We start from the raw sequence: 918,008 nt of genomic DNA on the forward strand, positions 1-918,008 counted from the left end.
AGGTTCTCGATCCGCACTCCCCACTGCCCCGGGCGATAGGTCCCAGGCTCGATGGAGCTGATCATGCCGGGCTGCATGGCCGTCTGCGGTGTGGTCGCGGCCTGGTAGGCGATCACCTGCGGGCCTTCGTGCACATTCATGAAGTAGCCGACACCATGACCGGTGCCATGGCCGTACTCGACCTGATCGGCCCAGATCGGGGCCCGGGCTATAGCATCGAGCAGCGGCGAGAGTATTCCGCGTGGGAAGCGGGCCCGCGACAGGGCAATCATGCCCTTGAGCACCCGGGAGCAATCGGCCTTCTGCTCATGGCTCGGCTCGCCGATCGGCACCATACGGGTGATGTCGGTGGTCCCGCCCAGGTACTGGCCGCCCGAGTCGATCAACAGTAGGCCATTGCCTTCGATCACGGCGTGGGACTCTTCGGTGGCGCGATAATGCGGCATCGCGCCGTTGGCGTTGTAGGCCGCGATGGTGGAAAAACTCAGCGATACAAAGCCAGGGCGGCGGGCACGGGCCGCGCTCAACTGGTCGTCGATGGTCAGCTCAGTGATCGGTTGCTTGCCGAGGGTCGCTTCGAACCAGGCAAAGAATTCGCACAGCGCCGCGCCATCCTCCTCCATGGCCTTGCGGATATGAAAAAGATCCCCCTCACCCTTGCGCGACTTGCTCAGGGTGGTCGGGTTGACACTCTCGATCAGCCGCACCTGCTCGTGCAGGTTGTCCAGCAAGCCACGGGTGACCCGCGCCGGGTCCACCAGCAGGCTCGCCGCAGCCGGAATCGCCGTCAGTGCGTCATTGACCTTGGCGTAGTCGCGGACTTCGATGCCATCGGCCGCCAGCACCCGACGCAGGTGGTCATCGACCTTGTCTCGGCCAACAAACAGGAACGCCTTGTCCTGGCTGACCAGCGCGAAGGAAACAAACACGGGGTTGTAGGAGACATCGCTGCCGCGCAGGTTAAACAGCCAGGCGATGTCGTCGAGGGTGGCGATGAAATGCCAGTCGGCGCCCTTTTCCCGCAGCGTGCTGCGCAATTCGTCGAGCTTCTGCGCACGGTTGACCGTGGCATGGGGTGGCAGGTGCTGGTACACCGGATTGCCCGGCAACGAGGGACGGTCAGCCCATACCTGATCCAGCAGGTCGTGATCGGTGCGCAACGTCGCGCCACGCGCCTGCAAGCGCTCGCCCAGTTGGCGCGCCGAGGCCAGGGCCATGACCGCGCCGTCCACCGCGACGGTGCCGTTCACTTCCGCCCCCAGCCATTCCAGCGCCCCGGGCTGGCCCGGGCGCAGCTTCATCAGCTCGATGCCGCTGCCGGCCAGCTCCTTGTTCGCCTGCTCCCAGTAACGGCTGTCGGCCCACAACCCGGCAAAGTCCGCCGTCACCACCAGCGTCCCCACCGAACCGAGGAACCCGGACAGCCACTGCCGCCCCTGCCAGTACCCCGGCAGGTACTCGGACAGGTGCGGGTCAGCCGAAGGCACCAGCAGGGCATCCACACCCTCCCGTGCCATGACCTCGCGCACACGGGCAAGGCGCGCCGGGACGGATTCGTGAAGGGGGGACTGACTGTTCATGCGCACTCCTGCGGATAGGTGACGACGGGTCCAGGACGCTGATAATGGAACAGCCTGCAAGCGCCCGCAATCACCACGACCGTAACCAGGCATGCATTGCCCCAACTGTCCTGCCGACCGTCGATCCATCCTCCTGAACTAAACCGACCGCGGACCTTCACAACCCTTGAGTACCCGTGCGTACGCGAGGTCGGCCATGCCCCACTCACGCGAACCGAAAAATGCTGTCGTGCTGCTCGACACCCGCGAGCACACGCCGGAGCACGAACAGACGACCCTTCTCAGAATCGCCGAGCACCTGGCACGCCTGCTGGGCATCGAGCGGATCGAACCAGCTCCGCCGCCCTGCGCGGATGCGCGCTGCTACTATGTGCCGACCGCAACCTTGGTCGATCCGACGCGCCAGGCGCTGTTGGGCATTCAGGGCGAGCAGGACCTGTTTGGCGGCATGGTCAGCCATCCGCACATGGCCACCAAGGCCATCTCCCACCCGCTGCCGGCCGACGCTAGTTTCCCGCTCGGCTGGACCGACGCCTTCGCCCTGCATGCCAGCGACGCCCTGCTGCGTGGCTATACCGTGTTCTGCAAGGCCGATGCCCGCCGCGCCGCCGAACTGCTGCTGCGCGAAGGGCCGGTGCGCATCAAGCCGGTACAGGCCTGCGCCGGCCGGGGCCAGCAGGTGATCATCGATGGCCAGGCTCTGGAGCCGCTGCTGGCGGCGATGGATGAACAGCAACTGGGTCTGTGGGGGTTGGTGCTGGAGGAAGACCTCGACGCGGTCGAGACCTTCAGCGTCGGCCAGGTGCGAGTGGCCGGGCTGACCCTGAGCTATCACGGCATCCAGCACCTCACCCGCGATCATGCGGGCGCCGAGGTGTATGGCGGCTCCGACCTGGTGATCGTGCGCGGCGACTACCAGCAGTTGCTGCAGTTGCCGCTCGAGGGCCACCTGCGCCTGGCCATCAACCAGGCCATGACCTACGAAGAGGCCGCCGAGCGCTACATGCCGGGCTTCATCGCCTCACGTCGCAACTACGACATCGCCCGCGGTCAGGACCACCATGGCCACCTGCGCAGCGGTGTGCTAGAGCAATCCTGGCGCCTAGGCGGCGCCAGCCCCGCCGAAGTCCTCGCGCTGGAGGCTTTCGCCGCCGATCCGCGCCTGGACCAACTATGCGCGTCGACCCACGAGGTCTTCGGTGAAGCACAGTTGCCCGCCGACGCCACCCTGTTCTATCAGGGCCACGACAGTGAACTTGGACAACTCAGTAAATATGCACGGATACGCGACCATGACCATCGAGAGTGAAACCGTGGAACTGCACGTCGAGGGCGACAACATCGTCGGCACACTGGTCAGCCCAGGCAGCCGCATGCCGGGAATCCTCTTCGTCCATGGCTGGGGCGGCAGCCAGCAGCGCGACCTGGCCCGTGCCCGGCAGATCACCGGGCTCGGCTGCGTGTGCATGACCTTCGACCTGCGCGGCCATGAAAAGACCGAGAGCCAGCGCCTGACCGTCACCCGCGAGCAGAACCTGGCCGACCTGCTGGCCGCCTACGACCGGCTGACCAGCCACCCGTCGGTCGATCCCGGCGCCATCGCCGTGATCGGCAGCAGCTATGGCGGCTACCTGGCCACCCTGCTCACCCGTCACCGGCCAGTCAAATGGCTGGCGCTGAGGGTGCCGGCCCTCTACTGGGACGATGAATGGGATGCGCCCAAGCAGGCCCTCGATCGCCAGCGGCTCAACGCCTACCGCCTGCGTGACCTGGGCCCGGCCGACAACCGCGCCCTGGCCGCCTGCGCCGAGTTCGCCGGCGACGTGCTGCTGGTGGAGTCCGAACAGGACGACTACGTGCCGCACAGCACACTGATGAGCTACCGCTCGGCCTTCGTCGGCGCCCACTCGATGACCCACCGCCTGGTCGACGGCGCCGACCATGCGTTGTCCAGCGAAGAGAGCCAGAAAGCCTACAGCGCCATACTCACGGCCTGGATAGGCGAGATGGTCATCGGCGCGCGCCTGGACCGCTACCCGCACTACGCACCCTGGTACGCCTGAGTACTGCCCAGCTGGCAATGCAGGCCGCCGTCGGCGCCACGCACCAGGCTGCGCAGCGTCTGGAACGCGGCGAAGTTCACGCCACGGGCCTGGTGCTCGCCCAGCAGATCGAGGAATGGCTCCTCGATAAAGCAGCCTGCGGCAGCGGCCCAGGCCTGGCGTGATTGCCAGCGCAGATGCTGGAGCACCCGGCGACCGTCGTCGCTGACCTGGATGCTGACGCTCAGCAATCCGTCGCAGCGTTGCGCCAGGTGCTCGCTGCGCACCACCAGGGCCTCGGCCAGGGCGGCCTGGCGCAAAGGTGGCACGTCGTACTCGATCATCTGGGTGAACCACAGGGAATGGGTGTTAGCCGCCATGACGCATCTCCTCGTTTCGGGCTCTTGCAGCAGATGGTCGTGGAGGGTAAAACCTCCAGCTAACTCAAGGTCAAGGATTTTTTGCCGATGAAGCCCCCTTCCGCCCAGGAGCGCCTGCTCAGCGTCGGCCAGCTCGCCGCGCGCAGCGGTGTGGCCGTGACCGCCCTGCACTTCTACGAGACCAAGGGCCTGATCCACAGCACCCGCAACGCCGGCAACCAGCGCCGCTATCCACGGGCCATGCTGCGCCGGGTCGCGGTGATCAAAATGGCCCAGCGCCTGGGCATCGCCCTGGCCGACATCGCCGGCGCCCTGGAGGCCCTGCCGTGCGATCACACCCCTACCGCCGCCGACTGGCAGCGCCTGTCGGCGCGCTGGCGCGACGACCTGAGCCGGCGCATCGACGAGCTGGTGATGCTGCGCGATCAGCTCGACGGCTGCATAGGCTGTGGCTGCATGTCGTTAAAGGAATGCCCGCTGCGCAACCACCACGACCGCCTCGCCGATGAAGGCCCGGGGCCGCACCCGACCACCAGCGAAGCTCAGCCGCTGATGACCGCGAAGCGCCGCCGGTAGTCGCTGGGGGTCATCCCGGTCAGGCGCTGGAACACCTTGCGAAAGGCGCTGGGGTCCTGGTAGCCGACGCCCCAGGCAATCTGGTCGACGCTGCGCCGGGTGAACTCCAGCAAGCGGCAGGCCCGGCCGACCCGCACCTGCTGCGCGTACTCGGTGGGGCGCAGACCGGTGGCGGCGCGAAAGCGACGCAGGAAGGTGCGCGGCTCGAGGCCCGCGCAACCGGCCATGTCGGCCAGGCCGGCATCGCGGGCCTCCTCTGCCTGCAACCAGTGCTGCACCTTCAGCACAGCCTCGTCGCCATGATCCAGGCGCGGCTGGAACAACGCGCCGGGCAACGGCGCCGGCGCGGGCTCGACCGCAAGATAGCGGGCCGTTTCGCGGGCCAGGCTGTGGCCGAGAAAGCGCTCGATCAGGTGCAGGCCGAGATCGGTCCAGGCCATCAGCCCGGCAGAGGTAACGATATCGCCGTCGTCGAGCAGTGGCTGGCTGCCTTGCACCCGCACCTTGGGGAAGCGTTCGCTGAGGGCCTGGGCATAGTTCCAGTGGGTGCAGGCCACCCGGCCATCCAGCAGACCGCTGCCGGCAACAAGAAACACACCGATGCATACCGAGGCCAGCACGGTACCCTGGCCGTGCACCTGGCAAAGCGCGGCCCGATGGGCCAGCAGCACCTCGGCCGAAGGGGTCGCCGCCAGGCTCGGAGGAATCATCAGGGCCCGTAGCGCATGGCCGTTCGCCGGCTGGCTATCATGCACCACCTGCAACTGCGCTGACGCGTCGAGCTGCCAATGGGTGACCCGCAGCACCGGCAGATCGTGGGCGCCCAGCTGCGCGGCGACCCGGTTGGCGACCGCGAACAGGTCGGTCAGGCCGTGCACCGCCGCGCTCTGCGCGCCGGGATAGATCAGCACGCCGATTTCCAGGCTGTCAGTTTTTGCCGTCATTGTGTCGCTCGCGCCTATCCTCGATCAGGTCGCCCAAGCCTATAACTATCGGCAGTTCATCACTACTGCCGCAGGAGGCACCATGAGCAAGCGCGCCCTGATCATCATCGATATCCAGAACGACTACTTCCCCGGTGGCAAATGGCCCCTGAACGGCGCCGACACGGCCGCCGACAACGCCGCCCGGTTGCTGGCCGCCGCCCGTGAGCGTGAGGACCTGGTGGTGCATGTGCGCCATGAGTTCGAGAGCGCCGACGCGCCTTTCTTCGCGCCGGATTCGGCCGGCGCGCAGATCCACCCCAAGGTCGTGCCGGCAGCCGGCGAGGCGGTGGTGCTCAAGCACAAGGTCAACAGCTTCCGCGACACCCACCTGCAGGCGCTGCTCGACCAGCACGGCATCAAGACACTGACCATCGCCGGCAACATGAGCCACATGTGCATCGATGCCGCGACCCGCGCCGCCGCCGACTTAGGCTATGAGGTCAGCGTAGCCCACGATGCCTGCGCGACATTGGCACTTGAGTTTGACGGCAAGTCGGTGGCGGCGGCCGATGTACATGCCTCGGCGATGGCTGCGCTGGCGTTCGCCTATGCCAGAGTGGCCAGTACCGACGAGCTGCTGGCCGGTTGAGGGTTCAGATCACCACGTTGCGCACGAAACGCACCGGCTCCTGGCCATCGTTGCGGTAGGCGTAGCGGCAGTCGCTGGGGAAGACGAAGAACTCGCCCTTACCCAGTTGCCGCTCCCCCTCTTCGATAATCAGGGTCAGGCGACCTTCGGCCACATAGATCTGCTCGCTCCAGCCGGCGGCGTCGGCTTCGCTGGCGTAGCACTCGCCGGGCGCCAGGGTCCACTCCCACAACTCGACTTCCCGTCGCGCCGGGCTGCTGCCGAGCAGCACGGCGCGGCTGGCGGGATGCACACCAGCCCAGGCCAGCTCTTCGATGCGACTGGGGTCACGCCGGTCCGGTGCCTGGATCAGGGTGCTGAATGCCACACCGAGCGCTTCGGCGATGAGGTCCAGAGTGGTGAGGCTGACATTCTTCTCGCCCGCCTCGATGGCCACCAGCATCCGCCGGCTGACCCCGGAGCGCTCGGCCAGGGCGGCCTGGCTCAGGCCGGCGTCGCCACGCAGGCGACGAACGTTCTGGCTGACATGCTGCAGCACCGATGCCCGGTGCTCGGAATCTTTGTGCACTATATTGCTCACTGGTAGGGATTGCGCAGTATACTGCCCACTTTGTGGCGAATTGTGCGCCGCCCCTTCCGAGTGTGCAAGACCATGACCCAGGCCCCCGTCCGCAAACCCACTGTCACCTTGCGCCTGAGCAAGGCCGAACTGGTGCTGGTGTTCATCACCGTGCTCTGGGGCGGTACCTTCCTGATCGTGCACAACGTCATGACCGTCAGCGGGCCGATGTTCTTCGTTGGTTTGCGCTTTGCCGCCGCCGCCCTGTTCGTCGGCCTGGTATCGGCCCGCTCGCTGTCGGGGCTGACCTTCACCGAGCTCAAGGCCGGCGTGCTCATCGGCGTGTCGATCATGCTCGGCTACGGCTTGCAGACCATGGGCCTGCAGACCATCAGCAGCAGCCAGTCGGCGTTCATTACCGCGCTCTACGTGCCCTTCGTGCCGCTGCTGCAATGGCTGGTGCTGGGCCGCCGCCCAGGCCTGATGCCAAGCCTGGGCATCGGCCTGGCCTTCGTCGGCCTGATGCTACTGGCCGGCCCCGAGGGCGGCGCGCTGCACTTCAGCGAAGGCGAACTGGTGACGCTGGTCAGCGCCGTGGCGATCGCCGGCGAGATCATCCTGATCAGCCGTTACGCCGGCAAAGTTGATGTACGCCGGGTCACCGTGGTGCAACTGGCTACCGCTTCGGCGCTGTCGTTCCTGATGATCGTGCCGACCCAGGAACAGCTCCCAGGCTTTTCCTGGCTGCTGTTGGCCAGCGCGGTGGGCCTGGGGGCCATGAGCGCGGTGATCCAGGTGGCGATGAACTGGGCGCAGAAATCGGTCTCGCCCACCCGCGCCACGCTGATCTACGCCGGCGAGCCGGTGTGGGCCGGCATCGTCGGGCGCATCGCCGGTGAGCGCCTGCCGGGCGTGGCGCTGATCGGCGGGCTGCTGATCGTGCTGGCGGTGGTGGTGAGCGAGCTGAAGATCCGTCGCCAGGACGAGGCCGACACCTTGCAGAATGATGAGGCCCGCGAGCGCGAGGCGGGGTTGTAGCACCCTGCACGGCCCACGTTGGGCTGCGCTGTCGCGCAGAGAACTCTGATTACGCGGCCAGCGTGCGCCCACAGGGAATGCGCATGGTTTGCATGCAGCCCCACGAGCACACGATCAGCCGCTATGCTCTGAAAGAAACTGTTATAAAAAAACAGCTTGTCACAGCACATTTGTAGGATCCTGCAATCGCTTGCGTGTTGGTGATCAACCGCCCGGCACGTATGATCCTTGGCAAACTTCTCAGAACAGAACGCTATGTCATTGATTGTGCTACTGCTTCTGCCCTTCCTGGGCAGTTGCCTGGCGGCACTCCTGCCGCACAACGCACGCAACGCCGAGTCCATTCTTGCCGGGCTCGTGGCTCTGGTCGGCACCGTCCAGGTGGCGTTGCTGTACCCCCAGATCGCCGATGGCGGGGTGATCCGCGAGGAATTCCTCTGGCTGCCGAGCCTGGGCCTGAACCTGGTCCTGCGCATGGACGGCTTCGCCTGGCTGTTCAGCCTGCTGGTGCTGGGCATCGGCACCCTGGTGTCGCTGTACGCCCGCTACTACATGTCACCCCAGGATCCGGTGCCGCGCTTCTTCGCCTTTTTCCTGGCCTTCATGGGCGCCATGCTCGGCCTGGTGATCTCCGGCAACCTGATCCAGCTGGTGTTCTTCTGGGAGCTGACCAGCCTGTTCTCCTTCCTGCTGATCGGCTACTGGCACCACCGCGCCGACGCCCGGCGCGGCGCCTACATGGCGTTGATGGTCACGGGGGCCGGCGGCTTGTGCCTGTTGGTCGGGGCCTTGCTGCTCGGCCATGTGGTCGGCAGCTATGACCTGGACAAGGTCCTGGCTGCCAGTGACACCATCCGCCAGCATGCGCTGTACCCAGTGCTGCTGCCCCTCATCCTGATCGGCGCCCTGAGCAAGAGCGCGCAATTCCCCTTCCAGTTCTGGCTGCCCCATGCCATGGCGGCGCCCACCCCCGTCTCGGCTTACCTGCACTCGGCGACCATGGTCAAGGCCGGGGTGTTCCTGCTGGCACGGCTGTGGCCGGCGCTGTCGGGCAGCGAGGAATGGTTCTGGATCGTCGGCGGCGCCGGCGCCGCCACCCTGCTGCTCGGCGCCTTCGCCGCGATGTTCCAGAACGATCTCAAGGGCCTGCTGGCCTATTCGACCATCAGCCACCTGGGCCTGATCACCCTGCTGCTGGGCCTGAACAGCCCGCTGGCGGCGGTCGCCGCGGTGTTCCACATCCTCAACCACGCCACCTTCAAGGCCTCGCTGTTCATGGCCGCGGGGATCATCGACCACGAAAGCGGCACCCGTGACATCCGCCGCCTGAGCGGTCTGTTCCGCCTGGTGCCGTTCACCGCGACCCTGGCCATGGTCGCCAGCGCCTCGATGGCCGGCGTGCCTTTGATGAACGGCTTCCTGTCCAAGGAGATGTTCTTCGCCGAGACTGTGTTCATCACCTCCAGCGCCTGGGTCGAAGCGGCCCTGCCGGTGATCGCCACGCTGGCCGGGACCTTCAGCGTGGCCTACGCGCTGCGCTTCACCGTCGACGTGTTCTTCGGCCCGCCCGCCCACGACCTGCCGCACACGCCCCACGAGCCGCCACGCTGGATGCGCGCGCCAGTCGAGCTGCTGGTGCTCACCTGTCTGGTGGTCGGCATCTTCCCGGCACAATCGGTCGGCCCGCTACTGGCCGCCGCCGCCACACCAGTAGTGGGCGGCGTCCTGCCGGAATACAGCCTGGCCATCTGGCACGGCTGGAACGCGCCGCTGATGATGAGCCTGATCGCCATGACCGGCGGCATCGTCCTCTACCTACTGCTGCGCAAGCAGCTGCAACGCGGACGCTTCCCCTACCCGCCGCTGATCGAGCGTTTCAACGGCAAGCGCCTGTTCGAGCACTGCCTGGTGCGCCTGATGCTCCTGGCCCGGCGCGTCGAGCGCCTGCTAACCACCCGACGCCTGCAGACCCAGCTGTTCATGCTGGTGCTGGCGGCATTCGTCGCCGGCCTGGTACCGCTGCTGTACAGCGGCCTGAGCTGGGGCGACCGACCGAAGATCCCGGGCTCCGGAGTCTTCGTCGCACTCTGGCTGATTGCCATTGCCTGCGCCATCGGCGCCGCCTACCAGGCCAAGTACCACCGCCTGGCGGCCTTGATCATGGTCGGCGTCTGCGGCCTGATGACCTGCATCACCTTCGTCTGGTTCTCCGCGCCTGACCTGGCACTGACCCAACTGGCGGTCGAAGTGGTCACCACCGTGCTGATCCTGCTTGGCCTGCGCTGGCTGCCACGGCGTATCGAGGGCGTGTCGCCGCTGCCCGGCAGCCAGGACCGCGCGCGCCTGCGGCGCCTGCGCGACCTGGTGCTGGCGGTGCTGGTTGGCGGCGGAATGGCGCTGCTATCCTACGCCATGCTGACCCGTCCGACGCCCAACGACATCTCATCGTTCTACCTCAGCCGCGCCCTGCCCCAAGGCGGCGGCAGCAACGTGGTCAACGTGATGCTGGTGGACTTCCGCGGCTTCGACACCCTCGGCGAGGTCACCGTGCTGGTGGCCGTGGCGCTGACCGTGTTCGCCCTGCTGCGCCGCTTCCGCCCACCGAAGGAGAGCATGCAGTTGCCGGCCCAGCAGCGTCAGCTGGCGCCGGACGTGGTCACCGACCTGGTCAACCCGCGCCAGGCCACCGACACCGCGCTCGGTTTCATGATGGTGCCCGCCGCCCTGGTGCGCCTGCTACTGCCGATTGCCCTGCTGGTGTCGATGTACCTGTTCATGCGCGGGCACAACCAGCCAGGTGGCGGTTTCGTCGCCGGCCTGGTGATGTCGGTGGCGTTCATCCTGCAGTACATGGTCGCCGGCACCCAGTGGGTGGAGGCGCAGATGAGCCTGCGTCCGCTGCGCTGGATGGGCACCGGCCTGCTCTGCGCCACCCTCACCGGCGCCGGGGCGATGCTGCTGGGCTACCCGTTCCTGACCACCCACACCGCGCATCTGCACCTGCCGCTGCTGGGTGACGTGCATGTGGCCAGCGCACTGTTCTTCGACATCGGCGTGTACACCGTGGTGGTCGGCTCGACCCTGCTCATCCTCACCGCCCTGGCCCACCAGTCGGTGCGTGCCTACCGCCCCGCCAAGTCCAGCCAAGCAGGAGCCGCCTGATGGAAGAAGTCATTGCAGTCGCCATCGGCGTCCTGGCCGCCTCCGGGGTCTGGCTGGTCCTGCGCCCACGAACCTACCAGGTAATCATGGGCCTGTGCCTGCTGTCCTACGGGGTCAACCTGTTCATCTTCAGCATGGGCAGCCTGTTCATCGGCAAGGAGCCGATCATCAAGGACGGCGTGCCCCACGACCTGCTGCACTACACCGACCCGCTGCCCCAGGCGCTGGTGCTCACCGCGATCGTCATCAGCTTCGCCATGACCGCGCTGTTCCTGGTGGTGCTGCTGGCCTCCCGCGGTCTGACCGGGACCGACCACGTCGATGGCCGGGAGCGTGAAGAATGAGCGGGATGAACCAACTGATCATCGCGCCGATCCTGCTGCCGCTGATCACCGCATCGTTGATGCTGCTGATCGGCGAAAAACACCGCTGGCTCAAGGCGCGCCTGAACCTGCTGTCCACCGCCCTCGGCCTGGGCATCGCCGTCACCTTGCTGATGTGGGTGCGCACCCAGGGCCAGGCCGAGTCCATCGGCGTCTACCTGCCGGGCAACTGGCCGGCGCCGTTCGGCATCGCCCTGGTGGTCGATCACCTGTCGGCGCTGCTGCTGACCCTGACCGGCATCGTCGGTTTGAGCGCCCTGCTGTTCGCCCGAGCACGCTGGGACGGTGCCGGGGCCAGCTTCCACGCACTGTTCCAGATCCAGCTGATGGGCCTGTACGGTGCCTTCCTCACCGCCGACCTGTTCAACCTGTTCGTGTTCTTCGAAGTGCTGCTGGCAGCTTCCTATGGCCTGCTGCTGCATGGCTCGGGGCGGGCGCGGGTCAAGGCCGGGCTGCACTACATCGCCATCAACCTGTTCGCTTCGTCGCTGTTCCTGGTCGGCGCGGCCATGCTCTATGGCGTGACCGGCACCCTGAATATGGCCGACCTGGCGTTGAAAGTGCCGCTGGTGCCGGAAGCCGACCGCGGCCTGCTGCATGCCGGCGCGGCGATCCTGGCCATCGCCTTCCTGGCCAAGGCCGGGATGTGGCCGTTGAACTTCTGGCTGGTGCCGGCCTATTCGTCGGCCAGCGCGCCGGTGGCCGCGCTGTTCGCGATCATGACCAAGGTCGGCCTGTACGCCATCTTGCGCATGTGGACACTACTGTTCTCCGGCCAGGCGGGCGCCTCGGCGTTCTTCGGTGGTGACTGGCTGGTGTACGGCGGCCTGGCGACCCTGGCTGTGGCGGCCATGTCGATCCTCGCCGCCCAGCGCCTGGAGCGCCTGGCGGCCCTGAGCATCCTGATGTCCGCTGGCACGCTGCTGGCGGCCATCGGCTTCGGCCAGTCGGTCCTGACCGGCGCCGCGTTGTTCTACCTGGCAAGCTCCACCCTGGCCCTGTGCGCACTGTTCCTGCTGGCCGAGCTGGTGGAGCGCTCGCGCTCGGCCAACGAAGCGCCGCTGGACGATGAAGAGGACGCAATGCCCTCGCCACTGGAGTCGCTGCATCCACCCAAGGGCATCAACCTGGACGACGAGCAGCAGGTGGTGATCGGCCAGATCATTCCCTGGACCATGGCCTTCCTGGGCCTGAGCTTCATCGCCTGCGCCCTGCTGATCATCGGCATGCCGCCGCTGTCGGGCTTCATCGGCAAACTCAACCTGATCAGCGCGCTGTTCAACCCGCAAGGCCTGGGCGTCGCCCCGGCGCAGCCACTGGGCACCGCGAGCTGGACCTTGGTCACCCTGCTGGTGCTGTCCGGCATGGCCTCGCTGATCGCCTTCGGCCGCGTCGGCATCCAGCGTTTCTGGAAGCCCGAGGAACGCCCCTCCCCGGTACTGCGCCGCTATGAGTGCGTACCCATCGTGATCCTCCTGAGCCTGTGTATCTTCCTCAGCCTCAAGGCCGAGCCGCTGCTGCGCTACACCCAGGACACCGCCGCCAGCCTGCGCACGCCGGAGGCCTACATCAAGGCGGTGATGGCGACGCGGCCAGTACCCGGCCCGACCACCGCCAGCCTGGAGGCACAGCCATGAACCGACTGTTCCCCGCGCCGCTGCTGTCCGTCGCGCTGTTCATGCTGTGGCTGCTGCTCAACCTCTCGGTCAGCTCGGGCAACCTGCTGCTGGGGGCCGTGCTGGGCATCCTCGCACCGATCCTTATGGCTCCGCTGCGCCCGCAACACGCCCACGTGCGTCGGCCCTGGGTGATCGCCAAGCTCATCTGCCGGGTCGGCCTTGACGTGATCCATTCCAACCTTCAGGTCGCCCGTGGCGTGCTGCGTGCCAGCGGCACGCCACCGCGCTCGGCATTCGTGCACATCCCGCTGGACCTGCGCGACGCCCATGGCCTGGCGGCGCTGTCGATGATCACCACCGTGGTCCCAGGCACCATCTGGTCGGAGCTGGCCCTGGACCGCAGCGTACTGCTGCTGCACGTGTTCGACCTGGGCGATGAACCGGCGTTCATCGAGCATTTCAAACACACCTATGAGCGCCCGCTGATGGAGATCTTCGAATGAGCGCCCTGCTCGCCAACGCAGTCCTCGCCAGCCTGTTCATCTTCGCTCTGGCCATGGGCCTGACGCTGATCCGGCTATTCCGCGGCCCGTCCGCCCAGGACCGGGTGCTGGCCCTGGACTACCTGTACATCCTCGGCATGCTGATGATGCTGGTGCTGGGGATCCGCTATGCCAGTGATACCTACTTCGAAGGCGCTTTGATGATTGCTCTGTTCGGCTTCGTCGGCTCCTTCGCCCTGGCCAAGTTCCTCCTGCGTGGCGAGGTGATCGAATGAACGAAACCATGGTATTGCCGTTCTGGCTGGAACTGATCACGGCAGCCCTAATGCTCATCGGCAGCCTGTTCGCCCTGATCGGCGCCATCGGCCTGGTGCGCCTGAAAGAGTACTTCCAGCGCATGCACCCACCTGCGCTAGCCTCCACCATCGGCGCCTGGTGCGTGGCGCTGGCCTCGATCCTGTACTTCTCGGCGCTCAAGCAGAGCCCGGTGCTGCACGCCTGGCTGATCCCGATCCTGCTGTCGATCACCGTACCGGTGACCACTCTACTGCTGGCCAGGGCCGCGTTGTTTCGTAAGCGTACCTCGGGCGAGGACGTGCCAGAAGAAGTCAGCAGCGGGCGCGATCGCGGTAATTGAGGCTGCTTCAAGGCGCGCACGCCGCTTGTGGGTGCGCCCTTGCGCCGCGAAAAGGCCGCAAGGTAGCCTTCAGGGAAACGTGTAGAACAATCGTCAGGCCTGGCTCAGGCGTTGCAACTCGCGTCGCACCATGGCGACGAAAGGCGGCGGGCTCATCTGGTAGAGCTCGCTGGCCAGCCAGGCCAGCCAGGCCCCTTGTAGTTCATTGCGGCGCCCAAGCAGGCGTTCGGCCTGCTCGACCGCACGGGCCTGATGCTGACGATGGAAGTCGGCCCGCGAAGCGAGCGTGTCCTCGTCGCTCACTCGCTGGCCTTGAAGGTGGTCAGCTCGCCCTTGCGCCATTTGGCGACCTTGCCGGTCACCGCCTTGAGCAGTTTGCCCAGGCCTTCCTGGACCTGCTGCTGGGCCGCGAACACCAGCATCACGCCCTGCCCTTCACGGAACACGATGGCCTCGCCTTCCGGTACGGAAACAAAGGCATAGTCGCCCTGCCCGTACACATTGAACTTGATCTCGCGAAAACGCAGTTCGAGTTTGCCGCCTTCGCGGCTGGGCAGCACGGCGGCGCGGAAGTGGTCACCCACTTTCAGCTCCAGGCGCTGTTTGTCATCAACCACCAGGGCGTCGTCGGTATCGATCTCGGCCATGTACAGGCCTTCCGGGTTTTGCTCGGTGACATACACGAAGCGCCCCTGGAACAACTTGACCAGCTTGGCGCGCAAATCGCCCAGGGCAAACAACGCATGGGTATCCAGAGTACTGACTGCCAATGAAAAGCTCCTCACATCAATTACAGCAGGCCGCACCGCGCACGCCGCTGGGCGTGGGGTGGCAGCCACTCAAAGTCGAAGTCCGATGGACCATGGATTCGGTAAGCGAAGATCCACGCACACGAACGATACGCCAAGCAGGGAACACTTCCCCGCTGGAACATCCGGCGTGTTTCGGCAAACTATCCGCAAAATAGGAAACGTAATACCTGACAGCTAAAGGTCAGGAAAGATGCGACTACTGAGGGCGACACTTCAGCTCAGGTGTGCCCCAACCCTTCATCGCGAATTACAGGTACACGAATATGCACGAAAACACCGAATTCCGTCGAGAGGCACGTAGCATTTCTTGTCGCACGGCCGTGCCCGGCATATCCCGATATAGCGTCGTGGCCGCCGGTATCGGTTTCTTCCACATCACTGAAACTCACTCGGGCAAAGTCCACGGATTCCGCCAACGCTACCAGGACGCCTGGGAGCTCGCACGCCACCTGGCGGGCTGAGGCTTCACGCCGCGTGGCTCTTGTCCAGTTGCTGTTGCCACGCAGCCTGGCATTCCAGGGCCTCGCCACGGCTGGCGAAGGCCGTGCCACGGCGTTCGCCGTCAACCAACACCACCCAGCACGCCCTTTTGCCCAGGGCCTGCAAGGACCGTGGCACACCACTGCCGATCATCACGGCTACATCGACTCGGCTAGTCATCATTCCCTCCGGAATTTAATTAGCAACCTAACGATGTGTGCATGATACGGCCTGATCATGACGCAAATAAAGCGCAACGCGGTACAGCAGTGTTGCATTGTGGGCAACAAACCGCCTCAGTCGAGCCCGGGTTCCGGCCTGTATCCCAGACGCAGGCCGCCCCAGTGGCGCCCAGCGACGAAGATCGGCACCGACAGGTCGTGCATCAGTTCACCGGTGTCCCGCGTGTAGGTCTGCAGCAGCACCCGCTGCTGGTGGCTGCCACAGCGGGCGCCCGTACGGTCGTCGAACATGCGCTTGCTGCGGTTGTGCGCCGTGTCGTGGGCGATATCGCCAGTCATTGGCTGGTTGAAGGCATTGTTGTGGGTCGGCACATAGCCCTGCTGGGTGCAGGCGATGGCATACACCAGCCCGTCGTGCTGCAGCAACGGCTCCTGGAGCTGTGGCAGCACGGTATCGGTGTAGTGGTCGAAGCGCGTGGTGAAACGCGGTGGCTGCATACCGGCAACCGGCCGGTACTGGCGGTCGAACAGATCGTCCAGGCCGATACGCCCCTGGGCGATGTCCGCCTCAAAACGCTCGCCAATCTGCCGCGCGCCCGCCTGCGCCAGTTCGAACACCCGCTGATGGTAGGCGTCCAGGCCGACCTCGGCCAGCCGTTCGCTGAGGCTTTCCACCTGGCCCTCCATCTGCACCGCCGCCTTGGCCAGGCGCCGGGTCTGCTGGTCGCTGACCTCCAGGTCGCCGCGCACCTGGGCCACGGCCTGGAACAGGGTATCGAGCTGGGCCTGGTTGACCTGGGTCCCTCCGGCGATCTCGCTCACCTGGCCCTCGACACTGGCCGCCAGGCTGGCAATCTGCGCCAGTTGCCCCCCAGCCTGCTCGACCTGACCGACACCCTTGCCCAGGTCCTCGGCCAGCGTCCGGATCTGCGCCACCACCTGGGCGGTGCGCGCCTGAATGTCCGTGACCATCTGGCCGACCTCTTCGGTGGCGCTGGAGGTACGGCCGGCCAGGCCGCGCACCTCGTCGGCCACCACCGCGAAACCACGGCCATGCTCGCCGGCCCGCGCCGCTTCGATGGCGGCGTTGAGCGCCAGCAGGTTGGTCTGGCTGGCAATGCCCTGGATCACCAGGGTGACCCGGGCGATATCCTCGCTGCGCTGATGCAGGGCCTCGATCAGCTCGCGGCTGGCCGAGGCGCGCGCACTCAGCTCGCGCATGCACTGGATGGACTCGGCCAGTACCTCGCTGCCGGCCACGCTGCTGCCGTGGGCGGAACGAGCGGCTTGCAGCGCCTGCTGGCTGAGCTGGGCAGTCTGCTCCTCGGTGGTGATCATGATCTCGGCGCTGCCAACGATCTCCTGGGCAGCCCCCAGCTGTGATTGCACCCGAGCCGCCAGTTGCTGCACCGAATGCGCCACCGCGGCGGCCGACAGAGCATTGTGGCTGGTGCCACGGGCCAGTTCCTGGAGCAGCGAGCCGTCCTGGGGCGGCGTCGATGCCGGCTGCACGGCGGCCACCTTGCGCCCACGCGGCAGCCACAGCGCCAGAAGCGACAGCGGCAAGGCCAGGTACAAGGGCAGCCCGACGAACGCCATGGCCACCAGCACCGCGCACAGCGCGACGCCCTGCAGCAGGGCAACGGCGGCGCCTGCACGGGCTGGGTCGGCCTTTGGTAATTCGCTGGCCGGCAGAGATCCTTCTCGCATCATCGTCGTGGTCCATCCGCATGTCGTTATTGTGACGTCATTAAACGCCACTATAACGCCATTATCCACGCCCACTTGGATGCAAGCCGGCTCCCCGTTGATACAGGGCAAGAAAACACGAAGGCCCCAGGGATCGCTCCGTGGGGCCTCGCGCAGGGTGCTGGATCAGATCTGCCGCTGGTGGCGGTCGAGCTGCTCGTGACGCTCCTGGGCTTCGATGCAGTACTTGGTGGTTGGGCTGATCAGCAGGCGTTTCAGGCCAATCGGCTCGCCGCTGTCATCACACCAGCCGAAGCTTTCGTCGGCGATGCGGTCCAGGGCCATCTCCAACTGCGGCAGCAGGCGCTGGTCACGGTCGATGGCGTTGACCAGCCAGGTACGCTCTTCCTCGACCGATGCCACATCAGCAGGATCCGAGGGGCTGTCCAGGCTTTCGATGGACGTGCGGCTGAGTTCGATGCGCTCGTGCGTTTCGACTTTCATCGCTTGCAGCAGCTTGGTGAAGAACGCGAGCTGTTCGGCATTCATGTAGTCATCGGCCGACATGGCCAGCAACTGTTCCTTGGTCATCGATTTCTCTATGAAAAAATGTGCATTTGGGCGATTCGGGTGCTGCCTGCGATGCTTCGCCGGCAGCGGAATTCTTCAAGCGCCAACCGGCACTCTTTTACAGGGGGCGGCAGTCTAAGGCGCCAAGCGACGGTGGGCAACAGAAATGACGGCGATTTGGCCGAATCGGCAAGGAATCCGCCAACTGGCTACTTACATTTCTGACGTTGCGCGCCTCATAAAGCATGGGCCGACGATATGTCGGCCCCACCATTTGGCCGGCCAAACCCTGGCAAGCGCTCTTCTTGATGCCTGACGTTTTGCCTTGCCGGCCCATGGCCAGCCACGGAGAACTCGGCACGAGCCCCCAGAAGCAATCCGGGCGATACCCAAGTACCACCTGAGCGTGGTGTATCTACCGTCTCATCAGGCTTCAGAACACCGGAGTCTCACACAATGAACCTGCAGCAACAACTTCTCGAATTCAGCGATCTGGATTGCGCCGTCGCCAAGCGATTCCAAGGCCGCCCCATGCTGGGTGATATCGCCAGCAGCATGCTAAGTGAACAATGGCAACAACGTCGGATTGGCTTGTCCCACGACCCCTTGACGCTGCACTTGATCAGCCGCCGCCCTGGCGGTTCGGGTGCCTGGATTCGCCCGCTGGCGTTCGCGCTGATCGAACGATTCTGTGGGCGCGCCACCCTCAACTTGACGCAGGGCGAAGACTTCATCAGCAGCCATGCCGTGGACAACCCAACGTGGGCCGTGGACATCGACTTGCATGCCGTCGAGCTGCTGATCAACGAATGCGGCCCCCTGTTGCTTGAGCGCTACCGTGAAGAGCTGGTGGAGTTTTGGGGTAATTTCGATAGCGGCGGACAAACACCGTGGCAATGGTATGCCGACCACCTGCAGAAACAGTTTGAGAAGACTGTTGCTTGCAATATCCAAGACAACAGACTGAGCGCTCTGGAGGCCGCCAACGTAAACCAGCTACTCTCAAAAACGGCGCGTCCCGCGCCTACTATGGTGGGGACTTCGGTCGCACTCTTGAGCACCGACTTCTCCTCCATCAGCAAGATCGATGTTGACCTGGGCAGCGCCCTGCTCATCGAGCGCACCAGCACAACGGGCTCAAGTACCCTGCTGTATACGCTGGTCGGCAAATTGCTGGTGTTCCCTTCTCGCCCGACCATGCTGGCGATATTCAACAGACTCTGGCCTGCCAATGACACGACGGCCCCACACAAGGTGCACATTGTGCCGCTGGCAGAGGCCCCCTTCGAGGCCCAGGCACTGGAACTGCTCCAACAGCAGCTGCGCGTCGCCGACGTGGTTTCCCGTAAGTACCATGGGGAGGCGTACGCACTGCCATTGAGCCAGGATCTCGATCGATTGACATCCCTGGTCGACCTGTGCGATCGCAAGGAGCGCGCTCAACGCCTGACCCTGAGCCAACATCTACCGGCATGGTTAAGGGACGCCAAGGTGGATGACCAGGTGCACTACGCGCAGATGCTGGTCGATGTGGCCCAGGCCTACCATGATGCCGATGGCGAGTTCTGGCTCGATGGTGTCGACACCGCACAGGCCTTTGCGAACCGCCAGCTGGCCCAGCGCTTTGCCACCGACCATCCTGGTAGCGCACTGCTGCCCGAAGATGTACGGATCATCAACCATCAGGTGACCGCGGCGGCGGCGGCTGGACAAGATGCCCTGTTTGCCTCGGGCGACACGCAAATAGTGGAGTTCAGCTTTGCCGAACTGGCAATCGGTAATCTCGGCCTGCTCAAACCCGGCCGTGTGGAACTGGCGTCGAAGACCACGGCCCCCTTGCCCGAATGGATGAATGAAAACTATCTGCGCACCCTCGTCACCGAGCTGGACATCGCCAGCGCATACCCGCGAATGTTGCGCGGCAAACTGCTGGACGACGTCGAACAGCAGCGGACCCGCCAGAAGCTGCTGGGCGATCAGCTACGCAAACAGTTGCCGGCCCTGGCAATGGAGCAGCATCTGCGCGGGATGGGTATCAGCGAAGTCTGCGTCAAAGGTGTGGCACAGATTTTCAACGCGACCGTCAGTGATGGCGAGAATCATTGGGTGATGCGTCCACTGGGGCTGCTCAAGCAGGTCGACGCCTCTGCTGATCATCCTCTCAATGCCTGGATCATCGAGTTGGCGACACCGGATGCAAGCCCATGTCTGCTCTATCGCCCGCTGCACCAGCAGCCGTTGCTGCAATACGATGACCGCCTGGCGCTGTTTGTCGCCCTGAGTACCCCTGGCGCACTGCAGGATGACATCCTGCAACGCCTGCCGGAAGCAGACCGCAAGGTCTACGCGCACGGCGGTTTCCTCGAACCTCACGTGTTCTACCCCCTGGACGACACCTTCGCGGTGCCCTTCGGCACGCCCCCACCGGCCACCCTGAGCCTCGAAGCCGCCGTCGACGATATTGGCAACGCTATTTACCTGGCGAGCGTCCAGGAGTCTATTCAGCGGTTCCAGGCACACGCCAGCACTAGCGCCGAAACGCGCTGGAACAGCTGGAAGGAACTGGGCTGGCTGTTGTTCAATACGCTGCTCCCCCTGGCTGGCAGCACACTGGGCAAGGTCGGTTGGCTCGTGCAGATGGAAGTCGCCTTGGTTCAGGCCGTCGAGTCAGTCAGTAATCGTGACCCCGAGGGCCATCGCATCGCCATGGTCAACTTGCTGCTCAACGTTGCGTTGCTACTGCTGTCCCACACCTCCTGGCAATTGAAACTGGAAGAAGGCCAGGAAGGTCCCTTGGCCCGAGAGGTACCCGACACCACATCGGCGATCCTGATTAAACCCGCACACATTGTCACCGCACCATCCGCCGATGCCGCGGACTTCAACTGGGCAAGCCCCGCCCCCACTCTGGATGCTCAGCGGCGCTCGGAACTGGAGGCCTTGCACGCCGATGTCAGCGTGCAGTCCCTTGGCGCGCCGATTCCATCCGGGCATCTGGCAGGCCTGTACCTGGCGCAGGATGAATGCTGGGTGCACCTGCAAGGCAAGGTGTACAAAGTCGTGCTCGACGAGTCGGGTGGAGAGCCACGCATCGTCAGCAATACCGCCGAACCGCAACTGGGGCCTTGGCTGATGCGTGACGAGGCAGGCCGCTGGCAGCTCGACGTGCGCCTGCGCCTGCGTGGCGGCACGCGCTCAGGATCGCGCATAGAGCGCCTGCGTGAGGCGAACCGCCAGGCGCTGGTCGATCTCGACCAGCAGCTCGACAGCGACCTGGCACAAGGCCTGGCGCAGCTGAAACTCATGCGGGCCGATGCGGCAAAGTTCGCTGACAGCACCTCCGACGCAGTTCTGCGGGGTCACCTCAAGTCCTGCCAGGACGCATCCTTGTTCTGGGAAGCCCATCTGGAGCGCCTGAACACCCGCAACGCCCTGTCACCACGCAACGGCTTCAAGGTGGAGCGCGCCAACGCCCTGACCCAGCGCGCACTTAGCGAACAGATGGTCAACCTGACCCTCAAACGCCTGTGCACGCCTCGCCGCAAGCAGCTTGCCCAATTCCTCAGCAGTTACAAAGGCAGCATGACCCCCTCTGACCTGGCCATCTACAGCCGACGTCTCGCCGAGCTGTCCCCGTTGATCGACCAGATGGTGGTCAATGCAGACGCCATGAGCGAGATCCACATGGCGCTCAAGAAACTGACCAACCGCGGCCAGGACAGCATCCAGAAGATGTTTGAAACGCTCAAGCAGACCTGGACCAGCCCAGACGCCCCGTTCACCTGCCGCTACCTGCGCCTGGAAAACCACTTCAACCAGCTTTTCACTCGCCACCCGATCGACAACAGCAACCCGACCGGCAGTGCCTTCTGGCTAAGCCTGGCCAATGACAATGTGGGACGCGCGATCAGCCAGCACAGGCAGCTGGCGGCGCTGGACCAACCGAACGCCGAACTGGCCACGCGTCTGCTCAAGGGCATCGACGAATGGCTGAACGATGCCAAACGACAGCTGGCCAACTTCAAGGAACGCTCCCAGGACGACGACGCCCCCACGTTACTCGAACAAATCGAGAAAGACGTGGCCTACATAAAGGAAAAAGTCCGTGTCGAGCTGGCCGAATACCCAGACTACCCCCCCTCCATCACCGTTGCGCAACTGCGCAAGCACGTTCCCGGCTTGATCGAAACTGAAGACCACGGGCTGATGCTGGGCGTCCCTCGCGAAGGCGATGACACCATTGTCGATGTCGCCGGCGCCGATCCGGACAGTCCTCCCGTCGCCTACCGCAGGGAGAACGAAGCCAGTATCGAGATCGCTCCCACCAATGTACCGACACGCCCCTCCAAGACAGGACTGAAAAGCCTGCTCAAGGACAGTGGCAAACTGATGACCCGCGCACGCACTGAGCTAGAGCTACTTCAACGCGCCCAATCATCCAGCTATCAGCCCGTCGAGATATATGACTTGCTGATGTCGCAGAAGAAGCGGCTGATGGAGCAGTCGAATGCCATCGAACAGCACTTGACCGATGACAACCAGACCGACGAGGCCGCCGCAGACCAGGACGCGGCACGTATCACCAAGGCGCTGAACGACTTGAGCCTGACACTGGAGAGCCAGGCAGACGAACTACGAACCCAGGCGGCATTGCGGCAGCCCCCCAGGATGGGGGAAGTGCAGTATCTGATCGACAACGACAAAGTCACTGCTCACAGGCTTGGTGTGCGTAAGTTGCTGGCCAAAGTAAAGGGGCGTGCAGCCGATTATCTTGACGAGTATGTGATCCGCTACCAGCAGCAGCCGCTGTGGTACGCCCACTTCCATTACGCGGCGCTCGACACCGACAAGTCCCAGTTCCTCGCTGGCCACCTGAAAACCGCCGCGCAACGCCAACAGGCAGGGAGTACCACGATCGACCCGACTACCGGCAAACCGATAGCGATCCACCGTGGGTCCATCTCCAGCGCTGCAGCGGCCAAGTACTTCTTCTCGCTATGAGTCGGCAAGGCCGCTGCAGCTCAAGGGCCCGCGCTCAACGGTCGTTGAACTGCGCTTCGCGCTTCGCGATAAAGGCGGCCATGCCTTCCTTCTGATCCTCAGTGGCGAAGGCGGCGTGGAACACCCGGCGCTCGAAGCGCACGCCCTCACTCAGGGTGACTTCGAACGCCCGGTTGACGCTCTCCTTGACCATCATGCTCACCGGGATCGATTTACCGGCGATGGTCGCGGCCACCTTCAACGCCTCTTCAACCAGCTCGGCTTGCGGCACGATGCGTGCCACCAGGCCGGCGCGCTCGGCTTCCTCGGCGCCCATCAGGCGACCGGTCAGGCACAGTTCCATAGCCTTGGCCTTGCCTACGGCGCGGGTCAGGCGCTGGGTACCGCCCATGCCCGGCAGCACACCCAGGTTGATTTCCGGCTGGCCGAACTTGGCATTGTCGGCGGCGAGGATGAAGTCGCACATCATCGCCAGCTCGCAGCCGCCACCCAGGGCGAAGCCCGACACCGCGGCGATGATCGGCTTGCGCCGGTTGGCGATGCGGTCGGCGTCGCTGAACAGGTCGTCGACGTAGATCTGCGGGTACTTCAGTTCAGCCATTTCCTTGATGTCGGCACCCGCGGCGAAGGCCTTGGCGGAGCCGGTCAGCACCACACAGCCGATGTTCGGGTCACGCTCGAGCTGGTCCAGGGCCTGGTTGATCTCGCCGACGATCTGCGCGTTCAGGGCGTTGAGCGCCTGCGGGCGGTTGAGGGTGATCAGGCCGACCTTGCCGTGGATGTCCAACAGGATGGTTTCGAATGCCATGCAGACTGCTCCTTCAAAGATTGCGCGCAATGACCATGCGCTGAATGTCGCTGGTGCCTTCGTAGATCTGGCAGACCCGCACATCGCGGTAGATGCGCTCCAGCGGGAAGTCGCTCAGATAGCCATAACCACCGAGCGTCTGCAAGGCATCCGAACAGACCTTTTCGGCCATTTCCGAGGCGAAAAGCTTGGCCATCGAGGCCTCGACCAGTGCCGGGCGCCCGGCATCGCGCAGGGCTGCGGCGTGCAGCACCATCTGCCGGGCCACGGCGATCTTCGTTGCCATGTCGGCCAGGCGGAAGGCCACGGCCTGGTGCTCGATCAGCGGCTTGCCGAAGCTCTGGCGTTCGTTGGCGTAGTCGCGGGCCACCTCAAAGGCGGCGCGGGCCATGCCCACTGCTTGCGAGGCGATGCCAATGCGCCCGCCTTCGAGGTTGGCCAGGGCGATCTTGTAGCCCTGCCCTTCTTCGCCCAAGCGGTTGGCCACCGGCACCCGCACATTGTCGAAGACGATCTGGCAGGTGTCGGAGGCGTGCTGGCCGAGCTTGTCCTCGACCCGCGCCACCTGGTAGCCGGGGGCGTCAGTGGGCACGATGAAGGCGCTGATGCCACGCTTGCCGGCATCAGGGTCGGTGACGGCGAAGACGATCACCACCCCGGCATTCTGCCCGGAGGTGATGAACTGCTTGCTGCCATTGAGCACGTAGTGGTCACCGTCCAGGCGCGCGCGCGCCTTCAGGCTGCTGGCGTCGGAGCCGGCCTGGGGTTCGGTCAGGGCGAACGCGCCAAGCATCGCCCCCGTGGCCAGCGGCGTGAGGAACTGCTGCTTCTGTGCCTCGCTGCCGAACTTGAGGATCGGCACGCAGCCCACCGAGTTGTGCACGCTCATGATGGTCGAACAGGCACCGTCGCCGGCGGCGATTTCTTCCAGGGCCATGGCATAGGCCACATAACCCGTGTCGCTACCACCGTACTGCTCCGGCACCAGCATGCCGAACAGGCCCAGCTCGGCCATCTCCTCGATGGCTTCCTTGGGGAAACGGTGTTCCTTGTCCCACTGCTCAGCGAAGGGTTTCAGGCGTTCCTGGGCGAACCCGCGCACAGCGTCGGCGATCTGTTGTTGCTCGTCAGTTACCAACATGGTTCACCTCAGTACAGGCACTCGACGGCCATGGCCGTGGCCTCGCCACCGCCGATGCAGATGGCCGCCACGCCACGACGCAGGTTGTTCTGACGCAGGGCCGACAGCAGGGTCACCAGGATGCGCGCGCCCGAAGCACCGATCGGATGGCCCAGGGCGCAGGCGCCGCCATGGATGTTGACCTTGTCATGGGGCAGGTCGAGGTGCTTCATGGCCGCCAGGGTGACCACGGCGAACGCCTCGTTGATCTCGAACAGGTCCACTTCAGCCAGGTTCCAGCCGGTGCGCTTCATCAGTTTGTCGATGGCACCGATGGGGGCGGTGGGGAACAGCGCCGGGGTGTCGGCGAAAGCCGCATGGCCATGGATCACCGCCAGAGGTTTCAGGCCCCGTTTCTCGGCTTCGGAGCGGCGCATCAGCACCAGCGCCGCGGCGCCGTCGGAGATCGAGCTGGAGTTGGCAGCGGTCACGGTGCCGCCTTCGCGGAAGGCCGGCTTGAGCTGCGGGATCTTGTCCAGGCGCGCCTTGGGCGGCTGTTCGTCATCCTTGATAACGCGCTTTTCCTTATCCTCGGTGACTTCCACCGGGACGATCTCGGCAGCGAAGCGGCCGTTCTTGATGGCGTCCTGCGCGCGGGTCAGCGAGGCGATGGCGAAGTTGTCCTGGGCTTCGCGGCTGAAGTCACCCTTCTGCGCGCAGTCCTCGGCGAAGGTGCCCATCAGGCGCCCCTTGTCGTAGGCGTCTTCCAGGCCATCCATGAACATGTGGTCGATGATCTTGCCGTGGCCCATGCGGTAGCCACCTCGGGCCTTGTCCAGCAAGTAGGGGGCGTTGGTCATGCTCTCCATGCCACCGGCGACGATCACGTCGGCGCTGCCGGCCAGCAATTGGTCATGGGCCAGGATCGCCGCCTGCATGCCCGAGCCGCACATCTTGTTCAGCGTGGTACAGGTGGTGTGCTTGTCCAGCCCGGCGCCCAAGGCCGCCTGGCGCGCCGGTGCCTGGCCCTGCCCGGCCGGCAGCACGCAGCCGAACAGCACTTCCCCGACGCTGGCGGCATCGATGCCGGCGCGCTCGACGGCGGCGCGGATCGCCGCGCTGCCCAGTTGTGGCGCGGTCAGGCTCTTGAGGTCGCCCTGCAGGCCGCCCATGGGCGTGCGCACGGCGCTGACGATGACAATAGGATCGTGGTTCAGGCTCATGTTCGGTTCTCCTTACTTGGCAGCCATGCGCAGCGCGCCGTCGAGGCGGATCACTTCGCCGTTGAGCATGCTGTTCTCGATGATATGGCGGGCCAACGCCGCGTATTCCTGCGGGCGGCCCAGGCGTGGCGGGAATGGCACGCCAGCGGACAGCGAGGCACGTACTTCCTCGGTCATGCCGGCCATCATGGGGGTTTCGAAAATGCCGGGGGCGATGGTCATCACCCGAATGCCGAAGCGCGCCAGTTCACGGGCGGCCGGCAGGGTGAGGCTGGCGATGGCCCCCTTGGAAGCGGCATAGGCCGCCTGGCCGATCTGGCCATCGTAGGCAGCGATGGAGGCGGTATTGATGATCACGCCACGCTCGCCGCCCTCGTCCGCCTGGCCTTCGGCCATGGCCGCGGCAGCCAGGCGCAGCAGGTTGAAGCTGCCGATCAGGTTGACGTTGATGACCTTGGCGAAGCTGCCCAGGGCATGCGGGCCGTTCTTGCCCAGGACTTTCTCGGCACCGACGATGCCTGCGCAGTTGACCAGCCCGTGCAGGCTGCCGAAGGCGCTGACAGCGGCATCGACCGCCGCCTTGGCGGCCTGTTCGTCGCTGATGTCGGCCACCGCGAAGCGGGCGTTGGCGCCCAGCTCGGTGGCCTTGGCCTCGACGGCGGCGGCATTGAGGTCGACCAGCATGACCTTGGCGCCGGCCTCGATGAGCATCTGCGCGGTGGCGGCGCCCAGGCCCGAGGCCGCGCCGCTGACGATGAAGTGCTTGTGGGGGATTTGCATATCGGTCTTCCTTCAGGCGCCCGCAGCGGTCGGCTGCATGGCTTGTTGTCGGGCGATTTCCTGGTTGCGCAGGATGAAGCGTTGCAGCTTGCCGCTCGGGGTCTTGGGCAGCTCGCCGACGAATTCGATTTCACGGGGGTAGGCGTGGGCGTAAAGACGCTGGCGAACGTGCTGACGTAGCGCATCCTCCAGCTCGGGGCTGCCCTCATGGCCCCGGCCCAGTACCACGAAAGCCTTGATCAGTTCGGTACGTTCCGGGTCGGGCTTGCCGATTACCGCGGCCTCGACCACCGCCGGGTGCTCGACCAGCGCGCTTTCCACGTCGAACGGGCCGACCCGGTAGCCGGAAGTGGTGATCACATCGTCGCTGCGGCCGACGAAACTGATGCTGCCATCCTGGTTGAGCTCGACGGTGTCGCCGGAGAGGTAGTACTTGCCGACGAAGGCCTTGGTCGGCAGCCCGTGGTAACCGGCGAACCAGCACAGCGGCGACTGCTCGCGGTCCACCGCGAGGATGCCGGGCTGCCCGGCGGGCAGTTCGCTGCCCTGTTCGTCCACCACCACGATGCGGTGGCCGGGGATGGCAAAACCGGCCGACCCCAGGTGCACCGGGTGCAACAGCGCATGGTGGTTGCACAGCACCATGCCCAGTTCGGTCTGGCCGTAGTGATCGTGGATGGTCACGCCCAACTCGTCGGCGAACCAGCGGATCACCTCCGGATTGAGCGGTTCGCCGGCACTGCTGACTACACGCAGCCGTCCTTTGATTGGCGCCGAAAACGCCTCGCCCGCCGCGATCAACAGGCGATAGGCCGTCGGTGAACCCGCCAGGTTGGTGATGCCCAACTTGTCGATGACCCGCGCGCAACTCTCGACACTGAACGGGCCGTCGTAGAAGGTGGTGGCGTGCCCCAGTGACAGCGGCCCGGTGACCGCGTAGTAGAGGCCATAGGCCCAGCCCGGGTCGGCCAGGTTCCAGAAGTTGTCCTCCGGGCGCAGGTCGATGGCGTCACGCATGTAGCCCTGGAATGCGACGATGGCGCGCAGCGGCACCTCCAGCGGCTTGGCCGGGCCGGTGGTGCCCGAAGTGAACATCAGCAGGAAGGGATCGTTGCCGGTACGCATCACTGGCGCGCAATAGCTGGCGGCGGCTTCAAGACAACGCTGGAAATCCAGTTCACCTTCGGCGGCGCCCACCGTGATGATGGTTGGGCAATCTTCAACCTCTTCAAGCTTGGGTCGGTTGTTGCGATCAGTGACCACTATCTTGGCTTGGGACCGCTCAAGGCGGTGCTCGATGGCTTTGGGCCCAAACGCGGTAAACAAGGGTTGGTAGACCGCGCCCAAGCGCCAGGTGGCGAGGATCGTCACCAGCAACTCTGGCGTGCGCGGCATAAGCCCGGCGACCCGGTCGCCGGCCTCTACCCCTTGGCCCTTGAGCACATTGGCGAAGCGAGCTGCCATGACCTGCAACTGGTCGAAGGTATAGCGCCCACCGTTGCCGTCACGGTCTTCCCAGATCAGGGCAGGCTGGTCGCTACCGGTGTGCCGGTCGCAGCACTCGACACAGGCATTGAGCGCCTCGAGATTGCCACGCAGCGCCGCAGCGGCGACCTGGGCATGGTCAAACGCACGAGCGGCCTCGGCGTAATCGCGCATCGTCGGACTCCTGGTTTCTTGTTGTTGGAGTTAACCTAGTCCGACGATGTTCGCGCCGCTCACCTCAACCGGCAATGGCCAAAGCTGTCAATCAGGCTGAGCGGATTGGCCGGCCGGATAGGGCGTGACCTCAGCCGCTCGCTCCAATGCCTCACGGGTGAGCCCCGTTGCCAAAGCATGCTCGGCAGCCGCACGTGCCACCATCAAGGTACCCCAGCGCTGTTTGTACTCCTCGCTGGTGAGACCGGCGGCCGGTCCTTCGCTGGAGGGACCGGCGAATGCTTCATCGAGCTTCGCACCCTGATCGTCGAAGGACTGGGCGAGTGCCATGAATGCAGCGCCGTGCCGCATTTCGAGGAAGGACCGCCAGAAATCACGCTGGCCGATACTGGATGCCAGGGCATCGATATTCTCGGCGGCACGTACTGCGGCCAACGCTGCCTTGGCGCGCGCCTCGGTGATATCTGCCAGGCCTGCGAAACGCAGGTGACGCGGCTGGGAGGGCAGATCCAGGTCTGCGGCAAGCGCCGACCGATAACCCACGATCACTTCCAGTTCATCGATCTCAGGGTCGTCCGGGCCTCGTTGCGCTTCCCTATCCCGGACGTCTTGCGCCGCGTATTCATCCACACGGTCCATGCGAAACAGTTGCCGCCCGAGGTTGAGCAGTTCATTTTCACCCTCGCCTCGCGCCCCTTGGGCGCGAGCCTTGAAGGTCAGCACATGAAGTTGCAGTCGGCTGAATCGCTCGGCATGGCTGTCATGGCAGCCACGCACCTCGTCCGCATGGAGGAAGACTTCCTCACGCAACGCTGGCTCCTGGTCGATGGCCTCGAGCAGGGACCAAAGCTGCCCGCGCAGATACTCCGGGGCTCTGGTGAAATCCGGGGTCTGGGTGAGATTGCCGAACAAACGGAACAGACCATCGCTGCCAGGCAGCGCCTCGATGCGTTGCCAAAGTGCTGAATGGGCAGCACGACCATTCTCGTCGTCGATCGCCTGCCATCGCGACAACGCCACTGCGCCCGAGACTTCACCCTGTTCCAATTCCCTGATTAACCGCGCCTGATGCGCATCGACCCTGTACAGTTGCCCTACGGCTTGCGGCGTCAACGGATTGCTGACGAGTATCAACCTGCGTCGGAAAGACCACGGCATGCGATGCACCGCCTCAGGGATACTGGTGATCTGGTTACGACTCAAGTCCGCCAGGGACAACAAGCCACAGCTCTGTATTCCGGCGGGGACCTCCAGCAAACCACAACTGTTGGCCCTGAGCTCCGTCAACTGGGGCAAGTGATCGAACTGCAGGGCGAGCTGTTGTATCGGGTTGAAGCTCAGGTCAAGGGTTCTCAGGTTTGAAAGATGAGCCAGAATGTGTTGGTCCGCCTCGCTCATGCGAATGTGGTTCGACATCAACAGCAACGAGCTCAGGTCGCCCAAACCGGTGACGCCTGGCGGCAACGCATCAATACGGTTGTTATTGAGGTTGAGCACGCGCAATGACTCGAAGCAGCGCAAGAAGTTACCCCGCACTTCGGTCAGGTCCATATTGACCATGACCAGTTCGGTCACATGGCTGAAGTCGACCTCGGCAGGCAGATCCGGCAAGCGGCCAACACGCCAGCCGCTGACATCCAACCGCAAGCCGTTTACCTGCCCTTGCCCATCGATACCTGGCTCGCCTTCATAACGCCACAGGGAGCGTAACCTATGGGCGAACTGAGCACGGATACCGCGCGTGAGCCGCTGCGGTTCGTCTTGAACCCAATCTTCCAGAGCTTCGTCAAGCTGCTGGTAGTTTTCCTCCTGCTCCAGCAGCGCCATGAATGGGTTCTCATTTTCGCGGATCAAACGCTGAACGATTCGCTCGACCCCCTCATCGCCGATACTGGGATACAGCGCCCGCACCCGCCCCCCCAGCGTACGGCTCGAGAGTCGCGACGCTCGCCCACCCAGTGGATAACCGACCCGCCCATCGGGCAAGCGCTTGCCGGGATTGAACCACCGGTGCTCGACCCTCCAACCGAGGCGGGCTAGCACGTGGCTGCGCTGTGCCGGCAACAAAGCCTGAAGAGCTCCCCGCAATTGCTGTGCCGGGTCGCTGTCGACGAACTTGAGTGCCGTGCGGTCGGCTTCGCCGAGCAATGCGGCGAGCGCCTGGAAAATCCCACCGGGCTCGGCGACGTCTTCTTCGCGTTCGCGCCCCTGGCTGTCATAGAGGCGGAACTGCCCATCGCGCGCGAACATCACCACTCGCTGATGACTCGGTCCTTGCGGGTCCATGATCGCAAGCAGACGGCCGCTGTCCGAGCCCTCGCGCAGCTCCACGTTGACTCTGGAGGGCCAACCGGGCAAGCGCCTCAAAAGGGCCAGGACCAATTCACCGGTTTCGTTCGAGTAGGCAGTGGGCAGGTACAGCCCCTCCACTGCGCGATTCGCTCTCGCCAATTCAAACAGGGCGCGGGCTTTTTTCCCAATCGAGAGCGGTAACCGCGATTCCGCCAGCGCCTGGGCTCGGACTTCCGGCGCGACGTCCCTCAATGCCTCCCTGGCGTAAACCTGTGGCAGAAAGGGAAAGTCCCTTTGCAGCAAGGCCAACAAGCCATCATCAGGCAACACTTCGCGGGATAAATGATCCAGCAGTGGCCCCTGCAACTCAGATCGCCGCTCGACCAAATGCGCGACGATGGCAGGCTCGTCCAGCGCCTGCATCTGCGCCCTCCCCCTGCACCACTCGAGCACTTCGGTATCGCCAAGGCGCGCGCCCGGCAGGCGCAGACGCTCAAAGAGTGCCGAAATTCGCGCATCAGCATCGAAGCGGCGCAAGGTGTCGCGCAAATTGACCGGTGCCGGCCGGTTCTCCACCAGGATACTGCGCAGTTCCTCCTGGTCCACGCCCGCCACCTTCAAGATCTGCTCAGCCTGTGGCGCATCGAAAGGAGGCTCATGGGGCCACAGCCGGTTGAGCATTTCGACGCTATCGTCCCATTCCATGGGACGCTCCAGGCGTATGCGCCAGAAACGCTCGCCATTATGCTGAACCAGAGGCTCGTAGTTACCGTCCCCCCGAGGATGGCGCAGCCTCCAGGCCAGGTTCGGCGCCGGGCGATGAACCTCGTAGTAGTGCTCACCCACTCGTATCCAGCGTCTCTGCCCGACTGCATACAACCCGTCATCCTGCAGCAGCGGCTGGTCCGGCGTCGATGCGTAAACCTCCAGGTCTGGGTTCCATAACCGTGCACCACGCCCCTCGACAGTCACCGGCTGCAACGCATCGACAAAGGCGCTGCCTTGGAAGCGGCGTGCAACCAGGCTGAACCCAATGACCGTAGCGCTGGTGACAGCCACCGTCTCGGCCACGTGCAACATGTGCTCCATAGCCTCGTGCTGGTGCCCTTGCGACCAGTCGACAGCCCCCTCGCATGCTTCCCCGAGCGTATCCAAAGTGACCTTCGCCAGCAGCACAACGCCAACGCCCGGCACCGCCAGGCCGACCAACCCAAGCGCCTGCCAGCCGATTGCCTTCCAACGATTGAACCGTTGCTCGGCAGCCTGGTGATCGACATCCGTGTTGGCCACCAGCAGCAGCTTGCCCTCATCCTTGAACCGCTCTACCTGCATACTCGCCAGAGCCGCGAACACATCGCCATCCGCCACCCTCCCCTGCACATCCAGATCCGGAGCGTCGTCGCGCAGGCGCGTATCGAGCGTCTCGACGAATTGCGCACGCTCACCCAGGCCGATCAATTCACGAAAATGTCGGCGCACATCGCCCTTGGCCAACGCTGCGATGAGGTAGGCATTCATGGCCGCCAGCGAATCGAATCGCTGCAACGCCATGTCCTGAAGACTGGGCAGGTAGAGAACAATGCCTTGACTGTTCCCCGATTCATCGCGCAACTGGATCTTCAGACCATTCGCCACCGTGCACCCTAGAATGCGCAATGCACCCGCATAGGCCTGCAATGCGCTCTTGGAAGCCCCCTGCCCACGGCTCGGCAGCTCACTCAATGCCACGTGCTCGGCCGGGCTGATCGTACCTTTTAGCAAGCCGAGCTGGCAGGCAAGGGCAAAGCCGGTGCGGTGATGCGTGGCAAGCGCCGTCTGCGCCTGAGGGGTGAACATCCGGTTCAGGTACTCGTGGTACCGCGCCCCTAGGTCCAGAGCGCGAACACGTGCGAGCAGGTTATCCAGGTCTATCGACAACAGCTGTGCCTCACCCGTGACGGTAATGCCGGTGCCTGCATAGAAGGAGGCATCGGACGAGAAACCCTGCATCAGGCGCAGCAATGCAGGTAGACGCACCTCGTTGATTTCGTCGGAGGGCAAGCCGATGAGTGGCGGCACGGAGAATCTGCGTCGGATTTCCAGCCAATCCAGTTCCGCCAACGGCGGACAATCCGAAACAAGTTCGTTCATCAGTGGCTGAAAGTGCTGCTCGGCATACCGTTGTGGCGACACGAGCTGCTCGGTGAGCATCGCCAGTGCCTGGCGGCTGAGCGCATGCGCCCTGAAGCACTCGGCCAGCGCCCTGACCCTGGCGGGTGTGGCACGCAACCAGGCCGGCAGCCTGGAAGCGATGAAGGTATCGGTCATGACCTCGGGGGTGAGGGTTGGTGATGGTGTACCAGATGAAAATTGCACGGCGTATCGACCTTGATCGTGTAGGGAGGCCCATCCTGCCGATCCTTCGGTACGCCCCTCAGTTGGAAGCGAGCACCCGCTAGATGGGCGTCGCACCCTGGAGGATCAAGTGGCGGTAGTGCCCTGGGTTGCAGCCAAACCACTTGCGAAATGCCTTGTAGAAAGAACTGCTGTCAGCGAATCCCAGGCGTTCGGCGATCTGCGCAAGGCTCAGGTCCGCCTCGCAGAGCCAAGCGATCGAAAGCTCCCGCCGCACGCCGTCCTTGATGCCCTGGTAGGTTTGGCCTTCCTCCGACAGACGACGGCGCAAGGTCGACACCGAAATGTGCAACGTGCTCGCAATCCTTTCAGCGTCCGGCCAGGCCCCCGGTTGCAGTTGCAGCAATCGGTGGCGCAACTGCCGGGCGAGACTGGCAGGGTCGCGGTACTTGACCAGGATGTTGCCAGGCGCCTCGGCCAGAAAACGCTGCAACTCTTCGTCGTTGCGGCGCACCGGCAGCTCGAGGCATTCGGCGGCGATGATCATGCGCGTGCGCGGCCTGTCGAACTGCAGGTTCTCGGAGAACATCACCCGATAGTCATCGCAGAACGGAGGTTCGGCGCAGCGCAATTCAATGGCCAGGATCGGGATGCGGCGCCCAGCGAGCCAGCACGCCACGCCGTGCACAATCATCCAGAAAGTGAAGTAGGTGAATGCCCGACGCGGTGCATCACGCGGCTCATTGATGACGATTTCAGCCAGGCTCTGCTGACGCACCAGGCTGGGCTGCAAATCTTCAAGCATCAATCCAAGGAACGCGAGCGCGGTCTCGATACCGGCAGCCAAGGTTGGCTGTGCCATGCTCGCCCGGCACAGGAACGCCAGGCTGCCGCTGCGCAGGCCACGCGGATCCATGGCGAAGAACTCGTCATTGCAGCGCCGCGCCAGTAGCCGCCAGAGTCGGGCATAGGCTTCGGCGCTGACACGCGCCTCGGGCAGATCGAGCTGGCCGACATCGATGCCGGCACGCGTCAGCAGCGCCGTATCCGGCCCCGCCGGGCAAGTCTGCAATAGCGCTTCACGCACCAGCTGCATGGAAATGGTGTCTTTTTCGCTCATCGATGATCCTGTCGATTCAGTGCAGGCCATCTTAGGCCGCACCATTACAAACGGCCATCACAGGCCCGCCGCCAGCCCCAGAAACGCTGCGATCAGGCGCAGCTCCCGACGCCGCTCCAGGCAACCAATCATGTGCTGGTTGACCAGGCCCGCACCACTCAACGGCCGCGCCACCACCCGTGGGTCGTGAGCCACCTCGGTGGACGACACCACACCGATGCCCAGCTCGGCCGCCACGGCCTCTGTCACCGCCTCGCGGCTGTCCAGCTCCAGCAGCACGCGGGGCTGCACCCCGGCCTGAACGCAGGCTTTGTCGAAGGTGCGCCGGGTGGTCGAGCTGGGCTCGCGCAGCACCATGATCTGCTTGTCCAGCGCGGCCAGCGCCAAGTCGTCGGTGGCCGCGGCCCAAGCGTGCCCTGCCGGCAGCAAAGCACACAGACGCGACTCGCACAGGCTCTGCAGGTACAGCCCCTTGCGCGGTTCGATTTCGGTCAGCACCGCCACATCGGCGTGTTCGGAGAGCAACGCGGCCAGGGTTTCCTGGGCATTGCCCAGGCGCAAGTTGACGGTGATGCCGGGGTAGCGCTCGCGCAACTGCGCCAGCATCGGCATGACCCGATGCGGGCCATCGGCGGCGACCTCCAAGCGCCCGGTGAGCAACTGCCGGTTAGCCTCGAGCATGGCCTGGGCTTCCTCGGCCAAGCCGAACATGGCCCGGGTGATGGCCGCCAGGCGCGTGCCCTCTTCGGTCAGCTCGACCCGCCGCGCTGTGCGGCGCAGCAACGTGATCTGGTAGTGCTCTTCCAACGCCTTGACGTGCCCGGTGACCGCCGGCTGGCTGATGAACAGCCGCTCGGCAGCACGGGTGAAGCTGCCCTCACGGGCGACGGCATCGAAGGCGCGGAGCTGGAACAAGTTCATGTCTATCGGCCTTACTTATCGTTGGCATATCTACAAACAATTTGATTGATGAAACGGCGAATTGCAACCTAGCCCCACTAGTTTCCAGCCCACCGCAAGTGAGGAACCACGGAATGAGCAACGCCCCGATCCTGCTGACCCCCGGCCCATTGACCACCTCCATCCGCACCCGCCAGGCCATGCTCGTGGACTGGGGCTCCTGGGACCGCGACTTCAACCAGCTGACCGCCAGCGTGTGCGAGCAGCTGCTGGCCATCCTCGACGCCAGCACCAGCCACCACTGCGTGCCCTTGCAAGGCAGCGGTACTTTCGCCGTCGAGGCGGCCATCGGCACCCTGGTGCCACGCGACGGCAAGGTGCTGGTGCTGATCAACGGCGCCTACGGCCAGCGCCTGGCCAAGATCTGCAACGTGCTCGGCCGCGACTTCAGCACCTTCGAAACCGCCGAGGACCAGCCGACCACCGCCGATGACGTCGACCGCCTGCTGGCCGCCGACCCAGCCGTGACCCACGTGGCGCTGATCCACTGCGAGACCAGTACCGGCATCCTCAACCCGCTGCCCGAGATCGCCCAGGTGGTCCAGCGCCACGGCAAACGCCTGATCATCGACGCCATGAGCTCGTTCGGCGCACTGCCGATCGATGCCCGTGAAATCCCCTTCGAAGCGCTGATCGCCGCCTCCGGCAAGTGCCTGGAAGGCGTACCGGGCATGGGCTTCGTGTTCGCCGAGAAATCCGCCCTGGCCGCCGCCGAAGGCAACGCCCACTCCCTGGCCATGGACCTGCACGATCAGCACACCTACATGGCCAAGACCGGCCAATGGCGCTTTACCCCGCCGACCCATGTGGTCGCCGCCCTGCATGAAGCATTGCTGCAATACAACGAAGAAGGCGGCCTGCCCGCCCGTCACCAGCGCTACAAAGACAACTGCCAGACCCTGCTCGCCGGCATGGCGAGCATCGGCCTGCGAAGCTTCCTGCCCGCCGAGATCCAGGCGCCGATCATCGTCACCTTCCACGCGCCGACCGACCCGCGCTATCAGTTCAAGGACTTCTACGAGCGGGTCAAAGCCAAAGGCTTCATTCTCTACCCCGGCAAGCTGACCCAGGTCGAGACCTTCCGCGTCGGCTGCATCGGCGTGGTCGGCGCGGCCGGCATGCAGGCCGCCGTGGATGCCGTGGCCGAGGTCCTGCGGGAAATGGAAGTGCTGGACATCTGACCCTTTGCCCACCGAATTCAAGGAAAACGCGCACATGAACTACAGCAACCCCACCCAGCTGCAAGCCGCCATCCTCGACTGGGCCGGCACCGTGGTCGATTTCGGCTCCTTCGCCCCCACGCAGATCTTCGTCGAAGCCTTCGCCGAGTTCGACGTGCAAGTGTCCATCGAAGAGGCCCGTGGCCCGATGGGCATGGGCAAGTGGGACCATATCCGCACCCTGTGCAACGTGCCGGAGATCGCCGAGCGCTATCGCAAGGTGTTCGGTCGTACCCCGACCGACGACGACGTCACCGCCATCTACGAACGCTTCATGCCGCTGCAGATCGAGAAGATCGCCGTGCACTCGGCGCTGATTCCTGGCGCCCTGGACACCCTGACCGGGCTGCGCCAGGACGGTTTGAAGATCGGCTCCTGCTCGGGCTACCCGAAGGTGGTGATGGACAAGGTGGTCGAACTGGCGGCGCAGAACGGTTATGTGGCCGACCACGTGGTGGCCACCGACGAAACCCCGAACGGCCGGCCCTGGCCGGCCCAGGCCCTGGCCAACGTGATCGCCCTGGGCATCGACGATGTGGCGGCGTGCGTGAAAGTGGACGACACCGTGCCGGGCATTCTCGAGGGGCGCCGCGCCGGGATGTGGACCGTGGCCCTGGTGTGCTCGGGCAACGCCCTGGGGCTGACCTGGGAAGGTTACCGGGCGCTGAGCGCGGAAAAACTGGAGAGTGAGCGCACGCGCATCCACACAATGTTTGCAGGGTCCCGACCGCACTACCTGATCGACACCATCAACGAACTGCCCGAGGTGATCGCCGATATCAACCGGCGCCTGGCCAAGGGCGAAATGCCGCAAGCTGTTTGATCGCGGTAAATAGGCGGTTCGCCGGCAAGTCGGCTCTTACGGGTATGGTGTAGGAGCCAGCTTGCCGGCGAACCGCCTCTATCAGACTGCGCGATTCAGTTTTACCCACGACGCGAACTTGTCGATGAATGCCTGCAAGAACGGCCGGGTCTTGTCATTGAGCTTGCCGTTGTCGTCGAACAGCGTCGCCGCCCCACCGATATACGCTTCGGGCATCTGCATGCAGGGCATGTCGAGGAACACCAGCGACTGGCGCAGCGCATGATTGGCGCCAAAGCCACCAATGGCCCCCGGCGAAACACTGGCCACCGCCGCCGGCTTGCCACTCCAGGCGCTCTGCCCATAGGGCCGCGACCCCACGTCGATGGCGTTCTTCAGCCCTCCCGGTACCGAACGGTTGTATTCCGGCGTCACGAACAACACCGCATCGCTGCGGCGGATCTCGTCGCGAAAATGCTTCCACGCTTCCGGCGCCTCGGGTTCGACATCCTCGTTGTACAACGGCAGGTCGCCGATTTCGACGATCCGCAGGGCAAGGCTGGACGGCGCCAGCTCGGACAACGCGCGGGCCACCTTGCGGTTGTAGGAATCCTTGCGCAAGCTGCCGACGACGACGGCGACCGAATAGACATGGCTCATGGCGAAGTGCTTCCTCTGCTGGAAAAGGGACGTAACTAGTTATAGATGACCGTTCCTCGGGCCCCGGATTTTTTTCCATCCGGCTGAAAACTTCCCACGCCTTTTGCTGGTCTATGGGTACAGACATTTCCTACACGTTTCCGAGGTTTCCACCCAAAATGGCAGCAGTAATGGTCGGCCAGTTCCACGCCCGCGACGCCGAAGGCCGAATCTACCCCGTTCACGAGTTCCAGGAGTCCACCCTCCAGGCCGACGGCAGCACCCTGGGCGCGCCCGTCACCACCTACCGCCTGGCCATCGGCGACCGCGTCAACCACTTGGGTGAGGACCGCTTCGAACTGGCCCAGACCGGCGTCGAGATCATCCGCATTCCCTGACACAGTCGACCGTGTACAGCGGCCCGTCATGCTGCAGGCCGTGCACATCGGCGACGAAGCCCGGGAAGCCCTGGTCGAAGGCCCGGGCGAACGCCAGGTAATCGAGGATCGAGCGGGTCGCCTCGGTGAAGCGCTCGCCCGGCATGATCAGCGGGATCCCCGGCGGGTAGGGCACCAGCATTACCGCCGATACCCGACCGAGCAGTTGCTCGATCGGCACCGCTTCCACCTCCCCCTTCACCATCCGGTCATAAGCCTGGGCCGGGCTCATGGCCACCTCAGGTAAGCGCGTGAACAACCGCTTGAGTTGCTTGGCCGTGGCATTGGCGCGGTAGCAGGCGTGCAACTGGTCGCACAAGTCGCGCAGGCCCAGCCCCCGATAGCGCAGTGGCTGCACCGCCACCACGCTGGCCAGGCACTGGTCGAGCGGCGTGTTGCCATCGTAATGGCGCTTGAACTCCAGCAATTCGGTTAGCAACGTGCTCCATTTGCCCTTGGTGATGCCCATCGAGAACAGCACCAGGAAGCTGTACAGGCCGGTCTTCTCCACCACCAGGCCCCGCTCCCACAGGAACTTGCTGACCACCGCGGCCGGAATGCCCTGCTCGCCCAGCGTGCCCCCGGCATCGAGCCCCGGCATCACCAGGGTTACCTTGAGCGGGTCGAGCAGCACGTAATCGTCGGCCACCTCGCCAAAGCCATGCCAGTCCGCCCCCAGCTGCAAAACCCAATCCGCCGCCACCAGGCGCTCGACGCCCTCGGTGGCCGGCGGCTGCCAGATGCTGAACCACCAGTCCTGCGCCGCGATGTGCTGGCGCAGGTTGGCCAGGGCGCGGCGAAAGCTCAAGGCCTCGTCGAACATCTCTTGCAACAACGAACGCCCTGCCGGCCCTTCCATCATGCTCGAGGCCACGTCCAGCGAGGCGAGGATGCTGTACTGCGGCGAGGTGGAGATATGCATCATGAACGCTTCGTTGAAGCGGTCGCGGTCCAACTGGCGGGCCGCGCCATCCTGCACATGGATCATCGACGCCTGGCTGAACGCGGCGAGCAGTTTGTGAGTGGAATGGGTACTGAACAGCAACGGATCGTGCGCTGCCCGCGGCGTGCCCATGGCATAGCGGCCCTCGAAGAAGTCGTGGAAGGCGGCATAGGCGAACCAGGCTTCGTCGAAGTGCAGCACCTCGACGCTGGCGCCCAGGGTCTGCTTGATCAGCCCGGCGTGGTAGCACAAGCCGTCGTAGGTAGAGTTGGTGACCACGGCCAGTTTGATCCTCGGCGCGCGCCCCTGGGCCAGCGGGTGAGCCTGGATCTTCGCCTCGATCGACGCCGGGCTGAACTCACTGAGCGGGATTGGCCCGATGATGCCCAGCTCGTTGCGCTCCGGGCACAGGTAGATCGGGATCGCCCCGGTCATGATGATCGCGTGCACCACCGACTTGTGGCAGTTGCGGTCCACCAATACCAGGTCGTCGCGCCCGACCATCGCGTGCCAGACAATCTTGTTGGCGGTGGAGGTGCCGTTGATGACGAAGAACGTGTGGTCGGCGCCGAAATTGCGCGCGGCGCGGACTTCGGCTTCGGCCAAAGGGCCAGTGTGGTCGAGCAACGAGCCCAGTTCCGGCACCGAGACCGACAGGTCGGAACGCAGGGTGTTCTCGCCGAAAAACTGATGGAACGCCTGCCCCACCGGGCTCTTGCGGTAGGCCACGCCACCGCCGTGGCCTGGCGTGTGCCAGGAGTAGTTGGATTGCGCGGTGTGTTGCACCAACGCCTTGAAGAACGGCGGCAGCAGCCCGTCGAGGTAGTTGTGTGCAGCCCGTGCCACCTGGCGGGCGAGAAAGGGCACGGTGTCTTCGAACAAGTAGAGGATGCCGCGCAGTTGATTGAGTTCGCCCATGGCCTCAGCTGGGGCGTTTTCCAGGGTAACCTGCTCGCCCAGGGCGAAGATCGGCAGGTTGGGCGCGCGCAGGCGGGCCAGGCGGATCAGCTCGGCCATGTTCTGCAACAGGTGGGAGTTGTCGCCGGCGCCTTCGGCGGCGATCAGCATGCAGGCCAGGCCATGGTGGGTGGCGGCGACCAAGCGGGCTTCGGCCTGGTCGGCGGCGGCGAGGATGGTGAAGCCGTCCTGGGCCAGTTCATCAGCGATGCCGCGCACCCGCTCGCCGGCGACGCTGTCAGCCTTGATCGCACGATGGACGATCAGTATGGGGAACTTGAGGTCCTTGTACATCGGGCGGCTACCTCTGCGGGGGCTTTTCCCTCAGGGTAGTTGATCAAGCCCTTTCGCCGGCAAGCCGGCTCCTAGGAGATCTCTGTAGGAGCCGGCTTGCCGGCGAAAGGGCCGGTACTGCCGGAAAATCAGCTGGCGGGCGTCTCCATCAACACCTGCCACATCGCCGGCCCACCCGCCGATTTGGCGATGGCCGCCAACCGCTCGGCGTGTGCTTCCAGTTCTTCTTCATTGGCCAGGATCACCCGCCCGGCCGCACGCCCCGTAATCCGACGGATCTCACTGCCCGTACCACCCTGCCCGTCCTCACTCTGCGCGCCATCGCCCGCCAGCGACAGGCTGGTCTGCCCCCCGGTCATCGCCAGGTAGACGTCGGCCAGCAGTTCCGAGTCGAGCAATGCGCCGTGCAGTTCACGGCCGGAGTTGTCGATACCGTAGCGTTTGCACAACGCGTCAAGGCTGTTGCGCTGCCCTGGGTGGCGCGAGCGCGCCATCATCAGGGTGTCGAGGATGCTGCAGTGCTGCGAGATATCGGCGCGGTCGTGCTGGCCCAGCAGGGCGAACTCATTGTTGATGAAGCCGACGTCGAACGCCGCGTTGTGGATGACCAGGGTGGCGCCCTCGATGAACTCGAAGAACTCCTGGGCCACGTCACCGAAGCGCGGCTTGCCGACCAGGAAGGCGTCGGTGATGCCGTGGACGCCGATGGCACCCTCGTCACTCTCGCGGTCCGGTTGCAGGTAGACGTGGAAGTGCCGCCCGGTCAGGCGCCGGCCCATGACCTCGACGCAACCGATCTCGATGATGCGATGGCCATCGCCCACCGGCATACCGGTGGTTTCGGTATCGAGAATGACCAGCCGTTGATCTTGCTGCTGCTCCACGGGGTGACTCCAACTTGCGCTGCTTGAATTCGGGGCGGGAGTATAACGAAATCGGGGCCGCTTTGCGGCCCATCGCGGCTGAAGCCGCTCCTACCCAGGTTTGCACGATCCCTGTAGGAGCGGCTTCAGCCGCGATGGGCTGCACAGCAGCCCCTTGCGATCAACGCTGCGCCCGAACCTCGTCGACACCCCGGTTGGCTAACTGGTCGGCCCGCTCGTTGCCCGGATGGCCGATATGCCCACGCACCCACTTCCAGGTCACCTTGTGCCGGTTGACCTGTTCATCGAGGGCCATCCACAAGTCGGCGTTCTTCACCGGTTCCTTCGCGGCGGTCTTCCAGCCACGCTTCTTCCAGTTGACCATCCACTCGTTGATGCCCTTCATCACGTACTGGGAGTCGGTGGTCAACACCACCTCGCACTCGCGCTTGAGTGCCTTCAGGCCTTCGATCGCGGCCATCAGCTCCATGCGGTTGTTGGTGGTCTCGCGCTCGCCGCCCCACAGCTCCTTCTCGACGCCCTTGAAAACCATCAGCACACCCCAGCCACCCGGGCCAGGGTTGCCCTTGCAGGCACCATCGGTGTAGATCTCGACGCTATCGCTCATGTACCACTCATGTTCAGTGCTTGTCAGTATCGGGGTTGCTCACCGTGCGGTTGACCTTGGCCAGCGGCAGCGGCAGCAACTTGCCCATGGGCTCGCGGCGCTCCAGGCGCAGGGGCCGCAGGCCGACCACCATCTTGCGCGCCACCAGCAGGTAGACGCCGCCGCCGGCACTCTGCCAGCTCCCGGCTACCCGCTCCCAACCCGCCAGGCGCTGCTGCCAGGCGGGCGAGGCAAGCGGCGGACGATAACACCCGAAACGGCGTTTCTCCAGCGCGAAGCCCAGCAGGTTGAGCCAGTCGCCAACCCGCGACGGCGAGATGCAACGGGCCTTGCGCAAGGCGCCATGGCTGAAGAGGTGGCGAATGCCCCAGCCACTCCAGGGGTTGATCCCGACGATCAGCAGGTGGCCGCCAGGACGCACGGCGCTGGCGGCCTCGCGCAGCAGCCCGTGGGGTGAAAGGCTGAAGTCCAGGCCATGTTGCAACACCACCACGTCGGCGGCGTGCTCCGAGAGCGGCCAGGCCTGCTCCTCGCAGACGATCTCCACCCCCGGCAGCGGCGCCCCCAGGCGTACGTTGCGCTGCACCTGCGGTGCGCTGGGCGGAGGTTCGGCACAGGGGCCGTAGTGCACGAGGTAACCGCCGAAAAAACGCCGCAGCTCTTCTTCGAGCAACGTTTCCTCTTCCTTGAGCATCAACTGCCCAAGAGGGCCCTCGAACCAGTCGCGGGCCAGGCTGATCAGTTCGACCCAGTCAGGGTCGGCCTGGGCGAAGGCTTGGTCGGTCATTGCGTTCTCCCTCGAAGGTTCTCCGGCCGCGCCATCGCGGCTAAGATGCCCTCAATGTCCAGGCTTGGCGAATCCGCACCATGATACAGATCGACGCCCTACCCGCTTTCTCCGACAACTACATCTGGTTGTTACAGGATACTGCCAATCGCCGCTGCGCGGTGGTCGACCCTGGCGACGCCGCCCCGGTGCTCGCTTGGCTGGGCAAGCATCCCGACTGGGTGCTGGAAGCGATTCTCGTCACCCACCATCACCACGACCACGTCGGTGGCGTCGAGGCGCTGAAGCACGCCACCGGCGCCAAGGTGTTCGGCCCGGCCAACGAGCACATCCCAGCCCGCGACATCGCCCTCGTGGACGGCGCCCAGGCACACGTGCTGGGCCTGGCGTTCGAAGTTCTGGCCATGCCCGGCCACACCCTCGGGCACATCGCCTATTACACTGCGCAATCGCCCACGCCGCTACTGTTCAGCGGCGACACCCTGTTCGCCGCCGGCTGCGGGCGCCTGTTCGAAGGCACCCCGGAGCAGATGCACCAGTCGCTGCAGCGCCTGGCCGCCCTGCCCGAGCAGACCCAGGTGTACTGCGCCCACGAGTACACCCTGAGCAACCTGCGCTTTGCCAAGGCCGTCGAGCCGCACAGCGAGCCTGTGCAACAACGCTTCGAAGCCGTCACCCGACTGCGTGCCGACAACCGCATCAGCCTGCCTTCGACCATCGGCATCGAGCGCCAGACGAATCCATTTCTTCGCACAGCTGAAATATCCGTTAAACAAAAAGCAGACGAATGGAAGGGGCATTCCAACCCCACCCAAGCCTCTGTTTTTGCTGCCTTGAGGTCTTGGAAAGACGTCTTTTGATAACCTCAAGATATATCGCGACATAAGCGCAAAGGTTGACCAGGCCGGGGCCGGTTTTTAGAATCGCCGAACTTTTTTGCCCGGATACCCGTCCCAGCCGATGTCTTCCCGTAGCCGCAGAACCTCTCATTCGGTCGCTTTGACGCGACTGGCCCAGATCAGTGCACTGGCGCTGGCCGCCACCCTGGTCGGCTGCCAGAGCACCCGTCAGCTCGACGAAGCAGACAGCGTTCGCGCGCACAACTACCAGGCGCGGATCAAGCACAAGCCCGCGCCGCTGGCAGTCAAGCCGAAGGAACAGGCCCCACCCCAGGACGTCTGGGAGCGCATGCGCCAGGGCTTCGCCCTGCAGGACGGCATCGACGTGAACCCGCGCATCGAACAGCAGCGCCTGTGGTTCGCCAGCAACCCGTCGTTCCTCGAGAACGCCGGCGAGCGCGGCAGCCTCTACCTGCACTACATCGTCGAGCGCCTCGAAGAGCGCGACATGCCGCTGGAGCTCGCGCTGCTGCCGGCCATCGAGAGCGCCTACAACCCAATGGCGTATTCGCGGGCGCATGCCGCCGGCATGTGGCAGTTCATCCCGTCCACCGGGCGCCACTTCAACCTGCGCCAGACGAATTTCTACGACGGCCGCCGCGACATTACCGCGTCAACCAACGCCGCGCTGGACTATCTCAACCGTCTGCACGACATGTTCAACGGCGACTGGCTGCTGGCCCTGGCCGCCTACAACGCCGGCGAAGGCACCGTCAGCCGCGCCATCGAGCGCAACGAACGGCTCGGCCTGCCCACCGACTACTGGAACCTGCCGCTGCCGCAGGAAACCCGCGACTACGTGCCCAAGCTGTTGGCCCTGTCGCAGGTGGTCAGCACACCGGATGCCTACGGCGTCAACCTCAACCCAATCGCCAACGAGCCCTACTTCGAAGCCGTCGCCATCAACGACCGCCTCGACCTGTCGCGCGTGGCGGCCTTCGCCGACATCGACGAAGACGAGCTGATCCAGCTCAACCCCGCCTTCAAGAAGCGCATGACCGTGGACGGCCCGCAGCAACTGCTGGTGCCCACCGCCAAGGCGCAACTGCTGACCGACCGCATGTCCAACCTCAAGCCCGAGGAGCTGGTCAGCCTGCAACCGAACAAGGCCGTGTTCCAGGCCGCGCTGGCTGAGAACAAGGCGCCGGCTTCGCGCAGCTACCGGGTCAAGCGTGGCGACAACCTGGGCAGCATCGCCAAGGCCAACCGCGTGGCGGTCAAGGATATCCAGCGTTGGAACCGCCTGTCCGGCAAGGGCGTGAAGGTCGGCCAGGTACTGGCCCTGCGCGGCGGCAATGCCCCCAGCCCATCGGCCAACCGCAGCGCCGATTCGAAGCAGCGCGCCACCCAGTACAAGGTGCGCCAGGGCGATTCGTACTACCTCGTCGCCAAACGTTTCAATGTCGAGATGAAGCACCTCAAGCGCTGGAACCCACGCAGCGGGCATGCCCTCAAGCCAGGCCAGACCCTGACCGTCTACCTGTCGCATTGATGTGAATCCTGGGGCTGCTGCGCAGCCCCAATATCACGGCATCCATCCTACCTGTTCGTACTCTTTTTCCATTCCAGACAAGCTGTTACTGTACCCCGACCAAGCCCAACGCCCTCTGGATCGGATGCCGACTTGATACGTCCCCTCCTGCTGTCCCTCAGCCTGGCCTTGAGCTTCCCCGCCGTCGCGATGGTGAGCGAAAGCCACGGATACGCGCAGTTCGGCACGCTCAAGTACCCGGCCACCTTCACCCACTTCGACTGGGTCAACCCGCAAGCCCCGAAAGGCGGCACCTTGCGGGCCATGGCGTTCGGCACCTTCGACACGCTCAACCCTTACACCTTCAAGGGTTCGAGCCCGGTCACCACGCCCAACTTCCTGCAGTACGGCATCAGCGAACTGAACGAGACGCTGATGGTCGGCACCGGCATGTACGACCCTTCGGGCGACGAACCCACCTCCAGCTACGGCCTGATCGCCCGCTCCGTCGAGTACAGCGAGGACCGCAGCTGGGTGGTGTTCAACCTGCGCCCCGAGGCACGCTTCCATGACGGCACGCCAATCACCTCGGCCGACGTCGCCTTCAGTTACCGAACCCTGCTCAAGGACGGCCACCCGATCTACCGCACCAACCTGCAGGAAGTGGCCCGCGTCGATATCCTCAACCCCCTGCGCATCCGCTTCGTGTTCAAGCGCGCCGGCAACCCGCTGCTGATCCTGCGCCTGGGCGAGATGCCGGTGCTGCCCAAGCACTACTGGGCAAAGCGCGACTTCAAGGCCACCACCTTCGAACCGCCGCTGGGCAGCGGCCCCTACCGCATCACCGAGGTGCAACCGGGCCGACGCCTGGTGTTCGAGCGGGTAAAGGACTACTGGGGCAAGGACCTGGCCGTGAACCGCGGCAAGTACAACTTCAACCGTGTCGAATACGAGTTCTACCGCGACGCCACCGTGGCCTTCGAAGCCTTCAAGGCCGGTGAATTCGACATCTATATCGAGCACCAGGCGAAGAATTGGGCCAACGGCTACACCTTCCCCGCCGTGCGCCGGGGCGAGGTGATTAAAGCGCAGATCCCGCACCAGATCCCCACGCAAACCCAAGGCCTGTTCATGAACAGCCGCCGCGCCACCTTCAGCGACCCACGGGTGCGCCAGGCGCTGGGCCTGATGCTCGACTTCGAGTGGACCAACCGCGCCCTGTTCAACAGCGCCTACCGGCGCGCCACCAGCTACTACCCCAACAGCGAGTTCACCGCCAGCGGCCTGCCCACCGGCAAAGAGTGGCTACTGCTCAAGCCGTTCCGTGACCAACTGCCCGAAAAGCTGTTCACCCAGCCCTACCAGGTCAGCCATACCGACGGCAGCGGCATCAGCCGCCCGGCCCTGCGCCAGGCCCTCGCCCTGTTCGCCCAGGCCGGCTGGAAACTCAACGGCCAGCGCCTGGTGGACAGCAAGGGCCAGCAGTTGCGTATGGAGCTGTTGCTGGTGAACCCGAACCTCGAACGCATCCTGCAACCTTATGTCGAAAATCTGGCCAGTATCGGTATCGATGCACGCTTGCGTACCGTCGACCGCGCCCAGTACAAACAACGGCTCGACCAGTTCGACTTCGACATGATCCTGATGACCCTGAACCAGACCCTGAGCCCTGGCCTCGAGCAATGGTTGTATTTCCACTCCAGCCAGGCCGCCACCAAGGGCAGCAAGAACTATGCTGGCGTGAAGGACCCGGTGGTCGACCACCTGCTCGACACCCTGCTCGCCGCCCGCAGCCGCGATGACCAGATTGCCGCCGCGCGCGCCCTGGACCGCGTGCTCTCATGGCAGTACTACATGATCCCCAACTGGTACCTCGACAATCACCGCCTGGCCTACCGCAACCGGTTCGCCTTCGTCACCACGCCGCCCTACACCCTCGGGCTGAACAGCTGGTGGATCAAGAAGACTTCGGAGAAAGCCAAATGACGCCCACCCTGCGCCGCCTGGCCGGCGGCCTGCTGCTGGCCTGCCTCACGCTCCCGGCCCTGGCCGCCCCGCAACACGCCCTGACCCTGTACGGCGAGGCGCCGAAATACCCGGCCAACTTCCAGCACTTCGACTTCGTCAACCCCGACGCACCGAAAGGCGGCACCTTCCGCCAGTCCAGCTTCGGCGGCTTCGACAGCCTCAACCCGTTCATCAACAAGGGCGTGCCCGCCGACAACGTCGGCAGCATCTACGACACCCTGATGCGCCAGAGCCTGGACGAGCCCTTCACCGAATACGGCCTGGTGGCCGGCAAGATCGAAAAAGCCCCCGACAACAGCTGGGTGCGCTTCTACCTGCGCCCCGAAGCGCGCTTCCACGACGGCCACCCGATGCGCGCCGAAGACGTGGTGTTCACCTTCAACGCCCTGATCAAGGACGGCGCGCCGCTGTACCGCCAGTACTACGCCGACGTCGCCGAAGTGGTCGCCGAAGACCCGCTCAAGGTGCTGTTCAAGTTCAAGCACAGCAACAACCGCGAGCTGCCGCTGATCCTCGGCCAGCTGCCGGTACTGCCCAAACACTGGTATGAAAGCCGCGATTTCAACCGCGGCAACCTGGAAATCCCCCTGGGCAGCGGCCCGTACAAGGTCGCCGAGGTGAAGGCCGGCCGCTCGATCCGCTACGAGCGGGTCAAGGACTACTGGGCCAAGGACCTGCCGATCAACCGCGGCTTCTACAACTTCGACGTGATGACCTTCGACGCCTACCGCGACAACACCGTCGCCCTCGAAGCCCTCAAGGCCGGCCAGTTCGACTACGCCCTGGAAGTCAGCGCGAAGAACTGGGCCACCGCCTACGACGTGCCCGCCGTGCGCGATGGCCGGCTGATCAAGGAAGAGATCCCCAACGGCAACCCGGTGGGCATGCAAGGCTTCATCTTCAACCTGCGCAAACCCATGTTCCAGGACGCCCGCGTGCGCCACGCCATTAGCCTGCTGATGGACTTCGAGTGGACCAACAAGCAGCTGTTCAACGGTGCCTACACCCGCACCGGCAGCTACTTCGAGAACTCCGAGATGGCCGCCAGCGGCCTGCCCACGCCCGCCGAGCTGAAGATCCTCGAACCGCTGCGCGGCAAGGTGCCGGACGCGGTGTTCAACAGCGCCTTCCACAACCCCGTCACCGACGCCAGCGGCATGATCCGCGAGCAGCAGCGCCAGGCCTACAAGCTGCTGCAGGAAGCCGGCTGGAAGATCGTCGACGACAAGATGGTGGATAAGGATGGCAAGCCACTGACCATCGAGTTCCTGCTGGCCCAGACCCAGTTCGAGCGCGTGCTGCTGCCGTTCAAGCGCAACCTCGCCGACCTTGGCATCAACCTCGAGATCCGCCGCGTGGACGTGTCGCAGTACATCACCCGCCTGCGCTCGCGCGACTACGACATGATCGTCGGTGGCTTCGCGCAATCCAACTCGCCCGGCAACGAGCAGCGCGAATACTGGAACAGCGCCGCCGCTGACAACCCCGGCAGCCGCAACTTCATCGGCCTGCGCGATCCTGCCATCGACCAGTTGGTGGAGCAGTTGATCAACGCCGACTCCCGGCAGAGCCTGATCGACCATTGCCGCGCCCTGGACCGTGTGCTGCTGTGGGGTTACTACGTGATCCCCAACTGGCACATCAAGACCTCCCGCGTAGCCTACTGGAACCACATCGGCCACCCGGACAAGTCGCCCAAGTACGACATCGGCATCGACACCTGGTGGATCAAGCCCGACGTCACGCCCTCAGTGACCCAAGCCCCCGCACCGCAAGAGGCCAACTGACATGCTGGCCTATATCCTGCGGCGCCTGCTGCTGATCATCCCCACGCTGTTCGGCATCCTCATCATCAACTTCATCATCGTCCAGGCCGCCCCCGGCGGCCCGGTCGAGCAGATGATCGCCAAGCTCGAAGGCTTCGAAGGGGCCACCAGCCGCATCGCCGGCGGCGGCGCCGAAGTGTCGGTGGCCGGTTCCAACTACCGTGGTGCGCAAGGGCTGGACCCGGCGCTGATCGCCGAGATCGAGCGCATGTACGGCTTCGACAAATCCGCGCCCGAGCGGCTGTGGATCATGGTCAAGAACTACGCCCAGCTGGATTTTGGCAACAGCTTCTTCCGCGACGCCAAGGTCATCGACCTGATCGCCGAGAAGATGCCCGTGTCCATCTCGCTGGGGCTATGGAGCACGCTGATCATGTACCTGGTGTCGATCCCGCTGGGGATCGCCAAGGCGGTGCGCCACGGCAGCCACTTCGACGTGTGGACCAGCTCGGCGATCATCGTCGGCTACGCCATCCCCGCGTTCCTGTTCGCCATCCTGCTGATCGTGCTGTTCGCCGGCGGCAGCTACTTCGACTGGTTCCCGCTGCGCGGGCTGACCTCCAACAACTTCGACGAGCTCAGTACCACCGGCAAGGTGCTTGACTACTTCTGGCACCTGGTACTGCCCATCACCGCGCTGGTGATTGGCAACTTCGCCACCATGACCCTGCTGACCAAGAACAGCTTCCTCGACGAGATCAACAAGCAGTACGTGGTCACCGCCAAGGCCAAAGGCCTGAGCCGCACCCGCGTGCTCTACGGCCATGTGTTCCGCAACGCCATGCTGCTGGTGATCGCCGGCTTCCCCTCGGCGTTCATCGGCATCTTCTTCACCGGGTCGCTACTGATCGAGGTGATCTTCAGCCTCGACGGCCTGGGCCTGATGAGTTTCGAAGCGGCGATCAACCGCGACTACCCGGTGGTGTTCGGCACCTTGTTCATCTTCACCCTGCTCGGTTTGGTGGTGAAGCTGATCGGCGACCTCACCTACACCCTGGTCGATCCACGCATCGACTTCGCCAGCCGGGAGCACTGACATGGCCCTCTCCCCCCTCAATCGCCGGCGCTTCGAGCGCTTCAAGGCCAACCGCCGCGGCTGGTGGTCGCTGTGGATCTTCCTGGTGCTGTTCGTGCTCAGCCTGGGCGCCGAGTTCATCGCCAACGACAAGCCCATCGCCGTGCGCTACGACGGCGAGTGGTACTTCCCCGCCTTCAAGCGCTACCCGGAGACCACCTTCGGCGGCGAGTTCCCGCTGGAGGCCAACTACAAGAGCCCCTACATCCGCGAGCTGCTTGAGAAGAAAGACGCCTTCGTGCTGTGGGCGCCGATCCCCTACAGCTACCAGAGCATCAACTACGACCTGAAAGTGCCCGCCCCCGCGCCGCCCTCCACCGACAACCTGCTGGGCACCGACGACCAGGGCCGCGACGTGCTGGCCCGGGTGATCTACGGTTTCCGCATCTCGGTGCTGTTCGCCCTGACGCTGACCATCGCCAGCTCCATCGTCGGCGTGATCGCCGGCGCCCTGCAGGGTTTCTACGGCGGCTGGGTCGACCTGGCCGGCCAGCGCTTTTTGGAGATCTGGTCCGGCCTGCCGGTGCTGTACCTGCTGATCATCCTTGCCAGTTTCGTGCAGCCCAACTTCTGGTGGTTGCTGGGCATCATGCTGCTGTTCTCGTGGATGAGCCTGGTGGACGTGGTGCGCGCCGAGTTCCTGCGCGGGCGCAACCTGGAATACGTGCGCGCCGCCCGCGCCCTGGGCATGCGCAACGGCCCGATCATGTACCGGCATATCCTGCCCAACGCGATGATCTCGACCATGACCTTCATGCCGTTCATCCTCACTGGCGCCATCGGCACCCTCACCGCCCTGGACTTCCTCGGCTTCGGCCTGCCCGCCGGCTCCCCCTCGCTGGGCGAACTGGTGGCCCAGGGCAAGTCCAACCTGCAAGCCCCGTGGCTGGGCATCAGCGCCTTCGCCGTGCTGGCGGTGATGCTGAGCCTGCTGGTATTCATCGGCGAATCCGCCCGCGACGCCTTCGACCCGAGGAAATGACATGAGCCAAGACACCCTGATCGAAGTCCGCGACCTGGCGGTGGAGTTCGTCACTGGCGAGCAGGTCAACCGCGTGGTCGACGGCATCAGCTTCGACATCCGCAAGGGCGAGACCCTGGCCCTGGTCGGCGAAAGCGGCTCGGGCAAGTCGGTGACCGCCCACTCGATCCTGCGCCTGCTGCCCTACCCGCTGGCGCGGCATCCTTCTGGCACCATCCATTACCAAGGCAAGGACTTGCTGCACCTGGGCGAAAAGCCCATGCAGCGTATTCGCGGCAACCGCATCGCGATGATCTTCCAGGAGCCGATGACCTCGCTGAACCCGCTGCACAGCATCGAGAAGCAGATCAACGAGATCCTCTTGCTGCACAAGGGCCTCACCGGCAAGGCCGCCACGGCGCGCACCCTGGAGCTGCTGGAGCTGGTCGGCATTCCCGAGCCGCAGAAGCGCCTGAAAGCCCTGCCCCATGAGCTGTCCGGTGGCCAGCGTCAGCGGGTGATGATCGCCATGGCCCTGGCCAACGAACCCGAACTGCTGATCGCCGACGAGCCCACCACGGCGCTCGACGTGACCGTGCAGTTGAAGATCCTCGACCTGCTCAAGTCGTTGCAGGCGCGCCTTGGCATGGCCCTGCTGCTGATCAGCCACGACCTCAACCTGGTGCGCCGCATCGCCCACCGCGTGTGCGTGATGCAGTGCGGCAAGATCGTCGAGCAGGCCGATTGCGCCACGCTGTTCAGCAAGCCGCAGCATCCGTATACGCAGATGCTGATCAACGCCGAGCCCAGCGGGGCACCGGCTGCGAACGCCGAAGGGGCGCCGTTGCTGAAGGTGAAGGACCTGAAGGTGTGGTTCCCGATCAAGAAGGGGCTGCTGCGCCGCACCGTGGACCATGTGAAGGCCGTGGACGGGGTGAACTTCAGCCTGCCCCAGGGGCAGACGCTGGGCATCGTTGGCGAGAGTGGCTCGGGCAAGTCCACCTTGGGGCTGGCCATCTTGCGGTTGATCTCCAGCAAGGGCGGGATTCGCTTCCATGGGCAGGATCTTGAAGGGCTGAACCAGAAGGAAGTACGGCCGCTGCGGCGGGAGATGCAGGTGGTGTTCCAGGACCCCTTTGGCAGCCTGAGCCCGCGCATGTGCGTGGCGGATATCGTTGGCGAGGGGTTACGGATTCACAAGATCGGCACGCCGGCTGAGCAGGAAGCGGCGATTGTTGCGGCGTTGGAGGAAGTGGGGCTGGACCCTCGGACGCGGCATCGGTATCCCCATGAGTTTTCCGGCGGGCAGCGGCAGCGGATTGCGATTGCTCGGGCGTTGGTGTTGAAGCCGGCGTTGATTCTGCTGGATGAGCCGACCTCGGCGCTGGATCGGACGGTGCAGCGGCAGGTGGTTGAGCTTTTGCGGAATTTGCAGGTTAAGTACAACCTGACTTATCTGTTTATCAGCCATGACCTGGCGGTGGTCAAGGCGTTGAGTCATCAGTTGATGGTGATCAAGCATGGGCAGGTGGTTGAGCAGGGGGATGCGGGGGCTATATTTCATGAGCCGAAGCATGGGTATACGAGGCAGTTGTTGGAGGCGGCCTTCATTGATAACCATTAATCGAAAAATACAAGGAAAATCAACAAACCAGATAACAGCCATTTTCCGAAATCAGAGAATACAAATTCATACCAAAATAACAATCACCTCAGTGGCGCCATTAAGCACTCTGCCATACGCGCCCCAAAAGCCCCAGAAAACCTAGAAACCATAAACAAACAAAATAACCACAAAAAAACTATTAGCCCAAGGATTTACTTTGAAAATATCGCTGCAAAGCCGGACAACTAAAGCAGTGAGACTTAATTGTACCAACCAACCCCCATTTCCTTATAAGCATTCTTGAATGCCTACAATTCACATAACTATACGCAGCCAAGACGATTCGCTCTCCGGGATGAAGTGAGTCTCGAAGTATATTCATATACGAGGACTTCAAACCCTTTGAAACCTTGGCGCGATCAACAAACCTCATAACACGCAACGCTCTATTTGAAAACCCTATCAACATATCAGTAGAGATTTTTTCCTTCAAAAATTCTCGACTTAACCTAACTTGACCCCTTACACTCTCAGACTTCAATTTCTCAAAAACAGAATAAACCCATTTAGACTTTTGCTTCTCAACGGTTAAGTTGTTTTTTTCCACTCTGAGATGAATCTCACAATACGACTCCAGCTTGTCAAGCAAAAGAAAAAATGTAGTTTCAAACTTCTCTTTTTCCATAAGCTCTTGCTGAGACTTTAAAAGTTTCGTTGTCTTCCTGGCCTCTCCGGACTGTATAATAGTCGTCCTCAAAAGAACTATCAAACCAATAAAACTTAAAGCCGGATTTGTCAAGCCACCAACAAAATCGCCGATCTGCCCCATATTCGACGCCAACTCGAAATCCTCATCAACAAATCCAAAAAAAATTAGCACTACCAACCCAACTACACACACCGCACCCCATCCAATTAAAAAAGGACTGAACGGATAAACTTCTTTCTCCTGACATGACTCTTGCGCCTGACTCTTTAACAAAACAGCATAATGAATTGCCAAACCAACCGAAAAAATGCTTATGACAATTGCACCAATAATCAAAAAAAACATAATAGCCCTTTAATGCATTACTCATCGCGAGCCAATACACTTGTATAAGCCCACCCTTTGCGCGACACCGCAACATTTTGTAGCACTCAAATTACAATGATGTCACATTGACATCAAAAAGAAAACTGCTGACGTGAAACTCAAACCTTGATGATGCCAAGCAACCTTGAACCGCTCAAGCTATCGACCAAAGTCAGATTAAACCCCTTTCGTGTAGTCCATTTCCCAAACATACTCCCACAAGCCTTTTCCCGTTGCGACCACTCAAACATCGTCCTACTCTCGGCAAGTCGCTGAATCCAGCGACCGGCTTTGACAGGCCGCGACGGTACTAGGATATGCAGCACCTTCAATGGCAGCTGTACGTGCGGGCACGCTTGCGTGCGCCGGAACTTCCTATGTCCGCCGGTCTGTCAACCCACGTACAGCTGCCACCCTTCTGTTTGACAGCGGGCAGGTGGTGGCTCCTTTAGGGATATAGGAGCTCAACATGTTAAAGATCGTCCCCGATCCACCCCACAACCACCACTCCCTCGAAGACACCATCATCCAGGCCACGGAGTACGCTCTCTGCGCGCAGACCGTGGCACATCAGGCTGTTCTGCTGCATCCAAAGTCGCCCGTGTCGATTCTGGTCATGGCCGCCATGCATGAAATGGAGGCGCTGCGGGTGCTGCTCGAATCGGCGTTGATTCAGGTGCAGATGCCGCAGGTGGAGCCTCCGACGTTGCATTAAGCCGGTATGTCGTGAGTTGCCTGGGCGGGCCCTGTTCGCCGGCAAGGCCGGCTCCTACCTGGGGCGCGATTCGCCTGTAGGAGCCGGCGTTGCCGGCGAATGGGCCAGGCCAGGCATCGAGACTTTCAGGGAGATCGAGCAATGAGCACAGACGACACCACACCCCACACCACCGTGGGCAAGACCAAGTTCTACCAGGGTGCAAAGCATACCGACCCGCTGTTCTGCATCGAATCCGGCATCCCGTGCCAGCATGCACGGGAACAGGCTTCGGAGTTGATGGGCTGCGTGTGCGACCTGACCATCACCGGGATCATGGAGGACAAGCCTCAACTGATCTGGGCGTCGTATTACCTGAGCGCGCTGGCCAAGGCGCTGATGGATGATGCGGAGTTGGGGATGAAGCACTGATTTCACTGGTGCATGCGGGCCCTGTGGGAGCGGCCTTGCCGAGGCGTCGGCAAGGCCGCTCCCACAAGGGTGTTGTTCGACGATGACATTGGCATCGGCAAGCATTTCCTGTATCACGACCGCTTCACACCACGCCAGGGAAGCCCCATGCACCACCGCCTCACCGCCATCTGCCACAAAGCCTGTTTTTCCCGCAGCACCTGTGCCTGGTTGGCCATCGATGATGTGCCCATCGAGGTCTGGCTGGCCAAGCATCTGGACCAACCTGATCTCGAACGCAGCGGCCTGTCCTTGATGTGGTTGCTGGACGAGGAAGAAGACGCCCTCGCCAACCGGCGCATCCTCCCCGCCGCGGATGGCACCTCCACCCTGGTACCGCTGCTGGTGTGCAGCGACGACATGAACTTCGACTGCTTCGCGCTGATGACCGAACAGGTGATCGACGACGATACCGTGCACTGGCGGCGGTTCGGGCACAGCGCCACCGGCGGGCTGGAAGTGGGTGCTTCCATGCACTGGTATCCAGACAGCAAAGCGGTGAGCTTCAACCTCAGCGACTTCAACCATGCACTGAGTGAGCACCGTCGGCTGATCAAGGCGTGTGTCGGTCAATAACCATCGCTACCCTGTTGCAACAACCAATGCTCAATGCCTGCGCCTATAACCAAGGAAGCTGTATGGACACCTCCCTGCTGGATGACTGGCGCGCCCTGGTCGACGGCCGTAGCGATATCGACAAATCCCAGTTCATCGCGTTGTTCAAGGCGCATGGCCAGCCACACGAGGTGGCCACCATCCTCGAAGGTTTCGAGCACGCCCCCGAACTGGCCAGGCGCACGCTCGAAGTGCTGGCCGCCGGCACGCTTCCCTACCTTTATCTGCTCCCTTCGCAACGTGGCACCCCCGAACAACTGGCAGCCGCCGCCCGGCGTTGGCTGGATGTACAAGCCGACTTTTTCGAGCGCACGGGTGATGCAGAGCTGATGGCCCTGACTCGCAATGCGCGGGTGATCTGCACACCCATGGCAGACCTCAAGGCCATCGACAACTTCGATATACCGGGCACCTGGGCCAGCGAAGCATTGGGCGATGCGGTTCGCCAAGCCGCCAACTGCCATACCGCCGCCGACTATGCATTGTTCGAGGCCTGGTATGGCATCGCGGCAGACTATGGGCTGGCCTGGTACATCGCCGCGCCGCTGATTGCACTGGACATCGACTTTTCCGCCTACTTCGAACTATGGCGGCTGGGTGGCACCTACCTGCACCTGGGGGCGGAATGCTGGGTCGCCCAGCGCTTTGAAGCGTCGGCCGAGGGTAACGTCAATGAGCCTTGATCTGTTCCTGGAAGCTGATGCGGCACTTGACGCATCAACGCTGGCAAACGCACTGAAAGAAGCCGGGGCGATTGAACTCACACACTCAATCGACAACCTGGAAGCCTGTTTCGCGTCATGGCTTAGCCTCACCGCCGACTTCGACATCACCGACCACGCTCTTTATGCCGAAGACACCAAAGGGCTCGACTTCCAGGTCGCCACGCGTTGCAGCATCAGGATCAAAGGGCCTGGGCCGCAAGCGCATTCACCCATGGCGGACCTGGACAAGATTGCCAATGCCATTGCGCGGGCAGGCTCACGCTTCCTGATCAGCTTTCAATTCGAGCGAACCCTGTATTGGCAGGATGCAGAAGGCTTGCATGGGGATGTATAGCCGGCCCCATGCATCAACTGCATTTCAATACCTCACAGATCCAAGCCAATAGTCATTGGCCCGTACTAACGCCATCCAATCCCCGCCCCTGACAGCTGCAGCACACGCAACCACTGATCAGCGGCTGATCGGGATCACCTTCAAGAAAAGTCACCCTGACCTCCATCCCCGTCCGGGGCGGCGTGGTTTGGCAATGCCAATCGGAGACCAGCTTCAGCCAGCAACTGCGCGTGTCGCCAACGCGCTCTTCGCGGTCCCAGGGGAACTCGACCTTGACCCTGGCCAGGCGCCGATCACTGCGCGCCGCCTCATCCTCCACGGCAACGACCACCGCAGTCTGGTTACCGGACACCTGGGGCTTCCTGTGAGCCAACGGCGGACGGTAGCTCGCGTGCCACGCATACCCCGTGAAGCGATTACGGTAGCCCTGATAAAATTCGCCCTCGTTGCCAGTGGCGAGGTGTTCACCGGACAACTGTGGCTGGCGGCCTTCATGGATAACCTGGGTCAGCAACCAGGGGGCGTTCCACGCGTTGTGCGGATGGCCAGTGATTTCCAGCACATGGCCACTGGCCAAGCGCGGCTGGTCACTGTGCCCTTCCGTTCGGCGACAGGCCGCGTGGTGGCGCTCCATCAGGTGCTTGATCACCGGCTCGTCGGCGACGCTGTCGGGCGCTTGCCTGTAGGCCGTCGGAATGCCATTTCTGGTAAAGGCGCACTGGTGATCGCCCAGCACCAGCACGTGCCCCCGCGCACTGTGTTGAAAGTGGAAGTGGATACCCTCCTCTTCGCACAGGCGCTGGACAAAATGCAGGTCCGTTTCGTCGTACTGGGTGCAGATGTCGCGTGCGCGGTAATTCGCCCGTAGCTCAAGCCGGTAGGCATCGCCCAGGATCCCGTGCTCTTCCAATATCAAGGCAACGATTTCTGGCACCGATAACCGTTGATAGATCCGTTGGTTGATGCGGTGGCGCAAGTAGGACAGTTGCGGCACCAGGGCCAACTTGTAGCGCGAGTCTTCACCACATTGGGCAATGTGGTAGACCCGCCCATGAACCCCATTGCCCTGGCTGTCGAAGGCCAGGAACGCCTCGCGGTCGATCAGGCTGTCGAGGTCCAGGTCAGCCCGTTCGCCGACCAGTTCCACATTGAAGAAGTACGGCCTGCTGATGGCCTCTTCTCCGCTGAACGCGAGTACGTGGAGTCCATGTTCTACACCGTCGATGGTCAAGCTGAAGTGGGTCTGCCGAGTTGGGCTGAACATCCGCTGTTCCCTCTCTACATAAGCCAAGGATTAGGCGCACGAAACCACTGCCTCCCTGAATACGGAGGCAGGCATCGGGCTGCAGGCGAAACTTCAGGTCAGGTCAAACGCCACTTTTCACTTTGGTCCAGACCCGTGTGCGGATTCGCTCGAGTTTCAACGGCAGTGGCTCGAGTGGAATCAGCGTGGCGACCGTCTTTTTGTCGGGATAGATCCAGGGATTGTCCCGCAGTGCCTGATCGACGAACTGGGTGGCGTCCTTGTTGCCGTTGGGGTACAGCGTGTGGTTCGACGTTTTGGCAATCACTTCCGGGCGCATCATGTAATTGATGAACGCCAGGCCCTCCTTGGGGTGGGGCGCATCTTTGAGCAGCACCAGGTTTTCCGACCACACCAGCGCACCTTCACGGGGCAGGCTGTAGGTGATCCGGCGCCCGGTGTTGTTCTTCTCGTTGATCGCCTGCGCGGCCAGGGCGCCATTGGCCCAGCCCACCACCGCGCAGATATTGCCGTCGGCCATGTCGGTGTCGATGCGCGACGAGTCGAAATACAGCACGTACGGGCGGATTTTCATCAGCAGGTCTTGTGCCTTCTGGTAATCCGCGGGGTTGCTGCTGTTGCTGGGCAGGCCCAGGTAGTTCAGGGCAATCGAGATGATCTCGCTGGGCGAGTCGAGCATCGCCACGCCGCACGCCTTCAGCTTGCTGATGTTCTCTTCCTTGAAGATCAGGTCCCAGCTGTTCACCGGCGCCTGATCACCCAATGCCGCCTTGACCTTGTCGATGTCGTAGCCAATGCCGGTGGTACCCCACAGGTAGGGCACCGCGTAGCGGTTGCCGGGGTCATTGACCGCCAGCTGGGCGAGGATGTCCGGGTCGATATGCGCAAGGTTCCCCAACTGCGCACGGTCCAGCGGCTGAAGCACGCCGGCTGCGATCAGGGTGGGCAACACGTTGGAGGTCGCCACCACCACGTCATACCCGGTGCGCCCGGCCATGACCTTGCTCTGCATGATGTCGGCGCTGTCGAACGCGTCCATGTGCACGCGGGTGCCGGTTTCCTGCTCGAAGGCCTTCGGGGTCTCCGGCGCCAGCAGCCCGAACCAGTTGTACAGGTGCACCCCGGGCTCGGCGGCCGCCACCGAGGTGCTGATCGCCGCGCAGAGCAGCGAGGCCGAAAAAAGGGTTCGCAAACGTGACGTTCTCATGCAACATCCTTGTCCAGACGATTGTTGTCTCATGGCCATCCCAAGCCTTGACACCGACTATACCGGCCATACCCGGAGAGTAAATACCTCGAAATACTTACCTCTGGCCTACGCATCCTTAACCCAAAAGGGGTAGAAAATGCCGTTCGACCTCCATGGACTGGCGTGGCACCGAACAATCGGCAAGCTGATCATGCAACTGAACCGGCCGGAGTTCTGGAGTTCGCTGGTTCGGGTGTTGAATGAATACGTGCAGATCGACAACTGGGTGGTGTTGATTTTCGGCAGCCAGCACGTGGAAGTGGTGAGCCTGCCTGAAGTGGCCGATGCCGAAGAAGTGGATGCGTTCATTCACCGCTATGTGACGGAGCTGTATCTGCTGGACCCGTTCTACATCGCCAACCGAGAGCACCCGCAGAGCGGTTTCTTCCATTTGCTGGATATCGCGCCGGAGTACTTCTTAGAGACCGAGTACTACCACCAGTACTTTGCCCAGTACATCTCGGTGGATGAGGCACAGTACAACGTGCAGCTCGACGCCGACAGGACGCTGTGCATTTCCATCGGTAGCAAGGTGCGCTTCACCCAAGAGCAAATCACCATTCTCGACATCATCAAGCCCTGGGTGACAGCCTTGATGCACCAGCGCATGAGCTTTGAAAGCGATGCCGAGAAAAACCTTGCCGAGCCAGCGCCACGGCAAGAAACGCTGGCCCAGCTGGGTGCGCAGTTGACGACGCGGGAAAGCGATGTGCTCAGGCTGCTGTTGAGCGGGTTCTCCAACAAGGAGATAGCCGGCAAGCTTGCGCTCTCGGCGGAAACGATCAAAGTTCACCGCCGCAACATTTACGCCAAGCTGAATATCAAGTCACAGTCTGAGTTGTTTACTCGGTTCTTCATGCCCCGCGCCTACCCGAAAGCCCCTTGACCACGATGTACAGCAGCGGCCCGAGTGACACGAAGCAGGCCACATTGTGTATGGCACCGGCGTCGCCGGTGTTCGCGGGTAAACCCGCTCCTACAGCTACCCCATAGATGCCAAGCCGCACAGGTAGGAGCCGGCTTGCCGGCGAACGGGCCAGTGCGGTCAACACAACACGGTGGCTTCGTTACGGATCGAGCATCTGACTACCCCTGATAGCGACATGGTAAGTCACGGGTCATCCGAGCCTGCCGCAACTGTCGACTAGCGAACCATGCGCTCCTAGAATGCCACCTCCCAAATCGCGACAGGAGGTTGCCCGATGACTTTTGATGTGCACCACTACGCCAAGGCCTACTACAGCAACATCCAGCCGGCGCCAGGTAATCTCTATCCAAGGCTCAAAGCCTGGGAATTTCTCTATGAGTACATCTGGGACGATTCCCGCACCCACTGGTCCGATCTGACATCGAAAACACAGCTGGAGACGACCGCGCTGCACATCGGTTTCTACCTGGCGAACTGGGGCATGTTCCGGGGCTCCTCGGGGCTGCTGCAGAACAGCAACCTGGACCTGATGAAGGCCTTGGCCAAGCTGCTCTTCGAAGGTCAGGGTGCCGAGTTGCTGGAGCTCTCGCTGGAAGACTTCGGACCTGACAACCCACATCGAGCCCAACATCAGAAACTGCTGGATTCCGTGCTGGGCTCCATGGAGTCCCTGGCGACCAACGTCTCCTGGACGAACACCCTCAAGACCAAGATCCTGATGGGCGTCTGGGGTGAGTGTCCGGCACTCGATCGCTTCTATATCGCGGCATGCCGCGATCTGTTCCCTCGCCGTTCCTCCATCACCAATGCCAGTGGCAAAGGCCTTGCCGCGTTGGCGGAACTGGTCGAGGAACTCGCCGTTCCTCCCCTGCCCCTGCACACCGGACGCCTTGAGCGTCAATACCCTACCGCGCGGATCATGGACATGGCGATGTTTCAATACGGGCTCGAACTGGAACAGGGTTTCGACGATTAAGCTGCCGTGGCGGTTCAGGGGCGATAGCGGTCTGCCGTGCGAGCCCCACAGGGTCGTCGCACGGCCGCTCCATCAGGTAAGGCCGCGTCAGAAATCGATAGTGCCGGAGAATTTCACCAACCGCGGATCGCCCTGGGTCATGTAGCCGCCGTTGGCCGAGGCCCAGTAGTTCTTGTCGGTGATGTTCTCTACGTTCACCCGCAAGGTCAGGTCCTTCTCGGCCAGCTTCAGCTTGTAACGGGCGCCGGCGTCGAAGCGGTTCCAGGTCGGCAGGCTGAGGTTGTTGGCGGCATCGACGAACTGGCCACCGGTGCGCAGCATGCGGGCATTGAGCGCCAGGCCCGGCACACCTGGCACATCCCAATCCACACTGGCATTGAGCTGGAAGGTCGGCACACCGATGGCGTGGTTGCCGTCGTTGGTGCCGTTGAGGGTCTTCTTCTGCTCCGAGGTCATGCGCGTGCCGCCAGCCATCAGGCGCAGGCCGTCGATGGGCTCGCCGAACACGCTCAGCTCGATGCCCTTGTTGACCTGCTCGCCATCGCGGATGAAGCGGTTGCCGAGGGTGTAGCCGTCCGACGGCTTCTCGATGCGGAACACGGCGAGGTTGGCGCCGTAGGTCTGCTTGTCGAGCTTGATACCAGCCTCGAGCTGCTTGGTGCGCCCTGGCGGGAACATCTCGCCGGCGTTTACCACGTTAGTCGGCGCAGTCGGGCCCTGGGCCAGGCCTTCGATACGGTTGGCGTACAGCGAGACGCTGTCGGTGGCTTTGAACACGATGCCGTAGACCGGCGTGGTGATTCCCTCGTCGTAGGCAGGACCGTTGCGGCTGCCGTCCTTGGAAGGGTTGCTGGGGCTGTTAGGGGTGGTGCCGTCGTAGAAGTAGTTCTCCACGCGCAGTTGCTGGCGGCGTATGCCGTAGGTCAGCAACAGGCGGTCATCGAACAGGCCCAGCGTGTCGGACAAGGCGATGCTGCGGTTGCGGGTTTTCCCGGTCACGCCGGGGTCGCCCATGTCGCCGCCGGTCATGCTGACATCGGTGGGCCGGGGCAACTTGCCGGTGTTGTAGATGTTGGTGTTGCCGGTGGTCGAGCGATAGAAGGTGTAGGCGTTTTCCGCCTGGGTCCACATCGTGTTGGCGCCCAGGGCGATCTGGTGGCTGACCGGGCCGGTCTGCAAACGGCCATTGAGGCCGGCGCTGAAGCTGGTGTTGTCTTCGCCGTGGACGATGTCCGAGCCACCGAGGGTGGCCGTGCCGCTGTTGCCCACCAGCACCGGCGTGCCGTAGGTGCCGTGCTCGCGGGTGTGGCGGGCGCCACCGGCGAGGTAGGCGGTCCAGCTTTCGTTCAGGTCCCATTCGCCACGGACCATGCCGAAGGTGTCTTCCGACTCGCTATAGGTCCAGTCCTGGCCGTAGTTGTGGCTGGCGTCCGGCGCGGTGGGCACCTTGGTGGCGGTGCCGGGGCGCACGGAGTTGCGCAGGTGGTTGATGCGCTGCTTCTGGTAGCCGAAGTCGGTGGAAAGACGGAAGTCGTCGCCACGGTAGTCCAGGCCGGCGACGAACAGCTTGGTGCGCTGGTCCTCGTCGTCGACGGCGGTTTCGCCTTCGCGCTGGCTGAGGTTCAGGCGCGCGCCGAAGCGGTTGTCCTCGCCGAAGCGCTGGCCGATGTCCAGGTGCTCGCCGATGCGCCCGTCGCTGCTGATGTCCTGGGTGTAGCGGCGGGTCGGGGTGTCGCCGGCGCGCTTGGGCTGCAGGTTGACGTTGCCGCCCAGGCCAGTGCCGGTCGGGCTCGCGCCGTTGAGGAAGGCATTGGGGCCCTTGAACACTTCCACACGTTCCACCCCGTCGGTGGACATGATCTGGCGCGGCAGGATCCCGTACAGGCCATTGAAGGCAATGTCGTCGCCCGCCAGTGGCAGGCCACGGATCACGAAGACCTTGGACTGGTTGCCGAAGCCATACGACTCGCGCACCGACGGGTCGTTGGCCAGCACATCGCCGATGTCCTCGGCCTGCTGGTCCTCGATCAGCTTCGAGGTGTAGCTGGTCAGGGTGAACGGCACGTCCATGTTGTCCTGGTTGCCCAGCACGCCCATCTGCCCGCCACGGGCGACCTGGCCACCGGCGAAGGCCTCGGGCAATGCGTTCGGGGCGGGTTTGACGGCGTCGGCGTTGACGTCGGTGGCCTCGAGCTGGATCGGCTCGGCGGCCTGCGCCATCAAGGTGACGGAACAGCAGAGCGCCAGCAGGGCTGGGCGGGACGGGAAGCGCGGCGCCATCGTGGGGATCCTGACAGGGGAATTAAATGAGGGTGTGAATGGTAATGCTTCGCATGCGCAAACATCAACCTATCCAATTGCGTTATGCCATCTTCGGGATCAACGGTGGATCGAGCCGACCCAATTCCATCGAGTGGATCCGCAGAGAGAGCACAGGGCGCTTGCCTCCCCGAGGTATGATCGGCGCCTCGACGAACAGGAGGTTGCGATGAGCCAAGGCGACGGAATGCGGGTGATCGTGGTGGGTGCCGGTATTGTCGGCGCGTCAATCGCCTATCACCTGGCCCGCAAAGGGGCACGGGTGACGGTGGTGGAAGCTGGCGAGATCGCCTCGGGCGTGACCGGCCGCTCGTTCGCCTGGGTCAACACCTGCGCTGCCGGGCCCGAAGCCATCGCGCCGCTGCGCAAGGCCGCGATCGACGACTACCGCCGCCTCGAGCGCGAGCTGCCTGGCCTGGCCGTGCGCTGGACGGGTTCGCTGTGCTACGCGCAGCTTTCCCTTGCTGAGCCGGACGCCGCGTCCACGGTGGTGGTTTCCCGGCAACGGATCCGCGACCTGGAGCCCAACCTTCGGCATCCGCCCGAGCAAGCCATGCATGCGCCGCAGGAAGGCGCGCTGGACGCCGTGGCCGTAGCCCATGCACTGATCGCAGGCGCCAAGGCCCATGGCGCCACGGTACTGACGCAGACCCAGGTGCTTGGTATGAGGTTCGACCGCGACACCCTGTCGGGCGTGAACACCTCCCAAGGCCCCCTGGCAGCCGATCGGGTGGTGCTGGCTGCCGGCAACGGCTGCACGGCGCTGGCAGGTGCGCTGGGGGTACCACTTGCCATCGGGCCTTCTCCCGCGATCTTCATCCGCTACCGCGCCCGGCCCGGGCTGGTGCGCGGTATCATTTCGAACGCGGCCATGGAAGTCAGGCAAGGGACAGAGGGTTGGCTGTTGGCGGCCGAGGATTATCTGGGCGATGGCCCGGAGCAGCAGCCAGAGGTGGTGGCACGGCGCACGGCAGAGGCCATTTGCGGCGAACTCGAAGGCTTGAGCGGCCTTGAACTTGAAACGGCATGCGTTGGCTGGCGACCGATGCCTGAAAATGGTATCCCGCTGATTGGCTATCTGCCGGGGGTGTCGGGGGTCTACCTATGCGTGATGCACCCGGGCGTGACGCTGGCGGCGGTGGTGGGCAGGTTGGTCAGCGAAGAGATTGTCGATGGCAAGACACATACTCACCTGTTGCCTTGCCGTCCGGTGTAACGCATGCGCGCCTTGGGGATCGAGCGCAGAGACCCCTCCTCGACCTTCATTCTGTCTTGGGAGAGATCTGCCAACATTCCGCTATGGTCTCCAAAGCGGCCTCCGCATCCTCGTCGTCATACGCTTCCCAGATAAAACTCATCACGCTGGCGACGGCGTTTTTCTGTGGCAGGCTCAATGAGCTCAACTCATAGTGCGAATCATATTTCACATAACCCTGCATGCTCCATGACAACATTTGAGTCAAGATATCGCCCTCATAGTAACTCTCCGTCGCCATCAACAGGTAAGCCGGCAAATAATATTTTATGCCTGCAGGCGCCATAAAACTGAGACAAGCGGATTCATCCCCAACATAGTTTTCACAAAAATCTTTCAGGCTAAGCCCCCACCAGCACTTTCCTGCAAAGTAATCACGGATCTGTAATGGCTCCGGATACCGAGATTTTACAATCTGATCAGCTTCTGGCGGCTCTGCCTTACCAAAGGCAGCCTCCACCTCTCTTCGGATACTGAGCAGCCGTCTGCCAATCGTTTCTCCTTGCATAACACTACACTCCCATACTGGCAATTTCGAACAGCACCGACGCCACCTTCGTATTCAACCGCCCACCGCAGTCGGAGCAAAACATAAACCTACCGATCTCCCCCTCCAACTCTGCCTGCACCTTTTTCAAGGCTCCGAATCAGAATGTAAAACCCTACAAACTCAACGAACTGAACAGACCAATACTCAAAACCATCACGATGCGCAGAAACCGCAAAGAGAAAAACATGATAGACAGTTATCAAAAAAGCGATAGACGCAGTTTTCCACACCGTGGCGGACGTGCTCATGAAAATCACCGCCCACCACGAGCAGAGCGGAATCAAGCCGGTAACCAATATCACATGCCTGAAAATCTCAAGCCCCGTCAGGCCATCTCCATGCGATGCCAAGAAGCAGAAAAAGGAATACACCGCAACTGCCGGAATCGCTAACAAAAGCTTCACAATCCAGAGAAAATACATTCGCCACATAACTAACCTAAAATCCAAGCCGGACATAGCATCTACAGTGCGCAACCTTTAGCCTTACCCCAATGGTAGAGCACTATGGCCACCACCCAAAAACAAATATTAACCCCCATCACCAACAAAAAAATCAAAGAGAACCTCCTATCCTCAAATCGGAAAATATGCCCATAGACTTCCAACACCCCAAGAAACGAGTTGAAATCTATACCCTTCCGTCTCGCATACGAGGCAGAATAAAAAACCAACAACGCCCCGCTAATCATGAAAAAATAAAACGAAAACTCCCTAAAGTAATATATATAATCACACACAGCGATTACCCCCCAAGAATCATTTGTGAAGTCAACAATTAAGTTTCCCCCAACACTGCTCTATGATTTCCAGAACCTCCTCAGCCTCCTCATCTTCGTATACTTGCCAGATGAACCTCATCGCCGCTGCCACAGCCTTTTTCTGCTCGTCATTCAAAGCGCTCAGTCCATAAATATCATCCTCACGGACATATGTACGCATCCTTGAAGACAACTCCAGCGTCAGCACGTCACCCTCGTAGTAATCCTCAACAGCTAGCAAAAGATATGCTGGAAGATAATACTTCATACCAAGGGGCGTCATGAAGGTCAGACAGGCAGATGGATCCCCAACATAATCATCATAAAAACCCTTCAATGTGAGAAGCCACCAATCTTTCCCTGAAAAATATTCTCTGACCTGCATTGGCTCCGGATATGCAGAATCCACTATATGGCTAACATTGGGTGCTGACTCTTTCCTAAAGGCGGCCTCAACCATCACCCTAACCGCTTTCCTCCTTGAATCCAACGAATCATTCTCTCGCACCGCCATAAACCTTCAGGTCCTTATATTTATAACGCAACCAATACCCTTGGCATAAGAAATTAAAAAACTCATGCCTACAGCTAGGGTTGCACCACCCAGAATAGCCAGCAAAATTACAACTGAAAGCCTCTTACTTTCAAACCGAAAGACCCTTCGATACAATTCAAACAGACCAGGAAACGTATTCATATTTACCCCATTCTTCTTACAGTATGAATTAGCATACAAGGCAGACAAGCCGATCCAGAAAAACGAAAACCAAAACATCAAATACGCCAACTTACTAAGATTGTCACACATATACAGGCTCGCTACTCAACCGGAACAAAAATATTCGGATTTAATGGCAACTCCAATTCTGGGGCTGTCTCCTATGCCCCCTAGCGCCTTCCGTACGTTCCTCCCACACCTTTCCCCACGCCGTGTGCTGCCGGGCCCACACAACCTCCCCTTGTTGGTTCGTCAACTCCAACGGCGCCCCAAGATGATCACAGTGGTCCCCCTTTTTCCTCTCGGTACGCTCCTGCCAAGCCAGCCGGGTTTCGAAGCTGCCGTCGTCGACCCATTCGCGGATCGCCTGGGGGCCGCTGCCATACCATTCGAGGTGCTGACCGCTGCCGGTGCGGTGGGTGTAACTGGTTATCAAGTGATACCGGTACTGCCATGCCGTGCGTCTGCTTTCATTAGTTGCCATCTGCACGAAACACAAAACCGGCAATTAAAGATCAACGTTACGTTAACAGCGCCATTTACTCTCCCCCAAGCCTAAACAGCCTCAGCAACCACAACAACAAAGCAATTTCCACGATTTGAAAAAGAAAATAAATCAAAAATTCCGCATGCGCTGCAATGCCGACCAAAAAATAATGATAAACCGTAATAAATACAGCGAACAAAAGCAGACGGAACACCGAACCTCGACGCGCCATAAATATAACTGACAACCATGCAGCCAGCGGTATCAATCCAGCCACCAAAAAACCGTAAAACACCACATCCACAAATCCTTTATCCCCCCCATGTATCAACACAAGGCAAAAAAACAAATAGACCAAACAAATGGGCACAGAGACAAAAACTCTTAATGCAAAAATAGTTTTCGACACCACAACCCCCATTAATTTAGTGCACAACCAACTGACTTATCAGCATCTGCCTTAGGCAACCATTGCCTGGGATCAAGAAAAAACTTCCCATCAGAGTCAAAGGGAACCGGATTAGGCCAGATTCTCTGGAACCACACATTCCCTCCATAAAATGTCGAGCTAACACCCGCCGCTTCGAATGAAGAATCATGATAAGCATCGATCATGTTACCGGTAACTCCACTCACACCGTGGATAGCAACCATCTCACTATCTCTGGCGATCAAACCCTGGCGAATCTTATTTAAAATCGACGCCTCCGACTCCGTTGTACTACCTTTAGCCCATGACGCCAAAATACCTGTCGTAATGGCCCCGTTCACAATTTTATTATTTCCACGACAAATCTCACCAGCGACCCCGTAATATCTACTCAACTCGCCGGTTGTTTGGCATGCACGCGCATCGTAATAGACGCACACACTTGTATCACCCTTACCATTAAAGTCCCACTTTTCCAGCCCCATAGGATCAACAAAAGAATTTGGATTCCCACTTACGTAAGCGTAGGAATTTTCTCCTCCTCGAAACCCTATTGGATCAGCAGAAATATAGCGAGCACACGCTGGGTCGTAATACCTAAAACGGTTAAAGCTCAGAGCTGTCTCATGGTCCTCGTACTGACCCTGCAGGCGAATTGAATTACTAACACCCTGGCTCCCAGTCTCACCCAATTGCCCTTTTCCAACATTCCCCCAACTCTTATATTGCGCCGCCCACACCACGTGCCCATCCTCATCCGTCAGCTCCATCGGCGTGCCCAGATGGTCGCACTGGTACCAGAAGATGCTATCAAACGCTTGAGGTTTCACGTCTGTTTGCCATAAGGGATCTTGCTCAAAGTCATACTCACGCCCACTCCAGTCGGGTCGCTTGTGCAGGCGAACCGGGCCATTGCGCACCGCCTGGGCCACAGGCACAAAACTGCCTGGCAGATACAGGTAATGCACGGTGCTGCCGGTATCACCGTCGTCGCGCGGCGGGGAACTCTCCCAGGCAAGCGCGTTGCCATCCCAGCCGAACAGCGTAAAACCGCATTTCAACTCGCGCTGTCGTTTGGCCCGTTGCATCTGGTTCCAGCCAGTGCCTGCATCAGGTTTGTCCCAGTGATGAGCAACGGAGTGCTTGTGCAACCGTCTCCCGAGTGCGTCATAGCTGTATTCGACCTTGAGCCGATCATCGTTGTAATGCGCCAGGCGATCGAACAGGTCCCAGGCCAGGTGTGCGTGTTTGCCCTCACGCAGCCGATGGATCAAGTTACCTCGGTCGTCATACTTGAAATGGGTGCCGTCGAACTGACGTAAACGGTTGTCCATCAACTTCCCATTTCTGGCATTTTCTTCCAGGGGGCGGTTGAGCTGCTGGGCTTCATCAACAAGGTTGCCCGCAGGGTCGAAGGAGAAAGTTTCAACCCCCAAGCGACTGTTCGCCTGGAGCAATCGGCCAAGTGGGTCGTATTGATAAGTCAATTGCCCACGACGCGTATCGTGAATGCCTGCCAGTTGGCCGACCGTGTCGTACTCATACTCTCGTTTGAGCAAGGTGGTTTCGCCATCGGCACCGCCAATCACTTGTTCCAGCGGCCTCCCACGCATACTCCACTGCTGCTTGTGCATGAGCTTGTTGCCTTGATGGCGAACAATCTCCCGGTGTAAATCGTCACGCTCGAAGGCAAGCATTTCGTGATGGTCCAGCATCATGCCCAACAGATGTCCGCTGCCGTAAGTCAACCAGCTGACCTTGTGGCCATCGGGGCGAAGGGTGGCCACACGCCGGTTCAACACATCGTATTCATGCTGCCAGACGGCGACCATGGGCGTGCCAATGGCCAGGTAGTGCTGATGCTCACGGACCATGTTGCCGGCTTCGTCATGGAACCATTGCAACAGGCTGGCGGCATTGCGGGCCTGTAGCAGTTGGCCATTGCCGTTGTAGGCATAATGTTCCGATTCCACCTGTTCACCCAGGCTGGCAGTACGTTCGATCAGACGGCCCATGCGATCAAAACGCATGGTTATGCGGCGCTGGCCAACTTGGGTATGAGCGAGGCGTCCGGTCAGTGGGTCATAGTGATACTGCTTCACCAGGCCATCGAAACCGGTTTCCGCCAACAAGCGTCCAACCACATCGTAGCTGAATGTCGCCCTGCTTTCGTTCTGGTTGTCCAAGCCGACCAATCGCCCTAGCTTGTCCCAGTGACAGCGCAATGTGTGCTCTGTTGCATCGACACGCTCGCTCGGCAACCCCACACGGGTATAGCGCCACGTCGTACACCGATCCAACGCATCGACATGGGCCAGCAACCGCCCTTCGGCATCGCGCTCGAAGCGTTCTTCGGACTGGTCCGGGTGGGTGACCTTGGCCAGCTGCCCGGCCTTGTAGGCGTACTGGATCTGCTCGCCCAGAGCGTTGGTGGCCTGCACCAGCCTGCCGAACTCATCGTAGGCCCACTGGCTGCTCTTGCCGGAACAGTCGGTGTATTCGAGCAACTGCCCGGCGGCGTTGTACGCCAGCTTTTTCTCGTTGCCGTTGGCGTCCTTGATTGCCTTGAGCTGCCCGGTTGAGGTGTAGGCGAATTCAGTCTTGTTGCCCAGCGGGTCGACTGTCTCGACCAGGTTGCCGGCGGCGTCGTAGTCGCGCAGCCACAGGCCGCCCTCGGCGTCGAGAAGCTTGATCAACTGGTCCTGGTCGTCGTAGGCGTAGTGCACCACGCTGTGGTCGGCGCGGATGTGCTGCAAGCGGTTGCTGCGCTCATCGTAGACGTAGCGGTCCTGGCTGCCGTCGGCGTGCAAGTGGCGGATGACGTTCTTGCGGGTGTCGCGGAACAGCCACTCCGAGCGCCCGTCGGCATGCTGGATGCGGTAGGTGTAGCCCTCGGCATCGTAGTAGTGGCGGGTCTGGCCGCCATGGGCGTCGGTCACGGTGGTCAGGCGGATGTGCGTGTCCCAGGCCAGGCGGGTTTCGAAGCTGCCGTCGTCGGCCCATTCGCGGATCGCCTGGGGGCCGCTGCCATACCATTCGAGGTGCTGGCCGCGGCCGGTGCGGTGGGTGTAACTGGTTATCAAATGATACCGGTACTGCCAAGCCGCGCGTCTGCTTTCATTAGTTGCCATCTGCACAAAACACAAAACCGTTAATTAAATATCAACTTTACGCCAAAGCGCTATTTACCTTCTCCTCCAAGCCTAAACAGATTCAGCAACCACAACAACAAAGCAATCTCCACGAGCTGAAAAAGCAAATAAATCAAAAATTCCGCACGAGCCGCAATGCCGACCAAACAACAATGATAAGCCGTAATAAATACAGCAAACAAAAGCAGGCGAAACACCGAACCCCGACGCGCCATAAATATAATTAACAACCATGCAACCAACGCTATCAGCCCAGCCACCAAAAAGCCGTAGAACACCACAACCACAAACCCCTTATCACCCCCATACATCAACACAAAACAAAAAACAAATAAATCAAGCAAATGAGCACAGAGACAAAAAACCTTACTACAATAACAGCTTTCAACACCACCCCATTAATTTAGCGCGCAACCAACTAACCCAACAGCATTTACCTTAGGGAAATAATGCCTGGACAAAAACTGGACAGACCTGAATAACACCCATTTAACATACTTCGGATGCCCATATCCTTTTAATCTCTGCCCTTGCTAATCGACGTGGTTTGGTCAGCAAGGGGTAGGCCTGAGGTCCTCGTTTTTTTGGTCCGAGGCTCGACACGACCGGGCTGGTTGCCCGCATGCTTTAGAGCAATCAGCATCAACCAATCTGCCAGCTGATCTTCCCCACCACCGTAGCGGCGTTGTCGTAGCGCTCAACTACCTTCGGATCTATTGCTACTAAAAACCCTCCCCCCATTAACAATCCTAATCAAGACATAGAACCCCGCAAACTCAGCCAGCTGTACCCCCCAATAATAAAAACCATCGCGATGCGCGGAAACCGCAAACAGAAAAACATGATACATCGTTATCAATACAGCAAAAACCACCGATTTAAAAATCGTAGCCGAAGCACTCTTGAAAATCACCAGCAGCCACGAGCAGAGCGGCACGAGCCCGGTAACAAGAACCACATGCCTTATTACTTCAAGCAGCGTGAGCTCTCCTCCACGCGTCGCCAAATAACAGAAAAACAGATAAACCAAAACAGGCGGAACCGCCAGAAAAATCCTTAACACCCTCAACACAAGAAACCACTTCATCAGATCCCCTAGACAAAAATTAGCCCTTAAAAAATGGGACAGATTTATGTTTTCACCCTAACTTCGGCCCACCCCACCTCACCTGATCGACACCGTTTCCTGTGATTCGAGGACCGTCCATAGCCGACTAGTGCTCCTAAGTTTCCAAGCTGGGTAGCCAATCGAATTAGACTGCGCTATTCAGCCGACATCGCTTGAGTTCCGCGGCCCCTTCGGCCCCGCGCATGCAGCATTTATAACAAAGAATAAATCCGCACCTTTTTCGTCACCCTAATTCTTGGCCGCCCGCCTTTATATAGTCACTTCCCCAATGCATAGCAACAACCCTCATCGCCTCCAACGCTTCCTCGTCACCGTACTCCTTCCAAAGAAAAACCAAAACCTCAACAATTGCTTTCTTTTTTTCCACACCATAAAGACTCATACGATATAAATCATCTCTCATTATCGACCTCTTCAACCCATAAGCAAGGTCTTCCGTAACAATACCTCCATCATAATAATGCTCAACCGCCATCAGCAGGTAGGCTGGCAGATAGTATTCAACACCAGCTGGAGCCATGAATGTCAGGCAAGCAGACGAATCACCTATATAATCATCAAACAGCCCCTGCAAAGTAATATCCCACCATCTCTTTCCAGCAAAGTAATCCCTAATCTGCAAAGGTTCCAAATGCAATGAAGATATGATTTCACTAGCATCAGGTGGATTCTCTTTCTTGAAGGCTGTCTCAACCAATTTTCGGATGCTGGCCTGCCTAGCCTTCAACGTATCTTGGACTCGCATAATGCTACTCCCTCCCATGCCCTGATAGCTTGCTCTCTATGTGTCGCATCACCACCGGCGAAACAACGATTATTGACAGCCTCTCGGGCTATCGCACACTGCAAATTGACCTCTCGCAACTCTGACGCCAGAACAGGATCAGTAACCGACTTGCAAGTCCGCTTGCCTCCTTTACACCAAGCGTTTACCTCATCTTGCAGTTTTCTATGCTCTCCAGGCTGACAGTTTCCAGGCGGTGGCATATCAACACTCAATGGGCTGATTTTGCGTCCAATCAAGTCACGGTTTGCATCCTCTGACTTGGCGGCGTCTCCTGAAGTGCTAAGAACTGCCCCTACCGCAACAGCACCTGCAAGCGTCCCTATCAATGCTCCTGCACCACACCCGACTGGCCCGGCCCAAGAACCTGCCGCACATCCGACAACCGGATTCAATCCCAAGGGGTCGACATAACGCAACGGGTTCCCGGAAGCGTAACTATAAGTATTCAGTCCACCCCTCAAACCCGAAGGGTCCCTTGAAACATAGCGCCCAGTTTCCGGATCACGATACCGGAAGCGATTGTAGTGCAGCCCGTTCTCCGCATCATGGTACTGACCTTGAAAACGAATCGGGTTCGCAAAGCCCTGTAGCATGGCGCTCTCTGAGCGCTTTTCACGTACTTCCCCCCAAGCCCGGTACTGCCCCACCCAGGCAACATTGCCCTGTTCATCGGTCATTTCCATCGGCGTACCTAGGTGGTCGCATTGGTACCAGGCAATGGCATCGAACAGCTGTGGTTTGACCTCGGTGTGCCACAGCGGATCTTGGTCGAAATCGTATTCGCGCAAGCTCCAGTCTGGCTGCTTGTGCAGGCGGATCGGGCTTTTGCGCAGGGCTTGGGCAACCGGTACAAAGCTCCCGGGTTCGTAAAGGTAATGTACGGTGCGACCAGTGTCGCCCTCATCCCGTGGTGGTGAGCTTTCCCAGGCCAGGGTGTCGCCATCCCAGCCGAACAAGGTGAAGCCGCAGCCGAGATCACGCTGGCGCTTGGCGCGTTGCAGCTGGTTCCAGCCAGTACCGGCTTCGGGGCGGTCCCAGAAGTGCGCCACCGAATGCTTATGCAGGCGACGGCCCAACGCGTCGTAGCTGTAATCAACCTTGAGCTGGTCGTCGTTGTAGCTCGTCAGCCGATCGAACAGGTCCCAGGTGAAAGTAGCGTGTGTGCCGTTGTGCAGGCGATGAATCAGGTTGCCACGCTCGTCGTACTTGTAATGAGTCCCGACATACTCGCGCAGCAGGTTGTCCATCAGCTTATTGCAACGTGGATCGGCTTCCAGCGGACGATTCAATTCTCGGCTCTTGTTATCAATTAGATTGCTCGCCGGATCGAAAGCAAAGGTTTCCACGCCAAAACGGCTGGACGCCTGTAGCAAATGCCCGACCGGATCGTATTGATAATCCTGTTGACCTCGACGGGAATCGTGCAGGCCCGTCAACTGATCAGCAGCGTCAAATCGGTAATGGCGCTTAAGCAGCAAGGATTGACCGTCATGGCTGCCCAGCAGTTGCTCCTGCAGACGTCCGGCGAGATCCCAGGCCTGGGTCTGCATCAACTGGTTGCCTTGATGTCGCACAATTTCGCGGTGCAAGTCATCGCGCTCGTAGGTCAGCATCTCGTGCTGGTCAAGCGTCATGCCAAGCAAATGGCCGCTGCCGTAGGTCAGCCAGCTGACCTTGTGGCCGTCCGGGCGGATGGTAGCGGTACGCTGGTTGAGTGCGTCGTACTCGTGCTGCCACACCGCAACCATCGGTGTACCGGTGGCCAAATAGTGCTGGTGCTCACGGGTAAGGTTGCCCGCTCCGTCATGAAACCATTGCAACTTGCTCGACGCATTGGTCGCCTGGATCAGTATTCCGTTGCCGTCATAGTTAAAGCTTTCCGTCTGTCGGTGTTCTTGCAGATGAGCTGTGCGCTCAGCCAAACGACCCATAGGGTCGAAACGAAGCTCTATGCGACGTTGGCCGACTTGCGTCGACGCCAGACGTCCAGTGTTGGAATCGTATTGGTACCTGGTCACCAAACCGTCGAAGCTGGTCTCTTCCAATAGACGACCTACGGGGTCGTATAAAAACAACACCTTGCCCTCGTTCTCGTTTTCGAGCCTTGTCAGGCGGCCAAGCTTATCCCAGCGATAGCGCACGGAATGTTCGAGCGCATCGACACGCTCAGCCAATAGCCCGGCACGGGTATAGCGCCACGTCGTACACCGATCCAACGCATCGACATGGGCCAGCAACCGCCCTTCGGCATCGCGCTCGAAGCGCTCTTCGGACTGGTCCGGGTGGGTGACCTTGGCCAGCTGCCCGGCCTTGTAGGCGTACTGGATCTGCTCGCCCAGAGCGTTGGTGGCCTGCACCAGCCTGCCGAACTCATCGTAGGCCCACTGGCTGCTCTTGCCGGAACAGTCGGTGTATTCGAGCAACTGCCCGGCGGCGTTGTACGCCAGCTTTTTCTCGTGGCCGTTGGCGTCCCTGATCGCCTTGAGCTGCCCGGTTGAGGTGTAGGCAAACTCGGTCTTGTTGCCCAGCGGGTCGACTGTCTCGACCAGGTTGCCGGCGGCGTCGTAGTCGCGCAGCCACAGGCCGCCCTCGGCGTCGAGAAGCTTGATCAACTGGTCCTGGTCGTCGTAGGCGTAGTGCACCATGCTGTGGTCGGCGCGGATGTGCTGCAAGCGGTTGCTGCGCTCATCGTAGACGTAGCGGTCCTGGCTGCCGTCGGCGTGCAGGTGGCGGATGACGTTCTTGCGGGTGTCGCGGAACAGCCACTCCGAGCGCCCGTCGGCATGCTGGATGCGGTAGGTGTAGCCCTCGGCGTCGTAGTAGTGGCGGGTCTGCCCGCCGTGGGCGTCGGTCACGGTGGTCAGGCGGATGTGCGTGTCCCAGGCCAGGCGGGTTTCGAAGCTGCCGTCGTCGGCCCATTCGCGGATCGCCCGGGCATGGGGGCCGCTGCCATCCCATTCGAGGTGCTGGCCGCGGCCGGTGCGGTCGGTGTAGCGGGTGATCAGGTGGTGCTGGTACTGGTACTGCCAGGCGGCGCCGTGTTCATCCTGGGCGGCGATCAGGTCGCCGTGGTCGTCGTAGTGATAGGCGCACAGCTGGCGCAACGGCTTGCCGTCAACCACCTGCCACAGGCCCTGGATAAGGCCGTGGTCATCGAGCAACGTGCCCAGTTGCAGGTGCACCTTGGTCGGGTCGTCGTCCTGGTAGGTGTTGATGTCCGACAGCACCGGGCGGCCTTCATGGAGGTGCTCATACTGCAGCGTGGCGCCGACGCCGTTGCGCATGCGGATGTGCACCAGGTAGAAGCGCTCGCCGACGCGCTCGTAGGTCTCGCGGCGCTCCTGCCCGCGCGAGAGGATGAGCTGGCTGTCGCTGGTGCGGGTCAGGCCGCGGTACTCCACCGGGTCGTAGTGGGTCTTGCCGACTTTGGGCAGCGGGTAGGCGTGGCTGCGGCCGTCGATGTCGTGCAGCAGCAGGCCGCCGTCCTGCACATCGATGCAGGTGGTGAAGGCGGTGATCCAGCGGGCGCCGAGGCTGCCGCCGTCGAGGGCGGCCAGGCGCGAATGGTAGGTGCGGGTCCAGTTGACCGGGAACGGGCCAGGCAGGCTGAAGTCGGTGTGCTGCAAGGTTTCGCTGCCCAGGGCGAAGTCGATGCTGTTGCAGGTGCCGGTCGGGGCGCCGTTCTTGCATTGGTTGGCGGCCTGCAGCGCGGGCGCCTGCTCCTTCTGCGTCTCGACCTTGCCTTCGGCCACTTGGTGGCGGGCCTTGCTGGTGCTGCCGGCCTTGACGTTGGCCACCACCACCTGGGGGTTGCGCTGGCGCCATTGCTCGACGCTGCTGGCCAGAGTCAAACGCAGGGCTTCGATGGACCCGGGGCTGCCAGCGTCGCCGAGTTTGAGGATGGCACCACGCACCAGTGGCGCCAATGTGCGCAGCTGCGCGATATGGGCGAGCAGTTGGGCCTTGGCCGCCGCACTGAGGGCGTGGCTGAGGTTGGCGCTGGTCATGCCCTTGCCGGCGCACTTGTAGGCGTTGAAGGCGCCGGCCAGGTAGTTGTCGATGGTGGCCTGGGGGTCGTGGACCAGCAGGTTGCCCGCAGCGGCTGCCGGGGTGGCGGGCGCTGGGCTGGTACTCACCGCCAACGCGGTAAGGCCAGTGGCGATGTCGAGGATAAGCTGCTCGCCCAAGGTGGCGGCGTCGCTCAGCGCCGCCTTGAGATGGCCGGCGGTCTGGCTGACGAAATCGTCGAGGCTGCCGACGATGTCGGCGTTCAGGTGGCCGGCCATCAGCTCGATCAGCGCATCGCCAAGCACCTGTTTGCCCTCCTGGCGCACGATGAACAGCATCGGCCGCAGGGCCATGCGCGCCGCCGCGCCGCTGGCCGGCGCACGGACCAAGCCGATCAGGTTGATGGCGAAGGTGGCGCAGGCGACCGGGTCGGGCACCTTGTTGCCGGCCAGGATCACGATGTCCCCCAGGGCATCGACCAGGGCGATGCTGTTGCCTGCCACGGCCACGTTGCCAGCGACGCCCTTGAGGCGTTCGAGGGTGACGAAGCTGGCGCTGGTCTGGCGCAGCCAGGTGTCGAAGATCACGGCGCCACGGCCGACGTCCTCGACCTTGATCTCGGCCAGCGGGGTGATGGCCACCTGCGGGGCGCGGAGGTTGTCGTTTGCTGCGGAGGTCTGTGCGGTCATGAAATCAGCTCGCGTGGCATCAGGTCAGTCACGGGGTTCAGGCTGGGGGGCTTGAAGGCAGTGAGTTTGGGCAGGGCACCCGGCATGGCGGCACCGGCCTTGCTGGTGACGCCCAAGGCCCTGGAGGCAGCCGTGGCCAGTTGCGGCAGGCCGGCGATGCCGCCTTTCAGCGCGCCTTGTACCTGCTGCACGCCCTGCAGCGCGTTCTGCCCGGTCTTGAGCAGGCTCATGCCAGTCTTGGCTGCGTCCATGCCGCTGCTGGCCAGTTGCTTGGCCTTAGCCATCGCCGCCCCGCCGCCCTCGGGGGTGAGCACGTCAGGCATCGCCTCGAACATCGAGGGCGTACCCTCTTCGGTCGCTGCCAGCTTCGGCCAGGGCAGGCCCTTGGCGAAGCTGCCGAGGCTCCAGGTGTCGGCCGTGTCGAGGCCGAATTTCGCCAAGGCTGGCCCTGGCGCGACGCCGGACACGGCATTGAAGCCCTGCCCGTCCAGTGAGCCCTTGAGCACTGTGCCCAGGGCGTCGGTAACCTCGTAGTCGCCGGCCTTGATGCCCTTGGTGTTGGCGTACAGGTTGAACAGCTCCAACGCGCCTTTGCCGGGCTTGGGCGGCTCGGGGAAGGTGCCGGCCATGCTGGCGGCGCCGATGTGGGCGAACTGCGCGGCGTGGGCGGTGTAGTTGGCGCTGGTGACGTGGGTGATGCCGCTGGCGTTGTAAGTCGTCGCGCTGCCGCCGCCCTGCACCACCAGTTCGGTCTTGGCCTTGAGGATGATGCGGTCGGCGTTGGCAGTGATGTCGAGCTTGGCCAGCAGGTTGATGCTGTCCTTCAGCGCGCGGATGTCGATGTCGCCGGAGGCCGACACCAGCTTCCAGCCCAGGCTCTGCACGAACAGGCGCATGCCTTGGCTGGCGCTGGCCAGCAGGCGTTTGCCGATCGACAGGCTGGTGTGGCCGGTGCTGCTCAGCGCCAGGTGGCTGCCGCTGGTGATGTGGTTGGGGCCGGGGGTGGTCAGGGCGATGCCGGCCGGGCTCGACACGACCAGGTGCGGCTGGGTGAATTCGGCGAACTCGTTTTTCGTGAGGTCGCCTGGGCCACTGCCGAGGATGCCTTGGTGCTGCTTGTGCAGGTCCTTGGCCACGGCGTCCTGGTCGCCCGGTTCCTGGGCCTGCATCTGCTTGGCCAGTTCGGCCAGGCTGTCCTGCTGCTCGCTGGCGGTGGCCAGGCGTTCGGCGGTTTCGGGCAGGTCCTTGTGATGCTTGGCTTCGTTCGGGCGCGGTTCGGTGGTGATCAGCAGGCCACCGGCGGCGCGCACGGCGCCGTGGCGGTCGGTGCGCAGCTCGAAGCCTTCACCGCGTGGCGCACCACCCGATGGACGTGGATGGGTGAGATAACCGAGGTTCAGCGCACTGGCGCCGTGGTCGCTGCGCAGGGCAATGCTGATCTCGCTGGTGGTGTCGTCGATGCGCAGTTCGTTGCCGCGGCTGCCCTTGTATTCCTTGCTCTTGATCGTGGCCAGGGTCTTCAGGTCAGGCAGCTTGTAGTGCGGCATGTTCACGCCGTGGTACAGGCAGCCGGTCACCAGCGGCTGGTCGGGGTCGCCTTCGAGGAAGCTGACCAGCACCTCCATGCCGACGCGGGGCAGTTGCAGGCCGGCGATGCCCTGCCCGGCCCAGCTCGACGCCACGCGCATCCACACGCTGGACTTGTCGTCCGAGCGGCCCTCGCGGTCCCAGAAGAACTGCACCTTGATGCGGCCGTATTCGTCGCAGTAGATCTCTTCGCCGGCCGGGCCGCTGACCACGGCACGCTGCTCACCCAGCACCTTGGGTTTCGGGTGGTTCAGCGGCGGGCGGTACGGCTGCTCCCACGGGGTGACCACGAAGAAGTTGCGGTAGCCCTGCTGGAAGCCGTCGAAGCGCGGGTCGATGTCGCTGGTGATGGCTTCTTCCAGCACCTGCGGCTGACGGCCCTGGTGCTGGATTTCGGTGAGCAGCCAGAGGTCGTTCCACGAGGCGTTGGGGTGGCTGGCCAGGGTCAGGAAGTGCCCGCTGGCCAGCAACGGCTGGTCGCTGTCGCCGCTCGCCTGGCGGTAGTCGCTGCGGTGGCGTTCCAGGGCGCGGTTGGCCAGGTGCTTGCCACGCGGGCGGTCGAGGAAGCGACCGGGGTAGTCGTAGTCTTCCAGGGCCGGCTCGTCATGGCTGTCGGCCTCGCCTTCGAGCTGGATCAGCGGCTTCTTGAAGTCGTAGTCGCGGCGGGTGACGCTGCTGGTACGGGTTTCCAGGCGCAGGGCGAAGCGCTTGATCATGGGGGTGTCGGCGACCAGCCCGGAGTCGTGCTGGAACTGCACCGAGGCCAGTTTCGGGAACACCGTCTGGTCGTCGCCGAACACCAGCTGGTGGCCGTCGGCGCTGTGGCGGAAGTGGTAGTGGATGCCTTCTTCTTCGCACAGGCGCTGGATGAACTGCAGGTTGGACTCGTCGTACTGCACGCAGTACTCGCGCTGCGGGTACGTCGCGCCCAGTTGGAATTGGTAGGCGTTGGCGAGGATGCCGTGTTCCTCGAGCACCTGGGCGATGATCTCCTGCACGGTCTTGTGCTGGAACATGCGCTGGTTGATGCGGTGGGCCAGGTAGGCCAGTTGCGGGCGTAGCGTGACCTGGTAGCGGGTCAGGCGCTTGCCGGCCTCGCCTTGCGCGGCGCGGTAGATCAGGCCGTGCAGGCCGCGGCCGTCGTCGCCCAGCTGGAGGAACGCGGGCTTGTGCAGCAGGCTTTCCAGGTCCCGCGAGGGGTGCTCGCTGACCAGTTCCAGGTCGATGGCGTAAGGTTGGCTGATGGCCTCCTTGCCGTCGAAGGCAAGCACCTGGAAGTCGTGCTCCAGGCCGTCGATGTGCAGGCTGAAATGGGTCTGGTTCGCGGCGGCAAACATCCCTGTCCCTCAATGGTGCGGAAATTGGATAGCAAAAACGATTGCAGGGGCGGCGGCGGGGGGCTTTGGCGGTCTGGAGATTGAGCGCCGCGCGGGCGGCGCTCGGTCTCATGGGCGATGCAACGCTAGCGTCGATCGCCCAGAGCCCCCAGGCCTTAGCCTGCGACCGGCGCGCGCCAGTCGTCGGAACCGGAAGTACCGGACACTTCGTGGGTCCAGGTGATCTTGCGGTAGGTGAAGTGCACGTCTTCCAGGTGGGTGAAGTGGGCGTTGCCCGGGTCCTGGCAGTTGTGCATGTAGTCCTTGATGTCGACGATGATCGCGTCTTCCAGGACGGTGGTGTAGTAGTGCTCTTGGGTGCCCTGGGCCGAGGTGCGGTACCACTTGATCTCGACCTTGGTCATGCGCTCGCCCGAGGTCAGGGCGGCCAGCAGCAGCGGCGAGGCCTTGTCGAAGACCTTGGTGATTTTCACCGGCTTGTGCACGCGCTGGCCGGTCGGTTGGCCGGACTGCGGGTCACGCGGGATGATCACTTCGTGTTCGAAGCCCTGGACCATCACCTGGTCTTCGTGGCCTTCCTGGTAGGTGTTGCCCACCGAGTCGGCGGTGAACGCGCCAGCAGTGATCAGACCTTGTTTTTCGCCGGTGACGGCCATGTAGGCGGGAGTTGCCATGTGTTGCTCTCCTTGCTTGAAAAAATCGCCCGATGGCAAATATTTGCCAAACGAAGATGTCCTTGAACACAAACAAAAATTCAGCCAACTAAAGCGACATTCAAATGAGCGATCAGCACGAAATAAATCACTCAAAAGTTTCGCATTAGATCAAAAAGTCAAAAACCATGACTTTCAGCGCAGAAATGATAGGGAATGGGTACCCAACGGGGAAGTCAGGCGACTTCTTTTAATCATGAAGGAAACTTCCGGCACAACCGCTATTCAATAAACACAATTGGTACATTTGCTTAAACACAAGTGGCTGCATGTTCTCGATATCCCCGACAATTTCCACTGCATGAACCCTAAGTTTGTGCTCATCCTGGAAGCCGCCGTGCAACCCCACCTGACGCAGTTACCGTAACAACCGCTCAGAACACCACCGAGCGGCGATGCTCGGCCGTCGCCACCACCCTCCCACGCTTGAGCACCGCCAACCGCGCCGGCAGGTCGAGGATCACATCGCTGACGCGCTGGGTATCTACCAGCACCAGGTCCGCGTCGTTGCCCACCGCCAGGCCATGCTCCTGCAGCCCCAGGGCCTTGGCCGGGTTGCTGGTGAGCATCGACAACACCGTGGCCTGGTCATCCGCCCCGCCCAGGTGGCAGGCGGGGATGGCCAGTTGCGCGATGTTCAGCAGGTCACCCGTGCCATAGGGGGTGAATGCGTTGCGGATGTTGTTGGTGGCCAGGCACACGTTCACCCCGCCATCGCGCAAGGCTCGCACCGGTGTGAGGGTGCGGCGCACATTGTGGCTGTCGCCACGGGCGCCCAGGTGCAGGTCGGTGGCCGGCAGGCACATCACGCTGATACCGGCCTCGCGCAGCAGCGCGACGATACGCGCCTGCCGCTCGGGCTCTACGGCGGCCAGGCTGGTGAGGTGGCCGACGCACACCCGCCCCTGGTAACCCTCGGCAAGGGTCCGGCGCGCCACGTATTCGATGGTCATCTGCTCGGCGTCATCGGCGAAGTCCTGGTGCAGGTCGATCGCCTTGTCGTAGCGCCGGGCCAGGTCGAAGACGAAATCGATGTGCTCGAGGGGGGATACGTCATTGTAGGGAATGCCGCCGACCACATCGGCGCCCCTCTCCATGGCCTCGACCATCATCTCTTTCATGCCGGGCAGTTTCAGGATGCCTTCCTGGGGAAAGGCGACCACCTGAATGTCGATGACATCGCGCAATGCTTCCCGCAGTTCCAGCACCACATCCAGGCCGGTGAAACCCTGGGCGGGGTCGAACTCGGCGTGGGCGCGTACATGGGTGGTGCCGGCCTGCACCAGCGCGCGCAACACCTGGAGCGAGCGCTCGCGGATGTCTTCGCGGGTAAGCGTGGGCTTGAGCGCGGCGGTGACGGCGATCGCTTCGCGCAAAGTGCCGGAGCGGTTGGCCTTGCGCTGCATGACATTGGCTTTTTCCAGGTGCAGGTGGCCCTCGACGAAGCCTGGAATGAGGACATTGCCGTTGCCTTGGATCTCCTGGCTTGCCTTTCTAGTGATCGCCGGGGCGATTTCAGTGATCTTGCCGTTGTGCACGGCCACATCCATCAAGGGTTTTATATCGTCGATGCGGACGTTTCTGATGATCAGGTCCATGCCGTCGCTCCTACAGGGGGCCAATAGCGTGTGTGGTAATGGCCCGGCCGCCTTGTGGTGGCCGGGCCAATTCCCTACGGGCGAATCAGAACGGCTTGGTCGGCAGATACTTGCCATCCAGGGTGATCACCGCGCGGGAGCCCCCTTCCGGATCGTCGACCTTCTTCACGTCCAGCTTGAAGTTGATGGCGCTGATGATGCCGTCGCCGAACTTCTCGTGGACCAGTGCCTTGAGCGTGGTGCCGTACACCTGCAGCATCTCGTAGAAGCGGTAGATGGTCGGGTCGGTCGGCACGCCGCCGGGGATGCTGCCGCGCAGCGGCACGGTCTGCAGCAGGGCGATGCCGTCGGCGTCCAGGCCGAGCTTGTCGCCCACCACCTGGGCGGCGCTGGCCGGCAGCGGGTGCTGGCCCAGCAGCGCGGCAGTGACAAAGGCTTCGGACAGCCCGGTGCCGTCGGTGATCTGGGCGAACGACAGGTCCTTGCGGGCCTTGGCCAGGAGGATGACTTCGCTCAGGGCAAGGCGGGCGTTCTGGCTGATTTGCGACTGGATCATGGTGGGTCTCCTTGGGTTTGAAAGGGGTCAGGCAACGTGCCTGGAAGGGTGGGAAACGGCGTTGACGGCGGGGTTCTGCGCCAGGGGGACGAACTGGCCGGTGCGCCCGTCGAAGGCGTCGATGCGGCCGCTCTCGATGTCGTAGATCCAGCCATGCAGGCGCACGCGGCCCTCTTCCAGGGCCAGGCGCACCGAGGGGTGGGTCTGGATATTGGCCAGCTGGGCGATCACGTTCTCGCGCACCATGGCCTCGACCTTGGCCTGCGGGCTGTGATGCTGGCGGGCCTCGTTGACCACCCGGGCGGAGTCGGCGTAGCGCAGCCAGCCAGCCACGGCGGGCATGTGGTCCAGGCACTTGCAGGTGGCGATGGCGGTCATGGCGCCGCAATCGGAGTGGCCGCAGATGACGATGTCGGCCACTTGCAGGGCAGCGACGGCATACTCGACCGAGGCCGATACGCCGCCAGGCTCAGGGCCGTAGGACGGCACGATATTGCCGGCGTTGCGGATGACGAACAGGTCGCCCGGCTCGCGCTGGGTGACCAGCTCGGGCACCAGGCGGCTGTCGGAGCAGGAGATGAACAGCGCCCGGGGGCTTTGCTGGGTGGCCAGGTCCTTGAACAGCTTGACCCGCTCGGGGAAGGCGTCGCGCTGGAACTTCAGAAAACCGTCGATGATGTCTTGCATGGCTGCTTGCCTCAATGTCGCGGTGTGTTGAGGCAAAGGTTACGCAGCGCCTTACATAAGGTAAAAGTCTCATTTATGATGATGCACATCAGATTATCTTATGGAATTAGCCATGCTTGCCCGGCACATCCAGTACTTTCTCGCAGTGGCGCAACACCACAGCTTCACTCGGGCCGCAGCGGCGCTGCATGTTTCCCAGCCGGCGCTGTCACAGCAGGTCAGGCAACTGGAGGAGAGCCTCGGCGCGCAGTTGTTCGACCGTTCAGGGCGCACCACGCGCCTGACCGATGTCGGGGAGGTCTACCTGCGTTACGCCAGGCGGGCGGAACAGGAACTGCTGGAGGCCCGGCGCGCCATCCATGACGTGGGCGACCTGAGCCGCGGATCGCTGCGGGTGGCGGTGACACCGACCTTTACCACCTACTTGGTAGGCCCGTTGATCGAGGCCTTCCATGCGCGTTATCCGAACATCACCCTGAACCTGCGCGAGATCGCCCAAGAGCACATGGAGGCACTGCTGCTGGCGGACGAGCTGGATGTCGGTATCGCCTTCGACGAGCTCCACACCCAGGACATCGACACCTACCCGTTGCTGGTCGAAACCCTGGCGCTGGTGGTTGGCAGCCGGCACCCGTTGGCCAAGTCGAGCGCCATCGGCGCACAGGCCCTGAATGACGAATCGATGATCCTGCTCAGCGCCGAATTCGCCACCCGCGAGCAGATCGAACGCTACTGCCGGCAACACGGTATACGCCCACAGGTGCGCATGGAGGCCAACGCCATCGGTGCGGTGATCGAGGTGGTGCGCCGCACGACACTGTCGACCCTGCTGCCCGCCACCCTCGCCCAGGCCCATGACGACCTGGTCGCCATCGCCCTCGACCCGCTGCGCCTGCAACGCACGGCCGTGCTCATGCAGCGCAAGGGGGTCTACCAGAGCGCAGCGGCGCAGGCATTCATAACCTTGGCCAAGGCGGTGGCGGCGCAGTTGCCGCGCAACTGATGCTCAGCTCAGCTGCGCTATCAGCACCGCGTTGGTGTAGATCAGGCTGCCATCGCTGGCCCGATGGCCGACCAGATGGAACTGGCCGCGCTCGTCGTCGCTCAGGTAGACGCGCAGGCGGCAGTCGGACAACGGGCCGTATCCCTCGGGCAGCATCAGGTTCAGCGTCTGCATGTCGACATCCACCATGGCTTCGGTCTCGTGGGTCTGCTGCAGACGTTCCTCGGCCTGTTCCAGCGCGGTGTGGGTCGCGCCCTGGATGTCGAAATGGATGTCACCCACGGGGGTCGATCTGCGATCACCGTCACCTTTGCACCAACCTTCGATCGTCAGGGTACTCATGGCCAATCCTCGTTTGGACACTGTCGAAGGGTTGACTCCAGCCCGCCGTGGATCGTTCAAACACCCTTCGCCAATGCGTCTTGCATTGCCCTGGCCTGCACCCGCAGCGCCTCGCACAACGGCTCCAGCACCGCCGACGCCGGCCGCAGCTCGGGCCGGATCAGCATCACCTGGTAGGGCACCGACAGGCTCAGGCGGCGGATCGCCAGCCCGCCCTGCCCCGCCTCCAGCCCACTCAGCGGGTTGATGATCGCCACCCCCAGGCCCTGCCGGACCATGGCGCACACCGAGGCGGCGCTGGTGGTCTCGATGATCGTGCGGCGGTTCACCGCCGCCTCGCGAAAATGCCGGTCGAGCTGTTGCCGGTAGATATCCAGGCTGGCCAGGTTGATGAAGTCGACTTCGTGGAAATCGTGCAACTGGAGGACCGGCTTGGCCAGCAAGGGGTGGCGCTCGGGCAACACGCAGACCATGTCGGCGCTGAACAGCAGCTCGCCGACCGCGCCGCGCGGCACCTGCGCGGACTCGGTCAATCCGAGGTCGTGCTGCTGGGCCACCAGGGACTCCTCCAGCAGCGGTGACTCCTGGGCAGTGATGCTCAGGCTGACGCCGGGGTGTTGCTGGTGGAAGTGCTGGCAGGCCCTGGGCAGCAGGGTTTGCGAGAACAACGGCAGGCAGGTGATGGCCAGCCGGCCTTGCTCGAAGTTGCGGATGGCCTGGGCGAAGCGGTCGATGCGCTCCAGGCCTACGAAGGCGCGCTCGACTTCCTCGATCAGCAGCAAGGCCTGGGCGCTGGGCACCAGGCGCCCGCCCTCGCGCTCGAACAAGTTCAGGCCCGTGACCTGCTCCATGCGCGCCAGCTCGCGGCTCACCGTGGGCTGCGAGGTGAACAGCAGGCGCGCGGCGCCGGTAACACTGCCGGCGGCCATGATGGCGCGGAACACTTCGATGTGGCGGATGGAAAGTTTCATGGCATGCCCGGACGTCTGGGAGGTGTTCGTGGGAGCGGTTTGCCCCTGCAGCCATATCAAATATGAATGGACGCCGCAAACATATCTATTTTTCTGAATCAATTAATTGCCCCACCATCGGTGTACCCAAAACAAGGAACGCCACCATGACCACCACCCTCCTGGCCGATGCCGTCCGCCAGCACGGCTCGCCGCTGTGGGCCTACGACGCCCAGACCATCCATCAGCGCATCGACCAGCTCAAGCAGCACTTCGACACCGTGCGCTTCGCGCAGAAGGCCAACCCCAACCTGCACGTGCTGCGCCTGATCCGCGAACGCGGCCTGGTGCTCGACGCGGTCTCCCTGGGGGAAATGGAACGCGCCTTCGCCGCTGGCGCATCGGTGGGCGGCGAGCCGGCTGGCGTGGTGCTGACTTGCGACGTGCTGGACCAGCCGACCCTGGCGCGGGTGGTGGAGACCGGTATCGAGGTCAACGCCGGCTCCATCGACATGCTCCGCCAGCTCGGCGAGCGCTCCCCCGGCCACCGGGTGTGGCTGCGCATCAACCCCGGCTTCGGTCATGGCCACAGCCGCAAGACCAACACCGGCGGCGAGAACAGCAAGCACGGCATCTGGCATGAGCAATTGCCCGAGGCGCTGGCCTGCGTGAAGCAGCACGGCCTGCACCTGGTGGGCGTGCACATGCACATCGGCTCGGGGGTGGACTACGCACATCTGGAACAGGTGGCCGGAGCCATGGTCGGGCTGATCGGCCGCCTGGGCATGGATATCGAGGCCTTCTCCATCGGTGGCGGCCTGTCCACCCCCTACCGCGACGGCGACCAACCGGTGGACCTGCAGCGCTACGCCCACACCTGGGCGGTGGCCCGCTCGGAAATCGAGGCGATGCTCGGCCACTCCGTGCGCATGGAGATCGAGCCGGGGCGCTTCCTGGTGGCCGAGTCCGGCTACCTGGTGGCTGAGGTGCGCGCGGTCAAGCAGATGGGCGAGCGCCACTACATCCTGGTCGACGCCGGTTTCAACGACCTGATGCGCCCAGCCATGTACGGCGCCTACCACCGCATGAGCCTGTTCGATGCCGTGGGCCGACCAGTGAGCCGCCCGCTGCAACCGACCGTGGTGGCGGGGCCGCTGTGCGAGTCGGGAGATGTGTTCACCCAGAACGACGAAGAGCTGACCCCCCAGGACCTGCCCCAGGCCAAGGTCGGTGACCTGCTGGTGATTCACGATGCGGGGGCGTATGGCGCGTCCATGTCGTCGAACTACAACAGCCGGCCGTTGTTGCCGGAGTTCCTGCTCGATCAGGGTGAATTGCGCATGATTCGCCGCAGGCAGACGGTAGAGGAATTGTTGCAGCTCGAGCGGATGGACTAGCCGGCAAGTGCAAGCGATTGTTTGCGGCGGGTCGCCGGCAGGCGATGCGCCGCCGAACCAATGTCAAAATGGTGGCTCGAAAACAGATGTGAGATACTCGGCCCGAACTATCGCGTTTTGATGCAGAAGGCCACACAGGATACGCCACAAGGCGCAAGGAGCGCGTTTCCAACCCCACGGCGACGCCACCTCACCAATTCGCATGCCTTCAGCATCCGGATGCGCCCCATGCCCACACGGCCACGCCCCAAGCTCACCCTGCGCACGCTGCTGCTGGCATTCGCGCTGATCTGTGCCATCGCCACCCTGGCCAATACGTTCTGGGTGATGTTCACCACCCAGAAAGCCGAGCTGGTGGAAAACGCTCTCCAGACCAACGAAGCCTATGCTGCCCGGATCGCCACCAGTGTGGAGGAGGTGTTGAGCTCCGAGCTCGATCGCCTGGGTTTTGCATCCACAGTCATCGGCCATGTCTTCACAGACCGCTCTGCCCTGCACGATGAGGCGCACCGCCTGCTGAGCCAGGACCACAGCTTCAACTCGGTACTGATAGCCAACGCCGAAGGAAAGATCATTGCTTCGGCCCCCAGCAGCCTGCAACTGGACGGCCAGGTGCTGCAACGTCGCTCGCCGCTGACGAGGCGAGAACCGATGATCAGCGACGCATTCAAGTCCCTTGCCGGCAATCTGGTCGTATTCGTTTCCCATCCCATTTTCAGCCGCAATGGTGAATACCTTGGGCTTGTGGGCGGGAGCATCCGCCTGGAACAGAAAAACACGTTGCAGGCGCTCATGGACCTGAACATCCGCGAAGATGGCGCGCATGTCTATTTGGTCGATAGCCATCGGCAAGTGCTGTACCACCCTGACCCGGAGCGCATCGGCACGATCCTGGCAACCGACCCTATCGTCGATGCCGCGCTCCAGCACGATCACGGCTCAATGCGGGCGATGGATGGCAATGGCAACGAGATGCTCGCCGGGTTCGCCAGTATCCCCAGCAGCCGTTGGAGCGTGATTTCACAGCGGCCGTTGTCGAACATTGAGGCGACGCTGGAGGCGACGACGATCAAAGTTGCCAAAGGCATCGTCCCACTCGGTGTGTTCGGCCTGCTGTTGATCTGGTGGCTGGGCGTGAAAATTTCCGTCCCGCTCTCCCGCCTGGCGGAGAGCGCCAAGCGTCTGGATGCACCTGAAAGCTACGAGCGCATCCTCGCGGTACCTGCGGATTATTTTGAAAGCTGGCAGATCCGCCGCGCTCTGCTACTGGGGGCCAACCTTCTGCAAGAAAAGATCGGGCGGCTCAACCAGCAGGCACACAGCGACCCATTGACCGGACTGGCGAATCGCCGGGCGATGGAAGAAACCTTGGCATTGTGGCAGCAAACACTGAAAACCTTCGCTGCGATCGCAGTGGACATCGACCATTTCAAACGGGTCAACGACACCTACGGCCATGCCGCCGGCGATGAAACCCTGCGCACCGTGGCCCAATTGATGAGGCAGGCCTCGCGCCCGGACGACGTGGTCTGCCGGGTGGGCGGCGAGGAATTCCTGCTGCTGCTGCCCAACGGTTCGATAGCTACTGGCGCGGAGGTTGCCGAGCGGCTTCGAACCATGATCGAAGCCGCGGAACTCGATACCGTCGGGCATATCACGATATCGCTGGGGGTTGCCATGTGGAGAGCGGGCGAATCGATGTCGGCCACGCTGGAAAGATCGGACCAGTTGCTCTATCAAGCCAAGGCGCAAGGGCGCAATCGGGTCGTAACGGAAAAAGCGCTATCGGCAGTCGCCCAATCATGATCCCATCACCCAGCCTGTTCACGGGTCGGTCGGCGCCACCAGCCGGTACCCCACACCCGCCTCGGTGACGATGAACCGCGGCGCCGTCGGATCGTCCCCCAACTTTTGACGCAGGTGCCCTACCACGATGCGCAGGTAGTGGGTGTCATCGACATGGGTCGGGCCCCAGATATCCTTGAGCAGTTGTTGCTGGGTGATCACCCGCCCGGGGTGCCCGGCCAACTGCGCCAGCAGCGCGTACTCCTTGCGCGTCAGTGCTACCTCGACGCCCTCAAGCGTCACCTTGCGAAAGGCGAAATCCACCACCAGCGGCCCGAAGCTTGCGGCAGACGTCGCGCTGCCGACCTGTGGGGCCTGACGCAGCAAGGCCCGCACCCGGGCCAGGAACTCCTGGATGCCGAACGGCTTGGTCACGTAGTCGTTGGCCCCGCCATCCAGCGCATCGACCTTCTGCACCTCGCTGGCGCGCACCGACAGCACCATCACCGGCACCGTGCTCCACTCGCGCAGCTCGCGCAGCACCTGCTGGCCGTCCATGTCCGGCAACCCCAGGTCGAGCACCACCAGGTCGGGCTTGTTCAGGGCGGCTTGGGTCAGGCCCTCGGTGCCGGTGGAGGCCTCGATCACCTTGTAGCCCTGGGACGCCAGGCTGATGCGCAGGAACTTGCGGATCTGCGGCTCGTCGTCGATGACCAGCAGGGTGGCGGCTTGGCTCATGGGGCTTCACTTTCGGTGGCGGGTTGGGACGGCAGCGGCAAGCATAGAGTGATACAGGTGCCGTGGCCATCGATGCCGTCGTCGACCCGGATGCGCCCACCATGGGCGCCGATCATGCCTTGGCAGATCGCCAGGCCCAGGCCGGTGCCCTGCCCGCCCCGGTCGCCGCGGGCGGCGGTGTAGAACATGTCGAAGATTTTCTCGCGCTCGTCGTGGGGGATGCCGGGGCCTTCGTCGGCGACGGCGAAGCACAGTTGTTCGTCGCGCACCGAAACCTGCAACTCCAGCCGGCCGTTGGCCGGGGAAAAGCGGGCGGCGTTTTCCAGCACGTTGATCAGCGCCTGCTCGATCAACGCCGCGTGCACGAACAGCAGCGGCAGCTCGGGCGGTACTTCGGTATGCACGCGCAAGGGCGCCAGTACCACGCGCAGGCGGTTGAGGGCACTGCCGACGATATCGGCCGGGGATACCCAGTCGCGGGCCAGCTTGAGCGTGCCGTGGCCCAGGCGGGTCATGTCCAGCAGATTCTGGATGTAGCGGTCCAGGCGCTCGGCCTCGTTGCGGGTGCCTTCGAGCAGCTCGCGGCGATCATCCGGCGGGATCGCGTCGCCCAGGGCCAGCAGGCTGTCGATGCTGCCGCGCATGGAGGTCAATGGGGTACGCAAGTCATGGGACACGGAGGCGAGCAAGGCGCTGCGCAGTTGCTCGGTTTCACCGTGCAGGCGGGCGGCTTCCAACTGCTCGCCCAACTGGGCGCGGGCCAGGGCCTGGGCCAATGGTTGCGCCAAGGCCATCAACAGGCGGCGCCGTTGGGCGCTCAACGGTTCGCCATTGCGTGGGCGTATGCCAAGCAGCGCCAGGGGCTGCTCTTCCACGGCCAGCGGCCACCACCACCAGCGACCGTGGGGCAAGGTGTCACTGCCAAAGCCGGCGGCCTGGCCGTGTTGCCAGGCCCATTCGGCAGCGGCGCGTTCATTGTCGGTGAAGGCATGGTTGCCGCCACTGGCCACTTGCAGCAGGCCGTCGCTGCTGCGCTCCATCAGGCACACCTGCACGTCCTGCCAACCATCCATATGCTGGCCGGCGGCGCTGAACACGGCCTGGCGGTCGGTGGCTACCGTGAGGCGACGCGACAGGTCGAGCAACTGGTTGGTCTGCGCCTGGGTTTCACGCAGCGCCTGCAACTGGCGGCGCTGGCGGGCGGCGAGGTTGCCAGTGAGCGCGGCCATCAACAGGAAGAACACCAGGGTCAGCACGTCCTCTTCACGCTGGATGGCGAAGGAGAAGTTCGGTGGGATGAACAGGAAGTCGTAGGTGAGGAACGACAGCGCCGCGCAGGCCAGCGCCGGGCCCAGGCTACTGCGCACCGCCACCAGCAGCACGGCGGCGAGGAATACCAGGGAGATGTTGGGCAGCGCCAACACGCTCGACACGGCCCAGGCAAGCCCGGTGGCCAGCACCGTGGCGACCAGCGCCAGCAGGTAGTGGCGCCACACCCACACGCGCTGGACTGCCGCACGGGCCGGTTGCGGCTGGGTGTCGCGGTCGAGCACGTTGATCTCCAGGCCGTGGCTCTCGCGCAGCAGGCGTGCGGCCACGCCGGCACCGAAAAGTCGACGACGCAGCAGGTCGCGGGACTGGCCCACCAGCACCAGGCTGGCACGGCGCTCGGCGGCATGCTGGATCAGCGTGCGCGCCACTTCGCCCGCACGCAGCAGCACCACTTCACCCCCTAGACGCTCAGCCAGTTGCTGGGCGGCTTGCAGGCGATGGCGGGCGGTTTCGTCGCGCAAGCGGCCGTTGTCGACGTGGACCACGCTCCACGGCAGGTGGCGGCGCTGGGCGACACGGCTGGCATGGCGCACCAGGCGCTCGGCCTGCTCGTCGCCATCGATGCCCACCAGCAGTCGGCCGCGCAGAGCCGGGGCCTCCTGGCCGCGCTGGCGGTAGCCGCTGGCCAGGTCCGCGTCCACCTGGGCGGCGGCGGTCTGCATGGCCAGCTCGCGCAGGGCGTTGAGGTTGGTCTGGGAGAAATAGGCCTCGATGGCCGCCCGCGCCTGCTCGGGCACATAGACCTTGCCCTCGCGCAGGCGCTCGAGCAGCTCGCGCGGCGGCAGGTCGATCAGCACCAGCTCGAACGCCTCTTGCAGTACCCAGTCCGGCAGTGTCTCGCGCACCTGCACGCCGGTGATATCGCGCACCTTATCGTTAAGGCTTTCCAGGTGCTGGACGTTGACCGTGGTGTACACGTCGATGCCGGCGGCGAGCAGATCCTGCACGTCTTGCCAGCGTTTGGCGTGGCGGCTACCTGGGGCGTTGGTGTGGGCCAGTTCGTCGACCAGCACCAGCGGCGGCGTGGCCTTGAGCAGGCCGTCGAGATCCATTTCCTCGAGCATCACGCCACGGTATTCGCTGCGCAGCAGGGGTTGCTGGGTCAGGCCGCCGAGCAAAGCCTCGGTCTCGGCCCGGCCGTGGGTCTCGACCACCCCGGCCACCACGCGCACGCCCTGGCGTTGCTGGGCGTGGGCGGCCTGCAGCATGGAGAAAGTCTTGCCGACCCCGGGCGCGGCGCCGAGAAATACCTTGAGCCTGCCCCGGCCTTCCCGGGGCAGGCCCGCCAACAGCGCGTCGGCGCGGGCGGAGTCACTCATGTTTCATCCTTTGGTTGTTCAAGGATCAGCTGTTCGCCGACAAGCCGGCTCCTACAGACACATGCCAGGACGGCACAAATCCCGTAGGAGCCGGCTTGCCGGCGAACAAATCCCACCGTTAGCGCGCGGCTAGCGGCGCCAACCGCTCAAGCGCCTGGTTCAATGCCAGCACATTCACCACCGGTGGCCCGATCAGTGGACGCAGGGTGGCGTCATTCACCAGCACTTGCAAGCGCTCCTGCGCTACCTGCCGCGCCGCCGCCACGCGCGGCAGCTGGTAGGCGATGGCCTCGGGCGGCAGGTGCGGGTCCAGGCCACTGCCGGAGGTAGTCAGCAGGGCCTGGGGCACCGGCCCCAGCTGCGCCTGGTATTGCGCGGCGGCATCGCCCGTGACCCGCTCGGCCAGCGCCGGGTTGCTCGGCGACAGGTTGCTCGCACCACTGGCCACGGTGGCATAGGCGCCTGCCGAAGGCCGCGCCTGGAACCAGGCGTCGCCCTTGAATTCCTGGGCGATCAGCGCCGAACCGCGCACCTCGCCCCGGTCATCGCGCACCAGGCTGCCATTGGCCTGCTCAGGGAAGGCGACCTGGGCAATGCCGGTCACCGCCAGGGGGTACAGCGCGCCGGTGACCACGGTCATCAGCAAGATCAGGCTCAGGGCCGGGCGTACATAAGCAGTCATGTCAGTCTCTCCTCAGACCAGGTGCAGCGCATTGAGCAGCAGGTCGATCAGCTTGATCCCGGCGAACGGTACGACGATACCGCCCAGGCCGTAGATCAGCAGGTTGCGCCGCAGCAGGTGGGCGGCGCTGGCGGCCTGCACCCGGACCCCGCGCAGGGCCAGGGGGATCAGCACGATGATGATCAGCGCGTTGAACACGATGGCCGAGAGGATCGCGCTCTGCGGGCTGGCCAGGTGCATCAGGTTGAGCACGCCCAACTGTGGGTAGATGGCGGCGAACAGCGCCGGCAGGATGGCGAAGTACTTGGCCACGTCGTTGGCAATGGAGAAGGTGGTCAGCGCGCCACGGGTGACCAGCAGCTCCTTGCCCACCTGTACCACGTCCAGCAGCTTGGTCGGGTCGCTGTCCAGGTCGACCATGTTGGCGGCCTCGCGGGCGGCCTGGGTGCCATCGTTCATGGCCATGCCCACGTCGGCCTGGGCCAGGGCCGGGGCGTCGTTGGCACCGTCACCGCACATGGCCACCAGGCGGCCGTCGTTCTGCTCCTGGCGGATGCGCGCCAGCTTCTTCTCCGGGGTGGCTTCGGCGAGCACGTCGTCCACACCCGCCTCGGCAGCAATGGCGGCGGCGGTCAGCGGGTTGTCGCCGGTGACCATCACGGTGCGGATACCGAGCTTGCGCAGTTCGGCGAAACGCTCGCGGATACCGGGTTTGACCACGTCCTTGAGGTGGATCACGCCAAGCAGACGCTGGTCGACACACACCAGCAACGGCGTGCCGCCGCTCTGGGCGATGCGTTCCACTTCACGGGCCAGGGCGGCGGGCAACTCCAGGCGTTGCAGGCCGCAGAAGGCCAGCACCGCATCGACGGCGCCCTTGCGGTAGCGACGCTGCTGGAAGTCGATGCCCGACAGGCGGGTCTCGGCGCTGAAGGCGATGGCTTCGTACTGGGTGCTCGAGGGCTCGTCGAAGTCGTGCAGTTGGCGCAGGTACTCGACGATCGACTTGCCTTCGGCGGTGTCGTCAGCCAGGGAGGCGAGCAAGGCGCCCTCCCCCAGCTCCTTGGCGGTCACGCCCGAGGCTGCGTGCAGGGCGCTGCAACGGCGGTTGCCGAAAGTGATGGTGCCGGTCTTGTCGAGCATCAGGGTGTGCACGTCGCCGGCCGCCTCCACTGCACGGCCGGAACGGGCAATCACGTTGAGGCGCACCAGGCGGTCCATGCCGGCGATACCGATGGCCGACAGCAGGCCGCCGATGGTGGTGGGGATCAAAGTCACCAGCAGCGCGGCGAGGAAGATCAGCGGCAGTTCGCCGCCAGCGAAGCGGGCGAACGGCTGCAAGGTCACCACCACGATCAGGAAGATCAGGGTGAGGCCGATCAGCAGGATGTCCAGGGCGATCTCGTTGGGGGTCTTCTGCCGCTTGGCGCCTTCGACCAGGGCGATCATGCGGTCCAGGGTGGACTCGCCCGGGTTGCTGGTGATGCGGATCAGCAGCCAGTCGGAGACCAGGCGGGTGTTACCGGTGACGGCCGAACGGTCGCCGCCGGATTCGCGGATCACCGGGGCGGACTCGCCGGTGATGGCCGCCTCGTTGACGGCAGCGATGCCTTCGAGCACCTCGCCGTCACCGGGGATCAGCTCACCGGCCACCACGCGCACCACATCATCCTTGCGCAATTGAGTGGCGACGACAGTCTCGAAACTGCCGTCGTGCTTGCGACGCTTGGCGGTCAGGCCCTGGCTGCCGGCCTTGAGGCTGTCGGCGCGGGCCTTGCCGCGGCCTTCGGCCAGGGCTTCGGCGAAGTTGGCGAACAGCACGGTGAACCACAGCCAGACGGCGATCTGTACCGCAACGCCGGTGCTCACGCCGCTGCCAGGGGCGAAGCACAGCACGGTGGTCAGCACGGCGGTGAGGGCCACCACCAGCATCACCGGCGAGCGCTTGAGCTGGCGCGGGTCGAGCTTGACGAAAGCCTGCACCAGCGCCGGGCGCCACAGGGCGGCGAAGCGGGTCTGGTCCTTGGCGCTATGGCGCGCCTTCACTTCGGGAATGGGCATGTTCATTGTGTATTCCTCAGAAACCCAGGCTCAGGTGTTCGGCGATCGGCCCAAGGGCCAGGGTCGGCAGGAAGGTCAGGCCACCGACCAGCAGGATGGTCACCAGCAGCAGCGTGGTGAACAGCGGGCCGTGGGTGGGGAAGCTGTTCAGGCCCTGTGGCGCGCTCTTCTTCGCCGCCAGGCTGCCAGCCAGGGCCAGCACCGGCAGGATGTAGCCGAAGCGACCGATGAGCATGGCCAGGCCGATCATCACGTTGTGGAACGTGGTGTTGGCGCCGAAGCCAGCGAAGGCCGAGCCGTTGTTGGCGGTGCCGGAGGTATAGGCGTACAGCAACTGGCTGAAGCCATGGGCGCCAGGGTTGGTCACCGCGCCGGCCGGCCCAGGCAGGCTGGCGGCGATGGCCCCCAGGATCAGCACACCCACCGGCATCACCAGCAGGGTGGCCACCAGCAACTGCACTTCGCGGGCCTGGAGCTTCTTGCCCAGGTATTCCGGGGTGCGGCCAATCATCAGGCCGGCCAGGAACACGGCGATCAGCACGAACAGCAGCATGCCGTAGAGGCCGGCGCCGACGCCGCCGAAGATCACCTCACCAAGCATCATGTTGACCATCGCCACCATGCCGGTCAGCGGATTGAGGCTGTCGTGCATGGCATTGACCGAACCGTTGGAGGCGGAAGTGGTGGTCACCGTCCACAGCACGGAACCTGTGGTGCCGAAGCGGCTCTCCTTGCCTTCCAATGGCGCGCTCTGTTGAACCTGGGCGCTTTCCAGGGCCGGGTTGGGCTGGTATTCCGACCACAGCGCGGTGCTGCCGCCGATCAGGAACAGCGCCAACATGCAGGCGATGATCGCGCGGCTCTGGCGCAAGTCCTTCACGTAATGACCGAAGGTGAACACCAAGGCCACCGGGATCAGGATGATCGAGGCCACCTCGAACAGGTTGCTCCAGGCCGTGGGGTTCTCGAACGGGTGCGCCGAGTTGACGCCGAAGAAGCCGCCGCCGTTGGTGCCCAGTTGCTTGATGGCGATCTGGCTGGCGGCCGGGCCCAGCGGGATGGTCTGGTCGGTGCCTTGCAGGGTCACGGCGTGGACATAGTCGGCGAAGGTCTGTGGCACACCCTGCCATACCAGCAGCAGCGCCAGTACCAGGCACAGCGGCAGCAGGCCGTAGAGGGTGGCGCGAGTCAGGTCGACCCAGAAGTTGCCCAGGGTGCCGGCCGAACGACGGGCAATACCCCGGCTCAGGGCGACCAGCACGGCAAGGCCGGTGGCGGCGCTGACGAAGTTCTGCACGGTCAGGCCGATCATCTGGGTCAGGTAGCTGACCGAAGCCTCACCACTGTAGGACTGCCAGTTGGTGTTGGTCATGAAACTGACCGCGGTGTTGAACGCCTGCGACCACTCCTGGCCCGGCAGGTGCTGCGGGTTGAGCGGCAGCGAGCCTTGCAGCAGCAGCACGGCGAACAGCAGCAGGAAGCCGGCCAGGTTGAAGGCCAGCAGGGCCAGGGTGTACTGCTTCCAGCTCTGCTCCTGGTCGGCGTTCACGCCAGACAGGCGATAGCAGCCCCGCTCCACCGGGCCGAGGATCGGCGACAGCCAGGTACGCTGGCCTTCCATCACCTTGTAGTAGAAGCGCCCGAGCCAGGGCGCCGGCAGCAGCACGATGGCGAAGAACGCCAGCAGCAGCAGGTAATCGTAACTGTGCATGGTCGCCCCTTAGCCGCGATCGGCGCGCAGCAGCGCCACCAGCAGGTAAACCGCCAACGCCACCGCCAGAAGCAGTGACAGCCCGTCGAGCATGTACATGAGTGAATCTCCCCTGATTGCGGCGTGAGGGCCGCTTTGGGGAAATTGTCCGAGGGAGGGGCGTAAAGGGGCGAGATGGGGGGTGGGGCCGGGGCATAAAGAAAGCGTAAAGATCGGGTGATTCAGCGCCTGTACCGGCCTGTTCCCCGGCAAGTCGGCGCCTACGGGGCGATCGCTGTAGGCGCCGGCTTGTCGGTGAACCGGGCTTCAACGCTGCGGCGTTTGCTGCGCCGAATTCCGGCTCCAGTCCAGCAGCAGGCTGTATCCCACCGCCAGCAAGGTCGGCCCGATGAACAGCCCGATGAAGCCGAACGCGATCAGGCCACCGAACACCCCCAGCAGCACGATCACCAGCGGCAGGTTACCGCCCCGGCTGATCAGGTACGGCTTGAGCACGTTGTCCACGCCACTGATGACAAAAGTGCCCCAGATGCCCAGGAACACTGCCATGCCATAGTCGCCCTTCGACACCAACCAGGCGGTGGCGGGTATCCAGGCCAGCGGTGGGCCCATGGGGATCAGGCTGAGCATGAAGGTCACCAGGCCCAGCACGACAGCCCCCGGTACGCCAGCGATCAGGAAGCCGATCAGCGCCAGCAGCGCTTGCGCGGCGGCGGTGCCGATCACGCCGTTGACCACCCGCTGCACGGTGCCGGCGACCAGGTCGACGTAGTACTCGGCGCGCTCACCCACCAGCCGGTACAGCAGCCGGTGCACGAAGGCCGCCAGGCGCGGGCCGTCACGGTAGAAGAAGAACACGAACACCAGGCTGAGCGTGAGCTCCAGTACCCCACTGCCGATCTGCGCGCTGCGCGCCAACAACCAGTTGCCCACCTGGCCGAGATACGGCTTGGCGGAGGTTAGCAAGGCCGCGCCTTGCTGGTCGAGCGACTCCCACCAGCTGACCAGGCGCCCGCCGACGAAGGGGATGCTGGCGACCCACGCCGGCGCGTCGGGCAGGCCGTCGACCTGCACATCACGCACGAAGGCGGTGGCATCGCGGATGTGGTCGGCCAGGTTGAAGCCCAGCCACACCAGCGGCAACGCGACCAGCAGGATCCACACCGTGGTCAGCAGGCTCGCCGCCAGCGTTTCGCGCCCGCCGAGCAGGCGAGTGAGCAGGCGCATCAGTGGCCAACTGGCGAAGGCGAGAATCGCGCCCCACAGCAACGCCGAGATGAACGGGGCCATCACCCACAGCGCCGCGCCAAGCAGCGCGAGCAGCAGGATCTGGATCAACAGGCGGTCATTGTTGGCCATGGGCGCTCACTCAGCGGATCAGTTCCAGGTGCAAACCTTCGGTCGGTGCATCGCCCACTTCCAGCCGGGCGCTGCGCACGCCGGCCTGGACCAGTTGCTCGCGCCAGGCCTCGGCGCCGCTACCACTGAGGCTGGCACGCAACGTGCTGTCGAGGTTGAGGCTGCGGGCCAGCAACGCGGCCCAGGTGGGCTGGGGCTTGGCCAGGTCAGGGTAGTCGAGTTTGCCGGTGTCGCGCAGTTCGCGCAGTACCGTGGCCGGGGTGGGCAGCAGTTCACCCAGCGGCTTTGCGGCAACGAACTCCTCGACATGCAGGTAGGCGCGGCGGTTGCCGCGGGTCACGCTGTACAGCGCCACCAGGGTGTCGGCTTGTTCGGCGGAGCGGCGCAACAGGATGAACGCCTGCTGTTCGTCACCGCCATTGAGACGGGCATTGGCGAACACATCATTGGCCCACAGGCTGGCTTCGCCGCAATCGCGGCCCTGGCACCAGAACAGTGGGTAGCCGCCATCGTGCTGAAGCGCTTCGCGGGCACTGGTGAAGGCTTCCCGAGCGCTTCGCTCGACCGGCAGTTCATAGGTGACCGAACTGACCTGACCGCGGCTTTCGACCTTGTCATCGACCCGCAGGCGGCCACTGATCTTGCGCAGCGGGCCCATCGGGTAGACCCGCTCCTGCTCTACGGCCGGGCGCTGGTCGACCACTTTGGCATCGGCGGGGACTGGCAGGTCACCCGCAAACAGCAGCGGGCTGACGGCGGCGAGGCAGGCGGCGAGAGTGCCGCGTATGAAAACAGGTGCGCTCATCGGCCGGCCCCACAGAGGCCGGGGCAAAGCGCGTGAATGTCTGGCAAGTACATGGTTGTCTCCCTTTCAACCCGCCAAGCCTCGACACTTGCCCGGTGCAAGTCAAGGAATGCCAAAGAAGCGATTGAAACAGTCTGCTACAAGAGTCGCGCCTTGGGCGTCGTTCAGGTGCAGGTGATGCCCGCCTGGCAGGGTCGCTTGCTCGAAGGGTAGCTGCTCCAGCAAGTCCGTGTGGCGCGCCAGCATGCCATCGGCCGCGACCACCAGGCAGGCCGGGCAGGCGACGCGCTGGACGAAGGCCATGGCCTGGGCCTGGTTCAGGCGTGTTGGCGACGGCAGTGTCAGGCGAGTGTCACTGCGCCAGCTGTAGCCGCCGGGCACCGGCATCAGGCCACGCTGGGCCAGCAGTTCGGCGGCTTCGCGGCTGACCGCGACCATGCCTTTCATGCGCGCCTCGACGCCCTCCTCCAAGGTCGCGTACACCGTCTTGCGCTTACCCTCCAGGCGTAATTGCGCCTGCAACGCCATCCCCAGGCGCTCGGCGGCGTCCTGCTCGGCAATCGTGGGCGGGATGACACCGTCGATGAGCGCCAGATGGCTGATGCGCTCGGGCAAGGCCCCGGCCAGTTGCACCGAGATGATCGCGCCCAGCGAGTGGCCGAGCAGGCCGAACCGCTGCCAGCCCAGCTGCTCGGCGACCCGCAGCACGTCGTGGGCGTAGTCGGCCAGGGCATAGCCGGCGCCGATTGGGCGATGCTCCGAGTAACCATGCCCGGCCAGGTCCAGGGCAACGATGCGCAGCCCCTTCAGTTGCGGCGCCAGGCGGGCGAAGCTGTTGGCGTTGTCCAGCCAGCCATGCAGGGCGATCACCGGCAGGCCATCAGCCGGCCCGAACAGGTGCGCGGCCAGCTCGATATGACCGAGCGCCAGGCGCACTTCCTCGACGTGGGCACTCATGGCTGCTGGCTCCAGCGGTCGAACAGGCCCTTGATCAGGCTTGCGGTGTCGCCAGGGCGCTCCAACGGGAACATGTGCCCACCCGGCAGGCTGTGGTACTCGCCCTTCGCCATGCCGCGCACCGCCAGCCCATGGTGCTTGCGGATCACCCGGCTCTGGGCACCGCGCACCATGGCCAACGGCACCTGCAACTGGCGGGGTGGCGCCGGGCTGACGTGGGGGATACTGCGGTAGATGCTGATCTCGGTGGCGGGGTCGAAACGCAGGCGCAGGCCGCCCTCGGTGCTCACCAGGCCGTGCTCGAGATACGCCTCGAGGCAGTCAGGGTCGAAATGGCGGAACAGGGTCTTGCCCGAGAAGTACTGGCGGGCGCTGTCGCGATCGGGAAATGCCTCGCGCCGGCCCAAGGTGCGCCCGGCCGGGGTGATGCGGTCGATGAAGCCCATGCGCTTGGCCGCCTGGATGAGCCATTCGTCGACACGGGTCAGCACCGGCGAGTCGAGCATCACCACCCCCCGGTAGTACTCAGGACGACGCAGCGCCGCATGCAAGTGCAGCACGCCCCCCAGCGAATGCCCAACCCCCCAGACCGGGGCTGGTTGTTGCTCCAGATGGTGCAGGAGTTCATCGACCAGGCTCTGCCAGTTCTCGTTCACCGGGAAACGCGGATCATGGGCATGCTGCGCCAGGTGCCGAACTTCGTAGTCCGGTGCCAGCGCAGCGAACAGCTTGCCGTAGGTGGCCGACGGGAAGCCGTTGGCGTGGGCGAAGAAGATCTGTTGCGACATGGCCGCCTGCTCTGCACGGGGAAGGTTGGGCCATTGTCGGCAAGGCGCCGGTTGGCGGCAACGTCCGGAAAGGTCATCGCCAAGGGCGATCAGGTCATTCAGAACTCGCCGAAGCTCTGCAGCGAGCGGCGCAGGCACGCTTGCACGTAGGCCAGCTGGTGCTCCAGGGCTTCACGCGCGAGGCGCTTGTCCTGGTACCTCAGGCCCAGCCTGCGCAGGGCCAGGCAGCTGCTCTGCAGCAGGTGCGCCATGCGAGTGCTGGCATCCTGCAGGCGCCGCAGGTCCTCCTCGCCTTCGAACATCGAATCCTGGCCGACGCCCCGCGTCTTTCGCACCTTGCCCATCAACTGGTAGAGCTTGGCATCGGCCGCCTCACGCAAAAGGCTGTACTCGGCAAAATCCAGCACGCTGTCCCGCTGCACCTTTTCCAGTGTGGGTTGTAGATCAACCGAACACACCAGCTCCAACCTTCGGTTTTTCATCCCACGCTCCCAGGCCCTGCCACACGTTCACATCCTGGCGAGGACGCTAGCAAGGGCTGGGAACGCGAGACAACTGGCAAAAATGCCAGTTGCCGCCATCACGTCGGGTGGTGAAGGGTACGCAGGGTCATCAGCCCAGCCAGCGCCCAGTCGCCTTCCAGCTCGGCCAGGCTGGCGGTGCTCAGGGGGGCCGGCTGCTGGCCGTGGCCGTGCTCGAGCAAGCCAACCAGGGTGCCCACCAGTGGCTGGTGGCTGACCAACAGCACATGCTCAAGCCCCAACCGTTCGATTTCACCGATCACCACCTGTGCATCGCTGTCCGGCGTGAGCCAGGGCACGGTGCGTACTGGCTCGGCGAAGCCAAGGGCCCCATGCACCAGGGCCGCGGTCTGTTGCGCCCGCACGTAGGGGCTGGCGACGATCGCCTGCAATGGCTGGCCCAGCAGCCGGGCGGCGCTGCGCAGCACCTGCTCACGCCCATGGGCGGTCAGGCGTCGCTCGGCGTCGGTATTGGCCCGAGGCTCCGCCTCGCCATGGCGCAGCACCCACAGTTTCACAGCTTGGGCTCCTCGTCACGCACCGGGTGCGCCGCCGGGGCCACCGCATGGGGCGCCTCGCCTTCAGGCGCACGCGGCGTCGGCCAGTCGGCGAACGGCCAGGGCTTGCTGTCGGTGTGGAAACTGCCGAAACGACCGATCTGCGCCAGGTACTGGCTGAGGCTGTCACCGAAGTTCATCAGGCTGGCGCTGGGGGCGCCGTAGATCAGCCGGTAGACCAACTGGACCAGCACCAGGCCGCCCAGCAGCAGCTCGGCCAGTTGCCAGACCACCAGGAATACCAACATCCACAGCACCCGCAGGATGATCGATTCGCGCTGGCCGCGCTCCGGGGTATCGTTCATAGGTCGCTCCTTCAATTGAAACCACTGGTGGAAATGAAATCGACATCGGTCTTGGGCTCGGCGCGCATCAGGTGCTCGATCACCTGGTTGAGCGTGCGCCCCTCGAACAGGATGGCATGCAAGCCTGCTACCAGCGGCATGTACACCTGCACTTCCTGGGCCTTGGCCTTGAGCACTTTCAGCGTGTTGACCCCTTCGGCGACCTCGCCCAGGCGGTTGACCGCCTCCTCCAGGCTCAGCCCCTGGCCCAGGGCGTGGCCGACCTGATAGTTGCGGCTCTTGGGCGAGGAACAGGTAACGATCAGGTCACCCACACCCGCCAGGCCCAGGAAGGTCATTGGGTTGGCCCCCTGGCTCACGGCGAAGCGGGTCATCTCGGCCAAGGCGCGGGTGATCAGCATGCTCTTGGTGTTTTCGCCCATCCCCAAGGCCACGGCCATGCCGGCGATGATGGCGTAGACGTTCTTCAGCGCACCGCCCAGCTCGACGCCGAAACGGTCGCTGCTGGCGTAGACGCGGAACGTGCGGCCATGCAGCACCTCCTGCACGCGCTTGCAGAGCGCTTCGTCCTCACTGGCCACCACGGTGGCAGTCAACGCGTGCTCGGCGATCTCGCGGGCCAGGTTGGGGCCCGACAGCACGCCGATGTGCGCCCCGGGTGCGATCTCCTCGAGGATCTGGCTCATCAGCTTGAAGGTATGCGCCTCGATGCCCTTGGTGAGGCTGACCAGGCCCTTGCCACGCAACAGTTCGGCGTGGGGCGCCAGCACGCTGCGCAAGGCACTCGAAGGCAAGGCCACGAAGATCAGCGCGCAGCCCTGTAGCGTGGTGAGCAGGTCGTTGACCGGCTGCACGCCGTCGTGCAGGCGGATGCCCTTGAGATAGCGCGGGTTCTCGCGATTGACGCGCATCGCTTCGGCCTGGGCCGGATCACGCATCCACTGGCGAACCGGATGGCCATTCTCCGCCAGCAGGTTCGCCACGGCGGTGCCGAAGCTGCCGCCTCCAAGAACCGCAACAGGTTGCTGTTCAGTCATATCCAATCCGTTTACCAATAAAAATAAGTGGCGACCTGCGCATTATACGGGGCACATGCGACAGAACCAGTATCGCGTCGCAGGGCGTGGGGGCGGGCCTGCCCGGCGATGCGGCAATTCGCCAGCCGCCGATCACTGGCAAAAGCCACGCGGTCGGTTAACATGCCTGACTCATCCCTGAAACAAGGCCGTTTCGTGTTCCCTGGCTCGCCTCCTTATCCGCGCCTGTTGCTGCTGACCGCCCTGCTCGGCGGCCCGACCATGGCCGACGATCTGTTCATCGACAACCAGGACCTGCCCCAGGTTCTGACCGCCACGCGCCTCAAGCAATCCCCGGCGGCAGTGCCGGGCAGCATGACCGTGCTCGACAGCGAGCTGATCCGCGCCAGCGGTGCCCGTGACATCCCCGAGTTGCTGCGCCTGGTACCCGGCATGATGATCGGCTACGGTGCCGGCAACCAGCCGACGGTCAACTACCACGGCAGCAACGTCAGCGACGCCCGGCGCATGCAGGTGCTGATCGATGGCCGCTCGGTGTACCGCGCGGGCCTCGCTACGGTGGACTGGAGCGACATCCCCGTGGCCATGGAGGATATCGAGCGCATCGAAGTGTTCCGCGGTCCCAACACTGTCAGTTACGGCGCCAACGCACTGATGGCGGTGGTCAACATCCTCACCCGCAACCCCGCCGACAGCCATGGCACCCGCGTGAAGATGACCCGAGGCCAGGATGGGATCAACGACTACTACGCCAGCCAGGGCTTTGGCTGGGACAGTGGCGACTTGCGCTTGTCGCTGTCGGGCCAGCAGGACGACGGCTTCGACGAGGACCAGTTCGGCCGCGACTACCGCGACAGCCGCCGGGCCAACCGCATCAACATCAATGCTGTGCACAGCCTGGCACCCAACCAGACGCTGGATTGGCAACTGGCGGCAAAGGAAGGCAGCAACCAACGGCCGTATACCTACCAACCGGTGTTCGGCAACTATCGGGCCGGCGACAATGCCGACGTCAACGCCAAGGACTATGCCGGTTCGGTACGCTGGAACATTGACTTTGACCCAGAGCACAGCCTGTACATTCAAGGCTCGGCCCAGCACTTCGACCGCCAACAGGTCTGGCGGGCCTGCGATGCCGCCATCGCCTTCAGCCCGGAACTGACCCAGATGTGGCGACTTGACCCGAACTTCACGGAAAAGGTCGCGCGCAACCTGCACACCGGTAACCTGCCCACCACCAGCGACCCGACGCTTGCCACGCTGATGAGCCAGGTGCGCAACCAGTGGTCCAACGGCGGTCGCAACACCATCTGCGGCGACGTCGACCAGAGCACCCGCGAGACCCGCTACGACCTGGAGATCCAGGACACCCTGAGCCTGACCGACAGCCTGCGCCTGGTCAGCGGCCTTAACTACCGCTACGACCGCGCCGACTCGCAAACCTACTTCAACGGCAGCCTCGACGACCAGACCTGGCGCCTGTTCGGCCAGCTCGAGTGGCGCGCCAACGAACACTGGATCCTCCAGGGTGGCGCGATGTACGAGCACTCCCAGCTGTCGGGCAACTCGCTTACCCCACGGGTCGCGGTGAACTACCTGATCACCCCGCGCCACGGCTTGCGCGCTGTCTACTCCGAGGCGATCCGTTCACCGGACATGTTCGAGAACAACGTCAACTGGAGCTACACGGTCAAGAGCCTCACGCCCAACCTCTACGGCCTGCAGAACGGCGAATACTTCGTCAAGACCCGCGGCCCCGGCAACCTCGACCAGGAGCGCATGCGCTCGCGCGAACTGGGCTACAACGGCTACTTCACCGACCTCGACCTGAGCATGGACGTGAAGTTGTTCTACGACGAGATCACCGGGATGATCAGCGAGCCGTTGAAGAACAATCAGTTCATCGCCAGCAACGCCAACAAGGCGCGCTTCACCGGCAGCGAGGCACAGTTCGACTGGCGCGCCACCCAGCGCGACCGCCTGCGCGTCACCTATGCCTACGTCGACGCCTGGGCCAGCAACCCCAACGACCGGCGCCTGAGCGCACGCAACAGCGGCTCGGCCGGCTGGCTGCGCGAGTGGGGCCAGGGTTGGTCCAGCGCACTGTTCTATTACGGGGACGATGCGCTCAACCAGTACCGCTACGAACGTGTCGACCTGCGCCTGGCCAAGCGCTTCAAGGTCCAGGGCAGCAACCTGGAACTGGCGGCCCTGTGGCAACAGCGCTTGGATGACGAGCCGGTGACGCTGGAGCAGAACCGCTATGACAGCCGCCACCGCCTGAGCGTCAGCGCGGAGCTGGACTTCTGATGATCGGCCTGCTGCGCTTGCTGCTGCTCTGCCTGCTGCCACTGGGATCGCTGTCCGCCAGCGAGATCCTGCTGGTGGGCGCGGAAGATCAGCCAGGCATCCGCAGCTTCGCAGCCGCCCTGGAAAAACGCCGGCCGCAGGACCAGGTACGCTTCCAGACCGTGGCGCAATTGCCTCGCCCTGGCCAGTTGAAGAGCGACACCCGGTTGATCCTGCTTGACGGTCCGGCACTGGACTGGCGACTGGGTGAAAGCGCCGGGCCGCCAGCGCTGGCCCTGCGGGTCAGCCGGGTTCAGGCCGAACAACGCCTGGGGGCCTCACGTCCGGCATTCCTCAGCCTGCTGTGGAGCGATCCGCCGCTTTCGCGGCAACTGCGCCTGGCCCGCTACCTGTTGCCGCAGGCACGGCGGATCGGCGTGCTGTACGGTGAGCACAGCCGATTCCTGCTCGAAGAGTTGCGCCAGGCCGCTGCGGCGCAAGGGTTGGAGATCGTCGCGCAGGACTGGCCCGACCTGCGCGACAGCCGTCCGCTGCAACACCTGCTGGGCAACAGCGATATCCTGCTCGGGCTCGACGACCCTGAACTGTACAACTCGAAGTCCGCGAAGAACGTGCTGCTTAGCAGCTACGCACGGCAGATGGCGCTGATCGGCCCGAACGTCGGTTTCGTTCGCGCCGGCGCCCTGGCCAGCACCTTCAGCGACCAGGATGACTGGTTGAGCGTGCTCGGCCACCTGCTCGACCAGCCGCCGGCCCGCTGGCCGCGCAGCCTCTACCCCACCCACTTCGGCGTCAGCGGCAACCAGCAGGTCGCCCGCGCCCTTGGCCTGGAAGCGATCGACCCGGACGCCGCCGCCCTGGCCGTGGCCGAAGGAGAAACCACGCCATGAGCAAACGCCTGAGCTGGGACATTCATACCCGCACCCAGATCATCAGCCTGGGCCCTGCCCTGCTGCTCACCTTGCTGCTGATCAGCTTCTTTACCTTCGTGCGTATCCAGGACTTGCGCCAGGAGCTCAACCACACCGGGCAACTGATCGCCAACCAGCTGGCCCCTGCCTCTGAATACGGGGTGATCTCGGGCAACAACGAAGTGCTCGACAGCCTGATGCGTGCCACCCTGAGCATCCCCCATGTGCGCTTCCTCGAAGTGCAGGACAGCCGCAATCACATCCTGGTGTACGTGGAGCAGCCGGACGAAAGCCTCAATCGCGCGCAACGGGTAGAAGTGTTCCAGGCCCCCATCCGCCTGCAGCAGATCCGCCTGGACAACGATTTCCTGCTCGGCAAGGCACCGCCACCGACCATCGGCGACGATTACCTGGGGCGGGTGATCGTTGGCATGTCCGACGACGCCTTCAGCCAGCGCCAGCAGGAAATCGTGATCAAGGCTGCCATCCTGGCGCTGTTCGCGCTGTTGTTCACCTTCCTGCTCGCACGGCGCCTGGCCATGAGCCTGTCGAAGCCGATCAGTGACATGGGGCACGCGGTGCGGGCGATCCAGCAAGGTGACTTCAATGCGCCGCTGCCGGTGGTCGACGACAGCGAACTGGGCCATCTGGCTCGGCACATCAACAACCTGGCCAGCGCCCTGGACCAGGCCGCCCACGAACAGCAACAAGCCATGGGCCAGTTGATCCAGGCCCGCGAGGAAGCCGAACAAGCCAACCGCGCCAAGTCGGACTTCCTGGCCATGATGAGCCATGAGCTGCGCACGCCCATGAACGGCGTGCTGGGCATGCTGCAACTGCTCGAGACCACCGAACTGACCAGCGAGCAGACCGAGTACACCGCAGTGGCCAGCGAGTCCACCGGGCATCTGCTCAAGGTGATCAACGACATCCTCGATTTCTCGCGGATCGAGCGCACCACGCTGGAGCTCGAACACATCGACTTCAACCTGGGCGAGCTGATCAGCAGCAGCGTCCAGTCGTTCCAGCACACCGCCCAGCAACGCGGTCTGGACCTTCATCTGCAACTGCCACCGGGCGGCGACCACCTGCAGGTGGTGGGCGACCCGACGCGGATCCGCCAGATCCTGTTGAACCTGGTGGGCAATGCCCTGAAATTCACCGAGCGTGGCGAAGTGGCAGTGGAGGCACGCTGGCAGGTACTCGACCGCCAACTGCTGTGGTTTACCTGCACCGTACGCGACACTGGCATCGGCATCGACAGCAACCGCCTGGAAATGATGTTCGTGGCCTTCCAGCAGGCCGACAGCTCGATCTCGAGACGCTATGGCGGCACCGGCCTGGGCCTGTCGATCGCCCGCACCTTGGCCGAGCGCATGGGCGGCCAGTTGCGCGGCGAAAGTCGCGAAGGGCTTGGCTCGACGTTCACCCTGGAAATGCCATTGGCGCTGGCCGCCGTACCGGCCAGCCTGGTGCCCGGCACGGCGCTGGATGCGCCTGGCGGCAGTGAGGGGGGGCGGATCCTGCTGGTGGAGGACAATCCGGTCAACCAGAGCGTCATTGAAGCCATGTTGCGCAGCCTGGGCTACGAGGTCAGCCTGGCCATCGATGGCGCCCAGGCGGTCGAGCAGGTAGGCCAGCAACGCTTTGTCGCAGTCCTGATGGATTGCCGCCTGCCGCACGTGGATGGCTACGAGGCGACCCGGCGCATCCGCCTGCTGCCACGAAACGCCGACCTGCCGATCATCGCCCTGACCGCCAGCGCCCAGCAGGGCGACCGTGAGCGTTGCCTGGCGGCGGGCATGAACGATTACCTGAGCAAGCCGTTCAAACGTACCGACCTGCAGCGCGTCCTGCGCCGCTGGTTGCCCGGTCAGACAACCGCGACTGGCGATAAATGCTAAAGTGCGGCAGTCTTAGGGACTGGACAGGACCGCCGCTGGGCCTGAAAATAACATTTCAGTGCACACCTGTACTCTTTTTGCCAGGTGCGCTGTGACTTTCACCACAACGCAATAGTCTACCTGTAGGCTGCCGCCCCAGATGCAAAGCGCTTCGGGCCGGCCGGGAAGATTCATCCCCTGCCACAGGGGGTTATTGAGGAGCTCGCATGACCAAACAAAACGCCTTTACCCGGGAAGACCTGCTGCGCTGCAGTCGCGGTGAGCTGTTCGGCCCCGGTAATGCGCAACTGCCCGCCCCGAACATGCTGATGGTCGATCGCATCACCCATATCAGCGAGGAAGGCGGCAAGTTCGGCAAAGGTGAATTGGTCGCCGAGCTGGATATCAATCCGGACCTGTGGTTCTTCGCCTGCCACTTCGAAGGCGACCCGGTGATGCCAGGCTGCCTGGGCCTCGATGCCATGTGGCAACTGGTCGGTTTCTTCCTCGGTTGGCAGGGCCTGCCGGGCCGTGGCCGTGCGCTGGGTTCGGGCGAAGTGAAATTCTTCGGCCAGGTACTACCCACCGCCAAGAAAGTCACCTACAACATTCACATCAAGCGCGTCCTGAAGGGCAAGCTGAACATGGCCATCGCCGATGGCTCGGTCAGCGTCGACGGGCGCGAGATCTACACCGCCGAAGGCCTGCGGGTCGGCGTGTTCACCTCCACTGACAATTTCTAAGGGTTATTCGCATGCGCCGCGTCGTGATCACTGGTCTGGGCATCGTATCGTGCCTGGGCAATGACAAAGCTACCGTCACCGAAAACCTGCGCAACAGCCGTCCGGGTATCCGTTACAACCCGGAATACAAGGAAATGGGGCTGCGTAGCCAGGTTTCCGGTTCCATCGACCTGAATCTGGAAGAGCTGATCGACCGCAAGGTCTATCGCTTTGTCGGCCACGCCGCCGCCTACGCGTATCTCGCCATGCAGGACGCGATCAAGGACTCCGGCCTGACCGAAGAGCAGATCTCCAACCCGCGCACCGGCCTGGTCGCCGGTTCCGGTGGCGCCTCCACGCTGAACCAGATGGAAGCCCTGGACACCCTGCGCGAGAAAGGCGTCAAACGTGTCGGCCCGTACCGTGTCACCCGCACCATGGGCAGCACCGTGTCGGCGTGCCTGGCCACTCCGTTCAAGATCAAGGGCATCAACTACTCGATCTCGTCGGCCTGCGCCACCTCCGCACACTGCATCGGCACCGCCCTGGAGCAGATCCAGTGGGGCAAGCAGGACATCGTCTTCGCCGGCGGTGGTGAAGAAGAGCACTGGAGCCAGTCGTTCCTGTTCGACGCCATGGGCGCCCTGTCGACCAAGCGCAACGAAACCCCTGAGCTGGCCTCGCGCGCCTACGACGCCGACCGTGACGGCTTCGTCATCGCTGGCGGTGGCGGTATGGTGGTGGTCGAGGAGTTGGAACACGCCCTGGCCCGTGGCGCCAAGATCTACGCCGAAATCGTCGGCTACGGCGCGACCTCCGACGGCTACGACATGGTCGCCCCGAGCGGCGAAGGCGCGATCCGCTGCATGCAGCAGGCGCTGTCCACCGTCGACACCCCGATCGACTACCTCAACACCCACGGCACCTCCACTCCCGTCGGCGACGTCGCCGAAATGAAGGGCGTGCGTGAAGTGTTCGGCGACAAGGCACCGAAGATCAGCTCGACCAAGAGCCTCTCGGGCCACTCGCTGGGCGCCGCGGGCGTGCACGAGGCGATCTACTGCCTGCTGATGATGGAGAACAACTTCATCGCCGGCTCCGCCAACATCGACGAGCTGGACCCGGAAGTTGCCGACCTGCCGATCGTGCGCAAGACCGAAGACGCCAAGCTCACCACCGTGATGAGCAACAGCTTCGGCTTCGGCGGCACCAACGCCACCCTGGTGCTCAAGCGCTGGGAAGGCAAGTGATCGCTTGATCCGCTGAACGAAAACGCCCCGGCCTTGGCCGGGGCGTTTTCGTTTCTGCGCCCCCCTCTTTGCAGGAGCAGGCGAACCAGACGACACGATGCATGGCACCGACTACGTCGGTGCTCCCAGGCAAAGTCGGCTCCTACAGGGAGCGTGCGGCCTTCAAACCGAGAACCGCTGCACCAGGGTATTGAGGTCAACCGCCAGCCGTGACAGTGCCTGGCTGGCCGCCGAGGTCTGCTCGGCCCCCGCTGACGACTGGTGCGCCAGGTCTCGGATGGTGGTCAGGTTGCGGTCTACCTCCCGCGCTACCTGGGCCTGCTGCTCCGACGCACTGGCGATCACCAGGTTGCGCTCGTTGATCTGGCCGATAGCCCCGGCGATTGCCTCCAGTGCCGCACCCGCCGCATGGGCGCCATCGAGCGTCGAGCGGGCCTGGGCATCGCTGTGCTGCATCCCCTGCACCGCGCGCTCGGCCCCCCCGCGAATGGCGACAATCATCTGTTCTATTTCGTGAGTGGACGTCTGCGTGCGGTGAGCCAGCGCTCGCACTTCGTCGGCGACCACGGCGAACCCGCGCCCGGCCTCACCGGCCCGGGCCGCCTCAATGGCTGCGTTGAGCGCCAACAGGTTGGTCTGCTCGGCGATCGAGCCGATCACATCCAGCACCTTGCTGATGTCGTGCACCTGCTGGGCCAGCCGACCAACCTCCTCGGCATTGTCCGCCACACCACTGGCCAGCGCTTCGATGGCGGTCACCGTGGCCTGGACCTGCTGACGCCCCTCCCGGGCGATGCGATCGGACGCCTGAGATGCCTCGGACGTCGCCACGGCATTGCTGGCTACCTCCTCCACCGCGGCGGTCATCTGGTTGACGGCAGTCGCTGCCTGCTCGATCTCCTGGCTCTGCTGCTGCAAGCCACGCGTGGCGTCTTCGGTCACCGCGCTGAGCTCTTCGGACGCCGAGGCCAGCTGGCTGGCTGAGTCGGATATCTGCCCAATGGTACCGCGCAAGCTCTGCTGCATACTCTTGAGCGCCGCCAGCAGGCGTGCGGGCTCGTCATCCCCCTGCACGACGATCTGCGGCGTCAGGTCACCCGTGGCCACCGTCTCAGCCACCTGCAGGGATTGTCCCAGCGGGCGCACGATACTGCGGGTCAAGGCCAGCGCCAGCACCACCGTGAGGGTCAGGGCGATCACCAGCAGCACCCCTACCCAGACCTTCGCACCGTTGTACACCGCTTCGGCAAGGTCGGTGGCGGTATTGGCATGGTGGTTGTTCAGCTCGATCAGTTCGTTGAGCGCCGCGGTCATCTGGTCGGCGATCTGGTTGATCTCGCCATTGACCAGTGTGGCCGCCGCGTCGATGCGGCCTTCGGTGGCCAACTGCACCACCTGGCCCTGCAAGGCCATGTATTGGCGCTCCAGCCCCTGGTAGCGGTCGAACAGCGCACGCTCTTCAGGCAGCACGATCAACGCATCGTAGCTCTGCTGGGCCTGCACCAGGCCGGTCTTGATCTCGTCGATGCGGGCACGGTTCTGCTGTTGCGCGACCGGGTCGGTGTTGACCAGCAGCCTCAGGGTGAGGGCGCGGATGCGCAGCATGTCCTGGGTCATCCGGCCCACCGAGATCACGCTGGGCAGCCAGTTGTCATCCACCTGCTCGGACTGCTGGCGCATGCTGGTCATTTGCTGCAGCGCGAAACCACCCAGCGCCACCACCAACAAGGCCATCAGACCAAAGCCCAGGCCCGCGCGGGGGGCTATGTTCAAGCGTCTAAGGCTCATTCCAGGCTCCTTCCCGAAGTGTGTAGATCCATCGCCTATTGAAGGTATCGGGCCGCCGTGAAATTGCGTAAGACAAAAACGCGATATCAAAGCGCCACTTACGCCACACTCTCGCTATTTTGCGGATTTTGGCAGCACACTCAGGAAATTTTCCCTCGCCACTCGCTGCGCGACCGGTGCCGGCAATGCGTCGAGAAAAGGTTCGAAGTCCTGCATTTGCTCGGCCAGGCTGGCGAATCTCCCAACCACATCCGAACCCAGCATGAAACGCTCGGGGAAACGTTCGACCAGCGCCACCCAGGCCTGGCTGGGCTTGCCCTGCTCATCCAGCAGGTAAGGTCGCAGCACGCTCCAGGACAAGTCCACGTACAGGTTGGGGTAGTCCTCCAGCAACCGGGTGAGCACTGGCAGCAGGAAATCCATCCGCGTCTGGTGGCGATGGATCTCAGCGCTGGTGCCGGCATGGGCCCAGATGAAGCGAGTGTGCGGATGATTGCGCAGGGGCTCCTCGATCTCGGCCAGGTACAACGGGTTGCGCTCGCGCTTGGAGGTGATGTTCGCATGCAGCAGCACCGGCAGGTCGCGCTCGGCGGCCAGGTGGTAAATCCGGGTCATGGCTTCGTTGTTGGCCCGCGGCGTATCGCCGCTGGTTAGCGCCGTGAGATCGTCGTGTCGGGTGAAAACTTCGCCGATACCCTGCCAAAGGCCTGGGTAGAGTTCGAGCACCCGCTCGATATGGCTGACGGCATTCTTGTCCACCGGATTGAAGCCGCTGAGGAACGGATGAAAGCGTCGGCGCTGCTCGGGCGGCAGCTTCTCCAGGGCCGCGGCGACATATACGTCGGTGGCGCTGTACCAGTAGGCGTCGGCATCGTCGCCCGCGTAGTAGCGCGGGCGCTTGGGCTCGTCCTCATGCCATTTCTTGGCCACGGGAATCCCCGAGATCATCGATTGATCCACGCCCGCCGCGTCCATTGCCGCCAGCAGCGCCGGCATGCCTTCGGTCTCCTGGAAGAAATCCACATAATGCAGGTGCGCGTCGCTGTAGCGATAGTCACGCCCCAGAGCCGCCTGGCACAGGCAGCCAGCCAGCAACAGGCAAGCAAACATCCGCACGATCATCGCAGGCTCCATCCTCTAGCCGGGAAAGAGTAGACCTGATACCGGCGGCAGCGGTTCAGCCATGGCCCGCGAACCGTTATGCTGGGTGCCAGTCCCGCCCACCCGGAGCACATCCCATGAGCAGCCCCCTGGTCATCCACCCTCGCGCCGAATCGGTCGAGGGCCAGCCGATCCTGCGCCCGCTGCCCTCGGCCCAATGCCGTAGCGTTGGCCCGTTCGTGTTCTTCGACCACATGCTCGAGACCGAATACGCGCCGGGCAGCGGCATGGATATCCGCCAGCATCCACATATTGGCCTGTCGACCCTCACCTACCTGTTCGAGGGCGAGATCCAGCACAAGGACAGCCTGGGGTCGGACCAACGTGTTCTGCCGGGCGAGGTCAGCTGGATGACTGCGGGCGCCGGCGTGGCCCACGTCGAGCGCACGCCCGCCGACGTGTTGCGCAAGGGCTCGCGACTGCACGGGCTGCAGGTCTGGCTAGCCTCGCCGCGTAACGCAGAGCAGGGGCCGGCCAGCTACAGCCACCACCCTGAGGCCAGCCTGCCGATCAGCGACAACCTGGACGTGCGCATCCGCATGATCGCCGGTAAGGGTTTCTGCCTGGAATCACCGGTGCCAGTGCTCTCCCCTACCCTTTATGCCTACGTGCACATGCAGGCGACCACCACGCTGGCCATACCCAACGAGCACCCCCAGCGCGCACTGTACTTACTGGAGGGCGAGTTAAAACTCGATGATACAGAGGTCGAGCCATGCAGCCTGATCGTGCTGCCAGAAGGTGAAGAGGTGGTCTTGTATGCCGAGGAGGAGTGCCAACTGGTGTTGATCGGCGGCGCGCCGCTGGATGGGCCACGACGGATGAACTGGAATTTCGTGGCCAGCGATCCGACATTGATCGAGCAAGCGCGGGCGCGCTGGGCGGCCGGGGACTGGCCGACAGTGCCAGGGGAGCACGAGCGGATCGAATTGCCGCGCTAGGGCGACGCTTCGCCGGCAAGTCGGCCCTACTGGTGTCGTAGGAGCCGACTCACCGGCGAAGACGCTAGCCTTGGAACACTTCCCTGAGCAGATTGTGCATCGAGCGGAACGCCCGCTCAGACGTACGCCGGTCGTACTGCATCTTGCCCGGCACATTGGCGTTCGGGTCCGTGAACGAATGCACCGCCCCGCCATAGCTGAGCAACTGCCAGTCGACATTGGCGGCATTCATCTCGTCCTCGAAAGCCGGCAACTGCTCTTTCGGTACCAGCGGGTCGGACGCACCATGCAGCACCAGAACAGAGCCCTTGATGCGCTTGGCGTCTTCTGGGTTCGGGGTGTCCAGCGTGCCATGGAACGACACTGCTGCCTTGAGATCAGCACCAGTACGTGCCAACTCAAGAGCGCAGCAGCCGCCGAAACAGAAACCGAAGGTTGCCACCTTGCCCGGTGCCAACAGCGCCTTCGACTGGCCCACCAGTTGGGCCAGCGCTTCCTTCATGCGCTTGCGCAGTTCGCCGCGATCGTTCTTCAGCGGCATCATCGCCGCACCTGCTTCGTCGGCATTGGAAGGGCGCACCGACTGCCCGTAGAGGTCGGCGATCAGTACCACATAGCCTTGCTCGGCCACTTCCTTGGCGATACGTTCGGCGCCCTCGCCGATACCCATCCAGTTCGGCGCCATCACCAGGCCTGGCTGTGGCAGCGCGCCCGGGGTATGGACCAGGCGGCTTTCATAGGCCTTGCCGGACAGGTGATAAACCAGCGACTCGACGATGACCTTGCTCATTCAACACTCCTTGGCTTGCACGGTTGTGCGAATTCTAGACCGTATTGCCCTTTTCACGTGGCAAGCCCGCCTTTGCAGGCTAGCTGTGCGCAGAAAAGAAAAAGCCCGCCGAAGCGGGCTTTGTTTGCATCAACTCAAGCAGACAGCTCGACCAACAGCTTGTTCAGCCGACGAACATAGGCCGCCGGGTCCTTCAGGCTGTCACCGGCCGCCAGCGCCGCCTGATCGAACAGGATGTGCGACAGCTCGACAAAGCGGTCTTCGCTCTGCTCGCCATCGAGCTTCTCGATCAGCGGGTGGGTCGGGTTGAACTCGAAGATCGGCTTCGAATCCGGCACCTTCTGCCCGCTGGCCTCGAGGATCTGCCGCATCTGCAGGCCCAGGTCCTGCTCGCCGATGGCCAGGATCGCCGGGGAGTCGGTCAGACGGTGCGACACACGAACTTCAGCAACGCTGTCGCCCAGCGCGCCCTTCAGGCGCTCGACCAGGCCCTCTTTATCCTTGGCGACTTCTTCCTGGGCTTTCTTGTCTTCCTCGGAATCCAGCTTGCCCAGATCCAGGTCGCCGCGAGCGACGTCAACAAAGGCCTTGCCATCGAACTCATTGAGGTAGCTCATCAGCCACTCGTCGATGCGGTCGGTCAGCAGCAACACTTCGATGCCTTTCTTGCGGAAGACCTCCAGATGCGGGCTGTTCTTGACCTGGGCGTGGGACTCTCCGGTCAGGAAGTAGATCTTGTCCTGGCCTTCCTTGGCACGTGCCAGGTAGTCGGCCAGGGCGACGCTCTGCTCGCCACTGTCGTCCTGAGTGGAGGCGAAGCGCAGCAGGCCGGCGATCTTCTCCTTGTTGGCGAAGTCCTCGGCCGGGCCTTCTTTCATCACTTGGCCGAAGTTCTTCCAGAAGCCCTTGTACTCCTCGGGCTTGTCCTTCGCCAGCTTCTCCAGCATGTCCAGCACGCGCTTGGTCAGCGCATTCTTCATCGAGTCGATGATCGGGTCTTTTTGCAGGATCTCGCGGGAGACGTTCAGCGACAGGTCGTTGGAATCGACCACACCCTTGATGAAGCGCAGGTACAGCGGCAGGAACGATTCGGCCTGGTCCATGATGAACACGCGCTGCACGTACAACTTCAGGCCGCGTGGCGCTTCGCGCTGGTACAGGTCGAACGGCGCACGAGCCGGAACATAGAGAAGCGAACTGTACTCGAGCTTGCCTTCGACCTTGTTGTGGCTCCAGGACAGCGGGTTCTCGAAGTCATGGCCGATGTGCTTGTAGAACTCCTGGTACTCCTCGTCCTTCACTTCGGTGCGCGGACGGGTCCACAGGGCGCTGGCGCGATTGACGGTTTCCCACTCCTGCGCCGGCTGCTCCTCGCCTTCGGCGGCCGCTGGCTGCTCCTTCGGCAGCTCGATCGGCAGGGCGATGTGGTCGGAGTACTTCTTGACGATGTTGCGCAGGCGCCAGCCATCGGCGAACTCGTCCTCGCCCTTCTTCAGGTGCAGGACGATGCGGGTACCGCGCTCTGGCTTGTCGATGGTGGCGACTTCGAACTCGCCCTCGCCTTTCGACGACCAGTGCACGCCTTGCGCAGCTGGCAGACCGGCGCGACGACTGAACACGTCGACCTTGTCGGCGACGATGAACGCGGAGTAGAAGCCCACACCGAACTGACCGATCAGGTGCGAATCCTTCTTCTGGTCACCGGTGAGGTTCTTCATGAAGTCGGCGGTGCCGGACTTGGCGATGGTGCCCAGGTGCGCGATGACGTCTTCGCGGCTCATGCCGATGCCGTTGTCCTCGAGGGTGACGGTATTGGCGGCCTTGTCGAAGCTCACGCGGATCTTCAGTTCCGCGTCGCCTTCGAGCAGATCGGGCTTGGCCAGGGCCTCGAAACGCAGCTTGTCGGCGGCGTCGGAGGCGTTGGAGATCAGCTCGCGCAGGAAGATCTCCTTGTTCGAATACAGGGAATGGATCATGAGGTGCAGCAGTTGCTTCACCTCGGTCTGGAAGCCCAGGGTTTCTTTTTGAGTCTCCACACTCATGGTCTTCAAACTCCAATCTGTTGGTTGGTGACGCCTGGCGGACAAAAAAGGCCTGCTTTCAATGGCGGATGACCAGCAGATGGGGGCATGGCCGACTATTTCAAGGGCTTTTCGGGTTCTATCTTGAAATGTGCTCGCGCCGTGGCGATGGGCGCCTCGCGATCCCCCTGCCAGGCAGTGATCGCGACATTGGTCACGCGCCGGCCCTGGCGCCACAGCTGGCACTGGGCATAGGTGTCGCGAAAGTGCCCGGCCCGCAGGTAGTCGATGGAGAAATCGATGATCTTGGGAATGCTCGCGCTTTCGCTGTAGATCAACAGGTACAGCGCCGCGGACAGCTCCATGAAACCGGCGATCACGCCGCCATGAATGGCCGGCAGCAACGGGTTGCCGATATTGTCCTGGTTGGCCGGCAGGCGGAACAACAGGTCGTCGCCCTGGCGCTCGCACTCGATGCCGATCAAGCCGGCATAGGGAATCAGCGCCAGCAAGGGCTGGTAGTCGCCGCGCGCATGGGCGGCATTCAATTGTTGACGGACGTCTGCGGGAATCATTCGCGCGGCTCCTTGAGGCTGTTGCCGAAGCGAATACCACCCTTTACCTCGCCCCCCAGGCGCATGAAGGTACCGACCACCTGGCAGATCGGCTGATCAGGATCGTCCTGATAGGCACTGCCCCGGGTGAAGATCACATCGCGGGTGACCCGGTAGCACTGGGCATGGCCATAGATGTCCTTGCCCGCTTCGGCCGGGTGCATGTAGTCGATGCGCAGATCCAGGGTCGGGCACACCTCGAAGCGCGGCAACGCGCACAAGGTGGCCATGCCGCAGGTGGTGTCCATCAGGGTGGTCAAGGCCCCCCCATGCACGGCCCCCGTCTGCGGGTTGCCGACAATGGCCGGCGACCAGGGCAGTACCAGGGTCATACCCTGCGCGTCGGCATGGTGCACGCGCATCCGCAGTAACTGGCAATGTTTCAAGGCTGAGAGAAAACGCTCGGCCATTGCCGTCAATGGAGTCTCGTTCATTGTCCACCGCTGCATAAATTCGGTAAAAAGTCTATATAGGACGGGCAGTTATATATCTGTAACCTTTGTGGAACTTATCCACCCGGGGTGAACTCGAAGGAACAAGTAAAGTTATTCCACCCAGGAGATACACCCCATGCGTAAACCTTTTGCTTTTGCTCTGATGCTGGCCGCTGCCATGGGCCTGGCCGCTTGCGACAAGGCGAGCGAAGACAAAGCCCAGGACGCACAGCAACACGCCGAGCAAGCCCAGGAAAAAATGGGCGAAGCTCAGGATAAGATGAACGAAGCTGCCAAGGAAAACGCCGAAGCCGCCAAAGATCAGGCCGAAGCGCAGCAGAAAGCCGCCGAGGAAGCCGCTCCGGCCACCCCAGCCGCCCCTGCCGAGCCAGCCAAGCAGTAATCGGCCCCATAAAAAAACCCGACTCGCGTCGGGTTTTTTTATACCTGTTACTTTTGATTGAAACGTTTCAGTTGACCGCCCCCGAAGTGTCCCTGGGCAACTCGGTGGGTACATTTTCCGTTGGCGTGAACACCATGACTTCCAGCACATGGGAATGGAATTCGCGGCGATAAAGGATAAACACCACGGCCACGCTCATGACCATGAACAACCAGGGGCTGATGAACCAGCACAACATGACCATACCGAAGTAATAGGAACGCAGCCCGAGGTTGAACTGGTTGGCCGCCAGCGACAGTACCCGCGCCGCTCGCGAGGCGAATGCCCTGCGCTCCTGCTCGCTGACCTGACGTTCGCCGATCATCGGCGCCGACCCCACCAGCACCGCGGCGAAGTTGTATTGGCGCATGCACCAGCTGAAAGTGAAGAAGGCATAGACAAAGACCATCGCCAGGCATAGCAGCTTGATCTCCGACATGCCCTGGGAGGCCTGCTGCACCAACGGCAGGTCGGCCAGCAACGACAAGGCGCGGTCGGATGCACCGAGCACGGTGAGAATGCCGGCCAGGATGATCAGCGTGCTGGAGGCGAAGAACGAGGCATTGCGCTCGAGGTTGCCGATCACGCTGGCATCGGCGATGCGGTTGTCGCGCAGCAGCATGCGGCGCATCCAATCCTCGCGGTACAGGTGCAGCACGCTGGCCAGGCAGGCCGTGTCACGGCCCTTCCAGATGGCGTAGCGGGTGTAGCCACCCCAGCAGATGACAAACCATAGCGCGGCCAGCAGGTTGCCCAGGTTGTTTTGGAGGAAGGTCATGCAAGCATCCCATAAAAGAGAAACAGACCGGCTTTCGACGCCTGGGCTCGGTAAAAGACACGCGACCGAGTAAAAATCGCGGGGCAAAGGCAGCAAAAAACCCCGCTCCTTCACGGAAGCGGGGTTTCGATATCCACCGTTGGTGGGCGCCCTTTGGCTTGTGGCCGGCGCCGACCCTTCGGGCTTCAATCCATCAAGCCAGCGCCTCGCGCGGCTTGCCCAGCATACGATCGCAGACCACGGCAGCGGCCAGAGTGAGCACCGAAGGCACCAACCAAGCCATGCCTTCATTGCTGAACGGCAGGTGAGCCACGGCATCAGGCAATACGTGGGCAAAGCTGCTGCCCTTGATTGCATCGACCACACCGAACACCAGCGACACCAGCATGACCGGCGCCAGGATGCGGGTTGGCGAGTTCCACAGGTCCTTCACGAAGCTCAGGCCCACGACCACGATGCATGGCGGGTAGATCGCCGTCAGCACGGGAATCGAGAACATGATCAACTTGGTCAGGCCCAGGTTGGAGATCACCAGCGAGAAGCCAGCCAGGATCACCACCAGGGTACGGTACGACAGTGGCAGGATCTGGCTGAAGTACTCGGCGCAGGCGCAAGTCAGGCCAACGGCGGTTACCAGGCAGGCCAGAGCGATCAGCACGGCCAGGAAGCCGCTGCCCAACGACCCGAAGGTGTGCTGCACATAGGCATGCAGAACCATCGCGCCATTGGTGGCGTCGGCGGCGATGTCATGACTGCCCGCCCCCAGGCGGAACAGGCTGACATAAACCAGCACCAGGCCCACGCCTGCAATCAAGCCCGCGATGATGGCATAGCGGGTAATCAGCTTTGGCGACTCGACCCCACGCGAGCGGATGGCGTTGACGATGACGATACCGAAGACCAGGGCCCCCAGCGTGTCCATGGTCAGGTAACCATCGGAGAAACCTTTGGAGAACGCAGCGGCAGCGTAGGCAGGCTGAGCCTCGCCAATCGTGCCGGCCGGTAGTGCGAACGCCGCGATACCCAGCACAGCCAGGGCGATGATCTTCAATGGCGCGAGGAAACGGCCCACGGTGTCGAGCAACTTGCCCGGATACATGGACACGGCCAGTACCACGGCGAAGTACACCACGCTGTAGATGAGCAGCGCCACTGGGCTCTCACCGGTCAGCGGCGCCACGCCCACTTCGAACGAGACGGTCGCGGTGCGCGGGGTGGCGAACAGCGGGCCGACCGAGAGGTAGCACACGGCCGCCAGCAGGCCACCGAAGAACTTGCCGATCGGGCTGCTCAGGGCGTCCATGCCGCCACCGACCTTGGCCAGGGCGACCACGGTGATGACCGGCAGGCCCACGGCGGTGACCAGGAAGCCAAGCGCGGCCATCCACACGTGCGGACCAGACTGCAGGCCGACGATGGGCGGGAAGATGATGTTGCCGGCGCCTACGAAAAGCGCAAACGTCATAAAGCCAAGCGCCAGGATATCCTGGCCTTTTAACACTTTCATTTAAGGAAATACCACACTGCTGAAATCGGGAGTCGGAAGGGATTTCCCACAGGATTAAGGGAAATGCTGCCCGGCTTGGTGAGCCAGACCCGTTTAGCGTGTCGTTCCCTTTTGGGGTACGGGCACAGAGTGAACGCGTAGCCTACCTGTTTTGCCCGACAAACGCACTGGCACAGTGCTGCTTGTCCGATGTGCGTATGTGTTTGTCGTCTGGTTGAACGTGCTGGACGACTATTTATTGCTCATTTGGGCAGATGTCTGGTTGAAAATCCTGATAGCGGTGATCGAATTTTCCGAAACCGCCGCAACCTCTTTAGTCGCGATCACCCACAAAGCGGGCGCCCTATACCGCAGCGCCGGCTTCGCGGCTAAAGCCGCCCCTACAACAACGACAAAGGCCACCCGAAGGTGGCCTTTGTGCGCGTGGGGGGTACTACGTGTTGCTTACTTCTTGACTTCCCAACCAGTCAGCTCGGCCAGGGCCTTGCCGATGTCAGCCAGGGAACGCACGGTTTTCACACCAGCGTCCTGCAGAGCAGCGAACTTCTCGTCCGCAGTGCCCTTGCCACCGGAGATGATGGCGCCAGCGTGGCCCATGCGCTTGCCCGCAGGTGCGGTAACACCGGCGATGTAAGACACGACAGGCTTGGTCACGTTGGCCTTGATGTAGGCCGCGGCTTCTTCTTCAGCGGAACCACCGATCTCACCGATCATGACGATCGCTTCGGTCTTCGGGTCTTCCTGGAACAGCTTCAGGATGTCGATGAAGTTGGAGCCCGGGATCGGGTCACCGCCGATGCCGACGCAGGTCGACTGGCCGAAGCCGGCGTCGGTGGTCTGCTTGACAGCTTCGTAGGTCAGGGTGCCGGAACGCGAAACGATACCGACTTTGCCTGGCAGGTGGATGTGACCCGGCATGATGCCGATCTTGCACTCGCCCGGCGTGATCACGCCTGGGCAGTTCGGGCCGATGAGCGTTACGCCCAGCTCGTCGCACTTGACCTTGGCATCCAGCATGTCGAGGGTAGGGATACCCTCGGTGATGCAGACGATCAGCTTGATGCCACCGAAGGCGGCTTCCAGGATCGAGTCCTTGCAGAAAGGAGCCGGTACGTAGATCACCGACGCGTCAGCGCCAGTGGCTTCGACGGCTTCTTTCACGGTGTTGAACACCGGCAGACCCAGGTGGGTGGTGCCACCCTTGCCTGGGGTGACGCCGCCGACCATCTTGGTGCCGTAGGCGATGGCTTGTTCGGAGTGGAAAGTACCCTGCGAGCCGGTGAAGCCCTGGCAGATGACTTTGGTGTCTTTATTGATCAGGACGCTCATTACTTGCCCTCCGCAGCTTTGACAACTTGTTGAGCAGCGTCGGTCAGGCTGGTTGCCGCAATGATGTTCAAACCGCTTTCTGCCAGTACTTTAGCGCCCAGTTCGGCGTTGTTGCCTTCGAGGCGAACGACGACCGGAACCTTGACGCCGACTTCTTTCACCGCACCGATGATGCCTTCGGCGATCATGTCGCAGCGAACGATGCCGCCGAAGATGTTGACCAGAACGGCCGCGACATTGCTGTCGGACAGAATGATCTTGAATGCTTCGGTAACGCGCTCTTTGGTAGCGCCGCCGCCCACGTCGAGGAAGTTGGCTGGCTTGCCGCCGTGCAGGTTGACGATGTCCATGGTACCCATGGCCAGGCCGGCACCGTTGACCATGCAGCCGATGTTGCCTTCCAGCGCCACGTAGTTCAGTTCGAACTTGGCAGCGTGGGCTTCACGAGCGTCGTCCTGCGACGGGTCGTGGAAGGTCTTCAGCTTCGGTTGACGGTACATGGCGTTGGCGTCGATGTTGATCTTGGCATCGAGGCAGTGCAGGTCGCCGTCGGCCTTGATCACCAGCGGGTTCACTTCCAGCAGGGCCAGATCGTGATCCTTGAACAGCTTGGCCAGGCCTACGAAGATCTTGGCGAACTGTTGCACTTGCTTGCCTTCCAGGCCCAGCTGGAACGCCAGTTCACGACCCTGGAACGGCTGAGCGCCGACCAGCGGATCGATGGTGGCCTTGAGGATCTTCTCAGGCGTTTCGTGAGCGACTTTCTCGATGTCCACGCCACCTTCGGTGGAAGCCATGAACACGATACGGCGGCTCGAACGATCGACTACAGCGCCCAGGTACAGCTCTTTGGCGATGTCAGTGCAGGATTCGACCAGAATCTTGGAGACGGGTTGACCGTTGGCATCGGTCTGGTAGGTGACCAGATTCTTGCCCAACCACTGTGCAGCGAACGCCTTGGCGTCTTCCTTGCTGCGAACCAGCTTTACGCCGCCCGCTTTACCGCGACCACCGGCGTGGACCTGGGCTTTGACGACCCACTCCGAACCGCCGATCTTGTCGCAGGCTTCTGCCGCTTGCTCAGGGGTATCGACTGCGAAACCCTTGGAAACTGGCAGGCCGTATTCAGCGAACAGCTGCTTACCCTGATACTCGTGAAGATTCATGCTTTTTACCGTCTTCGTTAGGTACTGCGCTTCGGCGCTGCGCCATTACTGGCGCCGCACCACCTGTGACCGTTGACCCCGGGTTTTCCCATGTGATCCGGTCCGGCGGACGTTCCGCGGTGAGTCTTGCACGCAAGACCCACGACGGGCAGACCGCCGTGGTTTCTTATAATTAACGCTTCTTACGGTTGGCGACGTGAATGGCACCGCCATTCACCGCCAGCGCTGCTTCATGCAGCGCTTCGGACAGGGTCGGATGGCTGAAGACCATCATGCCCAGGTCCTCGGCACTGGTGCCGAATTCCATTGCGATCGCGCCCTGCTGCACCAGCTCGGCGGCCGATGGGCCGATCACGTGCACGCCCAGTACGCGGTCGGTCTTCGCGTCGGCAATGACCTTGACGAAACCACCGGTGTCGTTGGCCGCCATCGCACGGCCGCTGGCCGCGAACGGGAAGGTGCCCACGTTAACCTCAACGCCTTCGGCTTTCAACGCCTGTTCGGTCTTGCCGACCCACGCGATTTCCGGGTGGGTGTAGATGACCGAAGGGATCAGGTCGTAGTTCATCTGGGCTTTGTGGCCCTTGATGCGCTCGACGACCATGATGCCCTCTTCCGAGGCCTTGTGCGCCAGCATCATGCCGCGCACCACGTCACCGATGGCGTAGACGCCCGGTACGCTGGTGGCGCAGTGATCGTCGACGAAGATGTAGCCGCGCTCGTCGATGGTCACGCCACTGTCGGCGGCCAGCAAGTCGGTGGTCACCGGACGGCGGCCGACCGCGACGATCAGCTTGTCGAAGGTGATCTTCTGCTCGCCTTCGGCGTTGGTGTAGGTGACTTCGACTTCATTGCCGTTGACTTTCGAGCCGGTGACGCGAGCGCCCAGCTTGATGTCCAGACCCTGCTTGGTCAGGGTTTTCTGGGCTTCTTTCGACACAGCGGTGTCGGCGGCCATCAGGAAGGTGTCCAGGGCTTCCAGGACGGTGACTTCGGCACCCAGGCGAGCCCAGACCGAACCCAGCTCCAGGCCGATCACGCCAGCGCCGATGACGCCCAGGCGTTTTGGTACCGATTGGAATTCCAGGGCGCCGGTGGAGTCGACGATGACGTTCTGGTCGACCGGAGCCGGTGGGATGTCGATCGGACGCGAGCCGGAGGCCAGGATCACGTTCTCGGCTTCGATGATTTCGGTGGTGCCGTCAGCCTTGGTGACTTCGACCTTCTTGCCAGCCAGCAGCTTGCCGTGGCCCTGGATCGAAGTGACGCCGTTGGCCTTGAACAGGGTGGCGACGCCACCAGTCAGGTTCTTGACGATACCAGCCTTGCGGCCAACCATCGCGGCAACGTCCATCTTCACTTCGCCAGTGGAGATACCGTGCACGTTGAAGCTCTCTTTGGCTTCCTTGTACTTCCAGGAGCTGTCCAGCAGAGCCTTGGAAGGAATGCAACCCACGTTCAGGCAGGTACCGCCCAGGGCCAGCTTGCCCTCGGCGTCGGTGTATTTCTCGATGCAGGCGGTGCTGAAGCCGAGCTGTGCGGCCTTGATCGCGGCCACGTAGCCGCCAGGACCTGCACCAATCACTACCACGTCGAATTTCTGGGTCATAAACGATTCCTTTTTAGCTTCAAGCTACGAGCGGCAAGCCGCCAGGCGCACGCGCTTCGGGAGAAGCGCGGCGCCTGCGGCTTGCGCTGCGATTTAGATGTCCAGCAGCAGGCGAGACGGATCTTCCAGCAGGTTCTTGATGGTCACCAGGAAGGTTACCGCTTCCTTGCCGTCGATCAAGCGGTGGTCGTAGGACAGCGCCAGGTACATCATCGGGCGAATCACCACTTGGCCGTTGATGGCCATCGGGCGCTGGATGATGTTGTGCATGCCCAGGATCGCGGCCTGCGGCGGGTTGACGATCGGGGTCGACATCATCGAGCCGAAGGTACCACCGTTGGTGATGGTGAAGGTACCGCCAGTCATCTCTTCGATGGCCAGTTTGCCGTCACGCGCTTTCTTGCCGAAGGTGGCGATGCCGTTCTCGATTTCAGCGAGCGACATCGACTCGGCGTTGCGCAGTACCGGTACCACCAGGCCACGGTCGCTGGAGACAGCGACGCCGACGTCAGCGAAACCGTGGTAGACGATGTCGTTGCCGTCGATCGAGGCATTGACCGCCGGGAAGCGTTTCAGCGCTTCGGTGGCTGCCTTGACGAAGAACGACATGAAGCCCAGGCGCACGCCGTTGTGGGTCTTCTCGAACAGGTCCTTGTACTTCGAACGCAGGGCCATGACTTCGGTCATGTCGACTTCGTTGAAGGTGGTCAGCATGGCCATGTTCGACTGTGCTTCGACCAGGCGCTCGGCGATCTTGGCGCGCAGGCGGGTCATCGGTACGCGCTTCTCGGTGCGGTCGCCAGCGGCAACGACAACCGGGGCGGCAGCGGCAGCGGCAGGCTTGGCGGCCGGAGCAGGTGCCGACTTCTTGTTGGCGACTGCAGCGACGACGTCTTCCTTGGTGATGCGACCGCCTTTGCCGGTGCCGGCAACGGTAGCCAGGTCGATGCCGTTCTCTTCAGCCAGCTTGCGCGCGGCTGGGGCGGCGACCGGGTCATCTTCGCCAGCGTCGGCGGCAGCGGCAGCCGGAGCAGCAGCGGCCGGAGCGGCAGCCGGAGCAGCGGCGGCAGCGCCACCTTCAACGATCGAGCCCAGGACTTCGTCGGACAGGACGGTGTCGCCCTCGCCCTTGACGATGGCGCCCAGCACGCCGTCGGCGGTGGCCAGGACTTCCAGGACGACCTTGTCGGTCTCGATGTCGACGATCAGCTCGTCACGCTTGACGGCGTCGCCCGGCTGCTTGTGCCAGGTGGCAACGGTGCCATCGGCAACCGATTCCGGGAAGGTTGGGGCTTTGATCTCGATAGCCATTATCTGTGTTTCCTTAAATTCGGTTTCAGGTGCGCGAAAGCGTTAGACAGTGAACGCGTCTTGCAGCAGTTTTTCCTGCTGCTCGGCGTGCTTCGATGCGTAACCACAAGCTGGCGCGGCGGAAGCGTCGCGGCCGGCGTATTCCAGGACCAGCGCCTTGTTGTGGCGGCCCAGGATACGGCGCATGTGGTGCTGGCTGCTGTACCAGGCACCCTGGTTCATCGGCTCTTCCTGACACCAGACCGCATGCTTGAGGTTGGTGTACGGCGCGAGGATTTCGACCAGGTCGTCCTCAGGGAACGGATACAGCTGCTCGATACGCACGATGGCGATGTCTTCGCGGCCTTCGGCACGGCGTTTTTCCAGCAGGTCGTAGTAGACCTTGCCGCTGGCCAGCACCAGGCGTTCGACCTTGGCCGGATCGAGGGTGTCGATTTCCGGGATCACGGTCTGGAACGAGCCTTCGGCCAGGTCTTCCAAGGTCGAGATGGCCAGCTTGTGGCGCAGCAGCGACTTGGGGGTCAGTACGATCAGCGGCTTGCGCAGCGGGCGAATGACCTGACGACGCAGCAGGTGGTAGATCTGTGCCGGGGTGGTCGGTACGCAAACCTGGATGTTGTGCTCGGCGCACAGCTGCAGGTAGCGCTCCAGACGCGCGGACGAGTGCTCAGGGCCCTGGCCTTCGTAGCCGTGCGGCAGCAGCATGGTCAGACCGCACAGGCGGCCCCACTTGTGCTCGCCACTGGTGATGAACTGGTCGATCACCACTTGCGCACCGTTGGCGAAGTCGCCGAACTGGGCTTCCCAGATCACCAGCGCGTTCGGCGTGGTGGTCGAGTAACCGTATTCGAAGGCCAGCACGGCTTCTTCCGAGAGGAAGGAGTCATACAGCTCGAACTTCGGCTGGCCCGGGAACAGGTTCTGCAGCGGGATGTAGGTGCTGGCGTCCTTCTGGTTGTGCAGCACCGCGTGACGGTGCGAGAAGGTGCCGCGGCCGATGTCCTGGCCGGTCATGCGGATCGGGTGACCTTCGAACTGCAGAGTGGCGTAGGCCATGGTCTCCGCGTAACCCCAGTTGATCGGCAAGCCACCGGCCTGCATCTTCTGGCGATCTTCGTAGATCTTCGCCACCTGGCGCTGGACGACGAAGCCTTCCGGCAGTTCCAGCAGCTTGGCCGACAGGTCCTGAAGCGTCTTGAGGTCGAAGCGGGTGTCGTGGCGCGCGGTCCAGGCATGGCCCAGGTATGGACGCCAGTCGACGAACAGCTCGCGGTTGGGCTCCTTGACCAGGCTCTTCACTACGTGCAGGCCGTTGTCCAGGGCGTTGCGGTACTCGTCGATCTTGGCCTGGGCGCGCTCGGCATCGATGCGTCCAGCCTGGATCAGCGCGTCGGCATACAGCTCACGGGTGGTGCGCTGCTTGCTGATCTGCTGGTACATCAGCGGCTGGGTGCCGTTGGGTTCGTCGGCCTCGTTGTGGCCGCGACGACGGTAGCAGACCAGGTCGATGACCACGTCACGCTTGAACTGCATGCGGTAGTCGACGGCCAGTTGGGTGACGAACAGCACCGCTTCCGGATCGTCGCCGTTCACGTGCAGGATCGGCGCCTGGATCATCTTGGCAACGTCGGTGGCGTACTCAGTGGAGCGCGAGTCCAGCGGGTTGCTGATGGTGAAACCGACCTGGTTGTTGATCACGATGTGCACGGTACCGCCGGTCTTGAAACCGCGGGTCTGCGACATCTGGAAGGTTTCCATGACCACGCCCTGGCCGGCGAATGCAGCATCACCGTGGATCGAGATCGGCAGGACCTTGTCACCCACGGTGTCGTTGCGGCGATCCTGACGGGCGCGAACCGAGCCTTCCACCACTGGCGAGACGATTTCCAGGTGGGAAGGGTTGAACGCCATGGCCAGGTGAACTTCGCCACCGGGGGTCATCACGTTGGAGGAGAAGCCCTGGTGATACTTCACGTCACCGGAGCCCAGCTCGTTCATCTTCTTGCCTTCGAACTCGTCGAACAGCTCGCGCGGGTTCTTGCCGAAGGTGTTGACGAGCACGTTCAGGCGGCCGCGGTGGGCCATGCCGATCACGACTTCCTTGGTGCCGTAGCTGCCGGAGCGCTGGATCATTTCGTCCAGCATCGGGATCAGGCTTTCACCACCCTCCAGGCCGAAACGCTTGGTGCCTGGGTACTTGGTGCCCAGGTACTTCTCCAGGCCCTCACCGGCGGTGACGCGCTCGAGCAGGTGGGTCTGCACGTCGGCGGAGAACTCCGGACGACCACGCACGCTTTCCAGACGCTGCTGGAACCAGCTGCGCTGCTCGGAATCGACGATGTGGGTGAACTCGGCGCCTATGGTGCGACAATATGTCTTCTGCAGCGCTTCGAAGATTTCGCGTAGGCTCGCTTCCTCTTTGCCGATGAACAGGTCGCCGGCACGGAATGTTGTATCAAGGTCGGCATTGGTCAAGCCGTAGTGATTGATCGACAGGTCTACGGGCGCAGGGCGCTGCCACAACCCCAACGGGTCGAGCTTGGCAGCCTGATGGCCGCGCATACGATAGGCCTGGATCAGTCGCAGCACTTCAACCTGCTTCTTCTCGTGTTCACTGCTCACGCTCCCGGCGGAAACCGGTTGGGCGCGGCGCTGGTTCTTTGCCAGCAGTACGAAATGGTCGCGGATCGTCGAGTGCGATACATCGGTAGCGGTGCTGCCGTCGGCGGGCAACTTCTGGAAGTAAGTGCGCCACTCTTCTGGCACAGCGTTAGGGTCGTGCAGGTAGAGCTCATAAAGCTCTTCCACATATGCAGCGTTACCACCTGAAAGGTGGGCGCTATCCCACATGCGCTGCATCACGCTTTCTTGCATGCTTGGTCACCCTCGGTTAGGGGACTGATCGGCGAGAGCCACAGCAAACCTGGAAAAGTCCGAACACAGCGACTGAACCACGCCACCTGGATCCTGCTGATTTTCCGGGTACCAGCCCGGAAGCCCCTGCTGGTCTCATATCTTCATAGGTAATGAGCGCGGGCTTTTTGGGCCCTTGCTCGGGTTTACCGCAGTGCGGGCTCGGCGCCCGCACCTCGGTTTACTGCCGGTACAACGTTTGAATCAGGTGCCGCTTTGCAGCAGCATGTTACGTACGTGGCCGATTGCCTTGGTCGGGTTCAGACCCTTCGGGCAGACGTTCACGCAGTTCATGATCCCGCGGCAGCGGAATACGCTGAACGGGTCATCCAGGGACGCCAGGCGCTCCTGGGTCTTGGTGTCACGGCTGTCGGCCAGGAAACGATAGGCCTGCAGCAGGGCGGCGGGGCCCAGGAACTTGTCCGGGTTCCACCAGAACGATGGGCAGGAGGTCGAGCAGCAGGCGCACAGGATGCACTCGTACAGACCGTCCAGCTTGTCGCGATCTTCCGGCGACTGCAGACGCTCGATGGCCGGGGCCGGAGTGTCGTTCTGCAGGAACGGCTTCACCTTCTCGTACTGCTTGTAGAAGATGCTCATATCGACGACCAGGTCACGGATAACCGGCAGACCTGGCAGCGGGCGCAGGATCAACTTGTTACCTTTTACGACGGCAGACAGCGGCGTGATGCACGCCAGGCCGTTCTTGCCGTTGATGTTCATGCCGTCGGAACCGCACACGCCTTCACGGCAGGAGCGACGGTACGAGAAGCCCTCGTCCTGCTCCTTGATCAGCGCCAGCACGTCCAGGACCATCAGATCCTTGCCGCCCGTGTCGACCTGGAAGGTCTGCATCTTGGGGGCCGAATCGGTGTCCGGGTTGTAACGATAAACTTCGACTTGCAACATAGCGGCCACCCTCAGTAAGTCCGGACTTTTGGTTCGAAGGCAGGAACTGTCTTCGGCGCAAAGTTGACGCCACGCTTGGCGACGCGCTTCTCACCCGGGTAGTACAGGGTGTGGCACAGCCAGTTCTCGTCGTCACGGTCTTCGAAGTCTTCACGGGCGTGTGCGCCGCGGGACTCTTTACGGGCTTCAGCGGCAATCGCGGTCGCTTCGGCGACTTCCAGCAGGTTCTGCAGCTCCAGCGCTTCGATACGCGCGGTGTTGAAGGCCTGGGATTTGTCGTTGATCTTGACGTTGGCGATGCGATCACGCAGGCCGGCCAGCTGCTCGATGCCCTTCTGCATGTATTCGCCGGTACGGAATACACCGAAGTAGTTCTGCATGCAGCTCTGCAGCTCGCGCTTGAGACTGGCGACGTCTTCGCCGGTGGTGCGCTCGTTGAGCTTGTTCAGGCGGTTCAGGGCCACTTCGACGTCGGTGTCGCTGGCGTCACGGTACTCGACACCATCGCTCAGCGCCTTCTCCAGGTGCAGGCCAGCGGCACGACCGAAGACCACCAGGTCGAGCAGCGAGTTGCCGCCCAGGCGGTTGGCACCGTGGACCGATACGCACGCCACTTCACCTACGGCGAACAGACCAGGGATGATGTGGTCGTTGCCTTCGGCATCCATGGTGATGGCCTGGCCATGAATGTTGGTGGCAACGCCGCCCATCATGTAGTGGCAGGTCGGGATGACCGGCACCGGCGCGACCACCGGGTCGACGTGGGCGAAGGTCTTCGACAGCTCGCAGATACCTGGCAGGCGGCTGTGCAGCACTTCCTCGCCCAGGTGGTCCAGCTTCAGCAGTACGTGGTCCTTGTTCGGGCCCACGCCGTTGCCGGCGATGATCTCTTTGACCATGGAACGCGCAACTACGTCGCGGCCAGCCAGGTCTTTCGCGTTCGGAGCATAACGCTCCATGAAGCGCTCGCCGTGGGCGTTGATCAGGTAGCCACCCTCACCGCGGCAGCCTTCGGTAACCAGCACACCGGCGCCGGCGATACCGGTCGGGTGGAACTGCCACATCTCGATGTCCTGCACCGGCACGCCGGCACGCAGGGCCATGCCGACACCGTCGCCGGTGTTGATCAGGGCGTTGGTGGTGGAGGCGTAGATACGACCGGCACCGCCAGTGGCCAGCACGGTGGCCTTGGACTTGATGTACATGGTTTCGCCGGTTTCGATGCAGATCGCGATCACACCGACGAAGGCGCCGTCCTGGTTCTTCACCAGGTCAACGGCGTAGTACTCGTTGAGGAAGGTGGTACCCGCTTTCAGGTTGCCCTGGTAGAGGGTGTGCAGCAGCGCGTGACCGGTACGGTCGGAAGCTGCGCAGGTACGGGCGGCCTGGCCACCTTTACCGAAGTCCTTGGACTGGCCACCGAACGGACGCTGGTAGATACGACCGGTTTCGGTACGCGAGAACGGCAGCCCCATGTGGTCCAGCTCGAAAACTGCGGCCGGGCCTTCCTGACACATGTACTCGATCGCGTCCTGGTCACCGATGTAGTCGGAGCCCTTGACGGTGTCGTACATGTGCCAGCGCCAGTCATCGTTCGGGTCGGCCGAAGCGATGGCGCAGGTGATACCGCCCTGGGCGGAAACGGTGTGCGAACGGGTCGGGAACACCTTGGTGACTACCGCGGTCTTGTGGCCGCCTTGAGCCAGCTGCAGCGCTGCGCGCATGCCTGCCCCGCCGCCACCGATGATGATGGCGTCGAAGGAAATCGTTGGAATGTTAGCCATGAATCAGATACCCCAGAGAATCTGCACACCCCAGACGAAGTAAGCGAACATCGCTACGCCGCATACCGCCTGGAACAGGAAACGAATCGCAGTCGCCGACTTGCCGAACGACATCGGCGTCAGGTAGTCGGTGGCAATGGTCCACATGCCGACCCAGGCGTGGGCGCCCAGGGCAACGAGGGCCAGCAGACTGAAGATACGCATCGCGTTGTTGGAGAACAGACCGTGCCACTGGGCGTAGTCGATGCCCGGGTGCGCGGCGAGGTAGCCGATCAGGAAGATGAAATAAGCCGCGAGAACGACCGCAGAGACGCGCTGCGCCATCCAGTCGTAGAGGCCCGAACGCGAGAGGTTCGTGACGTTAGTTACCATACCCAAACTCCTGCCAGAACGATCAGCACCACGGAGATGACGATCACGATTTTCGAGCCCAGCTTGCCGCCTTCCAGCGTCTCACCGATGCCCATGTCCATGATCAGGTGGCGCACACCTGCCACGAGGTGATACAGCAGGCCGGACAGCAGGCCCCAGGTCACCAGTTTGGCCAGCGGACTGGTCAGACACGCCTTCACCTCGGCAAAGCCTTCCTCGCTACCCAGCGACTTGCCCAATGCGTACAGCATGATGGCAAGGCCGAGGAACAGGATGACGCCGGAGATACGGTGAAGAATGGACGTGTACGCGGTGATCGGGAGTTTGATGGTCCTTAGGTCTAGGTTTACAGGTCGTTGGCTTTTCACGGCTTTTTTCACACTGAAGAGCCCCTAGCTAACAGGGCAAAGTTGTTGGTAAGTGTACTGGTCAGGTACCCACCACCCAGGAGAGCGACGACACCCAGCAGGACGGGCTTGAAAGCCCCTGGGAGTCGGCTGCCGAGTATAGACAGTTAGGCTGCTTATGACAACGTGAGGGGCTCGCCCAAATAGCGCATTGCCTTTAATGAACAAAAGGCGTAAATGGGCGGGAATTTCGCGAAAAACCAGGCTCCAGAGGGCGTTTCAACCAGCCTTTAGGCAAATTGACATTCGAATTTATCCCTCTATAGTGGTGCGGGCCCTGCGTGGGGGGTCTGTCTGATGATTTCAAGCATTAATAGGAGGCCACATGGCTGACAAAAAAGCGCAGTTGGTCATCGAGGGCAATGCCCCCGTCGAGCTGCCCATTTTAACCGGCACCGTTGGTCCCGATGTTATCGACGTCCGCGGGTTGGGGGCATCCGGCCACTTCACCTTCGACCCCGGTTTCATGGCGACCGCCTCGTGCGAGTCGAAGATCACCTACATCGACGGTGACAAGGGCATCCTGCTGCATCGCGGCTACCCCATCGAGCAACTGGCTGAACAATCGGACTACCTCGAAACCTGCTACCTGCTGCTGAACGGCGAGCTTCCCAACGCCGAACAGAAAGCCCAGTTCGTCAGCACCGTGAAGAACCACACCATGGTTCACGAGCAGCTGAAATCGTTCTTCAACGGCTTCCGCCGCGACGCCCACCCGATGGCGGTGATGTGCGGCGTGGTAGGCGCCCTGTCGGCGTTCTATCACGACTCGCTGGACATCAATAACGCGCAGCACCGCGAAATCTCCGCCGTGCGCCTGGTCGCGAAAATGCCGACCCTGGCGGCGATGGTCTACAAGTACTCCATGGGCCAGCCCATGATGTACCCGCGCAACGACCTGTCGTACGCGGAAAACTTCCTGCACATGATGTTCAACACCCCGTGCGAGATCAAACCGATCAGCCCGGTACTGGCCAAGGCGATGGATCGGATCTTCATCCTCCACGCCGACCACGAGCAGAACGCCTCCACCTCCACCGTGCGCCTGGCAGGCTCGTCGGGTGCCAACCCGTTCGCCTGTATCGCCGCCGGCATCGCCGCGCTGTGGGGCCCGGCCCACGGCGGTGCGAACGAAGCTGTACTGACCATGCTCGATGAAATTGGCGATGTCTCGAACATCGACAAGTACATCGCCAAGGCCAAGGACAAGAACGACCCGTTCAAGCTCATGGGCTTCGGCCACCGCGTCTACAAGAACCGCGACCCGCGCGCCACCGTGATGAAGCAGACCTGCGACGAAGTGCTGGGCGAGCTGGGCATCAAGAACGACCCGCAGCTCGAACTGGCCATGCGCCTGGAAGAGATCGCCCTCACCGATCCGTACTTCATCGAGCGCTCGCTCTATCCAAACGTCGACTTCTACTCGGGCATCATCCTGAAAGCCATCGGCATCCCGACCAGCATGTTCACCGTGATCTTCGCCCTGGCACGTACCGTAGGCTGGATCTCGCACTGGAAAGAGATGCTCTCCGGCCCGTACAAGATTGGCCGTCCGCGCCAGCTGTACACCGGTTACGAGCAGCGCGACATCGTCGAGCTGAAGGACCGCAAGTAAGCGTCAGTCGCTGAAACGCAAAAGCCCCGGCAGAGATGCCGGGGCTTTTTCATTGCACCCTGTAGGAGCCGGCCTTGCTGGCGAACCAAGCGACGCGGTGAATGGCACCCGCCATGCCGGTGTTCGCCGGCAAGGCCGGCCCCTAGAGGCTTGGCACGAGCCGCTGGACCGTCACGGCTTCTCGGCTTTCTCGCGCAGCCCCTTGAGGGTATTGAACGGCGCATCCACCACGAACTTGTTGGCCACCATCGCCGGCACGCTCCCCCCGGCTCGGTATGCACCTGGTAGATCACCTCCGTGCTGTCACCCTTGGGCACCAGCTTCCAGAAGCCCTGCACCTGAGCCACCCGCACGAAACCATCGGCCTCGGGCAGGTACTTTGGCTGTTCCTCAAGCTTGCGCGTCAGGCTGCCGTCAGCCTCCTGAACGGTGGTCACGCGCAGGATCGAGTCACGCGGCGTCACCGGCCATGGCGTGTTGAACTGGGTGTAGGTCCAGCTCTGGTCACCTTCCTGCTTGAGCAGCTTCTGCGACTTGCACTCGTGAATCCAGGCACAAGCCCCCGCCACATCTTCCTGCAACGCCCTGACCTTGGCCAACGGCGCCTTGATCACGGTCACGCCGCGATAGGCCTTGTACTTGGAGCCCTGCACTTCGCTCAGCGAAACCTTGATGCCCTCCTCGTCCTTGGCCACCTGCCAGTCTTCGGCCCAGGCCGTCGGAGCTAGCAGGACACCCATGCCACACAGCAGTGCGATACGCTTGATCGATCTCATCATCTTGTTCCTTGTTGTCGAAGATCCAACCTGTCACGCCGCCGTCATCTGCTCCAGCCACCCGATGATGCGGATGGCGTCGTCACGATCATTGCCACAGATATCCACTTCCGCCTTGAAGCCACCACACACCTTGGGCCGCTCGAGCCTGCCGAACAGCTCGCACAGGTTCTCGACATTCAAGTGCAGGCAGCGCTCCCCCGCCGGCTTGCCTTCTGGCATACCGGGGATCGGCGAACTGATGGACGGGGCGATGCAGCAGGCACCACAGCCCTCGCGACATTTCATGACAACAGGACTCCCAGGAGCAGAACGGGACGAACGTCCCTGGATACTAACCGCTCAAACATACGTTTGAAATTGCCGAACGGATGAATTCACCCGTGACCCGGCAGTCAGTTGCGAAATTCGAAATCGATTGCGGCACCTTCCACGTCATGGCGCGCATCGTTGCGAAGCTGCAATTGCATTTCGTTGCTGATCAACCGGCCGTTGAGTTGGAACGGGCTGTCGTCGGACTCGGGCCTGGCCGGGAACATGGACGGCAGCAATGCCTTGCGCGGCGGCGGTACATCGCCGACATCCGGCTTGAGGTGCCGAACCATGTCGGCCGGCAGGCTCAGGTCCAGCTTGGGTGCAGCAAGAGGTTTGGCGACTGCCCTGCTGACTGGCTTCGCCTTCGCTTTTGGCTTGGGCTTGGGCTTCGCGGCAGGCTTTGCCGGCTTGGCGACCTTGCCCGTTGCAGCCTGCGCCTTGGCCGCAGGCTCCGCAGCCTGGGCCGCCCCTACTGACAACCAGGACACTGCACAGCACAGGATGAGGGCAAACGGTCGAAGCGCTTTCATAGATATCGGGAACAGGCTGTAAAAGCGCGTATGCTCCCCGTTCCACGCGCGCCTGACAAGCCTACAAAAGTGAGACCGTCGATTCCCTGCACAATTGACTGGCCAGCAGCCCCAGCGCAACCACCGCGCGCTCGGCCTCTTTGTTCCACGGGAAGCCGCAGTTAAGACGAATACAGTGGTTGAACTGCTCGGTGTTGCTGAAGATCAGGCCCGGCGCAATGCTGATACCTTGCTCCAGCGCTCGAACATGCAGCTCTTGCGTATTGACCCGTCCAGGCAGACTCACCCAGAGAATGAAACCACCTGTTGGTCGAGTCATTTGCGTACCTTCCGGGAAGTGCTGCTGCACAGCCAACTGGTAAGCGCTGAGGTTCTTGCGGTACTCCTGACGAATAAAACGCAGGTGGCGATCATAGCCGCCGTTCTCCAGATACGCCGCCACGCCCATCTGGGTCACGCTGCAGGCCGAATGCGTAGTGAAGGTCTGCAAGCGCTGAATTTCATCCTGGTATCGCCCAGCAATCATCCAGCCAACCCGCACACCCGGTGAAAGGGTCTTGGAAAAACTCGAACAGTAGATCACACGGTCCAGGCGATCGAACGCCTTGAGCGCCTTGGTGCGCCCCTGCTCGAACATCAACTCACCGTAGATGTCATCCTCGACGATCTGGATATCGAAGTCCGAGGCCAGGCGCAGCAGTTGCTTCTGACGTTCCTCAGGAATGGTGCCACCCAGCGGGTTGCTGAGGCGTGCGGTCAGGACCAATGCCTTGATCGACCATTGGTTGGCCGCCAGTTGCAAAGCTTCGAGGCTGATACCCGTGGAAGGGTCACTAGGGATCTCGATTACCTTCAATCCGAGCAGATCAGCAAGCTGCAACAGCCCATAGTAGGTCGGTGATTCTGCGGCGATCAGATCACCTGGTCGGGTCAGTACTCGCAACGACATCTGCAAGGCATCGACACAACCGTGAGTCACCACGACTTCACGCGGATCGACCAACACACCAGCGTCGCGCATGCGGATGGCAATTTGCCGTCGCAGTGGCTCGAAACCTGGGCTGAACATGTAGCTGAAAGCACGCGGGCTATGGAACCGGGTGACTTTGGCCAGTTGCTGGTGCAAGGCGCGCACCGGCAGGTAGTCCACATGGGGAACCGCGGCACCGAAGGGGAACACGCCATCGCGACGCGCCTCGACCAGAACCTGCTGGATGATGCTGGCCCGCGTGACCAACCCAGGGCGCTCGACCCGAGCGATGTCCGGAGTCTGGGCGGTCAAAGCCGGGGTCTGGTGCACGTAGTAGCCCGACTGCGGCCGCGCCCGGATAAGGCCCTGGTCCTCGAGGTTGGCATAGGCCTGCAGCACGGTGGCATGGCTTACATTGAGCTGTGCGCTCATCTTGCGCACCGAGGGTACACGCTCGCCGGGCTGATAGACACCACGACGGATATCATCGGCCAGTTGCTGGGCAATGCGCTGGTACAGCAGCAGGTTGGTCATGGCGTGTTCTCGAAGCGCGGACGGGATCGTTGTTCTTGTGCGACTCACTGCGGAGCCAGAATACCGTAACAGTTGAGAAGTGTACTGGGACAGACCGGAGAATAGTCAACAATACAGTTGCGTGACAGTGAAAAAGCGAGCGACTGCGTCGAAGCACCGACGAACGCGCAAAATAGCTTTGGCTTTGGCTTTGGCTTTGGCTTTGACGATCAAGAGGTTAGCCACCCCGTCAGCTAGCGACAGCTGCGCCCGTCCAGGCGCCGCCCGTAACTTCGCGACTTCAGGAGGCTGAGCGCAGGCGTCTGGAGGGCCAGGTGCGCAGCACCCTTCGGCGTTAGCCGAAGGCGCGAGATGTAGACTTGCGCAGCAAGTCGTAGGCCGCGCAGGCCCGGAAGGCGCCGGAGCGAAGGGACCCGGAGCGTAGCGGAGGGCCGGATGAATGGAGCGCAGCGTTTTTTGGTTACTTTTTGTCGCGTTTGACAAAAAGTGACCCGCCGTAAGGGCGGAAAGGTGACGTCGAGTCGCTATCGTAATTGGATATGCCTATATCTATAGAGACCCACTTAACTTTGACTTTGACTTTGACTTTGACCTTGACTTTGACTTTGACTTTGACTTTCAGAGTATTGGCATTGAAATTCGTGAACACATCCATTCACGATGGAGGCGCCAACTCACCTTTTCGCCTTTACGGCGACCTTCTTTTGCACGCGGGCAAAAGAAGGCAAAAACCGCTGGCTCCATTCATACGGCCCCTACGCTTCGCTCCGGGGTTCCCTCACTCCGGCCTTGCTCCCGCGTGGACGCACTGAAGGGCCATCCATGGCCCATCAGTGCTCGACGGGCATCCATGCCCGTCGCCCCGCTACGCAAGTCCTACGTTCGGCCTCCTGAAGTCGCATTTGGCGGCGCCTGAACTATCGCGCACTTAAAAGCAAGATCAAGATCAAGACCAAGATCAAGATCAAGATCAAGATCAAGATCAAGATCAAGATCAAGATCAAGATCAAGATCAAGATCAAAGAATCTGAGATTAATTGTCAGACTGGTAGTTATCTATTGATCATTCCGGCCCATTCGCGGGCTTGCCCACGAATGAAAAGCCTGGATTCAACGCGCCGGAGCGAGCTTGCCCTTGTCATCGGAGAAAACGATTTCGACCCGACGGTTCTGCGCCCTGCCCCGCTCCGAGGCATTAGCCTCCACCGGGTACTGGTCGCCATACCCCTCAACCTGGATACGCTTCTCGTCGACCCCCAGGTCGACCAGCATGTCGGCAACCGACTGAGCACGATCACGGGACAGCTTGAGATTGTCTTCCGGGTTACCAGTGCTGTCGGTATAACCCTCGATACGCACCACGCGGCGCGGATTGAGCTGAAGGAACTGCACCAGCTTGAGCACGGTACGACTGGCAGAGTTCTTCAGATCCGCCTCCCCCGTGTCGAACAGCACATCACCGAGGGTCATCACCAAGCCACGGTCAGTCTGCTCGGACGCCAATGCAACAATCTGCGCCTCGACCCATTTACCCTGCTGCTGAACACTGGCGAGCTTGGCTTCACGCAAGCCCAACTGCAGGCGCTGACGCTCGAGGTCGAGCTTGGCCAGGCGCTCCTGGTTCAACGCCAGCTTGGCATGCTCACCGGCAATCTCGCTGTAGCGCTGGCTCAGATAGGCATAGTGACGCACATCGCTGCCCGTACCGATATAACCGGCCAGGCGCTCCGCACGCCCTAGCGACTCACCTGCGCGAATGACGTCGCGCGGCGCGCTGCGCAGCACATTGGAATCGTCCTTGACCTTCTGGAACGCCGCACTGGCGTCATCCAGCGCCGACTCGCTGCGCTGGCTGGCGCAGCCCTGCAGTCCGACCAGCGCCAGCAAGGCCAGCGCAGCCATGGGTTTCAGACGGTTCATGGCTGCACCTCCAGCTGCTTACGCAAACGCTTGATCCGCGACTGCATCACCTGCAACTGCTCCTCGCTCTTCTGGGTCAGCACACGAGCCTCGGCCAGACGCGCGTCCAGCTCTGCCTGCTCGGCGCGCATGCGCGCATCCCGGTAACTCTCGGTGGTCATGTTGACCTTGGCCCGCGCCAGCTTGTCTTCGGCCAGTTTGTATTCGGGCACCTGGTCAGTGGCACCGACGGCCTTGGCCTGTTCCAATGCTTGCTCGGAAAGGCGCAGCTGCTCATTGGGCGCCGGGTCGTTGGCGCAGCCAGCCAGGCTGAACACGACCAGGGCAAGAATAAGAGGTTGGATTCTCACGCAATCTTCCTACTGTTTAGGGGCGTCCAGCGGCGCCTGCATCTGTGCCTTCCAGCGCTCGACATTGCGCTGCAGCACGGCCTCGGTCGCCCCGGAGATCGGCAATTCTGTCAGTTTTTTCGCCAGTTGTCCGCGCAACCAGCTATCGTTGCAGGCCGAGTTGTGCGACACCGCCAGATACAACCCTGGGCGGTCCACTGGCAGGCCACGGGCGACCAAGTCTTCACCCACGCCCAGGCTCTGGGCCATGGCCATGCCCGAGTACCGGCCCGCCAACACATAGTCGACCTGACCGAGCACCAGTTTCTGGAATGCCTGGGTGAGATTCTGCGCTGGCTCCAACTTCAACTGGGCCTTGGCGAACGCCTCGAAAGCCGGGGTCAACCTGGCCTTTTCCGACAAGCTGCCCCGATAATGTGCCAGATCCGCTGGCCCTTCGAACGTCAGCGTCGCGTCATGCCGCGTCCATACCAGGTATTCATTGAGCTGCAACGCCGGGTGGATATAATCCAACACAGTCAGCTGGGCGACCTGCATGGGCGTGTCGAGCAGCAGGTCCATGCGCCCACTGCGCACCTCCTCCAGCGCCTGGTCACGCCGACCGGCATGCAGCACCTCCACCTTCACCCCCAGCTCGCTCGCCGCCTGGCGCAGCAGGTCGACGTTGGCGCCGATCAGGTGTTTCGGATCGCTCGGGTCCTGCCAGGAATACGGCGGTGCATCCGGGCTGCCCGTGGCCACCAGCCGCTCGCATTTGCCCACCGCCCACACCGAGGTCGATAGCAGCGCCAGCGCACAGGCCAGCATCCCCTTGCTCGAGCGCAACGCCATGAAACACTCCTTGCATCCATAAAAAAGCCCGGCCCTCAAGATGAGGGCCGGGCTTCTTTATAAGTGAAGCCGCCGGATCAGACCAGCTTTTCCAGCTCCGGAACCGCTTCGAACAGGTCGGCGACCAGGCCGTAGTCGGCTACCTGGAAGATCGGCGCCTCCTCGTCCTTGTTGATCGCAACGATCACTTTCGAGTCTTTCATGCCGGCCAGGTGCTGGATCGCGCCGGAGATACCGACGGCAATGTACAACTGTGGCGCGACAATCTTGCCGGTCTGGCCGACCTGCATGTCGTTCGGCACGAAGCCGGCATCGACCGCGGCGCGCGAGGCGCCGACGGCGGCGCCGAGCTTGTCTGCCAGGGCGTACAGGTGCTTGAAGTTGTCACCGTTGCCCATGCCGCGGCCACCGGAAACGACGATCTTGGCGGCGGTCAGCTCAGGGCGGTCGGACTTGGCCAGCTCTTCGTTGACGAAGGCCGACTTGCCAGCATCGTGAGCGGCAGCGACCGCTTCGACTGCGGCCGAACCACCTTCGGCAGCCACGGCGTCGAAGCCGGTGGTACGCACGGTGATGACCTTGACTGCGGCGCTCGATTGCACGGTGGCAATGGCGTTGCCGGCGTAGATCGGGCGCTTGAAGGTGTCGGCGGATTCGACCGAGATGATCTCGGAGATCTGGTCGACGTCCAGCAGCGCGGCGACGCGCGGCAGGATGTTCTTACCGTTGGTGGTGGCCGGGGCCAGCACGTGGCTGTAACCCTTGGCCAGCTCGGCCACCAGCGGCGCGACGTTTTCCGGCAGGGCGTGAGCGTAGGCCGCGTTGTCCGCAACCAGCACTTTGGCCACACCGGCGATCTTGGCGGCGGATTCGGCGACGCCACCGACGTTCTGGCCTGCGACCAGCACGTGCACATCACCACCAATCTTGGCGGCGGCAGCGACAGTGTTCAGGGTGGCCGGGGCTACGGCACCGTTCTCGTGTTCAGCGACAACCAGGATAGTCATTTAGATTACCTTCGCTTCGTTCTTCAGCTTCTCGACCAGTTCGGCCACCGACTTGACCTTGATACCCGCGCTGCGGGCGGCAGGCGCTTCGACCTTGAGGGTCTTGCTGGTGGAGGCGAGGGAAACGCCCAGCGCGTCTGGCGTGACGGTCTCCAGCGGCTTCTTCTTGGCCTTCATGATGTTCGGCAGCGACGCATAGCGTGGCTCGTTCAGGCGCAGGTCGGTGGTGACAATGGCTGGCAGGTTCAGCGCAACGGTCTGCAGGCCGCCATCGATTTCACGGGTGACGTTGACCTTGTCGCCGGCGACTTCGACCTTGGAGGCGAAGGTGCCTTGGGCGTAGCCGGTCAGCGCAGCCAGCATCTGGCCTGTCTGGTTGTTGTCACTGTCGATGGCTTGCTTGCCGAGGATAACCAGCTGTGGCTGCTCTTTATCGACAACGGCTTTCAGCGCCTTGGCCACGGCCAGGGAGCTCAGTTCGTCAGCGGCTTCGACCAGAATGGCGCGGTCGGCACCCAGGGCCAGGGCGGTACGCAGTTGTTCCTGCGCAGCGGTCGGGCCGATGCTGACGACGACGATTTCGCTCGCCACGCCCTTCTCTTTCAGGCGGACGGCTTCTTCCACGGCGATTTCGCAGAAGGGGTTCATGGACATCTTGACGTTTGCAAGGTCAACGCCGGAGTTGTCCGCCTTGACGCGAACCTTGACGTTGTAGTCGACCACTCGTTTGACAGCTACAAGAACCTTCATGGATTCCTCGTTACTCTCCGGTGAAAAGAAGATCGCCTGGGGGCTGCCCGGCGAATGCGCGTGGGTACAAGGGCACCTCTAAAAACGTTCCGGGGCGGGAAAATTTCAAGTGACCGATCAGTCCTGTCGCGACCTCGGGTTCGAAAACCCTCGGGTCATTTTCTGTCGTGGCGTGTAGACTCCACTACAAAGCCTGATTCGGCCCGCAAACCCTGCTCCACGCCTGGTCTTTAGGGGTGCACCTGCGCCCGACGGTCAGCCTACGGCGAGCGTAAAAGCGCTCGTATCTTGACCGTAACACCCAATCCGGTCAATACGGCAAATTGGCCACCCTCCAGCCGCGTACCTTTGATTTTACTGGGCTCCGGCAAATTCAAACAAACGTTTGTATTGGACCCGCCAAGTGGTGTAGATATAATGCGCGGCCAAGACAAGACGGTGTAGTCCGTCATCCACGAAGCTACAGCAGCCGCATGCCGTGCATGACCGACAAACACCCATAAGACAAGCAAAAGCGATGAGCCTTGAGTAGGAGAGAACCAGTGGAACGCGAATACATGGAATTCGACGTGGTCATCGTCGGCGCAGGCCCGGCGGGCCTGTCCGCCGCCTGCCGCCTGAAGCAGAAGGCCGCCGAAGCCGGTAGCGAGATCAGCGTCTGCGTGGTCGAGAAAGGCTCCGAAGTCGGCGCCCACATCCTCTCCGGCGCGGTGTTCGAACCCCGCGCCCTGAACGAACTGTTCCCTGACTGGAAAGAACTTGGCGCGCCGCTGAACACCGAAGTGAAGCGCGATGACATCTATGTGCTCAAGGATGCCGCCAGCTCGACCAAGGTCCCCGACCTGTTCGTTCCGAAGACCATGCACAACCAGGGCAACTACATTATCTCCCTGGGCAACCTGTGCCGCTGGCTGGCCCAGCAGGCCGAGAACCTCGGTGTGGAGATCTACCCGGGCTTCGCCGCGCAAGAAGCGCTGTTCGATGAAAACGGCGTGGTCCGCGGCATCGTCACCGGCGACTTGGGCGTCGACCGTGAAGGCCACCCGAAAGATGGCCTGTACACCCCGGGCATGGAACTGCGTGCCAAGTACACCCTGTTCGCCGAAGGCTGCCGTGGCCATATCGGCAAGCAGCTGATCAAGCGCTTCGACCTGGACAACGAATCCGATGTCCAGCACTACGGCATCGGCCTCAAGGAAATCTGGGAGATCGACCCAGCCAAGCATGAACAAGGCCTGGTGGTGCACACCGCCGGGTGGCCGCTGGACGTGATGAGCAAGGACAACACTGGCGGCTCCTTCCTTTATCACCTGGAAAACAACCAGGTGGTGGTCGGCCTGATCGTCGACCTCTCCTACGCCAACCCATACCTCTCGCCGTTCGACGAGTTCCAGCGCCTCAAGCATCACCCGGTGATGGCCCAGTACCTCGAAGGCGGCAAGCGCATCAGCTACGGCGCCCGCGCCATCTGCAAGGGCGGCCTGAACTCGCTGCCCAAGATGGTGTTCAATGGCGGCGCGCTGATTGGTTGCGACCTGGGCACCCTGAACTTCTCCAAGATCAAGGGCAGCCACACCGCGATGAAGTCGGGCATGCTCGCCGCCGAAGCGGTGGCCGATGCACTGATCGCCGGCAGCGAGGGTGGCGACCAGCTCAATGGCTATGTCAGCGCCTTCAAGGCCAGTTGGCTGCATGAAGAGCTGTTCGCCAGCCGCAACTTCGGTCCGGCACTGCACAAGTTCGGCCCGCTGCTCGGCGGTGCGTTCAACTACGTCGACCAGAACTGGTTCGGCGGCAAGCTGCCGTTCACCCTGCACGACACCAAGCCGGACTACGCCTGCCTGAAGCTGGCGGCGGACTCGAAAAAGATCGACTACCCGAAACCAGATGGCAAGCTCAGCTTCGACAAGCTCAGCTCGGTATTCCTCTCCAGCACCAACCATGAAGAGGAACAACCCTGCCACCTGAAGCTGACCGACCCGAATATCCCGATCGCCAGCAACCTGCCGCTGTATGACGAACCAGCCCAGCGCTACTGCCCGGCCGGCGTGTACGAAGTGGTCACCCAGGAAGACGGCAACAAGCGCTTCCAGATCAACGCGCAGAACTGCGTGCACTGCAAGACCTGCGATATCAAGGACCCGGCCCAGAACATCACCTGGGTCACCCCTGAAGGCGCGGGCGGGCCGAACTACCCGAACATGTAAGCGCTGCCCTTGCGGCAAGAAAAAGCCCCCTGGCCGTGAGGCCCGGGGGCTTTTTCGTGAGTGGCAGTATCGGGCGGTTCTTGTTTTCTCGCACCACTCAGGACGCAGCCATCACTGACTCATTTGTCACCACACAGGATCGGCATCGGCTCCACACCGAACACCAACAACTTCCTACGCCCGAAATACAATGCTGTCACCAGCCCAACCACGCCCATGACCAGACAAAAGCCGACACACACCCACGGGCTCCACGGCATCAGCGCAATCAGTGCCAGCGGCGTGGTGCTCGCCCACAGCGCATAGGCGACGTTGTAGGTGAAGGAAATGCCCGACACCCGGATTTCAGCCGGGAACAATCCGACCATCACCGACGGCACCACCCCCACCACGCCACAGGACAACCCGGCCAGGGCATAGGCCAGCCAAGTCACGCCCCATTGCCCCACCAGGCTGGCATAGAGCGCACCAACGCCCAGCGGTAGCAACAGGCTGTAGATCATCAGCGCGCGCCAGGCGCCAATGCGGTCGACCAGTAAACCGGCCAGCACGCAACCGACATTAAGGAAGACGATACCCACGCTGCTGAGCGCGAAGGTGTGCCCGGCGCTCATGGCGAAGCGCTGCTGCATCACCGTGGGCGTGATCACCACCAGCACCACTACCGCCGAGGTCAGCACGCAGGTCAGCAGCGCCGCCGGAATCAACGACCGGCGATGCTCACCCAGCACGCGGCGTAGCGGGAACGCCACCGGACGCGCCTGACGCTCACGCAGCGCCAGGAACACCGGTGTCTCGCTGAGCCAGCGGCGCAGCCAGACCCCGATCACCCCGAACACGCCCCCCAGCAGGAACGGGTAACGCCAGGCGTAATCGAGAATTTCCTGGGGCGTGTAGAGCTGCGCCAGCAACGTCGCCGTCAGCGCCCCTAGCAGGTAACCGAAGGTCAACCCGGCTTGCAGGAAGCCCAGTGCATAGCCGCGCCGCCCAGCCGGAGCATGCTCGGCGACGAAGGTCCAGGCGCTGGGCACCTCGCCACCCACGGCGGCGCCCTGGAGGATACGCAGCGCCAGCAGGATCAGCGGCGCGGCATAACCGATGTCGGCGTAGGTCGGCATTACGCCGATCAGCAGGCAGGGCAGCGCCATCATCAGGATGCTCAGGCTGAACACCCGCTTGCGCCCCAGATGGTCGGCGAAGTGGGCCATCAGGATCCCGCCCAGCGGCCGCGCCAGGTAGCCCGTGACAAAGATCCCGAAGCTCTGCAGCAGGCGCAGCCACTCCGGCATCTCAGGTGGGAAGAACAGCTGGCTGAGGGTCAGGGCGAAGAACACGAAGATGATGAAATCGTAGATTTCCAGGGCGCCGCCCAGCGCCGCCAGGCCCAAGGTCCGGTGGTCGCTGCGGCTGAACCGGGGCGCGCGGGCGGTATCGATGGCAGTCATGGCAGGTTCCGCAACTTGGCAAAAGGCCAGAGGATAGCAAATGCCGAGGGCATGGAACCGCGGGATGGCTCAGGACGGACGGCCAAACACTGTCTGGGCGAAGTTCATCCGGCGCTTGGGGTAACCGTTGCCGCCGGCCAGGCTCGGCGGCAACGGTATTTCACCCACCCGTAGCGGCATGTCGATGATCGCCATGAAGGTTTCCATGGCCTGATTGTCGGGTACACCGGGCAGGCTGACGCTCACGGCCTGGCGCTCGCCCACCGGGACGGCAGGAATCTTCAGTTTCAGGGAGTGGTAGAGCAAGGCATGCTGGATCTGCGCACTGACCCGGCAGAAACGCGCCAGGTCGACACCCGCGTGGCTGGCCAGCTCGATGTTGCCGACCAGCAGATTGAACGGCTGCAGGGCACTGTGCACCAGGCGCTGCAAGTCGTCGAAGCTCTCCACCGGGGCGATGCGGTAGTAGCCCAGGCCGTTGAGCAGTTTTTCCAGCTGCAGCCGCTGGTCGGGGTGCTCATCCGCGATGAGGATGCGCAAGGTCTTGTTCGGCATCGTCCGGGCCCAGGCAGCAAGGTGATGAATGAGGCTCCATGACCGAACTGCGCCCGTGAAGGCAAACGTCAGGCGCAGCGCCTGAGCGGGGTCTTTATTGATAGTTGCCTTGAAACATCCAGAAATCAAGTTGCCACTACAGGAAATTTTCACCCGTGCCTCACGGGGTGTTCAGGATTCCCAGAGGCGCATGCGCACGCGGCAGTGCTTCATGGCATTGACGATGTGCTTTTCCACCAGGCTGCGAGAGATACCCAGGCGCTCGGCGATCTGCTGGTGGGACAGGCCGTCGATCTTGCGCAGCAGGAAGCTGTCACGGCATTGCACGCTCAACTCATTCAGGGCGCGCTGCATCAAGGCCAGGCGCTGGTCGAGTTGCATGCCCTGTACAGGGGCCGGGCTGTGCCAGCGCTCGTCGCTGTCGAGTATTTCCAGCGGCTCGGCCTGGCGGATCTGCTGACGGCGATGGCGATCGACCACCAGGTTCAGGGCCGTGCGGTAGAGGAACGCGCGCGGATGTTCGATCTGCTCGCCTTCGCCACGCTCCAGCACCCGCAGGTAAGCGTCATGGGCGACATCCTCCGCGGCCTGGCGATTGCCCAGGCGTGCGGAAAGGAAACTCACCAATTCGCGATAGTAATGTTCCACGACGGCACCTGGCGTTTCCCTGCACACGCACTGACCTGCAGGGCGCGGGTCTGGATGATATCAGCGTGCGATCTTACAAATTATAATGATTCTCAGCAACACGGAGTTCAGCCACCACCGCCGTTAAATCGCCCTGCCCGGCATTCGTTTAACTGGCACCCCCGGGAACGCGCCCCTGCCGTTCTCGGCCACTCCCTCCGGCTGGAAGTCCGCATGACTCGCACATCCAACACTCGCCGCCTGGCCTGCGCCACACTGGGCCTGCTTGGCCTGGGCTGCCTGCTGGCCTGGAAGGCCATGCCCTTCGGCGGCGCCCCCGTCAGCACCGTGCCGGTGACCCGCGCCGACATCGAAAGCAGCGTCACTGCATTGGGCACCCTGCAACCCAGGCGCTATGTCGATGTCGGCGCCCAGGCGTCCGGACAGATCCGCAAGTTGCATGTCGAAGCCGGCGATGAAGTGCGCCAAGGCCAGTTGCTGGTCGAGATCGACCCCTCCACGCAGCAGGCCAAGCTGGACGCCGGACGCTTCTCTATCGAAAACCTCAAGGCCCAGCTCGCCGAGCAACGCGCCCAGTTCGTCCTCGCCCAGCAGCAGTACCAGCGCCAGCACGACCTGGCCGCCGCCGGCGCCACCCGCCAGGAAGACCTGCAGGCCGCCCAGGCGCAGCTGAAAGTGACCCAGGCGCGCATCGACATGTACCTGGCCCAGATCCGCCAGGCCCAGGCCAGCCTGCGCAGCGACGAGGCGGAGTTGGGCTATACCCGCATCTACGCCCCCATGGACGGCACCGTGGTGGCGGTGGACGCCCGTGAGGGGCAAACCCTCAACGCCCAGCAGCAGACGCCCTTGATCCTGCGCATCGCCAAACTGTCGCCGATGACAGTCTGGGCCCAGGTTTCCGAAGCGGACATCGGCAAGGTCAAACCCGGTATGACCGCCTACTTCACGACACTGGCCGGCGGCAAGCGGCGCTGGAGCAGCACCGTCAGGCAGATCCTGCCGATCCCGCCCAAGCCACTGGAGCAGTCCGGCCAGGGCAGCGGCAGCCCGGCCAGCGCCACGGCCGGCACCAGCGCCAGCAAGGTGGTGCAATACACCGTGCTGCTGGATGTCGAGAACCCCGACGGCGCCCTGATGGCCGAAATGACCACCCAGGTGTTCTTCGTTGCCGGCCAGGCCAGCCAGGTGCTCAGCGCCCCGCTGGCGGCACTCGACGAAACGCCCGGCAGCGCACTGCGCCTGGCCCAGGTGCTGAACGCCGACGGCAAGGTCGAGGCGCGCCAGGTGCGCACCGGGCTGAGCGACCGGTTGCGCGTGCAGATCCTCGACGGCCTGCGCGAAGGCGAGCGCCTGGTCATCGGCGCGCCTGCCGCCAGCGGAGGCTGAGATGAGCGCCCCCCTGATCGAGCTGTGCGATATCCGCAAAGTTTATGGCGGTATCGATTCGCCCAAGGTGGAAGTGCTGCGCGGCATCAGCCTGAGCATCCACCCCGGCGAATTCGTCGCCATCGTCGGCGCCTCGGGCTCCGGCAAGTCCACGCTGATGAACATCCTCGGCTGCCTCGACCGCCCGACGTCCGGCAGCTACCGCTTCGCCGGCCGCGATGTGGCGGAGCTGGACAGCGATGAACTGGCCTGGCTGCGCCGCGAAGCGTTCGGCTTCGTGTTTCAGGGCTACCACCTGATCCCTTCGGGCTCGGCCCAGGAGAACGTCGAGATGCCGGCCATCTACGCCGGCACGCCACCCGCCGAGCGCCACGCTCGTGCCCTCGCCCTGCTCGAGCGCCTGGGCCTGGCCAGCCGCATCGGCAACCGCCCGCACCAGCTTTCCGGCGGCCAGCAACAGCGCGTGTCGATTGCCCGGGCCTTGATGAACGGCGGCCATATCATTCTCGCCGACGAGCCCACCGGCGCCCTGGACAGCCACAGTGGCGCCGAGGTCATGACCCTGCTCGACGAGCTGGCCAGCCAGGGCCACGTGATCATCCTCATTACCCACGACCGTGAAGTGGCGGCGCGCGCGCAACGCATCATCGAGATCCGCGACGGCCAGATGGTCAGCGATTCGTCCGCCGCGCAACCCGCGCCAACGCAACCCGAGCAGTTGCAGGCCAACGACCTGCGCCAGCGCCTGGACCGCGGCGCCCTCCTCAAGGGCGCCTGGAAAGGCGAGATGATCGAAGCCCTGCAGGCCGCCTGGCGGGTCATGTGGATCAACCGCTTCCGCACCGCCCTGACCCTGCTCGGCATCATCATCGGCGTGGCCTCGGTGGTGGTCATGCTGGCGGTGGGTGAAGGCAGCAAGCGCCAGGTGATGGCGCAGATGGCGGCGTTCGGTTCCAACATTCTCTACCTCAACGGCAAGCGTGCCACCCCGCAGGAGCCTGGCGGCATCGTCACCCTCGACGATGTCGCGGCCATCGGCGAACTGCCGCAAGTACTGCATGTCATGCCGGTGATCGGTGGCCAGTTGATGGTACGCCAGGGCAACAGCAGCCAACGATTCTATGTCGGCGGTAACAACACCTGGTTCCCTGCCATCTTCAACTGGCCGGTGGTCGAAGGCACGTTCTTCAGCGAAGCCGACGAAGCCAGCGGCGCGGCAGTGGCGGTGATCGGCCAGAAGGTGCGCAGCAAGATGTTCGGCGAAGGCAGCAACCCGCTGGGGCAGTACCTGCTGATCGGCAACGTGCCGTTCCAGGTGGTCGGCATCCTTGCGGCCAAGGGCGCCAGTTCCGGCAGCGAAGACAGCGACGAGCGCATCGTCGTGCCCTACTCCGCGGCATCCATTCGCCTGTTTGGCAGCCAAGACCCGGAATACGTGGCCATCGCCGCCATCGACTCGCGCCGGGTGAACGAGACCGAAGCCGCCATCGACCGCCTGCTGCGCCAGCGCCACCAGGGCAAGCACGACTTCGAGCTGACCAACGACGCCGCGCTGATCCAGGCCGAGGCCCGCACCCAGAACAGTTTGTCGCTGATGCTCGGGGCGATCGCCGCGATCTCGCTGCTGGTCGGCGGCATCGGGGTGATGAACATCATGCTCATGACCGTGCGTGAACGCACCCGCGAGATCGGCATCCGCATGGCCACCGGCGCCCGCCAGCGCGACATCCTGCGCCAGTTCCTCACCGAAGCGGTGATGCTGTCGATGGTCGGCGGCGTCACCGGTATCGGTATCGCCCTGCTCGTCGGCGGCGGCTTGCTGCTGGCCGACATCGCCGTGGCCTTCGCCCTGCCCGCCATCCTCGGCGCCTTCGCCTGCGCGGTGATCACCGGCGTGGTGTTCGGCTTCATGCCGGCGCGCAAGGCCGCCCGCCTCGACCCGGTCAAAGCCCTTACCAGCGAATAGCCCATGACAATCCCCAGCCGTATCAGCCTGTTGAGCCTCAGCCTTTGCCTCGCCGCCTGCAGCAGCCCGCCGCCACCGATGGCGGGCATCGACGCTCCGCCTACCTGGCAAGGCATGACCGACCCGACGCAGCCCTTGCCGGACCGGCAATGGTGGCAGGCATTCGCCAGTACCGAGCTGGATCGCCTGGTCGAGCGTGCCCGTCAGAACAGCCACGACCTTGCCGCCGCAGCGGCGCGGGTGCGCCAGGCCCAGGCCAGCGCGGTGATCGCCGGGGCGCCACTGTTGCCCGAAGTGCAGTCAGGCCTGGATGGCTCCCGCCAGCGCTTGTTACGTGGCGAAGGCAACGACCAGCTCGACGCCAGCAGCCGCGAGCGCACCAGCACCTCGTTCGGTGCTCGGTTAAGCGCCAGTTACGAGATCGATTTCTGGGGCGGCCTGCGCGCCACCCGCGACAGCGCCCTGCGCAGCCTGGACGCCAGCCGTTTCGATCGCCAGACCGTGGAGCTGACCCTGACCGGCGCCGTGGCCGACAGCTACTTGCTGGGCCTGGCCCTGGAGGAGCAGCTGCGCATCGCCCGCCTTAACTTGGAAAACGCCCGGGATGTGCTCGGGCTGGTCGAGGCCCGTGAGCGCTCGGGCTCGGCCACACGCCTGGAGCTGGCCCAGCAACGCAGCCTGGTGGCAGCCCAGGAACGCCAGGTACCGCTGCTCGAGCAACGCCGGCAGGACAACCGGGTGACCTTGGCCACACTGCTGGGTGATCCGCTGCAAGCCCTGCCCACCAGTACCGAAACCATCGACGCGCTGCATTGGCCCGGTATCGGCAGTGGCGTGCCCAGCGAACTGCTCGGGCGGCGCCCGGACATCGCCGCCGCCGAGGCGCGCCTGGCGGCGGCCAGCGCCAACGTCCAAGTGGCCAGGGCCGCCATGCTGCCGCGCCTGGTGCTAGGGGCGACCCTGGGCAGCGGTGCGCGCACCTTCGCCAACCTCGGCGACAGCCCTTACTACACCCTCACCGCCGGCCTCACCGCGCCCATCTTCAACAATGGCCGGTTGAGCGCAGCCCGTGACCTGGCCCGCGCCGAACAAGAAGAGCTGCTTGAAAAATACCGAGCCAGCATCCTGGCGGGCTTCGCCGATGTGGAAAAAGCCCTGAATGCCATCGCTGGCGTGGAACGCCAGCGCCAGTGGCAAGATCAGGAAGTGGAGCAGGCACGCCTGGCCTTCGACCTGGCCCAACGACGCTATGCAGCGGGGGCCGAGACGCTGCTGACGGTCCTGGAGACCCAGCGCACGCTCTACCTGGCACAGGATCAGCAGGCACAACTGCGCCTGGCGCGGTTACAGGGGAGCGTGGCGTTGTACAAGGCGCTGGGGGGAGGATGGCAGGCGCCGAAGGCGTGAGAACCCGCGGTGCCCTTCTGTGAGGGCATCGCCTTACTACAGAGCCGGCCTCCCGATGTTCGCCGGCAAGTCGGCTCCTACGGGGATACATTCAGCGCGATGCCGGCGAACGGGCCCTCAGGAAAGGATGTTCTTCATCGAAAGGTGCCGCGCATACCACGGCCGTTGCGGCACCTTGCGCAGGAACCCGTCGATCTTGTCGTCCTCGCCAAAGGTGATACGCAAAGCCAGCTTCATGGTCTCGACATCCATCTCCACCGACTTGCCCGGGCGCGTGCCCGGCTGGGTGCTGCAACCATGGGTATCAGGCCCCAGCCAGGGGTCGTCGACCTCCACCCAGCGCCCCGGCGCGAACCAGGGCACGCCGTTGACTTCCTGGCGCCGCACCTGGCCCGGATGGAAGCGCTCGTGAGCGCGGAACCAGTCGTCGATGCGGTCGTCAATCCAGCCATGGAACCCCCAGAACACCGGGTTGACGTGTGAGGAGAACGGGTCGCCGAGGAAATCGTTTTCACGTTCGAACCAGCGCGCGGCGAAGTCCGCCTGATCGCGGGCGAACGGCACGGGCGCGGCATTGTTCGGGTCGCGCGGCACCGACGCCCAGCACATGTGCAACCAATCGTGCAGGGTCATTTCCAGCTCCGAGCCGAAAGCCCCCAGCGACAGCTTCGACAGGTACACCGGGTCCTGGTACTGCGACTCCCAGACCTGGAAGTTGCCACAGAAGGTCTCGCTGGCCTTGATTGCCGATACCCACTGGCCATAGGCATCGTCGCCCGGTGCCTGCCAGGCCGGAGGCACACAATAGCCGTCGTGGTTGTCGTGGTAACGAGCAAAGCCCAGGCGATCGAACTCGACATTGGGTTGCGGCAGCGGAAAACGCGGCCAGGAAGGCAAATCCTGCAAGGTACGTGCATACATCAGCATGTGCCGGTGCATGTACAGGAAGTCGATGCCGGAACCATTGCGATGCTTGCGCGGGCCACGGGCGTCACGCTCGCGATCCCTCGGGCCGGGCTGCCAGCCCAGGCCGCGTAAGGCATTTTGCTTCTGCTCCGACAAGCGATGCCATTTGTCCCGGGTCGCGTGCCACAGCTGGTGGAACAACCGGTGCTCGGCACCGATCACCCAGGCCTGCATCCGTGGGTTGTAGACGATGCGCTCGCGGGCCTCGGGGAACAGGCGCTTGACCGCGACGAAGCGGTTGTCCAGCTGGGGCATGGTCAACGGACGGTCCAGGCGCTGCAAGCGCCCACTCAAGGTGCCCGTGCCGGCATTGGCGAAACGCCCCCACACCTCGTCCAGGCTGGCCACGCATTCGTAGACCGAGCGGCCGCGCGCGTCGACCAGGCGCCAGCGCACTTCACGCGAACTGGCGCCGACCAGGTCGCCCAGCACGCGGTAGGCGGGCTCCCCGTCACAGCGCAGACGCTCACCGGTATCGACGTAACCGCGCAAGCCACGGCCCTTGGTGGCCACATCGAAAAACACTTCCAGGCCCTTAGCGGGCAAACCCTCTATGCCGGCGTCGGCGCCTTCGAGGCGCAGGTCCCAAACCCCACGCAACCGATCCGCCAGCACCTGGCCGGAATAGTCGGCCAGTTCGACGCTCGCCTCACCGGGTGTGACGATGTCGTCCTCCGGGTCATGGGTCAGCTTTTTGTGCGCGTAGTAGGCAGCCGTGCCCGTGGCGCCCGCCACGGCCAGGCCCGCGATGAATCCTCGTCGAGAAATTGTCATTGCGCCTCAGTCCATTCCCGCCAAGCGGCGGTTGCTATCCAAGCTAGGACGTAGGCTGGGGCGGAAAATTTAGCGCTAACCGGGCACGCCTAATTCAAGCCCTCGCACACTCGTCTGATCAGTACCCCCCCTACCGACAGAGGTACGACCATGACCTCCCTGCTCTCCCGGTTGATGCGCCCCACCAAGGCGACCCCCTACCGGATCTTCGATGTCCAGCTGAAAGCCATCGAGCCCCTGAGCCCGTCCCTGTGCCGCTTCGTCTTCACCGGCCCGGAGGTGGCGCACATGAACACCCTGGCCCCGGACCAGCGCATCAAGCTGTTCTTCCCAACACCCGCCGGGCAACCGCCACGCCTGCCCAAGGATGGCCAGTGGCAACAGGCGCGTCGTGACCTTGCGCCTCAGGACACACCACCCATGCGCACCTACACCATCCGCGCCCTACGCCGTGAAGCCTGCGAGGTGGACGTGGACTTCGTGCTGCATGGCGTGAACGGGCCGGCGTCGGCCTGGGCGACCCAGGCCAAGGTCGGCGACCGCCTGCAGATGGTCGCGCCGAACCTGGCCTATACCGATGATCCGGGTGGTTACGAATGGAAGCCTCCACGCAGCGCCCGGCGCATCCTGCTGATTGGCGACGAAACCGCACTGCCGGCCATCGCCGGCATCCTCGAGCACCTGGCGCAGGACGCCGCCGACCTGCCTGTGGAAACGTTCATCGAGGTGCCGCTGGAAGAGGACTGCGTAGCCCTTCGCCATAGCCCGGCCACCCGCTTGCACTGGCTGCCCCGCGATCTGCTGCGCTGCGGCCACGGCCAGGCGATGCGCCATGCCGTGCGCGAACTGGCCAGCCTGCCCAGCGTCCGCGCCAGTGGTTCGGTGGAGTTGGAGGAAGTGGACATAGACCAGCGTATTCTCTGGGAGCTGGCGAGTGGCGAGGGTGGCGATTTCTATGCCTGGATCGCCGGTGAATCGGCAACCGTGATGGATATCCGCCGCTTCTTGATCAAGGAGCGCGGCCTGCCACGTGAAAGCCTGACACTGATGGGCTACTGGCGCGACGGCCGCACATTCGATTGATGCGCCGCTTCCCGTAGGAGCCAGCCTTGCTGGCGAACGGCTGTGTTCCCGTTCGCCAGCAAGGCTGGCTCCTACAGATTGCGTGCAGTCAGCCGACCGCGGCGGCCACGGCCTCGGCGAACCGCCCGGCGACGTCGTCGATCTGCTCAGCACTGATGATCAGCGGCGGCAGGAAACGCACCACCGCGCCATGTCGGCCGCCCAGTTCGAGAATCAAGCCACGGCGCAGGCATTCGCGCTGTACCTTCGGCGCCAGGGTCCGGCACGCCGGCGGATGCCCCAGCGCATCGGCCTCACCCGCCGGGTCGACCAGTTCGACACCGAGCATCAACCCACGCCCACGGATATCCCCCAACTGCGGATAGTCCCGCTGCAAGCGCTGAAGATGCCCACGCAGTCGCTGCCCCATGGCTTCGGCATGCTCGCAGAGGCGATGCTCGACCAGGTAGTTCATCACCGCCGACCCCGCCGCCATGGCCATCTGGTTGCCCCGGAAAGTACCCGCATGGGCACCCGGCGACCATGTGTCCAACCAGTCACGGTAGACCATCACCGCCAGCGGCAGGCTGCCACCGATGGCCTTGGACAACGTGACCACGTCCGGCACGATCCCGGCGTGCTCGAAAGCGAACATTTTCCCGGTACGGGCGAAACCACTCTGAATCTCGTCGACAACCAGTGCCACGCCGGCCTGCTCGGTGATCCGCCGCAAGCCGCGCAGCCATTCGATATCGGCCGGGATCACCCCACCCTCGCCCTGCACCACCTCGACGATCACCGCCGCCGGCAAGGCCACGCCGGCCTCGGGGTCGTTCAGCAGGTTCTCCAGGTAGTGCAGGTTGGCGCGAACGCCCGCCTCGCCGCCCAGGCCGAACGGGCAACGGTAGTCGTAGGGGTACGGCAGGAATTGCACGCCATTGCTCAGCAACGCCCCCAACGGCTTCTTCGGCCCCAGGCTGCCCATCAGGCTCAGGGCGCCCTGGGTCATGCCGTGGTAGCCGCCCTGGAACGCCAGCACCGTGCTGCGCCCGGTGGCGGTGCGCACCAGCTTGAGCGCCGCTTCCACGGCGTCGGTGCCGGTGGGGCCGCAAAACTGGATCTTCGCCTCGTGGCGCAGGGGCTCGGGCAGCAGGCCGAACAGGTCTTGCACGAACTGGTCCTTGACCGGCGTGGTCAGGTCGAGGGTGTGCAGCGGCAGCTCATCGGCCAGCACCCGCTGGATCGCCTCGACCACCACCGGATGGTTGTGCCCCAGGGCCAAGGTCCCGGCGCCTGCCAGGCAGTCGATGAACTGACGGCCCTCGACATCCTCCACGTGAATGCCCCGGGCGCGCTTGAGCGCCAGCGGAATGCGTCGTGGATAGCTACGGGCATTGGATTCCTGTTGCTGCTGGCGCAGCAGCAGCGGTGAGTCCGCGAATTCGTACAGGGCCTGCGGCGCGGAGGCCGGCAGCGCCTGGGCAAGGCTGGAAACGGTCGACATCGGAAAAGTCCTCGCAAGCAAGCGAAAGTGCCCGCCACGCGCCCTGTAACCGGATGTGTGTCGGGTGGTCATCGCTTGGAAAACGCTTCAGCGAGGAAAGGATTTAGCGGCTAATGCGGGATTTGTGATGCCTTTGACCACGGGGGTGCCTGCTACCTGTAGGAGCCGGCTTGCCGGCGAATGGGCCAGGGCAGGCAACACCGTTCAGCCGCCCGCACGCGCCGGCACCTGCAACCTCACCCGCAAGCCATCGGCCTGGCTGTCGAAGCGCAGGCTGCCCGCGCAACGCTGGACAATCGCCTGGACAATCGCCAACCCCAGCCCGCACCCACCGCTCTGGCCATTGCGCCAGAAGCGCTCGGTCAGGTGCTGCAGGTCCTCCTGCGCGATACCCGGTCCATGGTCACGCACCAGGAAGTCCACCTGCCCGTCCAGCGCCTGCACCTCCAATTCCACCGCCGCATCGCCACCATGGCGCAAGGCGTTGTCCAGCAAGTTACGCAAGGCAGCCACCGCCAGCGGCGCTGGCATCCCGAGGTAGACCTTGGCGGCATCCTCCGGCAGACGCAGCAGAATGCGCCGGTTGTCACCACCACCTGCATCCTGGATCGCCTGCAGCGCCACCTGCTCGGCGCTGCACCGCACGCCATCGTCGAACGACAGGCTGCCCTCGACCCGCGCCAGCATCAGCAACTGCTCCAGCGTGCGGTGCATGCGATCAGCCCCCTGCTCGGCATGCTCCAGGGCCTGCTCGCGTACCGCGCCATCGGTCATCCGCGCCACTTGCAGGTGGGTCTTGATCGCGGTCAGCGGGCTGCGCAGCTCGTGGGCGGCATCGTCGGTGAGCCGGCGCTCGCGCTCGATGGTCTGGGCGATGCGCAGGAACAGCTGGTTCTGGGTGTCGAGCAACGGTTGCAGCTCGCCGGGCAGGCCGGCCACCTGCAACGGCTCGACACTATCCGCGCGCCGCCTGCGCAAGGCGTCACGCATGCGGTTGAGCGGTTCCAGGCCCTTGCCCAGGCCAATCCACAGCAGCCCCAGGCTGCCCAGTAGCGCCATCAGCACCGGCGCCGATGCCGCCAACAGGATCGACTGGTTCAGCGCTTCGCGCTCCAAGTGGCGATCGGCGGTGGTGATGCGCACATCGCCATGGTTGTAGGTGAAGGTTCGCCATGAGGCACCGTCGATGGTCTGGTCGCGGAAACCGCTGCGCTGGTCGTCCATCGTGCCGTCGTGCTTGTGGTTACTGGCCAGGATCTCACCGCGCAGCGAGCTCACCTGGCAGGCCATGCCGTCCGGCACGCTGAATTGGTCGGCGGAAAAATGCGCATCCTGCCCCTTGGCCGTCAACGGCTGCGGCAACTGGTCGATCAGCCCGGCCACCATGCGCGCCGACGCCACCAGGCGTTGGTCGAGGGAAAACATCATCTGCTGGCGCAGGTCGCGCAGCATCCACGCTGCCGCCAGCACCCAGATGACGATGAAGGCGCTGCCGAGGATCAACGACAGGCGTACGCGCAAGCTCACGACGACACCTCCTGCGGCGCCTGCGCCGGCCCCAGGCGGTAGCCCAGGCCACGCACGGTCTCGACGATGCCGTTACCGAGCTTGCGGCGTAGATGGTGGATATGCACGTTGAGGGCGTTACTCTCGACCTCGTCGCTGAAGCCATACACGCAGTCTTTCAATTGCTCGCTGGAGAGCACCCGCCCCGGGTTCTGCAGCAATGCCTGGAGCAGCGCCTGCTCGCGTCGCGACAAGTCCACCGGCGCGCCAGCCAAAGTTGCCACGCAGCTGCTGGGGTCATAGCACAGCGGCCCGTGCTCGATCACATTGACCGCCCGCCCCGCCACCCGGCGCAGCAAGGTGTGCAGCCGCGCCGCCAGTTCACGCAGGTCGAACGGCTTGAGCAGGTAATCATCGGCCCCCGCCTGCAACCCATCGACCCGATCGGTGACCGCGTCGCGCGCGGTCAGCACCAGCACCGGCAGCGTCTCGCCCTGCTGGCGCAGACGGCGCAGCAGTTTCAGGCCATCTTCGTCGGGCAGCCCCAGGTCGAGGATCATCACGTCGAACTGCGCGGCCTGGAGCATCTGCCGCGCCTGCGACGCGCTCGCCACCCGGTCCACGGTCAGGCCCTGGGCCGAGAGCCCGGCGCAGATGCCGCTGGCGATCAGGTCGTCGTCCTCGCAGAGCAGAACGTGCATGGGGAAATCTCCTGGGGTGGGGGAAGCTGGCATTGCACAGGGTAGTGATTAAGGGGGGATTATGACCCCTGGCGCGGGATTCGTCGCGGGGTGCTCCGGATTGGGCATTGGCGGACTGCAGCCTTGCAGCGCTGTTGGGATCGAGCGCCGCTGCGCGGATGAATCCGCCCCTACACAGGGCATGATTGCCCGCCTTGTTGGCACGACGCTATATTTCGACTGGCGCCTTGCACCAAAGCTGGCAACCATGGCCTGTAGGAGCGGATTCATCCGCGATGCGCCGCACAGCGGCGCCAATCTCAACCGCGCTACAACCCCTTCGTCGAGCCCCTCGCAAGCGCCGGGTTAGAGGCTGGAAATGATCAAATGAACGATACCTATCAGGGCAGTTGCCTGTGCACGGCGGTACGCTATGAATTGCAGACCGCGCCAAAGGCGGTGAGCCATTGCCATTGCAGCCAGTGCCGCAAGGGGCATGGCGCGCTGTTCGCCACTTATGGCAGCGTGCCTCGCGGTGCACTGCGGATACTGGAAGGGGCTAGCCATCTCAGCGAATACCGCTCGTCCGAATCGGTGCTGCGCACGTTCTGCGCACGGTGCGGGTCGTCCTTGTTCTGGTACCACTCGCAGGGCGGATTCGCCGACTGGATCTCCATCGCGCTGGCTACACTCGACACGCCCTTTACGCCAGAAAAGCAGAAACACATCCATCGCGAATCAAAGGTTCACTGGTACCCACACACCTGAGCGCAAATCACCGGACAAGGATGAACGACATGCTATCGGGGACGGTGGCCTTGGTTGAAGATCGCCCGCTAGGCACATACCTGGCCTTGCCAAATTCCCTTCGCTGCCAGCGTTTCGCACAAATAGGCCAGCGCTCGCTGGAAGACCGGATGACAGTCCGCATAGGGCAACTGATCGAGTGGTGCCCAGAAAAACTCGAAAACGTGGCCATGGTCGTCCAGGGTCTGATGAGACCATTGCTCGGGCAGTGCCGCTTGCGCCTGGCACAGTTGGAACGACCAGATCTGATCGAGGTGTCCGGACGCCCAGCAACCCAGGTCATCCTTGATCATTGCAACATCGATGCCCGACTCCTCCGCCAACTCGCGCAAAGCGGCCTCATTCGGTGTCTCGCCCTGTTCGATGGTGCCCTTTACCAGTTGCACCCCGGACAAAGGATGGAGAAACAGAAGCATTCGGGGCTGTGAAGTGGATGAGAGCACTACGGCACAAGCCTTGTCTGGCAGCATGGCGACGCCCTTTTCAGCAATGATGGCGGGCCATCATACGCCCCAGCGCCCAGCCAACCGGTGTCCATGCTTGGATGGGGCCTCGGGACAGCATTAGGTCTCCCTGTCATTCGTTACCTTGGATGGGCCCTGTTCGCCAGCAAAGCCGGCTCCTGCGCATTGCGGCCGCGATGAGACTTCTGGCAAGCGGCTTGGAGGGATGCCACGAGCGAGCCACTGCCAAGCACTCGATATCACTGTAGAATCTCGCCCTTTTGGCAGACCGCCAGACGATATGCCGGTACTCCGGAAGGTACTCATGAGCAAAACCCAGCACTCCCCCGCTTCAAGTGGCTTCAGGACCGACATCAATGGCTTGAGAGCCTGGGCCGTCGTCGCCGTGATGTTCTACCACTTTGGTGTGTCAGGCTTTGAAGGTGGTTTCGTCGGTGTCGATATCTTCTTCGTGATATCCGGATTCCTGATGACCTCGATCATCGTGACCGGCCTGGAAAGCCGTGACGGGTTCTCGCTGTTAAAGTTCTACCTCGCTCGGGCAAAGCGAATACTCCCGGCGCTGATAGTGCTCTGCGCCTCGCTGCTCGTGTTCGGCTGGTTCTTCCTGGTGCCGGGCGACTACAAAACCTTGGCATACCACACGATTTCGGCACTGACCTTCAGCTCCAATTCGAGATTCTGGCAGGAGGCCGGGTATTTCGATGTGGCATCGTATGACAAATGGTTGTTGCACACGTGGTCACTTTCGGTCGAGTGGCAGTTCTACCTGATATTGCCGCTGCTCCTGCTGGCGGTATGGAAAATACGCCCCGGGCGCCTCGGCATACTGGTTGTCCTCTCGACAGTACTGGCAGGCTCACTGGCTGCATCCCTTATTTTTTCACCCCTCTACCCTTCAGCATCTTTCTACCTGCTGCCCATGCGGGCTTGGGAAATGCTATTCGGCAGCCTGATGTTCCTGATCGGAGCACAATTCCCTATTGGCCTGCGGACTGCAAAGTATCTTGAGCGTGCCGGGATTGTGCTCATTGTCTACTCGATTACCTTGATCGACCCCAGCGTAACCTGGCCAGGCTGGCATGCGCTCATTCCGGTGCTGGGAACATCGTTCATCATTGCTGCCGCCAACCAAGGCTCGCTGTTCACTCGGAACAAAGCCTGCCAGTGGCTTGGTGATCGCTCGTACTCTCTCTACCTCTGGCACTGGCCTATCGTTGCGGCCCTGGTATTCCTTGAGCTGCGCCAAGATGTCGTGGCCACCGTGACAGGCTTGAGCATCACCCTGCTGCTGGGTCACCTGTCATACGTTGCAGCAGAACAGCCATCCAGAACGCTTTTCACCAACCTGAGCACAGCCAAGGCCTACCTGGCCATTTTCGCGCTCTTGCTGCTAACCGCGATCCCAAGCCAGCTAATCAAGCATGAAGAAGGCGTGCCGAGCAGGGCGCTTGCACAGCGGGTCGAAAGCATCATGCGGGAAAGCGCCGTCAGGAACCCAAGGCTCACCGAGTGTTTTGTCAACGCCACCAAAAACAAGGTGACCAACGCCCAATGCACCTATGGCGGAAACGAACTGGGCGCCATTGTTATCGGCGACAGCCATGCCGCTTCAATTGTCCGCGCGGTGGAACGCTCACTTCCGTCCAAGAACCTGAACGTACTGGATTGGGAGCTGCACAGTTGTGCAACTATCCTGGGACTCAAGCTCTCCACCGACCCGAACAATACGTGCAGTGAATTCCTGGCCCTGGCGCTGGATAAGCAGAAGACGCTACCTGCGAACGTCCCCCTCATCATTGTCAATCGGCAGTCTGTCTATCTGTTCGGTCCGAATGAACCTGACAGGCAGGCTGAGGTCGCCGTCCCGCTTTTCTACATCGACAAACCGTACCCATCGGTGTCCCCTGAGTTCCTGACCCACATGCGAGAAGGCATGATCAATACCGCCTGTGAGTTTGCCAAGACGCGACCGGTTTATTGGGTGCGTCCAATCCCGGAGCTGAAGATCGACGTACCGAAAACCATGGTCCGGCGAACGATCATCCCGGGTGGAGAAAAGCGCGTATCCATCAGCCTCGATGAATACATGCAGCGCAACGCGTTTGTGTGGGAGGCACAGGATGCAGCCAGCAAGCAATGCGGTATCAAAATCCTGGATCCGCTGCCCTACTTGTGCAGCGACGGAAGGTGTTTTGGCGACCACGAAGGCATGCCGATCTACGTCGATGACGATCATTTGAACGAACATGGCGGCGACGTCTTGATCCCGATGTTCTCTGAAGCGCTCAAGCCCCACGCTGAGCAGCAGATGGCCACACACCCTTGATGAAACCACCGTGGGTAAGCGCCTTATGGTTCTTGCCCTCACCAAGCCAAGACCGGAGCCGCCCCTTGCAGGCCTCCTGTCATCTCGCCCCGGCCGAAGCGATCTGCGCTCGATCAAGGTTTTGGCATTCCTGATGAACTGTCCAACCATGCCGGTTGCCCCATGGCGGTCGAGTTGTCCCTGTGCTTGCGTTGTGTGGCCTTGCCGACTTCCAGTGGGCGATCATCCCAACACGCTTGCTGTGCAGCAAATGCCACTGGAAAGCAAGGTAACACGGGCAAAACACGCTGCTTATAAAGATCCGTATCAATGAACGCCGACAAAACCGAAGCGCCTGCAAACACTAGTGTCCCGCACGGTTAATTCGTTTATCTACTTAAATGGTTTCGCCCAATGATTCCGGGGCTTTTAGATTAACGAACTACCCGAGCGGAACACTAGGTGATCTGTCCAAGTTTTTGGGGGCAGTCCAAGGGGCGCGAGTTGCCTGTAGGAGCCGGCTTGCCGGCGAATGGGCCAGGCCAGGCACTGAGCCTTTCAGGGAGATTGAGCCATGAGCACAGACGACACCACGCCCCACACCACCGTGGGCAAGACCAGGTTCTACCAGGGTGCAAAGCATACCGACCCGCTGTTCTGCATCGAACCCGGCATCCCTTGCCAGCACGCACGGGAACAGGCTTCGGAGTTGATGGGCTGCGTGTGCGACCTGACCATCACCGGGATCATGGAGGACAAACTCAGCTGATCTGGGCATCGTATTACCTCAGCGCGCTGGCCAAGGCACTGATGGATGATGCGGAGTTGGGGATGAAGCATTAAGGGGTTGTTCTTTCGAGGTGTTTGACGAAAGCGTTGCAGCGCCCATCAGATCGAGCGCCGCCCGCGCGGCGCTCGATCGTAAACGCGGAACAAGACTATTGCCTTGCACCTGGCTGCCAACACACGATCAGCCGGCACCCTAATCGCCAATCGGACCGGACGAATCCCGTCATGCTTGGTAAACTGGCGGCCATCAACCTTTCCATCGCCTGCCAGCGGAACCCGCCGCCTGGCTTCGCTGAGCTCGTACCCCAGACTTATGCAATCTCAAGCCGCTTCCTCCCTGCGTCCCGAGCCATCCCGCCGCTTCTCCGTTGCACCGATGATGGATTGGACAGACCGTCACTGTCGCTTCTTCCTGCGCCTGCTCTCCAAACACGCTCTGCTCTACACCGAGATGGTCACCACCGGCGCCGTGCTGCACAACGACGCCCAGCGTTTCCTGCGCCACGACGACGCCGAGCACCCGCTGGCCCTGCAACTGGGCGGCAGCGTACCGGCGGACCTGGCGGCCTGCGCGCGCCTGGCGCAGGACGCCGGCTACGACGAGGTCAACCTCAACGTCGGTTGCCCCAGCGACCGGGTGCAGAACAACATGATCGGCGCCTGCCTGATGGGCCACCCGGCGCTGGTGGCCGATTGCGTCAAGGCGATGCAGGACACCGTCAGCATTCCGGTAACGGTCAAGCACCGCATCGGCATCAACGGCCGCGACAGCTATAGCGAGTTGCGCGACTTCGTCGGCCAGGTGCGCGACGCGGGCTGCCGCAGCTTCACCGTGCATGCACGCATCGCCATTCTCGAAGGGCTGTCACCCAAGGAGAACCGCGAGATCCCACCGCTGCGCTATGACGTGGCGGCGCAGCTCAAGGCAGACTTCCCGGACCTGGAGCTGGTGCTCAACGGCGGGATCAAGACCCTCGAGGAGTGCCGCACGCACCTGGAGACATTCGACGGTGTGATGCTGGGGCGCGAGGCGTATCACAACCCGTATCTGCTGGCCGAGGTGGACCAGCAACTGTTTGCTAGCGACGCACCCGTGATCAGTCGCGCCGAGGCGATGGCCAAGCTGCGCCCTTACATCGTCGCGCACATGGAAAGCGGCGGCGCGATGCACCACATCACCCGGCATATTCTTGGCCTGGGCCAGGGCTTCCCAGGGGCGCGGCGCTTCCGCCAGTTGCTGTCGGCGGACATCCACAAGACCGACACGCCGTTGGCGGTACTGGACCAGGCTGCGGAGTTGCTGCAGGGGCGCTGAGCGTCCCTGATGTGCACCGCCTCCTGTAAGAGCGACTGTCGTGTGCTGGCTGCGCTGGCCCATTCGCCGGCAAGCCGGCTCCTACAAGTGCAATCCTGATCTTGAGTCAGGCGCGGCCCCTGTGGGATGACCTCGCCGGGAACCTCTACCGTACATTCGACTCGAACCCTCACCTTCCACGCAGCCCCACACGCATCAGGCCCGTTGCCGGGCCGCCGGGGCTCGGGTAATGTCGAGTCATTGCACAGGACAGAGCACGCCCATGACCTCCAAGCTGGAACAACTCAAGCAGTTCACCACCGTGGTCGCCGACACCGGCGACCTGGACGCCATCACCCGCCTCAAACCGGTCGACGCCACCACCAACCCGTCGCTGCTGCTCAAGGCCGCCGCCATCCCGGGCTACGCCGACCTGCTCAAGCAGGTCAAGGCCGATAGCAAAGGCAAAGTCGATCTGGCCTGCGACAAGTTCGCGGTGGCGGTGGGCGCGGGCATTCTCAAGGCCATCCCAGGCCGGATCTCCACCGAGGTGGATGCGCGCCTGTCGTTCGATGAGCCGGCGCTGCTGAAGAAGGCCCGCCAGCTGATCGAGCTATACGAAGCCGCCGGGGTCAAGCGCGATCGCGTGCTGATCAAACTGGCCTCTACCTGGGAAGGCATCCGCGCCGCCGAGAAGCTGGAAAAGGAAGGCATCCAGACCAACCTCACCCTGCTGTTCTCCTTCGCCCAGGCCCAGGCCTGCGCCGATGCCGGGGTGTTCCTGATCTCGCCGTTCGTGGGGCGCATCTACGACTGGTTCAAGAAAAGCACCGGCAAGGACTACGTCGGCGCCGAAGACCCGGGCGTGCAGTCGGTCACGCGTATCTACGACTACTACAAGACCAACGGCTACAACACCGTGGTCATGGGCGCGAGCTTCCGCAACATCGGCCAGATCGAGCAACTGGCCGGCTGCGACCGCCTGACCATCAGCCCAGAGTTGCTGGTGCAACTGTCCGATGACCAGGGCGAGCTGCCGCGCATCCTCAAGCCGGGCAATGCCGGCGAGGCGAAGCAGCAACTGAACGAAAGCCAGTTCCGCTGGGCGATGAACGAGGATGCCATGGCCACCGAGAAACTGGCCGAAGGTATTCGCCAGTTCGCTCGGGACCAGGAGAAGCTCGAAGCGTTGATGGACGACAAAGCCTGATACATATTCGGGTTGATCGACGGGCGGTTAATGCAGAGCATTTCCCGCCCGTTTTCGTTGGGTCGGCCGATGACGCTATCGCGGGGCAGGCCCGCTCCCACGATGCTCCACATTCCCCCGCGATAGCGTCACTCGCCACATCCGATAGAGCCGAGCCTTAGATGCCCCCCAGCGCCACCCTCCCCCTCATCCTCGCCGGCCCTGTACTCCGCCGCCTGGAACCCCAGCGCCTGGCCATCTGGCTGGTCGGCTCGCAACCGCTACGCCCCGAGTTCATTCTCGAACATGCAGGCATCACCGCGCAGACAGGTATTGAAGTGATCCCAGTCGGCGCGCACGCCTTCATCCACCTGCTGGACATCCACTTCGACAACCTACTGCCCAGCAACGCGGCCCTCGAATACGACCTGCGTCTGGACGACGGCCAATGCGTCGCTGACTGGGCGCCGCACCTGCTCTACCCCGGCGCCAGCCGCCCCAGCTTCGTGTTGCGCGACCGCCTCGACCAACTGCTCCACGGCTCCTGCCGCAAACCCCACCACCCGTCCACCGACGGCCTGCTCTGCGCAGACCGCCTGCTTTTGGCGGGACCGCAACCCGAAGAGCGCCCTGCGCTGCTGCTGATGACCGGCGACCAGGTTTACGCCGATGACGTTGCCGGCCCCATGCTGCGCGCCATCCACGAGTTGATCGAGTGCCTAGGCCTGTTCGACGAGACGTTGGAGGGCGCCGTGGTAGACAGTGGCGCCGCGCTCTACCGCCACCCGGCCTGCTACTACCACCGCGCCGACCTGCTACCGGCCCAGGAAAGCAACGAAAGCCTGCGTGAACGCTTCTTCGGGGGCAAGCGCAAGCCCATTTTTTCCTCCAGCAACGCCGACAACCACTTGGTGACCTTTGCCGAAGTCATGGCCATGTACCTCCTGGTCTGGTCGCCCATACCGTGGGCGCTGGTGCGCATGCAGATACCGCCCGGTTTGACCGACAAGCATCAGGCCCGCTATCGCCATGAATTGCCGTTGATCGAAGCCTTCCGCTCAGGGCTCGGCCAGGTGGCCCGGGCGATGGCCCATCTGCCCTGCCTGATGATCTTCGACGACCACGACATCACCGACGACTGGAACCTGTCTGCTCAGTGGGAGCAGACTGCCTACGGCCACCCGTTCTCCCGGCGCATCATTGGCAATGCGCTGGCGGGCTACCTGCTGTGCCAAGGTTGGGGGAACGACCCGGACGCCTGCGCGGCGCTGGTCGGGCGTTGCCGGCAGTTGGGCGAGGCGCGGGACGAACTGATCGGCGAGCTGCTACGCTTCCAGGGCTGGCAATACACCATGCACACGGAGCCACCACTGCTGGTGCTGGATACCCGCACCCGCCGCTGGCGCAGCGAAAACAGCCTGCAGAAGCCCTCCGGCCTGCTCGACTGGGAAGCCCTGTGCGAACTGCAACAGGCGCTGCTGGACCACCCTTCGGCGATCATCGTGTCACCGGCGCCGATCTTCGGGGTCAAGCTGATCGAAACTGTGCAACGAGTGTTCAGCGCGCTGGGCTATCCGCTGCTGGTGGATGCCGAGAACTGGATGGCTCACCGGGGCGCGGCGCAGGTGATCCTGAATATTTTCCGTCATTCACGCACACCGGGGCACTACGTGATCCTTTCCGGGGATGTGCATTATTCGTTCGTCTACGAAGTGCTGATCCGCCATCGTCAGCGCAGCCCGCACCTGTGGCAGGTGACCAGCAGCGGGATCAAGAATGAGTTTCCGAAGCGCCTGCTGGATGTGCTGGACCGGCTCAACCGCTGGTTGTACTCACCGCGCTCACCACTCAACTGGTTCACCCAGCGTCGGCAGATGGAGGTGGTGCCACGCACGCCCAGCCATAGCAAGGCGGGCGAACGGCTGTGGAACAGCGCGGGGCTGGGGTGGGTGTTCTTCGATGGCGAGGGGCGCCCGAAGCGGGTGTATCAGCTGAACGCCGATGGACGTGAGGCAACTGAGTTCGCTCGACGAACGGGCGCAGGCGGCTAGAGCTTGTATTGGATTTCCGGGCCAATCGCGGGTAAACCCGCTCCTACAGGGCTTTCAGCAACCTGCAGAGCGGCAAAACACCCGCAAATAGCAAAGATCAGGAACGCTCTAGCGCGCTCACCAGGTCATGGAAGGCTTCGCGGTTGGAGTCGTTCAGCCCCATCAGGATCTTGTGCGCCTCCAGCACCTTGGAGCGCACCACGCTCTCGTCTTGATCTTGCGATGGCAGATCGGTCAGGCACTCCGGGCAGGGTACCGGGCGATCGACGATGTTGAACACCTGGTCGAAACCCATGGACTGCAGCAGCCGGGAAATGTCCGGATTGGTGGTGACGACTGTCGGCAGCAGGCCGACTTTCTGCCGGGACAGGATCGACAGCTTGGCCAGCAGACCCAGCGTGGTGCTGTCGATGCTTTCGGTCTCTGTCAGGTCGATGACGATGGCCGAGAAGTTCAGCGCGGTGAAAATCTTCTCGATCGTCGCATCCAGCGCCGAACACAGGGTCAGGCGCACTTCACCGACAAATTTCAGAACGAAGGTCCCGCTCTGTTCGGCGAACTGGATTCTACCGGTACTCATTCAATGTTCCTGCTCAACACCAATAGGGCGATATCATCCGGCATCTCCCCAAGCGTAGCCAATTCGAAACGCTGGCGCAGCCCTTCCAGGCTGCCCCCTGCTTCCTTGACGATCTCCGGCAAGGACGCTTCCTTATCTTTGAGTGTGCCCCCCGGCAAAAGGTCCAGAATGCCATCGGACATCAGGGTGAGGCTGAACTGCGGTGGCAGCTCCAGTACCTGGTCCTGGTAGCTGGCCTCGTCGAACAGCCCCACTGGCAAGCCACGGCCTTCCAGATAGCGCGCCTGGCCGCTGGTGTACAACACCGGCAGCGGCAAGTGGCCACCCACGCTGTAGGTGAGTAGGCCAGTGTCCTCGTCGATGACACCACCGACCATGGTCACATGCTTGCCCAGCTTGCAGTTGATCAGCCCGCGGTTGATGTGGCTGAGCACCTGCGAAGGTTTGAACTCGCGCATCTTGCCGCTGCGCTTGATTTCGAACAGCAGGCGCGTGGTCATGAACTTGAGCAGAACGGTAACGAACGCCGAGGATGCACCATGGCCGGATACGTCCGCCAGGTAGAAGGCGATGCGCCGCTCATCCACACGGAAATAGTCGGCAAAATCACCCGACAGGTACAACGACGGGATGATCTGGTGCTCGAACGCGTACTCACCGGCCTTCCAAGGGCTTTCCGGTAGCATGTTCATCTGCACCTGGCGCCCTGCGTTCTGGTCTTCCTGCAGCAGGTGCAAGCTGGCTTCGAGTTCTCGGTTGGCCGCCTCGAGCTTGTCGCGATAGCGCTGGTTCTCAAGCACCAGGCGCGAACGGTCGAGGGCCCGACGTACCGAATGCTCCAGTACAGCCAAGTCTTCCAGGGGCTTGATCAGGTAGTCGGCGGCGCCAAGGCGCAAGGCTTCCACCGCGTCGCTCATGACACCAGCACCGGACACCACGATCACCGGCAACTGCGGCGCGCGCTCGCTGACCCGGCGGATCAGTTCGAGGCCGCCCATCTGCGGCATGCGCAGATCGCAGATCACGAGGTCGGGCTGGTGTGCTTCGAAGACCTGGAGCCCCTGCTGGCCGTTGGCGGCCTGGAGGACGCTGAAACCGCTGTCTTCCAGATAGGCGGCGAGGCTGGCACGGACCACGTCGTCGTCATCGATGATCAGCAGCGTTGCACTGGTTTTCTGCATGTGGGCGAACGGCGCCAGATTTGGGTTGGCGTAGCAGCTGTGGGCGGGCCGACAGACGGCTACTGGAATGCTCTTTAGCCACTCTCTATTTGAGTTGTAGGACAAGAAGACTTGCCCGGCAAATAGCAGAGGTGCCCTGTAAGGCGCTGACGGTACTCCCATCCGCCTGGCGTTTCAAGCATGGGAAGGTAGACTTCCCTGCACTTTACAGGGCAAATCCCCTGGCGTTATAAGAAAGCCGACCAGTGCGACCCGATGAAAGGATGCAGTCATGTCCCAGCCTCCCGTGAACTACAGCGAAAAACGCGATTTCATCCGCATGCGCATCGACACCGAAATCAGCCTGCTGCATGCCGGCCAGGTGATCGCCGCCGTTTGTCTCGACCTCTCCAGCAGCGGCATGCAGGTGCAAGCCGCGCAGCGTTTCCAGGTGGGCGATCGTCTCGAGGTGCGCATCGATTCCGACCACCCTGCACTTAAGGGCCTGCACGCCAGTACCGAAGTGGTGTGGATCGCCGACCAGCCTGGCGGCGAGCAGAAACTCGGCCTACGTATCCTGGCAATGCATTGAACCCGACTGTGTCACAGGCTGAAAAAAGGCGACCCGAAGGTCGCCTTTTTCACATCCAGCCGAATCAGAAGTCGTCTTCGACAGCGCCGTCCTTGACCTTGAACTCGCGGTTCTGCAGGTAGGCGTTGCGCAGGAAGATGTACTTGTCACCCTGAATCAGCTTTTCAGCCTGCAGCAGGCTGGCGCGGGTGTCGATCACGTCCAGGGCGAAGATCGAGTTGCGCGTCGGCACGTGGTCGATGTAACGGTAGGGTTCGGTGTAGGTGTCCGGGTACTTGGCCAAGCCGTCACGCACTGTGCTCGGGCCAAGCAGCGGGATGACCACGTACGGGCCGCTGGGCACGCCCCAGTAACCGAGGGTCTGGCCGAAGTCCTCGTCGTTGCGTTGCAGGCCCATTTTGGTGCCGACGTCGAAGAAGCCACCGAGCCCGAAAGTGGTGTTGACGATCAGGCGCGCGGTGTCCACACCGGCAGCGTGTGGCTTGAGCTGCAGCACATCGTTGGCCAGGTTGGTGACATCCCCCAGGTTGCGGAAGATATTGTGGATGCCGTCTTCGAGGAACTGGGGCGTCACAGCCTGGTAGCCCTTGGCAAGTGGCTTGAGGGCATAGGTGTCCAGTGTATCGTTGAACTTGAAGATCGGCCGGTTGACCGCCTCCCAAGGGTCTTCCTCTGTGGCCGCCTGAGTAGCCGCTACAGGCGCCAGCAACAGGCTGGCGCAGACACAGGCCTGGGTGATTCGCTCGATCACTCCGGCACCGATCCTACGCATAGATGTTTCTCCATCGAATTTCACGGCGGCAACGGCCTTTGGCGCGCTGCTGAACAAGACGCCAGTATAATGGCTTGCTGGCTTAGCGATAGTCTTACATATCTCTGTCAAGATTTTGTGAACATGTGTCACCGTCATCGGGTGGTAATAAAGGCGGGATAGGCTGCGGGCTATTTCAGGGAAGTTGCCATGCGAGACGCCCCCGCCTTCACCGCCGTGTTATTCGGACTGCGCGGCTGCCTGGTCCAGACTTCCAGTGGCAACCACCTGCTCACCCCAGGCGCCCTGGACGCCCTCGAACGCCTGCGCCAGCAGCAAGTACCTTGTATCTGGCTCGATCAACTCGAAGCCGTTCAAGTACGCCTACTCACCCAGCAACTCCCCGACTGGTTGCCCGGTCATACCGCCAAGGGTTGCGAGTGGCCGGCGCCCAACGCCTGCTGGCAAGCACTGATGGCCCTCGAAAGCCAGCGACTGGAAGGTAGCGTCTTGGTCAGCGGCGACCCCCTGCTGCTGCAATCGGCGCTCAACGCCGGGCTGTGGACGGTTGGCCTGGCGGCCTGCGGCCCTTCGTGCGACCTGGCCTCCAGCCAATGGCAAGGCATGACCCGGCAAGAGCAGGAACTGGCCCGAGGCAAAGCCACCCTCGCATTGTTCGGCATGGGCGTGCATTCGGTCATCGACCACCTTGAGGCGCTGGACACCTGCCTGGCCGACATCGCCCAGCGTCGGCTCAAGGGCGAGAAACCCTGACCCCCCTTTGATACGGGTCATGCAAAGCGCCGGTAGGTGGATTACGCTAGAAGACAGGCCCGAACCTTTGCCGCTTCGCTGAGGTCCATGCCTTGCCAAGTCATTGATGGAGTATGAACAATGCCTGCCCGCGAACTGCAAGAACGCCTGAATAGCCTGCGCGAGCAACTGGACCGCAATGTGCCGCTTTCGGAAGAGGAACTGGCCAGCCTGCATGAGGAAGCCAGACAGATCGAGGCTCAGCTGAAGCTTGAGGAGGCCACCCCGGACAACAACGTCGTCGATGGCGTAAACCTCGCCATCGAACGCTTCGAGGCCGAACACCCCGACCTCACAGCCACCCTGCGCAGCATTGTCAACTCGCTGCACAGCATGGGTATCTGAACCCTCTGAACATGATCGGGGCCGCGTTGCGGCCCTGACCGTATTACTGACGAACCAAGCGCAGGTTCTCGGGGCTGATCGCCCGGGTGCTGCGATACGGATTGATATCCAGCCCTCCGCGGCGCACGTAGCGCGCATACACCGTCAGATACTCGGGCCGCAGCAGGTGCTTCAGGTCCAGGTAGATACGCTCTACGCACTGCTCGTGGAAGTCGGCGTGCTGGCGGAAGCTGATCAGGTAGGTCAGCAGGCTGGCATGGTCCAGCGCACGCCCCTTGTACTCGACCACTACACTGCCCCAATCCGGCTGGCCGGTGACCGGACAGTTGGATTTGAGCAGGTGGCTGTGGACGGTCTCCTCCACCACGCGCTCCGCCGAACAACGCAACAGCCCGGGTTGCGGCTGCTCGTAATTGCTGATGCTCACGTCCAGCGCATCGATGCACAGGCCCGGCAGTGTGGTGACGCCCAGGGATTCGACGTCGGCCAGGGTGCTGACCTTGACCGCCACCGGCTTGCCTGCCGCGGCGGAAAGATCCTTAACCAGGCAGGCCTGCAATTGCGCTACCGACTCGAACACCGTCTGGTTCAGCGAGTTGAGGTACAGCTTGAACGACTTGGACTCGATGATGTTCGGCGAGTCGCACGGGATGGCGAATTCACCGATGGCCACCACCGGCTTGCCCGATGGCAGCAGCCAGGACAGCTCGAAGCAGTTCCAGAAATCCACGCCCTGCCAGGGCAAGGCGTCACCGCTGACGCCCAGTTCGGCCCATTTGGCCAGGCGTGGAATCGGGAACAGTAGCGAGGGCGTGTAGGTGGCGATGTATTCGCTGGACTTGCCCAGCGGAGAATGTTCGGCGGCGGGATGCATGGAAACTGACCTGAAGGTTCGAAATTGCCCTTAGTCTACCGGTTTTGCACCCCGCCTTGGGGCGCTTGTTACTCGATGGTCAGCGGCCCGACCATACCGGCCTGGTAGTGCCCCGGCACGTTGCAGGCAAACTCGATGGGCGCGGCCTTGCGGAAGGTCCAGGTCAGCTCGGCGCGCTGGCCGGGCTGGACCAGCACGGTATTGCCTGCCCCGTGGCCGTGCCCCCCCATGTTCATCTGGCTGTGATCCATCTGCCCATGATCCATGCCCTCATGGCTCATGCCGGCGGTGAACAGCTTGCCCTGCATCGCCACCATCTCCTTCTGGTGCTCGACATGCATGGCCTTGTCACCCAGGTTGAACTCGTGGGGTAACTTGCCTTCGTTGATCAGCACGAAGCGCACGGTTTCGCCGGCCTTGACCTTGAGGCTCTTGGGCTCGAAGGCGATATCCTTGAGCACCACCTCGACGGTACGGCTGGCCTTGGCCGCTGGGGCAGGTTCACCGAAGGCAAAGGTCTTCGACTCGTCGGCGAAGGTGGGCAGGCTGAGCAGCGCGAGCGCGGCGGCGACAATCAGGTGTTTCATGAGTGGCTCCGAATAGTGCGGGGAGAATGAGGCCATTCTCGAAAAGGCTGGCTGGCAGCTGGCTGACGGGAAGATTACAACTTTGTCAGCTTGGGCGAGGCTGCTGATCGTCACGTATGATTTCAGGCACCGCCCTTGTGAAAGCGGGTTCACCCGCGAATGCTGCCGTGAATGCCTCAACGTTTTCGTGGATGAATCCGCTCCTGCAAAGCCCGCGTGAACCTTCAGAACTGTGAAAGCCCATGAAACTACTGATCGTCGAAGACCAGGCCAAAACCGGCCAATACCTGCGCCAAGGCCTCAGCGAGGCCGGTTTCGCCACGGAGCTGGCCACCGACGGCGACACGGGCCAGCACCTGGCGCTGACCGGTGACCACGACCTGCTGATCCTCGACGTTATGCTGCCAGGGCGTAACGGCTGGCAGATCCTCCAGGCGGTGCGCCAGGCCGGCCAGGATACGCCCGTGTTGTTGCTCACCGCCCGCGACGCCGTCGAGGACCGTGTACACGGCTTGGAGCTGGGTGCCGACGATTATCTGGTCAAGCCTTTCGCCTTCTCCGAACTGCTGGCGCGGGTGCGCAGCCTGTTGCGCCGGGGCGCCAACGCCAGCCAGGACACCAGCCTGGCGCTCGCCGACCTGCGCCTGGACCTGATCCGCCGCCGCGCCGAACGCAGCGGCCAACGCATCGACCTGACCGCCAAGGAGTTCGCCCTGCTCGAACTGCTGCTGCGCCGCCAGGGCGAAGTGCTGCCCAAGTCACTCATCGCTTCGCAGGTGTGGGACATGAATTTCGACAGCGACACCAACGTGATCGAAGTGGCCATCCGCCGCCTGCGCCTGAAGATCGACGACAGCCATCCGACCAAGCTGATCCATACCGTGCGCGGCATGGGCTACGTGCTCGAGGAGCGCCAGGACTGATGCGCCGCCTGTCCCTCGGTGGCCGCCTGGCCCTGCTGTTCGCCGCCTGCACCGCCACCGTTTCGCTGAGCGCCGGGCTGCTGTTCAACCGCGCCAGCGAACGCCACTTCGTCGAGCTCGACCAGCAGCTGCTGAGCGGCCGCCTGTCACTGATGCGTAGCCTGCTCGACGGCGTCAACAACCCGGAACAGCTGAGCGCGCGCCTGCCCCAACTACTCAACGAACTGAGCCACCAATCCGACCTGGCCCTGCGGGTACGCGGCGCCAATGGCAGGGCATGGTTCGACAGCCGCATCGACCTGCCGGACGACCCGCGTCAATCCGGCCTGGCCACCCTGCACGCCGGTGGTATCGACTACCGTAGCCTGAGCGTGGCGATCAGCGAGGACCTGCCTGCCTCGCCTCGGCTTACCCTGTTCCTCGACATCACTCACCACCAGCATTTCCTCCAGGGCATGCAGCGCCTGATCTGGCTTACCGTTGGCTTGTCAGCCCTGGCCACTGCACTACTGGGCGCCTGGGCCGCACGCCGGGGCCTGAAGCCATTGCGGCAGATGGGCAAGGTCGCCGCCAGCGTCAATGCCCGGTCGCTGACCACCCGCCTGCCGGTGGCGCAGATGCCCGAAGAGCTGGCGGAGCTGGCAGGCACGGTCAATGCCATGCTTGAGCGCCTGGACGACGCCTTTCAGCGCCTGTCGGCATTCTCAGCCGATATAGCCCATGAATTGCGCACACCGCTGTCCAACTTGCTGACCCACACCCAGGTCACCCTGACTCATCCTCGCAGCCTCGAGGAATACCGCGAGGCCTTGCATGGCAACCTGGAAGAACTGCAGTGGATGGCCCAGCTGGTCAACGACATGCTCTACCTGGCCAAGGCCGACCACGGCCTGTTGATGCCCAATCGCCAGCCGCTGGACCTGGCGGTGGAAATCGATGCACTGCTGGAGTACTACGCACCGCTGGCCGAGGAAGCCGAGGTGCGGCTGCTGCGCGAGGGCGAAGCGCACACCCATGGGGATCGGCACATGTTGCGCCGAGCCCTGTCCAATCTGCTGGACAATGCGCTGCGCTTCACGCCGGCCAGCGGCGAGATCCGCGTGGTGCTTGAAGGTGGAGTACGTATTGCTGTGGCCAACACCGGAGCGGCCATCGCCCCGCAATTGTTGGAGCGACTGTTCGACCGGTTCTATCGAGCAGATCCGGCTCGCCAGGAAGGCAGTAGCGAACACGCGGGACTAGGGCTGGCGATCACCCGCTCGATCGTGCAGGCGCATGGAGGAAGCATCAGGGCGGAGTGTGCGAACGGCTGGACGCGGTTCGTGATCGAGTTGCCTGAACGGCAGTGAAGACGGGGCCGTTTTGTGGCCCATCGCCGGCAAAGTCGGCCCCTACAGGAACGACTTTGCCAGCAGATACCGCATTACTCGTAGCGCAGAGCCATTGCCGGTTCTATCTGCGAGGCCCGATAGGCTGGGTAGATGGTCGCCAGGAAGCTCATCACCAAACCCGCCACGCAGATGATCGCCACGTCGCCCCACTGCAACTCGGACGGCAGGCTGCTGATGAAGTAGATGTCGGATGTGAAGATGTGCTGGCCACTGACCCGCTCGATCCAGCCGACGATGGCGCTGACGTTGAACGCCGCGACCACCCCCAATACGCCACCGATCAGCGTGCCGACGATACCGATCAGGCTGCCCTGGACCATGAACGTGCCCATGATCTGCGCCGGCGTGGCACCAATGGTGCGCAGGATGGCGATGTCCGCGCCCTTGTCGTTCACCACCATCACCAGGGTGGCGATGATGTTGAACGCCGCCACCGCGATGATCATCATCAACAGCAGGCCGATCATGGTCTTTTCCATCTTCATCGCGCTGAACAGGCTGCCCTGGGTGTGCGACCAATCATCGGCGCGGTAACCCTCACCCAGGCCAGCGGCGATAGCTTTCGACACTTGGGGCGCGGCATACAGATCTTGCAGCTTCAGACGCACGCCTTGAACCTGGCCCGGTGCCCAACGCTGCATCTCACCGGCATCGGCAACATGGATGTAGGCCTGGGAGCCATCCAGCTCGGCACCGACCTTGAAGATGCCGACCACCGTCAAACGTTGCATGCGTGGGGTGATACCGCCTGGTTCCTTGCTGATCTCGGGGACGATCAGGGTCAGCTTGTCGCCGGTGTTCAGGCGGAAACGCCGGGCCGTCAGCTCACCGACGACCACGCCGTACTCGCCAGGCACCAGGTCCTGCAAGCTACCTTGGACGATATGCTGGGTGACGATCGAGACCTTGCCCTCTTCCGCCGGGTCGATACCCGCCACCTGAATCGGCTGCATGGCACCCTTGTACGACAGCATGCCTTCCAGTTCGGTAAGCGGCGCGGCGGCCAGCACCGCTGGGTTGCCCTCGGCGGTGCTGGCCACCTTGCGCCAGTCGTCCAGCGGCTGCACGCCGAGGATGCTGGCGTGGGGCACCAGGCCCAGCACGCGTGAGCTCATCTCGCGCTGGAAGCCGTTCATTACCGACAGCACCACGATCATCGCCAGCACGCCGAGCGACAGGCCGATCATCGAGGTCATCGAGATGAACGAGATGAAATGGTTGCGGCGCTTGGCACGGGTGTAACGAGCACCGATGAACAAGGGCAAGGGTCTGAACATGAACGGCAACACCTAAGAAGAAAGTGAACCGGGGCGCGCTTCATGGCGCCCCGCGCAAGCGACTCAGATCGCCACCAGGTGCCCGTCTTCCAGGCGCAGCACACGGTCCATCTGACGCGCCAGGTTGAGGTCGTGGGTGACCACCAGGAACGCGGTCTGCGAGTGGCTGGACAGCTCCTGCATCAGTTCCTGGATGCCCTGGGCGGTGTGGTGGTCGAGGTTGCCGGTTGGCTCGTCGAGCATCACCAGGCCCGGCCGGTTGACCAGGGCGCGGGCGATCGCCACGCGCTGGCGCTCACCACCGGACAGCTCGGCCGGCTTGTGATTCAGCCGATGGCCCAGGCCAACCCGCTTGAGCAGCGCCTCGGCGCGCTCGCGGGCCTCCGGGATGGGGGTCTTGCCGATCAGCAGGGGCATGCAGGCGTTCTCCAGGGCGGTGAACTCCGGCAGCAGGTGGTGGAACTGGTAGACGAAGCCCAGCGCGCGGTTACGCAGCAGCCCACGCGCCCGCTCGCCCAGCGCCGACAACTCTTCGCCGGCCAGCCAGACGCTGCCTTGGGTTGGCGTGTCCAGGCCCCCCAGCAGGTTGAGCAAGGTACTCTTGCCCGAACCGGAGCTGCCGACGATGGCCACCCGCTCGCCCGGCTGCAGCTCCAGGTTCAACCCGGACAGCACCTGCACCGACTCTGGGCCCTCTTCGTAGCTCTTGCCCAGGTTGCGGCAACTCAACACGGCTTTATCACTCATGCGCGACTCACTCATAACGTAGCGCCTCTGCAGGCTGGGTGCGCGAAGCGCGCCAGGCCGGGTACAGGGTGGCGAAGAAACTCAGGACCAGCGCCGCACCGCAGACCATCCACACGTCCTGGGCTTGGAGCTGCGACGGCAGGTAATCGATGAAATACACATCGGCGTTGAGGAACTTGTGCCCGATCAGCGTCTCGATGCCGGCGATCGCTGCGCTCACGTTGAGCGCGCCGAAAATGCCCAGCACGGCGCCGATAAGGGTGCCGACCACACCGATCACCGTGCCCTGGACCATGAAGATGGCCATGATCTGCGCGGGGGTCGCGCCCAGGGTGCGGAGGATGGCGATGTCGCCACGCTTGTCGTTGACCACCATCACCAGGGTGGAAATGATGTTGAACGCCGCCACCGCCACGATCAGCAGCAACAGCAGGCCGATCATGGATTTCTCCATGCGAATCGCCTGGTACAGGTTGCCGTGGGTGCGGGTCCAGTCACGTGGGTAAAACTGTTGCTCGCCTAGCTGCTGGGCGATATCCCAGGCCGCGCGCGGCGCCTGGAACAGGTCGTCGAACTTCAGGCGCAGGCCCTGGACCTGATCCGCTTTCCAGCGGTGCAGGCGCGACAGGTCGGACAAGTTGGTCAAGCCGAGATAGCCGTCGATCTCGCCGGCGCCGACGTGGAAGGTACCGACCACGGTGAAGCGCTTCATGCGTGGGAACATGCCGGCTGGGGTGACGCTCACCTCGGGGGCGACGAAGGTCAGCTTGTCGCCGATACCCACGCCCAGCTTCTGCGCGGCCTTGTCGCCGATCATGATGCCCCACTCGCCCGGCGCCAGTTTGTCGAGGCTGCCGTCGAGCACGAACCTGTCGATGATCGACACCTCGCGCTCGCGGGCCGGGTCGACGCCGTTGAGCAGCACCTTCTGCACCTTGCCCTCGTGCGTCAGCAAACCCTGCATCTGGGTGAACGGCGCGACCGCCAGCACCTGCGGATTCTGCTTTACTTTAGAGGCAAGGGCCTGCCAGTCATCAATGGGCTGGCCGGTTTCCAGGGTGGCATGAGGGATCATCCCCAGCACACGGGTACGCATCTCGTGGTCGAATCCGTTCATCACCGAGAGCACCACGATCATCACCACCACGCCCAAGGCGAGGCCGATCATCGAGGTCAGCGAAATGAACGAGACGAAGTGATTGCGACGCTTGGCACGGGTGTAGCGCGTACCAATGAATACGAAAAGAGGTCTGAACATGTCGGGGCTTGTTCGGATGAAAGGGAACGTCCTTGTGGCGAGGCGCCTACGGCGGCTTTACACTCGGACAACCGCCGTAACCTTGGGTTCGCCATGACGACATTAGACGAAGAAGATCGCCGCGAATACTACCGCATCGAAGATCGGATCGCACTTCAAATCAGCCCCCTCAGCGCGGCCGAAGCCCTTGAAACAGAACTGTTGCAAGATGATTCGCCGCTGTTCAACCTGCTCAGCGAACTGCACCTCTCCGACTTCGAGTCGCAGCACCTGCTACGTCAGTTGAGCGAAAAGGACCGCACCCTGGCGGCTTTCCTGCGCGCCCAGAACAAACGCCTCGACCTGCTCAGCGCCGTGGTCGCGCAAACATTGATTGGCGAGATCGGCCAACCACAATCGGTGATCATCTCCGAGGGCGGCATCGAGTTTGCTCAGGCGCAGAGGATCGCCCCGGGCACCCGGGTGAAAGTGAAGATGGTGCTGATGCCTCGCGCGCACGGCTTGCTGCTGCGCGGCCGGATCACCCACTGCGACCCGCGCCCCGACGGCGACTACGAGGTCGGCACCGAGTTCATCGACATGACCGACGCCCAGCGCCAACTGCTGGCCCGCTATATCCTGCAGCGCCAGCAACAGCAGCGGCGCCAGGCACTGGAACAGAACGACCCCGCCTCCTGAGCCCCAACTCTCTGATTTGAAGGAACGAACGTGACCCTTATCTACGGCCACCGCGGCGCCAAGGGCGAAGCGCCCGAGAACACCCTGAACAGCTTCCGCCAGTGCCTGTCGCACGGCGTGAACCGCTGCGAACTCGACCTGCACCTGTCGGCCGACAATGAGCTGATGGTGATTCACGACCCAACCCTCAAGCGCACCACGGGCCGCCGCGGCAAGGTGGCCGAGCGCACCGCAAACGAACTGGTCAGCTACGATGCACGCAAGGGCGGCCCGGGGTATGTACAACCCTGCCCTATCCCACGTCTTGAGGAACTGTTCCAGAAATGCGCCTTCGAGCACTGGCAGCTGGAAGTCAAGAGCGCCTCGCGCACCCGCGCCGCCAGCACCGTGCTGGCGATCCGCGAACTGGCCCAGCAGTATGGCTTGCTGGACAAGGTCACCATCACCTCCAGCTCACGGGAAGTACTGGGGGCCGCTCTGGAGCTGGTACCGGATGTCGCCCGTGGCCTGGTTGCCGAGTATGCCTGGCTGGACCCGCTGAAAGTGGCGCAGAACTATGAGTGCCAGATGCTGGCGCTGAACTGGACGCTGTGCACCCCCGAGCGCCTGATCAAGGCGCAGCGACAGGGGCTGCACGTGTCGGTCTGGACGGTCAACGAGCCGGCACTGATGCGCCGGCTCGCCGACTTTGGCGTTGACAGCCTGATTACAGACTTTCCCGGTTTGGCCAAGACCACCCTCGGGTAGGGCTGAAATCGGTCTCTCCGACCGGCTCAGGCCACCGGTCGGAGCCGCTCAAAAAAGCCGGTTCAGACCGTCGTAGGCAGCTACCCGGTAGGCTTCGGCCATGGTCGGGTAGTTGAACGTGGTGTTGACGAAGTACTTCAGGTTGTTCTGCTCACCCGGCTGGTTCATGATCGCCTGGCCGATGTGGACGATCTCCGAGGCCTGGTAGCCGAAGCAGTGCACACCCAGGATCTCCAGGGTTTCGCGGTGGAACAGGATCTTCAGCATACCCTGCGGTTCGCCGGCGATCTGCGCGCGCGCCATGCTCTTGAAGAAGGCCTTGCCCACTTCGTACGGCACCTTGGCCTGGGTGAGTTCCTGCTCGTTCTTGCCGATCGAGCTGATCTCCGGAATTGTGTAGATGCCGGTGGGCACGTCATCGACGAAGCGCCAGCTGCCGTTGTCGACGATGCTGCCGGCCGCCGAGCGACCCTGGTCGTGGGCTGCGCTGGCCAGGCTCGGCCAGCCGATCACGTCACCGGCACCGTAGATATTCGGCACGCTGGTGCGGTAGTTCTCGTCGACATCGATCTGGCCACGGCTGTTGACCTTGATGCCAATGTTCTCCAGGCCCAGCTTGTCGGTGTTGCCGGTACGACCATTGCACCACAGCAGGGCGTCGGCCTTGATCTTCTTGCCCGACTTCAGGTGCAGCACCACACCATTGTCCAGCCCTTCGACCCGCTCGTACTCCTCGTTGTGGCGCACGGTGATGTTGTTGTTGCTGAAGTGGTAGCTCAGCGCCTGGGAGATTTCCGAATCCAGGAAGCTCAGCAGCTGGGCACGGTTGTCGACCAGCTCCACCAGTACACCCAGGCCGCTGAAGATCGAAGCATATTCGCAACCGATCACACCAGCACCGTAGACGATCAGCTTGCGCGGGGTATGGCTGAGGCTGAGGATGGTGTCGCTGTCGTAGACGCGCGGGTGGTGGAAATCGATGTCGGCCGGGCGGTACGGGCGCGAACCGGTGGCGATGATGATGTGCTTGGCCACCAGCTTCTCGACCACGCCGTTGGGGCAGACCACTTCGACGGTCTGCTCGTCGGCGAAGCTGCCGGTGCCGAAGAACACGTCGACCCGGTTGCGCGCGTAGTAGCCGGTGCGCGAGGCGACCTGCTTGCTGATGACCTTCTCGGCGCTCTTGAGCACATCGGGGAAGGAGAACCAGCGCGGCTCACCGATGGCGCGGAACATCGGGTTGGTGTTGAACTGCATGATCTGCCGCACCGAGTGACGCAGTGCCTTGGACGGGATGGTGCCCAAGTGGGTGCAGTTGCCGCCGACCTGGCGACGGCTGTCGACCATGGCCACCTTGCGCCCTGCTTTGGCGGCGTTCATTGCCGCGCCTTCTCCGGCCGGGCCGGAACCCAGCACCACTACGTCGTAGTTGTAGACAGCCATGCGTACTCCTTCAGAACTGGCCCGCCGGCCGGATGGCCGCGGGGCGCGATCATGTCGCCGGGGCGCCATGAGAAAATTCGGGTGCAGTCTAATCAAGCGTGAACGCCGCGCACATTAACCCTTGGTCGCGTCGTAGGCCACTGTTGCCTGCACTACATGTGGTTTCACCAGGTCCGTGGTGGCGATCATCCGTGCCTTGCCTTTCACTCGCCTTTCAACGCCCTGTCGAACGCAGGCGTGGAACGGGAGACGAAGCCACCTTCGGCCCGGGTCACCAACACGGCGGCAAGACCATGGGCGATGGCAAAATCCCAGCCACGCTCGGGCCCGAGGATCAGCAGCAGTGTCGAGTAGCCGTCAGCCTGCAACGCCGAGGCATCGAGCACCGTCACCGCCGCCAGGTCATGCTCGACCGGGCGCCCCAGGCGAGCATCGAAGGTGTGCGAATAGCGCCGGCCATTGTCCTCGAAATAGTGGCGATAGTCACCCGAGGTCGATACCGCCAGCCCCTGTACCGGAATGACCTGGCGAGCGATCTGGCGGTCCTCGCGCGGCAGCTCCAGCGCCACCCGCCAGGGGCTGCCGTCCGGCTTGCGGCCCACCGCCTTGAGCTCGCCGGTGGCTTCGGCGAGGAAACTGTCGATGCCCATTGCCCACAGGCGTTCGGCGATCAGATCGACAGCATGGCCGGCGGCAATGCTGTTGAAGTCCAGCTCGACCGGCGCATCCTTGCACAGCGTATCGGCCTCGATGCGCACGTGCTGGTAGCCCACCCGCTGCCGGGCGCGGGCCAGCGCCTGGGGTTCCGGCACCTGAAGCTCCCGCGACTGCGGCCCGAAGCCCCAGAGGTCGAGCAGCGGCTCGACGGTAAGGTCATACGCCCCCTGGCTCTGCTCGGCGAGCAACTGGCCGAAGGCGACCAGTTCACGCAGGTCGCTGTCGATGGGCAGACACTGGTTGGCCGGCAGCAGATTGAAGTGGCTGACGGTGGAGTCGCCGCGGTAGGTGGAGTAATGCGCGTCGATGGCCCGGAGGATGCCCTCGACCGCGGCTTGCACCTGCTCGGGTGCGGGGCCGCCGGGTTGGCGGACATACTGGATGCTGTAGCTGCTGCCCATGGTCGGGCCGCCGAAGCGCTCGAGGGTGGGGCTTGGCTCGCAGGCAGCAAGCAACGACAGGCAAAACAGAAGAACGGTGCGCAACATGCATTTCTCGGTTAACCGGCCCACAGCGATAGCAGCGAAGCTGGGCGCAAAAAAAACGGGAACCCGAAGGTTCCCGTTTCTTCAACACATTACAAGCGCATCAGCGTGGAAACGCCGGCGGGTTCACACCGGCCATTTCTTCCATCACGCGAACGACCTGGCAGCTGTAACCGAATTCGTTGTCGTACCAGACGTACAGGACGACACGGTTGTCGTTGCAGATGGTCGCTTCGGCGTCGACCACACCGGCGTGGCGCGAACCGACGAAGTCGGTCGAAACCACTTCCTGGGAGCTGACATAGTCGATCTGCTTGTGCAGTTCCGAGTGCATGGCGGTCTGGCGCAGGTACTCGTTGATTTCGTCGCGGTTGGTGGCCTTTTCCAGGTTCAGGTTGAGGATGGCCATCGACACGTTCGGTGTCGGTACGCGGATCGCGTTGCCAGTCAACTTGCCCTTGAGCACAGGCAGTGCCTTGGCGGCGGCGGTGGCAGCACCAGTCTCGGTGATGACCATGTTCAACGGCGCGGCGCGGCCACGACGGCTGCCTTTGTGGAAGTTGTCGATCAGGTTCTGGTCGTTGGTGAACGAGTGAACGGTTTCGACGTGGCCGTTGATGATGCCGTACTTGTCGTTGACAGCCTTGAGCACCGGCACGATGGCATTGGTGGTGCAGGAGGCGGCCGAGACGATCTTGTCGTCGGCCGTGATGTCACCGTGGTTGATGCCATGCACGATGTTCTTCAGCGCGCCCTTGCCAGGCGCGGTCAGGATCACGCGGGCGGCGCCCGGGCAGGCCAGGTGCTGGCCGAGGCCGTCGGCGTCACGCCATACACCGGTGTTGTCGACAATCAGGGCGTCGTTGATGCCGTACTGGGTGTAGTCGACTTCGCTCGGGCTCTTGGCGTAGATCACCTGGATCAGGTTGCCGTTGGCGGTGATGGTGTTGTTCGCCTCGTCGATGACGATGGTGCCGTCGAACGGACCGTGTACCGAGTCGCGGCGCAGCAGGCTGGCGCGCTTGGTCAGGTCGTTCTCGGCGCCCTTGCGCACGACGATGGCGCGCAGGCGCAGGCCGTCGCCGCCACCGGTCTTCTCGATCAGGATGCGCGCCAGCAGGCGGCCGATGCGGCCAAAACCGTACAGGACGACGTCGGTGCCCTTGCGTGCGGAAGCGTTCTGCTGACCCACCACGTCGGCCAGTTCGTCACGGACGAACTGCTCGGCGCTGCGGCCATTGCCTTCGGCCTTGAACTTGTTGGCCAGCTTGCCCAGGTCGACCGAAGCGGCGCCCAGCTTAAGCTCGCTCATGGCCTTGAGCAGGGGGAACGTCTCGTGGACGGACAGCTCGGTCTCGTCGGCCTGGCGGTGACGGGCAAAGCGGTGGGCTTTGAGAATCGAGATAACCGAACGGTTGATCAGGCTGCGGCCATAGATCGAGCTCACCACGTTGTTGTTGCGGTAGAGCTGACCGATAAGCGGGATCATCGCTTCAGCCAGGGCTTCACGGTCGATCCACTCACCAAGACACTGGTCGGGCTTCTGAGTCACGGTAACCTTCCACATGTAGGGGAACAAAAAAGGGGCTACATTATGACGCCCCTCGGCGTATCGGGCAATGAGCGCCTGTCGTCGGCCGCAACACCCGTCGTCATGCCCTTTCGAGCCTGACAGCGAGCCCGCTCACCGGTACAATCGACCTCTTTGCCGCAACGCTTGGAGTCCGATCTCCCGTGTCAGTTCTGCGCCTTCCGCACATGTCGGCCACGGCCGGCAAACAAACCTGGGGCAACCTGCCCGGTGCCGCCTTGAGCCTGGCCATCGCCGAGGCCGCCAGCACCGCCGGTCGCTTCACCCTACTGCTGACCGCCGACAGCCAGACCGCCGACCGCCTGGAACAGGAGCTGCGCTTCTTTGCCCCGGAACTGCCGGTACTGCCCTTCCCCGACTGGGAAACCCTGCCCTACGACCTATTCTCGCCGCACCAGGACATCATCTCCCAGCGCATCGCCAGCCTCTATCGGCTGCCGGAACTCGACCACGGCATTCTCGTAGTGCCGGTCACCACAGCCCTGCACCGCCTCGCCCCCACGCGCTTCCTGCTGGGTGGCAGCCTGGTGCTGGATGTGGGGCAGAAAATCGATGTCGAGCAGATGCGCACGCGCCTGGAAGCCAGCGGCTACCGCTGTGTCGATACTGTCTACGAGCATGGTGAATTCGCCGTGCGTGGCGCATTGATCGACCTGTACCCCATGGGCAGCAAGCAGCCGTACCGCATCGACCTGTTCGACGACGAGATCGAGACGCTGCGCACCTTCGACCCGGAAACGCAGCGCTCGATCGACAAGGTCGACTCAGTGCGCCTGCTGCCGGCGCGCGAATTCCCCATGCAAAAGGACGAGGTGACCCGCTTCAAGGCCCGCTTCCGCGAGCGTTTCGATGTCGATTTCCGCCGCAGCGCCATCTTCCAGGACTTGACCAGCGGCATCATCCCGGCAGGGATCGAGTACTACCTGCCATTGTTCTTCGAAGAAACCGCCACACTGTTCGACTACCTGCCGGCGGACACCCAGGTGTTCTCGCTGCCCGGCGTCGAACAGGCCGCCGAACACTTCTGGAACGACGTGCGCGGACGCTACGAAGAGCGCCGCGGCGACCTGACCCGCCCGCTGCTGCCGCCCGCCGAACTGTTCCTCCCGGTCGAGGACTGTTTCGCCCGCCTGAAGCAATGGCCACGGGTGGTGGTCAGCAGCGAAGAAATCGACCCTGGCGTTGGCCGCGAGCGCTTCCCGGCCCGCGCCCTGCCCAACCTGGCCATCGAGGCCAAGGCCAACCAGCCGCTGGCGGAGCTTGCGCACTTCCTCGACCAGTTCCCCGGCCGCGTGCTGTTCACGGCCGAATCGGCAGGCCGGCGCGAAGTGCTGCTGGAGCTGCTCGAACGCCTGAAGTTGCGCCCGCAGACTGTCGATGGCTGGGCCGACTTCGTCACCGGCAGCGAGCGCCTGGCGATTACCATCGCCCCACTCGACGATGGCCTGCTACTGGACGATCCGGCTATCGCCCTGGTCGCCGAAAGCCCGCTGTTCGGCCAACGCGTGATGCAGCGCCGGCGCCGCGAAAAACGCGGCGAGGCAGCCAACGACGCGGTGATCAAGAACCTCACCGAGCTGCGCGAAGGTGCGCCGGTGGTGCATATCGACCACGGCGTGGGTCGCTATCTGGGCCTGGCGACACTGGAGATCGATGGCCAGGCCGCCGAATTCCTCACCCTCGAATACGCCGAGGGCGCCAAGCTCTATGTGCCCGTGGCCAACCTGCACCTGATCGCCCGCTACACGGGCAGCGACGATGCCCTGGCGCCACTGCACCGACTGGGTTCCGAAGCCTGGCAGAAAGCCAAGCGCAAGGCCGCCGAGCAAGTGCGCGATGTCGCCGCCGAACTGCTCGACATCTACGCCCGCCGCGCTGCGCGCAAAGGCTATGCCTTCGCCGACCCGGCCGCCGACTACGCAACCTTCAGCGCCGGTTTCCCCTTCGAAGAGACCCCCGACCAACAGGCGGCCATCGAAGCAGTGCGGGCCGACATGCTCGCCGGCCAGCCCATGGACCGCCTGGTCTGCGGCGATGTCGGCTTCGGCAAGACCGAAGTGGCCATGCGCGCCGCCTTCATCGCCGTGCACAGTGGTCGCCAGGTAGCGGTGCTGGTACCCACCACACTGCTCGCCCAGCAGCACTACAACAGCTTCCGCGACCGCTTCGCCGATTGGCCGGTGACTGTCGAAGTGATGAGCCGCTTCAAGTCGACCAAGGAAGTCGCCACCGCAGCGGCGGAGCTGGCCGAAGGCAAGATCGACATCCTCATCGGCACCCACAAGCTGCTGCAGGATGATGTGCGCTTCAAGGACCTGGGCCTGGCCATCATCGACGAAGAACACCGCTTCGGGGTGCGCCAGAAGGAACAGCTCAAGGCCCTGCGCAGCGAGGTGGACATCCTCACCCTGACCGCGACACCCATACCCCGCACCCTCAACATGGCGGTGTCGGGCATGCGCGACCTGTCGATCATCGCCACCCCCCCGGCGCGGCGCCTGTCGGTGCGCACCTTCGTCATGGAGCAGAACAAGAGCACGGTCAAGGAAGCGCTGCTGCGCGAGCTGTTGCGTGGCGGCCAGGTGTACTACCTGCACAACGACGTCAAGACCATCGAGAAATGCGCCGCGGAGCTTGCCGAACTGGTGCCCGAAGCCCGCATCGGTATTGGCCACGGGCAGATGCGCGAACGCGAGCTCGAACAGGTGATGAGCGATTTCTATCACAAGCGCTTCAACGTGCTGATCGCCTCGACCATCATCGAGACCGGCATCGACGTGCCCAGCGCCAACACCATCGTCATCGAGCGCGCCGACAAGTTCGGCCTGGCGCAATTGCACCAGTTGCGCGGCCGGGTCGGGCGCAGCCACCACCAGGCCTACGCCTATCTGCTGACGCCGCCGCGTCAGCAGATCAGCGCGGACGCCGAAAAGCGTCTGGAGGCCATCGCCAACACCCAGGACCTGGGCGCAGGCTTTGTCCTTGCCACCAACGACCTGGAAATCCGCGGCGCCGGCGAACTGCTCGGCGAAGGCCAGAGCGGGCAGATCCAGGCAGTGGGTTTCACCCTGTACATGGAAATGCTCGAGCGCGCGGTCAAGGCCATCCGCAAGGGCAACCAGCCCAACCTCGAGCAACCACTCGGTGGCGGCCCGGAGATCAACCTGCGCCTGCCGGCACTGATCCCCGAGGACTACCTGCCCGACGTGCATGCACGCCTGATCCTGTACAAGCGCATTGCCTCGGCGGCCGACGAAGAGGGCCTCAAGGACCTGCAGGTGGAGATGATCGACCGCTTCGGCCTGCTGCCGGAACCGACCAAGAACCTGATGCGCCTGACCTCGCTCAAGCTGCTGGCGGAAAAACTCGGCATCAAGAAAGTCGATGCAGGCCCCAACGGCGGCAAGCTCGAGTTCGAAGCCGAAACTCCGGTCGACCCGCTGACCCTGATCAAGCTGATCCAGGGCCAGCCAAAACGCTACAAGTTCGAAGGCGCGACCCAGTTTCGCTTCCTCGTACCCATGGAACGCCCGGACGAACGTTTCAACACACTGGAAGCGCTGTTCGAGCGCCTGACCCCACAAACGAATTAAGGAAGCTTCATGCGTGCTATTCGTAGCCTGACCCTGTTGCTGGCGCTGCTTGCACCCACCGCCTTCGCCGCAGGCCCCTATCAGGTTGAAATGATTCTCGTGCGGCAGAACGCCGTGCCGGCCGTGACCAGCCCGTTCGCCCCGGAAGACTGGAGCGCTGGCGCTCCCCGCCTGGAGAAAGGCGCTGAGCGCCCGACAGCGCTGGATGACGAGATCACCCGCCTGCAGGCCACCCCGAGCTACACCGTACTACTGCACAAGGCCTGGCAGCAGGATGGCGACAAGATCGCCCTGGGCGCCGGCGAAGAACAGTTCGGCCACTTCCACATCGAAGGCAACCTGAGCATCGCCGAAGATCGCTTCATCAGTGTCGACGCCAACTTTTGGGTCAACGAACTGGACGGCAATGGCAGCGGACTGCGCAGCGAACAGTTCAAGCAGAGCAACAGCAACATGAAGGCTGGGCAATTGACCTTCCTCGATGGCGGGCACCTGGCCGTGCTGCTCAAGGTTACCCCTGCCGGCATGCGCAAGATGCCGCTGCCGGACCCGGAGATGATGGAGCAGTGAAGTGAGCGAGGGCGATGTACTGCAGTTGCTCAGGGAGCATCCCAACTGGGTCGATGTCATCGATTCAGGCGCCCTGACCCGCGGGCGCGCCTATGCCGCCCAAGGCCGCGCCCGAACCCTGTCGCTGCACGGCAACACCGCCGAGGCGACCTGCCAGGGTTCGGGAGGCCAGCGCTACCACCAGACCATCCGCCTGGTACTCAACGGCGGCGACCTGCGCGTTTTCGGAAGGTGCAGCTGCCCCGTCGGTATCAATTGCAAACACTGCATGGCGGCGCTGTTCCACCTGCTGGACAACGCGGACGATCTGCAACCGCCACTGCCCCAGGAACAGGCTGCGCTATCCTTGCCACCCGAACTCGACCAATGGGTCGAGGCACTCGAGGCGCCAGCCCTTTCCAGCGCCCCCCGTGAACCGGCGCGCAAAGGCCCCGCCCTCTACTTTCGAATCCTGAGCGACCACGAGCATTACCGGCTGGAAGCCGTCAAAGGCACCCGGCAAGCGGACGGCACCTTGAAATTCAGCCGGGTGACAGCATTGCCCGAACTGATCTACTACGCCCCACGCTACGTCACGGAGGATGATGCTCGACTGCTGCGATTGATCGACACTTGCAGCCGCAACGCGCTCCCCGTGGTGAAGCTGGAGGGCAGGCAGGGCGCGGAGCTGCTGGGTTATGCACTGGCCAGCGGCAAGCTGCTGTACGAACAAGGGCAAGCTTCCCTGCTTTCCGGGCCACCTCTGCACGCTGAGTTCCGCTGGGTCAGGCTGGACAACGGCAGTTACCGAGGCGCTTGGTATCGTGAAGATCAGGCTCCGCTGCAGGTAGTACCCACCGACCCGCTGTTTTATGTGGACCCAGGCAATCATCAGCTCGGCAAGCTGCTGCACGACCTCGACCCCTTCATTGCCCACCAGCTCGCGCGCGCGCCCTTGGTGCCCGAGCATCTGATTGTGCCCTTGAGTCATCGATTGAACGCATTGAACCGCCAAGTCCCCACCCCCACCGCCGTCAGCAGCGAGCAGCTCGAAGGTATCGCCCCCAGCGGGCGACTGACCCTTGGCAGCCTCGAGTTCAGCGCCTACACGCCCAAGACCGGGCGCATGCAGCGGCAAATGCAGCACCGCGCCGCCCTGGCGTTCGACTACGATGGCCTGCTCGCCAGCGGCAGCGACGACAAGCCGCTGACACGCCTGGTGGGCAACACCAGCCAGCGCATCCGCCGCCAGCCCCAGGCCGAACAGGCACTGCGCAAGGTCCTGCGCGACGCAGGCTTCAAGCCCGCCACCCGTCAGAGCAAGGCACTCCCCGACAGCGCCGGCGAGATGCACCAACTGCCCGACGACGAAGCCTGGCTGCGCTTTGCCCGCGAAGGTTTGCCACGCCTACGCGACGCAGGCTGGAAGATCGACGTGCACCGCGACTTCGCCTTCAACCTGCACGAGATCGATGACTGGTACGCCAGCATCGAGGAAGCGCCGGGACATGAATGGTTCGACCTGGAACTGGGCATCGTCGTCGACGGCCAACGCCACAGCCTGCTGCCCATCGTCCTGCAATTGCTGCGCAGCAGCCCGGAGTTGCTTCGCCCCAGCGAGTTGGCCCGGCGCAGCGACGACGAACACCTGCTGATCGACCTCAACCGCGCCCGCCATGACAGTCCGGCGCTGCGCGTCGCCCTGCCCTATGGCCGGATCAAGGCCGTGATGGGCACCCTTGGCGAACTCTACCTGCATGAGGATGCCGTTGGCCCGAGCCTGCGCCTGGAGCGCGCCGACGCCGCGCGCCTGAACGAGATCGAACATCTTCCCTTGCAGTGGGAAGGCGGCACCCATGTCCGCGACCTGGGCCGGCGCCTGCGTGACGCCCGCGACCTGCAGGTCGCCCCACCCAAAGGCCTGGACGCCACGCTGCGCCCCTACCAGCAACAAGGCCTGAACTGGCTGCAGGCCCTGCGCGAAATGGGCACGGGCGGCATCCTCGGTGACGACATGGGCCTGGGCAAGACCCTGCAGACCCTCGCCCACCTGCTGCTGGAGAAAGAAGCCGGACGCCTGGCCAACCCGGCGCTGGCCGTGATGCCCACCAGCCTGGTGCCCAACTGGCTCGACGAAGCCCGACGTTTCGCCCCCGACCTGCGTGTGCTGGCCTTGCACGGCCCGGGACGGGCCAAACATTTCGCCGCGCTGGGCGAGTACGACCTGGTGCTGACCACCTACGCCCTCGCCCCCCGCGACCTCGAACATCTCAAGGCGCAACCCTGGCACCTGCTGGTGCTGGACGAGGCGCAGAACATCAAGAGCAGCACCAGCAAGGCCGCCCAGGCCGTGCGCGAACTGCAGGCCGATCAGCGCCTGTGCCTGACCGGCACACCCATGGAGAACAACCTGGGCGAGCTGTGGTCGATCTTCCACTTCCTGATGCCCGGCTGGCTGGGCGACAGCAAGCGTTTCACCCAGGACTACCGCACCCCCATCGAGCGCCATGGCGACACCGAACGCATGGCTCACCTGGCCGGCCGGATCCGCCCGTTCCTGCTGCGCCGCACCAAGGAGCAAGTGGCCACCGAGCTGCCGGCCAAGACCGAGATGATCCATTGGGTCGAACTTAGCGACGCCCAACGCGACACCTATGAGGCCGTGCGCGTGGCAATGGACAAGAAGGTCCGCGATGAGATCGCCCGCAGCGGCGCGGCACGCAGCCAGATCGTCATCCTCGACGCACTGATGAAGCTGCGCCAGGTGTGCTGCGACCTGCGCCTGGTCAAGGGCACCGAAACCAAAGGCACGTTCGCCGACAAAGGTAAGCTCGGCAGCCTGCTGGAGATGCTCGAGGAACTGCTGAGCGAGGGGCGCAAGGTGTTGCTGTTCTCGCAGTTCACCTCGATGCTGGCGCTGATCGAATTCGAACTGGAGAAGCGCGGCATCCGCTACAGCCTGCTGACCGGCGACACCCGCGACCGCCGCGCGCCAGTGCAGCAGTTCCAGAACGGTGAAAGCGATGTATTCCTGATCAGCCTGAAGGCGGGTGGCACCGGCCTGAACCTGACCGCCGCCGACACCGTCATCCACTATGACCCCTGGTGGAACCCGGCCAGCGAGAACCAGGCCACCGACCGCGCCTACCGCATCGGCCAGGACAAGCCGGTGTTCGTGTTCAAGCTGATCACCCGGGGCACCGTGGAAGAGAAGATCCAACGGCTGCAGCAGGAGAAGGCGGCATTGGCCGCAGGGCTGCTCGATGGCGGGCAGGCCGGGCAGTGGCGGCTGGGGGACGAGGAGATCGAAGCGCTGTTCGCGCCGCTGCCAGGCAAACGCGGACGATAGCAGTCAACGCTGGCCTCTTCGCGGGTTTACCCGCGAAAAAAGCCCGAGAGAATCAACTCAGATCAATCGATCAACTGCGCATCCTTCAACGCCCCCAGCGCCTGCGACCAGCGCGGTTGCTGACGGTAGTCGGTACGGGCGAAGCCTTGCCCACGCATCCGCGCGATCCGCGGCGAGGGCTTGACCTTCATCCGCTGCGCCGCGCTCAGCGCCAACTCCGCCGCCGCCCGGTCATTGCACACCAGCCCCATGTCACAACCGGCGCTCAGCGCTGCCTCGATACGACTGGCGGCATCCCCCACCACATGGGCGCCAGCCATGGACAGATCATCACTGAAGATCACCCCGTCGAAGGCCAGTTCGCCGCGCAAGATCTCCTGCAACCAGCGACGGGAAAAACCCGCCGGTTGATTGTCGACCTGCGGGTAGATGACATGGGCTGGCATCACTGCCGCCAGTTGGCGGCTCAAGCGCGTGAACGGCACCAAGTCGGCTGCGCGCAGTTGCTCGAGGCTGCGCTCATCCACCGGAATGGCGACATGGGAGTCGGCCTCGGCCCAGCCGTGTCCCGGGAAATGCTTGCCGCAGGCAGCCATGCCGGCAGCGTTCATGCCGCGAATGAATGCACCCGCCAGTTGCGTGGCGCACTCGGGGTCGCCTTCGAAGGCGCGACTGCCAACCACTGCGCTGCGCTGGTGGTCCAAGTCCAACACCGGGGCAAAGCTCAGGTCCAGGCCAACCGCCAGTACCTCGGTCGCCATCAGCCAGCCACACTGCTCGGCCAGGTACTCGGCATTGGCGTTGTCGGCGATCGCGCGCATCGCTGGCAGGCGTACGAAGCCCTGGCGCAAGCGCTGAACCCGCCCACCTTCCTGGTCGACAGCGAGGATCAGGTCGGGGCGAATGGCGCGGATCGACGCACACAACTCGCGCACTTGGCGCGGGCTGTCGATGTTGCGGGCAAAGATGATCAGGCCGGCCACTTCGGGCTGGCGCAACAGATGCCGGTCTTCGGCGGTCAGCCATTTACCGGCGATGTCCACCATCAGGGAGCCTTGCAGGCTGACAGTCATAGCGTGTCCTTCATTGAAGATCCAGGGAGGCCCAGTGCGGGCAGGCAGCCTCGTCGATCCGCACACGGCAACCGGCCGGTACACGATCGAACAGGTCAAGCAGGTCGGCGTTGCGCAGGCGCACACAGCCATGGGACAGCGGGATACCCATAGGTTCAGTGTCGGGCGCGCCATGCAGGTAGATATAGCGGCGGAAGGTGTCGACTTCACCGAGGCGATTGATCCCCGGTTCGCAGCCACTGAGCCAGAGAATGCGGCTGAGGATCCAGTCGCGCCCCGGATACTGCGCCTGCAGTGGCGGTGACCAGACTTCGCCAGTCCAGCGCCGCCCAAGAAGGACCGCACCCCGCGGCAGGCCAGCGCCTATCTTCGCACGCACCCAGTGCAGGCCTCGCGGCGTGCAACCGGAACCGTTCAGCTCTCCCGCGCCATTGCGCGCCGACGAGATCGGCAGACGCACATGCAGCGCCCCATGGGCAAAGCCATAAAGCCGCTGGTCGGCGAGGGATATGTGCAGGAAATCGAGCTCAAGCATGGGCGCTAGCTTAGCCGAAGCGCCCCTCCCCGCCCAGTGTCAGGCCTTGGCGGGCGCGCTACTCTTGCTCCGCGGCCGCAGCTGCGCGGTGGCCATGGCCTCGTCGGTGACCCCCGTGTCAGCCCGCATGCCGGCAGCCAGGAACGGCACCATCAGGCGCATGACTTGCTCGATCGACGTATTGATACCGAAATCGGTTTCGGCGATGGCGCGCAGGGCCTTGATACCGGACATGCTGAATGCCGCGGCCCCCAGCATGAAGTGCACGCGCCAGAACAGCTCCAGCGGCGGGATGCGCGGGGCGGCTTCGTGGACCAGCAGCATGTAGCGGCGGAACACCTTGCCGTACATGTCCTCCAGGTAGCGGCGCAGGTGGCCCTGGCTCTGGCTGAACGCCAGCCCCAGCAGGCGCATGAAGATGGACAGGTCGTTGTTGCTGCGCGGCTGTACGGCAAGCGCCTGTTCGACCAGCATTTCCAGCAACTCTTCGAGCGAAGCCTTCTGCTGTGCCTGGCGGCGATCCAGTTCACGCTCGAGGCTGGCGCAGAAAGGGCCGAGAAAACGCGAGAAGACTGCCTGGATCAGGGCCTTCTTCGAGCCGAAATGATAGTTCACCGCCGCCAGGTTGACCCCAGCCTTGCTGGTGATCAGCCGCAACGAGGTTTCCGCGAACCCGCGCTCTGCGAACAGCTGCTCCGCCGCATCGAGGATACGCTCGACGGTTTCCGACTGGGCCATGACTACTCCACCTGACAAACAGTTGTTTGAAACATACGTTTCAGGCCTGCCGATGTCAAGGCTCGGTGACCGGGCGGTCGCCCATTTAACCACAGCCACAAAGCATTGAATCATCAGGCTTTGCTTGTACGGTGCTTGCAGCTTGCCAGCCACTGTATATAATCCCAGTCACTGTATATAAAGACAGAGCCCTCGCCCATGCTGAAACTGACGCCACGCCAAGCCGAGATTCTGGCTTTCATCAAACGCTGCCTCGAAGACAACGGTTTCCCCCCAACCCGCGCGGAGATCGCCCAGGAGCTGGGCTTCAAGTCGCCCAACGCCGCCGAGGAGCACCTCAAGGCCCTGGCACGCAAAGGTGCCATCGAAATGACTCCCGGCGCCTCGCGCGGCATTCGCATCCCTGGCCTCGAAGCCAAGGTCGAGGACAACGGCCTCCCCATCATTGGCCGGGTCGCTGCTGGCGCGCCGATCCTCGCCGAACAGCACATCGAGGAATCCTGCAACATCAACCCGGCCTTCTTCCATCCGCGCGCCGATTATCTTCTGCGCGTGCACGGCATGAGCATGAAGGACATCGGTATTTTCGACGGCGACCTACTGGCCGTGCACACCACCCGCGAGGCCCGCAACGGCCAGGTGGTCGTGGCCCGAATCGGCGATGAAGTGACCGTCAAGCGCTTCAAGCGCGAAGGCAGCAAGGTCTGGCTGATTGCCGAAAACCCCGAATTTGCCCCCATCGAAGTCGACCTGAAGGAACAGGAGCTGGTGATCGAGGGCTTGAGCGTCGGCGTACTACGCCGCTGAATCAGGAGGCGCCATGCAGCCGTTCATCCAAGCTCCCCTGCAAGCCCAACTGCCGCTGTTCGAGGCCTTCCTCGCCCAGCCAGTACTGCCAGGCCTCAAGGCCAGCAAACCTTCGCGCAAGGGCAATCAACCCGAGCTGTTCAGCGAACTGGCGCTGCGCGGCGCTCCCGGGCATTGCCAGAGCCTGCTGGCCCCCGTCCTGCGTGAACTCAGCGAGGAGGACGAAACACGCTGGCTTACGCTCATCGCGCCACCTGGCAGCCTCACTCAAGCCTGGCTGCGCGAGGCCGGCCTGAACCGTGAACGCATCCTGCTGTTGCAACCTGGCGGCAATCAGACCGCCCTGCAGCTCGCCTGCGAAGCGCTACGCCTAGGCCGCAGCCACACGGTCGTCAGCTGGCTGGGCAATGTCAACAACAGCGCCCGCCAACAATTGCTGAACGCCGCCGCCACCGGAAACGCACAAAGCCTGAACATCCGCCTCGGCTGATGTTCAGGCTTTGCCTGTCAAACGCTTGCTGTCTGGGTCAGTGAAGAACCCGCGGCCCCTCATCACGCTCGAAGTCACCCTCGACCAGCTTGCCAGCCATTTGCACACCCACACTGAGCATGGCCTTGGCCACTTCCACATGCTGTCCTTGCAGAAATGCCTTGGCATCCTCGGAGAAATCCAGGGTTACCAAGGAACCTTCATCCTCGGCACGGCGCAGCTCGATCCGGCCATCAGGCAACTCGACAATTTCTAGGAAGGACGTTGACATATAGGGCCTGCTTTTCACGAAAGGCCGGCATTGTACCAGCCATGGATGCTGTCAGCACTCACTCAGCGCGTCGCGGAATCGTCTCACCAGGTCTTTCAGGCTCTGTCGCCAAGCCTCCAGTTCCTCGCGGGCAAGCACCAAGGGCTCAGCCTCGTCGAGATTGACGGCCTGGATCAGCGGTTGGGTGACGTCGGTCTTGGCCATTTTCTTCGCGACCGGTGGTCGGAACAATTCGGCATAAGCCGCAAGCAAGCGTGCCAGCCAGGTTTCCGATTGCCGCGCCAACTCCAGCATCTCGGCCATTTCCGGAATCGCCACGCTACGCAATGTTTCGTCATTGAGCAGCAACTCGGCCTGCGGGGCCGACGCTTGGGGCAGCCGGTAGAAACCAGCAATCTCGTGGCACAACCCCAGCAAGGCGCCGTACAGGTGGAACAATGCCGCTTCACGCTCGGCCTGGACCAGGCCCTGAGCATTCATCGCCCCGCTTGTCTCAGCCTTGGCCATGGATTCCAGTGCAAGGCCTGCGAAGAACAGTTTCTGATTGGTGCGGGTATAGAGTTCCTGGGCCATTTTCGATGACCTCCCATGGGCAACAAGGCGATAACGCAGTGTCGGGGAAAGCCTGGCATTCCCGCAAGTACAAACGAATCGGGGCCGCTTCGCGCCTCATCGCCGGCAAGGCCGGCTCCTACAGGTAATGCACAACCTCAGCAGGAGCCGGCCTTGCCGGCGATGGGGCGCGAAGCGGCCCCGATATAGGCAATGAACAATCAGCGCTTGTCTTCGACCTTCCACGCCTTGCCGTCGAAGAACGCTTTCCAGCCGGTCGGCTTGCCGTCGACTTCGGACTGCACGTACTGCTCCTTGGTCTTGCGGCTGTAGCGAATCACCGCTGGACGGCCATCAGGGTCCTTCTGCGGCGCATCACAGAGGAAGTGATACTTCGGATCGATCTCGTGCTTGTGCGGCACAATCTCCAGCACCAATGGCGCACGGGTCTCACGGTTTTTCGGGAACTGACTGGCAGCCAGGAATAACCCCGAGGCACCATCACGCAGTACGTAGGTATCGTCGACCTTCTCGCACTTGAGCTCCGGCATGTCCACCTTGTCCATCTTCGGTGGCGCCGCCTCGCCGCTCTTGAGCAACTTGCGGGTGTTCTTGCAGGTTGCGTTGGTGCAGCCGAAGAACTTGCCAAAGCGGCCGGTCTTGAGCTGCATCTCGCTGCCGCACTTGTCGCACTCCAGGCTTGGCCCTTCATAGCCCTTGATGCGGTAGTTGCCCTCTTCGATCTCGTAACCTGCACAATCCGGGTTATTACCGCAGATGTGCAGCTTGCGCTTCTCGTCGAGCAGATAGGCATCCATCGCCGTCGCGCAGATCGGGCAGCGGTGCTTGCCGCGCAGCACCAGCGACTCGGACTCACCCTCATCGTCGGCAGCGATTTCATCGCCCGGCACCAGGTTGACAGTCGCCTTGCAGCGCTCCTTGGGTGGCAGGCTGTAGCCAGAGCAACCGAGGAACACGCCCGTGGATGCGGTGCGGATCATCATTGGCCGCCCACACTCCTTGCACGCGATGTTGGTCAGGGTCGGCTGGTTGGCACGCATGCCGTTTTCAGCAGACTCGGCCGTCAGCAGTTTCTTGCTGAAATCGCCGTAGAACTCATCGAGGACGTTCTTCCAGTCACGCTCGCCCTGAGCCACGTCGTCAAGGTTTTCTTCCATGCCGGCGGTGAAGCCGTAGTCCATCAGATTGGCGAAGCTCTCGGAAAGACGCTCGGTAACGATGTCACCCATCTTCTCGGAATAGAAACGGCGGTTGTGCAGCGTGACGTAGCCGCGGTCCTGGATGGTGGAAATGATCGCCGCGTAGGTCGATGGGCGGCCAATGCCGCGCTTTTCCATTTCCTTGACCAGGCTGGCCTCGGTGAAGCGTGCCGGCGGCTTGGTGAAGTGCTGGCTGGGGTCGAGCTGGATCAGCTTGAGCGCTTCGCCCTGGGCCATTTCTGGCAGCACGTCATCTTCGCCCGGCTTGCTCTGCTGTGGCAGCACACGGGTGTAACCGTCGAATTTCAGAATGCGGCCCTTGGCGCGCAGCTCGAAATCGCCGGCCGCCACGGTGACGCTGGTGGACAGGTACTGCGCCGGCGGCATCTGGCAGGCCAGGAACTGGCGCCAGATCAGCTCGTACAGGCGCTCGGCATCGCGCTCCATGCCACTGAGCTTGGTTGGGTGGGTGTTGACGTCGGAAGGGCGGATCGCCTCGTGCGCTTCCTGGGCGCCCTCCTTGCTGCCATACACCATGGGGGCGTCCGGCAGGTACTGCTTGCCGAACTCGCGCTCGATGTAGCTGCGCGCCATTTCCACTGCGTCGGTCGACAGGTTGGTCGAGTCGGTACGCATGTAAGTGATGTAGCCCGCTTCATAGAGACGCTGAGCCATCATCATGGTCTTCTTCACACCGAAGCCCAGGCGGTTGCTCGCGGCCTGCTGCAAAGTCGAAGTGATGAACGGCGCCGACGGCTTGCTGCTGGTCGGACGGTCTTCACGCTTGACCACGCTGTAGCTGGACGCCTTGAGCTTTTCCAGTGCCGCCATGGCCTGTGCTTCGTTGAGCGGCTTGAAGGCTTCACCCTTCTCACGCGCCACCTCGAAACGCACCTTGGCATTCTTGGCGGTGCCCAGGTCGGCGTGGACTTCCCAGTATTCTTCCGGGTTGAACGCACGGATCTCGCGCTCACGCTCGACTACCAGCTTCACCGCCACCGACTGCACACGGCCTGCGGACAGGCCACGGGCGATCTTGGCCCACAGCAGCGGCGAAACCATGTAACCGACCACGCGGTCGAGGAAACGACGCGCCTGCTGGGCATTGACCCGGTCGATATCGAGGTCGCCCGGCTGGGAGAAGGCCTCCTGAATGGCCTTCTTGGTGATTTCGTTGAACACCACGCGCTTGTAGCGGCTGTCGTCACCGCCGATGGCTTCGCGCAGATGCCAGGCAATGGCTTCCCCCTCGCGATCCAAGTCGGTTGCGAGATAGATGGTGTCGGCATCCTTGGCCAGGCGGCGCAGCTCGTCGATCACCTTCTCCTTGCCGGGAAGGATCTCGTACTTGGCTTTCCAGCCAGCCTCCGGGTCGACACCCATGCGCGCCACCAGCTGGCGTCGGGCCTTCTCCTTGGGCGACAGGGCCGGCGCCTCACTCGCGGTCTTGCCGCGCTTGGCCGCCGGTTCCTTGCTCGCACTGGCGGAACCGCTGGTGGGGAGGTCGCGGATATGGCCGATACTCGACTTCACCACGTACTGGTTACCCAGGTACTTGTTGATGGTCTTGGCCTTGGCCGGGGATTCCACAATGACCAGCGATTTGCCCATGGATCGGAGTATTCCTGAATCTGAAGATGAAAAACGCGTCAGGTGCCAGACGCGGCACCGCTATATATAGTGGCAAAAGAGTGAGGTCAAGCGCAGACGCTTACTCGCCTGCCTTGGCCAACAGCCCGGACAACCCTTCTTCGGCCTTGACCAAAGCAAAGCGTGGCACCTGCTCGCCGTCAACCTCGACCGACTCGAGGAACATCGAAAGGGGTCGCACCCAGAGCCCGAACTCACCGTACAGGGCCTGGTAGAACACCACCCACTGCTCGGTTTCGGAGTGGCGCGCGGCGCCGAACACACGATACTCAGGCCCTTTGTAGTGCCGGTACACACCGGGTTGTATCTGCATGTCACTCATGCCTCTTGAACAAATCCTGTAAAAAACAAAAACCGGGGCACATGGCCCCGGCTGCTGGCTTGCAACGCGATCAGACGCGTTCGAAGACAGTGGTGATGCCTTGGCCCAGGCCGACGCACATGGTGGCAACGCCGAGCGTACCGCCATTCTGCTTCATGACGTTGAGCAGGGTGCCGGAAATCCGCGCACCGGAGCAACCGAACGGGTGGCCCAGGGCGATGGCGCCGCCGTGCAGGTTAACCTTCTCATCCATCTTGTCGAGCACTTTCAGATCTTTCAGCACTGGCAGGGCCTGTGCCGCGAAGGCTTCGTTGAGTTCGATGAAGTCGATGTCGGCCATGGTCAAGCCGGCGCGCTTGAGGGCTTTCTGCGTCGATGGCACCGGGCCGTAGCCCATGATCGCCGGGTCGACACCCGCGACAGCCATCGAGCGGATGACCGCCAGGGGCTGGATACCCAGGTCCATGGCGCGCTGGCCGGACATGACGATCATGCACGAGGCACCGTCGGTGATCTGCGAGGAAGTACCCGCAGTCACAGTGCCGCCTTTCGGGTTGAACGCAGGCTTGAGCGAAGCCAGGCCTTCAAGGGTGGTTTCCGGGCGAATGGTTTCATCGAAGTCGAAGACCTTCAGGAAGCCGTTCTCATCATAGCCCTGCATCGGGATGATCTCGTCCTTGAACTTGCCTTCGACCGTCGCCTTGTGGGCGAGCTGGTGCGAACGCACACCGAACAGATCCTGTTGCTCACGGGTGATACCATGCATTTTGCCGAGCATCTCGGCAGTAAGGCCCATCATCCCGGAGGCCTTGGCAGCGTGCAAGGACAGGTGCGGGTTGGGGTCGACGCCATGCATCATGCTGACGTGCCCCATGTGCTCGACACCACCGATGACGAACACGTCGCCGTTGCCGGTCATGATCGCCTGGGCGGCGGTGTGCAGCGCGCTCATCGACGAACCGCACAGGCGGCTGACGGTTTGCGCGGCGGAGGTGTGCGGGATCGGGGTCATCAACGATGCCATGCGGGCGATGTTCCACCCCTGCTCCATGGTCTGGTTGACGCAGCCCCAGATCACGTCCTCGACTTCTTTCGGGTCGATCTTGTCGTTACGCTCCAGCAGCTTGCTGATGAGGTGCGCGGACATGTCTTCGGCACGGGTGTTGCGGTGCATGCCACCCTTGGAGCGGCCCATTGGCGTGCGACCAAAGTCGACAATCACCACGTCTCTTGGATTCAAGCTCATATCAATAATCTCGCTCTAGCTCGTTGGGCGCTCAGTTGAAGAAGCGCTGGCCGTTCTTGGCCATTTCGCGCAGCTTCGCAGTGGCGTGGTACAGCGGCCCCAGGTCAGCGTACTTGTCGGCCAGTGCGACGAACTCGGCGACCCCGATCGAATCGATGTAGCGCAGCGCACCACCGCGGAAGGGAGGGAAACCGATACCGTAGACCAGGCCCATGTCGGCTTCCGCGGCGGTTTCGACGATGCCGTCTTCCAGGCAGCGCACGGTTTCCAGGCACAGTGGCACCATCATCCAGTTGATGATGTCTTCGTCGCTGACTTCACGCTGTTCGAAAATGACCGGCTTGAGCACCTCGAGCACGCTGGCGTCGGCGACTTTCTTCGGTTTGCCGCGCTTGTCGGTCTCGTAGGCGTAGAAGCCCTTGCCGTTCTTCTGGCCCAGGCGATTGGCCTCATACAGGGCGTCGACGGCGGAGCGGCGATCGTCCTTCATGCGGTCCGGGAAGCCCTCGGCCATCACGTCGCGACCATGGTGGCCGGTGTCGATGCCGACCACGTCCATCAGGTAGGCCGGGCCCATTGGCCAGCCGAACTTTTCCATGACCTTGTCGATGCGCACGAAGTCGACGCCTGCGCTGACCAGCTTGGCGAAACCGCCGAAGTAGGGGAACAGCACACGGTTGACCAGGAAGCCCGGGCAGTCGTTGACCACGATCGGGTTCTTGCCCATTTTCTTCGCGTAGGCCACGGTGGTGGCGACCGCCACTTCACTGGACTTCTCGCCACGAATGACTTCGACCAGCGGCATCATGTGCACCGGGTTGAAGAAGTGCATGCCGACGAAGTTCTCAGGGCGCTTGAGCGCCTTGGCCAGCAGGTTGATGGAGATGGTCGAGGTGTTGGAGGCGAGGATCGCGTCTTCCTTCACCTGCCCTTCCACTTCCGCCAGCACGGCCTGCTTGACCTTCGGGTTTTCGACCACGGCTTCGACAACGATGTCGACATTGCCGAAATCGCCGTAGGAGAGGGTCGGGCGAATGGCGTTGAGCGCCTCGGCCATCTTCGCCGGGGTCAGGCGACCTTTCTCGACGCGCTTGCCGAGCAGCTTGGAGGCTTCGTTCAGGCCCAGCTGGATGGCTTCCTCACGGATATCCTTCATCAGGATTGGGGTGCCCTTGACCGCCGACTGGTAGGCGATGCCGCCACCCATGATACCGGCGCCGAGCACGGCGGCCTGCTTCACGTCGTGGGCGATTTCGTCATGAGCCTTGGCCTTGCGCTTGAGCTCCTGGTCGTTCAGGAACAGGCCGATCAGGCTTTCGGCGACCGAGGTGCGGGCCAGCTTGGCGAAGCCGGCGGCCTCGACTTCCAGAGCCTTGTCGCGGCCGAAGTTGGCGGCTTTCTGGATGGTCTTGATGGCTTCGACCGGCGCCGGGTAGTTCGGGCCGGCTTGGCCGGCAACGAAGCCCTTGGCGGTCTCGAAGGCCATCATCTGTTCGATGGCGTTGAGCTTGAGCTTCTCGAGCTTGGGCTGGCGCTTGGCCTTGTGGTCCAGCTCGCCGCTGATGGCGCGCTTGATCAGGTCCAGGGCACCGGCCTGCAGCAGTTCAGGGGCGACCACTGCGTCGACGGCGCCGACTTTCAGCGCGTCTTCGGCGCGGTTCTCTTTACCGGCAGCGATCCACTCGATAGCGTTGTCCGAGCCGATCAGGCGCGGCAGACGCACGGTACCGCCGAAGCCTGGGTAGATGCCCAGCTTGACTTCCGGCAGGCCGATCTTGGCGCTGCTGGACATGATCCGGTAGTCGGCCGCCAGGCACATCTCAAGGCCACCGCCCAGGGCGATACCGTTGATGGCGGCGACGGTTGGCACTTCGAGGTCTTCGAAGTCGCTGAAAATGCGGTTGGCTTCCAGGTTGCCGGCGACCAGTTCGGCCTCGGGCAGCTTGAAGTTGTCGACGAACTCGGTGATGTCGGCGCCGACGATGAACACGTCCTTGCCGCTGCTGACGATCACGCCCTTGACCGAAGCGTCGGCCTTGATGGCGTCCACTGCCTGACGCAGCTCGTTCAGGGTGAGGCGGTTGAACTTGTTGACGGACTCACCCTTGAGGTCGAACTTCAGTTCGACGATGCCGCTTTCAAGAGCCTTAACCGTGATGGCTTTACCTTCGTAAATCATCAACTGATCTCCACGATATGGAAGCTGAACTGTACACGCCGATCGCTGGCGCAAGGGCCGGTCTCCCGGTCCCTTGCCACAGGCACACCCGTCGGCGCGCTAATCGGGATTCTGTAAGAGCCGTCTGACATACAAACGCTCAATTCATACGCCCGTTTGATTCGGGTGTGCACACATTCTCCGAAAAGAACGGCGTTGTCAAATGCTCGCGCACACCGTGAAAACGCGACTTTGCGGTCACTCTCCACTGACTGCGGGTGAAACATGATGACAGTGATCGCCGACCATTCATGTCAGCGATAGACCATCCATGACCGACGAACGCTTCTTTTTCCAAACACACCACCAAGGGCAGCTACACTGGAGCTGCACACTTCAGTTCCGGCCTGCCTGGCCATTTTTCTGCTCAGCGGAAACGACAACGGGGCGCGTACGAGCATCGCTGCTCGTACGCGCCCCGTTGTCGTCATGACCGGTCAGGCCAAGGCATCGAGGGCGTTGGCAATATCCTGCAAAACAGATTTGTCGCCACGCTCGCTCCAGTACAACGCGATCATTCGGCTGTCGGCCTCGAACTTGTAGACCGTCTCCGGCAAGCGGCACAGAACCTCGAGGTGGCGCGGATCCACGCAAGGTTCACGCCACTGGTTCCACCATGTACCGGGGGTGACCTGCCAGTAGCACCAGCTGTCTTCACGCCCCGTGCGGCGCGCCCGGTGGTACTGAGGGCACGGGCTGGGTGGCTCCCGCTCCAGCCAGTGTGGCCACTGCTGCGGCGCCAGTTGCATGGCCAGCCCCATGCGCCGCCCTTCCAGACGCAGGTTCATCTGCTCGCTCTGCTTGCGCGAGGGGCGCAGCCAGGCGAGCGGGCTGAGCACCACCGCAAGGATTGACACCACCAGCCATACCGTCATATCTGTAGACCTTATAAAGTGTTGCAAATGAGCGGGTTAGTCAGGATTCACGGAAGACCCGCGCGAAAGCGACCATACTTCTTCTATCGCGATTGTCAGGAGTCATGCTCATGTCCTACGAACACCTTCTGGTCGCCGTCGACCTGACCGAAGAATGCGACCCGGTGATCAAGCGCGCCAAGGCCATCGCCCTGGCCAGCGGTGCCAAGGTCTCCCTGGTGCACATCGTCGAGCCCATGGCCATGGCCTTTGGTGGCGATGTGCCAATGGATCTCTCGCAGCTGCAACAGCAGCAGTTCGACCAGGCCAAGGAGCGCATGGACCGCCTGTTCAACAAGTACCCGGATATCAACCGCGGTGATTCACACCTGGTCTACGGGCAACCACGCCAGGAGATCCACCAACTGGCCAAGGACCAGAAGTGCGATCTGATCGTGGTCGGCAGCCATGGCCGTCATGGCCTGGCGTTGTTGCTGGGCTCGACCGCCAATGACGTGCTGCATGGCGCGCCTTGCGACGTACTGGCGGTGCGGCTACTCAAGAAAGAATAAGTATTGCAATAGCGGCCTGTTCGCCGGCAAGCCGGCCCCTACAAGATTTGCGTAGGAGCCGGCTTGCCGGCGAACAGGCCGGTAGCAACATTCAGCCTTCGAGCTCAGCCCAACGCTCCACCAGCGCATCCAGCTCGCCCTGCAGCGTCTCAAGCTTGGCCAGTACCGCCGAAGTCTCTCCGATCGGGCGCTGATAGAAGCCCGAGGCATTGATCTCTTCCTGCACCGCGGCCATCTTCTGCTCCACCGCATCGATCTGCCCAGGCAGCGCTTCCAGCTCACGTTGCAGCTTGTAGCTGAGCTTTTTCTTGCCGGCATCGGCGGCTGGCGCGACGGCTTGCGCAGGCGCCTGCTGCTCCACCGGCTTTTCCACCACCGCGCTGTTGAGCTCGGACTTGCCGCCCTTGCTCTCGGTCACACCCAGCAGCTTCGGCGAACCACCCTGGCGAATCCAGTCCTCATAACCACCGACGTATTCGCGCACACGCCCTTCACCTTCGAACACCAGGGTGCTGGTGACCACGTTGTCGAGGAACGCCCGGTCGTGGCTGACCATCAGCACCGTACCTTTGTAGTTCGACAGCACCTCCTCGAGCAGCTCGAGGGTTTCCACATCGAGGTCGTTGGTCGGTTCGTCCAGCACCAGCAGGTTGGCCGGCTTGCTGAACAACTTGGCCAGCAGCAGGCGCGCACGCTCGCCACCCGACAGCGCCTTGACCGGCGTGCGGGCACGCTGAGGGCTGAACAGGAAGTCGCCGAGGTAACTGAGGACGTGGCGGTTCTGGCCATCGATCTCGATGAAATCGCGACCTTCGGCCAGGTTGTCGATAACGGTCTTTTCCAGGTCGAGCTGGTGGCGCATCTGGTCGAAGTAGGCGACTTCCAGCTTGGTGCCGCGCTCGACCTTGCCGGACGTCGGCTCCAGATCGCCCAACATCAGTTTGAGCAGAGTGGTCTTGCCGGTACCGTTGGCGCCGAGCAGGCCGATACGGTCCTCGCGCTGCAGCACCATGGAGAAGTCCTTGACCAGTTTCGGGCCATCCTTGTGCGCGAAGCTGACATCCTCCAGCACCATCACCTGCTTGCCAGACTTGTCCGCCACCTCGATCAGGATGTTGGCCTTGCCCTGGCGTTCACGGCGCTCGCCGCGCTCCACGCGCAATGCCTTGAGCGCGCGCACGCGCCCTTCGTTACGGGTGCGCCGGGCTTTGATACCCTGGCGGATCCACACTTCTTCCTGGGCCAGACGCTTGTCGAACAACGCATTGGCGGTTGCTTCGGCGGCCAGTTCGGCCTCCTTGTGCACCAGAAAGCTGGCGTAGTCGCCGTTCCAGTCGATCAACCCGCCGCGATCCAGCTCGAGGATGCGCGTGGCCAGGTTCTGCAGGAACGACCGGTCGTGGGTGATGAACAGCACGGCACCGTTGAAGCCGCTCAAGGCCTCTTCAAGCCAGGCAATGGCACCGATATCCAGGTGGTTGGTCGGCTCGTCGAGCAGCAGCAAATCGGGCTCGGACACCAGCGCCTGGGCCAGCAGCACGCGACGGCGCCAGCCACCGGAAAGCTCGGCAAGGGTCTTGTCGGCGGGCAACTGCAGGCGGCTCAGGGTACTTTCCACCACCTGCTGCAGACGCCAACCGTCACGGGCCTCCAGCTCATGCTGCACATGCATCAGCTTGTCGAGGTCGTCATCGCCCTGGATGTTCTGGCTCAGGTGGTGGTACTCAGCCAGCAGCTCACCCACGCCGTCCAGGCCAGCGGCCACCACGTCGAACACGCTACGCTCGTCGGCTACCGGCAGCTCCTGCGGCAACTCGCCGATCTTCAGGCCCGGGGCACGCCAGATCTCACCATCGTCAGGCTTCTGCTCGCCCTTGACCAGGCGCAGCATGCTCGACTTGCCCGTGCCGTTGCGGCCGATGATGCACACCCGCTCACCACGGGCGATCTGCCAGGACACTTTGTCCAACAGCGGCATGGCGCCGAAGGCGAGGGACACATCGCTGAATTTGAGCAGGGTCATGATCATCTCCAAAAACCGGGCGCGCATTCTACCTGACTTGCCCCCTCGCGGCATCAGGCAACATGCCGCCAGCGGCACGACGTCGGATAACAACTCGATACAAGCACAGTGCTTTCACCCGCTGCCGGCAAACGGCTAAGCTAGGCAGTAATACCCAACAGTGCTGGCTTCGCCGTCACTCTCTTATGGTTCAACTGCCCGGACGTATCATGCGCAGCCGCCTGTTACAACTTGCTTCCTGCCTGTTGCTCGCCGCCACCACCGCGAGTGCCGCACAGGCCGTCGACATCACCCAACAGCGCCAGTACTACGACGAGGCCAAGCGCGCCCTGGCAAAGGGCGACAAAGGCCCTTACCTGCGCTATGCCCAGGCACTGCGCGACTACCCGCTCACGCCTTACCTCACATACGACGAGCTTACCGCTCGCCTGAAGACCGCCAGCAACGAGGAGATCGAAGGCTTCCTCGCCGCCCACGGCGACCTGCCCCAGGCCAACTGGATGAAGCTGCGCTGGTTGCGCTGGCTGGCCGAGCGTGGTGAATGGAACACCTTCGTCAAGTACTACGACCCCAAGCTCAACTTCACCGAACTGGACTGTCTCAACGGCCAGTACCAGCTGACCCACGGCCTGCGCGCGGAAGGCTTCGCCACCGCCGACAAGCTATGGAACGTCGGCAAGTCGCAACCGGCCACCTGCGACACGCTGTTCGGCATGTGGGCCGCCGAAGGCCAACTGACCGAAGCCAAGCGCTGGCAACGCTTGAAACTCGCTGCCCAGGCGCGCAACTACGGGCTGGCCAACCAGTTGGCGAAGACGCTCACCACCCTCGCCCCCCAAGGCAAGCTGCTGATCGATGTGGCACAAAAGCCTGAACTGCTGAACCAGCCGTCGCGCTTCACCCCGGCCAATGAGGCCATGTCCGACGTGGTCAGCCTCGGCCTGCGCCGCCTGGCCCGCCAGGATCCGGACCAGGCCATGGCGCTGCTTGACGATTACGCCCAGCGCATGCACTTCTCTCGCGACGAGAAAGTCGCCATCGCCAACGAAATCGGCCTGACCCTCGCGCGCCGCTACGACCCACGCGCACTCGACCTGATGACCCGCTACGACCCCGAGCTGCGCGACAACACCGTCAGCGAATGGCGCCTGCGCCTGCTGTTGCGCCTGGGCCGCTGGGAAGATGCCTACGAGCTGACCAAGCGCCTGCCACAGGACCTGGCCAGCAGCAACCGCTGGAAATACTGGCAGGCTCGCAGCCTGGAGCTGGCGCAACCGAACAACCCGCAGATCCCGTTGCTGTACAAGACCGTTGCCCGCGAACGCGACTTCTATGGTTTCCTCGCCGCCGATCGGGCGCAGACGCCCTACCAACTGAACAACAAGCCACTGGTGCTCAGCCAACAGCTGATCAACAAGGTCCGCAACACGCCTGGCGTGCGCCGCGCTCTGGAGTTCCACGCCCGCGGCCAGGTGGTCGAGGGGCGTCGCGAGTGGTACCACGTCAGCCGCCACTTCAACCGAGACGAGATGGTGGCCCAGGCACGCCTGGCCTACGAGATGCGCTGGTACTTCCCGGCCATCCGCACCATCAGCCAGGCTCAGTACTGGGATGACCTGGACATCCGCTTCCCGATGGCCCACCGCGACACCCTGGTGCGCGAAGCCAAGGTTCGCGGCCTCCATTCGAGCTGGGTGTTCGCCATCACCCGCCAGGAGAGCGCCTTCATGGAGGACGCTCGTTCCAGCGTTGGCGCCAGCGGCCTGATGCAACTGATGCCGGCCACCGCCAAGGAAACCGCGCGCAAGTTCAGCATCCCACTGGCCTCGCCGGCCCAGGTGTTCAGCCCGGACAAGAATATCCAGCTCGGTGCCGCCTACCTGAGCCAGGTGCACAGCCAGTTCAACGGCAACCGCGTGCTGGCCTCGGCCGCCTACAACGCCGGCCCAGGACGAGTACGCCAGTGGCTCAAGGGCGCCAAGCACCTGAGCTTCGACGTGTGGGTCGAATCGATTCCGTTCGACGAGACGCGCCAGTACGTGCAGAACGTGCTGTCGTATTCGGTCATCTATGGGCAGAAGCTCAATTCACCGCAGCCGCTGGTGGATTGGCATGAGCGGTATTTCGACGATATGTGACCAGGCTGGCCGGGGTAGCGCCAATCAATTTGGCGAAACTTCTGTAGGAGCGGCTTTAGCCGCGATCACCCGTGAAGCGGGTACCAGGCACCGCGGTGTTCGCATCGCGGCTGAAGCCGCTCCTACAGGTACGGCGCAGATCTACTCGATGACCTGAACGGTCATCCCCACCTTTAGCTCACCCTCGCCGTCCACCGCCAGGTTCTGGCCGAACAGCACATCCCCTTCCCGCTCGCGGAAAGTCTTCAGAGTGGTCAAGGGTTCGCGGTCCGGGCTGCGCTCGCCGGTAGCCGGGTCCAGGGTAGTCAGGATGCAGCGCACGCTTGGCTTGAGCACACGGAAAGTCAGGTCGCCGATGCGGATACGCTTCCAACCATCTTCGGCGAACGCCTCTGCACCCTCGACGACAATGTTCGGCCGAAAACGCAGCATTTCCATGGGCCGCCCGACACGCCGACTCAGCTCATCAAGTGAAGCCTGGCCAATGAGCAACAAAGGAAAACCATCAGGGAAGGCCGCACGGTCGCTGTTCAAGCCGTAACCGCTGGGCAGGTAGCGTGCCCGCTGTTCGGGGCAATGCACCAGGCGCACCGACTTGCCAAGCACCTCACTCAACCAAGCGGCGGCAGCATCACCGGCATCGGGCACGCGCAAGGTGTCACGCCAGATCGTTACGCCACGCAAGGCATCATCGGCAGCCGGCTGCGCCACCTGCAACGGCGCAAGCCCAGCAGTCTCGAGCCGCAACCCGCCATCTGTCGCGTGAAGAGCCTTGACCTGGCCCAGCCGTGGCCAGGCACGCTGGGTGAGGAAGCGGCCATTTTCCGCTTCCACCACCATCCAGCGCCGATCCCCCTCCAGCCCCAGGTGACCGACGGGTGAAGCCTGCAGACTCTGGGCCTGCGCCGACTTCACCGGATAGCGATACAACGCACTGAGAATCATCCTTGCCCGCCTTGCGCCCGTGAAAAACCCAAGCTTATACCGGACGGCGCAGGCGTGCAGGCATCAAGCTGGGACGTTGTCCATGCTCAAGCGCTGGCGCACCACGTCCACCAGCCGGTCAGGCTGGAACTTGGAGAGGAAGTTGTCACAGCCGACCTTCTTCACCATGGACTCGTTGAAGCTGCCCGACAACGAGGTGTGCAGCACCACATACAGGCCGCGCAGGCGTGGGTCGCTGCGGATCTCGGTGGTCAGGCGATAGCCGTCCATCTCGGGCATTTCGGCATCGGTGAATATCATCAGCAGCTTTTCGCAAACGTTCTCGCCTGCGTCAGCCCACCCCTTGAGCAGGCGCAACGCCTTGAGGCCATCGCTGGCCACATGCAGTTTCACCCCCAGTTGCGACAGGGTGTCGCGCAACTGAGCCAGCGCCACGCTGGAGTCGTCCACCAGCAGTACCTCGCGGCCCCGGGCGCGTGCCAGCACTGGATCGTCCAGCTTGTCACGGGAAACCTTGGCGCTGTAGGGGACGATCTCGGCCAGCACTTTCTCCACGTCGATGATTTCGACCAGCTTCTCGTCGACCTTGGTGATCGCGGTGAGGTAATGCTGACGGCCGGCACTGGTCGGCGGCGGCATGATTGATTCCCAGTTCATGTTGACGATACGGTCGACACCGCCCACCAGGAACGCCTGCACCGAGCGGTTGTACTCGGTCACGATGATGGTGCTGTCAGGGCTGGGCTGCAGCGGGCGCATGCCGATGGCCTGAGAAAGATCGATCACCGGCAAGGTCTGGCCGCGCAGATTGACCACCCCACAGACAAAGGAGTGACGCTGCGGCATCAGGGTCAGCTTCGGCAGTTGCAGCACTTCCTGGACCTTGAACACGTTGATGGCGAACAGCTGCCGACCCGCCAGGCGGAACATGAGGATTTCCAGGCGGTTCTCACCTACCAGTTGCGTGCGTTGGTCTACCGTGTCGAGAATGCCGGCCATGTGGACAACCCCCTGGCTTGAGTCGGGAAAAATGATTGCATCCACCCTGTATCGGCGGATACTCGCGTAGCTTGACCCCCGGTAGAAAAAGCTGCGCAGAGCGATTGATATCACTTTACCATCATGCTTTACTGCTGCCACACCTACCGCTTTGCCAACCCTCATCGAACGAGCCAGCCGAAACCACATCAGGGAAACCCCTAGTGGCAATCGGGCGCAACCTGATGTTCGCAATATCCATTAGCCATTAATGTGACGCCATTCTCAATGCATGAACGGAGTCAGGCTTTTGCTAGCGATCGTCTCGGTGTGGCCAACCCTTGCCCCGGCCCTGCACGCTGGAGCGTCATGATGGACAGCACACTCCAGAACAGCACAGCCTTGCAGGACTTTTTGCTGGATGCGCAAGACCTGCTCACGAAGTCCCAGGAATGCCTGCAGCACCTGGAGCTGATCGACAACGACCCGGATGCCTGCCAGTGCCTGGGGGAGACCCTCGACCTTCTGGCCCGCCGGGCGGACTCGCTTGGCTTGCTCGAAGTCGCCCACTACACCCGCACCCTGCAACAATTGCTCGCCCCCGCATGCAATCAACGACACCTGCGTGGCGAAGCCCTGCCGGCACTGGGTGCCTGCCTGACACTCCTGGCCTGGCAACTGGAGCTTGTCGACCCCCGCACCGGCCGCCTGGGCCTTGATCTGCAGGAGCAGCACCTGCTGCTCAGTGAACTGGCCACCTCGCTGGGGCAACCCGCCACGCAGTTGTGCGATCCATGTCAGGAAACCGGCCGTTTCTGCACTCATCCACGCGCTCATGAGGTGGGCATCGACGGCGCATCCACCCCGTCGGATTGCGAACACTAAGAAGCGGAACGAACGGCAACTTAGCGCCATTGGCAAGCAACTTGTAAAAGTTGCATGAGTGTTTTGCGGGTGTTTTACCAATAGCCACTCTTAGTTGCGCTCACTGGAGAGGGAAAGCTCTACTCGATACTGGCATTCTGCTAGTTACACCCTGGTCCGCACGCGCCGCGCCAGCCCAGAAAATCAGAGGTTTCAAGCAGTTGCACCCCCGCGACCAATTCCGACCAAAGTGTTAACATGCGCACATTCGAACATGCGCACCGTGGATAGTGGGCGATAGAACGCGTACCCGGTGCTTGATTGGAACGGGACGCGAAACCTCTGGCCAGACATGTGCAATGCCCACCAACAGCAATAACTCAGTGGCCTCCCTCTCTATGCTTGCACGCTTGAAGATCCTCCAGCGTAGCCGCTCCAGAGCTGTCTTGCTCCGATGGACGACCACGCTGCTGTGCGTGGTTTCGCTCACAGCGAACCTGCTGTGCTACCTGCGCGGCCAGCCGCTGTCGACCGAATTGCTGCTGTTGCAGCTGGCGGCGATGTTCGGTGTGGGCTGGCACCTGCGCCATTGGGCACGTTCCATCAGCTTGCGCCCTGCCGAGTTGGCCGACCGGATGCTCAAGGTGCAGGAAAGCGAACGCCAACGTTTGAGCCGTGAGCTGCATGACGATATCGGCCAACTGCTGACCGCCGCCAAGTTGCAGGTCGACTGGCTGCATCGCCGCGTTCCCGTGGAGCTGCAGGCCCACTGCGGCACCTTGCGCAGCACCCTGGACCACACCCTAAGCAATGTGCGTGACGTTTCCGCCATCCTCAACCCCCGCCAATTGGCCAGCCTGGGCCTGGAGGCCAGCTTGCGCGCCCACCTGCTGCGCACCCTGGAAAACTGCGACATACACTGGAGCCTGGAGTGCCAACAACGCCTGGGCGGCATCAGCGAGGAAGTGGCCATGGCGGCCTTCCGCATTACACAAGAAGCCGTCACCAACATTCTGCGCCACGCCAACGCCCGCAATCTGGTCATTCGCTTGCAACGCACGCCAGCCGGCCTTGCCCTGACTATCCAGGACGACGGGCGTGGCTTCGTGCCTGCGTCCGACCCCGCCGAAGCCGGGCAGCGAGGCATGGCCGGCATGCTCGAGCGGGCGACCGCATTGCAAGGCAGCCTTTGCATTTCCAGCCGGCCCGACGAGGGCACCCAGATCAACGCCCTGTTCCCATGGCCGCCCCGTAGCCAGGAACGCGCCAGGACCTCCACCCCCAATGACCTGTAGATTGCTTCTGGTTGACGACCACTCCCTGATTCGCGCCGGCGTACGGTCGCTGGTGTCGGATATCCCTGGATACGCCGTGATCGGCGAGGCCGAGGATGGCAACCAGCTACTCGACCATGTGCTGCGCCTGGACCCGGACATTGTCCTGCTCGACATTTCCATGCGTTCGACCAGCGGGCTCGATGCGCTTACGCAGTTGCGCGCAAACGGTTGCACCTGCAAAGTTCTGATCCTCTCCATGCACACCGATCCGGACTTGATCATGCGCGCGCTGGAGAGCGGCGCCCACGGCTACCTGCTCAAGGACACCACCGGCAGCGAGCTGGAACAGGCCCTGACGGCGCTGCGCAATGACGAACGCTACCTCAGCCCGGCGATCGCCCATACCGTGATCAACCAGGCCCTGATACGTGCGCAAAGCGGCAACGATTACCGCCAGCACCTGACCGCCCGCCAGCTGGAGATCCTGCGTCTGATCGTGCGCGGCAAGTCCACCCGGGAAATCGCCGGCGGCCTGGGCCTGTCGATCAAGACGGTGGAGACCCACCGCTCACAAATCATGAAGCGCCTGCAGATCTACGACGTGGCAGGCCTCGTGCTGTTCGCCGTGCGCGAGCGGATCATCAGCCTGGACGACTGAGCAGTGGCGAGCCTGCCGGCAAGTGCAGGCGCAAGGCGCTGGGCAGCGCCTCGAATCGCAGGCTGTCGGCCTGCAGCGGCTCACCATCGAGATTGATGTCCAGCCCCTGGGAACTCTTGATTTCGACCCACGGCAGCCTAGCCCGCACGAACAGCTCTTCGCCGGCCAGAAGGCCACGCAACGCCCCCACCACCTCCTGCGGCGCAGGGAGGATACCGATATCCAGCAGGCCGTCATCGGCCTTAGCGTCCGGGCACAGCACATGACCGCCCCCCGCCTGCCGGCCATTGCCGATCCCCAGCGCCAGCAAATCTCCCTGCCACTGGAAGCCTGGCCCTTGCAGTACCACCGAGGCAGCCTGCAGCTCACTGAAGCGTGACAACCCGGTGAACAGGTAGGCTGCACCCCCCAACACCTTTTTCAGATCTTCGGAAGTATTGGCCGTGACCTGGCTGCCAAATCCGCCGGTCGCCATGTTCAGGAACAACTGCCCCCCTACCCGCCCCAGGTCGATAGACTGTGGCGGCACCTCCAGCAAGTCCAAGGCGGCGGCGGGATCGAGCGGTACTTCGGCGGCCCTGGCGAAGTCATTGGCAGTACCAAGCGGCAGCAGCGCAAGGCTTGCCTGGGTGCGCGCAAGCCCCATGGCTTCCGCCACATCCCGCAAAGTGCCGTCCCCGCCACCGGCCACCACGTGGCCGTAGCCTTGCGCCAGCGCCTCGTCCACCAGGCGCCGGGCATCTCCGGCCTCCCAGGTGAGGCGTACATCCAACCCCCATCCACGCTCGCGCAACTGGCCGACCGCGGCGCGCACTTCGTCATTGGTGGCCTGCTTGCCATGCAGGATCAGCATTGCCTTGCGTTCGCCCATCGTCGTGCTCCATGAAGAGGCCTGTGGTTATCTCGACCACTGCAATTCGAGAATGTCTCCTCTGTGTCGGCAAAACGATCAGGCGCCCTGTAATTGCCATTAAAAGCCCCGAGCAGTGGGCGCATCGCCCGACAAATATTTGTCAATAACCTACAATTACTCCCACAGAAGTCATTTTATTGACCGATTGCTACCTAATGCCTGGCAGGCCTTGTTTCATGCATCGCGCTGCCCCAAGCCCCTTGTTTCGAGGCTTTGACTATGAGCGTACCGAACTCCTGCATCATCGCCGACGGCACGCGTGCACTCGAGACCAACGAGCCGACCTTCATCAAGCCTGGCCGCGGCCACCACCTGACCAACCCCGGCGTCATCGACTTGGTGATGATCGAGGTGCAAAGCGGCGAGTACCTGGGCGAAGGTGACATCGTGCGCTTTACTGATATCTATGGACGCGCCCCGGCAGCCGCTCTCGGTTGACTGCCTTTGGGCGCGTTTTTTCTTCCCGGGCCATCAACGAGGAATCGGGGCCATGCGCATACTCTGGACACTGCCCTACCTGCCCTGGCCCACTACCAGCGGCAGCAAGACCCGGCAATACCATCTGCTGCGCGCACTGGCGCAGCGTGGCCACCGGATCACCTTGCTGGTGCAGTCGAAAATTCCGCTGGGCGAGGCCGCACGCGAGGCTCTGGAGCCCTGGCTGGAACGCCTGATCGTACTGCCCAGGCGCCCTGTGCACAGTCCGCTGAACCTGCTCGCCTCGCCCATCATCGACTACCCCATGCGGGCAATCATCAATGGCCTCGCACCCTGTCTGCGCCACCGATTCGAGCAACTGCTGGACGAACCTTGGGACGTCGTGCAGATCGAACACAGCTACAGCTTCCAACCCTTCGAGAAAGCCCTGCAGGCGCGCGGGTTGCCGTTCATGCTCAGCGAACACACCCTCGAATCGGTGATGGGCGCCGTCCGCCACGACCGCCTCCCCCTGTGGTTGCGCCCACTCAACGCCTTCGATCGCTGGCGCTACCGGCGCTGGGAACAGCGCGTGCTGCGCCAGCCCAGCGAGGTGGTGGCCGTCAGCCCTCACGACGCCGACCTCATCGGACAGATCAGTGGGCGCCCGGTCAATGTGGTGGTCAGCGGGGTGGACTGTGATCACTACCAGGACATTCGCCCCGCACCGCACAGCCAACGCCTGTTGTTCGTCGGCAATTTCGAATACGGCGCCAACCTCGAAGCCATCGAATGGGCGCTGGAGGAGATCCTACCCCAGGTCTGGCTGAGCAACCCGGCAGTGCGTCTGGCCATCGCCGGGCATGCCCTGCCCGCCAGCTGGAAACTGCACTGGAACGACCCGCGCATCGAATGGGTCGGCTACCGCCCCGACCTGCGCGAGCTGCAACGGCGCTCGGCACTGTTCTTCGCCCCACTGCGGCATGCGGGCGGCTCCAAGGTGAAGATCCTCGAAGCCATGGCCGCCGGTCTGCCGGTGATCACCACCAGCAGCGGCGTTTCAGGGTTGGCGGTCAACAATGGCGAACACTACCTGGGCAGCGACGACAGCGGCCAATTGGCACTGCTGGTCACCCAACTGCTCAACCAACCCTGGCGCATGTCGCAGTTGGGCGAGGCTGGCCGTCAGTTCACCCGCCAGCGCCATGACTGGAGCGTCGCCGCGCAGCAGCTGGAAAACGTGCACATGCGCCTGACCCAGCAGGCCACCGCCGGCGCCACGGCCCTCGACGGGGCTAGCCCAGCAGCTCGCTGAAGGGGATGAACGGCACCGGATCCCCTTGTCGCGGCGTACTGCCCTCGCGGACTTCCACCACGCCCTCGGCCCAGGCGGCACTGCGCAGCACGCCTGAACTCTGGTTCTTGTAGATTCGCACGCGGCCATCTTCGATACGCGCCCGCAGGTATTCCCGACGAGCACCCGGTTTGGGCCAGTCGAAACCGGCCGGCACGCTGAAGCGCAGCGGCGCGACATCGGTCACACCCTGGCGGCGCAGCAAGTAAGGGCGGGTCAGCAGGCCGAAGGTGACCAGGGTCGATGCCGGATTGCCCGGCAAGCCGATGACCGGAACACCCTGGTAATGCCCAAAGGTGAGCGGCTTGCCTGGCTTGATCGCCAGCTTCCACAACGCCAGTTCACCGACCTCGCGCAGGGCCATGCCCAGATAGTCAGCCTCCCCAACCGAAACGCCACCAGTGGAAAGGATCAGGTCGACATCGCCCAGGCCGGCCAGGCACTGACGGGTGCGCGCCAGGTCATCGGCAAGGATGCCCGCATCCACCACTTCACAGCCCAGGCGCTGCAACCAACTGACCAGCAGCCTGCGGTTGCTGTTGTAGATCTGCCCCGGCCCCAGCGGCAGGCCAGGCTCGACCAGTTCATCCCCCGTCGACAGCACGGCCACCCGTGGGCGACGTACCACTTCGAGCCGGGCGAAACCGAGGGTGGCGGCCAACCCCAACTGAATCGGCCCCAACCGGGTACCGGCGCTCATCACTTGTTCGCCGGCACGGGTTTCTTGCCCTTTGGGGCGCACATTCTGTTCGATGGCCAACGGCTCGAGAAAACGCACCCGGCCATCCTCGAGCACCTCGGTGTTTTCCTGCATCTCGACGCAGTCGGCCCCCTCTGGCAGCGGCGCCCCCGTGAAGATCCGTGCGCAAGTACCTGGCTGCAGTGGCGCCGGCGCATGGCCGGCGAAGATCCGCTGGCTGACCGGCAGCGGATCGCCCTGCCAGTCCGCGAGGCGCAGGGCATAACCATCCATGGCGCTGTTCGGCCAGGGCGGGAGGTCCAGCCCAGCCACCAGCGCTTGGGCCAACACCCGGCCTTCGGCAACCGCGAGGTCGACCGTTTCAGTCTGCTGGATCGGCGCGGCCTCGGCCAACGCCAGCAAACGCTCCAGCGCCTCCTCCACCGGCATCAGCGGCCGGGCCTGCATGGCCTCAGCCACGGCTGTCGCAGGCCGCTGCCTGCTTCAGGTGAGGCACGAAGTTGCACGGACGATGACGTGCGTCGAGCTGCTCGGCCAGGATGCCATCCCAACCGGTGCGCACCGCGTTGGTCGAGCCCGGCAGGCAGCACACCAGGGTGCCGTTGGCAAGGCCGGCCAGGGCGCGTGACTGGATGGTGGAGGTGCCGATATCGGCCACCGAGATCTGCCGGAACAGTTCGCCAAAGCCTTCCACCTGCTTGTCCAGCAGGCACGCCACGGCTTCCGGCGTACTGTCACGGCCGGTAAAACCGGTGCCACCGGTAATCAGCACTACCTGGACCTGCTCGTCGGCTATCCAGGTGGCGACCTGGGCGCGGATCTTGTACAGGTCGTCCTTGAGCAGTACGCGCGCGGCAAGCTGGTGGCCAGCCGCGGTGAGGCGGTCGACGAACAGCTGGCCAGAAGTGTCGGTGTCGAAGGTACGGGTGTCGCTGACCGTCAGCACGGCAATGTTCAGCGGCACGAAAGGGGTATCTGCCTTGGCTTTCATGAGGGTACGTCGCAGGGGAACAGGAATGTGCGCTGTTATATCACAGGCCGGCCTCGCCGTTGTTCTTGGTCAACCCCGGTGCGATGGCGCTATGCTGCACTTTTCAAGGAACTTGCGTGGACGCCCTGCGTCTCAATGTCATCTAGCACCCTCGCACTGGAGAAACACGATGATCCAACGGACCCTTCCCGCCTTCCTGCTCGCCCTGGGCCTCGGCGCCCTTGCTGGCTGTTCCTCACCCACCGTCATCACCCTGAACGACGGCCGCGAGATCCAGGCGGTGGACACCCCTAGCTACGATGAAGATTCCGGCTTCTACGAGTTCGAACAGCTCGATGGCAAGCGCACCCGCATCAACAAAGATCAGGTCCGCACCGTCAAGGACCTGTGATAGACACGGCCATTTCACATAACCCCTTTTTGCAACAAAGGGTTGCGTGAGAAAAAGCGATGCAGTAGGATTTTGGCCATCGGAGTGTAGCGCAGCCAGGTAGCGCGTCTCGTTCGGGACGAGAAGGCCGCAGGTTCGAATCCTGTCTCTCCGACCAAATCCCTCAAAAAACCCGCCTCGAGCGGGTTTTTTGTTGCCTGCACAAAAACACGATTTTGGAGGAGCCGGCTTGCCGGCGAACAGGGTTGTGCCCGGTTCGCCGGCAAGCCGGCTCCTACGACGTATCAGAGGGCCGCGTCCGGCAACACCGGCACGTATAGCAACTGCAGGCGCGCACTGCTCCACTCGCGGGTCTTGTTGGTAAGCTCGAGGTCGTTGTTGAGCTTACGCCCATAAGTCGGCACGATCTCTTTGAGCTTCGCCTGCCACTCCGGCGTCTTGATCCGATCCTTGAAGGTCTTCTCCAGCACGCTCAGCATGATCGGCGCAGCGGTCGAGGCACCTGGCGAGGCACCCAGCAGCGCGGCAATGCTGCCGTCCTGGGCGGCCACCACTTCGGTACCGAACTGCAGCACGCCGCCGTGCTCTGGGTCCTTCTTGATCACCTGGACGCGCTGCCCGGCCTGGAGCAGTTTCCAGTCTTCGTTCTTGGCGTTGGGGAAGTATTCGCGCAGCGCCGCCATGCGGTCGTCGAAGCTGAGCATCAACTGGCCCATCAGGTAGGTACTCAGGTCGATGTTATCGATGCCGGCATGCATCATCGGGCTGATGTTGTGGCTGTTCAGGGAGGCGAACATGTCCAGCAGCGAGCCGTTCTTCAAGTACTTGGTGGAGAAGGTCGCGAACGGGCCGAACAGCAGCACCTCCTTGCCATCGATCACTCGGGTATCGAGGTGCGGCACCGACATCGGTGGCGCGCCGACCGAAGCCTTGCCGTACAGCTTGGCCTTGTGACGGGCAACCAGGTCCGGGTTGTCGGTCATCAGGAACTGGCCACCCACCGGGAAGCCAGCGTAGCCCTCGGCTTCCGGGATTCCAGACTGCTGCAGCAACTTAAGCGCGCCACCGCCGGCACCGATGAATACGAACTTCGCCTTGACCGAGGTTTGCGCGCCCCCCTTGGCCAGGTCGGCCACCACCACGGTCCAGGTACCATCCTGGTTGCGCGTGATATCGCGCACTTCATGGCTCAGGTGCAACTTGACATTGGGGTTGCGGGCCATCGAGGCGAACAGCTGGCGGGTGATTTCGCCGAAGTTCACGTCGGTACCGATCGCCATGCGGGTAGCGGCGACCTTCTGAGCCGGGTCACGCCCTTCCATCACCAGTGGCACCCACTGGCGGATCTGCTCGTGGTCCTCGGAGATTTCCATGCCACGGAACAACGAGCTGTGGCGCAGGGCATCGACGCGCTTGTGCAGGAAGGCGACATTCTCGTCACCCCAGACGAAGCTCATGTGTGGCACGTTGTTGATGAACGAACGTGGGTTGTTCAACACGCCCTGTTCGACTTGGTAGGCCCAGAACTGCTTGGACACCTCGAACTGCTCGTTGACATTGACCGCCTTGCTGATATCGATGCCGCCGTCCTTGCCGACGCTGGTGTAGTTCAGCTCGCAGAAGGCAGAGTGCCCGGTACCGGCATTGTTCCAGGCGTTGGAGCTTTCCTCGGCGACCTGGCCCATGCGCTCGTAGACGTCGACCGTCCAGTTAGGTTCCAGCTCGGTGAGGTAGGTACCCAGGCTCGCGCTCATGATGCCGCCGCCGATCAGCAGGACATCGACGGCCTTTTCCGGCTCCGAGGGCTTGGAGCAGCCGATGACGCTCAGGCACAGGAGCGTCAGCAGGAGTTTTTTCATTAGCTCAATCCAATTGAAGTGAAGGACTGGCAGTCGTTGCCCCCGGTGTGCACGCCCGGATGTTGTTGTTCTGGTTCGCAGGAGTCTTGCGGGATCGGGGCACGATCGCCTCGGGCCGTGGCCCGGGGCGCCGTAAAGCAGGGAGTGTGCCAGGTTTGCCGGGGCCAGTATCCACGCGGCAAGAGGGCCGCGCACAGGCCCGAATGATGGCGATAATCCGCCACATATATGAATACCTGGCGGATTCCCCACTACCCGTAGGAGCCAGCCTTGCTGGCGAACCGGCGATCGACATGACGTCGGTGTCGCCCTGGTTCGCCAGCAAGGCTGGCTCCTACAGGGGTCAGCGGGTCAGGCGCGCGGTCACTTCACCCAGCTGCCCCGACAAGCCATGCAGGTGCTGCCCGGCCTGCTCGGTGTACTGCACCGCCTCCTGGTTGGCCGTGGCGATGCGGGTGATCTCGACCAGGTTGCGGGAAATGTCCTCGGCGACGCTGGTCTGCTCCTCAGCGGCCGTGGCGATCTGCCGGTTCATGTCGCGGATCGCCTCCACCGCAGTGGTGATGCGCTGCAGCATCTGCCCGGCCTGCTGTACCTGCTCGGCACCCTCCTCGCTGCGTTGCTGGCCGCTTTCGATGGCCTTGACCGCTTCCACCGCGCCGGACTGCACGGCCTCGATGATCTGGTGGATCTCGGCGATCGACGCCGCGGTGCGCTGGGCCAGGCTGCGCACTTCGTCAGCGACCACCGCGAAGCCGCGCCCGGCCTCGCCGGCGCGGGCGGCCTCGATAGCCGCGTTGAGCGCCAGCAGGTTGGTCTGCTCGGCAATGCCACGGATCACCTCGAGCACCTTGCCGATGCGCGTGCTGTCGTTCTCAAGGTGGCGGATCACCGCAGCCGTGCCAGCAATCTCGCGGTTGACCAAGGCAATGGTATCGATGGTCTGCTGCATCACCCGATCACCCGCCTGGGCACTGTGGTCGGCATCGTCCGCCGCACGCGCCGCTGCAGCGGCATGGCGGGCCACTTCCTGGGCCGTGGCGGACATTTCGTGCATGGCGGTGGCGACCTGGTCGGTGCGCTGGAACTGGTCCTGGGTACCGTGGGCCATGTCGCCGGCAATATTGCGCAGCCGGCCGCTGGCGCTTTCCAGCTCTTCGGCGTTGCCTTTGAGCCGGCCAACGGTGTCGGCGAGAAAATCACGCAGGGTATTGGCCGCCAGCGCCAGCCGCCCCAGTTCGTCTTCGCGGCTGCTTTGCACCCGAGCGCCAAAGCGGCCCTGACTGAGCTGGGCGACATAGTCGATGAGCTGGCGGATCGGCTCGACCAGGCTGCGATTGACCAGCCACAGGCTGAACAGACCTACAAGCACCGCCGAGGCCAGCATCACCAGCACCCCCAGCCACACGGTGCGCTCGGCGCTGGCGCTGATGGCACTGGCGCGGCTACCGGCATCGGCCCGCAGTTGCTCGACCAACGCGCTCATCTGGTCACTGGTGGCGCGGTCAACGCCCTTGACCGCCAGGTCGCCTGCCACGGGGTCGCCACCGGCGGCGAGGAAGGCCTGGCGCCCTTGTTCATAGGCCGTGCCCAACTGGCGATGGCTATCCTTGAGTTGCTCCAGTCGCCCCTTGAGCGCCGGATCGCCATTGGCGATCAACTGCCCCAGCAATTGCTGCACCTGCTGTTCACGCGCCTGGAACTGCTGCCAGTACTTGTCCAGCTCGGCCGGCTGGCGGCCGCGCAGCAGCACGTTCTTCCATTCCTGCACCTGGATCTTGAACTGCAGGTTGGCTTCATCAATCAGTTGCGAGGCACGCAACGGCCCGTCAACCAGCTCGGCATAGCCACGCACGCTGGAGGACAGAAACTGGAAGCACACCAGCGCGATCAGCAGGATCGCCACCAGGCTGCCACCAAGCAGGGAGAGAATTTGCACTCTGAGGGATTTACGCAACATTGCGGATCTCGGAACAAGGAAGTAGGGAAACGGCACACGCGAGCGCTGCCGGCAGAGACATCCTTGTCCTCGTTCTCGGGCCAAAAAAAAGCCGCCATCGGTCGATAGCAGCCAGGTCGAGCACTTACGCAACAGCTGATCCAGATAGTCTCAGGCAATTGCTACAGAAATGTTACAAATTCACGACAGACTCACCCACCACTGAATTGCAGTGCTGCCAGCCGGGCATACAGCGGGCTGTCCTCAAGCAACTGGCGGTGCGTACCGAAGGCGACCAAGCGGCCCTTGTCGATCACCGCGATACGGTCGGCATATTGCACCGTGGCCAGGCGATGGGCAATAACCAGCGTGGTGCGTCCGACCATCAGCAGTGGCAGTGCCTGCTGGATCAGATGTTCGCTTTGCGCATCGAGGGCGCTGGTGGCTTCGTCCAGTAACAGGACCGGGGCGTTCACCAGCAACGCCCGGGCAATCGCCAGGCGCTGGCGCTGCCCACCGGATAACCCACCACCGCCCTCGCCCAGTGGGGTCTGGTAGCCCTGGGGCAGTTGCACGATGAATTCGTGGGCATGAGCACTGCGCGCTGCGGCTTCGACGTCGGCCAGACTGGCTTCGGGCCGGCCATAACGGATGTTGGCTTCCACCGTGCCACGAAACAGCGCGGGCTGTTGGGCTACCAGGGCGAACTGGGCACGTAGCTCAGCGGGCGACAATGCGCTGATTGGCTGGCCATCGAGCAGGATGCTGCCTGACTGCGGGTCGTAGAAGCGCAACAACAGGTCGAACAGGGTCGACTTGCCGGCACCCGACGGCCCTACCAAGGCCACGGTCTGGCCAGGTTGAACCAGCAGGCTAAGACCATCCACAGCAGCCACCGCGGGGCGTGACGGGTAGGCGAAACGCACCTCGTGCAACTCGATGGCACCACGGGCACGCCCACCCGGCAGGCAGCTCGCCTCGACCGGCGGCAGGATCACACTCTGCGCGGCCAGCAGCTCAGCGATGCGCTCGGCAGCACCCGCCGCCCGTTGCAGCTCACCGATCACCTCGCTCAAGGTGCCGAAGGCGCTGCCGACTATCAAGCTGTAGAACACGAAGGCCGCCAGCTCACCGCCAGTGATCCGCCCGGCGATCACATCCATGCCACCCACCCAGAGCATCACCCCCACCGCGCCGAGCACCAGCACGATCACCAGGGTGATCAGCCAGGCACGCTGGGCGATCCGCCGCCGCGCCACGGCGAACGCCGCCTCCACGGTCTCGGCGAACAACAGGCGGTCACGCGCTTCATGGTTGTAGGCTTGCACCGTCTTGATCTGGCCCAGGGTTTCGGCGACATAGCTGCCGACATCGGCGACCCGGTCCTGGCTCTGGCGCGACAGGCTGCGCACCCGCCGACCGAACAGCAGGATCGGTGCCAGCACCAGCGGCAGGGCCAACACCACGATGCTGGTGAGCTTGGGGTTGGTCACGAACAACAGCAGCACACCACCGACCACCATCAAGGCATTGCGCAGGAACATCGACAGCGACGAGCCGATCACCGACTGCAGCAGCGTGGTGTCGGCGGTCAACCGAGACTGGATCTCCGAGCTGCGGTTATCCTCGAAAAAGCCGGGATGCAGGCTGACCAGATGATCGAACACCGCTCGACGGATATCGGCGACGCAGCGCTCGCCGATCCATGACACCAGGTAGAAGCGGGCAAAGGTGCCGACCGCCAGCGCCATCACCAGCAGCAGGAACAAACCGATGGTCTGGTTGAGCTGGTGGGGCGAGCGGGTCATGAAGCCCTGGTCGACCAACAACCGAATACCCTGCCCCATCGACAAGGTGATGCCGGCGGTGACCACCAGCGCCAGCAAAGCCAGCAGGGCTTGGCGACGGTATGGGCGGATGAAGTGCCAGCCCAGGTGCAGGGCACGGCGTTGGCGGGAAGAGATCGGTTCAGGCATGGCGACCGTCGTTCGGTACAGGTGAGCGCAAAGACTACCACTCGTCCGCCTGGCGGGAACGCCTGGAAATCAATGACGTCGCATGACAGGTGAATGAAACCGCCGTTCAACAGCCCCTAGATGGATTCGTTCTAAAGTGCCACTGGAGCTTAGCCTCAGTTTCTGTTGGACTGTCCGGGTCGTGAAACCGAGGGAACTGTCACAGGTCATTCACGGCGCGACAGTATCCTGAGCTTGAACCTGAAGAGGAGACAGGACATGAGCTTGCAGCACAGCAACCAGCCCCCAAAGGCGCAGAAACCGTCGCAGCCCCAGGTGTGCGGTTCGGTCATCGATGCCCAGGGCCGCGAAATCCCGATTACCGAGCAGATGATCCAGAAGGCGTGCCAGGATCTTGAACAAAGCCGGGTCGAGAAAGTCCGCAAGGGCTGAAAGCCAGAACAAGCATTCATCGCAACCCGGCGCATGCGCCGGGTTTTTGTTGGGTGGCCAACAACTTGTTGGTGTGCACCGGTCGCTGTAGGAGCGGCTTCAGCCGCGAACACCGGCGCAGCCGGTGCCCTTTACCGCGTCGCTTGCTTCGCGGCTGAAGCCGCTCCTACAGGGGTCACGCTACGCCAACCAGCTCCGCCCCCAGTGCACTGACCATCTGCGCCAGCTGTGGTGCCTCACCGCGCAAACCGACCGCCAACCCTTCGATCTCCCGCCGTACCGGATAATGCTTGCGCAGCAGGTCGAACGCCGTGCGCTGTTCAGCCACATCGTCGCTCAGGCAGCGGCGGAAATCGGCATCGTCACGGCGCGGGTCGTACACCGCACGGCACAGGGTGGCCAGCGCCCAGGCCGGCTCTGCGTTGGCATCCAGGTCGATTCGCGCCAGTGCTTGTGCCGGCAACAGATCGGCCAGGCGTACCTGCTCGGGCTCACCGCGCCAGCGGCAGAATGCCTGGTAGATCTGTGCCGTGCCGCGTTGCTTGCCATCCAGGCTGTAACCAGCGATGTGCGGGGTGGCCAGGGTGCACAGGTCGGCCAGTTGCAGGTCCACCTGCGGCTCGCCTTCCCAGACATCGAGCACCGCATGCACGTCCTCGCGGTCGAGCAGCAGTTCGCGCAGGGCCCTGTTGTCCACCACAGGGCCGCGGCTGGCGTTGATCAACCAAGCACCGGGGCGCAGGCTTGCCAACCTTTTGCGGTCAAGCAGATGCCAGGTCGGATGCTCGCCACCTCGCTGCAGCGGCGTGTGCAGGCTGATCACGTCGCACTGTGCAAGGATCGTCTCAAGGCTGACGAACTCACCCCCTTCGCTGGCCTCGCGCACCGGGTCGCAGACCAGCACCTTCCAGCCCAGGCCATGCAGCACCCGCGCCAGGCGCCCCCCCACCTCGCCCACGCCAACCACGCCATAGACACGCTTGTTCAAGTCGACACCTTCGAGTTCGGCCAGGGTCAGCAAGCTGCCCAGCACGTAGTCGACCACACCGCGGGCGTTGCATCCCGGGGCACTGCTCCAGTGGATGCCGGCATTGGAGAAGTAGTCGAGGTCCAGGTGGTCGGTGCCGATGGTGCAGGTGCCGACGAAACGCACCTTGCTACCATCGAGCAGTTGCCGGTCGACACGGGTCACCGAACGCACCAACAGCACGTCGGCGTCCTTGACGCTGGCGGCATCGATGGCACGCCCAGGGTAACGGCGGATCTCGCCGAACCCGGCGAAGAAGGCATCGAGCAGCGGGATATTCTCGTCGGCAACTATCAGCATGGCGCTCTCCTGTCAGGGGAGCGCAGTGTAGCGCGATCGCGCGGGGCTCAGTCGGCCTTCTTGCGGATCCAGTACAGGTAGGTGCCAGCCTCTTCCTGCTGGGACAGCAGCTCGTGGCCGAGGAAGACGCAAAACTTGGGAATGTCGCGGCGGGTCGACGGGTCGGTGGCAATCACCTTGAGCACGCCGCCGGCTGCCAGCTCGCGCACATGCTTGTGCAGCATCATCACCGGCTCCGGGCAGTTGAGGCCGGTGGCGTCGAGGGTCGCGTCGTGGGTCAGGTCGGTCATGGGGGGCTCCGCTAAATGAAAGGCATTGTGGCGCATCACCGGGTGGACTCCAAGCCCACCTGCCGGCTCCCAGGGTTTTGGCTCCTACGCGCGGCAGGGCATCGGCTCAACGCGGCTTGAGGTCCAGCCGACGCAGGTGACAGGTTACTTCCTCACGGTCGTGATACAGCTGCTTGCAAGCAATCGACACCTTCACCTTGCGCTCCTTGAACCCGGCCTCCATACGGTCGAGCAACTTGCGCACTTCGGCATGGCGCTGCTTCATTGGCAACTTGAGGTTGACCACCGCCTCGCGACATAGCCCTTCGCCCAGCCACGTCTCGATCAGCGAGGCAGTGCGCGCGGGCTTCTCGACGATATCGCAGACCATCCAGTCCACCGTCTGCTTGGGTTTCCAGGTGAAACCGTCGGCCATCAGGTGCGTCACCAGGCCGGTGTCCATCAGGCTCTCAGCCATGGGGCCGTTGTCGATGGCGGTCACCAGCATGCCGCGCTTGACCAGTTGGTAAGTCCAGCCGCCCGGCGAGGCGCCCAGGTCGACACCGGTCATGTCGTCGTTCAGGCGCTGGTCCCACTGCTCGCGCGCAATGAACTGATGCCACGCCTCCTCAAGCTTGAGGGTCGAGCGGCTGGGTGCCTCGCGGGGGAACTTCAGCCGTGGGATGCCCATCGGCCACAGGGCCGAATTGTCCGCCTCGGCCAGGCCCAGGAACACACGCCGACCGCTGATGAACGTCAACAACAGACGCGGGCGCCGGGCGTCGTCGACCAGCCTGCCGGCTTTCTCCAGTGCTTTGCGCAGGGGCACCTCGAACTTGCGGCAGAAGGTCGACAGCTCCTTGCCTTCGTTGCTGTCGAGCACTTCCAGCCACAGGCTGCCGCACACCGGCAGGTCGGCCAGGTGCTCCAGCAGCACGCTGATGCGGTCTTTCTCCGGGAGCTCGACGAAAGCCCCCCTCGCCCACTGGCGCGGGAAGATCAGTTGGGCAAAACGCAACTCATGCATCAGCCGCTGCGCGCCATCGGGCTCCGTGCAGACGAACTCGGCGCACGCACTCTGCGGCTTGCCCTTGGCATAGCCGGCCACCCCAAGTTGGGCGGCAAGTTCGCTGATTTCGGCACAGACCTCGCCCTCGAAACCGGGCCGGCAATGCATGAACAGGGTATTCATTTCTCACTCCACATCACTGGCGCAGACGGCGCCAGGGCGGCGAATGATAAAGGAAGATCGGAACTGGCGACATGCCCCATCGGTCCAGAAAAGGGGCAGGCCCGGCAAACGGGTCTAACCTGACTGTTCAGCCAGGTCCGTGCCGTGCGGACCGATCCAGAGCGGTGACACCGGCGAGCAACCTGTATCGGCCGGGCACCGGAGCACCAAGGAGTTGTAGATGCCCTCGCTCGACAGCCTGAAAACCCTCAAGACCCTCGACGTGGCCGGCCACGTCTACCACTATTTCAGCCTCGCCGAGGCCGCCCGCCAGTTGGGTGACCTGCAGCACCTGCCCATGTCGTTGAAGGTGCTGCTGGAAAACCTGCTGCGCTGGGAGGACGGCAAGACCGTCACCGGCGACGACCTGCGCGCCCTGGCCAAGTGGCTGGCTGAGCGCCGCTCGGACCGCGAGATCCAGTACCGCCCGGCGCGGGTACTGATGCAGGACTTCACCGGCGTACCCGCGGTGGTCGACCTGGCCGCCATGCGCGCAGCCATGGCCAAGGCCGGTGGCGACCCACAGCGCATCAACCCGCTGTCGCCGGTGGACCTGGTGATCGACCACTCGGTGATGGTCGACCGCTACGCCAGCCCCAGCGCCTTCGCCCAGAACGTCGACATCGAGATGCAGCGCAACGGCGAGCGCTACGCCTTCCTGCGCTGGGGCCAGAGCGCCTTCGCCAACTTCCGCGTGGTGCCGCCGGGCACCGGCATCTGCCACCAGGTCAACCTGGAGTATTTGGGCCGCACGGTCTGGACCAACGAGCAGGATGGGCGCACCTACGCCTTCCCCGACACCCTGGTCGGTACCGACTCGCACACCACCATGATCAACGGCCTGGGCGTGCTCGGCTGGGGCGTGGGCGGCATCGAGGCCGAGGCGGCCATGCTCGGCCAGCCGGTATCGATGCTGATCCCCGAGGTGATCGGCTTCCAGCTGACCGGCAAGCTGCGCGAAGGCATCACCGCCACCGACCTGGTGCTCACGGTCACGCAAATGCTGCGCAAGAAGGGGGTGGTGGGCAAGTTCGTCGAGTTCTACGGCGATGGCCTGGCCGACCTGCCGCTGGCCGACCGCGCCACCATCGCCAACATGGCCCCGGAGTACGGCGCCACCTGTGGTTTCTTCCCGGTCGACCAAGTGACCCTGGACTACCTGCGCCTGTCCGGGCGCCCGGAAGCGACCGTGCAACTGGTCGAGGCCTATTGCAAGGCGCAGGGGTTGTGGCGCCTGCCTGGGCATGAGCCACAGTTCACCGACACGCTCGCCCTGGACATGCATGAAGTGGAAGCCAGCCTGGCCGGGCCCAAGCGTCCGCAGGACCGGGTGGCACTGGGCCAGGTCAGCCAGGCGTTCGACCACTTCATCGAGCTGCAACCCAAGCCCCTGGCCAAGGAGGTCGGCCGCCTGGAAAGCGAAGGCGGCGGTGGTGTGGCGGTGGGCAATGCCGACCAGGCTGGCGAAATCGACTATGTTCACGGCGGCCAGACCCACACCCTGCGCGACGGCGCCGTGGTGATCGCCGCCATCACCTCCTGTACCAACACCTCCAACCCCAGCGTGATGATGGCCGCCGGCCTGGTGGCGAAGAAGGCCGTGGAAAAGGGTCTGCGGCGCAAACCCTGGGTCAAGAGCTCCCTCGCGCCGGGCTCGAAGGTGGTCACCGACTACTTCAAGGCGGCAGGCCTTACGCCCTACCTCGACCAGCTCGGCTTCGACCTGGTCGGCTATGGCTGCACCACTTGCATCGGCAATTCCGGGCCACTGGACGATGCCATCGAGAAAGCCATCGGCAGCGCCGACCTGACCGTCGCCTCGGTGCTGTCGGGCAACCGCAACTTCGAGGGGCGCGTGCATCCGCTGGTCAAGACCAACTGGCTGGCTTCGCCGCCACTGGTGGTCGCCTATGCACTGGCGGGCAGCGTGCGCGTGGACCTGACCCAGGACGCCCTGGGCACCGGCAAGGATGGCCAGCCCGTGTACCTGCGCGACATCTGGCCCAGCCAGCAGGAGATCGCCGAGGCGGTCGCCAATGTCGACACCGACATGTTCCACAAGGAGTATGCCGAGGTGTTCGCCGGCGACGCCCAGTGGCAGGCCATCGCAGTGCCCAAGGCCGCCACCTATGCCTGGCAGGACGATTCCACCTACATCCAGCACCCGCCGTTCTTCGATGACATCGGCGGCCCGCTGCCAGAAGTCCGCGACATCCAGGGCGCGTGCATCCTGGCCCTGCTGGGTGATTCGGTGACCACCGACCATATCTCGCCAGCCGGCAACATCAAGGCCGACAGCCCGGCCGGGCGCTACCTGCGTGAGCAGGGCGTGGAACCGCGCGACTTCAACTCCTACGGTTCGCGGCGTGGCAACCACGAAGTGATGATGCGCGGCACCTTCGCCAACATCCGTATTCGCAACGAAATGCTGGGCGGCGAGGAAGGCGGCAATACCTTGTACGTGCCCAGCGGCGAGAAACTGTCGATCTATGACGCCGCCATGCGCTACCAACGGGATGGCACGCCACTGGTGGTGATTGCCGGCCAGGAGTACGGCACCGGCTCAAGCCGCGACTGGGCGGCCAAGGGCACCAACCTGTTGGGGGTCAAGGCCGTGCTGGCGGAAAGTTTCGAGCGTATCCACCGCTCGAACCTGGTGGGCATGGGTGTGCTGCCGCTGCAGTTCAAGGCCGGGAACGACCGCAAACAGCTCGGCCTGACCGGCAAGGAGCGCATCGATGTGCTGGGACTCTCGGGTGCACAGATCCGCCCCGGCATGAACCTGCCCGTGCGCATCACCCGAGAGGATGGCCAAACGGTCCAAGTCGAGGTGCTGTGCCGGATCGACACACTGAATGAAGTGGAGTACTTCAAGTCGGGAGGGATCCTGCACTTTGTGCTGCGGCAATTGATCGCGGGCTGATCTGCCGCGGCACAGGTGTCTTGGGCGACGAACGGTAAGTCCAACCCTCCATGGACTTACCGGCACAAGGAAACCTCATGCCTCTTCCCTACTGGATCGCCCTGCTTCTGCTTGGCCTCGGCTACACCCTCGCACTGACCTACGGCAGCCTGGGTGTGGCTGCCCTGCCGGCCTTGCTCGCCCTGCTGTGCAGCGCCTTACTGGCACGTCGGCGGGTACGCTGGCAGCAAACCCTTGGCCACGTCCTGTTCATCGCCCTGGCCTTCGCCCTGGCACTGCACTGGCTACCCGGGTTCAACGGTGCCAAGGTGATCGACAAGGCCGTGCTCAGCGCAGGCGCCATTCCATTCTCCATGTACCTGAACCTGGACAAGCCACTGATCGGCGCATGGCTTCTGCTGGCCTGCCCGTGGTTGGTGATGCTGCGCACACGCGGCTTGTCCACGAGCCTCGGCGTGATACTGCCGCTGACGCTGCTCGCTTGCCTGGGTGGCGCCTGGTCGATGGGCCTGGTGGCCTGGGCGCCAAAGTGGCCGGACCAGGCCTGGCTGTGGCTGCTGAACAACCTGCTGCTGGTCAGCCTGACCGAGGAATTGCTGTTCCGGGGTTATATACAGGGCGGGCTGCAACGCCTGTTCAAGCATGAGGGCCTGGCGCTGATCGCCGCCGCGCTGCTGTTTGGCCTGGCACACCTGGGCGGTGGCTGGCAGTGGTTCTACCTGGCCAGCCTGGCCGGGGTGGGGTATGGTCTGGCCTATCGCCATGGCGGACTGGCCGCAGCGGTGCTGTGCCATGTTGGTGTCAACCTGGCGCACTTCACCGGCTTCACTTATCCGATGCTGGCCCCGAGCTGAACAATAGGTCATGATCCGACCCAATCGTCACAAACCATAAATAAAACTGCAACATTGGCAGCAACTTACGCGATCATGCCGGCATCGCTACTTCAGCCTCTGCATCACCGCCTTGCGCCAGGTCAATGGCAGTTAAATATTCATTCAATAAAACCAGAGGCTTGCCGATACCTGTCGAAAGCCTTGCGGATTGAACAGCCAATGCGTAACAACCAGCCGATTACCCAGAGAGAACGGACTTTCCCTGCCCAGCAGCGGTTGATCTCCACTACCAACGCCAAAGGCGTGATCACCTACTGCAACGACGCATTCATCGAGATCAGCGGTTTTTCCCGCGAGGAACTGATGGGCGCGCCGCACAACCTGGTTCGCCACCCCGATGTGCCGCCGGCCGTGTTCGCCCACATGTGGCAGACCCTCAAGCAGGGCCTGCCGTGGATGGGTATCGTCAAGAACCGCTGCAAGTCGGGCGATCACTACTGGGTGAACGCCTACGTCACCCCGGTGTACGACAGCAACCAGGTGGTCGGCTATGAGTCGGTACGGGTCAAACCCACCGCCGAACAAATCCGCCGCGCCGAAGCGCTGTACCAGCGCATCAACCAAGGCAAGTCGGCCATCCCGAAACGCGACAAATGGCTACCGGTGCTACAGGACTGGCTGCCATTCATCCTCATCAGCCAGGCCGGCTTCCTGATTGGCAACTGGCTGGGCCACTCCTGGGGCTTCGCCCTGGCGGCCGGCCTGTCGGTCCCCCTGGGCCTGCTCGGCCTGAGCTGGCAGCAACGCGGCCTCAAGCGCCTGCTGCGTCTGGCCGAACAGACCACCTCCGACCCGCTGATCGCGCAAATGTACACCGACAGCCGTGGTGTCCAAGCCCGCCTGGAAATGGCCATGCTCAGCCAGGACGCACGGATGAAGACCTGCCTGACCCGCCTGCAGGACAGTGCCGAGCAACTGAGCGACCAGGCTCGCCAGTCCGATGCCCTTGCCCACCAGAGCTCCTCGGGCCTGGAGCGCCAACGCGTGGAAACCGAGCAAGTGGCCGCCGCGGTCAATCAGATGGCCGCTACCACCCAAGAAGTGGCCAACCACGTGCAGCGCACCGCCGACGCCACGCAAGAGGCCAATCGCCTGACCAGCCAGGGCCGCCATATCGCCGGCGAGACGCGCGACGCGATCGAACGGCTGTCCGCCGCCGTGGGCGAGACCGGCCTGACGGTCACGCAACTGGCCAAGGACAGTGACGAAATTGGCGGCGTGGTCGATGTGATCAAGGGCATTGCCGACCAGACCAACCTGCTGGCACTCAATGCCGCCATCGAGGCTGCCCGTGCCGGCGAGATGGGCCGGGGCTTCGCGGTCGTCGCCGACGAAGTCCGCCAACTGGCCCAGCGCACCGCCGAGTCCACCGGGCAGATTCACGGCCTGATCGCCAAGCTGCAGCAGACCGCCAACAATGCAGTGCAGACCATGGAGACCGGCCACCGCCAGGCCCAGGAAGGTGTCGAGCGAGTGATGGAGGCTGACCAGGCCCTGGTGGGCATCAGCGAAGCGGTGGCCAACATCACCGACATGGCCACCCAGATCGCCGCAGCCACAGAGGAACAGACCGCGGTGGCCGAAGAGATCAGCCGCAACATCAGCACCATCGCCGACCTGGCCGACCAGACTGCGGGCCAGGCACAGCGCTCGGCACTGCTCAGCGAAGAGCTGACCAGCACCGCGGGCACTCAATACTCGCTGGTGGAACGCTTCAACCGCTAGACAGCAGACGGCGCCCCAAGGGGCGCCGTCTGCTTTACCACGCCAGGCTCAGCCTGCTTTCGAAATACCGCTCCTCGCCACTCAACGGATCCTTGAAACGCAGGCTGTGCGCCAGCAGTTTCAGCGGTCGCGTGTAATCGTCCTGCTCATTGTCCAGCTGAGGATAGAACGGGTCATTGCAGATACCCGCGCCCAGCGCAGCCATGTGCACCCGCAACTGGTGGGTCTTGCCTGTCACCGGCGACAGGCCATAGCGCCACAGCTCGCCCTGTTTCTCGAGCACGCAGGCGTGGGTTTCGCTGTTATCGGCCCCCTCGACCTCATGCATGCGGAAGAACGGCTCGCCGTGCACCAGGCGGCTGCGGTGCACCAGAGGAAACACATGCTGCGGCATGGCCGCGGCAATTGCCTGGTAGTGCTTGTCGATACGCCGCTCCGGGAACAGCCGCTGGTAGGCGCCACGGGTCTGCGGGTTGGCAGAGAACAGCACCAGGCCGGCCGTATGCCGGTCGATACGATGCAGGGGTACCAGATGCGGGTTGTCCAGGCGGCGGATCAAGCGGCGCAGCAGAGTTTGTTCGACATACTCGCCGGTGGGTGTCACCGGCAGGAAATGCGGTTTGTCCGCTACCACCAGGTGCTCGTCCACATGCAGGATCTCTTCCTGCACTGGAATCGGCTTCTCGTTGGGCACCTCGCGAAAGTAATGCAGGCGCAAGCCCTGGCGATAGGGAAGCTGCGCGGCGATCGCACGGCCTTCACTGTCCAGCACCCGGCCACGGGCAAAGCGATCGAGCCACTGCTCGCGGGGGATACCCTTGAAATGATCGCACAGGCAATCCAGCACCGTCGCCCAGCGACCTGGTGGCAGGCATACGGTGCTGGCTTGCAGGTGGGCGGGGTTGAAGGGCGTGGTCATCGGCGGGCTCGGCATCACAGGGGGAGACATTATCCCCTAGCCAGCTCGCCGCAACCAGCATCGCTGGCCGGCTCACAGCGCGCCTTCAGCCAGCGCAGCACCTGCACGGCGTCCCAGCGCCCCGGGTCATAGAGGGCATAGCTCAGGCCCTGGTAGCCCACGACATCCAGCGGGCGATGAAATCCCGCGCGCTGGAACAATGCCTCGATCTCAGCGAAGCAGGTGTTGAAATGAACCTTGCCGAAGGGCGTCCGGTCATCGGTGACGATGCCATCGAGTCGCAATTCCAGCACAGCGTCACCCACACGCTCGGGGGACATGTGATTGATGCTGTACTTGAGTTGCTCGACATTGAGCATGGCTTCACCTCGATACTGTATTTATATACAGCATACGGAGCGAAACGCCTTAGCGTCAATCAACCACTCAGCGCAGGAACGCCACCACCTGTTCGGCATCGAACGGCCAGCCCAGTTCGGCGCCGGTATCGCAGCGGCGCAGCACTGGAATCAGCAGGCCGTACCGCTCGAACAGCGCCTCTTTCTCCGCGATGTCGACCAACTCGACCAGCAGGCCGTGCTCGACGAACGGCATCAGCATGGCTTCCGCCACTTCACACAGATGGCACCCGAGGGTACCGAACAACTGGCATTCAGGGAGCATGAACGGGCCCGGAAATCATCTTCAAGGATGCTTATTCTAGGTCCAGACCCTGCAACCTGCACCTGCGCCAGGTCAATCCTGGCTGGTCGCGCCAATGCGGTGCAGCGCCAGGTCGGCGCCCTGGAACTCCTGCTCGTGGCTGAGGCGCAGGCCGTGCAACGCCTTGATCGAACCATACACGACAAAACCACCGGCCAACGCCACCACGACACCGGCGAGGCTGCCCAGCAACTGACTCATCAGGCTGACACCGCCCAACCCGCCCAGCGCCGTCTGCCCGAACACGCCGCAGGCGATTCCACCCCAGACCCCACACAGGCCATGCAGCGGCCACACACCGAGCACATCGTCGATCTTCCAGCGGTTCTGTGCCGCGGTGAAGCACCAGACGAACAGGCCTCCCGCCACCAGACCGACCACCAGCGCCCCTACCGGGTGCATCAGGTCGGAACCCGCGCAAACCGCCACCAGCCCGGCCAGCGGTCCGTTATGCAGGAAGCCTGGGTCATTGCGCCCTGCCAGCAAGGCCGACAAGGTGCCGCCTACCATGGCCATCAGCGAATTGATCGCCACCAGCCCGCTCACGCCCTGCAGGGTCTGCGCGCTCATGACGTTGAAGCCGAACCAGCCAATGATCAGGATCCAGGACCCCAGTGCCAGGAACGGGATGCTCGACGGAGCGAAGGCCACTAGCCGGCCATCGCGATAACGACCGCGACGCGCCCCCAGCAGGATGACCGCTGCCAAGGCCAGCCACCCGCCCATGGCATGCACCACGACGGACCCGGCGAAGTCATGGAACGGTGCGCCGAAGCGCGCCTGCAGCCATGCCTGGATACCCAGGTTGCCATTCCACACCACCCCTTCGAAAAACGGATAGATGAATGCCACGATCAACGCCGTCGCGCACAACTGCGGCATGAACCGTGCCCGCTCGGCGATCCCTCCTGAGATGATCGCCGGGATCGCCGCGGCGAAGGTTAGCAGGAAGAAGCATTTGACCAAGGCGTAACCATGGTCGCTGGCCAGCTCGGCCGCCGGCTGCATGAAGCTCACGCCATAGGCGATCCAGTAGCCGATGAAGAAGTACACCAGTGCCGAGATGGCGAAATCACTGAGAATCTTCGACAGGGCGTTGACCTGGTTCTTGTGGCGTACCGTGCCGACCTCGAGAAAGGCGAAGCCGGCATGCATGGCCAGGACCAGAATCGCCCCCATGAGGATGAACAAGGTGTTCGAACCATGGACCAGGGAGTCCATCGCGTTGTGCATGTTTTCCATGAAGTGGCAGACCTGCAAAAAGGCACCAGGACAGTTCAAGAGCCGGCATCCCTGCACCTAATCGGTGCCAGGCCTCTGCTCCATTTCAGTGAAAGGGGGGGCCTGCGTGGTTTTTTCTTGGGATTGTCGTGGATTGGGTTAAGGTTTATCGGTATCCGCGCGGCTGGCGCACGCTTTCAGCGCAGGCGCCAACAGACACGCCCCGATCAGTAGCAAGGGTCGTACCAGCCCTGGCCACTGAACCTTCCGCGCGCCCCATTACTCGAAATAGCCATACACACCCACAGGGAGAGGCCCATCCATGGCCAGCAAATCGGCAAAGACTGCACAAGACATACTGATGGCTGACTTCCAGGCCTTGGTCCGCGACACCGAAAAGCTGCTCGCCGACACCGCCAACCTGGCGGGCGACCAGGCCGATGAACTGCGCGAGCAGATCCACGAGCGCTTGATGCAGGCCCGCGAAACCTTGCAGTTGACCCAGGATTCGGTACGCCAGCGCGGCCAGGCCGCCCTTGGCAGCGCCGAGCAGTACGTGCAGGAAAACCCCTGGCAGGCCATCGGCATCGCTGCCGGCGTCGGCTTGCTGATCGGCCTGCTGGCCAAGCGCTGAGAGGTGCCCATGGACAACGACGGCAACGGCGCCGCCACTTCCGGCAGACGCCTTGGTGCGGCGGTGCTGGGTTTGCTGCACAGCCATATCGAGCTGTTCGGTATCGAGTTGCAGGAACAGAAGGCTCGTACCCTGAGCCTGCTACTGTTCGCCGGGCTTGCGCTGGTATTCGCCCTGCTGCTGCTGACCGCCCTGTCCGGGCTGGTACTGGTGCTGCTGTGGGACAGTTATCGCCTGGCCGGCATCATTGGCCTGTGCGTGTTCTATGGCTTGGCCGCGCTGTTCTGCGGCTTGCGCCTGAAAGCCGCAGTGTTCGACGAGTCTTCACCGTTCGGCGCCACGCTCGAGGAACTGGCCAAGGACAGGGAGCGCCTGCTGCCATGAACCTGCCCGAAATACCCGATACCCGAAACCCACGGGAACTGCGCAAGGCGTTGTTGCGCCTGCGTATGGAAATGCACCGCCAGCAGATCCACCACGAATCCACCCAGTTGCTTGAACCGGTGCGCCGCCTGCGCGGCATGGGCAGCTCATTCGGCGAGGGCCTGGGCGTCCGGCATGGCTCGCTGTGGGGCCTGGGCGCTGTCGTGGCGCTGGGCTTCCTCACGGGTAAAGGGGTGCGCAGTGGCAACTTGAGGCGCCTGCTGCGCCTGGGCTCCAGCCTGGCACCGCTGATCCGCCTGTTCCTGAGCAGCGGCCGCCGCCCCTGAGCCCTGCACGCCCGTGCTTGCACGGGCGCGCCAGACCCTGGAAGCTATGCCCACTCAATGACGGGAGAACGAGCCTTGGACTGGCATACCCTGCTGACCCGCGAACGACTGGGCAAGGCCCTCGGCAGCTCTGAAGAGCTGGGCCGCAGCCCCTTTCACAAAGACCACGACCGCGTCATCTTTTCTGGCGCCTTCCGCCGCCTGGGACGCAAGACCCAAGTGCACCCGGTAACCAGTAACGATCACATCCACACGCGTCTGACCCACTCGCTGGAAGTGAGCTGCGTCGGCCGCTCACTGGGCATGCGCGTAGGCGAGACCCTGCGCGACAGGCTGCCGAACTGGTGCGAGCCCAGCGACCTGGGGATGATCGTGCAGTCGTCCTGCCTGGCCCACGACATCGGCAACCCGCCGTTTGGCCATTCCGGTGAAGATGCCATCCGCCATTGGTTCCAGCAGGCGGCCGGGCGTGGCTGGCTGGACGACATGAGCGACGACGAACGCGCCGACTTCCTCAACTTCGAAGGCAATGCACAAGGCTTTCGCGTCCTCACTCAGCTTGAGTATCACCAGTTCGATGGTGGCATGCGCCTGACCTACGCCACCCTCGGCGCCTACCTCAAGTATCCATGGACCGCTCGCCACGCCGATGCCCTGGGTTACAAGAAACACAAGTTTGGCTGCTACCACAGTGAGTTGCCGCTGCTCGAGCAAATCGCCGGCAAGCTTGGCCTGCCACAGCTGGAAAACCAGCGCTGGGCTCGCCACCCATTGGTCTACCTGATGGAGGCCGCCGACGATATCTGCTACGCCTTGATCGACCTCGAGGATGGTCTGGAAATGGACCTGCTGCAGTACACCGAAGTCGAAGCGTTACTGCTCGACCTGGTCGGCGACGACCTGCCGGAAACCTATCGCCAGCTGGGGCCAGGCGCTTCGCGACGTCGCAAGCTGGCAATCCTGCGGGGCAAGGCGATCGAACACCTGACCAACGCCGCCGCCCTCGCCTTCGTCGAACAGCAGGATGCCCTGCTTGCCGGGCGGCTGACAGGGGACCTGGTCGAGCACATGCATGGCCCGGCCCAGCGTTGTGTACTGCAGGCCAAGGACATGGCCCGCAAGAAGATCTTCCAGGACAAGCGTAAGACCCTCCAGGAGATCGGCGCCTACACAACTCTGGAAATCCTTCTCAACACCTTCTGCAGTGCCGCCCTGGAACAGCACGGCGGGCGCACGCCGTCCTTCAAGAGCCAGCGCGTCCTGGACCTGATCGGCAACAACGCCCCCGATCCGCACGGCACCTTGTACGACGCCTACCTGCGCATGATCGACTTCATCGCCGGCATGACCGATGGTTATGCCAGCGAAATGGCCAGCGAGATGACCGGACGTTCCAGTCCGACCTAGCGAATATGAAGCAGTGATGATGGCAGAGGCTGTCAATCACTGCATTAATCTGTAAGAAACTTCTTACCCACTAGCGATAGGTCAAAACATAATTTCATTTTTTCGCCAAAAAAAACTAAAAACCGAGAGACGAACGACTCAACATCTACACGTCCTGTAGCAAGATATCGATTTAGCTGTAAGCTATTTCCTATATATAGCTTTCGAACTGACCTTCCCTGCCCGCCGACATTCATCTGAGCTAATGTGCCGACTGTTTTCGCCACGCCGCATGGAATGTTGAATATGCACTCAGTATTTATTGTCGACGACCACCCGGTAATACGCCTGGCTATCCGGATGTTGCTGGAGAATCAGAATTACACGGTGGTTGGTGAATCGGACAATGGCGTCGATGCCATGCAGATGATTCGCGAAACACGTCCGGACCTGGTGATCCTGGACATCAGCCTCCCCAAGCTCGACGGCCTGGAAATGCTGTCCCGTCTACAAACCATGGCCATCCCCCTCAAGGTACTGGTGCTGACCGCACAATCACCAGCGCTGTTCGCGATTCGCTGCATGCACTCGGGGGCAGCCGGTTATGTCTGCAAACAGGAAGACCTGAGCGAGTTGCTCAGCGCCATAAAGGCGGTACTTTCCGGCTATAACTACTTCCCCAGCCAGGCACTCAATCCGGCGCAGGTAGATCGAGGACAGGAGCTGGAGCTGTTCCGCCAGGTGAACGACCGGGAACTGATGGTATTGCAACTCTTCGCACAGGGCAGAAGCAACAAGGAAATTGCCAAGGGCATGTTCCTCAGCAACAAGACCGTCAGCACCTACAAAAAGCGCCTCATGCACAAACTGCGCGCAAACACGTTGGTGGAATTGATCGATATCGCCAAGCGCAACGCGTTAGTTTGAGGTCACGATGTGGAGGTACATTGCAACATCCCTGCTCTGCCTGAGCCTCGGCACCCCCTTGCAGGGTGCCTGCGGATCCAATGACCCAGGCCAAACATACACCCTGCTCAGTCGCGCTTCACCGACATCGGCCCAGCCCACGCTCACCCCGGCCCAACGTGATTGGCTTACCACCCGTCAGGAGCTGGTCCTGGGAACTTCGGCACCGGATTACCCTCCGTTCGACATTGCCACCCGCGGCAATGAGTACCAGGGGCTCACCGCAGATTACGCTGGCGTAATCGGCAACGCCCTCGGCCTGCCGATCCGCGTGCAACGCTTCCCCAGCCGGGCATCGGCAGTCGCCGCCCTGAAGAATGGCCACATCGACTTGCTGGGAAGCGCCAATGGCTACGAAGCCTCGACCCAGGGCCTGGCCCTGTCACGGCCCTACGCCATCGACCAACCGGTACTGGTGACCCGCGAGGACGAGACGCGCGCGCTGGATACAGGCCTGAACGGCATGCGCCTGAGCATGCTCTACCACTACTTGCCACCCGGCGAGATCAACGCCACCTACCCAGACGCCGAACTGCTGACCTTCGAGTCGTCTACCCAGGCCCTGAACGCGGTAGCCTTCGAGCAAGCCGATGTGTTCATCGGCGATACCGTCTCCACTCACTACCTGATCAGCCGAGGCCATCTGCCAAGCCTGCGCATGGCCAATTTTGGCAAGCACGAAGCCGTAGGCTTCAGTTTTGCCTTGCGCGACGACGACAGGATGCTGCTGACACTGGTCGATGCTGCGCTGGAAGCCCAGTCAAGCAGTACACGCATCGATATATTCAAACGCTGGAGCGCCAGCAGTGGCAGCCTGCTGACCGACCGCAAGCTGCAGTTGTCGCCGCGGGAGGACAGCTGGCTGCGCGAGCATCCGGTGATGCGAGTGGTGGTCAACGATACCGCCGCCCCCCTTACCTTTTTCGACAACAACAACCGCCTGCGGGGGATCGTCGCCGATCTGCTCGAACTCATTCGCTTGCGCACTGGTCTACGCTTCGACATCCAGCGCGCCAGTGGCGATGGCGACATGATCGAGCAACTTGAGTCCGGCCGTGCCGACATCATCGCCACCCATTCCACCAATACGCGTCGCGCCAACGCATTGCAGGTCAGCAGGCCCTACCTGGAAAGTGCCTACGTGCTGGTGGGCCGAAACGGGGCCGAGCAACCCAGCACCCTGAAGCTGCTCAAGGGCAAGCGCGTGGCCGTCCCTCGTGACAGTAGCGTGGCAGCGCTACTGACCAGCCGCCACCCGCTGGTCCATCAGGTCGCAACGGAGAGTGCCTATTACTCCATGGTGCTGCTTGAAAGCGGTGCAGTGGATGCTGCGATCGCCACCCTGATCGATGCCAATCACATGGTGGCGACCAGCAGTGACCTGGTGATCCGCAGCACGGTCGGCACGGAACCGGCAACCTTCTCGATGGCGACAAATCCCCAAGCCGGCGAGTTGGCGTCGATTCTCGACAAGGCGCTACTGAGCATATCCCCCGAGGAGCTCGGGGTGATCAACAGCCGATGGCGGGACCACGGCGTGCGCGATGACGCCTACTGGCGCCATTACCGCAAGGTCATCGTGCAGGTGGTAGGCGTCATCGGCATGCTACTGGTGCTTGCACTGATCTGGAACGCACGTCTGCGCCGCCAGATCAAGCAACGTCAGCGAGCCGAGCGCGCCCTGAACGACCAGTTGGAGTTCATGGGGGCCTTGCTCAACGGTACCCCCCACCCGATGTACGTTCGAGACCACGAAGGGCGCTTGCAGAGTTGTAACGACAGCTACCTGCAAGCGGTGGGGGCCAGCCCCGAGCAGGTCATCGGCAAGCGCCTGGAGGACACCCCGTTCTGCGATGCTGATTACACCCGGCAGGTCCAGGACGACTACCAGCGCGTCATGGCGCAGGGTAAACCCTTGATTCTGGACCGCCCTCTACACCTGAACGGCCGAGAACTGACGATCTATCACTGGATCCTTCCCTACCGCGACTCGCTGGGCGAGATGCAAGGCATCATCGGCGGCTGGATCGACATCAGCGAACGCCGCAATCTGGTCCAGGATCTGCGCCTGGCCAAACAGCAGGCGGATGACGCGAACCGAGCCAAGAGCACCTTCCTCGCCACCATCAGCCATGAGATCCGCACACCGATGAACGCGCTGATCGGTATGCTGGAGCTGGCCCTACGCCGCGCAGACCAAGGCCAACTCGATCGACCTGCGTTGGAAATCGCCCATCACTCGGCCCAGGACCTGCTCGGCCTCATCGGCGATATCCTGGACATCGCTCGCATCGAATCCGGCCACTTGACCCTCGCGCCCGAACCTGTCGACCTGGCCATGCTGGTCGAGTCTGTCGGACGGGTATTCGACGGCCTGGCCCGCCACAAGGGCCTGACATTGAAAGTGGCCATCACCGACGCGGCGCGTTGCCACGTGATGCTTGATCCACTGCGTTTCAAGCAGGTGCTGTCGAACCTGGTCAGCAACGCGATCAAGTTCACCGAGCAGGGCCAGGTGCGCATCAGCGTGAAGCTGCGCAACGACCACGAACGGGAGACCCCCTCCCTTGACCTGGAAGTGCGTGACAGCGGTATCGGCATCCACGAGGAAGACATACAGCGACTGTTCACGCCCTTCGCACAGGCCAATCCCTACAGTGATGGCGCCCGTGCCGGCACTGGGCTGGGGCTGGTCATCAGCCGCAACCTGTGCGCGATGATGGGGGGCGAACTGAGCCTGCAGAGCCTGCAAGGCGTGGGAACACGTGTACGCCTGACCATGCCCCTGCAATGTGTCGACCCCGTGGAACCGCTCCCCCGCATGGCCACGGACATCGAACTGCCGGATGCGCGCCTGAAGACCCTGGTGATCGACGATCATCCCGCCAACCTGTTGCTCATGGCACAACAGTTGAACTACCTGGGGCTGCGCCAGGAGAGCGCGCGCGATGGCCGCGATGGGTTGCGCAAGTGGCGTGAAGGCTGTTTCGATGTATTGATCGTCGACTGCAACATGCCGGGAATGAATGGCTATGAACTGGCCCGGACAGTGCGCGCCGAAGAGCACCTGCACGGTCGCCCGCGCTGTATCATGCTCGGCTACACCGCCAATGCCCAACCTGAAGTGCGCCAGCAATGCCTGGACGCAGGAATGGATGACTGCCTGCTCAAACCCATCGGCCTGCAACTGCTTGGCCAACGCCTTGCGAGCATTGCTCGCCACGGCAGGCCGTGCAATGGTTGCGACGAACCAGGGCATCGCTTCGACCTGGACGGCTTGAGTGCCATCGTCGGTGACAACGTCAACGACCGCGACCGCATACTGAGCACCCTGTACCAGAGCCTGCAACAAGATATCAGCACACTGATGGCTATCGACCCGCAGCTGCATGCGGATGAACTGGCAGCCCAGGCGCACAAGATCCTCAGCGCGGCAAGGATGCTGGATGCCAGATCATTGATCCAGGCGTGCGAAGCACTCGAGGAGCCCGGCCTGTCTCAGCGCGAGCTGAAGATACGCCGTCAGGCATTGGCACGGCATATGCGCCGTGTGGAGAAAGCCCTGGCCAGGCAACTGGGCAGCCTGGCCGAAGCGAAGTAAGCGGCACAGCGACTGTGCCGCATACCGATCACGATGCCGGATTGATCGGTTTTTCCGGGTACCAGGCATCCAGCAGCGGGCTGACTTCGATATTGGTCAGTTCGCTGCGGCCTTTGAGCCAGGCTTCGACAGCGGCGCGCTGTGCTTCGGTGACCGAGCCACGTTCGGCCTTGCAGACCAGGCCGAAGTCGTCGCCGCCGACATAGTCCAGACCATTTGCATCCATGGCTTCAGCCAGGAAGGCGTCGAGGAAGGCATCGATGGCTTCATCGGACAGGTCTTCCTTGAAACCCAGGTTCAGTTCGAAACCCAGCTCCTGGAATTCGTCCACGCACAGTTTCTTGCGCAGGCGACGGGAACGGTTGGTAGCCATGAAACAATCCTCTCAAGTAATTACGCGCGGCACTTTACCAGTTTCCGGCGCACAGCGGCGCTTTTCCGTCGAATACAGCCCATCGGCGCTACGCTTGGGGCATAATGCGCACTCTATTCGTCCTGGGGTCATCATTTCTTACAGCCCCGTTACCCTTTCCCCTCGTGCAGGGTTCATACCTTTATGATCAAGACGCTCCGCCCACTGCTGCTCGCCGGCGTGTTGCTGCCCCTGGCATTCCCCAGCCAGGCCGCCGCCGTCAACACCACCCTCCCGCCCAAGGTGCAACAGGCACTCAAGACCAACAAACTGCAGGACTCGGCGCTGTCGCTGGTGATGCTGCCATTGGATGGTCCGGGCACCGCAACGGTGTTCAACGCCGACGTCTCGGTCAACCCGGCTTCGACCATGAAGCTGATCACCACCTACGCCGCGCTGGAGCTGCTGGGCCCGACCTACCAGTGGAAGACCGAGTTCTATACCGATGGCACCCTGAGCAACGGCGTGCTCAACGGCAACCTGTACCTCAAGGGCGGCGGCGATCCCAAGCTGAACATGGAGAAACTCTGGCTGCTGATGCGTGACTTGCGGGCCAATGGTGTGCGCACGGTAACCGGCGACCTGGTCCTGGACCGTAGCCACTTCGTACAGCCCAACCTGCCGCAGTTCGATGACGACGGCGGCGACGTCAACAAGCCGTTCCTGGTCAAGCCCGACTCCCTGCTGGTCAACCTCAAGGCCTTGCGCTTCGTGGCCCGCAACGACGGCGGCAAAGTGCTGGTATCGGCCGAGCCACCGATCGCCAGCATTCGCATCGACAACCAGGTCAAGGCAGTGGCCGGCAAGCAATGCACGGGCGACGTGCGCTACAACCCGGTGACACAAGCCGACGGCGTCAGTGTGACCGTTACCGGGCAACTGGCGGATGGTTGCAACTCGCAGACCTACCTGTCGCTGCTGGATCACCCGACCTACGCCGCCGGCGCCGTGCGTGCCATCTGGAGCGAGCTGGGCGGCACCATCCAGGGGCAGGATCGCTTCGAAGACGCACCCAAGTCCGCACGCCTGCTGGCCCGGGCCTTCTCGCCAGATCTGGTCGAGGTCATCCGCGACATCAACAAATACAGCAACAACACCATGGCGCAGCAGCTGTTCCTCAGTATCGGCGCGCAGTTCCGCACCGACGCCGATGGCGATGATGCACGGGCAGCCCAACGCGTGGTGCGCCAGTGGTTGGCCAAGAAAGGTATCACCGCGCCCCACCTGGTGATGGAGAACGGCTCGGGCCTGTCCCGCGCCGAACGCGTCAGCACCCGCGAAATGGCCGCGCTGCTGCAGGCCGCCTGGAAGAGCCCCTACGCTGCCGAGTTCATCAGTTCGATGCCGCTGGTGGGCATGGATGGCACCATGCGTAAACGCCTGAAGCGCACGGCGATGAGCGGTGAAGGGCACATCAAGACCGGCACGCTCAATACCGTGCGGGCAATTGCCGGGTTCAGCCGCGACAGCAACGGCCACACCTGGGCGGTGGCGGCCATCCTCAACGACCCCAAGCCATGGGGCGCCTCGCAGGTGCTTGACCAGGTATTGCTGGACCTCTATCGACAGCCAAAAGTCGGCAATGGCACCGTGGGCGTCATGCCCTGATGCCCGCCTGCCCCCACGAAGCGCCTTGCGCGCTCGTGGGGCGTGCTCGATCGGGCTTCAGATAAAGACCTGACCACGCAGGTACAGCGCGCCTCGCCCACTGATGATCACCCGCCCGTTCCCCGGCACCTCGCATTGCAACTGCCCCTTGCGCGCCCCACCCTGTTCGCAGCGCACGCTGGCCTTGCCCAGGCGCTGCGACCAGTAAGGCGCCAACGATGTGTGTGCCGACCCGGTAACCGGATCCTCGTTGACCCCCACCCGCGGCCCAAACCAGCGTGTGACAAAATCGAATCCGCGCCCTGGCGCAGTCACCGCGATCCCGCGCACATCGAACGCCGACAACGCGACGAAATCCGGTTTGAGTGACTCGAGCAGCGCCGCATCATCGATCACCAGCACATAGTCGTCTGTCCGATACAACGCACGGGCGCTATCCAGGCCCAATGCCGCCAGCAAACCATCAGGTACTTCCACGGCTACCGGCTGCTTGGCGGGGAAGTCCATGGCCAACAGGCCATCGGCCCCACGGCTTACCCTGAGTTCACCGCTACGGGTATTGAAACGCAGCACTTCGGCCGGCTCACCCAACTGCTCGAACAACACCCAGGCGGCAGCCAACGTCGCATGGCCACACAAGTCGACTTCGACGGCCGGGGTGAACCAACGCAAGTCGAATGCTTCGCCGTTGCGCACGAAGTAGGCGGTCTCGGACAGGTTGTTCTCTTCGGCGATGCGCTGCAGCAGGTCATCCGGCAGCCACTGCTGCAAGGGAATCACTGCCGCAGGGTTGCCGCCGAACGGCTCGGAGGAAAACGCATCGACCTGAAAAATCTCGAGTTGCATGCAACGACTCCTTTCAAGCCCGACACAACGCCGGGTGGGTATCGGAAAACGGCTTATCCACGTACGGGTGTCAGCACCGGCTCACCCGCGAAGAACGCCTGCAGGTTGCGCAGCACCAGGGCCACGGTATCACGGGCGGCCTCAGGGGACTGGCCCGCGACGTGCGGGGTCAGCACAGTATTGCCCAACGCCTTGAGCGCACCAGGCACGGCGGGTTCATCGTCGAAGACGTCCAGCGCGGCGCCGGCGATCTGGCCCTGGCGCAAGGCGGCGACCAAGGCCTCGGTGTCCACCACGCTGGCGCGGGCGATATTGACCAGGTAACCCTCGGCGCCCAATGCCTCGAGCACCTGGGTATCGACCAGGTGGCGAGTTCCGTTGCCACCCGGGGTGGCGACCACCAGAACATCCACCGCGTCGGCCAGGTGCCGAGGGCTGTCGTACCAGGTGTAGGGCACATCGGTACGCGGAGTACGGCTGTGGTAGCTGACATTCATGTCGAAGCCAAGGGCAGCCCGCCGGGCAATCGCCTGGCCCACTGCGCCAAGGCCGATGATACCCATGCGCTTGCCGCTGACCGAGGGGCTGATCTGTCGATTCCACTCACCACGGCGAGTGCTGGCATCGGCACGGGGAATATCGCGCAGCAGCGCCAGCAACAGGGCCATGGCATGGTCGGCGACCGGTCCGGCATTGGCACCCGCGCCATTGGTAATGGTGATACCCCGGGCCGCGGCGGCGGCCAGGTCGACTTGCTCGTAGCCGGCACCGATCACGCAGATGATCCTCAGGTTGACCAGCGTATTGATCTCATCTGCGGTCAGGCCCAGCGGACCACGGGTGAGCACAGCGTCGATCTGATGGGCATGACGGGCTATGGCGTCGGCACGCATCTGCGGTGATGGGGCACGGATCAGCCGGTAGCCTGCTCGTTCCAGCAAAGGCAGGTAGTCGTCAACGGTTTCCACCAGCACCAGGACTGTCTTGCTCATGCCACCTCCGGTTCAATGCGAAGGGGCATTATGCGCGGGCAGCGCAAGTTGGGCTATCCAAGGGTGGCCGCGCCCGGTCGAGCGAAAACCTATTGAGCGAACGCACGCCCCAGGCCACCCGGCACACCACTGCTGTCGGTCTCCTGCCATGGGCCATTGGGGCTCAGCGACCAGCTCCAGCCGTTGTTCCAGCGGTAGTAGGTGCGCTGGCGGTAGAAGGTGTTGGGTTGCCTTTCCAGCACGTAGACGCCCATTTTCGGGTCCCAATGGCTGGCGCCACCGGGTGGCGGCGCAAAGCTGGCCGAGGTGCGAGGCATGGGTTTGGGTGTCGGCGCTGGCGTGCTTGGCTTGCCGCCCGGCAGCGGCTTGGCCGCTGGCCCTTTGTGCGCTGGCGCGGACTCGATCGGCGGTAGCGATTGCCGCTCGCCTGGCTGGTGCACCGTACACGCGGAAAGACCCAGGGCCAGAGTGATCAGGGTCAGGCGGACGGTGCTGTTCATGAGGCTGCTCTCTTAGGAGTCGGGGCTGTCGATAATCAGGTGCTGGGGCGCTCGCGTAGTGGTGGGCAGAGGCGCCCCCTGGGCTTTCCATTCACCACGGGTGGGAACACCAGCGCGCGAGACACGAGCAACCAATTGGACTTCGGCAAAGTCCGACAGTTTCATTTGCGGCATCATTGCATCGGCGTCCGACAGCTCCACCTCGATGGGTAATTGCGCCACCGTGACACGCTTGGCGGCCAAGGGCATGGGCGGGCCATGGCTGGCACGGGCGAAGATGAACACGGTGTCATCCGGGCGCACCTTGTCCTTGAGCGCCGCGGCCAGTTCGACCCGCACTTTCAGACGCGCCGCCTCGGCGACCTTGCCACCGGAAGCCTTCAGTTTGTCCGCCGCTCGGTCAATACCGCCCTGCAGCGCGGCGCGCGAGGCGTCGCCCTCCGGCAGTTGGGCGAGCAGGCGTTGCCAGAAATCGATGGCCTCCTGATAGCGTTCACCCTCGAAGGCGGCAATACCCCGTAAGCCAAGGCTGGTGACCTCTCGCGGGTCGGCCTTCAGTGCTTCGTCGGTCAATGCCAGCAACTGTGCGTTCCATTGCTTGTCGGCAGCGAAGTACAGCGCCTGGGCCCATTGCCCGAGCAGCTCGGGCTGACGCCCGGCCAGGGCCACGGCACGCTCGAAAGCCTTGGCGGCATCTGCCGGGCGCTGATCGGCCATGTACGCCCGACCGAGGAAGTACAACCCTTCGGCGGAGTCCGGCTGCGCCTGCACGGCACGCTCAAGGCGCGCCGTCATTTCCTGCATGGATTGCGGCGCGCTGGCGAACTCCTGGGTCAGCTCGACCTTGTCGGCGGCACCGAAGTGCAGATACAGCCCCAACGCCATGGCTGGCACCAGCACCGACGCCAGCAGCGGGACAGCCTTGCCCAGATGGCCTTGCGCGGAGGCGCCGTTGCGCTCGGTGTCAGCCAGCAGTTCGCGGGCAGCCTCGTCACGGCCCTTGGCCAGTTGCCCGGCATCGAGCACACCAGCCTGCTGCTGGGCTGCCAGTTCGGCGACCCGCTCTTGATAGAGCGCCACATTGAGCGCGGTACGGTCCTGTTCGGCTTGCTGGCGACGACGGCCACGCAAGATGGGAATCAACAGGAATGCCAGGGCGGCGAGCAGCAACAGGCCCGCGCTGAGCCAGAATTCAGTCATGGTCGGTTTCTTTTTCCAGCAGTTTGGCGAGACGCTCGCGTTCAGCGGCGGACAGTTCCGAGGGGCCGGCCACGGCCTGGTTGCGACGACGGCGGACGATCACCGCCAGCACCACGAAACCGCCGGCCAGCAGGATGCCCGGGCCGAACCACAGCAGCCAGGTGCGCCCACTGAGCGCCGGCTTGTAGCGCACGAAGTCGCCATAGCGGTCGACCATGAAGTCGACGATCTGTGGGTTGCTCTTGCCCTCACCGAGCATGCGGAAGATCTCGCGGCGCAGGTCGGCGGCGATCGGCGCGTTGGAGTCGGCGATGTCCTGGTTCTGGCACTTGGGGCAGCGCAGCTCCTTGGTCAGTTGCTGGTAGCGCTCACGCTCGGCGTCATCGCGAAACTGATACGTGTCGATGGCCGCCTTGGCCACACCGGCCAGGCTCATGCCCAGCACGGCGGCTGCAAGCCAGCGCTTCATGGCCTGGCCTCGTCGACCAGGCCCTGGTACAGCGGTGCCAGCTGCTCACGCCAGACCGTGGCGTCGACCACGCCCACATGCTTGTAGCGGATGATGCCTTTCGCGTCGACCAGGAAGGTTTCCGGCGCGCCGTACACACCCAGGTCCAGGCCCAGCGAGCCTTGTGGGTCGGCGATGTTCAACTGGTACGGGTTGTGGAACTCGGCCAGCCACTTCAGCGCGGCGGCGTTGTCGTCCTTGTAGTTGACCCCGTGGATTACCACGCCCTGCTCGGCCAGCTGGTTCAGGTAGGGGTGCTCGACCTTGCAGGACGGGCACCAGGTACCCCACACGTTGACCAGCGCCGGACGCCCGAGCAGGTCGGCCTGGGTCAGGGTGCGGTCATCCTGCACCGACGCCAGGGAGAATGCCGGGAATGGCTTGCCGATCATTGCCGAAGGCAGTTCGTCGGGCTTGAGGAACAACCCCTTGTAGAGAAAGACCGCCACCAGCAGGAACACCGCCAGTGGCACGACCATGATCCAACGCTTCATGCAGTTGCTCCAGACACGCCCAGGGCCTCACGCACCCGGGTCTTGACCTTGACGCGGTAGCGCCGGTCGAGGGCCGCCAGCAAGCCGCCCAGGCCGGTCAGAAGACCGCCCAGCCAGATCCAGCGGACATAGGGTTTGATATGCACCCGCACTGCCCAGGCGCCGTTTTCCAGCGGTTCGCCCAAGGCGACATACAGGTCGCGGGTGAAACCGGCGTCGATGCCGGCCTCGGTCATCATCGACTGCTGCACGGTGTACAGGCGTTTTTCCGGGTGCAGCACGGACACTTCGCGGCCATTGCGCGAGACGCGGATAGTGCCCTTGTCAGAAATGAAGTTCGGGCCTTCAAAGTGTTTGGCGCCCTCGAACAGGAAGTGGTAACCGCCCAGCTCGACGGTCTCGCCCGGCGCCATGCGCAGGTCGCGCTCGGCACTGTTATTGCTCGACAACACCACGCCCAGGGCACAGACCACCAGCCCCAGGTGCGCCAGGTGCATGCCCCAGTAGCTGCGGTTGAGCCCACCAAGGCCTTTGACCAGGCCCTTGTGACGGGTCTTGTCGAGAATGTCGCGCACGCCGCTCAGGACTACCCAGGCGGCCAAGGCGAACACGCTCAGGATCGGCCAGTCGAAGTCATCGACGATCAACCCGGCAACTGGCGCCAGCACCGCGCTGCCAACCAGCACCGGCGTCATCATGCTCGTCAGCCATTTGCCTGGCGTATCCTTCCAGCGCACCACCACGCCCAGGCCGAGCACCACCATCAGCAACGCCATCAACGGCAGGAACAGCGCATTGAAGTAGGGCGGGCCGACCGACAGCTTGGCGCCGGTCAAGGCATCGAGCACCAGCGGGTAGAGGGTGCCGAGCAGGATCGTCGACGCCGCCACCACCAGCACCAGGTTGTTGGCCAGCAGCAGGGTTTCACGGGACCACAGGGCGAAGCCGACCTGGCTCTTGACCACCGGTGCGCGCAGGGCGAACAGCGTCAGCGAGCCACCCACCACGAACAGCAGGAAGAACAGGATGAAGATGCCCCGCGACGGGTCGGCGGCAAAGGCGTGCACCGAGGTCAGCACCCCCGAGCGAACCAGGAAGGTGCCCAGCAGGCTCAGGGAGAACGCAGCGATGGCCAGCAGCACGGTCCAACTCTTGAACACCCCGCGCTTCTCGGTGACCGCCAGCGAGTGGATCAGCGCCGTGCCCACCAGCCACGGCATGAACGAAGCGTTCTCCACCGGGTCCCAGAACCACCAGCCGCCCCAGCCCAGTTCGTAATAGGCCCACCACGAGCCGAGGGTGATACCTACGCCAAGAAATGCCCAGGCAACGATGGTCCAGGGCCGTGACCAGCGCGCCCAGGCCGCGTCCAGGCGCCCGCCGAGCAACGCGGCGATGGCGAAGGCGAAGGCCACCGAGAAGCCCACGTAGCCCATGTACAGCATGGGCGGGTGAACGATCAGGCCGAAGTCCTGCAGCAGCGGGTTGAGGTCGCGACCATCGCCCGGCACCTGCGGCAGCAGGCGCTGGAACGGGTTGGAGGTGATGATCAGGAACGCCAGGAAGCCCACGCTGATCATGCCCATCACCGCCAGCACACGGGCCAGCATCACCTGTGGCAGTTGACGCGAGAACACCGAGACGGCGAAGGTCCAACCACCGAGGATCAACGCCCAGAGCAGCAGCGAGCCTTCGTGGGCGCCCCAAACGGCGCTGAACTTGTAGTACCAGGGCAAGGCGCTGTTGGAGTTGCTGGCGACATAGGCGACCGAGAAGTTGTCGGTCATGAAGGCGTGGGTGAGGCAGGCGAAGGCAAAGGCGAGGAAGGCGAACTGCCCCCAGGCGGCCGGGCGTGCCAGGCCCATCCACAGCGAATCGCCACGCCAGGCCCCGAGCAATGGCACCGTGGCCTGCACGGCGGCGAAGCAGATGGCCAGGATCATCGACAACTGGCCCAGTTCGGGAATCACCAGGGCCGCGTTCATGGCTTGGCCCCCGCGTCGCTGGCCGCCTGGCCGCTCTCCTTGAGCGCCTTGGTGACTTCAGGCGGCATGTACTTCTCATCGTGCTTGGCGAGGACTTCATCAGCTACCACCACGCCGTCGGCATTGAGCTTGCCAAGGGCGACGATGCCCTGCCCTTCGCGGAACAGGTCGGGGAGAATGCCACGGTAGGTGATCGGCACCGACTTGGTGTAGTCGGTGACCACGAAGCGTACGTCCAGCGAGTCGGCCGAGCGCTGCACCGAGCCTTTCTCGACCATGCCGCCGGCGCGAATGCGGGTATCCAGCGGCGCTTCGCCATTGGCGATCTGCGTCGGGGTGTAGAACAGGTTGATGTTCTGTTGCAGGGCGCTCAGGGCAAAGCCCACGGCCACGCCGACACCGACCAGCAGGCCGAGGATGAGGAACAGGCGTTTCTTGCGCTGCGGATTCACGGTTTGCTCTCCCGGCGCAGACGGCGCGCCTCTTCTTGCAGGTAGCGACGGCGAGCCAGCAGTGGCGCGGCGACATTGAGCGCCAGCACCGCCAGGCAAATGCCGTAGGCCGACCACACGTACAGGCCATGGTGGCCCATGGCGAGGAAATCACTGAAGGATGCGAAGCTCATCGTGCCGCCTCCCGGCCCAGGCTATTCAACACTTCATCGCGCACCCAGCTGGCCCGGGCTTCACGCTTGAGCACTTCGAGGCGCATGCGCAGCAGCAGCACGGCACCAAAGAAGCAATAGAAACCCAGCGCCGTGAGCAGCAGCGGCAGCCACATCTCCGCCGGCATGGCGGGTTTTTCAGTGAGGGTGAAGGTGGCGCCCTGGTGCAGGGTGTTCCACCACTCCACCGAGTACTTGATGATCGGGATGTTCACCACCCCGACGATGGCCAGCACCGCGCAGGCCTTGGCCGAGCTGTCGCGGTTACTGATGGCCTGGCCCAGGGCGATGATGCCGAAGTACAGGAACAGCAGGATGAGCATCGAGGTCAGGCGCGCATCCCAGACCCACCAGCTGCCCCAGGTGGGTTTGCCCCAGATCGCGCCAGTGACCAGCGCCACCGCGGTCATCCACGCACCAATCGGTGCCGCGCACTGCAAGGCGACATCGGCCAGCTTCATCTTCCATACCAGGCCCACCACCCCGGCCACCGCCAGCAGCACATAACAGGACTGCGCCAGCATCGCCGCCGGGACGTGAATATAGATGATGCGGAAGCTGTCGCCCTGCTGGTAGTCCTGGGGGGCGAAGGCCAGGCCCCAGGTGACGCCGACCAGCAGCAACAGGATGGCGGCGACGGTCAGCCACGGCAGCATGCGGCCGCTGATGGCATAGAACCATTTGGGAGAGCCCAGTTTGTGGAACCACGTCCAACTCATTTTCATCAGGGTACATCCAGGGTGTTGCCCAGGCTGCGGTGCCCGGGACTCGTTATTCGCCGACGCTGATCTTCAGGCCGGCCGCGATCGCAAAGGGTGCCAATGTCACAGCCAAGGCAGTCAGGCTGGCGAGCCAGAGCAGATGGCCGGTCGCCGGCATATTCTGCAATGCGGCCTGCAACGCGCCACTGCCCAGGATCAATACAGGGATATACAACGGCAGAATCAGCAGCGCCAGCAGCAAACCGCCGCGCTTGAGACCGACTGTCAGCGCGGCTCCCACGGCGCCCAGCAAGCTCAGCACCGGCGTGCCCAGTAGCAGCGAGGCCAACAGTACCGGCAGACAACTGGCAGGCAGGCCGAGCATCAGCGCCAGCAATGGCGCCAACAATACCAGTGCCAGACCGGAAAAGACCCAGTGTGCCAGTACCTTGGCCAGCACCAGCATGGCCAGTGGATGCGGTGACAGCACCCACTGCTCCAGCGAGCCATCCTCGAAATCACTGCGGAACAGCCCGTCCAGCGACAGCAGCACGGCCAGCAATGCCGCGACCCAGACCAATCCCGGAGACAAGGTTTGCAACAATTGTGTTTCAGGGCCGACCGCCAGCGGAAACAGGGCGACGACGATAGCGAAGAACACCAGTGGGTTGGCCAGCTCCGCCGGGCGGCGGAACAACAGGCGCGCCTCACGGCGCAATAGAAGAAGGAATACGCTCATGCCGCCCACTGCCCCAGGTTCAGCTCGCGGTAGCCGGACGGCTTGCGCTCGAGGGTGTGGTGAGTGGTCAGCACCACGGTGCCACCCTGCTCGCAATGCGCCGCCAGATGCGCCTCGAGCTGGGCCACGCCCTGTTTGTCGAGTGCGGTGAACGGCTCATCGAGAATCCACAGCGGTGGGCCCTCCAGGTACAGGCGGGCCAGGGCGACACGCCGTTGCTGCCCGGCAGAGAGGGTGTGACAAGGCACATCTTCGAAACCACGCAGGCCGACAGCCTCGAGGGCACGCCAGATGGCCTCGGGGCTGGCCGGCTGGTGCAGGGCACAAAGCCAGGCGAGATTTTCTTCGGCGGTGAGCAAATCCTTGATGCCCGCAGCGTGACCGATCCACAGCAGGATGCTGGCCAATGCATGGCGCTGTTCGAGCAACGGCTTGCCATTGAACAGGATGCGCCCGGCTGTCGGCTGCATCAGCCCGGCCAGCAAGCGCAGCAGGCTGGTCTTGCCACTGCCGTTGGGGCCGGCGATCTGCAACATGTCGCCGGGGCGCAGCTCGAAGTCCAGGTATTCGAACAGCAGTCGCCAGTCGCGCTCGCAGGCCAGGCCCACGGCTTGGAGGTGAAGGGTCACGGTTTCGCCTTATGCGGTTGGGTTCATGGTCGGTGCCGCCTGCTTCGCGGGTAAACCCGCGAAGCAGGCGGCACCGACCATGAACCTTGTGTCTCAAGTGCCCCTGCTTGCTGCCGTTATACTGGCAGTGGCAGGCGGCAGGCATTATTACACGCACTGCTGCGCTGCCAAGAGGGCTGGTCCGACAGGTTGTATACAATCATGACTGAAATCAATAGTCTCGGCGCACAAACTGCGCTAGCCCCCCAGGCGACCAAGGCCGCCATGACCGGCGAACTGCTGCGCCTGCTGCAACCACAGCCCGGCTTGTTGGGCCCAGGCGAGACAGCGCGCGCCGAGGTCATGTCGATGCGCCAGGTCGGCCCGGACTTCCAGATGCTGCTGCGCCTCACCCAGGCCAACGGCAACCAGATGCAATTGCAGGCCAGCGCCAACCAACCACTGCCTCCAGGCAGCCAGATCACGGTCAGCCAGACCGAAAGCAGTCGCCTGGCGGTAATGGTGCAACAGGTCAACGCCAACAACATTGCCACCCTCACCCGCCTGGATACCAACCAGATCCCGGTCGGCACGCTGCTGCAAGGCAAGGTCCTGACCAGCCAGGCACTGCCGCAGAGTGCGGGCGAGATCGCCAGCTTCCGCTCGCTGGTGAACCTGCTCAACAGCAGCCAGGCAGGCGCCACCCTGACCATCGAAAGCCCACGCCAGCTACCTGTCGGCAGCCTGCTGAGCGCGGTGGTGCAGGGTGACCAGTCGCTGCGTTTCATGCCCCTCAGCGGTCGTCAAGACCAGTTGGCCGTGGCGCAGCAACTGCTGACCCAACAGGGCCGCCAGGCCTCCCTGCCAAGCCTGCTCAATGCCCTGCAGCAGATCGCCACTTCAGGGGATTCCGGAGCGCAGTTGCGCGCGACTGCCGAGCGCCTGCTGGCCAGCTTGCCCGATGCCCGTCAGCTGAGTGATGCGAAAAACCTTTCCCAGGCCCTGAACAACAGTGGCGCCTTCCTCGAGGCCAAGCTGCTTGGCGGCCAGGCAAGCGCTGTGACACCGGACCTGAAGACGCAATTGGTGAGGTTGGTCGCGCAGTTGAGCAACCCGAGCGCAAGCCAATCACTCCCCCCCGCACTGACCAGCACCCTGGCCCAGGCGTTGCCTGGCTTCGCCCGAAGCGCCCTGGGCATGCTTGGCCAGGTCACTCCACGCCAGCTACCAGGCGCATTTCCCCTGCCCTCGCGCCTGTTGCAGAGCCTGGAAAACGAAGGCGACCTGCAGCAGTTGCTGCGCCTGGCCGCCGCCGCCGTCTCACGCCTGCAAAGCCATGCGTTGTCCAGCCTGCAGCAATCCGGCCCGCTGGAGAACGGCAACCAGCAGACCACCTGGCAAACCGAAATCCCCATCCGCCACGGCCAGGAGTTCGTGCCCTTGCAAGTAAAGCTGCAGCGCGAGGAAACACCAGAGCAGCACGCTGATCGCGAACATGAAGCCCGTGATCCACTGGAAGCCATGTGGCGAATCGAACTGGCTTTCGACCTGCCACCGCTCGGCCCTCTGCAGGTCCAGGCGCAACTGCTCCAAGGACGGTTGTCAGGACAACTATGGGCGGAACAGGAGCAGACTGCGCGCCTGATCGACAGCCAGCTCGGTTCGCTGCGTGAACGCTTGCTGGCACGCGGCCTGGATGTCGGCGACCTGGAATGCCATCCGGGCACGCCACCACAAGGCCCGCGCACACGCCTGGAACAACGCTGGGTGGACGAAACCGCATGAACTACAAGCAACCCCGCCAGGCCATCGCCCTGAGCTATGACGGCCAGCAAGCCCCCACCCTGAGTGCCAAGGGCGACGATGAGCTGGCCGAAGCCATCCTCGCCATCGCCCGCGAGCATGAAGTGCCGATCTACGAGAACGCCGAGCTCGTGCGCCTGCTGGCGCGGCTGGAATTGGGCGAGCAGATACCCGAGGCGCTGTACCTGACCATCGCCGAAATCATTGCCTTTGCCTGGCAGCTGCGTGGCAAGGTACCCGTTGGGTTCAGCGACGAGCTCAACGCCGAGCGGGACATCACCCCAGTCACGGCACTACTGCCACCAGGCGACAGCCAGTAGCTATCTACCACCCCGCCCTCGCTCAGCCATTCAACCTTGTCATCCCCGTAAATGAACAAGGTGAACAACATGCCCACAAGCCGCATCAACGCCGCTGGCGTCCAGTACGTCATCGACCACCTGAGCCACGTACCGCGCCCGGACCTCGAAGCCAGCCGTGCGATCCAGCATTGGTTGGGACAACAGGGCCACGACCTGGCCCCGGAGCAGATCGACGTTGTCACCCTGCACTACCGCCCCGACGGTCCAGGCCGATATCTGGCCGCCGTTACCCAGCGCATGAGTTTGCCCCAGGCGGTACTGAGCAACTGGCAAGGTGAGTCCAGCAACAACCTGTTCGGCGCCTTGTTTCGTACCCCATGGGCCGGCACCCTGCCCGATCGTCCGCTACGCCTGGTGGAAACCCTGCCCGATCCCGGCGTCAACCATTACGGCGCCGCCTTCGCGGTGTTCAATGGCTTGTTCCGCCGCACCACGCCGCAACGCTATGACGCCTCGACCCACCTGCCGATAGCCGCTGAAGCCTTCCAGCAGTTCATAGAAAACCTGGACTTCCACACACCTTTCAAGGCACAGCTGGACGGTTACTGGCGCGAGCACCTGCAAACCCACAGACTTGCCTGCAAGCTCAACTTCATCGCAGCCTGTAACAAGCAAGTCGCAGAAGGCAGCCTCAGCGAGGCGGCCAGGAAGCTCATCTGGCAAGCCGCCGGGTTGCTGCCCAGCGACAGAGCGCTAGTCAAGAGCACGCTGAACATCTACGGTTACGCCGCCACCGACCTGCTGTACCTGAGCGACCCTGCCAGCGGCTTGACGGTACTCTACCTGCCCGGCAACAGTTCGCCATTGCTGGCGTTCAGCAGTGAAGCGCTGATGAAGGACTGGGTTGGCCAGCAGTGCAAAGACCCGGTAAAACGCCAAGCCCTGAAACAGCATTTCCGCTTGGCCGACCGCCCGCAAGGCCTCGACTTCAGTGGCCTGGAAACCGCCCTCGATGGTCTGGCCGATTACCCCAACCGCCACCCGTTGCCGCCTGAGCATGGCTATTTCAACGATGACGGCACCTGGCCGCCGCGCACCTACGTCAACTATCGGCCCGGTAAATACAGCCCCAGGCTTGATGGCGACCTTTTCCAGGCATTGGCCGAGCGTCAGCGCCAACGCAGTTATGACGATGCCGACTTCCTCATCACCCGTGACAGCCAAGTCTACAAAGCCCGCTGGCTTGGCTACCTGACCACCACACTCAACTTGCTGGCACCGCTGTGCCTCGTGGTTCCGGGCCTTGCACCGTTGCTGGCTGTGGGCGGTATCGCGCAGTTGGGGCTGGGGCTCGACCAAGCGATCAATGGCAAGACGCTGCAAGACAAGCAGGCCGGTGTCGGCAATATCAGCTGGGGCCTGTTCAATGCCGTGCCACTGGCAATCGCCGGCACCAAAGCCGCCAAAGCACTGTTCGCATTCAAAAGCGACGGCTTCGTCCTGCCAACGCGGCTGAACGATCAGATCGGCTACCCATTGAGCCCGAGCACCCCACCCCGCTTTCCAGAGCCTGAGGGTGCCCGCTATTTCCACGCACACGACTCGATCCCGCCGCTGCCGGACGGCGATCAGTCCATCGCCGACTCCGTTGTACGGACGCCGCTCTACAACGGTGACCCCGACAACCTCGATGTCAGCCTCCATGGCTACAACAACCGTGTCGTATACGACATGGAGCGCGATGTCTTCATTCAAGAGGATGACCTCAACGAGATCGATCCGGACGGTTACATAGCCCAGGCCGGAAGCAAGGACCTGGTGCCAGCTCCCGCCAGCCGCCCGGTCACCAACGCCATGCGCACCCGCAGCCTGCGCGCGCTAGGGGTCGATCTTCCGTTGCCAGTGGAACTGCCGACCCAAGCCGCTGACAGCTACCCCATCCCCAAGACAATCAGTTGCCTCTGGGTCGGCGACAAGGTGATCAGCCCCGAGCTGCTGAGCAACCTGGGCAACAATGCTGCGCGACTCAAGGATAGCGACTACACCCTGCGCCTGTTCCTTTCGAGCGCCACCCCTGACGCGTATGCCGAGAACAGCCGGCTGCTGGCTGCAAAGGCCCCCGGTCTGCAGGTCTTGCCATTGGAGGAGCAAGCCTTCTTCAGGGCGTTTCGCCTGAGCAAGTACTACGCCCAATACGATGCCGCGCTGGATGGCAATGGTGGCATCGCCAGTAACTATGCCTCGGCATCCGACGTGCTGCGCTACCCCATGCTGCATCACGAAGGGGGGTTGTACATGGATGTCGACGATACCCTGCTGGCCACCGAGCTACACCCGCAAGTCATTGATGGGCAAGCGGCCGATAGCCCCGGCGAAGCCATCGACCAGGTCGAACTGCGCGCTACCCCCGACGGCTTGCTGCTGGCGCCACCGATGTCCAACGAAAAGATGGGCATGAACTGTCTTTACAACACCAGCCTGATCGGCAGCCACCCCGGCAATCCCACCCTGGAGGCGATTTCCGAAGAAATGCATGCCCGCTTCCAGACCAACCCGGACTTCTACGACAGCAAGCCCAGCCTGGCCGATGACCCGGCCAACTTCTATCGCTATGCCAACCGCCTCAGCCGCCTGACCGGCCCGGCCTTGCTCAGCGATGTGGTCGACCGCCACCTGCCGGCACTGCGTACCTTGAGGCAGGTCGTCAATCTGTATGCCATGCCGCGGATCAACGCCTACCAGTTCATCGACCTGCAACGCTGCAAGGACGCCATACGCACACTGCTACCCCTCAACCGTTTCGCCAAGGTCGGCGGCAATCATTCATGGAGCAAGTAAGGCGCCGCATCGTGCGCGGTCGTTGAACGGCCATGCAGGGCGAATAGGCCGCGCAAGGTTGTAACCCCATAAGGCCACTTGTCTACCTAGCCCTCTGGCTAGATAAGTACCAAGAGCCACGAGCTGACACTGCGAGTCGTCGCGAAGACCGCACCCAGCCTTGGCGCCAGGGCTGACAAAAACCGGGCGACTTGCGTCGCCCGATTCATCACTCGCCGCGGTGCAGCTTGCTCATCAACTGCGCCTCGGCCTGGGTCAACCCACAAGTCTGGGTCAGCTCCTCGACGCTCGCCCCCATCACCACCAGCTTGGCCGCCTGAGTGAAGGTGACGCTGTTGGGGTCGCGCTGCTCCAATTGCTGGAGCTTCTCGGGCATTGGCGCCACCACCGCGCGAAGTTCGTGGATCGCCTCGCCCATGCGCACGGTGCCGTTCTGGTAGTCGTCCAGGCGCTTGGCCAGGTCCTTGATGCGCTGGTCGCGCAGGGCGTCGCCCTGGGCCTGCTGGGCGGCCAGCTCGCGCTGGCGCTTGCTGTAGTTGAGGAAGAACCACAGGCTCAGCGCCCAGAGCAACGCCAGGAAGATGACAGCAACCTCGAAGATCAACTCAGATGTTCTCCAGCTCGGACCACTCTTCCTCGGTCATCATCTTGTCCAGTTCGACCAGGATCAGCAGTTCGCCGTTCTTGTTGCACACGCCCTGGATGAACTTGGCCGACTCTTCGTTGCCCACGTTCGGCGCGGTCTCGATCTCCGACTGACGCAGGTAGACCACTTCAGCGACGCTGTCGACGAGAATGCCAACCACCTGCTTGTCCGCCTCGATGATGACGATGCGGGTGTTGTCGGTGACTTCGGTGGGCATCAGGCCGAAACGCTGGCGGGTGTCGATCACCGTCACCACGTTGCCGCGCAGGTTGATGATGCCCAGCACGTAGCTGGGGGCGCCCGGAACCGGGGCGATCTCGGTGTAGCGCAGGACTTCCTGCACCTGCATGACATTGATGCCGTAGGACTCGTTGTCCAGACGGAAGGTTACCCACTGCAGGATCGGATCTTCGGAACCTTGTGCAGACGACTTTTTCATTCCCCTAGCCCTCTAAACCCGCCATCGGCGGTGTGCTCTGTATTGCCGCGGCAGTAGCGGCGTTGATTCAGTTGTGTTTGGTGTTCATCTGTTTGACGGCACCGCTGGCGATCAGCTCGGCCAGCGCGGCGACATCCAGCAACGCGCACATGTGCTCGATCACCGTGCCGGCCAGCCACGGCCGTTGGCCGCGCTGGCTGCGCCACTTGATCTCGTTCGGGTCCAGGCGCAGGGAGCGGCTGACCTGGTGCACGGCCAGCCCCCATTCATAGCCCTGGACGGAAATCACGTATTGCAGGCCCTGGCGAAAATCATCGCGGTAACGGTCGGGCATGACCCAACGCGCGGTGTCCAGCACCTTCAGGTTGCCGGCCTGGCAGCTGAGGATGCCGAGAAACCAGTCCGGCTGGCCGAACAACGGCGTCAGCTCCTGGCCGGCCAGGCTGTAGATCGAGCCAAGGCACACCAGTGGCACCGCCAGGGTGAGCCCGGCCACATCGAACAGCAGGCATTCGAACGGTTCGGCCGCCCAGTCCGGGCGACCGTCGACCGTGGCCGGCGGCACGGGTGCCGCGGGCGCAGGCAGGTGGACATCGACCAGTGGCGCGACGGGTTCGGCGGGCTGCACTTCGGTGCTGGCCTCAGCCACCACTTGAGTGTCGACCACGCTGAAGACCGGCTCGGGTACCGGCTGCATCGGGGGCAGGACAGTGGGCAGGACCTTGGCCTGCGGCTCGGCGAACGGCCGCACCTCCACCGGCGCCGGGCTGGCGTGGCGCTTGGCGTCCAGGGCCTGCTCCTCACGGACCGCGGCTTCGAACTCGTCGCTGGGCGCCTCCTCCCCTTCGTCTACCGTCGCCGCCTCGGGCGACGCTGGCAGGTCGAGGGTATCGGTGGCCTCCTGCAACAGGCCATCGAGGTAGGATTGCAGCGCCAGTTGCGGCTTGCTGGTGATGCGCGGTGCCGAGTTCATCAAGCCACCTGCAGCGCGGAACGGTAAGTGAGCAGATGCTTGAGCAGCGCCCGATAGGCGACCACCCCACGGCTCTTGCCGTCGAACTGCGACGGCGTGACACCGTTGCGGCTGGCGTCACGCAGGCGGGTGTCGACCGGGATGTAGCCCTGCCAGACCTGCTCGCCATAGGTGTCGCGCAGCACTTTCAGCGTGCCCAGCGAGGCCTGGGTGCGGCGGTCGAACAGGGTCGGGACGATCTGGTACGGCAAGGCCTGCTTGCGCGAGCGGTTGACCATGGCCAATGTGCCGACCATGCGCTCCAGGCCCTTGACCGCGAGAAACTCGGTTTGCACTGGGATCACCAGTTGCTGGCTGGCGGCCAGGGCGTTGACCATCAGCACGCCCAGCAAGGGCGGGCTGTCGATCAGGGCGAAGTCGAAATCCTGCCACAGCTGCGCCAGACTCTTGGCGATCACCAGACCCAGGCCACTCTGGCCCGGCGACTGGCGCTCCAGCACGGCCAGCGCCGTGCTCGACGGCAGCAGCGAGATGCGTTCGTCGCTGGTGGGCAGCAGCAGCTGGCCCGGCAGGCCCTCGGGCACCGTGCCCTTGTGCAGGAACAGGTCGTAGCAGCTGTGCTCGAGCGCGTCGGGGTTGTGCCCGAAGTAGCTGGTCATCGAACCGTGCGGGTCGAGGTCGACGACGACCACGCGCTTGCCCGCCTCGGCCAGCAGGCCAGCGAGGGCGATGGTGGTGGTGGTCTTGCCGACGCCACCCTTTTGATTGGCTACTGCCCAGACTCTCATCGTGCGTTGCTTCCTCCCGGTATGGCCGACAGCCTTGCCGGGAACGGTGTGAAATTCAATGACGGGGTTTTGACGGATTCAGCCCCCGGTCGACGGTGCTGGCGTGGCAGGTGCACTTTGTGTGCCAGCCCGGTGCATGGCGGCATCGGGGGTGGCATTGGCACTGCCGCTGCCAGTCAGGCTGCGGCGCACTTCGAGGTTGCGCGAGATCACCAGCACCACGCGACGATTGCGCGCGCGGCCGTCGGCCGTGTCGTTGCCAGCCACCGGCTGGTATTCGCCGTAACCCACCGAGGCCATGCGCGCCGGGTTGACCCCTTCCATCGCCAGCAGGCGAACGATACTCGCCGCCCGCGCCGACGACAGCTCCCAGTTGGTCGGGTACTGCGCGGTACGGATCGGCAGGTTGTCGGTGAAGCCCTCGACGTGCACTGGGTTGGCGAACGGCTTGAGAATCTTCGCCACCTTCTCGATGATCTCGAAGGCCACATCACTGGGCATGGCGTCGCCGCTACCGAACAACAGTGCCGAGTTGAGCTCGATCTCGACCCACAGTTCGTTGCCGCGCACGGTCATCTGGTTGGACTTGATCAGGTCGCCGAAGGCGTCGCGCACATCGTCGGTGATGGTCTTCAGCGGGTCGACGCTGGTTTGCGCCAGGCCTGCGTCGGTCTGCTCGCTGTCCTTGATCAACGGCTCGGCTGGCTTGACGCTCAGCGGCCGCTCATCGCCGATGGGGATGGGCTTCATGCTGCGCTCAGGGTCGTTGAACACCCCGATCAGCGCCTGGGAGATTTGTTTGTACTTGCCCTCGTTGATCGACGAAATCGAGTACATGACCACGAAGAAGGCGAACAGCAAGGTGATGAAGTCGGCGTACGACACCAGCCAGCGCTCGTGATTCTCGTGTTCTTCGGCTTTACGACGGCGGGCCATGGCTTACTCCATGAAGCCTTGCAGTTTCAGCTCGATCGAGCGCGGGTTCTCGCCTTCGGCGATCGACAGCAAGCCCTCGAGCAGCATTTCGCGATAACGCGACTGGCGCAGGGTGACCGCCTTGAGCTTGTTGGCGATCGGCAGCAGGATCAGGTTGGCGCTGGCCACACCGTAGATGGTGGCGACGAAGGCCACGGCAATGCCGTTGCCCAGCTGCGACGGGTCGGCCAGGTTGCCCATCACATGGATCAAGCCCATCACCGCGCCGATGATACCGATGGTCGGCGCATAGCCGCCCATGCTCTCGAACACCTTGGCCGCCTGGATGTCGCGTGCTTCCTGGGTCAGGAAGTCGACTTCGAGGATGCTGCGGATGGCTTCCGGCTCGGCGCCGTCCACCAGCAACTGCAGGCCCTTGCGCGCATACGGATCAGGTTCGGCATCGGCGACGCCTTCGAGGCCCAGCAGGCCCTCCTTGCGCGCCGTCAGGCTCCAGTTCACCACCCGGTCGATGCCGCCAGCGAGGTCGACCCGTGGCGGGAAGAAGATCCAGCGCACGATCTGCAGCGCGCGCTTGAACGACGACAGCGGCGACTGCAGCAAAGCCGCCGCCAGTGTGCCGCCCAGCACGATCAAGGCGGCCGGGCCGTTGATCAACGCACCGGCATGGCCACCCTCGAGGAAGTTGCCGCCAACGATGGCGACGAACGCGAGGATCAGGCCGATCAGGCTCAAGACATCCATCAGACGCACGCCTCGACCAGGTGCTTGCCGATTTCGTCCAGGCTGTAAACGGCATCGGCCAGGTTGGCCTTGACGATGGCCATGGGCATGCCATAGATCACGCAGCTGGCCTCATCCTGGGCCCACACGGTGCTGCCGCCCTGCTTGAGCAGGCGCGCGCCTTCGCGGCCATCGGCGCCCATGCCGGTGAGTACCACCGACAGCACCTTGTCGCCATACGACTTGGCGGCGGAGCCGAAGGTGATGTCGACGCAAGGCTTGTAGTTCAGGCGCTCGTCGCCCGGCAGGATCTTCACCGTGCCGCGGCCGTCGACCATCATCTGCTTGCCGCCCGGGGCCAGCAGCGCCAGGCCCGGACGCAGCACGTCGCCGTCCTCGGCTTCCTTGACGCTGATCTTGCACAGCTTGTCCAGGCGCTCGGCGAAGGCCTTGGTGAAGGCCGCCGGCATGTGCTGGATGAGCACGATCGGCGCCGGGAAGCCGGCAGGCAGTTGTGTGAGCACGCGCTGCAGTGCCACCGGACCACCCGTGGAGGTGCCAATGGCGACCAGCTTGTAGGGCTTACGCTTGGGCGCCGGCGAATGAGCGGCGGCCGGTGCCGCGGCACGGGCCGGGGCGGCGGCGCGCGCAGGGGCGCTGCTGCTGAAGCTGCTGGCTGGGGCATGGCTGCTGGCCGGCACCGGCGCGGCGGCGGGCGCCGGGCTGGAGTAGGCACTGAAACGACGATTGCTGCGCGAAATGGTGTGGACCTTCTCGCACAGCAGCTGCTTGACCTTCTCCGGGTTGCGCGAAATATCCTCGAAGTTCTTCGGCAGGTAGTCGACCGCACCGGCATCCAGGGCGTCGAGGGTGACGCGGGCGCCTTCGTGGGTCAGCGAGGAGAACATCAGCACCGGCGTCGGGCAGCGCTGCATGATGTGCCGCACCGCGGTGATGCCGTCCATCATGGGCATTTCATAGTCCATGGTGATGACATCGGGCTTGAGGGCCAGCGCCTGGTCGATCGCTTCCTTGCCGTTGGTCGCGGTACCCACGACCTGGATCGTCGGGTCCGCCGAGAGAATTTCCGAGACACGGCGGCGGAAGAAACCGGAATCATCCACCACCAGGACCTTGACTGCCATAAACACTCCATTAGGTGGCGCACCCGCCAGGGCGCGCCACCGAAATCAAATACGCCGGGCGGCGTAACGCTTGAGCATGCTCGGGACATCGAGGATCAGCGCGATACGACCGTCGCCGGTGATGGTCGCGCCGGACATGCCCGGCGTGCCCTGCAGCATCTTGCCCAGCGGCTTGATCACCACTTCTTCCTGGCCGACCAGCTGGTCGACCACGAAGCCGATGCGCTGGGTGCCGACCGACAGGATCACCACGTGACCTTCATGCTGCTCTTCGTGCTCGTGGTCCTGGACCAACCAGCGCTTGAGGTAGAACAGCGGCAGCGCCTTGTCGCGCACGATCACCACTTCCTGGCCGTCGACCACGTTGGTGCGCGACAGGTCGAGGTGGAAGATCTCGTTGACGTTGACCAGCGGGAAGGCGAACGCCTGGTTGGCCAGCATCACCATCAGGGTCGGCATGATCGCCAGGGTCAGCGGCACCTTGATGACGATCTTCGAGCCCTGGCCCTTGGCCGAGAAGATATTGATCGAGCCGTTGAGTTGCGAAATCTTGGTTTTCACCACGTCCATGCCCACGCCACGGCCGGACACATCGGAAATCTCGGTCTTGGTCGAGAAGCCCGGGGCGAAGATCAGGTTGTAGCAGTCCGACTCGCTCAGGCGGTCGGCCGCGTCCTTGTCCATCAGGCCCTTTTCCACGGCCTTGGCGCGCAGGATACTCGGGTCCATGCCCTTGCCGTCGTCGGAGATCGACAGCAGGATATGGTCGCCTTCCTGTTCGGCGGACAACACCACCCGGCCCATGCGCGACTTGCCCGAGGCTTCGCGCTCGTCCGGCATCTCGACACCATGGTCGACGGCGTTGCGCACCAAGTGCACCAACGGGTCGGCCAGTGCCTCGACGAGGTTCTTGTCCAGGTCGGTCTCTTCGCCGACCAGCTCCAGGTTGATCTCTTTCTTCAACTGGCGCGCCAGGTCGCGAACCAGGCGCGGGAAGCGCCCGAAGACCTTCTTGATCGGCTGCATGCGGGTCTTCATGACCGCGGTCTGCAAGTCGGCGGTGACCACGTCGAGGTTGGACACGGCCTTGGACATGGCTTCGTCGCCGCTGTTGAGCCCCAGGCGCACCAAGCGGTTACGCACCAGCACCAGCTCGCCGACCATGTTCATGATTTCGTCCAGGCGCGCGGTATCGACCCGCACCGTGGTTTCCGCTTCGCTGGCGCCATGCTTTTCGGCGGCCGGTGCGGCGGCGGCACGGGCTGGCGCAGCCGGGGCGGCTGGCTTGGCGGCAACCGGTGCCGGCGCAGGTTTGACCACAGGCTTGGGCTCGACCTTGGCGGCGGCAGGCGCGGCTGTAGCTACGGCGGCAGGCGCCTCGCTGGCGACGGCGTCGCCCGAGAACTTACCCTTGCCATGCAACTGGTCCAGCAGCGCTTCGAATTCGTGCTCGCTAATGTCCTCGCCACCAGGCGCGGCCGATGCTGCGCTGGCCGCAGGCGCGGCGGCAGCCGGCAAGGCGTCCACGGCGAAGGTGCCCTTGCCGTGCAACTGGTCGAGCAGCGACTCGAATTCGTCGTCGGTGATTTCGTCGCTGGCAGGCGCGGCGGCAGGCGCCGATGCGCTCGGCGCGGCATCCGCCGAGAACTGGCCCTTGCCATGCAACTGATCGAGCAGCGATTCGAACTCGGCGTCGGTGATTTCGTCACCGCCCGCGCCGACCACTTCGCCTTGCAATTGCTCATGGACCTCGGCTTGCGCCTTGACCGCATCGAGCGAATCGAGCAGTTGCTCGAACTCGGTGTCGGTGATGTCCGGCTCGGCCTCGACCTGCGGGGCAGCTTCAACGACCGGCTCAGGGGCTTGCGCGCCACCGGGCTCGGCCAGACGCGACAGTGCCGCCAGCAGTTCCGGCGTGGCCGGGGTGATGTCCGAACGCTCGCGAACCTGGCTGAACATGCTGTTGACCGTGTCGAGGGCCTCGAGCACCACGTCCATCAGTTCCGCGTCGACCCGGCGCTCACCTTTGCGCAGGATGTCGAACACGTTCTCGGCGATATGGCAGCACTCCACCAGCTCGTTGAGCTGAAGGAAGCCGGCGCCCCCTTTTACAGTGTGGAAACCGCGGAAAATCGCATTGAGCAGGTCCGCATCATCGGGCCGGCTTTCCAGCTCGACCAGTTGCTCGGACAGTAGCTCGAGGATTTCGCCGGCTTCTACCAGGAAATCCTGAAGGATTTCTTCATCGGCGCCGAAGCTCATTAAACGTGCTCCTTAAAAACCCAGGCTGGATAGCAGATCGTCGACATCGTCCTGACCGGACACGACGTCTTCACGCTTATCGGCATGAATCTGCGGACCTTCACCCCGAGTCGGATGTTTTTCTTGATCTTTTTCAGCACGCAGCTGCTGGTGGTCATGTTCGATACCGGCAAAGCGGTCGACTTGGCTTGCCATCAGCACGAGCTTGAGCAGATTGCTTTCGACTTCGGTGACCAGCGTGGTCACCCGCTTGATCACCTGCCCGGTCAGGTCCTGATAGTCCTGGGCCAGCAGAATGTCGTTGAGATGGCCGGCGACCTTGCGATTGCCTTCGGCGCTGTGCGTCAGGAAACTGTCGACGCGCTTGACCAGCTCACGGAATTCCGGCGCCGCCACCTCGCGACGCATGAAGCGCTGCCAGTCGGCGGACAGGTCCTGGGCCTCGCTCGCGAGGTCGTTGAGCACGGGCGTGCTCTCCTCCACCAGGTCCATGGTGCGGTTGGCCGCGCCCTCGGTGAGGCGCACCACGTAGGAGAGGCGCTCGGTGGCATCGGTGATCTGCGAGACTTCCTCGGCCTGCGGCATGGCCGGGTCGATCTGGAAGCTGACGATCGCACTGTGCAGTTCACGGGTGAGCTTGCCGACTTCCTGATACAGGCCACGGTCGCGGGTCTGGTTCAGCTGGTGAATCAGCTGCACCGCCTCGCCGAACCGGCCGCGCTCGAGGCTCTCGACCAGTTCTTGGGCATGCTTCTTCAGGGTTGATTCGAACTCACCCAGAGAGTTGTTCTGTGACTCCATGGCGCCCCCTGACGTGACTCAGCCGTTGACGCGTTCGAAGATCTTCTCGATCTTTTCTTTGAGCACCTGGGCGGTGAATGGCTTGACCACATAGCCGTTGACCCCGGCCTGGGCCGCTTCGATGATCTGGTCGCGCTTGGCTTCGGCGGTCACCATCAGCACCGGCATGCCCTTGAGGCGGTCGTGTGCCCGCACCTTGCGCAGCAGGTCGATACCGGACATGCCCGGCATGTTCCAGTCGGTCACCAGGAAGTCGAAGTGGCCGTTCTCCAGCATGGGGAGCGCCGTGGTGCCATCGTCGGCTTCCTCGGTGTTGGTGAAGCCCAGGTCACGCAACAGGTTCTTGATGATCCGCCGCATTGTCGAAAAGTCGTCAACGATGAGGATTTTCATGTCTTTGTTCAATTAGACCTCCAAGCAGTCTTAAACGCGCTCGGCGCCGAGCGCGCAGTCAATCAATTCTGTACCGCTAAAAAAACGACTGCATCGAACCTGGGTTCAACGCGCCCGCCACTCACCCAACCGGCTGCGCAGACGTGCCGCGCACTGGCTGTGCAACTGGCTGACACGCGACTCGCTGACCCCCAGCACCTCGCCGATTTCCTTGAGGTTCAGCTCTTCGTCGTAGTACAGCGCCAGGACCAGACGCTCGCGCTCCGGCAGGTTGGCGATCGCATCGGCCAGGGCGGACTGGAAGCGCTCGTCCTCCAGGTCCCGCGATGGCTCCAACTGGCCGCTGGCTCCGTCCTCGTGCAACCCTTCGTGCTCGCCGTCCTGCAGCAGGTCGTCGAAACTGAACAGGCGGCTGCCCAAGGTGTCGTTCAGAATCCCGTAGTAATCATCGAGACTCAATTGGAGTTCGGCAGCAACCTCGTGATCTTTAGCGTCGCGGCCGGTTCTTGCTTCAACCGAGCGAATCGCGTCACTGACCATGCGCGTGTTGCGGTGCACCGAGCGTGGCGCCCAGTCCCCCTTGCGCACCTCGTCGAGCATGGCGCCGCGGATGCGGATGCCAGCGTAGGTTTCGAAGCTCGCGCCCTTGCTGGCGTCGTATTTGTTGGCGACTTCCAGCAGGCCGATCATGCCGGCCTGGATCAGGTCCTCGACCTGCACGTTGGCTGGCAGGCGCGCCAGCAGGTGGTAGGCGATGCGCTTGACCAACGGCGCGTAGCGTTCGACCAGCTCGTACTGGGCGTCTTTCGCCGCCTTGCTGTACATCTTGAAACCGCTCGCGTTCATAACACTGGCCCCGCACTGGTGGGCTGCACCAGACGCTCGACGAAAAACTCCAGGTGTCCGCGCGGGTTGGCAGGCAGCGGCCAGCTATCGACCTTCTGCGCAATGGCCTTGAAGGCCAGCGCGCACTTGGACCGTGGGAAGGCCTCGTAGACCGCCCGCTGCTTCTGCACCGCCTTGCGCACACATTCGTCGTAAGGCACGGCGCCGACGTATTGTAGGGCGACGTCGAGAAAGCGATCCGTGACCTTGGTCAACTTGGCAAACAGGTTGCGCCCTTCCTGCGGGCTCTGCGCCATGTTGGCCAGCACGCGGAAACGATTCATGCCGTAATCGCGGTTGAGCAGCTTGATCAGGGCGTAGGCGTCGGTGATCGAGGTGGGCTCGTCGCAGACCACCAGCAGCACCTCTTGCGCGGCGCGGACGAAACTGACTACCGAGTCACCAATACCCGCAGCGGTGTCGATCACCAACACGTCGAGGTTGTCGCCAATCTCGCTGAAGGCCTGGATCAGGCCGGCATGCTGGGCCGGCGCCAGGTGCACCATGCTCTGGGTACCGGAGGCGGCCGGCACGATGCGCACACCGCCAGGCCCCTGCAACAGCACGTCGCGCAGCTCGCAACGCCCTTCGATGACGTCGGCCAGGGTGTGCTTGGGCGTCAGGCCCAGCAGTACGTCGACATTGGCCAGGCCCAGGTCGGCGTCCAGCAGCATGACCCGGCGGCCGAGTTCGGCCAGCGCCAGGGACAGGTTCACTGAAACGTTAGTCTTGCCGACGCCACCTTTGCCACCGGTCACGGCGATCACCTGTACGGGATGCATGCTACCCATGTCTGTTCTTTACCTTGTCTCGCTTGGACCCAGGCCACATGAGGGGCTGAATGCTCGAGGCCACGGACAGGCCGGGCAACCCCATGATGTAGGTACGTTGCACAGTATTCACCCTCAACCCGCTCGCTTGCCGGGGCTGTGGTAGAGATCAGCGAACATGTCGGCCATGGCCTCTTCGCTGGGCTCGTCCTGCATCTGTACGCTTACCGCGCGACTCACCAGCTGGTGCTTGCGCGGCAATTGCAGGTCGTCAGGAATACGCGGCCCGTCGGTCAAGTAGGCCACCGGCAATTCATGACTGATAGCCAGGCTCAGCACTTCGCCGAGGCAAGCCGTTTCATCGAGCTTGGTCAGGATGCAACCGGCCAGGCCGCAGCGTTTGTAGCTGTGGTAGGCGGCGGTGAGCACCTGCTTCTGGCTGGTGGTTGCCAGCACGAGATAGTTCTTGGCGGCGATGCCGCGCCCGGCCAGCGTCTCCAACTGCATGCGCAGCGCCGGGTCGCTGGCCTGCAGGCCTGCGGTGTCGATCAGCACCACGCGCTTGCGCAGCAACGGTTCGAGGGCCTGGGCCAACGACTCGCCCGGGTCGACGTAGGTGACCGGTACGTTGAGGATACGCCCAAGGGTCTTGAGCTGCTCCTGGGCGCCGATGCGGTAGCTGTCCATGCTCACCAGCGCCAGGTTGTTCGCGCCGTACTTGAGCACATAGCGGGCGGCCAGCTTGGCCAGCGTGGTGGTCTTGCCCATGCCGGCCGGGCCGACCATGGCGATCACCCCACCCTCCTCGATCGGCTCGATCTCGGGCACTTCGATCATCCGCGCCAGGTGCGCCAGGACCATGCGCCAGGCATGGCGCGGCTCTTCGATTTCGGCCGTGAGCTCAAGCAGTTCGCGCGCCAGGCCACCGGACAGGCCCAAGCGCTGCAAGCGACGCCAGAGATTGGCCTGTTGCGGCTTGCTGCCTTGCAACTGGCTCCAGGCCAGCGAGCCCAGTTGTACTTCAAGCAGCTCGCGCAGGCCGGTCAGCTCGAAGCGCATGGCGTCGAACAGGCGCGGGTCAACCGCAGGTTGCGCTGGCGCGGCGACAGGCGCCGGCTCATCGACGTGCGGTTCGACCAGCGGCTCGGAGGCCGTCAGCGACTGGCCAGCGAACAGTTGGCGATTACCCTCGCCCAGCTCGCTGCGGTCATTGATCTGCGCCTGGGCGGTGACGATACGCGACTGCGTCTTGCGCAGCTCGTCCTCGAGCTCGGCATTGGGTACGCGTGGCGCCAGGGCGGACAGCTTGTAGTCCAGCGCGGCCGTCAGTTCGACACCGCCGGCGATGCGCCGGTTGCCGATGATGGCGGCGTCGGAGCCGAGCTCATCCCGGACCAGCTTCATGGCCTGACGCATATCGGCGGCGAAAAAACGCTTAACTTGCATAACCCACTACCTCAGCCATTTGGGCCCACGGTGGCAACGATGGTGACTTGCTTGTTGTCAGGTATTTCCTGATACGCCAAAACATGCAAATTCGGTACAGCCAGGCGGCCGAAGCGCGACAGCATGGCTCGGATCGGGCCGGCCACCAGGAGGATGGCCGGCTGGCCCTGCATTTCCTGACGCTGGGCTGCCTCGATCAACGAACGCTGAAGCTTTTCGGCCATGCTGGGTTCAAGAAGAACACCATCTTCCTGACCCTGCCCGGCCCTTTGCAGACTATTGAGCAAGATCTGTTCCAACCTTGGCTCAAGGGTGATCACAGGCAGCTCGGACTCAACGCCGACAATGCTTTGCACGATAGCGCGACACAATCCGACCCGCACCACCGCCACCAGCGCGGCGGTATCTTGACTCTTCATCGGGTTGTTGGCGATGGCTTCGGCAATGCTGCGGATGTCACGCACCGGCACCTGCTCGGCGAGCAGCGCCTGAAGGACCTTGAGCAGCCCCGACAAGGAAATGACACCCGGCACCACCTCTTCAGCCAGTTTCGGCGAGACCTTGGCCAGCACCTGAAGCAGTTGCTGGACCTCTTCGTGACCGATCAGCTCGTGGCAGTGCTTCTGCAGGATCTGGTTCAAGTGCGTGGCGACCACGGTACTGGCGTCCACCACCGTATAGCCCAGCGACTGCGCCTGCGCACGCTGGGCAATGTCGATCCATACCGCTTCCAGGCCGAACGCCGGATCGCGGGCGGCAATACCATTGAGCGTGCCGAACACCTGCCCAGGGTTGATCGCCAGCTCGCGATCCGGGTAGATCTCCGCCTCGGCGAGGATCACGCCCATCAGCGTCAGGCGGTAGGCGCTGGGCTGCAGGTCGAGGTTGTCACGGATGTGCACGGTAGGCATGAGGAAGCCCAAGTCTTGCGAGAGCTTCTTGCGCACCCCCTTGATCCGCGCCAAGAGTTGGCCACCCTGGTTGCGGTCGACCAGTGGGATCAGGCGATAGCCGACTTCCAGGCCGATCATGTCGATGGGAGTGACGTCATCCCAGCCCAGCTCCTTGGTTTCCAGCGCCCGCTGCGGCGATGGCAGCAGGTCTTGCTGGCGCTGCAACTCCTGCTCGGCTTCGACCTTGGCCTTCTGCTGCTTCTTCCACACCAGGTAGGCGCCACCGGCAGCCAGCAGGCCAAGGCTGAGGAAGGCGATGTGCGGCATGCCCGGCACCAGGCCCATGACGATCATCAGGCCGGCGGACACCGCCAGCGCCTTGGGCGAATCGAACATCTGCCGGTTGATCAGCTTGCCCATGTCCTCGGAGCCCGAGGCACGGGTAACCATGATCGCGGCGGCGGTGGACAGCAACAGTGATGGCAATTGCGCCACCAAACCGTCACCGATGGTCAACAGGGCGTACACCTTGCCGGCATCGGCAAAGGACATGTTGTGCTGCAGCATGCCGATGAGCATGCCACCGATCAGGTTGATGAACAGGATCAGCAGGCCGGCGATGGCGTCACCACGGACGAACTTGCTGGCACCGTCCATCGAGCCGTAGAACTCAGCCTCCTGGGCGACTTCGGCACGACGTGACTTGGCCTGGGCCTGGTCGATCAGGCCGGCATTGAGGTCGGCGTCGATGGCCATCTGCTTGCCGGGCATCGCGTCGAGGGTGAAGCGCGCGCTCACTTCTGAGATACGCCCGGCACCCTTGGTCACGACCACGAAGTTGATGATCATGAGGATGGCGAACACCACCGCACCGACGACATAGTTGCCGCCGATCACCACCTCGCCGAACGCCTGGATCACCTTGCCCGCGGCGCCATGGCCTTCCTGGCCATGGAGCATGACCACCCGGGTGGAAGCGACGTTCAGGGCCAGGCGCAGCAGCGTGGCGACCAGCAGGATGGTGGGGAAGGCGGCGAAGTCCAGCGGGCGCAGGGCGTAGACGCAGACCAGCAGGACCACGATCGACAGGGCGATGTTGAACGTGAAGAAGACGTCGAGCAGGAACGGCGGGATCGGCAACATCATCATTGCCAGCATCACCAGCAGCAGCAGCGGCACGCCGAGGTTGCCCCGGCCGAGACCGGCCAGGTTGTTGCGGGCGTTGCTGATTAACTGAGTGCGATCCACCGCGAGTCCTCTTCAAGCAAAAACTTTGACGCCTGCGTGGCGCCTGGCGCTGCCTTTGCAAGAAGCCTTCCAACTTTTTTAGGGCGGGGATTTTTTGCCGGGCGCGGGCCTTGGATCGCGTGTTGGCGGACAGGGGCCAGGCGATGTTTTTGCAGAGGTATTGAGATCGAGCGCCGCCCGCGCGGCGCATCGCGGATGAATCCGCTCCTACATCGGTTGCAACGTGCCCATGCCTGACAGGCCATGGTTGCCTGCCCTGCGTGTACGACGCGATTTATCGGCTGGCTGTAGGAGCGGATTCATCCGCGATGCGCCGCACAAGCGGCGCCCGCCCCATCAGCCAACCTCAACTATCGCGCCGCAAATCCTCGGGAATCGGCAGATCTTTCTTCAACGGCTCCGGCGCCTTGCCCTTGCCCGCCCGGTACTGGCGAATCTGGAACACATAGGCCAACACCTGCGCCACCGCCAGGTACAACCCCGCCGGAATCTCCTCTTCCAGCTCGGTGGAATAGTAGATAGCCCGTGCCAGCGCCGGCGACTCGAGGATCTGCACGTTGTGCTCGACCCCGATCTCACGCATCTTCAACGCCAGGAAGTCAGTACCCTTGGCCAGCAGCAACGGCGCCGCCCCACCCTTCTCCGGGTCGTATTGCAGCGCCACCGCATAGTGCGTCGGGTTGGTGATGATCACGTCGGCCTCTGGCACCGCCGCCATCATGCGCCGCTGCGACGCCTCCCGTTGCAGCTGGCGAATACGCTGCTTGACCTCAGGCTTGCCTTCGGAGTCCTTGTACTCGTCACGCACTTCCTGCTTGGTCATCTTCAGCTTCTTGTGCGCCTGCCAGAGCTGGAACGGCACATCCGCCGCCGCGATCAACAGCAACCCGGCCGCCATCCACAAGGCACTCCAGCCCACCACCTGCACGGCATGGATGACCGCCTGCTCCAGAGGCTCGTTGGCAATCGACAGCAGCGCCTGGCGGTCACCGGCCAGCACCACCAGCGCCACCACCAGGATGACCAGGAACTTGGCCATCGCCTTGAGCAACTCGGTGAGCGCATGCAGGGAAAACATGCGCTTGATCCCCGCCAACGGGTTCATCCGGCTGAACTTGGGCTGCAACAGGCTACCCGAGAACAAAAAGCCCCCCAGGGCGATGGGCGCAACAAAGGAGATCACGAACAGCAGGATCAACACCGGCTGCACCGACCAGATCGCCATCTTGCCCGACGCCAGCAGGAACGCCCCCATGCTGCGCTCGTCCACGATCACCTCACGGGTGAGAGTGAAGTTCGCACGCATCAGGGTCATCAAGGTTTCGGCCATCTGCCCACCGAACGCCAACAGCCCGCCAGCACCCGCCAGCGTCACCGCTACCGTGTTCAGCTCCTTGGACCGAGCGATCTCACCTTTCTCGCGCGCGTCGCGCTTGCGCTTGTCGGTGGGTTCTTCCGTCTTGTCCTGACCGCTCTCGCTTTCCGACATGCTCAGCGCGCCCGTGCCAGTTCACGCAGCCACTGCAGCGCTTCGCTGGCCAGTGCCTGGTAGTGGGAAAGAATATCGGCCAGGCCGACCCAGAAGATGCCGAGCCCCAGCACCAGGGTCAGCGGGAAACCGATGGAAAAGATATTCAACTGCGGCGCCGCTCGCGTCATCACACCAAACGCGACGTTGACCACCAGCAGCGCGGCGATCGCCGGCAGGATCAGCAACAGCCCCGCCCCCAGCACCCAGCTCAGGCGCCCAGCCATCTCCCAGAAATGATTGACCACCAGCGCATTGCCCACTGGCAGGGTGGTGAAGCTTTCAGTGAGGATCTCGAACGCCACCAGATGGCCGTTCATTACCAGGAACAGCACGCTCACCAGCATGGTCATGAACTGGCTGACCACCGCGACGTTGACGCCGTTGGCCGGGTCGACCATCGACGCGAAGGCCATGCCCATCTGCACCGCGACGATCTGCCCCGCTACCACGAACGCCTGGAACAGCAGCTGCAGGGAGAACCCGAACAACGCACCGACAATGATCTGCTCACCGCACAGCAACATACCGCGCAGGCTCAGCGGGTCGATCTCGGGAAGCGGCGGCAGGCCCGGCACGATCACCACGGTGATGGCCAGGGCGGCGTACAGGCGCACCCGCGCCGGCAGCATTTTAGTGCCGAAGATCGGCATGGTCATCAACAGCGCCGTCACCCTGAACAACGGCAGGATGAAGGTGGCGACCCAGGTGCCGATCTGCGTGTCGGTCAGCTCGAGCATCGCAGCGTCAACCGATCAGTTGCGGAATGCTGGTGTACAGACTGATGAAGTACTCCATGAACTTCTGCACCAGCCATGGCCCGGCAACGATCAGCGTGATCAGCATCACCAGCAGGCGCGGCAGGAAGCTCAAAGTCTGTTCGTTGATCTGCGTGGCGGCCTGGAACATGGCCACCACCAGGCCCACCAACAGGCTCGGCACCACCAGCACCGCCACCATCAGGGTGGTCAGCCACAAGGCGTTGCGGAACAGGTCGACTGCAACTTCAGGTGTCATGCAAAGCCCTCCTTGATGGCGTCAGACGCCACCGAAACTGCTGGCCAGGGTGCCCATGATCAGCGCCCAGCCATCGACCAGCACGAACAGCATGATCTTGAACGGCAACGAGATGATCAGTGGCGACAGCATCATCATGCCCATCGCCATCAGCACGCTGGCGACCACCATGTCGATGATCAGGAACGGGATGAAGATCATGAAGCCGATCTGGAACGCGGTCTTGAGCTCGGAGGTGACGAACGCCGGCACCAGGATGGTCAGCGGCACCTGGTCGGGCCCGGCGATATCGGTGCGCTTGGACAGACGCATGAACAGGTCGAGGTCGCTCTGCCGGGTCTGCGCCAGCATGAAGTCCTTGAGTGGCCCCTGGGCCTTGTCGATGGCCTGCTGGGCCGTCATCTGCTCGGCCAGGTAGGGCTGGATGGCATCCTTGTTCACCCGCTCGAAGACCGGCGCCATGATAAACAGGGTGAGGAACAGCGCCATGCCCGTGAGCACCTGGTTCGATGGCGTCTGCTGCAGGCCCAAGGCCTGACGCAGGATGGAGAAGACGATGATGATCCGGGTGAAGCTGGTCATCAGGATGACGAACGCCGGGATGAAGCTCAGCGCCGTCATGATCATCAGGATCTGCAGGCTGACCGAGTACTCCTGCTGCCCGTCCGCGCCACTGGACAAGGTGATGGCCGGGATCGACAGCGGGTCGGCGGCCAGGGCCAGCGGCGCGGCCAGCAGCAGCGCCAGGGTCAACAGCATGCGCAGGGCGCCCATCATCACTTCTTGTCCTTTTGATCCTTGCCCATCAGCTCGAGCAGCCGCTGGGCGAATTCCGGCGCGGCCTGGCGCGCGCCAGCGGGCACCTCGACGGGCTCGGCGAGCACGTGCAAGGCCTCGATGCTGCCCGGGGTATGCCCGATCAGGATCTGCTCCTTGCCGACCTGCACCAGCAACAGCCGGTCACGCGGGCCGATAGCACGACTGCCAACGATCTCGATCACCGGCGCGCCGCGCTGTGCGGTGCCCTGCATGCGCCGCAGCAGCCAGGCCAGGAAGAAGATCAGGCCGACTACCAGCAGCAGGCCGAAGACCATCTGCGCCAACTGCCCACTGACGCTGCCCGGGTTCGCCGCCGGCACCACCGGGGTGGCGGGCTCGGCGGCGGCGATTACCGCCTCGCTGACCAGCAGCGCGGCGAAGGCCGTGGCGGCTCGCACCATGCCCTTCACTCAGCGCAGCTTCTTGATACGTTCGCTGGGGCTGATCACGTCGGTCAGGCGAATGCCGAACTTCTCGTTGACCACCACCACCTCGCCGTGGGCGATCAGGGTACCGTTGACCAGCACATCCAGCGGCTCGCCGGCCAGGCGGTCGAGCTCGATCACCGAGCCCTGGTTGAGCTGCAGCAGGTTGCGGATGTTGATCTCGGTGCTGCCTACTTCCATGGAGATGCTCACTGGAATGTCCAGGATCACATCCAGGTTAGGGCCTTCGAGACTGACGTTCTCGTTGAGCTTGGGCGAGCTTGCGAACTCTTCCATCGGCAGGCGATCACCACCGGCGTCGCCGCCAAGCAGGGCATCGATATCGGCCTGCCCGGCATCGCCGGTTTCTTCGAGGGCCGCAGCCCACTCATCGGCCAGGGCCTGTTCCTCGGGGGAGCTGATCTCGTTTTCGTTAGCCATGATTTCCTCGACAACCTTTCAATACGTTTAGAGCGATCGACGCGCCATCAGCGGCGTTCGATCGGGTCGATGATCTGTAGCGCCAGGGTGCCCTTGTGCGAACCCAGTCGCGCCTTGAACGCCGGTACACCGTTGGCCCGCAGCACCAGGTGCTCGGGCAGCTCCACCGGAATCACGTCACCCGGCTGCATGTGCAGGATGTCGCGCAGCTTGAGCTGGCGACGGGCAACGGTGGCCGACATCGGCACCGCGACGTCCAGCACGTCCTCGCGCAGGGCCTTGACCCAGCGCTCGTCCTGGTCGTCCAGGTCGGACTGGAAACCGGCATCGAGCATCTCGCGCACCGGCTCGATCATCGAGTAGGGCATGGTCACATGCAGGTCGCCGCCGCCACCATCCAGCTCGATGTGGAAGGTCGAGACCACCACCGCCTCGCTGGGGCCGACGATGTTGGCCATGGCCGGGTTGACCTCGGAGTTGATGTACTCGAAGTTGACCGGCATGATCGCCTGCCACGCCTCCTTGAGGTCGACGAAGCACTGGTCCAGCACCATGCGCACCACGCGCAGCTCGGTGGGCGTGAACTCACGCCCTTCGATCTTGGCGTGGCGACCGTCACCACCAAAGAAGTTGTCCACCAGCTTGAACACCAGCTTGGCGTCGAGGATGAACAGCGCGGTACCGCGCAGCGGCTTGATCTTGACCAGGTTGAGGCTGGTGGGCACGTACAGCGAGTGCACGTACTCGCCGAACTTCATCACCTGCACGCCACCCACGGCCACATCCGCGGAACGGCGCAGCAGGTTGAACATGCTGATGCGGGTGTAGCGGGCGAAGCGCTCGTTGATCATTTCCAGGGTCGGCATGCGACCCCGCACGATACGGTCCTGACTGGTCAGGTCGTAGCTTTTGATGCTGCCGGGCTCGCCAGCGCTCTCGGTTTGTACCAGACCATCGTCCACCCCATGCAGCAGGGCGTCGATTTCATCCTGGGACAGCAGGTCCTGCACGGCCATCTATGTGCTCCTACTGCAATACGAAATTGGTGAACAGCAGCTGGTCGACGACCGGCCTGCCGACTTCTTTCTGCGCCACTTCCTGAACCACCGCGGTGGCTTTCTGACGCAGCATCTCCTGCCCGACCGGGCTGCTGGCGAGGGTGTCGAAGCCCTGCCCGGAGAACATCATGACCAGGTTGTTGCGAATGACCGGCATGTGCACCTTCAGCGCCTCCAGGTCTGCCTGGCTGCGCCCCTGCATGGTGATGCTCACCTGCATGTAGCGCTGGCGCCCGTTCTGGTTGAAGTTGACCACGAAGGCCGGCGCCAGGGGCTCGTAGATCGCCGCCGCCTTGGCGTTGGCCTGGGCCGGATCCACGGCGGGCGCCGACTCGCTCTTGTGCATGAAGAACCAGGTCGCGCCCACCGAAAGGCCGACCGCCAGCAGCAAGGCCAGCACCAGCAGCAGGATCAGCTTGAGTTTGCCTTTAGTGGCGGGGTCTTTCACTGCGTCGCTCTTCGCCATGCCAATAATCCGTCGTCCAACAGGGTTTCTAAGTAGGATGACGTGGCTTGAGCAAGTGTTATGCCAGATTTGTCTGTAGGAGCGGCTTTAGCCGCGATCACCCGCAAAGCGGGTGTCAGGCCACCGCAGTGACTGCATCGCGGCTGAAGCCGCTCCTACAGATGCCCCCCTGAACCCGGGCAAAACGGGATCAGGCGTAGTAGTCGACCACGCTGTCGCCAATCACGACCTGCTGCTCCACCGGACGGGCAGCATCGGCCAGTTCACCTGGCTCACCCTCCCCGCGCTCCGCACGGCGAGCCGCGACCCCCGAAAGGTTCGAGCCCTCCTGCTGCGCCTGCTGCTGTTGCTGCTGACCACGGGACTGGTCGGCGACAGTGACGTCAGGCTGGGCCAGCCCCTGCTGGGTGAACAGTTCGCGCAAACGGTGGGCCTGGCTGTCCAGGGCGTCGCGCACACCTGCGTGACCACTGATGAAGTGGATCTGCGTGGGCTGGTCCGTCGCCACATTGACGCGGATATCCAGACGACCGAGCTCGGCAGGTTCGAGCTGAATGTCTGCCGACTTGAGGTTCTGGCTGGACAGGTACATGACCCGGTTCACCAACCCTTCGGCCCAGGCGCCCTGATTCATCTGCAAGGGTTGCTGCAACGGGCTCGGCGTGACGGGCACGGCGTTGGCCGTCTTCGGCGTGGCCGCCTGCGTGAGGCTGGCAAGGCGATTGGCGAAATCATCCACCCGTGTATCGCTGCTGGCGCCCTTGAGGTCCTTGAGGCCTTCGTCGAGCAATCCGGCGAAGCCTTTTTCACCGCGCTCGGATCGGCCCGACTCGGCCTCGACCTTCTCGGTCAGGCTCGCCAAGGTATTGACGGGCGCCTGATTGGTTTCCGTCGGCTGCTGCCCCTGGTCGGCGCGAGCGCTGCCGGCATGCGCCGAGGTGGTACCGCGCGCCTGGGCATTCTGTTCGAGGGCCAGGCGCAAGGTCGGCATATCCGCCAACGGGTCGACCTCCGGGTCGAACGCCGCCTGCGCGGGCTCCTCCTGGACCACAGGGCTTGGGACTGACGGGGCAGCAGGCGGCAAGGGCGGCTGGACCGCAGCCTGTAGCACCGGTGCAACCGCCTCGGCCTGGGCCTGCAGCAACTGGGCGCCAGGCTGGGCGTCGGTCACCTGCCCGGCAACCAGGCTGGCATCCAGGCGCGCGGAGGCGTCACTGTCAGCCGCCTCGTCACTACCCTCGGCAGCAGGCGGCTTGTCCGAGGCAGGCAACTTCTTGCCGCCATCGGCAACCGCAGGCGCGGCATTGCCATCCTTGTTGCCGCTGGAGGCGTCGACCTTGTCCTTGGGTTTAGTTTGCCCCGAAGCACCCGGGGAAACCTTGTCATCGCGCGCCGGGGCTGCGTCACGCCCCTGCCGGGCCATGACCTGATCGAAGCCCGCGCCTTGGTCACCCGCCGCCTGCAGCGGTTTGTCGGCCGCACTGGGGGCCGGACGCGCCGCCTTGCCCAAAAGGCCGGCTTGCAACAATGGATTGGATGCGACAGGCATTGAAAAGTCTCCGCGCCAGAAACATGAAAATTACGTCTGGGCAAAGACAGGCAAAACTCGCGCCAGGTTTCCTATCCCGCGGAAATCTGTTGTCGCTCGTTCCGATAGAAGCGCTGCACCTCCAGATACTCCTGGTCGATGCGATTGATCAGGTCTTCGATACCGTACAGCGGCACCTGGCGGGCACGATCCTCCAGTTGCTGGCAGAGATCGGCCAGCCCCACAGCCCCCATGTTGCTGCTGCTGCCCTTGAAGCTGTGCGCCGCCAAACCGAGTTCAGCGGCATCCTTGGCTTCATGCAACTGGCTGAGACGTCGCTCGGAGTCTTCGAGGAAGGTTTCCAGCAATTGCGGGTAACCGTCCTCCATGACCTCCCGCAGGTCACTGAGCACCTTGTGATCGATATTCACGTCCACCACTTGCTCACTCCTTGATCAAGCCCATTTACACCTCGGCCCGAAACTCATTCCCAGGCCACCCCTCGACTCACCACTCGAACTCCACCCGCGCCAGGCGCCCACCCTCAAGCCACTGAGCGCGGCAACCCAGGCGGCGGACCAAGCCCAAGCCACGCCCGCTGAAGCCCTGTTCGACCGGAGCCTGCGCAAGCACCCGCCCCACGTCGAACCCCGCACCGCTGTCGCGAACTTCAATCCTCAGATGCCCACCTGCTGCGCGCGGTTCCACCAACAGGGCGATTTCGACAAAACCCTGGATGTCATCCGCCAGGCGCTGGCCACGTTGACGATAGTACTCGGCAAAGCCCTGCGCGTCGCGCTTGAGGCGTGAGTCCAGCCCCAGCACGCCGTGCTCCAGGGCATTGGAATACAACTCGCTCAACACACTGTGCAGCATCCCGCCGACAGGCCGCAGGCCGTGTATTTCCTGCAACAGCTGCACCAGGTAAGGCACCGGGTTGAAACGCCTGAGGCTCTCGCCATGCAACGTGAAGTTCAACGCCCAGTCCAGCGGGCTCGAGCGCCCGCTGTCGGAGTAGACCACAGCCTGCGGCATGGCGTCCGCAGGCGCCAGCATCCGGATGTCGCACAGGCTGATGTCGTCCCGGGTCTGACCACCGAAGCGCTCCAGCGCCTGCATGACCTCGTCGAACAACAGCACGGGTTGTCGGTTCTCAGCCAGCACCTGACGCAGCCGCGTCACGCCAAACAGGCACTCCTGCGCGTCGCCGCTGTCGATCACACCGTCGGACAGCAGGAACAACCGCTCACCCACGGCCAGCGGCATGACCTCGGTCGTGTCGTCGAACTGATCAGGCGTCAGGATCCCCAAAGGCAAATGCCGCGAGGGCAGCACAGCCAACACCTCACCCTGTGCCGAAAGCTGGTAGCCATCCGGCATCCCGCCATTCCAGAGCTCCACCGTCCCACGCTGAAAACTCAAGTTGAGCAGCAGCGCGCAGCAGAACATGTCCACCGGCAGGATGCGCTTGAGCTTGGCGTTCATCTCGCGCAGCATCTCGACCAGGCCGTAGCCCTTGGCCGTCATGCCATAGAAGACCTCCGCCAAGGGCATGGCGCCGACCGCCGCCGGCAGGCCGTGCCCGGTGAAGTCCCCCAGCAGCACGTGCATGTCGCCGGACGGCGTGAAGGCGGCCAGCAGCAGGTCACCATTGAACAACGCATAGGGCGACTGCAAGTAGCGGATGTTCGAGGCATTGAGGCAGCCGGAATGGGCCACCTTATCGAACACCGCCTTGGCTACACGTTGCTCGTTGAGCAAGTGATGGTGATGCCGGGTGATCTGGTCGCGCTGCTCCAGCACCGTGGCCTGCAACCGGCGCAGGCGATCCATGGCCCGGATCTTGGCACCCAGGATCACTGCGCTGTAGGGCTTGGCCATGAAATCGTCGCCCCCGGCTTCCAGGCAGCGCACCAGCCCCTCTTCTTCGTTGAGCGACGTGAGAAAGATGATCGGCACCAACGCCTCGCCCGCCAGCGCCTTGATCTGGCGCGCCGCCTCGAAGCCGTCCATCACCGGCATCAGTGCGTCCAGCAGCACCAGTTGCGGTCGCTGCTCGGCGAACACCGCCACCGCCTGCTCGCCGTTCTCCGCCGTGATGACCTCATGCCCCTGGCGCCGCACGATCTGCGCCAGCAGCATGCGGTCTGCGGCGCCATCTTCGGCGATCAGCACGGTCAACGCCTGTTCGGCAGGCATGACAGCACTCAACTACTGATGTTGAACAGTTTTTCGAAATTGGAGATGGCCAGGATCTTGCGCACGTCAGGGCTTGCGTGGACCACGCGGATATCCGGCTCATCCCCCCCGACATGGTCACGCAGCAACAGCAGCATGCCCAAGGCGGAGCTGTCCAGATAGGTGGCCTCTTTCAGATCAACGATCACCGAGTCCGGCTGTCGACGCTCGTAGGCCTCCCTGAACTCCTGATGTTTGCCGAAATCGAAACGACCCTTGACCTTGATCGTCAGCTGTTTCCCGTCCCGTGAAAAATCAGTCTCGACTGCCATGTCAGCGATTCCTTCGTTGATGGCGAATACAACATCTGAAGGTTTAGCAGTCAGCCCAGCGCCCCGCAAGCCAAGCGGTTTTTCGCAACCACCTGTAGGAGCCAGCCTTGCTGGCGAACGCAGGCCCCGCGGCTCGCCAGCAAGGCTGGCCTCTACAGATGAGTCTGGCGCGGCAGGCGCTGGGAAAGTTCGTCGAGCAGGCGCTGCTCACGCTTGTCCTCGGCCCGACGGGCCTCGTCCAGGTAGCGCTGCACCAACTTGCGCAGCCCTTCCACCCGGGCATAGGCCTGCTGCCAAGTGTTGCGCGCGTTATTGAGGTTGTTCTGGTGCCAGGTCAGGCTCTGGCGCTGCTGGGTCATCGCGGTTTCCAACTGCGCGAGGAAACGCTGGTAGTTGAGCAGCCAGCTGCCATCGACGCCCTGCCCGCCACGGTTGATCCACTGCGCCTGGTAGCCTTCGCGAAAGCTCTCGAGTTCGGCCAACTTGACCTGGGCGTCACTGACCAGCCGCTGGAAATGACCCACTCGCTGGGCAGCCTTGCGCTCGGCCTCCTCGGCCATCTCCACCACCGGCACCAGGCGCGCGGCTCGACTTGGCTGGGCCATGGCCTATCAACCCGCCGGCGGCGCGAAGACCGCGCCCAGCTCGTCGCGGCTCTGGGCCATGCCGACATTCTCGTCCAGGCCCTGGCGCAGGAAGTCCACCAGCTTGGGCTGCAGGGCGATGGCCAGATCGGTTTCCATGTCGCCACCGGCCACATAGGCACCGACACTGATCAGGTCGCGGCTTTGCGACAGGCGCGACCACAGCTGCTTGAATTTCTGCGCCTGGCGCAGGTGATCGGCGTCGACCACCTGAGGCATGACCCGGCTGATCGACGCTTCGATATCGATAGCCGGGTAGTGCCCTTCCTCGGCCAGGCGCCGGGACAGCACGAAGTGGCCGTCGAGCACGCCCCGCGCCGAGTCGGCGATCGGGTCCTGCTGGTCGTCGCCTTCGGACAATACGGTATAGAACGCCGTGATCGAACCGCCCCCCGGCTCGCCATTGCCCGCCCGCTCCACCAGCTTGGGCAGCTTGGCGAACACCGAAGGCGGATAGCCGCGAGTGGCCGGTGGCTCGCCGATGGCCAGGGCGATCTCGCGCTGGGCCTGGGCGAAACGGGTCAGGGAGTCCATCAGCAACAGGACGTTCTTGCCCTTGTCGCGGAAATACTCGGCGATCCGCGTGCAGTACATCGCCGCACGCAGACGCATCAACGGCGCGTCATCCGCTGGCGAGGCCACCACCACCGAACGCTTGAGCCCCTCCTCGCCGAGGATATGCTCGATGAATTCCTTCACTTCGCGACCACGCTCACCGATCAGGCCGACCACGATGATCTCGGCCTCGGTGAAACGGGTCATCATGCCCAACAGCACCGACTTACCGACACCAGTACCGGCAAACAAGCCCAGGCGCTGGCCGCGCCCGACCGTCAGCAGGCCATTGATGCTGCGAATGCCGACATCCAGCGGCTGGCTGATGGGGTCGCGGTTGAGCGGGTTGATGACCGGGCCATCCATCGGCACCCAGTCCTCGGCCTTCATCCCCCCCTTGCCATCCAGGGCCCGGCCGGCACCATCGAGCACCCGCCCGAGCATACTCATGCCCATGGGCAGGCGGCCACTGTCATCCAGCGGCACCACCCGGGCACCCGGGGCCAGGCCGGCGATGCTACCGACCGGCATGAGGAACACCTTGTCACCCGAGAAGCCCATCACCTCAGCCTCTACCTGCACTGGGTGATAGCTGTCGTCGTTGATCACCAGGCAGCGGCTACCCACCGCGGCACGCAGGCCCTCGGCCTCCAGGGTCAGCCCGACCATGCGCAGCAGGCGGCCTTCGACCACGGGTTGGTCCGGCAGGCGTATGGCGTCGGCGTAACCTTCGAGGCGCTTGCCGAAGCTGGTGCGATCAAGGCGCATCAGCGGCCCCCGGCTGGCCCTCGAGTTCGATGGAGATATCCGGTGCGGCGGGATGCAGCGAATGGTCGTGGGACTGATCGAACAGTTGCGCCACGGCCTTCTCGATCCGCGTCTCCATGGTCGCGTCGATGCGGCTGTGGGCAGTTTCGATGCGACAACCTCCCGGCAACAACGCCTCGTCCTCGAGCAGCTTCCAGTTTTCCTCGTGGCGCTCGCGCAGGGCCTTGGCCAGTTCGAAGTCCTGGGGGTTGAGGTGGATGCGGATGTTGTCGGCGCCCATGGGCAGCAGTTTCAAGGCTTCGCGCAGGACATGAGTGATGTGACTGGAGTCTGTACGCAGCTCGCGGCCGATGACCTGGCGCGCCATGTGCGCCACCAGTTGCACCATGCCTTTTTCGATTTGGGTGTCCTGCTCGGCGATCGGTTCGAGCAGGTGCCCCATGAGCTGCTCCAGGCTCGCCAGCTTCGCCGCCAGGGCGGTTTCGGCCTCCTGGCGCACCTTCAGCTGAGTGCTATGGAAACCTTCGCGCTCACCGGTGGCGAAACCTTCGTTGTAGGCCTCCTGGCGGATGGCCTCGAGTTCTTCGAGAGTCAGTGGCTGGACTTCCTCCAGCGGCACTTCCTCGATTTCCTCTTCGACGACCTCGGGCTCAGGCTCGGGCACCGGCTCAGGCTCGGGGTCGAAGCTGGGCAACGCCCAGACATCGACACCCTCGAGGTCACGGGCGCGGATCAGGTCGCTGGGGTGTTCGGTGGTAGACATGTTTTCAGGTACTCAAAAGCCATCTGCAACCAACGCGCTCCCTGCAGGAGCGGCCTTGTGCCGCGAAAGGGCTGCAAGGCAGCCCCGGCAATTCTGCGGTGAGATCAAGATCGCGGGGCCACTGCGCCCCGCAGGTCAGATCATTTCCTCGGCACCCTTGCCGCCCAGCACGATCTCGCCGGCCTCGGCCATGCGTCGGGCGATGGTGAGGATTTCCTTCTGCGCCGTTTCCACGTCGCTGACCCGCACCGGCCCTTTGGCCTCCAGGTCGTCGCGCAGCAGTTCCGAGGCGCGCTTGGACATGTTCTTGAAGATCTTGTCCTTGACCTTCTCGTCGGCGCCCTTGAGCGACACCACCAGAACGTCGGAGGACACTTCGCGCAGCAGCGCCTGGATACCACGGTCGTCGACGTCGGCCAGGTTGTTGAAGACGAACATCAAGTCTTCGATCTGCTCCGACAGATCGCTGTCGATCTCGCGGATCGCATCCATCAGCGCGCCTTCCACCGAGCTGTCGAGGAAGTTCATGATATCGGCGGCACGCTTGATACCACCCAGGGTGGTGCGCGCGGCATTGGAGTTGCCGGAGAACTGCTTCTCGAGGATCTGGTTGAGCTCCTTGAGCGCCGCCGGCTGCACGGTATTGAGCGACGAGACGCGCAGGACGATGTCCAGGCGCACCTTGTGGTCGAAGTTGCTCAGCACTTCACCGGCCTGGTCAGGGTCGAGGTAGGCGACCACGATGGCCTGGATCTGCGGGTGCTCGTAGCGGATGACGTCGGCCACGGCACGCGGCTCCATCCACTTGAGGCTGTCCAGGCCGCTGGTGTTGCCACCCAGCAGGATGCGGTCGATCAGGCCGTTGGCCTTGTCCTCGCCGAGCGCCTGGTTGAGCATCTTGCGGATGTAGCCGTCGGAGCCGACGCCCAGGCTGGTCTGGTCGCCGACGATCTCGACGAACTCGCTCATCACCTGCTCGACCTGCTCGCGATGCACGTTGCCCATCTGCGCCATGGCCACACCGACCCGCTGCACTTCCTTGGGCCCCATGTGGCGCAGAACCTGCGCGGCATCGGTCTCGCCGAGCGAGAGCAGGAGAATGGCCGCCTTGTCGACGCGGCTCAGCTTGGCGGTAATGGCTCGATTGTCACTCATCGGCGTTGATCCACTCTTTCACGACCTGGGCCACGCGACCCGGGTCTTCGGCCACCAGGCCCTTGATTGCGTTGAGCTGTGCCTCGTAACCCTCGCTCGGGCTCGGCAACAGAATGCTTGTCGGGCCACCCAGGCTGACGCGGTCGTTGGCCAGTTCGCCATCCAGACCGATCATGCCGCCCAGCTCCATGTCGCTGTCCGTGGCCGCCTGCTTGCCGCCACCTGTGATATTGGTGAGCACCGGACGCAGCACGCCGAACACCAGCACCAGGATGAACAGCACACCCAGCACTTGCTTGACGATGTCCCAGAACCATGGCTGCGAGTAGAACGGAATGTCGACCAGTTCGTCACCACGGTCGGCGGCGAACGGCACGTTGATCACGGTGACGCTGTCGCCACGGCTGGCATCGAAGCCCACGGCGTCCTGCACCAGGCGGGTGAAGCGTGCCAGGTCCTCGGCCCCCCACGGGGTACGGGTCGCTTCGCCACTGGCGGCATCGAGCTTGACCTGGTCATCCACCACCACGGCCACCGACAGGCGCGTCAGGCGGCCCTGTTGCTGCCGGGTGTGGCTGATGGAACGGTCCAGTTCGAAGTTCTTGGTGCTCTGCTGACGCTTGTCGCTCGGGTACGGCGCGAGCATCGGCTGGCCGGTGGCCGGGTCCATGATCTGCTGGCCGTTGGCATCCACCAGCGGCTGGCCCGGCTGGATGGCACCGGCCGGCGTGGCGGCGGCCGTGGCATTTTCAGGCGCGGAGGCGCCGGCCGGCGGCTGGTTGCTCAGGGCACCCGGCACACCTTGCGGGCCCTGGCTGCTGGCACGCTGTTCGTTGACCGACTGCTCGCTGCGCAGCGCCGGCTGGTCGGGATTGAACTGCTCGGAGGTGGATTCGACGGCGCTGAAGTCGACATCGGCCGACACTTCAGCCTTGTAGCGGTCGTTGCCCAGCACCGGCTGCAGGATGTTGTGCACACGTTGGGTGAGCAGGCCTTCCATGCGGCGGCTGTAGTCGAACTGCTTGCCGGCCATGGTCAGGGCGGTGTCTTGCAACTGATCCGAAAGCAGGTTGCCCTTCTGGTCGACCACGGTCACCTGCGACTTGTCCAGCTCCGGAACGCTGGTGGCCACGAGGTTGACGATGGCCATGACCTGGCCGGCCTCCAGGGCGCGGCCTGGATACAGCTCGACCAGCACCGAGGCGCTTGGCTTGCGCTCGTCACGGACGAACACCGAACTTTTCGGGATCGCCAGGTGCACGCGCGCAGCCTTGACGTTATTCAGGCTGGAAACAGTACGGGCCAGCTCGCCTTCGAGGCTGCGGCGGTAGCGAGTGGTTTCCATGAACTGGCTGGTGCCCAGCCCCTGCTCTTTATCCAGCAGCTCGAAACCGACGTTGCCGTCGCTCGGCGCCACGCCGGCGGCGGCCAGCTTCAGGCGCGCACGGGAGAGGTCGTCGGCCTTGACCAGCAGGGCACCGGAGTTCGGCTCCACGTGATAGGGGATGTCGGCGGAGGCAAGCGTGTCCATCACTTGCTTGGTGTCCATGCCCGCAAGGCTGCCATACAACGGCCGGTAGTCCGGCTGCTGCGACCAGAGCACCACGGCAAAGCCGATGGCCACGCTAGCGGCCAGGCCGACCAGCAGGCCAACCTGACGCAGCATGGGCATCTGCGAGATGTTTTCCAGGAACGCCATGCCGAACAGCGGCGGCTTGGCCGCTGGCGGGCTCTTGGTTGGGGCGTTATCGACGACTGCTTCGGCCATGACTCACTCTCGCCCTTATACCGGCATCTGCATGATGTCCTGGTACGCCTGTACCAGCTTGTTACGCACCTGGGTCAGCGCCTGGAACGACACGGAGGCCTTTTGCGAGGCGATCATCACGTCAGTCAGGTCCACACCGCTCTTGCCAATCTCGAAGGCGTTGGCCAGCTGGCTGGAGGCCTGCTGGGTTTCATGCACCTTGCCAATCGCCTGGCCGAGCATGTCGGCGAAGCTGCTCTGCCCTGGCGCCAGTTCGGGCGCGGCAGCGGTCTTGGGCGTGGACATGGCTTCGGCCTTCATGGCGCGCATGTCCATCATCAGACGATTGAATTCAACACCTTGGGTCATGGACTTCTCTCTCCGGCGGCCGCATTTTTTTGACACTCATGCAGCGAATAGGCTGGGACTAGCAAGAGGAGTGCCAGCCCGCCCCTCATACATTCAAAACAATTGCTCAGCCAAACAGGCTGGCCTCCACATCGAGCCCTGCGTCGCGCATTTGCGCCAGCTTGTAGCGCAAGGTCCGCGGGCTGATGCCCAAGCGCTCGGCGGCTTCCTTGCGGCGACCGCGCTCGGCGCGCAAGGTGTCGATGATCATCTGGTATTCGTGGCGACGCATGTCATCACCCAGGCCCGTGGATTCACCGGCGCCGTCCTCGACCACTGGCGTGGCCCTGGCTGGAGCCGACAAGGGAATGACGCCCGCCAGACAGAAATCCGCCGCCTCGATCACCCCGCCCTGCTGCAAGATCAGCGCCCGCTGCAAGGCGTTGTCCAGTTCGCGCACATTGCCCGGCCAGGCGTGCGCCTGCAGGCAAGCCCGGGCATCGACGGACAGGCGTACCGGCGCATGCCTCATCTTGCCGACATGGCGCGCCAGCAGACGCTCGGCCAGCGGCAGGATGTCCCCCGGGCGCTCGCGCAGGGCGCGCCAGGCCAGTGGGAACACCGACAGGCGATAATAGAGGTCTTCACGGAAGCGCCCGGCCGCCACCTCGCCAACCAGATCGCGGTTGGTGGTGGCCAGCACCCGGATATCCAGGGCGATAGGCTTGCGCCCACCGACCCGCTCCACTTCGCGCTCCTGCAATACCCGCAGCAACTTGGCCTGCAGCGCCAACGGCATCTCGGATATCTCGTCGAGCAACAAGGTGCCGCCATCGGCTTGCTCGAACTTGCCGGCCTGCGCGGCAATGGCGCCCGTGAAGGCACCTTTCTCATGACCGAACAACGTGGCTTCGAGCATGTTGTCGGGGATCGCCGCGCAATTGATCGCCACGAACGGTGCCGCCGCTCGCGGCGACTGCTGATGAATGAAGCGCGCCAGCACCTCCTTGCCAGTCCCCGACTCACCCGAGATCAACACGGTGGAGTCGCTACGCGCGACCCGCGCCGCCAAGTCGAGCAGTTGCAGGCTGGCCGGCTCGCAGGCGACCGGCCCCTCTTCCTCGCCGACCTCGAGATGACCCGCCGCGTGTCGCTCCACCAGGCTGATCAGCGCCTTGGGCTCGAACGGCTTGACCAGATAGTCGACCGCGCCCTGGCGCATGGCGTCAACCGCCCGCTCCACCGCCGCATGGGCCGTCATCAGCAGCACCGGAAGCTGCGGATGGTGGCGCCCCAGTTGCGCCAGCAACTGATGACCATCCATGCCCGGCATGTTCACATCACTGACCACCAGGCTGAACGGCTCGCGCGCTACCGCTTGCAAGGCCTCCTCGGCCGAGCCCACGGCAAGATGGGCGAAGCCACCGATCTCCAGGGTGTCCGCCAGCGCCTGACGCAAGGTACGATCGTCCTCGACCAGCAGCACCTTGATCTCCATCATTGCTCCCCCTTCGAGGCAGCAGCGATCAATGGCAGGGTCACTTGGGCACAGGTGCCACGCCCCGGCCTCGAACGCAGCCGCAAGGTGCCTTGGTGAGCACGCACCACAGCCTGGACGACCGCCAGGCCCAGCCCGGTCCCCGTCGACTTGGTGGTGAGGAATGGCTCGCCCAGCCTCGCCAGGAGCTCGGCATCGATGCCGCTGCCGGCATCGCTGACACACAAGTGCAGGTGCTGGTCACGTCGGTACAGGTGAACCTTGAGCCGTACCGCCCCTTCACTGGCCTGCACGGCGTTATCGATCAGGTTGAGCAAGGCGCCCACCAGGGTGTCGCGATTGCACAACAACTCGCCAAGGTGCACATCGCACTGCCAGCGCACTGATTGCCCCTGGACATGGACCTGCGCAGCCTGCTGCAACGCCTGAAACAATGCCTTGGGAGTCAGCCGATCGCTCAGCGGCAGTTCGCCACGGGCAAACACCAGCATGTCGCGGACCTGATGCTCCAGTTCGTGCAGGCGCTCCTTCAGGCTCCCCGCAAAGCGCTGCCGGGTATCGTCCGGCAAGGTTTTTTCACCGTCTGCCAAATGGCTGGCATAGAGCATCGCCGCGGACAGCGGGGTACGGATCTGGTGCGCCAGCGAAGCCACCATGCGACCGAGCGACGACAGGCGTTCATGGCGCGAGAGCTGGTCCTGCAGGCGACGGGTCTCGGTGAGGTCGGTCAGCAGCACCAGCTGCCCGGGCTCGGCATCCAGCGAGCGCGTGGCGATCGACAGGCGGCGACCGTCACGCAGCGACACCTCATGACCGTCATCCTTGCGCGGCGCGAAGCTGCGCGCGATCACCTTGCGCCAGAGCTCGCCAACCAACGGCTCGCCCAGCAGCTCGCACGCCGCCGGATTGGCCTCGCGCACATAGCCCTGCGCATCGATCACGATCACCCCGCCCGGCAACAGGTCCAGCAGGTTCTGCAAACGATTGGCCACCCGCTCCTTCTCGCCAAGCTCCGCCATGCGCTGGGCACTGACCACCGCCAGCTCACCCTTGAGTTCACTCACCCGCGCTTCGAGCATGCTGTACGACTCGCTGAGCTGGGAGGAAACCTGATTGAACAGGGCGAACGCCTGCTCAAGGCCCTGTCGGCTTTCCTGCTCGACCGGGGTGCGCCCCTGCGGATCGGGGACTCGGGACATGTGGGCGGCCTGGGGCATCGTGCTCTCTCGCGTGGCTGACCGTCAAAAACGGTGTATTGCCAGCCTTGTAGCAATACGCGTGCCGGAGGTTGCGAGAGACTGCCGGGGAACATTTGCAGAGTCGGCCGCGAGACCGCTGATCACGGGGCTTTGCACCCCTTCAAAAGGTAGGGATATTGCATCCGCGGGGCCGTCCCTAGCCCTCGGCGGATACCGCAGGCGTCAATCCTCCGCCTGCTCCTCGCCACCCTGGCGACTCATGCCGTACTTGCGCATCTTCTCCACCAGCGTGGTACGACGGATACGCAGCCGCTCCGCGGCACGGGCAACGATGCCATTGGCGTCATCCAGCGCCTGCTGGATCAGCCCCTGCTCAAGACCACCGAGATAGTCCTTCAGGTCGAGCCCTTCCGGCGGCAGCATGGCATGGCTGGCGAAGTTCGGCGTGTTGCCGTTGATCGCCACGCGCTCCTCGAGATCGCTGCGCAGGCTGTCCACCAGTTGCTCGTCCTCGTCATCGACGTAGCGGAATTTCTTCGGAAGTTCCGACACGCCGATCACCCCATAGGGGTGCATGATCGCCATGCGCTCGACCAGGTTGGCCAGCTCACGCACGTTGCCCGGCCAGCCATGCCGGCACAGCGACATGATCGCCGCCGAATTGAAGCGGATCGAGCCACGCTTCTCGTGCTCCATGCGCGAGATCAGCTCGTTCATCAGCAGCGGTATATCCTCGACACGCTCACGCAGGGGCGCCATCTCGATGGGGAAGACATTCAACCGGTAGTAGAGGTCTTCACGGAAGGTCCCGTCCTCGATCATGCTCTCGAGGTTCTTGTGAGTCGCGGCGATGATGCGCACATCGATGCTCTGGGTCTTGTTGCTGCCCACCCGCTCGAAGGTACGCTCCTGCAACACGCGCAGCAGCTTGACCTGCATCGGTAGCGGCATGTCGCCGATTTCGTCAAGGAACAGCGTACCGCCGTTGGCCAACTCGAAACGCCCGGCGCGACTGGTGATCGCACCGGTGAACGCGCCCTTCTCGTGACCGAACAACTCGCTCTCGAGCAACTCCGCCGGGATCGCCCCGCAGTTGACCGGCACGAAAGGCGCCTCGCGACGCTTGGAGTGGTAGTGCAGGTTGCGCGCCACCACCTCCTTGCCAGTGCCGGACTCACCCAGTATCAGCACGCTGGCGTCGGTATCGGCCACTTGCTGCATCATCTGCCGCACATGCTGGATGGCACGGCTGGTGCCCACCAGGCTGCGGAACAGGTTGGGCTCGCGCTGACGCCCCCGCTCACGGGCCTGGTCGTACATCTCGCGATAGACCTGGGCACGGTGCAGGGAATCGAGCAACTGGCTGTAGCTTGGAGGCATTTCGAGGTTGGAGAGCACCCGGCGACGCAGGTCCTCCGGAAACTCGGCAGAAGAAATTTCACCCAAAAGCAGAACCGGAAGGAACTCATCCCACCCGGCCACTGTCTTTAGTAACCCCAGCACACTGGCTGGAGCATTCACGGTGCCGATCAGTACGCACAGCACTTCACGGCTCGAAGACAACGACCCGACGACCTGCTGCCAATCCTGACTGGAACAGGACAGGTTTTCTTCGCCGAGGAAGTTCAGCACCACTGCCAGATCGCGGCGGCGGGCGCTGTCGTCATCGATCAGGAGGATTTTGGTTTCACGCCACATGCAATAGCAACTTCCCTAGTCATATCGGCGCCCTGAGGGCATGCTCGACATCATTCCGACTGAATGGTCAGTGTTCGGACGTCTGAAATTCGAAAACAGCCACTAGTAAAGTCAAAAAACCGCACACAGTCAAATTTATGGCGCGCTGGTTTTTACATCATCTGTGGTCAAGAGAACAGATGGTATACCTTTGCGGCATTTTCCGCCTGACGGATCTGCGTCATCTCGTCGACTATTGATTGACGCTCGCCACTTGCAATCTCGATCAGTTGCCGATACACCCCCAGCAACTGCTCCAGGCTACCGCGCACCTCATCTTCGTTGATCGCCGCCTCCGCGACGATATCCTCGACGCAAACGCGGCACGCCAGGTCGAGCTCGCCGATGGTGTCCCAGTCACGACTGGCCAGCGCGGCCAGCAAGGCCTCGCGGGTCTGTTCGATACGCTCGACTACCTCGCTCATGACATCTCTCCCGATTCAGGGCGTCGGCTGTTGATCGCCGATCGCATCCCAGCCTTCCTTGACAGTGATCAGCAGGCGCGCCACTTCATCGATGATCGCCGGATCGCCCTTTACGTTCGCCTCGACCAGACGGCGACTCATGTAGGTGTACAGGTTGTCCAGGTCCGCCAGGCTGTCGGCATGGTTTTCCAGGTCAAGCCCTTCACGCAGGCCACCAATGATGTCGATAGCCTTGCCGAGCAGAATGCCGCGCTGGGCAATATCGTTGCGCGCAATCGCACCCTTGGCCTGAGCCAGGCGGTCGAGGCCGCCCTGCATGAGCATCTGCACCAGGCGGTGCGGGCTGGCCTCGGACGTCTGCGCCGCGCCATTGACTTTCTGGTACTGCCGAAGGGCCAACATCGGGTTCATGGATCTACCTCGTTGCAGCGAAAAAGGTGCATATACCCTTGTATCGCCGTCACGTCAAAAAACTTTAGCCGTCAAACGATGAAGCCCGGGGCGCCTGTTCAGCGCCACCGGGCTTTTGTCACCAGCGATCGATCACTTCTTCGCCTGGGCGTTGATCGCCTCGAAGATGGAAACGATTTGCTCGCCCTGCTTCTTCACCTTCGCCAGCGCCGCGTCCAGGGCCGCGTATTTCTTGGTCAGCGACTCGGTCAACGTGGCGGTACGGCGATCCAGGGCCGCCTGCTGGTCGAGCAGGCTCTTGGCCGCCTTGTCGAGGTTGGTCTTGCGCGAGTCAAGCGAACCGCCCGTCGAGTTGTAGGGGTCGATGGCCTTGTTCATACGTTCGAACAGACCGTTGCTGCCGGTGAAGAGCTGCTGAATCTCAGGACCCAGCTTCTTGTCGTTCAGCGCCGACGAGAACTTGGTGCTGTTGAACTCCAGCGTGCCGTCTTTCTGGGTGTTGATACCCAACTGGCTCAGCGTGGTCAGCTTGTCGCCGTTACCGACTTCGGCCAGTACCTTGCGCACGTCGCCCAGCAACGAACGGGTGGTCGGATCGCCAGTCAACGGACCGAGGCTGGTCACTTTGCCACCGGAGTCCTTGGTCGGCGTAGTCAACGCCGAGACAGCCTTCTGCAGCGTGTTGTAGGCGTCGACGAACGACTGCACCGACTTCCTCAGCCCGTCATTGTCCAGCGCCACGGTCACCTTGACACCGGTGGTTGCGGCAGGGGCGGTAGTACCGGTGAGCTCCAGGGTCAGGCCGCTGATCGCGTTATCGACCGTGTTCTTGGGGCTGGTCAGCTTCAGACCGTCGATCGTGAACTCGGCATCCTGCGCCTTGGCAGAGATATAACCAGCACCAGAACCGGCGATCGGCTGAGTACCATCGATGGCCAGCTCAGGAATACCGCTCACGGAAATATCGCTGCCAGCGCCGGTGGTGGTGGAACCGAACACCAGACGCGAACCACCCGCCTCATTGATGATGTTGGCGGTGATGCCCTTGGCGCTCATTTCCTTGTTGATCTGGTCACGCACGCTCTGCAGCGTGGCACCGCTGGCAACGGTGATCTTGTAGTCCTTGCCACCCTGGCTGATGGTCATCTCACCGGCGCTGATCGCCGAAGAGGCACCACCAGCGAACTGCTGGCTGGCGACCTTGGAAGAGGTGGCAAGCTTGTCGACCTTGATATCGTAGGTGCCAGGCACCGCGGTATTGCCCGACTTGATCTTGACCACGCTTTCATTCGCGGAAGTACCCGCAAAGGCGTTGAAGGAGGGAGCATCCTTGTCGTTGAGCTTCTTCATGGCGTCCTGGAACGCCGTCAGCGCGCTACGCAGGGAGCCGATACCCGAGAGCATCGCCGAGTTGTTGCTCGACTGCCGGGCAATCTGATTGGACTTGGCCGATGTGTCGGCTTTCACCAACACATCGACGATCTTGCCAATCTCGAGCCCGTAGCCCTGACCCGTGCTTGGAATAATGGGGCTTGCCATGCTGTTGTCCCTCTCATCAACGCGTCAGCCCCGCTCCTGCAAGACTGACATGATTCACATCATTGGGTGTTCGCCGCCCGTCAAACCTTGGCGTCGAACAGAACACTTTTGACATCGCTGAGGCTGTGGGCGATACGCAGGGCTTCTTCCGAAGGAAGTTGCCGGATCAGCTCACCTGTCTCGCTGGCGATGACTTTGACCACGATCTTGCCAGATTCTTCGTCAGTGACGAACTCCAGATTGCGCCGGGTCTCTTTCAGGAATTTCTCGATCTCCGAGACGGCATCCTTGACCTTGTCGGTGGCATTCACCTTGACCGGGTCTTTTTTCTGCTCGCCATCCGGGGAAACCTCGGTCGACCGGGTAACCGGTTTCTCGGCAACCTGCTCGGCCGTACGTGCGGCCGGGTAAGACAGGTTCAGCTTGAGGCTCATATCCATGTCTACCACCTCACAATGAAAAGGCGGGGAAGCGCCCGAAGGGCACTCCCCCGCCATCAGCTATCAGGCAGATTAGCCCAGCAGCTTCAGGACTGCCGATGGCAGCTGGTTGGCTTGTGCCAGAACCGAGGTCGAAGCTTGCTGCAGGGTCTGCTGCTTGGTCAGCTGGGCAGTTTCAGCAGCGAAGTCGGTGTCCTGTACACGGCCACGAGCGGCTTCGGCGTTCTCGTTGATGTTCTGCAGGTTGTTGATGGTGCTGGTCAGACGGTTCTGGTTGGCACCCAGGTCAGCACGGGTGGCGTTGATCGCGTCCAGAGCGCTACCGATAGCGTCCATGGCGGCGCTGAAGGTGGCTTCGGCGGCGGTGCTGTTGGCACCGGTGATGCTCTTGCCAGCCAGAGCGGTCAGGGCAGCGCCTGCACCGGTGGTTTTCATGGCAGCGCTGAGGGTGATGGTGATCTGGTTGGCGGTACCGGTGTTGGAACCAACCTGGAAGGTCATGGCGCCAGCGGAACCGTCCAGCAGGTTCTTGCCGTTCAGCTGGGTGCTGTCAGCGATACGGTCGATCTCTTTCAGCATCGACTGGAACTCTTTGTCCAGCGCGTCACGGTCGGTCTGGCTGTTGGAGTCGTTTCGCGATTGCAGGGCCAGTTCGCGCATACGCTGCAGGATGTTGGTCTGCTCTTGCATCGCGCCTTCAGCGGTCTGGGCGATGGAGATACCGTCGTTGGCGTTCTTGATAGCCATGGTCTGACCGCGGATCTGCGAGGTCATGCGGGTAGCGATCTGCAGGCCGGCGGCGTCGTCTTTGGCGCTGTTGATTTTCAGGCCGGAGGACAGACGGGTCATCGAAGTGCTCAGTGCGTCGGAAGCACGGTTCAGGTTCTTCTGAACGCCCAGAGAGGTGGTGTTGGTGTTTACAGTCAAAGCCATGACGAATTCCTCGTTGGATTGGGTACTACGGCTTCCGGCCTTGGCAATTCGCCGGTTATGTGGCCTAGAGAACCTTCGTAATGGTTATCGTCGTCGGGGCAGTTTGCTTTAGCGCCTTTTGCGAATTTTTTTACTGGCACCCTGCCACCTCAATGAAATCAAGGCTTTGGCGCCAGAAATCCACCACCCGGAAGGCCTTGCGCTAGAGCATCCGGCCTGTGAAGCGCAGGCAAAAAAAAGCGCCGGCCGGGTTTCGGCGGGCGCTTTTTCTATAGAGTGGAGCAGATCAGTCGCCGCGCTCGAGGATCGCCGAACCCCACGACAGGCCGACGCCGAAGCCACTGAGCGCCACACGCTTGTGCTGCGAACCGAGCACGTGCTTCTCCAGCAGCAGCGGAATGCTCGACGACACGGTATTGCCGGTCTCGAGCATATCCTTGACGAACTTCGCCCGGTGCGCGCCGTCGTCGAAACGCTGGGAGACAGCATCGACGATCGCCGCGCTGCCCTGGTGCAGGCAGAACAGGTCGATCTGCTCGGCGCGCAGCTGGCTGACGTCGAGCAACTGCTGCAGGTGCGCGGGCACCTTGACCAGGGCAAAGTTGTAGACCTGGCGGCCGTTCATGAAGAACTTGCCATCGGTGGTGCGCAGGTGCTCGGCACCGGCACCGTCACTGCCGAACAGCGACTTGCCCAGCTGCCAGGCAGCGCCCTCGCCCATCCAGGTCGCGGTGGCAGCATCGCCGAACAGCATGGTGGTATTGCGGTCTTCGGGGTCGACGATCTTCGAATAAGGGTCGGCGGTGATCAACAGACCGTTCTTCAGGCCTGCGGCCTCCATGAAGCCTTTCATGGCATACAAGCCATAGACATAGCCGGAGCAACCCAGGGAGACATCGAAGGCCGCGACTTGCGTGGACAGGCCCAGCTTATGCTGGACGATGGCCGCCGTGTGCGGCAGGCCTTCGGCATCACCGTTCTGGGTGACGACAATCACCACATCGACACTGGCCGGATCGAGCGCCGGGTTGGCGGCGAACAGCGCCTTGGCGGCCTCGACACACAGGTCCGAGGTTTCCTGGGTGCCGTCCTTGCGCGGCAAGAAGGTCGAACCGATCTTGCCGAAGATGAAATCCTGATCCTTACCGAATTTCGCGCCCTGGGCGTAGTTGTCTACCCCTTCAGTCGGCAGGTAACTGGCGATGCTTTTAATGCCAATCATATGGCTTCCCGTTCAGTAACAGCGAAGTAGCCACGGCGCCCACAACAGCAAAACGCCAGGGAATCCGGGGGTGTCCGGTCCCTGTGCGGTTTTTTCGGATGCGCGACGGCGGCTCCAGGTTTTCGACAATATAACAGTGAAGATGCGCGTAGTGACTCTGAAGTCACGCGCAATTTGTCGAATGCCCGGAAGTACGGCCCGAACGGCCTTACAGAAAGCACCTTGTAGCTGCTCGGCACTGGCGGACTGCCCCATCGAACAGCCCGCCGCACGCCCCTCAGTCAGGCAGCCAGGCGCGTCGCCAGGCTTCCAGGCGCTCGCCTTCGAGCAGCCACTGCGAGCGCACCGCCGCCTGCAGGGCGTCGCCCAGCGCGGCGGAAGCATCACGATCCGACAGGTGCAGGCGAATCGCCTGGAGCCAATCGCCGGCCTGGTTGTCCACCCGCGACAGCGGCAAGGCGTCGCCACCGGTGAAGCCCGGCACACGGCTGCAGATTACCGGATGACCGCAGGCGGCATGCTGCAGGATGCGCATGTCACCGGAGCAGGCGTTACCCAGGGACTGCGCCATGGGGACGAGCGCCAAGTCGAGGTTCAGGTCGGCCAGGGCCATGCCCAGCTGATACCCCTCGACCGGCGGACGCACCTCACTGACAAATGGCCGAAGGCTGGCCGGGCACTCACCCAACACCACCCATTCCACCTCACCCGCCAATGCCGGGACCACCTCGGCCAACAGCGCATCGTCCTTGCCGGCCTGCCAGCCCAGTCTCGGCAGCGCGCTTACGCGACGCTCGCCCTTCAACCGCCCCCAGCTGTCCGGCAAGCCCGCTTCGACCACCCGCACATCGTCGTGCTGCCCCTGCAGCAACTCGGCCAGGGCAGGCGTGGGCACCAACACCCGGTCGACCTGCATCAGGCCGATGCGCAGGCGCTGCAACAATTGCTCGGCATCGAAGTCAGCCGCCAGCCCCATTTCCGGCAGGTAGCCATCCAGGTCGTAAACTTTGAACGCCTGGGAGAAAGCGCTCAGGCGACGCAACGCCAGCAGACCGGCGTCGTCCAGAGGGCGCTGCAGGACAACGCTGGTCGGTGCAAAACGCTGCAGTTCCACGGGGGTCAGCAGACCATTGATCGCGGCGCCTTCGGCCTGGCCGCCCTCGCACAACGCTGCCAGCGGATGAACCAGACGCGAAAGCGCCTCGCCCGGCTGCTCGGCCACACAGGCCAGCACCCTCGTCGCCCGCCCCTGCAACGGATGCCAGCTCAGGTCGTTGCTGTCCAGGTCGAAGCCCTTGCCGGCCCGCAACGACAAGTTGCTGTTGTACGCCGGGTCATGGGCCAGTTGCGCCAGCCAGCGTGCATAGAGCGCATCTTCCTGCTCGGCGCTGGCGTAAGCTGTGGGCACCGCCTCCGACAGCAGCCGCGCGTAAGGCGTGAAGACATTCAGGTAACCGGCCTCGCGCAGGCGCAGGCACAGGTCGACATCAATCCAGGGCTCGAGCAGTGGGTCGGTGTCGAAACCACCAGCTTCAAGGAACAGTTCCCGCCGCAACATGAGGCAACCGCCCCCTACCGCAGAACAGTTCTGGTCGAAGCCAAGCCTGCCCATATAGCCCGCGGCCTGGGCCGGCAATCCTCTGAAGGCGCCTGCGGCACTCCCGCCCAGGCCTAGCACCAGACCGGCCTGACGCACCGTACCATTGCCGCAGAGCAGCTTGCCCCCCACGGCCCCGACTTCGGAGCGCTGGCCGTGGTTGAGCAACGCTGGCAACCAATCGCCGTCCAGCACCGCGTTGCGCCCATCGAGCCAGACCAGGTAGTCGCCGCGCGCCTCCTGGGCCGCCGCATTGAGCAGGGCCGCCCGCGGCTGGCCGGGCATGAAACGCAGTACCTGGAAGCGCCCCTCGCCGATACGCTGGACCATCTCCAGCCACTCCAGCAGAGCGGGATCGTCACTGCCGGGTTCGACCAGCAGCACCTCGTACTCGGGATGGGTTGTCTGCGTCAGCAGGCTTTCCAGGCAACGCTGGAACTGCACCAACTGGCCGTCAAGGTGGATCAGGATACTGACCGATGCCTGACGCGCGTGGCCGTAATCGATGCGGTAGCCGCCGTCCTGCGCGATCACCGCAGCCTGCGCGTAACCGCGCATATCCAGGTGCTGTTCGATGACCAGGCGCTCGTCGCCCCCCATCTGCGCATGCCTCGCCTGGGCAATCAGCAGCGGCTCGGCGACATGCCCCACACAGCCCACCCCTTGCTCGCAGAGCAAGCCGAGCTGGTAGCCCAGCTCGAAGGCCAGGCCATGCCCCGCCTCGAAGCCCCCCCTCTGCAGCAGCGCATCGCGACGGTAGAGCCAATGCCGGGACAGGCCTGCGGGATTGGCCAATAGCAAATCCAGGTTCAGGTCCGGGCGCAAGGCGATATCCACCACGCCATCGGCTTGGCGCAGGGCTTCGTCGCCGTAGACCGCCAGGCAGCCCGACGGTGCATCAAGCAGGTTCACCGCCATCGCCAGCAAACCACTGGCGATGAAGGTCTCGCCCGCCTCGACCAGCATGCACCAGTCACCCGTGGTTCGCGCCAGCACAGCATTGATCGCCGGCAGCGGCTGGCGTGAATCACAGGCCAGCCACTGGACATTGACGCGGCCGGGGTCGCGCTCGCCCAGCACGTGCACCTGAAGATTGCGGTACAAGCCACGGTCAAGGCTTTCCAAGGTATGCAGCAAGGCCGCCTGGTCACCCCGATCGAGCACCAGCACCGAAAGGCTCGGTGCCTGCGGCCCGGCCAGGCATTCGTTCAGGCGCGCCAGCTGCCCAGGCCGAGGGTAGCGCTGACGCAGCCAGTCGAGCATGCCGCGCCGATTGCCAGCCGCCTCGCGGCTGGCGGCCGCCTGGGTCTTGGCGATGAAGGTGTCCAACTGCTGCCAGAACGACGCCGTGCGCTCCACATAGCGCTGCAAGGCGTCGCCGACGCTCGCCTGGGCCCGCTCGAGCGCATCGGGTTGGTCGAACATGGCGAAACCGACACTGCCGAAGAAGCTGGTGTCGAGCACCTGCTGATCCACTCCGTACCCCGGCATGAAGATCACCGGGCAGCCGCACAGCGCTGCGATCACGCAGGTCATGGACCATTCGTAGGTGTACAGCACTTCGGCCCGGCGCAATACCTCGGCCAGCTCCGGCAAGGTCAAGGCATGGGCCACGCGCAGCAACTGGATATCGGCGGGCAGCTGCGTGTAGTCGATCTGCTCGAGCGGGTGCCTGTTCTGGTAGAGGAAGGCCCCTTCGCGCACGGTGCCCGGTGGCGCGGCGGTGAACAGCGAGATGTCGAGGGCGGGTAGGCAGAGCAGGTCGACGTTGACGTCGCCACGCGCCTCGGCCAGGCGCTCGGCGTAGTAGAAGATCAGGTCGCTGGCCGTCGCCTCCATGCCCTTGCCGGTGATGAAGCTTTCGAAGTTCAGCATGTAGCGCGCCACCACCGAACAGCCGAGCGGGTTGCCGCTGGTCACCTCGGGGTAGATCGCGATCGGCACCTTGCCCTGCGCCAGGTGACGCTGGACGACCGCAGGATCGTGCAAGGGCGTCTTGAGATCCGGGTTGACCACATCGGTGCCGCAAATGTAAGCCTCGCGCCCACTGAGGTTGAGCATGTGGCAGAGGTAGTGCATCGAGACGATGCCGGACGAGGTGTCGCGGTAGGCGGGCGCAAGGAGGTAGTAAGGGTGCTCTGGCTTGGCAAACATCAGCCGCAGGCGTGTCAACGCCTGTTCGTGTGAGTGAGCATCCAACTGCGCAGCGTTCGACATCGGGGACGGACTCCAGGATCAGGGCAAGCGGGGCGCCATCGATGCGGCCTGGCCGTACCTGCGGCGCCCTGTCAATAATTTGCCGGCATCAATGAAAAAGCCGGGCTGAGCCCGGCTTTTTTGCAATTAGCGCGCCATTCAATCCAGCTGCGCCAACCATTGCGGCCCTGCGGCCCGATCGCTATCGCTCACCGGCTGATCCAGGCGCACGAGGCTCTGGAACGCCGCTGGCCAGCGCTCGGCCACTGCCGGCGCCAGGCCAGCCGCTTCAACCGGCTGGCCGCTGGCAAGCAGCTGCGCGCGCGGGGTCCACACCACCATCAAGCCGAGTTGGCTGACGGCCAGGCACAGGTCGATGCCCGATGCCTGCACGCCACCACAGTGCTCGAGCGCTTCGCGGCTGAGCATCAGGCACTCATCGGAAACCGCCGGGCAACTGCGCACCGACAACGGCCATTGCGCCTTGGCGACCTGCTCGAACGAAAGTCGCTGCCACGGGGCATGCACCTGCGCACCGGCGAGCAGTTCATAACCGGCATGCACCAGCGTGCCGTCAGCCGCCCAGAGGCTGGCACCGACTACACCGACTTCCGGGCGCTGCGCTTCATTGAGCAGCGACTCGATCCATGCCGGGGTGATCACCTGGCAACGCTCTGACAGCAGCACCAGGTAGTCGCCCCGGGCCTGGGTGGCCGCCAGGTCGAGCAGCTGTGCCCGGGAGGCACCCGCCTCGCCCGCCACCAGCCGCAGCCGGCTGCCGAAGGCCTGCGCCACCTCGGCCAGCGCCTCGGCCTGCTGCCCTGGAAGCGCCAGCAGCACCTCGTAGCGCGGGTAGCGTGTGCGCTGGAAGATGCCGGCCAGGCAGGCCTGAAGCCGCGCCTGGTCGCCCTCGCCCACCAGCAGAATGCTGACCAGTGGTGTGGCGCTGTGGCGGAAGTCGATGGTCAGCCCGGCAGCCCCTTGCTCACTGATCTGGGCGCGGTAACCCAGCTGGGTGAGGTGGCGGTTGAGCACCTTGCGCGCTTCCTCGATGAGCGCCGGCGCAGGCTGCTGGCTGATCACCAGGTATTCATCCATGTGCGCCAGGCTACCCGCCCCGTGCTTCTCGACCAGGCGCAGCAACAGGTCGTACTCCAGCGCATGGCGGTTGGACTCGCTGTATCCCTCCAGGTCGAGCACCGCCTGACGACGCACCAGCCAATGCCGGGACATCAGCCCAGGCTGGCTGCGCAGCAGGTCCAGGTCGCTGCCCGGACGGCGTGCGACCAGCAGACGCCCCTCCTCGTCGCGCTGGACTTCGTCGGCGGCGATGGCCTGGCAAGCAGGCGCCTGGCCCAGCTCGACCAACAGGCGCAGCAGGCCACCGGCCAGCAGCACGTCGCCCGCCTCGAGCAGCATCAGCCACTCGCTCGGCAATTGCCGCACGACCTGGTTCAGGTGCGTTGCCCAATTGCTTTCGGTGACCTGGATGAAATGCAGGGTATCGCGCGGCGTGGTGATCGCCGGTGGCTTGCCCGCCTTGAGCACGACCAGTTTGAAATTGCGCACGCCACTGGCCAGCAGGCTGTCGAACGTTGTCTGCAGGGCCAGGTCATCGTGTTCCAGGTCAAGCACGACGAAGGCGATCTGCGGCGCCGGGTGGCTGGCCAAATGTTCCAGCACCCGCTGGCGCGCGGCTTCGTCCGGCGTGGCCGCGTCGATGGTGGCAAGTACGCAACCCGACGGCGTCCCGCCCAGTTGATCGCGCGTATCGATGCCGGGCACCTCGCCCAGGCGTGCCATCCAGCCGCTCAGCTCGCGGGCGTGATTGACATTGTCGTCGGCAGTCAATGTCGACGCCAGGCGCCGGCACACTTCGAGATTGAACAGCCCCAGGCGCATTGCCTGCCAGTAGCGCAGCTGCAGCGTCTCGGCGGTGTCATTGGGGTGCACGATCAACAGGTCGCGTTGGCGAACCCAGGCGCCCTCCAGTGCATGCTGGTGGCGCGCGCCGGTCGGCCAGGCGTGGCAGAGGAATTCCAGCGCATTCAGGCGCTCGAACAGCGGGCCATTGTAGTAAGGCATCTGTACGCACTGGCGTGGCTCGAACTCGCGTTCCGGAGCGTCGCTGATGCTTTTCCACGGCGAGGTGAACAACAACGGCAGCGGCCCTTGGCTCCAGGTGTCGCGCACGAAGCGATTGAGCGCGGTGAAGCCATCGTCACTGGCAAAGGCCCCCTGCTGCCCGCCATCCCACTGACGCAGAATCCGCACCACCTGAACCAGGTGCTCTTCGCGCTCGGCCTGGGTCAGGGTGTCGGGCACCGCCTCGCAGACCACGTCGGTCTGGTCGAGGTGGGCGACCTCGCCCTGCAGCAGGATCGCGCAGGCCAAGGCCACACGCCATCCCGCCGGGTCCAGCCCTTGCGGCAAACCAGCCAGCGCCGCCTGCAGGGTCGAGACCCGCAGCACCGCGCGCCAGGCCTGCTGCTCGGCGCTGGCGTAGTGGCGCAGACGCTCCAGCGCACCCTGCCCGGCCTGCGCGGCGAACGGCGTACCGACCTGGTGATAGCTCAGCTCACTGTTGCCGACCATATAGGCCAGCGCATGCCCCTGCGCGGCCACGACCTGCGGCTGGGCCTGCAAGCAGCGGGCGGCATTGTCCAGCGCTGCAGCCAGGACAAAGTCGGCATCCAGGGCCAGGCACACGAACGGCGTGCCGACCTGCGCCACGGCCGATGCCAGGCGCTCGCCCAGCTGCGCGACCGATTCGCCGCCCTCTACCGGCTCCAGGCCAAGGCAAGGCACACCGGCCTGGCGATAGTAGTGGAGCGCGCGGGCGCGGTGATCTGCCTGGTCATGCCCCAGCATGACAACGGTCACTTCATTGCGCGACCCGATTGCAGTTTCGATCATAAGGCACCTGTTCAGATTGTCGGTTTCAGTCAGCCAGCCAGGCGTTGGCCCAGTGCTGCAGATGGTGTTCGTTCAGTACGTAATCGCGCAGCACGGCTTCGCGCAGCGCATCCCCCTGGCGGTAACTGGCCAGTGGGTCGCTCAGGTGCATGCGGATCGCCTCCAGCCATTGTTCGGTGGTGTTCTCGCGCACCCGGGTGCACGGCAGGTAGCCGGCATAGGCCTTGGTGTCGGTGCAGATTACTGGGAAACCGCACGCCCCATACTCGAGCAGGCGCAGGTTGCTCTTGCAGTCGTTGAACAGGTTCTGCTCCAGCGGCGCCAGTGCCAGGTCGAGGTTGAGGCTGGCCAACTTGCGCGGGTAATCGGTGAACGAGATACCCGCATGGAACTCCTTGACGTAGGGCCGCAGGATCTCCGGGCACATGCCGAAGAACACCCAGTCGACCTCTGCGGCCAGGGTCTTGATCACCTCCAGCAGCAGTTCCAGGTCACCGCGGTGACTGGTGCCGCCCGCCCAGCCGACCCGTGGCCGCGCGCTGCTCTGGCGCTGGCTGACCAGCCCCGCCCACAAGGGCGCGGCGAGCATGTTGGGCACCACGCGGATGTCCTGGTGCATGCTCGACAGGGCGTCGGCCAACGGCTCGGTGGAGACCACTACCCGGTCGCACAGGGAAATGGCACGACCAACCAGCTCACGCATGTTGCTCGGCATGTTGCGCGCGTGGTCGTTCTTCTTCGGCGGCTCGATGATGTAGTCATCCAGCTCGTAGATGCGCCGCGCATTGGAGAAGCGCTTGTACTGCTCGATATCCTTGACGTTCGCCGGGGTGTAGCGGCACTGCAGGATCATCACGTCGGGCTTTTCCCGCTCGAGCTCGACCAACCCTGGAGCGCTGAAGTCGATTCGCCCCTGGATCCAGCCCGCCTGCTCCAGGTCGGTGAACGGCTGGACCACCCGGTATTGCCCGGTGGCGTTGGTGCTGCTGGGCAGCGCCAGTACCGACGGCATGGCCCGTGCGATGAACGGGTCCCAGCCACCGCGCAGGCCTGGCTCGAAATTGAAGTTCGGCAGTTTCAAGCTGAGGTGGCGGTTGTAGGCCGGGTCGAGCGCGATCCACGCCATCCAGCGCTCGTGCAGCAGGTCGCGGTCGGCTTGCAGGTCCGGTTTCGTGGCCTGCTCGACCGGGGGCACCGGCAAGCGGGCCACACGCGAGAACGGCGTCCACACCGAGAGGTAGCCCGCCGTGCGCGCGCGCAGGCAAAGGTCGGCATCGAACAGCGAGCCTTGCAGGTTGGCCACGTCCAGCCCACCCAGCTCGGCGAACAGCTCACGCCGCACCAACAGGCAGTCGAGGCTCAGCGCGCTCCAGTTCTGCACCAGGCGCAGGCGGTTCATGTAGCCGTCCGCGCTCGTTGCACAACCAAGGAACGGGCTGCCTGCCGCGCCTTGCATCCCCAGCACCAGGCCGGCGGAAACGATCGTGCCTTTGTCGTCGAACAGTTTGGGGCCGACCATGCCGACTTCCGGGCGCTGCCCCAGGTGCATCAGCTCGACCAGCCACTGGTCATCGAACAGCACGCAGCCGGCATCCAGCAGCAGCAGGTAATCGCCGCGTGCCTGCAGGCTGGCTTCGTTGAGGCTCTGGGCCAACCCACTGGCACGCACCTCGACCACGCGCAACTGGTCGCTGCCCAACCCTTGCAACCCGGCCAGCCAACCACGCACCTCGGCCGAGGTGTCGGCACTGGCGATCAGCAGCACCTCGAAGTCGCGGTACGCCGTGCTCGTGAGCAGCGACTCGACGCAGCGCGTCAGTACCGCCAGGTCGGCGCCGGCATGGATGAGGATCGAGACGCCGGCGGCCTGCGCATGGTGATAAGTGACCCGGGTCATCATGCTGCCTTCGATGCCGGACACCTGGGCCTCCACGCCCAGGCGCCGCAGGTGAGCCTCCAGCACGCGAGGCGCCTGAGCATGCCCGCTCGGCTCGGCGAGCCAGTCGGCGTAGCGGTACTGGCACTGCACGAGCACTTCGGCGATATGGTCCACCACCTGCAGACCATGGGCCTCGACCAGTCGCCACAGCAGGTCGTGGGGCGCCAGGCCGTCGAAGCCCACGTCGAAACCACCCAGCTCGCGCAGCGCCGCGCACTCGAACGCCAGCAGGCGACCGACGTAGGGCAGGCTGCGCATCAGGTCGAGGTTGAAGTCCGGCTTGAAGATCGGCGCCGACGGCGCGAGGTTGTCGTTACTGCCTTCATCGAGGTAAAGGCACAGGCCCTCGCCGCGCAGCGCCATGCGTTCGGCCATGATCACCAGGGCATGAGTGTGCAGGCGATCCCCCGCCTGCAACAGGAACAGCCAATCCGCCTGGCCGCCTGCGGCAAGCCATTGGTTGAGCAGGTCGAAACCGGCGCCGCGACGCGTCAGGTAGCGCACATTGTCCCGCACCACCGGTTCAAAGCCATCGGGGGCGAGCACCAGGATGCAACGGGCCGGGAAGGATTGCTGGGCCAGGCTGTCCAGCGTCACGCGCAAGGCTTTTTCATCGCCGTCCCGGCAGAACACCACCGCCGCGATGCGCGGCTGGCTGGGCCATTGCTCAATGCGCTTGGGCAGCAGGCGCTCCTGCCCGGCGGACAGGCGACGGTACTCCAGCCACTCGGCATACAGCTCATCGAAACTCAGGCTGAGCGTACCGACCTGCTGGTTGAAGTTGGCCATCTGCGCAGTGAACAGACGACGAAGATCGAGCTCGTCCCATTTCTGCCCAGGGTCGGCAACGTAGTCGGCCAACGGCAGGTAGCGCACCCAGCCTTCGGCCGGCGCGGCCTCGCCGGTACGCCCCTGGAGCATCTGCAGCAGCCAGTCGGTCTCGGCATCGAATACCTTGACCATGCCGCTCTGGTGGCTCAAGCGCCCTGGGTGCACGCGCTCCAGGCTCAAGACCTGATCCAGGCTGCACAAGTGCCCGCGGCGCAGCAGGCAGGCGTAGAGCGCCAGGTCCAGGCGTGCGGCAAACCCCTGCCCCTCCTGTACCAGGGTCGGCAAGTATGCCTCGACCTGCGCGCGACGCAGCAGTGCGTGACTGAGCCCACCGAACAGATTGACGCCGTTGTCGGAGATACCTTCCAGCAAGTCGTTGCCGTTGAGCACCGCACTGCACATGGAGATGACGAAGTTGAGCGAACGCGATGGCAACAGGACGTCATCGGCGGCGCACAGCAGGCGCTGGCAGATGACCATGCTGACCTGCGGCAAGTCGCTCAGCATCCCGGCCTGTTGGCTGATGCACGCCCCGAACAGCGTATCGTCGTCACAGAGGAACTTGATGAACTCGCCGCACGACTGCTCCAGGCACGCCAGCAGGTTGCGGGCAAACCCTTGCCGCACCGGGTTGCGCACGTAACGCACAGGCACCGTGGTGGTGGCACGCAGTTCGTCGCAGATCGTCTCGATCTGCGCATCCGGGCTGTCGTCGCAGACGACGACCTCCAGGTTCGCGTAGTCCTGTGCAATCGCGCTGGCCAGCGTGCTGCGGAAGAATTCGGGGTTGTACGCGGGGATGGCGATACTGACGAGGGGTTGGGCGCTCACGGGTACTCACTCAAAGCTATTGATCGATGCCGCCTGGCTCGCCCCTGCCCCGGTCCGGCATCCTGCCATGGCCGGCGCCATGGCCGAGCCGCCTCGCCTACCAGCAGGGAGCGAGGCGGCCCTTGCGGGTGATCACCCCGCTCGGCACGGCATCGTGAATCAGATGTAGTTGACCAGCGACAGGCCGGCGATCTTGGCGTAGGACTGCATGGAGGCCTGGAGCATGTTGGTCTGCATCTGCAGGCGCAACATCACGGTCGCCGGGTCGACTTCGCGGATCGAGCTCTGGGTCTTGGTGTTCTCGGTGCCCAGCGCCTCGTTGGTTTCGGCCTGGATGTCCAGGGCCTGGCCACGACCACCGATGGCGCTGATCGACGAGGTCACCTGGTTGGTCGCGCTGGCGACGTTGCCGATTGCCGAGTCCAGGGAGGCCAGGAAGTTCTGGCGGGCTGCCGGGTCCTTGTCCATCGGCACCGACAGCGCGGTGCGCAGCTGGCTGATGGTCTGCAGGATGTTCTGGGTCTGGTGGGTATCCACCTGGACGCCGAACGAGTCACCCGCGGCCGGCGCACCCGACAGCTGGAAGCTCACCCCGGATGCCGTGGCCGTCGTGCCGGACAGCGTGCCGGTGGAGATCGGCCGGCTGTTGGCCGACATCGGCGCCGAGTACAGCTCGAAGTCGGTCGGGCTGGTGAACTTGAGCACCGCGCCACCGCCCGGGAACGAGGCGTTGTACTGGGCCTGGTTGGTGATGCTGGCACCGTTGACCTGGGTCGACGAGCTGTTGCCCGGGCTGCGGCTGCCGGTAATGGTGTCAGGCTTGGAGCCCAGCGAGAACGAGTGGCCGGCGATGGCAGCGTCCGGGTTGGCTTCGTCGCCCGGCTTGAAATCGATCTTCAGGCGCAGGTCGACGCCACGGAAGGAAATCGAGGTGTTCACGCCTTTCGGGTCGAAGTTGCCGCCCTGGCTGGCTTCCAGCGTGACGTCGTTGCCGCCGGCATCGAGGATCTTGTACTGGGTGCTGCTGGTGAACTGGACACTGTACGGCTCGCCACTGCGGAAGCGGTCATTGTAGGCGACGCTGCCGGACACCTGGCCATTGGACAGGCTGACACGGCCATCGTCCACGGCAGGCGAAGTGAGCTTGGTCTGGCTGCGGCTGGTGTTCAACGCCTGCTCGAACGCGTCGTAGCCGGTCTCGTTGGCCGCCAGGCTGAGCATGTCGCCCACCTGCAGCTTCAGCTGGCTCTGGTCGCCCTGGTAGCTGTAAGTGCCATCGCTGTTGCGCACATACGGCTGGGTGTCGCCCTTGGAGCCGGAGAACAGGTACTTGCCGTTCTCGTCCTTGCTGTTCATCAGCGAGAACAGTTGCTCTTCCAGCGCCGCCAGCTCGGAGGCGTTGGCCTTGCGGTCGGCGTCGGTGAAGCCGGCGTTGCCGGAGGTGACCGCCAGCTCGTTGACCCGCTGCATCACGGCGCCGATCGCGTTGAGCGTGCTTTCGCTGGTGCCCAGGGCGTTGCGCACGTTGGTGATGTTGCCCTTGTACTGGTCGAGCATGTTCTGCTGTTGCTCGAGCTGCAGCAGGCGCGCGGCCCCCACCGGATCGTCGGCGGCAGTACGCACGCGGATGCCGTCGCTGGATTGCTCCTGGCTCTTGACCGTGTTGGCGAGGCCGCGCTGGTAGTTGGCGCTGCTGCTGTTGTAGAACTGCGAAGTGGGGATGCGCACGATCTACGGCTCCTTAAAGACTGTTGATCAAAGTGGCGAAGGTTTCCTGGGCCGCCTTGATGATCTGCGACGACGCGGTGTAGTACTGCTGGAACTTGACCAGGTTGCCGACCTCTTCGTCGACCGACACACCGGACGCGGAATTGCGGCTGCTCAGCGCCGAAGACTGCAGGGCATTGGTGGCATCGGCGTCCATGGTGGCCTGGGAGGCCTTGCCGCCGACATTCGATACCAGCTTGGCGTAGGCGTCGGTCATGCTGATGCCCTTGCCGTCAGCCCCCACCTCGACCGTGGACTTGGTCTGCAGGCCGATCACCGACTGGGCATTGCGGTTGTCCGCCGAGCCGGAGCCGGTCAACGAGACGGTGAAGCTGTCGCCGTTCTTCGGCGCGCCGGTGATGTCCATCTCGAAGTTGAATTTCTTCTGAACGCCTGCGCCGTCGTTGATCGGGTTACCGCTGCCATCGACCATCGGCACGGACAACTGCAGCTTGTTGTTCTGGCCAGGGATGATGGTACCGCTGCCGATGCTGTTGCCTTGAGCGTCGAACATCGTGTACGCCTGGGGCGAGGTTTCGTTGCCGAACACCAGCTTGACCGGGGTCGAGTACTTCAGGCCGGTCTGCAGGTCGCTGCGCTGGGTGGCGTTGTAGATGTCCAGCTTGGAAGTCAACGTGGGCTGGGTGATCTGCCCGGTGCCCTTGTTGCCCGAACCGTTGACGGCGGTCAGGGGCGCGGCGAACGCCAGGCGCTTGGGGTCGGTGAGCGTCGAGTCGATGGTCCCGGCGGCGTTGCGCGTCGGGGTGATCTTGAAGCTGTCGCCGACACTCGGGGCGCCGCCGTTGAGCGCCAGGCTGAAACCATCGATCACCGGTGGTGGGTTGGTGCTGAGGTCGAAGTTGCCCATGTCGGTGCCGTCGGGCAGCCGGCGCACGTTGTAGCCGGTGGCGCTGGTGAAGGTCACCTGGTAGTCGTTGGTAGAGAGCTTGCCGGTGTCCTTGATGGTCACGTTGAGGTTGCCGGTGGCTGGGTTGTTGCCCAGCTTGGGCACGCTGCGCTCGCTGATGGCCTTGGCACTGTTGATGTCACCGAACAGCAGCGCACCGAACTCACCATTCTTGTCGATACCCTGGGCCAGCTGGCTGTTGATGGCGTCGGACACGACCAGGGCCACCCGCCCCAGCTCGTTCAGGGCCGGGTCGAGGGTGTCCTTGCGGTAGCGGATCAGGCCGCCCATCTCGCCACCGGTGGCGCTGTTGGTGATGTCCATCTTGGTGCTGCCGCGGTTGAGCACCAGGCTCATGCGCGTCGGGTCGGTCGGGCTGGGCGCTGTTTCCAGCGTCTGTGTGCCGGTGCCCAGCACCAGCGACTGGCCGTTCTTCAGGTAGATGTCGTAGTTGCCTTCGCGCTCGACCACGTCCACGCCGATCAGCTTGTTCAACTCGCGCACCGCGCCGTCGCGCTGGTCCAGCAGGTCGTTGGGCTGGCCGGTGATGGCGCTCATCTTCACGATCTGCTGGTTGTAGTCAGCGATGGTGGAAGTGAGCTTGTTCACCTGGTCGGCGATCGACTTCATGTTCGAGTTGATGTTGCTGTTTTGCTGGTTCATCTGCGCCGACAAGGCGTTGAAACGCTTGGCGAGGGTCTGCGCGCTGGTCAGCAGCAACTGGCGGGAAGCATCTTCGGTGGGTTTGGCCGAAGCGTCCTGGGCGGCGGTGAAGAAGCTCTTCAACGCGGCGGTGATGCCGGTATCGTTGCCGTACAGGGCCTTGTCCAGCGGCGTGACCTGATCCAGGTACGAGGAGGCATCGGCGGACAGCGAGGTGGTGGTACGCAGCTGGTTTTCGAGGAACGAGTTGTACACCCGGCGCACGTCGGCCAGCGTGGTGCCAGTACCGATGAACACCTGACCGGTCTGCTGGCCACCCTTGGTCTTCTGGACGATCTGCTGGCGAGAGTAACTTTCGACATCGGCGTTGGCGATGTTGTTACCCAGGGTGTACATCCCGGACTGGGCGGCACCCAGGCCCGACATACCGATATTGATCAAACTCGCCATGGTTCCCTGCCCTTAAAGTTGCGTGGTGGTACCGAGCATTGCGTAGCTCTGTTCCGACTTCATCTGTCTTGCGATCTGCGAGATCTTGCTGGCGTAGTTCGGGTCGGTGGCGTAACCGGCCTTCTGCAGCTCTCGCACGAATTGTTCTGGTTTATCGGCAGCCTTCACCGCATCTTGATAGCGCGAATTGTTCTGCAGCAGGCTGACCAGGTCGTGGAAGCTGTCCTGGTAACTGTCGTAGGAGCGGAACGCCGCCGTTTCCTTGACGAACTGGCCATTGCGGAACTCGCTGGTGATCGCCCGCGCCTCGCCGCCCTGCCAGCTGCCAGTGGCCTTGATACCAAACAGGTTGTGGCTGCTGCTGCCGTCGGGGTTGCGCATGACCGACTTGCCCCAGCCGGTTTCCAGCGCGGCCTGGGCCACCAGGTAGCGCGGGTCGATACCGATGCGCTTGGCGGCCTGCTCGGCCATCGGCAGCATGGTGGCGACGAAGGCGTCGCTGTCGGCGAAGGCTTTCTTCGGTGCCAGCGGCGGCTGCGCGCGACCAAGTATCTGCAGCTTGGCGTCCGGCGCGGCGAACGTGCGTGCCGGCGCCCAGTCCCGCATGGCCACGCCACCGGCCGGAATATCGGCGCGGCGCGGCAGGGCGGCATTGGTGGTCGCCGCAGCAGTGCCGGCGGACGGCACGATACCGGCCAGCAGGCGGTCGGTGAGCTTGCCCGGCAAGGCCAGGCGCCGCGAATTCAGCGCGGCCACATCATTGCGCGTGGCGGCGGTTTCGGTTTCCCGCACTGGGGCTTCTACCCGCGAAGCCCACAGCGCCGGGGCAGCCCCCTCGATACGCGGGAACGGGCTGGTGTTGGGGTGCACGGCCTTGTTCTTCGACAGCTGGCGCACCAGCACATCCTGCAGGCCGATACCGCCACCCTCGCGCGACATGCTCACCGCCAACTGCTGGTCGTACATGTCGCGGTACTGCTTGACCGTGTCGCTGTTCATCGGGTCGTCTTCGGAGGCCATCACATCAGTGGCCTTGCGCGACGCCTTGAGCATCTCGCTGACGAACAGCGACTCGAACTCCTTGGCCACCTTGCGCACGTTGGCGTCGCTGTCGCGATCACCGTACTTGAGCGAGCTCAGGCGACTGAGGTCGGTGTAGGCACCGCTGTCGGCGGGCGTGGACACCAGGCTCTTCGAATTCATCCGTGGCGTCCTCAGATCACGATCAGGTCGGCTTGCAACGCGCCGGCCTGCTTCAGGGCTTCGAGGATCGCCATCAGGTCGCTCGGCGCCGCGCCGACCTGGTTCACCGCCCGCACGATCTCATCCAGCGTGGTGCCTGGGCCGAACTTGAACATCGGTTTGGCTTCCTGCTGGGCGTTGACCCGCGAGCGAGGCACCACGGCGGTCTGGCCATTGGAGAACGGCCCCGGCTGGCTGACGATCGGGTCTTCGGTGATGGTCACGGTCAGGCTGCCATGGGTGACCGCCGCCGGCGAGACTTTGACGTTCTGGCCGATGACGATGGTGCCGGTGCGCGAGTTGATGATGACCTTGGCCACCGCCTGCCCTGGGTCGATTTCCAGGTTCTCGAGAATCGACAGATAGTCGACGCGCTGGCTCGGGTCCATCGGCGCGGTGACCCGCACCGAGCCACCGTCGACAGCCTGGGCCACGCCGGGGCCGAGCAGTTCGTTGACCTTGTCGACGATGCGCTTGGCGGTGGTGAAGTCCGGGCGATTGAGGTTGAGGGTGAGGCTGTTGCCCTGGTTGAAGCCACTCGGTACCGCGCGTTCGACGGAAGCGCCACCGGGGATGCGGCCAGCCGACGGAACGTTGACAGTGATCTTCGAACCGTCGCGGCCTTCGGCATCGAAGCCACCCACCACCAGGTTGCCCTGGGCGATCGCATAGACATTGCCGTCGATACCCTTGAGCGGGGTCATCAGCAGGCTACCGCCACGCAGGCTCTTGGAGTTACCGATCGACGACACGGTGATGTCGACCACCTGGCCAGGCTTGGCGAATGGGGGCAGGTCGGCATGCACCGACACCGCGGCGACGTTCTTCAACTGCACGTTGCCCGACCCCGGCGGCACCTTGATGCCGAACTGCGACAGCATGTTGTTGAAGGTCTGCAGGGTGAACGGCGTCTGGGTGGTCTGGTCACCCGTGCCATTGAGCCCCACCACCAGGCCGTAGCCGATCAGCTGGTTGGCGCGCACGCCGGAAATGCTGGCGATATCCTTCAAGCGCTCGGCGTGAACACCGAACGCGCAGGACATCAGGAGTGTCGCGGCAATCAACCGCCTAGCGTTGAACATGGTCATCCGTACTCAGAAGGGCCAGAGCGGGCTGATGAAGAAACGGTCCAGCCAACCGGGCTGGCTGGCATCGGCGAACGAGCCGGTGCCCGAATAGGTGATGCGCGCGTCAGCCACACGGGTGGACGGCACGGTGTTGTCGGTGGCGATATCGTCGGCGCGTACCAGCCCCGCGATGCGCACCAGCTCCTCGCCGGTGTTCAGGGTCATCCACTTCTCGCCACGCACGGCGATGATGCCATTGGGCAGCACTTCAGCCACGGTAACGGTGATCGAACCGGTCAGGGTGTTGCCCTGGGTGGCCTTGCTGTCGCCCTTGGTGGTGCGGTCGCCGCTGTAACCAGCCTCCAGCGACAGATCGCCGCCGCCGAACGGGTTGTTGGTGTTCGGGCTGCTACCGAACAGCGAGGTCAGGCCAATGTCGGCCTTGCTGTTCTTCTGGATCTGCGAGCCGGCGTTCTTGCTGGCCGAGGTCCGCTCGTTGAGGGTGATGGTGATGATGTCACCGACCCGGAACGCCTTGCGGTCGGTGTACAGGCTCTGCTCGAAACCGGCCTGGTAGATCGAACCGTTGTTGGCCGCTGCCGGCAGCGGGGTGCGCGGCAGGACCGGCGCGTAGTACGGGTCGTTGGGCTTGGGCGTCGGCGCGACGCAACCGGCCAGCAACACCGCTCCCCCCAGGGCGAAAACGGACAACAGATGTTTCATGACGCTTACCTCACGGTGGAACAGGCGCTGCAACAGCGAGCGGATGGTCAGTGGCCCGCGCCAGGCGGGCCACCCGGGCTTACAGCTGCTGGGTGACGAACGACAGCATCTTGTCGGCGGCGGAGATGACCTTGGAGTTCATCTCGTAGGCACGCTGGGTGGTGATCATGTTCACCAGCTCTTCCACGGTGCTGACGTTGGAGTTTTCCAAGGTCTTCTGCAGGGTCAGGCCGAAGCCGTTCAGGCCTGGGGTGCCGACCTGCGGCGCGCCACTGGCGGCGGTCTCGAGGAACAGGTTGTTACCGATGGCCTGCAGGCCGGCCGGGTTGATGAAGTCGGCGGTCTGGATGTTGCCGATGACCTGGGCGGCCGGGTTGCCGGCGGTGGTGATCGATACGGTGCCGTCCTGGCCGACGGTGAAGGTCTGCGCTTCTGGCGGCACGACGATGGCCGGCTCCAGGGCGAAACCGTTGGCGGTGACGATCTGGCCGTCGGAGTTCAGGTGGAAGGTGCCGTCACGGGTGTACGAGACGGTGCCGTCCGGCTGCAGTATCTGGAAGAAACCACGGCCGTTGACCGCCATGTCCAACGGGTTCTCGGTGTTCTGCAGGCCACCGGTCTGGAAGTTCTTCTGGGTACCGACGACACGCACACCGGTACCGACCTGCAGGCCCGAAGGCAGCTCGCTGTCCTGGGTGGACTGCGCGCCAGGCTGGCGCTTGATCTGGTACAGGAGGTCCTGGAACTCGGCGCGATCACGCTTGAAGCCGGTGGTCGAGACGTTGGCCAGGTTGTTCGAGATGACCGTCAGGTTGGTGTCCTGGGCGGACAGGCCGGTTTTAGCGACCCAAAGAGCCGGAAGCATTTAGTGTTCTCCTCGTGCGCCTGTTTTACGGCACCCGTTCAAATGTGATTAGCCGATTTGCAAAACCCGAGCCATGGCTTGATCGCCTTCCTCGGCCGCTTTCATCATCTTGACGTGCAACTCGAACTGGCGGGACAGCGCCAGCACCGACGTCATTTCTTCCACGGCATTGACGTTGCTGCCTTCCAGGAAGCCCGATACCACGCGCACGTTGACATCGGCGTCGGCCGGCTGGCCGTTCCTGGTGTGGATCAGCCCGTCCGGGCCCTTGATCATGTTCTTGACGTCGGGATTGACCAGCTTGATGCGGTCGACCTCGGCCATTACCCGCGGGTCCTCGCCCATGGCGCGGATGCTGATGGTGCCGTCGTCACCCACCTCGACCTTCTGCTCCGGCGGAATCGCGATCGGGCCACCATTGCCCATCACCGCCATGCCGTTGCCGGCGCGCAGCACGCCCAGGGCGTCAATGTTCAGGCTGCCGGTGCGTACGTAGGCTTCGCTGCCGTCGGGGGCCTGCACGGCCATGAAGCCATTGCCAGTGACCGCCACGTCCAGCTCGCGGCCGGTCTCGACCATGGGGCCGGCGCTGAAGTCGGTGGCCGGGCGTTCGCTCATGGCAAAGGCACGCGCCGGAAAGCTGTCGCCAAAAACCGGCATCGAACGCGCCTGCTCGAGGTCGCGCTGGAAACCGTTGGTGGAAACGTTCGCCAGGTTGTTGGCGTGGGCCTTCTGCGCCAGCGCGTTCTGGCTGGCGCCGGTCATGGCCACGTAAAGCATCTTGTCCACAGTCATCCTCCGCTGCACGGGCGATCGATTGCCGCTCGCCGTGGCTTTGCGGTGCTTGGAGCAAGTTTCGCGCCAAGTACTGTAGAAATGGCAAAGGCCCCGTATTTACGGGGCCTTTGCCGGACATGTGAGAATCAGCCTCACGCGCAAAGACAAAATCTCGGCGCTCCGCTGCCTGACAGCGGCAAGGGCTCGCCGCCCCAGCCTGCCAGGCGAACTCACTCAAGAAATGGTGAAGCTATCTCCATTGTTGGTCTGGAACGATTCGATCGTGTTCCCTCCGGCATACCAGTTACTCAGCACCACCCCGGAATCGAGGTTGCCAGCATCCCAGTTTGCCTTCGAGAAGATGTAGACACTGACGCCATCGTTCTTCACCACGACATCATTGAAGGTCTCGATGTTCTTCAACATCACGACATCGATACCGCTGCTACCGGTGTCCTGGATGTACACCGGCGTCCGCGAATTGACGTTGTAGACATCGCTGCCCTCGCCACCATCGGCAAAGCCCGACGACATCATGTCCATACGGTCGGCACCGGCACCACCATACAACTCATAGCCGTTGCCATTGCCGACCAGACGGTCACTGCCCTCATCGCCATAAGCCTTGCCGCGAGCGGTCTGAATGAAGTCGTTGCCGGCATCACCATGAAGCACGGCACCGACATCATTGCTGCCGCCACCATAGATGGTGTCATCACCATCGCCACCATTAATGATGTCGGCCTGGGCGACTTGCATGTTTTCCTTGCGAGTCAGCACGCCAAAGTCATAGTAGATACCGTCGCCATACAGGAAGTCGTTGCCAGCCCCTCCATTGATGACGTCATTGCCCTCGGCACCAAAGAGCGTGTTCGAATTGGCGTCACCATTGAGGACGTCATCAAAGGCGGAACCTGCCAACCCCTCGATACCAGACAGCACGTCGCCTTCGGCGTCGCCGCCATGGGCAGTGCCCGCCGCCAGGTCGATCGACACACCGGCAGCACTATTGACGTACCACGCCGCATCCTTGCCGGCACCGCCATTGATCACATCGGCACCTGCGCCACCGATGAAGTTCTCGTTGGCTGCGGTACCGATGAACGTGTCGTTGAACGCAGTGCCTTCGTAGGCCTCGATGTTGAGGTAGGTGTCACCTGCCGCCGCCCCCGTCAGAGGCTTGGTCAGGTCGAGCACGATTGCCTCGCTCTCGCTGGCGAAGCTCACCAGGTCAGTACCACCAGCACCGTCGAAATAGTCCGCACCAGCGCCGCCGACAAAACTATCCGCGCCATTGGAACCCATGAACCTTTCAATGCCGACGAAGGTGTCTCCCTCGGCATAACCGCCGTGCTGACCAGTCTTGAAGTTCAACGATACGCCAGCGTTACTGTCCATGTAGGAGGCGGTATCGATGCCGCGCCACCGATCAACTGGTCGGCACCAAGGCCACCGAACAGGGTGTCGTTGCCGTTGCCGCCAGTGATGATGTTGTCGCCCGAGTTACCGTAGCCGGCGAATGCACCGGTGCCGGTATAGGTCAGGCGCTCGACGTTCGCCGCGAGGGAGTAGCTGCCCAGCGAGGTGCGCACCTCGTCGTCACCACCACCCACCTGCTCGACAACTCGCACGGAGGGATTGTTGACCACATACACGTCATTGCCCGCACCGCCTTCGAAGATGAAGCCGTTGTTCGCCGAGGTGAAGGTGTCGCTGAAAGACGTGCCGATGAAACGCTCGATCATCGAGAACTTGTCGCCTTCGGCGTCGCCACCAGCGCCGGTGCCGGCACCCACAGCATCCAAGGTCAGGCTGATCGCCTGGGCCGAACCCGAGTAGTCCAGCGTGTCGGTACCATTGGCGCCGACGAAGGTGTGCGCCGTGGCATCGCTGACGAAGGTGTCGTCGTAGTTGGAACCACGGAAGATCTCGATGCTGTCGTAAGTGTCACCTGCGGCCAGGCCAGTGTGTACGCCGGTCTTGAAGTTCAGCGTGACGCCACCGGAGCTGCTGTCCTCGTACGAGGCCGAGTCGATGCCCGCGCCACCGATCAACTGGTCGGCACCGAAGCCACCGAACAGGGTGTCGTTGCCATTGCCGCCAGTGATGATGTTGTCGCCCGAGTTACCGTAGCCGGCGAATGTACCGGTGCCGGTGTAGGTCAGGCGCTCGACGTTCGCCGCGAGGGAGTAGCTGCCCAGCGAGGTGCGCACCTCGTCGTCACCACCACCCACCTGCTCGACAACTCGCACGGAGGGATTGTTGACCACATACACGTCATTGCCCGCACCGCCTTCGAAGATGAAGCCGTTGTTCGCCGAGGTGAAGGTGTCGTTGAAAGACGTGCCGATGAAACGCTCGATCATCGAGAACTTGTCGCCTTCGGCGTCGCCACCAGCGCCGGTGCCGGCACCCACAGCATCCAAGGTCAGGCTGATCGCCTGGGCCGAACCCGAGTAGTCCAGCGTGTCGGTACCATTGGCGCCGACGAAGGTGTGCGCCGTGGCATCGCTGACGAAGGTGTCGTCGTAGTTGGAACCACGGAAGATCTCGATGCTGTCGTAAGTGTCACCTGCGGCCAGGCCAGTGTGTACGCCGGTCTTGAAGTTCAGCGTGACGCCACCGGAGCTGCTGTCCTCGTACGAGGCCGAGTCGATGCCCGCGCCACCGATCAACTGGTCGGCACCGAAGCCACCGAACAGGGTGTCGTTGCCATTGCCGCCAGTGATGATGTTGTCGCCCGAGTTACCGTAGCCGGCGAATGTACCGGTGCCGGTGTAGGTCAGGCGCTCGACGTTCGCCGCGAGGGAGTAGCTGCCCAGCGAGGTGCGCACCTCGTCGTCACCACCACCCACCTGCTCGACAACTCGCACAGAGGGATTGTTGACCACATACACGTCATTGCCCGCACCGCCTTCGAAGATGAAGCCGTTGTTCGCCGAGGTGAAGGTGTCGTTGAAAGACGTGCCGATGAAACGCTCGATCATCGAGAACTTGTCGCCTTCGGCGTCGCCACCAGCGCCGGTGCCGGCACCCACAGCATCCAAGGTCAGGCTGATCGCCTGGGCCGAACCCGAGTAGTCCAGCGTGTCGGTACCATTGGCGCCGACGAAGGTGTGCGCCGTGGCATCGCTGACGAAGGTATCGTCGTAGTTGGAACCACGGAAGATCTCGATGCTGTCGTAAGTGTCACCTGCGGCCAGGCCAGTGTGTACGCCGGTCTTGAAGTTCAGCGTGACGCCACCGGAGCTGCTGTCCTCGTACGAGGCCGAGTCGATACCCGCGCCACCGATCAACTGGTCGGCACCGAAGCCACCGAACAGGGTGTCGTTGCCATTGCCGCCAGTGATGATGTTGTCGCCCGAGTTACCGTAGCCGGCGAATGTACCGGTGCCGGTGTAGGTCAGGCGCTCGACGTTCGCCGCGAGGGAGTAGCTGCCCAGCGAGGTGCGCACCTCGTCGTCACCACCACCCACCTGCTCGACAACTCGCACGGAGGGATTGTTGACCACATACACGTCATTGCCCGCACCGCCTTCGAAGATGAAGCCGTTGTTCGCCGAGGTGAAGGTGTCGTTGAAAGACGTGCCGATGAAACGCTCGATCATCGAGAACTTGTCGCCTTCGGCGTCGCCACCAGCGCCGGTGCCGGCACCCACAGCATCCAAGGTCAGGCTGATCGCCTGGGCCGAACCCGAGTAGTCCAGCGTGTCGGTACCATTGGCGCCGACGAAGGTGTGCGCCGTGGCATCGCTGACGAAGGTATCGTCGTAGTTGGAACCACGGAAGATCTCGATGCTGTCGTAAGTGTCACCTGCGGCCAGGCCAGTGTGTACGCCGGTCTTGAAGTTCAGCGTGACGCCACCGGAGCTGCTGTCCTCGTACGAGGCCGAGTCGATGCCTGCACCGCCGATCAACTGGTCGGCACCAAGGCCACCGAACAGGGTGTCGTTGCCATTGCCGCCAGTGATGATGTTGTCGCCCGAGTTACCGTAGCCGGCGAATGTACCGGTGCCGGTGTAGGTCAGGCGCTCGACGTTCACACCCAGGGAGTAGCTGCCCAGCGAGGTGCGCACCTCGTCGTCACCACCGCCCACCTGCTCGACGACTCGCACGGAGGGATTGTTGACCACATACACGTCATTGCCCGCACCGCCTTCGAAGATGAAGCCGTTGTTCGCCGAGGTGAAGGTGTCGTTGAAAGACGTGCCGATGAAACGCTCGATCATCGAGAACTTGTCGCCTTCGGCGTCGCCACCGGCGCCGGTACCGGCACCCACAGCATCCAAGGTCAGGTTGATACCCTGGGCCGAACCCGAGTAGTCCAGCGTGTCGGTACCATTGGCGCCGACGAAGGTGTGCGCCGTGGCATCGCTGACGAAGGTGTCGTCGTAGTTGGAGCCACGGAAGATCTCGATGCTCTGGAAGGTGTCGCCCGCCGCCAGGCCGGTGTGCACGCCGGTCTTGAAATTCAGCGTGACGCCACCGGAGCTGCTGTCCTCGTACGAGGCCGAGTCGATGCCTGCACCGCCGATCAACTGGTCGGCACCAAGGCCACCGAACAGGGTGTCGTTGCCATTGCCGCCAGTGATGATGTTGTCGCCCGAGTTACCGTAGCCGGCGAATGTACCGGTGCCGGTGTAGGTCAGGCGCTCGACGTTCACACCCAGGGAGTAGCTGCCCAGCGAGGTGCGCACCTCGTCGTCACCACCGCCCACCTGCTCGACGACTCGCACGGAGGGATTGTTGACCACATACACGTCATTGCCCGCACCGCCTTCGAAGATGAAGCCGTTGTTCGCCGAGGTGAAGGTGTCGTTGAAAGACGTGCCGATGAAACGCTCGATCATCGAGAACTTGTCGCCTTCGGCGTCGCCACCAGCGCCGGTGCCGGCACCCACAGCATCCAAGGTCAGGCTGATCGCCTGGGCCGAACCCGAGTAGTCCAGCGTGTCGGTACCATTGGCGCCGACGAAGGTGTGCGCCGTGGCATCGCTGACGAAGGTATCGTCGTAGTTGGAACCACGGAAGATCTCGATGCTGTCGTAAGTGTCACCTGCGGCCAGGCCAGTGTGTACGCCGGTCTTGAAGTTCAGCGTGACGCCACCGGAGCTGCTGTCCTCGTACGAGGCCGAGTCGATGCCTGCACCGCCGATCAACTGGTCGGCACCAAGGCCACCGAACAGGGTGTCGTTGCCATTGCCGCCAGTGATGATGTTGTCGCCCGAGTTACCGTAGCCGGCGAATGTACCGGTGCCGGTGTAGGTCAGGCGCTCGACGTTCACACCCAGGGAGTAGCTGCCCAGCGAGGTGCGCACCTCGTCGTCACCACCGCCCACCTGCTCGACGACTCGCACGGAGGGATTGTTGACCACATACACGTCATTGCCCGCACCGCCTTCGAAGATGAAGCCGTTGTTCGCCGAGGTGAAGGTGTCGTTGAAAGACGTGCCGATGAAACGCTCGATCATCGAGAACTTGTCGCCTTCGGCGTCGCCACCGGCGCCGGTACCGGCACCCACAGCATCCAAGGTCAGGTTGATACCCTGGGCCGAACCCGAGTAGTCCAGCGTGTCGGTACCATTGGCGCCGACGAAGGTGTGCGCCGTGGCATCGCTGACGAAGGTGTCGTCGTAGTTGGAGCCACGGAAGATCTCGATGCTCTGGAAGGTGTCGCCCGCCGCCAGGCCGGTGTGCACGCCGGTCTTGAAATTCAGCGTGACGCCACCGGAGCTGCTGTCCTCGTACGAGGCCGAGTCGATGCCTGCACCGCCGATCAACTGGTCGGCACCAAGGCCACCGAACAGGGTGTCGTTGCCATTGCCGCCAGTGATGATGTTGTCGCCCGAGTTACCGTAGCCGGCGAATGTACCGGTGCCGGTGTAGGTCAGGCGCTCGACGTTCACACCCAGGGAGTAGCTGCCCAGCGAGGTGCGCACCTCGTCGTCACCACCGCCCACCTGCTCGACGACTCGCACGGAGGGATTGTTGACCACATACACGTCATTGCCCGCACCGCCTTCGAAGATGAAGCCGTTGTTCGCCGAGGTGAAGGTGTCGTTGAAAGACGTGCCGATGAAACGCTCGATCATCGAGAACTTGTCGCCTTCGGCGTCGCCACCGGCGCCGGTACCAGCACCCGCGGCATCCAAGGTCAGGTTGATACCCTGGGCCGAACCCGAGTAGTCCAGCGTGTCGGTACCATTGGCGCCGACGAAGGTGTGCGCCGTGGCATCGCTGACGAAGGTGTCGTCGTAGTTGGAACCACGGAAGATCTCGATGCTCTGGAAGGTGTCGCCCGCCGCCAGGCCGGTGTGCACGCCGGTCTTGAAGTTCAGCGTGACGCCACCGGAGCTGCTGTCCTCGTACGAGGCCGAGTCGATGCCTGCACCGCCGATCAACTGGTCGGCACCAAGGCCACCGAACAGGGTGTCGTTGCCGTTGCCGCCAGTGATGATGTTGTCGCCCGAGTTACCGTAGCCGGCGAATGTACCGGTGCCGGTGTAGGTCAGGCGCTCGACGTTCACACCCAGGGAGTAGCTGCCCAGCGAGGTGCGCACCTCGTCGTCACCACCGCCCACCTGCTCGACGACTCGCACGCTGGGATTGTTGACCACATACACGTCATTGCCCGCACCGCCTTCGAAGATGAAGCCGTTGTTCGCCGAGGTGAAGGTGTCGTTGAAAGACGTGCCGATGAAACGCTCGACCATCGAGAACTTGTCGCCTTCGGCGTCGCCACCGGCGCCGGTACCAGCACCCGCGGCATCCAAGGTCAGGTTGATACCCTGGGCCGAACCCGAGTAGTCCAGCGTGTCGGTACCATTGGCGCCGACGAAGGTGTGCGCCGTGGCATCACTGACGAAGGTGTCGTCGTAGTTGGAGCCACGGAAGATCTCGATGCTCTGGAAGGTGTCGCCCGCCGCCAGGCCGGTGTGCACGCCGGTCTTGAAATTCAGCGTGACGCCACCGGAGTTGCTGTCCTCGTACGAGGCCGGTGTCGGTGCCCGCACCGCCAATGAGCCGATCTGCTCCAATGCCACCAAAGAGGATATCGTTTCCATCACCACCGTTGAGGACATCGTCCCCTCCCCGGCCGTAGATCTGATCATCCGCCGCGGTGCCAACTAGATTGTCGGCACCTTCCGTTCCCTGAATAACAGCCATGTCTACTCATTCCTTGCCAATGGTTGAACAGTCCTTGCCTGAAAACGCCAATCCTTCGATGGCGCTCACCCTTCCCTGAATGCCCGTTGCGCGTGGTCGCCTACTGGCTTGAGCAGATAGGACAGCACGGTGCGACGACCCGTCTGGATCATCGACTCCACCGGCATGCCCGGCACCAGCGTGAGGCCGTCGAGCTTGCGCTGCTCGGCCTGGTCGATATGAATACCGGCGCGGTAGTAGCCGAGCCCGGTCTGCGGGTCGCTCACCAGGTCGGCGGAAAGCCGCACCACCCGCCCCATGACTTCGGGGGTGGTGGCGCGATTGAAGGCGCTGAAGCGTAACAAGGCGTCCTGGCCGAGCATGACCTGGTCGATGTCCTGCGGGCTGACCCGCGCCTCGACCAGCAGCTCGTCATCAATCGGCACGATCTGCATCAGAGTTTCGGCCGGCGAGATCACGCCACCCACGGTATGCACGGCCAGTTGCTGGACCCGCCCGGCGCTGGGCGCCAGCACGTCGACGCGCTTGAGCTGGTCGGCGGCGGCGACCTCGCGCTCCACCCACTCCCCTTGCCGGGCCATGAGGTCACGCAGCTCTTCGGAGACCTGCTCGCGGAAGCGTTGATCGACCTGCAGCAATTCCAGCTGGGTCTCGGCAATGCGTGCACGGGCTTCGGCAATGGAGGCGATCAGTTGACCCCGCTCGCCCTGCAGGCGGGCGATGCCGCGCGCCAAGGCATTGACACGGTCAAGAGTCATCAGGCCTTTCTTCTGCAGCGTCTTGACCGCCTGGTACTCCTCGTCGATCAGGCGAATTTCCTCGGCTTTGGTACGCTGCTGCAGATCGTGGCCGCCGATGGTCTGTTTGAGCTGCTCGATGCGTTCGCGCAGTTGCGACTTCTGGCCCTCGCGGGACTGCCGGCGATCGGCAAACAGTTGCCGCTCGCTGGCGATGACCGCCTGGACTTGCTCATCGGCCTGGCGTGCCAACAGGCGCCCGGGCAGGTCGACCTGGCTCTTGCCATCCCGCTCGGACTCCAGGCGGGCCTGGCGCGCCAAGGCTTGGTCCAGCGCCTTGGCAACGATGGCATGGCTGGCCTCCTGCACGGTGGCATCCAGGCGCACCAGCACCTCGCCCGCCTGCACCGCCTGACCTTCGCTAACCAGCAACTGCGCAACCACGCCACCATTGGGATGCTGCACTTTCTTCACGCTGTCCTGCACGGCGACCGTGCCCGGCGCGATGACCGCACCGGCCAGCTCGGTGACCGCCGACCAAGCCAGAGAGCCACCCAGCAGCACCACCACCACTGCGGCCCCCACCCAGAGGTGATTGCGCAACGACCCCAATAGCTGCTTTTCGTTATCGACCGTCTTCATGCCTGCGCCCCTCCCTTCACGGCCACCGGCCGCGCCAGCACCGCATCACGCGGGCCAAACGCAGCCTGGGCGCCCTGCTCCAGCACCAGCACTTGGTCCATCACCGACAACAACCCCGAGCGATGGGCGATGGCGATGACCACGCCGCCCCGCGCCTTGACACCCTGGATCGCCCGGGCCAACGCCCGTTCGCCCTCGGCGTCGAGGTTGGCGTTGGGTTCGTCGAGCACCACCAGGAAGGGGTCGCCGTACAACGCGCGGGCCAGGCCGACACGCTGACGCTGCCCGGCAGACAGGTTTGTGCCACCGGCACCGATCGGCGTGTCGTAGCCTTGCGGCAGTTGCAGGATCAGCTCGTGCACACCCGCCTGGCGCGCCGCCGAGACAATGGCCGCAGCGTCGGCATCAGGGTCGAGGCGCGCGATGTTCTGCGCCACGGTCGCCTCGAACAGGTCGACGCTCTGCGGCAGGTAACCGGTCTGCGCCGCTCGCGTCGCATCCGGCCACAAGGTCAGCGCCGCACCGTCCAGGCAGACCTGGCCACGCGCCGCCGGCCATGCACCGACCAGGGCGCGCGCCAATGACGACTTGCCCGAGGCGCTTGGCCCGACCACCGCCATTGCACTGCCCGCAGCCAGCGTGAAGTTGACATTGTTCAATACCAGGCGTTGCCCACCTGGCGGCGCGACGCACAAGCCATCCACCTGCAACTGATGCCTTGCCATCGGCAGCGCGGTCTTTGCAGTGGGCTCGGGGAAGATCGCCAACACCTCCTGCAGCTGTTGCCAGGCCAGCCGCGCCGACACCAGGCTGCGCCAGGTACCGATGATCTGCTCGGCCGGCGCGAGCGTGCGGGCGACGATGATCGAGGCGGCCACGATGGCACCACCACTGAGGTTGCCCTGGATCACCAACCAGGCCCCCACGCCCAGCGACGCCGACTGCACCAACTGGCGCAAGGCCTTGGTGATACCACCGTAGAAACCACTCACATCAGCGCTGCGCCGCTGCAAGGTGGCGTAGTGCGCCTGCAAGCCCTGCCAGCGCTCGGCGGCGCGCCCGGTCATGCCCATCGCGGCGAGCACTTCAGCGCCGCCGTGAGCCTGCTGGCCCAAACGATTGCGCTGGCTCGCAAGCTCGGCAGCATCACGCATGTCCTGGCGGGTACCGCGATCGGTAAGCCAGGTCAGCAGCACCATCAGCACGATCATGCCCAACGCCAGCAACCCCAGGGAGGGATGGATATAGAAGCTGACCGCCAGGTACACCGGCATCCAGGGCAAGTCGAAGAATGCCATGAGGCCTGGGCCTGCGATGAAAGCGCGGATCTGCTCCAACTCATGGGCGGGTTTGAGCGGGTCATGGCGCATGACGATCTTCAGCGGCGCCCCGGCGATGGCACGGAACACGCGCATGGACAATGCACTGTCGAGCGCCGCCGCGACCCGCGACATGACCCGGGCACGGATGATGTCAACCAGCGCGAACACCAGGTATATACCCAGCACCAGCAACCCCAGCGCCACCAGTGTGGGCAGGCTGCGGCTGGGGATGACCCGGTCGTAGACTTCGAGCATGAACAGGGGGCCGACCAACGCCAGCAGGTTGATCACACCCGAGAACAGGGCCGCACCGATCAAACCCTTTTTCAGGGCCACGGACAGCCGCTCCGGCAGCACGCGTGCGCCAGCATCCTTACTGCTTTTCAAGTATTCCGATCCTTGGAAGAGAAGCGTTGCGAGGCACGCAAACGAGTGGGGATATCGCGGATCATACCCGAAGGAAATGCCGCAATCGATGGCTTCAAGCCATCATTTTTTGCCTTGCGTCAAAGCTCCCGGCAGGCGGCATTGTTGAAGGGCCCGGCAAAGCGTTTCCAACCATCGCCCGGCGACCATTGCGAGCAGACCAGGCGCCCATCGGCCTGGCTTTCCCAACGCCACCAGGGCGCCATGGCGGCCTGGGCCTGGAGCAGGCAGAACGCCGCGGCAACGGCAACGATCAGTGTTTTCATGAGCCAACCCTCGAAGACGACGAACCCCTTCGCGAGAAAGGGGTTCGTGTGGTTACGCGTAGTGCGGCGATCGGCCAGCGACCATCAGGTCATCTGGATGATGGTCTGCATGATGGTGCTTTCGGTGGAGATGGTCTTGGCGTTGGCCTGGTAGTTGCTCTGCGCCTTGATCAGCTCGACCAGTTCCTGGGTCAGGTTGACGTTGGAGGCTTCCAGCGAGTTGGACTCGACGCTACCCAGGGTGCCGGTCTTTGGTGCATCGATGCCTGGGATGCCCGAGGCGAACGACTCTTTCCAACGAGTGCCACCGATCTGCTGCAGGCCCTGCGGGTTGGCGAAGCTGGCGATGGCGACCTGGCCGATGGCGCGGGACTGCTGGTTGCTGAAGCTGGCGAACATCACGCCGGTGGAGTCGATCGACAGGTTCGACAGGATACCGGTGGCGTAGCCGTCCTGGGACTGCGACATACGCGCGGTCTCGGTGTTGTAGGAGGTGGTGCTGTTCATCGACAGACGCATGCCATCGGCGTTGCCGACTGCGCCATTCGACGCCCAGTTGCCGGCGGAATCCTTGGCGGCAGGCACCCAGCCTTTCATGGTGAAGATGTTGTTGGTGACACTCCACTCGAACTGGCCGACCGGCGTGGTTGGCACGCCAGTGGTGGCCGTCGCCATCGACTGCACGCTGCCATCAGGGTTGAAGGTGATGGTACCGGTCAGCGGCGTGGTGCCGGCAGGCGCAGCGGCACCTGGGGTGAACGGGTTGCGGCCATCGACCAGCGAGTACACGGTCCACTGGTTGGTACCGGTCTTGCGGTAGAACTGCTCCATGACATGCTCGTTACCCTGGCTGTCGTACACCTTGGTCGGGAACGACTTGGTATAGGTGCTCTGGTCAGTCGGGTCGAACGGCTTGTTCGGCACCATTACTGGCGGCGTGCTGTTGTCCAGAACCTGCAGCGGAATATCGAGGGCCGACGAGTTCAGGTTGATGCCCTGGTCGACGAGGGTGGTGGCCTTGGGGGCCAGCGCCGAGGTGTCGATCTTCAGGTCGGTCAGCACGCCCTTCTGGATCTTGCCGTTGGCATCGGCGGCATAGCCCTGCAGGCGCATGCCGTCGGAGGTGACGACAAAGTTGTCCTTGTTGGTCTGGAACGCACCGGCACGGGTGTAGCTGAGCGAGCCGTTGTCGGACAGGACGAAGAAGCCCTGGCCCTGGATACCCATGTCCAGCACGTTGCCGGTGTTGTTCACGTCACCCTGGCCGAACTGCTGCGACACGTTGGCCAGGCGCACGCCGTTGCCGACCTGGTTCTTGCCCACGCCCAGGCGGTTGGCGCCGGCGTAGACGTCGGCGAACTCGGCACGCGACGACTTGAAGCCGTTGGTGTTGACGTTGGCGATGTTGTTGCCGGTGACGTCCAGTTGCTTGTTGGCTGCGTAAAGACCGCTAAGGCCGATATTGAAAGACATGTGTTCGCTCCTTCTGCCGTTCTAGCGGCCTTAGATTCCGATGGTTTGTACTTTGGAGATACCCAGCTTGCCGATACCGGCAAGGTTGAGCATCATCTCGCCGCCGTTCTGGAAGCTGACGCTGTTCACCGTGGCCGGCAGCAGCGTGTACATGGTCGCCGCCTTGCCATCGACCATGGTGGTGGCGGTGAAGGTGTAGTTGCCCGGGCTGAGCTTCTCGCCCTTGTCGTTGGTGCCGTCCCAGATGAAGTCGGCGTTGCCCTTCTTCTGCTCGCCCAACTGGATGGTCTTGACCACGTTGCCATCCTTGTCCTTGATGGTGACCTTGCCCTCGGTGATGTTCTGCGGCACGACCACCTGGCCGGTGAAGCTCTTGGTGGTGTCGACCATGGCCTTCTCGTTCTGCACGATCACCGAACGCCCGACCAGGGACGAGGCCTGCAGCGCCTGGGACGAGCCCATGCCGGTGATGATCGAGTTGACCGAGCTGTTGAGGGTCTGGATCCCCTCCAGGCTGCTGAACTGCGCCAGCTGGGCCACGAACTCGCCGTTATCCTGCGGATCCAGCGGGTTCTGGTGCTTCATCTGGGTGACCAACAACTGCAGGAACGCATCCTTGCCCAGGGCGTTCTTGTCGGTCTTCTCGGTGGTGGGCTTCTTGGTCGTGCCGTCGCTGACGCCCGAGTTCTTCAGGACATCATTGAGGTTCACGCCAGTTGCGCTATCGACTGCCATGGTCCGGTATCCTTATCACTGACCCAGGGTCAGCACTTTCTGCATCATGGTCTTGGCGGTGTTCATCAGCTCGGCGTTGGTCTGGAACGCACGGCTTGCGGAGATCATGTCGGCCATCTCCTCGACCACGTTGACATTGGGGTAGTAGACGTAACCATCCTTGTTCGCCGCCGGGTGGTTCGGCTCGTAGCGCGCCTCGAGGTTGCTCTGGTCCTCGATGATGCCCTTGACCTGCACGCCCTGCCCCGCCTCACCCTGGTCCTCGAACAGCGACTGGCCGACGCCGCCCTGGGCCTGCTGGAAGGTGGTGGCGAATACCGGGTGCCGGGCACGGTAGGTCTGGTCGATGCTCGACGAGACGGTCTCGGCGTTGGCGATGTTCGAGGCAACGGTGTTCAGGCGCGTGTTCTGCGCGCTCATGCCGCTACCGGCGATATTGAAGACACTGGCAAGGGACATGGTCACTCTCCGCGCAGGGCTGCGACCAGCCCTTTGAATTTACTGTTGAGCAGGGTGAAGCTGGCCTGGAAGCCGACGGCGTTCTCGGCGTAGTTCGACTGCTCCATCTGGGCGTCCACGGTGTTCTGGTCGATCGACGGCTGCATCGGCGTACGGTACTGCAGCGTGTCGTCAGCCATCGCCAGACCTTCGGCCTCGATGTGACGGCTGTTGGTACGGTCGAGGGCGATGCGCCCCTTCTGCTGCTTGTCCGCCTCGGCGGCGAGCACCGACGAGAAGTCCATGTCACGCGCCTTGTAGTTGGGCGTGTCGGCGTTGGCGATGTTGTTGGCCAGCACCTCGGCACGCTGGGCGCGGAAGCCCAATGCCTTTTCGTGGATGCCGAGCGCGTTGTCGAAGCTGATGCTCATGTCGGGGAAACCTTCGAAGGTTGACCAGAGTTGCGTTGGCAAAGCTTTAGCAAGGGTTGTGCCAACCAGCAAACCCCTCATGAATGCTGGCTTCTCGCCCACCGCCACCCTCCCAGGCTGCCAGAAAAGCGGCAAAGTGCTTCCGCCTCGCGGCGTGCAAGCGGCAAATAGCAGGCGGCAAAAGCGGCAAACCAAAAATTTGACGTCAAACAAAAGTGTCAATGTGCCACTACCTGGGATAGCATGCGCTCCCCGCGCAGAGGCGTGCTGAAAGCACCTCCCCGTGAGCAACACAAGGTCTCACGCCACGCCTGGATGCGCGCCGCTCTTCAAGACGATTTCCAAGGAACGAAACGTGCCCGCGCCCACCTTCCGCAAGACCCTGCTGGCCCTGACCATCAGTGCCAGCCCACTGCCAGCCCTGGCTGTACCCGCGCCACAGACCATCACCCTGACGGACGCCGGCTACAACAGCCAGCACCAGACTTACGGCGACGACCTCAAGTTCACCGGGAGCTTCAGCGACATCAGCCGCACCGCCATCGACCTGGCCAATGCCAAGGTGATGGGCGACCTGGTTTTCGACAGCGCGATCAACGCCACCAAGGGCAACACCTACAGTTTGACGACCAGGGTCGACGGCATCCGCATTGCCGACAGCGAACTGGCTGGCTATTTCTATAACCGCGGCGTCGTGAAGACCACTAGCGCGGGAGGCTCCGCCCTGAAGATCAGCGCGACCACGCTCGACGGCGATCTGGTCAACGAAGGGCTGCTTCAGGCGGGAAGCGAATTGTCGTATGCGCTTGCAGACGCACCAAAGTTCGGCATCGACCTGGCCTCTCGCAATGGCGGCCGCACGGTCATCAACGGCGATCTGATCAATGCCAACGGTGCACGCATCGCCAGCAACGGCACGCAATCGCGCGGCATCAACCTGGCCGGTGCAAGCCTCGAAGGCCGAGTCATCAACCATGGTGAAATCCACGTCGTCGGCCCCAGCGCAATCGCCATCGACGCCACCACCGGCAGCGTCCTGGCCGGGGTAACCAACAACGGCCTGCTCTACATCGGGGCGCAGGATTCGATCGGCATCAATCTCGACGGCACCACCTTGGTCGGCAGCATTGGCAGCCATGTGGTCAACACCGGGCAGATCACCGCCGGCAACATCGCAATCAAGGTCGGCAACGTCGCCTACGACGGCCCGGGCCTGCAGCCGCAGTACAAGGCCAACGGCGACCTGAACATCTTCAACAGCGGCAAGATCTGGTCCAAGGTGGCTGTCGACGCCACCACCAGCAACCGCCCGGTGGAGCTGATCATGCGCGAGGGCAGCGACATCCTGGGCGACCTCAATGGCCTGGCCAACATCGAAGTCGAAGGTAATGCCAGGTTTGGCGCGAACTATCCCGACCAAGGCAACATCCGCTTGCGCAATGGCGGCTGGCTCGAGATCGGCAGCGCCGACGAGCCACCAATCACCTTCAGCCTGAGCAGCCTGCACACCAACCTGGTCGGCAACCTGCGAGTTGCCGACCACTCTTCGCTGGGCATGGAGCTTGGTGACGAGACCAACCCGGCCACGCCCGTACTCAAGGTCAGCGGCATTGCCGAGTTCGGCCAGGATGCGCGGATCGCGCTGACACCCGATGACGAGGACTACCTGCCTGCGGGCGGGCGCTACCTGCTGCTCGAAGCGGGCCAGGTGCAGGTGCTCGACGCCAGCGGCCAGGCCGTCGACCCCAACGGAAAACCCAAGGTGATCAGCACATCGGCGCTGCTGAACGTGCGCACCAGCACCCTGGAAGACAACAAGGTCTATGTCGAGGTCAACACCAAGTCGGAACAGGCCATCGACCAGATGGTCCAGGAGCAAGGCGGCGACAGCAACGCCCAACATGCCCTGAACGGGCTGGCCGGTTCCGGCCTGCTGGCGTTCCTGGGCAAGGACGATCCACTGCTGCGAATCGCCTCGCAGGCCGATGAAGCGCAGCTGACCCGACTGGCCGAGCAACTGGCACCCGATGTCAGCGACGGCGCCCGCCAGGCCGCCAGTGCCAGCCAGCGCCTGATCACCAACATCACCCTCAACCGCACCAGCGGCCTGCGCGGCGTCGCCTCCGGCGACACCCTCAAGGACACCGGCGTGTGGGTACAAACCCTGTACAGCGACGCCACCCAGCAACGCCGGGACGGCATCGCCGGCTACAACGCCTACAGCCGCGGCATCGCCGTCGGCGCCGACGGCAAGCTCGACGACCAACTGACCCTGGGCGTGGCGTACAGCTTCATCGACACCGACGTCAACGGCCGCAGCGGCAGCAAGACCGAGGTCGAGGGCCACGCCTTCACCCTGTACGGCGGCTATGAGCTGGGCAACTACTTCGTCGATGGCAACCTCACCTACGGCTTCAACGACAACGAAGGCAAGCGCGACATCGCCGGTACCCGCGCCAAGTCCGACTACGACAGCAAGCAACTGGGCCTGAACCTGACCGCCGGCTACATCTGGCAGGCCAGCTCGCAATGGCTGGTCGAGCCGCGCCTGGCCGCGCGCTACAACCGCGTCGACATCGATGGCTACAAGGAGAAAGGCTCGTCCGCCGCGCTGAAGATCGAAGACCAGCGCTACGAAGCCATCGAACTGGGCGCCGGCGTGCGCCTGGCAGGTAGCTATGCCCTGGGTGCCGGCACCCTGGAACCGCAGTTCAAGCTGATGACCTATCACGATTTCGCCGCCGACAAGGTGCGGAACACCTCGACCTTCCTGGTGGGCGGCACACCGTTCGTGACCAACGGCGCCAGCACCGCGCGCAACAGCTACGAGGCCGGCGTGGGCGCCGACTACAAGCTGGGCGCGGTCACCGTCGGCCTGAACTACGACTATGTCGGCAAGTCAGGCTTCGATGCCGACGTGTTCTCGGCCAAGGTGCGCTACGACTTCTAAACCCATTGATGCAACGAAACCTCTGTAGGAGCGGCTTCAGCCGCGATGCAGGCAGCGCGGTGTCTGGCACCCGCCTTGCGGGTGATCGCGGCTAAAGCCGCTCCTACAGGCGAACCACCCGATTCGCTAACAAAAAGGCCGGTATCTCGCGATACCGGCCTTTTTTTGCCTCATCCAGCCTTACTTGGCCTGGTAGATGATGCCCGGGCTGCACTGGACCATCTGGTAATGGTCCGGCAACCCGTTGAGCGCCTCGGAGGCACCCAGGAACAGGTACCCCCCCGGTTTCAGCGTGCTGTGGATACGCATCAGGATGTCCTTCTTGACCTGGGCCGAGAAGTAGATCAGCACGTTGCGGCAGAACACGATGTCGAACTTGCCCAGCGGCGCGTAGCTGTCAAGCAGGTTGTACGAGCGGAACTCGACACGGCTGCGGATCGGCGGCTTGATCGCCCAGCGCCCAGGGCCCTTGGTGTCGAAGTAGCGCTGCAGGCGCTCCTGGGACAAGCCACGGGCAATGGCCAGGCTGTCGTACTCGCCGGTCTTGCAGTTGTTGAGCATGGCACCGGACAGGTCGGTGGCGACGATCTGCGCGCCCATCTTCAATTGGCCAAGATTGGTGCGCTCGAACTCGTCGATCGACATCGAAATCGAGTAAGGCTCCTGCCCCGACGAACAGGCTGCCGACCAGATGCGCAGGCGCTGGCCCGGGTTATTCTTGATGAACTCAGGGATCACCTTGTTCTTGAGCACCTCGAACGGATAGGTGTCGCGGAACCACAACGTCTCGTTGGTGGTCATGGCATCGACCACCTGTTCACGCAGGCCGCCCCGTGGTTGTGCCTGGATGCGCTGCACCAGTTCACCAAGGGACTTGATGCCCTGCTGCTCCATCAGCTTGTTGAGACGGCTGGAGACCAGGTACTGCTTATTCTCGCCCAGCAGGATGCCACAGGCTTTCTCCAGGAATACCCGGAACTGTTCGAAATCCAAATTACCCGTAGACAATGCTGCCGCCTCTTTCTAAATCGCTAGCGCCGGGGACAAGCCCCGGCCGTTTCAATGGGTCGCCTTGATCCGGTCGACCACGCGCTGGGCGAGATCGTCCGGCTTGAACTTGGCCAGGAAGTCATCGGCACCGACTTTCTTGACCATCGCCTGGTTGAACACCCCGGACAACGAAGTATGCAAGCAGATGTGCAGCTTTTGCATGCGCGGATCGCTACGAATCTCAGCGGTCAGGGTATAGCCGTCCATTTCCGGCATTTCAATATCCGAGATCATCATGAGGAACTCGTCTTCCGGACGCTTGCCTTCGTCCACCAGCTTGCGCAGGTAGTCCAGGGCCTGGCGACCGTCGTTGAGCGCCACCACCTCGACCCCGACGGTCTGCAGGCAACGACTGACCTGCTTGCGCGCCACCGACGAGTCGTCGACGGTCAGTACCCGCAACATCACCGCCTTGTCCTGCACCTCGGCATCCACCACCCCTGCCGACACCGACTCGGACGACGGCGCCACTTCCGCCAGCACTTTCTCGACATCGATGATCTCGACCATACGATTGTCGACCCGGGTCACCGCGGTGAGGTAGTGATCGCGCCCGGTGCCCTTGGGTGGCGGATGGATCTCTTCCCAGTTCATGTTGACGATGCGCTCGACCGAGTGCACCAGGAAACCCTGGGTCTTGGTGTTGTACTCGGTGATGATCACGAAACTGTTGCGCGTCTCTTCCTGCAGCCCCGGCAACCCTGTCGCCATCGACAGGTCCAGGATCGGGATGGTCGCCCCGCGAATGTTGGCCACGCCACGCACCACCGGGTGGGACCTGGGCAGCAGCGTCAATTCCGGGCACTGCAGCACCTCCCGGACCTTGAACACATTGATGCCGTAGAGCTGGTCGCCATTGAGGCGGAACAACAGCAGCTCAAGGCGATTCTGCCCCACCAGTTGCGTGCGCTGGTTGACCGAATCCATCACTCCAGCCATGCCAGTCTCCTTCAACGATTGCCTGTTTACCAAGTCGGCACGGGCTTTGCTTTTTTGAGCGTCATGTACACGAAAACGACATTTTTCCGACGACTGACGCACCTGCTGACCGGCTCGCTCGCCGCGATGTGCCTGGTGGCACCCGGCGTTCGCACGCTGGCGGATGCGTTTACCTTGCCTGAACAGCTTATCGGTGTCACCCAGGGGTTTCTTGAATTCACCGTAGAGGATTATCTGGCGACCACCCAAACCCAGGGCCGCTACGAGATTCAGGTCAACACCCTCGACCCGCGCCTGCGCATGCCGTTATGCAGCCAACAGCTGGATGCTTCGCTGGAAAGCCCGACGCCGTTGGGGCGAGTCACGGTCAAGGTGCGTTGCGACGGCACCGCGCCCTGGACGGTATTCGTACCGGCCCAAGTACGCCTGCTGCGCGAGGTCGTGGTGATGACCCGCCCGCTCAAGCGTGAAAGCGTGATCGACCAGGGCGATGTCGCCCTGCGCGAGCGCGACGTGGGCACCCTGACGCAAGGCTACCTCACCCAACTGGAACAGGCCGTGGGCATGAAGCTGGTGCGCCCCACCGTGCTCGACCAGGTGCTCACCCAGCAACACATGGAGCAGGCCGACGTGATCAGCAAGGGCGACCAGGTGGTGATCGTCGCCCGCAGCGGCGGCCTCAGCGTGCGCATGCCCGGCGAAGCCCTGGACAAGGGCGGCATGCAAGCGCAGATCAGGGTGCGCAACCTGAACTCCAAGCGTGTGGTCAAGGCGCGGGTTACCGGCCCCGGCCAGGTCGAGGTGGCCATGTAGGGGAAAAGGGCGACAGGATGACGACAGAAAGCTGGCGGTGCGTAGGCACTACCCCTAAACTGTGTCGGAAATCGGGTTACGCAAGCCAACTGACCGGCGGTGATGCATTCCTGCCTAAAGTTTCTTTCGGGTTGGCCGAAAACCAGGCATGCGTCCAAATACCCAGAGGTTCTGATCATGGTCATCGACTTCAGTCGTTTGAATAATTCTCCGTCCGTCACCGGCGGCGTGCGCGGCAATGCCGCGGCCGGCCAGGCTGACAAAGCCGGCGCTGCAAACGCCGCGCCCAAGCAGGCCAACGCCAGCGGAGAAGCGGTACACCTCAGCCAAGAGGCACAGCAGTTGCAGAAGATCAGCGACAAGCTGCGCGATCAGCCGGCAGTCAACAGCGCCCGCGTGGCCGAGTTGAAGCAGGCTATCGCCGACGGCAGCTACAAGGTCGATGCCGGCCGGGTCGCCAGCAAACTGCTCGAATTCGAAGCCCAGCGCTGACCTCCAGGCGCGCTGACTTCAAGGACGCAACAAGCCAAGAGTTAGCCATGCACGACATCACTCTGCTGCAATTGATCGAAGACGACATCGCCCCCACGCAGGAACTGCTCGACCTTCTACAAAAGGAAGCGGTGGCCCTGCATGGCCGGGAAATGGGGATGCTGGAACAGATCCTGGCCCGCAAGCAGTCCTTGATCGTGTTGCTTGAGCAGCAGGGCCTGCGGCGCAACCAGCTGCTCGCCAGCCTCGGCCTCACTGCCGACCGCGCCGGTGTGCAGGCAGTGGCCGCGCAGTCGCCCAATGGCGAGATCATCCTGCAACAGCTCGATGCGCTCACCCAGTTGATGGATGCCTGCCAGAAGATCAACGAGACCAATGGCCGGATCATCCAGGTACAGCAGTACGCCACGGCCAACCAGATCAGAATCCTCATGGGCGGCGATTCTCCGTCGCTCTACGACAGCCGTGGCGCCACTTCGCCGATGGACAGGCCCCAGGCGCTTGGCCAGGTGTGATTAGTTCTATCAAGGCACGGAACATACTGGCAAAATGCCGTTACTTGCGTGTGTCGTTTTTGCCTGGAGATTGATAACCCGTGTTCAATGAATCCGATGCTCCCCAGCCACCAAAGGTGCTCACCACGCCTCTGGAGATTGCGGCCAACCTGCGCCAGCTACTGGAGAGCCACGACCCGCTGATCATCAGCTTCCACGAGCGCAGCCAGCGGTTCCAGAGCTACGTGGTGCATGTCGACCGGGACAGCAACGCCCTGGCGCTGGACGAGATGATCCCGCGCGACGGCGAAAAATACATCGAGAACGGCGAACCGTTCCGCGTCGAAGGCTTCCATGACGGTGTGCGCATCGCCTGGGAATGCAACACACCACTGACCATCAGCGAGATCGACGGTCACCGCTGCTACCGCGGCCCGCTGCCCGAAGAGGTTACCTACCATCAGCGCCGCAGCGCCTTCCGCGCCGCCCTGAAGCTGTCGCAACTGGTCGACATCATCCTCGACGGCACCCACCTCAAGGGCAATGGTGCCTTGCGCGGCAAGCTGCTGGACATCTCCGCCACCGGTTGCAAGCTGCGTTTCGAGGGCAACGTCGAGGACCGCCTGCAACTGGGCCAGGTCTATGAGCGCTTCAAGGCCGGCAACCCGCTGGGCCTGACCGACACCATGGTCGAGTTGCGCCACCTGCATTTCGAGGAGCGCATCAATACCACCTTCGCCGGTGTGCGCTTCCACAACCTCAATGGCCAGGCACAGCGCAAGATCGAGAGTTTCGTGTACCAGCTTCAGCGTGAAGCGCGTCGTTTCGACAAAGACGACTATTGATCGGCCGCTGAATAAAAAAACGCCACCCACCGGGTGGCGTTTTCATTTGCGTGGGAGATTTCTGTAGGAGCGGTTTTAGCCGCGATACAGACAACGCGATATCTGGCACCCGCTTCGCGGGTGATCGCGGCTAAAGCCGCCCCTACAGATTCACCTCAGGCTTCGTCGCCCCCTTCTCATCCTCTTCGGTATCCTCTGCAGCCACCGGCGCCTGCATCACGTCCTGCACCGTCTGCTCATCGACCCGTGGATCGAGCGCCGCCGACAACGGCGAACCCGCCGCCGGCATGGCCACGTGGCCCAATGGTGCATCCTGCACCTGATGCAGCCCGGTAACCGCCTTGGGCCGGATGCGCCAGACCAGCACCAGGGCGAAGAACAGGAAGAAGGCATACAGCATCTGCGGCCCCAGCAGCTTCATCAATACACCGGCCGCCAGAGGCCCGATACAGGCCCCCACGCCATAGGTGACCAGCAGCATGGCCGTGAGCGACACCCTTCGCTCGCTCTCCACATGATCGTTTGAGAAGGCCACTGCCAGCGGATACAGGCAGAATTGCAGCAGCGAAATGACGAAACCGATGGCGAACAACAGCTCCAGCGGCACGCCTGGCAGGATCGCCAAGGGCGCCGAGGCCAGCGCCAGGCCAATGGCCGCGCCACGGATCAGCACCGCGCGGTCATAACGGTCGGACAGCCAGCCCAGCGGCCACTGCACGACCAATCCGGCAAAGATGCAGCTCCCCATGAACAAGCCGACCTGCTCGGTGGTCAGCCCCTGGGTGGCTGCATACAACGGTGCCAGACCGTAGAAAGACCCCACGATCAGGCCCGAGCCAAGTACCGTGGACAGCGATTGCGGCACCCGCTTGATGAAGAACTTCGGTTCCATCGGTGCAGGGCGTAAAGGTGCCGGGTGGATGCGCCGGGTCATGGCCACCGGCACCAGGCACAGGGCAAAGCACATGGCGACCAGCATCAGCAGTTCCGGCCCCAGCTGCGGGTGCACCACGAGGATCAGTTGCCCCAGCACCAGCCCCAGATACGAGGCGATCATGTAGCCGCTGAACACCGCGCCGCGATGCTTGGCGTCGGCCTGCTCGTTGAGCCAGCTCTCGATGACCATGTACTGGCACATCATGCCCAGGCCGACGATCATGCGCAGCCCGACCCAGGCCGGCAGCCAGTTGGTCAGACCATGCCCGAGCACCGCCGCGCCGACGATGCCGGCACAGGTGGCATAGGCACGGATATGCCCGACCCGGCCGATCAGCCGGTGCCCCACTTTGCCGCCCACGGCCAGGCCGAAGTAGTTGGCCGCCATCAGCGCACCCACCCACAGGCTGTCGACATGATCCGCGGCCAGGCGCAGCGCCAGGTAGGTGCTGAGCAGGCCCGAACCGATCAGCATCATCAGGGCGGCGAAGTACAGCGACTGAAACGGCTTCCAGATGTTTCGCATACGTCCCGTCAAGCTCCTTGATCAGGTGGCGTTGGGTTGCAGGCAAGCATAAGGGCAAATCCGTTGCGGCGCAGGCCCCCGGCGGCGAAAGTGGCCGCCGAGGGCGCATCCAGAGGGGGTCGTGTCGCGCTCAGGCCTGTGCCGCCAGCACACGCCGCTCCCAGGGCGTGATCTCGTCGAAGAAATCGCTCAGCTCCAGGGTCTTGGTGGCGATGTAGCCTTCGATGAACTCGCGTCCGAACAGTTCCCGCGCCAGGTCGCTGCGCTTCAGACGTTCCAGCGCCGCATGCAAGGTGCACGGCAGGCTCAGGTGCTCCGGCACCTCGAACTCGCCCTGGATAGCCGGAGCCGGAGTGATCTGCCGCTCGATGCCATGCAGGCCTGCGGCCAGGCTGGCGGCGATGGCCAGGTAAGGGTTGGCGTCGGCGCCCGGCAAACGGTTCTCGACCCGCCGCGCCGCCGGCGAACTGGCCGGGATGCGCAGCCCCGCCGCACGGTTGTCCTCGGACCAGCAGGCATTGTTCGGCGAGGCATAGGGGTGGCACAGGCGCTGGTACGAATTGACGTTGGGCGCGAACAGTGCGGTGAAGTCGGCCAGGCACGCCTGCAGGCCGCCGATGAAGTGATGGAAGATGTCGGTCGCCCTGCCCTGCTCGTCGCTGAACACGTTGCGGCCGGTGGCGATGTCCACCAGGCTCTGGTGGATGTGCATCGAGCTGCCGGGGGTATGCGCCAGCGGCTTGGCCATGCACACCACAGTCAGGCCATGGCGCAGCGCCACTTCCTTGAGCAGGTGCTTGAACAGGAAGGTCTGGTCGGCCAGCAGCAGCGGGTCACCGTGCAGCAGGTTGATCTCGAACTGGCTGACCCCCATTTCGTGCATGAACGTGTCGCGCGGCAGGCCCAAGGCCGCCATGCAGCGGTAGACCTCTTTGAAGAAGGGGCGCAGGCCGTTGTTTGAGCTGACGCTGAAAGCCGAATGGCCCATTTCGCGGCGGCCGTCCTTGCCCAGGGGCGGCTGGAAGGGTTGGCTCGGGTCGTTGTTCGGCGCGAAGACGAAGAACTCCAGTTCGGTGGCGACCACAGGCGCCAACCCACGCTTGGCATAACGGGCGATTACCGCCTTGAGCTGGCCACGGCTGGACAGCCCCGACGGCCTGCCATCGAGCTCCACCGCGTCGCAGATGGCCAGGGCGCGAGGCTCGTCGCTCCAAGGCAGGCGATGAATCTGGCCGGGATCCGCCACCAGCGCCAGGTCACCGTCGTCACTGCCGTAGAACCTGGCCGGCGGATAACCGCCCATGATGCACTGCAGCAGCACGCCGCGCGCCATCTGCAGGCGGCGGCCCTCAAGAAAGCCTTCGGCGGTCATCACCTTGCCGCGCGGAACGCCGTTGAGGTCCGGGGTTACACACTCGATTTCGTCGATGCCCTTCAGGTGCTCTGCCTGGTTGCGCGGGCCTTCGGTCGTCATGACGCTGTCCTTCTTGTTGTTTTCGCATGCCGGGAATGGCAACGCGCACAACATAGGCCTGGGGTGTTTAAAATATCAAGCACCCCAATTCCGTGGTGCGCCAGTTGCGGGTAAACCCGCGAAAGGGCCAGCCCAGGTTATTGCTCACGCAATGTCATGCCATTGGCCGGCAACGGCAATGCGGTCTTGTAGCGCACCTGCTTCAGGGCAAAGCTGGAGCGAATGTTCGCCACCCCCGGCAACCGCGTCAGGTAATCGAGAAACCGCTCCAGCGCCTGGATGCTCGGCAGCAACACCCGCAGCAGGTAGTCCGGGTCACCGGTCATCAGGTAACACTCCATCACCTCCGGGCGCTCGGCGATTTCCTCCTCGAAGCGGTGCAGCGACTGCTCCACCTGCTTCTCCAGGCTGACATGGATGAACACATTCACATCCAACCCCAGCACCTCGGGCGCCAGCAACGTCACCTGCTGGCGAATCACCCCCAGCTCCTCCATGGCCTTGACCCGGTTGAAACAGGGCGTGGGCGAAAGATTGACCGAACGCGCCAGCTCCGCGTTGGTGATCCGCGCGTTTTCCTGAAGGCTGTTGAGGATGCCGATATCGGTGCGATCCAGTTTGCGCATGAGACAAATTCACCTGGTTTTTGTGTTTGTACGGAATGTTTATCTGCGCCACCGAGCAAACGCAACGAACTTGAGAGAAAAATTCTCCTGCCGTCCCCCTATGATGTAAAAGACGCTGACTTGCCAGTCACAAGCCGGTACTCAGCGGCGGCCGCTTCAAAGCTCACAAAAACAACATTCGAGCGAGCGTAAAAAGCATGAACGAGTACGCCCCCCTGCGTCTGCATGTGCCCGAGCCTACAGGCCGGCCAGGCTGCCAGACCGATTTCTCCTACCTGCGCCTGAACGACGCAGGTCAAGTCCGTAAACCCCCGATCGATGTCGAACCCGCCGATACCGCCGACCTGTCCGGCAGCCTCGTTCGCGTGCTCGACGAACATGGCAACGCCGTCGGCCCCTGGGCCGAGGGCATCGACCCGCAGGTGCTGCGCCAAGGCATGCGCGCCATGCTCAAGACGCGCATCTTCGACAGCCGCATGGTGGTCGCCCAACGCCAGAAGAAGATGTCCTTCTACATGCAGAGCCTGGGCGAGGAAGCCATCGGCAGCGGCCAGGCCCTGGCCCTGAACCGCACCGACATGTGCTTCCCCACCTACCGCCAGCAGAGCATCCTGATGGCCCGCGAGGTGTCGCTGGTTGACATGATCTGCCAGCTGCTGTCCAACACCCGCGACCCACTCAAGGGCCGCCAGCTGCCGATCATGTACTCGGTGCGCGAAGCGGGCTTCTTCACCATCAGCGGCAACCTGGCCACCCAGTTCGTCCAGGCGGTCGGCTGGGCCATGGCCTCGGCGATCAAGGGCGATACGAAAATCGCCTCGGCCTGGATTGGCGACGGCGCCACCGCCGAGTCCGATTTCCACACCGCCCTGACCTTCGCCCACGTCTACCGCGCCCCAGTGATTCTCAACGTGGTCAACAACCAGTGGGCGATCTCCACATTCCAGGCCATCGCCGGGGGCGAATCGACCACCTTCGCCGGCCGTGGCGTGGGTTGCGGTATCGCCTCGCTACGGGTGGACGGCAACGACTTCATCGCGGTCTACGCCGCCTCGCGCTGGGCCGCCGAACGCGCCCGCCGCGGCCTGGGCCCGACGCTGATCGAATGGGTCACCTACCGCGCCGGCCCGCACTCGACTTCGGACGACCCATCGAAGTACCGCCCAGCCGACGACTGGAGCCACTTCCCGCTGGGCGACCCAATCGCGCGCCTCAAGCAACACCTGATCAAGGCCGGCCACTGGTCCGAGGAAGAGCACCAGGCCGTCAGCGCGGAGCTCGAGGCCGAGGTGATCAAGGCGCAGAAGGACGCCGAGCAGTTCGGCACCCTGAGCAATGGCCATATCCCCAGCGCCGCCTCGATGTTCGAGGACGTGTACAAGGAAATGCCCGACCACCTGCGCCGTCAGCGCCAGGAACTGGGGGTCTGAGATGAACGATCACAACAACAGCATCCATCTGGAAAACGCCATGTCCACCACCACCATGACCATGATCCAGGCCCTGCGCTCGGCCATGGATGTCATGCTCGAGCGCGATGACAACGTGGTGGTCTATGGCCAGGACGTTGGCTACTTCGGCGGCGTGTTCCGCTGCACCGAAGGCTTGCAGACCAAGTACGGCAAGTCCCGCGTGTTCGACGCGCCGATCTCCGAGAGCGGTATCGTCGGCACCGCCGTGGGCATGGGCGCCTACGGTCTGCGCCCGGTGGTCGAGATCCAGTTCGCCGACTACTTCTACCCCGCCTCCGACCAGATCGTCTCGGAGATGGCCCGCCTGCGCTATCGCTCGGCCGGCGAGTTCATCTCCCCGCTCACCCTGCGCATGCCCTGCGGCGGCGGCATCTACGGCGGCCAGACCCACAGCCAGAGCCCTGAGGCGATGTTCACCCAGGTCTGCGGCCTACGCACCGTGATGCCCTCGAACCCCTACGACGCCAAGGGCCTGCTGATCGCCTCGATCGAATGCGACGACCCGGTGATCTTCCTCGAGCCCAAGCGCCTGTACAACGGCCCGTTCGACGGCCACCACGACCGCCCGGTAACGCCGTGGTCCAAGCACCCGCACAGCGCGGTGCCCGATGGCTACTACAGCGTGCCGCTGGACAAGGCGGCGATCACCCGCCCCGGCAACGACGTCACCGTGCTGACCTACGGCACCACCGTGTATGTCTCGCAGGTGGCCGCCGAAGAGTCTGGCGTCGACGCCGAAGTCATCGACCTGCGCAGCCTGTGGCCACTGGACCTGGAGACCATCGTCGCATCGGTGAAAAAGACCGGCCGCTGCGTGGTCGTGCACGAGGCCACCCGCACCTGCGGTTTCGGCGCTGAACTGGTGTCGCTGGTCCAGGAGCACTGCTTCCATCACCTCGAGGCGCCGATCGAGCGCGTCACCGGTTGGGACACCCCCTACCCCCACGCACAGGAATGGGCCTACTTCCCCGGCCCTTCGCGGGTAGGCGCGGCATTGAAACGGGTCATGGAGGTCTGAATGGGCACGCACGTCATCAAGATGCCGGACATTGGCGAAGGCATCGCGCAGGTCGAGTTGGTGGAATGGTTCGTCAAGGTTGGCGATATGATCGCCGAGGACCAGGTGGTGGCCGATGTCATGACCGACAAGGCCACCGTGGAAATCCCTTCGCCGGTCAGCGGCAAGGTGCTGGCCCTGGGCGGCCAGCCAGGTGAAGTGATGGCGGTCGGCAGCGAGTTGATCCGCATCGAGGTCGAAGGCAGCGGCAACCATATCGACACGCCGCAAGCCAAGCCAGCCGAGCCGGCCCCCGCGCCAGTGAAGGCCGAAACCAAGCCCGAGGCGCGCCTCGAAACGCAGCCACAGGCAACCGCCAACCACACCGCCGCCCCCATCGTGCCGCGCGAGGCCCACGACAAACCGCTGGCCTCCCCCGCCGTGCGCAAGCGCGCCCTGGATGCCGGCATCGAGCTGCGCTATGTGCATGGCAGCGGCCCGGCCGGGCGCATCCTGCACGAAGACCTCGACGCCTTCATCAGCAAGCCGCAAACCAGCGCAGGCCAGGCGCCAGGCGGTTATGGCAAGCGCACCGACAGCGAACAGGTGCCGGTGATCGGCCTGCGCCGCAAGATCGCCCAGCGCATGCAGGATGCCAAGCGTCGTGTCGCCCACTTCAGCTACGTCGAGGAAATCGACGTCACCAACCTGGAGGCCCTGCGCCAGCAACTCAACGCCAAGCATGGTGACAGCCGCGGCAAGCTGACCCTGCTGCCATTCCTGGTCCGCGCGATGGTCGTCGCCCTGCGTGACTTCCCGCAGATCAACGCCACCTACGATGACGAAGCCCAGGTCATCACCCGCCACGGCGCGGTGCATGTGGGCATCGCCACGCAAGGTGACAACGGCCTGATGGTGCCGGTGCTGCGCCACGCCGAAGCCGGCAACCTGTGGAGCAACGCCAGCGAGATCGCCCGCGTCGCCCATGCCGCGCGCAACAACAAAGCCACCCGTGAAGAGCTGTCCGGTTCGACCATCACCCTGACCAGCCTCGGCGCACTGGGTGGCATCGTCAGCACCCCGGTGGTCAACACCCCGGAAGTGGCGATCGTCGGCGTCAACCGCATGGTCGAACGGCCGGTGGTGATCGACGGCCAGATCGTCGTGCGCAAGATGATGAACCTGTCCAGCTCGTTCGACCATCGCGTGGTCGACGGCATGGACGCCGCCCTGTTCATCCAGGCCGTGCGCGGCCTGCTGGAACAACCCGCCTGCCTGTTCGTGGAGTGATCATGCAACCGATTATCAACACCACCCTGCTGATCATCGGCGGCGGCCCCGGCGGCTACGTGGCCGCCATCCGCGCCGGGCAACTGGGCATCCCCACCGTGCTGGTCGAAGGCCAGGCGCTGGGCGGCACCTGCCTGAACATCGGCTGCATCCCCTCCAAGGCGCTGATCCATGTGGCCGAGCAGTTCCACCAGGCCAGCCGCTTCACCGAACCGTCGCCGCTGGGCATCAGCGTGGCGTCGCCGCGCCTGGACATCACCCGCAGCGTCGAGTGGAAGGACGGCATCGTCGACCGCCTCACCAGCGGCGTCGCCGCCCTGTTGAAGAAACACGGCGTGAAGGTGATCCACGGCTGGGCGAAGGTCCTCGACGGCAAGAGCGTCGAGGTCGATGGCCAACGCATCCAGTGCGAACACCTGCTGCTGGCGACGGGTTCGAGCAGCGTCGAACTGCCGATGCTACCCATCGGCGGGCCGGTCATCTCGTCCACCGAGGCCCTGGCGCCAAAGGCATTGCCCGAGCACCTGGTGGTGGTCGGTGGCGGCTACATCGGCCTGGAGCTGGGCATCGCCTACCGCAAGCTCGGCGCCAAGGTCAGCGTGGTGGAAGCGCGCGAGCGCATCCTGCCGACCTACGACGCCGAACTCACCGCACCGGTGGCGGACTCGATCAAGAAGCTCGGCATTGCGCTTTACCTGAGGCACAGCGTCGAGGGTTATACCGACGGCTGCCTGCTGGCCAGCGATGGCCAGGGTGGGCAACTGCGCCTGGAAGCTGACCAGGTACTGGTGGCCGTGGGCCGCCGCCCGCGCAGCAAAGGTTTCGGCCTGGAAAGCCTCGACCTGAAGATGAACGGCGCCGCCATCGCCATCGACGAACGCTGCCAGACCAGCATGCGCAACGTCTGGGCCATCGGCGACGTAGCCGGCGAACCGATGCTGGCGCACCGGGCCATGGCTCAGGGCGAGATGGTCGCCGAGATCATTGCCGGCAAGGCGCGGCGTTTCGAACCCAGCGCCATCGCCGCCGTGTGCTTCACCGATCCGGAAGTGGTGGTGGTCGGCCAGACCCCGGAGCAGGCCAGCCAGCAGGGCGTGGACTGCCTCGTCGCGCAATTCCCCTTCGCCGCCAACGGCCGGGCCATGAGCCTGGAGTCGAAAAGCGGTTTCGTGCGTGTGGTGGCCCGTCGTGACAACCACCTGATCCTGGGTTGGCAGGCTGTGGGCGTGGCAGTTTCGGAGCTGTCCACTGCCTTTGCTCAATCGCTGGAAATGGGCGCGCGCCTGGAAGACATCGCTGGCACCATCCACGCCCACCCGACCCTGGGCGAAGCCGTGCAGGAGGCCGCGCTGCGGGCCCTCGGCCACGCCCTGCACATCTAGACACTGAAGCGGCCCTGGCCGATTTGGCCCGCCGCGCCGCCAGGCGCCGCGGGCATTTTTTTGTTCGGCGCCCCTGCACCACATCAATGTGATTGCCGCTCGCGGCAATCCTGTGCCCCTGAAAGGCAAGCTTGTTCCCAGTGGCCGACTGGCGGAACAGACCAGGCGGCCTGTTTCACTCACCTGCCCGCACTGGCACAGCTTTTGCCCCTTTCGTCGCACAGTTTCGAACAATACAAGGAGAAGAGATGCTGATCACTCCAACCGGCCTGGGCTGGCAGCCCGCCCTGCCCCCCCAGAACCGCACCGGCAGCGACCAGGCGCCAGTCGCCTTCATGCCGTCGCTTCAGGTCGCAGCAACGGGCAACACCCTGGCGCAACAAAACAGCCAAGGTAGTGCCTCACAACAGAACGCCGAGGACAACCGCAAGGAAGCCTTCGCCAAGCTCATGGTCATGCTGCAGAACCCGGACGTTGCCGCGCGTCAGCAGGCCAGCGTTGGCAAGCAAGAGGAATCCACCGCTGTCCAGGACTTCCGCGACTACATGGCCAAGTCGCCGGAGGAGAAGATCAAGGAGAAGTTTCTCCAGGAGATGGGCTTGACGGAGGAAGAGTACAACGCGCTGCCAGCGGAACAGAAGGCGAGGATCGATGAACAGATCGCCCGACGTATCCAGGACAACGTGAAGGAGAAAGCCGAAGCCAAGCTCGAGCAGCAGGCACTGCGGGCCCAGGTTACGGGCAACCTGAACGGCGAACTGGCCACCATGCCAGTCCACGCGCGGGATGATGAAAGCTGAAAACAACCGAACGCTGAGTAACGGATAGTGGCCCGTCAACAGGCGGGCCGCACCGCTCAATAGAAACGCTTCGGGTCACCCGACTCGAGCAAGCTTGCCAACTGCGTCAGGGCAAAGCGCAATTCCTGCTGGCTGGTGGGTGACATCAGCACCACCCTCACCCCTCGCGGATCCCCACTACGCTCAACCTGGAACTGGCTGCCACTCATGACGATCACGCCATTGGCCCTGGCCAGCAAGGCGAATTCGTCGCTGCGCCACTGCTCCGGCAGGTTCAGCCAGACGTGGTAACCATGGGGTTGGCTGCGTAGCACACTCGAACCAAACACCTCGCTGGCAATCGCCTGGCGCGCGGCCGCTTCTGCCCGGTGCATGCGGATCAACTGGCTGTCGAGGCCTTCGCCGATGACATGGCTGGCCAACTGCGCGGTCAGTGGAGAAGGCATCCATACCGTGCTGCGCACCATGGAGGTCAAGCGCGACAGCAACTTCGGCGGGCTGTACAGGTAGCCGATGCGCAGGGCCGGCAGCACCGACTTGGACAGGCTGGTGAGGTAGATCGAGCGGTCCGGGGCGAAGGTGCTCAGCGGCCGGGTGCCGGCGTCAGTGGCCAGGAACCCGTAGATGTCATCGTCGAGCAGCAGGAAGTCGAACTCTTCGGCCAGCGCGGCAATCTGCGCCCGCCGGGCGTTGGACATGATCGCGGTAGTGGGGTTCTGGCAGGTCGCCACACAGACCAGCATCGCCGGTTTCTCGCGCTGGCAGATTTCCCGCAGGGCTTCGGGGATGATCCCCTCTTCGTCCATGGGTACGCCGCGCAAGCGCCGGCCAAGGCCGTGGGCCACCGAGATGATGCCCGGGTAGCACAGCGACTCGCACAACACCAAGTCACCAGCCTCGGTCAGGGCACTGATCGCTACCATCAGGCCATGCTGGGCGCCACTGGTGATGACCACCTGTTGCCACTGCGCACCCGGCAGCCAGTGGCGCAGCCACTGTGCACCGGCCTCGCGGTGCAAGGGGTGGCCGCCGTCGGGGGTGTAGTCGAGCGCCTGATCGAGATGACTGGCGTTGGCCAGTTCGACCAACGCGTTGCGCAGCCAGTACTGCAAGGTCTCGCCGTAGGGCTTGATGATCGACAGGTCGAGCTCTTCGGCTCGTGGCGAACTTGCCGTGGTGAACAAGGGCCGCTGCACGGGCTTGGCGGCGGAACGCTCGTCGGCCTTGTCGCTGATCCGGTCGAGCACATAGGTGCCACGGCCCACTTCGCCTTGCGCCAGCCCTCGGCGCGAGGCCTCGATGTAGGCACGGCTGATGGTGCCGGGGGTCACGTCCAGGGCGGCGGCCAGCTCACGCAGGGTTGGCAGGCGCTCCCCGCGCTTGAGCGTCCCGCTGGCGATGTCCCGGGCCAGCGCATCGGCGATGGACAGGTACATTGGCTGGTTGCTTTCGCTGATCTGAGGAACCCACATGAGACGGCTACCGAGTGGTAAATGATTGTATTTTGATCATATCACATGACTTGAGTCGATCCATTAAGCGATTCAAATTGTATCCAACGTGTGTGACGAGGCTCACAGGAGCGAATTTTCAGCTCTCTCAGTCCTCAAATATAACCTAGCAATTTCAATAACTTAATGAATTTCATGGTCAATCTTGCCCGTCAGTTCGGTGTTTTGTGCAGCGGTTTTAACATTGAGCCTATTGAAACAACTCAATGCATCGATATAGAGTCAATCAAGCTCGACTCAATCGAATCAATCAACCCTGACCCATCAATCCGGACGCACCATGGACACCATCAGAAAGGACTTTTCACTCTCAGCACTGGTCGCCGGCCTCATCGCGGTGATCATCTCCTACGCCGGCCCCTTGATCATCGTGTTCCAGGCTGCCCACCAGGCGCAGCTGAGCACCGAGGTCACCGCCTCGTGGATCTGGGCGATCTCCATCGGCAGCGGTCTGACCGGCTTGCTGCTGAGCTGGAAACTGCGGGTACCGGTGATCACCGCCTGGTCGACACCCGGCGCAGCCCTGCTGGTATCGATGCTGCCGACCGTATCCCTGGCACAGGCGGTGGGGGCCTATATCGTCGCCTCGCTGCTGATCACAGTGATCGCATTGAGCGGCGCTTTCGACCGCCTGATGAACCGCCTGCCCAAGGCCATCGCCGCCGCCATGCTGGCCGGCATCCTGTTCCGCTTCGGCGCCGAGCTGTTCAGCTCGATCCGCGTCCAGCCACTGCTGGTGCTGTCGATGCTGGTGGCCTATCTGGTGTTCAAGCGCCTTTCGCCGCGCTACGCGATCTTGTCGGTGCTGATCGTTGGATGCGCGCTGGCCGCCGGGCTGGGCCAACTGAACACCCAGGCCCTGGTACTGGAGATGACCGTACCGGTCTGGACAGCCCCGGAGTGGAACTGGCACGCCATCATCAACATCGGGCTGCCGCTGGCCCTGGTGTCACTTACCGGCCAGTCGGTACCTGGGATTGCCGTACTGCGCACCTCCGGCTACCAGACCCCGGCCCGCCCGATCGTATCGGTCACCGCGATCGGCTCGTTACTGATGGCGCCCTTCGCTTGCCACGGCGTCAACCTGGCAGCGATCACCGCGGCCATCTGCACCGGCCGTGAAGCCCACGAAAACCCGGACAAGCGCTACATCGCCGGGATCGCCTGCGGCGCCTTCTACCTGCTGATGGGCACCTTCGGCGCGACGCTGGCCTCGGTGTTTTCCGCGCTGCCCAGGGAGTTGATCGCCGCCCTCGCCGGCCTCGCCCTGTTCGGCGCCATCGCCACCGGCCTCGCCGGTGCAATGGCCGACGAGAAGCAGCGCGAGCCGGCCCTGATCACCTTCCTGGTCACCGCATCGGGGATGAGCTTCCTCGGCCTCGCCGCCGCCTTCTGGGGGTTGATCTTCGGCCTCGTCGCCCACTTCGCCCTGGGCTACAGCCGCCCAGGCAAGGCCAGCCAGCGCCAGGAGGCGCGCGCATCATGAGCCAGAGCTTCGACTTCGTGGTCATCGGGGGCGGCATCGCTGGCGTCTCGATCGCTTATCAACTGGCCGAACATGGTCGTGTCTGCCTACTGGAACGTGAACGCCAGCTGGCCTACCACACCACCGGGCGATCGGCGGCCATCTCCATGGAAAGCTATGGCAACCAGCATATCCGTGCATTGACCTGCGCTTCCCGGGGTTTCTTCGAAGCACCGCCGACCGGGCTGGCGAGCACACCTTTATGGTCGCCTCGCGGTGCACTGATCGTCGCCACCCATGAGCGCGAGGCACAGCTGCGCCAACGCTTCGAAGTGGTGCGCCAGCATGTGCCCGACGCACGTTGGGCAGATGCCGCCGAAGTAATGGCGCTCGCACCCTACCTGGCTCCAGGGCGCTGGAGCGCCGGCATCCATGAGCCGGGGGCCTTCGACCTCGATGTGCACGCCATCCACGGCGCCTACCTCACCGGCCTGCGCCAGCGTGGCGGCGAGGTACGCCGTGACTGCGAGCTGTTCGGCGCCCAGCACCGGGACGGGGTGTGGCGCCTGCTCTGCGGTGATGGCAGCACCTTGCACGCCCGGCTGATCGTCAATGCCGCCGGCAGCTGGGCGGACACCTGTGCCGAACGCTGCGAGGTGCCGGCGATCGGCCTGCAGGCCCTGCGCCGGACCGTGCTGGTCGTCGACCCCCATTGCGAGGTGCATGACACCCCTTACCTGGGCACCCTCGACGAAGACATCTTCATCAAGCCCGAGGCCGGTCGCCTAATCGTCTCCCCCTGTGACGAAACGCCCTCCGCGCCCTGCGACGCGCAGCCCGAGGAACTGGACCTGGCCATCACCCTCGATCGCCTGGAACAGACCACCCAGTTGCGCCCCAAGCGCATCGTCAACCGCTGGGCCGGCTTGCGCAATTTTGTCGCCGATCGCACCCCCGTGGTCGGCGCCGACCCGCAACAACCCGCCTTCGTCTGGCTCGCCGCCCTCGGCGGCTATGGCATCCAGACCGCACCGGCGCTGTCGCGCCTGTGCTGCCACAGCGCGCTGGGCCTGCCGATGCCGGCAGACCTCGCCGCACGCGGCCTCGACTACGCGCCGTTCTCCCCCGAGCGCTGCCGCACCCGGACCTTCGCCACGCGCCGCGTGACCGAGGTCGCCCAATTGCACTGATCCACCCACACAAAAACAAATGCCATCACAAGGAGTGAACACCATGCAAAGCACCGCCCACGCCAAGGCCAGCCAAACCCAGCCCTTCCTCACCGACGACAACGTCATCTATACCGACCAGGCGCCCTTCCCCCTGGGCACCTACTCCCAGGCCATCCGCGTCGGCGACACCGTGTACCTCTCAGCGCAGACACCGGTCGAGCCCAGCTCCAACGAAGTACTGGCCAAGGACTTCGAAGGCCAGTTGCGCCAGACCCTGGACAATCTCAAGGCCATGACCGAAGCCTGCGGCGGCAGCCTGGCCAATGTGGTCAAGGTCACCGCCTTCATCACCGACCTAAGCGAGTTCCCCACCCTCAACCGAGTGATGGAAGCCTACTTCAGCAAGCCCTACCCGGCCCGCACCACCGCCGGTGCCAGCGCCCTGGCCCGCGGCACCCTGGTGGCGATCGACGCGATCATGGCACTGCCACCGCGCTGACCTGCGCCTGCGGCGCCGTCATGTGGGCGGCGCCGCCTCCTCCTTCTCCCTCTTCTGCGCGAGGACACGCAATGGACCGTCTTTGCAGGCCCTTCGTTTTGCAATGCATCACCTGCGGCACCCGCTACGCGCCCTACCAAGTCGAATACTTCTGCCCTCATTGCCGTACCGATGGCGCCCTCGACACCCTCTACGACTATGACGCCGTGCGCCGGGAATGCGACCGCGACAGGCTGGCGACCCAGGCCGGGCTGGGCATGTGGCGCTACCGCGCGCTGCTGCCGCTGGGCAGCGAGCGCTATGTGCCACGGCTGCTGGTCGGCAGCACACCCCTGTACGAACGGCCTGGGCTGCTCGAGCCCGGTTCGGGCATGAAAGTCTGGGTCAAGGACGAGTCCCGCCAGCCCACCGGCTCGCTGAAGGACCGCGCCAGCGCCCTGGCGGTGGCCCTGGCCCTGGAAAGCGGTGCCAGCACCGTCGCGGTGGCGAGCACTGGCAACGCCGCGTCCGCACTCGCCGGCATGAGCGCCGAGCGTGGCCTGCGCAATGTGATCTTCATCCCCCGCACCACCCCGCGGGAAAAGCTGGCCCAGATGATCGGCTATGGCGCCGAGGTGATCCTGGTCGACGGCGCCTACGACGAAGCCTTCGAACAATGCCGCAACGCTTGCGAAAGCAATGGCTGGTACAACCGCACCACTGGCATCAACTCGTACATGACCGAAGGCAAGAAGACCGTCGCCTTCGAGATCTGCGAACAACTGGGCTGGCAAGTGCCCGACCTGGTCTTCGTGCCGGTCGGCAACGGCTGCATCCTCGGCGCGGTGCACAAAGGCTTCCAGGATTTGCTCAAGCTTGGTTGGATCGAGCGCATGCCACGGCTGATGGGCGTGCAGGCACGGGAAAGCAACTTCATGTACCGCGCCTGGGCCAGCGACACCCCCCTCGACCAGGTGGAAAGACGCCTACCAGCGAGCCTGGCAAGCAGCATCAACGTAGCCTTCCCCCGCGACCGCCTCAAGGCATTGCGTGCGGTACGCGACAGCGAAGGCGCATTCCTCTGCGTCGACGACAGCGCAATCGTCCAAGCCGCCTCACGCCTGGCGGCTCGCACCGGGATTTTCCCCGAGGCCGGTGCCGCCAGCAGCTATGCCGGCCTGCTGCAGTACGCCGAACAACACCCCGGCAGCCAAGAAAGCGCCGTACTGCTGATTACCGGCAGCGGCCTGAAAGACACCTCGATCTACCTGCCCTCCAGCCCCACCTCCTCCCCTGCGGCTGCCTGGCAAACCCCAGCAGCCGCCATTGCCTCATGAAGGGAACGCCATGAACCTGGAAACCTGTGACGCCAACATCGCCCGACTGATTTCCCGCGAACGCTTCCGCCAGGAAATCCACATAGAACTGATCGCCTCGGAGAACTACGTAAGCCCCGCAGTGCTCGAGGCCCAAGGCTCGGTGCTGACCAACAAATATGCCGAAGGCTACCCCGGCCGCCGATACTACGGCGGCTGCCAGGTGGTCGACGAGATCGAGTCGCTGGCCATCGAGCGCGCCTGCGCGCTGTTCGGCGCCGAGTACGCCAACGTCCAACCCCACTCTGGCTCCCAGGCCAACCAGGCGGCGATGCTGGCACTGCTGCAACCGGGAGACACCCTGCTCGGCATGGCCCTGGCCGACGGCGGCCACCTCACCCACGGGGCCAAGGTGAACTTCTCCGGCAAGTGGTTCAATGCCGTGACCTACGGCGTCAACTCCGAGAGCGAAACGCTCGACTACGAACAACTTGAGCGCCTGGCACGCACGCACCGCCCGAAATTGATCATCGCCGGGGCGTCGGCCTATGCGCGACACATCGACTTTGCCCGTTTCCGCGCCCTGTGCGACGAAGTCGGTGCCTACCTGATGGTCGACATGGCCCACTATGCCGGCCTGGTCGCCGCTGGGCTCTACCCGTCACCAGTGCCCTACGCCGACATCGTCACCTCCACCACCCACAAGACCCTGCGCGGGCCGCGTGGCGGGCTGATCCTGGCCCGTCAGGCGCATGCCGCCGCGCTCGACAAGGCGATCTTCCCGATGTACCAGGGCGGCCCGCTGATGCATGCGATCGCCGCCAAGGCCGTGGCTTTCCATGAAGCCAATACGGAGGACTTCCGCCGCTATCAGGCACAAGTGATCGAGAATGCCAGGGGCATGGCACAGGTGCTCACCGAGCGTGGCCTGCGTATTGTCTCCGGCGGTACCGACAGCCATATGTTCCTGGTCGACCTGCAACCCCTTGGGCTAGACGGCAAGGCCGCCGAGGCACTGCTGGAAAGCGCGCGCATCACCCTGAACAAGAACGCCATTCCCAACGACCCACAGGCGCCGACGATTACCAGCGGCATCCGCATCGGCACCCCGGCGATCACCACCCGAGGCATGGGGCTCGAGCAGGCCAAGTTGCTTGCACAACTGATCGCCAACCTGCTGCATGCGCCGGACGACACCGAAGTGCACAGCGAGGTGTGCCGCCAGGTGGACCGGTTGTGCGAGGCGTATCCCGTGTATCGCTGAAATCCGACAGCAGCCGACTCCGCGCCATGGCGCAAACGGCCAGGGGTCGGTTGTATCGTTGAGAGGTGTGGATGGATCGGATGGTGTCCCAGGCAGGATTTGAACCTGCAACCTTCCCCTTAGGAGGGGGATGCTCTATCCAATTGAGCTACTGAGACCCTGAGGCCGGCAACGAATACTGCGCGGCAGAGACGGCGAGCATGTTAACCAGCATGTAGCCATTTGTCATGCCTCAATCGGGCAATTTGCACGTCAGATTATTCTCAGGCAATTGGCCGAGTGCGCCGTGTTCACCCAGCAACCTCAGCAAGGCTTCGACGGCACTGGATAATGAAGCCGAATTGTCCAGCACATGCACTGAAGCATCATAAGCCTGCATACCCGCGCTGCGTGCCAACCGCAGCTCTATCTCTTCGTGGTTTTCCCGGCCTCGGGCCAGGAGTCGCTCACGCAGCACCTGCGGCGATACAGCCAGCCCCACCGCCAGCAAGTCGGGATAACGCTCACGCGCTTGCGCGAGGTATCCCCGCGAGCCATTGACCAACACCGACAACCCCTGATCAAGCCAGTCATCCACCTGGACCGGAATGCCATAGGAAAGCCCGTTGGCCTGCCACGACAAGGCGAATTCACCAGCCAGGCGCATCATTTCAAAACGTTCCGCGCTCACACCGACTGCGGCTTCACCTTTCGCCTCGGCCGAGCGGGTTATGACACGCCGGGCAATTTCAACACCTTGCGTAAGCAGTTGCTCGCGCGCGGCATCGATAAGGGAATCTTTCCCAGAGCCGGACGGTCCTATCAGGAAGATCAAGCGCCCCCTTGAGGGCGGTGTACCGCTTGCGTCATATTGCATAGCCACTATGCTCAATGTGAGGGGAACCCGCGCATTCTAGGCTTTTTCCCTGACCTTTGTTGCCAGTTACCAGATTTTGACGACAAAGGTCTGACACCTTGGCGATTCGGTGGATGTAAAACTTTTCAAACCAGTGCTCATTTCTGATAATTGGTACTGGCAAAAAGCCTTTATCCGGATCACTATTTGTCACAGAATTGACGCCAAGGAAACGGCGACCATGAGGCAAGATGAAGACCCAAAATCACATCACGGTTGAACATTTTGTCGTCGCCGCGGTCGTACTTCCACCGTGCGGCCAATTTGAGAACCGCTTCCCCTGAACCAGAACAACCGGTCAATTTATATGCGCCCAATGAAACAGGCTATCTATTCGAGCCGCACCGCTGACAAGTTCGTCGTCCGCCTGCCAGACGGTATGCGTGAGCGCATTGCCGAGGTAGCGCGCAACCACCACCGCAGCATGAACTCCGAAATCATTGCACGCCTGGAGCAGAGCCTTATCCAGGAAGGTGCGCTGGGTGACGAGCTGAGCATGCGCCTGGACAGCCCAGAGCTCAGCCTGCATGAACGCGAACTGCTGCAGCGCTTCCGCCAACTTTCTCATCGCCAGCAAAACGCGCTGGTCGCCCTCATCGCTCACGATGTGGAAATGGCCGCCGACGCGTCCTGATAAGCGATCTTTCAGCCGCACACAAAAAAGCCAGCGCAAGCTGGCTTTTTTGTGTGCGGTAGCTGTAGAAAAACCCATAACCCATTGATTTGACACGCCCCCTGTAGGAGCTTTAGCCGCGATCACCCGCGCAGCGGGTGCCGCACACCGCAGTGCCTGCATCGCGGCTAAAGCCGCTCCTACAGCAGGAACAGCGTCGCCAACCCCAGGAAGATGAAGAACCCGCCACTGTCGGTCACGGCGGTAATCATCACACTTGACCCCATGGCCGGATCACGCCCCAGGCGCGCCAGGGTCATCGGGATCAGCACGCCCATCAAGGCGGCCAGGAGCAGGTTCAAGGTCATCGCTCCCGTCATCACCAAGCCTAGCGACCAACTGCCATACAACCAGAATGCCACGACACCGATCACCCCACCCCAGATCAGGCCATTAAGCAGCGAAACCGCCAGTTCCTTGCGCATCAGGCGGCTGGTGTTGCCCGGCGAAACCTGGTCGAGCGCCATCGCCCGCACGATCATGGTGATAGTCTGGTTACCCGAGTTGCCGCCGATACCCGCAACGATCGGCATCAACGCCGCCAGTGCCACGAGTTTTTCGATCGACCCCTCGAACAGCCCGATCACCCGTGAGGCCACGAATGCCGTGATCAGGTTGATGGCCAACCAGGCCCAGCGGTTACGCAGCGAACGCCAGACGGACGCGAAGATATCTTCCTCTTCGCGCAGACCCGCCATGTTGAGCACTTCGCTTTCGCTTTCTTCACGGATCAGGTCGACCATCTCATCGATGGTCAGACGGCCGATCAGTCGCTCACTTTTGTCCACCACCGGAGCGGAAACCAGGTCATAACGCTCGAAAGCCAGAGCAGCGTCATAGGCATCTTCCTCAGGGTGGAAGACCACAGGGTCATTGGCCATGACCTCCGCGACCTTCTTGTCCGGGTCGTTGACCAGCAGCCGCTTGATCGGCAGTACACCCTTGAGCTTGCCGTCATAATCCACCACGAACAGTTTGTCGGTGTGCCCCGGCAGCTCCTTGAGCCGACGCAGGTAGCGCAGCACCACTTCAAGGCTGACGTCTTCGCGGATGGTGACCATCTCGAAGTCCATCAACGCACCGACCTGCTCCTCGTCGTAGCTCAGGGCCGAACGCACGCGTTCGCGCTGCTGGGCATCGAGGCTTTCCATCAGCTCGTGAACGACATCACGCGGCAGCTCAGGCGCCAGGTCGGCCAGCTCGTCGGCGTCCATCTCCTTGGCGGCAGCCAGCAACTCGTGATCGTCCATGTCGGCGATCAGGGTCTGGCGGACGGCGTCGGAAACCTCGAGGAGGATGTCGCCGTCACGGTCGGAGCGCACCAGCTGCCAGACCGTCAGGCGGTCTTCCAGCGGCAGCGCTTCGAGAATGTAGGCGATATCGGCGGGGTGCAAGTCGTCAAGCTTGCGCTGCAGTTCGACAAGGTTCTGGCGGTGGACGAGGTTTTCCACCAGGTCGTGGTGGTGACCTTCCTGGCGGTGCGTCAGGTCCTCGACCACCCGCTGGCGCTGCAGCAATTCGATCACCTGAGCCAGGCGATCCTGCAGGCTCTCTTGGGCTTTCTTTACTTCGACTTCGGTCATAGGCGAACTCCACTCCCAGCAGCGGAGCACGCCGGGAGAATCAATCGGTCAGATCTTTCTGTATGAATCTTGTTAGCGAGTAACTACTGGGTAAGTCCATGGTGGGATTCCACAAGCCCCGGCGGGGCTGACGGGCGCAATCATACACTGTGCAAGCTGTCGGATCGCTTAAAATTTTGGCCAGAACAATCGTTTGCGAGCCAAAGCTGTGACAACGTGGGAAGCCAACAGTGCGACGGCGGATCTGGCGGAAAGAGCACATTGCATTCGGGGCCACCTGAACAGTTCGCAACTTGCCTCGAACCGCATGAGCCAGCCTTGCTGGCGAAGCGGGCGACACTATGAAAGGCACCGGCTGCGCCGACCCCTACGAAGATCGCACGGTTTCGCGACTTACTGAGAAGCGTAGATGCACATCAACGACAATTCAGCGCATCAGAAAAACAAAAAGCCCGCTCGAATGAGCGGGCTTCTTGATGTATGGCGGACTCAGCAGGATTCGAACCTGCGACCGCTCGGTTCGTAGCCGAGTACTCTATCCAGCTGAGCTATGAGTCCGTGGGGTAGTTTTAGACCAGGTTACCACTGGTGGATTGAAGTAGCCTTGCAAGCAAAGCCATTTCAAAAAATGGCGGACTCAGGAGGATTCGAACCTCCGACCGCTCGGTTCGTAGCCGAGTACTCTATCCAGCTGAGCTATGAGTCCGTGGGGTAGTTTTAGACCAGGTTACCACTGGTGGATTGAAGTAGCCTTGCAAGCAAAGCCATTTCAAAAATGGCGGACTCAGGAGGATTCGAACCTCCGACCGCTCGGTTCGTAGCCGAGTACTCTATCCAGCTGAGCTATGAGTCCGTGGGGTAGTTTTAGACCAGGTTACCACTGGTTTATTGAAGCAGCCTTGCAAGCAAAGCCACTTCAAAAGTGGCGGACTCAGGAGGATTCGAACCTCCGACCGCTCGGTTCGTAGCCGAGTACTCTATCCAGCTGAGCTATGAGTCCGTGTCTTGCTGCGCATTTCAGGTCGCCTAAACACTTGTATCCGTTTACAGCGCCCTGAGCGAATAATGGCGGTGAAGGGGGGATTCGAACCCCCGATACCCTTATGAGGTATACTCCCTTAGCAGGGGAGCGCCTTCGGCCACTCGGCCACCTCACCGCAACACGAGGCGAATATTAAACACACCCTTCCTCGTTTGCAACCCTTTTTTTGAAAAAAACTTCAAAAAAATTAAAGGCTTGGCTCCTCGTCCTTCTCTTTCTTGATCCGCAGGTAGATTTCTTCGCGGTGAACAGCCACTTCTTTAGGCGCGCTAACGCCAATACGCACCTGGTTGCCTTTGACACCCAGGACCGTCACGGTGATCTCACCGTCACCAATGATCAGGCTCTCGGCGCACCGACGAGTCAGAATCAGCATAGTTTTCTCCTCACTTGAATCTTCAGGGACAACAGTCTTTGTTAACTGGGCCTGGCCGGGGACGACGACCTGGGGCCCGGGACAACTGCCAGCGGTGCCTGGACAGGGACACCACCAGCGGGCAGAAACGCGAAGGGCGCGGCAAGCCGCGCCCCTCCAGGCAGCGCCTTACTCGCCCTGTCGGGCAGGAGCGTCGAGTTCGAACGCGGTGTGCAGCGCGCGAACAGCCAGCTCCAGGTACTTCTCTTCGATCACCACCGAGACCTTGATCTCGGAGGTGGAGATCATCTGGATATTGATGCTCTCCTTGGCCAGGGCCTCGAACATACGGCTAGCAACGCCCGCGTGGGAGCGCATGCCGACACCGACGATCGACACCTTGGCAATCTTGGTGTCGCCAATCACTTCACGCGCGCCGATTTCACGGGCGGTGTTCTCCAGCACGGCCAGCGCCTTCTCGTACTCGTTGCGGTGCACGGTGAAGGTGAAGTCGGTGGTGTTATCGTGCGAGACGTTCTGCACGATCATGTCCACTTCGATGTTCGCGGCACTGATCGGGCCGAGGATCTTGAAGGCGACGCCTGGGGTGTCCGGGACGCCACGAATGGTCAGCTTGGCCTCATCACGGTTGAAGGCGATACCGGAAATGATCGGCTGTTCCATGGATTCCTCTTCATCGATGGTAATGAGGGTACCCGGACCCTCCTTGAAGCTGTGCAGCACGCGCAGCGGGACGTTGTACTTGCCGGCGAACTCCACCGAGCGGATCTGCAGCACCTTGGAGCCGAGGCTGGCCATTTCCAGCATCTCCTCAAAGGTGATCTTCTCCAGGCGTTGGGCCTGGGGCACAACACGCGGGTCGGTGGTGTAGACGCCATCGACATCGGTGTAGATCTGGCATTCATCGGCCTTCAGGGCCGCCGCCAGCGCCACGCCGGTGGTGTCGGAACCGCCACGGCCGAGGGTGGTGATGTTGCCATGCTCGTCGACGCCCTGGAAACCGGCGACCACCACGACACGCCCGGCCTTGAGGTCGGCGCGGATCTTCTGGTCGTCGATCTGCAGGATGCGCGCCTTGTTGTGCGCGCTGTCGGTGAGGATGCGCACCTGGTTGCCGGTGTATGACACCGCCGGCACGCCGCGCTTCATCAGGGCCATCGACAACAGGGCGATGGTGACCTGTTCGCCGGTCGAGACAATCACGTCGAGTTCGCGTGGCTCCGGCTGATCGGTGATCTGCTTGGCCAGGTCGATCAGGCGATTGGTTTCACCGCTCATGGCCGACAGCACAACTACCAGGTCGGTGCCTTGCTCACGGAATTTCTTGACCTTGTCGGCAACCTGCTCGATCCGCTCGATGGAACCGACAGAGGTACCGCCAAATTTCTGTACGATCAACGCCATTTCAAAGGTGCCTCAGCCCTCAAGGGCCCCAAAAAACAATCCAACATGAAGAGGCCGGTGACTAGACCACCGGCCCCTTCATCTCAAAGTCCCTGCTCGGCGAACGGCACGGCGAGGGCCAGGGCCTGGTCCAGCGCGGCGACGTCGACGCCACCACCCTGGGCCATGTCCGGGCGACCACCGCCCTTGCCGCCTACCGCCGCGGCAGCTTGTTTCATCAGGTCGCCAGCCTTGAGTTGGCCGGAGAGGTCCTTGGTCACGCCAGCCACCAGCACGACCTTGCCCTCATGCTCGCTGCCCAGCAGGATCACTGCGTGGCCGAGCTTGTTCTTCAGTTGATCGACGAGCGCCAGCAGGGCCTTGCCATCTTGCCCGTCCAGGCGGGCGGCGAGAACCTTGGCACCCTTGACCTCAACGGCCGCATTGGAGAGATCGTCCCCGGCGGCGCTGGCGGCCTTGGCCTGCAGCTGCTCAAGCTGCTTTTCCAACTGGCGGTTGCGCTCGAGCACAGCCGACAGCTTGTCGATCAGGTTGTCGCGATTGCCCTTGACCAGCTGCGCGGCTTCCTTGACCTGCTCTTCGGCAGTGTTCAGGTAGGCCAACGCGGCGGCGCCGGTGATCGCTTCGATACGACGCACGCCAGAGGCCACGCCGCCTTCGCTGATGATCTTGAACAGGCTGATGTCACCGGTGCGCTTGGCGTGGATGCCACCACACAGCTCGACGGAGAAGTCCCCCCCCATGCTCAGCACGCGCACGGTGTCGCCGTACTTCTCACCAAACAACGCCATGGCACCCTTGGCCTTGGCGGTTTCGATATCGGTCAGCTCGGTTTCGACCGGCGTGTTCTTGCGCACCTCGCGGTTGACGATGTCTTCCAGGGCCTTGATCTGCTCTGGCTTGACCGCCTCGAAGTGGCTGAAATCGAAACGCAGGCGCTGGCTGTCGACCAGCGAGCCCTTCTGCTGCACATGCTCGCCCAACACCTGGCGCAAAGCTTCGTGCAGCAGGTGGGTGGCGGAGTGGTTCAGCGAGGTGGCGTGCTGTACGTCTGCGTCGACGCAGGCATCGACCGTGGTGCCGACAGCCAGCGCGCCATTGGCGATCACGCCGTGATGCAGGAAGGCGCCACCCGTCTTGGTGGTGTCGCGCACATCGAAGCGCGCGGTGCCGCCCTGCAGATAACCGGAGTCACCCACCTGACCACCGGACTCGGCGTAGAACGGGGTGCGATCGAGAACAACGACACCCTCCTCGCCTTCAGCCAGTTGCTCGACTGACTGACCGTTCTTGTACAGCGCAATGACCTTGCCCTGGCCTTCGGTAGTGTCATAGCCGAGGAAGTCGGTGGCGGTGTCGACCTTGACCAGGCTGTTGTAGTCCATGCCGAAGGCACTGGCGGAACGGGCACGCTCACGCTGGGCCTCCATCTCGCGCTCGAAGCCGACTTCATCGATAGTCAACTCGCGTTCGCGAGCGATGTCGGCGGTCAGGTCCATGGGGAAGCCATAGGTGTCGTACAGCTTGAACACTACATCGCCCGGCACGACCTTGCCCTGCAGTTGGGCCAAGTCTTGCTCGAGGATGCGCAGGCCCTGCTCGAGTGTCTTGGCGAACTGCTCTTCCTCGGTCTTGAGTACACGCTCGATGTGCGCCTGCTGGCCTTTCAGCTCAGGGAAGGCTTCGCCCATCTGCGCAACCAGCGCAGCGACAATCCTGTGGAAGAAGCTACCCTTGGCTCCCAGTTTGTTGCCGTGACGGCAGGCGCGGCGAATGATGCGACGCAGCACATAGCCACGGCCTTCGTTCGAGGGCAGCACGCCGTCGGCGATCAGGAAGCCGCAGGAACGGATGTGGTCGGCGACCACTTTCAACGACGGTTGCTCGTCATTGCTGCAACCGATGGCTTCGGCGGCGGCAGCCAGCAAGCTCTGGAACAGGTCGATCTCGTAGTTCGAGTGCACGTGCTGCATCACCGCACTGATGCGCTCCAGGCCCATGCCAGTGTCCACCGACGGGGCCGGCAGCGGATGCAGGACACCGTCGGCGGTGCGGTTGAACTGCATGAAGACGTTGTTCCAGATCTCGATATAGCGGTCGCCGTCTTCTTCCGGCGAGCCGGGTGGGCCGCCCCAGATGTCCGGGCCGTGGTCGTAGAAGATCTCGGTGCACGGGCCGCATGGGCCGGTGTCACCCATGGTCCAGAAGTTGTCGGAGGCGTACGGGGCGCCCTTGTTGTCACCGATGCGCACCATGCGCTCGGCCGGCACGCCGACTTCTTTGGTCCAGATGTCGTAGGCTTCGTCATCGCTGGCGTAGACGGTGACCCACAGCTTCTCTTTCGGCAGGTTCAGCCACTTGTCCGAGGTCAGGAAGTTCCAGGCGAAGGTGATGGCATCGCGCTTGAAATAGTCGCCGAAGCTGAAGTTGCCCAGCATCTCGAAGAAGGTGTGGTGGCGGGCGGTGTAGCCAACGTTTTCCAGGTCGTTGTGCTTGCCACCGGCGCGCACGCACTTCTGGCTGCTCACGGCGCGGGTATAGGCGCGCTTTTCCTGGCCGAGGAAGCAGTCCTTGAACTGGTTCATGCCGGCGTTGGTGAACAGCAGGGTCGGGTCATTGCCCGGGATCAGGGAGCTGGAGGCGACGCGAGTATGTCCCTGCTCTTCGAAGAAGCGGAGGAAGGCTTCACGGATTTCTGCGCTTTTCATAGGTTCTTCCACGGAAACGGCGGCCACACGTCGAATCGACGAAACGACGGCAAAGGGCCGCATTATATCGGTCCTGCAGTCTCGGTGCAGTGTGTTTGTGCGATAGAAACCGTCGATTGGACGGTTTGCAGGGCTAAAGCAATAGAAAACGGCATGACCGCGATGCTATAGCCAGCGTTTCGCTACTGGCAAGCCAATTACCGCGCAGGCGGTGGGAAAATGGATGGAGAGTGAATGAAAAGAGTTTCATCCGTGAAGGGATCCAAAATCGAGCCACTCCACTGGGCTTTGCACACCCCCTGAGGCAAATTCCGTAGGAGCGGCTTTAGCCGCGATCACCCGCGAAGCGGGTGCCACGCACGCGGTGCCTGCATCGCGGCTGAAGCCGCTCCTACAGAGAATGATGCTCTTCTGCTGACATCAAGCCAGGCGCTGCCCCGAATCCGGCACGATCAGGATGCCGGCGCGCAGCCCGTTCTTCACCTTGGGGTTGGGGAAGATGATCCGCGCGCCCTCCTCCTCGACGACCCAGCGCATCTCCGCCAGGTCCTCGGCCAGCAGGTAGCCCTTGCTCAGCTCGGAGAAGTTCTCGATGTCCGCCGGCAAGTGCAGGTGGAAACTGTCGCTGTGCTTGATGATTTCGCGAGCGACGCTGAACAGTTGCAGGCCATCCAGCGTTTCTTCACTCGCAGGCTCCGAACCTTCGATGATCTGGATCAGGCGGTCTTTCAGACGGCTCAGGTTGACCTGCTGGTTCTGGCCGAATGGACGAGCCTTGCCCAGCTCCAGCGTAAATGCCTCGGCATCCAGCTGCTCGTAGGTAAAGGCACTGAAGGTGATCGACGACTTGCTTTGCAGCAATACCGCCTCCATCCCGGCCGCAGCCAGGCGCGCCAACTCACGACGGGAGTGCTTGCGACCCTCCTTGTACGGATAAAGCGCGAACTGCTCGATCTTGGACCCGCGGATGGCGGTATGCAGGTCGTAGTGCAGGCGGGTGCGCTCGGGCTTGCTGAAAAATACCCGGGCGAACTGTTCGAGCTCCGCGGCACGCAGTGCCTCGAAGCCACTGGAGAGTTCGTGGCGGCCATTGAACAGGCGATTGATGTCCTGTTCGATGAAACGCTCACCCTTGCGGATCGCTGCTGGGTTGCCAAACAGGAACAGCACCCGCGCACGGGGCTTGATCTCGCCGTTGGCGATACCGTGCAGCAACAGCTCGAGCAACTCGATCGGCGCCGTCTCGTTGCCATGGATACCTGCCGACAGCAACAGGTCAAGCTCGCAATCATCACCTTCGGGCGGGCGCACTTCCAACGCGCCCTCCCCCAGCCAGCGCAAACGCACGCCCCTGGTGGTCACTTGGGTCTTCTCGGCCGGTTCGTGATCGGTCAGGGTCAGCTCAAGCAATTTGCCAAGGGCAAGCATAGGCGCTTCCTTAGTGGTGGTGGCCGCAGTCCGGGCCATGGACGTGATCATCGTCACCGGCGACGTCGGCCGGCTCCATCTCCAACTGCAGGCTGACCAGGTTGGTGGCCATCGGGCGCAGCAGCAGGTTGGCGTACTCGGTATCGTCTTCCTCGACATCGACGCCGATCAGCAGTTGGCCACGGCCATCCTGCTGAATCCACACTTCCTTGCCTTGCCAGACCACGGCAAAGCGGGTGCACGAGGTTTCCAGCTGGGTGCCGTCTTCATCTTCCAGGATCAGGCGCAGGGCGTCGGACATTGCAATTTCTCTCTATTAAGGTTGGCGTTGGAACGGATACACCGAGCCCAGCTTGAGGATCTGGGTCAGCTCATCCAGGGCTGTGCGGCATTCCACCAGCAGCTGCGGGTCGGCCAAGTCCGCCTCGCCAAGGCGATCACGGTAATGCTTGTCGACCCACTGCACCAGGGTGTCGTACAGCGAAGCGGTCATGATAACGCCTGGATTGACCGCCGCCAGTTCAGACTCCTTCAAGGCCACGCGCAAGCGCAGGCAAGCCGGCCCACCGCCATTCTGCATACTCTGCTTGAGGTCGAACACCTTGACCTCCTTTACCGGGCCGCCCTGGCTGGTCAGCTGGCCCAGGTAGGCCCAGACACGCTCGTTGTTGCGGCACTCTTCCGGCACCACCAGCAGCATCGAACCGTCTTCGCGACTGAGCAGCTGGCTGTTGAACAGGTAGGATCGAACTGCGTCCTCCACCGTCACCGCTGCGCGTGGCACGCAGATACCCTGGAAATTGCCGCCTTTGCTGGCCAGTTTAGCCTGCAGTTGGCCGAGCACCGCGTCGGTCTCGAGGAAGGCGTCCTCGTGGTAGAACAGCACCTCGCCGTTACCCACCGAGATCACGTCGTTATGGAACACGCCCTGATCGATCACCGCCGGGTTCTGTTGAGCGTAGACCACACCACCATCGCTTAGCCCGTGCAGGCGAGCGACAGCCTGCGAGGCTTCCAGGGTCTGGCGCGCCGGATACTTCTGTGGGGCGGGGTAACGGCTGTCGAAGGCACTGCGGCCATAGACGAAGAACTCGACGCCAGCCTCGCCATAAGCGCGGCAGAAACGGGTGTGGTTAGCCGCGCCTTCGTCACCGAACTGCGCCACGGCCGGCAGCGCTTCATGGTGGGCAAAGACTTTGTCGTCACTGAACATGGCACCGAGCACGCGGCTGGTGGTCGGGTGTTCGATGCTGCGGTGGTACTTGCAGTTGAGGTTGGCGGCAGTGAAATGCACGCGACCGTCGGCCGTGTCGGCACTGGGGCTGACGGTAGCGGCGTTGGCCACCCACATGCTCGACGCCGAGCAACTGGCGACCAGCAGCGGCATGGCCTCTTTCGCGGCACGCTGGATCACTTCGGCATCGCTGCCGGTGAAGCCCAGGCGGCGCAACGCAGCGACATCCGGACGCTCCTGCGGGGCCAGCACGCCCTGCTTGAAGCCCATCTCCATCAGCGCCTTCATCTTAGCCAGGCCCTGGCGCGCGGCCTCGCGCGGGTTCGACCCCTGCTGGCTGTTGCTCTGCGATGCCACGTTGCCGTACGACAGGCCGCCGTAGTTGTGGGTCGGCCCCACCAGGCCATCAAAATTCACTTCAAAGGATTTCATCGGCAAGGCTCCGAGACCTGTTGTTATAGGGTGACGCCCGGCGTCAGGGTCGCCGGCAGTGCAAGACTCGCAGTCTCCAGCGAAGCCACGGGGTAGGCGCAGTAGTCCGCCGCGTAGTAGGCGCTGGCGCGGTGGTTGCCGCTGGCGCCGACGCCACCGAACGGCGCGCTGCTGGCGGCACCGGTCAGTTGCTTGTTCCAGTTGACGATGCCGGCGCGGCTGCGCAACCAGAAGTGCTGATAGCGGGCGTTGGAGTCTGACAGCAGGCCGGCGGCCAGACCGTACTGGGTGTTGTTGGCTTCCTCGATCGCCGCGTCGAAGTCGGCGTAGCGGATCACTTGCAACAGCGGGCCGAAGAACTCTTCATCCGGGCGCCCGGCCACAACAGTGACATCGATGATTCCCGGGGTGAGCAAGGCGGCATCAGCCTGTGGCTGGGTCATTTCCAGCAACGCCACGGCACCCCTGCCGAGCAGTTCGGCCTGGGCCGCCAGCAGCGCGCGCGCGGCCTGCAGCGAGATCACCGAGCCCATGAACGGCGCGGGCTGCTGGTCGAATGCACCGACCTTGATGCTGCGGCTGACCTCGACCAGGCGCTGGATGAGCGAATCCCCCCACGCGCCCTGCGGTACCAGCAGGCGGCGGGCACAAGTGCAGCGCTGGCCGGCGGAGATGAAGGCCGACTGGATGATGGTGTAGACCGCGGCGTCCAGGTCTTTGACCTCGTCGACCACCAGCGGGTTGTTGCCGCCCATTTCCAGGGCGAGGATCTTGTCCGGGCGACCGGCGAACTGCTGGTGCAGCAGGTTGCCGGTGCGGCTGGAGCCGGTGAAGAACAAACCGTCGATGCCTGGGTTGGCGGCCAGCGCCACGCCGGTTTCACGTGCCCCCTGAACCAGGTTGAGCACTCCCGCCGGAAGGCCTGCCTCGATCCAGCACTTGACGGTCAGTTCGGCGACCTTCGGCGTCAGCTCACTGGGCTTGAAGACCACGCAGTTGCCGGCCAGCAGCGCCGGAACAATGTGCCCGTTAGGTAGGTGGCCGGGGAAGTTGTACGGGCCGAACACTGCGACCACACCATGGGGCTTGTGTCGCAGCACGGCGGTGGCATCGGCCAGCGGGCCGCTCTTCTCGCCGGTACGCTCACGGTAGCTCTGCACCGAGATGGCGACCTTGTTGACCATGCTGGTCACTTCGGTGGCCGACTCCCACAGTGGCTTGCCAGTTTCTTCACCGATGCAGCGCGCCAGCTCTTCGGTACGCGCCTTGAGCTTGTCGGCAAAGGCCTCCAGCACGCTGACACGCGCCTCAAGGCTCAACGATGCCCAGGCTGGGAACGCCTGGCGGGCAGCCTGAACGGCAGCCTCGACCTGGGCGGCATCTGCGCCCTGCCCCTCCCAGATCACGGCCTGGGTAACGGGGTTGAGCGATTGCAGGGCTTCGCCCTGGCCGGCCAGCCACTGGCCTGCGATGTAATGCGTGGTCATTTATTGAGCCTCCCGGCCTGCGGACAGCGGTACCGCACGCACATTGTCGCCGGCACCCAGGCGCAGGCGCTTGGCGGTTTGCGGGTCGACCACCAGGGTACCGGCCGCCAGACGTGCGGGCGCTGCGGTAATACGGCAGTCTTCGCGCTTGCGGTTATGGATGATGTAGGGGGTGGCATCGTCGCCCGGCGTGCCCACGGCCAGCACCAGGGTCTCGCTGTCGCGCACGGCGCGGATCTTCGAGGTCTCGCACTCGATGGCCGGGCCTGCGTCGAAGATGTCGACGTAGCCCTGGTAATTGAAGCCTTCGCGCTTGAGCATGGCCAACGCAGGCTCGGTGTCGGTGTGTACGCGGCCGATCACATCACGCGCAGCTTGCGACAGGAAGCAGGTGTACAGGGGGAACCTGGGCATCAGCTCGGCTATGAACGACTTGTTGCCCACGCCAGTGAGGTAGTCGGCCTGGCTGAACTCCATCTTGAAGAAGTGCCGCCCCAGGCTTTCCCAGAACGGCGAGCGGCCCTGTTCGTCGGACATGCCGCGCATCTCGGCGATGATCTTGTTGCCGAACAGTTCGGGGAACTCGGCGATGAACAGCATGCGCGCTTTCGACAGCAAACGGCCGTTGAGGCCCGTGCGGTGATCACCGCGCAGGAACAGCGAGCACAGTTCGGAATTGCCAGTCAGGTCGTTGGCCAGGAACAGCGTGGGGATCTCGCGGTAGATGTTCAGCTCCTGCGAGGCGCTGACGGTCAGACCGACCCGGTAGTTGTACCACGGCTCACGCAGGCCGACGGCCCCGGCGATGGCACTGATACCGACCACCAGGCCCTCGTCGTTCTCCAGCACGAACAGGTAGTCGGTATCACCACGCTCGGCTTCGCCACGGAAGCTTTTCTCGGCCCAGCCGACACGCTGGCCGAGGCGTTCTTCGTTGGCGGGAAGCGTGGTCAGCCCGGTGGTGCCGGTGCTGCGGGCCAACTCGATCAGCGCGGGTAAATCGCTGCTGCGTACAGGACGAACGATCATGCTATCTCCTTGTGCGGCGGTCTGTGCCCGCCGCGAAACTCTCTGTTCCGGCGTCTCAGACCGCGACCAGGCGCACGCTGGCGCCCTCGCCGACACCCAGGGCCTCGGCGGCTTCGCTGTGCAGGCTGACCGGCTTGCCCGGCACCCAGTCCAGCTCCAGCAACACCGCACGGTAATCCTGCAACTGGCCATTGCACACCAGGTAAGGACGCCCACCCTTGATCGGGGCGTCGTCGAGCTTGACCGGCACCACGCGGCTCTGGGCGATGGAGCGGATGCCCGAGGTGCGCGCATGCAGGGTTGGCCCGCCGTCGAAGATGTCGATGTAGTGCTCGGTCTCGAAGCCTTCGCGCATGAGGATGTCGAAGGTGATCTGCGCACGCGGGTGGACCTGGCCCATGGCTTCCTGCGCCGCATCGGGCAGCAGCGGCACGTAGATCGGGTAGTGCGGCATCAGCTCGGCCAGGAAAGTGCGGCTCTTCAGGCCGCACAGGCGCTCGGCGTCGGCATAGTTGAGGTCGAAGAAGTTGCGGCCGATGGCATCCCAGAACGGCGATTCGCCCTGCTCGTCGCTGTAGCCGACGATTTCGGTCACCACCGACTCGGCGAAACGCTCGGGGTGGGCGGCCATGAACAGCAGGCGCCCGCGCGAGTTGAGCTCGGCGAAGGCGCTGCTCACCAGCTCCGGCACCACGTAGAAACTGGTCAGCAGGCTGTTGCCGGTCAGGTCGTGGCACAACGACAGGACGTGGATCTTGTTGTGGATCTTCAGCTCGCGCGAGGCATGCACGAAGGTTTCGTTGCGGAAGCTGTAGAACGGCTCCGAGTAGCCGGCCGAAGCGACAATGGCCGAGCAACCGACCAACTTGCCAGTGGCACTGTCCTCAAGCACGAAGAAGTAGCTCTCCTCGCCATTGAAACTGACCTCCGCGGCGAAGGAGGTTTCCGACGCGGCGATCTTGTCGCCCAGGCGGCCGGCATCGTCCGGCAGCGAGGTGACACCAATGGGGCTGTCGGCAGCCATGCGCTGCACTTCGTTCAGATCAGCCATTTGCGCGGGGCGCATCACCAGCATGGTGTCACTCCTTTCGGGAAAGCGGGCCGATCACATCGGCACGGAAAAACGGCGGGCACGCGCCACTACCTGCAAGCAGGTGCCCACACTGGAATTCAAGTATCGCCGGCCCCGTTCAGGGCCGGCGAACGGACCGCGGGCTCAGCCCTGGGTCAGTTTGCGCACGGCACGCTCGAAGCGGGCCAGGCCTTCATCGATGTCAGCATCCTCGACCACCAGGCTAGGGGCGAAGCGCACCACATCCGGGCCGGCCTGCAGGACCATCACGCCTTCTTTTTCGGCGGCGTTGAGGATGTCCTTGGCCTTGCCTTTCCAGGCATCGCTCAGCACGCAACCGATCAGCAGGCCGACGCCACGCACTTGGGTGAACAGGCCGGTCTCCTGGCCGATCTTCTCCAGGCGGGTCTTGAAACGCTCATGCTTGGCCTTGATACCCGCCAGGGTTTCCGGGGTGTTGACCACGTCCAGCACGGCGCAGGCCACGGCGCAGCCCAGGGGGTTGCCGCCGTAGGTGGTACCGTGGGTGCCGACTGCCAGGTGCTTGGCGATGTCGGTGGTGGTCAGCATGGCACCGATCGGGAAACCGCCGCCCAGGCTCTTGGCGCTGGTCAGGATGTCCGGCGTCACGCCGTAGTGCTGGTAGGCGTAGAGCGAGCCGGTGCGGCCGACGCCAGTTTGCACTTCGTCGAAGATCAGCAGGGCATTGTGCTCGTCGCACAGCTTGCGCGCGCCTTCAAGATAGGCTTTGTCGGCCGGAACCACACCGCTCTCGCCCTGGATGGGTTCGATGACCACCGCGCAGGTCTTGTCCGAGATCTGGGCCTTGAGCGCTTCCAGGTCGTTGTACGGGACGTGGCTGATGCCGGTGATCTTCGGGCCGAAACCGTCGGAGTACTTGGGCTGCCCGCCGACACTGACGGTGAACAGGGTGCGACCGTGGAAACTGTTCACGGTGGCGATGATTTCGTGCTTCTCGGGGCCGAAGCGGTCGTGGGCGACACGACGGGCCAGTTTGAAGGCGGCCTCGTTCGATTCCGCGCCGGAGTTGCAGAAGAAGGCGCGCTCGGCGAAGGTCGCATCCACCAACTTGTGCGCCAGGCGCAGGGCCGGTTCGTTGGTGAACACGTTGGAGACGTGCCAAAGCGTATTGGCCTGCTCGGTCAACGCCTTGACCAGCGCCGGATGGCAGTGACCCAGGGCGTTCACGGCGATGCCGCCGGCGAAATCGATCAACTCGCGACCCGACTGGTCCCAGACGCGGGAGCCCTCGCCACGCACGGGAATGAATGCCGCGGGGGAGTAGTTCGGCACCATGACCTGGTCGAAATCGGCACGTTGCACCGGGGCTTGCTCAACGGACATCTGAGTCTCCTGAAGAGGAACGCTGGCCTGGAAGTGGCGAGCGGTGAAGGGGATTGTAAGGACTGATCGGCGCCTGTCCTTGCTGCCAGGCGACAACTTGTTACAGCGCCAAACCCAGTTTTGACAAGGTTTTCGGCAATGCGACAAACAGTGTCGCAATAGCGCAGTGTACGGGAGAGAAGAGGTTGGGTGAACGGATGCTCACACGACAGGGAAGCGTTGTGAGTGCAGGGCGCCAGTTTCGTGTTTTAGCGACAACCGGGCACCGCATCGCGGATAAATCCGCTCCTACACGTGTTGCACCTGTCAGGCCAGCCTGAGCCAGCCGAAAATTGCGTCGTAAAAAAAGGCAAACAACCATGGCTTATCGGTCATGGCCACGGTGCAACGAATGTAATCGGATGGACTCGCCCCCGCCGAGGCATCACAGTGCCACGGTGGCGTTCTAAAAAGCCAACGGCAGCGAGGGCGAGACCATGAGCAAGCATAGGACGAAGCGCAATTCCCTGTCTTCCAACGATGTAACGCTTTGCCAACATCTGTCAGTCGACCTGGCCAAGCAAGTCTTTCAGGTGGCCGGAGATGACGGTTCCGGGCGCGTCATCTACGAAGATCGAATCAAATCCCGTGAAGCCTTTCATGCGTTCCTGACCAGGCTGCCACCCACTGTGACGGTCCTGATGGAAAGTGGCCCCGGCGCTCAAGCATGGGGGCGTTTGCTACAGGCGCAGGGAACGCCAGTCCGCATCCTGCCCGCGCAGCGAGTGGCGGAGCACCGCAGTGGTGCCAAGAACGATCGTAACGACGCCCATGCCATCTTGCGCGCAGGCCGGGATACCAGCATTGCTGCGGTGCCGATCAAGAGCACTGCCGCTTTGGCGATTCAAGCCTTACACCGCGCCCGCAGAGGCTATGTCAGGCGCCACACCGCGCTAGGCAACCAGATCCGCGGCCTGTTACTGGAACAGGGCGTCGCCCTGGCGCAAGGCGATTTAGCCGTCAGCCACGGTGTACCGCGCATTCTTGAAGATACGACTCAACCATTGCCAGATCTGCTGCGTGAATTGCTCGATGAACTGCTCGCCGAATGGCGCTATCTGAGTGAGCGTATCGCCATCCTGACAGGACGGCTCGAAACAGCGGCGCAGGCCGACAAGGTCGCATGCCGCCTGATGACGATACGCGGTGTCGGCCCGATCATCGCCACAGCGATGCTGGCCAAGCAGCCTGAACCTTCGCGTTTCCCCAATGCTCGACAGTTTGCCGCTTACTTTGGCCTGGTGCCCGACCAGCACAGCAGTGGAAAGAAGGTCAGGCTAGGCAAGATGAGCAAGCGAGGTGACGGCTACCTGCGCAGCATGATGATCCAGGGTGCGCACGCGGTTCTTAGCCATTTGAAGCCTGATTCCGATCAGCCAGACGATCGCCGCCTCTTGCGATGGTTAACTCGACTTGGTCGCAAGGAGGCGGCGATCAGACTGGCTAATCGAAATCTGCGCATCATCTGGGTGCTGCTACAAGGTGAGCAGGTCTACCAACGCCAACCGAACGATCGTCAGGAGCCCGCCATGAGCCACTGACTTACAGTGTTACGCCACCGGGGTGCCGAGCGCCCCAGCCCCTGCTAGTGAACATCGACCCTAGGTAAGACCGTCGCGGATTAATGCCTACGCTCCTACCGGCCCAAGAGGCCTAAATGTAATGGGCATGCTGCGAGCTCACCCCGATGTTGGCCAGAAGCACCAAGCTTCCTCGAATAGGCCTGATACATAGATGCAACCGGGTAACCTTGTTCGAAAAGCAGGTAGACAATGTAGGCGAGTCCATACATAGGAGCGGATTTATCCGCGATGCGCCGCTCGCGATCTAGGCACCCCAGCAGACCCGAAGCATGCCCCCAGGAAAATCAACCCCGCTCGGCCGGCGCCGAACTCAGCTCGAACGGGCTACTGCTTCGCCGCTGGTTGCGGTCTTCACGAGGCGTCGCGCCAAAGAAGTTGCGGTACGCACTGGAGAAGTGCGGCCCGGACGAAAACCCGCACGACAATCCGATCTGGATGATCGACTTGCTGGTCTGCATCAGCATCTGTCGCGCCTTGTTCAAGCGCAGCTCCAGGTAGTACTGGCTGGGGACACGATTGAGGTACTGCTTGAAGATCCGCTCCAGCTGGCGACGGGACACGCACACATGCTGGGCGATCTCATCGGTGGTCAGCGGCTCTTCGATGTTGGCCTCCATCAGCAGCACCGCTTGGGTGAGCTTCGGATGACTGGAGCCCAGGCGATTCTGCAGCGGGATGCGCTGGCGTTCTCCCCCTTCGCGAATACGCTCGACCACCAGCTCCTCCGACACCGCCCCTGCCAGCTCGGCGCCGTGATCTCGCGCCAGCACCGCCAGCAGCAGGTCGGTCACCGCCATGCCGCCACAGGCTGTCAGGCGATCCCGATCCCAGTCGAACAGGTGGCTGGTGGCGATCACCTTGGGGAAGCGCTCGGCGAAATCGTCCTGCCAGCGCCAGTGCACCGCCGCCCGGTAACCGTCGAGCAAACCCAGCGCCGCCAACGGATAAACCCCGGCGGACAGGCCACCGATCATGCAACCACTGCGCGCCAGCTGCTTGAGCGCACTCGACAGCGCCGAGCCGACTGCGGCTGGCGGCTCATCAGCCAGCAGAAACAGCTTTTGACACCCGTCCAAACGGCCATTCCAGGGCTCGCCCGGCAGACGCCAAGCACCCTCCTGCCCCACCTCGGCCTGGAGAAACGCCAGCTCGTAGACCACATCCGGATGCACCCGCTGGGCCACCTGCAACACCTCCTCAGCCAATGCGAGCGTCAGCGGCCGAGTGCTGGGCCAGATGAGAAATCCGATTCGCTGGGTGGTCATAGGGCGTGGTCCGAAACCTGGGAAGGAGGGGTCGCGCTTGTGGCGCCAGGGCATGCTGCGTGCGTTGCGCAGCATGCCCCAATCTGGTGCAAAAGTGCAGCGTTTACTTCAGGCTGCCGGAGAGGAACTGCTTGAGCCGTTCCGACTGCGGATTGACCAGCACTTCACGTGGGCAACCACGCTCTTCAACCAGCCCCTTGTGCAGGAACACCAGCTGGTTGGAAACCTCGCGGGCAAAGCCCATCTCATGGGTGACCACGACCATGGTGCGCCCTTCCTGAGCCAGCGACTGCATGACCTTGAGCACATCGCCCACCAGCTCCGGGTCCAGCGCTGAAGTGGGTTCGTCGAACAGCATCACCTCAGGCTCCATGGCCAGGGCGCGAGCGATAGCCACGCGCTGCTGCTCGCCGCCGGACATGTGGCCGGGAAAAGCGTCCTTGCGATGCGCCACGCCGACCTTGGCCAAGTAGTGCTCGGCCTTTTCCAGCGCTTCCTTCTTGTTCACGCCCAGCACATGCACCGGCGCCTCGATGACGTTCTCCAGCGCGGTCATGTGCGACCACAGGTTGAAGTGCTGGAACACCATCGACAGGCGCGAGCGCATGCGCTGCAGCTGTTTCGGGTCGGCGGCCTTGAGCGCGCCGTCCTTGCCCGCCACCAGCTTGAGCTCTTCATTGTTGAGCAGGATCTTACCCGCGTGCGGCTGCTCCAGCAGGTTGATGCAGCGCAGGAAGGTGGATTTGCCCGAGCCGCTGGAGCCGATGATGCTGATCACGTCGCCTGCCTTGGCTTCGAGGGAGACGCCCTTGAGCACCTCATGGCTGCCGTAGCGCTTGTGCAGGTCTTGGATTTGGAGTTTGTACATGCTGTCGGATCTCACAGAGCGGTCAGTGCTTGCGCGGCGCCAGGTAGCCGAGCCAGCGGCGTTCGGCCATCTTGAACAGGCGCACGAGAATGAAGGTCAGGCACAGGTAGAACACGCCCGCCGTGATGTAGGCCTCGAAGGGCAGGTAGAACTGGGCGTTGACCGTGCGCGCGGCGCCGGTGATGTCGATCAGGGTGACGATCGACGCCAGGCTGGTGGTCTGCAGCATCATGATCACTTCGTTGCTGTACTGCGGCAGCGCGCGGCGCAGCGCGGAAGGCAACAGGATGCGGCGGTACATCTTCATGCGTGACATGCCGATGGCCTTGGCCGCCTCGATCTCGCCATGGGGCGTGGCCTTGAGGCTGCCTGCGATGATTTCGGCAGTATAGGCGCTGGTGTTGATGGCGAAGGCCAGGCAGGCGCAGAAGGTGGCACTGGACAGCCACGGCCACAAGAAGCTCTCGCGCACCGCCTCGAACTGGGCCAGGCCGTAGTAGATCAGGAACAGCTGCACCAGCATCGGGGTGCCGCGGATCACGTAGGTGTACAGCCAGGCGCTCATGTTCACCAGCGGCTGTTTCGACACCCGCATCAGGCCCAGCGGAATGGCCGCCAGCAAACCGAAGAACAGCGACAGCGCCAGCAGCTTGAGGGTGGTCAGCAACCCGCCGAGGTACAGCGGCATGGCGTCCCAGATGACGTTGTAGTCGAAGATCATAGTTCAACCGCCTTGACGCCCACCGAGTAGCGCTTCTCGAGATACCGCAACGCCAGCAGCGAGACACTGGTCAGCACCAGGTACAACGCCGCCACCGCCAGGAAGAAGGTGAAGGGTTCGCGGGTGGCGTCCGCCGCCTGCTTGGCCTTGAACATCATGTCCTGCAGGCCGACCACCGAGATCAGCGCGGTCGCCTTGGTCAATACCAGCCAGTTGTTGGTGAAGCCCGGGATCGCCAGGCGGATCATCTGCGGCACCATGATGCGGAAGAACACCTGCACACCACTCATACCGTAGGCAGCACCCGCCTCGGCCTGCCCCTTGGGAATACCCAGGAAGGCACCGCGGAAGGTTTCCGACAGGTAGGCACCGAAGATGAAGCCCAGAGTGCCGATACCGGCGACCAGTGGGTTCAGGTCGATGTAGTCGTCATAGCCGAGCAGCGGCGCCACGCGATTGAGGAGGTCCTGGCCGCCATAGAAGATCAGCAGGATCAGCACCAGGTCGGGGATGCCACGGATCACCGTGGAGTACAGGTCACCCAGCCAGGCCAGCCAGCGTATCGGCGACAAGCGCAACGCCACACCGACAAGGCCGAGGACGATGGCCAGGGCCATCGACGACAGGGCGAGCTGCAGCGTCAGCCACGCCCCGTCGAGGATGACTGCCCCATAGCCTTTCAACATGATTCGGATTCCTCAGGGCTTGGGAATGAAAAATGGTGCAAACCTCAGAGATTCTGCTGTTTGCACCATTGCACAGGTGAAACTCGATGGTTTACTTCGAGTCTGGACCGTAGATATCGAAGTTGAAGTACTTTTTCTCGATCTCTTTGTACTTGCCGTTGGCGCGGATCGCGTCGATGGCCGCGTTGATGCGATCGGCATTTTTCTTGTCGCCCTTGCGCACGGCGATACCCACGCCATCACCGAAGTACTTCACGTCGGTGAACGACGGGCCGACGAAGGCGAAGCCCTTGCCAGCGTCGGTTTTCAAGAAGCCGTCTTCCAGCAGGGTGGCATCAGCCACGGTACCGTCGAGGCGACCGGCCGCGACGTCCAGGTAGATTTCGTTCTGGGTGCCGTAAGGCACGACGGTGGCGCCTTTTGGTGCCAGGACTTCCTTGGCGAAGCGGTCGTGGATCGAACCGCGCTGCACGCCGATCTTCTTGCCCTTGAGCTCGTCGAGGCTGTCGCTGACGGTGGCGCCTTCCTTCATGACCAGGCGAGCGGGTGTCAGGTAGTAGCGCTTGCTGAAGTCGACCGACTTCTTGCGATCATCGGTGATCGACATGGACGACAGGATGGCGTCGATCTTGCGCACTTTCAGCGCCGGAATCAGGCCGTCGAACTCCTGCTCGACCCAGGTGCACTTGGCTTTCATCTCTTCGCACAGGGCGTTGCCGATGTCGTAGTCGAAGCCGGCGATGCTGCCGTCGGGCTGCTTGAAGGCGAACGGTGGGTAGGCGGCTTCGATACCGATCTTCAACGGTTTCTCATCGGCGTGCGATACCAGGGAAAACACGGAAAGCGCCAGAGCGCCAAGCAGTGCGAGCTTCTTCATCAGGTAACTCCATCGGTACGGGGCAATACAAGGCAGTAGTAACGGCTGCCCGATATGCGAATGGGTACAACGCGAGCCGCGCAGGGTTCGACCAAGGTCGCAGACCACGAGCGAGTGAATGGCATTTTAGCGACAGCCCGGTAGTCGATATTTCTTCAAAGCGACAACTAGTTACAGAAGCGCCAGGAACCGCGGCGGGCGATATTGACAGCTCCTGCGCAATATGCAAGAGCAAGAAGAAAAATAACCTATACCCCAAGCAATAAGCGGGCCCATTATTGGCAAACCCTTGTATCTCGGCAAGTGCAGCGTGCCACGATGCAGAAAATGCTCGCAGAAACGCACCAGAATCGCACATGAATGTTTCCACAAGCCCCGATTTCGCGCGCAAACGGTGACAGCCGCGGTTACCGATGAATGTCGGAGTAACAACCTGTCCAGTAAAGCAAAAACCCCGCCGATTGCTCGGCGGGGTTTCGTAGAGAACCTGCAGGGGCCGGCCTAGCCGGCGAAACGCCCTCAGGCCGACGCCAGGTTCATCGCCTTGTGTGTGTCGATCAGGTGCTGCACCACACCCGGGTCGGCCAGCGTTGAGATATCGCCCAGGGCATCGTACTCGGCCGTGGCGATCTTGCGCAGGATGCGGCGCATGATCTTGCCCGAGCGGGTCTTCGGCAAACCGGGTGCCCACTGGATCACGTCCGGCGAGGCGATCGGACCGATCTCCTTGCGCACCCAATTTTTCAGTTCCAGGCGCAGTTGCTCGCTCGGCTCTTCACCGGCATTGAGGGTGACGTAGACATAGATGCCCTGCCCCTTGATGTCGTGCGGCACACCCACCACCGCCGCCTCGGCGACTTTCGCATGCGCCACCATGGCGCTCTCGATCTCGGCAGTCCCCATGCGGTGCCCGGACACGTTGAGCACATCATCCACGCGGCCGGTGATCCAGTAGTAGCCGTCTTCGTCGCGACGGGCACCGTCACCAGTGAAATACATGCCACGGAAGGTCTTGAAGTAGGTGTCGACGAAGCGGTCGTGGTCGCCGTACAGCGAACGCGACTGACCTGGCCAGGAGTCGAGGATCACCAGGTTGCCCTCGGCCGCACCTTCGATCAGGTTGCCCAGGTTGTCCACCAGCGCCGGCACCACACCGAAGAACGGGCGAGTCGCCGAGCCAGGTTTCAGTGCAGTGGCGCCCGGCAGCGGGCTGATCAGCACGCCACCCGTTTCGGTCTGCCACCAGGTATCGACGATTGGGCAGCGCTCCTTGCCGACGGTCTTGTAGTACCAGTTCCAGGCCTCCGGGTTGATCGGCTCGCCCACCGAGCCCAACAGGCGCAGGCTGGAGCCATCGGCACCGGCCACCGCCGCCTCGCCTTCGGCCATCATGGCGCGGATAGCGGTTGGGGCGGTATAGAGGATGTTGACCTTGTGCTTGTCGACGATTTTCGACACGCGGGTGATATCCGGGTAGTTCGGTACACCTTCGAACAGCAGCGTGGTGGCGCCATTGGCCAGCGGACCGTAGACGATATAGCTATGCCCGGTGACCCACCCCACGTCGGCGGTGCACCAGTAGACCTCGCCCGGGCGGTAGTCGAACACCCGCTCGTGGGTCAACGCGGCATAGACCAGGTAGCCACCGGTGGTATGCAGCACACCCTTCGGCTTGCCGGTTGAACCGGAGGTATAAAGGATGAACAGCGCTTCCTCGGCGCCCATCTCTTTCGGCGCGCAGTGGCTGGAGGCGACTTTCATCAGGTCTTCGTACCAGATGTCGCGGTGCTGGTGCCAGGCAATGTCGCCACCGGTGCGCTTGCACACGATGATCTTCTGCACGCTGCTGGTTTCAGGGTTGGTCAGGGCCAGGTCGACGTTGGCCTTGAGCGGGGTGCGACGCCCACCGCGCACACCTTCGTCAGCGGTGATCACCACTTTCGACTTGCAGTCGATGATGCGCCCGGCCAGTGCTTCCGGCGAGAAGCCACCGAACACCACCGAGTGGATCGCACCGATGCGGGCGCAGGCCAGCATGGCGACCACGGCCTCGGGGATCATCGGCATGTAGATGGTCACCACGTCGCCACGGTGCACGTCCTGGCCACGCAGGGCGTTGGCGAACTTACAGACCTGCTCGTGGAGCTCGCGGTAGGTGATATTGCGGTGCTCGGAAGGGTCGTCACCCTCCCAGATGATGGCGACCTGGTCACCGCGCTCGGCGAGGTGGCGGTCCAGGCAGTTGTAGGAAACGTTCAGAGTGCCGTCGGCGAACCACTTGATGTCGACATGGTGATCGTCGAACGAGGTCTGCTTGACCTTGGTGAAGGGCTTGATCCAGTCCAGACGCTGGGCCTGCTCGCGCCAGAAGCCGTCCGGGTTGATCACCGATTGCTGGTACATGGCCTTGTAGGTGGCCTCGTCGGTCAGGGTACTGGCCGCAACCTCGGGACGAACGGGATACAGTGGAGCCGCACTCATCTGTGTTACCTCGGTGTAATAGTTGTTTTTGTATGGAACCGTTTGTAACTGTACCAGAGCGGCAAAGACCATTCGACGTTGGTAGTAACGTGACGGAAGGAAAACCTACCTTTCTACCGCGACCGCTCTAACCCGAGGCACTGCACCATCCAGGCAGTGAAACCAGGCTGGTTTCCACGGGATTGTTACAGATTCTGTCAAAAGACTTTATCAAAACCCCCTCTGTTTCAGCCTTGAGCACGCTCCTAAAATTCACCTCGCCAGCAACGGCAACGCGATTAACTTGGTAACAGCCCCCACGAAGGCAACGTTAATCCGCACCTCATCCTGATAGTTGAAACTTGTTGTACTCGCGGCGCCATAAGCGCCGCGTGCCCCCTCACGACCTTAGACAGGTAAATAGAAAATGAAAGCTTTACTGGTATTGGCACTTGGCGGTTTTTGCGGCGCGGCGTTGGCCGGCGAAGCAAAAGATGTCGAGCAGATTCCGGTTGAACAGTACAGTTACTCGCAGCACCTGGACATCGCCCGTGTTCTTTCCATGAGCGAAGTGCCAAATGTCTGCGAAGTAGTGCCCGCCCGCATGACCTATGAAGACTCCAAGGGCCAGAAGCACATTCTCGAATACCGCGTGATGGGGAACGGCTGCTCCAACGGCTGACCTGGCGAAACGGGGCCCCTATGGGGCCCTTTCGCGGCCAAACCCGCGAAGGCTTGCAGCCTCAACTTTCCAAAACTAATCCACTGACTTGCCCAGCGCATAATCCCGCAACTTGTTGGCAATCGTCGTGTGCGAAACCCCCAATCTTTTCCCCAGCGCTCGGCTACTTGGAAACTCGCTCATCAAACTTTCCAACACCGCCTTTTCAAATCGCCCGACAATCTGCGAAAGATCGCCATCCAGGGAGAATTCCCCCAACGGCTGGCGCGCACCATAGTCCGGCAAACGGATATGTTCGCTCTTCACCACCCCGCCCTCGCACAGTGAAACCGCCTGGAACAACACGTTCTCCAGTTGGCGCACATTACCCGGCCAGTGGTACTGGCTGAGTTTGTCCATCGCCGACGACGCCAAATGCGGCATCGGGCAGCCGATCTGCCGGCTGGCCTGGTCGAGGAAATGCTGCACCAGCCCTTCCAGGCCATCCATACATTCGCGCAGCGGTGGGATGTGCAGCGACAGCACGTTGAGGCGATGGTAGAGGTCCTGGCGAAACTCGCCACGGGCGCACAGCTCGGACAGGTCAACCTGGGTCGCGCAGATCACCCGCACATCCAGGTACACCTCCTCGTCGCTACCCACCCTTCGGAAACAGCCATCCTGCAGGAAGCGCAGCAACTTGACCTGCAACCGTGGGCTCATCTCCCCCACCCCATCGAGGAACAGCGTGCCGCCCGCCGTCAGCTCCAGCAGCCCCAGCTTGCCCTCGGCCCGCGCCCCTTCGAATGCCCCCGGCCCGTAGCCGAACAGTTCTGTCTCAGCCATCGATTCCGGCAGGCCGGCACAGTTGAGCGCCATCAGCGGCGCCTGGCCACGCGGGCTGGCCAGGTGGCAGGCACGCGCCAGCAATTCCTTGCCGGTACCGGTCTCCCCTTCGATCAGCAACGGCGCATCCAGCGGTGCCATGCGCCGCGCCTCGCGCACCACCGCCGCCATCACCCGCGAACTCTGGAAGATGCTGTCGAACCCGCGCAGCTCCTGCTTGCGCACGTTATAGATGCGCTCGCCGATACGGTCGGCGCGATGCAAGGTAAGCACGGCGCCAGCCAAAGCCTCGCTTTCGTCATGTTCGGACTGCAGCGGCGCGATATCAGCCAGGAACACATCGCCCTTGACCTTGATACGCAAGCCGTTGATTCGCGACTTGTTGGCCCGCACCAACTCCGGCAGGTCGAAATCCTCGACATAGCGCGACAGCGGAATACCCGGCACTTCGTCCACCCGCACCCCGAGCAACTGCGCGGCGCCGCGGTTGGCAGCGACGATGCTGCCCCCCATGTCGATCGACAGCACCGGGAAGTCCAGCGCCCCCAGCAACGCATTGAGTTCCATGTGCCGCCGCTCGCTGGGCATCAACCCCACGCGCTTGACCCCGAAAACCCCGGCGATCGACTCGAACTTCGGCCGTAACGCCTGGAACTGCAGGTTGATCAGGTTCGGGCAATGCAGGTAGATGGCGTTGCCGTGATCGCCCCCCACCTCACCACGCAACACGTTGATGCCGTACTCCACCAGCAGGTTGAGGATGTCCCGCAGGATGCCGATGCGGTTCTGGCAATGCACTTTGATACGCATGAATGCTCTCGAAGCGGCCAGTTTTTTCCCTGGCGCGCAGAAAAGTCGTAAAGATAAGCTGACAAAAACGGGAGAAAGGCCAGCTCGATGCCCATGATTTTCCGGCACCACGGTCATTTTGTAAAATTATCGTTACAAAACCAGGATGAGTGGCGGCCGAAGACCACCTTGCCACCCCGTGCAAAGTGGCGAATGTGGGGATATCTCTAAAGGTATGTCCTGCACATAACAAGAAAGCCCTCACCAGGAGAGCCACATGAAACAGACGCAATACGTGGCGCGCGAGCCCGATGCGCATGGTTTTATCGACTACCCACAGCAAGAGCATGCCGTGTGGAACACCCTGATCACCCGTCAATTGAAAGTGATCGAAGGCCGGGCGTGCCAGGAGTACCTGGACGGCATCGAGCAGCTCAAGCTGCCCCATGACCGCATCCCCCAGCTCGGTGAAGTCAACAAGGTGCTCGGCGCCACCACCGGCTGGCAGGTCGCCCGCGTACCGGCGCTGATCCCCTTCCAGACCTTCTTCGAACTGCTGGCCAGCAAGCGCTTCCCGGTCGCCACCTTCATCCGCACCCCGGAAGAACTGGACTACCTGCAGGAGCCCGACATCTTCCACGAGATCTTTGGCCACTGCCCGCTGCTGACCAACCCCTTCTTCGCCGAGTTCACCCACACCTACGGCAAGCTGGGCCTGGCAGCGACCAAGGAACAACGCGTCTACCTCGCACGCCTGTACTGGATGACTATCGAGTTCGGCCTGATGGAAACCGCGCAAGGTCGCAAGATCTACGGCGGCGGCATCCTCTCCTCACCGAAGGAGACCGTCTACAGCCTCTCAAACGAGCCTGAGCACCAGGCCTTCGACCCGATCGAAGCCATGCGCACGCCGTACCGTATCGATATCCTGCAGCCCCTGTACTTCGTCCTGCCGAACATGAAGCGCCTGTTCGACCTGGCCCACGAAGACATCATGGCCATGGTCCACCAGGCTATGCAGCTGGGCCTGCACGCCCCGAAGTTTCCACCCAAGGTCGCTGCCTGAGCGCCCCTGTCGATAACAACTCAAATCGGAAAAAAAACATGAATGCCTTGAACCAAGCCCATTGCGAAGCCTGCCGCGCGGATGCACCAAAAGTCTCCGACGACGAGCTGGCGGAACTGATCCGCGAGATCCCGGACTGGAACATCGAAATCCGCGACGGCCATATGGAGCTCGAGCGCGTGTTCCTGTTCAAGAACTTCAAGCACGCCCTGGCCTTCACCAACGCCATCGGCGAAATCGCTGAAGCCGAAGGCCACCACCCAGGCCTGCTGACCGAGTGGGGCAAGGTCACCGTGACCTGGTGGAGCCACTCGATCAAGGGCCTGCACCGCAACGACTTCATCATGTGCGCCCGCACCGACAAGGTCGCCGAAACCGCTGAAGGGCGCAAGTGATGCACTTCTCGGCCATTGGTCGGGTCCCCGGCGACCCGATCCTGGGGCTGATGGAAGCCTACGCCCGCGACGACAACCCCTCGAAGTTCGATTTGGGCGTCGGCGTGTTCAAGGATGCCCAAGGCCTGACGCCAATCCCAGCTGCGGTCAAACAGGCCGAGCAGCGTTTGGTCGAAAGGCAGGCCACCAAGAGCTACGTCGGTGGCCATGGTGACGCAGCGTTCGGGCGCCTGGTCAGCGAACTGGTGCTGGGCAGCGCTTCACCGCTGTTGGCCAGCCAGCGCGCCGGCGCCACCCAGACCCCTGGCGGCACCGGCGCCCTGCGCCTGGCGGCGGAGTTCATCGCCCATTGCCTGCCGGGCCGCGGCGTCTGGTTGAGCGACCCGACCTGGCCGATCCACGAGACGATCTTCGCCGGTGCCGGGCTGAAGGTGTCCCACTACCCCTACGTGGGCAAGGACAACCGCCTGAACGTCGGCGGCATGCTCGCCGCGCTGGAACAGGCGCCGGAAGGCGACGTGGTGTTGCTGCATGCCTGCTGCCACAACCCCACCGGTTTCGACCTGGGCCAGGACCACTGGCGTGCGGTGCTCGACATCGTCAAGCGGCGCAACCTGCTGCCGTTGATCGACTTCGCCTACCAGGGCTTCGGTGACGGCCTGGAAGAAGACGCCTGGGCCGTGCGCTTGTTTGCCACCGAACTGCCGGAACTGCTGGTCACCAGCTCGTGCTCGAAGAATTTCGGCCTGTACCGCGACCGCACCGGCGCCCTGCTGGTGTGCAGCCACGACGCGGAAAAACTGCTGGATGTACGCAGCCAACTGGCGTTCCTTGCGCGCAACCTGTGGTCGACGCCGCCGGATCATGGCGCGGCGGTGGTCGCCGAGATCCTCGGCGATCCGGCGCTCAAGGCGTTGTGGGTCGAAGAAGTGAACGCCATGCGCCAGCGCATCGCCGAACTTCGCGAAGGCCTGGTGCAGGCACTGGCGCCACACGGCCTGGCCGAGCGCTTCGCGCACATCGCCGCGCAACGCGGGATGTTCTCCTACACCGGGCTCAACCCCGAGCAAGTGCGCCTGTTGCGCGAGAAACACAGCGTGTACATGGTCGGTACAGGCCGGGCGAATATTGCCGGGGCCGACGCGCACCGCCTGGAACAGTTGGCAGCGGCCATCGCCGACGTCTGCCGCTGATATCGCGGTACCTGTGTAGGGGCGGCTTTAGCCGCGAAGCACGCAACGCGGAGCCAGCCCCGGCTTTGCCGGGGTTCGCGGCTAAAGCCGCTCCTACAGGGGTTTGCGGTGGCCATGTCAAAGTCGGCGGTGCGCTGATCGCCCACAAAAACCGACCAACGCCCGGCAAAAATCCCAAACTGTCATCCAGACTGCTGTATCCTGCCCCAGCTTTTCGAAGCCACACATGCGCACTGGCGCCGCCTTTTCACTCACACTTGCGAGGAACGACGAGATGCATGAAATCCCGAATCTTCCCTTCCCAAGCCTGAACCCCGAAGAGCAATCCGTTGCCGCCCACACCGAACCGACGCCCGCCGTCGACCAGGACGGTGACGATCAATCCAGCGCTGACCAGGAATAACCCGCGCACCATTCGACAGTGTGAAAACGGCTGACCCGCGAAAGCTTCCCCATCATCACGTTTTCACACCGTCCAGAAGCCGTCCACGCGACGCGATAACCCATTACCACCCCAGCCTGCCTGGACTCGACAGACTGCGGCCTTCCAAATACGGAGGTCCTGTATGTCCCGTCGCTCTAATCTCAACGCCGCCGAAAAGGCAAAAATCCTTGCACTGACCCCTGCCGATGTCATCGTCACCAGCGAGCTCTCCGGCCTGCGGGATATCGCCACCTCGCTTAGCGACCATTTCGACCAAGCCTTCAGCATGGACGCGCTTTACCCAAGAGCGCTCATGGATATGGAGCTCATGACAGCCCTGGATACAGCTCTGGGTAGCGAGCACGCCAGGCAGTACCTCAATCGCTTTTTAGGCCGAGAACTCTCCCTGCCAGCAAACCTCAACGAATGCGCACTGTTCTATGGCACCTTGGCCGAACAACTGATCAAGGCAGCCGACATCGGCAGATCCCCTGAGCTACAGCCCGATCCACACCTCGACACACCTTACGCAGTCGCCAGTTTCGCCCAGGCGCTCTGGCACCAATATCCACGCCTCAGGCGCGCGGATGCCTATCTCGCGGCAACATTGTTGCTACGCGGCAAACTGAGGGCGACGCACCCGCGCCCATGGCAACCCGCACTGGAACTCGACGACCACCTTGACCTTCCTGTCCTGGCCAATCACCTGCTCAAAGCAACACCCGGTCAACACCTCTTCGAGAAACTGCTCAATGAATTACAGGCCGCGTTCTATTACCAAGGGCTGCACTATCGCTTCCCCACTGCCCGGGAGCGCAAGGCAGGCAAGCCAGCCAACCAGCATGGGCGCATCACACTGGATGGCTCAGCCCTTAACGCACCGGCAGGCGAGGTGCTCGACGCCTTGCTTGGCGCCATCCCCTTCGACCGCCTGGGCCAACGCCTGGCGGCGGCGGCGCAATGGGACAGCACCCCGGCAAACGCACCCATGTACCGCGTCCTGGCCGAACAGACCTTGATCGACGCGCTCTATCCTGCGGCCAAGCGCCGCCCAGGCCACATCCTCGATTTCGAGCTGTTCAACGCGCACAACAAGTACCAGCATCTGAGCGACCTGCGCCTGGACCTGATCAATAGCCTGCACCTTCATCTCGGCGGTGTCCCCGCCATGGCTGAGCTTGCCGCCGAACTGCTGCTGCGCCGCTTCGCCCCGGAGTTGCTGATCGACGACGACCCCGACGACTACCTCTACGACCACGATGTGCGCTGGGCCAACCTGCGCCAAGGCGCCTATCTGCTGCTGGCCCAGCGCAAGCCATTGACCTTTGCCGCCGCGGAGCAGGCCACCGATCTGCCCGACCAGCAGGAGACTCCGGTTTTCGAGGAGGCCTTGGCGGCGACAGTTGCCGAATGGGCCCAGTTGCAGGGCGTGCTCAAGCAATCCCCGCCCTGGTCGAAAGCACAATGGCAACTGGCCTATGACCACTACCTCACCGCCTGGGACCGGGAGAGCCTGCGCGACCTGCCCGATCGCTTCGAGCTGGCTCGGCATGAGTTGCGCCAGGTAGGTATTGCTCCACAGGACCGCAACGTGGACAACCAACTGCACCTCAATGCCTACCTGGATCACGGAGCAGGCTACCGGCACAGCACGCTGCCCGACGCCACGGCTCGTTACGACCACGAGTTCCAGGCATGGCGCCAACGTGCCCAAATGACCTATGGCGACATCATGCAGCGTTTACTGCGCCATCTCCCCCAAACGGATCAGGATCGACTGAAGAACAGTGATTGGCATTGCCATGCCGTCACATGGCCTGCATACATAGGCCCTGTCAAAGGCGGCGTTCCCAGCTACGGCGATTCACCCATCGCGGACTGGAGAGCGGAAACCGGCACCCAAGGCATCATCGTCCATCTCTCCGGCGACACTGTCGACACCCTCTATGAACTGTTTCCAGAGAAGCTGACATGGCGTCGCCATCTCCTCACCGGCACACAACGCGAACGATGGAGCGACGCCCTGAATTTCGACTACCACGACTACAACGAAACCGATATTCCCTGGCAGGTCGCGCCGTGGCCGAAAACTGTCGAATTGAGCAAAGCGCCGACTGAGCATCGCTTGGAAGCACTGATCCGGTGTTACGCTGACTCAATCGCTTTGGGCAACTGCGACGCACTGTACAGCAGCGGCAAAGGTACGACACCGCACGAACACTTCCTCGCCGAACGGCGCATGGATAGCACCGGACGCTACCTCTTCAAGCTGTTTTCCAACCTGGTACCCGGGCTAGGCTGCTTCGGCGTGCGCAATGGCACAGAAGCGTTGAGCTGCGGCCTGGACGCACTTGGCACCTTGGGCAGTGCCTTTGCCCTGGGCGGACGCATCATCAAACCCCTGGCGCGGCTCTATGGCGCAGCTGGCAGGAACGCCAGCGCACTGCGCCTTGGCATGCTGCGAGCCGCCAGGCACTGGAAAGGCCAGCTACTGCCCACCAAGCTGCATCGCCATGGCGCAGGCCCCAGCGGCTGGCCGGGCAGCACCGCCCCAAGCGCACGGGCCAAGCTCACCGCAGCGATACCCCAGGACAAGTTGCTACCCGGCCAGAAGCCCGATGTCATCCGCCTGCTGCTGGGCGAGGGCGACGATATCACCAGAGCCTGGGAAAAAGCGTCCAACCCCGTCGTCTACCCGGTATTCATCATCCGCGACCCAGACCATGTCGACGCGATCGTCAACGGTATCGCCTATCGCCACCGCATCGGCCAGCCCGCAGGCGTAGCCCAGCGCGTACGCCAGACGCCCCTGTTGTGGGCACAGGACCCTGTGCGCCAACCGCCCCCCTATCCGGATGCCCCTGCGCAAGGTATCGCGCTCCAGCTGGCGCCAGCCACCAACCAGGCTGGTACACCCGCCTACGGCCAACAGGTCAGCCACGCCTTCGAGACCATCCGTATCGAACCGCAGCCGATCACCTACCGCGTCAATGGCGCGAACAGCGATAGCGTGGCACAAGTCATGGTGCGCGAGAACCGCCTGGTGCAATACACGCAGGAAGTCATTCCCGGCAGGGGACGCCAACCTGCCAGCAACCGGATGGTCCTCACCCCCCTGAGCGATGACGAGGCCGATGCCATGGGCCTGCTCAATCCGCCGCACTACTACGACGAAGGCGTACTGGGCTACCCGGTAAGCGAGCACTGGTTCGGCCTGCCGGCCGACATGACGGCCGACCAGGTCGCGCTGTTCACCGGCCACTGCCCACCGGTCCGGCTAGGCCGGCTGACCCAAGGCCTTGCTGACCGTCGCACCCTGCGCGGTGCACGCGTCGAATACCTGGACCGCGACTGGTTGTTGGTCGAAGCCGATACCGGCGTGTTCTACGGCGCCCCATTCGACTTCGAAGCCTGGCAACATAGCCAGACAGCCGCCTTGCGCCAGGGTACGCTGACACCTACCCAATATCCCACCCCGGCACAGCATACGCGTCTGACATTCACCCGAGTCACCGATCTCGATGCCATCGCCCAATACCTCGATATCAGCGAGACCTACCGTATCGTGGCCGCCAGGCCGAACCTGCAACAAGACATCGACAACCTCGCCGACCTACTGCGTGACTGGGTACGCTACCAGCGGCGCAGCAATCCCCCCAGCGGCCCGACAGCCCTGCAAAGCGTGCTCGACCAGATGGAAGAGGCGCAGTACCCGCAGTTCGCCCGCAACATCCTGACCTCACCTCGAGCGCAGGATGGACTGGCCGGCTTTTCACTGAACGATGTGGTGGGGCTGAACAAACAGATCATCCCCGACTTCCATAACCTGGCCAGGTTCGATGCCGTCGAGCAACTGCATGTCAACGGCGTGCTCAATCTGTTGCTGCCCGCGTCGGGGACACGCGCGGGATATACCCCGATGACAGTTGCCCAGATGCTCACGGACAACGGCATGAATCAGTTGAGGCAACACCTGTCGGGCGCCAACTTTGCCTTTGCCACGGTCACGCTGCGCAACGGCAACCGCCGCGTGTACTTCGCGTTATCCGGCGGCAGGGCCAGGCAGAGGATCATGGTCCAGCCCCCTGCGCCCGGCCAGCATCCGCCTATCGATTACATCGACGCCCGCGCACGCATGCAGGGCTTGGATCCGGACCCACGTTTCACCCACCTTACCGTGTTGCGGCGCGCCAACTTCCTGACCATCAGGAACCATCGACGTCACCTGGATTCCGAGCGCCTGATCGCCTCGACGATCAACCAGGATTTGCTCAACCTGCCTGACGATGTCACCAGCATCAGGGTCTTCACCCTGATGGATACCTGTCGTTCCTGCGGCGGTTTCGTACTGCCTCGTTTACGCCTGGACTATCCCAACGCCGACTTCAGCGTCAGCTGGTTGCTGCCATACAACAACAACTGACGGCGCCCCGCAGGACGCGACCTTCACCCACAGCCCTCTCCCGCCAGGCTATGATGTCCGCGCACTCGCTTTATCGTTTCCGGACCCCCTCATGCCCGAGCAACATCCGTCCTCGCTCGCGACCACCGCCCAGGTGGTCGCCATCGTCCTGTTCACCTTCATCGGCTACCTGAACATCGGCATCCCCCTGGCCGTATTGCCAGGCTATGTGCACAACGACCTGGGGTTCAGCGCCGTGATCGCCGGCCTGGTGATCAGCGTGCAGTACCTGGCCACCCTGCTCAGCCGCCCCACCGCCAGCCGCATCATCGACAACCTCGGCAGCAAGAAGGCGGTCATGTACGGCCTGTTCGGCTGCGGCCTGAGCGGGGTGTTCATGCTGGCCTGCAGCTTCCTCACCCACCTGCCCTCGCTGAGCCTGGCCTGCCTGTTCATTGGCCGCCTGGTGCTGGGCAGCGCCGAGAGCCTGGTGGGCTCGGGCTCGATCGGCTGGGGTATCGGCCGGGTCGGTTCGCAGAACACCGCCAAGGTGATTTCCTGGAACGGCATCGCCAGCTACGGCGCGCTGGCCATCGGCGCGCCCCTGGGGGTGCTGATGGTCGAGCACCTCGGGCTGTGGAGCATGGGCGCGAGCATCATCCTGCTGGGCGTGTGCGGCCTGCTGCTGGCCTGGCCCAAGCGTGCCGCACCGGTCGTTGCCGGCGTGCGCCTGCCATTCCTGCGGGTGCTGGGCAAGGTGTTGCCCCATGGCTCGGGGCTGGCCCTGGGCTCGATCGGCTTCGGCACCATCGCCACCTTCATCACGCTGTACTATGCCAGCCGCGGCTGGCCCAACGCCGCACTGACCCTGAGCCTGTTCGGCGCCAGTTTCATCTGTGCACGCTTGCTGTTCGGCAACCTGATCAACCGCATCGGCGGTTTGCGCGTAGCGATTGCCTGCCTGTCCGTCGAGACGCTGGGGCTGCTGATGCTGTGGCTCGCGCCCAGCGCCGAAATGGCCCTGGCCGGCGCGGCGTTGAGCGGGTTCGGTTTTTCGCTGGTGTTCCCGGCACTGGGGGTGGAGGCCGTCAACCAGGTATCAGCGGCCAACCGCGGCGCGGCGGTCGGCGCCTATTCGCTGTTCATCGACCTGTCGCTAGGGATCACCGGGCCGCTGGTGGGCGCGGTAGCGGCGGGGTTCGGCTTCGCCTCGATGTTCCTCTTTGCGGCTGGGGCGGCAGGATGCGGGGTGGTATTGAGCCTGTACCTGTACCGCCAGGCGCGGCGCTTGCGCGGGGGCTGAGCCCATTCGCTGGTAAAGCCGACTACGAATTTATCGTGACGCTCTGTGGGAACCCCTACCCCGCACCTGGAGCCGGCCTGCCAGCTAACCACCCTTCAGCGCTGCGTGTACTGCAGCACCACCTCCAGCGGGTGGCGCAGCTGCTTCTCGGTCATGCGCTTGACCTGGCTGCGACACGAGTACCCGGTGGCCAATGCCTCGCCCTGCTTGTCCAGCTTGGTCGCCCAGGACTGCTCGAAGATGGTCCTCGAGGTTTCCTGGTTACGCGCTTCGTGCCCATAGGTACCCGACATGCCGCAGCAGCCGGTGGCCTCAGTGACCAGCTTCAGCCCCAGGCGAGCGAATACCTGCTCCCACTGCCTGGTGCTGGCTGGCACATTGGTTTTCTCAGTGCAGTGAGCCATCAGGCGGAAGCTGTCGGCCTTCGCCGACGCCTGCTCGGGCAGCACGGTCATCAACCACTCCTGGGGCAGCAGCACCGTCGGGCACTCCACGCCATCGACCTTCTGGTACTCCTGGCGGTAGACCAGGGTCATCGCCGGGTCCAGCCCCACCAACGGTACGCCGCAGTCGGCCAGGGCCTTTAGCTGGGTAGCGTTGCGGACCGCCGCCTTGGCGAAAGCACCCAGGAAGCCCTGCACGTGCAGCGGCTTGCCGTTGGCGCTGTAGGGTGCCAGGAACACCTTGTGCCCCAGGCGATGGGCCAGTTCGATGAACGAGGCCAGCAACGGCGTCTCGAAGTAGCGGGTGAAAGCATCCTGCACCAGCACGATACTGCGCTCGCGCTGGGCCGGGGTCAGCTCGCGCAGGGCCGGCACGCTGGCCACCTGGACGCGACAACGGGTCAGGGTGGACTGGAAGTTGAAGCGGCTGATCAGCGGGCTGTCGACCATGCCGACCTTGTCCGCCAGTAACTTGCCCACCCATTTCGAGCCCATCACCGCGTTGTACAGTCCCGGTGCATGGGCCAGGTACGGGATGGTGAACTCCAGCGAGCCGATCAGGTAGTCGCGCAGCGGGCGCTGGTAGCGGCCGTGGTACAGCTCGAGGAAGCGCGAGCGGAAGTCCGGCACGTTGACCTTGATCGGGCATTGCCCGGCGCAGGACTTGCACGCCAGGCACCCCGCCATGGCGTCGTACACCTCGTGGGAGAAGTCCGCCTGCCCCTGCTGGCGCGCACGGCTGTTGCGCAGTCGCGCCGGCAGCCCCTTGAGCCAGGGCACCTTGCGTTGGGCGGCGGCGAGCACGTCGATGTTCGCCTCGCCCTGCAGGCGCAGCCATTCGCGGATCAGCGAGGCACGGCCCTTCGGTGAATGCTGACGCTCGCGGGTGGCCTTCCATGAAGGGCACATGGCGTCGTTGGGGTCGTAGTTGTAGCAGGCGCCGTTGCCGTTGCAGTGCACGGCGCTACCAAAGCTCTGCCAGACACGCTCGTCGATCGTGCGATCCAGGTCGCCACGCAGAGGTGCGCCATCCACCGGCGTCAGGCCTTCGGCACTGTCCGGTGGGGTGCAGATCTTGCCTGGGTTGAGCTGGTTGTGCGGGTCGAACGCGCCCTTCAGGCGCTGCAATGCCGGGTACAGCTCGCCGAAGTACGCCGGCACATACTCGGAGCGCAGGCCCTTGCCATGCTCGCCCCAGAGCAGGCCACCGTAGCGCTGGGTCAGCGCTGCCACTGCATCGGAGATCGGTTTGATCAGCGCGGCCTGGGCCGGATCCTTCATGTCCAACGCCGGACGCACATGCAGCACACCCGCGTCGACGTGACCAAACATCCCGTACGCCAAGCCGTAACCGTCGAGCAGGGCACGGAAGTCGGCGATGTAATCGGCCAGTTGCTCCGGTGGCACGGCGGTGTCCTCGACGAACGGCTGCGGGCGCACCTCGCCCTCGACGTTGCCGAGCAGGCCTACCGAACGCTTGCGCATGGTGTAGACCTTGGTCACTGCTTCCGCACCTTCCGCCAAGGTATGCCCCAGGCGCTCGACACTGCCATCGCGCTGCAGGTGCCCGACGAATGCCTCGACCCGTGCATTGACCTCGGCCGGGTCGTCACCGCAGAACTCCACCAGGTTGATACCCAAGGTCGGGCGCTCGGCGTCAGCTGGGAAATACTCGGCGACGCTGTGCCAGACGATATCTTTCATCGCCAGCATCAACACCTTGGAATCGACGGTCTCGATCGACAGAGGCTTGTGCGCCATCAGCGCATTGGCGTCGCGCAGGGCATCCATGAAGCTGCTGTAGCGCACGTTGACCAGCACTGCGTACTTCGGGATCGGCAGCACATTGAGCTTGGCCTCGACCACGTAGCCCAGCGAGCCTTCGGCACCACACAGCACACTGTTGAGGTTGAAGCGGCCCTGCTCGTCGCGCAGGTGCGCCAGGTCGTAGCCGGTCAGGCAGCGATTGAGCTTGGGGAAGGTGCTTTCGATCAACTCGGCCTGGGTTTCCTGGATTTCCCGAGCCATGCGATACACCTCGCCAACCCGGCCGGGCGCGGCGCACGCCTGCTCCAGCGCCGCGTCGTCGATTGGCAGACTGTGCAGGCGCTCGCCACCGAGCAGCACGCTGTGCAGCTCAAGCACGTGGTCGCGGGTCTTGCCGTAGGTGCAGCTGCCCTGGCCACTGGCATCGGTGTTGATCATGCCGCCAACGGTGGCGCGGTTGGAGGTGGACAGCTCCGGCGCGAAGAACAGCCCGTAAGGTTTGAGCGCGGCATTGAGCTGGTCCTTGACCACGCCCGCCTGGACCCGTACCCAGCGCTCCTCGACATTGATCTCGAGGATGGTGTTCATGTGCCGCGACAAGTCGACGACGATACCGTCGGTCAGCGACTGGCCGTTGGTGCCGGTACCACCGCCACGTGGGGTCAGCTTGATATCGCGAAAGCGTGGCTCGGTCATCAGCGTGGCGACCCGCGCCACGTCGTCGGCATCGAGCGGGAACACCGCCGCCTGGGGCAGGCGCTGGTAGATGGAGTTGTCGGTGGCCAAAACGGTGCGGGTGCCGTAGTCGGCGCTGATCTGGCCACGGAAGCCGCTGTTTTTCAGGGCTTCGAGGAATTCGGGGTAGTGGACGGCAGGCGCGCGGGGTGGCAGCTGGGCGATCATCGAAGGATGCCTCTTTGATATCGGCTAATTCACGGAAATCTTGTCACTCCGGCATGAATGGCTCATGGGAGGATTTCGAATGCGCCAATGTTCCTGTAGTTTCGCGCCAGGGGCAAACGGATATTCCTGCCGCTATCGATGAGCTTTATGAATGAATTACCGCCACCTCACCCCTTCGATGTCGCTGCTGCTGGCCTTCGAGGCCGCCGCGCGGCATGAAAGCTATACCCGCGCCGCCACCGAACTGTCACTGACCCAGAGCGCGGTGAGCCGCCAGGTACAGGCGTTGGAACAACAGTTGGGGCTCACGCTGTTCCGCCGCGAAGGGCGCCAGGTGCAACTGACCGATGTCGGCCGCCTGTATCAACGTGAACTCAGCGAAGCACTCGGGCGCATCCGCAGCGCCACCCTGCAGGCCCTGGCCTATCAGTCCGGCGTCGGCACCCTGCGCCTGGCGACCCTGCCAACCTTCGGTTCGAAATGGCTGCTGCCACGCCTGCATGCGTTCTACAGCGCCCACCCAGGCATGCTGGTGCACATTCATTCACGTATCGAGGCAATCAATTTCGACACCAGCGAGATCGACGCCGCCATCGGCGTGGCCACCCATGACCTGCCTGGCCTGATCTGCCATCGCCTGCACGCCGAGGAACTGGTGGTGATCCTGCCACCGGACAGTGCACGCGGCGGACAATGCTGGAGTCCCGCGCGAATCAGCGAAGAGGTATTGCTCAATGTCGCCAACAACCCACACGCCTGGGGCGAGTGGTTCTCCCACCACGCCCTGCCCCATCGCTCGATGCGTCTGGGGCCTAGCTTCGAGCTGACCTCGCACCTGATCCAGGCGGTGCGCGCAGGGATCGGCATCGGGCTGGTGCCGCGAATCCTGGTGGAGGAAGAACTGGTCAGTGGCGAACTGTTCAGCCCCGGGGCGCCGTTTGCCAGCCAGCGCAGCTACTACCTGATCTATCCGCCGAGGAACGAGGCGCTGCCCTCGCTGCGGGCGTTTCGCGGCTGGTTGCTCCAGCAGATCTGACTTTTCGCCAGCAAGGCTGGCTCACATAACACCCATAGGAGCCAGCCTTGCTGGCGAAAAGGCCGGCACAGACAACAAAAAACCCGACGCCAGTTGCCCGGCATCGGGTTTTCTCGAAACGCCTCAGCGCTTACTTGGCCACGCTACCCGCAGCACCGTTGGCCTGCGCCCCACGCTTGCTCTTGAGCACGTAGAACACATACATCACCACCAGCCATACCGGCATCGCGTACACCGACACCTGGATGCCAGGAATCTGCAACATGATGCCCAGGATCAGCACCACGAACGCCAGCACCAGGTAGTTGCCGTACGGGTACCACAGCGCCTTGAACAGCGGCTTCTGGCCGGTGCGGTCGAGGTGCTGGCGGAACTTCAGGTGCGAGTAGCTGATCATCGCCCAGTTGATCACCAGGGTCGCCACCACCAGCGACATCAGCAGCTCCAGGGCGTTCTGTGGCATCAGGTAGTTGAGCAGCACCGCGATCAGCGTCACGGCCGCCGACACCAGGATCGAACGTACCGGCACGCCACGACGGTCTACCTTGGCCAATGCCGCCGGGGCATCGCCCTGCTCGGCCATGCCCAGGAGCATGCGGGCGTTGCAGTAGGTGCCGCTGTTGTACACCGACAGCGCCGCGGTCAGGACCACGAAGTTCAGCAGGTGCGCGGCCACGTCGCTACCGAGCAACGAGAACACCTGGACAAACGGGCTGCTGCCATAGCTGCCGCCGGAAGCATCGATGCTGGCCACCAGGCTGTCCCAAGGGGTCAGCGACAGCAGTACCACCAGGGCGCCCACATAGAAGATCAGGATGCGGTAGATGACCTGGTTGATCGCCTTGGGGATCACGGTCTTCGGCTTGTCGGCTTCGGCGGCGGTGAAACCAAGCATTTCCAGGCCACCGAAGGAGAACATGATGAAGGCCAGGGCCATCACCAGCCCGCTAACGCCATGCGGGAAGAAGCCACCATGGGCCCACAGGTTGGTCACCGAGGCTTCGGGGCCACCACTGCCACTGGTCAGCAGGTAGGCCCCCAGGCCGATCATGCCGACGATGGCGGCAACCTTGATGATCGCGAACCAGAACTCGGCCTCGCCGAAGATCTTCACGTTCATCAGGTTGATGGCGTTGATCAGCAGGAAGAACGCTGCCGCGGTCACCCAGGTCGGGATCTCCGGCCACCAGTAGTGGACGTACTTGCCGACCGCCGACAGCTCCGACATGCCGACCAGGATGTACAGCACCCAGCAGTTCCAGCCCGACAGGAAGCCGGCGAAACCGCCCCAGTACTTGTGTGCGAAGTGGCTGAAGGAACCGGCCACCGGCTCCTCGACGATCATCTCGCCGAGCTGGCGCATGATCATGAAGGCAATGAAGCCGCAGATGGCGTAGCCGAGGATCATCGACGGGCCAGCGGACTTCATCACGCCGGCCGAGCCCAGGAACAATCCAGTGCCGATGGCGCCGCCCAGGGCAATCAGTTGGATATGGCGGTTCTTCAAGCCACGCTTGAGTTCGCCGGACTGTGAGTTATGTCCACTCATGAACGAAGTCACCTGCTTGTTTTTATCTGTGACGGAATCGGACCCACCGCACTCGTGGCGCAGCGGAATGGGCAAGGTGGTTACCTTGGGTTCTTGGACAGGTCGATCGCGAAAGTGCGGGTCAACCGGGTGTCAGCAAGAGTGCGCGGTACGCAAGGGGGTCACAGGTAAAACGCGGCGCATTGTATACCCCTGCAAACGCGCAGGCGTCAACGCGTTGCGTCGTTTCCTGATGAAAAAACGCACCGGTCCTGGGGTGAAGGCCTGAAAAGGCGGAGTGATCGGCGTACATGGCGCCTCCGTTTTGTTGTTTTGGTGCCTGGCGGTCCTGCCTGGCTTTGCACACGGCAATGGCGCTATCTCAGCGGTTGGACGGGGGATTTGGAAGGGGGTGAACGGAGGCTCGGAGGCTCTGCGGCGAGGATCGTGGAAAATTTTTGTTACGAAGGGCTGAAAAAATCGGGCAGGCCGGGTTATATGGCTATTTTTGTATAAATTTCTTTACATGGCGGTTTGAAAACTTTCCACCCACCAGGAAATTTTCAGCGCATTCAGGAACTTGGACCGCTTCGCGACCCTTCGCCGGCAAGTAGCCTCCTACAGCTAGATGTCGCCCTTCGTACGAGCCGGCTTGCTGGCGAAGCATTTCCGACAGGCACAAAAAAGCCAGCCCGAAGGCTGGCTCTTTCGTTACCAGGTGGAATCAACCGCGCGGCTTGCCACGACCACGGCCAGCAGGCTTGTCGCCCTCAGGGCGGGCCGGACGCTTGCGCATCTCGCTTGGGCGCTCGGCCACCGCACTGCCACGGCTGCTCTTGCGCGGCGCCGACTCTTCACGCGCTGGGCGTGCCGGGCGCTCGCCCTGGCCTTCCTGGGCGGGACGCAGGGTGCGCACACGCTCACCACGCCCCAGCGGGCGGGTCGACTTGCGCTGCAGTCGCTCGAGTTTATCCTTGGCCTTGAGCTTCATCTCCGGCAACGCCACCGGCTGCAGGCCGACTTCGGCGGCCAGGATGTCGATCTCGCCCTGGCTCATTTCGCGCCAGCGGCCCATCGGCAGGTCGGAGTTGAGGAACACCGGGCCGAAACGCACGCGTTTCAGGCGGCTGACCACCACGCCCTGGGACTCCCACAGGCGGCGTACTTCGCGGTTGCGGCCTTCCATCACCACGCAGTGGTACCAGTGGTTGAAACCTTCACCACCCGGCGCCTTCTGGATATCGGTGAACTTGGCCGGGCCATCTTCGAGCATCACGCCGGCCTTGAGGCGATCGACCATATCGTCGTCGACCTCACCGCGCACGCGCACGGCGTACTCGCGGTCCATTTCGTAGGACGGGTGCATCAGGCGGTTGGCCAGCTCACCGTCGGTGGTGAACAGCAGCAGGCCAGTGGTGTTGATGTCCAAGCGGCCGATGTTGATCCAGCGGCCCTCTTTCGGGCGCGGCAAGCGGTCGAACACGGTCGGGCGGCCTTCCGGGTCGTCACGGGTGCAGATCTCGCCGTCAGGCTTGTTGTACATGATCACGCGGCGGGTCGCCTCGGCGGCCTCGACACGCTTGATCAGCTTGCCGTCGACGGTGATGGCGTCGTGCAGGTCGACGCGCAGGCCCAGGGTGGCCTCGACGCCGTTGACCTTGATGCGGCCCTGGCTGATCCAGGCCTCGACGTCGCGACGCGAGCCGACGCCGATGCGGGCCAGTACTTTCTGCAGTTTTTCGCCGGACGGCGGGGTGGGTTGTTGGTCTTGCAGGTCTTTGTCACTCATCTGGGCACCTCCCGGTGTAGTAGTGAAAGCGGGCGCGCATCATACGCGGTTCGGCGGGGGAACGCACTGGAGGGTAGAAGGTTTTTCCGGATGCCCCGTGGATTTCCGCCCAAAGGCGTTCGCCGGCGAAAGCGTCAGCCCCGACAACACAGGGTTCAATCCTTGGGCTCGCCCTCAGGCTCATCCGCCTCTTCCGACATCTCAACGCGCAAATCATTGAAATCGGTCTTGAGCCCCTCTTCCATCGCGTCCAGCTCCACCAACAGCGAACGGAAACTGGTCTCTTCTTTCGGCTCTACGGTTTCACCTTCCTCGCCCAGGCTGGCATCGGCCAGGGCCTGCAGGTGCGCCGGCACCGGTGCTTCGTCCGGGTCAAGCATTGGTTCGGGCTCCAGTTCGCGCAATTCGGCCAATGCTGGCAGCTCGTCGAGACTCTTCAGGTTGAAGTGATCCAGAAACGCCTTGGTGGTGGCGAACATCGCCGGGCGCCCCGGCACCTCGCGGTAACCGACGATGCGGATCCACTCTCGCTCCATGAGGGTCTTGATGATGTTGCTGTTCACCGCCACGCCCCGCACGTCCTCGATCTCGCCACGGGTGATGGGCTGGCGGTAGGCGATCAGCGCCATGGTTTCGAGCAGCGCACGGGAATAGCGCTGCGGACGCTCCTCCCACAAGCGGCCGACCCAGGGGGCGTAGTCTTCGCGAATCTGCAGGCGATAGCCGCTGGCCACCTCCTTGAGCTCGAAGGCGCGGCCATTGCACGATTTGCCCAGTACCTCCAGGGCCTTCTTGAAGACAGCCGGCGCCGGACGCTCGGCTTCCTCGAACAGCTCGTACAGGCGCTCAAGGGATTGTGGCTTGCCCGAGGCGAGCAGAAAGGCCTCGATCAGCGACGCCAGTTCGCGGGGTTCATTCAGGTTCATCGGTAGTCGTCAGGTCACTCTGCCCGGGCACGGACGTGAATCGGGGCGAAAGGCTCATTCTGCACCAGTTCGATCAAGGATTCCTTCACCAGCTCGAGAATCGCCATGAAGGTTACCACCACGCCGAGCTTGCCCTCCTCGCGGGTGAACAAGTCGACGAACGGCACGAAGGCCCCGCCCTTGAGACGCTCGAGCACTTCGCTCATGCGTTCGCGGGTGGACAAGGTCTCGCGGGTGATCTGGTGGCTTTCGAACAGGTCGTTGCGGCGCATGACCTCGGCCATGGACAGCAGGATCTCCTCCAGGGCGACCTCGGGCAGCAGCTTGCGCACCTTGGCCTGAGGGGCCTCAAGGCGCGGAACCAGGACCTCGCGGCCGACCCGCGGCAACTCGTCGATACCTTCGGCGGCGGCCTTGAAGCGTTCGTATTCCTGCAGGCGACGGATCAGCTCGGCGCGCGGATCGCCCTCCTCCTCTTCCACCTCGCTGGAGCGTGGCAGCAGCATGCGCGACTTGATCTCGGCAAGCATGGCGGCCATCACTAGGTACTCGGCAGCCAGTTCCAGGCGCACGTTCTTCATCAGCTCGACATAGCTCATGTACTGGCGGGTGATTTCCGCCACCGGGATATCGAGGATGTCGACGTTCTGCTTGCGAATCAGGTACAGCAGCAGGTCCAGCGGGCCCTCGAAGGCTTCGAGGAAGACTTCCAGAGCGTCCGGCGGGATATACAGGTCAACCGGCATTTCGGTCAGGGCTTCGCCGTAGACCAGGGCCAGTTGCAGCTGGAACGGCGCTTCAGCCTCGATGGCCGGCGCCTCGGGCGCTTCCACCTGGCTCACGCGTTGGCCAGGAACGGAGTGGGGTCGCCGCAACCTTCGCGAATCAACGCAGGTTCGTCGCCGGACAGGTCGATGACAGTGGATGCCTTGAGGTCACCGAAGCCGCCATCGATGATCAGGTCGACGTGATGTTCCAGACGCTGACGGATCTCGTAAGGGGCGGTCATCGGCTCTTCATCGCCCGGCAGGATCAGGCTCACGCTCATCAATGGCTCACCGAGCTCTTCGAGCAAGGCCAGGACGATTGGGTTAGAGGGGACGCGCAAGCCAATGGTGCGGCGTTTTTCGTGCATCAGCAGGCGCGGCACTTCACGGGTGGCATTGAGGATGAAGGTGTAGGGGCCTGGAATGTGCGCCTTGAGCAGACGGAAGGTTGCGGTGTCGATCTTGGCGAAGGTGCCCATCTGCGAGAGGTCGCAGCACAGCAGGGTGAAATTGTGGTTCTTGTCCAGCTGACGCAGGCGGCGGACACGCTCGATGGCGTTCTTGTCGCCGATCTGGCAGCCCATCGCATAGGCCGAGTCGGTCGGGTAGACCACGACCCCACCCTTGCGGATGATCTCGACAGCCTGCTTGATCAGGCGCGCCTGCGGGTTTTCCGCATGAATCTGGAAAAATTGGCTCACGAAGTCGTCCTGTTCATACCGCCATAGGTTGTTCATGTCGGAATCGGCGCCACAGAGGTGGCAGGTCCTCGGGCAAGGGCCGGTAGGCACCGATCTCGCCCCAGGTGCCAGGGCCGTGGAAATCGCTGCCGGCACTCGCCAGCAGGCCGAACTCACGGGTGAGGATGGACATCGTCCCCACCTGCTCGGGCGGCATCATCCCATTGACCACTTCCAGTGCCTGCCCGCCTGCCTGAATATAGTCGGCAATCAGCCGTCTGCGCTTGCTGCGAGTCAGTTCGTAGTGCATGGGGTGGGCCAGGCTCACCCAGGCATTGGACTGGCGTAGCGTGGCGACGGTTTCCTCCAGCGTCGGCCAGTGCAGCTTGACGTCCCCCAGCTTGCCGGCCCCCAGCCACTTGCGGAAGGCTTCGCCACGGTCCTTGACGAAGCCGGCACGCACCATGAATTCGGCGAAGTGCGGGCGCGCCGGGGCGTTGCCGCTGTCGCCCAGTTCCTGCTGCACGGCCCGGGCGCCGTCGAGCGCGCCAGGCATGCCCTTGGCCGCCAGCTTGCGGTCGATTTCCTCGGCGCGCAGCCAGCGGCCACGGTGCAGGTTGTCGATAGCTTCGAGCAAGGGTGGCGCATCCAACGGGAAATCATAGCCCAGCACATGAATGGTCGCACCGCCCCAGGTGCATGACAGCTCGACACCGCTGACCCACTGCATGCCTTGCTCGGCGCACGCCTGGCGCGCCTCGGGCAGGCCTTCGAGGGTGTCGTGGTCGGTGAGTGACAGTGTCCGCACCCCGTGCTCGTGGGCCCGGGCGACCAGCGCCGTGGGCGACAGGGCGCCGTCGGAGGCCGTGCTGTGACAGTGCAGATCAACATTCATGGAGGAGCGCTTTCGCCGGAATCGATGTTTGTTATTATGCCGCCACATCCCGCTTCTGGCTGCCACTGTGAAACAATTCATCGATTTCATCCCGCTGCTGCTGTTCTTCATCGTCTACAAACTGGACCCGCGCCCGGTCGAATTCGCCGGCCACGGCTTCGAGTTCGGCGGGATCTACAGCGCCACCGCCATGCTGATCGTCAGCTCCGTGGTGGTCTACGGCGCGCTGTTCCTGCGCCACGGCAAGCTGGAAAAGGGCCAATTGCTCACCCTGGTCGCCTGCCTGGTGTTCGGCGGCCTCACACTGGCCTTCCACAGCGAAACCTTCCTCAAGTGGAAAGCGCCGGTGGTCAACTGGCTGTTCGCTTTGGCCTTCACTGGTAGCCATTTCATCGGCGACCGGGTGCTGATCAAACGCATCATGGGCCACGCCCTGACACTTCCCGAAACGGTCTGGAACCGCCTGAACGTGGCGTGGATCGGCTTCTTCCTGGTGTGCGGCGCCGCCAACCTGTTCGTCGCCTTCACCTTCCAGGACTTCTGGGTCGACTTCAAGGTGTTCGGCAGCCTGGGCATGACCGTGATCTTCCTGGTGGCCCAGGGTGTCTACCTGTCGCGCCACCTGCACGATACCGACCCTACCACCTCCAAAACCAAGGACTGACATGCTCTACGCCATCATCGCCAGCGACGTCGAAAATTCCCTGGAAAAACGCCTGGCCGCCCGCCCCGCCCACATCGAGCGCCTGCAACAGCTCAAGGCCGAAGGCCGCGTGGTGCTGGCCGGGCCGCACCCGGCCATCGACAGCAACGACCCGGGCGCAGCGGGTTTCAGCGGCAGCCTGATCGTCGCCGAGTTCGACTCGTTGGCCGCCGCCCAGGCCTGGGCCGACCAGGACCCGTACATTGCTGCGGGCGTCTACGAAAAGGTCGTGGTCAAGCCGTTCAAGCAAGTCCTGCCTTAAGCGCCAGCGCCGTAGGAGCCGGCCTTGCCGGCGAACACCGGCATAGCCGGTGCCAGCCAGCGCAGTGCATGGTTTACCAGCAAGGCTGGCTCCTACGGTTTACGCAGTACGCCTATTCAAAATTTCCGACCTACGGCCGACAACCTCCTGAACCGATACGAATCAGGAGTTCCAATGCGTCAAGGTCCGATGTCCCTGCTGCTTTGCCTGTCACTGCTGTCCCCTCTCGCCGTGGCCGAGCAGCCGCTGTCGCTGGAAGCCGGGGCGCGGATCACCGAGCTGCAGCAGCGCCTGGAAGAAAGCGAGCAGCAACGCAATGCGCTGAACCAGCAGTTGCAGAACCAGGACAGCACGCGCGAAAGCGCCCAACTGGCCCGCCTGCGCCAGGATAACCAGCGCCTGAAGCAGGCCATCAAGGAACTGCAGGCCGGCGCCAGCCTGCCCCAGCGCCTGCTTACCGACCAGCAGCAATGGTTCCTGATCGGTTCGGTCGTTGCACTGTTGTCGGCAGTCTGCGGTATCTTAGCCAGCGGCGGACACAGAAGACGCCGTCAATGGTTGAATTGAGTGAAACATGAGCGAGCTGTTACTGATTGATGATGACCAGGAACTGTGCGAGCTGCTCGGCAGCTGGCTGACCCAGGAAGGGTTTGCGGTACGTGCCTGCCACGATGGCCAGAGCGCGCGCCAGGCCCTGGCCACCCAAGCCCCGGCGGCAGTGGTGCTGGATGTCATGCTGCCTGATGGCAGCGGCCTGGAACTGCTCAAGCAGTTGCGCAGCGAACATACCGACTTGCCGGTGCTGATGCTTTCGGCCCGTGGCGAGCCGCTGGACCGCATCCTGGGCCTGGAACTGGGCGCCGACGATTACCTGGCCAAACCCTGTGACCCTCGCGAGCTCACCGCACGCCTGCGTGCGGTGCTGCGCCGCAGCCACCCCAGCGCCCCCAGCAGCCAGGTCGAGGTCGGCGACCTGGCCTTCAGCCCGGTGCGCGGCGTGGTCAGCATCGATGGCCGCGAGATGACTCTCACGCTCTCCGAGAGCCGCATTCTCGAAGCCTTGCTACGCCAGCCCGGTGAGCCGCTGGACAAGCAGGAGCTGGCGCAGATCGGCCTGGGCCGCAAGCTGACCCTCTACGACCGCAGCCTGGACATGCACATCAGCAACCTGCGCAAGAAGATCGGCCCACACCCCGACGGCCGCCCCCGTATCGTTGCCCTGCGCAGCCGCGGCTACTACTACAGCCTCTGATCACTGTAGGAGCGGCTTCAGCCGCGATCACCCGTGAAGCGGGTGCCAGGCACCGTGATGCCTGTATCGCGGCTAAAGCCGCTCCTATAGAGTGCTTATGCCCCACCCCGCATCTTTACCCAGCCTTTACCCTCGCCTGACCGCCCTTGACCTTGATCTCCCTAGACTGAACTCATCCGGTAACCACCGGCCCATGACAGGAGAGAAACCATGCGCAAGACCCTTATCGCCCTGATGTTCGCCGCCGCCCTGCCGACCGTGGCCATGGCCATGCCTGAAGGCGGCCCGCGTCACGACGGCCCGCATCATCGCGGTGACGCGCCTTTCGCCCAACTGGACCTGAGCCGCGACCAACGCCAGCAGATCGGCAAGCTGATGGGTGAGCAGATGCAACAGCGCCGCGACATCACCGAGCGCTACATCAACAAGCTGCCCGCCGCCGATCAGAAGGCCATGAAGGACGAGATCAAGGCCAGCCACGACAAGACCGAGGGCCAGATCCGCGCCCTGCTCAAGCCCGATCAGCAGAAGAAGTTCGACGAACTGCAGAAGGAACGTGCCGCGCGCAAGGCCGAATGGCAGGAGTTCCAGGCCTGGAAAGCTGAAAAAGCCACCAAGGCCCAGTAAGCTGTCCACCCGCAGCCCGGCCCGCAACAGTGCAGGCCGGGCATTGCTCGCTTCATGGAGGTGCTTGTCTTGCGTTCACTGTTCTGGCGCATCCTGGCCAGCTTCTGGCTGGCCATCACCCTGGTCGCCGGCCTGTCGATCCTGCTCGGCCATATGCTCAACCAGGATGCCTGGATCCTCAGCCGCCACCCAGGCTTGAACAACCTGGCCAGTCACTGGGCCCAGCACTATGAACAGGAAGGCCTGGAGTCATCCCAGCGCTTTCTGGAGCGACGCAAGCAACGTTACCGGATCGACGTCCAGGTGCTCGACGACAGCGGAGACGCCGTGGTACCCGGCACCTTCCCGCGCCGCGCCGCCGCCTTCGAGGCGCGCCAGCACAATGACGAACGCCGCCTGCCCTGGCGCCGCCTGACCGAGGAATACACCAGCCCCACCAGCGGCGAAACCTACCTGCTGATCTACCGCATCCCCCATCCGGAGCTGGCCGCCTGGCATCGCGAGAGCCTGATCTGGCCACTCAGCGCCCTGGGGATAGCCTTGGTGGTGCTGACCCTGTTCAGCCTGCTGGTCACCCTGTCGATCACCCGACCACTCAGCCGCTTGCGCGGCGCTGTGCACGACCTGGGGCAGGCCAGCTACCAGCAGAACAGCCTGGCCCGCCTGGCCGTGCGCCGTGACGAGTTTGGTGTGCTGGCCAACGACTTCAACAAGATGGGCGCCCGTCTGCAAAGCCTGATCGGCAGCCAGCGCCAGTTGCTGCGCGATGTCTCCCACGAACTGCGCTCACCGCTAGCGCGCCTGCGCATCGCCCTGGCCCTGGCAGAGCGCGCCGAGCCCGAGCAACGCCAGGCCCTGTGGCCGCGCCTGACCCGTGAATGCGATCGCCTGGAGGACCTGATCAGCGAAATCCTCGTGCTGGCCCGGGTCGACGCCGAGCAGGCCCACGCTGAACGTGTGGACCTCAATGCCCTGCTGGGCGGCGTGCGCAAGGACGCCCAACTCAGCGCGCCGGAGCAGGAGGTGAAGCTGGACGCACAGCCGGGCCTGGTGTTGCAGGGGTGGCCGACCTTGATCGAGCGGGCGGTAGATAACCTGCTGCGCAATGCCTTGCGGTTCAACCCGGCAGGGCAGCCGATCGAGGTGCATGCCCGCCACGAACAGGATCGCATCGTGCTGAGCGTGCGCGACCATGGGCCCGGGGTGGCGGCGGAATATCTGGCGCAGTTGGGTGAGCCGTTCTTCCGCGCGCCGGGGCAGGACGCGCCGGGGCATGGGCTGGGGTTGGCGATTGCGCGCAAGGCAGCGGAGCGCCATGGTGGAACGCTGACCGTGGGCAATCACCCGCAGGGTGGCTTCGTCGCAACACTGGAGTTGCCCAGTGAGGCCAATGCTGGCTGAAAGACCCTGGCCCGGCTATGCCGGGCATCGCCAACAAGGCTGGCTCCTACGAGGTTGCGGCAAAGCCGCGCGCCCCTGTGGGGGCGGGTTTACTCGCGATAGGCGGCGTAGCAGCCCCCTTCTGCCTCACTCGCCCCAGGCGCTGACAAACCGGGCGGTCTCCAGGACCGGTGCCGTGCGCGGCTCGCCCATCGGCGTACCAACATACAGGTAGCCGATCACTTCCTCGTTCGCCTCCAGCCCCAAGCCCCTGTGCACATGGGCATCGAAGGCCATGTCGCCGGTGCGCCACACCGCACCGATGCCTTGGGCATGAGCCGCAATCAGAATGCCATGGGCGGCGCAGCCGGCGGCCAAACGCTGTTCGATCTTCGGCACCTTGAAATGGTCCTGCAACCGGGCGACCACCACGATCAGCAAGGGTGCCCGCAGCGGCATCGCCCGGGCCTTGTCCAGCGCGGCCTGGGTGGCATCGCCCTTGGCCTGCACCGCTTCGGCGAACAGTTCGCCGAGCTTCTCCCGCCCCTGGCCCTCGATAGTCAGGAAACGCCAGGGACGCAGCTGGCCATGGTCCGGTGCGCGCAACGCGGCCTGGAACAGCGCTTCGCGCTGGGCGGCATTGGGCGCCGGGTCGGTCAGGCGTGGCACGGAAACACGGTTGAGCAATGCGTCGAGAGCCTCCATCGGCTACCCTCCTGGCAAGTTGAAAGTGCGGCCATTCTGCACTATTGCGCCGCCATCGTGGGAGCGAGCTCGATCACGCGTTTACATCACCACCCCCACAGGTAGAATGGCGCCCTTTCCGTTGCGAGTCAGGGCAGATCACATGGCATTGCCGACCTTTAGGATCATTGGTTTCATCATCGGCATCTTCCTGATCACCCTGGCGGTGAGCATGGTCGTGCCCATGGCGACCCTGGTGGTCTTCGAGCGCACCGGCGACATGCCGTCGTTTCTCTGGTCGAGCCTGATCACCTTCGTCGCAGGGCTCGGCCTGGTCATGCCAGGACGCCCCGAGCACGTACACCTGCGCCCCCGCGACATGTACCTGCTGACCGTCAGCAGCTGGCTGGTGGTCTGTGTGTTCGCCGCCTTGCCGTTCCTGCTGACGCAACACATCAGCTACACCGACGCCTTCTTCGAAAGCATGTCCGGCATCACCGCCACCGGCGCCACCGTGCTCAGTGGGCTGGACACCATGTCGCCGGGCATCCTCATGTGGCGCTCGATGCTGCACTGGCTGGGCGGCATCGGCTTCATCGGCATGGCGGTGGCGATCCTGCCGTTGCTGCGCATCGGTGGCATGCGCCTGTTCCAGACCGAGTCCTCCGACCGTTCGGAGAAGGTCATGCCGCGCTCGCACATGGTCGCCAAGTCGATCGTGGCGGTATACGTCGGCATCACCGTGTTCGGTAGCCTGGCCTTCTGGTGGGCGGGCATGAGCCCGTTCGACGCGATCAACCATGCCATGTCGGCGATCTCCACTGGCGGTTTCTCGACTTCCGACCAGTCCCTGGCCAAGTGGGACATCCCGGCAGTGCACTGGGTCGCAGTGGTGGTGATGATCCTTGGCAGCCTGCCGTTCACCCTGTACGTGGCCACCCTGCGCGGCCACCGCAAGGCACTGATCAAAGACCAGCAGGTTCAGGGCCTGCTCGCCATGCTGGTGACCACCTGGCTGGTACTGGGCACCTGGTACTGGGCCACCACCGACCTGCACTGGCTCGACGCCCTGCGCCACGTGGCGCTGAACGTCACCTCGGTGGTCACCACCACCGGCTTTGCCTTGGGCGACTACAGCATGTGGGGCAACTTCTCGCTGATGCTGTTCTTCTATCTCGGATTCGTCGGCGGCTGCTCCGGCTCCACGGCGGGCGGCATCAAGATCTTCCGTTTCCAGGTCGCCTACATCCTGCTCAAGGCCAACCTCAACCAATTGATCCATCCGCGCGCGGTGATCAAGCAGAAGTACAACGGCCACCGCCTCGACGAAGAGATCGTGCGATCGATCCTGACCTTCTCGTTCTTCTTCGCCATCACCATCTGCATCATCGCCCTGCTGTTGTCGCTGCTGGGGGTGGACTGGATGACCGCGCTGACCGGTGCCGCCGGCACGGTATCGGGCGTGGGTCCTGGCCTGGGCGAGGTGATCGGCCCGGCCGGCAACTACGCCAGCCTGCCGGACGCCGCCAAGTGGATCCTCTCCTCGGGCATGCTGCTCGGCCGCCTGGAAATCATCACGGTGCTGGTGTTGTGCATGCCAGCGTTCTGGCGTCACTGATCACCAAGCGCGCGCGGTACTCGCTCGGGGTGGCGTCGAACCAGCGGCGGAACGCTCGGTAGAAGTTGCTCGGGTCGGCGAAACCCAGCAGGTAGGCGGTTTCCAGCAAGGTCGTGCCTGGCTGGGCGAGGTACTGCTCGGCCAGCTCCCGACGGGTGTCGTCCAGCAGGGTCTGGAAACTGGTGCCCTCGTCCTGCAGACGGCGCTGCAAAGTGCGCTGCGACAGGTGCAGCGCCTGCGCCACGGTTTCACGCTTGGGTTCGCCCTGGGGCAGGATACGACACAACACCTGGCGCACCCGATGTGTCACGCGGCTCTCCGAGAAGCGCGCCAGGTACTCGCCGGCAAACCGATCATGCAGCACTGCCATCGCCTCGTTGGCCGTGGGCAGCGGCGCCTCCATGTCGGCGCGCTCGAACACCAGCGCATCGTGGGGTGCGCCAAATACCAGCGGCGCATGGAACGCCACCCTGTACGGTTCGACATTGTGCGGTTGCGCCCCTTGGATCAATACGCGCCGCGGCTGGATGGGCCGGCCGCTCAGCCAAGTACTGAGCGACAGCGCGCAGGCCAGTGAAGCTTCGGCGCTATGGCGGGTCGGCGGCAGGTGATCGCCATGTACCGTGAGCACCAGGGCGTAGCCTTCGGGGCCAAGGCGAAAACTCAGGTCGGAGCTTTCCGCGATGATCCGCTGGTACCGCACCAAGCGTTCGAAGCCTTCGGCCAGGGTGCGGCTGGACATAAGTGCATAGCCCACCACATGAAAGGAGGCCGGCCGCACCACCCTGGCCATGTTCAGGCCGATGGCTTCGTTGCCGGACAACTCGACCGCCAACTGCCACAGGCGCGTCATGGCATCTTGGGGGAAACGCGCATCTGGGTCGTCCAGCGCACTGAAGTCCAACCCCAGTTGCTTGAACATGGCCCGGCAATCGAGCCCTTCGAGCTCGAGCGCCTTGACGATCCCTGATGCCCAGCTGGCTGACGTGGTTCTCTCACTCATGACAGGCTTCTTGTGCTGACCGCTCCTGCGGTGAACCGAAAGGATACTCAATTGGCGCTCATTGTCACTGGCCGGGGCCATCAGTGACTCTAGACTCGATTCAGGCTCCACGCCGTGTATGCTGTAGGCACCCGCGACTTCCGGAGCACCGCCATGACCCGCACCGCGCAGTTCCGCAGTTTTGCCGAGTTCTACCCCTACTACCTCGGTGAGCACAGCAACGCCGCCTGCCGCCGTCTGCACTTCGTCGGCACCAGCCTGGTGATCGCCCTGCTCGCCTACACCCTCGCCAGCGGCAAATGGCTGTTGCTGCTGGCCGTGCCGCTGGCCGGCTACGGCTTTGCCTGGGTCGGGCACTTTTTCTTCGAGAAGAACCGCCCGGCCACCTTCACCCACCCCTGGTACAGCCTGGTGGGCGACTTCGCCATGTTTCGCGACATCCTGCTAGGGCGCATCAGCCTCTGATCGGCCCGCAGGGCCAGGTTCGCGTCCCGCCTGGCCACTGCCAACGCCCGGGGCTTGCCCAACACTGGCGGCATGTTCCGGCAGGCACGGGGGCCAGGTGATGAACAGGCAAGCGAGCTTCAACCACATGCAGGACGGCACCGCCCAGGACTGGGCGATCATCGCCGACGACTTTCGCGCGTATTCCCGCCAGTTGCCGCAACGAATCCTGGCGCACCTACGCCTGCTGGACGGTGATTTCGGCGGGTTCCCCATCGACCGCCTGAGCCACTCGTTGCAGACCGCCACCCGTGCCCACCGTGACGGGCGTGACGAGGAGTACGTGGTGTGCGCCCTGCTCCATGACATCGGCGATACACTGGGCAGCTACAACCATCCGGACATTGCTGCGGCCATCCTCAAGCCCTTCGTCAGCGCCGAGAACCTGTGGATGGTCGAGAAGCACGGGATCTTCCAGGGGTATTACTTTTTCCACCACCTGGGCATGGATCGGCATCTGCGCGAGCAGTTCAGCGAGCACCCGCAGTACCAGCGGACCATTGAATTCTGTGCCCGCTATGACGCGGCGGCATTCGACCCCGACTACGATAGCCTGCCGCTTCCGTTCTTCGAGCCGATGCTGGAACGGGTGTTCGCCCAGCCACGGCAGTCGGTCTACAAGGCAGCCTTGTAGGAGCGGCTTCAGCCGTGATGCAGGCATCGCGGTACCTGGCACCTGCTTCGCGGGTGATCGCAGCTGAAGCAGCCCCTGAAAAGGCAGGGTCAGGCCGGCTCGCTCAGTGACGCCAATTGTTCTGCCGCCTCACGCGCCTGGGCCTCGGCAAACCGGTAGAGCTCGATCTGCCCGTCCCAGTGCTCGATCAGCGCCGTGCAGGACTCCACCCAATCACCGCAGTTGAGATACTCCACCGCCCCTACCTGGCGGATCTCGGCGTGGTGAATGTGCCCGCACACCACCCCCTGGAAACCACGTCGGGTGCACTCATGGGCAATCGCATCCTCGAAATCGCTGATGAAATTCACCGCGCCCTTGACCTTGCGCTTGAGGTAGGCCGACAGCGACCAATAGCCATAGCCGTAGCGCGCCCGCCAATGGTTGAGCCAGCGATTGAGCACCAGGGTGAACTCGTAGGCCCGGTCGCCCAGAAAGGCCAGCCAGCGGTGGTAACGGGTGATCACATCGAACTGGTCGCCATGCACCACCAGCAGGCGCCGGCCATCCGCCGTCAGATGCTCCGCCTCGTCCACCAGCTGGATATTGCCCAGGACCAGCTTGGAGTAACGTCGCAGGAACTCGTCATGGTTGCCGGTGACGTAGATCACTTCGGTGCCGCGCTTGCTCATGGTCAGCAAACGGCGAATGACATTGGTGTGGGCTTGCGGCCAGTAAATGCCGCCCCGCAGCTTCCAGCCATCGATGATGTCGCCGACCAGGTAGATGCGATCGGCCTGGTAGCCCTTGAGGAAGCGCGACAAGTGCTCGGCCTGGCAATCCCGGGTACCCAGGTGCACATCGGAGATCCACAGGGTGCGCACACGCTGCTTGCGTGACGGGCGGGCGAGTTCGGCATGGGTCATGGGCAGGCTCCGGCACTGTTTGCTGGAGACTGGCAGGCACGCATGACAGGGCGGTGGCAGTCCCATGACCATCCTGCGAGGGGCCCGGCACTGGGTGTACACTGCCCACCTGCCCCCGAGGAAGCCCCCCATGAGCACCGGCTCGCTGCTTTCGCTGCGCCACTACCGCCACGACCTGATCGCCCACAGTCACGACCACCCACAGTTGGTGTTCAGCCTGGCCGGGCGCCTGGACTTCGAAGTACAGGGCCGTGGCGCACAGCTGCAGCGCCAGGACCTGATGGTGGTACCGGCTGGCGCGCATCACACCTGCGGTAGCCCCTCCGGCAGCCACTGCCTGGTCCTGGATGTGCCCGGTGAGCACTGGCTGGGCGAACACCTGGGTGGCCACGCCGACAACAGTCGACGCCTGCTCGACCGCCCCGGCGCCCTGACCCTCGACAGCCGTCAACAGCAATTGGTGGACTGGCTGGCGAGCAGCCCGGTGGAAGACCCACTGATCGCCCGCCAGGGTGCCGTCCTGCTGCTGGCCAGCCTGACGCAGGCGTGTGTACCGGTGATCGCCAGCACGCGCCTACCCTACGCCGCCTTCGACGCCCATATCGAACGCCATGCTGCCCACCCGCTGCAGGTTGCGGACCTGGCGCGGCTGGCCGGGCTGTCGAGCGCGCGGCTGCATGCGCGGTTTACCCGCGAGTGCGGCATGACACCGATGGACTACATTCGCCAGCGGCGGTTGCTCATGGCTCGACGGTTGTTGCGCGAGACGGCGCTGCCAGTGGGCGAGATCGCCGCGCGGGTGGGGTATGGCTCGCAGAGTGCGTTCAGTGCGGCAATGCTGCGCGCCTTCGGCAGCTCGCCGTTGGCCTTGCGGCGAGAGCCTGGCGACAATTGACGCGAGGTGCGCGACAGACAGCGCTGGCTGCGCCTTTTAGACTGCCGCCAACAGCTTCGCCGGCAAGCCGGCTCCTGCAGGCCGGCGTCACGCCCGTAGGAGCCGGCGTGCCGGCGAAACGGCCTTCGCAAGTCACCTCGAATCCAAAGGACCACCATGAACCACCGCACCGCCCTCGGCGCCCTGCACATCGGCGCGCTGTTCTTCGGCCTGACCGGCGTCTTCGGCAAGCTGGCCGCCAGCGCCAGCCCCTCGATCATCGTCTTCGGTCGCGCTGCTTTCGCCGTGCTCGCCCTAGGCCTGTTCGCCGGCCTCGCCCGCCAGGCCTGGCAACCGCTCAGGGGGCGCGACCTGCGCCGCCTGCTGCTCGGCGGCATGCTGCTGGCGGGGCACTGGGTGAGTTTCTTCATCGCGGTCAAGGTCGGTGGCGTGGCCATCGCCACGCTCGGTTTCGCCAGCTTCCCGGCGTTCACCGTCATCCTCGAAGGCCTGCTGTTCCGCGAGCGCATCCGTCGCAACGAAGCCTTGCTGGTACTGTTGGTGAGCATCGGGCTGATACTGGTCACGCCTGCGTTCGACCTGGCCAGCGAAGCCACCGGCGGGCTGCTCTGGGCATTGCTCTCGGGCCTGCTGTTCTCGCTGCTGTCACTCATCAACCGGGCCGGCTCCGGGCGCCTGCCCACCGTGCAAGCGGCGCTGTGGCAGAACCTGGTGGTGACCCTGTGCCTACTGCCCGTGGCCGCCCCTGGCCTTGCGGCCGTGGCGCCCATGGACTGGCTGTGGATCGCCCTGCTGGGCATCTTCTGCACGGGGGTGGCCCACAGCCTGTTCGTCGCCAGCCTGGCAGTGATCAAGGCACGCACGGCAGCAGTGGTGTTCGGCATGGAGCCGGTCTACGGTATCGCCGTGGCCTGGGTGGTGTTCGCCGAGACGCCGACCCTGCGCATGCTCGCCGGTGGCGCGCTGATCATCTTCGCCATCGTGCTGTCCAGCCGCCTGAGTGCCGAACAGCCCGTGAAACAGCGGCCAATCACTGAAGGCACCTGATCAGCGATCGTTGTGGCCCAGGTCGCGTTGCGGATCGATCTGGTCCCGTACCCGCTGCTTGAGCACCTTGGCCTCAGGGAAGCCGCCGTCAGCCTTGCGTTCCCAGATCTGCACGCCGTCGCAGGTGATGCGGAAGATGCCACCGGTGCCTGGCTCCAGCGCCACCCGGGCCAGATCGTCGCTGAACGTGCTGAGCAGTTCCTGGGCCAGCCAGGCGGCACGCAGCAACCATTGGCACTGGGTGCAGTAAGTGATGACAACTTCCGGCTTGGTATCAGCCATGTGACACATCTCCACAGAGGGGGGATGCTTATACTAGCGGTCTTTACCCTCCGGTTTGAGACTCACGACACGATGCGCCGCCTGCTGTTCTGCCTTTTGCTGACGCTCACCTCCCTCACCGCGCTGGCCGCCGAACAGGCCCGGCCGAAAATCGGCCTGGTGCTGTCCGGCGGCGCTGCCCGTGGCATTGCCCACATCGGCGTGCTCAAGGCCCTGGAAGAGCAAGGGGTGCGCATCGATGCCATCGCCGGTACCAGCATGGGCGCGGTGGTCGGCGGGCTGTACGCCTCCGGCTATAGCGTCGCGGAGCTGGAAAAGCTGGCGACCACTCTGGATTGGCAACAGGCACTGTCAGACGCGCCACCGCGCAAGGACGTGCCCTTTCGCCGCAAGCAGGACGACCGCGACTTTCTCGTAAAGCAGAAGCTGAGCTTTCGCGACGACGGCAGCCTGGGCCTGCCGCTGGGCGTGATCCAGGGCCAGAACCTGGCGCTGTTGCTGGAAAGCAAGCTGGCCCATACGGCCGACATCCGCGACTTCGACAAGCTGCCCATCCCCTTCCGCGCGGTGGCCACCGACATCGCCAGCGGCGAGAAGGTGGTGTTCCGCCGGGGCCATCTGCCGAGGGTGATACGCGCCAGCATGTCGATCCCTGCCGTGTTCGCCCCGGTGGAGCTCGACGGGCGGCTGCTGGTGGATGGCGGCATGACCGACAACATCCCGCTGGACGTGGTGCGCGAAATGGGCGTGGACCTGGCCATCGTCGTCGATATCGGCACTCCGCTGCGCAACCGCAAGCAGCTGGCGACGGTGGTCGATGTGCTCAACCAGTCGATCACCCTGATGACCCGGCGCAACTCCGAAGAACAGTTGGCCAGCCTGCGCCGCGAGGACATCCTGGTACAACCGCCACTGGCGAGCTTCGGCGTCACTGATTTCGGTCGCGCCCAGGACATGATCGACGCCGGCTACCGCGCCACCATAGCCCTCACCCCGCGCCTGGCCGGGCTGCGCCAACCCGAGGCCGACAGCAACCTGGCGATGGCCCGCTCGCCCCGCCAGCGCACCCCGCTCATCACCGCGATCAAGGTGGAGAACGATTCCAAGGTCAGCGACGACGTGATCCGCTACTACATCCGCCAGCCTATCGGCGAGCCGCTGGAGCTCGACCGCCTGCAGACCGACATGGGTACCCTTTACGGGCTGGACTACTTCGACCAGGTGCAATACCGCGTGGTGCACAAAGGCGACGACAACACCCTGGTGATCAATGCTCGCGGTCGACGCGGTGGCACCGACTACCTGCGTCTTGGCCTTAACCTGTCCGACGACCTGCGTGGCGACAGCGCCTTCAACCTGGGGGCTAGCTATCGGGTCAACGGTATCAACCGCCTTGGTGCCGAATGGTTGACCCGCGCCCAGATCGGCGACCAGCAGGAGTTGTACACCGAGTTCTATCAGCCGCTGGATGTCGGGTCGCGCTATTTCATCGCCCCCTACCTCGACTTCGGCTCGCAGAACGTCGAGGCCACCCTCGACAACGACCCGGTCGCCGAGTACCGGCTGGAGCGCTACGGCTTCGGCCTCAATGTCGGGCGGCAGATCGGCACCTATGGCGAAGTGCGCCTGGGTGTGGGCAAGGCCTGGGGCGAGGCCGACGTGCGCATCGGCGACCAGGACCTGCCCAAGGTCAGCTTCAACGAGGGGTTCTACGAGCTCAAGTATTCCTTCGACACCTTCGACAACGTCTACTTCCCCCACAGCGGCGAGGACATTGGCCTGACGGTGCGCAAGTACGACAAGTCGCTGGACTCGGACCAGAGCTACCGGCAATGGTTGTTCAACCTGGACAAGGCGTTCAGCAGCGGGCCGAACACCCTGGTGCTGGGCGGTAAGTACGGGCGCACGCTGGATGACGCCGAGGTGGTCACCTCGAGTTTCGTGTTCGGTGGCGCGCGGCAGCTGTCGGGCTTTCGCCAGGACTCGGTCTCCGGGCAGAACATGAGCCTGCTGCGCATGGTCTACTACCGCCGCCTGACGCCGCGCGCCTACCTGCCGCTGGACTTCCCGCTGTATATCGGCGGGTCGCTGGAGCGTGGGCGGGCGTGGAACAACGATAACGAGTTCGACAGCGGCTACATCAATGCCGCAAGTGTGTTCCTGGGGCTGGAAACACCGTTGGGGCCACTGAACCTGAGCTATGGGGCAAACGATGCCCATGAACGGGCGGTCTACCTGAACCTGGGGCATACCTTCTGAAACCATCGCGGGGCAAGCCCGCTCCCACGACAGGTGGGAGCGGGCTTGCCCCGCGATGGGCTTAGTGGTCAGGACTTCTCGAGGTTACCGAGGATCTTCGCATGCACCCGCATGCACACTTCCAGGTCAGCCTCGTCGACCCCGGTGAACAGCTCGGCGCGCAAGGCATTGGCGATGGTCTCGATCTGGTCGATCAGCGGCTTGGCCGGCGGGCACAGCAGGATCTTCTTGGCACGACGGTCCTCCATCACCGCCTGGCGGCGCACCAGGCCCTGGCTTTCCAGGCTGTCGAGCAGGCGGGCCAGGGTCGGGCCTTCGACACCGACACTCTGGGCCAGCTCACGCTGGGTGGGGGCCTCGTCGAAACGCGCCAGGTGCAGCAGCACCAGCCAACGCGCCTGGGAGAGGTTGAGCCCGGCCAGGCGGCGGTCCAGTTCGGCGCGCCAACCCCGGGACATCTGGGCCAGCTGCATGCCGAAGCGGTGTTGGTTGTCGGTCAGGGGCATAAGCAACTCATTGAATAGAACTAATTATTAGTCAGCTAACCATGCCCCGGCCGATCAGGCAACATTCAGCCGAGTGGAAACGTCGGATAATCCGGCCGGGGCATGACAAAGGTCAGCAAATGGCGTAAATGCCGGCTATCAGAGCCCGAACTCCACCGCCAGCGCCGCCCTGACGCAATACAAGACACCTTCCGGCACCCGCGGACCGAACAGCGGCGCCACGGCAGAGACCGGTGGCAGCTCGCCCTCGCCATCGAGGAAGGCATCCTGCACTTCCATCATCAGGTCTTCCGGCAGATCCAGCGCCTGCTCCAGGCCCAGTTCCTGGCGGCCGATGGCTTCGGCAAGCAGGCTGTAGACATTCTTCTCGCTGCAATTGAGCTGCCCGGCGATCTGGGCTGGGGTCATGCCGGCGCGGGCCAGGCTGACCAGCTCGTGGCGCAGGTCCAGCACCACCTTGGGCGCCTCCTCCGTGCCACCACTCCCATTGAGCACTTCGAGGAACGCCTGGCCGTAGCGCTCCAGCTTGCGCGCGCCGACGCCGCTGACCTGGGCCATGTCGCTGAGGCTGGTGGGCATGCTGCGCAGCATCTCCAGCAGGGTCGAGTCGGGGAAGATGACGTAGGGTGGCACGCTGTGCTCCTCGGCCAGCTTGCGCCGCAGGGTACGCAACGCCTCCCACAGCTCGCGCTCCTCGGCGCGCACCAGCTGGCTGGCCGGACTGCCGCCACTGCCGCCGGAGGCCTTGGCCACCGTCTGCGGCTTGAGGTCGCGGCGCAGCTGCAGCGTCACTTCGCCACGCAGCAGCGGCCGGCAGCTGTCGGACAGGCGCAGGCCGCCGTAGCCTTCCAGGTCGATATCCACCAGGCCGCGCGCCACCAGCTGGCGGAACAGCGAACGCCATTCGGCCTCGGCCAGCGGCTTGCCGACACCGAATACCGACAGCTTCTCGTGACCAAAATTGCGTACCTTTTCGGTGTCCTTGCCCAGCAGCACATCGACCAGGTGGCCCACGCCGTAGCGCTGGCCGGTACGGAACACGGTCGACAAGGCCTGGCGCGCAGGCTCGGTGGCGTCCCAGGTCTGCACCTGGTCGACGCAGTTGTCGCAATGGCCGCAGGGCTGCTCCAGCACTTCATCGAAGTAGGCCAGCAGCGACTGGCGACGGCAGCGGGTCTCCTCGCACAAGGCCAGCATGGCGTCGAGCTTGTGCTGCTCGATGCGCTTGTGACGCTCGTCGCCCTCGGAGTTCTGCAGCATCTGCTTGAGCATCACCATGTCCTGCAGGCCGTAAGCCATCCAGGCGTCCGACGGCAGGCCGTCACGGCCGGCGCGACCGGTTTCCTGGTAATAGGCTTCGAGCGACTTGGGCAGGTCGAGGTGGGCGACAAAGCGCACGTTGGGCTTGTCGATGCCCATGCCGAAGGCGATGGTGGCGACCATGATCAAGCCTTCCTCGTTGAGGAAGCGGTGCTGGTTGGCCGCGCGGGTCTCGGCGGCCAGGCCCGCATGATACGGCAGCGCCGGAAAGCCCTGCTCGCAAAGAAAGGCGGCGGTCTCGTCGACCTTCTTGCGTGACAGGCAGTAGACGATGCCGGCGTTGCCGCGACGTTCGCCGAGGAACGCCATCAGCTGCTTGCGCGGCGCCTCCTTGGGCACGATGCGGTAGAAGATGTTCGGCCGGTCAAAGCTCGACAGGAAACGCTCGGCGCCCTGCAGGTGCAGGCGCTGGACGATCTCCTCGCGGGTACGCATGTCGGCGGTGGCGGTCAGGGCGATGCGTGGCACATGGGGGAACAGCTCGGCGAGCTGGCCCAGTTGCAGGTATTCCGGGCGGAAGTCGTGGCCCCATTGCGAAACGCAGTGGGCTTCGTCGATGGCGAACAGGGCGATGTCGAGGCCACGCAGGAACTCCAACATGCGTGGCTGCACCAGGCGCTCTGGTGCCAGGTAGAGCATTTTCACCTCGCCACGGCGCAGGCGCCCGGCCAGGTCGCGCTGCTGCTCGGCGCTGAGGGTGGAGTTCAGCGCGGCGGCGGCCACGCCCAGCTCGTCGAGGGTGGCGACCTGATCGTCCATCAGCGCGATCAGCGGCGACACCACCACCGTCAGGCCCGGGCGCAGCAAACCCGGGACCTGGAAGCACAGCGACTTGCCGCCGCCGGTGGGCATCAGTACCAGGGCGTCGCCGCCCCCTGCCACACATTCGATGATCGCAGCCTGGCGCCCGCGGAAACTGTCGTAACCGAAGACATCCTTGAGGACGCGCTGAGCCTGTTCGAGCATTTGCCACTCCAAAATCGCCGTGCCAACCCCGACTCAGGCTGGACGATAAATCAGCCGCGCGCGCAGCGAATGCGTAAGCGGTTTTTGCCGGATGGCGAGAAAACGCCGGCCAGCACGAAAAAGCGCGAAGTATACCCGACTGCCGCGCCACCCGGCATGCCCCGGTGACAGACGTTCCCTTTGCCCCCCGAGCGCCGCAAGGTGCTAGAATTCACCATCGTTTATTCCCCAAGGTAGCCCTGTAATGTCCTTCGCCGAGCAACTGACCCGCCTGCAAGCCTTCCTCGACGCCGATGAGCTGCACGAAGAAGCGCTGGACTACGTCGCCGCACACGGCTACCTGACCGCGCTGTCGATCTGCTCGGAGGAAGTTCCCGAACGCGAATGGATCGACGCGCTGTTCGCCGAAGAGCCGCACTACAGCAGCGATGCCCAGCGCACCGAGATCGAAGCCACCCTGGTCGCGCTCAAGGGCCACATCGCCCGCCAGCTGGCCAGCGACGAGGAATTCGACCTGCCCTGCGACCTGGACCTGACCGACGAGCCGGACGACTCCGACCTGCGCGGCTGGTGCATCGGCTTCATGGAGGGCGTGTTCCTGCGTGAAGAGGCCTGGTTCGAGAACGCCGAGGAAGAAGTCAGCGAGATGCTGCTCCCGATCATGGTCGGTTCCGGCCTGTTCGACGAACAGCCGGAGTTCGAGGACATCGCCAAGAACGCCAACCTGCAGGACGACATGATCGTGCAGATCCCCGAGGCGCTGAGTGCGCTGTTCCTGCTGCTGCACGCCCCGGACGAAAAACCTGCCCTGCTCAAGCCGCGTCACCACTGATCGACGTGGTGCGCTACCTGCTGCTGGCCATCGGCTGGCTCAGTGTCGCGCTGGGGGTGGCGGGGATCTTCCTGCCGGTGTTGCCCACCACCCCGTTCCTCTTGCTGGCCGCGGCCTGTTTTGCCCGCAGCTCGCCACGCTTCCATGACTGGCTGGTCAACCACCCCAAGCTTGGACCATGGATTCGCGACTACCTCAGTGGCGAAGGGATTCCACTCAAGGGCAAGGTGTACGCCATCGGACTGATGTGGGCGAGCATCAGCCTGTCGTGCTATCTGGTACCGCTGTTCTGGGCGCGGGTGTTCATGCTGACCAGCGCGGTGCTGGTCAGCGCCTACATCCTCAAACAGAAAACCTTGCACCGGCCGGGTTGATCACCTTTCGGTGCAGGAGCCAGCCTTGCTGGCTCCTGCAGGCCTCACACTGTATCCACCTTCAGCGAATGATCGTTGAGCATGCCGTTGATGATGGTCGCCGTGTCATGCCCCGCCGCAATCACCCCACCCGCTCCGGCCGTCACCCCGTAATGCTGCGCAAGATCGACACCGGCCAGGTCGATGGTCTGGGTCGGCGCCGCGCCGGCGACGCTACTGACCTCGATGGTCGATACCACGTTGCTGCCGGTGCCGCTGACCTTGAAGTGCAGGTAGTCGTCCAGCGAGGAGCTGGTGGCGTTCTCGCCCTGCAGCAACTGTGACAGGTCCAGGCGATCGCTGCCGGGGGTGAAGTCGGTCACGGTGTCATGGCCACTGTCCCCCTTCTGCCAGACGAAGGTATCGTTGCCGCCGCCACCGGTCAGGGTGTCGTCGCCTGCACCACCGTTGAGCACATTGTCGCCACCGTTGCCGATGAGCGTGTCGTTGTACTCCGAGCCAATCAGGTTCTCGATGCTGGTCAGGGTGTCCACGCCGGCACCCACCGTGTTCTGCGGACCGGCATGGCCCAAATCCACCACCACGCCAGCCCCCGCCTTGGCAAAGCTGACAGTGTCGCTGCCCGGGCCTCCGTCCAGCAGGTCGTTGCCTGGCCCGGCGATCAGCAGGTCGTTACCCTCGCCACCGTACAGGTGATCATTGCCGGTTCCCGCCACCAGCACATCGCTGCCGGCGCCACCGTTCAAGGTGTTGTCACCGCTCCCTGCCAGCAGCACATCATCACCTGCCGTACCGTCGAGCACATGACCGGGCTGGTAGGTGATATCGACGTTACCGGTGGCCGTGCCGCCGTGACCGTCGCTGACGGTATAGGTGTCGTGCACCACGTCGTTGACCGCATTGCTGTAGTCCACCACCAGGCTGAGCTTGTAATTTTCGGCGGCCTTGCTGTTACCCGAGGCGTTGTCGGTATTGACTACGTGAATGCTGTACACCCCGTCATGGGCGGCGGTGAAACTGCCGCCATCGGCGATGCCCTGGTAGCTGCCACCGGCCTCTTTCCACTCCATCATCAGGTTGCCAGCGGGGCGGTCGTGGTCGAGGGTGAGGGTTTCGCCCTTGCGCAAGGTGACGGTCAGCGTGTCTTCATCGTTGGCATTGCTGTTGCTGATCATGCCAAGGTAGCCAGCCACCACCAGCGCCGCGGTCATGGTCCCGGACAGGCTGGTGAACTCGCTGCGCGCCAGGTCGCGGGACTGGTTCTCGGCCTTGTTGGGCGTGCCGTCGAACTGAAGGGTCTGGGCCTGGGTACCGGCGGTGAAACCTGCGCCCTTGTCGGCGAAACCGGTGTTGAAGAGGGTGGGCGCGGCGCTCAGCCGATCGTGGTCGGCATCACTGTCGTTGGCCAGCAGTGCCTCGGCCGGCACGCTGAGCGTGGCGCCACTGATGTTGGTGATGATGTGGTCGGGGCCGGCCACTGGGGCGGCGTTGCCGTTGATGTTCACGGTCAGCGTGGCGCTGCTGGTGTCCCCGTCGTTGTCACTGGCGGTGAAGGTGAACGTCTCTACCTGGCCGGCACCGCCGTCCTTCGGCGGCGTGTAGGTGAATTCGCCGGTATCCATGTTCACCAGCAAGGTGCCACCGAGGCTGGTCTTGATGCCGAGGCTGTTGCTGACCGTGTCGAACACCGCCTTGTCCACACCGCCGCTGGCGGCATAGCCCCCCTGCCCGGCATTGGCCTTTGGATCGTAGGTGTAACCGGTGCCATCCACCACCAGTGCCTTGATGTAACCGCCATCGGCACCGAAGTCGCCACCACTCATGAGGCTGCCGGTGATGGGCGCCCCTTGCACGGTGCCGGAGAGCACCGCGCTCAATTGGTTGAGGTCGGTCACCACCACCGCGTTGGTGTCGGTGTGGCTGCTGCCGTCATAGGCCAGCGGGTCGAGGTTGCCGGCATTGACGCCACTGCCCATGCCGACGGCGAAGGACTTGATGCCGTTGTCGTCGAGGAAGGTTTCCCAGGTGGTTTCGCGAACCGCGGTGATCGTGTGACCACCGCTAGGCTCACCGTCCGAGAAGAAGTAGCTGACATTCTGCGCACCCACCAGCTTGCCCGAGCTGACGAAAGCTTCCTGGGCTTTGGTTGCAGCCGAGTCGTAGTAGGTCGACCCACCAGCCGTGAGCCCGGCGATCAGGCTCTTGGCCTCGCCGATCGAGACCCACACCGGGGTCTGTATCGTCGCGCCAGTGGAGAAGGTGACGATCTGTACCTTGATGTCCCCCATGTCATCGTACTTGTCGAGCAAGGTATTGATGGCCTGCTTGGCCAGCTCCAGGCGTGTCAGGCCAGGTACGCCAGACCCCGAGTTCATGCTGCTGGAGACATCGACCACCAGCAGGATGTTGGAGTCCACCTGGCCCGGGGTGATGCTGCGCACCGTGCTTACGACCTTTGGCACGTCGTCGACGATGTTGATGGCGATCATGCTGGTGACGCTGTTGCCCAGCGCATCGGTAGCCTTGTAGGTGAACTGTTCGATGACCGTATTGGCACCGTCGTTCGTGCCGCCCGGCGTTTTCGGCGCCGAGGTCAGGGTATAGGTGTAGGAGCCGTCGGCATTCAACTGGATCTGGCCATATTGACCCGTGGTGTTGCCCACCAGGCTGTAGGTCAGGGCGCCGAACCCTCCGCTGACCAAGCCCACCAGGCTGCCGGAAGCGGTTTCGCCGGTCGAGCCCGGCTCGCTACCCGTTACGCTGCCTGCCACCAGGTCGTTGCCATCCTTGTGCAGGTCCAGCGCGTTTTCGTAGACCGTGACGTCGTTGTCCTGGCTGGCGACCAGTTGGCTGTTCTGCACGCTGATACGGATGACGGCGGTGCTCTCGTCACCATCGGCGTCACGGAGGGTGTAGACGAAGCTGTCGGCGGCAAACGGTGGCAACACGCTGTCAGGGTTGGCGTGGTAGGTGGCGTTGCCTTGGGCATCGAGAGTCAGGTAGCCGTACAGCCCCGTGATCTGTTCACCCAGATGGCCGCTGGCGGAAGTCGAGGTGTCGTGGCCGAAACGCACACCCACCACGTACTGGCCATCGCCGCGCACATCGGCGCCGATCACATCGTTGGCCAGTACATTGCCGCTGATGTTGCCGCCCTGCTGCACGCCGGCGAAATCATTCTGCGCCCTGGGCACATCGTCGACGATGCTGATGACGATGGTGCTGGTGGAGGTATTGCCCAACGCGTCCTTCACCTGGTAGGTGAAGCTTTCAGTCACGGTGTTCGGGCCGTCGTTCACATGATTGGGCGAGTTCGGTGCCGATGTCAGGGTGTAGGTGTAGGAGCCGTCTGCATTCAACTGGATCTGACCGAATTGGCCCAGGGCATTGCCCACCAGGCTGTAGGTCAAGCCACCCAGGCCGCCGCTGACCGACCCTGCGAGCGAACCAGAAGCGGTTTCCGCAGTGGAGCCAGGCTCGCTGCCGGTGATATGGCCTGCCGCCAGGTCGTTGCCATCCTTGTACAGGTCGAGGGCCTTCTCGAAGACCTTGACCTCATCATCGACCGAAGCCAGCAACTTGCTGTCCTGCACGTTGATGGTGATGGTGGTGGTGCTTTCGTCGCCATCGGCATCGCGAATGGTGTAGACAAAGTGGTCGGTGGCCCACGGTGGCAACACGCTGTTGGGGTTGGCGTGGTAGGTGCCATTGCCCTGGGCGTCGAGGGTCAGGTAACCGTACAGCCCCTGGATCGGGTCGCCGACATGGCCGATGGCGGAGCTCGAGGTGTCGTGGCCGAAGCGCACCCCGACCACGTACTGGCCGTCACTGCGGCCGTCGGCGCCGATCACATCGTTGGCCAGCACATTGCCGCTCACGCTGCCGCCCTGGCTGACGTCGGCGAAGTCGCAATGAGCCTTGGGCACATCGTCGACGATGCTGATGACGATGGTGCTGGTGGTGGCGTTGCCGAGCGAATCCTTCACCTGATAGGTGAAGCTTTCAGTCACGATATTCGAGCCATCGTTCACATGAGTGGGCGAATTCGGCGCCGATGTCAGGGTGTAGGTGTAGGAGCCGTCCGCATTCAGCTGGATCTGACCGTATTGCCCTACCGCGTTGCCGACCAGGTTGTAGGTCAAGGTGCCCACGCCACCACTGACCGAGCCGGCCAGGGAGCCGGATGCAGTTTCTGCGGTTGAACCGGGATTGCTGCCGGTGACCGTGCCCGCCGCCAGGTCATTGCCATCCTTGTTCAGGTCGAGGCCCTTCTCGAAAACCTTCACCTCGTCGTCGACGGCCGCCAGCAACTTGCTGTCTTGCACGTTGATGGTGATGGTGGCGGTGCTCTCGTCACCGTCGGCGTCGCGAATGGTGTAGACGAAGGTGTCGCTGGCCCACTGCGGCAGTTCCTGATTGGCGTAGGCGTGGTAGGTGCCCATGCCCTGGGCATCAAGCACCAGGTAACCGTACAGGCCCTGGATCTGGTCGCCCACGTGCCCGCTGGCCGAAGTCGAGGTGTCATGCCCCGCGCGCACGCCGACCACGTACTGGCCGTCACTGCGGCCGTCGGCGCCGATCACATCGTTGGCCAGCACATTGCCGCTGACACTGCCACCTTCGGTGACATCGGCGAAGTCGCAATGCGCCCTGGGCACATCGTCGACGATGCTTACGTCGAGGGTGCCGCTGGCGCTGCTGCCATCGGTATCCATGGCACTGACGGTGAACTGCTCGACCAGGCTGTTGGCCCCCTGGCCCGTGGCATGGCCCTCGTTGTCCAGCAACTGGTAGGTGTAGCTCACCACGCCGGTCGCCGGATCATAGCCGGTGATGGTCAGGGTATTGCCCAACGGTGTGGTGATCGACTGTGGGAAACCTGCGGGAGCGCCGCCACTCACCACTGTGATACCCGCCACGGTCAGGGTCTGCAGGCCATCGAGGGCGGTCACGCTGAACGTGCCGCCCTGGGCCAGCGCACCTGGGTTGGGGGCGCTGCCGTCGGTGAGGTTTTTCTCATAGACCTGCAGCTCGCCGCCCTCCACACCGAGGCCACCCAAGGTCACCGGGTCATTCAGGTTACCAACGTCGAGGGTCAGGATCGCCGTGCTGGTATCGCCATCGGCGTCCTTCAGCGTGTAGGTGAATTGCTCGACGCCGTTGCCACCGCCGTGCAGATTCTTGAAGTCGGTGTCGTCAGGGTTGAGGGTGTAGGTGTAGGAACCGTCCGCCGCCAGCACCAGGGTGCCGTAGGTGCCGACGAAGGTGCCGGCCACCACCGGGCCGCTGGGGATACGGTCGGCGCCCTGGGTATCATTGCCCAGCACATTTCCACTCAGTGCCAGGTGTTGCTCGGTGGCGGTCACCGGGTTGCTGTCGTTCACCGCCTTGGGCGCATCATCGACGATGTTCACATCCAGGGTGCCGTTGGCACTGCTACCGTCGGTGTCCGTGGCCGCAACGGTGAAATGCTCGCTTAGCCCATTGGCGTCCGAGGCCGCATGCAGGGTGTAGCTGTAGCTGACCACGCCGGTCGCTGGGTTGTAGCCGGTGATGGTCAGGGTGTTGCCCAGCGCCGTGGTGATCGACTGCGGGAAGCCCGCCGCCACACCACCGCTAACCACGCTGATGCCGCCCACGCTGAGGGCCTGCAGACCATCCGGCGCGGTAAGCGTGAACGTGCCGCTCTGGGTCAGCGCACCTGGGTTCGGTGCGCTGCCGTCGGCCAGGTGCTTCTCGAACACCGTCAGCTCACCGCCTTCCACACCCAGGCCACCGAGGGTCACCGGGTCGTTGAGGTTACCGACGTTCAGGGTCAGGATCGCCGTGCTGGTATCGCCGTCGGCGTCCTTCAGCGTGTAGGTGAAGTGCTCCACGCCATTGCCGCCGCCGTGCAGGTTCTTGAAGTCGGTGTCGTCGGGGTTGAGGGTGTAGGTGTAGGAGCCGTCCGCCGCCAGTACCAGGGTGCCGTAGGTGCCGACGAAGGTACCGGCCACGATCGGGCCACTGGGGATGCGGTCGGCACCCTGTATATCGTTGCCCAGCACGGTGCCGCTCAGTTCCAGGTGCTGCTCGGTGGCGGTCACCAGGTTGCTGTCGTCCACTGCCTTGGGGGCGTCGTCACGAATGATCACATCCAGGGAGCCGCTGGCGACATCGCCGTCAGTATCGCTGGCCAGCACGGGGAAGTGTTCGCCGACCGTGGCATCGCCATTCGGGTGCTGTTCGGCACCTGTCAGGGTGTAGCTGTAGCTGACCACACCGGTCGCCGGGTTGTAGCCGGTGATGGTGAGCAGGTTGCCAAGCCCGGTCACGATCGAGTGGCCCACGCCGGTCACGGTGCCTGCCGTGATCACATTGATGCCGCCAACACTGAGGTTGAACACGCCATCCGGCGCCACGACGGTGAAACTGCCGGACTGGATCAGGACCGCCGGATTGCTCGCCGAGCCCTGGGGCAGGCTGGCTTCGTTCAGGGACAGTTCACCTGGCTGGGCATTCAAGCCATTGAGCGTGACGGGGTTGTCCACCACCTCGGGGACGGGCGCAGATGGCGAAGTGAATGCCGGCGCCGCCTCATCATTGTGCGGGTCCAGTACACCAAGGTAACGGTTGTCCAGCTCAAGGATGCCGTTGAAACCTGCGGTGGGAAAACCAACGATGGGATCGACGCGCGCCGCCACCTCGGTCAGCAGTACAAAACTGTGCCCGCCCCCCAGTTCGCCATTGAAGGCACCATGGTGCCCACCCGCCGCTGGCGCTTCGCCTTCCTTGGTCGGGTCGGCCCCTGCGGCAATGGCCCGTTGCATCCGCTCGACATCACTGAGCAGGGCATCGCTGGGCGCCGCATTCGGTGCAGGGGCCGGTTGCGAGTGGCTGGCCAACAGTTCCGGGCTCAGGGCCAGGCTGCTGTCGCGCCCGAGGGTCAACAAACCGCCGTTCTGCAAACGCACGGCCACCGCGCCGGCGGCCCCCGTTTCCAGTTGTTCGCCGGCGAACAGGCGATCACCCTCCACCACCAGTCGACGATGGCCATCACCCTCCACTGCGAATACCTGGCCGACGACCTTGCTGACCACACCGAGTAACTTAGCCATGAGCGCACGCCTCCCCTGCCGATGGGTTTCTCGCAGTCCAAGGCTGGCGGGTCATGCATGCAATGCCCGACGCACATGGCAGCCGGATCGTTGCTGTCACGTGCGTGGGCGATCACGCTCCCTGTGACGACTTCCGCGATAGCGGTACTGGACAATGGCCATCATTCGATGCCAAATTTTTGTCGCCAAATTCCGCTTTCGCCTTCCTCCCCTGCTTCCTTAGCTGCAAAAAATATGGATCTTTCTCCGAGGCCCGAAAAACGCCTGTCCCAGCCGGTTCCCGTAACCACTTGAATGAAACAATGTCGCGGATTCCTTAGACCGCATAAGTTTTTTTTTCGCATATACCTTATGAAAATTTCTTCTTAGCTCGCCTTATAAATGTTCTTAGCTCTGTTGTTACAAACCTGAAACGGTTTGATTCTTATATTTCGTCATTTTATTGGCGATTGCAGGACATTTTTTAAGACCAGGGAGAAGTACCCCATGCGCGTTTTTACCCCCATCACCAGTGCGATTTTGTTGGCCATGGCGTGTGCCAACACTCAGGCGATGTCGATTACCGAGGCCGTCCAGAGCGCCGTGGACCAGCATCCTGAAATCAGTGCCAGCCGCAACAGCCGGCTGTCCGCCGACGAGGATGTGAAATTTGCCCGCGGGGGGTACTACCCGACCGTCGACCTGGTGGCTGGGTATGGCCGGCAGCGTTCGGACAACACCAACACCCGAGGTTTCAATGCCGACGGCACGCGCAACCACAATAAAGAGACACTCAGCTACACCCAGTCCGAACTGCGCCTGCGGCAGATGCTGTTCGACGGCTTCAACACCGCCAACGAAGTCGGCCGCACCGAGGCGGTCGCCACCTCGCGCGCCTACTACACCCAGGCCACCGCCGAGACCGTGGCGCTGCGCGCCATCGAGGTCTACCTCGAAGTGCTCAAGCGCCGCGAACTGGTGACCCTGGCCAAGAACAACCTGCAGGCGCACCTGCGGGTCAATGACCAGATCGGCCTGCGCAGCGAGCGCGGCGTGGGCAGCACCGCCGACCTCGACCAGTCCCGCGCCCGTCGCGCCCTGGCCGAGAACAACCTGGACACCGCCGAGGTCGACCTGGCCGACGCCGAAGCCAACTTTTTCAGTGTGATCGGGCGCATGCCCGACGAGCTCGAAGCGCCAGCCACCATCAAGGGGGAAGTGCCGACCGACCTGCAGGGCGCTCGCCAGGGCATGCTGGAGAACAACCCCTACCTCAAGTCGGCCCAGGCCGATGTGCAGTCGGCCGAGCAGCAATACGAAGTGGCCAAGTCGCCTTTCTACCCGCGCCTGGACGCAGTGCTGGCCACCGGCGCCAACAACAACATCGGCGGCCAGAAGGGCCACGACAACAACGACTGGCAGGCCGGCGTCGAGCTCAGCTACAACCTGTTCCGCGGCGGCAGCGACAAGGCTCGCCTGCAATCCGACGCACACAAGATCAACCAGGCCATGGACATCCGCAACAACGCCCTGCGCGAGCTGAACGAGAACCTCAGCCTGGCCTGGAACGCCATGAACAACGCCCGCAAGCAACTGCCGAGCGCCCGCGAATACGCCGAGACCACCCAACGCGTGCGCGCCGCCTACCAGGACCAGTTCGGCCTGGGCCAGCGCACCCTGCTCGATGTGCTCGACAGCGAGAACGAGCTGTACAACGCCAACCGGCGCTACACCGAAGTGCGCTACACCGAAGAGTTCTCCATGTACCGCCTGCTGGCCAACATGGGTGAGCTGCTGAGCAAGCAGCGCATCTCGTTGCCGCCGGAAGCCATTGCCAAGACCGAGGTGCGCAACGAGGCGAGGTTGCCCGACATGCGTTGAGGTCCGACGCACCAGGCTGCCCGCAAGCGTCCAACGCGACAGGAGTAGGCCATCGTGACCAGTATGCAAAGCGCGCAACCGCGCCTGGATGTGGATGATCCGTTGCTCGATGGCCTGCTGATCCTGTGCAAGCTGCACGGCTGCCCCGCCAGCCGTGCCAGCCTGTGCAGCGGCCTGCCGCTGGCCGAGCAGCGCCTGGGCCTGGCCCTGCTGCCGCGTGCCGCCGCCAAGGCCGGGTTGCAGGCACGGGTGCTGCGGCGCGAGCTGGGCGACATCTCGGCGCTCAACCTGCCGGTCCTGCTGATGCTCAACGACGGTCGCAGTGCGGTGCTGCAACGTTGGGGCGACAACGGCCGCGCGCTGCTATTGCCCTGCGAGGCCGAAGGCGGCGAGCAGTGGGTCGAGCGCGAGGCGCTGGCCGAGGCCTACAGCGGCCAGGCCTTGTTTGCCCGCCCCCGCCACTCTCTGGAGGAGGTACGCGCCCCACTGCTGCCCCGGGTCAACGCCTGGTTCCGCGACACCCTGCGCCACTCCCGCTGGCTGTATGGCGATGCCCTGCTGGCCAGCCTGCTGATCAACCTGCTGGGCTTGATGGTGCCCCTGTTCGTGATGCAGACCTACGACCGTGTGGTGCCCAACCAGGCACTGTCGACCCTGTGGGTGCTGGTCGCCGGCCTGTTCATCGGTACTGCCTTCGAACTGGTGCTGCGCATGGTGCGTGCCCACCTGCTCGACCAGGCCGGCAAGAAGACCGACCTGATCCTTTCCGCCACCCTGTTCGAACGCATCACCGGCATGAGCATGAAGGCCCGCCCCGCCACCATCGGTGGCTTCGCGCAAAGCATCCATGACTTCCAGGGCCTGCGCGAATTCCTCACGGCGGTCACCCTGACCAGCATCATCGACCTGCCCTTCGTCGCCCTGATGCTGCTGGTGATCGGCCTGCTCGGCGGCTGGCTGGTGGTGATCCCGTTGATCGCCTTCCCGGTGGCCGTGGGCCTGGCGCTGTTCATCCAGGTGCGCCTACGCGACACCGTACAGAAGAGCCTGAGCCTGGGCGCCGTGCGCCAGGCCCTGCTGATCGAGACCCTGGGTGGCCTGGAAACCCTCAAGGCCTGCGGTGCCGAAAGCGAGCGCCAGTACCAGTGGGAGCACACCAACGGCGCCATTGCCCGCCTCGACGCCCACGCCCGCAACTTGTCTGCGCTGGCCAGCAACGGCACGCTGTTCATCCAGCAGTTCTGCGGCATGGCCACCATCGTCGCCGGGGTGTACAGCATCATCGCCGGCAACCTGAGTGTCGGCGCCCTGGTGGCCAGCTACATGCTCGGCAGCCGCGTGCTCGCCCCGCTGGGGCAGATCGCCGGGCTGATTACCCGCTACCAGCAGGCGCAACTGACCATGCGCAGCACCGACGCGCTGATGAGCCTGCCCCAGGAACGCCAGGCCGAGCACCAGGCGCTGGAGCACACGACGTTGCAGGGCGGTGTGAGCATCAGCCACGCCACCTTCCGCTATGCCGGGCAGGCCGCCCCGGCACTCAATGACGTCAACTGCGTGCTCAAGCCTGGCGAGCGCATCGGCATCATCGGCCGCAGCGGCTCGGGCAAGAGCACCCTGGCGCGGCTGCTGATGGGGTTCCATCACCCCGACGAAGGCCAGGTGCTGCTGGACAACCTCGACCTGCGTCAGCTGGACATCGCCGACCTGCGCAACCAGCTAGGCTACGTGGCCCACGACCTGCCGCTGCTGGCCGGTAGCCTGCGTGACAACCTCACCCTTGGCGCGCGCCATGTCAGCGATGCGCGCATGCTCGAGGTGGCGGAACTGACCGGCGTCAGCGAACTGGCCCGCCAGCACCCGCAAGGTTTCGACCGCCCGGTGGGCGAGCGCGGCCAGCTGCTTTCCGGCGGCCAGCGCCAGGCTGTGCTGCTGGCCCGGGCGCTGCTGCTGGAGCCGCCGATCCTGATCCTCGACGAACCCACCAGCCACATGGACAACAGCAGCGAAGAACAACTGCGCCAGCGCCTGCTGGCCTGGGTGCCCGGCAAGACCCTGCTGCTGGTCACCCACCGCACCTCGATGCTCAGCCTGGTGGATCGGCTGCTGGTGCTGGACAACGGCAAGATCGTGGCCGACGGGCCGAAGGACGCGGTGATCGATGCGTTGCGCAAAGGCCGTATCGGCGCCGCGCTGTGACACGACAACCGCTCCTGCAGTGGGCCAATTTTCCTGGAGGTCAGACATGCCCATCAGCCACAGCATACGCAGCTACCTCCACGGCACCGACCCGCGCGCCGAACGCGACTACATGCCGGAACTGGCCGGCGCCACCCTGCAGGACTCACCGAGCCTGTCACGCCTGACCGTGTGGCTGACCGCGATCCTGCTGCTGGTGGCACTGGCCTGGGCCCACTTCGCGGTGCTCGACGAAGTCACCGTCGGCGAGGGCAAAGCCATCCCCTCCAGCAAGGTGCAGGTGATACAGAACCTCGAGGGCGGCATCGTCACCGAGATCTTCGTGCGCGAAGGGCAGATGGTGGACAAGGGTGCTACCTTGCTGCGCCTGGACGACACCCGTTTCAAGTCGAACAAGGGCGAAAGCGAAGCCGACCGCTACGCCCTCACGGCCCAGGTCGAGCGCCTGTCGGCGGAGTCCGAAGGCCGCCCCTTCACGCTGTCGGATGAGGTGCGTGCCAAGGCCCCGCAAGTGGCCGAGGACGAAGCCGCCCTGTATGACTCGCGCCAGCGCCGCCTGGCCAGTGAGAAACAGACCCTCAACGAGCAACTGCGGCAGAAGACCCAGGAACTCGCCGAGTTCCGCTCCAAGGTCGATCAGTACCGTTCTGCCTTGGGCCTGCTGCAGCAGGAGCTGGACATGTCCTCGCCGTTGGTGGGCAAGGGCGCCATCTCGCCGGTAGAGATCCTGCGCCTCAAGCAACGTACTGTCGAGGCCCGCGGCCAACTCAACGCTACCAGCCTGGCGATCCCCCGCGCCGAAGCCGCGGTGGCGGAGATCAGGAGCAAGATCCAGGAAGCCGACGCGGGCTTTCGCTCCGATGCCGCCAAGGAACTCAATGACAAACGCACGGAACTTTCGAAGATCACCGCCACCAGCATCGCCATCGACGACCGGGTCAACCGCACCACCGTGGTGTCGCCAGTGCGCGGCATCGTCAAGCTGCTCAAGGTCAATACCATCGGCGGCGTGGTGCAGCCCGGCAGCGACCTGGTGGAGATCGTGCCGATCGAGGACAACCTGTTGATCGAGGCCAAGGTGCGGCCGCAGGACGTGGCATTTCTCCACCCTGGGCAGACGGCGATGGTCAAGTTCAGCGCCTATGACTACACCATCTATGGCGGGCTGAAGGCCAAGCTGGAACTGATCGGCGCCGACACGGTGACCGATGACAAGGGCAATGCGTTCTACCTGATCCAGGTGCGCACCGAGAAAAACCATCTGGGTGGGGATAACAAGCCGCTGCTGATCATCCCGGGGATGGTGGCCACGGTGGATATCATCACCGGCCAGAAGAGCGTGCTGGATTACCTGTTGAAGCCGGTGTTGAAGGCCCGGACGGAGGCGCTGCGCGAGCGGTAGTTTCCCCGTCATAGCCGGAATTCCTGTAGGAGCGGCTTCAGCCGCGATGCCGGCGACGCGGTGCCTGGCACCCGCTTCGCGGGTGATCGCGGCTAAAGCTCCTACAGAGATCTACCCAAAACAATGCGTCATTAGCTCAGCCCTGCCCATGATTCCGTTGAAACGTCTCGGCCCCCATGGCTTCGATCTGCCCCTCGATCAACGCCTCGAATGGGCGCAGCAAGGCATCGAAACCCGTCGGCGACTCCAGCACGTTCAACGCCTGCACCACCGCCTCCAGCGTCGACAGGGCGCCCGGCTCCGGCGCCTTGCGCAGCCGGTAGCGCGATGGCCGGACATCGCCCAGCGTCACCCGTGGCAGCGCCTCCAACAGCGGGTTCAGGTACAGCATCTTGCGCGCCTTGCGCCAGGTGCCATCGGGGACGATCAGCAGCAGCGGCAGGTTGTCATCGTGTCCATAAGCCTGCAGGGCGTCGGCACCCTCGCCAGGGAATAGCAGCGCTGGTCGGTAGCCCGGCGTGGCCAGCAGTGCTTCCAGGTCATCGAATACCTCGCCGATCCGCAGTTCGGCGTTGACCAGACCGAGGGCCGCCAGCCGTGCGGTATTCAGGGCGTGCGAGGTTTCGCTGGGGTGCTGCAAGACGATCACTCGGGTGCGGCTGTCGAGGCGTGGGATCAGCGGGCAGAGGCAATGGGCGAGCGGACGCAGGCAGCGGCCGCAGCGAGGTCTGGACATGGAGGGCTCCTTCGGGCGCGTAGTTTGCCACAGGGTTGCGGTGAAGCTGCAATCCTGGGGCTGCGGCGCAGCCCATCGCCGGCAAGCCGGCTCCTACACCAGGCCGGGCAGGAGCCGGCTTGCCGGCGAACAGGCCTCAACGATTGAACCGCTCCGCCAGGCTGTGCAGGTACTCTGCCATGCGCTCAAGGTCCTGGCTGATTTCGGCGCCCTGCTTGGCCTGCCCGGCACTCTCATCGCACAGGTGGGCGATACGCACGATCTGCTGGTTGATGTCCTCGGCCACATGGCTTTGCTGCTCTGATGCCGTGGCCATCTGCTGGCTCATGCCGGTGATGCGGCTGACCGCCTGGGCAATGCCGGCCAGCGCCTCTTGCACGGCCTCGACACTGTGCACACTGTCCTGGGAGATCTGCTGGCCTCGGCTGGCGCTGGCCACCGCGCGGTCGGCACCGGTGCGCAGGCTGGCGATGATGTGGTGGATCTCCTCGGTCGAGGTGCGGGTACGCTGGGCCAGCGAGCGCACCTCGTCGGCGACCACCGCGAAGCCCCGGCCCTGCTCGCCGGCCCGCGCCGCCTCGATGGCGGCGTTGAGCGCCAGCAGGTTGGTCTGCTCGGCGATTGAGGTGATGACATCCACCACGCCGCCGATCGACTGGGTCTGCTCGGCCAGCGCATTGACCGCCTGGCCGATATCACCGACCGCCTCGCGCATGCTGCCCATCGCCCGCAAGCTCTGCTCGGCCAGCTCGCTGCCCTGCTGGGCGAGGTGGTCGGCGTCGCTGGCGGCATGAGCCGTGCTCTGCACGTTGTGGGTGACCTGCTGGATGGTCGCGGCCATCTGCGCGATGGCCGTGGCCGACTGGTCGGTCTCGCTGCGCTGGCGGTCGAGCATCTGCGCCTGGGCGCCGGACAGGTCGGAAGACTGCGCGGCCCGCGACTTGACCCCGACGCCGGCGTCCACCAGGCGGGTCAACGCGGTTTGCAGGCGCGCCTCTTCGCTGATGATGGCCAGGTCGAGCTGGCCCTGTAGCCCAGGGTTGTCGCTGTAGGTCAGGGCCACCAGGGGGCTGGTGAAGGCCTTGGGGTGCTCTTCGAGCGTACGCCGGATGGCCTGGTTCTGCCGGTGCTCGACCAGGTACCAGGCCGCCAGCAGGCTGGCCATCAGCACCCCCAACGCCGCGTATGCAGGTAACCAGAGATAGGCGGCGGCCGACAACAGCCCTGCGCCGATCAACGGCCAGCCATGCCCGACGCCATGACCCAGACGCGCCACCCAGGGCACCGGAGAACGGCCGGCGCGCAAGCGCGCATAAAGACTTTCGGCGCGGCGGATCTGTTCACGGGTCGGCACCGAACGCACCGATTCGTAGCCACTGATGCGGCCATTCTCGTAGATCGCCGTGACATAGGCGCTGACCCAGTAGAAATCGCCGTTCTTGGCGCGGTTCTTGACCACGCCCATCCAGGGTTTGCCTTGCTTGATGGTGTCCCACATATGGCCGAAGACCGCCGGCGGCATGTCGGGATGGCGCACCAGGTTGTGTGGCTGGCCTACCAATTCGTCGTAGGTGAAACCGCTGATGGCCACGAATGCGTCGTTGCAGTAGGTGATGCGGCTGTTCAGGTCGGTGGTGGAAATCAGCCGCTGGTGTTGGGGGAAGGTTCGTTCGTGCTCGGTGACGGGCAAATTCATGCGCATCGTTGGCGGTCCCTTGCTTATCCAGATGAGTGGAAAATTCATCAAAGCAAGTAGAGGTTTAGCAGAAGGCCATCACGTCAGTGGTCAAGTTTTGTAGGAAATTTACTCGACCTGACGGGATGTGCTGAACGCGGCCTGGATCAGCCCACGTTGAGCTGGCTCTTGAGCAGGTCGCGGAACGTCTGAATCAAGGGCTCCCGGCTTCGGCCCCGACGGATGATCAAGGAGAACGGTGCCTGGTAACCGAAGGTGGCCGGCGACAATACGCGCAGATCACCCTTGTCGACCCAGGCCTGGGCATAGTGCTCGGGCAGGTAACCGATGTAGGCGCCGGAGAGAATCAGAATCAGCTGCGCTTCCATGCTCTCCACCGTCGCCGCGCTGTGCTTGAAGCCATGCCGGGCCAGTTCTGCCTGGCTCCAGTAACCACGCCCGACCATGCGCTGCTGGGTGATCACCGGTTCCGGAATGCGCCGCTCGGCGAACAGCGGGTGGCGGCTGCTGCAGTACAGCCAGTGCTGCTCACGGTACAGCGGCTGGTAGACCAGGCCGCTCATGCGCGAGGAAAAGGCGCCGATGGCCAGGTCCAGGCGGTTGTCCTGCACACCCAACTGCAACTCGTAGGGGCTGGAGACCGACAGGTGCAGGTGCACGGCCGGATGCTCCTGGCTGTAGGCGCCAATGGCTTCGGCCAATGGCAGGGCGCGATCACCCACGGTGGAGTCGATCACCCCGAGGTTAAGCGTGCCGCGCAGCTCACCCTTGAGCGCCGCCGCGTACTGTTCGAAGCCATCCAGCTCACCCAGCAGACGCAGGGTTTCCTGATGGAACAGCTCGCCCTTGCTGGTCAGGCTGAAGCCGCCCCGGCCGCGATGGCAAAGCACGATGCCCAGGGCGCTTTCCAGCTGGCTCATGTAGGTGCTGATGGCCGAGGTCGACAGGTTGAGGTCGCGCTGGGCGTTGGCGAACCCCTGGTGGCGCACCACGCTGGCGAAGATGCGCAGCAGTTTCAGGTCGGGCAACGATGAGGCCATGGGGCAACGGGTCCGCAGACTGGAAATGGCCAGAGTCTAACTCGCCTGCACGCCGATAGTTCAGAAAATCCTGAAGTAAGTTTTTGTCGGTAGCGATTCTTCCCGGGCACTACCTTGCGCAGACTGCGGCGAAATGTCCCTGTCCGCCGACATGACCCGATCATCCAGGCGCGCGGCGGCACAGGTTCGAACAAACAGAACAATCGACCGACTGATGAGGCCCACCGTGGACAAGATTCTCCACCAACCACTGGGCGGCAACGAAATGCCGCGTTTCGGCGGCATCGCCACCATGCTTCGCCTTCCCCACCTGCAAAGCGCCGAAGGCCTGGACGCCGCCTTCATCGGCGTGCCATTGGACATTGGCACCTCGCTGCGCTCGGGCACCCGCTTCGGCCCGCGGCAGATCCGCGCCGAGTCGGTGATGATCCGCCCGTACAACATGGCCACCGGCGCCGCCCCGTTCGACTCGCTGTCGGTGGCCGACATCGGTGACGTGGCGATCAACACCTTCAACCTGCTGGACGCCGTGCGCATCATCGAACAAGCCTACGACGAGATCGTCGAGCACAATGTCATCCCGCTGACCCTGGGTGGCGACCACACCATCACCCTGCCGATCCTGCGCGCCCTGCACAAGAAACACGGCAAGATCGGCCTGGTGCACATCGATGCCCACGCTGACGTCAACGACCACATGTTCGGCGAGAAGATCGCCCACGGCACCACCTTCCGCCGCGCGGTGGAGGAAGGCCTGCTCGATTGCGACCGCGTGGTGCAAATCGGCCTGCGCGCCCAGGGCTATACCGCCGACGACTTCAACTGGAGCCGCCGTCAGGGCTTTCGCGTAGTGCAGGCCGAAGAGTGCTGGCACAAGTCGCTGGAACCGCTGATGGCCGAAGTGCGTGAAAAGGTCGGTGGCGGCCCGGTGTACCTGTCGTTCGACATCGACGGCATCGACCCGGCCTGGGCGCCTGGCACCGGCACCCCGGAGATCGGCGGCTTGACCACCATCCAGGCGATGGAGATCATCCGCGGTTGTCACGGCCTGGACCTGATCGGCTGTGACCTGGTCGAAGTCTCCCCCCCCTACGACACTACCGGCAACACCTCGCTGCTGGGTGCCAACCTGTTGTTCGAAATGCTCTGCGTGCTGCCGGGCGTGGTACGTCGCTAATGCGGGCCGCTCCCTTGTAGGAGCGGCTTCAGCCGCGATCACCCGCGCAGCGGGTGCCCAGATACGGCGGTGCTTGCTTCGCGGCTGAAGCCGCTCACAGGGTAGTGATAGACGCCCTGAAAGTTTGACCCCGGCAGGAGCCATTCGGGAGGGCCATAGAGGCCCGCCAACACACGACAGGACCGCCGGGCGCCCTACACCGTCCGGACGGCCGATCTCGCCATAATAAAGATAATCGGGAGACCCCCAATGGCCTTGGACATCATCGTTGTACTGATCTATGCCGTCGGCATGCTCGGGCTTGGCTGGTACGGCATGCGGCGGGCGAAGACCCACGAAGACTACTTGGTGGCCGGGCGCAACCTCGGCCCGACCCTGTACATGGGCACCATGGCCACCACCGTGCTCGGCGGCGCCTCCACGGTCGGTACCGTGCGCCTGGGCTATGTCCACGGCATCTCCGGCTTCTGGCTGTGCGCCGCGCTGGGCCTGGGGATCATCGCCCTCAACCTGTTCCTCGCCAAACCCCTGCTACGCCTGAAGATCTTTACCGTGACGCAAGTGCTGGAGCGCCGCTACAACCCGATGGCACGCCAGGCCAGCGCGGCGATCATGCTCGCCTACGCACTGATGATCGGCGTCACCTCGACCCTGGCCATGGGTACCGTGCTGCAAGTGCTGCTCGACGTGCCGTTCTGGATGGCGCTGCTATTCGGCGGCGGCGTGGTGGTGGTGTACTCGACCATCGGCGGCATGTGGTCGCTGACCCTGACCGATATCGTCCAGTTCATCATCAAGACCGTGGGCCTGATGTTCATCCTGCTGCCGGTGTGCCTGTACAAGGCCGGTGGCTGGGACACCCTGGTGGCCAAGCTGCCGGCGGCCAGCTTCAGCTGGACCACCATCGGCTGGGACACCATCATCACCTACTTCCTGATCTACTTCTTCGGCATCCTGATCGGCCAGGACATCTGGCAGCGGGTGTTCACCGCCCGTGACGAGAAAGTCTGCCAGCGCGCCGGCACCACCGCCGGGATCTACTGCGTGCTGTACGGCCTGGCCTGCGCCATGATCGGCATGGCCGCCCATGTGCTGATGCCGGACCTGGCCAACCCGAACAACGCCTTCGCCGAGATGATCAAGGGCCAGTTGCCTGAAGGTATCCGTGGCCTGCTGATGGCCGCCGCCCTGGCCGCGATGATGTCCACTGCCAGCGCCGGCCTGCTGGCCGCCTCGACCACCCTGACCGAAGACCTGTTGCCCAAACTGCGCGGCGGCAAGCAGTCGAGCCTGGGCATCAACCGCCTGTTCACCCTGCTCACCGGCTTGGTGGTGCTGGGTATCGCCCTGGCGGTGAACGATGTGATCAGTGCCCTGACCCTGGCCTACAACCTGCTGGTTGGCGGCATGTTGATCCCGCTGATGGGGGCGATCTTCTGGAAGCGCGCTACCACCGCCGGCGCCATCGCCAGCATGTCGCTGGGCTTCGCCACCGCGCTGTTCTTCATGTTCAAGGATGGCCTGGACGCCAACTCGCCGATCTACTACAGCCTGGTCGTCGGCCTGGTGAGCTTCGTGGTGGTCAGCCTGGCCTCGCGCAAGCCGGTGACGGCAGTCAACCTCGCCTGACATGTTCGCCGGTTTGCCGGCGAAGCAGAAACGCAAAAGGCCGCCGCATCGTGCAGATGCGGCGGCCTTTTGCCTGGTTTCAGCGGCGACGCGGCTGGCGCTTGCGCTGTTCTTCGTCGGTTGGAATCGGCACCGGCTGCAGCGGTGGCGGGAGCAAGCCCAGGGCGACGGCGAGGTCGTGGAGCCAGTTGTACATGCGTTGGTTCATAATGCCCCCTTGACGGGTCAGCCTCACGGTCAATCGATTCTGCGATGCTTCATACAGATCATAGACCTATGTCCTGTACTGCGCATGCCTACGATCTTACAGATATGGGCGATTTTGACCCGAATCAAGCGGACGCCGCAGCATCCGACGGCCGGTCAATCGTTTCGCATTGTTGCAAATCGATCCACGCCTGCAGATTTGCACCGCGCATGCCCTGGCGCCACATCAACCAGGTCACGGCGTGATCGAAGGGTGCCTGCAATTGGTGCGTGCGCACCCGGTCACGCCCGGGCAGGCTGTCGAGCATCGATTGCGCCATCAGCGCCACGCCCGCCCCAGCGATAACACACGCCAGCATGCTCTGGTACGACTCGATTTCCATCACCCGGCCCATGGGCGTGTGGGCATGGGCGTACCAGGCCTCCAGCCGCATGCGGTACGAGCAGCCCTGGCGGAAGGTGAATACCGCCTTGCCGGCGACATCCTTGGCAGTGTGCACTGGCGGATGCTCGGGGCTGGTGATCAGCACCAGCGTCTCGTCGCACAGCGGTATGCCATCCAAACCCGCCAGGTTGAGCGGCCCGTCCACCAGCGCCGCGTCCAGCCGGTGGCTCAGCACACCTTCCAGCAGCTCGCCGCTGGGCGCCGCCTGGACTTGCAGGTTCACCTGCGGATAAGCCTGGTGGTAGCGCGCCAGTAGCGCTGGCAGGTGGATAGCCGCCGTGCTGTACATGGTGCCGAGCACGAAGTCCCCCGCCGGTTGACCACCTTGCACTGCCGCCATCGCCTCGTCGCGCAAGTTGGCCAGGCGGTTGGCGTAGTCCAGCAGCACCTTGCCGGCCGGCGACAGCTGCAAGCGCTGACGTTCGCGCAGGAACAACTCCACCCCCAGTTGCTCTTCGAGCTGGCGCAGGCGCGTGGACAGGTTCGACGGCACCCGGTGCAGGCGTTCGGCGGCGCGGGTAACCGAACCCTCCTCGGCCACAGCCTGGAAGATGCGCAGTTGACTGAACTCCATGACCTTCTCCAAAACAGAACAACTTGATCATCATTATTCAATTTTATTGAAAGTCAATGCGCCCTACCCTGCCATCCATCGCATCCCTTCGTGCAGGAGACTTTCCATGTCGCCCCTCGTGCAACTGCTGGCCAGCGCCGTGGCGCTGATGATGGCCATGGGCATCGGCCGCTTCGCCCTCACCCCGCAACTGCCCCGGCTGATCGCCGAAGGCCAGTTCGACCTGACGGCCGGTGGCCTGATCGCCGCAGCCAACTACCTGGGCTACTTCCTCGGCGCAGTGGATGGCATGTTCGCCCGCCAACCGGCCCAGGTGCGCCTGCGCCTGCACGGTGGCCTGTGGCTGTGCGTACTGCTGACCCTGGCCTCCTGGGCCGCCGATGGTTTCTGGAGTCACCTGCTGTTGCGCTTCGGCACGGGAGTGGCCAGTGCCTGGGTACTGGTGATGATTGCCAGCCTCAGCCAGCAGTTGGCCAGCGCCCATGGCCAGCAGCGCCTCGGTGCCCTGGTGTTCGCCGGGCCGGGCGTGGGTATCGCACTGACGGGCGTCCTGGCCTTGGCTGCGCACCTGCTCGGGCTTAACTCGGCGGCCCTGTGGCTGGTATATGGCGTTGCCGCGCTGGTGATGCTGTTGGCGGTGCTGCCGTGGCTGCCAAAGGCAATGGAGCCCACCGCCGCTGTCACCGTCGACAGTGGTCAGCGGCGCATCACCGGCATCGGGCGCCTGGGCCTGGTCTATGCGCTCTACGGGATTGGCTACATCCTGCCGGCCACCTTCCTGTCGCAAATGGCCAGTCAGCAGTATCACGGGCAATGGCTGGCCGAGCTGTTCTGGCCAGCGTTCGGGTTGGCATCGGCGCTGGGGGTACTGTTGGTCAGCCTGCGTCGCCCGGGGCGGACTTCAGGCTGGTTGACGGCAACCCTGTGGTTGCAAGGATTGGGCGTACTTGCCTGCCTGCTGGGTGGCGGTGTCGGCCTGGCATTGGGGGTACTGCTGTGCGGTGGGCCATTCCTGGCTTGCATGCAGTTGGTGATGCAGCGCTCGCGGGAATTGGCACCTCATGCCACGCAACGCAATGCCGGGTTGCTGACTGCGTGCTTTGCCCTGGGGCAGTTGAGCGGGCCGTTGCTGGCGGCGGTGAGCAGCCATTTCAGTGGGAGCTTGCAGCCAGCGCTGGTATTGTCGGCTGTGGGGTTGGGGCTGGCTGGCGTATTGGTGAATGGTGTGCGGCGTCCAGCTTCCTGCGCCAACCTGGGACAGGTGGGTTGAATGAACTGACGCATTCGCCGGCAAGCCGGCTCCTACAGAGTCCCGTAGGAGCCGGCTTGCCGGCGAACCGCCCGCCCGTTATCCCACGACCTTGCGCAGTTGCTGGCGTACCCAGGCTTCGGCGCTGACCATGATCACCCCAAGCAGTACCATCACCGCGCCGATCACGAAGTTCAGGCTTAACGGCTCATCGAGCAGCAGCACGCCGAAGGTCACGCCGAACAACGGTGTAATGAACGAGAATACCGCCAGGTTCGACGCCAGGTACTTGCGCAGCAACCAGAACCAGGTCAGGTAACTCACAAAGGACACCACGATCCCCTGGAAAAGCACACTGCCCACCGCCAGCGGCGTCAGCGAGAAATCGGCGATCTGCCCGCTGATCAGGGCGATCAGCACCAACCCGACAAACCCCACCGCCAACTGATAGAACAAGGTCAAGGTCACCGGTGCCTCGGACAATCGCGAGCCACGCACCACCACCGTGGTCGCGCCCCAGGCCAACCCTGCCAAGATCGCCAGGCCATCACCCAGCAACATGCGGCCATCGAGCTGATCGAGGGAAATACCGCCAGCGAAGGCCAGGGCGATCCCGCCGAACGCCAGCAGGATGCCCAGCCACTGCAACAGCCGCAGCCGCTCGCTGGGCATCATGAAATGCAACCCGAGCGCTGTGAAGATCGGCGCGGTGTAGAGGAATACCGACATATGCGCCGCCGAGGTCAGCTTCAGCCCCTCGGCGATGAACAGGAACTCCAGGCCGAACAAGCCACCGGCCAGCAGCCCGGCGCGCCAGGTCGTGCCAACCTGCCCCCAGCCACCCTTGAAGCAGACCAGCAGCCCCACCAGCAAGGCGGCAATGCCATTGCGAAACGCCGCCTGCACCACCGGGGCGATATCCACGGCGGCGGACTTGATCAACACTTGCTGGCAGCCCCAGACCAGGCATAGCCCCAGCATGACCTGGAAGGCGAAGGCGTCGGGGTTCTTGCGGGCCGCTGTCATGGGCGCCCTCTCGTCTGGCTGGATATCATTGCAAGGCTCGGCTGTGAGAATGGATCCCGATTATTGAATGCACGAGCCAACGGATGCCAGGCCAATTTTCAACGCCAGCCATTTATATAGGGCCCGGCAGAATGAACTTCTTCCTCATTCAAGTTTTCAACCGAACAGCCACTCGCTGGAGGAAAACGCAATGAAATGGCTGTCATGCGTCGCATGCGCGACCTCGCTCCTCTGCTCCCTACAGGTCTGGGCCTGCACCCCGGAAGAGGCCACGCAGAAAAGGGAGGAACTCGCCGGGCTGGTGAGTCAACTGACTGAACAGAACCCGCAGAAGGCCAAGGAAATCAATGACGAGCTCCAGGGTATGAAGCTCGATACGGCCAGCAAGGACCTGCCAGACAAGTGTCAGCTGATCGACAAGCGGATCCAGGAACTGAAAACCGCGAAAAGCAGGACCTGAGATCAGCGCCGCTGTTGCGCCAGCATGTACTGGCGCAGCAGCTGGTTGATGCGGGTCTGGTAGCCCGCGCCCTGCGCCTTGAACCAGGCCAGTACATCGGCATCCAGGCGCATCGTCACGGTCTGCTTGGCGGGCAGCCGCAGCTCGGCACGGCGGAAGAAGTCATCGTCGAGCTCGGGAATGTCCGAGGTATCGACAGGCATGTGGTCAGTACTTGCGGATGGTTTCGACATAGCGCGTTACCTCGCGTCGGGTGGCTCTTCGGGCGGAGATGATGCGGATCACATCCCCTTGCCTTGCGGTGTAGGCGACCACGCTGACCCATGCGTTGATCCAGCCCATGCTGATCCAGCGCGCCTCGTCGTAGTCGAATCGTTCGTCCCGCAATGCCAGCATCGGATGCCGGAACATCTCGGGCACATCATTAAAGTCGATACCGTGCTTGCGGATGTTGAGCAGGTTCTTCTCCTCGTCCCATTCAAACGCCATGGGACACCCTGTATTTACAGCTGTACATACGCTACCCCCTCCTGGCTGAACATGCCAGAGGAGTATCGGGGTCAGCCGACTAATTGCATGGGCTCGGGAGCAGTTTGGGAAATGAGCTACAGACACCTGGGGAAGGTGTGAATCAACCCGCCATCGTTGCGATGGCGGGCTTGCGGCAAGCGTGGCTTACTCGGCTGCTGGCTTGCGCTTTTTCAGCGGTGCCAGGCCGTCGGCGCTGGCCAACGGAGCTTTGGCCTTCGGCTTGGCGGCTGGCTTGCGCTTGGCGGCGGCTTTCTTGTCGGCGCCGGTCTTCTTCTCGACTTTTTTCTTCTTGCTGCCAGCGGCCTTGCCCGACGCCTTGACCTTTTTCGGGCCGCTGTAAGTACCCTTGACCTCCTTGATGACACGGCGCTCGAACTGCTGCTTGAGGTAGCGCTCGATGCTCGACATCAGGTTCCAGTCGTTGTGGGTGATCAGCGAGATCGCCAGGCCTTCGCCACCGGCGCGGCCGGTACGGCCGATGCGGTGCACGTACTCGTCACCGCTGCGCGGCATGTCGAAGTTGATCACCAGGTCCAGGCCATCGATGTCCAGGCCACGGGCAGCGACGTCGGTGGCCACCAGCACCTTGGAGCCGCCGTCCTTGAACCGGTCGATGGCCAGCTTGCGGTCCTTCTGGTCTTTCTCGCCGTGCAACACGAAGGCTTTGACTTCTTTCGCCACCAGGTGGCCGTAGATGCGATCGGCCAAGGCGCGGGTGTTGGTGAAGATGATCGCTTTCTGGTAGGTCTCGTTGGCCAGCAGCCACTGCACGATCTGCTCTTTATGCTGGTCGTGGTCGGCGGTGATGATTTGCTGGCGGGTGCCTTCGGCGAGCTGCGAGACGCTGTTGAGCATCAGGTGCTCAGGGTCTTTCAGCACCTTGCCGATGATGTCGCGCAGGGCCGCGCCGCCGGTGGTGGCGGAGAACAGCAGGGTCTGTTCGCGGTTCTCGCACTCCTTGCACAGGCGCTCCATGTCTTCGGCGAAGCCCATGTCGAGCATGCGGTCGGCCTCGTCGAGGATCAGCACCTTCACATGCGAAAGGTCGAGGTTGCCGGCGTTGAGCTGCTCCAGCAGGCGGCCCGGTGTGCCGATCAGCACGTCCGGCACCTTGCGCAGCATGGCGGCCTGTTCCTTGAAGTCTTCGCCGCCAGTCACCAGCCCGGACTTGATGTAGGTGAACTGGGAGAACAGTTGCACCTGCTTGAGGGTCTGCTGGGCCAGCTCGCGGGTAGGCAGCAGGATCAGCGCACGGATTTCCACGCGCGGGCCGCTCAGGTCGACCAGGCGGTTGAGCAGTGGCAGGACAAAGGCCGCCGTCTTGCCGCTGCCGGTCTGCGCCGTCACCCGCAGGTCACGCCCTTGCAACGCCAGGGGAATGGCCGCTGCCTGCACCGGCGTCGGCTCGACAAATTTCAGCTCGGCCACGGCTTTGAGCAGGCGTTCGTGCAGGGCGAATTGGGAAAACACGGCGTAACCTCGGGCAAGTGCGAAAAATTCAAGTTGCATAGGGTAACGTTTTCCTTCGTCGGAGCCGAACTTCTTTTGGTAACTTTGCCCCGATTGGCACTCTAACGCCCCTTCGTACCGCTATACAGACCGCTTTCGCACCCATGGACATCCAACGCATCTGGCATGACACCCTCGACCTCTGGGGGACCCTCGACCAACATCCACTGCTGCATGCCGCGCTCGGGCTGGGCGTGCTGCTGCTCGTCTCGCTGCTGGTCGGCCGCCTGGCCCGCTTCCTGGTCCTGCATGCCAGCCGCCTGCTGGCCCGCCAGCCCGCGCTTCGGTGGCTCGACGATCTGCGCCAGAACAAGGTGTTCCACCGCCTGGCCCAGACCACCCCCTCGCTGGTGATCCAGTTCGGCCTGAAGCTGGTGCCGGAGCTCTCCGACACCGCCCAGCACTTCCTGGGTAATTTCGCCCTGGCCTTCACCTTGCTGTTCATGACCCTGGCCCTGTCGTGCCTGCTCGATGCCCTGCTGGACATCTATGCCCGTACCGAACATGCCCGCACCCGCTCGATCAAGGGCTACGTGCAACTGGCCAAGATGATGCTGTGGATCTTCGCCGCGATCGTGATCGTCGCCACCCTCATCGACCGCTCGCCGCTGTTACTGTTGTCCGGCCTGGGCGCCATGTCGGCGGTGCTGCTGCTGGTATACAAGGATACATTGCTGTCGTTTGTCGCCAGCGTGCAGCTCACCAGCAACGACATGCTGCACGTGGGTGACTGGATCGAGATGCCCCAGGTCGGCGCCGACGGCGATGTGGTGGACATCACCTTGCACACGGTCAAGGTGCAGAACTTCGACAAGACCATCGTCTCCATCCCCACATGGCGCCTGATGAGCGAGTCGTTCCGCAACTACCGCGGCATGCAGCAGTCGGGCGGGCGGCGCATCAAGCGCAGCCTGTTCATCGACGCCGCCGGGGTGCGCTTCCTCACACAAGAAGAAGAACACCGTCTTAGTCAGGTTCGCCTGCTCGGCGACTACCTGGCGCAGAAACGCCAGGAGCTGCACAGCTGGAACGAGGCCCTGGGCCCGGTGGCGGAGCTGGCCGCCAACCGCCGCAAGCTGACCAACATCGGTACCTTCCGCGCCTTCGCCCTGGCCTACCTGAAGAACCACCCCAACGTACACCCGGACATGACCTGCATGGTCCGCCAGATGCAGACCACCGCCGAAGGCGTGCCGCTGGAGATCTACTGCTTCACCACCACCACGGCATGGGCCGAGTACGAGCGCATCCAGGGCGATATCTTCGACTACCTGCTGGCGGTGCTGCCGGAGTTCGGGCTGAGCCTGTACCAACAACCCAGCGGCAACGACATGCGCATCGGATTGGCTGGCAGGTATCAACTGGAGCAGGAGCCCCACGCGTACAGCAACGTCTGACACAACGGTGTTGACGGCACTGGCCCATTCGCCGGCAAGGCCGGCTCCTACAGGTACCGCGTTGAATCCAAATTTCACAACCGCCCCATAGGAGCCGGCCTTGCCGGCGAACACCAACTCACATACCCCAAAAAAATTTCGCTGGGCTCACTGCAAAGCAGCCATTAGAAACAAATAGTTACAACTATTTCAGAATTATTAAACGCCAGCCTTCGGCAAATACGAATACCCACCCCGCCGCGCATCTCCTACCCTGCAGCCAGCACACCGAACCGCACCCTGCGGCTTTCGGCCAGGTATCGACACAAGGACTGCGAGCAAGCGATGCGCCAAGACATCTCCCTGGAAAAACTCGACGAGCCGGATGGCGCCGACCACACCACACGCCGCAAGGCGCTGGCCGCAGGCAGCCTCGCCCACGGCGTGCACGACGGCCTGACCGATGTGATCTACGTGCTGCTGCCCATCTGGCAGGCGGCCTTTGGTCTCAGCTACGCCCAGGTCGGCCTGCTGCGCGGCGCTTATGCCGGGATGATGGCCGGTTTTCAGTTACTGGCCAGCCGCGGCGCGCGTCGCTGGGGACGACAAGCCCTGCTGGTCAGGGGCACCGCCCTGGCCGGTTTCGCCTACTTGCTGGCCGCGCAGGCCACCGACATCACCCTGCTGCTGCTGGCCTTGATGATCGGCGGCCTGGGTGCCAGCACCCAACACCCCCTGGCCTCGGCCCTGGTCTCGGATGCCTATGACGGCAGCGGCCGGGTCAAGCAGGCCCTGGCCCAGTACAACTTCGCCGGCGACATCGGCAAGGCCATCATTCCGGGGCTCACCGGTCTGGCGCTGGTGTACATCTCATGGCAGGCCAATGCCACCCTGCTGGGGGCGCTCGGCATCGCCGCCGCTTTCGCCCTCTGGCTGCTGATGCCCAGCACCCAGGCCCACGACAAGGCCAGCAAGAAGGCCGGCAGCACCGACCAGGCCGGCAGCACGTCGGGCCTGATGGCGCTGATCGCCACCGGCACCCTCGACAGCGGCGTGCGCATGGGCTTCCTCACGTTCCTGCCGTTCCTGCTGCAAAGCAAGGGCGCCAGCACCGAGCACATCGGCCTGGCGCTGTCCCTGCTGTTCATCGGCGGTGCCTTCGGCAAGCTGTTCTGCGGCTACCTCGGCGCACGCCTGGGGCCGGTGCGCACGGTGATCTGCACCGAACTGCTCACCGCCCTGTTGATCCTGCTGGCGCTGGTACTGCCCTACGGCGCGCTGATGCTGGTCATGCCGCTGATTGGCGTGGCCCTGAACGGCACCTCGTCGGTACTTGGCGGCCTGGTGCCGGACTTCGCCCCCCGCGACCGCCGCGATCGGGTGTTCGCCTGGTTCTATACCGGCACCGTCGGTGGCGGCGCCCTGGCGCCGGTGCTGATCGGCGCAATCTCCGACCAGGCGGGGGTGAATGAGGGGCTGGTAGTGCTGGCCTGCGTGCTACTGCTGACCCTGCCCCTGTGCCTGGTCACCTACAACGGCATGAAAGGCCTGACCCGACGCTGAGCTGGATGCCTGCGGATCGCCAACAACAAGGATGTGAACCATGACCTACGAACTCTCGGCGCGCGCCGGCCGCATCGGCGCGCCCGGCACCTCGAGCATGCGCAGCAAAGCCAACGCCCTGCGTGACGCCGGCATCAAAGTGATCAACTTCGCAGCCGGCGAGCTGGCCACGGATGCAGCGCCGGACATGCGCAGCGGCGCCATCGCCGCGGTGCACGAACAGTGGAACCGCTACACCCCGCCATTGGGTAACCCGCGCCTGCGCCAGGCATTGGCCAACAGTGTCAGCCAGCGCCTGGGCGTCACCTACGGCGCCGATGAAATCGCCGTGTCCAGCGGCGCCAAACAGGCCCTGTTCAACAGCGCGATGGTACTGCTCGATCCTGGCGACGAAGTACTCATCCCACGCCCCTACTGGGAGACCTTCCCCACCCAGGTCGAACTGGCCGGTGCAAGCCCGGTGTTCATCGACACCCGGGCCGACCAGTACTCGTTGCGCAGCGCGGCGGTGAAAGCCGCCCTGTCACCACGCAGCAAGGCGATCATCATCAACACCCCGAACAACCCCACCGGCGTGGTCTATTCGCCCCAGGAACTGCTCGCCATCGGTGAACTGGCCCTGGAGCGCAAGCTCTGGGTCATCTTCGACGAGTGCTATCGCGGCCTGCTGCGCGGCGGCCAGCAACACCACAACATCGTCAGCCTGCTGCCCGAGCTCAAGGGATCGACCATCGTCATCGACTCGTTCTCCAAGAGCCAGGCCGTGACCGGCTGGCGGCTGGGCTATGCCTGCGCCCCCAAGGCGGTGGTCACGGCGATGCACAACCTGCAGGCGCACACCACCTCCAACCCCAGCAGCCTGGCCCAGTACGCCGCGTTGACCGCCCTGGATGGCGAGGGCGCGCAACGCTTCGCCGCCGACATCAACGCCCAGCTCGACCGCCAACTGGCGACGGCCACCGCCCTGCTAGGCCAGCTCGAAGGGATCCGCTTCGCACCGCCCCAGGGTGCCTTCTACCTGTACCTGGACATCGGCGACCTGCTGGGCAAGCGCTATCAGGACCAACCCCTGCGTGACGCCAGCCACCTGTGCGAGTTGCTGCTGACCGAGGCGCGCATCGCCCTGGTGCCCGGCTGCAGCAATGGCGACCCTCGCGCCGTGCGGCTCTCTTACTCGGTTAGCGAAGACGACCTGGTCGAAGGGCTGGGGCGCTTCGCCACCTTCATCGCATCGCTTGCCTGAACCCGGACCTCCCCCCACCAACCGCGAGATCATGACATGAAGAAAACGGATTTCATGCTGTCATTCGTTGACCAGGCGCTGACCGATGTCCAGGACAAACGCCTGGCCAGCGCCCTGAGAAAGGGTTTCGACGTTCACGACGACCTGCTCGGTGACTACCTGGACACCTACCAGCGCATCACCTCCGAGCCCTGGTCGCGCGACAGCCTGTGCACCTTCTTCTGCGGATGGCGCAGCCCGGATGGCGCCGCACATGCGGTGTCCAGCATCATCGTGCGATTGCTCCAGGAGTCCGAGGCACTCGACGATGACCAAAACCGCCTGCGCCTGCTGGAGGCCGCGCGCCACTGCGGCGAGATCATCGTCGAGGATATCGGCCTGGGCGAGATGCACGGCCACCCGCACCACTCCAAGCTGTATGCGCGCATGGCCACGGCGATCTGCGGCTCGGACGACTGGCGCCTGCAGGACCGCTACCTGAACCCGGTGACCAAGGAATTCTCCAGTTGGGTCGGCAACAAGCGCCCGCTCGCCCCGCAACTGGTGGAAGCCATCGAGATGATGGCGATGACCGAGCTGTTCAACACCGGCGAATACAACGTGATGACACCCTTGTGGAAAGACTGGCTGAAGCAGGTGCAAGGCAAGCCCGCAGGCGAAGCGCACCGTATCGCCACCTTCCTCAGCGTGCATTGTGGCGCGGTCGAGGCCCAGCATTTCTTCCATGCCACCAGCGCCCTGGAACTCTATTGCCAGGCCACGGCACAGGCGCTCGACTACACGCGGATCGAGGCGTTGTCGTGCGAATACGTGCAACGTGCCTGCGCACACCTGCACAAGATGGAGTCGGTCCTGACCGTCTGACACCCCCCTGATCAAGGAAGTGGCCCCATGAACATCGTGAATCCCGATTCGCGCATCGACCTGCGCCAACTGTTCCATGACAAACCTTGCCTGCGCGTGCTGGAGGCGCACAGCCCGATATCGGCCATGCTGGCCAAGAACGTGCGCCTGGAGGCGCGCGGCGCCAGCCTGGGCTATGACGCCATCTGGTCCAGTTCGCTGACCGACTCGACCCAGCGTTGCCTGCCTGACATCGAGATCCTCTCGCCCAGCGACCGCCTCGAGCGGCTCAACGAGATCCTCGGGGTGTGCGACCTGCCGCTGATCTACGACGCCGACACAGGTGGCAAAGTCGAACATTTCGCCATCCATGTGCAGTGGCTGGCGCGCGCCGGCGTCTCGGCGATCGTCATCGAGGACAAGTGCGGCTTGAAGAAGAACTCCCTGCTGGGCCTCTCGGTGCACCAGGAGCAGGAGACGGTGGAGCACTTCTGCGAAAAGATCAGGGCCGGCACGCAACACCGGCCCGGTGACCGGATGATGATCTTCGCCCGCTGCGAGAGCCTGATCCTGGAAAAAGGCCTGGAGGATGCCCTGGCCCGTTGCAGCGCCTACACCGAGGCCGGTGCCGACGGCATCATGATCCACAGCCGCAAGCGCAGTGGCGAGGAGATCCTCGACTTCGCCCGGCGCTTCAAGCACCGCCACCCCGCCACACCGCTGATCTGCGTGCCCACCAGCTACCCGCAACTCACGTTCTCGTGCCTGGCCGACGCGGGCTTCAACGCGGTGATCTACGCCAATCACATGCTGCGCGGTGCCTACTCGGCCATGCGCCAGGTGGCCACCAGCATCCTGGAGAACGACCGCGCCTACGAGATCGAGCCGGCCTGCATGCCCATCGACGAGATCCTCAGCCTGGTGCCGGGTACCCGCTGAAGCCGTTGCCGATGCCAGGCACACCTACCTGGCATCGGCGGCCTTTCCTCAGGCGGCGCTCAGGTAGGAGAGCAGTTCGGTGACATGGCGGGGCATGCTATCGGTGTGCCTGACCAACATCATGTGAACCTGCCGCGCCCAGGCTTCCTCCAGGGGCCGTGCCACCAATGCGCAGCAGCGCAAGTAGCGCTGCACCGCCGCGTCCGGCGCGACACCAATACCCACGCCCTCGGCGACCATCCGGCAGAACGCTTCACCCGTGGACACCTTGATCCTGAACTGCGCCTCGCTGCCATCGTCCCGCGCCTGCTCCTCGATCAGTCGGCTCAGGGCAGTATCACCGCACAGGCCCACCTGCGGGTGTTGCAGCACATCGCGCAGGCGCAGTGTCGCCGCGTTAGCCAATGGGTGACGACGGGGCAGCACGACCACATAGTTGAGCACCGGCATGGCGATCGAAGCGCAGCCTTCCACCGGCGCACCGCCCGCGACCAGCCCCATGTCGACAAACCCTTCCCGCACGCCCCGGACAATCTCACCCGGGTTGCGTGCCTGCAGGTCGATGGCGATGTGCGCGTGCTCCGCCAGGTAGCGCACCAGCCGCTGCTGGGTGGACTCGAAGGCCGTGAAGCCGTCGACGTACATGCGCATGCAGGCCACATCCTGTTCTTCGTGCCGGTCGAACTCGGCCTTGAGCACCTCCAACTGGCCGAGGATCTTGCGGGCATGGACCAGCAGGCGCCTGCCCGCCGCCGTCAGCACCAGGCCTTTGTGCTGGCGAAGGAACAGCCCCTCGCCCAGCTCGCCCTCCATCGATTTGATGCGCATGCTCGCCGCGCCGGGTGACAGGCAGGCACGCCGGGCACCCTGGGTCAGGCTGGGCGACTCGGCAATCTTTATGAACAGCTTCAGGTCAGTCAGGTCAAGGTTCACGGTCTCTTCCTTGTATTGTTGTTCACGTCCATTTCATGACTGGCGATCTTGAGGTCACCTGCGCCTATCTTGCCCCTCGCTTCCTGCGTGGGCCAACCCTGGCGCCAGAAAAGACGAAGGCGCCCACCAGGGCGCCTTCGGTTGGCAGCACGATCGGTCAACGCGACGAAGTCGCCCCTGGCAGCAGCGCTCGCTGGCCGCCCAGGCGGCTCAGCCACACCGACGCCAGGATGATCAAGCCGCCGATGGCCAGGCGCCCCAGCGGTTCGTCCTGGTTCCAGATCAGCAGGTTCAGCAACAGCCCCACCGGCACATGCAGGTTGTTCATCACCGCCAGGGTGCCGCCAGACACCAGGCAGGCGCCCTTGTTCCACCAGTACAGCCCCAGCGCGGTCGGGCACAGGCCGAGGAACAGCAGTACCAGCCATTGGGTGTCGGTGCTCGGCAGGCGCTGGGTGTTGCCAAACAGCAGGAAGGCCGGCAGCACAACGATCAACGCGCCCAGGTAGAAGTAGCCGAAGCGCCGGTAATGCGGCAGGTCACTGGGGTAACGGGCGACCAGGTGACGATACAGCACCTGGCCGGCGGCATAGGTGAAGTTGGCCAGTTGCAGCAGCAGGAAGCCGATGAAGAACTCGCCCGAAATGGTGTCGAAGCGGATCACCGCCGCACCGGCCACCGCCACCAGCGCGGCCAGCAGCGCCCAGGGGTTGAAGCGCCGGTTCAGGGCGTCCTCGATCAGCGTGACGTGCAGGGGGGTGAGGATGGTGAACAGCAACACCTCGGGCACGGTCAGCACGCGGAAGCTCAGGTACAGGCAGACGTAGGTGATGCCGTACTGCAGTGCGCCGATCAGCAGCATCGAACGCAGGAAGCGTGGCTCGACCTGGCGCCAGCGGGTCAGCGGCAGGAACACCAGCCCGGCCAGAACCACCCGGGCGAGCACAGCGAAATAACTGTCGACATGGCCGGCCAGGTACTCGCCGATCAGGTTGAAGGAGTACGCCTGGATCAGCGCGACGATTATCAGGTAGCCCATGGTTGGCCCTCGTGGATCAAGGCGGCGACCTTAGCGGGTTGGGCCCGGCCAGTTCAACCATGGAGATTGTGGGTTTGTTCGCCTGCAAACCGGCGAACAGAATGAAAAAAGCCCGGCCATCACGATGACCGGGCAGGCACACCCAAAGGAGCAACAAGGTGTCAGGTTGGGAATTCGTCGCCTATCAGGCCACCGCGGCCAGCTTGGCCTTGGCCTGGTTCAGCCCCTTCTCGTGGAACTCGCCGCTCATGTTCAGGCCTTCGGCGTGGATGAAGTCCACGTCATGGATGCCGATGAAGGCCATCACCTGGCGCAGGTACGGTTCCTGGTGGTCGCTGCTGGCACCGGCGTGGATGCCGCCACGGGCGGTCAGGACGATGGCGCGCTTGCCTGCCAGCAAGCCTTGTGGGCCGGTCGGGGTGTACTTGAAGGTGATGCCGGCGCGCAGCACGTGGTCCAGCCAGGCCTTGAGGGTGCTGGGGATGGTGAAGTTGTACATCGGCGCGGCCATCACCAGCACGTCGGCGGCCAGCAGTTCGTCGGTCAGGGCGTTGGAACGGCCCAGGGCGTCCACCTCGGCGGCGCTGCGCTGTTCCTCGGGCTTCATCCAGCCCCCCAGCAGGTCGGCGTCCAGGTGCGGCACCGGGTTCACCGCCAAGTCGCGCACGGTGATTTCGTCAGCCGGGTGCGCTGCCTGCCACTGCTGGATGAAATCGCGGGTCAGTTGACGGGAAACGGAATCCTGCTGGCGGGCGCTGCTTTCGATGATCAGTACGCGGGACATGGGGTGCCTCCATCGGCGGTAAGGGGTGGCGATTCGATGGAGGTGAGATTAAGGGTTGACCTATCGATAAAAAAGCGTAAAAAGTGGGATCAATCTATCGATTAATCAGTTTTATTCCGCTTTGCAGTCCAGCAAGATGCGCAGCTTGATGATCTGCCGGTTGAACTTGGCGGTCACATCCACGCTCTTGCCGGCCGGCACGTTGACCCTGCGCACCCGTGGGGCCTCGGGGCCGTTGCGGAACATGACCTTGCAGGCCGCCGGCACCTGCCCATAGTTGTTCAGGGTGATGGCGCCGATGTCGTAGGCCGTGTCATAGGCGGTGTAGTCGACCTTGACCCCGGTCAGCTCCTTCTCCACGTCGATGGGGTAAGCCATGGCGGTGAAGGGCAGGCACAACAGCAAAACCGCACAACATTTCTTCATACGGGCGCTCTCCTTGAGAAGAGCGCAGCTTAGGACAACAGGAGCCCTAGATGAAAGCGCCGCGCGTAACCCTGGATCAGTGGCGGACCCTGCAGGCGGTGGTCGACCATGGAGGGTTCGCCCAGGCCGCCGAGGCCCTGCACCGCTCGCAGTCGTCGGTGAGCTACACCGTGGCGCGGATGCAGGAGCAACTGGGCGTGCCGTTGCTGCGCATCGACGGGCGCAAGGCGGTGCTGACCGAAGCTGGCAGCGTGCTGCTGCGCCGCTCGCGGCAGTTGGTCAAGCAGGCCAGCCAGCTGGAGGACCTGGCCCATCACATGGAGCAGGGCTGGGAAGCCGAAGTACGCCTGGTGGTCGATGCTGCCTACCCCAGCGCCCGCCTGGTGCGCGCCCTGGCCGCCTTCATGCCGCAAAGCCGAGGTTGCCGGGTGCGGCTGCGCGAGGAGGTGTTGTCCGGGGTCGAGGAGGTGTTGCACGAAGGCATCGCGGATCTGGCCATCAGCAGCTTCAACATCGGCGGCTACCTGGGCACCGAACTGAGCCCGGTGGAGTTCATCGCCGTCGCCCACCCCGAGCACGCCCTGCACCGCACCGGCCGCGAGATCACTTTCCAGGACCTGGAAAGCCAGTTGCAGGTGGTGATCCGCGACTCCGGCCGCGCGCAACCCCGCGACGTTGGCTGGCTGGGCGCCGAGCAGCGCTGGACCGTGGGCAGCCTGGGCACCGCCGCCACCTTCGTCAGCAGCGGCCTGGGCTTTGCCTGGCTACCCCGGCACATGATCGAGCGCGAGCTGCGCGAAGGCGTGCTCAAGCCCTTGCCGCTGGACCAGGGTGGCAGCCGCCACCCGCTGTTCTACCTTTATTCGAGCAAGGAAAAGACCCTGGGCCCGGCCACGCAGATCCTCATCGAACTGCTGCGCAATTTCGACACCGCGCCACTGGACGTGCCCTTCGCAGCCCCCCCGCAAGCCTGAGAGGACCGCGCCCATGGCCTGTTTCGAACATGACGGATGCCTGCTGCATTACGAGGAACATGGCCAGGGCGAACCCCTGGTGCTGCTGCACGGGCTGGGCTCGAGCAGCCAGGACTGGGAGCTGCAGGTGCCCGAGTTCAGCCGCCACTACCGGGTCATCCTCATGGATATCCGCGGCCACGGCCAAACCTCCAAGCCGCGCCAGGGTTACCGGATCAAGACCTTCAGCGACGACCTGCTCGCCCTGCTCCGCCATCTGGACACCGGTCCGGTGCACTTCGTCGGGCTATCGATGGGCGGCATGGTCGGCTTCCAGTTCGCCGTCGACCACCCCGACTGGCTGCGCAGCCTGTGCATCGTCAACAGCGCCCCTGAAGTGAAGCGTCGCACCCGCAACGACTGGATCTGGTGGCTCAAGCGCTGGGGCCTGGCGCGCCTGCTCAGCGTCAAGACCGTCGGCAAGGGCCTGGCTGAGCGGTTGTTCCCCAAGCCGGAGCAGGCCGAACTGCGGCGCAAGATGGCCGAGCGCTGGGCACGCAACGACAAACGCGCCTATCTGAAAAGCTTCGATGCCATCGTCGACTGGGGTGTGCAGGAACGCATCGGCCAGATCCGTTGTCCGACACTGGTGATCGCCGCCGACCACGATTACACACCGGTAACACTCAAAGAGCGCTATGTCGCCCTGATGCCCAACGCCAGGCTGGCGGTCATCGACGATTCACGGCACGCTACACCCCTCGATCAACCCGAGGTCTTCAACCTCACCCTGCTGCAATTCCTCGCAGCCGCGTCCACCTCTCAAGGATCTTTGAGCCCATGCTGAAAAAACTTCTGCTCACCGCCTGCTCGGTCGCCTTCGCCACCAGCGTCATGGCCTCCGACAAGACCCCGCATGTACTGCTGGACACCAGCTTCGGCCAGGTTGAAATCGAGCTGAACGCTGAAAAGGCGCCGATCAGCACGAAGAACTTCCTCCAGTACGTGGACAGCGGCTTCTACAACAACACCATCTTCCACCGCGTGATCCCGGGCTTCATGGTCCAGGGTGGCGGTTTCACCGACCAGATGGTGCAGAAGAACACCAACGACCCGATCCGCAACGAAGCCAGCAACGGCCTGCAGAACACCCGCGGCACCCTGTCCATGGCCCGCACTTCCGACCCGAACTCGGCCACCAGCCAGTTCTTCATCAACGTCGCCGACAACGACTTCCTCAACCCGGGCCGCGACCGTGGCTACGCGGTGTTCGGCAAAGTCACCAAGGGCATGGAAGTGGTCGACCAGATCGTCAACTCGCCGACCACCGTCAAGAAAGGCATGCGCGATGTCCCGGCGGACCCGGTGTACATCAAGTCGGCCAAACGCATCGACTGATCACGCGCCACACAGGGACGTGGGTCGGGTCACACAGGAGTCTTGTCACCCATGCTGTACCGTCGTTTCGAGCAACTGATCGACATCTTCCGCGAGGCGCCCACCGAGGCGCCTCCCGGCAAGGTCTGGCCGTTCTACCTGTACTACCTGCGCCAGGTGTGGCCGAGTTTTCTCGCCCTGCTGATCGTCGGCCTGGTCGCCTCGTTGATCGAGGTGGCCATGTTCAGCTACCTGAGCCGGATCATCGACCTGGCCCAGGGCACCCCCAACGTCAATTTCTTCAGTGAACACAGCGGCGAGCTGCTCTGGATGCTGGTGGTCATCCTGCTGCTGCGGCCGTTGTTCTTCGGTTTGCACGATCTGCTGGTGCACCAGACCATCAGCCCGGGCATGACCAGCCTGATCCGCTGGCAGAACCACAACTACGTGCTCAAGCAGAGCCTGAACTTCTTCCAGAGCGACTTCGCCGGGCGCATCGCCCAACGCATCATGCAGACCGGCAACTCCCTGCGCGACTCGGCGGTGCAGGCGGTGGACGCGCTCTGGCACGTGCTGATCTACGCCATCAGCGCGCTGGTGCTGTTCGCCGAGGCCGACTGGCGGCTGATGCTGCCGCTGCTGGTGTGGATCGCCTGCTACATCGCCGCACTCTACTACTTCGTGCCACGGGTCAAGGAACGTTCGGTGATCTCCTCCGACGCCCGCTCCAAGTTGATGGGGCGCATCGTCGACGGCTACACCAACATCGCCACGCTGAAGCTGTTCGCCCACACCGACCATGAGCGCCAATACGCCCGCGAGGCGATCAGCGAACAGACCGAGAAAACCCAACTGGCCTCGCGGGTGGTCACCAGCATGGACGTGGTCATCACCTCGCTCAACGGCCTGCTGGTGGTCAGCACCACCGGCCTGGCGCTGTGGCTGTGGAGCCAGTCGCTGATCAGCGTTGGCGCCATCGCCCTGGCCACTGGCCTGGTGATCCGCATCGTCAACATGTCGGGCTGGATCATGTGGGTGGTCAACGGCATCTTCGAGAACATCGGCATGGTTCAGGACGGCCTGCAGACCATTGCCCAGCCGGTCACCGTCAGCGACAAGCCCGACGCGCCGGCGCTGAAGGTCAGCCGTGGCGCGGTGCGCTTCGACCATGTCGACTTCCACTACGGCAAGGGCGGCAAGGTAATCGACGCGCTGAACCTGGATATCCGCCCCGGCGAGAAGATCGGCCTGATCGGCCCGTCCGGCGCGGGCAAGTCGACCCTGGTCAACCTGCTGCTGCGCCTGTACGACATCGACAGCGGGCGTATCCTCATCGACGGCCAGGACATCGCCGAGGTCAACCAGGCCAGCCTGCGTGCGCAGATCGGCATGATCACCCAGGACACCTCGCTGCTGCACCGTTCGATCCGCGACAACCTGCTGTACGGCCGCCCCGGTGCCAGTGACGAGGACGTCTGGGAAGCGGTGCGCCGGGCGCGGGCGGACGAGTTCATCCCGCAGTTGTCCGATGCCCAAGGCCGCACCGGTTTCGATGCCCATGTCGGCGAGCGGGGCGTGAAACTCTCCGGCGGCCAGCGCCAGCGCATCGCCATTGCCCGGGTGCTGCTGAAGAACGCGCCGATCCTGGTGATGGACGAAGCCACTTCGGCGCTGGACTCGGAGGTCGAGGCCGCCATCCAGGAAAGCCTGGAGACGCTGATGCAGGGCAAGACCGTGATCGCCATCGCCCACCGCCTGTCGACCATCGCCCGCATGGACCGCCTGGTGGTGCTGGACAAGGGGCATATCGTCGAGAGCGGCAGCCACGCGGAGCTACTGGCCCAGCAGGGGTTGTACGCGCGGTTGTGGCATCACCAGACCGGTGGGTTCGTCGGGGTGGATTGAGCCATGCATTGTCCGGTTCGCCGGTTTGCCGGCGAACCGGACTATCAATCCCGGCGATACGGCAACATCCCCCGCGCCTCCTCGGCATAAGCCCGCACCCCGGCCCGCTCCTGCCCGAGAAAATCCGCCACTGCCCGCCGCAACCCCGGATGCAGCAGGTAATGCCACGAGCGCGTGATCACCGGCTCGAAGCCGCGAATCAGCTTGTGCTCACCCTGCGCCCCTGCATCGAATCGCTGCAGCCCCTCGGCGATGGCGAAATCCATGCCCTGGTAGAAGCAGGTTTCGAAATGCAGTCGGTCGAACTCATCCAGGCAGCCCCAGTAGCGCCCGTACAGGCTGTCGCCGCCTAGCAGGCTCAAGGCCATGGCCACATCCCGCCCGTTCTGCCGGGCGATCACCACACGGATCGCCTCGGGCATGCGTTCGGCGACCAGGCTGAAGAACGTCCGCGTCAGGTAGGGCGTGCGCCGGCGTACGGCATAGGTGTTGGCATAGCAGAGGTAGATGAAATCCCACTGCGCTTCGCTCAGCTCATCGCCCTTGTACCAGGCGAACGCGATCCCCTGCCCCGCCACCTGCTCACGTTCCTTGCGCATCTGCTTGCGCTTGCGCGAACTGAGGGTGTCGAGGAAGTCCTGGAAGTCTCGATAACCGCGGTTTCGCCAGTGGAACTGGCAGCCCAGGCGCTCCATCCAGCCCGGCAGGCTGGCGATGCTGTCGTCCAGCGCGGCATCCGAGAAGTTGATGTGTGCACCGGACAACCCGCCCTTCTCGAGATATTCCGGCACAGCCTGCAACAGCAGCAGACCGTCGGCAGGGTCGGCAGCCAATAGCCGCGGCCCGCTCACCGGGCTGAACGGCACGGCCCCCAGCAGCTTGGGGTAGTAGGCGATGCCGGCGCGCTCACAGGCATCGGCCCAGCCATGGTCGAACACGTATTCACCGAACGAGTGCCACTTGCGATAGGCCGGTAGCAGCGCACGAACCTCGCCATCACGCTCCAGCACCAGGTGTTCGGCCGCCCAACCGGTGTCGGGCACCACACTGCCGCTGTCCTCCATGGCCGTGAGGAACGCATGGCGCAGGAACGGCTGACCGTCCGGCACCAGCGCATCCCAGGTGGTCGCTGGCAGGTCGCGCAGGTGGGCAAGGCTGTGGAGGCTGGTCACATCGACAACTCGCAAGAGAAAGAACGCCAGTATTGCCAAACCGGCCGTGACACTCAAATGACGGCCCGTTTACTTCACAACAGTGCCACTGTTTGGACATTATTCTGTCATTCCCCCCCGCAATACTTGCGCCTGTTTTCCGGAACCCCAGAACCTGTCTATTCAGGCCCTTTCCGAAGACATGCCAACTTGGGGGCGGGCGCTTGAGCCTCCCCACTTTTTCCAACAGGGAGAACCTTATGCGTCTTGTTTCTACACTTACCGGAGTGAGCCTCACCGGCATGATGCTGGCTCTGAGTACTCCGGCCAGTGCTGCTGTCGACGCCAAGCTGCTCGAAATGCTCCGCGCCAATGGCTCGATCAACCAGGCGCAGTACAACGAACTGCAAGGCGACCTGGCAAAGGAAACCAAGGAAAAGGCCGACCAGAAAGCCCAGTCCGAGCGCCTGAGCTCCTTCGAACAGAAAGTAGCATGGGCCGCCAAGACCCAGATCAAGGGTGACGTGCGCCTGCGTTACGAAGACGTCAACGTCGACAACCCCATTGCCCGCAGCGGCAACCAGGACCGCGAGCGCGTCCGCGCCCGTGTCGGCTTCTACAGCGAGATCAACCCGCAGGTCGACGCCGGCGTGCGCGTGGCCACCGGCAGCAGCGCCGACGCCCGCTCCACCAACCAGAGCCTGGACAACTACTTCGAGAAGAAATCGCTGTGGGTCGACCTGGCCTACCTTGACTGGCACCCGACCGCCATCCCCAACCTGCACCTGATCGGCGGCAAGATGAACCAGCCCTGGGTGAGCATGGGCGACATTATCTGGGACAGCGACATCAACCCCGAAGGCGTGGCGGTCACCTACAAGACCAACCTGGGCGGCGCCGAGCTGTTCGGTAGCGCCGGCCACTACAACCTGAAAGATAACGTCGACGGCGACGGCGTGCAGTTCAAGCACGACGCACAGCTGTACCATGGCCAGCTGGGTGCCAAGTTCAACGCAGCCGACACCGTCAAGCTCACCGTGGGCGGCAGCATCTACGGCTACGACAACGACAAGGAGTCCGCGGCGCTGCGCTCGCTGGGCAACACTACCAACGAGTTCAACCTGGTGGAAGGCTTCGGTCAGTTGGACTTCACCGGCTTCGCCATCCCACTGTCGGCCTATGGCCAGTTCGTCAAGAACACCGAGAGCACCGACGGCAAGGACAAGGCCTGGCTGGCCGGCCTGAAGACCAAGCTGGGCGCCTGGAGCCTGGACTACAACTACCGCGACGTGCAGCGTAACGCCGTGGTCAGCCTGTTCACCGACTCCGACTTCGGCAACGGCTTCACCGGTTCCCGTGGCCACAAGTTCAAGGTGGGTTACGAGATCGACAAGAACTTCACCGTTGGTGGCGCCTACCTGATGGCCAAGACCGACTACTCCAACCTGCCGAACAGCGATGCCGACGTGGACACGCTGCAGGTGGACCTGGAAGCCAAGTTCTAAGCAGCCGCTCCGTTGCTCAGGCGGGAAATGCCGACCCCATCCGGCATTTCCCGCTTTTTTTGCCTGCCAGCAATGCGTCGGCCCCTTCGCCAGCGAGGCTGGCTCCTACAGGTTGGGGTTCACCCTGGACTGCCAGCCTCGCTGGCGAAGGGGCCGGTACTAGCGCTACGAACTTAGCGCTTGCGCAGCACCACGCTACCGATCGAATACCCCGCACCAAACGAGCTCAAAACACCCAGCGCCCCCTCGGCCAGGTCATCCTGGTACAGGTGGAAGGCAATCACCGAACCCGCCGAACTGGTGTTGGCATAACGGTCGAGAATCACCGGTGCATCTTCTTCGGCCACTTCACGCCCCAGCAGCTTCTTGACGATCAGGTGGTTCATGCTCAGGTTCGCCTGGTGCAGCCAGAAGCGCTTGACGTTGGAAGGTTGCAGGTCGTTCTCGGCCAGGTGCTGGCCGATCAGCTCGGCGACCATCGGGCAGACTTCCTTGAACACCTTGCGGCCTTCCTGCACGAACAGTTTGTCCTGCGCACCGATGCCCTCTTCCGCCGCGCGGTTGAGGAAGCCGAAGTTGTTGCGGATGTTGTTGGAGAACGCAGTCAAAAGCTTGGTGCTGACGATATCGAACTGGTGCTTCGAACTGGCCAGGTCGGCACGCTCGACCAGCACGGCGGTGGCGGCGTCGCCGAAGATGAAGTGGCTGTCGCGGTCACGGAAGTTCAGGTGGCCGGTGCAGATCTCCGGGTTGACCACCAGCACCGCGCGTGCCTGGCCCAATTGCACGCTGTTGGCGGCGGTCTGGATGCCGAAGGTGGCCGAGGAGCAGGCCACGTTCATGTCGAAGGCGAAACCCTGGATACCCAGCGCCTGCTGCACTTCGATGGCGATGGCCGGGTACGGGCGCTGCAGGTTGGAGCAGGCGACGATCACCCCGTCGACATCGGCGGCAGTGCGGCCGGCACGCTCCAGCGCCTGGCGGGCGGCGGCCACGCCCATCTCGCAGAGGATCGACTGCTCGTCGTTGCTGCGCTCCGGCAGGCGCGGCTTCATGCGCTGCGGGTCGAGGATGCCGGCCTTGTCCATGACGAAGCGGCTCTTGATGCCCGAGGCCTTCTCGATGAAGGCCGCGTCGGACAGTGGCGCCGCCACGACCTCGCCACGCTCGATGGCGGCGGCGTTTTCAGTGTTGAACTGCTGCGCCCAGGTGTTGAAGGAGGCCACCAGTTCTTCGTTGGAAATGCTCTGGGCCGGGGTGTACAGGCCGGTGCCGCTGATCACGACGTTGTGCACGGTCGTTCCTCTGGTCTGGGGCCGGCGCCGGAAGGGCGCAGGCCAAAAATTGGGGTTCGATACTGGCACCTTGGTACCAATTTGCAATCGTAATAATCCGTATTGGCGAGGGCTTTGCCCTCGATCGCGGGTAAACCCGCTCCTACAGGGACACCACCGACTTCAGAATCGGCGATAAACCTGTAGGGGCTGGCTTGCCAGCGAATGGGCCGCAATGCGGCCGCAAATTCCTGCAAGTGTGCCACAAATCAGCGAGGTTAGGCTTCCACCAGACTCCACTGCTTGCTCAGGCGCTTGTCGGAAACCGGCACCTTGGTGCCCAACTGCTGACCGAACAACGACACCCGGTATTCCTCCAGCAACCAGCGATACAGTGTCAGTTGCTCGTCCCGCTTGCCCTCCTGGGCATGCTTGTCGGCCCGGGCCTTGTACTGTGCCCAGCAATTGGCCAACTCGCCGCTCCATACCCGGTCCTTCTGCACCTGCGAACCCAGCTTCTCCAGGCGCAGTTCCACCGCCTTGAGGTAGCGCGGCAGCTCCTTGAACCAGGCGCCCGGCGTCTCGCGCACGAAGCCCGGATACACCAGATTGGCCAGTTGTTGCTTGATATCGTTGAGGGCCACCGCCTGGGTCAGGTCGATCTTGCCCTTGAAGCGCTTCTGCAAGCCATGCCACAGCTTCAGCACCTCCAGCGCCTGGCGTGCCTGGCGCTCGGCGTGCTCGGCCCAACTGCCACGCTTGCGCTCGGCCAGCGAAGCCAGGCCTGCGCCGTCACGCGGCAGTGGGTCTTCGCCCTCGAGCACACAGCTGTCCAGGCTGGCCAGCAGGATATCCTCCACCAGCGCCTCGACCCGGCCCAGCTCGCGGTACAGCAAACCCAGCTCGGTCAACCCCGGCAGCTTGCCGCGCAGGAACTTGGCCGGCTCCGCCAGTTGCTGCAGCAACAGGCGCTGCAAGGCGCGACGGTGCTGGAACTCGGCCTCGGCCAGGGTCGAGAAACGCCCTTCGCGCACGCTGCCGTTGTCCTCGACCAATGCCGGGTAGACAGTCATCGACAACCCGGCGATCTTCTGCTGGGCAGTCTGCGCCACCTGGGAGAACGCCTTGGCCTGCACCGGTTGCTCGGCCTTCTCGTTGCGCGGCAGAGCCAGGGCGGCTTGGCTGGCGGCGGCGAAGCGCGCGGTCAGCTCGGCCAGGTCGCGGCCTTCGCCAAGGAACTTGCCCTGTGCGTCGACCACCTCGATGTTCATGCGCAGGTGCCCCTCGACCAGGCTGGCGGCTTCGGCCCAGGCCTCGTCGGACACCCGTGCCCCGGTCATGCGCAGCAGTTCGTGGCCCAACGCCTGGGGCAACGCCCCCTGACCGAAGGCCAGGCGCGACAAGGCTGCCTTGACGAAGTCCGGCACCGGCACGAAATTCTTGCGCAGGGCCTTGGGCAGGTTGCGCACCAGGGCGATGCACTTGGCTTCCAGCAGGCCGGGCACCAGCCACTCCAGGCGCTCGCCCGGCAGGCTCGGCAGCAGGGGGGCCGGCACCCGCACGGTGACACCGTCACGCGGGTGGTTCGGTTCGAAGTGGTAGCTCAGCGACAGGCGCAGATCCCCCACCTGCAGGTGGTCCGGGTACTGCGCGGCGGTGACTTCGCTGGCCTCGCGGGCCAGCACGTCCTCTTCACGCATGATCAGCAGGTTCGGGTCCTTCTGGCTGGTCATCCGGTACCAGCTGTCGAAGGTCGCGGTCTGGTGGATTTCTTCCGGCAACCGCGCCTCGTAGAAGGCGTACAGCGTCTCTTCGTCGGCGAGGATGTCCCGTCGGCGGGCCTTGGCCTCCAGTTCATCCAACTGCTCGAGCAGGCGCTTGTTGGCCGCCAGGCACTTGGCCCGCGACTGGATCTCGCCACCGACCAGGCCTTCGCGGATGAACAGCTCGCGCGAAGTGGCCGGGTCGATCGGGCCGAAGTGCACGGGCCTGCGGCCGACAATGATCAACCCGTACAGGGTGATCTGCTCGTAGGCCACCACCTGGCCGCGCTTCTTCTCCCAGTGCGGTTCGAAGTGGTTCTTCTTGATCAGGTGGGTGGCCAGTGGCTCGATCCAGTCCGGCTCGATCTTGGCCACCATGCGCGCGTACAGCTTGGTGGTTTCCACCAGTTCGGCAGTCATCACCCACTGCGGGCGCTTGCGGCCGATGCCGGACGACGGGTGAATCCAGAAGCGGCGCTGGCGCGCGCCCTGGTAGTCGCCCTCTTCGGCCTTGTGGCCGATCTGGCTGAGCAAACCGCTGAGGATGGCCTTGTGCATGCGCGGGTAGTCGCACGGCTCCTTGTTCACCGCCAACTGCAAGTCACGGCAGATGAGCGCCAACTGGCGATGGGCATCGCGCCATTCACGCAGGCGCAGATAGTTCAGGAAGTTCTTCCGGCACCAGTTGCGCAGCGGGCTGGCGGTGAGCGCCTGGCGCTGCTCCTCGAAACCGCGCCACAGGTTGACCAGCGCGGCGAAGTCGGAATCGACGTCCTTCCACTGCGCATGGGCCTGGTCGGCGGCCTGCTGGCGCTCCGGCGGGCGCTCGCGTGGGTCCTGTACCGACAGGGCGCTGGCGACGATCAGCACTTCCTGCAGGCTGCCCTGGCGTGCGCCTTCGAGCAGCATGCGGCCCATCCGTGGGTCGATCGGCAGGCGCGCCAGTTGGCGCCCCAGCGGTGTGAGTTGGTTCTCGCGGTTGACCGCCGACAGCTCCTGCAGCAGGTTGAAACCGTCGCTGATGGCTTTGCCATCTGGCGGCTCGATGAACGGGAAGGCATCGATGGCACCCAGGCGCAGGTGCAACATCTGCAGGATCACCGCGGCCAGGTTGGTGCGCAGGATCTCCGGGTCAGTGAACGCCGGTCGACCGTTGAAATCCTCTTCGCTGTACAAGCGGATGCAGATACCCGGCTCGACCCGGCCACAACGACCTTTACGCTGGTTGGCGCTGGCCTGGGATACCGCCTCGATCGGCAGGCGCTGGACCTTGGCCCGGTAGCTGTAGCGGCTGATGCGCGCGGTGCCGCTGTCGATCACGTAGCGGATGCCCGGCACGGTCAGCGACGTCTCGGCGACGTTGGTCGCCAGCACCACGCGTCGGCCGCTATGCGATTGGAAGATCTTCTGCTGCTCGGCCGGGGTAAGGCGCGCATACAGCGGCAGGATTTCGGTGTGGCGCAACTGGGCCTTGCGCAGGATTTCGGCGGCGTCGCGGATCTCGCGCTCACCGGGCAGGAACACCAGCACGTCGCCCGGCCCCTTGCCCTGGCTACGCTCGTGGTGGGCGATCTCGTCGAGGCTGGCGAGGATCGCCTGGTCGACGGTGAGGTCATCCTCGACCTGGTTGCCCTCCTCGTCCTGCTCGCTGGTCAGCGGGCGGTACCAGGTGTCCACCGGGTAGGTGCGGCCCGACACCTCGATGATCGGCGCGCCATCGAAGTGCTGGGAGAAACGCTCCAGGTCGATGGTCGCCGAGGTGATGATCAGCTTCAGGTCCGGGCGGCGGTGCAGCAGGGTCTTGAGGTAGCCGAGCAGGAAGTCGATGTTCAGGCTGCGCTCGTGGGCCTCGTCGACGATGATCGTGTCGTAGCGTTCGAGGAAGCGATCGTGCTGGGTCTCGGCCAGCAGGATGCCATCGGTCATCAGCTTGACCAGGGTGTTCGACTCGCTCTGGTCCTCGAAGCGCACCTGGTAGCCGACCAGCGCCCCCAGCGGTGTGCCGAGCTCTTCGGCGACCCGCGCCGCCACGCTGCGCGCCGCGATGCGCCGGGGCTGGGTGTGGGCGATCAAGCCATGGCTGCCACGGCCCAGCTCCAGGCAGATCTTCGGTAACTGGGTGGTCTTGCCCGAGCCGGTCTCGCCGGCGATCACCAGTACCTGATGCTCGGCCAGGGCCTTCTTGATCTCGTCGCGCTTGGCGGCGATGGGCAGGCTGTCGTCGTAGCGGATGGCCGGCACGCTCTGCTGGCGCGCGGTGACCTGGGCGCAGGAGGCCTGGACCTTCTCCACCCACTGCGCGAGCTTCGCTTCGTCGGGGCGCTTGCGCAGCTCATGCAGTTGCCGCCGCAGGCGATGGCGGTCGGCGATCATGGCGTGGTCGAGGTTTTGCAGCAACTGGTCGATGGCGTGGTCTGTCATGGGGCTTTTTAGTGATGCAGGTGAGGCCTGCTTTTTCATGATCGGCATTCGTAAGGGGTGGGATTGTCGCAGATTTGCCAGCCAGATGCTGCCTGTACCGGCCCGTCGCTGTAGGAGCCGGCTTGCCGGCGAACCACTACGCAATGTTTAACCAACCCTGGAGTGAACGTCGCCATTCACTGCTTTAATCAACGTTACGCACCGTGTGAGTATCCAAGGCATGCTTCCCGCCCCGATCATCGCCCGCCCGCTGTCCCGCCCTTCGCAAGCGAAGGCCAGGGCCCGTGCCGGCGAGAATCCGCTGGTCCACATCATCCTCGCCTTCTGGGCCCTGTGGCACTGCCGCCACGCGCGCCCACCGGATACTCCGCTCAAGCACCCCTGACCCAACCCGGCCATCAATGGCCGATTGACTCAGCCTGACCGCTCGCCTGCGCGGCGGTCCTGCGTGCCCATGAGCGAACCCACCATGCACTTTGCACCTGTAGAGCAAGCCCGACGATTCCTGGCCGACAACCCCGATATCGACCTGATCGAACTGTTCATCCTCGACGCCAACGGCGTGCCCCGCGGCAAGCTGCTGCACCGCGAGGAACTGCTAGCCGTGTTCGACACCGGCCGCCCGCTGCCCAGCACCATCCTCGGCCTGACCCTAAACGGCGACGACGTGGAAAACTCCGGCCTGGTGTGGGATGTCGGTGACATCGACTGCCGCGCCTACCCCTTGGACGGCAGCCTGGTGCGCCTGCCCTGGCGCCGGGTACCGACCGCCGCCGTGCAGGTCAGCATGCACCCCAGCGAAGGCCTGCCGGCCAGCGTCGCCGACCCGCGCCACGTGTTGATCCACGCCATCGAAGCCCTCAAGGCCGACGGCTATCACCCGGTCATGGCCTGCGAGCTGGAGTTCTACCTGCTCGACCAGCAACGCGACGCCCACGGCCGGCCGCAGCCGGCGCTGGACAACGACGGTGGCCGCCCACGTACCACCCAAGTGTATGGCCTGCGCGAACTGGAGCAGATCGAGCCGTTCCTCGCCGACCTCTACGCGGCCTGTAAGGCCCAGGGCATTCCCGCGCGCACCGCCATCTCGGAGTACGCGCCCGGCCAGGTGGAAATCACCCTGGAGCACGGCGACGCGCTCGCGGCCATGGACCAGGCCGTGCGCTACAAGCGCCTGGTCAAGGGCGTGGCCAACGCCCACGGCATGCAGGCCTGCTTCATGGCCAAGCCGTTCGCCCAACTGGCCGGTACCGGCATGCACATGCACCTGAGCCTGGCCGACGCTGCCGGCAACAACCTGTTCGCCAGCGAGGACAAGGCCGGTACGCCGCTGCTGCGCCAGGCAGTGGCCGGCATGCTGCGCCACCTGCGTGAATCGCTGCTGCTGTTCTGCCCCAACGCCAACTCGTTCCGCCGTTTCCAGGCCAACAGCTATGCGCCGCTGGCGCCGACCTGGGGCGTGGACAACCGCACGGTCAGCCTGCGCGTGCCCGGTGGCCCAGCCAACAGCCGGCATATCGAGCACCGCATCTGCGGCGCCGACGCCAACCCCTACCTGGCCGCCGCCGCGATCCTCGCCGCCACCCACCAGGGCATCCGTGAGCAGCTCGACCCCGGCGCGCCGGTCGAAGGCAACGGTTATGCCCAGGCCACTGAACACCTGCCCACCGACTGGCTCACCGCCCTCGACGCCCTGGAGCGTTCGAGCTGGGCGCGCGAGGCGCTGGGCGAGGCATTCCTCGGTGTGTATCTGAAGGTCAAGCGCGCCGAGCACCGCCAGTTCATGGCCGAGGTCGGCGAACAGGACTGGCGCTGGTACCTGCACCAGGCCTGATGCCCACGAGATTACAAGAAGGAACCACCATGAATGCAGCAGTGAACAATGGCCCGGCCCAGCGCGCGCCATCCTATTACAGCGCCACCCTCAACGACACGACCGAGTACCCCACGCTCAGGGGCACGGTGCAGGTGGACGTGGCAATCATCGGCGGCGGTTTCACCGGCGTCGCCACCGCCGTGGAACTGGCCGAGCGCGGCCTGAAAGTGGCCATCGTCGAGACCAATCGCATCGGCTGGGGCGCCAGCGGGCGCAACGGCGGCCAGGTCACCGGCAGCCTGTCGGGTGACGAGGCCATGCGTACGCAGATGCGTGATCGCCTTGGCAGCGAAGTGGATGACTTCATCTGGCACCTGCGCTGGCGCGGCCACCAGATCATCGAGCAACGAGTCGCCCGCTATGGCATCGCCTGCGACCTCAAGCATGGCCACCTGCACGCGGCGATGAAACCGTCGCACCTGAACGAACTGCGCGCCTTCGAGGCCGAGGCCCAGCGCCGTGGCATGGGCGACCAGGTGCAACTGCTCGACCGCAGCGCCATGCAGCGCCACCTGCAAAGCCCGCTGTACCTCGGCGCGCTGAAGAACCACCGCAACCTGCACCTGCACCCGCTCAACCTGTGCCTGGGCGAGGCCCGTGCCGCCCATGGCCTGGGCGCGTTGGTGTTCGAGAATTCCGAAGTGCTGGACATCGTCCACGGCCCACGCCCGGCCGTGGTCACCGCCCAGGGGCGCATCGAGGCGCGCCAGGTGATGCTGGCCGGCGACGTGTACCACAAGCTGGAAAAGCGCCAGCTCAAGGGCAAGATCTTCCCGGCCATGGGCGGCATCGTCACCACCGCGCCGCTGGGCGAACTGGCCGAGCAGATCAACCCCCAGGACCTGGCGGTGTACGACTGCCGCTTCGTCCTCGACTACTACCGCCTGACTGCCGACAAGCGCCTGCTATTCGGTGGTGGCGCCAACTATTCCGGGCGTGATTCGCGGGATATCGAAGCCGAGCTGCGCCCGTGCATCGAACGCACCTTCCCGGCGCTCAAGGGCGTGCCGATCGAGTTCCAGTGGAGCTGCGCCATGGGCATCGTGGTCAACCGCATCCCGCAGCTGGGCAAGCTGTCGGACAACGTCTGGTATTGCCAGGGCTATTCCGGGCACGGCATCGCCACCAGCCATATCATGGGCGAGATCATGGCCGAGGCGCTGACCGGGACGTTGGAGAAGTTCGACACCTTCGCGGCGTGCAAGCACATCAAGGTGCCGATGGGGGACTTGCTAGGGAACCCGCTGCTGGCGGCGGGGATGTGGTACTACCAGATGCTCGAGAAACTGCGCTGAAGCCTTTACAGCAGTTCGCCGGCAAGCCAGCTCCTACCTGTGACGCGTAGGAGCCGGCTTGCCGGCGAACAGATCGCAATCAGGCGATTTTCTTCAGCCCCTGCTTCTTCAGCTCTTCGTCACGCAACTCGCGGCGCAGGATCTTGCCAACGTTGGTGGTCGGCAGCGCGTCGCGGAACTCGATGTAGCGCGGCACCTTGTAGCCGGTGACGTTGGCGCGCATGTGCTCCATCACCTGTTCCTTGGTCAGGGTCATGCCCGGCTTGACCACGATGAACACCTTGATCACCTCGCCGGACTTCTCGTCCGGCACGCCAATCGCCGCGCTCTGCAGCACGCCCGGCAGGGCGGCGAGCACGTCTTCGAGTTCGTTGGGGTACACGTTGAAGCCCGAGACCAGGATCATGTCCTTCTTGCGGTCGACGATGCGCATGTAGCCATCCGGCTGGATCAGGGCGATGTCGCCAGTCTTCAGCCAGCCATCACTATCAAGAATCTCGGCGGTGGCCTCTTCGCGCTGCCAGTAGCCCTTCATGACCTGCGGGCCCTTCACGCACAGTTCGCCCACCTCGCCCAGGGGCAGTTCCTGGCCGTTGTCGTCGATGACCTTGCACAACGTGGATGGCACCGGAATACCAATGGTACCGACCTGGTTGGCATCGGACGGGTTGACCGCCGCCACCGGGCTGGTCTCGGTCATGCCGTAGCCTTCGCAGATGGCGCAGCCAGTCACGGCCTTCCAGCGCTCGGCCACGCTCAGTTGCAGGGCCATGCCGCCGGACAGGGTGATCTTCAGCGCCGAGAAGTCCAGGTTGCGGAACGCCTCGTTGTTGCACAGGGCGACGAACAGCGTGTTCAGGCCGACGAAGCCGCTGAACTTCCACTTGCCCAGCTCCTTGACCATGGCCGGCAGGTCACGCGGGTTGCTGATCAGAATGTTGTGGTTGCCAATCAGCATCATCGCCATGCAATGGAAGGTGAAGGCATAGATGTGGTACAGCGGCAGCGGCGTGATCAGGATCTCGCACCCTTCGTGCAGGTTCGAGCCCATCAGTGCACGGCACTGCAGCATGTTGGCGACCAGGTTGCGGTGGCTGAGCATCGCGCCCTTGGCCACGCCGGTGGTGCCACCGGTGTACTGCAGCACGGCCACGTCGTTGGGTTGCGGGTTGGCCTCGGTGACCGCCCCGCCCTTGCCCAGCGCCAGGGCATCGTTGAAGCGCACGGCGCCCGGCAGGTTGTAGGCCGGCACCATTTTCTTCACGTACTTGATGACGCTGTTGATCAGCAGGCGCTTCAGAGGTGGCAGCAGGTCGGCCACTTCGGTGACAATGACGTGTTTGACCTGGGTCTTGGGCACCACCTTTTCCGCCAGGTGCGCCATGTTCGCCAGGCACACCAGCGCCTTGGCGCCAGAGTCGTTGAACTGGTGCTCCAGCTCCCGCGCGGTGTACAGCGGGTTGGTGTTGACCACGATCAGGCCGGCGCGCATGGCGCCGAACACGGCGACCGGGTATTGCAGGACGTTCGGCAGTTGCACGGCGATGCGATCGCCGGGCTTGAGGTCGGTGTGCTGCTGCAGCCAGGCGGCGAAGGCTCCGGACAGCGCGTACAGCTCGCCGTAAGTGAGGGTCTTGCCCAGGTTGCTAAAGGCTGGTTTATCGGCAAAGCGTTGGCAGGATTGCTTGAGTACCGCCTGGATATTGGGGAATTCGTCAGGATTGATTTCCGCCGTGACCCCGGCTGGGTATTTATCCTTCCAAAAATGTTCGATCATGGAAGCCCGCTCCTTCAGCAACAGCGAATTCGGTATGCGTCGATGCGCTTATTATTGATATGGGATGACGGTTCATTGCAAACCGGATCATCTGAAAGCGCGCCGAGAGTAACAGCTTTGCCAGGGGTCGCCTAGAGGCCAGGATAGGCCGAATAGTCACAAAAATGACTCAATGAACAATGCAGGTCATTTTTAGAGTAATTATCCAAAATGTCGCAATATCGGCTGAAAACGCCGAGATAGAGCATCTAGACCCGCCACAAGAATTTGTGGGAACGCGCTCACCCGCGAATACGGTAGTGAACCGACCCACCCATTCGCGGGTAAGCCCGCTCCCACAGAAACCGCACCGGCCTTTCGCCGGTAAGGCCGGCTCCTACATTAACCGCGCCGGCACCACACCTGAGCCGGCTTTGCCGGCGAAAGGGCCGGTGCGATCACCACAACACGGCCTGTGTAAATCTCACGCGATATCACGCAACTCACGCCGCAGGATCTTGCCCACCGGCGTCATCGGCAGCGACTCCCGCACGACAATCTGCTTGGGCACCTTGTACCCGGTGAAGTTGGCCTTGCAGTAGGCCTTGAGCTCATCGACGTCGAGCCCGCCCTCACGCGCCACCACGAACAACTTCACCGCCTCCCCCGAACGCTCGTCCGGCACGCCGATGGCCGCGCAGTTGGCCACCTGCGGGTGGTTCATCACCACGTCCTCGATTTCGTTGGGGTACACGTTGAAGCCGGAGACGATGATCATGTCCTTCTTGCGGTCGACGATGCGGGTGAAACCATCCGGGTCGATGATCGCGATGTCGCCGGTCTTGAACCAGCCGTCAGCGTCCAGCGCCTGGGCGGTGGCCTCCGGCTGCTGCCAGTAGCCCTTCATCACCTGCGGCCCCTTGATGCACAGCTCGCCCCGTTCCCCCAACGCCTGCTCGATGCCAGCGTCGTCGATCACCTTGAACGCGGTGTTCGGTACCGGCATGCCCACGGTGCCCAGGCGCGCCAGCTGGCCGTAGGGGTTGGTGCTGGCCACCGGCGAGGTTTCGGTCAGGCCGTAGCCCTCGACGATACGGCAACCGGTCAGCGCCTCCCAACGCTCGGCGGTGGCCTTGACCAAGGCGGTGCCGCCTGAGTTGGTGACCTTGAGGGCAGAGAAGTCGAGGGCCTTGAAACCAGGGTTGTCCATCAGCGCGACGAACAGGGTGTTCAGCCCCAGCAACGCCGAAAAGCGCCACTTGCCCAGCTCCTTGATGAAGCCCGGGATGTCCCGTGGGTTGGTGATCAGCACGTTGTGGTTGCCGGTGACCATCATGCACATGCAGTTCGCGGTGAAGGCATAGATGTGGTAGAGCGGCAGCGGCGCGATCATCACCTCCTGCCCTTCCTTGATCAGCGGCTGGCCGTCGGGGCCGCGCTGGCCGAAGCAGGCCAGGACCTGGAGCATGTTGGCGACTAGGTTGCCGTGGGTGAGCATCGCGCCCTTGGCCAGGCCCGTGGTGCCGCCGGTGTACTGCAGCACGGCGACATCGTCGAGCGCCTGCGACACCGGCTGGTGGCCAAGCCCGCGCCCCTGGCGCAGTACCTGCTTGAACGACACTGCCTGGGGCAGCTGGTAAGCGGGCACCATCTTCTTCACCTTGTCGACCACGGTATTGACCAGCCAGCCCTTGAGCGAGGGCAGCATGTCGCCCATCTTCGCCTCGATCAGGTACTCGATGCCGGTGTCGTGCAACACTTCCTGCACACGCTTGCCGAACATGTTCAGGTAGACCAGGGCACGGGCGCCGGAGTCCTTGAACTGGTGGCGCATCTCGCGCTCGGTGTACAGCGGGTTGGTGTTGACCACGATCAGCCCGGCGCGCATGGCACCGAACACCGCGATGGGGTATTGCAGGACGTTGGGCATCTGCACCGCGATGCGGTCGCCCGGCACCAGCTCGGTGTGCTGCTGCAGCCAGGCGGCGAAGGCCGCAGAGTGGCGGTCGAGCTCGGCGTAGCTGAGGGTTACCCCCAGGTTGCTGAACGCCGGGCGGTCGGCGAAACGCTTGCAAGAGCGCTCGAAGACATCGACGACAGACTTGTAAGCATTCATGTCAATGGTGGAAGGCACGCCCGCCGGGCGCTTGTCGTTCCAGAAATCGGCTTGCATTTATTGTTGTTCCTCTGCCGGGACCGTCCCTGACCTGATCGCCGAGTGGCAAAAAGGCGTTCTGCCGACGTTAGCAGCAATGTCGAAGGTGGCAAATACGCCAAGTGCCGCCATTAACATTGTGAATCTTATTTCTGCCCTTCCTGCAATCCGGCCCTTTGCGCATAAACTGTGGGTCAACCTCAGCGCGCAAGGACCCGCCATGCCCCACGACGCCTTCTGGCTCCCCGCCAGCGAGCATTGCAGCCTGTATGTGCACCAGTGGCTACCGAGCAAACCGGTCAAGGCCGTGGTGTTGCTGGCCCATGGCATGGCCGAACATGCGGCGCGCTACCAGCGCCTGGGCCAGGCCCTGAACGACGCGGGCTACGCCTTGATCGCCCACGACCAGCGCGGCCATGGGCACACCGCCGAGCTGGGCAGCCTGGGCCTGTTCGCCAGCCATAATGGCTGGAATGCCGTGGTCAACGACCTGGGTCTGCTGGCCCAGCACATCGGCCAGCAGTTTCCCGGCACACCGCTGTTCCTGTTCGGCCACAGCATGGGCAGCTATATCGCCCAGGCCTACCTGCTGCACCACAGCGCCAGCCTGCAGGGGGCGATCCTCAGCGGCTCCAACTTCCAGCCCGTGGCGCTGTACCGTGCGGCGCGCCTGATCGCCCGGCTCGAGGCCTGGCGCCAGGGCCCGCAGGGCAAGAGCGCGCTGATCGATTGGCTGTCGTTCGGCTCGTTCAACAAGGCGTTCAAGCCCAACCGCACTGCCTTCGACTGGCTCAGCCGCGACGCGGCCGAGGTGGACAAGTACGTCGCCGACCCGCTGTGCGGCTATCGCTGCAGCAATCAGCTGTGGCTCGACCTGCTGCAGGGCCTGGCGCAGATCAGCCAGAAGAAGAACCTCGCGCAGATCGACCCGAACCTGCCGATTTTCGTGTTGGGCGGCGAATGTGATCCGGTGAGTGCCGGCAAGCGTCTCACCCTTTTGGCCGACGCCCTGCGCGCGACCGGCAACCGCCATGTGCAGTTGCGCGTCTACCCTGGCGCCCGGCACGAAGTGCTCAATGAAACCCATCGCGACGAGGTCACCGCCGATATCATCGGCTGGCTGGAGCAGGCGCTGGCCCTTGGCCGCCCTGCCCGCAGTGAATGATTGGCCCCCTCGTCCACCGCTCAAGGAAGCCCCGATGACCCAGGTCACCAACACGCCTTACGAAGCCCTCGAAGTCGGCCAGAAAGCCGAATACCAGAAGCCCGTCGAAGAGCGGGACATTCAGCTGTTCGCCGCGATGTCCGGTGACCACAACCCGGTGCACCTGGACGCCGAATTCGCCGCCAAGAGCATGTTCCGCGAGCGCATCGCCCATGGCATGTTCAGCGGCGCGCTGATCAGCGCCGCAGTAGCCTGCACCCTGCCTGGCCCCGGCACCATCTACCTGGGGCAACAGATGAGCTTCCAGAAGCCGGTGAAGATCGGCGACACCCTGACCGTGCGCCTGGAAATTCTCGAGAAGCTGCCCAAGTTCAAGGTGCGCATCGCCACCAACGTCTACAACCAGAACGACGAGTTGGTGGTCGAGGGCGTGGCCGAGATCCTGGCACCACGCAAGCAGCAGACCGTCGAGCTGGTGAGCCCGCCGAATTTCGTGGCGAGCTGAGCGGCTGGCCTGCGCGTCAGGGAAGTCGACGGAAGAGTTTCAGCGCCCTGTAGATCGAGCGCCGCCCGCGCGGCGCTCGATCTCAATACCACTACAAAACCTCCGCTCTGCCCCTGGCCACCCCAACAGGCCCTCGCCAAATCTCGGCTCATACCCCCAGCTCCCGCAGGCGCCGCTCGATATGCCGCCGCTCCGGCCCCTGGCGGGCCAACGCCAGGGCCTGTTGCCAGGCGCCACGGGCCTGTTCGACATGGCCCAGCTGCCGATGCAGCTCCGCCCGCGCGGCATGGGCCAGGTGGTAGTCGCCCAGCTCGCCCCGCTCAAGAATCGCCTCCACCGCCCGCAGCCCCACCGCCGCGCCATCGCGCCTGGCCAGCGCCGCCGCCCAGTTCAGCTCCACCACCGGCGACGGCCAGTGGCGCAGCAACAGCTCGTACAACCCGACGATCTCCGCCCAGTCCGTCGCCTCGGCGCTGGGGGCCTCGGCGTGTAGCGCGGCAATCGCCGCCTGCACGCTGTACGGGCCAATCTCGCGGCCGCGCAGGGCCTGGCGCACCAGCTGGCAACCTTCCTCGATCTGCGCACGATCCCACAGGCCACGGTCCTGCTCGTCGAGCACCACCAGCTCACCCTCGTCGTCGCTGCGCGCACGCTGGCGCGACGCCTGCAGCAGCATCAGCGCCAGCAGGCCGAGCACTTCCGCGTCCGGCAGCAACTGCGCCAGCAGGCGCCCCAGGCGGATCGCCTCGTCGGTCAGCTCGCGGGTAACCACATCCTCCCCCGACGACGCCGAATAGCCCTCGTTGAACACCAGGTAGATCACCCGCAACACGCTTTCCAGACGCTCGGGCAGCTCGGCCAGCGCCGGCACCTGGTACGGGATCTTTGCGTCGCGGATCTTCGCCTTGGCCCGCACGATGCGCTGGGCGATGGTGGCCGGGCTCTGCAGGAAGGCGCGGGCAATCTGCTCGGTGGTCAGGTCGCAGACTTCACGCAGCGTCAGCGGCACCTGGGCGTCGGCCGCCAGCGCCGGGTGGCAGCAGGTGAAGATCAAGCGCAGGCGGTCGTCGGCCAGCAGCTCCTCTTCGCCCGGGTCCTGGGTCTCGCCTTCGAGCAGCATGATCAGGTCGGCCTGGGAACGGTCGAAACGGGCGCGCCGGCGCAGGGCGTCGATGGCCTTGAAGCGCCCGGTGGAGACCAGCCAGGCGCGCGGGTTGTCGGGGATGCCGTCGCGCTGCCAACGCTCCACGGCGATGAAGAAGGCATCGTGCATGGCCTCCTCGGCCAGGTCGAAATCGCCCAGCAGGCGGATCAGCGTGGCCAGGATGCGCCGCGACTCCTGGCGGTAGACGGTCTCGACCTGCCGGCGAACCTGTTCGGTGGGGGTCATCAGTCCGGCATCCGCTGGGTCACCACCTCCACCAGGCGGTCCAGGCTTTCTCCCCAGCCCTGGTGGAAGCCCATTTCCTCATGGGCGCGGCAGTCGGCGGCGTTCCAGTGCCAGGCGCGGGCGGTGTAGCGGGTCTTGCCCTGCTCGTCGTCGAAGCTGACCACTGCGGTCATGAACGCCTTGTCGGACGGCACCCAGCCAGGGCGGAAGGCATCGGTGAACACCAGCCGGTGCGGCGCATGGATTTCCAGGAATACGCCCTGGTGAGGGTACTCGGTGCCGTCTGGGGCGCGCATCAGCGTGCGAAACAACCCGCCCGCCCATAACTGCATCTCGCATTCCGGGGTGGTCATGCCATGGGGGCCCCACCACTGCATCAGCCATTGCGGTTCGGTCCAGGCGCGGAACACCTTGGCGGGCGGGGCGTCGATCAGGCGGCTGATGGCCAGCTCATGCTGGGGTACTGCCGGTTGTACCAGAGTCATGCTTGTCGTTCTCCATCCGGTTCAGGGTTGCAGTTCGCGCACCGGCCGCACTTCGACGCTGCCGACCCGCGCCGCCGGGATGCCCTTGGCGATGTTCAGCGCCTCGTTGAGATCGCGCGCATCGACCAGGTAGAAGCCGGCCAACTGCTCCTTGGTTTCGGCGAAGGGGCCGTCGGTCAGGCTCATGCGGCCACCGCGCACGCGCACCGTGGTGGCGGTTTGCACGGGCTTGAGCGCCTCGGCGGCGAGCATCCGCCCGGAGCCCTGGATAGACTCGGCGTAGGCCATGCATTCGGCGTCTTCGGGGCTGTCCGGCAGGCTGTGCAGCAACCCCTCGTCACAATAGACCAGGCACAGGTATTTCATGATCGTCTCCAGGGTGAGGTGGCGATAGGCGGTCGACGGCGTTCAGGGTTTGAGATCGAACAGCGCTTTTTGCGTTTCCATGTCGAACGGCGCCGACCAGTGCTCATGAATCACCTGCCATTGCCCGGCGTTGCGCCGGTAGCCCACGGTGACACGCATGAAACCGCACTGGCTTTCGTCGTCCGACGGGCCGCAGCGATTGAGCCAGTGGGCCAGGGCCAGGTCGCCGTCGGCGTGCACGGTCAGTTGTTCCACCTCGAACACCATGGGGCCGGTGCAGTAGCCCATGCACATTTCCCAGTGCGCGCGGTAGACGGCCTTGCCCTTGAATTGCAGGGCCTGGATGGCGTCGAAGGCGAGGATGTCGTCGGCGTAGGGGGCGACGATGCGCGCCACGTCGCGCTCGCGCACGGCCTCGATCCAACCTGCGATCAACTGGCGAATTTCGTTTTCGGCTGCGGTGTTCATCGGTGTTTTCTCCGAAGCATCTTCAGCAAGTGGCGCCGGGGCATTCCGGCGCCTTCAACACTAGTCGAACGGGAAAACGGCAGATCGACAACTGCCCGCAAATTTTCAGTCGAGGGGCGTGACCGGCTTGAGGAAGTACACCACCCGCTCGGTCTCGGCAAAGCCCAGGGCCGCGTGCATATGCTGGCTGCCGAGGTTGTCCAGTGCGGCGTCCGAAGCCAGTTCGCGGCAGCCTTTGCCGGCGGCCCAGCGTTCGACGGCCGCGATCAGCTGGCGGGCGATGCCCTGGCCGCGCCGGGCCGACTCGACGAAGATGCCTTCGAGGTACGCCACCGGCGAAGTATTACTGCCATTGACGTAGTCATGGCGCACCGACGCCTCGGCCAGCCCTAGCGCCCTGCCCTGCTCGTCGTACGCCAAAAGGGCCACAAAGGTATCGGGGCGGCGGGCAATATCGGCCATTTCCGCCAGGTGCTCGGCCGCCGCGCTGTCGGGCCAGAGGGCGCTGCGCAGGTACAGCCAGGCCGGGGTGGTCGGGTCGGTGCAGGGGTGGATCATGATCGCTCCAGGGGAATCCAGATTTCCATCAGGGCCTGCGGGTCCGCCGGGTCGTAGCCGGCCGGGTAGCGCTCGAAGACGGCGGCGTCGGCCTGGCGCTTGCCCGAGGCTGGCAGCCATTGGGTAAAGATGGCGTCGAAGGTCGCCTTGATGCACTCCAGGCTGCCCCGGTGTTCGAACACCGCATAGTGCTGGGGTGCCAGGACGAGGGTGGTGAAGCCTTCGGGCAGTGTGGCCATGCCGGTCACCTCGACACCCGCCAGGTAGTCGAACGCGCCTTGGCCGTCGGGGTTGTGGCACACGCCGTAGCTGTCGTGGCCATGCTGGCCGGGGACACGCCCGAGCCATGGGGCGAAGCGCTGCCAGAGCAACTTGAGCTCGGCCAGGCGGGAGAAGTCGTAACGGTTGGACAAACCGGCCAGGTGCAGCGTGCGGCCGTCCTCGAAGCGAGCGGGGGTTGGCTGGGGCATGGGGGCGGGTCTCGGTGGGCGCATTCCCGGGAACCTTTCGGGCGGGGCTGCGCGTTGCCTTGGGGCTTGGAGGCACGGTAGTGGCAGCTTGCGTTTGCGTCAATCCGGGGGATTTGGGCTATAGGTTCAAGGAGCCTTCTGGCTAATTGCAGCCATGACTTAAGTTTGCTCGCGCTTTCTCAACAATTGACGGCGATAGCTTGCGTGAACCGCCTAACCTAGCAGCAAGTCTCTGATATAGGAGCTGCGAGTTCCACCACCGATCCAAAAGTTTGTCACCGCGTTCAGAACCTCAGGCTCCATACGGAGTGCGGTATATGCAGCATCATGCATAAAGTGACTAGCCCCTTCATCCAGCCTGGACTCAAACAAGCTCCCTACCAAAATACAACCTATGGCTGCTCGCACCATCCAAGGTTCCGTCCGCGCTTCAAGAATATGAATCGCCGGAGAAATCAAGGAAACATCTGCCAGAATAATCTCCCAATCCTCTCCCATATCCTCGATAGCAAGACCTAACAGTTCGGAAACTCGCGAACACACATCCGGTGGCGCGCCATAGTACGTCATCGAGCTCCCTCTAAGCGCGCTCCCTCTTGGATTACTAAAATCATGTCTGTTCAAACACCAAACCTAGCATCATCAAAACCTTCATAGAGCCTCACCAGATTATTACAAGCCCCCATTATCTTCCCTCTCCTAGAATGAAAACCTTTACAACAGACATTCTTCCCACACCAATCGCGAATATAACAAGCACCTACAAACATAGGACAAACAACATGCTCACCCGCAAAATCAAACGACATCTTATGCTTCTCGTATCTCAGATACGCAGGAATGCCTTCCGAATTACCATCGCACCCCGGATATACTCCAGACATGCCTAGACCTATCCCCTCGCACCTCAAGAGGGACTCAACCACGACCTCAATATAGTCTCCTCTGTTCAAACCAGAACCAACAAACATATCAAATAAACATTTCCCAGGTATTCCGCTCAGAGTGAGATTACTCATACCACCATAGAGCCCCACCAGTTTTTTACACCATTCAATCACTACTCCTCTATCAGTAACCACCTCCCTATCACACCACTCCTCTATATACTTTGCGCCTTCAGCCATTGAGCAAACAACATACTCATCCATATACTCGAAAGACATATCAAACCCATAAGGATCCAAATAGTCCGGGACACTTAGAACGTCACTATCACACCCAAGATAAACACCTACCATCTCCAGCCCTACACCCTCAAACCTCAGAAGACTATCAATTAAAATATCCAGACAACTCTCATACCTCAAGCCATCCGACATATACAACACCCCCATACAAGCCCTCATTATCTCTCTATCATCAACGCTAAGCATGCTTGCCTCTTCCCTCAAGTGCTTGATATCAAATCACTTCATTTCTCTCTTTCAGAAACCACTTCCATCATGCGTCACCTTAATCCCATCACCCACCGTATAGACTCATTAAACACTGACACTTCCCCATCACCTCCCTCTTATTCTTGTTTACATTTATCTCACACCACTCACTAATCTTTCTCGCCCCTTCAGACATTTCATATATGGCGCTCTCACCGATGAACTCAAATGCCATTCCATTTTCAACACCAACTAAATATCTCGGGACATTATCAAAATCTTCGTCTCGCTGAATATACACACCAGACATTTCAATCCCCATACCTTCGAACTGCAACAAACACTCAAGCAAAACATCAAGATAACTTTCCACATGCAAAGCCCCAGAATCCCTAAAATCCATCAGGCATGCACCAACAATCTCATCACAACTAAATCCCTTCACGACGCCCACCTAACCCAATGAAACGCACTGACTATCACCCAATACCCCCTAATCCAAGCCTACATATCAACCCATAACTCCTATCTTCCTACCTCTTACGGTGTGAAGTCCCTCAATTTTCCAGCGACACTCTAACCCCCCTCCTACCTCCCAGCAAAACAATCCCCATCATAGAGCGATACGAGCTTATTACACGCATACAGAACGGCTTCCCTCTCACAGTAAATTTTTTCATTACACCAAGCACGTATATGCCTCGCCCCCTCTGACATAGTGCAGACATAGATCTCACCCATAAACTCAAAAGCCATATATCCCTTACGGCCAATTAAATATGAAGGAATCATCTGAAAATCCTCATCACACGCCAAGTAAACACCAGACTCCTCCACAGCAACTCCTTCATACACCAACAGCTTTTCAAGCATCACAAGCATATAGCTATCTGCATAACTACTTGAGCACTCCCTGAACCCCGCCAAACAATTCCATATAATTGACTTATCGGCTTCTAGTTTCATTTTACTCACTTCATGGATGGATGGAAATTAACTACTACACCCGCATCATCTCTATAGACCCTGAACTTTATACCACGAAACACCGAATTATAAATTCTTTCACCACTTTTCAACGACCCCTGATAACCTAAAACCGCAGCTTCAAGACCTGCCTCATAAATCTCATCAGTAGAAATCACCCGAGGATCATATACAGTCTTAGGATTATCGAACTTTTTAATACCTACAACTTCCAACGCAGATGTCAGTTTATCCCTACCGTAAGTAATCTCAGAAATCCCTGGCGGGCCAGCCCGCTCCGAGAGCACATGCAAACCTAGATCATCAACAGCCCTCATGAACTCCTCTCTGTCATGCACCCCTTTCACTCCGGGCTTTACGGAGTACCCATCAAATTTTGACAAATGATCTTTTATACCCGCCTTAATAGAAATTCCTTTATAACTACATATCTCCGGACAAACCGACGACAACCCCAACGGATCCACCCACCCCGTCGGATTCACACCATACAAGTACCCATTGACCCCACCCGCCAATCCAATCGGATCCGGCGTTAGATACCGCCCTGTCTGTGGGTTGTAATAACGGTGTCGGTTGTAATGCAGCCCGGTTTCTTCATCGTAGTACTGCCCCTGGAATCGCAGGGGGTTGTCGATGTGGTCCACGTCCAGGCGCAGGACAAGGCCATAGGCGCGGTAGCGCGCCGACCAGCGAACGCGCCCGCTGCTCGAGGTCAACTCCTGGGGCGTGCCGAGGTGGTCGAGGTGGTAGTGCAGGGTTTCGGCGGGACCGTCGCCGTCGCGCAGCAGCATCACCATGGGGCGGAAGCCGCCGGGTTCGTAGACGTAGCTGCGCCAGCGGCCCTGGCAGTGCTCGGCCAGCAGGCGCTCGCCCTGCCAGATGAACGTGGTGACGGTGTCGCCGACGGCCTTGGACACGCGGCGGCCGAAAGCGTCGTAGCGATAGCGGGCCTGGCGGCCGTCGGGTAGGTCGACGCAGGCCAAGCGGTGCTGGCTGTCGTAGTGGTAGCGGGTGACCAACTGCTGGCCATGGCCGCGGCGCTCGCTCACCTGGTTGCCGAAGCGGTCGTAGTCGTAGTGGCTGTCGCCGTGCATCAGCAGGCGGTTGGCCTCGACCCGCACATCGCGCGGGTCGCCGCGCAGGCCGCTCTGGGCCAGGAGGTTGCCGGCGGGGTCGTGGACGAAGTACTCGGCCAGCTCGCCGCGCACGGCGGTCAGGCGGTCCAGGGGGTCGTACTGGTAGGTGCGGGTGCCGCGGCGGGTGTCTTCCAGGCGGGTGAGGTTGCCGCAGTCGTCGTAGTGGTAACGCCGCAGGAACACCGAGCCTTCCTTGCGATCGACACGCTGGGCCAGCAGGCGGCCCTGGCCGTCGTACTGGAACTGACTGAGCAGGTCGCCCTGCTGGCGGGCCACTTCGCGGCCAAGGTGGGTGCGGTGGGTGGTCAGGCGCTGGCCGTCGAGGTCGATGGCCTGCAGGTAGTCGCCGGGCTGGTAGCGGTAGCCCAGGCGGCTGCCGTCGGGCAGCCGGCAGTGGCTGATCCGGCCCATGGCGTCGTAACCGTAGTGCAGGGTCGCCCAGCCCTGGTGCTCGGTTACCAGGCGGTCGCACAGGTCATACGTGTAGGCCAGCGGCCAGTGGCCGTCATCCACCTGCACCAGGCGGCCGAGGGCATCGTAGCTGTGCTTGATCTGCTGCCCGTCGGGCAGGGTCTTGACCAGCAACCGGCCCCGTTTGTCCCGTGTGTAGCGGGTCAGCCACGGCTCACCGGCCTCGCCGTGCTCGGTCTTTTCCAGCAACTGGCCGTTGGGGTCGTAGCGGTAGCGGGTGACCTGCCCGTCGAAGCCGGTCTCCTCGGCGAGCAGGCCATTGCGGTGGTAGGCCAGGCGGTAGCGTTCGCCACGCTCGTTGACCACCTCCGACAATTGCAACTGGGCGTTGTCGTAGCGGTAGCTGAGAAAGCTGCCATCCGGGTCGATGCGCCGGGACGGCAGGTGCAGCCCGTCGTCGTATTCGAAGCGGGTCACCCGCCCCAGTTCGTCGCGCTGGGCGGTCACCCGGCCATAGGCGTTGTATTCATAGCGGCGCACGCCGCCACCGGGCAACGACACCTCGCTCAGGCGCCCGGCCAGGTCCCACTTGTACTGGGTGACCGCGGCGTTCTCGCGCTGGCGCATCACCAACCGGCCCAGGGCGTCGTAGCGGTAGCGCCGCGAGCCGCCGCCCGGCAGGGCTTCGCTGACCAGCTGCCCGGCGGCGCTCCAGCCCAGCTCGTGCAGGCTGCCGTCGGCCTGGCGGATGCCGACCAGGCGACCCTGCGGGTCGTACAGGTAACCGGTGACCTGCCCGCACGGGTCGGTCTGGCGGATCACGTCACCCTGGGCATTGCGCTGGTACAGCCAGCGAGCCTGGCCACGGCGTACTTCGCAGACATGGCCGTCGCGGTAGTGGTAGTGGGTCGCCTCGCCGTCTTCGGGCCGCACCGACAGCAAGTGCCCGGCGTCGTCGTAGCTGTAGACGGTTTCGGCGCCCAGCGGATTGCGCTCGGCTATCAAGCGGCCGTGAGCGTCGTAGGTCTTGTGGTGCTCGGCGCCATCGGCGTCGACCTGGCGCACCAGCCGGGCCTTGTCGTCGTGCTGGAAGACCTGCTGGCTGCCGTCGGCGTTATGCACCGTGACGGCGCCCAGTCCATCCCACTGGTAGCGCGCCTCCAGGCCCGGCACGCTGGACCAGTGGCGCACGCAGCGGGCCTGCTTGCCTTCGCCCTCCCATTCCCAGTAGAACGCCGCGCCGCCCGCCAGCCGCCGCTCGAGGATGACGTTGGCGGCGTCGTAGCGGTAGCGCTCACGCTCGTCCAGGCCGTTGCCCGCCTCGATCAGTTGCCCGGCGTCGTTGTAGTGGTAGCTGGCCAGGGTCGCCACGCACACCCAGGGCGACTGCTCGCGGCCCTTCGCATCCAGCAGCGGCTGGCGCACCTGCAGCTCCAGCGCCACCAGGCGGCTGGCCTGGTAGGCCAGGTACAGGCGGTTGCCGGCGCCGTTGTCGACATGCTCCAGGCGCCCGGCGCGGTCATGGCCCAGGGCGAGGCGGTTGCCGTAGGCGTCGCTCAGGGCCACCAGGCGGCCGTCGATGAAATGCAGGTAGCGCGGGCGCTCGCCGGCCTCGGCGATCACCAGCTCGCCCTCGGCCTCACCGAGGAAGATCGCCGCGTTGCTCAGGCTGTTGCAGATGAATGGGCGGCGGCTGTCGGGCATCGGGAAGCGGGTGCGACGGTTCTCGTGGTCGCACCACACCACGCCCTGGCCGTCGGCCTGCAGCTGGTGGCACAGGCTGTGGCTCCATCCGGGGCCCAGGCCGTGGTCGATCTCGGCCGCGCTGGTGCGGTACATCCGCACCCAGGCCAGCGGCAGCACGCCGAACAACTCGGCATCCTGCAGTGTGAGCAGCTCCTCGCCGGTGACCATCGACACCGGGCAACGGTTTGTGACGGTCTCGTCGGCGCGCTGGGCAGGCTTGTCGCTGGGGGTGCGGGGCTGGCTGGGGGCGTCGGGCAGGTCCGCTTCCGGCTCCACCCGCAGAGTAGCCTGACGCTTGCCGCGCACCACCGAGACGGCGTCGTCCACCAGCATGTCGAGGTCTTGCGGGGCGCTCTTGATGGCCAGCGGCACCTTGGCCGCGCTGTTGACCTCGACGCTGCCGCCCGTCAGCAGCGGCTTGGCCAGGCGGGCATGGGCCGCCAGGGCGTGGTCGCGGCTGAGGTCGATCAGCCGTTGCAGGCTTGCGAGCAGGTCGCTGGCGAAACCGCCAGCGTGCTTGAGGGCCTTGGCGGTAAGCCGGAACGCCAGGCCCAAGCCTCCGGACAGCACGATGCCCAGCAACACGTCGAGCAGCAGGCCGGCATTGAGCATGGCGTAGGCCTGGGCCTGCCATTCGGGCGGGGTCAGGGCGAGCCACTGCAGGATCGCGGTGGCATAGAAGAACATCAGCAGCTCGTCGTGAAGCATCAGGTTGGCGGTATGCAGCAGGCTGGCCGCCTGGGCCTTGAGCTTCTGGAAGTCCGCCTCGCTGATGTGCTGCAACAGCTTGTCGCGGGCACCATCGAGGTTGAACAGCAGCTTGACCAGGGTCTTGAGGTCGTCGAGCAGGTTCATCAACGCGCTGCTGACACCCTCGTACATCGCCGAGTTGATGTCCTTCAAGCGCTGCCACGACCCCACCGGCGGCATGCGGTCCCAGTGCGGGCCAATGCGCTCGGCCCACTCGCTGTCGAGCCAGCCCTTGAGCTGGTCGAGCAGGCCGTCGTAGGAGCCGTGCAGCGCCTGGATTTCGGCCGGGCCGACCTTGGGGTGGAACAGCAGCGTGTAGCGGCGGTTGGCATGGCAGCCGCTGATGGTGGCCCGGCCGTGCTCGTCGAGCAGGCCCTCGAAACGCTGCGGGGCCTGGCCTGGCGGCACTTGCTCCACCAGTTCGTAGGGCGTGCCACCGATGGGCACGAAGGCCAGGCTCTCGAAGCGGTGCACGATGTTCAGCACGCCATTGGCCGGGCAGTTGGCGTAGCCAGTGATCGCGCGTGCCCCCAGCCCCTTGGCCTGGCGCATCACCTCGTTGCCCTCGCTGTCGCTCAAGCGCAGCTCCTGCTCAAGGTCCAGCGCCCAGCCCAGCCACAGGGTGTCCTGCAACTGCTCGAAAGTGGCCAGGCTGTGCTGGCGGAAGTGGTCTATCCGCGCCGGGCCGTCGGGCTTGTGGGCGTCGAAGTTGTCGTAGAGGAACTTGGCGTAGATGAGGAGGCTCATGGGGTGATGTCCTTGTTCACGTGCGCCAGCAGCCGTTCCATGGCTGGCGTGTCGAGCGGGGCACCCAGGGCCAGGCGCTCGACCTTGCAGCGCAGGGTGGCCTCGGGGAGGGCGAAGTAGAGATCGGGGTGGACCTCGCGCAGCCATTGCATGAGGTTGTCGATGACCGGGCCGGGGTCGCGCCGGTGCAGGTGCTCGAGCAGTTCGGCGCTGACCGGCCACCAGGGAAACGGCTCGATGTTCAAGCGTGCGGCCTGGCGCAATGGGCGCGCCTGGCCGTTGCTCCAGACCCGGCTGAACACCGGCAGCAACGCAGGCGCCCCGGCCTGCTCGTGGTCGAGCAGGGCCAGCAACTGGTGGCCGTCCCACAGGCGCAGGAACACCGCGGTGCCGTCCGGCAGCTTCACCTGGGTCAGGCTGCGCAGGTAGTCGAACACCTGGGCGGGCGGGTACGACGACACCGCCAGCCAGCCCCAGTCACGGCAGCGGGCAGTGCCGCACCAGGTGAGGAAGTCGCCCTGGGGCGCGGCTTCCACCAGGTAGGGCATGGCTTCGAGCCAGCCGGCGTAGGGGGTGCCTTTCCACAACGGCATGGGCACTTGAAGACCATCGTGGCGGCGGTAGGCCGCCAGCGCGTCGGCTTCGCTGACGCTGCCGAATATGGCGTACAGGCGTTCGCCATCGGCCAGGGGATTGGCCGCGAGCCAGGCTTCGGGGGTGAGGGTTTCACAGGCCACAGGCACCCTCCTTGCACCGCTCGCACTCTTCGCAGAACGCGGCGCTGCGGCGGAAGGTGTCGAGCTGCGCCTGGGTCAGCGGCCGAGCTGCCGTGGCCTGCTCGGCCTGGGCGGTGGCGCCCGGTGGCAGCGGCATGGCCGGGGTGCCGCCGGCGACCTGGCCGTTGGAATCGACATAGAGCCCCTTGCCGATGGTCACCCCGTTGGCATCGACCCGCACGAAACCGCCCCCGGCGCGCAGCACCACCTCGCTGCCGGCATCGAGCACCAACCGCCTGCCGGCTGACAGGTGGACCTCTTGCCCGGCCTCGACCAGCAACGCCTGGCCGAGCTTCATGTGCCGGGAGTTGGTGATGCTCAGGTGGTCGTCGCCGCGCAGCTCAGTCTTGCGGTCGCCATGCACGGTGCGGTGTTGCTGGGCGTGGTACTCGCTGTGGACATCGCCGTGCACAGTGTCGTGGCGCTCGTTGCGGACCTGAATGCGCTGGTCGTTGCCTACGCTCTGTTCCCAATCGCGCTGGGCGTGAATGAAGATCTGCTCCTGCCCCTGGCGGTCCTCGATGCGCAGTTCGTTGCAGCCCTCGGCCCCCGGCGAGCTGGCCGTCTTGAACACACTGCGGGTCTTGTTTGCCGGCAGTTCCAGGGGCGGCAGGTGCGCGGCGTTGTAGAGGCAGCCGGCGACCACTGGCCGGTCGGGGTCGCCGTCGAGGAACGCCACCAGCACTTCCATGCCCACCCGGGGAATGACCAGGCTGCCGTAGCCGTTGCCCGCCCAGTTGCTGGCCACGCGCAGCCAGCAGCTGGTCTTTTCGTCGCGCTGGCCGTCGCGGTCCCAGTGGAACTGCACCTTGATCCTGCCGAGGGCATCGCAGTGGATTTCTTCACCTGCCGGGCCGGTCACCCTGGCGGTCTGGGCGCCATGGATGCGTGGCCGCTGGCCGGGCGCCGGTGGCCGATAGGGAGTGCCCCAGGGCAACGCCTTGAACTGATTGCGGTAACCCTGCCAGGTCGCCGCCCCGCCTTCGCCGCCGGCCTCTTCCAGGACCTGGGGCTGATGGCCTTCGTGGGTGACCTCGGCCAGGAGCCACAGTGCGTTCCAGGCATCGCGTGGGTGCGCTTCAAGGGTGAAGAAATGGCCACTGCGCAGGGCCGGCTGGTCGCTCTTGCCTTCGGCTTGCAGGTAGTCGGCCCGGAGGCTTTCGAGGGCTCGCTGGCTCATTTGGCGAGCGCCGTCGCGGTCGGTGAAATCCCCGGGAAAACCGTAGTCCTCGACGTCCGGCTGGGGCACGGGCAGCTTGGGCTGGTGCGCGCCGTGCAGCACCAGGTTGGGCTTTTCGAAGTCGTAGCCACGCCGGCTGGCCCGGGCGGTGCGGGCCGCCACCCGGGCGCCGAACTGGTTGACCACCGCCTGCTCCCGGGCCTGGCCGCTGTCGGGCGCGAAGCGGGTCGGCCGGGCCAGGCGCGGGAAGGCGCTCTGGTCGTCGCCGAACACCAGCAGGTGGCCGTCGGGGCTGTGCTCGAAGTGGTAGTGCAGCCCCTCCTCCGCGCACAGGCGCTGGATGAACGCGAGGTCGGTCTCGTCGTACTGGGTGCAGTAGTCGCGCTTGGGGTAGACCGTGGGGCCGAGTTGGAAGCGGTAGGCGTCGGTGAGAATGCCGTGGGCCTTGAGCACCGCGGCGATGATCTGCGGCACGGTCTGCTGCTGGAAGATGCGCAGGTCGCGGTTGTACTCGAGGTAGGCCAGGCGCGGGACCAGCTCCAGACGGTAGTGGGTCAGCCGGGCGCCGGTATCGCCTTGGGCGACGCAGGCGATCTGCCCGTGAATGCACTGGCCGTCGCCGCCGATCTGCAAGGTCGCCAGTTTGTGCAGCAGGTGTTCCAGGTCGATGGCCGGGTCTTCGCTGACCAGTTCGACATTGAACAGGTAAGGTGTGCCGAGCGCCTCCCTGCCGGTGAAACGCAATACTTGCAAGTCCGTTTGAACACCGTGGACCTGCAAGCTGAATCGGGGCTGATCTCCTGATCCGAACATTCGCCATCCTTATGCCAGGTACGCTCACGGCGCCGCACCCACACAAAAGTGCAAGTACGGGGCGCGTTGAAGCCGTTGAGAAGTACCCAAAGCATAAGGCAATGAACGTGCGCAACTTTTGCGCAGCCATACACAAGCAAATGATTTAAAAAGAGAAACGCGAATTTATTTCAATTTATTTTTATATTAAATAACGACAAATAATTGCCCACGCAAAACAATCAATAAGACGCTTCCCAGTACAAAGTAGGAGGTGCCCCACAAACCTAGAAATATATAAACAAATTTATAAACAAAAACGGCGCAAAAGTTCGCACCACACATCTGCAACGAACACTCAAACGGATGCAGTGAGGATGAATTCGCGATAACCGGAGACAATCACATACACCGCGAAATAGCAGAAAATGGCCGCCGACAGCAGGTAGGAGCACGTCAGCAGCCGATCACCGAGCAGGCGCCCGCCATGGCTGGCGATACCGCACAGCGACAGGCACCAGACCAGCCCGGCGGCGAAGAAGCCCCCCAGGAACAACCCAGCGTCGAGCAGGCTGCCGCCACCGGACCTGGAGATCAGCACCCCACCCACCGCCGCGAACCAGAGGATGGCGCTGGGCGAGGACATGGCCAGGAAGATCCCGCGCAGGAACTCGCGCCAGCCCGACTCCACCACCACCTCGCCCCGCGACTCCAGGTGCCCGCCGCGCCAGGCCGCCAGCAGCATCTTCAGGGCGAACCACACCAGCAGCGCCGAGCCGCCCAGCCACAGGGTCCAGCGCACGCTTTCGAACTGCAGCAGCACGGTCATGCCGGCCAACGCGGCAATCGCGTAGACCAGGTCGCCGACGCAGGTGCCCAGGCCCAGCCAGAACCCCTGGAGGAACCCGCGCTGCATGGCCAGGGTGATCATGGCGATGTTGGCGATGCCGATATCCAGGCAAAGGGACAGGCTGAGCAGGAAACCGTTGGAGAAGGGCATGGCACACTCTGGACGAATTCGGGGGTGCCCATTGAACCCGAGGGTAGACGGAGCGTACAGGCTGAATTTGCATCCATACCTATTCAGGCATATTCCTCCCCCGCCAAGACCTGCGCATATCGCGCCCGATCCACATTCGCCCCACTGAGCACCACCGCGACGCGCTTGCCGACCTGACGTTCGCGCTCCTGCAGCAACGCCGCCAAGGCCGCGGCGCCGGCGCCTTCGGCGGTGTTGTGGGTGGCTTCGTGGTACAGGCGCATGGCGGCCGCGATTTCGCGGTCATCTACCCGCACGATGCGCGCGGCATTTTCGCGAACCAGGGCGAACGCCTCCGGATGAGGCACGCGGCAGGCCATGCCGTCGGCGAACGTGTCTGCGGTGGCGGTGGTGACGATGCGCCCCTGCTCGAAGCTCTGGGCATAGGCGTCCGCAGCACTGGAGACCACGCCGACGATCTCGGTGTCCAGCCCCAGCAGGTTGCGCGCCTGGATCAGCCCGCAGATGCCCGAGCCCATGCCAATGGGCACGTACACGCAATCCAGCGCGCTTACCGCCTCGAACAGCTCCAGGGCGTAGGTGGCCACGCCTCGCACCAGCTCCGGGTGGAACGACGGCACCATCGCATAGCCACGGGCCTCGGCGATCCGCGCCGCCTCCTCTCGTGCCACATCGAAGTCGACACCGTGCTCCACCAACTCGGCGCCCAGTGCGCGCATGGCGGCGTTCTTCTCGCGGGAGTTGCCTTTCGGCACCACGATCACCAGCGGCAGGCCCGCCTGGCGCGCCGCCAGGGCCATGCTCTGGCCGTGATTGCCTCGGGTCGCGGTGACCAGCCCACGCGGCACCTGGCCGCTGGCCAGCAGTGCGCGCACGTAGACCAGGCCACCGCGTACCTTGAAGGCACCGGTGGGCGCATGGTTCTCGTGCTTGACCCAGACCTGGCAGCCCAACCGCTCAGCCAGCAGCGGCCAGGCGTGCTGCGGGGTTGGCGGAACATGCTGGTGGACGAACGTGGCGGCTTCGCGCAGGGCGGGCAGGTCGAACATGGCGGGCATCCTTCATCGGTTGGGGTTGAACCGATGCTAAGCGCCGGGCATTGTATGGGTCCAAAGTTATATTGCATGGGTAGCAATTTCGTGTGGACGCCCCTCCTGCAAGACGACGGCAAGCCCCGCTACCTGGCGCTGGTCGATGCCATCGCCGACGCCATCGAGCGCGGCGAACTCACGGTAGGCCAGCGCCTGCCACCGCAACGGCGCCTGGCCTGGGCCCTGGGGCTCAACCCCAGCACCACGCAGCAGGCCTACCGCGAAGCGGCGGCGCGCCATCTGGTTTCCGGCGAGGTGGGTCGCGGCACCTATGTGCTGGCGGGGAGCAAGGAGGCGACGTTGTTCCGCCTCAAGCAGCCCGATCGCCAGCATCCGGTGATCGACCTGTCGACCAACGTGCCCGTGGCCGATCCGCACAATCGCGACCTCGAACAGAGCCTGCGCGGCTTGCTCGAACAGGGAGAAACCGCCCTGCTCGACCATTACCTGGGGCCCGACCCGCTGATGCTGGGGCGCATTCAAGGAGCCCGCTGGCTGGCCAATCGCGGCCTGGACCTGGCACCAGAAGAGGTACTGCTCTGTGGTGGTGCCCAACAGGCCCTGACCCTGGTGCTGCAGTCGTTGTGCCAGGCGGGGGAGCCAGTGATGGTCGAGGCGCTGACTGCCCCAGGCATCAAGGCGGCTTGCCGCCAGCTGCGCCTGCCGGTGCATGGCGTGGCCTTGGATGACCAGGGCCTGCGCCCGGACGAGCTGGACCGCGTCGCACGGGCCAGTGGTGCGAGGATACTGGTGACCACCCCGACCCTGCACAACCCGACCGGGGCCTGCATGGACGAAGCCCGGCGCCAGGCGCTGGCGGAGGTCGCCAAACGTCATGCGTTGCTGGTGATCGAGGATGATGTGTATGGCGCCTTGACCGATCAGCCACCGCTCTACCCGTTGCTTGAGGGTCGAGGCGTACTGATCACCAGCCTGTCCAAGACCGTGGCCGCCGGCCTGCGCCTGGGATGGATCGCGGCCCAACCGGCGTTGCTGGAGCAAATCGACCCTTACGCCCAGGCTACCCACTGGTCGGTCTCACCCTTGAACCTGCATATCGCCTGCCAGTGGATCGCCGACGGCACCGCCGCCCGGCGTCTGGCATGGCAACGAGAAGAGCTTGGCGAACGCTGGCGCCTGGCGCGGGCGCTGCTGGGGGATGCGCTGCCGATCACTGGCGTGCCATCACCTCATGCCTGGCTGGCCACGCCAGGTGAAGCCGAGACGGCGGTTGCCCGGTGTCGGGCGCAAGGGGTGGAGATTGTGCCGGCTAGCGTGTTCGCGGTGGGCACGGACAGCGTACGGGCGGTGCGGGTCAGCCTGTCGGCGGCGCACAGCCGGGCGCAGTTGAAGCAGGGGCTGGAGCTTGTGGGAGCAACTGTCTTGCAGGGTGCTCGGGATCTACACCTGCCCCTGTAAGGGCGGCCTTGTGTCGCGAAAGGGCCGTAAAGCGGCCCCGGCGACCTTTGCAGCAACACCGAAACCTGGGGCTGCCATGCAAGCCCATTCGCGACACAAGGCCGCTCCCACAGGGATTGCGCACGGCTTGGGGTTGCCCCGCCACCATGCCCCCTGTTGCACGGCTCAATTCAACCGGCAACCCTCACCCAAGGCGCGGTACTGGAGGGTGTGCACCTGCCCTTGGTGGTCCTCGTAGGTCATGGTGGCAGGCACCACTTCGCACACGTTGGGGATGGTCGACAAGCTGATCACGCGCTTGATGTCGAGGTTGGTGGAATAGTCGTACTGCTCGACGGCGGGTTGGGTGTCTGCGGTCTTGGCCTGGTCCGCGACGGCGAACGGGGACATACCGACCAATGCAAGAATCAGTAAGGCTTTCATGGATATCGACCTTGATGGCTATCAAGCTGATCGCGTGACTTCTGATGCCGTCAATGGCCCGGAGAAGTTGTCATCGACTGCTGGGATGACACGAAGTACCGATCCCGCTTTATCGTACTGCCGGGGGGATGAGGGAAAGTCTACTCCCCGCCCGGAATAGTTGAACCCTAGCGTCGGATATTCACCCTTGCCGGATTTGCAACAATCTGCGACAAAGCGCGGCCTGGCGTTCAGGGGCCGAACAGGAAAGTGCCTGTTCCGGCGTATTCGCCGGCAAGCCGGCTCCTACGGGGAGAACACTTTTTGACAGCGTTGACCTGCATAGCCCTTCCACAGTTGCAACGTCGCCTGCTGGAGCACTTCTATCGCCGGCACGGCTCGCGCATGCGCGCCAGCGGCGAGGGGGAGCTGTGGGTGGCCCGTGCCGATGAAATCGTTGGAGGTATGACCCTGCAGGCTGTGGCACAAGGGCACTGGCTTACCGGCCTGTTCGTCGCACCGCAGTGGCGTGGACGGCAGGTCGCATCGTGCCTGGTGGAAGCGGCTTTGACAGGCCGCCCGGGCCCGACCTGGCTGTTCTGCCACCCAGACTTGCAAGCGTTCTACCAGCGTTTGGGCTTTACCCTCACCAGCACCCTGCCCGAGGCGCTGGCCTCGCGCCTGGCCCGCTACCAGCGCAGCAAGCCACTGCTGGCGATGGTGCGAAATCAATCGTCGGCCACATCAAGCCCGGGGAACAGCACCTCGGTGTAGCCGAACTTGCTGAAGTCCTGAATACGCGAAGGGTACAGGCGACCGATCAAGTGATCGCATTCGTGCTGCACCACCCGCGCATGGAAGCCATCGGCAAAGCGATCGATCGGGTTGCCGTCCGGATCGACGCCGGTATAGCTGATGTGCTTGTAGCGCGGCACCACGCCGCGCAGCCCCGGCACCGAGAGGCAGCCCTCCCAGCCATCCTCGACCTCGGTGGACATCGGTGTGATCACCGGGTTGAGCAGAATGGTCCGGGGCACGGCTTCGGCATCCGGGTAGCGCTCGCTGCGCTCGAAGCCGAAGATCACCAATTGCAGGTCGATGCCAATCTGCGGCGCGGCCAGGCCCACGCCACCGACATGGGCCATGGTTTCGAACATGTCGTCGATCAGCTGGCGCAGCTCAGGGCTGCCCAGCATGTGCTCGGGGACCGGCGGGGCGATGCGCAGCAAGCGTTCATCGCCCATCTTGAGAATGTCACGGATCATCAGGTATTCGGCTCGCGGGTCTGGGGTGCGTGTTCGACGGGATGCTCATGGCCGAGCACGGTGATGGTATCCCGGTGCTGGTCGCCCGCGAAGTCCTTCTCGCCAGGGTTCTTGCCTTCGGCCGACATGTGCTCGATCACTGCGTTCATCTCCGCCCCCAACAGCAGCACGGCGGCGGAAATGTAGAAATACAGCAACAGCACGATGATCGCACCGATACTGCCGTACATGGCGTTGTAGTCGGCGAACGTCTTCACGTAGTAGGCAAAGCCCAGGGAGGCGACGATCCACACCACCACCGCCAGCACCGAGCCAGGGGTGATGAAACGGAATTTCTGCCTCACATCGGGCATGACGTAGTAGATCAAGGCCACTGCCACCATCATCAGGATGATGATCGCCGGCCAGCGCAAGATGGTCCACACCACGACCACCGCCTCTTCCAGCCCCACCTGCGAGGCGATCCATTCCATCACCTGCGGCCCCAGCACCATCAGCGCGGCCGCCGCCAGCAGCATGCCGGCAATGCCGACGGTGTAGATGATCGACAAGGGGAAGCGCTTCCACACCGGCCGCCCTTCGGGCACATCGTAGGCGGCGTTCATCGCGCTCATCATCAGGCGCACGCCGGCCGAGGCCGTCCACAGGGCGATCACGATACCCACCGAGAGCAAACCACCCTTCGATTGCTGCAACTGGTCGATCACCGGGTTGACCTGCTCCAGGGCCTGGGGTGGCAGCACCAGTTCTGACTGCAGGCGCAGCCAGGAGAAGAAGTCCGGCAGGTGCAGGAAACCGATCAGGGCGATCAGGAACAACAGGAAGGGGAACAGCGAGAACAGCATCTGGTAGGCCAGCGCGCTGGCATAGGTGGACATCTCGTCGTCGAGGAATTCCTTGACGGTGCGCACCAGCACGCGGTGCAGGGGCAAGCCGCGCAGCTCGGGGAAAATCATAGCGTCTCCTTTCGCCGCTTGATCGTCGTGGCAATACGGACAAGTCTAATAGACCGCGCCCGAGCTGTGACTACTCAACGCCAATTGCAAGAAAACGGCTACAACCGAGATGACTAACCGTAGGAGCCAGCCTTGCTGGCGAACAGCGTCAAACCTGATCGCCAGCAAAGCTGGCTCCTACACAAAGCGTGGATCAGCGCATTATCAAGGCTTCTTCACCGCATCCTTGACCTTACCCACCGCCTGCTGCGCTTCGCCTTTGATTTCCTGAGCCTTGCCTTCGGCGCGCAACCGGTCGTTGCCGGTGGCCTTGCCAACGCCCTGCTTGATGTTGCCCACGGCCTCGTTGGCCAGCCCTTTCGCTTTGTCTTTGGTGCCGCTCATGGGAGAACTCCTTGCGCAAAAGACACGGGGAATCGTGTCGACAACAGGTCGACTCGCAGGCATGCGCCAGAGTTTCAATTTGTTCGAAACGCACCTGCCGAATGGCAAACAAGGGGGCATGTTGGCGTGTTGACTGTACCGGCCCTTTCGCCGGCAAGCCGGCTCCTACAGGTTTGGTGGTGAGCTTGCCCCTTTGCGCACCACCTAGCACAATGTCAGGCCTTTCTAGCGTCAACCCGCAGGAACCTGCATGAAACTCGACAAACCCACCGCCATCGCCCGCCGCAACGCGGCGCTGACCCGGCCGGTGCTCGACCGCGACAACACCCTGTTCGCCATCCTCGACAAGAAGCGCAACCTGTGGTGGTTCGAAGTGCCGGTGGCACTGCTGCGCAAGGGCCAGCCCGACTGGGTCAACCTGCTGCTGCACACCCCGGAAACCGACGAGCTGCAGCACCTGAAGGTGCCGGTCAACTTCCTGCGCGCGCATCAGGAGCAAATGGAAGTGCGCCACCCCGGCAAGCGCCGCTCCACCATCAGCCTGGCCCTGAGCGCCGACCGCGACTCGCTGCTGCGCGACACCCGCCCGGGTGGCGAGCAGCTGGACTTCCGGACCTTCGTGCAGGCCTGATCAGGCGCGCTCGATGCGATCGTCATGGATGACGATCCGGCCCTGCTTGAACAGTGCGCCGATCGCCTTCTTGAAGTTGCCCTTGCTGACATTGAACATCTGGCTGATCACCGCCGGGTCGCTCTTGTCGCACACCGGCAGCACACCGCCGGCAGCTTCCAGGCGTTGCATGATCTGCTCGTGCAGGGTGTCGGCCAGCGCCTCGCCGACCGGCTGCAGGCTCAGGGCGATCTTGCCGTCGTGGCGCACTTCCTTGATAAAGCCCTTCTCGTGCATGCCCGAACGCAGGAACTTGAACACCTCGTTCTTGTGGATCAGGCCCCAGTGGCGATTGTTGATGATCGCCTTGAAGCCCATGGGCGTCTCGCCGGCCACCAGCAGCTCGACCGGCTGACCGGCCTTGTATTGCGCCGGGGTGCGGTCCAGGTAGCGGTCCAGTTTGGCTGTGGCGGTGATGCGACGGGTGCGTTTGTCGAGGTAGGCGTGGACCACGCAGTAGTCGCCGATCTTCAGCGGCTTGGACTCCTCCGAGTACGGCATCAGCAGGTCCTTCGAGAGACCCCAGTCGAGGAAGATGCCGGCGCCGTTGATGTCCTTGACCTTGAGGCTGGCGAACTCGCCCACCTGCATTTTCGGCTTTTCGGTGGTGGCGATCAGCTGGTCTTCGCTGTCGAGGTAGATGAACACGTTGAGCCAGTCGTCGAGTTCGAGCTCGGCGTCCTTGGGGAAGTAACGCCGTGGCAGCAGGATTTCCCCGTCGGCACCGCCGTCCAGGTACAGGCCGAATTCCACGTGCTTCACGATTTGCAAACTGTTGTAACGCCCAAGCAGAGCCATTTCCGAAGATCCTCAAGACAAGGCGGCTATTCTAACACCTGACCCGCCCGGCTGCCCGAGCGTCCATTCGCCGGAACCGCCGCGCGCCCCTTGCGTCCACCGCCTGGCCAGCCCTGCAAGGACCCACCCCATGCTCAAGCGCCTGCTCATCGCCGTCGGTGTCGCCCTCGCCCTGGCGGCCTGCAACCGCATCGACCTGGCCTACCGCAACCTGGACCACCTGGTGCCCTGGTCGCTGGGCGACTATCTGGACATGAACCGCGAACAAAAGCGTTTGCTCGACGAACGGCTCAAGGAGCAGTTGGCCTGGCACTGCCGCACGCAGCTGCCCGGCTACCTCGACTGGCTCGACCAGGTGCGCTCGATGGTCGCCAACGACGCGGTGACCGATGACGCCTTGCAACAGCGCGCCCACGAGGCACGCCAGGCCATCGGCAGAGTCGCTGCCGCCATCACCCCGTCGGCCACCGAACTGCTGCGCGGCATGAACGACCAGCAGGTGGCCGAGATGCGCCAGGCGTTTCGCGCCGATATCGCCAAACGCCAGAAAGCCTACGCCGACACACCGCTGATCAAGCAGATCGAACAGCGCGCCGCACGCATGCAGAAGCGCCTGGAGCCCTGGCTGGGCGAGCTCAGCACCGAGCAGTACCAGCGGGTGATGCGCTGGTCCCAGGCCCTGGGCGACCAGAACCGCCAGTGGATCGCCAACCGCGCCCACTGGCAGCAACAGCTGATGCTGGCGCTCAACCAGCGGGGCGACACCAGCTTCGAACCGCGCCTTGCGCAGTTGCTGCAGCGCAAGGAGAGCCTGTGGACGCCGGAATACCGCCAGGCGTTCCAGAGCAGCGAGCAGGAGGCGCGCAGCCTGCTGGTGGACCTGATGAAGCAGAGCAGCCCGGCGCAGCGTCAGCACCTGCAACAGCAGCTAGGCAAGGTTCGGGCGGATTTCAGTGAAATGAAGTGTCTGAAGCGTTGAATGCCCTGTTCGCCGGCAAGCCGGCTTTCACGGAGAAAACCATAACCAATTGATTGGCGAGACCTTTGTAGGAGCGGCTTGAGCCGCGATCACCCGCGAAGCAGGTGCCAGCTACCACGTTGCCTGTATCGCGGCTAAAGCTCCTACCAGGAATCCGCGCCGTGAGCGAACCACTCTCAGCGCCCCCTGCGCCGATACGGAAACACATCGATCACCTTCCCCGCCCGGATCGCCTCCTGCAACCCCTTCCAGTAGTCAGCGTCATACAACTCCCCGTGCAAACGGCTGAACAAGCGCCGCTGGCCGATATCGGCGAACAGAAATGGCGGGAACTCCTCGGGAAACACATCGTGCGGCCCAATCGAATACCACGGCTCCCCGGACATCTCATCCTCCGGGTAGCGCGGCGGCGGGATATGCCGGAAGTTGACCTCGGTGAGGAAACTGATCTCGTCGTAGTCGTAGAAAACAACCCGGCCATGGCGGGTGACGCCGAAATTCTTCAGCAGCATGTCACCCGGGAAGATGTTCGCCGCCGCCAGCTGCTTGATGGCCAGCCCGTAGTCCTCCAGCGCCTCCAGCACCTGGCCCTCGCTGGCATGCTCCAGATACAGGTTGAGCGGGGTCATGCGCCGTTCGGTCCAGCAGTGGCGGATCAGCACTGTATCGCCTTCCAGGCTCACGGTGGAGGGCGCCACCTCCAGCAGCTCGGCCAGGCACTCGGGGTCGAACTTGCCCTGCGGGAAGCGAAAATCGGCGAACTCCTGGGTATCGGCCATGCGCCCGACACGGTCGACGCTCTTCACCAGGCGGTACTTCTCGATCACCGTGGCGCGGTCGACGGTCTTCGACGGTGAGAAGCGGTCCTTGATGATCTTGAACACAGTGTTGAAGCCCGGCAGGGTGAACACGCTCATGACCATGCCACGCACCCCCGGGGCCATGACGAAGCGGTCGTCGCTGCCGGCCAGGTGGTTGATCAGGGCACGGTAGAACTCCGACTTGCCGTGCTTGTAGAAGCCGATCGAGGTGTACAGCTCGGCGATGTGCTTGCCCGGCAGGATGCGCTTGAGGAAATTGACGAACTCGCCCGGCACCGGCACGTCGACCATGAAGTACGAGCGGGTGAAGGAGAAGATGATCGACACTTCGGCTTCGTCGGTGATCAGCGCGTCCGCCTCTATCCCGTGCCCTTCGCGGTGCAGCAGCGGGATTACCAGCGGCCACTGTTCGTCGGGGGTGTACAGACGGCCGACCAGGTAGGCACCCTTGTTGCGGTAAAGCACCGGGGTGAACAGCTCGACGTTGAGCTGCGGATCCTTGCAGACCCAGTCGGGCAGGCACTCGCGCAGCTGCTCTTCAAGGCGCGACAGGTCGGATTCCAGGTCGCCATAGGGCACATCGAACGCGTAGTCGGCGAAGATCGCCCGCAACAACCCCTTGAGCCCGTCCGCCAGCCCATAGGTGCGCGTCTGCGCCGCGCGCTCGTGGCTGCGCATCGAAGGCCGGGTGGTGTGGATGAACATGCAGCCGTCGCTGATCTGGTCATGGCTGAACAGGCTGCAGAACAACGAGTTGTACCAGGTTTCCGACAACTCGTCGTCCAGGCGCGGGTCGATCAGGCGGATATAGGCGTTCTTGACCAGCGGCCACTGCTCGACGTCCAGCAGCGTGTGCGCCTCGAACCCTTTGCGCAGCCAGCTGTTGGCCTCGGCGACCTTCTCTTCGTACAGGTTGATGCGCGCCGCCGCCGCGCGCTGGATGTCCTGCCAGCGCGCCTGCTCGAAGCGCTCGCGGGCACCGAGGGTGATGCGGCGGAAATGCTCGCGGTAGTCGTCGAAACCGTCGAGGATCACGCGGGCGATCTCGGCGGCGGGCCAGGGTTGGGTCATGCGGGGCCTCCGGTGCAGGGTGCAGCGCTGAGCTTAGCCCATTCCACTCACCGGCAAGCCAGCCCCGCGATCCGCTAGTAGCTGGCTTGCCGGCGAACCGCCCCACCCGTTTACACAGCAAGAAAGCACAAGAATCCCGCCCGTCCCCTGACGTACACTCGCGCCCCTGCCCTACCGCCGGAGATCACCGTGAGCCCTACCGCCCTTGCCCGCCTGCTGACCCTCGCTGCCGTCTGGGGGGCGAGTTTCCTGTTCATGCGCATCATCGCCCCCGAGCTCGGCACAGTGCCGACGGCGTTCTTCCGGGTGTCCATCGCCTGCCTGGGCCTGGTGGCGATTCTTGCCGCGGCACGGGTGCGCTGGGACTTCAACGGCAAGCTGGGGGCCTGCCTGGTGTTGGGGATGATCAACTCCGGGATTCCGGCGACCTTCTATTCGGTGGCCGCACAGGTGCTGCCGGCCGGTTACTCGGCGATCTTCAACGCCACCACGCCGTTGATGGGGGTGCTGATCGGGGCCTTGTTCTTCCGCGAGGCCATGACCCTGCCCAAGCTGTGCGGGATCTTCCTCGGCCTGTTCGGTGTCGGCATCCTCAGCGGTGCAGGCCCGGTGGCGCTGGACATGGCCCTGGTGCAGGGCGCCTTGGCGTGCCTGGCGGCGACCACCTGCTATGGGTTCGCGGGCTTTCTCGCGCGGCGCTGGGTCGCCGGGCTGGACAGCCGGCTGTCGGCGCTGGGCAGCATGCTGGGGGCCACACTGTTGCTCAGCCCGCTGTTCGCCTGGAGCGCACTGACCCAACCACCGGCCAGCTGGGGTGGTTGGGAGGTGTGGTTGTCGCTACTGGGCCTGGGGCTGCTGTGCACCGCCTTCGCCTACATCCTGTACTTCCGCCTGCTGGCCGAGATCGGGCCGGTCAAGGCCAGTACCGTGACCTTCCTGATTCCGGTGTTCGGGGTGCTATGGGGGGCGTGGCTGCTGGATGAGCCACTGTCGATGGCGCATCTGTATGGTGGGGTGTTGATTGGCGCGGCGCTCTGGCTGGTGTTGAAACCTGCCAGAGCGTGACAGGCCTTGTTGGCGAATGCGGCTGCGTTCGCCAGCAAGGCTGGCGCCTACCGGTTTACGCCTCGGCTGCGCGCAACGCCGGCTTGCGGAACACGAACAACAGCCCGACCACGATCAGCCCCATCCCCAGCAGGCTCAACAGCGCCAGGCGGTTACCGAAGATGATGAAGTCCATCACTGCGGTCACCGCCGGCACCAGGTAGAACAGGCTGGTGACGTTGACCAGGTTGCCCCTGGCGATCAGCCGGTACAACAACAGGGTCGCCAGCAGCGATACCACCAGCCCCATCCACAACAGGGCGCCGATGAAGTGCATGTTCCATTCGACGTGCAACGCCTGGAACGGCGCGAACACCGCGCACAGGGCAAACCCGGCCAGATACTGCAACGGCAAGGTCCCCATGGGGTTGTCGGTGATGCGCTTTTGCAGGATCGAGCCCAGGGTCATGCTGGCCAGCGCGAGCAGGGCGAACAACATGCCGGCGAGCGAAACCCCGCCCAAGTTGATGCCCTGATAGACCACCATCACCAACCCGGCCAGCCCAAGCGCCAGGCCGAACAAGCGGCTGAAGGAACGCTGGCGCTCCATCAGGACCACGGTGAGGATCGGCTGCACGCCCATCACCGTGGCCATGACGCCAGGGGTGACGTGAGTGTTCAACGCCAGCAGGTAGAAGATCTGGTAGGCGCCGAGCAGCACGCCCCCCGTGCCCAGGGCCCGCAGGATCGCGCCACGGCTGCGCGGCCAGCGCAACCCGAGCAGCGGGCTGATCAGCAGCAGGCCGCACAGCGCCAGCGCCGAGCGCAACAGCAGGAAGGCAAACGGGCTGGCCTGGGCCAGGCCAAGTTTGGAGACGATCGCCCCGCTGCTCCACAGCAGGACGAACAGGCTGGTGGTGGCCGCCGAGGCCACGGATGCTTTGGATAAGACAGACATGTATTGCCACCTGTTTACGGGCAAATGAGCCGTACGGAGGGCCTATCGCATAACGAGGGGATGGCCGACCGTGTTCAGTAGGGTGCGCGTGCGGTGGGGAGACGGCCAGCGGCCAGTCAGCCCAGCACCACGACTGCGCGAGCGGGCGGAGCTACGCCGCCTACGACGCCACTGACAGGTGGTGGGTAGTGACTGATCATGGCCGGCTGCTGGCTGCCACGCACGACCACGCCCGCGACAGGCGCGAGAACGTAAGCGGTGGTGGAAGGGATGGCTGGCATGAACAGGTCTTCTGGGAAGTGAGTGTTTCGGAATATAGCGGTGGAATCATCGCGGGGCAAGCCCGCTCCCACGAGGAGCGAGCCTGCCCATGCAATTCAGAACAACCAGCGGTACAGCGCGTAGGCGACCACCACCGCCAACACCGGCCGCAGCACGCGGTAGGCCTTGGGGTTGGCGCGCTTGAACTGCTTGACGCGAGTGCTGATGACATTGCTGAAGCGCTTGCTCCAGGCATAGGCCTGGTTGATCCCGCCGACGCGTTCGTCATCGGTGTTCTGTGGCGCGGTGGCGCGGCCGAGGAAGGCACTGACCTTGCGGTTGATGCGGGTCATCAGCGGGCTGTTGAGCGGGCGCTCGACGTCGCAGAACAGAATCACGCGGGTGACCTCGGTCTCGTTCTTGACCCAGTGCACGAAGGTCTCGTCGAACATCACGTCCTCGCCGTCACGCCAGGCGTACGGCTGGCCGTCGACGTAGATGCGGCAATTGTCCGAGTTGGGGGTGGACAGCCCCAGATGGTAACGCAGCGAGCCTGCGAACGGGTCGCGGTGCGGGTTCAGATGGCTGCCGCCGGGCAACAGGGCGAACATCGCGCCCTTGACGTTGGGGATGCCGCTGACCAGTTCGACGGTCTTGGGGCAGAGCGCCTCCGCCGACGGCAGCGGCTTGTCGTACCACTTCAGGTAGAAACGCTTCCAGCCCTTCTTGAAGAAGGAGCCGAAGCCGGCGTCGTTGTCTTTCTCCGCGGCGCGGATGTAACCCTCGTCGAACAGGCGCATGGCCTCCTCGCGGATCACCTCCCAGTTATCCTTGAGCACGTCCAGCTCCGGGAAGCGCTGGCGGTCCAGGTAGGGTTTGGAGGGCACGCCGGAGAACAGGTACATCAGGCTGTTGTAGGGGGCGAACAACGCCGAATGGTTGACGAACTGGCGCAGCACCGGCAGGCGCGCCTTGCCGCGCAGGTGCACGAACAGCACACTGCCGAAGAACACCAGCAGGGCACCTGCCTTGGCGACGAAGGATAAGGTCATGCAACACTCCTTGGAGGGGAAATCTGGCCATCCCCGGATAGCCGGACATCATAAACCCATCCTGCCTGGGTAAAAACAACCGGGGCAGGATCGCAGTGTTAAGGATTGTGCAATAAAGGTCGGGATCCGCTATTGCGCCGGATCATCGGTGAGGTGCATTTGCCGGGGGCGCCGCACCTCAGCCCCAGAAAGCTATTGCTGGTTTTCCTGTTCGGTGAACAGGTCGCTGAACAGCATGCTCGACAAGTAGCGCTCGCCCGAGTCCGGCAGGATCACCACGATGGTCTTGCCCTGCATCTCGGGCTTCTCGGCCAGGCGCACCGCCGCCGCCATGGCCGCGCCGCAGGAGATGCCGCAGAGGATGCCCTCCTCCTGCATCAGGCGGATGGCCATGGTCTTGGATTCTTCCTCGGTGACGGTCTCGACCTGGTCGACGATCGACAGGTCGAGGTTCTTCGGCACGAAACCGGCGCCGATGCCCTGGATCTTGTGCGGGGTGGGCTTGAGCTCTTCGCCGGCCAGGGTCTGGCTGATCAGCGGCGAGTTCACCGGCTCCACCGCCACCGACAGGATCGACTTGCCCTGGGTGTGCTTGATGTAGCGCGACACCCCGGTGATGGTACCGCCGGTGCCGACACCGGCCACCAGCACATCGACCGCGCCATCGGTGTCGTTCCAGATTTCCGGGCCGGTGGTCTTTTCGTGGATGGCGGGGTTGGCCGGGTTGTCGAACTGGCCGGGCAGGAAGTGCTGGGCAGGATTCGAGGCGACGATCTCGTTGGCCTTCTCGATCGCGCCCTTCATGCCCTTGGCCTTGTCCGTCAGCACCAGCTCGGCGCCCAGCGCTTTCAATACCTTGCGGCGCTCCAGGCTCATCGAGTCCGGCATGGTCAGCACCAGCCGGTAGCCACGGGCGGCGGCGACGAAGGCCAGGCCGATGCCGGTGTTACCCGAGGTGGGCTCGACGATGGTCATGCCCGGCTTGAGCTTGCCGCTGCTCTCGGCGTCCCAGATCATGCTGGCGCCGATCCGGCACTTCACCGAATACCCCGGGTTGCGCCCCTCGATCTTGGCCAGGATGGTCACCCCACGCGGGGCGATGCGGTTGATCTGCACCAGCGGCGTGTTGCCGATGGAGTGGGCGTTGTCGGCGTAGATGCGGCTCATGGCTGGGTCCCTTAATGCATGGACGGGCGGATTGACTTTCAAGGGTAAGCCTGCCTTGAAGGGGCGTAAAGCCCGTTCTAGTACGCGGGGTGACGGACCATTCAGGGACTGAATACCCGGTCTGCGTTTGCAGCCGCCGGGTGCGGGGTTATAGTCGCTGACAAATCACAAACATGTGTTGCCCGCACCGCCCTTTTCGCCGGCAAGCCGATTTCCGCAGGAGCCGGCTTGCTGGCGAAAAGGCCCGCGCAGCCCCCGCAGAGGATCGGTTCATGAAGTTCGAAGGCACCCGCGACTACGTCGCCACAGACGACCTGAAGCTGGCGGTCAACGCGGCCATCACCCTGGAGCGCCCGCTGCTGGTCAAGGGCGAGCCGGGCACCGGCAAGACGATGCTCGCCGAGCAGCTTGCCGCCTCCTTCGGTGCCCGCCTGATCACCTGGCACATCAAATCGACCACCAAGGCCCACCAGGGCCTGTACGAGTACGACGCGGTCAGCCGCCTGCGCGATTCGCAGTTGGGCGTGGACAAGGTCCACGATGTGCGCAACTACCTGAAGAAAGGCAAGCTGTGGGAGGCCTTCGAGGCCGACGAGCGGGTGATCCTGCTGATCGACGAGATCGACAAGGCCGACATCGAGTTCCCCAACGACCTGTTGCAGGAACTCGACAAGATGGAGTTCTACGTCTACGAGATCGATGAAACCATCAAAGCGAAGCAGCGCCCAATCATCATCATCACCTCCAACAACGAGAAAGAGCTGCCCGACGCCTTCCTGCGCCGCTGCTTCTTCCACTACATCGCCTTCCCCGACCGTGCCACGCTGCAGCAGATCGTCGACGTGCACTACCCGAACATCAGCCAGTCACTGGTCAGCGAGGCGCTGGACGTGTTCTTCGATGTACGCAAGGTACCGGGCCTGAAGAAAAAGCCCTCCACCTCCGAGCTGGTCGACTGGCTCAAGCTGCTGATGGCCGACAACATCGGCGAGGCGGTGCTGCGCGAACGCGACCCGACCAAGGCCATCCCACCGCTGGCCGGCGCCCTGGTCAAGAACGAGCAGGACGTGCAACTGCTCGAGCGCCTGGCCTTCATGAGCCGGCGCGGCAACCGCTGACAGGAGCCGGGCCATGCTGCTCAACCTGTTCAATGAAATGCGCGCGGCCAAGGTGCCGGTGTCGGTGCGCGAGCTGCTCGACCTGCACCATGCCCTGCAAAAAGGCGTGGTGTTCGCCGACATGGACGCGTTCTACTACCTGGCCCGGGCCATCCTGGTGAAGGACGAGCGCCATTTCGACAAGTTCGACCGGGCGTTCGCCGCCTACTTCAAGGGCTTGGAGAACCTCGACCGGCATATCGAGGCTTTGATCCCCGACGAGTGGCTGCGCAAGGAGTTCGAACGCTCACTAACCGATGAGGAGCGCGCGCAGATCCAATCCCTGGGTGGCCTGGACAAGCTGATCGAGGAATTCAAGAAACGCCTCGAAGAGCAGAAGGAACGCCATGCCGGCGGCAACAAGTGGATCGGCACTGGCGGCACCAGCCCGTTCGGCTCGGGGGGCTTCAACCCCGAGGGCATTCGCGTCGGCGAGGCCGGCAAGCGCCAGGGCAAGGCCGTGAAGGTGTGGGACCAGCGCGAGTACAAGAACCTCGACGACCAGGTCGAGTTGGGCACGCGCAACATCAAGCTGGCGCTGCGCCGCCTGCGCAAGTTCGCCCGCGAAGGCGCTGCCGAAGAACTCGACATCGACGGCACCATCGACCACACCGCACGTGACGCGGGGCTACTGAACATCCAGATGCGCCCCGAGCGGCGCAACACGGTGAAACTGCTGTTGCTGTTCGACATCGGCGGCTCGATGGATGCCCACGTCAAGGTGTGCGAGGAGCTGTTCTCGGCCTGCAAGACCGAGTTCAAGCACCTGGAGTACTACTACTTCCACAACTTTATCTACGAGTCGGTGTGGAAGAACAACATGCGCCGCACCTCGGAGCGCTTCGCCACCTTCGACCTGCTGCACAAATACGGCGACGACTACAAGGTGGTGTTCGTTGGCGACGCGGCCATGGCGCCCTACGAGATCACCCAGCCGGGCGGTAGCGTCGAGCACTGGAACGAAGAAGCCGGGTACGTGTGGATGCAGCGCTTCATGGAGAAGTTCAGGAAGATCATCTGGATCAACCCGTACCCGAAGCAGGCCTGGGACTACACTGCCTCGACCCACCTGGTGCGGGACTTGATCGAGGACAGGATGTTTCCGTTGACCTTGCAGGGCTTGGAAGACGGGATGCGTTACCTGTCCAAGTAATAATGCCTGCACTGGCCTCTTTGCCAGCAAAGCCAGCCCCTGCAGGTGCACCACCGATCCTGTAGGAGCCGGCTTTGCCGGCGAAGAGGCCGGCAGCCTCACCGCCAATGTTGCAGATAACGCTGCTGCTCCCGCCACGCCTCATCCTGCACCACCGCCCTGAAACGCACCGTCGCCCCCGGCATGCACTGCGCCAGCCGCGCCAGGGCCAACGGCGTCAATGCTCCCAGCCGTGGATAACCACCAATGGTCTGGCGGTCATTGAGCAGTACTATCGGCTGCCCATCAGGCGGCACCTGCACAGCCCCCAGCGGGATACCCTCGGAGATCATCGGCGCGCCCTGGTACACCAGCTGCGGCCCGAGCAGGCGAATGCCCATGCGGTCGCCACGGCTGTCCAGCGTCCAGTCGCTGTTGAACGCCTCGAACAGGCTGGTACCACTGAAGTCGCCGATCTGCGCACCCATCACCAGGTCCAGCAACGGCTTGCCGGCAAACACCGGGCGCAGCGCTTCCGGCACTTCCCGCAGCGCTGGCAAAGCTGCTCCGAAGGCCAGCACCTGCCCCTTGGCCAACGCCCTGCCCTGCCCATCGATACCACCCAGTTCTTCACGTACCACCGTTGCACAACTGCCCAGCACTGCCTCGCCCTGGAAGCCGCCCGGCGCCGCCAGGTAGGCGCGCACGCCGTGCCGTGGCTGGCGCAGGCTCAGGCATTGGCCCTTGCCCAGGCGGAAACTGCGCCATGGCGCCAACGGCTGGTCATCGATGCGTGCGTCCAGATCAGCACCGGCCAGCGCCAGCACGCATTCCTGCTCGGCCACTACCGTGAAACCACCCAGGGCAACCTCGACCACGGCACTGTCCAGGGCATTGTCGAGCAGCCAGTTGGCCCAACGCATTGCCACCCAATCCAATGCCCCGCCCTGGGTCACGCCCAGGTGCCGCACACCAAAACGCCCGGCATCCTGCAATAGGCACAGCGCCGTGCTGGCCTCGATCCTCAGCTGACTCATGCCTGGGCCTCCAGCGGGCTATCGTCACCGCCCAGGTTGATGAACTGCGCATGCTCGACCGGCACGAAACGTACCCGGTCGCCTGGCTGCAACAGGCTGTGCCCCTTCCTGTCGAACAGGCGCACCGGGGTGCGGCCGATCAGGTTCCAGCCACCCGGCGACACAGCCGGGTAGGCTGCGGTCTGGCGCTCGGCAATACCAACGCTGCCCGCCGCCACACGCTTGCGTGGGGTGCTCAGGCGCGGCGTGGCCAGGCGTTCGTCGACCAGGCCCATGAAACCGAAACCGGGTGCGAAGCCCAATGCGAAAACAGGGTAGTCACGCCCACTGTGCAGGCGTACTACCTCTGCTTCACTCATGCCTTCACGGGCTGCCAGCACCGGCAGTTCGGGACCGACACTGGCGTGGTACCACACCGGGATCTCATGCCGGTGCCCACTATCGCCAGCATTCGGTTGCAAACCCTCAAGCGCTTGCAAGATCAATTGGCGCGCCTCACTCGGCGCCAGCTCGAACTGCACCATCAATGTGGTGTAGGACGGCACCAGGTCGATCAAGCGCTCGCCGAACAACGCCCGCAGGCGCTGGCTGGCGGCAAGGATCCACGGCATGTTGGCTTCGTCGATGGTGTCGAACAACCGCACCATCAAGCTGTCGATGCCGACCACTTCGAGGCGTGCCCTCATGGCTGCTCCAATGCATCGAGCGCCTGGCGAATCTGGCGTACCGCGGCCACGGAGCTGTCGTTGTCACCATGGACACACAAGGTGCTGGCCTGCAGGCGCACCGCACTGCCATCGTCGGCCACCAGCGCTTCGCCACGGGCCAGGCGCACGGCCTGCTCGACCACCACTGCCGGATCGTGATGCACCGCGCCGGGCAGGCGCCGGGATACCAGGTGGCCGCTGGCGGTGTAGGCACGGTCGGCGAATGCTTCGAACCACAGCGGTACGCCAATCTCGTCGCCGAGGGCCTGGGCCGCACGGTCATCGGCGGTGGCCATCAGCATCAACGGCAGGCTGGCATCGTAGGCCGCCACGGCTTCGAGCACTGCACGCAGCTTCTGTGGGTCGGCCATCATGTCGTTGTACAGCGCACCATGAGGCTTGACATAGGCCACCCGCCCCCCAAGCACCTTGCAGATGCCGTCCAGCGCGCCGATCTGGTAGTGCAGCAGGTCACGGACCTCGTCATTGCTGCACGCCATGGAGCGGCGCCCGAAGCCGACCAGGTCCGGGTAGGCCGGGTGAGCGCCGATGGTCACGCCGTGCTCCAGCGCCAGGGCCACGGTGCGGCGCATGGTGCCGGGATCGCCGGCATGGTAGCCACAGGCGATGTTGGCGCAGTCGATGTAGGGCATCACCTCGGCATCCAGGCCCATGCGCCAGCTGCCGAAGCTTTCACCCATGTCGCAATTGAGTAGCAGGCGTTTCACCTGGCGGACTCCCGTATCGATGTTCATGTGGCCTACCTTAACGCGCCTGGAGTTCTTTGCCGCAGGTTTCCGGCAGGCTCAGCGCCGCCAGGATCACCACGCCGTAGGAGACTGCGGCAAACGCGCCGATACCCAGCCCCAGCGGCACTTTCTCGCCCATCAGGCCGATCAGCAGCGGGAACAGGGCCGCGATGACCTTGCCGATGTTGTAGCAGAAGCCCTGGCCCGAACCACGAATGCGGGTGGGGAACAGTTCGGTGAGAAACGACCCCATGCCACTGAAGATGCCCGAGGCGAAGAAGCCCAGCGGGAACCCCAGCCACAGCATCACGCCATCGCTGACCGGCACCTGCGTGTACAACAGCACGATGACGAACGAGCCCACGGCGAACAGGATGAAATTCTTGCGGCGCCCCAGCAGGTCGCTGAGGTAGGCGCTGACCACATAGCCGATGTAGGAACCGACGATCACCATGGCCAGGTAACCCCCGGTGCCCAGCACGCTCAGGCCACGCTCGTTCTTGAGGAAGGTCGGCAGCCACGAGGTGATGGCATAGTAGCCACCCAGCGCACCGGTGGTCAGCAGCGAGGCGCGCACGGTGATCCAGAGCATGCCCGGGGCGAAGATCTCGTAGAAATGCGACGGGGCATCGGCGTTCTCGGCGGCTTTGGCCTCGCGGTACACCTGCGGGTCCTTGACCAGGCGGCGGACGAAGATCACGAAAATCGCCGGCAGCAAGCCCAGCAGGAACAGCGCGCGCCAGGCCTGTTCAGCCGGTAGCCAGGAGAACAGCAGCGCATAGAGGATCGCCGTCAGGCCCCAGCCGATGGCCCAGCCCGATTGCACCATGCCCACCGCCTTGCCACGGTCCTGCGCGCGGATCACCTCGCCGATCAGCACCGCGCCGGCGGTCCACTCGCCACCGAAACCGAAACCCATCAGGGTGCGGGCGATCAGCAGTTGTTCATAGCTCTGGGCGAAGCCGCAGAGAAAGGTGAAGAAGGCGAACCACAATACCGTCAGTTGCAGGGTGCGCACCCGGCCGATGCGGTCGGAGAGGATGCCGGCGACCCAGCCCCCCAGGGCCGAAGCGATCAACGTGCTGGTGTGGATCAACCCGGCTTCGGCGGTGGTGATGCCCCAGAGCATGATCAGCGTGGGGATGACGAAGCTGAGCATCTGGGTGTCCATGCCGTCCAGGCCGTAGCCGATCTTGCAGCTCCAGAATGTGCGTCGTTGCTGGGAGTCGATGTCGCGGTACCAGGCGAAGGGGCCGCTCGAAGTTCGTGCGGGGGCCTGCTGCTGCACGCCGGTCGGGTTCATGGATGCCTCGGCTTGTTGGTATTGTTTTATGGGCGACGTCGGGCGTCGCGGCCTGGGTATCATGTTCGAAGGCCGCGCCACCTGCGTCCAACGAGAAAAACCGCCGGTCTGGAACAAGAAAAACTGATCATGAACCTACGTTTCCTCGAAACCTTCGTCTGGGTCGCCCGGCTCAAGAGCTTTCGCCTCACTGCCGAGAAGCTGTTCACCACCCAGGCTTCGGTATCCAGCCGCATCGCCGCGCTGGAGGCCGACCTGGGCGTGAAACTGCTGCTGCGCGACTCGCGGGGTGTCAGCCTGACACCCGAGGGTGGCAAGGTCCTGGAGTACGCCGAGCGCATGCTGGAGACGGCCAAGGCGATGAAGCAGTCGCTGGACAGCGACCGGGCCAAGACCGGACGCATCCGCCTGGGGGTGATGGACACGGTGATCCACACCTGGATGAGCGCCCTGGTGGCGGAGCTGACCGAGCGCTACCCGCAAGTGGAGATCGAGCTGGTGGCCGACACCGCGTTGAACCTGCGCGAACAACTGCAGAAAGGCTTTCTCGACGTGATCCTGCAGACCGACCTGCTACGCGAACAGTCCATCCGCAGCCTGGACCTGGCGCGCTACCCGATGGGCTGGATCGTGGCCGCCGGCTCGCCGCAGCATCGCACTTATGCCTCGCTGGCGGAGTTGGCCCGCGAGCGCATCGTCACTTTTTCGAAGAACTCGCGGCCGCATCAGGAGGTGCTCAGCCTGTTGCAAGGCGCCGGGGCCGAGGCGCCGCGGTTGAATTGCGTCAACTCGGTGGCAGCGATCACCCGGCTGCTGCGCGATGGGTTTGGTATCGGCGCCCTGCCACCGGCGCTGGTGGAGGGTGAGTTGAGCCGGGGCGAGCTGGTGTTGTTGGAAGGCTTGCAACCACCACCGAGCCTGGAACTGGTGGTGGCCTGGCAGACCGGGGTGGCGTTGGTCGACGAGGTGGTGGCGGTGTGTCGGCAGGTGCTGGAGCGCTATGCGCGAGATGTGGGCGGGCAGCGGATCGTGCTGGTCTGAAAGACCCATTCGCCGGCAAAGCCGGCGCCTACAGGTTAAGCGCCGCCCTTGTAGGAGCCAGCCTTGCTGGCGAATGGGTCGCAAGGCGGCCCCTAGCGCCAGCTCTCTTTCACCACCTTGCGCCGCCCGCCGAGAATTACCCAGCCCACCAACAGCAACAGGCTTTCGACCACGAACGCCAGCACGAACCCGGCGCCGATCCCCCAACCAATAGCCTCCGGCACCAGCAGGATTTGATAGCTGTAGCCCTTGAGCGTCTCCTCGCGCAGCGCGGGGTCCGGCTGCACCAGCACATGCCAGGTGCGGCTCACCCAAGAGCCCTGCAGCGCCTGCCACTCGTGCTCGAGTAGTTGGTTGCGGATCAGCAGGCTCTCGATGCTGTTGGCATCGCTGTTGAACACCGGGTCGTCACTGCTGCGGTAGTGCCGCACCAGTGCTTGCAGATCACCATTGAAAAACCGTTGGGCAGTCTGGCGGAAGCCCTCGAGCGCTTGGCGCGATTCGAACAGGTGTGCCTCGACACGCTGGCTGTAGTCCTTGACCAGGCCCGGGACCTGGATCCCGGCCAACAACCCGAAGGTGAACAACAGCAAGCGCAGGTAGCTTCTGAACATGCGGGGCGTCCTTAGCTCTGCCCGTGGGCGACGCACTCGCCGTGGCGCCACAGGGCCCATTGGCCTGGCTCGTAGCGGTGCCAGGTCTCGTTTTCGGTGAGGGCCTCGGTAGCGATCACCGTGACCACGTCGTTGGGGGTGGTCTCGGTGTGGAAATCGACGATCAGGTCGACATCCTTCAACCGGGCGGCGCCGAACGGCGCACGGCGGGTGATGTGCACCAGCTTGGTGGAGCAGAAGCAGAACAGCCAGTCGCCATCGCTGAGCAGGCAGTTGAACACGCCCTTGCCACGGTATTCGGCGCACGCCTCGACCAGCACCGGCAGCAGTTGCTCGGCTTCGACCGGTTCGGGAAAGGTTGCCCGCACGCGGTTGAGCAAGTCGCAGAACGCCGCTTCGCTGTCGGTGTCGCCCACTGGCCAGTAGAACGTGCGCTGGCCGCTGAACTCGCCCAGCTGGCCGTTGTGCGCGAAGCACCAGTTGCGCCCCCACAGCTCGCGCACGAACGGGTGGGTGTTGGACAGGCAGACCTTGCCGACGTTGGCCTGGCGGATATGGCCGATGACCACTTCGCTCTTGATCGGGTAACGCTGCACCAGGTTGGCCACCTCCGACTCGCTGCTCGCGGCCGGGTCCTGGAACAGGCGCAGGCCGCGCCCTTCGTAGAAACCGATGCCCCAGCCGTCGCGGTGCGGGCCGGTACGCCCGCCGCGCTGCATCAGGCCGGTGAAGCTGAAGACGATATCGGTGGGGACGTTGGCGCTCATGCCCAGCAGTTCGCACATGTTCGCGGCTCCTGGCTTACAGACGGGGTTCTACGCGGCCCTGCCCCGGGCCGGAGCGGCGCCCCGGCGCCGGGTCGTCACGGTAGCGGTCACGGCGATCGGCGGCCACCGGGGCTTCGACGCTCACCTCGTCATCTTCCTTCGCCTGACGCTGGGCGGCGGCCTCCTGGGCGGCGGCCTCCTGGGCGGCGCGGCGCTCGCGGGCGCGCTTCTCCAACGGCCAGCGGATCAGCACGAAAACGATATACAGGGCAAAGGCGAACATGCCGTACATGGCCAGGTCGGCGGCGGCACGCAATTCGTTGTTGCCGACCTTGAACGCCACGTCCAGGGCGCCGATGGCGATGGCCGGGGCGAAGCTGTCCTTGACCGGGTCGACGATGGTCGGGGTGAACAGCAGGACGGCGACCAGCACCCGCAACGGCTCGCGCAGCCAGCGCCACATCCAGCCGGTGAGCTTGAAGGCCACCAGCAGGCAGCCCAGGGCGGCAACGGCGTACAGGCCCCAGGCCAGCGTATAGTCGTGTTCGGTCATGGTGTTGGTGCATGCCAGGCAAAGAGACGCCTATGATAAACACTTTTACCGGCGCAGGCTGCCCCCGAGCGGCGCAGTGAGCCTGTCAGGGCCTCTTCGCGGGTAAACCCGCTCCCACAGGGATATCGCTGTACCTGTTTAGGAGCGGATTTATCCGCGATGAGGCCACAGCCCCAACCAAGAGATCTCCGATGCCCAACGCCCCACGCCCCCCCATTGCCCGCCCGGCCGAAGGCACCGACCCCTACGCCTGGCTGCAGCACCGCGACACGCCTGAAGTGCTGGCCTACCTGAACGAAGAAAACGCCTACCAGGAAGCCTGCCTGGCCGACCAGGCCCCGCTGCGCGAACAGCTGTTCGAAGAGATCAAGGGCCGCATCCAGGAAACCGACCTGTCGCTGCCCTCCCCGTGGGGCCCGTACCTCTACTACACCCGCACCACCGCCGGCGACGAATACCCGCGCCACTACCGCTGCCCACGCCCGGCCGACGACAGCAACACGGTCGACGAAAGCCGCGAAGAGCTGTTGCTCGACCCTAACGCCCTGGCCAATGGCGGTTTCCTCGCCCTCGGCGCGTTCAATGTCAGCCCCGACCACCGCCTGCTGGCCTACAGCCTCGACACCAGCGGCGACGAGGTCTACACCCTGTACGTCAAGGACCTCGCCAGCGACGCGCTGACCACCCTCCCCTTCGACGACTGCGACGGCAGCATGACCTGGGCCAACGACAGCCAGACGCTGTTCTTCACCGAGCTGGACGATACCCACCGCCCTTGGCGCCTGCGCCGCCACACCTTGGGCGAACAGGGTGCAACCACCGTGTTCGAAGAGCCCGACGGGCGCTTCTTCCTGCACTGCTACCGCGCCAGCTCCGAGCACCAACTGGTGCTGCTGCTCAACAGCAAGACCACCAGCGAGGCCTGGGTGCTCGATGCCGCCACGCCGCAGGCCGCATTCACCTGCCTGGCGCCGCGGGTCGAAGGCCATGAGTACTACCCCGACCATGGCCAGCTCGACGGCCAGTGGCGCTGGTTCATCCGCAGCAACCAGGACGGTATCAACTTCGCCCTGTTTCAGGCACCGGCGGACAACGTGCCGACCCGCGCGCAATGGCAGGTGCTGGTGCCGCACCGCGACGACGTCATGCTCGAAGGCGTCAGCCTTAACGCTGCGGCGCTGTCCCTGAGCCTGCGCGAAGGTGGCCTGCCGATCATCGAAGTGCACCCGCAAGGGCTGCCGGCCTACCGCGTCGAACTACCGGACGCCGCCTACAGCCTCTACGTGCAGGACAGCCTGGAGTTCGCCAGCGCACGCATCCGCCTGCGCTACGAAGCGCTCAACCGTCCGGCCCAGGTGCGCCAGCTGGAACTGGCCACAGGCGCCCAGCAGGTGCTCAAGCAGACCCCGGTGCTGGGCCCGTTCGACGCCGACGACTATGTCAGCCAGCGCCTCTGGGCGGTGGCCAAGGACGGCACGCGAGTGCCGATCAGCCTGGTGCGCCGTCGCATCGACCTGGGCAAGACCGTGCCGCTGTACCTGTACGGCTATGGCGCCTATGGCGAAAGCCTCGACCCGTGGTTCTCCCACGCCCGCTTGAGCCTGCTGGAACGCGGCGTGGCCTTCGCCATCGCCCATGTGCGCGGTGGCGGCGAGCTGGGCGAAGCCTGGTACCGGGCCGGCAAGCAGGAACACAAGCACAACAGCTTCGGCGACTTCATCGCCTGCGCCGAACACCTGATCAACGAGGGCATCACTGCCCGCGAGCGCCTGGCCATCAGTGGCGGCAGCGCCGGCGGCCTGCTGATGGGCGCAGTGCTCAACCTGCGCCCGGACCTGTTCCGCTGCGCCATCGCCGAGGTACCGTTCGTCGACGTGCTCAACACCATGCTCGACCCGGACCTGCCGCTGACCGTCACCGAGTACGACGAATGGGGCAACCCCGAGGAGCCGGAGGTCCATGCGCGAATCAAGGCCTACGCCCCCTACGAGAACGTCCGCGCCCAGGCCTACCCGGCCATGCTGGTGGTCGCCGGCTACAACGACAGCCGCGTGCAGTACTGGGAGGCGGCCAAGTGGGTGGCGCGCCTGCGCACCCTCAAGACCGACCACAACCCGCTGCTGCTCAAGACCGAGATGGGTGCCGGCCACGGCGGCATGAGCGGGCGCTACCAGGGGCTGCGCGACGTGGCGCTGGAGTACGCGTTCGTCTTCAATGAACTGGGCGTGGTGTAAAACGCGTTTTTCGTTGTCATAGGGATCGGTCACCCCACATGAAGGTGGCGCGATCCCACAGGGTACAGCGCCGCTTTCCCGACATGCGAAGAAGAACAACACATGCCCGACACCCAGCACCTGAACGCCGAGATCCGCGACATGCTCATGGACTGCGGCCTGTTCGACACCCTGCAGCCCGGCGACTTCCTCGCCGCCGCCGGCTACTTCAGCCTTACCGCCATCGATGAGGGCCAGGCCATCTTCAGCGAAGGCAATGCCGGCACTTTCATGTGCATCCTGCACCGTGGCGTGGTTTCGGTACGCAAGCGCGACGCCAACGGCGCTCAGGTGGAAATCGCCACCCTGCGCAAGGGCCGGGCCTTCGGTGAGATGGCCGTGCTCGACGGCGAGCGGCGCTCGGCCACCTGCGTGGCGGCCAGCGACTGCCAGTTGCTGACCCTGGGCCGCGACTCGCTGGACAAGATGCTCAACGAAGCCCCGCGCATTGCCGCGCGCATCATCCGCGCCCTGGCCGTGGCCTTGTCCAGGCGCCTGCGCATGCAGGACGGCCAGCGCCTGGCGCAGCAGGTCTAGTCGTCGTTGTCCGGCACCTTCGGTGGCGTCGGCTGCAAGCCCGGCAAGGGTTGATCCTTGGGCGGCCCCGGCAGCGGCATGGGCGGCAACAGCGGCGCCCCCGGCTGATTGTCACCCGCCTTGGGCGGCGTGCTGGGCGTGATCTGCGGGTAGGGGGTGGGTGTCGGCGTGCCGGGCGCGCCCGGCACCGGCGTCAAGGGCCGCTGCTGCAGGCCGGCGGCGTCGACCGTGGGCACTGCGCCGAGCAGCAGTGCGGCGAAGATCGCATGCAACATCTGCAGCCTCCTGTCTGAACCTCCCTACAGACTAAGCCCAATGCCATGTAATTGCCTGTCCGCCCGCCCCACAGGCGCGCTAGACTCGATGGCATAACCGTCATTCGCCTGAACCAGAAAAAGGTAACACCATGAGCTCCACCTCCGACGCCACCGCCCGCCTCGACCGCATCCTCGCCGACGCCAAGCGCGACAAGGAAATGGGCTACCGCGACAAGGCCCTGAAGATGTACCCCCATGTCTGCGGCCGCTGCGCCCGTGAGTTCTCTGGCAAGCGCCTGTCCGAGCTGACCGTGCACCACCGCGACCACAACCACGACAACAACCCCCAGGACGGTTCGAACTGGGAGTTGCTGTGCCTGTACTGCCACGACAACGAGCACTCGCGCTACACCGACCAGCAGTACTTCGGCGAAGGCTCGCTGAGCTCACCCAAGACTTCCGTGGCCACCCACAACCCGTTTGCCGGGCTGGGCGCGCTGTTGAAGAAGGACTGACTGTCGATTCTCACCCCCGCCACCTCGGTGAGCCCGTATAATCGCGCTCTTTTTTGCGAAGGGCCCCACAGGTGGCGAACAAACGGTACAGCTGCATTGGGTTGTTCAACCCCAAATCGGCGGAGAACGTCGGCTCGGTGATGCGCGCCGCGGGCTGCTATGGCGTCAACTCGGTGTTCTACACCGGCAAACGCTACGAGCGCGCCCGCGACTTCGTCACCGACACCAAGCGGGTACACTACGACATCCCGTTGATCGGCATCGACGACCTGCAGCGCATCATCCCCCTGGGTTGCACCCCGGTGGCCGTGGAACTGGTCGAGGGCGCTCGGCCGTTGCCGGAGTACACCCACCCCGACCGCGCCATCTATATCTTCGGCCCTGAAGACGGCTCGCTCGATGCCGACGTGCGCGCCTGGTGCGAAGAGACCATCTACATCCCCACCGAGGGCTGCATGAACCTGGCGGCGACGGTCAACGTGGTGCTCTATGACCGCATGGCCAAGGGCTTGAATACGCGCTCGGGGCCCAAGTTCAAGTAATCACCGTGGATGCCAGTGTTCGCCGGCTTGTGCTGAAGCGCTGTTTCAATGCAGCAACTTGCTTTGCAGCACCTCGGACTGGCGCCCCAGCACGTTCTCGGCGATCTGCACGAACTCCTCGGTGCTGACACTGGACAGGCGCATCAGCGCTCGGGCGACGTCGTCCAGCGAGCGTTTGTTCTGGCTATGAAGGCGAATTTCTCGGTCCAGCGCCTGGAGCAGCAACACGCCCCGGGCGACCTGCGCGGCGTCGGCTTTGCCGCCCTTGAGCTGGGTGACCTTCGCCCCCTGTTTGTGCAGGCGGGCCTGCAGCGCCTGGTAGCGGTCATCGCTGATGCCGCCAGCTCGGCGCAATAGCTCGGTGGCGTAGTAGTCGGTGAGGCTTTCACTCAGCCAATCGCTGCCCTCGCGGTCGTTGATCTGGGCGAACAGCTGCACCAGCTCGCGCAACACCGGGCTGGAGCCATTCTCGTTGATCAACGGGCGGCCGCTGTGCAGGTACAGCGAGTTGTTGCCCCCCAGCGCGCCACGCCACATCTCGTCACGGGCGCCGACCAGCAGCAGCTTGGGGGGATTGCGGGGGAACACCGCTTGCAGTTGCGGCCAGACGAAGGTGAGCAAGGTCAGCGTGTCCATGCGCCGCATGCCCTGCCCTTGCGGTGCGGCGACGGTCACTTCGGTCTCGCCCAGGCGCGCACGGCGGCTGCCGAGGTTGCCGGCGAGCATCCAGCCGGTGGGGCGGTCGAACAGGCGCGAGACGTCGTCGATGCGAAACTTCTGCCGACCGATCCGCGGCCAGGCTGTCTCGACGCTCTTCCAGCCTGGTGGAAGGTCGAACGCCAGGCGCGCCACCAGCTCGGTTCCGTCGTGCTGATCGAGCCGCGCCGGTGGCACCAGCTGGTCACCCCGGAACAAGGCCCAGTGCGGGGTGATGCGCGTTTCATGGGCCGCACCTCGGGGCTGCTGGTCGAGCAACACCCGATAGCTCAGGCTGGTCTTCCCCGCCGCCGGATGCCAGACGCCACGACCGCCCTGCACCTGCCATTGGCCGTCGGCCAGGAAATCACTGTAGGCACTGCCGTTACCCAGGTCGAAATCCAGGCTGCGCACCAGCGCGCCATCCGCCAGGGTCAGGCGCACTTCGGCCTGGCCACTCTGCGGCAGCAGGCGGACCTGGTAATCGAGGTCGACTTTCTTCGCCCAGACTTGAGCACTGGCCAGCAGGCCGAGGACCAACAACAGCGGTTGACGCATACAGAAACTCCTTGTTCCCCAGAGGCGAGTAGCGACAAGCCAGGCGGCTCAACCGGCACGGAAAATCAGATGATCTTCCCAGTCGTCTTCATCCACGTCGTTCTCGCTGAGCATGCGCCCCGACCGGGAGATACGCTGTTCATGGACCTGCGTGCGGTCGCCGCTGACCAGATGGTGCCAGGCCGGCAGGTCCTGCCCTTCGCTGACCAGGCGGTAGCCGCAGGTCGGCGGCAGCCACTTGAACTGGTCGGCCTTGCCTGGGGTGAGCTGGATGCAGTCGGGCACGTGCTTGAAGCGGTTGGGGTAGTCGCTGCACTGGCAGGTCTGCAGGTCCAGCAGCTTGCAGGCGATGCTGGTGTAGTAGACGCTGTTGTCCTCTTCATCCTCGAGCTTTTGCAGGCAGCACAGGCCGCAGCCATCGCAGAGCGATTCCCACTCCTTGCTGTCGAGCTGGTCGAGGGTCTTGCGCCGCCAGAAGGGCGCGGTGTCAGCGTTCATCACACGTGTTCCTGCAGTCAACTTGAGTCCGCGGCGCGCGGCGGCGCCAGTCTAGAGGCTGTCCGGCGGCAACGCCAGACCGCTTGTCAGTGCTCGCCGGACGCAGTAGCGTGCGGAGTTTCCCCCGCCTCTCGCAGGAGCAGCCATGAGCGCCAACCCCCGCATCGCCGACTACGCCATCAATGAGCAGTTCATCAACCGCTGGTCGCCACGCGCCTTCACCGGCGAGCCCATCAGCCAGGAGACCCTGCTGAGCTTCCTCGAGGCCGCACGCTGGGCGCCTTCGGCGTACAACTCGCAGCCCTGGCGCTTCCTCGTACGCCCGCCGCGACACACCGAACTGGGAGCGCCACCTGAGTATCCTCAACGAGTTCAACCGCAGTTGGGCGCAGCACGCTTCGGCGCTGGTACTGATCATCTCCAAGACCACCTTCGCCGCCCCTGGCTCCGATGAGGAAAAGCCCGCGCTGTGGCACACCTTCGATACCGGTTCCGCCTGGGGCCACCTGGCGCTGCAAGCCAGCATCAGCGGCTGGCATACCCATGGCATGGCCGGCTTCGACCAGGAACTGGCACGCCGTGAGCTGAAGATCCCCGAGGGCTACGTGCTGCACGCGATGGTGGCGATCGGCAAGCTGGGCGACAAGGCGACCCTGGCCGAAGGGCTGCAGGCCCGCGAGGTACCGAGCCCGCGCCGGCCGCTGAGCGAGCTGGCAGCGGAAGGTCAGTTCAGCCTGTAACGCGGTGGTTCGCCGGCAAGCCGGCGAACACTCAATACCCCCGCGCGAAATCCACCTCGCCACGCAATCCCTGCCCCGCCTGGTACGCCCGCACATTCTCGACGAACAAGCGCACCATCGCCGCCGGCGAGGTCGGCGCCGAGCTGTGCCCGGTCAGCAGCAACCCCCAGGCGGTCCAGAACGGGTGGCGCTGGGGCAGCGGCTCCTGGCGGCACACATCGATCACCGCACCAGCCAGGTGGCCCTGCTTGAGCGCCTCGACCAGGTCGGCATCGACCACCGCCACGCCCCGCCCGGCGTTGATGAACAAGGCGCTGGGCTGGAAGCACTTGAACAGCGTCGCGTCGTACAGGTCGTGGGTGGATGGCGTATCGGGCAGCAGGTTGAGCACGTAGTCGGCCTGGCCGACCATGCGTGGCAACTGCTCCAGCCCCACTACCTCGGCGAACGGCGCCTGCTCGCGGGCGCTGCTGGCCACGCCATACAGCGTCACACCAAACGGCACGAGGAATTCGGCGACCCGCTGGCCGATATCCCCCGTACCGACGATCAGCACCCGGCGCCCTTCCAACGTGCGCCCCGGCCGGTCATCCCAACGACGCTCGACCTGGCTGACCAGGCGCGACAACACTTCGCGCTCGTGCACCAGCATGTAGGTGAGCATGTACTCGGCCATCACCTGGCCGAAGATGCCCACCGCCCGGGTCAACCGATAATCGCGCGGCAGCCCCTTGGCCAGCAGTGGGGTGATACCGGCCCAGGTCGACTGCAGCCACTGCGGCTTGTGGCCTTGGCGCAACAGGCTCGCCAGCAGGTCCGGCTGGCCCAGCCACACCGGGCAGTCACAGGCCAGGTGCGCCAGTTCGGCGGAATCGCCACTGGTCAGGACCTCCAGGTCCGGTGCCGCCTCGCCCAGCAGGCGAGCGTAGTTGGCATGATCCTGTTCAGCGATCAGAACGCGCATGTGAAACACAACCTTGGCAAACAACGAAATGTGGCCCGGCAAGCGGGCCACGACACAGTCAGGCGCCCCGGATCAGGCCGGGTCGTTACGGCGCAACAGCTCTTCGGGCAGGTGCTCGATGTAGTCGTCGTCCGGCGGTGGCATCTGCAGGTGGTAGCCCTGGCTGTCGAGGTTCTCCAGCACTTTCGCGATGTCTTCACGGGCCAGCTTGCGCTCGGGGCTGAGCACCAGGTCGAAGGCGTGCACCGGGGTGCCGAAGAACGGCAGCAACCCCTCTGGCACGCGCTCCAGGCCATCGGACTTGAGCACGTAGAGGTACATCTCGTTCTTGCGCGGGCTCTTGTAGATCGAACAGATTCGTTTCATTGCTTGTCTCCGGCGCCTGCCAGGTCGTCTAGCAGGGCCTGGCCCATGCGCTCGCGGCGCCAGCCGCGCAGCGACTCGGGCAATTGATAGGGGCCATTGGGGAAGCCGCTCTTGAGCAGGGCTTCGAGGGTCTTCTTGCGCAGCATCAGCTCCGGAGCGATCTGCAGGCGTTCGCCTTCGGCCTGGCCGATGGCGCGCAGGCGCTTGAGGATGCCGGAAGCCTCGATCGGCAGCGGCTCGGGCAGCGGCGCCGGCCATTGATCCTGCGGCAGGGCGGCGGCGCGCTTGATCAGCTGGAGGAGAAACTCGCCATCCTGGCGGATGGTGCGCGGGTGCATCTCGTCGATTCGACCCAGCGCCGGCAGGCTGTCGGGCTGGCTCTTGGCCATGGGCCACAGCGAGTGCTCCTTCAGAATGCGGTTGCGCGGCACATCGCGGCTGCGGGCCTCGCGCTCGCGCCAGGCACACAGTTCGCGCAGCACGGCCAGTTGCTGGCGGCCGAGCTTCCACGCCAGCTTGACGTCGCGGTACAGCGTCTCGGGCTCGACCTCACGGCGCAGCGCGGCGACCAGCTCGGCACCGTCGTCCAGCACCCAGGCGTATTTGTCGTCCGACAGCCGCGGGCGCAGGGCGCTGAACAGTTCGGCCAGGTGCACGGCATCTTCCGCGGCATAACTGACCTGGGTTTCCGACAGCGGGCGTTGTAACCAGTCGGAGCGCGTTTCGCCCTTCGGTAGCTCGAGGCCCAGCACCTCTTGCACCAGGCGCGAATAGCCCATCGAGAAACCGATGTTCAGGTAGCCGGCCGCCAGTTGCGTGTCGAACAGCGGCTGGGGCAGCTTGCCGGTCAGGCGCAACAGCACTTCGAGGTCTTCGCTGCAAGCATGCAGCACCTTGACCACGCGGCTGTCGTCGAGCAGGTCGGCCAGCGGCTGCCAGTCACTGATCAGCAACGGGTCGATGAGGAAAGCCTGATTACCGTCGCCGATCTGTACCAGGCCGGCTTTCGGGTAGAAGGTGTCGACCCGCATGAATTCGGTGTCGAGCGCGACGAAAGGCAGTTTGCGCCAGCGTTGGCAATGCTCGGCCAGGGTCTGGTCGTCACGGATCCAGTGAATTTCGATGGCCACGAGGCTCTCCCACTTACATTGGCGCGCAGTATATACGGCGCGGGCGCTCTGGGTGAAACCTCGCAAGCCACGCCATCCTTGGTACCGACCGTTGGTACGGTCAGCGGCCAGCTGCCAGCCATGGGCGACAGCTGGCGAACATGTCCAGCGATTGCTTGTAGACCTCGGTATGCACCTGCAGCAGGCCGAGCATGGAATGGAACAGGTTGTCCTGTGACAGCGGTGCATCGCGCAGCTTGGCCATGCAGTCGGTGTCCAGGCCGAAGTCCTGGCTGTAGCTGTCGGAGAACCAGGCTAGCAGCGGGACGTGCTTCTGTTGTTCCGGCGCCATCACGTAGGGGGTGCCGTGCAGGAACAGGTTGTACTCGCCCAGTGACTCACCATGGTCGGAGAGGTAGATCATCGCGGTGTCGACCTTGTCCTGCTTGCTGCGCAGGGTGTCGATCAGCGAGGACAGCACCTTGTCGGTGTAGGCCAGGGTGTTGTCGTAGCCGTTGATGATCTCTTCACGGCTACACTGGTTCAGGGCATTGCTGCGGCACACCGGGGTGAACGGCTCGGCGGCGCCGGGGTAGCGTTTGAAATACTCCGGGCCGTGGCTGCCCATCTGGTGCAGCACCAGCACGGTGTCCTTGTCGAGGTTGTCGATCAGCTCGGCCAAGCCCTGCAACAGGATCTCGTCATGGCATTCGCCATCGGCACACAGGGCCGGGTCCTTGAGGTTGCTGACATCGATGAACTGCACGCGGTCGCAGGTGCCCTTGCAGCCGGACTGGTTGTCGCGCCACTGCACGGACAAGCCGGCACGCTGGAGGATGTCAAGCAGGCCCTCGCGGTTCTTGGCCACGCTGGCAACGTAGTCCTTGCGCCCCATGCCAGAGAACATGCACGGTACCGATACGGCGGTTTCGGTGCCGCAGGAGTGGACGTCGGTGAAGCTCAGCAGCCCCTGCTCCTTCGCCAGGTTGGGCGTGGTGTCGCGGGCATACCCCAGCAGGCCGAAGTTCTCCGCCCGGGCACTTTCCCCCACCACCAGCACAGTCAACGACTTGCGCTCATGGTGCTGCCAGGTGGCGTCGCGGCGGGCATCCTCGCCATAGGCCTGGAACGGGTGCGAGGCCGTGCCGATCTGCTCGCGGACATAACCGATCGAGGCGCCGACGATATTGCTAGGGGTGAGCATCAGGCGCAGTTCGTGGTGATTGCGAAACAACGAGGACAGGCCCTGATAGTTGACCAGCGCCACCGACCCCAGCGCCGCCACGCACGCGCCGCTGACCACTAGTTTGCCGAGCAGCTCGCGGTGCCAGGGACGGTAGGCGATGGGGGCTTTCCATAGCAGCAGGGAGGGCGCCATACCGAGCAACAGGATATAAAGGGCGAACTTGATCGACAGCAGATCGCGAACTTCCGCGATATTGGTTTCGGCGACATTGCGGAACATGCCCGCGTCGATAAGCACGCCATATTGATTCATGAAGTAAGCCACGCCCGCGCCGCTCATGAACAACAGGATCAATACCGGCTTCAATACATAACGGAAGGCCAACAACGTCAACACGAGGTTGAACGCGAATAACATCAGCACGGCGAACGCCAGGCTCAGCCACAGCCCCACCATGCCGGGCGGCACGATGGATTCGAGGTGTTCCCAGAGAAAGGTGTTCAGGCCGATCAACAGGTAAAGGCTGGCCAGCAGCGTGACCCATTCAGTCCGCAGGGATTTGAGTTTCAGCATGGTGTTCGCAGTGAGAGTTGTCAGCGGCCAGCGCACCGGGAAGGCACTCTGGGAAGTTGGCCGAACTCTAGAAAGCGTAGCATCAATTTTTTGTGAAAAAGACGCCAACAATTGGTGGGACGGCGTCTTTTATCGATTAAACACGTTTCATTCAGCGTTTGTTCAGCCAGGCAGGTGAAGCTTGGCGTAAGGCTCGCGATCGATGTCGAGCACTTCGACGCACAGCTGGATGTCCAGCCCGGCCTCGGCGGGAATGGCATCGTGGAGGACTTCCAGCAGGCTGCTGGAAAGTTGCTGTTTGATCTGCTGCGAACGCCCACTGAGGATCGCCAGGCGCACATGGGCGAAAGCGCGTTCACCCGACGCGGTGCCGACGCGGTACTGGGTGAAGGCCTGGGCACGGCTCTTGATGTCCAGTTCGTCGGCGAACTGGCCGCTGCCGACCAAGGCGTGGTTCAGGCGCAGGAGCAACTGATCGACGTTAAACTGGCGCAGGTTGTCGCTGTATTCCAAGTTCAGGTGAGGCATGGCGCGGGTTCCGGTCACGGGAGGATGTGCGACAGCCTACCCCAGTCACGCAAAGCGGCAAAGGCGGCTATCCTCATGGTTCAGGCTTGTCTACCAACCCCTGAAAGAGGTGAACAAATGCCAGTTCCGCATGATTTGCTCGCAGACCTGCACGTTAACGCCGACCAGTTCCAGGCCCTCATCGATAAGGACCACGACCTGCACAAGCTGCACAAGGAATACAACGCCAAGGACAAGGAAGTGGTGGCCGCCGAAGGCAACGGCACCAACGACGACACCGTCAACCGGCTGCGCAAGGAGCGCCTGCTGCTCAAGGACAAGATCGAACGAATCGTTCATCCGCCCAAGTCCTGAGCAAGGATCTGAACATGTGCCGGCCCCTCCACGAAGGGGCCGGCTGCCATCACACCGCAGCGGACGCCTTCAACCCCGTGTCCAAATCCTCGATCAGGTCGCGATAGTCCTCGATCCCCATCGACAGCCGCACCAGGTTCTCGCTGATGCCCATCACGCCCTTCTGCTCCGGGCTGAGCGAGTTGTGCGACATGCTCCAGGAATGGTTGATCATGCTCTCCACGCCGCCCAACGAGTCGGCCAGGACGAAGATCGACAGCGCCTCGACCAGGCGATTGACCGCCGCCCGGTCACCCTTGATGCGTATCGCCACCACCGCACCGCCGGTACGCATCTGGCGCTTGCTCAACTCATGCTGCGGGTGACTTTCCAGGCCGGGGTAGTACACCTGCTCGACCTGGGGGTGACGCTCGAGGAACTGCGCCACGCGCAGGGCATTGGCGCTCTGGCGCTCCATGCGCACGTCGAGGGTCTTGAGCCCGCGCAAGGCCAGGTAGCAGTCGAACGGCCCCTGGATCGCGCCGACCGCCATGCTGATCTTGCGCAACCGCGCCAGCAGTTCAGGGTTGGCCGCCACCACCACGCCACCGGTGAGGTCGGAGTGGCCGCCGATGTACTTGCTCGCAGAGTGCATCACCAGGTCCACGCCCAGGGTGATCGGCTGCTGGTTCCACGGCGAGCAGAAGGTGTTGTCGATGCAAGTCATCACGCCACGGGCACGGGCCAGGTCGCACACCGCCTTGATATCCACCAGGTGCAGCAGCGGGTTGGTCGGCGACTCGATCCAGATCAGTTGCGTGTCGGGGCGGATCGCCGCGGCCACGGCGTCGATGTCGTTGAGGTCGACGTAGGTGGTGGTCAGGCCGGAGGTGCGCCCGCGGTAGTCTTCCAGCAGGCGGAAAGTGCCGCCGTAGACCCCGTTCATCACCACCACGTGGGCGTCCTTGGACAGTAGCTCCAACACCGTGGCGGTAGCGCTGACGCCCGAGGCGCAGGCGACCGCGCCGACGCCCTCTTCGAGTGCGGCGACACAGGTTTCATAGGCGTGTCGGGTCGGGTTGCTGACGCGGCTGTAGGCGTACTCCGGGTTGTCGTCCAGGCCGCGCTTGATGAACGAACTGGAGGTGACGATGGCCGGGAAGATGGCATTGTCGGCAACGCTGGACTGCTCGCCAGCGTGGATGGTGCGGGTGGCGAAATTGCGCGGCTTGTCGGACATGGTCGGGTCCATTGACTGAAGGTGGAAAACCGCAACTATCTCATATCCGTGGCGGGCAAGCGCCGTTGAGAACGGTCATTTCACCGAGGGCGACAGTCGGATTCCATTAACGCTGCGCAATCGCTAATCTCTGGAAACTTTTTCCCGATTCGAGCCCCGTCACGCCATGGACAGTTTCGACCAGCACATCCTCACCCTGCTGCAGCGCGACGCCTCGATCTCGCTCAAGGACCTGGCCGAGGCGGTCAACCTGTCGACCACCCCCTGCTGGAAGCGGGTCAAGCGCCTGGAAGAGGAAGGCTACATCCGTGGCCGTGTCGCCCTGCTCGACCCCGAGCGCCTGGGCCTGGGCCTGACCGTGTTCGTCCAGCTCAAGACCCAGCGCCACGACAGTGCCTGGCTGGAGCGGTTCGCCGCGACGGTGACGGCGTTCGAGGAAGTGATGGAGGTGTACCGGATGTCCGGTGACTGGGACTACATGCTGCGGGTGGTGGTGGGCGACATCGCGGCGTACGACCGCTTCTACAAGAAGCTGATCACCCGTACCGATGGTTTGTCGAACATCACCTCGAGCTTTGCCATGGAGCAGATGAAGTACACCACGGCGTATCCGGTGTATCGCTGAATGCCCCATTGTCGGATACGACCGCTGTAGGAGCGGCTTTAGCCGCGATCACCCGCAACATCGCGGTGCCTGCATCGCGGCTGAAGCCGCTCCTACGAGAGTCGGCGTTCAATCCGTGGATGACGCCTGGATCAGGTTACCGGCCTTGGCCTTCTCCAGCTTGATCGCGACGAACTTCGAGGTCGGCGTGTAGGTCCCCTCGCCGTAACTCTCCAGCGGCACCAGCGGATTGGTCTCCGGGTAGTAAGCCGCCGCCTGGCCTTCGGGCACGTCATAGGCCACCAGGCGGAACCCCGACACCCGCCGCTCGCGGCCATCCTCCCACAGCGATACCAGGTCCACTTGCTCGCCCGGCTCGAAGCCGAGCCGGCGGATGTCCGCCTCGTTGACGAACACCACCTCGCGCAGGCCGAACACGCCACGGTAACGGTCATCCAGCCCGTACAACGTGGTGTTGTACTGGTCATGGGAACGCAGGGTCTGCAGGATCAGGTCGGGCTTGTCGCCACGGGCCAGCACCTGGGCGTTGACCAGTTGCTCCGGCAACGGGCTTGGCGTGAAGCGTGCCTTGCCGGTGGCCGTGCGGAAGTTACGGTCGGCCGCGTTGTTGCCCAGGTGGAAACCGCCGGGATGCTGCAGGCGCTCGTTGAACGCGCTGAAACCGGGAATGACGTCGGCGATCATGCTACGGATACGACCGTAGTCGGCGATGGCGTACTCCCAGTCGATCGGCTTGCTGCCCAGGGTCGCCTTGGCCATGCCGGCAACGATCGCCGGCTCCGAACGCAGGTGCGGCGAACGCGGTTTCAACTGGCCATGGGAGATATGCACCATGCTGAAGGTATCCTCCACGGTCACGCCCTGCGGGCCTTCGCCCTGGATATCGATCTCGGTGCGCCCCAGGCACGGCAGGATCAGCGCATCACGGCCGGTAACCAGGTGCGAACGGTTGAGCTTGGTGGAAATCTGCACGGTCAACTCACAGTTGCGCAGCGCCGCGTGGGTGCGCGGAGTATCCGGAGTGGCCTGGGCGAAATTACCGCCCAGGGCGATGAACACCTTGGCCCGCCCCTCCTCCATGGCCTTGATCGCCAGCACGGCGTTGTGCCCATGCTCGCGCGGCACTTTGAACTGGAAACGCTTTTCGATGGCATCGAGCAGTTGCGCCTTGGGCTGCTCGTCGATGCCCATGGTGCGATCGCCCTGGACGTTGCTGTGGCCACGCACCGGTGACAGGCCGGCTCCCGGTTTGCCGACGTTGCCGCGCAGCAGTTGCAGGTTGACGATCTCTTGCACGGTCGGCACCGAGTGACGGTGCTGAGTGACGCCCATGGCCCAGCACATGATCACCCGCTCGGCCTTGCGGTACATGCGCGCGGCCAGCTCGATCTCGGCCTTGCTCAGGCCGGACTGCTCGACGATGTGCGCCCAGGGCGTGGCATCGACCACGGCCAGGTAAGCCTCGACACCGCTGGTGTGCTGGGCGATGAAGGCGTGATCGAACACCGGCGCCTCGTTGTTCAGTTGCGCCTCCCGCTCCCATTGCAGGAGAAACTTGGCGATCCCGCGCATGGCCGCCATATCGCCGCCCAAGGCCGGACGGAAGTAGGCGGTGTTGGTCGGTTCGGAGCCGTTGCTGAGCATCTCGAACGGGTGCTGCGGGTGCTGGAAACGCTCCAGGCCACGCTCCTTGAGCGGGTTGAAGCACACCACCTGGGCACCGCGCTTGACCGCCTCGCGCAGTGGCTCGAGCATACGCGGGTGATTGGTGCCGGGGTTCTGGCCGATGACGAAGATCGCGTCGGCCAGTTCCAGGTCATGGAACACCACAGTGCCCTTGCCCACGCCCAGGGTTTCGGCCATGCCTACGCCACTGGCCTCGTGGCACATGTTCGAGCAGTCGGGGAAGTTGTTGGTGCCATAAGCGCGCACGAACAGCTGGTAAAGGAACGCCGCCTCGTTGCTGGCCCGGCCAGAGGTGTAGAACTCAGCCTGGTCGGGCGACGCCAGACCATTCAGGTGCTTGGCGACCAGGGCGAAGGCTTCATCCCAGCTGGTCTCGACGTAGTGGTCGGTGGCCGCGTCGTAGCGCATCGGGTGGGTCAGGCGGCCCTGGTACTCCAGCCAGTAGTCGGTCTGCTCAAGCAAGGCGCTGACGCTGTACTTGGCGAAGAACGCCGGGTCCACCGAGCGCCCGGTGGCTTCCCAGTTGACTGCCTTGGCGCCGTTTTCGCAGAACTTGACCATGTCGCTTTCCGGCGACTCGCCCCAGGCACAGCCGGGGCAGTCGAAGCCGCCGTTCTGGTTGGTCTTGAGCATGGCCCGCAGGTTCTTGAAGGCGTTCTCGCTGCCCAACCAGCTCTTGGTCACGCTCTTGAGCGCGCCCCAGCCGGCGGCCGGCCCCTTGTAGTCCCTGATGTGTTCGTCCTGGCTCATGTTCGGATCATCCCGCTCGGTGTTTTTTCCAGCCTAAGAACCGGCCCCAGGTGCGTCCAATCGAAATAAATGAAAGCCTGATAAAGCGCATCGATCACCCTGCGCAGCCCTTGCGATCCGAGAGCTTGAGCGGTGATAGAGGGGATTGATCGAACGGTCGGGGAAAGCAATTTGACGCCAGGGGACGCACGTAATAGCTTGAACCTTGTCTGCGGCTTTTCGCCGCCCAAACTCCCTTCACAGCCGAGCGCGAACGTGGAAAAGACCCCCCAGGCCCTGGTCGACGGTTTCAACCGCAAAGTCGATTACCTGCGGATGTCGGTTACCGACCGCTGCGACTTCCGCTGCGTCTACTGCATGGCCGAGGACATGCAGTTCCTGCCGCGCCAGCAGATCCTCTCGCTCGAAGAGCTGTACCAGGTCGCCGAGCGCTTCGTGGCGCTGGGTACCCGCAAGATCCGCCTGACCGGTGGCGAGCCGCTGGTGCGCCAGGGCATCGTCGAGCTGTGCGGGCGCATCGCCGCCCTGCCCGGCCTGCGCGAGCTGTGCCTGACCAGCAACGGCTCGCAACTGCCGCGCCTGGCCCAACCGCTGTTCGATGCCGGCGTCTCGCGCCTGAACATCAGCCTCGACAGCCTCGACCCGGAACGCTTCCGCGCCCTCACCCGCACCGGCGACCTCAAGCAGGTGATCGCCGGCATCGACGCCGCACGCGCTGCCGGTTTTCGCCGCACCAAGCTCAACGCGGTGGTACTCAAGGGCCGCAACGACGACGAGATCGTCGACCTGGTGCGTTTCGCCATCGACCGCGAGTTGGACATCTCCTTCATCGAAGAGATGCCGCTGGGCGTGATCAGTGAGCATGAGCGTGGGGAATCCTTCTGCTCCAGCGACGATGTGCGCAACCGTCTGGCCGAGCACTTCACCCTGTTCGAGTCGGCCGAATCCTCCCAGGGCCCGGCCCGTTACTGGCGCCTGGCCGAAGCCCCCACTACCCGGGTCGGCTTCATTTCGCCCCACAGCCACAACTTCTGCGCCACCTGCAACCGCGTGCGCCTGACCGTCGAAGGCCGCCTGCTGCTGTGCCTGGGCAACGAGCATTCCGTGGACCTCAAGCAGGTCCTGCGCCAGCACCCCGGCGACACTGCGCGCCTGGAAAAGGCCATCCGCGACGCCATGCAGCTCAAGCCCTACCGCCACCACTTCGAAGTGGGCGGCGAGGTGCAGATCCTGCGCTTCATGAACATGACCGGCGGCTGATCAGCCGCCTCTGGAACCGCCTTGATCGTCCACCCACGCCCCGACATGCTGCGCGTGCTGTTCACCCTCAAGGGTTCGATCATCCAGCGCATTGCCTTGCGCTGCCTGGGGGTGACCCTGCTGGCGGCACTGATCGTGCTCATCGAGCGCCACTACCCGGCGTTGTTCTATCCGGTCAGTGCCACCCCCTTCACCCTGCTCGGGCTGTCGCTGTCGATCTTCATGAGCTTTCGCAACAACGCCTGCTACGACCGCTGGTGGGAGGGGCGCAAGGCCTGGGGCAGGATGATCATCGAGGTGCGCTCGTTCGTACGCCAGAGCGTGGTAATCGAGGACGAGCAGTTGCGCGCGCGGATGTTGCGCAGTCTGTGTGGCTTTGCCCATGCCCTCAACGCCCGGCTGCGTAACGAGCAAGAACTGCCCCTGGCCCGCACCTGGCTGGCCGAAGAAGTACAGGTCACGGCACACAATGTCTGCGATGGCATCCTGCGCGACATCGGCGCGCACTGTTCACGGCTGGCCAAGGACGGCGCGATCAGCGAGTTTCGCTACACCGTGCTGGAACAGCGCCTGACCGGCCTGTCGGAGGTTCAGGCCACCTGCGAGCGGATCAAAGGCACGCCACTGCCGTTCCCCTACACCCTGCTGCTGCATCGCACCATCTACATCTTCTGCCTGCTGCTGCCGTTCGCCCTGGCCGAGCCGCTGGGCTGGTTGGCACCGCTGTTCACCACCATCGTCAGCTACACGTTCTTCGGCCTGGATGCGATTGGCAACGAGTTGGAAGACCCGTTCGGGCGCGACGAGAACGACCTGCCCACCGATGCAATGGTGAGAACCATCGAGCGCGATGTACTGGCGGCGCTGGGGCATGAGCCACTGCCGCCAGCGCTGGTGCCGGTGGATCATGTGCTGAGTTGATGTAGCCATTCGCCGGCACGCCGGCGCCTGCAAAACCGGCAGGAGCCGGCTTGCCGGCGAACCACCCTCAAGGTCAGCCCCGGCTCTCGCAGGCCGCGATCGGCTTCAGGTGCGCCACGAAGTTGCACGGCCGATGCCGCGCATCCAGCTGCTCGGCCAGGATCCCCTCCCAGGCCGTACGACAAGCGCCGGTCGAGCCCGGCAGGCAGCACACCAGGGTACCGTTGGCCAATCCGGCCAGCGCCCGGCTTTGCACGGTCGAAGTGCCGATATCAAGAATCGACAGCGCGCGGAACAGCTCGCCAAACCCATCGATACGCTTGTCCAGCAGGCAATCCACCGCCTCGGGCGTGCTGTCGCGACCGGTAAAGCCGGTGCCGCCGGTGATCAGCACCACCTGTACCTGCTCGTCGGCGATCCAGGTGGCGACCTGGGCGCGGATCTTGTACAGGTCATCCTTGAGCAACTCCCGCGCCACCAGGCGGTGGCCGATCTCCACCGCGCGGCTGGCCAGCAGCTCGCCAGAGGTGTCGGTGTCGTAGGTGCGGGTGTCGCTGACAGTCAGCACGGCGATGTTCAGCGGCACGAACACCGCGTCTGGTTTCACACTCATGGGCTCAACTCCAGGATGGTCATCGCGCCACGTTAGAACCAAGCCCTGGCAGCGTCCAATCGATAGGGCGAAACACGTGATCAAGCCGGTCTATCACGCACCGATCAATCGCCTCTATCAAGCGGTCACCATTAAAGATTGGCCAGCACCAGCGGAGTTGGTTAAGGTCGCCAAACCCGCCCACCCCGCTCGCCAGGCCGCCCCATGGACATCAAGCAGCTCAAGTTCCTCATCGCCCTCGACCAGACCCGCCACTTTGGCCAGGCCGCGGCGCTGTGCCACATCACCCAGCCCACGCTGTCCATGCGCCTGCGCAACCTGGAGGATGAGCTCGACCTGGTGCTGGTCAAGCGCGGCCAGCGCTTCGAGGGCTTCACCGAAGCCGGCGAACGTATCCTGGCCTGGGCCCGCACCCTGCTCGCCGCCCATGACGGGCTGCAGGCCGAGGCCGCCAGCTGCCGTGGCCAGGTGGTTGGCAGCCTGCGCCTGGGCACCGTGCCGCTGGCCAGTTTCAACCCCATGCAACTGCTGATGCCCCTGCGCGCCAAGTACCCCGAGCTGAACTTCCAGCTGTCGTCGCTGAGCTCCGAACAGGTCATCGACGGCCTGAGCCGCAACCAGCTCGACCTGGGCATCTGCTACCTCGACCAGGTCAACGCCAGCTTCTTTGAAGTGATCGAACTGAGCACCACCACCATGGGCCTGCTGCACGACACACGGCACTTCGGCTTCGACACCGACACACTGCGCTGGGACGAGCTCGGCGAGATCCCGCTGGGCTTGCTGAGCAAGGGCATGCACTACCGCCAGTCCCTGGACCTGAGCCTACGCAGCCGTGGCCTGGAGCCCAACGCCGTACTGGAGAGCGACTCGACCTTCCAGTTGATCCAGGCTATCAACGCCGGCGTGTGCTGCGCGATCATGCCACTGGATTGCGGGCTGGAGGAGCTCAGCGAGCACATGCGCATCATCCCCGTGGCCGACGCCAGCATCCACAGCCCGGTCGGCCTGTTGCTGCGCCGCAGCGAACCTCGGTCGGCGATTGCCGAGCAGTGCTTCGACGAGGCCCGCGCGCTCTTTCAAGCTTCCTGACCCGTCGTCGCCTGGCGGTACTGCCTTGGGGTGAAGCCGGTCAACTGCTTGAACTGCCGGCTGAACGCGCTGTGGTCGGTGTAGCCGCAACGCAGCGCCACTTCGATGATCGGCAGGTCGCTGTGCAGCAGCTGGTGGGCGTGCTCCAGGCGGGCCTTGTGGATCATCTGCCGGGGCGTGAGGTGGAATACCCGCTTGCAGTAGCGCTCCAACTGCGCCACCGAGATCCCGGCGAGCCGGGTCAACTCGCCCATGCTGATCGGCTGGTGGAAGTGCGCGCGGATATGCGCATCCACGGCCGCCAGGCGCTGGTAGGCGGGGTGCCGATCGGCGGCTGATTGCAGGTCGATCGAGATACCCACCAGGCCGATGATCCTGCCACCGGCATCATGCAACGGTCGTTTGTGGGTCAGGCACCAGCCTGGCTCACGGCTGCCGTACAGGTGCAGCTCCAGTTGATCCTCCAGCACCCACCCCTGCTCCAGCACCCGGCGGTCCTGCTCGGTATAGCCAGGGCCCAGCCGTGCCGGGAACACCTCGGCGCTGGTCTTGCCCAGCAAGGGCTGCAACTGCTTGAGGCCGCAGCGCTGGACCAGCGTGCGGTTGGCCAGCACGTAGCGGGCCTGGTCGTCCTTGATGAAGATCGCCGCGTTGGTGATCACGTCGAGCATCGGCAATAGCCAGGCCACGCCTTTGAGCAGGGCCTCCAGGGATTCGGGGCGCTGCTGGTCGAGGGTCTGGTACAGGGATAACAAGGGGGTGTCGGGCATTCAGGCCTCACTCCGATGATCAACAAACCCATTCGCCGGCAAAGCCGGCCCCTACAGGAATGGAGGACGATGCGTGACCTGTAGGAGCCGGCCTTGCCGGCGAATGGGCCAGGGCTGGCTGGCACAGCAGCAAGTGCTGCAGCCTATTCCCCCTCTCGGCATCCCTACCAGCACTTTTGGCAACTATGCCGATTTCGCCATCTACCTTGGCGAAAACCATCAAGAACCCCGATCTCGATCGGTCCACTCTATGCCCCACGCAAGCCGCCCCTCGACCTACAAGAACGCGGCCCGAACAGCCGCATCGTGACATCAGACCTGCCTATCCAAAACCTACAAAAAGGCGACCCCATGTCAGGCAAATTCAAGAAACAGCTGTCATTGCTGGACCTCACCTTCATCGGCCTTGGCGCCATCTTCGGCTCCGGCTGGCTGTTCGCCGCCAGCCACGTCTCGGCCATCGCCGGCCCCGCCGGCATCCTCTCCTGGTTCCTTGGCGGCTTTGCCGTACTGTTGCTGGGTATCGTCTACTGCGAACTGGGCGCCGCCCTTCCCCGCGCCGGTGGCGTGGTGCGCTACCCGGTGTACTCCCACGGCCCACTGCTGGGTTACCTGATGGGTTTCATCACCCTGATCGCCTTCTCCAGCCTGATCGCCATCGAAGTGGTCGCCTCGCGCCAATACGCCGCGGCCTGGTTTCCCGGGCTGACCAAAGCCGGCTCCAGCGACCCGACGGTGCTCGGCTGGCTGGTGCAGTTCGCCCTGCTGTTGCTGTTCTTCGCGCTCAACTACCGTAGCGTGAAGACCTTCGCCAAGGCCAACAACCTGGTCAGCGTGTTCAAGTTCATCGTGCCGCTGCTGGTGATCGGCGTGCTGTTCACCTTCTTCAAACCGGAGAACTTCTCGGTCCAGGGCTTCGCGCCGTTCGGCCTGTCCGGCGTGGAAATGGCCGTGTCGGCCGGCGGCATCATCTTCGCCTACCTGGGGCTCACACCGATCATCTCGGTGGCCAGCGAAGTGAAGAACCCGCAGCGCACCATCCCCATCGCGCTGATCCTCTCGGTGCTGTTGTCCACCGCCATCTATGCCCTGCTGCAACTGGCCTTCCTCGGTAGCATCCCGACCGAAATGCTGGCAAACGGCTGGGCCGGGGTGACCAAGGAACTGGCCCTGCCCTACCGCGACATCGCCCTGGCCCTGGGTGTCGGCTGGCTGGCCTACCTGGTGGTGGCGGACGCGGTGATCTCGCCCAGCGGCTGCGGCAACATCTACATGAACGCCACCCCCCGCGTGGTCTATGGCTGGGCGCAGACCGGCACCTTCTTCAAGTACTTCACCCGCATCGACGAACAGTCCGGCATCCCACGCCCGGCACTGTGGCTGACCTTCGGCCTGGCAGTGTTCTGGACCTTGCCGTTCCCATCCTGGGAGGCCCTGATCAATGTGGTGTCGGCCGCCCTGGTGCTGAGCTACGCCGTGGCCCCGGTGTCGGTCGCTGCCCTGCGTCGCAGCGCCCCGGACATGGCTCGGCCGTTCCGGGTCAAGGGCATGAATGTGCTCGGCCCGCTGTCGTTCATCATCGCCGCGCTGATCGTCTACTGGTCGGGCTGGAACACCGTGTCCTGGCTGCTGGCCCTGCAGATCGTGATGTTCGTGCTGTACCTGGTGTGCCGCCGGTTCGTGCCCACCGAGCACTTGTCGCTGGGCCAGCAGGTGCGCTCCTCGGCGTGGCTGATCGGCTTCTACGCCGTGACCATTTTCCTGTCCTGGCTGGGCAGCTTCGGTGGCCTGGGCGTGATCGGCCACCCGTTCGACACGCTGGTCGTGGCTGCCAGTGCGCTGGGGATCTACTACTGGGGCGCGGCCACTGGCGTGCCGGCGCGGCTGGTACGGCTGGATGGCGATGACGAGAGCGAAGCCAATGTCCAGCCTCAAGCCGCCCATCGTCCCGCAGTCATTGCTTCATGAAACGTGTTGACCCTGTTTGCCACAGAGGCCTGTAGGAGCGGCTTTAGCCGCGAAAGGGCCCGAACAGGCAATACAAGACATTGCTCAATTCCAACTGGACACACTCATGAAACAACTTCACGTCATCGACTCCCACACCGGCGGCGAACCCACCCGCCTGGTGATGAAAGGGTTCCCGACGCTCACCGGCCGCAGCATGGCCGAGCAGCGCGACGAGCTGCGCGAACTGCATGACCACTGGCGCCGGGCCTGCCTGCTGGAACCACGCGGCAACGATGTACTGGTCGGCGCGCTTTATTGCCCCCCGGCTTCGGCGGATGCCACCTGCGGGGTGATCTTCTTCAACAACGCCGGCTACTTGAACATGTGTGGCCACGGCACCATTGGCCTGGTCGCTTCGCTCCGCCACCTGGGGCTGATCGAACCCGGCGTACACAAGATCGACACGCCGGTCGGCCAGGTCAGCGCCACGCTGCACGAAGACGGCGCGGTGACCGTCGGCAACGTGCCAGCCTACCGCTACCGCAAGCAGGTGGCGGTCGAGGTGCCCGGCCACGGCGTGGTGCATGGCGACATCGCCTGGGGCGGCAACTGGTTCTTCCTGGTCAACGAACATGGCCAGCGCCTCGAGCTGGGCAACGTCGAAGCCCTCACCGACTACACCTGGACAATGCTCAAGGCCCTCGAAGCCCAGGGCATCAGCGGTGAGCACGGCGCGCCGATCGACCACATCGAACTGTTCGCCGACGACCCCCACGCCAACAGCCGCAACTTCGTCATGTGCCCCGGCAAGGCCTACGACCGCTCGCCTTGCGGCACCGGCACCAGCGCCAAGCTGGCGTGCCTGGCCGCCGACGGCAAGCTCGCCGAAGGCCAGGTGTGGACCCAGGCCAGCATTACCGGCAGCCAGTTCCACGGCCGTTACGAACGCGAGGGCGATCACATCCGCCCGTTCATCACCGGCCGCGCCTACATGACCGCCGACAGCACCCTGCTGATCGACGAGCAGGATCCGTTCGCCTGGGGCATCTGACCCCATTCATTTCCCACTGAATACCGCCAGGAGTGACAACAATGACCGACAACATCTTCACCGGCACCATGCCCGCCCTGATGACCCCCTGCACCACCGAGCGCAAGCCGGACTTCGACGCCCTGGTACGCAAGGGCCGCGAACTGATCGACGCGGGCATGAGCGCAGTGGTGTACTGCGGCTCGATGGGCGACTGGCCGCTGCTGACCGAGGCCGAGCGCCAGGAAGGGGTAGCACGCCTGGTGGCAGCCGGTATCCCGACCATCGTCGGCACCGGCGCGGTGAACACCCGTGAAGCGGTGGCCCATGCCGCCCACGCCGCCAAGGTCGGCGCCGCCGGCCTGATGGTCATCCCCCGGGTGCTGTCGCGCGGCGCCTCGCTGATCGCCCAGAAGCATCATTTCTCGGCGATCCTCGCAGCCGCGCCGAAGCTGCCAGCGGTGATCTACAACAGCCCCTATTACGGTTTCGCCACCCGCGCCGACCTGTTCTTCGAACTGCGCCGCGCCTACCCCAACCTGATCGGGTTCAAGGAGTTCGGCGGCGGCGCCGACCTGCGCTACGCCGCCGAGCACATCACCTCCCAGGATGACGCCGTGACCCTGATGGTCGGCGTCGACACCCAGGTGGTGCATGGTTTCGTCAACTGCAACGCCACCGGCGCCATCACCGGCATCGGCAACGCCCTGCCCCGCGAAGTGCTGCAACTGGTCAGCCTGAGCAAGCGCGCCGCCAAGGGTGACGCCAAGGCCCGGCGCCTGGCCCGGGAGCTGGAGTCGGCGCTGACGGTGCTGTCGTCGTTCGATGAAGGCTGCGACCTGGTGCTGTACTACAAGCACCTGATGGTGCTCAACGGCGACCGCGAGTACAGCCTGCATTTCAACGAAACCGACGCCCTTACCGACGCCCAGCGCCATTACGCCGAGCAGCAGTACGCGCTGTTCCGCACCTGGTACGCCAGCTGGTCAGCCGAGCAGAACCTGGCCTGACCCATACCCATTGGTTTGGCGTGCCCTCTGTAGGAGCGGCTTCAGCCGCGATCACCCGCGATGCCTGCATCGCGGCTAAAGCCGCTCCTACAAGCGCCACAACGCATCCACAACACTGCGAAGGAAGCCCCATGCCCCTGACAGGCAACCTGCTGATCGGCCAGACCAGCGTCCCCGGTAGCCATGGCGCAGTCCGCGCCATCGACCCGGCCACCAACCAGGCACTCGAACCCGCCTATGCCGGCGCCACCGGCGAACACGTGGCCCAGGCCTGCACCCTGGCCTGGGCAGCGTTCGATGAATACCGCGAAACCTCGCCCGAACAACGCGCTCGCTTTCTCGAAACCATCGCCGAGCAGATCGAAACCCTGGGCGACCTGCTGATCGAGCGCGCCAACGCCGAAACCGGCCTGCCCAAGGCACGCCTGCTGGGCGAGCGCGCCCGCACCTGCAATCAGCTGCGCACCTTCGCCCGCGTGGTGCGTGCCGGCGAATGGCTCGACGTGCGCGTCGACCGCGCCCAGCCCGAGCGCCAACCGCTGCCACGCCCGGATCTGCGCCAACGCCAGGTATCCCTGGGCCCGGTGGCGGTGTTCGGCGCCAGCAACTTCCCACTGGCGTTCTCGGTCGCCGGCGGCGACACAGCCTCGGCACTGGCCGCCGGCTGCCCGGTAGTAGTCAAGGCCCATGGCGCCCATCCCGGCACCAGCGAACTGGTCGGCCAGGCAGTGGCCCGGGCGGTCAAGCTATGCGCACTGCCAGAAGGCGTGTTCTCGCTGCTATATGGCGCCGGCCGCGAGATCGGTGTCGCCCTGGTCAGTGACCCACGCATCAAGGCGGTCGGTTTCACTGGGTCGCGCAGTGGAGGCATCGCCCTGTGCCAGGCGGCCCAGGCACGCCACGAGCCGATCCCGGTGTATGCCGAAATGAGCTCGATCAACCCAGTGTTCCTCTTCAACGCTGCCTTGCAGGCCCGCGCCGAAACACTGGCCCAGGGCTTCGTCACCTCACTGACCCAGGGCGCCGGCCAGTTCTGTACCAACCCAGGGCTGGTGATCGCCTGCCAAGGGCCCGCGCTTGAACGGTTCATCGCCGCCACCGGCGATCACCTCCAACCCGTGGCGGCGCAAACCATGCTCACCCCCGGCATCGCCAGCGCCTATGCAAACGGCGTCGCGGCGCTGAATGAGAACGGCAATGCCCAGGCAGTTGCCAGCGGCCTGCCCCAGCAAAGCCCGAACCAATGCCAGGCTTACGTTTTTGTCACCCAAGCCCAAGCGTTTCTTGCTGACCCGGCCCTGCAGGCCGAAGTGTTCGGCGCCGCCTCGCTGGTGGTGGCCTGCGACAGCGACGAGGAGATTCGCCTGGTCGCCGAACACCTGGAAGGTCAGTTGACGGCCACGCTGCACCTGGACGACGCCGACCTGCCCGACGCGCGCCAGCTGCTGCCCACGCTCGAACGCAAGGCCGGGCGCATTCTGGTCAACGGCTGGCCGACCGGGGTCGAGGTGTGCGATGCGATGGTCCACGGCGGGCCGTTCCCGGCTACCTCCGATACCCGCGGCACCTCGGTGGGCACTGCGGCGATCCTGCGTTTCCTGCGCCCGGTGTGCTACCAGGACTTCCCCGACACGCTGCTGCCCGAGGCGTTGAAGCACGATAACCCGCTGCACCTGCACCGGCTGCTCGACGGTAAGCGGGAAGGCGCATGAGCAGCACCGATACCGACATCGCCGTGATCGGCGCCGGCATCGTCGGCGTCGCCTGCGCCCTGCAGTTGGCCCGCCAAGGCATGCGGGTACTGCTGATCGATCGCCAGGCACCCGGCCACGGCGCCTCCTATGGCAACGCCGGGCACCTGGCCACCGAGCAGGTCTTCCCGATCGCCGACCTGTCGATCTTCAAGCGCCTGCCGGCCATGCTGATGGACCCGATGGGGCCGTTGCGCCTGGACTGGAAGTACCTGCCCCAGGCCATCCCCTGGTTCACCCGCCTGCTGCTCAACCTGCGCCCGGCGCCGTTCCAGCGCAGCGTGGCCGGCCTGCGCGCCCTGAACGAAGCCAGCCTCGGCGCCTGGCAGCGCCTGCTTGGCAGCCTCGGGCGCGGCAACATGCTCCGGGAGGATGGCTCGCTGCTGGTTTTCGAACGCCCGGCATCACGCCCGGCACTCGAGGCCTTGCAGGCGCGCATGCGACAGCAGGCAGTGCCGGTCGACTTCTGGGCGGCCCAGGCGGTGCGGCATGCGGCGCCGCAGTTGAGCACGCAGGTCCAGGGTGGCCTGTTCTTCCCCCGAACCGGGCACTTCATCGACCCGTACCATGTGGTCAACACGTTGTTCGATGCAGCGCAGGCGGCGGGCGTACGCTTTACCAACGAGGACATTCACGGCGCTCGGCTGCACAGTGATGGCGTAACCCTGCGCAGCAACCAGGGCGAACGGCAGGCCCGGCAGGTGCTGATCGCCTGTGGTGCCCATTCGGCAAAACTGGTTGAGGCCCTGACCGGCACCCGTGTGCCCCTGGATACCGAGCGCGGCTACCACCTGATGCTGCCCAACGAGCAGCAGCGGCTGCCGTTCGCGGTCACCTCGCTGGAGCGCAAGTTCATCATGACGCCCATGGCCGATGGCTTGCGCCTGGCCGGCACGGTGGAGTTCGCGGGGCTGGACGCGCCGCCGAGCATGCAGCGGGCGTGGCAGTTGCACCGCTTGAGCCAAGGTTTGTTCCAACGTGACCTGGATGCCGAAGGGGCGACACCGTGGATGGGCTTCAGGCCTTCACTGCCCGACTCCCTACCCGTGATCGACCGGGTGGCGGAGGGCCGGGTACTGTTGGCGTTCGGGCATCAGCACCTGGGGTTGACCCAGGCGGCGGTGACGGCGGAATGGGTGGGGCGGTTAGCGCAGGGCCACCGGGATGCACATTTGGCCCCGTACAAGGTGGATCGGTTTTGAGACCGGGTTCGCCGGCAAGCCGGCCCCTACGGGGGCGGCCTAATTCCCGTAGGAGCGGTTGTGCCAAATCATTGCTGCCGGCGAACAGGTCACTCAGCGATAACGCTCAAGCCAGTGTGCGTAAGGCGCCGGCAAGGTCCAGGACGCCTTGTCCACCCCTAGCGCCTTGGCAGCGAAATACGGCCAATGCGGGTCGGCCAGATGCGCACGCCCCACCGACACCAGGTCGAGCTGATCGGCCTGCAGAGCCCCCTCGGCCAGCTCCGGCGTGCCAAATCCCCACGCCGAGGTCACCGGGATACCTGCCTCACGGCGCACGCGCTCGGCGATTGGCCCCATGAACGCCGGCCCCCACGGAATGTTTGTCTCAGGAATGGTGAAACCGACACTGACACTCAGCAAGTCCAGGCCACCCGCCTTGAAGCGACGCGCCAGCTCGATGGACTCCTCCAGGGTCTGCTCGTCACGCCCGTCGTACTCCAGCACCCCGAAGCGCGCCGTCAGCGGCAAGTGCTCCGGCCAGACTTCACGCACTGCGGCCAGGGTTTCCAGGAGGAAGCGGCTACGGTTGTCGAAACTGCCGCCGTAGGCGTCGGTGCGCTGGTTGGAATGCTCGGAGAAGAAACTCTGGCCCAGGTAGCCATGGGCGAAGTGCAGCTCGATCCACTCGAAGCCCGCGTCACGGGCGCGACGGGCGGCATCGACGAAGTCCTGGCGAACCCGGGCGATGTCGTCCAGGGTCATGGCTTGCGGCACCTTCGGCAGGTGCGCGCCAAAGGCGATGGCCGAAGGGGCGATGGTCTGCCAGCCACGGGCGTCATCGGCGCCGATATGGTCGTCGCCTTCCCACGGGCGGTTGGTGCTGGCCTTGCGCCCCGCGTGGGCAATCTGGATGCCCGGCACGGAACCGGCGGCCTTGATCGCCTGCACCACCGGCACGAAGGCCTGGGCGTGGGCGTCGCTCCAGATGCCGGCGCAACCGGGGGTGATGCGCCCTTCCGGTGACACCGCAGTGGCCTCGACCACCACCAGGCCGGCGCCACCCCGGGCCAGGCCCGCCAGGTGCACGTGGTGCCATTCGTTGATCAGGCCATCCTCGGCCATGTACTGGCACATCGGCGGGATGGCGATGCGGTTGCGCAGGGTAACGTCCTTGAGGGTGTAGGGCTGGAACAGGGCTGACATGGCAATTCTCCGGGAGAGACTCAATTACGGTAGTTCGATCATATTCGAACTATGGCAATTTATGAAACCCCCGTTATCATGTCGAGCATGCGAGCCTACTCCCACCCCAACCCCGAAGACCTCACCCTCGAGCGCCTGCTCTACGCCCTGAGCGACCCTGTGCGCATGGAAATCGTCCGCCACCTGGCCGGCGTACCTGAAGCCAGTTGCGGCGAACTCGACGGCGGGCGGCCGAAGTCCAGCATGTCCCATCATTTTCGCGTGCTACGTGAGGCGGGGCTGGTGTACACCCGCAACATCGGTACCACGCATATGAATTCGCTGCGTGGCGAAGAGCTGGAAACGCGTTTTCCCGGTTTGCTTGCCAGCATTCTCGGGCAGCGCTGAGCCTTGCCCTGGCCCGGCGATGCCGGGCATCGCCAGCAAGGCTGGCGCCTACAGGTTTGTGGTGACGCTCTGTTGCCACAGGATATTCGGGCATAAAAAAACCACGAGGCCGCCGGTGGCGACGCTCGTGGTGGGTGTTGCCGGGCAGGCCCGGCAAACCGTCTGGCCTTACAGCGCCATGTCGTTCGCAGGCTTGCTCTCGACCGGTGCGCTTGGCACAACGGTGGTGCCGACGCTCTGGTCGATCACTGGCGGTTTTTCCAGCTGCAGTACTTCGGCGGTGTAGTTCCACTCTTTCTGGGTGGCGGCGGCCGAATCGTTCAGCTTGGTACCGTAGCTTGGGACGATCTCCTTGATCTTGGCCTGCCATTCAGGGGTGGCGACCTTCTCCTTGAACACGGTTTCCAGCACGTTGAGCATGATCGGCGCGGCAGTCGAGGCACCTGGCGAGGCGCCCAGCAGGCCGGCGATGGTGCGGTCCTGGGAAGCGACGACTTCGGTGCCCAGCTTCAGCACGCCGCCCTTCTCTTCGTCACGCTTGATGATCTGCACGCGCTGACCGGCCTGCCACAGTTTCCAGTCTTCCTTCTTGGCGTTCGGGAAGTAGGTCTGCAGGGCGGCGAAACGGTCGTCGTCAGACTGCATCAGCTGGCCGGCGAGGTACTCGACCAACGGGTACTGGTCGATACCCACGCGCGCCATCGGCCACATGTTGTGGGTGGTGGTGCTGCTCAGCAGGTCCAGGTACGAGCCATTCTTCAGGAACTTGGTCGAGAAGGTGGCGAATGGCCCGAACAGGATCACGCGCTTGCCATCGAGCACGCGGGTGTCCAGGTGCGGTACCGACATGGGTGGCGCGCCGGTCGAGGCGATGCCATAGGCCTTGGCCATGTGCTGCATGGCCACGGTCGGGTTCTCGGTCACCAGGAACGAGCCGCCCACCGGGAAGCCTGCGTACTCTTTAGCTTCCGGGATGCCCGACTTCTGCAGCAGCTTCAGCGCGCCGCCGCCGGCACCGATGAACAGGAACTTGGCGTCGGTGGCCGATTCGGTACCGTCCTTCAGGTTCTTGTACTCGACGTGCCAGGAGCCGTCTTCGTTGCGGGTGATGTCCTGCACTTCGCTGGACAGCTTCAGGTCGAAGTTCTCTTTGGTCTTCAGGTGACCGACGAACTGACGGGTGATCTCACCGAAGTTGACGTCGGTGCCGATCGGGGTCCAGGTCACGGCCAGTTTCTGGCTCGGGTCGCGGCCTTCCATCATCAGCGGCACCCACTTGGCGATCTGCGCGTGGTCTTCCGAGTACTGCATCGAACGGAACAGCGGGCTGGCCTGCAGGGCGTCGTAGCGCTGCTTCAGGAACTTGATGTTGTCATCGCCCCAGACGAAGCTCATGTGCGGGGTGGTATTGATGAACGAGTGCGGGTTCTTCAACACGCCTTGGCGTACCTGCCAAGCCCAGAACTGCCGGGAGATCTGGAACGACTCGTTGATCTCGATGGCCTTGGTGATGTTGACCTTGCCGTCTTTATCCAGCGGGGTGTAGTTCAGCTCGGCCAGCGCGGAGTGGCCAGTACCGGCGTTGTTCCAGCCGTTGGAGCTTTCTTCGGCGACGCCGTCCATGCGCTCGACCATTTCCATCGACCAGCTTGGTTCCAGCTCGTTGAGCCAGACAGCCAGGGTGGAACTCATGATGCCGCCGCCGACCAGCAGCACGTCGACTTTCTTGGTGTCTGCGGCGTGCGCTTGCATGAAGCTCGCCGCGACTGCCAGACCCAGCAAGGTCTTGCCAGCTTTCTTGAACATTGATCGATTCCAGTCAGTAGAACGGAGGGTGGGCCTGTGGCTGGCCCTGGTTTCCATGTTCTTCAGCGCAGGCTTGTTGTGATCATTGTTCAGCAGCCAGAGAGACATTGGACGCGCCAACCTTTGGTCGGATTGACCGACAAGGCTGAAACGATTTACGGATTGTATCTGAAATGCCAGCACAAAAACATTGCGCGACCGGCCGTCAAGGCGGTGGGTTGTCTCAGGCCTTTTCCCCCTGGAACGTCAGATCAAGTTGAGCAGCGCCGCCTTGGTGATGGCCTGCGAACGGGTCGTCGAGTCGGTCTTCTTCATGATCTGCTTGACGTGGAAATAGATGGTAGCGCGCGTCACATGAACGGCATCGGCCACCTGCTCAGAAGTCAGCCCGTCAGCCAGCAGGCGCAGGATCTTGATCTCGCGAAAACTCAGACCGCCTGGGATCACCGGGCACACAGGCCTGCTCAAGTCGCGGATATGTCGTGTGGCCAGGCGCGACTCCGGAAACAACGCATCGTAGAGTTCATTCAGATCGGGCCGCGACGACGGTTCAGTCCAGATCAAGGTCAACAGCGTCATGCTGCCACTGTGCATGGCGTACAGAAAGGTGGCAGCCTCGAGCACGTGCTTGCCCATCAGGCCCAGGACACCGGTCTCGGCCGGCAATGTTCCCGACTGCCAATGGATAATTTCCTCGGCGCCGCTTGCGTTGAGTATCGGCTCCAGCGCCCACAACTTCTGCCGGTCATAAACCAATCGACAGGAAAAGTTTAAGTTGTCGACCAAGTACACTTTAGGGCTCGAAAGCGGCAGCGCCGTTTTATAAAAAATGGCGAAATAGCTGCAACCGCTCTTCGCCAAGAGGCGTTGCATCAACGCTTTCCGCACGGTCCTGCCCAAGGTCAACCGCGCATAGTCATACACGGGGCCGTGCAGGCTTTTCTGTTTTACCGACACCCCGAATCTTCCTTGAACGGCTGCTCGCCGAAGCGATTGTAGCCCAGCCATCCATGACTGCCGCATCATCCTGACAACCTGCCATGCCTTGCGTCCGAATAGCACGGCAAGCCATCGAATAACTATCAAGATTGATAGTCCTCGCGCCGTTTTTTCGAACATCCTGATGGCTGGCTGCAGCCTGTCGAGCAGCTTGGCGAAATAACAGAATATGCCTAGTTGGAAAGTAATAAGCCAATACACACATGGAGGTTTGCCATGATCGATATCGATACGATCACCAATACCTGGGGCCGCTGGAAAACGGCGCAATACGGCACCACTTGCTGGTTCACCGAAAGCACCCAGTACGCCAGGAACAAGGACACCCGCGGCTACATGCAATACCAGACCAATGTGTCCGCGCCCAAGGACCTGGTGTATTCCAGCTACGCCCAAAGTGACGGTGGCAGCGCGCTGCTGGGCAAGTACGACACGATCAACGATGGCGGCCAGGTCATCGAACACACCGTCAGCCTGCAACAAGGGCTGAGCGACACCTTCACCTGGAGCGTCACCGAGCAACTGAAGATTGGTGTCTCGGTCAAGGCGAACGCGGGCATTCCGCTGATCGGTGGGGCCGAAACCACCTCCACGGTGGAAATGGACCTGTCCTCGACCCAGGGCGCCAGCACCACCAAGAGCTCGAACTACGGGGCCAGCACCACGGTGCCCATTTCCCCCCACACCCATGGCTGGGGCGAAGTGGACCTGAGCTTCACCGAGCTCAGGACCCAGTGGGTGGGTAATGCCTCGATGGTGGGTTGCGTGGCGATCTGGTTCAACAACAAAGTGGCCCTGAACAATAACGGTGACTACCACTACCTCTGGTTCATTCCAATACAGCAGGTATTTTCCGAGATCATCCAGCACAACATCATCAGCACCTCGGGCTATGTGGTGCAGGGTGGTGGCGTGTTGGCGCAGGCCACCGGTACGTTCCACAGCAGCATGGGCCTGAGTCTCAAGACCATCAGCCATGAACAACCCTATCCGGGCGACAACAAGGCTGTGCGCACCAGCTTTGGCTACAGGCGCCTGGACAAACCACTGGAGTCTGTCGTGTTCCCGGCCGAGCATGATTTGAACGGCCGCTCGCGCTGAAACATCGGGGCGAACGGGTATTGCGTTCCGCCGAAAACAAAAACCCCCGGCCAAGTCCTTGGTCGGGGGTCTTGGATCAAGCCGCGACGGGCCTGATCAGGGGTATCCCAGGATTACTGCTGCTGAGGCAGTTTATCGATCGGGCCGCAGCCGCCGATGATCTTGGAGATGGAAACCGATGGGTGGAACAGGTAGTCGTACGAGCAGTTCTTCGGCTGGTTGTAGACTTGGCCAGTGCAACCGGACAGCAGGGCAACACCCGAAACGACAGCGACAGCAACAGTAGCTTTGATCAGCTTTTTCATAAAAATCCTTTAAGTCCATGATCCACCATCATGCTGATGGCGCGCGGATCATACGGGAAAAGGATCGGGGTGTGAACGCTGTTAGTACACATGCACTAGTTGTCGGCCATGAACTAATCCACTCTCGGAACCGAAACCAAGCCTGCTAAATCGTTACACGCAGCTTGGTTCGGCATGAATCGGCGCTACTTGCACTCCTGTAGGAGCGGATTTATCCGCGAAGCAGACACCGCAAATTTTTGATGGCTATCGAGGCATATGAAGACCAACTAAGCCAACCACGCCTCCATGGTCCTACAACCCCCTCATCAGACTTTCCTGATTCCATGTAGTCCATTTCCGAAGCACACTTTTGCCCCTTTCAAGCCATTGCAGCCGCTCGATGCGCGGCCTAGTCTCGGCCCGTCGTTGCCAATTCAACGACCGGCTTTGACAGGCCGTAGCTCAGTACGCAATGGCTGCTTCATGGTAGCTGTGCGTGGGGCACATTCGTGTGCGCCGGGATCCTGAGCCTCGGTCTGTCAACCTACGTACAGCTGCCTCCATCGGTTTGACAGCTTGTGGTGGACGCCCCTAATAGCTCAGGTAGTTACCATGATAAAAATTGTCCCCGACCCACCGCTACAAACCTCCGACTCTCCGCATTCTGTCGAAGATCTCCTCGTGCAGATCGCCGAGTACCTGATCTGCGCCCTGACCGCTGCCCAGCACGCCGCCATGATCCACACCAAACCGCCCGGCCAGGTCATGGCATTGACCGCCGTCCACGAGATCGACAGCGCACGCACTTTGGTCGAGATAGCCTTGAGCCGTGTACAGGCAAGGCATTGATCGCGCCATTCAGCGAACAAGGAGAACCAGCATGAGCAAAGAACAGTCCATTACCACGATCGGCATCGGAAGCTTTGGCGAAAGCGGTGACCTCACCCATGAACAACCGCTGTTCCGAGTCGTGCCAGGCCACACCCTGGACTACGCACTGGAACAATCCACAACATTGATGACCTGCGCCTACACCCTGAGCGATATCGCGCTGACTCAGGATTTGAAGAACGCCCCTACATTGTTAGCCGCCGCACACTATCTCACCGGCATGGCCAAAGCACTGTCGCAAGATGTCTCCCACGCAGTAATGAACAACCACACGGCTTAGCCCCACTGCAATGCAAAATGCCCCGTGGCGCCAACTACGGGGCTCTCTACCACGATGCAGGAAGGGGATCTTGAACCCGTGATTGCCCATCCATGTTTTGAAGCCCTTTCGAACTTCATTGCATGCCCCCTTTCGAGACGAAAGAGGCAACGCTCTTCGAGGCGCGGCATGTAAGCAAGCGGTGGCATTTGGCCGTATCTACACCCCGCCTAATAGCCAGTAGTCCATTTCCGAATCAGGCGTTCAAGCCCGCCAAGGTATTGCCGCAGGCTGGGTACCACTCTAGGCTCTACCCGTCGGTGATGCTCGAATAGCATCGAAGACCCTAGACGAAAAAATTCGTAGTGCTTCAGGAGCTGGATTCGTAGTGGAGGGCGCAGATGGCTAAAAAAGACACACCAGGCGGTGGGCCGCGAAAACCTTGGGCCAACCCTCTTCAGCGGCTTCATGCAGCAGGCATGGGCCTGAGTGGAAGTGACAAGCCAGCAGAGCGGGTTGATGCTGCAGCCATAAATGGCCTGACCCGCGAAGAACTCAATGCCAAGTTCGAGACCATCGAGATCAAGCTAGATGCTCGGGTAGAAGCCATCGCTTCGAAAATCGACGGTTTTCTCGGCGCCCAGACAGAGCGCGACAAGCGTCTGGATGACTCGATCGCAAGTGTGCGTCGAGACATTGTTCGACTAGGGAACCTGAAGTTGAATATCTGGGGCGCCATGCTGACCGCTGTCACACTTGGTGTAACGGTCGCAGCACTGAGCGTGACGCTCTATCAAACAGGCAGAGGCGACATCGCCATCCTGCCCCAATCGACACCCGCGATCCAGGCACCCGCCTTGAACCACGCTACACCCGACGTTTAGAAATACGTCGCAGCGAGTTTTCCCTGGGCCTACCCGCCTCCAGAAACGACAAAGCCCCCGAAAACTCAACGTTTTCGGGGGCTTCGGCTACTTCGCGTATGGCGGAGAGATAGGGATTTGAACCCTAGGTACTGTTGCCAGTACAACGGATTTCGAATCCGTCCCGTTCGACCACTCCGGCATCTCTCCAATGGCGCGCATCATACCAGCGTTTTCGTTTCTGGCAAACCTTTTTTGAAAAAAATTCGCGTGGTATCAGGCGCTTGCGTGAACGCACCGCTTACAGCGGCACACCCAGGCGTTTGGCAACTTCTTCGTAGGCTTCGATGACGTCGCCCAGGCCCTGGCGGAAGCGGTCCTTGTCCATCTTCTTGCGGGTCTCTTTGTCCCACAGGCGGCAGCCGTCCGGGCTGAACTCGTCGCCCAGGACGATCTGGCCGTGGAACACACCGAACTCCAGCTTGAAATCGACCAGCAAGAGGCCTGCGTCATCGAACAGCTTGCTCAGCACTTCGTTGACTTTCAGCGACAGCTTCTTCATCTCGACCAACTGCTCGGCGGTGCCCCAACCGAAGGCGACGACGTGGGATTCGTTGATGAAGGGGTCGCCCTTCTCGTCGTTCTTCAGGAACAGCTCGAAGGTGGACGGCTCCAGCTTGATGCCCTCCTCCACGCCCAGGCGCTTGACCAGGCTGCCGGCCGCATAGTTACGCACTACGCATTCAACCGGGATCATGTCGAGCTTCTTCACCAGGCACTCGTTGTCGCCCAGCAGCTTGTCGAACTGGGTCGGCACGCCGGCCTCTTCGAGCTTCTGCATGATGAAGGCGTTGAACTTGTTGTTCACCATGCCCTTGCGGTCCAGCTGCTCGATGCGCTTGCCGTCGAACGCCGAGGTGTCGTTACGGAACAGCAGGATCAAGCGGTCGGCGTCGTCGGTCTTGTAAACCGATTTGGCCTTGCCGCGGTAGAGTTCGTCGCGTTTTTCCATGATGGGCTCCGCTTGCTTGAGTAGGTGGGCTAGGCGATCTGGCGCCAGTCGAGCCCATGGTCCTGGTTGGCCACCTGGAGCCAGTCCGGGTCGCACCCGAGGGTGTCGACAAAGCACTGGCGGGCCAGATGTGGCAGGTTGTTCTTGCTGCTGAGATGGGCCAGCACCAGATGCTGCAAGTGCTGCCAGCCCAGCTCGGCCACCAGGCTGGCGGCCTGGTGGTTGTTCAAATGTCCCTGGCTGCCGCCGACCCGCAACTTGAGAAAGTTCGGGTAATGACCGCGGGCCAGCAGGTCACGGCAATGGTTGGCCTCGATCAGCAGTGCGTCCAGCCCTTGATAGCGCGACAACAGGTGGTAGTCGTAGCTGCCCAGGTCGGTGAGCATGCCGAAACGCCGGCGGCCATCGCTGATCACGTACTGCAACGGCTCGTAGGCATCGTGCTCGACCCGTGTGGCGCTGACCTGCAGATCACCGACCGGTAGCACATCGCCACAACCGAGAAAACCGGCCACGTCCACCGGCTTGCGCAGGCCGCGCAATGTGCCTTGGCTCATATAGACCGGTACATTGTAGCGGCGCGACAGCAACCCTACCCCATGCACGTGGTCGGCATGTTCGTGGGTCACCAGCACCGCGCTCAGTTGCGCGGCCGACACCCCGAGCAGCGCCAGGCGCCGCTCGGTTTCACGTAGCGAGAAGCCGCAATCGACCAGGATGAACGTGTCACCACTGGCGATCAGCGTGCCGTTTCCCTGGCTACCGCTTCCAAGAACCGCGAAGCGCACTTAGCCCAGGTGGTCCTGGATCGCGCTCAGCACGCGGCGGGCCACATCGGCTGGGGCCACGGTGTTGATGTTCTTCTCGACAGTTACCTGGACGTTCTCACCCACCTTGCTCAGGCGTACCTGATAACGCTCGGCACGGGCTTCACGCTCTTCCTTGCTCGGCTCGCTGCCGAACAGGCGGCTGAAGAAGCCTGGCTCCTTCTGCTTGTCGTCGGGCTTCTCGGACAGGTTGATGTAATACAGGCCCAGGCTGCGGTTGATGTCTTCGACACGCCACTCGCCCTGCTCCAGTGCACGGCCCACGCCGGACCAGGCACGGTCGAGGTCGGAGCCCAGGTACAGCACCGGGTTGCCGCTGCCGTCCTCGCTCAGGCTGACCTGGCTCGGGGCGTCGAAGTCGCGCGCGGCGAGCAGCGACACCGAACCGCCCTTCTCGGCGCTGCGGTTCATGCTGGCGAGCATCTCGTCGACCAGCAGCGCATCGGCGCCGGTATTGCTGGAGGTGGACGGGAAGCTCGGTTCAGCGGTGCTGCCAGCCGGGCGCTCGACGCTGACCACGTACACTTCGGAGGTGTTGCGCTGCACGCCCGGCTCCATGCGCACACGCACGCGGACTTCGCTGTCCGAGCTGCTGGAGGCGCTGGCCAGGCGCTGGCCGAGGGAGGCGGACAGCTCGTCGAAACGCTGCCAGGTGGTGCTGAACTCACCGGTCTGCGGGCGCTCTTCGGCAATGCGGAAGCCGTTGTCCTCGAAGAACTGGCGGGTCACCGGCCAGACTTCGGCCGGCGAGCGCTGGGCCAGCACCCAGCGGCTGCTGCCGCTGCGCTGCAGGCTGAAATCGCTGACCTCGGCGGTGGCCGACAGCGGTTGCGGGCGCGGCACTTCGAACTCGCCGGTGGCGCGATCGTCGGCAACGTTGCGCGGGATCGGCAGCAGCGGGTCCATGCGCTTGACGTTGCTGGCGTCCGGCGGCAGCTGCATCGGCGCGGTGGGGTGCGCCTGCAGGTAGTCGCTGCCGCGGTCGCGGAAATAGCCATCCTCGCCCCACAGCCAGCCACACCCACTGGTGCTGGAAATGATCAGGGCGAGCGTGGAAAGACCAGCCAGTCGCTTCATGCGGTGTACTTCCTCGATTAAACCAGTACGCCGGACTGGCGCAAGGCAGTACGGACTTTTTCGTGACAGCCTTCGCTCAGCCAGGTCAGCGGCAGGCGGATACCCTTGTGCATCAGGCCCATCTCGACGAGCGCCCATTTCACCGGAATCGGGTTGGCCTCGCAGAACAGGTCCTTGTGCAGCGGCATGAGTTTTTCGTTGATTGCGCGGGCCTTCTCGGCGTTGCCCTCAAGGGCGGCCTCGCACAGGTCGGCCATTTCGCGCGGGGCGACGTTGGCCGTGACGGAGATATTGCCCTTGCCGCCCATCAGAATGAGCTCGACGGCAGTCGGATCGTCGCCGGACAGGACGATGAAATCCTTGTCGACGCCATCCAGGATGGCCTTGGCACGTTGCAGGTCGCCAGTGGCTTCCTTGATACCGATGATGTTCTTGACCTTCGACAGACGGATCACGGTCTCGGCCTGCATGTCGCAGGAGGTGCGGCCGGGCACGTTATAGAGGATCTGCGGAATGTCGACGGCTTCAGCGATGTGCTTGAAATGCTGGTACAGGCCTTCTTGCGTTGGCTTGTTGTAGTACGGCACGACCAGCAGGCAGGCGTCGGCGCCGGCATTCTTGGCATTCTGCGTGAGGTGGACGGCTTCGGCAGTGGAGTTGGCGCCGGTGCCGGCGATCACCGGGATTGGCTTCTTGCTATGCTTGACCCGCTCGACCACGTGCTTGATGACCAGGATGTGCTCTTCGACATCCAGCGTGGCGGATTCGCCGGTGGTGCCGACAGCTACGATCGCGTGGGTGCCGTTTTCCAGGTGGAAGTCTACAAGTTTGTCGAGGCTGTCCCAGTCCAGACGCCCTTGTGCATCCATGGGTGTGACCAACGCCACCATACTGCCCGCAATCATGTAATTGCTCCTGCCGGAAAAAGAGAGCGGTAATGGTACTGGCGCCATCGGCCTTGCACAAGCGAAGCAGGCGGGCGGAGCATTCCCCTTCGCGCCGCTTTTCGCTACCCTTGACCCTTTGATCGTTGCAGCGCGGCCCGCCGGGCCGTCGACAGTGCGCCTCGCCTGCGTCCACCGCCCTTGAAACCGGCCGGGGCCCGCTGATACTGGAGGCTTGCCCCCGTCCTGCATCGACCGCTCATCGCTTTAGGAATGCTGCATGTCCACCCCCACCGTTCGCGAACAATTCCTCGTCATCAGCGCCCTGGGCCCCAACCCCATGGAGCTGGCCAACGTCCTGAGCCGCGCCGCCTTCGACAACCGCTGCGCGGTGGTCACTTCGCGCCTGACCCGTCACGGCGAAACCAGCGCACTGGTGCTGCAGGTCGGCGGCAGCTGGGACGCCCTGGCGCGCCTGGAGGCCACCCTGCCTGGCCTGGGCAAGAAGCACGGTCTCACACTGGACGTGGTGCGCAGCGCCGACCAGGAGGTACGCCCGCAGGCCCTGCCATACGTCGCCTACGTCAGCGCCGCCTACCGCCCGGACATCATCAACGAGCTGTGCCAGTTCTTCCTCGACCACCGCGTCGAGCTGGAGGCGATGACCTGCGACACCTACCTCGCCCCGCAGACCGGCAGCAGCATGCTCAACGCCCAGTTCACCGTGATCCTGCCGGCCGGCACCCAGATCAGCTGGCTGCGCGACCAGTTCCTCGACTTCGCCGACGCCCTCAACCTGGATGCGCTGATCGAACCGTGGCGCCCACAGAACCCTGTGTAAGGAAGCTCCCATGGCCGTAGCACTCGACCAACCCGTCACCGATTTCCAGGCCCAGGCCACCAGCGGCCAGGCTGTCAGCCTCGCTGCACTCAAGGGTCAGCAGGTGGTGCTGTACTTCTACCCCAAGGACAGCACCCCAGGCTGTACCACCGAGGGCCAGGGCTTCCGCGACCAGTACGCGGCGTTCCAGGCGGCCAACACCGTGGTGTTCGGCGTGTCGCGCGATGGCATCAAGTCGCACGAGAACTTCAAGGCCAAGCAGGCCTTCCCCTTCGAGCTGATCAGCGACAAGGACGAGGCGCTGTGCCAACTGTTCGACGTGATCAAGCTGAAGAAGCTGTATGGCAAGGAATACATGGGCGTCGACCGCAGCACCTTCCTGATCGACAAGGACGGTGTGCTGCGCCAGGAATGGCGTGGGGTGAAGGTGCCTGGGCATGTGGATGCCGTACTGGCGGCGGCCGAGGCCCTGAACAAGGCCTAAGGCAGTCCATTCGCCGGCAAACCGGCTCCTACAGGTCGCGATCAAGGTAGGAGCCGGCTTGCCGGCGAACGCATCACAACATCGGCGCGACCGACGACTCCTGCCGCGGCCAGGCATCCAGCACTGCCTTGAACAGCGTCGCCAGCGGGATCGCGAAGAAGATCCCCCAGAAGCCCCACAACCCACCGAACAACAGCACCGCGCAGATGATCGCCACCGGGTGCAGGCTCACCGCTTCGGAGAACAACAACGGTACCAGCACGTTGCCGTCGAGCGCCTGGATAATCGCGTACACCGCCATCAGGTAGATGAACTGGTCGCCCCAACCCCACTGGAACAGCGCGATCAGTGTCACCGGCACGGTCACCACCACCGCCCCCACGTAGGGCACCACCACCGACAACCCCACCAGCAGCGCCAACAGGGCCGCATAGTTGAGCCCCAGGCTGATGAAGGCGATGTAGGTGGCAATACCGCAGATCAGGATTTCGATGCCCTTGCCACGGATGTAGTTGGCGATCTGCCGATTCATTTCCACCCCTACCCGATTGAGCAGCGTGCGCTGGCGCGGCAGGTAGCCACTGACCCAGCGGCCGATCAGCTCGCGGTCCTTGAGGAAGAAGAACACCAGGATCGGCACCAGCACCAGGTAGATCATGGCATTGACCAGCAGCGGCAGGCTCGACAACGAGAAGGTCAGCGCCCACTGGCCGAACTTGCCGATTTCGCCACGCACCGACTCGATGGCGCGCAGCACCTGCTCGTCGGACACCAGGTGCGGATAGCGCTCCGGCAATAACAGAAGCAGCGACTGCCATTTACCGAGCATGCCCGGCAATTCATTGAACAGGGTGATCAACTGATGCCAGAGCAGCGGCACCAGTACCAGCATGAACACCGCCAGGGCGCCCATGAACAGGGTGAATACCAGCCAAACCGCCAACCGGCTCGGCACCTTCAGCCGCTCCAGGGCGTTGACCAGCCCTTGCATCAGGAACGCCAGCACCATGCCCGCCAGCACCGGCGCGAGCATGCCGCCCAACGTGAGCACCACGGTGAAGGCCAGGAACAGCAGGACCGCCAGTACCACTGCCTCCTCGTCGGAGAAGTAGCGCTGCATCCAGTCGCGAAGCACTTTGAACATTGACGATCCTTGGAAAAGAGACTCAGGCCTTGCGCAGCCAGTAGGTGTATACCCCGGCTTCGGCCGTTTCGCGCAGCAGCGTATGACCGGCAAGCTGGGCGAAAGTGCGGAAGTCGCGCTGCGAACCGGCGTCGGTGGCGGTCACCTTGAGCACCGCGCCACTGGCCAGGCGGTTGAGTTCCAGCTTGGCCTTGAGCAGCGGCAAGGGGCAGTTCAGCCCGCTGGCGTCGAGTTCGGCGTCGCAGGTCGGGGTGTCGCTCATCGGGTGCGCCTCCAGGGCGGTGCGGAAAAGTCCCGTAGGATAGCGCCACTGGTCGGCATCGCGCGACCCGGCTACAGTAAGCCTTTTGATCGAGGCGAGCTTCTGCATGAATCTACTGCGCCCCACCCTGTTGACGCTGGCCTGCCTGATGGCCCTGCCCGGTCACGCCGACGACCTGCCGTCACTGGGCGATGCCAGCTCCGCGATCGTTTCGCCGCAGCAGGAACACCAGCTCGGCCGCGCCTGGCTGAGCCTGCTGCGGGGCCAGGTCAACCAACTGAACGACCCGCAGCTCAAGGATTACGTCGAGACTACCGTGTACAAGCTGGCCGAGACCAGCCAGGTACAGGACCGTCGCCTCGAATTCATCCTCATCGACAGCAAGGAACTCAACGCCTTCGCCGCCCCCGGCGGCATCATCGGGGTCAACGGCGGCCTGTTCCTCAACGCCCAGACCGAAGGCGAATACGCTTCGGTACTGGCCCACGAACTGGCGCACTTGTCGCAACGCCACTTCGCCCGGGGCGTCGAAGCCCAGCAACGCATGCAACTCCCGATGATGGCGGCGCTGCTGGCCGGCATCGTGCTCGCTGCGGGCGGCGGTGGCGATGCGGGTATCGGCGTCATCGCCGGCACCCAGGCCGCAGCGATCCAGGAGCAACGGCGCTTCTCCCGGCAGAACGAGCAGGAGGCCGACCGCATCGGCATCCTCAACCTGGAAAAGGCTGGCTACGACCCGCGCAACATGCCCAACATGTTCGAACGCCTGGCACGCCAGTACCGCTACGATGCCAAGCCGCCGGAGTTCCTGCTGACCCACCCAGTCACCGAATCGCGTATCGCCGACACCCGCAACCGCGCCGAACAGGCCCGCAAGGACGGCACCGAGGACACCTTGCGTTACCAGCTGATCCGCGCCCGCGTGGCACTCACCTACGAAGGCACTCCGGGCCTTGCCGCCAAGCGTTTCCGCGCCCAGCTCGACGAAAACCCGCAAATGGACGCCGCGCGCTACGGCTTGGCCCTGGCGCAGATCAAGGGCGGCCAGCTCAACGAAGCGCGGGAGAATCTCAAGCCGCTGCTGGCAAAGGCGCCCAACGACATCACCTACAACCTGGCGCAGATCGACCTCGACATAACCAACAACCGCCTGGCCGACGCCCAGCAACGCGCCCAGCGCCTGCAGGGGCTGTACCCGGGCAACTATCCGTTGAAACAGGTGCGCGCCGACCTGCTGATCAAGCAGGGCAAGCCGGCCGAGGCGGAAAAGGTGCTGGATGACCTGGTCAAGAGCCGGCCGGATGACCCGGATGTGTGGTACGACGTGGCCGAAGTACGCGGCCTGTCGGGCAACACCATCGGCCTGCACCGCGCGCGGGCCGAGTACTTCACCTTGGTCGGCGACTTCGACCAGGCGATCCAGCAGCTTGACTACGCCAAGCGCCGCGCCGGCAGCAACTTCCCGCTGGCCTCACAGATCGACCAGCGCCAGCGCGAGATCATGGAGCAGCAGCGGATGGTCAAGGAGATGATGGGGCGCTAAGCCCCACAGCCGATTTTCCTGTGGGGACGGCTTTAGCTGCGATCACCCGCGAAGCGGGTAACAGACACCGCGGTGCCTGCATCGCGGCTGAAGCCGCTCCTACAGAGATGGCGTCAGGCGTTACCGGATAACTTCAAGCGCGCCGCCTGGGTGAAATCCAGCATGCGGTTCAACGGCTTGATCGCCTTGGGAATCAGCGCCGGCTCGACGAAGATCTCGTTGCTGCCCTTGCGCAGGCAATCCAGCACCCGCTCCAGCGTATTCATGGCCATCCACGGGCAGTGCGCGCAGCTACGGCACGCCGCGCCGTTGCCGGCGGTGGGCGCCTCGACGAACTCCTTATCCGGGCACAGCTGCTGCATCTTGTAGAAGATGCCGCGATCGGTGGCGACGATGAAGGTCTTGTTTGGGAGCGTTTGCGCCGCCTTGATCAACTGGCTGGTGGAGCCCACCGCGTCGGCCAGGTCGATCACCGCTTCCGGCGACTCCGGGTGAACCAGGATCGCCGCGTCCGGATACAGCGCTTTCATGTCGGCCAGTTGGCGTGACTTGAATTCTTCGTGGACGATGCAGGCGCCGTCCCACAACAGCATGTCGGCACCGGTCTGCTTCTGGATGTAGCGCCCCAGGTGCTGGTCCGGGCCCCAGATGATGGTTTCGCCGTTGTCCATCAGGCTTTCGACGATCTCCAGCGCGCAACTGGAGGTCACCACCCAGTCGGCCCGTGCCTTCACCGCGGCGGAGGTGTTGGCGTAGACCACCACGGTGCGCTCGGGGTGCTGGTCGCAGAAGGCGGAGAAGGCTTCCACCGGGCAGCCCAGGTCGAGGGAGCAGGTCGCCTCGAGGGTGGGCATCAGCACGCGTTTTTCCGGGGTGAGGATTTTCGCGGTCTCGCCCATGAAACGCACGCCGGCCACCACCACGGTCTCGGCCGGATGATTCTTGCCGAAGCGGGCCATTTCCAGCGAGTCGGACACGCAGCCACCCGTTTCCTCGGCCAGCGCCTGGATCACCGGATCACAGTAATAGTGGGCGACCAGCACGGCGTTTTGCCGTTTCAGCTCCGCGGCGATGGCCGCACGGTAGTCGGCTTCCTGCTCGGGCGTCAGCGGATTGGGCTGTTTGGCATCAAGATGGGCCTGAACCAACAGGCGTTCGGAAATCTGGGTCATGATCGCTGGACCTGCGGGGCGCGTGGGCGCGTCAGTCGAGTGTATCACCCGGCCCTGGCAGATCGGCTAACGGCGCCGGACGGCCAGCGTCACAGCCCCTCTGCGGGCGCGGATTATTATCGGACGCGAAGGCTACAGGCAATCAGGGCGATGCAAAAGGGGTTTTTGCACACGCAGGCAGGGCGATCGACGTTGCATCGATCGCGTGGCAAGCCCGCTCCCACGACAGGCGAGCGGGCTGCGCCAGCGGGGTCAGCCTTGCGGCGACAGCGCCGCCAGGTGGGCGCTGATCAGCATGGCGAACTCTTCGACGGTCATTTTCTTGCCGTTGAAATCGACCATGCCATCGGCGTACTGCAGGCTGGCCACCACGTCACTGCCTTGCACCGTGGCCATGCCGCTCTGCACAGCCATCATGCCGACCATTTCACCGGCCTGGCCGGACTGCTGGGCAATGGCCTGGGCGTCGGTCTCGCCTTCGAGCAGTGCCTGCAAGGTAGCCAGGTCACTGATCATCGGTTTGGACACGCTCAGCTTGCCATGCAGTTTCGAAATCAGCTGCTTGCCCAACTGGTCCGGCGGCAGGTCGAACGAGCTTGGGTTGGCGAAGTCCATCGACAGGCTGAAGCGGCTTTCGCCATTGGCGGTCTTGAATGCCAGGCTCTCCAGCGCCAGCTGTGGCTTACCGGCGAGCATCGTCTGCAAGTCGCCCTGGACCTTGGCCTGTTCTTCAGGGGTCATGTCGAAGGACGGCATGGCCTCACCCTCGGCGGCGGCCTGCTGGACCTCCGGCAGCTTGGTCTGGTACCACTCCATCAGCGCCTGCATGGCCGGGATGTCGATGGATTTCATGGTGAAGACCATCTCGCCGCTACCCACCTTGCGCCCGGCGTAGCTGATATCGGCAACCTTGTACTCCAGGCGACCGGACAGCTTATCCTTCGCTTCGCCCTCGGCGTTGTACAGGTTGTTCTGCTGCAGCCCCTTGAGCACCAGCACTTCCTGCTTCGGCCCACTGGTGATCTGGGCGTCGCCCAGGGCCATGTCGAGGTTGCCGACGTAGATCATGTCGTGGTCGGTCTCGGTGAGCTTGCCACCGATCTTGAAACCATTGAGCAGGATCTTCACCGGTACCTGCTGCCCATCGGCGAAGTTCAGTTCCAAGCGCTCGGCGTTGCCGTGGACGGTAACGGCCTTGCCGTCACGGTCGCTGCCCATCAGCAACTGCAGGCCGGAGAAGTCCAGGACCTTGTCGCCGTCCTGCTCGAGCTTGACCGGGGCCAGGCGGATGTCGCTGTCGATGCCGCCGCCATAGCCAAGGCTGACTTGCGCAGTGACCGGCGCCTTGTCGCCAGCGGCGGTGAACCAGCCAGCGGTGAAGTCATCCTTCTCCAGCGCGCTGTTGCTGGTGGCCATCACCGGCATCAGCTTGAATGCCTTGACCCGCGACCAGGGGAACGGACCGTGCTCGATCTGGTCGACCACGCCAACGTTGAAGTTCAGCGCCTCGGCTTCGCCGAGCTGCACGTTCTGGGCCTTGAGGCGGTAGTGCGCGGTGCTGGTGAAGAAGTGCTGTTCCAGCGAGGCCAGCTCGATGGTCATGCTGCCGCCGTTGCCGGCCAGGGCCTTCTTCAATTCTTCGTTACCACGCGCGACGGAGCGCTCCAGCTCCGCCGGCAGCTGCTTGCCGGTGTACCAGGCGCCTGCGGTGGTTGCGGCGGCGATGGCGACGGCCAGGCCGCAGAGGATGCCTACTGATTTCTTCATGAATAGAACCGATTGCTGTCCATAGGAGGGCGAATACGCAGCCCAGGGAGGTGGCCACGCAAGGGTGCAAGAATATCACCGACGGCCCGGGAACGCGGCGCTTTCACCGGGTTTTGTGTCTGGAAAACCAATGTCTCGAGGATAGGAAGAAGGCTGCGCCCCCTGTGGGAGCGGGTTTACCCGCGAATGCGATGGCGGGCGCACCGGTGTATTCGCAGGTAAACCCGCGCTCACAGGGGAGGGTCCAAGCAAACCTTTGTAAATTTTTACGAACACCAAAATCGACTTACGCTCGCTGAAACGACAAAAATAAATCAAAACGCGACCAAATAACCCGATACCAATTAAGGTCATCTATCCCTTTGTCATGTTTAACTTGACACCCGTTCCCCCATCGTTTTTATTTCCCCCACCTTGCACGCGCCCCACTCACGAAGAAGAAAAAAGCGCCGCCATGATGCCCAATCGCCCCAGCCCCCAAGCGCCGCCTTCCTCGCCCCGGCGCTGCCTGCCCTGATACCCGCGCCCACCCCGCGCACTCCCCCGCTCCGACATAAAAGGTGAACAACATGGAGCCTGTCCGCTCGACCTTGCCGTGCCCGCCGCACGCCGTGCCCGTTGCCCAGGATCAGGAGAGCCGCCCGCATGCAGCCTGACCACAGCGCACCCGGCAACGCCCAGTTCCGCAAATCCCTGCGCCTCTGGCATGTGGTGATCATCGGCCTGGCCTACCTCACGCCGATGACCGTGTTCGATACCTTTGGCATCGTCTCGGGCATCACCGCAGGCCATGTACCCAGCGCCTACATCCTGGCCCTGCTGGGCATCCTGTTCACCGCTGTGAGCTACGGCACCCTGGTGCGGCGCTTCCCACAATCCGGCTCGGCTTATACCTACACCCAGCGCGCCATCAACCCGCACGTGGGCTTCCTGGTCGGCTGGTCGTCGCTGCTGGACTACTTGCTGCTGCCCATGGTCAATGCGCTGCTGGCCAAGCTCTACCTGTCGGCGATGTTCCCCGAGGTGCCCGGTTGGGTATGGGTGACCGGGTTCGTCACCCTGATCAGCCTGATCAACATGCGCAGCGTCAACCTGGTGGCGCATTTCAACCTGCTGTTCGTCGTCGTGCAGGTGGCGATCATTGCCGTGTTCCTCTACCTCTGCTGGCGCGGCCTGGGCCACGGCGAGGGGCTGGGCACCGCCTGGAGCCTGGTGCCGTTCGCCGATGACCAGACCCAGTTCGCCGCGCTGGCCGCCGGCGCGACCATCCTGTGCTTCTCGTTCCTGGGCTTCGATGCGGTAACTTGCCTGTCGGAAGAGACCCGCAACCCAGGCAAGACCATCCCCCGGGCGATCTTCCTCACGGCCTTGATCGGCGGCGCGGTGTTCATCCTGGTGTCGTACTTCATCCAGGCCTACTTCCCGACCATGGCACGCTTCCACGACCAGGAAGCAGCCTTGCCGGAAATCGCCCTGTACGTCGGCGGCAAGCTGTTCCAGTCGGTGTTCATCGCCTGCACGGTGATCAACACCATCGCCTCGGGCCTGGCCTCGCAAACCAGCGTCTCGCGCCTGCTGTACGTGATGGGCCGCGACAACGTGATCCCGGCCAGCGTGTTCGCCCGCCTGCACGCGCGCTACAAGACCCCGGTGCTGAACATCGCGGTGGTCGGCCTGATCTCACTGTCGGCGATCTTCTTCGACCTGGTCACGGCCACCTCGATCATCAACTTCGGCGCCCTGGTGGCGTTCAGCTTCGTCAACCTGTCGGTGATCAACCACTGCTATATCCGCGAGGGTCAGAACAAGGGCCTGACGAACAACCTCAAGTATCTGGTGGCGCCGACGATAGGCTTCTGCATCATCGTCTCGCTGTGGCTGGACCTGAACCAGAACTCGCTGCTGTTCGGTGGGGTCTGGGCCGCGCTCGGGGTGCTTTACCTGGCCTGGCTGACCAAGGCCTTCCGGGTCGCACCGCCCAACTACGTCGCTGAATGACACCCGCCCACGACAACGCCCGCGCCTGACCGCGGGCGTTGTGCTTGAACCAAAAGGAACGTCACCATGCCGCTGCGTCGCCTCTCCATCCAGTGGAAGATCACCTTGCTGGCCGGCCTGTGCCTGCTGGCCATCGTCGCCCTGCTGGTTGCCACCTCGCTCACCCAGGCCAGGCGCAGCGCAGCGCTGGTCAGCCAGGCCAACGCCGAGATGCTCGAACACAGCGCGCGCCTGCGCCTGCAGGCCCACGCCGAGACCCAGGCGTTACGCATCCAGCGCTACTTCATGGATGCCTACCAGTACGGCAACGGCTTCGCCCGGCTGGTGCAGGTGCTCAAGGCGCGCGGCGACAGCGACCTGCGCACGGTACTGACTGCCCAGGCCCGCAGCGCCTTGGCGGGCAACCCGAACCTGACCGGGCTGTACCTGGTCTTCGAACCCAATGCCCTGGACCATCAGGACAGCCGCTTCGTCGCCCAGGCCGAGCTGGGCAGCAACGACAGCGGGCGCTTCTCGCTGTACTGGTCGCAATCGAGCCCTGGCGCGCTGCAAGCCGAAGCCATGCCCGAGTCGATGCTGGCCGACACCACGGTCGGCGCCAACGGTTCCCCCTACAATCGCTGGCTGACCTGCCCGCAACAGACCGCCAAGGCCTGTGTGCTCGACCCGTACTTCGACGAGGTCAACGGCCGCCAGGTACTGATGACCAGCATCGCCCTGCCGCTGCTCGAAGGTGGCAAGGTAGTCGGCGTACTCGGCCTGGACATCGGCCTGGACAACCTGCAGCAACTGAGCCTGGATGGCCGCCAGGAGCTGTTCGACGGCCAGGGCCAAGTCAGCATCGTCAGCCCTGCCGGGTTGCTGGCCGGCAACAGCCGTGACGCCGGCAAGCTGGCCAAGCCCCTGGAGCAGACCGTGGCCGATGGCCTGTTGCGCGTCGCCCGACCGTTCACCCCGATCCCCGACGCCGCGCCCTGGCAGGTGCTTCTGGAACTGCCCGAGCAGGTACTGCAGGCACCGGCGGTGGCCCTCAACCAGCGCCTGGACGCCCACAACCAGAGCGCCAACCTGACTAGCCTGCTGATCGGCCTGGGCGCGGCGGTCGCGGGCCTGCTGCTGGTGTGGCTGACCGCCCGCGGCGTGACCCGGCCGATCCTCGCCGTGGCTGCGCGGCTGAAGGATATCGCCAGCGGCGAAGGCGACCTGACGCGCCGCCTGGACTACGCCCGCGACGACGAACTGGGCCAGTTGACCGGCTGGTTCAACCGTTTCCTCGACAAGCTCCAGCCGGTGATCGCCCAGGTCAAGGGCTCGCTGCAGGAAGCCCGTGGCACCGCCGATCAATCGGCGGTCATCGCCAGCCAGACCAGCGCCGGCATGCAGCAACAGCACCGCGAGATCGAACAGGTGGCCACCGCCGCCAACGAGATGAGCGCCACCGCCCAGGACGTCGCCCACAACGCCTCGCAGGCCGCCCAGGCCGCCCGTGGTGCCGACCAGGCCGCCCGCGAAGGGCTGGCGCTGGTCGACGCCAATCGTCAAGCCATCGACCAACTGGCCGGCGGCATGGACACCGCAATGCAAGAGGCGCGCGCACTGGAAAGCCGCAGCGAACAGATCGGTTCGGTGCTGGAGGTGATCCGCGCTATCGCCGAGCAGACCAACCTGCTGGCCCTCAACGCGGCCATCGAGGCGGCCCGGGCCGGCGAAGCCGGGCGTGGTTTTGCCGTGGTCGCCGATGAGGTGCGCAACCTGGCGCAGCGCACCCAGGTGTCGGTGGAGGAGATTCGCCAGGTGATCGAAGGCCTGCAGCAGGGCACTCGGGATGTGGTCGAGGCCATGCGCGGCGGCCAGCGCCAAGCCCAGGAAAGCGCCACGCAAATGGAGCGGACCCTGCCCGCCCTGCAGCGTATCGGTGAGGCGGTGGCGGTGATCACCGACATGAACCTGCAGATCGCCTCGGCGGCCGAGGAACAGAGCGCGGTGGCCGAAGAGGTAAACCGCAACGTGGCCGGGATCCGCGATGTGACCGAGTCGCTGTCGGGACAGGCCGATGAGTCGGCGCGGATCAGCCAAGCCTTGAACCGCCTGGCCAATCAGCAACAGGCACTGATGGAGCAGTTCCGGGTGTAAGCCGACGCTCATGGAACACTTCTGTAGGAGCGACACAACTCCAAGACTTTCATGTCCCGTTGACGTTCTTTTCACGCTGCCTGCATTAGCGTCGCCTGCCTTACCCGCCGCTCGCCAGATCCGGCCATTTCAGGTGCAACGAGGCATACGTGTCGACTTCTTCTACCCCTACTCGCAAACGCGTGGACTGGGCTGGCCTAGGCTGGCTGCTGCTGTTCTTCTGGTACTTCTCCGGCGTGACCCAGGCATTACTGCTGTTCAGCGGCACCACTGGCTTCGCTGGCTTTCGCGATGCCTTCATTCTCAGCAGCCTGTGGCTCGCCCCGGTTCTGCTGCTACCGCGCCTGACCCGCCCGCTGTCCGCGTTGATCGGGTTGGTGCTGTGGGCGTCATCGCTGGTGGGCCTGAGCTACTTCGGTATCTATCGCCAGGAGTTTTCGCAGAGCGTCATCTTCGTGATGTTCGAATCAAACACCGCCGAAGCCAGCGAATACTTCAGCCAGTACTTCAGTGTCACGCTGTGCCTGGCGCTGCTGCTCTACACGGTCGTTGCCGTATTGCTGTGGCGACGCATCCGCCCCGTCACCCTGCCCCTGCGCACTCGCCTGCCACTGGTCGTCATGTTGCTGGCCGCAATCCTGGTCTACCCCTTCTACAAACAGATGGTCACCCAGGAACGCTCGTTCGCCGATGCCCGGGAAAAGGTCGAGCAACGCATGGAACCCGCCGTGCCGTGGCAACTGGTGGTCGGCTACCGGCAGTATCGCCAGCAACTGGACAACATGCAGGAACTGCTTGATAAAAACGCCGCGCTGCCTCCACTGCAAGGGCTCAAGGACAGCAACGGCGACACACCACGCACACTGGTGCTGGTACTGGGCGAGTCCACCACCCGCGAACACATGCACGTGTACGGCTACAACCGTGACACCACGCCCAACCTCGATGCCCTGGCCGCCAGCGACAAGGGCCTGACAGTGTTCCGCAACGTCGTCTCGCCGCGCCCCTACACCATCGAGGTGATGCAGCAGATCCTGACTTTCGGCGACGAAGAGCACCCTGATCGCTTCCTCAGCGCCCCGTCGCTGATCAACCTGATGAAACAGGCGGGCTACAAGACCTTCTGGATCACCAACCAGCAGACCATGACCAAACGCAACACCATGCTCACCACCTTCTCCCAGCAGACGGACGAGCCGGTGTACCTGAACAACCAGCGCAACCAGAATGCCAGCCAGTACGATGACGTGGTGCTGCCCCCCTTTGAGAAGGCCTTGCAGGACCCGGCGCCGAAGAAGCTCATCATTGTCCACTTGCTCGGTACGCACATGGACTACCGCTACCGTTACCCGGCGCAGTACGAGCACTTCAAGGACAACCAGGGGGCACCCGCAGCGCTGTCACCTGACCAGGTCGAAACCTACAACTTCTATGACAACGCAGTGCGCTACAACGACTTCGTGGTATCCAGCCTGATCAAGCGCTATTCGGCGAGCACCCCGAACGGTTTCCTGCTGTACCTCTCCGACCATGGCGAGGATGTCTACAGTTCGGGCAACCACGACCGCCTGGGCCGCAACGAAGGCGATCCGACCCGGCCGATGTACACCATCCCATTCCTGCTCTGGACCTCACCGAGCTGGCAAGCCAGCCACCCACGCGACCTGCAGGCGGCGGCCGCGCGCCCGTACAGCAGTGCGCACCTGATCCATACGCTGTCCGACCTGGCCGGCCTCAGCTACGACCTTTACGAGCCGGCCAAGAGCGTGGTCAGCGATCAGTTCGTCGCCACACCGCGCTGGATCGGCAACCCCTACGCGAAGAATGGCCTGCATGACTTCGACCAACTGCCCACCGGCAAGGCCGATAAACAGCAGACAGTCAGCAGCGACATGCCGAAGCCGGGCAAGATATGAGCAGGAAGCAGGCGACGAGGAGCCTGGCCAGCAAGGCAGGCTCCTACGGGTTGGCGCAATGCCAGTAATCAGGGCGCGGGGATTGCCTGGCGCTTGCGTGCATAGTCGAGAAATGCGTCCAGGTCACCACTGCAGAGCATGCGCGCCACCGCCTTCACCTCATCGACCGGCCAGTCCCACCAGGCCGCTTCGAGCAGCGCCTCGCGTACTGGCTCGTCGAAGCGCCAGCGGATGAATTTGCATGGGTTTCCACCAACCACAGCGTAGGGCGGCACGTCACGCGTAACCATGGCACCGGCGGCAACGATCGCGCCATGGCCGATGGTGACCCCAGAGAGAATCATCGCATTGGTGCAAATCCAGCAGTCACTGCCGATCACCACATTACCCTTGCTTGGCGAGTAATCCTTGATGTCTTCAAGACCATCGATCTTGGCGGGAAATGGGTAGGTGGTCAGCCAATCGGTGCGGTGCTCACCGCCTAGCAGGATCTGCACGCCTTCAGCAATCGACGTGAAATTGCCGATGTGCAGCACCGCGTCGTCACCGAACTCGGTGACCAGTGGCGTGCCATAACTACCAATTCCCACACTGCCACGGGGAAAGCTCAGACGAAGTTTCTCCGCTGCCCGGTCGAGTTTGTCCATGGCGCGCAGGCGTTTGCGCTCCCGCCGATTGATCAGTTTCTGCCAGAGATTCAAGAAAGGTATCCAGGGGCGAAGTGGGTGAGAATCATCAACGGTGGAACAACAGGCGCTTGATACGCCTGAAGGTAGTCTTGTTGTAATGGCGCAGCGGGATGCCACGCAGCAATTGCCAGGCGTAGCCCTTGTCCGACACCACCGCGTACTTCAAGGCCTTGTGCACCAGCACCGAACGCCCCCAGGCGTAGGCCGGGTGCTCGCGATACGGGGCGATGGTCTTGAGGTCGGCCTCGAGCAGCACCTTGAACTTTCGCGACAAGTTGTTGGGGTGGCGCCGATAACGCGTGACGCATACCGGAAGCTCGTGGATTTCGTAGCCCTGCGACGCAATGCGCAGGGTCATCTGGAAGTCCTGGACCTTGATCGCCGGGTCATAGAATTTCGCCGCCCGCATCGCCTCCATGCGGTACAACGAAGCCGGTGCACCGATCACCACGGCATCGCGCAGTATCTGCTCGAAGCTGAAGGTCTTGATCTCGCTGCGTTGCTGCACCTTGGTGTCGCGGCCTTCCGTGTCCATGTAGGTGATCAGCGCACCCACGCACCCTACTTTCGGGTGCTCGTCCAGATAGCGGGCACGCACGCTGAGCGAGTGTGGCAGCATGATGTCGTCCAGGTCCGGCGTCGACACATAGACGCCACGGGCATGGGCAAGCCCGGTGTTGAGTGCGCCGCTGACGCCCTGGTTGGCCTGGGTGAGGAGCGTGAAGTCGTAGGTTTTCTGCAACTCGCGCAGCATTTCCACGCTGCGGTCGCTCGAGCCATCATCGACGATGATGACTTCGAAGTTCGGGTAATCCTGAGCAAAGATACTCTGCAGGGCCTCCCGCAGGTACTTCTCGGCGTTATAGCAGGGTGCCACGACAGAGATCAGCGGGGGCTGGGTCTCACTGTGCTGCTCGCTTCCATGTGTCATTGATCTGAGGCGCCTCTGGCCGCGGTGGAATGGCCTCCCGACAGGCAGCATGACAGTGTTGCGCCGGGCGAACGAGAGTATACGCGATCAGATAGTGAACACGACAAAGCCTGCATATGCAATGCCACACACGGACATCCGGCCTGCGGGGAACACCGTCACTGCCCCAATTGCCCCAGGTCCGCCGCCAACTGCAGCCTCGCGGTATACCATTCGACCACCGAACTGACCCGGCGCTGTTGCGCACTCGCTAGGTCGTTCTGCGCATTCAGCAGCTCGATGATGCTCCCGACGCCGGCCTTGTAGCGCCCCAATGCCACCCGGTACGACTGGCTGGCACTCCCGACCAGGCGCCGACTGATGGCCAAGGCCTGGGTGCGCGCCTCGAGGGCCTGGCGGCTGCGCCATACACTCAGGGCAATGCTGCGCTCGGCTTGCTGCAGGTCCTGCTCACGCGCACCGGCTTCGTACTCGGCGGCGCGGGTCCGACGCCGGGCGAGGAAACCGTCGAAAATCGGCACAGTGACTTGCAGCCCCACCGTCCAGGTCTCTATCTGCTGGCGCGAAGCCACCTGCTCCACCGGCGTGTCGTCGTGCCGATAACTGCTGTACAAAGCGATCTTCGGTCGCCCCTGGGCGCGCTCCGCATCGGCCCTGGCCAGGCTCGACGACCATTCGGCGCGAGCCTTCGCCACGGACGGGTGGTTGCGCCTGGCTTGCTCCATCAGGGCATCGACGCCGGCCATGAAGGCCGTTTCCTGTCCCTCGGGCTCATTCAGGGCCTCGAGCCGTAGCGGCGTGGACGGCGAAAGGCTGAGCGCACTGGCAAGCGCCCCCCGGGCCGTGGCCAGGTCACCCTCGGCCAGCACCCGCTCGAGCCGGGCCTGTTCGTAGGTGGTTTGCGCCTGCAAGCGATCGGCCTGCTCACCCGCGCCAGCCTGATGCTTGGCGGTCGTCACCTTGAAGCTGTCAGCGGCCAGCGCCTCGATACTGCGACGCGCTTCGAGCAACGCATCATTGGCCTGCACCTGGTAGAACGCCTTGCTGGTGTCGAGCACCACCTGCTGGATCTTCGCCACCCGGCTGCTGCTCGCCGCATTGAGCAGTTGCCGGGCACTTTCCACCTTGGCTTCGCGCAGGCCGAAGTCGTACAGCACCCAGTTGAGGTTCACGCCATAGCTGCTGGTACGCGCATCCAGCGTCGAGTTTGCGTCGGAGAAGCCCTCGTAACGGGTCTTGCGGTTGGCCCTGCCGGTGCTGGCGACGCCCTGCAGCGTCGGCCAGTAGGCAGACTGCTCGGCCTCCATGCTGGCCTGGCTGCTCAGCTGCGTGCGCCAGGCCGCCTCGAGTTCAGGGTCGGCGCACAGCGCCATGGCCACCGCCCGCGACAAACCCAGCGCCTCCCCCGGGCGCAAAGGCCCGGGGCACGCCTGCAATGCCCCGACAGCCAGACACGGCAGGCTCGACAGCGCAAGCAGCGCGGTCAAGCGTCGCCACCCGTTCATGGCGCGGCGTCTTGCCGGGGGCCATTGCCGGCCAATCGACCGTTGACCAAGGCCACCACACGCTGTGCCGAGCGTATCGTGTCTGGTCGGTGGGCAACGATCACCCGCGTGATGTTCAACGTTTGCAGAGCCTGGTTCACCGCGTTCTCGCGCTGGATATCCAGGTGGCTGGTGGCTTCGTCGAGAAACAGCAACCTAGGTTTGCGATAGAGCGCACGCGCCAACAGGATACGTTGCTTCTGCCCACCCGAGAGCACCGTGCCCATGTCCCCGACCAGGGTGTTGTAGGCCATCGGCATGCGCACGATATCCTCATGCACCGCGGCCAGCCGGGCGCATTGCTCGACCCAGCTCTGGTCGACGTCACTGGCGAAGAAGCTGATATTGTCGCCGATCGAGCCGGCGAACAGCACGTCGTCCTGCAGCACTGTGGCGCTGATACTCCGCAGCCGGTCGAGGTTGTTCGCATCCACCGGTTCACCGTCCAGCAGCACCTGCCCCTCGACCGGTGGCAGGATGCCAAGCATGACATTGAGCAAGGTGGTCTTGCCGCACCCGGACGGCCCGACAATGGCCAGCGACTCGCCCGGCTCGACGGTCAACGAGAGACCATCGAGCACCCAGGGCTCATGGTCCGAATAACGAAACCGCAACTGACGCACCTCCAGCCGCGGCACCGGGCCGTCCGGCGGCACATCCACCAACCCTCCCCGCCCCTCGGCCTGCTGCAGCACGATGTCTGCCAGGCGCTCGCCATGCAGGCGCAGCATCACCACATCCACCAGCTTGTCGATCAGCCCCGCCACCCGGCCATTGAATTGGTCCTTGTAGGCATTGAAGGCGATCAGCATGCCGGCGCTGAACACCCCCTCGATCACCTGCCTGGCACCCAGCCAGATCACCAGCAGTGTCACCGTGCCGAACAGCAAACCGTTGAATGCGCGGTACAACAGTTGCAGTTTCTGCGGACGCAGCCCGGCATTGATCTCGTCCACCAACAGGCCACCCCAGACCGTGGCGCGCTGCTCCTGGCGAGCGAATAGCTTGAGCGTGCGCACCCCACGCATGGTTTCCAGGAAGTAACTCTGCTGCCGGGCGGCACGCACCAGCTCCTCCTCGCTGGCCCGCCGCAATGGGCCGAACCAGGCCCAGCGCGCCAACGCATAGAGCAGCATGGCGGCGACCGCGATCAATGCCAGCGGCGGGCTGTAGAGGAACATCAAGGCCAGAGTGACCACCGTCATCATCCCGTCGAGCAAGGCCTCGATGAACGACGTGGTCAGGGTGCGCTGGATCGCCTTGAGCGAGCCGAAGCGCGAGACGATATCGCCCAGGTGGCGGCGCTCGAAGTAAGCCACCGGCAAACGCACCAGGTGGTTGAACACATTGATCTGCCACTGGCTGCCGAGCAAGGTACCGAGGTACATCAACGCCCAGGATCGCGCCAGCGACAGGGCCTGCTGGGCCACCAGCAACAGGCCGAAACCGAGTGCCAGCACCGCCAGCAAGTCGCGGTCGGCGCTGACCAGCACCTTGTCGATCACCGTTTGCAGGAAGAACGGCGTCAGGATCATGCACACCTCCAGCGCCACGCCCAACGCCAGCACATGCCCAAGCACCCCGCCAAAGCCCTGCACTCGGCCGAGCAAACGCCGCAGCGGCAACGGGGTCTTCGTTTCGCCGGGCTGGAAATCATCGTGTGGCCACAGCTCGAGGGCGACGCCGGTAAAGGCCTCGGACACCGCCTGGCGGGTCAGCCGGCAAACGCCACGCGCCGGGTCGTGCAGCGTCACCCAACGGGGGCCGACCTCCTTGAGCACCACGAAATGGTTGAAGTTCCAATGCAAGATGCACGGCAGCTTGAGCTGCTCCAGCGCCTCCAGCTCCAGGCGCAATGGCCGGCTGGCCAAGCCCAGTTGCGCCGCCATGGCCATCAGTTGCTTGAGCGTTGCCCCCTTCATCGAGGGCGACAGCTTCTGACGCAGCGACGGCAGGTCGTGCACCTGCCCGTGATAGGCGGCGATCATCGCCAGACAAGCCTGGCCGCACTCCGCCGCCTCGACCTGGAGGATGACCGGCAGCTTGCGGCCGACGCCGAAATTCAGGGATTGGGCGATACTCACAGTCGTTTTCCTATGCCGCGCAGTGGCTCGAGCAGCCATTCATAAAGCGGCAGGTTTTCCAGCATGATGTCGGCGTCCAATTGCATGCCCGAGCGCAGGCGCTCTTCGCGCCCGCGGGCGAACAGGCTCTGCCGCTCCAGGGTGACCCGCACCCGGTACAACGGCCCCTGCTCGCGCAACGCTTCGGAGGCCGCGCCCACGGTCATGATTTCATCGGCGGGCAAGGCGCTGCGCGACACCGAGGCCACTGTTCCCCGGGCCAGGCCGAAGTGCTGGTAGGGGTAGGCCTGATAACGCAGCATCACCGCGTGGCCGGGCCGCACGAAGCCGGCCGAGCGACTGGGCACGTACAGTTCGGCGTAGAGCTGGCTGTCCTGGGGCACCAGGCTGAACAGTGGGCGGCTGACGTCGGCGCGGGCACCGTTGACCACGCCGATGGCGGTTACCTCTCCGGCGGCCGGCGCGGTGATGACGACCTGCCGCTTCACCTCGCTTTCCAGCAGACTACTCTGGCTCTCCAGCAAGCGTCGGTCGAGATCCGCCAGTTGCTTGGTCTGGTTGAAAGGCAGTTCGGCAAGCTCGGCGCGCAGGGCGGCGCTGTCATTACGCAGGGCCAACAGTGAGCGATTCAGCTCTTCGGCCCGCAAGCGCACTTCGAGCACCGCATCCTGCTTGGCTTGCAGCAGATCACGGGAAACGAAGTCCTGGCGCTGCAGTTCCAAGTAGCGCTCAGCGATGCCCTGGGCCAGGGCCAGCCGTTGAGCGGTCAGGGCAATCTGCGCAGCAACCTTGTCCTGCTCGCCCTGCAGCATCGCCAGGCGCCGCTGCTTGCCCTCGCGCTCCTGCTGGTGCAGCACCCTGGTTTCGGTGATTTCATCGGCCAGGCTGCTGTTGCGGCGCTGGATGAGGCGGCTGATAGCGACCTGGTTGGCACTGGCATCGCCATTGTGGGTGTCGCTGACCAGGGTCAACAAGGCTGCCCCCGCCCGCACCTGCTGGCCCTCGCTGACAGCCAGGTCCTGGACTACCCCCACCTGGGGCGCAAAGACCTTGACCAGCCCCCCTTCAGGCACCAGCACACCCGTGACGGCTTCGCGCCGGGTATAGCTGGCAAGGCCGAGGAACAGCGCCAGCAGGATGCAAAACAGCACTGCACCTGCCCCCGCCAGCCGCAACGACGGCGGCGAGACCAGCACCACGTTGCCCAGTTCCTTGTCCCTGCCTGCGTGCAGCGCTTCCTTTCGAAATAGCATTCCCTGACCACGATTCCGGCAAACCTGTACAGCCAGCCTAAACAGGCAGAAACCGGTCGGCACTAGTACAGGTGGACTATTGCGCGAAGCTCGAGGAGATCGGCTGGAGGGCGCCACGACAGTGGCATGACGACATTAGGTCACCCGTGCTATTGCCTGAAACAGGCGGGGCGGGAAGTATTTCGCCATGCCCTGGACAACAGGGCGTGCATCAGACGGAACAACACCAAAGAGAAAGAGGAAGCTCTCAATGAACACCGAACAAGAAAACCTTCGTGCCCTCAGCACCGACGAACTGGACCAGGTCAGCGGCGGCTTCTCGGTCTCGGCCTTTGGCTACCATGTCGGCGCTGACGTCGTGAACTATGGCCAGGGCGACATCCTGCACGTCAGCTGGGGCTCAGACAACTCCTACAACTTCAGGGAATTCCAGCTGTGCACGCAGTGACTGGTCGCCGCCGGACATTCGCCTGAAACGCCAGCGCCAGAGGCTCGACAGCCTTGGGTGAGCTGGACGGCAAAAACGAAAAACCCCGCTCCATTGCTGGAAGCGGGGTTTTTCATACTGCATATGGTGGGTCGTGTAGGATTCGAACCTACGACCAATTGGTTAAAAGCCAACTGCTCTACCAACTGAGCTAACGACCCGTTGGATGGCGCGTATATTACTGATTTCTCAGAGGAAATCAACACCCCATCGTAAAAAAATCAAAAATACCGGGTCGGATCTTCCACACCGGCAGCCTTGAAGCCATCGGCACGCAGGCGGCAACTGTCGCACTTGCCACAGGCACGCCCCTCGTCATCGGCCTGGTAGCAGGACACGGTAAGGCTGTAGTCCACGCCCTGGGCGATGCCCGCCTGGACGATCTGGGCCTTGCTCAAGTTCTGCAAGGGCGCCTGGATACGGAAGCCCTGCCCCTCGACACCGGCCTTGGTCGCGAGGTTGGCCATGCGCTCGAAGGCCTCGACGAATTCGGGGCGGCAGTCCGGGTAGCCGGAGTAGTCAACCGCGTTCACTCCAATGAAGATATCGCGAGCTTCGAGCACTTCCGCCCACCCCAGGGCCAGCGAAAGAAACACGGTATTGCGCGCTGGCACGTAAGTCACCGGAATGCCCTCACCTGGCGCCTCAGGCACATCGATGCTGCTGTCGGTCAGGGCCGAGCCCCCAATGCCGTTGAGGTTCAGGCCGATCACCTTGTGCTCGACAACGCCCAGGTCGCGGGCGACCCGGGCCGCGGCATCGAGCTCGGCACGATGCCGCTGGCCGTAGTCGAAGCTCATGGTGTAGCAGGCATAGCCTTCGGCCTTGGCCAAAGCCACCACGGTGGCCGAGTCCAGGCCACCGGAAAGCAGGATTACCGCGCGTTTTTCAGTCATGTCTTTTCTCTCAGCGTCCGGGTTCGTCGTTCCACAACAGCTTGTGCAGCTGCATCTGGAAGCGCACGGGCAGGTTGTCGGCGACGATCCAGTCGGCCAGGTCGGTGGCGCTCACCTGATGATGGCTGGGCGAAAACAGCACTTCGCCCGCCCGCTCGGCCAGGTTGAACTGAATCAGCTTGGAGACCGCCCAGTCGTAGTCCTCGCGGGAACAGATGACGAACTTGACCTGGTCATTACGGGTCAGCAGCTCGATGTTCTCGTAGCGGTTGCGGTGAGACTCCTCGGAGCCCGGGGTCTTGAGGTCGACCACGCGACTTACCCGGGTATCGGTGCCAGCGATGTCGAGGGCGCCACTGGTTTCCAGCGACACCTCGTAGCCCGCGTCGCACAGGCGCTGCAACAGCGGCAAGGCGTTGGGCTGGGCCAGCGGCTCGCCCCCAGTGACACAGACGTAGCGTGGCTTGAAGCCGGCCACCTGCTCAAGAATCGAATCGAGAGTGCGCACAGTGCCGCCACTGAAGGCGTAGGCGCTGTCGCAGTACTGACAACGCAGGGGGCAACCGGTGAGGCGCACGAATACCGTGGGCAGCCCAGCCGTTCGCGTTTCACCCTGCAACGAGTAAAAGACTTCGGTGATGCGTAATGTGTCTTGCATGATCGCCACGGGCGTGACAGCTGAACAGGCTGTCCGCCTCCGTCAGGCACTGTCGCGGACTCGACATAGCGTTATCCACGGCAGCGTGTTTACAAAAAATGGGGTACGGATTCTAACGAAAAAACCCGCGACAGGCGCGGGTTTCTTTCAAACGTGTTGCTCAGAGCTTTTGCAGATCGCGTTGTGCCAGTTGCGCGGCGGAGGTGCCGGGGTACTGGGTGATGACCTGCTGCAGGATGCCCTTGACCTTGTCGGTATGGCCCATGCGACGCTCGACGTCGGCCAACTTGTAGAGCGAGTCCGGCACCTTGCTGTGTTGCGGATACAGTTGGCTGACCTTGGCGAAAGCCTGGCCAGCACCCTGCAGGTCGCCCTTGGCGAGGTTGACTTCGCCGAGCCAGTACTGGGCGTTGCCAGCGTACTGGCTGTTGGGGTATTTGCGCAGGAAGGCAGCGAAGGCCTGGCTGGCCTTGTCGAAGTCCTTCTGCTTGATCAGGTCGAAAGCGGCTTCATAGAACAGCTTCTCTTTCGCCGGATCGCCCGGCTCGCCACCAGCGGCCGGTGGCTGCGCGGCGCTTGCGCCGGCGGCGGCACCCGTGGCGGCATTGACGGCCCCACCGGTGGAAGAATTGTCAGGAGTCGCGGCAGGCGCGGCACCGCTGCCGATGCGGCGGTCGAGATCCTGGTAGCGCTCGAGGTTTTCCTGCTTCATGCGCGACACATCGTTTTGCAGCTCTTCGATGATGCCTTGCTGGCGGGAAATTTGGTCCTGCATCTGTTGCAGCTGCATGAACAGCTGGCCGTTTGCAGAAGCAGGGGCCGAAGCCCCTGCTCCGGCATAGGCGCCGCTCGTGCCATAACCCGCAGGTGGATAACCACCCGCGTTGTCATCTACTACGGGAACTGCAGCCCACGCCGAGAAGGGCAGGCTGAGTGCGAGGACGGTCAAAGCACGACGGCACATACGCATAAGAACTTACTTACGCAGTTCTACGCGACGGTTTTGAGCCCAGGACTGCTCGTCGTTGCCGGTAGCAACTGGACGCTCTTCGCCGTAGGAAACCAGTTCCAGCTGAGCAGGGGAAACGCCCTGCAGAACCAGGTAGCGTTGAACGGCCTTGGCACGACGCTCACCCAGAGCCATGTTGTACTCGCGGGTGCCGCGCTCGTCGGTGTTGCCTTCCAGAACAACGCGGTTGCCGTTGGACTTCAGGTCCTTGGCGTGAACGTCCAGAGCGCGCATGGCTTCTGGCTTCAGGTCCGAGCTGTCGTATTCGAAGTAGAAGGTGGTGATTGCGCGCAGGGCGGCTTCTTCGCTCAGGGAACCGTCAACAGCGCCAGTGTTGGCACCGTAGCCAGCGTTCGGATCAACAGCGCCTTCACCAGCGTTGTCACCGCCTTTCGAGGAGCAACCTACAGCTACAGCCATGGCCAGAGCCAGCGCAGCGAATTTACCAAACTTCAGCATTTCCATCGTGAAACTCCTAATGAAACCCCAGTGTGTTAAGCAAAAGTATTACGCCGCAATCAGTTCAGGTAAGGGGACCAGGACGGTTCTCTGACTTCACCTTGAGCGGTAGGAAGTGGGAGCCTCACGCGGCCATTAAGCGACACGAGCATCAAGACTCCCCGGCCCTGCTGGCGGGTGGCGTAGATTAGCATGGTGCCGTTTGGCGCAACAGTGGGAGACTCATCAAGACTGGTCTCGGTGAGAATCTTTACACTTCCGCGTTGCAAGTCCTGGGCCGCCACCTTGAAGTTGGTGAAGCCCTGCTGGCGATGAATCATTACCAGCGTTTTCTCATCCGCCGACAGTTTTGGGTTGGCGTTGTAGTTGCCCACGAACGTCACGCGCTCGGCACTACCGCCACCGACCGACTGCTTGTAGATCTGCGGCTTGCCGCCACGGTCGGAAGTGAAGTACAGCGTGTTGCCATCCTTGCCCCAGAACGGCTCGGTGTTGATGCCCGGCCCTGCGGTGACACGGGTGATCTGGCGCGAAGCCACGTTCATCACATAGATGTCCGGGTTACCGTCCTTCGACAGCACGAACGCCAGGCGAGTACCGTCGGGCGACCAAGCGGGCGCACCGTTCAGGCCTTCGAAGTTGGTGATCTGCTCACGACGACCGGTGTCGATGTGCTGGATGAAGATGCGTGGACGCTTCTGCTCGAACGAGACATAAGCGATACGCTTGCCATCCGGCGCGAAGCGTGGCGACAGGATCGGTTCACGCGACTGCAACAGAGTTACCGCACGGGCACCGTCGTAGTCCGAGCGCTGCAGGGTGTAGCGGGTATTGTTGGTGGAGAAACGCTCCGCGGTCACGTACAGCATGCGGGTGGAAAACGCACCCTTGATGCCGGTGAGTTTCTCGAACGACTGGTCGGCGATGTAGTGGGCCATGTCGCGCAACTGGTCGACGCCACCGGCGACGCTGCCGGTCAGCACTTGCTGCTCGGTGGCGACGTTGAACAGGGCGTAGCTCACCTGCAGGCGGCCACCGGACGGCACGATGCTGCCGACCATCACGTACTGCGCACCCAGCGCTTTCCAGTCACGGAAGATCACTTCGCTGGCCTGGGTCGGCAGGCTGATCATGTTCTGCCGCGGGATCGGCCCGTAGTAACCGGAGTTACGCAGGTCGTTGCTGATGATGTCAGCCATGTCTTCCGGCAGCACGCTACCGCCCTGCACACCGAACGGCACTACCGCGATGGGGGTGGCCCGGTCGCTACCGCTGGTGACCAGGATGTTCTTTTCCTCTGCCATGGCCATGCCTGCCACGCAGCAGAGCAAGACCAGGAGTCCTCTCAGACGTTTAATCACAACGCTAGATCCTCAGGTGTAAATGTCATCTTGAATGAACGATATGGATTGAAATCGCTCGGCTTCAAGCCCTGCATCTCGGTCAACCGACCAATGTTCTTCACTGCGGCCACGGCCGAGCTGTCGAACGGGCCGTCGCCACTGGACTTGGCCACGCTCACATTGGTGACGGTGCCGTCCGGCAACATGTTGATCTGCAGAACTACCGTCATGCCCTTGCGCGCAGATGGCGGACGCGCCCAGCCCTCGGCCGCGCGCATGCGAATCAGGTCGTCGAAGTCGCCGGCCACCTGGTCACCCTGCTCGTCGGCCAGCGCCTGCTGCCGCTCGGTGGTGTCGGACAACAGCTCAGCCAATGCCTGGGCTTTCTTGTCCTCCGCCGCCTTGCGAGCCGCTTCCTGTGCCTTTTTCTTCTGAGCGTCTGCAGCGGCCTTTTTCTTGGCCTCTTCAGCTGCCTTCTTCTTCGCTTCCTCGGCTGCCGCTTTCTTCTTGGCGTCCTCGGCTGCTTTTTTCTTCGCGTCTTCGGCGGCTTTCTTCTTCGCCTCTTCCGCGGCCTCTTTCTTGGCTTCCTCTTCGGCCTGCTTCTTGGCCTCTTCCTCAGCCTTCTTCTTGGCGATATCGGCCTGCTGCTTCTCAGCTGCCTTTTTCGCTTCTTCGGCTTTCTTCGCCTCAGCGGCTTTCTTCTGCTCGGCGGCCTTGGCGGCTTCCTCAGCTTTCTTCGCTTCGGCGGCCTCGCGGGCTTCCTCAGCTTTTTGAGCGGCGTCGGCTTTCTTTTGTTCCGCGGCCTTCACGGCCTCCTGCTCGATCTTCTTCTGCTCCAGCTGCTCGACCTCGGTCTGGCGCGAAGCGGTTTTCTTCGCTTCCCCGGCAATCTTCTGATTGGTCTGGGTGGTCGCCTGGCTCTTCGACTTGAGCTGGTAGAGCGTGGCCTGGACGATAGGCTTGGACGGCGGCAGCTCGGGCGTCATGGCGAAGCTGACGAACAGCATGCCGAACACCAGCACGTGCAGGCCAATGGCCCAGACACTGGGCCAGAAGTAGCTTTCCGAGGCGGATGGCTCTCGCTGCTGCATCAGGGCGCCTCGGTAATCAGGCCAACGTTACCGACACCGGCCTTCTGCAACCCACCCATGGCGCCCATGACCGCGCCATAATCGACGGCCTTGTCGCCACGAATGAAGACCTGGGTCTGTTTGCCTTGGTCACGACCTGCGGCGATGATCTTTGTCACCGCACCGGTCATTTCCGGCAGGGTCATGGCCTTGTCCATCTGCTTGTCGGTGTCGACTTCGCTACCGAGGTTCCAGTAGTAAGTCTTGTCGGCCTTGATCGAGATAGTCAGAACCTGGACGTTGTTGTCCTGCGGCAGGGCTTCGCTGGAAACCTTGGGCAGATCCACCTTCACGCCCTGGTTGAGCATGGGGGCGGTCACCATGAAGATGACCAGCAGCACCAACATCACGTCGATGTAGGGCACCACGTTCATCTCGGCGACCGGCTTGCGTTTGTGGCGAACTCGGGCCATGGGTTTCTACCTGATCACTCTTCGCTGGTGTGTACTTTACGGTGCAGGATCGCCTGGAACTCATCGGCGAAGGTGTAGTAGCGGCCGATCAGTACTTCACTGCGCGCGGCAAAGCGGTTGTAGGCGATGACCGCCGGAATCGCAGCGAACAGGCCGATCGCGGTGGCGACCAGGGCCTCGGCAATGCCGGGTGCCACGGTGGCCAGTGTGGCCTGCTGGGCGCTGGCCAGGCCGCGGAAGGAGTTCATGATGCCCCAGACGGTACCGAACAAGCCGATGTACGGGCTGGTGGAACCGACGGTGGCAAGAAACGGCAGGCTCTGCTCGAGCTTTTCTTCCTCACGGGAGATGGCGACGCGCATGGCACGGCCAACACCTTCCATCACCGCATCAGGGTCCACACCCGGTTGCTGGCGCAGACGCGAGAACTCCTTGAAGCCGGCACGGAACACCTGCTCGACACCCGAGTCCGGATCCGGGTTGCTGCCCGCCTGGCGATACAGCTTCGACAGGTCGATGCCCGACCAGAAGCGCTCTTCGAAGGCGTCCAGCGCACGACGACCGGCGCGCAGCATGGTGCTGCGCTGGAAGATCATGATCCAGGACGTTACCGAGGCGGCCACCAGGGTGAGCATTACCAGCTGAACCACGACACTGGCATTGGCGACCAGGCTCCACATGGAGGTATGGTCGACGACGTTTGCTTCCACGCTTATTCTCCTGCGTTGGATTGAGTACCCGCACCATCCGCCAGGAACGCATCGCGCAGCGCTGGGGGAATGGCCCGGGGTTTGAAGGTGTCGGCACGCACGGCGGCCACCAGGAACTGCCCCTCGCAGAGCAGCGTTGCATCTTTTTCCCGCCAGACTTGCTGCACGAAGCGCAGGCTGGCGCGATTCAATTCAAGTACTTGCGCGGTTACCCGCAGTTCATCGTCCAGCCGCGCCGGCGCGTGGTAGCGCGCTTCGCTGGAATGGACCACGAACAGGAGGTTCTCACCGGCCAACTGCGCCTGGGAGAAGCCCAGATGACGCAGACGCTCGGTGCGCGCACGCTCCATGAACTTGAGATAGTTGACGTAATACACCACGCCACCCGCGTCGGTATCCTCGTAATAGACGCGACAGCGGTGTGCGAACGGTTCCAGCCCATTTTGCGCGCGCATACTCTAGTGCTTACTCCTGTGCTTGCCAATCCGCCCCGGCAACTGTTTTTGCATCGATAATGTCGTATTGCCAGCAAGCTTGGGGCGTGCCAGCGGTAGGACCACGAAAATCCCGAATCGATCTGTCATTCGTCGTCCTGGGCGGCATACTCCCCACCCTCGCAGAAGCGCCCGGGGATATTCAGGCCAAAATGCAGGTAGGCATGCCGGGTGACCACACGGCCCCGAGGAGTGCGCATGATATAGCCCTGCTGGATCAGATAAGGCTCGAGTACATCCTCGATGGTGTGGCGTTCTTCGCCGATCGCCGCGGCAATGTTGTCGAGCCCCACCGGACCGCCGTCGAACTTCTCGATCATGGTCAGCAACAGACGCCGGTCGGAGTGATCGAAGCCACGTTCGTCGACATCAAGCAGGTTAAGCGCCATGTCCGCGACCGCCTTGGTGATCTCGCCCTTGCCACGCACTTCGGCAAAGTCGCGCACCCGCCGCAGCAGGCGATTGGCAATCCGCGGCGTACCCCGCGCCCGGCGGGCGATCTCGAAGGCGCCCTGGTCGTCCATCGGCAGCCCGAGAATACCGGCCGACCGGCTGACAATGGTGGCCAGGTCCTTGTTGCTGTAGAACTCCAGGCGCTGGACGATACCGAAGCGGTCACGCAATGGGTTGGTCAGCATGCCAGCGCGGGTGGTGGCGCCAACCAGGGTGAACGGCGGCAGGTCGAGCTTGATCGAGCGTGCGGCCGGGCCTTCGCCGATCATGATGTCGAGCTGGAAGTCCTCCATCGCCGGGTAGAGCACCTCCTCGACCACCGGCGACAACCGGTGGATCTCATCGATGAACAGCACATCATGAGGCTCGAGATTGGTCAGCATCGCCGCGAGGTCGCCCGGACGCTCGAGAATCGGACCCGAGGTGCTCTTGACCGATACACCCATCTCCTGGGCAATGATATTGGCCAGCGTGGTCTTGCCCAGGCCCGGCGGGCCGAAGATCAGGGTATGGTCAAGCGATTCGTTGCGCCCGCGCGCAGCCTGGATGAACAGCGCCATCTGCTCGCGCACCACCGGCTGGCCGATGTACTCGTCCAGGCGCAGCGGGCGAATCGCGCGGTCCTGGACTTCTTCACGGTCGCGGCCACTGGCGGCGATCAGGCGGTCGGTTTCGATCACTTGGCAATCATCCCTTTAAGGCTGCGACGAATCAGTTCCTCGCTGCTCAGGCCGGTCTTATCCTTGATTGCGCCAATTGCCTTGCTCGCCTCTTGTGGCTTGTAGCCCAAGGAGACCAGGGCACTGACCGCGTCGGCCTCGGCCGAGGACTCACTGGCCGCCGGCAGCGGGCCGTCGGAGACCAGGGTGAACATCGCCGGGGAGGTTTCCCACGCCTTGAAGCGGTCCTTGAGCTCGACCAGCAGGCGTTCGGCGGTTTTTTTGCCGACACCCGGCACGCGCACCAGGACCGCTGCGTCCTGGGCCTGCACGCAGCGCACCAGTTCGTCCACTTCCAGGCCGGACATCAGCGCCAGCGCCAGCTTCGGCCCCACGCCGTTCAGGCGGATCAGTTCGCGAAAAAGCTCGCGCTCGCGTTTTTCGGCGAAGCCATAGAGCAGGTGGGCGTCTTCGCGCACTACCAGGTGGGTGTGCAATGTCACCGGCTCGCCCAGCTTGGGGAGACGGTACAGCGTCGTCATGGGTACCTCGAGCTCGTAGCCCAGGCCATTGACGTCGACAATCAGGTGCGGCGGCTGCTTCTCCGCCAGGGTGCCGCGCAAACGTCCAATCACGTTCCGATCCTTTCTCTTCGGGTGCCGCTCGAAAACCGGTCCACCCTATCAGCAAATGCGACGGGTGAATGTGCCACCCGGACAAAATGTGTATCAGCGCATGAAGCGGTTACAGACGCAAGCGCCCACCACGCCGCCGCGCCATGGCCAGCCCATGGGGAATGAGGCTGGAGCGGGTATGGGCATGGCAAAGGGCGATGGCCAGGGCGTCGGAGGCGTCGACCTGTGGCTTTTGCGTCAGCTTGAGCAGATGCATGACCATCATCATCACCTGCTCCTTGTTGGCGCCACCGGTGCCCGCCACCGCCTGCTTGACCTGGCTGGCCGAGTACTCTGCGATTTCCAGGCCGGCTTCGGCGGCGGCGACGATCGCCGCGCCCCGCGCCTGGCCGAGCTTGAGCGCCGAATCGGCGTTACGTGCCATGAACACTCGTTCGATACCCATGGTCACGGGGCCGTGCTGGCGGATGATTTCGCTCACGCCACGAAAGACGATCTGCAGACGCTCATGCAGTTCGCCACCACCGGTGCGAATGCAGCCCGAGGCCACATATTCACAGCCCCGCGCGGTCTGGCGGACCACGCCGAAACCGGTGATGCGCGAACCGGGGTCGATACCAAGAATCAGAGTCATAACGCCTGCAATACGAGTGCAATTTGTACCGGCCTATTCGCGGGCAAGCCCGCTCCTGCAGGGACTCACCGCTCACCTGAGCGGCGATACACCTGTGGGAGCGGGCTTGCCCGCGAATAGATTGTCCAGGTTAACGACAACCTTAGCCCAGCGCTTCCATGATCTCGTCGGAGATCTGCGCATTGGAATAGACGTTCTGCACGTCATCCAGGTCCTCGAGCATGTCGATCAGCTTGAGCACCTTCTCGGCACCGTCCTGATCCAGTTCGGCGCTGGTGGTCGGCTGCATCACGATCTCGGCGTCCGAAGCCTTGAAACCGCCCTCTTCCAGCGCATTACGCACCGCGTAGAAGCTGCTGAAGGAGGTGAAGACGTCGAAAGAACCATCATCGTTGGCGACCACGTCGTCGGCGCCAGCCTCCAGGGCCGCCTCCATCAGGGCGTCTTCCCCCACCTTCAGTTCCGCGGCGAAGCTGATCTGCCCCTTGCGCTCGAACAGGTAGGCCACCGAACCGTCGGTACCCAGGTTGCCGCCACACTTGGTGAAGGCATGACGAACGGCAGCCGCGGTGCGGTTGCGGTTGTCGGTCATGGCTTCGACCATGATCGCCACGCCGCCCGGGCCGTAACCTTCGTAGCTCAGCTCTTCGACGTTGTCGCTTTCGTTGGTCCCGGCACCGCGGGCAACCGCGCGATCAATGATGTCGCGACTCATGTTGGCACCCAGCGCCTTGTCCAGGGCCAGGCGCAGGCGTGGGTTGGAGGCCGGGTCACCACCACCCTGCTTGGCGGCGACGGTCAGCTCGCGGATCCACTTGGTGAAGATCTTGCCTCTCTTGGCATCCTGGCGCTCTTTGCGGTGCTTGATGTTCGCCCACTTGGAATGACCGGCCATAACGACTCCAAATCCTTGAAACAGAAACAGGTTCCGCCCCGAAGGGCGGAACGCGAAAAATCCTGCGCATCAGCGCGGGGGCACCCCGCTACCAGGGTGCCCCGGCCGATTACTCGACCTTGGTCTGCTCGCGCAGACGGATGTGCAACTCGCGCAGGGCCTTGGCGTCGACCAGGCCAGGGGCCTGGGTCATGACGCACGCGGCGCTCTGGGTTTTCGGGAAAGCGATCACTTCACGAATCGACTGGGCGCCGGTCATCAGCATGACCAGGCGGTCCAGGCCGAAGGCCAGGCCACCGTGAGGTGGTGCGCCGAACTTCAGGGCGTCGAGCAGGAAGCCGAACTTCTCTTCCTGTTCCGCAGCCTCGATACCCAGCAGGCGGAACACCGCTTGCTGCATTTCTTTGCGGTGGATACGGATCGAACCACCACCCAGCTCGGTGCCGTTCAGCACCATGTCGTAGGCACGGGACAGCGCGGTGGCCGGATTGGCCTCAAGCTCTTCCGGGGTGCACTTCGGAGCAGTGAACGGGTGGTGCAGCGCGGTGAAGCTGCCGTCTTCGTTCTCTTCGAACATCGGGAAGTCGACGACCCACATCGGTGCCCACTCGCAGGTCAGCAGCTCGAAGTCGTGGCCCAGGCGGATACGCAGCGCGCCCAAGGCTTCGCTGACAACCTTGAACTTGTCGGCACCGAAGAACACGATGTCGCCATCGACCGCGCCAACGCGGTCGAGGATGTTGTTGAGGTTGGCTTCGGGGATGTTCTTGACGATCGGCGACTGCAGGCCTTCGACGCCCTTGGCGCGCTCATTGACCTTGATGTACGCCAGGCCCTTGGCACCGTAGATGCCGACGAACTTGGTGTACTCGTCGATCTTGCTGCGTGGCATGCTGGCACCGCCTGGCAGGCGCAGGGCGGTGACGCGGCACTTCGGATCGTTGGCGGGGCCGGCGAAGACCTTGAAGTCGACATCCTTCAACTGGTCGGCGACATCCACCAGTTCCAGCGGGTTACGCAGGTCTGGCTTGTCGGAACCGTAGCGGCGCATGGCTTCTTCGAAGGTCATGTGCGGGAATTCGCCGAACTCCAGGTCCAGCACTTCCTTGAACAGCTTGCGGATCATGCTTTCGGTCAGGCCCATGATCTCGGACTCATCGAGGAAGCTGGTCTCGATGTCGATCTGGGTGAATTCCGGCTGGCGGTCGGCGCGCAGGTCTTCGTCACGGAAGCATTTGGCGATCTGGTAGTAGCGATCGAAGCCGGCCACCATCAACAGCTGCTTGAACAGCTGTGGCGACTGCGGCAGGGCGAAGAAGCTGCCGGCGTGGGTACGGCTCGGCACCAGGTAGTCGCGCGCGCCTTCTGGCGTGGCACGGGTGAGGATCGGCGTCTCGACATCGAGGAAGCCGTTCTCGTCGAGGAAGCGACGGATACTGCTGGTGATGCGCGAGCGCAGGCGCAGCTTGTCGGCCATTTCCGGGCGGCGCAGGTCGATGAAACGATAGCGCAGGCGGGTTTCCTCGCCGACGTCGGAGTATTCGTTCAGTGGGAACGGAGGGGTTTCTGCTTCGTTGAGTACGTTCAGCTGGTAGCCGAGGATCTCGATGGCACCGGAGGCCATATTGGTGTTCACCGCGCCTTCGGGGCGCTTGCGTACCTTGCCGGTGATCTGCACGACGTATTCGCTGCGCACGCGGTCGGCGGCGGCGAAGGTCTCGGCGCGATCCGGGTCGAACACGACCTGGGCCATGCCTTCGCGGTCACGGATGTCGAGGAAGATCACCCCGCCGTGGTCGCGGCGACGATGGACCCAGCCGCAAAGGGTGACTTCCTGGCCGTCCAGGCTCTCGTTCAGTTGGCCGCAATAATGGCTGCGCATCATGATGGTGGTTTCGCTTCTCGTGATTCGTGTGTTCGGTGGAGGTCTTGGCCGCCCAAGGGGCTAATACTGCAAGACCTGGCGGGTGCAATTCAACTCAGTCGGCCTTGTCGCCGCCTGCCAGATTCTTCTTGGCCCCGGTCTTGAAGTCGGTCTCGTACCAGCCGCTGCCGCTCAGGCGGAAACCGGGGACCGACAGCAGCTTCTTCAATGCCGGTGCCTGGCACGCCGGGCAATCGGTCAACGGCGCGGCGCTGATCTTCTGCAGCACCTCCATCCGGTGCTCGCAGGATGCACATTGATAGTCGTAAAGGGGCATGGTGTCTCTCGTCAACCACATCGCAGGCTGCCCAGGGCAGCAAAGAGCGGGATTATATATGGTTAAGCAGAGCCGTGCAGCCCGCCTGGCGATCAGTGCGCATCCGGAGCATCCTGCAGCCAGGCCACGCAGATGACGCGAACCAGGCCACTGAAATTCCTCACCCCGCCGTGACGCAAGTGCACCTCACGGTCCACATAGGACAGCACCGTACTGACCGAACAGCGGTTGGCTGCCGCGATCCGTTCCAGAATCCGCCAATACACGGCTTCAAGCCTCAGGCAGGTGGCAAAGCCATTGAGCCGCACCGAGCGCGAGACCGGCCCGGCCTGGGCCATGTCGAAATCAGCCTTGAACGGATCGATACAGGGTCGACCCGAATCCCTCCCCTGCCTCAAGCCTTCGCCCATACCGCACATCAGATTGCCCATCGCTTCGCTCCATCGCCACGAAATCACGCCCTGCCACTCATGCGACAGGGCTCCTTGCGTGCCAATGAAACGCGTTCAGGCGTCTGCGTAGCAGCGGCAAAGCCTTCCCCACAAACGAACAGGCCCAGCAACACGAAGGTTACCGGGCCCGCTTTCAACGGCCTTGTCAGGCCAGGGCAGCCATCATTTGCCGTCGAGCAACACACGTAACATCCAGGCGGTCTTTTCGTGTACCTGCATGCGCTGGGTAAGCAGGTCTGCGGTCGGCTCGTCGCTGACCTTGCCCACTACCGGGAAAATGCTCCGCGCGGTGCGCACCACCGCCTCCTGGCCCTGAACCAGTTGGCGGATCATCTCATCGGCCGGCGGCACCCCCTCCTCCTCCTTGATCGACGAATGACGGGCATAGAAGGCATAGGAGCCGGGTGCCGGGAAGCCCAGGGCGCGAATGCGCTCGGCGATGGAATCGACGGCCAGGGCCAGCTCGTTGTACTGCTCCTCGAACATCAGGTGCAGGGTACGAAACGCGGGGCCGGTGACGTTCCAGTGGAAGTTGTGGGTTTTCAGATACAACACGTATGTGTCCGACAGTAGCCGCGACAGCCCTTCAACGATGGACTTGCGATCTTCTTCACTGATACCGATATCGATTGCCATGAAGTTCCCCTTTCCATAAGGCTTGATTGATCAAGCGGGCCCCGGAACTGTACCAAGAGATGCGCACCAGCGCCTCACGGTTTGAGAAGCCTGCGCCTTTGCTGTTAAATAGGCAGGGTGCCACCCGTGCGGATTGTCAATGCCGGGTGCATAGGCTGGCCCGTCACGTTTTCGCGCCTACACCACACGCGCACCGTGCAGCCAGCTCATCCTGTGATCGGCCTTATCAATGTGAGCCAAACCAAATGTTCAAGATCGTCCATCTGGTGACGGGCGTGGCTGCCTTGCTGCTATCGCTCATACCCAGCCTCAGAACCGATGCGACACCCTTCCTGCAACAACCTGAAGCCGTGTACCTGGCACTGCTCGGCCTGCTCAACCTGATCCTCGCCCCGGCACTGCCGCTGTACTACAAAGGCATGCGCCAGCAGCTGCAACTGGCTGCCAGTCTCATGCTGGTGCTGGCGGTTGTCCTGCAGACCATCACCCTGCTGGCCCGCCCGGAGCTTGGCAATTTGGCGGCACTGGCCTGCGCTATGCTCGCCACTGCCCTGCATCTGGCTGCCGGTTTCGCCCGCGGCACGCGCAAGGCTCGCAGCCAGGGCACTGCGCTGGAGGCCGGCAAGCGTGATACCGGCACCGTGAAATGGTTCAACACGTCGAAAGGCTTTGGATTCATCTCCCGCGACTCCGGCGATGACATCTTCGTGCACTTTCGCGCCATCCGCGGCGAGGGCCACCGCGTGCTGGTCGAAGGCCAGCGCGTGGAGTTCTCGGTGATGCACCGCGACAAGGGCCTGCAGGCCGAAGACGTGGTCGCGGTCTCGCGCCGCTGACCACGCAACTCCACCGCACTCAGTAATGGGGCGGTGGAGGCTCCTCCCCGCCGTCGGCGTACTGGCCAACCATCTCTTCATGACGCCTGATCAGCTCGGCCACCTGCAACTGCAAGCGCTCGATCACCCGATTCTGCTCCACCACCTCGTCGTTCAACGCCTGGATGGTGTCATCCTGGAACGCCTGACGGGTTTCCAGTTCGACGATGCGCATTTCCAGCGACATGCCTCAGATCTCCTTGAAACTATCGCCAAGCAGCGCACTCATCCGCTGACGAATGCCCTCCACCTGTTCCGGCGCGTAGCCGACTGCCGGCACCTTGCCCCACACAGGCGCGGGCCAGGCGGCATCTCCATGGCGCCGAACGATGACATGCATGTGCAGTTGGCTGACCACGTTACCCAGCGTCGCGATGTTCATTTTGTCGGCGCCAAACGCGTCTTTCAGGGCCTCGGCCAGAGCAGTGGTCTCTTCCCACAGCTGGCGCTGGTCAGCCTCGTCGAGCTCGAACAGCTCGCTGACATCGGCGCGGCGCGGCACGAGGATGAACCAGGGGTAATTGGCATCCTTGCTCAGCAGCAGGCGGCACAGCGGCAAATCGCCCAGCACCAGGGAATCCTGCTGCAGGCGCGAATCGAGGGTGAACACGGCAAACCTCCTTAACAAGGCGAATCGGCCCACAACAGCCGGTGGACACGGACGTGCAAGGATACCCTGCTTCCCCTCTCGCCACACAGAAGAACGCCAACGTGGCGCATTCATGCACGATTCTGGAGCGCCCAGCACCAGGTCAACGCACGCCTGCGGTAACACTTCGCTACTTTTCGCACCAGAATGAAGCCGCCCTACCCACCACCACCACACATTCGTCACATAAAACAGGCAGGATCAACAGTTGTCGGTAACACCTTGACTTTGAAGGCAGCTTCACCAGGCACCGGGGCACACTTCATCGCTACGCTGGCTGCCAGGGAAACCCCCGTGTTTGCGGAGGTTTCAACCCTGCCCGCAAGGCAAATGTGAAAATTTCATCAACCGTTCGTAATTTTGAGCACGCTTGTTGCATTCACTCGACGCCAAGTCGGCACGACACCTGCATTGCCGGTGTACGCGACAAATAACAACAGCGGGTTAGGAATTACCAGGGAGTTTCACAAGCCCTACTTTGTGCTTACACATTAATGACGGCTTGGAAACAGCGCTGGCGTTGTACGCCCCCTTAAACCGGGACGTGATTTGCGACAGGGACATAACCATGAGCGACAAGGCCATAAAGTTACCGAAAGGTTGATTACAGCCATATCGCCAAGAATAGTCAGCGTGATATACATTTTCGCCGACATAACAAGAAAGAACTGCCCCCCATAACTAGAACACCCGGGTGCAGCGGTACTCTTCCTAAAAACCAAAGGAGCAAATCACGATGCGCGTGATGAAGTGGAGCATGATCGCCCTGGCCGTAGCGGCAGGGACCTCGCAGTTGGCTGTCGCCTCTTCGCAGGATGAATCCAAGGGCTTCGTCGAAGACAGCAAGCTGAACGTCAAGATGCGTAACCTGTACTTCAGCCGTGACTACCGGAATACCGAGTCCGCCGCCAACAAGGCAAACGGCCTGCACCACGACCAGCGCGAATGGGGCCAAGGCTTCATCGGCACCTTCGAGTCGGGCTTCACCCAAGGCACCGTCGGTGTGGGCGTGGACGCCATCGGCCTGCTCGGCCTCAAGCTCGACAGCGGCCGTGGCTACGCGCGTACCGGCCTGTTCCCTACCGGTAGCGACCAGCGCTCCCAGGACGACTACTCGAAGGGCGGTGCAGCAGTCAAATTCCGCATCTCCGACACCGTTCTGAAGGTCGGCGACCAGTTCACCGCACTGCCAGTATTCGCCACCGACGACAGCCGCCTGCTGCCTGAGACCACTCAGGGCGCCCTGATCACCAGCAATGAGATCAAAGGCCTGACCCTGCACGCCGGTCGCTTCACCAGCATGACCGCGCAAAACCAGACCTACAAGGACAGTATCAGTGACGGAGCAGGCCGCCGCGGCCTGAAAGAAGCTGATGTACTGGGTGGTTCCTACACCATCACCGATGGCCTGTCGACCAGCCTCTACTACTCCAAGGTCGAAGACTACTGGCGCAAATATTACGCCAACGTCAACTGGGCACTGCCAATCTCCGACAAGCAAGGCCTGGTGTTCGACTTCAACATCTATGACACCAAGAGCGAAGGCGCCGACCTTTATCGCGCTGCCGCCGATGGCGACAAGATCGACAACCGCGCCTACAGCTTCTCCGGCGCCTACAACATCGGCGCCCACACCTTCACCCTGGCCTACCAGAAGGTCACCGGTGATGGTGAGTACGCCTACGGCGTCGACGGTGGTGGCACCATCTTCCTGGCCAACTCGGTCGCCCGTTCCGACTTCAACGCCGAAGGCGAGAAGTCCTGGCAGGCTCGCTACGACCTGAACTTCGCCGAGTTCGGCGTGCCAGGCCTGACCTTCATGACCCGCTATGTCCGCGGCACCGGCGCCCACACCGCCGACACCAACGACGGCAAGGAATGGGAACGCGACGTAGACATCAAGTACGTCCTGCAGGAAGGCCCTGCGAAAGACCTGAGCTTCCGTGTCCGCCAGGCCACCTACCGCTCCTCCGACGCCGTGTACTCCAACTCCCTGGACGAACTGCGCCTGATCGTCGAGTACCCGCTGAGCATCCTGTAAGCCCTTGCTTGCATCGCTTTGCGTATGAAGAAGCCCGGCGATTGCCGGGCTTTTTCTTGGCTGACAGAACCGCACGACTGCTGCATTCTGTACGCTTTCGTTTCGCCCCCGTACAATGCGGGGTCATTTCACATTCAGGCAATCGACACGGCTCACCATGCGCACCAGTCAATATTTGCTCGCGACACAAAAAGAAACCCCGGCAGATGCAGTGGTCATCAGCCACCAGCTCATGCTGCGCGCCGGCATGATCCGCAAGCTCGCCTCTGGCCTGTACACCTGGCTGCCGATGGGCCTGCGGGTCATGCGCAAGGTCGAAGCCGTGGTCCGCGAGGAAATGAACGCCGCTGGCGCCCTCGAAGTACTGATGCCAAGCATCCAGCCCGCCGAGCTGTGGCAGGAATCCGGGCGCTGGGAACAGTACGGCCCCGAGCTGCTGCGCCTGAAAGACCGCCACGACCGCGACTTCTGCGTCGGCCCCACGCACGAAGAGGTCATTACCGACCTCGCGCGCAACGAGCTGTCCAGCTATAAACAGCTGCCGCTGAACATGTACCAGATCCAAACCAAGTTCCGTGACGAGATCCGTCCGCGCTTCGGCCTGATGCGCGGCCGCGAGTTCATCATGAAGGACGCCTACTCCTTCCATGCCGACCAGGCTTCCCTGCAGGAAACCTACGACCGCATGCACCAGGCCTACAGCAACATCTTCACCCGCCTGGGCCTGGACTTCCGCCCTGTGCAGGCCGACACCGGCTCCATTGGCGGCAGCTACTCCCATGAATTCCACGTGCTCGCCTCTTCCGGCGAGGACGACGTGATCTTCAGCGACAGCTCCGACTACGCCGCCAACATCGAGAAGGCCGAGGCCATTCCACGGGAAACCGTGCGCCCCGCCCCGACCGAAGAGCTGCGCCTGGTCGACACCCCGAACGCCAAGACCATCGCCGAACTGGTGGAGAACTTTGGCCTGGCGATCGAGAAGACCGTCAAGACCCTGATCGTGCACGGCGCCGAGGAAGGCAAGCTGGTCGCCCTGATCGTCCGTGGCGACCACGAGCTCAACGAGATCAAGGCCGCCAAGCTGGAACAGGTCGCCGACCCGCTGGTCATGGCCTCCGACGCTGAGCTGCGCGCCGCCATCGGTGCCGGTGCCGGCTCCCTCGGCCCGCTGAACCTGCCGCTGGAATGCATCATCGACCGCTCGGTCGCCCTGATGAGCGACTTCGGCATCGGTGCCAACATCGACGACAAGCACTACTTCGGCGTGAACTGGGAGCGCGACCTGCCGGTCCCACAAGTTGCCGACCTGCGCAACGTGGTCGAAGGCGACCCGAGCCCGGATGGCCAGGGCACCCTGGTGATCAAGCGCGGCATCGAAGTCGGCCACATCTTCCAGCTCGGCACCAAGTACAGCGAGGCGCTGAAGTGCCAGGTACTGGGTGAGAACGGCAAGCCGGTGGTGCTGTCGATGGGTTGCTACGGTATTGGTGTGTCCCGCGTGGTCGCCGCCGCCATCGAGCAGAGCTATGACGACAAAGGCATCATCTGGAACGACGCCCTGGCGCCCTTCCAGATCGCCCTGGTGCCGCTGCGCTACGAAACCGATGTGGTACGCGAAGCCACCGACAAGCTGTACGCCGAACTGACCGCCGCCGGCTTCGAAGTGCTGCTGGACGACCGCGACAAGAAGACCAGCCCCGGCATCAAGTTCGCCGACATGGAACTGATCGGCATCCCACACCGCATCGTCGTCAGCGACCGCGGCCTGGCCGATGGCAACCTGGAGTACAAGCACCGCACCGAATCGGAAGCCCAGGCGCTACCGCTCAATGAAGTGCTGAGCTTCCTGCAGGCCCGCATCCGTCGCTGATCAACCGTTGCGCGAGTGAACATGTCCAAGCGAAGTACCTATACCCTGGGGGGTGCCGCACTATGCGGCGCCCTGCTCCTCGGCGGCTGCGCCAACCAGATGTCCCAGCGCAGCGACCACGAGGAGCGTGTCGAGCGCAAACTGCTCGAACACAGCCTGCAAATCGATGTCGGTGAGCCCAAGGTGATGGAGCTTCCGCAGCGGCGTGTGCGCATTCACGAACAGAAGCGCTTCGAGGTCACCGAGTTCGAGGTGACCCGCCGTTACGACCGCTACACGCCCTACCAGCCCTGGCGGGAGATCTACGAAATCCCGCTGGGTGCGGTGGCCGTGGTTGCCGGCATCGGTGCCAACGTGGTCAATGTGTTTGCCCTGGGTAACCTGCCGGACAGCGTCACCCATGACTGGCTGAGCTATGGCGTGGCCGGGATCAACCCGTTCATGAACGCGCCCTCCAACGGTCGTGCCCAACAGAACCTGGCTGGCATCAGCGAAGTCGAGAAGGGCAAGCACGAGGAACTGGTCAACCTGCCCTGGAGCGAGCGCCTGGTCGAAGTGAAGGCCGGCAAGCTGAGCCATGAGCTGACTACCGACAGGAACGGCGTACTGCGCCTGAACCTGCTGGACAGCCCATTCTCCGAGCAGAACCTCAACCATATCGGCACCCTGCATCTACAGGTGGTCGACGAGGACAATGGCGTGCGTGGCGATGCCAGCCTGCTGGTCAGTGGCACCCTGCGCAACAAGCTGCTCGAAGCCCACGACCTGATCTTCGACGACCTGGAGGACGACGATGTCGGCCAATGGGTTCATCGGGTCAAACGCCTGTCGGAGCTGGGCCTGGAGGAAGAGGCCAGCGAACTGGAGCAGAGCCTGATCGAGCTGACCCGCAACGATCCGGAACTGCAACAAGAGTTCGTGCAATCCCTGACCAAGGCGACCGGGAGATTGGTTGCCGACCCAGGCGCGCAATAACACGAGAAGGGGCTGCCTTGCAGCCCCTCTTCTATATATCCCCGAACAACTCCAGTTGCTCATGCGCCCCACGCAGATCACGCAACCTCACCCCTACTCCCAACAACCGCACCGGCTTGCCACCACGGGCGAATGCCTGGCTGAGCAACTGCCGATAACTCTCCAGATCCCTCCCCGCCCCCGCCTGCTCCATCGTGGTCTGGCTGAAATCATGAAATTTGACCTTGACGAAGGGCTTGTCGGGCCGATAACTGCTGTCCATCCGCGCAATGCGTTCATTCAGGCTGGAAAGCAGGTCTGGCAGCTTCTCAAGGCAACTGTTCAGGTCAGGCAGGTCATGGTCATAGGTGTTCTCGACACTGACCGACTGCCGCCGACTGTCGTTTTGCACCGCACGCTCGTCAATCCCTCGCGCCAGCCCCCACAGCCGCTCGCCGAAACTGCCGAACTCGCGAACCAGCGCCAGCCTCGGCCAGTCGCGCAGCGACAAGCAGGTGTCGATCCCCAGCCGTGCGAGCTTGTCTGCCGTCACCTTGCCGACCCCATGCAATCGTGCTACCGGTAATTGCGCAACGAACGCCTCGACCTGATCCGGGGTAATGACGAACAGGCCGTTGGGCTTGCGCCAGTCACTGGCGATCTTGGCCAGGAACTTGTTCGGCGCGACGCCAGCGGAAACGGTGATGTGCAGTTGCTGGGCCACCCGTCGGCGGATGTCTTCGGCAATGCGTGTGGCGCTGCCGGCGAACCACTCGCTGTCAGTGACATCCAGATAGGCTTCGTCCAACGACAAAGGCTCGATCAGATCGGTGTAGTCCCGGAAAATCGTGTGAATTTCCCGCGAGGCTTCGCGGTAGGCCTCGAATCGCGGCTTGACGATCTCCAGGTCCGGGCACAGCTTCAAGGCATGTCCGGACGCCATCGCCGAGCGCACGCCATAGGCACGCGCCTCGTAATTGCAGGTGGCAATCACCCCGCGCTGCCCCGGCTGCCCGCCCACCGCCATCGGCCGACCGGCCAGACGCGGGTCGTCGCGCATTTCGATGGCGGCGTAAAAACAGTCACAGTCGATATGAATGATCTTGCGCAGGGACATGGACGACGGCCAGTACTGTAAATTCATACAGATGTTACCCTAGCCGCCACCCCACGAGACACCCCGCAAACGACAATCGGCCTGAAAGGCCCGCCCAGGCTGGCCCGCAGGCCGATTCGAAGCGCTAAGGGTTTGAACGAAAAAGGGTTTTCTGAAATTAACGCTTGACACAGGGAAACAAATCCGTAGAATTCGATCTCACAGGCGCGGGATGGAGCAGCCTGGTAGCTCGTCGGGCTCATAACCCGAAGGTCGTCGGTTCAAATCCGGCTCCCGCAACCAGATTCAAGAAAAGGCCACTGTTTCGACAGTGGCCTTTTTTATTGCCTCTCGAAAGCTTTTCGAAAAAATCACGCCAAATCAAAGATTAACGTTTGACATCCCATCGAAAGCCCGTAGAATGCGCACCTCTGACGCGGGATGGAGCAGCCTGGTAGCTCGTCGGGCTCATAACCCGAAGGTCGTCGGTTCAAATCCGGCTCCCGCAACCAGATTCAAGAAAGGCCACTGTTTCGACAGTGGCCTTTTTTTATGCCTCTCGAAAGCTTTTCGAAAAAACCACGCTAAATCAAAGATTAACGTTTGACATCCCATCGAAAGCCCGTAGAATGCACACCTCTGACGCGGGATGGAGCAGCCTGGTAGCTCGTCGGGCTCATAACCCGAAGGTCGTCGGTTCAAATCCGGCTCCCGCAACCATATTCGTCAGAACAAGCCCCGCCTATCGAAAGATAGCGCGGGGCTTGTTGCATCTGCCCTACCCTCTTTTCCTCGCGCTGCGCAGGCGCTATCTTCGCCAGCCCCAGCTCGCATGGCATTACGCCACCTTCCGCGCAGCTGAATGAACTATCTTTAACTATCCTGAAACAGATTAACGACACGGCCCGGAGTAATATCTGGACACGTTTTCCAAAGGGACTTTCACTTGGCCGTACCTTGCCCGCACCTCGCGCTGACCGCACGGGGTAATCCATGACCGCCCCCACTCCCGACACCCAGGCACCGCTGACTGCGGCCTTGCCGACGGCCGCCCATCGCTTGCCCTGGCTGGAGCGCCTGAGCAAGTATCGCCAGCCACTCGGGCTGGCGGTGACCCTGCTGTTGTTCGCCATGGGCCTGATCGCCTGTCGTCACCTACTGAGCGAACTGGACATCTACGCGTTGCACGACGCCATGCTCAGCGTGCCGACTCACTCGCTGGCTGGGGCATTGTTAGCCACCCTGGTCGGCTTCGTGATTCTGCTGGGTTATGAATGGTCCGCCAGCCGCTACGCAGCCGTACAACTACCGGCGCGCACGCTGGTCCTGGGTGGTTTCAGCGCGTTTGCCATCGGTAACGCCATCGGCCTGTCGATGCTCTCGGGCGGCTCGGTGCGCTACCGCTTGTACGCCCGCCAAGGGTTAGGCGCCGCAGAAGTCGCCCGCATGACTGTGTTCGCCAGCCTGTCGCTGGGTTGCGCCTTACCCCCCCTGGCCGCGCTGGCCACCCTGAGCGACCTGTCGGCGGCAGCTACTGCATTACGCTTGCCCGCACCGTTGCTCGGTGGGATCGCCGTGGCCGTCCTGGTCGTAACCACGGCCCTGGTCATTGGCCTGTATCGCCGTCGCCTGCCCGAACAACCCTTGGCGCACAGCCTGCTGGTGCAATTCGGTCGCCGTACGCTGCGTCTACCCAACGGTCGCCTCGCAGCATTGCAACTGCTGATCACGGCACTGGATGTTGCCGCCGCGGCCACCGTGCTTTACATGCTGCTACCGGAAGCACCGCCCTTTGGGGCCTTCGTGCTGGTCTACCTGCTCGCCCTCGCAGCCGGTGTACTCAGCCACGTACCGGGCGGCGTCGGGGTGTTCGAGGCGATCCTGCTGGCCGCCTTCGCCAACCAGTTGGGTGCCGCACCACTGGCTGCGGCGCTGTTGCTATACCGCCTGATCTACGTGGTCCTGCCGCTATTGGTAGCTTGCGTGCTGCTGCTGGCCAACGAAGCCCGCCGCCTGCTGTTCGCCCAGCAAGCGATCCGCGCCGCCTCCGGCCTGGCCGCCCCGGTACTGGCGATCCTGGTGTTTCTCTCCGGCGTGGTGCTGCTGTTCTCCGGTGCCACGCCAGAGATCGACAGCCGCCTGGAACACATGGGCTTCCTCATTCCACACCGCCTGATCGACGCCTCGCACTTCGGCGCCAGCCTGATCGGCGTGCTTTGCCTGCTGCTCGCCCAAGGCCTGCGTCGGCGCCTGTCAGCCGCCTGGCTGCTGACCACTGTGTTGCTGCTGGTCGGCGCCGTGCTTTCGCTGCTGAAGGGCTTCGACTGGGAAGAAGCCTCACTGATGTGCTTCACCGCCGCCCTACTCGCGCTGTTCCGCCGCTCGTTCTACCGCCCAAGCCGCCTGCTGGAACTGCCCTTCTCGCCGGTGTACCTGGTGGCCAGCGCCTGCGTGGTCGGTGCTTCGGTATGGCTGCTGCTGTTCGCCTATCAGGACGTGCCTTACACCCACAAGCTGTGGTGGCAGTTCACGCTGGACGCCGATGCGCCTCGCGGCTTGCGCGCCGCCCTGGGCAGCGCCGTGCTGCTGGTGATCGTCTCGCTTACCTGGCTGCTGCGCACCGCCCGACCGGTGATCCACCTGCCCAACGATGAAGAGCTGCAACGGGCCAACCGCGTTCTGCTGGCCTCCGATCAGCCCGACGGCGGCCTGGCCCTGACCGGCGACAAGGCGCTGCTGTTCCACCCCAGCGATAATGCCTTCCTCATGTACGCCCGCCGTGGCCGCAGCCTGGTTGCGCTGTACGACCCTATCGGCCCGGCACAGGAGCGCGCCGAGATGATCTGGCAGTTCCGCGACCTGTGCGATCTGCATCACGCTCGCCCGGTGTTCTATCAAGTGCGTGCGGAGAACCTGCCGTTCTACATGGACATCGGCCTGACCGCGATCAAGCTGGGCGAAGAGGCCCGGGTCGACCTGCGCCGCTTCGATATCGACGCCAAGGGCAAGGAGATGAAAGACCTGCGCTACACCTGGAACCGGGGTGGGCGTGATGGCCTGAGCCTGGAGATCCACGAACCCGGCCATGCGCCGCTGGCGGAGCTCAAGGAAGTCTCCGATGCCTGGCTCAGCGGCAAGAACGTACGCGAGAAGGGCTTCTCCCTCGGCCGCTTCAGCCCCGAGTACCTGCAGCATTTCAGGATTGCGCTGATCCGTTTCCAGGGCCGCCCGGTGGCCTTCGCCAACTTGCTGGAAACCCACAGCAACGAGCTGGCCAGCCTGGACCTGATGCGCGCCCATCCGGAAGCGCCGAAGCTGACCATGGAATTCATGATGGTTGGCCTGATCCTTCACTACAAGAGCCATGACTATGGCCGTTTCAGCCTGGGGATGGTCCCTCTCTCCGGCTTGCAGCCGCGCCGCGGTGCACCCTTGACCCAGCGTCTGGGCTCGATGGTGTTCCAGCGCGGCGAGCAGCTCTACAACTTCCAGGGCCTGCGGCGCTTCAAGGACAAGTTCCAGCCGGACTGGGAACCCCGCTACATGGCAGTGCCGGCCGGGTTGGACCCGCTGGTGGCACTGGCCGATACCGCCGCCCTGATCGCAGGTGGCCTGACTGGATTGGTGAAACGTTGATGATCCGACGCTATTGGTTGTATGTACTGATTCCCCTCGTCCTGGCCGCCCTGGCCGGTGGCACGGCCTTCTGGCTGTGGACCCGCCCGGCGCCCGAGGTTCGCCTGGAACAGCTGACCCTGAAGGATGGCAGCAGCCTGACCCGCGCCACTCCCGGCGTACATGCCAAGGCCCGGGTCGCCATCGGCGTGCCCCAGGAGCAGGCCTTGAGCGACAAACAGCTGCTCGACCTGAGCCAGGCCGGTGAAGCCCAGCTGGTGCAGGTGATCCTGCCTCCGGCCGACTGTACAAAACAGCAGGCCGCCATGGACGAGGCCATCAGCCAGCTGGCCGACAAACCCACCCTGGTCGCCGGCATCGGCCCAGGCGCCGCCCAGGCCTGGCGCTGGCTGGCCGCACAGAGCGACGACAAGACCCGCGCCATCTCGGTGGACTTCAGCGTCGAGCAACCAGGCTGCCAGGCCGCCCTGCCCAAGGCCGCCGCCCATGGCCACTGGAACGTCGCCTGGAACGACAACCCGGACGACGCCAGCGCCGCCTTCGTGCGTGACCAGGCCAACGCCGAGACCAGCATCGCCGACTACGACATCCACCTGCCGCAGGTGCTCAAGGCCCAACTGACCCAGGCCCTGGTTGGCCAGGACGGCAATGCCCTGGCCATCCCGGTGGTGGAAGTCCCGGCCGGCCAGACTACCGACACCGTCACCCTGTTCCTCTCCGGTGACGGAGGCTGGCGCGACCTGGACCGTGATGTAGCCGGCGAAATGGCCAAGCTCGGCTTCCCGGTGGTGGGCATCGACACGCTGCGCTACTACTGGCAGCACAAAACCCCGGAACAGAGCGCCGCCGACCTGTCCGAACTGATGCAGCACTACCGCCAGAAGTGGGGCACCAAACGCTTCGTGCTGACCGGCTACTCGTTCGGTGCCGACGTGCTGCCGGCCATCTACAACCGTCTCTCCGCGGAAGACCAGAAGCGCATCGACGCCGTGATCCTGCTGGCATTCGCCCGCAGCGGCAGCTTCGAAATCGAAGTCGAGGGCTGGCTGGGCAAGGAAGGCCAGGAAGCACCCACCGGGCCGGAAATGGCCAAGTTGCCGGCTTCGAAGGTGGTGTGCATCTATGGCGTGGAGGAAACCGACGAAAGCGGCTGCACCGACAAGACTGCGGTGGGCGAGCGCATGAAGCTGCCAGGCGGCCATCACTTCGACGAAAACTATCCGGCACTGGCCAAGCGCCTGATCGACGAGATCGAGACGCGCCAGGGGAAGTCCAGCGTCGCTGAAAAGTGACATGAAAATGGGGCCGCTTGCGGCCCCTTTTGCTGTGGCTCTGTTCGCCGGCAGGGCCGGCTAACCGATCTCAGATCTCGACCTGAGTCCCCAGTTCGATCACCCGGTTCAACGGCAGGTTGAAGAACCTCAAGTTGCCGTTGGCGTTCTTCAGCAGGAACGCAAACAGGTTCCCCCGCCACCGCGACATCCCTTCCAGGCGTGATGCGATCACCGTCTCGCGGCTGAGGAAGTAGGTAGTGCGCATCGGACTGAAGTCCAGATCGTCCAGGTGGCACAGTTTCAACGCCGCCGGCACGTCCGGCTCGTCCATGAAGCCGAAGTGCAACAGCACCCGGAAGAACCCGTCACCATAGGCCTCGACCTCGAAACGCTCATGCTCCGGCACCCGTGGCCGATCCTCGCTGACCACCGTCAGCAGCACCACCTGGCTGTGCAGCACCTGGTTATGCAACATGTTGTGCAGCAGCGCATGGGGCACGGCATCGGCACGGGCGGTGAGGAACACGGCCGTGCCCTCGACCCGGTGCGGCGGCTGCACGCGGATGCTGCTGATAAAGACCGGCAGCGGCAACGCGCCTTCGTCGATACGGTCGACGAGGATCTGCTTGCCGCGCTTCCAGGTGCTCATCAGCACGAACAGCACAATCCCCGCCAGCACCGGGAAGGCCCCCCCCTGGACGATCTTTGGCACGTTGGCGGCGAAGAACAGCCCGTCGACCAGCAGGAAGCCCACCAGCAGCGGTACCGCCAGCACGGGTGGCCACTTCCACAGCAGCAGCATGACCGCCGACACCAGGATGGTGGTCATCAACATGGTGCCGGTCACTGCCACGCCATAGGCGGCGGCCAAGGCACCGGAAGACTCGAAGCCGATCACCAACAGCACCACGCCGACCATCAGCGTCCAGTTCACCGCGCCGATGTAGATCTGCCCCTGCTCGTCGCTGGAGGTGTGCTGGATCTGCATACGTGGCACATAGCCCAGCTGGATGGCCTGGCGGGTCAAGGAGAAGGCCCCGGAAATCACCGCCTGCGAGGCAATCACCGTGGCCATGGTGGCCAGGCCGACCAACGGCAGCAACGCCCAGCTCGGCGCCAGCAGGTAGAATGGGTTGCGCGCGGCCTCCGGGTTCTGCAGCAGGATCGCGCCCTGACCAAAGTAGTTGAGCACCAGAGCCGGCAGCACCAGGGCGAACCAGGCGCGGGCGATCGGCTTGCGGCCGAAGTGGCCCATGTCGGCGTACAGCGCCTCGGCACCGGTCAGCGCCAGCACCACCGCGCCAAGAATGGCCACGCCCATGCCTGGGTGGACAATGAAGAAGTTCAGCGCCCAACCCGGATTGAAGGCCTTGAGCACTTCCGGGCTCTGCGAGATGCCATGCACGCCCAGCGCCCCCAGCACCACGAACCAGGTGACCATGATCGGGCCGAACAGCTTGCCGATCTTCTCGGTACCATGCTTCTGCACCAGGAACAGCGCCACCAGCACTACCAGCGAGATCGGCACCACCCAATGGTCGATGCCCTCGAATGCCAGGCCCATGCCCTCCACCGCCGACAGCACCGACACCGCCGGGGTGATCATGCTGTCGCCGTAGAACAGCGAGGCGCCGACCAGGCCGCAGCCGACCACCAGCGCCCGCAGCTTCGGATACTCCGCCGTGGCCCGCCGCGCCAGCGCGGTGAGCGCCATGGTGCCGCCCTCACCCTGGTTGTCGGCGCGCAGGATGAACATCACGTACTTGAACGACACCACCCACAGCAGCGACCACAGGATCAGCGACAGGATGCCCAGCACCCCGTCGTGGTTGACCTGCACCCCATAGCCACCGGTAAAGACCTCTTTGAGGGTGTACAACGGGCTGGTGCCGATATCGCCATAAACCACCCCGACCGCTGCCACGAGCAGGCCCAGCGACCGCGCCGTCCCCTGCTTGCCTTCGTGCCCGCCCTCGGCGTGACTGCTTGCCTGAACCATCGACCACTCCCGAGAAGGCCCTAACAGACCAATAGAATCCTCACCCGCGCCAGGGCATGCCAGCCGCCCGGACGCAACGGCGCGAAGCATAGCGCAGCGTTCGTCGCTTTTCTGCTGGTAAAGCGACCTTGTGCTCGCTAGAATTGCGCACTTTTTGATCAGAGGCGCCTAAAGCGCCCTCCAGGATCGCCTCCGTTACCGGCCGGGCGACCTGTATTCAATACCGAGGTTAGCCATGTCCACCACTCCCGCCACCCCGAAGGTCGGCTTCGTTTCCCTGGGTTGCCCCAAGGCCCTGGTCGATTCCGAACGCATCCTGACCCAGCTGCGCATGGAGGGCTACGAAGTCGTGCCCACCTACGAAGACGCCGACGTGGTGGTGGTCAACACCTGCGGCTTCATCGACAGCGCCAAAGCCGAGTCGCTGGAAGTGATCGGCGAGGCGATCAAGGAGAACGGCAAGGTCATCGTCACCGGCTGCATGGGTGTCGAGGAAGGCAGTATCCGTGACGTGCACCCGAGCGTGCTGTCGGTCACCGGCCCGCAGCAGTACGAGCAGGTGGTCAACGCCGTGCACGAGGTGGTACCACCACGCCAGGACCACAATCCGCTGATCGACCTGGTGCCGCCACAGGGCGTCAAGCTGACCCCGCGCCACTACGCCTACCTGAAGATTTCCGAAGGCTGCAACCACAGCTGCAGCTTCTGCATCATCCCGTCGATGCGCGGCAAGCTGGTCAGCCGCCCGGTCGGTGAAGTGCTGAGCGAGGCCGAACGCCTGGTCAAGGCCGGCGTCAAGGAGATCCTGGTGATCTCCCAGGACACCAGCGCCTACGGTGTCGATGTCAAGTACAAGACCGACTTCTGGAACGGTCGCCCGGTCAAGACCCGCATGCTCGAGCTGTGCGAGGCCCTGAGCAGCCTGGGCGCCTGGGTGCGCCTGCACTATGTCTACCCGTACCCGAACGTCGACGACGTGATCCCGTTGATGGCTGCCGGCAAGATCCTGCCGTACCTGGACATCCCGTTCCAGCACGCCAGCCCCAAGGTGCTCAAGTCGATGAAGCGCCCGGCCTTCGAAGACCGCACCCTGGCGCGCATCAAGAACTGGCGCGAACAGTGCCCAGACCTGGTGATCCGTTCGACCTTCATCGTCGGTTTCCCCGGCGAGACCGAGGAAGACTTCCAGTACCTGCTCGACTGGCTGACCGAAGCCCAGCTCGACCGCGTCGGTTGTTTCCAGTATTCGCCGGTCGAAGGCGCCCCGGCCAACGACCTGGGCCTTGAAGAAGTGCCAGATGACGTCAAGCAGGCGCGTTGGGACCGCTTCATGGCCCACCAGCAGGCGATCAGCGCCGCGCGCCTGCAGCAGCGTATCGGCAAGGAGATCGAAGTACTGATCGACGAAGTCGAAGAGCAGGGCTCGGTCGGCCGCAGTTTCTTCGACGCACCGGAGATCGACGGCAGCGTGTTCATCGATGGCGACCATGGCTTCAAGCCAGGCGACAAGGTCCGCTGCCGCATCGTCGATGCCGACGAATACGACATGTGGGCCGAGCCCATCTAAGCGATGCCCACCTGAAGATACCCCGCCCACTGGCGGGGTATTTTTTTGCATCTATGTTTTCCTCAATGGCCCTGAGGATCATCGGATGTCGCCCACCGTCACGCTGCAGACACCCCACCTGAGCGACTACCCCGAACTGGTCCGGGTATGGGAGGCGTCGGTCCGCGCCACCCACACCTTCCTGCCGGATCGTTACATCGTGCTGCTGCGCGAACATGTGCTGCGCAAATACCTCGACGCCGTGATGCTGGTCTGCTGCAAGGACAGCAGGCGGCGCATCCTCGGTTTTGCCGGTGTGGCAAACGGCCGCGTCGACATGCTGTTCGTCGCACCCGATTACCGCGGGCAGGGCGTCGGCCGGCGCTTGCTGCGGCATGCGGTAAGCGAACTCAACGCCGAGCGACTGGACGTCAACGAGCAAAACCCCCAGGCCTTGGGCTTCTACCTGCATGAAGGCTTCGAGGTGTATGGGCGCTCGGAAACAGACGGCCTTGGACAGCCCTATCCCCTACTACACATGAGGCTTGTTCGTACAACACCCTAGGACCTCCACCAGCGAAGCCGTCTCCCCTCTCCTAAAAGGCGGAAATGACATCGATTTGCAGCCGCAGGCCTGCTAGGGCAGGTACAATGGGGACTTTCCCTGCCTCGTGAAACCCGTGTCCATGTCCGAACCCATTCGCCTTTCCAAACGCCTCATCGAACAGCTTGGCTGCTCCCGCCGAGAGGCCGAACTGTACATAGAAGGCGGTTGGGTCACGGTCGACGGCGTGGTGGTCGAGCAACCGCAGTTCAAGGTCGCCGACCAGCGCGTCGAATTGTTGCCCGGCGCCCGCGCCGAAACCCTGGAGCCTGTGACGCTACTGCTCAACCAGCAGGCGGGCCAGGACACGACAGCCGCCCAGGCCAGCATGACCTTGGCCAGCCTCAGTGAGGCGCACCGCGAAGGCGTGCGCCCGCTGCACGGACATTTTGCCCGCCAGGCTTGCGTCGCTCCGCTGCTACCCGGCGCCACCGGCCTGCAGCTTTTCACCCAGGACTGGCGGGTAACCCGCAAGCTCGACGCCGACCTGCGCCGCATGGAGCAGGAATACATCGTCCAGGTCAGCGGCCAAGCCAAGCCCGGGGCACTGGAGCGTCTCGCCCGCGGCGTCGAGCGCAAGGGCGTGGAGCTGCCACGGGCCAAGGCCAGCTGGCAGAACGAACAGCACTTGCGCATGGTCCTGAAGAACCCGCAACCGGGGCTGATCGAACAACTGTGCGAGACCGCTGGGCTGAAGGTCCTGGCCATGCGCCGCATCCGCTTGGGCGGCGTGTCGATGGGCAAGCTTGTGCCTGGGCAGTGGCGCTACCTGGCCGCCACCGAACGTTTCTAGCCTCACCGCCGCGCCCCGACTGGCGCGGCACCTGAACAGGATTTGCTGCAATGAACCACAACGATGTACTGCGCAGCCTGCGCTACATGCTCAAGGCCAACGACCAGAAGATGGCCGAGATCATCAAGCTCTCCGGCCTGGAGGTCACCGCCGAGGCCATCGCCGGCTACGTGAAGAAGGAAGAAGAACCGGGCTTCGTGCGCTGCCCGGAAAAAGTCATGGCGCATTTTCTAGACGGCCTGGTGATCCACCGTCGCGGGCGTGACGACAGCCGTGCGCCGCAACCCATCGAAGTGCCAGTGACCAACAACACTGTGTTGAAGAAACTGCGGGTGGCTTTTGAATTGAAGGAAGATGACCTGCACGCGGTACTCAAGTCGGTGAACTTCCCAGTCTCGAAACCCGAGCTCAGCGCCCTGTTCCGCAAGGTCGGCCATGACAACTACCGTCCCTGCGGCGACCAGCTGCTGCGCAACTTCCTCAAGGGCCTGACACTTCGCGTGCGCGGCTGACTGGCGATGCAGTATACGGTCTCGCCGGTCGGCATCGTCCGCTCCTGCTTCAAGGAGAAGTTCGCCATCCCGCGCCAACCGCAGCTGGCGCCTGCTGCCCGTGGCGTGCTGGAGCTGTTGCCGCCGTTCGATAATGGCGATGCGGTGGCGGGCCTGGAGCAGGTCAGCCATGTCTGGCTGCTGTTCCTCTTCCATGAAGCGCTGGAGGACAAGCCACGGCTGAAAGTGCGGCCACCCCGCCTGGGCGGCAACAAGAGCATGGGGGTGTTTGCCACCCGGGCCACCCACCGCCCCAATGGCATCGGGCAGTCGGTAGTACGCCTGGAGGGTGTCGAGCCCGGGCGTTTGCTGCTATCGGGTATCGACCTGCTGGACGGTACTCCCGTACTGGATATCAAACCTTATGTGCCCTATGCCGACAGCATTGCCGGTGCGAGTAACCTGATGGCCAACGATGCACCAGGGGCGATCGCCGTCGAATGGAGCGAGAGCGCCCTGCCCCAGGCCCATGATCAGGCACAGCGTCTGCAAGAACCACTGGTGGCACTGATCGAGCAATGCCTGGCACAGGATCCTCGACCGGCCTATCAAGTGCCACCGGCGGAACGGATTTATGGGGTGAAGTTCTGGGATGTGCAGGTCAGGTGGCATTACCCACAACCGGATCGGATCCGGGTGTTGGAAGTGGTCCGGGAAGGCTGAAGCCCATCTGTTTGCAGGCCCGGCCCTTTAGCCGGCAAGCCGGGCCGGCGAATGAACCTTCACTGGCAACCGCGATCTCGCAGGCATAAAAAACGCAGGCCCAGGCCTGCGTTTTTGCGTTTACCGCGATTCGCCTTACTTCTCGACGAACGCACGCTCGATCAGGTAGTCACCCGGCTCGCGCATGCGCGGGGAGATCTTCAGGCCGAAGCTGTCCAGCACTTCGCTGGTCTCGTCGAGCATGCTCGGGCTGCCGCAGATCATGGCGCGGTCGTCCTGCGGGTTGATCGGTGGCAGGCCGATATCGCTGAACAGCTTGCCGCTGCGCATCAGGTCGGTCAGGCGGCCCTGGTTCTCGAATGGTTCGCGGGTCACGGTCGGGTAGTAGATCAGCTTGTCGCGCACGGACTCGCCGAAGAACTCGTTCTGTGGCAGGTGCTCAGTGATGAACTCGCGGTAGGCAACCTCATTCACATAGCGCACGCCGTGGACCAGGATCACCTTCTCGAAGCGCTCGTAGGTTTCCGGGTCTTGGATGACGCTCATGAACGGCGCCAGCCCAGTGCCGGTGCTCAGCAGGTACAGGTGCTTGCCAGGGTTCAGGTCGTCGAGCACCAGAGTGCCTGTGGGCTTCTTGCTGATGATGATCTCGTCGCCCTCTTTCAGGTGCTGCAGCTGAGAGGTCAGCGGGCCATCCGGCACCTTGATGCTGAAGAACTCCAGGTGCTCTTCCCAGTTCGGCGAGGCGATCGAATAGGCGCGCATGAGCGGACGGCCGCTATCCTGCTGCAGGCCGATCATCACGAACTGACCGTTCTCGAAGCGCAGGCCCGGGTCGCGGGTGCACTTGAAGCTGAACAGGGTGTCGTTCCAGTGGTGCACACTGAGGACACGTTCGTGGTTCATGTTGCTCATCTAAGGGGCTCCTGAAGAAAGACGCGGCGCGCGCAAGACGCGCAGTTGCGCGATAGTTTAGGGGCAGCGACAATATCTGTTAACTGAATTATCAAGATATGTGTTATCGGTTATATAGATATGCGATTCACACTCCGTCAACTTCAGGTCTTCGTCGCCGTCGCCCAACACCAGAGCGTATCTCGGGCCGCCGGCGTGCTGGCCTTGTCACAATCGGCTGCCAGCACCTCTATCACCGAACTGGAGCGGCAATCCAGCTGCCAGTTGTTCGACCGCGCCGGCAAGCGCCTGAGCCTCAACGCCCTTGGCCATCAGTTGCTGCCCCAGGCGGTCGCCCTGCTCGACCAGGCCAAGGAAATCGAGGACCTGCTCAACGGCAAGTCGGGGTTTGGCTCTCTGGCGGTCGGCGCCACCCTGACCATCGGCAATTACCTAGCCACCCTGCTGATCGGCAGTTTCATGCAGGTGCACCCGGAAAGCCAGGTCAAGCTGCACGTGCAGAACACCGCACATATCGTGCATCAAGTCGCCCACTACGAAATTGACCTGGGTCTAATCGAGGGCGACTGCCACCATCCCGACCTCGAAGTTCAGCCTTGGGTCGAGGATGAACTGGTAGTGTTCTGCGCCCCGCAGCACCCCCTGGCCAAGGTCGGCCACGCCGATATGGCGCAATTGGCCAACGAGGCGTGGATACTTCGTGAACAGGGTTCGGGCACCCGGTTGACCTTTGACCAAGCCATGCGCCATCACCGCGCCAACCTGAACATCCGCCTGGAGCTGGAACACACCGAAGCGATCAAGCGCGCGGTCGAGTCAGGCCTGGGGATTGGTTGCATCTCACGCCTGGCGCTGCGTGACGCCTTCCGGCGCGGCAGCCTGGTGCCGGTGGAAACCCCGGCACTGGACCTGTTGCGTCAGTTCTACTTCATCTGGCACAAGCAGAAATACCAGACCTCGGCCATGCGCGAGTTTCTTGAACTGTGCCGCAGCTTCACCGCAGGCGTACGGCGCAGTGATGAAATCGTCCTGCCGCCGATCGCCTGAGCGCTAGCCCAGCAGGATCACGCCCCACACCACGGCCACCATGCTCATGGCCACCAGTTGCGCGGCGCTGCCCATGTCCTTGGCGTTCTTCGACAAGGGGTGACGCTCCAGGGAGATACGGTCGATGGCCGCCTCGACTGCAGAGTTCAACAACTCCACGATCAGCCCCAGCAAGCACACGGCAATGAGAACTGCCCGCTCCACGCGGCTGACCGGCAACCAGAAAGCCGTTGGGATCAGCAATACATTGAGCAGCACCAGCTGGCGGAAGGCGGCCTCGCCCTTGAAGGCAGTGCGCAGGCCATCCAGCGAGTAGCCGGCAGCGTTGAAGATGCGTTTGAGGCCGGTCTGGCCCTTGAATGGCGACATGGGTGCGTCACTTCACCGTAGAAAGGCCTGAAGGCTAGTTCAGTTCGAGTCAAAAAAGCGTGAACGTTCGGGTACTTAGCTACCCGAAACCGATTCAAGTTGTTGCAACAACAACGCCGCCTGGGTTCGCGTGCGCACACCGAGCTTGCGGAAGATCGCCGTCACGTGGGCCTTGATGGTCGCTTCCGAGACATTCAACTCGTAGGCGATCTGCTTGTTCAACAGACCTTCACAGACCATGGTCAGCACACGGAACTGCTGGGGCGTTAGGCTTGCCAGGCCTTCGCTGGCGGCCTTGGCTTCGGCCGATACATCGACCTTTTCGAACGCCTGCGGCGGCCACCAGACATCGCCATCGAGCACGTTGCGCACCGCCTCCTGGATCTTGCTCAACTCGCTGGACTTGGGGATGAAACCACTAGCGCCGAACTCGCGGGACTTCACCACGACCGCTGCATCCTCCTGGGCCGAGACCATCACCACCGGGATCTGCGGGTACTGCCCGCGCAACAGGACCAGGCCAGAGAAACCATAGGCACCGGGCATGTTAAGGTCCAGCAGGACCAGGTCCCAGTCGGATTTCTCGGTCAGGCTGGTTTCCAGTTCGGCGATGCTTGCAACCTCGACCAGGCGCACATCCGCGCCCAGGCCGAGGGTAACGGCCTGGCGCAGTGCGCTACGGAACAACGGGTGGTCATCGGCAATCAGGATTTCGTATGTGGCCATCGATCTAGGGATCCTGTTCTGTGCCAGGCACGGGGGTACGGAATACGCCTGGCGGGCAACTCAAGGCACGAGCGGCAAGGCCGCCGGCCGGGATGGCACGGCGAAGTCCGGGGATAACGGCAGCTTCGTAATGCCTGAAGCGGCGCCAAGGATGCCGAGCACGCCCCGGGTGGTCAAGCCAATTGCCCGGTCGTCCCCGCCTACCCTGGCTGCCAGCCCCGACAGTATGAACCAATCGGCCGCGCCTGCCCCTTGGACTATAGGAAGGTATGCAAACGCCGATGCACCTCGTCATGCGCGTCCAGCGGCAAGCGGCGCTTGCCGCTGAGGTAGTGCAGGCTGAACACATCCAGGTAGGCGTCCAGGGCCTGGGAGGCTTGGTTGTCGCCGGCCAGGTCCAGGCACATGGCTGCCACTTCCGCGGTGCAGAAATGGTCGTCGCGCTTAGAGCGGCGCAAGCGATAGCGCGACATTTGCTCGGCCTCCAGGCTCAACACTGGGAAACGGTCCAGGTAGGGGCTCTTGCGGAACATCTTGCGCGCTTCGGTCCAGGTGGCGTCGAGCAGGATGAACAAAGGCCGCTTGCCCGGCTCACGCACGACCTCATTGACCACCCGCTCCTCGGCTACGAACTCGCCAGGGAAGACGATATACGGCTGCCACTGCGGATGCTCCAGCAATGCCAGCAGCCCTTCATCAACCGAGGTGCGGAGCCAGCCGAAGGCCGAGGTATCCTCGATCAGGTCGGCAATCAACCAGCCGGTGTTGGTCGGTTTCAGTGGCTCGGTGTCATGCATCAGCAGGCACACGCCGGACTCGGCCTGTACCCGCGGTTTCCAGGCGCACAGGCAATGGGTGGCGATCACCCGGCAATCCGGGCAGCGTTCAGCCCGGGAACCACGGGCGACAAAAGGTTTGATACTGCGCGCCAGGCGCTCGGCGCGCAGCCGCGCTACCGCGTGGCTCATGGCTGCAGACCTTGGTATTGAGAGGGGACGAACACGGGTACGACTCGGCGGGTAACAAAGCGCCAGTCTACCAGACGGTGTGTCATTTGCCGTGCAGCCGTGCCAAGGGCTCCTTTATAATTGCAGCCTTTGGCGGCCGGGAAACCCTACGGTTCCATGGAACGCCGCCCGCCGGCGCAGGTCAAAGCGCCAGTCATCGAACCAGGAGAGATCCATGCTGCGTGTTATTGCCCCGACCCTGAGCCTGCTGCTCGCCCTGCCCCTGGCTGCCCAGGCGGCCTCCAAGCAGGAATACGAGCTGACCCAGATGCTGGAGAAGGTCGCCAAGGAAAGCAGCGTCGGTACCCCACGGGCCATCAACGAAGACATCCTCGACCAGGGCTACACCGTCGAGAAGGGCAAGGCCCTGGTCAATCACCTGAGCGTGCGCGAGAGTCACGCTGAGCGCATGAGCGCCAACCCACAGCAGGTTCGCAGCCAACTCGGCGACAGTGTCTGCCGCAACAATGGCTACCGCCAGCTGATGTCCAAGGGCGCCGTACTGGTTTACCGCTTTACCGTCTATAAGACCAACAAGCCGGTCATGGACCAGGCCTTCGATGCCGCCAGCTGCGCAGCAGGTAACAAGAAGAAGTGATTCAGGCGGTCTGATCACTGTGGCTGGCGCGTAGCGGCTGCTCATCGGCGCGCAGCTCCGCCAGCAACGCCTGCACATAGCGCGAATGGGGCTCGGTGCCCTGCAGACGGCGCAGGCACTCACCCTCCAGGCTCAGATGATGAGCCCGGGCTTCTCGCGCCAAGCACTGCAACAATTGCCCGTCCACCTCGATCACCAGCCGATGCATACGGCACCTCCCCGCATCGCGTACAACAGCCCCTCCAGTAAACCAAAGCCCCTGCCAGGTGGACTGCGAGCCGACCGACGGCCTGTTCACGCCCGGGGCGGCACGAAGCCATGCCAGCGTCTAGATTGAAAGCGAGTACCCGACAACCACAACAAGATGGACTTGCCACTGCAACATGGCCTTGAAGGCCTACTGCAATGCCCGAGGCGCACACTCGGGCCACAGCAGCCAGCGACACACGCAGTGTCGCGGCCGGGACACTGTCTTGATCCGGTCAGAGGTTTTGCTGCAGAAGGAGACGTTGAATGCCCTACCAAACGAACGAACGCCTGTTCAACCATTTCAGGGACAACGGTATTGACCTGAGCCACATCGACACACAGTTGCAATTGGTCGCGCCGAACAGCCCCAATCTGCCGCTGTACCGCGACATGATGCTGACCATCCTGCGCATGGCCCACGACGACAGTAACCGCTGGAATGCCAAGATCACCCTGCAGGCCCTGCGCGAACTCGATCATTCGTTCCGCATGCTGGAGCGTTATAAAGGGCGGCGCAAAGTTACCGTGTTCGGCTCGGCACGTACCCCGCTCGAACACCCGATGTATGCCCTGGCTCGAGAGTTGGGGGCGACCCTGGCGCGCTCGGACCTGATGGTCATCACCGGCGCCGGGGGCGGCATCATGGCCGCCGCCCATGAAGGCGCGGGCACAGAGCATAGCCTGGGGTTCAACATCACTCTGCCCTTCGAACAACATGCCAACGCCACGGTCGACGGCACCGACAAGCTGCTGTCATTCCATTTCTTCTTCATTCGCAAGCTGTTCTTCGTCAAGGAAGCCGATGCCCTGGTGCTATGCCCTGGCGGGTTCGGCACCCTCGACGAAGCCCTTGAAGTGCTCACGCTCATCCAGACCGGCAAGAGCCCGCTGGTGCCCGTAGTGCTGCTGGACTCGCCCGGCGGCAGCTTCTGGCGGGACTGTCTCGAATTCATCAGCAAACAGCTGGAAGAGAACCGCTACATCCTGCCCAGCGACCTGAAGCTGCTGCGCCTGGTGCACAGCGCCGATGAGGCAGTGGAGGAAATCAACCAGTTCTACAGCAACTACCACTCCAGCCGCTGGCTGAAGAATCAATTCGTGATTCGCATGCTCCACCGCCTGAGCGAAGGGGCGCTGCATGACATCGAGGAAGGGTTCGCCGACCTGCGCCTGAGCGGCAGGTTCCATCAGCAAGCGGACAGTGGAGCCGAGCATGAGGAAGGCAGTTTCAGCCACCTGACGCGCCTGACCTTCGCCTTCAATGGTCGCGACCAGGGGCGCCTGCGTGAGCTGGTGGACTTCATCAACCTGCCGGAAAACTGGGCCAAGCCCCAGCCAATGCACACCACGCAGCGAGCACGGGAAGCCCTGAAAGTCAGTTGAACGCAAAATGGCCCGCAGGGCTGCCCGGCTCATGGGCAGCCCTGAGGGCCATCAGTCGTAGAGGTCGCGGCCGCTGAGCAGGCGCCCGATCATCTCCATGGAAAAACCACGGTAGGCGAGAAAACGGGTCTGCTGAGCACGGCTGCGTGGATCTTGCGGGCGTTGTCCGGCGAACTTGCGCTGCCAGACATCTTCCAACCGGGCCGGCCAGTCCACGTTGCTGTCGCGCAGTGCCTGGTCGATATCCCCACGGTCGAGGCCGCGCTGGCCAAGCTCCTCGCGAATACGCGCGGGGCCATAACCGGCACTGGAACGATAACGGATAAAACTTTCGAGATAGCGGGCTTCACTGAGCAGCCCTTCTTCGGCGAGCCGATCGAGCGCGGGCTCGATCAGCTCATCCGAAGCGCCGCGCTGACGCAACTTGCGGGTCAGCTCGACGCGACCATGCTCGCGACGTGCGAGTAGGTCCATGGCAGTCCGCCGAACGGCGACGGGGGTGTCGAGTACGACGGACATGGTGCAAATCAATAGCCGGCGTCGGCGTCTGCCATGTCATCGGCATCGGCTTCAGCGGCGGCAGCCTTGGCAGCTGCGGCTACAGCGCCGGACGTCAACAGCTTCTCGCGGATCTGCTTCTCGATCTCGGCGCCAATAGCCGGGTTCTCTTGCAGATACTTGGCGGCGTTGGCCTTGCCCTGACCGATCTTGTTGCCCTGGTAGCTGTACCAGGCACCGGATTTTTCCACCAGGCCTTGAGCCACGCCCAGGTCGATGATCTCGCCGTTGCGGTAGATGCCCTTGCCGTAGAGGATCTGGAACTCGGCCTGACGGAACGGTGGCGAGACCTTGTTCTTGACGATCTTGACGCGGGTTTCGCTACCGACCACCTCGTCGCCTTCCTTGACCGCGCCGGTACGGCGAATGTCCAGGCGGACCGAAGCGTAGAACTTCAGGGCGTTACCACCGGTGGTGGTTTCCGGGCTACCGAACATCACGCCGATCTTCATGCGGATCTGGTTGATGAAGATAACCAGGCAGTTGGCGTTCTTGATGTTGCCGGTGATCTTGCGCAGCGCCTGGGACATCAGGCGGGCCTGCAGGCCGACGTGCATGTCGCCCATCTCGCCTTCGATCTCGGCCTTCGGTACCAGGGCGGCCACGGAGTCGACGATGATCACGTCGACCGCGTTGGAGCGCACCAGCATGTCGGTGATTTCCAGGGCTTGCTCGCCGGTGTCCGGTTGGGAGACCAGCAGGTCATCGACGTTGACGCCCAGTTTGCCGGCGTATTCAGGGTCGAGGGCGTGTTCGGCGTCGACGAAGGCGCAGGTGGCGCCGTTCTTCTGGGCTTCGGCAATGACCGACAGCGTCAGCGTGGTTTTACCGGAGGATTCCGGGCCGTAGATCTCGACGATACGGCCCTTGGGCAGGCCGCCGATGCCGAGGGCGATGTCCAGGCCCAGGGAACCGGTGGAGATGGCCGGGATGGCCTGGCGCTCGTGATCGCCCATGCGCATGACGGCGCCCTTGCCGAATTGGCGTTCGATTTGACCCAGGGCCGCAGCCAAGGCGCGCTTCTTGTTGTCGTCCATTGAAATCCTCACGTGATCGACTTGGCCCTGATGGCCGGAACAACTGTATAAGTAGCCAGTATTATTCCACAGGGATTCGTTTCCGCAAACCCCCACCGGGCGATTTACTCCGCGCCAAGCTGTAACAAGCCGTCTAGTGCGGCGCTCACCGTCTGTCGGCGCACCGCTTCGCGGTCGCCGTCGAAGTGGCGGCGCTCGCTGATCACGTGCCCGCCGTCGGCCCAGGCCAGCCATACCGTGCCCACCGGTTTCGCCGGCGAGCCACCGTCGGGCCCGGCCACGCCGCTGACCGCTACGGCGAAGCGCGCGCCACTGGTCGCCTGGGCACCGCGCACCATTGCCTCGACCACCTCCTGGCTGACCGCCCCTACCTGAGTGAAGAGCGACTCGGGCACCCCTAGCTGACGAGTCTTCTGGGCGTTGGAGTAAGTGACATAGCCGGCCTCGAACCAGGCCGAACTGCCGGGGACACGGGTAATAGCTTCGGCGATACCGCCACCCGTGCAAGATTCGGCGGTGGTCACCTGGGCATTCAAGCGCCGCAGGTGCTCGCCCAGGCGGGTGGAAAGTACGGTGATCGGGTCCATGGCGAACTCCTGGCAAGAAGACGTCCTACCCTACCACCCTTCACCGCGCCAGCGCCCGCACATAAGCCTGGCAGGCGCGCAGGGCGATCAGTCCGCGGTCGCCGTCGTCGGTGATGGCGACAATTCGTCGAGCATGCGCCGGGTCAAGTCGGGCGCGTACGGCGCCATGATCCACGCCGCCGGTGGCGGGGGTGGCAGGCACTGCGGCGCAGCCGGTGTCGCGCTCGACCAGGACCGACAGCCGAAGATCGGCAGTAGCAAGGCGATCACGCAGGCGAGCCTGAGTCTGTTGGGCATCGGAAAGCTCCTGGAAATGGCGGGTTTCACTGCTGTGCAGGCGTTGCTCGAGCGACTGGCGCCGGTCGCGCTCGGCGAGCAGTTGCTCATTGACGGCCTCGACCTGCTCGACCTTCTGCTGCGCCTGCAACGCTTCGGACTCGGCGAGCACCCGCTCGTAGCGCCAGCCCTGGACCTGCCAGGCCAGCACCGCGGATGACAGCATCAGCACGGCGCACAAGCCGATTTGCAGGCGGCTCAACACAGCACCTCACGGGCCCGCTCCCAGATCTCCTGGCGGTCGGCCAGGCCATTCAAGCCGCCGTTGATATGCCGGGTGATGCGGTTGAACTCGCCACGATCAGCCAAGGCATTGAGCCCGCGCGAGTGCCAGAACCAGGCCGCCGATGCACAGGCCCAGCGCGGCTGTTCGAGCATCTGTGGTTGCGCCAGCAAGCGTTCGTCGCCAAACAGCGCCCGGCTGCAGGCCTGATAGTTGTTGCGGCCGGTCACCTGGATCAAGCCGCGCCCGCAGTAGAGCTGGCCATCGCCATCGGCCTCGGGCGTGTTGCCCAGCCGCAGGGCCAGGCTGCCGGTGTCGTAGCGAGCCAGGTAGCGGTCGCCACCGAGCTCCTTGACATAGCGCAGTTGGCCGGACTCGTGCCCGACCTGGGCGAGGAATGCGGCCACGCGCTTGGGGTGGTCGATTTCCCAGTGCTCCATGGCCTCGTTGAGCGTCGGCAGGAAAATCGCGGCACGCTGGCCGGCCAGGGGATAGATCTGTTTGAGCTGCTGTTCAGTGAGCGGCATCGGTGTGTTCTCCATTGCAGTCTGATCGAACGGCGGCCAGTGCCGCCAACGGCTCGCTCAATGGCGATGGCTCGAAGCGCGCGGCTTTCACATGATTCAGGGTGCGGCACCGGCCGCACTTGATCTGGAGCTCGGAAGCGGAAGTGATGCGGGCCAGTAGCTTTCGGCACTGGCCGCAGCGCAAGTCGATGAACATAGAGAAGATCCTGACAAGCTGATTTCACGTTCAAAAGATGGGAAAGGGCGACTTTCCGAAGTAGCACCTCCATTGCGGCCGACTATAGGAAAGCGCCCACGCCAACCGGCACCGGGAAACCTTCTCCATGCACCCAGTGGCACCCGCGCTCAGGCCTTCAATGCTCCAGCGCGCCTGGGCGCTGCCCCCTTGGCCTTGGCCTTGCCCTGGCGCCCGCCGTTGCACTGCACCGTGGTGCGCCAGCCATTGCTGGTGAACACCTGTTCCACCGACTCGACCAGGTATACCCCGTCGAGTCCAACGAGGAAGCCGCTGATCTCGACGCTGCGCTCGGCGAACAGGTCGGTGCGCCCCGGCATGTCCAGCCGTACATTGGCTGTGTCGCGGTTGAAACTGGCCAGACGCGCCTTGGCGGCCTGCTCGGCGGCCGCGCGGTTGGGGTATAGGTGGCGGTCGGTGTGCACCGGCTGCAGGCCTTCCGGCGCGTCGCCATTGCCCAGCTCGACCACGCTCAACTTGCCGCTGGCTGGGTCCTGGTGGCGGGTGCGCACCGCCTTGTGGGTGCTCTTGTCGGCCAGGCGGAACTGCCACTGGCTGACCTCTTTGCGGGCGATGGTCACCACGCCCAACGCCTTGCCGCTGGCGCTCTGACCTCCCTGGCGCGGCAACACCAGCAACTGGCCGTCGGCGAGCTTGGCGGTGCAGTCATGCTGGCGGGCCAGACGGGTGATGAAATTGAAGTCCGACTCACTGTACTGGTCGACCCGCGGCAGCTTGACCTTCACTGGGCAAACCGCCTGCCAGCCATTGCGCGCGCCGATCTCGGCGACGATGCGTTGCAACGTCGCCCCTTCCCAGCTACCGCTGCGGATGGTCTTGCCGGTGCCGCGCAGGTCACTGGCCTTGCCACGAATGACCAAGGTGTCGGGTGGCCCCGACAGCTCGACTTCATCCACGGTGTAGCGCCCCAGCCGCATCAGCGGTTGGCCGGCGTACCCCAGATGGACCAGCAGCACGGCACCGCGAGCGGGCAACGCCAGGGCACCGTCGCGGGCATCGATGCGCAGCTCGAAGTCGTCCGACTCCATGCCGGGCTTGTCGGTGGTGCGCAGCAACAGCAGGCGATCGTTGATCAGCGCGGTGATGTCCTTGCCATCAGCTTCGATGCGGAAGATCGGTTGCATGGTTCAAGCTCCTTGCTGATCAGTCCCACAGTTGCACGGTGTTCGTAGCCACTGCGGCCAGCTCCGGCAACCCGATGCGCACCCCGCTGCGAAAGGGCTGGGCCTCGTCCGCCAGGCCCTGGTTGGCCTCGAGCACCGCTTCGACCGAGCCATCGAGGTGGCCGTAGTAGTGCTGGCAGAGCGTGTCGAGCACGTCGCCTTCAGACGTTGTACAAATCCTGGCCATAGCTTACGAACTCCAGTGAAAACCCTTGTTTGCGCGGAATGCCGCCGGCCAGCAGGGCGCCCTGCTCTTCCTCGATGCTGGTCAGGCACCAGGTGCCGAGCACTTCGCCATAACCTGTGGTCAACGACAGCGGCAGCAGTTGGCGGCCGATGCTGCGCAGTGTCTGCAACTGGCCCAGCCCGCCCTTGAAGCCGGGGAAGATCGCCCCGCGAATGCTGATGTTCTCCTCGCCCAGGCTCACCGCCTGTTGCGCGGTGTCGCGGCTCAGCCGCTCCTGGCCGGCCCAGCGGAAGCGGGTCTGCCGACGCAGTTGGTCGAAGGCGGCGGTGTCGAGGTTGAAGTAGTACGGTGTAGCGCCCGCCTTGAGCGGTTGCAGTACCAGCAGGTGTGGGAACGGCTTGACCGCTTCGGCGGCAGGGGTCGCCTCGGGGGCGAAGCCCAGCGTCGACAGCACGCCGTTGACGGTGGCGCGCACCGCCCCCACCACGCGACCGATCGCTGCGCCAGCCTTGGCGGCGTGGGCGGCGAAGCCGTCGATGCGGTCACGCACCTGGCGCACCACGGCCACCGCCTGGTCATACTTGGCCACCACTTTGGCAACCCGGGCCTGGGCATTGGTGATCGCGCGCATCGTGCGCTGCAGCTTGGCACCGATGATCGGCCCGACCACCGGCAACCCTTCCAGCTCGCCCACCGCGCCTTGTATGTGGCCGATCGCGTCGTTCATGGGATCGAGCATGGCGTCGGCACGCCGACGCCCCGCCTCTCCCGCCTTGACCAGGGCGTGCAGCGTGGCTTGCAGCTGCTCCAGGTAGGTCATGGGTCCTCCTTAAAGTGCGATATGTGGGGTGTCGGCCAGTTGCACCGCGCGGGCCTGGCGCATCAGCTCTTCCAGCTGGCGGCGGGCGATGGCCTCCAGTTGCTGGAGCACGGAAGGGTCGTCCAGGCTGTTGCTGAAAGTGACCGGCATGTTGGCGGTGAAGGTGAATTGCTGGTTGATCGGGGCTGGTGGCGTTGACCCCGATGCAGGCGATGTGGGAATCGCTGGCTGCACCGGCGCACTGTCTGCTGCTCGCGCAGCCTCACCTAACCCTGGCTTGCCGGGTGGTTCATCCTGGCCCGAGCCCAGTGCCTTGCCCAACCAGCCACCGATGCTCTCGCCACCCATACTGCCCAGCACACCACCGATCAGGCCACCGATCGCCGTGCCGATCACCGGCACCACCGAACCGATGGCCGCGCCCGCCGCTGCGCCGGCCAGACCGCCACCCAGGCCGCCGACGGCGGTACCGTAACCTTCGAGCTTCTGGTCCGCAGTAGCGTCGCTGTTGTAGGTTTCGGCAAGCTGCAAGCCCGTGTCGAGCAAGGCTGCGCCCGGAATGCGCTTGAATACTCGCCTTGCCATGGAGGCTTCGGCACCGCTGCTCCCGGCCTTGCCCAGCAGGCCCGCAAAGGCTGTGCTGGCGAGGCCGACGGAAGCACCAGAGCTCTGCGATGAACTCTCAATGGAACTACCCGAGGCTTGCTCTTGCGCCTCGAACAATGCCGCTTCTTTCCCTGCCTCACCGATCTTCTCTTCCTCAATTTCCTCTGCATCGTCCTGACGTGCCAAGCGAGTGGCTGGTCGGCCAGAGGAAGACGCTGGGGCCTTGGCATTCTTGGCGGAAGCATCATTGGCGGCTGGCGTGTCAGAGAACAGTCCATGGAATGTCTTGCCTAAGAAGCCGCCGACACCTTCGCCGATCAATTCGCCAATCTCACCACCGTACTTCTGGATCTGCTTGTTCTTGGTCCAGCCCCCCAGCAGCTCCGCGCCCATGTTGCCCAGCGCGCCCCCAAGGGCAGACCCCACGGCCTCGGCCTTGTCCTCGCCGCTTTCCTTGAGCGTGGCCAAGCCAAGATTGGCAACTGCCTTGGCGCCAGCTTTACCAGCGTTCTCCCTGACGCCGCTGGTGATTTCATTTCGCCGCTCGGGGGTGTGACGGTTGTACATCGCCTTCCCGCCCACAGTGAGGGCAGCCCCACCGACAAGCGCGGCACCCGCGTAGAGCGCCCCATTCACGACTTCGCGGCCACCCTTTGCCGGCCCCTGAGGCTCTGCGCTTGGTGTATCGGACGCTTTATCCGGTGTGTCCCCCGGCTGCGGACCGGCATCCTCGGACGCAACAACCTTGCCTTGCTCCGACGCATCACGCTGAGAAGGGTCAGTGCTCTTGCCTGATGCTTCGTTGGCGGCTGGCGTGTCAGAGAACCACCCGTACACCGTCTTGCCGAAGAACCCGCCGATGCCTTCGCCGATCATCTCGCCGATTTCACCGCCGTACGCCTGGATCTGCTTGTTCTTGGTCAGGCCGCCCAGCAGTTCCGCCCCCAGGTTCCCCAGCACGCCGCCAAGGGCCGCGCCAACCGCCTCGGCCTGGTCCTCGCCGGTGTCCTTGAGCGTGGCCAAACCCAGGTTGGTAATCGCCTTGGCGCCTGCCTTGCCAGCATTTTTCTTGATGCCGCTGGTGATCTCGCTGCGTCGCTCGGGGGTTTGCCGTTGATACCCCTGGTACACCGCACGTCCGCCTGCTGCGACCGCCACGGTACCGACGGCGGCGCCGACACCTATCACGCCCGCGTTCAGCACTGCCAGGCCAGCGTTCGCCGACTCCAAAGGCACGCGCCCCTGCTCCGCGCCTCGCGTTTCGGATGACCCCCCTCGGGTGGGGGGCGCCGCCGGGGTCACACCCTCCAGCAGGGCCACCTTGCGCTGTTCCAGCGTGGGGCCGGGCACGGTGGTGGTGGCAGCCGTGCTGGCAACTACCGTCACCGCACGCAGCACCAACGGTTTGCGCCCTAGCGAAAGATAAAGCCTGCGCAAGCGCTCGACCTCATCCCCTTCAACACGCAACCGGTCAATCTGCTTCTCGTGCGCCAACGCCTGGTCGGTCCCCAGCCGTCTTTCTGCCTGGCCAGTCTTGTCCAGTTCCAGCCCCAGGCGGATGACCTCGCCGATCAACCGCCCGAGCCGGGTGCCATCGGCCTGCCTGCGCAGCCGTTCCAGCTGCGCACGCAAGGTATCGAATGACCTACCCAAAGCCTGGCTGCTGGTGACGCCGAGGGTGAACACCTGTGTGTTCGCCATAGGTTCCTCCTTGTCACTCCGCCAGCCACCAGACCATGTCGCTGAACGACATGGTCATGATTTCGCTCGCGGAAAAGTTCAGCTCCTTGGCCAGCCGCCTGGCGGCGGCCTTCTGCCGGGCCGGATCAAAGCTCGTCGTCCTGCACCAGGCGAAAATAGCCGGTTTGCAGACGGCTATAGTCCTTGAGGGCCAGGCCTTCGAGGTCCTTGACGCCGACTTCGGCGAGCGAGGCGAACAAGTTCAGTTCGCGCTGCTCGTCATCGCCCGTGCCACCGGCCTGGGCATTGCGGATGTCACGCACGGTGGGGGCGCGCAGCGACAAGCTATCGACCTGTACACCGTTGGCCTCGCTAGGGCGCGACAGGCGCACGGTCACGCGCTCGGCGTTCACGGTCAGCCATTGCGGAAGCTTTTTCGCTTGAGCCATAGAGTGTTCTCCTTAAAGACCCAGGGCAGCGCGCTGGGCGGCCAGTTGGTCGACGCCGTCGATCACCCGCTTCATGCCCAGGGCATCGATCTCGTAGACCAGGCGGCCGTCGACTTCGAGCTTGTAGTAGGTGACGGCGACGCTGTGCTTGATCTCGGCCTTGTCGCCGGACTTCCAGTCGCCCATGTCGATCTCTTTCAGCGCGCCACGCAGGGTGACGATCACCGGGTTGATCTTGCCCTTCAGGCCCTTGAAGGCGCCGCGGAAGGTGCCGTTGAATGCAGTGCCGTCGGCCAGGCCGAAGAACTTCAGCGACTCGCGGCGCACGCCGGTGGTGGTGAAGGCGGCTTCCTGTTTTTCCATGCCCTGGTCCATCTCGACCGGCATGTCCATGCCACCAGGGCGGTGCTCCTCCATCTTCAGGGTGAGCTTGGGCAGGGTCAGGCTGGGTACATCGCCCTGGAAGCTGACGCCATCGACGAACAGGTTCAGGTTGGCCAGGGTTTCGGGAATCATTGCCATGTAGATGCGCTCCTTAAGCGGCGGAATCGAGGACTTCGGTCAGCCACTGGTTGGTGACTTCGACGCGGAAATTGGGGTTTTCGGCAGGCGGCACGTCGGTGAAGCGGATGTTCCAGTACACCTTGCCCTGCTCCAGCTGGCTGGCGGTGTTCAGCTCCGGGTCGGCGAAGACTTCGAAGTTGATGATCGCGCCCTGGTTCTTCAGGTCGCGCATGAAGGCCTGCAGGCCCTCGGTGACGTCCTTGACGTAGGTGGCGGTGATGGAGCGGTCCACGGCCCACTTGTGGCCATAGAGGATCGCGTCCATGACGATGTCCATGGTGCGCACGCGGGTGACGAAGGCCCATTTCGGGTCGCTCGACAGGGTGCGGTTGCCCCACAGGCGGAAGCCGTCGTCGCGGATGATGGTGGCGATGTTGGCGTTGTTCAGCAGGTTGGCGCGGCAGGTGTCGTCGCCATCGAGGAACTCCACCGCGCGGGTGGTGCCGGTGATGCCGACGAACTCCTTGTTCGACGGCGACGCCCAGAAGCCGTACTCGCGGTCGGTGTAGGCGAACAGGCCGGCGACCCAGGCCGAGCCCGGCGCGTCGACGGTGGCCTCGGCGGCGTTGTCCCAGTAGCGCACGCCCGGGTCGACCAGGAAGGCGCGCTTGGCGCCGAAGTTCTTGGCGTAAGCAATAGCCGCTTCATCGGTGCTGTTCGGGCCGTCGATGATGGCGATGGCACGCAGCTTGTCGGCCAGAGCCACCAGTGCGGTACCCACGGCCTGGGTGGCGCTGTGCTTGGGCGCCACCAGCAGGCGTGGCTGGGCGTTGAATCGGCTCTTGCCGTCGAGCAGCGCCTGCAGGCCGGTGCGCTTGCCGTCGGCCAGCACGTTGCCGATGATCGCCGCGGTCTGCTCGGCGCCGTCTTCGAGCTTGGCCACGCCGCAGGCGACGATGACCGCCTTGGCGCGGCTGTAGATGGCGCGGCAGGCCTTGGTGATCGCTGCGTCCTGACCGAACGCCGCGACCGCTTCGCGCTCGCTGGTGATCAGGATCAGGTCGTTGGCCTTGGCGGTGACGCCCGGGCCTTCGGTGAAGGTGTCGACCAGGCCGATGATCGAGGACGACGGCAGTGCGATGCTGCGCGCGCCGGTGTCGACGTTGGTCACGGTGACGCCGTGGAAGAATCCACTCATGTAGGGTTACTCCAGGTACAGGTGTGAAAAGGCCCCGCGGGTGCAGGGCCTGGAAGGGATTAGTTCGGAAAAAAGCCGCCTTGGGCAGGCAGGTGGCTATTGATCGATTCCAAGCCTGCTCAGATCAACTTGATGCGGCTTGGATAGGCAATGTTGCGCGGCCTCACAGCGCCAAAATAGGCGCTGTTGGCCACGATCGATTGTGTGGTGACGGTAGCTGTCGTCGTCGACACCGCCACGGCTTCACTTGTATCCGACACATCGAAGAACTTGGGTTTCATGTTTTGCATGCGCCGGAAGGACGAAACGGCATCGACAATTTCCCCATGTACCAGCGAAGCGGACTGGAACGAACCAGGCGTCCGTGCGGGATCCGCACCGCGCCCCTCGTCAAGCGAGCGAATGAACTCAGCGCGTAGCTCGGGGATACGGAACGTGCTGGCACCATCGCCATGGGTCCATCCGCCCTCCATTCCGGCGCGTTGCGCATCGTTCACCAGCATTCCGGATTTTTGGGCGTGGTCCCAGAGCCAAGGCCAGTCGTTTCGATTCAACAATCTGGCGTTGGGAATATCCCAACCACCCGGGCTCAACGCTGTCGATGTTTCGAACACCACACGCCCCAGGGAGGTGTTGTCCAGTCGGTCCAGCAACAGCCAACTGCCCGCACCATCGCTGCGCAGATGCCAGAAGTCGCCACCGCCCAGCACCATGCAGAACGGGTAACCTTCAGGACGCAGGTGGGTGTGGAACTTGATCTTCTCGCCGTCGGCGGCGTACACCAACAGGCGGTTGGCCGTGTTGTCCAGGCGCTGGATACGCACGTCCATCGGCTTGCTCGCCTGGGGCAAGGTGATCTTGGTCTGGCCAGCCGAAGCGTCGGCCAAGAGGAATCCCGTCTCATGTGCGGCCAGCACCGTGTTGCCACGGATGACCTTATTGTTGATGCCCTGCACCGAGAGCATGCCGCTCTCGATCGAAGCCAGTACGTCGCTGCGGCTCATGCTGGCCTCCCTTGCTGTTCAAGAAACGCCGGTGCCACCGGGCGGAAATTGATGTCAGGGAAATCACTTGATTGAGGCCAGTCGCGTAGGGCCTGGAGGTAAGTCAACAAGCCACGGAATTGTTCGGCACTCAGATTCGTCTGTACGCCGATTTCCAACTGATCGCGATGACGGTCACGCAACCAGATCATTTCGGCCAGCCTACCGTCGCGCCATTGTCGTTCCTCCATGGCAAGGTCAGTTGCCGGCGCCTGGGCGTCGATAAGAACAGGCAGCCCTTCAGCATCGTGCCCCAGGACCTTGCCTGCCACCGTGACCGCCAGCACTTCGAGAAAACGCTCTTCACTGATCGGCACGGCATCAGCGGGAATGTCAGTGGAAATATTCGGAATGTAGGTACAGCCCGTGGCGGGGCTGTACAGTCGTTGGTTCTTGGCCATGTTCTACCTCGCTTTCAGCGGCCCACGGCCAGCCAGCTGTGCTGCACGCCAGCACCGCCGCTCCCGGAATGTGAATATGCAAATCCTGTTTTCGACAGCCCGCTCAATTGCACCGGGCCACCCCGCGACGCAGGCATCAGATTGCCTGTATCCATGTAGGTCAGTTGCACCGTGAAGGCGTTGGCATTGAACTGCAGCGGGAACGAGACATTCCCGACCACGCCACCGGCCAAACCGGGTGTCAGGCCCCATTGAATGATCAGGCCACCCAACCATGAAGGCAGGGCAAGATAACCGTTGAGGGTGAGGCTGGCAGCGAAGCCCCAGCGCAGTTTCCTGGGCGTGACGGACGCTTCGTCGCCCTCGCCCGCATCGACCTGAGCTTGAGTCGCCAGCCTGAGGATCCCGGGCTTCACCTCGGTAGCCGGCGCCACTTGCATCGCCAGCGAAGCCACGTCGACCTGCCCCTGGTTCACCGGGGTACTCCAGGCTTTGATGCACCACATGACGGCAAGGTTGCGTGGGCGGGTCACCCCGAAGTTCTGCCCCTCAGCTGCAAGTGTTCCTGCCGACCCCGTAACGCCACTGTAGCTAACGGATGGGTAATTCACTGGATTAGCCAGATCAAGCCCAAAAGCAGCGCGTGCGCTGGACTCGGGGGTGATGATCGCGTTGTACAAGCCTGTTACGGTCGGCGTCGTATTTGTCGAGTCGAGCGTCTGCAGACTGCCCTTCTGCGGCGACCCTATATCTCGACCGCCATCGACACCACGTCCGTGGTCCCAACCGCGAAGGAACTCACCACGGTAATCGGGCAGACGGAAATAGCCCGCCGGTTCGCCGCCCGTGTTGTAGGCCGTGCCCAGGTAGGTCGCCAGATCGGGATAGGTCGCCACGCTTTGCAGGCTGCCATCAAGCTCGAGATAGCCAGCTGGGGCCTCGGCTTTGGGAAACGGCAGGATTGCACCAACAGGTGTCGAGGAGCGCAATGCCGTCAGTTCGGCGACAAGCGCCGCAACATCGATCTGCCCCTGGTTCACCGGCGCATTCCAGGCCTTGATGCACCACATCACTGCCAAGTTGCGCGGACGAGTTTCTGCAGCGGTCCTTGCTACCTTTGAAGCATCGAAACGAGCCACATCACTGGCTGCGGCGGAGGATGCATCTCGGGTAATCGTATTGGCAGGTGACGACTCACCAAAGACGCCGGTAAAAGCACCAGAAGTTCCGCCCAAAACACCAAGGCCTTGTCCCACGCCTCCACGCAAGCCGAGAGCTCCAGTGATATTCTGAATCGCATCACTCTGGGATGTGCCTACCCCTCGATCAGCATCCACCCCTCGCCCATGATCCCATCCACGAAGGAACTCACCGCGAGTATCCGGCAAGCGGAAGAACCCCGCCGTCTCGTTACCTTTGTTGAAAGCCCCACCCAGGTACGCCGCCAAATCCGGATACACCGCCGCGCTCTGGGTACTGCCGTCGACTTCGAGGAAGCCCGCCGGCACCGTGCCTCGTGGGAACGGCAGCATGGTGCCTACTGGCAATGCCGACGCAGTATTCAACAGCGCCTGGGTTTCGGCCTTGGTGTAGCTGTTCGCGGCCTGGAATGAACTGAAAGCCAGGATCTCCACGGCTTCGCCCAGGCTGCAGGGTGCCTTGAAGGTGATCTTCTGGCCGTCGGACAGGTAGTCGGTGACCTCGCGGCCGTTGCGCAGCACGATGGTGCTGCCGATGGTGTGCGCCAGGTTGAAGACGGTCTGGCCGACCGACGCCTCGAACGAGAAACGCTCGAATGCCTTGTTGGCACCGACGCCACCGCCAAGCTGGAAGTAGCTGCCGTCGTAGTTCAGGTCGTACAGGGCGCCGGCACGGATATCGCCGCCCACCAGGTCGACCAGGCCAGTATTGCCGGACTTCTTCACCGCCACGGCGGCCAGGCTGTTGATGCGCGCCGTCACGGCGCCGGTATTAGTAGCGCTGGCCTGGAACTGGAAGCGCTGGCCAGCAGCGTAGGCCGCCAGGGCCGACTCGCCGCTCTTGAGCTTCAGCGTCAGGGCATCGGCGCTGCCGGTGGCGACACCGAGCCAGGCCAGCGGCCCGACATCCTTGGCCGCATCGGCGCGGCGCAGGTACTGCGGATGCGGGTCGGCGGCCTCCACGTGCGCCTTGAGCTGGTTGCGGGCGTAGAGCTCGGCCGCTTCGCGGGCCTTGTCCACATAGTCGCGTGTCGCGAGGACGATGCTCGGATCGACCTTCAGCGTGACATTGGCGAGGTTGCCGAACACCACGTGCATGCGGATGGTCTGGGTACGCCCGGAGCCTTGCGCCAGCAACGGTTTGTAGCTGGGCGCCGGCTTGGCCACGGCGATGAAGTTGCCGTTGGCGTCTTCCAGCGCCAGCTCGCGGATCCACCAGCCACCGGTCTCGGGGGGCAGGACCAGTTCGGCGACCAGCACGCCAGGGTCGGCAGGCGATTGGTAAAGGGCATTCAGTTGCGCCCGGTAGACCTGGCGCACCAGCGCGGTCTGGGTGGGTTTCGGGGTGGGATCGGGGGTCTGCGAAGGGTCGCCGCCGGCATCGCCGATCAGCATATGGGTGATGTTCCAGGGCAGCCCCAGCACGGCGGTATTGGCCTGCTGGGCGATGCCGGTGTTGGTCAGGAACCCACCGAATTGGGTGGTTGCGTTAGCCATTGAGGTAGATGTCCAGTATGTCCAGGGTTTGCTCGTTCACCAGGTTGCAGGCGCCCACATGCACATCGATGTCCGATGCCTGCCAAGGGTGTACCTCCAGCAGTTCACCGTCGTAGAGGCCCACCGCCTGGTACGCGGGGATCAGGCTTTCCAGGCTGATGTCGAGGCCGACCAGATGCCGGCTGACCGGCTTGGCGTCCTCGATCAGGCGGGTCAGCTCCTGGTAGGTCTGTTCGTCGATGCCGCTGTCCGCCACCCCGACCTTCAGGGCAAAGGTCCCTGGCACCCCGGCAGGCTGGGCCTGCCACCATTCCTGCACCTCGATCAGGTAGCCGAATGGCTCGACCACCCGCCTGAGGGCGCCGAGGGTGCCCTTGTGGGCGTGGACGAAGAATGCCGAGCGGATCACCGAGCGCTTGATCGCCTCGCTCCAGCTGTCGTCCCAACGATCCACCGACCAGGCCCAGGCCAGCTGGTAGAGCAGGTGCGCCGGACAGGTGTCGGGGTTGTAGAGGGTGCGCAGGCCGGCCTTGAGGTCTTCGTCGGCGGCCACTTCCAGGGCGCGTTCCAGCGGCGTGCGGTTGAGCGGCAGGAGGCTGTGCATGTCAGCCTCCGCGCTTGAGGTCGATGCCGGTGCACCAGGCCGCCTGGGCCTTGCTCGGGCGGATGTCGCTCCAGCCGATCAGCTCGACCCGGCTCACGCCGTCGATGTGCAACTGGGCGTCGATGCCGGAACGGGCCACTTCAAGGCCGAGCCTGCGCCGTGGGTTGATCCAGGCTTGCAGGCGGCGCCGGCATTCGCTGAGGACCGTTTCGTACTCCGGGCCGTTGTCGGCCATGTGCAGCACCGCCTCGACGTGGTAGGGCAGCACCTCGGCGCTGCGCACGTTGACCCGGTCGGCGACCGGGCGGATGTCGTCGTCGTTGAGGTACGCCTGCACCTGCGCCAGCAGCTCAGGGCTGGCCACGCCATCGCCGTCCAGGCTCAGCACGGTGATGTCCACCACGGCGGGCGACGGGCTCTCGGCGGTCGCGTCAGCGACCCGTCCCGAGGCGTTGCGGGCGTGGAGGATATAGCTGTTGCGCGGGCCGGCGGTGGTCAGGCCTTCGTAGACCAGTTGCACCCGCTCGCGCAGGGCGTCGTCGGCTTCGAGGATGGCTTCGGTCGGCGGGATCGTGCTCGGGTCGGCGGCCTGTATCACCAGGCGTTGCAGGTTGACGTTGGCGGCCAGCTGGTCAAGGTCGCGGCCTTCGGCATAAGCCAGCAGCAACGCCTTGGCGGCATCGTTGATGCGCGCCCGGTTGAGCAGCTTGCGGTAGGCACCGACTTCCAGCAGCTTGGTGACCGGGTCGCTTTCCAGGTTGGCGTTCCAGCCATCGCCCAGCTGGGCGCGGAAGCTGGCCAGGTCCTCCTGGTACAGCGCCTCGAAATCGAGGTCCTCGAGCAGCTGCGGGGCCGGCAGTTTCGACAGGTCGACCTGGCTCATACGGTCACCTCCACCAGGGCGTCATCGCCCAGGTAGCGGCCACTCAAGGCCAAGCTGACCTGGCCGTCGAGCACAGCCACGACCTTGACCCGGTCGAGCTTCAGGCGCGGTTCCCAGCGCCCGAGGGCGCGGGCCACTTCGGCCTGCACTGCGCTCTTCCAGCCTTCGTTGACCGGCAGGTCGACGAAGCGGCGCAGCTGGCTGCCATACTCGGGGCGCATGCGCCGGCTGCCCAGCGGGGTGGTGAGGATGTCCTCGATGGATTGGCGCAGGTGGGCGATGCCCGTCAGGGGCTGGCCGGTGCGGCGGTCCAGACCGATCATGGGGCATCTCCTGCCCCGGGCATATCCCGTTGGCGGATAGGCATGGCGTTCTCCTGATATGAAAAAGCCCGCGTGTGCGGGCTGTGTTGTGTGCTTCGACGGGCAGTTGCCACGGTCAGGCGGGTGGTGTCGGCCAGTCGAGCTCATTGGGGAAGCCAGGCTGGTCGGGCAGCCGGGTCAGCCCCAGGCGGTAGATCTTCCAGGCGCGCAGGGCATCCAGTTCAGCATCACTGGCGACGCCGAGATCGACGGCGTCCTGCAGGGGTGTGATCGACTGGTCGGCCAGGCTGCGCAATTGTGCCAACGCGTCCAGGGCATCCTGTCGACTCGGGAACGCCTGTTTGAGCTCGGGCACTTCGAGTGGCGGCAGGACCTCGAGTTCGGCCTTGGCCGGCATGGCCAGGCGCACATCGATCCAGCTGTCCGGTGGGACGTCGATGGCCTCGCCTTTGCCCAGGTGCATTTCACCCTGATCGTCCAGGGTCCAGCGCTGCCTGAACAGGCGGACCAGCAGTGTGCCGTCCCTGTCTTGCTCGCTCTCGGTCAGGCCCAGGGTCCTGCCGCCATCCGGCGAGCAAGGGTCCTGGATGCGCCAGCCCTCGAGGGCCAGGCCGAGGCTGCCGCAGACCCGGTAGACACCGGTATCGAGGCGTTCGACCGTGACACCACGCGCCTCGTCGTTGGCGGCGCCCCAGCAACCGGCAGGTTCGAACGTATGTTCCCGCAGGTCGATACGGGTACTGCGCTCGACATCGGTGATGCGCACAATCGGTGATGCTGCCGAGAGCACGCCCCCCGAACCACGCGTGGTATTGCCGGTGTGGTAGAGCTCCGCCCAGGCAGTGCCTCCCTGATCAGGGATGACCGAACGGAAGAACGCCCGATTTTCCGATATACCCAACGCAAGCTGAGACTGCCAGCGGACATCCGGTCCCCATCGAGTCGACAGGACCTGCACGGTTAGATAAGGCGCATTCTTGCCGAGATAACTGCCATACAGACCGGTGGGACGTGCGTTCTGTAAATCACCGGGCTCATTGATCGACGGACAGAGCCAGCCACCAGGCGCAACGACCATCAACTGGCCAGGCTGGTCCCCTGTGTTCGCGGTGGCGCCGGTACCCAAGCCGAGCGCTGCGCGAGCGCCTTCCACACTTTGCGCTCCAGTTCCACCACGGACGATTGGCAGGGCCGCGGGGAGGTTGTCGCCGCCCAGCGCGGCATAGAGTTCATCGAAGTTCGCCTGCGTGCGGGCGAAGGCGCTGCGCTGGGTATCCCCACCGGCGCCGGTGGGTGCGCTGCCCAGGTTGATTGTCTGCTTGGCCATCTCGGCCCTCCAGGTTTGAACTTGGCTCCAGTGGATGCGCCAGGATTCAATGCTTGTGATTGGCGGTGTTGCCAGCGGTATCGATAATCCGCCCGCCACCGTTGATGTCACCGCTGACCAGCAATGGCCCATTGACCGCGACCTTGCCGGTCAAGGTGATGGCGGCAGCATCGAGGGTGATGGCGCCGTCGTTGACCACCAGGGTGCTGGCGCCGACCTTGATGGTCGCGTTGCCGCTGGGCAACTGGATGTCGTAGCGCTTAGCCTGCCAGTCATAGCTCAGCGAGCCACCGTCGTCGAAACGCCAGACTTCCACGTGGTCGCGGTTGTCAGGCGCGGCGCCGGCATTGCCATAGAGGCCCGCCACGAAGGTGCCCTGGGCCGGCTCACCGCTGGGGCTGACCAGCACGCCCTGCTCGCCCAGGCTCGGTGCCCGCCAGTGGCGCGCCTTGCCGGCAGCCTGGCTGTGCCAGCGCACCCAGGCGCTGGTCCAGTCGCCATCGGAGACTCGAACACGGGCTGCGGCGAGGTCCACCGCCACCACCGAACAGGGGATCACCAGGCTGGCCAGCATGCGGTCGTGCATCGCCGTGGCGTAGCTCATGCCAAGTTCCCCGGGGCCAGGTACTTGTCTTCGTTGCCAGGACCGGTGTCGGGACTAAAACCCAACACCAGGCTGCCGGGCGGCTGGTCGGGCCAGGCCCACTGGGGCTCGCCGAAGAGGATCGGCTGTTCCCACTGCACCTTCCAACCAGCACCTTCGTAGTGCGCCTGCACGTTGCGGCTGGCCTCGACGAAGTCCAGGCCCCACAGTTGCTGGCGCAGCAGGTCCATCAGTTGCGCGGCCAGTTCGCTGCCTTGCAGCCGTGCTTGCGGTTGCGAGGTATCCGGGATGATCTCGGCCTCGTAGGTGGCGATCAGCACCGAGCGGCCATCACGGGGAGCGCCATCGGCGGTCATGCGCACGACACCGTGGCGCAAGGATGGAGAGGGCAGGTTAGCGCCAGTACTGTCCTGACTGCCGACCGATGCCAGGGCTGGAAGTCCTTCACGGATCGTGGAGGTGAGTGCTGCACTCAGGGTGGACAATTCGCTCATGGGCGAGTCCTCATGAAAATGAACAGTTGTCATTCAAGGTCATTCGAGCCGGTTGGGGTGTTGGGGAACTCCAAGCTGGCAGGGATCGCTCAGGCTCGAATGATCGGGATGGAGGGCATGCTGTAGTAGACCGCGCCAGGTATGGAGGGGCCATTGACATAGGCACTTGCCTCTTGCCAGAGCACTGGCCATCCCTGCGCCGAGAATCCCCAGCGAATATCAACCAGCACTCGGAAAACAGCTCCACCTGACTGCACATGTCCCAACTCCAGGTCCAATGCGAGGCCTACGGCGAGGTAGTAGTCATTGATCGAAGAATCCCAGACGCTTGGTTTGTAGAAGTCTCGACGCGCAACGCCACTCAACCCGGTGCCCCAGGTCCACTCCCAATCCTCCCTTCTTCCCTTGAGCTCTTTGATGAAGGTCAGCGGCAGGCGAGCCGAGTCGAACACCAGTTGTCCCTTGTCATTGTTGATGCGCATACCATAGCCCGGCTTCGCCGGAAGGTCGTAGGCATACAGCCGAACCCATACAGTGTCCGACGTATGACTGTTCAATCCATAGAAGTACAAGGTGACGCCAGTCCAGTTTCCTGGACTTCCCTCGTAGACAACGGTGGAGAAAAACAGCTCGGGATTGGTCCAGCGCCTCAATGCAACCACGGGGGGGGCGTCGCTAGTGACGCGTGAGAAACTGATGCTATGGGTATTCGTTGTCGTGACATTCAAGGGCTGCTCATGCAAAAGCGCCATGTTTCGGTACTTGGAGTCGATGACGACATCGCCCAGTTGGTTGCGCACCGACAAGCCGTAATCGCTCATCGTCTGGCCACCACGAACAGCGTACCCGCCGACAGATCTCCTTGAGGCCACCAACTTTCGCTCCCCCAACTGACCATGCCTTTGCCCATGACAGCCCAAGGCGGACGCTTGCCAGCGACATGGGTCATTACGTAAGCAGTGGCATTGCTGTCGTCGAACTCCGGCAGACTGAGTGTGCCGGAAGTCCCCGCTCCGAGATACTGGGTATGCACCACCCGCAACATCCAGTCGGACACCTCGACCGCCACGCTGCCGTCTTCCTTGAACGTCCTCATTCCATAAGTCGTCATACCAGTATCCCCATCTGCACTCGCACATTCCCCTTATTGTCCCGGATGGTGAAGGTGCCTGATTTATCGAGTTGCCAGATCGGGCTGCCCTTCTCGCTCAGGGCATTCGACTGGATCGAATTGCCGATTTTCGCGCTGCTGATCGTGCCATCCTGAATGAATGTCGATCTCATGAAGACCTGACCGTTCTGGACAGAGAAAGGCGTGAGCGCCTCGCCACCTGCCTGGCTCCCAACCACGGCGAAATTGTCGGCGCTGACCAGAAACTGACTCTGTCGGTCCTCGATACCCAACGAGACACCTGCCGCGTAATACCTCCCATCGGCAGTGACTTGCATTTTTACCGACCACTGGGTCGCCAGCTTGTTGTCCGTCCTGGCCTGGGCCTGGCTCAGTTGCTGAACCGATGCGCTGGTGCCGTCCACCCGGACTTGCACGGTGTCGAGACGATTGGCTAGCGCCGCAATACCATTGCTGTTGCCGACCTGCGCCTGACTGATCGAATTGACCAGACTGTCCGTTGTGTTCTGGCGTGCCACCACCGTGTCGACTCGCCGCCCGAGGGCCAGCCCATCTTCGATCCGCGCCGACTGCTCGGACCACACACCGACGTAGCTTCGAGTATCCCCAGCCAGTTCACTGCCGCCAGCCATGGGCGGGTTGATCTGTGCAAAAATGCCATCGATACGCGAGGCTTCGCTGATCAGCCGCCCATCCACCTGACGTACACGGCTGTCCAGCGAGCTGATCGCCGAAGCTTGAGCCTCGGTAGCGCCTTTGACATCGGTGAGCGAGTTGCTCAATGAGGTAAGCGCCGCGCTGTTGCTTGCGAGCTTGCCTTGGGCGTCGGTGACCTGACTCGAAAGCGTGCTCAATGCCGTTGCATCGGCCTTGCCATTCAAAGAGGCCTGAAGGCCATCGAGGCGTGAGGACTGGGCCGTGTTCACGCCTTCCACGCTACCAAGGCGCGTCTCGCTGGTGCTTACCCTGGCCGCCAGCCCCTGGCTGTCCCGAACCACCTGGCCGATATCGAGCCAGAATGTGGCATTGGGTGGTGGCGTGCCTTGGGGAACGTTGGCGATGGCCTGATAAAGATGACGTGCAAAGCGCACGCTATCGCCAGGAGCGTACGAGGCAGCCGAGTCATATTCCAGGGCATAGCTCAGCCGCGCGACTTCCTCCAACCGCGCCTGAAGCTGGCCATCCAACGCCTGCAGGCGCTGATCCACCGAACCTTCGCCACTGCCATCGATCAGCTGGATGCGCTCGAACAGGTGCTTGCCCAGGGCCGATTCACTGATTTTTCCAGTGAAGTAGCGGTCATACTCACTCTGCTCGACGCTGGCCTGGCCATGCACGCCGACGTCGGCGGGGTACCAGTTCCCGATGTTGCCGCTACGGTCCACCAGCCGCGCCCAGAAGAAGAACGTCGTGCCGGCGGCCAAGCCCTGTAGCTCGTGCTCGGCTTGCGGATAGGCGAAGTCGCCCAGTTTCCTGGCCTCGGCGCGCGAGGTGCTGGTGCCATACCAGATCTCGGTGCGTTGGGTGTCGCCTGCGCCCTCGGGGAAGCTCCAGTCCAGGCCAATACCGAATACCTTGCTGCGGGCCTGCAGCTGGGCCACCGCAGGAGGTGCCCCCTCCTTGCCGGTCAACGGGGTCAGCTGCGATACCTTCCAGACCGAGCTGATCTCGCTGGCGCTGACCGAACGCACCCGGGCCAGGTAGGCACCGGCATAGATCCCAGTGACATCCACGCCGCAGGCACCTGTGCGTGGCAAGCTGATCCAGTTGCCGTCGTCCTTGCGCCACTCGACCTCATAGGCCACGGCGCCGGACACGGCTGGCCAGGCAATCGTCAAGGTACTCACCGCCAGGCCCTGGCTCACCGCATGGCTGCTGCTCAGGGTGATGCTGGCCGGTGGCGGCACTAGGTTGATCGGGGTGACGCTGATCGGCCGTTCTTCAAGACGCGCCCCGGTATCGATATGGGCGAACTTGCCTGGGTCGTACTGGACCGCGTTGATCTCGTAGGTGCCTGGTTCGGCGCGCGAGACGCTGGTGACACGGTACAGCGGGATGGCCAGGTCGGCGGCGTCCAAGGCCCAGACCAGCTCGACCCGAGGCTTGCTCGAATAAGCCGTGGTCACGGTCAGGCGACGCCCGTCGACTGCCTCGACGGTGCGCGCCTCGCAGGTGCCGTCCGGCAGGTTGAGGATCAAGCGATCCCCGGCCTTGGCCTGGGTGTCGCGGTCGAGGGTAACCTGCCGACCGCTGACCGCGGCGATTCGCCCACCGACCGGTCGGCCGGCAAGCAGCTCGTCCGCCACCGGGATCACATAGCCAGGTAGCGGGATGCGCCCGTCCATGCCGACACGGAAGCTGATGCCGCGATCGCGGGCGTTGGTCAGCAGTGCCCATTTGCCGCGGCGCTGGGCCTCGGACTCGCGGGTGCAGCCAATCGCGCTGAGCTCCAGTGGGTTGTCACCGTAACGGCGCAGCAGCTTGTCGTCGGCGACCACCGTGACATCGGTGTCGTAGTTGTTCAACGGGTTGTCGTAGCTGACCAGCGCGCGGCTGTAGCGGCTGCGCTCGGAGCCGCTGGAGTACGAGAACTTGCCATCGACTACGTTGGCGCGGGTGTAGGCGAAGTCGAAGTCAGTGGCGCGTGGCATGTCGGCCAGGCTGTACAGTTGGCCCTGCGCCCAGTAGGTCATGCCCCGGTAGATGCCGGCGATGTCGCGCAGCAACGACCAGGCCTCGGCCTTGCCTTGCAGGTTGAGGTTGCAGGTGAAACGCGGCTCCTGCCCGCCCTTGCCATCGGGTACCAGTTGGTCACAGTACTGGGCGATGCGGTAGAGCTCCCACTTGTCGACCATCCATGGTTTGATCCGTCGACCGAGGCCGAAACGATCGTTGGTGGTGATGCCGTAGGTGACCCAGGCCGGGTTGTCGGTCCAGGCCTGCTTGAAAGTACCGTCCCAGATGCCCTGGTAGGTACGCGTCTCGGGGTCGTAGTTGCTGGGTACCGGCCACTTGCGTCCCTTGCACTCGACGGTCACCGCCGGAATGTTGCGGAACTGCTCGGCGGAAAACTCGATGTACAGCAACGCGGTATTGGGGTAGCGCAACTTGGCGTCGATCACTTCGGTCAGACCGGCGATCTGCATGGTGTCGGCGATCTTGTTGGTGTTCTGGTTCGCCGTCAGGCGACGCACCCGCAGGCTCCAGCCTGTATCGGCCTTGGGCAGGTCGATGCGCCGGGTGCGTTCGTAAGTGCTGGTGCTCTTGCCGTGCACGGCGTCCTTGAGCACCTCCACATAGGCGCCACCGTCGGTGGCCACATCCACGGCGTACTCGATGCGGTAGCCATTGACGTTGCCCGCGCTGTCCATCGACTGCAGGGCGGGCCAGGCAAAGCGCAGGCGCACTGCCGACAAGCGCGTATCGTCAAGCGCGCGCACCCAGGGTTTGTCGCTACGCAACTCGATGCCCTGGGTGATTTCGTTGTCCACCGAGGGGATTCCGGGAATGTGCGACTGCTCAAGCGAACCTGGACGCCACTCCCATTTCACGCCGGGGAAGTTGTAGTTGCCGCTGGCGTCCATCAACGGCGTGCCATCGAGATAGATGTCACCGGCGCCGGGGGTGCCGGCGAACTCGCCTTCGCCAACGGCGATAAGCATCTTGGCGATGGCTACCGAACGCAGGCTGTCCGGCGCTTCCACCGGTGCCTTGGGTTGCTTCTGACCACCTTTGCGACCGGTGATCACGGGTCTGTTGGTTTCGCCCATGGGTTCCTCCAGGCGTAAAAAAACCGCCTTCTTGGCGGTTGGCTGTGCTCGGGCGGCTTCACGCCGGGGTGTCGACGCGCCGACGGGCCTCAGCGCGTTGCCGGGCAATCTCCTCGGGCACGGCCTTGCCGGTTTCAAGCTGGCGCACGACGTACCAATCGGTGTCCTGCAGCAGGCGAACACATTCGGCGCGCTGGCTGTTGCGCAGTGCTTCGGCCTGCTGCGCTTGTTGCGCCTCGGCAGTCATGACCTGGCTGAAATCAATATTCATTGCCAAGGGCCTCCTCGCTAGCGGGCGTCTCGTAGGGTGGCAACGTCACTGGACCGTCCTCGAGCACCTCAAGTGCCTCGGGAAAACGTGTGGACATCGGTGCATGCATGCCATGGGGAAGCATCAAGGTCAGATGCAGACGGCCCTCGATACGTCGCACATCGCCGTGAAACCATGGCGCGGTAATGGCTGCGCGGGGTAGCAGTGCACCTTCCGCCAGGGTGGAGAAATCGAAATCCTCACCGTTGAGCGTGAGAATATCCCCCTTCACCGAGAGGGCCAGGGGCTGATCGTGACGAACCGGTACAAGGTTGATGATCATCAACGCCACCTCCCCGTGGCCGTGTAATGGAAGATGACCCCCGCGACCATGGCGTAACGGTAGGTCCAGGAACGAAATGCCATGTAGCTGGCGGCGATCGACATGTAGGTGCCATTCATGTTTACCAGCCCGGCGTCGGCCTGAGAGCCGCTGCCGGAGGCAGATACCACAGGGTTGGCGACGACCTTGGGCGCTTGTGCGAACGTCGCGGCAAACACCACGTTTACCGCGGCTTCAGCATTCAATGGTGCCGCCGGCAAGACGAAATCACCCGCGCAGATCAAGGTGCCATCGGCGAACTTGGTGTAGCTACCATTGGCGTTGCTGCCGGATTCGATGATGCCGCCTGCCGCAACGCCGGACACCGCCCCAAGGATGTTCTGGCTGGTGTACACCCGGGCAAAGGCTGGCGGTACCGTGGAGTTCTTGCTGATCGAACGGTAGAACAGCTCGTTGGTCGAGACCCCCATGGCCAACTGCGTGCTCCACTGTGGGTCGGCGTGCCACAAGGTTTCCAGCACACTCAGCGCGCCCCCTGGCTCACCTGGCCCCTGGTAGTAGCCATACAGACCGGAGTGCAACTTCTGGGCATCGATGCCACGGCCCCCGATATTGCCACCGCCGGGCAGGGTCTTGCCGCCCTGGCTGGAGGTACTGATCCAGTGCCCCCAAGTGTTGTTGTTGGGGTTGAAGGTACGTACGGCACGGTCGCCGTAGATGATGTCCACTGCCTCCTGAAGGATCGCACCATACTCGGTGGTGTTGACCCGCAGCACTACGTAGGTCAAGCCTTGTGGTCGGTTGCTGGCAGTACCGGACGTCGCCATCCAGAGCCCCGGCGCCAGCGCCAGGTTGCAGTCCTGGACGACTCGACTGCTTTCGATCGGCCCGCTGATCCCCATCCCGTCCAGTGCTCTGAAGTTGGCATTGATACGGGTAAACGCCGTGCGCACACTGTCGCCATCGATGGCACTGGGCGGCGTGCCCAGGTTCACTTGCTGCATGGGCATATCGCCTCCTGGATAAGCAGACTCACAGTCGGTCCTCGGCGTAGATCGCCGCGCTGATGATGGCTCCACCCCAGCGCCGCTTGCCCACGCACAGGGCCACCGGGTTGCCGGAGGCCGTGGTGTTGCGGGCGCCGCCAAAGGCATAGCCCGGTGTGTTTTCCGGCCCGGCGCTCATACTCAGCCCCTTGGGCTGCGGGCTGAGCAACTGCATCACGCCGCCCATGGCCATGGAGAACCCCATGGTGGCCATCGTGCCCCAGCCGCCGGCAGTGAACGGCAGTGACGAGCCTTGGGTGGCGATCGCCGCCACGGCGATCAAGACGACACCAATGATCGTCTGCAGGCTCCCGGCGCGCTTGCTACCGGCAACCACGGGCACGATCCGGATCTCGTCACGCGCCTGGAAATCCAACTCGGCCTCGCCAACATTGCGCTTGTCGCTGTAGACGGCGAACTCCAGCCCCTTCGAGCTGGCATTGGCAAGAAATCGCTCGAACCCCGGCAACTGGACGCAGAGCGCCTTGATTGCCTCGCGCGGGGTGCGTACCGCCAGTTCGAAGGCCTTGCCGAACTGGCGCAATTGGCCGCTGAGCCGAACTGTGGTCAGCGGTGAATCAATGATGGCTGCAGCTGACATTGCAACTCCTTCTGCAGGGTGCGACCGCCTCGAGATCGCGATAAAAGGGATCCCGGCAACCTGCGCTCAGTCCGCCGCGGCGGCATCGCGATGGCGCAGGACCAGGCGTGTACGGTCGAGCCAGGGGCCACCAAAGACGATGACCTCCGAAGGCCTGCCGTAGAGGTGATGCAGCAGGAACGGCCCGGCGCCGCAAGGGGACCACGACTCGCCCGGCAGGCGTGGGTCATTGCCGAGGAATATCCCTGCGTGGTTGGGGTGTGCAGTGCGCCCGATGGCCATGACGATCAGGTCGCCGTAGCGTGGCGCATCCACCCTGACGAACCCGGCATCGGCATAAGCCTGCTCATACAAGCTCGGGCCCTGCGGGTCTTCCCACCAACCGTCCTCACGGGCATAGGCAGGAAACGTCAGGCCCCACTCGCGACAGTACCAGTCGGCGCAGACCTGCCAGCAGTCCCACACGCCATGCACGAACGGCCGGCCCAGCAAGGGCGTGTCGCCCTTGGGCAGCAAGGTGCGCAGGTCGCCCTCGGGCCAGGACAGGATGTGCCACGGCAAGCCAGTGGCCTCGCACATTGCCAGGTCGCGGCTGGACGGCCGGCTGCTGGCATCGGGATGCGAGTGCACCACCGCCACCACCTCGCCCAGGTCTTCCGCCGCCGCATAGTCGTGCGGGTCGATACGGAACTCTTCGCCAGGATCGGAGGCGGTGTTGCGACAGCGTTGGTAGTCGAGCCGTCCGGCCCGGTCGATGACCAGGCCGCAGGCTTCACGTGGGTAATCGGCGGCCGCGTGGCGGCGGATCGCCTCGAGCAGGCGCGGTTCCATGGCTCAGTTCCGGGCGATCAGCGAGACCGCCGGGAAGCCGCCATGAGGCAGCTCCGCCGCCTCGCCGAAACGCAGCTTGCAGGAAGCCAGCCCGCCTTTGCAGCGATCCTTCGCCGGGTCGTCCACCGGACGGTCCTCATCGTCGAACAACCGGTTGCCGGTGTAGCCGCAATTGGGGCCACGATAGCCGTTGGTCATCGCCCAATGGCAGTAGCTGGTCATCTGCCGGCCCGGCAAGCCATGGTTGTCAATCTCGCCGGGGGACGACAGCTCCCATTGCACTTGCTCGTCGTCCTCCTGGGTCTTCTGGTCGAGGAACCACACTTCCAGTGCTTCCTGGGTCGGATCCGCCTGGGTATTGCCTGCCGCGAAGTTGCGCGCGTCCAGGTACTGGCCCAACGTCTGGCGCACAGTCAGCTTGAACTTGAGCAGGTCCTCGAACGCCAGGCATAGGGCGGTGACACGACCGTCGACATTACCTGCGCTGAACTTGGGTCGCGTCGCCCGGCCGTTGCTGTTGGCGCCGATGCCATCGATCTGTACCGGCCAGGCCGCATACTCCAGGCCCTGCCACCAAATCGAACGAGCAGGCAGCGTTGCCGCCTCGTCGCCAGCCGCAACCAGGTCGCCAGGCTCATGGGCGATGGCGTGACCGTGAAAGCGCAAGGTATCGGCCCCATACTCGCTGCCGTCGATCTCGAACAGGACGATTTCCGCGCCCGGCTCCAGGGTCTGGATATCACTGATCAATGCCATGGCTGAAGGCCTCCTGGATCATGGGTGGAACGCCTGCTCGAAGGTGGCGCTGAGGCTGTACAGCCCACCGCCCTTGGCGGTCGGCTGGTAGCCCTTGCAACGGAACAACCCCGGCTCGCCCAACGGCGCGGTCCAGCGGAACGCCCGGCTGCCCGAGTGGCGGTCGAGGAAGGTGGCGATGGCGCGAATCTTCGCCTCATCACCGAGGAACACCAGCGGCCAGGACTGGCTGCGGTTGTTGATGCCATCGCCTACAGCCTGCTGATAGCCATCGCCGAACTGCACGGTGCGCACTCGATATTCAACAGTGCCGGTCGGTTCGGTCCTGGGCGTCCAAGTAAAGGTTTCCATGAAAGTTCTCCTCGATCAGCGGCCGTGGATCGCAGCCCAGATCTGCCCGCCCGGCATCAGCTCGCGGGAAATCTGTTCGCTGGCGCCCTGCCGTGCGGCCCCAGCGTAGGCATTGGCCAGGCGCTGGGCATTGGTATCGCCACCGGCGGCATTACCGCCTGCGGCAGGCACGTTGATGGTCTGTTGAATTACCACTTCGCTGCTGTGGCTTCCCACGGACCCCACACCCTGTGCACGCACCCCCAGCGCCCCATCGGCGCCACGGGTCAGCGGCATGATGGCTTCCGGGCCGGCTTCGCCGAACAGCGCCATGGGCGCCAGCATTGGGCCGGTTGCAATGCCGTTGGTGAATGCACCGCCCTTGGCATGGGGAATGATGGGCGGGGAATAGGTCATTCCCTCGGTATTGAGCTGCGGCACGAAGGTGAAGCTGCTGTCGCCCAGGGAACCACTGGTCGGCATGGGCGCGGCGCCCTTGCCCAGCCAGCTCCCGACGAAACTCATACCCATGCCCAGGAGGCTGCTCAAGGCCCTGGATGCGGCAGTCTTGGCCGCCAGCGTGGCCATGTCGGCGAGCACCGACTTGGCGAAGTCGGAGAAGGAAAACTTGCCGGTGGTGGCGAATGTCTGCACGGCGCCGCTCATCCGCTCGAACATGCCGGTGAACATTGCCTGCGACTGCGCGGCGACGTTGCCGGACGTGTCCAGGTACTCGTCCCAGGCGGCCGAGGCACCGACCATCCAGTCGCCACGCGCCTGGTTCATCTTTTCGTAATCGTTCAGCACCTGGTTGGTCATGTCCGCATGACGGTTGCGGATGTCCTCCAGTTGCTGTTGGTAGCCTTCGTCGCTTGCGTCGACACCAGCCAGCTTGCTGGCTTGTTCGAACTGCGTCCGCTCCTTGTAGTAGCCCTCGTCAACCTGACTGAGCTGGCCTGCCAGTGCACCCTTGCGCGAACCCATGCCCAGCTTCGCCACCGCGAGTTCGGTGGCATTGTTCTGCGCACGCAGCGCATCACTGTAGGGCCGAACGGGATCGGATTGCTGGGCTTGCGACCAGTCCGGCGGTTGGTACGCCGACCGGAAGCGGTCCAATGCCTTTTTCGAGAGGTTCAGGCTCGAATCGGCGACGGCACCCGTGCTCTTGAGGTACTGCTTGTTGAAAGCCTCGACGTTCTTCTGCATCTCGCGCAGGGTGCGGTCACTGAGGGCCGACGCCCTGGCCAGTGCCCGTTCGAGGCTGGAGAGATCGATCGACGGGCTGAAACTGGCAAGGTTGGTTGCCATGGGCCTACTCCCTGATCATTGAGAAACCCGCCAAGGCGGGTCTCGTGAAGAAGGTGGTGCCGATCATCAGCACCACTGCTGCATGGCGCTCTCGAGCGACACCCCCTGGCGCCGCTCGTGAGGCATGAAATCGATCAACTCGGCGGTGCCACCGACATGATGGTTGGCCTGCAACGCCAGCATGGCGATGCTGGCCTCCAGCCGGCGACCGCCGTGCAACGAGCCATGGCGCTGGATGTACAGCGCCCAGGCCCGCACTTCCACGTAGCTCAGCCGTTCCTTGGCCTCGCTGATCGTGCGGCCACCAATGCCGTTGAGCACCAGCTCGTGCCATAACTCATCGGCGGCCGTCAGTTCTTTGCCGGGGTGTTACCGGTGCCATTGACTTCGTTGATGGCATTGAGCAGCAGGAAGCCCAGCGACGGTTCGAGGTTGAAGGCGTCCTCGACGCTCAGCACCTCTTCGCCCTCATCACCGAAGCTGATCGACGCGGCAAGGTAGTGGGCGTTGCGGCTGTGGGACGAGGCCTGTTCGGCGAACAGACGCTCGATCACGCCGAACGAATGACGGCGCACATGCACCACCAGCGTCTGCGCGACCATCTCGCCGTTGAGCGGGTCAGGACAGTTCCAGACGATTTCCTTGCGCACCTTCTGGCTGTCGACGATGCCGCCCAGGGCTTTGAGTTGATGGATGTTCATTCAGGTCCTCCGGCTCAGGCCTTTTTCGCCCAGGTGGAGCCGCCGGTGCGCTGGATGCTCACCGACGTGGTGACCACTGCGTTGAGCGCGAAGTTGAACGGGAAGTCGGCCACATAGCCTTCAAAGACGAACCAGGTGCGAGTGGCCGGCAGTTCGAAGTTGTCGCCCTTGCTGTTGACGGTCGGTGCGACATCCTTGCCGTCGGACCAGCCCACTACCCACTTGATGGTGGTGTTGCCGGTGGCTTCGGACAGTTGGTGCAGGCGGATGTGGCTGGCGTTGGTCGGGTCGGCGTTAAGGCCCAGGGTCGCGGTGCCGGGGGTGCGCAGGCCTTTCTTGTAGGTGCGCTCGGCAGCGTCCAGGGTGGTGTCCTCGATCTGCTCGGCCGGGGCGCCGCCCGGTTCGAACGAAGTCACGTGCTCGACTTCCAGCACACTGAGCGGGCCGGTGCCGGAGGCCGGTGGGACCAGTGCATAGATCTGGGTGCCTTGGGTAAGAATCGACATAAGGTGTTCTCCTTGAACAGGGTGAGAGCCGTCACGAGATATCCCGGACGGTCTAGGGGTACTGCATCGTTTGCATATCAGAAGGGTGTTCAGGCGGGCCTGGAACCATCCAGGTAAGGCGGCAAGTCCGGGTTCGGCTCACGGCTCTTCAAATAGGCCACCAGCTGCTCGTTGCTCAGCGCCAGCCGTTCGATCGACTGCCCCAGGGCAGTCTGCACCGAGGCCTGGTTACGTAGGGCGGCGAGCAACTCGTTCAGTTGTGCTTCGTTCATGGATTGCTCCTCGCTCAGCGGCCGTTGTCGTCGGCGTCCATGCCGGCAACCGGTTGTTCGATACCGAGGCGGCGCGCCGCCCAGCGCTCATAAAGACCGATGGCGACATCGGCGCCGGCCATGGCGGTGAGGCAGCCGAAGGCGCTGGCGCTCCAGATCGACATGCCGCTTGCATACAGCAGCATCACCGTCGACACGCCACAGACCATGCACGCACCAGAGCGCAATACCAGCCGGCGCACCAGCGCCCAGCCCCGCGCGCCGGCCTTGTCGGCCCGCCACATCTCGCCGGAAAGACCGCCCAGCAGCGCCAGGACGATCACCAGCCAGAGCGGCATGTCGAGCAATGCCTGTTGTTCACTTGTCAAAGTCCTGTCTCCTTGAAAAAAAGCCACGCTCAACCCTCCATCGACTGGATGATTGGCACGACGGGAAGATCCTCGGCCAGGACATGCAGCATCAGCGTGCTGACCAGCTGGTAGGGCTGGCCGTCGCGGGTCACGGTCACCAGCAGGTCGCCGGAGACTTCATCATGTTCAACCGCCACATCGGCCTTGCTGTCCATCTGACTGAGCGAGTAGCCCCAGCCGACGCTCACGGGCGGGAAAGGAACCAGGCCTAGGCTGCCGGTCACCCGGAAGACGCCTTCACTGACCAGTGTCGAAGCCAGCCGGGCGTCAGAAGGCGTGATGTCGTGAGTGCTGCCGTCGTTGAGCAGCGTAATGATTGCGCGCATTCAGGCCACCTTGATCGTGCCGTCGTTGCCGACCTTGCAGTTGGCTGTATTGAGGGTGGTGACGACGGTAAATGGCGCCTGCACCAGGTTGCTGGCCGGCGCGGGACCATCGAAGACCACGGTCCAGCCTGTCTCCAGGCCGTTGTCCACGGACAAGGCCCCAGTATTGATACAACTCACGGCCAAACGCGGCAGGTAGATGGCCATGGGCAAGCTGAAATACAGATTCGCCTTGCCGTTCTCGGCGAAAACAGAAATCTTCAACCCTGCCCCCGTCGCCAGGGACCCTATGTTCTGTGACGACGTATTGACCAGGGCCACCGCGGTGTTGACCTTGCCCAGGTAGAAGTACCAGCTCAGATCGATGGTGATGGGCGAGGTGTAGCCGTTGACACAGCCATGGAGCCTTACTAGGGGAGCGACTCCATCCTCGGCGGGTATATTCGTTCGCAGCGTGAAGCCGGACGTGATGTTGTGTGTCGCCGCCACACCCACTTCACGGTAGAGCTGGCCCGCCAATGGCGAGTAGTTCGACTGCAGTGCGCGGTCCTTGATCAGTGCCAGATTGCGGTTGACCTTGTCGAAGCCGGTGCGCACCGTGTCGCCACCGACGCCTGTGGGGGCTGCCCCCATATTGATGATTTCGAAACCCATTTCACCTCCGTTACGATGAATTCCGTATGAATGAAGCCGGCGATGACGCTTGTCCCTCGCATTGCCTCGGCATTCCAAAAAGCCCGCCCTGCAGGCTTTTCAGTAATGCGTTGTCGAACCGCCGGCCACGTCTGGTGACGCCGTGCGATTCCGCTTCAAATTGGTGACTCCGACCGCGGCCGCCTGCCCGCCGGATAACTGATCGTGGTGCTTTACGCTGCACACCCGGGCCAGTTGCCAACCCTCTGAACAGTCGAGGCCTGTTCATCGCTGCCTGTGTAACAACCGGTTGCTGACCGGCTTGAGACACAGGTTATGCATTCATGCATATGCAGTCAATGCATTTTGTAAAATATTTATGCGCCTGGATTTGCTGAAATGCATGGAGGCTCTGTCCCGTCTAACGTGTAGGGCTTTTCTGCAGGCGAAAAAAAACCCGCCGTGGCGGGTTTTCGTTGGCTGGGGGTGGAGTCAGCGGGCGTACATGCCCCACCAGAAGACATGGCCCAGCAGGCTGATCTGCTCTTCCTGCATCTGCTGGAAGCTGTAGTCTTCGTCGGGATGCTCGTCGCGGTTGAAGCTGCGCAGGCGAATGCCAGTAGGCAGGCGATAGACCTGTTTCACCCGTAGCTGGCCATTGTGATTGATGGCATAGAGGTCGCCATCGATGATGTCACCAATGGCGCACTTGCCGGTATTGACCCCGACCGTGGCGCCATCGCGCAGCACGGGCAACATGCTGTTGCCACGCACCGTCACGCACTTGGCATGGTCGAACTGAACGCCGTTGTGCCGCAAGCTGCGCTTACCGAAGCGCAAACGGGCGTTCTCGCTCTCCTCGATGACGAATCTTCCTGATCCTGCTGCCAATTCGACCTCACGAAGAAAAGGAACGGACACCTCGTCGTCCTCGACGGGTGTTTCATCGTCCCACAGGCTGATATCGCTTAGAGCCGCGTGTGCAGGCGTGAGCGGTGCCACTTCACGCGGCTCGCCCAGCTCGGCGCGGCCACGCAACTGGTCGGTGCTCACGCCGAAATACTCGGCGATTTTCGACACGTGCTTGTCCGACGGGTCGACAATTTTCTCGCTGAGAATCCGCGACAGGGTGGATTGAGGGACGCCCGTGCGCCGGTGCAGCTCTGTCGGGGACAGGCCGTGGCGGTCGAGCAATGCTCTGAGTACGGAGGCTACGTTGCGTTTTTGCATAGCGTGCATAATGCAGCCGTGACGCATGAAATGCAATGGCGTCTTGCAGCCGTGAACCCGTATGGACCGCTCACCTGCCAGCCTGCGCAGATTTGCCCCACCCATCCGCTCTGCGCCGGGTGCAAAAAGCCTGTACTATTAGCGGTTTCGAAATTTGCCACCAGACCACCCGCTGTAAGGCCCTGAATGTCTGATCTCTCCGCACACACCCCGATGATGCAGCAGTACTGGAAGCTGAAGCACCAGCACCCGGACCAGCTGATGTTCTACCGCATGGGCGACTTCTACGAGATCTTCTACGAAGATGCGAAGAAGGCCGCGAAACTGCTGGATATCACCCTGACTGCCCGCGGCCAGTCGGCGGGCCAGTCGATCCCCATGTGCGGGATTCCGTTCCACTCGCTGGAAGGCTACCTGGCCAAACTGGTCAAGCTCGGCGAGTCGGTGGTGATCTGCGAGCAGATCGGCGACCCGGCCACCAGCAAGGGCCCGGTGGAGCGCCAGGTGGTGCGCATCATCACTCCAGGTACGATCAGCGACGAGGCCTTGCTCGACGAGCGCCGCGACAACCTGATCGCCGCCCTGCTGGGCGACGAGCGCCTGTTCGGCCTGGCGGTGCTGGATATCACCAGCGGCAACTTCACCGTGCAGGAGATCAAGGGCTGGGAAAACCTGCTCGCGGAACTCGAACGCATCAACCCGGTGGAGCTGCTGATCCCCGATGACTGGCCGCAAGGGCTGCCTGCGGAGAAGCGCCCTGGCGCCCGCCGCCGCGCGCCCTGGGACTTCGACCGCGACACGGCGCGCAAGAGCCTGTGCCAGCAGTTCGCCACGCAGGATCTCAAGGGCTTTGGTTGCGACAAGCTCACGCTGGCCATTGGCGCCGCCGGCTGCCTGCTGGGGTACGCGAAGGAGACCCAACGCACCGCCCTGCCCCACCTGCGCAGCCTGCGCCACGAGCGCATGGACGACACGGTCATCCTCGACGCCGCCAGCCGCCGCAACCTGGAACTGGACATAAACCTGGCCGGCGGTCGCGACAATACCCTGCAGTCGGTCATCGACCGCTGCCAGACCGCCATGGCCAGCCGTCTGCTGACCCGCTGGCTGAACCGCCCGCTGCGCGACCTGAAAGTGCTCAAGGCCCGCCAGGACTCGATCCGCTGTCTGCTCGACGGCTACCGCTTCGAAAAGCTGCAACCGCAGCTCAAGGAGATCGGCGACATCGAGCGCATCCTCGCGCGTATCGGCCTGCGTAACGCGCGCCCACGCGACCTGGCGCGCCTGCGCGATGCCCTGGGCGCCCTGCCTGAACTGCAGAACGCCATGGCCGAGCTGGAAGCGCCGCATCTGGCGCGCCTGGCCGCCATCACCGGCACCTACCCTGAACTGGCCGGGCTGCTGGAGCGGGCGATCATCGATAACCCGCCGGCGGTGATCCGCGATGGCGGCGTGCTCAAGACCGGCTACGACAGCGAGCTCGACGAACTGCTGGCCATGAGCGAGAACGCCGGCCAGTTCCTCATCGACCTGGAGGCTCGCGAGAAAGCCCGCACGGGCCTGGCCAACCTCAAGGTCGGCTACAACCGCGTGCATGGCTACTACATCGAGCTGCCGACCAAGCAAGCTGAACAGGCGCCCGGCGACTACATCCGCCGCCAGACACTCAAGGGCGCCGAGCGCTTCATCACCCCGGAGCTCAAAGCCTTCGAGGACAAGGCACTGTCGGCCAAGAGCCGCGCCTTGGCCCGCGAGAAGATGCTCTACGATGCGCTGCTCGAGACCCTGATCGGCCACCTGGCACCGCTGCAGGACAGCGCCGCAGCCCTGGCCGAGCTGGACGTGCTGAGCAACCTGGCCGAGCGCGCACTCAACCTCGACCTGAACTGCCCAAGCTTCGTCGACGAGCCTTGCCTGCGTATCGAGCAAGGCCGCCACCCGGTGGTCGAGCAGGTGCTGACCACACCGTTCGTGGCCAACGACCTGGGCCTGGACAACAGCACCCGCATGCTGATCATCACCGGCCCGAACATGGGCGGTAAATCGACCTACATGCGCCAGACCGCACTGATCGTGCTAATGGCCCATATCGGCAGCTTCGTGCCGGCCGCCCGCTGCGAGCTATCGTTGGTCGACCGCATCTTCACCCGTATCGGCTCCAGCGACGACCTGGCCGGCGGGCGTTCGACCTTCATGGTCGAGATGAGCGAGACCGCCAACATCCTGCACAACGCCACCGACCGCAGCCTGGTGCTGATGGACGAAGTCGGCCGCGGCACCAGCACCTTCGACGGCCTGTCGTTGGCCTGGGCCGCCGCCGAGCGCCTGGCCCAGCTGCGCGCCTATACGCTGTTCGCCACCCACTATTTCGAGCTGACCGTGCTGCCGGAGAGTGAACCGCTGGTGGCGAACGTGCACCTGAACGCCACCGAACACAACGAGCGCATTGTCTTCCTGCACCATGTGCTGCCTGGGCCGGCCAGCCAAAGCTACGGCCTGGCCGTCGCTCAGCTGGCCGGCGTACCGGCGGTGGTGATCCAGCGTGCCCGCGAGCACCTCGGCCGGCTGGAGACCACCAGCCTGCCCCATGAAACGCCGATTGCCAGCAAGAGCAAAGGCGAGCCTGACGTGCCGCACCAGAGCGACCTGTTCGCCAGCCTGCCACACCCGGCCATCGAGAAGCTGGGCAAGCTGGACCTGGACGACATGACGCCGCGCCAAGCTATCGAAACGCTATATCAACTAAAAAACCTGTTATAACGGCCAACCGCGCAAGCTGGTAGAATCCGGCGCGGTTTGCGAGCGCTGCAGGTTATTAGCCTGGCCTGCAGCCACAACCGTGAACCGCGCTGCCCTGGAAGGAAGGGCAAGCTGCCGTCGCCTGAGGAGAGAACTAGAAATGACCTTCGTCGTCACCGACAACTGCATCAAATGCAAGTACACCGACTGCGTGGAAGTCTGTCCGGTGGACTGCTTCTACGAAGGCCCGAACTTCCTGGTCATTCACCCGGACGAGTGCATCGACTGCGCGCTGTGCGAGCCTGAATGCCCGGCCCAGGCGATTTTCTCGGAAGACGAAGTGCCTGCCGGCATGGAGAACTTCATTGAGCTGAACGCCGAGCTGGCAGAGATCTGGCCGAACATCACCGAGAAGAAAGACGCCCTGCCGGACGCCGAAGAGTGGGATGGCAAGACTGGCAAGATTGCCGACCTGGAACGCTGATAGCGTCCCGATGCGAAAAAGGCCCGAAACGGGCCTTTTTTCATTTTCAGCGGGCAAAAAAAAGGGGCGGTTTGACCCGCCCACATTTTTTCCGTAGTCCCTGTTTGTCCCGATCATCATCCTGATGAATCGCATCCCGCGATGTCCTTGGCCTCCATCCTTGAAAGCCTGTGCCAGTCCGTAGGCACAGTTCGAATACTAGCGATTCCAGCGCGCCGGACAAGCAGCAAATCTCTCAAGACGTTTCCATCGACACATCTTTCAAAGAAAATAAAAACCTTATATTTCAACAAGTTAGAAAAAATAAATCATTGAAAACGACTTTGATTTACTGATCCTTACAGCGATCACTTACAAAGCATGTAAGCGAATACTTACACGCAAAGTAACAGCGCTAGCCAAGGAAACATTTCAATCGCATCAACGAAAACGCCCCGAGGTCATCGGGGCGTTCTGCTTGCCGCGTCAACCGCTATTGGAACAGCGACTCACTCGACAGGCCGTTCTTCTCGAGGATCTCGCGCAAGCGCTTGAGCCCCTCGACCTGGATCTGCCGCACCCGCTCACGGGTCAGGCCGATTTCCAGCCCCACATCTTCCAAAGTGCTGCTTTCATGACCACGCAACCCGAAGCGTCGCACCACGACTTCACGCTGCTTGTCGGTCAACTCACCCAGCCACTGATCAATGCTTTGTGAAAGATCGTCGTCCTGCAGCAGTTCGCAAGGGTCGGTGGGGCGGTCATCGGTGAGCGTGTCCAGCAGCGTCTTGTCGGAGTCTGGCCCAAGCGAGACATCTACCGAAGACACCCGCTCGTTGAGCCCGAGCATGCGCTTGACCTCGGCAACCGGCTTCTCCAGCAGGCTGGCGATTTCTTCAGGGGACGGCTCGTGATCGAGCTTCTGCGTCAGCTCGCGAGCAGCGCGTAGATAGACGTTGAGTTCCTTGACCACATGGATGGGCAGGCGGATCGTGCGGGTCTGGTTCATGATCGCCCGCTCGATGGTCTGGCGGATCCACCAAGTGGCGTAGGTCGAGAAACGGAAGCCACGCTCGGGGTCGAACTTCTCCACCGCACGGATCAGGCCCAGATTGCCCTCCTCGATCAGGTCGAGCAGCGACAGGCCACGATTGACGTAGCGGCGAGCGATCTTGACCACCAGGCGCAGGTTGCTCTCGATCATGCGCTTGCGACCCGCGGGGTCGCCTTTTTGCGACAGGCGCGCGAAATGCACCTCTTCCTCCGGCGAAAGCAGAGGCGAGAAGCCAATTTCGTTGAGGTACAGCTGGGTCGCATCGAGCGCCCGACTGTAATCGATGTACTTGTGCTGCTTGAGCGTTGCGCCTTGTTTCGACTTGGTCCGAACCGACGGTACAGCAGGTTCGTCTGACACCACATCCGTTTCCAAAACGATGCCTGTCTCCATCAGAAGCAGATCATCGTCGATGTCAAACTCCGGCACTTCTTTACTGAGAGCCATTGTTATAGTCCTTTGCTGAGTTCGAACTCAGACTCGAGCGTCACCTTTCCTTGGTAGCGCTGGAGCCTGTCCCCTCTACATCCAAGGAACAGGCCGGGACAATGATCAACGGCGTGGCAGGAACTGGAGAGGATCGACGGGTTTGCCCTGGCGGCGAATCTCGAAATGCAGCTTCACCCGATCAGTGCCCGTGGATCCCATTTCTGCGATCGTCTGCCCTGCCTTGACCTGCTGCCCCTCCCGAACCAAAAGCCTGCGGTTGTGACCGTAGGCACTGACGTAGGTATCACTGTGCTTGATGATGACCAGTTCGCCGTAGCCCCTCAAGCCACTGCCGGCGTAAACCACCGCACCATCAGACGCAGCAAAAACAGGCTGTCCCAAATCACCGGCGATATCAATGCCTTTATTCAAACTACCGTTTGAAGCGAATTTTCCAATCAGCACGCCGTTGGCCGGCCACGTCCAACCGCCCACGGCACGCTCTGCGGCGGGCACCTGAGCAACCGTTTGCGAGGCGGTTGATGGCGGCGTGGTCGTGGATTTTTCATTATTGGCGGGCGGCGCGGTGGTGGTGACCGGGCGGCGAATGACCGTGGTCCTGCTTGACGACGATGGGCTGGTCACCACGGTGGTGGAGCCCCCCGAGGCGCTGCTGAAGCGGATCGGCTGACCGGGGCGGATGGTGTACGGGGCGGGGATATTGTTGCGCGCCGCGAGCTCCTTGTAGTCCCAGCCATAACGGAAGGCAATGGAGAACAGGGTGTCACCCGGCTTGACGATGTATTGCCCCGAGGTCACGGCCGCACGCTTGGGTGGTGCATTGTTGCGGTCGACCACGCGCGCGCCGCTCGATCCGGTGCTGGAGCAGCCAGCCAACAGGGTCCCCATGGCCAACGCAATCACCAGAAGCTTCAAACCCGATCGATCCTTGCGCTGCCGAATGACTGTGTGACCCACCCGCGCTCCCCTCATGGTGCCGTTTAACGAAAAAATGAAATGCAATATTGTTGCAATTATAACCGAGCCGCCATGCTTGGGGGCCCCGGTTTGAACACGACACCCGACTGACGCCACGCGAGATAGACCGGAGCCAGGCGCAGGAATTCGCTGGCGGCGTAAATATTCCCGCGGCGCGCTCAGGCCAAAGGGCCGTTGAGCAACGGCACGAAGCGCACCGCGCCCAGCACGCGCCGAGAAAACCCCTGCTCTTCCCGGACGATCAGCATCAGTTGCTGGGTTTCCCCTGCCGGCCCGACCGGAATCACCATGCGCCCGCCCGGGGCCAGCTGGTCCAGCAGCGCCTGGGGGACTTCCGGCGCCACCGCGGTGACGATGATGCCGTTGTAGGGCGCCAGCGCCGGCCAGCCTTCGCAACCATCGCCCCAGCGGAACACCACGTTGCGCAGGTTGAGCTCCACCAAGCGCTCCTTGGCACGGTCCTGGAGGACCTTGATGCGTTCCACCGAGAACACTCGCTCCACCAGTTGCGCGAGGATCGCGGTCTGGTAGCCGGAGCCGGTGCCGATCTCCAGCACCTTGTCCAGAGGGCCCGCCTCGAGCAACAGCTCGCTCATGTGGGCGACCATGAAGGGCTGCGAGATTGTCTGGTTATGGCCGATCGGTAGCGCAGTGTCTTCGTAGGCGCGATGCGCCAGGGCCTCGTCAACGAACAGGTGACGCGGCGTTTTGCGAATCACCTCCAGCACCTTGGCGTTCGATACGCCCTCTTCATACAGGCGCTGGATCAATCGTTCCCGCGTGCGCTGGGAGGTCATGCCAATTCCACGGCGCATCAGATCGTCCTGTTCGCGCATCAGAGCACGCCCTCCAGCCAGCCGTCGAAACGCTCGAAAGCATCGTTGAAGGTGCGATCCAGCTGCAACGGTGTGATCGAGACATAGCCCTGCATCACTGCGTGGAAATCGGTACCCGGCCCGCCATCCTCGGCATCGCCGGCCACGGCGATCCAGTAGCCTTCCTTGCCCCGTGGATTGACCACCTTGGTCGGTGCCGCAGCGCGTGCGCGATGGCCCAGGCGGGTGAGCTGGATGCCACGGATATGCTCCAGCGGCAGGTTGGGGATGTTGATGTTCAGCACCGTGCGCGGCGGCAGTTCCAGGCGCGATTGCGCCTCGACCAGCCGGCGGGCGATGTAGGCAGCGGTGGGCAGGTTGTCCGGCAGGCGCGAGAGCAACGAGAACGCCAGTGAAGTACCACCGAGGAAGCGGCCTTCCAGCGCGGCGGCAACCGTGCCGGAATACAGCACGTCGTCGCCCAGGTTGGCGCCCAGGTTAATGCCTGACACCACCATGTCGGGGGTGTGCTCGAGCAGGCCGTTGAGCCCCAGGTGCACACAGTCGGTCGGCGTGCCGTTGAGGCTGATGAAACCGTTGGCCAATGTCTGCGGATGCAGCGGCCGGTCCAGCGTCAGCGAGCTGCCGGCACCGCTCTTGTCTTGATCCGGGGCAATCACCACGCACTCGGCATGGTCCGCCAGTGCTGCGTGCAGCGCGGCGATGCCAGGTGCGGTAACACCGTCGTCATTCGAAATCAGAATACGCATGAGCTGTCCGTCTGCCCTGCCGGCACCAGATCGACGAGTTCGCGCACCACCACGGTGGCGAAGCATCCGGCCGGAAGGACGAATTCCAGTTGCAGGATATCAGGCTCGGGATAATGCCACGTCAGCCGCCCAATAGGGAGCCGTAGGATACGCCGTTCGTGATCCATGCCCGCTCGCGCCAGCCATTGGCACAGTTGTGGGTGCCGGGCGCCGACTTCGGACTCGAGCGCCTGCGGCGTGCCGCCACCAGGCGACGCCCCTTCGCCCCACAGCGGGCCGGTGGGGTGCAGGTCGAGGATCGCCAGGCGCGGATCGCTGCACTCGGCCTCCCCCGCCGCGAAGAAGCTGCGGCTGTCGGTAAAGGCCAGCAGGTCGCCGACCTGGGCACGCTGCCAGGTGCCATCGGCGACACGCGCTGCCAGCACCTGGTTGAACAGGTAGCTGCGCGCAGCGGATAGCAACCGCGAGCGGACATTGCGTTGCTCCGGCAGCGCCTGGCGCGCCGCCCAATCCTGGGCATCGTGGACATTGCCGCCACCGTGGCCGAAGCGCTGGGTGCCGAAGTAGTTGGGCACACCGTACTGCTTGAGCTGTTCAAGACGGGCGTCGAGCGCCGGGTGGTCGGCTTGCAAGCCGGTCAGGCGCAGGGTGAAGCCGTTGGCCGAGTGCGCGCCGCGTTGCAGCTTGCGCTGGTGGCGCACCTGCTTGAGCACGCGCAAGGTTTCGTCCTCGGCGCGGGACAAGTCCGGGTCGGCCTTGCCAGGCAGATGCAGGCTGAACCACTGCCGGGTCAGGGCCTGGCGATCCTTCAGGCCGGCATAGCTGATCGAGCGCACCGGCACACCGGCGGCTCGGGCCAGGCGGCGGGCGGCTTCCTCGGTGTTGAGGTCGCGCTTCTCGACCCACAACCACAGGTGCTCGCCCTGGCCGGACAGCGGAATGTCGAGGACTTCATCGACCTGAAAATCTTCGGCGACCGCCTTGAGCACGGCGGTGCCCAACGCCTCGCCCGAGGCGCGCGGCCCCAGCAGTTCCAGTTCAGTCATGCTGGCAGCAACAGGGCGACTGCATGCACGGCGATGCCCTCCTCGCGACCGGTGAAGCCCAGCTTCTCTTCGGTGGTGGCCTTGACGTTGACCTGATCGAGTTCGACCTGCAGGTCGGCGGCGATCTGCTGGCGCATGGTTTCGATATGCGGGGCCATTTTCGGCGCCTGGGCGACGATGGTGGCGTCGACATTACCAACCTTCCAGCCCTTGTCGCGGACGATGCCGACCACATGACGCAACAGCGCACGGCTGTCGGCGCCTTTGAACTGCGGGTCGGTGTCGGGGAAATGCTTGCCAATGTCGCCCAGCGCTGCGGCACCGAGCAGGGCGTCGCTCAGGGCGTGCAGCAGCACGTCGCCGTCGGAATGGGCCAGCAGGCCGTATTTGTGGGGGATACGCACCCCACCCAGGGTAATGAAATCACCGTCGCAGAAACGGTGGACATCGTAGCCGTGGCCAATACGCATAGAAAAACGCCCTGATTGAGTCAGGGCGTGATTCTACCTGCTTTGCAGGGGCTTGGGCGGATGTGTTTGGGGCTGTCGATGACGACTGAACCCCGTAGGAGCCGGCCTTGCCGGCGAACACCGGCAGAGCCGGTGCCAGCCACCGCGTCGCCGACTTCGCCAGCAAGGCTGGCTCCTATGGGGCCCTGGCACGCCTCTGCGTTGGGCTACACCCTGCCCAACGCCACCGCATGATGACGCAGGTGCTCATCGATGAAGCTGGCGATGAAGTAGTAGCTGTGGTCGTAGCCCGGCTGCAGGCGCAGGGTCAGCCGATGCCCACCCTTGCGCGCCGCCTGTTCCAGCGCCTGTGGTTTGAGCTGTTTTTCCAGGAAGTCGTCACGATCCCCCTGATCCACCAACAGCGGAGGACATTCACCGGCCTCGGCCAGCAGCACACTGGCATCCCACTCGCGCCAGCGCGAGCGGTCTTCACCCAGGTAACGAGAAAACGCCTTCTCGCCCCACGGGCAATCCATTGGGTTGCTGATCGGCGAGAACGCCGACACCGAACGATAACGCCCCGGATTGCGCAAGGCGCAAACCAGCGCGCCATGCCCGCCCATGGAGTGACCGCTGATGCTGCGCCGGTCGGACGCTGGAAAGTGCGCCTCGATCAGCGCCGGCAACTCATGCACCAGATAGTCGTGCATGCGGTAGTGCTGCGCCCAGGGCTGCTGGGTAGCGTTGAGGTAGAACCCGGCACCCAGGCCGAAATCCCAGGCGCCGTCCGGATCACCCGGCACCTGCTCGCCACGCGGGCTGGTGTCCGGGGCGACGATGATCAGCCCAAGCTCCGCGGCCAGGCGCTGGGCGCCGGCCTTCTGCATGAAGTTCTCGTCGGTGCAGGTCAGGCCGCTGAGCCAGTACAGCACCGGCAACTGCTCGCCCTGCTCCGCCTGGGGCGGCAGGTAGACGGCGAACACCATGTCGCAGCCCAGCACCTTGGAGGTGTGCCGGTAACGCTTGTGCCAGCCGCCGAAGCTTTTCTGGCAAGAGATGTTTTCCAGCGTCATGGCAAGGGCCTCAGAAGTGGATCACGCTGCGGATGCTCTTGCCTTCGTGCATCAGGTCGAAGGCCTTGTTGATGTCTTCCAGGCCCATGGTGTGGGTGATGAAGGTGTCCAGCGGGATCTCGCCCTTCTCGGACATCTCGACGTAGCTGGGCAGCTCGCTGCGGCCACGCACGCCACCGAAGGCCGAACCGCGCCAGACACGACCGGTGACCAGCTGGAACGGACGGGTAGCGATTTCCTGGCCGGCACCGGCCACGCCGATGATCACCGACTCGCCCCAGCCCTTGTGGCAGCACTCCAGCGCCGCGCGCATCAGTTGCACGTTGCCGATGCACTCGAAGGAGAAGTCCACGCCCCCGTCGGTGAGGTCGACGATGACTTCCTGGATCGGGCGGTCGTAGTCCTTCGGGTTGATGCAGTCGGTGGCGCCCAACTGGCGGGCGATCTCGAACTTGGCCGGGTTGATGTCGATGGCGATGATACGAGAGGCTTTGGCCTTGACCGCGCCGATCACCGCCGACAGGCCGATGCCACCCAGACCGAAGATAGCCACGGTGTCACCCGGCTTGACCTTGGCGGTGTTGAGCACCGCGCCGATACCGGTGGTCACGCCGCAACCGAGCAGGCAGACCTTCTCCAGCGGTGCTTCCTTCTGGATCTTGGCCACGGAGATTTCCGGCAGCACGGTGTACTCGGAGAAGGTCGAGGTCCCCATGTAGTGGAACAGTTGCTGGCCCTTGTAGCTGAAACGGGTGGTGCCGTCGGGCATCAGGCCCTTGCCTTGAGTGGCGCGGATGGCCTGGCACAGGTTGGTCTTGCCGGAGCGGCAGAATTTGCACTGGCCGCATTCCGGGGTGTACAGCGGGATCACGTGATCGCCGACCGCCACCGAAGTCACGCCCTCGCCGATCGCCTCGACGATCGCCCCGCCCTCATGGCCGAGGATCGACGGGAAGATGCCTTCCGGGTCGGCACCGGAGAGGGTGTAGGCGTCGGTGTGGCATACGCCGGAGGCCACGACGCGCAGTAGCACCTCGCCAGCCTTGGGCATGGCCACGTCCACTTCGACGATTTCCAGGGGTTTCTTGGCCTCGAAGGCTACAGCGGCGCGGGACTTGATCATCAAAGGTCTCCAGACAGAGTGTCGTTTAGTGTCTCGCAGTGTAATTCACCTTGATTTGATGAATAATCCGGCCACTCACAAAACATTATTGCCATATAGGGATAATCAATGAGCAGCCGCTGGGAAGGCATCGACGAATTCGTCGCCGTGGCCGAGTCGGGCCAGTTCACTGCGGCCGCCGAGCGCCTGGGCGTCTCCTCGTCGCATATCAGCCGGCAGATCGCACGCCTGGAAGAGCGACTGCAGACCCGCCTGTTGTACCGCAGCACACGGCGGGTAACCCTGAGCGAGGCTGGGCAGACCTTCCTGCAGCATTGCCAGCGCCTGCAGGATGGCCGTGAGGAAGCGCTGCGCGCCATGGGCGACCTGGCCAGTGAACCCAAGGGGCTGCTGCGCATGACTTGCGCCGTGGCCTATGGCGAGCGCTTCATCGTGCCGCTGGTGACGCGCTTCATGGCGCTGTACCCCCAGTTGCGGGTCGAGGTGGAGCTGAGCAACCGCACCCTGGACCTGCTCCACGAAGGCATGGACCTGGCCATCCGCCTGGGTCGCCTGCAGGATTCTCGGCTGGTGGCGACGCGCCTGGCGCCGCGGCGCATGTACCTGTGTGCTTCGCCGGCTTATCTGGAGCGCTACGGGCGGCCCCACAGCCTGTCGGAGCTGGCACGGCACAACTGCCTGATCGGCAGCTCCGACCTGTGGGCGCTGCAGCAGGATGGTCGCGAGATCAGCCAGCGGGTACAGGGCAACTGGCGTTGCAACAGTGGCCAGGCGGTGCTGGATGCGGCGTTGCAGGGGATGGGGTTGTGCCAGTTGCCGGACTATTACGTGCTCGAGCATCTGAACACGGGCGCGTTGGTGTCATTGCTGGCGGGGCACCAGCCCCCGAACACGGCGGTATGGGCGTTGTATCCGCAGCAGCGGCACCTGTCGCCGAAGGTGCGCAGGCTGGTGGATCACTTGAAGGTAGGGTTGGCGCAATTACCTGAATATCGCACCACGCCCCCTGTAGGAGCGGCTTAAGCCGCGATCACCCGCGAGGTGGGTGCCAGGCACCGTGTTGCCTGCATCGCGGCTTAAGCCGCTCCTACAGGTACGGTGCCAGATTGCCGCTCAACGGCGCCCGGCCCAACGCTGGCGCAACCACTCCAGGTCTTCTGGCCGGGTCACCTTGATGTTGTCGCTACGCCCTTCGACCAGGCGCGGCGCATGGCCGGCCCATTCGATGGCGGAAGATTCGTCGGTGACCGCCACATCGGAGACCAGGCATTCGGCCAAGGCCCGGTGCAGCATACCGAGGCGGAACATCTGTGGCGTGTAGGCCTGCCAGACAGTGCTGCGGTCCACTGTCGCGCTGACCCGGCCATCGGCGCCGGCACGCTTGAGCGTGTCCCGCGCGGGCACCGCCAGTAATCCGCCTACAGGATCATCAGCAAGCTCGGATAGCAACTTGTCCAGATCGCTACGTGCCAGATTGGGGCGCGCCGCATCGTGCACCAGCACCCAGTCATCATCCGACGCCCCCTGGGCGTGCAGCAGCAACAGGGCATTGAGCACCGAGTCGGCCCGCTCGCGACCACCCGGCGCACGTTGGATACGCGGATCGCTGGCACAGCGCAGGCCGGGCCAGTACGGATCATCTTCGGCAATGCTGACCACCACGCCCTTGAGCGCGGGATGGTCGAGGAAACAGTCGAGGCTATGCTCGAGAATCGTCTGCCCGCCCAGTTGCAGATACTGCTTGGGGCGGTCGGCAGCCATGCGGGCACCAACGCCTGCGGCGGGAATCACGGCCCAGAAGGCCGGCAGTACGGTGGTCATTTCTGCGGCAGCTGGTAGAGGGTTTCACCCTCCTTGACCATCCCCAGTTCATGACGAGCCCGTTCTTCCACGGTCTCCATACCTTTCTTCAACTCCAGGACTTCAGCGTCAAGCACGCGATTCCGCTCCAGCAGCCGTTCGTTCTCCGCATGCTGGTCGGCGATCTGCTGCTTGAGTTCGGTCACTTGCGCCAGGCTGCCATTACCCACCCAGAGGCGATATTGCAGGCCGCCGAGCAGCAGGAGCAGGACGAGGAACAACCAATAGGGACTGCGCATGAAGATATCCAGGGTAGAAAAGGCCGCCGCAGCGAGCTTCCGATAGCACGAAGCCTGGCCGAGGCCAGGCTTCGTCGACAGAAACCCGTTGGAGACGACCGAACGATCAGAACGAACGTTCAGCCGGCCCCGGCTGCTGCCTTTTTACCATCTCTTGCTCAGCCGCGAAACTCGGCACGACCGCGATATACGGCCTTGGCGCCCAGTTGCTCTTCGATGCGCAGCAGTTGGTTGTACTTGCTGACGCGATCGGAACGGCACAGCGAGCCGGTCTTGATCTGGCCGGCAGCGGTACCTACGGCCAGGTCAGCGATGGTCGAGTCCTCGGTTTCACCGGAACGGTGCGAGATCACCGCGGTGTAGCCGGCGGCCTTGGCCATCTGGATGGCTTCCAGGGTCTCGGTCAGCGAGCCGATCTGGTTGAACTTGATCAGGATCGAGTTGCCGATGCCTTTCTCGATGCCTTCTTTCAGGATCTTGGTGTTGGTGACGAACAGGTCGTCGCCTACCAGCTGCACCTTCTCGCCAATCTTGTCGGTCAGGATCTTCCAGCCTGCCCAGTCGGACTCGTCCAGGCCGTCTTCGATCGAAATGATCGGGAAGCGCTCGGTCAGGCCCTTCAGGTAGTCGGCAAAACCTTCGGCGTCGAACGACTTGCCTTCGCCGGACAGGTTGTACTTACCGTCTTCGTAGAACTCGGAAGCTGCGCAGTCCAGGGCCAGGGTAACGTCGGTGCCCAGCTTGTAGCCGGCTTTCTCGACGGCTTCGGCGATGGCGCCCAGGGCGTCTTCGTTGGAGGCCAGGTTCGGGGCGAAGCCACCTTCGTCACCGACGGCAGTGTTCAGGCCACGGGCCTTGAGCACGGCTTTGAGGTGGTGGAAGATCTCGGTGCCCATGCGCAGGCCGTCGGAGAAGGTCTTGGCGCCAACCGGCTGGACCATGAACTCCTGGATGTCGACATTATTGTCGGCGTGTTCGCCGCCGTTGATGATGTTCATCATCGGAACCGGCATCGAGTACTGGCCCGGGGTGCCGTTCAGGTTGGCGATGTGGGCGTACAGTGGCAGGTCCAGGTCCTGGGCGGCGGCCTTGGCGGCGGCCAGCGACACGGCCAGGATGGCGTTGGCGCCCAGCTTGGCCTTGTTCTCGGTACCGTCCAGCTCGATCATGGCGCGGTCCAGGGCTTTCTGGTCAGCCGGGTCCTTGCCCAGCAACAGGTCGCGGATCGGGCCGTTGATGTTGGCGACGGCCTTCAGAACGCCCTTGCCCAGGTAACGGCTCTTGTCGCCATCACGCAGCTCCAGCGCTTCGCGCGAGCCAGTGGAAGCACCCGACGGCGCGCAAGCGCTGCCGATGATGCCGTTGTCGAGCAGTACATCGGCTTCCACGGTGGGGTTGCCACGCGAATCGAGAACTTCACGACCTTTGATGTCGACGATTTTTGCCATTGTTGTAAGCACTCCAGAATTGACGAAAACAACGCAGCTTTTGGGAATTCTTGCCGTTCACCAGGCGACATGGCACGGGCAGGCCTGGCGAAGGGAGCCCCTGACCGAAAGGTCAGGGGTGGAACGGGCGGTACTTTACCCGAGAAATGAGCTTTACGCGGTTTCTACCGTCGGAAAACTTTTCACCAGGTCGTCCAGTTGCTTCAGCTGCGCCAGGAACGGCTCCAGCTTGTCCAGGCGCAGCGCGCATGGACCGTCGCACTTGGCGTTGTCCGGGTCCGGGTGGGCTTCGAGGAACAGACCCGCCAGGCCCTGGCTCATGCCAGCCTTGGCGAGATCCGTGACCTGGGCGCGGCGCCCGCCGGCGGAATCGGCACGACCACCCGGCGTCTGCAACGAGTGGGTCACATCGAAGAACACCGGGTACTCGAACTGCTTCATGATGCCGAAGCCAAGCATGTCCACGACCAGGTTGTTGTAACCGAAGCTCGAACCACGCTCACACAGGATGAGTTGGTCGTTGCCGGCTTCGACGCACTTGGCGAGGATGTGCTTCATCTCGTGGGGCGCCAGGAACTGCGCCTTCTTGATGTTGATCACAGCGCCGGTCTTGGCCATCGCCACGACCAGGTCGGTCTGGCGCGACAGGAAGGCCGGCAGCTGAATGATGTCGCACACTTGAGCGACCGGTTCGCACTGGTAGGGCTCGTGCACGTCGGTGATCACCGGCACGTTGAAGGTGCGCTTGATCTCCTCGAAGATCTTCAGGCCTTCTTCCATGCCTGGGCCACGGTACGAGTTGACCGACGAACGGTTGGCCTTGTCGAAGCTGGCCTTGAACACGTACGGGATACCGAGTTTTTCGGTTACCCGCACGTACTCCTCGCAGACCTTCAGGGCCAGATCACGGGATTCCAGGACGTTCATGCCGCCGAACAGGACGAACGGCTTGTCGTTGGCGATCTCGATGTTACCGACGCGAATGATCTTCTGAGTCATGGATCAGGCCTTGTTCTTCTGTGCCAGGGCAGCCTTGACGAAACCGCTGAACAGCGGGTGGCCGTCACGTGGCGTGGAGGTGAACTCCGGGTGGAACTGGCAGGCGACGAACCATGGGTGGTCCTTGGACTCGACCACTTCGACCAGCGCACCGTCCTCGGAACGGCCGGAAACCACCAGGCCGGCGTCGATCAACTGCGGCAGCAGGTTGTTGTTGACTTCGTAGCGGTGACGGTGACGCTCGGTGATCACGTCCTTGCCGTAGCAGTCGTGGACCTTGGAGCCGGCAACGATCTGGCAGTCCTGCGCGCCCAGGCGCATGGTGCCGCCCAGGTCGGAGGCTTCGGTACGGGTCTCGACCGCGCCGGTGGCGTCGGCCCACTCGGTGATCAGACCGACGACCGGGTGGCCGCTGTTGCGATCGAATTCAGTCGAGTTGGCGTCTTTCCAGCCCATCACGTTGCGGGCGAACTCGATCACGGCCACCTGCATGCCCAGGCAGATACCCAGGTACGGGACCTTGTTCTCACGGGCGTATTGCACCGCGGTGATCTTGCCTTCCACGCCGCGCAGGCCGAAACCGCCCGGAACCAGGATGGCGTCGGCGCCTTCCAGCAGGCTGGTGCCCTGGTTCTCGATGTCTTCGGAGTCGATGTAGCGCAGGTTGACCTTGGTACGGTTGGTGATGCCGGCATGGCTCATCGCTTCGATCAGCGACTTGTACGCATCCAGCAGCTCCATGTACTTGCCGACCATGGCGATGGTCACTTCCTGCTCAGGGTTGAGCTTGGCGTCGACAACCTTGTCCCACTCGGACAGGTCGGCGCTGTTGCATTGCAGGCCGAAGCGCTCGACGACGAAATCGTCCAGGCCTTGCGCGTGCAACACGCCAGGAATCTTGTAGATGGTGTCGACATCTTCCAGCGAAATCACCGCACGCTCTTCGACGTTGGTGAACAGCGCGATCTTGCGACGCGACGAAGCATCGACCGGGTGGTCGGAGCGGCAGATCAGCACATCAGGCTGCAGGCCGATGGAACGCAGTTCCTTCACCGAGTGCTGAGTCGGTTTGGTCTTGGTTTCACCAGCGGTGGCGATGTACGGCACCAGCGTCAGGTGCATCAGCATGGCGCGCTTGGAGCCGACTTCGACGCGCAGTTGGCGGATGGCCTCGAGGAACGGTTGCGACTCGATGTCGCCCACGGTGCCGCCGATCTCGACCAGCGCGACGTCGGCGTCGCCGGCACCCTTGATGATGCGGCGCTTGATTTCGTCGGTGATGTGCGGGATGACCTGGATGGTCGCGCCCAGGTAGTCGCCACGGCGCTCTTTACGCAGCACGTGCTCGTAGATGCGGCCGGTGGTGAAGTTGTTGTTCTGGGTCATCGTGGTGCGGATGAACCGCTCGTAGTGGCCCAGGTCGAGGTCGGTCTCGGCGCCGTCGTGGGTGACGAACACTTCACCGTGCTGGAACGGGCTCATGGTGCCCGGGTCGACGTTGATGTACGGGTCCAGCTTGAGCATGGTGACCTTGAGCCCCCGCGCTTCCAGGATGGCCGCCAGGGAAGCCGAGGCAATGCCTTTCCCCAATGAAGAAACAACACCGCCCGTGACGAATATGTAGCGCGTCATGAAAAACCCTAGAAGTCTGCGTTAAGGCGGCATGGGCCGCCGGAGAAAGCGAAGGAAGGCCGAAGCCCCCGATCACCTGCGTCAATCACAGTGCATCTCGAACAACTGCCGCGTCTGTACAGACCGGGGGTGTCCCCGGCATGGAGCTCGCTCGTCATTTTAAGAATCAGCCCAGCAAAAAACTGCTTGGTAATCGGCAACTCCTGTGTTTTTGCGCAACCCACAGAAGCTGTATCAAGAAGGGAGGGTAGTCTACCCGAATGTACCCTTCAGCTCAAACCTTGCACGTTCGTCGGTGGTTGCCAGTGCAACTGGCAATCGGCCTGCGTCAGTTCGGGCAGGTTGGCCACCGCCAGCAATTGCTCGCCCCGATACAGCAGCGGCAGGCGCGGGCGCACGAAGTGCGGGACCTGCAGTTCGTTGAGCAGGCGCTTGAGATCGCGTCGACCGCGACCGGGCACCTGCATGACCTCGCCACCCTGGCGGTAGCGGATGCGCAAGTCGTCCCCAGCCGGGCCCGCCACCAGGCGGACGCAGCCATTGCCCGGCAGGAGCAGAGGCCGTGTGCCGTCCAGCCATGGCTGCTCAGTCAAGACGACGCCCAGCCAATCCCCACTCAGCCACCAGATCCGCCCATGACTGCGGTGCACTTCGCCATCGGCCAGACGCCAGATCGGAGAGGCATCGGGGGCGGCCTCGCGCAGATCGCTCCAACCCGCCCAGTGGCGGCTGTCAGGCAGGCGGGTACGTCGGCTGAGCCAGAACTGCAGCGCATTTCGCCGGCGCGCGGGCGACAGCGCCGCTAACGCCTCGAGGCTCAGAGAGTCCAGCCCTAACCAGCGTAGCGGCGCATTGTCGCAGGCAAGTGCCAAGTCGCTGGCGGCCAGTTCGTCCAGCAGGCCCAATGCCTCACCCAGGTGTTCGGCACTGCGCGCCAGGTTGGCCTCGGCCTGGGGCCAGCGCTCGCGTAACTGTGGGAACACTTCTCTACGGATGAAGTTGCGGGCGAAGGCCGTGTCGCGGTTGGAAGGGTCATCGACCCAAACCAGACCGTGAGCGTCGGCGTGGGCCTGCAACTGTTGACGCGACACCCCCAGCATCGGCCGCACCAGCCTGCCCTGCCCCAGCGTACGCTGTTGCGCCATGGCAGCCAGCCCACGCAGGCCCGCGCCGCGCAACAGGCGGAAAAGCAAAGTCTCGGCCTGGTCGTCGCGGTGCTGACCGGTGAACAGCACATCGCCCGGCTTGAGCAACTGCTCGAACGCGCCGTAGCGAGCATTGCGCGCAGCCTGCTCGAGGCTGGCGCCGGAAGCGACCTGTACAGGGATCACGTCGAGTTCGACACCCAAGGCGGTGCACACCGCTCTACAGTGATCGGGCCAGGCGTCGGCGACGGCTTGCAGGCCGTGATGGACATGGATGGCGCGCAAGGGCGGGGCTGGGTGGTAGCGGGCGTAATCGGCAAGCAGGTGCAGGAGGACCGTGGAGTCCAGGCCGCCGGAGAAAGCGACGTACCAGGCGGGGGCGGTGAGCCAGGGGGAAAGTTGGGGGGTGAGGTTGATCATCAGTGCCTCACTGGCCTTGCGCCCGGTTCGCCGGCAAGCTGGCTCCTACAGGGACCACGCAATCCTGTAGGGGCCGGCTTGCCGGCGAATGGGCCTCAAAGTCAGACGCCGTAGCTCATCAGGCGATCGTAACGGCGCTTGAGCAGCGTGTCGTTGTCGAGCTTGCCGAGCATGTCCAGCTGTTCGATCAGGTCGGTGCGAACGTTCGCCGCCATCTTCGCCGGGTCACGGTGGGCGCCGCCCAGCGGCTCCTGGATGACCTTGTCGACGATGTTCAGGCTCTTCAGGCGCTCGGCGGTGATGCCCATGGCTTCAGCCGCGTCGGCGGCCTTGTCCGCGGTCTTCCACAGGATCGAGGCGCAGCCTTCCGGCGAAATCACCGAGTAGGTGGAGTACTGCAGCATGTTCAGCTGGTCGCACACACCGATGGCCAGCGCGCCGCCGGAACCACCCTCACCGATCACGGTGGCGATGATTGGCGTTTTCAGGCGCGCCATCACACGCAGGTTCCAGGCGATGGCTTCGCTCTGGTTGCGCTCTTCGGCGTCGATGCCCGGATAGGCGCCCGGCGTGTCGATGAAAGTCAGGATCGGCATCTTGAAGCGTTCGGCCATCTCCATCAGGCGGCAGGCCTTGCGATAACCCTCAGGGCGCGGCATGCCGAAGTTGCGGCGTACCTTCTCGCGCACTTCACGGCCCTTCTGGTGACCGATGACCATGACCGGCTTGTCGTTCAGGCGCGCGGTGCCACCGACGATCGCGGCGTCGTCGGAGAAGTGACGGTCGCCGTGCAGTTCTTCGAACTCGGTGAAGATGTGTTCGATGTAGTCGAGGGTGTACGGGCGGCGCGGGTGACGGGCCAGGCGGGCGATCTGCCAGCTGGTCAGGTTGCCGAAGATGCTCTCGGTCAGGGTGCTGCTCTTGTCCTGCAGACGGGCAATTTCATCGCTGATGTTCAGCGAGTTGTCGTTACCCACCAGGCGCAGCTCTTCGATCTTGGCTTGCAGGTCGGCAATCGGCTGTTCGAAATCGAGGAAATTCGGGTTCATAGGCTTCCGTCTTGGGTCTACGGCCAGGCGGCCGGCCGGTTGATCCGTGTGGCGCCCTACCTTAAGGGATAGGGCGCATAAAGGTCGAGATTAAAATGCGTCGTTTCAACGGTATTGCAGGAAGACGTTCTCACGCCCGAACTGGTCACGCAGTGCCTGAATCAGGCCATCGGCCGGGTCGATAGACCACTGGTCGCCGAACTGCAGCATGGCCTTGGCGTCGCTGCCGGTGTACTCCAGGGTGATCGGGCAGCCACCGCGGTGGCGGGTGATCAGCTCGCCCAGCCAGCTGAGGCGGTCCCCCTTCAGCGCTTCGTGGCTGATCTTCAGGCGCAGGCTCTCGGCCAGCTTGGTGCGCGCATCCTCCATGGTCATCACCGTCTTGACCCGCAGACGCAGGCCTCCAGAGAAGTCGTCGTTGCTCACCTCCCCTTCCACCACCACCATGGCGTCGGTCTGCAGCAGGGCCTGGGCCGCCATGAAGGCGTCGGCGAACAGCGAGGCCTCGATGCGCCCGGAACGGTCGTCGAGGGTGACGAAGCCCATCTTGTCGCCCTTCTTGTTCTTCATCACCCGCAGGGCAATGATCATGCCGGCGATGGTCTGGGTGTCGCGCGCAGGCTTGAGGTCGACGATGCGCTGGCGGGCGAAGCGGCGGATCTCGGTCTCGTATTCGTCGATCGGATGACCGGTGAGGTACAGGCCGAGGGTATCCTTCTCGCCCTTGAGGCGCTCCTTGAGCGTCAACTCGCGCACCTTGCGGTGGTTGGCGTAAACATCCGCATCGGCGGCGTCGAACATCCCGCCGAACAGGTCGACATGACCACTGTCAGCGGTATGGGCAGCCTGCTCGGCGGCCTTGACGGCCTCGCCCAGCGCCGACAGCAAGGTCGCCCGGTTACGGTCGATGTTGGCCTGGTAAGCCTTGATCTCGTCATGGAAGTGCGGGCCAAGACGGTCCAGCGCGCCACTGCGGATCAAGGCATCGAGGGTGCGTTTGTTGACGCGCTTGAGGTCGATGCGCTCGCAGAAGTCGAACAGGTCCTTGAACGGGCCGCCTTGCGCGCGCGCCTCGACGATCGCCTCCACCGGGCCCTCGCCCACGCCCTTGATCGCTCCCAAACCGTAGACGATACGGCCGTCGTCATTGACGGTGAACTTGAAGTCGGAGAAGTTCACATCCGGTGCGTCGAGGCGCAGCTTCATGCTGCGCACCTCTTCGACCAGCACCACCACCTTGTCGGTGTTGTGCATATCCGCCGACAGTACCGCGGCCATGAATGGCGCCGGGTAATGGGTCTTCAGCCAGGCGGTCTGGTACGACACCAGGCCGTAGGCGGCGGAGTGGGATTTGTTGAAGCCGTAACCGGCGAATTTCTCCACCAGGTCGAAGATGTTGCCGGCCAGGTCCGCATCGATATTGTTGGCTACGCAACCTTCAATGAAGCCGCCGCGCTGCTTGGCCATTTCCTCGGGCTTTTTCTTACCCATTGCCCGACGCAGCATATCCGCGCCACCGAGCGTGTAGCCCGCCATCACCTGGGCGATCTGCATCACCTGTTCCTGGTACAGGATGATGCCGTAGGTCGGTGCCAGGACTGGCTTGAGCCCCTCGTACTGGTAGTCCGAGTGCGGGTAGGCCAGCTCGGCGCGGCCGTGCTTGCGGTTGATGAAGTCATCCACCATGCCCGATTGCAGCGGGCCCGGGCGGAACAGTGCCACCAGCGCGATAAGGTCTTCCAGGCAGTCCGGCTTGAGCTTCTTGATCAGCTCCTTCATGCCGCGGGATTCGAGCTGGAACACCGCCGTGGTCTCGGCCTTCTGCAGCAGCTCGTACGTCTTGCGATCATCCAGGGGGATGAAGTCGATATTGACGTCGGGCAGGTCCTTCTTTTTCTGCTCGCGGTTGATGATCTCCATCGCCCACTTGATGATCGTCAGCGTACGCAGGCCGAGGAAGTCGAACTTCACCAGGCCCGCAGCCTCGACGTCATCCTTGTCGAACTGGGTCACCAGGCCGCCGCCCTCTTCATCACAGGCGATCGGCGAGAAGTCGGTGAGCTTGGTCGGCGCGATCACCACGCCACCGGCGTGCTTGCCGGTACCCCGGGTGACACCCTCGAGCTTGAGGGCCATGTCCCAGATCTCGCGGCCGTCCTCATCACTCTTGAGGAAGTCGCGCAGGATCTCTTCCTGCTCGTAGGCCTTCTCCAGGGTCATGCCCACTTCGAAGGGGATCATCTTCGACAGGCGGTCGGCCAGGCCATATGATTTACCCTGCACCCGGGCCACGTCACGCACCACCGCCTTGGCGGCCATGGTGCCGAAGGTGATGATCTGGCTCACCGCGTTGCGCCCGTAAGCCTCGGCCACGTAGTCAATCACCCGGTCGCGGCCATCCATGCAGAAGTCGACGTCGAAGTCGGGCATGGAAATACGTTCAGGGTTGAGAAAACGTTCGAACAGCAGGTCGTAGGCAAGCGGATCGAGGTCGGTGATCTTCAGCACGTAGGCCACCAGCGAACCGGCACCCGACCCCCGGCCCGGCCCGACAGGCACGTCGTTGTTCTTGGCCCACTTGATGAAGTCCATGACGATCAGGAAGTAACCGGGGAAGCCCATCTGGATGATGATGTCCAGCTCGAACTTCAGGCGGTCCAGGTAGACCTGCCGCTTCTCTTCGTAGTTAGGTGTGGTCTCTTTCGGCCACAGCACGGCCAGGCGCTCTTCCAGGCCTTCGTGGGAGACATGCCGCAGATAATCGTCGATGCCCATGCCGTTGGGCGTGGGGAAGTCAGGAAGGAAGTACTTGCCCAGCTGCACGGTGATGTTGCAGCGCTTGGCGATCTCCACGGTATTGGCGATGGCATCGGGCAGGTCACTGAACAATTCGGCCATTTCCTCGGCCGATTTCAAGTACTGCTGGTCGCTGTAGCCACGCGGGCGGCGTGGGTCGTCGAGGGTCCAGCCCTCGCCGATGCATACGCGGGTCTCGTGGGCGTCGAAATCCGTCTGCTTGATGAAACGCACGTCGTTGGTCGCCACCAGCGGCGCGCCAAACTTGTCGGCCAGGGCAACGGCGGCATGCACGTATTCTTCATCGCCGGCGCGGTTGGTGCGTTGCACCTCGACGTAGAAGCGATCCGGGAACATGCCCATCCAGTCGCCGAGCAGGACTTCGGCTTCAGCCTGGCGACCGGCCAACAGGGCCATGCCGATATCGCCTTCCTTGCCTGCGGACAGGGCGATCAAGCCCTCGCTGGCCGGGGCAATCCAGTCGCGCTGGATGATCACCAGGCCGTTGCGTTGGCCATCGGTCCAACCCCGCGAGATCAACTCGGTGAGATTGCGGTAGCCCTTGGGGTTCATGGCCAGGAAGCAGATGCGCGACAACGGCGCTTCGGGATCCGCTCCAGCCAGCCACAAGTCGGCGCCGCAGATCGGCTTGATCCCGGCGCCCATCGCGGTCTTGTAGAACTTCACCAGCGAGCACATGTTGCTCTGGTCGGTGATCGCCACCGCCGGCATGTTCATCCCGGCCAAGGCTTTGGCCAGCGGCTTGATCCGCACCAGGCCATCGACCAGGGAGAATTCGGAGTGCACGCGAAGGTGAACGAAGGAGACCGACATGGAAGATCCTGTAGCAGAGCTGAACGACAAGGGCGGGATTGTAGCGCAAAAGGCGATGGGTTTCGGGCCACACCGTGGCCCGCTCACCTGGAGCCGGCTTGCCGGCGAACGGGCCCCTGATCAGATCAAGGCGTTGGAAAACCCTTCGCGGGCCTCCCACGCCGCCCGCACCGGCGCGAACGAACGCCGATGGATAGGCGTCGGCCCCAGGCGGGCCAGCGCCTCGAGGTGCACAGGGGTCGGATACCCCTTGTGCCCGCCGATCCCGTACCCCGGGTAGACCAGCTCGAACTCGCTCATCTCCCGGTCACGGGTGACCTTGGCCAGGATTGAAGCCGCCGCGATCGCCGGCACCTGGGAATCACCTTTGACCACTGGTGCTGCCGGCACCGCGAGCTTCGGGCAGCGGTTGCCATCGATCAACGCCAGTTTCGGCGTGATGTGCAACCCTTCGACCGCACGCTGCATGGCCAGCATGGTGGCCTGGAGAATGTTCAGACGATCGATTTCCTCGACCTCGGCCCGGGCAATGCAGAAGCTCAGCGCCTTCTCGCGGATCTCGTCGAACAGCGCATCGCGCTTGGCCTCGGTGAGTTTCTTCGAATCATTCAAGCCAAGGATCGGCCGGCGAGGATCGAGAATCACCGCCGCGGTGACCACGGCGCCGCACAGTGGGCCACGGCCCACCTCGTCGACACCCGCCACCAGCTCTTCGACCAGGTTGAAATCCAGCCCCATCTGCATGTCAACGGTCCTTCAGCAGGGCAAGCACCGCGTCGGCCGCCTGGTTGGAAGCGTCGCGGCGCAGCGTGCGGTGAATCTGGTCAAAACTGTCTGTCTGTTGCGAGCCGTCCCTGACCAGAGGCGCCAAAGTCTGCGCCAGGGCTTCGCTGGTGGCGGCAGCCTGCAGCAACTCTGGCACCAGCATCCGCTGGGCCAGCAGGTTGGGCAGCGACACGTACGGGCTTTTGACCATGCGTTTGAGAATCCAGTAGGTCAATGGCGCCAAGCGATAGGCCACGACCATGGGGCGTTTGTACAGCATCGCCTCGAGCGTCGCCGTGCCAGAGGCGATCAGCACCGCGTCGCAAGCGGCCAAGGCCTGGTGCGAGCGGCCATCGAGCAGCGTCAGCGGCAGGTCGCGGCCCTCGAGCATCTGCTCGACCTGGGCACGCCGTGCGGCATTGGCGCAGGGCAAGACGAAACGCACGCCCGGCACCAACTCGCGCAAACGCTGCGCGGCGTCCAGGAACAGCGCCCCCAGACGCCCGACTTCGCCACCCCGGCTACCCGGCATGAGGGCGACAACCGGGCCTTCGGCCAGACCGAGTTCGGTACGCGCGGCACCGCGATCAGCCTCGAGGGGAATGGTGTCGGCCAGGGGGTGACCGACAAAGCGTACCGGCACGCCCTGCTCTTCGTAGAAGCGCGCCTCGAAAGGCAACAGGGTGAGCATCAGGTCGCACCCTTCGCGGATCTTCAGCACGCGCTTCTGCCGCCAGGCCCAAACCGAAGGGCTGACGTAATGCACGGTCTTGATCCCGGCCTGACGCAGCTTGAGTTCGATGTTGAGGGTGAAGTCGGGGGCATCGATGCCGATGAATACGTCGGGCTTTTCGTCGATCAGCGTCCGGATCAGCTCCTTGCGCCGCTTCAACAGCTCGCGCAAGCGCCCGAGCACTTCGACCAGCCCCATGACCGCCAGGCGCTCCATGGGGAAATAGGAGGTCATGCCCTCGGCCTCCATCAGGGGGCCACCGACACCGATGAACCGCACATCAGGGTGGCGCGCCTTGATGGCGCGCATCAGGCCGGAACCGAGGATGTCGCCGCTGGCCTCGCCAGCGACCAGCGCAACACAGAGTTGAGCCATGTCAGCGGGTAATGCCGCGGGCGGAATTGGCGATCGACTGGCGGAACAATTCGACTTCGGGGAACTGAGTGACCAGTTCGTCCAGTTCCTTCATCGCCTCTTCGACGGTGAGGCCCTGACGGTAGACGATCTTGTAGGCCCGGCGCAGCGCGTGCAGCACTTCATCGCTGAAACCACGGCGACGCAGGCCTTCGAAGTTCATGCTGCGCGCTTCGGCGGGGCTGCCGAAGACCGTGACATAGGCCGGTACATCCTTGCCGATCGCCGTCCCCATGCCAGAGAACGCATGAGCACCGATATGGCAGTACTGGTGCACCAGCGTGTAGCCCGACAGGATCGCCCAATCGCCCACATGCACGTGGCCAGCCAGCGCCGTGTTGTTGACCAGGATGCAGTGGTTGCCGATCACGCTGTCGTGGCCGATGTGGGCATAGGCCATGATCAGGTTGTGGTCGCCCAGCGTCGTTTCCGAACGGTCCTGGATGGTCCCACGGTGAATGGTGACGCCCTCGCGGATCACGTTGTGATCACCCATCACCAGGCGCGTTGGCTCACCCTTGTACTTCATGTCAGGGGTGTCTTCGCCAATCGACGAGAACTGGTAGATGCGGTTGTGCTTGCCGATACGGGTCGGCCCCTTGAGCACCACATGCGGACCAATGATGGTGCCCTCCCCGATTTCCACATCGGGGCCTACGATCGACCAGGGGCCGACCTCGACCCCTTCGGCCAGCTTGGCCGAAGGGTCGATGATCGCCCGAGGATCAATCGAACTCATAGGGAGCGTTCCGCGCAGGTGATTTCAGCCGAGCAGACCGGTTTGCCGTCGACCAGGGCACGGCACTCGAACTTCCAGATCATGCTTTTACGGCTGAGGAACTTGGCTTCCAGCACCAACTGGTCGCCCGGCAGCACCGGCTGGCGGAAACGCAGCTTGTCGGAGCCGACGAAGTAGTAGAGGGTGCCGTCGGCCGGCTTGGCGTCGAGCATCTTGAACCCGAGAATACCGGCCGCCTGGGCCATCGCCTCGATGATCAGCACGCCGGGCATGATCGGATGCGCCGGGAAGTGGCCATTGAAGAACGGCTCGTTGATGCTGACATTCTTGTAGGCACGAATGCTTTGGGCCTCGAAGTCCAGCTCCGTCACGCGATCCACCAGCAGGAACGGGTAACGGTGAGGCAGGTATTCGCGAATCTCGTTGATGTCCATCATTTCGGGGGGAAGCCTGTAATAAGAATAGGGAGCGCAGGTACCGACCACACGCTCCTTTTGCAGATCCAAAGAGGAGCCAGCCAGTGACTGTGAACGCTCGCTCAGGAAAGGGTATCAGCCTTCTGATGTCGACTGGCCACCTGAGGTCACGGTGTCAACTCGTTTTTCCAGCTGCTGGAGACGCTTGGACATCTCATCCAACTGGCGAATGCGCGCGGCGCTCTTGCGCCATTCGGCCAAAGGCTGCATGGCCGTACCGGAAGAATAGCCACCCGGCTCGGTAATGGAGCGGGTCACCATGGTCATGCCGGACACGAACACATTGTCGCAGACATCGATATGGCCAACCATGCCGACGCCACCGGCAATCATGCAGTGCTTGCCAATACGGGTGCTACCGGAAATCCCGACGCATGCCGCCATCGCGGTGTGGTCACCGACCTGCACGTTGTGGGCGATCTGGATCTGGTTGTCGAGCTTGACGCCATCACCGATTCGCGTGTCGGACAACGCGCCGCGGTCCACGGCGGTATTCACACCGATTTCCACATCGTCGCCCAACGTCACACCGCCAATCTGGGCGATCTTGCGCCAGATACCCTTCTCGTTGGCAAAGCCGAAGCCCTCGCCGCCGATCACTGCACCGGACTGGATCACCACACGCTTGCCGATGGTGACATCGTGATAAAGCGTGACGCGCGGCGCGAGCCAGCCACCTTCGCCGATCACGCAGCGGGCACCGATGAAGCAATGGGCACCGACGGTCACATCGGCACCGATGCGGGCACCGCTTTCGATCACGACGAACGGACCGATGCTGGCGCTGGCGTCGACCTGCGCGTCTTCAGCCACCACGGCGCTGGGATGAATTCCCGCCACAGCCCTGGGCTTTGGATCGAACAGGTGCGAGATGCGCGCATAGGCGAGATAGGGGTCGGCCACGATCAAGGCGTTGCCGGCAAAGCCTTCGGCGTCCTCGGCCTTGAGCAACACCGCACTGGCCTGGGAGTCGTCCAGGAACTTGCGGTACTGCTTGTTGGCGAGAAAACTCAACTGCCCGGCGCCGGCCTCCTGCAAGGTGGCCAGCCCGGTAATCTGCAGCGCCTCGGGGCCTTTCAGCGTGGCCCCGAGGGCCTCGGCCAGCTGGCCGAGTGTCATGGTCACGGTCATATCAACGCGCTTGGTTCATGCGCTCGATGACTTGGCGGGTGATGTCGTACTGAGGTTTGACATCGATGACCGCGCCGCGCTCGAGCACCAGGTCGAAGCCACCCTTCTTGATCACTTCCTCGACAGCGCCGTCCAGCTTGGGCTTGAGCTGCTTGAGCATGTCGCGGTCGGCAACGGCCTTGGCTTCGTTCAGTTCCTTCGACTGGAACTGGAAGTCACGCGCTTTTTGCTTGAACTCGAGCTCCAGACGCTCACGCTCTGGCTGAGGCATCTTGTCACCGCCCTTGATCAGGCGGTCCTGGATGCCTTTGGCGCTGCTTTCCAGGCCCTTGAGCTTGGTCAGCTGCGGACCGAACTTCTTCTCGGCGTCGACGGCGTACTTCTTGGCCGCGTCGGATTCGAGCAGAGCCATCTGATAGTTCAGCACGGCTACCTTCATTTCGGCGAAAGCCGGGGTGGCGACCAGCGCCGCGGCCAGGATGGCCAGTTGGGTCAACTTACGCACGATGAACTCCTGGATAAACCGTTGTCGTTAAACCAGGGCCGACCTCAGAAGGTCTGGCCCAGAGAGAATTGGAATACTTGCGTGTCGGCGTCGTCCGGCTTCTTGATCGGCATTGCCAGGCTGAAGCTCAGCGGGCCCAGCGCGGTAATCCAGGTCACGCCCAGACCGACGGAGCTGGCCATGTCCGAGAAGCCGACCTTCGCGCAATCAGGCTTGCTGCCGCAGTTGGTGTCGAACACGTTACCCACGTCCCAGAACACGGAAGTACGCAGCGAGCGCTGGTCCTTGACGAACGGCAGCGGGAACAGCAACTCGACACCACCCTGCACCAGCACGTTGCCACCGAACGGCAGCGGATCCTGGTCCGGGTCGGCGATGGTGCCTGGTTTTCCGCCAGGGTTGCCTTCACCGCGGCTAGGCGTACTGCGTGGTCCGAGGCTGCTGTCCTTGAAGCCACGCACGGAGTTGAAACCACCCGCGTAGTAGTTCTCGTAGAACGGCAGGCCCGAAGTGCCACCGAAACCATCACCATAGCCCAGCTCGGTATGCAGGCGCAGGGTGTAGTCATTGTTGATCGGCTTGAACAGCTGGCCGCGGTAGTCGAGCTTGTAGAACGACAGGTCGCTGCCCGGGATGGTGGACTCCAGAGTGAGGCTTTGCGAGTGACCACGGGTTGCCAGCACGCCTTTGTTCAGGGTCGATTCAGACCAGCCGATCGAGGCCTTGAAGTTCAGGAAGTTGTCGCCTTCCTTGTCGACGAAATCGAAGATCTCGTCGACGGTGTACTTGCCGGTCTTGAGCTTGTCCTGCTGTACGGTCAGGCCATAGGTCAGGCGCGAGGTCTCGCTGATCGGGTAGCCGAGGCTGACGCCGGCACCCAGGCTGTCGACCGCATAGCTGGCCACGTCGACATCGAGGTCGTCGTAGTTGGTGCTGCGGTAGAAGGCGTTGTAGCCCAGGCTGACACCGTCGGCGGTGAAGTAGGGGTCGACGAAGCCGAAGTTGTAGCGGGTCTGGTATTCGGAACGGGTCAGGCCGATGGAGACCTTGTTACCGGTACCCAGGAAGTTGGTCTGGCTGATCGAACCGCCAAGAATCAGGCCCGCGCTCTGGGCGAAACCGACGCTGGCGGTGATCGAACCGGAAGCCTGCTCTTCGACGCTGTAGTTGACGTCGACCTGGTCGTCGGTGCCTGGCACCGGCGGGGTCTCGACGTTGACTTCCTTGAAGAAGCCCAGGCGCTCGAGGCGGGTCTTCGACTGGTCGATCAGGTAGGTCGAGGCCCAGCCGCCTTCCATCTGGCGCATCTCGCGACGCAGCACCTGGTCTTCGGTCTTGGTGTTGCCGCGATAGTTGATGCGGTTGACGTAGGCACGCTTGCCCGGATCGACGACGAACATGATGTCGACGGTGTGATCCTGGTCGTTCGGTTGCGGCACGCCGTTGACGTTGGCGAAGGTGTAGCCTTCGTTACCCAAGCGACGGGTAATCAGGTCGGACGTGGTGGTCATCACCTTGCGCGAGAATACCTGACCTGGTTGTACCAGCAGCAGCGACTTGACCTGGTCTTCCGGCACCTTGAGGTCACCGGACAGCTTCACGTCGCGAACGGTGTACTTCTCGCCTTCGTTGATGTTGACGGTGATGTAGACGTGCTTCTTGTCCGGGGTGATCGACACCTGGGTCGAGGCGATGTCCATGTTGATGTAGCCGCGATCCAGGTAGTAGGAGCGCAGGCGTTCCAGGTCACCGGACAGCTTTTCACGGGCGTACTTGTCATCGTTCTTGAAGAACGACAACCAGTTGGTGGTCTTGAGCTCGAACAGCTGGCCCAGCGTTTCGTCGTCGAACACCGTGTTGCCCACCACATTGATGTGCTGGATCGCGGCCACGGTGCCTTCATTGATCTTGATCTTCAAGCCGACGCGGTTGCGCGGCTGGGGGACGACTTCGGCGTCGACTTCGGCGGAGTAGCGGCCCTGGGCCACGTACTGGCGCTGCAGTTCGTTACGCACGCCTTCGAGCGTGGCACGCTGGAAGATCTCGCCTTCGGCGAGGCCCGACTGCTTGAGCCCCTTCATAAGGTCTTCAGTGCTGATCGCCTTGTTGCCTTCGATCTCGATGCTCGACACCGACGGGCGCTCGACCACGTTGATGATCAGGACATTGCCATCGCGGTTCAGCTGGATGTCCTGGAAGAAGCCGGTCTTGAACAGCGAGCGGGTGGAGTCGACCAAGCGGCGATCATCGACCTGATCGCCGACGTTCAGCGGCAACGCGCCGAACACGCTGCCGGCGGAGACCCGCTGCAAGCCGTTGACACGAATATCGGAGATGGTGAAGGACTCGGCGTGAACTTCAGCGATCATCAGTGCGGAGAGCACCGCAGTTAGCAGCAGACGTTTCATGAAGTCCTTTTATTCCAACTGGCAATAAACAACCCGCCGCGATGAAGCGGCAGGTTTCGCGATTGAGCGAAGCTTTTATAGTCGACCCAGATCATTGATCAGGGCGAGCAACATCACCCCGACGACCAAACTGATACCGATCTGGACCCCCCAACCTTGCACCCGATCCGAGAGCGGACGACCGCGCGCCCACTCGATCAGGTAGAACAGCAAATGCCCCCCATCCAGTACCGGGATGGGCAGCAGGTTCAGAACCCCCAGGCTTATGCTCAGATAGGCCAGGAAATTCAGGAAATCCCCAACGCCCGACTGGGCTGAAGCGCCCGCCACTTTAGCAATGGTTATCGGTCCGCTCAAGTTTTTTACCGAGAGCTCTCCGAACAGCATTTTCTTCAGCGATTCGAGGGTCAGGACACTCATGTTCCAGGTGCGCGAAAGCCCCTCCCCCACCGCCTCCAGCGGGCCGTAGCTAACCTCGCGAAGCATCTGCGCCGGCCATTGCGCCGCCTTGACGCCAGCCCCCAGATAACCCCCCGACGCCTGGCCCTCACCTTTTCGCGCGAGCGTGACCGGAATGTCCAACTGCGCGCCATCACGCGCTATGCGCAGGCTCACCTTGCTTTCAGGTCGGGCACGGACCGCGTCGACCACCTGCTGCCAGTCGCTCAGCGCGACGCCATCGAGGGCAAGCAGTTTGTCACCGGTCTTGAGCCCCGCCGCGGCGGCCGGGCCTTTCGGATCGATCTCGGCCAGCACCGGCTCGACCGCCGGGCGCCAAGGGCGCAGCCCCAGGGACTGGATCGGGTCAGGCTCATCGACACCCTTGAGCCAGTGGCTCAGCTGGACATCGTGCTGACGCTCGACCGTGGCGCCCTCGTCGAGCACACCGACGCGCAAGGTGCCACTCTCACCCAGGCGGCGAACCAGCTGCAGGTTGACCGCCGACCAGCCATTGGTCGGCTTGCCATCGATGGAAACGATTTCCTGCCCAGCGCCCAGACCGGCGGTCGCCGCCAGGCTGCCCGCCTCGACCGCGCCAATGACCGGGCGTACCTGTTGCGTGCCCAGCATGGCGATGAACCAGAAGAACAGGATCGCCAGCAGGAAGTTGGCAATGGGGCCGGCAGCGACGATGGCGATGCGCTGGCGCACCGACTTGCGGTTGAACGACTGCTCGACCAGCGCAGGCGGGACTTCGCCCTCGCGCTCGTCGAGCATCTTGACGTAACCACCCAGCGGGATCGCCGCGACCACGAACTCGGTGCCGTGCCGGTCATGCCAACGCAACAGTGGCGTACCGAAGCCCACCGAGAAGCGCAGCACCTTGACCCCACAACGCCGCGCCACCCAGAAGTGACCGAATTCATGGAAGGTGACCAGCACACCCAGGGCCACCAGGGTGCCGATAATCATGTAGAGCGCAGTCATGTTCTATCTCCGGATGACGTTCGGCGTGGCGGGCCACCGCCGATCAGCGGCCGTGGCGCCTCAACCATTCCCGGGACAGTTCCCGGGCCCGCTGGTCGGCGGCGAACACCGCATCCAGCGTGGTGAGCGGCACCACAGGCTCCTGGTCGAGCACCTGTTCGATCATACCCGCGATCTCCGGGAAGCGGATACGCCGCTGGAGAAACGCATCCACCGCCACTTCGTTGGCGGCGTTGAGCACGGCGGGCGCACTGTTGCCGGCCTCGGCAGCCTGACGTGCCAGGCGCAGGCAAGGGAAGCGCTGTTCGTCGGGCGCCTGGAAATCCAGACGAGCGATGGCAAACAGGTCCAGCGGCGCCACGCCGGAGTCGATGCGCTCGGGCCAGGCCAGCGCGTTGGTGATCGGCGTGCGCATGTCCGGGTTGCCCAACTGGGCGAGCACCGAGCCATCGACGTAATCCACCAACGAGTGAATGACACTCTGCGGGTGCACCACCACTTCGACCTGGGCTGGCTTGGCGTCGAACAGCCAACAGGCTTCGATCAGCTCCAGCCCCTTGTTCAACATGCTTGCCGAATCGACCGATATCTTGCGCCCCATGGACCAGTTAGGGTGGGCGCACGCCTGCTCTGGCGTGACATCCTGCAAGGCCGCCACGGGCGTTTCGCGGAACGGGCCTCCCGAGGCGGTCAGCAGGATGCGCCGCACACCGACATTGCCCAACCCTCGGGCAAAGTCCGTGGGCATGCATTGGAAAATCGCGTTGTGCTCGCTGTCGATCGGCAGCAGCACCGCACCACTGCGCTGCACCGCATCCATGAACAAGGCGCCAGACATCACCAGCGCTTCCTTGTTGGCCAGCAGGACCTTCTTGCCGGCCTCGACCGCCGCCAGCGTCGGCCGCAGCCCGGCAGCGCCGACAATGGCCGCCATCACGGTATCCACTTCAGACGCAGCCGCCACTTGGCAGAGCCCGGCCTCGCCCTCAAGAACCTCGGTGGCGCAACCTGCGCGCGCCAACCCCTCACGCAAACGCGCAGCGGCGTCCGCAGAGGGAACGACTGCATAGGCAGGCCGATGCCGCTCGCACAAGGCCAGCAACTCGTCGAGACGGGAGTAGCCGCTCAGTGCGAACACCTGGTAGCGATCAGGGTGCCGGGCAATGACATTGAGGGTGCTCAAGCCAATGGAGCCCGTAGCACCGAGCACGGTTATGCGTTGAAGACGGCTCACATCACACCCCACTCGGCAGCCCACAACAGTACGGCGAACATCGGGATGGCCGCAGTCAGGCTGTCGATGCGATCGAGCACGCCGCCATGACCGGGCAGCAGGTTGCTGCTGTCCTTGATGCCTTCACGGCGCTTGAACATGCTCTCGGTCAGGTCACCCACCACCGAGGACATCACCACCACGACCGCACCCAGCAGCCCCAGCAGCAGTTGGCCGACACTCCAGTCGCGCGCCAGACCGACCCCCAGGGTAATCAACAGGCTGACCACCAGGCCGCCGTACACCCCCTCCCAGCTTTTGCCAGGGCTGACCTGCGGCGCCAGCTTGCGCTTGCCGAAGGCCCGCCCGGAGAAGTAGGCGCCGATGTCCGCGGCCCACACCAGCACCATGACCGCCAGGATCAGCCAGTTGCCCAGCGGCCAGTGCTTGAGCAGCACCAGGCCTTGCCAGGCCGGCAGCAGCACCAGCAGGCCGATGAGCAGGCGACAGGCGGCGCTGCTCCACAAATCGTTGCTGCGCGGATAGGTGAGCACCAGCCAGGTGGCCAGGGCCCACCAGATCACCGAAGCGCCCAGCACCCAAGGCGCTAGGTCCGGCATCAGGTAGAGCAGCATCAGCGCCCCAGCAACCACTACGGCGTATGCGATACGCACGGACTGAGCCACCAGGCCGGCCAGACGGGCCCACTCCCAGGCACCCAGGGTGACCACGAAGCCGATGAACAGCGCGAAATCGCCGCCATTGAGCAGGAAAAACCCACCCAACGCGACCGGCAGCAGGATCAGCGCAGTAATGATGCGTTGTTTAAGCATTAAGCACGGGCTCCAGCCTCGACCTGCTCGCTGGTCTTACCGAAGCGGCGCTGGCGCGAAGCGAAATCGGCCAGCGCGGTGCGCATGGCCTCGTGTTTGAAGTCCGGCCAGAACAGGTCGGAGAAGTACAGTTCGGCGTAGGCCAGCTGCCACAACAGAAAATTGCTGATGCGACGCTCACCACCGGTACGAATGCACAGATCAGGCAACGGCAGGTCGCCCGTAGCCAGGCACGCCTGCAACAGGTCAGGCGTGATGTCGTCCGGACGCAGATGACCTGCCTGAACCTCACGCGCCAGGCGCTGCGCGGCCTGGGCGATATCCCACTGACCGCCGTAGTTGGCGGCGATCTGCAGGATGAAGCGGTTATTGCCGGCCGTCAGCGCCTCAGCCTCACGCATGGCCGCCTGCAACTCCGGATGGAAGCGCGAACGGTCACCGATGATGCGCAGGCTGATGTTGTTCTCGTTAAGGCGCTTGGCTTCACGGCGCAACGCCGAGAAGAACAGCTCCATCAACGCGCCTACCTCTTCCGCCGGACGCTGCCAGTTCTCGCTGGAGAAGGCGAACAGGGTCAACACCTCGACCCCGGACTGGGCACAGACTTCGATAACCGCACGCACGGCATCGACGCCAGCCTTGTGCCCGGCAACGCCAGGCAAAAGGCGCTTCTTCGCCCAACGATTATTGCCATCCATGATGATCGCGACGTGACGCGGCACCGAGGACGGTGCCGCCAGCTTGGTCTTTTCCATTAAAAAACCTCGGCCTTAGACGGCCAACAGGTCCTTTTCCTTGGCTTTGAACGCAGCGTCGATTTCGGCGACGAACTTGTCGGTCAGCTTCTGGATCTCGTCAGCGGCACGACGCTCTTCGTCTTCGCTGATTTCCTTGTCCTTGGTCAGCTTCTTCAGGTCGGCGAGCGCGTCACGGCGCACGTTGCGCACGGCGACCTTGGCGTCTTCGGCAACACCGCTGGCCTGCTTGGTGTAACCCTTGCGGGTTTCCTCGGTCAGGGCGGGCATCGGTACGCGGATGGTGGTGCCGGCGCTGGAGGGGTTCAAGCCCAGGTCGGAGGTCAGGATGGCCTTCTCGATGGCGGCACTCAGGTTCTTGTCATGAGCGACGATCTTCAGGGTGCGGGCATCCTCGACGGTGATCGCGGCCACCTGGTTCAGCGGCATGTCGCTACCCCAGGCCGGAACCTTGACGCTGTCCAGGATGCTTGGGTGGGCACGGCCGGTACGGATGGACGCCAGATTGCGGCCCAGGGCCTCGATGGACTTGCCCATGCGCTCCTGCGCGTCTTTCTTGATGTCGTTGATCATGCTTGGCCTTCCTCGATCAAAGTACCTTCAGCGCCACCTACCACGATATTCAGCAGGGCGCCAGGCTTGTTCATGTTGAATACCCGCAATGGCATCTTGTGGTCGCGACACAGGCAGATTGCGGTCAAGTCCATGACACCGAGCTTGCGATCCAGCACCTCGTCGTAGGTGAGGTGATCGAACTTCTCGGCATGCGGGTCCTTGAATGGATCGGCAGTGTACACACCGTCGACCTTGGTCGCCTTCAGCACCACATCGGCGTCGATTTCGATCGCGCGCAGGCACGCTGCGGAGTCGGTGGTGAAGAACGGGTTGCCAGTACCGGCGGAGAAAATTACCACATCCCCGGTGTTGAGGTGGCGAATAGCTTTGCGACGATCGTAATGATCGGTGACGCCGACCATGGAAATGGCCGACATGACCAGAGCCGGGATGTTCGAACGCTCCAGGGCGTCACGCATGGCCAGGCCGTTCATCACGGTGGCCAGCATCCCCATGTGGTCGCCGGTGACGCGATCCATGCCGGCCGCGCTGAGCGCCGCGCCGCGGAACAAGTTGCCACCACCGATCACCAGGCCCACCTGGACACCGATCCCGACCAGTTGGCCGATTTCCAGGGCCATGCGATCCAGCACCTTCGGGTCAATCCCGAAGTCTTCCGAGCCCATCAGGGCCTCGCCGCTAAGTTTGAGCAAAATGCGTTTATAGCGAGGTTGGCGACCACTCACCTGCTGAGCCATTGCGAGTCTCTCCTGCGGCGTACTTTTAGAAAATTCCGTGCGGGCTGTTTGCAGCCTGCTAACTGTAGCGTGGCACTGCTTCAGTGCCAGCAGCCTCGGGCTTTATAAACCCGCGGCCGTTTTGACAAAGAGGCTGCGCGCGTGAGCGGGCAGCCTCTTTGGGGCGACAGACGAGTCTGTCTTACTGCTTGGCGGCAGCTACCTGGGCGGCAACTTCTGCAGCGAAGTCGTCAACCGGCTTCTCGATGCCTTCGCCAACCTTGAAGTAGGTGAAGGAAACGATTTCAGCACCGGCTTTCTTGGCCAGCTCGCCAACCTTGACTTCTGGGTTCATGACGAAGGCTTGCTCTTTCAGCGAGGCTTCGGCTTTGAACTTGGTGATACGACCGTTGATCATGTTCTCAACGATGTTTTCCGGCTTGCCGGCGATCTTGTCGGCGTTCAGCTGCAGGAAGACGTTCTTCTCGCGCTCGATGGCCTCGGCAGAGATTTCCGACGCATCCAGGAACTCTGGGTTCGACGCTGCAACGTGCATGGCGATGTTCTTGGCCAGCTCGACGTCGCCGCCTTTCAGGACAACGACAGCACCGATCTTGTTGCCGTGCAGGTAGGCGCCGACAACGTCGCCCTCTACGCGCACCAGGCGACGGATGTTGACGTTTTCGCCGCACTTGGCGACCAGGGCTTCACGAGCAGCTTCACGCGAGGCGATCAGCGGAGCGGCGTCGGTCAGCTTCTGGGCGAAGGCTTCTTCGAGGCTTTCAGCCACGAAGTTCTTGAAGTCGTCTTGCAGAGCCAGGAAGTCGGTCTGCGAGTTCACTTCCAGCAGGACGGCGGATTTACCGTCGGTCTTGACGGCGATAGCACCTTCAGCGGCAACGTTGCCCGCTTTTTTGGCGGCCTTGATGGCGCCCGAGGCACGCATGTCGTCAATGGCTTTCTCGATGTCGCCGCCGGCCTTTTCCAGGGCCTTCTTGCAATCCATCATGCCTTCGCCGGTACGCTCGCGCAGTTCTTTGACCAGCGCCGCAGTAATTGCTGCCATTTCAAAATCCTCTTGGAAAGTTTTTCAACCATTCCACCCGTTCGTCACGGGCGTTAAATTCTGCAAATCCGCTGTTTCTACATCAGCCAACCCATAATGCGGGGCCTTCGCTGACAGCAGGATTTCAAGGTGGCAAAAAGGGGGCCAAGCCCCCTTTTCGCGTGCCAAGTCAGACGCTAAGCGTCAATTACTCAGCAGCAGGTGCAGCCGCTTCTTCAGCGTAGACTTCAGTGCCGCCAGCAACGTTGTTGCGGCCGCGGATGACGGCGTCAGCCATCGAAGTCATGTACAGCTCGATGGCGCGAATGGCGTCGTCGTTACCTGGGATGACGAAGTCAACACCTTCCGGGCTGCTGTTGGTATCGACAACGCCGATGACCGGGATGCCCAGCTTGTTGGCTTCGGTGATAGCAATGCGCTCGTGGTCGACGTCGATCACGAACAGGGCATCAGGCAGGCCGCCCATGTCCTTGATACCACCCAGGCTGCGATCCAGTTTTTCCAGGTCGCGGGAACGCATCAGGGCTTCTTTCTTGGTCAGCTTGGCGAAAGTGCCGTCTTCGGCCTGGGTTTCCAGGTCGCGCAGACGCTTGATCGAAGCGCGGATGGTCTTGTAGTTGGTCAGCATGCCGCCCAACCAGCGGTGGTCAACGTATGGCGAACCGCAACGAGCAGCTTGCTCGGCGACGATCTTGCCGGCGGAACGCTTGGTGCCGACGAACATGATCTTGTTCTTGCCCTGGGCCAGGCGCTCTACGAACGCCAGGGCGTCGTTGAACATCGGCAGGGTTTTTTCCAGGTTGATGATGTGAATCTTGTTACGCGCGCCGAAAATGTACTTGCCCATTTTCGGGTTCCAGTAACGGGTCTGGTGGCCGAAGTGCACACCGGCCTTCAGCATATCGCGCATGTTGACTTGGGACATGATAGTTCCTTGATAAGTCGGGTTGGGCCTCCACGTATCCCAATGACCAACCCGAATCTCCGAGGAGACCGGGCACCCAGGCCATCGTGTCGACACGTGTGTGGGTTTGAGCTTACGGAGGTCATCCCCCGAAAGCGGCGCATTTTATACCACAGACCACGACCGAACGAAACCCGAATAATGATTCGTCCGTCAGTGGCTTTTGCAGCACCCAGGCTTTAGGGCCAGAATGCCTTCAACAGACCACTGAATCCTCGGGATTATCCCGCCAGATCGCCGCCATGCTCTGGTAGAATCCGGCCTTTCCCGTTCGTTCGCGCCGCACGCGGCGCCGTAGAGAGCCTGTAATGACCGTCACCATCAAGACCGCAGAAGACATCGAGAAGATGCGCGTCGCCGGCCGCCTGGCCGCCGAAGTCCTCGAAATGATCGAGGAACACGTCAAGCCCGGCATCACCACCGAAGCGCTCGACCGCATCTGCCACGACTACATCGTCAACGTCCAGCAGGCCATTCCGGCACCGCTCAACTACAAGGGCTACCCGAAATCGATCTGCACCTCGATCAACCATGTGGTGTGCCACGGCATCCCCAACGACAAGCCGTTGAAGAAGGGCGACACCCTCAATATCGACGTCACCGTGATCAAGGACGGCTACCACGGCGATACCAGCCGCATGTTCCATGTCGGCGAGGTCCCGGAGTGGGCTGCGCGCCTGTCGAAGGTGACGCAGGAGTGCATGTACAAGGCCATCGAGCTGGTCAAGCCGGGCTGCCGCCTGGGCGACATCGGCGAAGTGATCCAGAAGCACGCTGAAAAGAATGGCTTCTCGGTGGTACGCGAATTCTGCGGCCATGGTATCGGCAAGGTATTCCACGAAGAGCCGCAGATCCTGCACTACGGCAGGGCCGGCACCGGCATGGAGCTCAAGGAAGGCATGACCTTCACCATCGAGCCGATGATCAACCAAGGCAAGGCCGACACCAAGGTACTCGGCGACGGCTGGACCGCCATCACCAAGGATCGCAAGCTCTCCGCCCAGTGGGAGCACACGCTGGTGGTAACCGCCACCGGCTACGAGATCTTCACCCTGCGCAAGGACGACACCATCCCGCGCACCTCGGCCTGACCTTCACATCACAGGAACGCGACTCGATGCCCCAGGTGGATCCCGAGCTGTTCGACCGCGGCCAGTTCCAGGCGGAACTGGCCCTCAAGGCAAGCCCCATCGCCGCCTTCAAGAAAGCCATCCGCATGGCTGGCGAAGTGCTCGACAAGCGTTTCCGCGAAGGCCGCGAGATCCGCCGGCTGATCGAGGACCGCGCCTGGTTCGTCGACAACATCCTGCAACAGGCCTGGAACCAGTTCGACTGGGGCAAAACGGACGGCATCGCCCTGGTGGCGGTGGGCGGCTACGGCCGCGGCGAACTGCACCCCTACTCCGACATCGACCTGCTGATCCTGCTCGATGCCGCCGAGCACGAGCAGTACCGCGACGCCATCGAGCGCTTCCTCACACTGTTGTGGGATATCGGCCTGGAAGTCGGCCAGAGCGTGCGCACCGTCGATGAATGCGCCGAGCAGGCCCGCGCCGACCTGACGGTCATCACCAACCTGATGGAAAGCCGCACCATCGCCGGCCCAGAGCCACTGCGCCTGCGCATGCTCGATGCCACCAGCACCGCGTACATGTGGCCGAGCAAGGAGTTTTTCCTCGCCAAGCGCGCCGAACTCAAGGCCCGCCACCACAAGTACAACGACACCGAGTACAACCTCGAACCCAACGTCAAGGGCGGCCCGGGCGGCCTGCGCGATATCCAGACCGTATTGTGGGTAGCTCGTCGCCAGTACGGCACACTGAACCTGCATGCCCTGGCTGGCGAGGACTTCCTGCTGGAGAGCGAGAACGAACTGCTGGCCTCCTCCCAAGCCTTCCTCTGGCGCGTGCGCTACGCCCTGCACATGCTCGCCGGGCGCGCCGAGGATCGCCTGCTGTTCGACCACCAGCGCAGCATCGCAACGCTGTTGGGCTTCAACGACGAGAACCCCAAGCGCGCCATCGAACAGTTCATGCAGCAGTACTACCGGGTGGTGATGAGCATCAGCCAACTGTGCGACCTGATCATCCAGCACTTCGAGGAAGTGATCCTCGCCGACGACGACAGTGGTACCACGCAACCGCTCAATACCCGCTTCCGCCTGCATGACGGCTATATAGAAGCGGTCAATCCGAACGTGTTCAAGCGCACGCCGTTCGCCATGCTGGAAATCTTCGTGCTGATGGCCCAGCACCCCGAGATCAAGGGGGTGCGCGCCGACACCGTGCGCCTGTTGCGCGAACACCGCCACTTGATCGACGACAAGTTCCGCAACGATATCCGCAACACCAGCCTGTTCATCGAGCTGTTCAAGTGCGAAATCGGTATCCATCGCAACCTGCGGCGGATGAACCGCTACGGCATTCTCGGCCGCTACCTGCCGGAGTTCGGCCTGATCGTCGGGCAGATGCAGCACGACCTGTTCCACATCTATACGGTCGATGCCCACACCCTCAACCTGATCAAGCACCTGCGCAAGCTGCAGTACACCCCGGTTTCGGAGAAATTCCCGCTGGCCAGCAAGCTCATGGGCCGCCTGCCCAAGCCCGAACTGATCTACCTGGCCGGCCTGTACCACGACATCGGCAAAGGCCGCCAGGGTGACCACTCCGAGTTGGGCGCGGTGGATGCCCAGGCGTTCTGTGCGCGCCACCAGTTGCCCGCCTGGGACAGCCGCCTGATCGTCTGGCTGGTGCAGAACCACCTGGTGATGTCCACCACCGCCCAGCGCAAGGACCTGTCCGACCCGCAGGTCATCAACGATTTCGCCCTGCACGTGGGCGACGAGACACGCCTGGACTACCTCTACGTACTGACCGTGGCCGATATCAACGCCACCAACCCCAGCCTGTGGAACTCCTGGCGGGCGAGCCTGTTGCGCCAGCTCTACACCGAAACCAAGCGCGCCTTGCGCCGGGGCCTGGAAAACCCGCTGGACCGCGAGGAGCAGATCCGCCAGACCCAGAGCGCCGCACTGGACATCCTGGTGCGCGAGGGCACCGACCCGGACGACGTCGAACAGCTCTGGTCGCAACTGGGTGATGACTACTTCCTCAAGCACAATGCCGCCGACGTGGCCTGGCACAGCGACGCCATCCTCCAGCAACCCGCCGACAGCGGCCCGCTGGTGCTGATCAAGGAAACCACCCAGCGCGAGTTCGAGGGCGGCACGCAGATCTTCATCTATGCCCCCGACCAGCACGATTTCTTCGCCGTGACCGTGGCTGCCATGGCGCAGCTCAACCTGAACATCCACGACGCCCGCATCATCACCTCCAGCAGCCAGTTCACCCTCGACACCTACATCGTGCTCGACAACGACGGCGGCTCGATCGGCGACAACCCGCAGCGGGTCAAGCAGATCCGCGATGGCCTGACCGAAGCGCTGCGCACCCCCGAGGACTACCCGGCGATCATCCAGCGCCGGGTGCCGCGCCAGCTCAAGCACTTCGACTTTCCGCCCCAGGTGACCATCCTCAACGACGCCCAGCGCCCGGTGACCATCCTCGAAATCACCGCCCCCGACCGCCCCGGCTTGCTCGCACGGATCGGGCGGATCTTCCTGGAATTCGACCTGTCGCTGCAGAACGCCAAGATCGCCACCCTCGGCGAACGTGTGGAAGACGTGTTCTTCATCACCGACGCCGACAACCAGCCGCTGTCCGACCCGCAGCTGTGCAGCCGCCTGCAGGAGGCCATCGTCCAGCAGTTGCAGGCCGGCCAGGCCAGCGAAGCCAGCCCTTCCCGCATGACCTTTTGACGATTACGAGACCTTGCGCCGATGAACCATGCCTTGACCCAGCTTCAGCCCTACCCGTTCGAGAAACTGCGCGCCCTGCTCGGTAGCGTGAAGCCTGCGGCGGACAAACGCGCCATCGCCCTGTCGATCGGCGAGCCGAAGCACGAATCGCCGGCGTTCGTCGCCAAGGCCTTGGCCGATAACCTCGACAAGCTGGCGGTCTATCCCAGCACCCTCGGCCTGCCAGCCCTGCGCCAGGCCATCGGCCAGTGGTGCGAGCGCCGCTTCAAGGTGCCGGCTGGCTGGCTGGATGCCGACCGCCACATCCTGCCGGTGAACGGCACCCGCGAGGCCCTGTTCGCCTTCACCCAGGCCGTGGTCAACCGCGCGGACGATGGCCTGGTGGTCAGCCCCAACCCGTTCTACCAGATCTACGAAGGCGCGGCCCTGCTGGCCGGCGCCACCCCGCACTACCTGCCCTGCCTGGAAAGCAATGGCTTCAACCCCGACTTCGATGCCGTGCCGGCCGATGTCTGGAAGCGCTGCCAGATCCTGTTCCTGTGCTCACCCGGCAACCCCACCGGCGCGCTGGTGCCGATGGAAACGCTGAAAAAACTGATCGCCCTGGCCGACGAGCACGACTTCGTCATCGCCTCCGATGAGTGCTACAGCGAACTCTACTTCAACGAGGACGCCCCACCACCAGGCCTGCTCACCGCCTGCGCCGAGCTTGGGCGCAGCGACTTCAAGCGCTGCGTGGTGTTCCACAGCCTGTCCAAGCGCTCCAACCTGCCAGGCCTGCGCTCGGGCTTCGTCGCCGGTGACGCCGAGATCATCAAGCCGTTCCTGCTGTACCGCACCTACCACGGCTGCGCCATGCCGGTGCAAACGCAGCTGGCCAGCATCGCCGCCTGGCAGGACGAGGGCCATGTACGCGACAACCGAGACCAGTACCGCGCCAAGTACGATGCGGTGCTCGACATCCTGCAGCCGGTGCTGGACGTGCAGCGCCCCGATGGCAGCTTCTACCTGTGGGCCAAGGTGCCGGGCAACGACGCTGACTTCACCCGCGACCTGTTCGAAGCGCAGCACGTGACCGTGGTACCGGGCTCGTACCTGTCGCGCGAGGTGGATGGCGTCAATCCGGGGGCCGGGCGCGTGCGCATGGCTTTGGTCGCACCGTTGACCGAATGCATCGAGGCGGCCGAGCGAATTCGTGCCTTCCTGAGCCGCTGACACGGCAGCACTATCTACCGCACACAGGCACGCCAGCAGAGGAAAACTCCGGGTTTCAAACCACGGAGTTTTTCCCATGCCTCAACTGATCTTTTCCCACCGTCTGAAGCCTGCCGACCCACATCTCGCCGAGCAGATGGCACTACTGGAGAACCCTGGCAACGCAGCCAGGCGCTTCGGCGGCCGACAAAAACGTGCCCTGGCCATCACCGGCAAACTTTGGCGCCCTGGCCGTGTGCTGGAGGTGTCGTTCCTCGGCAACCCCGATGACACCCTGAAGTCGGAAATCTTCAGGACTGCTTCGAACTGGTTGTTGCGCTCGGGCGCCAACCTGGCACTGGCCCTGAGCCAGGACAATGACCCGCAGGCACAGATCAGGGTGCGCACCGGCAGGGCGCTGCCACGCAATGAGTCCTGCGCCGGGACCGACGCACTGGCCATGCCCGCCGAGACCATGAACCTCAACGTCGAGCCCGGTGATGCCGCCTTCGAGCACGTTGTCCTGCACGAATTCGGCCATGCCCTAGGGGCTGAGCACGAACACCAGCACCCCGATGCCAGCATTCCATGGAACGTGGAGGCAGTTGTGCACGCGGCCGTTACGGAGCAAGGCTGGACACGCCAGCAGGTGATGGACGAAATGATCGCCAGGCGCACTGACATCGGCCTGGTGAAGACCCAGTACGACCCTGGCTCGGTCATGCATTACCCGGTTCCCCAAGCGTTCACTTACGGTGACTGGGAAATTGGGCTGAACAGCCGCTTGAGTGAAAAGGATCTGGCCTTCATGCGCCTGGCCTACCCTTACCCGAACAACGCCTCCCAGGCAGCTACCTGACCTGCCCCAGATTCGCCTCACTCATGTCCAGCTCGCCCAGTACCTGGCGCACCACTTCATCGCCCACCTGATGCTGGCGATGCAGGCTGTACAGCTCCAGGCGCTGGGCCCGCAGCGCTCGCAGGCGCAAGCGACGCTCCAGCAAGTCCATCTGCTCAGCCAGCGCGCGGGCTTCGGCGGTGTCATTGTAGCTGTCCAGCTCATCCCGATACTCGGCCATCAACCGGGCTTTGAGTTCGATGGCCAGGGTCGCCTGCGCCGCATCCTGTGGTGCGCCTGCGTCGGTCACTTCCTCAGCCTCGAGGGCGTGGATGGCCGCCTCGGCCGTGCGCCGCCAGGCTTCCTGGACCTCCTGGCGCAGCCGTTCATCCGGGCTCTTGGTGACGCCGCGCAACAAGATCGGCAAGGCGATGACGGCGCTGATCAGCGACAGCAGGATCACCCCGGCGGCAATGAAGATCAGCAGATCACGCTCAGGAAATGCCTTGCCCGCCCCCATCAGCAAAGGCACCGACATCACACCCGCCAGGGTTACCGCACCCCGTACGCCACCCAGGGTCAGCAACCAGCAGGACCGGGCGGTCGGCATCAGAACCAGCGCGGGCTTGCCGCGCCAGCGGCGCACCACGCCGATCGCCCGCCAGATGCTCTGCACCCAGATGAAACGCAACAGCACCAGCGCGGCGAAGATCGCCACAACGTCCAGGCAGCGCCAGGCCAGGGTCGGCCAGACTGCGGCCTCGTCGCTGACCACCGCCTTGACGATGTCCGGCAGTTGCAGGCCGAGCAACAGGAAGATCAAACCGTTGAAGGCGAACTCCAACAGCGACCAGACGCTGCGGTTGAGCAGGCGGGTACTGGTCTGGCGCGGCAGCAAGTCGAGCCAGCTCTGCATCATGCCGGCAGCCACAGCCGAGAGGATGCCCGAGACGCCCAGGCGCTCGGCCAGCACGTAGGCCGCAAACGGTAACAACAGCATGAACACCACATGGGTCGCCGGGTCGTCCCAGCCACGGGCGATCATCCACATCCGCAGGCGCCCGACCAACCAACTGAGCGCCACGCCCACCGCCAAGCCGCCAAGGGCGACGAGCACGAAGGCGAGGCTCGCTTCGGCCAACGAGAACACGCCGGTAATCGCCGCCACCAAGGCAAACTTGAATGTCACCAGGCCTGAAGCGTCATTCATCAATGCTTCGCCCTGCAGCATGTGCATCAACGGCGTGGGCAGACGGTCCTGGGTAATGGCCGACACGGCCACGGCATCGGTGGGCGAAAGCACCGCCGCCAGCGCAAAAGCCACCGGCAACGGAATGGCTGGCAGCAGCCAATGAATGAAGTAACCGGCCCCGACCACGGTGAACAGCACCAACCCCACCGCCAATGCCACTACCGGCCCGCGGATGCGCCACAGCTCACGCTTGGGCATGCGCCAGCCATCGGCGAACAGCAGTGGCGGCAGGAACAGGAACAGGAACAACTCTGGGTCCAGCGCCACATGCAGCCCCAGGGTCGGCCAGGCCAGCAAGGCACCGGCGCCGATCTGCACCAGCGGCAGTGGCAGCGGCAGCACGCGCCCCACCAGTTTCGAAACGCTCACCAGCATCAGCAGGATAAGAACGGTATAGGCTGACTGCATCGGCGAGCTTCCTGTTTGAGCGGGGAATCGACAGCGGGGCGCAACAGCGCGATTGAAACAATATGTTAGCGGGGAGCGTCTATCGTAGGCCGCTGCACGATAGTCGCAGCTCGCTCGTGAATATGTAACACAATGATTCGCAAGAAGCGGTGACACATATTGCCCTTGACTTCGAGCCCGTGGCCGTGGCGCCAACCCCATCGATACCGCATAATCGGCCCCATCCCCTCTTAAAGGAGTACCGGGCTGTCCACAGCCCCAGGCATTCAATGGCTTACACTCTCTACGGCATCAAAGCCTGCGACACCATGAAAAAAGCCCGCACCTGGCTTGAAGACAAGGCCATCGGCTTCGAATTCCACGATTACAAGACCCAGGGCATCGACCGCGACAGCCTGAATCGCTGGTGCACCGAGCACGGCTGGGAAGTCGTACTGAACCGCGCCGGCACCACCTTCCGCAAGCTGGACGACGCCAGCAAGGCTGATCTCGACCAAGCGAAGGCCGTCGAGCTGATGCTCGCCCAGCCGTCGATGATCAAACGCCCGGTACTGGACCTCGGCAACCGCACGCTCGTCGGCTTCAAGCCCGACCTGTACGCCGCGGCGCTGGCCTGACCCGCATTACGCTCCATCCCCTTTTCGCACGAGGTAACTGCATGTCTCATTCCCTGTTCAGCCTGGCCTTCGGTGTTGGCACCCTGAACCGCCAGGGCGCCTGGCTGGAAGTCTTCTACGCACAGCCGGTGCTCAAGCCGTCCGCCGAGCTGGTCACCGCCATCGCGCCGATCCTCGGTTACGAAGGTGGCAACCAGGCCATCGCCTTTACCACCGCCCAGGCCGCACAGCTGGCCGAAGCGCTCAAGGGTATCGATAGCGCTCAAGCCGCCTTGCTGACTCGCTTGGCCGAAAGCCACAAGCCGCTGGTCGCCACTCTTCTGGCCGAAGACGGCGCCCTGGCCTCCACCCCCGAGGCCTACCTCAAGTTGCACCTGCTGTCGCACCGCCTGGTCAAACCGCACGGCGTCTCGCTGGCCGGCATCTTCCCGCTGCTGCCCAACGTCGCCTGGACCAACCAGGGCGCTATCGACCTGGCCGAACTGGCCGAGCTGCAACTGGAAGCACGCCTGAAAGGCGAGCTGCTGGAAGTGTTCTCGGTGGACAAATTCCCGAAGATGACCGACTACGTGGTGCCAGCCGGCGTGCGTATCGCCGACACCGCCCGCGTGCGCCTGGGCGCCTACATCGGCGAAGGCACCACCATCATGCACGAAGGCTTCGTCAACTTTAACGCCGGCACCGAAGGCCCAGGCATGATCGAAGGCCGCGTCTCCGCAGGCGTATTCGTCGGCAAAGGCTCGGACTTGGGTGGCGGCTGCTCGACCATGGGCACCCTGTCCGGTGGCGGCAACATCGTCATCAAGGTCGGCGAAGGCTGCCTGATCGGCGCCAATGCCGGTATCGGCATCCCTCTGGGCGACCGCAACACCGTGGAAGCGGGCCTGTACATCACCGCCGGCACCAAGGTGAACCTGCTGGACGAGAACAACCAGCTGGTCAAGGTGGTCAAGGCCCGTGACCTGGCCGGCCAGACCGACCTGCTGTTCCGCCGCAACTCGCTCAACGGCGCGGTGGAGTGCAAGACCCACAAGTCGGCCATCGAGCTGAACGAAGCGCTGCACGCCCACAACTGAGAACCTGCCTGTTCGAAGTGATAAGATCGGGTCTGCCTCTCCAGGCAGACCCGATTTTTCATTCCAGGCCCCCGCAAACATGTTCCAGCCCTCCCCCTGGCGTGCCGACTTCCCCGCCATCGCCGCCCTGCAACGGCAGCACCAGACCTACCTGGACAGTGCCGCCACCACGCAGAAGCCCCAGGCCCTGCTCGATGCACTGAACCATTACTACGGTCATGGCGCTGCCAACGTGCATCGCGCGCAGCACTTGCCGGGTGCCCTGGCCACCCAGGCGTTCGAAGGCACTCGCGAGAAGGTTGCCGCCTGGCTCAATGTAGCGGACACGCGGCAGATCATCTTCACCCACGGCGCCACCTCGGCCTTGAACCTGCTGGCTTATGGCCTGGAGCATCGCTTCGAGGCGGGTGACGAGATTGCCGTCAGTGCGCTGGAACACCACGCCAACCTGCTGCCCTGGCAACAACTGGCGCATCGGCGCAACCTGCGCCTGGTTGTTCTGCCGGTGACCGACCAAGGATACGTCGACCTGGAGCAAGCCCTGCAACTGATCGGTCCCCGTACCCGACTGCTTGCGATCAGCCAGCTGTCCAACGTACTGGGCACCTGGCAACCACTGGCACCGCTTCTGGCACATGCCCGCGCCCAGGGCGCATTGAGCGTCGTCGATGGCGCCCAGGGTGTGGTCCATGGTCGCCATGATATGCAGCAGCTGGATTGCGATTTCTACGTATTCTCCAGCCACAAGCTCTATGGCCCGGACGGTGTCGGCGTGCTGTACGGCCGCCAACAGGCGCTGGAGCTGCTACGCCATTGGCAGTTCGGCGGGGAAATGGTCCAGTTGGCAGACTACCAGGGCGCCAGCTTCCGCCCGGCGCCGTTGGGCTTCGAGGCAGGTACACCGCCTATCGCCGGCGTCATCGGCCTGGGCGCCACCTTGGATTACCTGGCCAGTCTCGACGCCAATGCGGTTGCCGCCCATGAAGCCAGCCTGCATCAACATCTGTTGCGAGGGTTGGCCGACCGTGACGGTATTCAGGTACTTGGCTCCCCCCAGGCAGCTCTGGCCAGCTTTGTCGTCGAGGGCGTGCACAATGCCGACATCGCCCACTTGCTGACCGAACAAGGGATCGCCGTGCGCGCCGGGCATCACTGCGCCATGCCATTGCTCAGAAGCCTGGGGCTGGACGGGGCCATTCGTGTGTCGCTCGGGCTGTACAGCGACAGCGACGATCTGCAGCGTTTCTTCGAGGCGCTCGACCAGGGCCTGGAGCTGCTGCGATGAGTCTTTCGGTCGAGGCCGGCCAGGCGCTGGAAAGCTTCGAGCAGGCGCGGGGCTGGGAGCAGCGGGCACGGCTGCTGATGCAGTGGGGGGATCGGCTGGAGCCGCTGGACGACAGCGAAAAGGTCGATGCCAACCGAGTACATGGCTGCGAAAGCCTGGTTTGGCTTGTGGCAATGCACGAAAACGGCCAGTGGCGGTTCAAGGCCGGCAGTGACGCACGACTGCTGCGAGGGTTGCTGGCGTTGTTGCTGTCACGGGTTCAAGGAATGGACAGCGCACAGCTGACGGAGCTGGATATTGCTGGCTGGTTTGCCCAATTGGGGCTGGAGCGGCAACTTTCACCGTCGCGCAGCAATGGGCTGCATGCCGTATTGCAGCGCATGGCCGACCTGGCGACACGCAGCCCGACCCCATGAAAAACACATGCCCCATTGATTTGTCACGAATCCGGTAGGAGCGGCTTCAGCCGCGATGCAGGCATCGCGGTGCATGGCACCCGCTTCGCGGGTGATCGCGGCGGAAGCCGCTCCAACCGGCCTCGTAAACCGGCACGGCATAGTCCCGCAATGACTCAATCAGCCTTGGCCCGCTCCGACGGCCGCCGTGCGCCCGCCACAAGCTTCTCCACTGCCTTGCTCGCGGCCACCATGCCGAAGGTCGCCGTCACCATCATCACCGCACCAAACCCGCCCGCGCAGTCCAACCGCACGCCCTCGCCCACGAAACTCTTCTGCAGGCAGACACTGCCATCCCCCTTGGGATAACGCAGCTGCTCGCTGGAGAACACGCACGGCACGCCATAGTTACGGCTGGTATTGCGCGAGAAGTTGTAGTCGCGGCGCAGGGTCGAGCGCACCCGCGAGGCCAGCGGGTCGTTGAAGGTCTTGTTGAGATCGCCGATCTGGATCTGGGTCGGGTCGATCTGCCCACCCGCACCTCCGGTGGTGACAATGGCGATCTTGCGTCGGCGGCACCAGGCGATCAGCGCGGCCTTGGCCATCACGCTGTCGATGCAGTCGATCACACAGTCAAGGTTTTCGGTGATGTACTCGACCATGGTGTCGCGGGTGACGAAATCGGCCACCGCATGCACCGTGCACGCGGGGTTGATCGCCCTCAGCCGCTCGGCCATGGCTTCGACCTTGGGCCGCCCGACCTGCCCTTCCAGGGCATGGGCCTGGCGGTTGGTGTTGCTGACGCACACATCATCGAGGTCGAACAGGGTGATTTCGCCCACGCCACTGCGGGCCATGGCTTCCGCCGCCCACGAGCCAACCCCGCCGATACCGACGATGGCCACATGGGCCTGGCGCAGGCGTTGCAGGCCCTCGTCACCGTACAGCCGGGCAACGCCGGCGAAGCGTGGATCTTCAGTACTCATGGTTCAACCTCGAAAAATGCGGCGCGCATTATAGGCCAAGCCGCCTGATCAGGGGATGCCGTTGGCAAGAGTCCTGCCAAGCCTGCTTTAATGTCTCATCAAGTAAAACGATAGGGACGACAACCGGCGGGCTCAGAACTTCATCCTCTTTGGAAAATCCAACGCATTGCCCGCTTCGGCAGTGCAGGACTTGCGCCCTCACGGCCCCGCCCCGCTCCACTCTTCGGAACCTCCAACACCTATGTCATCACGTAAATTCGGTCTCAACCTGGTGGTGGTCCTGGCCATCGCCGCGCTGTTCACCGGGTTCTGGGCACTCATCAACCGCCCGGTGTCCGCCCCTGCCTGGCCGGAGCAGATCTCCGGTTTCTCCTACTCGCCGTTCCGCCTGGGCCAGAGCCCGCAAAAAGGCCAGTACCCCAGCGAGGATGAGATACGTCAGGACCTCGAGCAACTGAACAAGCTGACCGACAACATCCGCATCTACACCGTCGAAGGTACCCAGGCCGAGGTGCCACGCCTGGCCGAAGAGCTTGGCCTGCGCGTCACCCTGGGGATTTGGATCAGCAACGACCTGGAACGCAACGAACGCGAGATCGAAAAAGCCATCGGCCTGGCCAATACCTCCCGCAGCGTCGTGCGGGTAGTGGTGGGTAACGAGGCGTTGTTCCGTGAGGAGGTCACCGCCGAACAGCTTATCGGCTACCTGGACCGCGTCCGCGCGGCAGTCAAGGTGCCAGTGACCACCAGCGAACAGTGGCACATCTGGAAGGAACACCCGGAACTGGCCAAGCACGTCGACCTGGTCGCCGCGCACATCCTGCCGTACTGGGAGTTCGTGCCGATGAAGGATTCGGTGCAGTTCGTCCTCGACCGCGCCCGCGAGCTGCGCAAGCAGTTCCCACGCAAGCCGCTGCTGCTGTCCGAAGTCGGCTGGCCCAGCAACGGCCGCATGCGCGGTGGCGCCGACGCTACCCAGGCCGACCAGGCCATCTACCTGCGCACCCTGGTCAACACGTTGAACCGCCGGGGTTACAACTACTTCGTCATCGAAGCCTACGACCAGCCCTGGAAAGCCAGCGACGAAGGCTCGGTGGGCGCCTATTGGGGCGTTTTCAACGCCGCGCGCCAACAGAAGTTCAACTTCGAAGGCCCGATCGTGGCGATCCCGCAGTGGCGGGCCCTGGCGGTGGCCTCAGTGGTGCTGGCGATGATCGCCCTGACCGTGCTGCTGATCGATGGCTCGGCCCTGCGCCAGCGCGGTCGCACGTTCCTGACCTTCATCACCTTCCTGTGTGGTTCGGTGCTGGTATGGATCGCCTACGACTACAGCCAGCAGTACAGCACCTGGTTCAGCCTGACGGTCGGGGTGTTGCTGGCGCTGGGCGCCCTCGGGGTGTTCATCGTGCTCCTGACCGAAGCCCATGAGCTGGCCGAAGCGGTGTGGACACACAAGCGACGAAGGGAATTCCTGCCGGTGCAGGGCGACAGTGCCTATCGCCCCAAAGTCTCGGTGCATGTGCCGTGCTACAACGAACCACCGGAGATGGTGAAACAGACCCTGGACGCACTTGCCGCGCTTGACTACCCGGACTACGAAGTACTGGTGATCGACAACAACACCAAGGACCCGGCCGTGTGGGAGCCGCTCAAGGCCCACTGCGAGAAACTCGGCGAGCGCTTCAAGTTCTTCCATGTCGCGCCCCTGGCCGGTTTCAAGGGCGGCGCGCTGAACTACCTGATCCCGCACACCGCGAAAGATGCCGAAGTGATCGCGGTGATCGACTCGGACTACTGCGTCGACCGCAACTGGCTCAAGCACATGGTGCCGCACTTCGCCGACCCGAAGATCGCCGTGGTGCAGTCACCGCAGGATTACCGCGACCAGCACGAAAGCGCTTTCAAGAAGCTGTGCTACAGCGAGTACAAAGGCTTCTTCCATATCGGCATGGTCACCCGCAACGACCGTGACGCGATCATCCAGCACGGCACCATGACCATGACCCGGCGTACCGTGCTCGAAGAGCTGGGCTGGGCCGAGTGGTGCATCTGCGAGGACGCCGAGCTGGGCTTGCGGGTATTCGAGAAGGGCCTCTCGGCCGCCTATGCCCACAACAGCTACGGCAAGGGCCTGATGCCCGACACCTTCATCGACTTCAAGAAGCAGCGCTTCCGCTGGGCCTATGGCGCCATCCAGATTATCAAGCACCATGCCGGCGCCCTGCTGCGCGGCAAGGGCAGCGAACTGACCCGCGGCCAGCGCTACCACTTCCTGGCGGGCTGGCTGCCGTGGATCGCCGACGGCATGAACATCTTCTTCACCGTGGGGGCGCTGCTGTGGTCGGCGGCGATGATCATCGTGCCGCACCGGGTCGACCCACCGCTGATGATGTTCGCCATCCCACCCCTGGCGCTGTTCTTCTTCAAGGTGGGCAAGATCCTGTTCCTCTACCGCCGCGCGGTGGGGGTGGACCTGAAGGATGCCTTCGCCGCGGCGCTGGCGGGGCTGGCGCTGTCGCACACCATCGCCAAGGCGGTGTTGTATGGGTTCTTCACCAGCAGCATGCCGTTCTTCCGCACCCCGAAGAATGCCGACAGCCATGGTGTGCTGGTGGCGATCTCCGAGGCCCGCGAAGAGCTGTTCATCATGTTGATGCTGTGGGGCGCGGCGCTGGGGATCTACCTGGTGCAGGGGCTGCCGAGCGCGGACATGCGCTTCTGGGTGGCGATGCTGCTGGTGCAGTCGTTGCCGTACCTGGCAGCGTTGGTGATGGCATTGCTGTCGTCGTTGCCCAAGCCCGCCGAGAAGGCCGCCGAAACGCAACAGGCTTGAGAATGCCTGTGGAGGCGGCCTTGTGTCGCGAAAGGGCCGCACAGCGGCCCCATTGGCCTGTCAGTTTGATATAAGATAACGCCCCTTTGTTTTCCTCGCCTTGCCTTGCCCCGGAGTCCTGCAATGACGGCCCCAGCCGAGCTCTCGCCTACCCTGCAACTGGCCTGCGACCTCATCCGTCGCCCCTCGGTCACCCCGGTCGACGCCGACTGCCAGACTCAAATGATGAACCGCCTGGGCGCCGTCGGCTTCCAGCTCGAACCCATGCGCTTCGAGGACGTCGACAACTTCTGGGCCACCCATGGCACCCAGGATGGCCCGGTGCTGTGCTTCGCTGGCCACACCGACGTAGTACCGACCGGCCCGGTGCAGCAATGGCAGCATGAGCCGTTCGAGGCGCTGATCGATAACGATGGCATGCTCTGCGGCCGTGGCGCCGCCGACATGAAGGGCAGCCTGGCCTCGATGGTGGTGGCCAGCGAGCGGTTCGTGCAGGACTACCCCAACCATCGCGGCAAGGTCGCCTTCCTCATCACCAGTGACGAGGAAGGCCCGGCCCACCATGGCACCAAAGCCGTGGTCGAGCTGCTCAAGGCGCGCAACGAGCGCCTTGACTGGTGCATCGTCGGTGAACCCTCCAGCACCACGCTGCTGGGCGACGTGGTCAAGAACGGCCGTCGCGGCTCACTCGGCGCCAAGCTGACCGTGCGCGGCAAGCAGGGCCACGTGGCCTACCCGCACCTGGCTCGCAACCCGATTCACCTGGCCGCCCCGGCCCTGGCCGAACTGGCTGCCGAGCACTGGGACGAAGGCAACGCATTCTTCCCACCGACCAGCTTCCAGATCTCCAATCTCAACTCCGGCACCGGCGCCACCAACGTGGTGCCGGGCGATCTGACGGCGCTGTTCAACTTCCGCTTCTCCACCGAGTCGACCGTCGAGGGCCTGCAGCAACGGGTCGCGGCGATCCTCGACAAGCACCAGCTGGAGTGGTCGATCGACTGGGCGCTGTCCGGCCTGCCGTTCCTCACCGAACCGGGCGAGCTGCTGGATGCAGTGTCGTCGAGCATCAAGGCGGTCACTGGCCGCGAGACCCAACCCTCGACCAGCGGTGGCACCTCCGATGGCCGCTTCATCGCCACCATGGGCACCCAGGTGGTCGAGCTCGGCCCGGTCAATGCCACCATCCACCAGGTGGACGAACGCATCCTGGCCAGCGACCTCGACCTGCTGACCGAGATCTACTACCAGACCCTGGTGCGGTTGCTCGCCTGATGCTCGCCTGCCCTCTCTGCCAGGCGCCCCTGGCGCGCCTCGACAACGGTGTGGCCTGCTCCGCCGGCCACCGCTTCGACCGCGCCCGCCAGGGCTACCTGAACCTGCTGCCCGTGCAGCACAAGAACAGCCGCGACCCGGGCGACAACCAAGCCATGGTCGAGGCTCGCCGTGACTTCCTCGACGCCGGCCATTACGCGCCCGTCGCCCGCCGCCTCGCCGAGCTGGCCGCCGAGCGCGCCCCGCGGGCCTGGCTGGACATCGGCTGCGGCGAAGGCTACTACACCGCGCAGATCGCCCAGGCGCTGCCCGCTGCCGACGGCTATGCCCTGGATATTTCCCGCGAGGCGGTCAAGCGTGCCTGCCGCCGCGCCCCGCAGGTGACCTGGATGGTGGCGAGCATGGCCCGCGTACCGATGAGCGACGCCAGCTGCGGCTTCATCGCCAGCGTGTTCAGCCCGCTCGACTGGCAGGAGGCCAAGCGTCTGCTCGCCCCCGGTGGCGGCCTGATGCGGGTCGGCCCGACCAGCGGCCACCTGATGGAGCTGCGCGAGGTACTCTACGATGAAGTACGCCCCTACACCGACGACAAGCACCTGGCCCTGATCCCCGACGGCATGGTCCACGCCCACAGCGAAACCCTCGAGTTCCGCCTGAGCCTGGCTGAAGCCCAGGCCCGTGCCGACCTGCTGGCCATGACCCCGCACGGCTGGCGCGCCAGCGCCGAGAAGCGTGCACGGGTGATCGATCAACCCGAGCCCTTCGAGGTCACCGTTTCCATGCGCTATGACTATTTCGTGCGCCAAGACTGAGCACACCGGAGCCCCTGATGCGCCAACCCGATATCGAGATCTACCTCAAGGACGCCGACGTCGATCACAAGCAGATCGCCGACTGGCTGACCCAAGCCCTTGGCCCTTGCAGCGAATGGAAGCAGAAAGGCCAGACCTTCAAATGCACGGCCGGTAACATTCCGGTCACCTGGTTACCGAAAGCTGTGGGGAAATGGAACAGCCTGTACCTGGAAAGCGACCAGACCCCATGGGCCGATGACATCGCCTGCGCCCGCGCGGCCTATGCCGCACTGAACGTGGAAGTACGTTGCGCGCCTGGTAGCTGGGCAGAAGAAGATGGGGAAGAAGATGCCGATCGCTGGATCCGCATCAGCGCCGACGGTGAACAGGAAATCACCTGGCGCACGAACTGATCGCTGATCGCATCAGGCTGCAAGTTCCACGGTCAACTTGCAGCTTGAGCGTGCAGCCTAAGGCTCAGAGCCCTACCACGTCCTCGGCCTGCAAGCCTTTCTGGCCTTGCACCAGGGCGTATTCAACCTGCTGTCCCTCGACCAGGGTGCGATGCCCCTCACCACGGATAGCCCGATAGTGGACGAACACATCCGCACCACCTTCGCGCTGAATGAAGCCATAACCCTTGGCATCGTTGAACCACTTCACATTCCCAGTCTCACGAGACGACATCTGAACTACTCCGGTTTTTTATTTTGAAGATCGCCTTGCCGGCCAGGGGTCAGCACCCAGGGCCTTCGCAGCTTGCCCGAATATCCTGCAAGCGGCAGGCCGAGTATATGACACGAAACAAAAAAAATTGATTACGGCACTGATTTTTGCCGATTTTTGCTGAACTTACGCAGATACGGCAGACTATCGGCCTGGAAAACACCGAAACTCTCACCCAGGGCCCACCCCATGACCCGTTCCCCCCTGCGCCGCCTCATCTTCGGCGCCTTGCGTCGCGTTCTCTACCTGTGGGTGCGCTCCGAAACCATCAACCAGTCCTCGCTGACGCTCAAGCTCGACCGTAGCCGTCCGGTGTTCTACGCCCTTTCGTCGCCGTCGCTCACCGACCTGGCCGTGGTGGACCACGAGTGCACCAAAGCAGGGCTGCCGCGCCCGGTGCTGCCGGTGGCCGTCGGCCCGCTGCAGGAGCCCGCCGGGTTCTTCTACCTGACCCCCGACCCCGACTGGCTCGGCCGTCAGGACAAGCGCGGCGCCCCGCCCACCCTCGAGCGCCTGGTCGCGGCCATCAGCCAGCACGCCGAGGAAGACGCACAGATCATCCCAGTCAGCGTGTTCTGGGGCCAGACCCCCGCCAGTGAGTCGAGCCCCTGGAAGCTGCTGTTCGCCGACAGCTGGGCGGTCACCGGGCGCCTGCGCCGGCTGCTCAGCGTGCTGATCCTGGGGCGCAAGACCCGCGTGCAATTCTCCGCCCCCATTCACCTGCGCGAGCTGGTCGAGCACAACAAGGGTCACGAGCGCACCGTGCGCATGGCCCAGCGGGTGATGCGCGTGCATTTCCGCAACCTGAAGACCGCGGTGATCGGCCCGGACATCTCGCACCGACGCAACCTGGTCAAGGGCCTGGTGCACGACCCGCTGGTGCGCCAGGCCATCAGCGACGAAGCCGAACGCGAGAAGATCCCCTACGCCAAGGCCGAAGCCAAGGCGCTGCACTACGGCAACGAGATCGCCTCGGACTACACCTACACGGCGATCCGCTTCCTCGAAGTGGTGCTCAGCTGGTTCTGGAACAAGATCTACGACGGCATCAAGGTCAACCACATCGAGCAAGTGCAGGGTATCGCCCCGGGCCATGAAGTGATCTACGTGCCCTGCCACCGCAGCCATATCGACTACCTGCTGCTGTCCTACCTGCTGTTCCGCAACGGCCTGACGCCCCCGCACATCGCCGCCGGCATCAACCTCAACATGCCGGTGATCGGTGGGCTGCTGCGCCGGGGTGGCGCGTTCTTCATGCGCCGCACCTTCAAAGGCAACCCGCTGTACACGGCGGTGTTCAACGAGTACCTGCACACACTTTTCACCAAGGGCTTCCCGGTGGAGTACTTCGTCGAAGGCGGCCGCTCGCGCACCGGGCGCATGCTGCAGCCACGCACCGGCATGCTGGCGATCACCCTGCGCAGCTTCCTGCGCTCCTCGCGTACACCGATTGTTTTCGTCCCGGTGTACATCGGCTATGAGCGAGTGCTCGAGGGCCGTACCTACCTGGGCGAACTACGCGGCGCGAGCAAGAAGAAAGAGTCGATCTTCGACATCTTCAAAGTCATTGGCGCACTCAAGCAGCGCTTTGGCCAGGTCTACGTCAACTTCGGCGAGCCGATCCGCCTGGCGGGGTTCCTCGACGAGCAGCAACCCGGTTGGCGTGAGCAGGCGCTCGGCCCGCAGTTCCGCCCGACCTGGCTCAACGACACCACCACCCGCCTGGGCGAGGCCGTTGCCCGCCACCTGAACGAAGCGGCGGCGATCAACCCGGTCAACCTGGTGGCCCTGGCCCTGCTGTCGACCAGCCGCCTGGCCCTCGACGAACGCGCCCTGACCCGTGTGCTCGACCTGTACCTGGCCTTGCTGCGCCAAGTACCCTATTCGCCGCACACCACCCTGCCCGACGGCGACGGCCAAGCCCTGATCAAACATGTGCTGGGCATGGACCTGCTGGCCGAGCAGAAGGACGCGATGGGGCGCATCCTCTACCTGGACGAAGCCAACGCGGTGCTGATGACCTACTACCGCAACAACGTCCTGCACATCTTCGCCCTGCCAGGGCTGCTGGCGAGCTTCTTCCTCAGCAGTTCGCGCATGAGCCGCGACCTGCTGGGCCAGTATGTGCGCGCGCTTTACCCCTACCTGCAGGCCGAACTGTTCCTGCGCTGGACGCCCGAACAGCTGGACGAGGTGATCGACCAGTGGCTGGCGGCGCTGGTCAGCCAGGGGCTGCTGCGCCAGGAGAACGACATCTACATGCGCCCGGCCCCCAGCTCGCGGCAGTTCGTCCTGCTTACCCTGCTGGCCCGCACCATCACCCAGACCCTGCAGCGCTTCTACATGGCCACTTCGCTGCTGCTCAACAACGGCCAGCACACGCTGAGCGCCGAAGCGCTGGAAGAGCTGTGCGTGATGATGGCCCAGCGCCTGTCGATCCTGCATGGGCTGAACGCACCAGAGTTCTTCGACAAGACCCTGTTCCGCCACTTCATCCAGACCCTGGTGCGCGAGGGTGTGCTGCAACCCGATGGCGAGGGCAAGCTGGGTTACCACGACAAACTCGCAGAGCTGGCCGAGGGTGTGGCCAAGCGGGTGTTGTCGGCGGAGTTGCGCCTGTCCATCCGGCAAGTGGCGCTGCACCGTGACGAAACTCCGGAGCCTGCGGCCAGCTGAAGCCGCAGGCTGGATTAAAATCCGCTAAAGTCCCTGGGGTTGGCCACAAGCCAACCCCAGTACACCGGAGACTCCATGAAAAAACTCTTTATGCTGTGTTGCGCATCCCTGCTCTCAGCCTGCTCCAACCAAGCCCCGTCGAACCAGGCCAGCCTGGACGGCGAAGTCTTCTACCTGCAACGCATCGCCCTGCCACCGGCCGCCACCCTGAGCGTCGCCCTGCAGGACGTGTCGCTGATGGACGCCCCGGCGGTGACCCTGGCCCGCCAGGCCGGCCCGGTCAAAGGCAACGTGCCGCTGCCTTTCCATTTGAAATACGACCCCGCCCAGGTCAAGCCTGGCCACCGCTATGCGCTCAGCGCGCGTATCGAGCTGGAGGGCAAGCTGCTGTTCATCAACACCGAACACCATGCTGTGCTGCTTGACGGCAGCGACACACAACCGGTACGCATCAAGGTCGACCCGGTTCGCTGAACCCGCTCCATTCTGTCTATAAGGAAAGCCCCATGATTCGCACTTCCCTGCGCTTCACCACCCTGTGCGCCGGCCTGTTGCTGTCGGCCAGCGCCCTGGCCCTGTCACTCGGCGACCTGTCCCAGAGCGATGCCTCCGGCGGCCTGAAGGACGCGCTCACCCAAGGCGCGCAGATCGCCGTGAAGCAGTTGAGTTCGCCAGGCGGCTTCAGCAACAACCCCGACGTGCGCATCGAGCTGCCGGGCAACCTCGGCAAGGCTGCCAAAGCGATGAAGATGTTCGGCAAGGGTGACCAGGTCGAAGCCCTGGAGACCAGCATGAACAAGGCCGCCGAAGCCGCCGTGCCACAAGCCCAGGCGATTCTGGTGGACGCCGTGAAGAAGATGACGGTGACCGATGCCAAAGGCATCCTCAGTGGCGGTCAGGACTCGGCCACCCAGTATCTGAACAAGAGCAGCCGCGAACAGATTCGCGCCAAGTTCCTGCCGATCGTCAAGCAGGCCACCGACAAGGTCGGCCTGGCCCAGCAATACAACAGCTTTGCCGGGCAAGCCAAGGGCCTGGGGTTGATCAAGGATGACGCCAACATCGAGAACTATGTGACCGAAAAGGCCCTGGACGGCCTGTTCGAGATGATCGCCAAGCAAGAAGAAAGCATTCGCCAGAACCCGGCCCAGGCGGCGACCAGCCTGGCCAAGAAAGTGTTCGGCGCGCTCTGAGCCTCGCAGTGCCCACAGGTTGGCGCACACGTGCTACCTGTGGACCATGCTTTGTCTGGCACCGGCTGCGCCGGTGTTCGCGGCTGAAGCCGCTCCTACAGGGTCAACGCTGTACTTGTAGGAGCCGGCTTGCTGGCGCAACCATCCTCACCCCTTCTTCACCCTGAACCACGCCGCATACAACGCCGGTAGGAACAGCAGCGTCAACACCGTGGCCACGATCAACCCGCCCATGATCGCCACCGCCATCGGCCCGTAGAACACACTGCGCGACAACGGAATCATCGCCAGCACCGCCGCTAGCGCAGTCAGCACGATGGGGCGGAAGCGCCGCACCGTGGCCTCGATGATCGCCTGCCAGCGGTCCAGCCCCGCCGCGATATCCTGTTCGATCTGGTCGACCAGGATCACCGAGTTGCGCATGATCATCCCCGCCAGGGCGATGGTCCCGAGCATGGCGACGAAACCGAACGGTTGACGGAACACCAGCAGGAACAGGGTGACACCGATCAACCCCAGAGGCGCGGTGAGGAACACCATGAACATCCGCGAGAAACTGCGCAGCTGGATCATCAGCAAACTCAGCACCACCACGATGAACAGCGGCATGCCGGCATTCACCGAGCGCTGGCCGCGTTCGGAGTCCTCCACGGTACCACCGACTTCCAGCAGGTAACCGTCAGGCAGCGCGTCCTTCACTTGCTGCAAGGTCGGCAGGATCTGCTTCACCAGGGTGGCCGGCTGCTCCTTGTCGTAGATGTCGGCGCGCACGGTGACGGTCGGCAGGCGATTGCGATGCCAGATGATGCCTTCCTCGAAGCCATACTCCAGCGTGGCCACCTGCGACAGCGCTACGCTCTGGCCATTGTCGGTGGGCAGGGCCAGGCTGCCCAGGTTGCCCAGCTCGCGACGCTCCTGCGGGGTGCCACGCAGCAGAATCTCGATCAGCTCGTTGTCTTCGCGATACTGGCTGACGTTGCTGCCCGTCAGCGAGCTTTGCAGGAAACTCGACAACTGCGCGGTGCTCACGCCCAGGGCGCGGGCGCGATCCTGGTCGATGTCCAGGTAGACCGCCTTGCTCGGCTCCTCCCAATCCAGGTGCACGTTGACCACGTGCGGGTTCTCGCGCACCTTGGCCGCCACTTCACGGGCCAACGCCCGGACCTTCTCGATATGCTCGCCGGTCACACGGAACTGCACCGGGTATCCCACGGGCGGGCCGTTCTCCAGGCGCGTGACTCGCGAGCGCAGGTCGGGGAACTGCTCGTCCAGTGTTGTGATCAGCCAGGCACGCAGGCGCTCACGGTCTTCCAACGACTTGGCCAGCACCACGAACTGGGCGAAGCTCGCCGCAGGCAGTTGCTGGTCCAGGGGCAGATAGAAACGTGGCGAGCCGGTACCGACATAGGCGACGTAGTTGTCGATACCGTCCTGTTGCTTGAGCAGCGCCTCCAGTTGCTTGACGCGTTCGGCGGTGTTGTTGAGCGAGGCGCCTTCGGCCAGCTTCAGGTCGACCATCAGCTCTGGGCGCCCGGAAGCCGGGAAGAACTGCTGGGGCACGAAACGGAACAGCAGGATGCTGCCGACGAAGGTCGCGATGGTCAGCAGGATCACCGTCTTGCGCCGCCGCACGCACCACTCCACCACTCGCCGTACACGCTGGTAGAAGGGCGTGGCATAGGGGTCCGGCGCCTGCCCATCGCTGCCGTGGCGCGCCGCGTGCAGCTTGGCCAGGTCGGGCAGCAGGCGTTCGCCCAGATACGGGACGAAGACCACCGCCGCCACCCATGAAGTCAGCAGAGCGATGGTCACCACCTGGAAGATCGACCGGGTGTATTCGCCGGTGCTCGAGGCCGCCGTGGCGATCGGCAGGAAGCCGGCCGCGGTGATCAAGGTGCCGGTCAGCATCGGGAACGCCGTGCTCGACCAGGCGTAGCTGGCCGCCTTGAGCCGGTCGTAGCCCTGCTCCATCTTGATCGCCATCATCTCCACCGCGATGATCGCGTCGTCCACCAGCAAACCCAGCGCCAGCACCAGCGCCCCCAGCGAGATCTTGTGCAGCCCGATGCCGAAGTAATGCATGCTGGCGAAGGTCATCGCCAGCACCAGCGGAATCGCCAGGGCGACCACCAGGCCGGTGCGCAGGCCCAGGGAGAAGAAACTCACCAGCAGGACGATGGCCAAGGCCTCGACCAGCACCTGGACGAACTCACCGACACCGGCCTTGACCGCCGCGGGCTGGTCGGAGACCTTGCGCAACTCCATACCCGCCGGCAAACCCTGGGACAGGCGGGCGAACTCGCCTTCCAGCGCCTTGCCCAACACCAGGATGTCGCCACCGTCCTTCATCGAAACGGCCAGCCCGATGGCGTCCTCGCCCATGAAGCGCATACGTGGCGCGGGTGGGTCGTTGAAGCCACGCTGCACCTCGGCGACATCGCCGATACGGAAGGTGCGATCACCGACACGAATGGGGAACTGGCGGATCTGCTCGACGCTGTCGAAGCGCCCACTGACGCGCAATTGCAGACGCTCGCTCGCGGTCTCGAAGAAGCCTGCGGTGCTGACCGCGTTCTGTTCGCGCAACGCCTGCTGCACCGCCGCGAGCGGAACGCCCAGGGTGGCCAGCTTGACGTTGGACAGCTCGATCCAGACTTTCTCGTCCTGCAGGCCGATCAGTTCAACCTTACCCACGTCCTTGACGCGCTGCAGCTGGATCTGGATACGGTCGGCGTAGTCCTTGAGCACGGCATAGTCGAAGCCGGAGCCGGTCAAGGCGTAGATATTGCCGAAGGTTGTACCGAATTCATCGTTGAAGAATGGCCCCTGGATCTCCGGCGGCAATGTGTGGCGAATGTCCGCGACCTTCTTGCGGATCTGGTACCAGAGCTGGGGAATGTCCTTGGAATGCAGCGAATCACGGGCCATGAATGTGACCTGGGACTCGCCGGGGCGGGAGAACGAGACGATCCTCTCGTACTCGCCGGTTTCCATCAGTTTCTTCTCGATGCGTTCTGTTACCTGGCGCGAGACTTCCTCGGCAGTCGCGCCCGGCCACAAGGTGCGGATGACCATGGCCTTGAAAGTGAACGGCGGATCTTCGCTTTGCCCAAGCTTGGTGTAGGACATGGCGCCGATCGCGGCCAGCAGGATCATCAGGAACAGCACGATCTGGCGATTGCGCAGCGCCCAGGCGGAAAGGTTGAAACCCATCGGGACTTACTCCTTGGTCGCCAGGTTCACTTCACGGTTGCTGCGGTCCACCGGGCGTACCTGCTGCCCTTCTCGCAGGACATGGCCTCCCGCGGCCACCACCCAGTCGCTGGCTCGCAGGCCTTCGAGCACCGGCACAGTGTCGGCCCCGTAGGCACCAAGGCGCACCGCGGCACGCTCCAGGCGATTATCCTTGCCGACCCGCCACACATAGGCCTGCCCGGCCTCGGCGGTGACTGCCGACAGCGGCACGGCAAGCGGCGCCTGCTCAGCGTGGGCGATGAACACCCGGGCACTCTGGCCCAGTTCGGCGGGGGTGCTGCTGGAGGTGAAGGCGATGCGTGCGGCGAAGGTGCGCGAGCGTGGATCGGCCGCAGGCGACAGTTCACGGATGCGCCCTTCGAAACGCTGGTTGGGGTGCGACCACAGCTCCACGCTCACCGTCTGCCCGACGCCGAATCGGGCGAATTGCTGCTCCGGCAAGCCGATCGACACCTCGCGCTCACCATCGGCGGCCAGGGTGAAGACGGTCTGACCTGCGGCGACCACCTGCCCCACTTCGACCTGGCGTTTGGCGATGACACCGGCCTGAGGCGCGCGCAGCACCGCGTAATCGGCTTGATTACCCGCAACCTCGAACTCGGCCTTGGCTTGTTTCAAGCGGGCAAGGCCGGCGCGGTAGAGATTCTCGGCGTTGTCGAACTGCGAGCGGCTGACCATCTGCCGCTCCAGCAGCTTCTGGTAACGATCACGCTCGGCACGCACCAGTGCCAAATTGGCCTCGGCGGCAGCCAGTTGGGCGCGATTGGCCTCCAGTTGCAGGTGAACATCCTGCGGATCGAGCTCAGCCAGTGCCTGTTCGGCCTTGACCCGCTGCCCCTCTTCCACCAAGCGTTTGTTTACCTTGCCTGCGATGCGGAAAGCTAGCTCAGGCTCGAAACGCGCCCGCACTTCGCCGGGGTAGCTGTCGGCCGAGGCGCCAGCAGGTTGGGGCTGGACCACCAGCGCCGGGCGCGGCACCGAGGGCGGCGCGGCCTGCTGGCCACAGGCGGTGAGCAGCACGAGGGCTGCGGGCAGGGCAAGGGACAACGCACGACGCAACATGATGGAGGACCTTTGGCAGAGGGCGCATCGAATATTTATACTGGCGGGTATATTAAGTCAGGGAATCGGGTCGGGGAAGCAGGCTGCTAACAGAAAAAGTGGAATAACGCGGCGACGCGCGTTGCAGCCGAATGGCCCTCGACCCGGTAAGATGCTCAGTTTCAGAACAGATGCGGATCCCCATGTCCAACGACGCAACCATCGGCCCAGGCCGGCCCAAGGACCTGGCCAAGCGCGAGGCCATCCTCGAAGCGGCCAAGTCGCTGTTTCTCAGCCTTGGCTATGCCAACACCAGCATGGATGCGGTCGCTGCGGCGGCAGGTGTTTCAAAACTCACGGTCTACAGCCACTTCACCGACAAGCAGACCTTGTTCGGCGCGGCGGTCATGGCGACCTGCCAGGCCCAACTGCCCGACCTGATCTTCGAGTACCCCGACGGGGTGGTGCTGGAGGACGTGCTGTTGAATATTGCGCGGGGGTTCCAGGCGCTGATCAGCTCGGATGAATCGGTCAAGCTCAGCCGGTTGATTTTTGCCTTGGGGAGCCAGGACCCCGGGTTCGGGCAATACTTCTACGAGGCGGGCCCGAAGCGGGTGCTGGCCGGGATGGAGGCGCTGCTGCGTTGTGTCGACCAGCAGGGGCTGCTGCGCATCGACAACCCATTGCGAGCGGCGGAGCATTTCTTCTGCCTGGTCAAGGGCGCGCCGGATTATCGGTTGTTGCTGGGGTATGCACCGGCGCTGACCGGGGATGAGGTGGAGGTGCATGTGCGGGAGGTGGTGGGGTTGTTCATGCGGGCTTATGGGGGGTGAGCTCTCAGCTCTCAGCTCTCAGCTCTCAGCTCTCAGCTCTCAGCTCTCAGCTCTCAGCTCTCAGCGTGATGGTCTTCGGTTTTTTGAGCATATCCATTGGCGATGGTGATGCTGATTCACCTTTCCGCCCTTACGGCGGCCTACTTTTTTCTTGGAAAAAGTAGGCAAAACCGCTCGCTCCATCATCCGGCCCCTGCGCTTCGCTCCGGGGTCCCCTCGCTCCGTTCTTGCTCCCGTGGGTACCGCGCTGAACGCCCCATCCTGGGGCGCAGCGCTCGACGGCCATCCATGGCCGTCGCCCCACTACGCAAGAACTCCGCTCGGCCTCCTGAAGTCGCAATGGGCGGCGCCTGGACTATCGCGCATCAAGATCAAAAGCCGGGCGAGGCGCTACGCGCTCGCAGAAGCAAAGAGCAAAGAGCAAAGAGCAAAGAGCAAAGAGCAAAGAGCAAAGAGCAAAGAGCAGAAACAATGATGGCGTTGTAATGCTGTGATGGATGTATTGTTTGTACCCTTGGTTCGCCGGCAAAGCCGGCTCCTACAATGGAATGTACACCGTCCTGTAGGAGCCGGCTGTGCCGGCGAATACGCACTCAAGGCCAAGAACAGTCAACTAGCGACAGCTGCGCCTGCCCAGGCGCCGCCCGTAACTTCGCGACTTCAGGAGGCTGAGCGCAGGCGTCTGGAGGGCCAGGTGCGCAGCACCCTTCGGCGTTAGCCGAAGGCGCGAGATGTAGACTTGCGCAGCAAGTCGTAGGCCGCGCGGGCCCGGAAGGCGCCGGAGCGAAGGGACCCCGGAGCGCAGCGTAGGGGCCGTATGATGGAGCGAGCGGCTTTGCCTACTTTGGCCAAGACCAAAGTAGGCCGCCGTAAGGGCGGAAAGGTGAATCAGCGTCTACATGGCAAACGGATATGCCCACAACTCAAAAAACCAACCAACCAACTAACCAACTAACCAACTAACCAACTAACCAACTAACCAACTAACCAACTAACCAACTAACAGGAAATCACCGCGCCTCCATATGCGCAATCATCAACTGCACACTCTCATTCCCGCGAAACTCATTCACATCCAACTTGTAAGCCAACTCCACCCACCGCACCGTAGGATTCGGCCAAACTTCCCGATCCACCCCAAAGGCAATCCCATCAAGCGTCACCGCCCCACACTCGCTCTTGAGCACGACCTTGAGATGCCGCTCCCCCACGACCCGCTGCGAGACCAGCTGAAACACTCCATGGAACAACGGCTCAGGGAAGTGCTGCCCCCAAGGCCCGGCATTACGAAGGGCCCGCGCCAGCTCCAGGTGAAACTCCTCGACCGCCAACGATCCATCCGAAAGCAGCCGCCCCGTCAGGTCCTCTTCACGCAACTGCCGCCGGACCTCTTTGTCAAAGGCCTCGGCAAACGCCGGGAAGTTGTCGGCAGGCAACGACAAACCAGCCGCCATCGCATGCCCACCAAACTTGCTGATCAGCGACGGATATCGCGCCGCCACCGCATCCAGAGCATCGCGAATGTGGAAGCCCGCTACCGACCGCGCCGAGCCCTTGAGCATCCCCTCCCCCGCATCGGCAAAGGCGATGGTCGGGCGGTGGTAACGCTCCTTCAGGCGTGACGCCAGAATCCCGATCACCCCCTGGTGCCAATCGGCGTCGAACAGGCAAAGCCCATAGGGCATGGACTCCACCGGCAGGTCCTTGAGCTGGGCCAGCGCCTCGCGCTGCATGCCCTGCTCGATGGACTTGCGATCCTGGTTCAGGCCATCCAACTCCTGAGCCATATCCAACGCCAACGCAGCGTCATTGCACAGCAGGCACTCAATGCCCAGGCTCATATCGTCCAACCGGCCGGCAGCATTGAGCCGGGGGCCGAGAATGAACCCCAGGTCGGTGGAGGTGATACGCCGATGGTCACGTCGAGCCACTTCGAGGATGGCCTTGAGCCCAGGCCGCGCGCGGCCGGCGCGAATACGCTCGAGCCCCTGGTGCACCAGGATGCGGTTGTTGGCGTCCAGCGGCACCACGTCGGCGACACTGCCCAGGGCGACCAGATCGAGTAGCTCGCCGATGTTCGGCTGCGGCTGCGTTTCATAGCGCCCGAGGCTGCGCAGGCGGGCGCGCAGGGCCATCAGCACATAGAAGATCACCCCGACGCCCGCCAGCGACTTGCTCGGGAACTCGCAACCGGGCTGGTTCGGATTGACGATGGCATCGGCATCCGGCAACTGCTCGCCAGGCAAGTGGTGGTCGGTGACCAGCACCTTCAACCCCGCAGCCTTGGCGGCCGCCACACCGTCGACACTGGAAATGCCGTTGTCCACAGTGATCAATAGCTGCGGCTGACGCTCCAGCGCAACCTGGACGATTTCGGGCGTCAGGCCGTAGCCATACTCAAAACGATTGGGCACCAGATAGTCGACATGCGCAGCGCCCAGCAGACGCAGGCCAAGCACCCCCACCGTGCTGGCAGTGGCACCGTCGGCATCGAAGTCGCCGACGATGAGAATCCGCTGGCGCAGGTCAATGGCCTCGACCAGCAGGTCCACCGCTGCCTCAATGCCCTTGAGCCGCTGGAACGGCAACAACCGCGCCAGGCTCTTGTCCAGCTCAGCCTCGGACTCCACGCCACGGGCGGCGTACAGGCGGGTCAGCAAGGGCGGCAGGTTACCCAGGAACGGCAGGGTCGACGGCAGGGGACGGGGTTCGATACGCATGGGGCCTTCGGCAATCAGATAAAGGGCAGGTCAACCACGCTCGCCGAGCAGCCACTCGAGCTGCACTTCGTGCTGGCCACGGTCGTCGGTGACGAACACCGTGCCTTCGCTGATCATCACATCCCACTTGATGGTCCGCGGCATGTCGGTGGCCAGGGTTTCCAGCACCTCCTGCGGTACCGCGGCGATGCTCAGGTTCTTCAGGCCCTTGACCGCGTCCACTACCTTGTTCTGCCACACCCGCAGGCTGCCGTAGGCCAGCAGGCTGGTGCGCTCGGTACGCCGCGAGCACCAGGTCAGGCGCTCGGCGTCGGGCTGGCCGACTTCGATCCAGTGCAGGATGCGATCATCCAGGCTCTTTTCCCACAATGCCGCTTCGTCGACGTCCGACAAGCCACGGCCGAACGACAGTTGCTCGTTGTACCACAGGGCGTAGGCCAGCAAGCGCACGGCCATGCGCTCCTCGGTCTCCGAAGGGTGACGGGCGATGGTCTGGCGAACGCTCTCGTACACGCCGCGGTCGAGGTCGGTCAGATTCAGTTCGAACTTGTAGGTGGTGGACGGCTGGGCCATGGGCGATGGGCTTCTTGCGGGGAGAAAAGTCGCACAGTCTAACTGATCCTGGGCGGCAGCGGGGCGTTCCTGGCCCGGCTATGCCGGGCATCGCCAGCAAAGCTGGCGCCTACAGGTGTGCACAGACGTTCTGGTGCTTCGCCGTACCCGTAGGAGCCGGCTTTGCCGGCGAACAGGCCGGCACTGACAACACAAATGTCTATGCCCAAGCCCTCCCCCGCGCCCTTCAAGCACCGACTGCACGGACACATTTCTTGTGCCCCGCGACAGTATCTGCCGCTGCCGAGCTGTGATAAAACCTGCCCTCACGCCCATTCATCAGGATGCCCCATGCCCACGCCCAGCAAACCCCTCGCCGGCCTGAAAGTCATCGAGCTCGGCACCCTGATCGCCGGCCCCTTCGCTTCGCGCATCTGTGCCGAGTTCGGCGCCGAAGTGATCAAAGTGGAGTCACCAGACGGCGGCGATCCACTGCGCAAATGGCGCAAGCTGTACGAGGGCACGTCGCTGTGGTGGTTCGTGCAGGCGCGCAACAAGCAATCGCTGACACTGAACCTCAAGCACCCCGAAGGCCTCGAGGTGCTCAAACGCCTGCTGGCCGAGGCCGACATCCTGATCGAGAACTTCCGCCCCGGCGTGCTGGAGAAACTCGGCCTAAGCTGGGAGTCGCTGCATGCGCTCAACCCGCGCCTGGTGATGGTGCGCCTGTCGGGCTTCGGCCAGACCGGCCCGATGAAAGACCAGCCAGGTTTCGGTGCAGTGGGCGAATCGATGGGCGGGCTGCGCTATATCACCGGGTTCGAGGACCGCCCTCCCGTGCGTACCGGGATCTCCATCGGTGATTCGATCGCCGCCCTGTGGGGCGTGATCGGCGCGCTGATGGCCCTGCGTCATCGCGAAGTCAATGGCGGCCAGGGCCAGGTGGTGGACGTGGCACTGTACGAGGCGATCTTCGCCATGATGGAAAGCATGGTGCCGGAATTCGACGTGTTCGGTTTCATCCGTGAGCGCACCGGCAACATCATGCCAGGCATTACCCCCTCCTCAATCCACACCACCCTGGACGGCCGCCACGTGCAGATCGGCGCCAACGGTGACGCGATCTTCAAGCGCTTCATGCAAGCCATCGGCCGCGATGACCTGGCCAACGACGCCACGCTGGCCAGCAACGATGGCCGCGATGCGCGCCGGGACGAGCTGTACGGGGTGATCGACCGCTGGGCCAACAGCCTGCCACTGGCCGACGTCATGCAGACGCTCAACGCGGCCGAGGTACCGGCCAGCCGCATCTATTCGGCCGAGGACATGTTCAACGACCCGCAGTACCTGGCCCGCGAAATGTTCCTCCAGGCCCAGTTGCCGGATGGCAAGCCCTTCAAGATGCCCGGCATCGTGCCCAAGCTCTCCGACACACCCGGCTCCACCGAGTGGGTCGGCCCGGCCCTCGGCGAACACACCACCACAGTACTCACCGGCCTGGGCTATGACGCGGCGGCCATCGCCCGCCTGCGTGAAGCCGGCGCGGTCTGACCTGCCTGCTGCATGCGCCTCGGTCGCCTGTCCACACTGTGCTGCCTGGTGCTGGCCCTGCTTGCAGGACCAGCGGCCGAGGCCAAGGAACGCCTGCTCTGGGTGGTGCGCGACCTGCCGCCCTTCACCATCTTCGAAGGGGCCGCCAAGGGCCAGGGCGTGATCGATCAGCTATTGCCAATGCTGATTGCACAGATGCCCGAGTACGACCACAGCATTGTCCGGGTCAACCGCGCCCGGGGCCTGCAGATGCTCCAGGAGCCGAGTTTCACCTGCGACCCGACCCTGCTCTGGACACCGGAGCGTGAGAAGTACGTGCATTTCTCCCTCGCCTCGCTGGGCGTGCTCAGCAGCGGGCTGGTAGTACGCAGGCAGGACGAGGCGCTGCTTGCCCCCTTCCTGGACGAACAACAGGTCGACCTCAAACGGTTGCTGGACCGGACCCAGCTCAAGCTCGGCATCGTCGCCGAACGCAGCTACAGCGCCCAGGTGGACGAGATCCTCCGCCAATTGCCCGACAGCGCCTTAAGCCGCCACTATGGCAATGACGCCACTGCCAGCCTGCTGCAGATGCAGCAAATGGGCCGCCTGCAACTGCTACTCGGCTATTGGCCCGAAATGCGCTACCTGATCCAGCAGCAGGGTGGCTCGCTGGAAGGCTACCGCTTTCATCCGATCCAGGGCGTGAACCGCTACCAGTTTCTCCATGTGGGCTGCTCGGACACCCCCCTGGGGCGCGAAGCCATCGCCCATGTCAACCAGTTGCTAACCAAACTGCGACGCGACACATTGCCCGGGCTATATGCCCGCTGGCTGGACCCTGAGCTGCAGACGGACTACCTCGAACAGGCCCGGCACTTTTTCGATGATCAAGCGCCGCGATAGCCAGGCAAAAAGAAGCCCCGGCCGCTGGGGAAGACGACCGGGGCCAAGCGAAAGTCCTCAGGGACTTGCGGCGGTAGCCTGGTAATACCGGAGCAAAGCACCACCAGACCACCCTTGATCATTCTGACGGAACACTCAGGCAAAGGTTCCCTGGCGTTCCTGGCGATGTTGCACGGCAGCGATCACACAAGGTTGCAGGCGGCCTTCAGCAATCTGCAGGTCGCGATGCAGGCCATCGACCAGATCGACCAGCAGTTGCTGTTCGCCCAGCTGTCGCGCGCAAACCTGGCGCCTTAGGGTCACGGCACCCTGCTCATCATAGAGGGTCAACTGGCGATTTCCGCTGGCGTCGAGGGCGCCAAGCGAGGCGTGGTAGGGGGTCAGGGCGTCGTTGAGCAGCCTGCAGATTCTTTCCATCCGGATCACTCGCTGGGTGGTGGACATGGAGGAACTGACCTTCGGATCCGACGGGAAGTTCTCCACGTCGGGCCCTTCCCTACCAGCATGCGCAGTGAATATTACAGTTCAGCTAGCCTGCCCTACCCCACGGCAAGTGATCCTCTCAAGCGCTTCAACGCATCGTCCAGCACGTGGATCGACAGTGGCCAGGGCACTTCGGCGATCACCTTCAGTCCCCTCCTGCGAGCTTCACTGGCCAGGTCCTGCCCCCTTTTGCCGGCTTGCCCGACGAACATCAAGGCATGCGGCTCCTGCCCACGCTCAAGATGATCGATCAACGCCTGCCCACAGCGCCTCGGCATGCCATGGTCAAGTACCAGCATATCCAGTGGGGTTGCCTGAGCCAGGCTGGCCTTGGTGGCGGACAACCGATCGTGCAGGCGCACGTTGAACACACCGAGGGCATTGAATGCCTGGTGCAGGAGAATCTGATGGGAGGGACGGACTTGGTGGATGAGGACATGAAGCCTGCGCATGTGCTTCTCCTGTTCGTGGCTGCCAGCTCGGATGGGCGCTCACTCTAGGAAGGACTGTGACCTCCAGATATAGGAAAAGACTGAAAAGAACATGGGATTAGTCCCTAAAGAAGAAACCGCCCAAAGGGCGGCTTTTTCACTGACCGGATGACGCTTACAGCGGTTTGCCGCGGTTACCGTGCTGGCTGACGAAGGCCTGGACGGTCTTCAGGTCGTTGGCCAGCACCGTGCAGCGCTCTTCACGGCTGAACAGGTCGCTGAGGTGCGCGGGCAGTTCGAGGGCCTTGCCAACGCCGGCCTTCTCCACCGCTTCGGGGAACTTGACCGGGTGTGCGGTACCCAGCACCACCATCGGTGTATCGAGGCTGCGGCGGCACTCGCGGGCGGCTTTGACGCCGATCGCGGTATGCGGGTCGAGCACTTCGCCGGTGCTCTTGAACACCTCGGCGATGGTCTCGCAGGTCTGCTCGTCGGTGACGGCCAGCGAGTCGAACAGCTTGCGGGCTTCGGTCCAGCGATCGGCCTCGACGCTGAAGCCGCCACCTTGCTTGAAGGTGTCCATCAACGCCGCCACGGCGGCGCCATTGCGGCCGTGCAAGTCGAACAGCAGGCGCTCGAAGTTCGACGAGACCATGATGTCCATCGACGGCGAGAGCGTCGGGTGCAGGGCGTCCTTGACGTACTGGTTGCCGCTCATGAAGCGGTGAAGGATGTCGTTGCGGTTGGTGGCCACCACCAGCTGGCTGATTGGCAGGCCCATGTTGCGCGCCAGGTAACCGGCGAAGATGTCGCCGAAGTTGCCGGTCGGTACCGAGAACGCCACCGAACGGGCCGGGCCACCCAACTGGAGGGCCGCGTGGAAGTAGTAGACGATCTGGGCCATGATCCGCGCCCAGTTGATCGAGTTGACCGCCACCAAGCGGGTGCCCTTGAGGAACGACTGGTCGGCGAAGCTGGCCTTGACCATCTCTTGGCAGTCGTCGAAGTTGCCCTCGATGGCAATGTTGTGAATGTTGTCGCCGAGGATGGTGGTCATCTGCCGGCGCTGCACTTCCGACACGCGCTGGTGCGGGTGCAGGATGAAGATGTCGACGTTGTCGCAGCGGCGGCAACCTTCGATGGCGGCCGAACCGGTATCACCACTGGTGGCGCCGACGATCACCACGCGCTCGCCGCGCTTGACCAGCACGTGGTCGAGCAGGCGGCCGAGCAGTTGCAGGGCGAAATCCTTGAACGCCAGGGTCGGGCCGTGGAACAGCTCCATGACCCACTCGTTGCCGTTGAGCTGGCGCAGGGGCGCCACGGCGGCATGGGCAAAGTTGCCGTAGGTTTCTTCGAGAATCTTCTTGAAGTCGGCGTCGGCAATGCTGCCATCGACGAACGGGCGCATCACCCGGAAGGCCAGCTCGTGGTACGGCAGGCCGGCCCAGGAGGCGATCTCTTCCTGGGTGAAGCGTGGCAGGTTCTCGGGAACGTACAGGCCGCCATCACTGGCCAGGCCAGCCAGCAGGACGTCTTCGAAGTTCAGGGCCGGAGCCTGGCCGCGGGTACTGATATAGCGCATATGCAAACCTTCGGTGCTGGGCGCGGGCCGCCATGGCGACCCGCCGCTGAATTAATTGAGCTGTTCGACGCGGATGCGCACGACCTTGCCGACCACATCCTGGAGCGCTTCCAGAGCGACAATGGCATCGTCGATGCGCTGCTCGACCACACGATGCGTGAGCAGGATCATTGGGACCAGGCCATCCTGCTCCTCCGCTTCCTTCTGCATGATCGACTCGATGTTGATACCGCGCTCCGAGAGGATGCTGGCGACCTGGGCGAGCACGCCCGGATGGTCCTTGGCCTGGATGCGCAGGTAGTAGGCGCTTTCACAGGCATCAATCGGCAGGATCGGGTGGGCCGACAAGGCATCGGGCTGGAAGGCCAGGTGCGGCACGCGGTTTTCCGGGTCGGAGGTCATGGCGCGCACCACATCGACCAGGTCGGCGACCACCGACGAGGCGGTCGGCTCCATGCCAGCACCCGCGCCGTAGTAGAGCGTGGAACCTGCGGCATCGCCGTTGACCATCACCGCGTTCATCACGCCATTGACGTTGGCGATCAGGCGATCGTTGGGGATCAGCGTCGGGTGCACGCGCAGTTCGATGCCGGCGCTGGTGCGACGGGCCACGCCCAGGTGCTTGATGCGATAGCCCAGGGCTTCGGCATAATTGACATCGGCGGTGGTCAGCTGGGTGATGCCTTCGGTGTAGGCCTTGTCGAATTGCAGCGGGATACCAAAGGCGATGGACGCCAGGATGGTCAGCTTGTGCGCGGCGTCGATGCCCTCGACGTCGAAAGTCGGGTCGGCTTCGGCGTAACCCAGCGCCTGGGCTTCGGCCAGCACGTCGGGGAACGCGCGGCCCTTGTCGCGCATTTCGGTGAGGATGAAGTTGCCGGTGCCGTTGATGATCCCGGCGAGCCAGTTGATGCGGTTGGCCGACAGGCCTTCGCGGATCGCCTTGATCACCGGGATGCCACCGGCCACGGCGGCTTCGAAGGCGACGATGACGCCCTTCTCGCGGGCCTTGGCGAAGATCTCGTTACCGTGCACGGCGATCAGCGCCTTGTTGGCGGTGACCACGTGCTTGCCGTTCTCGATGGCCTTGAGCACCAGGTCGCGGGCAATGGTGTAGCCACCGATCAGCTCGATGACGATATCGATCTCAGGGTTGCTCGCCACTTCGAACACGTCAGCGGTAATGGGGGTACCGGTAATCTGGCAATTCGGGTTCTGCGAGCGCATGGCAATCTGTGCCACTTCAATACCGCGCCCGGCACGGCGGGCGATCTCCTCGGCGTTGCGCTGAAGTACATTGAAGGTTCCGCCACCGACGGTCCCCAACCCACAGATGCCTACTTTGACCGGTTTCACTGTGAACTCCCCATTGAACGGCCGGCACCTGCGCCGACCGTGAAACATGCCGTCACCCCATGACGACGGCGTACTGAATGATTTACTTGGCCGCTTGCTGCTGGCCGGCCAGGGCCAGTTTGGCCACTTGCGGCGCCGGCTGGTAGCCTGGGATCACCTGGCCGCTCTCGAGCACGATGGCCGGCGTGCCGTTGACACCGATCGACTGGCCCAGGGCGAATTGCTTACCGACAGGGTTGGCGCACTTGGCGGCCTTGATCTCTTTGCCGTCGACCATCTTGTCCAGCGCGGCGCGGCGGTCGCTCGAACACCAGACCGCCTGCAGTTGCTCGTCACCCGGCGAACCCAGGCCCTGACGCGGGAAGGCGACGTAGCGCACTTCGATACCGCGACGGTTGAGCTCGGGCACTTCGGCGTGCAGCTTGTGGCAGTACGGGCAGGTGGTGTCGGTGAACACGGTGATGTGCGACTTGGTCTCGCCCTTGGCCGGGTAGACGATCATCTCGCCTGCCGGAATGCCGTTGATGAGCTTGGCGATACCCTGGCGCTCGGTCTTCTCGGTGAGGTTGACCGGCTTGCCGTCCTGGATCTGGAAGAGATAGCCCTGCATCACGAACTGGCCGTCGGCGCTGGCGTACAGCACGCGGCCGCCCTGCAGTTTGACTTCGTACAGGCCGCTGAGCGGGCTGCTGGCGACGCTCTCGACCGGCACTTCCAGTTCGAGGTTCTGCAACGACTTGCGGATCGCCTGCTCGGCACCGGCAGTCGTTTCGGTGGCCGCGGCGGCGGCAAAGGTGCTGGCCAGCGCCAGGGCGGCGGCGGCGAAAATCTGGGTCACGCGCATGGGAACTCCTGAGGGCGGACGGGGCCGGATGAGCGTCGCCCGCGCCTTGAACGCGGCGAACGGTCGGCCCTTGCAACAAACCGTCCAAGCCTACCACAACAGACCGGCGCAGTAGGGGTACTCAGGCACCGGTCGGCGGAACATGAATATCATTCATCCTCGCGGGTGGTGCTGGGCGTGCAACTGCTGCAGCCGCGCCTTGGCGACGTGGGTGTAGATCTGCGTGGTGGAGAGGTCGCTGTGCCCCAGCAGCATCTGCACCACGCGCAGGTCGGCGCCATGGTTGAGCAGGTGGGTGGCGAACGCGTGGCGCAGGGTGTGCGGCGACAGCGGCTTGTCGATGCCCGCCACCCGCGCGTGGTGCTTGATCCGGTGCCAGAAGGTCTGCCGGGTCATCTGCTCGCCGCGCAGGCTGGGGAACAGCACATCGCTGGGCCGGCCGTTGAGCAGGTCGGCTCGGCCATCACGCAGGTAGCGTTCCAGCCACAGCACGGCCTCCTCGCCCATCGGCACCAGGCGCTCCTTGCTGCCCTTGCCCATCACCCGCAACACCCCCTGGCGCAGGTTGACTTGCTCCAGCGTCAGGCTGACCAGCTCGGTCACCCGCAGCCCGCAGGCGTAGAGCACTTCGAGCATGGCCCGGTCACGCTGGCCGATGGCCTCGCCCAGGTCGGGGGCCTTGAGCAGCGCTTCAACATCGGCTTCCGACAGGGATTTGGGCAACGGACGACCGAGTTGCGGCATGTCGACCTGCAACGTCGGGTCGACAGCGATCATCCGCTCGCGCAACAGGTAGCGGTAGAACCCCCGCACGCCGGAGAGAAACCGTGCGGTCGAACGGGGTTTGTAGGCCTGGTCGAAACGCCAGGCCAGGTGATCCAGAATCAACGCGCGACCGGCATCGGGCAGCGCCACGCCCTGCTCCTGGAGCCAACCATTGAACAAGGCCAGGTCGCTGCGATAAGAGGCGCGCGTATTGTCGGACAAGCCCTTCTCCAGCCAAAGGGCATCGAGGAACTGGTCGATCAGAGGATGGTCAAGGGCAGGCATGCGGACTCGGTGGCAAACGGCGAAATGCCGCTTAGTCTTTCATAACATTGCATGCCGAGGGAGCCCGCATGAGCGAACAACAGATTCTTTTGAGTGTCGGCGGCATTGGCGCGGCGGCGCTGCTCTGCCAATGGCTGGCCTGGCGCCTGAAGCTGCCGGCGATCCTGTTCCTGCTGCTGTGCGGCATCCTCGCCGGGCCCGTGCTGGGCTGGCTGCAGCCCCAGGCCTTGTTCGGCCCACTCCTGATGCCGCTGGTATCGCTGGCCGTGGCACTGATCCTGTTCGAAGGCAGCCTCACCCTGCACCTGTCGCAATGGCGCGAGATCGGCAGCGTCGTGCACCGCCTGGTCACTGTCGGCGCCCTGAGCACCTGGCTGGTGATCGCCCTGGCCACCCATTGGCTGCTGGGCTTCGACTGGTCCTTGGCGATCCTGTTCGGCACCCTGACCCTGGTCACCGGCCCCACGGTGATCGTGCCCATGCTGCGTGTTGTGCGACCCAAGTCGGCGATCGCCAACATCCTGCGCTGGGAGGGTATCGTCATCGACCCGATCGGCGCATTGCTGGCGGTGGTGGTCTACAGCTTCATCATTGCCCAGGGTGATGGCCTCAGCCAGAGCCTGGCGACTTTCGCCGGGGTGATCTTCTGTGGCAGCGCGCTCGGCGTAGCCGGCGGCTGGATGCTCGGGCAGGTCATGCGTGAACAATGGCTGCCGGAATACCTGCACAACCTGGCTTCGCTGGCGGCGGTGCTGGGGATCTTCATCGCCGCCAACCAGATCGTCCATGAATCAGGGCTGTTGGCGGTCACGGTGATGGGCATGTGGTTGGCCAACATGCCCGGCGTGGATGTGCGGCAGATCCTGCACTTCAAGGAAAACCTCAGCGTACTGCTGATCTCCGGGCTGTTCATCCTCCTGGCTGCGCGGCTCGACTTGCACGCCTTGCTGGGCCTCGGCCCCGCCGTGCTGGCGCTGCTGCTGGTGATCCAGCTGTTGGCACGGCCGCTGAACGTTTGGCTATCGACCTTGGGTTCACCCCTGAGTTGGCGGGAGCGCACGCTACTGGCCTGGATTGCGCCACGGGGCATCGTCGCGGCGGCGGTGTCGGCGATCTTCGCCATCCGCCTGGATGAGGCCGGCCACGAAGGCGCGTTACTACTGGTGCCGCTGACCTTCGCCGTGATCATCGGCACCGTAGTGCTGCAGAGCGCCACGGCCAGGCCGCTGGCACGCCTGCTCAAGGTCGCGGAACCGGCGCCGAGCGGGTTCCTCGTCGTGGGTGCCAACCCACCCGCGCGAGCGATCGCCAAGGCTCTGCAACAACTCGGCTGCCGGGTGCTGCTGACCGACTCGAGCTGGGAGAACATCCGTGCCGCGCGCATGGAGAACCTGCCCACCTACTTCGGCAACCCGGCCTCCCAGCATGCGGACGCCCACCTTGACCTGGTCGGGCTCGGCCACCTGCTGGGGTTGTCACCGGCAGGTGAGCTCAATGCATTGGCTTGCGCGCGCTTTCGCCATGATTTCGGCCATGGCCGGCTGTTCGTGCTGGCCAGTGGTCTTGAGAAGCAACGCAGTGATAAGCACCGGGCCAGCGAGGAGCACCGCGGGCAATTGCTCGGATCCAACCCGATGACCTATGCGCAGCTGGCAAAGCTGCTGCATCAGGGCGCCGAGCTGTACAGCACGACGCTGACCGAGGCGTTCACTTGGGCGGATTACCAGCAACTACATGGTGAGCGGGCGACATTGCTGTTCGCCCGCGACAGCCACGGCTGGGTGCATGTGGCCAGCCCGGATGATTTGCTCAAGCCGCAACCGGGGTGGACGCTGGTGGCATTGGTGGAACCTGAGCTTACCGAACAATCCGTCCGCCTTGACCTGTAGGAGCGGCTTCAGCCGCGATGCAGGCAACGCGGTGCCTGACACCCGCCTTGCGGGTGATCGCGGCTGAAGCCGCTCCTACAAGGGTCCAGAAAAATCAATTGTCCAGCGGCAGCACCGGCACCGGGCGCTTGTCCTCATCGATGGCGACGAAGCTGAATACGCCATGAATGGCCCGCTCACGGCCATCGAGGTACATGTTCTCGACGAACACATCCACCTGCACCTGCAGGCTGGTGTTGCCGACCTTGACCACGCTGCCCACCAGTTCGACGATCGAACCTGCCGCAATCGGGTGCTTGAAGTCGATGCGGTCGGTGGACACGGTCACCAGCGGCAGGCGGCAGAAACGGGTGGCGGCGATGAACGACACTTCGTCCATCCACGCCAGGGCGGTGCCGCCGAACAGGGTGTTGTGGTGGTTGGTGGTACTGGGGAACACCGCCTTGGTCACGCGGGTGACCGACAGTTCGGTGCGACGCTGGATTTCCTGGTCTCGGGGCGTAGTCATGACGTGTTTACATCGCTAGGGCATTTGAAAGGTGTCGTGGCATTCGCCGGCAAGCGCCAGACCTGTAGGAGCCGGCTTGCCGGCGAAGAGGCCAGAGAGAAACTGTAAAATGCAAAAAAGCAGCCCGAAGGCTGCTTTTTTTCTCGCAAGATGGCCTGGGCCACCGGTCAAACTGCACTCAGGACAGTTTTTCCTTGATGCGAGCGGCTTTGCCGGACAGGTCGCGCAGGTAGTACAGCTTGGCTTTACGCACGTCACCACGACGTTTCACGGCCAGGCTGTCGATCTGCGGGCTGTAGGTCTGGAAGGTACGCTCTACGCCAACGCCGCTGGAGATCTTGCGCACGGTGAAGGCGCTGTTCAGACCGCGGTTACGCTTGGCGATGACGACGCCTTCGAACGCCTGCAGACGCGAGCGGTCACCTTCCTTCACTTTAACCTGGACGACAACGGTGTCGCCTGGTGCAAAGGTCGGGATCTCTTTGCTCATCTGCTCGGCTTCGAGCTGCTGGATGATCTTGTTGGTCATGCTGTGCTCCTAAGATGGATAACTTGATCCACCATCGATACGTTAACTATCGTCCCGCTCGCGGAGGTATTCCTCGAGCAGCTTCTTCTCTTCTCCAGAAAGCGAGCGACTTTCCAGAAGATCGGCGCGTCGTTCGAAGGTCCTACCAAGGGACTGCTTCATCCGCCAACGCCGGATATGTGCATGGTTGCCACTTAGCAACACGTCGGGAACACGCTGATCCGCATACACCTCAGGCCGGGTGTAGTGCGGGCAATCCAGCAGACCGTCGGTGAAAGAGTCTTCCTCCGCCGAGTCCACATGCCCTAAAGCTCCGGGCAGCAGCCGTGTAACCGCATCGATCAGTACCATGGCCGGCAGCTCGCCACCGGAAAGCACATAGTCGCCAATCGACCACTCCTCATCGACATGAGCCTCGATAAAGCGCTCGTCGATGCCTTCATAACGACCGGCGATCAGGATCAACGACTCCTGTTCGGCCAGGCCTTTGACCGCTTGCTGCGTGAGCTTGCGGCCTTGTGGCGAGAGGTAGATCACCTTCGCCGATGCTCCGGTCGCCTGCCTGGCACTGGCCAGGGCGTCTTCCAGAGGCTTGATCTTCATCACCATGCCCGGACCACCGCCAAACGGCCGATCGTCCACCGTGTGGTGACGATCTGTGGTGTAGTCCCGCGGATTCCAGCAGGTCACTTGCAGCAACCCCTGTTTTACCGCGCGGCTGGTAATGCCGTACTCCGTGATGGCCGAGAACATCTCGGGGAACAACGTGACGACTTCTACGCGAAGGGTATCCATCGTTTAGAAATCCGCGTCCCATTCAACGCGCATCACACCGGCTTCCAGGTCGACTGCCAGCACGCATTGCCCGGTATAGGGCAACAGACGCTCGCGATCATCCAGGCTGCCTGCGCAAGGCTTGACCACCAGTACATCGTTCGCGCCAGTCTCCAACAGGTGATCGATCTTGCCGAACACGTGTTCGTCCTGATTGATGACCTTCAGGCCTACCAACTGGTACCAGTAGTACTCGTCGGTTGCCAGGTTGGGCAAAAGGCTTCGCGAAATGCAGATTTCATGACCACTCAGAAGACGGGCTTCATCACGATCATCGAGGCCTTTGAGCTTCACGACCAGGCCCTTCTGGGAGCCACGACCGCTGACCAGCTCTACCTGTTTTACCTTGCCTTCGTGCCGAAGCGTCCAGCGTGGGTAATCCAACAGGTTTTCAATCGGATCGGTAAAGGAATACACCTTCACCTCGCCGCGAACGCCGTGAACCGAAAAAATCTTGCCAACGACGATGAGGTCGTCAGCCTTTTCTGGCGTCGCGTTCATACTGCTCAGGCTGCAGCCTTGGCAGCTTCCTTCAGCAGCTGAGCAACGCGCTCAGACGGCTGTGCGCCCTGGCTCAGCCAGTAGGTGACGCGCTCTTGGTTGACCGACAGCTTGACTTCGGCGCCCGATGCGATCGGGTTGAAGAAGCCAACGCGCTCAACGAAACGGCCGTCACGGGCGTTACGCGAGTTGGTCACGGTCAGGTGGTAGAATGGGCGCTTTTTCGAGCCGCCACGGGCCAGACGAATGGTTACCATGTGAACATCGTTCCTATAGTCGGTGCTGCAAAACTGAATGCCCAATGGGCACACGGGTGCCCAAAAGGCCGCATATTCTCGGGGAATACACGGACATTTGCAAATGCCTTTTTCGGCGAGCACATGCCCGACCGTTCAGTCCTGCCGGTTTAGCCGCCGATTGGCGGCCGTTTTCCCGCCGGGGCGGGGTCTGGAGAGGCTGCCGCGCTTATCTATATAAGCGCGGCAGCCTCCCGGATTCGCTTACATTTTTGGCATGCCGCCACCTGGCAGCATTCCGCCAAGGCCACGCATCATCTTGGCCATGCCGCCCTTGGCGGAGAATTTCTTCATCATCTTCTGCATCTGCTTGTGCTGCTTGATCAAGCGGCCGATATCCTGCACCTGAGTGCCAGAACCAAGGGCGATACGGCGCTTGCGCGAACCGCTGATCAAGTCGGGGTCGCGACGCTCGGCCGGAGTCATGGAGTTGATGATCGCCTCCATCTGCTTGAACTGCTTCTCGGCCGCACCCTGGGCGTTGCCCATCTGCGAAAGGTTCATGCCGCCGATGCTGGGCAGCTTGTCCATCAGGCCACCGAGACCGCCCATGTTCTTCATCTGTTGCAGCTGGTCGCGGAAGTCTTCGAGGTCGAAGCCCTTGCCCTTCTTCAGCTTCTTGGCGAGCTTGTCGGCCTTGGCCTTGTCGATGTTCTGCTCGGCCTGCTCGATCAAGCTGAGCACGTCACCCATGCCGAGAATGCGCGAGGCGATACGGTCGGGGTGGAACGGCTCGAGGGCTTCGGTCTTCTCGCCCATGCCGATGAACTTGATCGGCTTGCCGGTGATGGCACGCACCGACAGGGCGGCACCGCCACGGGCATCACCGTCGACCTTGGTCAGCACCACGCCGGTCAGCGGCAGGGCATCGCCGAAAGCCTTGGCGGTGTTGGCGGCATCCTGGCCGGTCATGGCGTCGACCACGAACAGGGTCTCGATCGGCTTGACCGCGGCATGCAGGGCCTTGATCTCGTCCATCATGTCCGCGTCGACATGGAGGCGGCCGGCGGTATCGACGATGACCACGTCGATGAACTTGAGCTTGGCTTCGCGGATTGCCGCCTCGGCGATCGCCACCGGTTTCTGGCTGATGTCGGACGGGAAGAAGGTTACGCCGATGTCGTTGGCCAGGGTTTCGAGCTGCTTGATCGCCGCCGGACGGTAGACGTCGGCCGACACCACCATCACGCTCTTCTTCTTGCGCTCTTTCAGGTGGCGTGCCAGCTTGCCGGCGGTGGTGGTCTTACCGGCACCTTGCAGGCCGGCCATAAGCACCACGGCGGGTGGCGCGGCGTTGAGCGTCAGCTCTTCGTTGGCCGCGCCCATCAGGCTTTCCAGCTCGGCCTGGACGATCTTGACGAAGGCCTGGCCTGGCGTGAGGCTGCGCGACACTTCGGTGCCGACCGCGCGTTCCTTGATGCTGTTGACGAAATCCTTGACCACCGGCAGGGCGACGTCGGCCTCGAGCAGGGCCATGCGCACTTCGCGCAGCGTGTCCTTGATATTGTCTTCGGTCAGCTTGGCCTTGCCGGTGACATGGCGCAGCGTCTGTGACAGGCGGTCGGTCAGGTTTTCGAACATGGTGATCCTTTCAGGCCCAGTGAAGCCGAGGTTTTTCAGGCGCCCAGGTGAACAGGTACACGCGCTGGGCACAACAAGGCGGCGATTATAGCGGAGACTGCTTCCCACGCACACCTCGCTCTGGACCACTGGCCGATCGCAGGACAAGCCCGCTGCCACGCCGCACCTACCCGTGGGAGCGGGCTTGCCCCCGCGATTGATACGCAGTCTTCCTTGCCCACTGCGTTCTATGCCAAACTCCGTCCCTTTAGGGCTTGCCTGCCAGGACTTATGCTCTCTTCCCCCAGCCTCATCCCCAATCTGCTCGCCGCCTTCCTTTATGTGGCCGCGACCGTCTTCCAGGCCACCGGCCTGGCCCGTGGCGCCCGTGCCGACAAACGGCTGCTCGGCCTGCTCGGTACGCTGGCAGTGCTTGCCCAGGGCGGCGCGCTGTTCTTCCAGCTGATCACGCCACTGGGCCTGAGCCTCGATTTCTTCACTGCCGCCAGCCTGATCGCTGTGGCAGTGATCGCCCTGACGCTGGTCGCCTGCCTGAGCATACCGGTGGAAAACCTGCTGGTCCTGCTATTCCCGCTCGGCGCGGTGACTGCCCTGCTGGCCCAGTTCGCACCACCCGGCACGGTGCCGCTGATCAACGAGGAGCCAGGCATCCTGGCGCACATCCTGCTGTCGATCCTGGCCTACGGCCTGTTCACCATCGCCGTGTTCCAGGCCCTGCTGCTGTTGCTGCAGGACCACCAATTGAAGAACAAGCACCCCTCCGGCCTGATCCGCAACTTCCCGCCGCTGCAGACCATGGAGAGCCTGTTGTTCGGCTTCCTGTGGGCCGGCTGGGGCCTGCTTTCGCTGTCGCTGATTTCCGGCTGGCTGTTCCTCGACAACCTGTTCGCCCAGCACTTGGTGCACAAGACGCTGTTGGCGTGCGTGGCCTGGATCGTCTTCAGCGTGCTGCTGTGGGGGCGCACCCGCCTGGGCTGGCGTGGCCACAAGGCGATCCGCTGGACCCTCGCCGGTTTCTGCCTGCTGATGCTGGCCTATTTCGGCAGCAAGCTGGTCCGCGAATTCATCCTGCATATCTGACGGCCGCCCATGGACACCCTGCCGTACGCCCCGCTGCTCGGCACACTCGCACTGGCACTGCTCTGGTCGGCGCTGTTCACTGCCGTGGACGCCGCCCGCCAGCAGCTCAACGGCCAGGCAGAGCCCACGCTACCGGCCCAGGCCCTGGTGCTCGGCGCCAGCCTCGGCAAACTGCTGGTGCTGGGCCTGGCCTGCCTGGTCGGCCAGCGCCACGATGGTGAGCATGGTTTCTGGCTCGCCGGCCTGGGCGCAACGCTCATGCTGCTGGTGTTGGCCGAATACCTGCCGCGGCGCCTGGCCCGGCGCAATCCGCAAGCCTTTTTCAGCCTCGGGGCCAGCCTGCTCAAGCTGCCGCTGGCCACCCTGCAACCCTTGGGCTGCCTGCTCGATGGCTGCGCCAAGCTGATCCTGCGCCCATTTCGCATCCAGCCCACTGCCGTGGCGCTGCACCCCCAGGAGCACGACGACTTCGACGAAGACCCGGCGCACGACCCGGCCCGTAATGGGCTGCTCGAAGGCTTGCAGGCGCTGGACAAGGTCACCGTTAACGACATCCTGGTGCCACGCAACGAAGTGGATGGCATCAACCTCGACGACCCCATCGAGCGCATCATCGAACAACTGATCGTCAGCCGACATACCCGCCTGCCGGTCTACCACAACGACATCAACCAGGTCGAAGCGGTGCTCAACACCAAGTTGATCAGCCACTTGCTGCCCCGTGCCGAGCTCACGTTCGAGAATCTCCAGGCTGCCTGCTACGAGCCCTACTTCGTCCCCGAAAGCACCCCGCTGCAGATGCAACTGCTGAACTTCCACAAGCAGCAACGGCGCATGGGCGTGGTGGTGGACGAGTACGGCGAAGTGCTGGGCATCGTCACCCTGGAAGACATTCTTGAAGAGATCGTCGGCGAGTTCGAGGACGAACACAGCCTCGACAACCCCCATGTGCACCCGCAACCCGATGGCACCTTCGTCATCGAAGGCACGGCGTCGCTGCGCGAAATCAACCGCACCCTGGGCTGGCACCTGCCCTCCGACGGCGGGCCGAAGACCCTCAACGGCCTGGTCACCGAAGCGCTGGAAAGCATCCCGGAAAGCGCGGTGTGCCTGAAGATCGGCCGTTATCGCCTGGAAATCCTCGAAACCGAGGACAATTGCGCCAGCAAGGTACTGGTCTGGACCGTGACCCGATAGCTATACTCGGGTCACGCTTACCCAGCCCTGCCGTTCCGCCTGCTACCCGCACCCGGCGCTCTTCGGCCAGTCCGCACCACTGACACGCCCCGCGGTCCTGCTTCACCACCCCGAACAGCGCCCGCTCCCCGCCTCTATCCCCTGGGCTATTGTCAGTCGGGCGACCAACAACAATACGCTCCGGCTCCCGTGTGCCCGCCACATGGGCCGTGCCCCATGGAGCATGACTGTCAGGGACCTTCGCATGACTACCAGCAGCACCTACGCCGAACCTGCCGCGGCGACTCCGGTCAATTCCCCGGCCAGGGTGGCCACCGCCAGTTTCATCGGCACCGCCATCGAGTTCTACGATTTCTACGTCTACGCCACTGCCGCCGCCCTGGTGATCGGGCCGGTGTTCTTCCCGTCCGGCTCCGGCACCGCACAGATGCTGGCGGCGTTTCTCACCTTCGGCATCGCTTTCCTCGCCCGCCCACTGGGGTCGGCGCTGTTCGGCCACTTCGGCGACCGCATCGGGCGCAAGTCGACGCTGGTCGCTTCGCTGCTGCTGATGGGCGTGTCCACCACGCTGATCGGCGTACTACCGGGCTATGACAGCATCGGGGTGTGGGCACCGATCCTCCTTTGCCTGCTGCGCTTCGGCCAGGGTCTTGGGCTGGGCGGCGAATGGGGGGGCGCGGCATTGCTGGCCACCGAGAATGCCCCGGAAGGCAAACGTGCCTGGTTCGGCATGTTCCCGCAGCTCGGCCCTTCGATCGGCTTCCTGGCGGCCAATGGCCTGTTCCTCTCCCTGGCCCTGATGCTCAGCGACGAACAGTTCCGTGAGTGGGGCTGGCGCATTCCGTTCCTGCTCAGCGCCGCCTTGGTGCTGGTGGGCCTGTACGTGCGACTGAAACTGGAGGAAAGCCCGGTGTTCGCCAAGGCGGTCGCCCGCCACGAGCGGGTGAAAATGCCGGTGGTCGACCTGTTTGCCCGCTACTGGCTACCCACCCTGCTCGGGGCCGCAGCGATGGTGGTGTGCTACGCGCTGTTCTACATCTCTACGGTGTTCTCGCTCAGCTATGGCGTGACCACGCTGGGCTACAGCCGGGAGACGTTCCTGGGGCTGCTGTGCTTCGCCGTGGTGTTCATGGCCCTGGCCACGCCGCTGTCGGCCTGGCTCAGCGACCGCTTCGGGCGCAAGCCGGTGCTGATCGTCGGCGGCTTGCTGGCCATTGCCTCGGGCTTCACCATGGAGCCGCTGCTGACTTCGGGGTCGACCACGGGCGTGGCGCTGTTCCTGGCCATCGAGCTGTTCCTGATGGGGGTGACCTTCGCCCCCATGGGCGCCCTGCTGCCGGAGCTGTTCCCGACCCATGTGCGCTATACGGGCGCGTCGGCGGCGTACAACCTGGGCGGTATCGTCGGCGCCTCGGCGGCACCGTTCTTTGCCCAGAAGCTGGTGAGCATGGGGGGATTGAGCTGGGTGGGGGGGTATGTGTCGGTGGCGGCGGTGATCAGCCTGGTGGCCGTGTTGTGCCTTAAAGAGACCCGCGATACCGCGCTTTGAACCCTTGTGTCGCGAAAGGGGCGCTAAGCGCCCCCAGCAGTATCAGATCAGAACTCGACCTTGACGGCTTGCGCGGCGCGGGTCGCCTTGGCACGAGCAGCCTCGACCGACTCGTCGCGAGCCAGGCACACGCCCATGCGGCGGGTGCCATTGATCTGCGGCTTGCCGAACAGGCGAATGGCGGTATCCGGCTCGCTCAAGGCCGCACCCAGGTTGGCGAAGCTGGTTTGCTGCGACTGACCTTCCGGCAGGATCACCGCCGAAGCCGAAGGACCGAACTGGCGCACCAGCGGAATCGGCAGGCCGAGAATGGCGCGGGCATGCAGGGCGAATTGCGACAGGTCCTGGGAAATCAGGGTCACCAGGCCAGTGTCGTGCGGGCGGGGCGAGACTTCGCTGAACCACACCTGATCACCCTTGACGAACAACTCCACACCGAACAGGCCACGGCCGCCCAGTGCATCGGTGACCGCCCGAGCCACACGCTGCGACTCGGCCAGCGCTTTAGCGCTCATGGCCTGGGGCTGCCAGGACTCCTGGTAGTCGCCCTTCTCCTGACGGTGGCCGACCGGTTCGAGGAAGGTGGTGCCGCCGACATGGCGCACGGTCAGCAGGGTGATCTCGTACTCGAAGTCGATGAAGCCCTCGATGATCACCCGGCCCTTGCCGGCACGGCCGCCGTCCTGGGCATAGTCCCAGGCCTTCTGCAGGTCGTCGGCGCTGCGCAGCAGGCTCTGGCCCTTGCCTGACGAGCTCATCACCGGCTTGACCACGCAAGGGTAGCCCAGGTCGGCGACCGCCTTGCTGTAGTCCTCGAAGGTATCGGCAAAGTGGTACGGCGAGGTCGGCAGGTCCAGCTCTTCGGCGGCCAGGCGGCGGATGCCTTCGCGGTTCATGGTCAGTTGGGTGGCACGGGCAGTGGGGACGACGTTGAAGCCTTCGTTCTCCAGCTCCACCAGGGTGGCGGTGGCGATGGCCTCGATCTCGGGGACGATGTAGTGCGGTTTCTCCGCCTCGATCACCGCGCGCAGGGCCACGCCGTCGAGCATGTTGATTACATGGCTGCGGTGCGCGACCTGCATGGCCGGGGCATTGGCGTAGCGGTCAACGGCGATCACCTCGACCCCCAGGCGCTGCAACTCGATCACCACTTCCTTGCCCAGCTCGCCGCAGCCGCACAGCAGTACACGGGTCGCGGTAGGCGACAATGGGGTTCCGATACGGGTCATTTCAGGTCCTCGAAGGCGTCCGGGGCCGCGCCACGCTGGCTGCCGCCCGCTGAAAAATGGACCGGTATTCTACATCAGGACACGGCGATCGCGCGCCGTGCCCGCCAGGCCATGATCAGCCACACCGCCGTGACCCCGGCAAACTTCGAGGCCAGCGCCGTGCCGACCACCATCGGTGTCAGTGCGCCGATCATGCCGAAGAAAATGAAGGTGTCCACCGGGATGCTCAAGGCCGAGCTCAGCCACAGGCGATCACGCAGAGGGCGGCGGGTAACGCTGAACACCAACCAGTCGATCAGCTCGGAGACGAAGAACGCGGTGGCGCTGGCCAGGGCGATGGCCGGCTCGGAGGTGGCATAGGATAGTACCAGCGCCACCAGCATCGCCAACAACGCGCCGTGGCCGTAGCGGGTCTGCACCATATCGCGCAGGATGAACACCAGGCCACCCCAGGCGGACCAGATCACGTCCAGGTGTGGCGCGCTGGAGAAGGCGTAGTTGATCAGCACCACGCTGCTGATGTAGGCGATGAGATAGAACATGGTCTGGGTATTCAGGTGGGCAAGCCGCTCAGAGTAGCGTCGGGCCAGCCACTGGACAAGCCCGCGATCCCCGGTAGGAGCCAGCCTTGCTGGCGAATGTGCCAAAAGCAAGGCGTAGCCTACAGACCAATGATCAAGCCTGCGGCGACCGCCCGCTCATGGCAAAGCTTGAGTACGGCGCGGCGTTCCGTGTTGTCCATCCGCCCCCAGCGGGTGATCTCGGCCACCGTGCGCTGGCAACCCGTGCAGATGTCCTGTTCGTCCAGCGCGCAGACGCTGACGCAGGGCGAGGCGACCGGCTTCTCGTCACTCATCGTCAATTACCAGGTCGCGGACATAGCGCTGGGCGTTGTGCACGTAATGGGCGGCGCTGGCCTCGAGCATGCGTTTCTGCTGCTCGGTCAGCTCGCGCACCACCTTGCCCGGCGAGCCCATCACCAGCGAACCATCGGGGATTTCCTTGCCTTCCGGGATCAGCGCATTGGCGCCGATGATGCAGTGCTTGCCGATACGCGCACCGTTGAGGATCACCGCGTTGATGCCCACCAGGCTGTAGTCGCCCACCGTGCAGCCATGCAGCATGGCGTTGTGGCCGATGGTCACGCCCTTGCCGATGTTCAGCGGCGAGCCCATGTCGGTGTGCATCACCGTGCCATCCTGGACGTTGCTGTCCTCGCCAATGTCGATCAACTCGTTGTCGCCACGCAACACCGCGCCAAACCACACACTGGCACGGGCTTGCAGGCGCACCTTGCCGATCAGGCTGGCGTTGGGCGCGGCCCAGCTGCTGGGATGGGCCTCGACCCGCAGGTCGCCCAGGCGGTATTTCATGTCTCGCTCCTCACGGTTGGACGCAGGTGACGGGGTGGGCCCCATTCAGTTCTGGATGAAACGCTCCGGTGGCTGGTGCAGGCTGATGCCGGCATCGAACAGCACATTGACCAGCTCGACGATCATGATCGCCGACAGCCCCCAGATCTTGTAGTCGCCGTAACGGTAACTGGGCACGTACCAACTGCGGCCCTGGTAGTCGATGCGGTGGGTGTGCTCGCGCGGGTCCTGGCGGAAGAACGCCAGCGGCACGCTGAACACGGCGGCGATTTCCGCATCGTTGGCGCGGTACTCGACGTAATCGGGGATCAGGCCGACGAACGGTGTCACCTTCAGGCCATGCAGGGAGATCAGCGGGCTGAGCGGGCCGAGCACCTCGACCAGGCCGGGGGGCAGGCCGATTTCCTCCTCGGCTTCGCGCAGGGCGGTGAACATCAGGTCCGGGTCCTCCGGATCGCGTCGGCCTCCGGGAAAGGCCACCTCGCCACCGTGGGTGGAAAGCCCCTTGGCACGGAGCGTCAGCACCAACTCCGGCTCTTCGCCACGGGTGATGGGCAGCAGCACCGCCGCTTCGGGGAAACGGCGGTCCGTCTCCAGTGACGCGGGGGTATGGTTGCTCATTCGGCGAAGAAGCTCGTCCAGCATTACGCACTCTCGATTCCAAGGCCTGCCCTGCATGATGCACCAAAGCCGCGAGGCACCCAAGCCCCGCCCGCGGTCCGCTTGCGGTGGGCGGGCCGGGCGCGCCAAGATAGCCCGACCACACAGGAATGAAAGCATGAAATTCTGCAGCGCGTGCGGCCAACCGGTCACCCAGCGAATCCCCGAAGGCGACAGCCGCCCGCGGTATGTCTGCGACCATTGCCAGACCATCCACTACCAGAACCCCAATATCGTCGCCGGGGTGCTGCCCACCTGGGGCAGCCAGGTGCTGCTGTGTCGGCGCGCCATCGAGCCGCGCCGGGGCTACTGGACCCTGCCCGCCGGCTTCATGGAGAACGGCGAGACCCTCGACCAGGCCGCCCGTCGCGAAACCGTCGAGGAGGCTTGCGCCCGGGTGGGCGAGGCGCAGCTGTACCAGTTGTTCGACCTGCCACACATCAACCAGGTACACGTGTTCTTCCGCGCCGAACTTGCGGACCTGGATTTCGCCGTGGGCGTCGAGAGCCTGGAGGTGCGATTGTTCGAGGAACATGAGATCCCGTGGAGCGAGCTGGCTTTCCGGACCGTCACACGCACACTAGAATGCTACTATCGCGACCGCATCAGGCAGCACTACCCCATAGGCCATGAATACCTGCCGCCGATGAACGTCTCGTCGTCCACCACCTAAGTCTCAGGGATACGGTTTCATGCGCTGGTTGCTCGCCCTCTTCTGCCTCAGTGTCGCCTCGGTGTCGCAGGCTGCCTTCACCGAAACCATCATTCGCAAGCCGCCATCGGCATCGCAACCGGCCGCGACCGTCCCGCAGGGCCCCATGATCGACAAGGTGCTGGTGCTCAAGTCCGAACGCCGCCTGCAATTGATCAGCCGCGGCGAACCGCTCAAGACCTACCGCATCTCGCTGGGCAAGCAGCCCAAGGGCGCCAAGGAGCGCGAGGGCGACAAGAAGACCCCCGAGGGCCTGTACTGGCTGGACTGGCGCAAGGTCAGCGACCGCTACAACCTGGCCATGCACATCTCCTACCCGAACATCACCGACGCCGCCAAGGCCCGGCGTGACGGGGTGGCGGCCGGCAGCATGATCATGATCCACGGCACGCCGATCAACGAGGAGTACCCGGAGTGGTACTTCCACACCCTCGATTGGACCGAAGGCTGCATCGCCATGCGCAACGACGACATGCGCGAGGTCTGGAGCATGGTCAAGGACGGCACCATGATCGAGATCCGCCCCTGACCCCGACGCCATCTATCCAGGCACGCCTTTCCTGCAGAAGCCGGCTTTGCCGGTGAATGCAGCAGTGATCCCACCGACGCAATCGCGGGTATCGCGAACGTCTCAGGTTCGGCTACGACGCTGTCCCTACCACCTGATTTCCCGCTGCCCTTGCAGCGCTTCGGCCCCCAGCCACTGCACACCGCGCAGCACCGGCGTCAGCGCCGCATCAGGCTGCACATCGATGTTCACCTGAGCCCGCCGCGCCAGCAGGTCACCCTCCACTGCCAATCGATGCTGCCCGTCCTGGGCCAGATACCCTGACACGTGCCAGCCATCCGCGCAGTTCATCTCGATGCCGCCCTGCCCTAGCCCCAACGACCACGGTTCGGCCAACGCCAGGTCATTCACCTCGATCCGCCCCTGTGCCTCACTGCATCGCCTGCCACTTCCTTGCAGATGGAGCGCGCCTTGCCACTGCCCGGCGAAGCGATAGTTCTGGGCGACACTGGGTTGGGCCCCCAGCGCCTCGACCTCGGCTTGCCAGTGCCAGGGCCAGCCATGGGCATGCAACCGCCACCCCTGCCCCTGAAATCCCAACCACACCTGCGCATCCCGACGCCACGGTCGCAGTTCCCAGCGCAAGGGGCCAACCGCCCCCAAGCGCATCGCTTGCCCTTGCCACAGGCTGCCCACCACGCCCTGTGCCGGTAACCCGCTCAGCCACGCCAGCCAGACCGCCGGCAGCTCGACCAGCAAACTCAGGCAGAACACCAGCCCCAGCCAGCCACCCGCGCGCCGACTCAAGGCTGCACCTGCACATCGAAGCGCAACCCAGCGCCTTCGCGCTCAATCCCCCACTGCGCCATGTGCGCCCCCTCCAGGTGAAGGGCCTGCAACCAGTCCTGCAGGGCTTGGGCATCAGCAACCTTGCCCCGCGCTTGCCAGCCTTGGTCCTGAACCTGCACCTCGGCAAGTTCGATATGCCGGGCCTGGGCCGACTGGCGCAGGCGTTCAAGCGTCAGCGCAGGCCCACTTCGCATCCCCGCCGCCGACTCGGCCAAGGCTCGCCATTGCGCCTGCTCCCGCCAATAGCCGAGCCCTTCGCGCAACACCAGAACAAGCACCAGCAGCGCAATCAGCAGCCAGGCCAGCAGCATTCGCCGCCGTTGCAACCATTCGCGGCTCATGAGCCCCCCTCCAGATCGAACATCACGTGCCGGGCTCCCTCCTCGATCCGCACCTGTGCCCCTGCGGCCGCCGCCATCTCCTGCCAAGGCGGAGTCGCTCCATCCCCCTCCAGCGCCAACCGCCATTGCCGACCGTCGAAGCGCACGGCCTGCAACCGCCAGCCCGGGTTCGCGCCCAGCCAGGCCTGAAGTTGCGCTTGCAACCCTTCCAACTGGCGCAGACGCAGTTGCGTTTCAACGTGGCGGTCACGCAAGCGCTTGAGCACCTGGGCCGCCTGATGGAGCGCGGCCTGCTGGCCGGTCACGGCCAGCACCTGCTCACGATAAGCCTGCGTCTGGCGCCACTGCTGGGCCAGCCACAGGCCACCCCAGGTGACGGCCAGTGCCATGCAGGCAAGTGCGAGCCGCCGCTGTACCGGCGCCAGCCGGAGAAACTGACGTGGGCTTCGCACCTCGAACAAGCCGGGCGTGCTCTCCAACTGCGCCAACTCCCTTGGCCAGTCTCCCTCGAAGAGCGCCCGCGCACCTGCCGGCCAATCCCTGGCGGGCGCCTGGCCGAGTGAGTCAGGCCAGGCCAGCCAGTGGATATACCCCTCGTCCTCCCGCCAAAGGTGCAACACCCTTTCGCCCCGCCGCCATTGCCAGCATTCCCCCGCTTCGGGTTCAGCCAGCAACTGGAACTCAGCCCAGCAACGCTCGACGGGCAACGCCCATTCGACGCATTGCGCGCGCCACTCATCCAACCGCTGGCGGGCCACGACCAACAGCCGCAACTGACCCGCAGGCCGGCCGATGCAGGCGCACACCACCTCATGCGCGCCCTGTAACAGCCGGTCCTCCAGCAACAGCGGCCACTCCTCGCGCTTGAGCCCGGGCGGCGCTGCCAGCTGGAAATGACTGCAATGCTCACCCGGTACAATCAAGGCGACCCTTGCCAGCAGGTCGGCAGGCGGTTTGCCTGTCCCCTGGCGCGTGGCCACGCCCTGCTCCACCAGCACCCAGCCCCAGACCGGGCCTGGACGCAGCAACAACCATGGCCGCGGCGGCGTACGGCGCCGCCACTCAAGTTTCACGAACGCCCCCAGGGCAGCACGAAAGTACAGGCATAAGGTGCTCCATCACGCACGAACTCCAGGCGCACACCCCGTCCGGGATGCGTCGGTTGATCGGAAGGCCAGGCCAGCCATTGGCCGGACTGGTGGTAAAGCAGGCTCATCGCGCTGACCCGCTCCAGCCGTTCGCGCAACACCCAGCGCGGGGCCTCGGCGGCATACAGGTCTGCGCTGGTTTCCAGCAGTAGCTGCTGCTCGCGCGGTGCAAAACGCAGGCGCTGACGTTGCAGGCGCGATCCACCTTCCGCCTGCGGCCAAGCCGCGGCGGCTACCCAGAGCAGTTGCTGGCGGTCCGCTTGCCAATCGAGCCAGCGCACCGACAAGGGCAGGCGTTGTTCGTACACACGGCGCAGCACCGGGCTGTCGAAACGCCGCTCCAAGGCCAGGCAGAAGTCCACTACCTGGGTTTCCCGCTGCGGCTGATCGAGCCGCTCACGCACCCTCAGCCAGCCATTGACCAACGCCGCCAGCAGCAGGCCCAGCAACGCGGTCAAGGCCAAGGCCACCATCAGTTCGATCAGGGTCATGCCCGCCTGCCTTCGCTTCATGGGCGCTCCAGGAACACGGTGTACTGCCCCAGTGGCAGGCGCTGGTCGCGGTCGGCATGCAACAGCAGTTCACCGCGGCGAAGGTCACGCACGCCCGTGCGCCGCAACTGCAAGCGCCAATGGCAGACCTGCCCGCCTTGGACAAGCTCGCCTGCGTCCTCATTGCTAACAGGCCAGTACTGCTCGACCACGAACCGCGCCTGCAACTCACGAGCGCAGAGCACACCGAATCGATGCTGCTGCACGGTGTCCTGCACCGCCAGGCGCTGGCGCAAGACCTGGCTGGTGATCACCGCCAACACGGCGGCGATCGCCAGCGCAACGCTCACTTCAAGCAGCGTGAAACCCTGCTCCCTGCGCTTCATTGGGCGTGGCTCACCTGCAAGCGGCCATCACGCCCCCAGTGCCAGCCCTGGCTACCATCAGCCCAATGCCAGCGCACACTGCCGGGCCGGGCCCAGCCGTCGGGGGTGAATACCAGCACCGGCGCCGAACTGCTCGGCCAGTCTGGGCGCAGGCCCTTGGGCCACTCGCCCAGGGCGACCGGCTCGACCACCCAACGTCCACGCTCCTGGCGCACGAGCTCCGGGCGCTGGCCATTCCAGCGCAGGCCGCGCAACTGCCCGGCATGGCGCGCCTGGTCGCCCTGGGCCACGGTGGCAGCCGCCAAACGCGCCAGCGCCTGGTCGACGCCGGCATTGCCACTGTCGAGCCAGGCCACGGCCAGGCTAGTCATCAACCCAGCGATGGCCAGCACCACCAGCAGTTCGAGCAGACTGAAACCACCCTGCCGACGCATGTCACAGCGCCCAGTTGCCCAGGTCGGCATCCAGCCCTTCGCCACCCGGCACACCATCGGCGCCCAGCGAATACACATCGACCCGGCCATGTTCACCGGGCATGCGGTACTGGTAGGGCGTGCCCCACGGATCTTCCGGCAGACGGCGGATATAGCCGTCGCTGCGCCAGCTGCGCGGCAACGGCTCCAGGGTGGGTTTCCTGGCCAGCGCGGCCAGGCCCTGCTCGTTGCTGGGGAAGCGCAGGTTGTCCAGGCGGTACATATCCAGCGCCTGCTCCAGGGTGGCCAGGTCGGCCATCACCTTCTGCTTCATCGCCTTGTCCTGGTTGCCCAGCACACTGGGCGCCACCACGGCGATCAGCAGGCCGATGATGAAGATCACCACCATGATCTCCATCAGGGTGAAGCCACCCTGGCGCTTGTATCGTTGCTGCATCGAAGTTCTCCTTGTCACAATTGCAATCCCTGGTTGAGCTGCATGATCGGCAGCAGTACCGCCAGCACGATGAACAGCACCACACCGCCCATCACCAGGATCATCAGCGGCTCGAACAGCGCCATCGCGGTGTCCACCTGGCGGGCGAAGCCACGCTCCTGGTCATCGGCCACCCGTTCGAGCATGTCGGCCAGGGTGCCGCTGGCTTCGCCGCTGCCGACCATGTTCACCAGCAACGGCGGAAACTGGCCGGCGCCGTCCAGCGCCCGATGCAGGCTGGTGCCGCCCTGCACCTGCTGGCGCACCTGTTCCATCGCCGCACGGATACGTCGGTTGCCGACCGTCTCGGTGGCCACCTGTAATGCTTCGAGCAGGGCCACGCCGCTGCCGCAGAGGATCGCCAGGCTGCGCGCCAGGCGCGCACTCTCCAGCACCTGCAGCACCTGGCCGATGCGCGGCAGGCGCAGTAGCAGGTCGTCGCGGCGCAGGCACCAGTGGGGCTTGCGCAGCAGCCAGCCGGCGAGCACGGTCAGTACCAACGCCAGTAGCAACAGGTAAGGCCCCACTTGAACCAGCCCCTGGCTGAGGCCGATCAGCAATGAAGTGATGAAGGGCAGGCTCTGCCCGGAATGGGCGAATTGTTCGGTGAGCTTGGGCACCACGAAGGTCATCAGGCCGACCACCACCGCCAGCGACACGCCCATCAGCACCGCCGGGTAGATCAGCGCGGTGCGTGCCTTGTGGCGCTGGCGCTGCACCTGTTCGAGGTGATCGGCCAGGCGCGCCAGCACCTGGCCCAGGCGCCCCGAGCGCTCGCCGGCCTCGACCAATGCGCAGTACAAGCCGGTAAAGGCCCCCCCCTGGCGCGCCAGGCTACGGGCCAGCCCCAGCCCTTCAGCGAGGGAGCCGCGCAACGCCACCAGCACGGCGTGCAGGGCCGGCTGGCGCAGCTGCCGTTCAAGGGTGGCCAAGGCATCGACCAACGGGATACCGGCGCCCACCAGCGTCGCCAGCTGGCGGGTCAGCTCGCACAGCTGGGCACGGCTCAAACGCTGGCGGCGTGGCTGGGCCTGGCCGGCCTCATGGCGCTGCAAGTGCCGGGCAAACAGCCCCTGCTCGCGCAACAACTGGCGCGCATGGCGCTCGCTGTCGGCCTGCACGCTGGCCTTGTGCGCCTTGCCGGCGAGGTCCACGGCCTGGTAGCGATAAGTCGGCATCGGTCAGCCCTGCACCACGCGCAACACTTCGGCGAGGCTGGTCTGGCCCTGCGCCAGGCAGTCGGCGGCCATCGCCACCAGGCTCTGCCGACGGCCATCCAGGTAGGCCTGCATGGCCAGTTCGCTCTGACCGTCATAGAGCAACGCCACCAGCCCGTCGTCCAGTTCGATGAATTCGTACAACCCAAGGCGCCCGACATAACCGCTGCCCTGGCAATGCTCGCAGCCGACCGGATGATAGGTTTCGGCCAATTCCGGCCACAGCTCGCGCTCCGCGCTGTGCAGCGGCCGCGCCACCGCGCAGGCGCACAGCCGCCGCACCAGGCGCTGGGCCAGCACCCCGCGCAGGCACGAGGCGATCAGGAACGGCTCGACGCCCATGTCGCGCAGGCGGGTCACCGCCCCCACGGCGCTGTTGGTGTGCAGCGTCGACAGCACCAGGTGCCCGGTGAGGCTGGCCTGCACGGCGATCTGCGCGGTCTCCTGGTCGCGGATCTCACCCAGCATGATCACGTCCGGGTCCTGGCGCAGGATGGCCCGCAGGCCGCTGGCGAAGGTCAAGCCGGCCCGGGGGTTGATAGCGGTCTGGCCGATACCGGCGATGGCGTATTCCACCGGGTCCTCGACGGTGAGGATGTTGCGGCTGCCGTCGTTGAGGCTGTTGAGGCTGGCGTACAGGGTGGTGGTCTTGCCCGACCCGGTGGGGCCGGTGGACAGCACGATACCGTTGGGCCGCGCCAGGCAGCCGCGCAAGCCGCGCAACACGGCGGCGGGCATGCCCAGGTTGTCCAGCGCCAGCAGGCTGGCCTGCTTGTCGAGCACGCGCATCACCACCCGCTCGCCGTGGATGCCGGGCAGGGTCGATACGCGCACGTCCACCTCGCGCCCGGCAGCGCGCAGGGTGATGCGGCCGTCCTGGGGCTGGCGCTTCTCGGCGATATCCAACCGAGCCATCACCTTGATCCGCGACACCAGCATCGCCGACAGTGCCCGTGGCGGGCGCAGCACTTCGCGCAGGTGGCCGTCGACCCGCAGGCGCACCACCAGGCTCTGCTCGAAGGTCTCGATATGGATATCCGAGGCGCGCAGGCGCAAGGCCTGGCCGAACAGGCCATTGATCAGGCGGATCACCGGTGCCTCGTCGTCGCTTTCCAGCAGGTCCTCGATGCGCGGCATCTCGCTCATCAGGCTGTCGAGGTCGACCTGTTCGCCGATGCCCTCGATCAAGGCTTCGGTCGCCGCCTCGCCGGCCTGGTAGAGCTGGCCAAGGCGCTCGTCGAACTGGGCGTCGTCGAGTTGCTCCAAGGCAACGGGTTGGCCATGGACCCGCAACAGCTCCTGGAGCTGGTCGCTGTCGGCGTCACCGCGCAGCCACAACCGCCAGCCGCCGTCGCTGGGGGCCATGGCCAGGCCAGCCTGGCGCGCCAGGCGATAGGGCAGCATCACCAGTCTGCGCCTTCAAGCCGCGCGCGGCTGGCCGGGAACGCCTGCAGCAAAGGCATCCCTTCGGCCAGCGCCGGCAGCTTGAGCGGTGTGTCCTGCCGCAGGCTCTGGTATTTCTGCTGGCTGAACCCGGCCAGGCTCTCGCCGTCGCGCAGGATGCGCGGGCGGATGAACACCATCAGGTTCTGCTTGGTGTTCTTGCTGGCGTCGGAGCGGAACAGCCGGCCAAGGCCGGGGATGTCACCGAGCAACGGCACGCGCTGGTTGCTGGTACTCAGCTCGTCGCTGATCAGGCCGCCGAGGATCACCAGACCGTTATCCTCGACCATGACCTTGGTCTTGATCTCGCGCTTGTTGGTGATCACATCGCTGGCTGCGCGGGACTCGGCGATCGACGACACCTCCTGGACGATGTCCAGGCGCACGCTGTTGTCGACATTGACCTGCGGCTTGATGCGCAGCTTCACCCCCACCTCCTTGCGCTCGATGGTCTGGTAGGGGTTGGCGTTGTTCTGGGTGACGGAGCCGGTGACAAACGGCACCTCCTGGCCCACCAGGATCGACGCCTCGGCGTTGTCGAGGGTCAGCAGGGTCGGGGTGGACAGCAGGTTGAAACCGCTCTTGCCCTTGAGCGCGTTGACCAGCATGGCGAAGTTGAAACCACCACCGAAATGGCCGAAGCCGGCCGTGGCGCCCGCGGTCGCCGACAGCAGCTTGCCGAGCTTCTCGTTGTCGCCGCTGCTGGCCGCGCCGGCGATGTTGGCGATGTTCACCCCGTTGCTGCCGAAGTTGACGATGCCCGCGCCGAACTTTTCGTCGGCGAACAGCCATTGCACGCCCAGCTCCTGGGCGCTGCTGTCGGACACTTCGGCGATGATCGCCTCGACCACCACCTGCGCCCGGCGGATATCCAACTGCTCGACGATGCTGCGGTAGGCGGCCAACTCGCTGTCGGGGCCGACCATGACCACGGCGTTGGTACCCTCTTCATATTCGAGGCGGATGCCGGAATCGCTGGCCGCCTGCAACGGCTTGTCCTTGCCCTCGCCCTCGCCGCCTTCGGTCGGCACCGCGCCGCTCTGGCCCAACCCGCGCAACACCTTGACCACTTCGGCGGCATTGGCATGGCGCAGATACATCACCTGGGTGTTGCTGTTGTGCAGGTTCTCACTGGGCCGGTCCAGTTGGGCGAGCAAGGCGCGCACCCGCTCGCGGCTGTCGGCACTGCCGCGCACCAGCAGGGCGTTGCTGCGTGGGTCGGCGACCACCTGGGCGCTGTCGGCGCCCTGCTCGCGAGCCAGCAAGCGGGTCACCAGCCCCGCCGTGTCGGCGGCGCTGGCATGCTTGAGTGGCATCACCTGCAGCGGTTCGTCGCTGACCTGGTCGAGCTGGCGCAACAGACTGTCGATGCGTTCGAGGTTACTGCGCCAGTCGGTGACTACCAGCAGGTTGGCGGCCGGATATGGCGTGATCACGCCAACCCGCGGGTCGATCAGCGGTTTGAGGATGTTGAGCATCTGCTCGCTGGCGGCGTTGCGCACATTGAATACCCGAGTGGCCACGCCATCGCTGCCTTCGGATTTCTTGCCGGGCCGCTCCACCGGCACCGGTTCCAGGCGCGCGGCCTGGTCGGGGACGATCTTCACGCTGCCGTTGGGCAGGTCCACCGTGGCGAAACCCTGGGCGCGCAGCTGGGCCAGGAAGATGTCGTAGATGGCGTCGGCGTCATGGCGGTCGACCGTGCGCACGGTAACCTTGCCCTGCACCCGCGGGTCGACGATGAAGGTGGTGCCGGTGATGCGCGACACGCTGTCGATGAACTCGCCCAGCTCGGTGTCGACGAAGTTCACCTCATACAGCGGCGTGCCGTCGTCGGCGAACACTTCCGGCTCCTCGGCCCAGGCCAGGGACAGGCTCAGGGTGAGCACCCCGGCCAGACAGTACCGTGCGATCATCATTCATCCTTGGCGCTTGAAGCCGGTCACGGCGGGGCGTGGCGGCCAGGGCAGGCGCTCGCGCCGCCCATGGTTGTCGAAAATCAGGCCTTGTGCGTCGATAGCCTGCAGCACGATGCCCGGCGCCAGGCGCTGGCCACGGCCCAGGGTGCGCACCTGCTCGCCGTGGCGCAAAACCACCACGCTGGCCGACAGTGGTTGGGCCTTGAGCCCGCCCAGGTAATGAAGAGGCAAGCGAGTCAGCGGTATCACGCCATCGTCGACCGGCGCCTGCCAGTGCCCCACCAGCAAGCCAGGCAGCGGCACCTCGCTCTGCTGCGCGGCCTGGGCCGGTTGCGGTGGGTGGCTGAGCAGCAGCACACATTGCGCCGCCAGCCAGCCGGCGAGGGTCACCAACAGGCCGCTGACGATGCGCTGCATACCGCTCACACCGCCTCCTGACGCGGGTGCCAGCCGGGGTGGCCCTGCACGTAGCGCACGTCGGGCAGTTGCAACGGTGCCAGTCGCCAGCCTGGCGCCTGCCGCACCAGCCAAGCCTCGACGGTTTGCCACAACGGCACGCCGGCCTGGGCATCGACATGCAGGCCGAAGGTCCGGCACAGCCCCTGCACGGGTTCGAACCCGGCGACTCGCTTGCCGGTCGGGCTGTAGTTCACTTGCCAGGCGTGGTTCTGCCAGCGGGGCAGGTCCTGGCTGTTGTCCAGCAGCAGCGGGTCACCGAACAGCTGCTCGGCGGCGTTTTCCAGGACTTGCTCGACAGGTTGCGCCGGCACCTCGAACACCGGCGCGGGGTAACCGCCAGTCAGGCTGATCAGGTGTTCGCGGGTGATGGGTTCACCGGCCTGCACAGGAAAGTCGTAACGCAGGCCGGGCAGCAGCACCGGCATGCTCGAACCGTCGGCCAGGGCCTGGTGCAACAGGTTGTCCCAGCTACCGCCACGGGTATCGCGCCGCCACAGCGCTTGCGGCGCTCGGGCCAAGGGTTGGTCGAGCCAGGCGGCATGGCCGCTGCGCTGTTTTTGCAGCACGCCACGTAACTGGCCGGCTCGGGCCAGCGCGCCGGGTTTGAGGTGCTGCTCGAACGTGGGGAAGAACCGGGCGTCGAACTGCCATTGCCCGCCCGCCTGCCGACAACGCAGGCGAAACGCGCCACTGGCCCGGCAACCGGCGAACAGCACCGGCACCCGCCGCCCACTGGCCTGGGTGGCCTGCACCGGCGCCGGCCACAGATCCTGGCCCCGGGCGCACAGCAGCACGTCAATTTCAGCAATACGCTCGGCCAGCCACAGGCCCGGCCCGCTGCCGACATCGGCCAGGGCCACCACCAGGTCGCCCTCGCGGCGGGCCTGCTGGAAGCTGGGCAACAACGACTGGTACCACTGCTTGAGGGAGGCCTTCTGGTCCTGGGCATAGGGGTCGGTGACGCCGACCACCGCCACGCGCACACCGCCGCGCTGGAACACGTGCACACCTGAGACACCCAGCGCCTTGGCCTGCTCGCTGGCCAAGCCCGCCCCCAGGGTAATGGAAGAAGACTGCCGGTATAGCGCTGTGCTGCGCTGTGGCCAGAGCACCCGCTCGTCGCTGCTGACCCGCGCCTCGCTGCCCAGCAACTGGCTGCCCTGCACGCCACTCTCACCTTGGGTGAGGTAGGCCAGGCCGCTGCCGTTCCAGCACTGGCCGTTCTCCAAGGTCAGGCAGCGTTCGGCTCCGGCCTCGCCACGCAGCTGTTCGAGCAGCGCCGCCAGCACCGCGTAGCCACCCAATCGAGCCTGTGCGGCCTGCTCGGCATCGAGCAACGGTGCCAGCTCCGGCTGTGCATCGCGGGCATTCGAGCCGCTCATCCAGGGCGCACGGCCCAGGTGGCTCACCGGGCCAAGGCGGGTCGCCGGGACCACGGCCTGGCCCGGCAAGCGGGCGTCGAGGGTATCGGCCACGTATAGCAGGTCCAGCGACCGCTCACCGCCGGCACCGGGCAGTGGCAGCGCGGAACAGGCGCCGAGCAGCGGTGCCAGCGCACCGATACCCATCCAGCCGATCACGTCACGCCTGCCCAGGTTGCTTGCCATCGACCCCGCCATCCTTTTCCGAGTACACGTTGGGTCCCGGATAGTGCGGCGTTCTCGTGACAGTTTAATGGCAGAAAGGCGCTGTTAATTCCAAAGCATTATTTAGTCGGCGCCATTAAGAACCGTCCGTTTTAACAGTGCGTCACATTTCTGCAAATCAATCATCATACTTACGCCCTAAAGTCGCTGTTTCCTCCCACTCAGCCAATATAAGGACACCCTGATGAGTCGAGAATCCGGCGACAACCTGGACCGCAACCCGAGCGACAACCTGCCGATGGCCAGCGTCATGGACGCCTACCTGAGCCGTCGCAGCGTGGTGCGCGGCAGCCTCGGCGCGGCCATTGCGATGATCGCCGGCGCAGGCCTGAGCGGCTGTTTCGACAGCGGCGGCGGCTCCAACCATGACGATCCGGTCAGCGAACCACCAGTGACCACCCCGGATCCGAAGCCGGAAAAACCCAAGCTCAAGCTGGGCTTCAACTCCATCGCCGGCTCGCGCACCGACGCCTGCGTGGTCGCCGCTGGCTACAGTGCCTACGTGCTCGCCCCCTGGGGCACGCCGATCAACAGCAACGGCAACCCCTGGAAGTCCGACGGCAGCAACACCTCAGCCGACCAGGCCAACGCCATGGGCATGCACCATGACGGCATGCACTTCTTCCCCATCAATGGCAGCTCTGACGACGGCTTGCTGGCGATCAACTTCGAGTACATCGACACCGCGGCCCTGCACCCGGCCGGCCCGACCACCGACGCCAGCGGCAAGCGCCCAGCCGAGGAAGTGCGCAAGGAGATCAACGCCCACGGCGCCGGCGTGGTGCGCCTGACCAAGGTCAATGGCCGCTGGCAGGTGATCCAGAACGACCCGCTCAACCGCCGCTTCACCACCGCTTCGCTGATGAACATCGCCGGCCCCCTGCGCGGCACCGACCACGTCAAGACCAAGTTCTCGCCCACCGGCACCCAGTGCCGCGGCACCAACAACAACTGCGGCAACGGCTACACCCCCTGGGGCACCTACCTGACCTGCGAGGAGAACTGGCCCGGTATCTTCGTCAACAAGGGTACTCGCCCGGCCAATCAGACCCGCATCGGCGTGGGCAGCTCCAGTGGCCAGTACAAGTGGGAAAGCGCGGCTGGCGATGCCAGCGAAGTGGCCGATGAGTTCGCCCGCTTCAACATCACCCCGACCGGCGCCGGCGCTACCAGCGACTACCGCAACGAGGCCAGCACCTACGGCTACATCGTCGAAATCGACCCCTACAACAGCGCCACCCTGGCGGTGAAGCGCACCGCCCTCGGCCGCTTCCGCCACGAAGGTTGCTGCCCGGGCCTGCCGGTGGCGGGCAAGCCACTGGTCTGGTACACCGGCGACGACTCCAACAACGAATACCTCTACAAGTTCGTCTCCGACGCGGTCTGGGACCCAGCCGACGCCAGCCCCGCCGACCGCCTGGCCACCGGCGCCAAGTACATGGACAAAGGCAAGCTCTATGTGGCGCGTTTCAACGCCGACGGCAAGGGCGTGTGGCTGCTGCTCGACGTCGCCACCGCCACCACCAACGGCAGCACGCTCGGTGCGCTGTTCGGCGACCTACCGGGGATCATCCTCAACACCCGTGGCGCCGCCGACGCCGTGGGCGCGACGCCCATGGACCGCCCGGAGTGGACCGCCGTCAACCCGCTCAACGGCGACGTCTACCTCACCCTCACCAACAACAGCGCACGCACCGCCGCCAAGGTCGATGCGGCCAACCCGCGCGGCCCGAACCGTCATGGCCATATCATCCGCTGGCACGACAGCGACGATCACAAGAGCTTCACCTGGGACATCTTCGTGTTCGGCGCCAACGCCGCCGGCGCCCCGGACATCAACCGTTCCGGCCTGACCGAGCTGAACCAGTTCGCCAGCCCCGATGGCATGAGCTTCGATAGCCGCGGCGTGCTGTGGTTCGAGACCGACAACGGCGAAACCACCCTGACCAATTACACCAACGACCAGTTGCTGGCGGTGATCCCCACCGACCTGGTCGATGCCACGGGCAAGCAGGTCCCGGTCAACGCCACCAACCAAGCCGACCTGCGGCGCTTCTTCGTCGGCCCCAACGGTTGCGAAGTGACCGGCATCACCTTCACTCCCGACAACAAGACACTGTTCATCAACATCCAGCACCCGGACAACTGGCCCTACACCGACAAGGCCACCGACACCACCCCAGCCGGCAGCACGGTACGCCCACGAGCCGCGACCGTGGTGATCCAGCGCAACGATGGCGGCGAGATCGGCACCGCCTGATCGCATTGAACGAGGGGCGCCCCGCGCCCCTTTCAGCCACATGACCTGCCCATTACAGATCGGTTATCTGCGCGGATTCGCTCGCCACATGTCGTAACATCGCTGCGCTTGACCCTGATACAGCTACAGGGTTGAGAATCGCCGCCTTTCTTCCGACCGAGCCCAACCATGCGCCTACTGATCATCGAGGACGAACCCCGTACCGCCGACTACCTGCAGCAAGGGCTGCGTGAGAACGGCTACGTGGTCGACTGCGCCCACACCGGCACCGACGGCCTGCACCTGGCCCGCCAGCAGCCCTACGACCTGGTGATCCTCGACGTCAACCTGCCCGAACTAGACGGCTGGGGCGTGCTGCAGCGCCTGCGCGCCGAATCGTCCACGCGGATCATGATGCTCACCGCCCACGGTCGCCTGGCCGACCGGGTCAAGGGCCTTGACCTGGGCGCCGATGACTACCTGCTCAAGCCTTTCGAGTTCCCCGAACTGCTGGCACGTATCCGCAGCCTGCTGCGGCGCAACGACCAGCACCTGCAGCCCAGCACCCTGAAAGTCGCCGACCTGGAGCTCGACCCCGGCCGCCATCGCGCCTGGCGCGGTGGCCAGCGCATCGACCTGACCGCCAAAGAGTTCGCCTTGCTGCACCTGCTGATGCGCCAGAGCGGCGAGGTGCTGTCGCGCACCCAGATCATCTCGCTGGTATGGGACATGAACTTCGATTGCGACACCAACGTGGTCGAAGTGTCGATCCGCCGCCTGCGAGCGAAGATCGACGACCCCTTCGAGGACAAGCTGATCCACACCCTGCGCGGCGTCGGCTATGTGCTCGAGGCCCGCCCTTGAAACTGTCCCTGCGCCTGGGCCTGACCGTCACCCTGCTGGGCGCGGCGCTGGTGCTGCTACTGGCCTGCCTGGCGGTATTCGCCCTCGACCACGAACTGGACAGCCGCGCGCGCAAGGACCTGGCGCGCAAGATGCTGCAGGTCGAGCACAACCTGCGGGTCGACCTGCGCAGCGACGACCTGGGCACCCGCGCCCACCCGCTGCTCGACCTGGTGATGGGCCATGACAACCTCAGCCTCAGCGTGATGGCCGTCAATGCGCGCCACCCGGCCCTGATCAGCCTCGGCCCGGCGATGCAGTCACAGCATCTTCTGACGCTGGAAGCCGACACCCGGTTGACCTTCCATGAATGGCGAGATGCAGACGGCAACCAGATCCTCACCGCCAGCAGCCTGATGCGCCTGCGCGACGACACTCCGGTCAAGGTACTGATGTCGCTCAATCGCGACGACGACAATGCGCTGCTGCAGGCGTACCTCAACTCCACCCTGCTGGCCCTGCCGTTGCTGCTGGTGCTGATCGGCATCGCCGCGTGGAAGCTGGTGCAGCGCGGCCTGCGCCCCCTGCGGCACTTCCGTCGCATCGCCGGCCAGGTATCGGCTCAAGACCTGGGTCATCGCCTGCCCGACAGCGACCTGCCCGTGGAACTGGCCGACCTGGCCCGGGCGATAAACGTCATGCTCGACCGCCTCGACCAGGGGGTGCGCCAGTTGTCACAGTTTTCCGACGACCTGGCCCATGAACTGCGTACCCCGATCGGCAACCTGATGGGCAAGGCCCAGGTGACACTGGCCCGCGAGCGCGATGGCGAGCGCTACCGCGAGGCGCTGGAGGACAGCGTCGAGGAGCTCACCCGGCTCAACCGCATCATCAACGACATGCTGTTCCTCGCCCAAGTCAGCCAGCCGCAGACGCAGGTAGCGCTGTTGCCCGTGGCGCTGGCCGACGAAGTCGCGCGGGTGAGCGAGTTGTTTGCGTTCAGTGCCGAGCTCAAGGACATCACCTTGGCGCTCCAGGGTTGGGGGACGGCCCTGGTTGATCGGCTGATGTTCCAGCGGGCACTGTCAAACCTGCTGAGCAATGCCCTGCGCCACAGCCCGGACGGTCAGCCGGTGGTGGTGGGCATCGAGCGGCGGGGGAATGAAGTGGCGGTCTGGGTCGAAAACCAGGGGACTGGAATCGCCGAGACGCACCTGCCACACCTGTTCGAACGGTTCTACAGGGCTAGCACCGGGCGTTCGCGGCTGGAAGGCGGGACCGGATTGGGGTTGGCGATCGTGAAGTCGATCATGCAGCTGCATGGCGGGCGGGTCGAGGTAAGCAGCCAAGTCGAAGGGCCGACCCGATTCACCCTGGTGTTCAAAGCCGAATAGGCAGGTTCGCCGGCAAGCCGGCTCCTACAGTGGGAATTGCACACGCCCGTAGGAGCCGGCTTGCCGGCGAACAAGGTCAGCGCGAAGCCGCGACGATCAGCGCTTTCATCTCCGCTACCGCCGCCTTGAAACCGACGAACAGCGCGTGAGCCACCAGCGCATGGCCGATGTTCAGTTCGTTGATACCCTTGATCGCCGCTACAGCCTCGACGTTGTGGTAATGCAGGCCGTGCCCGGCGTTGACGATCAGGCCCTGCCCCACGCCAAACGCGACGCCATCGACGATACGCTTGAGCTCTTCAGCCACATCAGTCGGGGTTTCGGCATCGGCATAACGCCCGGTGTGCAACTCGATGGCCGGGGCACCAACACGACGCGAAGCCTCGATCTGCCGCTCGTCAGCATCGATGAACAGCGACACCTCGGCGCCCGTGCGCGACAGGCGCTCCACCGCCGCCTTGATCCGTGCCTCCTGGCCGGCCACGTCCAGGCCACCTTCGGTGGTCAGTTCCTGGCGGGTTTCCGGCACCAGGCAGATATGCGCCGGGCGAATCTTCTCGGCAAACGCCATCATCTCCTCGGTGACGCCCATCTCGAAGTTCATGCGGGTCTGCAGCACGTCCTTAAGCAGCAATACGTCGCGCTCCTGGATGTGTCGACGGTCTTCGCGCAGGTGCACGGTGATGCCGTCGGCACCCGCTTCCTCGGCATCCAGCGCGGCTTTGACCGGGTCCGGATAGCGGGTGCCCCGGGCCTGGCGCAGGGTCGCCACGTGGTCGATGTTGACACCGAGAAGCATGCGGTTGCTGTGAGTCACGAAAGGGCTCTCCTGAAGATTGAGGCCCACAGCATACGTCGTGCTCAGCGCTTGCGAAACAGTTCCCGGCTGACCAGCGGCTTTGTTCCCAGGTGCACCGCCAATGCCTGGCGCATCAGGCGCTTGGCCGCCAGCAAGGCGCCCGGCGCGTCCCAGTCGGCCTCGGCCAGCGCCAGCAGCTCGCTGCCCTTGAACAATCCGGGCTGGAACAGCTCGACCCGTTCCAGCCCGGCGTCGACTCGCAGGCGGTAGAGGCCGTCGGCAACCACATCTGCGTCATTGACGTCCCGGCTCAGGGAGAAGGCGTACCCCAGTTCATCCAGCAGGCGCCATTCGAACGAGCGCAGCAACGGCTCCAATGGCCGCCCGGCAGCCAAGGCTTGCAAGGTCAGGGTGTAGTGGTCGAACAGCGCGGGATACGGCGCTTCCGCCGGCAGCAGGCGCATCAGCAGCTCGTTGAGGTACAGGCCGCTGAACAGCGCGTCGCCATGCAGCCAGGCGGCGATGCCGGTGCTGTCGAGGCGCCCGACGTTCTTCAGCTCACCACGCCCGCGCAGCTCCACTTCCAGAGGCACGAACGGCCTTACCAGGCTGCCGCCCTTGCCCCGCGCCCGACGCAGCACCGCCCGCACCCGGCCCTGGGGGGTGAGGAAGTCCACCAGCGCGCTGGTTTCCTTGTAGGCGCGGCTGTGCAGCACGAAGGCGGGTTGTGGGGCTGGTTGTTCCATGACGATCTCTGAACCCGGGTTTGACGCAGCCACTGCAGGAGCGGCCTTCAGCCGCGATAGGGCTGCGCAGCAGCCCCAAGATCTCGACTGCTACGTGGATCCTGGGGCCGCTTCGCGCCCCTATCGCGGCTGAAGGCCGCTCCTACAGAGAAAGTGCGTGGGCTTACAGGTCGCCGTAACCCAGCGAACGCAGGGCGCGCTCGTCGTCGGACCAGCCGCCCTTCACCTTCACCCACAGGTTGAGCATCACCTTGGCGTCGAACAGCGTCTCCATGTCCTTGCGTGCGTCGGAGCCGATGCGTTTGATGCGCTCGCCCTTGTCGCCGATGATGATCTTCTTCTGGCCATCACGCTCGACCAGGATCAGCGCATGGATGTGCAGCACATGCCCCTGCTGCTTGAATTCCTCGATCTCCACGGTGATCTGGTAAGGGAGTTCCGCACCCAGCTGGCGCATGATCTTCTCACGCACCAGCTCTGCGGCAAGGAAGCGGCTGCTGCGGTCGGTGATCTGGTCTTCCGGGAAGAAGTGCTCGTTCTCCGGCAGATCCTTGGCGATCAGCGCTTCCAGCGCTTCGAGATTATGGCCCTGCTGCGCGGAGATCGGCACGATCTGCGCGTTCGGCAGCTGCTGTTGCAGCCACTGCAGGTGCGGGATCAGCTCGGCCTTCTCGTCCATGCGGTCGGTCTTGTTGACCGCCAGGATCACCGGGCCGGTTACGTACTGCACGCGCTCGAGCACCAACTGGTCCTCGTCGGTCCAGCGGGTGCGGTCGACCACGAAAATCACCACGTCGACGTCTTTCAAGGCCGCCGAGGCATTGCGGTTCATGTAGCGGTTGAGCGCTTTGTCGTTCGCTTTGTGCATGCCCGGCGTATCGACGTAGATCGCCTGCACGTCACCCTCGGTCTTGATACCGAGCATGTTGTGGCGGGTGGTCTGCGGCTTGCGCGAAGTAATCGCCAGCTTCTGCCCAAGGATGTGGTTGAGCAGCGTCGACTTGCCGACGTTGGGGCGGCCGACGATGGCGACGTAGCCGCAACGGGTCGAAGTGTTCTCAGTCATTGCCATTCTCCACGCCCAGGGCGATCAGTGCGGCAGCGGCGGCGACTTGCTCGGCGATACGCCGGCTCACGCCCTGCCCACGGCTTTTCTTGTTCAGCAGGACCACTTCGCATTCAACGAAGAAGGTCCGGCAGTGCGGTTCGCCCTGGATGTCCACCACTTCGTAACGGGGCAGCTCGCAGGCACGCGACTGCAGGAACTCCTGCAGGCGGGTCTTGGGGTCTTTATTGGTGTCGACCAGGGTGAGGCCATCGAATTCGTCGGTCAACCAGGCCAGGATACGCTCGCGCGCAGTCTGCATGTCGGCATCCTGGTAGATCGCACCGATCAGGGCTTCCAGGGCATCGGCCAGAATGGACTCACGGCGGAAACCGCCACTCTTGAGCTCACCCGACCCCAGGCGCAGGTAGTCGCCCAGGTCGAAGCCACGGGCCAGGCGCGCCAGCGTCTCGCCTTTGACCAGGCGTGCGCGCAGGCGCGACAGCTGGCCCTCGCGAGCCTGCGGGAAGCGCTCGAACAGCGCTTCGCCGACCACGAAATTGAGGATGGCATCGCCGAGGAATTCCAGGCGCTCGTTGTTGCGCCCGGCATAGCTGCGATGGGTCAGGGCCAGCAGCATCTGGTCCTGATTCTTGAAGGTATAGCCGAGCTTGCGCTCCAGGCGGTCAAGGGAAGCACTCATGGGGCCACCCCTACAATGTTCAACGCGTTGTTCAAATCAACATCCTGAAAGACGGTGTGGCTGTGATCTGACGCCGGAAACGGCGAAATCTCTCGCTCCCTGAGAACACAGCCTATGTCAGAAATGCAATCGGCGCCGTCCGTGGACAGCGCCGTCGATGCTCAATGGATCAGGCCGACCCGCGACAGGTTCGGAAGGTGGCTCAGCTTGGGCTCCGGCCAGCTCATCCAGACCGCGAACGCCTTGCCGACGATGTTCCGGTCCGGAACCATGCCGTGCAGTTCCTTGGGAATGTTCGGATCATCCCAGAAACGGCTGTCGTTGGAGTTGTCGCGGTTGTCACCCATCATGAAGTAGTGACCGGCCGGCACGGTCCACTGCTGGTCCGGCGGCATGCGGTAGCGGGTCATTTCCTTGCGGATCAGGTGCTCGGCTTCGCCGAGTTTCTCCTTGTACAGCTCAGCGCTGCCCAGGGTGCCCGGCTCGCTGCCGACCAGTTGCTCGGCGATCGGCTGGCCATTGACGAACAGGCGCTTGTCGCTGGTGTAGCGCACCTGGTCGCCCGGCAGGCCGACCACACGCTTGATGTAGTTGACGTTCGGGTCGCTTGGGTAGCGGAACACCATCACATCCCCGCGCTGCGGATCCCCCACCTCGATGACCTTCTTGTCGATCACCGGCAGGCGAATACCATAGGAGAACTTGTTCACCAGGATGAAGTCGCCCACTTCCAGCGTCGGTTTCATCGAACCCGACGGGATCTGGAACGGCTCGACCAGGAACGAGCGCAGCACCAGCACGATGAACAGCACCGGGAAGAACGACTTGCCGTATTCAACCAGCAAGGGTTCCTTGTTCAGGCGTTCGACCACGGCCAGCTCGGGCTGGCTGACGCTGCCCTGGTAGTTGGTGATCGCCGCCCGCCGGCGCGGGGCCAGGAACAGCAGGTCGATCAGCCCCAACAGGCCACAGACAGCGACGGCGATGACAAGCAACAGCGGGAAATTTAGCGACATAGGACCTAGCTATCCAACCTGAGCACGGCGAGGAAGGCTTCCTGTGGAATCTCCACGTTACCCACCTGTTTCATGCGTTTCTTACCGGCCTTCTGCTTCTCCAGCAGCTTCTTCTTACGGCTGACATCGCCACCGTAGCACTTGGCCAGTACGTTCTTTCTGAGCGCCTTGACGGTTGTCCGCGCGATGATCTGGCCGCCAATGGCTGCCTGGATCGCCACGTCGAACATCTGCCGAGGGATCAGTTCCTTCATCTTTTCGGTCAACGCACGGCCTTTGTAGGCGGCGTTGTCGCGGTGCACGATCAGGGCCAGGGCATCGACCTTGTCACCGTTGATCAGCACGTCCAGCTTGACCAGGTTGGCCGACTGGTAGCGATCGAAATGATAGTCCAGCGAGGCGTAACCGCGGCTGGTCGATTTCAGGCGGTCGAAGAAGTCCAGGACCACTTCGTTCATCGGCAGGTCATAGCGCACCTGCACCTGGCTACCAAGGAACTGCATGTCGCGCTGCACGCCACGCTTCTCGATGCACAGGGTGATGACGTTGCCCAGGTGCTCCTGGGGTACCAGGATGGTCGCGGTGACGATCGGTTCGCGGAAATCGTTGACCGCCGAGACGTCCGGCAGCTTCGACGGGTTGTCGACAGTGATGGTCTCGCCGGTCTTGAGCTCGAGCTCGTAGATCACGCTCGGGGCAGTGGTGATCAGGTCCAGGTCGTATTCGCGCTCCAGGCGCTCCTGGATGATCTCCATGTGCAGCATGCCGAGGAAGCCGCAGCGGAAGCCAAAGCCCAGTGCATCGGAGCTTTCCGGCATGTATTGCAGCGACGAGTCGTTCAGCGTCAGCTTCTGCAGCGCGTCGCGGAAGTCTTCGAAGTCGTCGGAGCTGACCGGGAACAGGCCGGCGTAGACCTGCGGCTGGATTTTCTTGAACCCTGGCAGCACTTCGACTTCAGGGGTGTTCGACAGCGTCAGGGTGTCACCCACTGGCGCGCCGTGAATGTCCTTGATGCTGGCAATGATGAAGCCTACTTCGCCGGCTTTCAAATCAGCGGTTTGCGTGTGTTTCGGGGTGAACACACCGACGCTGTCGACCAGGTGCACCTTGCCGGTGGACTTGACCAGGATCTTGTCGCCCTTCTTGACCCGGCCCTGGCGCACGCGCACCAGCGAGACCACGCCCAGGTAGTTGTCGAACCAGGAGTCGATGATCAGCGCCTGCAGCGGCGCGTCGATCTCGCCCTCCGGCGCGGGAATGGTGTGTACCAGGCGCTCGAGCACTTCGTCGACGCCCATGCCACTCTTGGCACTGCAGGCCACCGCATCAGTGGCGTCGATGCCGATGATTTTCTCGATCTCGTCCTTGACGCGGTCCGGGTCGGCCTGGGGCAGGTCCATCTTGTTCAGCACGGGCATGACTTCCAGCCCCTGCTCGATGGCGGTGTAGCAGTTGGCGACCGACTGCGCCTCGACGCCCTGGCCGGCGTCGACCACCAGCAGCGCACCCTCGCACGCCGCCAGCGAACGCGAGACTTCGTAGGTGAAGTCGACGTGGCCGGGGGTGTCGATGAAGTTCAGTTGATAAGTCTTACCATCCTGCGCCTTGTAGTGCAGCGTGACGCTGTGGGCCTTGATGGTGATCCCGCGTTCGCGCTCCAGGTCCATGGAATCGAGGACCTGGGCTTCCATTTCGCGCGCCGTCAGGCCACCGCACATCTGGATGAAACGGTCGGCCAGCGTCGACTTGCCATGGTCGATGTGGGCGATGATGGAGAAATTGCGGATATGACTCAAATCACTCACGGGTCAACACTCGAAAAGGCTGCGAGCCGGACGCCCGCCGAAAAATAGCCGGGAATTGTACCTCAAGCTGCGGGGATATGGGAGATTCCTCGATCAGCTGGCACCCGCGATCTGGGCAGTTGACTGATGGTGCCAGTACCGGCCCCTTCGCCGGCAAGCCGGCGCCTATAGGGCCTGTGGCTTATCGCAAGCCCCTGTAGGAGCCGGCGTGTCGCCGAAAGAGCCAGCAAACTGCCTTATGAATTCCCATGAAAAAAGGCAGCCGAAGCTGCCTTTTCCTACTTCAGAACCCGTTTACTCAGCCAATTTGAAGGTAATGAAGCTTGCACGCCCCTGGCGCAGCACGCGCATGGACACCGAACGATTCTTCGGCAGTTCCTTGGCGATCTCGGTGAACTGCTTGGCCGAGGCGATGGCCTGGTTGTTCAGGTGACTGATGACATCGCCCGGACGTAGGCCGATCAGTGCGGCGGGGCCGTCCTGGACTTCCTTGATGACCACGCCGCCCTTGAGCTCCAGCGACTTCTTCTGCTCGACGCTCAGGTCGGCCACGGACACACCCAAACGGTTGCTGCTGCGCTCGGCGCTGCCGTCGCCGCCCAGGCCTGCGCCGATGTCGGCATCATCTTCCGGCAACGCGCCGATGGTGATGTCGAGGTTCTGGCGCTTGCCATTGCGGATGATCTCAAGCTTGGCCTTCTCGCCATCCTTGAGGCTGCCAACCAGGTGAGGCAGGTCAGCGGACATGACGATCGGCTGGCCGTTCATACTGAGAATCACGTCACCCACCTGCAGGCCGCCCTTGGCTGCCGGGCCGTTGTCCAGGACCTGGGCCACCAGGGCGCCGGCCGGCTTGTCCAGGCCGAACGATTCGGCGAGGTCCTTGTTGACCTCCTGGATCACCACACCCAGCCAGCCGCGGCTGACCTTGCCGTCTTTTTTCAGTTGGTTCGACACGTCGATCGCCACGTCGATCGGGATGGCGAACGACAGGCCCATGAAGCCACCGGAACGGGTGAAGATCTGCGAGTTGATACCCACCACCTCGCCCTTCATGTTGAACAGCGGGCCACCAGAGTTGCCTGGATTGATGGCCACGTCGGTCTGGATGAACGGGACATAGGTGTCATTGGGCAGGGTGCGGCCCTTGGCGCTGACGATACCCTTGGTCACCGAATGGTCGAAGCCGAACGGCGAGCCGATGGCCAGCACCCACTCACCGACTTTCAACTTCTCGGAGTCCCCCAGCTTGACGGTCGGCAGGTTCTTGCCCTCGACCTTGAGCAGGGCCACGTCGGTGCGCGGGTCGGTGCCGACCAGTTTGGCCTGAAGCTCGCTGCGGTCGGACAGGCGGACGATGATCTCGTCGGCGTCGGCCACCACATGGTTGTTGGTCAACACATAGCCGTCGTCAGAGATGATGAAGCCCGAACCCAGTGACTGCGCCTCACGCTGGCGGTCGCCACGGGGCGAACGCGGCTGCTGCGGCATGTTGCGTTCGAAGAACTCGCGGAACATCGGCGGCAGCCCTTCGAGGTCGGGCATCTGCCCGGCGGCGACGCGGCGGTCCGGCAGCTTCTGCTTGGTACTGATGTTGACCACCGCCGGTGAGGCCTGCTCGACCAGGGTGGTGAAGTCCGGCAGGGACTCCTCGGCCTGGGCGCTGAGCACCTGGCCGAGCATGAGCACGGCGGCGAACATCGAGAGATAGGTTTTCAAGCGTGGTATAGACATACGGCTCCCGTCACAACGAGCGTAGTTAGCAGTAAGGTCCCTGCAGAAGCAGGAAAGGCCAGACTCCGAGAAGCCTGACCTATAGAAAATTTGCGCCTGGATTGCAAATGACAATGCTTTAATTTCATGTCAGCTCTGTGTAACAAGAGCTGTCAGAGGGCGCGCCGTCATTGACGCGCCTGGGCATCCTGGGCCCGCATCGACAGGGCGACACGCTCGGCGGTGCCTAGAGGGATCTCGCCGACCACGGTAACCATAACCTTGCCCTTGGGCGTGGTCAGGCGACGAGATACCGCCACGGTCGGCCCGAGCTGCGTACGGATGTCGTTACCGCCACTTTCGCTGATCGGTTCGAGGAACACCGAGAACCGCGCCAGGCCATCATCGTACATCAGGCTGCTGACCGTGCTCTTGCGATCCGGATCACGACGCACGGCACTGCTGATCAACTCGAAACCTGGCGGCAGCCAATCGGAACGCCAGCCGGCGACCGCTTCGGATGAAGTGCTCGCGACATGCCCCACAGGCTTGCACGCCGCGCTGGCGCTGAGGTCGGCGTCAGTCGGCAAGTCGTCGGTATCCAGGCGGGTCATCTGGAAGCGCTCGAGCAACTGGCCCTTGTCGTTGAGCATCAAAGAACGCAGGGGCAAGCCGGTGCGACGGTCCAGATGCAGTTCGAAAGCATATCGGTGCTGGTCGCGCGGGGTGAGCGTCACGATTACCGCGTCGCGGTCGGCGACACGGGACTTGCCGGCCACGCTCAAGTCATACCAGCCCATCAATTTCAGAGGATCGAGTACACGCGGCGCGGAGTCGGGTGGTGAACCCACTCCACTGGCCAAAGCGCCGCTGACACATTGCACCTTGCCATCGACCCGAACAATTTCCTGGGCAGCGCCATCGAGCTGCAACAACCGCTCACTGACCTTGCCGTCGCGGACGCGATGCCAGATATCGTGGGTGGAGAAGCTGCCATTGCGTTCGTAGACGAAGGCGCCCTGGTAACTCTGCTCTTGTTCAGCTCGTGCCAGCTTGTTCAGCCACTCGCTCGCTTCAGGCGAAGAGTTGGCCGCCAGGGCCTGCACCGTCAGGCTGCTGCCGAGCAGCAGCGTCAGGAGAGGTAGCGCGCGCATGATCCTCCTTACTTAGCGGTTTTCCAGGCTGGCGGCGCGGGCGTAAGGGAGTGCAGTCTCATTACCCTTGAGTGCCGATTCCTGGGCATGCTGACGCAGATAGCCCGGCAGGCGCTGATCCCAGCCGGCCTGGTTCTGCAGGACACCGTTGGCCATCGGGCCAGTCGGTTGTTCGCTGCTTTCACTATAGCCTGCCAGAACGGCGGGGCCTTGGGTCTGAGGCATGCTCAGGCCTTGCTGTACAGGCTGCTGTGCAGCCAGTTCGGCACCGGTGATTTCGTCCTGGTTGTAGAAGCGCACGCCTGCCAGCACGGCAACGGTTACCGAAGCCGCCACGGCCAGGCGGCCGATGCTGCGCCACGGGCCTTGCTTGACCTTTACTGGCACAGCCTCGTCGGCCAGCGCCGCGGACACCGCCGAGGCGATATCCAGCTTGGGCAGCAGCAGTTCCTTGTGCATCGCCGCGCGAGCGACCTGGTAACGCGACCAGGTGGCACGGGTTTCGGCATCTTCCGCGGCGTTAAGCACGCGACGCAGTTCAAGCTCGTCCGCTTCGTTATCCATCACCGCGGACAGCGATTCCTGCAAAGCTTCACGACTCATGGCGGTTCCTCTCTTGGCTGTCGCCGCTGTCTCAGGATTCCTGCAACAACGGTTGCAGGGCTTTATCTATGGCCTCCCGAGCGCGAAAAATTCGAGAGCGCACGGTACCCACCGGACATTGCATGACACTGGCAATGTCTTCGTAACTCAGACCATCGAACTCGCGCAGGGTCAGTGCGGTGCGCAAATCTTCCGGCAGTTGCTGGATGGTGCGATGGACGGTGCCTTCGATTTCATCCCGCAACAACGAGCGCTCTGGGGACTCGAGATCCTTGAGACCATGATCGCCGTCGTAAAACTCCGCATCCTCGGAGCTCACATCGCTGTCAGGTGGCCGTCTTCCACGGGACACCAGATAGTTCTTCGCCGTGTTGATGGCGATGCGGTACAGCCAGGTATAAAACGCACTGTCACCGCGAAAATTGCCGAGCGCCCGGTATGCCTTGATAAAGGCTTCCTGCGCCACGTCCTGCGCTTCATGGGTGTCGTGAACGAAACGCACGATCAACCCGAGAATCTTGTGCTGGTACTTCAACACCAACAGATCGAACGCTCGCCTGTCGCCGCGCTGCACGCGCTCGACAAGCTGCTGATCCTCTTCCTGGGTTAGCATGAACACTCCTCAATGAACTCGAAGGAGCGTTGCGACAGCCATCGTTCAGGCTTGCAAACATAGACTCGGGCTTTGCGCAAAAGTTCTCCCCTCCAAGCAAGTTTCCTGCGGCCCTCGGTCGGCTCGCACGAAAGACGCGGCGCGGTCACGGCCGGCAGCGTCGATAATCTGGTTTCATACACGCAGGTGTCAGCCCGGGATAGAGCTGCCGCCGTGCGTCGCCGCGACAAAATGTGGCGTGCGGGCAGCCTTCATAGGATTTGCGGCACCGCCGGAAAGTTCCCCGGAACGTCGCCATTGCTCCGCAAGCGCCATTGGAAATCAGGCACCCGGGGCTGCTATAAAGGCATCCCCGGCCAGGTTTCACGATAGTTTCACAATGCCATCTGCGCTCGACTATTGTGCCGTGCCCCCTCCAAAGATTACTAGTGTCCCGACATGAGCAAACAATTCCAACATGATGTCCTGGTGATCGGTAGTGGTGCCGCCGGTCTCAGCCTGGCACTGAACCTCCCTGGCCACCTGCGCATCGCCGTGCTGAGCAAGGGCGACCTGGCCAACGGTTCGACCTTCTGGGCTCAGGGCGGTGTCGCCGCGGTGCTCGACGACACCGACACCGTACAATCCCATGTCGAAGACACCCTCAACGCCGGAGGCGGCCTGTGCCACGAGGACGCGGTGCGCTTCACCGTCGAGCACAGCCGCGAAGCCATTCAATGGTTGATCGAGCAAGGCGTGCCGTTCACCCGCGACGAACACTACAGCGTCGACGACGGCGGTTTCGAGTTCCACCTGACCCGCGAGGGCGGCCACAGTCATCGGCGCATCATCCATGCCGCCGACGCCACGGGCGCGGCGATTTTCACCACCCTGCTGGAACAGGCGCGCCAGCGCTCGAATATCGATCTGCTCGAACAGCGGGTGGCGGTCGATTTGATCACCGAGCGGCGCCTGGGCCTGGAAGGCGAACGTTGCCTGGGCGCCTATGTACTGGATCGCAACACTGGCGAAGTCGACACCTTCGGTGCACGCTTCACCGTGCTGGCCACAGGCGGCGCGGCCAAAGTGTACCTCTATACCAGCAACCCCGACGGCGCTTGCGGCGATGGCATCGCCATGGCCTGGCGCGCTGGCTGCCGGGTGGCGAACCTGGAGTTCAACCAGTTCCACCCGACCTGCCTGTACCACCCGCAGGCCAAGAGTTTCCTGATCACCGAAGCCCTGCGCGGCGAAGGCGCCCTGCTGCGCCTGCCCAACGGCGAGCGTTTCATGCCGCGCTTCGACCCCCGTGAAGAGCTCGCGCCACGGGATATCGTCGCCCGCGCCATCGACCATGAAATGAAGCGCCTGGGCGTGGACTGCGTGTACCTGGACATCAGCCACAAGCCTGCCGACTTCATCAAGAGCCACTTCCCCACCGTCTACGAGCGCTGCCTCACGTTTGGTATCGACATAACCCGCCAGCCGATCCCGGTGGTGCCTGCGGCGCACTACACCTGCGGCGGGGTCATGGTCGATGACCGTGGCCATACGGACGTACCGGGGCTGTACGCGATCGGCGAGACCAGCTTCACCGGCCTGCATGGCGCCAACCGCATGGCCAGCAACTCGCTGCTCGAGTGTTTCGTCTACGGCCGCGCCGCCGCCACCGACATCGTGGCCCACCTGGAGCAGGTCGCCATGCCCCGCGCACTGCCCTGCTGGGATGCCAGCCAGGTCACTGACTCGGATGAAGACGTGATCATCGCGCACAACTGGGACGAGCTGCGGCGTTTCATGTGGGACTATGTGGGGATCGTTCGCACCAGCAAGCGCCTGCAACGCGCCGAGCACCGGGTACGCATGCTACTGGGCGAGATCGACGAGTTCTACAGCAACTACAAGGTCAGCCGCGACCTGATCGAACTGCGTAACCTGGCGCAGGTGGCCGAGCTGATGATCCGTTCAGCGATGCAGCGCAAGGAAAGCCGTGGGCTGCATTACACGCTGGATTATCCGGGAATGCTGCCCGAGGCCAGGGACACGATCCTCAGCCCGTGATGAACGCGATCGATGTGGGAGCCAGCTTTGCTGGCGAAGCGGGATCACCGCAGGCCTCAGGTCCGGAGGTGGCGCCGTTCGCCAGCAAGGCTGGCTCCTACAGGTTCAGACCACCTGCGCCGGCTGAACTTCAGCCGTACTCTCAGGCGGCGATGATCGTCGGGGGCAAGCGCGTCATGGGCAATGCACTGGCTCTGCCCCAACCATCGCCCCTGGCGTACGAAACACAACACCACCAATCCCGGCAACGCCACGCTATCCCGACGTAGCCGCACCGGCTGCCAGCCTCGAGCCCGGCAATACAGCCGCCAGCCTCGCGCGTCACGACGCAGGCCGGTGATGGCTTCAGGATGAGTCAGCAAGATACGACGGGGGATGACCCAGCAGGCGTGGGCAAGGCAGGCAATCAGCAACAATCCGCTCAGCCAGACGGGTACCGCAACAACGATAAGCGTGATGATCGCCAGCGCCAGGCTGGCGAGATAGGCCGCCAGCAGGCGACCAGAGCCCTGCCAACGGCACTCGAAGCGGTCACTTGGGTTGGACACGATCCAGGATGATGCGGACCATGCGCTGCAGCTCCGGGTCTTCCGATTCGCTGCGCTCCATGAACCAGCCGAACATGTCCTGGTCTTCGCAGGTCAGCAGCCGACGGTACAGCGCGCGGTCATCTTCGCTCAGGCTCGGGTAGACTTCCTGGGTGAAGGGGACCAGCAGCACGTCCAATTCCAGCATGCCGCGGCGGCTGTGCCAGAAAAGCCGGTTGAGTTCAGTTTGTTCGACCATGGGGCCCTCCTCGAATGGTCGCGCAGTATACCGCGCAGCGGACAAAGCGACACAGGGCGTTGGTCTAGTCACCTACCTATTTTGTTACTGGCGTTCTATGATGGCCGCCAGTCTTTAGCTACCGCGATGACCATGGCCGATTCCGTTTTCTTCTGTACGCTCCCGCACGAAAGCATCCTCGCAGTCCGCGGCTCCGACGCCGGCAAGTTCCTGCAAGGCCAACTGACCTGCAACATCAACTACCTCAGCGATGACCACGCGGGCCTCGGCGCGCGATGCATGGTCAAGGGCCGCATGCAGTCGAGCTTCCGCATTCTTCCCGAAGGCGATGGCTACCTGCTGGCCATGGCCAGCGAACTGCTCGAGCCACAACTGGCCGACCTAAAGAAGTACGCGGTCTTCTCCAAGGCCACCCTGGCCGACGAAAGCGCAGCCTGGGTGCGCTTTGGCCTGCAACAGGGGAGCAGCGCGCTTCAGGCGCTGGGCCTGGCGGTTCCTGTTGAAGCCGGTGCGACCGTTCGCCATCAAGGCCTGATCGCCGTGACCGCCTCCAGCGATCGTGTGGAACTGTGGGTGCCCGCCGACCAGGCCGCCAACGTTCGCGAGAAACTCGCGGCACTGCTGCCCGAGGGCACCCTCAACGACTGGCTGCTAGGCCAGGTGCGCGCGGGCATCGGCCAGGTCATGGGCCCCACCCGCGAACTGTTCATCCCACAGATGATCAACCTGCAGGCGGTCGATGGCGTGAGCTTCAAGAAAGGTTGCTACACCGGCCAGGAAATCGTCGCGCGCATGCAGTACCTGGGCAAGCTCAAGCGTCGCCAGTACCGCCTTGCGCTCGACGAGACAGCGGTACCCGCGCCGGGCGCCGAGATCTTCTCGCCCACCCACGGCTCGTCGGTCGGCGAGGTGGTGATTGGTGCCAGCACCGGCAACGCCGTCGAACTGCTGGCCGTGCTCAGCGCCGACGCGGTGGCCGATGACAACTTGCACCTGGGCAGCCTGGAAGGCCCACGCCTGACGCTGCTCGACCTGCCTTACGAACTGGACCGCGACCGGGAAATCCAGCGCTGACCAGCCCGCCCCGTCGATTTGGCGGGGCCGCACCACCTTTGCGGTAGAGAAGTCCATGAACAAGCTGGCCGAGATGGTCCAAGCGCAATTGCTCGCAGCCATCGACAACGACGACCTGGTGCTGCCGACGCTTCCGGAAGTCGCCCTGAGCATCCGCGAAGCCGCCGAAGACAGCGAGATCAGCGTGTCCGCCCTGAGCAAGGTGATCGGCCGCGACGCCGCGCTGTCGGCGCGCCTGATCAAGGTGGTCAACAGCCCGCTGCTGCGCGCCGCCGTCGAAGTCACCGACCTGCACACCGCCATCACCCGCCTGGGTATCAACTACAGCTGCAACCTGGCCATCGGCCTGGTGATCGAGCAGATCTTCCATGCCCGTTCGCCGGCGGTCGAGCAGAAGCTGCGGGATATCTGGGCCAACAGCCTGGAAGTGGCGGGCATCAGCTATGAACTGTGCCGGCGCTACACGCAACTGAAGCCCGACCAGGCCACCCTCGGCGGCCTGGTGCACCAGATCGGCGCGCTGCCCGTGCTCATTTATGCCGAAGAGCACAACGAGCTGATTTCCGACCCGGTGTGCTTGCACTACGTGATCGAACAGATCCAACCAGCGCTGGGCGACAAGATCCTCAGTGCCTGGGAGTTCCCCGAGCAACTGGTCAAGCTGCCCAGCGAGATCCAGGACCTGGACCGGCGCACCGACACCCTGGACTACATCGACGTGGTGCAGATCGCCCGCTGCATCAGCCAGCGCGGGCGCAGCCGGCCGCTGGCCGCCCTGCCCGCCTATCGGCACCTGGGGCTGCCGTTCGGTACCGAACTGGATATGGAAGAACTGCTGGATGCGCGCAGCATGTTGCGTTGACCGGTCGGCCGGCCAGCCGGCCCTGTAGGAGCGGCTTTAGCCGCGATGCTGGCGTCGCGGTTGATCGCGACTGAAGCCGCTCCTACAGAGATCGCAGCGTCAATCGGCGATGAAACTCACCCGCACTTTCAACCCGCCTCGTTTCCCGTCATGCAGACTGATCTGCGCCAGGTGCGCCCGGCAGATCTCGCCGACGATGGCCAGCCCTAGACCACTGCCCTGTGCACTGCGCCGATAAAAGCGCTCGAACACCCGCTCACGCTCCCCTTCGGGAATCCCCGGCCCATCGTCCTCGACTTCGAGCACGGCTGGCGCCAGCACCCGCAGGATCACGTCACCGCCTGGCGGCGTGTGGGCCAGGGCGTTGTCCACCAGGTTGCTGAGCAGTTCGTTGAGCAAGGTCGGCTCGCCTTTGAGCCATACCGGTGCCTCGGCCTCAAGTGCCAGGGACACACCACGGGCATGGGCCAATGGCGCCATGGCCATGCCCAGCTCCCGGGCCAGCTGGCTCAGGTCCAGGCGTTGGGCGCCACCCTCGGCGATCGCCCGCGCGCCGTTTTCAACCCGCGCCAAAGACAGCAGTTGGTTGGCCAGGTGGGTCAGGCGATCGGTACCCTGGGCGGCGGCCTCCAGCGTCTTGCGCCATTCGTCGGGCTCGTTCGAGCGCAGGCCCAGCTCGACCCGGGCCTTGAGTGCCGCCAGCGGTGTGCGCAGCTCATGGGCGGCGTCGGCGATGAACTGCGCCTGGCGCTCGAACTGCCCACGCAGGCGCTCGGTGAAATGGTTGAGCGCGCGCACCAGTGGACCCAGTTCGCGTTGCACCTGCACCACCGGCAGCGCACGCAGATCATCCGGCTGGCGCTCCTCCACCGCCCCCCGCAGCCGCTCCAGCGGGCTTAACGCCGCGCTGACCGCGAACCACACCATCACCAGCGCCCCCAACGCCAGCATGCCCAGGCGCAGCAAGGTGTCGGCCATCAGGCCACGGGCCATGCGCACCCGCGCCTCTTCGGTCTCGGCCACGCGGATCTCGGCCATGCCGTTCATGTTCGGCTCGCTCACTGGCTTGAGCAGGCTGACCACGCGCACGTCCTGGCCGAGGTAGGTGGCATTGTAGAAACGCGCCAGGGCCGGGTAATCGTCGGTGCGCGGCGTGCCCGGGGGCGGCGCGGGCAGGTTCTCGTAGCCGGAGATCAGCTTCTGGTGGATGTCCAGCACCTGGTAGTAGATGCGCCCGGCGCTGTCATAGGCGAAGGTGTCCAGGGCCACGTAGGGCACGTCGGCACTTAGGGTGCCGTCGCGTTGCGACAGGCCGGCGGCGATGGTCCGCGCCGAGGCCAGCAAGGTCCGGTCATAGGCGGTGTCGGCAGCCTCCCGACCATTCCAGTAGGCGCTCAGGCCGCTGGCCAGCATCAGCACCACCAGCAACAACGCCAGGTTGCCCAGCAGGCGCCCGCGCAGGCTGACGTTGTCACGCATCGCGATGCTCGAGCAGGTAGCCCAGGCCGCGGAAGGTGACGATAGCCACCGGGTGGCCGTCGAGCTTCTTGCGCAGGCGGTGGATGTAGATCTCGATGGCGTCGGGGCTGGCCTCCTCGTCCAGGCCGAACACCTGGGCGGCCAGCTGCTCCTTGCTCATCACCCGCCCGGGCCGGGCGATCAACGCCTCAAGCACGCTCTGTTCGCGTTGAGTCAAGGTCAGCGGCTCATCGACCAGGGTGAAGCGGCGGGTGTCGAGGTCGTAGACCAACGGCCCGCAGCGCTGCTGGCGCTCGCCGCCGAGCACGCTGCGGCGCAGCAGTGCCTTGACCCGCGCTTCCAGTTCGGTCAGTTCGAAGGGCTTGGCCAAGTAGTCGTCGGCGCCCAGGTTCAGGCCGTGAACCCGATCCTTCACATCGCTGCGCGCGGTGAGCATCAGCACCGGCAGGGTCTTGCCACGCCCGCGCAGGCGCGCCAGCACCTCGAAGCCATCCAGGCGCGGCAGGCCGACATCGAGCACAGCCACGGCGTAGTCCTCGCTGGCCAAGGCCAGGTCGGCGGCCACGCCGTCATGCAGCACATCCACGGTCAGGCCTTGGCTCTTCAGAGCCTGGGCCACGCTTTCAGCCAGTTGCAGGTGGTCTTCGACCAGCAGCACACGCATCGGATTCTCCCAGCTCGGGTGGGTCGGTTGGCGCGGAGTGTACCGCCGTGACGAGGCCTGTGAAGCCCTCGCAAGAAACCTTTCACGCTGAAAGGTTAGCGAAAGGTTGGTTACCTAGCATCGCACCACGGTCGCCCCGCGCGCCGCAAAAAGCACCAGCAAGGTGCAATACATAAGAACAATAAAGTGGAGTCACCGACGATGCTGTCCATGCAGCCGCAGGCGTTCGCGCCTACCCGTTCGTTCGCCGCCCGCCCGTCCGCCCTCGCCAGCGCCTTCGCCCTGGCCGGTGTCGCGCCCCTGAGCCAGGCCGCCTTCTTCGAAGACAGCACGGCCACCTTCGAAACCCGCAACATGTACTTCAACCGCGACTTCCGCGACGGCACCAGCGCGCAGCAATCCAAGCGCGACGAATGGGCCCAGGGTTTCATGCTCAACTTCGAGTCCGGCTACACCGAAGGCACGGTGGGCTTCGGCCTGGACGCGCTGGGCATGGTCGGGGTCAAGCTCGACTCCAGCAAGGACCGCACGGGCACCGGCCTGCTGCCCACCCACGACGACGGCAAAGCGGCCGACGAGTACTCCAAGCTGGGGCTCACCGGCAAGGTGAAGGTGTCGAAGACCGAACTGAAGATCGGCACCCTGATCCCCGAACTGCCCACGCTGCAGCCCAACGACGGGCGCATCCTGCCGCAGACTTTCGAAGGCGGCCTGCTCACCTCGAACGAGATCAAGGGCCTGACTTTCACCGGCGGGCGCGTGGACAAGGCCAAGGACCGCGACGACACCAACTGGGAAGACCTGGCGCTCAACAACAAGAACGGCCGCTTCGGTGGCAGCTTCAGCGCCGACAACCTCGACCTGGGCGGCGTCGACTACAAATTCACCGACCGCATCACCGGCAGCTACCACTTCGCCCAGCTCGAAGACATCTACCGCCAGCACTTCATCGGTATGGTCGCCACCCAGCCCTGGGGCCCGGGCACCTTCGGCGCCGACCTGCGCCTGGCCGTCAGCGACGACGCAGGCTCGAAAAAGGCCGGGCGCATCGACAACACCACTTTCAACGGCATGCTCAGCTATGGCCTGGGCGGCCACAAGGTCAGCGCCGCCTGGCAGCAACTGTCCGGCGACAGCGCCTTCCCCTACGTCGATGGCGCCGACCCGTACCTGGTCAACTTCGTCCAGATCAACGACTTCGCCGGCGCCGACGAACGCTCCTGGCAGGTGCGCTACGACTACAACTTCGCCGCCTTGGGTATCCCCGGGCTGACCTTCATGACCCGCTACATCAACGGCGACAACGTCAGCCGCGCCGATGGCAGCGAGGGCAAGGAATGGGAGCGCAACACCGAGTTCAAGTACGTGGTACAAAGCGGCCCGTTGAAAAACGTCGCCGTGCGCCTGCGCAACGCCACCTTCCGCTCCAACTTCACCCGCGACGCGGACGAAGTGCGGCTGCTGGTGAGCTACAGCGTGGCGCTGTGGTAATAGCGGTAACCCATAACAACAATGCTCATGGAGTTAGACGATGACTTTTTCACTGCGCCGCCTCGCCCTCGCCACCGGTTGCCTGCTGCTCGCCGGCAACGCCCTGGCCGCTGAACCGAAACGCCCCGAATGCATCGCCCCGGCCTCGCCCGGTGGCGGTTTCGACCTGACCTGCAAGCTGGTGCAAAGCGCCTTGGTCAACGAGAAAATCCTCAGCAAACCCATGCGCGTGACCTACATGCCCGGCGGTGTCGGCGCGGTGGCCTACAACGCCGTGGTCGCCCAGCGCCCAGCCGACGCCGGCACGCTGGTGGCCTGGTCCAGCGGCTCGCTGCTGAACCTGGCCCAGGGCAAGTTCGGCCGCTTCGACGAGAACGCCGTGAAATGGCTGGCGGCGGTGGGTACCAGCTACGGTGCCATCGCGGTGAAAAGCGACTCGCCCTACAAGACCCTCGATGACTTGGTCGCGGCCCTGAAAAAAGACCCGAGCAAGGTGGTGATCGGCTCAGGTGGCACCGTGGGCAGCCAGGACTGGATGCAGACCGCGCTGATCGCCAAAGCCGCCGGTATCAACCCGCGCGACCTGCGCTACGTGGCCCTGGAGGGCGGCGGCGAAATCGCAACGGCGCTGCTGGGTGGCCATATCCAGGTGGGCTCCACCGACATCTCCGACTCCATGCCGCATATCCAGAGCGGCAACATGCGCATCCTCGCGGTGTTCTCCGAAAACCGCCTGGACGAACCGGAGATGAAAGACATCCCCACCGCCAAGGAGCAAGGCTACGACATCGTCTGGCCGGTGGTGCGCGGTTTCTACCTCGGGCCGAAGGTCAGCGACGAGGACTACGCCTGGTGGAAGGCCTCGTTCGACAAGCTGCTGGCCTCGGAGGACTTCGCCAAGCTGCGTGACCAGCGCGAGCTGTTCCCGTTCGCCATGACCGGCGAGGAGCTGGACGGCTATGTGAAGAAGCAGGTGGCGGACTACAAGGCACTGGCCCGTGAGTTCGGGCTGATCCAGTAAGCCACCCGGTCCCTGTAGGAGCGGATTCATCCGCGATGGTGGTTGGCACCCGCTGCGCGGGTGATCGCGGCTGAAGCCGCTCCTACAACGATCGCGTCGTTCTCTCGACCGAGGATTCTTGCATGATCCTGCAACGCATTTTCGCCCTGGCCCTGCTGGCGCTGTGCGCCGTGCTGGCCGTGATGGCCTGGCCCTACCAGGCCGCCTTCTCCTACGAACCGGTGGGCCCGCGCGCTTACCCACTGCTGATGCTCGGCCTGATGAGCCTGGGCCTGTTGTACCTGGCCATCCGCCCCACGCCCATCGTGCGCAAGGACGACGAACCCGAGCTGGACCGCGAGACGCTGATCAAGATCAGCGCCTGCGTCGGCTTGCTGATCGTCTTCGCCAGCACCTTCGAAACCCTGGGCTTCATCCTCAGCGCCACGCTGGTCGGGGTGCCCATGGCCCGCCTGTACGGCGGCCGCTGGCGGCACAGCGCCCTGGTGGTGGTCGGCATGAGCCTGTTCCTCTACTGGCTGTTCGACCGCGTGATGGACGTGCCCCTGCCCCTCGGCCTGCTCGACGTACTGGAGAACTGACACATGGATACCTTGAGCTACCTCGGCCAGGGCTTCGGCGTCGCCCTGAGCCCCTACAACCTGGTCACCGCCCTGACCGGCACCCTGATCGGCACCGTGGTCGGCCTGCTGCCGGGCCTTGGCCCGATCAACGGCGTGGCGCTGCTGATCCCCATCGCCTTCGCCCTCGGTTTGCCGCCGGAGTCGGCGCTGATCCTGCTGGCCGCCGTGTACCTGGGCTGCGAATACGGCGGGCGCATCAGCTCGATCCTGCTGAACATTCCCGGCGAAGCCTCCACCGTGATGACCACCCTCGACGGCTACCCCATGGCCCGCCAAGGCCTGGCCGGCGTGGCCCTGTCGCTGTCGGCCTGGAGTTCGTTCATCGGCGCCCTGATCGCCACCTGCGGCATGGTGTTGTTCGCCCCGCTGCTGGCCAAATGGGCGATCGCCTTCGGCCCGGCGGAGTACTTCGTGCTGATGGTGTTCGCCATCGTCGCCCTGGGCGGCATGGCCGGCGACAAGCCGTTGAAGACCTTCATCGCCGCGCTGATCGGCCTGTTCCTGTCGGCGGTGGGCATCGACGCCAACAGCGGCGTGTACCGCTTTACCGGCGACAGCGTGCACCTGGCCGACGGTATCCAGTTCGTCGTGCTGGTGCTGGGGCTGTTCTCCATCAGCGAGATCCTGCTGCTGCTGGAAAAGACCCACCACGGCCATATCGCGGTCAAGGCCACCGGGCGCATGCTGTTCAACTTCAAGGAAGCGGCGGCGGTGTTCTTCGTCAACATCCGCTGCGGCCTGCTCGGCTTCTTCATGGGCGTGCTGCCCGGGGCCGGCGCGACCTTGGCCAGCGCCGTGGCCTACATGACCGAAAAGCGCCTGGCCGGCGACAAGGGCACGTTCGGCAAGGGCGATGCCCGTGGCCTGGCCGCCCCGGAAACCGCCATCGGCGCCTCCTGCTGCGGCGCCCTGGTGCCGATGCTGACCTTGGGCGTGCCAGGCTCGGGCACCACCGCGGTGATGATCGGCGCGCTGACCCTGTACAACATCACGCCCGGCCCGCTGCTGTTCGAACAGCAACCGGACATCGTCTGGGGCCTGATCGCCTCGTTGTTCATCGCCAACATCATGCTGGTGATCCTGAACATCCCGATGATCCGCATCTTCACCCGCATCCTCGCCGTGCCGAACTGGGCGCTGGTGCCGGTGATCGCGATCATTACCGCGATTGGCGTGTATGCCGTGCATGCCACCACCTTCGACCTGTTCCTGATGGTGGGTATCGGCATCATGGGCTACATCCTGCGCAAGCTGGACTTCCCGCTGTCGCCGATCCTGCTCGGGTTCATCCTCGGTGGGCTGATGGAGCAGAACCTGCGCCGCGCGCTGTCGATCTCCAACGGCGAGCTGGGCATCCTCTGGTCGAGCCCGATCAGCATGGGTGTGTGGGTGCTGGTGGTCTGCATGCTGAGCCTGCCGCTGCTGCGCAGCTGGCGCAAACGCGTTCAGCAGCGCCGGGCCATGGCCGATGCCTGACCGGTCGTTGCCGCTGTTCTGGGCCACGGGGCTGGTCGGCCTTGCGGGCGGTTATGCCGCCAGCAAGGTCGGCTGGCCCTTGCCGTGGATGGTCGGTTCGCTGCTGGCGATCATCCTGGTGCGCTGCCTGACCCCCTGGCAGCTTAGCGAGATCCCCAACGGCCGCAAGTGCGGCCAGTGGATCATCGGTATCGGCATCGGCCTGCACTTCACCCCGGCGGTGATCGAGCAGGTCGCCGAGCACTTCGTGCTGATCTTCTTCGGTGCACTGTTCACCACGCTGTCCAGCGTGATCAGCGTGTGGTTGCTGCGGCGCACCGGCGAGGACCGCGCCACGGCGTTCTTCGCCAGCATGCCGGGCGGTTCGGGAGAGATGGTCAACCTGGGCGCGCGCAATGGCGCGGTGCTCAGCCAGGTGGCGGCGGCGCAGAGCCTGCGGGTGTTGGCGGTGGTGCTGTGCGTGCCGGCGCTGTTCAAGCTGCTGCTGGGCGATGGCGTACCGCTGAATCATGCGGGCAGTGTCAGTTGGGGCTGGCTAGCGTTGATCGCGCCACTTGGCGTTGGCGTGGCGCTGATCTGGCAACGCCTGCGCCAACCCAACCCATGGCTGTTCGGGCCGTTGCTGGTGGCGGCCACGGTGAGCCTTGCCGGCAATCTGCAGATCGGCCTGCCCAACGGCGCAAGCCAGATCGGCCAATGGCTGATCGGCAGCGGCCTGGCCTGCCACTTCAACCGGGCGTTCTTCCGCCGCGCGCCGTCGTTTCTCGGGCGCACCCTGCTGGCCACGGGGTTGTGCATGCTGATCGCCGCAGGGGCGGCGTGGGCGTTGAGCCTGCTGACGCACCTGGACCTGCGCTCGCTGACCTTGGGGATGATGCCGGGTGGTATCGCGGAGATGAGCCTGACGGCGGAGACGCTGCAACTGTCGGTGCCGTTGGTGACGGCGTTGCAGGTGATGCGATTGTTGTTCGTGCTGTTTCTGGCGGAGCCGTTGTTTCGGCGTTGGAATGCGGGCGGAGCGTGAGACTCATGGGGGCTCTCGCCGCTGTCGCAACTGGCATTTTTGCCAGTTTCATCCGCTCCCCGAGTGACGTTGAATTAACGCCACAAGCACACTCCAGGAGCCGTCGATGTCCATGATAAACGTGACCAACCTCCCAACACTCGAGTGGTTGTTCGAATGCCGTAGATTCACACGGCCATCCTTGTTGCTTATTCGATCCGACAGTTGTCCGCCCTGTGTCGAACTGCATCCTCAAGTCGAGGCGCTGGCCAAGGAGCGGTCAAGGGAGTTCAACTTCTACGAGTTCAATGTCGAACACTGTACGGCCCCAGAGCTGGATGCCAGGTTGACCTTGTTGTTCCAGCGCTGGGGCGTGAAATACCTGCCATCACAGGTATTCCTCGCCACCGGCCAGCATCCAGCAATCATCAGCACCCGGCGCCTGGACGTGATCGAACGCAGGTTGCACCTGCTTGCACGCCCAGGCCTCGAGCCCAATCAGAAGTCGTAACGCACGCCCACGTTCACGCCATAAGGCTGTTCGATGTTCTTGCCATTGCTGTACTCAACGTCGGCATGCACACGGAACTGCTTGGACAGCGCCAGCGACACCCCGGCACCCAGCTCGGCACGCGAACCAGACAGGTCATTGTTGAACACGTTGTCGTTGACCTGTACCTGGTTGCGCTGGGCGAACTCGTGGGCAAAGGCACCCTTCACGTAAGGCTGCACCATGGCCCCGCCATCGAGCGGGATGGTCTTGCCGACGGTGGTACCCACTTTGCCCAGCAACGACTTGGCCATGTCGCCTTCGGCGCGCAGGCCGTTGTCGAAGGTGTAGTCCTTGCCGGCGACGGCAGCGGTGGCCACCTGCACGAAGGGCTCGATGAAGTAGCCATCGTTGAGTTTGATGTGCTTGCCCGCCTCCACCGACGCGCTCACACCGTGGGTGTCGTAGTCGCCCTTGCTGCGGGTGTGGTCGCTCAAGCCGACCTTGGCGTTGTTCTGATAGCGGTTGTACTTGAGCACGGTGTCGACGTAGAAGCCGGTCTCGCGGTCCAGCCAGGTGGCGTAGCCGCCCACGTAGTAGCTGTCGACGGTACCGGAGGTGCCATGGTCGAGGTTCAGGTCCGAACGGCTGCTACCGGCCAGCACGCCCAGCAACCAATCGCTGTCGGCCAGTTGCATGTCGGCGCCCAGGCTCAGGCCGCGCTGGTTCTGCTGGTAACCCGCGCCCAGGGAGGCGCCGCTGACGTTGTACTGGTTGCCGTAGGCACGCATCCATACACCGGCGTTGCGCCCTTCGCTGTAGCGCAACTCGCCCATGCGGCTGCGCAGCGAGCTGAGTTCGCCGTAGGCCACGGTGATCGGCGTGTTGAACAGCGCCATGGCGGCCATGGTGATCGGTGCGACGGTGCGGGTTTCGCGGTTCAGCACCCAGTCGTTGCCGTCCTGCGCCAGCTCATAGGAGTACGCCCCCACATCCACTCGCTCGCGATCATTGAGCAGGTGGAATTGCGCACCACCGTCGGCGGTCTGGACCAGGCGCAGCGACTCGACGCTCGCCTCCTGGCCGCTGCTGCCCACCAGCAGCCCGTGATTGCCCTCGGACGTACCGGTGACGATCAATTGGTCGCCGGCCCCGGTGGCGAAATCGCTGGCCATCACGAAAGTGCCATTACCGGAGAGGTTGGTCACGGTCAGGTCGTAAAAGGCAGCGTCATTGCCGAACGTAACCCGACCACCATTCAGGGCCAGGTCGCCCACGTTGCTATTGCCGGTCAACGTCCAGTTGGCATCGCTGGCGATATTCGCCTGGGCGACATTGCTCAGTCGGCCTTCAAGCTGCGATCCGCTTTCCATGTTCAGTTGGGCGCGCGCGCCGGGTGTCGCGGTCATATCCCCTGTCATCCGCGAACCTTCAGTCATGGTCAGCGAAACCGAACCTTGGTCCTGCGCGACGACGTTGCCCGAAAGTGAGGACTGGTGCAGGCTCAAGGTCGCAGACCCGGCACCCGACACCCCTACATCCCCGACCATCCGCGAATCGTCGCCCATGGTCAGTGACACCGTGCCTTGGTCCTGCGCGATGACGTTGCCCGAAAGTGAGGACTGTCGCAGTCCCAAGGTCGCAGCCCCAGCATCCGACACCCGTGCATCCCCGACCATCCGCGAATCGTCGCTCATGGTCAGTGACACCGTGCCTTGGTCCTGCACGACAACGTTGCCCGAAAGCGCTGAATGCTGCAGCCCCAGGGTCGCAGCCCCGGCACCCACCACCAGGACATCACCGTTCATCGAAGAGTCGATTGCTGTCATTGAAGCATTGGCGGTCTCGCCAACGCGCACTGCCGTGCCACTATCGGATGTGATGCTGGTGCCGTTACGCAAGACGATATTGGCATCGCCACGGGTGACGACATCAATGCCCGGGCCTGCGCTGCTGGTGACGGTACTGCCGTCCAGCACAAGTTGCGGTGCGAAGGGGCGCGCCAGCTCGGTGGACAACTGCACACCAGCACTCTGCCCGCTGATTTGGGTACGGGTTACCTCTGCGCTACCGCTGAGCAGGCGCATGCCGATGCCGGTGGCGTTGGTCGCCAGAATCCGCGAGTCAGCCACCTGCAGCCTGCCATCCGCATTCACCTGCACACCTACCGTTCCACCCTGCAGCGTACTGTTGCTGACAGTCGCGGTAGAACCCGCACCGGTTCCGGAATGGCCAAGCACCAGTGCGAATGTGGTGGCACTGGTAATGCTGCCATTGTTTATCTGCGCCTGGCTGTCTACCAGTTGAATAGCGATACCGTTGGCCTGCGTGGTCCCACTAAGTATCTCGAGGAGGGAGTTTTGCCGTACCAGGATGTTCTGGGTCTGGGCCCCGTCGACGGTAAGGTGGGACTGATTGTTCAGGGTGTAAAAATCCAATGGTGTCGCGGCGGTAATCGTCAGATCCTGATTATTCAACACCAGTGCAAGGGCAGGTTGACTCAGCAACCCCAGCGACAATAGGCCGGCGAAGCGCAATGAAGAAAACCCAGGGGTGAAAGCAATTCTGACGCGATGATCCTTATGCATTTGACATTAACCTTTGAGCCGAAATACGAAGGGTGTGAAAGCCCGTTTGGAATCGGGTGGCGATGCTAGAAGGCGTCAAGAGGCATGGATGTAGGAAAATACAACTTCATGCATGGATAAAAGCCGCGCTCTGACTTGTAAGCATTAAAATTCCCACAAGTCAGAACGCAAATCACTTACATTTATGGATTGACTACCCAGTTGCGGCACAACGTATTTCCCGCAAGCCGTGTGTTGTAGCGCACCAGACACTTGCGCGAAATCCATACTTCAGGACCACGACGAACAGAGAACCGGCAGACGATGGAGTCAGCTGCTGGGGCAGGCGGGTTAGCGACTTGGGCATAGAGATCATTTTGGTAGTTGATCTCGTACCTGAACGCATCCCCCGCACGGAAGCTCGCAGGCACCGGGCGTTCGTCCAGCACCCTCAGTACAGCAGGCGGCGCGGCCGAATCACCCAGCAGGGTGCCTGGATGGTATTCCCAGAACACGGTAACGAGGTCGCCAGCCTGAAGGGTCACCGCTGGCAGCAGAGGATCGTCACCCGGATCGCCTGCCCGAAAATCACGGAGAATCAGCGTGATAAAGTTCCAAGGCGAAGCGGAACAGTTGACGACACCGGTAGCCGTTGCACCTGGCCGTTGGTTCTGTTGGGCCAACGGCGCATTGGGTGCGTCGTACCAGACAAAGTTCCTCATCTCGACAGTGATCGCACTCACGGTGACTTGAGTGTTCAACGACTGCTGGAAATTCTGTGCCGCCGCATTTTCCCTGATTCTATACAGCGCGTTGATGACGCCATTGCCTTGTGCCTGGATGGCTGTCCAGGGAAGCGGAATCATGTTCGAGGGAGTCAATGCAGCCGCGTCCGCGACGGTCCCCTGCCAGACGAGTAGCGGCTCACCATTGTTATCAACACCATAGTAAAACGACAGGTGGTCCGTCGTACCCGCTCCAGGATACGGGGTAAACTTCATCGTCCCGGCGAGGCCGGTGTCATTGGGTGTAATGGTATTGGCAGGCGACTGACCACTTCCCCCATTTACTTCCAGCACCGTGAGCACCGGGTTTATGGGATCAGGATCGTTCGGGTTGACCGGCCCGACGACACGTAAGTCGATATCGGAAATCGCTGACGGAGGGAGTGCTGGAGCCACAGGATAATCAACGCCATCACGTCGAACGATATAGCTCCAAGTGCCTTGGAAAACAGCGCGCGCATCAAGCCTGGAAATGAATGCCCAAGGAATCTGGATCGGATTGGGATCCAGGTTCGGATCAAATGCGGGCAATGTGATTGTATCAACGAGGTTGGGGGGTGATGCGTCATCGTGCAAGGAGAGAACGATCTGGTCGGTTGCGAGCGCACCGGTATAAACCGGAATACCGACGGGTAATGAAGTTCCTGATGGATTGAAATGAGAGCGATTGATAGCAGCAACGACGATGGGCGGTAGAAGATTGCTGGGAACCGGCTGCAATTGAACTTCAAGGTTGAAGCCATTGGACAACCCACTGACGTTACCTGCCCGATCGATGAGTACGTAACGTAGCTGATGTCGGCCAAGCCCCAACGCCTCCAGAACGGTCGCAGGCACTACAACATTCGGTTGACGCGCGCCTTCATTTTGCGGCCAGAGTGGTACCGGCCCAAAGATTGTCGCGCCCCCCGTGGCATCCCGAAGTTCGATTTGATCGAAACGCCGCTCTATGACATATGCGGGCACCGGGAACAACACGGTGGGGTTGGCATCGAGATACTCTCTATTGAAAACCGGATCACTTCCGACGGGTGGCGCCGGCAAGTTGGCAGGCCGTTGCAAGGCGTCCAGCGGGAGCAGCCTGCTGGTGTGCCGCGGCGCGACACGATCAAGGAAGATGGGTTGGGGCAGTGCTTCATCGGGGTTGCCGACTGACGTATTGTCCACCGAATAACTAACGGTGTTTACACCTTCCGGCAGCGAATCCAACATCTCCGGCGTTATTTGCAATTCCACAGGAAATTGCTGCCCCACTGGCGTTGGATAGGGTAGGCGGAAAGTCGGCCCGTCCCGCCAAGGCACTCCGTTGTAAAGCAGAGTCAACACATCTTCCGAACCTGGGGTACCCCCCAGGTCTCCCCAAGCCGGTACATTCAGGTAGGGGAAGTCATTAGGGTTGCTCGCATCCATTGCCGCCAGGGGTATTTCGTTGTGAGGCCATCTGGCGGGGGTCTGGGTGTCATTCTCCAAAGCACCAACGAAAGTAAACTCGTCGGCCAAAGTCGACGAAAACATGCCATTGCCGCCTATCACTTTGCTAACTTTGGTCGGCTTGCTGGTCCTCTTCTGAAGAATTTCGTTGCGCTTGGCTTGCAGATCCAGTTGCACCTGCTGATCCCGCGCCTTGCTTTCCGCTTCCGACAACTCGACGGGTTGGATACCGCCCATACTTTCGTACTGAGTCATGTTGATGCTCCGGTTCAAGTTGGCATTTAACTGCGACAACATCCAGCGGCCGGCACATAGACCACCGCCCGCTGATTGCAATGAGAGCCAGAACACCGCGTCCGGGGCGCTTCGCCACCCACCGGCCGCCGTTCTGGCCCTGTAGCCCACACGCACCGATACATCGAACACATTCGGCACAGAGGGAATTTTCAAAAGTTCATCGACGATCAGTTCCTGTATCTGGTCCATGAGCAAGTAGCCATCGGGCCGCAATGGCATTGCTGGCAGGAACGCGACAGGTGCAAGTGGCTCCTTGCCCCAGTTGTCGCGGCACAGTTGCCAGCTCATCTGCACGACACCACCTACCTGCAGTCCGTCTTGCGGGAGCGGGACCTGAAAACGCAACCCCTTCGGAATGCCAGGGTCAGGCCAGGGCTCAACCACCGCGCGCTCTAGCGCGGCACAGTTGATGTGGCCGAACAGGCTGATGAATTCGGCGTGTACCTGGATTTTCTTCAGATCGACCGCGCCTGAACCTAGATCGACCTGCACATCCAGGCGGGTGCCATCCAGGTTGATATTGCCCGCACGGTCCTGTAGCCGGGCCGTGACCTCGAAAGCGCCATCGCTGAGGAGTTCCTGTTCGATAAGGAGCGGGATGGTCGCGGGCGTGATGTTCGCTGCAGAGATGACTATGGTGGCGATCGGTTGCGCTGGCGCCACGCCCCCAACCGGGCGGAAGTAAATCTGTACCTGGTCTTCCAGGTGGATATCAGGCCACCGAGGCAATGTGAAGCGAGCGAAGCCGCCGTTGGCGGCCAGGTGCTCGGCGTCGATCCGGGATGGGCCGGAGAGGGTGAAGGGGTTGCCCTCGTTGGGTGCTTGACGATCGTAATGCACACGCGCCGAACCCGACCTGACGTCGTTCTCAACACCTTCAATCCATTGATCGTATTCGATGTTGAAGATGGCATCGGTCAACGGCGCGGGTGCCTGAATTGCAAGGGTTACTGGAAACAGGTCGCCTGGGTTGGCGGTCATGGCGCTGACCACGGCGTCGCCAACTCGCTGGCCATCACGAACGGCCTGGAACACTACCCGGGGCGACACCCAGCCAGCATTGACGAGGTCCTGATAATCGCGCGCATAGCCTTGCCAGGCCTCCACTTCGAATTGCAGCGGCAACGGCTGTTGCGCTCTTGGAAGTGTGAATATCCCTTGTTCGTCGGCCATCAGCGGCAAGACATTCAGTAAACGGGGTGCCGCCAGGGCGAAAAGGTCATCGCCAGCGATAAGGGCAGCCTGAGTGCCTTTTTTATGAATGAGAATGGTCATCGCACAGCCCCTGGTTTGGCTTCGACAAGCAGTTGTCGAAGCCGTGGGGGCAATTTAGGCCGATGGCCAGAAGGGCGAAACTGGCAAAAATGCTAGGTGCGGCAGTACTACAACGGCGGCAACGACCAATCGATAGGCGCCATCCCATGCTGTTGCAGGAAGCCATTGGCACGGCTGAAATGCCCACACCCAAAGAACCCGCGATACGCCGACAACGGCGACGGATGCACCGACTTGAGCACCAGGTGGCGGGTGCCGTCGATGAGTTTCTGCTTGCTCTGGGCATGGGCGCCCCACAGCAGGAACACCACGTTCGGGCACTGCTCACTAACCACCTGGATGATCCGGTCGGTGAAGAACTCCCAACCCTTTTTCGCGTGGGAGGCGGCATTGGCGCGCTGCACGGTCATGGTGGTGTTGAGCAGCAGCACGCCCTGCTCGGCCCAGCTTTGCAGGTAGCCGTGGTTGGGAATGGGCAGGTTCAGGTCGCGCTGCAGCTCTTTGTAGATGTTCACCAATGACGGTGGCGCGGGCACGCCAGGCTGCACCGAGAAACACAGGCCGTGGGCCTGGCCCGGCCCGTGGTAAGGGTCCTGGCCAAGGATGACCACCTTGACCTGCTCCAGCGGCGTGGAGTTCAGGGCGTTGAAGATCAGCGGCCCGGGCGGGTAGATCTCCTTGCCGGCGGCGTATTCCTGGCGCAGGAACTCGCGCAGCTGGTGCATGTAGGGCTGGTCGAACTCGGCGCGCAGCGCGGCCTTCCAGCTGGGTTCGAGCTTGATGCGATCGTCGTCGGTCATGGGGGCATCCAATAGCAAAGTGGCGCGACACTAGGAAAGCCTCGCCGGCTTGTCAATCGATCCGACCGGCGACCGGCAGCCGCGCCGCGACGGGCCATACTGAGGGGATGACTTGCGCGAGGTAGCCCATGGCCATTCACTGCGAGGTACTCACCGGCGCCGACGGCGCCCGCATCGGCATCGCCACGCTCGATGCGCCCAAGGCGCTCAACGCCCTGACCCTGCCGATGATCGAGGTGCTCGACGAGCAGCTTCAGGCCTGGGCGCAGGACCCAGGCATCGTTTGCGTGCTGCTGCGCGGCAATGGGCCCAAGGCCTTCTGCGCCGGTGGCGATGTGCGCGCGCTGGTCCAGGCCTGCCGTGAACACCCTGGTAGCGTGCCGCCACTGGCCGCCACCTTCTTCACCCATGAATACCGCCTGGATCATCGCCTGCACACCTACCCCAAGCCGCTGCTGTGCTGGGGCCATGGCCATGTGCTGGGCGGTGGCATGGGGCTGTTGCAGGGTGCCGGCGTGCGCATCGTCACCCCCAGCAGCCGCCTGGCCATGCCGGAAATCAGCATCGGGCTGTACCCGGATGTCGGCGCCAGCTGGTTCCTTTCCAGGCTGCCGGGAACGTTGGGGTTGTTCCTTGGTTTGACCGGCGCACCAATCAACGCCCGCGATGCCCTGGACCTGGGGCTGGCCGACCGTTTCCTTGGCGAGTACCAGCAGGAGGCGCTGATCGAAGAGCTGCTGCAATTGAACTGGCAGGAACAGACAGCGTTGCAATTGAACAGCTTGCTCAAGGCCGAACAGCACCGTGCCTGCGCTGAATTGCCCGAGGGGCAGTGGCTGGCGCGCCGGGCGGTGATCGATGAAGTACTCGATGTGGCCGACCCGGTGGCCGCCTGGCGTGCGCTGAGTGGCCTGGCGCGGCATGCCGACCCGTTACTGGCGGCGGCGGGCCAGCGCTTGCACGAAGGTTGCCCGCTGACCGCGCACCTGGTGTGGGAACAGATCCGCCGGGCGCGCTACCTGTCGTTGGCCCAGGTATTCCAGATGGAATACACCATGAGCCTGAACTGCTGCCGTCACCCGGAGTTCAGCGAGGGCGTGCGGGCGCGGTTGCTGGACAAGGACAACACGCCGCACTGGCATTGGCCGGATGTGGCACAGGTGCCGGCGGCGGTGGTCGAGGCGCATTTCACCAAGGTGTGGGAGGGGCGCCATCCGCTGGCGGATCTGGGGTGAACGGTACCGGCCCCATGACACGGTAGGAGCGGCTTCAGCCGCGATCACCCGCGCAGCGGGTGCTGGACACCACGTTGCCTGCATCGCGGCTAAAGCCGCTCCTACAGAGGACCCAACTCCCAGCACCGGACTCAACATCACCGCTGCCAGTTGCGATCCCCTCCCCGCCCGCCATCCGGCCGGCGGTCGTGATCCCCGCGCCCATTGGAATGCCAGCGATCCCCCCGGCCCCCTCGGTTGTCATTGCGGTAATCGTTGCGATCGCGGTCCCGCCCATAGTCGTAGCGCTGGCGGTTACCGTAGTCGTACCGCGGGTTGCCCTGCCAGCGCGGCTGCACGCCGGGCGGGGGATACGGGCGATACTGCGGCACCGGCGCCGGCCGGTAGTAACGCGGTGCGGGCTGGTAGTAGTAACGCGGTTGCGGCGCCACGTAGTAGCGGTCTTGACGGTAATAACCCGGGTACACGTAGCGATCGGTGGTGTAGTAGTCGCTGCGGTAATAGCCGTCGCTCTCGTAGTAAGGCGCGCAGGCGGATGTCAGCAGTCCCAACAGGACAACAAGCAGGATGCGTGGGTACATGGCGGCCTCCTGGACCGCGAAAGGGCCCGGCACAGCGGCGCTGGCGGGCGTCGACGACGATGCGTGTGTCGACATTGCATCAGACAGCGGCGCCGGGGTTCGGTGCCGTTTCCGCAATAATTTGAAACATGCCGTATAACCCTGAAAAACATGCAGTCATTTTTCGGTCATCTCACTAGAATGTGGCCACCGGCACACCTCTCGGGAAGATCATGCCTTCACCGTCCGCCCTGTTTTCGCAACGCTCGCTGATCCTCGCCTTGCTGCTGTTGCTGGCCTGCGGCTTCCTGGCCACCTCGCTGCTGAGCTACTACGCCTCGCGCGGGGCGATCCGCGACGGCATCGTCAACACCGAGCTGCCACTGACGTCCGACACCGTCTATTCGGAAATCCAGAAGGATTTGATCCGCCCGGTGCTGATCTCGTCGATGATGGCCCAAGACACCTTCCTGCGTGACTGGGTGCTGGGCGGCGAGCAGGACAGCCAGCGCATCACCCGCTTCCTGGGTGAGGTGATGGGCAGCCAGGACACCTGCACCAGCTTCTTCGTCTCCGACCGCAGCCTCACCTACTACCAGGCCAAGGGCGTGCTCAAGCAGGTCAGGCCCGACAGCTGGCGCGACACCTGGTACTTCCGCCTGCGCCAATCCAGCAAACCCTACGAAATCAACGTCGACCTGGACATGGCCAACCAGGACAAGCTCACGGTGTTCATCAACCATCGGGTGCTCGACTACCAGCAGCGCTTCATCGGCGCGGTGGGCGTGGGGCTGAGCGTGGAGTCTTTGGTGCGCCTGATCGACGACTACCAGCGCCGCTACCAGCGCGCGGTGCTGTTCGCCGACGCCCAGGGCAAGGTGCTGTTGACCGGCTCCGACGGGGGCCCCCACGGCCTGCGCGCCGGCCAGCAACTGAGCGACAGCAACCAATGGCAGGATCTGCTCGCGCACCTGCCAACACCCGCCGAAGGCAGCCACGAGTACCACGACAACGACGGCCACAGCCACTTTCTCAATGTGCGCCTGTTACCGGAGCTGGGCTGGTACCTGCTGGTGGACAAGCGCGAGAGCGGCGCCCTGGACCGCATTCGCCAGTCGCTGTACCTGAACCTGGCGATCTGCGCGATGATCACCCTGGTGGTGCTGTCGCTGCTCAACGCCATGATCAAGCGCCACCAGGACAACGCAGCCGCGCTGGCCACCCTCGACAGCCTCACCGGCCTGCCCAACCGCCGCAGCTTCGACCTGCTGGCCGGCCAGGCGCTGGTCGAGGCCCAGCGCGACAACGCGCCACTGGTCGCCCTGCTGATCGACCTGGACCACTTCAAGGCGCTCAACGACACCCATGGTCACCTGGCCGGCGACGAAGTGCTGCGCCAATTCGCCACTGTGCTGCAGGGCAGCCTGCGCCAGTCCGATATACTCTGCCGCTGGGGCGGCGAGGAGTTCGTCGTGCTGCTGCGCGAAGCCCACGGGCGCCAGGCCATCGAGGTGGCGGAAAAGATCCGCCGGCGCACCGAGCAACTGATCTTCAGCTACAACGAGCAGCCGCTGCGCCTGACCGCCAGCATCGGCTTGTCCAGCTTGCAGCGCGAAGACACCCTGCACAGCCTGCTGACCCGCGCCGACCATGCCCTTTATCGTGCCAAGCAGAGCGGCCGCAACCGCGTCTGCAGCGAACTGCCCGGAACCGACCATGACTGACCCCCAGCGCTGCCCCGCCTGCGGCGCCGCCAACCGATGCGGCCTGGCCGACCCACGCAGCGCCACCCAGGGATGCTGGTGCTTCAACGTGAGCATCGACCCCGCCATCCTCGAGGCACTGCCGGCCGCGTTGCGCGACACAGCCTGCCTGTGCCCGCGCTGCGCGGCAGTGGACGAACAACTCAAGGCAGCGCGAACACCCGTGATCCGCTAGACTGCGCGCCGATTTCCCACGACCTTCCCGCCATGCGCCTCGACCGATTCCTCGGCAACCTGCCCTGCTACAACCGCCAGCAAGTGCGCCTGCTACTGGCGAACCGGCGCGTGCGCGTGGACGGCGAAGTGGCAAGCGATCCACTGCATGACGTGCGTGAATTCAGTCGTGTCGAGGTGGACGATCAGCTGCTGCAGGCCGGACGCCCCGCTCGCTACCTGATGCTGCACAAGCCTGCTGGATATGTCAGCGCCACCCGCGACCCACAGCACCCCACGGTGCTCGACCTGTTACCCGCCGAACTGCGCGAAGACCTGCATATTGCCGGGCGTCTGGACTACAACACCACCGGCCTGATGATCCTGACCAATGACGGCCAGTGGTCGCGACGGCTGACCCAGCCGCGCACCAAGCTGCCGAAGATCTACCGCGTGCAGACCGAAGACGAAATCGGCGCACATTACGTCGACAAGTTCCGCGAAGGGTTCTACTTCGCCTTCGAAGACCTCACCACCCTGCCCGCCCAGCTGGTCATCCTCGGCCCCCGCGAAGCCAGGCTAGCGATCGTCGAAGGGCGTTATCACCAGGTGAAGCGGATGTTCGGGTACTTCCAGAACAAGGTGGTGGGGTTGCACCGGGAACGCATGGGCACCATCGCGCTGGATCCGGGGTTGGCGCCGGGTGAGTTCAGGGCGCTCACGGCCGAAGAGACCAATTCGGTATAAGACGCCTTTTCGAGCCTGGCTGCGCTGGCGCACAGGCTCTGTAGGAGCGGCCTTAGCCGCGATGCAGGCACCGTGGTTTGGCACCCGCTTCGCGGGTGATCGCGGCTGAAGCCGCTCCTACAAAGGTGGGATCAGGGCAATGGGCCAGATTGTGCGAAGAAACCGCCACACGACCACCGAGCCCTGCGCGTCACATTTTTCCCCGAACGGCACTTGCGCGATCCGCTCCCCACTGCTTGAATCGAATCGTCAGTCTGCAAGTGACCAGCAAGTCACACCGCAGATCGGACGCCCTTTGCCGGCCACCCAGCGCTTCGACGCCCTGGGGCACGGCAAATCGCCCGCAACAACAATACCGTCGACACACGCGTCAAGGATCGACACAAGGGCCCACCGGTTTCTCTTCCAGGCAAATGCCTACCTGTCATAAAGAACGTGCACCCTAGGTGACGCGAATACCCTTTTTGCGCCAGGAGTCGATGACATGAGGCCAGAAATCGCTGTACTTGATATCCAAGGGCAGTACCGGGTTTACACGGAGTTCCATCGCGCGCAAGGCGCCGAGAAGACGATCATTCTGATCAATGGCTCGTTGGCCACCACCGCGTCCTTCGCCCAGACGGTGCGCAACCTGCACCCGCAATTCAACGTGGTGCTGTACGACCAGCCCTACGCGGGCAAGTCCAAGCCCCACAACCGCCAGGAGCGCCTGCTCACCAAGGAGACCGAGGCACACATCCTCCTCGAGCTGATCGAGCGCTTCCAGGCCGACCACGTGCTGTCGTTCTCCTGGGGCGGCGCCTGCACGCTGCTGGCGCTGGCGCACCAGCCGCGGCGGGTGAGGAAGGCCATCGTCAGTTCGTTCTCGCCGGTGATCAACGCGCCGATGCGCGACTACCTGGATCGCGGTTGCCAGTACCTGGCCGCCTGTGACCGCTACCAGGTGGGCAACTTGGTCAACGACACCATCGGCAAGTACCTGCCGTCGCTGTTCAAGCGTTTCAACTACCGCCACGTCAGCAGCCTGGACAGCCACGAGTACGCACAGATGCTCTTCCACATCAACCAGGTGCTCGACCACGACCTGGAGCGGGCGCTGAAGGCGGCGCGCAACATAGACATCCCGGTGCTGTTCATCAACGGTGACCGCGACGAGTACACCACGGTCAAGGATGCCCGCCAGTTCGCCCAACATGTGGGGCAAAGCCACTTCAGCGTGATCCGAGAGGCCGGCCACTTCCTCGACATGGAGCACAAGGGCGCCTGCGAGGATACCCGCTCGGCCATGCTAGGTTTCCTCAAGCCGACCGTGCGCGAGGCCCGTCAACGCTGTACACCCGTACATGCGCAGCATGCACTGGCCATCTGAGCGCATCGGCGTCCTGTGGGCCTTGAGACCCGTGGGCTACAGGCCGCCGACAGGCTTTTTATAACCTTGGGCTTCTAATCCGGGAGGGGTTATGGTAAAAAGTCGGGCGCAAACGCGGGTATAGTTTAGTGGCAAAACGAAAGCTTCCCAAGCTTTAGTTGAGGGTTCTTATAGGACTCGCCATTTTGTGACCAAGCGTCTGATGCAAAGCGGGTATAGTTTAGTGGCAAAACGGAAGCTTCCCAAGCTTCAGTTGAGGGTTCGATTCCCTCTACCCGCTCCATCTCCAACCCCCGAAATACGCGGCCTCCAGCCCAGAATCCACCCCCCCAAATCTCCTCATAATCACAAGAATCCCACCTTGTGAGTAGCCCCCTGCACCCCTCAATTCTCACCAGAACTCTCGATTTCTGTGACCATAGGAAAGTCCCGCTACAAGCATCCTAGCTACGGGGTGCGGCCTTGCCACACCACCACACCAGCTTCCCTCGCAAGCGCGAAAACCGCACCCAACCCCCTCCCCTGATACCCCCTCATGAATGCGCCGTGATGGCGCCCAGTCACGCCAGAAAGCATCCACACAACATCAACACACCCTCGAACCAACCCTACAAATCCACCAGGCGCACGAACACCCTTCATCTCAAGCTAGAGATCAAGGAAGAATAGGAAAATCGAATAAAGGAATAAGATGGCTAATTTATAGCCAAAAAAGGAATAACAAAGAACAAAAACAGAATGTATAGTGCTCGGCAGAACCTTATACCTAAATCAAGCCCCAGTGTCAATATATGCTTAATTATTTTTCACCACCGAAGACTCTTAACCACCATCACCGAACCGCTCCCTGCATTCGGTTGCCAGGGAGGATGCCTCCGGTGAGGGCCGCAGACCACCTGGAGCTCTGTGATTGCATCAAGGGTTGCGCCCTGGTAGCAGAAGCCGATCTCCGCACGAGTGCTCCTCTTGAGGCTAACGACACCTTCGCCTTCCCTAGCTTGGAACCGTCACCAGGCCAGCGTGCAGAGTCAGCATCATCAGGCTACCTCTACCAGGTGCTTGGCGCGATGCCCGCTAGCGGGATGACCACCGCATGAAGAACGTGCTCTACGTGGTTGCCGGCTACCCTCGACTCTACGACTTAACCACAGGTGAGCCAATTGAGGCGTTTAATACTCACTCGGACTACATCTGCAACCAGATTAGACAAACATTTTCTAGCGATACACCTGAGCAATACACTAGAAACCTGGCTCGTTTTTTTGATTTCAGTTATGAAACCGGAGTAATGGGTTCCTCCCCGCTTAAAGAAGAAGCCGCCATTAAAACAATTTACCTTTACTACGACTTCTTAATAAATGGCGCCGAAAGCCAAGACTACGTAATCCGCAAAGCCGCCATATCACTCCAACACAAGCCTGTATCGTGCGTCAGCGCAAATACCTACTTAGCACCAGTAAATGGTTTCCTACGTTTAGCACAGGTCAAGCTCAAAGATACTGCAAGGCTGCTGAAAATTCTTACAGGAAACAATGCATTCGATCATGTGAAGTCGCTACCTATACTAGAAGATAGAGAGCGTTCAAAAGCAGAGATGGATAGCATCCATAATAAAACATTGAAGTACGACAGAGAGTCGGACACCTACAACAACCTGGCAGCAGGTGGAATTCGCGGTGGAAAAGTTCCAGGCAACAGCCTCCCCAAACACTTCCCCATTAACAAAATCCAGAGCTTCCTTAACGGAATTGAAGACCCAATGCATCGTTGCTGTGCGGCACTAATGGCAGCAGGAGGAGTGCGTCAATCCGAGCTTTGGGCGTTGAGGATTGAGGACATTGATGAGATTGCACGAACCATAAAGATTGAAGACCCGAATTTCCATCGAAACCCAAGCGGTGCACAGGCTCATAAGAAACTAGCCTACAAAGGCCGCACCACTGCGGCACTTGTGCTATTCGAACCATTCAAGGCGACGTTCTATGAGTCACTTTCAGAATACCTGGCTGTAAGGCCAAATTCTTCAAGTGACTATTTATTTGTTTCAAATTCAAAACAAACCTACGGCATGCCATTGCTTACATGCCAACAACCAAACACAACCAACAAGTTATTCAATAGATCCTTGAAGAAGGCTCAGAAAAGACTATGGCCGAACGAGAGCCAGGATGAAATCTTTACCTCCCACAGTCTGAGGCACTTCTATGGAGTCTGGGCCAGAAACTTTGTCTACATCCCAGGCCGACCAACTATTGGTCTTGAGCTAGCTGAAATCCAAGTATTGATGGGCCACAAGGACATCAAGACGACAGCAATGTATGCCAAACTCTCAGAGGAAAACATAATTGCTGAAATCGAAATAGCCGAACGAAACAAGATGTACCTGGAAACAAACCAGGACATAAATGAGATTCGAGCTGCAGTATATATCGAATTAGGCAACGAGCTTAAATCCCGGATGAGAAATGATTAACTACGGCACGAAAGTCGAAACACTTGACTCTACCAATATTAGCCTAGAAATGGGAGAGGCACTATCAGCCCTTTCCAAATGGACTAAAAATGAAATTGGTGTAAATTTCAGATACGACCCAGAATCTAAAAGTGCCCAGGCCAGAAGCCGCTTCGCCCTACAAGGCATCGAAATTCATAGATCTCTTTATGATTTCACTCATGAAGAGATGCACATCATGTACAAGCTCTGTATCAAAAAAGCTAGCGAGCGTACTGAAATTTCGGGCCTGTACAGAAAACTTATGGGCTTTTCACCAAAAATCTTCGAAGACGCCTTAGGGTTGAGAGTTCCATTTCGTGCCATGTTCGTACTGCTTTGGATTAAAGGCAAAGCGACTCTACCGTACACTTTCACCACTGAGGGTGTATTCCATAAATACCCAATACTTACTGAAGAGAGCAAAGGTTTCATTTATAACCTAGCCACCACTGCTCCTCAGACCATTAAACCGTCAAGGGTTTTCCAGTATCGCACCAACTGGCATTCCCCTGAGGAGGTGTCATTTGAAGAAGTGTGGGATGCCGCCCCGTTCATTAGCAAATCTACAGACCATGATAACAATGATTTTCGCTATCAAGCTTGGCTGAATGCATTCTCATCACGACACCCCGAGCGAATAACACAAGAGCAAGTTTTTTATCTCGAGAAATATCAACAATTCTTGAGCGCTGATAAATCAACACTCAACTTTCCTGGCAAACAAACTCAAACCTACAATGAGTTCAAGGAATACTATAATTGCACCCCCCACCAAGCTAAGGGGCTTTCCCGCGTAGAGCGTCAGCGCCAGAGGAGAAATATTAGCCAGGAAAAAAAAGCGGTCAAGAAAGATCTTAATATCAAAGCAAAGTACAAGGAAGCAATCGACAGCTTCATTCAAAGTGGAGACGATTATAGCCCTGCGGAGCTTGCATTAGTTTTACGCAAAATACCGAAGTCACTAAAAGATTTCAGCTGGCTGAACAACAGTCACTATTACACTCGAGAGCATGTTGACCTTAACAAGGTTAGCAGCACCTGGATTGCTGCAAGCAAAATGTTCTTGGAGCACATTAAAAAAAACGGTGATTCGACTTCCACAAAGAAAACCAAAATCAAGAACATAAACTTTCTTTTTGATTACTTGTTCTGTTATCTGCCCATTTGGTTTGAATGCAACCCTGATTCCCTGATAAGACTCCCTACATCAATATGCGAATTTGAGAGAGTTCTATTTTGGAACAACCATATAAGCGAGGATGACAAAAAAAGCTATTTGTTTAAATCAGCAGGAATCCCAGGCGACATATCCCTGCCGATCACCGCCTGCCAATTTTACGACCAAGCGTATAGCAAAAAGACCAAGTCATCTTTTGTACTTCACATTTTCGAATTTTTTGAGTTCTGCCGAGCCAACCGAGTGCTACTTAACCAGGTAACTGGAAGCTCGATGGACGCCGAGTTTGCTAACCCGGTGAATCTTATAATCGACCGCACAGGCAGTGGCTCACGTGGGAGCAGCAATAAAGTCCCGCTACCGCTTGATTCAACACTGATCGCCAAATCCTATATTCAAGCCATCAACGATATAGGGGTTAATATTCGCACAAAGATACTTAATAACGAAATTAGCGAAAGCCTAATTGAAAAAATAAAATCCCAAGAATGGATAACTCTCTCAGATCTTGGCCTAGATTATACTATCAAGATTCAGTCTTCAATTGATGATTCTCTCGATATCCCTCTCACAAGAATTGTGAACGTGTATTCGTGGTATTTGGGGCGATATTCAAATATCAGCAATCCCATCTCAGTCCCATGGATGACCGTAGTCAGAATGCTGTCTATCGCCCTGTACACGGGATTGAGGATGCAGAACTGTCAATGGCTTGACATCAACACATTCGATCAATTTGTTCAAGGCTCTAACTATCCAATTCTCTCATCCTGCATGATATTTGTGAATACAGATAAAAACGGGAAAGAACGCCCCGCAGTGATATCAAGTGATGTGATGAACTCACTACTTGATGAAAAGGAGTTCCAAACCAATATTTTCACCAGACCAGTTACTCCTACGTTTTATGAAGGCGACCAAGACGACCCACAAGAATACGGGCCAATATATCCACTATTCAGAAGCCCTTGGGTGAGCTACAGCCAACCATTCTCAGATAACTCATACACATTGGTCTGGCCTAAGATCCTTAAAGGCATCGAAGAAGTTTATAATTCATTAGTACCACAAGACCGCCATCACACGTTCGTAAAGACTGGCGTCGATGGCAAACTCATGGCTATCCACACCCCCCACGCATTGCGAGCAACGTGGATCACGCACATGAAAATTTATGGGCACCTAGAGGTTTCCATTATTCAAGGACAGGTAGCACATGAAAATGAATATACGACCAACTATTACGTAGTCCCTAATGCGAAAGAGCTTATGGAGCAGATAGATATTGCAAATGCCAAGGTGGCATCATCTGCCTGGAGCAGGCTGAAAGGTATCAAACAAGCAAATTCGCATCCTCAATCCGTCATTCCAAGGGAATGGGCTCACAATAGGGTAGCGTTAGCCAAAGACCAGAGTTTTATTAGCATTTCTTCCGCCATAATAGAGACGGAGGCTAGTGGAATAGAATTAATCGCTACTACTGCCAATGAGCCTGTAGCTTTTTTCACTCAGTGTGTCTGTGTCAAAAACGGCGAATGCCCCAAACAGCTGATTGCTTTCACTGGCCGTGAGCGTGTATGTGGGCTCTGCCCCATTGCCGTATTTGGTGTCGACCATTTGCCTGGTATCAACTGCATTATGAGGCGTTTGGCAGGTAGGTCAGAGCAGCTGATTCAGCAGCTCAAGAAGCTCAAGGCCAGTGACGCTAGCCCCGAGGAAATCGAGTATGTCCATCACGACTTGACTATAAACAAACTAGAACTGGCTAGTTATCTTCACATCAGCCAGCTTCTCAACAAACATTTGGAAACGGCCAAGAACGAAGTTGGTTTAATCACCAGGTTGCGCGATATCAAAGAGTACGTGAAACACGATATCAACATGAGCAATCCCGCACAGCGAGTCATCGCTCAAATCCTAGATAGCTCACTCTTTCCTCAACTTACCGGGGATGGCTATCCACATCTCATCCAGAAAATTGCGAAAAGTCCTGATTTGCTCCAAGTGGCCCTGAGCGATCCTGATGCAAGAGAAATGTATACCGCTCAAATCCTAACCATCATGACAACCATGGGCATTTCACTTAGTGAGCTTAGTGACAGCATTGAGTCTAGGCATATCAAATTGCTTGAGGCCGCCGCATGAATGTAGCGGCCAAAGGCACTCATCCGAAAAAGAAACAATTAAAATCCACCCTGGGACGCTTGAAGATCGCCATCAAGCAACTTATACGAGATGAGTCTACGTTCGAGAATAAGTCGCGACTGGCAGAGAAACTTGGAGAAATTATAGATATAGATCCTTCCACGTTCAGAAAATCAAATGGTGAGCATCGTAAGATGCTCAACCAGTATTTACACATCTTGGTTCCTGGCACCAAGGTCGTCGTGGAAGACGTTCAGATGGAGCTAAAGGCGCTGCGCAGCCAGGTTGTAGAGCGCGACAGGAAAATTGAAATCTACAAAAAAGTGTTATCTGAACAACAGTCTGTGCAATCCCCTCATCCACCCGACGAAGCTAAAGTTCATAGTGAAGGGTATTACTTTGAATACGAGATGACATGTTTTTTTCTCAAGGATATTTTGAACGCAAACCCTAATCTAAAATTTGACAACGGCAGGCTTTATGATCATGCAACCTTCTCTGGTGATCCCGAGCTTGTCTCTGACAAGAAGCATACTGATGCCTACCTGAGATGGGAAAATGGACGCAATAGAACTCATAAACGAATTGAACAGCTTGAATCTGAAGAATGAACGAGCAGTAGCACTAAGGGCAATGGCCGTTGAAAAGATCAAAGGTGGGCAACCCTTTTTGAAGCATGGCAATGGGCTGAATCTCACGTGGCTAGCTAACGAGATCGGCACCAGCCGCCAAATCTTTTACCCCGACCGTTGCTCAATTGAGATTGCAAATGTCTTGCAGACGCTAAACAAGAACCTAGACAAGCTCAATATTTCCTCTATGGCCAAAACCAGCAACAGATCAAAGGATAAAAGAGTACAGACGCATATCCTAAAAGTCAGAGAAGAAAACGCTTTTTTGAGGTCTCGAATTCGTCAGCTCGAAATGCTGAAAAGTTCGATCTTTATCAACTCCTTGCTAATTGACCTCGCTGATGACGATCTACTTAGTTAACGAAATCTCTCATCGCCTTGACGGTACTACTGTCGTCAACTGCATAACCCAACGCAGCCATCGACGGCTGAACCTGCGCTTATCTGCAGGCAGCTCCGACACTGCTATATTGGTCGGCAGCGCATACGATTGCACATGGCGTTTCAAACTCGGAATTAGGAATGTGACATCTGTTTTACCAGCAACAATCCCGGATTGTTTCTGGCCTGTGCTTGTTTCTAAAAGTTTTTACATCCCTAACCTGACATTACCCAAGAAACTTAGGTCAACCTTACTTGGCCTCTCTCCCCCCTTGCAAACCCAGCTTTTGAGCTCACTTTCCAAGCGTGAGACTACTCTCTTCGAGGGGTACTTGCCTGAACCATACTTAAGCGAATTAGCCTTCCATATTGCCGAGTCACAACAACGTCATTTGACACTAAGCGCAATGCTACGAGCGGGGATTTCGGTAAGAAATTCTGAGGCAGTTTTCGCAGTCCATGGAAAGGAGTCCCTTCAAGTTATTAAAGACCCAATGAGGCTGCGCCAGTTCCAACCTCTAGCACCCGACTCTCTCCACGATGGTTACCGACTAATTGAATGGCTTGAACGGAGTGCCAAGTGCGGTTCAACAATTATAAATGAACTAGATATACCACCTGACCTTCGCCACCGAATAGATTGGTGTAAATCACAAAAACTTATAATTGGTGGTATGGGTAAAGTACAACTCGTCACACATGCTATCCAGCAGCGATTGCTCAGGCAACAGATTCAACGCGTCAGTGATGGATTTTTTCCTCGCTATGCAGCATCTGAAATCGACTATGCGTACTCACGTTATTCCGGGCTCATGGGAACCCTTGATGGCCAGGATTTTTATGAGGCTGTATCGACAGCCATCAACTCTCGCATCTCCTATTTATCCTCCAGTTCCCTTCCCTCCACCTTGGACTTCATATCTGAACTCTCCGCGATGATCCAGCTTCTCGGGGCGCAAGCTCCCCTAATCGTCGTTAGGTCGAAAGAACACACACTGCGCTATTCGAGCCTGGATAGTGAATGCAAGCTAATCTCGGAACTCCCACAGATCGAAGATGGGTACAGATCGTTTATCGCGCCAGACTTTCACCACTACAGCATTAGTGACTACCATAGTCTGTTCACGGCTCTCACTCCTAAAGACAGGCTGGTTGCAATATCCGACCTGGCTAATGCTACCACTCACTACCCCGGCTCACAGGTTGCTAGGCAGTTCTCCGAATACTTCCAGCATGCCGATATACCTGGCAGCCCAGGCAGCGCTATTAAATCGATAAATGACACCACTCCATTTGACTTGCTTGTAGCCATAGAAAAATTAAAAGCAAATAAGAGATTAGCAGCCATCTGCGATGACATGGGCATCGCAGAAACAATCAACCGTTTCTCAGTTAATATGTCTGAGGACGTGCTATTAGCCACCCCAGATAGAACATACTACAAGTATGACAAGGCGATAATTTACCCTCAAATTTCTAGCGGACTCTCCCCATTTTTTTGCACGCTTCTTTCAACGAGTGATAAAGGTATTTACGCCGATTCACCTTCTGGCCCGAAACGAATCTCCGCCCAGGTGTTGAACGAGTCGCAAACCGTAACTGGCTTTGCAATGGTTCCCGAGGTGGCATGTACCATTGGTATTAAGGAAGTGATTCTAGTGTGTAGAGCATCTAATGAGGATACTCTTTCGAAAACGCTTATGAGTTATGGGATTAATATACAGTCCTGCCTCACCTACCAGAATACAGAACACTCACTAAAGCTTTCTTGCAGCATCCAAAGGATTGTACCTTTCGTGGAGTAGCTAGTGCACTGCACGGCTAATTCGCTTATCTAATTAAATAGCCTCACCCAATAACCCTTGGACTATTAGGTTAACGAGTTAACCGAACGGTACACTAGCTTGCTATTTTGTCATGCTGTCAACGCCTTCTATGGAGTTGGGCGCGATACAAATAGGCGCTTTTATTCTAGCGCGCACCCTCCACTTCACATATTGAGTGGCAGCCCAAAAAAACTCAAATGAAAGAGTCAACACAACAACCAACAACACATAAAGCACCTAAGTGAGCAAAGCATATACCTTCTTACACCTTTAAAACAACTTCATCAATGAAATTCAGTAGCCCGACAGGAAAATCTTCCTGCGACATTTTATTAAAATCCGAACAACCCAATTCAATCGTGAACAATGTAGGCGTTACATTCTTAGGCAGTCCAAATTTTAAAATTACATCATCCACACACTTTCTAGCGTCCTTAACTTCAGCCTCAAACACTTCGTGCGCAGAAACAAATATTTCCCGCAAACAAGAATAATACCCGCCCAACAGTTCAGACAAACAAATATTCTCTGGCTGTGACCTCAAGGCCACCGCAGCTCCATTCTTACCCCAGTCATACCCGCAATTTAATATCTCATCTCTGTTTATAAAGGGTGCGAAACCCTCGACTGCACGGCCTTTGAAATTTAAGTTTACTCCGGAAAATGGGATCATATAGTGCTGAGAAAAATTTCTTAACCCATAGCAAATCTGATAAGCCACAGACTGGCTATATAGTGTCTTCCTGAGTTCATCCCACTTTAAATATGCACCCTTATTACTTGATGAAAAAACTTTTACAAGCCGCTGACTAATAACTAGAAACGCCGAAGCAGAGGCTAGTAAATTAATCGTTACTCGGGCCGTCTCCGAAACACTAGAATAAGCAGCCGACCTCGTCACATACACTCGAGGATGAACCTTCAACTCCTCTTCAGTCTTACCCAACCCAATATACTCTTGGTAATTATTAAAAACTGTAAGCCATGAACTATAAAGGGAATGTACATTCCATATAATCGCGGTTTTCCCTCTGAACTTTTCATATTCAGCACCAGGAAATTCTCGGATAACGACCTCTGGCGCTGTGAGTGCCCCATCTAAGTTTTCGTAGAATCCTATCTTATACACCTTGCTTACCTCGCCCGTAGATCACATCAGTAGAATCTCAACGCTACTGGTTGACCTCAAAGCTGTCTAGTGTCCAGCACGGCTAATTCGCTTATCTACTTAAATGGTTCACCCAATGATTACGGGGCTTTGAATCAATGAACTACCCGACCTGGACACTAGGAGTAGAGCATCAGTGGCCCTCATGGGCTATTCAACATTCCTTCTCACCAACAATTCTCCTACCACACATTGCCCTTGCGGGCGTTCACTCTCTGGTACTTGTCTGTCACAGGTCGGCACACTCCGTATTGTACGTTCCCTTCGGGCTTAGCCTCAGCGTTCATTTCCAGAGCATCCGCCGCTGAGATACCATCGAGATACACCTGTTCAGCCAGGCTCTAGGGAGGACATGGATGCCGAACGTTTGGTCGAAGATGCCAGAAATCATTGACGCCTGGATTTACCTGGTTATCGGACTGCTCCTGATGCCGCTCATCCTGCTGCCCGCTTTTCTGTTCGGCTGGATCATGCGGGACTGGGCTTCGCCGACAGCGATCTACTCGTTCACCTACGACAAGACCTTCATGACCGCCGCTGGGGTAGCCCTGCTGCTGCTCCTGATCTGGACGGAGGGGTTCAAGGCATCGCTGGATGAGGCACCTGCTCTGGCCAAATTCCAGTACGAGACGCCGAACCCTGGTTGGCTATGGCGCTACTACCTTCGCCGGAACAAGGATCTCATCGAGGCCTACTGGCGCGTCTACAACTTCGAGGTGAAGGAAGACTCGCTTGCGGTGTGCCTACAGCAGTACATGCCCGAGGTTTATCGGCGGCACACCCAGGCGATTTCGTTCTTCCCTGAGTGGTTAACGCTTCAGCATGTCAGCGGCCATTACCGGAGCGGTCACGTTCGATACACGCGTAACGGGCCGGTGAATGTGAGGTCGCACTATGTGAGCGACCATTCGAGATCAAGACGTCGCTGACGGGCGCATGAACAGGAAGAGGTCGAGATGCAGGTAATCAGTGCAACCCAGGCAAGGCGGCGTTTCCGGAGGATCATGAAGCTCCTGCAGGAGGGTCACTCGTTTGTGATCACCAAGAATGGTAAGCCGGCCTGCAAGCTTGTGCCGCCTGAGGCGCCGTGACATGCGCACGATGTGCGGAAAAATCCGCAAAGAAATCCGAAAAAACTAGGAGACTTCCTCGGAGTAAGCCAGGCGTGGCGAGGGCTCAAGGCATTGCTTGAATCCGCAAACTTGCTGGCTCGCCCCTCCTGGGACAGCTGTCGTGCACCAAGCCCTGGCTGCGCCCGGTTTTGGCCCTGCGGGCTTCCATCTTCTCGCCTCTAGCCCTCCGGGCCGGCGCACTCCGCTTGCGCTTCTGACCCCAAACGGATGGTGGCCTTTGTTCAGGCGTTTCCGTTCTGAATATAGCGGTTCTGCCCGTTGGATGAGGCCACGCCATCTAGGCGTTTTACTCGGGGTGTGCGATAAACCCGGCCTGGCGCCTGACCGCTTCTGTTCGATCTGTTCACATTGATCTGAGAAAGCCCTCACAGGTTCAGGCCAATCATCTCTGCAAGCTGAGTACACCGGTTTACATGACAACAACAATGGATGACCAAATCACAACGTTGCAAGAGCTAAGAATTCTGCTCTGCCTTATCCGCCATGCGGACGAAAAAGGGGACGTTGACTTCAACAATCCCGACGTCACGGCTGATCTGGGTAGCCTTGTAGGTAACTGGAATGCACTGGAATATCTGCTTTACAAGCTCGATCAGGCTGGAGTGGTCGACTACTCGGAAATTGGTGAGGATGGCTTCAAGCCAATCATCATCTGCGTCGTCGACGACGGCACTCACCGCTACGTCGCAGCGTTGGCTGAGAAGATTGAAACGGAATACGTCGCCCTGGATCAGCGCATCACCGACATCCTGACTTTCAATCCCAGCGCCCTGACCAATCGAATCAGCGACACGAAGCGTCAGATAGATGAGGTCAACAAACACGTAGCATCAAACGAACTCCTCAAGCCGTTGTCCGGCCCACTGCGCGAGATTCAGAGCCATTTCGATAGCATCCGCGTGGTGTCAGAGGGTTATGAGCACATCTATAAAAATATTATTCGACCTGTCCAAGAGGAGGGTAAGTCAGGGGTTAAGGCTACGGTGAAGTGGGCCATCCTCAGCATCCTGATTTCCACAGGTATTTCGCTGGTTATCAGTAACTGGTCATTTCTGAAAGATGGAGTAATGACGTTGTTGGCTGCCTGATTGCCCCCGGGCCGTCAGGACTACGTGATCATGCGGTCACATGGATCAGCAAGCTTCAACCACTTAGGTGGACGATCAGTGGACTGACTGCCCAAGCGTGCCGGCCTTGTGCAACTGGTAGTCGATGACGGTTTGATACAGGTGATCAGCCTCAAGACAGAGCCTTGCGATCTCCTCGGCTGGTCGCCCTTCATCCACAGCCTTTTGATGGGCACGGACGGCTTGCAGAGCCTGCTGCAAGAGCGGCTCGCCGGCCTCTGCCATGCCCAGAATCGTTCTCTTCATCGCGACCTCCTACTGCGATGGGCGCTCAGGTGCTCAAGCTCCTGGTGCCACACGGCCACGAACTTCTCAAAGTCGCGCAGGTAGGGCCCCTCTGCCAGGCGGGTAGAGCCAACACTTGCCGCTTGGAAGCGCTGTAGCCATGGCTCGGGGATGCTGTCCTCGACGACCAGCTGAACGCCGTTGTGGAGCTTCGTATTGATGACATCGACGAGCTCCTGGGCGGAGAGCTGATCACCACTCACGATGTCCTGCAGGCCCTGATCAACCTCGTCGAGTTCATCCAGCACCTTTTCAGCACGTGCGTCTCCAGGCTGTAGGTCGGCAAGTGCCCACAGCGCTCTGCGCCTCGCGATCTCCAGGCCCAGCAGCCGATGATCAATCGTCACATCACTTCTCCCTGCCGCAGGTGGACGTCACAGGCCAAGCTCGACTTCTAACTGCGATCCCCGCAAGGTACGGGTGAGCTCGCCTCTTGGCAGTCTTGCCAGGATCCCATCGGCGAGGTCATTGGCGTGCCGGGCGTACAACGTGACAACACCTGTTACAGGCACGCGATCTGGAACGAGGGCCCCGACTCGCACCTGGGCAATTTTCAGTATATTCACGACATCTGCGGGTAGCGTGTCAGTCGATAGGTGCTCGACGGTCGGCCTTGTGGGAGGGCTCGCACCGCCCCACAGATCTACAATCGTTTCCAACAGCTTTTCGGGGCCGAAATACGCCAAGGCGATTTCCCACAGGCAGCCTTCCTGGGACAGTTTCAGGCGGGCCCTAGTCATTGCAGAGGTTCCAACAGATGAGGCTCTTTCTCGATTGTGAGTTCACTCAGCTCACCGCGCAGGCAAAGCTGATCTCCCTGGCGTTGGTCGCCGAGGATCGCCAGGAATTCTACGTGGAAGTGAGCGACGCGTGGCGAGAAGAAGACTGCAGTGATTTCGTGAAGGAGATCGTACTGCCGCAACTCTGGGGAGGTGAGTACGCCATGCCGATCCTCAAGGCAAGGTCGGCGCTCCTCCAGTTCTTGGCAACCTACGACGAAGAGCTCGATATTGCCACTGACGCACCTGCCTACGACTGGGAGCTGTTCTGCGAGCTCGCCTATGACGATGGGAAATGGCCCCAGAACGTCAGAAATTTCCCCACCGATGCCACGACCCTGACTGCGACGAACGATGGGGAGGAATTGCCTCACCACGCCCTGCTAGACGCTAGGATCATTGCAAGCATGTTCACGGCTAGAGCGTAACCATCTCACGCTCGATGGATGGCCTGAGGTGCTCAGGCATGTTGTTGTGGACGTGCAAGTCGACCGGCACACCCAACATGGCCTGGAGCTCATCCTCGAGCTCGGCGATGTCGAACAAGGAAATCTTGCCAGCCATTGCTGGAGGAATGGTGGCGAGCAGATCGAGGTCACTCCCTTCGTGGTCATCGCCTCGAGCGGCGGAGCCGAAGAGTTTGGGCTCAATGAAGCCATAGGCCTCGATTAGGCGCCGGATGCCCCCTTCCTCGCCTCGTATCGCGTCACTGGGCTTCATACCTTTCTCCTTGAAGCACGGCCTCGCTGGTTATGACCTTGGCAGGCGCTTGTCGATTATCGCTGCAGCTAGCACCTAAACGGCATCTACACTTGTTTTTCGAGCCAGCGACCGAGGTCAAAACGATGCCCACACTTCCTCCGACTGATGCCAGTGACGAAGAATGGCGCGCCTTTGCCGAAGAGCGCTGTGAGGAGCTGAAGCCTCATGTGGCAGAGTTCATCCTGGAAAGGTTCACTTACAAGCCCAGGTATGTCCAGCAGCGGGTGTGGCGAACCTTCGCGACCGTGTCGGCCCTGAGCCTGCAGTTCGAATCTACATCCGTATATTTGTGAAACTAAATAACTACTGGCCAAGGGAGTGCCTCGTCCTGGCTCGGATCGGCTTCACGAAGGAGCGTGTTGGGCATGGTCGAGCGCTGGTGCAGCGCCTGGTGGAGTTGGCTCCCCAATTCGGCTATCGGTACTTAGCCATCGAGTCTGCCAATGCCAACGCATCAGCGTTCGCCGAAAGGCTGGGATTCAGCCCACGGGACAATGGCCGTCACTGGATCGGTGCGGTCGACGATGTACAGAAAGCCTTGGATAGCTGATAGGCAGGACGTGGTCAGCCAGAGGCTCAATGGCCTTTCTCTGCCGGCCCGCCAAGGGCTCGAAGCTGATAATCAGTGACGGCTTGAAAACGATGCTCGGCCATCAACCGCAGACGCTCCAGCTCCATCCCCTCGACTCCATCAACCTCGGCCTGATGGTAGACCTTCAGCGCTTCCACAGCCTCGGTGTACAGGTGGTGGTCGGGCATGAGCACCTTGCTCAGATCTCTTTTCACGATCTTTCCCTTTCTCCATGGCTATCCCACACGCTGCCATGCCAGCATGGCGCAATCTAAGCAACATGACCCTGGGAAGGATAGTCCATGAAAAATTCAGGTTGATACGTCTGCTGGCGGATGGATGGCAAGTCAGAGATGAGACGGATGACTTGCATCTATGTTCACAAAGAGTTAACTAAAATGAAAGTTCCGCCCAAGTGTTTGAATTATTAATACCTTCGCCCCATCCTTGACCTGCGCATCAAGTTTGCGCCATCACTCCAAAAAATCAGCAGCCATATCAGCTTATCATGCTCTTATCACAATCAAGAACCTCAGGCTCCTTGAGCCCAATATCAGAGAAACGCTTTCTGTAAATAGCATCGGCTCTCCACTTCACATATGCCGGGCCAGCCTTCAATGGCTTTATATCCCATGCAGTTCCTATCAGCCTAATAGCACCAGCCAGAATAGCCACAACGAGGTAAACCCAAGAGAACTGGGACTCTTTATTGAAAACGGCGTATATGCCATATGCTGCAATCACAGCTTGGCTTAGCCAAGTTACAACCGAAAGCCACTTCGCTTCCTTTTCTGCTTGCGCATTAGACGTCCAGAAAATTCTCTTCCTCATATCCTCAATGCTTGTCTCGAGCCCATCAGCTCTCGAGTTAGCCTTCAGGAGCTCGCCTTCGATTTTCTCTTTTTCGTCATTCGCTTCTTTTAAAATATCATCGGATACTCGTTTCAAAGTTTTAGTAATCGACTCCTCCGTCAGAGCAGCTTCCTCGCCTAGAGTTAGCTTCATCAGCTCGGACTGCACGCTGTAGCTGCTACGCAGTAATTGATGATCTCTAGCGCTTAGATTGCCGCTTTTTTCCAACCGGTCGGCCTCATTTAAAACCTGATCCCAAAAATTCTTTGTGGGACGAGCAGCTGCATATGCATATGCTAACATTTCCTTTTTAGGAAGTGCAGGAGCGCCTTGCGGCGCCTTAAGCCATGCGATGTTAGCGAGACTAAAGTCCGTAATGACAGTTGAAACTTCGCGCGACATCTCGAAAGTTTTGCCGTACTCGTAAGCGGCCTTTGAAAAAGATGAGTTACTTGTAACCAATACTGCCTTTGCTTTTTCAATCGAACGGGGAGACGCCCCTTTCCTCAGAACATAAATGCTTCTCACCGAGCGAATATCGTAGTCTTTGGCGCGCGGGTTATGATAGTCAATTTCATCGCTAAGCACTGCCGAAAATGCTTCCTCTGAAATTTCAAACTTATGATTTTCTTTAGTATATGATGGAGTTGCAACAGGCGTAACACCATACTCCTCAAGAATTTCGCTTGCTCTTCCACCGATAAGGATCAGGTCTGATTTGGTTTTACCTGACTTCCTGGCCTCAGCAACTATTGTGCCTCTACCACGAGGGGAATCGACAAAGTCAGCCGAGGATGAAATTGAAGTTGTTAGTTCGTCTAGGGTATGAGTAAAGTAGCATACCTTCCCCTTCAACCTTCTTACTAAATCAACAACTTCTTTTATTGCTTGCCTTTCTTGCTCCCCTTCAAGACCCAGCAGCTGGATCAAAAGAGGCGTATCAAAGTAAAATATAACCTCGCTATAGGAGTCCGAAACCGAGCTTAGATCCGGGCAGAGTAAAGCATTGGCCAACATATGCCCTTGCATTAGCATCACAAACGCATCAAATATGGCTGGTTGATTCTGTATCTCACCAACAAACTGAGCCACGAGAGCAACTTGCCAGTTCTCATCCCTCTCGAGAGCCGGCAAGGTGGTGCCACGCAGGTATGACCTTAAGCAAGGAATGGAGAACTGCGAAAGAAATACTACCAAGCACTCAGTTGCGACATCGTCAGTAATTTTTCTACCGCTGCTGTGCGCGGCATAGGCAACCAGTTCAGAAACAATGAATGCTATATGTCTAGATGCGTTGGCTCGCTCTGCAGAAAGGTCACTACTAACTGGCTTCTTGCCAAGCACAAACTTTCCATTTTCTTTGATTAAAAACTGCTCTTTAGCGAGGCGCTGCAAGATAATTTGAATAGTTCGATGAGGTATCTCCAACCCACAAGAGTCTCGAAGCTTATTCGATATGGATGCGTCTGACACTACTTCCGGGCAATCATTAGCTAAAATCTCGGTTACGTAAGGCTTAAGATATTCAAGGTAATCACCACCCGAGTCGATGTTCACCTTAAGCATTGCTAAGCTACATAATGTATCCGAGCTGCTCAATGTGACTTCCTTATTTGTGAGTTTTACGGCGCCGGGTACTTTTAAGATTGTCATAACTACCTTGTACTTATTATATTTCCACGACTGTGTAAGCTGAACACACATTTCGATCTATTGAGATTGCATAGTGCAGCCTAAAGGCTAGCAACGGGCCACCATAACGTCCAATATTTTTGTTACTCCACCAGATTTAGGCGAGGTTGAGGCAGGTCTACCGATGCAGTGGTGGTTTGGCCACAAACCTGTGTGGTTCGCGCTGTGTGACTTTCAGTATGTATTTCAAGGCCTTAAAGCGTTACTGACAAGGTAAAGTGGCCGCTGTGAGGTAAGCTTAGGCGTTCTAACGCCGTGGATCTCTGCTCTTGCTACGGAACCTTGCGGTTCACGAACCTCTGTCACGTACAGTAGACCGTCCATAGCTCGTCCATCCGGGTCGTAAAGCTTTGGCTCATCATCTCCCTGCGCATGCCCCACGATGGGTCGACCGGTACGCTCGCCAGGCGCATGGTGCCGCGTCCCCACCGGGCATTCACCGTGTCCAGGACACTCATTAGTTTTTCACTCGCCACCGGCTGTGAGGCCGCGAACAGATCGCCCGTGATCTCCCCTCGCTGGCTTAGGTCGAGGAGCAACACCTCCGCTTTGCTATATCGGAAACCCTCACGGTAAACACGCTCCACAGCCTCCTGCGCGGCCTTGGTTAGCAGGCGAGTGTCATCGGTGGGGTAGGCATTACGTCGAAGCCTGGCCATCGTGCGGACTTTATGACCTCCAGTGCCTCGATTCCAGCCCATTCCTTACGTTTATAAATCATCGAGCTTTGAGTAGGCTTGCGGCAGTTCAGCAGCATATCTCGTATCTGTTTTGAGCTCAGGCATTCCAAAATGCACGACCGCAGCCTTCCAAACGGTTCCCTCATCAGGAATCGTCAAGCGACTTTGATGCCCAGTCAAAGGCTTAGCCTTTTCAGTTAGGTGCGCTAGATATGCAACAGGCTCTCACGGTACTCTAAGGTCTTTCACATCAAAGCTACAGGATGTTTTCAATGGCAGATCAATCAATTTTTAGCAAAGGTTTCTTCGGGGAAGGTTTTATCTCCCCAGACATCAATGAAACAATCGCAATTATAACCTCAGAAAATGAAGAGTGGTTTACTTTATTGAGGGATATAAATAGGCTTTTGCAAGCCATTGTAGTATCTGGCTTTCAAAAGCATCACGGCAGAACCATGGACTTAGAAGTTTTAGCCATGCTTACAGCTATGCGATCTTTAAGCAATTTTCAATCGGCCTTCATAAATCTCGAGCGCGGTATGATTGTTGAAGCCAGGATTTTGATACGATGCCTTTTTGAAAATGCGTTTTGCATGGGTGCATTAGCAGAAACCCCTGAGAAGTTTATTCCCTTGCTCTATAAAGACAACGTTGCCGCCAAGCGCGGCCAAGCCAAAGCCTTGAAGCAGGGTAGCTATTCTCTAGATCAAGATGTTGCTACAGCCATGGACGAGATCTTGGCTGGCGACAAAGGCCGCCACTTGAACTGGCAAGAAGTTTCAGAGATGTCTTCGCTTAGGAATCAATACTTGTTTCACAAGCATCTTTCTGACGATGCGATGCATTATTCAGCTTCATCGCTCAAGCGCTACATTATTTCAAATAAGGAAACTAATAGCTGGAGCGGCTACAAATTTGGGCCAGGCAAGAAAGCGGAAGTCGCTCTGGCTGCTAACCTATCTGCTTCAGCAGCTTTGGGTATCCTTATTGGATTTCCTCAGGCTACCAAAGACTCTTCCCACGACAAAGAGGCGAATGAGCTTCTGGATAGATTCGGATCACTCAGCTCCTTGAAGCCAGAGTGATCGAATTTCTATTTTTCTTGTTCGTAGGATGTTACGAATACCTTGACACCTGATTCATTCCTCAAGACGGTGCCTCCATCCTTAAAGATTAGGGCATCGTCAATTCTTTCCAGCAGTTCTTCCTGCTTGTTTTTATTTGACTTATAAATTGTCCGCACCGATTTTCGGTATACGCCATCATATATTTCGCACATCAATTCCAAGTGCTCGTGCAATGCGTCACTTAAATCAATCTCTGTATGCTCCAAAGTTGTGTTGTTATAGTAGTCACACCGCATTCCTGACAAAGTTATACGAACCGGAACGAAGCTTTCAGTTTGACCAGATTCTCTGTTTGAATAATCGACGCTATGGGCTCCAAGTTTGTTTCTAGCCTCCCGCACCTTCAAGGCTGCAACCCTTACTTCCAGATCTCTGATGTTAGGTACATTCGAGATTCTGTGGAGATTAAGCAATGCTTGCTGCTGTATGTATGTTGCATTCAATACACCATAAAGCCTAATGTATTTTTCGCCGAAATCGTCAAATTTCGTTGGCCCGTCAACGCCATACTTGCAGAAATGCTCAATGCCTAGCAGGCTGTCGTTTACTATATCCATGGATGAGCATATGAACCCCCAGTCTTCCGGTTTAGTAAGCTTTAGTGCTGTCTGAATGAAACTTACAAATTCACCACGATCTGGCGTATGCCGCATTGCCTTTTCATTGATTAGCTCGCGATACTCATCATTGTAGTGATGCAGGGCTTTAAAAAGCGGCTCAAGCATTTTTGTGCTCCATTTTATAAGAGGGTCAGACTACACTACGCTTTAAGGACGACCAATAGGATTATCAACCGCCGGAGAGTGCAATCGCTTGAACCGAAGCTCCAGGAGCTAATTGCTAAGGCTGTCGATGCCGTCGAGCAAGCCGGCTAACTCCTGAGGTGCCGATCAGTTGGTATGTGCCAGGGCCTTGACAATGGCAGTATGACAGCACGATACTTTTCCTGTGAAGCTTACAGGCAGATTTTTTGCCGCGTTTCGTCGGCATTTGAAACCATCGTGTCGGAGATTGCTTCGACGTGACTCACAACTGGGCGCTTCGGAATACCCTGCCGGGACGCATATGAGTGCCTGTAAGCTTCCGTTCTCAAACAAGGATGTTGCATGTCGGAACTGCATCAGCTTCAGAAAGCCGCTTCTCTTCATGACTTGGCAGCCATCCTTAATTACACTCCAAGCGCCTTATCGTACCTAGTGTACAAGAGGCCTGCGAAATACACTCAATTCACAATCCCTAAAAGTAATGGCGAACCACGCCAAATCTGCGCTCCTTGCGATGAGCTAAAAGCTCTTCAGAAACAAGTAAAAGTCCTCTTAGACAAATGCTTGGCCACCATTGAGGCTAAAAGTCAGGCACGGGGGGCGATTTCACATGGTTTTAAAGCAGGACATTCCATTATCACCAATGCAGAGCCCCATAAAAAAAGAAGGTACGTGTTCAACGTCGACCTTGAGGGCTTCTTCGACTCTATTCACATGGGTAGGATTCGTGGATTCTTAATCAGCAACAAGGATTTCAAGCTCAACCCTAAAGTGGCCACTGTCCTAGCCCAGATAATGTGTCATGATGACAAGCTGCCTCAGGGTAGCCCTACCTCACCGGTCGCTTCCAATCTGATCGGTCATTTGCTGGACTTAAGGCTTGTCCAGTTAGCAAAGAGAAATGGTTGTTCGTACTCACGGTACGCCGACGACTTAACTTTCTCAACCAACAAGAAAGATTTTCCTGAGGAAATCGCCTCTTCTGACGAAAGCGGAAACTCATGGTCGGCAGGCCCATCGCTAATTAAAATAATTCAAAAAAGCGGGTTCAAGCTTAATCATAATAAAACCCGCATGCAGTACCGAACCAATAGACAGTCCGTGACCGGCCTAGTCGTTAACCAAATAACTAATACCCCTGCGGAGGTTCGACGCACCGCTCGTGCCATGGCTTTCCACCTGTTCAACAACGGATACTATCTGATAAAGGACGAAGTGCCAGGAGCGGAGATAGAGAAGGCTCCCATGATCAGGGACTATACCCAACTGGAATCGCTTGACGGGTTGTTTAGCTTTATATACATGGTTGATCAGTTTAACCGCAAGAAAATCGCAGATAACAACAATGTAAAAATTGAGTCCTTCAAGAAAACAAGCCTTGAAAAAATTCATGCGGACTTTTTATTTTACAAGAACTTCTACGCCTCGCCGCTGCCTACAATTCTGTGCGAAGGCAAAACAGATAATGTTTACCTTACATGTGCCATGAAGTCTCTAATGGATAAGTTTCCACGACTTTGCAAGGCCAGCAAGGATGGAAAGCCAGCGCTAAGAGTCCGCTTCATCAACTATTCAGAACTGACGCATAGAGCACTAGATCTGAATGGAGGCTCAGCTGATCTCGCTGCATTCATACGCTCATATGCAAAAAATTGCGGAAAATATAAAGCACACCCGCCTTTAAGCCCAACCATTATAGTCGTTGATAACGACAGCGGCTCTGAGCCAATATTTAAAGCGATCAAAGAAGTCACCGGAAGTCGCTATGCCATTCCCAATGGAAAGGGAACCATCCTAGACAAATCTCAAACCACTTACTATATCACCCAAAACCTATCTGTAGTTTTGACCCCATTAAAAAAAGATGGTCAGCCGACCATGATGGAAGATTTTTTCACAGCCAAGGTGCGTCAGACCGTCTGGGAAAATAAAACCTTCGAAATCTTGAGCAAGTCTCCTTCCAAGAACACGTATAACAAAAACACGTTCGCACAGAAAATCGTGAAAGCCGACCGCGCAAATATTGATTTCAAAGGATTTTCGCCAATCCTAAAGTCGATAAGCCAGTTAATTAGAGGCCATCACTTAGACAAATCCCTGCTCAAGAAAAACTTACCCCCTAAACCAGCTAAACTTTAATCCTGCTGGGACACGAGCAGTGCTCATGCTGAGTCAAACACGCCCAGCTTCCTGAAAATTTGCTGCCGATACTGACGAATAGACCGTCTAACCGGCGTTCAGTCAGTCATTCGTAAATCAAATGATGATCCACAGATATATTCGCTTTTCCGCACAATTGTTTGCTTTCAGAATCCGTCGTAGGAATACAAAAACATCGACGGCTACGTCCAGCGCTGCAACTCAAACCCCTCAAGCATCGAAGGAAGGGCAAGGCACCACACTTGTCGTTCTCGCAGGCCTCATCTTGGGGACAATGGGAGTTTTTGTCGTGGAGGCCGGAACCCGATCACCACTACGGTATTCAGATGTGCGTTCGGCTGCTTGGCATTGCTCTGCTGGGGAACGATTTGTGGGCGCTTGGGCGAGCTTAAGCTTCCGCTAAAAGCCTGACTGGGCGCTGTCGTGACAGGCGGATTGGGCTCACGCAGGGAAGTTCTACCAGCCGATGCCCAATCCCACCCAGCGCTGATGTTGTGCGCGAATAATCCCGCCGATTACGCCAAGGACGGGACACACCGCTAACAAAAAAACCGCCAATCGGCGGTTTTTTCAATGGTGTAGCTCGGGGTCTCCGACTCTCCACGGTGGGGTTTCAAGATGCCGTTAAAGAGGTCTTTTCCTCAGAGAGGCTTTGGTGTCGGACACATACACGATTAGGCTACCTATCGTGTACTCATCCCGTCAAGGCGCGATACTTACTGGCGCCAGGACTCGACGGTTTCAGCGCCGTGCTCTGCTTTCCAGGCCTTCAGAACCGCATGATTTCCGCCCTTGGTCTGAACCACTTCGCCGTTGTGCGGGTTTTTATAGACCTTCACTTCGCGAGGCTTACGGCTGGTCTTTTCCTGGGCGGTTGGGGCCGGAGTACGTGCGGAGGCCTTTGGATCAAGGATGTTGATTACTTCGCGGAGGCTGTAGCCGTATTCACCGAGGAGAGCGCGCAGCTTCTCTTCAAACTCCATCTCAGCCTTGATGGCCGAGTCACCCTTCATGGCTTCGAGTTCTGCCAATTGCTGAGCGAGTTGCTGCTCTAGACGACGGAATTCAGCGAGGCGGGACATTGTTAGCTTCCTAATTTGTTGGACGTCAAAGAGTATATGCTGAGACCCGCGACCGCCACCCCAGGCTTGAAGATAACTCGGCCTAGAACAGGTCTGTCACCTCGACAAAGACCAGGCCAGTCTCAGCAGCAGCTCTAACTTTGCGGTCGATAACGTCAGCAAATGGGATCTGCTTATCGAGAGCGTCGCGGATATCCTTGCCGGAAATGCATACCAGGCTCTTCCCACGACCGAAGGCTTGCAACCCAACATCGGTGAAGCCGTAGTAGCTGATAAACACCCCTCGTGTCCAAGTTGCCTTTTCGCTGATCTTGCCCTGAAGGATATGAAGCTCACCAGCTCCAACTCGATTGGTTACCCACTTCGCCTCGACGAGGTAGATATCACCGCGACAGAGGAAGCTCCCGTCAATCTGCTCACCTGTATTCCGGAATGGTGCGCGAGGCTGCAAATTGGAGGCCTCAAACAGCTGCTGTAGGAATGTTTCGAATGCGTACCCACGCGCCTGGGGGGCAAGCTTATGGATACTCAGCAAGTCCTGTTTCAGCTTGGTCGCTTGATCGATGCTCACTTTGCGTACTGCGGCAAATGGATCCCCCGCAACGCCATTACCGGAGGTGCCTGACTCTAGGTCTTGGATGAGCGTCAAAAAACGCCCCTCGGCATTTGCTATGGGATCATCTCGACCTTCGTGCAACAGGAGAGCTTGTCGATGCGCCCACACCGCTTTCAATGCTCGAATACACGTCGGTGTATCTGCAAGCGCAAGGAAACTACGGAAACGCTTTGCCTTAGACGTGCCGTCCGCTGTGAAAAGTGGATCGTCTATATCGATCTCCAGCTCACCGAGGAAAAACCGGCTGAACGTAGCGTTCGAAAAATCCAAAACGTACCCCCCTTCCATTTCGAAGAGGAGATCCAGAAGCTTCATATCAAACGGTTTTATCTTCGGCATGCCCCGCGTCCTTGATCAAGCACAGCGAAACGAGCATACGACATCGCAGTGAAAGACCCAACGGCCCGACCGTATTGATGGCCAGGCTGGGCTTAAGAACGATAGCTACTCAGAAATGAGTGTGGCGATGCTGCTGTGTGCCGGGCAAAGCGTGCTGACCCACTTTGTGCCGACCTGTCTCCCAAGTGAGCCACAGTAGGAACAAGTCTTCAGCGATAGCTCAGTGGCCACATCCACTGCGCCTCGGCAGTATGCATCCCCGCCATCATAGAAGAAGTGCAGCTCGCCGAATTTGGATTTGATCTGTGCCACGGTGACGGGCGTCACCTCTGGATGGCGAGCGAGGTGATCCCGCAACGTGTCGCAGAGTACCAAGAGGATGTTCCTCCAGCCTGGGTCACAGTAAATCTCATCGACGCCAGGGTCAGAGAACAGCTGTGGGTATCGCTGACGGAACTCTGCGATATCGATCTTGGGTAGAGCATCAGGAGACGCGGTCATAGCGGGTCACGGTTCACCAGCAAAAGTAGAGAGGGCAAGGCCATGCGTTTGTAAGCAAAATGCAAGCGGAGCGCGCAGGCCACGGATGGCTGAAGGCGTGAGGATGGAAGCCCGCAGGGCCGTGACCGGCATGCCGGGCACGGTTTACGACAGCCGTCCGCGAATGCGGCACGTCCTGAAGTCAGCGGTGCAGCTTGCTGAAACGCTCTACTAACAGGGCGGGTGCAATCGAATTCCACGTATCGAGAACCGAGGTTTTGTGAAATAGGTAAATACCGCAACCCACAAAGAATCCCCCTGTCAGCAGTCCTATGACTGAGGCGCCCGAGTTGATAAAAGCCCATTGCAGCGACATCGAGCGGCTGCCCATCAAAAAATCCGCTCCGAAGACCAGGGCAATCCAACTCAAAACAAATGCCACAGCAGCCCAGATCGCAGCAATTACCCAAAAATGCAGCTGCACTTTATAGCGCATGCCCGGCACACGCAGGAGCCTTCCGCTCGCGGTCTTGGCTGCAAGGACAATTGCCGTGTTCTTCACTTTGTTTTTTGAATTCTGCACAAGAGCATAGAACTCAACATGAGAGCCTTGCTCTAATTCTTCATAAATCTGAATCGGAACTTTGATATTGGGGATTAACACCCCATCAATCTTCATGATGACTTGCACGAAACCCGAGAGATGCTCGAAAACTCGAATGTCCTCTAGGCAGCCAGCAAATTTCAGGTATTCAAACTTTATAAACACTTACAGCTCCTTGCTCGGGCCCAAATTTCAGGCAGGGGGAGGCCTTGGTCACACCTTGGCGTGCTCAGGCTCGATCTAAATCAGTGCAGTTGAGTACCGGGGAAGTGGTCACCCACCAGGCGGAAAAAGTCCCTCAAGCTCCGGCGTCCGCCATCGCGGCGAAAGGTAGCCACGACGTACTTGGAGTTCATGGTCGTGATCACCCAGAACTTACCTTCCTTCCTGACATTCACGATGTCGGATGTCTGGATCAGGTGCCCATCGGCAAAACGACCATGGGGCCCTTGCCGCACATGCCCGAAGACGACGCCAACAGCGCTCAGCCGATGAATGTGGACATTCACCAGAAACGCGGTGATCTCGTCTTCGTACTCTTGGCCTACAGCTCGAGCAATACGCAACAGGTCGAAGTCCGAATAGCGCTTCACGAGGTAGTCCAGCTTCATCGTGTTGTCCTTCGCCATGCCTACGCCCTCCTAGGCTGAGCCGCAGCACTGGCCTGAACCATGCCGCGTCGATATAGCTCTTTGACACCGGTCAGGGAGTCGGCACCGAGCCCAGGCTCATGCGTATCGACGTACACAGCACCACCCTCTACTTCCAGAACACAGACGGCCACACCAGCTTGGTTGTGTCCAATGGACAGTGAAGTAAGCTTCTCCATCTTCCAACTGCCATCCTTGTTCATCCAGCTCGGGGTAACGGCCTGGACTTCCTGCACAACTAGGCTCTCGTCCTGCGCTACCAGCAACTCGACGAGACGCATCTCATCATTGAGCATCTCCTCGTAGGCAACGAACCGATCCTCGTGTCGGCGCTTGAGGCTGACGTGATACCAGTGAGTGGCCAAAGATCGGGTGACTGCATGGAAATGAGCCAGACCGTCTCCAAACATGCCTACCGGGCCAGCTTGGTCTTGCGTGCTAATGCGGAACATCGTGAATCTCATCAGGGCAAGCCCGCCAGGCGGAACCTGCGGGTCAACATAAGCCGAAAATTGTCTTCAGCGAGGCGGTCTGCTCACGACCAGGGCCAACCAGGACGTACACGGTGTTGCGCGTTTCAAACATGCACACGCTGTCGTAGGTCTTGCACAGCGTCGAGCGCACCCAACCCCCTGGTGGGAATCGGCCCTCGCTGTCGTAGTTGACGCAATGGGAGTACAGGAACATCGGCTGCAGGCCTAGAGACCTGACTCTGTTCAGCGACTCCTGAGGCTCGTCAACGTGGAAGATGAGCCAGTCCTCAACCAAGCAATACGGCCTGCGAGGAAAGCGTTCGGCAAGCAGAGCCTCAATTTCGGGTTGGGACAGCGACGTCCCAGCGGAAGAGACGTGCCCTTCCTGGAGCAGCTCGTGCTCTACGGAGCTATCAGTCACCAATTACCTCGGTATTCAAAACGACGAGGTGATGTGCGAACGGGAACGTAGCGGCAGATCGCCGTTCGACTCACTCAAACCAATATATCTGTTTGAGCGAGTCTAGGCAAACGAGGCATACCGTCTCCTTTTGCGGAGGCAGAAATGCCGCTACGCCACTCTCTCGCCGCCGTGCTCCAGTCGCTCCGAACGCAGCAAGGCCTGTCTCAGCAGGAGATCTCTGGCCTTCTTCGTCAACAAACGATCAGCGAACTGGAAGCGGCTAGCTTCACGGCCACCATCGATACCGTGAGGGATCTGGCCATTTCGCTGGGCATCAGCCCAGCTACCCTGTTCGCCATGGTCATTGCAGCGGAAAACCAACAGACGACTCACCAGGTGCTGATCGATGCAATCGTGGAAGCAGAGGCCTTGGGGAGAGCCAACGAGATTATGGAACGGCAGCCTCGCGAGATTGAGCATCCGCGAGTAACTGCTGCTAGAGAGAAGTGGAAGGCAGTGCAGGCGCTGAAAAAAGACGGCCTCACCCAGGCTGAGGTGGCCCGTGCTCTGGGGTATTCGAAGGGCACTGTTTGGCGGCTCTGGGAGCGGGAGCCTGGTAGTTAACCCTCACCCCTCTTCAACACAGCCCGTGCACTGACGCACTTCGGCGTCGACTGCATAGGCCTAGGATTTGCGGACAAAATGCTTCAACCTCTCCCGCGCCTCCAACACCTGCTCACGTATCTCTTCAGGGTCGATGGACATGCGGCCTCCCGGCGTCACCCTGAGCGTCTTGAGGCTGTTCACGGCCTCGATAAACTCGCGCTCACGCTGCTTTTCCCAATCTGGGCGGCGGTCAGGGCTGATGGTGCTCCTGATACGCGACAGAAGCCTTAAAATCATTCTAATGCTTACCGTTGCCAGTTTTGGCCGGATCATACGTCACCTGAAGAGCGATTATCACGCGTGCTTCGACCCAGCCATCCCACCCCAAGCGCGTGTGAGCTTATACCGATGATGATGGCAAAATGGTATGTTTCGCCCCAAAGGTGAAGCTAAGGCACAGGGAATGTCGAATTTTGAACAGGTAGATTGGGTAAGCGCCCAGTCGCTCTCACAACGCTCAAGCATGGCAGCGCAGCCATCCCTCCCACTGATGTCCCAACTATCTTGGGACTGGCATTCGCTGTCGCTCCAGCGAGACTGCTCGACCTCTTGTGCCATTTACTTAACAATTAGTCCCGGTAGGCAGCAATCGTCTGCACCTGGTGCGAAGATAATCTAGGTTTGAAGGCTAAACATGGCAAACGACCGGGTAAAGTATAGCTCAGAAGAGCATAGTATATTGTACGGAGAGACGCGAGGAGCCTGTCCTCTTTGTACTCAAGCAATTCTTTTCAAGAAGGTCGGATCCAGGACTTCGAAAGGATATGAACTTGCCCATATCTACCCTCTCAACCCAACAGCAGCTCAAGCGCTGGCTTTAACTGGATTTTCCATCCCTGCAGACATCAACGGCTTGGACAATCTCATATGCCTTTGCCCTACCTGTCATACAAAATTCGATAAAGACTTCAAAATCGAAGAATACAACCACATCCGAGCTATCAAGGATGGTTTCATTCGAGACGCAGCTGCAAGAAAAGCAATTTCCGAGCACACATTAAAAGAAGAAGTAAAAGAGATACTTGAAGTCATCACCAGCTTACAACCTGACGATATTGATACGTCAGGTCTGGAGCTTGAGTTTGACGCCAAGAAATTGAGCGACAAACTAAAAACAGGCGCCAGTATTTTCCTTAAGCGTAATATCCGCAACGACGTGGTTGACTATTTTGTATCCATTCGGGAGGAAATGCGAATTTTGGAAATGCGAGACCAAGCCACCGTAAAGATCTTACAAAACCAGGTAAACAGCTACTATTGGGAAATGCACAGATTAAACCCAGAGAACAAAGACCTAGTTTTTAAATACATTTCCGAATGGATTAGCACTAGGACTGGAAAGTCAATCGATGCCTCAAGAGTTTTGACGTCATTCTTCGTGCAAAATTGTGAGGTTTTCGATGTTAGTGCCTAGTAAATTCACAAAGCTGGAAGAATCTACAATTTTCAAAATGCTCGCGATACTCGCTGACAAAACGTCAGGGGAGACCGTAATACAAGCCCTAGCTAGGACAAAAGACGATTTCCTGGATGCATCAGAATTTCTAGCCGCCATGGATATTTTATATTTTCTCGGATACCTGGACGTCCAAGATGGATCTGGAGTGATTGAATATGCTTAAACAGATAAAATGCAACCTATTCAATCAGAGCACTGTTGAGTTCCATCCCGGATTAAACGTCATCCTTGGAGATGACGAAGCCAAGAACTCAATTGGCAAATCATCAGCCCTCCTCGTAATCGACTTCGCGATGGGCGGCGGCAGCCTACTGGACGATGATGCTGGGGCTATCAAGGTTCTCGGCCACCACTCATACCAAATCACATTTGAATTTGGTGGCATACCCTTATATGTAAGTAGATCTACTGAACAGCCAGACGTAATTGATGTCTGCGATTCCAATTATGTCAAACAAGACGAGATATCACTCGAAGCATACAGAGAAAAGCTCAAGAGCTTATACGACCTTTCTGAATTAGAAAGCTCTTTCCGTTCAATCGTTGGCCCATTTGCTCGGATATGGAACAAGGGCGAAGCCGATCCAGCTCACCCGTTGGCGGGAAATCCGAAAGAAAAACTCAGCGCCGGAGTGGCCAGGCTAGTCGATCTGTTTCACCGCACCGGAGATGTGTCGGTGGAGCGAGCTGTACTTCAGACACTTCAAGACAAGAAAAGCTTAATGAACAAGTCGATGACTGCGGAAATCATTCCACGGATCACGACAACCAAGTACAAAACCAACAAGCAGCTCATCAAAACCAATGCGCAAGCCATAAGTGACATCAAAGATAATTTCGCAGGCGCCATCACTGCATACGAAGCCTTGTTTGACGAAAAATTAAGAGCCATCCAACAGAACAAAAATGAGATGATCAATAAGAAAAATCTCATTTCAGCTAGAAGAGAAAAACTTGAGAGAGATATTTCCGGCGTATCACCTCGTCTCACCGCAAATATAGCCCTCGTTGCCGAGTTTTTCCCAGAGGCAAATCTCGAACGTCTCAAACAGGTGGAGCAATTCCACGAAAAGATCGGCAAGCTAGTAAGCAAAGAACTGAAAAGTGAACTTGAGCTTTTGATCATTAATGAATCAGAAGTCACTACAGCCATCACAGATCTTGACCAACAGATAAAAATTACGCTCAAAACCAAAGGCACCCCCACCGATCTATTTGCGAAGGTTTTCGAGCTCAAAGAGGTCACCGACAAGGCGAAGGAAGAAAATAAATTCTTCGAGCAAAAGGCCTCTATCGATAGTGGCGAAGCAGCCTCCAAAACACGCTTAGACGCTATCTATGGAAAAATCTTCCTTGAGATTGAGGGGTTAATTAATCAGAAGCTTGAAAAATTCAACACCCTTGTTTACGGGCCTGAGCGCAGTTCGTCGAAGCTTCGCATTAAGACTTCCAAATCCTACAGCTTCACTTCGCCGATGGATACTGGGACTGGGAAATCGTATGCGGGCCTTGTTGGGTTTGACCTTTCAATGCTCTCACTCACGCGCCTGCCATTCATCATCCATGACTCGATGATATATAAAAACATCGAAATCGCAGCCACTGAAAATATAATCAAGATCCTCACTTCCTTCAAAGACAAGCAAATCTTCCTGGCCTTTGATGAAGCTAAGAAATTCAATAGCAAAACTCAGCAGACTCTGAAATCCAAGATGGTATTGCAATTACACCGCGACAAACTGCTCTATACCGAGGACTGGAGAGCAAAAGAGAAGCGGACGTAAGGAGCCTGTCGGGTACGTGTCGTGTCCCGCCGCCTTGGGCTCCTACATGCTTGAACCACCAGAACAGCCACAGGGCAGGAAACACGAGATGAGCATTTTCGAAGCAACCGACACGCGCCTCCTTAGCAAAGCCGAACTGGGCCAGGTAATCAGGTATCTCCGAGAACTCCGCCAATGGTCTCAAGAAACAATGGCGGAGCTTGCCCACACCACACCGCGCACGATCCAGCGGGTGGAAGCTGGCTCGGGAGCAAGCCTCAACACCCTACGCTCCTTGGCCAGTGCGTTTGATATCCATGACATCGACATTTTCAACAAGCCGATGGCTATTCCCACCGAGGAACAGCTTCAGGCCGCCCGTGAGCAGTTCGAGAAGGACTACATCACGAGCAAAGCTTTGAAGGTCGAGTCTGGCAGGTTCTTGGCGAAGCTTGCCGCCCAGAGTGTAGGTGACTACATCGAGCCGGCGTTTGAGCTCTCCCGAGAACAGGCCGTAATTTTCGCAGAATTGACGGACTATGTGCGAGAGTACCGCGACTGCGCGGATCTCTACACAAGCACGTCACTCCTAGAGGTCTTTGACGAACTTCAGAGTCTCCTGACGCGCCTGGGGGATCAAGGCGTCACGCTCCGTTATGCGACTCGGCAAGTTCTACAGAAAACCTCTTACCCTCAACAAGAACCGCAGCCCGTGGGGCAGGTGCTTTACTTGATCGGGTTTAGTGAAGGGGAAGCGCCCGATGAACTCGCCCTACCAAGAACAAATAGCTTCTTGTAAGGCCTCATTCCCTCCCTGCCACGAGACCGGTTCGACGGTCTCGTGGCTTTTCGCTCGCCTTTCGCTTCCAGTCGAGACCGCTCGCGGGATCGCTCACAGGTGCTAACCTGGCGACTGTCCTTTGATCACATGTGAGCAAGGGGGTAACTCTGCTTGATGCCAAAGCTGATGGGCCTAAATGAAGCCTCCACCTACACACCTACACACCTTTCCCTCATTTCGGTCATATAAGGGTTCGATTCCCTCTACCCGCTCCACATCGCATTCCCCCGCATGGCGTTCCGGTAACGTCATCGCTGTCAAAAGGAGCCTTGGCTCCTTTTTTCGTTTCTACGGCTTTCCTTGATCTGGCCCATGGCCAAGCGCCGTTCGATTGGCTTGAATGCCCAGCGGTTTCAGGTGCATAACCACCTAAGCTTATTGAAACATTCCCAAAGGACTGCCCATGTTTCTCTCCCGCTGGCTACCGGGCCTGGCCAACCTGTTGCACTACCGCCGCGAGTGGTTCCACGCCGACCTGCAGGCCGGCCTTTCCGTGGCCGCGATCCAGATCCCCATCGCCATCGCCTACGCACAGATCGTCGGCCTGCCGCCACAGTACGGCTTGTACGCCTGCGTGCTGCCGATGATTGTCTATGCCCTGATCGGCAGCTCGCGCCAGCTGATGGTCGGCCCTGATGCGGCCACCTGCGCGATGATCGGCGGAGCGGTGGCGCCCCTGGCCATGGGCGACCCGCACCGCATCGCCGAGCTGTCGGTGATCGTCACCGTGTTGGTGGGGGCGATGCTGATCGCCGCGGGAGTGGCGCGAGCCGGATTCATCGCCAGCTTCTTCTCGCGGCCGATCCTGATCGGCTACCTCAACGGTATCGGCCTGAGCCTGATTGCCGGGCAACTGTCGAAAGTGGTGGGGTTCAAGATCGAGGGCGACGGGTTCATTCCCAGCCTTTTCAACCTGCTCCAGCGCCTGGGCGAGATCCACTGGCTGAGCCTGGCCATTGGCCTTGCCGGGCTGGGCCTGTTGATCGGGCTGCCGCGCCGCTTCCCGCGCCTGCCGGCCGCGTTGGTGACCGTGGTGGTGTTCACCGCGCTGGCCGGTTTGTTCGGACTGGACCGGCTGGGTGTGGCGATCCTCGGCCCGGTACCGGCGGGCATCCCGGAGCTGGCCTGGCCACAGAGCAACCTGGCGGAAACCAAGAGCCTGCTGCGCGACGCCCTGGGTATCGCCACCATCAGTTTCTGCAGCGCCATGCTCACCGCCCGCAGCTTCGCCGCCCGCCACGGCTATGCCATCAACGCCAACCATGAGTTCGTCGCCCTGGGGGTGAGCAACCTGGCCGCGGGTGTGTCCCAAGGCTTCGCCATCAGTGGCGCCGACTCGCGCACGGCGGTCAACGACATGGTCGGTGGCAAGAGCCAGCTGGTGGGGATCATCGCCGCGCTGGTGATCGCCCTGATCCTGCTGTTCTTCACCGCGCCCATGGCCTGGATCCCCCAACCCGCGCTGGGCGCCGTGCTGCTGATGGCCGGCTGGGGGCTGATCGACGTGAAATCGCTCAGGAGCATCCGCAGGCTCAGCCGCTTCGAGTTCTGGCTGTGCCTGCTGACCACGGTCGGCGTGCTCGGCCTGGGAGTGCTGCCGGGCATCGTGTTCGCCGTGACCCTGGCGATCCTGCGCCTGCTCTACAGCATCTACCAGCCCACCGACGCCGTGCTCGGTTGGCTGCCGGGCGTCGACGGCCAGGTCGACATACGCCAGCACAAGGACGCCCGCACCCTGCCAGGCCTGGTGGTGTACCGCTTCGACGACGCGATCCTGTTTTTCAATGCCGACTACTTCAAGATGCGCCTGCTCGAGGCCGTGCAGGGTGAGCAGCAGGTGCAGGTGGTGCTGTTCGACGCAGAGGCGGTGACCAGCATCGATGTCAGCGGCGTCGCCGCCCTGCGCGAAGTGCGCGACACCCTCGCCGCCCAGGGCATCCACTTCGCCATCGCTCGTGCACGCGGTACTTTCCTGCGCATGCTGGTGCGCTCGGGCATGGCCCGAGAGATGGAGGACAAGCTGCTGTTCGGTTCGGTGCGGGCGGGGATCAGGGCGTATCGGGTGTGGCGGAACAGGAATCGGCAGGTGGCTTCCGACAAACAAGAGAATGGAATGACGGCAATGCCAAATGACGGCCCGGGCGCCCCCGGGCCTTTATGACCTAATTGCCTCAGGCCTGCGGGTAGCTGCAACCAACGTACAGGTCACGATCCTTGTCTTCGGTCGAAACCACGCGCAGCGTGCCCTTGCTCTCCAGCACTCGTTGGTAGTCGACATAACCGTCGGTATCGAGCGTCTTCTTCAGCTTGAGCGTACTGGCCAGCTTGGCCGCATCGGCCAGGGGCGCGGTGCTGCTGCTCTGCAGGTAGAAGCTGAAGCGGTCGGTCATCACCAGGGTGGCGGACGACACGCCATTGATGCTCAGCGCCGGGGTGACCTGCCAGGCGGCACCGCCCCAGGGGCTGTGCGCCTCATCCTTGGCGAAGGTCAATTGCTCGGCATCGACCAACTGGTTGAAAGCCTCAACCTGCTGCGCGCTGGCCTCGCATTTGGCCAGTGCGGTGAACAGGGCGACCTGGGCCGAATCGGCGGCCGAGGCGGAAAACGCGGCCAGGCAGCCGGCCAGGGTGAGGAAACGAAGCGATCCTTTCATGAGAACATCCTTGCTCAGTTGAACGTGCATTGATTGAACGACAGGTAATCACTGCCGGAGGTGAATTGTAGTACGCACTCGGCGTCGAACTTCTGGCCCGGATGCAGCGCTTTCATCTGCTCGTCCTGGGCACCGTCGGCCCCGCGCAAACGGGCCAGTTCATAGCCATCGTCATCGCCAGCGGCGAGTATCGGCGCGCCCTTGAGGTTGGTCGACACGCCCAGGGCCACTGCGGTGATCTGCACCGGTTGGTTCAGCTCTTCCATGCTCAGCGTGGAATAGCCCTTCTGTTCATAGCTCTGGTACAGCGTGGAAATATCCTGGGCATCGGCGCCCGGGGCAAACAAGAGGCTGCAGGCTAGCACAGCCAAGATCCTGGATTTCACACTAGCTCCTTGTGACGGTTCTCCAGCGTGGGCTGCTGGAGACCGGCACTTTGCCATTAGTGAAGAGCGGGCACCATCGGGGTCTCCCTGATCCGGCTACTTCGGTATGCACGCACCAGGCTGTGCCTGGGTACCGCGGCCGATCAGGCTGATCAAGCCGCAGGGTAGGCTGCCGCGCCACTGCAGGTAGTCGTGCCCCGCCGGGTACTCCACCTGCTCCACCGCGTACCCCTTGGCCAGCAGCACATCGCGCAGGTGGCGATTGGTGTCGAGGATCCTTGGCCCCTCGAACAGCCCGGCCTGGAGGTAGAAACGTAGCGGCTTGCGTGGTGCCTTCACGTACTCACGGGTCAACCAACCGGGCTCGTCCCCCTCCTGCGCCCACCAGTACGAACCCGACAGGCTCAGCACATTGCCAAACAGTTCCGGGTGCATCAAGCCCATGTAAGCCGAAGCCAGGCCGCCATAACTGGAACCGGCAACCACTGTGCGTGAGGCCGTCGCCGACAGGCCCTGCTCGCGTGCCCAGGGCATCAGGTCCTCGGCCATGAAACGGGCGAACAACGGGTTGGGCGGCAGTTCCTGCTGGCGACTGAGGTCGCTGGGGTTGGCGATGATGATCGCGGCCGTCGGCGGGATCAGGCCGTCGGCGATCAGGTTGTCGAGGATCGTCGGGGTCGGCACCTGGCGGGTGTAGGCATGGGCGTCGAACAGCACCAGCAGGCCTTGGTCGGCCTTGCCGGGGCGCCAGCCGACCGGCCGGTACAGGTAGATGTCCCGTTCATTGCCCAGCAATCGGCTGGCCAGGCGCTTGCGCTCCACGCTGCCACGCGCCACGCCTTCGCGTACCGCGACCCAAGGTTGCGGTGCGGCGTCCGGCAGTTCCAGGCGCGAACGCGACAACCACGGATCGCCGCTGCCATCGGCGAAAGTGTTCGGGTTGAGCGGGTCCCGCCGGGTGGTGGCGAGAATCATCCGACGATCATCCGAAACCGGCACATCGGCGGCCATCTGGTAGCTCAGCCGGGTGGCGGCCGGTACTTCGAAGCTGCGGTACCAGACATCGCTCTGGCCCAGGCGTTGAAGCGACTCGTGGTTACCCGTGGGTGCGCCGAACATCCGTACGTTGTCGCGCGCGCCGCGCCACAGAAAGGTGACCAGGCGCTGGTCGGGGTGGTCGGGGATCGCTTCGACCATGGGCGTGCCGTCGACGCCTCGGGCCGTCCAGAACGCATCAGTGGACTCGCCTTTGGCCAACGCCTCCGACAACGTGCGCAGTATCGGGCTGGCCAACGTTGCAGGGCTCTTCCGTTGCCCGGCAACCGGCAGCACCGGGTCCAGACGCAGGCTGAAACGTTCGTCGGGACGGATCGCCAGCGGCTCGGCACGCAGCAGGTAGCGCCCCCCTTGCCCGGCCACGAAGAGAAACTCACGCGGCTGGTCCAGACCATCGATCAACAGACGCAATGGTTTCCCCTGGGCGTCGAGCAGGCGCAGGCTGACATCGCCATCGAGGCGGCCCCGCACCAGGTCGCCGGCCTTCAGTGACAACTGCCAGGCCGGCGAGCTTGTCGCACCAGCCTGCCCGCTCACGGCCTTGCCAGGCACCAGGCGGGGTTCATCGGCTGCCATGGCCGCCCCTGAACAGGCGGCCAGCAGCACCAAGGCATGGGTCAATCGCTGCATGCCCACCTCAGAAGTCGACGCTGGCGGAGAGCTTGAGGGTGCGCGGTTCGCTGACGGTGGCGTAACCGTCGTTGAACACGCCGGCCCAATAGGCACGGTTCTCGACGTTCTCCAGGCTGGCGCGCAGGGTCACGTCCTTGCTCAGCACCTTGGTGGCATAGCGCGCCCCCAGGTCGTAGCGGGTCCACTGGGGGATCTTCAGCTGGTTGGCGCTGTCGAGGTACTGCGAGCTGCTGTGGATTCCCAGCGCGGTCAAGGTCAGGCCATCGACCCAGGGCAGGTCCCACTCGGCACCCAGGTTGGCCGACCAGGCCGGCACGCCACGTGCGGTGTTGCCATCCATGGCGCCGTTGGCGGTCTTGGTCAGCACGGCGCGGGTGTAGGTCACGCCGCCCAGCAGGCGCACATCGGGCGTGACCTCGCCGAACATCGTCCACTCCACGCCGCGGTTACGTTGCTCGCCATCGTCGTTGTAACGGTTGCTGGCCTTGTCATAGATCATGCTCGGCTTTTCGATCTGGAACAGGGCCAGGGTGTGGGTGAAGTCGCCCAGGTCCCACTTCACGCCCGCCTCCATCTGCTTGGCGACATACGGGGCGAACTGCTCGTTGTAGTTGGCGGCCTTCACATCGGTGACCATGCCACCCTGGGTCAGGCCCTCGATGTAGTTGGCGTACAGCGACACCGGCGCATCCCACGGCTTGAGCACGATGCCTACGGCGGGGGTGACCTTGCGCTCGTCGTAGGACGGAGTGCTCATCTTCTGCCGCACGCGCTGGGCGCGGGCACCCAGGGTGAGCAGCACACGATCGTCGACCAAGCCCAGGGTGTCGGCCACGGCGAAGCTGGAAAGGGTGTTGTCGCCGGTCTTGACGCTGCTGCCATGGTCGCCGGCAATGATTGCCTTGCCGGGGTGGTAGATGTTGGTGGTGTAGCCCTTGCCGGTGACGGTCGGCGCGCGGCCGATGTCTTGGTGCAGCAGCGTGGTGCTGAGCACCAGCTGGTGGCTGACCGGCCCGGTCATGAAGCTGCCGCGCAGGCCGGCCTCGGTGGACAGGCTGTGGGTATAGCCCGCCTGGTTGTATGTTTCGCCCGTGGCGGTGCCGTCCGGTTTGGTGACGATCACCCGGGTGCCATTGAGGAAACCGTCGTAGCGGGTGCGTGCACCGCCCACACTGGCGTAGGCCGTCCAGCGGTCGTCGAACTGGTACTCGCCATGCAGCGTCACTGCCTTGCTGACCTGCTTGGCATTGATGCCTTCGAGGATGTTGGTGTCGGGCTTGGGCGCCTTGGTCACAGAACCAAGCTTGCTGAAACCGACCATCATCGGGCTGCCGTTGTCCATCTTCTCGTGGCTTTCGTAAGCATCCAGCGCGAGCTTGAAGTCATCGCCCCGGTAGTCCAGGGCGAGCGATGCCAAGGTGCGATCCTTGGACTGCTCATCGACGCCGGTGTCGCCGCTGCCGTACACACCGTTGAAACGGACACCAAAACGGTTGTCGGCGAAACGGCGGCTGACATCGATGTGTTCGGCCACATAGCCATCGGAGACATAGCTGGTGGTCAGGCGGGTGAGTGGTACGTCACCGGCGCGCTTGGGTACCAGGTTGACCACGCCGCCCACGCCCCCGTTGGGCGCCATGCCGCTGAGCAGCGCGCCTGGCCCCTTGAGCACTTCGACCCGCTCGAGGAATTCGGTTGGCACATGGCCATCCGGCGCCAGGCCGTACAGGCCATTCATCGCCAGTTCCGTGGAGTCCAGGGCATAGCCACGAATCGTGAAGTTCTCGTAGGTGTGCCCTTCACCAGTGCTGAAGCGGATCGACGGGTCGTTGCGCAGCACAGCGCCGACCGTCCCGCTCTGCTGGTTCTCGATGGTCTTGGCGGTGTAGGCGCTGACGCTGAACGGGGTGTCCATGATGTCGCGGTTACCCAGCAAACCGATGCGGGCGCCACGGGCGACCTGGCCACCGCTGTAGGTGTCCGGCAGGTCGCTGTTGAACCCACTGGCGTTGACGGTGGTGGCGCCCAGTGTCAGCGCGCCGTCCTCAACGCCGCTGCCACGCAGGATGATCACGCCGTTTTCCTCCACCGCCACCAGGTCACTACCCGCCAGCACCTGGCGCAGGGCCTGCAGCACCGTGTAGCGCCCTTGCAGCGCCGGGGCGCCACGCCCGGACAACAGGCGGCTGTCGGCGGCAATCGCCACGCCAGACTCATGGGCCAATGCATGCACCGTGGCTTCCAGCGTCTGGCTCGGCAAGTCCAGGGGCAGTGGCAGGCTGTCGGCCTGGGCCGCATGGGCCGCCAGCAGGCCGGCGCAAGCCAGGGCCAGGCGCCGCAGGGTGCCGGGGAAGCGGGTGGAGGAAAGCGACATGATCGGTCCTTGCAGAAGGTGGGTTCACAACTGATGACGTGACAGCCGCGAATTACCCCTCAAAGAAATGTCGGAACACGAAAACGGGGATCAACGCTGCACGATCAGGCGTTGCCCGTCCTGCTCCACCAGCCGTACCGGCAGCACACGTGGCAGTGCTTCGAGCAGCACCTCGGGCTGGTCGCCGGGGAAGCTGCCGGTCAGGCGCAAGGCGCCGGCACCAGGGCCTAGGGTCACCGGGCGCGTCACATAAGCATTGAGCTCGCCGATCACTTCGCTCAAGGGCTGGTCGGTGAACGACCACCAGCCACGCTGCCAATGCGCCAGGTCGGGGCCGAACGCGCCGCCGGCGCGCAATGTGCCCAATTGGCCCTGGCCATCCAGGCAAATGCGCTCGCCTGCCGCAAGGGTCTGCTCGCCCCCCTTCAGGCCACGCACCTGTACCCGCCCCCTGGCGACGGCCACTTGCACCCGATCGCCCCGGTCGCTGACAGAGAAGGCCGTGCCCAGCACCTGGACAAGCCCGAGTCGGGTACTGACCAGGAACGGTCGCCAGCGCTCATGGGCGACATCGAAGAAGGCATTGCCATGCAGTAGCATGACCTGGCGCTCGCCATGGTCGAAATGCACCCGCAGGTTGCTTTCGGCGGCCACCAGCAACTGGCTGCCGTCGGGCAACTCAAGCGCGCGTGGTGCTTCGGCGTGTGTGGTCTGCAGGTCGTACTGGAAGGGTGCGGTGCGCTTGAACATCCAGCCCAGCCAGCCACCGGCGCCCAGCACCAGCGCCAAGGCGCCCCCCTGACGCAACAGCCGTCGCCGCCCGGCATCGCACGCTTGCGGCTGAAGGGCGGTACGCAGTTGTGGGGTCAGGCGATGGACCATCTGCCAGCGCTGCTCGGCCTCTCGCCAGGCGCGCTCATGCTCGTCACTCCTGCCGCGCCAACGTTGCGCCTGGTCGCCCAGCTGGCGCACCCGCTCGGGGTCATCGCCCTGCAAGGCGGCCAGGTAGACCAAGGCCTGCTGGACCTTGCGCGCAGAGGCCGGTTCAAGCATGGCGCAGGCTCATGCGCAGTTCCGACAGGTCGAACACCGCCCGGGCGATATGCAGTTCCACCGATTTCGCCGACAGCCCCAGCGCCTCGCATACCTCCCGGTGGCTGTGGCCATGCAGGCGCACGCGCACGAACACCTCGCGGCGCAGGCGCGGCATGCGCTCGATCCGCGCGATCAGCAGTTGCAATTGCTCGCGGGCGATCATGATGTCTTCCACGCTGGGGGTCAGCAGCTCTGCCCTCGCCAGCCAGTCCTCCAGCGCGGCCAGTTCAGTGCTACGTCGCCGGTATTGATCGATACACAGATTGCGCGCGGCCTGGAACAGCAAGGCGCGGGCATTGATCACCGGGGCGTTGAGTGCATGGGCATAGGCTTGGGCGAAACTGGACTGGGCAATGTCGGCGGCATCGTCGGGATTGCCCAGACGCCCGCAGAGATAGCGGCGCAGGTCGCTGTAGTGGGCGAGCAGGTCGTCGACGACGGTCTCGAGAACCGGGCGGGTGTTCCAGGGCGTGGAAAGGGAGGTCATTGCACGGGACTGTGACAAGGATTGCTAATAGGAATTCCTATCATTCTCACACATGTCATTCAGCCATCGCCAGTCTCGCATGCCACGGCTCGTCTTGTAGGAGCCCGCCTTGCTGGCGAACAGCCTCGCCACCGTTGGCAGGGCTGCGCCTTGCATCGCCAGTAACGCTGGCTCCTACAGAAGGGACCGCCAACATCGGCGGCCCACTTCAGATCAATAACCCAGCGTGCCCAGCAACTGGTCTTCCTTGCCGACCGATCGGCCATAGAAGCGCATCAGTTCGCCCGCACGGTTGGTGAAAATCCCGTCCACACCCGCCTTCATGGCCTTCTCGAAGTCCACTTTTTCATCGAGGGTGTAGACGTGCACCAGCATGCCGCGCTCATGGGTTGCCTGGTTCATCCACGGCTGGATCAGGTCGGAATAGCTCTGCTCCCCCAGGTGCGTGCGCACCGCCGAAGGGCCGGTGCCGATGGCGCCACCTTCCTTGGCGTAACCGAGCCAGCGTTCGAACTCGGCGCGGTCCTTGGGCTGCTGGCGTGCGTAGAAGGCCGACTTGTCCTGTTCACCCGACTCGGCGAAATCCTGCCCCGAGGCCGGCTCGACACTGCCCTTGGCCACCCACAACAGCAGGATCTTCGGCACCTGTGGCATGGCTTCGTGCAGCAGCTTGAGGCTGTTGCGGTCGAAGGTCTGCAGCACCACCTTGCCCGGCTTGTCCAGCCAACCCCGCGCCTCGAGGCGCTTCTTCAGGTCCTGCTCAATGCCTGGGAACTGGGCCGGTTCCTTGGTTTCGATGTACAGGCCAGGGTGGCGCTTGGCATCCGCCTCGGCGATATCGATCACCTCATCCAGGGTGAGAATGCGCTGTTGCTTGAAGTGCTCACGGGCACGCTCGGGGTAGGCCTTGTTGAACCAGCTGCCAGCGTCCAGCGATTTGAGCTCCGCCAGGGTGAAGGCGCTCACCGGGCTGTTCTTGCGCTCGGGGAAGCGCTCGGCGACGTCGCTGGTGCGCAGCAGCACATCGTCGTGGACCACCACCAGCACACCATCGCGGGTGCGCTGCAGGTCCATTTCCAGGTAGTCGGCACCCAGTTCACGGGCCAGCTGGTAGGCCGGTGTGGTGGATTCCGGAGCATCGAACGAAGCGCCGCGGTGAGCGATCACCGCCGGTTGCGGGATGCCCTGGGCACGCGCAAGCGCCTGGCCATCGACGGCCTGGGCAGCGCCCGTGGCCAGCAGGGTGGTCAGGCCCAGGGCCTGGATAAGGGTCTTGTGCATTGAAGTAGTCCTTTGTCTGTCTGTACCGGCCCCTCACGGGCTAGCCCGCTGTCTACAGGTGGTTGCAGGGGCCGGTGGATTCCTGCAGGCCGCAAGCCTCGCACACTCGGCATGACATGCTAAAGTCCCCGCGTTTTCCGCCACACCCAACGGACCGCCCATGCCCGCACTCGACGCCCACCTGCCCGCCTGGGCCGACCTCTACCAACGCCACCCGTGCAGCGCCCTGCTGCTGGGCAATGGCGCCAGCCGCGCTCTGTGGAAGCCGTTCGGTTATTTCTCGCTGTTCGAGGAGGCCCAGCGCGTACGGCACAAAGCGTTGGGGGTGAGCGACCAGGCGCTGTTCAAAGCCCTGGGCAGCGAACTGTTCGAGCCGGTGCTCAGCGCCCTGAACACCACGGTGCGGGCCAACGCCGCGCTGGCGATCAGTTCCACCGCGCCGCTGAACCGCTACTACTCGATCAAGGAAGCATTGATCCACGCGGTGCGCGCGGTGCACTTGCCCTGGCCGTTGCTCAGCGTGGCAACCCGCAGGGCGATCAACCAGGGCCTGCGCCAATACCAGAGCGTCTACACCAGCAACTACGACCTGATCCTGCCCTGGGCCATCGGCGAAGCCCCGGAAGGCTTCGCCGATCTGTTCGACGAGCAAGGCTTCTTCGATGTACGTCGCACCGCTGGCGAAGGCATCCGTGTGATGCACCTGCACGGCGGCATGCACTTGCTCAAGCTCCCCGACGGCAGCACCCGCCGGCGCAGCGCCGAACAGGCCGAACTGCTCGAAGGCTTCGCCGTCAATATTCCCGGTGAAGTGCCGCTGTTCGTCAACGAGAGCCGTAGCGACGACAAGCTGCGTGCGATCCGCAACACCGACTACCTGGCATGGTGCCTGGGCCAGTTGGCCCGCGAGCACGAGGGGGTATGCCTGTTCGGCCAACACCTGGACGCCAGCGACCAGCACCTGCTCGATGCCCTGCGCCAAGCCAGGCCAAAGCATCTGGCGATTGCCATTCGTCCTTTGAGCGAGGCGTCGATCATTAACCAGAAGCAGCATTTCATTGATCGTTTTGCCGACCTTGACGATGTTTCGCTGCATTTCTTCGACGCTTCCACCCACCCCCTGGGCCTTGCCGAACTGGCCATTGGCGTGCCAGACAGCCACCACCGTCGGCGCTGAATGCAGGTGTGGGCAATATTTTGCAAATGTAAATAATTATCGATAAGATCCGCACCTTTTCCCACGCCAGCCCCGGAAAGCGTGCATGCAGCACCCCAAGCCCGACCCCGCCGCCCAGGAAACCTGCCGTGGTTTCTACGCTGACATCCTGCACTTCCTGCGCAAGCGCATGGACAATGCCAGCGATGCCGCGGACATGACCCAGGATGTGTTCGCCCAATGGCTGGGTTACCGCGACCGCGCCAAGGTGCAGCAGCCGCGGGCCTTCCTGTTCCAGGTCGCGCGCAATCTGCTCAGCGACCACTGGCGCCGACAGAAAGTCCGCCACGCGGTGCTGGAGGATGACGCCCTCGCCAATGAGCCGGCCCCCCCTGGCAACGAGCCGCTTGAGCATGCCCAGCAGCAGCAGCGGCTGAATCAATTGCGCCAAGTGCTCGCGCAACTCTCGCCGCGACGCCGAGAAGCCCTTATGCTGCACCGCTTCGAAGGCCTGACCCAGGCCCAGATCGCCGAACGCATGAACATTTCCGTCAGCATGGTCGAGAAGCACATCGCCGCCGCCCTGCTGCAGTGCAAGCAACGCCTGGACAGTGACACCGGCACGGAGCAGCTTCCATGACCCCCATCGACGAACTCGACGCGCGCCCCATCGACGCCCAGGCGGCCAGTTGGTTCAGCCGCAACCGCAACGCCCCATCGCGGGATCAGCGCAAGGCGTTCACCCAGTGGATGCAGACCCCCGAGCACGCCCGCGCCTACCGTCAGTTCGAGCAGCTGTGGGAGGACCTCGCCGCCCTCAAGCATGCCAACCGGCCAGTGCCCCTGCCAGTGCGTCGCGCCCCTCGCTGGCGCCCGGCACTGGCGGCGGCGGCCGCTGTGTTGGCTACGGTACTGGTGGGCAACCTGGACGCCGGCCGCGAAACCTACAGCGAGCGCTTGGCTGCCAGCCCTGAAATGCGCAGCCTGCGCCTACCCGACGGCAGCCAGTTGTACGTCAATGCCCAGACCCGCCTGCGCCTGGATTTCACCGCCGAACACCGGCTGATCCACCTCGACCATGGCCAGCTGTACATCGAGGTGGCACCCGACAAAGAGCGCCCGCTGTTCGTCGATGCCGGCAGCGCCCGCGTGCGCGTCGTCGGCACCGGCTTCGACCTGCGCCGCGGCGACCGGGAACTGGTGGTCGGCGTCGCCCATGGCCAGGTAGCCTTCGAGACCCCAGGCGAGCGCCAACCGCCGCTGCTGCTCGGCGCCCATCAGGGCGCTACCTACGATCAGGCACGCGGCACCCTGGTACGCCACGAGCTGGGCGAACAGCCCGTGGCCGACTGGCGCGAGGGGCATGTGAGCTTTCGCAACCGCGAGCTGGCCAGCCTGATCGACGAGCTTGGCCTGTACCGCCAGCAACCGGTGTTGCTCGCCGACCCGGCCCTGGGGCGCTACAAGGTGTCCGGCAACCTCGACGTGCATGATCCGGACGCTCTGCTCAATGCGCTCCCGGCATTGCTGCCAGTCAAGACAACCCTGCTGGCGGACGGCCGCCTGCGCATCGAACGGCGCTGAAAACAACAGTTTGAGAATTTTTATCATTCGCAGGTGAGGAAGTTTCGCAACGCCGCGTCTTCCTCCTCGCCTGCCGCGTGATGGCGGGCCTTTTTCCGGCCTTTTGCCGTTTGGGGGAATCCATGTTGTCCGCGTTGCGTCCGTTGCACTGCCTGCCTGCCCGACCCACCCTGCTTGCCCTGTGCCTGGCCATGAGCCTGGCCGCCGAGGCGGCCCCGGTGGCCTTCGACCTGCCCGCCCAGCCATTGGCCCATTCGCTGAGCCAGCTGGCGCAGCAGGCCAAGGTCCAACTGCTGTTCGACGAGGCCCTGCTCGGCAAGGCCCAGGCCCCGGCACTGAAAGGCGACTTCGAAGCCGAGGCGGCCATCAGCCGCCTGCTCGTGGGCAGCCGCTTCAGCGTGGTGCGCATGGGCAACACCTACGTGGTGCGCCTGCGCGAGGATGACCCGAGCGCCGACAACAGCATCCAGCTGGGCGCCTTGAGCATCGTCGGCGATGGCCAGCAGGTCGACCCGGGCAACGTTGGGCGCTCGACCTTGGATCAAGAGCAGATCGACCGTTACCAGCCAAGCAACATCCCCAGCGTCCTGGCCACCCTGCCGGGGGTGAACATGGGCGGATCGGCCAAGCCCGGCGGCCAGACCATCAACATCTGGGGCCTGGGTGACGCCGAGGACGTGCCCATGACCGTCGATGGCGCGCCCAAGAGCGGCTTCGAGCGCTACCAGCAAGGCACCATCTTCATCGAGCCGGAGCTGATCAAGCACATCGAGGTCGAGAAAGGCCCGCATTCGGTCAAGACCGGCAACGGTGGTTTTGGCGGCAGCGTCAACATGGAAACCAAGGATGCCGGTGATCTGCTGCAGGACGGTCGCAACAGCGGCGCGATGCTCAAGTACGGCTATGCCAGCAACGATCACCAGCAGATCTACAGCTCGGCGTTGTTCGGCCGCACCGATGACGGGCGCATCGACGGCCTGGTCTATTACACCAAGCGTGACGGCGGCAACCTGAAGATGGCCGACAGCCTGCCCGACCCGACCAACCAGTGGCCGGTCAACCCCCAGCGTGTGCCCTACAGCGCCCTGGACCTGGACGGCGCGCTGCTCAAGACCAACATCCACTTCACCGACGAACACAGCCTGGGCCTGTCCTGGTCACGCTCCGAAAGCGAGCGTTGGACCACCTTCGCCTCCACCGCCTTCCCGGCGCCGCCGAGCGCGGCGGACATCAGGAAGTATGGCTACGACGGCGCGCTCAAGCGCTTCCTGGCCAACCGCACGACCATCGACACCACCTGGTCGGCCACCTACAAGTACCAGCCCATCGAGAACCCCTGGGTCGATTTGCAGGTGAAGTACTCCGAGTCCGACACCCAGCAGACCGACGAGCGTGACGCCACGGCGTTCTTCCAGCCAGCCACCGGCGGGCGCAAGATGGACACCGAGTACAAGGACCGCATGCTCGATGTGAAGAACACCAGCACCTTCCTCACCGGCCCGCTTGAGCATGCGCTCACGGCCGGCGCGCAGGTGCGTCGCCACGACCGCGACACACAAATGTGGATGCCCGGCAAGACCTATGAAGTGCCCAAATACAACTACGGCAACTTCCAGCCCTACTTCATGCCCAGCGGCCAGGTCGACAGCCAGGGCTACTACCTGCAGGACGCCATCACCTTGGGTGACCTGACCATCACCCCGTCGCTGCGCTATGACCATGTCACCAACGAGGGCAAGCCCAACGACGCGCCGTACTACAACAACCCCGCAGCCGGCCACGACTATAGCGACAAGACCTACAGCGGCTGGTCGCCGCGTCTGTCGCTGTTCTGGAAGGTGACTGAACAGACCGCGCTGTTCGCCGACTACAGCAAGACCTGGCGCGCCCCGGTGCTCGACGAGCAGTACGAAGTACAAGGCCTGGGCAGCCGTACCTCGACCAGCCGCGACCTCGACCCGGAACGCATCACCGGCGTGCGCCTGGGCAGCATCAGCAATTTCTCCAACGTGTTCACCCAGGGCGACAGCGCCCAGGTGCGCACCATGCTGTTCCGCAACAAGATCACCGACGAGATCTTCAAGGCCACCGGCGTCGGTTGCCAGCAACAGCTGGTGAGTGGCGGCACCATCGCCAACACCTGCGGCGACGGCCTGATGGGCAACTACCGCAACATCGGCGACGTGGTCTACAAAGGCTTCGAGGTCGAGACGTTCTACGACTCGACCTACCTGTTCGGCTCGGTATCGTACTCGTGGATGGAGGGCCGCCACGAAGGCGCCTATACCAACCCCTGGGGGCCGGATGTGTGGGCCAAGGATGTTCCGGCGCCGAAGTGGATCACCACGCTGGGGGTGAAGATCCCGGCCTGGGATGCCCGTGTTGGCTGGACCGCCCAGTTCGTCGGTGCGACGAATCACCTGCCCAGCGACAAGTACTTCGAAGGCCCGGCCAGTGCGTTGGGTGACCGCTACTACGATAACTTCGGCAATGAGAAATACGAGATCCACGGCCTGTTCGCCAACTGGAAACCCCAGCAGGCGTATCTGAAAGGCACCGAGGTGAACCTGACGGTCGACAACCTGTTCAACAAGGCCATCCGGCCGGAGCTGTCGGGTGAGAACGCCTACACCGTTGGGCGTAACGCCAAGATCAGTGTCACGCGGTTCTTCTGAAGCTGTCGACCAGGGGCGATGCAATCGAATGCATCGCCCACCGGCTCAACATTCACTCACCCTCGCCACATACCCGCTCGTGCGCCGCGGCGACGTTCACCCGCATCGCCGCAAGGGCCAGGTCGACGGTTTCCTGGCCCACCGCATAGGTGCCTCGCGCCTGCATCCAGCACAGGATATCGGCCAGGTGCCAGATCGAGGCCGTGCCTTCGTGTACCGGCGCCGGAAAACTATGGGGATGGGTGAGCATGAGCTTGCGCATGTTCTGCCGGCCCCCCCCACCCGTTGCGCCACATCGGTCAGCCCCACCAGATCGGGGGTGGCCTCGATCAACCGGGCTTGCGGAGCAACGCCTCACCTCTTCAGCTTCGCAAGAGACCTATGCGAAACAAGGAAATTGCGGCTGATAGGGCAGCGTTGCCACAGCCCCTGGCATGGGCAACTGCCTATCCGGCAATCAACCCATCCGCCCGCAACAGGGTTTCCAGGCAATGCTCCTGAACCCCGTAGAACGCCTTGAGCTGGGCGATCTTCTCCAGCAGCGCGGCGTTGTCCTGTGGCTGTCGGCGTTTGACCGCGAGGATCATCTTGTTCTTGTTGGTGTGCTCCAACGAAATGAATTCGAAGACCTTGGTCTCGTAGCCACAGGCCTCGAGATACAGCGCGCGCAGGCTGTCGGTGAGCATCTCGGCCTGCTGGCCCAGGTGCAGGCCGTACTGCAGCATCGGCTGCAGCATGCCTGGGCTGTGCAGTTGCGGACGGACCTGCTTGTGGCAGCACGGCGAGCACATGATGATCGCGGCGTTGCAACGGATGCCGGTATGGATGGCGTAGTCGGTGGCGATATCACAGGCGTGCAGCGCGATCATCACCTCGATGGCTTCAGGCACCACGCTGCGCACGTCGCCACATTCGAACACCAGCCCCGGGTGCTCCAGCCGCGCAGCCGCCGCGTTGCACAACTCCACCATGTCCTGGCGCAGTTCCACACCGGTGACGTGCGCCTCGCGCCCCAGGGTGTTGCGCAGGTAGTCGTGCATGGCAAACGTCAGGTAGCCCTTGCCCGAACCGAAATCGGCGACCCGCAAGGGCTGCTCCACGGTCACTGGCGCACCACTGAGCGCGTGGTCGAAGACCTCGATGAATTTGTTGATCTGCTTCCACTTGCGTGACATCGAGGGGATCAGCGCACTTTGGGCGTCGGTCACCCCCAGGTCGCGCAGAAACGGCCGCGACAGTTCCAGGTAGCGCTTCTTCTCCCGGTCATGCCCACTTGCGCTCGCCTCGCGCGGAGCCTGCTGGGCCAGGTGGCGGCGCAGCATCGGCTTGCCCTTCTTGCTGAACTCCAGTTGCACTTCACCGGCAGCGGTGAACAGGTGGGCATTGCGAAAGTGCTCTGGCAATAGCTCGGCCACCAGCGCCAGGACTTGATCCAGCAGCACGTTGCGGGTGATGTCGCGGGTCTGGTGACGGTAGACCAGTTGCAGGTTCGTCTCGCCCTTGATCTGCACTGGCTTGGCAATGATCCGCTGCAGCGTCTGGTCGGCGCCGACATGACGCGCCAGCACCAACTTGCTCAAGCTGCCATCGGCCAGGGCGTCAGCCAGCAGGTCGAGAAACTGGGCGCGCGCGTCCGGCGCGGCGGGGGCGGAAGAAGGGGAAGACATGGGGAGCGGGTGCCTCGGAGTGCGGGGGGCGCTTTGCGCAATACCGCACATTCTACGTTGATGTCGGCCCCCCGCGAACCCCTGAGGCAATGGGTGCATGGTACCGGCCTTGCCGGTGTTCGCAGGGCAAGCCCGCACCTACAAGCACTGCGCCGGCCTCAAGATCGACACGTAACCCGTAGGGGCCGGCTTTGCCGGCAAAAGGGCCACCGCTGCCAGCACAAAGCTTTGTACTGTGCGCTCAGTCGAGAATCACCAACCGATTGGGCAGCTCGTTACGCGCATGGGTCGGCGGCACATGCTCGCTGAGCAACTCGCCACAGGCCTCGATGCATTCGACAAAGCCCTGCAACGTCCGCCCCTGACGCACCTGTTCGGTGAAACGGGCGACGATTACCTCGCGCGCCTGCTCGGGCAGGTGCCGGGCGATCCCCTCGTCGACCAGGATCTCGACATGCCGCTCGGCTTCGCTGACAAAGATCAACACCCCGGTGGCACCAGCGGTGCGCTGCAGATTGAGTTCGAGAAACTGCTGGCGGGCCAGCCCCGAGGCACGCCGGCGGCGCAGCACAGCAGGCACCACCCAGGCGGACAAGCGTGGATGACGCAACAGCAGGCACAGGCTGATGAAGGTCAGCATCTGCGCCAGCAACAGGCCATTGACCCCGATCCCGCCCAACCACAGGTGCAGCAGGCCGGGGACCAGCAACGCCAACAGGGCGGCCCAGAGCAATGGAAGATAGGGGAAGTCGTCGGCGCGGCGAGCCAGCACGGTCACCAGCTCCGCGTCGGTGCGCCGTTCGGCGCGGGCGATCGCCTCGGCGATCTGGCGCTGTTCGTATTCGTTCATGCCATCGTCTCTCAAGCGTTCTTATCGTTGTTATCCCGGCATCGGGGTGGCGGGAGTGTATCTCAACAAGCGCCTCATATAAGGCATAATCCGCGGCTGCGTCGGATCATGGACGAATGATCCTGAAAACCGCCAGTGGACACTACGACAACAAGCGTGCGAATAGCCTCGGCCAATTGCCTCACTCAACAACGGAATTGATGATGAAACTGTCTTTGCTGGGCCTGGCCATGGGCCTTGCCAGTCAGGCGGCCCTTGCCGCCACCCCCGCCCCGCCCCTGCAGGACAAGCAGGCCTTCATCGACCATCTGATCGGCCAGATGACCGAAGCCGAGAAAATCGGCCAGTTACGCCTGATCAGCATCGGCCCCGAGATGCCGCGCGAGAAGATCCGCGAGGAAATCGCCGCCGGGCGCATCGGCGGCACCTTCAACTCGCGTACCGCCCCTGAGAACCGGCCAATGCAGGACGCAGCCATGCGCAGCCGCCTGAAGATCCCGATGTTCTTCGCCTACGACACCATCCACGGCGAGCGCACGATCTTCCCGATCAGCCTGGGCCTGGCCGCGACCTGGGACATGGACGCCATCGCCAAGGTCGGCCGCACCTCGGCCATCGAAGCCGCCGCCGACTCCCTGGACATGACCTTCGCCCCCATGGTCGACATCGCCCGCGACCCGCGCTGGGGCCGCACCAGCGAGGGCTTCGGCGAGGACACCTACCTGACCGCGAAGATCGGCCAGGTGATGGTCAAGTCGTTCCAGGGCTCGAGCCCGGCCAACCCCGACAGCATCATGGCCATCGTCAAGCACTTCGCGCTGTACGGCGCGGTGGAAGGCGGACGCGACTACAACACGGTCGATATGAGCCTTCCGAAGATGTACAACGACTACCTGCCCCCCTACCGCGCCGCGCTCGACGCCGGTGCCGGCGGGGTGATGGTCGCGTTGAACTCCATCAACGGCGTGCCGGCCACCTCCAACACCTGGCTGATGAACGACCTGCTGCGCAAGGAGTGGGGCTTCAAAGGCGTGACCATCAGCGACCACGGCGCCATCCAGGAACTGATCCGCCACGGTGTCGCCCGCGACGGCCGTGAAGCGGCCAAGCTGGCGATCAAGGCCGGCATCGACATGAGCATGAACGACACCCTGTACGGCGAGGAACTGCCGGGCCTGCTCAAGTCCGGCGAGGTGACCCAGGCAGAACTGAACCAGGCGGTGCGCGAAGTGCTCGGTGCCAAGTACGACATGGGCTTGTTCAAGGACCCGTACGTGCGCATCGGCAAGGCCGAGACCGACCTTAGCGACTACTACGGCAATGACCGCCTGCACCGCGAAGCCGCCCGCGACGTGGCGCGGCGCAGCCTGGTGCTGCTGGAAAACCGCGAGCAGACCCTGCCGCTGAAGAAAGCCGGCACCATCGCCCTGGTCGGCCCGCTGGCCGACGCGCCCATCGACATGATGGGTAGCTGGGCTGCCGACGGCCGCCCCGAGCACTCGGTCACCGTGCGCGAAGGCCTGAGCCGCGCCGTGGCCGGCAAGGCCAAGCTGGTCTACGCCAAAGGCGCTAACGTCACCGGTGACAAGGCGATGTTCGACTACCTGAACTTCCTCAACTTCGCCGCGCCGGAAATCATCAACGACCCACGTCCGGCCGCCGTGCTGATCGACGAAGCGGTCAAGGCCGCGAAACAGTCGGACGTGGTGGTGGCCGTGGTCGGCGAGTCCCGTGGCATGTCCCACGAATCGTCGAGCCGCACCACCCTGGAAATCCCGGCGGTGCAACGCGACCTGATCAAGGCGCTGAAGGCCACCGGCAAACCACTGGTGCTGGTACTGATGAACGGTCGCCCGCTGTCGATCGCCTGGGAACGCGAGCAGGCCGACGCCATCCTCGAGACCTGGTTCAGCGGCACCGAAGGCGGCAACGCCATCGCCGACGTGCTGTTCGGCGACTACAACCCGTCCGGTCGCCTGGCCATCACCTTCCCGCGCTCGGTCGGGCAGATCCCGATGTACTACAACCACATGCGCATCGGCCGTCCGTTCACCCCCGGCAAGCCTGGCAACTACACCTCGCAATACTTCGAGGAACCCAACGGCCCGCTATACCCGTTCGGCTACGGCCTGAGCTACACCAGCTTCGACCTGTCGGGCCTGGCGTTGTCGCAGAAGGAGCTCAAGCGCGGTGGCAGCCTGCAGGCCAAGGTGACGGTGAAAAACACCGGCAAGCGCGATGGCGAAACCGTGGTGCAGCTGTACATCCAGGATGAAAGCGCCTCGATGAGCCGCCCGGTCAAGGAGCTGAAGAACTTCCAGAAATTGATGCTCAAGGCCGGCGAGGCGCGAACCTTGACCTTCGACATCAATGAAGAAGACCTGAAGTTCTACAATGGCCAGCTGCAGCGGGTGGCCGAGCCAGGGCAATTCAATGTCCAGGTCGGCCTCGATTCGCAGGCCGTGCAGCAGCAGAGCTTCGAGCTGCGTTGAGCAGATCCGGCCTCATCGCGGGCCTTGCCCCGCGATGAGGCCGGCACAGACAACTGAAATCCAGGATCCGCCTCATGCCCTCATCCTTCCGCGCCCTGCGCCTGGGTCTGATCATCTTGCTGATCCTGGTCGGCACCACGCTCAGCGCGGGCTGGGCCATGCACCAGGCCAAGCGCCAGGCACTGGAAACCGACGCCCGTCGAGCCAGCCAGCAACTGGGCTTGTACGCCAATGCCCTGCACACGCTGATCGAACGCTACCGCGCCTTGCCCGCCGTGCTGGCGCTGGACCCGGAGCTGGTCGACGCCCTGCGCGGCCCGGTCACCGAACCGGTACAGGAGGCCCTGAACCGCAAGCTCGAACGCATCAACGGCGCCGCCAACTCCTCCACCCTCGAGCTGCTCGACCGCACCGGCCTGGCCATCGCGGCCAGCAACTGGCGCCTGCCGACCACCTACGTCGGCTCCAACTATGGCTTCCGCCCCTATTTCAAACAGACCCGCAGCCAAGGCAGCGGCCGCTTCTATGCGGTCGGCGTGACCAGCGGCGTGCCGGGTTACTTCCTGTCCAGCGCGGTGAACGACGAGCATGGCCGCTTCCTCGGCGCCATGGTGGTCAAGCTGGAGTTCCCCGAACTCGAACGTGAATGGCGCCAAGGCAACGACATCCTGCTGGTCAGCGACGCCCGCGGCATCACCTTCATCGCCAACCAGGAAGGTTGGCGCTATCGCGAGTTGCAGCCACTGAGTGGCGCCGATCGCGCCGAATTGGCCGAGACCCGCCAATACGACAAGCAACCCCTGGTGCCGTTGCAGCACCAGGCCCTGACCCGCTTCACCGATAGCAGCCAACTGGCCCGTGTGCAGGGCCCGGATGGCAACGCCGAGTACCTCTGGGAAAGCCTGCCACTGGAGGCCGAAGGCTGGACCTTGCACTTGCTGCGCAAGCCGCAGGTGGCCGAGGACGGTCGCAACGCCGCCCTGGCCGCCGCCGCGATCTGGCTGAGCCTGGTGTTCGCCGCACTGTTCGTCAGCCAGCGCCTGCGCCTGGCTCGCCTGCGCCAGCGCAGCCGCGAGCAGCTCAAGCGTCAGGTCGAGGAGCGCACCCGCGAGCTGCGCACCGCCCAGGAGGGCCTGGTGCAATCAGCCAAGCTGGCGGCGCTGGGGCAGATGTCGGCCGCCCTCGCCCACGAGATCAACCAGCCGCTGACCACTCAGCGCATGCAGCTGGAAACCCTGCGCCTGCTGCTCGACCAGGGCCGTCACGAGCAGGCCCGCCTGGCGCTGGAGCCACTGGAGCAAATGCTGACACGCATGGCCGCGCTCACCGGGCACCTGAAGACCTTCGCCCGCAACAGCCCCGGCGGCCTGCGCGAGCGCCTGGACCTGGCCACCGTGGTCGACCAGGCCCTGCACCTGCTGGAAGCGCGCATTCGCGCGGAGGACGTGGAGGTGGCCCTGTACCTGGCGCGCCCGGCCTGGGTGCGCGGTGATGCAATCCGCCTGGAACAAGTACTGATCAATCTGCTGCGCAATGCCCTCGACGCCATGGCCGACAAGCGTTACAAACGCCTGGAGATCCGCATCGAGGACGACGCGGGGTTGTGGCGCCTTGGCGTGCTCGATTCCGGCGGCGGCATCCGCGACGCCGACCTGGCCAAGGTATTCGACCCGTTCTTCACCACCAAACCAGTGGGTGAAGGCCTGGGCCTGGGCCTGGCGATCTCCTATGGCATCGTCATCGATGCCGGCGGCAGCCTCCAGGTCGAGAACCTGCCGGGCGGCGCGCGCTTCAGCCTCACCCTGCCCCGCGACATGGAGCCTGTATGTTGAATTCCGTGATCGTCGTCGACGACGAAGCCAGCATCCGCACCGCCTTGGAGCAGTGGCTGAGCCTGTCGGGTTTCAATGTGCAACTGTTCGCCCGCGGCGAGGATTGCCTGGCACAGCTGCCCAAGCACTTCCCCGGCGTGATCCTCAGCGACGTGCGCATGCCCGGGCTGTCAGGCTTGCAACTGCTCGAGCGGTTGCAGGCGCAAGACCCCGACTTGCCGGTGATCCTGCTGACCGGCCACGGCGATGTGCCCATGGCGGTGGAGGCGATGCGCAACGGTGCCTACGATTTCCTGGAAAAACCCTTCACCCCCCAGCACCTGATGGGCAGCCTGCGTCGCGCCCTGGAAAAGCGCCAACTGGTGCTGGAGAACCGCCGCCTGCATGAACAGGCCGACCTGCGGGGCAAGCTGGAGGCTACCCTGCTGGGTATGTCCCAGGGGTTGCAGCACCTGCGTCGTCAGGTACTGGACCTGGCGAGCCTGCCGGTCAACGTGCTGATCCGTGGCGAGACTGGCAGCGGCAAGGAGCGCGTGGCCCGCTGCCTGCACGACTTCGGCCCGCGCGCCGACAAGCCGTTTGTCGCACTCAACTGCGCGGCTATTCCCGAAGCCCTGTTCGAGGCCGAACTGTTCGGCCATGAGAGTGGCGCCTTTACCGGCGCCCAGGGCAAGCGGATCGGCAAGCTGGAATACGCCAATGGCGGCACGGTGTTCCTCGACGAAATCGAAAGCATGCCCCTGGCCCAGCAAGCCAAACTGCTCAGGGTGATCCAGGAACAGAAGCTCGAGCGGCTTGGCGCCAACCAGAGCATCGCCGTCGACCTGCGCATCATTGCCGCCACCAAGCCCGACCTGCTTGAAGAGGCCCGCGCCGGACGCTTTCGCGAAGACCTGGCCTATCGGCTGAATGTCGCCGAACTGCGCCTGGCGCCCTTGCGTGAACGACGCGAGGATATCCCCCTGCTGTTCGAGCATTTCGCCCGTGCTACCGCTGAACGCCTGGGGCGTAGCGCCCCACCGCTGGACGGTACGCAGCTTGCGCAGCTGCTGACCCATGATTGGCCGGGCAATGTGCGCGAGCTGGCCAATGCCGCCGAGCGCCATGCGTTGGGGTTGGGCTCACCAAACCTGGAAGACAGCCCCGCAGGCCAGTCACTGGTCGACCAGATGGAAGCGTTCGAGGCGCAATGCCTGCGGGCATCGCTGCGCCTGCACAAGGGCGAGATCAAGGGCGTGATGGAGGCCTTGCAGCTACCGCGGCGAACACTGAACGAGAAGATGCAACGGCACGGGCTGGTGCGAGAGGACTTCGTCGAGCGCGAATGAGCGGAAATCCGCCTATCGCTGACCGCCAATGAGCAATAATCCGCTTATTTCTACAGGCACGACCTGTATCGTCATGCAGCCCTTCGCCGGCAAGGCCGGCTCCTACAAGGATCGCATCAGGCCAGGTGTTACGCGCCCTCTGTAGGCGCCAGCCTTGCTGGCGGACAGCCCTCGCAGCGCAAACGTGCGTCTGCGCCCCCCCTTTGGCACACCTCCTGCAAAACCCTTCTCAAGCTGCGCCTCGAGCGCGCTCCACAAAAACAACGAGAAGGTATCCCTGATGGATAATGCCAGCACTCTGCCCACCGGGGCGGCCGTTGCGCCCGCCGCGGAAAAATCCACCGCCAGCCGCCTCAAATCGATCTTCAGTGGTTCCATCGGCAACATGGTCGAATGGTACGACTGGTACGTCTACGCCGCATTCTCGCTGTACTTCGCCAAGGCCTTCTTCCCCGCCGGCGACACCACTGCCCAACTGCTCAACACCGCCGCGATCTTCGCCGTGGGTTTCCTCATGCGCCCGATCGGTGGCTGGCTGATGGGCCTGTACGCAGACCGCAAGGGCCGCAAGGCGGCATTGATGGCTTCGGTACTGCTGATGTGCGCGGGCTCGCTGGTGATCGCGCTCACCCCAGGCTATGAAACCATCGGCGTCGCCGCCCCCATCCTGCTGGTCGTCGCCCGTCTGATGCAGGGCCTGTCGGTCGGTGGCGAGTACGGTACCTCGGCCACCTACCTGAGCGAGATGGCCAGCAAGGAACGCCGCGGCTTCTTCTCCAGCTTCCAGTACGTGACCCTGATCTCCGGCCAGCTCATTGCCCTGGCGGTGCTGATCATCCTGCAACAGACGCTCACCACCGAGCAGCTGTATGCCTGGGGCTGGCGTGTGCCGTTCGTGATCGGCGCGCTGTGCGCGGTGGTCGCCCTGTACCTGCGTCGTGGCATGGAAGAAACGGCCTCCTTCACCAAGAAGGAGAAGTCCAAAGAAAGCCTGATGCGCACCCTGCTGCGTCATCCCAAGGAACTGATGACCGTGGTCGGCCTGACCATGGGCGGCACCCTGGCCTTCTACACCTACACCACCTACATGCAGAAGTACCTGGTCAACACCGTGGGCATGAGCATCAGCGACTCGACCACCATCTCGGCGGCCACATTGTTCCTGTTCATGTGCCTGCAACCGATCATCGGCGGCCTGTCGGACAAGATCGGTCGTCGCCCGATCCTGATCGCCTTCGGCGTGCTCGGTACCCTGTTCACCGTGCCGATCCTCAGCACCCTGCACACCGTGCAAACCTGGTGGGGCGCGTTCTTCCTGATCATGGCCGCACTGATCATCGTCAGCGGCTACACCTCGATCAACGCCGTGGTGAAAGCCGAGCTGTTCCCCACCGAGATCCGCGCCCTGGGTGTCGGCCTGCCCTACGCCCTGACCGTGTCGATCTTCGGCGGCACCGCCGAGTACGTGGCCCTGTGGTTCAAGAGCAATGGCATGGAAACCGGCTTCTACTGGTACGTCACCGGCTGCATCGCCTGCTCGCTGCTGGTGTACGCGACCATGAAGGACACCAAGCAGCATTCGCGGATCACCACTGACTGATCCACGTTCGCGGACAGGAAAAAGGGGCGCCCCGTTCGACGGAGCGCCCCTTTTTTCATTGGCTGGAAGTTCGTATTCAGGACATCTGCGCCACACGCTGTGGCGCGCGGCGCTGGTAATGCGTGGCCATCAGCACCAGTACCAGCAGCACACCGCCCAGCACCATCGAAGCGCCAACCGTGCCGAAGTCCAACCCACCCTTTTCGTGCGATTTGGTCAGCACATCGCCCAAGGTCGCACCAAACGGTCGGGTCAGCACGAAGGCGATCCAGAACAGCACCACGCCGGAGATCTTCGTCCCGTAACGGGCGGCCGCCACCACGGCGATTGCCGAGCCAATCAGCAGCGCGCCACCGGCAAAGCCCAGCCCGGAGTCGTCGGCCAGGTAATCACCCAGTGCGGTACCCAGGGTGTTGGAGAACAGGATCGCCACCCAGTAGAACAGCTCGCCGCCACGGTTCTTGATGCGGGTGACATCCAGCGGATTGCCGCTCAGACGCCAGAGGGCGAAGGTCGCCAGCAGGATGCCGATCAATACCGCGGAGCCCGTGGCGTAACCCAGGCCCAAGGTGCGGTCCATGAAGTCGGACATGGTGGTGCCGGCAGTGCTGGTGGAGAGAATCACCAGCCAGTACAGCATGGGGTGGTAGCGGCGCGAGTAGAGCTGGGTGACCAGGGTGACCAGGAACACGCTGATCAGCAGCAACGAGCTCATGGCATAGCCAATATCGAGGGTCATCGACAGCAGGTCGCCCGCTGTCTCGCCGAGGGTGGTGGCGCAGATCTTCATGACCCAGAAGGCCAGGGTGATTTGCGGGAGTTTGTTCATTGTTTACCGCTCCGGTTTTGAGTGCGGCGGATGGTGATTGAGCTTGTCTGAAAAATCGGTTGGCCCTGTATGAAAAATCCGTTTGCTCGCCCTAAGGCATCACAAGATCTGCCTCTTAACTTGCCATTAATCCACTCCCGACACCCTTGGCGTGGCGACTGAAGCGTCGTCACGACGCCTGGCAAGCGAAACCGCGCACTCCCCCTGCCCCGTTCTCTGCTGGATTAATTGCGCACAACACATCTAATAAATAGATCTTATATCGTTATTTTTTGCGCTTTTTAATCAAATTGATTGGCGTAGCATTGAACCCATAGAAACAACAACCCCTGACGATTCAACCGGAGCAACCACCATGAAAAACAAACTGATCCTCACCTTGGCCCTTTCTGTCATCGCAACTGGCGCCTTCGCCGAAGATGGTTTTGGCCGCACCAACGCCCACGGCTTCGCCGCCGTGCAAAGCCAAGCTGCCACCTATGCCGAAGATGGCTTCGACCGCACCAACGGCCAACGCTTCGCCGAAGACGGCTTCGACCGCACCAACGGCCAACGCTTCGCCGAAGACGGTTTCGACCGTACCAACGGCCAACGCTTCGCCGAAGACGGCTTCGACCGCACCAACGGCCAACGCTTCGCCGAAGACGGTTTCGACCGTACCAACGGCCAACGCTTCGCCGAAGACGGCTTCGACCGTACCAACGGCCACCGCATCAGCTGACCTCTGATGCGTGCAACCAGCCCGGCTTCGGCCGGGCTTGATCATTTTCAGCCAGGCAAAGCCTTGGCACACTAGGCGCCTCGTTCCCACACAGGAAGGGCCTCGCGGCCTTGCGCAGATGTACTATTACGAACCCGCCAAAGGCCACGGCCTGCCCCACGATCCGTTCAATGCCATCGTCGGCCCCCGGCCCATCGGCTGGATCTCCAGCCACGACCGCGAAGGCCGCCTGAACCTGGCGCCCTACAGCTTCTTCAATGCCTTCAACTACATTCCGCCGATCATCGGTTTCTGCAGCGTCGGGCGCAAAGACAGCCTGAACAACATCGAGCAGACCGGCGAATTCGTCTGGAACCTGGCCACCCGCCCGCTGGCCGAACGGATGAATCAGAGTTGCGCCGCAGTAGCGGCGGATGTCGATGAGTTCGTGCTGAGCGGCCTGACGCCAACGGCGTCGAACGTGGTCAAGGTGCCGCGCGTGGGCGAAAGCCCGGTGAGCTTCGAGTGCAAGGTGAGCCAGATCGTGCAACTCAAACGTGCCGATCAGGAAGTGGTGCCAAGCTGGTTGATCCTGGGCGAAGTGGTGGCCGTGCACATTGCCGAGCACCTGCTCAAGGACGGCATCTACGATACCGCTGCCGCCGAACCGATCCTGCGTGGCGGCGGCCCGGCGGACTACTTCGCCCTTGGCGAGCGGTTCAAGATGGCCCGCCCGCAGGCCTGATCAGAAGATCAGTTCGCCTTCCTCAGCGACGCCCTGCAGGCGTTCGAGTTCGGCGCAGGCGGCCTCGTCGGCCGCCATCGCCGACTTGAACACCTGCCCTTCGAGCACCTTGTGGAAACGCGGCGCGCCGCCCATGTTCAGGGCCTTCACGGCAATTGCCGCGTGATAGCCGCCTTCAACCGGGACCATCGCCGAGACCGCTTCGAAGTGGGGAAACTCTTTACGTGCCATGCTGCACTCCGCCTGATTGTCCAAGGGTCGGCATTCTACACGCCCAGCTCGACCGTTTCTCCTCACCCCAGAGCTTCTGTAGGAGCGGCTTCAGCCGCGATACAGGCGTCACGGTGCCTGGCACCCGCTTCGCGGGTAATCGCGGCTAAAGCGCCTACAAAGGTCACATCAGGGCGATGGGTGACGTTTTGCTCCATTCAGGCAAACGTGTGCAAGTCCAGGCTGCTGACCACCCGCGCCTGCACCAGCTCGCCAAATACGTCCAGCGTGGGCGACGCGAAATAACCACTCATCGCCTGCTCATCGCACCAGCTGCCACTGAGCAGCCACAGGTCGGCATCGACCTGCGAGCGTTGCACACTGAAACTCAGGCAGCCCGGCGCCCGCAACGAAGGCTCCAGCAGATCACGCAGGCGCACGCCGAGCTCCGCCGAACGACCGTTGCTGGCACGGATGAAAGCCAGGTGTGTAACCGGTTGTTTTTGGGTCATGAACGATCTCCTTGAAGCGCTGCGGGCGGGACAAACCAGGCTGCCAAGATTAGGGGCTGGCCCGCGCGCGCCGTTAGGCCGATACTGCCGAGCGCTTGCCTGATCCTGCAGCGCGGCAGGATCAGGCAAGCGACGTGCAGCTTTCGTCTAGCGTCCGCCCTTGCCCAAACCTATGCTGCCACGGTCAGCAGAGGAAACCCGTCATGACCACCTCCCCGCCCCTAGACCCCGTCCTGGAACAACAACGCCAGGAGCTGGCCGGGCTGATCCAGCGCCACGCCCAAGGCCCGCACGGGCCGGTATCGGCGATCGAAGACCTGTACCTGACCCGCTACGAAGAAGACGTGCGCGGCATGCCAGCCTTGGCGCAACCGGCCCTGTGCATCCTGGCCCAGGGCAGCAAGACCTTGTTTCTCGGCGATGAGCGCTACACCTACGATCCGCTGCACTACATGGTGGTCTCGGTAACCCTGCCCATCACCGGCGCGATTCTGCAAGCCAGCCCGCAAACCCCCTGCCTGGGCCTGAGGCTGGATATCGACCCGGCCCAGATCAGCCAGCTGATCGCCGAGAGCGGACCGATGCTGGTGCCCAACCAGTCGGCAGCCCGTGGCCTGTTCGTGGAGAAAAGCGACTCGCAATTGCTCGATACATTGTTGCGATTGTTGCGCCTGCTCGATTCACCAAGGGACATCGCAATCCTTGCGCCATTGGTACGCCGCGAACTGATGTACCGGGTGCTGCGCGGCCCACAAGGCTGGCGCCTTTATGAAATTGCCCTGTCCAACAGCCAGACCCACCGAGTGTGCCAGGCCATCGCCTGGCTCAACCGGCATTACCAGGAACCGCTGCGCATCGAAGACCTGGCGCGCGAGGTGAATCTCAGCACCTCGACCCTGCATCACCGTTTCAAGGCAGTGACTTCGATGAGTCCGTTGCAGTACCAGAAGCAGTTGCGCCTGCAGGAGGCGCGACGGCTGATGCTCAATGACGGGTTGGAGGCTGCTGTGGCGGGGTATCGCGTGGGCTATGAAAGCCCTTCGCAGTTCAGCCGGGAGTACAGCCGCCTGTACGGCGCCCCCCCCATTCGCGATGTGGCGCGCTTGCGCGCCAGTACAGGTTGAGTTGGCCGGCAAGCCGGCTCTTTACAGGAGCCGGCTTGCCAACCAAAGGCACAGCCTTCGCCGCAAGCGTCAGCCTTGTACAGCCCGTTGCCACTCATTCTGGTCCACCTGGATCAACGTCGGCCCCTTGCGCTCCACCGCCCGGCCCAGCGCAGCCTGCAACTGGGCCATATCGGCGACATTCTCCGCCTCTGCTCCCAGCGCCCGTGCCACCCCGATGAAATCCGGCGTGTGGATATCAACGCCGACCGGCTCGATGGCCCGGTTGACCATGTATTTCTTGATTTCCTCGTACCCCTGGTTGTTCCACAGCAGCACGATCAGCGGCACCTGCGCCTCCACCGCGCTGGCCAGCTCCGGCAAGGTGAACTGCAGGCCGCCATCGCCGATCAGGCAGACCGACGGTGCTCGTTTGGCAGGCGCCTCGCTGCTGCCCAGCCACGCCCCCATGGCGGCCGGCAAGGCATAACCGAGAGTGCCGTAGCCGGTGGAAGCATTGAACCAACGGCGCGGTCGAGCCATGTCCAAGGTCAGGTTGCCGGTGTACACCGGTTGCGTCGAATCCCCCACCAGAATGGCGTCGGGCAACACTTCCAGAAGGCCGGTCAGCAGGCGCGTCTGGCTCAGGGTCGGTTGGTCCCATGTAGCGGCATTGTCCTGGCGCAGACGGGCGGCGCGGGCAGCCCCCCAACTGGCATCACGCGGTGGTTGCGCCTGCAATTGCAGTGCAACCAGCAGCGCTTCGGTCGCTTGCTCGGCATCGGCGACCAGCGCCAGCTCCGGCAGGTAGTTGCGTACCGTCTGGTCAGGGTCGATATCGATGCGTAGCAGGTCGCCGGGGATCGCGAAGCCGCCCTTGAACGTCACGTCGTAATCGGTCTCGGCCAGTTCGGTGCCGATGGCCAGCACCACGTCAGCCTCGGCGACCAGCGCGCGGGTCGCTGGCAGCGTCTGGGTCGAGCCGATCTGCAACGGATGCCGGGCCGGCAGCAGCCCCTTGGCATTGATGGTCAATGCCACCGGCGCCTGAAGATGCTCTGCCAGCAGCAGGAGCGCGTCGCCCGCCCCCAGGGCACCGCCACCGGCGAGGATCAGCGGGCGGCGCGCCTTGGCCAGGCGCGCGGCCATCTGCTGCACGGCCAACGGCGCCGCACCGGCACGGGCGGTGCGCACCGGGTGACCCGGCAACAGGTGCTCGGCTGGCTCAACCAGCACATCCAACGGAATCTCGATATGCACCGGCCGTGGCCGCGCACCGTCGAACACGGCGAAGGCGCGCGCCAGTACCTGGGGCAGGTCGTCGGCGCTCATCAGCGTCTGCGAGAAGGCCGCCACGCCTGCCACCAGAGCGGACTGGTTGGGCAACTCATGCAGCTTGCCGCGCCCACCACCGAGCTGGTCGCGGGCCTGCACGCTGGAAATGACCAGCATGGGAATCGAATCGGCGTAGGCCTGCCCCATGGCGGTGGTGATGTTGGTCATGCCCGGGCCGGTGATGATGAAGCACACCCCCGGTTTGCCACGGGTACGCGCGTAGCCATCGGCCATGAACCCGGCGCCCTGCTCGTGGCGTGGGGTGATATGGCGGATCGAGGACGCCGCCAAGCCGCGGTAGAGCTCCACGGTATGCACGCCTGGAATACCGAAGACATGGTCCACGCCATAGCCTTCGAGGAGTTTGACCAGCACTTCGCCACAGGTTGCCATCGTCGATTACCCGATTCTTGTTGAAAACGGTGTTCATGGAACCAAGCGGCGGCTACCGCCACAATGCAAAAAAACACATACTAGCCATGACCCCACATCATGGCTTATGACGATGAAACGCCTGCCGCCCCTCCCCGCGTTGCATACTTTCCTGGTCACCGCGCAGCACTGTAATTTCACCCGTGCCGCCCAGCAGTTGCATATCACCCAGGGAGCGGTCAGCCGGCAGATCGCCGGGTTGGAGGAGCATCTGGGCTACCCCCTGTTCCAGCGCCAGGCCCGTGGCCTGGCCCTGACGCGCGAAGGCCAGGACTGGCTGCCCCGGGTGCAGCAGGTCTTCGCCCTGATCGAGCAAGGTGTGCGCGAGGTGGGTGGGCGCAGCACGACATTGCAACTCAAGGCCCCCACCTGCGTGATGCGCTGGCTGTTGCCGCGCCTGATGGAATGGCAGGCCCTGCGCCCTGACGTACCGGTAGAGCTGACCACCACGGTGCAGCATGGCGTGGATTTTCGCCGGGAAGGTTTCGATGCGGCGGTGGTCTATGGCGCCGAACCCAATCATGGGCTGCAGGTACGCAAGCTGTTCGACGAGCAGCTCACGCCGGTCTGCGCGCCTTCGCTGTCGAACGCCCCCTTGCAATTGCAGGATCTGCTGAGGCACATGCTGCTGCACCCGTCGCGGGACGAGCATGACTGGCGGCTCTGGTTGCAGGCGGCGGGTGCCACGTTCGAGCCTCTGGGGCCGAAGCAGCATTTCGAGACGCTGGACATGGCGATGGCCATGGCTTCGCAAGGGACGGGGATCGCCATCGGCGATTTCTCGCTGATTGGCGACGACCTGCAAGCCGGGCGTTTGTGCATGCCGTTCGGACTGAAGGTGAGCACCGGGAAAGGGTATTACATGGTGAGCCCGTCGAAGACCATGCCGGTGGGGTTGGTGGAATTGATGGACTGGCTGCAAGGTCGTGCAGCCCGATAAAGGGGCCGCGCTGCGGCCCATTGGCCGGCAAGCCGGCCCCTTCAAGGTCAGCGCCGCCCATCTGGCCGGCGCTGTACCTGTAGGAGCCGGCTTGCCGGCGAACCAGGCGACTCAATAACCGACAGTGAACCGCGCCCGCGAATGCGCTGGCTTCTCCAACTCGTCGATCATCGCGATCGCATAGTCGGCAAAGGTGATCCAGCTCTTGCCATCGGCGCCGATCAGCAGGTGATCCTTGCCCAGCTTGTAATGCCCGGTGCGCTCACCCTCGACGAACTCCGCCGACGGCGAGAGGAAGGTCCAGTCCAGCGACGGCTCCTGGCGCAACGTCTCGAGGAAGCGCACCCCGGCGGTGGCCTCGGCTTTGTAGGCCTCGGGGAAGTCCGGGCTGTCGATCACCCGGTGCCCGGAAGGCAGCAGCAGGCTACCGGCACCACCCACCACCAGCAGGCGTTTCACCCCGGCACGCTTGACCGGCTCGATGATGGCGAGGGGGGTGATCGTTGAAAAGTGCGCCGCGCTCAGCACCGCGTCACAACCGCTCACCGCAGCCTGCAGGGCAGCGCTGTCCTTGGCATCGAGCGCCTTGGCGGTCACACCTTCACGGCCTTGCAGCTTCGACGGATCACGGGCGATGGCCACCACCTCGTGGCCTCGGCGCAGCGCCTCTTCCAGCAATTGGCTGCCCGCGCGCCCAGTGGCGCCGATGATTGCGATCTTGCTCATGGGGAAAACTCCAGCAGGTTGATAGGGGGTTACCACTGCATCTCGCCCTTGGCGACCTTGGCACCCAGTTCCAGGGAGCTGTCCTCACCGAGGTTCGGGTAGCGCTGCTTCATCGCTGCGATCAGTGCATCGGCATTGGCCGCCTTGGCCGTCTCGACATCGAAGTCACGAATGTAGCCGGCGGTAAACCGCACCGCGTCCAGCGAACGGCTGCTGTCACCCAGGTAGTGCCCCGGGATGACGGTACGCGGCGCCAGCTTCTCGATATTGGCCAGGGTATTCAGCCAGTCGGCGTGGGATTGCGCGGTCTGGGTGTCGGCCATCCACACGTGGATGTGCTCCGATACCACCACGCCACCGACCACTGCCTTGATCGAGGGAATCCAGACGAAACTGCGGTCCGCCTGCGGGCCGTCCAGGCCAACGACCTCCAGTGCCTGGCCTTCCAGCTCCAGGCGATTGCCGTCGAGGACCTGTGGCAGTACCAGCTTCGCCGGCTTGTCGGTGCCCATCTGCGGGCCCCAGTAGGCCAGCTTGCCCTCCATGGTCTTGCGAATGTGCTCGACGGTGGCGGCCGAGGCGACCACCCGGGCCTTGGGGAATGCCTGGATGACGGTGTCCAGGCCAAAGTAGTAGTCCGGGTCACCGTGGCTGATATAGACAGTAGTCAGTTGCTTGCCGCTCTTGCGCAGGCGCTCCACCACCTGCTCGGCCTGGGCCTTGCCGAACTGGGCGTCGACCAGGATGGCGTCATGGGCGCCGCTGACGATCACCGACGAGACCGGAAACAGCGCATCATGGCCAGGGTTGTATACGTCAAGCTTGAGCGGTTCGGCGGCGATCGCCTGGCCAGCCAGGGCGGCAAGGCCCAGGATCAGGCCACGCAAGGGGGTGAAGAGGGACATTGGCAATTCCTGTGTGTGAGTTGATGACGGCAAGCTTAGTTGCCCGAACCAATACAAAAAATGCGATGCTTCGACATAGTTTGTTTCTAGAATCGGACAGATCATGGACCGTCTCAACGCCATGCGCGTATTCGTCACCGTCGTCGACCTGGGTAGCCAGTCGGCGGCGGCGGATCATCTGGAACTATCGCGGCCGGTGGTGTCGCGCTACCTGGCGGAACTGGAGGACTGGGTCGGCGCGCGACTGATGCAGCGCACCACCCGCAAGCTCAGCCTGACCGCTGCTGGACTCGAGACATTGCCGCGTTGTCGCCAGCTGCTGGAGCTGGCCGGCGACCTGCAGAACGCCGTGCGCCAGCCGGACGACACCCCGCGCGGCGAGTTGCGTATCAGCGTCAGCACTTCGTTCGGCCAGGCCCAACTGGTGGACGCCCTGGCCGCCTACGTCAAGCGCTACCCGGGTGTGAAAGTGGAGCTGCAGATGCTCGACCGCACCGTCAACCTGGTGGATGAACGCATCGACCTGGCGATCCGCACCAGCAACGATGTCGACCCCAACCTGATCGCCCGACGCCTGAGCGTGTGCCGTTCGGTGGTCTGCGCTTCACCGGCCTACCTGCGCGAGCACGGCACGCCGCTGCGGGTCGAGGAACTGAGCGGGCATAACTGCCTGACCCATGCCTACTTCGGCCATAGCCTCTGGCATTTCGAGGTGAATGGGCAGAGTGTCACGGTACCGGTGCAAGGCAACATCAGCGCCAACGAAGCCATGACCCTACAGAAGGCCGCTCTGGCCAGCGCCGGCATCGCCATGCTACCGACCTACCAGGCAGCCCCGGCACTGCGCAGTGGCGCGCTGGTGCGCCTGCTGCCCGAGGCGCGGCCGCGGGAACTGACGCTCAATGCGGTGTACACCTCACGCAAGCACATGCCGGCGACGCTGCGCAGCATGCTGGACTTCCTGGCGCAGCGGTTCGGGGATGAACCGGAGTGGGATCAGGGGTTGGGGCTTTGACGCCGGCCCTTTCAAGATGTTCGACGGAATAAATACAGCGCCGTCAGTCAAACCGAAGGCACCACGCCGGTCACTCCTCGACGCTCATGTATTCCTTGGCCCAGCGAATGTAGTCCTCGGGCTGGGTGTAGGTGTGCGAGAGTTCGGTGGCGTTCAGGCTATCGGATTTATGCTGCAGGCCACGCTGCAGGCGCAGGCAGTCGTAGGTGGCCTTGATCGCGGCGAAGTAGGCGGCATGGCCATCGACCACGACACGCACACCCAGGCGCGCCAGGCGCTCGTCGTCGCGCAGGTTCGGGTTGGCGTAGGTTACCAGCATCAGCGGCACGCTCAGGTGCTCGGCGATCTGCTCCAGTTGCTCGAAATCCTTCACCCCAACCATGCAGATACCATCGGCACCGGCCTTCTGGTAGCTCTGGGTGCGGACAATGATTTCCTCGGTGGTCAGCACGCCGGCATTGGTCCGGGCAATGATCGCCAGCGCGCTGTCCACCCGCGCCTCCAGCGCCGCGCGGATCTTGCCCACCCCTTCCTCCACCGAAATCAGGTCGGTGGACTTGCGCCCGAACTGGGCCGGCAACAGCGTGTCCTCGATGGTCAACCCGGCAACGCCAGCGCGCTCCAGCTCGATGACCGTACGCATCACGTTGAGCGCGTTACCGTAGCCATGGTCAGCGTCGGCGAGCACCGGCAACTGGGCGACGCGGCCGATACGGGTAGCCTGCTCGACGAACTCGCTGAGGGTGATCAGGGCAAAGTCAGGCGCGGCCAGCACCTGCAACGAGGCGACCGAGCCGCCGAGGATACCGACTTCGAACCCCAGGTCCGCGGCAATACGCGCGGACATCGGGTCGAAGACCGATGCGGTGTGATAGCACGAACCTGACGCGAGCAGTTCGCGGAAGGCAAAACGCAGATCGTGGTGGGAAGCCTTGGGCATGATCACTCCGCTTGCAATGAGAAATGGTGAACGGCTGACAACCGACCCCTGTATCGGGTCTACCTGACTGTTCCAACCGTCGCCATCAGGGCGGTCATGCTCGACATGCAGGCAGAGGAATAGAAGGTGTGGACATACAGTGACGCGAAACCCTGCGGCAAATTGCTGCACCATGCTGGTGCAGGCCCCGGATTTCAGCCTCTGCGGCCCTGCCACGATATCACGCACCCATGCAGCTCTGGATGAATGTGCCAATGCCGATCTTGCATAGGGGATGCATGTAGTACATAGGAAGCTACCTAACTCAGGTTACAATCAGGCCACTTCAAACCGGCAATACCACTCCAACAAGGTACTCCCGTGACCGCCGCCTTGCCCCCCACCGTCCTGCGCAGCGTCCTGACCGCCCTGATGCTGGCGATCTTCCTCGGCGCCCTCGACCAGACCATCGTCGCCGTGTCCATGCCGGCGATTTCCGCACAGTTCGACGATGTCGGCCTGCTGGCCTGGGTCATCTCCGGCTACATGGTGGCGATGACCATCGCCGTGCCGATCTACGGCAAGCTCGGCGACCTGTATGGCCGGCGCCGGATGATCCTCACCGGCACCGCGCTGTTCACCCTTGCCTCGGTGGCCTGCGGGCTGGCACAGGACATGCCGCAACTGGTGCTGGCGCGTGTACTCCAGGGCATCGGGGCCGGCGGCATGGTGTCGGTGAGCCAGGCGATCATCGGCGACTTCGTGCCACCGCGCGAACGTGGCCGCTACCAGGGCTATTTCAGCAGCATGTACGCCCTGGCCAGCGTCGCCGGGCCGGTGCTGGGCGGTTGGCTGACCGAGTACCTGTCGTGGCGCTGGGTGTTCTGGATCAACCTGCCGCTGGGGCTGGTGGCCCTGTGGGTGATCCATCGCGCCCTGGACGGCCTGTCGGTGAAACGCCGCGAGGCGCAGGTGGACTACCTGGGCGCGGTGCTGATGATCATCGGCCTGGGCAGCCTGCTGCTGGGCATCACCCTGGTCGGCCAGGGGCATGCCTGGTCGTCGAGGCAGGTAGTGGCGCTGTTGGGCTGTGCGCTGCTCGGGTTGCTGGTGTTCGTGGCCCACGAGCGGCGCTGCGGTGAACCGCTGTTGCCGATGGCGCTGTTCGGTAATCGGGTCGCGGTGCTGTGCTGGTGCGTGATCTTCTTCGCCAGCTTCCAGTCGATCTCGTTGACCATGCTGATGCCGCTGCGCTATCAGGGCATCACCGGCGCCGGTGCCGACATCGCGGCGTTGCACCTGTTGCCCCTGGCCATGGGTTTGCCCATTGGCGCTTTCACCGGCGGACGGATGACCAGCCGCACCGGGCGTTATAAACCGCAGATCCTGACCGGCGCCCTTCTGATGCCACTGACCATCGCCGCCATGGCCCTGACACCACCGCAATCCGGCCTGTTGAGCGCGCTGTTCATGTTACTGACCGGGATTGCCTGCGGGTTGCAGTTCCCCACTTCGCTGGTGGGCACGCAGAGCTCGGTGGACATGAAGGATATCGGCGTGGCCACCAGCACCACCAACCTGTTCCGCTCGCTGGGCGGGGCGATGGGCGTGGCGTGCATGTCCAGCCTATTGTTGGCGCTGCTTCACCAGGGTGGGTTCGAAATGGTCAGCAACCCGCTGCTGGGCAGCCTCAAGGCCGGTGAAGTGGACCCCGCGACCCAGGCCCGGCTCCTGGAAACGTTCAGGCATCTGTTGTTGGCAAGCGCAGGCGCCTCGCTGATCGGCCTGCTTGCGGCACTGGCATTGCCAGACAGGCAATTGCGCGGCCGTTGAGCCTACAGGGTCTACCGTAATATTCGCTTAATGGTCAGGGGAAACACTTCCTCACAATCATTCACAAAGTGTTATTTGCGCAGGCCAGGGCTCAGGCGCAGCATATCCAGCCCGGTGTCGACCCATTTTTCAACATCGCGCAGCAGGTCGAAGCTGTCCGGCAGCAGCAACCAGCGCCCGATCAGGCCATCGACATAAGCGAAGATGGCCACCGCGGCACGCTCGATATCGAGGTCGGCGGGCAACTGCTCGCGGCGCACGGCGTTGGCCAGCGCCAGGGCCACGCTCTCATGGCAGTCCAGCACCGCACCCTGGCGCTGCTGGCGAATCTCACACATGTCGTCGGTGAACTCGCACTTGTGATGCAGAATTTCATTGATACGCCGGGTCCGCGCATCGAGTACCAGCTCGTTGAACACCTGCAGCAGCAGCTTGCGCATGCAGCCAAGCGGGTCGAGCTCATCCTCGCTTTCACTGGCCCGGGCCAGGTGGTCGTGGGTTTCGTGCAGGCTGTCGAGCAAGGCCTGTACCAATTCAGCCTTGTTGCTGAAATGCCAGTAGATCGCGCCACGGGTCACCCCCGCCAGCTCGGCGATATCGGCCAGGGTGGTGCGCGCAACCCCGCGCTTGTAGAAGGCCTTTTCCGCCGCCTCGATGATCTGGGCACGGGTTTCCTGGGCTTCTTCTTTGGTTCGACGGACCATGGCAGCACAACCTCATCAGGCCCCGCGCGCTCGCATGGCGGGCGGGAATCGGGCCGGGGTCGGCACTTTCAGGGCAGCTCCCGGGAATTTTCGAGCGTTCCGCGGCGGTAACTCAGTTGCCACCTGCGGTATTTACAAACAAGCATGAATGTAAGTATATTCGGTAGCAAGCTATTTATCCACCGGATAGCGTTTTTCCTACAAGACTCTTCCACTATATTCTTGAGCTCCCCTGCTCCTGCGACCCGAGGATCCTCATGCAATTCAAGCCAGCCGTAACCGCCCTGGTTTCCGCCGTGGCCCTGGCAACCCTGCTCAGTGGCTGTAAGAAAGAGGAAGCCGCGCCAGCGCCCCAGGCTCCTCAGGTCGGCGTCGTGACCGTGCAACCGCAAACCTTCACCCTCACCTCGGAACTGCCGGGGCGCACCAGCGCCTACCGCGTGGCCGAGGTTCGTCCGCAGGTGAATGGCATCATTCTCAAGCGCCTGTTCAAGGAAGGCACCGACGTTAAGGAAGGGCAGCAGCTCTACCAGATCGACCCGGCCGTCTACGAGGCCACCCTGGCCAACGCCCAGGCCAACCTCCAGGCTACCCGCTCGCTGGCCGAGCGCTACAAGCAACTGATCGACGAGCAGGCTGTCTCCAAGCAGGAATACGACGACGCCAATGCCAAACGATTGCAGGCCGAAGCGTCGCTCAAGAGCGCCCAGATCGACCTGCGCTACACCAAGGTGCTGGCCCCTATCAGCGGCCGCATCGGTCGCTCCTCGGTCACCGAAGGCGCCCTGGTGAACAATGGCCAGAGCAACGCCATGGCCACTATCCAGCAGCTTGATCCGATCTACGTCGACGTCACCCAGTCCACCGCCGAGCTGCTCAAGCTGCGCCGCGACCTGGAAAGCGGCCAGTTGCAGAAGGCCGGCGACAATGCGGCCCAGGTGCAGTTGGTGCTGGAAGACGGCAGCCTGTTCAAGCAACAGGGCCGCCTGGAGTTCTCCGAAGTCGCGGTCGACGAGACCACCGGCTCCGTCACCCTGCGCGCCATCTTCCCCAACCCCGACCACACCCTGCTGCCCGGCATGTTCGTGCATGCACGGCTGAAGGCCGGGGTCAACGCCAACGCCATCCTGGCCCCGCAACAGGGCGTGACCCGCGACCTCAAGGGCGCACCGACCGCGCTGGTGGTCAACCAGGAGAACAAGGTCGAACTGCGCCAGCTCAAGGCCAGCCGCACCCTGGGCAGCGACTGGCTGATCGAGGAAGGCCTGAACCCGGGTGACCGCCTGATCACCGAAGGGCTGCAGTTCGTGCGCCCAGGGGTCGAGGTCAAGGTCAGCGAGGCCACCAACGTCAAGAAGCCGGCCGGCCCTGCTCAGGCCAACACGGCGAAAGCAGACGCCAAAGCGGAGTAAACCATGTCGAAGTTCTTTATCGATCGCCCGATCTTTGCCTGGGTGATCGCCCTGGTGATCATGCTGGTCGGCGCCTTGTCGATCCTGAAGCTGCCGATCAACCAGTACCCGAGCATCGCCCCGCCGGCCATCGCCATCGCCGTCACCTACCCTGGCGCCTCGGCGCAGACGGTGCAGGACACCGTGGTGCAGGTGATCGAGCAGCAGCTCAACGGTATCGACAACCTGCGTTATGTGTCGTCGGAAAGCAACTCCGACGGCAGCATGACCATCACCGCCACCTTCGAGCAAGGCACCAACGCCGACACCGCGCAGGTCCAGGTGCAGAACAAGCTGAACCTGGCCACCCCGCTGCTGCCGCAGGAAGTGCAGCAGCAAGGTATCCGCGTCACCAAGGCAGTGAAGAACTTCCTGCTGGTGATCGGCCTGGTGTCCGAAGACGGCAGCATGACCAAGGACGACCTGGCCAACTACATCGTCTCGAACATGCAGGACCCGATCTCGCGGACCGCGGGCGTGGGTGACTTCCAGGTGTTCGGTGCCCAGTACGCCATGCGTATCTGGCTCGATCCGGCCAAACTGAACAAGTTCCAGCTGACCCCGGTCGACGTGCGCACCGCCGTGGCCGCGCAGAACATCCAGGTGTCCTCCGGCCAGCTTGGCGGCCTGCCGGCCCTGCCAGGCACCCAGCTCAACGCGACGATCATCGGCAAGACCCGCCTGCAGACCGCCGAGCAGTTCGAGAAGATCCTGCTCAAGGTCAACAACGACGGTTCCCAGGTCCGCCTGAGCGACGTCGCCAAGGTCGGCCTGGGTGGCGAGAACTACGCCATCAGCGCCCAGTTCAACGGCAAGCCGGCGTCGGGCCTGGCGGTCAAGCTGGCCACCGGTGCCAACGCCCTGGACACCGCCAAGGCGCTGCGCAAGACCATCAGCGACTTGGAGCCGTTCTTCCCGCCAGGCGTGAAGGCCGTGTTCCCGTATGACACCACGCCGGTGGTCACCGAATCGATCAGCGGGGTAATCCACACCCTGATCGAGGCCGTGGTCCTGGTGTTCCTGGTGATGTACCTGTTCTTGCAGAACTTCCGCGCCACCATCATCACCACCATGACCGTGCCAGTGGTGTTGCTGGGTACCTTCGGCATCCTCGCCGCCGCCGGCTTCAGCATCAACACCCTGACCATGTTCGCCATGGTCCTGGCCATCGGCCTGCTGGTGGATGACGCCATCGTCGTGGTGGAAAACGTCGAGCGGGTCATGTCCGAGGAGGGCCTGCCACCGAAGGAAGCCACCAAGCGTTCCATGGAGCAGATCCAGGGCGCGCTGGTCGGTATCGCCCTGGTGCTGTCGGCGGTATTGCTGCCCATGGCCTTCTTCGGTGGTTCCACCGGTGTGATCTATCGCCAGTTCTCCATCACCATCGTCTCGGCCATGGGCCTGTCGGTGCTGGTGGCGTTGATCTTCACCCCGGCCCTGTGCGCCACCATGCTCAAGCCGCTGAAGAAGGGCGAGCACCATGTGGCCAAGCGTGGCTTCTTCGGCTGGTTCAACCGCAACTTCGACCGCAGCGTCGTGGGCTACGAGCGCAGCGTCGGCGCGATCCTGCGCAACAAGATCCCGTTCCTGCTGGCCTATGCCCTGATCGTGGTCGGCATGATCTGGCTGTTCGCCCGCATCCCCACCGCGTTCCTGCCGGAAGAAGACCAGGGCGTACTGTTCGCCCAGGTACAGACCCCGGCCGGCTCCAGTGCCGAGCGCACGCAAGTGGTGGTCGACCAGATGCGCGAGTACCTGCTCGACAAGGAAGGCGACACCGTGTCGTCGGTGTTCACCGTCAACGGCTTCAACTTCGCCGGTCGCGGTCAGAGCTCGGGCATGGCCTTCATCATGCTCAAGCCATGGGACGAGCGCTCGAAGGAGAACAGTGTGTTCGCCCTCGCCCAGCGCGCCCAAATGCACTTCTTCAGCTTCCGCGACGCCATGGTGTTCGCCTTCGCCCCGCCAGCGGTGCTTGAACTGGGTAACGCCACCGGCTTCGACGTGTTCCTCCAGGACCGCGCCGGCGTCGGCCACGTGAAACTGATGGAAGCGCGCAACCAGTTCCTGGCCAAGGCCGCGCAAAGCAAGATCCTCAGCGCGGTGCGCCCGAACGGCCTGAACGATGAACCGCAGTACCAGCTGACCATCGACGACGAGCGCGCCAGCGCCTTGGGCGTGACCATCGCCGACATCAACAGCACCCTGTCGATCGCCCTGGGCGGCAACTACGTCAACGACTTCATCGACCGTGGCCGGGTCAAGAAGGTCTATATCCAGGGCGAACCCAGTGCCCGGATGAGCCCGGAAGACCTGCAGAAGTGGTACGTGCGCAACGGCAAGGGCGAGATGGTGCCGTTCTCCTCCTTCGCCAAGGGTGAGTGGAGCTACGGCTCGCCGAAGCTGTCGCGCTACAACGGTGTGGAAGCGGTCGAGATCCTCGGTGCCCCGGCACCGGGCTACAGCACCGGTGAAGCCATGGCCGAAGTCGAGCGCATCGTTGGCGAACTGCCCAGCGGTATCGGCTACTCCTGGACCGGTATGTCCTACGAGGAAAAACTCTCCGGCTCGCAGATGCCGGCGCTGTTCGCCCTCTCGGTCCTGTTCGTGTTCCTGTGCCTGGCGGCCCTGTACGAGAGCTGGTCGATCCCGATCGCGGTGGTGTTGGTCGTGCCACTGGGTATCATCGGTGCCTTGCTCGCCACCAGCCTGCGCGGTTTGTCCAACGACGTGTACTTCCTGGTCGGCCTGCTGACCACGATCGGCCTGGCGGCGAAGAACGCCATCCTGATCGTCGAATTCGCCAAGGAGCTGCACGAGCAAGGCCGCAGCCTGTACGACGCGGCGATCGAGGCGTGCCGCATGCGTCTGCGCCCCATCATCATGACCTCGCTGGCGTTCATCCTCGGCGTGGTACCGTTGACCATCGCCAGCGGCGCCGGCGCGGGCAGCCAACACGCCATCGGTACCGGCGTGATCGGCGGCATGATCAGTGCGACCGTGCTTGCAATCTTCTGGGTACCGCTATTCTTCGTCGCTGTGTCGTCGCTGTTCGGCAGCAAAGAACCGAAAGCGCACGCCACCCCTGAAACTCCACGTTATGAGGCTGGGCAATGACCAAGTCTTTGTTGTCCCTGGCGGTAACCGCCTTCATCCTCGGCGGCTGCTCGCTGATCCCCGACTATCAGGCGCCTGAGGCGCCGGTAGCCGCGCAGTGGCCGCAAGGCCCTGCATACTCGCCGACAGAGTCGGCCAACGTCGCCGCCGCCGAGCAGGGCTGGCGCCAGTTCTTCCACGACCCGGCGCTGCAGCAGCTGATCCAGGCGTCGCTGGAGAACAACCGCGACCTGCGTGTCGCGGCGCTGAACATCGACGCCTACCGCGCGCAGTACCGTATCCAGCGCGCCGACCTGTTCCCGGCAGTGTCGGCCAATGGCAGCGGCAGCCGCCAGCGGGTGCCGGCGAACATGTCGCAGACCGGCGAAGCAAACATCACCAGCCAGTACTCGGCCACCTTGGGTGTCAGCTCTTACGAGCTGGACCTGTTCGGCCGCGTGCGCAGCCTGACGGAGCAAGCCCTGGAGACCTACCTCTCCAGCGAGCAGGCGCGCCGCTCCACGCAGATCAGCCTGGTGGCCAGCGTGGCCAACGCCTACTACACCTGGCAGGCCGACCAGGCGCTGCTCAAGCTGACCGAAGAAACGCTCAAGACGTACGAAGAAAGCTACAACCTGACCCGCCGCAGCAATGAAGTGGGTGTAGCTTCGGCCCTGGACCTGAGCCAGGCCCGGACCGCCGTCGAAGGCGCGCGGGTCAAGCTGTCGCAGTATCAACGCCTGGTCGCCCAGGACCTGAACAGCCTGACCGTGCTGGTGGGCACCGGCGTGCCGGCCACCCTGCCGAAACCGCTGGAGCTCAACGCCGACCAACTGGCCGAAGTGCCGGCCGGCCTGCCGTCCGACATCCTCCAGCGCCGTCCGGACATCCAGGAGGCCGAGCACCTGCTCAAGGCCGCCAACGCCAACATCGGCGCCGCCCGCGCGGCGTTCTTCCCGAGCATCAGCCTGACCGCCAACGCCGGTACCCTGAGCCCGGACATGGGCGGGCTGTTCAAAGGTGGCTCAGGCACCTGGTTGTTCCAGCCGCAGATCAACCTGCCGATCTTCAACGCTGGCAGCCTGAAGGCGAGCCTGGATTACTCGAAGATCCAGAAGGATATCAACATCGCCAAGTACGAAAAGACCATCCAGACCGCCTTCCAGGAAGTCGCCGATGGCCTGGCCGCACGCAAGACGTTCGAAGAGCAGTTGCAGGCGCAACGCGACCTGGTGGCGGCGAACCAGGACTACTACCGCCTGGCCGAGCGCCGCTATCGCATCGGCATCGACAGCAACCTGACCTTCCTCGACGCCCAGCGCAACCTGTTCAGTGCCCAGCAGGCACTGATCAGCGATCGCCTGTCGCAGTTGGTCAGCGAGGTCAACCTGTACAAGGCCCTCGGTGGCGGCTGGTACGAACAGACCCAGCAACAGGCCTCGATCCAGGCACCAAAAAGCTGATTAGCCTGGTAACAGCATCAAGCCCACCCTCGCGGTGGGTTTGTTGTTTTTAGCTGTCAATACTGGCCCCGCGATGGGGCCTGCACACATTACGTTCGATAATCGCCCCGTTCCGCTTACGACGAATTGCCTCGCCCCCGCCCTGCCCCGCACCATCGCCCACGCAACGTTGCACAAGTTCTCACAAATGAAGCCAGGCCCTGCGGCCCGCACCCGCAGCGCCCCAGCTCGCCCAATAAAAACAAGAGACCCAAGCGATGAGCACTTTGCAACCCGCACGCCAGCTATTGCCCGGCTTGTTGGCAATGTCCTGCGCCCTCCCCACCCTGGCCGCCGAAGGCGGTTTCGTGGAGGACGCCAAGGCCAGCCTCAACCTGCGCAACTTCTATATCAACCGCAACTTCGTCGACCCGGCCAACCCCCAGGGCAAGGCCGAGGAATGGACCCAAAGCTTCATCCTCGACGCCCGCTCCGGCTTCACCCAGGGCACCGTCGGTTTCGGCGTGGACGTACTGGGGCTGTATTCGCTCAAGCTCGATGGCGGCAAGGGCACGGCCGGTACCCATCTGCTGCCCGTGCATGACGACGGTCGACCGGCGGATGATTTCGGCCGGCTGGGCGTGGCGCTCAAGGCACGCCTGTCACAGACCGAACTGAAGGTCGGCGAGTGGATGCCGGTACTGCCGATCCTGCGCTCCGACGATGGCCGCTCGTTGCCACAGACCTTCCGCGGCGGCCAGCTCACCTCGAAGGAGCTCGACGGCCTGACCCTCTACGCCGGCCAGTTCCGCGGCAACAGCCCGCGCAACGACGCAAGCATGGAAGACCTGTTCATGCAGGGCCGCGCCGGCATCACCTCCGACCGCTTCAACTTTGCCGGTGGCGAGTACACCTTCAACGACAAACGCACGATGGTCGGCCTGTGGAACGCCCAGCTCAAGGATATCTACCGCCAGCAGTACCTCAACCTGGTGCACAGCCAGCCCCTGGGCGACTGGACCCTGGGCGCCAACCTCGGCTACTTCCTCGGCAAGGAAGACGGCAGCGCCCGCGCCGGCGACCTGGACAACCGCACCGCCTCGGCCATGCTGTCGGCACGCTACAAAGGGCATACCTTCTATGTCGGCCTGCAGAAGGTCAGCGGCGACGATGCCTGGATGCGGGTCAACGGCACCAGCGGCGGCACCCTCGCCAACGACAGCTACAACGCCAGTTTCGACAATGCCCAGGAGCGCTCGTGGCAGCTGCGCCATGACTTCAACTTCGTCACCGTGGGGGTTCCCGGGCTGACCTTGATGAATCGCTATATCAAGGGCGACAACGTGCACACCAGTACGGTGGACGACGGCAAGGAATGGGCACGGGAGACAGAGCTGGCCTATGTGGTGCAGTCCGGGACGTTCAAGGACCTGTCGGTGAAGTGGCGCAACTCGACCATGCGCCGGGATTTCAGTACCAATGCGTTCGATGAGAACCGGGTGATCGTGAGTTATCCGTTGAATCTGTTGTAAAGCGCTTCGCCGGCAAGCCCGCTGCTAAGATGGCGCACCGCTCCCAGGTAGGAGCCGGCTTGCCGGCGAACGAACTATGCACATAACAAAATCTACTAAAAACTCACAAAAACCATTATTGACGCTATATGTAACAACCACTAAAAACGAGGACTGATCACCGCCACCAGAGCCCGAGCATGGACCTGCGCCAACTGCGTTATTTCATCGCCCTCACCGAATACCGCAGTTTCGTCCGCGCCGCCGAGGCCATGGGCATCACTCAACCGGCCTTCAGCCGCGCCATCCAGAACCTCGAGCAGGCCCTCGGTTGCAGCCTGGTCGATCGCGGCCACAAGGCCCTGCCACCCACCCCCGAAGGCCAGGTGGTACTGCAACACGCCCGGCGCCTGGTGCAAGGCGCGGCCCAGCTGAACAACGAAGTCCTGCAAATGACCAAGCTCGATGCCGGCGAGCTGCATTTTGGCAGCGGCCCCGCGTTAGCCGTGCAATTGGTGCCACAAGCGTTGCAGCACTTCATCGAACACCACCCAGGCATCCGCACCGCGCTGCTGGTCGACAACGCCGAACGCCTGGGCCAGGCCCTGCGCCGCGAGCAGATCGAATTCTTCGTCGATGACATTCGCCCGTTCGAAGCCGACCCCAACTTCCACACCGAACCGCTGAAACCACGCCCCGGCCTGTTCTTCTGTCGGCCCGGCCACCCATTGCTGGCCAAGGATAGCCTGTCGACCAACGACCTGTTCGCCTATCCGCTGGCCAGTGCCTTGCTCGCCCCCGGAGTGCGCAAGCGCCTGGCCAACCTCAGCGGGCGCAGCGACTTCACCCCGCACCTGCAGACCGAGCACCTGGCGGTGCTACGCAGCGTGGTGCTGGCCAGCGATGCGATTGGCACCGCCAGCGAGGAGGCCGTCGGCGACGACTTGGCCGCCGGCCGGCTGGTGCGCCTGCACTGGCGCAACCTGCCCCCGGGGCTGGAAGTGCTGAGCGTGCGCTGCGGGGTGATCAGCCGCAGTGGCTATCGCCTGTCACCCGCCGCCCGGGCGATGATCGATACGCTGGTCAGCCTGGACGCTGTGCCATCGCCCGCAGGCGCGGCGCATCGAGAACTTCCACCTCGCCGTAGCCCAGGCGCACCACGCCAGCCTGCTCGAGGTTCCTGAGGATCTGGTTGATGGTCTGGCGCGACAGCGAAAGCATCAGGGCCAACTGCTCCTGGGAAAGCTGCAGGCGCCACTGCGGCACATCCCGCTCGCCATAGCCCTCGGCGATCTGCAACAACCGGTGAGCCAAGCGCGGCGCTGCCGCCAGCAGGCTCTGCTGCTCCAGGGCAATGAACACCCAGCGCAGCTTGTGGCTCATCAACAGGGCCAGCTCGCGCCAGTGCCAGGGCTCGCGGTCGAGCCAGTGCAGCAGGGGCGCCTGGGGTATCCACAGCAGCCGTGTCGCACCTTCGGCGAAGGCGTCGTGGGTGCGTGGCTGGCCATCGAACAGGCTGATCTCCCCGAACCAGTTGGGCGCCTCGACCAAGGTCAGCAACGCCTCCTTGCCCTCACTGCTGACCGCCCCCACGCGCATCGCCCCGTCGAGCACCGCATACAGGCCGCAGGGCGCGTCGCCACGCTGGAACAGGCGCTGCCCGGGCGCCAGCTCGCGAAACCGGGCCAGGGCCAGCAGGCTATCCTGAACATGTACGGGCAACTGCCGGAACCACTGGCCGTGCAACAGCTGGGTACGTGGATCGTGCATGGCACCTCGCAAACGGACTCTGTCGGCCAGGCGACAGACGACGATGGATGAACGGGACAAGCTGGCGTTACCCCGAACGGAGGAACAACAATGAAAAACCTCGTCGAACACCTGAGTCAATACGCGGCCTACCACCGTGACCCACGCAACATCGCCACCCATTTCATCGGTATCCCGCTGATCGTGCTGGCCGTGAGTATCCTGCTGTCACGGCCAGGCTGGGAGGTCATGGGTATCTGGTTGTCACCGGCCCTGCCGCTGGCGGCCTGGGCGGTGTGGTTCTACCTGCGCCTGGACACACGCTTCGGCCTGGTGATGGGCTTGTTGCTGGGCCTGTGCCTATGGGCTGGGCAGGCATTGGCGATGCAGGCCACCGGTTTGTGGCTGAGCGCCGGCCTGGGCGCATTCGTGGTGGGCTGGGTCATCCAGTTCGTCGGGCACTGGTATGAAGGGCGCAAGCCGGCATTCGTCGACGACCTCAGCGGGTTGATCATCGGGCCGCTGTTCGTGGTGGCGGAGCTGGCCTTCATGGTCGGTTTGTGCGCCGACTTGAAGCGAGCCGTGCAAGCCAATGCCGGACCGGTGGCGGTGCGCCACAAGAAAGCAGCGATCTGACACCCGTGGGGCCGCTGCGCGGCCCTGCCCTTCGTCTACCATTGAAACCTGCCGACCACCGCCCCATCTAAGCACCATAGCCATTCACGCAGGTGCCCCATGAGCGACCAGCAGGATTTTCCGGAACGCCCCGACGAACACAGCGAAGTCGAACACCTCGATCCAGCGGCCAGCACCGGCCACCACCTCGCCCTGCCCGGCCAGCAGTTGCCGGACAAAGTCTATGTGATCCCGATCCACAACCGCCCGTTCTTCCCCGCGCAAGTGCTGCCGGTGATGGTCAACGAAGAGCCCTGGGCCGAAACCCTCGACCTGGTGGCCAACACCCCGCACCGCTCGTTGGCGCTGTTCTTCATGGATACCCCGCCGGAAGACCACCGCCACTTCGACACCAAGGCGCTCCCTGAGTACGGCACCCTGGTGAAGGTGCACCACGCCAGCCGCGAAGGCGGCAAGCTGCAGTTCGTCGCCCAGGGCCTGACCCGGGTGCGCATCCGCACCTGGCTCAAGCACCATCGCCCGCCGTACCTGGTCGAGGTCGAATACCCGCGCCAGCCGGCCGAGCCCACCGACGAGGTGAAGGCCTACGGCATGGCCCTGATCAACGCGATCAAGGAGCTGCTGCCGCTCAACCCGCTGTACAGCGAAGAGCTGAAGAACTACCTCAACCGCTTCAGCCCCAACGACCCCTCGCCGCTGACCGATTTCGCCGCCGCGCTGACCTCCGCCACCGGCAATCAGTTGCAGGAGGTGCTCGACTGCGTGCCCATGCTCAAGCGCATGGAAAAGGTCCTGCCGATGCTGCGCAAGGAGGTCGAGGTCGCTCGGCTGCAGAACGAGATTTCCGCTGAAGTGAACCGACAGATCGGCGAGCATCAGCGCGAGTTCTTCCTGAAAGAACAGCTCAAGGTCATCCAGCAGGAGCTGGGCCTGACCAAGGACGACCGCAGCGCCGACCTCGAGCAGTTCCAGCAACGCCTTGAGGGCAAGACATTGCCCGAGCAGGCGAAAAAGCGCATCGACGACGAGATGGGCAAGCTGGCCATCCTCGAGACCGGCTCGCCGGAATATGCCGTTACCCGCAACTACCTGGAGTGGGCCACCGCCTTGCCCTGGGGCATCCAGGGCAAGGACAAGCTCGACCTCAAGCACGCCCGCAAGGTGCTCGACCAGCACCACGCCGGCCTCGACGACATCAAGGAGCGCATCCTCGAGTTCCTCGCCGTCGGTGCCTGGAAAGGCGAGATCAGCGGCTCCATCGTGCTGCTGGTTGGCCCACCCGGGGTGGGCAAGACCAGCATCGGTAAATCCATCGCCGAATCCCTGGGTCGGCCGTTCTATCGCTTCAGTGTCGGTGGCATGCGCGACGAGGCGGAGATCAAGGGCCACCGCCGCACCTACATCGGCGCTCAGCCCGGCAAGCTGGTACAAGCGCTGAAGGAGGTCGAGGTGATGAACCCGGTGATCATGCTCGACGAAATCGACAAGATGGGCCAGAGCTACCAGGGCGACCCGGCCTCGGCGCTGCTGGAAACCCTCGACCCGGAGCAGAACGTCGACTTCCTCGACCACTACCTGGACCTGCGCCTGGACCTGTCCAAGGTGCTGTTCGTCTGCACCGCCAACACCCTCGACTCGATCCCTGGTCCTTTGCTCGACCGCATGGAGGTGATCCGCCTGTCCGGCTACATCACCGAAGAAAAGCTGGCCATCGCCAAGCGCCACCTGTGGCCCAAGCAACTGGAGAAGGCCGGGGTCTCGAAAAACAGCCTGAGCATCAGTGACAGCGCCCTGCGCACGGTGATCGAGGGCTACGCCCGCGAGGCCGGCGTGCGCCAGCTGGAAAAACAACTGGGCAAGCTGGTGCGCAAGTCGGTGGTCAAGCTGCTGGAAGACCCGAACGCCAAACTCAAGATCGGCACCAAGGACCTGGAGCCCGCCCTGGGCATGCCGGTGTTCCGCAGCGAGCAGGTACTGGCCGGCAAAGGCGTGATCACCGGGCTGGCCTGGACCAGCATGGGCGGTGCCACCCTGCCGATCGAAGCCACGCGCATCCATACACTGAACCGCGGTCTCAAGCTCACCGGCCAGTTGGGGGATGTGATGAAAGAGTCGGCGGAGATCGCCTACAGCTACATCGGCTCCAACCTCAAGCAGTTCGGTGGCACGCCTGGCTACTTCAACGAGGCGTTCATCCACCTGCATGTGCCCGAGGGCGCAACACCGAAGGACGGCCCCAGCGCCGGGATCACCATGGCCAGCGCGCTGCTGTCGCTGGCCCGCGACCAGGCACCGAAGAAAGGCGTGGCCATGACCGGCGAGCTGACACTCACCGGGCAGGTGCTGCCGATTGGCGGGGTGCGCGAGAAGGTGATCGCCGCACGGCGGCAGAAGCTCTTCGAGCTGATCCTGCCGGAGGCCAACCGGGGGGATTTCGAGGAACTGCCTGAGTACCTGAAGCAAGACCTGACCGTGCATTTCGCCAAGCGCTTCGCCGACGTGGCGAAAGTGCTGTTCTGACGCTGCGCGGCCTTGTTCGCCGGCAAGCCAGCTCCTACTGGGCCCTCTGTAGGAGCCGGCTTGCCGGCGAACAGGCCCGCACAAACGCCCACCCTCTTCGGTTATCCTCAGGCAACTTCAGCCTCAGGAGCCACCATGACCACCCTTCGTCTGCTCGTTCCCCTGGGCCTCGCCCTGCTCACCGCTTGCGCCCAGCACCCGCAACGCACCGTTGAACTGGACGCCGAAAGCGAATGCCCCCAGCGCCTGCAGGTCGGCCAAAGCATGACCCTGACCCTGCCCAGCAACCCCACCACCGGTTACCGCTGGCTGGTGCAGAACTCGGCCTCGGCAATCCTGCGCAGCCTTGGCCCTGAGATATACAACGCCTCTGAAGCGTCGGGTGTCGTCGGCAGCGGTGGCCTTTCCACCTGGCGTTTCCAGGCCAAGGCACCCGGCGAAGCGCACCTGATCCTGGTCTACCAGCAACCCTGGGCCCCGGAAGTGCCACCGGTGCAGACCTTCGATTGCGCCATCAAGGTCAAGTGAGGTCGCGGCGCCGGTCAGCCAGGCATGCAAGCTCGGCGCGGTTTGGCTAGAATGCCGCCCCTCTGGATTGCAAGCCGCCTGGACCCACCGTGAGCAAAGAACCCGACCGCCTTTTCGCCCAGCCCCTGGAGCAGGTGCCCGACTTCGTCTTCAACGAGGACGTGGTGCAGGTGTTCCCGGACATGATCAAGCGCTCGGTGCCCGGTTACCCGACCATCGTCGAGAACCTGGGTGTGCTGGCCGCGCGCTTCGCCCAGCCGCACTCCGCGCTGTACGACCTGGGCGCCTCGCTGGGCGCCGTCAGCCAGTCGCTGCGCCGCCATGTGCGCAGCGACGGTTGCCGAGTGATCGCGGTGGACAACTCCGCGGCCATGGTCGAGCGCTGCCGCCAGTACCTCACCGCCCAGGACTCGATGTTCCAGGAATTGCTGCCGGTGCAGGTGCTGGAGGCCGACATTCTCACGCTGCCCTTCGAGCCCGCCTCGGTGGTGGCGATGAACTTCACCCTGCAGTTCATCGCCCCCGAGCAACGCCTGGCGCTGCTCGGCCGCATCCGCCAGGCCTTGCTGCCGGGCGGCGCGCTGATCCTCTCGGAGAAATTGCGTTTCGCCGACGACCAGGAACAGCAACTGCTCAACGAACTGCACCTGGACTTCAAGCGTGCCAATGGCTACAGCGAACTGGAAATCGCCCAGAAGCGCAGCGCCATCGAGAACGTGATGAAACCCGATACCCTGGAAACCCACAAAGAGCGCCTGCGCGCCGCCGGCTTCAGCAAGGTCGTGCCGTGGTTCCAATGCCTCAACTTCGCCTCGCTGATAGCCCTGCCATGATCGATCTGTCCCCCCTCGTCCGCCGCCTGGCGGGCACGCCCCTCGCCACCTGGTCCCAAGGCCTGCAGGCACAACTGCAAGCCAAGCTGGAGAAAGGCCACGGCGACCTCGATCGTTGGCGCGGCGCCCTCGAGGCCCTGCCCCAGCTGACCCCGAGCCAGGTCGACCTGGTCGACGGCTTGCGCCTGGACTGCGACTGCGACGACGCCACCCGCGCGCAAATGCGCCAGGCACTGATGGGGCTGTCACCCTGGCGCAAGGGGCCGTTCGACCTGTTCGGCGTGCACGTGGACACCGAATGGCGCTCGGACTGGAAATGGTCACGGGTCGGCCCGCACCTCGACCTCAAGGGCAAACGCGTGCTCGACGTGGGTTGCGGCAACGGCTACTACCAGTGGCGCATGCTCGGCGCCGGGGCCGACATGGTCATCGGCGTCGACCCCAACTGGCTGTTCTTCTGCCAGTTCCAGGCGGTGCAGCAGTACCTGCCCGAGCTGCCGGCCTGGCACCTGCCGTTCGCCCTGGAAGACCTGCCGGCCAACCTCGAAGGCTTCGACACCGTGTTTTCGATGGGCGTGTTCTACCACCGTCGCTCGCCCATCGAACATTTGCTGGCGCTCAAAGACTGCCTGGTCAAGGGCGGTGAACTGGTGCTGGAAACCCTGGTGATCGAGGGCGACGAGAACCAGGTGCTGATGCCGGAAGACCGTTACGCGCAGATGCGCAACGTCTGGTTCCTGCCCTCGGTACCGGCGCTGGAGCGCTGGCTGCGCCGTGCCGGTTTCAGTGATGTGCGCTGCGTCGATGTCAGCGTCACCTCGGTCGAGGAGCAGCGCAGCACCGAGTGGATGCGCTACCAGTCGCTGGGCGACTTCCTCGACCCGAACGACCACGGCAAGACCGTCGAAGGCCTGCCGGCACCACGCCGCGCCACGTTGCTGGCGCACAAATAAAAAAGGCGCCCATAAGGGCGCCCGAATGCACCTGCGCCGAGGAGCTGACGCGGCGCAGGTGCGTGTTACTCAATCCTTGGCCAGCTCGCGGGCCTTCTCTTCGGCCTTGCGCTCGCGTTCCACCACCGCCTCTTGCTTGTCGCCATACAGGCGTTGCTGGTCCTGGCGGAAGGCCTCCCAGAACTGCTTGGAGCGCTCCGCGCCACCCTCGGCGTAGACGCTGGCGCTGCCCAGGGCGAGGGTCGCCAGCAGCAGGTATTTAGTCAGGTTCATCGTGCTTGCCTCGTGATAACCGTATCGACAGGGCCATCCTAGCGAGGCGCAGCTAACGCCAAGGTGAGGCGGACATTACAGTGTTGAAAGGCCGGCGACCTGACATGGCCTCTGTAGGAGCGGCTTCAGCCGCGATCACCCGCGACGCGGGTGCCAGACAACGCGGCGCCTGCATCGCGGCTGAAGCCGCTCCTACAGGGAAACCACAGGCTCGCGCCCAAGCACCCGCACCTGCTGCGCGGGCACCCGCGCATGCCATTGCACCACACCCAGTGCCTCGACCTGGAACTGACTGCGCAGGGTGCGCCCTTGCTCCTCGAACGCCAGTTGCAACAGGAAATGCCCGCTATTGAGCAGCAGGCCCTCGCTCAGCCGGGCGAACGTCTCGTCATCCACCGCACCCAGCGCCTGGCGCAATGCGCCGGCGTCCACATAGCCCGCCGCAGGCCGGCCGGTGACGATGCGGCTGAGCAACGAACGCGAGAATCGTCCCTCGTATAGCGCGTCCAGCAAGGGCAGGTGTTCAAGCCCCAGGGCATTGGCATTGAGCCGCCAGCCGGTGGTAAACGGCAACGCACAGAGCATCGGGTAGCGCGCCTTGCGGCTGGCATCTTGCTCCAGCAGCAGGTTCAGCTCGCTGCTGTCGACCATGGGTTGGTTGGCTGCCAGCCGTGGGGGTTGCTGGCGCAGGTACTGGCCGCTTTCAGCCCCTTGCAGGCGGGCGTTGCTGTCACTATCGAGCCAGTCGACCAGGCCGTCAACCAGCCGCTCGGCGGCCATGTCGTCCCCCAACAGGTGGCGCAACTGGCGCTCGGCGCGCTCGCCATCCTCGCCCAGCAACGCGTTGACGTTGAAGCAGGTATGCAGGTCGATCACCCGCAACTGCGCCTTGCCGGCACCAAAATCGTAATCCAGTGGCTGCCCACGCAGCGCCTGCCAGAACAACGGGCTGGCGCGCCAGGCCGGATCGCGCAGGGCCTGCGAGGCATAGGCCAGCCCCGCCTGCTCCATGGCCCGCACCTGCACGCGCTGGTGCAGCAGGCGCACCTCATCGACCTGGCGCCGGCCATCCTCCACCAGCCAGGCCAGCCCCCCGGCGAGCATCGCCAGCACCACCAGCACCATCAGCAATGCCGCGCCCCGTTGTCGCCTGGCTGCCATCCTTGCTTCCCTGTGAGTTCCCGAGGGGGCCAGTGAACACTGAGGTTGTTTCAGTCAGATGGCGGCAACACGACAGTCACGTGCGCGTCATCTGCAAAAGGCAGGATTGCGCCTTCGTTTTTCATTGACCTGACAGGAGTGGTCTTACATGGGTGGCATCGGAATCTGGCAACTGGTGATCGTGCTGTTGATCGCCTTCCTGCTGTTCGGCAGCAAGCGTCTCAAAGGGTTGGGCAGCGATGTGGGCGAGGCGATCCAGGGCTTTCGCAAGTCCATGGGCGGTGAAGCCGAGGGCAATCCTGCGGCGCAGCAACCACCGCTGAGCAACCAACAGGCCAAGCACTCGGATCGCCAAGCCTGATTGTAGGCGCCAGCCTTGCTGGCGATGCCCGGCATAGCCGAGCCCGATCACCAGCAAGGCCCGACAGCGGCCTCCACAGAAGTCGGTGTTGCAATCAACGGCTACGATTCAACCCCTGACTCCATGTCATCGATCAACGCCTTGGCCATGGCGCTCAAAATCCGCGCCGAACTGCCGGCCAGCAGATCGCCCTCCATTTCCGCTTCGCAGGTCAGGTGGCGGATGCAGCCGAGCAGCACCGACAACTCGCTGAAGGCGTCCTGGAAGGAAACGCCCGGTTCGACCTTGAACAGGTCCATGCAGGTGGTGCGGCCTGCGGTATGGCCCCTGGTCATGGGTGTACCTCCGGCCTGTGCTCGAGCAAGGCGCAGGCGAGTTGCCCGAGGTAGTCGCTGGCGGTGAACAGGCGGTCGCGGTAGTCGCTGGGTTCGGTCTTGAAATAGACATCGAGTAAGTCGGAAATGGCGGTAGCTACCTCGACGGCGGCGGCCATGGCTTCCTCGCGGGTGAGGGTGGGGCGGATGGTGATGAAGGGGGCGATGCGGGGTGGGTCGGGGACGATCTTCTTCATGATGAAACTCCAGTGCGTGGCAGGAGCGACCATCTCGATCTTTCTCACGGACAAAGGTGGCAGCCATACGCGGGGTGAGAAACCGGTGCACTGAAGCCGGCCAGACCGAAGTCTGCCCGCGCAGGGCTGCCATGAAGCGAAAGCCTTGGCAGTGCAGGTCGGGTTCTCACACCCGATCACCCATTTGGGCGACCCGGTGAAGTTATCCCTGGGGTATTTCCCCGGCAACGCAGCAGCTTCCGACAGGTGCGTAGGATAGTTCCCAAGCGTTCACGGCTGAAGCATTTGGTTTCAGGTTCGGAAATGTCCGACAGGAGATTTGAGGGGCTGCGGGGTGTTCGCCGTTAGAAATTCTGCGCCTATGAGATCGAGCGCCGCCTCTTTGCCGACCGGCACCAGCAGACCAGTGGTATTGACCTGGTATTGAAGTGGTATTAACTTTCACCCCACAACAATACCGGACACCTCCGTCATGCGCCCTCTCACCGCCCTGCGCCCCGACGACAGCGCCGCCACCCCGCTTTACCTGCAGCTGGCGCGCAACCTCGAACAGGCCATCCACGCCGGCCAGTGGAGCGCCGACCAGGCCCTGCCCTCCGAGCGCACCCTGAGCGAAACCCTGGATATCTCCCGCGTCACCGCGCGCAAAGCCCTCGAAGTACTGCTCGAACAAGGCCTGATCCGCCGCATCCAGGGCTCCGGCACCTTCATCACTCCGCGCCTGGAACAACCCCTGTCGCGCCTGTCGAGCTTCAGCGAAATGCTGCGCATGAAAGGCTTCGCGCCCAGCTCCCAGTGGCTTGAACGCAGTATCGCCAGCCCAAGCAGCGACGAACTGATCCGCCTGAGCCTGTCGCCCACCGACCAGGTCGCGCGCCTCAAGCGCCTGCGCAAGGCCGACGACATCGTCATGGCGGTGGAGGTCAGCACCTTGCCCGCCCGCCTGCTGGGCGACCCCCAGGCCATCGGCGACTCGCTCTACCAGCACCTCGACCAACTCGGCCGCCCGGTGGTTCGGGCCCTGCAGCACATCCGCGCGATCAACGCCAGCGACGAGCTGGCCGCCCAGGTCGGCATCGCGCCCGGCACCGCCATGTTGCTGATGACCCGTATCGGCTACCTCGACGACAACACCCCCATCGAGCTGACCGACACCTACTGCCGCAACGACTACTACGACTTCGTCGCCGAACTGCGGCGCTGACCGGAGCCCCCATGGACATTGCCAATATCCTCACCCCCGACGGCTGGGTGCGCGGCCACCTGCACCTGCGCGACGGGCGCATCCAGGCCATCGAAGGCACCCCGTGCGACCCGCGGGACAACGACCTGCCCTACCTGCTGCCCGGTTTCATCGACCTGCACGTGCACGGCGGTGGCGGCAGCGACATCATGCAGGGCGGCGAGGCGTTCGCCACCATCGCCCGCACTCACCAGCGTTTCGGCACCACCTCACTGCTGGCCACCACCATGACCGCGCCCCGCGAGGAACTGGCGAGGGTGCTGGCCGAACTGGGCGAACACCTCACGCAACCCCGCCAAGGCGCGCGCATCCTGGGTGTGCACCTCGAGGGGCCGTACATCAACCCCGGCAAGCTCGGCGCGCAACCGAACTTCGCCCACCAGGCCCTGCTCGACGAGGTCGAGCAATACCTGGCGCTGGCGCCGATCAAGGTCATCACCATCGCACCGGAAGTCGCCGGCCACCTGCCGCTGATCCAGGCGCTGAGTGCACGTGGCATCCGCCTGCAGCTCGGCCACACCCTGGGCAGCTACGAGGAAGGCGTCGCTGCCCTGGAGGCCGGGGCCACCAGCTTCACCCACCTGTACAACGCCATGAGCCCGCTGCACCACCGCGAGCCAGGCATCGTCGGCGCCGCCCTGGCCCACGCCCGCTATGCCGAGCTGATTCCCGACCTGCTGCACGTGCACCCCGGCGCCATGAAAGTGGCCCTGCGTGCAATCCCGTGCCTGTACTGCGTGACCGACTCCACCGCCGCGGCCGGCATGCCCGACGGCGAATATCGCCTGGGCAGCCACACCGTGACCAAGTGCCTGGGCGGTGTGCGCTTGCCCGACGGCACCCTGGCCGGCAGCACCCTGACCATGGACCAAGCCCTGCGCAACCTGGTGAAGATCGGCCTGCCCCTGGCCGAAGCCTCCGACCGCCTGTCGCGCTTCCCCGCCGATTACCTCGGCATCACCGAGCGTGGCCGCCTGCAAGCGGGCGCCTGGGCCGACGCGGTGCTGCTCGACCGCCAACTGAACCTGACCGCCGTGATGATCGAAGGAGAACAAACATGAGTTCAAGGATGCTCGAAGAGGCGCGCGCCTGTGCCAACGTAGTGGAGCGACAGCTGGGCGCGCTGGCCCCGCGCCTGGCCACGCTGGCCGAACAGCTGCGCCGGCTCGACCCGCAAGTGGCGCTGACCGTGGCCAGGGGCAGCTCCGACCACGCCGCCAGCTACTTCGCCTACATCGCCATGCAGCAACTGGGGTTGCCGGTGGCCTCGCTGCCGATGTCGGTGGTCACCTTGCAGCAGGCGCCGCTGCGTGTGCGTGGCCAGGTGGCACTGGGCTTCTCCCAGTCGGGGCAAAGCCCGGACTTGGTCGAGAGCCTGCGCCGCCTGGGCCAGCACGGGGCAACCACGGTAGCGCTGGTCAACGCCGAAGGCTCGCCGCTGGAGCTCGCCTGCCAGCACCACCTGCCGCTGGGCGCGGGGCCTGAACTGTCGGTTGCCGCGACCAAGAGCTTCGTCGCCACGCTCAGCGCCAGCGCACAGCTGGTTGCCCACTGGGGCCAGGACCAGCCCCTGCTGCACGCCTGCCAAGCCCTGCCCGAGCAACTGCGCGAGGCCGCGAACCTGGACTGGAGCGCGGCCATCGACGGCCTGCAAGGCAGCGAGCGGCTGATGGTGATCGGCCGTGGGGCCGGTTTTGCCATCGCCCAGGAAGCCGCGCTCAAGTTCAAGGAAACCTCGGTGATCCAAGCCGAGGCCTTCAGCAGCGCCGAAGTGCGCCACGGGCCGATGGCCCTGATCGACGCCCACTACCCGCTATTGGTGTTCGCCCCACGGGGTGTTGAACAGGCCGGGCTGCTGCAACTGGCCGCCGACATGCGCCGGCGCGGCGCGCAGGTATTGCTGGCGGCGCCGAACGACATCGCCGACCGCGACCTGACCCTGGGCTGCGCCGAACACCCCGCGCTCGACCCGCTGCTGGCGATCCAGAGCTTCTACATCATGGCTGCGGGGCTCGCCGAAGCCCGTGGCCTGGACCCCGACCAGCCACGCCACCTGAGCAAAGTGACGTGTACGCAATGACGCCGCGAGGAACCGCGCATGTCCAACAATAACAAGGTCACCCTCCATGCCCCGCTTGCCGGCCCGCAGGTCCTGCTGAACCAGGTTCCCGACCCGGTGTTCGCCAGTGGCACCCTCGGTGATGGCGTCGCCATCGACCCAATCAACGATTGCCTGCACGCGCCCTGCGCGGGCGAAGTGGTGCACCTGGCGCGCACGGGTCACGCCCTCACCCTGCGCGCGGCCACTGGCGCTGAGATCCTCCTGCACATCGGCGTGGACACCGTGCAGCTGCTGGGCCGTGGCTTCGAACCCCTGATCGTGCTCGGCGACCGGGTCGAACAGGGCCAGCCGCTGATCCGCTTCGACCTGGACCTGGTGGCCCAGCACTGCACCAGCCTGGTCACCGTGATGCTGGTCGGCAACGGCCAGGACTTCACGCTGGAAGCGCTCGACACCCGCTCCAGCGAGCTGGGCGCGCCACTGCTGGCGGTTAGCGGCAAGCCCCAGCTGGCAGTGCTCGATACCGCAACCGCCAACGAACAGGCCAGCGGCCGTGCCAAGGTGGCCCACCAGGGCGGCCTGCATGCGCGCCCCGCCGCATTGCTGCGCCAGACCGCCCAGCGCTTGCGCAGCCGCGTGGAGCTGCACTTCCAGGGCCGCCACGCTGGCCTCGACAGCTTGGTCGCCGTCATGGGGCTGGGGGTCGGTGAAGGCGACGAGGTCGAAGTGCGCTGCACGGGCCCGGATGCCGACGCCGCCTTGCAGGCCGTGCTCCAGGCGCTGCGCACGCCCACGGCCGGCGAACGACATGCGCCAGCGCCAATGATCGCCCACGCACCGGCCAGTACCGAGCCCGGCGTGCTGGCAGGCGTCACGGCCTCGCCTGGCCTGGCCCTCGGCCCGCTGGCCCGCCTGGATGGCATCAGCCTGCCAGCCGACAGCGGCAACAATGCCCCCGACGAACAACACCAGGCCCTCAAGCACGCGCTGGCCGAGGTGCGCAGCGCCATCGACCGCGACTGGCGCCACCTGCCCCGTGGCCAGGAAGACGCCGCCGCGATTCTCGAGGCGCACCTGGCCCTGCTCGACGACCCGGCCCTGCTCGATGCCGCGCGCCAGCACATCGACGACGGCGTGGCCGCCAGTCACGCCTGGAGCCGCGCCATCGATGCCCAGTGCCAGGTCCTGCGCGGCCTCGGCAACCCGCTGCTGGCCGAGCGCGCCAACGACCTGCACGACCTGCAACAACGCGTGTTGCGTGCCCTGCTCGGGGAAACCCGCGAGCTGCGCCTGCCGCCCTCGGCTATCGTCGTCGCCCATGAGCTCACGCCATCGGACCTGCTGCTGCTGGCCCGCCACGATGTCGCCGGCCTGTGCATGGCCGCGGGTGGCGCCACCTCTCACGTCGCCATCCTGGCCCGCGCCCGTGGCCTGCCGTGCCTGGTCGCGCTCGGCGAAACGCTGCTGGAGCTGGCACCCGGCGCCACGCTGGTACTCGATGCCGACAACGGCCGTCTGGAAACCCGCGCCGATGCTTCACGCCTGGCCGAAGTGCGCCAGCACTGCCAGCAGCGCCGCGAACAACGCCAGCGCCAGCAGGCCGCCGCCCACGACAGCGCGCGCACCCGTGACGGCCGCCTGATAGAAGTCGCCGCCAACGTCGCCAGCGCCGACGAAGCGGCCCAGGCCCTGGCCCTGGGCGCCGACGGTATCGGCCTGCTGCGCAGCGAATTCCTCTTCGTCGACCGCCACACCGCCCCCGACCAGACTGAACAGCACAGCGCTTATCAAGCCGTGCTCGATGCCATGGCCGAACGCCCGGTGATCATCCGCACCATCGATGTAGGCGGCGACAAGCAGCTCGACTACCTGCCACTGCCGGTCGAAAACAACCCGGTGCTCGGGCTGCGCGGCATCCGCCTCGGCCAGGTGCGCCCTGAGTTGCTCGACGAGCAGCTGCGCGCCCTGCTTCAGGTGAGCCCGCAACGCCGATGCCGGATCATGCTGCCCATGGTCACCGAGGTCGACGAACTGATCGCCATCCGCCAGCGCCTCGACCGGCTCGCCCTCGAAATGGGCGTGACCGAGCGCGCCGAGCTGGGGGTGATGATCGAAGTACCGGCAGCCGCCCTGCTGGCCGAGCGCTTGGCCGAGCACGCCGACTTCTTCTCCATCGGCACCAACGACCTGTCGCAGTACACCCTGGCCATGGACCGTGACCACGCAGGCCTGGCAGCCCGTGTCGACGCCCTGCACCCGGCGCTGCTGCGCCTGATCGACCTGACCTGCCAGGGTGCGGCCAAACAGGGGCGCTGGGTGGGTGTATGTGGCGCACTGGCCTCCGACCCGCTGGCCACGCCCGTGCTGGTGGGCCTGGGCGTGACCGAGCTGTCGGTCAGCGCGCCGCAGATCGGCGAAATCAAGGCCCTCGTCCGCCAGCTCGACGCCAACGAGTGCCGTCGCTTCAGCCAGGGCTTGCTGGCCCTGTCCAGCGCCAGTGCGGTACGCCAGGCCTGCCGCGACTTCAGCGCCCACCCCCATGCCCAACACACGGCCCCCGTGGCCCTACAACAATAACTGGAGCGCACCATGTACCAGCACTTCATCCAGGGCCTGCAACGGCTCGGCCGCGCCTTGATGCTGCCCATCGCCATCCTGCCCATCGCCGGCCTGCTGCTGCGCCTGGGCGACACCGATCTACTCGACATCGCCCTGGTGCACGACGCCGGCCAGGCGATCTTCGCCAACCTGGCGCTGATCTTCGCCGTCGGTATCGCCGTGGGCTTCGCCCGCGACAACAACGGCACCGCCGGCCTGGCCGGCGCCATCGGCTACCTGGTGCTGGTGGCGACACTGAAAGTGATCGACCCGAAGATCGACATGGGCATGCTCGCCGGTATCCTCTGCGGCCTGGTCGGTGGTGGGCTGTACAACCGTTTCAAGGATATCCAGCTGCCGGATTACCTGGCGTTCTTCGGTGGCCGGCGCTTCGTGCCGATCGCCACCGGCCTGTCGGCGGTGGCCCTGGGGCTGCTGTTCGGGCTGATCTGGCCGCCGATCCAGAACGGCATCAACGGCCTCGGCCAACTGATGCTGGAAAGCGGCAGCATCGGCGCGTTCTTCTTCGGCGTGCTCAACCGGCTGCTGATCATCACCGGCCTGCACCACATCCTCAACAATCTGGTGTGGTTCGTCTTCGGCAGCTTCCAGGGCGTGACCGGCCCGGCGGTGACCGGCGACCTGGCGCGCTACTTTGCCGGCGACCCCAACGCCGGCCAGTTCATGGCCGGCATGTTCCCGATGATGATCTTCGGCCTGCCCGCCGCCTGCCTGGCCATGTACCGCCACGCCCTGCCCGAACGGCGCAAACTGATCGGTGGCGTGCTGCTGTCGATGGCGCTCACTTCAGCCTTGACCGGAGTGACCGAACCGATCGAGTTCGCCTTCATGTTCCTCGCGCCGCTGCTGTACCTGATTCACGCGCTGCTGACCGGGCTGTCCATGGCGATCTGCGACCTGCTGGGGATTCGCCTGGGCTTTACTTTCTCCGGTGGCGCCATCGACATGGCACTTGGCTGGGGTCGCTCGACCCATGGCTGGCTGGTGTTCCCGGTCGGTTTGCTCTACGGGCTCATCTACTACTTCGTGTTCGATTTCTGCATCCGCCGCTTCGACCTGAAAACGCCGGGGCGTGAGGAGCAACCCACCACCGAGCCGGGGAACAGTGGTGAGTCCTCCCGAGGGCGACGCTACATCGACGCCCTCGGTGGCGCGGCCAACTTGCAAGGGGTCGATGCCTGTACCACCCGTTTGCGCCTGGTGCTGGCCGACCGCAATCTGGCCAGCGACCCGACCTTGAAAGCCCTCGGTGCCCTGGCCGTGGTACGCCCCGGCAGTGGCGGCAGCCTGCAAGTGGTTGTAGGACCGATGGCGGATGCGCTGGCCGACGAAATCCGCAGTGAGCTGCCACATGCCCTGGTCGTGCCCCCTAGCGCTGGCAGCCCACCGATCAATACCACCGTGGCATTGCCCATCGACGACTGGTTACAGGCCCTGGGTGGGCGCGACAACCTGATGAAGGTGGATTGTGTGGCGCGAAGCCGCGTGCGGATAGAACTCAAGGACCAGACGCGGCTGGACGCAGGGCAATTGATGGCACTCGGCTGCCAGGGTATCAGCCCCCAGGCCAATGGTGCCTGGCACTTGCTGATGGGCGAACGAGCGCCAGCGCTGGGGCAGGCCTTGCAACGTTGACCCTGGCGCTTGAACGCGAACATCAGAAGATGGGCCAAGGTTGTTGCTCGGCCCATCCGCTGTAGGAAAACACCGCAAGTCAAAATCAGAAAACCAGATACACGCAGAAAGATAAGGCTCACCACGCTGTAGGTGACAGTTTCCATATTTATCTACCTCGTTCGCTCCACCAGTCTGGCCCTCACAACCACTGATGAGGCCGCCAACATGAGCGATCTGAATGTAGGAACTCCGACCCTGCGAACCACCTTTGCGCAGGATCAACTGCGCAATGTCGCGAACAACACCACCGAGCTGGAATTCCTGCTGATGTTCATGCCGATCTTCGGCTTTGGAATTCCGCCGACGATCTTCGTGCAACTGCGCAATGCCTTGCTCGACGGCGACTTGGTAGAACTTGACCATGAGGTGATCGATAGCGAAGAGCTGGTTGCATTCGATGCACAAGCGCAAGTGGCTCGTGTATCCCGCGCAGCAATCGAAGGCGCATTGCTGGACCCGCAGACTTCGCCTGAACTGCTGATGGCACTGCTCTGTGCCTTCGGTCAGTACCTGGGTGACCGTTTCCAGGTCGCCATCGACGCGCTGGAAACCGGCGACGCCCCCAAGCCAGAACTCAATCCACCGGAAGAAATCGGCCAGAAGTACCTCGCCATGATGGGGCTGTTCGACGACTCGGTACAAACCGGAACGGTCTTCGCCCATTACACCGATGCCGAGCATGACGTCGATCTGGTGCTGGACGTGAGCCACGCGCCTGAATTCGAAGACGGCGGCGAGCCGTTCTTCATCGAGCCACGCTTCGCTGCAGGCAGCGGCCACGGTCAGGGTTCCGATGGCCACGAATCGATCGAACAAGCGCTAGCATCGGTCGGCTTCAGCGCAAAGGAACGCAAGGCTATCTATTTTGGCAATTGGTTACGCGATCATGCGCAGTTGATCGACCCCAAGATCGTGTTGCCCGCCGGCGAACCTGCGCAATTCCCTAAAAAAATCTCCAGGCAGGCATTGACCGAGGTGGTCGGCCTGTTGGCCACCCGTGAGTTCAGTAGCCTGCAACAAACCCCCGAAGACCGTGACGCCTATCGGGTCACCACGCAAATGCTCGGTGTCTATCGGTCGATGGAACACATCGACAACCCCGTCACCTTCGAAGAAAACCCGATCGACCCTTTCGAGATCGACGAGGACTTCGTATCGCCTGTGCTGCCCGGCGACGAGGAAACCAAGGCAAACCCCACGACACTGCGCAAGCAGTACATCGACCAGTCAATCATGTACATGCGGCACAAGTTGTTCAGGGCCGCAGCCGCCGGTAAAACCGCAGAAGGAATGCGCTACTTTGGTGAAGCCCTGCATGTGCTCGAGGATTACTTTGCCCATTCCAATTTTGTCGAGTTGAGTCTGCGAAAGAATGGCTTCGAGGATGTCCTTGCGTGGACTTGCGCAATCGAAAGTGCTGAAGGCGAACACGTCTTTCCGATTGTCACGGGCATGTTCAGCGGGCTCGATATCATCGCCAGTGTGGCCGAACCTATCGCCAGGGTTCTGTTTCCGGCCAAGCGCCCGATTTTTGAGCCACTCAAGCCAGGCTACCGCAGTGATAGTGAAAAGATGCTGCTGATCCTGTTGAAGGAGCAAGCCAACCAGGACTGGTACAACGCAATGGAACGCTTCCTCGCGAGACGTGACCGGATTGCCGGCAATCCGTTCCTACGATTCGTCCGCCTCTACAACTGGGCGACTGCCCTGCCCCGCAAGCTGGTCACGCAATACAGCGACAAGGTCTACCAGCTGTTTCTGATAAAGCTGGGAGACAGCATCAAAGACCTGCAAACCGCCTTCGAGACCGACCCGAACATCGACCCCAATGCCGAGCCGACCCACTCCCAATTGGCCAAGGACCATGACACGCATCCATTGCATGAACTGGCCGTCTGGTGCGCCAAATATGCCGTCGGACAAGTTGGCGAGAAAATGCATCGACTCTGGCATATGGAACCAGGCGAGATGAGCGATGAGAAAGTGGCCGAGCTGGCAAAGCTGGCCGAGGAGTTCATTCGTCATCCCAATCACACCGAATGGCAGGACGACTTGGTCCAGGCTTGGGCGGCACTGGAAGGCAGCGCCTCGAAAATCAAGCAAGCCACCCGTACCAGCTTTTTCCATGACATCAGGGATCACTACGTTGCCGAGGGCAACAAATGGCTCGCGCGCCTCAAGGATGAAAACGCCGCTCCAGCCATCCCTCTGAGCGAGAGTTTCCGCGTCGACTATCCGTTCTAGCGATCCCGGTATCTGCGCCAGATGCACGAAGGGTGGGCCATGGCCCACCCTTCGTGTATGCGTTGCTGCTGGACAGTCGCCTAGACATCCAGCAAACGCCAAACCTCATAGGCCGGCGTTTCATAAGGATGGCTCTGCTTGAGCGCGGCGACGACCTGACCGACCAGGTCATCCGCCACCACCAGCTCCACCTTCCACTCCTCGATCACCTCGACCTGACCGGTCTGCCCGAGGTATGGCTGGCTGCCATCCAACGGGCGGAACTGACCCTGGCCGAGCGTCTGCCAGGCGCAGTGGTCATAGTCGCCGATGCGCCCGCCGCCCGCGGCGAACACAGCGGCCTTGACCACCTCGACATGGCTGTCGGGGACGAAGAAGGCGAGCTTGTACACCCTCAGTTCACCCAGACTCGCGCGTTGCGGAACATGCGCATCAGGGCCGCGTCTTCCTGCCACTCATCCGGGCGCCAGGAGTTCTGCACGGCCCGGAACATACGCTCCGGGTGCGGCATCATGATAGTCACGCGGCCGTCGCGGCTGGTCAGGCCGGTGATACCACGCGGCGAGCCATTCGGGTTGGCTGGATACTGTTCGGTGACCTTGCCGTGGTTGTCGACGTAGCGCAGGGCCACGCAACCGGACAGGTCGGCTTCCAGCAGTGCCTCCTCGCTGGCGAACTCGGCATGGCCTTCGCCGTGGGCAATGGCGATCGGCATGCGCGAACCGGCCATGCCCTGCAGGAAGATCGAGTTGGACTTCTGCACCTCGACCATGGCCACGCGCGCCTCGAACTGCTCCGAGCGGTTGCGCACGAAGTGCGGCCAGAACTCGGTGCCGGGGATCAGCTCATGCAGGTTGGACATCATCTGGCAACCGTTGCACACGCCCAGGGCGAAGCTGTCGGTACGCTCGAAGAAGGCCTGGAAGGTGTCGCGGGCACGGGCGTTGAACAACGCCGACTTGGCCCAGCCTTCGCCGGCGCCCAGCACGTCGCCGTAGGAGAAGCCACCGCAGGCCACCAGGCCTTTGAAGGCTTCGAAGTCGACACGGCCAGACAGAATATCGCTCATGTGCACGTCAACGGCGGCAAAGCCGGCGCGGTCGAAGGCGGCGGCCATCTCGACCTGGCCGTTGACGCCCTGCTCACGCAGGATCGCCACTTGCGGGCGCACACCCTTCTTGATGTACGGCGCGGCGATGTCGTCGTTGACGTCGTAGCCGAGCTTGACCGACAGGCCTGGGTTGTCTTCTTCCAACAGCGCATCGAATTCCTGATCGGCGCAGTCGGCGTTGTCGCGCAGCCGCTGGACCTGGTAGCTGGTCTCGGCCCACTGGCGCTGCAGCAGGCGACGCTCGCCCTTGAACAGCGCTTCGCCTTCGAACTTGACCAGGACTTCACCGTTGTTGATCGGCTGGCCGATCACCGCGACGCAATCCTCGCCCAGGCCCGCGGCGCTGAACTGCGCCAGTACGTCCGGCGTAGCGTCCTGACGCACCTGGATCACCGCGCCCAGCTCTTCGTTGAAGAGGATGGCGGCAATCTTTTCGCGCTTTCCGGTCAGGGTGTTCAGTTCCAGGTCCAGGCCGCAGTGGCCGGCAAAGGCCATTTCCAGCACGGTGGTCATCAGGCCGCCGTCGGAACGGTCATGGTAGGCCAGCAGGTGGCCGTCGGCGTTCAGGCCCTGGATCACAGCGAAGAAGGCCTTGAGGTCTTCGGCGTCGTCGACGTCCGGCGCCTCTTTGGCGAGCTTGCCGTGGGTCTGGGCAAGAATCGAGGCGCCCATGCGGTTCTGGCCGCGGCCCAGGTCGATCAGGATCAGGTCGGTTTCGCCCTTGTCCATGCGCAGTTGCGGGGTCAGGGTCTTGCGGATGTCGGTGACCGGGGCAAAGCCGGTGATGATCAGCGACATTGGCGAGGTGACGCTCTTCTGTTCGCCCGCTTCGCTCCACTGGGTTTTCATCGACATCGAGTCTTTACCGACCGGGATGGTGATGCCCAGCTCCGGGCACAGCTCCATGCCGACGGCCTTGACGGTGTCGTACAGGCGGGCGTCTTCACCCGGGTGACCGGCGGCGGACATCCAGTTGGCCGACAGCTTGATGTCGGACAGCTTCTCGATGCGCGAGGCGGCCAGGTTGGTCAGGGTTTCGCCGATCGCCATGCGCCCGGAGGCTGGCGCGTCGAGCAGGGCCAGCGGCGTGCGCTCGCCCATGGCCATGGCTTCGCCGGTGTAGACGTCGAAGCTGGTGGCGGTGACGGCGCAGTCGGCTACCGGCACCTGCCACGGGCCGACCATCTGGTCGCGGGCCACCAGGCCGGTGATGGTGCGGTCGCCGATGGTGATCAGGAAGCTCTTGCTGGCCACGGCCGGGTGACGCAGGACGCGCTCGACCGAGTCGTTCAGGTCCAGCGTGCTCGGGTCGAACTCATCGCCCAGTTCCGCTTCGCGGGTAACCGAGCGGTGCATGCGCGGCGGCTTGCCCAGCAGCACGTCCAGCGGCATGTCCACCGGCGTGTTGTCGAAGTGGCTGTCGGTGACGGTGAGGTGCTTCTCTTCGGTGGCCTCGCCCACGACCGCGAACGGGCAGCGCTCACGCTCGCAGATGGCCTGGAAGCGCTCGAAGTCCTCGGCGCTGACCGCCAGCACATAGCGCTCCTGCGATTCGTTGCTCCAGATCTCGTGCGGGGCCATGCCCGGCTCGTCGTTAGGCACGTTGCGCAGTTCGAAGCGGCCACCGCGGCCGCCGTCGTTGACCAGCTCGGGGAAGGCGTTGGAGATACCACCGGCGCCCACGTCGTGAATGAAGGCGATCGGGTTCTGGTCGCCCAGTTGCCAGCAGCGGTCGATGACCTCTTGGCAACGGCGTTCCATTTCCGGGTTTTCGCGCTGTACCGAGGCGAAGTCCAGGTCAGCGGAGCTGGCGCCGGTGGCGACCGACGAAGCGGCGCCGCCGCCCAGGCCGATCAGCATCGCTGGGCCGCCAAGCACGATCAGCTTGGCGCCGACGGTGATCTCGCCCTTCTGCACGTGGTCTTCACGGATGTTGCCCATGCCGCCGGCGAGCATGATCGGCTTGTGGTAACCGCGCACTTCTTCGCCATGCGGGGTGTTGATGCCCTGCTCGAAGGTACGGAAGTAGCCGGTCAGGGCCGGGCGACCGAATTCGTTGTTGAACGCAGCGCCGCCCAGCGGGCCTTCGATCATGATGTCGAGGGCGTCGACGATGCGCTCGGGTTTGCCGTAAGGCTGCTCCCATGGCTGCTCGAAGCCTGGGATGCGCAGGTTCGAGACGGTGAAGCCTGTGAGGCCGGCCTTGGGCTTGGCGCCACGGCCGGTGGCACCTTCGTCGCGGATCTCGCCGCCGGAGCCGGTGGAGGCGCCGGAGAACGGGGCGATGGCGGTCGGGTGGTTGTGCGTCTCGACCTTCATCAGGATGTGCACCGGCTCCTGCACCGCGCCGTACTGGCGGGTCTCAGGGTTCGGGAAGAAGCGTCCGGCAACGCTACCGACGATGACCGAGGCGTTGTCCTTGTAAGCGGACAGCACGCCTTCGCTGTGCATCTGGTAGGTGTTCTTGATCATGCCGAACAGGCTCTTCTCCTGCGCCTGGCCGTCAATGTCCCAGCTGGCGTTGAAGATCTTGTGGCGGCAGTGCTCGGAGTTGGCCTGGGCGAACATCATCAGTTCGATGTCGTTCGGGTTGCGCTTGAGCCCCTGGAACGCATTGACCAGGTAGTCGATTTCGTCTTCGGCCAGGGCCAGGCCCAGCTCGATGTTGGCCTGGGCCAGCGCATCGCGGCCACCGGCCAGGATGTCGACCGAGGTCATCGGCTTGGGCTGGGCGTGGCTGAACAGGTCGGACGCCTGCTCCAGCTGGGCCAGCACGCGCTGGGTCATGCGGTCATGCAGTTCGGCGGCGATGGCTTGAGCGTCGGTTTCACTGAGGCTGCCGGCGACGTAGTAGGCAATGCCGCGCTCCAGGCGCTGGATCGACTGCAAGCCGCAGTTGTGGGCGATGTCGCTGGCCTTGCTCGCCCAGGGCGAGATGGTGCCCAGGCGCGGCACCACCAGGAACAGGCGGCCGGTCGGCTCCTGCACCGGCACGCTCGGCCCGTACTTGAGCAGACGGCCCAGCACCTGCTGCTGGTCGGCGGTCAGCTCGCCGTCAACATCGGCGAAGTGGGCAAATTCGGCATACAAACCAGTAACAGCGGGGACTTTCTGGCTCAGTTGCTCGAGTAATTTACCGTGGCGAAAGGCAGAAAGGGCAGGAGCGCCGCGCAGGATCAACATCGTCGGGACAGCCTCAGAAAGGGGTGTGCTTAGAGGCCGTGCATTCTAGCCTAATTCTCAGGCTTTCGGCACCCGCTCTAGCCCAATGCTGCCGGGCGGTGGAACCGGACTTCCAGGTCAAAAAATCCCCTCCCCCGCGCCTCGATACCCTGCAGAAGCCGGCTTGCCGGCGAACAGCGGCCACCAGAGCACATCGCCGCGCTACCAGACAACCCACATATTGTCGAGATATGGTGCAACCGGCCGTTTGCGTATACTGCACCTTATGTTCGCCCACTCTGCTTTTCGCCAGCGTTGCGCCAGATGGCTCTTCGCAACCGGACTCTTCCTGATGCTCGGTGCCTGCGTTGAAAAACCCAGCACCCTCGAGCGCGTCAAGGAGGATGGCGTGCTGCGCGTGATAACCCGCAACAGCCCGGCCACCTACTTCCAGGACCGCAACGGCGAAACCGGTTTCGAATACGAACTGGTCAAACGCTTCGCCGACGACCTGGGCGTGAAGTTGCAGATCGAGACCGCCGACAACCTCGACGAACTGTTCGACCAGCTGGGCAAGCCCTCCGGCCCGGTGCTGGCGGCCGCAGGTTTGGTCAGCAGCGAGCGACGCGCCGCTCAAGCCAGGTTCTCCCACCCGTACCTGGAAGTCACGCCACAGGTTATCTACCGCAACGGCCGCTCCCGCCCCACCGACGCAAAGGGGCTGGCAGGCAAGAAGATCATGGTGCTCAAGGGCAGCAGCCACGCCGATCAGCTCGCCGAACTGAAAAAACAGTACCCCGGGCTGCAATACGAAGAATCCGACGCCGTCGAAGTGGTCGACCTGCTGCGCATGGTCGACGAGGGCCAGATCGACTTGACCCTGGTCGACTCCAACGAGCTGGCAATGAACCAGGTCTACTTCCCCAACGTGCGCGTGGCCTTCGACCTCGGTGACACCCGCGACCAGCGCTGGGCAGTGGCGGCCGGCGACGACAACAGCCTGCTCAACGAGATCAACGAATTTCTCGACAAGTCGCAGAAGAACGGCACCCTGCAGCGCCTGAAGGACCGCTACTACGGGCATGTCGACGTGCTTGGCTACGTCGGCGCCTATACCTTCGCCCAACACCTTCAGCAGCGCCTGCCCAAGTACGAGAAACACTTCAAGGCCACTTCGAAGGTAGAACAGGTCGACTGGCGCCTGCTGGCCGCCATCGGCTACCAGGAATCGATGTGGCAGCCGGAGGTCACCTCCAAGACCGGCGTGCGCGGCCTGATGATGCTGACTCAACGCACCGCGCAAGCCATGGGTGTGTCCAACCGGCTCGACCCCAAGCAGAGCATCCAGGGCGGCGCCAAGTACTTCATGGTGGTCAAGGACCAGCTCGACGACAGCATCAAGGAGCCGGACCGCACCTGGTTCGCCCTGGCCGCCTACAACGTCGGCAGCGGCCACCTGGAAGACGCCCGCACCCTAGCCAAGCGCGAAGGCCTGAACCCGAACAAGTGGCTGGACGTAAAGAAAATGCTGCCACGGCTGTCGCAGAAGCAGTGGTACAGCAAAACGAAGTACGGCTACGCCCGTGGTGGCGAGCCGGTGCACTTCGTGGCCAACATCCGCCGCTACTACGACATCCTCACCTGGGTGACGCAGCCGCAGCTCGAGGGCCAGGTGGCCGAGGGCAACTTGCATGTGCCGGGCGTCAACAAGGACAAGCCGGCAGAGCAGTCACCGCAGATGTAACCGCCCCAACACCTTGTGGAGCGGCTTCAGCCGCGATCACCCGCGAGGCGGGTGCCAGACACCGCGTTGCCTGCATCGCGGCTGAAGCCGCTCCTACAGAGGACTCTGTGTCCTGGCTACCCCTTCGCCCGCCGCGCCTTGAAGAACTCGCTCAGGATCGCCCCGCACTCCTGGGCCAGTACCCCACCCTCGAACATCACCCGATGGTTGAGAAACCCCTGGCTGAAGAACTGCCCCTGGCTCTGCACGATCCCCGCCTTGGGCTCCAGGGCCCCGTACACCACCCGCGCCACCCGCGAATGGACGATCAGCCCCGCGCACATGCTGCACGGCTCCAGCGTCACATAAAGCGTGCTGCCTGGCAGCCTGTAGTTGCTGGCGGATTTAGCCGCGGCGCGAATCGCCACCATTTCGGCGTGCGCGCTGGGGTCGCTGTCGATGATCGGCCGGTTGAAGCCCTGGCCGATCACCTGACCATGCTGCACCAGCACCGCCCCCACCGGCACCTCGCCCAGGGCCGCGCCTTGCGCCGCCAGCTCGAGGGCCAGACGCATGAATTCCTGGTCGCGGCTGCGATCGATGATCTGCGGGCGCATCAGACCACCGCGATCGCGGCCATCAGGCCGGTTTCCATGTGGTCGATGACATGGCAGTGGAACATCCAGGTGCCTGGGTTATCCGCCACCAGTGCAACTTGCGCCCGCTCGTTCTTGCCCAGCAGGTAGGTGTCGGTGAACCAGGGCTCGACGATCTTGCGCCGGTTCGAGGCGATCACCTTGAAACTCATGCCATGCAGGTGGATAGGGTGCTGGTACTGGGTCATGTTCTTCAGTTCGAAGATATAGCTCTTGCCCTTCTGCAGCGTGGCGATCGGCCGGTCGGCGCAGGTCTTGTCGGTGATGTCCCAGGCCTGGCCGTTAATCTGCCACAGGCTTGGCGGCTTGCCATTTTCGGTGTTCACCGAAACCTTGCCGACCCATTCGAAATTGAAGTTGAGCTTCTCGGCGTTCTCAAGGTCCGGTTCGGCGACCGGGTTGGCCGGCAAGGCCTTCGGCCAGTCGCCCGGTGCCTCGCTGCTGGCCACAGAACGCAGGGTGCCCAGGCGCACGAAACCGTCGCGCAGGGAGATTTCTTCGCCCGCCTGAGGGATACGAATGGCCAGGCAGATGCGCATGCCTGGGCCGAGCCAGTACTCGTCGTCCAGCGGCCGCGGCGTGACTGGGTTGCCGTCGAGGGCGTAGATCATCGCCTCGCAGTTGCCCTTGAGGTTGAGCCGGTAGGTCCAGGTGTTGTCCAGGTTCAGCAGACGCACCCGCACCACCTGCCCCGCCGGCAGTTCGGTGACCGCGTCGGCCTGGCCGTTGATGGTGATCAACCGCCCGGCCGTGCCGTTGCGCGCCGCCTCGCGGGGCACGCTGAAAGGCATCCAGGCGCCCTGCTCGTCCACATGCCAGTTCTTCAGGCTCAAGGTGCGTTCATGCTTGAAGCCGGTCGGCTCGCGCTCCTCGACGATCAGCGGGCCGACCAGGCCGCGGCCCAGCTCCTCGGAGCTGCTGACATGCGGGTGATACCAGTAGCTACCGGCGTCCGGCACCTTGAACTTGTAGTCGAAGTATTCGCCCGGCTTGACCGGCAACTGCGAGACATAGGGCACGCCGTCCATTTCCAGCGGCAGGCGGATGCCATGCCAGTGAATGGTGGTTTCCACCGGCAGGTGGTTGATGAAGCGCACCCGCAGCCAGGTGCCCTGGCGCACCCGCAACTCGGTGCCCGGCGCCGACGGGCCGAAGGCCCAGGCCTCGGTCTTGAAGCCCGGCACCAGCTCGACATCCAGGGGCGCGGCGATCAGTTCATAGTCGTGCCCGGCGTTGTCGTCCTCGACCTTGCCCAACCAGTAGCGTGCCGCGCCTCCGGCGCCCAGGCCTACCACCACGAGGCCGGTCAGGCCCTTGAGCATTTGTCGACGGGAAAAGGACATCGGTGCGGGTACCTCGTTTCTGCGCGATCAGCCTGCCGGCTGGGCCGGCGATGAAGGGCGAATACGATACACCTGCATTTGCGAAATATTAAGTGAAGTCTTGTCGCAGGATTGTCATCACTGACGCGTCGTTGCGACACACCTGTAGGAGCCGGCTTGCCGGCGAACACCGGCAACGCCGGTGCCCAAGAACGCGGTCTCGGCTTCAAGCGGTATTGCAGTTCGCCCATGGAACAGGGAAAGTCCGAATGCTGGCAAGTTCACGTCAGCCCAGACAATCGAACGGGGGATACATGAAGGAACATAAGTACGCCGTCACCGTGAACTGGACCGGAAATACCGGTTCCGGCACTTCCAGCTACACCACCTACCAACGCAACTTCGATGTCCAGGCACCGGGCAAGCCGACACTTTCCGGCTCGGCCGACCCGGCGTTTCGGGGCGATCCTGTCCGCTGGAACCCCGAAGACATGCTGCTGGCCTCCCTGTCGGCCTGCCACAAGCTCTGGTACCTGCACCTGTGCGCGGTGAACGGCGTGCAGGTCCTGGAATACGTCGACCACCCCGAGGGGCGCATGATCGAGGGAAATGCCGAGCACAAGGGGCGCTTCACCGATGTCCTGCTGCGCCCGCAGGTCGTCGTAAGCTCGGATTCGGATACGCAACTGGCCCTGCGCCTGCATGACGATGCCCACCACGAATGCTTCATCGCCAATTCGGTGAACTTCCCGGTCCGCTGCGAGGCGCTGATCCAGCGCGAGGCCTGAGCCCTCCTGGATACGACAAGGGCGCCTTGCGGCTCACTCACTTCCCACCCGTTGGGGCTGGCAGTTTGCGGTGTCTGCCTCACTGACCAGTTAGGGTTTATTGATAGATCTTGCCCCAACCAGCGCTTCAAGAGCCCGTGCCGACGCAAGTTGATGGCGTTAGAAACGAGGCTTGAATCCCGGCAAACTGTTCGCCATGCACCAGGCTTGAATTGTTGCCGTAACCCCCTCGGGCGAGTCATCCGCACCAGGTTCCGGATAGTACAAAAGATCAGTACCTGCCGGATGAGGCACCACCTCTTCAAAGTGCAAAAGTAATGTATCCCGCTGACCCTCAGACTCGGCGTCATAGATTGCTTTAATCAGCGCCGTGAACTGGAACTCCGTATAGTCTGAAAGCGACTTCTTAATCTCAATCACTTTGCACTCCTATGATTGTCGATATGATTTTTTGGCGTGCTGACCCTGATATTGTCTACATCATAGACAGCACCTCCATCAGCGATCCTTTCAACATGATGTAACTCAAAGGATATTCGCTTCCCTGCGTGCCCAGCTGACGCTGCCACCGGAGAAAAACCTTTCCTTAAATCAGCGCGATTCAACGAGTTGAACTGGCTACTCAGCACTGGATCTTTTCCGACCTCGATCCAAAATGCCTTCCTAAACGCGTCAAAGCTCGAAAACTCACGCCCCCTGAGCTTGTCCGCAATTCGCGTCGGGATAGGAACACCCTCTCCATCTCCCGCCCCAGCCAGCCAGACTCCGATTACGTCCTGACCAATCCCTGTCACCACACCCGGACCATTTCGAATGCTCAGCGAAAGATAGATCGGCAGGATACCGGTCTCGACTGGAAACCAAACGATGAGGTCGTGGTAGTCGGGCGGAAACTCCGGGTTGGTCAGGATTTGTTCTGCCTGCCGAGCCTCCGGAAATACGAAACGAACAGGCTTGTGATCCACACCCTCCAGCACGGGAATGCCTAACACCTTGTTTGGCTCGGCTGCTGGCGTCCAGATCAGCTCAACCCCTTCCCCGAGGTCAGCGACAAACTGTTCACCTCTTGCCCTGGCAGCAATTACTGGGACGCCTTTCCACGCAGGATTATTGCCAGTGTAAAAGCCGTAAGTACTGACAGCACCATCGGGTAGGTATTTGACGTTGATCCGCACGCCTGTGTCAGCTGTGCTCAAGTCAGCGTACTGCTCAACGGTGTAAAACACATCGTCGTCTGCCGAGACGTTGGGTAGCAGCATGGCAACGGTACCAACAACCCCGCCAGTAACCACCCCAGCTCCGACAGTCAACTCAGTCAACCCCAGCGATAACGCCCCTCGACCAAGCCTTGACGCCACTGCCAGGCTCGAAGCGGTACTACTGATCAATTTGAGCGGTGTGCCGTTAGGCGCTATCGCGTCACGGGTGCCAAGCACGGCAAAAGTGCCGTAACTATTCAAAGAGTCAAACGAAACCTTGTCAGGGTAGCAAGTGTGTCCGACAGGCACATTACATGATTTGGCAAAGGTGAATTCAGTACAAGGCAACGCAGGCTGATTCTTTTTCCGCTGTCGCTCTACGTACTCACGATGTCGCTTTTCTTCCTGCTCGCAGCGCTTGGAGGCCTCCTCCTCGAACTTTCGATGAGCCGCATCACGCACACGGATCTCGTCGTCACTCATATATCTCAGGTAGCTAAGGCTGCCCTCTCCACCATGGCCTCGAATCCATTTTTGAGGTCTTCTCATATACGTACTTTCGCTGAGAACGCGCCCTTGAAATTTTTCGAAGCGTCAACCTAACAACCCTTTCGCGCAAAGTGCTAATTAGCCTCACAAAATCAGACATATCCTACTTACAGCCAGCTCAGCAGAGAAAATTCCTACCAAGCTAGTACGGCCCACTTAGCCTATATCAAAGGTCAGCTGACAGAATTAGGTTCTGTACGAAAACACGGTGCTTGGCGATGCACAAGCTGCCAGAATTTGCCAGACCCAAAAAGCCGAAAGCCCGCGATTACGCGGGCTTCAGGTTACATCTTACTAATCGATGTCAGCCACAAGCGGGCGCGGGATCATTCCCACTCGATAGTGGCTGGCGGCTTGCTCGACACGTCGTAGGTGACGCGGGAGATGCCGGCGATTTCGTTGATGATACGGCCGCTGACGGTCTCCAGCAGCTCGTACGGCAGGTGCGCCCAGCGCGCGGTCATGAAGTCCACGGTCTCGACGGCACGCAGGGCCACGACCCAGGCGTAGCGACGGCCGTCGCCGACGACGCCGACCGACTTGACCGGCTGGAACACCACGAACGCCTGACTGGTCTTGTGGTACCAGTCGGCCTTGCGCAGCTCTTCGATGAAGATGTGATCAGCGCGACGCAGGATGTCGGCGTACTCTTTCTTCACTTCACCGAGGATGCGCACGCCCAGGCCCGGGCCCGGGAACGGGTGGCGGTAGACCATGTCGTACGGCAGGCCCAGCTCCAGGCCGATCTTGCGCACTTCGTCCTTGAACAGTTCACGCAGCGGCTCGACCAACTTGAGGTTCATCTCCTCAGGCAGGCCACCGACGTTGTGGTGCGACTTGATCACGTGGGCCTTGCCGCTCTTGGCGCCGGCCGACTCGATCACGTCGGGGTAGATGGTGCCCTGGGCGAGGAACTGGATGTTGTCCAGTTTGCTGGCTTCGGCGTCGAACACGTCGATGAAGGTGCGGCCGATGATCTTGCGCTTCTTCTCGGGGTCGGCTTCGCCTTCCAGGTTGTCGAGGAACTGCTTTTCAGCGTCGGCGCGGATCACCTTGACCCCCATGTTCTCTTTGAACATGGCCATCACCTGGTCACCTTCGTGCAAGCGCAACAGGCCGTTGTCGACGAACACACAGGTCAGCTGGTCGCCGATGGCGCGGTGCAGCAGCGCGGCAACCACGGACGAATCGACGCCGCCGGACAGGCCCAGCAGGACGTTGGCCGAACCGACTTGCTCGCGCACCTGGGCGATGGCGTCTTCGACGATGTTCGACGGCGTCCACAGCGCTTCACAGCCGCAGATGTCCTGGACGAAGCGCGACAGGATGCGACCGCCCTGCTTGGTGTGGGTCACTTCCGGGTGGAACTGTACGCCGTAGTAGCCAAGAGCGTCGTCGTACATGCCCGCGATCGGGCAGCTCGGGGTGCTGGCCAGCACGCTGAAGTTGCCCGGCATCTGGGTGACCTTGTCGCCGTGGCTCATCCACACGTCCAGGCCCAGCACGCCGTCATCGTCGACGTGGTCTTCGATGCCGTCGAGCAGGCGGCTCTTGCCGACCACGTCGACGCGGGCATAGCCGAACTCGCGCAGGTCGGAACCTTCGACCTTGCCGCCCATCTGCTCGGCCATGGTCTGCATGCCGTAGCAGATGCCCAGCACCGGGACTTTCAGGTCGAACACGGCCTGCGGGGCGCGCGGGCTGTTGGCTTCGTGGACCGACTCGGGGCCACCGGCCAGGATGATGCCGCGCGGGTTGAATTCGCGGATCGCTTCATCGTCCATGTCGAACGGGTGCAGCTCGCAGTACACGCCGATTTCGCGCACGCGGCGGGCGATCAGCTGGGTGTACTGGGAACCGAAATCGAGGATCAGGATGCGGTGAGCGTGAATGTCGAGGGCCATGACTCAATCTCGTCAGTGGAAATCGGAAACGACACGGGGCTGTCATGACAGCCCCGCTTGCTATTGCTGGAAGCCTCAGCCTACACGGTAGTTAGGGGCTTCTTTGGTGATCTGCACGTCATGCACGTGGGACTCGGCCATGCCGGCACCGGTGATGCGCACGAACTCCGGCTTGGTGCGCATCTCTTCGATGGTCGCGCTGCCGGTGTAGCCCATGGACGAACGCAGGCCGCCCATCAGCTGGTGGATGATTGCCGCCAGGGCGCCCTTGTAAGGGACGCGACCTTCGATGCCTTCCGGTACCAGCTTCTCGGCGCCGGCCGAGGAATCCTGGAAGTAACGGTCGGAAGAACCTTGCGCCTGGGCCATGGCACCCAGCGAGCCCATGCCGCGATAGGCCTTGTACGAACGGCCCTGGAACAGCTCGACTTCGCCTGGCGCTTCTTCGGTACCGGCGAACATCGAACCCATCATCACGCACGAGGCACCGGCGACGATGGCCTTGGACAGGTCACCCGAGAAACGGATGCCGCCGTCGGCGATCAACGGCACGCCAGTGCCTTCCAGTGCGGCAGCGACGTTGGCGATGGCGCTGATCTGCGGCACGCCGACACCGGCGACGATGCGGGTGGTGCAGATCGAGCCTGGGCCGATACCGACCTTGACCGCGTCGGCGCCGGCTTCAGCCAGGGCCTTGGCGGCGGCGCCGGTGGCGATGTTGCCGCCGATCACCTGCACCTGCGGGTAGTTTTCCTTGACCCAGCGAACGCGGTCGATCACGCCTTTGGAGTGACCGTGGGCGGTATCGACGACGACTACGTCAACGCCGGCTGCTACCAGCGCCGCAACGCGCTCGCCAGTGTCCTTGCCGGTGCCGACCGCGGCGCCGACACGCAGGCGACCTTGGTCGTCCTTGCTGGCCAGCGGGTATGCCTTGGCTTTTTCGATATCCTTGACGGTCATCATGCCTTTGAGGGCGAACTTGCCGTCGACGATCAGGACTTTTTCCAGGCGGTGCTTGTGCAGCAGCTCGCGGACTTCGTTCTTGTCGGCGCCTTCGCGGACGGTGACCAGACGCTCTTTGGGGGTCATCACGTCGCGGACCTTGGCGTCCAGGCGGGTCTCGAAACGCACGTCACGGGAGGTGACGATACCGACCAGGTCGCCGTTCTCCAGCACTGGAACACCGGAGATGTTGTTCAGGCGGGTGAGGTCGAACAGGTCGCGCACGGTGGCGTCGGCCTCGATGGTGATCGGGTCCTTGACCACGCCAGCCTCGAACTTCTTGACCTTGCGTACTTCGCCGGCCTGCTGTTCGATGGTCATGTTCTTGTGGATGATGCCGATGCCACCTTCCTGAGCCATGGCGATGGCCAGGCGCGCTTCGGTGACGGTATCCATCGCGGCGGAAACCAGGGGAATGTTCAGCTCGATGCCACGAGTCAAACGTGTCTTGAGACTGACTTCATTGGGCAGTACCTCGGAGTAGCCGGGTACAAGGAGGATATCGTCGAAGGTCAGGGCTTCTTGGCTGATACGCAGCATCGCGGGGGCTCCCGGGAGGGAAAAATGGAAGCGCGCCATTATACCCATCCATGGCGCGCCGCTCAATGCAAAATAAGGGCCTTCGGTCAGGCCTGTGGCACTTTTACCTGCACCACGGCCACCGGCTGGTCGAGCCAGTCGGCGAAGCTGTCGAGGAAGGCCTGGGTGAAGCCCGCCTCGCCCCAGTTATTGAAGATGAACCCGAGGTTGGAAAAGGCACATGGCTGCAGGTAAAGAAAGCCATTGATGTCGTCCTCGAAGCCGCACAGGGGGCAGGTGAAGTTGTCGCTCACCCCCGGCATCCACTCCTCCAGGCTCTCGAACAGCGGCTCACCGACTTCGCGCCGGCACTCCGGGCAGCCGGCTTCTTCGAGAAAGCCTTCGGTGGGGGTATAGATGCAGCGTTTGAGCATCACCTCCAGGCCATTGACCTGCTCGCCGAACGGCAGCTTCTGCGGATGCAGGGCCACCTTGCGCGCGCCCTGCGCCAGGGCATGCCCCATGCGGTTGCCGGTACGGCCGCAGGTGGTCAGCTGTTCCTCGACGATCTTTTCGCGCACCAACCAACGCAGGATGGCCCGGGCACGGGCTTCGTGGACCGGCACGGTAGACAGTTTAGGGACGATGATGCTTTGGGTGTTCATGAGCGAAGCGAGCCTGCGGACAGCGATAGTCGCGCAATTCTACCGTCAGCTCAGGCGCTCAGGTAGCGACCGATCAACGCCAGGCCACTGCCCAGCACCAGCCAGGTGATCAGCCGCACGAAGGCCTCGCGGGACAATTTCAGGGTCAGTCGGCGCCCCAGCCAGGTACCGGCAAACATCACCGGCAGCAGGCAAGCGGCCAGAAGCAGCAGGCTGGTATCGGCATACACCCCGGCGATCATGAACAGCGACAGGCGCACCACCGTGCTGCAACCGATCAACGCAACCTGGGTCGCCCGTACCTGCTCCTTCACCTCCAACCGGGCGCTCAGGTAGATGGCATACAAGAAACCACCACTACCGAACAGGGCGCCGAACAACCCACCCACCGTGCCCATGGGTACCGCCCAGGCGCCCGACAGGCTCGCAGGCCGCACCTTCACCGCCAGGCCGTAGACCGCATAGGCAGTGACGAACAGTCCCATCATCAGCAGCAGCAGATCCGACTTCAGGTGCAGCAGGAACACCACGCCCAACGCGCAGCCCACGGCCATGAAGGGCAACAGACGCAGCAACTCGCCGCGCACCACATCCCGCCGGGACGGCAGCAGATTGCCTAAGGAGGCGACGAAATCCAGCAGGACCAGCAGCGGAACGATCCGCGACAATGGCATGAAATGAATCAACACAGGGCCGGCGACCAGCGCAGTGCCGAAGCCGGCAATGCCAAAGACGATATACGCCACGGCCACACCAAGCAGAATCGGCAGCCAGTCGAGGCCGGAGAACGACAGTTGGGCAAGCATTGCAACGACTCCTGGGATGACACCTGCAGGTTAGCCAGTCACCAGCCATGCCGACTAATATGCCTTTACGCCGCAAGCCATCTCGAAAAGGCATGACATGACTTCGATCCGCCAACTGCGCTACTTCGTCGAAATTGCCGAGAGCGGCAGCTTCAGTGCCGCCGCCGAGCGGCTGTACATCGCCCAGTCGGCCCTGAGCCGGCAGATCAAAGAACTTGAACAACAGTTGGCAACGCCTCTGTTCGAGCGCACCGCCCGCCAGCCACGGCTGACCGTTGCCGGGCTGGCTTTTCTCGGCCGGGCACGCCGCCTGCTGGCAGACCTGGACAAGGCCGAGCGCCTGGCCCGTGAAGTCGGCCAGGGCCTGCGCGGCAGCCTGCGCCTGAACCACTCCAGTACCGTGCCATTGACCGGGCAACTGCTCGCGCGGCTCGGCGGTTACCTGAATGACAACCCAGGCGTGTCCCTGGAGATCGCCCAGCAATCATCGGAAGCGCAACTGGAGGATATCGCCGAGGGGCGCCTGGAGATCGGCCTGCTGCGCCTGCCCGTGCTGCGCCAGCATGAGGGCGTGGTGTTGCACACCTTGTTCGATGAGCCGTTGCTGCTGGCGGTGGCCGCCCAACATCCACTGGCATCCGAACCCAGCGTGAGGTTGGAGCAACTGCGTGAAGAGCGCTTCATCTCCATCCCCCATCGGCAACGGGGCGGCCTGAGCTATCTGTCGGCGTCGCTGTGCATGAGCGCAGGGTTCTTCCCTCAGGCCGCGCAGGTGGTGTCGCGCAAGACCACGCAGTTGCAGCTGATTCAGGCGGGGTTCGGGGTGGCGTTGCTGCCGGCGAGCATGCGTGAGATCGCGCCGGCGTCGGTGTGCTTCGTGCCACTGGTCGAGGCTTGCCAAAGTACCGTGGCGCTGGCTTGTCGGCGGGATGCCGGGGACCTGGTGCATCAGTTCGTGACGGCGATGTGCAACTGAATGCCCTTTCGCCAGCAAGGCTGGCTCCTACGGCGGACAAGTGCGCGCGCTGCGTGACTGGCGAACACAGACAACCCCGTCCATGTCCTTTATGATGCCCGCCATGATCAAAGACCCCTTCGAACGACTTGGCCTGGACCGCGAGGTCCTCACCGTCAGCCAGCTCAACGGCCGCGCTCGCGTGCTGCTGGAGGATGTGTTCCGCAGCGTCTGGGTGGAAGGCGAGATATCCAACCTCGCCCGCCCGGCCTCCGGGCACATGTACTTCACCCTCAAGGACAGCGGCGCGCAGATCCGCTGCGCGCTGTTCCGGCAGAACGCCCTGCGCGTGCGTCAGGCCCTGCGTGACGGCCTGGCGGTGCGAGTACGCGGCAAGGTCTCGCTGTTCGAAGGCCGTGGCGACTACCAACTGATCCTCGACACCGTCGAGCCGGCTGGCGACGGCGCCTTGCGCCTGGCCTTCGAAGCACTGAAGGAAAAGCTTGGCGCCGAGGGGCTGTTCAGCACCGAACGCAAACAGCCGCTGCCAGCCCACCCGCAACGTATCGGCATCATCACCTCGCCCACCGGCGCAGTGATCCGCGACATCATCAGCGTGTTCCGCCGCCGCGCACCGCAAGTCGAACTCAACCTGATCCCCACCGCCGTGCAAGGCCGCGAGGCCATCGCCCAGATCGTCCGTGCCCTGCAGATGGCCGATCGGCAGGGCTTCGACGCACTGATCCTGGCCCGTGGCGGCGGCTCGCTGGAGGACCTCTGGTGCTTCAACGAAGAAGCCGTGGCCCGCGCCGTGGCCGCCTGCGTCACACCGATCGTCAGCGCCGTGGGCCATGAGACCGACGTGTCGATCAGCGACTTCGTCGCCGATGTGCGCGCCCCCACGCCGTCCGCCGCCGCCGAACTGCTCGCTCCCGACAGCAGCGGCCTGCGGCAGCGCCTCGACAGCCTGCAGCGGCGCCTGTTGCTGCGCATGCAAAGCCGTCTGGCCCACGACCGCCTGCGTGTCGAAGGCCTGACCCGGCGCCTGCACCACCCGGGCGAACGCCTGCGCCAGCAGGCCCAACGCCTGGACGATCTGGACATGCGCCTGCGCCGCGCCTTCGCGCTCAACATGAACCAGCGTCACGAGCGCCTCGGTCGCCTCGACACACGCCTGGCCGCGCAACACCCCGGGCGCAGCCTGAAACTGCTGAAGCAGCGCCTGGACAGTCTCGCCGAACGCCTGCCCAAAGCCATGCGCGACGTGCTCAAGGACCGCCGCCAGCGTTTCCAGGCGCAGTTGCAGACGTTGCAGGTGGTCAGCCCACTGGCCACCCTCGCCCGTGGCTACAGCATCCTGCTCGATGAACACGGCCAGGCCATCCGCAGCGCCGCCCAGACTCACAACGGCCAGCGCCTGACCGCCCGCCTCAATGAAGGCGAGCTCAAGGTGCGGGTCGAGGACAACCACCAGACTCCGGTCACCCTCTCGCTACTGGACTGACACATGCCCCGCCTGCTCGCGCCCCTGCTCGCCCTCGCCCTGCTGCTGCCGCTCACCACGGCCCAGGCCAGTTACATCACCCGCACCCTCGACAAGCCGGTGCCCGGCGGTGTGGCCGTGGTCAACCTGGGGCCGTCCACCAGCGCGCCGGCTGCGCGCTTCGATGGCAAGCCGGTACTGGTGGTCAGGGAACAGGACAACTGGCTGGCCATCGTCGGTATCCCGCTGACCCAAAAACCGGGCAGCGCCGTGCTTACCCAGGACGGGCGCAACATCCCGTTCAGCGTGGGCAACAAGAAGTACCCCGAACAGCACATCACTCTGAAGAACAAGCGCCAGGTCAATCCTGAGCCCCAGGACCTCAAGCGCATCGACCGCGAGCTGGCCGAACAAATCAAGGCCTATCGCAGCTTCAGCCCGGCCGTGCCCAGCAACCTGATTCTCGACAAGCCGGTCAACGGCCCGCTGTCGAGCAAGTTCGGCGTGCGTCGTTTCTTCAATGGCGAGGAGCGCAACCCCCATGCCGGCCTGGATTTCGCCGTGCCCGCAGGCACGCCGATCAAGACCCCGGCCAACGGCAAGGTAATCCTGGTAGGCGACTACTTTTTCAATGGCAACACAGTGTTCGTCGACCACGGCCAAGGGTTCATCAGCATGTTCTGCCACATGTCGAAGATCGACGTGAAACCGGGGCAGGTGCTGCGCCGGGGCGAGGTGGTCGGGCGTGTGGGCTCGACCGGGCGGGCCACCGGGCCGCACATGCACTGGAACGTCAGCCTGAACGATGCCCGGGTGGATCCGGCGATCTTCATCGGCGCGTTCCAGCCCTGAGATTGCGTCATACTCTTCGCGGGTAAACCCGCTCCCACAGGCTATCAAGCAGCCCTTGTCCCTGTAGGAGCGGGTTTACCCGCGAAGCAGACGGCACTGGCCGATCGGCTTGCGCATTCAAATAAACCAGCGCAACACAGACACTACAAAACCAATAAAACAGCCACGCAATCTCGCAAATATCGCTTTTTTAAGCATTCCTCTCAATTTTCCCGCAATGCTTGCCATCCCCCAACCCACTGGTTAGGGTTGAGCCTATGAACATCTTCAGCACCCTGCTCCGACAACACCGCAGCCTCTGCCTGGTCAGCGCCCGACTACCAGGGTGAATCGCGTCGCCTCGCCTTTTTCTCTCGTTTTCGTTTGGCAGGCCCGATCACGGCCGCACATAAAAGGATTGCTTCCATGACCATGCTCAAAGACCCATCAAAGAAATACCGCGCGTTCCCGACCATCGACCTGCCCGACCGCACCTGGCCGTCGAAAACCATCACCCAGGCCCCGATCTGGTGCAGCTCCGACCTGCGTGATGGCAACCAGTCGCTGATCGAGCCGATGGACTCGGAGAAGAAGCTGCGGTTCTGGAAGACCCTGGTGCAGGTGGGCGTGAAGGAAATCGAAGCCTCGTTCCCGTCGGCCTCGCAGACCGACTTCGACTTCGTGCGTACCCTGATCGAAGACGGCCACATCCCGGACGACACCACCATCCAGGTGCTCACCCAAGCCCGTGAAGACCTGATCGCCCGTACCTTCGAATCCCTGCGTGGCGCCAAGAAGGCCATCGTCCACCTGTATAACGCTACCTGCCCTTCGTTCCGCCGCATCGTCTTCAATCAGGACAAGCAAGGCGTGAAGGACATCGCGGTCAACGCCGCCAAGCTGTTCGTCAAGTACGCCGCCCAGCAGCCAGAAACGCAGTGGACCTTCCAGTACTCGCCGGAGACCTTCAGCGCCACTGAACTGGAGTTCGCCAAAGAAGTCTGCGACGCGGTGATCGAGGTGTGGAACCCGACGCCTGAGCACAAGATCATCCTCAACCTGCCGGCCACCGTCGAAGTCGCTACCCCCAACGTCTACGCCGACCAGATCGAATGGTTCTGCCGCAACATCAACCGTCGCGACAGCGTGATCATCAGCTTGCACACCCACAACGACCGCGGCACTGGCATCGCCGCCACCGAACTGGGCCTGATGGCTGGCGCCGACCGTGCCGAAGGCTGCCTGTTCGGCAACGGCGAGCGCACCGGCAACGTCGACCTGGTCACCCTCGCCCTGAACCTCTACACCCAAGGCATCGATCCGCAGCTGGACTTCTCCGACATCGACGGCGTGCGCAAGGTCGTCGAAGAGTGCAACCAGCTGCCGGTTCACCCGCGTCACCCGTACGTCGGCGACCTGGTCCACACCGCCTTCTCCGGCTCGCACCAGGACGCCATCCGCAAGGGCTTCGCCAAGCAGCAGGAAGGCGAACTCTGGGAAGTACCGTACCTGCCGATCGACCCGGCCGACATCGGCCGCAGCTACGAGGCGGTGATCCGCGTCAACAGCCAGTCGGGCAAGGGCGGCATCACCTACCTGCTCGAGCAGGAATACGGCATCAGCCTGCCGCGTCGCATGCAGATCGAGTTCAGTCAGGTCGTGCAGGGCGAAACCGACCGCCTGGGCCTGGAAATGACCGCCGAGCAGATCTACAAGCTGCTGCAGAAGGAATACCTGCAAGCCAACGCTCCGTACGCGCTGGTCAGCCACCGCCTGCAGGAAGAGAACGGTAGCAGCCACGTGCAGGTGGAAGTCTCCGGTGAAGGCGAGACTACCCTGCACTGGCACGGCAAGGGCAACGGCGCCCTGGAGGCGCTGGTGGCCGGCTTGCCGGTCAACGTGGAGATCATGGACTACAACGAACATGCCATCAGTGCCGGTACCAACGCCAAGGCGGCGGCGTACATTGAACTGCGCGTGGCCGGTGGACGTCCGGTGCATGGCGTGGGGATCGACGAGAACATCACCACTGCCAGTTTCAAGGCGCTGTTCAGCGCGCTGAACCGGTCGCTGAGCCAGCAGCAGGCCAAAGCGGCCTGATGCGCTGATCGACCAGAGAGCCCGCAGAGATGCGGGCTTTTTTGTGGGCGCTGGATAGGATTAACAGGCTGCAGAGACCAGGCCATCATTGGGCCTTTATTCACGGGTATACTGCGCGAGCCCTCCCCCACTCATGCAAGGAGCACCATGAGCTATTGCCCGGTACGCGCACCGCGCCACCGCCCCCTGGAATGCAACCGATGAGCATCCCACTGAGCGAACGGATCGGCGCCATGGGGCTGGTTGACCAACTGCGTCACCGTGAAATGGCCATCCAGGAACACCTTGACTTGCCTCGGCGCCGTGCCGAAGTGGCCGAAGGCATTCGCACTTATTACCAGAGCCATGGCATTACCTTCGACGAAGCAACAGTCGAGGAAGGTGTACGCCAATTCTTCGCACGACGCCTCGAGTTCCAAGCCCCTACCCTGGGCTTCACGCAGCGCCTGCTGACGCGCATGGCCATGGCCTACCGTCCGTTGCTCAAAAGCGTGGCCTACAGTGTGCTGCTGATCGCCCTGGGCCTGGGCACGCTCTTTCTGGTGGAGAGCGGGTTAAACATCAGGGCGGGTCTAAGCGCCGACCAGTTGGCCATCGACGTTCAACTGTTGCAGATGGATATCGCCGTACAACGCCAGCGTTTGGAGCAAGCCAAGGCACGCCAGGCACGCCAACCGGTTCCAGTGGTGGCGGATCTGCTCGTCAAGGTCGAACGCCTGCTGCCCAGCCCCAGCCAATCATTGAATGTCGTGCGACCCGATCCGATCACCCGCGACAACCGCGCGCCCTTCAATGCCCGAATCGAACAAGCGTACTTCGTGTTGGTCGGCGCACAAAACAACCTGGCAAAGGCCAGAAAACGACTCAACCGCGTAGAGCACGTCTACATCAGCCGCGACCGGCAGCAGCAACTGCAAGGTCGCCTGAATGCCATGCCACTGCCCAACGCTGATCATGAGCAACTGGCTGACTGGCTCAACCGTGCCGGTAAAGATATCGCCGAGCTGCAACTGAAAAAGGCCGACGCCACCCTCGACGCAGTGAAGGACTACCTGAACTACGCTGCCGAACCCCTGACCATCGAGCTGATTGATCGCCCCGGCATCAAGTCCGGCGTGGAGCGCTGCTACGAGAATGCCGGCTGCAGCCCGAACAGCACACGAGGCAAAAGCTGGTACCTGATCGTCGAACCCTTCGACGCTGCCGGCAAGCAGACGTGGGTGCCGGTGACCAGCGTGGAGACCGGCAAGACCCATTGGGCCAATCGTTTCGGTGTGCGCGTCAGCTACGACGAATACCTGCGTATCCGGCAGGACAAGCTCGAAGATGGCCATATCAGCCAACGCCTGGTCGGCAGAAAACCGGTGAACAGCCTGAGCATGCACTTCAGCCAGAGCACCAATGCCACCCCTGACATGATTCTGGAATGGTGATGCCATGACACCGATCGCCCTTGTCAATGCGCTCGAACACAACTCACGCGTGGCCGAACAGACCAGGCGTGAAGCCGAGCAGGCGCTGTATACCCAGCTCGACCAGGAGGCCCGGCTGGAAGACCAGATCACCTCGAAGCTGGGCCAGATCGCCATCCTGAAGCTGAATATCGACCCCGACCAGGATCTGCAGACCCGGCAGTTGTTCGAGCAGCGCGAGCACGCCCGAGCGGCCCTGGTCCAGGCGCTGGAACGGGCCGAGCAACTGATAGCCGCCCGACTGGACAAACGTCAGCAGGTGCGCAGTGATCTCGGCCAACTCGATGCCCAGGCACAGCGCCTGCTAGACCACGACCCGGCTTTCGCCCAATTGCTGGAACAACTGAGTGCAAACCAGCAAGCCGAACAGCAGTCCGATGCCGGCTACGAGGAAATCCGCAACGAGTGCGCCAACAAGCTGGAGGGCTACAAGAGCAACCCGCTCTACCGTTTTCTCAAGGCCTGTGGCTATGGCACCGAGCAATACCGACCTTACCTCTTCCAGCGCACGCTGGACGACTACCTGGCGCGCAAGGTCGACTTTCACGCCAACTACGCCAACGAACAGACCTTGCTGGCCATGTACACGCGCAACGAGACCCAGCGCCAGGCCCTCTCCCAGATGCGGCAGCAATTACAGGCGCAGCACCAGCAACATCTGGAAAAAGCCCGTGAAGCAGCTGGCATGCAGGCCTTGTTGGCCGAGGAACAAACGCTGGAAGTGCTGTTGAACGAGGCCAAGGCCCACGCCAGTTCGCTGCAGGCTCAACTGGACGACTTCAATCAGCAGCGCGATCCCTACCTGTTGCAGATTCGCCAGAGCATCACCGACAGGCTCAGGGCACGCCCCTTGGCCGAGCTGATCATTGAGGCGGCCAGGACACCGAACCCGGAAGACGACGTGTTGGTAAGCGACCTGCAGTTGCTGCACGCGCGGCTACGGGAGATTCAGCAGCATCTGAAAGGCCTGCGCGATGAGAGCGACAAACAGCGCCAACGCTATGACCGGGCCAAGACCCTGGAGTACGCGCTGCGCGATGCCCATTACCGCGATACAAGCCATGAGTACCGGCTGCAACAGCCCATCGAACAACTACTTGTCGACTACATGCGCGGCCAGCTGGAGCAGGCCGAAGTGCAGCGTTTGCTCGATGAAGGCCGGCAGTTCGTGTCGCCACAGCGCCGGGATGACAGCAGCAGCCCCAGCCGGGGCAACGACTCGACCGGCTCCCATGGCACCTCAGGCAGTTTCGGTGGAGGCGGTTTCAGCACCTCCAGCAGTTCCGGCGGTGGTGGTTTTCGCACCACCAACAGTTTCTGAATCGCGCAACTCAATAGCAGATATCCACTCAGGCAAGGATCACCATGAGCCAATACCTCGAACGCGCCCTAGACGGCCTGCGCAAACTCGGCATCGCCTTCGGTCAAGCGCCCCAGCCAACGCCAGTACTGACCCTGCTGGACAAGGTCGCGCACTACGACAACCAGCGCGTCACCGGCATCGCCGCAGTACTGCAGCAGGCATCGCTGTTCAACCAGACCGTACGCGAGCAGATCGCCGGGATGGACATCTCTCACCGCTACATGGAGATCACCGACAGCTTCACGTCGATTCGTGAAGATGCGGCCGCCATGGCCACATGGATGGACGATGGTCGCCTGGATACTTTCGAACGCCTCAAGATGGCCTGGATGCGCATGCTGCGAGGCTCGATCCCGAGCCGTTTCGAGGACATCCGCAAGCACTACCTCGACGTGTGCGAGGCCGCCAGCGACCAGATCACCCGCGAAAACCTGATCCTGGAAGCGTACATGGACTTCCGCCTGGCCATGAAAACTGCCGAGGTCGATGCCCAGCAAGTACTGGCCATCGCAGGGCAGTCTCTGCAGGAGCGCACCGCTGCCCTGGACACCGCCAACGCTACCGTGGCTGCGGCCGCGAGTGAAGCGCCCGCCCGCATCGCGGCACTGGAGCTGGCGCGTGACGAAGCGGTGCGAGCCCTGCAGAACGAAGACAAAAGCTACCAGATCGTCAAGGATATCGCTGACGACCTACGGGTCGGCTACAACACCGCCGAGATGGTATTCGCTCGCATCAGCCAGGTGCATGCGGTCAAGGAGCGTCAGTACCAGCGCATGGTGTCATTCTTCGCCACCAACGAAGTCGTGCTCACCAGCCTTGCCGTCTCGTTCACTGCCAACCAGGGCATGGCCGAGGCCACCCATACCCTCAACGCCACCACCGCTGGTATCAACAAGGGCCTGGAAGCCCTGGGCGATCTGGGTAACCAGCAACTGGGGGCGGCGATGAAAGCCAGCTACGGCTCAACCCTGCGTGTCGAGTCGGTCCGCGCCCTGGCCCAGGCCACCCTGGACTTCCAGAATGACATGAAAGGCCTCACCGAAACCTACCGGGCCGAGTCGACCAAGGCTGCGCTGGAAATCTCCAACGCCGTGGAGGACGCCAAGCGCGCCTTCTCCAGCTTGCTGACCAAAGCCTCGCAGTGATCGGCACCCAGGCAGCCAACCCAAACACCAAAAACCTTCAGGCGAAAAAAAGGGGCGCCGACCAAGCGCCCCACAAGCCGTGTAGCACACAACGAAATCTGTCAGTCCAGCAGCGCCATCGCCTCGGCGCTGCACGCCTCGATCCGCGCCCAGTCGCCGTTCTTGATCCAGCTGCTGTCGAGCATCCAGGTGCCGCCCACGCACATCACATTGGGCAGGGCCATGTAGTTGCGCACGTTGGCCGGGTTCACCCCGCCGGTCGGGCAGAAGCGAATGTCGCCGAACGGGCCGGCGAACGCTTTGATCGCCGCCACGCCACCGCTGATCTCGGCCGGGAACAGCTTGAAGCGGCGGTAACCAAGGGCGTAGCCCATCATGATTTCGGACGGCGTGCTGATACCGGGCAGCAGCGGAATGTCGCTTTCCACACCGGCCTCGAGGATGTCCTGGGTGATGCCCGGGGTGACGACGAACTGCGCACCCGCCGCTTCGACAGCAGCGAACATGCCGCGATCGAGCACGGTACCGGCGCCAACGCACAGCTCCGGGCGCTGCTCGCGCAGCACCTGGATGGCCTTCAGGCCATGCTGCGAACGCAGCGTCACCTCCAGGGTGCGGATGCCCCCAGCGGCCAGGGCGTCGGCCAGGGGCAGGATGTCTTCCTCACGGGCGATGGTGATCACCGGCAGGATGCGCGCCTGGTCGCAGATCGCGTCGATCCGCGCGGCTTTGTCGGCCATCGAGAGCAAAGGCTGTGGGCGTTCGAGGGTGGTCATGACAGTAGATCCTTGGCTCATGGGCACCAGTAGATGTCCAGGGGGTCGTGAAGAAAGGCGCGAATCGGCATTTCGGTAGGGTCTTCGGCCGCCAGGGCGGCACGCAGGGTGGCAAGCTTGCCCGCGCCTTGCACGGACAGGGCGATGAACCCGGCGCTGGCCAGCAGCGCACGGGTCATGCTCAGGCGTTGGTGCGGCACGCTGGGCGCCAACATCGCCATGCAGCGACGCTCACCGACCTTGGCCAAGCCCTGGCGCAGGTTGGGGCTGGCTGGGAACAGCGAAGCCGTGTGGCCATCGTCACCCATGCCCAGCACCAGCACATCGATCGACGGCAGGTCGGCGAGCACTTGATCGGCCTGCTCAGCGGCGGCCTCCAAGGTCGCGGCGCTCTGGTACAGGCCGATAAAACGCGCCTTGGCCGCCGCGCCCTTGAACAGGTGGCGGGCCAGCAGGCCGGCGTTGCTGTCCTGGTGCTCCACTGGTACCCAGCGCTCATCGGCCAGGCTCACGGTCACCTTCGACCAGTCCAGCTCCTCGCCGGCCAGCTTCTCGAGAAACGGCACCGGGCTACGACCACCGGACAGCACCACGCAGGCCTGGCCGTTGCTGGCGATGGCCTGGCGCAAGCGCTCGGCCACATCGTGGGCCAGGGTCGCCGCCAGGGTTTTCGCATCCGCCAACTGATGCGCCTTCACCGTCGCCGGCAGTTGCAGTTCAGATATCGCCATACCAGGCCCTCCCATCACGTGTGATCAGTGCTATCGAGCTCATCGGCCCCCAGGAACCCGCCGCATAGGGCTTGGGCGCATCGCCGCTGGCTTTCCAGCCGGCGATCAGCTGATCGCACCATTTCCAGGCGTATTCGATCTCATCCTTGCGCACGAACAGGTTCTGGTTGCCGCGCATTACTTCCAGCAACAAGCGCTCGTAGGCGTCGGGAATCCGCGCACTGCGCCAGGTGTCGGAGAAATTCAGTTGCAGCGGGCCACTGCGCAGTTGCATGCCCTTGTCCAGGCCCTGCTCCTTGGTCATCACCCGTAGCGAAATACCTTCGTCCGGTTGCAGGCGGATGATCAGCTTGTTGCCGATCTGCAGACGTTGCTCCGGGGCGAAGATGTAGTGCGGGGTTTCCTTGAAGTGAATGACGATTTGCGACAGCTTCTGCGGCATGCGCTTGCCGGTGCGCAGGTAGAACGGCACGCCCGACCAGCGCCAGTTGCGGATGTCGGCGCGCAGGGCAACGAAGGTCTCGGTGTCGCTCTGGGCGTTGGCGTTGTCTTCCTCCAGATAACCCGGCACCGGCTTGCCGTCGCTGTAGCCAGCGATGTACTGGCCGCGCACCACGCGGGTGCTCAGCCCCTCGCCGGTGATCGGCGCCAGCGCCTTGAGCACCTTGACCTTCTCGTCGCGGATGCTGTCGGCCGACAGGTCACTGGGCGGGTCCATGGCGATCAGGCAGAGCAGTTGCAGCAGGTGGTTCTGAATCATGTCGCGCAGTTGGCCGGCCTTGTCGAAGTAGCCCCAGCGGCCCTCGATGCCGACTTTTTCGGCGACGGTGATCTCTACGTGGGAGATGGAGTTCTGGTTCCACTGGGTTTCGAACAGGCTGTTGGCGAAGCGCAGGGCGATCAGGTTCTGGACCGTCTCTTTACCCAGATAGTGGTCGATGCGGTAGACCCGGTTCTCCGGGAAGAAGCGCGCCACCGCGTCGTTGACCCGGCGCGACGATTCCAGGTCGTGACCGATGGGCTTTTCCAGCACTACCCGGGTGCGCGCGGCAAGGCCGGCCTTGTCGAGGTTTTCGCAGATGGCGCCATAGACCGCTGCCGCCGTGGCGAAGTAGGCGATCAACGGCAACTCGGCCGGCGCCTGCTCGGCCAGGGCCTGGTAGCCCTCGGGCTGGACGAAATCCAGATGCTGGTAGGTCAGGCGCCCGAGAAAGCGTTCAAGCGCTGCTGCGTCGATTTCCGTCGCGGGCACGTGGCGGCGCAGGTGCGCCTCGATGGTACCCAGGTGCTCCTGCGCGGTGCCCGGCTCGCGGGCCAGGGCCAGCAGGCGGGTGTCCGGGTGCAGGAGGTCGGCGCAGTCGAGCTGATAGAGCGCGGGAAACAGCTTGCGCAATGCCAGGTCGCCGAGGGCGCCGAAGAGGGCAAAGGTGCAAGGTTCGACACTGATCGCAGCCATGATGTTGGTTCTTTTATAAAGTTGAGCTAGGAATACCGCTTTCAACCCTGCTTTTCAAGGGCTAATGTAGTAAAAACCACAACATTAAACACATCCATTACAGACAAGTGGTGTGGCAACCCCACCGCCAGTAGGATACACAACACTGCAAAAAGCCTGCTGTCGCGCCAGCCGGCTGTCTCTGAGCCCCCAAGGACACACCATGGACCGCGTGCGAAACCTCCTGGAACAGATCCAGGGCCGCCTGGACGAGCTGAACAAGGCTGAACGCAAAGTCGCCGAAGTCATCCTGCTCAACCCGCAACAAGCCACCCGCTTCAGCATCGCTGCCCTGGCCCAGGCGGCCAAGGTCAGCGAACCGACCGTCAACCGCTTCTGCCGCTCGTTCGGTGTCAGCGGCTACCCGGAGCTCAAGCTGCAACTGGCCCAGAGCCTGGCCAGCGGCGCCGCCTACGTCAGCCGGGCGGTGGAAGCCGACGACGACCCGGCCGCCTACACCCAGAAGATCTTCGGTAGCGCCATCGCCTCGCTGGACAGCGCCTGCCAGGCGCTCGACCCGCAGCAGGTCAGCCGCGCCGTGGACATGATGATCCAGGCCCGGCAAATCCATTTCTTCGGCCTCGGTGCTTCAGCCCCGGTGGCCCTGGATGCACAACACAAGTTCTTCCGCTTCAACCTTGCCGTATCGGCTCACGCCGACGTGCTGATGCAGCGCATGCTGGCCTCGGTGGCGCACACCGGTGACCTGTTCGTGATCATCTCCTACACCGGGCGCACCCGCGAACTGGTCGAGGTGGCGCGCCTGGCCCGTGAAAACGGCGCCTCGGTGCTGGGCTTGACCGCCGCCGGCTCGCCACTGGCCCAGGCCTGCAGCCTGAGCCTGCACATCCCGCTGCCGGAGGACACCGACATCTACATGCCGATGACCTCGCGGATCATCCAACTCACCGTGCTCGACGTGCTCGCCACCGGCATGACCCTACGCCGCGGCGTGGACTTCCAGCCGCACCTGCGCAAGATCAAGGAAAGCCTCAACGCCAGCCGCTACCCGATCGAGGACGACGACCTCAGCTGAGCCGATGCGCCTGCAACCGCAGGTGCGCGCGCTCGCCCGGCGCCAGGCTCAGGCCCTCGCCGCTGCCGCTGGTGGCCTCGACGCAGACGAAGCCTTGGCATTCGCGCCCGCTTACGCCCATCAGCGGGCGGTTGCCCGGGTGCCAGACCACGGTGTCGTCACTGTCGCCCGTGTCGATGCACAGCTCGCGCTGCCAGGCCGGGTCCTGCAACTGCACTTTTGGCGTGCCTGGGTAGACCTTCTGGCAACCGCCCTTCAGCTTCAGCGCGCCGTCTTCGCGGCAGGCCTGGCGATTGAGGCGGTCATAGCCTTCGATGTCCTCAAGCCCAGACAGCGCTATCTTCGACACGTCGCTGATACGCCAGTAAGCCAACAATGCATGGCTCAGCTGGCAAGGCTCGCTGTCCTGGTGCTCGGTACTCAGGCTCAGTTCCATGCTTGCGCCCAGCCGGGCGTGCAGATCGACCTGCCAGTCGCACAGGTCCAGGCGCCACTTTAGCGTCACGCCCTCTTCATCCTCGCGGCTGTCCACCAGCTTCCAGTCCAGCAATCGCGCCCAACCGTGGGCTGGCCACAGGTCCTCGCTGGGGTGGCGGCCATACCAGGGCCAGCACACCGGCACGCCACCACGGATGGCGCCGACTTGCGGCCACTGCTCGGCGCACCACAGCCAGGGCTTTTCGCCGGCCGGCTGAAAATGCAGCAACTGCGCGCCCTGGCGGCTGAACACCGCCTGGCAGCGTGGGTGATCGATGATCAGTACATCGCGCTGCTGGTAACGCTCCCACTCGAAGATCGGCCTGGGCCGTTGCGACGTGAAGAAGCGATGTAGCGGATGTTCGGGCATGGTTCCAAGCTCTTTTGTTGTTCGAGATAGCGCTGTCTCAGCCCATGCCCGCTAACCACTGCAGACCAGTGGTTAGCGGAAGGCCGAAAATGGATGGCGTAAATTTACAACAATTTTTCTCAGAATGACGACTGAATCTTCAACCCTGCGACCAGCGCGTTGTCCACCTCGTCGACACCGCCCGGGCTCTTGATGTACTGCAGGTTTGGCCGCACGGTCAGCCAGTTGGTGACGTGGAAGCCGTAGTAGAGCTCGGCGTTGTACTCGGTGCGCTGCAGCGGTACGAAGCCCGGGTTGTCGTAGTCATTGATGCCGGATTGGGCGTTGAGCAGCTCGGCGCGCTTCTTCACGTCGTCGTTGACATGGATGCGGGCGACACCGAAGCCGATATCATCCTTGGGACGAGCGTCGAAGGCGCCTTTGTAGACCAACCCAACCTGCTGGTAGTTGTCGACCACATTGGTGGCCTTGTCATGCACGGTGAAGTTGGCGAACAGGCTCAAGCCACGGTTGACGTCGCCGGCATGGGCGGTGACCTGCTGCTGCGCCACCACCCACCAGCCATGCTTGCTGGAATGCGACTTGAACGCCGCCCCCGTCAGCGCCTGCGGGTTGCCGTTGATGTCGTCGTACACATCGTCGGCCTTGGCGGTGCTGTAGTAGTAGCCCAGGCGATACTCGCCCGGCAGGCCGTTGACCTTCGGCGACCAGACCGCCTCCACCGGCAGGATCGCACCCTTGGTGCCGCTGCCGCTGAGCTTGAAGCCGTTACCGACTTCAAGGTTGGAAGGGTTCTGCTCGTAGGCGCCGACCTGGACGAAGAATTCCGGGGTGATGTTGTATTTCACCCGCAGGGCCCACTGGCTGACCGGCCAGTTGTACCAGATGCCGCCCACCCAGTTGCCCACCTGCGAGCCGCAGAAGGCCAGGTTCTGGAAGTCGCAGGGGAAGCTGTTGAAATCCTCGCCCTCGCCGAAGCGGCCGAATTTCACGTCCAGCGCGCCATCGAAGTATTTCTGCTTGATCCACATCTGGGTCAGGCGCCAGGTCTGGCCACGGCCCCAGACTTCCTGCACCGAGCTGAACTGCCCGGCGCGCGGGTCGCTGATGCGGTCGTTGGACAGGTTGCGGCCGCTACGCTCGGTGATCGCCAGTTTGAACTCGGTATCCTTCCAACCGAGAATCTTCTCCAGGTCCAGGTGTGCCCCCAGGGCGAACTGGTCGCTGTAGCGCGCAGTCTTGTCGTCGTTGTAGCCGCCATGCAGGTTGCCGGCCACCTCGCCGACGTAGTCGAGGGTGAAGTCGTAGCCCTTCTCCAACAGCTCGGTACGGGTGCCGCCCCAGTCGCCGGTCATCCATTTCGACTCCGACGAGAAAGCCTCGGCAGCCTGGGCCCCGCTGCTGCCGACCATGGCCAGCAGCGCCAGCGAACCCAGTGTCCTGATGCGATTGCGATGTTCCATCCCTTTGCGTCCTCTTTTCTTGTTATGCATTGTTCTAGACGATTCAACGGCCCTTGAAGCGAGTCACGTTGTCCTTGATGGCAGTTCCCGAAGCCGCGAGGTCGAGGCGTTCGCCACTGGCGGCGTCGAACAGCAACACCCGCGCCGGGTCGAACTGCAGGTTGAGGCTGTCGCCGACCTGGCACGCCACATCTGGCGCCAGGCGGCAGCAGACCTTGGTCTGGTTGAGGGTGACGAACACCAGCAGGTCCGGGCCAGTGGGTTCGGTGACCTGCACCTCGGCGCGGATGCCCGGCAGGCCATTGCCCTGCTCTGCTCCCAGCGCAATCTGCTCCGGACGCACGCCGAGGATGATCTCGCGCCCCTCCAGCTCGTCGGCCGCCACGCCCAGCGGCAGCTCGCAGCGCGCCTGGCCGCTGTCGAGCAACGCCAGCACGCGCCCGTCCTGCTTCGTCAGGCGCACCGGAATGAAATTCATCGGCGGCGAACCAATGAAACTGGCGACGAACAGGTTGGCCGGGTCGTTGTAGATCTGCTGCGGCGTACCGAATTGCTGAATAATGCCGTCCTTCATCACCGCCACCTTGTCACCGAGCGTCATGGCCTCGATCTGGTCGTGGGTGACGTATACCGTGGTGGTCTTCAGGCGCTGGTGCATCAGCTTGATCTCAGTGCGCATCTCCACCCGCAACTTGGCGTCGAGGTTCGACAGCGGCTCGTCGAACAGGTAGATCTTCGGCCGCCGCGCCAGGGCCCGGCCCATGGCCACGCGCTGCTGCTGGCCACCAGACAACTGGCCGGGCTTGCGCTCGAGCAGGTGCTCGATCTGCAGCAGCTTGGCGACCCGTGCCACTTCCTCGTCGATGGCCGCCTGGGACAGCTTGCGGATCTTCAAACCGAAGGCGATGTTGTCGCGCACGTTCATGGTCGGGTACAGCGCGTAGGACTGGAACACCATGGCGATGTCGCGGTCCTTCGGGCTCATGCCGCTGACGTCCTCGTCATCGATGAGGATCGCCCCGCCACTGATGCTCTCGAGGCCGGCGATGCAGTTCATCAGCGTCGACTTGCCGCAGCCCGAAGGGCCGACCAGGATCAGGAACTCACCGTCCTTGATCGCCAGCTGGATATCCTTGAGCGTGTCGGGCAGGCCCGCGCCGTAGGTCTTGTTCACGTTACGCAGTTCGAGTGTTGCCATGACTTACCCCTTGACCGCGCCGGCGGTCAGCCCGCGCACGAAATACTTGCCCGCCACCACGTAGACCAGCAGCGTCGGCAACCCGGCGATCATCGCCGCGGCCATGTCGACGTTGTATTCCTTGGCCCCGGTGCTGGTGTTGACCAGGTTGTTCAGGGCCACGGTGATCGGTTGCGAGTCGCCACTGGAGAACACCACGCCGAACAGGAAGTCATTCCAGATCTGGGTGAACTGCCAGATCAGGCAGACCATGATGATGGGTGTCGACATCGGCAGGATGATCCGCCCGAAGATGGTGAAGAACCCGGCGCCGTCCAGGCGCGCGGCCTTGACCAGCGCCTCGGGGATGCTCACGTAGTAGTTGCGGAAGAACAGCGTGGTGAAGGCCAGGCCATACACCACGTGCACCAGCACCAGGCCGCTGGTGGTGCTGGCCAGACCCAGCTTGCCGAGGGTGAACGAGGCCGGCAGCAGCACCGTCTGGAACGGCAGGAAGCAACCGAACAACAACAGCCCGAAGAACAGCTGCGAACCACGAAAGCGCCACATCGACAACACGTAGCCGTTGAGCGCGCCGATGGCGGTGGAGATCAGCACGGCCGGCACGGTGATCAGGATCGAGTTGACGAAATAGCCGCTGACCGTGGCCCAGGCCTTGGCCCAGCCGATGCCGGTGAACACCGTCGGCCAGCTCAGCAGGTTGCCGGTGCTGATGTCTTCCGGGGTCTTGAAGCTGGTCAACAGCATCACCACCAGCGGCACCAGGTACAGCAGCACCGCCAGCAGCAGCACGCCGTGAATGGCGATGCGGCTGATGCTCAGCGCAGGTTTGTCGGTAAGGCTAGTCATGACGCTTGCCCCGCAGTTCCGAGTACAGGTAAGGGACGATGATCGCCAGCACGGCGCCGAGCATCAGGATGGCGCTGGCCGAGCCCATGCCCATCTGCCCGCGGCTGAAGGTGAACGCGTACATGAACATCGCCGGCAGATCGGAGGAATACCCCGGCCCCCCGGCGGTCATGGCCGCCACCAGGTCGAAGCTCTTGATGGCGATGTGCGCCAGGATCATCAGCGAACTGAAGAACACCGGGCGCAGGCTGGGCAGCACCACTGTCCAGTAGATGCGCGGCAGGCTGGCGCCATCGAGCTGGGCGGCACGGATGATCGACGGGTCGACCCCACGCAGGCCGGCCAGGAACATTGCCATGATGAAGCCCGAGGCTTGCCATACCGCGGCGATGACCAGGCAGTAGACGACCCGGTCGGGGTCGATCAGCCAGTCCAGGCGGAACCCTTCCCAACCCCAATCGCGCAGCAGCTTGTCCAGGCCCATGCCGGGGTTGAGCAGCCACTTCCAGGCGGTGCCGGTGACGATCATCGACAGGGCCATGGGGTACAGGTAGATGGTGCGGATGAAGCCTTCGCGGCGGATGCGCTGGTCGAGCAGCACGGCCAGGAATACGCCGATGGCCAGGGTGACGCCGATGAACAGGCCACCGAACAACAGCAGGTTCTTGCTCGCCACCCACCAGCGGTCGTTTTCGAACAGGCGGGTGTACTGCGCCAGCCCCGCCCATTTGTAGGTGGGCAGGAAGGTGGAGGTGGTGAACGAGAGGACGAAGGTCCACAGGATGTAGCCATAGAAGCCCACCAGGACGATGAACATGCTGGGGGCCAGCACCAGTTTCGGTAGCCAGCGCTGTAGTGCGTCCAGGGGTGAGGCCCGCAAGCGGGCGGTTGCTGTGATCATGATTCAGATCTCGTTTCGAAAACGACACATGCCCTGTAGGGGCGGCTTTAGCCGCGATCAGCCGCGAAGCGGGTGACAAACACCGCGTTGCCTGCATCGCGGCTGAAGCCGCTCCTACTGAGCCGCCTTCACCGCCGCGTAGAGCTTCTTCGCAGCATCCGCCGGGTCAGCCTTGGGGTCGTTGATGTAGTTGGTCACTACATCGAAGAAGGCCCCCTGCACGGCCAGTGTGGTCGCCATGTTGTGCGCCATGCTCGGCTGCAGCCCACCGGACTTGGCGTCCGCCAGGAAGTCCTTGGCGGAGGCCTGGGCGCAGGCGTCGAAACCGTACTTGTTCATGTCGGCGAGCATGTCGTTGCGCACCGGGATCGAGCCCTTGTTGGTGCTGAACACCTTCTGGAAGTCCTCGCCCAGGACCTTGCGGGCGATGTCCTGCTGGCCGGCCGCGGTGCCCTCGCTCTTCTGTTTGAACACCACCAACGAGTCGATGTTGTAGAGGAACGCCTGGTCGGTGCCGGGGAAGGCCACGCACTGGTAGTCCTTGCCGGCCGTCTTCTTGGCCAGGGTCCATTCGCTCTTGGCCCAGTCGCCCATGATCTGCATGCCGGCCTTGCCGTTGATGACCTTGGCGGCTTCGAGGTTCCAGTCCTGGCCCTTGCCGTCAGGGTCCATGTAGGTGGCGACCTTCTTCAGTTCGGTGAGCGCCTTGACCATCTCGGGGCCGGTCAGGGCGCCCTTGTCGAGGTCGACCAGCGCTTTCTTGTAACCATCGACGCCCATTACCGAGAGCACCACGCTCTCGAACACGGTGCTGTCCTGCCATGGCTGCCCCCCGTGGGCGAGCGGGATGAAACCGGCGGCCTTGAGCTTGTCGCCGGCTGCGTAGAACGCCTCGAGGGTGGTCGGCGCCTTGTCGATGCCGGCCTTCTTGAACACCTCCGGGTTGATCCACAGCCAGTTGATGCGGTGGATGTTCACCGGCACGGCCACATAGTCGCCGTCGTACTTCACGGTGTCGGCGACTTTCTTGTCTAGCAGGCCATCCCACTTCTCTTCCTTGGCCACGCCTTTCAGGACATCAGGGTCCAGCAGCCCGGTGGCAGCCCAGTCCTGGATATCCGGGCCCTTGATCTGGGCGACGGCGGGCGGATTGCCGGCCACGGCACGGCTCTTGAGCACGGTCATGGCAGTAGCGCCGCCACCACCGGCGACAGCGCCGTCCTTCCAGGTGAAACCGTCTTTCTCGACCTGGGCCTTAAGTACGTCGACAGCGGCCTTTTCACCGCCGGAGGTCCACCAATGGACGACCTCCACGTTGCCTTTGGAGTCGGCGGCATGGGCACTGAGGGAGCAGAGGGAAGCGAGGGAAATAGCGGCGGCGAGACGAAGCGTCGAATGCATGGGAATACCTTTCTTGTTGTTATGCGTGGCAAGACGGTCGCTTGCTTTGCATGGAGTGTAAGGAGCTCGCGCACCCCGTCAGGTAACGAACGGATGCGCAATTGTCATCATCTGGTTACAAAGCCAGGGCACAGGCCAGGCTTGGCGCCAGCGGCAGGCGCGGCAGCAGCAGGGCCTGGTAGGCGTGGTAGAGGTCCGGCTTGCCGCCCCAGATGCGTGCACTGGGGCGGTTGGCTGAGTCGAGTTCGTGGTGCCAGCTGCCATGGGCGCGGTCGATGAAGTGTTCGCCGATGAATTCCCAGAAGCAGCGATACCAGCGCTCGTACTGCGCCTCGCCCGTGCGTCGCAG

823 protein-coding genes, 14 tRNA genes and 10 pseudogenes (2 of these 847 only partly in view) are annotated in these 918,008 nt (G+C 63.2%); 305 read left to right on the plus strand and 542 right to left on the minus strand.

Annotation, left to right across the window (positions count from 1 at the left end; genetic code table 11):
- On the minus strand, window positions 1–1,580 hold the 5' portion of the coding sequence (locus tag IM733_RS10020) for an aminopeptidase P family protein (RefSeq protein WP_248920708.1). 223 nt of this gene lie to the left of the window's left edge; 1,580 of the gene's 1,803 nt are visible here — the first part of the coding sequence; the start codon lies at window positions 1,578–1,580; the stop codon falls past the left edge of the window.
- A gap of 196 nt (window positions 1,581–1,776) precedes the next feature.
- Here IM733_RS10020 and IM733_RS10025 point away from each other — a divergent pair, with 196 nt between their 5' ends.
- Window positions 1,777–2,889, plus strand: a complete 1,113-nt coding sequence (locus IM733_RS10025; protein WP_248920709.1) for a DUF3182 family protein — start codon at window positions 1,777–1,779, stop codon at window positions 2,887–2,889.
- Complete coding sequence (locus tag IM733_RS10030) at window positions 2,873–3,643, plus strand: alpha/beta hydrolase family protein (protein ID WP_248920710.1); 771 nt, start codon at window positions 2,873–2,875, stop codon at window positions 3,641–3,643. Before IM733_RS10025 ends, IM733_RS10030 begins: the two co-directional genes overlap by 17 nt.
- Here IM733_RS10030 and IM733_RS10035 read toward each other — a convergent pair.
- Complete coding sequence (locus IM733_RS10035; RefSeq protein ID WP_248920711.1) at window positions 3,622–4,002, minus strand: antibiotic biosynthesis monooxygenase; 381 nt, start codon at window positions 4,000–4,002, stop codon at window positions 3,622–3,624. The genes IM733_RS10030 and IM733_RS10035 overlap by 22 nt on opposite strands.
- An 87-nt stretch (window positions 4,003–4,089) precedes the next feature.
- On the opposite strand from IM733_RS10035, the gene soxR reads away from it, so the two are divergent.
- A complete protein-coding gene (gene soxR, locus IM733_RS10040) occupies window positions 4,090–4,578 on the plus strand; it encodes a redox-sensitive transcriptional activator SoxR (RefSeq protein ID WP_248920712.1) in 489 nt (162 codons plus the stop codon).
- On the opposite strand, the gene IM733_RS10045 is transcribed toward soxR, so the two are convergent.
- Entirely contained in the window at window positions 4,545–5,522 is a 978-nt protein-coding gene (locus tag IM733_RS10045) for a GlxA family transcriptional regulator (protein ID WP_248920713.1), read from the minus strand. The genes soxR and IM733_RS10045 overlap by 34 nt on opposite strands.
- Window positions 5,523–5,604: 82 nt before the next feature.
- Here IM733_RS10045 and IM733_RS10050 point away from each other — a divergent pair, with 82 nt between their 5' ends.
- Window positions 5,605–6,153 carry a cysteine hydrolase family protein gene (locus IM733_RS10050; protein ID WP_248920714.1) on the plus strand — a complete coding sequence of 183 codons (549 nt, stop codon included), beginning with the start codon at window positions 5,605–5,607 and terminating at the stop codon, window positions 6,151–6,153.
- A 4-nt stretch (window positions 6,154–6,157) separates the two neighbouring features.
- On the opposite strand, the gene IM733_RS10055 is transcribed toward IM733_RS10050, so the two are convergent.
- Complete coding sequence (locus IM733_RS10055; RefSeq protein WP_248920715.1) at window positions 6,158–6,721, minus strand: helix-turn-helix domain-containing protein; 564 nt, start codon at window positions 6,719–6,721, stop codon at window positions 6,158–6,160.
- An 84-nt stretch (window positions 6,722–6,805) separates the two neighbouring features.
- Between IM733_RS10055 and IM733_RS10060 the strand changes: the two genes are divergently transcribed.
- The 7 genes from IM733_RS10060 to IM733_RS10090 all read left to right on the plus strand — a co-directional run bounded on the left by IM733_RS10060 (window position 6,806) and on the right by IM733_RS10090 (window position 14,054).
- Complete coding sequence (locus IM733_RS10060) at window positions 6,806–7,750, plus strand: DMT family transporter (protein WP_248920716.1); 945 nt, start codon at window positions 6,806–6,808, stop codon at window positions 7,748–7,750.
- 255 nt (window positions 7,751–8,005) lie between these two features.
- A complete protein-coding gene (locus IM733_RS10065; protein WP_248920717.1) occupies window positions 8,006–10,912 on the plus strand; it encodes a monovalent cation/H+ antiporter subunit A in 2,907 nt (968 codons plus the stop codon).
- On the plus strand, window positions 10,912–11,256 hold the full coding sequence (locus IM733_RS10070; RefSeq protein ID WP_028690551.1) for a Na+/H+ antiporter subunit C: 345 nt from the start codon (window positions 10,912–10,914) through the stop codon (window positions 11,254–11,256). Before IM733_RS10065 ends, IM733_RS10070 begins: the two co-directional genes overlap by 1 nt.
- Window positions 11,253–12,932 (plus strand): monovalent cation/H+ antiporter subunit D, encoded by a 1,680-nt coding sequence (locus IM733_RS10075; RefSeq protein WP_248920718.1) that lies wholly within the window; start codon window positions 11,253–11,255, stop codon window positions 12,930–12,932. Before IM733_RS10070 ends, IM733_RS10075 begins: the two co-directional genes overlap by 4 nt.
- A complete protein-coding gene (locus IM733_RS10080) occupies window positions 12,929–13,417 on the plus strand; it encodes a Na+/H+ antiporter subunit E (RefSeq protein ID WP_248920719.1) in 489 nt (162 codons plus the stop codon). Before IM733_RS10075 ends, IM733_RS10080 begins: the two co-directional genes overlap by 4 nt.
- Window positions 13,414–13,692: a K+/H+ antiporter subunit F gene (locus IM733_RS10085; RefSeq protein ID WP_248920720.1), complete on the plus strand. Its 279-nt coding sequence runs from the start codon at window positions 13,414–13,416 to the stop codon at window positions 13,690–13,692. The genes IM733_RS10080 and IM733_RS10085 overlap by 4 nt, the downstream gene beginning before the upstream one ends.
- Entirely contained in the window at window positions 13,689–14,054 is a 366-nt protein-coding gene (locus IM733_RS10090; RefSeq protein WP_248920721.1) for a Na+/H+ antiporter subunit G, read from the plus strand. The genes IM733_RS10085 and IM733_RS10090 overlap by 4 nt, the downstream gene beginning before the upstream one ends.
- A gap of 93 nt (window positions 14,055–14,147) precedes the next feature.
- Here IM733_RS10090 and IM733_RS10095 read toward each other — a convergent pair whose 3' ends face one another.
- The 5 genes from IM733_RS10095 to IM733_RS10115 all read right to left on the minus strand — a co-directional run bounded on the left by IM733_RS10095 (window position 14,148) and on the right by IM733_RS10115 (window position 17,808).
- Window positions 14,148–14,357 (minus strand): hypothetical protein, encoded by a 210-nt coding sequence (locus tag IM733_RS10095; protein WP_248920722.1) that lies wholly within the window; start codon window positions 14,355–14,357, stop codon window positions 14,148–14,150.
- Window positions 14,354–14,824: a hypothetical protein gene (locus tag IM733_RS10100; protein ID WP_213657525.1), complete on the minus strand. Its 471-nt coding sequence runs from the start codon at window positions 14,822–14,824 to the stop codon at window positions 14,354–14,356. The genes IM733_RS10095 and IM733_RS10100 overlap by 4 nt, the downstream gene beginning before the upstream one ends.
- Before the next feature lie 507 nt (window positions 14,825–15,331).
- Window positions 15,332–15,526, minus strand: a complete 195-nt coding sequence (locus tag IM733_RS10105) for a hypothetical protein (protein ID WP_248920723.1) — start codon at window positions 15,524–15,526, stop codon at window positions 15,332–15,334.
- Window positions 15,527–15,642: 116 nt separating this feature from the next.
- The gene (locus IM733_RS10110) at window positions 15,643–17,238 is read right to left on the minus strand and encodes a methyl-accepting chemotaxis protein (RefSeq protein WP_432760419.1); all 1,596 of its coding nucleotides are present in this window, start codon (window positions 17,236–17,238) and stop codon (window positions 15,643–15,645) included.
- Window positions 17,239–17,403: 165 nt separating this feature from the next.
- The gene (locus tag IM733_RS10115; RefSeq protein WP_050704989.1) at window positions 17,404–17,808 is read right to left on the minus strand and encodes a TraR/DksA family transcriptional regulator; all 405 of its coding nucleotides are present in this window, start codon (window positions 17,806–17,808) and stop codon (window positions 17,404–17,406) included.
- 435 nt (window positions 17,809–18,243) lie between these two features.
- On the opposite strand from IM733_RS10115, the gene IM733_RS10120 reads away from it, so the two are divergent.
- Window positions 18,244–22,788 (plus strand): DUF6543 domain-containing protein, encoded by a 4,545-nt coding sequence (locus tag IM733_RS10120; protein ID WP_248920725.1) that lies wholly within the window; start codon window positions 18,244–18,246, stop codon window positions 22,786–22,788.
- 34 nt (window positions 22,789–22,822) lie between these two features.
- On the opposite strand, the gene IM733_RS10125 is transcribed toward IM733_RS10120, so the two are convergent.
- From IM733_RS10125 to IM733_RS10160, 8 genes are all read right to left on the minus strand, one after another.
- On the minus strand, window positions 22,823–23,596 hold the full coding sequence (locus IM733_RS10125) for an enoyl-CoA hydratase (protein WP_248920726.1): 774 nt from the start codon (window positions 23,594–23,596) through the stop codon (window positions 22,823–22,825).
- 13 nt (window positions 23,597–23,609) lie between these two features.
- Window positions 23,610–24,737: an acyl-CoA dehydrogenase gene (locus IM733_RS10130; RefSeq protein WP_248920727.1), complete on the minus strand. Its 1,128-nt coding sequence runs from the start codon at window positions 24,735–24,737 to the stop codon at window positions 23,610–23,612.
- Between the two features lie 8 nt (window positions 24,738–24,745).
- Window positions 24,746–25,939 carry an acetyl-CoA C-acyltransferase gene (locus IM733_RS10135; protein WP_248920728.1) on the minus strand — a complete coding sequence of 398 codons (1,194 nt, stop codon included), beginning with the start codon at window positions 25,937–25,939 and terminating at the stop codon, window positions 24,746–24,748.
- A 12-nt stretch (window positions 25,940–25,951) separates the two neighbouring features.
- Window positions 25,952–26,719: an SDR family NAD(P)-dependent oxidoreductase gene (locus tag IM733_RS10140; protein WP_248920729.1), complete on the minus strand. Its 768-nt coding sequence runs from the start codon at window positions 26,717–26,719 to the stop codon at window positions 25,952–25,954.
- Between the two features lie 12 nt (window positions 26,720–26,731).
- Entirely contained in the window at window positions 26,732–28,378 is a 1,647-nt protein-coding gene (locus IM733_RS10145; protein ID WP_248920730.1) for an AMP-binding protein, read from the minus strand.
- Between the two features lie 87 nt (window positions 28,379–28,465).
- Complete coding sequence (locus tag IM733_RS10150) at window positions 28,466–32,977, minus strand: NEL-type E3 ubiquitin ligase domain-containing protein (protein WP_248920731.1); 4,512 nt, start codon at window positions 32,975–32,977, stop codon at window positions 28,466–28,468.
- 127 nt (window positions 32,978–33,104) lie between these two features.
- Window positions 33,105–34,124, minus strand: a complete 1,020-nt coding sequence (locus IM733_RS10155; RefSeq protein ID WP_248920732.1) for an AraC family transcriptional regulator ligand-binding domain-containing protein — start codon at window positions 34,122–34,124, stop codon at window positions 33,105–33,107.
- Between the two features lie 57 nt (window positions 34,125–34,181).
- Window positions 34,182–35,045, minus strand: coding sequence for a LysR substrate-binding domain-containing protein (locus tag IM733_RS10160; protein ID WP_248920733.1), 864 nt, complete (start codon window positions 35,043–35,045; stop codon window positions 34,182–34,184).
- A gap of 113 nt (window positions 35,046–35,158) precedes the next feature.
- Here IM733_RS10160 and IM733_RS10165 point away from each other — a divergent pair, with 113 nt between their 5' ends.
- Complete coding sequence (locus IM733_RS10165) at window positions 35,159–36,265, plus strand: 2-aminoethylphosphonate--pyruvate transaminase (protein WP_248920734.1); 1,107 nt, start codon at window positions 35,159–35,161, stop codon at window positions 36,263–36,265.
- 34 nt (window positions 36,266–36,299) lie between these two features.
- Window positions 36,300–37,127 (plus strand): phosphonoacetaldehyde hydrolase, encoded by an 828-nt coding sequence (gene phnX, locus IM733_RS10170; protein ID WP_248920735.1) that lies wholly within the window; start codon window positions 36,300–36,302, stop codon window positions 37,125–37,127.
- 81 nt (window positions 37,128–37,208) lie between these two features.
- Here phnX and IM733_RS10175 read toward each other — a convergent pair whose 3' ends face one another.
- Entirely contained in the window at window positions 37,209–37,766 is a 558-nt protein-coding gene (locus tag IM733_RS10175; RefSeq protein ID WP_248920736.1) for an NADPH-dependent FMN reductase, read from the minus strand.
- 158 nt (window positions 37,767–37,924) lie between these two features.
- Between IM733_RS10175 and IM733_RS10180 the strand changes: the two genes are divergently transcribed.
- Window positions 37,925–38,143: a hypothetical protein gene (locus IM733_RS10180; RefSeq protein WP_011534675.1), complete on the plus strand. Its 219-nt coding sequence runs from the start codon at window positions 37,925–37,927 to the stop codon at window positions 38,141–38,143.
- Here IM733_RS10180 and IM733_RS10185 read toward each other — a convergent pair.
- From IM733_RS10185 to IM733_RS10200, 4 genes are all read right to left on the minus strand, one after another.
- On the minus strand, window positions 38,127–40,376 hold the full coding sequence (locus IM733_RS10185; RefSeq protein WP_248920737.1) for an Orn/Lys/Arg decarboxylase N-terminal domain-containing protein: 2,250 nt from the start codon (window positions 40,374–40,376) through the stop codon (window positions 38,127–38,129). The genes IM733_RS10180 and IM733_RS10185 overlap by 17 nt on opposite strands.
- Window positions 40,377–40,504: 128 nt before the next feature.
- On the minus strand, window positions 40,505–41,260 hold the full coding sequence (gene dnaQ / locus IM733_RS10190) for a DNA polymerase III subunit epsilon (RefSeq protein WP_248920738.1): 756 nt from the start codon (window positions 41,258–41,260) through the stop codon (window positions 40,505–40,507).
- Between the two features lie 160 nt (window positions 41,261–41,420).
- Window positions 41,421–41,867 carry a ribonuclease HI gene (gene rnhA, locus IM733_RS10195; protein ID WP_011534678.1) on the minus strand — a complete coding sequence of 149 codons (447 nt, stop codon included), beginning with the start codon at window positions 41,865–41,867 and terminating at the stop codon, window positions 41,421–41,423.
- Window positions 41,868–41,880: 13 nt separating this feature from the next.
- Entirely contained in the window at window positions 41,881–42,654 is a 774-nt protein-coding gene (locus IM733_RS10200) for a class I SAM-dependent methyltransferase (RefSeq protein ID WP_248920739.1), read from the minus strand.
- 80 nt (window positions 42,655–42,734) lie between these two features.
- On the opposite strand from IM733_RS10200, the gene gloB reads away from it, so the two are divergent.
- From gloB to IM733_RS10235, 7 genes are all read left to right on the plus strand, one after another.
- Window positions 42,735–43,514, plus strand: a complete 780-nt coding sequence (gloB, locus tag IM733_RS10205) for a hydroxyacylglutathione hydrolase (RefSeq protein ID WP_248920740.1) — start codon at window positions 42,735–42,737, stop codon at window positions 43,512–43,514.
- A 100-nt stretch (window positions 43,515–43,614) separates the two neighbouring features.
- The gene (locus IM733_RS10210) at window positions 43,615–45,045 is read left to right on the plus strand and encodes a lytic transglycosylase domain-containing protein (protein ID WP_248920741.1); all 1,431 of its coding nucleotides are present in this window, start codon (window positions 43,615–43,617) and stop codon (window positions 45,043–45,045) included.
- 132 nt (window positions 45,046–45,177) lie between these two features.
- Window positions 45,178–47,010 (plus strand): extracellular solute-binding protein, encoded by a 1,833-nt coding sequence (locus IM733_RS10215; protein ID WP_248920742.1) that lies wholly within the window; start codon window positions 45,178–45,180, stop codon window positions 47,008–47,010.
- Window positions 47,007–48,839 carry an extracellular solute-binding protein gene (locus tag IM733_RS10220; protein ID WP_248920743.1) on the plus strand — a complete coding sequence of 611 codons (1,833 nt, stop codon included), beginning with the start codon at window positions 47,007–47,009 and terminating at the stop codon, window positions 48,837–48,839. The genes IM733_RS10215 and IM733_RS10220 overlap by 4 nt, the downstream gene beginning before the upstream one ends.
- 1 nt (window position 48,840) lies before the next feature.
- Window positions 48,841–49,914 carry a microcin C ABC transporter permease YejB gene (locus IM733_RS10225; RefSeq protein ID WP_046854817.1) on the plus strand — a complete coding sequence of 358 codons (1,074 nt, stop codon included), beginning with the start codon at window positions 48,841–48,843 and terminating at the stop codon, window positions 49,912–49,914.
- A 1-nt stretch (window position 49,915) separates the two neighbouring features.
- Window positions 49,916–50,935 (plus strand): ABC transporter permease, encoded by a 1,020-nt coding sequence (locus IM733_RS10230; protein WP_248920744.1) that lies wholly within the window; start codon window positions 49,916–49,918, stop codon window positions 50,933–50,935.
- 1 nt (window position 50,936) lies between these two features.
- Window positions 50,937–52,538: an ABC transporter ATP-binding protein gene (locus IM733_RS10235; RefSeq protein ID WP_248920745.1), complete on the plus strand. Its 1,602-nt coding sequence runs from the start codon at window positions 50,937–50,939 to the stop codon at window positions 52,536–52,538.
- 181 nt (window positions 52,539–52,719) lie between these two features.
- Here IM733_RS10235 and IM733_RS10240 read toward each other — a convergent pair whose 3' ends face one another.
- A complete protein-coding gene (locus tag IM733_RS10240) occupies window positions 52,720–53,574 on the minus strand; it encodes a hypothetical protein (RefSeq protein ID WP_248920746.1) in 855 nt (284 codons plus the stop codon).
- Window positions 53,575–54,064: 490 nt separating this feature from the next.
- Here IM733_RS10240 and IM733_RS10245 point away from each other — a divergent pair, with 490 nt between their 5' ends.
- From IM733_RS10245 to IM733_RS10265, 5 genes are all read left to right on the plus strand, one after another.
- Window positions 54,065–54,310, plus strand: a complete 246-nt coding sequence (locus IM733_RS10245) for a hypothetical protein (RefSeq protein ID WP_248920747.1) — start codon at window positions 54,065–54,067, stop codon at window positions 54,308–54,310.
- 141 nt (window positions 54,311–54,451) lie between these two features.
- Window positions 54,452–54,721: a DUF3077 domain-containing protein gene (locus IM733_RS10250; RefSeq protein WP_248920748.1), complete on the plus strand. Its 270-nt coding sequence runs from the start codon at window positions 54,452–54,454 to the stop codon at window positions 54,719–54,721.
- A 147-nt stretch (window positions 54,722–54,868) separates the two neighbouring features.
- Window positions 54,869–55,336: a hypothetical protein gene (locus IM733_RS10255; RefSeq protein ID WP_248920749.1), complete on the plus strand. Its 468-nt coding sequence runs from the start codon at window positions 54,869–54,871 to the stop codon at window positions 55,334–55,336.
- Between the two features lie 62 nt (window positions 55,337–55,398).
- Window positions 55,399–56,058: a hypothetical protein gene (locus tag IM733_RS10260; RefSeq protein ID WP_248920750.1), complete on the plus strand. Its 660-nt coding sequence runs from the start codon at window positions 55,399–55,401 to the stop codon at window positions 56,056–56,058.
- Entirely contained in the window at window positions 56,048–56,434 is a 387-nt protein-coding gene (locus IM733_RS10265; RefSeq protein ID WP_248920751.1) for a hypothetical protein, read from the plus strand. Before IM733_RS10260 ends, IM733_RS10265 begins: the two co-directional genes overlap by 11 nt.
- A gap of 52 nt (window positions 56,435–56,486) precedes the next feature.
- On the opposite strand, the gene IM733_RS10270 is transcribed toward IM733_RS10265, so the two are convergent.
- On the minus strand, window positions 56,487–57,698 hold the full coding sequence (locus IM733_RS10270) for a contractile injection system protein, VgrG/Pvc8 family (protein WP_248920752.1): 1,212 nt from the start codon (window positions 57,696–57,698) through the stop codon (window positions 56,487–56,489).
- 103 nt (window positions 57,699–57,801) lie between these two features.
- The gene (locus IM733_RS10275; protein WP_248920753.1) at window positions 57,802–58,905 is read right to left on the minus strand and encodes a polyamine ABC transporter substrate-binding protein; all 1,104 of its coding nucleotides are present in this window, start codon (window positions 58,903–58,905) and stop codon (window positions 57,802–57,804) included.
- Window positions 58,906–59,044: 139 nt separating this feature from the next.
- On the opposite strand from IM733_RS10275, the gene IM733_RS10280 reads away from it, so the two are divergent.
- A complete protein-coding gene (locus IM733_RS10280) occupies window positions 59,045–59,833 on the plus strand; it encodes a response regulator transcription factor (protein ID WP_248920754.1) in 789 nt (262 codons plus the stop codon).
- A gap of 316 nt (window positions 59,834–60,149) precedes the next feature.
- Window positions 60,150–60,851: a hypothetical protein gene (locus IM733_RS10285; RefSeq protein ID WP_248920755.1), complete on the plus strand. Its 702-nt coding sequence runs from the start codon at window positions 60,150–60,152 to the stop codon at window positions 60,849–60,851.
- 87 nt (window positions 60,852–60,938) lie between these two features.
- On the opposite strand, the gene IM733_RS10290 is transcribed toward IM733_RS10285, so the two are convergent.
- Window positions 60,939–63,131 carry a TonB-dependent receptor gene (locus IM733_RS10290; protein WP_248920756.1) on the minus strand — a complete coding sequence of 731 codons (2,193 nt, stop codon included), beginning with the start codon at window positions 63,129–63,131 and terminating at the stop codon, window positions 60,939–60,941.
- A 208-nt stretch (window positions 63,132–63,339) separates the two neighbouring features.
- On the opposite strand from IM733_RS10290, the gene IM733_RS10295 reads away from it, so the two are divergent.
- The gene (locus IM733_RS10295) at window positions 63,340–64,386 is read left to right on the plus strand and encodes an NAD(P)/FAD-dependent oxidoreductase (RefSeq protein WP_248920757.1); all 1,047 of its coding nucleotides are present in this window, start codon (window positions 63,340–63,342) and stop codon (window positions 64,384–64,386) included.
- A gap of 46 nt (window positions 64,387–64,432) precedes the next feature.
- Here IM733_RS10295 and IM733_RS10300 read toward each other — a convergent pair whose 3' ends face one another.
- The 16 genes and pseudogenes from IM733_RS10300 to IM733_RS10370 form a co-directional block, all read right to left on the minus strand.
- Entirely contained in the window at window positions 64,433–64,933 is a 501-nt protein-coding gene (locus IM733_RS10300) for a DUF6714 family protein (protein ID WP_248920758.1), read from the minus strand.
- Window positions 64,934–65,022: 89 nt separating this feature from the next.
- A complete protein-coding gene (locus IM733_RS10305; protein ID WP_248920759.1) occupies window positions 65,023–65,433 on the minus strand; it encodes a hypothetical protein in 411 nt (136 codons plus the stop codon).
- A gap of 312 nt (window positions 65,434–65,745) precedes the next feature.
- Window positions 65,746–66,249: a DUF6714 family protein gene (locus IM733_RS10310; RefSeq protein ID WP_248920760.1), complete on the minus strand. Its 504-nt coding sequence runs from the start codon at window positions 66,247–66,249 to the stop codon at window positions 65,746–65,748.
- Between the two features lie 334 nt (window positions 66,250–66,583).
- Entirely contained in the window at window positions 66,584–66,937 is a 354-nt protein-coding gene (locus tag IM733_RS25710; RefSeq protein WP_432760420.1) for an RHS domain-containing protein, read from the minus strand.
- A 55-nt stretch (window positions 66,938–66,992) separates the two neighbouring features.
- A complete protein-coding gene (locus IM733_RS10315; protein WP_248920761.1) occupies window positions 66,993–67,349 on the minus strand; it encodes a hypothetical protein in 357 nt (118 codons plus the stop codon).
- An 11-nt stretch (window positions 67,350–67,360) separates the two neighbouring features.
- Window positions 67,361–70,480: pseudogene (locus IM733_RS10320) on the minus strand (RHS repeat-associated core domain-containing protein); the annotation flags it as partial.
- A gap of 71 nt (window positions 70,481–70,551) precedes the next feature.
- Entirely contained in the window at window positions 70,552–70,803 is a 252-nt protein-coding gene (locus tag IM733_RS10325; protein WP_248920762.1) for a hypothetical protein, read from the minus strand.
- Window positions 70,804–71,010: 207 nt separating this feature from the next.
- Window positions 71,011–71,219 (minus strand): annotated as a pseudogene (locus IM733_RS10330) (IS4 family transposase); the annotation flags it as partial.
- Window positions 71,220–71,609: a hypothetical protein gene (locus IM733_RS10335; protein WP_248920763.1), complete on the minus strand. Its 390-nt coding sequence runs from the start codon at window positions 71,607–71,609 to the stop codon at window positions 71,220–71,222.
- A gap of 265 nt (window positions 71,610–71,874) precedes the next feature.
- Complete coding sequence (locus IM733_RS10340; RefSeq protein WP_248920764.1) at window positions 71,875–72,396, minus strand: DUF6714 family protein; 522 nt, start codon at window positions 72,394–72,396, stop codon at window positions 71,875–71,877.
- On the minus strand, window positions 72,375–77,135 hold the full coding sequence (locus IM733_RS10345) for an RHS repeat-associated core domain-containing protein (protein ID WP_248920765.1): 4,761 nt from the start codon (window positions 77,133–77,135) through the stop codon (window positions 72,375–72,377). The genes IM733_RS10340 and IM733_RS10345 overlap by 22 nt, the downstream gene beginning before the upstream one ends.
- Complete coding sequence (locus IM733_RS10350) at window positions 77,132–80,059, minus strand: type VI secretion system tip protein VgrG (protein WP_248920766.1); 2,928 nt, start codon at window positions 80,057–80,059, stop codon at window positions 77,132–77,134. Before IM733_RS10350 ends, IM733_RS10345 begins: the two co-directional genes overlap by 4 nt.
- Window positions 80,060–80,214: 155 nt before the next feature.
- The gene (locus IM733_RS10355) at window positions 80,215–80,733 is read right to left on the minus strand and encodes an Hcp family type VI secretion system effector (protein ID WP_011536257.1); all 519 of its coding nucleotides are present in this window, start codon (window positions 80,731–80,733) and stop codon (window positions 80,215–80,217) included.
- Between the two features lie 413 nt (window positions 80,734–81,146).
- Entirely contained in the window at window positions 81,147–82,370 is a 1,224-nt protein-coding gene (locus tag IM733_RS10360; RefSeq protein ID WP_248920767.1) for an amidohydrolase family protein, read from the minus strand.
- Window positions 82,371–82,455: 85 nt separating this feature from the next.
- Window positions 82,456–82,926, minus strand: coding sequence for a cyanase (gene cynS / locus IM733_RS10365; RefSeq protein ID WP_050704948.1), 471 nt, complete (start codon window positions 82,924–82,926; stop codon window positions 82,456–82,458).
- 27 nt (window positions 82,927–82,953) lie between these two features.
- Complete coding sequence (locus IM733_RS10370; RefSeq protein ID WP_248920768.1) at window positions 82,954–83,613, minus strand: carbonic anhydrase; 660 nt, start codon at window positions 83,611–83,613, stop codon at window positions 82,954–82,956.
- Between the two features lie 112 nt (window positions 83,614–83,725).
- Here IM733_RS10370 and cynR point away from each other — a divergent pair, with 112 nt between their 5' ends.
- Window positions 83,726–84,616 carry a transcriptional regulator CynR gene (gene cynR / locus IM733_RS10375; RefSeq protein ID WP_248920769.1) on the plus strand — a complete coding sequence of 297 codons (891 nt, stop codon included), beginning with the start codon at window positions 83,726–83,728 and terminating at the stop codon, window positions 84,614–84,616.
- 3 nt (window positions 84,617–84,619) lie between these two features.
- Here the strand turns inward: cynR and IM733_RS10380 are convergent, their stop codons facing one another.
- Both IM733_RS10380 and IM733_RS10385 read right to left on the minus strand, forming a co-directional pair.
- Window positions 84,620–84,958, minus strand: coding sequence for a hypothetical protein (locus IM733_RS10380; RefSeq protein ID WP_248920770.1), 339 nt, complete (start codon window positions 84,956–84,958; stop codon window positions 84,620–84,622).
- A 56-nt stretch (window positions 84,959–85,014) separates the two neighbouring features.
- Window positions 85,015–85,929, minus strand: coding sequence for a LysR family transcriptional regulator (locus tag IM733_RS10385; RefSeq protein WP_248920771.1), 915 nt, complete (start codon window positions 85,927–85,929; stop codon window positions 85,015–85,017).
- Window positions 85,930–86,075: 146 nt separating this feature from the next.
- On the opposite strand from IM733_RS10385, the gene lysA reads away from it, so the two are divergent.
- Complete coding sequence (lysA, locus tag IM733_RS10390) at window positions 86,076–87,305, plus strand: diaminopimelate decarboxylase (RefSeq protein ID WP_139669759.1); 1,230 nt, start codon at window positions 86,076–86,078, stop codon at window positions 87,303–87,305.
- Window positions 87,306–87,533: 228 nt separating this feature from the next.
- A complete protein-coding gene (locus IM733_RS10395) occupies window positions 87,534–89,111 on the plus strand; it encodes a diguanylate cyclase (RefSeq protein WP_248920772.1) in 1,578 nt (525 codons plus the stop codon).
- Between the two features lie 18 nt (window positions 89,112–89,129).
- Here the strand turns inward: IM733_RS10395 and IM733_RS10400 are convergent, their stop codons facing one another.
- The 14 genes from IM733_RS10400 to IM733_RS10465 form a co-directional block, all read right to left on the minus strand.
- Entirely contained in the window at window positions 89,130–89,828 is a 699-nt protein-coding gene (locus tag IM733_RS10400; RefSeq protein ID WP_248920773.1) for a response regulator, read from the minus strand.
- Window positions 89,825–92,479 (minus strand): sensor histidine kinase, encoded by a 2,655-nt coding sequence (locus IM733_RS10405; protein WP_248920774.1) that lies wholly within the window; start codon window positions 92,477–92,479, stop codon window positions 89,825–89,827. Before IM733_RS10405 ends, IM733_RS10400 begins: the two co-directional genes overlap by 4 nt.
- A 118-nt stretch (window positions 92,480–92,597) precedes the next feature.
- Window positions 92,598–93,161 carry a potassium-transporting ATPase subunit KdpC gene (kdpC, locus tag IM733_RS10410; protein WP_248920775.1) on the minus strand — a complete coding sequence of 188 codons (564 nt, stop codon included), beginning with the start codon at window positions 93,159–93,161 and terminating at the stop codon, window positions 92,598–92,600.
- Window positions 93,162–93,173: 12 nt separating this feature from the next.
- Window positions 93,174–95,228 (minus strand): potassium-transporting ATPase subunit KdpB, encoded by a 2,055-nt coding sequence (gene kdpB / locus IM733_RS10415; RefSeq protein WP_248920776.1) that lies wholly within the window; start codon window positions 95,226–95,228, stop codon window positions 93,174–93,176.
- 10 nt (window positions 95,229–95,238) lie between these two features.
- The gene (gene kdpA / locus IM733_RS10420) at window positions 95,239–96,933 is read right to left on the minus strand and encodes a potassium-transporting ATPase subunit KdpA (RefSeq protein WP_248920777.1); all 1,695 of its coding nucleotides are present in this window, start codon (window positions 96,931–96,933) and stop codon (window positions 95,239–95,241) included.
- Between the two features lie 9 nt (window positions 96,934–96,942).
- On the minus strand, window positions 96,943–97,032 hold the full coding sequence (kdpF, locus tag IM733_RS10425; RefSeq protein WP_011534724.1) for a K(+)-transporting ATPase subunit F: 90 nt from the start codon (window positions 97,030–97,032) through the stop codon (window positions 96,943–96,945).
- Window positions 97,033–97,239: 207 nt separating this feature from the next.
- Window positions 97,240–98,292 (minus strand): AI-2E family transporter, encoded by a 1,053-nt coding sequence (locus IM733_RS10430; RefSeq protein ID WP_248920778.1) that lies wholly within the window; start codon window positions 98,290–98,292, stop codon window positions 97,240–97,242.
- Window positions 98,293–98,302: 10 nt separating this feature from the next.
- Window positions 98,303–99,097: a DUF4892 domain-containing protein gene (locus tag IM733_RS10435; RefSeq protein WP_248920779.1), complete on the minus strand. Its 795-nt coding sequence runs from the start codon at window positions 99,095–99,097 to the stop codon at window positions 98,303–98,305.
- Window positions 99,098–99,199: 102 nt separating this feature from the next.
- Window positions 99,200–100,054, minus strand: coding sequence for an alpha/beta fold hydrolase (locus IM733_RS10440; protein ID WP_248920780.1), 855 nt, complete (start codon window positions 100,052–100,054; stop codon window positions 99,200–99,202).
- Window positions 100,051–100,842: an alpha/beta fold hydrolase gene (locus IM733_RS10445; RefSeq protein ID WP_248920781.1), complete on the minus strand. Its 792-nt coding sequence runs from the start codon at window positions 100,840–100,842 to the stop codon at window positions 100,051–100,053. Before IM733_RS10445 ends, IM733_RS10440 begins: the two co-directional genes overlap by 4 nt.
- 98 nt (window positions 100,843–100,940) lie before the next feature.
- A complete protein-coding gene (locus IM733_RS10450) occupies window positions 100,941–101,324 on the minus strand; it encodes a hypothetical protein (protein WP_248920782.1) in 384 nt (127 codons plus the stop codon).
- A gap of 98 nt (window positions 101,325–101,422) precedes the next feature.
- Window positions 101,423–101,881 (minus strand): phosphohistidine phosphatase SixA, encoded by a 459-nt coding sequence (sixA, locus tag IM733_RS10455; RefSeq protein ID WP_248920783.1) that lies wholly within the window; start codon window positions 101,879–101,881, stop codon window positions 101,423–101,425.
- Window positions 101,878–102,225, minus strand: coding sequence for a DUF4389 domain-containing protein (locus IM733_RS10460; RefSeq protein WP_248920784.1), 348 nt, complete (start codon window positions 102,223–102,225; stop codon window positions 101,878–101,880). The genes sixA and IM733_RS10460 overlap by 4 nt, the downstream gene beginning before the upstream one ends.
- 11 nt (window positions 102,226–102,236) lie before the next feature.
- On the minus strand, window positions 102,237–103,262 hold the full coding sequence (locus tag IM733_RS10465; protein WP_248920785.1) for an NAD(P)H-dependent glycerol-3-phosphate dehydrogenase: 1,026 nt from the start codon (window positions 103,260–103,262) through the stop codon (window positions 102,237–102,239).
- A gap of 162 nt (window positions 103,263–103,424) precedes the next feature.
- Here IM733_RS10465 and IM733_RS10470 point away from each other — a divergent pair, with 162 nt between their 5' ends.
- The 5 genes from IM733_RS10470 (at window position 103,425) to fabB (ending at window position 110,338) form a co-directional block, all read left to right on the plus strand.
- Window positions 103,425–105,572: a TonB-dependent receptor plug domain-containing protein gene (locus IM733_RS10470; RefSeq protein ID WP_248920786.1), complete on the plus strand. Its 2,148-nt coding sequence runs from the start codon at window positions 103,425–103,427 to the stop codon at window positions 105,570–105,572.
- Entirely contained in the window at window positions 105,572–106,462 is an 891-nt protein-coding gene (locus IM733_RS10475; RefSeq protein ID WP_248920787.1) for an ABC transporter substrate-binding protein, read from the plus strand. The genes IM733_RS10470 and IM733_RS10475 overlap by 1 nt, the downstream gene beginning before the upstream one ends.
- Complete coding sequence (locus tag IM733_RS10480; RefSeq protein WP_248920788.1) at window positions 106,459–108,387, plus strand: response regulator; 1,929 nt, start codon at window positions 106,459–106,461, stop codon at window positions 108,385–108,387. The genes IM733_RS10475 and IM733_RS10480 overlap by 4 nt, the downstream gene beginning before the upstream one ends.
- Window positions 108,388–108,593: 206 nt before the next feature.
- Complete coding sequence (fabA, locus tag IM733_RS10485; RefSeq protein ID WP_023631260.1) at window positions 108,594–109,109, plus strand: 3-hydroxyacyl-[acyl-carrier-protein] dehydratase FabA; 516 nt, start codon at window positions 108,594–108,596, stop codon at window positions 109,107–109,109.
- A gap of 11 nt (window positions 109,110–109,120) precedes the next feature.
- Window positions 109,121–110,338, plus strand: coding sequence for a beta-ketoacyl-ACP synthase I (gene fabB, locus IM733_RS10490; RefSeq protein WP_248920789.1), 1,218 nt, complete (start codon window positions 109,121–109,123; stop codon window positions 110,336–110,338).
- Between the two features lie 162 nt (window positions 110,339–110,500).
- On the opposite strand, the gene IM733_RS25715 is transcribed toward fabB, so the two are convergent.
- The 3 genes and pseudogenes from IM733_RS25715 to IM733_RS10500 form a co-directional block, all read right to left on the minus strand.
- Window positions 110,501–111,364 (minus strand): methyl-accepting chemotaxis protein, encoded by an 864-nt coding sequence (locus IM733_RS25715; protein WP_432760421.1) that lies wholly within the window; start codon window positions 111,362–111,364, stop codon window positions 110,501–110,503.
- A pseudogene (locus tag IM733_RS25720) lies at window positions 111,359–112,126 on the minus strand (MCP four helix bundle domain-containing protein); the annotation flags it as partial. The pseudogene IM733_RS25720 and the gene IM733_RS25715, both read right to left, overlap by 6 nt.
- Before the next feature lie 114 nt (window positions 112,127–112,240).
- Complete coding sequence (locus IM733_RS10500; protein WP_432760404.1) at window positions 112,241–113,248, minus strand: amidohydrolase family protein; 1,008 nt, start codon at window positions 113,246–113,248, stop codon at window positions 112,241–112,243.
- Window positions 113,249–113,364: 116 nt separating this feature from the next.
- Between IM733_RS10500 and IM733_RS10505 the strand changes: the two genes are divergently transcribed.
- Entirely contained in the window at window positions 113,365–114,228 is an 864-nt protein-coding gene (locus IM733_RS10505; RefSeq protein ID WP_248920791.1) for a pirin family protein, read from the plus strand.
- Between the two features lie 64 nt (window positions 114,229–114,292).
- Here the strand turns inward: IM733_RS10505 and IM733_RS10510 are convergent, their stop codons facing one another.
- The 4 genes from IM733_RS10510 to IM733_RS10525 form a co-directional block, all read right to left on the minus strand.
- Entirely contained in the window at window positions 114,293–115,018 is a 726-nt protein-coding gene (locus tag IM733_RS10510) for a dienelactone hydrolase family protein (protein ID WP_248920792.1), read from the minus strand.
- 134 nt (window positions 115,019–115,152) lie between these two features.
- Window positions 115,153–117,060, minus strand: a complete 1,908-nt coding sequence (gene htpG, locus IM733_RS10515; protein WP_248920793.1) for a molecular chaperone HtpG — start codon at window positions 117,058–117,060, stop codon at window positions 115,153–115,155.
- A gap of 95 nt (window positions 117,061–117,155) precedes the next feature.
- Window positions 117,156–117,614, minus strand: coding sequence for a PaaI family thioesterase (locus tag IM733_RS10520; RefSeq protein WP_248920794.1), 459 nt, complete (start codon window positions 117,612–117,614; stop codon window positions 117,156–117,158).
- A complete protein-coding gene (locus IM733_RS10525) occupies window positions 117,611–118,087 on the minus strand; it encodes a PaaI family thioesterase (RefSeq protein WP_248920795.1) in 477 nt (158 codons plus the stop codon). Before IM733_RS10525 ends, IM733_RS10520 begins: the two co-directional genes overlap by 4 nt.
- Window positions 118,088–118,223: 136 nt before the next feature.
- Between IM733_RS10525 and IM733_RS10530 the strand changes: the two genes are divergently transcribed.
- Window positions 118,224–118,490: a hypothetical protein gene (locus tag IM733_RS10530; protein ID WP_248920796.1), complete on the plus strand. Its 267-nt coding sequence runs from the start codon at window positions 118,224–118,226 to the stop codon at window positions 118,488–118,490.
- Window positions 118,491–118,557: 67 nt separating this feature from the next.
- Here the strand turns inward: IM733_RS10530 and IM733_RS10535 are convergent, their stop codons facing one another.
- From IM733_RS10535 to sdhC, 11 genes are all read right to left on the minus strand, one after another.
- A complete protein-coding gene (locus tag IM733_RS10535; RefSeq protein ID WP_248920797.1) occupies window positions 118,558–119,307 on the minus strand; it encodes a DUF599 domain-containing protein in 750 nt (249 codons plus the stop codon).
- A gap of 193 nt (window positions 119,308–119,500) precedes the next feature.
- Window positions 119,501–120,814, minus strand: a complete 1,314-nt coding sequence (brnQ, locus tag IM733_RS10540) for a branched-chain amino acid transport system II carrier protein (protein WP_248920798.1) — start codon at window positions 120,812–120,814, stop codon at window positions 119,501–119,503.
- Window positions 120,815–121,258: 444 nt separating this feature from the next.
- The gene (sucD, locus tag IM733_RS10545; RefSeq protein WP_004376004.1) at window positions 121,259–122,143 is read right to left on the minus strand and encodes a succinate--CoA ligase subunit alpha; all 885 of its coding nucleotides are present in this window, start codon (window positions 122,141–122,143) and stop codon (window positions 121,259–121,261) included.
- Complete coding sequence (gene sucC, locus IM733_RS10550) at window positions 122,143–123,309, minus strand: ADP-forming succinate--CoA ligase subunit beta (RefSeq protein ID WP_011534748.1); 1,167 nt, start codon at window positions 123,307–123,309, stop codon at window positions 122,143–122,145. Before sucC ends, sucD begins: the two co-directional genes overlap by 1 nt.
- 172 nt (window positions 123,310–123,481) lie before the next feature.
- The gene (gene lpdA, locus IM733_RS10555) at window positions 123,482–124,918 is read right to left on the minus strand and encodes a dihydrolipoyl dehydrogenase (protein ID WP_011534749.1); all 1,437 of its coding nucleotides are present in this window, start codon (window positions 124,916–124,918) and stop codon (window positions 123,482–123,484) included.
- 93 nt (window positions 124,919–125,011) lie between these two features.
- On the minus strand, window positions 125,012–126,229 hold the full coding sequence (odhB, locus tag IM733_RS10560; protein ID WP_011534750.1) for a 2-oxoglutarate dehydrogenase complex dihydrolipoyllysine-residue succinyltransferase: 1,218 nt from the start codon (window positions 126,227–126,229) through the stop codon (window positions 125,012–125,014).
- Window positions 126,230–126,271: 42 nt separating this feature from the next.
- On the minus strand, window positions 126,272–129,103 hold the full coding sequence (locus tag IM733_RS10565) for a 2-oxoglutarate dehydrogenase E1 component (protein ID WP_213657599.1): 2,832 nt from the start codon (window positions 129,101–129,103) through the stop codon (window positions 126,272–126,274).
- Between the two features lie 243 nt (window positions 129,104–129,346).
- Window positions 129,347–130,051 (minus strand): succinate dehydrogenase iron-sulfur subunit, encoded by a 705-nt coding sequence (locus IM733_RS10570; protein ID WP_011534752.1) that lies wholly within the window; start codon window positions 130,049–130,051, stop codon window positions 129,347–129,349.
- An 11-nt stretch (window positions 130,052–130,062) separates the two neighbouring features.
- Window positions 130,063–131,835 (minus strand): succinate dehydrogenase flavoprotein subunit, encoded by a 1,773-nt coding sequence (gene sdhA / locus IM733_RS10575; RefSeq protein ID WP_011534753.1) that lies wholly within the window; start codon window positions 131,833–131,835, stop codon window positions 130,063–130,065.
- Between the two features lie 3 nt (window positions 131,836–131,838).
- On the minus strand, window positions 131,839–132,207 hold the full coding sequence (gene sdhD / locus IM733_RS10580) for a succinate dehydrogenase, hydrophobic membrane anchor protein (RefSeq protein WP_011534754.1): 369 nt from the start codon (window positions 132,205–132,207) through the stop codon (window positions 131,839–131,841).
- Window positions 132,201–132,587 (minus strand): succinate dehydrogenase, cytochrome b556 subunit, encoded by a 387-nt coding sequence (sdhC, locus tag IM733_RS10585; RefSeq protein ID WP_011534755.1) that lies wholly within the window; start codon window positions 132,585–132,587, stop codon window positions 132,201–132,203. Before sdhC ends, sdhD begins: the two co-directional genes overlap by 7 nt.
- A 352-nt stretch (window positions 132,588–132,939) precedes the next feature.
- On the opposite strand from sdhC, the gene gltA reads away from it, so the two are divergent.
- Window positions 132,940–134,229: a citrate synthase gene (gene gltA / locus IM733_RS10590; protein ID WP_240065197.1), complete on the plus strand. Its 1,290-nt coding sequence runs from the start codon at window positions 132,940–132,942 to the stop codon at window positions 134,227–134,229.
- A 171-nt stretch (window positions 134,230–134,400) separates the two neighbouring features.
- Here gltA and IM733_RS10595 read toward each other — a convergent pair.
- The 9 genes and pseudogenes from IM733_RS10595 to IM733_RS10635 all read right to left on the minus strand — a co-directional run bounded on the left by IM733_RS10595 (window position 134,401) and on the right by IM733_RS10635 (window position 142,212).
- A pseudogene (locus IM733_RS10595) lies at window positions 134,401–135,005 on the minus strand (START domain-containing protein).
- A gap of 33 nt (window positions 135,006–135,038) precedes the next feature.
- Window positions 135,039–135,293, minus strand: coding sequence for a YkgJ family cysteine cluster protein (locus tag IM733_RS10600; protein WP_248920799.1), 255 nt, complete (start codon window positions 135,291–135,293; stop codon window positions 135,039–135,041).
- Between the two features lie 107 nt (window positions 135,294–135,400).
- Entirely contained in the window at window positions 135,401–135,850 is a 450-nt protein-coding gene (locus IM733_RS10605; protein WP_248920800.1) for a hypothetical protein, read from the minus strand.
- A 61-nt stretch (window positions 135,851–135,911) separates the two neighbouring features.
- A complete protein-coding gene (locus IM733_RS10610; RefSeq protein ID WP_248920801.1) occupies window positions 135,912–137,354 on the minus strand; it encodes a PLP-dependent aminotransferase family protein in 1,443 nt (480 codons plus the stop codon).
- Window positions 137,355–138,464: 1,110 nt separating this feature from the next.
- The gene (locus tag IM733_RS10615) at window positions 138,465–139,274 is read right to left on the minus strand and encodes an OmpA family protein (RefSeq protein WP_248920802.1); all 810 of its coding nucleotides are present in this window, start codon (window positions 139,272–139,274) and stop codon (window positions 138,465–138,467) included.
- A complete protein-coding gene (locus IM733_RS10620; protein ID WP_248920803.1) occupies window positions 139,271–139,624 on the minus strand; it encodes a DUF4398 domain-containing protein in 354 nt (117 codons plus the stop codon). The genes IM733_RS10615 and IM733_RS10620 overlap by 4 nt, the downstream gene beginning before the upstream one ends.
- A 9-nt stretch (window positions 139,625–139,633) precedes the next feature.
- Window positions 139,634–140,455, minus strand: a complete 822-nt coding sequence (locus IM733_RS10625; protein WP_248920804.1) for a substrate-binding periplasmic protein — start codon at window positions 140,453–140,455, stop codon at window positions 139,634–139,636.
- A gap of 77 nt (window positions 140,456–140,532) precedes the next feature.
- Window positions 140,533–141,462 carry an electron transfer flavoprotein subunit alpha/FixB family protein gene (locus IM733_RS10630; RefSeq protein ID WP_011534764.1) on the minus strand — a complete coding sequence of 310 codons (930 nt, stop codon included), beginning with the start codon at window positions 141,460–141,462 and terminating at the stop codon, window positions 140,533–140,535.
- Window positions 141,463–142,212, minus strand: a complete 750-nt coding sequence (locus IM733_RS10635; RefSeq protein WP_011534765.1) for an electron transfer flavoprotein subunit beta/FixA family protein — start codon at window positions 142,210–142,212, stop codon at window positions 141,463–141,465.
- Between the two features lie 542 nt (window positions 142,213–142,754).
- Here IM733_RS10635 and IM733_RS10640 point away from each other — a divergent pair.
- Window positions 142,755–144,419, plus strand: coding sequence for an electron transfer flavoprotein-ubiquinone oxidoreductase (locus IM733_RS10640; protein WP_248920805.1), 1,665 nt, complete (start codon window positions 142,755–142,757; stop codon window positions 144,417–144,419).
- 119 nt (window positions 144,420–144,538) lie between these two features.
- On the opposite strand, the gene IM733_RS10645 is transcribed toward IM733_RS10640, so the two are convergent.
- From IM733_RS10645 to IM733_RS10655, 3 genes are all read right to left on the minus strand, one after another.
- A complete protein-coding gene (locus IM733_RS10645) occupies window positions 144,539–145,864 on the minus strand; it encodes an MFS transporter (RefSeq protein WP_248920806.1) in 1,326 nt (441 codons plus the stop codon).
- Between the two features lie 69 nt (window positions 145,865–145,933).
- Window positions 145,934–146,419 carry a histidine kinase gene (locus IM733_RS10650; protein WP_248920807.1) on the minus strand — a complete coding sequence of 162 codons (486 nt, stop codon included), beginning with the start codon at window positions 146,417–146,419 and terminating at the stop codon, window positions 145,934–145,936.
- 171 nt (window positions 146,420–146,590) lie between these two features.
- On the minus strand, window positions 146,591–147,067 hold the full coding sequence (locus tag IM733_RS10655) for a sigma-70 family RNA polymerase sigma factor (protein ID WP_248920808.1): 477 nt from the start codon (window positions 147,065–147,067) through the stop codon (window positions 146,591–146,593).
- A gap of 213 nt (window positions 147,068–147,280) precedes the next feature.
- On the opposite strand from IM733_RS10655, the gene IM733_RS10660 reads away from it, so the two are divergent.
- From IM733_RS10660 to IM733_RS10670, 3 genes are read left to right on the plus strand one after another with little or no spacing between them, the layout of a single operon-like run.
- On the plus strand, window positions 147,281–148,456 hold the full coding sequence (locus tag IM733_RS10660; protein ID WP_248920809.1) for an efflux RND transporter periplasmic adaptor subunit: 1,176 nt from the start codon (window positions 147,281–147,283) through the stop codon (window positions 148,454–148,456).
- 1 nt (window position 148,457) lies between these two features.
- Entirely contained in the window at window positions 148,458–150,422 is a 1,965-nt protein-coding gene (locus IM733_RS10665) for a MacB family efflux pump subunit (protein ID WP_248920810.1), read from the plus strand.
- Between the two features lie 3 nt (window positions 150,423–150,425).
- On the plus strand, window positions 150,426–151,829 hold the full coding sequence (locus tag IM733_RS10670) for an efflux transporter outer membrane subunit (protein WP_248920811.1): 1,404 nt from the start codon (window positions 150,426–150,428) through the stop codon (window positions 151,827–151,829).
- Window positions 151,830–151,946: 117 nt separating this feature from the next.
- Here the strand turns inward: IM733_RS10670 and IM733_RS10675 are convergent, their stop codons facing one another.
- A complete protein-coding gene (locus IM733_RS10675; RefSeq protein ID WP_248920812.1) occupies window positions 151,947–153,569 on the minus strand; it encodes a twin-arginine translocation signal domain-containing protein in 1,623 nt (540 codons plus the stop codon).
- A 150-nt stretch (window positions 153,570–153,719) separates the two neighbouring features.
- Here IM733_RS10675 and IM733_RS10680 point away from each other — a divergent pair, with 150 nt between their 5' ends.
- The gene (locus IM733_RS10680) at window positions 153,720–154,652 is read left to right on the plus strand and encodes a siderophore-interacting protein (protein WP_248920813.1); all 933 of its coding nucleotides are present in this window, start codon (window positions 153,720–153,722) and stop codon (window positions 154,650–154,652) included.
- Between the two features lie 88 nt (window positions 154,653–154,740).
- Here IM733_RS10680 and IM733_RS10685 read toward each other — a convergent pair whose 3' ends face one another.
- The 3 genes from IM733_RS10685 to IM733_RS10695 form a co-directional block, all read right to left on the minus strand.
- Window positions 154,741–156,135 (minus strand): aspartate aminotransferase family protein, encoded by a 1,395-nt coding sequence (locus IM733_RS10685; RefSeq protein ID WP_248920814.1) that lies wholly within the window; start codon window positions 156,133–156,135, stop codon window positions 154,741–154,743.
- A 204-nt stretch (window positions 156,136–156,339) separates the two neighbouring features.
- Window positions 156,340–157,662: an ATP-binding protein gene (locus IM733_RS10690; protein WP_248920815.1), complete on the minus strand. Its 1,323-nt coding sequence runs from the start codon at window positions 157,660–157,662 to the stop codon at window positions 156,340–156,342.
- Entirely contained in the window at window positions 157,659–158,342 is a 684-nt protein-coding gene (locus IM733_RS10695) for a response regulator (RefSeq protein WP_248920816.1), read from the minus strand. Before IM733_RS10695 ends, IM733_RS10690 begins: the two co-directional genes overlap by 4 nt.
- Before the next feature lie 366 nt (window positions 158,343–158,708).
- On the opposite strand from IM733_RS10695, the gene IM733_RS10700 reads away from it, so the two are divergent.
- Window positions 158,709–159,089: a GFA family protein gene (locus IM733_RS10700; RefSeq protein WP_248920817.1), complete on the plus strand. Its 381-nt coding sequence runs from the start codon at window positions 158,709–158,711 to the stop codon at window positions 159,087–159,089.
- A gap of 68 nt (window positions 159,090–159,157) precedes the next feature.
- Here the strand turns inward: IM733_RS10700 and IM733_RS10705 are convergent, their stop codons facing one another.
- The gene (locus tag IM733_RS10705; RefSeq protein WP_248920818.1) at window positions 159,158–159,598 is read right to left on the minus strand and encodes an NUDIX hydrolase; all 441 of its coding nucleotides are present in this window, start codon (window positions 159,596–159,598) and stop codon (window positions 159,158–159,160) included.
- 298 nt (window positions 159,599–159,896) lie between these two features.
- On the opposite strand from IM733_RS10705, the gene IM733_RS10710 reads away from it, so the two are divergent.
- The 5 genes and pseudogenes from IM733_RS10710 (at window position 159,897) to IM733_RS10730 (ending at window position 167,223) form a co-directional block, all read left to right on the plus strand.
- Entirely contained in the window at window positions 159,897–161,921 is a 2,025-nt protein-coding gene (locus IM733_RS10710; protein ID WP_248920819.1) for an acyltransferase family protein, read from the plus strand.
- A 553-nt stretch (window positions 161,922–162,474) separates the two neighbouring features.
- A pseudogene (locus IM733_RS10715) lies at window positions 162,475–162,743 on the plus strand (DUF3077 domain-containing protein).
- A 259-nt stretch (window positions 162,744–163,002) separates the two neighbouring features.
- Window positions 163,003–164,004 carry a tRNA dihydrouridine(20/20a) synthase DusA gene (gene dusA / locus IM733_RS10720; RefSeq protein WP_248920820.1) on the plus strand — a complete coding sequence of 334 codons (1,002 nt, stop codon included), beginning with the start codon at window positions 163,003–163,005 and terminating at the stop codon, window positions 164,002–164,004.
- A 262-nt stretch (window positions 164,005–164,266) separates the two neighbouring features.
- Window positions 164,267–165,193: a transaldolase gene (gene tal / locus IM733_RS10725; RefSeq protein WP_248920821.1), complete on the plus strand. Its 927-nt coding sequence runs from the start codon at window positions 164,267–164,269 to the stop codon at window positions 165,191–165,193.
- Between the two features lie 161 nt (window positions 165,194–165,354).
- Window positions 165,355–167,223, plus strand: coding sequence for an alkaline phosphatase D family protein (locus tag IM733_RS10730; RefSeq protein WP_248920822.1), 1,869 nt, complete (start codon window positions 165,355–165,357; stop codon window positions 167,221–167,223).
- 97 nt (window positions 167,224–167,320) lie between these two features.
- On the opposite strand, the gene rssC is transcribed toward IM733_RS10730, so the two are convergent.
- Window positions 167,321–167,803, minus strand: a complete 483-nt coding sequence (gene rssC, locus IM733_RS10735; RefSeq protein WP_023631332.1) for an anti-sigma factor antagonist RssC — start codon at window positions 167,801–167,803, stop codon at window positions 167,321–167,323.
- Window positions 167,800–168,984 carry a two-component system response regulator RssB gene (gene rssB, locus IM733_RS10740; RefSeq protein WP_248920823.1) on the minus strand — a complete coding sequence of 395 codons (1,185 nt, stop codon included), beginning with the start codon at window positions 168,982–168,984 and terminating at the stop codon, window positions 167,800–167,802. Before rssB ends, rssC begins: the two co-directional genes overlap by 4 nt.
- Window positions 168,985–169,255: 271 nt before the next feature.
- Between rssB and IM733_RS10745 the strand changes: the two genes are divergently transcribed.
- A complete protein-coding gene (locus IM733_RS10745; protein WP_248920824.1) occupies window positions 169,256–169,555 on the plus strand; it encodes a PilZ domain-containing protein in 300 nt (99 codons plus the stop codon).
- A 64-nt stretch (window positions 169,556–169,619) separates the two neighbouring features.
- Here the strand turns inward: IM733_RS10745 and IM733_RS10750 are convergent, their stop codons facing one another.
- Window positions 169,620–170,327, minus strand: a complete 708-nt coding sequence (locus IM733_RS10750; RefSeq protein WP_248920825.1) for an MlaA family lipoprotein — start codon at window positions 170,325–170,327, stop codon at window positions 169,620–169,622.
- A gap of 189 nt (window positions 170,328–170,516) precedes the next feature.
- On the opposite strand from IM733_RS10750, the gene IM733_RS10755 reads away from it, so the two are divergent.
- Both IM733_RS10755 and IM733_RS10760 read left to right on the plus strand, forming a co-directional pair.
- Entirely contained in the window at window positions 170,517–171,080 is a 564-nt protein-coding gene (locus tag IM733_RS10755) for a phosphonoacetaldehyde phosphonohydrolase-related protein (RefSeq protein WP_248920826.1), read from the plus strand.
- A gap of 120 nt (window positions 171,081–171,200) precedes the next feature.
- Window positions 171,201–171,464, plus strand: coding sequence for a DUF4404 family protein (locus IM733_RS10760; RefSeq protein ID WP_248920827.1), 264 nt, complete (start codon window positions 171,201–171,203; stop codon window positions 171,462–171,464).
- Between the two features lie 43 nt (window positions 171,465–171,507).
- Here IM733_RS10760 and queF read toward each other — a convergent pair whose 3' ends face one another.
- Window positions 171,508–172,338, minus strand: a complete 831-nt coding sequence (gene queF / locus IM733_RS10765) for an NADPH-dependent 7-cyano-7-deazaguanine reductase QueF (RefSeq protein WP_248920828.1) — start codon at window positions 172,336–172,338, stop codon at window positions 171,508–171,510.
- A 68-nt stretch (window positions 172,339–172,406) separates the two neighbouring features.
- Window positions 172,407–172,925, minus strand: a complete 519-nt coding sequence (locus IM733_RS10770) for a cupredoxin domain-containing protein (RefSeq protein ID WP_248920829.1) — start codon at window positions 172,923–172,925, stop codon at window positions 172,407–172,409.
- A 242-nt stretch (window positions 172,926–173,167) separates the two neighbouring features.
- Between IM733_RS10770 and IM733_RS10775 the strand changes: the two genes are divergently transcribed.
- Entirely contained in the window at window positions 173,168–173,848 is a 681-nt protein-coding gene (locus tag IM733_RS10775) for a heavy metal response regulator transcription factor (RefSeq protein WP_248920830.1), read from the plus strand.
- Window positions 173,848–175,197 (plus strand): heavy metal sensor histidine kinase, encoded by a 1,350-nt coding sequence (locus tag IM733_RS10780; RefSeq protein WP_283107527.1) that lies wholly within the window; start codon window positions 173,848–173,850, stop codon window positions 175,195–175,197. Before IM733_RS10775 ends, IM733_RS10780 begins: the two co-directional genes overlap by 1 nt.
- Window positions 175,198–175,271: 74 nt before the next feature.
- On the opposite strand, the gene IM733_RS10785 is transcribed toward IM733_RS10780, so the two are convergent.
- The 3 genes from IM733_RS10785 to IM733_RS10795 form a co-directional block, all read right to left on the minus strand.
- Window positions 175,272–176,516 (minus strand): lipoprotein-releasing ABC transporter permease subunit, encoded by a 1,245-nt coding sequence (locus IM733_RS10785; protein ID WP_248920831.1) that lies wholly within the window; start codon window positions 176,514–176,516, stop codon window positions 175,272–175,274.
- Between the two features lie 63 nt (window positions 176,517–176,579).
- Window positions 176,580–177,263 carry a lipoprotein-releasing ABC transporter ATP-binding protein LolD gene (lolD, locus tag IM733_RS10790; RefSeq protein ID WP_193383909.1) on the minus strand — a complete coding sequence of 228 codons (684 nt, stop codon included), beginning with the start codon at window positions 177,261–177,263 and terminating at the stop codon, window positions 176,580–176,582.
- Between the two features lie 7 nt (window positions 177,264–177,270).
- Window positions 177,271–178,521 carry a lipoprotein-releasing ABC transporter permease subunit gene (locus IM733_RS10795; protein WP_248920832.1) on the minus strand — a complete coding sequence of 417 codons (1,251 nt, stop codon included), beginning with the start codon at window positions 178,519–178,521 and terminating at the stop codon, window positions 177,271–177,273.
- Window positions 178,522–178,614: 93 nt separating this feature from the next.
- Between IM733_RS10795 and IM733_RS10800 the strand changes: the two genes are divergently transcribed.
- Entirely contained in the window at window positions 178,615–179,199 is a 585-nt protein-coding gene (locus tag IM733_RS10800) for a PilZ domain-containing protein (protein ID WP_248920833.1), read from the plus strand.
- Window positions 179,200–179,229: 30 nt separating this feature from the next.
- Window positions 179,230–179,946, plus strand: coding sequence for a glycerophosphodiester phosphodiesterase (locus IM733_RS10805; RefSeq protein ID WP_248920834.1), 717 nt, complete (start codon window positions 179,230–179,232; stop codon window positions 179,944–179,946).
- 48 nt (window positions 179,947–179,994) lie between these two features.
- Here the strand turns inward: IM733_RS10805 and sthA are convergent, their stop codons facing one another.
- The 3 genes from sthA to IM733_RS10820 form a co-directional block, all read right to left on the minus strand.
- Window positions 179,995–181,389: a Si-specific NAD(P)(+) transhydrogenase gene (gene sthA, locus IM733_RS10810; RefSeq protein WP_248920835.1), complete on the minus strand. Its 1,395-nt coding sequence runs from the start codon at window positions 181,387–181,389 to the stop codon at window positions 179,995–179,997.
- Between the two features lie 203 nt (window positions 181,390–181,592).
- Window positions 181,593–182,591, minus strand: coding sequence for an FAD:protein FMN transferase (locus IM733_RS10815; RefSeq protein ID WP_248921156.1), 999 nt, complete (start codon window positions 182,589–182,591; stop codon window positions 181,593–181,595).
- A gap of 103 nt (window positions 182,592–182,694) precedes the next feature.
- Complete coding sequence (locus IM733_RS10820) at window positions 182,695–184,158, minus strand: glyceraldehyde-3-phosphate dehydrogenase (RefSeq protein ID WP_213657646.1); 1,464 nt, start codon at window positions 184,156–184,158, stop codon at window positions 182,695–182,697.
- A 167-nt stretch (window positions 184,159–184,325) separates the two neighbouring features.
- Between IM733_RS10820 and mfd the strand changes: the two genes are divergently transcribed.
- The 3 genes from mfd to IM733_RS10835 are packed head-to-tail and all read left to right on the plus strand — an operon-like array spanning window position 184,326 to window position 191,673.
- Window positions 184,326–187,775 carry a transcription-repair coupling factor gene (gene mfd / locus IM733_RS10825; RefSeq protein WP_248920836.1) on the plus strand — a complete coding sequence of 1,150 codons (3,450 nt, stop codon included), beginning with the start codon at window positions 184,326–184,328 and terminating at the stop codon, window positions 187,773–187,775.
- 9 nt (window positions 187,776–187,784) lie between these two features.
- Entirely contained in the window at window positions 187,785–188,345 is a 561-nt protein-coding gene (locus IM733_RS10830; protein ID WP_248920837.1) for a CsiV family protein, read from the plus strand.
- A 1-nt stretch (window position 188,346) separates the two neighbouring features.
- The gene (locus IM733_RS10835) at window positions 188,347–191,673 is read left to right on the plus strand and encodes a DEAD/DEAH box helicase (RefSeq protein WP_248920838.1); all 3,327 of its coding nucleotides are present in this window, start codon (window positions 188,347–188,349) and stop codon (window positions 191,671–191,673) included.
- A 62-nt stretch (window positions 191,674–191,735) separates the two neighbouring features.
- Here IM733_RS10835 and nagZ read toward each other — a convergent pair whose 3' ends face one another.
- The 3 genes from nagZ to IM733_RS10850 are packed head-to-tail and all read right to left on the minus strand — an operon-like array spanning window position 191,736 to window position 194,019.
- Window positions 191,736–192,734: a beta-N-acetylhexosaminidase gene (gene nagZ, locus IM733_RS10840; RefSeq protein WP_248921157.1), complete on the minus strand. Its 999-nt coding sequence runs from the start codon at window positions 192,732–192,734 to the stop codon at window positions 191,736–191,738.
- A 22-nt stretch (window positions 192,735–192,756) separates the two neighbouring features.
- Window positions 192,757–193,281: a L,D-transpeptidase gene (locus IM733_RS10845; RefSeq protein WP_248920839.1), complete on the minus strand. Its 525-nt coding sequence runs from the start codon at window positions 193,279–193,281 to the stop codon at window positions 192,757–192,759.
- Between the two features lie 39 nt (window positions 193,282–193,320).
- Window positions 193,321–194,019 (minus strand): TetR/AcrR family transcriptional regulator, encoded by a 699-nt coding sequence (locus tag IM733_RS10850; protein ID WP_248920840.1) that lies wholly within the window; start codon window positions 194,017–194,019, stop codon window positions 193,321–193,323.
- A gap of 198 nt (window positions 194,020–194,217) precedes the next feature.
- Here IM733_RS10850 and lexA point away from each other — a divergent pair, with 198 nt between their 5' ends.
- Both lexA and sulA read left to right on the plus strand, forming a co-directional pair.
- Window positions 194,218–194,826 (plus strand): transcriptional repressor LexA, encoded by a 609-nt coding sequence (gene lexA, locus IM733_RS10855; RefSeq protein ID WP_240065388.1) that lies wholly within the window; start codon window positions 194,218–194,220, stop codon window positions 194,824–194,826.
- A gap of 13 nt (window positions 194,827–194,839) precedes the next feature.
- Window positions 194,840–195,316, plus strand: a complete 477-nt coding sequence (gene sulA, locus IM733_RS10860; protein WP_248920841.1) for an SOS-induced cell division inhibitor SulA — start codon at window positions 194,840–194,842, stop codon at window positions 195,314–195,316.
- 37 nt (window positions 195,317–195,353) lie between these two features.
- Here the strand turns inward: sulA and IM733_RS10865 are convergent, their stop codons facing one another.
- The 7 genes from IM733_RS10865 to IM733_RS10895 form a co-directional block, all read right to left on the minus strand.
- On the minus strand, window positions 195,354–195,587 hold the full coding sequence (locus IM733_RS10865; protein ID WP_011534820.1) for a hypothetical protein: 234 nt from the start codon (window positions 195,585–195,587) through the stop codon (window positions 195,354–195,356).
- 51 nt (window positions 195,588–195,638) lie between these two features.
- Window positions 195,639–196,160 carry a DUF6586 family protein gene (locus tag IM733_RS10870; RefSeq protein ID WP_248920842.1) on the minus strand — a complete coding sequence of 174 codons (522 nt, stop codon included), beginning with the start codon at window positions 196,158–196,160 and terminating at the stop codon, window positions 195,639–195,641.
- Window positions 196,161–196,360: 200 nt separating this feature from the next.
- The gene (gene topA / locus IM733_RS10875) at window positions 196,361–198,970 is read right to left on the minus strand and encodes a type I DNA topoisomerase (protein WP_248920843.1); all 2,610 of its coding nucleotides are present in this window, start codon (window positions 198,968–198,970) and stop codon (window positions 196,361–196,363) included.
- A 100-nt stretch (window positions 198,971–199,070) separates the two neighbouring features.
- Complete coding sequence (locus IM733_RS10880; protein WP_248920844.1) at window positions 199,071–199,322, minus strand: DUF1653 domain-containing protein; 252 nt, start codon at window positions 199,320–199,322, stop codon at window positions 199,071–199,073.
- Between the two features lie 79 nt (window positions 199,323–199,401).
- Window positions 199,402–200,577 (minus strand): acetyl-CoA C-acyltransferase FadA, encoded by a 1,176-nt coding sequence (fadA, locus tag IM733_RS10885; protein WP_011534824.1) that lies wholly within the window; start codon window positions 200,575–200,577, stop codon window positions 199,402–199,404.
- A 31-nt stretch (window positions 200,578–200,608) separates the two neighbouring features.
- Window positions 200,609–202,756, minus strand: a complete 2,148-nt coding sequence (gene fadB, locus IM733_RS10890; RefSeq protein WP_248920845.1) for a fatty acid oxidation complex subunit alpha FadB — start codon at window positions 202,754–202,756, stop codon at window positions 200,609–200,611.
- 476 nt (window positions 202,757–203,232) lie between these two features.
- Window positions 203,233–203,670, minus strand: coding sequence for a hypothetical protein (locus IM733_RS10895; protein WP_248920846.1), 438 nt, complete (start codon window positions 203,668–203,670; stop codon window positions 203,233–203,235).
- Window positions 203,671–203,780: 110 nt separating this feature from the next.
- Between IM733_RS10895 and IM733_RS10900 the strand changes: the two genes are divergently transcribed.
- Window positions 203,781–204,221: a universal stress protein gene (locus tag IM733_RS10900; protein WP_213657660.1), complete on the plus strand. Its 441-nt coding sequence runs from the start codon at window positions 203,781–203,783 to the stop codon at window positions 204,219–204,221.
- A 91-nt stretch (window positions 204,222–204,312) separates the two neighbouring features.
- Here the strand turns inward: IM733_RS10900 and IM733_RS10905 are convergent, their stop codons facing one another.
- The gene (locus IM733_RS10905; protein ID WP_248920847.1) at window positions 204,313–206,244 is read right to left on the minus strand and encodes an ATP-binding cassette domain-containing protein; all 1,932 of its coding nucleotides are present in this window, start codon (window positions 206,242–206,244) and stop codon (window positions 204,313–204,315) included.
- Window positions 206,245–206,453: 209 nt separating this feature from the next.
- Between IM733_RS10905 and IM733_RS10910 the strand changes: the two genes are divergently transcribed.
- A complete protein-coding gene (locus tag IM733_RS10910; RefSeq protein ID WP_248920848.1) occupies window positions 206,454–208,382 on the plus strand; it encodes a transglycosylase SLT domain-containing protein in 1,929 nt (642 codons plus the stop codon).
- A gap of 141 nt (window positions 208,383–208,523) precedes the next feature.
- Here IM733_RS10910 and IM733_RS10915 read toward each other — a convergent pair whose 3' ends face one another.
- Together IM733_RS10915 and IM733_RS10920 are read right to left on the minus strand one after the other, a co-directional pair.
- Window positions 208,524–209,327: an MOSC domain-containing protein gene (locus tag IM733_RS10915; protein WP_248920849.1), complete on the minus strand. Its 804-nt coding sequence runs from the start codon at window positions 209,325–209,327 to the stop codon at window positions 208,524–208,526.
- 63 nt (window positions 209,328–209,390) lie between these two features.
- Entirely contained in the window at window positions 209,391–210,326 is a 936-nt protein-coding gene (locus tag IM733_RS10920) for a chemotaxis protein CheV (RefSeq protein WP_248920850.1), read from the minus strand.
- A 351-nt stretch (window positions 210,327–210,677) separates the two neighbouring features.
- Between IM733_RS10920 and IM733_RS10925 the strand changes: the two genes are divergently transcribed.
- From IM733_RS10925 to IM733_RS10935, 3 genes are all read left to right on the plus strand, one after another.
- Complete coding sequence (locus tag IM733_RS10925; RefSeq protein ID WP_248920851.1) at window positions 210,678–211,190, plus strand: histidine kinase; 513 nt, start codon at window positions 210,678–210,680, stop codon at window positions 211,188–211,190.
- Window positions 211,191–211,567: 377 nt separating this feature from the next.
- Window positions 211,568–212,464: a sensor histidine kinase gene (locus tag IM733_RS10930; RefSeq protein ID WP_248920852.1), complete on the plus strand. Its 897-nt coding sequence runs from the start codon at window positions 211,568–211,570 to the stop codon at window positions 212,462–212,464.
- Window positions 212,454–213,104, plus strand: coding sequence for a response regulator (locus IM733_RS10935; RefSeq protein ID WP_248920853.1), 651 nt, complete (start codon window positions 212,454–212,456; stop codon window positions 213,102–213,104). The genes IM733_RS10930 and IM733_RS10935 overlap by 11 nt, the downstream gene beginning before the upstream one ends.
- Here the strand turns inward: IM733_RS10935 and yegS are convergent.
- On the minus strand, window positions 213,088–213,975 hold the full coding sequence (gene yegS, locus IM733_RS10940) for a lipid kinase YegS (RefSeq protein WP_248920854.1): 888 nt from the start codon (window positions 213,973–213,975) through the stop codon (window positions 213,088–213,090). The genes IM733_RS10935 and yegS overlap by 17 nt on opposite strands.
- A 303-nt stretch (window positions 213,976–214,278) precedes the next feature.
- Between yegS and IM733_RS10945 the strand changes: the two are divergent.
- Both IM733_RS10945 and IM733_RS10950 read left to right on the plus strand, forming a co-directional pair.
- Window positions 214,279–214,455: pseudogene (locus tag IM733_RS10945) on the plus strand (mannose-1-phosphate guanylyltransferase/mannose-6-phosphate isomerase); the annotation flags it as partial.
- A 52-nt stretch (window positions 214,456–214,507) separates the two neighbouring features.
- A complete protein-coding gene (locus IM733_RS10950; protein ID WP_248920855.1) occupies window positions 214,508–215,749 on the plus strand; it encodes a glycosyltransferase family 4 protein in 1,242 nt (413 codons plus the stop codon).
- Here the strand turns inward: IM733_RS10950 and IM733_RS10955 are convergent.
- Window positions 215,730–216,935 (minus strand): molybdopterin molybdotransferase MoeA, encoded by a 1,206-nt coding sequence (locus tag IM733_RS10955; protein WP_248921158.1) that lies wholly within the window; start codon window positions 216,933–216,935, stop codon window positions 215,730–215,732. The two genes, IM733_RS10950 and IM733_RS10955, sit on opposite strands and share 20 nt — an antisense overlap.
- Window positions 216,936–216,939: 4 nt before the next feature.
- A complete protein-coding gene (gene moaB, locus IM733_RS10960) occupies window positions 216,940–217,479 on the minus strand; it encodes a molybdenum cofactor biosynthesis protein B (RefSeq protein ID WP_240065401.1) in 540 nt (179 codons plus the stop codon).
- Between the two features lie 169 nt (window positions 217,480–217,648).
- Here moaB (IM733_RS10960) and IM733_RS10965 point away from each other — a divergent pair, with 169 nt between their 5' ends.
- Together IM733_RS10965 and IM733_RS10970 are read left to right on the plus strand one after the other, a co-directional pair.
- On the plus strand, window positions 217,649–217,870 hold the full coding sequence (locus IM733_RS10965; RefSeq protein ID WP_011534841.1) for a YgdI/YgdR family lipoprotein: 222 nt from the start codon (window positions 217,649–217,651) through the stop codon (window positions 217,868–217,870).
- Between the two features lie 80 nt (window positions 217,871–217,950).
- Window positions 217,951–218,027: transfer RNA gene (locus IM733_RS10970), tRNA-Pro, on the plus strand.
- A 127-nt stretch (window positions 218,028–218,154) separates the two neighbouring features.
- Here IM733_RS10970 and mqo (IM733_RS10975) read toward each other — a convergent pair.
- From mqo (IM733_RS10975) to IM733_RS10985, 4 genes and pseudogenes are all read right to left on the minus strand, one after another.
- Window positions 218,155–219,729, minus strand: a complete 1,575-nt coding sequence (gene mqo / locus IM733_RS10975) for a malate dehydrogenase (quinone) (RefSeq protein ID WP_248920856.1) — start codon at window positions 219,727–219,729, stop codon at window positions 218,155–218,157.
- A 343-nt stretch (window positions 219,730–220,072) separates the two neighbouring features.
- Complete coding sequence (locus tag IM733_RS25725) at window positions 220,073–220,840, minus strand: methyl-accepting chemotaxis protein (RefSeq protein ID WP_432760422.1); 768 nt, start codon at window positions 220,838–220,840, stop codon at window positions 220,073–220,075.
- 117 nt (window positions 220,841–220,957) lie between these two features.
- Window positions 220,958–221,689 (minus strand): annotated as a pseudogene (locus IM733_RS25730) (HAMP domain-containing protein); the annotation flags it as partial.
- 191 nt (window positions 221,690–221,880) lie between these two features.
- Window positions 221,881–223,644, minus strand: coding sequence for an ABC transporter transmembrane domain-containing protein (locus tag IM733_RS10985; RefSeq protein WP_248920858.1), 1,764 nt, complete (start codon window positions 223,642–223,644; stop codon window positions 221,881–221,883).
- Between the two features lie 258 nt (window positions 223,645–223,902).
- On the opposite strand from IM733_RS10985, the gene IM733_RS10990 reads away from it, so the two are divergent.
- On the plus strand, window positions 223,903–224,076 hold the full coding sequence (locus tag IM733_RS10990) for a PA1571 family protein (RefSeq protein WP_248920859.1): 174 nt from the start codon (window positions 223,903–223,905) through the stop codon (window positions 224,074–224,076).
- Window positions 224,077–224,251: 175 nt separating this feature from the next.
- On the opposite strand, the gene pdxB is transcribed toward IM733_RS10990, so the two are convergent.
- The 3 genes from pdxB to rlmM form a co-directional block, all read right to left on the minus strand.
- On the minus strand, window positions 224,252–225,403 hold the full coding sequence (gene pdxB, locus IM733_RS10995; RefSeq protein WP_248920860.1) for a 4-phosphoerythronate dehydrogenase PdxB: 1,152 nt from the start codon (window positions 225,401–225,403) through the stop codon (window positions 224,252–224,254).
- Window positions 225,404–225,450: 47 nt separating this feature from the next.
- Window positions 225,451–225,684: a sulfurtransferase TusA gene (gene tusA / locus IM733_RS11000; protein ID WP_213661213.1), complete on the minus strand. Its 234-nt coding sequence runs from the start codon at window positions 225,682–225,684 to the stop codon at window positions 225,451–225,453.
- A 115-nt stretch (window positions 225,685–225,799) separates the two neighbouring features.
- Window positions 225,800–226,864 (minus strand): 23S rRNA (cytidine(2498)-2'-O)-methyltransferase RlmM, encoded by a 1,065-nt coding sequence (rlmM, locus tag IM733_RS11005; RefSeq protein ID WP_248920861.1) that lies wholly within the window; start codon window positions 226,862–226,864, stop codon window positions 225,800–225,802.
- 220 nt (window positions 226,865–227,084) lie between these two features.
- On the opposite strand from rlmM, the gene acnA reads away from it, so the two are divergent.
- The 3 genes from acnA to IM733_RS11020 all read left to right on the plus strand — a co-directional run bounded on the left by acnA (window position 227,085) and on the right by IM733_RS11020 (window position 232,447).
- The gene (gene acnA / locus IM733_RS11010; protein ID WP_248920862.1) at window positions 227,085–229,826 is read left to right on the plus strand and encodes an aconitate hydratase AcnA; all 2,742 of its coding nucleotides are present in this window, start codon (window positions 227,085–227,087) and stop codon (window positions 229,824–229,826) included.
- Between the two features lie 77 nt (window positions 229,827–229,903).
- Window positions 229,904–230,680 (plus strand): CPBP family intramembrane glutamic endopeptidase, encoded by a 777-nt coding sequence (locus tag IM733_RS11015; RefSeq protein WP_248920863.1) that lies wholly within the window; start codon window positions 229,904–229,906, stop codon window positions 230,678–230,680.
- A 201-nt stretch (window positions 230,681–230,881) separates the two neighbouring features.
- Window positions 230,882–232,447 carry a methyl-accepting chemotaxis protein gene (locus tag IM733_RS11020; protein WP_248920864.1) on the plus strand — a complete coding sequence of 522 codons (1,566 nt, stop codon included), beginning with the start codon at window positions 230,882–230,884 and terminating at the stop codon, window positions 232,445–232,447.
- Window positions 232,448–232,481: 34 nt separating this feature from the next.
- Here the strand turns inward: IM733_RS11020 and IM733_RS11025 are convergent, their stop codons facing one another.
- The 4 genes from IM733_RS11025 to IM733_RS11040 all read right to left on the minus strand — a co-directional run bounded on the left by IM733_RS11025 (window position 232,482) and on the right by IM733_RS11040 (window position 235,310).
- On the minus strand, window positions 232,482–233,366 hold the full coding sequence (locus IM733_RS11025; RefSeq protein WP_248920865.1) for a pseudouridine synthase: 885 nt from the start codon (window positions 233,364–233,366) through the stop codon (window positions 232,482–232,484).
- A gap of 29 nt (window positions 233,367–233,395) precedes the next feature.
- Window positions 233,396–233,725: a transcriptional regulator gene (locus IM733_RS11030; protein ID WP_248920866.1), complete on the minus strand. Its 330-nt coding sequence runs from the start codon at window positions 233,723–233,725 to the stop codon at window positions 233,396–233,398.
- Window positions 233,726–233,792: 67 nt separating this feature from the next.
- Window positions 233,793–234,029, minus strand: coding sequence for a glutaredoxin family protein (locus tag IM733_RS11035; protein WP_248920867.1), 237 nt, complete (start codon window positions 234,027–234,029; stop codon window positions 233,793–233,795).
- Window positions 234,030–234,101: 72 nt separating this feature from the next.
- Complete coding sequence (locus IM733_RS11040; protein ID WP_248920868.1) at window positions 234,102–235,310, minus strand: ammonium transporter; 1,209 nt, start codon at window positions 235,308–235,310, stop codon at window positions 234,102–234,104.
- Between the two features lie 301 nt (window positions 235,311–235,611).
- Here IM733_RS11040 and IM733_RS11045 point away from each other — a divergent pair, with 301 nt between their 5' ends.
- The 6 genes from IM733_RS11045 (at window position 235,612) to IM733_RS11070 (ending at window position 242,586) form a co-directional block, all read left to right on the plus strand.
- The gene (locus tag IM733_RS11045; RefSeq protein ID WP_248920869.1) at window positions 235,612–235,923 is read left to right on the plus strand and encodes a DUF883 family protein; all 312 of its coding nucleotides are present in this window, start codon (window positions 235,612–235,614) and stop codon (window positions 235,921–235,923) included.
- A gap of 9 nt (window positions 235,924–235,932) precedes the next feature.
- On the plus strand, window positions 235,933–236,307 hold the full coding sequence (locus IM733_RS11050; protein ID WP_248920870.1) for a phage holin family protein: 375 nt from the start codon (window positions 235,933–235,935) through the stop codon (window positions 236,305–236,307).
- The gene (locus tag IM733_RS11055; RefSeq protein WP_248920871.1) at window positions 236,304–236,633 is read left to right on the plus strand and encodes a hypothetical protein; all 330 of its coding nucleotides are present in this window, start codon (window positions 236,304–236,306) and stop codon (window positions 236,631–236,633) included. The genes IM733_RS11050 and IM733_RS11055 overlap by 4 nt, the downstream gene beginning before the upstream one ends.
- Before the next feature lie 75 nt (window positions 236,634–236,708).
- Window positions 236,709–238,040 carry a deoxyguanosinetriphosphate triphosphohydrolase gene (locus IM733_RS11060; protein ID WP_248920872.1) on the plus strand — a complete coding sequence of 444 codons (1,332 nt, stop codon included), beginning with the start codon at window positions 236,709–236,711 and terminating at the stop codon, window positions 238,038–238,040.
- A gap of 285 nt (window positions 238,041–238,325) precedes the next feature.
- The gene (locus tag IM733_RS11065; protein WP_248920873.1) at window positions 238,326–238,946 is read left to right on the plus strand and encodes a response regulator transcription factor; all 621 of its coding nucleotides are present in this window, start codon (window positions 238,326–238,328) and stop codon (window positions 238,944–238,946) included.
- 7 nt (window positions 238,947–238,953) lie between these two features.
- Window positions 238,954–242,586 carry a transporter substrate-binding domain-containing protein gene (locus tag IM733_RS11070; RefSeq protein ID WP_248920874.1) on the plus strand — a complete coding sequence of 1,211 codons (3,633 nt, stop codon included), beginning with the start codon at window positions 238,954–238,956 and terminating at the stop codon, window positions 242,584–242,586.
- Between the two features lie 28 nt (window positions 242,587–242,614).
- Here the strand turns inward: IM733_RS11070 and IM733_RS11075 are convergent, their stop codons facing one another.
- Window positions 242,615–242,959, minus strand: coding sequence for a YggL family protein (locus IM733_RS11075; protein ID WP_248920875.1), 345 nt, complete (start codon window positions 242,957–242,959; stop codon window positions 242,615–242,617).
- A 183-nt stretch (window positions 242,960–243,142) separates the two neighbouring features.
- Here IM733_RS11075 and dacB point away from each other — a divergent pair, with 183 nt between their 5' ends.
- A complete protein-coding gene (dacB, locus tag IM733_RS11080; RefSeq protein ID WP_248920876.1) occupies window positions 243,143–244,606 on the plus strand; it encodes a D-alanyl-D-alanine carboxypeptidase/D-alanyl-D-alanine endopeptidase in 1,464 nt (487 codons plus the stop codon).
- Between the two features lie 57 nt (window positions 244,607–244,663).
- Here the strand turns inward: dacB and IM733_RS11085 are convergent, their stop codons facing one another.
- The 12 genes from IM733_RS11085 to ccmA all read right to left on the minus strand — a co-directional run bounded on the left by IM733_RS11085 (window position 244,664) and on the right by ccmA (window position 253,864).
- A complete protein-coding gene (locus tag IM733_RS11085; RefSeq protein WP_248920877.1) occupies window positions 244,664–245,452 on the minus strand; it encodes a PhzF family phenazine biosynthesis protein in 789 nt (262 codons plus the stop codon).
- 53 nt (window positions 245,453–245,505) lie between these two features.
- The gene (locus tag IM733_RS11090) at window positions 245,506–246,444 is read right to left on the minus strand and encodes a 2-hydroxyacid dehydrogenase (protein ID WP_248920878.1); all 939 of its coding nucleotides are present in this window, start codon (window positions 246,442–246,444) and stop codon (window positions 245,506–245,508) included.
- 89 nt (window positions 246,445–246,533) lie between these two features.
- On the minus strand, window positions 246,534–246,944 hold the full coding sequence (locus tag IM733_RS11095; protein ID WP_248920879.1) for a hypothetical protein: 411 nt from the start codon (window positions 246,942–246,944) through the stop codon (window positions 246,534–246,536).
- 12 nt (window positions 246,945–246,956) lie between these two features.
- A complete protein-coding gene (gene ccmI, locus IM733_RS11100) occupies window positions 246,957–248,144 on the minus strand; it encodes a c-type cytochrome biogenesis protein CcmI (protein WP_248920880.1) in 1,188 nt (395 codons plus the stop codon).
- Window positions 248,137–248,613 (minus strand): cytochrome c-type biogenesis protein, encoded by a 477-nt coding sequence (locus IM733_RS11105; RefSeq protein ID WP_248920881.1) that lies wholly within the window; start codon window positions 248,611–248,613, stop codon window positions 248,137–248,139. Before IM733_RS11105 ends, ccmI begins: the two co-directional genes overlap by 8 nt.
- The gene (locus tag IM733_RS11110; RefSeq protein ID WP_248920882.1) at window positions 248,610–249,146 is read right to left on the minus strand and encodes a DsbE family thiol:disulfide interchange protein; all 537 of its coding nucleotides are present in this window, start codon (window positions 249,144–249,146) and stop codon (window positions 248,610–248,612) included. Before IM733_RS11110 ends, IM733_RS11105 begins: the two co-directional genes overlap by 4 nt.
- Window positions 249,143–251,116, minus strand: coding sequence for a heme lyase CcmF/NrfE family subunit (locus tag IM733_RS11115; RefSeq protein ID WP_248921159.1), 1,974 nt, complete (start codon window positions 251,114–251,116; stop codon window positions 249,143–249,145). Before IM733_RS11115 ends, IM733_RS11110 begins: the two co-directional genes overlap by 4 nt.
- 11 nt (window positions 251,117–251,127) lie before the next feature.
- Window positions 251,128–251,583 (minus strand): cytochrome c maturation protein CcmE, encoded by a 456-nt coding sequence (gene ccmE, locus IM733_RS11120; RefSeq protein ID WP_240064252.1) that lies wholly within the window; start codon window positions 251,581–251,583, stop codon window positions 251,128–251,130.
- Window positions 251,580–251,756 carry a heme exporter protein CcmD gene (ccmD, locus tag IM733_RS11125; protein ID WP_011534872.1) on the minus strand — a complete coding sequence of 59 codons (177 nt, stop codon included), beginning with the start codon at window positions 251,754–251,756 and terminating at the stop codon, window positions 251,580–251,582. Before ccmD ends, ccmE begins: the two co-directional genes overlap by 4 nt.
- A complete protein-coding gene (locus IM733_RS11130) occupies window positions 251,753–252,520 on the minus strand; it encodes a heme ABC transporter permease (RefSeq protein WP_248920883.1) in 768 nt (255 codons plus the stop codon). The genes ccmD and IM733_RS11130 overlap by 4 nt, the downstream gene beginning before the upstream one ends.
- Before the next feature lie 46 nt (window positions 252,521–252,566).
- Window positions 252,567–253,235: a heme exporter protein CcmB gene (gene ccmB, locus IM733_RS11135; protein ID WP_248920884.1), complete on the minus strand. Its 669-nt coding sequence runs from the start codon at window positions 253,233–253,235 to the stop codon at window positions 252,567–252,569.
- Window positions 253,232–253,864, minus strand: coding sequence for a cytochrome c biogenesis heme-transporting ATPase CcmA (gene ccmA / locus IM733_RS11140; RefSeq protein WP_248920885.1), 633 nt, complete (start codon window positions 253,862–253,864; stop codon window positions 253,232–253,234). The genes ccmB and ccmA overlap by 4 nt, the downstream gene beginning before the upstream one ends.
- Window positions 253,865–254,065: 201 nt before the next feature.
- On the opposite strand from ccmA, the gene IM733_RS11145 reads away from it, so the two are divergent.
- From IM733_RS11145 to IM733_RS11155, 3 genes are all read left to right on the plus strand, one after another.
- Window positions 254,066–255,628, plus strand: coding sequence for a flagellar hook-length control protein FliK (locus IM733_RS11145; RefSeq protein WP_248920886.1), 1,563 nt, complete (start codon window positions 254,066–254,068; stop codon window positions 255,626–255,628).
- Window positions 255,625–255,966, plus strand: a complete 342-nt coding sequence (locus IM733_RS11150) for an EscU/YscU/HrcU family type III secretion system export apparatus switch protein (RefSeq protein ID WP_248920887.1) — start codon at window positions 255,625–255,627, stop codon at window positions 255,964–255,966. Before IM733_RS11145 ends, IM733_RS11150 begins: the two co-directional genes overlap by 4 nt.
- A gap of 69 nt (window positions 255,967–256,035) precedes the next feature.
- Complete coding sequence (locus IM733_RS11155) at window positions 256,036–258,786, plus strand: dermonecrotic toxin domain-containing protein (RefSeq protein ID WP_248920888.1); 2,751 nt, start codon at window positions 256,036–256,038, stop codon at window positions 258,784–258,786.
- 208 nt (window positions 258,787–258,994) lie between these two features.
- Here IM733_RS11155 and IM733_RS11160 read toward each other — a convergent pair whose 3' ends face one another.
- From IM733_RS11160 to flgB, 61 genes are all read right to left on the minus strand, one after another.
- A complete protein-coding gene (locus IM733_RS11160) occupies window positions 258,995–259,390 on the minus strand; it encodes a DUF2802 domain-containing protein (RefSeq protein WP_248920889.1) in 396 nt (131 codons plus the stop codon).
- A 1-nt stretch (window position 259,391) separates the two neighbouring features.
- Window positions 259,392–259,871, minus strand: coding sequence for a chemotaxis protein CheW (locus IM733_RS11165; protein WP_003254393.1), 480 nt, complete (start codon window positions 259,869–259,871; stop codon window positions 259,392–259,394).
- A gap of 67 nt (window positions 259,872–259,938) precedes the next feature.
- Window positions 259,939–260,844, minus strand: coding sequence for a CheW domain-containing protein (locus IM733_RS11170; protein WP_248920890.1), 906 nt, complete (start codon window positions 260,842–260,844; stop codon window positions 259,939–259,941).
- Window positions 260,844–261,632, minus strand: coding sequence for a ParA family protein (locus IM733_RS11175; RefSeq protein WP_248920891.1), 789 nt, complete (start codon window positions 261,630–261,632; stop codon window positions 260,844–260,846). Before IM733_RS11175 ends, IM733_RS11170 begins: the two co-directional genes overlap by 1 nt.
- Window positions 261,633–261,710: 78 nt before the next feature.
- Entirely contained in the window at window positions 261,711–262,568 is an 858-nt protein-coding gene (motD, locus tag IM733_RS11180; RefSeq protein ID WP_248920892.1) for a flagellar motor protein MotD, read from the minus strand.
- A 3-nt stretch (window positions 262,569–262,571) separates the two neighbouring features.
- A complete protein-coding gene (locus IM733_RS11185; RefSeq protein ID WP_011534884.1) occupies window positions 262,572–263,312 on the minus strand; it encodes a flagellar motor protein in 741 nt (246 codons plus the stop codon).
- A complete protein-coding gene (locus IM733_RS11190; protein ID WP_248920893.1) occupies window positions 263,312–264,436 on the minus strand; it encodes a protein-glutamate methylesterase/protein-glutamine glutaminase in 1,125 nt (374 codons plus the stop codon). The genes IM733_RS11185 and IM733_RS11190 overlap by 1 nt, the downstream gene beginning before the upstream one ends.
- 45 nt (window positions 264,437–264,481) lie before the next feature.
- Entirely contained in the window at window positions 264,482–266,698 is a 2,217-nt protein-coding gene (locus IM733_RS11195) for a chemotaxis protein CheA (protein ID WP_248920894.1), read from the minus strand.
- Window positions 266,699–266,710: 12 nt separating this feature from the next.
- Window positions 266,711–267,499 (minus strand): protein phosphatase CheZ, encoded by a 789-nt coding sequence (locus IM733_RS11200; protein ID WP_011534887.1) that lies wholly within the window; start codon window positions 267,497–267,499, stop codon window positions 266,711–266,713.
- Between the two features lie 18 nt (window positions 267,500–267,517).
- Window positions 267,518–267,892 (minus strand): chemotaxis response regulator CheY, encoded by a 375-nt coding sequence (locus IM733_RS11205; protein ID WP_248920895.1) that lies wholly within the window; start codon window positions 267,890–267,892, stop codon window positions 267,518–267,520.
- A gap of 105 nt (window positions 267,893–267,997) precedes the next feature.
- Window positions 267,998–268,738, minus strand: coding sequence for an RNA polymerase sigma factor FliA (gene fliA / locus IM733_RS11210; RefSeq protein WP_011534889.1), 741 nt, complete (start codon window positions 268,736–268,738; stop codon window positions 267,998–268,000).
- Window positions 268,735–269,568 carry a flagellar synthesis regulator FleN gene (gene fleN, locus IM733_RS11215; RefSeq protein WP_011534890.1) on the minus strand — a complete coding sequence of 278 codons (834 nt, stop codon included), beginning with the start codon at window positions 269,566–269,568 and terminating at the stop codon, window positions 268,735–268,737. Before fleN ends, fliA begins: the two co-directional genes overlap by 4 nt.
- Before the next feature lie 114 nt (window positions 269,569–269,682).
- On the minus strand, window positions 269,683–270,993 hold the full coding sequence (flhF, locus tag IM733_RS11220; RefSeq protein ID WP_248920896.1) for a flagellar biosynthesis protein FlhF: 1,311 nt from the start codon (window positions 270,991–270,993) through the stop codon (window positions 269,683–269,685).
- 11 nt (window positions 270,994–271,004) lie between these two features.
- Entirely contained in the window at window positions 271,005–273,134 is a 2,130-nt protein-coding gene (flhA, locus tag IM733_RS11225; protein WP_248920897.1) for a flagellar biosynthesis protein FlhA, read from the minus strand.
- Window positions 273,135–273,480: 346 nt separating this feature from the next.
- Window positions 273,481–274,623, minus strand: a complete 1,143-nt coding sequence (gene flhB, locus IM733_RS11230; protein WP_248920898.1) for a flagellar biosynthesis protein FlhB — start codon at window positions 274,621–274,623, stop codon at window positions 273,481–273,483.
- Between the two features lie 2 nt (window positions 274,624–274,625).
- Entirely contained in the window at window positions 274,626–275,402 is a 777-nt protein-coding gene (gene fliR / locus IM733_RS11235; RefSeq protein ID WP_248920899.1) for a flagellar biosynthetic protein FliR, read from the minus strand.
- 7 nt (window positions 275,403–275,409) lie between these two features.
- Window positions 275,410–275,679 carry a flagellar biosynthesis protein FliQ gene (gene fliQ / locus IM733_RS11240; RefSeq protein ID WP_248920900.1) on the minus strand — a complete coding sequence of 90 codons (270 nt, stop codon included), beginning with the start codon at window positions 275,677–275,679 and terminating at the stop codon, window positions 275,410–275,412.
- Window positions 275,680–275,700: 21 nt separating this feature from the next.
- Complete coding sequence (gene fliP / locus IM733_RS11245; RefSeq protein ID WP_248921160.1) at window positions 275,701–276,453, minus strand: flagellar type III secretion system pore protein FliP; 753 nt, start codon at window positions 276,451–276,453, stop codon at window positions 275,701–275,703.
- A 2-nt stretch (window positions 276,454–276,455) separates the two neighbouring features.
- Window positions 276,456–276,908 carry a flagellar biosynthetic protein FliO gene (gene fliO / locus IM733_RS11250; protein WP_248920901.1) on the minus strand — a complete coding sequence of 151 codons (453 nt, stop codon included), beginning with the start codon at window positions 276,906–276,908 and terminating at the stop codon, window positions 276,456–276,458.
- On the minus strand, window positions 276,909–277,364 hold the full coding sequence (fliN, locus tag IM733_RS11255; protein ID WP_248920902.1) for a flagellar motor switch protein FliN: 456 nt from the start codon (window positions 277,362–277,364) through the stop codon (window positions 276,909–276,911).
- Between the two features lie 47 nt (window positions 277,365–277,411).
- Window positions 277,412–278,380, minus strand: coding sequence for a flagellar motor switch protein FliM (gene fliM / locus IM733_RS11260; RefSeq protein ID WP_011534899.1), 969 nt, complete (start codon window positions 278,378–278,380; stop codon window positions 277,412–277,414).
- Window positions 278,381–278,390: 10 nt separating this feature from the next.
- On the minus strand, window positions 278,391–278,888 hold the full coding sequence (gene fliL / locus IM733_RS11265) for a flagellar basal body-associated protein FliL (RefSeq protein WP_213657713.1): 498 nt from the start codon (window positions 278,886–278,888) through the stop codon (window positions 278,391–278,393).
- A gap of 190 nt (window positions 278,889–279,078) precedes the next feature.
- Window positions 279,079–280,437, minus strand: coding sequence for a flagellar hook-length control protein FliK (locus IM733_RS11270; RefSeq protein ID WP_248920903.1), 1,359 nt, complete (start codon window positions 280,435–280,437; stop codon window positions 279,079–279,081).
- 71 nt (window positions 280,438–280,508) lie between these two features.
- Entirely contained in the window at window positions 280,509–280,856 is a 348-nt protein-coding gene (locus IM733_RS11275; RefSeq protein ID WP_248920904.1) for an Hpt domain-containing protein, read from the minus strand.
- A 67-nt stretch (window positions 280,857–280,923) separates the two neighbouring features.
- A complete protein-coding gene (locus IM733_RS11280) occupies window positions 280,924–282,615 on the minus strand; it encodes a fused response regulator/phosphatase (protein ID WP_248920905.1) in 1,692 nt (563 codons plus the stop codon).
- An 8-nt stretch (window positions 282,616–282,623) separates the two neighbouring features.
- On the minus strand, window positions 282,624–282,926 hold the full coding sequence (locus tag IM733_RS11285) for an STAS domain-containing protein (protein WP_248920906.1): 303 nt from the start codon (window positions 282,924–282,926) through the stop codon (window positions 282,624–282,626).
- Between the two features lie 152 nt (window positions 282,927–283,078).
- A complete protein-coding gene (gene fliJ, locus IM733_RS11290; protein ID WP_248920907.1) occupies window positions 283,079–283,531 on the minus strand; it encodes a flagellar export protein FliJ in 453 nt (150 codons plus the stop codon).
- A 6-nt stretch (window positions 283,532–283,537) separates the two neighbouring features.
- Window positions 283,538–284,893: a flagellar protein export ATPase FliI gene (fliI, locus tag IM733_RS11295; RefSeq protein WP_248920908.1), complete on the minus strand. Its 1,356-nt coding sequence runs from the start codon at window positions 284,891–284,893 to the stop codon at window positions 283,538–283,540.
- On the minus strand, window positions 284,883–285,656 hold the full coding sequence (gene fliH, locus IM733_RS11300; protein WP_248920909.1) for a flagellar assembly protein FliH: 774 nt from the start codon (window positions 285,654–285,656) through the stop codon (window positions 284,883–284,885). The genes fliI and fliH overlap by 11 nt, the downstream gene beginning before the upstream one ends.
- A 135-nt stretch (window positions 285,657–285,791) precedes the next feature.
- The gene (fliG, locus tag IM733_RS11305; RefSeq protein ID WP_213657720.1) at window positions 285,792–286,811 is read right to left on the minus strand and encodes a flagellar motor switch protein FliG; all 1,020 of its coding nucleotides are present in this window, start codon (window positions 286,809–286,811) and stop codon (window positions 285,792–285,794) included.
- Window positions 286,804–288,579, minus strand: coding sequence for a flagellar basal-body MS-ring/collar protein FliF (fliF, locus tag IM733_RS11310; RefSeq protein ID WP_248920910.1), 1,776 nt, complete (start codon window positions 288,577–288,579; stop codon window positions 286,804–286,806). The genes fliG and fliF overlap by 8 nt, the downstream gene beginning before the upstream one ends.
- A gap of 15 nt (window positions 288,580–288,594) precedes the next feature.
- The gene (gene fliE, locus IM733_RS11315) at window positions 288,595–288,927 is read right to left on the minus strand and encodes a flagellar hook-basal body complex protein FliE (RefSeq protein ID WP_213657722.1); all 333 of its coding nucleotides are present in this window, start codon (window positions 288,925–288,927) and stop codon (window positions 288,595–288,597) included.
- Between the two features lie 106 nt (window positions 288,928–289,033).
- The gene (locus tag IM733_RS11320; protein ID WP_248921161.1) at window positions 289,034–290,404 is read right to left on the minus strand and encodes a sigma-54-dependent transcriptional regulator; all 1,371 of its coding nucleotides are present in this window, start codon (window positions 290,402–290,404) and stop codon (window positions 289,034–289,036) included.
- Window positions 290,404–291,621 carry a sensor histidine kinase gene (locus IM733_RS11325; RefSeq protein WP_432760405.1) on the minus strand — a complete coding sequence of 406 codons (1,218 nt, stop codon included), beginning with the start codon at window positions 291,619–291,621 and terminating at the stop codon, window positions 290,404–290,406. The genes IM733_RS11320 and IM733_RS11325 overlap by 1 nt, the downstream gene beginning before the upstream one ends.
- Window positions 291,622–291,825: 204 nt before the next feature.
- Complete coding sequence (gene fleQ, locus IM733_RS11330; RefSeq protein WP_248920912.1) at window positions 291,826–293,301, minus strand: transcriptional regulator FleQ; 1,476 nt, start codon at window positions 293,299–293,301, stop codon at window positions 291,826–291,828.
- Window positions 293,302–293,468: 167 nt separating this feature from the next.
- Complete coding sequence (gene fliT / locus IM733_RS11335) at window positions 293,469–293,765, minus strand: flagellar protein FliT (protein WP_248920913.1); 297 nt, start codon at window positions 293,763–293,765, stop codon at window positions 293,469–293,471.
- 15 nt (window positions 293,766–293,780) lie between these two features.
- On the minus strand, window positions 293,781–294,176 hold the full coding sequence (gene fliS, locus IM733_RS11340) for a flagellar export chaperone FliS (protein ID WP_248920914.1): 396 nt from the start codon (window positions 294,174–294,176) through the stop codon (window positions 293,781–293,783).
- Window positions 294,177–294,308: 132 nt separating this feature from the next.
- The gene (fliD, locus tag IM733_RS11345; protein WP_248920915.1) at window positions 294,309–295,715 is read right to left on the minus strand and encodes a flagellar filament capping protein FliD; all 1,407 of its coding nucleotides are present in this window, start codon (window positions 295,713–295,715) and stop codon (window positions 294,309–294,311) included.
- 80 nt (window positions 295,716–295,795) lie between these two features.
- Window positions 295,796–296,155, minus strand: coding sequence for a flagellar protein FlaG (locus tag IM733_RS11350; protein ID WP_011534917.1), 360 nt, complete (start codon window positions 296,153–296,155; stop codon window positions 295,796–295,798).
- Between the two features lie 72 nt (window positions 296,156–296,227).
- A complete protein-coding gene (locus IM733_RS11355) occupies window positions 296,228–297,088 on the minus strand; it encodes a flagellin domain-containing protein (protein WP_213657728.1) in 861 nt (286 codons plus the stop codon).
- A 286-nt stretch (window positions 297,089–297,374) separates the two neighbouring features.
- Window positions 297,375–298,310 carry a ketoacyl-ACP synthase III gene (locus IM733_RS11360; protein ID WP_248920916.1) on the minus strand — a complete coding sequence of 312 codons (936 nt, stop codon included), beginning with the start codon at window positions 298,308–298,310 and terminating at the stop codon, window positions 297,375–297,377.
- 277 nt (window positions 298,311–298,587) lie between these two features.
- Window positions 298,588–302,124 carry a glycosyltransferase gene (locus IM733_RS11365; protein WP_248920917.1) on the minus strand — a complete coding sequence of 1,179 codons (3,537 nt, stop codon included), beginning with the start codon at window positions 302,122–302,124 and terminating at the stop codon, window positions 298,588–298,590.
- A 138-nt stretch (window positions 302,125–302,262) separates the two neighbouring features.
- On the minus strand, window positions 302,263–305,019 hold the full coding sequence (locus IM733_RS11370) for a glycosyltransferase family 2 protein (RefSeq protein ID WP_248920918.1): 2,757 nt from the start codon (window positions 305,017–305,019) through the stop codon (window positions 302,263–302,265).
- 25 nt (window positions 305,020–305,044) lie between these two features.
- On the minus strand, window positions 305,045–308,620 hold the full coding sequence (locus IM733_RS11375; RefSeq protein WP_248920919.1) for a glycosyltransferase: 3,576 nt from the start codon (window positions 308,618–308,620) through the stop codon (window positions 305,045–305,047).
- Between the two features lie 159 nt (window positions 308,621–308,779).
- Complete coding sequence (locus IM733_RS11380) at window positions 308,780–310,348, minus strand: flagellar hook-associated protein 3 (protein ID WP_248920920.1); 1,569 nt, start codon at window positions 310,346–310,348, stop codon at window positions 308,780–308,782.
- A 13-nt stretch (window positions 310,349–310,361) separates the two neighbouring features.
- The gene (flgK, locus tag IM733_RS11385; protein ID WP_248920921.1) at window positions 310,362–312,407 is read right to left on the minus strand and encodes a flagellar hook-associated protein FlgK; all 2,046 of its coding nucleotides are present in this window, start codon (window positions 312,405–312,407) and stop codon (window positions 310,362–310,364) included.
- Between the two features lie 12 nt (window positions 312,408–312,419).
- The gene (flgJ, locus tag IM733_RS11390) at window positions 312,420–313,610 is read right to left on the minus strand and encodes a flagellar assembly peptidoglycan hydrolase FlgJ (RefSeq protein ID WP_248920922.1); all 1,191 of its coding nucleotides are present in this window, start codon (window positions 313,608–313,610) and stop codon (window positions 312,420–312,422) included.
- An 11-nt stretch (window positions 313,611–313,621) separates the two neighbouring features.
- Window positions 313,622–314,731, minus strand: a complete 1,110-nt coding sequence (locus IM733_RS11395) for a flagellar basal body P-ring protein FlgI (protein WP_432760406.1) — start codon at window positions 314,729–314,731, stop codon at window positions 313,622–313,624.
- Between the two features lie 12 nt (window positions 314,732–314,743).
- Entirely contained in the window at window positions 314,744–315,439 is a 696-nt protein-coding gene (gene flgH / locus IM733_RS11400; protein ID WP_011534927.1) for a flagellar basal body L-ring protein FlgH, read from the minus strand.
- Between the two features lie 79 nt (window positions 315,440–315,518).
- Window positions 315,519–316,304 carry a flagellar basal-body rod protein FlgG gene (gene flgG / locus IM733_RS11405; protein WP_213657743.1) on the minus strand — a complete coding sequence of 262 codons (786 nt, stop codon included), beginning with the start codon at window positions 316,302–316,304 and terminating at the stop codon, window positions 315,519–315,521.
- Between the two features lie 48 nt (window positions 316,305–316,352).
- On the minus strand, window positions 316,353–317,093 hold the full coding sequence (gene flgF, locus IM733_RS11410; protein WP_248920924.1) for a flagellar basal-body rod protein FlgF: 741 nt from the start codon (window positions 317,091–317,093) through the stop codon (window positions 316,353–316,355).
- Window positions 317,094–317,315: 222 nt separating this feature from the next.
- Window positions 317,316–318,455 carry a calcium-binding protein gene (locus IM733_RS11415; RefSeq protein ID WP_248920925.1) on the minus strand — a complete coding sequence of 380 codons (1,140 nt, stop codon included), beginning with the start codon at window positions 318,453–318,455 and terminating at the stop codon, window positions 317,316–317,318.
- Window positions 318,452–323,794 carry a beta strand repeat-containing protein gene (locus tag IM733_RS11420; RefSeq protein WP_349292559.1) on the minus strand — a complete coding sequence of 1,781 codons (5,343 nt, stop codon included), beginning with the start codon at window positions 323,792–323,794 and terminating at the stop codon, window positions 318,452–318,454. Before IM733_RS11420 ends, IM733_RS11415 begins: the two co-directional genes overlap by 4 nt.
- Before the next feature lie 142 nt (window positions 323,795–323,936).
- Window positions 323,937–324,248, minus strand: a complete 312-nt coding sequence (locus IM733_RS25545) for a hypothetical protein (RefSeq protein ID WP_283107529.1) — start codon at window positions 324,246–324,248, stop codon at window positions 323,937–323,939.
- Window positions 324,249–324,313: 65 nt separating this feature from the next.
- Window positions 324,314–325,627 carry an HlyD family type I secretion periplasmic adaptor subunit gene (locus IM733_RS11430; RefSeq protein ID WP_248920927.1) on the minus strand — a complete coding sequence of 438 codons (1,314 nt, stop codon included), beginning with the start codon at window positions 325,625–325,627 and terminating at the stop codon, window positions 324,314–324,316.
- A complete protein-coding gene (locus tag IM733_RS11435; protein ID WP_248920928.1) occupies window positions 325,624–327,336 on the minus strand; it encodes a type I secretion system permease/ATPase in 1,713 nt (570 codons plus the stop codon). The genes IM733_RS11430 and IM733_RS11435 overlap by 4 nt, the downstream gene beginning before the upstream one ends.
- A gap of 119 nt (window positions 327,337–327,455) precedes the next feature.
- On the minus strand, window positions 327,456–327,641 hold the full coding sequence (locus IM733_RS11440; protein WP_248920929.1) for a hypothetical protein: 186 nt from the start codon (window positions 327,639–327,641) through the stop codon (window positions 327,456–327,458).
- Window positions 327,642–327,725: 84 nt separating this feature from the next.
- Window positions 327,726–329,114: a flagellar hook protein FlgE gene (flgE, locus tag IM733_RS11445; protein WP_248920930.1), complete on the minus strand. Its 1,389-nt coding sequence runs from the start codon at window positions 329,112–329,114 to the stop codon at window positions 327,726–327,728.
- Window positions 329,115–329,144: 30 nt separating this feature from the next.
- Complete coding sequence (flgD, locus tag IM733_RS11450; protein WP_248920931.1) at window positions 329,145–329,849, minus strand: flagellar hook assembly protein FlgD; 705 nt, start codon at window positions 329,847–329,849, stop codon at window positions 329,145–329,147.
- A gap of 15 nt (window positions 329,850–329,864) precedes the next feature.
- Window positions 329,865–330,308, minus strand: coding sequence for a flagellar basal body rod protein FlgC (gene flgC, locus IM733_RS11455; protein WP_248920932.1), 444 nt, complete (start codon window positions 330,306–330,308; stop codon window positions 329,865–329,867).
- A 2-nt stretch (window positions 330,309–330,310) separates the two neighbouring features.
- Window positions 330,311–330,718: a flagellar basal body rod protein FlgB gene (flgB, locus tag IM733_RS11460; RefSeq protein WP_248920933.1), complete on the minus strand. Its 408-nt coding sequence runs from the start codon at window positions 330,716–330,718 to the stop codon at window positions 330,311–330,313.
- Window positions 330,719–331,073: 355 nt separating this feature from the next.
- Between flgB and IM733_RS11465 the strand changes: the two genes are divergently transcribed.
- Window positions 331,074–333,668 (plus strand): autotransporter outer membrane beta-barrel domain-containing protein, encoded by a 2,595-nt coding sequence (locus IM733_RS11465; protein ID WP_248920934.1) that lies wholly within the window; start codon window positions 331,074–331,076, stop codon window positions 333,666–333,668.
- A gap of 180 nt (window positions 333,669–333,848) precedes the next feature.
- Here IM733_RS11465 and cheR read toward each other — a convergent pair whose 3' ends face one another.
- Window positions 333,849–334,676 carry a protein-glutamate O-methyltransferase CheR gene (gene cheR, locus IM733_RS11470; RefSeq protein ID WP_011534936.1) on the minus strand — a complete coding sequence of 276 codons (828 nt, stop codon included), beginning with the start codon at window positions 334,674–334,676 and terminating at the stop codon, window positions 333,849–333,851.
- Between the two features lie 51 nt (window positions 334,677–334,727).
- Window positions 334,728–335,657 carry a chemotaxis protein CheV gene (locus IM733_RS11475; RefSeq protein ID WP_248920935.1) on the minus strand — a complete coding sequence of 310 codons (930 nt, stop codon included), beginning with the start codon at window positions 335,655–335,657 and terminating at the stop codon, window positions 334,728–334,730.
- Window positions 335,658–335,720: 63 nt separating this feature from the next.
- Here IM733_RS11475 and flgA point away from each other — a divergent pair, with 63 nt between their 5' ends.
- The 4 genes from flgA (at window position 335,721) to IM733_RS11495 (ending at window position 338,301) form a co-directional block, all read left to right on the plus strand.
- Window positions 335,721–336,470, plus strand: coding sequence for a flagellar basal body P-ring formation chaperone FlgA (flgA, locus tag IM733_RS11480; protein WP_248920936.1), 750 nt, complete (start codon window positions 335,721–335,723; stop codon window positions 336,468–336,470).
- Between the two features lie 177 nt (window positions 336,471–336,647).
- Window positions 336,648–336,962, plus strand: a complete 315-nt coding sequence (flgM, locus tag IM733_RS11485) for a flagellar biosynthesis anti-sigma factor FlgM (protein WP_248920937.1) — start codon at window positions 336,648–336,650, stop codon at window positions 336,960–336,962.
- A 47-nt stretch (window positions 336,963–337,009) separates the two neighbouring features.
- Window positions 337,010–337,477, plus strand: a complete 468-nt coding sequence (locus tag IM733_RS11490) for a flagella synthesis protein FlgN (RefSeq protein WP_248920938.1) — start codon at window positions 337,010–337,012, stop codon at window positions 337,475–337,477.
- Between the two features lie 80 nt (window positions 337,478–337,557).
- A complete protein-coding gene (locus IM733_RS11495) occupies window positions 337,558–338,301 on the plus strand; it encodes a flagellar brake protein (RefSeq protein WP_248920939.1) in 744 nt (247 codons plus the stop codon).
- A 142-nt stretch (window positions 338,302–338,443) separates the two neighbouring features.
- Here the strand turns inward: IM733_RS11495 and IM733_RS11500 are convergent, their stop codons facing one another.
- The 3 genes from IM733_RS11500 to bkdR form a co-directional block, all read right to left on the minus strand.
- Window positions 338,444–339,763, minus strand: coding sequence for an MFS transporter (locus IM733_RS11500; RefSeq protein ID WP_248920940.1), 1,320 nt, complete (start codon window positions 339,761–339,763; stop codon window positions 338,444–338,446).
- 130 nt (window positions 339,764–339,893) lie between these two features.
- Entirely contained in the window at window positions 339,894–341,135 is a 1,242-nt protein-coding gene (locus IM733_RS11505; RefSeq protein WP_248921162.1) for a glutamine synthetase family protein, read from the minus strand.
- 239 nt (window positions 341,136–341,374) lie between these two features.
- Window positions 341,375–341,863 carry a Bkd operon transcriptional regulator BkdR gene (gene bkdR, locus IM733_RS11510; protein ID WP_011534944.1) on the minus strand — a complete coding sequence of 163 codons (489 nt, stop codon included), beginning with the start codon at window positions 341,861–341,863 and terminating at the stop codon, window positions 341,375–341,377.
- A gap of 197 nt (window positions 341,864–342,060) precedes the next feature.
- Between bkdR and IM733_RS11515 the strand changes: the two genes are divergently transcribed.
- The 5 genes from IM733_RS11515 to IM733_RS11535 all read left to right on the plus strand — a co-directional run bounded on the left by IM733_RS11515 (window position 342,061) and on the right by IM733_RS11535 (window position 347,804).
- Window positions 342,061–343,293, plus strand: coding sequence for a 3-methyl-2-oxobutanoate dehydrogenase (2-methylpropanoyl-transferring) subunit alpha (locus IM733_RS11515; RefSeq protein ID WP_248920941.1), 1,233 nt, complete (start codon window positions 342,061–342,063; stop codon window positions 343,291–343,293).
- A 1-nt stretch (window position 343,294) separates the two neighbouring features.
- The gene (locus tag IM733_RS11520; protein WP_240064298.1) at window positions 343,295–344,353 is read left to right on the plus strand and encodes an alpha-ketoacid dehydrogenase subunit beta; all 1,059 of its coding nucleotides are present in this window, start codon (window positions 343,295–343,297) and stop codon (window positions 344,351–344,353) included.
- Window positions 344,354–345,622 (plus strand): dihydrolipoamide acetyltransferase family protein, encoded by a 1,269-nt coding sequence (locus IM733_RS11525; RefSeq protein ID WP_248920942.1) that lies wholly within the window; start codon window positions 344,354–344,356, stop codon window positions 345,620–345,622. It begins immediately after the preceding gene.
- Window positions 345,623–345,624: 2 nt separating this feature from the next.
- On the plus strand, window positions 345,625–347,004 hold the full coding sequence (gene lpdA, locus IM733_RS11530; RefSeq protein WP_248920943.1) for a dihydrolipoyl dehydrogenase: 1,380 nt from the start codon (window positions 345,625–345,627) through the stop codon (window positions 347,002–347,004).
- A 248-nt stretch (window positions 347,005–347,252) separates the two neighbouring features.
- A complete protein-coding gene (locus IM733_RS11535) occupies window positions 347,253–347,804 on the plus strand; it encodes a hypothetical protein (protein ID WP_248920944.1) in 552 nt (183 codons plus the stop codon).
- A 56-nt stretch (window positions 347,805–347,860) separates the two neighbouring features.
- On the opposite strand, the gene IM733_RS11540 is transcribed toward IM733_RS11535, so the two are convergent.
- A complete protein-coding gene (locus IM733_RS11540) occupies window positions 347,861–349,276 on the minus strand; it encodes a PLP-dependent aminotransferase family protein (protein WP_248920945.1) in 1,416 nt (471 codons plus the stop codon).
- Between the two features lie 319 nt (window positions 349,277–349,595).
- Here IM733_RS11540 and IM733_RS11545 point away from each other — a divergent pair, with 319 nt between their 5' ends.
- From IM733_RS11545 to glyA, 5 genes are all read left to right on the plus strand, one after another.
- Window positions 349,596–350,801, plus strand: coding sequence for a benzoate/H(+) symporter BenE family transporter (locus IM733_RS11545; protein WP_248920946.1), 1,206 nt, complete (start codon window positions 349,596–349,598; stop codon window positions 350,799–350,801).
- A complete protein-coding gene (locus IM733_RS11550) occupies window positions 350,798–351,970 on the plus strand; it encodes an NAD(P)/FAD-dependent oxidoreductase (RefSeq protein WP_248920947.1) in 1,173 nt (390 codons plus the stop codon). The genes IM733_RS11545 and IM733_RS11550 overlap by 4 nt, the downstream gene beginning before the upstream one ends.
- A 43-nt stretch (window positions 351,971–352,013) precedes the next feature.
- On the plus strand, window positions 352,014–352,451 hold the full coding sequence (locus tag IM733_RS11555; RefSeq protein ID WP_248920948.1) for a Rid family detoxifying hydrolase: 438 nt from the start codon (window positions 352,014–352,016) through the stop codon (window positions 352,449–352,451).
- Between the two features lie 71 nt (window positions 352,452–352,522).
- On the plus strand, window positions 352,523–353,767 hold the full coding sequence (thrC, locus tag IM733_RS11560) for a threonine synthase (RefSeq protein ID WP_248920949.1): 1,245 nt from the start codon (window positions 352,523–352,525) through the stop codon (window positions 353,765–353,767).
- Window positions 353,768–353,777: 10 nt separating this feature from the next.
- Complete coding sequence (gene glyA / locus IM733_RS11565) at window positions 353,778–355,010, plus strand: serine hydroxymethyltransferase (RefSeq protein WP_248920950.1); 1,233 nt, start codon at window positions 353,778–353,780, stop codon at window positions 355,008–355,010.
- Window positions 355,011–355,091: 81 nt separating this feature from the next.
- On the opposite strand, the gene IM733_RS11570 is transcribed toward glyA, so the two are convergent.
- Both IM733_RS11570 and phnN read right to left on the minus strand, forming a co-directional pair.
- Window positions 355,092–355,168, minus strand: a tRNA-Arg gene (locus tag IM733_RS11570).
- A gap of 74 nt (window positions 355,169–355,242) precedes the next feature.
- A complete protein-coding gene (gene phnN / locus IM733_RS11575) occupies window positions 355,243–355,866 on the minus strand; it encodes a phosphonate metabolism protein/1,5-bisphosphokinase (PRPP-forming) PhnN (RefSeq protein WP_248920951.1) in 624 nt (207 codons plus the stop codon).
- 346 nt (window positions 355,867–356,212) lie between these two features.
- Between phnN and IM733_RS11580 the strand changes: the two genes are divergently transcribed.
- The gene (locus tag IM733_RS11580; RefSeq protein ID WP_003254499.1) at window positions 356,213–356,539 is read left to right on the plus strand and encodes an Arc family DNA-binding protein; all 327 of its coding nucleotides are present in this window, start codon (window positions 356,213–356,215) and stop codon (window positions 356,537–356,539) included.
- Window positions 356,540–356,718: 179 nt separating this feature from the next.
- Here IM733_RS11580 and mgtE read toward each other — a convergent pair whose 3' ends face one another.
- The 16 genes from mgtE to IM733_RS11660 form a co-directional block, all read right to left on the minus strand.
- On the minus strand, window positions 356,719–358,161 hold the full coding sequence (gene mgtE, locus IM733_RS11585) for a magnesium transporter (protein ID WP_248920952.1): 1,443 nt from the start codon (window positions 358,159–358,161) through the stop codon (window positions 356,719–356,721).
- A gap of 481 nt (window positions 358,162–358,642) precedes the next feature.
- A tRNA-Arg gene (locus tag IM733_RS11590) sits at window positions 358,643–358,719 on the minus strand.
- A gap of 71 nt (window positions 358,720–358,790) precedes the next feature.
- Window positions 358,791–358,867 (minus strand) — tRNA-Arg (locus tag IM733_RS11595).
- Between the two features lie 70 nt (window positions 358,868–358,937).
- Window positions 358,938–359,014 (minus strand) — tRNA-Arg (locus IM733_RS11600).
- A 70-nt stretch (window positions 359,015–359,084) separates the two neighbouring features.
- A tRNA-Arg gene (locus IM733_RS11605) sits at window positions 359,085–359,161 on the minus strand.
- A 66-nt stretch (window positions 359,162–359,227) separates the two neighbouring features.
- Window positions 359,228–359,318: transfer RNA gene (locus IM733_RS11610), tRNA-Ser, on the minus strand.
- Window positions 359,319–359,390: 72 nt separating this feature from the next.
- Window positions 359,391–359,579 carry a carbon storage regulator CsrA gene (gene csrA, locus IM733_RS11615; RefSeq protein WP_003254503.1) on the minus strand — a complete coding sequence of 63 codons (189 nt, stop codon included), beginning with the start codon at window positions 359,577–359,579 and terminating at the stop codon, window positions 359,391–359,393.
- A gap of 168 nt (window positions 359,580–359,747) precedes the next feature.
- Entirely contained in the window at window positions 359,748–360,983 is a 1,236-nt protein-coding gene (locus tag IM733_RS11620; protein ID WP_011534958.1) for an aspartate kinase, read from the minus strand.
- Window positions 360,984–361,066: 83 nt separating this feature from the next.
- Complete coding sequence (alaS, locus tag IM733_RS11625; RefSeq protein ID WP_248920953.1) at window positions 361,067–363,691, minus strand: alanine--tRNA ligase; 2,625 nt, start codon at window positions 363,689–363,691, stop codon at window positions 361,067–361,069.
- A gap of 420 nt (window positions 363,692–364,111) precedes the next feature.
- Window positions 364,112–365,119 (minus strand): succinylglutamate desuccinylase, encoded by a 1,008-nt coding sequence (gene astE, locus IM733_RS11630; protein ID WP_248920954.1) that lies wholly within the window; start codon window positions 365,117–365,119, stop codon window positions 364,112–364,114.
- 10 nt (window positions 365,120–365,129) lie between these two features.
- A complete protein-coding gene (locus IM733_RS11635; protein WP_011534960.1) occupies window positions 365,130–365,420 on the minus strand; it encodes a hypothetical protein in 291 nt (96 codons plus the stop codon).
- Between the two features lie 15 nt (window positions 365,421–365,435).
- A complete protein-coding gene (gene astB, locus IM733_RS11640) occupies window positions 365,436–366,785 on the minus strand; it encodes an N-succinylarginine dihydrolase (RefSeq protein WP_248920955.1) in 1,350 nt (449 codons plus the stop codon).
- Between the two features lie 23 nt (window positions 366,786–366,808).
- Window positions 366,809–368,272 carry a succinylglutamate-semialdehyde dehydrogenase gene (gene astD / locus IM733_RS11645; protein WP_248920956.1) on the minus strand — a complete coding sequence of 488 codons (1,464 nt, stop codon included), beginning with the start codon at window positions 368,270–368,272 and terminating at the stop codon, window positions 366,809–366,811.
- The gene (gene astA, locus IM733_RS11650) at window positions 368,273–369,301 is read right to left on the minus strand and encodes an arginine N-succinyltransferase (RefSeq protein ID WP_240064333.1); all 1,029 of its coding nucleotides are present in this window, start codon (window positions 369,299–369,301) and stop codon (window positions 368,273–368,275) included.
- A 55-nt stretch (window positions 369,302–369,356) separates the two neighbouring features.
- Window positions 369,357–370,376: an arginine/ornithine succinyltransferase subunit alpha gene (gene aruF, locus IM733_RS11655; protein WP_248920957.1), complete on the minus strand. Its 1,020-nt coding sequence runs from the start codon at window positions 370,374–370,376 to the stop codon at window positions 369,357–369,359.
- Between the two features lie 141 nt (window positions 370,377–370,517).
- A complete protein-coding gene (locus IM733_RS11660; RefSeq protein WP_248920958.1) occupies window positions 370,518–371,738 on the minus strand; it encodes an aspartate aminotransferase family protein in 1,221 nt (406 codons plus the stop codon).
- A gap of 476 nt (window positions 371,739–372,214) precedes the next feature.
- Here IM733_RS11660 and IM733_RS11665 point away from each other — a divergent pair, with 476 nt between their 5' ends.
- Window positions 372,215–373,318: an IS110 family transposase gene (locus IM733_RS11665; RefSeq protein ID WP_248917269.1), complete on the plus strand. Its 1,104-nt coding sequence runs from the start codon at window positions 372,215–372,217 to the stop codon at window positions 373,316–373,318.
- A 326-nt stretch (window positions 373,319–373,644) separates the two neighbouring features.
- Here the strand turns inward: IM733_RS11665 and argR are convergent, their stop codons facing one another.
- From argR to acs, 6 genes are all read right to left on the minus strand, one after another.
- On the minus strand, window positions 373,645–374,625 hold the full coding sequence (argR, locus tag IM733_RS11670; RefSeq protein WP_248920959.1) for a transcriptional regulator ArgR: 981 nt from the start codon (window positions 374,623–374,625) through the stop codon (window positions 373,645–373,647).
- A 103-nt stretch (window positions 374,626–374,728) separates the two neighbouring features.
- Window positions 374,729–375,493: an ABC transporter ATP-binding protein gene (locus tag IM733_RS11675; protein WP_011534967.1), complete on the minus strand. Its 765-nt coding sequence runs from the start codon at window positions 375,491–375,493 to the stop codon at window positions 374,729–374,731.
- A 22-nt stretch (window positions 375,494–375,515) separates the two neighbouring features.
- Window positions 375,516–376,214 (minus strand): ABC transporter permease, encoded by a 699-nt coding sequence (locus IM733_RS11680; RefSeq protein ID WP_240064338.1) that lies wholly within the window; start codon window positions 376,212–376,214, stop codon window positions 375,516–375,518.
- On the minus strand, window positions 376,211–376,900 hold the full coding sequence (locus IM733_RS11685) for an ABC transporter permease (RefSeq protein WP_248920960.1): 690 nt from the start codon (window positions 376,898–376,900) through the stop codon (window positions 376,211–376,213). The genes IM733_RS11680 and IM733_RS11685 overlap by 4 nt, the downstream gene beginning before the upstream one ends.
- Window positions 376,901–376,991: 91 nt before the next feature.
- Window positions 376,992–377,777, minus strand: coding sequence for an ABC transporter substrate-binding protein (locus IM733_RS11690; protein WP_248920961.1), 786 nt, complete (start codon window positions 377,775–377,777; stop codon window positions 376,992–376,994).
- Between the two features lie 519 nt (window positions 377,778–378,296).
- Window positions 378,297–380,258, minus strand: coding sequence for an acetate--CoA ligase (gene acs / locus IM733_RS11695; RefSeq protein WP_213657781.1), 1,962 nt, complete (start codon window positions 380,256–380,258; stop codon window positions 378,297–378,299).
- A 406-nt stretch (window positions 380,259–380,664) separates the two neighbouring features.
- On the opposite strand from acs, the gene IM733_RS11700 reads away from it, so the two are divergent.
- The gene (locus tag IM733_RS11700; protein ID WP_011534972.1) at window positions 380,665–380,919 is read left to right on the plus strand and encodes a DUF2790 domain-containing protein; all 255 of its coding nucleotides are present in this window, start codon (window positions 380,665–380,667) and stop codon (window positions 380,917–380,919) included.
- A 75-nt stretch (window positions 380,920–380,994) separates the two neighbouring features.
- Here the strand turns inward: IM733_RS11700 and IM733_RS11705 are convergent, their stop codons facing one another.
- A complete protein-coding gene (locus IM733_RS11705; RefSeq protein ID WP_213657782.1) occupies window positions 380,995–382,554 on the minus strand; it encodes a sigma-54-dependent transcriptional regulator in 1,560 nt (519 codons plus the stop codon).
- Between the two features lie 256 nt (window positions 382,555–382,810).
- Between IM733_RS11705 and phhA the strand changes: the two genes are divergently transcribed.
- The 6 genes from phhA to IM733_RS11730 all read left to right on the plus strand — a co-directional run bounded on the left by phhA (window position 382,811) and on the right by IM733_RS11730 (window position 391,316).
- A complete protein-coding gene (gene phhA, locus IM733_RS11710) occupies window positions 382,811–383,599 on the plus strand; it encodes a phenylalanine 4-monooxygenase (protein WP_011534974.1) in 789 nt (262 codons plus the stop codon).
- Between the two features lie 38 nt (window positions 383,600–383,637).
- A complete protein-coding gene (locus IM733_RS11715) occupies window positions 383,638–383,994 on the plus strand; it encodes a 4a-hydroxytetrahydrobiopterin dehydratase (protein ID WP_248920962.1) in 357 nt (118 codons plus the stop codon).
- Window positions 383,994–385,187 carry an amino acid aminotransferase gene (locus IM733_RS11720; RefSeq protein ID WP_432760407.1) on the plus strand — a complete coding sequence of 398 codons (1,194 nt, stop codon included), beginning with the start codon at window positions 383,994–383,996 and terminating at the stop codon, window positions 385,185–385,187. The genes IM733_RS11715 and IM733_RS11720 overlap by 1 nt, the downstream gene beginning before the upstream one ends.
- Before the next feature lie 274 nt (window positions 385,188–385,461).
- A complete protein-coding gene (locus tag IM733_RS25550; protein WP_283107530.1) occupies window positions 385,462–385,590 on the plus strand; it encodes a hypothetical protein in 129 nt (42 codons plus the stop codon).
- Window positions 385,591–385,753: 163 nt separating this feature from the next.
- Entirely contained in the window at window positions 385,754–390,034 is a 4,281-nt protein-coding gene (locus IM733_RS11725) for a deaminase domain-containing protein (RefSeq protein WP_248920964.1), read from the plus strand.
- Window positions 390,035–390,125: 91 nt separating this feature from the next.
- Complete coding sequence (locus IM733_RS11730) at window positions 390,126–391,316, plus strand: MFS transporter (RefSeq protein ID WP_248920965.1); 1,191 nt, start codon at window positions 390,126–390,128, stop codon at window positions 391,314–391,316.
- Window positions 391,317–391,411: 95 nt separating this feature from the next.
- On the opposite strand, the gene ydiJ is transcribed toward IM733_RS11730, so the two are convergent.
- Window positions 391,412–394,429, minus strand: a complete 3,018-nt coding sequence (gene ydiJ / locus IM733_RS11735; RefSeq protein ID WP_248920966.1) for a D-2-hydroxyglutarate dehydrogenase YdiJ — start codon at window positions 394,427–394,429, stop codon at window positions 391,412–391,414.
- Between the two features lie 151 nt (window positions 394,430–394,580).
- Here ydiJ and IM733_RS11740 point away from each other — a divergent pair, with 151 nt between their 5' ends.
- The gene (locus tag IM733_RS11740; protein WP_248920967.1) at window positions 394,581–395,465 is read left to right on the plus strand and encodes a LysR substrate-binding domain-containing protein; all 885 of its coding nucleotides are present in this window, start codon (window positions 394,581–394,583) and stop codon (window positions 395,463–395,465) included.
- A 130-nt stretch (window positions 395,466–395,595) separates the two neighbouring features.
- Here the strand turns inward: IM733_RS11740 and IM733_RS11745 are convergent, their stop codons facing one another.
- The 6 genes from IM733_RS11745 to IM733_RS11770 all read right to left on the minus strand — a co-directional run bounded on the left by IM733_RS11745 (window position 395,596) and on the right by IM733_RS11770 (window position 402,050).
- Window positions 395,596–397,014, minus strand: a complete 1,419-nt coding sequence (locus IM733_RS11745; RefSeq protein ID WP_213657788.1) for an amino acid permease — start codon at window positions 397,012–397,014, stop codon at window positions 395,596–395,598.
- Between the two features lie 703 nt (window positions 397,015–397,717).
- Complete coding sequence (gene rluB / locus IM733_RS11750) at window positions 397,718–398,782, minus strand: 23S rRNA pseudouridine(2605) synthase RluB (protein WP_248920968.1); 1,065 nt, start codon at window positions 398,780–398,782, stop codon at window positions 397,718–397,720.
- Between the two features lie 155 nt (window positions 398,783–398,937).
- Window positions 398,938–399,708, minus strand: coding sequence for an SMC-Scp complex subunit ScpB (gene scpB / locus IM733_RS11755; protein WP_248920969.1), 771 nt, complete (start codon window positions 399,706–399,708; stop codon window positions 398,938–398,940).
- A 14-nt stretch (window positions 399,709–399,722) separates the two neighbouring features.
- On the minus strand, window positions 399,723–400,421 hold the full coding sequence (locus IM733_RS11760; protein WP_248921163.1) for a segregation and condensation protein A: 699 nt from the start codon (window positions 400,419–400,421) through the stop codon (window positions 399,723–399,725).
- Between the two features lie 125 nt (window positions 400,422–400,546).
- Window positions 400,547–401,176, minus strand: coding sequence for an L-threonylcarbamoyladenylate synthase (locus IM733_RS11765; RefSeq protein ID WP_248920970.1), 630 nt, complete (start codon window positions 401,174–401,176; stop codon window positions 400,547–400,549).
- A gap of 13 nt (window positions 401,177–401,189) precedes the next feature.
- Window positions 401,190–402,050, minus strand: a complete 861-nt coding sequence (locus IM733_RS11770) for a PHP domain-containing protein (RefSeq protein ID WP_240064351.1) — start codon at window positions 402,048–402,050, stop codon at window positions 401,190–401,192.
- Between the two features lie 67 nt (window positions 402,051–402,117).
- Between IM733_RS11770 and IM733_RS11775 the strand changes: the two genes are divergently transcribed.
- From IM733_RS11775 to IM733_RS11800, 6 genes are all read left to right on the plus strand, one after another.
- Window positions 402,118–402,714 (plus strand): septation protein A, encoded by a 597-nt coding sequence (locus IM733_RS11775; protein WP_248920971.1) that lies wholly within the window; start codon window positions 402,118–402,120, stop codon window positions 402,712–402,714.
- Window position 402,715: 1 nt separating this feature from the next.
- Window positions 402,716–403,015, plus strand: coding sequence for a YciI family protein (locus IM733_RS11780; protein WP_248920972.1), 300 nt, complete (start codon window positions 402,716–402,718; stop codon window positions 403,013–403,015).
- A 174-nt stretch (window positions 403,016–403,189) separates the two neighbouring features.
- Entirely contained in the window at window positions 403,190–403,582 is a 393-nt protein-coding gene (locus tag IM733_RS11785) for a translation initiation factor 2 (protein WP_248920973.1), read from the plus strand.
- Between the two features lie 7 nt (window positions 403,583–403,589).
- Complete coding sequence (locus tag IM733_RS11790) at window positions 403,590–404,267, plus strand: response regulator transcription factor (protein WP_248920974.1); 678 nt, start codon at window positions 403,590–403,592, stop codon at window positions 404,265–404,267.
- 210 nt (window positions 404,268–404,477) lie between these two features.
- Window positions 404,478–404,894, plus strand: coding sequence for a Spy/CpxP family protein refolding chaperone (locus IM733_RS11795; protein ID WP_011534991.1), 417 nt, complete (start codon window positions 404,478–404,480; stop codon window positions 404,892–404,894).
- A gap of 54 nt (window positions 404,895–404,948) precedes the next feature.
- A complete protein-coding gene (locus IM733_RS11800) occupies window positions 404,949–406,295 on the plus strand; it encodes a sensor histidine kinase (RefSeq protein WP_248920975.1) in 1,347 nt (448 codons plus the stop codon).
- Window positions 406,296–406,421: 126 nt separating this feature from the next.
- On the opposite strand, the gene IM733_RS11805 is transcribed toward IM733_RS11800, so the two are convergent.
- A complete protein-coding gene (locus IM733_RS11805; protein ID WP_248920976.1) occupies window positions 406,422–406,979 on the minus strand; it encodes an NAD(P)H nitroreductase in 558 nt (185 codons plus the stop codon).
- Window positions 406,980–407,121: 142 nt separating this feature from the next.
- Here IM733_RS11805 and IM733_RS11810 point away from each other — a divergent pair, with 142 nt between their 5' ends.
- Window positions 407,122–408,576, plus strand: coding sequence for a TrkH family potassium uptake protein (locus IM733_RS11810; protein WP_248920977.1), 1,455 nt, complete (start codon window positions 407,122–407,124; stop codon window positions 408,574–408,576).
- On the opposite strand, the gene IM733_RS11815 is transcribed toward IM733_RS11810, so the two are convergent.
- Window positions 408,533–409,579: an AraC family transcriptional regulator gene (locus tag IM733_RS11815; protein ID WP_248920978.1), complete on the minus strand. Its 1,047-nt coding sequence runs from the start codon at window positions 409,577–409,579 to the stop codon at window positions 408,533–408,535. The two genes, IM733_RS11810 and IM733_RS11815, sit on opposite strands and share 44 nt — an antisense overlap.
- Window positions 409,580–409,732: 153 nt before the next feature.
- Here IM733_RS11815 and IM733_RS11820 point away from each other — a divergent pair, with 153 nt between their 5' ends.
- Both IM733_RS11820 and IM733_RS11825 read left to right on the plus strand, forming a co-directional pair.
- The gene (locus tag IM733_RS11820) at window positions 409,733–410,044 is read left to right on the plus strand and encodes a DUF962 domain-containing protein (protein ID WP_248920979.1); all 312 of its coding nucleotides are present in this window, start codon (window positions 409,733–409,735) and stop codon (window positions 410,042–410,044) included.
- A gap of 100 nt (window positions 410,045–410,144) precedes the next feature.
- Window positions 410,145–410,717 (plus strand): HD domain-containing protein, encoded by a 573-nt coding sequence (locus IM733_RS11825; protein ID WP_248920980.1) that lies wholly within the window; start codon window positions 410,145–410,147, stop codon window positions 410,715–410,717.
- An 89-nt stretch (window positions 410,718–410,806) separates the two neighbouring features.
- Here IM733_RS11825 and IM733_RS11830 read toward each other — a convergent pair whose 3' ends face one another.
- On the minus strand, window positions 410,807–411,622 hold the full coding sequence (locus IM733_RS11830) for a UDP-2,3-diacylglucosamine diphosphatase (protein WP_248920981.1): 816 nt from the start codon (window positions 411,620–411,622) through the stop codon (window positions 410,807–410,809).
- A 130-nt stretch (window positions 411,623–411,752) separates the two neighbouring features.
- Here IM733_RS11830 and IM733_RS11835 point away from each other — a divergent pair, with 130 nt between their 5' ends.
- Both IM733_RS11835 and IM733_RS11840 read left to right on the plus strand, forming a co-directional pair.
- Window positions 411,753–412,517, plus strand: coding sequence for an AraC family transcriptional regulator (locus tag IM733_RS11835; protein ID WP_248920982.1), 765 nt, complete (start codon window positions 411,753–411,755; stop codon window positions 412,515–412,517).
- Between the two features lie 156 nt (window positions 412,518–412,673).
- Window positions 412,674–413,564, plus strand: a complete 891-nt coding sequence (locus IM733_RS11840) for a DMT family transporter (RefSeq protein WP_248920983.1) — start codon at window positions 412,674–412,676, stop codon at window positions 413,562–413,564.
- Here IM733_RS11840 and IM733_RS11845 read toward each other — a convergent pair whose 3' ends face one another.
- The gene (locus tag IM733_RS11845; protein WP_248920984.1) at window positions 413,565–413,846 is read right to left on the minus strand and encodes a SelT/SelW/SelH family protein; all 282 of its coding nucleotides are present in this window, start codon (window positions 413,844–413,846) and stop codon (window positions 413,565–413,567) included.
- 72 nt (window positions 413,847–413,918) lie between these two features.
- Between IM733_RS11845 and IM733_RS11850 the strand changes: the two genes are divergently transcribed.
- Entirely contained in the window at window positions 413,919–416,105 is a 2,187-nt protein-coding gene (locus IM733_RS11850; RefSeq protein ID WP_248920985.1) for a patatin-like phospholipase family protein, read from the plus strand.
- A 68-nt stretch (window positions 416,106–416,173) separates the two neighbouring features.
- Here IM733_RS11850 and IM733_RS11855 read toward each other — a convergent pair whose 3' ends face one another.
- Complete coding sequence (locus IM733_RS11855; protein WP_186666846.1) at window positions 416,174–416,611, minus strand: MarR family transcriptional regulator; 438 nt, start codon at window positions 416,609–416,611, stop codon at window positions 416,174–416,176.
- Between the two features lie 138 nt (window positions 416,612–416,749).
- Window positions 416,750–418,897, minus strand: a complete 2,148-nt coding sequence (gene recQ / locus IM733_RS11860) for a DNA helicase RecQ (RefSeq protein WP_248920986.1) — start codon at window positions 418,895–418,897, stop codon at window positions 416,750–416,752.
- A 244-nt stretch (window positions 418,898–419,141) separates the two neighbouring features.
- Here recQ and IM733_RS11865 point away from each other — a divergent pair, with 244 nt between their 5' ends.
- Window positions 419,142–419,729 (plus strand): YecA family protein, encoded by a 588-nt coding sequence (locus IM733_RS11865; RefSeq protein ID WP_248920987.1) that lies wholly within the window; start codon window positions 419,142–419,144, stop codon window positions 419,727–419,729.
- 8 nt (window positions 419,730–419,737) lie between these two features.
- Complete coding sequence (locus IM733_RS11870) at window positions 419,738–420,103, plus strand: YbaN family protein (RefSeq protein ID WP_248920988.1); 366 nt, start codon at window positions 419,738–419,740, stop codon at window positions 420,101–420,103.
- A 44-nt stretch (window positions 420,104–420,147) separates the two neighbouring features.
- On the opposite strand, the gene IM733_RS11875 is transcribed toward IM733_RS11870, so the two are convergent.
- The gene (locus tag IM733_RS11875) at window positions 420,148–427,200 is read right to left on the minus strand and encodes a retention module-containing protein (protein WP_248920989.1); all 7,053 of its coding nucleotides are present in this window, start codon (window positions 427,198–427,200) and stop codon (window positions 420,148–420,150) included.
- A 486-nt stretch (window positions 427,201–427,686) separates the two neighbouring features.
- On the opposite strand from IM733_RS11875, the gene IM733_RS11880 reads away from it, so the two are divergent.
- From IM733_RS11880 to IM733_RS11890, 3 genes are all read left to right on the plus strand, one after another.
- The gene (locus IM733_RS11880) at window positions 427,687–429,060 is read left to right on the plus strand and encodes a TolC family outer membrane protein (protein ID WP_248920990.1); all 1,374 of its coding nucleotides are present in this window, start codon (window positions 427,687–427,689) and stop codon (window positions 429,058–429,060) included.
- Between the two features lie 63 nt (window positions 429,061–429,123).
- The gene (locus IM733_RS11885) at window positions 429,124–431,259 is read left to right on the plus strand and encodes a type I secretion system permease/ATPase (protein WP_248921164.1); all 2,136 of its coding nucleotides are present in this window, start codon (window positions 429,124–429,126) and stop codon (window positions 431,257–431,259) included.
- Window positions 431,260–431,305: 46 nt separating this feature from the next.
- Window positions 431,306–432,661, plus strand: coding sequence for an HlyD family type I secretion periplasmic adaptor subunit (locus IM733_RS11890; RefSeq protein WP_248920991.1), 1,356 nt, complete (start codon window positions 431,306–431,308; stop codon window positions 432,659–432,661).
- A 136-nt stretch (window positions 432,662–432,797) separates the two neighbouring features.
- On the opposite strand, the gene IM733_RS11895 is transcribed toward IM733_RS11890, so the two are convergent.
- From IM733_RS11895 to IM733_RS11905, 4 genes and pseudogenes are all read right to left on the minus strand, one after another.
- Window positions 432,798–433,397 (minus strand): tRNA-uridine aminocarboxypropyltransferase, encoded by a 600-nt coding sequence (locus tag IM733_RS11895; protein ID WP_248920992.1) that lies wholly within the window; start codon window positions 433,395–433,397, stop codon window positions 432,798–432,800.
- 136 nt (window positions 433,398–433,533) lie between these two features.
- Window positions 433,534–434,562 (minus strand): methyl-accepting chemotaxis protein, encoded by a 1,029-nt coding sequence (locus IM733_RS11900; protein ID WP_430624185.1) that lies wholly within the window; start codon window positions 434,560–434,562, stop codon window positions 433,534–433,536.
- A gap of 234 nt (window positions 434,563–434,796) precedes the next feature.
- Window positions 434,797–435,141 (minus strand): annotated as a pseudogene (locus tag IM733_RS25735) (PAS domain-containing protein); the annotation flags it as partial.
- A 98-nt stretch (window positions 435,142–435,239) separates the two neighbouring features.
- On the minus strand, window positions 435,240–436,133 hold the full coding sequence (locus tag IM733_RS11905; RefSeq protein WP_213657813.1) for a LysR family transcriptional regulator: 894 nt from the start codon (window positions 436,131–436,133) through the stop codon (window positions 435,240–435,242).
- A 226-nt stretch (window positions 436,134–436,359) separates the two neighbouring features.
- Here IM733_RS11905 and speB point away from each other — a divergent pair, with 226 nt between their 5' ends.
- Complete coding sequence (gene speB, locus IM733_RS11910) at window positions 436,360–437,310, plus strand: agmatinase (RefSeq protein ID WP_248920994.1); 951 nt, start codon at window positions 436,360–436,362, stop codon at window positions 437,308–437,310.
- Window positions 437,311–437,559: 249 nt separating this feature from the next.
- Window positions 437,560–438,939 (plus strand): sodium:solute symporter, encoded by a 1,380-nt coding sequence (locus IM733_RS11915; protein ID WP_248920995.1) that lies wholly within the window; start codon window positions 437,560–437,562, stop codon window positions 438,937–438,939.
- A gap of 79 nt (window positions 438,940–439,018) precedes the next feature.
- Here the strand turns inward: IM733_RS11915 and IM733_RS25555 are convergent, their stop codons facing one another.
- Together IM733_RS25555 and ptrR are read right to left on the minus strand one after the other, a co-directional pair.
- Entirely contained in the window at window positions 439,019–439,147 is a 129-nt protein-coding gene (locus IM733_RS25555; protein ID WP_256660254.1) for a PA1414 family protein, read from the minus strand.
- Between the two features lie 124 nt (window positions 439,148–439,271).
- On the minus strand, window positions 439,272–440,165 hold the full coding sequence (ptrR, locus tag IM733_RS11920) for a putrescine utilization regulator PtrR (RefSeq protein WP_248920996.1): 894 nt from the start codon (window positions 440,163–440,165) through the stop codon (window positions 439,272–439,274).
- A 106-nt stretch (window positions 440,166–440,271) separates the two neighbouring features.
- Here ptrR and IM733_RS11925 point away from each other — a divergent pair, with 106 nt between their 5' ends.
- Window positions 440,272–441,435, plus strand: a complete 1,164-nt coding sequence (locus tag IM733_RS11925) for an MFS transporter (RefSeq protein WP_248920997.1) — start codon at window positions 440,272–440,274, stop codon at window positions 441,433–441,435.
- Window positions 441,436–441,513: 78 nt separating this feature from the next.
- On the opposite strand, the gene IM733_RS11930 is transcribed toward IM733_RS11925, so the two are convergent.
- A complete protein-coding gene (locus IM733_RS11930) occupies window positions 441,514–442,440 on the minus strand; it encodes a DMT family transporter (protein ID WP_248920998.1) in 927 nt (308 codons plus the stop codon).
- 190 nt (window positions 442,441–442,630) lie between these two features.
- Between IM733_RS11930 and IM733_RS11935 the strand changes: the two genes are divergently transcribed.
- Window positions 442,631–442,900 (plus strand): hypothetical protein, encoded by a 270-nt coding sequence (locus tag IM733_RS11935; RefSeq protein ID WP_248920999.1) that lies wholly within the window; start codon window positions 442,631–442,633, stop codon window positions 442,898–442,900.
- Between the two features lie 2 nt (window positions 442,901–442,902).
- Here IM733_RS11935 and IM733_RS11940 read toward each other — a convergent pair whose 3' ends face one another.
- The 3 genes from IM733_RS11940 to IM733_RS11950 all read right to left on the minus strand — a co-directional run bounded on the left by IM733_RS11940 (window position 442,903) and on the right by IM733_RS11950 (window position 444,901).
- The gene (locus IM733_RS11940; RefSeq protein ID WP_248921000.1) at window positions 442,903–443,133 is read right to left on the minus strand and encodes a BrnA antitoxin family protein; all 231 of its coding nucleotides are present in this window, start codon (window positions 443,131–443,133) and stop codon (window positions 442,903–442,905) included.
- Window positions 443,108–443,389: a BrnT family toxin gene (locus tag IM733_RS11945; RefSeq protein ID WP_248921001.1), complete on the minus strand. Its 282-nt coding sequence runs from the start codon at window positions 443,387–443,389 to the stop codon at window positions 443,108–443,110. Before IM733_RS11945 ends, IM733_RS11940 begins: the two co-directional genes overlap by 26 nt.
- A gap of 186 nt (window positions 443,390–443,575) precedes the next feature.
- Window positions 443,576–444,901, minus strand: a complete 1,326-nt coding sequence (locus IM733_RS11950) for a DEAD/DEAH box helicase (RefSeq protein ID WP_430624186.1) — start codon at window positions 444,899–444,901, stop codon at window positions 443,576–443,578.
- Window positions 444,902–445,044: 143 nt separating this feature from the next.
- Here IM733_RS11950 and IM733_RS11955 point away from each other — a divergent pair, with 143 nt between their 5' ends.
- The 5 genes from IM733_RS11955 (at window position 445,045) to aepX (ending at window position 450,904) form a co-directional block, all read left to right on the plus strand.
- Complete coding sequence (locus tag IM733_RS11955) at window positions 445,045–446,337, plus strand: mechanosensitive ion channel family protein (protein ID WP_248921002.1); 1,293 nt, start codon at window positions 445,045–445,047, stop codon at window positions 446,335–446,337.
- Window positions 446,338–446,661: 324 nt separating this feature from the next.
- Entirely contained in the window at window positions 446,662–447,879 is a 1,218-nt protein-coding gene (locus IM733_RS11960) for an MFS transporter (protein ID WP_248921003.1), read from the plus strand.
- Between the two features lie 40 nt (window positions 447,880–447,919).
- A complete protein-coding gene (locus IM733_RS11965) occupies window positions 447,920–449,122 on the plus strand; it encodes a pyridoxal phosphate-dependent aminotransferase (RefSeq protein ID WP_248921004.1) in 1,203 nt (400 codons plus the stop codon).
- 54 nt (window positions 449,123–449,176) lie between these two features.
- Window positions 449,177–449,986 carry a hypothetical protein gene (locus IM733_RS11970; protein WP_248921005.1) on the plus strand — a complete coding sequence of 270 codons (810 nt, stop codon included), beginning with the start codon at window positions 449,177–449,179 and terminating at the stop codon, window positions 449,984–449,986.
- Between the two features lie 27 nt (window positions 449,987–450,013).
- Window positions 450,014–450,904, plus strand: coding sequence for a phosphoenolpyruvate mutase (gene aepX, locus IM733_RS11975; RefSeq protein ID WP_248921006.1), 891 nt, complete (start codon window positions 450,014–450,016; stop codon window positions 450,902–450,904).
- A 48-nt stretch (window positions 450,905–450,952) separates the two neighbouring features.
- Here aepX and IM733_RS11980 read toward each other — a convergent pair whose 3' ends face one another.
- The 4 genes from IM733_RS11980 to IM733_RS11995 form a co-directional block, all read right to left on the minus strand.
- Window positions 450,953–451,837, minus strand: coding sequence for a LysR family transcriptional regulator (locus tag IM733_RS11980; RefSeq protein ID WP_248921007.1), 885 nt, complete (start codon window positions 451,835–451,837; stop codon window positions 450,953–450,955).
- 157 nt (window positions 451,838–451,994) lie between these two features.
- Entirely contained in the window at window positions 451,995–452,876 is an 882-nt protein-coding gene (locus IM733_RS11985) for a carboxylate/amino acid/amine transporter (RefSeq protein WP_248921008.1), read from the minus strand.
- 184 nt (window positions 452,877–453,060) lie between these two features.
- A complete protein-coding gene (locus IM733_RS11990) occupies window positions 453,061–453,660 on the minus strand; it encodes an FMN-dependent NADH-azoreductase (protein WP_248921009.1) in 600 nt (199 codons plus the stop codon).
- A 111-nt stretch (window positions 453,661–453,771) separates the two neighbouring features.
- Complete coding sequence (locus IM733_RS11995) at window positions 453,772–454,086, minus strand: 3-phosphoglycerate kinase (RefSeq protein ID WP_248921010.1); 315 nt, start codon at window positions 454,084–454,086, stop codon at window positions 453,772–453,774.
- Between the two features lie 50 nt (window positions 454,087–454,136).
- Here IM733_RS11995 and IM733_RS12000 point away from each other — a divergent pair, with 50 nt between their 5' ends.
- The 4 genes from IM733_RS12000 to IM733_RS12015 are packed head-to-tail and all read left to right on the plus strand — an operon-like array spanning window position 454,137 to window position 458,321.
- Window positions 454,137–455,060, plus strand: coding sequence for a LysR family transcriptional regulator (locus tag IM733_RS12000; protein WP_248921011.1), 924 nt, complete (start codon window positions 454,137–454,139; stop codon window positions 455,058–455,060).
- Between the two features lie 13 nt (window positions 455,061–455,073).
- On the plus strand, window positions 455,074–455,886 hold the full coding sequence (locus tag IM733_RS12005) for an alpha/beta fold hydrolase (protein ID WP_248921012.1): 813 nt from the start codon (window positions 455,074–455,076) through the stop codon (window positions 455,884–455,886).
- Window positions 455,880–456,437 (plus strand): peptidylprolyl isomerase, encoded by a 558-nt coding sequence (locus tag IM733_RS12010; protein WP_248921013.1) that lies wholly within the window; start codon window positions 455,880–455,882, stop codon window positions 456,435–456,437. Before IM733_RS12005 ends, IM733_RS12010 begins: the two co-directional genes overlap by 7 nt.
- Window positions 456,438–456,488: 51 nt before the next feature.
- Window positions 456,489–458,321 (plus strand): ABC transporter ATP-binding protein, encoded by a 1,833-nt coding sequence (locus IM733_RS12015; RefSeq protein ID WP_248921014.1) that lies wholly within the window; start codon window positions 456,489–456,491, stop codon window positions 458,319–458,321.
- Between the two features lie 44 nt (window positions 458,322–458,365).
- On the opposite strand, the gene IM733_RS12020 is transcribed toward IM733_RS12015, so the two are convergent.
- Entirely contained in the window at window positions 458,366–459,493 is a 1,128-nt protein-coding gene (locus IM733_RS12020; RefSeq protein WP_248921015.1) for a GNAT family N-acetyltransferase, read from the minus strand.
- Between the two features lie 239 nt (window positions 459,494–459,732).
- Here IM733_RS12020 and IM733_RS12025 point away from each other — a divergent pair, with 239 nt between their 5' ends.
- The gene (locus IM733_RS12025; protein ID WP_213657838.1) at window positions 459,733–460,977 is read left to right on the plus strand and encodes a putative porin; all 1,245 of its coding nucleotides are present in this window, start codon (window positions 459,733–459,735) and stop codon (window positions 460,975–460,977) included.
- 173 nt (window positions 460,978–461,150) lie between these two features.
- On the opposite strand, the gene IM733_RS12030 is transcribed toward IM733_RS12025, so the two are convergent.
- Window positions 461,151–462,272: a beta-ketoacyl-ACP synthase III gene (locus tag IM733_RS12030; RefSeq protein WP_248921016.1), complete on the minus strand. Its 1,122-nt coding sequence runs from the start codon at window positions 462,270–462,272 to the stop codon at window positions 461,151–461,153.
- 257 nt (window positions 462,273–462,529) lie between these two features.
- Window positions 462,530–466,435, minus strand: a complete 3,906-nt coding sequence (gene hrpA, locus IM733_RS12035) for an ATP-dependent RNA helicase HrpA (RefSeq protein WP_248921017.1) — start codon at window positions 466,433–466,435, stop codon at window positions 462,530–462,532.
- 220 nt (window positions 466,436–466,655) lie between these two features.
- Between hrpA and IM733_RS12040 the strand changes: the two genes are divergently transcribed.
- From IM733_RS12040 to IM733_RS12050, 3 genes are all read left to right on the plus strand, one after another.
- Window positions 466,656–466,820, plus strand: coding sequence for a hypothetical protein (locus IM733_RS12040; RefSeq protein ID WP_248921018.1), 165 nt, complete (start codon window positions 466,656–466,658; stop codon window positions 466,818–466,820).
- A gap of 84 nt (window positions 466,821–466,904) precedes the next feature.
- The gene (locus tag IM733_RS12045) at window positions 466,905–468,269 is read left to right on the plus strand and encodes a glutamine synthetase family protein (protein WP_248921165.1); all 1,365 of its coding nucleotides are present in this window, start codon (window positions 466,905–466,907) and stop codon (window positions 468,267–468,269) included.
- Window positions 468,270–468,298: 29 nt separating this feature from the next.
- Window positions 468,299–469,606 carry an NAD(P)/FAD-dependent oxidoreductase gene (locus IM733_RS12050; protein ID WP_248921019.1) on the plus strand — a complete coding sequence of 436 codons (1,308 nt, stop codon included), beginning with the start codon at window positions 468,299–468,301 and terminating at the stop codon, window positions 469,604–469,606.
- Between the two features lie 79 nt (window positions 469,607–469,685).
- Here IM733_RS12050 and fadD1 read toward each other — a convergent pair whose 3' ends face one another.
- Both fadD1 and fadD2 read right to left on the minus strand, forming a co-directional pair.
- On the minus strand, window positions 469,686–471,383 hold the full coding sequence (gene fadD1, locus IM733_RS12055) for a long-chain-fatty-acid--CoA ligase FadD1 (protein WP_248921020.1): 1,698 nt from the start codon (window positions 471,381–471,383) through the stop codon (window positions 469,686–469,688).
- 463 nt (window positions 471,384–471,846) lie between these two features.
- Complete coding sequence (gene fadD2, locus IM733_RS12060) at window positions 471,847–473,535, minus strand: long-chain-fatty-acid--CoA ligase FadD2 (protein ID WP_248921021.1); 1,689 nt, start codon at window positions 473,533–473,535, stop codon at window positions 471,847–471,849.
- Window positions 473,536–473,737: 202 nt separating this feature from the next.
- On the opposite strand from fadD2, the gene IM733_RS12065 reads away from it, so the two are divergent.
- Together IM733_RS12065 and IM733_RS12070 are read left to right on the plus strand one after the other, a co-directional pair.
- The gene (locus IM733_RS12065) at window positions 473,738–474,682 is read left to right on the plus strand and encodes an alpha/beta hydrolase (protein ID WP_248921022.1); all 945 of its coding nucleotides are present in this window, start codon (window positions 473,738–473,740) and stop codon (window positions 474,680–474,682) included.
- Between the two features lie 34 nt (window positions 474,683–474,716).
- Window positions 474,717–475,187 (plus strand): MaoC family dehydratase, encoded by a 471-nt coding sequence (locus IM733_RS12070; protein ID WP_248921023.1) that lies wholly within the window; start codon window positions 474,717–474,719, stop codon window positions 475,185–475,187.
- 148 nt (window positions 475,188–475,335) lie between these two features.
- Here the strand turns inward: IM733_RS12070 and IM733_RS12075 are convergent, their stop codons facing one another.
- The 15 genes from IM733_RS12075 to IM733_RS12145 all read right to left on the minus strand — a co-directional run bounded on the left by IM733_RS12075 (window position 475,336) and on the right by IM733_RS12145 (window position 490,880).
- A complete protein-coding gene (locus tag IM733_RS12075; RefSeq protein ID WP_248921024.1) occupies window positions 475,336–476,577 on the minus strand; it encodes an RNA polymerase sigma factor in 1,242 nt (413 codons plus the stop codon).
- Window positions 476,577–477,062, minus strand: coding sequence for an SRPBCC family protein (locus tag IM733_RS12080; RefSeq protein ID WP_248921025.1), 486 nt, complete (start codon window positions 477,060–477,062; stop codon window positions 476,577–476,579). The genes IM733_RS12075 and IM733_RS12080 overlap by 1 nt, the downstream gene beginning before the upstream one ends.
- 21 nt (window positions 477,063–477,083) lie before the next feature.
- A complete protein-coding gene (locus tag IM733_RS12085; RefSeq protein WP_011535057.1) occupies window positions 477,084–477,428 on the minus strand; it encodes a YciI family protein in 345 nt (114 codons plus the stop codon).
- Between the two features lie 42 nt (window positions 477,429–477,470).
- The gene (locus IM733_RS12090) at window positions 477,471–477,896 is read right to left on the minus strand and encodes a YybH family protein (RefSeq protein ID WP_248921026.1); all 426 of its coding nucleotides are present in this window, start codon (window positions 477,894–477,896) and stop codon (window positions 477,471–477,473) included.
- A 105-nt stretch (window positions 477,897–478,001) separates the two neighbouring features.
- Window positions 478,002–478,454: an aminoglycoside 6'-N-acetyltransferase gene (aac(6'), locus tag IM733_RS12095; protein ID WP_248921027.1), complete on the minus strand. Its 453-nt coding sequence runs from the start codon at window positions 478,452–478,454 to the stop codon at window positions 478,002–478,004.
- Entirely contained in the window at window positions 478,451–478,924 is a 474-nt protein-coding gene (locus tag IM733_RS12100; RefSeq protein ID WP_248921028.1) for a GyrI-like domain-containing protein, read from the minus strand. Before IM733_RS12100 ends, aac(6') begins: the two co-directional genes overlap by 4 nt.
- Before the next feature lie 213 nt (window positions 478,925–479,137).
- On the minus strand, window positions 479,138–479,494 hold the full coding sequence (locus tag IM733_RS12105; RefSeq protein ID WP_248921029.1) for a hypothetical protein: 357 nt from the start codon (window positions 479,492–479,494) through the stop codon (window positions 479,138–479,140).
- Between the two features lie 50 nt (window positions 479,495–479,544).
- On the minus strand, window positions 479,545–480,300 hold the full coding sequence (locus tag IM733_RS12110) for a hypothetical protein (RefSeq protein ID WP_248921030.1): 756 nt from the start codon (window positions 480,298–480,300) through the stop codon (window positions 479,545–479,547).
- Between the two features lie 88 nt (window positions 480,301–480,388).
- Complete coding sequence (locus IM733_RS12115; RefSeq protein ID WP_248921031.1) at window positions 480,389–480,748, minus strand: hypothetical protein; 360 nt, start codon at window positions 480,746–480,748, stop codon at window positions 480,389–480,391.
- 143 nt (window positions 480,749–480,891) lie between these two features.
- Window positions 480,892–481,269, minus strand: coding sequence for a hypothetical protein (locus tag IM733_RS12120; protein WP_248921032.1), 378 nt, complete (start codon window positions 481,267–481,269; stop codon window positions 480,892–480,894).
- Window positions 481,270–481,274: 5 nt separating this feature from the next.
- A complete protein-coding gene (locus IM733_RS12125) occupies window positions 481,275–486,083 on the minus strand; it encodes an RHS repeat-associated core domain-containing protein (protein WP_248921033.1) in 4,809 nt (1,602 codons plus the stop codon).
- Entirely contained in the window at window positions 486,080–486,820 is a 741-nt protein-coding gene (locus tag IM733_RS12130; protein WP_248921034.1) for a DUF4123 domain-containing protein, read from the minus strand. Before IM733_RS12130 ends, IM733_RS12125 begins: the two co-directional genes overlap by 4 nt.
- Entirely contained in the window at window positions 486,810–488,852 is a 2,043-nt protein-coding gene (gene tssI / locus IM733_RS12135) for a type VI secretion system tip protein TssI/VgrG (protein ID WP_283107531.1), read from the minus strand. The genes IM733_RS12130 and tssI overlap by 11 nt, the downstream gene beginning before the upstream one ends.
- Window positions 488,853–489,189: 337 nt before the next feature.
- Window positions 489,190–489,831 carry a LysE family translocator gene (locus tag IM733_RS12140; RefSeq protein ID WP_248921036.1) on the minus strand — a complete coding sequence of 214 codons (642 nt, stop codon included), beginning with the start codon at window positions 489,829–489,831 and terminating at the stop codon, window positions 489,190–489,192.
- Window positions 489,832–489,914: 83 nt separating this feature from the next.
- Window positions 489,915–490,880 (minus strand): threonine dehydratase, encoded by a 966-nt coding sequence (locus IM733_RS12145; RefSeq protein WP_248921037.1) that lies wholly within the window; start codon window positions 490,878–490,880, stop codon window positions 489,915–489,917.
- Between the two features lie 75 nt (window positions 490,881–490,955).
- Between IM733_RS12145 and IM733_RS12150 the strand changes: the two genes are divergently transcribed.
- Window positions 490,956–492,341, plus strand: a complete 1,386-nt coding sequence (locus IM733_RS12150; protein WP_248921038.1) for a PLP-dependent aminotransferase family protein — start codon at window positions 490,956–490,958, stop codon at window positions 492,339–492,341.
- Window positions 492,342–492,506: 165 nt separating this feature from the next.
- Here IM733_RS12150 and IM733_RS12155 read toward each other — a convergent pair whose 3' ends face one another.
- On the minus strand, window positions 492,507–492,764 hold the full coding sequence (locus IM733_RS12155) for a DUF2790 domain-containing protein (protein WP_248921039.1): 258 nt from the start codon (window positions 492,762–492,764) through the stop codon (window positions 492,507–492,509).
- Window positions 492,765–493,112: 348 nt separating this feature from the next.
- Here IM733_RS12155 and IM733_RS12160 point away from each other — a divergent pair, with 348 nt between their 5' ends.
- A complete protein-coding gene (locus tag IM733_RS12160) occupies window positions 493,113–493,517 on the plus strand; it encodes a GNAT family N-acetyltransferase (RefSeq protein ID WP_248921166.1) in 405 nt (134 codons plus the stop codon).
- On the opposite strand, the gene def is transcribed toward IM733_RS12160, so the two are convergent.
- The 3 genes from def to IM733_RS12175 all read right to left on the minus strand — a co-directional run bounded on the left by def (window position 493,472) and on the right by IM733_RS12175 (window position 495,348).
- Window positions 493,472–494,008: a peptide deformylase gene (gene def, locus IM733_RS12165; RefSeq protein WP_240063662.1), complete on the minus strand. Its 537-nt coding sequence runs from the start codon at window positions 494,006–494,008 to the stop codon at window positions 493,472–493,474. The two genes, IM733_RS12160 and def, sit on opposite strands and share 46 nt — an antisense overlap.
- The gene (locus IM733_RS12170) at window positions 494,008–494,964 is read right to left on the minus strand and encodes a YihY/virulence factor BrkB family protein (protein WP_248921040.1); all 957 of its coding nucleotides are present in this window, start codon (window positions 494,962–494,964) and stop codon (window positions 494,008–494,010) included. The genes def and IM733_RS12170 overlap by 1 nt, the downstream gene beginning before the upstream one ends.
- A gap of 204 nt (window positions 494,965–495,168) precedes the next feature.
- Complete coding sequence (locus IM733_RS12175; RefSeq protein ID WP_240063664.1) at window positions 495,169–495,348, minus strand: CsbD family protein; 180 nt, start codon at window positions 495,346–495,348, stop codon at window positions 495,169–495,171.
- 250 nt (window positions 495,349–495,598) lie between these two features.
- Here IM733_RS12175 and IM733_RS12180 point away from each other — a divergent pair, with 250 nt between their 5' ends.
- Window positions 495,599–495,979, plus strand: coding sequence for a hypothetical protein (locus tag IM733_RS12180; protein WP_213657860.1), 381 nt, complete (start codon window positions 495,599–495,601; stop codon window positions 495,977–495,979).
- Here the strand turns inward: IM733_RS12180 and IM733_RS12185 are convergent, their stop codons facing one another.
- A complete protein-coding gene (locus IM733_RS12185) occupies window positions 495,980–496,816 on the minus strand; it encodes a CvfB family protein (protein WP_248921041.1) in 837 nt (278 codons plus the stop codon).
- A 130-nt stretch (window positions 496,817–496,946) separates the two neighbouring features.
- Between IM733_RS12185 and IM733_RS12190 the strand changes: the two genes are divergently transcribed.
- Window positions 496,947–497,795, plus strand: a complete 849-nt coding sequence (locus tag IM733_RS12190; protein WP_248921042.1) for a DUF6279 family lipoprotein — start codon at window positions 496,947–496,949, stop codon at window positions 497,793–497,795.
- A gap of 176 nt (window positions 497,796–497,971) precedes the next feature.
- On the opposite strand, the gene aceK is transcribed toward IM733_RS12190, so the two are convergent.
- A complete protein-coding gene (aceK, locus tag IM733_RS12195) occupies window positions 497,972–499,687 on the minus strand; it encodes a bifunctional isocitrate dehydrogenase kinase/phosphatase (protein ID WP_248921043.1) in 1,716 nt (571 codons plus the stop codon).
- Window positions 499,688–499,876: 189 nt separating this feature from the next.
- On the opposite strand from aceK, the gene IM733_RS12200 reads away from it, so the two are divergent.
- Window positions 499,877–500,752, plus strand: a complete 876-nt coding sequence (locus tag IM733_RS12200) for a DMT family transporter (protein ID WP_248921044.1) — start codon at window positions 499,877–499,879, stop codon at window positions 500,750–500,752.
- A gap of 55 nt (window positions 500,753–500,807) precedes the next feature.
- On the opposite strand, the gene IM733_RS12205 is transcribed toward IM733_RS12200, so the two are convergent.
- From IM733_RS12205 to cysK, 4 genes are all read right to left on the minus strand, one after another.
- A complete protein-coding gene (locus IM733_RS12205; RefSeq protein WP_248921045.1) occupies window positions 500,808–501,689 on the minus strand; it encodes a DMT family transporter in 882 nt (293 codons plus the stop codon).
- 116 nt (window positions 501,690–501,805) lie between these two features.
- The gene (locus tag IM733_RS12210) at window positions 501,806–501,970 is read right to left on the minus strand and encodes a hypothetical protein (protein ID WP_248921046.1); all 165 of its coding nucleotides are present in this window, start codon (window positions 501,968–501,970) and stop codon (window positions 501,806–501,808) included.
- A gap of 96 nt (window positions 501,971–502,066) precedes the next feature.
- Window positions 502,067–503,002, minus strand: a complete 936-nt coding sequence (locus IM733_RS12215; RefSeq protein WP_248921047.1) for an aspartyl/asparaginyl beta-hydroxylase domain-containing protein — start codon at window positions 503,000–503,002, stop codon at window positions 502,067–502,069.
- 192 nt (window positions 503,003–503,194) lie between these two features.
- The gene (cysK, locus tag IM733_RS12220) at window positions 503,195–504,169 is read right to left on the minus strand and encodes a cysteine synthase A (RefSeq protein WP_248921048.1); all 975 of its coding nucleotides are present in this window, start codon (window positions 504,167–504,169) and stop codon (window positions 503,195–503,197) included.
- A 272-nt stretch (window positions 504,170–504,441) separates the two neighbouring features.
- On the opposite strand from cysK, the gene IM733_RS12225 reads away from it, so the two are divergent.
- Window positions 504,442–505,287, plus strand: coding sequence for an AAA family ATPase (locus IM733_RS12225; protein ID WP_011535085.1), 846 nt, complete (start codon window positions 504,442–504,444; stop codon window positions 505,285–505,287).
- A 13-nt stretch (window positions 505,288–505,300) separates the two neighbouring features.
- Entirely contained in the window at window positions 505,301–506,479 is a 1,179-nt protein-coding gene (locus IM733_RS12230) for a vWA domain-containing protein (RefSeq protein WP_011535086.1), read from the plus strand.
- Between the two features lie 98 nt (window positions 506,480–506,577).
- Here IM733_RS12230 and IM733_RS12235 read toward each other — a convergent pair whose 3' ends face one another.
- Genes IM733_RS12235 through IM733_RS12250 form a run of 4 tightly spaced genes read right to left on the minus strand, consistent with a single transcriptional unit; the run spans window position 506,578 to window position 510,254 of the window.
- Window positions 506,578–507,495, minus strand: coding sequence for a biotin-dependent carboxyltransferase family protein (locus tag IM733_RS12235; protein WP_248921049.1), 918 nt, complete (start codon window positions 507,493–507,495; stop codon window positions 506,578–506,580).
- A complete protein-coding gene (gene pxpB / locus IM733_RS12240; protein WP_248921050.1) occupies window positions 507,492–508,181 on the minus strand; it encodes a 5-oxoprolinase subunit PxpB in 690 nt (229 codons plus the stop codon). The genes IM733_RS12235 and pxpB overlap by 4 nt, the downstream gene beginning before the upstream one ends.
- On the minus strand, window positions 508,178–508,957 hold the full coding sequence (locus IM733_RS12245; protein ID WP_248921051.1) for a 5-oxoprolinase subunit PxpA: 780 nt from the start codon (window positions 508,955–508,957) through the stop codon (window positions 508,178–508,180). The genes pxpB and IM733_RS12245 overlap by 4 nt, the downstream gene beginning before the upstream one ends.
- A 10-nt stretch (window positions 508,958–508,967) precedes the next feature.
- On the minus strand, window positions 508,968–510,254 hold the full coding sequence (locus IM733_RS12250) for an MFS transporter (protein ID WP_248921052.1): 1,287 nt from the start codon (window positions 510,252–510,254) through the stop codon (window positions 508,968–508,970).
- A gap of 129 nt (window positions 510,255–510,383) precedes the next feature.
- Between IM733_RS12250 and IM733_RS12255 the strand changes: the two genes are divergently transcribed.
- Window positions 510,384–511,295 carry a LysR family transcriptional regulator gene (locus IM733_RS12255; protein WP_248921053.1) on the plus strand — a complete coding sequence of 304 codons (912 nt, stop codon included), beginning with the start codon at window positions 510,384–510,386 and terminating at the stop codon, window positions 511,293–511,295.
- A 92-nt stretch (window positions 511,296–511,387) separates the two neighbouring features.
- Here the strand turns inward: IM733_RS12255 and IM733_RS12260 are convergent, their stop codons facing one another.
- Genes IM733_RS12260 through IM733_RS12270 form a run of 3 tightly spaced genes read right to left on the minus strand, consistent with a single transcriptional unit; the run spans window position 511,388 to window position 513,229 of the window.
- The gene (locus tag IM733_RS12260; protein ID WP_248921054.1) at window positions 511,388–511,909 is read right to left on the minus strand and encodes a DUF2937 family protein; all 522 of its coding nucleotides are present in this window, start codon (window positions 511,907–511,909) and stop codon (window positions 511,388–511,390) included.
- Between the two features lie 11 nt (window positions 511,910–511,920).
- Window positions 511,921–512,694: a class II glutamine amidotransferase gene (locus IM733_RS12265; RefSeq protein ID WP_248921055.1), complete on the minus strand. Its 774-nt coding sequence runs from the start codon at window positions 512,692–512,694 to the stop codon at window positions 511,921–511,923.
- A 16-nt stretch (window positions 512,695–512,710) separates the two neighbouring features.
- Complete coding sequence (locus IM733_RS12270; protein ID WP_248921056.1) at window positions 512,711–513,229, minus strand: MFS transporter; 519 nt, start codon at window positions 513,227–513,229, stop codon at window positions 512,711–512,713.
- Window positions 513,230–513,420: 191 nt separating this feature from the next.
- Between IM733_RS12270 and IM733_RS12275 the strand changes: the two genes are divergently transcribed.
- The gene (locus tag IM733_RS12275; RefSeq protein ID WP_248921057.1) at window positions 513,421–515,463 is read left to right on the plus strand and encodes a S9 family peptidase; all 2,043 of its coding nucleotides are present in this window, start codon (window positions 513,421–513,423) and stop codon (window positions 515,461–515,463) included.
- Between the two features lie 102 nt (window positions 515,464–515,565).
- Entirely contained in the window at window positions 515,566–516,039 is a 474-nt protein-coding gene (locus tag IM733_RS12280; protein ID WP_248921058.1) for a cyclic nucleotide-binding domain-containing protein, read from the plus strand.
- Here IM733_RS12280 and IM733_RS12285 read toward each other — a convergent pair.
- Window positions 516,036–516,314 carry a hypothetical protein gene (locus IM733_RS12285; RefSeq protein ID WP_248921059.1) on the minus strand — a complete coding sequence of 93 codons (279 nt, stop codon included), beginning with the start codon at window positions 516,312–516,314 and terminating at the stop codon, window positions 516,036–516,038. The two genes, IM733_RS12280 and IM733_RS12285, sit on opposite strands and share 4 nt — an antisense overlap.
- Window positions 516,315–516,445: 131 nt before the next feature.
- On the opposite strand from IM733_RS12285, the gene IM733_RS12290 reads away from it, so the two are divergent.
- Window positions 516,446–516,811 (plus strand): YajD family HNH nuclease, encoded by a 366-nt coding sequence (locus IM733_RS12290; protein WP_248921060.1) that lies wholly within the window; start codon window positions 516,446–516,448, stop codon window positions 516,809–516,811.
- 71 nt (window positions 516,812–516,882) lie between these two features.
- Window positions 516,883–517,353: an RNA methyltransferase gene (locus IM733_RS12295; RefSeq protein WP_044488345.1), complete on the plus strand. Its 471-nt coding sequence runs from the start codon at window positions 516,883–516,885 to the stop codon at window positions 517,351–517,353.
- Between the two features lie 45 nt (window positions 517,354–517,398).
- Here IM733_RS12295 and IM733_RS12300 read toward each other — a convergent pair whose 3' ends face one another.
- Together IM733_RS12300 and IM733_RS12305 are read right to left on the minus strand one after the other, a co-directional pair.
- The gene (locus tag IM733_RS12300) at window positions 517,399–518,607 is read right to left on the minus strand and encodes a hypothetical protein (protein WP_248921061.1); all 1,209 of its coding nucleotides are present in this window, start codon (window positions 518,605–518,607) and stop codon (window positions 517,399–517,401) included.
- Window positions 518,608–518,655: 48 nt separating this feature from the next.
- Window positions 518,656–519,105: a YcgN family cysteine cluster protein gene (locus IM733_RS12305; protein WP_011535101.1), complete on the minus strand. Its 450-nt coding sequence runs from the start codon at window positions 519,103–519,105 to the stop codon at window positions 518,656–518,658.
- A gap of 145 nt (window positions 519,106–519,250) precedes the next feature.
- Here IM733_RS12305 and IM733_RS12310 point away from each other — a divergent pair.
- Window positions 519,251–519,845, plus strand: a pseudogene (locus tag IM733_RS12310) (nitroreductase family protein).
- 31 nt (window positions 519,846–519,876) lie between these two features.
- Here the strand turns inward: IM733_RS12310 and IM733_RS12315 are convergent.
- The 5 genes from IM733_RS12315 to IM733_RS12335 form a co-directional block, all read right to left on the minus strand.
- Window positions 519,877–520,809: a D-2-hydroxyacid dehydrogenase gene (locus IM733_RS12315; protein ID WP_248921062.1), complete on the minus strand. Its 933-nt coding sequence runs from the start codon at window positions 520,807–520,809 to the stop codon at window positions 519,877–519,879.
- Between the two features lie 72 nt (window positions 520,810–520,881).
- A complete protein-coding gene (locus IM733_RS12320; RefSeq protein ID WP_248921063.1) occupies window positions 520,882–521,175 on the minus strand; it encodes a YcgL domain-containing protein in 294 nt (97 codons plus the stop codon).
- On the minus strand, window positions 521,172–522,305 hold the full coding sequence (gene rnd, locus IM733_RS12325) for a ribonuclease D (RefSeq protein ID WP_248921064.1): 1,134 nt from the start codon (window positions 522,303–522,305) through the stop codon (window positions 521,172–521,174). Before rnd ends, IM733_RS12320 begins: the two co-directional genes overlap by 4 nt.
- A gap of 100 nt (window positions 522,306–522,405) precedes the next feature.
- Entirely contained in the window at window positions 522,406–524,043 is a 1,638-nt protein-coding gene (locus IM733_RS12330; protein WP_248921065.1) for a phosphoethanolamine transferase, read from the minus strand.
- 162 nt (window positions 524,044–524,205) lie between these two features.
- Window positions 524,206–524,571 carry a 5-carboxymethyl-2-hydroxymuconate Delta-isomerase gene (locus IM733_RS12335; protein WP_248921066.1) on the minus strand — a complete coding sequence of 122 codons (366 nt, stop codon included), beginning with the start codon at window positions 524,569–524,571 and terminating at the stop codon, window positions 524,206–524,208.
- Window positions 524,572–524,688: 117 nt separating this feature from the next.
- Between IM733_RS12335 and IM733_RS12340 the strand changes: the two genes are divergently transcribed.
- Window positions 524,689–524,925: a YdcH family protein gene (locus IM733_RS12340; protein ID WP_248921067.1), complete on the plus strand. Its 237-nt coding sequence runs from the start codon at window positions 524,689–524,691 to the stop codon at window positions 524,923–524,925.
- A 49-nt stretch (window positions 524,926–524,974) separates the two neighbouring features.
- Here the strand turns inward: IM733_RS12340 and IM733_RS12345 are convergent, their stop codons facing one another.
- Window positions 524,975–526,156: a trans-sulfuration enzyme family protein gene (locus IM733_RS12345; protein ID WP_248921068.1), complete on the minus strand. Its 1,182-nt coding sequence runs from the start codon at window positions 526,154–526,156 to the stop codon at window positions 524,975–524,977.
- A 154-nt stretch (window positions 526,157–526,310) separates the two neighbouring features.
- Between IM733_RS12345 and IM733_RS12350 the strand changes: the two genes are divergently transcribed.
- The gene (locus tag IM733_RS12350) at window positions 526,311–526,769 is read left to right on the plus strand and encodes an Lrp/AsnC family transcriptional regulator (RefSeq protein WP_248921069.1); all 459 of its coding nucleotides are present in this window, start codon (window positions 526,311–526,313) and stop codon (window positions 526,767–526,769) included.
- Window positions 526,770–526,877: 108 nt separating this feature from the next.
- Here IM733_RS12350 and IM733_RS12355 read toward each other — a convergent pair whose 3' ends face one another.
- Window positions 526,878–529,205: an FdhF/YdeP family oxidoreductase gene (locus IM733_RS12355; RefSeq protein ID WP_248921070.1), complete on the minus strand. Its 2,328-nt coding sequence runs from the start codon at window positions 529,203–529,205 to the stop codon at window positions 526,878–526,880.
- A 255-nt stretch (window positions 529,206–529,460) separates the two neighbouring features.
- Between IM733_RS12355 and moaA the strand changes: the two genes are divergently transcribed.
- Window positions 529,461–530,465, plus strand: coding sequence for a GTP 3',8-cyclase MoaA (gene moaA / locus IM733_RS12360; protein WP_248921071.1), 1,005 nt, complete (start codon window positions 529,461–529,463; stop codon window positions 530,463–530,465).
- A gap of 21 nt (window positions 530,466–530,486) precedes the next feature.
- A complete protein-coding gene (locus IM733_RS12365; protein WP_248921072.1) occupies window positions 530,487–531,386 on the plus strand; it encodes a bestrophin family protein in 900 nt (299 codons plus the stop codon).
- 73 nt (window positions 531,387–531,459) lie between these two features.
- Here the strand turns inward: IM733_RS12365 and moaB (IM733_RS12370) are convergent, their stop codons facing one another.
- The gene (gene moaB, locus IM733_RS12370; RefSeq protein WP_248921073.1) at window positions 531,460–531,999 is read right to left on the minus strand and encodes a molybdenum cofactor biosynthesis protein B; all 540 of its coding nucleotides are present in this window, start codon (window positions 531,997–531,999) and stop codon (window positions 531,460–531,462) included.
- 204 nt (window positions 532,000–532,203) lie between these two features.
- Here moaB (IM733_RS12370) and IM733_RS12375 point away from each other — a divergent pair, with 204 nt between their 5' ends.
- Window positions 532,204–533,091, plus strand: a complete 888-nt coding sequence (locus IM733_RS12375; protein WP_248921074.1) for a LysR family transcriptional regulator — start codon at window positions 532,204–532,206, stop codon at window positions 533,089–533,091.
- Here IM733_RS12375 and IM733_RS12380 read toward each other — a convergent pair.
- A complete protein-coding gene (locus IM733_RS12380) occupies window positions 533,079–533,861 on the minus strand; it encodes an AraC family transcriptional regulator (RefSeq protein WP_248921075.1) in 783 nt (260 codons plus the stop codon). The genes IM733_RS12375 and IM733_RS12380 overlap by 13 nt on opposite strands.
- Window positions 533,862–534,212: 351 nt before the next feature.
- On the opposite strand from IM733_RS12380, the gene IM733_RS12385 reads away from it, so the two are divergent.
- From IM733_RS12385 to IM733_RS12405, 5 genes are all read left to right on the plus strand, one after another.
- Window positions 534,213–535,829 (plus strand): APC family permease, encoded by a 1,617-nt coding sequence (locus IM733_RS12385; protein ID WP_248921076.1) that lies wholly within the window; start codon window positions 534,213–534,215, stop codon window positions 535,827–535,829.
- 106 nt (window positions 535,830–535,935) lie between these two features.
- Window positions 535,936–536,862, plus strand: a complete 927-nt coding sequence (locus IM733_RS12390) for a 4-hydroxyproline epimerase (RefSeq protein WP_248921077.1) — start codon at window positions 535,936–535,938, stop codon at window positions 536,860–536,862.
- 41 nt (window positions 536,863–536,903) lie between these two features.
- The gene (locus tag IM733_RS12395) at window positions 536,904–537,851 is read left to right on the plus strand and encodes a dihydrodipicolinate synthase family protein (RefSeq protein WP_248921078.1); all 948 of its coding nucleotides are present in this window, start codon (window positions 536,904–536,906) and stop codon (window positions 537,849–537,851) included.
- A 131-nt stretch (window positions 537,852–537,982) separates the two neighbouring features.
- Window positions 537,983–539,563, plus strand: a complete 1,581-nt coding sequence (locus IM733_RS12400; protein WP_248921079.1) for an aldehyde dehydrogenase (NADP(+)) — start codon at window positions 537,983–537,985, stop codon at window positions 539,561–539,563.
- Window positions 539,560–540,804, plus strand: a complete 1,245-nt coding sequence (locus IM733_RS12405; RefSeq protein WP_248921080.1) for an FAD-dependent oxidoreductase — start codon at window positions 539,560–539,562, stop codon at window positions 540,802–540,804. Before IM733_RS12400 ends, IM733_RS12405 begins: the two co-directional genes overlap by 4 nt.
- A gap of 93 nt (window positions 540,805–540,897) precedes the next feature.
- Here IM733_RS12405 and IM733_RS12410 read toward each other — a convergent pair whose 3' ends face one another.
- Window positions 540,898–541,989 carry an NADH:flavin oxidoreductase/NADH oxidase gene (locus IM733_RS12410; protein ID WP_248921081.1) on the minus strand — a complete coding sequence of 364 codons (1,092 nt, stop codon included), beginning with the start codon at window positions 541,987–541,989 and terminating at the stop codon, window positions 540,898–540,900.
- A 51-nt stretch (window positions 541,990–542,040) separates the two neighbouring features.
- Here IM733_RS12410 and IM733_RS12415 point away from each other — a divergent pair, with 51 nt between their 5' ends.
- On the plus strand, window positions 542,041–542,376 hold the full coding sequence (locus tag IM733_RS12415) for an ArsR/SmtB family transcription factor (protein ID WP_248921082.1): 336 nt from the start codon (window positions 542,041–542,043) through the stop codon (window positions 542,374–542,376).
- Window positions 542,377–542,544: 168 nt separating this feature from the next.
- On the opposite strand, the gene mqo (IM733_RS12420) is transcribed toward IM733_RS12415, so the two are convergent.
- Window positions 542,545–544,182, minus strand: a complete 1,638-nt coding sequence (gene mqo, locus IM733_RS12420) for a malate dehydrogenase (quinone) (RefSeq protein WP_248921083.1) — start codon at window positions 544,180–544,182, stop codon at window positions 542,545–542,547.
- Between the two features lie 246 nt (window positions 544,183–544,428).
- Window positions 544,429–545,139, minus strand: a complete 711-nt coding sequence (locus IM733_RS12425; protein ID WP_248921084.1) for a helix-turn-helix transcriptional regulator — start codon at window positions 545,137–545,139, stop codon at window positions 544,429–544,431.
- A gap of 258 nt (window positions 545,140–545,397) precedes the next feature.
- Between IM733_RS12425 and IM733_RS12430 the strand changes: the two genes are divergently transcribed.
- A complete protein-coding gene (locus IM733_RS12430; protein ID WP_248921085.1) occupies window positions 545,398–546,282 on the plus strand; it encodes an ETX/MTX2 family pore-forming toxin in 885 nt (294 codons plus the stop codon).
- Between the two features lie 113 nt (window positions 546,283–546,395).
- Here the strand turns inward: IM733_RS12430 and IM733_RS12435 are convergent, their stop codons facing one another.
- Window positions 546,396–546,587: a DUF4223 family protein gene (locus tag IM733_RS12435; protein WP_023630554.1), complete on the minus strand. Its 192-nt coding sequence runs from the start codon at window positions 546,585–546,587 to the stop codon at window positions 546,396–546,398.
- Between the two features lie 594 nt (window positions 546,588–547,181).
- On the opposite strand from IM733_RS12435, the gene IM733_RS12440 reads away from it, so the two are divergent.
- The 3 genes from IM733_RS12440 (at window position 547,182) to IM733_RS12450 (ending at window position 548,603) form a co-directional block, all read left to right on the plus strand.
- A complete protein-coding gene (locus tag IM733_RS12440; RefSeq protein WP_248921086.1) occupies window positions 547,182–547,418 on the plus strand; it encodes a hypothetical protein in 237 nt (78 codons plus the stop codon).
- A gap of 31 nt (window positions 547,419–547,449) precedes the next feature.
- Window positions 547,450–547,740 carry a DUF3077 domain-containing protein gene (locus tag IM733_RS12445; protein ID WP_248921087.1) on the plus strand — a complete coding sequence of 97 codons (291 nt, stop codon included), beginning with the start codon at window positions 547,450–547,452 and terminating at the stop codon, window positions 547,738–547,740.
- 380 nt (window positions 547,741–548,120) lie between these two features.
- Window positions 548,121–548,603 carry a hypothetical protein gene (locus IM733_RS12450; protein ID WP_248921088.1) on the plus strand — a complete coding sequence of 161 codons (483 nt, stop codon included), beginning with the start codon at window positions 548,121–548,123 and terminating at the stop codon, window positions 548,601–548,603.
- 99 nt (window positions 548,604–548,702) lie between these two features.
- Here the strand turns inward: IM733_RS12450 and IM733_RS12455 are convergent.
- From IM733_RS12455 to dapA, 5 genes are all read right to left on the minus strand, one after another.
- Window positions 548,703–548,792 (minus strand) — tRNA-Ser (locus IM733_RS12455).
- 91 nt (window positions 548,793–548,883) lie between these two features.
- Window positions 548,884–549,594, minus strand: coding sequence for a phosphoribosylaminoimidazolesuccinocarboxamide synthase (gene purC, locus IM733_RS12460; RefSeq protein WP_011535129.1), 711 nt, complete (start codon window positions 549,592–549,594; stop codon window positions 548,884–548,886).
- A 29-nt stretch (window positions 549,595–549,623) separates the two neighbouring features.
- Window positions 549,624–550,382: an MBL fold metallo-hydrolase gene (locus IM733_RS12465; RefSeq protein WP_248921089.1), complete on the minus strand. Its 759-nt coding sequence runs from the start codon at window positions 550,380–550,382 to the stop codon at window positions 549,624–549,626.
- On the minus strand, window positions 550,383–551,498 hold the full coding sequence (gene bamC / locus IM733_RS12470; protein WP_248921090.1) for an outer membrane protein assembly factor BamC: 1,116 nt from the start codon (window positions 551,496–551,498) through the stop codon (window positions 550,383–550,385). It lies immediately after the preceding gene.
- A 17-nt stretch (window positions 551,499–551,515) separates the two neighbouring features.
- Complete coding sequence (dapA, locus tag IM733_RS12475; RefSeq protein ID WP_248921091.1) at window positions 551,516–552,403, minus strand: 4-hydroxy-tetrahydrodipicolinate synthase; 888 nt, start codon at window positions 552,401–552,403, stop codon at window positions 551,516–551,518.
- A gap of 259 nt (window positions 552,404–552,662) precedes the next feature.
- Between dapA and IM733_RS12480 the strand changes: the two genes are divergently transcribed.
- The gene (locus IM733_RS12480; protein ID WP_011535133.1) at window positions 552,663–553,223 is read left to right on the plus strand and encodes a glycine cleavage system protein R; all 561 of its coding nucleotides are present in this window, start codon (window positions 552,663–552,665) and stop codon (window positions 553,221–553,223) included.
- A gap of 10 nt (window positions 553,224–553,233) precedes the next feature.
- Window positions 553,234–553,707 carry a peroxiredoxin gene (locus IM733_RS12485; protein ID WP_248921092.1) on the plus strand — a complete coding sequence of 158 codons (474 nt, stop codon included), beginning with the start codon at window positions 553,234–553,236 and terminating at the stop codon, window positions 553,705–553,707.
- 73 nt (window positions 553,708–553,780) lie between these two features.
- Here the strand turns inward: IM733_RS12485 and IM733_RS12490 are convergent, their stop codons facing one another.
- Both IM733_RS12490 and IM733_RS12495 read right to left on the minus strand, forming a co-directional pair.
- Window positions 553,781–554,851, minus strand: a complete 1,071-nt coding sequence (locus IM733_RS12490) for an AI-2E family transporter (RefSeq protein WP_213657910.1) — start codon at window positions 554,849–554,851, stop codon at window positions 553,781–553,783.
- Window positions 554,852–554,873: 22 nt separating this feature from the next.
- On the minus strand, window positions 554,874–555,113 hold the full coding sequence (locus IM733_RS12495) for a sulfurtransferase TusA family protein (protein ID WP_248921093.1): 240 nt from the start codon (window positions 555,111–555,113) through the stop codon (window positions 554,874–554,876).
- 106 nt (window positions 555,114–555,219) lie between these two features.
- On the opposite strand from IM733_RS12495, the gene IM733_RS12500 reads away from it, so the two are divergent.
- Complete coding sequence (locus tag IM733_RS12500) at window positions 555,220–556,656, plus strand: M48 family metalloprotease (RefSeq protein ID WP_248921094.1); 1,437 nt, start codon at window positions 555,220–555,222, stop codon at window positions 556,654–556,656.
- A gap of 113 nt (window positions 556,657–556,769) precedes the next feature.
- Here the strand turns inward: IM733_RS12500 and nadA are convergent, their stop codons facing one another.
- On the minus strand, window positions 556,770–557,828 hold the full coding sequence (gene nadA, locus IM733_RS12505; RefSeq protein WP_248921095.1) for a quinolinate synthase NadA: 1,059 nt from the start codon (window positions 557,826–557,828) through the stop codon (window positions 556,770–556,772).
- A 252-nt stretch (window positions 557,829–558,080) separates the two neighbouring features.
- Window positions 558,081–559,595 (minus strand): YdgA family protein, encoded by a 1,515-nt coding sequence (locus IM733_RS12510; protein WP_248921096.1) that lies wholly within the window; start codon window positions 559,593–559,595, stop codon window positions 558,081–558,083.
- A 645-nt stretch (window positions 559,596–560,240) separates the two neighbouring features.
- Between IM733_RS12510 and IM733_RS12515 the strand changes: the two genes are divergently transcribed.
- From IM733_RS12515 to IM733_RS12525, 3 genes are all read left to right on the plus strand, one after another.
- A complete protein-coding gene (locus IM733_RS12515; protein ID WP_248921097.1) occupies window positions 560,241–561,593 on the plus strand; it encodes an APC family permease in 1,353 nt (450 codons plus the stop codon).
- 66 nt (window positions 561,594–561,659) lie between these two features.
- On the plus strand, window positions 561,660–563,726 hold the full coding sequence (locus tag IM733_RS12520; protein ID WP_248921098.1) for a methyl-accepting chemotaxis protein: 2,067 nt from the start codon (window positions 561,660–561,662) through the stop codon (window positions 563,724–563,726).
- Window positions 563,727–563,875: 149 nt separating this feature from the next.
- Entirely contained in the window at window positions 563,876–565,642 is a 1,767-nt protein-coding gene (locus IM733_RS12525; protein ID WP_248921099.1) for a phosphoethanolamine transferase CptA, read from the plus strand.
- A gap of 68 nt (window positions 565,643–565,710) precedes the next feature.
- Here the strand turns inward: IM733_RS12525 and IM733_RS12530 are convergent, their stop codons facing one another.
- The 5 genes from IM733_RS12530 to IM733_RS12550 all read right to left on the minus strand — a co-directional run bounded on the left by IM733_RS12530 (window position 565,711) and on the right by IM733_RS12550 (window position 572,143).
- Window positions 565,711–566,289 (minus strand): CatB-related O-acetyltransferase, encoded by a 579-nt coding sequence (locus tag IM733_RS12530; RefSeq protein ID WP_248921167.1) that lies wholly within the window; start codon window positions 566,287–566,289, stop codon window positions 565,711–565,713.
- An 88-nt stretch (window positions 566,290–566,377) separates the two neighbouring features.
- Window positions 566,378–567,262, minus strand: coding sequence for a glycosyltransferase family 2 protein (locus tag IM733_RS12535; protein ID WP_248921100.1), 885 nt, complete (start codon window positions 567,260–567,262; stop codon window positions 566,378–566,380).
- 158 nt (window positions 567,263–567,420) lie between these two features.
- The gene (locus IM733_RS12540) at window positions 567,421–568,767 is read right to left on the minus strand and encodes a TolC family protein (protein WP_248921101.1); all 1,347 of its coding nucleotides are present in this window, start codon (window positions 568,765–568,767) and stop codon (window positions 567,421–567,423) included.
- Window positions 568,764–570,890: a peptidase domain-containing ABC transporter gene (locus tag IM733_RS12545; protein ID WP_248916997.1), complete on the minus strand. Its 2,127-nt coding sequence runs from the start codon at window positions 570,888–570,890 to the stop codon at window positions 568,764–568,766. Before IM733_RS12545 ends, IM733_RS12540 begins: the two co-directional genes overlap by 4 nt.
- Window positions 570,887–572,143, minus strand: coding sequence for an HlyD family secretion protein (locus tag IM733_RS12550; RefSeq protein WP_248916998.1), 1,257 nt, complete (start codon window positions 572,141–572,143; stop codon window positions 570,887–570,889). Before IM733_RS12550 ends, IM733_RS12545 begins: the two co-directional genes overlap by 4 nt.
- Before the next feature lie 250 nt (window positions 572,144–572,393).
- Between IM733_RS12550 and IM733_RS12555 the strand changes: the two genes are divergently transcribed.
- A complete protein-coding gene (locus IM733_RS12555) occupies window positions 572,394–572,591 on the plus strand; it encodes a hypothetical protein (protein WP_248916999.1) in 198 nt (65 codons plus the stop codon).
- Between the two features lie 124 nt (window positions 572,592–572,715).
- On the opposite strand, the gene IM733_RS12560 is transcribed toward IM733_RS12555, so the two are convergent.
- The 18 genes from IM733_RS12560 to IM733_RS12645 all read right to left on the minus strand — a co-directional run bounded on the left by IM733_RS12560 (window position 572,716) and on the right by IM733_RS12645 (window position 586,307).
- Window positions 572,716–572,791 (minus strand) — tRNA-Lys (locus tag IM733_RS12560).
- A 60-nt stretch (window positions 572,792–572,851) separates the two neighbouring features.
- Window positions 572,852–573,526: a 7-cyano-7-deazaguanine synthase QueC gene (gene queC / locus IM733_RS12565; protein ID WP_213657922.1), complete on the minus strand. Its 675-nt coding sequence runs from the start codon at window positions 573,524–573,526 to the stop codon at window positions 572,852–572,854.
- A gap of 10 nt (window positions 573,527–573,536) precedes the next feature.
- Window positions 573,537–574,184, minus strand: a complete 648-nt coding sequence (queE, locus tag IM733_RS12570; RefSeq protein ID WP_213657923.1) for a 7-carboxy-7-deazaguanine synthase QueE — start codon at window positions 574,182–574,184, stop codon at window positions 573,537–573,539.
- A 160-nt stretch (window positions 574,185–574,344) separates the two neighbouring features.
- On the minus strand, window positions 574,345–575,154 hold the full coding sequence (ybgF, locus tag IM733_RS12575) for a tol-pal system protein YbgF (protein ID WP_248917000.1): 810 nt from the start codon (window positions 575,152–575,154) through the stop codon (window positions 574,345–574,347).
- A gap of 6 nt (window positions 575,155–575,160) precedes the next feature.
- A complete protein-coding gene (gene pal, locus IM733_RS12580; RefSeq protein WP_008090230.1) occupies window positions 575,161–575,658 on the minus strand; it encodes a peptidoglycan-associated lipoprotein Pal in 498 nt (165 codons plus the stop codon).
- Window positions 575,659–575,711: 53 nt separating this feature from the next.
- Window positions 575,712–576,962, minus strand: coding sequence for a Tol-Pal system beta propeller repeat protein TolB (gene tolB / locus IM733_RS12585; RefSeq protein WP_248921168.1), 1,251 nt, complete (start codon window positions 576,960–576,962; stop codon window positions 575,712–575,714).
- A 47-nt stretch (window positions 576,963–577,009) separates the two neighbouring features.
- Window positions 577,010–578,086 carry a cell envelope integrity protein TolA gene (gene tolA, locus IM733_RS12590; protein WP_248917001.1) on the minus strand — a complete coding sequence of 359 codons (1,077 nt, stop codon included), beginning with the start codon at window positions 578,084–578,086 and terminating at the stop codon, window positions 577,010–577,012.
- Window positions 578,086–578,538 carry a protein TolR gene (tolR, locus tag IM733_RS12595; protein ID WP_011535155.1) on the minus strand — a complete coding sequence of 151 codons (453 nt, stop codon included), beginning with the start codon at window positions 578,536–578,538 and terminating at the stop codon, window positions 578,086–578,088. Before tolR ends, tolA begins: the two co-directional genes overlap by 1 nt.
- Before the next feature lie 14 nt (window positions 578,539–578,552).
- Window positions 578,553–579,248 (minus strand): protein TolQ, encoded by a 696-nt coding sequence (tolQ, locus tag IM733_RS12600; protein WP_011535156.1) that lies wholly within the window; start codon window positions 579,246–579,248, stop codon window positions 578,553–578,555.
- A 2-nt stretch (window positions 579,249–579,250) separates the two neighbouring features.
- Complete coding sequence (ybgC, locus tag IM733_RS12605) at window positions 579,251–579,703, minus strand: tol-pal system-associated acyl-CoA thioesterase (protein ID WP_248917002.1); 453 nt, start codon at window positions 579,701–579,703, stop codon at window positions 579,251–579,253.
- A 125-nt stretch (window positions 579,704–579,828) separates the two neighbouring features.
- Entirely contained in the window at window positions 579,829–580,875 is a 1,047-nt protein-coding gene (gene ruvB / locus IM733_RS12610) for a Holliday junction branch migration DNA helicase RuvB (RefSeq protein ID WP_248917003.1), read from the minus strand.
- Window positions 580,872–581,489, minus strand: a complete 618-nt coding sequence (gene ruvA, locus IM733_RS12615) for a Holliday junction branch migration protein RuvA (protein WP_248917004.1) — start codon at window positions 581,487–581,489, stop codon at window positions 580,872–580,874. Before ruvA ends, ruvB begins: the two co-directional genes overlap by 4 nt.
- A gap of 109 nt (window positions 581,490–581,598) precedes the next feature.
- Window positions 581,599–582,123 carry a crossover junction endodeoxyribonuclease RuvC gene (ruvC, locus tag IM733_RS12620; RefSeq protein WP_248917005.1) on the minus strand — a complete coding sequence of 175 codons (525 nt, stop codon included), beginning with the start codon at window positions 582,121–582,123 and terminating at the stop codon, window positions 581,599–581,601.
- A 142-nt stretch (window positions 582,124–582,265) separates the two neighbouring features.
- Window positions 582,266–583,018, minus strand: a complete 753-nt coding sequence (locus IM733_RS12625) for a YebC/PmpR family DNA-binding transcriptional regulator (protein WP_248917006.1) — start codon at window positions 583,016–583,018, stop codon at window positions 582,266–582,268.
- Window positions 583,019–583,127: 109 nt separating this feature from the next.
- Window positions 583,128–584,903, minus strand: coding sequence for an aspartate--tRNA ligase (aspS, locus tag IM733_RS12630; RefSeq protein ID WP_011535162.1), 1,776 nt, complete (start codon window positions 584,901–584,903; stop codon window positions 583,128–583,130).
- Between the two features lie 94 nt (window positions 584,904–584,997).
- Entirely contained in the window at window positions 584,998–585,219 is a 222-nt protein-coding gene (locus IM733_RS12635; RefSeq protein WP_248917007.1) for an FmdB family zinc ribbon protein, read from the minus strand.
- Between the two features lie 92 nt (window positions 585,220–585,311).
- Window positions 585,312–585,638 (minus strand): ribbon-helix-helix domain-containing protein, encoded by a 327-nt coding sequence (locus tag IM733_RS12640; protein WP_248921169.1) that lies wholly within the window; start codon window positions 585,636–585,638, stop codon window positions 585,312–585,314.
- Window positions 585,639–585,833: 195 nt separating this feature from the next.
- Entirely contained in the window at window positions 585,834–586,307 is a 474-nt protein-coding gene (locus IM733_RS12645; RefSeq protein ID WP_248917008.1) for a Dps family protein, read from the minus strand.
- A gap of 245 nt (window positions 586,308–586,552) precedes the next feature.
- Between IM733_RS12645 and IM733_RS25560 the strand changes: the two genes are divergently transcribed.
- On the plus strand, window positions 586,553–587,143 hold the full coding sequence (locus IM733_RS25560; RefSeq protein ID WP_283107459.1) for a cold shock domain-containing protein membrane protein: 591 nt from the start codon (window positions 586,553–586,555) through the stop codon (window positions 587,141–587,143).
- Window positions 587,144–587,162: 19 nt separating this feature from the next.
- Here the strand turns inward: IM733_RS25560 and IM733_RS12655 are convergent, their stop codons facing one another.
- Both IM733_RS12655 and IM733_RS12660 read right to left on the minus strand, forming a co-directional pair.
- Complete coding sequence (locus IM733_RS12655) at window positions 587,163–587,369, minus strand: SlyX family protein (RefSeq protein WP_248917009.1); 207 nt, start codon at window positions 587,367–587,369, stop codon at window positions 587,163–587,165.
- Between the two features lie 3 nt (window positions 587,370–587,372).
- A complete protein-coding gene (locus IM733_RS12660) occupies window positions 587,373–587,792 on the minus strand; it encodes an HIT family protein (RefSeq protein ID WP_248917010.1) in 420 nt (139 codons plus the stop codon).
- Between the two features lie 775 nt (window positions 587,793–588,567).
- On the opposite strand from IM733_RS12660, the gene IM733_RS12665 reads away from it, so the two are divergent.
- The 3 genes from IM733_RS12665 to IM733_RS12675 all read left to right on the plus strand — a co-directional run bounded on the left by IM733_RS12665 (window position 588,568) and on the right by IM733_RS12675 (window position 592,720).
- The gene (locus IM733_RS12665) at window positions 588,568–589,872 is read left to right on the plus strand and encodes an OprD family porin (RefSeq protein WP_248917011.1); all 1,305 of its coding nucleotides are present in this window, start codon (window positions 588,568–588,570) and stop codon (window positions 589,870–589,872) included.
- Between the two features lie 157 nt (window positions 589,873–590,029).
- Window positions 590,030–591,745 (plus strand): proline--tRNA ligase, encoded by a 1,716-nt coding sequence (locus IM733_RS12670; RefSeq protein WP_248917012.1) that lies wholly within the window; start codon window positions 590,030–590,032, stop codon window positions 591,743–591,745.
- A 21-nt stretch (window positions 591,746–591,766) separates the two neighbouring features.
- Window positions 591,767–592,720 (plus strand): hypothetical protein, encoded by a 954-nt coding sequence (locus IM733_RS12675; protein WP_248917013.1) that lies wholly within the window; start codon window positions 591,767–591,769, stop codon window positions 592,718–592,720.
- Between the two features lie 31 nt (window positions 592,721–592,751).
- Here IM733_RS12675 and dinB read toward each other — a convergent pair whose 3' ends face one another.
- Window positions 592,752–593,810 (minus strand): DNA polymerase IV, encoded by a 1,059-nt coding sequence (gene dinB / locus IM733_RS12680; RefSeq protein ID WP_248921170.1) that lies wholly within the window; start codon window positions 593,808–593,810, stop codon window positions 592,752–592,754.
- A 211-nt stretch (window positions 593,811–594,021) separates the two neighbouring features.
- Between dinB and IM733_RS12685 the strand changes: the two genes are divergently transcribed.
- From IM733_RS12685 to IM733_RS12705, 5 genes are all read left to right on the plus strand, one after another.
- Window positions 594,022–594,098: transfer RNA gene (locus IM733_RS12685), tRNA-Met, on the plus strand.
- Window positions 594,099–594,230: 132 nt separating this feature from the next.
- Window positions 594,231–594,307, plus strand: a tRNA-Met gene (locus IM733_RS12690).
- Between the two features lie 131 nt (window positions 594,308–594,438).
- A tRNA-Met gene (locus IM733_RS12695) sits at window positions 594,439–594,515 on the plus strand.
- A gap of 273 nt (window positions 594,516–594,788) precedes the next feature.
- Window positions 594,789–597,431, plus strand: a complete 2,643-nt coding sequence (gene mprF, locus IM733_RS12700; RefSeq protein WP_248917014.1) for a bifunctional lysylphosphatidylglycerol flippase/synthetase MprF — start codon at window positions 594,789–594,791, stop codon at window positions 597,429–597,431.
- Window positions 597,431–598,723 (plus strand): virulence factor family protein, encoded by a 1,293-nt coding sequence (locus IM733_RS12705; protein ID WP_248917015.1) that lies wholly within the window; start codon window positions 597,431–597,433, stop codon window positions 598,721–598,723. Before mprF ends, IM733_RS12705 begins: the two co-directional genes overlap by 1 nt.
- A 70-nt stretch (window positions 598,724–598,793) precedes the next feature.
- Here IM733_RS12705 and IM733_RS12710 read toward each other — a convergent pair whose 3' ends face one another.
- The gene (locus IM733_RS12710) at window positions 598,794–600,704 is read right to left on the minus strand and encodes a potassium transporter Kup (protein WP_248917016.1); all 1,911 of its coding nucleotides are present in this window, start codon (window positions 600,702–600,704) and stop codon (window positions 598,794–598,796) included.
- 235 nt (window positions 600,705–600,939) lie between these two features.
- Here IM733_RS12710 and rimO point away from each other — a divergent pair, with 235 nt between their 5' ends.
- The 5 genes from rimO (at window position 600,940) to tsaA (ending at window position 604,861) form a co-directional block, all read left to right on the plus strand.
- Window positions 600,940–602,271: a 30S ribosomal protein S12 methylthiotransferase RimO gene (gene rimO, locus IM733_RS12715; protein ID WP_248917017.1), complete on the plus strand. Its 1,332-nt coding sequence runs from the start codon at window positions 600,940–600,942 to the stop codon at window positions 602,269–602,271.
- 85 nt (window positions 602,272–602,356) lie between these two features.
- Entirely contained in the window at window positions 602,357–602,815 is a 459-nt protein-coding gene (locus IM733_RS12720) for a GNAT family N-acetyltransferase (protein WP_248917018.1), read from the plus strand.
- 121 nt (window positions 602,816–602,936) lie between these two features.
- On the plus strand, window positions 602,937–603,647 hold the full coding sequence (locus IM733_RS12725) for an rRNA pseudouridine synthase (RefSeq protein WP_248917019.1): 711 nt from the start codon (window positions 602,937–602,939) through the stop codon (window positions 603,645–603,647).
- A gap of 50 nt (window positions 603,648–603,697) precedes the next feature.
- On the plus strand, window positions 603,698–604,159 hold the full coding sequence (locus tag IM733_RS12730; RefSeq protein WP_248917020.1) for a DUF1456 family protein: 462 nt from the start codon (window positions 603,698–603,700) through the stop codon (window positions 604,157–604,159).
- Between the two features lie 6 nt (window positions 604,160–604,165).
- Window positions 604,166–604,861 carry a tRNA (N6-threonylcarbamoyladenosine(37)-N6)-methyltransferase TrmO gene (gene tsaA / locus IM733_RS12735; RefSeq protein ID WP_248917021.1) on the plus strand — a complete coding sequence of 232 codons (696 nt, stop codon included), beginning with the start codon at window positions 604,166–604,168 and terminating at the stop codon, window positions 604,859–604,861.
- A gap of 135 nt (window positions 604,862–604,996) precedes the next feature.
- On the opposite strand, the gene fpr is transcribed toward tsaA, so the two are convergent.
- The gene (gene fpr, locus IM733_RS12740) at window positions 604,997–605,776 is read right to left on the minus strand and encodes a ferredoxin-NADP reductase (protein ID WP_011535180.1); all 780 of its coding nucleotides are present in this window, start codon (window positions 605,774–605,776) and stop codon (window positions 604,997–604,999) included.
- A 120-nt stretch (window positions 605,777–605,896) separates the two neighbouring features.
- On the opposite strand from fpr, the gene IM733_RS12745 reads away from it, so the two are divergent.
- The gene (locus IM733_RS12745) at window positions 605,897–606,823 is read left to right on the plus strand and encodes a LysR family transcriptional regulator (RefSeq protein WP_248917022.1); all 927 of its coding nucleotides are present in this window, start codon (window positions 605,897–605,899) and stop codon (window positions 606,821–606,823) included.
- A 3-nt stretch (window positions 606,824–606,826) separates the two neighbouring features.
- On the opposite strand, the gene IM733_RS12750 is transcribed toward IM733_RS12745, so the two are convergent.
- The 3 genes from IM733_RS12750 to IM733_RS12760 all read right to left on the minus strand — a co-directional run bounded on the left by IM733_RS12750 (window position 606,827) and on the right by IM733_RS12760 (window position 608,886).
- On the minus strand, window positions 606,827–607,192 hold the full coding sequence (locus IM733_RS12750; protein ID WP_248917023.1) for a diacylglycerol kinase: 366 nt from the start codon (window positions 607,190–607,192) through the stop codon (window positions 606,827–606,829).
- A 75-nt stretch (window positions 607,193–607,267) separates the two neighbouring features.
- Window positions 607,268–607,918, minus strand: coding sequence for a response regulator transcription factor ErdR (gene erdR / locus IM733_RS12755; RefSeq protein ID WP_248917024.1), 651 nt, complete (start codon window positions 607,916–607,918; stop codon window positions 607,268–607,270).
- Between the two features lie 257 nt (window positions 607,919–608,175).
- Complete coding sequence (locus IM733_RS12760) at window positions 608,176–608,886, minus strand: tRNA-uridine aminocarboxypropyltransferase (protein WP_248917025.1); 711 nt, start codon at window positions 608,884–608,886, stop codon at window positions 608,176–608,178.
- Between the two features lie 214 nt (window positions 608,887–609,100).
- Here IM733_RS12760 and IM733_RS12765 point away from each other — a divergent pair, with 214 nt between their 5' ends.
- The gene (locus tag IM733_RS12765; protein WP_248917026.1) at window positions 609,101–609,523 is read left to right on the plus strand and encodes a quorum-sensing-regulated virulence factor family protein; all 423 of its coding nucleotides are present in this window, start codon (window positions 609,101–609,103) and stop codon (window positions 609,521–609,523) included.
- A gap of 1 nt (window position 609,524) precedes the next feature.
- Here the strand turns inward: IM733_RS12765 and IM733_RS12770 are convergent, their stop codons facing one another.
- The gene (locus tag IM733_RS12770) at window positions 609,525–609,731 is read right to left on the minus strand and encodes a hypothetical protein (protein ID WP_248917027.1); all 207 of its coding nucleotides are present in this window, start codon (window positions 609,729–609,731) and stop codon (window positions 609,525–609,527) included.
- A gap of 305 nt (window positions 609,732–610,036) precedes the next feature.
- Between IM733_RS12770 and IM733_RS12775 the strand changes: the two genes are divergently transcribed.
- Window positions 610,037–611,155, plus strand: coding sequence for a TIGR00730 family Rossman fold protein (locus tag IM733_RS12775; protein WP_248917028.1), 1,119 nt, complete (start codon window positions 610,037–610,039; stop codon window positions 611,153–611,155).
- A 51-nt stretch (window positions 611,156–611,206) separates the two neighbouring features.
- Here the strand turns inward: IM733_RS12775 and recX are convergent, their stop codons facing one another.
- The 41 genes from recX to IM733_RS12980 form a co-directional block, all read right to left on the minus strand.
- Window positions 611,207–611,674 carry a recombination regulator RecX gene (gene recX, locus IM733_RS12780; protein WP_248917029.1) on the minus strand — a complete coding sequence of 156 codons (468 nt, stop codon included), beginning with the start codon at window positions 611,672–611,674 and terminating at the stop codon, window positions 611,207–611,209.
- An 8-nt stretch (window positions 611,675–611,682) separates the two neighbouring features.
- Window positions 611,683–612,750, minus strand: coding sequence for a recombinase RecA (gene recA / locus IM733_RS12785; RefSeq protein WP_248917030.1), 1,068 nt, complete (start codon window positions 612,748–612,750; stop codon window positions 611,683–611,685).
- Between the two features lie 104 nt (window positions 612,751–612,854).
- Complete coding sequence (locus IM733_RS12790) at window positions 612,855–613,337, minus strand: CinA family protein (protein WP_248917031.1); 483 nt, start codon at window positions 613,335–613,337, stop codon at window positions 612,855–612,857.
- 40 nt (window positions 613,338–613,377) lie between these two features.
- Window positions 613,378–613,878 (minus strand): lysis protein, encoded by a 501-nt coding sequence (locus IM733_RS12795; RefSeq protein ID WP_432760370.1) that lies wholly within the window; start codon window positions 613,876–613,878, stop codon window positions 613,378–613,380.
- Complete coding sequence (locus IM733_RS12800) at window positions 613,872–614,423, minus strand: glycoside hydrolase family 19 protein (RefSeq protein ID WP_248917032.1); 552 nt, start codon at window positions 614,421–614,423, stop codon at window positions 613,872–613,874. The genes IM733_RS12795 and IM733_RS12800 overlap by 7 nt, the downstream gene beginning before the upstream one ends.
- Window positions 614,410–614,619 carry a zinc finger domain-containing protein gene (locus IM733_RS12805; protein ID WP_248917033.1) on the minus strand — a complete coding sequence of 70 codons (210 nt, stop codon included), beginning with the start codon at window positions 614,617–614,619 and terminating at the stop codon, window positions 614,410–614,412. The genes IM733_RS12800 and IM733_RS12805 overlap by 14 nt, the downstream gene beginning before the upstream one ends.
- 149 nt (window positions 614,620–614,768) lie before the next feature.
- Window positions 614,769–615,803, minus strand: a complete 1,035-nt coding sequence (locus IM733_RS12810; RefSeq protein ID WP_248917034.1) for a phage late control D family protein — start codon at window positions 615,801–615,803, stop codon at window positions 614,769–614,771.
- Window positions 615,804–615,822: 19 nt separating this feature from the next.
- Complete coding sequence (locus IM733_RS12815) at window positions 615,823–616,029, minus strand: tail protein X (RefSeq protein ID WP_248917035.1); 207 nt, start codon at window positions 616,027–616,029, stop codon at window positions 615,823–615,825.
- On the minus strand, window positions 616,004–616,849 hold the full coding sequence (locus tag IM733_RS12820; protein WP_248917036.1) for a phage tail protein: 846 nt from the start codon (window positions 616,847–616,849) through the stop codon (window positions 616,004–616,006). The genes IM733_RS12815 and IM733_RS12820 overlap by 26 nt, the downstream gene beginning before the upstream one ends.
- A 9-nt stretch (window positions 616,850–616,858) precedes the next feature.
- Complete coding sequence (locus IM733_RS12825; protein ID WP_248917037.1) at window positions 616,859–619,156, minus strand: hypothetical protein; 2,298 nt, start codon at window positions 619,154–619,156, stop codon at window positions 616,859–616,861.
- 125 nt (window positions 619,157–619,281) lie between these two features.
- A complete protein-coding gene (locus tag IM733_RS12830) occupies window positions 619,282–619,584 on the minus strand; it encodes a phage tail assembly protein (protein WP_248917038.1) in 303 nt (100 codons plus the stop codon).
- A gap of 12 nt (window positions 619,585–619,596) precedes the next feature.
- Window positions 619,597–620,106 (minus strand): phage major tail tube protein, encoded by a 510-nt coding sequence (locus IM733_RS12835; RefSeq protein ID WP_213657961.1) that lies wholly within the window; start codon window positions 620,104–620,106, stop codon window positions 619,597–619,599.
- 13 nt (window positions 620,107–620,119) lie between these two features.
- Window positions 620,120–621,286, minus strand: a complete 1,167-nt coding sequence (locus IM733_RS12840) for a phage tail sheath subtilisin-like domain-containing protein (RefSeq protein ID WP_248917039.1) — start codon at window positions 621,284–621,286, stop codon at window positions 620,120–620,122.
- A gap of 119 nt (window positions 621,287–621,405) precedes the next feature.
- Window positions 621,406–622,290 carry a phage tail protein gene (locus tag IM733_RS12845; protein ID WP_248917040.1) on the minus strand — a complete coding sequence of 295 codons (885 nt, stop codon included), beginning with the start codon at window positions 622,288–622,290 and terminating at the stop codon, window positions 621,406–621,408.
- Complete coding sequence (locus tag IM733_RS12850) at window positions 622,287–622,730, minus strand: phage tail assembly chaperone (protein WP_248917041.1); 444 nt, start codon at window positions 622,728–622,730, stop codon at window positions 622,287–622,289. The genes IM733_RS12845 and IM733_RS12850 overlap by 4 nt, the downstream gene beginning before the upstream one ends.
- A gap of 14 nt (window positions 622,731–622,744) precedes the next feature.
- Complete coding sequence (locus IM733_RS12855) at window positions 622,745–625,426, minus strand: phage tail protein (protein WP_248917042.1); 2,682 nt, start codon at window positions 625,424–625,426, stop codon at window positions 622,745–622,747.
- Entirely contained in the window at window positions 625,419–626,030 is a 612-nt protein-coding gene (locus tag IM733_RS12860; RefSeq protein ID WP_240063802.1) for a phage tail protein I, read from the minus strand. Before IM733_RS12860 ends, IM733_RS12855 begins: the two co-directional genes overlap by 8 nt.
- 1 nt (window position 626,031) lies before the next feature.
- Window positions 626,032–626,913 (minus strand): baseplate assembly protein, encoded by an 882-nt coding sequence (locus IM733_RS12865; RefSeq protein ID WP_248917043.1) that lies wholly within the window; start codon window positions 626,911–626,913, stop codon window positions 626,032–626,034.
- Window positions 626,910–627,236: a GPW/gp25 family protein gene (locus tag IM733_RS12870; RefSeq protein WP_248917044.1), complete on the minus strand. Its 327-nt coding sequence runs from the start codon at window positions 627,234–627,236 to the stop codon at window positions 626,910–626,912. The genes IM733_RS12865 and IM733_RS12870 overlap by 4 nt, the downstream gene beginning before the upstream one ends.
- 115 nt (window positions 627,237–627,351) lie before the next feature.
- On the minus strand, window positions 627,352–628,563 hold the full coding sequence (locus IM733_RS12875; RefSeq protein ID WP_248917045.1) for a tail fiber assembly protein: 1,212 nt from the start codon (window positions 628,561–628,563) through the stop codon (window positions 627,352–627,354).
- Between the two features lie 46 nt (window positions 628,564–628,609).
- A complete protein-coding gene (locus IM733_RS12880) occupies window positions 628,610–629,167 on the minus strand; it encodes a phage baseplate assembly protein V (protein WP_248917046.1) in 558 nt (185 codons plus the stop codon).
- Window positions 629,164–629,661, minus strand: coding sequence for a hypothetical protein (locus IM733_RS12885; protein WP_248917047.1), 498 nt, complete (start codon window positions 629,659–629,661; stop codon window positions 629,164–629,166). Before IM733_RS12885 ends, IM733_RS12880 begins: the two co-directional genes overlap by 4 nt.
- 89 nt (window positions 629,662–629,750) lie before the next feature.
- Entirely contained in the window at window positions 629,751–630,482 is a 732-nt protein-coding gene (locus IM733_RS12890) for a hypothetical protein (RefSeq protein ID WP_248917048.1), read from the minus strand.
- Entirely contained in the window at window positions 630,479–630,772 is a 294-nt protein-coding gene (locus IM733_RS12895; RefSeq protein ID WP_248917049.1) for a hypothetical protein, read from the minus strand. Before IM733_RS12895 ends, IM733_RS12890 begins: the two co-directional genes overlap by 4 nt.
- Complete coding sequence (locus IM733_RS12900) at window positions 630,769–634,563, minus strand: phage tail protein (RefSeq protein ID WP_248917050.1); 3,795 nt, start codon at window positions 634,561–634,563, stop codon at window positions 630,769–630,771. The genes IM733_RS12895 and IM733_RS12900 overlap by 4 nt, the downstream gene beginning before the upstream one ends.
- A 58-nt stretch (window positions 634,564–634,621) precedes the next feature.
- On the minus strand, window positions 634,622–634,834 hold the full coding sequence (locus tag IM733_RS12905; protein WP_248917051.1) for a hypothetical protein: 213 nt from the start codon (window positions 634,832–634,834) through the stop codon (window positions 634,622–634,624).
- Complete coding sequence (locus tag IM733_RS12910; RefSeq protein WP_248917052.1) at window positions 634,824–635,156, minus strand: hypothetical protein; 333 nt, start codon at window positions 635,154–635,156, stop codon at window positions 634,824–634,826. The genes IM733_RS12905 and IM733_RS12910 overlap by 11 nt, the downstream gene beginning before the upstream one ends.
- On the minus strand, window positions 635,156–636,160 hold the full coding sequence (locus IM733_RS12915) for a hypothetical protein (protein WP_248917053.1): 1,005 nt from the start codon (window positions 636,158–636,160) through the stop codon (window positions 635,156–635,158). Before IM733_RS12915 ends, IM733_RS12910 begins: the two co-directional genes overlap by 1 nt.
- A 28-nt stretch (window positions 636,161–636,188) precedes the next feature.
- Window positions 636,189–636,803 carry a tail assembly protein gene (locus tag IM733_RS12920; RefSeq protein WP_248917054.1) on the minus strand — a complete coding sequence of 205 codons (615 nt, stop codon included), beginning with the start codon at window positions 636,801–636,803 and terminating at the stop codon, window positions 636,189–636,191.
- A gap of 66 nt (window positions 636,804–636,869) precedes the next feature.
- Entirely contained in the window at window positions 636,870–637,634 is a 765-nt protein-coding gene (locus IM733_RS12925) for a C40 family peptidase (protein WP_248917055.1), read from the minus strand.
- A gap of 3 nt (window positions 637,635–637,637) precedes the next feature.
- Window positions 637,638–638,390, minus strand: a complete 753-nt coding sequence (locus IM733_RS12930; protein ID WP_248917056.1) for a phage minor tail protein L — start codon at window positions 638,388–638,390, stop codon at window positions 637,638–637,640.
- Window positions 638,391–638,408: 18 nt separating this feature from the next.
- Window positions 638,409–638,741 carry a phage tail protein gene (locus IM733_RS12935; RefSeq protein WP_248917057.1) on the minus strand — a complete coding sequence of 111 codons (333 nt, stop codon included), beginning with the start codon at window positions 638,739–638,741 and terminating at the stop codon, window positions 638,409–638,411.
- A gap of 15 nt (window positions 638,742–638,756) precedes the next feature.
- Entirely contained in the window at window positions 638,757–640,028 is a 1,272-nt protein-coding gene (locus tag IM733_RS12940; protein WP_248917058.1) for a phage tail tape measure protein, read from the minus strand.
- 66 nt (window positions 640,029–640,094) lie between these two features.
- Complete coding sequence (locus tag IM733_RS12945) at window positions 640,095–640,349, minus strand: hypothetical protein (protein WP_248917059.1); 255 nt, start codon at window positions 640,347–640,349, stop codon at window positions 640,095–640,097.
- 29 nt (window positions 640,350–640,378) lie between these two features.
- Window positions 640,379–640,729, minus strand: coding sequence for a phage tail assembly chaperone family protein, TAC (locus IM733_RS12950; protein ID WP_248917060.1), 351 nt, complete (start codon window positions 640,727–640,729; stop codon window positions 640,379–640,381).
- Window positions 640,730–640,743: 14 nt separating this feature from the next.
- Complete coding sequence (locus tag IM733_RS12955) at window positions 640,744–641,235, minus strand: phage tail tube protein (RefSeq protein ID WP_248917061.1); 492 nt, start codon at window positions 641,233–641,235, stop codon at window positions 640,744–640,746.
- A gap of 89 nt (window positions 641,236–641,324) precedes the next feature.
- Window positions 641,325–641,507: a hypothetical protein gene (locus tag IM733_RS12960; protein ID WP_248917062.1), complete on the minus strand. Its 183-nt coding sequence runs from the start codon at window positions 641,505–641,507 to the stop codon at window positions 641,325–641,327.
- A 14-nt stretch (window positions 641,508–641,521) separates the two neighbouring features.
- On the minus strand, window positions 641,522–641,875 hold the full coding sequence (locus IM733_RS12965; RefSeq protein WP_248917063.1) for a phage holin family protein: 354 nt from the start codon (window positions 641,873–641,875) through the stop codon (window positions 641,522–641,524).
- 29 nt (window positions 641,876–641,904) lie between these two features.
- Window positions 641,905–642,243 (minus strand): hypothetical protein, encoded by a 339-nt coding sequence (locus tag IM733_RS12970; protein WP_248917064.1) that lies wholly within the window; start codon window positions 642,241–642,243, stop codon window positions 641,905–641,907.
- Window positions 642,244–642,897 (minus strand): hypothetical protein, encoded by a 654-nt coding sequence (locus IM733_RS12975; protein WP_248917065.1) that lies wholly within the window; start codon window positions 642,895–642,897, stop codon window positions 642,244–642,246.
- Between the two features lie 471 nt (window positions 642,898–643,368).
- The gene (locus IM733_RS12980; RefSeq protein ID WP_248917066.1) at window positions 643,369–644,115 is read right to left on the minus strand and encodes an XRE family transcriptional regulator; all 747 of its coding nucleotides are present in this window, start codon (window positions 644,113–644,115) and stop codon (window positions 643,369–643,371) included.
- Window positions 644,116–644,292: 177 nt separating this feature from the next.
- Between IM733_RS12980 and mutS the strand changes: the two genes are divergently transcribed.
- The gene (gene mutS / locus IM733_RS12985; protein WP_248917067.1) at window positions 644,293–646,866 is read left to right on the plus strand and encodes a DNA mismatch repair protein MutS; all 2,574 of its coding nucleotides are present in this window, start codon (window positions 644,293–644,295) and stop codon (window positions 646,864–646,866) included.
- Between the two features lie 139 nt (window positions 646,867–647,005).
- The gene (gene fdxA, locus IM733_RS12990; RefSeq protein ID WP_248917068.1) at window positions 647,006–647,329 is read left to right on the plus strand and encodes a ferredoxin FdxA; all 324 of its coding nucleotides are present in this window, start codon (window positions 647,006–647,008) and stop codon (window positions 647,327–647,329) included.
- Window positions 647,330–647,801: 472 nt separating this feature from the next.
- Here fdxA and rpoS read toward each other — a convergent pair whose 3' ends face one another.
- From rpoS to IM733_RS13030, 8 genes are all read right to left on the minus strand, one after another.
- The gene (rpoS, locus tag IM733_RS12995; protein WP_248917069.1) at window positions 647,802–648,809 is read right to left on the minus strand and encodes an RNA polymerase sigma factor RpoS; all 1,008 of its coding nucleotides are present in this window, start codon (window positions 648,807–648,809) and stop codon (window positions 647,802–647,804) included.
- Between the two features lie 105 nt (window positions 648,810–648,914).
- A complete protein-coding gene (locus IM733_RS13000) occupies window positions 648,915–649,769 on the minus strand; it encodes a peptidoglycan DD-metalloendopeptidase family protein (RefSeq protein WP_248917070.1) in 855 nt (284 codons plus the stop codon).
- Between the two features lie 179 nt (window positions 649,770–649,948).
- Window positions 649,949–650,587, minus strand: coding sequence for a protein-L-isoaspartate(D-aspartate) O-methyltransferase (locus IM733_RS13005; protein ID WP_162042960.1), 639 nt, complete (start codon window positions 650,585–650,587; stop codon window positions 649,949–649,951).
- A 38-nt stretch (window positions 650,588–650,625) separates the two neighbouring features.
- Window positions 650,626–651,375, minus strand: a complete 750-nt coding sequence (surE, locus tag IM733_RS13010; RefSeq protein WP_011535252.1) for a 5'/3'-nucleotidase SurE — start codon at window positions 651,373–651,375, stop codon at window positions 650,626–650,628.
- Window positions 651,363–652,421 carry a tRNA pseudouridine(13) synthase TruD gene (gene truD / locus IM733_RS13015; protein WP_248917071.1) on the minus strand — a complete coding sequence of 353 codons (1,059 nt, stop codon included), beginning with the start codon at window positions 652,419–652,421 and terminating at the stop codon, window positions 651,363–651,365. The genes surE and truD overlap by 13 nt, the downstream gene beginning before the upstream one ends.
- Window positions 652,418–652,891, minus strand: coding sequence for a 2-C-methyl-D-erythritol 2,4-cyclodiphosphate synthase (gene ispF / locus IM733_RS13020; RefSeq protein WP_240063827.1), 474 nt, complete (start codon window positions 652,889–652,891; stop codon window positions 652,418–652,420). Before ispF ends, truD begins: the two co-directional genes overlap by 4 nt.
- A 206-nt stretch (window positions 652,892–653,097) precedes the next feature.
- Window positions 653,098–653,946 (minus strand): S-formylglutathione hydrolase, encoded by an 849-nt coding sequence (fghA, locus tag IM733_RS13025; protein WP_248917072.1) that lies wholly within the window; start codon window positions 653,944–653,946, stop codon window positions 653,098–653,100.
- 10 nt (window positions 653,947–653,956) lie between these two features.
- A complete protein-coding gene (locus IM733_RS13030; RefSeq protein ID WP_031315222.1) occupies window positions 653,957–655,069 on the minus strand; it encodes an S-(hydroxymethyl)glutathione dehydrogenase/class III alcohol dehydrogenase in 1,113 nt (370 codons plus the stop codon).
- 108 nt (window positions 655,070–655,177) lie between these two features.
- Here IM733_RS13030 and IM733_RS13035 point away from each other — a divergent pair, with 108 nt between their 5' ends.
- On the plus strand, window positions 655,178–656,092 hold the full coding sequence (locus IM733_RS13035; protein ID WP_248917073.1) for a LysR substrate-binding domain-containing protein: 915 nt from the start codon (window positions 655,178–655,180) through the stop codon (window positions 656,090–656,092).
- Window positions 656,093–656,182: 90 nt separating this feature from the next.
- Here the strand turns inward: IM733_RS13035 and ispD are convergent, their stop codons facing one another.
- The 23 genes from ispD to rpsB form a co-directional block, all read right to left on the minus strand.
- Window positions 656,183–656,890, minus strand: a complete 708-nt coding sequence (gene ispD / locus IM733_RS13040) for a 2-C-methyl-D-erythritol 4-phosphate cytidylyltransferase (RefSeq protein ID WP_248917074.1) — start codon at window positions 656,888–656,890, stop codon at window positions 656,183–656,185.
- A complete protein-coding gene (gene ftsB / locus IM733_RS13045; RefSeq protein ID WP_011535259.1) occupies window positions 656,887–657,168 on the minus strand; it encodes a cell division protein FtsB in 282 nt (93 codons plus the stop codon). Before ftsB ends, ispD begins: the two co-directional genes overlap by 4 nt.
- A 158-nt stretch (window positions 657,169–657,326) precedes the next feature.
- Window positions 657,327–658,616, minus strand: coding sequence for a phosphopyruvate hydratase (gene eno, locus IM733_RS13050; protein WP_011535260.1), 1,290 nt, complete (start codon window positions 658,614–658,616; stop codon window positions 657,327–657,329).
- A gap of 153 nt (window positions 658,617–658,769) precedes the next feature.
- Window positions 658,770–659,615 carry a 3-deoxy-8-phosphooctulonate synthase gene (gene kdsA, locus IM733_RS13055; RefSeq protein ID WP_011535261.1) on the minus strand — a complete coding sequence of 282 codons (846 nt, stop codon included), beginning with the start codon at window positions 659,613–659,615 and terminating at the stop codon, window positions 658,770–658,772.
- A gap of 3 nt (window positions 659,616–659,618) precedes the next feature.
- On the minus strand, window positions 659,619–661,247 hold the full coding sequence (locus IM733_RS13060) for a CTP synthase (RefSeq protein ID WP_213657994.1): 1,629 nt from the start codon (window positions 661,245–661,247) through the stop codon (window positions 659,619–659,621).
- Window positions 661,248–661,516: 269 nt separating this feature from the next.
- Window positions 661,517–662,812: a tRNA lysidine(34) synthetase TilS gene (gene tilS / locus IM733_RS13065; protein ID WP_248917075.1), complete on the minus strand. Its 1,296-nt coding sequence runs from the start codon at window positions 662,810–662,812 to the stop codon at window positions 661,517–661,519.
- A 101-nt stretch (window positions 662,813–662,913) separates the two neighbouring features.
- On the minus strand, window positions 662,914–663,861 hold the full coding sequence (locus IM733_RS13070) for an acetyl-CoA carboxylase carboxyltransferase subunit alpha (protein WP_248917076.1): 948 nt from the start codon (window positions 663,859–663,861) through the stop codon (window positions 662,914–662,916).
- Between the two features lie 105 nt (window positions 663,862–663,966).
- Entirely contained in the window at window positions 663,967–667,491 is a 3,525-nt protein-coding gene (gene dnaE, locus IM733_RS13075; protein WP_248917077.1) for a DNA polymerase III subunit alpha, read from the minus strand.
- A gap of 120 nt (window positions 667,492–667,611) precedes the next feature.
- Window positions 667,612–668,235, minus strand: a complete 624-nt coding sequence (gene rnhB / locus IM733_RS13080; protein ID WP_248917078.1) for a ribonuclease HII — start codon at window positions 668,233–668,235, stop codon at window positions 667,612–667,614.
- Window position 668,236: 1 nt separating this feature from the next.
- Window positions 668,237–669,364 (minus strand): lipid-A-disaccharide synthase, encoded by a 1,128-nt coding sequence (gene lpxB / locus IM733_RS13085; RefSeq protein ID WP_248917079.1) that lies wholly within the window; start codon window positions 669,362–669,364, stop codon window positions 668,237–668,239.
- 1 nt (window position 669,365) lies between these two features.
- Window positions 669,366–670,142 (minus strand): acyl-ACP--UDP-N-acetylglucosamine O-acyltransferase, encoded by a 777-nt coding sequence (gene lpxA, locus IM733_RS13090; RefSeq protein WP_240063838.1) that lies wholly within the window; start codon window positions 670,140–670,142, stop codon window positions 669,366–669,368.
- On the minus strand, window positions 670,139–670,579 hold the full coding sequence (fabZ, locus tag IM733_RS13095; RefSeq protein ID WP_011535269.1) for a 3-hydroxyacyl-ACP dehydratase FabZ: 441 nt from the start codon (window positions 670,577–670,579) through the stop codon (window positions 670,139–670,141). Before fabZ ends, lpxA begins: the two co-directional genes overlap by 4 nt.
- 114 nt (window positions 670,580–670,693) lie before the next feature.
- On the minus strand, window positions 670,694–671,749 hold the full coding sequence (gene lpxD, locus IM733_RS13100) for a UDP-3-O-(3-hydroxymyristoyl)glucosamine N-acyltransferase (protein WP_248917080.1): 1,056 nt from the start codon (window positions 671,747–671,749) through the stop codon (window positions 670,694–670,696).
- Between the two features lies 1 nt (window position 671,750).
- Window positions 671,751–672,254 (minus strand): OmpH family outer membrane protein, encoded by a 504-nt coding sequence (locus IM733_RS13105; RefSeq protein WP_011535271.1) that lies wholly within the window; start codon window positions 672,252–672,254, stop codon window positions 671,751–671,753.
- A 44-nt stretch (window positions 672,255–672,298) separates the two neighbouring features.
- Complete coding sequence (gene bamA / locus IM733_RS13110; protein ID WP_248917081.1) at window positions 672,299–674,662, minus strand: outer membrane protein assembly factor BamA; 2,364 nt, start codon at window positions 674,660–674,662, stop codon at window positions 672,299–672,301.
- 75 nt (window positions 674,663–674,737) lie between these two features.
- A complete protein-coding gene (gene rseP, locus IM733_RS13115) occupies window positions 674,738–676,090 on the minus strand; it encodes an RIP metalloprotease RseP (RefSeq protein WP_248917082.1) in 1,353 nt (450 codons plus the stop codon).
- 43 nt (window positions 676,091–676,133) lie between these two features.
- The gene (gene ispC / locus IM733_RS13120; RefSeq protein ID WP_248917083.1) at window positions 676,134–677,324 is read right to left on the minus strand and encodes a 1-deoxy-D-xylulose-5-phosphate reductoisomerase; all 1,191 of its coding nucleotides are present in this window, start codon (window positions 677,322–677,324) and stop codon (window positions 676,134–676,136) included.
- Window positions 677,321–678,136 (minus strand): phosphatidate cytidylyltransferase, encoded by an 816-nt coding sequence (locus tag IM733_RS13125; RefSeq protein ID WP_248917084.1) that lies wholly within the window; start codon window positions 678,134–678,136, stop codon window positions 677,321–677,323. Before IM733_RS13125 ends, ispC begins: the two co-directional genes overlap by 4 nt.
- Window positions 678,136–678,891 carry a polyprenyl diphosphate synthase gene (gene uppS / locus IM733_RS13130; protein ID WP_011535276.1) on the minus strand — a complete coding sequence of 252 codons (756 nt, stop codon included), beginning with the start codon at window positions 678,889–678,891 and terminating at the stop codon, window positions 678,136–678,138. Before uppS ends, IM733_RS13125 begins: the two co-directional genes overlap by 1 nt.
- A 15-nt stretch (window positions 678,892–678,906) precedes the next feature.
- The gene (frr, locus tag IM733_RS13135) at window positions 678,907–679,464 is read right to left on the minus strand and encodes a ribosome recycling factor (protein ID WP_248917085.1); all 558 of its coding nucleotides are present in this window, start codon (window positions 679,462–679,464) and stop codon (window positions 678,907–678,909) included.
- The gene (gene pyrH, locus IM733_RS13140; RefSeq protein ID WP_011535278.1) at window positions 679,461–680,204 is read right to left on the minus strand and encodes a UMP kinase; all 744 of its coding nucleotides are present in this window, start codon (window positions 680,202–680,204) and stop codon (window positions 679,461–679,463) included. The genes frr and pyrH overlap by 4 nt, the downstream gene beginning before the upstream one ends.
- Before the next feature lie 181 nt (window positions 680,205–680,385).
- On the minus strand, window positions 680,386–681,249 hold the full coding sequence (tsf, locus tag IM733_RS13145; RefSeq protein ID WP_008094914.1) for a translation elongation factor Ts: 864 nt from the start codon (window positions 681,247–681,249) through the stop codon (window positions 680,386–680,388).
- 187 nt (window positions 681,250–681,436) lie between these two features.
- Window positions 681,437–682,174, minus strand: a complete 738-nt coding sequence (rpsB, locus tag IM733_RS13150; RefSeq protein ID WP_011535280.1) for a 30S ribosomal protein S2 — start codon at window positions 682,172–682,174, stop codon at window positions 681,437–681,439.
- Window positions 682,175–682,521: 347 nt separating this feature from the next.
- Between rpsB and map the strand changes: the two genes are divergently transcribed.
- The 4 genes from map to IM733_RS13170 all read left to right on the plus strand — a co-directional run bounded on the left by map (window position 682,522) and on the right by IM733_RS13170 (window position 688,086).
- A complete protein-coding gene (gene map / locus IM733_RS13155; RefSeq protein ID WP_248917086.1) occupies window positions 682,522–683,304 on the plus strand; it encodes a type I methionyl aminopeptidase in 783 nt (260 codons plus the stop codon).
- 26 nt (window positions 683,305–683,330) lie between these two features.
- Window positions 683,331–686,033 (plus strand): [protein-PII] uridylyltransferase, encoded by a 2,703-nt coding sequence (locus tag IM733_RS13160; protein WP_248917087.1) that lies wholly within the window; start codon window positions 683,331–683,333, stop codon window positions 686,031–686,033.
- A 21-nt stretch (window positions 686,034–686,054) separates the two neighbouring features.
- Window positions 686,055–687,248, plus strand: a complete 1,194-nt coding sequence (dapC, locus tag IM733_RS13165; protein ID WP_248917088.1) for a succinyldiaminopimelate transaminase — start codon at window positions 686,055–686,057, stop codon at window positions 687,246–687,248.
- 76 nt (window positions 687,249–687,324) lie between these two features.
- Window positions 687,325–688,086 (plus strand): M12 family metallopeptidase, encoded by a 762-nt coding sequence (locus tag IM733_RS13170; protein WP_248917089.1) that lies wholly within the window; start codon window positions 687,325–687,327, stop codon window positions 688,084–688,086.
- On the opposite strand, the gene IM733_RS13175 is transcribed toward IM733_RS13170, so the two are convergent.
- Entirely contained in the window at window positions 688,079–689,725 is a 1,647-nt protein-coding gene (locus tag IM733_RS13175; RefSeq protein ID WP_248917090.1) for a Na+/H+ antiporter, read from the minus strand. The genes IM733_RS13170 and IM733_RS13175 overlap by 8 nt on opposite strands.
- Before the next feature lie 269 nt (window positions 689,726–689,994).
- Between IM733_RS13175 and IM733_RS13180 the strand changes: the two genes are divergently transcribed.
- From IM733_RS13180 to IM733_RS13195, 4 genes are all read left to right on the plus strand, one after another.
- Window positions 689,995–690,342, plus strand: a complete 348-nt coding sequence (locus tag IM733_RS13180; RefSeq protein ID WP_248917091.1) for an ArsC family reductase — start codon at window positions 689,995–689,997, stop codon at window positions 690,340–690,342.
- A 41-nt stretch (window positions 690,343–690,383) separates the two neighbouring features.
- A complete protein-coding gene (gene dapD, locus IM733_RS13185; RefSeq protein ID WP_248917092.1) occupies window positions 690,384–691,418 on the plus strand; it encodes a 2,3,4,5-tetrahydropyridine-2,6-dicarboxylate N-succinyltransferase in 1,035 nt (344 codons plus the stop codon).
- Between the two features lie 79 nt (window positions 691,419–691,497).
- Window positions 691,498–692,703 carry a cysteine desulfurase gene (locus IM733_RS13190; RefSeq protein ID WP_248917093.1) on the plus strand — a complete coding sequence of 402 codons (1,206 nt, stop codon included), beginning with the start codon at window positions 691,498–691,500 and terminating at the stop codon, window positions 692,701–692,703.
- Complete coding sequence (locus IM733_RS13195; protein ID WP_248917094.1) at window positions 692,700–693,119, plus strand: SufE family protein; 420 nt, start codon at window positions 692,700–692,702, stop codon at window positions 693,117–693,119. The genes IM733_RS13190 and IM733_RS13195 overlap by 4 nt, the downstream gene beginning before the upstream one ends.
- A 155-nt stretch (window positions 693,120–693,274) precedes the next feature.
- On the opposite strand, the gene tcdA is transcribed toward IM733_RS13195, so the two are convergent.
- Window positions 693,275–694,084, minus strand: coding sequence for a tRNA cyclic N6-threonylcarbamoyladenosine(37) synthase TcdA (gene tcdA, locus IM733_RS13200; protein ID WP_248917095.1), 810 nt, complete (start codon window positions 694,082–694,084; stop codon window positions 693,275–693,277).
- Window positions 694,085–694,325: 241 nt separating this feature from the next.
- On the opposite strand from tcdA, the gene IM733_RS13205 reads away from it, so the two are divergent.
- From IM733_RS13205 to IM733_RS13220, 4 genes are all read left to right on the plus strand, one after another.
- Window positions 694,326–696,917: a glycosyltransferase gene (locus IM733_RS13205; RefSeq protein ID WP_248917096.1), complete on the plus strand. Its 2,592-nt coding sequence runs from the start codon at window positions 694,326–694,328 to the stop codon at window positions 696,915–696,917.
- Window positions 696,918–697,040: 123 nt separating this feature from the next.
- Window positions 697,041–698,192 (plus strand): succinyl-diaminopimelate desuccinylase, encoded by a 1,152-nt coding sequence (gene dapE, locus IM733_RS13210; RefSeq protein WP_248917097.1) that lies wholly within the window; start codon window positions 697,041–697,043, stop codon window positions 698,190–698,192.
- Window positions 698,192–699,004, plus strand: coding sequence for a putative RNA methyltransferase (locus tag IM733_RS13215; RefSeq protein ID WP_248917098.1), 813 nt, complete (start codon window positions 698,192–698,194; stop codon window positions 699,002–699,004). Before dapE ends, IM733_RS13215 begins: the two co-directional genes overlap by 1 nt.
- Window positions 699,005–699,021: 17 nt before the next feature.
- Window positions 699,022–699,399 (plus strand): hypothetical protein, encoded by a 378-nt coding sequence (locus IM733_RS13220; protein WP_240065124.1) that lies wholly within the window; start codon window positions 699,022–699,024, stop codon window positions 699,397–699,399.
- A 64-nt stretch (window positions 699,400–699,463) separates the two neighbouring features.
- Here IM733_RS13220 and IM733_RS13225 read toward each other — a convergent pair whose 3' ends face one another.
- A complete protein-coding gene (locus IM733_RS13225; RefSeq protein WP_011535295.1) occupies window positions 699,464–699,673 on the minus strand; it encodes a cold-shock protein in 210 nt (69 codons plus the stop codon).
- 228 nt (window positions 699,674–699,901) lie between these two features.
- On the opposite strand from IM733_RS13225, the gene plsB reads away from it, so the two are divergent.
- The 3 genes from plsB to IM733_RS13240 all read left to right on the plus strand — a co-directional run bounded on the left by plsB (window position 699,902) and on the right by IM733_RS13240 (window position 703,581).
- Entirely contained in the window at window positions 699,902–702,388 is a 2,487-nt protein-coding gene (gene plsB, locus IM733_RS13230; protein WP_248917099.1) for a glycerol-3-phosphate 1-O-acyltransferase PlsB, read from the plus strand.
- A 75-nt stretch (window positions 702,389–702,463) separates the two neighbouring features.
- Window positions 702,464–702,862 carry a YbaY family lipoprotein gene (locus IM733_RS13235; RefSeq protein ID WP_248917100.1) on the plus strand — a complete coding sequence of 133 codons (399 nt, stop codon included), beginning with the start codon at window positions 702,464–702,466 and terminating at the stop codon, window positions 702,860–702,862.
- Window positions 702,863–702,894: 32 nt separating this feature from the next.
- Entirely contained in the window at window positions 702,895–703,581 is a 687-nt protein-coding gene (locus tag IM733_RS13240) for a DUF4197 domain-containing protein (RefSeq protein WP_011535299.1), read from the plus strand.
- A 147-nt stretch (window positions 703,582–703,728) separates the two neighbouring features.
- On the opposite strand, the gene IM733_RS13245 is transcribed toward IM733_RS13240, so the two are convergent.
- Together IM733_RS13245 and IM733_RS13250 are read right to left on the minus strand one after the other, a co-directional pair.
- Window positions 703,729–706,794, minus strand: a complete 3,066-nt coding sequence (locus tag IM733_RS13245; protein WP_248917101.1) for an efflux RND transporter permease subunit — start codon at window positions 706,792–706,794, stop codon at window positions 703,729–703,731.
- Window positions 706,795–706,800: 6 nt separating this feature from the next.
- Window positions 706,801–707,898 (minus strand): efflux RND transporter periplasmic adaptor subunit, encoded by a 1,098-nt coding sequence (locus IM733_RS13250; protein ID WP_248917102.1) that lies wholly within the window; start codon window positions 707,896–707,898, stop codon window positions 706,801–706,803.
- 170 nt (window positions 707,899–708,068) lie between these two features.
- Here IM733_RS13250 and IM733_RS13255 point away from each other — a divergent pair, with 170 nt between their 5' ends.
- Window positions 708,069–708,710, plus strand: coding sequence for a TetR/AcrR family transcriptional regulator (locus tag IM733_RS13255; RefSeq protein WP_283107461.1), 642 nt, complete (start codon window positions 708,069–708,071; stop codon window positions 708,708–708,710).
- 1,010 nt (window positions 708,711–709,720) lie between these two features.
- On the opposite strand, the gene recJ is transcribed toward IM733_RS13255, so the two are convergent.
- Both recJ and IM733_RS13265 read right to left on the minus strand, forming a co-directional pair.
- Complete coding sequence (gene recJ, locus IM733_RS13260) at window positions 709,721–711,430, minus strand: single-stranded-DNA-specific exonuclease RecJ (RefSeq protein ID WP_248917104.1); 1,710 nt, start codon at window positions 711,428–711,430, stop codon at window positions 709,721–709,723.
- 30 nt (window positions 711,431–711,460) lie between these two features.
- Window positions 711,461–712,003 (minus strand): YaeQ family protein, encoded by a 543-nt coding sequence (locus tag IM733_RS13265; RefSeq protein WP_011535304.1) that lies wholly within the window; start codon window positions 712,001–712,003, stop codon window positions 711,461–711,463.
- 330 nt (window positions 712,004–712,333) lie between these two features.
- Between IM733_RS13265 and IM733_RS13270 the strand changes: the two genes are divergently transcribed.
- Window positions 712,334–713,533 carry a CaiB/BaiF CoA transferase family protein gene (locus tag IM733_RS13270; RefSeq protein ID WP_248917105.1) on the plus strand — a complete coding sequence of 400 codons (1,200 nt, stop codon included), beginning with the start codon at window positions 712,334–712,336 and terminating at the stop codon, window positions 713,531–713,533.
- A 12-nt stretch (window positions 713,534–713,545) separates the two neighbouring features.
- Window positions 713,546–714,418, plus strand: a complete 873-nt coding sequence (locus IM733_RS13275) for a TIGR02285 family protein (RefSeq protein WP_248917106.1) — start codon at window positions 713,546–713,548, stop codon at window positions 714,416–714,418.
- Between the two features lie 135 nt (window positions 714,419–714,553).
- Here the strand turns inward: IM733_RS13275 and IM733_RS13280 are convergent, their stop codons facing one another.
- The 6 genes from IM733_RS13280 to xerD all read right to left on the minus strand — a co-directional run bounded on the left by IM733_RS13280 (window position 714,554) and on the right by xerD (window position 720,167).
- Window positions 714,554–714,835 carry a DUF3509 domain-containing protein gene (locus IM733_RS13280; RefSeq protein ID WP_248921172.1) on the minus strand — a complete coding sequence of 94 codons (282 nt, stop codon included), beginning with the start codon at window positions 714,833–714,835 and terminating at the stop codon, window positions 714,554–714,556.
- Between the two features lie 122 nt (window positions 714,836–714,957).
- On the minus strand, window positions 714,958–715,353 hold the full coding sequence (locus IM733_RS13285) for a histidine kinase (protein WP_248917107.1): 396 nt from the start codon (window positions 715,351–715,353) through the stop codon (window positions 714,958–714,960).
- A 154-nt stretch (window positions 715,354–715,507) separates the two neighbouring features.
- Window positions 715,508–716,917, minus strand: a complete 1,410-nt coding sequence (gene thrC / locus IM733_RS13290) for a threonine synthase (protein WP_011535309.1) — start codon at window positions 716,915–716,917, stop codon at window positions 715,508–715,510.
- Between the two features lie 51 nt (window positions 716,918–716,968).
- Window positions 716,969–718,273, minus strand: coding sequence for a homoserine dehydrogenase (locus tag IM733_RS13295; protein WP_248917108.1), 1,305 nt, complete (start codon window positions 718,271–718,273; stop codon window positions 716,969–716,971).
- An 82-nt stretch (window positions 718,274–718,355) separates the two neighbouring features.
- Window positions 718,356–719,117: a DsbC family protein gene (locus IM733_RS13300; protein WP_011535311.1), complete on the minus strand. Its 762-nt coding sequence runs from the start codon at window positions 719,115–719,117 to the stop codon at window positions 718,356–718,358.
- 153 nt (window positions 719,118–719,270) lie between these two features.
- A complete protein-coding gene (gene xerD / locus IM733_RS13305; RefSeq protein ID WP_248917109.1) occupies window positions 719,271–720,167 on the minus strand; it encodes a site-specific tyrosine recombinase XerD in 897 nt (298 codons plus the stop codon).
- Window positions 720,168–720,235: 68 nt separating this feature from the next.
- On the opposite strand from xerD, the gene IM733_RS13310 reads away from it, so the two are divergent.
- Entirely contained in the window at window positions 720,236–722,056 is a 1,821-nt protein-coding gene (locus IM733_RS13310) for a cation:proton antiporter (RefSeq protein WP_248917110.1), read from the plus strand.
- A 94-nt stretch (window positions 722,057–722,150) separates the two neighbouring features.
- Here IM733_RS13310 and IM733_RS13315 read toward each other — a convergent pair whose 3' ends face one another.
- From IM733_RS13315 to ffh, 6 genes are all read right to left on the minus strand, one after another.
- Window positions 722,151–722,564 carry an acyl-CoA thioesterase gene (locus IM733_RS13315; RefSeq protein ID WP_248917111.1) on the minus strand — a complete coding sequence of 138 codons (414 nt, stop codon included), beginning with the start codon at window positions 722,562–722,564 and terminating at the stop codon, window positions 722,151–722,153.
- A 178-nt stretch (window positions 722,565–722,742) separates the two neighbouring features.
- On the minus strand, window positions 722,743–723,093 hold the full coding sequence (gene rplS, locus IM733_RS13320) for a 50S ribosomal protein L19 (RefSeq protein ID WP_011535315.1): 351 nt from the start codon (window positions 723,091–723,093) through the stop codon (window positions 722,743–722,745).
- Window positions 723,094–723,135: 42 nt separating this feature from the next.
- Entirely contained in the window at window positions 723,136–723,888 is a 753-nt protein-coding gene (gene trmD, locus IM733_RS13325) for a tRNA (guanosine(37)-N1)-methyltransferase TrmD (RefSeq protein WP_248917112.1), read from the minus strand.
- A gap of 3 nt (window positions 723,889–723,891) precedes the next feature.
- Entirely contained in the window at window positions 723,892–724,428 is a 537-nt protein-coding gene (rimM, locus tag IM733_RS13330) for a ribosome maturation factor RimM (RefSeq protein ID WP_248917113.1), read from the minus strand.
- Window positions 724,429–724,433: 5 nt separating this feature from the next.
- Entirely contained in the window at window positions 724,434–724,685 is a 252-nt protein-coding gene (rpsP, locus tag IM733_RS13335) for a 30S ribosomal protein S16 (protein ID WP_011535318.1), read from the minus strand.
- 243 nt (window positions 724,686–724,928) lie between these two features.
- Window positions 724,929–726,305: a signal recognition particle protein gene (ffh, locus tag IM733_RS13340; protein WP_011535319.1), complete on the minus strand. Its 1,377-nt coding sequence runs from the start codon at window positions 726,303–726,305 to the stop codon at window positions 724,929–724,931.
- A 270-nt stretch (window positions 726,306–726,575) separates the two neighbouring features.
- Here ffh and IM733_RS13345 point away from each other — a divergent pair, with 270 nt between their 5' ends.
- The 3 genes from IM733_RS13345 (at window position 726,576) to IM733_RS13355 (ending at window position 730,131) form a co-directional block, all read left to right on the plus strand.
- Window positions 726,576–727,385 (plus strand): cytochrome C assembly family protein, encoded by an 810-nt coding sequence (locus IM733_RS13345; protein WP_248917114.1) that lies wholly within the window; start codon window positions 726,576–726,578, stop codon window positions 727,383–727,385.
- Window positions 727,386–727,394: 9 nt separating this feature from the next.
- On the plus strand, window positions 727,395–728,582 hold the full coding sequence (locus IM733_RS13350; protein ID WP_248917115.1) for a transporter associated domain-containing protein: 1,188 nt from the start codon (window positions 727,395–727,397) through the stop codon (window positions 728,580–728,582).
- 244 nt (window positions 728,583–728,826) lie between these two features.
- Window positions 728,827–730,131 carry an MFS transporter gene (locus tag IM733_RS13355; RefSeq protein ID WP_248917116.1) on the plus strand — a complete coding sequence of 435 codons (1,305 nt, stop codon included), beginning with the start codon at window positions 728,827–728,829 and terminating at the stop codon, window positions 730,129–730,131.
- Between the two features lie 47 nt (window positions 730,132–730,178).
- Here the strand turns inward: IM733_RS13355 and purT are convergent, their stop codons facing one another.
- The 5 genes from purT to IM733_RS13380 form a co-directional block, all read right to left on the minus strand.
- Window positions 730,179–731,360: a formate-dependent phosphoribosylglycinamide formyltransferase gene (gene purT / locus IM733_RS13360; protein WP_248917117.1), complete on the minus strand. Its 1,182-nt coding sequence runs from the start codon at window positions 731,358–731,360 to the stop codon at window positions 730,179–730,181.
- A 74-nt stretch (window positions 731,361–731,434) separates the two neighbouring features.
- The gene (locus IM733_RS13365) at window positions 731,435–731,902 is read right to left on the minus strand and encodes a VUT family protein (RefSeq protein WP_248917118.1); all 468 of its coding nucleotides are present in this window, start codon (window positions 731,900–731,902) and stop codon (window positions 731,435–731,437) included.
- Between the two features lie 119 nt (window positions 731,903–732,021).
- Window positions 732,022–732,216: a DUF1289 domain-containing protein gene (locus IM733_RS13370; protein ID WP_011535325.1), complete on the minus strand. Its 195-nt coding sequence runs from the start codon at window positions 732,214–732,216 to the stop codon at window positions 732,022–732,024.
- Entirely contained in the window at window positions 732,209–732,733 is a 525-nt protein-coding gene (locus tag IM733_RS13375; RefSeq protein WP_248917119.1) for a gamma carbonic anhydrase family protein, read from the minus strand. The genes IM733_RS13370 and IM733_RS13375 overlap by 8 nt, the downstream gene beginning before the upstream one ends.
- Before the next feature lie 45 nt (window positions 732,734–732,778).
- Window positions 732,779–733,378 (minus strand): CoA pyrophosphatase, encoded by a 600-nt coding sequence (locus tag IM733_RS13380; RefSeq protein WP_248917120.1) that lies wholly within the window; start codon window positions 733,376–733,378, stop codon window positions 732,779–732,781.
- A 133-nt stretch (window positions 733,379–733,511) separates the two neighbouring features.
- Between IM733_RS13380 and IM733_RS13385 the strand changes: the two genes are divergently transcribed.
- Window positions 733,512–734,066: an NUDIX hydrolase gene (locus tag IM733_RS13385; RefSeq protein ID WP_248917121.1), complete on the plus strand. Its 555-nt coding sequence runs from the start codon at window positions 733,512–733,514 to the stop codon at window positions 734,064–734,066.
- Between the two features lie 19 nt (window positions 734,067–734,085).
- Complete coding sequence (locus IM733_RS13390; RefSeq protein ID WP_248917122.1) at window positions 734,086–734,634, plus strand: L,D-transpeptidase family protein; 549 nt, start codon at window positions 734,086–734,088, stop codon at window positions 734,632–734,634.
- Window positions 734,635–734,760: 126 nt separating this feature from the next.
- On the opposite strand, the gene IM733_RS13395 is transcribed toward IM733_RS13390, so the two are convergent.
- From IM733_RS13395 to IM733_RS13450, 12 genes are read right to left on the minus strand one after another with little or no spacing between them, the layout of a single operon-like run.
- On the minus strand, window positions 734,761–735,420 hold the full coding sequence (locus IM733_RS13395) for a general secretion pathway protein GspN (RefSeq protein ID WP_248917123.1): 660 nt from the start codon (window positions 735,418–735,420) through the stop codon (window positions 734,761–734,763).
- Entirely contained in the window at window positions 735,417–735,803 is a 387-nt protein-coding gene (gene gspM, locus IM733_RS13400) for a type II secretion system protein GspM (protein WP_248917124.1), read from the minus strand. The genes IM733_RS13395 and gspM overlap by 4 nt, the downstream gene beginning before the upstream one ends.
- Window positions 735,800–736,876 carry a GspL/Epsl periplasmic domain-containing protein gene (locus tag IM733_RS13405; RefSeq protein ID WP_248917125.1) on the minus strand — a complete coding sequence of 359 codons (1,077 nt, stop codon included), beginning with the start codon at window positions 736,874–736,876 and terminating at the stop codon, window positions 735,800–735,802. The genes gspM and IM733_RS13405 overlap by 4 nt, the downstream gene beginning before the upstream one ends.
- A complete protein-coding gene (locus IM733_RS13410) occupies window positions 736,873–737,463 on the minus strand; it encodes a prepilin-type N-terminal cleavage/methylation domain-containing protein (protein ID WP_248917126.1) in 591 nt (196 codons plus the stop codon). Before IM733_RS13410 ends, IM733_RS13405 begins: the two co-directional genes overlap by 4 nt.
- Window positions 737,460–737,828, minus strand: a complete 369-nt coding sequence (locus IM733_RS13415) for a type II secretion system protein GspI (RefSeq protein ID WP_248917127.1) — start codon at window positions 737,826–737,828, stop codon at window positions 737,460–737,462. Before IM733_RS13415 ends, IM733_RS13410 begins: the two co-directional genes overlap by 4 nt.
- The gene (gene gspH, locus IM733_RS13420; protein ID WP_248917128.1) at window positions 737,825–738,262 is read right to left on the minus strand and encodes a type II secretion system minor pseudopilin GspH; all 438 of its coding nucleotides are present in this window, start codon (window positions 738,260–738,262) and stop codon (window positions 737,825–737,827) included. The genes IM733_RS13415 and gspH overlap by 4 nt, the downstream gene beginning before the upstream one ends.
- Window position 738,263: 1 nt before the next feature.
- The gene (gene gspG / locus IM733_RS13425; protein WP_248917129.1) at window positions 738,264–738,698 is read right to left on the minus strand and encodes a type II secretion system major pseudopilin GspG; all 435 of its coding nucleotides are present in this window, start codon (window positions 738,696–738,698) and stop codon (window positions 738,264–738,266) included.
- A 14-nt stretch (window positions 738,699–738,712) separates the two neighbouring features.
- Window positions 738,713–739,915: a type II secretion system inner membrane protein GspF gene (gspF, locus tag IM733_RS13430; protein ID WP_248917130.1), complete on the minus strand. Its 1,203-nt coding sequence runs from the start codon at window positions 739,913–739,915 to the stop codon at window positions 738,713–738,715.
- Window positions 739,916–739,918: 3 nt separating this feature from the next.
- Window positions 739,919–741,358: a GspE/PulE family protein gene (locus tag IM733_RS13435; RefSeq protein WP_248921173.1), complete on the minus strand. Its 1,440-nt coding sequence runs from the start codon at window positions 741,356–741,358 to the stop codon at window positions 739,919–739,921.
- Window positions 741,358–743,295, minus strand: coding sequence for a type II secretion system secretin GspD (gene gspD, locus IM733_RS13440; protein WP_432760423.1), 1,938 nt, complete (start codon window positions 743,293–743,295; stop codon window positions 741,358–741,360). Before gspD ends, IM733_RS13435 begins: the two co-directional genes overlap by 1 nt.
- A gap of 21 nt (window positions 743,296–743,316) precedes the next feature.
- Entirely contained in the window at window positions 743,317–743,733 is a 417-nt protein-coding gene (locus IM733_RS13445; RefSeq protein WP_248921174.1) for a pilus assembly protein PilZ, read from the minus strand.
- A gap of 5 nt (window positions 743,734–743,738) precedes the next feature.
- Window positions 743,739–745,382, minus strand: a complete 1,644-nt coding sequence (locus IM733_RS13450) for a lipoprotein UxpA (RefSeq protein ID WP_248917132.1) — start codon at window positions 745,380–745,382, stop codon at window positions 743,739–743,741.
- Window positions 745,383–745,605: 223 nt separating this feature from the next.
- Here IM733_RS13450 and IM733_RS13455 point away from each other — a divergent pair, with 223 nt between their 5' ends.
- From IM733_RS13455 to IM733_RS13465, 3 genes are all read left to right on the plus strand, one after another.
- Window positions 745,606–747,681, plus strand: coding sequence for a PhoX family protein (locus IM733_RS13455; protein ID WP_248917133.1), 2,076 nt, complete (start codon window positions 745,606–745,608; stop codon window positions 747,679–747,681).
- Window positions 747,682–747,849: 168 nt separating this feature from the next.
- Window positions 747,850–748,524 (plus strand): heavy metal response regulator transcription factor, encoded by a 675-nt coding sequence (locus tag IM733_RS13460; RefSeq protein ID WP_011535343.1) that lies wholly within the window; start codon window positions 747,850–747,852, stop codon window positions 748,522–748,524.
- Entirely contained in the window at window positions 748,521–749,897 is a 1,377-nt protein-coding gene (locus tag IM733_RS13465) for a heavy metal sensor histidine kinase (protein ID WP_248917134.1), read from the plus strand. Before IM733_RS13460 ends, IM733_RS13465 begins: the two co-directional genes overlap by 4 nt.
- Window positions 749,898–749,973: 76 nt before the next feature.
- On the opposite strand, the gene pdxJ is transcribed toward IM733_RS13465, so the two are convergent.
- The 10 genes from pdxJ to rpoE all read right to left on the minus strand — a co-directional run bounded on the left by pdxJ (window position 749,974) and on the right by rpoE (window position 760,094).
- The gene (gene pdxJ / locus IM733_RS13470; RefSeq protein ID WP_432760424.1) at window positions 749,974–750,696 is read right to left on the minus strand and encodes a pyridoxine 5'-phosphate synthase; all 723 of its coding nucleotides are present in this window, start codon (window positions 750,694–750,696) and stop codon (window positions 749,974–749,976) included.
- A 62-nt stretch (window positions 750,697–750,758) separates the two neighbouring features.
- A complete protein-coding gene (recO, locus tag IM733_RS13475; RefSeq protein WP_248917136.1) occupies window positions 750,759–751,442 on the minus strand; it encodes a DNA repair protein RecO in 684 nt (227 codons plus the stop codon).
- Window positions 751,443–751,605: 163 nt separating this feature from the next.
- Entirely contained in the window at window positions 751,606–752,508 is a 903-nt protein-coding gene (gene era, locus IM733_RS13480; protein WP_248917137.1) for a GTPase Era, read from the minus strand.
- The gene (rnc, locus tag IM733_RS13485) at window positions 752,501–753,190 is read right to left on the minus strand and encodes a ribonuclease III (protein ID WP_011535348.1); all 690 of its coding nucleotides are present in this window, start codon (window positions 753,188–753,190) and stop codon (window positions 752,501–752,503) included. The genes era and rnc overlap by 8 nt, the downstream gene beginning before the upstream one ends.
- Before the next feature lie 161 nt (window positions 753,191–753,351).
- Window positions 753,352–754,206: a signal peptidase I gene (lepB, locus tag IM733_RS13490; protein ID WP_248917138.1), complete on the minus strand. Its 855-nt coding sequence runs from the start codon at window positions 754,204–754,206 to the stop codon at window positions 753,352–753,354.
- A gap of 5 nt (window positions 754,207–754,211) precedes the next feature.
- A complete protein-coding gene (gene lepA / locus IM733_RS13495) occupies window positions 754,212–756,011 on the minus strand; it encodes a translation elongation factor 4 (RefSeq protein ID WP_248917139.1) in 1,800 nt (599 codons plus the stop codon).
- A 294-nt stretch (window positions 756,012–756,305) separates the two neighbouring features.
- Window positions 756,306–757,712: a DegQ family serine endoprotease gene (locus IM733_RS13500; protein WP_432760425.1), complete on the minus strand. Its 1,407-nt coding sequence runs from the start codon at window positions 757,710–757,712 to the stop codon at window positions 756,306–756,308.
- A 200-nt stretch (window positions 757,713–757,912) separates the two neighbouring features.
- The gene (locus IM733_RS13505) at window positions 757,913–758,878 is read right to left on the minus strand and encodes a MucB/RseB C-terminal domain-containing protein (protein ID WP_248917141.1); all 966 of its coding nucleotides are present in this window, start codon (window positions 758,876–758,878) and stop codon (window positions 757,913–757,915) included.
- 12 nt (window positions 758,879–758,890) lie between these two features.
- A complete protein-coding gene (locus IM733_RS13510; protein ID WP_248917142.1) occupies window positions 758,891–759,481 on the minus strand; it encodes a sigma-E factor negative regulatory protein in 591 nt (196 codons plus the stop codon).
- Window positions 759,482–759,512: 31 nt separating this feature from the next.
- Window positions 759,513–760,094, minus strand: a complete 582-nt coding sequence (gene rpoE, locus IM733_RS13515) for an RNA polymerase sigma factor RpoE (RefSeq protein ID WP_011535354.1) — start codon at window positions 760,092–760,094, stop codon at window positions 759,513–759,515.
- Window positions 760,095–760,532: 438 nt separating this feature from the next.
- Between rpoE and nadB the strand changes: the two genes are divergently transcribed.
- Window positions 760,533–762,134 carry an L-aspartate oxidase gene (nadB, locus tag IM733_RS13520; protein ID WP_248917143.1) on the plus strand — a complete coding sequence of 534 codons (1,602 nt, stop codon included), beginning with the start codon at window positions 760,533–760,535 and terminating at the stop codon, window positions 762,132–762,134.
- A 56-nt stretch (window positions 762,135–762,190) separates the two neighbouring features.
- Here nadB and IM733_RS13525 read toward each other — a convergent pair whose 3' ends face one another.
- The gene (locus IM733_RS13525; RefSeq protein WP_248917144.1) at window positions 762,191–762,682 is read right to left on the minus strand and encodes a protein YgfX; all 492 of its coding nucleotides are present in this window, start codon (window positions 762,680–762,682) and stop codon (window positions 762,191–762,193) included.
- The gene (locus IM733_RS13530) at window positions 762,666–762,920 is read right to left on the minus strand and encodes a succinate dehydrogenase assembly factor 2 (RefSeq protein WP_011535357.1); all 255 of its coding nucleotides are present in this window, start codon (window positions 762,918–762,920) and stop codon (window positions 762,666–762,668) included. The genes IM733_RS13525 and IM733_RS13530 overlap by 17 nt, the downstream gene beginning before the upstream one ends.
- Window positions 762,921–763,052: 132 nt before the next feature.
- Between IM733_RS13530 and IM733_RS13535 the strand changes: the two genes are divergently transcribed.
- Together IM733_RS13535 and IM733_RS13540 are read left to right on the plus strand one after the other, a co-directional pair.
- Window positions 763,053–763,994: a YgfZ/GcvT domain-containing protein gene (locus tag IM733_RS13535; RefSeq protein ID WP_248917145.1), complete on the plus strand. Its 942-nt coding sequence runs from the start codon at window positions 763,053–763,055 to the stop codon at window positions 763,992–763,994.
- 55 nt (window positions 763,995–764,049) lie between these two features.
- The gene (locus IM733_RS13540; RefSeq protein ID WP_240065077.1) at window positions 764,050–764,856 is read left to right on the plus strand and encodes an HDOD domain-containing protein; all 807 of its coding nucleotides are present in this window, start codon (window positions 764,050–764,052) and stop codon (window positions 764,854–764,856) included.
- Between the two features lie 99 nt (window positions 764,857–764,955).
- Here IM733_RS13540 and IM733_RS13545 read toward each other — a convergent pair whose 3' ends face one another.
- A complete protein-coding gene (locus IM733_RS13545) occupies window positions 764,956–766,335 on the minus strand; it encodes a sensor histidine kinase (protein WP_248917146.1) in 1,380 nt (459 codons plus the stop codon).
- Window positions 766,328–766,999, minus strand: a complete 672-nt coding sequence (locus IM733_RS13550; protein ID WP_240065075.1) for a response regulator — start codon at window positions 766,997–766,999, stop codon at window positions 766,328–766,330. Before IM733_RS13550 ends, IM733_RS13545 begins: the two co-directional genes overlap by 8 nt.
- A 201-nt stretch (window positions 767,000–767,200) precedes the next feature.
- Here IM733_RS13550 and IM733_RS13555 point away from each other — a divergent pair, with 201 nt between their 5' ends.
- The 6 genes from IM733_RS13555 (at window position 767,201) to IM733_RS13580 (ending at window position 773,124) form a co-directional block, all read left to right on the plus strand.
- Window positions 767,201–768,490, plus strand: a complete 1,290-nt coding sequence (locus IM733_RS13555; RefSeq protein WP_248917147.1) for an OprD family porin — start codon at window positions 767,201–767,203, stop codon at window positions 768,488–768,490.
- Window positions 768,491–768,530: 40 nt separating this feature from the next.
- Entirely contained in the window at window positions 768,531–769,511 is a 981-nt protein-coding gene (locus IM733_RS13560) for a Bug family tripartite tricarboxylate transporter substrate binding protein (RefSeq protein ID WP_248917148.1), read from the plus strand.
- A gap of 122 nt (window positions 769,512–769,633) precedes the next feature.
- Window positions 769,634–770,092 carry a tripartite tricarboxylate transporter TctB family protein gene (locus IM733_RS13565; protein WP_248917149.1) on the plus strand — a complete coding sequence of 153 codons (459 nt, stop codon included), beginning with the start codon at window positions 769,634–769,636 and terminating at the stop codon, window positions 770,090–770,092.
- A 3-nt stretch (window positions 770,093–770,095) separates the two neighbouring features.
- Entirely contained in the window at window positions 770,096–771,610 is a 1,515-nt protein-coding gene (locus tag IM733_RS13570) for a tripartite tricarboxylate transporter permease (protein ID WP_248917150.1), read from the plus strand.
- Window positions 771,603–772,634, plus strand: coding sequence for an AbrB family transcriptional regulator (locus IM733_RS13575; RefSeq protein WP_248917151.1), 1,032 nt, complete (start codon window positions 771,603–771,605; stop codon window positions 772,632–772,634). The genes IM733_RS13570 and IM733_RS13575 overlap by 8 nt, the downstream gene beginning before the upstream one ends.
- Before the next feature lie 184 nt (window positions 772,635–772,818).
- Window positions 772,819–773,124: a thioredoxin family protein gene (locus IM733_RS13580; RefSeq protein ID WP_248917152.1), complete on the plus strand. Its 306-nt coding sequence runs from the start codon at window positions 772,819–772,821 to the stop codon at window positions 773,122–773,124.
- Here IM733_RS13580 and IM733_RS13585 read toward each other — a convergent pair.
- From IM733_RS13585 to ung, 3 genes are all read right to left on the minus strand, one after another.
- A complete protein-coding gene (locus IM733_RS13585; protein WP_248917153.1) occupies window positions 773,112–775,691 on the minus strand; it encodes an autotransporter outer membrane beta-barrel domain-containing protein in 2,580 nt (859 codons plus the stop codon). The genes IM733_RS13580 and IM733_RS13585 overlap by 13 nt on opposite strands.
- A gap of 182 nt (window positions 775,692–775,873) precedes the next feature.
- Complete coding sequence (locus tag IM733_RS13590) at window positions 775,874–779,458, minus strand: hypothetical protein (RefSeq protein ID WP_248917154.1); 3,585 nt, start codon at window positions 779,456–779,458, stop codon at window positions 775,874–775,876.
- A gap of 107 nt (window positions 779,459–779,565) precedes the next feature.
- Window positions 779,566–780,258 carry a uracil-DNA glycosylase gene (gene ung, locus IM733_RS13595; RefSeq protein WP_011535370.1) on the minus strand — a complete coding sequence of 231 codons (693 nt, stop codon included), beginning with the start codon at window positions 780,256–780,258 and terminating at the stop codon, window positions 779,566–779,568.
- A 128-nt stretch (window positions 780,259–780,386) separates the two neighbouring features.
- Here ung and IM733_RS13600 point away from each other — a divergent pair, with 128 nt between their 5' ends.
- Window positions 780,387–781,493 (plus strand): enoyl-CoA hydratase/isomerase family protein, encoded by a 1,107-nt coding sequence (locus tag IM733_RS13600; RefSeq protein ID WP_248917155.1) that lies wholly within the window; start codon window positions 780,387–780,389, stop codon window positions 781,491–781,493.
- Between the two features lie 137 nt (window positions 781,494–781,630).
- On the opposite strand, the gene IM733_RS13605 is transcribed toward IM733_RS13600, so the two are convergent.
- Window positions 781,631–782,074 carry a hypothetical protein gene (locus IM733_RS13605; RefSeq protein WP_248917156.1) on the minus strand — a complete coding sequence of 148 codons (444 nt, stop codon included), beginning with the start codon at window positions 782,072–782,074 and terminating at the stop codon, window positions 781,631–781,633.
- Between the two features lie 212 nt (window positions 782,075–782,286).
- Here IM733_RS13605 and IM733_RS13610 point away from each other — a divergent pair, with 212 nt between their 5' ends.
- The 11 genes from IM733_RS13610 to IM733_RS13660 all read left to right on the plus strand — a co-directional run bounded on the left by IM733_RS13610 (window position 782,287) and on the right by IM733_RS13660 (window position 794,719).
- Window positions 782,287–783,777 (plus strand): sensor domain-containing diguanylate cyclase, encoded by a 1,491-nt coding sequence (locus IM733_RS13610; protein ID WP_248917157.1) that lies wholly within the window; start codon window positions 782,287–782,289, stop codon window positions 783,775–783,777.
- Entirely contained in the window at window positions 783,770–783,991 is a 222-nt protein-coding gene (locus IM733_RS13615) for a cysteine-rich CWC family protein (protein ID WP_248917158.1), read from the plus strand. Before IM733_RS13610 ends, IM733_RS13615 begins: the two co-directional genes overlap by 8 nt.
- A gap of 32 nt (window positions 783,992–784,023) precedes the next feature.
- Window positions 784,024–784,716, plus strand: a complete 693-nt coding sequence (locus IM733_RS13620; protein ID WP_248917159.1) for a pseudouridine synthase — start codon at window positions 784,024–784,026, stop codon at window positions 784,714–784,716.
- 484 nt (window positions 784,717–785,200) lie between these two features.
- The gene (locus IM733_RS13625; protein WP_248917160.1) at window positions 785,201–786,085 is read left to right on the plus strand and encodes an alpha/beta fold hydrolase; all 885 of its coding nucleotides are present in this window, start codon (window positions 785,201–785,203) and stop codon (window positions 786,083–786,085) included.
- A gap of 117 nt (window positions 786,086–786,202) precedes the next feature.
- Window positions 786,203–786,279, plus strand: a tRNA-Gly gene (locus tag IM733_RS13630).
- A 15-nt stretch (window positions 786,280–786,294) separates the two neighbouring features.
- Window positions 786,295–786,368, plus strand: a tRNA-Gly gene (locus IM733_RS13635).
- An 810-nt stretch (window positions 786,369–787,178) separates the two neighbouring features.
- Window positions 787,179–788,558, plus strand: coding sequence for a tyrosine-type recombinase/integrase (locus tag IM733_RS13640; RefSeq protein WP_248917161.1), 1,380 nt, complete (start codon window positions 787,179–787,181; stop codon window positions 788,556–788,558).
- Window positions 788,551–791,901 carry a hypothetical protein gene (locus IM733_RS13645; protein ID WP_248917162.1) on the plus strand — a complete coding sequence of 1,117 codons (3,351 nt, stop codon included), beginning with the start codon at window positions 788,551–788,553 and terminating at the stop codon, window positions 791,899–791,901. Before IM733_RS13640 ends, IM733_RS13645 begins: the two co-directional genes overlap by 8 nt.
- Window positions 791,898–792,512: a hypothetical protein gene (locus tag IM733_RS13650; RefSeq protein ID WP_248917163.1), complete on the plus strand. Its 615-nt coding sequence runs from the start codon at window positions 791,898–791,900 to the stop codon at window positions 792,510–792,512. The genes IM733_RS13645 and IM733_RS13650 overlap by 4 nt, the downstream gene beginning before the upstream one ends.
- Window positions 792,496–792,894, plus strand: coding sequence for a hypothetical protein (locus tag IM733_RS13655; protein ID WP_248917164.1), 399 nt, complete (start codon window positions 792,496–792,498; stop codon window positions 792,892–792,894). The genes IM733_RS13650 and IM733_RS13655 overlap by 17 nt, the downstream gene beginning before the upstream one ends.
- Window positions 792,875–794,719, plus strand: a complete 1,845-nt coding sequence (locus IM733_RS13660) for a hypothetical protein (RefSeq protein WP_248917165.1) — start codon at window positions 792,875–792,877, stop codon at window positions 794,717–794,719. The genes IM733_RS13655 and IM733_RS13660 overlap by 20 nt, the downstream gene beginning before the upstream one ends.
- Window positions 794,720–795,002: 283 nt before the next feature.
- Here IM733_RS13660 and IM733_RS13665 read toward each other — a convergent pair whose 3' ends face one another.
- Entirely contained in the window at window positions 795,003–795,869 is an 867-nt protein-coding gene (locus IM733_RS13665) for a hypothetical protein (protein WP_248917166.1), read from the minus strand.
- A 395-nt stretch (window positions 795,870–796,264) separates the two neighbouring features.
- Here IM733_RS13665 and IM733_RS13670 point away from each other — a divergent pair, with 395 nt between their 5' ends.
- The 3 genes from IM733_RS13670 to IM733_RS13680 all read left to right on the plus strand — a co-directional run bounded on the left by IM733_RS13670 (window position 796,265) and on the right by IM733_RS13680 (window position 798,129).
- Entirely contained in the window at window positions 796,265–796,837 is a 573-nt protein-coding gene (locus tag IM733_RS13670; protein ID WP_248917167.1) for a hypothetical protein, read from the plus strand.
- A gap of 27 nt (window positions 796,838–796,864) precedes the next feature.
- Window positions 796,865–796,999, plus strand: a complete 135-nt coding sequence (locus IM733_RS25565; protein ID WP_196127243.1) for a type II toxin-antitoxin system Phd/YefM family antitoxin — start codon at window positions 796,865–796,867, stop codon at window positions 796,997–796,999.
- Between the two features lie 467 nt (window positions 797,000–797,466).
- The gene (locus IM733_RS13680; protein ID WP_196127245.1) at window positions 797,467–798,129 is read left to right on the plus strand and encodes a hypothetical protein; all 663 of its coding nucleotides are present in this window, start codon (window positions 797,467–797,469) and stop codon (window positions 798,127–798,129) included.
- Between the two features lie 75 nt (window positions 798,130–798,204).
- Here the strand turns inward: IM733_RS13680 and IM733_RS13685 are convergent, their stop codons facing one another.
- Window positions 798,205–798,414 carry a hypothetical protein gene (locus IM733_RS13685; RefSeq protein ID WP_248917168.1) on the minus strand — a complete coding sequence of 70 codons (210 nt, stop codon included), beginning with the start codon at window positions 798,412–798,414 and terminating at the stop codon, window positions 798,205–798,207.
- Window positions 798,411–798,800 (minus strand): hypothetical protein, encoded by a 390-nt coding sequence (locus IM733_RS13690; protein ID WP_248917169.1) that lies wholly within the window; start codon window positions 798,798–798,800, stop codon window positions 798,411–798,413. Before IM733_RS13690 ends, IM733_RS13685 begins: the two co-directional genes overlap by 4 nt.
- A 410-nt stretch (window positions 798,801–799,210) precedes the next feature.
- Between IM733_RS13690 and IM733_RS13695 the strand changes: the two genes are divergently transcribed.
- Window positions 799,211–799,660 carry a 3'-5' exoribonuclease gene (locus tag IM733_RS13695; RefSeq protein ID WP_248917170.1) on the plus strand — a complete coding sequence of 150 codons (450 nt, stop codon included), beginning with the start codon at window positions 799,211–799,213 and terminating at the stop codon, window positions 799,658–799,660.
- On the opposite strand, the gene IM733_RS13700 is transcribed toward IM733_RS13695, so the two are convergent.
- On the minus strand, window positions 799,650–799,952 hold the full coding sequence (locus IM733_RS13700; RefSeq protein ID WP_111533177.1) for a nucleotidyltransferase family protein: 303 nt from the start codon (window positions 799,950–799,952) through the stop codon (window positions 799,650–799,652). The two genes, IM733_RS13695 and IM733_RS13700, sit on opposite strands and share 11 nt — an antisense overlap.
- 331 nt (window positions 799,953–800,283) lie before the next feature.
- On the opposite strand from IM733_RS13700, the gene IM733_RS25740 reads away from it, so the two are divergent.
- Window positions 800,284–800,544, plus strand: a complete 261-nt coding sequence (locus IM733_RS25740; RefSeq protein WP_432760426.1) for a GNAT family N-acetyltransferase — start codon at window positions 800,284–800,286, stop codon at window positions 800,542–800,544.
- A gap of 26 nt (window positions 800,545–800,570) precedes the next feature.
- Here the strand turns inward: IM733_RS25740 and IM733_RS13705 are convergent, their stop codons facing one another.
- From IM733_RS13705 to IM733_RS13715, 3 genes are all read right to left on the minus strand, one after another.
- Window positions 800,571–800,780, minus strand: coding sequence for a hypothetical protein (locus IM733_RS13705; protein WP_248917171.1), 210 nt, complete (start codon window positions 800,778–800,780; stop codon window positions 800,571–800,573).
- A 283-nt stretch (window positions 800,781–801,063) separates the two neighbouring features.
- Window positions 801,064–802,983 (minus strand): hypothetical protein, encoded by a 1,920-nt coding sequence (locus IM733_RS13710; protein WP_248917172.1) that lies wholly within the window; start codon window positions 802,981–802,983, stop codon window positions 801,064–801,066.
- Window positions 802,984–803,411: 428 nt separating this feature from the next.
- Window positions 803,412–803,810: a DUF4113 domain-containing protein gene (locus IM733_RS13715; RefSeq protein ID WP_349292542.1), complete on the minus strand. Its 399-nt coding sequence runs from the start codon at window positions 803,808–803,810 to the stop codon at window positions 803,412–803,414.
- 251 nt (window positions 803,811–804,061) lie between these two features.
- On the opposite strand from IM733_RS13715, the gene IM733_RS13720 reads away from it, so the two are divergent.
- On the plus strand, window positions 804,062–804,874 hold the full coding sequence (locus tag IM733_RS13720; protein WP_248917173.1) for a DUF5677 domain-containing protein: 813 nt from the start codon (window positions 804,062–804,064) through the stop codon (window positions 804,872–804,874).
- A gap of 8 nt (window positions 804,875–804,882) precedes the next feature.
- Here the strand turns inward: IM733_RS13720 and IM733_RS13725 are convergent, their stop codons facing one another.
- Complete coding sequence (locus IM733_RS13725) at window positions 804,883–805,641, minus strand: hypothetical protein (protein WP_248917174.1); 759 nt, start codon at window positions 805,639–805,641, stop codon at window positions 804,883–804,885.
- 381 nt (window positions 805,642–806,022) lie between these two features.
- On the opposite strand from IM733_RS13725, the gene IM733_RS13730 reads away from it, so the two are divergent.
- A complete protein-coding gene (locus IM733_RS13730) occupies window positions 806,023–807,819 on the plus strand; it encodes a retron Ec67 family RNA-directed DNA polymerase/endonuclease (protein ID WP_248917175.1) in 1,797 nt (598 codons plus the stop codon).
- 737 nt (window positions 807,820–808,556) lie between these two features.
- Here IM733_RS13730 and IM733_RS13735 read toward each other — a convergent pair.
- The 6 genes from IM733_RS13735 to IM733_RS13760 form a co-directional block, all read right to left on the minus strand.
- Window positions 808,557–808,922 (minus strand): histone-like nucleoid-structuring protein, MvaT/MvaU family, encoded by a 366-nt coding sequence (locus IM733_RS13735; protein WP_025755021.1) that lies wholly within the window; start codon window positions 808,920–808,922, stop codon window positions 808,557–808,559.
- Between the two features lie 82 nt (window positions 808,923–809,004).
- The gene (locus tag IM733_RS13740; RefSeq protein WP_248917176.1) at window positions 809,005–809,877 is read right to left on the minus strand and encodes a restriction endonuclease; all 873 of its coding nucleotides are present in this window, start codon (window positions 809,875–809,877) and stop codon (window positions 809,005–809,007) included.
- Window positions 809,878–810,559: 682 nt separating this feature from the next.
- Window positions 810,560–811,126 carry a hypothetical protein gene (locus IM733_RS13745; protein ID WP_248917177.1) on the minus strand — a complete coding sequence of 189 codons (567 nt, stop codon included), beginning with the start codon at window positions 811,124–811,126 and terminating at the stop codon, window positions 810,560–810,562.
- 80 nt (window positions 811,127–811,206) lie between these two features.
- Window positions 811,207–811,590 (minus strand): hypothetical protein, encoded by a 384-nt coding sequence (locus IM733_RS13750; RefSeq protein WP_248917178.1) that lies wholly within the window; start codon window positions 811,588–811,590, stop codon window positions 811,207–811,209.
- 2 nt (window positions 811,591–811,592) lie between these two features.
- Entirely contained in the window at window positions 811,593–812,063 is a 471-nt protein-coding gene (locus tag IM733_RS13755) for a hypothetical protein (RefSeq protein ID WP_248917179.1), read from the minus strand.
- 43 nt (window positions 812,064–812,106) lie between these two features.
- Entirely contained in the window at window positions 812,107–812,505 is a 399-nt protein-coding gene (locus IM733_RS13760) for a DUF6957 family protein (protein ID WP_248917180.1), read from the minus strand.
- Window positions 812,506–812,649: 144 nt separating this feature from the next.
- Here IM733_RS13760 and IM733_RS13765 point away from each other — a divergent pair, with 144 nt between their 5' ends.
- Window positions 812,650–813,111 carry a helix-turn-helix domain-containing protein gene (locus IM733_RS13765; RefSeq protein ID WP_023089457.1) on the plus strand — a complete coding sequence of 154 codons (462 nt, stop codon included), beginning with the start codon at window positions 812,650–812,652 and terminating at the stop codon, window positions 813,109–813,111.
- Window positions 813,112–813,171: 60 nt separating this feature from the next.
- Here the strand turns inward: IM733_RS13765 and IM733_RS13770 are convergent, their stop codons facing one another.
- Complete coding sequence (locus tag IM733_RS13770; RefSeq protein ID WP_248917181.1) at window positions 813,172–813,426, minus strand: hypothetical protein; 255 nt, start codon at window positions 813,424–813,426, stop codon at window positions 813,172–813,174.
- Between the two features lie 361 nt (window positions 813,427–813,787).
- Between IM733_RS13770 and IM733_RS13775 the strand changes: the two genes are divergently transcribed.
- The 5 genes from IM733_RS13775 (at window position 813,788) to IM733_RS13790 (ending at window position 819,377) form a co-directional block, all read left to right on the plus strand.
- Entirely contained in the window at window positions 813,788–814,567 is a 780-nt protein-coding gene (locus tag IM733_RS13775; RefSeq protein ID WP_248917182.1) for an ABC-three component system protein, read from the plus strand.
- Window positions 814,568–814,604: 37 nt separating this feature from the next.
- Window positions 814,605–814,775, plus strand: a complete 171-nt coding sequence (locus tag IM733_RS25745; RefSeq protein WP_432760427.1) for an ABC-three component system middle component 7 — start codon at window positions 814,605–814,607, stop codon at window positions 814,773–814,775.
- Entirely contained in the window at window positions 814,768–816,396 is a 1,629-nt protein-coding gene (locus IM733_RS13780) for a DUF2326 domain-containing protein (RefSeq protein ID WP_248917183.1), read from the plus strand. The genes IM733_RS25745 and IM733_RS13780 overlap by 8 nt, the downstream gene beginning before the upstream one ends.
- A gap of 88 nt (window positions 816,397–816,484) precedes the next feature.
- Window positions 816,485–817,174 carry a helix-turn-helix domain-containing protein gene (locus IM733_RS13785; RefSeq protein ID WP_248917184.1) on the plus strand — a complete coding sequence of 230 codons (690 nt, stop codon included), beginning with the start codon at window positions 816,485–816,487 and terminating at the stop codon, window positions 817,172–817,174.
- 445 nt (window positions 817,175–817,619) lie between these two features.
- On the plus strand, window positions 817,620–819,377 hold the full coding sequence (locus tag IM733_RS13790; RefSeq protein WP_248917185.1) for a SulP family inorganic anion transporter: 1,758 nt from the start codon (window positions 817,620–817,622) through the stop codon (window positions 819,375–819,377).
- 10 nt (window positions 819,378–819,387) lie between these two features.
- Here IM733_RS13790 and IM733_RS13795 read toward each other — a convergent pair whose 3' ends face one another.
- The 7 genes from IM733_RS13795 to IM733_RS13825 form a co-directional block, all read right to left on the minus strand.
- Entirely contained in the window at window positions 819,388–819,870 is a 483-nt protein-coding gene (locus tag IM733_RS13795; RefSeq protein ID WP_248917186.1) for a hypothetical protein, read from the minus strand.
- A gap of 14 nt (window positions 819,871–819,884) precedes the next feature.
- Window positions 819,885–820,256, minus strand: coding sequence for a hypothetical protein (locus IM733_RS13800; protein ID WP_248917187.1), 372 nt, complete (start codon window positions 820,254–820,256; stop codon window positions 819,885–819,887).
- 96 nt (window positions 820,257–820,352) lie between these two features.
- Window positions 820,353–821,942, minus strand: coding sequence for an alpha/beta hydrolase-fold protein (locus tag IM733_RS13805; protein ID WP_248917188.1), 1,590 nt, complete (start codon window positions 821,940–821,942; stop codon window positions 820,353–820,355).
- Window positions 821,943–821,949: 7 nt separating this feature from the next.
- Complete coding sequence (locus tag IM733_RS13810) at window positions 821,950–824,319, minus strand: TonB-dependent receptor (RefSeq protein ID WP_248917189.1); 2,370 nt, start codon at window positions 824,317–824,319, stop codon at window positions 821,950–821,952.
- Window positions 824,320–824,409: 90 nt separating this feature from the next.
- Window positions 824,410–825,372 (minus strand): FecR family protein, encoded by a 963-nt coding sequence (locus IM733_RS13815; protein WP_248917190.1) that lies wholly within the window; start codon window positions 825,370–825,372, stop codon window positions 824,410–824,412.
- A complete protein-coding gene (locus IM733_RS13820; RefSeq protein WP_248917191.1) occupies window positions 825,365–825,901 on the minus strand; it encodes an RNA polymerase sigma factor in 537 nt (178 codons plus the stop codon). The genes IM733_RS13815 and IM733_RS13820 overlap by 8 nt, the downstream gene beginning before the upstream one ends.
- A 213-nt stretch (window positions 825,902–826,114) precedes the next feature.
- Complete coding sequence (locus IM733_RS13825) at window positions 826,115–827,182, minus strand: glycerophosphodiester phosphodiesterase family protein (RefSeq protein ID WP_248917192.1); 1,068 nt, start codon at window positions 827,180–827,182, stop codon at window positions 826,115–826,117.
- 160 nt (window positions 827,183–827,342) lie between these two features.
- On the opposite strand from IM733_RS13825, the gene IM733_RS13830 reads away from it, so the two are divergent.
- The 4 genes from IM733_RS13830 (at window position 827,343) to IM733_RS13845 (ending at window position 832,597) form a co-directional block, all read left to right on the plus strand.
- A complete protein-coding gene (locus IM733_RS13830; RefSeq protein WP_248917193.1) occupies window positions 827,343–828,359 on the plus strand; it encodes a DUF4917 family protein in 1,017 nt (338 codons plus the stop codon).
- An 85-nt stretch (window positions 828,360–828,444) separates the two neighbouring features.
- A complete protein-coding gene (locus IM733_RS13835) occupies window positions 828,445–828,978 on the plus strand; it encodes an RNA polymerase sigma factor (RefSeq protein WP_248917194.1) in 534 nt (177 codons plus the stop codon).
- Window positions 828,975–829,922 carry a FecR family protein gene (locus tag IM733_RS13840; protein WP_248917195.1) on the plus strand — a complete coding sequence of 316 codons (948 nt, stop codon included), beginning with the start codon at window positions 828,975–828,977 and terminating at the stop codon, window positions 829,920–829,922. Before IM733_RS13835 ends, IM733_RS13840 begins: the two co-directional genes overlap by 4 nt.
- Before the next feature lie 122 nt (window positions 829,923–830,044).
- Window positions 830,045–832,597, plus strand: coding sequence for a TonB-dependent receptor (locus IM733_RS13845; RefSeq protein WP_248917196.1), 2,553 nt, complete (start codon window positions 830,045–830,047; stop codon window positions 832,595–832,597).
- A 52-nt stretch (window positions 832,598–832,649) separates the two neighbouring features.
- Here the strand turns inward: IM733_RS13845 and IM733_RS13850 are convergent.
- From IM733_RS13850 to IM733_RS13860, 3 genes and pseudogenes are all read right to left on the minus strand, one after another.
- Window positions 832,650–832,942, minus strand: a pseudogene (locus IM733_RS13850) (helix-turn-helix transcriptional regulator); the annotation flags it as partial.
- 101 nt (window positions 832,943–833,043) lie between these two features.
- Window positions 833,044–834,264 (minus strand): class I SAM-dependent methyltransferase, encoded by a 1,221-nt coding sequence (locus tag IM733_RS13855; protein WP_248917197.1) that lies wholly within the window; start codon window positions 834,262–834,264, stop codon window positions 833,044–833,046.
- Window positions 834,265–834,505: 241 nt separating this feature from the next.
- Window positions 834,506–835,114 (minus strand): TPM domain-containing protein, encoded by a 609-nt coding sequence (locus IM733_RS13860; RefSeq protein WP_248917198.1) that lies wholly within the window; start codon window positions 835,112–835,114, stop codon window positions 834,506–834,508.
- Window positions 835,115–835,314: 200 nt separating this feature from the next.
- On the opposite strand from IM733_RS13860, the gene bglX reads away from it, so the two are divergent.
- From bglX to IM733_RS13880, 4 genes are all read left to right on the plus strand, one after another.
- Complete coding sequence (gene bglX / locus IM733_RS13865; protein WP_248917199.1) at window positions 835,315–837,606, plus strand: beta-glucosidase BglX; 2,292 nt, start codon at window positions 835,315–835,317, stop codon at window positions 837,604–837,606.
- A gap of 74 nt (window positions 837,607–837,680) precedes the next feature.
- On the plus strand, window positions 837,681–839,438 hold the full coding sequence (locus IM733_RS25600) for a sensor histidine kinase (protein ID WP_349292543.1): 1,758 nt from the start codon (window positions 837,681–837,683) through the stop codon (window positions 839,436–839,438).
- Window positions 839,432–840,766, plus strand: coding sequence for a sigma-54-dependent transcriptional regulator (locus tag IM733_RS13875; protein WP_248917200.1), 1,335 nt, complete (start codon window positions 839,432–839,434; stop codon window positions 840,764–840,766). The genes IM733_RS25600 and IM733_RS13875 overlap by 7 nt, the downstream gene beginning before the upstream one ends.
- A gap of 280 nt (window positions 840,767–841,046) precedes the next feature.
- Window positions 841,047–842,366 (plus strand): MFS transporter, encoded by a 1,320-nt coding sequence (locus IM733_RS13880; protein WP_248917201.1) that lies wholly within the window; start codon window positions 841,047–841,049, stop codon window positions 842,364–842,366.
- Between the two features lie 76 nt (window positions 842,367–842,442).
- Here the strand turns inward: IM733_RS13880 and IM733_RS13885 are convergent, their stop codons facing one another.
- Window positions 842,443–843,195 (minus strand): COG4705 family protein, encoded by a 753-nt coding sequence (locus IM733_RS13885; protein WP_248917202.1) that lies wholly within the window; start codon window positions 843,193–843,195, stop codon window positions 842,443–842,445.
- 355 nt (window positions 843,196–843,550) lie between these two features.
- Between IM733_RS13885 and IM733_RS13890 the strand changes: the two genes are divergently transcribed.
- Together IM733_RS13890 and IM733_RS13895 are read left to right on the plus strand one after the other, a co-directional pair.
- Entirely contained in the window at window positions 843,551–843,916 is a 366-nt protein-coding gene (locus IM733_RS13890; protein ID WP_248917203.1) for a heme utilization protein, read from the plus strand.
- Between the two features lie 118 nt (window positions 843,917–844,034).
- A complete protein-coding gene (locus tag IM733_RS13895) occupies window positions 844,035–844,640 on the plus strand; it encodes a flavin reductase family protein (RefSeq protein ID WP_248917204.1) in 606 nt (201 codons plus the stop codon).
- Here the strand turns inward: IM733_RS13895 and IM733_RS13900 are convergent, their stop codons facing one another.
- Both IM733_RS13900 and IM733_RS13905 read right to left on the minus strand, forming a co-directional pair.
- Entirely contained in the window at window positions 844,641–844,871 is a 231-nt protein-coding gene (locus IM733_RS13900) for a hypothetical protein (RefSeq protein ID WP_248917205.1), read from the minus strand.
- Window positions 844,872–845,068: 197 nt separating this feature from the next.
- On the minus strand, window positions 845,069–845,362 hold the full coding sequence (locus IM733_RS13905) for an antibiotic biosynthesis monooxygenase family protein (RefSeq protein ID WP_248917206.1): 294 nt from the start codon (window positions 845,360–845,362) through the stop codon (window positions 845,069–845,071).
- A gap of 203 nt (window positions 845,363–845,565) precedes the next feature.
- Between IM733_RS13905 and IM733_RS13910 the strand changes: the two genes are divergently transcribed.
- On the plus strand, window positions 845,566–846,486 hold the full coding sequence (locus tag IM733_RS13910; RefSeq protein ID WP_248917207.1) for an AraC family transcriptional regulator: 921 nt from the start codon (window positions 845,566–845,568) through the stop codon (window positions 846,484–846,486).
- A gap of 69 nt (window positions 846,487–846,555) precedes the next feature.
- On the opposite strand, the gene IM733_RS13915 is transcribed toward IM733_RS13910, so the two are convergent.
- On the minus strand, window positions 846,556–848,193 hold the full coding sequence (locus tag IM733_RS13915; protein ID WP_248917208.1) for a 5-guanidino-2-oxopentanoate decarboxylase: 1,638 nt from the start codon (window positions 848,191–848,193) through the stop codon (window positions 846,556–846,558).
- A 112-nt stretch (window positions 848,194–848,305) separates the two neighbouring features.
- On the opposite strand from IM733_RS13915, the gene IM733_RS13920 reads away from it, so the two are divergent.
- Window positions 848,306–849,172 carry a LysR substrate-binding domain-containing protein gene (locus IM733_RS13920; protein WP_248917209.1) on the plus strand — a complete coding sequence of 289 codons (867 nt, stop codon included), beginning with the start codon at window positions 848,306–848,308 and terminating at the stop codon, window positions 849,170–849,172.
- Between the two features lie 111 nt (window positions 849,173–849,283).
- Here IM733_RS13920 and IM733_RS13925 read toward each other — a convergent pair whose 3' ends face one another.
- Both IM733_RS13925 and IM733_RS13930 read right to left on the minus strand, forming a co-directional pair.
- On the minus strand, window positions 849,284–849,898 hold the full coding sequence (locus tag IM733_RS13925; protein ID WP_248917210.1) for an NAD(P)-dependent oxidoreductase: 615 nt from the start codon (window positions 849,896–849,898) through the stop codon (window positions 849,284–849,286).
- A gap of 29 nt (window positions 849,899–849,927) precedes the next feature.
- Complete coding sequence (locus tag IM733_RS13930; RefSeq protein WP_248917211.1) at window positions 849,928–850,803, minus strand: MBL fold metallo-hydrolase; 876 nt, start codon at window positions 850,801–850,803, stop codon at window positions 849,928–849,930.
- Between the two features lie 103 nt (window positions 850,804–850,906).
- Between IM733_RS13930 and IM733_RS13935 the strand changes: the two genes are divergently transcribed.
- Entirely contained in the window at window positions 850,907–851,818 is a 912-nt protein-coding gene (locus IM733_RS13935; RefSeq protein ID WP_248917212.1) for a LysR family transcriptional regulator, read from the plus strand.
- Between the two features lie 70 nt (window positions 851,819–851,888).
- On the opposite strand, the gene IM733_RS13940 is transcribed toward IM733_RS13935, so the two are convergent.
- Window positions 851,889–852,758 carry an isocitrate lyase/PEP mutase family protein gene (locus IM733_RS13940; protein ID WP_248917213.1) on the minus strand — a complete coding sequence of 290 codons (870 nt, stop codon included), beginning with the start codon at window positions 852,756–852,758 and terminating at the stop codon, window positions 851,889–851,891.
- Window positions 852,759–853,118: 360 nt separating this feature from the next.
- On the opposite strand from IM733_RS13940, the gene IM733_RS13945 reads away from it, so the two are divergent.
- Window positions 853,119–854,570 (plus strand): MDR family MFS transporter, encoded by a 1,452-nt coding sequence (locus IM733_RS13945; protein ID WP_248917214.1) that lies wholly within the window; start codon window positions 853,119–853,121, stop codon window positions 854,568–854,570.
- Window positions 854,571–854,641: 71 nt separating this feature from the next.
- Here IM733_RS13945 and IM733_RS13950 read toward each other — a convergent pair whose 3' ends face one another.
- Entirely contained in the window at window positions 854,642–855,274 is a 633-nt protein-coding gene (locus IM733_RS13950) for a TetR family transcriptional regulator (protein ID WP_248917215.1), read from the minus strand.
- Between the two features lie 257 nt (window positions 855,275–855,531).
- Between IM733_RS13950 and ttgA the strand changes: the two genes are divergently transcribed.
- From ttgA to IM733_RS13975, 5 genes are all read left to right on the plus strand, one after another.
- Window positions 855,532–856,686: a toluene efflux RND transporter periplasmic adaptor subunit TtgA gene (ttgA, locus tag IM733_RS13955; protein ID WP_248917216.1), complete on the plus strand. Its 1,155-nt coding sequence runs from the start codon at window positions 855,532–855,534 to the stop codon at window positions 856,684–856,686.
- A gap of 3 nt (window positions 856,687–856,689) precedes the next feature.
- A complete protein-coding gene (gene ttgB, locus IM733_RS13960) occupies window positions 856,690–859,842 on the plus strand; it encodes a multidrug efflux RND transporter permease subunit TtgB (RefSeq protein WP_248917217.1) in 3,153 nt (1,050 codons plus the stop codon).
- Window positions 859,839–861,284: an AdeC/AdeK/OprM family multidrug efflux complex outer membrane factor gene (locus IM733_RS13965; RefSeq protein ID WP_248917218.1), complete on the plus strand. Its 1,446-nt coding sequence runs from the start codon at window positions 859,839–859,841 to the stop codon at window positions 861,282–861,284. The genes ttgB and IM733_RS13965 overlap by 4 nt, the downstream gene beginning before the upstream one ends.
- A 305-nt stretch (window positions 861,285–861,589) precedes the next feature.
- Window positions 861,590–862,795: an OprD family porin gene (locus IM733_RS13970; protein WP_432760428.1), complete on the plus strand. Its 1,206-nt coding sequence runs from the start codon at window positions 861,590–861,592 to the stop codon at window positions 862,793–862,795.
- 179 nt (window positions 862,796–862,974) lie between these two features.
- Window positions 862,975–863,958 (plus strand): LysR family transcriptional regulator, encoded by a 984-nt coding sequence (locus tag IM733_RS13975; RefSeq protein WP_248917220.1) that lies wholly within the window; start codon window positions 862,975–862,977, stop codon window positions 863,956–863,958.
- Here the strand turns inward: IM733_RS13975 and IM733_RS13980 are convergent.
- Window positions 863,858–864,544, minus strand: coding sequence for a Crp/Fnr family transcriptional regulator (locus IM733_RS13980; RefSeq protein WP_248917221.1), 687 nt, complete (start codon window positions 864,542–864,544; stop codon window positions 863,858–863,860). The genes IM733_RS13975 and IM733_RS13980 overlap by 101 nt on opposite strands.
- A 90-nt stretch (window positions 864,545–864,634) precedes the next feature.
- Between IM733_RS13980 and IM733_RS13985 the strand changes: the two genes are divergently transcribed.
- From IM733_RS13985 to cmoB, 5 genes are all read left to right on the plus strand, one after another.
- Window positions 864,635–865,159 carry a DUF962 domain-containing protein gene (locus IM733_RS13985; protein WP_248917222.1) on the plus strand — a complete coding sequence of 175 codons (525 nt, stop codon included), beginning with the start codon at window positions 864,635–864,637 and terminating at the stop codon, window positions 865,157–865,159.
- Window positions 865,160–865,258: 99 nt separating this feature from the next.
- A complete protein-coding gene (gene lon, locus IM733_RS13990; protein WP_248917223.1) occupies window positions 865,259–867,679 on the plus strand; it encodes an endopeptidase La in 2,421 nt (806 codons plus the stop codon).
- Between the two features lie 135 nt (window positions 867,680–867,814).
- Window positions 867,815–868,207, plus strand: coding sequence for a protease inhibitor I42 family protein (locus tag IM733_RS13995; RefSeq protein WP_248917224.1), 393 nt, complete (start codon window positions 867,815–867,817; stop codon window positions 868,205–868,207).
- A gap of 89 nt (window positions 868,208–868,296) precedes the next feature.
- Complete coding sequence (gene cmoA / locus IM733_RS14000) at window positions 868,297–869,040, plus strand: carboxy-S-adenosyl-L-methionine synthase CmoA (protein ID WP_248917225.1); 744 nt, start codon at window positions 868,297–868,299, stop codon at window positions 869,038–869,040.
- Window positions 869,037–869,993, plus strand: a complete 957-nt coding sequence (gene cmoB / locus IM733_RS14005) for a tRNA 5-methoxyuridine(34)/uridine 5-oxyacetic acid(34) synthase CmoB (RefSeq protein ID WP_248917226.1) — start codon at window positions 869,037–869,039, stop codon at window positions 869,991–869,993. Before cmoA ends, cmoB begins: the two co-directional genes overlap by 4 nt.
- 69 nt (window positions 869,994–870,062) lie before the next feature.
- Here the strand turns inward: cmoB and IM733_RS14010 are convergent, their stop codons facing one another.
- The gene (locus IM733_RS14010; protein WP_011535430.1) at window positions 870,063–870,266 is read right to left on the minus strand and encodes a hypothetical protein; all 204 of its coding nucleotides are present in this window, start codon (window positions 870,264–870,266) and stop codon (window positions 870,063–870,065) included.
- A gap of 192 nt (window positions 870,267–870,458) precedes the next feature.
- On the minus strand, window positions 870,459–871,427 hold the full coding sequence (gspK, locus tag IM733_RS14015) for a type II secretion system minor pseudopilin GspK (protein WP_248917227.1): 969 nt from the start codon (window positions 871,425–871,427) through the stop codon (window positions 870,459–870,461).
- Between the two features lie 148 nt (window positions 871,428–871,575).
- Between gspK and tatA the strand changes: the two genes are divergently transcribed.
- Window positions 871,576–871,788, plus strand: a complete 213-nt coding sequence (tatA, locus tag IM733_RS14020; RefSeq protein ID WP_248917228.1) for a twin-arginine translocase TatA/TatE family subunit — start codon at window positions 871,576–871,578, stop codon at window positions 871,786–871,788.
- Window positions 871,789–871,889: 101 nt separating this feature from the next.
- Here the strand turns inward: tatA and IM733_RS14025 are convergent, their stop codons facing one another.
- Together IM733_RS14025 and IM733_RS14030 are read right to left on the minus strand one after the other, a co-directional pair.
- Window positions 871,890–872,087, minus strand: a complete 198-nt coding sequence (locus IM733_RS14025; RefSeq protein WP_432760429.1) for a DUF3077 domain-containing protein — start codon at window positions 872,085–872,087, stop codon at window positions 871,890–871,892.
- Between the two features lie 32 nt (window positions 872,088–872,119).
- Entirely contained in the window at window positions 872,120–872,359 is a 240-nt protein-coding gene (locus IM733_RS14030) for a hypothetical protein (protein WP_248917230.1), read from the minus strand.
- A 472-nt stretch (window positions 872,360–872,831) separates the two neighbouring features.
- Here IM733_RS14030 and IM733_RS14035 point away from each other — a divergent pair, with 472 nt between their 5' ends.
- From IM733_RS14035 to IM733_RS14060, 6 genes are all read left to right on the plus strand, one after another.
- Window positions 872,832–873,563 carry a GntR family transcriptional regulator gene (locus IM733_RS14035; protein WP_248917231.1) on the plus strand — a complete coding sequence of 244 codons (732 nt, stop codon included), beginning with the start codon at window positions 872,832–872,834 and terminating at the stop codon, window positions 873,561–873,563.
- Between the two features lie 11 nt (window positions 873,564–873,574).
- Window positions 873,575–874,663 carry an N-acetylglucosamine-6-phosphate deacetylase gene (nagA, locus tag IM733_RS14040; protein WP_248917232.1) on the plus strand — a complete coding sequence of 363 codons (1,089 nt, stop codon included), beginning with the start codon at window positions 873,575–873,577 and terminating at the stop codon, window positions 874,661–874,663.
- Complete coding sequence (locus tag IM733_RS14045; protein WP_248917233.1) at window positions 874,660–875,682, plus strand: SIS domain-containing protein; 1,023 nt, start codon at window positions 874,660–874,662, stop codon at window positions 875,680–875,682. The genes nagA and IM733_RS14045 overlap by 4 nt, the downstream gene beginning before the upstream one ends.
- Window positions 875,683–875,700: 18 nt before the next feature.
- Window positions 875,701–878,241 (plus strand): phosphoenolpyruvate--protein phosphotransferase, encoded by a 2,541-nt coding sequence (gene ptsP, locus IM733_RS14050; protein ID WP_248917234.1) that lies wholly within the window; start codon window positions 875,701–875,703, stop codon window positions 878,239–878,241.
- A 12-nt stretch (window positions 878,242–878,253) separates the two neighbouring features.
- Complete coding sequence (nagE, locus tag IM733_RS14055) at window positions 878,254–879,918, plus strand: N-acetylglucosamine-specific PTS transporter subunit IIBC (protein ID WP_248917235.1); 1,665 nt, start codon at window positions 878,254–878,256, stop codon at window positions 879,916–879,918.
- Window positions 879,919–880,125: 207 nt separating this feature from the next.
- A complete protein-coding gene (locus IM733_RS14060) occupies window positions 880,126–882,204 on the plus strand; it encodes a Het-C domain-containing protein (RefSeq protein ID WP_248917236.1) in 2,079 nt (692 codons plus the stop codon).
- An 80-nt stretch (window positions 882,205–882,284) separates the two neighbouring features.
- Here IM733_RS14060 and IM733_RS14065 read toward each other — a convergent pair whose 3' ends face one another.
- Both IM733_RS14065 and purL read right to left on the minus strand, forming a co-directional pair.
- A complete protein-coding gene (locus IM733_RS14065; protein WP_248917237.1) occupies window positions 882,285–882,596 on the minus strand; it encodes a Nif3-like dinuclear metal center hexameric protein in 312 nt (103 codons plus the stop codon).
- A gap of 2 nt (window positions 882,597–882,598) precedes the next feature.
- A complete protein-coding gene (gene purL, locus IM733_RS14070; protein ID WP_248917238.1) occupies window positions 882,599–886,498 on the minus strand; it encodes a phosphoribosylformylglycinamidine synthase in 3,900 nt (1,299 codons plus the stop codon).
- 265 nt (window positions 886,499–886,763) lie between these two features.
- Between purL and mltF the strand changes: the two genes are divergently transcribed.
- Window positions 886,764–888,221 (plus strand): membrane-bound lytic murein transglycosylase MltF, encoded by a 1,458-nt coding sequence (gene mltF / locus IM733_RS14075; RefSeq protein ID WP_248921176.1) that lies wholly within the window; start codon window positions 886,764–886,766, stop codon window positions 888,219–888,221.
- 116 nt (window positions 888,222–888,337) lie between these two features.
- Here mltF and tadA read toward each other — a convergent pair whose 3' ends face one another.
- Both tadA and IM733_RS14085 read right to left on the minus strand, forming a co-directional pair.
- Window positions 888,338–888,817 carry a tRNA adenosine(34) deaminase TadA gene (gene tadA, locus IM733_RS14080; protein ID WP_044488432.1) on the minus strand — a complete coding sequence of 160 codons (480 nt, stop codon included), beginning with the start codon at window positions 888,815–888,817 and terminating at the stop codon, window positions 888,338–888,340.
- Window positions 888,817–890,199 carry a multicopper oxidase family protein gene (locus IM733_RS14085; RefSeq protein WP_248917239.1) on the minus strand — a complete coding sequence of 461 codons (1,383 nt, stop codon included), beginning with the start codon at window positions 890,197–890,199 and terminating at the stop codon, window positions 888,817–888,819. The genes tadA and IM733_RS14085 overlap by 1 nt, the downstream gene beginning before the upstream one ends.
- 293 nt (window positions 890,200–890,492) lie before the next feature.
- Between IM733_RS14085 and IM733_RS14090 the strand changes: the two genes are divergently transcribed.
- A complete protein-coding gene (locus IM733_RS14090; protein ID WP_248917240.1) occupies window positions 890,493–890,966 on the plus strand; it encodes an OsmC family protein in 474 nt (157 codons plus the stop codon).
- 159 nt (window positions 890,967–891,125) lie between these two features.
- On the opposite strand, the gene IM733_RS14095 is transcribed toward IM733_RS14090, so the two are convergent.
- From IM733_RS14095 to IM733_RS14120, 6 genes are all read right to left on the minus strand, one after another.
- Entirely contained in the window at window positions 891,126–891,386 is a 261-nt protein-coding gene (locus IM733_RS14095) for a bacteriocin immunity protein (protein WP_349292544.1), read from the minus strand.
- Window positions 891,383–892,648 carry an S-type pyocin domain-containing protein gene (locus IM733_RS14100; RefSeq protein WP_248917241.1) on the minus strand — a complete coding sequence of 422 codons (1,266 nt, stop codon included), beginning with the start codon at window positions 892,646–892,648 and terminating at the stop codon, window positions 891,383–891,385. The genes IM733_RS14095 and IM733_RS14100 overlap by 4 nt, the downstream gene beginning before the upstream one ends.
- A 392-nt stretch (window positions 892,649–893,040) precedes the next feature.
- On the minus strand, window positions 893,041–894,618 hold the full coding sequence (gene guaA / locus IM733_RS14105) for a glutamine-hydrolyzing GMP synthase (RefSeq protein WP_248917242.1): 1,578 nt from the start codon (window positions 894,616–894,618) through the stop codon (window positions 893,041–893,043).
- Window positions 894,619–894,693: 75 nt separating this feature from the next.
- Entirely contained in the window at window positions 894,694–896,163 is a 1,470-nt protein-coding gene (gene guaB, locus IM733_RS14110) for an IMP dehydrogenase (RefSeq protein WP_248917243.1), read from the minus strand.
- Between the two features lie 86 nt (window positions 896,164–896,249).
- Complete coding sequence (locus IM733_RS14115; protein WP_248917244.1) at window positions 896,250–896,807, minus strand: sugar ABC transporter ATPase; 558 nt, start codon at window positions 896,805–896,807, stop codon at window positions 896,250–896,252.
- A gap of 50 nt (window positions 896,808–896,857) precedes the next feature.
- On the minus strand, window positions 896,858–897,613 hold the full coding sequence (locus IM733_RS14120) for a sulfite exporter TauE/SafE family protein (protein ID WP_248917245.1): 756 nt from the start codon (window positions 897,611–897,613) through the stop codon (window positions 896,858–896,860).
- Between the two features lie 97 nt (window positions 897,614–897,710).
- Here IM733_RS14120 and IM733_RS14125 point away from each other — a divergent pair, with 97 nt between their 5' ends.
- The 7 genes from IM733_RS14125 to IM733_RS14155 all read left to right on the plus strand — a co-directional run bounded on the left by IM733_RS14125 (window position 897,711) and on the right by IM733_RS14155 (window position 906,962).
- Window positions 897,711–898,589, plus strand: coding sequence for a LysR family transcriptional regulator (locus IM733_RS14125; RefSeq protein ID WP_248917246.1), 879 nt, complete (start codon window positions 897,711–897,713; stop codon window positions 898,587–898,589).
- Between the two features lie 103 nt (window positions 898,590–898,692).
- Window positions 898,693–900,072, plus strand: a complete 1,380-nt coding sequence (xseA, locus tag IM733_RS14130; protein WP_248917247.1) for an exodeoxyribonuclease VII large subunit — start codon at window positions 898,693–898,695, stop codon at window positions 900,070–900,072.
- A 3-nt stretch (window positions 900,073–900,075) separates the two neighbouring features.
- A complete protein-coding gene (locus IM733_RS14135; RefSeq protein ID WP_248917248.1) occupies window positions 900,076–900,903 on the plus strand; it encodes a M23 family metallopeptidase in 828 nt (275 codons plus the stop codon).
- Between the two features lie 405 nt (window positions 900,904–901,308).
- On the plus strand, window positions 901,309–902,982 hold the full coding sequence (leuA, locus tag IM733_RS14140) for a 2-isopropylmalate synthase (protein ID WP_248917249.1): 1,674 nt from the start codon (window positions 901,309–901,311) through the stop codon (window positions 902,980–902,982).
- Between the two features lie 200 nt (window positions 902,983–903,182).
- The gene (locus IM733_RS14145; protein ID WP_248917250.1) at window positions 903,183–904,415 is read left to right on the plus strand and encodes a DUF6384 family protein; all 1,233 of its coding nucleotides are present in this window, start codon (window positions 903,183–903,185) and stop codon (window positions 904,413–904,415) included.
- Window positions 904,416–904,419: 4 nt separating this feature from the next.
- Window positions 904,420–905,775 carry a hypothetical protein gene (locus IM733_RS14150; RefSeq protein WP_248917251.1) on the plus strand — a complete coding sequence of 452 codons (1,356 nt, stop codon included), beginning with the start codon at window positions 904,420–904,422 and terminating at the stop codon, window positions 905,773–905,775.
- Between the two features lie 44 nt (window positions 905,776–905,819).
- Window positions 905,820–906,962, plus strand: coding sequence for a merozoite surface protein 3b (locus IM733_RS14155; RefSeq protein WP_248917252.1), 1,143 nt, complete (start codon window positions 905,820–905,822; stop codon window positions 906,960–906,962).
- Window positions 906,963–907,063: 101 nt separating this feature from the next.
- On the opposite strand, the gene IM733_RS14160 is transcribed toward IM733_RS14155, so the two are convergent.
- The 3 genes from IM733_RS14160 to zwf are packed head-to-tail and all read right to left on the minus strand — an operon-like array spanning window position 907,064 to window position 909,925.
- Window positions 907,064–907,738 (minus strand): bifunctional 4-hydroxy-2-oxoglutarate aldolase/2-dehydro-3-deoxy-phosphogluconate aldolase, encoded by a 675-nt coding sequence (locus tag IM733_RS14160; RefSeq protein WP_011535458.1) that lies wholly within the window; start codon window positions 907,736–907,738, stop codon window positions 907,064–907,066.
- 17 nt (window positions 907,739–907,755) lie between these two features.
- Window positions 907,756–908,469, minus strand: coding sequence for a 6-phosphogluconolactonase (pgl, locus tag IM733_RS14165; protein WP_248917253.1), 714 nt, complete (start codon window positions 908,467–908,469; stop codon window positions 907,756–907,758).
- Window positions 908,456–909,925, minus strand: coding sequence for a glucose-6-phosphate dehydrogenase (gene zwf / locus IM733_RS14170; protein ID WP_248917254.1), 1,470 nt, complete (start codon window positions 909,923–909,925; stop codon window positions 908,456–908,458). The genes pgl and zwf overlap by 14 nt, the downstream gene beginning before the upstream one ends.
- Before the next feature lie 211 nt (window positions 909,926–910,136).
- Between zwf and hexR the strand changes: the two genes are divergently transcribed.
- Entirely contained in the window at window positions 910,137–911,000 is an 864-nt protein-coding gene (gene hexR, locus IM733_RS14175; protein WP_181427842.1) for a DNA-binding transcriptional regulator HexR, read from the plus strand.
- Here hexR and IM733_RS14180 read toward each other — a convergent pair.
- The 7 genes from IM733_RS14180 to IM733_RS14210 all read right to left on the minus strand — a co-directional run.
- Window positions 910,993–911,847 carry a D-hexose-6-phosphate mutarotase gene (locus IM733_RS14180; protein WP_248917255.1) on the minus strand — a complete coding sequence of 285 codons (855 nt, stop codon included), beginning with the start codon at window positions 911,845–911,847 and terminating at the stop codon, window positions 910,993–910,995. The two genes, hexR and IM733_RS14180, sit on opposite strands and share 8 nt — an antisense overlap.
- A gap of 119 nt (window positions 911,848–911,966) precedes the next feature.
- Window positions 911,967–913,259 carry a carbohydrate porin gene (locus IM733_RS14185; protein WP_248921178.1) on the minus strand — a complete coding sequence of 431 codons (1,293 nt, stop codon included), beginning with the start codon at window positions 913,257–913,259 and terminating at the stop codon, window positions 911,967–911,969.
- Between the two features lie 94 nt (window positions 913,260–913,353).
- Window positions 913,354–914,508: an ABC transporter ATP-binding protein gene (locus IM733_RS14190; protein WP_248917256.1), complete on the minus strand. Its 1,155-nt coding sequence runs from the start codon at window positions 914,506–914,508 to the stop codon at window positions 913,354–913,356.
- Window positions 914,509–914,511: 3 nt separating this feature from the next.
- The gene (locus IM733_RS14195; RefSeq protein ID WP_248917257.1) at window positions 914,512–915,357 is read right to left on the minus strand and encodes a carbohydrate ABC transporter permease; all 846 of its coding nucleotides are present in this window, start codon (window positions 915,355–915,357) and stop codon (window positions 914,512–914,514) included.
- The gene (locus IM733_RS14200) at window positions 915,350–916,258 is read right to left on the minus strand and encodes a carbohydrate ABC transporter permease (RefSeq protein WP_248917258.1); all 909 of its coding nucleotides are present in this window, start codon (window positions 916,256–916,258) and stop codon (window positions 915,350–915,352) included. The genes IM733_RS14195 and IM733_RS14200 overlap by 8 nt, the downstream gene beginning before the upstream one ends.
- A 114-nt stretch (window positions 916,259–916,372) precedes the next feature.
- Entirely contained in the window at window positions 916,373–917,659 is a 1,287-nt protein-coding gene (locus tag IM733_RS14205; RefSeq protein WP_248917259.1) for an ABC transporter substrate-binding protein, read from the minus strand.
- A gap of 115 nt (window positions 917,660–917,774) precedes the next feature.
- Window positions 917,775–918,008, minus strand: partial view of an AGE family epimerase/isomerase gene (locus IM733_RS14210; RefSeq protein ID WP_248917260.1) — the 3' portion only. The gene runs 984 nt beyond the window's last position; the window shows 234 of its 1,218 coding nt (coding positions 985–1,218); its start codon lies beyond the right edge, outside the window — the gene reads right to left on this strand; its stop codon occupies window positions 917,775–917,777.

Origin of the sequence: Pseudomonas entomophila (assembly GCF_023277925.1) — a bacterium.
GTDB lineage: Bacteria > Pseudomonadota > Gammaproteobacteria > Pseudomonadales > Pseudomonadaceae > Aquipseudomonas > Aquipseudomonas entomophila_D.

What these genes read in the sequence shown, in the direction of transcription:
- IM733_RS25545 (WP_283107529.1), bottom strand. Translation starts at nt 324,248, where the DNA reads ATGGCTGTTATTCAGGGAACGGAAGGTGCCGACAATCTAGTTGGCACC.
- mprF (WP_248917014.1), top strand. Translation starts at nt 594,789, where the DNA reads ATGACCGCCCCCACTCCCGACACCCAGGCACCGCTGACTGCGGCCTTG.
- cmoB (WP_248917226.1), top strand. Translation starts at nt 869,037, where the DNA reads ATGATCGATCTGTCCCCCCTCGTCCGCCGCCTGGCGGGCACGCCCCTC.
- eno (WP_011535260.1), bottom strand. Translation starts at nt 658,616, where the DNA reads ATGGCAAAAATCGTCGACATCAAAGGTCGTGAAGTTCTCGATTCGCGT.
- IM733_RS10250 (WP_248920748.1), top strand. Translation starts at nt 54,452, where the DNA reads ATGAGCACAGACGACACCACACCCCACACCACCGTGGGCAAGACCAAG.
- IM733_RS12510 (WP_248921096.1), bottom strand. Translation starts at nt 559,595, where the DNA reads ATGAAGAAATCAGTAGGCATCCTCTGCGGCCTGGCCGTCGCCATCGCC.
- IM733_RS25715 (WP_432760421.1), bottom strand. Translation starts at nt 111,364, where the DNA reads ATGCAGCAGAGCTTGCGCGGTACCATTGGGCAGATATCCGACTCAGCC.
- IM733_RS11370 (WP_248920918.1), bottom strand. Translation starts at nt 305,019, where the DNA reads ATGATCGAAACTGCAATCGGGTCGCGCAATGAAGTGACCGTTGTCATG.
- frr (WP_248917085.1), bottom strand. Translation starts at nt 679,464, where the DNA reads ATGATCAACGACATCAAGAAAGACGCGCAGGAGCGCATGGGCAAGTCC.
- IM733_RS12235 (WP_248921049.1), bottom strand. Translation starts at nt 507,495, where the DNA reads ATGAGTCAGCTGAGGATCGAGGCCAGCACGGCGCTGTGCCTATTGCAG.
- IM733_RS12970 (WP_248917064.1), bottom strand. Translation starts at nt 642,243, where the DNA reads ATGCGCGCAATCATTACGCTGCTCAACGACGGCAGCACTCACGACATC.
- flgH (WP_011534927.1), bottom strand. Translation starts at nt 315,439, where the DNA reads ATGAAACATCTGTTGTCCGTTTTCGCCCTGGGGGGAGCGGTGTTGCTG.
- IM733_RS11475 (WP_248920935.1), bottom strand. Translation starts at nt 335,657, where the DNA reads ATGGCTGGAGTGATGGATTCGGTCAACCAGCGCACGCAACTGGTGGGG.
- IM733_RS13765 (WP_023089457.1), top strand. Translation starts at nt 812,650, where the DNA reads ATGCCGCTACGCCACTCTCTCGCCGCCGTGCTCCAGTCGCTCCGAACG.
- IM733_RS13930 (WP_248917211.1), bottom strand. Translation starts at nt 850,803, where the DNA reads ATGTCCCTCTTCACCCCCTTGCGTGGCCTGATCCTGGGCCTTGCCGCC.
- IM733_RS12145 (WP_248921037.1), bottom strand. Translation starts at nt 490,880, where the DNA reads ATGTTCGACCTGCCCGCCCTGCGCGAAGCCGCCACGTTCGTCCACCAG.
- IM733_RS10905 (WP_248920847.1), bottom strand. Translation starts at nt 206,244, where the DNA reads ATGACCCTGCTCAAATTCAGCGATGTGTCCCTCGCCTTCGGCGCCATG.
- IM733_RS12040 (WP_248921018.1), top strand. Translation starts at nt 466,656, where the DNA reads ATGCTTCCCGCCCCGATCATCGCCCGCCCGCTGTCCCGCCCTTCGCAA.
- fliL (WP_213657713.1), bottom strand. Translation starts at nt 278,888, where the DNA reads ATGGCGAAGAGCGACGCAGTGAAAGACCCCGCCACTAAAGGCAAACTC.
- zwf (WP_248917254.1), bottom strand. Translation starts at nt 909,925, where the DNA reads ATGGCTGCGATCAGTGTCGAACCTTGCACCTTTGCCCTCTTCGGCGCC.
- IM733_RS11635 (WP_011534960.1), bottom strand. Translation starts at nt 365,420, where the DNA reads ATGTCCGACGCCCTGCGCCTGATCCTGGAAGATGAAGACGGCACCCAG.
- IM733_RS10285 (WP_248920755.1), top strand. Translation starts at nt 60,150, where the DNA reads ATGACTTTTGATGTGCACCACTACGCCAAGGCCTACTACAGCAACATC.
- lon (WP_248917223.1), top strand. Translation starts at nt 865,259, where the DNA reads ATGAGCGACCAGCAGGATTTTCCGGAACGCCCCGACGAACACAGCGAA.
- fadD1 (WP_248921020.1), bottom strand. Translation starts at nt 471,383, where the DNA reads ATGATCGAACATTTTTGGAAGGATAAATACCCAGCCGGGGTCACGGCG.
- IM733_RS13640 (WP_248917161.1), top strand. Translation starts at nt 787,179, where the DNA reads ATGAAGAACGTGCTCTACGTGGTTGCCGGCTACCCTCGACTCTACGAC.
- IM733_RS13750 (WP_248917178.1), bottom strand. Translation starts at nt 811,590, where the DNA reads ATGGCGAAGGACAACACGATGAAGCTGGACTACCTCGTGAAGCGCTAT.
- csrA (WP_003254503.1), bottom strand. Translation starts at nt 359,579, where the DNA reads ATGCTGATTCTGACTCGTCGGTGCGCCGAGAGCCTGATCATTGGTGAC.
- IM733_RS11875 (WP_248920989.1), bottom strand. Translation starts at nt 427,200, where the DNA reads ATGGCTAAGTTACTCGGTGTGGTCAGCAAGGTCGTCGGCCAGGTATTC.
- IM733_RS12760 (WP_248917025.1), bottom strand. Translation starts at nt 608,886, where the DNA reads ATGAGCCACGCGGTAGCGCGGCTGCGCGCCGAGCGCCTGGCGCGCAGT.
- flgG (WP_213657743.1), bottom strand. Translation starts at nt 316,304, where the DNA reads ATGCTTCCGGCTCTTTGGGTCGCTAAAACCGGCCTGTCCGCCCAGGAC.
- dapD (WP_248917092.1), top strand. Translation starts at nt 690,384, where the DNA reads ATGTCTCATTCCCTGTTCAGCCTGGCCTTCGGTGTTGGCACCCTGAAC.
- IM733_RS10795 (WP_248920832.1), bottom strand. Translation starts at nt 178,521, where the DNA reads ATGTTCAGACCTCTTTTCGTATTCATTGGTACGCGCTACACCCGTGCC.
- IM733_RS11085 (WP_248920877.1), bottom strand. Translation starts at nt 245,452, where the DNA reads ATGCAACTCGAGATTTTTCAGGTCGATGCGTTTTCCTCCGAGCCGTTC.
- IM733_RS13540 (WP_240065077.1), top strand. Translation starts at nt 764,050, where the DNA reads ATGAACAAGCTGGCCGAGATGGTCCAAGCGCAATTGCTCGCAGCCATC.
- IM733_RS12210 (WP_248921046.1), bottom strand. Translation starts at nt 501,970, where the DNA reads ATGCCAGCCATCCCTTCCACCACCGCTTACGTTCTCGCGCCTGTCGCG.
- IM733_RS12070 (WP_248921023.1), top strand. Translation starts at nt 474,717, where the DNA reads ATGACCCAGGTCACCAACACGCCTTACGAAGCCCTCGAAGTCGGCCAG.
- IM733_RS11550 (WP_248920947.1), top strand. Translation starts at nt 350,798, where the DNA reads ATGAGCCAGAGCTTCGACTTCGTGGTCATCGGGGGCGGCATCGCTGGC.
- truD (WP_248917071.1), bottom strand. Translation starts at nt 652,421, where the DNA reads ATGACTGAACTGGAACTGCTGGGGCCGCGCGCCTCGGGCGAGGCGTTG.
- IM733_RS10920 (WP_248920850.1), bottom strand. Translation starts at nt 210,326, where the DNA reads ATGGCCGGCATTCTCGACACGGTAGACCAACGCACGCAACTGGTAGGT.
- def (WP_240063662.1), bottom strand. Translation starts at nt 494,008, where the DNA reads ATGATCCGTGACATTCTCAAGATGGGCGATGAACGCTTGCTGCGCATC.
- IM733_RS12140 (WP_248921036.1), bottom strand. Translation starts at nt 489,831, where the DNA reads ATGCCCTTCTCCAACGGTTTCCTGCTCAGCCTGTCCCTTTGCCTGGAT.
- IM733_RS12815 (WP_248917035.1), bottom strand. Translation starts at nt 616,029, where the DNA reads ATGGCCAGGATTTGTACAACGTCTGAAGGCGACGTGCTCGACACGCTC.
- IM733_RS10265 (WP_248920751.1), top strand. Translation starts at nt 56,048, where the DNA reads ATGAGCCTTGATCTGTTCCTGGAAGCTGATGCGGCACTTGACGCATCA.
- rplS (WP_011535315.1), bottom strand. Translation starts at nt 723,093, where the DNA reads ATGACCAACAAGATCATCCAGCAGCTCGAAGCCGAGCAGATGAGCAAA.
- flgM (WP_248920937.1), top strand. Translation starts at nt 336,648, where the DNA reads ATGGTCATCGACTTCAGTCGTTTGAATAATTCTCCGTCCGTCACCGGC.
- gloB (WP_248920740.1), top strand. Translation starts at nt 42,735, where the DNA reads ATGATACAGATCGACGCCCTACCCGCTTTCTCCGACAACTACATCTGG.
- flgE (WP_248920930.1), bottom strand. Translation starts at nt 329,114, where the DNA reads ATGTCTTTCAATATCGGCCTTAGCGGTCTTTACGCAGCCAACAAGCAA.
- IM733_RS13970 (WP_432760428.1), top strand. Translation starts at nt 861,590, where the DNA reads ATGTCCTGCGCCCTCCCCACCCTGGCCGCCGAAGGCGGTTTCGTGGAG.
- IM733_RS13175 (WP_248917090.1), bottom strand. Translation starts at nt 689,725, where the DNA reads ATGCAGTCAGCCTATACCGTTCTTATCCTGCTGATGCTGGTGAGCGTT.
- IM733_RS11110 (WP_248920882.1), bottom strand. Translation starts at nt 249,146, where the DNA reads ATGAAGCGTTGGATCATGGTCGTGCCACTGGCGGTGTTCCTGCTGGTG.
- IM733_RS10080 (WP_248920719.1), top strand. Translation starts at nt 12,929, where the DNA reads ATGAACCGACTGTTCCCCGCGCCGCTGCTGTCCGTCGCGCTGTTCATG.
- IM733_RS12940 (WP_248917058.1), bottom strand. Translation starts at nt 640,028, where the DNA reads ATGGCAACCAACCTTGCCAGTTTCAGCCCGTCGATCGATCTCTCCAGC.
- lexA (WP_240065388.1), top strand. Translation starts at nt 194,218, where the DNA reads ATGCTGAAACTGACGCCACGCCAAGCCGAGATTCTGGCTTTCATCAAA.
- IM733_RS10150 (WP_248920731.1), bottom strand. Translation starts at nt 32,977, where the DNA reads ATGACCGATACCTTCATCGCTTCCAGGCTGCCGGCCTGGTTGCGTGCC.
- IM733_RS11030 (WP_248920866.1), bottom strand. Translation starts at nt 233,725, where the DNA reads ATGCTCAATGTCGAGCAACTCAAGTACAGCATCAATCACATGTCCCCC.
- IM733_RS10445 (WP_248920781.1), bottom strand. Translation starts at nt 100,842, where the DNA reads ATGTCGCAACAGATCTTCTTCGCCCACGCCAACGGCTTCCCGTCGGCC.
- alaS (WP_248920953.1), bottom strand. Translation starts at nt 363,691, where the DNA reads ATGAAAAGCGCAGAAATCCGTGAAGCCTTCCTCCGCTTCTTCGAAGAG.
- IM733_RS13855 (WP_248917197.1), bottom strand. Translation starts at nt 834,264, where the DNA reads ATGTCTTCCCCTTCTTCCGCCCCCGCCGCGCCGGACGCGCGCGCCCAG.
- surE (WP_011535252.1), bottom strand. Translation starts at nt 651,375, where the DNA reads ATGCGTATTCTGATTTCGAATGACGACGGTGTTACCGCACCTGGCATC.
- IM733_RS10340 (WP_248920764.1), bottom strand. Translation starts at nt 72,396, where the DNA reads ATGCGAGTCCAAGATACGTTGAAGGCTAGGCAGGCCAGCATCCGAAAA.
- IM733_RS12405 (WP_248921080.1), top strand. Translation starts at nt 539,560, where the DNA reads ATGAGCAGCACCGATACCGACATCGCCGTGATCGGCGCCGGCATCGTC.
- IM733_RS14125 (WP_248917246.1), top strand. Translation starts at nt 897,711, where the DNA reads ATGACTTCGATCCGCCAACTGCGCTACTTCGTCGAAATTGCCGAGAGC.
- dapE (WP_248917097.1), top strand. Translation starts at nt 697,041, where the DNA reads ATGACGGCCCCAGCCGAGCTCTCGCCTACCCTGCAACTGGCCTGCGAC.
- IM733_RS13810 (WP_248917189.1), bottom strand. Translation starts at nt 824,319, where the DNA reads ATGTCGCTTTCCTCCACCCGCTTCCCCGGCACCCTGCGGCGCCTGGCC.
- brnQ (WP_248920798.1), bottom strand. Translation starts at nt 120,814, where the DNA reads ATGAAAGTGTTAAAAGGCCAGGATATCCTGGCGCTTGGCTTTATGACG.
- fliS (WP_248920914.1), bottom strand. Translation starts at nt 294,176, where the DNA reads ATGAACCCGATGTTGGCCCTTCGGCAGTACCAGAAAGTCAATGGCGCG.
- astB (WP_248920955.1), bottom strand. Translation starts at nt 366,785, where the DNA reads ATGAAATCCTTTGAAGTGAATTTTGATGGCCTGGTGGGGCCGACCCAC.
- IM733_RS11690 (WP_248920961.1), bottom strand. Translation starts at nt 377,777, where the DNA reads ATGAAGAAGCTCGCACTGCTTGGCGCTCTGGCGCTTTCCGTGTTTTCC.
- cysK (WP_248921048.1), bottom strand. Translation starts at nt 504,169, where the DNA reads ATGAGCCGCATCTACGCCGACAACGCCCACTCCATCGGCAACACGCCG.
- IM733_RS11620 (WP_011534958.1), bottom strand. Translation starts at nt 360,983, where the DNA reads ATGGCGTTGATCGTACAGAAATTTGGCGGTACCTCTGTCGGTTCCATC.
- IM733_RS10695 (WP_248920816.1), bottom strand. Translation starts at nt 158,342, where the DNA reads ATGCACGTTCTGCTCTGCGAGGACGACGACCTGATCGCCAGCGGCATC.
- IM733_RS13905 (WP_248917206.1), bottom strand. Translation starts at nt 845,362, where the DNA reads ATGACCCAAAAACAACCGGTTACACACCTGGCTTTCATCCGTGCCAGC.
- IM733_RS11075 (WP_248920875.1), bottom strand. Translation starts at nt 242,959, where the DNA reads ATGGCTACCAACCGTTCCCGTCGCCTGCGCAAGAAACTGTGCGTGGAC.
- IM733_RS11430 (WP_248920927.1), bottom strand. Translation starts at nt 325,627, where the DNA reads ATGAAGACGGTCGATAACGAAAAGCAGCTATTGGGGTCGTTGCGCAAT.
- era (WP_248917137.1), bottom strand. Translation starts at nt 752,508, where the DNA reads ATGACTGAGAACACTTCGACCCGTTGCGGCTACGTCGCCATCGTCGGC.
- IM733_RS13250 (WP_248917102.1), bottom strand. Translation starts at nt 707,898, where the DNA reads ATGTTGCGTCGTGCGTTGTCCCTTGCCCTGCCCGCAGCCCTCGTGCTG.
- IM733_RS14045 (WP_248917233.1), top strand. Translation starts at nt 874,660, where the DNA reads ATGAGTTCAAGGATGCTCGAAGAGGCGCGCGCCTGTGCCAACGTAGTG.
- IM733_RS11145 (WP_248920886.1), top strand. Translation starts at nt 254,066, where the DNA reads ATGACTGAAATCAATAGTCTCGGCGCACAAACTGCGCTAGCCCCCCAG.
- IM733_RS11280 (WP_248920905.1), bottom strand. Translation starts at nt 282,615, where the DNA reads ATGCCTGCCGAACAGGCGTTGACCGTGCTGATCGCCGAAGATGGCGCC.
- IM733_RS13965 (WP_248917218.1), top strand. Translation starts at nt 859,839, where the DNA reads ATGACCAAGTCTTTGTTGTCCCTGGCGGTAACCGCCTTCATCCTCGGC.
- IM733_RS12395 (WP_248921078.1), top strand. Translation starts at nt 536,904, where the DNA reads ATGACCGACAACATCTTCACCGGCACCATGCCCGCCCTGATGACCCCC.
- IM733_RS14030 (WP_248917230.1), bottom strand. Translation starts at nt 872,359, where the DNA reads ATGAAGAAGATCGTCCCCGACCCACCCCGCATCGCCCCCTTCATCACC.
- IM733_RS12895 (WP_248917049.1), bottom strand. Translation starts at nt 630,772, where the DNA reads ATGACGACTTATGGAATGAGGACGTTCAAGGAAGACGGCAGCGTGGCG.
- IM733_RS13620 (WP_248917159.1), top strand. Translation starts at nt 784,024, where the DNA reads ATGCGCCTCGACCGATTCCTCGGCAACCTGCCCTGCTACAACCGCCAG.
- IM733_RS13180 (WP_248917091.1), top strand. Translation starts at nt 689,995, where the DNA reads ATGGCTTACACTCTCTACGGCATCAAAGCCTGCGACACCATGAAAAAA.
- IM733_RS14150 (WP_248917251.1), top strand. Translation starts at nt 904,420, where the DNA reads ATGACACCGATCGCCCTTGTCAATGCGCTCGAACACAACTCACGCGTG.
- IM733_RS12710 (WP_248917016.1), bottom strand. Translation starts at nt 600,704, where the DNA reads ATGGTTCAGGCAAGCAGTCACGCCGAGGGCGGGCACGAAGGCAAGCAG.
- IM733_RS12635 (WP_248917007.1), bottom strand. Translation starts at nt 585,219, where the DNA reads ATGCCCCTTTACGACTATCAATGTGCATCCTGCGAGCACCGGATGGAG.
- IM733_RS11440 (WP_248920929.1), bottom strand. Translation starts at nt 327,641, where the DNA reads ATGAAAACACTGATCGTTGCCGTTGCCGCGGCGTTCTGCCTGCTCCAG.
- IM733_RS10105 (WP_248920723.1), bottom strand. Translation starts at nt 15,526, where the DNA reads ATGACTAGCCGAGTCGATGTAGCCGTGATGATCGGCAGTGGTGTGCCA.
- IM733_RS12980 (WP_248917066.1), bottom strand. Translation starts at nt 644,115, where the DNA reads ATGCACGCTATGCAAAAACGCAACGTAGCCTCCGTACTCAGAGCATTG.
- dapA (WP_248921091.1), bottom strand. Translation starts at nt 552,403, where the DNA reads ATGATTGCGGGCAGTATGGTGGCGTTGGTCACACCCATGGATGCACAA.
- IM733_RS12215 (WP_248921047.1), bottom strand. Translation starts at nt 503,002, where the DNA reads ATGACCTTATCCTTCGTCGCCAAGGCAGGTGCCCTGCTGGTGTTCTTC.
- IM733_RS11285 (WP_248920906.1), bottom strand. Translation starts at nt 282,926, where the DNA reads ATGGCAGTCGAGACTGATTTTTCACGGGACGGGAAACAGCTGACGATC.
- IM733_RS11660 (WP_248920958.1), bottom strand. Translation starts at nt 371,738, where the DNA reads ATGTCCGTTGAGCAAGCCCCGGTGCAACGTGCCGATTTCGACCAGGTC.
- IM733_RS13530 (WP_011535357.1), bottom strand. Translation starts at nt 762,920, where the DNA reads ATGGTCGAACAAACTGAACTCAACCGGCTTTTCTGGCACAGCCGCCGC.
- pyrH (WP_011535278.1), bottom strand. Translation starts at nt 680,204, where the DNA reads ATGGCTCAGCAGGTGAGTGGTCGCCAACCTCGCTATAAACGCATTTTG.
- IM733_RS13245 (WP_248917101.1), bottom strand. Translation starts at nt 706,794, where the DNA reads ATGGGTTTCAACCTTTCCGCCTGGGCGCTGCGCAATCGCCAGATCGTG.
- IM733_RS12150 (WP_248921038.1), top strand. Translation starts at nt 490,956, where the DNA reads ATGGGTAGCAATTTCGTGTGGACGCCCCTCCTGCAAGACGACGGCAAG.
- IM733_RS11535 (WP_248920944.1), top strand. Translation starts at nt 347,253, where the DNA reads ATGCTGATCACTCCAACCGGCCTGGGCTGGCAGCCCGCCCTGCCCCCC.
- IM733_RS14195 (WP_248917257.1), bottom strand. Translation starts at nt 915,357, where the DNA reads ATGACTAGCCTTACCGACAAACCTGCGCTGAGCATCAGCCGCATCGCC.
- IM733_RS11190 (WP_248920893.1), bottom strand. Translation starts at nt 264,436, where the DNA reads ATGGCAGTCAAGGTCCTGGTGGTGGATGATTCCGGTTTCTTCCGCCGC.
- flgA (WP_248920936.1), top strand. Translation starts at nt 335,721, where the DNA reads ATGTACACGAAAACGACATTTTTCCGACGACTGACGCACCTGCTGACC.
- IM733_RS11045 (WP_248920869.1), top strand. Translation starts at nt 235,612, where the DNA reads ATGGCCAGCAAATCGGCAAAGACTGCACAAGACATACTGATGGCTGAC.
- IM733_RS10120 (WP_248920725.1), top strand. Translation starts at nt 18,244, where the DNA reads ATGAACCTGCAGCAACAACTTCTCGAATTCAGCGATCTGGATTGCGCC.
- IM733_RS13455 (WP_248917133.1), top strand. Translation starts at nt 745,606, where the DNA reads ATGAGTCGAGAATCCGGCGACAACCTGGACCGCAACCCGAGCGACAAC.
- IM733_RS13265 (WP_011535304.1), bottom strand. Translation starts at nt 712,003, where the DNA reads ATGGCCCAGCCGTCCACCACCTACAAGTTCGAACTGAATCTGACCGAC.
- IM733_RS12345 (WP_248921068.1), bottom strand. Translation starts at nt 526,156, where the DNA reads ATGGACCCGACCATGTCCGACAAGCCGCGCAATTTCGCCACCCGCACC.
- IM733_RS10965 (WP_011534841.1), top strand. Translation starts at nt 217,649, where the DNA reads ATGATCCAACGGACCCTTCCCGCCTTCCTGCTCGCCCTGGGCCTCGGC.
- gspM (WP_248917124.1), bottom strand. Translation starts at nt 735,803, where the DNA reads ATGAGCCGCGAATGGTTGCAACGGCGGCGAATGCTGCTGGCCTGGCTG.
- IM733_RS10670 (WP_248920811.1), top strand. Translation starts at nt 150,426, where the DNA reads ATGACAATCCCCAGCCGTATCAGCCTGTTGAGCCTCAGCCTTTGCCTC.
- IM733_RS11785 (WP_248920973.1), top strand. Translation starts at nt 403,190, where the DNA reads ATGCGTCAAGGTCCGATGTCCCTGCTGCTTTGCCTGTCACTGCTGTCC.
- pdxJ (WP_432760424.1), bottom strand. Translation starts at nt 750,696, where the DNA reads ATGCTTCTCGGTGTCAACATCGACCACGTGGCGACCCTGCGCCAGGCC.
- IM733_RS11850 (WP_248920985.1), top strand. Translation starts at nt 413,919, where the DNA reads ATGCGCCGCCTGCTGTTCTGCCTTTTGCTGACGCTCACCTCCCTCACC.
- IM733_RS25550 (WP_283107530.1), top strand. Translation starts at nt 385,462, where the DNA reads ATGCATGAAATCCCGAATCTTCCCTTCCCAAGCCTGAACCCCGAAGAG.
- IM733_RS10360 (WP_248920767.1), bottom strand. Translation starts at nt 82,370, where the DNA reads ATGGACCTGATCATCAGAAACGTCCGCATCGACGATATAAAACCCTTG.
- IM733_RS13315 (WP_248917111.1), bottom strand. Translation starts at nt 722,564, where the DNA reads ATGACTACGCCCCGAGACCAGGAAATCCAGCGTCGCACCGAACTGTCG.
- IM733_RS10520 (WP_248920794.1), bottom strand. Translation starts at nt 117,614, where the DNA reads ATGATTCCCGCAGACGTCCGTCAACAATTGAATGCCGCCCATGCGCGC.
- gspG (WP_248917129.1), bottom strand. Translation starts at nt 738,698, where the DNA reads ATGCAGCAACGATACAAGCGCCAGGGTGGCTTCACCCTGATGGAGATC.
- IM733_RS12800 (WP_248917032.1), bottom strand. Translation starts at nt 614,423, where the DNA reads ATGCCGCTCACTGAACAGCAGCTCAAACAGATCTATCCCCTGGCCGGC.
- IM733_RS10770 (WP_248920829.1), bottom strand. Translation starts at nt 172,925, where the DNA reads ATGAAACACCTGATTGTCGCCGCCGCGCTCGCGCTGCTCAGCCTGCCC.
- IM733_RS14085 (WP_248917239.1), bottom strand. Translation starts at nt 890,199, where the DNA reads ATGTCCTTTTCCCGTCGACAAATGCTCAAGGGCCTGACCGGCCTCGTG.
- IM733_RS11905 (WP_213657813.1), bottom strand. Translation starts at nt 436,133, where the DNA reads ATGGCCTCATCGTTGCCCGACCTGAAACTGCTGCGCATCTTCGCCAGC.
- IM733_RS13700 (WP_111533177.1), bottom strand. Translation starts at nt 799,952, where the DNA reads ATGAAGCCCAGTGACGCGATACGAGGCGAGGAAGGGGGCATCCGGCGC.
- IM733_RS12515 (WP_248921097.1), top strand. Translation starts at nt 560,241, where the DNA reads ATGCAGCCTGACCACAGCGCACCCGGCAACGCCCAGTTCCGCAAATCC.
- tatA (WP_248917228.1), top strand. Translation starts at nt 871,576, where the DNA reads ATGGGTGGCATCGGAATCTGGCAACTGGTGATCGTGCTGTTGATCGCC.
- IM733_RS12840 (WP_248917039.1), bottom strand. Translation starts at nt 621,286, where the DNA reads ATGAGTGGATTCTTCCACGGCGTCACCGTGACCAACGTCGACACCGGC.
- IM733_RS13190 (WP_248917093.1), top strand. Translation starts at nt 691,498, where the DNA reads ATGTTCCAGCCCTCCCCCTGGCGTGCCGACTTCCCCGCCATCGCCGCC.
- nagA (WP_248917232.1), top strand. Translation starts at nt 873,575, where the DNA reads ATGGACATTGCCAATATCCTCACCCCCGACGGCTGGGTGCGCGGCCAC.
- plsB (WP_248917099.1), top strand. Translation starts at nt 699,902, where the DNA reads ATGACCCGTTCCCCCCTGCGCCGCCTCATCTTCGGCGCCTTGCGTCGC.
- dacB (WP_248920876.1), top strand. Translation starts at nt 243,143, where the DNA reads ATGATCAAGACGCTCCGCCCACTGCTGCTCGCCGGCGTGTTGCTGCCC.
- IM733_RS13235 (WP_248917100.1), top strand. Translation starts at nt 702,464, where the DNA reads ATGAAAAAACTCTTTATGCTGTGTTGCGCATCCCTGCTCTCAGCCTGC.
- htpG (WP_248920793.1), bottom strand. Translation starts at nt 117,060, where the DNA reads ATGAGTGTGGAGACTCAAAAAGAAACCCTGGGCTTCCAGACCGAGGTG.
- queF (WP_248920828.1), bottom strand. Translation starts at nt 172,338, where the DNA reads ATGCATCCCGCCGCCGAACATTCTCCGCTGGGCAAGTCCAGCGAATAC.
- IM733_RS13385 (WP_248917121.1), top strand. Translation starts at nt 733,512, where the DNA reads ATGAAATTCTGCAGCGCGTGCGGCCAACCGGTCACCCAGCGAATCCCC.
- IM733_RS25565 (WP_196127243.1), top strand. Translation starts at nt 796,865, where the DNA reads ATGCAGGTAATCAGTGCAACCCAGGCAAGGCGGCGTTTCCGGAGGATC.
- IM733_RS10130 (WP_248920727.1), bottom strand. Translation starts at nt 24,737, where the DNA reads ATGTTGGTAACTGACGAGCAACAACAGATCGCCGACGCTGTGCGCGGG.
- IM733_RS14180 (WP_248917255.1), bottom strand. Translation starts at nt 911,847, where the DNA reads ATGCCCGAACATCCGCTACATCGCTTCTTCACGTCGCAACGGCCCAGG.
- IM733_RS10600 (WP_248920799.1), bottom strand. Translation starts at nt 135,293, where the DNA reads ATGAAATGTCGCGAGGGCTGTGGTGCCTGCTGCATCGCCCCGTCCATC.
- dusA (WP_248920820.1), top strand. Translation starts at nt 163,003, where the DNA reads ATGCAATCTCAAGCCGCTTCCTCCCTGCGTCCCGAGCCATCCCGCCGC.
- IM733_RS10310 (WP_248920760.1), bottom strand. Translation starts at nt 66,249, where the DNA reads ATGGCGGTGCGAGAGAATGATTCGTTGGATTCAAGGAGGAAAGCGGTT.
- IM733_RS12305 (WP_011535101.1), bottom strand. Translation starts at nt 519,105, where the DNA reads ATGAACGCTGACACCGCGCCCTTCTGGCGGCGCAAGACCCTCGACCAG.
- mqo (WP_248921083.1), bottom strand. Translation starts at nt 544,182, where the DNA reads ATGTTCAAGAAAGCTGGCAAGACCTTGCTGGGTCTGGCAGTCGCGGCG.
- ung (WP_011535370.1), bottom strand. Translation starts at nt 780,258, where the DNA reads ATGACCGACGACGATCGCATCAAGCTCGAACCCAGCTGGAAGGCCGCG.
- IM733_RS12300 (WP_248921061.1), bottom strand. Translation starts at nt 518,607, where the DNA reads ATGCGTCAACCGCTGTTGTTGGTCCTCGGCCTGCTGGCCAGTGCTCAA.
- IM733_RS10370 (WP_248920768.1), bottom strand. Translation starts at nt 83,613, where the DNA reads ATGCAAGACATCATCGACGGTTTTCTGAAGTTCCAGCGCGACGCCTTC.
- fliD (WP_248920915.1), bottom strand. Translation starts at nt 295,715, where the DNA reads ATGGCAAGCCCCATTATTCCAAGCACGGGTCAGGGCTACGGGCTCGAG.
- IM733_RS10475 (WP_248920787.1), top strand. Translation starts at nt 105,572, where the DNA reads ATGATCGGCCTGCTGCGCTTGCTGCTGCTCTGCCTGCTGCCACTGGGA.
- IM733_RS12290 (WP_248921060.1), top strand. Translation starts at nt 516,446, where the DNA reads ATGAGCTCCACCTCCGACGCCACCGCCCGCCTCGACCGCATCCTCGCC.
- IM733_RS13380 (WP_248917120.1), bottom strand. Translation starts at nt 733,378, where the DNA reads ATGCTGGACGAGCTTCTTCGCCGAATGAGCAACCATACCCCCGCGTCA.
- IM733_RS11985 (WP_248921008.1), bottom strand. Translation starts at nt 452,876, where the DNA reads ATGGGCTACCTGATAATCGTCGCGCTGATCCAGGCGTACTCCTTCAAC.
- IM733_RS10035 (WP_248920711.1), bottom strand. Translation starts at nt 4,002, where the DNA reads ATGGCGGCTAACACCCATTCCCTGTGGTTCACCCAGATGATCGAGTAC.
- lpdA (WP_011534749.1), bottom strand. Translation starts at nt 124,918, where the DNA reads ATGACCCAGAAATTCGACGTGGTAGTGATTGGTGCAGGTCCTGGCGGC.
- IM733_RS13225 (WP_011535295.1), bottom strand. Translation starts at nt 699,673, where the DNA reads ATGTCGTCTCGTGAGACTGGGAATGTGAAGTGGTTCAACGATGCCAAG.
- recQ (WP_248920986.1), bottom strand. Translation starts at nt 418,897, where the DNA reads ATGCTCGAACAGGCTCAGCGCGTCCTCAAGGATGTCTTCGGTTACGAC.
- IM733_RS11055 (WP_248920871.1), top strand. Translation starts at nt 236,304, where the DNA reads ATGAACCTGCCCGAAATACCCGATACCCGAAACCCACGGGAACTGCGC.
- IM733_RS13730 (WP_248917175.1), top strand. Translation starts at nt 806,023, where the DNA reads ATGTCGGAACTGCATCAGCTTCAGAAAGCCGCTTCTCTTCATGACTTG.
- IM733_RS11015 (WP_248920863.1), top strand. Translation starts at nt 229,904, where the DNA reads ATGCCTCTTCCCTACTGGATCGCCCTGCTTCTGCTTGGCCTCGGCTAC.
- rlmM (WP_248920861.1), bottom strand. Translation starts at nt 226,864, where the DNA reads ATGAATACCCTGTTCATGCATTGCCGGCCCGGTTTCGAGGGCGAGGTC.
- lpdA (WP_248920943.1), top strand. Translation starts at nt 345,625, where the DNA reads ATGCAACCGATTATCAACACCACCCTGCTGATCATCGGCGGCGGCCCC.
- IM733_RS10270 (WP_248920752.1), bottom strand. Translation starts at nt 57,698, where the DNA reads ATGTTCAGCCCAACTCGGCAGACCCACTTCAGCTTGACCATCGACGGT.
- rpsB (WP_011535280.1), bottom strand. Translation starts at nt 682,174, where the DNA reads ATGTCCCAAGTCAACATGCGCGATATGCTGAAGGCCGGTGTGCACTTC.
- rimO (WP_248917017.1), top strand. Translation starts at nt 600,940, where the DNA reads ATGTCCACCACTCCCGCCACCCCGAAGGTCGGCTTCGTTTCCCTGGGT.
- IM733_RS25745 (WP_432760427.1), top strand. Translation starts at nt 814,605, where the DNA reads ATGCTCGCGATACTCGCTGACAAAACGTCAGGGGAGACCGTAATACAA.
- IM733_RS12330 (WP_248921065.1), bottom strand. Translation starts at nt 524,043, where the DNA reads ATGCTGAAACTCAAATCCCTGCGGACTGAATGGGTCACGCTGCTGGCC.
- IM733_RS13275 (WP_248917106.1), top strand. Translation starts at nt 713,546, where the DNA reads ATGCGCCTCGGTCGCCTGTCCACACTGTGCTGCCTGGTGCTGGCCCTG.
- IM733_RS13740 (WP_248917176.1), bottom strand. Translation starts at nt 809,877, where the DNA reads ATGCCGAAGATAAAACCGTTTGATATGAAGCTTCTGGATCTCCTCTTC.
- recX (WP_248917029.1), bottom strand. Translation starts at nt 611,674, where the DNA reads ATGTCCGTCGTACTCGACACCCCCGTCGCCGTTCGGCGGACTGCCATG.
- IM733_RS12845 (WP_248917040.1), bottom strand. Translation starts at nt 622,290, where the DNA reads ATGAGCCGCAGCGACGTACTGGCTTCGATCGAGAGCGGCATGCTCTCG.
- fliM (WP_011534899.1), bottom strand. Translation starts at nt 278,380, where the DNA reads ATGGCCGTGCAGGACCTGCTGTCCCAGGATGAAATCGACGCCCTGCTG.
- IM733_RS10220 (WP_248920743.1), top strand. Translation starts at nt 47,007, where the DNA reads ATGACGCCCACCCTGCGCCGCCTGGCCGGCGGCCTGCTGCTGGCCTGC.
- IM733_RS12270 (WP_248921056.1), bottom strand. Translation starts at nt 513,229, where the DNA reads ATGACCGAACACGACTATACGCTGGCCTGGGGCCTGTACGCCGTTGCC.
- IM733_RS12975 (WP_248917065.1), bottom strand. Translation starts at nt 642,897, where the DNA reads ATGGGTTTCGAAATCATCAATATGGGGGCAGCCCCCACAGGCGTCGGT.
- IM733_RS11825 (WP_248920980.1), top strand. Translation starts at nt 410,145, where the DNA reads ATGAACAGGCAAGCGAGCTTCAACCACATGCAGGACGGCACCGCCCAG.
- IM733_RS10300 (WP_248920758.1), bottom strand. Translation starts at nt 64,933, where the DNA reads ATGCAAGGAGAAACGATTGGCAGACGGCTGCTCAGTATCCGAAGAGAG.
- IM733_RS11900 (WP_430624185.1), bottom strand. Translation starts at nt 434,562, where the DNA reads ATGGCCAGCCTGCTGGCGGCCTGGTACCTGGTCGAGCACCGGCAGAAC.
- IM733_RS10295 (WP_248920757.1), top strand. Translation starts at nt 63,340, where the DNA reads ATGAGCCAAGGCGACGGAATGCGGGTGATCGTGGTGGGTGCCGGTATT.
- rpsP (WP_011535318.1), bottom strand. Translation starts at nt 724,685, where the DNA reads ATGGTAACCATTCGTCTGGCCCGTGGCGGCTCGAAAAAGCGCCCATTC.
- IM733_RS13660 (WP_248917165.1), top strand. Translation starts at nt 792,875, where the DNA reads ATGACGATCTACTTAGTTAACGAAATCTCTCATCGCCTTGACGGTACT.
- ybgF (WP_248917000.1), bottom strand. Translation starts at nt 575,154, where the DNA reads ATGCGTATGTGCCGTCGTGCTTTGACCGTCCTCGCACTCAGCCTGCCC.
- IM733_RS13885 (WP_248917202.1), bottom strand. Translation starts at nt 843,195, where the DNA reads ATGAACAAACTCCCGCAAATCACCCTGGCCTTCTGGGTCATGAAGATC.
- IM733_RS12275 (WP_248921057.1), top strand. Translation starts at nt 513,421, where the DNA reads ATGCCCAACGCCCCACGCCCCCCCATTGCCCGCCCGGCCGAAGGCACC.
- IM733_RS11725 (WP_248920964.1), top strand. Translation starts at nt 385,754, where the DNA reads ATGTCCCGTCGCTCTAATCTCAACGCCGCCGAAAAGGCAAAAATCCTT.
- IM733_RS13995 (WP_248917224.1), top strand. Translation starts at nt 867,815, where the DNA reads ATGACCACCCTTCGTCTGCTCGTTCCCCTGGGCCTCGCCCTGCTCACC.
- nadA (WP_248921095.1), bottom strand. Translation starts at nt 557,828, where the DNA reads ATGACCCAGATTTCCGAACGCCTGTTGGTTCAGGCCCATCTTGATGCC.
- acnA (WP_248920862.1), top strand. Translation starts at nt 227,085, where the DNA reads ATGCCCTCGCTCGACAGCCTGAAAACCCTCAAGACCCTCGACGTGGCC.
- acs (WP_213657781.1), bottom strand. Translation starts at nt 380,258, where the DNA reads ATGAGTGCGGCTCCACTGTATCCCGTTCGTCCCGAGGTTGCGGCCAGT.
- ttgA (WP_248917216.1), top strand. Translation starts at nt 855,532, where the DNA reads ATGCAATTCAAGCCAGCCGTAACCGCCCTGGTTTCCGCCGTGGCCCTG.
- IM733_RS12155 (WP_248921039.1), bottom strand. Translation starts at nt 492,764, where the DNA reads ATGAAAGCCTTACTGATTCTTGCATTGGTCGGTATGTCCCCGTTCGCC.
- IM733_RS12675 (WP_248917013.1), top strand. Translation starts at nt 591,767, where the DNA reads ATGTCCAAGCGAAGTACCTATACCCTGGGGGGTGCCGCACTATGCGGC.
- IM733_RS10820 (WP_213657646.1), bottom strand. Translation starts at nt 184,158, where the DNA reads ATGTGGAAGGTTACCGTGACTCAGAAGCCCGACCAGTGTCTTGGTGAG.
- lysA (WP_139669759.1), top strand. Translation starts at nt 86,076, where the DNA reads ATGACCACCACCCTCCTGGCCGATGCCGTCCGCCAGCACGGCTCGCCG.
- IM733_RS10930 (WP_248920852.1), top strand. Translation starts at nt 211,568, where the DNA reads ATGCTTGCACGCTTGAAGATCCTCCAGCGTAGCCGCTCCAGAGCTGTC.
- IM733_RS13605 (WP_248917156.1), bottom strand. Translation starts at nt 782,074, where the DNA reads ATGTACCCACGCATCCTGCTTGTTGTCCTGTTGGGACTGCTGACATCC.
- fliT (WP_248920913.1), bottom strand. Translation starts at nt 293,765, where the DNA reads ATGAGCGAGGTAGTCGAGCGTATCGAACAGACCCGCGAGGCCTTGCTG.
- IM733_RS10305 (WP_248920759.1), bottom strand. Translation starts at nt 65,433, where the DNA reads ATGTCCGGCTTGGATTTTAGGTTAGTTATGTGGCGAATGTATTTTCTC.
- IM733_RS10090 (WP_248920721.1), top strand. Translation starts at nt 13,689, where the DNA reads ATGAACGAAACCATGGTATTGCCGTTCTGGCTGGAACTGATCACGGCA.
- fliH (WP_248920909.1), bottom strand. Translation starts at nt 285,656, where the DNA reads ATGTCTACCACCGAACACCCCAGCGACCTGATCCGCGCCCGTGACCTC.
- IM733_RS12355 (WP_248921070.1), bottom strand. Translation starts at nt 529,205, where the DNA reads ATGAGCCAGGACGAACACATCAGGGACTACAAGGGGCCGGCCGCCGGC.
- IM733_RS11500 (WP_248920940.1), bottom strand. Translation starts at nt 339,763, where the DNA reads ATGCGAAACATCTGGAAGCCGTTTCAGTCGCTGTACTTCGCCGCCCTG.
- fliG (WP_213657720.1), bottom strand. Translation starts at nt 286,811, where the DNA reads ATGAGTGACAATCGAGCCATTACCGCCAAGCTGAGCCGCGTCGACAAG.
- tcdA (WP_248917095.1), bottom strand. Translation starts at nt 694,084, where the DNA reads ATGAGTACTGAAGATCCACGCTTCGCCGGCGTTGCCCGGCTGTACGGT.
- IM733_RS11065 (WP_248920873.1), top strand. Translation starts at nt 238,326, where the DNA reads ATGCACTCAGTATTTATTGTCGACGACCACCCGGTAATACGCCTGGCT.
- rssC (WP_023631332.1), bottom strand. Translation starts at nt 167,803, where the DNA reads ATGAGTACCGGTAGAATCCAGTTCGCCGAACAGAGCGGGACCTTCGTT.
- IM733_RS13555 (WP_248917147.1), top strand. Translation starts at nt 767,201, where the DNA reads ATGCTGTCCATGCAGCCGCAGGCGTTCGCGCCTACCCGTTCGTTCGCC.
- IM733_RS11820 (WP_248920979.1), top strand. Translation starts at nt 409,733, where the DNA reads ATGACCCGCACCGCGCAGTTCCGCAGTTTTGCCGAGTTCTACCCCTAC.
- IM733_RS10610 (WP_248920801.1), bottom strand. Translation starts at nt 137,354, where the DNA reads ATGACCAACCTGCTGCTGTACCAGCGCATTGCCCAGCAACTGGCCGAT.
- IM733_RS13835 (WP_248917194.1), top strand. Translation starts at nt 828,445, where the DNA reads ATGCAGCACCCCAAGCCCGACCCCGCCGCCCAGGAAACCTGCCGTGGT.
- IM733_RS10985 (WP_248920858.1), bottom strand. Translation starts at nt 223,644, where the DNA reads ATGCCTGAACCGATCTCTTCCCGCCAACGCCGTGCCCTGCACCTGGGC.
- IM733_RS13500 (WP_432760425.1), bottom strand. Translation starts at nt 757,712, where the DNA reads ATGTTCGCCGCCGTGCTCATGCTCGGCCAGGTGCTCAGCGCCCAGGCC.
- kdpC (WP_248920775.1), bottom strand. Translation starts at nt 93,161, where the DNA reads ATGACTGCTTATGTACGCCCGGCCCTGAGCCTGATCTTGCTGATGACC.
- IM733_RS12835 (WP_213657961.1), bottom strand. Translation starts at nt 620,106, where the DNA reads ATGGCAATGATTCCCGAAACCCTGGCCAACCTGAACCTGTTCGTCGAT.
- IM733_RS12280 (WP_248921058.1), top strand. Translation starts at nt 515,566, where the DNA reads ATGCCCGACACCCAGCACCTGAACGCCGAGATCCGCGACATGCTCATG.
- IM733_RS10660 (WP_248920809.1), top strand. Translation starts at nt 147,281, where the DNA reads ATGACTCGCACATCCAACACTCGCCGCCTGGCCTGCGCCACACTGGGC.
- dnaE (WP_248917077.1), bottom strand. Translation starts at nt 667,491, where the DNA reads ATGTCGGTCTCCTTCGTTCACCTTCGCGTGCACTCCGAATTCTCCCTG.
- topA (WP_248920843.1), bottom strand. Translation starts at nt 198,970, where the DNA reads ATGGGCAAATCGCTGGTCATTGTGGAATCCCCGGCCAAGGCCAAGACC.
- IM733_RS13035 (WP_248917073.1), top strand. Translation starts at nt 655,178, where the DNA reads ATGAGCAGCCGCTGGGAAGGCATCGACGAATTCGTCGCCGTGGCCGAG.
- pgl (WP_248917253.1), bottom strand. Translation starts at nt 908,469, where the DNA reads ATGGCGATATCTGAACTGCAACTGCCGGCGACGGTGAAGGCGCATCAG.
- IM733_RS10110 (WP_432760419.1), bottom strand. Translation starts at nt 17,238, where the DNA reads ATGCGAGAAGGATCTCTGCCGGCCAGCGAATTACCAAAGGCCGACCCA.
- IM733_RS13460 (WP_011535343.1), top strand. Translation starts at nt 747,850, where the DNA reads ATGCGCCTACTGATCATCGAGGACGAACCCCGTACCGCCGACTACCTG.
- IM733_RS12075 (WP_248921024.1), bottom strand. Translation starts at nt 476,577, where the DNA reads ATGACCCCCACCGAACAGGTTCGCCGGCAGGTCGAGACCGTCTACCGC.
- lpxA (WP_240063838.1), bottom strand. Translation starts at nt 670,142, where the DNA reads ATGAGTTCGATTGATCCTCGGGCGATCATCGACCCTTCGGCCAAGCTG.
- IM733_RS13450 (WP_248917132.1), bottom strand. Translation starts at nt 745,382, where the DNA reads ATGGCAAGCAACCTGGGCAGGCGTGACGTGATCGGCTGGATGGGTATC.
- IM733_RS10900 (WP_213657660.1), top strand. Translation starts at nt 203,781, where the DNA reads ATGTCCTACGAACACCTTCTGGTCGCCGTCGACCTGACCGAAGAATGC.
- IM733_RS13070 (WP_248917076.1), bottom strand. Translation starts at nt 663,861, where the DNA reads ATGAACCCGAATTTCCTCGATTTCGAACAGCCGATTGCCGACCTGCAA.
- ruvC (WP_248917005.1), bottom strand. Translation starts at nt 582,123, where the DNA reads ATGACTCTGATTCTTGGTATCGACCCCGGTTCGCGCATCACCGGTTTC.
- IM733_RS10665 (WP_248920810.1), top strand. Translation starts at nt 148,458, where the DNA reads ATGAGCGCCCCCCTGATCGAGCTGTGCGATATCCGCAAAGTTTATGGC.
- IM733_RS10865 (WP_011534820.1), bottom strand. Translation starts at nt 195,587, where the DNA reads ATGTCAACGTCCTTCCTAGAAATTGTCGAGTTGCCTGATGGCCGGATC.
- IM733_RS13570 (WP_248917150.1), top strand. Translation starts at nt 770,096, where the DNA reads ATGGATACCTTGAGCTACCTCGGCCAGGGCTTCGGCGTCGCCCTGAGC.
- IM733_RS11810 (WP_248920977.1), top strand. Translation starts at nt 407,122, where the DNA reads ATGGCATTGCCGACCTTTAGGATCATTGGTTTCATCATCGGCATCTTC.
- IM733_RS10915 (WP_248920849.1), bottom strand. Translation starts at nt 209,327, where the DNA reads ATGATTCTCAGTGCGTTGTATCGCTATCCGGTGAAGTCGGCGCAGGCC.
- IM733_RS12925 (WP_248917055.1), bottom strand. Translation starts at nt 637,634, where the DNA reads ATGGAACCGCGCCTGCTCGAGGCGATCCGCCGCCACGCGGCCGCCGAT.
- IM733_RS13220 (WP_240065124.1), top strand. Translation starts at nt 699,022, where the DNA reads ATGCGCCAACCCGATATCGAGATCTACCTCAAGGACGCCGACGTCGAT.
- IM733_RS12885 (WP_248917047.1), bottom strand. Translation starts at nt 629,661, where the DNA reads ATGAGCGAATTGTCCACCCTGAGTGCAGCACTCACCTCCACGATCCGT.
- IM733_RS11090 (WP_248920878.1), bottom strand. Translation starts at nt 246,444, where the DNA reads ATGAGCAAGACAGTCCTGGTGCTGGTGGAAACCGTTGACGACTACCTG.
- IM733_RS11580 (WP_003254499.1), top strand. Translation starts at nt 356,213, where the DNA reads ATGCGCCCAATGAAACAGGCTATCTATTCGAGCCGCACCGCTGACAAG.
- IM733_RS12875 (WP_248917045.1), bottom strand. Translation starts at nt 628,563, where the DNA reads ATGGCCAAGCAGACAATCAACCTGGGCAGCGCACCCACCGGCGCCGGT.
- fabZ (WP_011535269.1), bottom strand. Translation starts at nt 670,579, where the DNA reads ATGATGGACATCAACGAGATTCGCGAATACCTGCCTCACCGTTACCCG.
- IM733_RS12770 (WP_248917027.1), bottom strand. Translation starts at nt 609,731, where the DNA reads ATGCATCGGCTGGTGATCGAGGTGGACGGGCAATTGTTGCAGTGCTTG.
- ccmB (WP_248920884.1), bottom strand. Translation starts at nt 253,235, where the DNA reads ATGAGCGTATTCCTTCTTCTATTGCGCCGTGAGGCGCGCCTGTTGTTC.
- IM733_RS12540 (WP_248921101.1), bottom strand. Translation starts at nt 568,767, where the DNA reads ATGAACGGGTGGCGACGCTTGACCGCGCTGCTTGCGCTGTCGAGCCTG.
- IM733_RS12555 (WP_248916999.1), top strand. Translation starts at nt 572,394, where the DNA reads ATGAACACCGAACAAGAAAACCTTCGTGCCCTCAGCACCGACGAACTG.
- bkdR (WP_011534944.1), bottom strand. Translation starts at nt 341,863, where the DNA reads ATGCGCAAACTGGATCGCACCGATATCGGCATCCTCAACAGCCTTCAG.
- IM733_RS11525 (WP_248920942.1), top strand. Translation starts at nt 344,354, where the DNA reads ATGGGCACGCACGTCATCAAGATGCCGGACATTGGCGAAGGCATCGCG.
- IM733_RS13785 (WP_248917184.1), top strand. Translation starts at nt 816,485, where the DNA reads ATGAGCATTTTCGAAGCAACCGACACGCGCCTCCTTAGCAAAGCCGAA.
- IM733_RS11930 (WP_248920998.1), bottom strand. Translation starts at nt 442,440, where the DNA reads ATGACAGCGGCCCGCAAGAACCCCGACGCCTTCGCCTTCCAGGTCATG.
- IM733_RS10745 (WP_248920824.1), top strand. Translation starts at nt 169,256, where the DNA reads ATGTCCCAGCCTCCCGTGAACTACAGCGAAAAACGCGATTTCATCCGC.
- IM733_RS12225 (WP_011535085.1), top strand. Translation starts at nt 504,442, where the DNA reads ATGAAGTTCGAAGGCACCCGCGACTACGTCGCCACAGACGACCTGAAG.
- aspS (WP_011535162.1), bottom strand. Translation starts at nt 584,903, where the DNA reads ATGATGCGCAGCCATTATTGCGGCCAACTGAACGAGAGCCTGGACGGC.
- IM733_RS13615 (WP_248917158.1), top strand. Translation starts at nt 783,770, where the DNA reads ATGACTGACCCCCAGCGCTGCCCCGCCTGCGGCGCCGCCAACCGATGC.
- IM733_RS12955 (WP_248917061.1), bottom strand. Translation starts at nt 641,235, where the DNA reads ATGTCGATTCTTACCCAAGGCACCCAGATCTATGCACTGGTCCCACCG.
- lolD (WP_193383909.1), bottom strand. Translation starts at nt 177,263, where the DNA reads ATGAGTGATAAAGCCGTGTTGAGTTGCCGCAACCTGGGCAAGAGCTAC.
- IM733_RS10500 (WP_432760404.1), bottom strand. Translation starts at nt 113,248, where the DNA reads ATGATCGTGCGGATGTTTGCTTGCCTGTTGCTGGCTGGCTGCCTGTGC.
- IM733_RS12900 (WP_248917050.1), bottom strand. Translation starts at nt 634,563, where the DNA reads ATGGGCGAAACCAACAGACCCGTGATCACCGGTCGCAAAGGTGGTCAG.
- IM733_RS12245 (WP_248921051.1), bottom strand. Translation starts at nt 508,957, where the DNA reads ATGAACATCGATACGGGAGTCCGCCAGGTGAAACGCCTGCTACTCAAT.
- IM733_RS12830 (WP_248917038.1), bottom strand. Translation starts at nt 619,584, where the DNA reads ATGGCTCAAGCGAAAAAGCTTCCGCAATGGCTGACCGTGAACGCCGAG.
- IM733_RS10950 (WP_248920855.1), top strand. Translation starts at nt 214,508, where the DNA reads ATGCGCATACTCTGGACACTGCCCTACCTGCCCTGGCCCACTACCAGC.
- IM733_RS13900 (WP_248917205.1), bottom strand. Translation starts at nt 844,871, where the DNA reads ATGGCACGTAAAGAGTTTCCCCACTTCGAAGCGGTCTCGGCGATGGTC.
- IM733_RS10850 (WP_248920840.1), bottom strand. Translation starts at nt 194,019, where the DNA reads ATGGCCCAGTCGGAAACCGTCGAGCGTATCCTCGATGCGGCGGAGCAG.
- rseP (WP_248917082.1), bottom strand. Translation starts at nt 676,090, where the DNA reads ATGACTGCGCTCTACATGATTATCGGCACCCTGGTGGCCCTGGGTGTG.
- IM733_RS10570 (WP_011534752.1), bottom strand. Translation starts at nt 130,051, where the DNA reads ATGTTGCAAGTCGAAGTTTATCGTTACAACCCGGACACCGATTCGGCC.
- IM733_RS10525 (WP_248920795.1), bottom strand. Translation starts at nt 118,087, where the DNA reads ATGAACGAGACTCCATTGACGGCAATGGCCGAGCGTTTTCTCTCAGCC.
- IM733_RS12175 (WP_240063664.1), bottom strand. Translation starts at nt 495,348, where the DNA reads ATGAGCGGCACCAAAGACAAAGCGAAAGGGCTGGCCAACGAGGCCGTG.
- IM733_RS10400 (WP_248920773.1), bottom strand. Translation starts at nt 89,828, where the DNA reads ATGAGCCAAGCCGCCACCCTGCTGGTCATCGACGACGAGCCGCAGATC.
- IM733_RS13875 (WP_248917200.1), top strand. Translation starts at nt 839,432, where the DNA reads ATGTTGAATTCCGTGATCGTCGTCGACGACGAAGCCAGCATCCGCACC.
- IM733_RS12440 (WP_248921086.1), top strand. Translation starts at nt 547,182, where the DNA reads ATGATAAAAATTGTCCCCGACCCACCGCTACAAACCTCCGACTCTCCG.
- IM733_RS10990 (WP_248920859.1), top strand. Translation starts at nt 223,903, where the DNA reads ATGAGCTTGCAGCACAGCAACCAGCCCCCAAAGGCGCAGAAACCGTCG.
- astE (WP_248920954.1), bottom strand. Translation starts at nt 365,119, where the DNA reads ATGCTTGCCCTTGGCAAATTGCTTGAGCTGACCCTGACCGATCACGAA.
- IM733_RS13950 (WP_248917215.1), bottom strand. Translation starts at nt 855,274, where the DNA reads ATGGTCCGTCGAACCAAAGAAGAAGCCCAGGAAACCCGTGCCCAGATC.
- purL (WP_248917238.1), bottom strand. Translation starts at nt 886,498, where the DNA reads ATGTTGATCCTGCGCGGCGCTCCTGCCCTTTCTGCCTTTCGCCACGGT.
- fleN (WP_011534890.1), bottom strand. Translation starts at nt 269,568, where the DNA reads ATGGGTAGCATGCATCCCGTACAGGTGATCGCCGTGACCGGTGGCAAA.
- IM733_RS12350 (WP_248921069.1), top strand. Translation starts at nt 526,311, where the DNA reads ATGGACAGTTTCGACCAGCACATCCTCACCCTGCTGCAGCGCGACGCC.
- xerD (WP_248917109.1), bottom strand. Translation starts at nt 720,167, where the DNA reads ATGCCTGCCCTTGACCATCCTCTGATCGACCAGTTCCTCGATGCCCTT.
- IM733_RS11035 (WP_248920867.1), bottom strand. Translation starts at nt 234,029, where the DNA reads ATGCTCCCTGAATGCCAGTTGTTCGGTACCCTCGGGTGCCATCTGTGT.
- IM733_RS11540 (WP_248920945.1), bottom strand. Translation starts at nt 349,276, where the DNA reads ATGTGGGTTCCTCAGATCAGCGAAAGCAACCAGCCAATGTACCTGTCC.
- IM733_RS11845 (WP_248920984.1), bottom strand. Translation starts at nt 413,846, where the DNA reads ATGGCTGATACCAAGCCGGAAGTTGTCATCACTTACTGCACCCAGTGC.
- IM733_RS12450 (WP_248921088.1), top strand. Translation starts at nt 548,121, where the DNA reads ATGGCTAAAAAAGACACACCAGGCGGTGGGCCGCGAAAACCTTGGGCC.
- IM733_RS13645 (WP_248917162.1), top strand. Translation starts at nt 788,551, where the DNA reads ATGATTAACTACGGCACGAAAGTCGAAACACTTGACTCTACCAATATT.
- IM733_RS13695 (WP_248917170.1), top strand. Translation starts at nt 799,211, where the DNA reads ATGAGGCTCTTTCTCGATTGTGAGTTCACTCAGCTCACCGCGCAGGCA.
- IM733_RS10800 (WP_248920833.1), top strand. Translation starts at nt 178,615, where the DNA reads ATGACGACATTAGACGAAGAAGATCGCCGCGAATACTACCGCATCGAA.
- glyA (WP_248920950.1), top strand. Translation starts at nt 353,778, where the DNA reads ATGAACCTGGAAACCTGTGACGCCAACATCGCCCGACTGATTTCCCGC.
- IM733_RS13845 (WP_248917196.1), top strand. Translation starts at nt 830,045, where the DNA reads ATGTTGTCCGCGTTGCGTCCGTTGCACTGCCTGCCTGCCCGACCCACC.
- IM733_RS10535 (WP_248920797.1), bottom strand. Translation starts at nt 119,307, where the DNA reads ATGACCTTCCTCCAAAACAACCTGGGCAACCTGCTGGCCGCGCTATGG.
- gspH (WP_248917128.1), bottom strand. Translation starts at nt 738,262, where the DNA reads ATGCGTCGGCAGGGTGGTTTCAGTCTGCTCGAACTGCTGGTGGTGCTG.
- IM733_RS12870 (WP_248917044.1), bottom strand. Translation starts at nt 627,236, where the DNA reads ATGATCGGTCTGGACCGCCGCACCGGCCAGCCCCTGACGGGCATCGCC.
- IM733_RS11835 (WP_248920982.1), top strand. Translation starts at nt 411,753, where the DNA reads ATGAGCACCGGCTCGCTGCTTTCGCTGCGCCACTACCGCCACGACCTG.
- IM733_RS13365 (WP_248917118.1), bottom strand. Translation starts at nt 731,902, where the DNA reads ATGTTCTATCTCATCGCCTACATCAGCAGCGTGGTGCTGATCAACTAC.
- IM733_RS10845 (WP_248920839.1), bottom strand. Translation starts at nt 193,281, where the DNA reads ATGCTTGAGCTCGATTTCCTGCACATATCCCTCGCCGACCAGCGGCTT.
- flhF (WP_248920896.1), bottom strand. Translation starts at nt 270,993, where the DNA reads ATGCAAGTTAAGCGTTTTTTCGCCGCCGATATGCGTCAGGCCATGAAG.
- IM733_RS11095 (WP_248920879.1), bottom strand. Translation starts at nt 246,944, where the DNA reads ATGAACAGCACCGTCCGCCTGACCCTGATCACTCTGGCCCTGGGTCTT.
- IM733_RS11990 (WP_248921009.1), bottom strand. Translation starts at nt 453,660, where the DNA reads ATGTCCCGCGTACTGATCATCGAAAGCAGCGCCCGCCAGCAGGATTCC.
- IM733_RS10935 (WP_248920853.1), top strand. Translation starts at nt 212,454, where the DNA reads ATGACCTGTAGATTGCTTCTGGTTGACGACCACTCCCTGATTCGCGCC.
- erdR (WP_248917024.1), bottom strand. Translation starts at nt 607,918, where the DNA reads ATGGCCACATACGAAATCCTGATTGCCGATGACCACCCGTTGTTCCGT.
- IM733_RS12665 (WP_248917011.1), top strand. Translation starts at nt 588,568, where the DNA reads ATGCGCGTGATGAAGTGGAGCATGATCGCCCTGGCCGTAGCGGCAGGG.
- IM733_RS10645 (WP_248920806.1), bottom strand. Translation starts at nt 145,864, where the DNA reads ATGACTGCCATCGATACCGCCCGCGCGCCCCGGTTCAGCCGCAGCGAC.
- IM733_RS13060 (WP_213657994.1), bottom strand. Translation starts at nt 661,247, where the DNA reads ATGACGCGCTACATATTCGTCACGGGCGGTGTTGTTTCTTCATTGGGG.
- ccmI (WP_248920880.1), bottom strand. Translation starts at nt 248,144, where the DNA reads ATGACTGAATTCTGGCTCAGCGCGGGCCTGTTGCTGCTCGCCGCCCTG.
- tsaA (WP_248917021.1), top strand. Translation starts at nt 604,166, where the DNA reads ATGCAGTATACGGTCTCGCCGGTCGGCATCGTCCGCTCCTGCTTCAAG.
- IM733_RS11395 (WP_432760406.1), bottom strand. Translation starts at nt 314,731, where the DNA reads ATGTTCAACGCTAGGCGGTTGATTGCCGCGACACTCCTGATGTCCTGC.
- IM733_RS11895 (WP_248920992.1), bottom strand. Translation starts at nt 433,397, where the DNA reads ATGTCCAGACCTCGCTGCGGCCGCTGCCTGCGTCCGCTCGCCCATTGC.
- IM733_RS13205 (WP_248917096.1), top strand. Translation starts at nt 694,326, where the DNA reads ATGTCATCACGTAAATTCGGTCTCAACCTGGTGGTGGTCCTGGCCATC.
- IM733_RS12340 (WP_248921067.1), top strand. Translation starts at nt 524,689, where the DNA reads ATGCCAGTTCCGCATGATTTGCTCGCAGACCTGCACGTTAACGCCGAC.
- IM733_RS13215 (WP_248917098.1), top strand. Translation starts at nt 698,192, where the DNA reads ATGCTCGCCTGCCCTCTCTGCCAGGCGCCCCTGGCGCGCCTCGACAAC.
- IM733_RS12185 (WP_248921041.1), bottom strand. Translation starts at nt 496,816, where the DNA reads ATGGCTCTGCTTGGGCGTTACAACAGTTTGCAAATCGTGAAGCACGTG.
- kdpF (WP_011534724.1), bottom strand. Translation starts at nt 97,032, where the DNA reads ATGTACATGCTCGACGGGCTGTCACTGCTTCTGGCGGTGGCGTTGGCG.
- IM733_RS14025 (WP_432760429.1), bottom strand. Translation starts at nt 872,087, where the DNA reads ATGGACCTGTTCAAGGTCGAACCGGGCGTTTCCTTCCAGGACGCCTTC.
- IM733_RS10925 (WP_248920851.1), top strand. Translation starts at nt 210,678, where the DNA reads ATGGACAGCACACTCCAGAACAGCACAGCCTTGCAGGACTTTTTGCTG.
- IM733_RS12805 (WP_248917033.1), bottom strand. Translation starts at nt 614,619, where the DNA reads ATGTTCATCGACTTGCGCTGCGGCCAGTGCCGAAAGCTACTGGCCCGC.
- rnhB (WP_248917078.1), bottom strand. Translation starts at nt 668,235, where the DNA reads ATGCAGATGGGGCTGGATTTCAACCTGGTCGAAGAGCTGGTGGCGGGT.
- scpB (WP_248920969.1), bottom strand. Translation starts at nt 399,708, where the DNA reads ATGAACCTGAATGAACCCCGCGAACTGGCGTCGCTGATCGAGGCCTTT.
- IM733_RS11365 (WP_248920917.1), bottom strand. Translation starts at nt 302,124, where the DNA reads ATGTCGAACGCTGCGCAGTTGGATGCTCACTCACACGAACAGGCGTTG.
- IM733_RS10145 (WP_248920730.1), bottom strand. Translation starts at nt 28,378, where the DNA reads ATGCGCGATTACGCCGAGGCCGCTCGTGCGTTTGACCATGCCCAGGTC.
- IM733_RS10700 (WP_248920817.1), top strand. Translation starts at nt 158,709, where the DNA reads ATGAACGATACCTATCAGGGCAGTTGCCTGTGCACGGCGGTACGCTAT.
- bamA (WP_248917081.1), bottom strand. Translation starts at nt 674,662, where the DNA reads ATGAAACGTCTGCTGCTAACTGCGGTGCTCTCCGCACTGATGATCGCT.
- IM733_RS12315 (WP_248921062.1), bottom strand. Translation starts at nt 520,809, where the DNA reads ATGCGCGTTCTGATCGCTGAACAGGATCATGCCAACTACGCTCGCCTG.
- IM733_RS13160 (WP_248917087.1), top strand. Translation starts at nt 683,331, where the DNA reads ATGCCCCAGGTGGATCCCGAGCTGTTCGACCGCGGCCAGTTCCAGGCG.
- ptsP (WP_248917234.1), top strand. Translation starts at nt 875,701, where the DNA reads ATGTCCAACAATAACAAGGTCACCCTCCATGCCCCGCTTGCCGGCCCG.
- IM733_RS11925 (WP_248920997.1), top strand. Translation starts at nt 440,272, where the DNA reads ATGTCGCCCCTCGTGCAACTGCTGGCCAGCGCCGTGGCGCTGATGATG.
- IM733_RS13560 (WP_248917148.1), top strand. Translation starts at nt 768,531, where the DNA reads ATGACTTTTTCACTGCGCCGCCTCGCCCTCGCCACCGGTTGCCTGCTG.
- IM733_RS25710 (WP_432760420.1), bottom strand. Translation starts at nt 66,937, where the DNA reads ATGGCAACTAATGAAAGCAGACGCACGGCATGGCAGTACCGGTATCAC.
- IM733_RS13355 (WP_248917116.1), top strand. Translation starts at nt 728,827, where the DNA reads ATGACTACCAGCAGCACCTACGCCGAACCTGCCGCGGCGACTCCGGTC.
- IM733_RS13920 (WP_248917209.1), top strand. Translation starts at nt 848,306, where the DNA reads ATGAAACGCCTGCCGCCCCTCCCCGCGTTGCATACTTTCCTGGTCACC.
- IM733_RS10830 (WP_248920837.1), top strand. Translation starts at nt 187,785, where the DNA reads ATGCGTGCTATTCGTAGCCTGACCCTGTTGCTGGCGCTGCTTGCACCC.
- IM733_RS12625 (WP_248917006.1), bottom strand. Translation starts at nt 583,018, where the DNA reads ATGGCCGGTCATTCCAAGTGGGCGAACATCAAGCACCGCAAAGAGCGC.
- IM733_RS10255 (WP_248920749.1), top strand. Translation starts at nt 54,869, where the DNA reads ATGCACCACCGCCTCACCGCCATCTGCCACAAAGCCTGTTTTTCCCGC.
- IM733_RS10125 (WP_248920726.1), bottom strand. Translation starts at nt 23,596, where the DNA reads ATGGCATTCGAAACCATCCTGTTGGACATCCACGGCAAGGTCGGCCTG.
- IM733_RS11720 (WP_432760407.1), top strand. Translation starts at nt 383,994, where the DNA reads ATGCACTTCTCGGCCATTGGTCGGGTCCCCGGCGACCCGATCCTGGGG.
- IM733_RS13985 (WP_248917222.1), top strand. Translation starts at nt 864,635, where the DNA reads ATGAAAAACCTCGTCGAACACCTGAGTCAATACGCGGCCTACCACCGT.
- IM733_RS13935 (WP_248917212.1), top strand. Translation starts at nt 850,907, where the DNA reads ATGGACCGTCTCAACGCCATGCGCGTATTCGTCACCGTCGTCGACCTG.
- IM733_RS12810 (WP_248917034.1), bottom strand. Translation starts at nt 615,803, where the DNA reads ATGCAACCGATCTTCCGCATCGAAGCTGATGGCAAGGACATCACCGCG.
- IM733_RS13915 (WP_248917208.1), bottom strand. Translation starts at nt 848,193, where the DNA reads ATGGCAACCTGTGGCGAAGTGCTGGTCAAACTCCTCGAAGGCTATGGC.
- uppS (WP_011535276.1), bottom strand. Translation starts at nt 678,891, where the DNA reads ATGGAAAAGACCAAGCTGGCGGCACCGTCCTCGGTGCCGCGTCACGTC.
- IM733_RS10225 (WP_046854817.1), top strand. Translation starts at nt 48,841, where the DNA reads ATGCTGGCCTATATCCTGCGGCGCCTGCTGCTGATCATCCCCACGCTG.
- IM733_RS12110 (WP_248921030.1), bottom strand. Translation starts at nt 480,300, where the DNA reads ATGCTTAGCGTTGATGATAGAGAGATAATGAGGGCTTGTATGGGGGTG.
- fabB (WP_248920789.1), top strand. Translation starts at nt 109,121, where the DNA reads ATGCGCCGCGTCGTGATCACTGGTCTGGGCATCGTATCGTGCCTGGGC.
- IM733_RS25600 (WP_349292543.1), top strand. Translation starts at nt 837,681, where the DNA reads ATGCCCTCATCCTTCCGCGCCCTGCGCCTGGGTCTGATCATCTTGCTG.
- IM733_RS13680 (WP_196127245.1), top strand. Translation starts at nt 797,467, where the DNA reads ATGGATGACCAAATCACAACGTTGCAAGAGCTAAGAATTCTGCTCTGC.
- IM733_RS10755 (WP_248920826.1), top strand. Translation starts at nt 170,517, where the DNA reads ATGCGAGACGCCCCCGCCTTCACCGCCGTGTTATTCGGACTGCGCGGC.
- fadA (WP_011534824.1), bottom strand. Translation starts at nt 200,577, where the DNA reads ATGAGCTTGAATCCAAGAGACGTGGTGATTGTCGACTTTGGTCGCACG.
- tilS (WP_248917075.1), bottom strand. Translation starts at nt 662,812, where the DNA reads ATGATCAACCTCACCCCCCAACTTTCCCCCTGGCTCACCGCCCCCGCC.
- IM733_RS14155 (WP_248917252.1), top strand. Translation starts at nt 905,820, where the DNA reads ATGAGCCAATACCTCGAACGCGCCCTAGACGGCCTGCGCAAACTCGGC.
- IM733_RS13860 (WP_248917198.1), bottom strand. Translation starts at nt 835,114, where the DNA reads ATGAACGAATACGAACAGCGCCAGATCGCCGAGGCGATCGCCCGCGCC.
- IM733_RS10530 (WP_248920796.1), top strand. Translation starts at nt 118,224, where the DNA reads ATGCGTAAACCTTTTGCTTTTGCTCTGATGCTGGCCGCTGCCATGGGC.
- IM733_RS12230 (WP_011535086.1), top strand. Translation starts at nt 505,301, where the DNA reads ATGCTGCTCAACCTGTTCAATGAAATGCGCGCGGCCAAGGTGCCGGTG.
- fliI (WP_248920908.1), bottom strand. Translation starts at nt 284,893, where the DNA reads ATGCGCCTTGATCGCACCAGCTTCGGCAAGCGCCTCGAAGGTTACGCC.
- sdhD (WP_011534754.1), bottom strand. Translation starts at nt 132,207, where the DNA reads ATGGTAACTAACGTCACGAACCTCTCGCGTTCGGGCCTCTACGACTGG.
- trmD (WP_248917112.1), bottom strand. Translation starts at nt 723,888, where the DNA reads ATGGATACCCTTCGCGTAGAAGTCGTCACGTTGTTCCCCGAGATGTTC.
- tolB (WP_248921168.1), bottom strand. Translation starts at nt 576,962, where the DNA reads ATGGCCATGGCAGAGGAAAAGAACATCCTGGTCACCAGCGGTAGCGAC.
- recO (WP_248917136.1), bottom strand. Translation starts at nt 751,442, where the DNA reads ATGGAACAACCAGCCCCACAACCCGCCTTCGTGCTGCACAGCCGCGCC.
- IM733_RS10025 (WP_248920709.1), top strand. Translation starts at nt 1,777, where the DNA reads ATGCCCCACTCACGCGAACCGAAAAATGCTGTCGTGCTGCTCGACACC.
- IM733_RS10775 (WP_248920830.1), top strand. Translation starts at nt 173,168, where the DNA reads ATGAAACTACTGATCGTCGAAGACCAGGCCAAAACCGGCCAATACCTG.
- IM733_RS12485 (WP_248921092.1), top strand. Translation starts at nt 553,234, where the DNA reads ATGGCCGTAGCACTCGACCAACCCGTCACCGATTTCCAGGCCCAGGCC.
- IM733_RS13830 (WP_248917193.1), top strand. Translation starts at nt 827,343, where the DNA reads ATGCCCGCACTCGACGCCCACCTGCCCGCCTGGGCCGACCTCTACCAA.
- IM733_RS11815 (WP_248920978.1), bottom strand. Translation starts at nt 409,579, where the DNA reads ATGAGTGAGAGAACCACGTCAGCCAGCTGGGCATCAGGGATCGTCAAG.
- bamC (WP_248921090.1), bottom strand. Translation starts at nt 551,498, where the DNA reads ATGAAGCGACTGGCTGGTCTTTCCACGCTCGCCCTGATCATTTCCAGC.
- IM733_RS12520 (WP_248921098.1), top strand. Translation starts at nt 561,660, where the DNA reads ATGCCGCTGCGTCGCCTCTCCATCCAGTGGAAGATCACCTTGCTGGCC.
- IM733_RS12960 (WP_248917062.1), bottom strand. Translation starts at nt 641,507, where the DNA reads ATGAACGAAGCACAACTGAACGAGTTGCTCGCCGCCCTACGTAACCAG.
- IM733_RS11360 (WP_248920916.1), bottom strand. Translation starts at nt 298,310, where the DNA reads ATGATTGGCATTAAAAGCATCGCCAGTTACCTGCCGACTGAAGGGGTA.
- IM733_RS11770 (WP_240064351.1), bottom strand. Translation starts at nt 402,050, where the DNA reads ATGAATGTTGATCTGCACTGTCACAGCACGGCCTCCGACGGCGCCCTG.
- IM733_RS10785 (WP_248920831.1), bottom strand. Translation starts at nt 176,516, where the DNA reads ATGTTCAGACCCTTGCCCTTGTTCATCGGTGCTCGTTACACCCGTGCC.
- IM733_RS12655 (WP_248917009.1), bottom strand. Translation starts at nt 587,369, where the DNA reads ATGTCGCTGGAAATGCGCATCGTCGAACTGGAAACCCGTCAGGCGTTC.
- IM733_RS11350 (WP_011534917.1), bottom strand. Translation starts at nt 296,155, where the DNA reads ATGGATATGAGCCTCAAGCTGAACCTGTCTTACCCGGCCGCACGTACG.
- IM733_RS11960 (WP_248921003.1), top strand. Translation starts at nt 446,662, where the DNA reads ATGCGCCAAGACATCTCCCTGGAAAAACTCGACGAGCCGGATGGCGCC.
- IM733_RS13550 (WP_240065075.1), bottom strand. Translation starts at nt 766,999, where the DNA reads ATGCGTGTGCTGCTGGTCGAAGACCACCTGCAACTGGCTGAAAGCGTG.
- rnhA (WP_011534678.1), bottom strand. Translation starts at nt 41,867, where the DNA reads ATGAGCGATAGCGTCGAGATCTACACCGATGGTGCCTGCAAGGGCAAC.
- IM733_RS13725 (WP_248917174.1), bottom strand. Translation starts at nt 805,641, where the DNA reads ATGCTTGAGCCGCTTTTTAAAGCCCTGCATCACTACAATGATGAGTAT.
- IM733_RS11885 (WP_248921164.1), top strand. Translation starts at nt 429,124, where the DNA reads ATGCAAAGCGCGCAACCGCGCCTGGATGTGGATGATCCGTTGCTCGAT.
- IM733_RS10605 (WP_248920800.1), bottom strand. Translation starts at nt 135,850, where the DNA reads ATGAAAGCGCTTCGACCGTTTGCCCTCATCCTGTGCTGTGCAGTGTCC.
- IM733_RS13300 (WP_011535311.1), bottom strand. Translation starts at nt 719,117, where the DNA reads ATGCGCGTGACCCAGATTTTCGCCGCCGCCGCCCTGGCGCTGGCCAGC.
- IM733_RS11935 (WP_248920999.1), top strand. Translation starts at nt 442,631, where the DNA reads ATGAAATGGCTGTCATGCGTCGCATGCGCGACCTCGCTCCTCTGCTCC.
- IM733_RS11665 (WP_248917269.1), top strand. Translation starts at nt 372,215, where the DNA reads ATGAGCAAGCATAGGACGAAGCGCAATTCCCTGTCTTCCAACGATGTA.
- IM733_RS12390 (WP_248921077.1), top strand. Translation starts at nt 535,936, where the DNA reads ATGAAACAACTTCACGTCATCGACTCCCACACCGGCGGCGAACCCACC.
- tolR (WP_011535155.1), bottom strand. Translation starts at nt 578,538, where the DNA reads ATGGCCCGAGTTCGCCACAAACGCAAGCCGGTCGCCGAGATGAACGTG.
- IM733_RS12860 (WP_240063802.1), bottom strand. Translation starts at nt 626,030, where the DNA reads ATGCACAGCCTCCTGCCGCTCAACCGCACGCCGCTGGAACGCGCCCTG.
- flgJ (WP_248920922.1), bottom strand. Translation starts at nt 313,610, where the DNA reads ATGAATTCGAAGAGCCTGGTGTCCACGCCCGCCGACAGCGGTGCCTAC.
- IM733_RS10160 (WP_248920733.1), bottom strand. Translation starts at nt 35,045, where the DNA reads ATGAACTTGTTCCAGCTCCGCGCCTTCGATGCCGTCGCCCGTGAGGGC.
- IM733_RS10460 (WP_248920784.1), bottom strand. Translation starts at nt 102,225, where the DNA reads ATGAACGATACCCCGGAGCGCGGCCAGCGCGAATCGATCATCCTGCGG.
- phhA (WP_011534974.1), top strand. Translation starts at nt 382,811, where the DNA reads ATGAAACAGACGCAATACGTGGCGCGCGAGCCCGATGCGCATGGTTTT.
- fpr (WP_011535180.1), bottom strand. Translation starts at nt 605,776, where the DNA reads ATGAGCAACATGAACCACGAACGTGTCCTCAGTGTGCACCACTGGAAC.
- IM733_RS12495 (WP_248921093.1), bottom strand. Translation starts at nt 555,113, where the DNA reads ATGAGCGACACCCCGACCTGCGACGCCGAACTCGACGCCAGCGGGCTG.
- mgtE (WP_248920952.1), bottom strand. Translation starts at nt 358,161, where the DNA reads ATGACCGAAGTCGAAGTAAAGAAAGCCCAAGAGAGCCTGCAGGATCGC.
- IM733_RS12090 (WP_248921026.1), bottom strand. Translation starts at nt 477,896, where the DNA reads ATGAACACCGCAGCCGAAAACGAAATTCGCCAGTTGATCGCAGGTTGG.
- IM733_RS11515 (WP_248920941.1), top strand. Translation starts at nt 342,061, where the DNA reads ATGAACGAGTACGCCCCCCTGCGTCTGCATGTGCCCGAGCCTACAGGC.
- ydiJ (WP_248920966.1), bottom strand. Translation starts at nt 394,429, where the DNA reads ATGATCGCCCAGCTGCCACCCCGCGCGCCTGCCGTCCACTACCCCGAA.
- IM733_RS11855 (WP_186666846.1), bottom strand. Translation starts at nt 416,611, where the DNA reads ATGCCCCTGACCGACAACCAACACCGCTTCGGCATGCAGCTGGCCCAG.
- IM733_RS11880 (WP_248920990.1), top strand. Translation starts at nt 427,687, where the DNA reads ATGCGCGTTTTTACCCCCATCACCAGTGCGATTTTGTTGGCCATGGCG.
- IM733_RS10385 (WP_248920771.1), bottom strand. Translation starts at nt 85,929, where the DNA reads ATGAAACTTTCCATCCGCCACATCGAAGTGTTCCGCGCCATCATGGCC.
- aceK (WP_248921043.1), bottom strand. Translation starts at nt 499,687, where the DNA reads ATGACCCAACCCTGGCCCGCCGCCGAGATCGCCCGCGTGATCCTCGAC.
- IM733_RS12825 (WP_248917037.1), bottom strand. Translation starts at nt 619,156, where the DNA reads ATGGCGAACACACAGGTGTTCACCCTCGGCGTCACCAGCAGCCAGGCT.
- IM733_RS10115 (WP_050704989.1), bottom strand. Translation starts at nt 17,808, where the DNA reads ATGACCAAGGAACAGTTGCTGGCCATGTCGGCCGATGACTACATGAAT.
- phnX (WP_248920735.1), top strand. Translation starts at nt 36,300, where the DNA reads ATGAACTACAGCAACCCCACCCAGCTGCAAGCCGCCATCCTCGACTGG.
- IM733_RS10685 (WP_248920814.1), bottom strand. Translation starts at nt 156,135, where the DNA reads ATGTCGACCGTTTCCAGCCTTGCCCAGGCGCTGCCGGCCTCCGCGCCG.
- IM733_RS13125 (WP_248917084.1), bottom strand. Translation starts at nt 678,136, where the DNA reads ATGCTTAAACAACGCATCATTACTGCGCTGATCCTGCTGCCGGTCGCG.
- IM733_RS10070 (WP_028690551.1), top strand. Translation starts at nt 10,912, where the DNA reads ATGGAAGAAGTCATTGCAGTCGCCATCGGCGTCCTGGCCGCCTCCGGG.
- IM733_RS10505 (WP_248920791.1), top strand. Translation starts at nt 113,365, where the DNA reads ATGAGCAGCCCCCTGGTCATCCACCCTCGCGCCGAATCGGTCGAGGGC.
- IM733_RS13710 (WP_248917172.1), bottom strand. Translation starts at nt 802,983, where the DNA reads ATGCTTAAGGTGAACATCGACTCGGGTGGTGATTACCTTGAATATCTT.
- IM733_RS13585 (WP_248917153.1), bottom strand. Translation starts at nt 775,691, where the DNA reads ATGCATAAGGATCATCGCGTCAGAATTGCTTTCACCCCTGGGTTTTCT.
- IM733_RS12265 (WP_248921055.1), bottom strand. Translation starts at nt 512,694, where the DNA reads ATGTGCGAACTGCTGGGCATGAGCGCCAACGTCCCCACCGATATCGTC.
- gltA (WP_240065197.1), top strand. Translation starts at nt 132,940, where the DNA reads ATGGCTGACAAAAAAGCGCAGTTGGTCATCGAGGGCAATGCCCCCGTC.
- fliP (WP_248921160.1), bottom strand. Translation starts at nt 276,453, where the DNA reads ATGGGCGCCCTGCGCATGCTGTTGACCCTGGCGCTGCTGCTGGCCGCG.
- IM733_RS12935 (WP_248917057.1), bottom strand. Translation starts at nt 638,741, where the DNA reads ATGGAAACCTTTACTTGGACGCCCAGGACCGAACCGACCGGCACTGTT.
- IM733_RS10230 (WP_248920744.1), top strand. Translation starts at nt 49,916, where the DNA reads ATGGCCCTCTCCCCCCTCAATCGCCGGCGCTTCGAGCGCTTCAAGGCC.
- IM733_RS12950 (WP_248917060.1), bottom strand. Translation starts at nt 640,729, where the DNA reads ATGAACATCCATCAACTCAAAGCCCTGGGCGGCATCGTCGACAGCCAG.
- IM733_RS10350 (WP_248920766.1), bottom strand. Translation starts at nt 80,059, where the DNA reads ATGTTTGCCGCCGCGAACCAGACCCATTTCAGCCTGCACATCGACGGC.
- IM733_RS12705 (WP_248917015.1), top strand. Translation starts at nt 597,431, where the DNA reads ATGATCCGACGCTATTGGTTGTATGTACTGATTCCCCTCGTCCTGGCC.
- IM733_RS13280 (WP_248921172.1), bottom strand. Translation starts at nt 714,835, where the DNA reads ATGGAAAGAATCTGCAGGCTGCTCAACGACGCCCTGACCCCCTACCAC.
- IM733_RS12415 (WP_248921082.1), top strand. Translation starts at nt 542,041, where the DNA reads ATGGCAATTTATGAAACCCCCGTTATCATGTCGAGCATGCGAGCCTAC.
- flgB (WP_248920933.1), bottom strand. Translation starts at nt 330,718, where the DNA reads ATGAGCATCAGCTTCGACAACGCGCTCGGCATCCACGAAAAGGCATTG.
- purC (WP_011535129.1), bottom strand. Translation starts at nt 549,594, where the DNA reads ATGGAAAAACGCGACGAACTCTACCGCGGCAAGGCCAAATCGGTTTAC.
- IM733_RS10030 (WP_248920710.1), top strand. Translation starts at nt 2,873, where the DNA reads ATGACCATCGAGAGTGAAACCGTGGAACTGCACGTCGAGGGCGACAAC.
- IM733_RS10175 (WP_248920736.1), bottom strand. Translation starts at nt 37,766, where the DNA reads ATGAGCCATGTCTATTCGGTCGCCGTCGTCGTCGGCAGCTTGCGCAAG.
- flhB (WP_248920898.1), bottom strand. Translation starts at nt 274,623, where the DNA reads ATGTCGGAAAGCGAGAGCGGTCAGGACAAGACGGAAGAACCCACCGAC.
- IM733_RS11150 (WP_248920887.1), top strand. Translation starts at nt 255,625, where the DNA reads ATGAACTACAAGCAACCCCGCCAGGCCATCGCCCTGAGCTATGACGGC.
- IM733_RS12445 (WP_248921087.1), top strand. Translation starts at nt 547,450, where the DNA reads ATGAGCAAAGAACAGTCCATTACCACGATCGGCATCGGAAGCTTTGGC.
- IM733_RS10635 (WP_011534765.1), bottom strand. Translation starts at nt 142,212, where the DNA reads ATGAAGGTTCTTGTAGCTGTCAAACGAGTGGTCGACTACAACGTCAAG.
- pxpB (WP_248921050.1), bottom strand. Translation starts at nt 508,181, where the DNA reads ATGAGGGCACGCCTCGAAGTGGTCGGCATCGACAGCTTGATGGTGCGG.
- IM733_RS13775 (WP_248917182.1), top strand. Translation starts at nt 813,788, where the DNA reads ATGGCAAACGACCGGGTAAAGTATAGCTCAGAAGAGCATAGTATATTG.
- IM733_RS12790 (WP_248917031.1), bottom strand. Translation starts at nt 613,337, where the DNA reads ATGGACCCGATCACCGTACTTTCCACCCGCCTGGGCGAGCACCTGCGG.
- nagE (WP_248917235.1), top strand. Translation starts at nt 878,254, where the DNA reads ATGTACCAGCACTTCATCCAGGGCCTGCAACGGCTCGGCCGCGCCTTG.
- IM733_RS10650 (WP_248920807.1), bottom strand. Translation starts at nt 146,419, where the DNA reads ATGCCGAACAAGACCTTGCGCATCCTCATCGCGGATGAGCACCCCGAC.
- IM733_RS13535 (WP_248917145.1), top strand. Translation starts at nt 763,053, where the DNA reads ATGGCCGATTCCGTTTTCTTCTGTACGCTCCCGCACGAAAGCATCCTC.
- IM733_RS13825 (WP_248917192.1), bottom strand. Translation starts at nt 827,182, where the DNA reads ATGCACAAGACCCTTATCCAGGCCCTGGGCCTGACCACCCTGCTGGCC.
- IM733_RS13610 (WP_248917157.1), top strand. Translation starts at nt 782,287, where the DNA reads ATGCCTTCACCGTCCGCCCTGTTTTCGCAACGCTCGCTGATCCTCGCC.
- IM733_RS10710 (WP_248920819.1), top strand. Translation starts at nt 159,897, where the DNA reads ATGAGCAAAACCCAGCACTCCCCCGCTTCAAGTGGCTTCAGGACCGAC.
- IM733_RS13770 (WP_248917181.1), bottom strand. Translation starts at nt 813,426, where the DNA reads ATGATCCGGCCAAAACTGGCAACGGTAAGCATTAGAATGATTTTAAGG.
- IM733_RS10470 (WP_248920786.1), top strand. Translation starts at nt 103,425, where the DNA reads ATGCCTGACTCATCCCTGAAACAAGGCCGTTTCGTGTTCCCTGGCTCG.
- IM733_RS14190 (WP_248917256.1), bottom strand. Translation starts at nt 914,508, where the DNA reads ATGGCAACACTCGAACTGCGTAACGTGAACAAGACCTACGGCGCGGGC.
- IM733_RS11865 (WP_248920987.1), top strand. Translation starts at nt 419,142, where the DNA reads ATGTCCTTCGCCGAGCAACTGACCCGCCTGCAAGCCTTCCTCGACGCC.
- kdpB (WP_248920776.1), bottom strand. Translation starts at nt 95,228, where the DNA reads ATGAACATGCCCATTCCCGAAGTGAAGGCGCGCCATAGCGCCAAGGAC.
- IM733_RS10290 (WP_248920756.1), bottom strand. Translation starts at nt 63,131, where the DNA reads ATGGCGCCGCGCTTCCCGTCCCGCCCAGCCCTGCTGGCGCTCTGCTGT.
- IM733_RS11170 (WP_248920890.1), bottom strand. Translation starts at nt 260,844, where the DNA reads ATGAACTCGGCACCGCGCATCACCAGCAAGCCGCAACTGGCGCTGCAA.
- IM733_RS11165 (WP_003254393.1), bottom strand. Translation starts at nt 259,871, where the DNA reads ATGAAAAAGTCGTCTGCACAAGGTTCCGAAGATCCGATCCTGCAGTGG.
- IM733_RS13980 (WP_248917221.1), bottom strand. Translation starts at nt 864,544, where the DNA reads ATGCACGATCCACGTACCCAGCTGTTGCACGGCCAGTGGTTCCGGCAG.
- fliQ (WP_248920900.1), bottom strand. Translation starts at nt 275,679, where the DNA reads ATGACACCTGAAGTTGCAGTCGACCTGTTCCGCAACGCCTTGTGGCTG.
- IM733_RS10155 (WP_248920732.1), bottom strand. Translation starts at nt 34,124, where the DNA reads ATGAGCGAAAAAGACACCATTTCCATGCAGCTGGTGCGTGAAGCGCTA.
- IM733_RS13890 (WP_248917203.1), top strand. Translation starts at nt 843,551, where the DNA reads ATGAAAAACAAACTGATCCTCACCTTGGCCCTTTCTGTCATCGCAACT.
- IM733_RS10630 (WP_011534764.1), bottom strand. Translation starts at nt 141,462, where the DNA reads ATGACTATCCTGGTTGTCGCTGAACACGAGAACGGTGCCGTAGCCCCG.
- xseA (WP_248917247.1), top strand. Translation starts at nt 898,693, where the DNA reads ATGATCAAAGACCCCTTCGAACGACTTGGCCTGGACCGCGAGGTCCTC.
- lpxB (WP_248917079.1), bottom strand. Translation starts at nt 669,364, where the DNA reads ATGGCTCAACTCTGTGTTGCGCTGGTCGCTGGCGAGGCCAGCGGCGAC.
- IM733_RS10395 (WP_248920772.1), top strand. Translation starts at nt 87,534, where the DNA reads ATGCCCACACGGCCACGCCCCAAGCTCACCCTGCGCACGCTGCTGCTG.
- IM733_RS11545 (WP_248920946.1), top strand. Translation starts at nt 349,596, where the DNA reads ATGGACACCATCAGAAAGGACTTTTCACTCTCAGCACTGGTCGCCGGC.
- IM733_RS10355 (WP_011536257.1), bottom strand. Translation starts at nt 80,733, where the DNA reads ATGGCAACTCCCGCCTACATGGCCGTCACCGGCGAAAAACAAGGTCTG.
- IM733_RS11175 (WP_248920891.1), bottom strand. Translation starts at nt 261,632, where the DNA reads ATGAGAGTCTGGGCAGTAGCCAATCAAAAGGGTGGCGTCGGCAAGACC.
- IM733_RS10050 (WP_248920714.1), top strand. Translation starts at nt 5,605, where the DNA reads ATGAGCAAGCGCGCCCTGATCATCATCGATATCCAGAACGACTACTTC.
- IM733_RS13345 (WP_248917114.1), top strand. Translation starts at nt 726,576, where the DNA reads ATGCTCTCTTCCCCCAGCCTCATCCCCAATCTGCTCGCCGCCTTCCTT.
- IM733_RS12080 (WP_248921025.1), bottom strand. Translation starts at nt 477,062, where the DNA reads ATGACTCTGGTACAACCGGCAGTACCCCAGCATGAGCTGGCCATCAGC.
- IM733_RS11715 (WP_248920962.1), top strand. Translation starts at nt 383,638, where the DNA reads ATGAATGCCTTGAACCAAGCCCATTGCGAAGCCTGCCGCGCGGATGCA.
- IM733_RS12730 (WP_248917020.1), top strand. Translation starts at nt 603,698, where the DNA reads ATGAACCACAACGATGTACTGCGCAGCCTGCGCTACATGCTCAAGGCC.
- IM733_RS10380 (WP_248920770.1), bottom strand. Translation starts at nt 84,958, where the DNA reads ATGAGTACCCTGACGATCGAAGGTTGGTGCAAAGGTGACGGTGATCGC.
- ispD (WP_248917074.1), bottom strand. Translation starts at nt 656,890, where the DNA reads ATGACCACCGTACTGCCGGCCTTCTGGGCCGTGATTCCCGCCGCAGGC.
- ffh (WP_011535319.1), bottom strand. Translation starts at nt 726,305, where the DNA reads ATGTTCGAAAACCTGACCGACCGCCTGTCACAGACGCTGCGCCATGTC.
- IM733_RS12750 (WP_248917023.1), bottom strand. Translation starts at nt 607,192, where the DNA reads ATGTCGCCATTCAAGGGCCAGACCGGCCTCAAACGCATCTTCAACGCT.
- IM733_RS13880 (WP_248917201.1), top strand. Translation starts at nt 841,047, where the DNA reads ATGGATAATGCCAGCACTCTGCCCACCGGGGCGGCCGTTGCGCCCGCC.
- IM733_RS11270 (WP_248920903.1), bottom strand. Translation starts at nt 280,437, where the DNA reads ATGCCTGTCGCATCCAATCCATTGTTGCAAGCCGGCCTTTTGGGCAAG.
- guaA (WP_248917242.1), bottom strand. Translation starts at nt 894,618, where the DNA reads ATGGCCCTCGACATTCACGCTCACCGCATCCTGATCCTCGATTTCGGT.
- IM733_RS10910 (WP_248920848.1), top strand. Translation starts at nt 206,454, where the DNA reads ATGCGCAGCCGCCTGTTACAACTTGCTTCCTGCCTGTTGCTCGCCGCC.
- IM733_RS12765 (WP_248917026.1), top strand. Translation starts at nt 609,101, where the DNA reads ATGCTGCGTGTTATTGCCCCGACCCTGAGCCTGCTGCTCGCCCTGCCC.
- IM733_RS13350 (WP_248917115.1), top strand. Translation starts at nt 727,395, where the DNA reads ATGGACACCCTGCCGTACGCCCCGCTGCTCGGCACACTCGCACTGGCA.
- IM733_RS10615 (WP_248920802.1), bottom strand. Translation starts at nt 139,274, where the DNA reads ATGAACCGTCTGAAACCCATGGCTGCGCTGGCCTTGCTGGCGCTGGTC.
- IM733_RS10440 (WP_248920780.1), bottom strand. Translation starts at nt 100,054, where the DNA reads ATGAGTGCCCACGTCGAGGAAGTGCGCCTGGCGCTCGGTCATATCGAG.
- IM733_RS12065 (WP_248921022.1), top strand. Translation starts at nt 473,738, where the DNA reads ATGCCCCACGACGCCTTCTGGCTCCCCGCCAGCGAGCATTGCAGCCTG.
- ptrR (WP_248920996.1), bottom strand. Translation starts at nt 440,165, where the DNA reads ATGGAGTTCAGTCAACTGCGCATCTTCCAGGCTGTGGCCGAGGAGGGT.
- IM733_RS13270 (WP_248917105.1), top strand. Translation starts at nt 712,334, where the DNA reads ATGCCCACGCCCAGCAAACCCCTCGCCGGCCTGAAAGTCATCGAGCTC.
- IM733_RS13940 (WP_248917213.1), bottom strand. Translation starts at nt 852,758, where the DNA reads ATGCCCAAGGCTTCCCACCACGATCTGCGTTTTGCCTTCCGCGAACTG.
- moaB (WP_248921073.1), bottom strand. Translation starts at nt 531,999, where the DNA reads ATGAGTGTGAAACCAGACGCGGTGTTCGTGCCGCTGAACATCGCCGTG.
- IM733_RS12920 (WP_248917054.1), bottom strand. Translation starts at nt 636,803, where the DNA reads ATGTCAGCTGCAGCCATCATTGATTCACCGCTGACCACAGTTCGGCTC.
- IM733_RS12050 (WP_248921019.1), top strand. Translation starts at nt 468,299, where the DNA reads ATGAATGCAGCAGTGAACAATGGCCCGGCCCAGCGCGCGCCATCCTAT.
- IM733_RS10880 (WP_248920844.1), bottom strand. Translation starts at nt 199,322, where the DNA reads ATGCAGATACAACCCGGTGTGTACCGGCACTACAAAGGGCCTGAGTAT.
- IM733_RS12385 (WP_248921076.1), top strand. Translation starts at nt 534,213, where the DNA reads ATGTCAGGCAAATTCAAGAAACAGCTGTCATTGCTGGACCTCACCTTC.
- bglX (WP_248917199.1), top strand. Translation starts at nt 835,315, where the DNA reads ATGATGAAACTGTCTTTGCTGGGCCTGGCCATGGGCCTTGCCAGTCAG.
- kdsA (WP_011535261.1), bottom strand. Translation starts at nt 659,615, where the DNA reads ATGACTCAGAAGATCATTCGCGTCGGTAACATCGAGATCGCCAACGAC.
- IM733_RS12535 (WP_248921100.1), bottom strand. Translation starts at nt 567,262, where the DNA reads ATGACACATGGAAGCGAGCAGCACAGTGAGACCCAGCCCCCGCTGATC.
- IM733_RS11915 (WP_248920995.1), top strand. Translation starts at nt 437,560, where the DNA reads ATGGCCTTGGACATCATCGTTGTACTGATCTATGCCGTCGGCATGCTC.
- IM733_RS12430 (WP_248921085.1), top strand. Translation starts at nt 545,398, where the DNA reads ATGATCGATATCGATACGATCACCAATACCTGGGGCCGCTGGAAAACG.
- IM733_RS10430 (WP_248920778.1), bottom strand. Translation starts at nt 98,292, where the DNA reads ATGGCCAACAATGACCGCCTGTTGATCCAGATCCTGCTGCTCGCGCTG.
- IM733_RS12100 (WP_248921028.1), bottom strand. Translation starts at nt 478,924, where the DNA reads ATGCCCCAGCCAACCCCCGCTCGCTTCGAGGACGGCCGCACGCTGCAC.
- sucD (WP_004376004.1), bottom strand. Translation starts at nt 122,143, where the DNA reads ATGAGCGTCCTGATCAATAAAGACACCAAAGTCATCTGCCAGGGCTTC.
- IM733_RS14090 (WP_248917240.1), top strand. Translation starts at nt 890,493, where the DNA reads ATGAAGGAACATAAGTACGCCGTCACCGTGAACTGGACCGGAAATACC.
- IM733_RS11680 (WP_240064338.1), bottom strand. Translation starts at nt 376,214, where the DNA reads ATGATCTTCGACTACAACGTCATCTGGGACGCCATGCCGCTGTACCTC.
- aepX (WP_248921006.1), top strand. Translation starts at nt 450,014, where the DNA reads ATGAACATCGTGAATCCCGATTCGCGCATCGACCTGCGCCAACTGTTC.
- IM733_RS12410 (WP_248921081.1), bottom strand. Translation starts at nt 541,989, where the DNA reads ATGTCAGCCCTGTTCCAGCCCTACACCCTCAAGGACGTTACCCTGCGC.
- IM733_RS10730 (WP_248920822.1), top strand. Translation starts at nt 165,355, where the DNA reads ATGCCCCCCAGCGCCACCCTCCCCCTCATCCTCGCCGGCCCTGTACTC.
- leuA (WP_248917249.1), top strand. Translation starts at nt 901,309, where the DNA reads ATGACCATGCTCAAAGACCCATCAAAGAAATACCGCGCGTTCCCGACC.
- soxR (WP_248920712.1), top strand. Translation starts at nt 4,090, where the DNA reads ATGAAGCCCCCTTCCGCCCAGGAGCGCCTGCTCAGCGTCGGCCAGCTC.
- IM733_RS12720 (WP_248917018.1), top strand. Translation starts at nt 602,357, where the DNA reads ATGTCGCCCACCGTCACGCTGCAGACACCCCACCTGAGCGACTACCCC.
- IM733_RS10185 (WP_248920737.1), bottom strand. Translation starts at nt 40,376, where the DNA reads ATGTACAAGGACCTCAAGTTCCCCATACTGATCGTCCATCGTGCGATC.
- gspK (WP_248917227.1), bottom strand. Translation starts at nt 871,427, where the DNA reads ATGGCAGCCAGGCGACAACGGGGCGCGGCATTGCTGATGGTGCTGGTG.
- IM733_RS12120 (WP_248921032.1), bottom strand. Translation starts at nt 481,269, where the DNA reads ATGAAACTAGAAGCCGATAAGTCAATTATATGGAATTGTTTGGCGGGG.
- IM733_RS12865 (WP_248917043.1), bottom strand. Translation starts at nt 626,913, where the DNA reads ATGAGCCAGGTCGACCTGTCGAAACTGCCGGCCCCGCAGCTGCTCGAG.
- fghA (WP_248917072.1), bottom strand. Translation starts at nt 653,946, where the DNA reads ATGACGCTGGAAAACATCTCTTGCCAGAAAAGCTTCGGCGGCTGGCAC.
- IM733_RS10240 (WP_248920746.1), bottom strand. Translation starts at nt 53,574, where the DNA reads ATGTTTTTTTTGATTATTGGTGCAATTGTCATAAGCATTTTTTCGGTT.
- phnN (WP_248920951.1), bottom strand. Translation starts at nt 355,866, where the DNA reads ATGCAATATGACGCAAGCGGTACACCGCCCTCAAGGGGGCGCTTGATC.
- IM733_RS11355 (WP_213657728.1), bottom strand. Translation starts at nt 297,088, where the DNA reads ATGGCTTTGACTGTAAACACCAACACCACCTCTCTGGGCGTTCAGAAG.
- IM733_RS13575 (WP_248917151.1), top strand. Translation starts at nt 771,603, where the DNA reads ATGCCTGACCGGTCGTTGCCGCTGTTCTGGGCCACGGGGCTGGTCGGC.
- IM733_RS13390 (WP_248917122.1), top strand. Translation starts at nt 734,086, where the DNA reads ATGCGCTGGTTGCTCGCCCTCTTCTGCCTCAGTGTCGCCTCGGTGTCG.
- IM733_RS13650 (WP_248917163.1), top strand. Translation starts at nt 791,898, where the DNA reads ATGAATGTAGCGGCCAAAGGCACTCATCCGAAAAAGAAACAATTAAAA.
- IM733_RS11945 (WP_248921001.1), bottom strand. Translation starts at nt 443,389, where the DNA reads ATGGCGTTTGAATGGGACGAGGAGAAGAACCTGCTCAACATCCGCAAG.
- IM733_RS12915 (WP_248917053.1), bottom strand. Translation starts at nt 636,160, where the DNA reads ATGCAGCAAGTGAACCTGGGCACGCCGCCCAGTGCCATCGATGGCGAC.
- IM733_RS10135 (WP_248920728.1), bottom strand. Translation starts at nt 25,939, where the DNA reads ATGAGCCTGAACCACGATCCTATTGTCATCGTCAGCGCCGTGCGCACG.
- IM733_RS11965 (WP_248921004.1), top strand. Translation starts at nt 447,920, where the DNA reads ATGACCTACGAACTCTCGGCGCGCGCCGGCCGCATCGGCGCGCCCGGC.
- IM733_RS11070 (WP_248920874.1), top strand. Translation starts at nt 238,954, where the DNA reads ATGTGGAGGTACATTGCAACATCCCTGCTCTGCCTGAGCCTCGGCACC.
- IM733_RS11730 (WP_248920965.1), top strand. Translation starts at nt 390,126, where the DNA reads ATGCCCGAGCAACATCCGTCCTCGCTCGCGACCACCGCCCAGGTGGTC.
- IM733_RS11840 (WP_248920983.1), top strand. Translation starts at nt 412,674, where the DNA reads ATGAACCACCGCACCGCCCTCGGCGCCCTGCACATCGGCGCGCTGTTC.
- IM733_RS10405 (WP_248920774.1), bottom strand. Translation starts at nt 92,479, where the DNA reads ATGAGTGACTCCGCCCGCGCCGACGCGCTGTTGGCGGGCCTGCCCCGG.
- IM733_RS12180 (WP_213657860.1), top strand. Translation starts at nt 495,599, where the DNA reads ATGAAACTCGACAAACCCACCGCCATCGCCCGCCGCAACGCGGCGCTG.
- IM733_RS13790 (WP_248917185.1), top strand. Translation starts at nt 817,620, where the DNA reads ATGTTTCTCTCCCGCTGGCTACCGGGCCTGGCCAACCTGTTGCACTAC.
- IM733_RS13445 (WP_248921174.1), bottom strand. Translation starts at nt 743,733, where the DNA reads ATGCAGCGCATCGTCAGCGGCCTGTTGGTGACCCTCGCCGGCTGGCTG.
- fliN (WP_248920902.1), bottom strand. Translation starts at nt 277,364, where the DNA reads ATGGCTAACGAAAACGAGATCAGCTCCCCCGAGGAACAGGCCCTGGCC.
- hrpA (WP_248921017.1), bottom strand. Translation starts at nt 466,435, where the DNA reads ATGACAGACCACGCCATCGACCAGTTGCTGCAAAACCTCGACCACGCC.
- IM733_RS25560 (WP_283107459.1), top strand. Translation starts at nt 586,553, where the DNA reads ATGTTCAAGATCGTCCATCTGGTGACGGGCGTGGCTGCCTTGCTGCTA.
- IM733_RS13755 (WP_248917179.1), bottom strand. Translation starts at nt 812,063, where the DNA reads ATGTTCCGCATTAGCACGCAAGACCAAGCTGGCCCGGTAGGCATGTTT.
- odhB (WP_011534750.1), bottom strand. Translation starts at nt 126,229, where the DNA reads ATGGCTATCGAGATCAAAGCCCCAACCTTCCCGGAATCGGTTGCCGAT.
- IM733_RS11890 (WP_248920991.1), top strand. Translation starts at nt 431,306, where the DNA reads ATGCCCATCAGCCACAGCATACGCAGCTACCTCCACGGCACCGACCCG.
- IM733_RS13780 (WP_248917183.1), top strand. Translation starts at nt 814,768, where the DNA reads ATGCTTAAACAGATAAAATGCAACCTATTCAATCAGAGCACTGTTGAG.
- IM733_RS10200 (WP_248920739.1), bottom strand. Translation starts at nt 42,654, where the DNA reads ATGACCGACCAAGCCTTCGCCCAGGCCGACCCTGACTGGGTCGAACTG.
- rimM (WP_248917113.1), bottom strand. Translation starts at nt 724,428, where the DNA reads ATGAACGCGACGCCAGAAAAGGCTGACGACCTCATCGTCGTTGGCAAG.
- IM733_RS11200 (WP_011534887.1), bottom strand. Translation starts at nt 267,499, where the DNA reads ATGGAGTCACAGAACAACTCTCTGGGTGAGTTCGAATCAACCCTGAAG.
- fabA (WP_023631260.1), top strand. Translation starts at nt 108,594, where the DNA reads ATGACCAAACAAAACGCCTTTACCCGGGAAGACCTGCTGCGCTGCAGT.
- IM733_RS11700 (WP_011534972.1), top strand. Translation starts at nt 380,665, where the DNA reads ATGAAAGCTTTACTGGTATTGGCACTTGGCGGTTTTTGCGGCGCGGCG.
- IM733_RS10060 (WP_248920716.1), top strand. Translation starts at nt 6,806, where the DNA reads ATGACCCAGGCCCCCGTCCGCAAACCCACTGTCACCTTGCGCCTGAGC.
- IM733_RS12930 (WP_248917056.1), bottom strand. Translation starts at nt 638,390, where the DNA reads ATGGCATTGATCAGTGATATCCAGACCCTGGAGCCGGGCGCGGAAATC.
- IM733_RS12125 (WP_248921033.1), bottom strand. Translation starts at nt 486,083, where the DNA reads ATGAGCCTCCTCATCTACGCCAAGTTCCTCTACGACAACTTCGACGCC.
- IM733_RS11830 (WP_248920981.1), bottom strand. Translation starts at nt 411,622, where the DNA reads ATGACCCATGCCGAACTCGCCCGCCCGTCACGCAAGCAGCGTGTGCGC.
- lepB (WP_248917138.1), bottom strand. Translation starts at nt 754,206, where the DNA reads ATGTCGCTAAATTTCCCGCTGTTGCTTGTCATCGCCGTCGCTGTCTGT.
- IM733_RS12085 (WP_011535057.1), bottom strand. Translation starts at nt 477,428, where the DNA reads ATGAAATACCTGTGCCTGGTCTATTGTGACGAGGGGTTGCTGCACAGC.
- IM733_RS11520 (WP_240064298.1), top strand. Translation starts at nt 343,295, where the DNA reads ATGAACGATCACAACAACAGCATCCATCTGGAAAACGCCATGTCCACC.
- IM733_RS10140 (WP_248920729.1), bottom strand. Translation starts at nt 26,719, where the DNA reads ATGCAAATCCCCCACAAGCACTTCATCGTCAGCGGCGCGGCCTCGGGC.
- IM733_RS12745 (WP_248917022.1), top strand. Translation starts at nt 605,897, where the DNA reads ATGCGATTCACACTCCGTCAACTTCAGGTCTTCGTCGCCGTCGCCCAA.
- IM733_RS13410 (WP_248917126.1), bottom strand. Translation starts at nt 737,463, where the DNA reads ATGAAGCGAAGGCAGGCGGGCATGACCCTGATCGAACTGATGGTGGCC.
- IM733_RS12855 (WP_248917042.1), bottom strand. Translation starts at nt 625,426, where the DNA reads ATGGCTAACGCAACCACCCAATTCGGTGGGTTCCTGACCAACACCGGC.
- IM733_RS13240 (WP_011535299.1), top strand. Translation starts at nt 702,895, where the DNA reads ATGATTCGCACTTCCCTGCGCTTCACCACCCTGTGCGCCGGCCTGTTG.
- IM733_RS11185 (WP_011534884.1), bottom strand. Translation starts at nt 263,312, where the DNA reads ATGGATGTCTTGAGCCTGATCGGCCTGATCCTCGCGTTCGTCGCCATC.
- tolA (WP_248917001.1), bottom strand. Translation starts at nt 578,086, where the DNA reads ATGCAGCAGCGAGAGCCATCCGCCTCGGAAAGCTACTTCTGGCCCAGT.
- IM733_RS12205 (WP_248921045.1), bottom strand. Translation starts at nt 501,689, where the DNA reads ATGTCTGTCTTATCCAAAGCATCCGTGGCCTCGGCGGCCACCACCAGC.
- IM733_RS11040 (WP_248920868.1), bottom strand. Translation starts at nt 235,310, where the DNA reads ATGGAAAACATGCACAACGCGATGGACTCCCTGGTCCATGGTTCGAAC.
- IM733_RS10435 (WP_248920779.1), bottom strand. Translation starts at nt 99,097, where the DNA reads ATGAGCGCACCTGTTTTCATACGCGGCACTCTCGCCGCCTGCCTCGCC.
- IM733_RS13505 (WP_248917141.1), bottom strand. Translation starts at nt 758,878, where the DNA reads ATGCGCGCGCTACCTCTCCTGACGCTGCTGCTCGGCAGCAGCCTGACG.
- IM733_RS10750 (WP_248920825.1), bottom strand. Translation starts at nt 170,327, where the DNA reads ATGCGTAGGATCGGTGCCGGAGTGATCGAGCGAATCACCCAGGCCTGT.
- IM733_RS13310 (WP_248917110.1), top strand. Translation starts at nt 720,236, where the DNA reads ATGAGCGAACAACAGATTCTTTTGAGTGTCGGCGGCATTGGCGCGGCG.
- IM733_RS10565 (WP_213657599.1), bottom strand. Translation starts at nt 129,103, where the DNA reads ATGCAAGAAAGCGTGATGCAGCGCATGTGGGATAGCGCCCACCTTTCA.
- IM733_RS14060 (WP_248917236.1), top strand. Translation starts at nt 880,126, where the DNA reads ATGAGCGATCTGAATGTAGGAACTCCGACCCTGCGAACCACCTTTGCG.
- IM733_RS12380 (WP_248921075.1), bottom strand. Translation starts at nt 533,861, where the DNA reads ATGCCCGACACCCCCTTGTTATCCCTGTACCAGACCCTCGACCAGCAG.
- IM733_RS13285 (WP_248917107.1), bottom strand. Translation starts at nt 715,353, where the DNA reads ATGCGCAGGCTTCATGTCCTCATCCACCAAGTCCGTCCCTCCCATCAG.
- IM733_RS13910 (WP_248917207.1), top strand. Translation starts at nt 845,566, where the DNA reads ATGACCACCTCCCCGCCCCTAGACCCCGTCCTGGAACAACAACGCCAG.
- IM733_RS11505 (WP_248921162.1), bottom strand. Translation starts at nt 341,135, where the DNA reads ATGACCGCCGAAGGCTTTCTTGAGGGCCGCCGCCTGCAGATGGCGCGC.
- moaB (WP_240065401.1), bottom strand. Translation starts at nt 217,479, where the DNA reads ATGAAAGCCAAGGCAGATACCCCTTTCGTGCCGCTGAACATTGCCGTG.
- IM733_RS11020 (WP_248920864.1), top strand. Translation starts at nt 230,882, where the DNA reads ATGCGTAACAACCAGCCGATTACCCAGAGAGAACGGACTTTCCCTGCC.
- IM733_RS10165 (WP_248920734.1), top strand. Translation starts at nt 35,159, where the DNA reads ATGAGCAACGCCCCGATCCTGCTGACCCCCGGCCCATTGACCACCTCC.
- sulA (WP_248920841.1), top strand. Translation starts at nt 194,840, where the DNA reads ATGCAGCCGTTCATCCAAGCTCCCCTGCAAGCCCAACTGCCGCTGTTC.
- IM733_RS11795 (WP_011534991.1), top strand. Translation starts at nt 404,478, where the DNA reads ATGCGCAAGACCCTTATCGCCCTGATGTTCGCCGCCGCCCTGCCGACC.
- IM733_RS12500 (WP_248921094.1), top strand. Translation starts at nt 555,220, where the DNA reads ATGAATCTACTGCGCCCCACCCTGTTGACGCTGGCCTGCCTGATGGCC.
- IM733_RS10065 (WP_248920717.1), top strand. Translation starts at nt 8,006, where the DNA reads ATGTCATTGATTGTGCTACTGCTTCTGCCCTTCCTGGGCAGTTGCCTG.
- recA (WP_248917030.1), bottom strand. Translation starts at nt 612,750, where the DNA reads ATGGACGACAACAAGAAGCGCGCCTTGGCTGCGGCCCTGGGTCAAATC.
- ttgB (WP_248917217.1), top strand. Translation starts at nt 856,690, where the DNA reads ATGTCGAAGTTCTTTATCGATCGCCCGATCTTTGCCTGGGTGATCGCC.
- mutS (WP_248917067.1), top strand. Translation starts at nt 644,293, where the DNA reads ATGTCTGATCTCTCCGCACACACCCCGATGATGCAGCAGTACTGGAAG.
- IM733_RS13670 (WP_248917167.1), top strand. Translation starts at nt 796,265, where the DNA reads ATGCCGAACGTTTGGTCGAAGATGCCAGAAATCATTGACGCCTGGATT.
- IM733_RS10705 (WP_248920818.1), bottom strand. Translation starts at nt 159,598, where the DNA reads ATGCTGCCAGACAAGGCTTGTGCCGTAGTGCTCTCATCCACTTCACAG.
- aruF (WP_248920957.1), bottom strand. Translation starts at nt 370,376, where the DNA reads ATGCTGGTGATGCGCCCCGCGCAAATGGCTGATCTGAACGAAGTGCAG.
- IM733_RS12890 (WP_248917048.1), bottom strand. Translation starts at nt 630,482, where the DNA reads ATGAGCGATTACGGCTTGTCGGTGCGCAACCAACTGGGCGATGTCGTC.
- IM733_RS11050 (WP_248920870.1), top strand. Translation starts at nt 235,933, where the DNA reads ATGGACAACGACGGCAACGGCGCCGCCACTTCCGGCAGACGCCTTGGT.
- IM733_RS12005 (WP_248921012.1), top strand. Translation starts at nt 455,074, where the DNA reads ATGGCCTGTTTCGAACATGACGGATGCCTGCTGCATTACGAGGAACAT.
- purT (WP_248917117.1), bottom strand. Translation starts at nt 731,360, where the DNA reads ATGACCCGTATCGGAACCCCATTGTCGCCTACCGCGACCCGTGTACTG.
- IM733_RS13815 (WP_248917190.1), bottom strand. Translation starts at nt 825,372, where the DNA reads ATGCTTGAACCGGCCTCTGCGCGCAAGGTCCAGCAGGCCTTGGTCTAC.
- pdxB (WP_248920860.1), bottom strand. Translation starts at nt 225,403, where the DNA reads ATGCTGATAGTTGCCGACGAGAATATCCCGCTGCTCGATGCCTTCTTC.
- IM733_RS12250 (WP_248921052.1), bottom strand. Translation starts at nt 510,254, where the DNA reads ATGAACCCGACCGGCGTGCAGCAGCAGGCCCCCGCACGAACTTCGAGC.
- IM733_RS11705 (WP_213657782.1), bottom strand. Translation starts at nt 382,554, where the DNA reads ATGCGTATCAAAGTGCATTGCCAGAACCGCATCGGCATCCTGCGGGAC.
- IM733_RS13255 (WP_283107461.1), top strand. Translation starts at nt 708,069, where the DNA reads ATGCGGATCCCCATGTCCAACGACGCAACCATCGGCCCAGGCCGGCCC.
- IM733_RS12725 (WP_248917019.1), top strand. Translation starts at nt 602,937, where the DNA reads ATGTCCGAACCCATTCGCCTTTCCAAACGCCTCATCGAACAGCTTGGC.
- IM733_RS13370 (WP_011535325.1), bottom strand. Translation starts at nt 732,216, where the DNA reads ATGAGTGACGAGAAGCCGGTCGCCTCGCCCTGCGTCAGCGTCTGCGCG.
- kdpA (WP_248920777.1), bottom strand. Translation starts at nt 96,933, where the DNA reads ATGCACAGTTACGATTACCTGCTGCTGCTGGCGTTCTTCGCCATCGTG.
- IM733_RS11805 (WP_248920976.1), bottom strand. Translation starts at nt 406,979, where the DNA reads ATGGAGGCTCTCGACGCATTGCTCAACCGTGTTTCCGTGCCACGCCTG.
- queC (WP_213657922.1), bottom strand. Translation starts at nt 573,526, where the DNA reads ATGACTGAAAAACGCGCGGTAATCCTGCTTTCCGGTGGCCTGGACTCG.
- rluB (WP_248920968.1), bottom strand. Translation starts at nt 398,782, where the DNA reads ATGAGTGACAAAGACCTGCAAGACCAACAACCCACCCCGCCGTCCGGC.
- IM733_RS11130 (WP_248920883.1), bottom strand. Translation starts at nt 252,520, where the DNA reads ATGAAAATGAGTTGGACGTGGTTCCACAAACTGGGCTCTCCCAAATGG.
- tsf (WP_008094914.1), bottom strand. Translation starts at nt 681,249, where the DNA reads ATGGCAGCAATTACTGCGGCGCTGGTCAAAGAACTGCGCGAGCGTACC.
- IM733_RS11800 (WP_248920975.1), top strand. Translation starts at nt 404,949, where the DNA reads ATGGAGGTGCTTGTCTTGCGTTCACTGTTCTGGCGCATCCTGGCCAGC.
- cynR (WP_248920769.1), top strand. Translation starts at nt 83,726, where the DNA reads ATGCTTGCCCGGCACATCCAGTACTTTCTCGCAGTGGCGCAACACCAC.
- IM733_RS14115 (WP_248917244.1), bottom strand. Translation starts at nt 896,807, where the DNA reads ATGAACACCCAAAGCATCATCGTCCCTAAACTGTCTACCGTGCCGGTC.
- IM733_RS13510 (WP_248917142.1), bottom strand. Translation starts at nt 759,481, where the DNA reads ATGAGTCGTGAAGCTTTGCAGGAATCGCTGTCCGCGGTGATGGATAAC.
- fliA (WP_011534889.1), bottom strand. Translation starts at nt 268,738, where the DNA reads ATGAACGCGAGCGGTTTCAAGATGTACAGCAAGGCGGCGAAAGACGCC.
- nadB (WP_248917143.1), top strand. Translation starts at nt 760,533, where the DNA reads ATGAGCAAACAATTCCAACATGATGTCCTGGTGATCGGTAGTGGTGCC.
- IM733_RS14160 (WP_011535458.1), bottom strand. Translation starts at nt 907,738, where the DNA reads ATGACCACCCTCGAACGCCCACAGCCTTTGCTCTCGATGGCCGACAAA.
- IM733_RS10625 (WP_248920804.1), bottom strand. Translation starts at nt 140,455, where the DNA reads ATGGCGTTGCGCTCGAGCAAGGGGATGCTGGCCTGTGCGCTGGCGCTG.
- IM733_RS14135 (WP_248917248.1), top strand. Translation starts at nt 900,076, where the DNA reads ATGCCCCGCCTGCTCGCGCCCCTGCTCGCCCTCGCCCTGCTGCTGCCG.
- IM733_RS13795 (WP_248917186.1), bottom strand. Translation starts at nt 819,870, where the DNA reads ATGAAAGGATCGCTTCGTTTCCTCACCCTGGCCGGCTGCCTGGCCGCG.
- IM733_RS14145 (WP_248917250.1), top strand. Translation starts at nt 903,183, where the DNA reads ATGAGCATCCCACTGAGCGAACGGATCGGCGCCATGGGGCTGGTTGAC.
- fdxA (WP_248917068.1), top strand. Translation starts at nt 647,006, where the DNA reads ATGACCTTCGTCGTCACCGACAACTGCATCAAATGCAAGTACACCGAC.
- IM733_RS11105 (WP_248920881.1), bottom strand. Translation starts at nt 248,613, where the DNA reads ATGAAGCGCTGGCTTGCAGCCGCCGTGCTGGGCATGAGCCTGGCCGGT.
- IM733_RS10180 (WP_011534675.1), top strand. Translation starts at nt 37,925, where the DNA reads ATGGCAGCAGTAATGGTCGGCCAGTTCCACGCCCGCGACGCCGAAGGC.
- IM733_RS12010 (WP_248921013.1), top strand. Translation starts at nt 455,880, where the DNA reads ATGCTGAAAAAACTTCTGCTCACCGCCTGCTCGGTCGCCTTCGCCACC.
- IM733_RS12015 (WP_248921014.1), top strand. Translation starts at nt 456,489, where the DNA reads ATGCTGTACCGTCGTTTCGAGCAACTGATCGACATCTTCCGCGAGGCG.
- IM733_RS10895 (WP_248920846.1), bottom strand. Translation starts at nt 203,670, where the DNA reads ATGACGGTATGGCTGGTGGTGTCAATCCTTGCGGTGGTGCTCAGCCCG.
- IM733_RS13590 (WP_248917154.1), bottom strand. Translation starts at nt 779,458, where the DNA reads ATGACCATTCTCATTCATAAAAAAGGCACTCAGGCTGCCCTTATCGCT.
- IM733_RS11490 (WP_248920938.1), top strand. Translation starts at nt 337,010, where the DNA reads ATGCACGACATCACTCTGCTGCAATTGATCGAAGACGACATCGCCCCC.
- IM733_RS11740 (WP_248920967.1), top strand. Translation starts at nt 394,581, where the DNA reads ATGAATTACCGCCACCTCACCCCTTCGATGTCGCTGCTGCTGGCCTTC.
- IM733_RS13375 (WP_248917119.1), bottom strand. Translation starts at nt 732,733, where the DNA reads ATGAAATACCGCCTGGGCGACCTGCGGGTCGAGGCCCATCCCAGCAGC.
- IM733_RS12000 (WP_248921011.1), top strand. Translation starts at nt 454,137, where the DNA reads ATGAAAGCGCCGCGCGTAACCCTGGATCAGTGGCGGACCCTGCAGGCG.
- fadD2 (WP_248921021.1), bottom strand. Translation starts at nt 473,535, where the DNA reads ATGCAAGCCGATTTCTGGAACGACAAGCGCCCGGCGGGCGTGCCTTCC.
- astD (WP_248920956.1), bottom strand. Translation starts at nt 368,272, where the DNA reads ATGACCACGCATTACATCGCAGGCCAGTGGCTGGCCGGCCAGGGCGAA.
- map (WP_248917086.1), top strand. Translation starts at nt 682,522, where the DNA reads ATGACCGTCACCATCAAGACCGCAGAAGACATCGAGAAGATGCGCGTC.
- dapC (WP_248917088.1), top strand. Translation starts at nt 686,055, where the DNA reads ATGAACCATGCCTTGACCCAGCTTCAGCCCTACCCGTTCGAGAAACTG.
- fadB (WP_248920845.1), bottom strand. Translation starts at nt 202,756, where the DNA reads ATGATTTACGAAGGTAAAGCCATCACGGTTAAGGCTCTTGAAAGCGGC.
- IM733_RS12375 (WP_248921074.1), top strand. Translation starts at nt 532,204, where the DNA reads ATGGACATCAAGCAGCTCAAGTTCCTCATCGCCCTCGACCAGACCCGC.
- lpxD (WP_248917080.1), bottom strand. Translation starts at nt 671,749, where the DNA reads ATGACCGTGACCATGACACTCGGCCAGCTGGCCGAGGCCCTCGGGGCC.
- sthA (WP_248920835.1), bottom strand. Translation starts at nt 181,389, where the DNA reads ATGGCTGTCTACAACTACGACGTAGTGGTGCTGGGTTCCGGCCCGGCC.
- IM733_RS11420 (WP_349292559.1), bottom strand. Translation starts at nt 323,794, where the DNA reads ATGGTCGAGCGTTTCATCGGCACGTCTTTCAACGACACCTTCACCTCG.
- IM733_RS12820 (WP_248917036.1), bottom strand. Translation starts at nt 616,849, where the DNA reads ATGACCTACCTGGAGCAGCTGCAAGCCACGCTGCACGCCCTGGTCAAG.
- IM733_RS13840 (WP_248917195.1), top strand. Translation starts at nt 828,975, where the DNA reads ATGACCCCCATCGACGAACTCGACGCGCGCCCCATCGACGCCCAGGCG.
- IM733_RS10450 (WP_248920782.1), bottom strand. Translation starts at nt 101,324, where the DNA reads ATGAAAAACCGAAGGTTGGAGCTGGTGTGTTCGGTTGATCTACAACCC.
- IM733_RS13625 (WP_248917160.1), top strand. Translation starts at nt 785,201, where the DNA reads ATGAGGCCAGAAATCGCTGTACTTGATATCCAAGGGCAGTACCGGGTT.
- IM733_RS13005 (WP_162042960.1), bottom strand. Translation starts at nt 650,587, where the DNA reads ATGACCTCCCAGCGCACGCGGGAACGATTGATCCAGCGCCTGTATGAA.
- IM733_RS12775 (WP_248917028.1), top strand. Translation starts at nt 610,037, where the DNA reads ATGCCCTACCAAACGAACGAACGCCTGTTCAACCATTTCAGGGACAAC.
- IM733_RS13415 (WP_248917127.1), bottom strand. Translation starts at nt 737,828, where the DNA reads ATGAAGCGCAGGGAGCAGGGTTTCACGCTGCTTGAAGTGAGCGTTGCG.
- rpoE (WP_011535354.1), bottom strand. Translation starts at nt 760,094, where the DNA reads ATGCTAACCCAGGAAGAGGATCAGCAGCTTGTCGAGCGCGTGCAGCGC.
- IM733_RS12105 (WP_248921029.1), bottom strand. Translation starts at nt 479,494, where the DNA reads ATGACGTACTATGGCGCGCCACCGGATGTGTGTTCGCGAGTTTCCGAA.
- pal (WP_008090230.1), bottom strand. Translation starts at nt 575,658, where the DNA reads ATGGAAATGCTGAAGTTTGGTAAATTCGCTGCGCTGGCTCTGGCCATG.
- queE (WP_213657923.1), bottom strand. Translation starts at nt 574,184, where the DNA reads ATGCAAGACACATTACGCATCACCGAAGTCTTTTACTCGTTGCAGGGT.
- recJ (WP_248917104.1), bottom strand. Translation starts at nt 711,430, where the DNA reads ATGCGTATCGAACCCCGTCCCCTGCCGTCGACCCTGCCGTTCCTGGGT.
- guaB (WP_248917243.1), bottom strand. Translation starts at nt 896,163, where the DNA reads ATGCTGCGTATCAGCCAAGAAGCCCTGACCTTCGACGATATCCTCCTT.
- IM733_RS13975 (WP_248917220.1), top strand. Translation starts at nt 862,975, where the DNA reads ATGGACCTGCGCCAACTGCGTTATTTCATCGCCCTCACCGAATACCGC.
- sucC (WP_011534748.1), bottom strand. Translation starts at nt 123,309, where the DNA reads ATGAATCTTCACGAGTATCAGGGTAAGCAGCTGTTCGCTGAATACGGC.
- IM733_RS13030 (WP_031315222.1), bottom strand. Translation starts at nt 655,069, where the DNA reads ATGATCAAGTCCCGCGCCGCTGTAGCCTTCGAGGCCAAGAAACCCCTG.
- IM733_RS13715 (WP_349292542.1), bottom strand. Translation starts at nt 803,810, where the DNA reads ATGGGCTGGAATCGAGGCACTGGAGGTCATAAAGTCCGCACGATGGCC.
- ccmD (WP_011534872.1), bottom strand. Translation starts at nt 251,756, where the DNA reads ATGAGCTTCGCATCCTTCAGTGATTTCCTCGCCATGGGCCACCATGGC.
- IM733_RS11995 (WP_248921010.1), bottom strand. Translation starts at nt 454,086, where the DNA reads ATGAAGAAATGTTGTGCGGTTTTGCTGTTGTGCCTGCCCTTCACCGCC.
- IM733_RS12880 (WP_248917046.1), bottom strand. Translation starts at nt 629,167, where the DNA reads ATGAGCTACGCCACGGCGATGCACGACCGCATGCTGGCCAGCCTGGTG.
- IM733_RS10075 (WP_248920718.1), top strand. Translation starts at nt 11,253, where the DNA reads ATGAGCGGGATGAACCAACTGATCATCGCGCCGATCCTGCTGCCGCTG.
- IM733_RS11555 (WP_248920948.1), top strand. Translation starts at nt 352,014, where the DNA reads ATGCAAAGCACCGCCCACGCCAAGGCCAGCCAAACCCAGCCCTTCCTC.
- IM733_RS11325 (WP_432760405.1), bottom strand. Translation starts at nt 291,621, where the DNA reads ATGCCCCAGGCCGCCCACATGTCCCGAGTCCCCGATCCGCAGGGGCGC.
- IM733_RS11685 (WP_248920960.1), bottom strand. Translation starts at nt 376,900, where the DNA reads ATGTTGAAAGGCTATGGGGCAGTCATCCTCGACGGGGCGTGGCTGACG.
- IM733_RS10480 (WP_248920788.1), top strand. Translation starts at nt 106,459, where the DNA reads ATGAGCAAACGCCTGAGCTGGGACATTCATACCCGCACCCAGATCATC.
- IM733_RS10210 (WP_248920741.1), top strand. Translation starts at nt 43,615, where the DNA reads ATGTCTTCCCGTAGCCGCAGAACCTCTCATTCGGTCGCTTTGACGCGA.
- IM733_RS10235 (WP_248920745.1), top strand. Translation starts at nt 50,937, where the DNA reads ATGAGCCAAGACACCCTGATCGAAGTCCGCGACCTGGCGGTGGAGTTC.
- IM733_RS10260 (WP_248920750.1), top strand. Translation starts at nt 55,399, where the DNA reads ATGGACACCTCCCTGCTGGATGACTGGCGCGCCCTGGTCGACGGCCGT.
- IM733_RS13820 (WP_248917191.1), bottom strand. Translation starts at nt 825,901, where the DNA reads ATGACCTCCCTTTCCACGCCCTGGAACACCCGCCCGGTTCTCGAGACC.
- IM733_RS10675 (WP_248920812.1), bottom strand. Translation starts at nt 153,569, where the DNA reads ATGACAATTTCTCGACGAGGATTCATCGCGGGCCTGGCCGTGGCGGGC.
- IM733_RS11970 (WP_248921005.1), top strand. Translation starts at nt 449,177, where the DNA reads ATGCTGTCATTCGTTGACCAGGCGCTGACCGATGTCCAGGACAAACGC.
- IM733_RS12170 (WP_248921040.1), bottom strand. Translation starts at nt 494,964, where the DNA reads ATGATTTTCCCCGAGCTGCGCGGCTTGCCCCTGCACCGCGTGCTGGTG.
- IM733_RS10280 (WP_248920754.1), top strand. Translation starts at nt 59,045, where the DNA reads ATGCCGTTCGACCTCCATGGACTGGCGTGGCACCGAACAATCGGCAAG.
- IM733_RS12255 (WP_248921053.1), top strand. Translation starts at nt 510,384, where the DNA reads ATGAACCTACGTTTCCTCGAAACCTTCGTCTGGGTCGCCCGGCTCAAG.
- IM733_RS11205 (WP_248920895.1), bottom strand. Translation starts at nt 267,892, where the DNA reads ATGAAAATCCTCATCGTTGACGACTTTTCGACAATGCGGCGGATCATC.
- IM733_RS13895 (WP_248917204.1), top strand. Translation starts at nt 844,035, where the DNA reads ATGTACTATTACGAACCCGCCAAAGGCCACGGCCTGCCCCACGATCCG.
- IM733_RS12490 (WP_213657910.1), bottom strand. Translation starts at nt 554,851, where the DNA reads ATGTTCAAAGTGCTTCGCGACTGGATGCAGCGCTACTTCTCCGACGAG.
- IM733_RS14010 (WP_011535430.1), bottom strand. Translation starts at nt 870,266, where the DNA reads ATGAACCTGACTAAATACCTGCTGCTGGCGACCCTCGCCCTGGGCAGC.
- IM733_RS10245 (WP_248920747.1), top strand. Translation starts at nt 54,065, where the DNA reads ATGTTAAAGATCGTCCCCGATCCACCCCACAACCACCACTCCCTCGAA.
- IM733_RS11745 (WP_213657788.1), bottom strand. Translation starts at nt 397,014, where the DNA reads ATGAGTGGACATAACTCACAGTCCGGCGAACTCAAGCGTGGCTTGAAG.
- IM733_RS12435 (WP_023630554.1), bottom strand. Translation starts at nt 546,587, where the DNA reads ATGAAAAAGCTGATCAAAGCTACTGTTGCTGTCGCTGTCGTTTCGGGT.
- IM733_RS12320 (WP_248921063.1), bottom strand. Translation starts at nt 521,175, where the DNA reads ATGAAACGAATCTGTTCGATCTACAAGAGCCCGCGCAAGAACGAGATG.
- IM733_RS14120 (WP_248917245.1), bottom strand. Translation starts at nt 897,613, where the DNA reads ATGCTTGCCCAACTGTCGTTCTCCGGCCTCGACTGGCTGCCGATTCTG.
- flgD (WP_248920931.1), bottom strand. Translation starts at nt 329,849, where the DNA reads ATGGCAGTCGATAGCGCAACTGGCGTGAACCTCAATGATGTCCTGAAG.
- IM733_RS10345 (WP_248920765.1), bottom strand. Translation starts at nt 77,135, where the DNA reads ATGACCGCACAGACCTCCGCAGCAAACGACAACCTCCGCGCCCCGCAG.
- mltF (WP_248921176.1), top strand. Translation starts at nt 886,764, where the DNA reads ATGTTCGCCCACTCTGCTTTTCGCCAGCGTTGCGCCAGATGGCTCTTC.
- fliE (WP_213657722.1), bottom strand. Translation starts at nt 288,927, where the DNA reads ATGACCCAAGGTGTTGAATTCAATCGTCTGATGATGGACATGCGCGCC.
- astA (WP_240064333.1), bottom strand. Translation starts at nt 369,301, where the DNA reads ATGATCGTTCGTCCTGTACGCAGCAGCGATTTACCCGCGCTGATCGAG.
- IM733_RS12260 (WP_248921054.1), bottom strand. Translation starts at nt 511,909, where the DNA reads ATGTTCAGAAGCTACCTGCGCTTGCTGTTGTTCACCTTCGGGTTGTTG.
- argR (WP_248920959.1), bottom strand. Translation starts at nt 374,625, where the DNA reads ATGACCACCCAGCGAATCGGATTTCTCATCTGGCCCAGCACTCGGCCG.
- mqo (WP_248920856.1), bottom strand. Translation starts at nt 219,729, where the DNA reads ATGAAAAAACTCCTGCTGACGCTCCTGTGCCTGAGCGTCATCGGCTGC.
- IM733_RS14185 (WP_248921178.1), bottom strand. Translation starts at nt 913,259, where the DNA reads ATGGTCGGCAGCAGCGGGGCCCAGGCTGCCGAGGCTTTCTCGTCGGAG.
- ybgC (WP_248917002.1), bottom strand. Translation starts at nt 579,703, where the DNA reads ATGCGCGCGCAAAATGGGCTGGAACCGTTCGCACACCGCTGTCGCGTC.
- IM733_RS11320 (WP_248921161.1), bottom strand. Translation starts at nt 290,404, where the DNA reads ATGGAGATCAAGGTGCTGCTGGTCGAGGACGATCGTACCTTGCGTCAG.
- flgC (WP_248920932.1), bottom strand. Translation starts at nt 330,308, where the DNA reads ATGTCCCTTGCCAGTGTCTTCAATATCGCCGGTAGCGGCATGAGCGCG.
- IM733_RS14200 (WP_248917258.1), bottom strand. Translation starts at nt 916,258, where the DNA reads ATGATCACAGCAACCGCCCGCTTGCGGGCCTCACCCCTGGACGCACTA.
- thrC (WP_248920949.1), top strand. Translation starts at nt 352,523, where the DNA reads ATGGACCGTCTTTGCAGGCCCTTCGTTTTGCAATGCATCACCTGCGGC.
- IM733_RS10510 (WP_248920792.1), bottom strand. Translation starts at nt 115,018, where the DNA reads ATGAGCAAGGTCATCGTCGAGTCGCTGGTTTATCACCTGTCCGGCAAG.
- IM733_RS11790 (WP_248920974.1), top strand. Translation starts at nt 403,590, where the DNA reads ATGAGCGAGCTGTTACTGATTGATGATGACCAGGAACTGTGCGAGCTG.
- yegS (WP_248920854.1), bottom strand. Translation starts at nt 213,975, where the DNA reads ATGGGCGAACGCAAGGCAATGCTGATCCTGCATGGCAAGCAGGCCACC.
- IM733_RS11940 (WP_248921000.1), bottom strand. Translation starts at nt 443,133, where the DNA reads ATGTCGAAACCATCCGCAAGTACTGACCACATGCCTGTCGATACCTCG.
- IM733_RS10780 (WP_283107527.1), top strand. Translation starts at nt 173,848, where the DNA reads ATGCGCCGCCTGTCCCTCGGTGGCCGCCTGGCCCTGCTGTTCGCCGCC.
- IM733_RS13435 (WP_248921173.1), bottom strand. Translation starts at nt 741,358, where the DNA reads ATGCTGCCCTATCGCCTGGCGCGCCAGGCTGGCCTGGCCATGGCCCCC.
- IM733_RS10275 (WP_248920753.1), bottom strand. Translation starts at nt 58,905, where the DNA reads ATGAGAACGTCACGTTTGCGAACCCTTTTTTCGGCCTCGCTGCTCTGC.
- rnc (WP_011535348.1), bottom strand. Translation starts at nt 753,190, where the DNA reads ATGAGTGCTTCCCTTGACCGCCTGGAGCGCAAGCTCGGCTATACCTTC.
- IM733_RS12550 (WP_248916998.1), bottom strand. Translation starts at nt 572,143, where the DNA reads ATGCTATTTCGAAAGGAAGCGCTGCACGCAGGCAGGGACAAGGAACTG.
- IM733_RS12045 (WP_248921165.1), top strand. Translation starts at nt 466,905, where the DNA reads ATGCACTTTGCACCTGTAGAGCAAGCCCGACGATTCCTGGCCGACAAC.
- IM733_RS11195 (WP_248920894.1), bottom strand. Translation starts at nt 266,698, where the DNA reads ATGAGCTTCGGCGCCGATGAAGAAATCCTTCAGGATTTCCTGGTAGAA.
- IM733_RS12850 (WP_248917041.1), bottom strand. Translation starts at nt 622,730, where the DNA reads ATGGCCAAGAACCAACGACTGTACAGCCCCGCCACGGGCTGTACCTAC.
- IM733_RS10870 (WP_248920842.1), bottom strand. Translation starts at nt 196,160, where the DNA reads ATGGCCCAGGAACTCTATACCCGCACCAATCAGAAACTGTTCTTCGCA.
- IM733_RS14100 (WP_248917241.1), bottom strand. Translation starts at nt 892,648, where the DNA reads ATGAGTGACGACGAGATCCGTGTGCGTGATGCGGCTCATCGAAAGTTC.
- IM733_RS12025 (WP_213657838.1), top strand. Translation starts at nt 459,733, where the DNA reads ATGCGTCTTGTTTCTACACTTACCGGAGTGAGCCTCACCGGCATGATG.
- fliR (WP_248920899.1), bottom strand. Translation starts at nt 275,402, where the DNA reads ATGCTCGAGCTGACCGACACGCAGATCGGCACCTGGGTCGCCACCTTC.
- IM733_RS12480 (WP_011535133.1), top strand. Translation starts at nt 552,663, where the DNA reads ATGTCCACCCCCACCGTTCGCGAACAATTCCTCGTCATCAGCGCCCTG.
- IM733_RS12640 (WP_248921169.1), bottom strand. Translation starts at nt 585,638, where the DNA reads ATGTGCGGTATGGGCGAAGGCTTGAGGCAGGGGAGGGATTCGGGTCGA.
- IM733_RS13720 (WP_248917173.1), top strand. Translation starts at nt 804,062, where the DNA reads ATGGCAGATCAATCAATTTTTAGCAAAGGTTTCTTCGGGGAAGGTTTT.
- IM733_RS10085 (WP_248920720.1), top strand. Translation starts at nt 13,414, where the DNA reads ATGAGCGCCCTGCTCGCCAACGCAGTCCTCGCCAGCCTGTTCATCTTC.
- IM733_RS13805 (WP_248917188.1), bottom strand. Translation starts at nt 821,942, where the DNA reads ATGCAGCGATTGACCCATGCCTTGGTGCTGCTGGCCGCCTGTTCAGGG.
- IM733_RS12905 (WP_248917051.1), bottom strand. Translation starts at nt 634,834, where the DNA reads ATGAATATTGATTTCAGCCAGGTCATGACTGCCGAGGCGCAACAAGCG.
- IM733_RS13545 (WP_248917146.1), bottom strand. Translation starts at nt 766,335, where the DNA reads ATGCGTGACAACGTCAGCCTGCGCGGGCGCCTGCTGGGCAACCTGGCG.
- IM733_RS12400 (WP_248921079.1), top strand. Translation starts at nt 537,983, where the DNA reads ATGCCCCTGACAGGCAACCTGCTGATCGGCCAGACCAGCGTCCCCGGT.
- IM733_RS13925 (WP_248917210.1), bottom strand. Translation starts at nt 849,898, where the DNA reads ATGAGCAAGATCGCAATCATCGGCGCCACTGGGCGCGCGGGCAGCCAA.
- rpoS (WP_248917069.1), bottom strand. Translation starts at nt 648,809, where the DNA reads ATGGCTCTCAGTAAAGAAGTGCCGGAGTTTGACATCGACGATGATCTG.
- IM733_RS13195 (WP_248917094.1), top strand. Translation starts at nt 692,700, where the DNA reads ATGAGTCTTTCGGTCGAGGCCGGCCAGGCGCTGGAAAGCTTCGAGCAG.
- tssI (WP_283107531.1), bottom strand. Translation starts at nt 488,852, where the DNA reads ATGTTCGGATCAGGAGATCAGCCCCGATTCAGCTTGCAGGTCCACGGT.
- IM733_RS13170 (WP_248917089.1), top strand. Translation starts at nt 687,325, where the DNA reads ATGCCTCAACTGATCTTTTCCCACCGTCTGAAGCCTGCCGACCCACAT.
- IM733_RS12910 (WP_248917052.1), bottom strand. Translation starts at nt 635,156, where the DNA reads ATGATCATCAACCTTGTACCGGTTCGTCACGATCAGCCCCTGGCCCTC.
- tadA (WP_044488432.1), bottom strand. Translation starts at nt 888,817, where the DNA reads ATGCGCCCGCAGATCATCGATCGCAGCCGCGACCAGGAATTCATGCGT.
- gspF (WP_248917130.1), bottom strand. Translation starts at nt 739,915, where the DNA reads ATGCCGACTTATCGCTACCAGGCCGTGGACCTCGCCGGCAAGGCGCAC.
- IM733_RS13735 (WP_025755021.1), bottom strand. Translation starts at nt 808,922, where the DNA reads ATGTCCCGCCTCGCTGAATTCCGTCGTCTAGAGCAGCAACTCGCTCAG.
- IM733_RS12190 (WP_248921042.1), top strand. Translation starts at nt 496,947, where the DNA reads ATGCTCAAGCGCCTGCTCATCGCCGTCGGTGTCGCCCTCGCCCTGGCG.
- ftsB (WP_011535259.1), bottom strand. Translation starts at nt 657,168, where the DNA reads ATGCGCAGTCCCTATTGGTTGTTCCTCGTCCTGCTCCTGCTGCTCGGC.
- motD (WP_248920892.1), bottom strand. Translation starts at nt 262,568, where the DNA reads ATGGCCCGCCGTCGTAAAGCCGAAGAACACGAGAATCACGAGCGCTGG.
- IM733_RS14035 (WP_248917231.1), top strand. Translation starts at nt 872,832, where the DNA reads ATGCGCCCTCTCACCGCCCTGCGCCCCGACGACAGCGCCGCCACCCCG.
- IM733_RS25555 (WP_256660254.1), bottom strand. Translation starts at nt 439,147, where the DNA reads ATGAACCAACGCATGTACAACTGGCTCCACGACCTCGCCGTCGCCCTG.
- IM733_RS12645 (WP_248917008.1), bottom strand. Translation starts at nt 586,307, where the DNA reads ATGGCAATCGATATCGGTATCAGTGAAGAAGATCGCAAGTCCATCGTT.
- IM733_RS10465 (WP_248920785.1), bottom strand. Translation starts at nt 103,262, where the DNA reads ATGACTGAACAGCAACCTGTTGCGGTTCTTGGAGGCGGCAGCTTCGGC.
- IM733_RS11955 (WP_248921002.1), top strand. Translation starts at nt 445,045, where the DNA reads ATGGACATCCAACGCATCTGGCATGACACCCTCGACCTCTGGGGGACC.
- fleQ (WP_248920912.1), bottom strand. Translation starts at nt 293,301, where the DNA reads ATGTGGCGTGAAACCAAAATCCTCCTGATCGATGACGACAGCGCCCGC.
- IM733_RS13685 (WP_248917168.1), bottom strand. Translation starts at nt 798,414, where the DNA reads ATGAAGAGAACGATTCTGGGCATGGCAGAGGCCGGCGAGCCGCTCTTG.
- IM733_RS10680 (WP_248920813.1), top strand. Translation starts at nt 153,720, where the DNA reads ATGACCTCCCTGCTCTCCCGGTTGATGCGCCCCACCAAGGCGACCCCC.
- IM733_RS25725 (WP_432760422.1), bottom strand. Translation starts at nt 220,840, where the DNA reads ATGGCCCACGGTACCCAGGACCAGTTCCAGCGCACCGACCAGGTCGCC.
- flgK (WP_248920921.1), bottom strand. Translation starts at nt 312,407, where the DNA reads ATGGCGAGTTTGATCAATATCGGTATGTCGGGCCTGGGTGCCGCCCAG.
- rssB (WP_248920823.1), bottom strand. Translation starts at nt 168,984, where the DNA reads ATGCAGAAAACCAGTGCAACGCTGCTGATCATCGATGACGACGACGTG.
- IM733_RS11780 (WP_248920972.1), top strand. Translation starts at nt 402,716, where the DNA reads ATGCTCTACGCCATCATCGCCAGCGACGTCGAAAATTCCCTGGAAAAA.
- IM733_RS13565 (WP_248917149.1), top strand. Translation starts at nt 769,634, where the DNA reads ATGATCCTGCAACGCATTTTCGCCCTGGCCCTGCTGGCGCTGTGCGCC.
- IM733_RS13600 (WP_248917155.1), top strand. Translation starts at nt 780,387, where the DNA reads ATGGCCATTCACTGCGAGGTACTCACCGGCGCCGACGGCGCCCGCATC.
- IM733_RS10045 (WP_248920713.1), bottom strand. Translation starts at nt 5,522, where the DNA reads ATGACGGCAAAAACTGACAGCCTGGAAATCGGCGTGCTGATCTATCCC.
- thrC (WP_011535309.1), bottom strand. Translation starts at nt 716,917, where the DNA reads ATGCGCTATATCAGTACCCGCGGCCAGGCTCCGGCCCTGAACTTCGAA.
- IM733_RS12670 (WP_248917012.1), top strand. Translation starts at nt 590,030, where the DNA reads ATGCGCACCAGTCAATATTTGCTCGCGACACAAAAAGAAACCCCGGCA.
- IM733_RS11155 (WP_248920888.1), top strand. Translation starts at nt 256,036, where the DNA reads ATGCCCACAAGCCGCATCAACGCCGCTGGCGTCCAGTACGTCATCGAC.
- IM733_RS10760 (WP_248920827.1), top strand. Translation starts at nt 171,201, where the DNA reads ATGCCTGCCCGCGAACTGCAAGAACGCCTGAATAGCCTGCGCGAGCAA.
- sdhA (WP_011534753.1), bottom strand. Translation starts at nt 131,835, where the DNA reads ATGGCTAACATTCCAACGATTTCCTTCGACGCCATCATCATCGGTGGC.
- IM733_RS10955 (WP_248921158.1), bottom strand. Translation starts at nt 216,935, where the DNA reads ATGCAGGCCCGGCCGCTGATGCCGGTGGAGGAGGCGCTGGAGCGTTTG.
- IM733_RS11025 (WP_248920865.1), bottom strand. Translation starts at nt 233,366, where the DNA reads ATGACCACGCCCTTCAACCCCGCCCACCTGCAAGCCAGCACCGTATGC.
- fliF (WP_248920910.1), bottom strand. Translation starts at nt 288,579, where the DNA reads ATGGCCGAAGCAGTCGTCGATAACGCCCCAACCAAGAGCCCGCCAGCG.
- IM733_RS12335 (WP_248921066.1), bottom strand. Translation starts at nt 524,571, where the DNA reads ATGCCTCACCTGAACTTGGAATACAGCGACAACCTGCGCCAGTTTAAC.
- cynS (WP_050704948.1), bottom strand. Translation starts at nt 82,926, where the DNA reads ATGATCCAGTCGCAAATCAGCCAGAACGCCCGCCTTGCCCTGAGCGAA.
- tal (WP_248920821.1), top strand. Translation starts at nt 164,267, where the DNA reads ATGACCTCCAAGCTGGAACAACTCAAGCAGTTCACCACCGTGGTCGCC.
- IM733_RS12285 (WP_248921059.1), bottom strand. Translation starts at nt 516,314, where the DNA reads ATGTTGCATGCGATCTTCGCCGCACTGCTGCTCGGCGCAGTGCCCACG.
- fliJ (WP_248920907.1), bottom strand. Translation starts at nt 283,531, where the DNA reads ATGGCCCAGCCAAGTCGAGCCGCGCGCCTGGTGCCGGTGGTGGAGATG.
- ispF (WP_240063827.1), bottom strand. Translation starts at nt 652,891, where the DNA reads ATGCGTATTGGCCACGGCTACGATGTCCACCGTTTCTGCGACGGTGAT.
- IM733_RS10335 (WP_248920763.1), bottom strand. Translation starts at nt 71,609, where the DNA reads ATGAAGTGGTTTCTTGTGTTGAGGGTGTTAAGGATTTTTCTGGCGGTT.
- IM733_RS14205 (WP_248917259.1), bottom strand. Translation starts at nt 917,659, where the DNA reads ATGCATTCGACGCTTCGTCTCGCCGCCGCTATTTCCCTCGCTTCCCTC.
- IM733_RS12530 (WP_248921167.1), bottom strand. Translation starts at nt 566,289, where the DNA reads ATGGACAAACTCGACCGGGCAGCGGAGAAACTTCGTCTGAGCTTTCCC.
- IM733_RS11675 (WP_011534967.1), bottom strand. Translation starts at nt 375,493, where the DNA reads ATGTACAAACTCCAAATCCAAGACCTGCACAAGCGCTACGGCAGCCAT.